At 34.1% G+C, this 922,746-nt stretch carries 869 protein-coding genes, 40 tRNA genes, 6 rRNA genes, 3 other RNA genes, 12 pseudogenes, 4 riboswitches and 5 other annotated features (2 of these 939 cut by a window edge); of the genes and pseudogenes, 555 read left to right on the forward strand and 375 right to left on the reverse strand.

What is annotated here, in order from left to right; all coding sequences use genetic code 11:
* Positions 1-638 carry the 3' portion of a MetQ/NlpA family ABC transporter substrate-binding protein gene (locus FP433_RS01075; protein ID WP_265483621.1) on the forward strand. The gene continues 217 nt to the left of window position 1, outside the view, so 638 of the gene's 855 nt are visible here — the last part of the coding sequence; the start codon falls outside the window, past its left edge; it ends in the stop codon at positions 636-638.
* Between the two features lie 27 nt (positions 639-665).
* On the opposite strand, the gene FP433_RS01080 is transcribed toward FP433_RS01075, so the two are convergent.
* Positions 666-1,100 (reverse strand): hypothetical protein, encoded by a 435-nt coding sequence (locus FP433_RS01080; protein WP_265483620.1) that lies wholly within the window; start codon positions 1,098-1,100, stop codon positions 666-668.
* A gap of 82 nt (positions 1,101-1,182) precedes the next feature.
* Positions 1,183-2,088: a hypothetical protein gene (locus FP433_RS01085; RefSeq protein WP_265483619.1), complete on the reverse strand. Its 906-nt coding sequence runs from the start codon at positions 2,086-2,088 to the stop codon at positions 1,183-1,185.
* A 641-nt stretch (positions 2,089-2,729) separates the two neighbouring features.
* On the opposite strand from FP433_RS01085, the gene FP433_RS01090 reads away from it, so the two are divergent.
* The 5 genes from FP433_RS01090 (at position 2,730) to FP433_RS01110 (ending at position 10,789) form a co-directional block, all read left to right on the forward strand.
* Entirely contained in the window at positions 2,730-4,490 is a 1,761-nt protein-coding gene (locus FP433_RS01090; RefSeq protein WP_265486828.1) for an SLAP domain-containing protein, read from the forward strand.
* 565 nt (positions 4,491-5,055) lie between these two features.
* Complete coding sequence (locus tag FP433_RS01095; RefSeq protein ID WP_265483617.1) at positions 5,056-6,684, forward strand: glycoside hydrolase family 73 protein; 1,629 nt, start codon at positions 5,056-5,058, stop codon at positions 6,682-6,684.
* Between the two features lie 45 nt (positions 6,685-6,729).
* A complete protein-coding gene (locus tag FP433_RS01100) occupies positions 6,730-7,971 on the forward strand; it encodes an SLAP domain-containing protein (RefSeq protein WP_265483616.1) in 1,242 nt (413 codons plus the stop codon).
* Positions 7,972-8,062: 91 nt separating this feature from the next.
* Complete coding sequence (locus FP433_RS01105; protein ID WP_265486829.1) at positions 8,063-8,881, forward strand: PfkB family carbohydrate kinase; 819 nt, start codon at positions 8,063-8,065, stop codon at positions 8,879-8,881.
* A gap of 81 nt (positions 8,882-8,962) precedes the next feature.
* Positions 8,963-10,789, forward strand: a complete 1,827-nt coding sequence (locus FP433_RS01110; RefSeq protein ID WP_265486830.1) for a monovalent cation:proton antiporter family protein — start codon at positions 8,963-8,965, stop codon at positions 10,787-10,789.
* A 218-nt stretch (positions 10,790-11,007) separates the two neighbouring features.
* Here FP433_RS01110 and FP433_RS01115 read toward each other — a convergent pair whose 3' ends face one another.
* The gene (locus tag FP433_RS01115) at positions 11,008-11,814 is read right to left on the reverse strand and encodes a DUF6612 family protein (RefSeq protein ID WP_265486831.1); all 807 of its coding nucleotides are present in this window, start codon (positions 11,812-11,814) and stop codon (positions 11,008-11,010) included.
* A 143-nt stretch (positions 11,815-11,957) separates the two neighbouring features.
* On the opposite strand from FP433_RS01115, the gene FP433_RS01120 reads away from it, so the two are divergent.
* From FP433_RS01120 to FP433_RS01130, 3 genes are all read left to right on the forward strand, one after another.
* Positions 11,958-12,650: a 2,3-diphosphoglycerate-dependent phosphoglycerate mutase gene (locus tag FP433_RS01120; RefSeq protein WP_265483612.1), complete on the forward strand. Its 693-nt coding sequence runs from the start codon at positions 11,958-11,960 to the stop codon at positions 12,648-12,650.
* 106 nt (positions 12,651-12,756) lie between these two features.
* Entirely contained in the window at positions 12,757-13,014 is a 258-nt protein-coding gene (locus FP433_RS01125) for an AbrB family transcriptional regulator (RefSeq protein WP_265486832.1), read from the forward strand.
* Positions 13,007-13,342 carry a type II toxin-antitoxin system PemK/MazF family toxin gene (locus tag FP433_RS01130; protein ID WP_265483610.1) on the forward strand — a complete coding sequence of 112 codons (336 nt, stop codon included), beginning with the start codon at positions 13,007-13,009 and terminating at the stop codon, positions 13,340-13,342. The genes FP433_RS01125 and FP433_RS01130 overlap by 8 nt, the downstream gene beginning before the upstream one ends.
* A gap of 60 nt (positions 13,343-13,402) precedes the next feature.
* Here FP433_RS01130 and rpsN read toward each other — a convergent pair whose 3' ends face one another.
* Complete coding sequence (gene rpsN, locus FP433_RS01135; RefSeq protein ID WP_265483609.1) at positions 13,403-13,660, reverse strand: 30S ribosomal protein S14; 258 nt, start codon at positions 13,658-13,660, stop codon at positions 13,403-13,405.
* A 12-nt stretch (positions 13,661-13,672) separates the two neighbouring features.
* Positions 13,673-15,124, reverse strand: coding sequence for a DHA2 family efflux MFS transporter permease subunit (locus FP433_RS01140; RefSeq protein ID WP_265487235.1), 1,452 nt, complete (start codon positions 15,122-15,124; stop codon positions 13,673-13,675).
* Between the two features lie 188 nt (positions 15,125-15,312).
* On the opposite strand from FP433_RS01140, the gene FP433_RS01145 reads away from it, so the two are divergent.
* From FP433_RS01145 to greA (FP433_RS01220), 16 genes are all read left to right on the forward strand, one after another.
* On the forward strand, positions 15,313-16,008 hold the full coding sequence (locus FP433_RS01145; RefSeq protein WP_265486833.1) for a hypothetical protein: 696 nt from the start codon (positions 15,313-15,315) through the stop codon (positions 16,006-16,008).
* An 83-nt stretch (positions 16,009-16,091) separates the two neighbouring features.
* Entirely contained in the window at positions 16,092-16,964 is an 873-nt protein-coding gene (locus tag FP433_RS01150) for a GRP family sugar transporter (RefSeq protein ID WP_265486834.1), read from the forward strand.
* Between the two features lie 166 nt (positions 16,965-17,130).
* The gene (locus FP433_RS01155; protein ID WP_265483606.1) at positions 17,131-18,012 is read left to right on the forward strand and encodes an aldose 1-epimerase family protein; all 882 of its coding nucleotides are present in this window, start codon (positions 17,131-17,133) and stop codon (positions 18,010-18,012) included.
* A gap of 127 nt (positions 18,013-18,139) precedes the next feature.
* A complete protein-coding gene (locus tag FP433_RS01160) occupies positions 18,140-19,264 on the forward strand; it encodes an LCP family protein (RefSeq protein WP_265486835.1) in 1,125 nt (374 codons plus the stop codon).
* A gap of 26 nt (positions 19,265-19,290) precedes the next feature.
* A complete protein-coding gene (locus FP433_RS01165; RefSeq protein WP_265484654.1) occupies positions 19,291-19,908 on the forward strand; it encodes a glycerol-3-phosphate acyltransferase in 618 nt (205 codons plus the stop codon).
* A gap of 104 nt (positions 19,909-20,012) precedes the next feature.
* A complete protein-coding gene (locus tag FP433_RS01170; protein ID WP_265486836.1) occupies positions 20,013-22,988 on the forward strand; it encodes an LTA synthase family protein in 2,976 nt (991 codons plus the stop codon).
* Positions 22,989-23,300: 312 nt separating this feature from the next.
* The gene (tyrS, locus tag FP433_RS01175) at positions 23,301-24,563 is read left to right on the forward strand and encodes a tyrosine--tRNA ligase (RefSeq protein ID WP_265486837.1); all 1,263 of its coding nucleotides are present in this window, start codon (positions 23,301-23,303) and stop codon (positions 24,561-24,563) included.
* A gap of 138 nt (positions 24,564-24,701) precedes the next feature.
* Positions 24,702-26,324, forward strand: a complete 1,623-nt coding sequence (locus tag FP433_RS01180; protein ID WP_265486838.1) for a peptide ABC transporter substrate-binding protein — start codon at positions 24,702-24,704, stop codon at positions 26,322-26,324.
* A 71-nt stretch (positions 26,325-26,395) separates the two neighbouring features.
* Positions 26,396-27,325, forward strand: coding sequence for an oligopeptide ABC transporter permease (gene opp3b / locus FP433_RS01185; RefSeq protein ID WP_265486839.1), 930 nt, complete (start codon positions 26,396-26,398; stop codon positions 27,323-27,325).
* 3 nt (positions 27,326-27,328) lie between these two features.
* A complete protein-coding gene (locus FP433_RS01190; protein ID WP_265486840.1) occupies positions 27,329-28,357 on the forward strand; it encodes an ABC transporter permease in 1,029 nt (342 codons plus the stop codon).
* Positions 28,358-28,363: 6 nt separating this feature from the next.
* On the forward strand, positions 28,364-29,410 hold the full coding sequence (locus FP433_RS01195; protein WP_265486841.1) for an ABC transporter ATP-binding protein: 1,047 nt from the start codon (positions 28,364-28,366) through the stop codon (positions 29,408-29,410).
* A complete protein-coding gene (locus FP433_RS01200) occupies positions 29,410-30,345 on the forward strand; it encodes an ABC transporter ATP-binding protein (RefSeq protein WP_265483591.1) in 936 nt (311 codons plus the stop codon). The genes FP433_RS01195 and FP433_RS01200 overlap by 1 nt, the downstream gene beginning before the upstream one ends.
* Before the next feature lie 49 nt (positions 30,346-30,394).
* Positions 30,395-30,467 (forward strand) — tRNA-Thr (locus FP433_RS01205).
* An 18-nt stretch (positions 30,468-30,485) separates the two neighbouring features.
* A complete protein-coding gene (locus tag FP433_RS01210; protein ID WP_265483589.1) occupies positions 30,486-31,799 on the forward strand; it encodes a C1 family peptidase in 1,314 nt (437 codons plus the stop codon).
* A 32-nt stretch (positions 31,800-31,831) separates the two neighbouring features.
* Entirely contained in the window at positions 31,832-32,203 is a 372-nt protein-coding gene (locus FP433_RS01215; protein ID WP_265483587.1) for a hypothetical protein, read from the forward strand.
* Positions 32,203-32,664, forward strand: coding sequence for a transcription elongation factor GreA (greA, locus tag FP433_RS01220; RefSeq protein WP_265486842.1), 462 nt, complete (start codon positions 32,203-32,205; stop codon positions 32,662-32,664). The genes FP433_RS01215 and greA (FP433_RS01220) overlap by 1 nt, the downstream gene beginning before the upstream one ends.
* A 332-nt stretch (positions 32,665-32,996) precedes the next feature.
* On the opposite strand, the gene FP433_RS01225 is transcribed toward greA (FP433_RS01220), so the two are convergent.
* Complete coding sequence (locus FP433_RS01225; protein WP_265486843.1) at positions 32,997-33,722, reverse strand: GntR family transcriptional regulator; 726 nt, start codon at positions 33,720-33,722, stop codon at positions 32,997-32,999.
* 202 nt (positions 33,723-33,924) lie between these two features.
* Complete coding sequence (locus tag FP433_RS01230; protein WP_265486844.1) at positions 33,925-34,779, reverse strand: ROK family protein; 855 nt, start codon at positions 34,777-34,779, stop codon at positions 33,925-33,927.
* Positions 34,780-34,918: 139 nt separating this feature from the next.
* Between FP433_RS01230 and FP433_RS01235 the strand changes: the two genes are divergently transcribed.
* Positions 34,919-35,596, forward strand: a complete 678-nt coding sequence (locus tag FP433_RS01235; protein ID WP_265486845.1) for a type II CAAX prenyl endopeptidase Rce1 family protein — start codon at positions 34,919-34,921, stop codon at positions 35,594-35,596.
* A gap of 45 nt (positions 35,597-35,641) precedes the next feature.
* On the opposite strand, the gene FP433_RS01240 is transcribed toward FP433_RS01235, so the two are convergent.
* Positions 35,642-35,712 (reverse strand) — tRNA-Gly (locus FP433_RS01240).
* Between the two features lie 23 nt (positions 35,713-35,735).
* Positions 35,736-36,350: an SOS response-associated peptidase family protein gene (locus tag FP433_RS01245; RefSeq protein ID WP_265483579.1), complete on the reverse strand. Its 615-nt coding sequence runs from the start codon at positions 36,348-36,350 to the stop codon at positions 35,736-35,738.
* Between the two features lie 110 nt (positions 36,351-36,460).
* Between FP433_RS01245 and trpS the strand changes: the two genes are divergently transcribed.
* The 11 genes from trpS (at position 36,461) to FP433_RS01300 (ending at position 49,072) form a co-directional block, all read left to right on the forward strand.
* A complete protein-coding gene (gene trpS / locus FP433_RS01250) occupies positions 36,461-37,483 on the forward strand; it encodes a tryptophan--tRNA ligase (RefSeq protein WP_265483577.1) in 1,023 nt (340 codons plus the stop codon).
* Between the two features lie 7 nt (positions 37,484-37,490).
* The gene (locus FP433_RS01255; protein ID WP_265486846.1) at positions 37,491-38,072 is read left to right on the forward strand and encodes a hypothetical protein; all 582 of its coding nucleotides are present in this window, start codon (positions 37,491-37,493) and stop codon (positions 38,070-38,072) included.
* A gap of 55 nt (positions 38,073-38,127) precedes the next feature.
* A riboswitch (M-box (ykoK) riboswitch) is annotated at positions 38,128-38,291 on the forward strand.
* A 76-nt stretch (positions 38,292-38,367) separates the two neighbouring features.
* Positions 38,368-41,052, forward strand: a complete 2,685-nt coding sequence (gene mgtA, locus FP433_RS01260; RefSeq protein ID WP_265487236.1) for a magnesium-translocating P-type ATPase — start codon at positions 38,368-38,370, stop codon at positions 41,050-41,052.
* 84 nt (positions 41,053-41,136) lie between these two features.
* Positions 41,137-43,125 carry a methionine--tRNA ligase gene (gene metG, locus FP433_RS01265; RefSeq protein ID WP_265486847.1) on the forward strand — a complete coding sequence of 663 codons (1,989 nt, stop codon included), beginning with the start codon at positions 41,137-41,139 and terminating at the stop codon, positions 43,123-43,125.
* Positions 43,125-43,895, forward strand: coding sequence for a TatD family hydrolase (locus tag FP433_RS01270; RefSeq protein WP_265486848.1), 771 nt, complete (start codon positions 43,125-43,127; stop codon positions 43,893-43,895). Before metG ends, FP433_RS01270 begins: the two co-directional genes overlap by 1 nt.
* The gene (gene rnmV, locus FP433_RS01275; protein WP_265486849.1) at positions 43,882-44,445 is read left to right on the forward strand and encodes a ribonuclease M5; all 564 of its coding nucleotides are present in this window, start codon (positions 43,882-43,884) and stop codon (positions 44,443-44,445) included. Before FP433_RS01270 ends, rnmV begins: the two co-directional genes overlap by 14 nt.
* On the forward strand, positions 44,435-45,328 hold the full coding sequence (gene rsmA / locus FP433_RS01280; RefSeq protein WP_265483569.1) for a 16S rRNA (adenine(1518)-N(6)/adenine(1519)-N(6))-dimethyltransferase RsmA: 894 nt from the start codon (positions 44,435-44,437) through the stop codon (positions 45,326-45,328). Before rnmV ends, rsmA begins: the two co-directional genes overlap by 11 nt.
* Before the next feature lie 72 nt (positions 45,329-45,400).
* Entirely contained in the window at positions 45,401-45,640 is a 240-nt protein-coding gene (locus FP433_RS01285) for a Veg family protein (RefSeq protein ID WP_265483567.1), read from the forward strand.
* An 85-nt stretch (positions 45,641-45,725) separates the two neighbouring features.
* Complete coding sequence (gene purR, locus FP433_RS01290; RefSeq protein ID WP_265486850.1) at positions 45,726-46,556, forward strand: pur operon repressor; 831 nt, start codon at positions 45,726-45,728, stop codon at positions 46,554-46,556.
* Positions 46,557-46,604: 48 nt separating this feature from the next.
* Positions 46,605-47,990, forward strand: a complete 1,386-nt coding sequence (glmU, locus tag FP433_RS01295; protein ID WP_265486852.1) for a bifunctional UDP-N-acetylglucosamine diphosphorylase/glucosamine-1-phosphate N-acetyltransferase GlmU — start codon at positions 46,605-46,607, stop codon at positions 47,988-47,990.
* 104 nt (positions 47,991-48,094) lie between these two features.
* Entirely contained in the window at positions 48,095-49,072 is a 978-nt protein-coding gene (locus tag FP433_RS01300) for a ribose-phosphate diphosphokinase (RefSeq protein ID WP_265483561.1), read from the forward strand.
* Positions 49,073-49,097: 25 nt separating this feature from the next.
* On the opposite strand, the gene FP433_RS01305 is transcribed toward FP433_RS01300, so the two are convergent.
* The gene (locus FP433_RS01305; RefSeq protein ID WP_265483559.1) at positions 49,098-50,462 is read right to left on the reverse strand and encodes an HD domain-containing protein; all 1,365 of its coding nucleotides are present in this window, start codon (positions 50,460-50,462) and stop codon (positions 49,098-49,100) included.
* Between the two features lie 96 nt (positions 50,463-50,558).
* Between FP433_RS01305 and FP433_RS01310 the strand changes: the two genes are divergently transcribed.
* The 4 genes from FP433_RS01310 to FP433_RS01325 all read left to right on the forward strand — a co-directional run bounded on the left by FP433_RS01310 (position 50,559) and on the right by FP433_RS01325 (position 54,726).
* Positions 50,559-50,987, forward strand: a complete 429-nt coding sequence (locus FP433_RS01310) for a DUF1934 family protein (protein ID WP_265486853.1) — start codon at positions 50,559-50,561, stop codon at positions 50,985-50,987.
* Between the two features lie 38 nt (positions 50,988-51,025).
* A complete protein-coding gene (gene rpoE, locus FP433_RS01315) occupies positions 51,026-51,559 on the forward strand; it encodes a DNA-directed RNA polymerase subunit delta (RefSeq protein WP_265483556.1) in 534 nt (177 codons plus the stop codon).
* A 146-nt stretch (positions 51,560-51,705) separates the two neighbouring features.
* Complete coding sequence (locus FP433_RS01320; protein ID WP_265483555.1) at positions 51,706-53,325, forward strand: CTP synthase; 1,620 nt, start codon at positions 51,706-51,708, stop codon at positions 53,323-53,325.
* Between the two features lie 132 nt (positions 53,326-53,457).
* The gene (locus tag FP433_RS01325) at positions 53,458-54,726 is read left to right on the forward strand and encodes a UDP-N-acetylglucosamine 1-carboxyvinyltransferase (protein WP_265483554.1); all 1,269 of its coding nucleotides are present in this window, start codon (positions 53,458-53,460) and stop codon (positions 54,724-54,726) included.
* Between the two features lie 32 nt (positions 54,727-54,758).
* Here FP433_RS01325 and FP433_RS01330 read toward each other — a convergent pair whose 3' ends face one another.
* Entirely contained in the window at positions 54,759-55,112 is a 354-nt protein-coding gene (locus FP433_RS01330; protein ID WP_265486856.1) for a winged helix-turn-helix transcriptional regulator, read from the reverse strand.
* Positions 55,113-55,236: 124 nt separating this feature from the next.
* Here FP433_RS01330 and FP433_RS01335 point away from each other — a divergent pair, with 124 nt between their 5' ends.
* The 9 genes from FP433_RS01335 (at position 55,237) to alr (ending at position 63,335) form a co-directional block, all read left to right on the forward strand.
* Positions 55,237-55,887, forward strand: a complete 651-nt coding sequence (locus tag FP433_RS01335) for a DsbA family oxidoreductase (protein ID WP_265483551.1) — start codon at positions 55,237-55,239, stop codon at positions 55,885-55,887.
* A complete protein-coding gene (locus FP433_RS01340; RefSeq protein WP_265483550.1) occupies positions 55,887-56,534 on the forward strand; it encodes an MBL fold metallo-hydrolase in 648 nt (215 codons plus the stop codon). Before FP433_RS01335 ends, FP433_RS01340 begins: the two co-directional genes overlap by 1 nt.
* 10 nt (positions 56,535-56,544) lie before the next feature.
* Positions 56,545-56,682 carry a hypothetical protein gene (locus FP433_RS01345; RefSeq protein ID WP_265483549.1) on the forward strand — a complete coding sequence of 46 codons (138 nt, stop codon included), beginning with the start codon at positions 56,545-56,547 and terminating at the stop codon, positions 56,680-56,682.
* Positions 56,683-56,832: 150 nt separating this feature from the next.
* Positions 56,833-58,431, forward strand: a complete 1,599-nt coding sequence (locus FP433_RS01350; protein ID WP_265483547.1) for an APC family permease — start codon at positions 56,833-56,835, stop codon at positions 58,429-58,431.
* Between the two features lie 104 nt (positions 58,432-58,535).
* Complete coding sequence (locus FP433_RS01355; RefSeq protein WP_265486858.1) at positions 58,536-58,787, forward strand: type B 50S ribosomal protein L31; 252 nt, start codon at positions 58,536-58,538, stop codon at positions 58,785-58,787.
* 168 nt (positions 58,788-58,955) lie between these two features.
* On the forward strand, positions 58,956-60,323 hold the full coding sequence (locus FP433_RS01360; protein ID WP_265486860.1) for a UDP-N-acetylmuramoyl-tripeptide--D-alanyl-D-alanine ligase: 1,368 nt from the start codon (positions 58,956-58,958) through the stop codon (positions 60,321-60,323).
* A gap of 16 nt (positions 60,324-60,339) precedes the next feature.
* Positions 60,340-61,794, forward strand: coding sequence for a DEAD/DEAH box helicase (locus FP433_RS01365; protein WP_265486862.1), 1,455 nt, complete (start codon positions 60,340-60,342; stop codon positions 61,792-61,794).
* A 55-nt stretch (positions 61,795-61,849) separates the two neighbouring features.
* Positions 61,850-62,209 carry a holo-ACP synthase gene (gene acpS / locus FP433_RS01370; protein ID WP_265483541.1) on the forward strand — a complete coding sequence of 120 codons (360 nt, stop codon included), beginning with the start codon at positions 61,850-61,852 and terminating at the stop codon, positions 62,207-62,209.
* Position 62,210: 1 nt separating this feature from the next.
* Positions 62,211-63,335: an alanine racemase gene (alr, locus tag FP433_RS01375; RefSeq protein ID WP_265486863.1), complete on the forward strand. Its 1,125-nt coding sequence runs from the start codon at positions 62,211-62,213 to the stop codon at positions 63,333-63,335.
* Between the two features lie 29 nt (positions 63,336-63,364).
* On the opposite strand, the gene cbpA is transcribed toward alr, so the two are convergent.
* The gene (gene cbpA / locus FP433_RS01380) at positions 63,365-64,048 is read right to left on the reverse strand and encodes a cyclic di-AMP binding protein CbpA (protein WP_265486865.1); all 684 of its coding nucleotides are present in this window, start codon (positions 64,046-64,048) and stop codon (positions 63,365-63,367) included.
* A 149-nt stretch (positions 64,049-64,197) separates the two neighbouring features.
* On the reverse strand, positions 64,198-65,169 hold the full coding sequence (locus FP433_RS01385; RefSeq protein ID WP_265483536.1) for an L-lactate dehydrogenase: 972 nt from the start codon (positions 65,167-65,169) through the stop codon (positions 64,198-64,200).
* 184 nt (positions 65,170-65,353) lie between these two features.
* Here FP433_RS01385 and pth point away from each other — a divergent pair, with 184 nt between their 5' ends.
* From pth to FP433_RS01660, 55 genes and pseudogenes are all read left to right on the forward strand, one after another.
* On the forward strand, positions 65,354-65,911 hold the full coding sequence (pth, locus tag FP433_RS01390) for an aminoacyl-tRNA hydrolase (protein ID WP_265483535.1): 558 nt from the start codon (positions 65,354-65,356) through the stop codon (positions 65,909-65,911).
* Between the two features lie 15 nt (positions 65,912-65,926).
* Positions 65,927-69,436, forward strand: a complete 3,510-nt coding sequence (gene mfd, locus FP433_RS01395; protein WP_265486867.1) for a transcription-repair coupling factor — start codon at positions 65,927-65,929, stop codon at positions 69,434-69,436.
* A complete protein-coding gene (locus FP433_RS01400; RefSeq protein WP_265483534.1) occupies positions 69,437-69,679 on the forward strand; it encodes an RNA-binding S4 domain-containing protein in 243 nt (80 codons plus the stop codon).
* 141 nt (positions 69,680-69,820) lie between these two features.
* Positions 69,821-70,147, forward strand: a complete 327-nt coding sequence (locus tag FP433_RS07530; protein ID WP_416202979.1) for a septum formation initiator family protein — start codon at positions 69,821-69,823, stop codon at positions 70,145-70,147.
* A complete protein-coding gene (locus FP433_RS01405) occupies positions 70,144-70,485 on the forward strand; it encodes a S1 RNA-binding domain-containing protein (RefSeq protein ID WP_265483532.1) in 342 nt (113 codons plus the stop codon). The genes FP433_RS07530 and FP433_RS01405 overlap by 4 nt, the downstream gene beginning before the upstream one ends.
* A 41-nt stretch (positions 70,486-70,526) precedes the next feature.
* Positions 70,527-71,822, forward strand: coding sequence for a tRNA lysidine(34) synthetase TilS (gene tilS, locus FP433_RS01410; RefSeq protein ID WP_265486869.1), 1,296 nt, complete (start codon positions 70,527-70,529; stop codon positions 71,820-71,822).
* 64 nt (positions 71,823-71,886) lie between these two features.
* A pseudogene (gene ftsH / locus FP433_RS01415) lies at positions 71,887-74,050 on the forward strand (ATP-dependent zinc metalloprotease FtsH).
* 52 nt (positions 74,051-74,102) lie between these two features.
* Positions 74,103-74,984 (forward strand): Hsp33 family molecular chaperone HslO, encoded by an 882-nt coding sequence (hslO, locus tag FP433_RS01425; RefSeq protein ID WP_265486876.1) that lies wholly within the window; start codon positions 74,103-74,105, stop codon positions 74,982-74,984.
* Positions 74,985-75,064: 80 nt separating this feature from the next.
* Positions 75,065-76,066, forward strand: coding sequence for a tRNA dihydrouridine synthase DusB (gene dusB, locus FP433_RS01430; protein ID WP_265487237.1), 1,002 nt, complete (start codon positions 75,065-75,067; stop codon positions 76,064-76,066).
* Positions 76,067-76,085: 19 nt separating this feature from the next.
* Positions 76,086-77,639 (forward strand): lysine--tRNA ligase, encoded by a 1,554-nt coding sequence (lysS, locus tag FP433_RS01435; protein WP_265486878.1) that lies wholly within the window; start codon positions 76,086-76,088, stop codon positions 77,637-77,639.
* Positions 77,640-77,949: 310 nt separating this feature from the next.
* A complete protein-coding gene (locus FP433_RS01440) occupies positions 77,950-78,129 on the forward strand; it encodes a hypothetical protein (RefSeq protein ID WP_265486880.1) in 180 nt (59 codons plus the stop codon).
* Between the two features lie 275 nt (positions 78,130-78,404).
* Positions 78,405-78,476 (forward strand) — tRNA-Gly (locus FP433_RS01445).
* A 43-nt stretch (positions 78,477-78,519) separates the two neighbouring features.
* Positions 78,520-78,593, forward strand: a tRNA-Pro gene (locus FP433_RS01450).
* A 152-nt stretch (positions 78,594-78,745) separates the two neighbouring features.
* Positions 78,746-81,208: an ATP-dependent Clp protease ATP-binding subunit gene (locus FP433_RS01455; protein WP_265486882.1), complete on the forward strand. Its 2,463-nt coding sequence runs from the start codon at positions 78,746-78,748 to the stop codon at positions 81,206-81,208.
* A 193-nt stretch (positions 81,209-81,401) separates the two neighbouring features.
* Positions 81,402-85,046: a DNA-directed RNA polymerase subunit beta gene (locus FP433_RS01460; RefSeq protein ID WP_265483519.1), complete on the forward strand. Its 3,645-nt coding sequence runs from the start codon at positions 81,402-81,404 to the stop codon at positions 85,044-85,046.
* A 17-nt stretch (positions 85,047-85,063) separates the two neighbouring features.
* Entirely contained in the window at positions 85,064-88,741 is a 3,678-nt protein-coding gene (gene rpoC / locus FP433_RS01465; protein WP_265486884.1) for a DNA-directed RNA polymerase subunit beta', read from the forward strand.
* An 809-nt stretch (positions 88,742-89,550) separates the two neighbouring features.
* Positions 89,551-89,958, forward strand: coding sequence for a 30S ribosomal protein S12 (gene rpsL / locus FP433_RS01470; protein ID WP_265483516.1), 408 nt, complete (start codon positions 89,551-89,553; stop codon positions 89,956-89,958).
* Between the two features lie 15 nt (positions 89,959-89,973).
* Positions 89,974-90,444, forward strand: coding sequence for a 30S ribosomal protein S7 (gene rpsG / locus FP433_RS01475; RefSeq protein WP_265483515.1), 471 nt, complete (start codon positions 89,974-89,976; stop codon positions 90,442-90,444).
* Positions 90,445-90,478: 34 nt separating this feature from the next.
* Positions 90,479-92,575 carry an elongation factor G gene (gene fusA, locus FP433_RS01480; RefSeq protein WP_265483514.1) on the forward strand — a complete coding sequence of 699 codons (2,097 nt, stop codon included), beginning with the start codon at positions 90,479-90,481 and terminating at the stop codon, positions 92,573-92,575.
* A gap of 249 nt (positions 92,576-92,824) precedes the next feature.
* Entirely contained in the window at positions 92,825-93,133 is a 309-nt protein-coding gene (gene rpsJ / locus FP433_RS01485; RefSeq protein ID WP_008469934.1) for a 30S ribosomal protein S10, read from the forward strand.
* Between the two features lie 26 nt (positions 93,134-93,159).
* Positions 93,160-93,789 carry a 50S ribosomal protein L3 gene (gene rplC / locus FP433_RS01490; RefSeq protein ID WP_265483512.1) on the forward strand — a complete coding sequence of 210 codons (630 nt, stop codon included), beginning with the start codon at positions 93,160-93,162 and terminating at the stop codon, positions 93,787-93,789.
* A 14-nt stretch (positions 93,790-93,803) separates the two neighbouring features.
* A complete protein-coding gene (gene rplD / locus FP433_RS01495; RefSeq protein ID WP_265483511.1) occupies positions 93,804-94,421 on the forward strand; it encodes a 50S ribosomal protein L4 in 618 nt (205 codons plus the stop codon).
* Complete coding sequence (gene rplW, locus FP433_RS01500; RefSeq protein ID WP_265483509.1) at positions 94,421-94,723, forward strand: 50S ribosomal protein L23; 303 nt, start codon at positions 94,421-94,423, stop codon at positions 94,721-94,723. Before rplD ends, rplW begins: the two co-directional genes overlap by 1 nt.
* Positions 94,724-94,742: 19 nt before the next feature.
* Positions 94,743-95,579: a 50S ribosomal protein L2 gene (rplB, locus tag FP433_RS01505; protein ID WP_265483508.1), complete on the forward strand. Its 837-nt coding sequence runs from the start codon at positions 94,743-94,745 to the stop codon at positions 95,577-95,579.
* Between the two features lie 22 nt (positions 95,580-95,601).
* A complete protein-coding gene (gene rpsS / locus FP433_RS01510) occupies positions 95,602-95,883 on the forward strand; it encodes a 30S ribosomal protein S19 (RefSeq protein ID WP_265483507.1) in 282 nt (93 codons plus the stop codon).
* Positions 95,884-95,903: 20 nt separating this feature from the next.
* The gene (gene rplV, locus FP433_RS01515; protein WP_265483505.1) at positions 95,904-96,257 is read left to right on the forward strand and encodes a 50S ribosomal protein L22; all 354 of its coding nucleotides are present in this window, start codon (positions 95,904-95,906) and stop codon (positions 96,255-96,257) included.
* A gap of 14 nt (positions 96,258-96,271) precedes the next feature.
* On the forward strand, positions 96,272-96,946 hold the full coding sequence (rpsC, locus tag FP433_RS01520; RefSeq protein WP_265483504.1) for a 30S ribosomal protein S3: 675 nt from the start codon (positions 96,272-96,274) through the stop codon (positions 96,944-96,946).
* 2 nt (positions 96,947-96,948) lie between these two features.
* A complete protein-coding gene (gene rplP, locus FP433_RS01525) occupies positions 96,949-97,386 on the forward strand; it encodes a 50S ribosomal protein L16 (protein WP_265483502.1) in 438 nt (145 codons plus the stop codon).
* Positions 97,376-97,573 carry a 50S ribosomal protein L29 gene (gene rpmC, locus FP433_RS01530; RefSeq protein WP_265483500.1) on the forward strand — a complete coding sequence of 66 codons (198 nt, stop codon included), beginning with the start codon at positions 97,376-97,378 and terminating at the stop codon, positions 97,571-97,573. The genes rplP and rpmC overlap by 11 nt, the downstream gene beginning before the upstream one ends.
* A gap of 22 nt (positions 97,574-97,595) precedes the next feature.
* Complete coding sequence (gene rpsQ, locus FP433_RS01535) at positions 97,596-97,862, forward strand: 30S ribosomal protein S17 (RefSeq protein ID WP_265483498.1); 267 nt, start codon at positions 97,596-97,598, stop codon at positions 97,860-97,862.
* A gap of 34 nt (positions 97,863-97,896) precedes the next feature.
* Entirely contained in the window at positions 97,897-98,265 is a 369-nt protein-coding gene (gene rplN, locus FP433_RS01540; RefSeq protein WP_265483497.1) for a 50S ribosomal protein L14, read from the forward strand.
* A gap of 21 nt (positions 98,266-98,286) precedes the next feature.
* Positions 98,287-98,517, forward strand: a complete 231-nt coding sequence (rplX, locus tag FP433_RS01545; protein ID WP_265483496.1) for a 50S ribosomal protein L24 — start codon at positions 98,287-98,289, stop codon at positions 98,515-98,517.
* A gap of 14 nt (positions 98,518-98,531) precedes the next feature.
* Positions 98,532-99,074, forward strand: coding sequence for a 50S ribosomal protein L5 (gene rplE / locus FP433_RS01550; RefSeq protein WP_265483494.1), 543 nt, complete (start codon positions 98,532-98,534; stop codon positions 99,072-99,074).
* Positions 99,075-99,087: 13 nt separating this feature from the next.
* A complete protein-coding gene (locus tag FP433_RS01555; RefSeq protein WP_265483493.1) occupies positions 99,088-99,273 on the forward strand; it encodes a type Z 30S ribosomal protein S14 in 186 nt (61 codons plus the stop codon).
* Positions 99,274-99,297: 24 nt separating this feature from the next.
* Positions 99,298-99,696 (forward strand): 30S ribosomal protein S8, encoded by a 399-nt coding sequence (gene rpsH, locus FP433_RS01560; RefSeq protein ID WP_265483492.1) that lies wholly within the window; start codon positions 99,298-99,300, stop codon positions 99,694-99,696.
* Positions 99,697-99,720: 24 nt separating this feature from the next.
* Positions 99,721-100,251 (forward strand): 50S ribosomal protein L6, encoded by a 531-nt coding sequence (gene rplF, locus FP433_RS01565; protein WP_265483490.1) that lies wholly within the window; start codon positions 99,721-99,723, stop codon positions 100,249-100,251.
* A gap of 29 nt (positions 100,252-100,280) precedes the next feature.
* Positions 100,281-100,640 (forward strand): 50S ribosomal protein L18, encoded by a 360-nt coding sequence (gene rplR / locus FP433_RS01570; protein ID WP_265483488.1) that lies wholly within the window; start codon positions 100,281-100,283, stop codon positions 100,638-100,640.
* A gap of 16 nt (positions 100,641-100,656) precedes the next feature.
* Positions 100,657-101,181, forward strand: a complete 525-nt coding sequence (gene rpsE / locus FP433_RS01575; RefSeq protein ID WP_265486887.1) for a 30S ribosomal protein S5 — start codon at positions 100,657-100,659, stop codon at positions 101,179-101,181.
* A 12-nt stretch (positions 101,182-101,193) separates the two neighbouring features.
* Positions 101,194-101,379: a 50S ribosomal protein L30 gene (rpmD, locus tag FP433_RS01580; protein ID WP_265483486.1), complete on the forward strand. Its 186-nt coding sequence runs from the start codon at positions 101,194-101,196 to the stop codon at positions 101,377-101,379.
* A gap of 28 nt (positions 101,380-101,407) precedes the next feature.
* Positions 101,408-101,848, forward strand: coding sequence for a 50S ribosomal protein L15 (gene rplO, locus FP433_RS01585; RefSeq protein WP_265483484.1), 441 nt, complete (start codon positions 101,408-101,410; stop codon positions 101,846-101,848).
* Positions 101,848-103,149, forward strand: coding sequence for a preprotein translocase subunit SecY (secY, locus tag FP433_RS01590; protein WP_265486889.1), 1,302 nt, complete (start codon positions 101,848-101,850; stop codon positions 103,147-103,149). Before rplO ends, secY begins: the two co-directional genes overlap by 1 nt.
* 2 nt (positions 103,150-103,151) lie before the next feature.
* Positions 103,152-103,805, forward strand: a complete 654-nt coding sequence (locus FP433_RS01595) for an adenylate kinase (protein ID WP_265483482.1) — start codon at positions 103,152-103,154, stop codon at positions 103,803-103,805.
* Positions 103,806-103,881: 76 nt separating this feature from the next.
* Positions 103,882-104,103: a translation initiation factor IF-1 gene (infA, locus tag FP433_RS01600; protein WP_003647816.1), complete on the forward strand. Its 222-nt coding sequence runs from the start codon at positions 103,882-103,884 to the stop codon at positions 104,101-104,103.
* A gap of 14 nt (positions 104,104-104,117) precedes the next feature.
* A complete protein-coding gene (gene rpmJ, locus FP433_RS01605; protein ID WP_011161523.1) occupies positions 104,118-104,234 on the forward strand; it encodes a 50S ribosomal protein L36 in 117 nt (38 codons plus the stop codon).
* Between the two features lie 25 nt (positions 104,235-104,259).
* Positions 104,260-104,607, forward strand: a complete 348-nt coding sequence (rpsM, locus tag FP433_RS01610) for a 30S ribosomal protein S13 (protein WP_265483467.1) — start codon at positions 104,260-104,262, stop codon at positions 104,605-104,607.
* A gap of 23 nt (positions 104,608-104,630) precedes the next feature.
* Positions 104,631-105,020: a 30S ribosomal protein S11 gene (gene rpsK / locus FP433_RS01615; protein WP_265483465.1), complete on the forward strand. Its 390-nt coding sequence runs from the start codon at positions 104,631-104,633 to the stop codon at positions 105,018-105,020.
* A gap of 44 nt (positions 105,021-105,064) precedes the next feature.
* Positions 105,065-106,003, forward strand: a complete 939-nt coding sequence (locus FP433_RS01620) for a DNA-directed RNA polymerase subunit alpha (RefSeq protein ID WP_265483464.1) — start codon at positions 105,065-105,067, stop codon at positions 106,001-106,003.
* A 23-nt stretch (positions 106,004-106,026) separates the two neighbouring features.
* Entirely contained in the window at positions 106,027-106,410 is a 384-nt protein-coding gene (gene rplQ / locus FP433_RS01625) for a 50S ribosomal protein L17 (RefSeq protein ID WP_265483462.1), read from the forward strand.
* 236 nt (positions 106,411-106,646) lie between these two features.
* On the forward strand, positions 106,647-107,489 hold the full coding sequence (locus tag FP433_RS01630; RefSeq protein ID WP_265486891.1) for an energy-coupling factor transporter ATPase: 843 nt from the start codon (positions 106,647-106,649) through the stop codon (positions 107,487-107,489).
* Complete coding sequence (locus tag FP433_RS01635) at positions 107,465-108,331, forward strand: energy-coupling factor transporter ATPase (RefSeq protein ID WP_265486892.1); 867 nt, start codon at positions 107,465-107,467, stop codon at positions 108,329-108,331. Before FP433_RS01630 ends, FP433_RS01635 begins: the two co-directional genes overlap by 25 nt.
* Positions 108,328-109,125 carry an energy-coupling factor transporter transmembrane component T family protein gene (locus tag FP433_RS01640; protein ID WP_265486894.1) on the forward strand — a complete coding sequence of 266 codons (798 nt, stop codon included), beginning with the start codon at positions 108,328-108,330 and terminating at the stop codon, positions 109,123-109,125. Before FP433_RS01635 ends, FP433_RS01640 begins: the two co-directional genes overlap by 4 nt.
* The gene (gene truA, locus FP433_RS01645; protein WP_265487239.1) at positions 109,122-109,913 is read left to right on the forward strand and encodes a tRNA pseudouridine(38-40) synthase TruA; all 792 of its coding nucleotides are present in this window, start codon (positions 109,122-109,124) and stop codon (positions 109,911-109,913) included. Before FP433_RS01640 ends, truA begins: the two co-directional genes overlap by 4 nt.
* 101 nt (positions 109,914-110,014) lie before the next feature.
* Positions 110,015-110,458, forward strand: a complete 444-nt coding sequence (rplM, locus tag FP433_RS01650) for a 50S ribosomal protein L13 (protein ID WP_265486896.1) — start codon at positions 110,015-110,017, stop codon at positions 110,456-110,458.
* 13 nt (positions 110,459-110,471) lie between these two features.
* Positions 110,472-110,867, forward strand: a complete 396-nt coding sequence (gene rpsI, locus FP433_RS01655; RefSeq protein ID WP_265483456.1) for a 30S ribosomal protein S9 — start codon at positions 110,472-110,474, stop codon at positions 110,865-110,867.
* A 194-nt stretch (positions 110,868-111,061) separates the two neighbouring features.
* Complete coding sequence (locus FP433_RS01660) at positions 111,062-111,829, forward strand: hypothetical protein (RefSeq protein ID WP_265486898.1); 768 nt, start codon at positions 111,062-111,064, stop codon at positions 111,827-111,829.
* A 37-nt stretch (positions 111,830-111,866) separates the two neighbouring features.
* Here FP433_RS01660 and FP433_RS01665 read toward each other — a convergent pair whose 3' ends face one another.
* The gene (locus tag FP433_RS01665; RefSeq protein WP_265483453.1) at positions 111,867-112,445 is read right to left on the reverse strand and encodes a DJ-1 family glyoxalase III; all 579 of its coding nucleotides are present in this window, start codon (positions 112,443-112,445) and stop codon (positions 111,867-111,869) included.
* Between the two features lie 190 nt (positions 112,446-112,635).
* Between FP433_RS01665 and FP433_RS01670 the strand changes: the two genes are divergently transcribed.
* The 6 genes from FP433_RS01670 (at position 112,636) to FP433_RS01695 (ending at position 116,459) form a co-directional block, all read left to right on the forward strand.
* A complete protein-coding gene (locus FP433_RS01670) occupies positions 112,636-113,325 on the forward strand; it encodes a histidine phosphatase family protein (RefSeq protein WP_265483451.1) in 690 nt (229 codons plus the stop codon).
* A gap of 14 nt (positions 113,326-113,339) precedes the next feature.
* Positions 113,340-114,245: a cation diffusion facilitator family transporter gene (locus tag FP433_RS01675; RefSeq protein WP_265483449.1), complete on the forward strand. Its 906-nt coding sequence runs from the start codon at positions 113,340-113,342 to the stop codon at positions 114,243-114,245.
* Entirely contained in the window at positions 114,235-114,513 is a 279-nt protein-coding gene (locus tag FP433_RS01680) for a hypothetical protein (RefSeq protein ID WP_265483447.1), read from the forward strand. The genes FP433_RS01675 and FP433_RS01680 overlap by 11 nt, the downstream gene beginning before the upstream one ends.
* A complete protein-coding gene (locus FP433_RS01685) occupies positions 114,513-114,740 on the forward strand; it encodes a hypothetical protein (protein WP_416202975.1) in 228 nt (75 codons plus the stop codon). The genes FP433_RS01680 and FP433_RS01685 overlap by 1 nt, the downstream gene beginning before the upstream one ends.
* Positions 114,741-114,752: 12 nt before the next feature.
* Positions 114,753-115,430 carry a 2,3-bisphosphoglycerate-dependent phosphoglycerate mutase gene (locus FP433_RS01690; protein ID WP_265483446.1) on the forward strand — a complete coding sequence of 226 codons (678 nt, stop codon included), beginning with the start codon at positions 114,753-114,755 and terminating at the stop codon, positions 115,428-115,430.
* 93 nt (positions 115,431-115,523) lie between these two features.
* The gene (locus FP433_RS01695; protein ID WP_265483445.1) at positions 115,524-116,459 is read left to right on the forward strand and encodes an AAA family ATPase; all 936 of its coding nucleotides are present in this window, start codon (positions 115,524-115,526) and stop codon (positions 116,457-116,459) included.
* A gap of 38 nt (positions 116,460-116,497) precedes the next feature.
* Here FP433_RS01695 and pepC read toward each other — a convergent pair whose 3' ends face one another.
* A complete protein-coding gene (gene pepC, locus FP433_RS01700; RefSeq protein WP_265483443.1) occupies positions 116,498-117,847 on the reverse strand; it encodes an aminopeptidase C in 1,350 nt (449 codons plus the stop codon).
* 143 nt (positions 117,848-117,990) lie between these two features.
* On the opposite strand from pepC, the gene FP433_RS01705 reads away from it, so the two are divergent.
* The 8 genes from FP433_RS01705 (at position 117,991) to FP433_RS01740 (ending at position 125,108) form a co-directional block, all read left to right on the forward strand.
* Entirely contained in the window at positions 117,991-118,542 is a 552-nt protein-coding gene (locus FP433_RS01705; RefSeq protein ID WP_265483441.1) for a dUTP diphosphatase, read from the forward strand.
* Positions 118,542-119,921 (forward strand): DNA repair protein RadA, encoded by a 1,380-nt coding sequence (gene radA / locus FP433_RS01710; RefSeq protein ID WP_265483440.1) that lies wholly within the window; start codon positions 118,542-118,544, stop codon positions 119,919-119,921. Before FP433_RS01705 ends, radA begins: the two co-directional genes overlap by 1 nt.
* An 81-nt stretch (positions 119,922-120,002) precedes the next feature.
* Positions 120,003-121,502, forward strand: a complete 1,500-nt coding sequence (gltX, locus tag FP433_RS01715; RefSeq protein WP_265483438.1) for a glutamate--tRNA ligase — start codon at positions 120,003-120,005, stop codon at positions 121,500-121,502.
* A gap of 89 nt (positions 121,503-121,591) precedes the next feature.
* Positions 121,592-123,007 carry a cysteine--tRNA ligase gene (cysS, locus tag FP433_RS01720; RefSeq protein WP_265483436.1) on the forward strand — a complete coding sequence of 472 codons (1,416 nt, stop codon included), beginning with the start codon at positions 121,592-121,594 and terminating at the stop codon, positions 123,005-123,007.
* Complete coding sequence (locus FP433_RS01725; RefSeq protein ID WP_265483434.1) at positions 123,000-123,431, forward strand: Mini-ribonuclease 3; 432 nt, start codon at positions 123,000-123,002, stop codon at positions 123,429-123,431. Before cysS ends, FP433_RS01725 begins: the two co-directional genes overlap by 8 nt.
* Complete coding sequence (rlmB, locus tag FP433_RS01730) at positions 123,424-124,179, forward strand: 23S rRNA (guanosine(2251)-2'-O)-methyltransferase RlmB (protein ID WP_265483432.1); 756 nt, start codon at positions 123,424-123,426, stop codon at positions 124,177-124,179. Before FP433_RS01725 ends, rlmB begins: the two co-directional genes overlap by 8 nt.
* A gap of 151 nt (positions 124,180-124,330) precedes the next feature.
* Positions 124,331-124,894, forward strand: coding sequence for a sigma-70 family RNA polymerase sigma factor (locus FP433_RS01735; RefSeq protein ID WP_265483430.1), 564 nt, complete (start codon positions 124,331-124,333; stop codon positions 124,892-124,894).
* Between the two features lie 4 nt (positions 124,895-124,898).
* Positions 124,899-125,108 (forward strand): hypothetical protein, encoded by a 210-nt coding sequence (locus tag FP433_RS01740; RefSeq protein WP_265483429.1) that lies wholly within the window; start codon positions 124,899-124,901, stop codon positions 125,106-125,108.
* 14 nt (positions 125,109-125,122) lie between these two features.
* Here the strand turns inward: FP433_RS01740 and FP433_RS01745 are convergent, their stop codons facing one another.
* Both FP433_RS01745 and FP433_RS01750 read right to left on the reverse strand, forming a co-directional pair.
* The gene (locus FP433_RS01745; RefSeq protein ID WP_265483427.1) at positions 125,123-126,274 is read right to left on the reverse strand and encodes a glycerate kinase; all 1,152 of its coding nucleotides are present in this window, start codon (positions 126,272-126,274) and stop codon (positions 125,123-125,125) included.
* 58 nt (positions 126,275-126,332) lie between these two features.
* Entirely contained in the window at positions 126,333-127,085 is a 753-nt protein-coding gene (locus FP433_RS01750) for an MIP/aquaporin family protein (protein ID WP_265483426.1), read from the reverse strand.
* A 278-nt stretch (positions 127,086-127,363) separates the two neighbouring features.
* Between FP433_RS01750 and rpmG (FP433_RS01755) the strand changes: the two genes are divergently transcribed.
* The 8 genes from rpmG (FP433_RS01755) to FP433_RS01790 all read left to right on the forward strand — a co-directional run bounded on the left by rpmG (FP433_RS01755) (position 127,364) and on the right by FP433_RS01790 (position 131,792).
* A complete protein-coding gene (rpmG, locus tag FP433_RS01755) occupies positions 127,364-127,513 on the forward strand; it encodes a 50S ribosomal protein L33 (protein ID WP_265483424.1) in 150 nt (49 codons plus the stop codon).
* Positions 127,514-127,523: 10 nt separating this feature from the next.
* On the forward strand, positions 127,524-127,694 hold the full coding sequence (secE, locus tag FP433_RS01760; RefSeq protein WP_265483422.1) for a preprotein translocase subunit SecE: 171 nt from the start codon (positions 127,524-127,526) through the stop codon (positions 127,692-127,694).
* A 93-nt stretch (positions 127,695-127,787) separates the two neighbouring features.
* On the forward strand, positions 127,788-128,342 hold the full coding sequence (gene nusG / locus FP433_RS01765; protein ID WP_265483420.1) for a transcription termination/antitermination protein NusG: 555 nt from the start codon (positions 127,788-127,790) through the stop codon (positions 128,340-128,342).
* A 115-nt stretch (positions 128,343-128,457) separates the two neighbouring features.
* Positions 128,458-128,883 carry a 50S ribosomal protein L11 gene (gene rplK / locus FP433_RS01770; RefSeq protein ID WP_117117543.1) on the forward strand — a complete coding sequence of 142 codons (426 nt, stop codon included), beginning with the start codon at positions 128,458-128,460 and terminating at the stop codon, positions 128,881-128,883.
* A gap of 99 nt (positions 128,884-128,982) precedes the next feature.
* On the forward strand, positions 128,983-129,675 hold the full coding sequence (gene rplA, locus FP433_RS01775) for a 50S ribosomal protein L1 (protein ID WP_265483418.1): 693 nt from the start codon (positions 128,983-128,985) through the stop codon (positions 129,673-129,675).
* Positions 129,676-129,758: 83 nt separating this feature from the next.
* Positions 129,759-129,880: a sequence feature (ribosomal protein L10 leader region), on the forward strand.
* A 65-nt stretch (positions 129,881-129,945) separates the two neighbouring features.
* The gene (rplJ, locus tag FP433_RS01780; RefSeq protein ID WP_265483416.1) at positions 129,946-130,446 is read left to right on the forward strand and encodes a 50S ribosomal protein L10; all 501 of its coding nucleotides are present in this window, start codon (positions 129,946-129,948) and stop codon (positions 130,444-130,446) included.
* A gap of 45 nt (positions 130,447-130,491) precedes the next feature.
* A complete protein-coding gene (gene rplL, locus FP433_RS01785) occupies positions 130,492-130,854 on the forward strand; it encodes a 50S ribosomal protein L7/L12 (RefSeq protein WP_265483415.1) in 363 nt (120 codons plus the stop codon).
* Positions 130,855-130,928: 74 nt separating this feature from the next.
* On the forward strand, positions 130,929-131,792 hold the full coding sequence (locus FP433_RS01790; RefSeq protein WP_265486900.1) for an ion channel: 864 nt from the start codon (positions 130,929-130,931) through the stop codon (positions 131,790-131,792).
* 23 nt (positions 131,793-131,815) lie between these two features.
* On the opposite strand, the gene FP433_RS01795 is transcribed toward FP433_RS01790, so the two are convergent.
* On the reverse strand, positions 131,816-132,043 hold the full coding sequence (locus FP433_RS01795; RefSeq protein WP_265483411.1) for a hypothetical protein: 228 nt from the start codon (positions 132,041-132,043) through the stop codon (positions 131,816-131,818).
* A 145-nt stretch (positions 132,044-132,188) separates the two neighbouring features.
* Here FP433_RS01795 and FP433_RS01800 point away from each other — a divergent pair, with 145 nt between their 5' ends.
* The 19 genes from FP433_RS01800 to tsaD all read left to right on the forward strand — a co-directional run bounded on the left by FP433_RS01800 (position 132,189) and on the right by tsaD (position 148,296).
* Positions 132,189-132,806, forward strand: coding sequence for a class I SAM-dependent methyltransferase (locus FP433_RS01800; RefSeq protein ID WP_265483410.1), 618 nt, complete (start codon positions 132,189-132,191; stop codon positions 132,804-132,806).
* An 81-nt stretch (positions 132,807-132,887) separates the two neighbouring features.
* Positions 132,888-133,061: a hypothetical protein gene (locus FP433_RS01805; protein WP_265483408.1), complete on the forward strand. Its 174-nt coding sequence runs from the start codon at positions 132,888-132,890 to the stop codon at positions 133,059-133,061.
* Between the two features lie 62 nt (positions 133,062-133,123).
* A complete protein-coding gene (gene tadA, locus FP433_RS01810) occupies positions 133,124-133,621 on the forward strand; it encodes a tRNA adenosine(34) deaminase TadA (protein WP_265483406.1) in 498 nt (165 codons plus the stop codon).
* A gap of 9 nt (positions 133,622-133,630) precedes the next feature.
* Positions 133,631-133,727, forward strand: an RNA gene (ffs, locus tag FP433_RS01815) — signal recognition particle sRNA small type.
* A gap of 59 nt (positions 133,728-133,786) precedes the next feature.
* Positions 133,787-135,481 (forward strand): DNA polymerase III subunit gamma/tau, encoded by a 1,695-nt coding sequence (gene dnaX, locus FP433_RS01820; protein WP_265486902.1) that lies wholly within the window; start codon positions 133,787-133,789, stop codon positions 135,479-135,481.
* A gap of 12 nt (positions 135,482-135,493) precedes the next feature.
* Positions 135,494-135,826: a YbaB/EbfC family nucleoid-associated protein gene (locus tag FP433_RS01825; protein WP_265483402.1), complete on the forward strand. Its 333-nt coding sequence runs from the start codon at positions 135,494-135,496 to the stop codon at positions 135,824-135,826.
* Positions 135,827-135,828: 2 nt separating this feature from the next.
* Complete coding sequence (recR, locus tag FP433_RS01830; RefSeq protein ID WP_265483401.1) at positions 135,829-136,428, forward strand: recombination mediator RecR; 600 nt, start codon at positions 135,829-135,831, stop codon at positions 136,426-136,428.
* Positions 136,425-136,658: a YaaL family protein gene (locus FP433_RS01835; protein ID WP_265483399.1), complete on the forward strand. Its 234-nt coding sequence runs from the start codon at positions 136,425-136,427 to the stop codon at positions 136,656-136,658. The genes recR and FP433_RS01835 overlap by 4 nt, the downstream gene beginning before the upstream one ends.
* A gap of 297 nt (positions 136,659-136,955) precedes the next feature.
* Positions 136,956-139,295 (forward strand): mucin-binding protein, encoded by a 2,340-nt coding sequence (locus FP433_RS01840; protein ID WP_265486904.1) that lies wholly within the window; start codon positions 136,956-136,958, stop codon positions 139,293-139,295.
* Positions 139,296-139,576: 281 nt separating this feature from the next.
* Entirely contained in the window at positions 139,577-141,796 is a 2,220-nt protein-coding gene (locus tag FP433_RS01845; protein WP_265487241.1) for a mucin-binding protein, read from the forward strand.
* Positions 141,797-141,950: 154 nt separating this feature from the next.
* Positions 141,951-142,592, forward strand: a complete 642-nt coding sequence (gene tmk, locus FP433_RS01850; RefSeq protein WP_265483395.1) for a dTMP kinase — start codon at positions 141,951-141,953, stop codon at positions 142,590-142,592.
* Between the two features lies 1 nt (position 142,593).
* Positions 142,594-143,454 carry a DNA polymerase III subunit gene (locus tag FP433_RS01855; RefSeq protein ID WP_265483394.1) on the forward strand — a complete coding sequence of 287 codons (861 nt, stop codon included), beginning with the start codon at positions 142,594-142,596 and terminating at the stop codon, positions 143,452-143,454.
* 13 nt (positions 143,455-143,467) lie between these two features.
* Positions 143,468-143,821 carry a DNA replication initiation control protein YabA gene (gene yabA / locus FP433_RS01860; RefSeq protein WP_265483392.1) on the forward strand — a complete coding sequence of 118 codons (354 nt, stop codon included), beginning with the start codon at positions 143,468-143,470 and terminating at the stop codon, positions 143,819-143,821.
* A 4-nt stretch (positions 143,822-143,825) separates the two neighbouring features.
* Positions 143,826-144,683 (forward strand): 16S rRNA (cytidine(1402)-2'-O)-methyltransferase, encoded by an 858-nt coding sequence (gene rsmI, locus FP433_RS01865; protein ID WP_265483391.1) that lies wholly within the window; start codon positions 143,826-143,828, stop codon positions 144,681-144,683.
* Between the two features lie 3 nt (positions 144,684-144,686).
* Positions 144,687-145,418, forward strand: coding sequence for an acyl-[acyl-carrier-protein] thioesterase (locus FP433_RS01870; protein ID WP_265483390.1), 732 nt, complete (start codon positions 144,687-144,689; stop codon positions 145,416-145,418).
* Between the two features lie 15 nt (positions 145,419-145,433).
* On the forward strand, positions 145,434-145,964 hold the full coding sequence (locus tag FP433_RS01875; protein WP_265483388.1) for a folate family ECF transporter S component: 531 nt from the start codon (positions 145,434-145,436) through the stop codon (positions 145,962-145,964).
* A gap of 10 nt (positions 145,965-145,974) precedes the next feature.
* Positions 145,975-146,712 (forward strand): tRNA (adenosine(37)-N6)-threonylcarbamoyltransferase complex dimerization subunit type 1 TsaB, encoded by a 738-nt coding sequence (tsaB, locus tag FP433_RS01880; protein ID WP_265483386.1) that lies wholly within the window; start codon positions 145,975-145,977, stop codon positions 146,710-146,712.
* Positions 146,696-147,253, forward strand: a complete 558-nt coding sequence (gene rimI, locus FP433_RS01885) for a ribosomal protein S18-alanine N-acetyltransferase (RefSeq protein ID WP_265484648.1) — start codon at positions 146,696-146,698, stop codon at positions 147,251-147,253. Before tsaB ends, rimI begins: the two co-directional genes overlap by 17 nt.
* Entirely contained in the window at positions 147,250-148,296 is a 1,047-nt protein-coding gene (gene tsaD / locus FP433_RS01890; protein WP_265483385.1) for a tRNA (adenosine(37)-N6)-threonylcarbamoyltransferase complex transferase subunit TsaD, read from the forward strand. The genes rimI and tsaD overlap by 4 nt, the downstream gene beginning before the upstream one ends.
* A 53-nt stretch (positions 148,297-148,349) precedes the next feature.
* On the opposite strand, the gene FP433_RS01895 is transcribed toward tsaD, so the two are convergent.
* Positions 148,350-149,528 (reverse strand): AEC family transporter, encoded by a 1,179-nt coding sequence (locus FP433_RS01895; protein ID WP_265483383.1) that lies wholly within the window; start codon positions 149,526-149,528, stop codon positions 148,350-148,352.
* A gap of 179 nt (positions 149,529-149,707) precedes the next feature.
* Between FP433_RS01895 and oxc the strand changes: the two genes are divergently transcribed.
* The 7 genes from oxc to purB all read left to right on the forward strand — a co-directional run bounded on the left by oxc (position 149,708) and on the right by purB (position 157,447).
* The gene (gene oxc / locus FP433_RS01900; RefSeq protein WP_265486906.1) at positions 149,708-151,441 is read left to right on the forward strand and encodes an oxalyl-CoA decarboxylase; all 1,734 of its coding nucleotides are present in this window, start codon (positions 149,708-149,710) and stop codon (positions 151,439-151,441) included.
* On the forward strand, positions 151,434-152,801 hold the full coding sequence (frc, locus tag FP433_RS01905; protein ID WP_265486909.1) for a formyl-CoA transferase: 1,368 nt from the start codon (positions 151,434-151,436) through the stop codon (positions 152,799-152,801). The genes oxc and frc overlap by 8 nt, the downstream gene beginning before the upstream one ends.
* Before the next feature lie 462 nt (positions 152,802-153,263).
* Positions 153,264-153,803 (forward strand): alpha/beta fold hydrolase, encoded by a 540-nt coding sequence (locus tag FP433_RS01910; RefSeq protein ID WP_265486910.1) that lies wholly within the window; start codon positions 153,264-153,266, stop codon positions 153,801-153,803.
* A gap of 115 nt (positions 153,804-153,918) precedes the next feature.
* Complete coding sequence (locus FP433_RS01915) at positions 153,919-154,113, forward strand: hypothetical protein (RefSeq protein ID WP_265486912.1); 195 nt, start codon at positions 153,919-153,921, stop codon at positions 154,111-154,113.
* Between the two features lie 23 nt (positions 154,114-154,136).
* Positions 154,137-154,664 carry a GNAT family N-acetyltransferase gene (locus FP433_RS01920; RefSeq protein ID WP_265486914.1) on the forward strand — a complete coding sequence of 176 codons (528 nt, stop codon included), beginning with the start codon at positions 154,137-154,139 and terminating at the stop codon, positions 154,662-154,664.
* Positions 154,665-154,858: 194 nt separating this feature from the next.
* Entirely contained in the window at positions 154,859-156,148 is a 1,290-nt protein-coding gene (locus FP433_RS01925; RefSeq protein WP_265486916.1) for an adenylosuccinate synthase, read from the forward strand.
* A gap of 3 nt (positions 156,149-156,151) precedes the next feature.
* Positions 156,152-157,447 (forward strand): adenylosuccinate lyase, encoded by a 1,296-nt coding sequence (gene purB / locus FP433_RS01930; protein WP_265483376.1) that lies wholly within the window; start codon positions 156,152-156,154, stop codon positions 157,445-157,447.
* A gap of 36 nt (positions 157,448-157,483) precedes the next feature.
* Here the strand turns inward: purB and FP433_RS01935 are convergent, their stop codons facing one another.
* Positions 157,484-159,409, reverse strand: a complete 1,926-nt coding sequence (locus FP433_RS01935) for an ABC-F family ATP-binding cassette domain-containing protein (RefSeq protein ID WP_265486918.1) — start codon at positions 159,407-159,409, stop codon at positions 157,484-157,486.
* A 178-nt stretch (positions 159,410-159,587) separates the two neighbouring features.
* Between FP433_RS01935 and FP433_RS01940 the strand changes: the two genes are divergently transcribed.
* The 19 genes from FP433_RS01940 to trxA all read left to right on the forward strand — a co-directional run bounded on the left by FP433_RS01940 (position 159,588) and on the right by trxA (position 181,347).
* Positions 159,588-160,223, forward strand: a complete 636-nt coding sequence (locus FP433_RS01940) for a redox-sensing transcriptional repressor Rex (protein WP_265486920.1) — start codon at positions 159,588-159,590, stop codon at positions 160,221-160,223.
* A gap of 125 nt (positions 160,224-160,348) precedes the next feature.
* Positions 160,349-160,633 (forward strand): co-chaperone GroES, encoded by a 285-nt coding sequence (gene groES / locus FP433_RS01945; RefSeq protein ID WP_265483374.1) that lies wholly within the window; start codon positions 160,349-160,351, stop codon positions 160,631-160,633.
* A gap of 28 nt (positions 160,634-160,661) precedes the next feature.
* Positions 160,662-162,290, forward strand: coding sequence for a chaperonin GroEL (gene groL, locus FP433_RS01950; RefSeq protein ID WP_265483373.1), 1,629 nt, complete (start codon positions 160,662-160,664; stop codon positions 162,288-162,290).
* 149 nt (positions 162,291-162,439) lie between these two features.
* Positions 162,440-165,013 carry a DNA mismatch repair protein MutS gene (gene mutS / locus FP433_RS01955; protein ID WP_265486922.1) on the forward strand — a complete coding sequence of 858 codons (2,574 nt, stop codon included), beginning with the start codon at positions 162,440-162,442 and terminating at the stop codon, positions 165,011-165,013.
* A gap of 2 nt (positions 165,014-165,015) precedes the next feature.
* On the forward strand, positions 165,016-166,884 hold the full coding sequence (gene mutL / locus FP433_RS01960) for a DNA mismatch repair endonuclease MutL (RefSeq protein ID WP_265486924.1): 1,869 nt from the start codon (positions 165,016-165,018) through the stop codon (positions 166,882-166,884).
* 8 nt (positions 166,885-166,892) lie between these two features.
* The gene (gene ruvA / locus FP433_RS01965; RefSeq protein ID WP_265486926.1) at positions 166,893-167,471 is read left to right on the forward strand and encodes a Holliday junction branch migration protein RuvA; all 579 of its coding nucleotides are present in this window, start codon (positions 166,893-166,895) and stop codon (positions 167,469-167,471) included.
* A 35-nt stretch (positions 167,472-167,506) separates the two neighbouring features.
* Positions 167,507-168,508, forward strand: a complete 1,002-nt coding sequence (ruvB, locus tag FP433_RS01970; RefSeq protein ID WP_416202976.1) for a Holliday junction branch migration DNA helicase RuvB — start codon at positions 167,507-167,509, stop codon at positions 168,506-168,508.
* A gap of 68 nt (positions 168,509-168,576) precedes the next feature.
* Positions 168,577-168,990: a preprotein translocase subunit YajC gene (yajC, locus tag FP433_RS01975; protein WP_265483367.1), complete on the forward strand. Its 414-nt coding sequence runs from the start codon at positions 168,577-168,579 to the stop codon at positions 168,988-168,990.
* Positions 168,991-169,077: 87 nt separating this feature from the next.
* Entirely contained in the window at positions 169,078-170,526 is a 1,449-nt protein-coding gene (gene zwf, locus FP433_RS01980) for a glucose-6-phosphate dehydrogenase (RefSeq protein WP_265486927.1), read from the forward strand.
* Entirely contained in the window at positions 170,526-171,632 is a 1,107-nt protein-coding gene (gene dinB / locus FP433_RS01985; protein ID WP_265486929.1) for a DNA polymerase IV, read from the forward strand. The genes zwf and dinB overlap by 1 nt, the downstream gene beginning before the upstream one ends.
* Before the next feature lie 53 nt (positions 171,633-171,685).
* Positions 171,686-172,648, forward strand: coding sequence for a DHH family phosphoesterase (locus FP433_RS01990; RefSeq protein ID WP_265486931.1), 963 nt, complete (start codon positions 171,686-171,688; stop codon positions 172,646-172,648).
* A complete protein-coding gene (locus FP433_RS01995) occupies positions 172,626-174,017 on the forward strand; it encodes a DEAD/DEAH box helicase (RefSeq protein WP_265486933.1) in 1,392 nt (463 codons plus the stop codon). The genes FP433_RS01990 and FP433_RS01995 overlap by 23 nt, the downstream gene beginning before the upstream one ends.
* 232 nt (positions 174,018-174,249) lie before the next feature.
* Positions 174,250-176,898, forward strand: a complete 2,649-nt coding sequence (alaS, locus tag FP433_RS02000) for an alanine--tRNA ligase (protein ID WP_265486935.1) — start codon at positions 174,250-174,252, stop codon at positions 176,896-176,898.
* A 52-nt stretch (positions 176,899-176,950) separates the two neighbouring features.
* Positions 176,951-177,208, forward strand: coding sequence for an IreB family regulatory phosphoprotein (locus FP433_RS02005; RefSeq protein WP_265483358.1), 258 nt, complete (start codon positions 176,951-176,953; stop codon positions 177,206-177,208).
* On the forward strand, positions 177,208-177,636 hold the full coding sequence (ruvX, locus tag FP433_RS02010; RefSeq protein WP_265486936.1) for a Holliday junction resolvase RuvX: 429 nt from the start codon (positions 177,208-177,210) through the stop codon (positions 177,634-177,636). The genes FP433_RS02005 and ruvX overlap by 1 nt, the downstream gene beginning before the upstream one ends.
* A gap of 1 nt (position 177,637) precedes the next feature.
* Positions 177,638-177,949 (forward strand): DUF1292 domain-containing protein, encoded by a 312-nt coding sequence (locus FP433_RS02015; protein ID WP_265483356.1) that lies wholly within the window; start codon positions 177,638-177,640, stop codon positions 177,947-177,949.
* A gap of 52 nt (positions 177,950-178,001) precedes the next feature.
* Positions 178,002-178,544: a CvpA family protein gene (locus FP433_RS02020; RefSeq protein WP_265486937.1), complete on the forward strand. Its 543-nt coding sequence runs from the start codon at positions 178,002-178,004 to the stop codon at positions 178,542-178,544.
* A gap of 43 nt (positions 178,545-178,587) precedes the next feature.
* Complete coding sequence (locus FP433_RS02025; protein WP_265486938.1) at positions 178,588-180,951, forward strand: endonuclease MutS2; 2,364 nt, start codon at positions 178,588-178,590, stop codon at positions 180,949-180,951.
* Positions 180,952-181,035: 84 nt separating this feature from the next.
* Positions 181,036-181,347, forward strand: coding sequence for a thioredoxin (trxA, locus tag FP433_RS02030; protein WP_265483351.1), 312 nt, complete (start codon positions 181,036-181,038; stop codon positions 181,345-181,347).
* Between the two features lie 38 nt (positions 181,348-181,385).
* On the opposite strand, the gene FP433_RS02035 is transcribed toward trxA, so the two are convergent.
* Positions 181,386-181,787: a YslB family protein gene (locus FP433_RS02035; RefSeq protein ID WP_265483350.1), complete on the reverse strand. Its 402-nt coding sequence runs from the start codon at positions 181,785-181,787 to the stop codon at positions 181,386-181,388.
* Positions 181,788-181,886: 99 nt separating this feature from the next.
* Between FP433_RS02035 and murI the strand changes: the two genes are divergently transcribed.
* The 3 genes from murI to FP433_RS02050 are packed head-to-tail and all read left to right on the forward strand — an operon-like array spanning position 181,887 to position 183,874.
* On the forward strand, positions 181,887-182,678 hold the full coding sequence (gene murI, locus FP433_RS02040) for a glutamate racemase (protein ID WP_265486940.1): 792 nt from the start codon (positions 181,887-181,889) through the stop codon (positions 182,676-182,678).
* Positions 182,679-182,685: 7 nt separating this feature from the next.
* The gene (locus tag FP433_RS02045; RefSeq protein WP_265486942.1) at positions 182,686-183,318 is read left to right on the forward strand and encodes an XTP/dITP diphosphatase; all 633 of its coding nucleotides are present in this window, start codon (positions 182,686-182,688) and stop codon (positions 183,316-183,318) included.
* 13 nt (positions 183,319-183,331) lie between these two features.
* Positions 183,332-183,874: a hypothetical protein gene (locus FP433_RS02050; protein ID WP_265486944.1), complete on the forward strand. Its 543-nt coding sequence runs from the start codon at positions 183,332-183,334 to the stop codon at positions 183,872-183,874.
* An 80-nt stretch (positions 183,875-183,954) separates the two neighbouring features.
* Here the strand turns inward: FP433_RS02050 and FP433_RS02055 are convergent, their stop codons facing one another.
* On the reverse strand, positions 183,955-184,806 hold the full coding sequence (locus FP433_RS02055) for a mechanosensitive ion channel family protein (protein WP_265486946.1): 852 nt from the start codon (positions 184,804-184,806) through the stop codon (positions 183,955-183,957).
* Positions 184,807-184,928: 122 nt separating this feature from the next.
* Between FP433_RS02055 and FP433_RS02060 the strand changes: the two genes are divergently transcribed.
* Positions 184,929-185,360, forward strand: coding sequence for a DUF948 domain-containing protein (locus FP433_RS02060; RefSeq protein ID WP_265483344.1), 432 nt, complete (start codon positions 184,929-184,931; stop codon positions 185,358-185,360).
* A gap of 20 nt (positions 185,361-185,380) precedes the next feature.
* Positions 185,381-185,728 (forward strand): DUF1269 domain-containing family protein, encoded by a 348-nt coding sequence (locus tag FP433_RS02065; RefSeq protein WP_265483342.1) that lies wholly within the window; start codon positions 185,381-185,383, stop codon positions 185,726-185,728.
* Positions 185,729-186,108: 380 nt separating this feature from the next.
* On the opposite strand, the gene FP433_RS02070 is transcribed toward FP433_RS02065, so the two are convergent.
* The gene (locus FP433_RS02070) at positions 186,109-187,215 is read right to left on the reverse strand and encodes an aminopeptidase P family protein (protein WP_265486947.1); all 1,107 of its coding nucleotides are present in this window, start codon (positions 187,213-187,215) and stop codon (positions 186,109-186,111) included.
* Between the two features lie 129 nt (positions 187,216-187,344).
* Here FP433_RS02070 and FP433_RS02075 point away from each other — a divergent pair, with 129 nt between their 5' ends.
* Complete coding sequence (locus FP433_RS02075; protein WP_265483338.1) at positions 187,345-188,343, forward strand: substrate-binding domain-containing protein; 999 nt, start codon at positions 187,345-187,347, stop codon at positions 188,341-188,343.
* A 28-nt stretch (positions 188,344-188,371) separates the two neighbouring features.
* Here FP433_RS02075 and FP433_RS02080 read toward each other — a convergent pair whose 3' ends face one another.
* Together FP433_RS02080 and pepV are read right to left on the reverse strand one after the other, a co-directional pair.
* Positions 188,372-191,008 (reverse strand): transglycosylase domain-containing protein, encoded by a 2,637-nt coding sequence (locus tag FP433_RS02080; RefSeq protein WP_265486948.1) that lies wholly within the window; start codon positions 191,006-191,008, stop codon positions 188,372-188,374.
* A 92-nt stretch (positions 191,009-191,100) separates the two neighbouring features.
* Positions 191,101-192,498, reverse strand: a complete 1,398-nt coding sequence (pepV, locus tag FP433_RS02085) for a dipeptidase PepV (protein ID WP_265483335.1) — start codon at positions 192,496-192,498, stop codon at positions 191,101-191,103.
* 160 nt (positions 192,499-192,658) lie between these two features.
* Here pepV and FP433_RS02090 point away from each other — a divergent pair, with 160 nt between their 5' ends.
* The 4 genes from FP433_RS02090 to FP433_RS02105 are packed head-to-tail and all read left to right on the forward strand — an operon-like array spanning position 192,659 to position 195,701.
* Positions 192,659-192,991 carry a hypothetical protein gene (locus FP433_RS02090; RefSeq protein WP_265483334.1) on the forward strand — a complete coding sequence of 111 codons (333 nt, stop codon included), beginning with the start codon at positions 192,659-192,661 and terminating at the stop codon, positions 192,989-192,991.
* A gap of 8 nt (positions 192,992-192,999) precedes the next feature.
* Positions 193,000-194,394, forward strand: a complete 1,395-nt coding sequence (locus tag FP433_RS02095) for a bifunctional metallophosphatase/5'-nucleotidase (protein WP_265486950.1) — start codon at positions 193,000-193,002, stop codon at positions 194,392-194,394.
* The gene (locus FP433_RS02100; protein ID WP_265483330.1) at positions 194,375-194,917 is read left to right on the forward strand and encodes a YutD family protein; all 543 of its coding nucleotides are present in this window, start codon (positions 194,375-194,377) and stop codon (positions 194,915-194,917) included. The genes FP433_RS02095 and FP433_RS02100 overlap by 20 nt, the downstream gene beginning before the upstream one ends.
* A gap of 1 nt (position 194,918) precedes the next feature.
* Positions 194,919-195,701 (forward strand): TIGR01457 family HAD-type hydrolase, encoded by a 783-nt coding sequence (locus FP433_RS02105; RefSeq protein WP_265486952.1) that lies wholly within the window; start codon positions 194,919-194,921, stop codon positions 195,699-195,701.
* Between the two features lie 4 nt (positions 195,702-195,705).
* Here the strand turns inward: FP433_RS02105 and FP433_RS02110 are convergent, their stop codons facing one another.
* Positions 195,706-196,353 (reverse strand): VTT domain-containing protein, encoded by a 648-nt coding sequence (locus tag FP433_RS02110; RefSeq protein WP_265483326.1) that lies wholly within the window; start codon positions 196,351-196,353, stop codon positions 195,706-195,708.
* Positions 196,354-196,373: 20 nt separating this feature from the next.
* A complete protein-coding gene (locus FP433_RS02115) occupies positions 196,374-197,330 on the reverse strand; it encodes an NAD(P)/FAD-dependent oxidoreductase (RefSeq protein ID WP_265486954.1) in 957 nt (318 codons plus the stop codon).
* Positions 197,331-197,428: 98 nt separating this feature from the next.
* Here FP433_RS02115 and FP433_RS02120 point away from each other — a divergent pair, with 98 nt between their 5' ends.
* From FP433_RS02120 to FP433_RS02310, 39 genes are all read left to right on the forward strand, one after another.
* Positions 197,429-197,797 (forward strand): CvfD/Ygs/GSP13 family RNA-binding post-transcriptional regulator, encoded by a 369-nt coding sequence (locus FP433_RS02120; RefSeq protein ID WP_265486956.1) that lies wholly within the window; start codon positions 197,429-197,431, stop codon positions 197,795-197,797.
* Positions 197,798-198,117: 320 nt separating this feature from the next.
* Positions 198,118-199,688 (forward strand): 16S ribosomal RNA (locus tag FP433_RS02125).
* A 229-nt stretch (positions 199,689-199,917) separates the two neighbouring features.
* Positions 199,918-202,824, forward strand: a 23S ribosomal RNA gene (locus FP433_RS02130).
* A gap of 59 nt (positions 202,825-202,883) precedes the next feature.
* Positions 202,884-203,000 (forward strand): 5S ribosomal RNA (gene rrf, locus FP433_RS02135).
* The 16S, 23S and 5S rRNA genes sit together here with 16 tRNA genes alongside, the layout of an rRNA operon.
* 2 nt (positions 203,001-203,002) lie before the next feature.
* Positions 203,003-203,075: transfer RNA gene (locus FP433_RS02140), tRNA-Val, on the forward strand.
* Between the two features lie 3 nt (positions 203,076-203,078).
* A tRNA-Lys gene (locus tag FP433_RS02145) sits at positions 203,079-203,151 on the forward strand.
* 18 nt (positions 203,152-203,169) lie between these two features.
* Positions 203,170-203,251, forward strand: a tRNA-Leu gene (locus tag FP433_RS02150).
* A gap of 21 nt (positions 203,252-203,272) precedes the next feature.
* Positions 203,273-203,345 (forward strand) — tRNA-Thr (locus FP433_RS02155).
* A 17-nt stretch (positions 203,346-203,362) separates the two neighbouring features.
* A tRNA-Gly gene (locus FP433_RS02160) sits at positions 203,363-203,434 on the forward strand.
* 12 nt (positions 203,435-203,446) lie between these two features.
* Positions 203,447-203,532: transfer RNA gene (locus tag FP433_RS02165), tRNA-Leu, on the forward strand.
* A 9-nt stretch (positions 203,533-203,541) separates the two neighbouring features.
* Positions 203,542-203,615, forward strand: a tRNA-Arg gene (locus FP433_RS02170).
* A 4-nt stretch (positions 203,616-203,619) separates the two neighbouring features.
* Positions 203,620-203,693: transfer RNA gene (locus tag FP433_RS02175), tRNA-Pro, on the forward strand.
* Between the two features lie 21 nt (positions 203,694-203,714).
* Positions 203,715-203,788: transfer RNA gene (locus tag FP433_RS02180), tRNA-Met, on the forward strand.
* Between the two features lie 12 nt (positions 203,789-203,800).
* Positions 203,801-203,874 (forward strand) — tRNA-Ile (locus FP433_RS02185).
* A 33-nt stretch (positions 203,875-203,907) separates the two neighbouring features.
* Positions 203,908-203,981 (forward strand) — tRNA-Met (locus FP433_RS02190).
* A gap of 3 nt (positions 203,982-203,984) precedes the next feature.
* A tRNA-Asp gene (locus FP433_RS02195) sits at positions 203,985-204,057 on the forward strand.
* A gap of 5 nt (positions 204,058-204,062) precedes the next feature.
* Positions 204,063-204,135: transfer RNA gene (locus FP433_RS02200), tRNA-Phe, on the forward strand.
* Between the two features lie 11 nt (positions 204,136-204,146).
* A tRNA-Gly gene (locus FP433_RS02205) sits at positions 204,147-204,217 on the forward strand.
* Positions 204,218-204,221: 4 nt separating this feature from the next.
* Positions 204,222-204,296 (forward strand) — tRNA-Ile (locus tag FP433_RS02210).
* A gap of 2 nt (positions 204,297-204,298) precedes the next feature.
* Positions 204,299-204,388, forward strand: a tRNA-Ser gene (locus FP433_RS02215).
* Between the two features lie 1,397 nt (positions 204,389-205,785).
* A tRNA-Glu gene (locus FP433_RS02220) sits at positions 205,786-205,857 on the forward strand.
* Positions 205,858-205,880: 23 nt separating this feature from the next.
* Positions 205,881-205,971, forward strand: a tRNA-Ser gene (locus FP433_RS02225).
* 6 nt (positions 205,972-205,977) lie between these two features.
* A tRNA-Met gene (locus FP433_RS02230) sits at positions 205,978-206,051 on the forward strand.
* 3 nt (positions 206,052-206,054) lie between these two features.
* Positions 206,055-206,127: transfer RNA gene (locus FP433_RS02235), tRNA-Asp, on the forward strand.
* Between the two features lie 5 nt (positions 206,128-206,132).
* Positions 206,133-206,205, forward strand: a tRNA-Phe gene (locus FP433_RS02240).
* 4 nt (positions 206,206-206,209) lie between these two features.
* Positions 206,210-206,291 (forward strand) — tRNA-Tyr (locus FP433_RS02245).
* Positions 206,292-206,297: 6 nt separating this feature from the next.
* Positions 206,298-206,368: transfer RNA gene (locus tag FP433_RS02250), tRNA-Trp, on the forward strand.
* Between the two features lie 28 nt (positions 206,369-206,396).
* Positions 206,397-206,469, forward strand: a tRNA-His gene (locus FP433_RS02255).
* 7 nt (positions 206,470-206,476) lie between these two features.
* Positions 206,477-206,548 (forward strand) — tRNA-Gln (locus FP433_RS02260).
* A 24-nt stretch (positions 206,549-206,572) separates the two neighbouring features.
* A tRNA-Cys gene (locus FP433_RS02265) sits at positions 206,573-206,643 on the forward strand.
* A gap of 29 nt (positions 206,644-206,672) precedes the next feature.
* A tRNA-Leu gene (locus tag FP433_RS02270) sits at positions 206,673-206,756 on the forward strand.
* A 123-nt stretch (positions 206,757-206,879) separates the two neighbouring features.
* A complete protein-coding gene (locus FP433_RS02275; RefSeq protein ID WP_265483320.1) occupies positions 206,880-208,046 on the forward strand; it encodes a glycosyltransferase family 4 protein in 1,167 nt (388 codons plus the stop codon).
* Complete coding sequence (locus FP433_RS02280) at positions 208,039-209,085, forward strand: glycosyltransferase family 4 protein (protein ID WP_265483319.1); 1,047 nt, start codon at positions 208,039-208,041, stop codon at positions 209,083-209,085. The genes FP433_RS02275 and FP433_RS02280 overlap by 8 nt, the downstream gene beginning before the upstream one ends.
* A complete protein-coding gene (locus FP433_RS02285) occupies positions 209,082-210,095 on the forward strand; it encodes a lysylphosphatidylglycerol synthase transmembrane domain-containing protein (protein WP_265486958.1) in 1,014 nt (337 codons plus the stop codon). The genes FP433_RS02280 and FP433_RS02285 overlap by 4 nt, the downstream gene beginning before the upstream one ends.
* A gap of 8 nt (positions 210,096-210,103) precedes the next feature.
* On the forward strand, positions 210,104-212,167 hold the full coding sequence (locus FP433_RS02290) for an LTA synthase family protein (protein ID WP_265486960.1): 2,064 nt from the start codon (positions 210,104-210,106) through the stop codon (positions 212,165-212,167).
* Between the two features lie 363 nt (positions 212,168-212,530).
* A 16S ribosomal RNA gene (locus tag FP433_RS02295) occupies positions 212,531-214,101 on the forward strand.
* Positions 214,102-214,330: 229 nt separating this feature from the next.
* A 23S ribosomal RNA gene (locus FP433_RS02300) occupies positions 214,331-217,237 on the forward strand.
* Between the two features lie 59 nt (positions 217,238-217,296).
* Positions 217,297-217,413, forward strand: a 5S ribosomal RNA gene (gene rrf / locus FP433_RS02305).
* A gap of 12 nt (positions 217,414-217,425) precedes the next feature.
* Positions 217,426-217,498, forward strand: a tRNA-Asn gene (locus FP433_RS02310).
* Positions 217,499-217,785: 287 nt separating this feature from the next.
* Here the strand turns inward: FP433_RS02310 and FP433_RS02315 are convergent.
* Positions 217,786-219,177, reverse strand: a complete 1,392-nt coding sequence (locus FP433_RS02315; protein WP_265486962.1) for an MFS transporter — start codon at positions 219,175-219,177, stop codon at positions 217,786-217,788.
* A 123-nt stretch (positions 219,178-219,300) separates the two neighbouring features.
* Here FP433_RS02315 and FP433_RS02320 point away from each other — a divergent pair.
* The 4 genes from FP433_RS02320 (at position 219,301) to metK (ending at position 221,076) form a co-directional block, all read left to right on the forward strand.
* A tRNA-Ser gene (locus FP433_RS02320) sits at positions 219,301-219,390 on the forward strand.
* Between the two features lie 179 nt (positions 219,391-219,569).
* Positions 219,570-219,641: transfer RNA gene (locus FP433_RS02325), tRNA-Glu, on the forward strand.
* Positions 219,642-219,646: 5 nt separating this feature from the next.
* Positions 219,647-219,719, forward strand: a tRNA-Val gene (locus FP433_RS02330).
* A 72-nt stretch (positions 219,720-219,791) separates the two neighbouring features.
* Positions 219,792-219,870, forward strand: a riboswitch (SMK box riboswitch).
* Entirely contained in the window at positions 219,868-221,076 is a 1,209-nt protein-coding gene (metK, locus tag FP433_RS02335; RefSeq protein ID WP_265486963.1) for a methionine adenosyltransferase, read from the forward strand. Its footprint overlaps the riboswitch before it by 3 nt.
* A gap of 99 nt (positions 221,077-221,175) precedes the next feature.
* On the opposite strand, the gene FP433_RS02340 is transcribed toward metK, so the two are convergent.
* The 3 genes from FP433_RS02340 to FP433_RS02350 all read right to left on the reverse strand — a co-directional run bounded on the left by FP433_RS02340 (position 221,176) and on the right by FP433_RS02350 (position 223,763).
* Complete coding sequence (locus tag FP433_RS02340; protein ID WP_265486965.1) at positions 221,176-221,937, reverse strand: YibE/F family protein; 762 nt, start codon at positions 221,935-221,937, stop codon at positions 221,176-221,178.
* Positions 221,934-223,025, reverse strand: a complete 1,092-nt coding sequence (locus FP433_RS02345) for a YibE/F family protein (RefSeq protein WP_265487242.1) — start codon at positions 223,023-223,025, stop codon at positions 221,934-221,936. The genes FP433_RS02340 and FP433_RS02345 overlap by 4 nt, the downstream gene beginning before the upstream one ends.
* Before the next feature lie 84 nt (positions 223,026-223,109).
* Positions 223,110-223,763, reverse strand: coding sequence for a phosphatase PAP2 family protein (locus FP433_RS02350; RefSeq protein ID WP_265486966.1), 654 nt, complete (start codon positions 223,761-223,763; stop codon positions 223,110-223,112).
* A 293-nt stretch (positions 223,764-224,056) separates the two neighbouring features.
* Between FP433_RS02350 and leuS the strand changes: the two genes are divergently transcribed.
* The 3 genes from leuS to FP433_RS02365 all read left to right on the forward strand — a co-directional run bounded on the left by leuS (position 224,057) and on the right by FP433_RS02365 (position 229,088).
* Positions 224,057-226,471, forward strand: a complete 2,415-nt coding sequence (leuS, locus tag FP433_RS02355) for a leucine--tRNA ligase (protein WP_265486967.1) — start codon at positions 224,057-224,059, stop codon at positions 226,469-226,471.
* 54 nt (positions 226,472-226,525) lie between these two features.
* Positions 226,526-228,157, forward strand: a complete 1,632-nt coding sequence (locus FP433_RS02360) for a putative polysaccharide biosynthesis protein (RefSeq protein WP_265486968.1) — start codon at positions 226,526-226,528, stop codon at positions 228,155-228,157.
* 184 nt (positions 228,158-228,341) lie between these two features.
* Positions 228,342-229,088: a hypothetical protein gene (locus FP433_RS02365; RefSeq protein WP_265486969.1), complete on the forward strand. Its 747-nt coding sequence runs from the start codon at positions 228,342-228,344 to the stop codon at positions 229,086-229,088.
* 30 nt (positions 229,089-229,118) lie between these two features.
* Here FP433_RS02365 and FP433_RS02370 read toward each other — a convergent pair whose 3' ends face one another.
* Both FP433_RS02370 and FP433_RS02375 read right to left on the reverse strand, forming a co-directional pair.
* A complete protein-coding gene (locus FP433_RS02370) occupies positions 229,119-229,736 on the reverse strand; it encodes an SOS response-associated peptidase family protein (protein WP_265483303.1) in 618 nt (205 codons plus the stop codon).
* Between the two features lie 62 nt (positions 229,737-229,798).
* A tRNA-Leu gene (locus tag FP433_RS02375) sits at positions 229,799-229,882 on the reverse strand.
* A 67-nt stretch (positions 229,883-229,949) separates the two neighbouring features.
* Here FP433_RS02375 and FP433_RS02380 point away from each other — a divergent pair.
* From FP433_RS02380 to fba, 5 genes are all read left to right on the forward strand, one after another.
* A complete protein-coding gene (locus FP433_RS02380; protein ID WP_265483301.1) occupies positions 229,950-230,798 on the forward strand; it encodes an NAD(P)H-hydrate dehydratase in 849 nt (282 codons plus the stop codon).
* A gap of 65 nt (positions 230,799-230,863) precedes the next feature.
* A complete protein-coding gene (locus FP433_RS02385) occupies positions 230,864-232,132 on the forward strand; it encodes a serine hydrolase (RefSeq protein ID WP_416202980.1) in 1,269 nt (422 codons plus the stop codon).
* A gap of 87 nt (positions 232,133-232,219) precedes the next feature.
* Positions 232,220-232,864, forward strand: coding sequence for a L,D-transpeptidase (locus FP433_RS02390; RefSeq protein ID WP_265483299.1), 645 nt, complete (start codon positions 232,220-232,222; stop codon positions 232,862-232,864).
* 252 nt (positions 232,865-233,116) lie between these two features.
* A complete protein-coding gene (argS, locus tag FP433_RS02395; RefSeq protein ID WP_265486971.1) occupies positions 233,117-234,793 on the forward strand; it encodes an arginine--tRNA ligase in 1,677 nt (558 codons plus the stop codon).
* Between the two features lie 94 nt (positions 234,794-234,887).
* Positions 234,888-235,805, forward strand: coding sequence for a class II fructose-1,6-bisphosphate aldolase (gene fba, locus FP433_RS02400; RefSeq protein ID WP_265483297.1), 918 nt, complete (start codon positions 234,888-234,890; stop codon positions 235,803-235,805).
* Positions 235,806-235,844: 39 nt separating this feature from the next.
* Here fba and FP433_RS02405 read toward each other — a convergent pair whose 3' ends face one another.
* Complete coding sequence (locus tag FP433_RS02405; RefSeq protein ID WP_265486973.1) at positions 235,845-236,699, reverse strand: RluA family pseudouridine synthase; 855 nt, start codon at positions 236,697-236,699, stop codon at positions 235,845-235,847.
* A gap of 119 nt (positions 236,700-236,818) precedes the next feature.
* Here FP433_RS02405 and FP433_RS02410 point away from each other — a divergent pair, with 119 nt between their 5' ends.
* The 7 genes from FP433_RS02410 (at position 236,819) to FP433_RS02440 (ending at position 245,613) form a co-directional block, all read left to right on the forward strand.
* Entirely contained in the window at positions 236,819-238,879 is a 2,061-nt protein-coding gene (locus FP433_RS02410; protein ID WP_265486974.1) for a PBP1A family penicillin-binding protein, read from the forward strand.
* A gap of 20 nt (positions 238,880-238,899) precedes the next feature.
* A complete protein-coding gene (locus FP433_RS02415; protein ID WP_265483292.1) occupies positions 238,900-239,256 on the forward strand; it encodes a YlbF family regulator in 357 nt (118 codons plus the stop codon).
* A 2-nt stretch (positions 239,257-239,258) separates the two neighbouring features.
* Positions 239,259-240,479 (forward strand): metallophosphoesterase family protein, encoded by a 1,221-nt coding sequence (locus FP433_RS02420; protein ID WP_265486976.1) that lies wholly within the window; start codon positions 239,259-239,261, stop codon positions 240,477-240,479.
* On the forward strand, positions 240,466-242,898 hold the full coding sequence (locus FP433_RS02425; protein ID WP_265486978.1) for an AAA family ATPase: 2,433 nt from the start codon (positions 240,466-240,468) through the stop codon (positions 242,896-242,898). Before FP433_RS02420 ends, FP433_RS02425 begins: the two co-directional genes overlap by 14 nt.
* Before the next feature lie 2 nt (positions 242,899-242,900).
* Positions 242,901-243,881 (forward strand): 3'-5' exoribonuclease YhaM family protein, encoded by a 981-nt coding sequence (locus FP433_RS02430; RefSeq protein WP_265486980.1) that lies wholly within the window; start codon positions 242,901-242,903, stop codon positions 243,879-243,881.
* A 109-nt stretch (positions 243,882-243,990) separates the two neighbouring features.
* Positions 243,991-244,260, forward strand: a complete 270-nt coding sequence (locus FP433_RS02435) for an ACT domain-containing protein (protein ID WP_265486981.1) — start codon at positions 243,991-243,993, stop codon at positions 244,258-244,260.
* Positions 244,261-244,269: 9 nt separating this feature from the next.
* The gene (locus tag FP433_RS02440; protein ID WP_265486983.1) at positions 244,270-245,613 is read left to right on the forward strand and encodes a PFL family protein; all 1,344 of its coding nucleotides are present in this window, start codon (positions 244,270-244,272) and stop codon (positions 245,611-245,613) included.
* 93 nt (positions 245,614-245,706) lie between these two features.
* On the opposite strand, the gene FP433_RS02445 is transcribed toward FP433_RS02440, so the two are convergent.
* The 5 genes from FP433_RS02445 to FP433_RS02465 form a co-directional block, all read right to left on the reverse strand.
* Positions 245,707-246,630, reverse strand: a complete 924-nt coding sequence (locus FP433_RS02445; protein WP_265483282.1) for a peptidylprolyl isomerase PrsA — start codon at positions 246,628-246,630, stop codon at positions 245,707-245,709.
* Between the two features lie 101 nt (positions 246,631-246,731).
* Positions 246,732-247,061 carry a hypothetical protein gene (locus tag FP433_RS02450; protein ID WP_265486985.1) on the reverse strand — a complete coding sequence of 110 codons (330 nt, stop codon included), beginning with the start codon at positions 247,059-247,061 and terminating at the stop codon, positions 246,732-246,734.
* Positions 247,062-247,075: 14 nt separating this feature from the next.
* A complete protein-coding gene (locus tag FP433_RS02455; protein WP_265486986.1) occupies positions 247,076-247,207 on the reverse strand; it encodes a hypothetical protein in 132 nt (43 codons plus the stop codon).
* A 243-nt stretch (positions 247,208-247,450) separates the two neighbouring features.
* Positions 247,451-247,612 carry a YtxH domain-containing protein gene (locus FP433_RS02460; RefSeq protein ID WP_265486987.1) on the reverse strand — a complete coding sequence of 54 codons (162 nt, stop codon included), beginning with the start codon at positions 247,610-247,612 and terminating at the stop codon, positions 247,451-247,453.
* A gap of 55 nt (positions 247,613-247,667) precedes the next feature.
* The gene (locus tag FP433_RS02465) at positions 247,668-248,102 is read right to left on the reverse strand and encodes an HIT family protein (RefSeq protein WP_265483278.1); all 435 of its coding nucleotides are present in this window, start codon (positions 248,100-248,102) and stop codon (positions 247,668-247,670) included.
* A gap of 104 nt (positions 248,103-248,206) precedes the next feature.
* Between FP433_RS02465 and FP433_RS02470 the strand changes: the two genes are divergently transcribed.
* The 7 genes from FP433_RS02470 (at position 248,207) to FP433_RS02500 (ending at position 253,662) form a co-directional block, all read left to right on the forward strand.
* On the forward strand, positions 248,207-248,950 hold the full coding sequence (locus FP433_RS02470) for an ABC transporter ATP-binding protein (protein WP_265486989.1): 744 nt from the start codon (positions 248,207-248,209) through the stop codon (positions 248,948-248,950).
* On the forward strand, positions 248,943-250,145 hold the full coding sequence (locus tag FP433_RS02475) for an ABC transporter permease (protein ID WP_265486991.1): 1,203 nt from the start codon (positions 248,943-248,945) through the stop codon (positions 250,143-250,145). Before FP433_RS02470 ends, FP433_RS02475 begins: the two co-directional genes overlap by 8 nt.
* A gap of 19 nt (positions 250,146-250,164) precedes the next feature.
* Entirely contained in the window at positions 250,165-250,815 is a 651-nt protein-coding gene (gene trmB, locus FP433_RS02480) for a tRNA (guanosine(46)-N7)-methyltransferase TrmB (RefSeq protein ID WP_265486993.1), read from the forward strand.
* A gap of 97 nt (positions 250,816-250,912) precedes the next feature.
* The gene (locus FP433_RS02485) at positions 250,913-251,233 is read left to right on the forward strand and encodes a thioredoxin family protein (protein ID WP_265483273.1); all 321 of its coding nucleotides are present in this window, start codon (positions 250,913-250,915) and stop codon (positions 251,231-251,233) included.
* A 24-nt stretch (positions 251,234-251,257) separates the two neighbouring features.
* Entirely contained in the window at positions 251,258-251,905 is a 648-nt protein-coding gene (gene ytpR, locus FP433_RS02490) for a YtpR family tRNA-binding protein (RefSeq protein ID WP_265483271.1), read from the forward strand.
* A gap of 110 nt (positions 251,906-252,015) precedes the next feature.
* Complete coding sequence (gene murC / locus FP433_RS02495; RefSeq protein ID WP_265486995.1) at positions 252,016-253,329, forward strand: UDP-N-acetylmuramate--L-alanine ligase; 1,314 nt, start codon at positions 252,016-252,018, stop codon at positions 253,327-253,329.
* A gap of 6 nt (positions 253,330-253,335) precedes the next feature.
* Positions 253,336-253,662 carry a heavy metal-binding domain-containing protein gene (locus FP433_RS02500; RefSeq protein ID WP_265486997.1) on the forward strand — a complete coding sequence of 109 codons (327 nt, stop codon included), beginning with the start codon at positions 253,336-253,338 and terminating at the stop codon, positions 253,660-253,662.
* 57 nt (positions 253,663-253,719) lie between these two features.
* Here the strand turns inward: FP433_RS02500 and FP433_RS02505 are convergent, their stop codons facing one another.
* A complete protein-coding gene (locus FP433_RS02505) occupies positions 253,720-254,442 on the reverse strand; it encodes an SDR family oxidoreductase (RefSeq protein WP_265486999.1) in 723 nt (240 codons plus the stop codon).
* Between the two features lie 88 nt (positions 254,443-254,530).
* On the opposite strand from FP433_RS02505, the gene FP433_RS02510 reads away from it, so the two are divergent.
* On the forward strand, positions 254,531-254,965 hold the full coding sequence (locus FP433_RS02510) for a MerR family transcriptional regulator (protein ID WP_265483266.1): 435 nt from the start codon (positions 254,531-254,533) through the stop codon (positions 254,963-254,965).
* Positions 254,966-254,986: 21 nt separating this feature from the next.
* Here FP433_RS02510 and FP433_RS02515 read toward each other — a convergent pair whose 3' ends face one another.
* Complete coding sequence (locus FP433_RS02515) at positions 254,987-255,121, reverse strand: hypothetical protein (RefSeq protein ID WP_265483265.1); 135 nt, start codon at positions 255,119-255,121, stop codon at positions 254,987-254,989.
* 121 nt (positions 255,122-255,242) lie between these two features.
* On the opposite strand from FP433_RS02515, the gene FP433_RS02520 reads away from it, so the two are divergent.
* From FP433_RS02520 to FP433_RS02720, 41 genes and pseudogenes are all read left to right on the forward strand, one after another.
* Positions 255,243-255,698 (forward strand): DUF441 domain-containing protein, encoded by a 456-nt coding sequence (locus tag FP433_RS02520; RefSeq protein ID WP_265487001.1) that lies wholly within the window; start codon positions 255,243-255,245, stop codon positions 255,696-255,698.
* A 43-nt stretch (positions 255,699-255,741) separates the two neighbouring features.
* On the forward strand, positions 255,742-256,227 hold the full coding sequence (locus FP433_RS02525) for a DUF805 domain-containing protein (protein ID WP_265483261.1): 486 nt from the start codon (positions 255,742-255,744) through the stop codon (positions 256,225-256,227).
* A gap of 157 nt (positions 256,228-256,384) precedes the next feature.
* A pseudogene (locus FP433_RS02530) lies at positions 256,385-257,808 on the forward strand (APC family permease).
* An 83-nt stretch (positions 257,809-257,891) separates the two neighbouring features.
* Entirely contained in the window at positions 257,892-260,549 is a 2,658-nt protein-coding gene (gene polA / locus FP433_RS02535) for a DNA polymerase I (protein WP_265487003.1), read from the forward strand.
* An 18-nt stretch (positions 260,550-260,567) separates the two neighbouring features.
* Positions 260,568-261,398, forward strand: coding sequence for a DNA-formamidopyrimidine glycosylase (mutM, locus tag FP433_RS02540; RefSeq protein ID WP_265483257.1), 831 nt, complete (start codon positions 260,568-260,570; stop codon positions 261,396-261,398).
* Positions 261,395-261,991 carry a dephospho-CoA kinase gene (gene coaE / locus FP433_RS02545; RefSeq protein ID WP_265487004.1) on the forward strand — a complete coding sequence of 199 codons (597 nt, stop codon included), beginning with the start codon at positions 261,395-261,397 and terminating at the stop codon, positions 261,989-261,991. The genes mutM and coaE overlap by 4 nt, the downstream gene beginning before the upstream one ends.
* Positions 261,992-261,996: 5 nt before the next feature.
* Positions 261,997-262,464 (forward strand): transcriptional regulator NrdR, encoded by a 468-nt coding sequence (gene nrdR, locus FP433_RS02550; RefSeq protein WP_265483253.1) that lies wholly within the window; start codon positions 261,997-261,999, stop codon positions 262,462-262,464.
* A gap of 3 nt (positions 262,465-262,467) precedes the next feature.
* The gene (locus FP433_RS02555; protein ID WP_265487006.1) at positions 262,468-263,820 is read left to right on the forward strand and encodes a DnaD domain protein; all 1,353 of its coding nucleotides are present in this window, start codon (positions 262,468-262,470) and stop codon (positions 263,818-263,820) included.
* Between the two features lie 8 nt (positions 263,821-263,828).
* Positions 263,829-264,734: a primosomal protein DnaI gene (gene dnaI, locus FP433_RS02560; RefSeq protein ID WP_265483250.1), complete on the forward strand. Its 906-nt coding sequence runs from the start codon at positions 263,829-263,831 to the stop codon at positions 264,732-264,734.
* A gap of 271 nt (positions 264,735-265,005) precedes the next feature.
* Positions 265,006-266,940 (forward strand): threonine--tRNA ligase, encoded by a 1,935-nt coding sequence (gene thrS, locus FP433_RS02565; RefSeq protein ID WP_265483249.1) that lies wholly within the window; start codon positions 265,006-265,008, stop codon positions 266,938-266,940.
* Between the two features lie 265 nt (positions 266,941-267,205).
* Positions 267,206-268,762, forward strand: coding sequence for a glycosyltransferase family 4 protein (locus FP433_RS02570; RefSeq protein WP_265487007.1), 1,557 nt, complete (start codon positions 267,206-267,208; stop codon positions 268,760-268,762).
* On the forward strand, positions 268,763-270,253 hold the full coding sequence (locus FP433_RS02575) for a glycosyltransferase (RefSeq protein WP_265487009.1): 1,491 nt from the start codon (positions 268,763-268,765) through the stop codon (positions 270,251-270,253).
* 111 nt (positions 270,254-270,364) lie between these two features.
* Positions 270,365-282,622, forward strand: a complete 12,258-nt coding sequence (locus tag FP433_RS02580; RefSeq protein WP_265487011.1) for a pectate lyase-like adhesive domain-containing protein — start codon at positions 270,365-270,367, stop codon at positions 282,620-282,622.
* A 126-nt stretch (positions 282,623-282,748) separates the two neighbouring features.
* Positions 282,749-282,862 (forward strand) — a sequence feature (ribosomal protein L20 leader region).
* Between the two features lie 38 nt (positions 282,863-282,900).
* A complete protein-coding gene (gene infC, locus FP433_RS02585; protein WP_265487013.1) occupies positions 282,901-283,419 on the forward strand; it encodes a translation initiation factor IF-3 in 519 nt (172 codons plus the stop codon).
* 17 nt (positions 283,420-283,436) lie between these two features.
* The gene (gene rpmI / locus FP433_RS02590; protein ID WP_209685054.1) at positions 283,437-283,637 is read left to right on the forward strand and encodes a 50S ribosomal protein L35; all 201 of its coding nucleotides are present in this window, start codon (positions 283,437-283,439) and stop codon (positions 283,635-283,637) included.
* Positions 283,638-283,671: 34 nt separating this feature from the next.
* Complete coding sequence (gene rplT / locus FP433_RS02595; protein ID WP_265483243.1) at positions 283,672-284,034, forward strand: 50S ribosomal protein L20; 363 nt, start codon at positions 283,672-283,674, stop codon at positions 284,032-284,034.
* 173 nt (positions 284,035-284,207) lie between these two features.
* Positions 284,208-285,335, forward strand: a complete 1,128-nt coding sequence (locus FP433_RS02600; RefSeq protein WP_265487015.1) for an Mbeg1-like protein — start codon at positions 284,208-284,210, stop codon at positions 285,333-285,335.
* A gap of 412 nt (positions 285,336-285,747) precedes the next feature.
* Positions 285,748-287,655: a T7SS effector LXG polymorphic toxin gene (locus FP433_RS02605; protein ID WP_265487016.1), complete on the forward strand. Its 1,908-nt coding sequence runs from the start codon at positions 285,748-285,750 to the stop codon at positions 287,653-287,655.
* 12 nt (positions 287,656-287,667) lie between these two features.
* Entirely contained in the window at positions 287,668-288,519 is an 852-nt protein-coding gene (locus tag FP433_RS02610) for a hypothetical protein (RefSeq protein ID WP_265487018.1), read from the forward strand.
* Complete coding sequence (locus FP433_RS02615) at positions 288,509-289,057, forward strand: T7SS effector LXG polymorphic toxin (protein WP_265487020.1); 549 nt, start codon at positions 288,509-288,511, stop codon at positions 289,055-289,057. Before FP433_RS02610 ends, FP433_RS02615 begins: the two co-directional genes overlap by 11 nt.
* Positions 289,051-290,430, forward strand: coding sequence for a hypothetical protein (locus FP433_RS02620; RefSeq protein ID WP_265487023.1), 1,380 nt, complete (start codon positions 289,051-289,053; stop codon positions 290,428-290,430). Before FP433_RS02615 ends, FP433_RS02620 begins: the two co-directional genes overlap by 7 nt.
* A gap of 2 nt (positions 290,431-290,432) precedes the next feature.
* Positions 290,433-291,080, forward strand: a complete 648-nt coding sequence (locus FP433_RS02625; RefSeq protein WP_265487024.1) for a hypothetical protein — start codon at positions 290,433-290,435, stop codon at positions 291,078-291,080.
* Between the two features lie 32 nt (positions 291,081-291,112).
* Entirely contained in the window at positions 291,113-291,271 is a 159-nt protein-coding gene (locus tag FP433_RS02630; RefSeq protein WP_265487025.1) for a hypothetical protein, read from the forward strand.
* On the forward strand, positions 291,271-292,143 hold the full coding sequence (locus tag FP433_RS02635) for a hypothetical protein (RefSeq protein WP_265483238.1): 873 nt from the start codon (positions 291,271-291,273) through the stop codon (positions 292,141-292,143). Before FP433_RS02630 ends, FP433_RS02635 begins: the two co-directional genes overlap by 1 nt.
* Before the next feature lie 58 nt (positions 292,144-292,201).
* Entirely contained in the window at positions 292,202-293,509 is a 1,308-nt protein-coding gene (locus FP433_RS02640; RefSeq protein ID WP_265483237.1) for a TPM domain-containing protein, read from the forward strand.
* 41 nt (positions 293,510-293,550) lie between these two features.
* Positions 293,551-294,144 carry a LemA family protein gene (locus FP433_RS02645; RefSeq protein WP_265487027.1) on the forward strand — a complete coding sequence of 198 codons (594 nt, stop codon included), beginning with the start codon at positions 293,551-293,553 and terminating at the stop codon, positions 294,142-294,144.
* 5 nt (positions 294,145-294,149) lie between these two features.
* Positions 294,150-294,611, forward strand: coding sequence for a hypothetical protein (locus FP433_RS02650; protein ID WP_265487028.1), 462 nt, complete (start codon positions 294,150-294,152; stop codon positions 294,609-294,611).
* 87 nt (positions 294,612-294,698) lie between these two features.
* Entirely contained in the window at positions 294,699-295,454 is a 756-nt protein-coding gene (locus FP433_RS02655; RefSeq protein WP_265487029.1) for a putative ABC transporter permease, read from the forward strand.
* A gap of 134 nt (positions 295,455-295,588) precedes the next feature.
* Positions 295,589-297,082, forward strand: a complete 1,494-nt coding sequence (locus tag FP433_RS02660) for a peptide MFS transporter (protein WP_265487031.1) — start codon at positions 295,589-295,591, stop codon at positions 297,080-297,082.
* 100 nt (positions 297,083-297,182) lie between these two features.
* Positions 297,183-297,707, forward strand: a complete 525-nt coding sequence (locus tag FP433_RS02665; RefSeq protein ID WP_265487033.1) for a YqeG family HAD IIIA-type phosphatase — start codon at positions 297,183-297,185, stop codon at positions 297,705-297,707.
* Complete coding sequence (gene yqeH / locus FP433_RS02670) at positions 297,700-298,812, forward strand: ribosome biogenesis GTPase YqeH (RefSeq protein ID WP_265487035.1); 1,113 nt, start codon at positions 297,700-297,702, stop codon at positions 298,810-298,812. The genes FP433_RS02665 and yqeH overlap by 8 nt, the downstream gene beginning before the upstream one ends.
* 1 nt (position 298,813) lies before the next feature.
* Entirely contained in the window at positions 298,814-299,452 is a 639-nt protein-coding gene (locus FP433_RS02675) for a nicotinate-nucleotide adenylyltransferase (protein ID WP_265487036.1), read from the forward strand.
* Positions 299,433-300,032: a bis(5'-nucleosyl)-tetraphosphatase (symmetrical) YqeK gene (gene yqeK / locus FP433_RS02680; RefSeq protein ID WP_265487038.1), complete on the forward strand. Its 600-nt coding sequence runs from the start codon at positions 299,433-299,435 to the stop codon at positions 300,030-300,032. The genes FP433_RS02675 and yqeK overlap by 20 nt, the downstream gene beginning before the upstream one ends.
* A 16-nt stretch (positions 300,033-300,048) precedes the next feature.
* Complete coding sequence (gene rsfS / locus FP433_RS02685; RefSeq protein ID WP_265487040.1) at positions 300,049-300,402, forward strand: ribosome silencing factor; 354 nt, start codon at positions 300,049-300,051, stop codon at positions 300,400-300,402.
* A 9-nt stretch (positions 300,403-300,411) separates the two neighbouring features.
* Positions 300,412-301,572, forward strand: coding sequence for a nucleotidyltransferase (locus FP433_RS02690; RefSeq protein ID WP_265487041.1), 1,161 nt, complete (start codon positions 300,412-300,414; stop codon positions 301,570-301,572).
* Complete coding sequence (locus tag FP433_RS02695) at positions 301,572-302,120, forward strand: DUF177 domain-containing protein (protein ID WP_265487042.1); 549 nt, start codon at positions 301,572-301,574, stop codon at positions 302,118-302,120. Before FP433_RS02690 ends, FP433_RS02695 begins: the two co-directional genes overlap by 1 nt.
* A gap of 108 nt (positions 302,121-302,228) precedes the next feature.
* Complete coding sequence (locus FP433_RS02700; RefSeq protein ID WP_265483220.1) at positions 302,229-302,957, forward strand: response regulator transcription factor; 729 nt, start codon at positions 302,229-302,231, stop codon at positions 302,955-302,957.
* Positions 302,923-304,470, forward strand: a complete 1,548-nt coding sequence (locus tag FP433_RS02705) for a HAMP domain-containing sensor histidine kinase (protein ID WP_265487044.1) — start codon at positions 302,923-302,925, stop codon at positions 304,468-304,470. The genes FP433_RS02700 and FP433_RS02705 overlap by 35 nt, the downstream gene beginning before the upstream one ends.
* Before the next feature lie 78 nt (positions 304,471-304,548).
* Complete coding sequence (locus tag FP433_RS02710) at positions 304,549-304,824, forward strand: hypothetical protein (RefSeq protein WP_265487045.1); 276 nt, start codon at positions 304,549-304,551, stop codon at positions 304,822-304,824.
* The gene (locus tag FP433_RS02715) at positions 304,791-305,528 is read left to right on the forward strand and encodes a restriction endonuclease subunit S (RefSeq protein WP_265487047.1); all 738 of its coding nucleotides are present in this window, start codon (positions 304,791-304,793) and stop codon (positions 305,526-305,528) included. The genes FP433_RS02710 and FP433_RS02715 overlap by 34 nt, the downstream gene beginning before the upstream one ends.
* The gene (locus FP433_RS02720) at positions 305,507-306,001 is read left to right on the forward strand and encodes a restriction endonuclease subunit S (RefSeq protein WP_265487049.1); all 495 of its coding nucleotides are present in this window, start codon (positions 305,507-305,509) and stop codon (positions 305,999-306,001) included. The genes FP433_RS02715 and FP433_RS02720 overlap by 22 nt, the downstream gene beginning before the upstream one ends.
* Positions 306,002-306,040: 39 nt before the next feature.
* Here the strand turns inward: FP433_RS02720 and yidC are convergent, their stop codons facing one another.
* Together yidC and FP433_RS02730 are read right to left on the reverse strand one after the other, a co-directional pair.
* The gene (gene yidC, locus FP433_RS02725; protein ID WP_416202977.1) at positions 306,041-307,024 is read right to left on the reverse strand and encodes a membrane protein insertase YidC; all 984 of its coding nucleotides are present in this window, start codon (positions 307,022-307,024) and stop codon (positions 306,041-306,043) included.
* Between the two features lie 68 nt (positions 307,025-307,092).
* Complete coding sequence (locus FP433_RS02730; protein ID WP_265483215.1) at positions 307,093-307,365, reverse strand: acylphosphatase; 273 nt, start codon at positions 307,363-307,365, stop codon at positions 307,093-307,095.
* Between the two features lie 98 nt (positions 307,366-307,463).
* Between FP433_RS02730 and FP433_RS02735 the strand changes: the two genes are divergently transcribed.
* From FP433_RS02735 to greA (FP433_RS02760), 6 genes are all read left to right on the forward strand, one after another.
* On the forward strand, positions 307,464-308,231 hold the full coding sequence (locus FP433_RS02735) for a TrmH family RNA methyltransferase (protein WP_265487050.1): 768 nt from the start codon (positions 307,464-307,466) through the stop codon (positions 308,229-308,231).
* Positions 308,232-308,310: 79 nt separating this feature from the next.
* On the forward strand, positions 308,311-308,664 hold the full coding sequence (locus FP433_RS02740; protein ID WP_265483212.1) for a winged helix-turn-helix transcriptional regulator: 354 nt from the start codon (positions 308,311-308,313) through the stop codon (positions 308,662-308,664).
* A 53-nt stretch (positions 308,665-308,717) separates the two neighbouring features.
* Positions 308,718-308,924 (forward strand) — a binding site (T-box leader).
* Between the two features lie 38 nt (positions 308,925-308,962).
* Positions 308,963-310,015, forward strand: coding sequence for a phenylalanine--tRNA ligase subunit alpha (gene pheS / locus FP433_RS02745; protein WP_265487051.1), 1,053 nt, complete (start codon positions 308,963-308,965; stop codon positions 310,013-310,015).
* On the forward strand, positions 310,015-312,429 hold the full coding sequence (gene pheT, locus FP433_RS02750; protein ID WP_265487052.1) for a phenylalanine--tRNA ligase subunit beta: 2,415 nt from the start codon (positions 310,015-310,017) through the stop codon (positions 312,427-312,429). The genes pheS and pheT overlap by 1 nt, the downstream gene beginning before the upstream one ends.
* A gap of 57 nt (positions 312,430-312,486) precedes the next feature.
* Positions 312,487-313,584 (forward strand): endolytic transglycosylase MltG, encoded by a 1,098-nt coding sequence (gene mltG / locus FP433_RS02755; RefSeq protein ID WP_265487053.1) that lies wholly within the window; start codon positions 312,487-312,489, stop codon positions 313,582-313,584.
* 78 nt (positions 313,585-313,662) lie between these two features.
* Complete coding sequence (gene greA / locus FP433_RS02760; RefSeq protein ID WP_265483208.1) at positions 313,663-314,142, forward strand: transcription elongation factor GreA; 480 nt, start codon at positions 313,663-313,665, stop codon at positions 314,140-314,142.
* 26 nt (positions 314,143-314,168) lie between these two features.
* Here the strand turns inward: greA (FP433_RS02760) and FP433_RS02765 are convergent, their stop codons facing one another.
* Positions 314,169-316,745 carry a YfhO family protein gene (locus FP433_RS02765; RefSeq protein WP_265487055.1) on the reverse strand — a complete coding sequence of 859 codons (2,577 nt, stop codon included), beginning with the start codon at positions 316,743-316,745 and terminating at the stop codon, positions 314,169-314,171.
* Between the two features lie 112 nt (positions 316,746-316,857).
* On the opposite strand from FP433_RS02765, the gene FP433_RS02770 reads away from it, so the two are divergent.
* The 20 genes from FP433_RS02770 to FP433_RS02865 all read left to right on the forward strand — a co-directional run bounded on the left by FP433_RS02770 (position 316,858) and on the right by FP433_RS02865 (position 331,739).
* Positions 316,858-318,945 (forward strand): peptidoglycan D,D-transpeptidase FtsI family protein, encoded by a 2,088-nt coding sequence (locus FP433_RS02770; protein WP_416202978.1) that lies wholly within the window; start codon positions 316,858-316,860, stop codon positions 318,943-318,945.
* A gap of 102 nt (positions 318,946-319,047) precedes the next feature.
* On the forward strand, positions 319,048-319,197 hold the full coding sequence (gene rpmG / locus FP433_RS02775; RefSeq protein ID WP_265483205.1) for a 50S ribosomal protein L33: 150 nt from the start codon (positions 319,048-319,050) through the stop codon (positions 319,195-319,197).
* Positions 319,198-319,248: 51 nt separating this feature from the next.
* Positions 319,249-319,794: a 5-formyltetrahydrofolate cyclo-ligase gene (locus tag FP433_RS02780; RefSeq protein WP_265487056.1), complete on the forward strand. Its 546-nt coding sequence runs from the start codon at positions 319,249-319,251 to the stop codon at positions 319,792-319,794.
* Between the two features lie 11 nt (positions 319,795-319,805).
* Positions 319,806-320,480: a rhomboid family intramembrane serine protease gene (locus FP433_RS02785; RefSeq protein WP_265487058.1), complete on the forward strand. Its 675-nt coding sequence runs from the start codon at positions 319,806-319,808 to the stop codon at positions 320,478-320,480.
* On the forward strand, positions 320,477-320,695 hold the full coding sequence (locus tag FP433_RS02790; RefSeq protein WP_265483200.1) for a YqgQ family protein: 219 nt from the start codon (positions 320,477-320,479) through the stop codon (positions 320,693-320,695). Before FP433_RS02785 ends, FP433_RS02790 begins: the two co-directional genes overlap by 4 nt.
* Before the next feature lie 18 nt (positions 320,696-320,713).
* Positions 320,714-321,112, forward strand: a complete 399-nt coding sequence (locus FP433_RS02795; protein WP_265487059.1) for a rhodanese-like domain-containing protein — start codon at positions 320,714-320,716, stop codon at positions 321,110-321,112.
* Between the two features lie 218 nt (positions 321,113-321,330).
* A complete protein-coding gene (gene fabZ, locus FP433_RS02800) occupies positions 321,331-321,732 on the forward strand; it encodes a 3-hydroxyacyl-ACP dehydratase FabZ (protein ID WP_265487061.1) in 402 nt (133 codons plus the stop codon).
* Between the two features lie 69 nt (positions 321,733-321,801).
* Complete coding sequence (locus tag FP433_RS02805; RefSeq protein WP_265483195.1) at positions 321,802-322,239, forward strand: MarR family winged helix-turn-helix transcriptional regulator; 438 nt, start codon at positions 321,802-321,804, stop codon at positions 322,237-322,239.
* A 14-nt stretch (positions 322,240-322,253) separates the two neighbouring features.
* Positions 322,254-323,222 (forward strand): beta-ketoacyl-ACP synthase III, encoded by a 969-nt coding sequence (locus FP433_RS02810; protein ID WP_265487063.1) that lies wholly within the window; start codon positions 322,254-322,256, stop codon positions 323,220-323,222.
* 22 nt (positions 323,223-323,244) lie between these two features.
* Positions 323,245-323,490: an acyl carrier protein gene (locus tag FP433_RS02815; protein WP_265483192.1), complete on the forward strand. Its 246-nt coding sequence runs from the start codon at positions 323,245-323,247 to the stop codon at positions 323,488-323,490.
* A complete protein-coding gene (locus FP433_RS02820; RefSeq protein WP_265487065.1) occupies positions 323,490-324,434 on the forward strand; it encodes an ACP S-malonyltransferase in 945 nt (314 codons plus the stop codon). Before FP433_RS02815 ends, FP433_RS02820 begins: the two co-directional genes overlap by 1 nt.
* On the forward strand, positions 324,418-325,149 hold the full coding sequence (locus FP433_RS02825) for a 3-oxoacyl-ACP reductase family protein (RefSeq protein ID WP_265487066.1): 732 nt from the start codon (positions 324,418-324,420) through the stop codon (positions 325,147-325,149). Before FP433_RS02820 ends, FP433_RS02825 begins: the two co-directional genes overlap by 17 nt.
* Before the next feature lie 8 nt (positions 325,150-325,157).
* Positions 325,158-326,393, forward strand: a complete 1,236-nt coding sequence (gene fabF, locus FP433_RS02830) for a beta-ketoacyl-ACP synthase II (protein ID WP_265487068.1) — start codon at positions 325,158-325,160, stop codon at positions 326,391-326,393.
* The gene (locus FP433_RS02835) at positions 326,393-326,848 is read left to right on the forward strand and encodes an acetyl-CoA carboxylase biotin carboxyl carrier protein (RefSeq protein ID WP_265487070.1); all 456 of its coding nucleotides are present in this window, start codon (positions 326,393-326,395) and stop codon (positions 326,846-326,848) included. Before fabF ends, FP433_RS02835 begins: the two co-directional genes overlap by 1 nt.
* 3 nt (positions 326,849-326,851) lie before the next feature.
* On the forward strand, positions 326,852-327,280 hold the full coding sequence (gene fabZ, locus FP433_RS02840; protein WP_265487072.1) for a 3-hydroxyacyl-ACP dehydratase FabZ: 429 nt from the start codon (positions 326,852-326,854) through the stop codon (positions 327,278-327,280).
* Positions 327,281-327,289: 9 nt separating this feature from the next.
* Entirely contained in the window at positions 327,290-328,675 is a 1,386-nt protein-coding gene (gene accC / locus FP433_RS02845; RefSeq protein ID WP_265487074.1) for an acetyl-CoA carboxylase biotin carboxylase subunit, read from the forward strand.
* Positions 328,656-329,501, forward strand: coding sequence for an acetyl-CoA carboxylase carboxyltransferase subunit beta (locus FP433_RS02850; RefSeq protein ID WP_265487244.1), 846 nt, complete (start codon positions 328,656-328,658; stop codon positions 329,499-329,501). The genes accC and FP433_RS02850 overlap by 20 nt, the downstream gene beginning before the upstream one ends.
* Positions 329,494-330,264: a carboxyltransferase subunit alpha gene (gene accA / locus FP433_RS02855; protein ID WP_265487075.1), complete on the forward strand. Its 771-nt coding sequence runs from the start codon at positions 329,494-329,496 to the stop codon at positions 330,262-330,264. Before FP433_RS02850 ends, accA begins: the two co-directional genes overlap by 8 nt.
* A 2-nt stretch (positions 330,265-330,266) precedes the next feature.
* Complete coding sequence (gene fabI, locus FP433_RS02860; RefSeq protein WP_265487077.1) at positions 330,267-331,025, forward strand: enoyl-ACP reductase FabI; 759 nt, start codon at positions 330,267-330,269, stop codon at positions 331,023-331,025.
* Positions 331,026-331,028: 3 nt separating this feature from the next.
* The gene (locus FP433_RS02865) at positions 331,029-331,739 is read left to right on the forward strand and encodes a biotin--[acetyl-CoA-carboxylase] ligase (RefSeq protein WP_265487079.1); all 711 of its coding nucleotides are present in this window, start codon (positions 331,029-331,031) and stop codon (positions 331,737-331,739) included.
* Positions 331,740-331,843: 104 nt separating this feature from the next.
* Here the strand turns inward: FP433_RS02865 and FP433_RS02870 are convergent, their stop codons facing one another.
* A complete protein-coding gene (locus FP433_RS02870) occupies positions 331,844-332,023 on the reverse strand; it encodes a DUF3042 family protein (RefSeq protein WP_265483173.1) in 180 nt (59 codons plus the stop codon).
* A 107-nt stretch (positions 332,024-332,130) separates the two neighbouring features.
* On the opposite strand from FP433_RS02870, the gene miaA reads away from it, so the two are divergent.
* The 13 genes from miaA (at position 332,131) to FP433_RS02935 (ending at position 347,592) form a co-directional block, all read left to right on the forward strand.
* Complete coding sequence (gene miaA / locus FP433_RS02875; RefSeq protein ID WP_265487080.1) at positions 332,131-333,051, forward strand: tRNA (adenosine(37)-N6)-dimethylallyltransferase MiaA; 921 nt, start codon at positions 332,131-332,133, stop codon at positions 333,049-333,051.
* A gap of 152 nt (positions 333,052-333,203) precedes the next feature.
* Positions 333,204-334,541 (forward strand): type I glutamate--ammonia ligase, encoded by a 1,338-nt coding sequence (gene glnA, locus FP433_RS02880; RefSeq protein WP_265487082.1) that lies wholly within the window; start codon positions 333,204-333,206, stop codon positions 334,539-334,541.
* 143 nt (positions 334,542-334,684) lie between these two features.
* A complete protein-coding gene (yjeM, locus tag FP433_RS02885) occupies positions 334,685-336,199 on the forward strand; it encodes a glutamate/gamma-aminobutyrate family transporter YjeM (RefSeq protein WP_265483169.1) in 1,515 nt (504 codons plus the stop codon).
* A gap of 176 nt (positions 336,200-336,375) precedes the next feature.
* Positions 336,376-338,100 (forward strand): glycoside hydrolase family 3 protein, encoded by a 1,725-nt coding sequence (locus tag FP433_RS02890; protein WP_265483168.1) that lies wholly within the window; start codon positions 336,376-336,378, stop codon positions 338,098-338,100.
* A 185-nt stretch (positions 338,101-338,285) separates the two neighbouring features.
* Positions 338,286-339,596: an SLAP domain-containing protein gene (locus FP433_RS02895; protein ID WP_265483167.1), complete on the forward strand. Its 1,311-nt coding sequence runs from the start codon at positions 338,286-338,288 to the stop codon at positions 339,594-339,596.
* A gap of 116 nt (positions 339,597-339,712) precedes the next feature.
* On the forward strand, positions 339,713-340,528 hold the full coding sequence (locus tag FP433_RS02900; RefSeq protein ID WP_265483166.1) for a Cof-type HAD-IIB family hydrolase: 816 nt from the start codon (positions 339,713-339,715) through the stop codon (positions 340,526-340,528).
* A gap of 17 nt (positions 340,529-340,545) precedes the next feature.
* Complete coding sequence (locus tag FP433_RS02905; protein ID WP_265483165.1) at positions 340,546-341,502, forward strand: ABC transporter ATP-binding protein; 957 nt, start codon at positions 340,546-340,548, stop codon at positions 341,500-341,502.
* Positions 341,495-343,039 (forward strand): ABC transporter permease/substrate-binding protein, encoded by a 1,545-nt coding sequence (locus FP433_RS02910; protein WP_265483164.1) that lies wholly within the window; start codon positions 341,495-341,497, stop codon positions 343,037-343,039. Before FP433_RS02905 ends, FP433_RS02910 begins: the two co-directional genes overlap by 8 nt.
* A complete protein-coding gene (locus FP433_RS02915) occupies positions 343,039-343,434 on the forward strand; it encodes an OsmC family protein (RefSeq protein WP_265483163.1) in 396 nt (131 codons plus the stop codon). Before FP433_RS02910 ends, FP433_RS02915 begins: the two co-directional genes overlap by 1 nt.
* A gap of 77 nt (positions 343,435-343,511) precedes the next feature.
* Positions 343,512-344,129 carry a GTP pyrophosphokinase gene (locus FP433_RS02920; RefSeq protein ID WP_265483161.1) on the forward strand — a complete coding sequence of 206 codons (618 nt, stop codon included), beginning with the start codon at positions 343,512-343,514 and terminating at the stop codon, positions 344,127-344,129.
* Position 344,130: 1 nt separating this feature from the next.
* Positions 344,131-344,796 (forward strand): response regulator transcription factor, encoded by a 666-nt coding sequence (locus tag FP433_RS02925; RefSeq protein WP_265483159.1) that lies wholly within the window; start codon positions 344,131-344,133, stop codon positions 344,794-344,796.
* A gap of 9 nt (positions 344,797-344,805) precedes the next feature.
* Positions 344,806-346,089, forward strand: coding sequence for a sensor histidine kinase (locus FP433_RS02930; protein WP_265483157.1), 1,284 nt, complete (start codon positions 344,806-344,808; stop codon positions 346,087-346,089).
* A 114-nt stretch (positions 346,090-346,203) separates the two neighbouring features.
* Positions 346,204-347,592, forward strand: coding sequence for an IS3 family transposase (locus tag FP433_RS02935; protein WP_265482988.1), 1,389 nt, complete (start codon positions 346,204-346,206; stop codon positions 347,590-347,592).
* 53 nt (positions 347,593-347,645) lie between these two features.
* Here the strand turns inward: FP433_RS02935 and FP433_RS02940 are convergent, their stop codons facing one another.
* The gene (locus tag FP433_RS02940) at positions 347,646-347,993 is read right to left on the reverse strand and encodes a winged helix-turn-helix transcriptional regulator (protein WP_265483156.1); all 348 of its coding nucleotides are present in this window, start codon (positions 347,991-347,993) and stop codon (positions 347,646-347,648) included.
* A 145-nt stretch (positions 347,994-348,138) separates the two neighbouring features.
* On the opposite strand from FP433_RS02940, the gene FP433_RS02945 reads away from it, so the two are divergent.
* The 3 genes from FP433_RS02945 (at position 348,139) to FP433_RS02955 (ending at position 351,084) form a co-directional block, all read left to right on the forward strand.
* A complete protein-coding gene (locus FP433_RS02945; protein WP_265483155.1) occupies positions 348,139-349,158 on the forward strand; it encodes a zinc-binding alcohol dehydrogenase family protein in 1,020 nt (339 codons plus the stop codon).
* 4 nt (positions 349,159-349,162) lie between these two features.
* Positions 349,163-349,378 carry a hypothetical protein gene (locus tag FP433_RS02950; protein WP_265483154.1) on the forward strand — a complete coding sequence of 72 codons (216 nt, stop codon included), beginning with the start codon at positions 349,163-349,165 and terminating at the stop codon, positions 349,376-349,378.
* A gap of 110 nt (positions 349,379-349,488) precedes the next feature.
* Positions 349,489-351,084: a hypothetical protein gene (locus tag FP433_RS02955; RefSeq protein WP_265483152.1), complete on the forward strand. Its 1,596-nt coding sequence runs from the start codon at positions 349,489-349,491 to the stop codon at positions 351,082-351,084.
* Positions 351,085-351,270: 186 nt separating this feature from the next.
* On the opposite strand, the gene FP433_RS02960 is transcribed toward FP433_RS02955, so the two are convergent.
* On the reverse strand, positions 351,271-353,655 hold the full coding sequence (locus FP433_RS02960) for a Xaa-Pro dipeptidyl-peptidase (protein ID WP_265483150.1): 2,385 nt from the start codon (positions 353,653-353,655) through the stop codon (positions 351,271-351,273).
* Between the two features lie 162 nt (positions 353,656-353,817).
* On the opposite strand from FP433_RS02960, the gene FP433_RS02965 reads away from it, so the two are divergent.
* Together FP433_RS02965 and FP433_RS02970 are read left to right on the forward strand one after the other, a co-directional pair.
* Positions 353,818-356,352 (forward strand): M1 family metallopeptidase, encoded by a 2,535-nt coding sequence (locus FP433_RS02965; RefSeq protein ID WP_265483149.1) that lies wholly within the window; start codon positions 353,818-353,820, stop codon positions 356,350-356,352.
* A gap of 214 nt (positions 356,353-356,566) precedes the next feature.
* Complete coding sequence (locus tag FP433_RS02970) at positions 356,567-357,922, forward strand: C45 family autoproteolytic acyltransferase/hydolase (RefSeq protein WP_265483146.1); 1,356 nt, start codon at positions 356,567-356,569, stop codon at positions 357,920-357,922.
* A 63-nt stretch (positions 357,923-357,985) separates the two neighbouring features.
* Here FP433_RS02970 and FP433_RS02975 read toward each other — a convergent pair whose 3' ends face one another.
* On the reverse strand, positions 357,986-358,648 hold the full coding sequence (locus FP433_RS02975) for a nitroreductase family protein (protein ID WP_265483144.1): 663 nt from the start codon (positions 358,646-358,648) through the stop codon (positions 357,986-357,988).
* 294 nt (positions 358,649-358,942) lie between these two features.
* Here FP433_RS02975 and FP433_RS02980 point away from each other — a divergent pair, with 294 nt between their 5' ends.
* Positions 358,943-359,566: a TetR/AcrR family transcriptional regulator gene (locus tag FP433_RS02980; protein WP_265483142.1), complete on the forward strand. Its 624-nt coding sequence runs from the start codon at positions 358,943-358,945 to the stop codon at positions 359,564-359,566.
* A 37-nt stretch (positions 359,567-359,603) separates the two neighbouring features.
* On the opposite strand, the gene dapF is transcribed toward FP433_RS02980, so the two are convergent.
* Entirely contained in the window at positions 359,604-360,608 is a 1,005-nt protein-coding gene (dapF, locus tag FP433_RS02985; RefSeq protein ID WP_265483140.1) for a diaminopimelate epimerase, read from the reverse strand.
* A gap of 11 nt (positions 360,609-360,619) precedes the next feature.
* Positions 360,620-361,975 carry an aspartate kinase gene (locus tag FP433_RS02990; RefSeq protein ID WP_265483139.1) on the reverse strand — a complete coding sequence of 452 codons (1,356 nt, stop codon included), beginning with the start codon at positions 361,973-361,975 and terminating at the stop codon, positions 360,620-360,622.
* 159 nt (positions 361,976-362,134) lie between these two features.
* A riboswitch (Lysine riboswitch) is annotated at positions 362,135-362,304 on the forward strand.
* Positions 362,305-362,407: 103 nt separating this feature from the next.
* Here FP433_RS02990 and lysA point away from each other — a divergent pair.
* The 9 genes from lysA to FP433_RS03035 all read left to right on the forward strand — a co-directional run bounded on the left by lysA (position 362,408) and on the right by FP433_RS03035 (position 370,493).
* On the forward strand, positions 362,408-363,718 hold the full coding sequence (lysA, locus tag FP433_RS02995) for a diaminopimelate decarboxylase (RefSeq protein ID WP_265483135.1): 1,311 nt from the start codon (positions 362,408-362,410) through the stop codon (positions 363,716-363,718).
* A 15-nt stretch (positions 363,719-363,733) separates the two neighbouring features.
* The gene (gene dapD, locus FP433_RS03000; protein ID WP_265483134.1) at positions 363,734-364,444 is read left to right on the forward strand and encodes a 2,3,4,5-tetrahydropyridine-2,6-dicarboxylate N-acetyltransferase; all 711 of its coding nucleotides are present in this window, start codon (positions 363,734-363,736) and stop codon (positions 364,442-364,444) included.
* A gap of 2 nt (positions 364,445-364,446) precedes the next feature.
* Positions 364,447-365,595, forward strand: a complete 1,149-nt coding sequence (locus FP433_RS03005) for an N-acetyldiaminopimelate deacetylase (RefSeq protein ID WP_265483132.1) — start codon at positions 364,447-364,449, stop codon at positions 365,593-365,595.
* Between the two features lie 2 nt (positions 365,596-365,597).
* Positions 365,598-366,533 (forward strand): 4-hydroxy-tetrahydrodipicolinate synthase, encoded by a 936-nt coding sequence (gene dapA, locus FP433_RS03010; protein ID WP_265487084.1) that lies wholly within the window; start codon positions 365,598-365,600, stop codon positions 366,531-366,533.
* Positions 366,526-367,293: a 4-hydroxy-tetrahydrodipicolinate reductase gene (gene dapB / locus FP433_RS03015; RefSeq protein ID WP_265487086.1), complete on the forward strand. Its 768-nt coding sequence runs from the start codon at positions 366,526-366,528 to the stop codon at positions 367,291-367,293. Before dapA ends, dapB begins: the two co-directional genes overlap by 8 nt.
* Positions 367,294-367,306: 13 nt before the next feature.
* Positions 367,307-368,500, forward strand: a complete 1,194-nt coding sequence (locus FP433_RS03020) for an aminotransferase class I/II-fold pyridoxal phosphate-dependent enzyme (protein ID WP_265487088.1) — start codon at positions 367,307-367,309, stop codon at positions 368,498-368,500.
* Positions 368,493-369,551 carry an aspartate-semialdehyde dehydrogenase gene (locus FP433_RS03025; RefSeq protein WP_265487089.1) on the forward strand — a complete coding sequence of 353 codons (1,059 nt, stop codon included), beginning with the start codon at positions 368,493-368,495 and terminating at the stop codon, positions 369,549-369,551. The genes FP433_RS03020 and FP433_RS03025 overlap by 8 nt, the downstream gene beginning before the upstream one ends.
* 237 nt (positions 369,552-369,788) lie before the next feature.
* Positions 369,789-369,956: a type II toxin-antitoxin system HicA family toxin gene (locus tag FP433_RS03030; protein ID WP_265487090.1), complete on the forward strand. Its 168-nt coding sequence runs from the start codon at positions 369,789-369,791 to the stop codon at positions 369,954-369,956.
* Positions 369,957-370,091: 135 nt separating this feature from the next.
* A complete protein-coding gene (locus FP433_RS03035; RefSeq protein WP_265483122.1) occupies positions 370,092-370,493 on the forward strand; it encodes a type II toxin-antitoxin system HicB family antitoxin in 402 nt (133 codons plus the stop codon).
* A 197-nt stretch (positions 370,494-370,690) separates the two neighbouring features.
* Here FP433_RS03035 and FP433_RS03040 read toward each other — a convergent pair.
* Positions 370,691-370,764 (reverse strand) — tRNA-Arg (locus FP433_RS03040).
* 139 nt (positions 370,765-370,903) lie between these two features.
* Between FP433_RS03040 and FP433_RS03045 the strand changes: the two genes are divergently transcribed.
* The 27 genes from FP433_RS03045 (at position 370,904) to FP433_RS03175 (ending at position 394,478) form a co-directional block, all read left to right on the forward strand.
* The gene (locus FP433_RS03045; protein ID WP_265487092.1) at positions 370,904-371,131 is read left to right on the forward strand and encodes a 2-hydroxymuconate tautomerase; all 228 of its coding nucleotides are present in this window, start codon (positions 370,904-370,906) and stop codon (positions 371,129-371,131) included.
* A gap of 93 nt (positions 371,132-371,224) precedes the next feature.
* Positions 371,225-371,644, forward strand: coding sequence for a helix-turn-helix domain-containing protein (locus FP433_RS03050; RefSeq protein WP_265483118.1), 420 nt, complete (start codon positions 371,225-371,227; stop codon positions 371,642-371,644).
* Positions 371,637-372,218: a Fic/DOC family protein gene (locus tag FP433_RS03055; RefSeq protein ID WP_265483116.1), complete on the forward strand. Its 582-nt coding sequence runs from the start codon at positions 371,637-371,639 to the stop codon at positions 372,216-372,218. Before FP433_RS03050 ends, FP433_RS03055 begins: the two co-directional genes overlap by 8 nt.
* Before the next feature lies 1 nt (position 372,219).
* A complete protein-coding gene (locus FP433_RS03060; protein WP_265487094.1) occupies positions 372,220-373,236 on the forward strand; it encodes an alpha-hydroxy-acid oxidizing protein in 1,017 nt (338 codons plus the stop codon).
* Positions 373,237-373,325: 89 nt separating this feature from the next.
* Entirely contained in the window at positions 373,326-374,687 is a 1,362-nt protein-coding gene (locus FP433_RS03065) for a DUF2325 domain-containing protein (protein WP_265487096.1), read from the forward strand.
* A 79-nt stretch (positions 374,688-374,766) separates the two neighbouring features.
* Positions 374,767-375,606, forward strand: a complete 840-nt coding sequence (locus FP433_RS03070) for a YitT family protein (RefSeq protein ID WP_265487098.1) — start codon at positions 374,767-374,769, stop codon at positions 375,604-375,606.
* 64 nt (positions 375,607-375,670) lie between these two features.
* Positions 375,671-375,750, forward strand: a sequence feature (ribosomal protein L21 leader region).
* Positions 375,751-375,764: 14 nt separating this feature from the next.
* The gene (rplU, locus tag FP433_RS03075) at positions 375,765-376,076 is read left to right on the forward strand and encodes a 50S ribosomal protein L21 (protein ID WP_265483109.1); all 312 of its coding nucleotides are present in this window, start codon (positions 375,765-375,767) and stop codon (positions 376,074-376,076) included.
* 17 nt (positions 376,077-376,093) lie between these two features.
* Positions 376,094-376,393: a 50S ribosomal protein L27 gene (gene rpmA, locus FP433_RS03080; RefSeq protein WP_265483107.1), complete on the forward strand. Its 300-nt coding sequence runs from the start codon at positions 376,094-376,096 to the stop codon at positions 376,391-376,393.
* Positions 376,394-376,542: 149 nt separating this feature from the next.
* Complete coding sequence (efp, locus tag FP433_RS03085; RefSeq protein WP_265487100.1) at positions 376,543-377,112, forward strand: elongation factor P; 570 nt, start codon at positions 376,543-376,545, stop codon at positions 377,110-377,112.
* Between the two features lie 23 nt (positions 377,113-377,135).
* Complete coding sequence (locus FP433_RS03090; protein WP_265483104.1) at positions 377,136-377,564, forward strand: Asp23/Gls24 family envelope stress response protein; 429 nt, start codon at positions 377,136-377,138, stop codon at positions 377,562-377,564.
* Positions 377,564-377,965 (forward strand): transcription antitermination factor NusB, encoded by a 402-nt coding sequence (gene nusB, locus FP433_RS03095; RefSeq protein WP_265483102.1) that lies wholly within the window; start codon positions 377,564-377,566, stop codon positions 377,963-377,965. Before FP433_RS03090 ends, nusB begins: the two co-directional genes overlap by 1 nt.
* A gap of 42 nt (positions 377,966-378,007) precedes the next feature.
* Positions 378,008-378,859, forward strand: a complete 852-nt coding sequence (locus tag FP433_RS03100) for a bifunctional 5,10-methylenetetrahydrofolate dehydrogenase/5,10-methenyltetrahydrofolate cyclohydrolase (protein WP_265487102.1) — start codon at positions 378,008-378,010, stop codon at positions 378,857-378,859.
* Positions 378,849-380,201, forward strand: coding sequence for an exodeoxyribonuclease VII large subunit (xseA, locus tag FP433_RS03105; protein WP_265483098.1), 1,353 nt, complete (start codon positions 378,849-378,851; stop codon positions 380,199-380,201). Before FP433_RS03100 ends, xseA begins: the two co-directional genes overlap by 11 nt.
* A 1-nt stretch (position 380,202) precedes the next feature.
* Entirely contained in the window at positions 380,203-380,445 is a 243-nt protein-coding gene (locus tag FP433_RS03110; RefSeq protein WP_265487103.1) for an exodeoxyribonuclease VII small subunit, read from the forward strand.
* Positions 380,445-381,311 (forward strand): polyprenyl synthetase family protein, encoded by an 867-nt coding sequence (locus tag FP433_RS03115; RefSeq protein WP_265487105.1) that lies wholly within the window; start codon positions 380,445-380,447, stop codon positions 381,309-381,311. The genes FP433_RS03110 and FP433_RS03115 overlap by 1 nt, the downstream gene beginning before the upstream one ends.
* Positions 381,311-382,129 carry a TlyA family RNA methyltransferase gene (locus FP433_RS03120; protein WP_265487107.1) on the forward strand — a complete coding sequence of 273 codons (819 nt, stop codon included), beginning with the start codon at positions 381,311-381,313 and terminating at the stop codon, positions 382,127-382,129. The genes FP433_RS03115 and FP433_RS03120 overlap by 1 nt, the downstream gene beginning before the upstream one ends.
* Positions 382,130-382,133: 4 nt before the next feature.
* Positions 382,134-383,816, forward strand: coding sequence for a DNA repair protein RecN (gene recN, locus FP433_RS03125; RefSeq protein WP_265487109.1), 1,683 nt, complete (start codon positions 382,134-382,136; stop codon positions 383,814-383,816).
* 142 nt (positions 383,817-383,958) lie between these two features.
* Positions 383,959-384,573 carry a guanylate kinase gene (gene gmk, locus FP433_RS03130; RefSeq protein WP_265483092.1) on the forward strand — a complete coding sequence of 205 codons (615 nt, stop codon included), beginning with the start codon at positions 383,959-383,961 and terminating at the stop codon, positions 384,571-384,573.
* Between the two features lie 2 nt (positions 384,574-384,575).
* On the forward strand, positions 384,576-384,794 hold the full coding sequence (rpoZ, locus tag FP433_RS03135; protein ID WP_265483091.1) for a DNA-directed RNA polymerase subunit omega: 219 nt from the start codon (positions 384,576-384,578) through the stop codon (positions 384,792-384,794).
* A gap of 51 nt (positions 384,795-384,845) precedes the next feature.
* On the forward strand, positions 384,846-387,236 hold the full coding sequence (gene priA / locus FP433_RS03140; protein WP_265487111.1) for a primosomal protein N': 2,391 nt from the start codon (positions 384,846-384,848) through the stop codon (positions 387,234-387,236).
* A 12-nt stretch (positions 387,237-387,248) separates the two neighbouring features.
* Positions 387,249-388,193 (forward strand): methionyl-tRNA formyltransferase, encoded by a 945-nt coding sequence (gene fmt / locus FP433_RS03145; RefSeq protein WP_265487113.1) that lies wholly within the window; start codon positions 387,249-387,251, stop codon positions 388,191-388,193.
* Entirely contained in the window at positions 388,162-389,502 is a 1,341-nt protein-coding gene (gene rsmB, locus FP433_RS03150; protein ID WP_265487115.1) for a 16S rRNA (cytosine(967)-C(5))-methyltransferase RsmB, read from the forward strand. The genes fmt and rsmB overlap by 32 nt, the downstream gene beginning before the upstream one ends.
* A 6-nt stretch (positions 389,503-389,508) precedes the next feature.
* Positions 389,509-390,261 carry a Stp1/IreP family PP2C-type Ser/Thr phosphatase gene (locus FP433_RS03155; protein WP_265483088.1) on the forward strand — a complete coding sequence of 251 codons (753 nt, stop codon included), beginning with the start codon at positions 389,509-389,511 and terminating at the stop codon, positions 390,259-390,261.
* A 2-nt stretch (positions 390,262-390,263) separates the two neighbouring features.
* Entirely contained in the window at positions 390,264-392,246 is a 1,983-nt protein-coding gene (gene pknB, locus FP433_RS03160; protein ID WP_265487117.1) for a Stk1 family PASTA domain-containing Ser/Thr kinase, read from the forward strand.
* Entirely contained in the window at positions 392,246-393,136 is an 891-nt protein-coding gene (gene rsgA / locus FP433_RS03165; RefSeq protein ID WP_265487119.1) for a ribosome small subunit-dependent GTPase A, read from the forward strand. Before pknB ends, rsgA begins: the two co-directional genes overlap by 1 nt.
* Before the next feature lie 8 nt (positions 393,137-393,144).
* On the forward strand, positions 393,145-393,795 hold the full coding sequence (rpe, locus tag FP433_RS03170) for a ribulose-phosphate 3-epimerase (RefSeq protein WP_265487121.1): 651 nt from the start codon (positions 393,145-393,147) through the stop codon (positions 393,793-393,795).
* Complete coding sequence (locus FP433_RS03175) at positions 393,795-394,478, forward strand: thiamine diphosphokinase (RefSeq protein ID WP_265487123.1); 684 nt, start codon at positions 393,795-393,797, stop codon at positions 394,476-394,478. The genes rpe and FP433_RS03175 overlap by 1 nt, the downstream gene beginning before the upstream one ends.
* A 77-nt stretch (positions 394,479-394,555) precedes the next feature.
* Here FP433_RS03175 and rpmB read toward each other — a convergent pair whose 3' ends face one another.
* Positions 394,556-394,741, reverse strand: coding sequence for a 50S ribosomal protein L28 (gene rpmB / locus FP433_RS03180; RefSeq protein WP_004895337.1), 186 nt, complete (start codon positions 394,739-394,741; stop codon positions 394,556-394,558).
* A 197-nt stretch (positions 394,742-394,938) separates the two neighbouring features.
* Between rpmB and FP433_RS03185 the strand changes: the two genes are divergently transcribed.
* The 9 genes from FP433_RS03185 (at position 394,939) to FP433_RS03225 (ending at position 407,466) form a co-directional block, all read left to right on the forward strand.
* Complete coding sequence (locus FP433_RS03185) at positions 394,939-395,301, forward strand: Asp23/Gls24 family envelope stress response protein (RefSeq protein ID WP_265483076.1); 363 nt, start codon at positions 394,939-394,941, stop codon at positions 395,299-395,301.
* Positions 395,302-395,320: 19 nt separating this feature from the next.
* Positions 395,321-396,985, forward strand: a complete 1,665-nt coding sequence (locus FP433_RS03190; RefSeq protein WP_265487125.1) for a DAK2 domain-containing protein — start codon at positions 395,321-395,323, stop codon at positions 396,983-396,985.
* Between the two features lies 1 nt (position 396,986).
* Entirely contained in the window at positions 396,987-399,035 is a 2,049-nt protein-coding gene (recG, locus tag FP433_RS03195; protein WP_265487126.1) for an ATP-dependent DNA helicase RecG, read from the forward strand.
* Between the two features lie 10 nt (positions 399,036-399,045).
* Positions 399,046-400,041, forward strand: coding sequence for a phosphate acyltransferase PlsX (gene plsX, locus FP433_RS03200; RefSeq protein WP_265487127.1), 996 nt, complete (start codon positions 399,046-399,048; stop codon positions 400,039-400,041).
* Positions 400,042-400,080: 39 nt separating this feature from the next.
* A complete protein-coding gene (gene acpP, locus FP433_RS03205; protein ID WP_265483069.1) occupies positions 400,081-400,323 on the forward strand; it encodes an acyl carrier protein in 243 nt (80 codons plus the stop codon).
* A 98-nt stretch (positions 400,324-400,421) separates the two neighbouring features.
* The gene (rnc, locus tag FP433_RS03210; RefSeq protein ID WP_265487129.1) at positions 400,422-401,099 is read left to right on the forward strand and encodes a ribonuclease III; all 678 of its coding nucleotides are present in this window, start codon (positions 400,422-400,424) and stop codon (positions 401,097-401,099) included.
* Positions 401,100-401,116: 17 nt separating this feature from the next.
* A complete protein-coding gene (smc, locus tag FP433_RS03215) occupies positions 401,117-404,677 on the forward strand; it encodes a chromosome segregation protein SMC (protein WP_265487130.1) in 3,561 nt (1,186 codons plus the stop codon).
* On the forward strand, positions 404,678-406,030 hold the full coding sequence (gene ftsY / locus FP433_RS03220) for a signal recognition particle-docking protein FtsY (RefSeq protein WP_265487132.1): 1,353 nt from the start codon (positions 404,678-404,680) through the stop codon (positions 406,028-406,030). It abuts the gene before it with no gap.
* A gap of 11 nt (positions 406,031-406,041) precedes the next feature.
* The gene (locus FP433_RS03225; protein WP_265487133.1) at positions 406,042-407,466 is read left to right on the forward strand and encodes a C69 family dipeptidase; all 1,425 of its coding nucleotides are present in this window, start codon (positions 406,042-406,044) and stop codon (positions 407,464-407,466) included.
* A 130-nt stretch (positions 407,467-407,596) separates the two neighbouring features.
* Here the strand turns inward: FP433_RS03225 and FP433_RS03230 are convergent, their stop codons facing one another.
* Positions 407,597-408,205 carry a DUF3862 domain-containing protein gene (locus tag FP433_RS03230; protein ID WP_265487135.1) on the reverse strand — a complete coding sequence of 203 codons (609 nt, stop codon included), beginning with the start codon at positions 408,203-408,205 and terminating at the stop codon, positions 407,597-407,599.
* A 139-nt stretch (positions 408,206-408,344) separates the two neighbouring features.
* Here FP433_RS03230 and FP433_RS03235 point away from each other — a divergent pair, with 139 nt between their 5' ends.
* The 9 genes from FP433_RS03235 to FP433_RS03275 all read left to right on the forward strand — a co-directional run bounded on the left by FP433_RS03235 (position 408,345) and on the right by FP433_RS03275 (position 414,328).
* A complete protein-coding gene (locus tag FP433_RS03235; RefSeq protein WP_265483060.1) occupies positions 408,345-408,710 on the forward strand; it encodes a pyridoxamine 5'-phosphate oxidase family protein in 366 nt (121 codons plus the stop codon).
* Positions 408,711-408,823: 113 nt separating this feature from the next.
* Complete coding sequence (gene ylxM / locus FP433_RS03240) at positions 408,824-409,162, forward strand: YlxM family DNA-binding protein (protein WP_265487136.1); 339 nt, start codon at positions 408,824-408,826, stop codon at positions 409,160-409,162.
* Between the two features lie 3 nt (positions 409,163-409,165).
* Positions 409,166-410,596 carry a signal recognition particle protein gene (ffh, locus tag FP433_RS03245; RefSeq protein ID WP_265487138.1) on the forward strand — a complete coding sequence of 477 codons (1,431 nt, stop codon included), beginning with the start codon at positions 409,166-409,168 and terminating at the stop codon, positions 410,594-410,596.
* Between the two features lie 79 nt (positions 410,597-410,675).
* Positions 410,676-410,948 carry a 30S ribosomal protein S16 gene (rpsP, locus tag FP433_RS03250; protein ID WP_265483057.1) on the forward strand — a complete coding sequence of 91 codons (273 nt, stop codon included), beginning with the start codon at positions 410,676-410,678 and terminating at the stop codon, positions 410,946-410,948.
* A gap of 68 nt (positions 410,949-411,016) precedes the next feature.
* Positions 411,017-411,538 (forward strand): ribosome maturation factor RimM, encoded by a 522-nt coding sequence (rimM, locus tag FP433_RS03255; RefSeq protein WP_265483055.1) that lies wholly within the window; start codon positions 411,017-411,019, stop codon positions 411,536-411,538.
* On the forward strand, positions 411,528-412,250 hold the full coding sequence (gene trmD / locus FP433_RS03260) for a tRNA (guanosine(37)-N1)-methyltransferase TrmD (protein WP_265487139.1): 723 nt from the start codon (positions 411,528-411,530) through the stop codon (positions 412,248-412,250). Before rimM ends, trmD begins: the two co-directional genes overlap by 11 nt.
* A gap of 113 nt (positions 412,251-412,363) precedes the next feature.
* Entirely contained in the window at positions 412,364-412,714 is a 351-nt protein-coding gene (rplS, locus tag FP433_RS03265; RefSeq protein ID WP_265487140.1) for a 50S ribosomal protein L19, read from the forward strand.
* A 122-nt stretch (positions 412,715-412,836) separates the two neighbouring features.
* Positions 412,837-413,484, forward strand: coding sequence for an NAD(P)H-binding protein (locus FP433_RS03270; RefSeq protein WP_265487141.1), 648 nt, complete (start codon positions 412,837-412,839; stop codon positions 413,482-413,484).
* A 103-nt stretch (positions 413,485-413,587) separates the two neighbouring features.
* On the forward strand, positions 413,588-414,328 hold the full coding sequence (locus FP433_RS03275; protein ID WP_265487142.1) for a hypothetical protein: 741 nt from the start codon (positions 413,588-413,590) through the stop codon (positions 414,326-414,328).
* A gap of 129 nt (positions 414,329-414,457) precedes the next feature.
* On the opposite strand, the gene lexA is transcribed toward FP433_RS03275, so the two are convergent.
* Positions 414,458-415,084: a transcriptional repressor LexA gene (gene lexA / locus FP433_RS03280; RefSeq protein ID WP_265483048.1), complete on the reverse strand. Its 627-nt coding sequence runs from the start codon at positions 415,082-415,084 to the stop codon at positions 414,458-414,460.
* A 141-nt stretch (positions 415,085-415,225) separates the two neighbouring features.
* Between lexA and FP433_RS03285 the strand changes: the two genes are divergently transcribed.
* On the forward strand, positions 415,226-415,474 hold the full coding sequence (locus tag FP433_RS03285) for a DUF896 domain-containing protein (RefSeq protein ID WP_265483046.1): 249 nt from the start codon (positions 415,226-415,228) through the stop codon (positions 415,472-415,474).
* 72 nt (positions 415,475-415,546) lie between these two features.
* Complete coding sequence (locus FP433_RS03290) at positions 415,547-415,774, forward strand: YneF family protein (RefSeq protein ID WP_265483045.1); 228 nt, start codon at positions 415,547-415,549, stop codon at positions 415,772-415,774.
* 599 nt (positions 415,775-416,373) lie between these two features.
* Here the strand turns inward: FP433_RS03290 and FP433_RS03295 are convergent.
* Positions 416,374-417,555, reverse strand: a complete 1,182-nt coding sequence (locus FP433_RS03295) for an SAM-dependent methyltransferase (RefSeq protein ID WP_265487143.1) — start codon at positions 417,553-417,555, stop codon at positions 416,374-416,376.
* Between the two features lie 72 nt (positions 417,556-417,627).
* Complete coding sequence (locus tag FP433_RS03300) at positions 417,628-418,242, reverse strand: lysophospholipid acyltransferase family protein (protein ID WP_265487144.1); 615 nt, start codon at positions 418,240-418,242, stop codon at positions 417,628-417,630.
* Between the two features lie 72 nt (positions 418,243-418,314).
* On the opposite strand from FP433_RS03300, the gene FP433_RS03305 reads away from it, so the two are divergent.
* The 27 genes and pseudogenes from FP433_RS03305 (at position 418,315) to FP433_RS03435 (ending at position 451,450) form a co-directional block, all read left to right on the forward strand.
* Positions 418,315-419,355, forward strand: coding sequence for a GIY-YIG nuclease family protein (locus tag FP433_RS03305; protein ID WP_265487145.1), 1,041 nt, complete (start codon positions 418,315-418,317; stop codon positions 419,353-419,355).
* A gap of 145 nt (positions 419,356-419,500) precedes the next feature.
* Positions 419,501-420,283, forward strand: coding sequence for a 30S ribosomal protein S2 (gene rpsB / locus FP433_RS03310; RefSeq protein ID WP_265487146.1), 783 nt, complete (start codon positions 419,501-419,503; stop codon positions 420,281-420,283).
* Positions 420,284-420,321: 38 nt separating this feature from the next.
* The gene (gene tsf / locus FP433_RS03315; protein WP_265483035.1) at positions 420,322-421,347 is read left to right on the forward strand and encodes a translation elongation factor Ts; all 1,026 of its coding nucleotides are present in this window, start codon (positions 420,322-420,324) and stop codon (positions 421,345-421,347) included.
* Positions 421,348-421,505: 158 nt separating this feature from the next.
* Complete coding sequence (gene pyrH, locus FP433_RS03320; protein ID WP_265483033.1) at positions 421,506-422,231, forward strand: UMP kinase; 726 nt, start codon at positions 421,506-421,508, stop codon at positions 422,229-422,231.
* Positions 422,231-422,788: a ribosome recycling factor gene (gene frr, locus FP433_RS03325; RefSeq protein ID WP_265487148.1), complete on the forward strand. Its 558-nt coding sequence runs from the start codon at positions 422,231-422,233 to the stop codon at positions 422,786-422,788. Before pyrH ends, frr begins: the two co-directional genes overlap by 1 nt.
* A 1-nt stretch (position 422,789) precedes the next feature.
* Positions 422,790-423,509 carry an isoprenyl transferase gene (locus tag FP433_RS03330; RefSeq protein ID WP_265487150.1) on the forward strand — a complete coding sequence of 240 codons (720 nt, stop codon included), beginning with the start codon at positions 422,790-422,792 and terminating at the stop codon, positions 423,507-423,509.
* 16 nt (positions 423,510-423,525) lie between these two features.
* A complete protein-coding gene (locus FP433_RS03335) occupies positions 423,526-424,317 on the forward strand; it encodes a phosphatidate cytidylyltransferase (RefSeq protein WP_265483028.1) in 792 nt (263 codons plus the stop codon).
* Positions 424,318-424,331: 14 nt separating this feature from the next.
* Positions 424,332-425,587 (forward strand): annotated as a pseudogene (gene rseP / locus FP433_RS03340) (RIP metalloprotease RseP).
* Positions 425,588-425,611: 24 nt separating this feature from the next.
* Positions 425,612-427,309, forward strand: a complete 1,698-nt coding sequence (locus FP433_RS03345; protein WP_265487151.1) for a proline--tRNA ligase — start codon at positions 425,612-425,614, stop codon at positions 427,307-427,309.
* Positions 427,310-427,319: 10 nt separating this feature from the next.
* Positions 427,320-431,627 carry a PolC-type DNA polymerase III gene (locus FP433_RS03350; protein ID WP_265487152.1) on the forward strand — a complete coding sequence of 1,436 codons (4,308 nt, stop codon included), beginning with the start codon at positions 427,320-427,322 and terminating at the stop codon, positions 431,625-431,627.
* A gap of 108 nt (positions 431,628-431,735) precedes the next feature.
* Entirely contained in the window at positions 431,736-432,212 is a 477-nt protein-coding gene (rimP, locus tag FP433_RS03355) for a ribosome maturation factor RimP (protein WP_265483021.1), read from the forward strand.
* A 17-nt stretch (positions 432,213-432,229) separates the two neighbouring features.
* A complete protein-coding gene (nusA, locus tag FP433_RS03360) occupies positions 432,230-433,402 on the forward strand; it encodes a transcription termination factor NusA (protein WP_265483019.1) in 1,173 nt (390 codons plus the stop codon).
* Positions 433,403-433,420: 18 nt separating this feature from the next.
* Entirely contained in the window at positions 433,421-433,714 is a 294-nt protein-coding gene (rnpM, locus tag FP433_RS03365) for an RNase P modulator RnpM (RefSeq protein ID WP_265483017.1), read from the forward strand.
* A gap of 3 nt (positions 433,715-433,717) precedes the next feature.
* Entirely contained in the window at positions 433,718-434,020 is a 303-nt protein-coding gene (locus FP433_RS03370; protein ID WP_265483016.1) for a L7Ae/L30e/S12e/Gadd45 family ribosomal protein, read from the forward strand.
* 13 nt (positions 434,021-434,033) lie between these two features.
* A complete protein-coding gene (infB, locus tag FP433_RS03375) occupies positions 434,034-436,724 on the forward strand; it encodes a translation initiation factor IF-2 (RefSeq protein WP_265483014.1) in 2,691 nt (896 codons plus the stop codon).
* A 31-nt stretch (positions 436,725-436,755) separates the two neighbouring features.
* The gene (locus FP433_RS03380) at positions 436,756-437,124 is read left to right on the forward strand and encodes a ribosome-binding factor A (protein WP_265483012.1); all 369 of its coding nucleotides are present in this window, start codon (positions 436,756-436,758) and stop codon (positions 437,122-437,124) included.
* Positions 437,125-437,181: 57 nt separating this feature from the next.
* Positions 437,182-438,078: a tRNA pseudouridine(55) synthase TruB gene (gene truB, locus FP433_RS03385; RefSeq protein WP_265487153.1), complete on the forward strand. Its 897-nt coding sequence runs from the start codon at positions 437,182-437,184 to the stop codon at positions 438,076-438,078.
* Between the two features lie 11 nt (positions 438,079-438,089).
* On the forward strand, positions 438,090-439,022 hold the full coding sequence (gene ribF / locus FP433_RS03390; RefSeq protein WP_265487155.1) for a riboflavin biosynthesis protein RibF: 933 nt from the start codon (positions 438,090-438,092) through the stop codon (positions 439,020-439,022).
* A gap of 102 nt (positions 439,023-439,124) precedes the next feature.
* Complete coding sequence (hrcA, locus tag FP433_RS03395) at positions 439,125-440,171, forward strand: heat-inducible transcriptional repressor HrcA (RefSeq protein ID WP_265487157.1); 1,047 nt, start codon at positions 439,125-439,127, stop codon at positions 440,169-440,171.
* 12 nt (positions 440,172-440,183) lie between these two features.
* A complete protein-coding gene (gene grpE / locus FP433_RS03400; RefSeq protein WP_265483005.1) occupies positions 440,184-440,762 on the forward strand; it encodes a nucleotide exchange factor GrpE in 579 nt (192 codons plus the stop codon).
* Between the two features lie 18 nt (positions 440,763-440,780).
* On the forward strand, positions 440,781-442,643 hold the full coding sequence (gene dnaK / locus FP433_RS03405; protein ID WP_265483004.1) for a molecular chaperone DnaK: 1,863 nt from the start codon (positions 440,781-440,783) through the stop codon (positions 442,641-442,643).
* 79 nt (positions 442,644-442,722) lie between these two features.
* Positions 442,723-443,868, forward strand: coding sequence for a molecular chaperone DnaJ (gene dnaJ, locus FP433_RS03410; RefSeq protein ID WP_265487159.1), 1,146 nt, complete (start codon positions 442,723-442,725; stop codon positions 443,866-443,868).
* A gap of 107 nt (positions 443,869-443,975) precedes the next feature.
* A complete protein-coding gene (locus FP433_RS03415; RefSeq protein WP_265483002.1) occupies positions 443,976-445,427 on the forward strand; it encodes a restriction endonuclease subunit S in 1,452 nt (483 codons plus the stop codon).
* A 62-nt stretch (positions 445,428-445,489) separates the two neighbouring features.
* Complete coding sequence (gene lepA / locus FP433_RS03420; RefSeq protein WP_265483000.1) at positions 445,490-447,328, forward strand: translation elongation factor 4; 1,839 nt, start codon at positions 445,490-445,492, stop codon at positions 447,326-447,328.
* A 437-nt stretch (positions 447,329-447,765) separates the two neighbouring features.
* Positions 447,766-448,464 (forward strand): class A sortase, encoded by a 699-nt coding sequence (locus tag FP433_RS03425; protein WP_265482999.1) that lies wholly within the window; start codon positions 447,766-447,768, stop codon positions 448,462-448,464.
* Positions 448,465-448,526: 62 nt separating this feature from the next.
* On the forward strand, positions 448,527-450,812 hold the full coding sequence (gene recJ, locus FP433_RS03430) for a single-stranded-DNA-specific exonuclease RecJ (RefSeq protein ID WP_265482997.1): 2,286 nt from the start codon (positions 448,527-448,529) through the stop codon (positions 450,810-450,812).
* Between the two features lie 101 nt (positions 450,813-450,913).
* On the forward strand, positions 450,914-451,450 hold the full coding sequence (locus FP433_RS03435) for an adenine phosphoribosyltransferase (RefSeq protein ID WP_265482995.1): 537 nt from the start codon (positions 450,914-450,916) through the stop codon (positions 451,448-451,450).
* A gap of 65 nt (positions 451,451-451,515) precedes the next feature.
* On the opposite strand, the gene FP433_RS07535 is transcribed toward FP433_RS03435, so the two are convergent.
* A complete protein-coding gene (locus tag FP433_RS07535; protein ID WP_416202981.1) occupies positions 451,516-451,704 on the reverse strand; it encodes a tyrosine-type recombinase/integrase in 189 nt (62 codons plus the stop codon).
* Between the two features lie 5 nt (positions 451,705-451,709).
* On the reverse strand, positions 451,710-452,150 hold the full coding sequence (locus FP433_RS03440) for a tyrosine-type recombinase/integrase (RefSeq protein ID WP_265482994.1): 441 nt from the start codon (positions 452,148-452,150) through the stop codon (positions 451,710-451,712).
* Positions 452,151-452,266: 116 nt separating this feature from the next.
* Between FP433_RS03440 and FP433_RS03445 the strand changes: the two genes are divergently transcribed.
* The 4 genes from FP433_RS03445 (at position 452,267) to FP433_RS03460 (ending at position 455,058) form a co-directional block, all read left to right on the forward strand.
* On the forward strand, positions 452,267-452,545 hold the full coding sequence (locus FP433_RS03445) for an AbrB/MazE/SpoVT family DNA-binding domain-containing protein (RefSeq protein ID WP_265482993.1): 279 nt from the start codon (positions 452,267-452,269) through the stop codon (positions 452,543-452,545).
* A 31-nt stretch (positions 452,546-452,576) separates the two neighbouring features.
* Positions 452,577-452,906: a type II toxin-antitoxin system PemK/MazF family toxin gene (locus tag FP433_RS03450; protein ID WP_265482992.1), complete on the forward strand. Its 330-nt coding sequence runs from the start codon at positions 452,577-452,579 to the stop codon at positions 452,904-452,906.
* Between the two features lie 481 nt (positions 452,907-453,387).
* Entirely contained in the window at positions 453,388-453,576 is a 189-nt protein-coding gene (locus tag FP433_RS03455; protein WP_265482990.1) for a hypothetical protein, read from the forward strand.
* A 93-nt stretch (positions 453,577-453,669) separates the two neighbouring features.
* Positions 453,670-455,058, forward strand: coding sequence for an IS3 family transposase (locus FP433_RS03460; protein ID WP_265482988.1), 1,389 nt, complete (start codon positions 453,670-453,672; stop codon positions 455,056-455,058).
* 792 nt (positions 455,059-455,850) lie between these two features.
* On the opposite strand, the gene cls is transcribed toward FP433_RS03460, so the two are convergent.
* Positions 455,851-457,341, reverse strand: a complete 1,491-nt coding sequence (gene cls / locus FP433_RS03465) for a cardiolipin synthase (RefSeq protein WP_265482889.1) — start codon at positions 457,339-457,341, stop codon at positions 455,851-455,853.
* A 92-nt stretch (positions 457,342-457,433) separates the two neighbouring features.
* Here cls and FP433_RS03470 point away from each other — a divergent pair, with 92 nt between their 5' ends.
* Positions 457,434-457,949 (forward strand): dihydrofolate reductase, encoded by a 516-nt coding sequence (locus FP433_RS03470; RefSeq protein WP_265482888.1) that lies wholly within the window; start codon positions 457,434-457,436, stop codon positions 457,947-457,949.
* 9 nt (positions 457,950-457,958) lie between these two features.
* Here FP433_RS03470 and FP433_RS03475 read toward each other — a convergent pair whose 3' ends face one another.
* Entirely contained in the window at positions 457,959-460,226 is a 2,268-nt protein-coding gene (locus FP433_RS03475) for an HAD-IC family P-type ATPase (RefSeq protein ID WP_265482887.1), read from the reverse strand.
* A 1,208-nt stretch (positions 460,227-461,434) separates the two neighbouring features.
* Between FP433_RS03475 and FP433_RS03480 the strand changes: the two genes are divergently transcribed.
* The gene (locus FP433_RS03480; RefSeq protein WP_265487160.1) at positions 461,435-461,803 is read left to right on the forward strand and encodes a hypothetical protein; all 369 of its coding nucleotides are present in this window, start codon (positions 461,435-461,437) and stop codon (positions 461,801-461,803) included.
* A gap of 760 nt (positions 461,804-462,563) precedes the next feature.
* Here the strand turns inward: FP433_RS03480 and FP433_RS03485 are convergent.
* Positions 462,564-462,651, reverse strand: a tRNA-Ser gene (locus FP433_RS03485).
* A 326-nt stretch (positions 462,652-462,977) separates the two neighbouring features.
* Between FP433_RS03485 and FP433_RS03490 the strand changes: the two genes are divergently transcribed.
* The 5 genes from FP433_RS03490 (at position 462,978) to bsh (ending at position 468,260) form a co-directional block, all read left to right on the forward strand.
* Positions 462,978-463,559, forward strand: coding sequence for a phosphatase PAP2 family protein (locus tag FP433_RS03490; protein ID WP_265482884.1), 582 nt, complete (start codon positions 462,978-462,980; stop codon positions 463,557-463,559).
* Between the two features lie 161 nt (positions 463,560-463,720).
* The gene (gene eno, locus FP433_RS03495; protein ID WP_265482883.1) at positions 463,721-465,007 is read left to right on the forward strand and encodes a phosphopyruvate hydratase; all 1,287 of its coding nucleotides are present in this window, start codon (positions 463,721-463,723) and stop codon (positions 465,005-465,007) included.
* Between the two features lie 130 nt (positions 465,008-465,137).
* Positions 465,138-465,422, forward strand: a complete 285-nt coding sequence (locus tag FP433_RS03500; protein ID WP_265482882.1) for a SemiSWEET family transporter — start codon at positions 465,138-465,140, stop codon at positions 465,420-465,422.
* A gap of 76 nt (positions 465,423-465,498) precedes the next feature.
* A complete protein-coding gene (locus FP433_RS03505; protein WP_265487161.1) occupies positions 465,499-467,121 on the forward strand; it encodes an ABC-F family ATP-binding cassette domain-containing protein in 1,623 nt (540 codons plus the stop codon).
* Between the two features lie 161 nt (positions 467,122-467,282).
* Positions 467,283-468,260 (forward strand): choloylglycine hydrolase, encoded by a 978-nt coding sequence (gene bsh / locus FP433_RS03510; protein WP_265487163.1) that lies wholly within the window; start codon positions 467,283-467,285, stop codon positions 468,258-468,260.
* 19 nt (positions 468,261-468,279) lie between these two features.
* On the opposite strand, the gene FP433_RS03515 is transcribed toward bsh, so the two are convergent.
* Entirely contained in the window at positions 468,280-468,702 is a 423-nt protein-coding gene (locus FP433_RS03515) for a hypothetical protein (RefSeq protein WP_265482879.1), read from the reverse strand.
* 413 nt (positions 468,703-469,115) lie between these two features.
* Here FP433_RS03515 and FP433_RS03520 point away from each other — a divergent pair, with 413 nt between their 5' ends.
* The 10 genes from FP433_RS03520 to FP433_RS03565 all read left to right on the forward strand — a co-directional run bounded on the left by FP433_RS03520 (position 469,116) and on the right by FP433_RS03565 (position 480,585).
* On the forward strand, positions 469,116-469,964 hold the full coding sequence (locus tag FP433_RS03520; protein WP_265487165.1) for a MetQ/NlpA family ABC transporter substrate-binding protein: 849 nt from the start codon (positions 469,116-469,118) through the stop codon (positions 469,962-469,964).
* Between the two features lie 12 nt (positions 469,965-469,976).
* Positions 469,977-471,026 carry a methionine ABC transporter ATP-binding protein gene (locus tag FP433_RS03525; protein WP_265482877.1) on the forward strand — a complete coding sequence of 350 codons (1,050 nt, stop codon included), beginning with the start codon at positions 469,977-469,979 and terminating at the stop codon, positions 471,024-471,026.
* Complete coding sequence (locus tag FP433_RS03530) at positions 471,019-471,720, forward strand: methionine ABC transporter permease (protein ID WP_265482876.1); 702 nt, start codon at positions 471,019-471,021, stop codon at positions 471,718-471,720. Before FP433_RS03525 ends, FP433_RS03530 begins: the two co-directional genes overlap by 8 nt.
* A gap of 218 nt (positions 471,721-471,938) precedes the next feature.
* The gene (gene hpt / locus FP433_RS03535) at positions 471,939-472,475 is read left to right on the forward strand and encodes a hypoxanthine phosphoribosyltransferase (protein WP_265482875.1); all 537 of its coding nucleotides are present in this window, start codon (positions 471,939-471,941) and stop codon (positions 472,473-472,475) included.
* A gap of 98 nt (positions 472,476-472,573) precedes the next feature.
* Positions 472,574-473,980 (forward strand): class II fumarate hydratase, encoded by a 1,407-nt coding sequence (locus FP433_RS03540; RefSeq protein WP_265487166.1) that lies wholly within the window; start codon positions 472,574-472,576, stop codon positions 473,978-473,980.
* A gap of 14 nt (positions 473,981-473,994) precedes the next feature.
* The gene (locus tag FP433_RS03545; protein ID WP_265482873.1) at positions 473,995-475,380 is read left to right on the forward strand and encodes a flavocytochrome c; all 1,386 of its coding nucleotides are present in this window, start codon (positions 473,995-473,997) and stop codon (positions 475,378-475,380) included.
* A gap of 85 nt (positions 475,381-475,465) precedes the next feature.
* A complete protein-coding gene (locus tag FP433_RS03550) occupies positions 475,466-476,836 on the forward strand; it encodes a threonine/serine ThrE exporter family protein (RefSeq protein ID WP_265487168.1) in 1,371 nt (456 codons plus the stop codon).
* A 112-nt stretch (positions 476,837-476,948) separates the two neighbouring features.
* Positions 476,949-477,194: a binding site (T-box leader), on the forward strand.
* Between the two features lie 35 nt (positions 477,195-477,229).
* On the forward strand, positions 477,230-478,162 hold the full coding sequence (mmuM, locus tag FP433_RS03555) for a homocysteine S-methyltransferase (protein ID WP_265487170.1): 933 nt from the start codon (positions 477,230-477,232) through the stop codon (positions 478,160-478,162).
* A 5-nt stretch (positions 478,163-478,167) separates the two neighbouring features.
* Positions 478,168-479,562: an amino acid permease gene (locus FP433_RS03560; protein WP_265487172.1), complete on the forward strand. Its 1,395-nt coding sequence runs from the start codon at positions 478,168-478,170 to the stop codon at positions 479,560-479,562.
* A gap of 93 nt (positions 479,563-479,655) precedes the next feature.
* Positions 479,656-480,585 (forward strand): NlpC/P60 family protein, encoded by a 930-nt coding sequence (locus FP433_RS03565; RefSeq protein WP_265487174.1) that lies wholly within the window; start codon positions 479,656-479,658, stop codon positions 480,583-480,585.
* A 96-nt stretch (positions 480,586-480,681) separates the two neighbouring features.
* On the opposite strand, the gene ybaK is transcribed toward FP433_RS03565, so the two are convergent.
* Complete coding sequence (gene ybaK / locus FP433_RS03570) at positions 480,682-481,188, reverse strand: Cys-tRNA(Pro) deacylase (RefSeq protein ID WP_265487176.1); 507 nt, start codon at positions 481,186-481,188, stop codon at positions 480,682-480,684.
* Between the two features lie 62 nt (positions 481,189-481,250).
* Here ybaK and prmA point away from each other — a divergent pair, with 62 nt between their 5' ends.
* The 21 genes from prmA to pepT all read left to right on the forward strand — a co-directional run bounded on the left by prmA (position 481,251) and on the right by pepT (position 503,460).
* A complete protein-coding gene (prmA, locus tag FP433_RS03575) occupies positions 481,251-482,195 on the forward strand; it encodes a 50S ribosomal protein L11 methyltransferase (RefSeq protein ID WP_265487178.1) in 945 nt (314 codons plus the stop codon).
* 18 nt (positions 482,196-482,213) lie between these two features.
* On the forward strand, positions 482,214-482,570 hold the full coding sequence (locus FP433_RS03580) for a hypothetical protein (RefSeq protein WP_265487180.1): 357 nt from the start codon (positions 482,214-482,216) through the stop codon (positions 482,568-482,570).
* A gap of 20 nt (positions 482,571-482,590) precedes the next feature.
* A complete protein-coding gene (locus FP433_RS03585) occupies positions 482,591-484,831 on the forward strand; it encodes a RelA/SpoT family protein (protein WP_265487182.1) in 2,241 nt (746 codons plus the stop codon).
* A complete protein-coding gene (gene dtd / locus FP433_RS03590) occupies positions 484,831-485,268 on the forward strand; it encodes a D-aminoacyl-tRNA deacylase (protein ID WP_265482865.1) in 438 nt (145 codons plus the stop codon). Before FP433_RS03585 ends, dtd begins: the two co-directional genes overlap by 1 nt.
* 276 nt (positions 485,269-485,544) lie before the next feature.
* Positions 485,545-486,831, forward strand: a complete 1,287-nt coding sequence (gene hisS, locus FP433_RS03595) for a histidine--tRNA ligase (RefSeq protein ID WP_265487184.1) — start codon at positions 485,545-485,547, stop codon at positions 486,829-486,831.
* Between the two features lie 2 nt (positions 486,832-486,833).
* On the forward strand, positions 486,834-488,678 hold the full coding sequence (gene aspS, locus FP433_RS03600) for an aspartate--tRNA ligase (RefSeq protein ID WP_265487186.1): 1,845 nt from the start codon (positions 486,834-486,836) through the stop codon (positions 488,676-488,678).
* 134 nt (positions 488,679-488,812) lie between these two features.
* Positions 488,813-489,337 (forward strand): peptide-methionine (S)-S-oxide reductase MsrA, encoded by a 525-nt coding sequence (gene msrA, locus FP433_RS03605; RefSeq protein ID WP_265482862.1) that lies wholly within the window; start codon positions 488,813-488,815, stop codon positions 489,335-489,337.
* A 79-nt stretch (positions 489,338-489,416) separates the two neighbouring features.
* On the forward strand, positions 489,417-490,295 hold the full coding sequence (locus FP433_RS03610; protein WP_265482861.1) for a YitT family protein: 879 nt from the start codon (positions 489,417-489,419) through the stop codon (positions 490,293-490,295).
* 115 nt (positions 490,296-490,410) lie between these two features.
* Positions 490,411-490,587, forward strand: coding sequence for a 30S ribosomal protein S21 (gene rpsU / locus FP433_RS03615; RefSeq protein WP_003647180.1), 177 nt, complete (start codon positions 490,411-490,413; stop codon positions 490,585-490,587).
* A gap of 94 nt (positions 490,588-490,681) precedes the next feature.
* Positions 490,682-491,125 (forward strand): GatB/YqeY domain-containing protein, encoded by a 444-nt coding sequence (locus FP433_RS03620; protein WP_265484612.1) that lies wholly within the window; start codon positions 490,682-490,684, stop codon positions 491,123-491,125.
* 75 nt (positions 491,126-491,200) lie between these two features.
* Positions 491,201-492,115: a PhoH family protein gene (locus FP433_RS03625; protein ID WP_265487245.1), complete on the forward strand. Its 915-nt coding sequence runs from the start codon at positions 491,201-491,203 to the stop codon at positions 492,113-492,115.
* Entirely contained in the window at positions 492,115-492,645 is a 531-nt protein-coding gene (gene ybeY / locus FP433_RS03630) for an rRNA maturation RNase YbeY (protein ID WP_265487189.1), read from the forward strand. Before FP433_RS03625 ends, ybeY begins: the two co-directional genes overlap by 1 nt.
* 59 nt (positions 492,646-492,704) lie before the next feature.
* Positions 492,705-493,613 (forward strand): GTPase Era, encoded by a 909-nt coding sequence (gene era / locus FP433_RS03635; RefSeq protein ID WP_265484610.1) that lies wholly within the window; start codon positions 492,705-492,707, stop codon positions 493,611-493,613.
* Positions 493,613-494,365: a DNA repair protein RecO gene (gene recO / locus FP433_RS03640; protein WP_265487191.1), complete on the forward strand. Its 753-nt coding sequence runs from the start codon at positions 493,613-493,615 to the stop codon at positions 494,363-494,365. Before era ends, recO begins: the two co-directional genes overlap by 1 nt.
* A 264-nt stretch (positions 494,366-494,629) precedes the next feature.
* Positions 494,630-495,544 (forward strand): glycine--tRNA ligase subunit alpha, encoded by a 915-nt coding sequence (gene glyQ, locus FP433_RS03645; RefSeq protein ID WP_265484608.1) that lies wholly within the window; start codon positions 494,630-494,632, stop codon positions 495,542-495,544.
* Entirely contained in the window at positions 495,537-497,609 is a 2,073-nt protein-coding gene (gene glyS, locus FP433_RS03650) for a glycine--tRNA ligase subunit beta (protein ID WP_265487193.1), read from the forward strand. The genes glyQ and glyS overlap by 8 nt, the downstream gene beginning before the upstream one ends.
* Positions 497,610-497,623: 14 nt before the next feature.
* Positions 497,624-499,498 (forward strand): DNA primase, encoded by a 1,875-nt coding sequence (dnaG, locus tag FP433_RS03655; RefSeq protein WP_265487195.1) that lies wholly within the window; start codon positions 497,624-497,626, stop codon positions 499,496-499,498.
* Position 499,499: 1 nt separating this feature from the next.
* The gene (gene rpoD, locus FP433_RS03660) at positions 499,500-500,618 is read left to right on the forward strand and encodes an RNA polymerase sigma factor RpoD (protein ID WP_265484605.1); all 1,119 of its coding nucleotides are present in this window, start codon (positions 499,500-499,502) and stop codon (positions 500,616-500,618) included.
* A gap of 105 nt (positions 500,619-500,723) precedes the next feature.
* Complete coding sequence (locus FP433_RS03665) at positions 500,724-501,401, forward strand: tRNA (adenine(22)-N(1))-methyltransferase (protein WP_265484604.1); 678 nt, start codon at positions 500,724-500,726, stop codon at positions 501,399-501,401.
* 2 nt (positions 501,402-501,403) lie between these two features.
* On the forward strand, positions 501,404-502,201 hold the full coding sequence (locus FP433_RS03670) for a Nif3-like dinuclear metal center hexameric protein (protein ID WP_265484603.1): 798 nt from the start codon (positions 501,404-501,406) through the stop codon (positions 502,199-502,201).
* A gap of 14 nt (positions 502,202-502,215) precedes the next feature.
* On the forward strand, positions 502,216-503,460 hold the full coding sequence (gene pepT, locus FP433_RS03675; protein WP_265487197.1) for a peptidase T: 1,245 nt from the start codon (positions 502,216-502,218) through the stop codon (positions 503,458-503,460).
* Between the two features lie 108 nt (positions 503,461-503,568).
* Here pepT and FP433_RS03680 read toward each other — a convergent pair whose 3' ends face one another.
* The 4 genes from FP433_RS03680 to FP433_RS03695 form a co-directional block, all read right to left on the reverse strand.
* Positions 503,569-503,757 (reverse strand): tyrosine-type recombinase/integrase, encoded by a 189-nt coding sequence (locus tag FP433_RS03680; RefSeq protein WP_265487198.1) that lies wholly within the window; start codon positions 503,755-503,757, stop codon positions 503,569-503,571.
* 334 nt (positions 503,758-504,091) lie between these two features.
* Positions 504,092-504,775, reverse strand: a complete 684-nt coding sequence (locus FP433_RS03685) for a hypothetical protein (RefSeq protein WP_265487200.1) — start codon at positions 504,773-504,775, stop codon at positions 504,092-504,094.
* Between the two features lie 14 nt (positions 504,776-504,789).
* On the reverse strand, positions 504,790-505,344 hold the full coding sequence (locus FP433_RS03690; protein WP_265487201.1) for a hypothetical protein: 555 nt from the start codon (positions 505,342-505,344) through the stop codon (positions 504,790-504,792).
* Between the two features lie 83 nt (positions 505,345-505,427).
* Positions 505,428-505,793 (reverse strand): hypothetical protein, encoded by a 366-nt coding sequence (locus tag FP433_RS03695; RefSeq protein WP_265487202.1) that lies wholly within the window; start codon positions 505,791-505,793, stop codon positions 505,428-505,430.
* A 706-nt stretch (positions 505,794-506,499) separates the two neighbouring features.
* On the opposite strand from FP433_RS03695, the gene FP433_RS03700 reads away from it, so the two are divergent.
* From FP433_RS03700 to FP433_RS03765, 14 genes and pseudogenes are all read left to right on the forward strand, one after another.
* Positions 506,500-506,988 carry a hypothetical protein gene (locus FP433_RS03700; protein ID WP_265487204.1) on the forward strand — a complete coding sequence of 163 codons (489 nt, stop codon included), beginning with the start codon at positions 506,500-506,502 and terminating at the stop codon, positions 506,986-506,988.
* Between the two features lie 40 nt (positions 506,989-507,028).
* On the forward strand, positions 507,029-507,409 hold the full coding sequence (locus FP433_RS03705; protein WP_265487206.1) for a hypothetical protein: 381 nt from the start codon (positions 507,029-507,031) through the stop codon (positions 507,407-507,409).
* Positions 507,410-507,478: 69 nt separating this feature from the next.
* Positions 507,479-507,610 carry a hypothetical protein gene (locus FP433_RS03710; protein WP_265487208.1) on the forward strand — a complete coding sequence of 44 codons (132 nt, stop codon included), beginning with the start codon at positions 507,479-507,481 and terminating at the stop codon, positions 507,608-507,610.
* Positions 507,610-507,803 (forward strand): annotated as a pseudogene (gene cas2e / locus FP433_RS03715) (type I-E CRISPR-associated endoribonuclease Cas2e); the annotation flags it as partial. The gene FP433_RS03710 and the pseudogene cas2e, both read left to right, overlap by 1 nt.
* A 132-nt stretch (positions 507,804-507,935) precedes the next feature.
* Entirely contained in the window at positions 507,936-508,520 is a 585-nt protein-coding gene (locus FP433_RS03720) for a PolC-type DNA polymerase III (RefSeq protein WP_265487247.1), read from the forward strand.
* Positions 508,521-509,181: 661 nt separating this feature from the next.
* The gene (locus FP433_RS03725; RefSeq protein ID WP_265484596.1) at positions 509,182-509,871 is read left to right on the forward strand and encodes a zinc-ribbon domain-containing protein; all 690 of its coding nucleotides are present in this window, start codon (positions 509,182-509,184) and stop codon (positions 509,869-509,871) included.
* A gap of 272 nt (positions 509,872-510,143) precedes the next feature.
* On the forward strand, positions 510,144-510,998 hold the full coding sequence (locus FP433_RS03730; protein ID WP_265484595.1) for a zinc ribbon domain-containing protein: 855 nt from the start codon (positions 510,144-510,146) through the stop codon (positions 510,996-510,998).
* Position 510,999: 1 nt separating this feature from the next.
* Entirely contained in the window at positions 511,000-512,622 is a 1,623-nt protein-coding gene (locus FP433_RS03735) for a TcaA 3rd/4th domain-containing protein (RefSeq protein ID WP_265484594.1), read from the forward strand.
* Positions 512,606-513,493, forward strand: coding sequence for a hypothetical protein (locus FP433_RS03740; RefSeq protein WP_265487209.1), 888 nt, complete (start codon positions 512,606-512,608; stop codon positions 513,491-513,493). The genes FP433_RS03735 and FP433_RS03740 overlap by 17 nt, the downstream gene beginning before the upstream one ends.
* 37 nt (positions 513,494-513,530) lie before the next feature.
* Positions 513,531-514,259 carry a hypothetical protein gene (locus tag FP433_RS03745; RefSeq protein WP_265484592.1) on the forward strand — a complete coding sequence of 243 codons (729 nt, stop codon included), beginning with the start codon at positions 513,531-513,533 and terminating at the stop codon, positions 514,257-514,259.
* A 187-nt stretch (positions 514,260-514,446) separates the two neighbouring features.
* Positions 514,447-515,304, forward strand: a complete 858-nt coding sequence (locus tag FP433_RS03750) for a helix-turn-helix domain-containing protein (RefSeq protein ID WP_265484591.1) — start codon at positions 514,447-514,449, stop codon at positions 515,302-515,304.
* A complete protein-coding gene (locus FP433_RS03755; RefSeq protein WP_265484590.1) occupies positions 515,301-516,137 on the forward strand; it encodes a helix-turn-helix domain-containing protein in 837 nt (278 codons plus the stop codon). Before FP433_RS03750 ends, FP433_RS03755 begins: the two co-directional genes overlap by 4 nt.
* 14 nt (positions 516,138-516,151) lie before the next feature.
* Positions 516,152-517,768 carry a peptide ABC transporter substrate-binding protein gene (locus FP433_RS03760; protein ID WP_265487211.1) on the forward strand — a complete coding sequence of 539 codons (1,617 nt, stop codon included), beginning with the start codon at positions 516,152-516,154 and terminating at the stop codon, positions 517,766-517,768.
* 33 nt (positions 517,769-517,801) lie between these two features.
* Positions 517,802-518,578: a DUF4767 domain-containing protein gene (locus FP433_RS03765; protein WP_265487213.1), complete on the forward strand. Its 777-nt coding sequence runs from the start codon at positions 517,802-517,804 to the stop codon at positions 518,576-518,578.
* 77 nt (positions 518,579-518,655) lie between these two features.
* Here FP433_RS03765 and FP433_RS03770 read toward each other — a convergent pair whose 3' ends face one another.
* A complete protein-coding gene (locus FP433_RS03770; protein WP_265487214.1) occupies positions 518,656-519,504 on the reverse strand; it encodes an SLAP domain-containing protein in 849 nt (282 codons plus the stop codon).
* Positions 519,505-519,694: 190 nt separating this feature from the next.
* On the opposite strand from FP433_RS03770, the gene FP433_RS03775 reads away from it, so the two are divergent.
* From FP433_RS03775 to budA, 3 genes are all read left to right on the forward strand, one after another.
* The gene (locus FP433_RS03775) at positions 519,695-520,588 is read left to right on the forward strand and encodes an SLAP domain-containing protein (protein WP_265487216.1); all 894 of its coding nucleotides are present in this window, start codon (positions 519,695-519,697) and stop codon (positions 520,586-520,588) included.
* A gap of 109 nt (positions 520,589-520,697) precedes the next feature.
* Positions 520,698-522,383 (forward strand): acetolactate synthase AlsS, encoded by a 1,686-nt coding sequence (gene alsS, locus FP433_RS03780; RefSeq protein WP_265487218.1) that lies wholly within the window; start codon positions 520,698-520,700, stop codon positions 522,381-522,383.
* Between the two features lie 18 nt (positions 522,384-522,401).
* Positions 522,402-523,112 (forward strand): acetolactate decarboxylase, encoded by a 711-nt coding sequence (budA, locus tag FP433_RS03785; protein ID WP_265487220.1) that lies wholly within the window; start codon positions 522,402-522,404, stop codon positions 523,110-523,112.
* Positions 523,113-523,287: 175 nt separating this feature from the next.
* On the opposite strand, the gene FP433_RS03790 is transcribed toward budA, so the two are convergent.
* Positions 523,288-525,015 (reverse strand): ABC transporter ATP-binding protein, encoded by a 1,728-nt coding sequence (locus FP433_RS03790; RefSeq protein WP_265487222.1) that lies wholly within the window; start codon positions 525,013-525,015, stop codon positions 523,288-523,290.
* A 134-nt stretch (positions 525,016-525,149) separates the two neighbouring features.
* On the opposite strand from FP433_RS03790, the gene FP433_RS03795 reads away from it, so the two are divergent.
* From FP433_RS03795 to FP433_RS03815, 5 genes are all read left to right on the forward strand, one after another.
* Positions 525,150-527,666 carry an excinuclease ABC subunit UvrA gene (locus FP433_RS03795; RefSeq protein WP_265487224.1) on the forward strand — a complete coding sequence of 839 codons (2,517 nt, stop codon included), beginning with the start codon at positions 525,150-525,152 and terminating at the stop codon, positions 527,664-527,666.
* Positions 527,667-528,000: 334 nt separating this feature from the next.
* Positions 528,001-528,828 carry an Rpn family recombination-promoting nuclease/putative transposase gene (locus FP433_RS03800; protein WP_265487226.1) on the forward strand — a complete coding sequence of 276 codons (828 nt, stop codon included), beginning with the start codon at positions 528,001-528,003 and terminating at the stop codon, positions 528,826-528,828.
* Positions 528,829-529,152: 324 nt separating this feature from the next.
* Entirely contained in the window at positions 529,153-529,731 is a 579-nt protein-coding gene (locus FP433_RS03805) for a TetR/AcrR family transcriptional regulator (RefSeq protein ID WP_265487228.1), read from the forward strand.
* An 80-nt stretch (positions 529,732-529,811) separates the two neighbouring features.
* Positions 529,812-530,660, forward strand: coding sequence for an N-acyl homoserine lactonase family protein (locus FP433_RS03810; RefSeq protein ID WP_265487229.1), 849 nt, complete (start codon positions 529,812-529,814; stop codon positions 530,658-530,660).
* 134 nt (positions 530,661-530,794) lie between these two features.
* On the forward strand, positions 530,795-532,804 hold the full coding sequence (locus FP433_RS03815) for a hypothetical protein (protein ID WP_265487230.1): 2,010 nt from the start codon (positions 530,795-530,797) through the stop codon (positions 532,802-532,804).
* Between the two features lie 38 nt (positions 532,805-532,842).
* On the opposite strand, the gene FP433_RS03820 is transcribed toward FP433_RS03815, so the two are convergent.
* From FP433_RS03820 to FP433_RS03840, 5 genes are all read right to left on the reverse strand, one after another.
* Positions 532,843-533,271, reverse strand: coding sequence for an Rrf2 family transcriptional regulator (locus FP433_RS03820; RefSeq protein ID WP_265484576.1), 429 nt, complete (start codon positions 533,269-533,271; stop codon positions 532,843-532,845).
* Between the two features lie 24 nt (positions 533,272-533,295).
* Positions 533,296-534,147 (reverse strand): NAD(P)H-binding protein, encoded by an 852-nt coding sequence (locus FP433_RS03825; protein WP_265486450.1) that lies wholly within the window; start codon positions 534,145-534,147, stop codon positions 533,296-533,298.
* Positions 534,148-534,275: 128 nt separating this feature from the next.
* Positions 534,276-534,641 (reverse strand): DUF2255 family protein, encoded by a 366-nt coding sequence (locus tag FP433_RS03830; protein ID WP_265486451.1) that lies wholly within the window; start codon positions 534,639-534,641, stop codon positions 534,276-534,278.
* An 11-nt stretch (positions 534,642-534,652) separates the two neighbouring features.
* Positions 534,653-535,588, reverse strand: coding sequence for an aldo/keto reductase (locus tag FP433_RS03835; RefSeq protein ID WP_265486452.1), 936 nt, complete (start codon positions 535,586-535,588; stop codon positions 534,653-534,655).
* A gap of 6 nt (positions 535,589-535,594) precedes the next feature.
* A complete protein-coding gene (locus FP433_RS03840) occupies positions 535,595-536,002 on the reverse strand; it encodes a MerR family transcriptional regulator (protein ID WP_265486453.1) in 408 nt (135 codons plus the stop codon).
* Positions 536,003-536,245: 243 nt separating this feature from the next.
* On the opposite strand from FP433_RS03840, the gene FP433_RS03845 reads away from it, so the two are divergent.
* Positions 536,246-537,034, forward strand: coding sequence for an SDR family oxidoreductase (locus tag FP433_RS03845; RefSeq protein WP_265486454.1), 789 nt, complete (start codon positions 536,246-536,248; stop codon positions 537,032-537,034).
* Between the two features lie 49 nt (positions 537,035-537,083).
* Here the strand turns inward: FP433_RS03845 and FP433_RS03850 are convergent, their stop codons facing one another.
* A complete protein-coding gene (locus tag FP433_RS03850) occupies positions 537,084-538,190 on the reverse strand; it encodes a glycosyltransferase (protein WP_265486455.1) in 1,107 nt (368 codons plus the stop codon).
* Positions 538,191-538,355: 165 nt separating this feature from the next.
* Between FP433_RS03850 and FP433_RS03855 the strand changes: the two genes are divergently transcribed.
* Positions 538,356-538,985 carry a phosphatase PAP2 family protein gene (locus tag FP433_RS03855; protein WP_265484569.1) on the forward strand — a complete coding sequence of 210 codons (630 nt, stop codon included), beginning with the start codon at positions 538,356-538,358 and terminating at the stop codon, positions 538,983-538,985.
* 368 nt (positions 538,986-539,353) lie between these two features.
* Positions 539,354-541,099: a 1-deoxy-D-xylulose-5-phosphate synthase gene (locus FP433_RS03860; protein ID WP_265486456.1), complete on the forward strand. Its 1,746-nt coding sequence runs from the start codon at positions 539,354-539,356 to the stop codon at positions 541,097-541,099.
* A gap of 71 nt (positions 541,100-541,170) precedes the next feature.
* On the opposite strand, the gene FP433_RS03865 is transcribed toward FP433_RS03860, so the two are convergent.
* Positions 541,171-542,196, reverse strand: coding sequence for a branched-chain amino acid aminotransferase (locus tag FP433_RS03865; RefSeq protein WP_265486457.1), 1,026 nt, complete (start codon positions 542,194-542,196; stop codon positions 541,171-541,173).
* A 176-nt stretch (positions 542,197-542,372) separates the two neighbouring features.
* On the opposite strand from FP433_RS03865, the gene FP433_RS03870 reads away from it, so the two are divergent.
* The 5 genes from FP433_RS03870 to FP433_RS03890 all read left to right on the forward strand — a co-directional run bounded on the left by FP433_RS03870 (position 542,373) and on the right by FP433_RS03890 (position 547,384).
* Positions 542,373-542,828: a GNAT family N-acetyltransferase gene (locus tag FP433_RS03870; RefSeq protein WP_265486458.1), complete on the forward strand. Its 456-nt coding sequence runs from the start codon at positions 542,373-542,375 to the stop codon at positions 542,826-542,828.
* Positions 542,829-543,548: 720 nt separating this feature from the next.
* Positions 543,549-544,739 carry an RNA-guided endonuclease TnpB family protein gene (locus tag FP433_RS03875; protein WP_265487248.1) on the forward strand — a complete coding sequence of 397 codons (1,191 nt, stop codon included), beginning with the start codon at positions 543,549-543,551 and terminating at the stop codon, positions 544,737-544,739.
* 127 nt (positions 544,740-544,866) lie between these two features.
* Positions 544,867-545,187: a hypothetical protein gene (locus tag FP433_RS03880; RefSeq protein ID WP_265486459.1), complete on the forward strand. Its 321-nt coding sequence runs from the start codon at positions 544,867-544,869 to the stop codon at positions 545,185-545,187.
* Between the two features lie 307 nt (positions 545,188-545,494).
* Complete coding sequence (locus FP433_RS03885; RefSeq protein ID WP_265486460.1) at positions 545,495-546,358, forward strand: NAD(P)-dependent oxidoreductase; 864 nt, start codon at positions 545,495-545,497, stop codon at positions 546,356-546,358.
* Positions 546,359-546,451: 93 nt separating this feature from the next.
* Positions 546,452-547,384 carry a site-specific integrase gene (locus tag FP433_RS03890; RefSeq protein ID WP_265486461.1) on the forward strand — a complete coding sequence of 311 codons (933 nt, stop codon included), beginning with the start codon at positions 546,452-546,454 and terminating at the stop codon, positions 547,382-547,384.
* A gap of 87 nt (positions 547,385-547,471) precedes the next feature.
* Here FP433_RS03890 and FP433_RS03895 read toward each other — a convergent pair whose 3' ends face one another.
* Both FP433_RS03895 and FP433_RS03900 read right to left on the reverse strand, forming a co-directional pair.
* Positions 547,472-548,893 (reverse strand): amino acid permease, encoded by a 1,422-nt coding sequence (locus tag FP433_RS03895; protein WP_265484562.1) that lies wholly within the window; start codon positions 548,891-548,893, stop codon positions 547,472-547,474.
* Positions 548,894-548,908: 15 nt separating this feature from the next.
* Entirely contained in the window at positions 548,909-550,498 is a 1,590-nt protein-coding gene (locus tag FP433_RS03900) for a pyridoxal-dependent decarboxylase (protein ID WP_265486462.1), read from the reverse strand.
* Between the two features lie 217 nt (positions 550,499-550,715).
* Here FP433_RS03900 and FP433_RS03905 point away from each other — a divergent pair, with 217 nt between their 5' ends.
* Both FP433_RS03905 and FP433_RS03910 read left to right on the forward strand, forming a co-directional pair.
* Entirely contained in the window at positions 550,716-550,922 is a 207-nt protein-coding gene (locus FP433_RS03905) for a hypothetical protein (RefSeq protein ID WP_265484560.1), read from the forward strand.
* 101 nt (positions 550,923-551,023) lie between these two features.
* Positions 551,024-552,364, forward strand: a complete 1,341-nt coding sequence (locus tag FP433_RS03910) for a dihydrolipoyl dehydrogenase family protein (RefSeq protein WP_265486463.1) — start codon at positions 551,024-551,026, stop codon at positions 552,362-552,364.
* 261 nt (positions 552,365-552,625) lie between these two features.
* On the opposite strand, the gene FP433_RS03915 is transcribed toward FP433_RS03910, so the two are convergent.
* Both FP433_RS03915 and FP433_RS03920 read right to left on the reverse strand, forming a co-directional pair.
* A complete protein-coding gene (locus FP433_RS03915; RefSeq protein ID WP_265486465.1) occupies positions 552,626-553,345 on the reverse strand; it encodes an alpha/beta hydrolase in 720 nt (239 codons plus the stop codon).
* Positions 553,346-553,419: 74 nt separating this feature from the next.
* A complete protein-coding gene (locus tag FP433_RS03920) occupies positions 553,420-554,478 on the reverse strand; it encodes an aldose epimerase family protein (RefSeq protein ID WP_265486466.1) in 1,059 nt (352 codons plus the stop codon).
* 324 nt (positions 554,479-554,802) lie between these two features.
* Between FP433_RS03920 and FP433_RS03925 the strand changes: the two genes are divergently transcribed.
* Together FP433_RS03925 and FP433_RS03930 are read left to right on the forward strand one after the other, a co-directional pair.
* Entirely contained in the window at positions 554,803-555,162 is a 360-nt protein-coding gene (locus tag FP433_RS03925; RefSeq protein ID WP_265484556.1) for a type II toxin-antitoxin system RelE/ParE family toxin, read from the forward strand.
* Positions 555,162-555,437, forward strand: a complete 276-nt coding sequence (locus tag FP433_RS03930; RefSeq protein ID WP_265484555.1) for a helix-turn-helix domain-containing protein — start codon at positions 555,162-555,164, stop codon at positions 555,435-555,437. The genes FP433_RS03925 and FP433_RS03930 overlap by 1 nt, the downstream gene beginning before the upstream one ends.
* A gap of 541 nt (positions 555,438-555,978) precedes the next feature.
* Here FP433_RS03930 and FP433_RS03935 read toward each other — a convergent pair.
* Positions 555,979-557,262 (reverse strand): solute carrier family 23 protein, encoded by a 1,284-nt coding sequence (locus tag FP433_RS03935; protein ID WP_265487250.1) that lies wholly within the window; start codon positions 557,260-557,262, stop codon positions 555,979-555,981.
* 140 nt (positions 557,263-557,402) lie between these two features.
* Entirely contained in the window at positions 557,403-558,734 is a 1,332-nt protein-coding gene (locus FP433_RS03940) for an FAD-dependent oxidoreductase (RefSeq protein WP_265486467.1), read from the reverse strand.
* Between the two features lie 164 nt (positions 558,735-558,898).
* On the opposite strand from FP433_RS03940, the gene glsA reads away from it, so the two are divergent.
* From glsA to FP433_RS03970, 6 genes are all read left to right on the forward strand, one after another.
* Complete coding sequence (glsA, locus tag FP433_RS03945) at positions 558,899-559,828, forward strand: glutaminase A (RefSeq protein ID WP_265486468.1); 930 nt, start codon at positions 558,899-558,901, stop codon at positions 559,826-559,828.
* A 129-nt stretch (positions 559,829-559,957) separates the two neighbouring features.
* A complete protein-coding gene (locus FP433_RS03950; protein WP_265486469.1) occupies positions 559,958-560,710 on the forward strand; it encodes a carboxymuconolactone decarboxylase family protein in 753 nt (250 codons plus the stop codon).
* Positions 560,711-560,942: 232 nt separating this feature from the next.
* Positions 560,943-561,851 (forward strand): hypothetical protein, encoded by a 909-nt coding sequence (locus FP433_RS03955; RefSeq protein WP_265486470.1) that lies wholly within the window; start codon positions 560,943-560,945, stop codon positions 561,849-561,851.
* A 136-nt stretch (positions 561,852-561,987) separates the two neighbouring features.
* Entirely contained in the window at positions 561,988-564,456 is a 2,469-nt protein-coding gene (locus tag FP433_RS03960) for a hypothetical protein (protein WP_265486471.1), read from the forward strand.
* Positions 564,457-564,527: 71 nt separating this feature from the next.
* The gene (locus FP433_RS03965) at positions 564,528-565,640 is read left to right on the forward strand and encodes an NlpC/P60 family protein (RefSeq protein ID WP_265484547.1); all 1,113 of its coding nucleotides are present in this window, start codon (positions 564,528-564,530) and stop codon (positions 565,638-565,640) included.
* A 61-nt stretch (positions 565,641-565,701) separates the two neighbouring features.
* A complete protein-coding gene (locus tag FP433_RS03970; RefSeq protein WP_265486472.1) occupies positions 565,702-566,574 on the forward strand; it encodes a C39 family peptidase in 873 nt (290 codons plus the stop codon).
* 833 nt (positions 566,575-567,407) lie between these two features.
* Here FP433_RS03970 and FP433_RS03975 read toward each other — a convergent pair.
* The 4 genes from FP433_RS03975 to FP433_RS03990 form a co-directional block, all read right to left on the reverse strand.
* Positions 567,408-568,091: a DUF554 domain-containing protein gene (locus FP433_RS03975; RefSeq protein ID WP_265484546.1), complete on the reverse strand. Its 684-nt coding sequence runs from the start codon at positions 568,089-568,091 to the stop codon at positions 567,408-567,410.
* Positions 568,092-568,169: 78 nt separating this feature from the next.
* Entirely contained in the window at positions 568,170-568,610 is a 441-nt protein-coding gene (locus tag FP433_RS03980; protein WP_265484545.1) for an 8-oxo-dGTP diphosphatase, read from the reverse strand.
* Positions 568,611-568,739: 129 nt separating this feature from the next.
* Positions 568,740-569,399, reverse strand: a complete 660-nt coding sequence (locus FP433_RS03985) for an NAD(P)H-binding protein (RefSeq protein WP_265486474.1) — start codon at positions 569,397-569,399, stop codon at positions 568,740-568,742.
* A 23-nt stretch (positions 569,400-569,422) separates the two neighbouring features.
* On the reverse strand, positions 569,423-570,280 hold the full coding sequence (locus FP433_RS03990) for an aldo/keto reductase (protein ID WP_265484544.1): 858 nt from the start codon (positions 570,278-570,280) through the stop codon (positions 569,423-569,425).
* A gap of 246 nt (positions 570,281-570,526) precedes the next feature.
* Here FP433_RS03990 and FP433_RS03995 point away from each other — a divergent pair, with 246 nt between their 5' ends.
* Positions 570,527-571,396 (forward strand): LysR family transcriptional regulator, encoded by an 870-nt coding sequence (locus FP433_RS03995; RefSeq protein ID WP_265484543.1) that lies wholly within the window; start codon positions 570,527-570,529, stop codon positions 571,394-571,396.
* A 46-nt stretch (positions 571,397-571,442) separates the two neighbouring features.
* On the opposite strand, the pseudogene FP433_RS04000 reads toward FP433_RS03995, so the two are convergent.
* From FP433_RS04000 to FP433_RS04055, 12 genes and pseudogenes are all read right to left on the reverse strand, one after another.
* A pseudogene (locus tag FP433_RS04000) lies at positions 571,443-572,482 on the reverse strand (zinc-dependent alcohol dehydrogenase family protein).
* A gap of 148 nt (positions 572,483-572,630) precedes the next feature.
* On the reverse strand, positions 572,631-573,002 hold the full coding sequence (locus tag FP433_RS04005) for a nuclear transport factor 2 family protein (protein ID WP_265484542.1): 372 nt from the start codon (positions 573,000-573,002) through the stop codon (positions 572,631-572,633).
* 25 nt (positions 573,003-573,027) lie between these two features.
* The gene (locus tag FP433_RS04010) at positions 573,028-573,864 is read right to left on the reverse strand and encodes an SDR family oxidoreductase (RefSeq protein WP_265484541.1); all 837 of its coding nucleotides are present in this window, start codon (positions 573,862-573,864) and stop codon (positions 573,028-573,030) included.
* 74 nt (positions 573,865-573,938) lie between these two features.
* A complete protein-coding gene (locus tag FP433_RS04015) occupies positions 573,939-574,544 on the reverse strand; it encodes an NAD(P)H-binding protein (protein ID WP_265484540.1) in 606 nt (201 codons plus the stop codon).
* A 104-nt stretch (positions 574,545-574,648) separates the two neighbouring features.
* On the reverse strand, positions 574,649-574,966 hold the full coding sequence (locus tag FP433_RS04020) for a hypothetical protein (RefSeq protein ID WP_265484539.1): 318 nt from the start codon (positions 574,964-574,966) through the stop codon (positions 574,649-574,651).
* The gene (locus FP433_RS04025) at positions 574,903-575,541 is read right to left on the reverse strand and encodes a LysR family transcriptional regulator (protein ID WP_265484538.1); all 639 of its coding nucleotides are present in this window, start codon (positions 575,539-575,541) and stop codon (positions 574,903-574,905) included. Before FP433_RS04025 ends, FP433_RS04020 begins: the two co-directional genes overlap by 64 nt.
* A gap of 1,049 nt (positions 575,542-576,590) precedes the next feature.
* On the reverse strand, positions 576,591-577,265 hold the full coding sequence (locus FP433_RS04030) for a type 1 glutamine amidotransferase (protein ID WP_265484537.1): 675 nt from the start codon (positions 577,263-577,265) through the stop codon (positions 576,591-576,593).
* Entirely contained in the window at positions 577,255-578,424 is a 1,170-nt protein-coding gene (locus FP433_RS04035; protein WP_265484536.1) for an ArgE/DapE family deacylase, read from the reverse strand. The genes FP433_RS04030 and FP433_RS04035 overlap by 11 nt, the downstream gene beginning before the upstream one ends.
* Positions 578,425-578,534: 110 nt before the next feature.
* A complete protein-coding gene (locus tag FP433_RS04040; protein WP_265484535.1) occupies positions 578,535-578,768 on the reverse strand; it encodes a hypothetical protein in 234 nt (77 codons plus the stop codon).
* 67 nt (positions 578,769-578,835) lie between these two features.
* Positions 578,836-579,693 (reverse strand): patatin-like phospholipase family protein, encoded by an 858-nt coding sequence (locus tag FP433_RS04045; RefSeq protein ID WP_265484534.1) that lies wholly within the window; start codon positions 579,691-579,693, stop codon positions 578,836-578,838.
* Between the two features lie 120 nt (positions 579,694-579,813).
* Entirely contained in the window at positions 579,814-580,188 is a 375-nt protein-coding gene (locus FP433_RS04050; RefSeq protein WP_265484533.1) for a type II toxin-antitoxin system PemK/MazF family toxin, read from the reverse strand.
* Positions 580,172-580,426 (reverse strand): hypothetical protein, encoded by a 255-nt coding sequence (locus tag FP433_RS04055; RefSeq protein ID WP_265484532.1) that lies wholly within the window; start codon positions 580,424-580,426, stop codon positions 580,172-580,174. Before FP433_RS04055 ends, FP433_RS04050 begins: the two co-directional genes overlap by 17 nt.
* Before the next feature lie 204 nt (positions 580,427-580,630).
* On the opposite strand from FP433_RS04055, the gene FP433_RS04060 reads away from it, so the two are divergent.
* Positions 580,631-581,995: an FAD-dependent oxidoreductase gene (locus FP433_RS04060; protein WP_265484531.1), complete on the forward strand. Its 1,365-nt coding sequence runs from the start codon at positions 580,631-580,633 to the stop codon at positions 581,993-581,995.
* Positions 581,996-582,062: 67 nt separating this feature from the next.
* Here FP433_RS04060 and FP433_RS04065 read toward each other — a convergent pair whose 3' ends face one another.
* The 3 genes from FP433_RS04065 to FP433_RS04075 form a co-directional block, all read right to left on the reverse strand.
* Positions 582,063-583,415, reverse strand: a complete 1,353-nt coding sequence (locus FP433_RS04065; RefSeq protein WP_265484530.1) for a fibronectin type III domain-containing protein — start codon at positions 583,413-583,415, stop codon at positions 582,063-582,065.
* A 9-nt stretch (positions 583,416-583,424) separates the two neighbouring features.
* Positions 583,425-584,213 carry an alpha/beta fold hydrolase gene (locus FP433_RS04070; protein ID WP_265484529.1) on the reverse strand — a complete coding sequence of 263 codons (789 nt, stop codon included), beginning with the start codon at positions 584,211-584,213 and terminating at the stop codon, positions 583,425-583,427.
* A gap of 109 nt (positions 584,214-584,322) precedes the next feature.
* A complete protein-coding gene (locus FP433_RS04075; RefSeq protein WP_265484528.1) occupies positions 584,323-584,814 on the reverse strand; it encodes a hypothetical protein in 492 nt (163 codons plus the stop codon).
* Between the two features lie 177 nt (positions 584,815-584,991).
* Between FP433_RS04075 and FP433_RS04080 the strand changes: the two genes are divergently transcribed.
* Positions 584,992-585,855 (forward strand): hypothetical protein, encoded by an 864-nt coding sequence (locus tag FP433_RS04080; protein WP_265484527.1) that lies wholly within the window; start codon positions 584,992-584,994, stop codon positions 585,853-585,855.
* Between the two features lie 60 nt (positions 585,856-585,915).
* Here the strand turns inward: FP433_RS04080 and FP433_RS04085 are convergent, their stop codons facing one another.
* A complete protein-coding gene (locus tag FP433_RS04085) occupies positions 585,916-586,272 on the reverse strand; it encodes a hypothetical protein (protein ID WP_265484526.1) in 357 nt (118 codons plus the stop codon).
* A gap of 118 nt (positions 586,273-586,390) precedes the next feature.
* Here FP433_RS04085 and FP433_RS04090 point away from each other — a divergent pair, with 118 nt between their 5' ends.
* Together FP433_RS04090 and FP433_RS04095 are read left to right on the forward strand one after the other, a co-directional pair.
* Positions 586,391-587,146: an SDR family oxidoreductase gene (locus FP433_RS04090; protein WP_265484525.1), complete on the forward strand. Its 756-nt coding sequence runs from the start codon at positions 586,391-586,393 to the stop codon at positions 587,144-587,146.
* A 5-nt stretch (positions 587,147-587,151) separates the two neighbouring features.
* Positions 587,152-587,505 (forward strand): MerR family transcriptional regulator, encoded by a 354-nt coding sequence (locus FP433_RS04095; protein WP_265484524.1) that lies wholly within the window; start codon positions 587,152-587,154, stop codon positions 587,503-587,505.
* Positions 587,506-587,833: 328 nt separating this feature from the next.
* Here FP433_RS04095 and FP433_RS04100 read toward each other — a convergent pair whose 3' ends face one another.
* The 3 genes from FP433_RS04100 to FP433_RS04110 form a co-directional block, all read right to left on the reverse strand.
* Positions 587,834-589,183, reverse strand: a complete 1,350-nt coding sequence (locus FP433_RS04100; RefSeq protein WP_265484635.1) for a dihydrolipoyl dehydrogenase family protein — start codon at positions 589,181-589,183, stop codon at positions 587,834-587,836.
* 209 nt (positions 589,184-589,392) lie between these two features.
* Positions 589,393-590,985 (reverse strand): bifunctional aspartate transaminase/aspartate 4-decarboxylase, encoded by a 1,593-nt coding sequence (locus FP433_RS04105; protein WP_265484523.1) that lies wholly within the window; start codon positions 590,983-590,985, stop codon positions 589,393-589,395.
* A gap of 205 nt (positions 590,986-591,190) precedes the next feature.
* Positions 591,191-591,802, reverse strand: a complete 612-nt coding sequence (locus FP433_RS04110; RefSeq protein WP_265484522.1) for a tyrosine-type recombinase/integrase — start codon at positions 591,800-591,802, stop codon at positions 591,191-591,193.
* 762 nt (positions 591,803-592,564) lie between these two features.
* Here FP433_RS04110 and FP433_RS07520 point away from each other — a divergent pair.
* Positions 592,565-592,837, forward strand: coding sequence for a hypothetical protein (locus tag FP433_RS07520; RefSeq protein ID WP_322555900.1), 273 nt, complete (start codon positions 592,565-592,567; stop codon positions 592,835-592,837).
* A gap of 967 nt (positions 592,838-593,804) precedes the next feature.
* On the opposite strand, the gene FP433_RS04120 is transcribed toward FP433_RS07520, so the two are convergent.
* The 9 genes and pseudogenes from FP433_RS04120 to FP433_RS04155 form a co-directional block, all read right to left on the reverse strand.
* Positions 593,805-594,149, reverse strand: coding sequence for a hypothetical protein (locus FP433_RS04120; protein ID WP_265484521.1), 345 nt, complete (start codon positions 594,147-594,149; stop codon positions 593,805-593,807).
* On the reverse strand, positions 594,136-594,336 hold the full coding sequence (locus FP433_RS04125; protein ID WP_265484520.1) for an AbrB/MazE/SpoVT family DNA-binding domain-containing protein: 201 nt from the start codon (positions 594,334-594,336) through the stop codon (positions 594,136-594,138). The genes FP433_RS04120 and FP433_RS04125 overlap by 14 nt, the downstream gene beginning before the upstream one ends.
* Before the next feature lie 156 nt (positions 594,337-594,492).
* Positions 594,493-595,410: a M48 family metallopeptidase gene (locus FP433_RS04130; RefSeq protein WP_265484519.1), complete on the reverse strand. Its 918-nt coding sequence runs from the start codon at positions 595,408-595,410 to the stop codon at positions 594,493-594,495.
* An 81-nt stretch (positions 595,411-595,491) separates the two neighbouring features.
* Positions 595,492-595,938 carry an HIRAN domain-containing protein gene (locus FP433_RS04135; protein ID WP_265484518.1) on the reverse strand — a complete coding sequence of 149 codons (447 nt, stop codon included), beginning with the start codon at positions 595,936-595,938 and terminating at the stop codon, positions 595,492-595,494.
* A gap of 75 nt (positions 595,939-596,013) precedes the next feature.
* The gene (locus FP433_RS04140; protein ID WP_265484517.1) at positions 596,014-596,298 is read right to left on the reverse strand and encodes a type II toxin-antitoxin system Phd/YefM family antitoxin; all 285 of its coding nucleotides are present in this window, start codon (positions 596,296-596,298) and stop codon (positions 596,014-596,016) included.
* A gap of 36 nt (positions 596,299-596,334) precedes the next feature.
* Positions 596,335-596,634: a HigA family addiction module antitoxin gene (locus FP433_RS04145; protein ID WP_265484516.1), complete on the reverse strand. Its 300-nt coding sequence runs from the start codon at positions 596,632-596,634 to the stop codon at positions 596,335-596,337.
* Between the two features lie 16 nt (positions 596,635-596,650).
* Positions 596,651-596,839 (reverse strand): annotated as a pseudogene (locus tag FP433_RS04150) (type II toxin-antitoxin system RelE/ParE family toxin); the annotation flags it as partial.
* Between the two features lie 384 nt (positions 596,840-597,223).
* Positions 597,224-597,535, reverse strand: coding sequence for a restriction endonuclease (locus tag FP433_RS07525; protein WP_322555901.1), 312 nt, complete (start codon positions 597,533-597,535; stop codon positions 597,224-597,226).
* The gene (locus FP433_RS04155; RefSeq protein WP_322555902.1) at positions 597,444-598,154 is read right to left on the reverse strand and encodes a winged helix-turn-helix domain-containing protein; all 711 of its coding nucleotides are present in this window, start codon (positions 598,152-598,154) and stop codon (positions 597,444-597,446) included. The genes FP433_RS07525 and FP433_RS04155 overlap by 92 nt, the downstream gene beginning before the upstream one ends.
* A gap of 570 nt (positions 598,155-598,724) precedes the next feature.
* Between FP433_RS04155 and FP433_RS04160 the strand changes: the two genes are divergently transcribed.
* Entirely contained in the window at positions 598,725-599,336 is a 612-nt protein-coding gene (locus FP433_RS04160) for a restriction endonuclease subunit S (RefSeq protein ID WP_265484514.1), read from the forward strand.
* A 125-nt stretch (positions 599,337-599,461) separates the two neighbouring features.
* Here FP433_RS04160 and FP433_RS04165 read toward each other — a convergent pair whose 3' ends face one another.
* From FP433_RS04165 to FP433_RS04185, 5 genes are all read right to left on the reverse strand, one after another.
* Positions 599,462-599,806, reverse strand: a complete 345-nt coding sequence (locus tag FP433_RS04165) for a type II toxin-antitoxin system mRNA interferase toxin, RelE/StbE family (RefSeq protein WP_265484634.1) — start codon at positions 599,804-599,806, stop codon at positions 599,462-599,464.
* 1 nt (position 599,807) lies between these two features.
* Entirely contained in the window at positions 599,808-600,104 is a 297-nt protein-coding gene (locus tag FP433_RS04170) for a type II toxin-antitoxin system RelB/DinJ family antitoxin (protein WP_265484513.1), read from the reverse strand.
* Positions 600,105-600,309: 205 nt separating this feature from the next.
* Complete coding sequence (locus tag FP433_RS04175) at positions 600,310-601,032, reverse strand: hypothetical protein (protein WP_265484512.1); 723 nt, start codon at positions 601,030-601,032, stop codon at positions 600,310-600,312.
* A 236-nt stretch (positions 601,033-601,268) separates the two neighbouring features.
* The gene (locus FP433_RS04180) at positions 601,269-603,050 is read right to left on the reverse strand and encodes a DUF2075 domain-containing protein (RefSeq protein WP_265484511.1); all 1,782 of its coding nucleotides are present in this window, start codon (positions 603,048-603,050) and stop codon (positions 601,269-601,271) included.
* A 207-nt stretch (positions 603,051-603,257) separates the two neighbouring features.
* Positions 603,258-604,136: a DegV family protein gene (locus FP433_RS04185; RefSeq protein WP_265484510.1), complete on the reverse strand. Its 879-nt coding sequence runs from the start codon at positions 604,134-604,136 to the stop codon at positions 603,258-603,260.
* Between the two features lie 153 nt (positions 604,137-604,289).
* Here FP433_RS04185 and FP433_RS04190 point away from each other — a divergent pair.
* Positions 604,290-605,980, forward strand: a pseudogene (locus FP433_RS04190) (Rqc2 family fibronectin-binding protein).
* Between the two features lie 47 nt (positions 605,981-606,027).
* On the opposite strand, the gene FP433_RS04195 reads toward FP433_RS04190, so the two are convergent.
* From FP433_RS04195 to FP433_RS04220, 6 genes are all read right to left on the reverse strand, one after another.
* On the reverse strand, positions 606,028-609,201 hold the full coding sequence (locus tag FP433_RS04195) for a carbamoyl phosphate synthase large subunit (protein WP_265486476.1): 3,174 nt from the start codon (positions 609,199-609,201) through the stop codon (positions 606,028-606,030).
* A gap of 3 nt (positions 609,202-609,204) precedes the next feature.
* A complete protein-coding gene (locus FP433_RS04200) occupies positions 609,205-610,260 on the reverse strand; it encodes a carbamoyl phosphate synthase small subunit (protein ID WP_265486477.1) in 1,056 nt (351 codons plus the stop codon).
* An 8-nt stretch (positions 610,261-610,268) separates the two neighbouring features.
* Positions 610,269-611,174, reverse strand: coding sequence for an RluA family pseudouridine synthase (locus FP433_RS04205; protein ID WP_265486478.1), 906 nt, complete (start codon positions 611,172-611,174; stop codon positions 610,269-610,271).
* Between the two features lie 107 nt (positions 611,175-611,281).
* Positions 611,282-611,758 (reverse strand): signal peptidase II, encoded by a 477-nt coding sequence (gene lspA / locus FP433_RS04210; RefSeq protein ID WP_265484505.1) that lies wholly within the window; start codon positions 611,756-611,758, stop codon positions 611,282-611,284.
* Position 611,759: 1 nt separating this feature from the next.
* Positions 611,760-613,433, reverse strand: a complete 1,674-nt coding sequence (locus FP433_RS04215) for a formate--tetrahydrofolate ligase (protein WP_265484504.1) — start codon at positions 613,431-613,433, stop codon at positions 611,760-611,762.
* A 17-nt stretch (positions 613,434-613,450) separates the two neighbouring features.
* Entirely contained in the window at positions 613,451-613,786 is a 336-nt protein-coding gene (locus FP433_RS04220) for a hypothetical protein (protein WP_265484503.1), read from the reverse strand.
* Between the two features lie 180 nt (positions 613,787-613,966).
* Here FP433_RS04220 and FP433_RS04225 point away from each other — a divergent pair, with 180 nt between their 5' ends.
* Positions 613,967-614,896: a DegV family protein gene (locus FP433_RS04225; RefSeq protein ID WP_265486479.1), complete on the forward strand. Its 930-nt coding sequence runs from the start codon at positions 613,967-613,969 to the stop codon at positions 614,894-614,896.
* A 269-nt stretch (positions 614,897-615,165) separates the two neighbouring features.
* Here the strand turns inward: FP433_RS04225 and FP433_RS04230 are convergent, their stop codons facing one another.
* The 8 genes from FP433_RS04230 to FP433_RS04265 form a co-directional block, all read right to left on the reverse strand.
* Complete coding sequence (locus tag FP433_RS04230) at positions 615,166-618,759, reverse strand: hypothetical protein (protein ID WP_265486480.1); 3,594 nt, start codon at positions 618,757-618,759, stop codon at positions 615,166-615,168.
* A 248-nt stretch (positions 618,760-619,007) separates the two neighbouring features.
* A complete protein-coding gene (locus FP433_RS04235; RefSeq protein ID WP_265486481.1) occupies positions 619,008-619,901 on the reverse strand; it encodes a hypothetical protein in 894 nt (297 codons plus the stop codon).
* 134 nt (positions 619,902-620,035) lie between these two features.
* Positions 620,036-620,404, reverse strand: a complete 369-nt coding sequence (locus FP433_RS04240) for a hypothetical protein (protein ID WP_265486482.1) — start codon at positions 620,402-620,404, stop codon at positions 620,036-620,038.
* 342 nt (positions 620,405-620,746) lie between these two features.
* On the reverse strand, positions 620,747-621,265 hold the full coding sequence (locus FP433_RS04245; protein ID WP_265486483.1) for an N-6 DNA methylase: 519 nt from the start codon (positions 621,263-621,265) through the stop codon (positions 620,747-620,749).
* A complete protein-coding gene (locus FP433_RS04250) occupies positions 621,258-622,496 on the reverse strand; it encodes an AAA family ATPase (RefSeq protein ID WP_265486484.1) in 1,239 nt (412 codons plus the stop codon). The genes FP433_RS04245 and FP433_RS04250 overlap by 8 nt, the downstream gene beginning before the upstream one ends.
* A gap of 460 nt (positions 622,497-622,956) precedes the next feature.
* A complete protein-coding gene (locus tag FP433_RS04255) occupies positions 622,957-623,313 on the reverse strand; it encodes a hypothetical protein (protein ID WP_265486485.1) in 357 nt (118 codons plus the stop codon).
* A 343-nt stretch (positions 623,314-623,656) separates the two neighbouring features.
* Entirely contained in the window at positions 623,657-623,917 is a 261-nt protein-coding gene (locus FP433_RS04260) for a hypothetical protein (RefSeq protein ID WP_265486486.1), read from the reverse strand.
* A gap of 380 nt (positions 623,918-624,297) precedes the next feature.
* Positions 624,298-625,428, reverse strand: a complete 1,131-nt coding sequence (locus FP433_RS04265; RefSeq protein ID WP_265486487.1) for a serine hydrolase domain-containing protein — start codon at positions 625,426-625,428, stop codon at positions 624,298-624,300.
* A 313-nt stretch (positions 625,429-625,741) separates the two neighbouring features.
* Here FP433_RS04265 and FP433_RS04270 point away from each other — a divergent pair, with 313 nt between their 5' ends.
* Genes FP433_RS04270 through FP433_RS04280 form a run of 3 tightly spaced genes read left to right on the forward strand, consistent with a single transcriptional unit; the run spans position 625,742 to position 627,062 of the window.
* A complete protein-coding gene (locus FP433_RS04270; protein ID WP_265486488.1) occupies positions 625,742-625,960 on the forward strand; it encodes a hypothetical protein in 219 nt (72 codons plus the stop codon).
* On the forward strand, positions 625,921-626,601 hold the full coding sequence (locus FP433_RS04275) for an SEC10/PgrA surface exclusion domain-containing protein (protein WP_265487251.1): 681 nt from the start codon (positions 625,921-625,923) through the stop codon (positions 626,599-626,601). The genes FP433_RS04270 and FP433_RS04275 overlap by 40 nt, the downstream gene beginning before the upstream one ends.
* 14 nt (positions 626,602-626,615) lie before the next feature.
* Positions 626,616-627,062 (forward strand): hypothetical protein, encoded by a 447-nt coding sequence (locus FP433_RS04280; RefSeq protein WP_265484491.1) that lies wholly within the window; start codon positions 626,616-626,618, stop codon positions 627,060-627,062.
* 72 nt (positions 627,063-627,134) lie between these two features.
* Here FP433_RS04280 and FP433_RS04285 read toward each other — a convergent pair whose 3' ends face one another.
* The 5 genes from FP433_RS04285 to FP433_RS04305 all read right to left on the reverse strand — a co-directional run bounded on the left by FP433_RS04285 (position 627,135) and on the right by FP433_RS04305 (position 630,520).
* Complete coding sequence (locus FP433_RS04285) at positions 627,135-627,833, reverse strand: DUF975 family protein (protein WP_265486489.1); 699 nt, start codon at positions 627,831-627,833, stop codon at positions 627,135-627,137.
* A 66-nt stretch (positions 627,834-627,899) separates the two neighbouring features.
* Positions 627,900-629,024 (reverse strand): THUMP domain-containing class I SAM-dependent RNA methyltransferase, encoded by a 1,125-nt coding sequence (locus FP433_RS04290; RefSeq protein WP_265484489.1) that lies wholly within the window; start codon positions 629,022-629,024, stop codon positions 627,900-627,902.
* A gap of 54 nt (positions 629,025-629,078) precedes the next feature.
* Positions 629,079-629,438: RNase P RNA component class B (gene rnpB / locus FP433_RS04295), an RNA gene on the reverse strand.
* 42 nt (positions 629,439-629,480) lie between these two features.
* On the reverse strand, positions 629,481-629,909 hold the full coding sequence (locus FP433_RS04300) for a DivIVA domain-containing protein (protein ID WP_265484488.1): 429 nt from the start codon (positions 629,907-629,909) through the stop codon (positions 629,481-629,483).
* A 65-nt stretch (positions 629,910-629,974) separates the two neighbouring features.
* Positions 629,975-630,520: a DUF1273 domain-containing protein gene (locus FP433_RS04305; protein WP_265484487.1), complete on the reverse strand. Its 546-nt coding sequence runs from the start codon at positions 630,518-630,520 to the stop codon at positions 629,975-629,977.
* Positions 630,521-630,596: 76 nt separating this feature from the next.
* On the opposite strand from FP433_RS04305, the gene recU reads away from it, so the two are divergent.
* A complete protein-coding gene (recU, locus tag FP433_RS04310; RefSeq protein WP_265486490.1) occupies positions 630,597-631,250 on the forward strand; it encodes a Holliday junction resolvase RecU in 654 nt (217 codons plus the stop codon).
* Complete coding sequence (locus tag FP433_RS04315) at positions 631,240-633,642, forward strand: PBP1A family penicillin-binding protein (protein ID WP_265486491.1); 2,403 nt, start codon at positions 631,240-631,242, stop codon at positions 633,640-633,642. Before recU ends, FP433_RS04315 begins: the two co-directional genes overlap by 11 nt.
* Positions 633,643-633,708: 66 nt before the next feature.
* On the opposite strand, the gene nth is transcribed toward FP433_RS04315, so the two are convergent.
* The 7 genes from nth to FP433_RS04350 form a co-directional block, all read right to left on the reverse strand.
* A complete protein-coding gene (nth, locus tag FP433_RS04320; RefSeq protein WP_265486492.1) occupies positions 633,709-634,329 on the reverse strand; it encodes an endonuclease III in 621 nt (206 codons plus the stop codon).
* 17 nt (positions 634,330-634,346) lie between these two features.
* Positions 634,347-634,982, reverse strand: a complete 636-nt coding sequence (locus FP433_RS04325) for a DnaD domain protein (protein ID WP_265486493.1) — start codon at positions 634,980-634,982, stop codon at positions 634,347-634,349.
* Positions 634,983-635,037: 55 nt separating this feature from the next.
* Positions 635,038-636,336: an asparagine--tRNA ligase gene (gene asnS / locus FP433_RS04330; RefSeq protein WP_265484482.1), complete on the reverse strand. Its 1,299-nt coding sequence runs from the start codon at positions 636,334-636,336 to the stop codon at positions 635,038-635,040.
* A gap of 82 nt (positions 636,337-636,418) precedes the next feature.
* The gene (locus tag FP433_RS04335) at positions 636,419-636,913 is read right to left on the reverse strand and encodes a hypothetical protein (protein WP_265486494.1); all 495 of its coding nucleotides are present in this window, start codon (positions 636,911-636,913) and stop codon (positions 636,419-636,421) included.
* Positions 636,897-639,716: a helicase C-terminal domain-containing protein gene (locus tag FP433_RS04340; protein WP_265486495.1), complete on the reverse strand. Its 2,820-nt coding sequence runs from the start codon at positions 639,714-639,716 to the stop codon at positions 636,897-636,899. The genes FP433_RS04335 and FP433_RS04340 overlap by 17 nt, the downstream gene beginning before the upstream one ends.
* Before the next feature lie 25 nt (positions 639,717-639,741).
* Positions 639,742-643,275 (reverse strand): helicase-exonuclease AddAB subunit AddA, encoded by a 3,534-nt coding sequence (gene addA / locus FP433_RS04345; RefSeq protein WP_265486496.1) that lies wholly within the window; start codon positions 643,273-643,275, stop codon positions 639,742-639,744.
* Positions 643,265-646,762, reverse strand: coding sequence for a PD-(D/E)XK nuclease family protein (locus FP433_RS04350; RefSeq protein WP_265486497.1), 3,498 nt, complete (start codon positions 646,760-646,762; stop codon positions 643,265-643,267). The genes addA and FP433_RS04350 overlap by 11 nt, the downstream gene beginning before the upstream one ends.
* 108 nt (positions 646,763-646,870) lie before the next feature.
* Here FP433_RS04350 and mvk point away from each other — a divergent pair, with 108 nt between their 5' ends.
* The 4 genes from mvk to fni are packed head-to-tail and all read left to right on the forward strand — an operon-like array spanning position 646,871 to position 650,904.
* Positions 646,871-647,788: a mevalonate kinase gene (gene mvk / locus FP433_RS04355; protein WP_265486498.1), complete on the forward strand. Its 918-nt coding sequence runs from the start codon at positions 646,871-646,873 to the stop codon at positions 647,786-647,788.
* A gap of 2 nt (positions 647,789-647,790) precedes the next feature.
* Positions 647,791-648,762: a diphosphomevalonate decarboxylase gene (gene mvaD, locus FP433_RS04360; protein WP_265486499.1), complete on the forward strand. Its 972-nt coding sequence runs from the start codon at positions 647,791-647,793 to the stop codon at positions 648,760-648,762.
* 29 nt (positions 648,763-648,791) lie between these two features.
* Positions 648,792-649,865, forward strand: coding sequence for a phosphomevalonate kinase (locus FP433_RS04365; RefSeq protein ID WP_265484475.1), 1,074 nt, complete (start codon positions 648,792-648,794; stop codon positions 649,863-649,865).
* Between the two features lie 10 nt (positions 649,866-649,875).
* A complete protein-coding gene (gene fni, locus FP433_RS04370; protein ID WP_265486500.1) occupies positions 649,876-650,904 on the forward strand; it encodes a type 2 isopentenyl-diphosphate Delta-isomerase in 1,029 nt (342 codons plus the stop codon).
* A 24-nt stretch (positions 650,905-650,928) separates the two neighbouring features.
* On the opposite strand, the gene FP433_RS04375 is transcribed toward fni, so the two are convergent.
* From FP433_RS04375 to FP433_RS04385, 3 genes are read right to left on the reverse strand one after another with little or no spacing between them, the layout of a single operon-like run.
* The gene (locus FP433_RS04375) at positions 650,929-652,323 is read right to left on the reverse strand and encodes an RsmB/NOP family class I SAM-dependent RNA methyltransferase (protein ID WP_265486501.1); all 1,395 of its coding nucleotides are present in this window, start codon (positions 652,321-652,323) and stop codon (positions 650,929-650,931) included.
* A complete protein-coding gene (locus tag FP433_RS04380) occupies positions 652,298-653,287 on the reverse strand; it encodes a hypothetical protein (protein WP_265486502.1) in 990 nt (329 codons plus the stop codon). Before FP433_RS04380 ends, FP433_RS04375 begins: the two co-directional genes overlap by 26 nt.
* 2 nt (positions 653,288-653,289) lie before the next feature.
* Entirely contained in the window at positions 653,290-654,036 is a 747-nt protein-coding gene (locus tag FP433_RS04385; RefSeq protein ID WP_265486503.1) for an SAM-dependent methyltransferase, read from the reverse strand.
* Positions 654,037-654,122: 86 nt separating this feature from the next.
* On the opposite strand from FP433_RS04385, the gene lepB reads away from it, so the two are divergent.
* Both lepB and FP433_RS04395 read left to right on the forward strand, forming a co-directional pair.
* Positions 654,123-654,707, forward strand: a complete 585-nt coding sequence (gene lepB, locus FP433_RS04390) for a signal peptidase I (protein ID WP_265484470.1) — start codon at positions 654,123-654,125, stop codon at positions 654,705-654,707.
* Between the two features lie 18 nt (positions 654,708-654,725).
* The gene (locus FP433_RS04395; protein WP_265484469.1) at positions 654,726-654,908 is read left to right on the forward strand and encodes an LBP_cg2779 family protein; all 183 of its coding nucleotides are present in this window, start codon (positions 654,726-654,728) and stop codon (positions 654,906-654,908) included.
* Between the two features lie 255 nt (positions 654,909-655,163).
* Here the strand turns inward: FP433_RS04395 and FP433_RS04400 are convergent, their stop codons facing one another.
* The 13 genes from FP433_RS04400 to FP433_RS04460 form a co-directional block, all read right to left on the reverse strand.
* On the reverse strand, positions 655,164-655,811 hold the full coding sequence (locus FP433_RS04400) for a uracil-DNA glycosylase (protein WP_265486504.1): 648 nt from the start codon (positions 655,809-655,811) through the stop codon (positions 655,164-655,166).
* 9 nt (positions 655,812-655,820) lie between these two features.
* Complete coding sequence (locus FP433_RS04405) at positions 655,821-656,654, reverse strand: hypothetical protein (RefSeq protein WP_265486505.1); 834 nt, start codon at positions 656,652-656,654, stop codon at positions 655,821-655,823.
* 1 nt (position 656,655) lies between these two features.
* Entirely contained in the window at positions 656,656-657,366 is a 711-nt protein-coding gene (locus FP433_RS04410) for an ABC transporter ATP-binding protein (RefSeq protein WP_265486506.1), read from the reverse strand.
* A complete protein-coding gene (locus tag FP433_RS04415; RefSeq protein WP_265486507.1) occupies positions 657,353-657,718 on the reverse strand; it encodes a GntR family transcriptional regulator in 366 nt (121 codons plus the stop codon). The genes FP433_RS04410 and FP433_RS04415 overlap by 14 nt, the downstream gene beginning before the upstream one ends.
* A gap of 441 nt (positions 657,719-658,159) precedes the next feature.
* Positions 658,160-659,227: a zinc-ribbon domain-containing protein gene (locus FP433_RS04420; RefSeq protein ID WP_265486508.1), complete on the reverse strand. Its 1,068-nt coding sequence runs from the start codon at positions 659,225-659,227 to the stop codon at positions 658,160-658,162.
* A gap of 20 nt (positions 659,228-659,247) precedes the next feature.
* Entirely contained in the window at positions 659,248-660,009 is a 762-nt protein-coding gene (locus FP433_RS04425; protein WP_265484463.1) for a hypothetical protein, read from the reverse strand.
* A 68-nt stretch (positions 660,010-660,077) separates the two neighbouring features.
* Positions 660,078-660,878, reverse strand: a complete 801-nt coding sequence (locus tag FP433_RS04430; RefSeq protein ID WP_265484462.1) for a hypothetical protein — start codon at positions 660,876-660,878, stop codon at positions 660,078-660,080.
* A gap of 198 nt (positions 660,879-661,076) precedes the next feature.
* A complete protein-coding gene (locus tag FP433_RS04435; RefSeq protein WP_265484461.1) occupies positions 661,077-661,517 on the reverse strand; it encodes a hypothetical protein in 441 nt (146 codons plus the stop codon).
* A 199-nt stretch (positions 661,518-661,716) separates the two neighbouring features.
* Positions 661,717-663,195 (reverse strand): hypothetical protein, encoded by a 1,479-nt coding sequence (locus FP433_RS04440; RefSeq protein WP_265484460.1) that lies wholly within the window; start codon positions 663,193-663,195, stop codon positions 661,717-661,719.
* Between the two features lie 60 nt (positions 663,196-663,255).
* Complete coding sequence (locus FP433_RS04445) at positions 663,256-664,026, reverse strand: zinc ribbon domain-containing protein (protein ID WP_265484459.1); 771 nt, start codon at positions 664,024-664,026, stop codon at positions 663,256-663,258.
* Positions 664,027-664,253: 227 nt separating this feature from the next.
* Positions 664,254-665,264 (reverse strand): hypothetical protein, encoded by a 1,011-nt coding sequence (locus tag FP433_RS04450; RefSeq protein WP_265484458.1) that lies wholly within the window; start codon positions 665,262-665,264, stop codon positions 664,254-664,256.
* A gap of 102 nt (positions 665,265-665,366) precedes the next feature.
* Entirely contained in the window at positions 665,367-666,143 is a 777-nt protein-coding gene (locus FP433_RS04455) for a hypothetical protein (protein ID WP_265484457.1), read from the reverse strand.
* A 2-nt stretch (positions 666,144-666,145) separates the two neighbouring features.
* Positions 666,146-666,745, reverse strand: coding sequence for a helix-turn-helix domain-containing protein (locus FP433_RS04460; protein ID WP_265484456.1), 600 nt, complete (start codon positions 666,743-666,745; stop codon positions 666,146-666,148).
* 168 nt (positions 666,746-666,913) lie between these two features.
* On the opposite strand from FP433_RS04460, the gene FP433_RS04470 reads away from it, so the two are divergent.
* The gene (locus tag FP433_RS04470) at positions 666,914-667,780 is read left to right on the forward strand and encodes a LysR family transcriptional regulator (RefSeq protein ID WP_322555903.1); all 867 of its coding nucleotides are present in this window, start codon (positions 666,914-666,916) and stop codon (positions 667,778-667,780) included.
* Between the two features lie 83 nt (positions 667,781-667,863).
* Here the strand turns inward: FP433_RS04470 and FP433_RS04475 are convergent, their stop codons facing one another.
* The 14 genes and pseudogenes from FP433_RS04475 to parE all read right to left on the reverse strand — a co-directional run bounded on the left by FP433_RS04475 (position 667,864) and on the right by parE (position 691,306).
* A complete protein-coding gene (locus tag FP433_RS04475) occupies positions 667,864-668,868 on the reverse strand; it encodes an alpha/beta hydrolase (protein WP_265484455.1) in 1,005 nt (334 codons plus the stop codon).
* 127 nt (positions 668,869-668,995) lie between these two features.
* Positions 668,996-669,841: an alpha/beta hydrolase gene (locus tag FP433_RS04480; protein ID WP_265484454.1), complete on the reverse strand. Its 846-nt coding sequence runs from the start codon at positions 669,839-669,841 to the stop codon at positions 668,996-668,998.
* A gap of 19 nt (positions 669,842-669,860) precedes the next feature.
* A complete protein-coding gene (locus FP433_RS04485; protein ID WP_265484453.1) occupies positions 669,861-670,634 on the reverse strand; it encodes a hypothetical protein in 774 nt (257 codons plus the stop codon).
* Between the two features lie 421 nt (positions 670,635-671,055).
* The gene (locus FP433_RS04490) at positions 671,056-672,669 is read right to left on the reverse strand and encodes a peptide ABC transporter substrate-binding protein (RefSeq protein WP_265484452.1); all 1,614 of its coding nucleotides are present in this window, start codon (positions 672,667-672,669) and stop codon (positions 671,056-671,058) included.
* Between the two features lie 280 nt (positions 672,670-672,949).
* Positions 672,950-673,654, reverse strand: a complete 705-nt coding sequence (locus tag FP433_RS04495; RefSeq protein ID WP_265486509.1) for a YoaK family protein — start codon at positions 673,652-673,654, stop codon at positions 672,950-672,952.
* Between the two features lie 18 nt (positions 673,655-673,672).
* Entirely contained in the window at positions 673,673-674,362 is a 690-nt protein-coding gene (locus tag FP433_RS04500; protein WP_265484450.1) for a YoaK family protein, read from the reverse strand.
* Positions 674,363-674,399: 37 nt separating this feature from the next.
* Entirely contained in the window at positions 674,400-674,984 is a 585-nt protein-coding gene (locus FP433_RS04505; RefSeq protein ID WP_265484449.1) for a peptidylprolyl isomerase, read from the reverse strand.
* Positions 674,985-675,056: 72 nt separating this feature from the next.
* The gene (locus FP433_RS04510; RefSeq protein WP_265484448.1) at positions 675,057-676,250 is read right to left on the reverse strand and encodes an acetate/propionate family kinase; all 1,194 of its coding nucleotides are present in this window, start codon (positions 676,248-676,250) and stop codon (positions 675,057-675,059) included.
* Between the two features lie 108 nt (positions 676,251-676,358).
* Positions 676,359-678,065: pseudogene (gene spxB / locus FP433_RS04515) on the reverse strand (pyruvate oxidase); the annotation flags it as partial.
* A 185-nt stretch (positions 678,066-678,250) separates the two neighbouring features.
* A complete protein-coding gene (locus FP433_RS04520; protein ID WP_265486510.1) occupies positions 678,251-684,937 on the reverse strand; it encodes a mucin-binding protein in 6,687 nt (2,228 codons plus the stop codon).
* Between the two features lie 176 nt (positions 684,938-685,113).
* A complete protein-coding gene (locus tag FP433_RS04525) occupies positions 685,114-686,049 on the reverse strand; it encodes a manganese-dependent inorganic pyrophosphatase (protein ID WP_265484445.1) in 936 nt (311 codons plus the stop codon).
* Positions 686,050-686,184: 135 nt separating this feature from the next.
* Positions 686,185-686,832, reverse strand: coding sequence for a LysR family transcriptional regulator substrate-binding protein (locus FP433_RS04530; protein ID WP_265486511.1), 648 nt, complete (start codon positions 686,830-686,832; stop codon positions 686,185-686,187).
* Positions 686,833-686,845: 13 nt separating this feature from the next.
* A complete protein-coding gene (gene parC / locus FP433_RS04535; RefSeq protein WP_265484443.1) occupies positions 686,846-689,329 on the reverse strand; it encodes a DNA topoisomerase IV subunit A in 2,484 nt (827 codons plus the stop codon).
* Positions 689,330-689,353: 24 nt separating this feature from the next.
* The gene (parE, locus tag FP433_RS04540) at positions 689,354-691,306 is read right to left on the reverse strand and encodes a DNA topoisomerase IV subunit B (protein WP_265484442.1); all 1,953 of its coding nucleotides are present in this window, start codon (positions 691,304-691,306) and stop codon (positions 689,354-689,356) included.
* Positions 691,307-691,403: 97 nt separating this feature from the next.
* Between parE and plsY the strand changes: the two genes are divergently transcribed.
* The gene (plsY, locus tag FP433_RS04545) at positions 691,404-692,045 is read left to right on the forward strand and encodes a glycerol-3-phosphate 1-O-acyltransferase PlsY (RefSeq protein WP_265484441.1); all 642 of its coding nucleotides are present in this window, start codon (positions 691,404-691,406) and stop codon (positions 692,043-692,045) included.
* Positions 692,046-692,173: 128 nt separating this feature from the next.
* Here the strand turns inward: plsY and FP433_RS04550 are convergent, their stop codons facing one another.
* From FP433_RS04550 to FP433_RS04610, 13 genes are all read right to left on the reverse strand, one after another.
* The gene (locus tag FP433_RS04550; RefSeq protein WP_265484632.1) at positions 692,174-693,037 is read right to left on the reverse strand and encodes an aldo/keto reductase; all 864 of its coding nucleotides are present in this window, start codon (positions 693,035-693,037) and stop codon (positions 692,174-692,176) included.
* 82 nt (positions 693,038-693,119) lie between these two features.
* Positions 693,120-694,004, reverse strand: coding sequence for an aldose 1-epimerase family protein (locus FP433_RS04555; RefSeq protein WP_265484440.1), 885 nt, complete (start codon positions 694,002-694,004; stop codon positions 693,120-693,122).
* 76 nt (positions 694,005-694,080) lie between these two features.
* Entirely contained in the window at positions 694,081-695,472 is a 1,392-nt protein-coding gene (hslU, locus tag FP433_RS04560) for an ATP-dependent protease ATPase subunit HslU (RefSeq protein WP_265484439.1), read from the reverse strand.
* Positions 695,473-695,481: 9 nt separating this feature from the next.
* Positions 695,482-696,006, reverse strand: coding sequence for an ATP-dependent protease subunit HslV (hslV, locus tag FP433_RS04565; RefSeq protein WP_265484438.1), 525 nt, complete (start codon positions 696,004-696,006; stop codon positions 695,482-695,484).
* Entirely contained in the window at positions 696,007-696,936 is a 930-nt protein-coding gene (gene xerC / locus FP433_RS04570; protein ID WP_265484437.1) for a tyrosine recombinase XerC, read from the reverse strand.
* Entirely contained in the window at positions 696,920-698,251 is a 1,332-nt protein-coding gene (gene trmFO / locus FP433_RS04575) for a methylenetetrahydrofolate--tRNA-(uracil(54)-C(5))-methyltransferase (FADH(2)-oxidizing) TrmFO (protein WP_265484436.1), read from the reverse strand. Before trmFO ends, xerC begins: the two co-directional genes overlap by 17 nt.
* Before the next feature lie 96 nt (positions 698,252-698,347).
* Positions 698,348-700,426, reverse strand: a complete 2,079-nt coding sequence (gene topA, locus FP433_RS04580) for a type I DNA topoisomerase (RefSeq protein ID WP_265484435.1) — start codon at positions 700,424-700,426, stop codon at positions 698,348-698,350.
* A 64-nt stretch (positions 700,427-700,490) separates the two neighbouring features.
* On the reverse strand, positions 700,491-701,336 hold the full coding sequence (dprA, locus tag FP433_RS04585; RefSeq protein ID WP_265484434.1) for a DNA-processing protein DprA: 846 nt from the start codon (positions 701,334-701,336) through the stop codon (positions 700,491-700,493).
* Between the two features lie 53 nt (positions 701,337-701,389).
* Positions 701,390-702,145: a ribonuclease HII gene (locus FP433_RS04590; RefSeq protein WP_265486512.1), complete on the reverse strand. Its 756-nt coding sequence runs from the start codon at positions 702,143-702,145 to the stop codon at positions 701,390-701,392.
* The gene (gene ylqF / locus FP433_RS04595; RefSeq protein WP_265484432.1) at positions 702,142-702,984 is read right to left on the reverse strand and encodes a ribosome biogenesis GTPase YlqF; all 843 of its coding nucleotides are present in this window, start codon (positions 702,982-702,984) and stop codon (positions 702,142-702,144) included. The genes FP433_RS04590 and ylqF overlap by 4 nt, the downstream gene beginning before the upstream one ends.
* 13 nt (positions 702,985-702,997) lie before the next feature.
* Entirely contained in the window at positions 702,998-704,413 is a 1,416-nt protein-coding gene (locus FP433_RS04600; RefSeq protein ID WP_265484431.1) for a S41 family peptidase, read from the reverse strand.
* Between the two features lie 12 nt (positions 704,414-704,425).
* A complete protein-coding gene (locus tag FP433_RS04605) occupies positions 704,426-704,650 on the reverse strand; it encodes a YozE family protein (RefSeq protein WP_265484430.1) in 225 nt (74 codons plus the stop codon).
* Positions 704,651-704,654: 4 nt separating this feature from the next.
* Positions 704,655-705,506 (reverse strand): DegV family protein, encoded by an 852-nt coding sequence (locus FP433_RS04610; protein ID WP_265484429.1) that lies wholly within the window; start codon positions 705,504-705,506, stop codon positions 704,655-704,657.
* Positions 705,507-705,688: 182 nt separating this feature from the next.
* Between FP433_RS04610 and trhA the strand changes: the two genes are divergently transcribed.
* Complete coding sequence (trhA, locus tag FP433_RS04615; RefSeq protein WP_265484428.1) at positions 705,689-706,354, forward strand: PAQR family membrane homeostasis protein TrhA; 666 nt, start codon at positions 705,689-705,691, stop codon at positions 706,352-706,354.
* A 44-nt stretch (positions 706,355-706,398) separates the two neighbouring features.
* Here the strand turns inward: trhA and FP433_RS04620 are convergent, their stop codons facing one another.
* The 17 genes and pseudogenes from FP433_RS04620 to FP433_RS04700 form a co-directional block, all read right to left on the reverse strand.
* The gene (locus tag FP433_RS04620) at positions 706,399-707,592 is read right to left on the reverse strand and encodes a CCA tRNA nucleotidyltransferase (protein ID WP_265484427.1); all 1,194 of its coding nucleotides are present in this window, start codon (positions 707,590-707,592) and stop codon (positions 706,399-706,401) included.
* A gap of 101 nt (positions 707,593-707,693) precedes the next feature.
* Positions 707,694-708,941 carry a tetratricopeptide repeat protein gene (locus FP433_RS04625; RefSeq protein WP_265486513.1) on the reverse strand — a complete coding sequence of 416 codons (1,248 nt, stop codon included), beginning with the start codon at positions 708,939-708,941 and terminating at the stop codon, positions 707,694-707,696.
* Positions 708,942-709,015: 74 nt separating this feature from the next.
* On the reverse strand, positions 709,016-709,291 hold the full coding sequence (locus FP433_RS04630; protein ID WP_265484425.1) for an HU family DNA-binding protein: 276 nt from the start codon (positions 709,289-709,291) through the stop codon (positions 709,016-709,018).
* 190 nt (positions 709,292-709,481) lie between these two features.
* Positions 709,482-710,789, reverse strand: a complete 1,308-nt coding sequence (der, locus tag FP433_RS04635; RefSeq protein WP_265484424.1) for a ribosome biogenesis GTPase Der — start codon at positions 710,787-710,789, stop codon at positions 709,482-709,484.
* A 71-nt stretch (positions 710,790-710,860) separates the two neighbouring features.
* On the reverse strand, positions 710,861-712,057 hold the full coding sequence (gene rpsA / locus FP433_RS04640; RefSeq protein WP_265484423.1) for a 30S ribosomal protein S1: 1,197 nt from the start codon (positions 712,055-712,057) through the stop codon (positions 710,861-710,863).
* 62 nt (positions 712,058-712,119) lie between these two features.
* Entirely contained in the window at positions 712,120-712,785 is a 666-nt protein-coding gene (gene cmk / locus FP433_RS04645; RefSeq protein ID WP_265484422.1) for a (d)CMP kinase, read from the reverse strand.
* Between the two features lie 89 nt (positions 712,786-712,874).
* Complete coding sequence (locus tag FP433_RS04650) at positions 712,875-713,456, reverse strand: ECF transporter S component (protein ID WP_265484421.1); 582 nt, start codon at positions 713,454-713,456, stop codon at positions 712,875-712,877.
* A gap of 92 nt (positions 713,457-713,548) precedes the next feature.
* A riboswitch (FMN riboswitch) is annotated at positions 713,549-713,662 on the reverse strand.
* 62 nt (positions 713,663-713,724) lie between these two features.
* Positions 713,725-714,402, reverse strand: a complete 678-nt coding sequence (locus tag FP433_RS04655) for a LysM peptidoglycan-binding domain-containing protein (RefSeq protein WP_265484420.1) — start codon at positions 714,400-714,402, stop codon at positions 713,725-713,727.
* Positions 714,403-714,417: 15 nt separating this feature from the next.
* The gene (locus FP433_RS04660) at positions 714,418-715,134 is read right to left on the reverse strand and encodes a pseudouridine synthase (RefSeq protein ID WP_265484419.1); all 717 of its coding nucleotides are present in this window, start codon (positions 715,132-715,134) and stop codon (positions 714,418-714,420) included.
* A 21-nt stretch (positions 715,135-715,155) separates the two neighbouring features.
* Positions 715,156-715,710: an SMC-Scp complex subunit ScpB gene (gene scpB / locus FP433_RS04665; protein ID WP_265484418.1), complete on the reverse strand. Its 555-nt coding sequence runs from the start codon at positions 715,708-715,710 to the stop codon at positions 715,156-715,158.
* Positions 715,691-716,440, reverse strand: coding sequence for a segregation and condensation protein A (locus FP433_RS04670; protein WP_265484417.1), 750 nt, complete (start codon positions 716,438-716,440; stop codon positions 715,691-715,693). Before FP433_RS04670 ends, scpB begins: the two co-directional genes overlap by 20 nt.
* Positions 716,433-716,759, reverse strand: coding sequence for a reductase (locus FP433_RS04675; protein ID WP_265484416.1), 327 nt, complete (start codon positions 716,757-716,759; stop codon positions 716,433-716,435). Before FP433_RS04675 ends, FP433_RS04670 begins: the two co-directional genes overlap by 8 nt.
* A 45-nt stretch (positions 716,760-716,804) precedes the next feature.
* Entirely contained in the window at positions 716,805-717,695 is an 891-nt protein-coding gene (xerD, locus tag FP433_RS04680) for a site-specific tyrosine recombinase XerD (protein ID WP_265484415.1), read from the reverse strand.
* Positions 717,685-718,569, reverse strand: coding sequence for a S1 RNA-binding domain-containing protein (locus FP433_RS04685; protein WP_265484413.1), 885 nt, complete (start codon positions 718,567-718,569; stop codon positions 717,685-717,687). The genes xerD and FP433_RS04685 overlap by 11 nt, the downstream gene beginning before the upstream one ends.
* A gap of 139 nt (positions 718,570-718,708) precedes the next feature.
* A pseudogene (pyk, locus tag FP433_RS04690) lies at positions 718,709-720,136 on the reverse strand (pyruvate kinase); the annotation flags it as partial.
* A gap of 36 nt (positions 720,137-720,172) precedes the next feature.
* Positions 720,173-721,132, reverse strand: coding sequence for a 6-phosphofructokinase (pfkA, locus tag FP433_RS04695; RefSeq protein WP_265484411.1), 960 nt, complete (start codon positions 721,130-721,132; stop codon positions 720,173-720,175).
* Between the two features lie 132 nt (positions 721,133-721,264).
* The gene (locus FP433_RS04700; protein WP_265484409.1) at positions 721,265-724,381 is read right to left on the reverse strand and encodes a DNA polymerase III subunit alpha; all 3,117 of its coding nucleotides are present in this window, start codon (positions 724,379-724,381) and stop codon (positions 721,265-721,267) included.
* 93 nt (positions 724,382-724,474) lie between these two features.
* On the opposite strand from FP433_RS04700, the gene FP433_RS04705 reads away from it, so the two are divergent.
* Entirely contained in the window at positions 724,475-724,678 is a 204-nt protein-coding gene (locus FP433_RS04705; RefSeq protein WP_265484407.1) for a YjzD family protein, read from the forward strand.
* Positions 724,679-724,708: 30 nt separating this feature from the next.
* Here FP433_RS04705 and FP433_RS04710 read toward each other — a convergent pair.
* From FP433_RS04710 to uvrC, 8 genes and pseudogenes are all read right to left on the reverse strand, one after another.
* Positions 724,709-726,273: pseudogene (locus FP433_RS04710) on the reverse strand (bifunctional metallophosphatase/5'-nucleotidase).
* Positions 726,274-726,319: 46 nt separating this feature from the next.
* Positions 726,320-726,511, reverse strand: a complete 192-nt coding sequence (rpmF, locus tag FP433_RS04715) for a 50S ribosomal protein L32 (protein ID WP_265484405.1) — start codon at positions 726,509-726,511, stop codon at positions 726,320-726,322.
* A gap of 107 nt (positions 726,512-726,618) precedes the next feature.
* Positions 726,619-726,963: a lipopolysaccharide assembly protein LapA domain-containing protein gene (locus FP433_RS04720; RefSeq protein WP_265484403.1), complete on the reverse strand. Its 345-nt coding sequence runs from the start codon at positions 726,961-726,963 to the stop codon at positions 726,619-726,621.
* Between the two features lie 20 nt (positions 726,964-726,983).
* Positions 726,984-727,778, reverse strand: a complete 795-nt coding sequence (locus FP433_RS04725) for an SDR family NAD(P)-dependent oxidoreductase (protein WP_265484401.1) — start codon at positions 727,776-727,778, stop codon at positions 726,984-726,986.
* Positions 727,779-727,788: 10 nt separating this feature from the next.
* On the reverse strand, positions 727,789-728,715 hold the full coding sequence (gene rnz / locus FP433_RS04730) for a ribonuclease Z (protein ID WP_265484399.1): 927 nt from the start codon (positions 728,713-728,715) through the stop codon (positions 727,789-727,791).
* Between the two features lie 13 nt (positions 728,716-728,728).
* Complete coding sequence (locus tag FP433_RS04735; protein WP_265484397.1) at positions 728,729-730,651, reverse strand: acyltransferase family protein; 1,923 nt, start codon at positions 730,649-730,651, stop codon at positions 728,729-728,731.
* Positions 730,652-730,674: 23 nt separating this feature from the next.
* Positions 730,675-731,964 (reverse strand): GTPase ObgE, encoded by a 1,290-nt coding sequence (obgE, locus tag FP433_RS04740; RefSeq protein ID WP_265484631.1) that lies wholly within the window; start codon positions 731,962-731,964, stop codon positions 730,675-730,677.
* Between the two features lie 73 nt (positions 731,965-732,037).
* Entirely contained in the window at positions 732,038-733,840 is a 1,803-nt protein-coding gene (uvrC, locus tag FP433_RS04745) for an excinuclease ABC subunit UvrC (RefSeq protein ID WP_265484395.1), read from the reverse strand.
* Positions 733,841-733,972: 132 nt separating this feature from the next.
* Between uvrC and FP433_RS04750 the strand changes: the two genes are divergently transcribed.
* The 5 genes from FP433_RS04750 to FP433_RS04770 all read left to right on the forward strand — a co-directional run bounded on the left by FP433_RS04750 (position 733,973) and on the right by FP433_RS04770 (position 738,087).
* A complete protein-coding gene (locus FP433_RS04750; RefSeq protein WP_265484393.1) occupies positions 733,973-734,902 on the forward strand; it encodes a nucleoside hydrolase in 930 nt (309 codons plus the stop codon).
* Complete coding sequence (locus FP433_RS04755; RefSeq protein ID WP_265484391.1) at positions 734,902-735,513, forward strand: DedA family protein; 612 nt, start codon at positions 734,902-734,904, stop codon at positions 735,511-735,513. Before FP433_RS04750 ends, FP433_RS04755 begins: the two co-directional genes overlap by 1 nt.
* A gap of 87 nt (positions 735,514-735,600) precedes the next feature.
* A complete protein-coding gene (locus FP433_RS04760; protein ID WP_265484389.1) occupies positions 735,601-736,410 on the forward strand; it encodes a site-specific integrase in 810 nt (269 codons plus the stop codon).
* A gap of 90 nt (positions 736,411-736,500) precedes the next feature.
* A complete protein-coding gene (locus FP433_RS04765; protein WP_265484387.1) occupies positions 736,501-737,862 on the forward strand; it encodes an APC family permease in 1,362 nt (453 codons plus the stop codon).
* 87 nt (positions 737,863-737,949) lie between these two features.
* A complete protein-coding gene (locus tag FP433_RS04770; protein WP_265484630.1) occupies positions 737,950-738,087 on the forward strand; it encodes an SPJ_0845 family protein in 138 nt (45 codons plus the stop codon).
* Positions 738,088-738,168: 81 nt separating this feature from the next.
* On the opposite strand, the gene FP433_RS04775 is transcribed toward FP433_RS04770, so the two are convergent.
* From FP433_RS04775 to FP433_RS04855, 17 genes are all read right to left on the reverse strand, one after another.
* On the reverse strand, positions 738,169-740,415 hold the full coding sequence (locus tag FP433_RS04775) for a hypothetical protein (RefSeq protein WP_265486514.1): 2,247 nt from the start codon (positions 740,413-740,415) through the stop codon (positions 738,169-738,171).
* Between the two features lie 138 nt (positions 740,416-740,553).
* On the reverse strand, positions 740,554-741,435 hold the full coding sequence (locus FP433_RS04780) for a hypothetical protein (protein ID WP_265484383.1): 882 nt from the start codon (positions 741,433-741,435) through the stop codon (positions 740,554-740,556).
* A gap of 30 nt (positions 741,436-741,465) precedes the next feature.
* The gene (locus FP433_RS04785) at positions 741,466-741,885 is read right to left on the reverse strand and encodes a hypothetical protein (protein WP_265484380.1); all 420 of its coding nucleotides are present in this window, start codon (positions 741,883-741,885) and stop codon (positions 741,466-741,468) included.
* Positions 741,886-741,903: 18 nt separating this feature from the next.
* Positions 741,904-742,491: a hypothetical protein gene (locus FP433_RS04790; protein WP_265484378.1), complete on the reverse strand. Its 588-nt coding sequence runs from the start codon at positions 742,489-742,491 to the stop codon at positions 741,904-741,906.
* Positions 742,492-742,509: 18 nt separating this feature from the next.
* Positions 742,510-744,318 (reverse strand): DUF2971 domain-containing protein, encoded by a 1,809-nt coding sequence (locus FP433_RS04795; protein ID WP_265484376.1) that lies wholly within the window; start codon positions 744,316-744,318, stop codon positions 742,510-742,512.
* A gap of 2 nt (positions 744,319-744,320) precedes the next feature.
* Complete coding sequence (locus tag FP433_RS04800; protein WP_265486515.1) at positions 744,321-744,962, reverse strand: helix-turn-helix domain-containing protein; 642 nt, start codon at positions 744,960-744,962, stop codon at positions 744,321-744,323.
* A gap of 24 nt (positions 744,963-744,986) precedes the next feature.
* Positions 744,987-745,181 carry a helix-turn-helix domain-containing protein gene (locus FP433_RS04805; protein WP_265484372.1) on the reverse strand — a complete coding sequence of 65 codons (195 nt, stop codon included), beginning with the start codon at positions 745,179-745,181 and terminating at the stop codon, positions 744,987-744,989.
* 4 nt (positions 745,182-745,185) lie between these two features.
* The gene (locus tag FP433_RS04810) at positions 745,186-745,518 is read right to left on the reverse strand and encodes a hypothetical protein (protein WP_265484370.1); all 333 of its coding nucleotides are present in this window, start codon (positions 745,516-745,518) and stop codon (positions 745,186-745,188) included.
* A 222-nt stretch (positions 745,519-745,740) separates the two neighbouring features.
* Positions 745,741-746,115: a DUF1828 domain-containing protein gene (locus tag FP433_RS04815; RefSeq protein ID WP_265484368.1), complete on the reverse strand. Its 375-nt coding sequence runs from the start codon at positions 746,113-746,115 to the stop codon at positions 745,741-745,743.
* Positions 746,116-746,163: 48 nt separating this feature from the next.
* Complete coding sequence (locus FP433_RS04820; protein ID WP_265484366.1) at positions 746,164-746,559, reverse strand: hypothetical protein; 396 nt, start codon at positions 746,557-746,559, stop codon at positions 746,164-746,166.
* A gap of 78 nt (positions 746,560-746,637) precedes the next feature.
* Positions 746,638-746,868 carry a hypothetical protein gene (locus FP433_RS04825; protein ID WP_265484364.1) on the reverse strand — a complete coding sequence of 77 codons (231 nt, stop codon included), beginning with the start codon at positions 746,866-746,868 and terminating at the stop codon, positions 746,638-746,640.
* A complete protein-coding gene (locus tag FP433_RS04830) occupies positions 746,861-748,690 on the reverse strand; it encodes a nuclease-related domain-containing protein (protein ID WP_265484362.1) in 1,830 nt (609 codons plus the stop codon). The genes FP433_RS04825 and FP433_RS04830 overlap by 8 nt, the downstream gene beginning before the upstream one ends.
* A gap of 101 nt (positions 748,691-748,791) precedes the next feature.
* Entirely contained in the window at positions 748,792-749,721 is a 930-nt protein-coding gene (locus FP433_RS04835; RefSeq protein ID WP_265484360.1) for a hypothetical protein, read from the reverse strand.
* Between the two features lie 8 nt (positions 749,722-749,729).
* Positions 749,730-750,017 (reverse strand): hypothetical protein, encoded by a 288-nt coding sequence (locus FP433_RS04840; protein WP_265484358.1) that lies wholly within the window; start codon positions 750,015-750,017, stop codon positions 749,730-749,732.
* Between the two features lie 91 nt (positions 750,018-750,108).
* Positions 750,109-750,510 carry a hypothetical protein gene (locus tag FP433_RS04845; protein ID WP_265486516.1) on the reverse strand — a complete coding sequence of 134 codons (402 nt, stop codon included), beginning with the start codon at positions 750,508-750,510 and terminating at the stop codon, positions 750,109-750,111.
* A 29-nt stretch (positions 750,511-750,539) separates the two neighbouring features.
* A complete protein-coding gene (locus tag FP433_RS04850) occupies positions 750,540-750,761 on the reverse strand; it encodes a hypothetical protein (protein WP_265486517.1) in 222 nt (73 codons plus the stop codon).
* An 89-nt stretch (positions 750,762-750,850) separates the two neighbouring features.
* Complete coding sequence (locus FP433_RS04855; protein WP_265484354.1) at positions 750,851-751,288, reverse strand: MerR family transcriptional regulator; 438 nt, start codon at positions 751,286-751,288, stop codon at positions 750,851-750,853.
* A gap of 172 nt (positions 751,289-751,460) precedes the next feature.
* On the opposite strand from FP433_RS04855, the gene FP433_RS04860 reads away from it, so the two are divergent.
* A complete protein-coding gene (locus FP433_RS04860; RefSeq protein WP_265484352.1) occupies positions 751,461-752,933 on the forward strand; it encodes an MDR family MFS transporter in 1,473 nt (490 codons plus the stop codon).
* Complete coding sequence (locus FP433_RS04865; protein WP_265484350.1) at positions 752,933-753,511, forward strand: DUF4811 domain-containing protein; 579 nt, start codon at positions 752,933-752,935, stop codon at positions 753,509-753,511. The genes FP433_RS04860 and FP433_RS04865 overlap by 1 nt, the downstream gene beginning before the upstream one ends.
* Positions 753,512-753,565: 54 nt before the next feature.
* Here the strand turns inward: FP433_RS04865 and FP433_RS04870 are convergent, their stop codons facing one another.
* From FP433_RS04870 to FP433_RS04895, 6 genes are all read right to left on the reverse strand, one after another.
* Positions 753,566-753,775 carry a hypothetical protein gene (locus FP433_RS04870; RefSeq protein ID WP_265484348.1) on the reverse strand — a complete coding sequence of 70 codons (210 nt, stop codon included), beginning with the start codon at positions 753,773-753,775 and terminating at the stop codon, positions 753,566-753,568.
* Between the two features lie 92 nt (positions 753,776-753,867).
* Entirely contained in the window at positions 753,868-754,839 is a 972-nt protein-coding gene (locus FP433_RS04875; protein ID WP_265484346.1) for a Gfo/Idh/MocA family protein, read from the reverse strand.
* A gap of 16 nt (positions 754,840-754,855) precedes the next feature.
* Complete coding sequence (locus FP433_RS04880) at positions 754,856-755,377, reverse strand: GNAT family N-acetyltransferase (protein ID WP_265484345.1); 522 nt, start codon at positions 755,375-755,377, stop codon at positions 754,856-754,858.
* A gap of 62 nt (positions 755,378-755,439) precedes the next feature.
* Positions 755,440-756,078, reverse strand: a complete 639-nt coding sequence (locus FP433_RS04885) for a DsbA family oxidoreductase (RefSeq protein WP_265484343.1) — start codon at positions 756,076-756,078, stop codon at positions 755,440-755,442.
* A 147-nt stretch (positions 756,079-756,225) separates the two neighbouring features.
* Positions 756,226-756,396 carry a hypothetical protein gene (locus tag FP433_RS04890; RefSeq protein WP_265484341.1) on the reverse strand — a complete coding sequence of 57 codons (171 nt, stop codon included), beginning with the start codon at positions 756,394-756,396 and terminating at the stop codon, positions 756,226-756,228.
* A 98-nt stretch (positions 756,397-756,494) separates the two neighbouring features.
* Complete coding sequence (locus FP433_RS04895; protein ID WP_265484340.1) at positions 756,495-757,133, reverse strand: DUF4767 domain-containing protein; 639 nt, start codon at positions 757,131-757,133, stop codon at positions 756,495-756,497.
* Positions 757,134-757,280: 147 nt separating this feature from the next.
* Here FP433_RS04895 and FP433_RS04900 point away from each other — a divergent pair, with 147 nt between their 5' ends.
* The gene (locus FP433_RS04900) at positions 757,281-758,165 is read left to right on the forward strand and encodes a metal ABC transporter solute-binding protein, Zn/Mn family (RefSeq protein WP_265484338.1); all 885 of its coding nucleotides are present in this window, start codon (positions 757,281-757,283) and stop codon (positions 758,163-758,165) included.
* A gap of 38 nt (positions 758,166-758,203) precedes the next feature.
* Here the strand turns inward: FP433_RS04900 and FP433_RS04905 are convergent, their stop codons facing one another.
* The 3 genes from FP433_RS04905 to FP433_RS04915 all read right to left on the reverse strand — a co-directional run bounded on the left by FP433_RS04905 (position 758,204) and on the right by FP433_RS04915 (position 762,880).
* Positions 758,204-758,797, reverse strand: coding sequence for a DUF4767 domain-containing protein (locus tag FP433_RS04905; RefSeq protein ID WP_265484336.1), 594 nt, complete (start codon positions 758,795-758,797; stop codon positions 758,204-758,206).
* 100 nt (positions 758,798-758,897) lie between these two features.
* Positions 758,898-760,538 (reverse strand): peptide ABC transporter substrate-binding protein, encoded by a 1,641-nt coding sequence (locus tag FP433_RS04910; RefSeq protein WP_265484334.1) that lies wholly within the window; start codon positions 760,536-760,538, stop codon positions 758,898-758,900.
* A gap of 365 nt (positions 760,539-760,903) precedes the next feature.
* Positions 760,904-762,880, reverse strand: coding sequence for a YSIRK-type signal peptide-containing protein (locus FP433_RS04915; protein ID WP_265484333.1), 1,977 nt, complete (start codon positions 762,878-762,880; stop codon positions 760,904-760,906).
* A 173-nt stretch (positions 762,881-763,053) separates the two neighbouring features.
* Between FP433_RS04915 and FP433_RS04920 the strand changes: the two genes are divergently transcribed.
* Together FP433_RS04920 and FP433_RS04925 are read left to right on the forward strand one after the other, a co-directional pair.
* Positions 763,054-764,649, forward strand: a complete 1,596-nt coding sequence (locus FP433_RS04920; protein ID WP_265484331.1) for an Mbeg1-like protein — start codon at positions 763,054-763,056, stop codon at positions 764,647-764,649.
* Positions 764,650-764,664: 15 nt separating this feature from the next.
* Entirely contained in the window at positions 764,665-765,549 is an 885-nt protein-coding gene (locus tag FP433_RS04925) for a LysR family transcriptional regulator (protein ID WP_265486518.1), read from the forward strand.
* Between the two features lie 40 nt (positions 765,550-765,589).
* Here the strand turns inward: FP433_RS04925 and FP433_RS04930 are convergent, their stop codons facing one another.
* The 6 genes from FP433_RS04930 to FP433_RS04955 form a co-directional block, all read right to left on the reverse strand.
* Positions 765,590-766,201, reverse strand: a complete 612-nt coding sequence (locus tag FP433_RS04930) for an NAD(P)H-binding protein (RefSeq protein ID WP_265484326.1) — start codon at positions 766,199-766,201, stop codon at positions 765,590-765,592.
* A gap of 69 nt (positions 766,202-766,270) precedes the next feature.
* On the reverse strand, positions 766,271-767,263 hold the full coding sequence (locus FP433_RS04935) for an asparaginase (protein ID WP_265484324.1): 993 nt from the start codon (positions 767,261-767,263) through the stop codon (positions 766,271-766,273).
* A gap of 79 nt (positions 767,264-767,342) precedes the next feature.
* Complete coding sequence (gene pgmB / locus FP433_RS04940) at positions 767,343-768,008, reverse strand: beta-phosphoglucomutase (protein ID WP_265484322.1); 666 nt, start codon at positions 768,006-768,008, stop codon at positions 767,343-767,345.
* 15 nt (positions 768,009-768,023) lie between these two features.
* Complete coding sequence (locus tag FP433_RS04945; protein ID WP_265484320.1) at positions 768,024-770,276, reverse strand: glycoside hydrolase family 65 protein; 2,253 nt, start codon at positions 770,274-770,276, stop codon at positions 768,024-768,026.
* Positions 770,277-770,289: 13 nt separating this feature from the next.
* Positions 770,290-771,639 (reverse strand): SLC45 family MFS transporter, encoded by a 1,350-nt coding sequence (locus FP433_RS04950; protein WP_265484319.1) that lies wholly within the window; start codon positions 771,637-771,639, stop codon positions 770,290-770,292.
* Between the two features lie 124 nt (positions 771,640-771,763).
* Complete coding sequence (locus tag FP433_RS04955; protein WP_265484318.1) at positions 771,764-772,696, reverse strand: LacI family DNA-binding transcriptional regulator; 933 nt, start codon at positions 772,694-772,696, stop codon at positions 771,764-771,766.
* A gap of 102 nt (positions 772,697-772,798) precedes the next feature.
* Here FP433_RS04955 and FP433_RS04960 point away from each other — a divergent pair, with 102 nt between their 5' ends.
* Entirely contained in the window at positions 772,799-773,530 is a 732-nt protein-coding gene (locus FP433_RS04960) for a DUF554 domain-containing protein (RefSeq protein ID WP_265484316.1), read from the forward strand.
* Between the two features lie 114 nt (positions 773,531-773,644).
* On the opposite strand, the gene FP433_RS04965 is transcribed toward FP433_RS04960, so the two are convergent.
* The 10 genes from FP433_RS04965 to rpsO all read right to left on the reverse strand — a co-directional run bounded on the left by FP433_RS04965 (position 773,645) and on the right by rpsO (position 783,361).
* On the reverse strand, positions 773,645-774,106 hold the full coding sequence (locus FP433_RS04965) for a low molecular weight protein-tyrosine-phosphatase (protein ID WP_265484314.1): 462 nt from the start codon (positions 774,104-774,106) through the stop codon (positions 773,645-773,647).
* Between the two features lie 14 nt (positions 774,107-774,120).
* The gene (locus FP433_RS04970; protein WP_265484313.1) at positions 774,121-774,876 is read right to left on the reverse strand and encodes a hypothetical protein; all 756 of its coding nucleotides are present in this window, start codon (positions 774,874-774,876) and stop codon (positions 774,121-774,123) included.
* A 12-nt stretch (positions 774,877-774,888) separates the two neighbouring features.
* Positions 774,889-775,407, reverse strand: a complete 519-nt coding sequence (locus FP433_RS04975; protein WP_265484311.1) for an SA1002 family membrane protein — start codon at positions 775,405-775,407, stop codon at positions 774,889-774,891.
* Between the two features lie 60 nt (positions 775,408-775,467).
* Positions 775,468-776,052 (reverse strand): ribosome biogenesis GTP-binding protein YihA/YsxC, encoded by a 585-nt coding sequence (gene yihA / locus FP433_RS04980; RefSeq protein WP_265484309.1) that lies wholly within the window; start codon positions 776,050-776,052, stop codon positions 775,468-775,470.
* Positions 776,049-777,308 (reverse strand): ATP-dependent Clp protease ATP-binding subunit ClpX, encoded by a 1,260-nt coding sequence (clpX, locus tag FP433_RS04985; RefSeq protein ID WP_265484307.1) that lies wholly within the window; start codon positions 777,306-777,308, stop codon positions 776,049-776,051. The genes yihA and clpX overlap by 4 nt, the downstream gene beginning before the upstream one ends.
* A 117-nt stretch (positions 777,309-777,425) precedes the next feature.
* Positions 777,426-778,760 carry a trigger factor gene (gene tig / locus FP433_RS04990; protein ID WP_265484305.1) on the reverse strand — a complete coding sequence of 445 codons (1,335 nt, stop codon included), beginning with the start codon at positions 778,758-778,760 and terminating at the stop codon, positions 777,426-777,428.
* Positions 778,761-778,913: 153 nt separating this feature from the next.
* Positions 778,914-780,104 carry an elongation factor Tu gene (gene tuf / locus FP433_RS04995; protein WP_265484304.1) on the reverse strand — a complete coding sequence of 397 codons (1,191 nt, stop codon included), beginning with the start codon at positions 780,102-780,104 and terminating at the stop codon, positions 778,914-778,916.
* A 197-nt stretch (positions 780,105-780,301) separates the two neighbouring features.
* Positions 780,302-781,144, reverse strand: coding sequence for a hypothetical protein (locus tag FP433_RS05000; protein WP_265484303.1), 843 nt, complete (start codon positions 781,142-781,144; stop codon positions 780,302-780,304).
* On the reverse strand, positions 781,144-782,952 hold the full coding sequence (locus FP433_RS05005; RefSeq protein ID WP_265484301.1) for a ribonuclease J: 1,809 nt from the start codon (positions 782,950-782,952) through the stop codon (positions 781,144-781,146). Before FP433_RS05005 ends, FP433_RS05000 begins: the two co-directional genes overlap by 1 nt.
* Positions 782,953-783,091: 139 nt before the next feature.
* A complete protein-coding gene (gene rpsO, locus FP433_RS05010; RefSeq protein WP_265484300.1) occupies positions 783,092-783,361 on the reverse strand; it encodes a 30S ribosomal protein S15 in 270 nt (89 codons plus the stop codon).
* Positions 783,362-783,567: 206 nt separating this feature from the next.
* Between rpsO and rpsT the strand changes: the two genes are divergently transcribed.
* Positions 783,568-783,834 (forward strand): 30S ribosomal protein S20, encoded by a 267-nt coding sequence (gene rpsT / locus FP433_RS05015; RefSeq protein ID WP_265484298.1) that lies wholly within the window; start codon positions 783,568-783,570, stop codon positions 783,832-783,834.
* A 46-nt stretch (positions 783,835-783,880) separates the two neighbouring features.
* On the opposite strand, the gene holA is transcribed toward rpsT, so the two are convergent.
* The 9 genes and pseudogenes from holA to typA all read right to left on the reverse strand — a co-directional run bounded on the left by holA (position 783,881) and on the right by typA (position 793,396).
* Positions 783,881-784,867 carry a DNA polymerase III subunit delta gene (gene holA / locus FP433_RS05020; protein WP_265484297.1) on the reverse strand — a complete coding sequence of 329 codons (987 nt, stop codon included), beginning with the start codon at positions 784,865-784,867 and terminating at the stop codon, positions 783,881-783,883.
* Positions 784,864-787,140 (reverse strand): DNA internalization-related competence protein ComEC/Rec2, encoded by a 2,277-nt coding sequence (locus FP433_RS05025; protein WP_265484296.1) that lies wholly within the window; start codon positions 787,138-787,140, stop codon positions 784,864-784,866. Before FP433_RS05025 ends, holA begins: the two co-directional genes overlap by 4 nt.
* Positions 787,109-787,825, reverse strand: a complete 717-nt coding sequence (locus tag FP433_RS05030) for a helix-hairpin-helix domain-containing protein (protein WP_265484294.1) — start codon at positions 787,823-787,825, stop codon at positions 787,109-787,111. The genes FP433_RS05025 and FP433_RS05030 overlap by 32 nt, the downstream gene beginning before the upstream one ends.
* A gap of 45 nt (positions 787,826-787,870) precedes the next feature.
* The gene (locus tag FP433_RS05035) at positions 787,871-788,905 is read right to left on the reverse strand and encodes a SepM family pheromone-processing serine protease (protein WP_265484292.1); all 1,035 of its coding nucleotides are present in this window, start codon (positions 788,903-788,905) and stop codon (positions 787,871-787,873) included.
* On the reverse strand, positions 788,898-789,383 hold the full coding sequence (gene coaD, locus FP433_RS05040) for a pantetheine-phosphate adenylyltransferase (RefSeq protein ID WP_265484291.1): 486 nt from the start codon (positions 789,381-789,383) through the stop codon (positions 788,898-788,900). Before coaD ends, FP433_RS05035 begins: the two co-directional genes overlap by 8 nt.
* A 2-nt stretch (positions 789,384-789,385) precedes the next feature.
* Positions 789,386-789,937: a 16S rRNA (guanine(966)-N(2))-methyltransferase RsmD gene (gene rsmD / locus FP433_RS05045; protein WP_265484289.1), complete on the reverse strand. Its 552-nt coding sequence runs from the start codon at positions 789,935-789,937 to the stop codon at positions 789,386-789,388.
* On the reverse strand, positions 789,934-790,269 hold the full coding sequence (locus tag FP433_RS05050; RefSeq protein ID WP_265484287.1) for a DUF2129 domain-containing protein: 336 nt from the start codon (positions 790,267-790,269) through the stop codon (positions 789,934-789,936). Before FP433_RS05050 ends, rsmD begins: the two co-directional genes overlap by 4 nt.
* A pseudogene (locus FP433_RS05055) lies at positions 790,266-791,458 on the reverse strand (FtsW/RodA/SpoVE family cell cycle protein). Before FP433_RS05055 ends, FP433_RS05050 begins: the two are co-directional and overlap by 4 nt.
* 99 nt (positions 791,459-791,557) lie before the next feature.
* Positions 791,558-793,396, reverse strand: coding sequence for a translational GTPase TypA (gene typA, locus FP433_RS05060; RefSeq protein ID WP_416202968.1), 1,839 nt, complete (start codon positions 793,394-793,396; stop codon positions 791,558-791,560).
* A gap of 367 nt (positions 793,397-793,763) precedes the next feature.
* Here typA and def point away from each other — a divergent pair, with 367 nt between their 5' ends.
* The 4 genes from def (at position 793,764) to FP433_RS05080 (ending at position 797,351) form a co-directional block, all read left to right on the forward strand.
* A complete protein-coding gene (def, locus tag FP433_RS05065) occupies positions 793,764-794,318 on the forward strand; it encodes a peptide deformylase (RefSeq protein WP_265484284.1) in 555 nt (184 codons plus the stop codon).
* A 117-nt stretch (positions 794,319-794,435) separates the two neighbouring features.
* Complete coding sequence (locus FP433_RS05070; protein ID WP_265484283.1) at positions 794,436-794,663, forward strand: DNA-dependent RNA polymerase subunit epsilon; 228 nt, start codon at positions 794,436-794,438, stop codon at positions 794,661-794,663.
* Entirely contained in the window at positions 794,663-796,348 is a 1,686-nt protein-coding gene (rnjA, locus tag FP433_RS05075; protein ID WP_265484281.1) for a ribonuclease J1, read from the forward strand. The genes FP433_RS05070 and rnjA overlap by 1 nt, the downstream gene beginning before the upstream one ends.
* A 61-nt stretch (positions 796,349-796,409) precedes the next feature.
* The gene (locus FP433_RS05080) at positions 796,410-797,351 is read left to right on the forward strand and encodes a diacylglycerol/lipid kinase family protein (RefSeq protein ID WP_265484280.1); all 942 of its coding nucleotides are present in this window, start codon (positions 796,410-796,412) and stop codon (positions 797,349-797,351) included.
* A 65-nt stretch (positions 797,352-797,416) separates the two neighbouring features.
* On the opposite strand, the gene FP433_RS05085 is transcribed toward FP433_RS05080, so the two are convergent.
* From FP433_RS05085 to FP433_RS05205, 25 genes are all read right to left on the reverse strand, one after another.
* Positions 797,417-799,777, reverse strand: coding sequence for an ATP-dependent RecD-like DNA helicase (locus FP433_RS05085; protein WP_265484278.1), 2,361 nt, complete (start codon positions 799,775-799,777; stop codon positions 797,417-797,419).
* Positions 799,764-800,408 (reverse strand): tetratricopeptide repeat protein, encoded by a 645-nt coding sequence (locus tag FP433_RS05090; RefSeq protein ID WP_265484277.1) that lies wholly within the window; start codon positions 800,406-800,408, stop codon positions 799,764-799,766. Before FP433_RS05090 ends, FP433_RS05085 begins: the two co-directional genes overlap by 14 nt.
* A complete protein-coding gene (locus tag FP433_RS05095; protein WP_265484276.1) occupies positions 800,409-801,074 on the reverse strand; it encodes a histidine phosphatase family protein in 666 nt (221 codons plus the stop codon).
* A 99-nt stretch (positions 801,075-801,173) separates the two neighbouring features.
* Entirely contained in the window at positions 801,174-802,301 is a 1,128-nt protein-coding gene (gene mnmA, locus FP433_RS05100) for a tRNA 2-thiouridine(34) synthase MnmA (protein ID WP_265484275.1), read from the reverse strand.
* Between the two features lie 17 nt (positions 802,302-802,318).
* A complete protein-coding gene (locus tag FP433_RS05105) occupies positions 802,319-802,654 on the reverse strand; it encodes a DUF1831 domain-containing protein (RefSeq protein WP_265484273.1) in 336 nt (111 codons plus the stop codon).
* 54 nt (positions 802,655-802,708) lie between these two features.
* On the reverse strand, positions 802,709-803,863 hold the full coding sequence (locus FP433_RS05110; protein WP_265484272.1) for a cysteine desulfurase family protein: 1,155 nt from the start codon (positions 803,861-803,863) through the stop codon (positions 802,709-802,711).
* 114 nt (positions 803,864-803,977) lie between these two features.
* Positions 803,978-804,673, reverse strand: coding sequence for a 5'-methylthioadenosine/adenosylhomocysteine nucleosidase (locus tag FP433_RS05115; RefSeq protein WP_265484271.1), 696 nt, complete (start codon positions 804,671-804,673; stop codon positions 803,978-803,980).
* Positions 804,674-804,688: 15 nt separating this feature from the next.
* Positions 804,689-804,964 (reverse strand): hypothetical protein, encoded by a 276-nt coding sequence (locus FP433_RS05120; RefSeq protein WP_265484270.1) that lies wholly within the window; start codon positions 804,962-804,964, stop codon positions 804,689-804,691.
* Between the two features lie 3 nt (positions 804,965-804,967).
* A complete protein-coding gene (locus FP433_RS05125; protein ID WP_265484269.1) occupies positions 804,968-805,522 on the reverse strand; it encodes an NUDIX hydrolase in 555 nt (184 codons plus the stop codon).
* Between the two features lie 4 nt (positions 805,523-805,526).
* On the reverse strand, positions 805,527-805,748 hold the full coding sequence (locus tag FP433_RS05130; protein WP_265484268.1) for a cold-shock protein: 222 nt from the start codon (positions 805,746-805,748) through the stop codon (positions 805,527-805,529).
* Entirely contained in the window at positions 805,748-808,534 is a 2,787-nt protein-coding gene (gene ileS, locus FP433_RS05135; protein ID WP_265484267.1) for an isoleucine--tRNA ligase, read from the reverse strand. Before ileS ends, FP433_RS05130 begins: the two co-directional genes overlap by 1 nt.
* 217 nt (positions 808,535-808,751) lie before the next feature.
* Positions 808,752-809,537: a DivIVA domain-containing protein gene (locus FP433_RS05140; RefSeq protein WP_265484265.1), complete on the reverse strand. Its 786-nt coding sequence runs from the start codon at positions 809,535-809,537 to the stop codon at positions 808,752-808,754.
* Positions 809,538-809,541: 4 nt separating this feature from the next.
* Positions 809,542-810,342, reverse strand: a complete 801-nt coding sequence (locus tag FP433_RS05145; protein ID WP_265484263.1) for an RNA-binding protein — start codon at positions 810,340-810,342, stop codon at positions 809,542-809,544.
* On the reverse strand, positions 810,343-810,636 hold the full coding sequence (locus FP433_RS05150; RefSeq protein ID WP_265484262.1) for a YggT family protein: 294 nt from the start codon (positions 810,634-810,636) through the stop codon (positions 810,343-810,345).
* Positions 810,636-811,070 (reverse strand): cell division protein SepF, encoded by a 435-nt coding sequence (locus FP433_RS05155; protein WP_265484261.1) that lies wholly within the window; start codon positions 811,068-811,070, stop codon positions 810,636-810,638. Before FP433_RS05155 ends, FP433_RS05150 begins: the two co-directional genes overlap by 1 nt.
* 22 nt (positions 811,071-811,092) lie before the next feature.
* Entirely contained in the window at positions 811,093-812,415 is a 1,323-nt protein-coding gene (gene ftsZ, locus FP433_RS05160; protein ID WP_265484260.1) for a cell division protein FtsZ, read from the reverse strand.
* Positions 812,416-812,431: 16 nt separating this feature from the next.
* Positions 812,432-813,805: a cell division protein FtsA gene (gene ftsA, locus FP433_RS05165; RefSeq protein ID WP_265484259.1), complete on the reverse strand. Its 1,374-nt coding sequence runs from the start codon at positions 813,803-813,805 to the stop codon at positions 812,432-812,434.
* Positions 813,806-813,874: 69 nt separating this feature from the next.
* Entirely contained in the window at positions 813,875-814,726 is an 852-nt protein-coding gene (locus tag FP433_RS05170) for a cell division protein FtsQ/DivIB (protein ID WP_265486519.1), read from the reverse strand.
* Positions 814,727-814,743: 17 nt separating this feature from the next.
* Positions 814,744-815,865: an undecaprenyldiphospho-muramoylpentapeptide beta-N-acetylglucosaminyltransferase gene (murG, locus tag FP433_RS05175; protein WP_265484255.1), complete on the reverse strand. Its 1,122-nt coding sequence runs from the start codon at positions 815,863-815,865 to the stop codon at positions 814,744-814,746.
* Position 815,866: 1 nt separating this feature from the next.
* Positions 815,867-817,246 carry a UDP-N-acetylmuramoyl-L-alanine--D-glutamate ligase gene (gene murD, locus FP433_RS05180; RefSeq protein WP_265484254.1) on the reverse strand — a complete coding sequence of 460 codons (1,380 nt, stop codon included), beginning with the start codon at positions 817,244-817,246 and terminating at the stop codon, positions 815,867-815,869.
* 4 nt (positions 817,247-817,250) lie between these two features.
* A complete protein-coding gene (gene mraY, locus FP433_RS05185; protein ID WP_265484253.1) occupies positions 817,251-818,210 on the reverse strand; it encodes a phospho-N-acetylmuramoyl-pentapeptide-transferase in 960 nt (319 codons plus the stop codon).
* A 14-nt stretch (positions 818,211-818,224) separates the two neighbouring features.
* Positions 818,225-820,384: a penicillin-binding transpeptidase domain-containing protein gene (locus tag FP433_RS05190; protein ID WP_265484251.1), complete on the reverse strand. Its 2,160-nt coding sequence runs from the start codon at positions 820,382-820,384 to the stop codon at positions 818,225-818,227.
* Positions 820,384-820,749 (reverse strand): cell division protein FtsL, encoded by a 366-nt coding sequence (gene ftsL, locus FP433_RS05195; protein WP_265484250.1) that lies wholly within the window; start codon positions 820,747-820,749, stop codon positions 820,384-820,386. The genes FP433_RS05190 and ftsL overlap by 1 nt, the downstream gene beginning before the upstream one ends.
* A gap of 11 nt (positions 820,750-820,760) precedes the next feature.
* Positions 820,761-821,708: a 16S rRNA (cytosine(1402)-N(4))-methyltransferase RsmH gene (gene rsmH / locus FP433_RS05200; RefSeq protein WP_265486520.1), complete on the reverse strand. Its 948-nt coding sequence runs from the start codon at positions 821,706-821,708 to the stop codon at positions 820,761-820,763.
* Positions 821,709-821,908: 200 nt separating this feature from the next.
* Complete coding sequence (locus FP433_RS05205) at positions 821,909-822,244, reverse strand: DUF3397 domain-containing protein (protein WP_265484248.1); 336 nt, start codon at positions 822,242-822,244, stop codon at positions 821,909-821,911.
* Between the two features lie 111 nt (positions 822,245-822,355).
* Here FP433_RS05205 and FP433_RS05210 point away from each other — a divergent pair, with 111 nt between their 5' ends.
* Entirely contained in the window at positions 822,356-822,481 is a 126-nt protein-coding gene (locus FP433_RS05210; protein ID WP_265484246.1) for a DUF4044 domain-containing protein, read from the forward strand.
* A 51-nt stretch (positions 822,482-822,532) separates the two neighbouring features.
* Here FP433_RS05210 and mreD read toward each other — a convergent pair whose 3' ends face one another.
* From mreD to ezrA, 13 genes are all read right to left on the reverse strand, one after another.
* A complete protein-coding gene (mreD, locus tag FP433_RS05215; protein WP_265484245.1) occupies positions 822,533-823,072 on the reverse strand; it encodes a rod shape-determining protein MreD in 540 nt (179 codons plus the stop codon).
* On the reverse strand, positions 823,072-823,923 hold the full coding sequence (mreC, locus tag FP433_RS05220; RefSeq protein WP_265484244.1) for a rod shape-determining protein MreC: 852 nt from the start codon (positions 823,921-823,923) through the stop codon (positions 823,072-823,074). The genes mreD and mreC overlap by 1 nt, the downstream gene beginning before the upstream one ends.
* Before the next feature lie 52 nt (positions 823,924-823,975).
* Positions 823,976-824,977 carry a rod shape-determining protein gene (locus FP433_RS05225; protein WP_322555904.1) on the reverse strand — a complete coding sequence of 334 codons (1,002 nt, stop codon included), beginning with the start codon at positions 824,975-824,977 and terminating at the stop codon, positions 823,976-823,978.
* A 127-nt stretch (positions 824,978-825,104) separates the two neighbouring features.
* Positions 825,105-825,725, reverse strand: a complete 621-nt coding sequence (locus FP433_RS05230; RefSeq protein ID WP_265484243.1) for a JAB domain-containing protein — start codon at positions 825,723-825,725, stop codon at positions 825,105-825,107.
* 32 nt (positions 825,726-825,757) lie between these two features.
* A complete protein-coding gene (locus FP433_RS05235) occupies positions 825,758-826,438 on the reverse strand; it encodes an HAD family hydrolase (protein ID WP_265484242.1) in 681 nt (226 codons plus the stop codon).
* On the reverse strand, positions 826,435-827,691 hold the full coding sequence (locus FP433_RS05240) for a bifunctional folylpolyglutamate synthase/dihydrofolate synthase (protein ID WP_265484240.1): 1,257 nt from the start codon (positions 827,689-827,691) through the stop codon (positions 826,435-826,437). The genes FP433_RS05235 and FP433_RS05240 overlap by 4 nt, the downstream gene beginning before the upstream one ends.
* A complete protein-coding gene (locus tag FP433_RS05245) occupies positions 827,691-830,330 on the reverse strand; it encodes a valine--tRNA ligase (RefSeq protein WP_265484238.1) in 2,640 nt (879 codons plus the stop codon). The genes FP433_RS05240 and FP433_RS05245 overlap by 1 nt, the downstream gene beginning before the upstream one ends.
* A 362-nt stretch (positions 830,331-830,692) precedes the next feature.
* The gene (locus FP433_RS05250; RefSeq protein ID WP_265486521.1) at positions 830,693-831,790 is read right to left on the reverse strand and encodes a glycerophosphodiester phosphodiesterase; all 1,098 of its coding nucleotides are present in this window, start codon (positions 831,788-831,790) and stop codon (positions 830,693-830,695) included.
* A complete protein-coding gene (locus FP433_RS05255; RefSeq protein ID WP_265486522.1) occupies positions 831,787-832,506 on the reverse strand; it encodes a pseudouridine synthase in 720 nt (239 codons plus the stop codon). The genes FP433_RS05250 and FP433_RS05255 overlap by 4 nt, the downstream gene beginning before the upstream one ends.
* A 124-nt stretch (positions 832,507-832,630) precedes the next feature.
* A complete protein-coding gene (locus FP433_RS05260) occupies positions 832,631-833,749 on the reverse strand; it encodes a hypothetical protein (RefSeq protein ID WP_265484234.1) in 1,119 nt (372 codons plus the stop codon).
* A gap of 66 nt (positions 833,750-833,815) precedes the next feature.
* Positions 833,816-835,033, reverse strand: a complete 1,218-nt coding sequence (thiI, locus tag FP433_RS05265) for a tRNA uracil 4-sulfurtransferase ThiI (protein WP_265486523.1) — start codon at positions 835,031-835,033, stop codon at positions 833,816-833,818.
* Positions 835,034-835,048: 15 nt separating this feature from the next.
* Positions 835,049-836,203 (reverse strand): cysteine desulfurase family protein, encoded by a 1,155-nt coding sequence (locus tag FP433_RS05270; protein WP_265486524.1) that lies wholly within the window; start codon positions 836,201-836,203, stop codon positions 835,049-835,051.
* 91 nt (positions 836,204-836,294) lie between these two features.
* On the reverse strand, positions 836,295-838,034 hold the full coding sequence (ezrA, locus tag FP433_RS05275; protein WP_265484231.1) for a septation ring formation regulator EzrA: 1,740 nt from the start codon (positions 838,032-838,034) through the stop codon (positions 836,295-836,297).
* A 299-nt stretch (positions 838,035-838,333) separates the two neighbouring features.
* Between ezrA and rpsD the strand changes: the two genes are divergently transcribed.
* From rpsD to FP433_RS05300, 5 genes are all read left to right on the forward strand, one after another.
* The gene (rpsD, locus tag FP433_RS05280) at positions 838,334-838,945 is read left to right on the forward strand and encodes a 30S ribosomal protein S4 (protein WP_265484229.1); all 612 of its coding nucleotides are present in this window, start codon (positions 838,334-838,336) and stop codon (positions 838,943-838,945) included.
* 109 nt (positions 838,946-839,054) lie between these two features.
* Complete coding sequence (locus FP433_RS05285) at positions 839,055-839,519, forward strand: YueI family protein (protein ID WP_265484227.1); 465 nt, start codon at positions 839,055-839,057, stop codon at positions 839,517-839,519.
* Positions 839,516-840,829 (forward strand): replication-associated recombination protein A, encoded by a 1,314-nt coding sequence (locus tag FP433_RS05290; protein ID WP_265484226.1) that lies wholly within the window; start codon positions 839,516-839,518, stop codon positions 840,827-840,829. Before FP433_RS05285 ends, FP433_RS05290 begins: the two co-directional genes overlap by 4 nt.
* Positions 840,830-841,123: 294 nt before the next feature.
* A complete protein-coding gene (locus tag FP433_RS05295; protein ID WP_265486525.1) occupies positions 841,124-841,408 on the forward strand; it encodes a hypothetical protein in 285 nt (94 codons plus the stop codon).
* Between the two features lie 49 nt (positions 841,409-841,457).
* Complete coding sequence (locus tag FP433_RS05300; protein WP_265484224.1) at positions 841,458-841,931, forward strand: universal stress protein; 474 nt, start codon at positions 841,458-841,460, stop codon at positions 841,929-841,931.
* Positions 841,932-841,991: 60 nt separating this feature from the next.
* Here FP433_RS05300 and FP433_RS05305 read toward each other — a convergent pair whose 3' ends face one another.
* The 19 genes from FP433_RS05305 to FP433_RS05395 all read right to left on the reverse strand — a co-directional run bounded on the left by FP433_RS05305 (position 841,992) and on the right by FP433_RS05395 (position 856,215).
* Positions 841,992-843,185 (reverse strand): FtsW/RodA/SpoVE family cell cycle protein, encoded by a 1,194-nt coding sequence (locus FP433_RS05305; protein ID WP_265486526.1) that lies wholly within the window; start codon positions 843,183-843,185, stop codon positions 841,992-841,994.
* Positions 843,186-843,198: 13 nt separating this feature from the next.
* Positions 843,199-843,426 (reverse strand): DUF2969 domain-containing protein, encoded by a 228-nt coding sequence (locus tag FP433_RS05310; protein WP_265484222.1) that lies wholly within the window; start codon positions 843,424-843,426, stop codon positions 843,199-843,201.
* A gap of 54 nt (positions 843,427-843,480) precedes the next feature.
* Positions 843,481-843,804, reverse strand: coding sequence for a membrane protein insertion efficiency factor YidD (gene yidD / locus FP433_RS05315; protein ID WP_265486527.1), 324 nt, complete (start codon positions 843,802-843,804; stop codon positions 843,481-843,483).
* A gap of 3 nt (positions 843,805-843,807) precedes the next feature.
* Positions 843,808-843,990 (reverse strand): DNA-directed RNA polymerase subunit beta, encoded by a 183-nt coding sequence (locus tag FP433_RS05320; RefSeq protein WP_265486528.1) that lies wholly within the window; start codon positions 843,988-843,990, stop codon positions 843,808-843,810.
* Position 843,991: 1 nt separating this feature from the next.
* Positions 843,992-844,981, reverse strand: a complete 990-nt coding sequence (locus FP433_RS05325) for a rod shape-determining protein (protein ID WP_265484219.1) — start codon at positions 844,979-844,981, stop codon at positions 843,992-843,994.
* Positions 844,982-845,075: 94 nt separating this feature from the next.
* On the reverse strand, positions 845,076-845,306 hold the full coding sequence (locus FP433_RS05330) for a DUF1146 family protein (protein WP_265484218.1): 231 nt from the start codon (positions 845,304-845,306) through the stop codon (positions 845,076-845,078).
* A 58-nt stretch (positions 845,307-845,364) separates the two neighbouring features.
* Positions 845,365-845,808: a F0F1 ATP synthase subunit epsilon gene (locus FP433_RS05335; protein ID WP_265484217.1), complete on the reverse strand. Its 444-nt coding sequence runs from the start codon at positions 845,806-845,808 to the stop codon at positions 845,365-845,367.
* Between the two features lie 11 nt (positions 845,809-845,819).
* Positions 845,820-847,262 (reverse strand): F0F1 ATP synthase subunit beta, encoded by a 1,443-nt coding sequence (gene atpD / locus FP433_RS05340; protein WP_265484216.1) that lies wholly within the window; start codon positions 847,260-847,262, stop codon positions 845,820-845,822.
* A gap of 22 nt (positions 847,263-847,284) precedes the next feature.
* A complete protein-coding gene (locus FP433_RS05345) occupies positions 847,285-848,232 on the reverse strand; it encodes a F0F1 ATP synthase subunit gamma (protein ID WP_265484215.1) in 948 nt (315 codons plus the stop codon).
* A gap of 17 nt (positions 848,233-848,249) precedes the next feature.
* A complete protein-coding gene (gene atpA, locus FP433_RS05350) occupies positions 848,250-849,761 on the reverse strand; it encodes a F0F1 ATP synthase subunit alpha (RefSeq protein WP_322555905.1) in 1,512 nt (503 codons plus the stop codon).
* A 14-nt stretch (positions 849,762-849,775) separates the two neighbouring features.
* A complete protein-coding gene (locus FP433_RS05355) occupies positions 849,776-850,324 on the reverse strand; it encodes a F0F1 ATP synthase subunit delta (RefSeq protein ID WP_265484213.1) in 549 nt (182 codons plus the stop codon).
* Positions 850,324-850,824 carry a F0F1 ATP synthase subunit B gene (atpF, locus tag FP433_RS05360; protein WP_265484212.1) on the reverse strand — a complete coding sequence of 167 codons (501 nt, stop codon included), beginning with the start codon at positions 850,822-850,824 and terminating at the stop codon, positions 850,324-850,326. The genes FP433_RS05355 and atpF overlap by 1 nt, the downstream gene beginning before the upstream one ends.
* Positions 850,825-850,872: 48 nt before the next feature.
* Complete coding sequence (gene atpE / locus FP433_RS05365) at positions 850,873-851,085, reverse strand: F0F1 ATP synthase subunit C (RefSeq protein ID WP_265484211.1); 213 nt, start codon at positions 851,083-851,085, stop codon at positions 850,873-850,875.
* 18 nt (positions 851,086-851,103) lie between these two features.
* Positions 851,104-851,820, reverse strand: coding sequence for a F0F1 ATP synthase subunit A (gene atpB, locus FP433_RS05370; protein ID WP_265484210.1), 717 nt, complete (start codon positions 851,818-851,820; stop codon positions 851,104-851,106).
* Positions 851,821-851,915: 95 nt separating this feature from the next.
* Positions 851,916-852,545, reverse strand: a complete 630-nt coding sequence (gene upp / locus FP433_RS05375; protein ID WP_265484209.1) for a uracil phosphoribosyltransferase — start codon at positions 852,543-852,545, stop codon at positions 851,916-851,918.
* Positions 852,546-852,674: 129 nt separating this feature from the next.
* Positions 852,675-853,673 (reverse strand): L-threonylcarbamoyladenylate synthase, encoded by a 999-nt coding sequence (locus FP433_RS05380; protein ID WP_265486529.1) that lies wholly within the window; start codon positions 853,671-853,673, stop codon positions 852,675-852,677.
* A complete protein-coding gene (prmC, locus tag FP433_RS05385) occupies positions 853,674-854,516 on the reverse strand; it encodes a peptide chain release factor N(5)-glutamine methyltransferase (RefSeq protein WP_265486530.1) in 843 nt (280 codons plus the stop codon).
* On the reverse strand, positions 854,509-855,597 hold the full coding sequence (gene prfA, locus FP433_RS05390; RefSeq protein WP_265484206.1) for a peptide chain release factor 1: 1,089 nt from the start codon (positions 855,595-855,597) through the stop codon (positions 854,509-854,511). The genes prmC and prfA overlap by 8 nt, the downstream gene beginning before the upstream one ends.
* Before the next feature lie 15 nt (positions 855,598-855,612).
* Positions 855,613-856,215 (reverse strand): thymidine kinase, encoded by a 603-nt coding sequence (locus FP433_RS05395; protein ID WP_265486531.1) that lies wholly within the window; start codon positions 856,213-856,215, stop codon positions 855,613-855,615.
* A gap of 120 nt (positions 856,216-856,335) precedes the next feature.
* On the opposite strand from FP433_RS05395, the gene FP433_RS05400 reads away from it, so the two are divergent.
* Entirely contained in the window at positions 856,336-857,691 is a 1,356-nt protein-coding gene (locus FP433_RS05400; RefSeq protein ID WP_265486532.1) for a Mur ligase family protein, read from the forward strand.
* Positions 857,692-857,710: 19 nt separating this feature from the next.
* Here FP433_RS05400 and FP433_RS05405 read toward each other — a convergent pair whose 3' ends face one another.
* Positions 857,711-858,724, reverse strand: a complete 1,014-nt coding sequence (locus FP433_RS05405) for a serine hydrolase domain-containing protein (protein WP_265486533.1) — start codon at positions 858,722-858,724, stop codon at positions 857,711-857,713.
* A gap of 95 nt (positions 858,725-858,819) precedes the next feature.
* On the opposite strand from FP433_RS05405, the gene FP433_RS05410 reads away from it, so the two are divergent.
* Positions 858,820-858,891, forward strand: a tRNA-Glu gene (locus FP433_RS05410).
* 6 nt (positions 858,892-858,897) lie between these two features.
* Positions 858,898-858,970 (forward strand) — tRNA-Gln (locus tag FP433_RS05415).
* A gap of 102 nt (positions 858,971-859,072) precedes the next feature.
* Here the strand turns inward: FP433_RS05415 and FP433_RS05420 are convergent.
* The 3 genes from FP433_RS05420 to FP433_RS05430 all read right to left on the reverse strand — a co-directional run bounded on the left by FP433_RS05420 (position 859,073) and on the right by FP433_RS05430 (position 861,654).
* A complete protein-coding gene (locus FP433_RS05420) occupies positions 859,073-859,525 on the reverse strand; it encodes a hypothetical protein (RefSeq protein ID WP_265486534.1) in 453 nt (150 codons plus the stop codon).
* Between the two features lie 96 nt (positions 859,526-859,621).
* Entirely contained in the window at positions 859,622-860,962 is a 1,341-nt protein-coding gene (locus FP433_RS05425) for a glucose-6-phosphate isomerase (protein WP_265486535.1), read from the reverse strand.
* Between the two features lie 77 nt (positions 860,963-861,039).
* Positions 861,040-861,654: a VanZ family protein gene (locus tag FP433_RS05430; RefSeq protein ID WP_265486536.1), complete on the reverse strand. Its 615-nt coding sequence runs from the start codon at positions 861,652-861,654 to the stop codon at positions 861,040-861,042.
* 129 nt (positions 861,655-861,783) lie between these two features.
* On the opposite strand from FP433_RS05430, the gene FP433_RS05435 reads away from it, so the two are divergent.
* On the forward strand, positions 861,784-863,940 hold the full coding sequence (locus tag FP433_RS05435) for an LTA synthase family protein (protein ID WP_265486537.1): 2,157 nt from the start codon (positions 861,784-861,786) through the stop codon (positions 863,938-863,940).
* Between the two features lie 49 nt (positions 863,941-863,989).
* On the opposite strand, the gene FP433_RS05440 is transcribed toward FP433_RS05435, so the two are convergent.
* From FP433_RS05440 to coaBC, 15 genes are all read right to left on the reverse strand, one after another.
* Positions 863,990-865,444 (reverse strand): sensor histidine kinase, encoded by a 1,455-nt coding sequence (locus FP433_RS05440; protein WP_265486538.1) that lies wholly within the window; start codon positions 865,442-865,444, stop codon positions 863,990-863,992.
* A gap of 6 nt (positions 865,445-865,450) precedes the next feature.
* The gene (locus tag FP433_RS05445) at positions 865,451-866,158 is read right to left on the reverse strand and encodes a response regulator transcription factor (RefSeq protein ID WP_265486539.1); all 708 of its coding nucleotides are present in this window, start codon (positions 866,156-866,158) and stop codon (positions 865,451-865,453) included.
* A 17-nt stretch (positions 866,159-866,175) separates the two neighbouring features.
* Positions 866,176-867,171 carry a mannose-6-phosphate isomerase, class I gene (manA, locus tag FP433_RS05450; RefSeq protein ID WP_265484194.1) on the reverse strand — a complete coding sequence of 332 codons (996 nt, stop codon included), beginning with the start codon at positions 867,169-867,171 and terminating at the stop codon, positions 866,176-866,178.
* 974 nt (positions 867,172-868,145) lie between these two features.
* Positions 868,146-868,511, reverse strand: a transfer-messenger RNA (tmRNA) gene (gene ssrA / locus FP433_RS05455).
* Positions 868,512-868,569: 58 nt separating this feature from the next.
* Positions 868,570-869,766: an acetate/propionate family kinase gene (locus FP433_RS05460; protein WP_265486540.1), complete on the reverse strand. Its 1,197-nt coding sequence runs from the start codon at positions 869,764-869,766 to the stop codon at positions 868,570-868,572.
* Between the two features lie 18 nt (positions 869,767-869,784).
* On the reverse strand, positions 869,785-870,789 hold the full coding sequence (locus FP433_RS05465; RefSeq protein WP_265484191.1) for a class I SAM-dependent methyltransferase: 1,005 nt from the start codon (positions 870,787-870,789) through the stop codon (positions 869,785-869,787).
* A 184-nt stretch (positions 870,790-870,973) separates the two neighbouring features.
* The gene (locus FP433_RS05470; protein ID WP_265486541.1) at positions 870,974-871,504 is read right to left on the reverse strand and encodes a competence type IV pilus minor pilin ComGF; all 531 of its coding nucleotides are present in this window, start codon (positions 871,502-871,504) and stop codon (positions 870,974-870,976) included.
* Entirely contained in the window at positions 871,494-871,763 is a 270-nt protein-coding gene (locus FP433_RS05475; protein ID WP_265486542.1) for a type II secretion system protein, read from the reverse strand. The genes FP433_RS05470 and FP433_RS05475 overlap by 11 nt, the downstream gene beginning before the upstream one ends.
* Positions 871,753-872,193 carry a type II secretion system protein gene (locus tag FP433_RS05480; RefSeq protein WP_265484188.1) on the reverse strand — a complete coding sequence of 147 codons (441 nt, stop codon included), beginning with the start codon at positions 872,191-872,193 and terminating at the stop codon, positions 871,753-871,755. The genes FP433_RS05475 and FP433_RS05480 overlap by 11 nt, the downstream gene beginning before the upstream one ends.
* On the reverse strand, positions 872,177-872,491 hold the full coding sequence (gene comGC / locus FP433_RS05485; protein ID WP_265486543.1) for a competence type IV pilus major pilin ComGC: 315 nt from the start codon (positions 872,489-872,491) through the stop codon (positions 872,177-872,179). The genes FP433_RS05480 and comGC overlap by 17 nt, the downstream gene beginning before the upstream one ends.
* Positions 872,492-872,505: 14 nt before the next feature.
* A complete protein-coding gene (locus tag FP433_RS05490; protein WP_265484186.1) occupies positions 872,506-873,507 on the reverse strand; it encodes a type II secretion system F family protein in 1,002 nt (333 codons plus the stop codon).
* Positions 873,473-874,456, reverse strand: coding sequence for a competence type IV pilus ATPase ComGA (gene comGA, locus FP433_RS05495; RefSeq protein WP_265486544.1), 984 nt, complete (start codon positions 874,454-874,456; stop codon positions 873,473-873,475). Before comGA ends, FP433_RS05490 begins: the two co-directional genes overlap by 35 nt.
* A 127-nt stretch (positions 874,457-874,583) precedes the next feature.
* Positions 874,584-875,312, reverse strand: a complete 729-nt coding sequence (locus FP433_RS05500; RefSeq protein ID WP_265484184.1) for a YebC/PmpR family DNA-binding transcriptional regulator — start codon at positions 875,310-875,312, stop codon at positions 874,584-874,586.
* Between the two features lie 99 nt (positions 875,313-875,411).
* Positions 875,412-875,873 carry a VanZ family protein gene (locus FP433_RS05505; protein WP_265484627.1) on the reverse strand — a complete coding sequence of 154 codons (462 nt, stop codon included), beginning with the start codon at positions 875,871-875,873 and terminating at the stop codon, positions 875,412-875,414.
* 50 nt (positions 875,874-875,923) lie between these two features.
* Entirely contained in the window at positions 875,924-877,105 is a 1,182-nt protein-coding gene (gene coaBC, locus FP433_RS05510) for a bifunctional phosphopantothenoylcysteine decarboxylase/phosphopantothenate--cysteine ligase CoaBC (protein WP_265486545.1), read from the reverse strand.
* Between the two features lie 244 nt (positions 877,106-877,349).
* On the opposite strand from coaBC, the gene FP433_RS05515 reads away from it, so the two are divergent.
* Both FP433_RS05515 and FP433_RS05520 read left to right on the forward strand, forming a co-directional pair.
* Positions 877,350-878,966 (forward strand): APC family permease, encoded by a 1,617-nt coding sequence (locus tag FP433_RS05515; protein ID WP_265484182.1) that lies wholly within the window; start codon positions 877,350-877,352, stop codon positions 878,964-878,966.
* An 83-nt stretch (positions 878,967-879,049) separates the two neighbouring features.
* A complete protein-coding gene (locus tag FP433_RS05520) occupies positions 879,050-880,273 on the forward strand; it encodes a DUF4097 family beta strand repeat-containing protein (protein ID WP_265484181.1) in 1,224 nt (407 codons plus the stop codon).
* 26 nt (positions 880,274-880,299) lie between these two features.
* On the opposite strand, the gene crcB is transcribed toward FP433_RS05520, so the two are convergent.
* The 4 genes from crcB to glmS form a co-directional block, all read right to left on the reverse strand.
* Positions 880,300-880,653, reverse strand: a complete 354-nt coding sequence (gene crcB / locus FP433_RS05525; RefSeq protein ID WP_265487254.1) for a fluoride efflux transporter CrcB — start codon at positions 880,651-880,653, stop codon at positions 880,300-880,302.
* A gap of 7 nt (positions 880,654-880,660) precedes the next feature.
* Entirely contained in the window at positions 880,661-881,035 is a 375-nt protein-coding gene (locus tag FP433_RS05530) for a fluoride efflux transporter FluC (protein WP_265484179.1), read from the reverse strand.
* Positions 881,035-881,844: a Cof-type HAD-IIB family hydrolase gene (locus tag FP433_RS05535; protein ID WP_265486546.1), complete on the reverse strand. Its 810-nt coding sequence runs from the start codon at positions 881,842-881,844 to the stop codon at positions 881,035-881,037. Before FP433_RS05535 ends, FP433_RS05530 begins: the two co-directional genes overlap by 1 nt.
* Positions 881,845-881,916: 72 nt before the next feature.
* Positions 881,917-883,728, reverse strand: coding sequence for a glutamine--fructose-6-phosphate transaminase (isomerizing) (gene glmS, locus FP433_RS05540; protein WP_265486547.1), 1,812 nt, complete (start codon positions 883,726-883,728; stop codon positions 881,917-881,919).
* A 488-nt stretch (positions 883,729-884,216) separates the two neighbouring features.
* Here glmS and FP433_RS05545 point away from each other — a divergent pair, with 488 nt between their 5' ends.
* On the forward strand, positions 884,217-885,863 hold the full coding sequence (locus FP433_RS05545; RefSeq protein ID WP_265484175.1) for an APC family permease: 1,647 nt from the start codon (positions 884,217-884,219) through the stop codon (positions 885,861-885,863).
* A gap of 69 nt (positions 885,864-885,932) precedes the next feature.
* Here the strand turns inward: FP433_RS05545 and glmM are convergent, their stop codons facing one another.
* From glmM to murB, 8 genes and pseudogenes are all read right to left on the reverse strand, one after another.
* Entirely contained in the window at positions 885,933-887,285 is a 1,353-nt protein-coding gene (gene glmM, locus FP433_RS05550; protein ID WP_265484173.1) for a phosphoglucosamine mutase, read from the reverse strand.
* Positions 887,286-887,303: 18 nt separating this feature from the next.
* Positions 887,304-888,275 (reverse strand): YbbR-like domain-containing protein, encoded by a 972-nt coding sequence (locus FP433_RS05555; RefSeq protein WP_265486548.1) that lies wholly within the window; start codon positions 888,273-888,275, stop codon positions 887,304-887,306.
* Positions 888,272-889,117, reverse strand: a complete 846-nt coding sequence (gene cdaA, locus FP433_RS05560; RefSeq protein WP_265484171.1) for a diadenylate cyclase CdaA — start codon at positions 889,115-889,117, stop codon at positions 888,272-888,274. Before cdaA ends, FP433_RS05555 begins: the two co-directional genes overlap by 4 nt.
* Positions 889,118-889,155: 38 nt before the next feature.
* Positions 889,156-890,229 carry an ABC transporter substrate-binding protein gene (locus tag FP433_RS05565; RefSeq protein ID WP_265486549.1) on the reverse strand — a complete coding sequence of 358 codons (1,074 nt, stop codon included), beginning with the start codon at positions 890,227-890,229 and terminating at the stop codon, positions 889,156-889,158.
* Positions 890,226-891,020, reverse strand: coding sequence for an ABC transporter permease (locus tag FP433_RS05570; RefSeq protein WP_265486550.1), 795 nt, complete (start codon positions 891,018-891,020; stop codon positions 890,226-890,228). Before FP433_RS05570 ends, FP433_RS05565 begins: the two co-directional genes overlap by 4 nt.
* A 2-nt stretch (positions 891,021-891,022) precedes the next feature.
* A pseudogene (locus FP433_RS05575) lies at positions 891,023-891,831 on the reverse strand (ABC transporter permease).
* Between the two features lie 4 nt (positions 891,832-891,835).
* The gene (locus FP433_RS05580; RefSeq protein WP_265484166.1) at positions 891,836-892,924 is read right to left on the reverse strand and encodes an ABC transporter ATP-binding protein; all 1,089 of its coding nucleotides are present in this window, start codon (positions 892,922-892,924) and stop codon (positions 891,836-891,838) included.
* A 44-nt stretch (positions 892,925-892,968) separates the two neighbouring features.
* Complete coding sequence (gene murB / locus FP433_RS05585) at positions 892,969-893,874, reverse strand: UDP-N-acetylmuramate dehydrogenase (RefSeq protein ID WP_265484626.1); 906 nt, start codon at positions 893,872-893,874, stop codon at positions 892,969-892,971.
* Between the two features lie 136 nt (positions 893,875-894,010).
* Between murB and FP433_RS05590 the strand changes: the two genes are divergently transcribed.
* Positions 894,011-894,544 (forward strand): 3'-5' exonuclease, encoded by a 534-nt coding sequence (locus FP433_RS05590; protein ID WP_265487255.1) that lies wholly within the window; start codon positions 894,011-894,013, stop codon positions 894,542-894,544.
* A gap of 18 nt (positions 894,545-894,562) precedes the next feature.
* Here the strand turns inward: FP433_RS05590 and tsaE are convergent, their stop codons facing one another.
* The 3 genes from tsaE to FP433_RS05605 all read right to left on the reverse strand — a co-directional run bounded on the left by tsaE (position 894,563) and on the right by FP433_RS05605 (position 896,786).
* Positions 894,563-895,042: a tRNA (adenosine(37)-N6)-threonylcarbamoyltransferase complex ATPase subunit type 1 TsaE gene (gene tsaE, locus FP433_RS05595; protein ID WP_265484165.1), complete on the reverse strand. Its 480-nt coding sequence runs from the start codon at positions 895,040-895,042 to the stop codon at positions 894,563-894,565.
* A gap of 2 nt (positions 895,043-895,044) precedes the next feature.
* Positions 895,045-896,025 (reverse strand): phosphate acetyltransferase, encoded by a 981-nt coding sequence (pta, locus tag FP433_RS05600; RefSeq protein WP_265486551.1) that lies wholly within the window; start codon positions 896,023-896,025, stop codon positions 895,045-895,047.
* 74 nt (positions 896,026-896,099) lie between these two features.
* Positions 896,100-896,786 carry a uracil-DNA glycosylase gene (locus FP433_RS05605; RefSeq protein ID WP_265484163.1) on the reverse strand — a complete coding sequence of 229 codons (687 nt, stop codon included), beginning with the start codon at positions 896,784-896,786 and terminating at the stop codon, positions 896,100-896,102.
* A gap of 74 nt (positions 896,787-896,860) precedes the next feature.
* Between FP433_RS05605 and FP433_RS05610 the strand changes: the two genes are divergently transcribed.
* The gene (locus FP433_RS05610; protein ID WP_265484162.1) at positions 896,861-897,724 is read left to right on the forward strand and encodes a Cof-type HAD-IIB family hydrolase; all 864 of its coding nucleotides are present in this window, start codon (positions 896,861-896,863) and stop codon (positions 897,722-897,724) included.
* Here FP433_RS05610 and FP433_RS05615 read toward each other — a convergent pair.
* The 14 genes from FP433_RS05615 to FP433_RS05680 all read right to left on the reverse strand — a co-directional run bounded on the left by FP433_RS05615 (position 897,721) and on the right by FP433_RS05680 (position 914,451).
* Complete coding sequence (locus tag FP433_RS05615; RefSeq protein WP_265486552.1) at positions 897,721-898,245, reverse strand: hypothetical protein; 525 nt, start codon at positions 898,243-898,245, stop codon at positions 897,721-897,723. The two genes, FP433_RS05610 and FP433_RS05615, sit on opposite strands and share 4 nt — an antisense overlap.
* Positions 898,246-898,384: 139 nt before the next feature.
* Complete coding sequence (smpB, locus tag FP433_RS05620; RefSeq protein ID WP_265484160.1) at positions 898,385-898,843, reverse strand: SsrA-binding protein SmpB; 459 nt, start codon at positions 898,841-898,843, stop codon at positions 898,385-898,387.
* Between the two features lie 11 nt (positions 898,844-898,854).
* Entirely contained in the window at positions 898,855-901,155 is a 2,301-nt protein-coding gene (rnr, locus tag FP433_RS05625) for a ribonuclease R (protein ID WP_265486553.1), read from the reverse strand.
* Positions 901,156-901,219: 64 nt separating this feature from the next.
* Positions 901,220-901,453: a preprotein translocase subunit SecG gene (secG, locus tag FP433_RS05630; RefSeq protein ID WP_265484158.1), complete on the reverse strand. Its 234-nt coding sequence runs from the start codon at positions 901,451-901,453 to the stop codon at positions 901,220-901,222.
* A 117-nt stretch (positions 901,454-901,570) separates the two neighbouring features.
* Positions 901,571-902,869: a phosphopyruvate hydratase gene (eno, locus tag FP433_RS05635; RefSeq protein WP_265484157.1), complete on the reverse strand. Its 1,299-nt coding sequence runs from the start codon at positions 902,867-902,869 to the stop codon at positions 901,571-901,573.
* A gap of 207 nt (positions 902,870-903,076) precedes the next feature.
* Complete coding sequence (gene tpiA / locus FP433_RS05640; protein ID WP_265484156.1) at positions 903,077-903,832, reverse strand: triose-phosphate isomerase; 756 nt, start codon at positions 903,830-903,832, stop codon at positions 903,077-903,079.
* A 15-nt stretch (positions 903,833-903,847) separates the two neighbouring features.
* The gene (locus tag FP433_RS05645) at positions 903,848-905,065 is read right to left on the reverse strand and encodes a phosphoglycerate kinase (RefSeq protein ID WP_265486554.1); all 1,218 of its coding nucleotides are present in this window, start codon (positions 905,063-905,065) and stop codon (positions 903,848-903,850) included.
* Between the two features lie 94 nt (positions 905,066-905,159).
* Positions 905,160-906,176, reverse strand: coding sequence for a type I glyceraldehyde-3-phosphate dehydrogenase (gene gap / locus FP433_RS05650; protein WP_265484153.1), 1,017 nt, complete (start codon positions 906,174-906,176; stop codon positions 905,160-905,162).
* A gap of 54 nt (positions 906,177-906,230) precedes the next feature.
* The gene (locus tag FP433_RS05655; protein WP_265484151.1) at positions 906,231-907,262 is read right to left on the reverse strand and encodes a sugar-binding transcriptional regulator; all 1,032 of its coding nucleotides are present in this window, start codon (positions 907,260-907,262) and stop codon (positions 906,231-906,233) included.
* A gap of 351 nt (positions 907,263-907,613) precedes the next feature.
* Positions 907,614-909,092, reverse strand: coding sequence for an SH3-like domain-containing protein (locus FP433_RS05660; protein ID WP_265486555.1), 1,479 nt, complete (start codon positions 909,090-909,092; stop codon positions 907,614-907,616).
* A gap of 30 nt (positions 909,093-909,122) precedes the next feature.
* Positions 909,123-910,082 carry a glycosyltransferase family 2 protein gene (locus FP433_RS05665; protein ID WP_265484149.1) on the reverse strand — a complete coding sequence of 320 codons (960 nt, stop codon included), beginning with the start codon at positions 910,080-910,082 and terminating at the stop codon, positions 909,123-909,125.
* Complete coding sequence (locus FP433_RS05670; RefSeq protein WP_265486556.1) at positions 910,079-911,962, reverse strand: 6-pyruvoyl-tetrahydropterin synthase-related protein; 1,884 nt, start codon at positions 911,960-911,962, stop codon at positions 910,079-910,081. The genes FP433_RS05665 and FP433_RS05670 overlap by 4 nt, the downstream gene beginning before the upstream one ends.
* Positions 911,963-911,977: 15 nt before the next feature.
* The gene (locus FP433_RS05675) at positions 911,978-912,385 is read right to left on the reverse strand and encodes a GtrA family protein (protein WP_265484147.1); all 408 of its coding nucleotides are present in this window, start codon (positions 912,383-912,385) and stop codon (positions 911,978-911,980) included.
* Positions 912,386-912,462: 77 nt separating this feature from the next.
* A complete protein-coding gene (locus FP433_RS05680) occupies positions 912,463-914,451 on the reverse strand; it encodes a GW dipeptide domain-containing protein (protein WP_265486557.1) in 1,989 nt (662 codons plus the stop codon).
* 196 nt (positions 914,452-914,647) lie between these two features.
* Here FP433_RS05680 and clpP point away from each other — a divergent pair, with 196 nt between their 5' ends.
* Positions 914,648-915,232, forward strand: a complete 585-nt coding sequence (gene clpP / locus FP433_RS05685) for an ATP-dependent Clp endopeptidase proteolytic subunit ClpP (protein WP_265484145.1) — start codon at positions 914,648-914,650, stop codon at positions 915,230-915,232.
* 46 nt (positions 915,233-915,278) lie between these two features.
* Here clpP and whiA read toward each other — a convergent pair whose 3' ends face one another.
* The 6 genes from whiA to uvrB all read right to left on the reverse strand — a co-directional run.
* Positions 915,279-916,217 carry a DNA-binding protein WhiA gene (whiA, locus tag FP433_RS05690; protein WP_265484144.1) on the reverse strand — a complete coding sequence of 313 codons (939 nt, stop codon included), beginning with the start codon at positions 916,215-916,217 and terminating at the stop codon, positions 915,279-915,281.
* Positions 916,217-917,248, reverse strand: a complete 1,032-nt coding sequence (locus FP433_RS05695; RefSeq protein ID WP_265484143.1) for a gluconeogenesis factor YvcK family protein — start codon at positions 917,246-917,248, stop codon at positions 916,217-916,219. The genes whiA and FP433_RS05695 overlap by 1 nt, the downstream gene beginning before the upstream one ends.
* 14 nt (positions 917,249-917,262) lie before the next feature.
* Positions 917,263-918,138: an RNase adapter RapZ gene (rapZ, locus tag FP433_RS05700; protein ID WP_265484142.1), complete on the reverse strand. Its 876-nt coding sequence runs from the start codon at positions 918,136-918,138 to the stop codon at positions 917,263-917,265.
* 95 nt (positions 918,139-918,233) lie between these two features.
* Complete coding sequence (locus FP433_RS05705) at positions 918,234-918,776, reverse strand: HdeD family acid-resistance protein (protein WP_265484141.1); 543 nt, start codon at positions 918,774-918,776, stop codon at positions 918,234-918,236.
* A gap of 64 nt (positions 918,777-918,840) precedes the next feature.
* Positions 918,841-921,672: an excinuclease ABC subunit UvrA gene (uvrA, locus tag FP433_RS05710; RefSeq protein ID WP_265486558.1), complete on the reverse strand. Its 2,832-nt coding sequence runs from the start codon at positions 921,670-921,672 to the stop codon at positions 918,841-918,843.
* A gap of 16 nt (positions 921,673-921,688) precedes the next feature.
* A protein-coding gene (gene uvrB / locus FP433_RS05715) for an excinuclease ABC subunit UvrB (RefSeq protein ID WP_265486559.1) crosses the window boundary here: on the reverse strand, positions 921,689-922,746 show its 3' portion. The gene runs 940 nt beyond the window's last position; 1,058 of the gene's 1,998 nt are visible here — the last part of the coding sequence; its start codon lies off the right edge, out of view; it ends in the stop codon at positions 921,689-921,691.

The raw sequence follows: 922,746 nt of genomic DNA on the forward strand, positions 1-922,746 counted from the left end.
TAAAAGATGTGACTGATGCGACCGCATTAAATAAGATGGTGGCTAGTGGAGAAGTGGATATGAATGCTTTTCAGCACTATGCTTATTTGAAGAGTTGGAATAAGGCTAATCACCAAGACTTAGTAGCAATTGGTAAAACTTATATTGCTCCCCTTAATTTATATTCGAAGAAATACCAGAGTTTGAGTGAAATCCCAGATGGTGCAACAATTGCAATTCCAAATGATGCATCAAATGAATCAAGAGCCTTGTATGTTTTGAAAAATGCAGGCTTGATTAAAATTAAACCTCATCAAAGCTTAGCTACTGTAGCGGATGTAACAGATAATCCTAAGCATTTAAAGCTAAAAGAAGTTTCTGGTGATCAAAGTGCCCGCATTCTTTCTAGTGTAGCTGCAAGTGTAGTTACCAATACTTATGCTGTACCAGCTAAATTAGAGCACAATATTATCTATCATGAAAAGTTGGATAAGGATTCTGCACCTTGGATTAATATTTTAGTCACGCGTAAGAAGGATAAGAATAAGAAAATATACCAAGAAGTTGTGAAGGCTTATCAGACTCAAAAGACCAAACAACTTACTAAAAAATATTACAATGGTACTCAGCTTCCCGCTTGGGATACTAAGCTAAAATAAAAAGACTCCCGTTCGGGAGTCTTTTTATTAAGACATTGTTTGAGTAATTTGGTTACGTTGGTCATCGTACCAATTATCCCAGTCAGCATAAGTTTTCATGCTTTCAGGATCAGTATTAGTCTTTTCTTTAATATTAGCTAAAATGTCTTTAAAGCGGTCTGCATGAACATTTAAGATGTGCTTGATCAAAGTCTTACGACTAAAGATAGCATTATTAGTAATGTAGATGTTAATTTCAACTACATCATGATTACCATCAAAGGTATCCATGATTTCAAGATCGCTTTCTTCGAATTTGGAAATGTAAAAGTTAGCAAACACCTTTAGGTAATCTGGTTGTTCAGGATATTGAACAGCAGGCATTTCTACACGTTCAGCTTCTGGAACAACTACCTTAAATTTGTCGTCTTCTTCTACAGCTTCTTGCTCGTTTTTAGTGTTGTTTTGAGTATCTTCAGTCAAAGTTAAGAACTCCTTTACTGTGGAAATAGTGTACAAAAATTCAATACTATGTTACAGGGAAAATAGTAAAAAATCAAGTTATCTATTTATTATAGTTGTCAACGTCACTTTGAGTGTAAGAATCAATAGTTGTGTGACCAGAGTTAGCAGCACTCTTCATGAAATTAATTACATCTTGATCAGACCATGAAGAAGTATCAGCACCAATATCATCTAATTTAGCACGGACTTGATTGATAGTACGTGAAGTTACAGCTTGACCATCAATTGTGTCATCACTACTGTTAGTTGCAGAAGAACTAGATGATGAGCTATCTTCACTACTTGAACTTGAAGAACTTGTTGATTCTTCACTAGAAGACTTAGATGATGATTTGTCTTTAGCTGAGCTAGAAGAAGTTTCGTTATTATTACTTTCCTTCTTAGCTTTATCTAAAATATTTTGAGCTTTAGCACGAATATCAGTGTAGTATTCCTTGTATTGCCCATCAAGATATGGTTGAGAAAGAATTTCAGTCGCATACTCTTGAGCTTGGTCGTAGTTTTGGCTATCTAAAGCAGTTTGAGCCTTCTTATAAAGTGGAGTAAGTTCATTATCTAGGTTATTTTGAACTTCTTCAGCAATTCCATAAAGCTTCTTAGCTTGGTCGGTCATAACAGAGTAACCGCCCTTTTGGCCAATAGCTGAGTTTAAGCTACTAAGAGAACTTTCGTAGTTATAATTATTAATACTTGTCTTAGCCTGATCTAATTGGGCAGCTTGTTCAGCGTAAGCTTGAGCTTCTGTAGTATTTTTAATTTTACTTGCTTGATCAAATTTTTCTTTTGCTTCATCGTAGTTTTGAGCTTTGGCAGCCTTTTTACCAGCGGCCATTAATGCAGTATAGCTGCTAGAGTTAGTATTTGGAGCAGCTTGGTTGCTGCAAGCAGTAGTGGTAAGCATTGCACCTAAAGCTACAGTTGCAGCTAATAATTTAGCTTTTTTCATAATTAAAAGATTTCTCCCTTCATTGCTAAATATTTTGCTCTTCTATTATATCAGAGTGTCTAGGAAAAATTCTCATAAGTCAGAATTACATTTGAAATTTTCCATTAGTAACAGTGTATAAAAATATTAATGTTTGTCGCAGAAGTAAGCAAAAACTTTAGGAAATATTAAGGGAGAGGGTGAAGTATAAACTATAATATAATAGGAAAAATAATCTAAGAAGGAAATTTTGAGAATAAAAAGGCGAAATCTTTAAACTTTTGCAACGTTATTGAAATATAAATATAGAATATGAAGAGAAAAATAAGAAGCTGTAGTTGCTGAAAGTATGCGCTATAAAAGGATTTAAAGAGAAAGTAAATAACAAAAAACAATATTACACATAGATTAAATAGTAAAAAAAGGCTTGTTAGCCTTTGAATTTGGGCGAAAACAAGATATAATGTATAACGTGGTAAGTAATAGGAGGGATGCTTCAGGCGTGTGCCTGTACAGCATGCTAATTGTTTATCTTAAAATGACTACCTCGAAAAACACTATTTTCGATTTAAGATTAAATGATTTTGTACATTATAGGCAAATCCACAAATGAGCCTTTATCCTATTACATTTTATTGATTTATCAAGGAGGAAAAGACCACATGAAGAAAAATATTAAAATCGCTAGCGTTACTGCTGCTGCTTTATTAGCAGTTGCTCCAGTAGTTGCTACTGGTACTGCTAACGCTGCTGTTACTGTTAATAACACTACTGCTACTCAACCAGCACCTACTCAAACTGCAGGTACTGTTACTGTAAACATTTCATTAGATGCTACTGCAGGTAAGACTACTGTTGGAGAAGCTACCAAGAGTGCTAAAGTTACTGTTGATGGTGCAACTGTTGCTAATAGTGCAACTGTTGCTAATAGTGCAACTGGTACCGGTGCTTACAAGGTTGAAATTGCTAAAGCTGGTACTACTACTGCTTTAAATGATGCAACTAAGTTAGAAGCTAACCAAGCTTACGTTGTTTTAGTTAACGGTATCAAGCTTAAAGGTTTAACTACTGGTAACACTTACTCAATCGCAGGTGGTACTGTTGCAGGTAAGACTACTCAAACTGCAGAAGAATTAAACGCTAACAACGGTGTAAACTTTACTAGTGACTCTTTCTACGTATTTGACAAGAGTTTAACTGGTACTCCAGTTGTTACTAACAACGACAACAAGATTGTTTCAAGTGGTTCTATTGCTTTAGGTAATAACACTACTGTTGCAAGCTTAGCAAAGGCTATTACTTCTGCGTACAAAGTTCAAATGCCAAGTAGTGGTGAAAAAGTTGCAAAAGCTTTAGATTGGTCAGCATCAGCAGTTGAAAACTCTGTAAGATCAAGTTTAAAGAATGCTAACGTAAATGTTGAAAAGGATGGTAGCTTCACAGCACCAGCAACTAACTTTACTGTTAACTTAACTGGTTACGCTTCAAACGGTAAAACTGTTTCATTCCCTGTAACTGTAACTGTTGCTAACTCAACTACTACTGCAAGTGATGCACCAGTATTTAGTACTACTAACAATGATTACAAAGCAGTTGCAAACAGCACTAACGCTTGGAACTTAAGTCTTCAACTTAACTCTGCAACTAACGCACAAGCTATTGCAAATGCATTTACTGCAAAGATTGACGCAACTTCAAACCTTACTACTAGTGTAAAGGTTGATTCAAGCAACTTAAACACTGCTGTTGCAGGTAAGTACACTGTTGTTCTTTCAGCTACTAACCCATCAAACAACAAGACTACTAAGGCTACTGTAAACGTAACTGTTGGTGACCCAGGTGAAACTAAGACTGTTCAAGCTGGTTCAGAAACTGCTAAGGTAGTTACTATTGATGGTAACAAGGTTACTGAAACTTCTACAACTTTAGCAAACGATTCTAAAGTTGCAACTTTCGGTACTGTAACTGTTGATGGTGTATCATACACTCGTCTTAACAGCTCAAGCTCAAACCAATTCGTAGCAACTAAGTATGTTGATGGTTCAATCAAGGAAGAAAAGAAGACTGAAAAGACTATCATGCACAAGGCTCTTATCTACGATAAGGATGGTAAGGCTACTAAGGAAAGCATCGGTGCTTACAACAAGGTTACTGTTTACGGTGATATCGTAACTATTAACGGTGCTAAATTCTACAAGCTTGGCGAAAACCGTTTCGTTAAGGTTGGTAACATCGATGGTACTATGCGTACTTTGAAGCACAACGCTTACATCTACAACAACAAGCTTAAGCGTGTTCAAAAGAACACTGTTCTTAAGAAGGGTTCAGAAAAGAGAACTTACGGTAGTGCATTCACTATCAAGGGTAAGAAGGTTTACCGTATCGGTGAAAACCAATACGTTAAGGTTGCTAACTTCAAGTAATTTTAATTAACTAATTACTCTCAAAAAGACGATACATTGTATCGTCTTTTTTTGTGCTCATTTTTATGTGAAAGCAGAGATAAATTACACTTGGAGTAAATAAGAAAGAAAAAGTTGTAAAAGAATATCCAGGAACTAAAATAAAAAGAATAATGTTATTTTATTTTTATTCTATTTCTGGAATTTAAAAATATTTTAATTAAGAATTATTTTCTTCTCACCTAATAAATAACCAAAAACTTTGAAACAATAGGTTTTTTAGTGGTTGGCAAATCCCTGGAAGAAAGCTGTTTAGCAGAAATTTAAAGTAAAAATTTGAAAATAATTAATAACAAAATCGCTTACAATCGAAAAAAGTGTTATTAAAAATTTAAATTTTCCTTTTTTTGCGTTACACTGTATATAACAAGTCTGAAAAGATGTGGGAATAAAAGTAATAAATTACAACTAAAAGTTTATTTAATGTTTCTAAAATATTACTTTTCTGTTTCAAAACATGTGTTTGGTTGTATATTGACTCAGACGACTATATGATATAAATGTGTGTAAAAAAGAGGAATAAAAATTGAGTAAGAAGACATTAACAAGCATTGCAACTGCAGCTTTAATTACAACTGCAGGTATAACTGCTACACACCATGTAAAAGCTTTAAACTCCGATAATGATAATGTGGTTAAGGCAGCTACAAATCAACAAAATCAACAGTTCATTAATAAAGCAGCATCAGCTGCGGTAGAATCATCATCTAAATATGGAACTTATACTTCTGTAATGATGGCTCAAGCTGCTGTTGAATCTGGGTGGGGACAATCCAGTTTATCTCAGAGTCCAAATAATAATTTATTTGGTATCAAGGGAAGTTACAATGGTCAATCTGTAACGGTTAAGACTGGAGAATACATTAATGGTAGTTATAAGACGGTTAATGCCTCCTTTAAGAAGTATCCTTCTTACACCGAATCTTTTAATGACAATGGTTCATTAATTCGTAAAGATATGGGTTCAACGTATTCTGGAGCATGGGTAGAAAATGCATCAACCCCTGAGCAAGCTACACAACAAGGCTTGCAAGGCAAGTATGCAACTGCACCTAACTATGCAAGTACTTTGAATTCAATCATTGAAGCTAATAACTTCAAACAATATGACCCGGTTACTACTAATGTCAACGAAGTTAAGAAAGTTGTCAAAACAACCCCAATTACTGATGCACCCGTTGATAGTGACGTTGGAAAGCAAATTGGTACAGCTCGTGTTGGACAACAAATGACAATTAGCAAGTACATTACTTATAAGAATGGTGTAACCCATGCTTTAACTCAACTAGGATGGGTTAATAATTCTGCTTTTGGTGCAAGTGCCACGGTAAAGACCACCACTCAAGCTACCAAAACAGTTGTACAAAAGCCAAAGAAAAAGAAAAGTTATACTTATATCAAGACTAGTGAAGTAGTTAAGATTACAAATGCCCCGACAGAAGGAGCACCTGTTTTGAAGAGTCCAAATGGTAAGAAAAACGGGAAAACTTTACCACTAAATAGTACTTGGAAAGTAAATGGCTATGCAATTGTTAAAGGTGTTCGTTACAATCATATTGGTTCTAAGCAATGGCTAAGTTCTATCTATACTAATCCTGCTAAAGAAGTAAGCCAGGCACCTAAAGAAAAGGAAGAAAGTACTGTAAAGAAAACGACTTCTAAGAAGACCAAAGTTGAAAAAGACTACGAAAAGGTTGAAGGAAGTTTCATTGTAACTGCAAAAAATATTGAAGTTTGGTCAGCTCCAACTGGTAAGAAAACAGGTCAATTACTACCAAAGGAAAGTGATTGGAAGATTACTGGTAAAAAAGAAATTAAGGGTAAGACTTGGTATCGTTTAGGTAAAACGAAATGGATTCAGTCTACTGGAATTAAAGTGGATAACTTGAAGAAAGTAGCTGTAAGTCAAGCACCTGCTAAACCTAAGACAAAAGTTGAATATCCTGTTTATAAGTCAACAGGGGTAGTAACAATTAATTCAAAACCAAATTACGGTGTTCCTGTTTACACTAAGCCTGGTGAAGATGCTACAAAACGCATTCTTTCTAACGGTACTAATTGGAAGTTTTTCAAGATAGCCGTCATTAAGGGCGAAAAGTGGTATAACTTAGGTGGAAACCAATGGGTACCTGAGAAGTATGTATTGGTTCGCTAATTAAGATAGTAAATTTAATTATGGATAATTTTTGCGGAGGATTTCATGCGTTCAGCAAATAAGAAATTTTTAAGTGCCTTAGCTTGTGCGGGTATGATGGCAACTACAGCAGTTGTTGGAGTAGGTAATATTGTTACTTCAAAAACTACAACTGTTCAAGCTGCAAAGTCTAGTGTAAGCAGTCGCTCTTACGGAGTGGATGTTTCTAGTTTTCAAAGTACCGACCTTTCAAAGCATGCAAATGCAGGTTCACAATTTGCAATTGTAAAAGTTAGTGAAGGTACATCATATCGTAATCCTAACGCTGCTGGTCAAATCGCTAGTGCGAAGTCAACTAATATGATGCCAATGGCATATCACTTTGCAACTTTTGGTGCTAACAGTAGTGCAGCAGTTTCGGAAGCAAATTGGGCTGTTAAATCTGCTCAAGCTACTGGATTACCTAAGGGTTCATACATTGCATGTGACTGGGAAACTGGTGATGGAAATGTAGTTACTGCAGGTAAAGATGCTAGTGCAAATGCAATTGTAGCTTTTATGAACAAAGTTAAAGCAGCAGGTTACAAGCCACTTTTATATTCAGGAGCTTACTTATTAAAGAGTAATATTAATACTGCAACGGTGTTAAATTCATATCCTAATTCTCTTTGGGTAGCTTCATATGCTACTATGGGTCGAATTGACAATCCTGATTTTAATTATTTCCCAAGCATGGATGGAGTAGCAATTTGGCAGTTTACTGATAACTGGCGTGGATTATACGTTGATGGTAACATTTCCTTATTACCACTTTCATATAATGATGCAAGCACCCAAGCACCTACTCAATCTAAACCAGCTACTAGTTCAAGTGCATCATCTAAGCCAGCTACTAGTTCAAGCTCTACTAAACCAGCATCTACTACTACCACTACTAATACAGTTGTAACTACTCCTAAGACTATCATGTATAAGAGTGTGATTTACACTGAAAAGGGTGAGTCAACAGGTAAGTTCTACTCTGCATATACTCCAATTAAGGTTATCGGTGGTGTGGTTAACATCAATAATAAAGCTTACTACAAGATTGGTGATAACCAATATGTACGTGTTTCAAATGTAGATGGTGTATCTAAGAACTTAAGTCATAATGCTTATGTTTATAATAGTAAAGGCCACAAGACAAGCGCACCAACCATTAAGAAGGGTAGTGCTTTGAAGGTCTATGGTAGATCTCGTGTTATTAATGGAAAATCTTACTACCGCGTAGGTAAGGGCCAATACGTTAAAGTTGCTAACTTTAAGTAATAATAAGTTTAAATAAAGTCACTAGGAAACTAGTGGCTTTTTCGTTTGGTATAATTGGGGTGGAAAAAGAAATCAGGAGGAATTAGCTTAGATGATTTATACTTTAACTTTGGATACTACTGAAAATGTAATGGGAAAGGGAATTGATATTTCTTTAATTTTAAAAAAATTAGGAATTGATTCTCTTGCAACTGGTATTATTCAAGAAAAGAAAGCCAAAATTGAGAAAGAATTAGCAAATGCAGAAATAAGTAGTCATTTTATTGATGCAAGTACAGAAAGTCCTGTTACTGCTAAAAGTCAGCAAGCTTTGTTAGATTACTTAAAGGGAGAATTAAAAGCAGGAGATATAGTAGTAATCGCTGGTAAATTCGCACCAGGAATTGCGCCAACTTATCTCATTGATTTGGCAACTTTAGCCACCAAAAAATCAGCATATCTAGTAATTGATAGTCCTTATCAAGAAGTTCGAGATGTTTTACCACTGCATCCCCTTTTACTTAAGCCAAATGAAACTGAAATCAAGGCTTGGTTTGATCAAACAGATAAATTATTGACTACTAAACAATTGTTAGATTTAGCTCATGATTTAGTAGCTGATGGTGCCGATCATGTTTTGCTTTCCTTAGGAAAAGAGGGAGCAGCTATTGTAAATATGACGCATGCATTTATGGCTCATGCACCTGAGGTTGAAGAAGTAGATCCTGTGGGTGCTGGTGAAACACTTTTAGCTACTTTTTTAGCAGGGATGATGAAGAACTACAGTCCTGTCCGTAATTTAGCTGATAGTATTGCAGCGGCAACAGATACAGTGCAGGTAAAGAGATTAACCAATTTTGAAACTACGCCAGCTTTACAACGTCAAATTATTTCTCGAAAAATAAGTTTTGAAGATGAACAAGGTAGATAAAGAAGAGCAAATTTTGAAGATGAGAATTTTTTTGGTATGATTTTCACATAATAAAACTGTGGAAGGAGTCATGGGAAAATCATGGGACAATTTTCAATTTTTGTAGTTTCTTTAGCTGCCTTAACGATTCCAATAGTAATGGCTCGTTTAAAAGTTACTACAATTCCCACAGCTGTTGCTGAAATTATAGTAGGGATTGTCTTGGGACATTCCGCCTTAAATATTGTTGAAGAAACAACAGCCGTCAATTTGTTATCAAACTTAGGGGTTACTCTTTTGATGTTTCTATCAGGGATGGAAATAAATTTTAACCTATTTAAGCGAGATGATACCCAAAGCAAAGCGCAAGTCAATCCTGCAAAAATAGCTATTTTATCTTATATTTTAGTAACTATTACCGCAGTAATTTTGGCAGTAATTTTGCATTTTACTGGTCTATTTAGCGATATAATGCTGGCAACCATCATTTTTATGACTGTTGCCTTAGGAGTAGTTATTGCTACCTTGAAAGAAAAAGAAATTTTATCACGACCTATTGGACAGACTATTTTGTTAACAGCTGTCTTAGGGGAAGTAATTCCTTTATTGCTTTTAACAATTTATGCCTCAATTAATGGTGGCAATGCTGGTCAATTATGGTTGATCATTTTACTTTTTGTAGTAGCGATAATTTTATTAAATCGCTTTAAAAAGCCATATGAGTGGTTTACCGAAATTTCTAAATCTACTACTCAGCTTGATGTACGCTTAGCCTTCTTTTTGATTTTTACCTTGGTTACAGTTGCTGAACGCGTAGGTGCTGAAAATATCTTAGGGGCGTTTTTAGCGGGGATGGTAATGAAACTATTACAACCTAGCGAAGCCACCATGGATAAATTAACCTCAATTGGGTATGGGTTCTTTATTCCAGTTTTCTTTATTATGACTGGAGTAAAACTCAATCTTAAATCATTATTTGCGCATCCCAATGCCTTAATGTTGATTCCAATTTTGGTATTATTCTTAATTTTAGCCAAGCTGCCAATTCTGTTGGTATACGGAAGAAATTTTGTTAAAAGAAATGCAGTCGCTGGTACATTTTTAATTGTTACCACTATTACGATTGTATTGCCTACGTTAGAAGTAGCGCGTAAGTTAAAGGCGATTACTTCAGTGCAATCTGATGCTTTCATTTTAGCAGCGGTAATTGTTTGTATCTTTGGTCCGATTTCGTTTAATTCAATTTTTAAATTAACCAAAGAAGATAAGATTAAAGAGCGAGTAACTATTTTTGGGGCCAATGTAGTGACAGTACCTGTAACGCAGGAACTATATGATAACTGGTACAATATCACCATGATGACCAATATTAAGGACAATTACAATACCTACAAGAGTAGATTGCCGAAATTAAAGTTAGTTGCTAGTTTAGATGAGGAACAGTTAAAGGCAGCTGGAGCTTTTAATTGTGAGATTTTTGTAGCAGGGCTAGAAAATGATACCTTGAATCGACGGTTGGGTTTACTAGCTAAAAGTAACGGTGTTAAAAGGGTAATTGTAATTCAAAAGAAGGTCATTGAGTCACCAGAAATAGAAGAATTGCGTAATGAAGGAGTGGAAATTTTCAATGCCTTTAATGCCGAAACTTCTGTTTTACGTTCAATGATTGAATCCCCATCAATTGTGGCAATTTTACGCAATACTAAGAATGGACTTTATGAAATAACAGTCCGCAATCGTAAATACACGGGTCGCAAATTAATGGATTTACCATTTATTAATAAGATTACGGTAAGTTACATTTTACGTAAAAAGCAGTGGCTTACGCCTCATGGTAATACAATTATTGAACCGGGAGATCGATTGATTTTTACAGCTCCAATAGAAGAGGTAACAAAGATTAGGAAAGAACTAGGTAAAAAGAATTAACGAGTAGCTGGACTAATAAAGATGTTCAAGATATAATTGTAATGTAAAAGATTATCTGGTCTTTTCTTGCCGAAAGGCAGTTATAGTATAGAAACACATAACTCGTAGAAGGTAAGGAGTTCCTTACCTTTTCCATAAGAAAGCACTCTTTTTCAATAAGTGAGAAAGAGTGCTTTTATTTTTAGGTAGTAAAAAAGATTCCGTTACGGAATCTTTTTCTATTTATTTTTGCTTACTTCAACAGCATTTTTAGAAATCTTTTGTGGGACAACTAAATTCTTATATTGACCAAAGTCATCGTAGTTTAAGTTCCAAGTGAAGTTAGCGTTATTCAAGGCAGTAAACTTAGCAGAGAAATTCATTGAAACAAGTTTTTTATCTGATTTGTTGTAAACGTATTGAATCTTTAAATTGTTAAGTTGAGCTACATTGATTGCACGAACAATGTTCATGTTTTGGCCACCAGGACTGTTCATACTATCAACTACTAAGATATTCATTGCCTTCCAGATTTCACTACTAGTGCCAGAGTAAGTTACAGTGTAAGAAGAATTATTCTCTTTAACTTTAGCTTGCTCTTTCATTAAATCATTAAGCTCACTAAAAGTATCAGGGTCAAAGCGACGAGTTACTTGACTACTATCAAAGTTATTAGCATCAGAACTAGTTACAATCCATTTTCCATGGTTACCTTGTAGTAGCATGTAAAGCTTTTTGTCAGTTAACCAAAGTTGCTCAGTCTGCGTTTTTGACTTGTTAGTAATTTTGTAGCTTGCGTAAGTAATTTGATCAAAATTATAATTACCAGTAAGACTAATTGCTTGCTGTAGCTTTTTAGACTCAAGGTTTTGTTCAAAATGACCATTTTGAATGCTTTTACTAAAGCTGCTTTTATCACCAATTAGACTTTTAGCGGAAGGTAAGGTAGAAGTAGAAGAACTGTTTTCCTTTTTTCCACAAGCGCTTAGTACTAATAAGCATGAAAGAACAGCAAATAATAAGAAAAATTTGTTTTTGTGTTTCATAAATACAACTCCATTAAAAAATATTACATCTATAATTTTACACTTTTTTGAGAAAAAAAGTTTTTTCTAGGAATATCTATGATTTTTTTTAAGAAAGCGTGTAAAATAGTTAGTGAAAAAAGTTTTTAAAGGAGAATTCATTTATGTCCAAATTAGTATTAATTCGTCACGGACAAAGTCAATGGAACCTTTCAAACCAATTTACTGGTTGGGTTGATGTTGATCTTTCCGAAAAGGGTGTAGAAGAAGCTAAGAACGCTGGTAGATTACTTAAGGAACACGGCCTTGAATTTGACCAAGCTTACACTTCAACTTTAACTCGTGCAATTAAGACTTTGCACTACGCACTTGAAGAAAGTGACCAACTTTGGATTCCAGAAGTTAAGAGCTGGAGATTAAACGAACGTCACTACGGTGCACTTCAAGGTTTAAACAAAGAAAAGACTGCTGAAAAATACGGTGATGACCAAGTTCACATTTGGCGTCGTTCTTACGATGTTTTACCACCAGCTATTGATGATGATTCAGAATACAGTCAAGCACATGATCGTCGTTACGCTCACCTTGACCCACATGTAGTACCGAAGGCAGAAAACCTTAAGGTTACTTTGGAAAGAGTTATTCCATTCTGGGAAGATGAAATTGCTCCTAAGTTACTTGATAACAAGAATGTTATTATTGCAGCTCACGGTAACTCATTACGTGCTTTAACTAAGTACATCGAAAACATTTCTGATGAAGATATCATGGATGTTGAAATGAAAACTGGTGAACCAGTTGTTTACACATTTGACGAAAACTTAGATGTTGTTAACAAGGAAAAGCTTGACAAGTAATCTAAGATAAAAGGTTAAACCGCTTGAGGTTTAGCCTTTTTTAGTGCTTAAAAGTCGAATTTTAGCTTGTATCGGCATATAATTAAAACTAAAAGGGGGTTTTAAAATGCATATCAATTTAATTTTAAAGAAGTATGATGATTCAGAGAAAGAAATAGTTTTCAGTATTCCAACTGATTTTTCATTTCATACTTATCCCCATTATTTAATTCATCAAATGAAAGATGGTCGCATTCTTTTAATCCCATATATTGAAAATCCCTATACTTCGGAAATGAAGTTTGAAGGAATGGAAGATAGAGAGCAAGATGATTGGGAAAATCTTGGTTTAGAAGAGTTTGGTAAGGAAGAGTACGATGATTAGATTTAAGCAAGGAGATATTGTTTGGGTGGATTTTTCTCCATCAGTTGGACAGGAGATGCGAGGAAAGCATCCCGCAGTAGTTATCTCTTCAAATTCATATAATGAAAAGACACATTATTTAATGGTTTGTCCCATTACATCACATGGGAATGATTTTCCGACTTATGTAGATTTAGAAGGATATGCCGTTCATGGACGAGTAAATGCAGCACAGATTCAAACTTTTTCTCGTGAACGTTTGCTTGATGAAAAACCAGCTGGCCATTTGCGGCCAGAAGATTTATTTCGCGTCCAACACATGCTTGAGTTTGCTTTGCAACTTGATTAATAATTTTGAATATGAAAAAAGCCGATAGAAATCAATTAATCTCTATCGGCTTTGCTTTTATTACCAACTTGCTTTTTTAACGCCAGGAAGTTGTCCCTTGTGAGCTAATTCTTTGAAACGTAAACGAGACATTCCAAATTTACGCATGTAGCCGTGTGGACGTCCATCTTGTAAGTCACGATTGTGGTAACGAACTGGACGAGCATTGCGAGGTAATTTAGCTAATGCTTCAACATTTCCAGCAGCTTTTAATTCATAGTATTTTTTAATTAATTCACGTTGCTTTGCAGCTTTAACAATTTTTGATTTTTTTGCCATATATCTGTCCTTTCATATTAAATTTGATATAGCTCTTATTTTTAGTAAGTCTATTATAGTGCCTTTTGATTTTTTTGTCAAAAATGAGCAGTGTTTCCACTGCTCATTTCCCAGGAAATTATTTTCTTTTTTGATAAACAAGCTTAATAATAAGCCAAGAATTACTAAAACAATAGTAAAGTAAAAACCGTAGTGAGCCCCATTAGTAAAGGCAACTGCCTTGTTAGTTGTATTAGCTGCTTGTTGTCCAGTAGCTAATAAGATAGTAGCAATAGCGGTAGCAATTGCTCCAACAATTTGTTGTAAAGTGTTCATAATAGTACTACCATCAGCAGATTCAGGTCCTTGAACAGCATTAAGCGCATATGTTTGAGCTGGAGACATTGCAAGCGGAGCGCCGATCATTAAAATAACTTGGGCTACGATGATGTACCAAATTGAAGAAGTTGTAGTTGTGAAAGCCAACATTAAAGCTCCCACTAAGGCAAGAATAAAGCCAATAAGAGCTGGGAATTTAGCACCAATTTGGTCGTAAATGCGACCGGCAATGGCAGAAGTTAAAGCATTGATTAAGCCACCTGGTAACATAATAATTCCTGTTAAGGCTACTGGAAGCAAACGTCCACTTTGAATGTATTGGGGTAAAAGATACATAGCAGAAAGAATGATTGCAAAATCTACCATAACAATTAAGGCTCCAACCCTAAATTGCGAAATTGAAAAAATCTTCAAATTGAGAATTGGATTTTCAAGGTGAAGTTGGCGATGAGTGTAAAATGCTAGCACAATAATTGCTCCAATAATTAATACCCACACAAGAGGTGAAGTAAGCCCCATATCGCCTGCTAAGCTTACCCCACTAACTAAGGCAGCAAATCCAACAACTGATTCTAAAATAGAAACGAAATCAATTCTAGGTTTAGTAACTTCATTGAGGTTAACTAAGCTAGTAAAGGCAAAGATTAATGCTACTACTAAGAAGGGAACAAACATCCAGAAAATCCAATTCCAGCTTAATTTACCTAAAATTAACCCAGTAACCGTTGGACCAATAGCTGGTGCAAGCATGATAACCATGGCACAGGCTCCCATTGCCGCTCCCAGTTTTTCAGGTGGGAAAATTAACATTGCAGCGGTAAACATTAATGGTAAAACGATTCCAGTTCCGATACCTTGAATCATTCTTCCAGTTAATACGATTCCAAAGTTTGGTGCAATTGCAGAAATAATCGACCCAATTAAGAAAGCAAAAAGCCCAAAAATAACTAATTTTCTTGTTGAAAACCACTTGGTAAGTAAGCTAGATAGTGGAAGGACGATTCCGATTACTAGCATATAACCAGTAACTAACCATTGAATAGTTCCTGTTGGGACTTTAAAAGCTTGCATTAATTGGGGAAGGGCAATGTTAAGAGACGTTTCAGATAACATTCCTACAAATGCTCCTAACATAAGGGGTAACATCGCAAGCCAAGGATTTTTAGTTTTTACAATGGCCTGATGAGATTTTTCATTATTCAAAAAAATTCCTCCTAATAAATACCTAAATTTTTGCGTCGCTGATTATCATATCGTATTTTAAAAATTTTCGTAAGTATTTTTTTAGCAGTCTGATATTATAGAAAAGGAATTAATATTTTGAAGGTGAAAAAATGAAATTTTTAAACACAGTCAGCAAGCAAAAGATTGTTGCCAGTTTGCTAGGGATAGTCACTGCAGCTTTAATTTATTTCCCTTATTATGCTTTAACTGATAATCATACAAAATTAAACTGTAGTGTCTTTTTAATTTTGGGGATAGTTTTACTTTGGGTGCCTACAGAAAGTTTGGCAGCTTTGTTTGCAGTAGATCTCTTTTTTGAAATTGGTCTAGTACTCTTACTAGTATTTATCTCAACAATTACTTCTTTACATGCCTGGCCAATCTATTTATTAATAATTTTAATTTTAGCTGTTTGGATTGGAATGGTTTTGTTAAAAAATCAGTCCTTGACGTCAAAAAATAGACAGGTAGTAGCAATTAGGCTCATTAGTATGTTAATATTTGCTATTTTGGCATATTTAAGCGGATTTTACGCTCTCCTAATGGCGAGCCCAGTTGGTCTAATGGTGTCGGGGATTACAATTTATATTGGTATAGGATTATTTATATATTATTTAATTTTAGCAGCAAGTATTTGGCAAAACTGGTTTAAAGGAAGTATTTCCTGGGTAATGATAATTATTGCAATTGTCTTCCATATGTTTTTTGCTTATAATCTTTCTCCAGAAACGATGCTAATTCCGGGGATTTGCGAGGTAATTATTGTCTTACTTTTACTAAGAATGAACATGCTTTTGGAAAAATAATAAAAAAGTACTTGCAATCGCTTACTTGAAGTTAGTATAATTAATTATTATTTGACTATGTAATTTTAGGAAGGTAACGATTAATGAAATATATTCTACTCTTTATTCCAGCAATTGGTTGGGGGCTAATGCCACTAGTAATTGCTAGTATTAAGAAAAGTACTGTATATAACCAAATCGTAGGTACAGTTGCAGGTGCTTTTATATTTGGTGTAATTTTAATGGCAATTGTTCGCCCAACAATTACTTGGCCACTATTTTGGATTTCAGCGCTAGCCGGAGCACTCTGGGTAGTGGGGCAAGTTGGACAGTATATTTCCTATGAAAAAATTGGGGTTTCAGAGACAATGCCAATTTCCACTGGATTACAGCTGATTGGGGTTCCTTTGGTAGGAATGATCTTTTTTGGCGAATGGGCTAAGACTCAACAAAAAATCTGGGGCTTTTTAGGAATTATTATTTTGATTATTGGGGTTGTGTTTACTTCTTTAACAGATCAAAAGACTGAAGAAGGTAATAAAAAGAACCAAGTAGCAACCATTATCTTACTTATTGTTACTAGTTTGGGTTATATCTCATCCAGTTCTTTACCACAAACTCCAATTGCAGTTCAAGGAGATAGTATTTCCTTCTTCTTTGGCCAAACTGCTGGAATGCTTGTAGCAGTATTCATTTATACCTTAGTGACTGGCAATGTTCATGCCTGGGTTGAAAAGACTTCTCTTCAAGGAGGAGCAGCGGGATTGCTTTACGGAATTGCGCAACTTGCTTATGTATTTTCTGTTAAAGATAATGGTGTGAACCTATCCTTTGTTATGTCTCAACTTTGTGTAGTAATTTCTACCTTAGGTGGTATTCTTTTCTTAAAGGAAGCAAAATCAAGAAGAGATCTTATTTTTACAATTATTGGTTTAGTATTAATTATTGCTGGTGCAGTAATTACAAGAATCTTTTAAATTAGAGCATCCGTAAAGGGATGCTTTTTTTGTGGTTAAAAGTTTGTGTTTGACAGTAATAAAAATACGTGATATTTTCAAATTGAGAGAAAGTTAAAGAATTTATTAAGATAGTTGTTACTTTTTAGATATTAAAAGGGTTAACAAGCTAGGGGTTAAAAAATTAATGTTAATAATAGAAAATAGTCAATTTGAAGTTGGAATTAATGAAATGGGAGCACAGATTACCCATTTTGTCCAAAAAAGTGATAACTTCGATTGGATTTGGAATGGAAGTGAATGGGCAGAACATTCGCCAATTCTCTTTCCAGCAGTTGGTAAATCTTATAACAATCAATATGTAGTTGATGGAAAAAAATATAATATGCCTGTTAATGGCTTTGCCAATAATTATCAATGGACTGTGGTAGACAAAGGTGATGATCGAGTAAGTTTAATGTTGATGGATAATGAAGAGACATATAAAATATATCCATTTAAATTTTCTTTGATGGTCACCTATGCCTTAGTTGCCACTGGTTTGGAAGTCAGTTTTCATTTAAAAAATTTATCTGCTTCTCCAATGCCGTATGCTTTAGGAATTATGCCTGCTTTTAATCTATCAGTTAGCAATGAAAAGCTAAATTTTGATGATTATGAATTAAAATTTATACCAGAGACACCAAGTTTAACACAATTTTCAGTAAATAAAGAGGGATTAAGAGCTGCAAATGCGACTGAGGTATTGGGACTTAAGGAGAGTACCTTAGCTTTAAGTAAGGCGGTTTTTGATTATGGACATCTTTATATTAATTCTCCTGGATTAACCTTAGTCATTTTGTCGACAAATAAGAATAATATAGAGAGAAAAGTTTCTATAAGATTAGAAGACTTCAGTGGGATTGAGTTGTGGAAATCCCCGGAAACCGACCAATTTTTAGCCATTGCACCAATTAATGGATTTCCAGATATGGAAGAAAATAACCCAAGTTGGAGTGAAAAATTAGGTAATAAAATTTTAGAACCAGAGCAAGAGATTGATTTAAAGACTACCATTAGCTTGAATTAATTAGTACAATGTGAGAAACCACATTGGCTTTTTTTCTTAAGAATTTTAAAGACTTTGCCACAAAAGAAGATGAGCCGCCTATCTTTGGTATAATGGTTTTGTTTTTGAGAAAGCAAAGGAAAATTATATGGATAATGACAATAAAAATCAAAAATTACCAACTCGGCAAGAATTAAGAGAGCAACGTGAAAAGAATCAACCCAAAAAGCATCATCTTGTTGCCTGGGTTGTAGGAGTGTTAGCTACAATTCTTGTGATAGCTGCTTGCTATGGTGGCTATGTTTACCATAAAACCAAAAGTGCAATTGATGAAACTTATGATCCTACCAATAAAGTTACGCAGGATAGTTTTAATGGAAAAGAAAGTTTTTCTATTTTGTTATTAGGAACTGATACAGGAGCATTAGGAAGAACAGATGTCCGCGGTAATACTGATACAATGATTATTGCGACAGTTAATCCAAAAACAAAAACTTTCAGTATGATGTCAATTCCACGTGATACAATGGCGCAAATGATTGGTACGCAAAACTTTAGTGTCCATAAGATAAATGCTGCCTATAATATCGGTGGAGCAGGTATGGCTTTAAAAACAACATCAACTCTTTTAGATGTTCCTTTAAAATACTATGTTGAAGTTAACATGGGAGGATTAGAGAAGTTAGTGGATGGTGTTGGCGGTGTTGATGTGGATGTACCGTTTACCTTTTCATATGGAGGTTACACCTTTAAAAAAGGAAAGATGCATTTAAATGGTAAGCAGGCCTTAGCCTATTCAAGAATGCGTTATGACGATCCAAGAGGAGATTACGGCCGTCAATTACGCCAACGCCAAGTAATTATGTCTATATTACAAAATAGTATGTCATTAAATACATTGAAAAATATTAATGAAGTGACTGACTCTGCTTCAAAAAGTATCCGTACTAATTTGACTTTTAATTCAATTATGAAGATTGCGAAAAACTATCGTGATTGTATTAAAAATATGAAGAGCGACTATCTTCATGGTCGTGGCGCTATGATTGGGGATGCTTCTTATCAAGTAATGAGTGACACTGAGTTACAAAGAACTTCAGACATTGTACGTAAAAGTTTGGGCTTATCACCAGTTAAATTAAATAATAACGAGACTTATCAAAATTCAAAAAATACTGATTTTGATTGGAATAGTAGCGATAGTAATCAAAAATACTATGTTTACGAACCAAATAGTGATGATTGGTGGAATGGCGATAAATTAGAGTCATAGGGGTAGTTTAAGTGAATAATTTTTGGATGTATTTTTGGTCAATTATAATTGGCTATGGATTTGGTAATATTTTATTTGCCATGATTATTGGAAAAGGTCTTTTGCACAAAGATCCTACTAAGTTTGGCTCGGATAATCCTGGAACAGCGAATATGGGAGCCGTTTTAGGCAAAAAGTGGGGAATTTTAACTTGTATTGGAGATTTAGCTAAGACATTAATTGCTTTTCTAATTGTAAGTTTTCTTTACCAGTGGAACTGGTTAGCAATTTGTTTTTGTGGTTTGGGGCTTATTTTAGGCCATTCATTTCCCATTTGGAATCATTTTAATGGGGGAAAAGGTGTTGCCGTTAGTGCCTTGTGGATTGTGTACTTCAATTGGAAACTAGGTTTTTTATGGCTAATTGTAGGATTGATTTTAGTAATTCTGATGAAGAATTTGACAATTCCACCACTTGTTTATATGTATGGGTTTAGTATAAATATTTGGATCCTTAATGGTTGGCAATATGGGGTGCTTTTCTTACTTGGAAGTTTGATTATGACTTTTAAATTTAGAAAAGACATCGTAGATTTCTTTGCTGGCAGAGGAAAAAGGGTAGATATTTTGACCACAATCAAGAAAAAATTAGGAAAAAAGGGATAAATTTGAAATAATCCCTTTTTCTTTATAAATATGTAATAATTTTAAGCTATAATAACTTAGTAATTGTCCTGAGATGATTAAATTTTAATTATGGAAGAGAAAACATGGATACAAAAAAGAAGAACACATTAACAGTGGGGCAATTTTTTGCTCTTTTGTTAGCCACATTTATAATGTTGGCACAAATTTATTCTTTTGGCGGTAGTTTAGCACGCTTTCCTTTAGGAAGTATTTTGAAATTTATTCCTACTACTGCAGAGAATGCCACAATGATTTTTGTACCAATGATTTTTGGTGCTGTTTATAGTAAAAAGAAAGTTCACCCAGCTGAAGCTTTTAGATACTGGATAATGGCTGTGGTAACTTTGGTGATTTTTTATTTAGTTTATTTCTTTAAGTCACCAAGCTCATTTACCATGTGGAAGTTATGGGGAGTATTTTTCCCAGTCTTAACTAGTACCTCTGTTTTATTAGCAGGGTTAATTTTTAGTATACTTGCGCAGCCATATATTTATGAGTTGCAAAGAAAATTAACAACAAAACAAAATGTTCTATTATTGGGATTGTTAACTTTAGTTGGCTTTGCGACTAGTGCAGGTACACTTAACTTTAAATACTCCATTTTTGGCTTATATTTCATTTTATATTTTGCCTGGGGAATGTTTTTAGTAAATACCCCCTTAAGTCAAAAAGCTAAGATATGGTCAATAATTAGTGGAATAATTTCATTTTTTGTTGTAATTATTGGGGTAGCTGGCTTTAATGGTGTTTACTGGTATCAACTTCTTTCTGGAAGAAGTGGTGGCGGATGGAATCGAAACTTTCTTAATAATCCAACCTCACCATTCTTATTTTTAGTAGTATTAGCTGTATTTTTGATTTTTATTAAATTAATTAAATCATTTACAGTTAGAGAAATGCGCTACTTAATTCCAGTAGTAGTCTTCATGCAAGCACCAATTTCTAAGAACTTTATGCTTAGCTTTAGATTTACTGGAAGTGCTGGTATTAATGAATTATTAATGATCTTATTCATGATGCTAGCTAGCTTAGGATTAGCTGTTTTATATGAAAAATACTTGTACCAAGTACGTCCAATTAGAAGAGTCTTAATTGATTTAAGTAAGCAAGATAATTTAGCTGAAGTTATTCAATTGGCTTGGAAGAACTTTACTAATTGGATTAAGCAACACCATGTAAAAGTTCTTACGTGGAGCTGGTTCTACATCTTGAGTTTCCTTTCATTTTTAATTGAATCTGATAACTTAAGAATTCAAATTACTACTGCAACTGATATTAATGCAGTTATTTTCTTACTAGGAACAAGATTCTTTGCAATTATTTTAACAACCATCTTTTTAGATGCCTTGTTTTCAATTTTCTACTTTATTACTACAAGATATTGGACTTCCACTATTTTAGTAAGTGTAATTACAATTGGTTGGGCTATTGCAAATAAGGTTAAATTAAACTTACGTGGAGAACCAATTTATCCAAGTGAATTAAGTGAGGCAACTAACTTTAAGACTTTAGCACCAATGGTGGGAAATCAATTACTAATTGTAATTGGAATTGCCTTGGTAATCGTCATTGCACTGGATATTTACTTAGAAGTTAAACATCCAATTAAGAAAAAGGGATCCTGGAAGAGACGTGGAATTTGGGCCTTACTAAGCTTATTACTCTTTTTGACTCCATTACGATTTAACCATGATGGTGGAATTATTTACTACATTAATCGTGGTTTTGACAACAAACAATCTTTCAGAAACCCAGAAAGAGATATCCAGATTAATGGACCTGTTTTAAACTTTTTAAACTATATTGACCTGCAAGTAATGAATAAGCCAGAAAATTATTCTGCCGCTACAATTCAACACCTAAATGAGAAGTATAGTAAAGTTGCAGCTGAAATTAATAAGACTCGTAAGAATGATTTAAGTAAGCAAACTATCGTCTTTAATTTGAGTGAAAGTTTTGTTGATCCATATACAATTCCAACTATTAAGATTGATAAGTCAGCACCAAATCCAGTGAAATTTATTCAATCAATGGAAAGCAGAGCTACTTATGGTAATATGCTTAGCGCAGGTTATGGTGGTGGTACTGCCAATATGGAATGGGAGACTTTGACTGGACTTAATATGGGGATGTTCAAGACAACATTGACGCCATATGTTCAAGTTGTGCCTAAGTATAAGTACTATCCAACAATTGGAATGGACTTTGGTATGAAGTCAGCAATCCACCCATTTATTGGTAGTTATTACTCACGTGTCGAAGACTATAAACGCTTTAAGTTTGATAAGTTTGCTTATGTTGGTTCTAAGTACAAGATTATTGATCAAAAGAAACTTGGTAAAAGTACTTATAACTCTGATTTCACCACTTATGCTAATGGAATTAAACAGATTAATTCTGAAAAGGGTGGACAATTCATTAACTTGATCTCTATTCAAAACCACATGCCATATAATAACTGGTATCCAAATAATGAATATATGGGTAAGATTTCAGGTGAGTTATTTAACAGTAGTGCTGTTAAGGAACAAATTGCTACCTATGTAAAAGGTGTTCAATATACTGACCAGGCAGTTAAGAAGTTTATTGGTCAAATTGATAAGATTAATAAACCAATTACTATTGTCTTTTACGGCGATCACTACCCAAGTATTCTTTCACAAAGTTATACTTCGAAGTACCCAGTTCAAATGCACTCAACGCGTTACTTTATTTACTCTAATAAGTACGCTAGAGAACATGGGGCAAAAGCTAAGTTAACTAATAAGACTAACTATGTAAATACTAGTGATTTCATTGCATTGATGCTAGAACAAACCAATTCAAAGGTTACTCCATATCAAGCGCTCTTAACCGAAGTACATGAAAAATTACCTGCAATTACAATCAATTATGAAGGTGATAAAGGCTTTGAATTAATTGATCAAAAAGGTAATAAAGTTGATCCGAAGACTTTGACTTCAGATCAACAAGCACTTTTGAGAGATTATGAAGAAGTTCAATATGATATGACAGCTGGTCAAGCTTATGGCTTAAAAGCAAAAGGTTTTTATAAATAGAAAAAGATGATTTGTCATTCGACAAATCATTTTTTGTCATTCGACAAATCATTTTTTGTTATCTAGTTGACTAATCTTCAAAAAGTAAGTAATATCATAGTTATAGAAGTAGTTGCTTGATTCAGAGTTCAGAGAACTAGCGGTAGGTGAAAGCTAGGCAGGTCAAGGTTTAAACGAAATACGATGGAGTTGTTTCCTTAAAGACAGATGAGAGGCATAGGTAATATGCAAATGTGGGTGGTACCACGGCTAAATTAGTAATTAAGTCGTCCCTAGTCTATTCGACTAGGGACGTTTTTTATGGAGGAAATTATGGCAAAATTTGATATCTTAGAAGACTTACAATGGCGTGGAGCTATTAATCAAGAAACTGATGCAGAAGGATTACGTGATTATTTAAAAGAACATGATGATTTGGCCTTATACTGTGGAACTGATCCAACTGGTGATTCACTTCACATCGGTCACTTAATTCCCTTTATGATTTTGAAGAGATTCCAATTAGCAGGTTATCACCCAGTAATTATTATTGGAGGGGGAACTGGCGCAATTGGTGATCCTTCTGGTCGTAAAACTGAAAGAACTCTTCAAAGTGCAGAACAAGTTCATAAAAATGAAGAAGCTTTAACTGCTCAAATGAAGAAGCTTTTTGGTACAGAAAACTTTGAGATTGTGAACAACAATGAGTGGCTCGGTAAGATGAATTTGGTTGACTTTTTACGTGATTACGGAAAGTATTTCCAAATTAATAACATGTTAAACAAAGATGTTGTGGCTTCTCGTTTAGAAAACGGAATTTCGTTTACTGAGTTCACTTACCAAATTTTACAAGCGATTGATTTTTACCACTTAAATAAAGACCACAATGTTCAACTTCAAATTGGTGGTAGTGACCAATGGGGAAATATTACTGCTGGGATCGATTTAATTCATAAATTAGAAGGAAATGATAAGAAGGCTTTCGGCTTAACAATTCCATTAATGCTTAAAAGCGATGGTACTAAATTTGGTAAATCTGCTGGTGGTGCGGTATGGCTCGATCCTGAAAAGACAAGTCCATTTGAATTTTATCAATTCTGGCTCAATCAAGATGACCGAGATGTAATCAAATACTTGAAGTACTTTACTTTCTTATCACGTCAAGAAATTGAAGAGCTTGAAGAAAGTGTAGAAAAGGAACCTTGGAAGCGTAAAGCTCAAAAACGCTTGGCAGAGGAAGTTACAAAGTTTGTTCATGGTGAACAAGCGCTAAAAGAAGCTCAATATATCACTGATGCTTTATTTAGTGGAGAAATTAAAGATTTAACTACTGAACAAATTGAACAAGGATTTAAGAACGCACCGAGTGTAGAAGCAGAAAATGAAAGTAAAAATTTAATTGATTTCTTAGTTGATACTAAGATTGAACCTTCTAAGCGTCAAGCTCGTGAAGATGTAAAGAATGGTGCAATTTATGTTAATGGGGAACGTATCCAAGATATGGATTACACTGTAAATCCGGCTGATAACTTTGATGGTAAATTTGTAATTATTAGAAAAGGTAAAAAGAAATATACTTTAGTGAGAATTAAATAATAAAAAAGATTGGAATTTTCCAATCTTTTTAATTTTCATTTATAAAAATCTTGTTTATTAAAAGTTTTTAGCTTATACTTACAATAAGATTAAAAAATAGATAAAAATTAATAATTTACAAGAAAGGGGTTAGTAAGGATGAGACCCAAAAAGCTTATTGCCAGCATTGGTATATTGTGTATGGCAGCAATTGGCGTAAGTGCGTGTAGTTCTTCCAATTCATCAACAAGTAGTAAGAAACAAGAAATAACATGGATGGATGCAGCTGAAATTCCAACAATGGATATTTCAAAAGCTACTGATAACACTAGTTTTAATCAATTAAATAATGTTATGGAAGGATTATATCGCTTAGGAAAAGATGAAAAAATTGAGAATGCTTTAGCTACTAAAACGCAAGTATCACAAAATGGTAAAAAGTGGGTCTTTACTTTACGTAAGTCTAAGTGGTCTGATGGTAGTCCTCTAACTGCCAAAGATTTTGTTTATTCTTGGCGCAGAACTGTAAATCCAGCAACTGGGTCACAATATGCATATCTATTTGAAGGGATTAAGAATGCTACAGCTATTACTGCAGGTAAAAAGCCAGTTTCGAGTTTGGGAGTAAAGGCAGACGGTAAATACAAACTTGTAGTAACACTTGATAAACAAATTCCTTATTTCAAACTTTTGATGGGATTTCCATTATTTTTCCCACAACAAGAAAAAATGGTAAAATCTGCTGGTTCAAAATATGGAACAGCTTCAAAATATCTTGCCTATAATGGACCTTTTGTGCAAAGTGGTTGGTCAGGATCTAACTTATCTTGGAAGTTAAAAAAGAATAAGAACTACTGGGATAAAAAAGCTGTCAAGCTAAATACAATTAATTACTCAGTACAAAAGACAACTTCAACAGCGTATAATATGTATCAATCTAACTTGTTAGATGCAACTGCATTAGATTCGGAACAAAGTAAGCATTTGAAAGAAAATCCTGGTTACACAGTACGTAATAGTGCTTCAACATTTTATTTACAATATAATCAAGCTAAGCTCAAAGCTTTAAGAAATGTTAAATTACGTCGTGCTATCTCAATGGCTATCGATCGTCAAAGTTTAACCAAAATTTTAGGTGGAGGTAATACTGCAGCAAATAGTTTAACAGCTAAAAATTTGGCTAAAGTTGATGGAGTAGACTTTTCATCTACAATTTCAGATAATGGTTATGATTCGTACAATCCAACTAAGGCTAAAAAATTATTTAAGCAGGCGCTAAAGGAATTAGGAGTAAAAAATATCAGTTTAACAATTCTTTCTGATGATACTGACTCAGCTAAGAAGACAACTGAAACCCTTCAAAGTCAGCTTGAATCAACTTTATCAGGATTAAACATTAAAACCCAGAATGTGCCTTTTAAGACTCGATTAAGTCGTTCAACAGCTGGCGATTTCGATATTGTCGTTTCAGCTTGGGGAGCAGATTTTGCAGATCCAATCTCTTTTGATGATTTATTTACTTCAAATAATGCAAATAATAATGGTAAATGGAAAAATAAGGAATACGATCGCTTAATTGAGGCTTCTAAGAATACTATTAATCAAAAACAACGTTGGCAAGATCTAAGACAAGCAGAAAACTTATTGCTAGATCAGCAAGGAGTTTCTCCACTTTACTACCAAGGTCAAGCTTGGTTAGTACGTCCAACAATTAAAGGGATTATTTACAATTCTGCTGGAGCAAAGTATAATTTTAAGAATGCGTACGTTGAAAAAAATTAAACTGACACTGTAAGAAATTAGGACTAGTTTTCTAATTTTTCTTAGGGTGAGGATTAATTAAAGGAGAACTTATGGCAAAGTTTATATTAAAACGTGTATTTTATATGTTTCTAACACTCTTCATTGTAGCTACGGCAACTTTCTTTTTGATGAAAGCAATGCCTGGCTCACCTTATGCCAATGAAGCAAAAATGACTCTCACCCAGCGTCATATTATGGATGAACAATATGGTTTAAATAAACCAGTAATTGTTCAATATTTAATTTATTTAGGTTCGATGTTCAAAGGAGATTTTGGAACATCTTTCCAATATGCAAATCAATCAGTTTCAAGTTTGATCTTTCCAAGATTAGCTGTCTCTATGCAACTTGGATTGCAAGCAATGGTTTTAGGTGTGGTAGTAGGAGTATTGTTAGGAGCTATTGCTGCTATTAAACAAGGGACTTGGGCTGATTCAGGTGCAACAGTTTTGGCTATTATCGGACGCTCTGTGCCTAACTTTGTTTTAGCAGTTATTTTACAATACTACATTGGATTAAAACTCGGTTGGTTCCCAATTGCAGGTTGGGGCTCATTTTCACAAACAGTTTTACCTACAATTGCTCTAGCAGTGGCACCAATGGCCGAAACTGAACGATTTGTTAGAACAAGTATGGTTGATAATATGAATCAAGATTATGTTGAACTAGGTCGTGCAAAAGGTTTTAGTAGAATGGAAGTTGTCCGTAAGCACGTAATGCGTAATAGTATGATCCCAATTGTAACTTTACTTGGGCCTTATACTGTGGCTTTGATGACTGGTTCAATGGTTATTGAAAATATTTTTAATATTCCAGGTATTGGTGAACAATTTGTTAAGTCAATTTTGACTAATGACTATCCAACAATCATGGGAGTAACCATGGTATATTCAATTGGTTTAGTAGTAGTATTATTGATTACAGATATCATTTATGGATTAATTGATCCACGTATTAGATTACAAGGAAACGAGGGATAAGTAATGGAAGATAATCAACATTTAGATGCCGATTCTTTTGCACCACTTGCACCAGAGCAAGCACAAAGCAATGAAAATATTGTTGGTCCATCTCTTACCTTTGGTCAAAGTGTGTGGATGGAATTAAAGAAAAGAAAGTCTGCAATTATATCTGGGATTGTAATTATTGTAATGGTACTAGTAGCCTTTGGTTCAACCCCTTTTATTAATAACAATACTTTAGTTAAATCCCAACCGCAATATGCTAACTTACCGGCAAAAGTTCCAGGTTTTAATGCCATTAACGGTCTTAATGGTAAATTAAAAGAAAATGGAAAATGGGTTGATGTATATGCTGAAAATGGAGTACCAAAGAATAAGTACTTTATTGCAGGAACAGATTATTTAGGACGTCCACTTGCTCCAAGAATTATTTATGGGACTAAGATTTCTTTAATCGTAGCCTTTGTGGCAGCAATTTTTGACCTAACAATTGGGGTTATCTATGGAATAATTTCCGGTTGGAAAGGTGGCGCTGTTGATAATACTATGCAGCGAATAATTGAAATTATTTCTTCAATCCCTAACTTAGTTATTGTAGTTTTGATGTTAGTCGTTTTAAAACCAGGGATGATGTCAATTATTTTGGCAATTGCAATTTCATCTTGGACAACGATGGCGCGACAAATCCGGGCTGAAACCCTAACTTTGAAAAATCAAGAATACGTTTTAGCTGCCAAAAACTTAGGACAATCTGGCTGGAAAATTGCCTGGAAACACTTAGTTCCAAACTTATCAAGTTTAATTATTATTCAAATGATGTACACAATCCCAACCGCAATTTTCTTTGAAGCATTCTTAAGTTTCATTGGGATTGGTATCTCCGCTCCACAAACTTCATTGGGAGTTTTGCTTAATGAAGGACAAAAGAATTTCCAATTCTTACCATATCAAATGTGGTTCCCAGCAATTGTATTATGTATTTTAATGATTGCATTTAACTTATTAGGTGATGGATTACGTGATGCATTTGATCCAAAGACTAGAAGGTAGGTAAAAATGGCTGAAAATGTTTTAGATGTAAAAAATTTAAAAATTAACTTTAATACATACGCTGGTAAAGTAAAAGCCATTCGTAATGTTTCTTTTAGCTTAAAACCAGGTGAAACCTTGGCAATCGTAGGTGAATCTGGTTCTGGTAAGTCAGTAACTACTAGAAGTATCATGGGTTTACTTGCCCCAAATGCAGAAATCGCTGGTGGTGAAATTAATTTTCATGGGAAAAATCTTTTAGAAAATAAAGAGAAAGATTGGCGTCATATTCGTGGAAATGAAATTGCAATGATTTTCCAAGATCCAATGACTTCCCTTGATCCGACAATGAAAATTGGCCAACAAATTGCCGAGCCACTAATTAAACATAAAGGCGCAAGTAAAAAAGAAGCTTGGGCTAAGGCTTTGGAAATGATGAAAGCAGTTGGTATTCCTGATGCTGAAAAAAGAATTAATCAATATCCGCACCAATTTTCAGGTGGGATGCGTCAAAGAATTGTGATCGCAATTGCTTTGATTTGTGAACCAGAAATATTATTAGCTGATGAGCCAACTACTGCTCTTGATGTGACAGTACAAGCAGAAATTTTGGACTTAATGAAAGATTTACAAAAGAGAGTTAAGACTTCAATTATTTTTATTACCCACGATTTGGGAGTGGTTGCTGGAATTGCAGATCGAGTAGCAGTAATGTATGCCGGCGAAATTTTAGAATATGGAACAGTAGAAGAAATCTTTTATCATCCACAACACCCATATACTTGGGGATTAATGAACTCTATGCCAACTCTTGCAAGTGAAGAGCTAGAATCAATTCCAGGGACCCCTCCTGACTTACTGGATCCTCCTAAAGGAGATCCTTTTGCACCAAGAAATAAATATGCAATGAAAATTGATGTTGAGAAAAAACCACCATATTATAAAGTGACTGATTCTCATTATGCAGCTACTTGGTTATTGCATCCAGATGCTCCTAAAGTTACCCCGCCAAAAGAAATTTTGCGTCGCTGGAAAAAATACGACGAGAAACACTCTAAAAAGGAGGAAAGCTAATGGACGAGAAAAAAAAGATTTTAGAAGTAAAAAATTTAAAGCAATACTTTAAGTCTGGTTCAAACACTGTTAAAGCAGTTGATGATGTTAGCTTTCATATTTATGAAGGAGAAACTTTTGGTTTAGTAGGAGAATCTGGTTCTGGTAAAACTACTACAGGAAGAAGTATCTTGAAGTTATATGAACCAACTGCTGGAGAAATCATTTTTGAAGGTAAGAATATTCATGACTTAAAAAAACGGAAAGATCTTCTTTCATTTAGAAGGGATGCACAGATGATTTTCCAAGACCCTTACGCATCTTTAAATCCAAGAATGACTGTTGAAGATATTATTGGAGAAGGTCTGGATATTCATGGTTTAGTTAAAAATAAGGCAGAACGTCGTGCACGTGTTGAAGCTTTACTAGATGAAGTAGGATTAGATAAAAAACATGCCACTAGATTTCCTCATGAGTTCTCCGGTGGTCAACGCCAAAGAATTGGGATCGCACGTGCGTTAGCTGTAGAACCTAAATTTATCGTAGCTGATGAACCTATTTCTGCTTTGGATGTTTCTATTCAAGCCCAAGTTGTTAACTTAATGAAAGAATTGCAGCAAAAGCAAGGACTAACCTACCTCTTTATTGCCCATGATTTATCAATGGTTAAATTTATTTCTGATCGAATTGGAGTCATGCGTTACGGAAAGCTACTTGAAGTAGGACCTGCTGATGATGTTTACAATAATCCTCTTCATCCATATACACAAAGTCTCATCTCAGCGGTTCCGATTCCAGATCCTGAAATTGAAAAAAATCGCAAACGAATTGATTATGATGGTAATTTGGAAAGTGATGGCCAAGAAAGAACGCTTCATGAAGTAGTTCCTGGTCGATTTGTTCGTTGTACTGATGAAGAAGTAGAGCATTATCGTCAATTAGCTTTGAATAACTAAGAATCCATCCATGAAGATGGATTTTTTTATTATGTGGTAAAATATAGGTGCTGCTTTAGCTCAGCAGGTAGAGCACCGCCGTGGTAAGGAGGAGGTCCCCAGTTCAAATCTGGGAAGCAGCTTTGAAAGAAGGAAAGAAAATGAGACATGAATTATCTTTTGAAGAAATAGCACAATTTCAGCAAGATTTTGAGGCAAGTAAGCAAAATAAACTTGCTACTTTGGCTGTAGTAAATAATGGTGTGAAAAAGGCTAGTTTGAATGAAGCGGCTGTAAGGAGTTTAAATCGAACTTTTTCAATTGAAATTCCTACAGATAATGTTACTGATCAAAAGCAATCCGGAAGATGTTGGCTTTTCGCTACTTTGAATGTTTTGAGACATCAATTTGCCAAAAAATATCAAGCAAAGAATTTTACCTTTTCACAAGCTTATTTATTTTTCTGGGATCGTATTGAGCGCGCAAATATCTTTTTTAATAATATTATCGCAACTGCTGATAAAGATTTAGATGATCGTACTGTTCATTCTTATTTTCAGGCACCAGATACAGATGGTGGTCAATGGCATATGGCGATTTCTTTGATTAGAAAATATGGATTGGTTCCTACTTATGCTTATGGTGAAAGTTTTACTGCCAATAATACTGCTAGTTTTAACCAAGCTTTGAATATGAAATTACGTGAAGATGGTTTGGTGTTAAGGAAATTAGTTCAAGCTGGAAAAGATAAAGAAGTAGAGCAAAAACGCCAAGAATTCTTGAGTGAAGTCTATCGGATGGCAGTTATTGCTTTTGGCGAACCAGTAAAAAAGTTTGACTTAGAATTCAAAAATGATAAAGGTGAGTACCTTTTTGAGGAAAATTTAACTCCTCAAGATTTCTTTAGAAATTATTTGATAGATGATTTGGATGACTATGTCGTCTTATTTAATGCTCCTGATCATGAATATGATAAATTATATGCTTTACCATTTGAAGATAACGTTGAAGGTGGCACTCCAGTGCAGTTCTTAAATACTAAAATTGAAAATCTTAAGGAGGCAGCAATTGCTCAATTGAAGGCTGGTGAAACACTGTGGTTTGGATGTGATGTAGGTAAACAAAGTGACCGCCAACAAGGAATCTTAGCAGCTGATCTGTATGATACTGATTTAATATTTGATATTGAGACTAAACTTTCTAAAAAAGAGCGTCTCCAAACGGGAGCAAGTGGTTCAACTCATGCTATGACTTTTGTTGGAGTAGATGTAGTTAATGGCAAGCCGCGTCAGTGGAAAGTAGAAAACTCCTGGGGAAGTAAGGTTGGTGATAAAGGCTACTTTGTTATGAGCGATAATTGGTTTGATGAATATCTTTTTAAAGTTGTAGTTAAAAAGAAATTTCTTCCAAAGAAACTAGTAGAAATCGCTCAAGGACCAGCCACAGCAGTTAAACCTTGGGATTCAATGGCATAAAGTGAAGTAAGAAGTAAAAGTAGGAAGTAAAAATGAAAAAGAATTTATATGGTTGGGGTGTCTTAATTTTAATGCCACTTTTTTTAACAGGATGTGGTAATAAACAGGCAGCAACTTCACCTCAAGTTTCTCATTCCAGTAAGGTTAATAAAAAAGCCACTACTAGTTCGAAGCCGGTAAAAAGTGTTGCCAAAACTTCATTTGATAGAGTAGTGGATGATACTCTAAAACGACATAAATACTCTGGAAAAATGACCAAAGAGGATTTTACGGTTAGCCAAATTGGTAATCAATTTGATGTACAAGAAAAAGAAACAGGAACAATCGTTAGCCACTATATTAAGAAAAATGGCAAATTATATTATCAAGATGTAACCACTAATAAACTGGAAGAGGTCAAATAATGGTCTATTTTCAAAAGATGACGCCACAAGGTTATCAAGAAATTGAGGAAGAAATTTCAAGATTAAAAAAGGATCGGCCGCGGCGGATTAAAATCCTCCAGGAAGCTCGTAGTCTAGGAGATTTGTCAGAAAATTCTGAATATACAGAAGCCAAAAGAGATTTAGGTCACTTAGAAAGTAGGCTCCGTTATTTAAATAAACAATTGAAATATGCCCAAGTGATTGAAAAAAATGACAGTGGAGAAGTAGATCTTGGTTCAACAGTAGAACTTTTATTTGAAGGCGAAGAAGAAAGTGATACTTATCAGGTTGTAGGGCGCATGGAAGCTGATCTTGAGAAGGGAAAGGTATCATTTGATTCACCTTTAGGACAAGCGATCATGAAACAAAAGGCTGATACACTTGTGACAGTTGAGGCCCCAGCAGGAAGTTATCAGGTTAAAATTTTAAAAGTTGAGTAAACTTAAAAGTATATATTAATTTATACTTGTAAGCGCTTGAAAAAAGTACTATGATTAGCTTGTTGTTAAAGTCTGTTATTTAACTTAAAAGACAGAAATAATTACATGGTCAAAATTTTTGTTTCGATTTTGCTTATGATTTATGAGTAGAAAGTTAGTTTGATAGCTCAGGTTTTGCAACATAGAATTTCTACATTAGGAAGCATATGATATGAATAAGATAGGCTGATAAGTTATGTAAGAAGTAGGGGGAAATATGTAACTTAATGCCTAATGTGGAAAGTTATATAGTTAAAATTAAAAAGGTGACTGAAAGTAGTCACCTTTTTTGTTTAATTGAAATTATCGTTATAAAGAATAGTATAAGTAACATCATCAAATTTATTTCTAATAGTTGAATAGTTAATAGGTTGGCCAGTACTTAGCCAAATAATCTGCTCCAGCTCTAAAATTGGATCATTTCTTTTTGCATTAAGGTAAGTAATGTCATTTTCTTCAGTTTTGCAGGCACGAATACGGCGATAGGAAGTAGCCAAAGTTAAGTGTAAGGCATCAGTAAAATAGTCATATAATGATCCAGAGAGAGCTTCTTTGTTAATTTTAGGGACGATGCTTAAAGGGATAAAGAGATGTTCTAAAAGCAAAGGGTTATTTTTAAACATTCGTAAACGCAGAATATTATAAACGGGGTCATGATCTTGAATGAAAAGGTTCTCTTGAACTTCTTGATTGGGAAACTCAATTGAAAAATTAATAAGTTTAGTGGAAATATTTTCTTGCCCAAATGTTTTATCAATATCGTGAAAACTATTTATTGGGTGGTCATTCTTTCTTTCAATGGGCACCTCACTCAAAACTACTGTGCCATAACCAGAACGCTTATAAACATAACCTAATCGCTCCAAGTAATCAATAGCTTTCTTTACAGTTAAACGACTAACATTCAGTTCTTGGGCCAGCGCCTCTTGATCAGGAAGGAATGCCTGAGGAGGATAAACTTTATTTTTAATCCGCTCTTCGACGATACTAGCAACTTGTAGATATTTGTGAATAGCCATTTTAAACTAAACTCCTTTGAATTAGTAGATTATAAATTTGCATTAACATCAAAGTAATAAGCAATGAATTATACTATTAAAGTATATAATTATTGATAACGTTTTCATTATACAACAATTAACTCAATCTACTAAGTTTAGAAGGTAAATTTCCGCTAAAAGATATATATTTTTTAAAAGCAATGAAATTTTTACTAATTGACTAGTTATTTTTTGCTTCAAAATAAGCAATAGAACCACGTAAAATAGCTTCATCGTTTAAAGTGGATAAATCTAAAATTGGAGAATGAGTAAAATGATAAGTGTGTTTTAAAGTAGTAAGTTCGTCTTCCAGTAATGGCAATAATTCTGGATGTTTAGTAATTGCACCAGTAAAGTAAATTCGGGCTGGATCTAAAGTGTGTTGTAAGTTAAAGATACCTTCAGCAAGGATGTGGAAGAATTTTTTAACAACTTCATTAGCTTGAGGATCACTAGTATTACCCAAATCAAACACTGTATTAGCATCAAAGTCTTTACCAGTGAGCTTGTTGTATTGTTCTGCCATGACATCAGGAGCCCCAATTTTTGACCAAGGAGCGTCATTAATTAAAAGTTCACCAACTTCTCCTGCAACTTTATGTGCTCCTTGCCAGAGCTGGTTATTAATGATAAAGCTACCGGAAATAATATGTTCAATTGATAAAATAATACTACTTGTAATAGGTTCTTTTTCTGACTTAATCAATCCTAGGGCAGCACTATCACTATCACTGCTTAAGGTTACTGGTACGTCGAATTCTTTTTTGAAATTATTAACTAGTGTTGTATTCTCAAGATATGAAATTCCACTTCCACCAGTGATAGTACCAGTTTGATAGTCAATAATTCCTGGAATAGAAAGAGCAATTCCTGAAATTGTTGAAGACTTTTTAATATCATTAACTGCTAAAGTAATCAATGTGTTGAATTCTTCAAGGGTTGTAGGGGTAGGGAAACTACTACTTAAGGTCAATTTATTATTTTCCCAAGTTCCAACTTTAATTTCTTGATCATTAATTTGAATTGCGACTAACATGTTAGCTCCGCTCCTTTTATTTCTTAATATAATTTCATGCTAGTTTTAAAAGTAACGAGTGTCAAAAATTTAGTCTTAAAAAATTAAGTGAAAAATGAATTTTTTGTTATAATTGAAAGATACGGGAACAATAAGGGAAGTGACAAGATTGGATCCAAATACACCTCAGTCTAAACAAGGTAATTTGGTTAGATATTGTGTATATTTAATTATTTATTTATTAGTGATTTTATGTAAAACCTGGGCCATTTGTAAAAATAAGTTTCATATTATAGGGGCAATATTTTTTATAATTTTTGGGTTGTTTGGACTGTGGTTTTATATTCGTCGCTATAATCGAGAACAAGAATTTTTTGAAGATCGAGTTTCTATTTCTTTATTAGCAGATTTTGGATTTAGTGCTGGAGTAAGTGTTATTGTAATTGGATTACGCTTTTTAACTTCCTATTGGCAAGCTCGTCACCGCTTTCCGATGACATATGTCCAAACAATGTTTTCTAATCAAGAATCAACGATTTTATTTTGGTTTTTAATTCTTGCTTTTGGAGTAATTTTACCAATTTTGCAGGTCTATCTAAGTGTTGGTTTCTTCTTTAATTATTACTTTAGAACTCAAGATATAGTTAGTTCTGTTTTTGGAATAATGGCGTCAGGAATATTTTTTGCAATTTTAAATGGACAATATTCACTTTCTTTATTTGTAATTAACAGTTTATGTGGGATGTTAATTGCCTGGTCTTATCTTTATACCCAAAATATTTTTACTCCAATATATTTAGCCATCTTGAATGGAATTTTTATGATTTTACTTATCTAAACAAAAAAGGATTACACTTTATAAAGTGTAATCCTTTTTTGTTTAAGCGGATAGCGTGAATCGAACCCGCATCTTCAGCTTGGGAAGCTGACGTTCTACCATTTAACTATACCCGCGTAACGCATTTAGTATATCATAGCTAACTTCTGCGTTGCAACTCAATTTTATCTAAAGCAGGTGGAGTCTGATCCAAAGTAGCTGTAATATCTTGAGTTAACCAGGTGTTTAGCTGGTCGGGATTAAGTACAAGGGGCATACGGTCGTGAACTTGGGCATAACTTGGAGTTGGTTTGGTAGTTACCATGGCAAAGTCTTCTTTATTTCTAATTCCTGCAATAAAGGTTAAAGGAAAATCATTGTCTTTAAAGCTATATTGATCTTTGTAAGTTTTACCATTGCTTGCTTCATAGCTAGTTTTGCCAGCTTCAAAAAATTGATTGGCAACGATAATGCAGCGTCCCTTTTTAAAAGATTCATACCACATTGAATTTGGCCCAGCAAATACTTTTTCAATACGGGCGTTAATTAAAGGACGCTTTGGATCAAAAGGATTAGAATAACCCCAGTTTTTTGGAACAAAGCCCCATTTGCCAGTTGAACTTTTGGCTAAAAGTAAAGCTTGTTTTTTAGGAAAAATTTGTTGAGGAATTTGAAAATCTTCTTGGAAGTCTTGTGAAGCAACGGACAAATTGAGATCATCTTTTAAGATTCTTTGAATTTGTTTAATTGCAGGTTGTTCATAATGATTGCACATATTTTTTCCTCCATTTCTAACTTAATTCTAACAGGTTTTGTGATAGTTTAAAGAATTTGTGATTTTTGCTAAAATTAAGATTAACAGATAATTGTTGTGAGGAGAAAATTATGGCTAAAGAAATCTTATTAACTGGGGATCGCCCTACAGGGAAATTACATATCGGTCACTATATTGGTTCATTAAAAAATCGAGTAAAGCTTCAAAATGAAGATAAATATGATCCATATATCATGATTGCAGATACGCAAGCTTTGACTGATAATGCACGTGATCCTGAAAAAATCAGAAATAGTTTAATTGAAGTAGCACTTGACTATTTAGCAGTAGGACTTGATCCAGCAAAATCGACTATTTTTGTTCAATCACAAATTCCAGCACTTTTTGAATTAACTGCTTACTACATGGATTTAGTAACTGTAGCTAGATTAGAGAGAAACCCAACTGTTAAAACTGAAATTAAGCAAAAAGGATTTAAAGATTCTATTCCAGTTGGATTTTTAAATTATCCAGTTTCTCAAGCAGCAGATATTACAGCTTTTAAAGCTACTTTAATTCCAGTTGGGGATGATCAAGAACCAATGCTTGAACAAACTCGTGAAATTGTTCGTACTTTTAATCGAGTTTATAACACTGATATTTTAGTTGAACCTAAAGGTTATTTCCCACCTAAGGGACAAGGAAGATTACCAGGGCTTGATGGAAATGCTAAGATGTCTAAGTCACTTGGTAATGCAATTTATCTTTCTGATGATGCAAAGACAGTCCAAAAAAAGGTAATGTCAATGTACACTGATCCAAACCATATCCATGTTGAAGATCCAGGACAAGTTGAAGGAAATACTGTCTTTACTTACCTAGATGTTTTTGCTCCTGATAAAGAAAAAGTTGCTGAACTTAAAGCTCAATATCAAAAGGGTGGCTTAGGTGATGTAAAGATAAAGAAGTATCTTAATCAAGTACTCGAAGATGAACTAGGACCAATTAGACAACGACGTGAAGAATTTGCTAAGGATCCTGAAGCAGTTTATGAAATGCTATTAGAAGGATCAAAGAAGGCCAATGAAGTAGCCAATGAAACATTGCAACAAGTTCGAGATGCAATTGGGTTGAATTATTTCAAGAATATTTAGAATAACTGTGAAAAGAGTACAACGACTAATTTTAACTTTAGTATTTTTGGGATTTGGAGTTTTAAGCTTAGCAGCTAAGAACTCTGTGGTAAGTGATGAATTAGCAGTTTTTGATCAAAAAACTACTCAACTTTTAGCCCAGAGAAATACAAGTTTCCAGCGTCACCATGAAAAAGTTCATTTTGTTTTGCAAAGTAATAAAAAGGCTAAGGCGATTAAGCCCCAAGAAAATGAAATGATAATTTTTGTTACTAAAAAGGCAAACAAAAGGAATGTAGAAATAAGTATGGGCAAAAACTTAGCAAGAATAATTCCACTTACTAAAAGAATGCAGATACTTCAAGCTACTAAGCAGCAACTGCGTTCAGCAGATAAAGGAATTTTTAATAGGGGTGTGCAAAGATTAATTAATATCAGTGCAACCTTAATTAATCGGCATTATCATGTAAAAGATAAAAATGATATAAGTGTGCGGCAATTGAGTAAGCTAAATACTTCAAAAAATATGAAAATACTTTGGTCACTAGCTGTGGGAATCTTTGCAATTGTTGCACTTGCATGGTACCAAAATTTTAAGATTAACCACTAAAGGGGTTGACGAATACAGCTAGAGCCTATAAAGTATTTGTATAGAAATTAATGAGCAAATAAACTGTTAGGTGAGACTCCTACGTGAACATATGCTGTCGCCCAGCAACATCCAGAGATGCCAACGGGTCAAACAGGGATCGTCGATTTAAGGCCCTCCCCAGCCAGCTAGACTTTTCTTACGTCACGTAGTGTTAAAGCTGAACGACGAGTAAAAATCGCTTGGATTTAAGACTAATACAGTTTGTGTATTAGTCTTTTTGTTTGTTTGCTTGGTCTAGAAAGGATTTTGAGTGGTGTTCAAATTCAATACGACTAATAAGAAACAGCAGGCAAATACAAAATTAGTAAAAAGAATTGCAGAAGAAGACAAGTTTGCAACTTTACAAAGGTTGAAGACATCTACCAGTGGCCTTACGCAGAGGGATGCAGAAATTCGCTTAGCCCAGCAAGGGCCAAATGAGGTGGTAACAAATCAAAGAAATAGCAAAATTCAATCTTTGATAAAATCTTTTTTTACCCCTTTTTCCGTTGTGTTAATAATTTTGGCAATAATTTCTTTTTTAGCAAATTATTTTTTAGAGCCAGTTGGTGAAAAAGATTTTAGTACTTCGATTATTTTGGCAATCATGGTCTGTATTGCAGCAGTAGTGAGATTTGTACAAGATCTAAAAACTAGTGATGCAGTCGAAGATTTGATGGAACTAGTTTCTGTTACAACAAATGTTAAAAGAAATCGAAAAAATGTAGAACTACCAACTCAAGATATTGTAGTAGGAGATATTATTAATCTAGCCGCTGGTGATATCATTCCAGCAGATATGCGGCTACTAAGAAGCAAGGACTTGTTTTGTTCTTCTGCTTCTTTAAATGGAGAATCACAACCCATTGAAAAGATAGCTAATAAAAAGCCTTCTGCTACTCAAATTAACAATTATTTAGAGTATCCTAATATTCTTTACGAAGGAACCACAATTGTTTCTGGCTCAGGGATGGGTGTTGTATTTGCGACAGGAGATAACACCGTTTTTGGCAAATTAGCTCGTACATTAACTAAGACAAAAGTTAAACAAACAAGCTTTGATATTGGAATTAGGAAAATTTCCACATTACTTTTACTAATGACTTTAATTATCGCACCCTTAGTATTCTTGATTAATGGAAGCATTAAAGGTGATTGGAGCAATGCCCTAGTTTTTGCAATTGCAATTGCAGTTGGGTTAACACCTGAAATGCTACCAGTAATTATTAGCAGTAACTTAGTGCGAGGATCACTTGAATTATCCAAGCATGGCACAATTGTCAAAAAGATGAATTCCATTCAAAACTTTGGCTCAGCAGATATTTTGTGTACTGATAAGACAGGGACATTGACACAAGATAAGGTGGTTTTAGAACGACATTTTAATTTGGCCTTAGAGGAAAAAAAGAAGGTACTGGAATTAGCTTATTTAAATAGTTATTATCAAACAGGAATGAAGGACTTAATTGATAAAGCAATTATTGAAGCAGCCGCTGGAGAGATAGATACTAATGACATTCAATATCGCTATACTAAGATTGATGAAATTCCATTTGATTTTACTAGACGTCGAATGAGTGTAGTAGTTGCAGATGCAGAAAATGAACACTTACTTTTAACAAAGGGAGCAGCTGAAGAAATGCTGGCCTGCAGCGATCGAGTAGAGATCGATGGCAAAATTATGCCTCTTACTCAGCAATGGCAAGAAAAAATTCGCCACGAGATTAAACAGATGAATGAGGATGGTTTCAGAGTAGTTCTCTTAGGATATAAAAAGAATCCAGCACCTGTAGGTGAATTTGGGCCAGAAGATGAAAAAGAATTAATTTTAATTGGCTTCTTAGCATTTTTAGATCCACCTAAAGAAAGTGCCAAAGAAGTATTAAATAATTTACGTAAAGATGGAATTAAAGTAAAAATTCTAACTGGAGATAATGAAGCAGTTACCCGAGCAGTTTGTTTACAAGTGGGACTAAACATTGAGACAGTATATGAGGGTAGTGATTTTGAAAATAAGAGTTTTGATGAGATAAAAAAGATGGTGGAGGAATGTGACATTTTTGTAAAAGTTTCTCCAGAAATTAAGGCAAAAATTATCAATGTTTTAAAATCAAATGATCACACTGTTGCCTATCTTGGAGATGGAATTAATGATGCAGCAGCTATGCGAGTAGCAGATGTTTCAGTGTCAGTAGATGATGCAGTAGATGTTGCTAAGAAAACAGCAGATATTATTTTATTACGGAAGGATTTAAGGATTTTAGAAAAAGGGGTGCGAATTGGACGCCAAGTATTTGGAAATTCGATGAAGTATATAAAAATTACCTTGTCTTCGAATTTTGGTAATATGCTTTCAATTTTATTAGCATCATTATTTTTACCCTTTTTACCAATGTTGCCGTTACAAATTGTAGTATTGGACTTACTTTATGGGGTTAGTTGTCTCTCTATCCCATTTGATACAATGAATCCTAATTACTTGGAAGTACCACGAAAATGGCATGTAAAGAAACTGCCAAAGTTTATGCTTACTTTCGGTCCTGTTTCTTCGCTATTTGATATACTTACTTTTGGCTTTTTGTTTTATTATCTTTGTCCAAAATTAGTGGGACACTCTTATGCAGCAGCTAGTGTAAGTGAAAAAATTAGTTTTATGGCAATCTTTTGTACAGGTTGGTTTGTTGAATCATTATGGACGCAAGAAACTGTAATTTCAGTTTTGCGTGATCCACGTTTTCCTTTTTTAAAACAACATGCTACTTTACCGGTAATAATTGCTACTTTTGGAGTGGCAATTATTGGAACAATTATTCCATTCACACCACTAGCAAAAATTATGAATTTTGGCTTTGTACCACTTGAATATTTATTCTTTGTAGCTTTAATGTTAATTTTGTATATTGGATTAGCTAGTCTAGTTAAAAAATGGTACATGAAGAGGGAAAAATACTTAATTTGATGGGATTTTCTTTTACTGAGAAAATCCTTTTTGCTTCCTTGCATGCTATACTTATAGGTAAGAATTAAAGGAGGCACTATTAACATGACTAAAGAAAACAAAACATTTTATATCACAACTCCTATCTATTATCCTTCAGGTAAATTAACGATCGGAAATGCTTATACTACTGTGGCAGCTGATAGTATGGCTCGTTATAAGCGTGCGCGAGGTTATGATACTTTCTTTTTAACAGGTACTGATGAACACGGTTTAAAGATTGAACAAAAGGCAGAAGCCAAAGGAATTAAGCCACAAGAATTTGTAGATGAAATGGCAGATTCATACAAAAAACTTTGGAAGATGTTAGATATTTCTTATGATAAGTTTATTCGTACAACTGATAAAGAACACGTTGCTGCTGTCCAAAAGATATTTGAACAATTATTAAAGCAAGGTGACATTTATTTAGGAGAATATCAAGGCTGGTATTCTGTTGAAGATGAAGAGTATTTTACTGAATCACAATTAGCAGAAGTTTATAAAGATGACAATGGTAAGGTAATTGGGGGTAAAGCTCCATCAGGACATGAAGTTAAATTAATTAAGGAACCTTCGTATTTCTTTAAAATGAGTAAATACGCAGATCGTTTGTTAAAGTATTATCAAGAGCATCCTGAATTTATTTTGCCTCATTCTCGTGAAAAAGAAATGATTAATAATTTTATCAAACCAGGCCTTGAAGATCTTTCTGTCACTAGAACTACTGTGGATTGGGGAATTCCTGTTCCAAGTGACCCTAAGCATGTTGTTTATGTCTGGATTGATGCACTTTCCAATTATATTAGTGCCTTGGGTTATGGAAATGAAAACGATGAATTATTTAAGAAGTTTTGGCCAGCTGATGTTCATTTAGTAGGTAAAGAAATTGTTCGTTTCCACACAATTTACTGGCCAATTATGTTAATGGCACTTGGAGTACCACTTCCTAAGCAAATTTTTGGCCATGGTTGGGTATTGATGAAAGATGGAAAGATGTCTAAGTCTAAGGGAAATGCAGTTTACCCAGAGATGATTGTTGAACGTTACGGCTTAGATGCTTTACGTTACTACTTGATGCGTGCTATTCCCTTTGGCAGTGATGGAATTTTTACACCTGAAGATTTTGTAGAAAGAGTCAACTTTGATTTAGCAAATGATTTAGGTAATTTGCTTAATAGAACTGTTTCAATGATTAATCAATATCAAGAGGGATTAGTTGCACCAGTAAGTGAAGAACAAGATGAATTTGGTGAAAGCTTAAAGAAAGCTGCACAAGAAACTATTGCGACCTACTATGAAAAAATGGATGCTTTGCATTTTTCACAAGCTTTAGATGCAGTTTGGAAATTAATTTCTCGTGCTAATAAGTATATTGATGAAACTACACCTTGGATTTTAAATAAAGAGGGTAAAAAAGATCAGTTATCTGTTGTAATGACCAATTTAGCAGAAACTTTACGCCTAGTTGCACTTTTGATTAAGCCAATTATGACCCAAAGCCCAATAGAAATGTTTAATCAACTTGGACTTGACTTAGATGATCCAGCTGCTAATGAACTGGTTTGGGGAAGCTATGGTTGGAATAATACTGTAACCACTGATCCTAAGCCAATTTTCCCTCGTCTTAAAAATGATGAAGAAATCAAATATATCAAAAAGCAAATGGCTAAGGCTAAACCTAAGAAAGAAACTAGAAGCCAGCAAAAAGATAAGACCAACAATAAAGCTATTACAATTGATGACTTTGATAAAGTAGAAATTAAAGTAGCAAAGGTTTTAGAAGTAGAACCAGTTAAGGGTTCAAATAAATTATTATCTTTTAAGCTTGATATAGGCGAAGAGCAACCTCGACAAATTTTGAGTGGGATTGCTAAGTTTTATCCAGATTATGAAAAATTAGTCGGTAAAAAATTACTTGCTGTTACTAATTTGAAACCTCGCAAGATGTTGGGCCAACTAAGTCAAGGAATGCTTTTATCTAGTGAAAAGGATGGTAAAGTTAAATTGGCAATTGTTGATCAAGAACATGAAGTAGGAGCACGTTTAGGATAATGGAAATTTTTGATTCTCATACTCATTTAAACGATGAGCCTTTTAGAGGTAAAGAGGAAATTTATTTAGAGCGTGCAAAGAATTTAGGTGTTACTAGAGCAGCAGTTGCAGGACAAGATCCTGAATTTAATCAACGAGCAGTAGATCTTAGTGAAAAGTTTGATAATCTTTATGCAATTGTTGGATATTGTCCAGATGTAGCTAAAGATTGGAATCAAGAAGCTGCAGATCAGTTAATTGAGCAGTTAAAGAAAGAAAAGATTGTAGCATTAGGCGAAATTGGACTTGATTATTATTGGGACGAGTCTCCCCGAGAGATACAAAGAAAAGTTTTTGCCGAGCAATTAGAAATCGCTCATGATTTAAAAATGCCTGTAAATATTCATACTCGTGATGCTTTTGAAGATACCTATCAAATTTTAAAGGAAAGTAAGGTAGGAGAGTATGGAGGTATTCTCCATAATTTTAATGGTAATCCAGAATGGATGAAGAAGTTTTTAGATCTAGGATTAATGCTTTCTTACTCTGGAGTTGTTTCCTTTACTAAAGCAACTGATGTACATGCAAGTGCCAAAGTTGTTCCTTGGGATGCAATGTTAATTGAAACTGATGCTCCATATTTAACACCCAAACCTTACCGTGGTAAACAAAATGAAACAGGATATGTTTATTATGTGGCCAAAGCAATTGCGGAGTTGCGTGGTGTAGAAATCGAGGAAGTAGCAGCTCATACGAACCAAAATGCGAAAAAAATTTATGGAATCAAATAAAGAAAAAAATTTTAATGCGGTGGTTATTGTTGAAGGACGCGATGATACTAAACGTCTGAAACAATATTTCCCAGGAATTGAAACTATTGAAACTAATGGGTCTGAGGTATCAAAAGAAACTTTAGCAGAAATTAAAAAATTGGCTCAAACAAGAGAAATTATTATTTTTACAGATCCAGATTTTAATGGGGAAAGAATAAGACGCTTAGTAACCCAAGTAGTTCCAAATGCTAAGCAGGCTTTTATTACTCGCAAAGAAGGTGAGCCGACTAAGCGGGGGAATAGTTTAGGAGTTGAACATGCATCTAAAGAAGCCTTGATGCGAGCTTTAAGCGATTTGCATGAAGTAGAAGAAACAAAAAGCGATTTAACAAAAAGTCAGTATAACGCTTTGGGGCTAGGGATGGGTCCAAATGCAAGAAAACTACGTGAAAAAGTAGGAGTTAAATTGAGTATTGGCTATGGGAATGCCAAACAGTTTTTTAAGCGTTTAGAAATGTTTGGAATTAGTTATGAAGAATTGAAAGAGGCGGTTGAAAGTGTCAAATAATATGCCAATTGCCAATCCAGTAAGGACTAAGGCGATTGTTAATCGGTACTTTGTGCATGCAAAAAAGAATCTTGGACAAAATTTTTTGGTAGATTTAGCTGCAATAAAAGGAATTGTGACAGCAGCAGATATCCAGCCAGGTGATCAAGTAATTGAAATTGGACCAGGAATTGGTTCTTTAACAGAACAAATTTTGTTAGCAGGGGCTAAAGTAGCAGCGTATGAAGTTGATACGGATTTGCCTGAAATCTTAAAAAATGAATTACCCGCTAAGATTGATGGGCAAACACTTGCTGAACGTTTTAAGTTAATTATGAAAGATGTTTTAAAAGCTGATTTTAAAGAAGATATAGGAGATTTTTTTGATTTTAATCACCCAATTAAAATCGTAGCTAACTTACCTTACTATATCACGACGCCAATTTTATTTGACTTAATCAAAAGCGATTTGAATTTTGTAAGTTTAACTTTAATGATGCAAAAAGAAGTTGCAGAACGTTTAGTAGCCCATCCGAAGACTAAAGAATACGGCCCTCTTTCAATTGCAGTACAAACTAGAATGAATGTAACTTTTGATGAAGAGGTAAAAAGTTCTTCTTTTATGCCTCGGCCAAAAGTTGATTCAGCAGTAGTTACTTTGAAACCACTAAGTAAAAAATATGATATTAAAGATTATAAATATTTCGATCACTTAGTAAAAATGAGTTTTTCTCAAAGGAGAAAGACTCTTAATAATAATTTAAAGCCTTTAGTTAAAGATAAAGATGAACGGGAAGAAATCATTGAGTCTTTGGGAGTAGATTTAAGAGTACGCCCAGAAGAATTAACAATTCCGCAATTTATTGAATTAGCTCATCTTGTTAGGGAGCACAGTATAAATTAAATGTCAATAATTAAACTTGATGTTTTTTACTTTTTTTGGTATAATCGAACCTATGCAAAGGAGTGACGTCGAGTGCCAATGACATTGATGGCTATTAAAGAAAAGTTAGACGCTCATATTGGAGAAAGTCTTATTGTAGTTGCACAAGCAGGACGCAAGAAAGTAACGCGCAGAAAAGGGACACTTAAAGAAACATATCGCGCTATATTTGTAGTAGATCTAGATCAAAATCAAAACAAATTCGAACGTGTTTCATACAGTTATACTGATGTATTAACTAAGAATATAGAACTTGAATTTAGTGAGTTCTAATTATAAAATTAATATTAATACGAACAATCACTAATGTTTTAGATTTAAACATTAGTGATTTTCTTATATTAAGAAAGGAGTAATTATGAAACGTTCAGAGCGATTAGTAGATATGGTGAAATATCTGATTGCGAGACCTCATACTTTGATCCCACTTCCTTTTTTTGCTAAACGATACGGAGCCGCAAAATCATCTATTTCAGAAGACTTATCAATTTTTAAAAAAACTTTGGCGCAGCAAAAAAATGGAATTTTGGAAACTATTCCAGGAGCAGCTGGAGGAGTTAAATATATTCCTTTTATGGGTGAAGAAGAAGCAAGAGAATATTTAAATAAATTAGCAGCCCAGATTCAGGATCCTGATAGAATATTACCGGGAAATTTTGTTTATCTTTCAGATATTTTAGGTTCTCCCGAGCAATTAGCCAAAATTGGACAATTAATAGCTACTACTTATGCCTATAGCAAAATCGACTATGTGATGACAGTTGAAACAAAGGGAATTGCTTTAGCACAAGCAGTTAGTCGTTACTTAAATGTGCCTTTTGTTATTGTTCGTCACCGTCCTAAAATTACAGAAGGAGCAACTATTTCTGTTAATTATGTTGCCTCATCAAGTGAACGTGTTGAAAAAATGGAGCTTGCTAAAAGGAGTCTTCCAGCCGGTTCTAATGTCTTAATTGTCGATGACTTTATGAAAGGTGGAGGCACATTAACTGGAATGGAAGAATTAGTTAATGAGTTTGGCTGTCATGTTGGGGGAATGGCAGTTTTGTGTGAGACACAATATGCATCTCAGAAAGTTGTTGATGATTACCAATCATTAATTAAAATTACTAGTGTCAATCGAGTACATAAAGTGATTGAAGCAGAACCAGGAAATATTTTAAAACAAACGAATTTTAATCGCTTTTAATAAAAAATGGTATACTTGTAGCAGTTAAGTTAATGAAGGGATTTAACAATGAATAAGTATGTAGTTATTTTAGCTGCGGGTAAGGGTACTCGTATGAAGTCGAAGCTTTATAAGGTTTTACATAAAGTAGCTGGTAAAAGTATGGTAGAACATGTTGTAACAGCTGCTGAAGGAACAAATCCTAATAAGATTATTACAGTTGTAGGAACTGGAGCTGCTAAAGTTAAAGACGTTTTAAAAGATCGTTCTGAATTTGCTTTTCAAAAAGAACAATTGGGAACTGGCGATGCTGTAATGGCAGCTAGTGAATTATTAAAAGATTTAGAGGGAGTAACATTGGTTGCTACTGGGGATACCCCACTTTTTACTAGTGAAACTTTTAATAATTTATTTAAAGAGCATGAAACTAGTGGTAATAGTGCGACAGTTTTAACTGCTAAGGCCCCTAATCCATACGGTTATGGAAGAATTATTCGTGATGAAGCAGGAAACGTATTGCGAATTGTTGAACAAAAAGATGGTAACGAAGCAGAATTAGCTGTTGATGAAATTAATACAGGTGTTTTTGCTTTTAATAATAAAGAATTGTTCGAAGCTTTAAAGCAAGTAGGCAATAATAATGCCCAAGGTGAGTATTATTTAACGGATGTGTTAGAAATTATGCGTAAGGCTGGTAAAAAGGTGGGGGCCTACCAAATGCCAGACTTTTCTGAAAGTTTAGGTGTTAATGATCGAGTTGCATTGGCACAAGCAACTAAATTAATGCGTAAGCGAATTAATGAAAAACATATGCGTAACGGCGTTACTTTTGTTGATCCAGAAACAGCTTATATTGATAGTGATGTCAAAATTGGAAATGATACGTTAATTGAAGGTAATGTTGTCATTAAGGGTAATACTGAAATTGGATCTGAGAGTCATATTACATCAGGTTCAAGAATTGTAGATTCTAAAATTGGTAATGGCGTAACGGTTACTTCTTCAACAATTGAAGAGGCAGAAATGGATGATAATACTGATATTGGTCCAAATTCACACTTACGTCCAAATGCAGTAATTCGCCAAGGGGCACATATTGGTAATTTTGTAGAAGTTAAGAACGCTGAAATTGGTGAAAACACTAAAGTAGGACATTTGACTTATGTAGGGGATGCCACTTTAGGAAAAGATATTAACATTGGATGTGGAACTATTTTTTCAAATTATGATGGGGTGAAGAAATTCCATACTAATGTTGGCGATCATTCATTTATTGGTGCAGGTTCAACAATAATTGCACCAGTAAATATTGCTGACCATGCATTTATTGCGGCTGATTCAACGATTACTAAAGATGTTGAAAAATATGATATGGCAATTGCACGCGGTAGACAAACCAATAAAAAAGATTATTGGCATAAGCTTCCTCTTTCTCAAGATAAGGAATGGAAATAATTTTTTAGAAAGTAAATATTAAATATTAAAAAAGCGAGCGCAAACTCGCTTTTTTTGCTATGATTAAGTAGAGAAACATCATAGCTATTGTTGTGGAGGAAATTATGTCTAAATTAGACAAAGAAATTAAAATTTTTGCTCTTAACTCTAATAAACCGTTAGCAGAAAAGATTGCTAAAAGTGTTGGAGTAGAGTTAGGCAAGTCTGACGTTAAACGGTTTAGTGATGGAGAAATTGAGATTAACATCGATGAATCTGTGCGTGGTAAAGACGTTTACTTAGTCCAGTCAACTAGTGATCCAGTAAACGATAATTTAATGGAATTATTAATTATGATCGATGCCCTTCGTCGTGCATCAGCACGTACTGTTAACATTGTAATTCCTTACTATGGATATGCACGTCAGGACCGTAAAACACGTGCAAGAGAACCAATTACTGCCAAGTTAGTAGCTGATATGATTCAAACTGCAGGTGCAGATCGTGTTCTATCACTTGATTTGCACGCTCCACAAATTCAAGGATTCTTTGATATTCCAGTTGATAACTTAATGGGTGCACCATTACTTGCGGACTACTTCTTAAGTCATGGTCTTGAAAAAGATGCTGTTGTAGTTTCGCCTGATCATGGTGGGGTTACTCGCGCAAGAAAGTTGGCAGAATTTTTAAAGGCTCCGATTGCTATTGTAGATAAGCGCCGTCCAAAGGCAAATGTAGCAGAAGTTATGAATATTATTGGTGATGTTAAAGGAAAACGTGCCATCATCATCGATGATATGATTGATACTGCTGGAACTATTACTTTGGCATCACAAGCTTTAATTGATGCTGGTGCAACTGAAGTGTATGCTTCAGCTACTCATGCTGTTTTATCAGGACCAGCTATCGATCGCTTAAATGCATCCCCAATTAAAAAGTTAATTTTAACTGATTCAATTAATCAACCTGAAGAAAAAGAATTATCAAAGGCTGAGTTAGTTTCAGTAGGCCCATTAATGGGAGCAGCTATTAAATTAATTCAAGAACATAAACCAGTGAGTCCATTATTTGATACTCGCTTTGTAGCTAATAATTATAAATAAAACGTTGAGTTTTAGGCTCAACGTTTTATTTTTTGCGTGGTTTACGCAAATAATGAATTGTCTGATTTTTAATGTATTTTTGAAATTCTTGATAAATAGGCTCAAAGATTTGTACTTCTGAGTGTTCTTCCACCATAGCCTTGGGAAAGAAAAATCTTTCATCCCCTTGCAAGGTTCCATCTAATGATTTAACGAGTGGACTTAATTTAGATAATTCAACTAGAGTGCCATCTTCTTGCATGATTTCAATAGGACTATGAGCATTTTTACCGGTCGGTTTATAGGCATCATACGGTTCATCGAATGCAGAATTTAGAGCTGTATAGTACTTTGGATTAAATCCGGCTTGTTCAATTAACTTGTTGAGTTTTGGAATTAAGTTTTTAGTGTCTTCAGAAATTTTGGCACTTTCTAGTGGGTGGCGATATAAATAACTTTTGGCTAAATCTGATAAAATTTGATCAGGTGCATTAACCCACATTAAAAAGTTGGTTTCCATCACTCCATCATCTAACTGCAAGTAGGCTTCTAAGTTAGTAGTATCTCCCTTTAAAAAAGTAGCTAATTGAGGAGTTACTTGTAGTTGACCTTTTTTGTAAAGGTGTTGAGCTCTTTGAAGTAGACGGTGTAAGATAACTTCCATAGAGCGACCAAAGCGGTGAAAGTAGACTTGTTGATACATTTGGTAGCGACTGACAACATAGTCTTCAACTGCATGAATTCCTTTAGTAGTAAAAGAAATTCCATTCTTATAGGGACGGATTGCTTCTAAAAGGCGAGTTAAATCAAAATCTCCATATGAGGCACCAGTAAAGTAGGCATCCCGAAGCAGGTAGTCCATTCGATCGGCATCTGCTTGACTGGAAATAAGTTTGACTACTTGGGGATTAGGATAAGTTTTGGCAATAACACTAGCAACTTTTTTGGGAAAGTCATCTCCTACCTGCAAAAGTGCTTGATGAATTTCAGTGTTTTTGTCTAAAATTATTCGCTGACCCATTTTTTCATGGTCAGTATTAAACAGATGCTCAAAAGTATGAGAGTATGGTCCGTGACCAATATCATGAAGAAGTCCTGCTACTTGAGCAAGTAAACTTTCTTCAGAGTTCCAAAGTCCGTCATCTGGAGTTTTAGAAGGATATTTATCTTCAAAAATTTTGGTAATTCTTCTTGTAAGCTCATAAACTCCTAAATTATGTTCAAAACGTGTATGAGTTGCTCCTGGAAAAACATAGGAAATGGGGCCTAGTTGTTTAATACGGCGCAAACGTTGAAATTCTTTGGCGCTAATAATATCTAAAATAACTTGATTTTGAATGTGAATGTACCCATGAACAGGATCACGAATAACTTTTTCTTGTTTTAGTTGATTAATATGTGTTGTTTTCATTGATAATAATTTATAAGTTAAAATTCTTTGTATATTTGCTAAAATTGATTATAACAGGATTGTGGTAGAAGTGCTAATTTAGAAGGGATGAAAAGGATGGAAGACGTAAAAGTTAAAATTACTAGTACTATTACTCAAGAAGATCAAACGGAAACTTTTTCAAAATATGGCATTGGAACTCTTGAACAAGCGGGTGATAATACCTGGCGCGTGAAATATGATGAAGAAAACCCTGAAGGTAATGTTGAGGTTAAATTGTTAATTAAACCAGATGAATTAATCATGCAAAGAGGGAAAATCCAGGAAAATAACTATAACATGATGAAATTTGTTCCAGGTGAAAAGAAGAATTGTCGTATTATCGCAGCTAGTAAAATAATAGATTTAACTAGTGAAACTCAAAAACTAGAATTTTCTGGGAAAATGGGTGAGAATATGCAACTAAAAGTTGAATATAAGCTCTTTTCTGGTCTATACTTAATAGGTAGTTATGCAATTACAATGGAATTTTATCCGCAAAATTAAATTTAAAGTAAACTTATAACTGAAAGGACGTGCCATTAGTGGGTTTAAGCGAGTTTGAAGATCAAAATAAAGATGAATTATCAATGATTGAAGTTGCCCGTGCAATTTTACAAGACAATGGTAAACGGATGGCTTTTGCAGATATTGTGAATGCCATTCAAAAATTTTTAGGTAAAAGTGACGAAGAAATCCGTGAACGGTTACCACAATTTTATACTGATTTGAACACTGACGGTGAATTTATCTCTCTTGGAGATAATATTTGGGCATTAAGATCATGGTATCCATATGAATCAGTTGATGAAGAAGTAAATCACCCAGAAGATGAAGAAGATGTGCCACGTAAAAAACGCCATAAGAAAGTTAATGCCTTCATCGGGGATAGTGATGATGACGATATCATTGATTATGATTCTGATGATCCAGAAGATGAAGATTTAGAAATCGAAGATGATGACGAAGATGAGTACTCAGATGATGATCTTGATGATGCAACTGATAATGAATTAGATGATGGAATCGAAGGTCAGCTTTCAGAATTACATCCAGATGATGACGATGAAGATGAATAAAGTGCTTGACGAAAAGGTATTTTCCCTTTAATATTTTGTATGGGCACTTTAAGTGCAATTATAGCTCCCAGCTTGAGGGAGCTTTTTTTGTTTTTTCTAGAATAATGATTTTAATTTGATAATTTTTAAAGATGAAAGGAAGCAGCATGACTAAATATATTTTTGTAACTGGTGGGGTAGTTTCATCCTTAGGAAAAGGAATTACAGCATCTAGTTTAGGTCGTTTATTAAAGAATCGTGGATTAAAAGTAACGATGCAAAAATTTGATCCATATATTAATATTGATCCAGGTACTATGAATCCTTACCAACACGGAGAAGTATTTGTAACTGATGATGGTACTGAAGCTGACCTTGATTTGGGACACTATGAAAGAATTGTCGATGTTCGTACAGGAAAATACTCTAATGTAACTACTGGTAAAATTTACAAAGAAGTATTAGAAAAAGAGCGTCGTGGAGACTACCAAGGTGCAACTGTCCAAGTTATTCCACACATTACTGACATGATCAAGAAGAAGATTATGCGTGCTGCGATGACAACTGATTCTGATGTCATTATTTCTGAAATTGGTGGTACTGTTGGGGATATTGAATCTACACCATTTATGGAATCAATTCGTCAAATGCGTCGTGAAGTTGGAGAAGATAATGTAATGTATATTCACTGTACTTTAGTTCCATATCTTCATGCAGCTCAAGAAATGAAGACAAAACCTACCCAACACTCAGTTGCAGAACTTAGAAGTATTGGTATTCAACCAAATATGTTAGTATTGCGCGCAGAAGAAAGTGTACCACAAGAATTAAAGAATAAGATTTCTACTTTTACTGATGTGCCAGTAGAAAGAATTATTGAATCAATTGATGCACCTTCACTTTTCGATTTACCACTTGCCTTTCAAGAACAAGGAATGGACCAAAAAGTAGTTGATTTCTTGAAGATCGATAGTCCAAAACCTGAAGCTGATATGGAAGCTTGGAAGAAACTTGATGAACGTGCTAAGAATTTAAGTCACACTACTAAGATTACTTTAGTGGGTAAATATGTAGAATTAGAAGATGCATATATTTCAGTTACTGATGCGCTTCAACATGCGGGTTACTTGTATGACACAAAGATTGAAGTAAACAAGGTTCAAGCTGAGGATATTACTGAAGATAATATTGCTGAGATTATGAAAGACTCTGATGGTTTAATTGTACCAGGAGGTTTTGGAACTCGCGGACTTGAAGGAATGATTACTTCAATTAAATATGCACGTGAAAATGATATTCCATTCTTAGGAATTTGTTTAGGGATGCAAATGGCTAGCGTAGAATTTGCAAGAAATGTTTTAAATTTAGAAGATGCACATTCTGCAGAAGCTAAGCCAGATGCTAAGAATAATATTATCGATATTATGGCTGATAAGCGTGATATTGAAGAAATTGGTGGAACTTTACGTCTAGGTCTTTACCCTGCTGCCTTAAAAGAAGGAACTAAGACTAAAGCTGCTTATGATGATCAAGATGTAATTCAAGAACGTCACCGTCACCGTTTCGAATTCAATAATAAATACCGTAAGCAATTTGAAGATGCAGGAATGGTATTTTCTGGGGTGTCACCAGATAATCGCTTAGTTGAAATTATTGAAAATCCTAAAAATAAATTCTTTGTGGCTGCTCAATATCACCCAGAATTTTTGAGTCGTCCACAACGTCCAGAAGGACTCTTTAAAGCCTTTATTGGTGCTGCAAGTGATTTACCTGCTAAAAATTTTTAATATAAGTTAAATTTAGATAACAGAAAAGTAAGCATTCTGTTATTCGCTTGTTTTTTCCAATATTTTTTTATATGATATAAATTGATACATTAGGTATTTAATTATTATTAGATGAAGAGGATTGTTTCCCCAATGAAACAAATGATTATTCATGGTGGAAAGCCCTTAAAGGGCGACGTATGGATTGGTGGAGCTAAGAACTCTACTGTAGCACTAATTCCTGCGTCCATATTATCACGTACTCCGGTGACACTTGAAGGTGTGCCAAGAATTGCGGATGTAGACAACTTGATGGATCTTTTAAGTGAAATGGATGTAGTTTCTGAACTTGACGGTACTACTTTGACGATTAATCCTGAAAAGATTGAACGGCGTCCACTTCCAGCAGGTAAAATCAAGTCATTAAGAGCCTCATATTATTTTATGGGGGCTTTATTAGGTCGTTTTGGGAAAGCAGTTGTAGGTTTTCCTGGAGGAGACGACATCGGTCCACGTCCTATTGATCAACATATTAAAGGTTTCGAAGCACTTGGTGCAACTGTCAAGAATGAAAATGACCAAGTGATTATTACTGCTCCAGAACAAGGCTTGCACGGTGCTGATATTCATCTTGCGATGCCATCAGTTGGTGCAACTATGAATATTATCATGGCTGCAGTAACTGCGAAGGGACAAACAATAATTGATAATGTAGCTAAAGAACCTGAAATTATTGATCTCGCAACTTTCTTGAATAACATGGGAGCTGTGATTCGTGGTGCAGGAACTGAAACTATAAGAATCGAAGGCGTTGATCATTTAGAGGCACAAGTTCCACATACAATTATTCCTGATCGAATTGAAGCAGGCACTTATATTTCTTTAGCTGCTTGTATTGGTGATGGAATTAAGATTCACAATATTATTGAAGAACATTTAGATAGCTTTTTAGCTAAAGTTGAAGAGATGGGTGTTGTAACTGAAGTACAAGAAGATTCACTTTATGTCTATCCAGCTGGTGATTTAAAGATGATTCAAGTAAGAACAGATCCTTATCCAGGATTTGCGACAGATTTACAACAACCAATTACTCCATTATTACTAACAGCTAAAAAGGGCGAAGGTGTAATTATAGATAATATTTATCCGAAACGAGTTGGTCATATTCCCGAATTACAAAAAATGGGTGGAGCAATTCAGGTACAAGATAACATTATTTTAATTCACCCAACTAAGAAAATGCATGGGGCCCATGTAAACGCTGGGGAAATTCGTGCAGGTGCGTCTTTAATGATCGCTGGTTTAATGGCAAATGGTGAAACCATAATTTCAAATGCGGGTAATATTTTACGTGGTTATGACCGTGTTGAAGAAAAAATTAGAAGTTTAGGCGGAGATGTTGAAATCCGTGATGTAGATTAAAAAGAGATTTGAAATTTCAAATCTCTTTTTTTCTATATTTCAGAAGTTTCATTTGCTTTACCCCAATCGCAAATTTGTTTAAGAATCGGTAATAGACTTTTTCCTTTTTTAGTAATGGTATATTCAACTTTAGGAGGAATTTCTGGATAGACAGTTCTCGAAATTAAGCCTTTTTCTTCAAGTTCTTTTAATTTATTGGCTAAGACACGATGGGTAACATTTCCTAACAGTCTTTGTATTTCTCCATAGCGCAGAGTACCTAAAGTAGAAAGAGCGTATAAAATATTCATTTTCCACTTTCCGGAAATTAAATCTAATGCTTTGTTAAAAGGTTCCATTTCTTGAGTTTGGAAATTATTAATTTCTCTTTTTGAGTGTTCGTTCATTTATCAGTCACTATCCTTTTAGATACTAGGTGTTTAAAAAGTGCGTACTTGTTAAAGTTAGTTTAACAACTATAATGATAAATATCAAAAGTAACTAACTATTTGTAAGTAAAGGAGAAAAAAGATGGAAATTACTGTATGGTCAGATTATGCTTGTCCTTTTTGCTATATTGCAGAAGCAAGAATTGAGAATTTACTTAATGACATGGGAGTAAGTGATCAAGTACATTTTGATCGTCATGCATTTCAATTATATCCAGATGCACCAAAAGATGTAACTGAAACTACTTTGGACCGTTTTGCAGCTAAATATGGATTAAGTAAGCAAGAAGCTGCTCAAAGAATTGAACAAATTTCTCAAATGGGACGTGCAGAAGGGTTAGACTTTAAATATTCTTCAACTTTGAATACAAATACAATGGATGCTCATCGACTTACTCAATGGGTAAAAGATAATTATGAAGGTGAAGTTGTAGATAAGTTATCTGAGCTCTTATTTAAAGCTTACTTTAGTGAAAATGTAAAATTAGCAGATCATGCTGTCTTACTTAAAGCAGCTCAAGAAGCTGGAGTTGATGTAGCTGCTGCAAAGAAATTACTTGATTCAACTGACTATCATGATAAGGTCGTAGCAGATGAAATGTTTGTCCAACAAAATGGAGTACATGCAGTACCATTTTTTGTCATTGATGGCAAAGGCTACATGGGAGCTCAACCACGTGAGGTCTTTGAAAAGGCAATCAAGGAAGGCTTAGAAAAGGAAAAGACAAAATAATGCAGTTATTTATTCAACCGGTTGTAAATATTTTTCAGACAGCTGCCTACTTTTTCATTGATGAAAAAACAAAACATGGCTTTTTAATTGATCCAGGTGCAGAAGGAGAAAAATTACTACAAAAAATTGCTGAAAAAGGTTGGAAGATTGATAAAGTACTCCTTACCCATGGACATTTTGATCATTCTTATCAGGCTGCTAAAGTGGCTGATACTTTGGGCGTAGAATGCATTGTAAATGAAAATGCCCCCTATTTCATGAAAAATGATCAATTAAATTTGGCAGCTCGTTATGGACAACATGTAGTTTGGCCGAAAAAGGTAAAATTAGTTAAGGATCATACTTTGATAAAAAGTAATGATGGTTCTTTTGAATTAGAAGCAATTGCTACTCCAGGTCATACTCCAGATTCTCAAATTTTTTATTCAAAAAAATATGACTTTGCTCTAGTAGGGGATATGCTTTATAACGGTGACATCGGATTAACTGAATTCCCAGGAGGAGATCAGAGTCAAATTTTAGATTCAATCTCGCAAAAGATTGCGACTCTCCCTGAGAAGACAGAACTCTTAAATGGTCATACAGCTCCGATGAATGTTGAAGGTGTAAAGGCCCTTTTAGCCCAGGATTATGGAATTAGAAGATAGAGGTGAAAAAATGAGTACAGAAAATAAGAATCTTAATAAAAATACTTTTGAAGATTTGAAAATTCAAGAAGGTATGGTTTGTGGCCCAGATGGTTGTAGTTTAGCCGACCATTTTGATTGGGCAAAGAAGGCAAAAGAAGCTAAGTAAAGGAAGTTCGATGGAAGAACTTCCTTTTTTATTTTTAATTTATTAAAAATATTTTTTTAGATTATCATTTTAAATTAATATTTCTTTTGATAAAATATAAAATTGTAAACCTGTCATCCACACTAATATTACATAGGTGGGAGAGATTTTATGAATAAAAATAAGCTACATAAAATGAGTTTATTTTCAGCAGTAATGCTAGCTTTGAATTCTTTAATTGGTTCAGGCTGGCTTTTTGGAGCAGGCTCAGCCGCTAAGATTGCGGGACCTGCAGCCATTATTTCGTGGATATTGGGTGGAGCAGTAATTATTATTATTGCTTTGACCTATATTGAGTTGGGAGCAATGTTTCCTGAAAGTGGTGGAATGAGTAAATATGCTCAATACAGTCATGGTCCACTTTTAGGATTTATTGCAGCCTGGGCAAATTGGATTTCCTTGATAACTTTAGTCCCCATGGAAGCCGTTGCGGCAGTTCAATACATGAGTTCATGGCCCTGGAGTTGGGCAAATTGGACAAAGAATTTTATGAACAACGGTACAATTACGGTGACAGGTTTATGGGTTGTATTTCTGTTTATGTTTATTTTTACGTTAATTAATTTTTGGTCAGTAAAATTAATGACGAGATTTACAAATTTGATTTCTATCTTTAAGGTATTATTACCAACTTTAACAATTTTAGTGTTGATCTTTAGTGGTTTTCATGCAGAAAACTTTGGCCATAGTGTTCATACGTTTATGCCTTATGGAAGTCGCGCAATTTTTGAGGCCACTTCTGTTTCAGGGATTATTATGTCTTATGATGCCTTTCAAACTGTGATTAACGTTGGTGGAGAGTTAAAAAATCCAAGAAAAAATATTGTTCGTGGTGTATTGATTTCAATGCTGGTAACAGCAGCAATTTATATTTTGCTGCAAGTAACTTTTATTGGTGCAATTGACCCAAGTTTAGTTGCTAAAACTGGTTGGAAGGGAATTAATTTTACCTCTCCATTTGCAGATATTGCGATGCTTTTAGGAATTAATTGGTTAGTAATCTTACTTTATTTGGATGCTTTTGTATCACCATTTGGAACTGGGGTAGCATTTGTAGCTACAGCTTCACGTGCTATTGCTGCGATGACTCATACAAAGCATTTACCTAAATGGTTAGGAAGATTAGATCGTCGGTACATGGTTCCTCGCTTTGCAATGGTAGTTGATTTTATTTTAGCGATGATTTTAGTAAGTGTTTTTAGAAATTGGAACTTACTTGCGACAGTTATTACTGCAGCAACTTTAATTGCCTATTTAACAGGACCAGTAACTGTGATCTCTTTGAGAAAATTAGCCCCAGATTTAGATCGGCCTTTTAAACCAAATTGGATGAAGTGGGTTGCCCCATTGGCATTTATTTTAGCCAGTTTAGCAATTTATTGGACAATGTGGCCAACAACTATTCAGGTTATTTTAGTAATTGCTTTAGGCTTACCAATCTATTTATATTATGAAGTTCGTTACCAACATTCTTCTTTGAAAAAGCAACTAAAAGGATTCTGGTGGCTATTAGGATATTTAGTATTTATTTCATTAATGTCTTACATGGGAAGTGTAGGTTTTGGTGGTCAAAACTGGATTAAGTATCCATGGGACTTTGTAGTAATTATAATTGCTTCATATCTATTTTATCTTTGGGGAATTAAATCCCATTTAGAAAAGATTGAGCCAATTGCTATTGAAATAAATAAGAGGGTTAAAGATAAATAGTAATCTTCACGGACTTGAAGTATAGTGGTAAACATGCTACACTTATCTAGTCAAATTATAATCTATGATCTGAAAAGATGGTCATGGCAAAGGAGTATTAAATTATGAAACAAGGTATTCATCCAGACTACCAAGAAGTAGTATTTATGGATTCAGCAACTGGTGCTAAGTTTTTAGCAGGTTCAACTTTAAAGCCAACTGAAACTATTGAATTTGAAGGTAAGACTTACCCATTAGTACGTGTTGAAGTTTCTTCAGCTTCACACCCATTCTACACTGGTAAGCAAAAGTTTGCTCAAGCAGATGGACGTATCGAAAAATTCAACAAGAAATACGGTATGGCAAAGAAAAACTAATATTTTCAATATTAGTAAAAGAGCGGTTCCTTTTGGAATCGCTCTTTCGTTTTTAATCACAACGTAACGTGGTATAATTCTAAAAGGTGCACATAGAGATTTTGCCAATTAAGTAAATGGTAAAGTATAATTAAGCTATATGCAATTTTTAGTAGGAGTAATCGAATTATGAAAATGCAACTAGCAGAAATAGCTAAGGCTTTAGATAGTGAATTAAATAATGGAGAAGAAACAGTTATTACATCCGTTGAATTCGATTCGCGAAAAGCAGCTGCTGATTCTTTATTTGTCCCTTTACAAGGAAGTAGAGATGGCCATGAGTTTATTGAAAGTGCAATTGAAAATGGTGCAGCAGCGACCTTGTGGAAAAAAGGCCACCCTGGAAAGCCAGAAAATTTTCCTGTAATTGAGGTTGAAGATCCATTAAAGGCATTACAAAAACTTGCAAAGTACTATCTTACTAAGGTAAATCCGACTGTTGTTGGGATTACAGGCTCAAATGGTAAAACTACTACGAAAGATATGGTTTCAGCAGTTTTATCAAAACGTTTCAATGTTCATAAGACGCAAGGAAACTTTAATAATGAAATTGGAGTACCAATTACAATTTTAGAAATGAAACCTTCTACTGAAATTGTAGTATTGGAAATGGGGATGGATCGTCCAGGCCAACTCCATCACTTAAGTGAATTGGTCCGCCCTGATGTATGTGTAATTACAATGATTGGTGAAGCCCATATTGAATTCTTTGGTAGTCGTGATAAGATTGCCGATGCAAAAATGGAAATTACTGACTTTTTAAAAGAAGATGGAAAGTTCATCTACAATGGGGATGAACCATTATTACGTCAGCGTGCAGAAAAGATTAAACAAGAGACGGGAACTTTTGGCTTTAATGATACAGATGATGTGTATGCCACAGAATTTGATTCACAAATGCGAAAAGCAACTTTTTCAGTTAATAATACTAAGCAAAAATTTACTATTCCAATGATTGGGAAACACAATGTTTCTAATGCTTTAGCTGCCTTAAGTGTAGGAAGACATTTTGGAGAAACCGATGAAGAAATAGCAGCAGCCTTGGCTCATTTTACTCCTACTGCAAATCGAATGGAGTGGAAAACAGGTGACGTGGGTGAGGCAATTATGGATGATATCTATAATTCTAATCCGACCGCTGTTAATGCTGTAGTGAAGTCTTTTGGCCAGGTTAAAGTTGAAAATAATGGCCGAAGAATCGCAGTGCTTGGGGATATGCTAGAATTAGGAACTAAATCTCCACAGTTGCATGCTGAACTTGCCCCAATTTTTGATCCCAAGGTAATTAATGAGCTTTACTTATATGGACCAGAAATGAAAAATCTCTACGATGCGTTATTAGAAAAATACGATCAAGATCATTTACATTATTATGCGCAAGATAAAATGAATAAATTAAATGCGGACTTAGAAGAAGATATTAAGGCTGATGATATTGTTTTATTAAAGGCTTCTCATGGAATGCATCTTGAAAAAGTTTTAGACAATCTCCTTTAGGAAAGGAAAAAATTATTTGAAATTCGCAGATTTAAATTTAAAACCAGAAATCTTAAAAGCTATTAAAAGAGCTGGATTTGAGGAAGCTACCCCAATTCAAGAAAAAACAATTCCACTAGTTTTAGAAGGAAAAGATGTAATTGGGCAAGCTCAAACAGGAACTGGAAAAACAGCTGCTTTTGGATTACCAGTTCTTCAAAAAATTAACCCTAAAGAAAAAAGTGTTCAGGCTTTAATTATTGAACCTACACGTGAACTTGCAATTCAGACTCAAGAAGAATTATTCAGACTAGGTAAAGATGAAAAGGCAAAGGTTCAAGTAGTCTATGGCGGAGCTGACATTCGTCGTCAGATTCGTTCTTTAAAGCAAGCACCAGATATCTTAGTAGGGACACCTGGTAGATTGTTGGATCATTTAAAACGTGGTACAGTCAATTTATCAGACGTAAAGACAATTGTTTTAGATGAAGCCGATGAAATGCTTGATATGGGTTTTATTCAAGATATTGAAAGTATTTTGAAGTATGCATCTAATGATCACCAAACGCTTTTATTTAGTGCAACAATGCCTAAGCCAATTATGCGAATTAGTGAAAAATTCATGAAAACTCCAGAAATTGTTCAAATTAAGGGAAAAGAATTAACAGCTAATTTAATTGATCAATATTTTGTTCGAGCAAAAGAGAATGAAAAATTTGATATTTTATGTCGTTTAATTGATGTGCAAAATCCTGAATTAGCAGTAGTTTTTGGAAGAACTAAAAGACGAGTAGATGAATTAACTAGAGGTTTGCAGGCACGTGGCTACAATGCAGCCGGAATTCACGGCGATCTTTCTCAAGGACGTCGAATGAATGTGCTTAAGCGATTTAAAAATGGCAAGCTTGATATTTTAGTGGCAACTGATGTGGCAGCTCGTGGATTAGATATTTCAGGTGTAAGTCACGTTTATAATTATGATATTCCGCAAGATCCTGATTCATATGTTCACCGAATTGGAAGAACGGGACGAGCAGGTAAAAATGGTATTTCAGTAACCTTTGTTACGCCAAATGAAATAGGTTATATGAGAACTATTGAACAATTGACCCGAAAGAAGATGATGCCTTTACGTCCACCATCAGATGAAGAGGCATTTAAGGGACAATTAAGTGCTGCTACTAAAAAGGTAGATGACCTTTTAAAAGGTAATTTAGACAAATATACTAGTGGAGCAAATGAACTCTTAGAACAATATTCTGAAGTTGATCTAGCTGCTGCTTTACTTAAGACACTTTCTAAGGATGCTGAAAGTATCAAAGTTAAAATTACCCCTGAAAAGCCACTTCCATTTAAGGGTAAGCATGAGCGTAAGCGGGGTAATTTTAGACGTTCTAACAAGCGTAATAATCGTCACCGCACTAATAATCGAAATCATACAACTAAAAAGCCTAGCGGACACGATTTTGTGATTAAAAAGAAAAAAGACTAAAAAAATCTCCTTCTATGATGTAAGTAGAAGGAGATTTTTTGGAAAGGGTAAGTAATTGATTAAGGGAATTGGAATCGATATTTTAGATTTAGATCGAATAAAGAAAATTATTGCTAAGGGTGATCTATTTGCTAAAAAGGTTTTAACTGAAGCAGAGTTTTTACAATATAAAAAATTTTCTGGTCAGCGACAAGCCGAATATTTAGGAGGCAGATTTTCTTGTAAGGAATCTTTTACAAAGGCCTATGGAACAGGAATTGGAAAAGAAATAGGGTTTCAGGACTTAGAAATTTTACAAAAAGAGACTGGTCAACCAGTGATGACGTGCAAAAAATTTAGTGGTAAGATATTTGTCAGTATTTCTCATGAAAAGAAATACGTAATCACAGAAGTTTTGTTGGAGGAAAACAATTAAGATGATTCCTACTATTCATCGTCCAGCACAAGTAAATGTAAATCTGGATGCTATTAAACAAAATGTAAAAAATGAAGTAAAACATTTGGCTCCTAAGCAACAACTTTGGGCAGTTGTCAAAGCAAATGCATATGGTCATGGTAGTGTTCCTGTTGCTTATGTAGCAGAACAAGCAGGAGCAACAGGATTTTGTGTAGCTACTTTAGATGAGGGCCTACAATTAAGAGAAAAAGGCATAACTAAGCCAATTTTAGTTTTGGGAATTGTTGATCCAAAATATGTTTCAGTAGCTAGCGAAAATAATATTTCTTTAGCAGCAGCTAGTTTAGAGTGGCTGAAGGAAGTTGGAGAAATTTTACAAATTAATCAGCAGATCTTGAAAATTCATTTAGCTATTGATTCAGGGATGGGAAGAATTGGATTTTCAGAAAAAGAAGAGTTTCTGGCAGCCAATCAATATTTAGAAGGTAATAAAAATTTTGATATTGAAGGGATGTTCACTCACTTCTCTAAAGCGGATTCGGCAGATACAGAATATTTTGATTATCAAGTCAAGCGCTTTAAGGAAATGCAATCCTTACTTACCGTTACTCCAAAATATATTCATGTGGCAAATACAGCAACAAGTATTTTTAATCGAAAAGTTAAAAGTGATATTGTAAGATTTGGAATTGGAATTTATGGCTTGAATCCTTCTTCTGCACCTAATACAAATGATTTGAAATCTGAAGTTACCTTAAAACCTGCACTTTCCTTTACTTCAGAACTTAGTTTTGTTAAACAAATTCACAAAGGTTATGGAGTGGGATACGGGGTCACTTTTAAGGCTAAAAAAGATGAGTGGATTGGAACAGTACCTGTAGGTTATGCAGATGGTTGGTTACGACAGATGCAGGGCTTCAAAATTAAAGTAGGCGAAGAATATTGTGAAATTGTTGGTCGAATTTGTATGGATCAATTTATGGTATTACTTCCTCATGAGATGCCTGTAGGAACTAAGGTAGAATTGATTTCATCTGATCCTCAAGCACCAAATAATATTAAGGCTGTGGCCGATTATGCAGGAACAATTCATTATGAAATTGCCTGTTTATTGAGTGATCGATTACCTAGAAAATATAACTAATAAAATAAACTAGTTAGCAATATTGCTAACTAGTTTATTTTGTCTTCTAAAGAATCTTCGTCGTTTTTAATCGTTAACCCGGATTCTAAATCTTCGATTTCTGGTACTGGGTAACCCTTCTTTTCGAGTTTTTGCACAATATTTTTCATTGTAGTTTCTGAAACACCAGAAGGTAAGGTAAAAAGTGTGCGTCGAATTAATTCGCCATTTCTAACATCTAATGTTAAGCAGCCAGCAATTGTAGAATATTTGGAAATAATTTTAGACATTTTTGCTAAATTTCCTCGGTTATTATCTGACAAAACTGTTAAAACATAAGAACCAGTTTTCATGTTCCAAGCATCTGACAACATATCAAGTAAGCGAGAGTGAGTTAGAATCCCGTAGAAACGATTTTCTTGATCTAAAACGGCAATATAAGGTAAGTCACGAATATTAAAGAAGACACGATAAAAAGGTGAATCAACTTTGATAGTTTTGGTGGCATTCTTTAAAAGGTAAGTTACAGGTAGTGACATATCACCGCCTTGTGATTTGTGACGATAAATGTGCATTTTATAGATGTTCCCTCTAAAAATTTTTCCACTATCATCTAAAATAGGAACACAGCGAAATCCAGAATCTTCTAAAATTTCCAAAGCTTCTTGTAGGGTAGCTTTTTCATTTACTGTAGTTAAGTATGCTCGTTTACGCACAAGTGATTTAATAAGCATCAGCTTACCTCCAAATAATTGATTTAATAACTTATAAATTATAACATATTTAGATTTTTTGATTATGGTGAAAGAAAAGATAGATTAGTTTTTAGGTAAATAAAAAAACATTTGCCTAAGCAAATGTTTTTTAGTAATTTGATAATCGATTATTGACGAACCTTAACGCCAGTTTCCTTGAAGGCTTTGTCCATAACTTCCTTCAATTGCTTAGCTGAAGCTTGCATCTTTTGCATTTCATCTTCATCTAAAGGCATTTCAATAATTTGTTCCAAACCATGACGACCGATAACAGCTGGAGTACCGATGTGAACATCGTGTAAGCCGTATTGACCATCCATAGGAACTGAAAGTGGAAGAACTGCGTGTTCATCGTTTAAGATAGCTTTAGTAATACGTGCTAAAGCAGTACCAATTCCGTAGAAAGTTGCACCCTTCAAGTTAATGATAGTGTAAGCTGCGTCTGCAACAGTCTTGTGAATTTCTTCAAGCTTGTTTTCGCCAACTTCTGGGTGAGCAGCAACCCAATCGCGAACCTTAACACCACCAACGTTGTTGTAGCTCCATACTGGGAATTCAGTATCACCGTGTTCACCAAGCATGTAAGCATTAACTGAACGTGGGTCAACGTGTTCCATTTCACCGATAACCTTTTGAAGACGACCTGAGTCAAGAGAAGTACCTGAACCGATAACGCGGTCTTTAGCAAATCCTGACATTCTCCAAGTTGCGTGAGTCAAGATATCAACTGGGTTAGCAGCAACTAAGAAGATACCGTGGAAACCAGATTCAACGATTGGTTCAACGATTGAACTTAAAATCTTTAAGTTCTTGTTAACTAAGTCAAGACGAGTTTCACCAGGCTTTTGTGGTGCACCAGCAGAAATAACTACTAAGTCAGCATCTTTAGCGTCTGAGTATTCTGCTGAGTAGATGTTCTTAGGTGCAAGCCATGGAGTAGCGTCAGCTAAGTCAATTGCGTCACCCTTAGTTCTATCCTTAACGATATCAACGATACCTAATTCTTGAGCAATTCCTTGTTGAACTAATGAGAATGCGTAGCTAGAACCTACAGCACCGTCACCTACAAGAATAATCTTATGAATCTTTTCTTCTGTCATAATGTTAATACTTCCTTCCACTTAATTAGTGATAGATTTAACAATATAAATTATATCATTCTAGAGCGAATATGCTAAATAATTTCTCAAAAAAGTTGAAAACCTTCTTAAAAAGTGGTGAATAAGAAGGAAAGAGAGAGAATATGTTATAATTTTCACACTAAGAAAAAAGGATGGCGTAATTATGAAATTAATTGTAGGATTAGGAAATCCTGGAGCAAAATACGATAAAACAAAGCACAATACTGGATTTATGGCTATTGACCACTATCTTGAAAAAAATAATCTGAAACTCGATAAGGAAAAATTTTTGGGCCACTGGACTAAACAAAAAATTAAGGGTGAAGATGTTGTTATCTTAGAACCTCAAACTTATATGAATGATTCTGGGAAATCAATTGCACAAGTTACTAACTTTTTTAAAATTAAACCTGAAGATATTTTAGTTATTCAAGATGATATGGACATGCCGGTAGGTAAAATTCGAGTAAGAGCGAGTGGAAAATCTGGTGGCCATAATGGAATAAAAAGTATTATCGCATTATTAGGAACAAGTAATTTTAATCGTTTAAAAATTGGAATTCAGCACCCTGCAAAAGAGAGTGTGGTTTCGTGGGTATTGACACCGTTTAAAGGAGAAGATCAAAAAGCTATTGATAAAGCTTTAGATATAAGTGATCAAATTATTGAAGATTTTATTGATGGTAAGAGCACTCAATACTTAATGAATCGTTATAATTAAGAACTGGAGTTAATTATGCAAGTTTCAGACATTGTTGCAGAAGATAAGACACTAAATAACTTTATTGAAAAAATTCCTGGGTCTAATCGTTCACTTTTGACGGGAGTAAACGAAGTATCGCAAGCTCCTATAATTAAGCAAATGATGAATAAACTTCAGCAGCCATTAATGGTTGTTGAAGAAAATGAAGACAAAGCGCAGCGACTTGCAAATGAACTTAGCAGTATTTTAGGAGAAGAGATTGTTCATACATTTCCAATCGATGCAACAATTGCTACACAAGCGGCAGTTGCCTCTCCTGATGAACTTAGTCAGCGTTTAAAAACGCTAAATTTTTTAAATAGTGGACGTCCTGGCGTTATTGTCATCACTCCTCAAGCACTGCAATACCAACTCTCAGATCCGGCTGAATTTAAAGCGGGGGCAAAAGTCTTTAAGCCAGAAAAAGAGTATGATTTACAGGAACTTTCTAAGTGGTTGACTAATGTAGGTTATCAGCGTGAAAGTATTGTAGCTAAGCCAGGAGAATTTGCAATTCGTGGTGATATTGTTGACATTTATCCATTAGATAGAGAAAATCCTGTTAGAATTGAATTTTTTGGTGATGAAATTGACACCCTTAAAGAATTTGATGTTGCTACTCAACGTAGCTTAGATGAAGTAGAGACGATTACAGTTGCTCCAGCACTAGATCGAATTTATCACAAAGAAGATTTTGAGCGAGCAGTAAAGCAGATCAAAGAAGATATTAAAAAGTCTCCTGCTGATTTACAAGCAGTAAACAATCATTTTGAGTTAAGTTTAGAAGCATTAGAAAAAGGCCAACTTCCTGAAAACTCTTCATTTTTAGTAGATTATTTATTGGCCAAGTCCTTTAGTTTGGTAGATTATTTAGCAGAGTCTGGAATTGTTTTGTATGATGATTGGAATTTGTTAAGAAAAAATATCACTGACATTGACCAGCGTAACCAGGAATTTTTAAAAGAAGAAGTGGCTGCAGGAGCAATGCTAGCTAGACAAAAATTACGGCTTGATTTTAAGAAAGTCTTGAATCATGCTAAACAAGTTCGAGTTTACTTCTCGATTTTTCAAAAAGGACTGGGACGTTTAAAACTAGATCAGCTTGCTAATATTACTACCCGACAGCCACAGCAATTTTTTAGTCAAATGCCTCTAATTAAATCTGAATTGACTAGTTTTCATAAAGAAAAGCAAACAGTAATTTTACAAGCAGATAGCAAGCAAAGAGCACGTGAAATTAATCAAACTATGATTGATTATGGGCTCGATATTCCAATTGTAGCTAAAGATAAAATTTTACCAGGAAAAACTCAAATTATGGTTGGCAATTTGGTTAATGGGTTTGGCTTACCAAGTGTCAATTTAGTTTACTTGACTGAGCGAGAATTATTTAATCAACAAAAAAAGGTACAGCGTAAAGTTAGAACGCTTGAAAATGCACAACGTTTACGTAGCTATAATGAATTAAAACCTGGTGATTATGTTGTGCATGTAAATCATGGTATTGGTCGCTTTGAGGGAATAAAAACTCTAGATAATAATGGTAAAAAGAGAGACTATATTACCATTACCTATCAAAATCATGATCAATTATTCGTACCGGCTGATCAGTTAGGCTTAGTTCAAAAATATGTTGCTTCTGAAGGAAAAGTACCTCGAGTTAATAAGTTAGGAAGTAGCGAATGGGCTAAAACAAAGCGTAAGGTTCAAGCAAAAGTTGAAGATATTGCGGATGATTTAGTGGAGCTTTATGCAAAACGAGAGGCAGAAAAGGGTTTTGCGTTTAGCCCAGATGATGAATTACAGAAAGAATTTGAAGCTTCTTTTCCTTACCAAGAAACTCCGGATCAATTGCGTTCAATCAAAGAAATTAAACAAGATATGGAAAGTACTAAACCAATGGATCGTTTGCTGGTGGGGGATGTTGGGTTTGGTAAGACAGAAGTGGCAATTCGTGCTGCGTTTAAAGCAGTAAGAGATAATAAACAGGTAGCCTTTTTAGCTCCAACAACAATTTTGGCTCAGCAACACTTTGAAACAATGCAAGATAGGTATAAGGATTTTCCAGTCCGGGTTGCTCTTTTGTCACGTTTTCAATCTGCAAGTGAAGTTAAACAAATAATTGCTGATTTAAAAGCTGGGAAAATTGATATTCTTGTGGGAACGCATAGAGTTTTATCAAAAGATGTCGAATTTAAAGATTTAGGCTTATTGATTGTTGATGAAGAACAACGATTTGGTGTTAAGCATAAAGAACGATTAAAGGAATTAAAATCTAATATTGATGTACTAACTTTAACCGCAACACCAATTCCAAGAACGCTTCATATGTCGATGGTTGGTGTGCGTGATTTATCAGTAATGGAGACAGCCCCAACTAATCGGTATCCAGTACAAACTTATGTAATGGAAGAAAATAAGAGTGTGGTCCGAGAAGCAATTTTACGAGAAATGAAGCGAAACGGCCAAGTGTTCTATTTACATAATCGCGTAGGGGATATTGACAAAACAGTAAGTCAATTGCAAGAATTAGTTCCAGAAGCAAAAATTGAATTCATTCATGGGAGAATGAGTGAAAATCAACTTGAAGATATTATGTATCGCTTTGTTAAAAATGAATTTGATGTTTTAGTAACCACAACAATTATTGAAACAGGTGTAGATATGCCGAATGCAAATACTTTAATTGTTGAAGATGCTGATCATTATGGCTTAAGTCAACTTTATCAATTACGTGGTCGAATTGGGCGAAGCGCTCGCCTGGCTTATGCCTACTTTTTATATCGTCAAAATAAGGTGTTAACTGAGGTAGGAGAGAAAAGATTAGGTGCAATCAAAGACTTTACTGAGTTAGGTTCAGGCTTTAAGATTGCGATGAGAGATCTTTCAATTCGTGGTGCAGGAAATATGTTAGGAAAACAGCAACATGGATTTATTGATAGTGTGGGATATGATTTGTATGCCCAAATGCTTGATGAATCTATTAAAAAGCGCCAAGGGAAAAAGCAATTGCCTAAGACTAATGCTGAGGTTCAATTTAATCTTGAAGCTTATATTCCAGATGATTATATTGAAGATCAAGAACAAAAAATTGAATTTTATAAAAAAATTAAAGCAATTCAAACTAAAAGTGATGCTGATGAAATCTCAGATGATTTAATAGATCGTTTTGGTGATTATCCACTTCCTGTTGAAAACTTACTAAATGTTTCTGCAATTAAAGCAATTGCAGATTATGCCCAAGTTTTAACTATTGAGCAAAAAGATGATAAAGTTCATATTATTTTTGATAAAGAAGCTAGTAGACATTTAGAGGGGCCAAATGTCTTTAAGGCTTTAGAAAATGTTAATCTACGTGCTCGAGTAAATAATGATCCGCAAGAAAGATTAAATGTAATGCTTGAAGTAGAAAAGAAAACTTCTACAAGACAATTGTTTAAAGAACTTACAACATTTTTATCTGCAAGTTCGGAAATTTTAGAACAAGAAGAAGGAAATAAATAGATGCGTTTAGATAAATTTTTAAAGGTTTCTCGTTTAGTTAAGAGAAGAACAGTGGCTAAAGAGATGGCTGATAAAGGAAGAGTAAAGGTCAATGATAAAGTTGTAAAGTCTAGTTATGATGTCAAGCTAGGAGATACAATTGAAATTGGCTTTGGAACGAAGGTCTTGAAAGCAAAGGTAGTTGATATCAGAGATACTACCAAAAAGGCAGAAGCAAGTGATTTATATGAATTAATCGATTAATGACATTTTAGGTGTTAAATGTTATAGTTACACTTGTGAAAGATGGAGAGAGTAAGATTTTGAATAAGGACGGTGAAGAACGTGGTAAAAAAAGGCCCAAGAATTTATAATGGTCCTACTGAGGATGTTAAGTGGGAAAAAATGCAAAAACAAGCTAGGCGAAAGATAAAAGAAAGGCATCGAATTCGAAGAAGCTGGATTATAGCTATTTTTTCATTTTTAATTATTATTGGGTGTCTAAATTTATTACATCTAAAATCTAAGACAAATCAGCTTAATCAACAAATTTCTGCTAGTAAGATAAAATTAGATCAGGTTGATAAAACAAATACTAAACTTAAGACTCAGGAAAAGAATCTTAAGGAGACTGATTATCTTGAAAAGTGGATTCGTTACAAATTATATTATTCAAAAAGGGAGAACAAATTTATAATATTCCTGAACCTCAGGATAATGATTAAATTATGAAATATAAAATTGGTTTACGTGTTAACGGTAAAGTTAATAACATTACAAAAACAGGAATTTTTGTTACTTTAGACAAGAAGCATCATGGTTTAATTTATTACAAAGAGTTTGGTAATGATTGGAAAAACATTCAAGCTAAATACGAAAAGGGCCAAGAACTCAGAGTAGTAGTAATAAATAATAAAGATGGAAAATTGGCTTTATCCTTAAAACAAGTAAATAATCCAGATTTAGTTGATCCAACTAATCAATTTAACCATCAAGAAAATTTCTCCAAAACATTAGAAGAAGTAATAAATGAAGCAGATAAGAAAATATCAAGTCTTCAGAAAAGTTGAAAGTGATCCTTCAGGGATCGCTTTTTCCATAAGGAAATTAAATGATAAATTTAGAAAAGTTTTTTAATGACAATAATTTAGATTACAAAGATAAAAATATTTTGGTTGCAGCAAGTGGTGGACCAGATTCGATGGCTTTGGTTGATTTAATAAGAAAATTGAATCCTCGTAAGCTTGTGATAGCACACTTAGATCATCAGTTACGGGCAGATAGTTATTTAGAAAGTGAAGTTTTAACTGCTTATTGTCAAAAATATAAACTTCCATTTTTTGAAACTAAATGGGATAAAAAAGATCATCCTAGCACAGGAATTGAGGAAAAGGCGAGAAAAGTAAGATATAGCTTTTTAAAGAAAGTAGCTAGTCAAGAACAGATTGATTATGTTTTAACTGCTCACCATGGAGATGATTTATTTGAAACAATTTTATTGAAATTAACTCGCTCAGGTGATCCAAGAGAAATGAGTAGTTTAAAACCAGTTCGCCTTTGGGAAAACTTTCTTTTAGTTAGGCCATTATTGACGTATTCCAAAGAGCAGCTACTGGAATATGATAAAAAAGAAAAATTAGAGTTTATAAATGATCAAACAAATGCTGAAGATAATATTATTCGTAATCGTTTGCGTCATCATGTAGTTCCAAAATTAAAAAATGAGAATAAATTGCTTTTAAAGAATGGGAATCGTTTTTTAAAAGAAATGGCTACTCTGATGAAAGAAAGAGAGTTACTTTTTAGAAAAATTAAATACGAAATTTTTTTAGGAACATTAAGAATAAAAGAAGAAGAACTAGCAGGATTTGATGAGTCCTTAAGACTAGATTATTTTTCTTATTTAATTAAGAAACACTTTGGTAAGCAAGTTTCATTTAGTGAAAGAAATAGTGCGCAAACTAAAAATGGGTATAGTTATACCGCTTATCGAGGTTATTATTACTTGTATAAAGAAGATAAATTCGTAAAAAAGAAAATGTCCCGGGCAAAAGTGTTGATAAATACACCATTTAAGTGGCAAAATAATATGTACATGATTGCAAATCAAGAACTTAAAGATAAAAATTTAGAAAAAATAGGTGTATTTTTTACTGCAGCTGATTCTAATTTTAGTATTGGGGAATTAATGCCAGGAATGCGACTAAATTTAGCAAACGGTCAAAAGGTTAAGCCCAAAAAAAAGTTTGCAGAAAATAGTATTCCTAGTTTTTTACGTCCTTTTTGTTTGGTAATTTTTGCAAATAATCAGATAAAATATATTCAAAATGTTTATCAGAACCAAAATTATGATAAGAGCTATAAGAAATATTATGTATATTCTTTAAAGAATAAATTAATTAATTAGGGATTATGGTAAATTTATGGTAAAATTTTGAAAGTAATTCTAGAGTATCCTGCGGAGGTTTTATATGAAAAATAAAAGAAATAGGCTATTTTCAAATGGTCTTTTCTACATCTTAGTATTCGTAGTACTCTTGGCTGGAATTAATTGGGCGATGGGTGGCTCAGGAAGTGGCTCATCTAGTGAAAATATCCGCTATTCTGAATTCTTAAAGGATTTGAAAGCTGGAAAGGTCAAGAGTTTCAATATACAACCAGCGAATGGTGTATACACTGTAACGGGTACATTTAAAAAAGCTCAAACTGCCAAAAATCAAAATAATAATACTTTTTCTTTATTAGGTGGATCTAGTTCTAAAGGAAAAGTAACTAACTTTAGTACTACGATGCTTCAAGATAATTCAATGGTTAGTGAAGTATCAAAGGCAGCTCAGCAAAATGGTACAGCAATTTCAGGGCAAGGAGAATCTCAGTCTGGGACTTGGATTTCTACCTTAGTAATGCTTGTTCCTACCATTATCTTCATCGTAATGCTATGGATGATGATGAACCAAACTGGTGGTGCTGGTAGAGGCCGCGGTATGATGAGTTTTGGAAAGACGCAAATTAAACCACAAGACCCATCAAAAAATAAAGTTCGTTTCTCAGATGTTGCTGGTGAAGAAGAAGAAAAGCAAGAATTAGTAGAAATTGTTGAATTTTTAAAAAATCCATCAAAATTTACTAAATTAGGAGCACGTATTCCAGCTGGTGTTTTACTTGAAGGACCTCCTGGTACTGGTAAAACTTTATTAGCACGTGCAGTTGCCGGTGAAGCAGGGGTACCATTTTACTCAATTTCAGGTTCTGACTTTGTGGAAATGTTTGTTGGGGTTGGTGCTTCTCGTGTGCGTGATTTATTTGAAACTGCCAAAAAGAATGCTCCAAGTATAATTTTCATTGATGAAATTGATGCCGTTGGTCGTAAACGTGGTAATGGGATGAATGGTGGTCACGATGAACGTGAACAGACTCTTAACCAATTACTTGTTGAAATGGATGGATTTGACGGTGATGAAGGTGTAATTGTTATTGCAGCTACAAACCGCTCCGATGTTTTAGACCCAGCATTATTGCGTCCAGGTCGTTTTGATAGAAAAGTTTTAGTTGGCCGTCCAGATGTTAGAGGACGTGAAGCAATTTTAAAGGTACATGCACGTAATAAGCCTTTAGCAAGTAATGTTGACTTAAAGGAAATTGCGCGTCAGACTCCTGGATTTGTAGGAGCTGATCTAGAAAACCTTCTTAATGAAGCTGCTTTAGTTGCTGCAAGACGTGATAATAAACAAATTACCGCAGCTGATATTGATGAAGCAGAAGATCGTGTAATTGCGGGACCAGCTAAGAAGGATACTGTTATTTCTGCAGCTGATCGTAAGCGTGTGGCTTACCATGAAGCTGGACATGCAATTGTAGGATTGGTATTAAGTGATTCTAGAACTGTTCGTAAGGTAACTATTGTACCTCGTGGACGTGCAGGCGGATATAACATTATGCTTCCAAAAGAAGATCAAAATCTTTTAACGAAGAAGCAATTAATGGAACAAATCGCTGGTTTCATGGGTGGACGTGCTGGTGAAGAAATTGCAGTTGGTGAAAAATCTACTGGTGCTTCAAATGACTTTGAACAAGCAACTAATATTGCTCGTGGAATGGTTACCCAATATGGAATGACAGATGTTGGTATGGCAGAACTTGAATCTCCAAGTATGCAAACCCCATATGGTACTAAGCCTTACAGTGAAGCTACTGCAGCAAAAATTGATGATACTATTGAAGCACTTCTTAACCAAGGTTACGAAACTGCTAAAGAAATCATTAACAATAATCGAGAAATTCACCATGCTATTGCTGCTGCTTTGCTTAAGTATGAAACCTTGAATGAAAAGCAAATTCTTTCATTATACAAAACTGGTAAAATGCCTGAAGATAGTGAAAATGAATTTCCAAGTGAAAATACGCCAACAACTTTTGAACAAGCAAAAGCTGCTGCGGAAAAAACAAGCTCTTCATGAAGAAAAAGTTCAAGAAGAAGATGACAAAAAGAATATTCATCCTCTTCCAGATGATGATCGTAATATCAACGATATTCCACTTAATCCACCATCTGAAAAATCTTCTAACAGTGAGTCAGACTCACATGAAGATAACAATGAAAAAGATAAATCAGACAAAACTGATGATCAAAATTAAGTGTAAAATAGAGCCGATAAAGGCTCTATTTTTTTGAGAAAGGATATATTTAATGAGTGATTATTTAGTAAAGGCAATTGATAAAACTAAAAATTTACGTTTACTTACTATCAGTGCAAAAGATGTTGTAAGTGAAGCTCAAAAACGTCATGATACTTGGAGTGCTTCTTCTGCTGTGTTAGGTAGAACCATGTTGGGAAGCTTACTTTTAGGTGGAGCTTTACTAAAAAATGATAGTGAACTAACTGTACGCCTTTTAGGAAATGGACCAGTTGGTGCTACAATTGTTACCACTACTTCCGATTTAAAAGTTAAAGGTTATATTCAAAATCCTCATATAGCTTTACCACCAAAAGCAGATGGCCACATTAATGTTGCCAAGGCAGTAGGACAAGGTTGGTTACAAGTGACTAAAGATATGGGCTTAAAAGAACCATATACAGGCCAAGTGCCAATTGTATCGGGAGAAATTGCTGAAGATTTTACTTACTATTTGGCAAAGTCTGAACAAATTCCTTCCGCAGTTGGTCTTTCTGTATTTGTAAATCCTAATAACACAATCGGAGCTGCAGGCGGTTTTATGTTACAAGCATTACCAGGTGCAAGTGATGAGTTATTAAGTAAGGTTGAAAAGAAGATCAAGGAATTACCACATCTTTCTACATTAATGCTTGATGGTGTAACACCTGAAGAGTTAGCGAAAAAGATTTTAGGCGAAGATTGTAAAATTTTAGATAAAGAACCTGTAGCCTTTGAATGTGATTGTTCCAAAGAAAAATATGCAGAAATATTGGCTACTTTAAAGCCTAAGCAACTTAAAGAAATGATCGAAGAAGATCACGGAGCAGAGTTAACCTGTCAATTTTGTGAAGACAAATATCACTATAGTGAAGATGAATTAAAGGAAATCTTGAAAAAGCAAAAAGAAGACTAGTTTTGACTCACTAGCAATGAATTAAGGATTATGTTAGGATATTGATTATTATTAGTAAGTGAATTTTATAAGGAAGGTGAATTATGGATCAAAGTTGGAAAATTCGCGATATAGAAATTCCTAATCGAGTTGTAGTGGCACCAATGGCGGGAATTTCAAATGCAGCGTTTAGGGTTGTAAGTAAAGAATTTGGTGCAGGGCTAGTTGTTTGTGAAATGATTTCAGATCGTGGAATTCTTCATGGTAACAAAAAAACTTTAAGTATGCTTCAAGTTGATCCGCGAGAACATCCGATGAGTATTCAGATTTTTGGTGGTAGTGAAGAAACTTTGGTTCAAGCAGCTCACTATGTTGATACTCATACTGCAGCAGATATTATTAATATTAATATGGGTTGCCCAGTACCAAAAGTAACAAAAACTGATGCTGGTGCGCGTTGGTTGCTTGATCCTAATAAAATTTATCAAATGGTGCGAGCAGTTGTGCGTAATGTAGATAAACCAGTCACAGTTAAAATGCGTACTGGTTGGGATAGTAAGCATGTTTTTGCAGTAGAAAATGCACTAGCTGCACAAGAAGCAGGAGCTAGTGCAGTTGCCATGCATGGTAGAACGCGCAAGCAAATGTATATGGGTGAAGCTGACTGGGGAATTTTAAAGGAAGTCGCAGACCATTTAACAATTCCATTTATTGGTAATGGGGATGTAACGAGCCCAGAAAAAGCTAAACAAATGATTGATGAAGTAGGAGCTACTGCTGTAATGGTAGGTCGAGCTGCTTTAGGTAATCCTTGGATTTTGAAAGATATTGAACATTATCTTGAAACAGGGGAAAAATTACCTCCGCAAACTGTGGCAGAAAAAGTTGAAACTGCTAAAAATCAACTCAATGGTTTGGTAGAATTAAAAGGTGAAAAGATTGCCGTACCAGAATTTCGCCGCCAAGCAGCTTATTATTTAAAAGGAGTTCCCCGTTCGGCTCGTACACGTGCTAAAATAAATGATGTATGGACTAAAAAAGAGGTTTTTGATTTACTAGATAACTTTGTAGAAAAGTATGAAGCAAGTCAGAAGCAAAAATAAAGTTAAAGGAGTTTTAACAGTGGCAAAAAATGAGATGAATGACCAACTTATCGTTCGTCGCGAGAAGATGGAAGAAATGCGCGAAAATGGAATTGAACCTTTTGGCGTAAGAAAATTTGATCGTCAAGATTTAGCAAAGACTTTAAATGAAAAGTACTCTGCTGAAGATAAAGATGAATTAAATGCAGATATGCCTAAGACCAAAGTTGCAGGTCGTATGCTTGCAAAACGTGGTAAAGGTAAAGTGGGATTTGCGGATATTTACGATCGAACTGGTAAGATTCAAATTTACGTGCGTAAAGATATTGTAGGAGAAGAAAACTACAAGATCTTTAAGAAATCTGATATTGGTGATTTTCTTGGTATCGATGGTGAAGTAATGAAAACCGATACTGGAGAATTAACTATTCGTGCTACTCACGTTACTTTCTTATCTAAGGCTCTTCGTCCATTACCTAATAAATGGGATGGATTAAAAGATGTTGAACAAATTTATCGTCAACGTTACTTAGATCTTATTACTAATCATGAAAGTTACGAACGTTTTGTTAACCGTACTAAGATTATCAAGGCTATCCGTAATTACTTAGATAGTCGCGATTTCTTAGAAGTTGAAACTCCAGTTCTTCATAACATCCCTGGTGGTGCAGAAGCTCGTCCGTTTATCACTCACCACAATGCTTTAGATATTAGTCTCTATATGAGAATTGCCCTAGAACTTCCTTTGAAGCGTTTAATTGTTGGGGGAATGGAAAGAGTTTATGAAATTGGTCGAGTATTCAGAAATGAAGGTGTTGATACTCGTCACAATCCAGAATTTACTGAGCTTGAAACTTATGCAGCATACTGGGACTTCCATGATGTAATGGATGAAGCAGAAGGAATTATTAAAGCAGCTGCTAGTGTAGTTACTGATGATGGCAAGATTACCTACCAAGGAACTGAACTTGATTTAGGTAAGCCATTCCGCCGTGTTCACATGGTTGACTTAATTAAGGAACAAACTGGTGTTGATTTCTGGCAACCAATGACTTTAGATGAAGCTAAAAAAGTTGCAGAAGAACATGGTATTCATGTTGAACCTTTCTGGAAAGTTGGTCATATTATCAATGCCTTCTTTGAAGAGTTTGGTGAAAAGACTATTGTTAACCCAACTTTTGTTTATGGTCACCCAGTAGAAGTGTCACCACTTGCTAAGAAGAATGCTGATGATCCAAGATTTACTGATCGTTTTGAAATCTTTATTATGGGTACCGAATATGGTAATGCTTTCTCAGAATTAAATGATCCAGTGGATCAACGTCACCGTTTTGAAGATCAAATGGCAGAACGTGAAGCTGGTAATGATGAAGCTGATATGATTGATGAAGATTACATCCGTGCCATGGAATTTGGTATGCCTCCTACTGGTGGTTTGGGAATCGGTATTGATCGTTTAACTATGCTTTTAACTGATGCACCTGCTATTCGTGATGTTTTGTTATTCCCAACAATGCGTCCTGAAAAAGTTGAAGACGTTGACGCAGAAGTGCAAGCAGATTTGAAAGAAAAAGCTAAAAAAGGCGATAAATAAGCTTTTTAGCCATTTTAAATATTAAATAGAAGGTCAATTTTTGAATTCTAATTTTGTTAAAAATAATGGTGTATACACCAGATTTACACCATTTGGATTAGGATAGGTAAAAAATTTGACAAAATAAACCTCTCTTAATGTGCGATTAAGCATAGATAAGAGAGGTTTTTTGCTGAACTATAACTTTGATATAGGAAAGTATTATGATTCGTAAGGTATCTTATTTAAAATCGATTTCAAATAAGATATATAATATAAGTGAATTGAGGAGGAAACATATAGTTGAGTAATTCTTAAGGAGAGATAAGTGATGACTCAGAAAAAAATAATGGCTTTGGTAGCTATTGATATTATGGTTATTATGATTTCCCTTAGTTGGAGACCAAATACTTATAATTTAAAGATAGTAGATGCAATATTAATCTTAGTATCAATAGGATTTGGTATTTGGTTAATTATCCAAGCTATTAAAAGAAAAAGGAAGAAGTAAATTTTAAATCTTTGGATCTTATTAAGAAGTGGAATTATCTTTTTATTGAATCCTAATAAAGAAAGTATCTGACTATTATATAGTAAATTTATTTTATTATTCAAATAGTATTTTTACTATAGGGTGGATTGAGCATTTATTTGTACCAAAGTATAAAAAGAAAAATTAGATTATGCGAATAATATAGTTTTTGCAAGCATGAAGGAAAAATAATACAGATTGCACTCTAGAAATGCTTGCAACTGAATTTATTTCTGCTATAATATTAATGTAATGCGGAAGTAGTTCAGTGGTAGAACATCACCTTGCCATGGTGGGGGTCGCGGGTTCGAATCCCGTCTTCCGCTCTATAGTAAAGACTTACCTTCGAAGGTGAGTCTTTTTTTGTACCGGGATATGGCTTAGCTTGGTAGAGCGCTGCGTTCGGGACGCAGAGGTCGCAGGTTCAAATCCTGTTATCCCGATAAGACTATCTCACAGTTAGGGATAGTTTTTTTTATTACTTGAGAATTGGTATAATTATTTTGAATAAAAAATTTTACTTTTACTATAGATAAAGAGTAAAATATTTACCTAAGATAAATGTACTTATAAAAAATTAGTAAGGCGGTGCAAAATGGAAAATTCTTACAGTAAAAATGCAAAAGAAGTTTTAGATATTGCACGAGAACAGGCACAAAGTTTTCACCATCGAGTAATTGGAACTGAACATGTATTATTAGCCCTTGTAATGCAAGCAGATGGTAATGCAGGGAAATTACTGCGAGCAAGTGGGATAACTCCGATGGCAGTTAGGGAAGAAATTGAACGTTACACTGGCTACGGTTCAAGCCCCAAAGTAACTTATATGGAAATGTCTCCACGATTAAATTTAGTTTTAAAATACGCCCAAGAAAAAGCCAGCAAAGTAGGTTCAAGAGAAATTGGAACTGAACATATTTTATTGGGACTATTAGCAAGTAATCAAATTTTAGCGAGCTTAATTTTAAAAAATCTAGGAATGGATACGGCCTTTTTAGCAGACCAAATCAAAGATGATATTGGTGAAGAACCAGATTTTCAACCACAAATGTTTGGTCCAGGGGTTCCTAATGAAACTCAAAAAAATGGAAAATCAAAAACACCAAATTTGGATAATGTAAGTATTAATTTAAATAAACGTGCTCGAGAGGGAGGAATCGACCCTGTAATTGGACGTGATAAAGAAATTGATCGTGTTATTCAGATCTTATCGCGGCGGACAAAAAACAACCCAGTGTTAGTAGGTGAACCTGGGGTTGGAAAAACAGCTGTAGCTCAAGGAATTGCTAGTGCAATTGTTAATCACCAAGTGCCTCGAGATTTAGCTAATAAGCGTGTAATGGCTTTAGAAATTGGAAGTCTGATTGCTGGAACTAAATATCGTGGTGAATTTGAGAATCGCATGAAGAAGATTCTAGAAGAAATTCAACAGGATGGAAATGTCATTTTATTTGTTGATGAAATGCATACTTTAATTGGTGCTGGTGGAGCTGAAGGTGCAATTGATGCATCTAATATCTTAAAGCCTTCTTTAGCTCGTGGTGACATTCAAATGATTGGAGCCACTACGTTTGATGAATATCAAAAATATGTTGAAAAAGACTCTGCCTTAGCAAGAAGATTTCAACAAGTTAAAGTAGGTGAGCCTTCTGAAGAAGATACAATCAATATTTTAGAAGGTTTGAAGCAAAAGTATGAACGTTATCATCATGTAAAAATTAGTGATCAGGCAATTGAGGATGCGGTGAGTTTATCAACCCGTTATATTCCTAATAGATTTTTACCTGATAAAGCGATTGACTTAATGGATGAAGCAAGTGCGGCAATTAAGATCAAGGAAAAAGGAAAGCTTAATCCAAAAGTTTCAGAAATTGAAAAGGCACTAAAAGAAACAATTGCTAAAAAAGAAGAAGCAGTTGAAAGCCAAGATTTTTCTACAGCAGCTGAATTGAGAAATCATGAAAGTAAATTAAGGGCTATGCAAGAGTCACTTTTAGCATCTGAAAAAGATAACAAATTACCAGTAGTTGAGCCAGAAGAAATTGCAAAAGTTGTTTCTGAATGGACTGGGGTTCCAGTTACTAGAATGAGATCTAATGAAACTAAACGTTTGGCTGAATTAGAGAATATTTTACATAAAAGAGTTATTGGTCAAAATCGTGCAATTGAGGCAGTTAGCCGCGCAATTCGCCGTAGTAGAAGTGGAATTAAAGATGAAAAGCGTCCAATTGGTTCTTTCTTATTCTTAGGGCCAACTGGTGTTGGTAAAACTGAATTAGCTAAAGCTTTAGCAGATTCTGTATTTGGCTCAGAAGATAATATCATTCGAGTAGATATGTCTGAATATATGGATCAAGTTGCAAGTAGCAAGTTGATTGGATCAGCTCCTGGTTATGTGGGATATGAAGAAGGTGGCCAACTATCTGAAAAAGTGAGACGAAATCCATATTCTGTTGTTTTACTTGATGAGGTTGAAAAAGCAAATCCAGAAGTATTTAACCTACTTTTACAAGTATTGGATGAAGGATTTTTGACAGATTCAAAAGGTAGAAAAGTTGATTTTAGAAATACAATTATTATCATGACTTCTAATTTGGGATCTCGCTCACTTCAAGAAGATAAAGTAGTAGGTTTCTCAACTTCAAATGAAGATTTGGCTAAGATTCAAGCTGAAAAGGTAAAAGGTGCTACTAAGCAATTCTTTAGACCAGAGTTTTTAAACCGAATTGATGAAACAGTGGTCTTTGAAAGTTTAACTAAGCCACAATTGAGAGACATTGTCTCTTTGATGACTAAACGATTGGAAAAACGTTTAGCTGCACAAAAAATAACTTTAAAGATTTCACCAGCTGCTCTTGATCTTTTGGCAAAAAATGGTTTTGATCCTGAAATGGGTGCTCGTCCATTACGTCGTACTATTCAAAGAGAATTGGAAGATGTAATTGCAGAGCAAATTATTAAAGGCGAACTGAAAGCTGATCAGACAATTAAAGTTGGTAGTAATCGAGGTAAGCTAAAGTTTTCAATTGAAGATAAAGCCTTAAGTAAAAGTCTTTGACAAAAATTAAAAATTAATATACAATTTAGTCTGATAAAAAGGCTGAAATTCAGAATTTTACCGATCTATTGTCCGGTAAAATAATAAAACAAAAACGACTTCTGCGTTGTTTTTGTTTTTTTATACTTAAATTTCTCTTTTTTGCAAAATGTAACATAAATGTAATATTTATTTCTAGATGGATTTGGAAAGGATGTTTGCTTTGTTAGGACACGCTGTGAACTATGGTCAACATCGTACACGTCGCAGTTTCTCACGTATCAAAGAAGTTTTGAAATTGCCTAACTTGACCGATGTACAAACTCAATCTTACAAGTGGTTTCTTGATGAAGGAATTAGCGAAATGTTTGCGGACATTATGCCAATTTCAGATTTTTCAGGAAAGCTTTCTCTTGAATTTGTAGACTACAAACTTTTAAAACCTAAATATACTCTTGAAGAAGCACGTGATCATGATGCTAATTACTCTGCACCACTTCATGTAACTTTAAAATTGACTAACCATGAAACTGGTGAAATAAAAACCCAAGATGTTTTCTTTGGAGAATTTCCATTAATGACTGATTCAGGTACTTTTGTTATTAATGGTGCTGAAAGAGTTATCGTTTCACAGTTAGTTAGATCACCAGGTGTTTACTACAATTCTGATTTCGACAAAAATGGTCGAGAAATTTTTGGAGCAACTGTTATTCCTAACCGTGGTGCATGGTTAGAGTACGAAACCGACTCAAAAGATTTAGCTTATGTACGTATTGACCGTACCAGAAAGCTTCCTCTTACAGTTTTAATTCGTGCATTAGGTTTTGGCTCTAATGATGAAATTTTAGATATTTTTGGTGATAATGATTCTCTTCGTTTCACTCTAGAAAAAGATATTCACAAGAATCCAGCTGATTCTCGTGTTGCTGAAGCATTAAAGGATATCTATGAAAGATTACGTCCTGGTGAACCAAAGACAACTGACTCTTCACGTTCACTTCTCTTTGCACGTTTCTTTGATCCTAAGAGATATGATTTAGCTGCTGTTGGTCGTTACAAGATTAACAAAAAACTTTCATTAAAGAATCGTCTTTTAAGACAAACTTTAGCTGAAACTTTAGCTGATCCAGATACTGGTGAAATCATTGCTAAAAAGGGTGATGTAATTACTCATGAAGTAATGGAAAAACTTACTCCTTACCTTGATCGAGACGATTTCAAGATGGTGACTTATCAACCATCTGAAGAAGGGGTACTTACTGATCCAGTAACTGTTCAAGAAATTAAGGTTTATTCAAAAGTTGACCCTGATAGAGTAGTTAAATTGATCTCAAATGGTCATATTCCAGATGATGTCAAGAGTTTAACTACAGCTGACATTTTAAGTTCAATCAACTATTTCTTTGCTCTTCAAGATGAAATTGGAGTAACAGATGATATTGACCACTTAGGTAATCGTCGTATTCGTCGTGTAGGTGAATTACTTCAAAATCAATTTAGAATTGGTTTAGCTAGAATGGAACGTGTAGTACGTGAAAGAATGTCTATTCAAGATATTTCCACTGTTACTCCACAACAATTAATTAACATTCGTCCAGTAGTTGCGTCAGTAAAAGAATTCTTTGGTTCTTCACAACTTTCTCAATTTATGGATCAAACTAACCCATTAGGTGAGTTAACTCACAAGCGTCGTATGTCAGCTTTAGGACCTGGTGGTTTGTCACGCGATCGTGCGGGTTATGAGGTTCGTGATGTGCACTACACGCACTATGGTCGTCTTTGTCCTATTGAAACACCTGAAGGTCCTAACATTGGTTTGATTAACTCATTGGCAACTTATGCTATTGTTAATAAATATGGTTTTGTGGAAACTCCTTACCGTCGTGTTTCATGGGATACTCATAAAGTAACTGATAAGATCGATTATTTAACTGCTGATGTTGAAGATAACTACATTATTGCCAGTGCAAACTCTCCTTTAAATCCAGATGGTTCATTTAAAGAAAAAGTTGTTTTGGCTCGTCACAAAGAAGATAACATCGAAGTTTCACCAGACAAGATTGATTACATGGATGTTATTCCTAAGCAAGTAGTTTCTGTAACTTCTGCATGTATTCCTTTCCTTGAAAACGATGACTCAAACCGTGCTTTGATGGGTGCTAACCACCAACGTCAAGCTGTACCTTTGATTAATCCACATGCACCACTTGTAGGTACTGGTATGGAATACCGTGCAGCCCACGATTCAGGGGATGCTGTTTTAGCTACTGCACCTGGTGTAGTTGAATATGTAGATGCAAATGAAATTAGAATTAGACGTGATGATCAAACTTTAGATAAGTATGTTCTTGAAAAATATCGTCGTTCTAATGCAAGTAAGAACTACAACCAAACACCAAATGTTTACAAGGGTAAAGAAGTAGTTGCTGGCGAAGTTATCGCTGATGGTCCTTCAATGGAAAAAGGAGAACTAGCTTTAGGTCAAAACCCAGTTATTGCCTTCACTACTTGGAACATGTACAACTATGAAGATGCGGTTATGATTTCTGAAAAATTAGTCAAAGATGATGTCTACACTTCAATTCACATTGAAGACTATGAATCAGAAGCTCGTGATACTAAGCTCGGACCAGAAGAAATCACTCGTGAAATTCCAAATGCTGGTGAAAGTGCACTTAAGGACTTAGATGAAAATGGTATTGTCCGTATTGGTGCAGAAGTAAAAGATGGAGATATTTTAGTAGGTAAAGTAACACCTAAAGGTGTAACTGAATTATCTGCTGAAGAAAGATTACTTCACGCAATCTTTGGTGAAAAGGCTCGTGAAGTTCGTGATACTTCTCTTCGTGTACCACATGGTGGCGGCGGAATTGTGCAAAATGTTCAAGTATTTACACGTGCCGCAGGCGATGAACTACCACCTGGTGTAAATGAAATGGTTCGTGTATACATTGTTCAAAAGCGTAAGCTTCAGGTTGGGGATAAAGTTGCTGGACGTCATGGTAACAAAGGTACTATTGCTTTAGTTTGTCCTGAAGAAGATATGCCATATTTACCAGATGGTAGACCAGTTGATATTTGTTTGAACCCAATGGGTGTGCCATCACGTATGAACATCGGACAGGTTCTTGAGCTTCACCTTGGAATGGCTGCTAAACAATTGGGTATTCACATTGCTACACCAGTATTTGATGGGGCTTCTGAAAGTGACATGTGGGAAATGGTACGTCAAGCAGGACTTGGCAAAGATGGAAAGACTGTTTTATATGATGGTCGAACTGGTGAACCATTCCACAACAGAGTCTCTGTTGGTATCATGTACTACTTGAAGTTAGCTCACATGGTTGATGACAAGATCCACGCACGTTCAATTGGGCCATACTCCTTAGTTACTCAACAACCACTTGGTGGTAAGGCACAATTTGGTGGACAGCGTTTTGGTGAAATGGAAGTTTGGGCACTTGAAGCATATGGTGCTGCTTACACTTTACAAGAAATCTTAACTTACAAGTCTGATGACGTTGTAGGACGTGTTAAAGCTTATGAAGCAATTGTTAAAGGTGAAAGAATTCCTAAACCTGGTGTACCAGAATCATTCAGAGTTTTAGTTAAAGAATTACAATCTCTTGGATTAGATATTGAAGTTTTGGATATGAACCACAAGGAAATTGAATTACGTGATATGGACACAGAGTCTGATGAACATATCAGTATTGATAAACTTTCTGAAATGGCCCAAAAACAAGAGAAGAAAAATTTAGCTGAACAAGCAGCTAAAAAAGAAGAAAAAGAAGCAGATACTTCTAAAATAGCTAATGATGATGCTTCTAGTGCATCCGATGATAAGGTTTCTAAGTAATATAGGAGGTTAAACTTTTGATCGACGTAAATAAGTTTGAAAGTATGCAAATTGGTTTGGCTTCACCAAATAAGATCAGAAGTTGGTCTTACGGAGAAGTTAAAAAACCTGAAACTATCAACTACCGTACTTTGAAACCAGAAAAAGATGGTCTATTCGATGAAAGAATCTTTGGACCAACTAAAGACTGGTCTTGTGCTTGTGGAAAGTACAAGGGTGTACGTTACCGTGGAATTGTATGTGATCGTTGTGGAGTTGAAGTAACTTCTTCTAAAGTTAGAAGAGAAAGAATGGGTCATATTGAATTGGCCGCTCCTGTATCTCATATTTGGTACTTCAAGGGTATTCCATCAAGAATGGGATTAGTTTTAGATATGTCTCCAAGATCATTGGAAGAAGTAATTTATTTTGCAGCTTATATTGTAATTGATCCTGGTGATACTGATTTAGAATACAAGCAACTTTTAACTGATGCTGAATACCGTGAAAAGAAAGCAAAATATGGTAAACGATTTACAGCTAAAATGGGTGCTGAAGCCATTCAAGAATTGCTTGAACAAGTTGATATTGAAAAAGAAGTTAAAGATCTAAAAGAAGAATTAAAAACTGCACAAGGTCAAAAGAGAACTCGTGCAATTAGACGTTTGGATATTTTAGATGCCTTTAGACTATCAGGAAATAAACCATCTTGGATGATTTTAGATTGTCTTCCAGTTATTCCACCAGATCTTCGTCCAATGGTTCAATTAGATGGTGGACGCTTTGCGGTTTCTGATTTAAATGATCTTTACAGACGTGTCATTAACAGAAATAATCGTTTGAAGAGATTGTTAGACTTGAATGCCCCTCACATTATCGTTCAAAATGAAAAGAGAATGCTTCAAGAAGCAGTTGATGCTTTAATTGACAACGGTCGTCGTGGTCGTCCTGTTGTTGGACCAGGTAACCGTCCATTGAAGTCTCTTTCTCATATGTTGAAGGGTAAACAAGGACGTTTCCGTCAGAACTTACTTGGTAAACGTGTTGATTACTCAGGTCGTTCTGTTATCGATGTTTCACCAACATTGAAACTTTACCAATGTGGTGTTCCTCGTCCAATGGCTCTTGAATTATTCAAGCCATTTGTAATGCATGAATTAGTAAAGCGTGGATTAGCATCAAACATTAAGAATGCTAAACGTAAAATTGATCGTGAAGATGATGACATCTGGGATATTTTAGAAGATGTTATCAAGGAAAGACCAGTTCTTTTAAACCGTGCACCTACTCTTCACCGTTTAGGTATCCAAGCATTTGAACCAGTTTTAGTACCAGGTAAAGCAATTAGATTACACCCATTAGTTTGTGAAGCATATAATGCCGACTTTGATGGAGATCAGATGGCGATTCACGTTCCATTGTCAGATGAAGCAGTAGCTGAATCAAGATTATTAATGCTTGCTGCTCACCATATCTTAGCTCCTAAAGATGGGAAGCCAATTGTAACTCCATCACAGGATATCGTTCTTGGTAACTACTGGTTAACCCAAGTAGAACGTGGTCGTGAAGGTGAAGGAATGATTTTTAATTCCCCAGCTGAAGCAACCATGGCTTATGTAAATGGTGATATTCACTATCATACTCGTATTGGTTTAGCGGCTGATTCAATGCCTGAAAAGCCATGGCCAAAGGGTTATGAACACGGAATCTTCGTAACTACTTATGGGAAGCTTTTATTTAACCAAATTTTCCCTAAGGACTTCTTCTATGTAAATGATCCAACTCAAGAAAACTTGACTAATCCACTTGATGAAAGATACTTCTTGCAACCAGGTGAAGATATTCATGAAAAATTGAACAACATGAAATTAGGTCAAGCCTTTAAGAAAGGATTTTTATCAGATTCAATCGCTCAAATTTATAAGGATTACAAGGTTCAAAGAACTTCTGATTACTTAGATGATTTGGAACAATTAGGATATACTATCTGTACTATTTCTGGTTTAACGATTGGGGTAGAAGATATTCCTACAATTACTGATAAAGACGACATTGTAGCAGAAGCTAGAAAGAAAGTTGCTGTTGTCTCTAAGCAATATCGTCGAGGCTTGATTACTGATGAAGAAAGACATGATCGAGTAATTAACATTTGGAATAATTGTAAAGATATTGTTCAACAAGAAATTGCTCAAATTCATGCTCCACGTAATCCAATCACTGTCATGGCTGATTCTGGAGCTCGTGGTAACATTTCTAACTTTACTCAGTTAGCAGGTATGCGTGGTTTGATGGCCGCACCTAACGGAGGAATGATGGAAATTCCTGTTACTTCAAACTTCCGTGAAGGTTTATCTGTGTTGGAAATGTTCATGTCCACTCACGGTGCTCGTAAGGGTATGACTGATACTGCTTTGAAGACTGCTAACTCAGGTTACTTAACTCGTCGTTTGGTTGATGTTGCACAAGATGTAATTGTTCGTGAAGAAGATTGTGGTACTGATCGTGGAATTACTGTTCGCGCAATCAGAGAAGGCGATGAAATGATTGAACCATTATTTGATCGTTTGGTTGGTCGTTATACTGCTAAAAGTGTCATTAATCCAGAAACTAAAGAAGTAATTTGCAAGGCAAATGAAATGATGGACGAAGATATGGCACAAAAGATTGTCGATGCTGGAGTAACAGAAGTAACTATCCGTTCAGTCTTTACTTGCAACACTCAACATGGGGTATGTAAAAAGTGCTACGGTATGAACTTGGCTACTGGTGAAGCAGTTGAAGTAGGTGAAGCAGTCGGAACAGTTGCTGCTCAATCTATTGGTGAACCAGGTACTCAATTAACTATGCGTAACTTCCACAATGGTGGGGTTGCAGGTGGTGCCGACATTACCCAAGGTCTTCCTCGTGTGCAAGAATTGTTTGAAGCACGTAATCCTAAGGGTCGTGCTACAATTTCCGAAGTAACTGGTGAAGTGGTTTCAATTGAAGAAGATCCTGCAGAACATACTCGTCAAGTTACTGTTAAAGGTGAAACTGATACTAGAACTTACGATGTACCTTACACTGCTTCAATCGCAGTTAGCGAAGGAGATCATGTTGAACGTGGAGAAAAATTAACTTTAGGATCAATTGATCCAAAGGAATTAATCCGTGTATGTGATTCTTTAACTACTGAAAAATACATTCTTAGCGAAATTCAAAAAGCCTACAGAATGCAAGGGGTAGAAGTTGCTGATAAACACGTTGAAGTAATGGCACGTCAAATGCTTCAAAAAGTTCGCATTCTTGATCCAGGTGAGACAGATATTTTACCAGGTGAATTAATGGATATTGGTGAATTTAAGGAAAGAAATAAGGAAGTAATTATTTCTGGTGGTATTCCTGCTACAGCACAAAGTGTAATTCTCGGTATTACTAAAGCTGCTTTGGAAACTAATAGTTTCTTATCAGCTGCTTCATTCCAAGAAACTACTCGTGTGCTTACTGATGCATCAATTCGTGGTAAAAATGATCCACTTCTTGGTCTTAAAGAAAACGTTATTATTGGTAAAATTATTCCAGCTGGTACTGGAATGCCAGTATATCGTGAAATGGAACCAAAAGTTGATGTTCCAAAAGATGTGGAAAGTAAAGTTTACTCAATTTCAGATCTAGAAAAGAAAATGGCTGCAGAAGATAAAGTGAAATCTCCAGAAGCCACAACTGAAAATAAATAATAAGATAGAGCCTAAAAACTCTTAGATTAGAAAACCGTCAATATTCTTGGTTTTATAAAACCTTGATATATTGGCGGTTTTTCGTTTCGGGATTGCTTAACAGCTTAAACTAAAAGACAAGTTAGATAGGACAAATAGATAAAGGGTAAAAAAGGAAGTGGTGAAGTAATTTTTGTAAAGAGGTACCAGATAATAAAAAGTAAACATGCGATTAAAATTAACCAGAGAGTACTTTCAATTCCGAGACCTAAGAAAAGAATAATAAAAATTATAATATCTCCAAGCCCAAGTTTATTTCGTAAAGTCAGAGTAGAAAAAATTAAAATAATAAATAAAATGATTAAATAATCTGTTTCTAAAAAGTTTTTAAAAGCACTTGAAGGAGAAAAAAAGGTAGAAAAAAGAAGAGGAAGTAAATAAATAGTAGAAAAGGAACTAGACCAAAAATCTTCAAAGCTAATTAAGAGAAAGAAAAATAAGAAAATCATTGAGTAAAAGTCAAGTGAAAAAATATTTAGTGTAAGGTAGACTAATAAACTATAGAGCAAACAAATTGATTGAAAGGAAAAATGTGTCATATTAAAAGACTTAAGGGTTAAGTGGCAACACCAATAACCAAAAAAACTAAATATAAATATTAAGAGATTAATTTTAATCACCCTTAAAGTATTACGCAAAAAAATGTTTTTTAATGTTGACCAGATTCTAAATTCGAGTTAAACTATCACTTGTGCATATAAATTATGATGTCCGTGAGGTGAAAAAGAAACTCCCGGATGTGTGAACAAATATTTTAGGAGGAAAATTTAATGCCAACAATTAACCAATTGGTTAGAAAAGGCCGTCACTCAAAGACGACTAAATCAAATTCACCAGCTTTGAATTACGCTTACAACAGCATGAAGAAGAAATTAAACTACAATCCAGCTCCTCAAATGCGTGGAGTTGCAACTCGTGTAGGTACTATGACACCTAAGAAGCCTAACTCAGCTTTACGTAAGTATGCTCGTGTTCGTCTTTCTAACATGTTTGAAGTTACTGCTTACATTCCAGGTGTAGGCCACAACTTACAAGAACACTCTGTTGTATTAATTCGTGGTGGACGTGTAAAGGACCTTCCAGGGGTACGTTACCACATCGTTCGTGGTGCTTTAGATACTGCAGGTGTTGATGGTAGAAAGCAAAGCCGCTCTAAGTACGGTGCAAAGAAGGACTAATAGGAGGAATTTCGAATGCCTAGAAAAGGTAAAGTTGCTAAGAGAGATGTTTTAGCAGATCCAGTTTACAACTCTAAATTGGTTACTAAATTAGTAAACCACTTAATGATTGATGGTAAGAAGGCCAAAGCTTCATCAATTCTTTACGATGCTTTTGATATTATCCAAGATAAGACTGGAAAAGAACCAGTTGAAGTATTTGAAGAAGCAATGAACAACGTTATGCCAGTTTTAGAAGTTAAGGCTCGTCGTATTGGTGGTTCTAACTACCAAATCCCAGTTGAAGTTCGTCCTGAAAGAAGAACTACTCTTGGATTAAGATGGATTGTTTCTTACGCACGTTTACGTAATGAACATACTATGGATGAACGTCTTGCAAATGAAATTATGGATGCTGCAAACAATACAGGTTCTGCAGTTAAGAAGCGTGAAGATGTTCATAGAATGGCAGAAGCTAACCGTGCATTTGCACACTACCGCTTCTAATTGGATGAGTTAGTTTTTTAAGGAGATAATTTTTATGGCTAACAAACGTGAATTCCCTTTGGAAAAAACACGTAATATCGGTATCATGGCTCACATCGATGCTGGTAAGACAACAACAACTGAACGTATCTTATACTACACTGGTAAAATCCACAAAATTGGTGAAACTCACGAAGGTGATTCACAAATGGACTGGATGGAAGAAGAAAAAGAACGTGGTATTACTATTACTTCTGCAGCTACTACTGCTCAATGGAAAGATTACCGTGTTAACATTATCGATACCCCAGGACACGTTGACTTTACTATCGAAGTAGAACGTTCACTTCGTGTTTTGGACGGTGCTGTAACTGTTCTTGATGCTCAAGCTGGTGTAGAACCACAAACTGAAAATGTTTGGCGTCAAGCAGATACTTATGGTGTTCCTCGTATTGTTTTCATCAATAAGATGGATAAAATTGGTGCTGATTTTGATAAATCTGTTAAATCTTTACACGAACGTTTAAGAGCCAATGCACATGCAGTACAAATGCCAATTGGATCAGCAGACACTTTTGAAGGTGTTATTGACTTAATCGACATGGTTGCAGATGTATACGATGAAGATAAGACAGGATCAGAATGGGAAACTATTCCAGTTCCAGATGAATACAAAGAAGAAGCAGAAAAGCGTCGTGCTGAATTAATTGAAGCAGTAGCAGATGTAGATGACGACATCATGGAAAAATACCTTGGTGGTGAAGAAATCTCAAATGAAGAATTAAAGAAGGCTATTCGTAAAGCTACTTTAGACTTGAAGTTCTTCCCAGTTTATGCAGGTTCTGCATTTAAAAACAAGGGTGTTCAAATGATGCTTGATGGTGTTGTTGATTACTTACCATCACCTATTGATGTTAAACCTTATGTTGCTCATGATCCTAAGACTGGTGAAGAAGTAGAATTAATGGCTGACGATAAAAAGCCATTTGCTGCATTAGCATTTAAGATTGCTACTGACCCATTTGTAGGACGTTTAACATTCATTCGTGTTTATACTGGTACTTTACAATCAGGTTCTTATGTTTTAAACGCTTCTAAGAACTCACGTGAACGTGTAGGTCGTTTACTTCAAATGCACGCTAACTCAAGAACTGAAATTCCAGAAATTTTCTCTGGTGATATTGCTGGTGCTATTGGTTTGAAGAATACTACTACTGGTGATTCTTTAACTGATCCTGATCACCCATTAGTATTGGAAAGTTTACAAGTTCCAGATCCAGTTATCCAAGTATCTGTTGAACCAAAATCAAAGGCTGACCGTGATAAGATGGATGTAGCTTTACAAAAGCTTACTGAAGAAGACCCAACTTTCCGTGCAGAAACTAACCCAGAAACTGGTCAAACTTTAATTTCAGGAATGGGTGAATTACACTTAGACATCATGGTTGAACGTATGAAACGTGAATTTAACGTTGAAGCAACTATTGGTGAACCACAAGTTGCTTACCGTGAAACTTTCACTAAGCCAGCTAAAGCTCAAGGTAAATTCGTTCGTCAATCTGGTGGTAAAGGTCAATATGGTGACGTTTGGGTAGAATTTACTCCAAATGAAGAAGGTAAAGGTTACGAATTCGAAGACGCTATCGTTGGTGGTGTTGTTCCGCGTGAATTTATTCCTTCTGTTGACCAAGGTTTACAAGAAGCAATGAAGAATGGTGTTCTTGCAGGTTACCCATTGATCGATGTTAAGGCAAAACTTTATGATGGTAGTTACCACGAAGTTGACTCATCTGAAGCTGCCTTCAAGGTTGCTGCATCTCTTGCATTGAAGAATGCTGCTGGTAAGGCTGGTGCAGTAGTCTTAGAACCAATTATGAAGGTTCAAGTAACTACTCCTGAAGAATACTTAGGAGATGTAATGGGATCTGTTACTGCACGTCGTGGTACTATGGAAGGTATGGAAGACAGAGCTGGTGCTAAGGTAATTAACTCATTTGTTCCACTTTCAGAAATGTTTGGTTATGCAACTACTTTACGTTCATCAACTCAAGGACGTGGTACATTTACAATGGTATTTGACCACTATGCTCCAACTCCAAAATCAATCCAAGAAAAGATTATTAAGGAACGTGGCGGCAATAGTGCTGAATAATTTAAAAAGTTATTGAGAATTTTCTCAATAACTTTTTTTATTAAAATAAAAATTATTTTTTAAAAGCCTTGATATTTATAGATTTACCAAGTACAATAGAAATCGTGCATTTAGAAAATTCTAAATGGAGACACAAGTAAGCTTTGACGCAAAAGGTTGCGGCACACCCGGCTGCATTGCCACAGTGGTGAGTCGGTAATTTTTGCCGAGCTAGTCATCTTTCATAAAGAAGACGAGGAGGTAAATTAGATGGCAAGTCAACAAATTCGTATTAGATTAAAGTCTTACGAACATGGTATTCTCGATGAATCAGCTGCAAAGATTGTAGCTACTGCGCAAAGAACTGGTGCAGAAATTTCAGGTCCAGTTCCATTGCCTACTGAAAGAACTTTGTTCACAGTTTTACGTTCACCACACAAGAACAAGGATTCACGTGAACAATTTGAAATTCGTACGCACAAGCGTTTAATCGACATTTTGAATCCAACACCTAAGACTGTGGATTCATTAATGAAGCTTGATCTTCCAAGTGGTGTCGATATCGAGATTAAATTATAGTATTAAAATTAAATGGAGGTGTAATCATGACCAAAGGAATCTTAGGAAGAAAGGTCGGTATGACTCAAGTCTTCACTAAAGACGGTGTATTGGTTCCTGTAACTGTTATTGAAGCAACCCCTAACGTTGTTTTACAAGTTAAAACAAATGAATCAGATGGTTACGAAGCAGTTCAAGTAGGTTACCAAGACAAGCGTGAAGTATTGAGTAACAAGCCAGCCAAAGGTCATGCTGCAAAGGCAAAGACTTCACCTAAGCGCTTCATTCGAGAAATCCGCGATGTAGAGCTTAAGGACTATGAAGTCGGCTCAGAAATCAAGGTGGACTCATTTAGTGAAGGTGACGTAGTTGACGTTACTGGAACTTCAAAGGGTCATGGTACTCAAGGTAACATTAAACGTTGGGGTCAATCAAGAGGTCCTGAAACCCACGGTTCACGTTATCACAGAGTTCCAGGTTCAATGGGATCTATTATTAACCGTGTACCAAAGGGTAAGAAGTTACCTGGACGTATGGGTGGCAAGACAGTCACTGTACAAAATTTAGTAATCGAAAAAGTTGTTCCAGAAAAGAATGTATTACTTATTAAAGGTAACGTTCCTGGTGCAAAGAACTCATTAATTGTTGTTAAGTCTGCTGTTAAAGCTGCTAAATAGGAAGGAGGACTATAATGGCTAATATGCAAGTTATCGATCAAAAAGGAAAAGCTACTGGTAACGTTGATTTAAATGAAGAAATCTTCGGAATTGAACCTAATGAAGCTGTTGTTTTTGACGCAATCATTAGACAAAGAGCTGGTAAGCGCCAAGGTACTTCCGCTGTAAAGAATAGATCTGCTGTTCGCGGTGGTGGTAGAAAACCTTGGAGACAAAAGGGTACTGGTCGTGCTCGTCAAGGTTCTATTAGAGCTCCACAATGGCGTGGTGGTGGTGTTGTATTCGGCCCTACTCCACGTTCATACAAGATGAACATGCCTCGTAAGGCACGTCGCTTAGCTATGAAGTCAGTTCTTTCTCAAAAAGTTGCTGACAATGAATTAGTTGTTCTTGATCAATTAACTTTAGCTGCACCTAAGACTAAAGATTTGAAAGCTGTTTTAGATAGCGCAAATATTAATGGTAAGGTGTTAGTTGTATCTGATGACAAGAACGTTCAATTATCAGGAAAGAACCTTCCTAAGGTTAAAGTAGTTCCTGTTAATGGCTTAAACGTTGTAGATGCGGTTAACTACGATACTTTAGTATTGACTCAAGACGCTATTAAGAGAATTGAGGAGGTATTGGCATAATGGATGCACACGATATCATCTTACGCCCTGTAGTAACCGAAAAATCCATGAACTTAATGGATGATAACAAGTACACTTTTGATGTGCTTGTATCTGCTACTAAAACCCAAGTACGTAATGCTATTGAAGAAATTTTTGATGTAAAAGTTAAAAAAGTTAACATCATGAACGTACGTGGAAAAGAAAAGAGAGTTGGTCGTTATACTGGTAAGACTGCTCGTCGTAGAAAAGCTATCGTAACTTTAACTGAAGATTCTAACCCAATTAAGATCTTTAATGATAGCGAAAACTCAGAAAATTAAGTATTAGGAGGTCAGTCAATTGGCAATTATCAAATATAAGCCAACTACAAACGGCAGACGTAATATGACTTCTTCAGACTTTGCAGAAATCACTAAGAGTAAGCCTGAAAAGACTTTACTTGAATCAAAAAGTAAGACTGCAGGTCGTAACTCTTATGGACATATTACTGTAAGACACCGTGGTGGTGGTCACAAGCAAAAGTACCGTATTATTGACTTCAAGCGCAATAAAGACGATGTAAAAGCAATTGTAAAGGCTATCGAATACGATCCAAATAGAACTGCTAACATTGCTCTTCTTCACTACACAGATGGAATCAAAGCTTACATTTTAGCTCCAAAAGGATTAAAAGTTGGAGATGTTGTAGAATCTGGTTCAAATGCTGATATCAAACCTGGTAATGCATTACCATTAGGTGAAATCCCAGCTGGTACTGAAGTACATAATATTGAGCTTAAGCCTGGTAAAGGTGGACAATTAGTAAGAAGTGCTGGTGCAGTTGCACAAGTACTTGGTAATGATGGAAAATACACTTTAGTAAGATTACAAAGTGGTGAAGTACGTCGTATCTTATCAGTTTGCCGTGCTACTATTGGTGCTGTTGGTAATGAACAACACTCATTAATTAAGTTAGGTAAAGCTGGACGTAGTCGCTGGTTGGGCAAGCGTCCACAATCTCGTGGTTCTGTAATGAACCCTAACGATCACCCACACGGTGGTGGTGAAGGTAAGGCTCCAGTGGGTCGTCCACAACCAATGACTCCTTGGGGTAAGAAGTCTCGCGGAATTAAGACTAGAAGTTCTAAGGCTAGAAGTGAAAAACTTATTATCCGTCACCGCAAGGGTAACAAATAGTTAAACAAAAGGAGGTTAATTAATGAGCCGTAGTATTAAAAAAGGACCTTTCGCTGACGAAAGCCTTTTAAAGAAGATCGAAGCCCAAGAAGGCTCCGAAAAGAAGCAAGTAATTAAAACCTGGTCCCGTCGTTCAACTATTTTCCCTTCCTTTGTTGGTTACACAATAGCTGTTTACGATGGTAGAAAACATGTTCCAGTTTATGTGACTGAAGATATGGTTGGTCACAAGTTAGGTGAATTTGTGCCTACTAGAACTTTCCGTGGTCATAAGGCTGCTGATAAGGCAACAACTGGTAAGTAAGAGAAAGGAGAAACACATAAATGGCAGAACAAATTAGCTCAGCTAAAGCTGAAGCAAGAACAGTTCGCATCGCTCCTAGAAAAGCCCGCTTGGTTGTAGACCTTATTCGCGGAAAGAGTGTTGCTGAAGCATTGGCTATTTTAGAATTTACGCCAAGAGCTGCTTCCCCAATCGTTAAGAAAGTTTTGAAGTCAGCAATTGCTAACGCAGAACATAACTACGATCTTGAAAGTGCAAATCTTTACGTTTCTGAAGCATACGTAAATGAAGGAGCAACTTTAAAGAGATTTCGTCCACGTGCTAAAGGTATGGCTTCTCCAATTAACAAGAGAACTAGCCATGTAGTCGTTGTAGTATCTGAGAAGAACGATTAAGGGAGGTAAATTTAATGGGTCAAAAAATTAACCCAAATGGTTTCCGTCTCGGTGTTAACCGTGATTGGGAAGCAAAGTGGTATGCAGATAAAGATTACGCTGACACTTTAAATGAAGATTTACGTATTAGAAAGTTCATCTCTAAGAAGTTAGCGGATGCAGCTGTATCTACTGTAGAAATTGAACGTGCTGCTAATAGAATTAACATTTCTATTCACACCGCAAAGCCAGGAATGGTTATTGGTAAAGGTGGAAAAGAAGTTGAAGCTTTAAGAAAACAATTAAATGCTTTAACTCATAAGAATGTTCACATTAATATTGTAGAAATTAAGAAACCTGATTTAGATGCTGAATTGGTTGGAGAAAGCATTGCACGTCAACTAGAAGCTCGTATTGCTTTCAGACGTGCTACTCGTCAAGCAACTCAAAGATCTATGCGTTCAGGCGCTAAAGGTGTTAAGGTACAAACTGCTGGTCGTTTGAATGGTGCCGATATGGCAAGAAGAGAATGGCATACTGAAGGTAGTGTACCACTTCATACTTTAAGAGCTGATATTGATTATGCATGGGTAGAAGCAAACACCACTTACGGACAAATTGGTGTTAAGGTTTGGATTAACCGTGGAGAAATTTTACCACAACGTAAAAACAAGCCTAATGCTTCTAAGAAAGCGAAGGGAGGAAACTAAGAGTGTTAGTACCTAAGCGTGTAAAACACCGTCGTGAATTCCGCGGTAAAATGCGTGGTGAAGCCAAAGGTGGAAAAACTATCGCATTCGGTGAATATGGTTTAGAAGCTGTAGAATCTCACTGGATTACTAATAGACAAATCGAAGCTGCACGTATTGCCATGACTCGTTACATGAAGCGTGGTGGTCGTGTATGGATTAGAATCTTCCCACAAAAATCCTACACTGCTAAAGGTGTTGGGGTACGTATGGGATCTGGTAAAGGTGCTCCAGCTGGTTGGGTAGCTGTTGTTAAGCGTGGCAAGATTATGTTTGAAATTGGTGGCGTTCCTGAAGAAGTCGCTCGTGAAGCATTAAGACTTGCATCTAATAAGCTCCCAATTAAGACTAAGTTTGTTAAGAAGAGTTCGGAAGTAGGTGGCGAATCTAATGAAGGCTAAAGATATCAGAGCATTAACCACTGAGCAAATGTTAGAAAAGGAAAAGCAATATAAAGAAGAACTTTTTAATTTGCGTTTCCAACAAGCAACCGGTCAATTAGAAAACACCGCTCGCTTGAAACAAGTCCGCAAGAATATTGCTAGAATTAAAACAATTCTTAGCGAAAAAGAATTGAGTAAGAATTAAGTAGTGGAAGGGAGTTATTAACTTGAGCGAAACTAACGAAAGAAACCGTCGTCACGTATACCAAGGCCGCGTTGTTTCTGACAAGATGGATAAGACTATCACTGTTGTTGTTGATACTTACAAGAACCACCCTGTTTACAAGAAACGTATTAAGTACTCAAAGAAGTACTATGCACACGATGAAAACAACGAAGCTAATATTGGCGATACTGTTCGTATCATGGAAACCCGTCCATTATCACATGCGAAGCGTTACCGTCTTACAAAAATTGTGAAGAAATCTATTTAATCACGCGGATTTTTATTGAGGGGAGGATATACTAGTGATCCAACACGAAAGCCGTTTAAAGGTTGCTGACAACTCCGGTGCAAAGGAACTTCTAGTTATTAAAATTTTAGGTGGTTCTAAACGTAAAACCGGTAATATTGGTGATATTATTGTTGCTACTGTTAAACAAGCAACACCAGGTGGCGTTGTCAAAAAAGGTGACGTTGTAAAGGCTGTTATTGTTAGAACAAAATCAGGTGCACGTCGCGAAGATGGTTCATACATCAAGTTTGACGAAAATGCAGCAGTTATCATTAATGCTGATAAGAGTCCTCGTGGTACTCGTATCTTTGGACCAGTTGCTCGTGAACTGCGTGGGAACGATTTTATGAAAATCGTATCTCTTGCTCCTGAAGTATTGTAAAAGTTTTAGGGAGGTGCACTGATGTTTGTTAAAACAGGTGACAAAGTAAAAGTTATTACCGGTAAAGATAAAGGTAAAGAAGGTACTGTTCTTTCAGTCAACGCCAAAACTAACCGTGTCGTTGTCAAAGGTATCAACAAAATCAAGAAGCACGTAAAACCTTCACAAACCAACGCAAATGGTGGGGTTGAAGAACGAGAAGGTTCTATCCATGCTTCAAATGTAAAAGTTATTGCAAAAGCAGAAAAGTAGGAAGGAGGACATAAATGGCTAACAGTTTATTAGAAAAGTACAAAAACGAAATTGCACCTGCAATGAATGAAAAGTTTGATTACAAATCAGTTATGGAAATTCCTAAGATTGATAAAATTGTATTAAACATGGGTGTAGGTGACGCTGTTTCTAATGCAAAAAATTTAGATGAAGCAGTTGAAGAATTAACTTTAATTGCAGGTCAAAAGCCTTTAATTACTAAGGCTAAGAAATCTATCGCTAATTTCCGTTTACGTGAAGGCATGGCTATTGGTGCTAAGGTTACTCTTAGAGGAGATAGAATGTATGACTTCTTAGACAAATTAGTAAACGTTTCTCTTCCTCGAGTTCGTGATTTCCGTGGTGTAAGTGCTAAGTCATTTGATGGCCGTGGTAATTATACTTTAGGAATTAAGGAACAATTGATTTTCCCAGAAATCGATTACGATAAGGTAAACCGCGTAAGAGGTTTAGACGTTGTTATTGTAACTACTGCCAATACTGATGAAGAAGCTCGTGAACTTCTTACAGAATTTGGTATGCCTTTTGCTAAATAATTGGAGGACATTAATGGCTAAAACATCACAAATCGTCAGAAATCATCGTCCTGCTAAGTTTTCAGCACGTGAATACACTCGTTGCGAAAGATGTGGACGTCCACACTCTGTTTACCGCAAATTTAAATTATGCCGTATTTGCTTAAAAGACTTAGCACACAAGGGTCAAATCCCTGGTCTTAAGAAGGCAAGTTGGTAATTAAACGGTAAGGAGGCAAAATAAATGGTCATGACAGATCCGATTGCAGATTACTTAACTAGAATTAGAAATGCCAACATGGCAAGACATGATTCAGTTGAAATTCCTGCATCATCATTGAAAAAATCACTTAGTGAAATCTTAAAACAAGAAGGTTTCATTCGTGATTACCAAATTGAAGAAGACAATAAACAAGGTATGATTAAGATCTTCTTGAAGTATGGACCAAATAGTGAACGCGTAATTTCTGGATTAAAGCGTATTTCTAAACCAGGTTTAAGAAACTATGTAAGTGCAGAAAACTTACCAAAAGTTCTTAATGGTCTTGGTATTGCCATCATTTCTACTTCTGCTGGTGTAATTACCGATAAAGAAGCTAGAGAAAAGAACGTCGGCGGCGAAGTTATTGCCTACGTTTGGTAATTTTGACAGAAAGGAGAACTATTAATGAGCCGAATTGGTTTAAAGGTCATCAACGTTCCTGAAGGTGTCACTGTTACTAAAAATGGTGATGATATTACTGTAAAGGGACCAAAGGGTGAACTTACTAGATACTTTGACCCACGTATTACTTTTGAACAAAATGATGGTGAAATTCACTTCAGTCGTTCAAGTGAGTCAGATAAAGCTCTTCACGGAACTGAAAGAGCAAACCTTGCTTCAATGATCGAAGGAGTAACTAACGGATATGTTAAGAAATTAACTTTAGTTGGTGTTGGTTACCGTGCAGTTGCTCAAGGTAAGAAATTGACTTTAAATGTTGGTTATTCTCACCCAGTAGAATTTGAAGCTCCAGAAGGTGTTACTATTAAAACACCATCAGCTACTTCAATTGAAATTGAAGGTATTTCAAAGCAAGTAGTTGGTCAATTTGCGGCAGAAATTCGTGATGTTCGTCCACCAGAACCTTACAAGGGTAAAGGTATCCGTTACGAAGATGAACATGTTCGTCGCAAGGAAGGTAAGACTGGTAAATAATTAAAATAGAAAATTTTTGAGGTGAAATTGTGATTTCTAAACCAGATAAAAACAAATTACGCTTAAAGCGTCATAAACGTATTCGTGGTAAAATTTCTGGTACTGCTGCGCGCCCACGCTTAAGTATTTATCGTTCAAATAAAAACATCTACGCTCAATTAGTTGATGATGTAGAGGGTGTAACGCTTGCAAGTGCCTCAACAAATGACAAGAATATTACCGCTGAAGGATCTAAGATGGATCAAGCAGCCCAAGTAGGTAAAGCATTAGCTGAAGCAGCTGCTGCAAAGAATATTAAAGCTGTAGTGTTTGACAGAAGTGGTTACTTATACCACGGACGTATTCAAGCATTAGCTGATGCAGCCCGTGAAAACGGATTAGAATTCTAGGAAAGGAGAACAACTAATGGCAAACCGCAACGATTCTCGTAGAGATTCTCGAAAAGATCGTAAAAAAGACGATATTGAAGACCAATTAGTAGCTATCAACCGTATTACTAAGGTTGTTAAAGGCGGACGCCGCATGAGATTTGCTGCCGTAGTAGTAGTCGGTGACAAAAAAGGTCGTGTAGGCTTTGGTACTGGTAAAGCTCAAGAAGTTCCAGAAGCTATCCGTAAGGCTGTCGAAGCTGGTAAAAAGAACATGATTAAGGTACCAGTTGTAGGAAGTACAATTCCTCACGAAGTTATAGGTCACTATGGTTCTGGAAATATTATGTTAAAACCAGCTGAAGCAGGTTCTGGAGTTGCTGCTGGTGGTGCAGTTCGTATCATCATGGACTTAGCCGGTATCGCAGATGTAACTTCTAAGTCTCTCGGTTCTAACACTCCAATTAACGTAATCCGTGCTACTATGGATGGTTTAAAGAAGTTAAAAACTCGTGAAGATGTATTAAAGCTTCGTGAATCTGCAAAGAGCTTAGAAGATTAAGGAGATTAAAAAATGACTGATTTAAAAGTTACCTTAATTAAAAGTGCCGCTCACCGTCTACCAAAACAAAGAAAGATTGTTAAGGCCTTAGGTCTTGGTAGAGTGAATAGTACTGTTGTTCTTCCTGACAACGCTGCAACTCGTGGTGCTTTACTAAAGATTGCACACTTAATCTCTGTTGAAGAGGTTAATAAATAATATAAGAATCCAAGGAGGTGCCTGAACTATGAAGCTCAATGAATTAAAGCCAGCTGCTGGCTCACGTCGTAACAGAAAACGTGTTGGTCGTGGTACATCTAGTGGTTATGGAAAAACTGCTGGACGTGGTCAAAAAGGTCAATTAGCTCGTACTGGTGGTAAAACTCGTTTAGGTTTTGAAGGTGGACAAATGCCATTATTCAGAAGAATGCCTAAGCGTGGTTTTAAGAATATCAATCGTAAAGAATACGCTATTATTAACGTAGAAGACTTAAACAAATTTAAAGACGGCAGTGAAGTAACAATTGATACTTTAAAGACTGCTGGTCTTGTGAAAAAAGAACTTTCAGGAGTTAAATTATTAGCTAACGGTGAATTGAAAGTGAAGTTAACTGTTAAAGTTAATAAAGCTTCTCAAGCTGCTAAAGAAGCAGTTGAAGCCGCTGGCGGAACTGTTGAGGTGATTTAATGCTCTCGACCTTGAAGAACGCCTTCAAGGATAAGGAAATAAGAAGTAAAATCTTTTTTACTCTCTTTATCCTATTGCTTTATCGCATTGGAGCTAATATTACAGTTCCAGGTGTAAATGCGAAGGCAATTACAAAGGTAGCTCAAACTGGACTTGTTCCCATGTTAGATACTGTAAGTGGGGGAGGTTTGGATAATTATTCCATTTTCTCTTTAGGGGTCTCTCCTTATATTACAGCTCAAATTGTTATTCAATTATTACAGATGGATATTGTTCCTAAATTAGTTGAATGGGGAAAACAAGGTGAAGTTGGTCGTCGTAAAACCAATCAAGTAACTCGGTATTTAGCCTTAGGAATTGCCTTTGTTCAAAGTATCGGGATTACCTTAGGTTTCAATGTATTGACTCAAATGGGGTTGGTTAAATCTCAAACCCCACAAACATATGTTGAAATTGCCATTATTATGACGGCTGGTACAATGTTATTAACTTGGTTAGGAGATCAAATTACAGATAAAGGTTTGGGTAATGGTGTTTCAGTAATTATTTTTGCTGGTATTATTGCTCGCCTTCCTAACGGGTTGTACCAACTTGTTAAAGATTTGATCATCAATAATAGTCCGAGTGATCGTTGGCAAGGAGCATTGTTCTTCATTGCGATCATTATCGCTATTTTACTTGTAACACAGTTTGTTACATGGTTTCAACAAGCTGACTTACGTGTCCCTATCCAATATACACGTCGAGCAGTAACAAGTGGCTCCGAAAGTTTTCTACCTTTAAAGGTTAATGTATCCGGAGTTATTCCAGTTATTTTTGCGAGTTCTTTTATTGTAACTCCAGCAACTATTTTGATGGCCTTTCAAAGAACTCACGGAGATGAAGAATGGTTTAAAGTTGCTAATCAAATCTTTAGTCTTCAAACTACTCCTGGTGCTTTAATTTATACTTTATTAATTATTTTATTTACTTTCTTTTACGCTTTTGTTCAAGTTAATCCAGAAAAACTTTCAGAGAACTTACAAAAACAAGGAGCTTATATTCCAAGTGTATGGCCAGGAAAAGACACACAACAATATATCTCTAAAATTTTAATGAGATTATCAACTGTTGGAGCAATTTTCTTAGGATTAGTTGCATTACTTCCACAACTAGCTACTAACATTTTTGGCTTACCAAGTTCAATTGGATTAGGTGGTACAAGTCTTTTAATCGTAATTGGGGTTGTGCTAGAATTAGGACGCCAAGTTGATGGATTACTAATGAAACGTGAATATGTTGGATTTATTAGAGAGGATTAGAAATGATTAATTTAATTCTTTTGGGTTTACCCGGTGCTGGTAAAGGCACGGCTTCTGAACGTATTGTAGATAAATATCATTTGGCTCATATTTCTACAGGAGATATGTTTAGAGAAGCAATGGCTAAAAAAACTCCTGTAGGACTAGAAGCAAAAAGTTTTATTGATAAAGGTGACTTAGTTCCTGATGAAGTTACTGCAAAATTAGTTGAAGAAAGACTTCAAGAAGATGATACAAAAAATGGATTTATTCTTGATGGTTTTCCAAGAACTATTGCTCAAGCAGAACTTTTAGAAAAAATCACTAAAAAGCTTGATAAACCTCTTACTAATGTAATTGCAATTGATGTAGATGAAGACGTCTTGATCAAACGCTTATCTGCACGATTCATTTGTAAGAATTGTGGCGCTACTTATAACAAAAACTCAAATCCTCCTAAAGAAGAGGGAGTTTGTGACCGTTGTGGTGGCCATGAATTTTATCAACGCGAAGATGATAAACCTGAAGTAGTTAAGAATCGTTTAGAAGTTAACGAAAAAATGAACACACCACTTCGTGATTTTTATGAAGAAAAAGGTTTGTTGGCTACTGTGAATGGGGAACAAAGTCCAGAAAAAGTTTTTGCTGAAATTGAAAAAATTTTAGATAAAAATTAGTTGGGAATTGTATTTTTTACTATCCGTGCTATAATTTCATAAGTGTAGCTAATTTCTCAATTATGGAGGAAAAGTTTTGGCAAAAGAAGATGTCATTGAAGTAGAAGGTAAAGTAGTAGATACTTTACCTAATGCTATGTTTAAAGTTGAATTAGAAAATGGAGCTACCATTTTGGCACATGTTTCTGGTAAAATCAGAATGCACTATATTCGCATTTTACCAGGAGATCGTGTAACTGTAGAACTTTCTCCATATGATTTAACTAAAGGTAGAATAACATATCGTTTTATTAAGTGATTACGGAGGCAAACATGAAAGTTAGACCATCTGTTAAACCAATGTGTGAACATTGTAAAATTATCAAGAGACAAGGTCGTGTAATGGTGATTTGCTCTGCAAACCCTAAGCACAAACAACGTCAAGGTTAGTATTTTTTAAATAGGAGGTGCGAAAATGGCACGTATTGCTGGTGTTGACTTACCAAGAGATAAAAGAATTGTAGTTGCATTAACTTACATTTATGGTATTGGTGAACCAACTGCTAAGAAGATCTGTAAAGAAGCTGGAATTTCAGAAGATCTTCGTACAAACGATTTAACTCCAGAAGACCAAGAAAAACTTCGTAGCGAAGTTGATAAGTACCGTGTAGAAGGTGATCTTCGTCGTGAAGTAAGCTTGAATATCAAGCGTTTGGTTGAAATTGGCTCTTATCGTGGTATGCGCCACCGTCGTGGTTTACCGGTTCGTGGTCAAAATACCAAGAACAACGCTCGTACTCGTAAGGGTTCAAAGAAGAGATAATTTGTTAATAGGAGGTTAAGTTAATGGCTGCAAAGAAAACAGCACGCAAGCGCCGTGTAAAGAAGCATGTCGAAAGCGGAGTAGCTCATATTCACTCTACGTTCAATAATACATTAGTTATGATTACTGATGTACAAGGTAACGCAGTAGCATGGTCTTCTGCTGGTGCTTTAGGATTTAAAGGTAGTAGAAAGTCTACACCTTTCGCAGCACAAATGGCTGCAGAAGCAGCAGCTAAGACCGCAATGGATCAAGGTATGAAACATGTAGAAGTTTCAGTTAAGGGTCCAGGTGCAGGTCGTGAAGCTGCAATTAGAGCATTGCAAGCAACTGGTCTTGAAATCACTGCTATTCGCGATGTTACACCAGTTCCGCACAATGGTTCCAGACCACCAAAACGTCGTCGTGTCTAGTTTAACCTGCGTGCAGGACATTACGTTTTGAAAGGGGCCCAGTAATGATTGAATTTGAAAAACCAAATATTACCGTAGTAGACCAAGAAGAAGAATACGGTAAGTTTGTTGTCGAACCACTGGAACGCGGTTTCGGGACTACTTTAGGTAACTCACTCCGTCGGGTGTTATTAACCTCTATTCCAGGAACGGCACTTTCTTACATTCAGATTGATGGTGTATTACATGAATTTTCAACTATTCCAGGTGTTAGAGAAGATGTCACTAAAATTATTCTTAATCTGAAGAAACTAGAATTAAAGTCACTCTCAGATGAAGAAAAAGTTGTTGAAATTGATGTAAAAGGCCCTGCAGTAGTTACTGCAGCAGATTTGAAAGTTGATTCTGACATCGAAGTCTTAAATCCGGATCAATACATTTGTAGTATTGCTGAAGGTGGCCATTTGCATATGAACGTTGCGATCAAGCAAGGTCGTGGCTATGTTCCTGCAAGTGAAAACAAGACAGAGGACATGCCTATTGGTGTCATCCCCGTTGATTCACTCTTTTCACCAATTAAGAAAGTAAACTATCAAGTTGAAAATGCTCGAGTTGGAAAAAGAGATGATTTTGACAAATTAACTTTAGAAATTTGGACTAATGGTTCAATTACACCTAATGATGCTTTAAGTTTTGCATCAAAGATTTTAATTGAACATTTCAAGGTTTTCATGTCTACTGAATTAGATACAAAATTTGATGAGGTAATGGTGGAAAAAGAAGACGACCAAAATGAAAAGAAACTTGAAATGACGATTGAAGAATTAGATTTATCTGTTCGTTCTTATAATTGTCTTAAGCGAGCAGGCATTAATACAGTTCAAGAATTAACTGATAAATCTGAAGCTGATATGATGCGGGTAAGAAACTTAGGAAGAAAGTCATTAGAAGAAGTAAAGAATAAACTTGATGATCTTGGTCTATCTCTTCGAGAAGAAGACTAAGTAATAATAAGGAGGGAAAATTCATGGCATACCGTAAATTAGGTCGCGATAGCGCTCACAGAAAAGCAATGCTTAGAGAAATGACTACTCAACTTATCATGAACGAACGCATTGTTACTACTGAAGCCCGTGGTAAAGAAATTCGCAAGACTACTGAAAAAATGATTACCTTGGGTAAACGCGGTGACTTAAATGCTAGAAGAAAAGCTGCTACTTTTGTACGTAATGAAATTGCTGATATTCATGAAGACGGTGATTCAGTAGTAGTTAAGTCTGCATTACAAAAATTATTTAGTGATATTGCACCACGTTACAAGGATCGTAATGGTGGATACACTAGAATGTACAAACTTGCTAACCCACGTAAAGGTGATGCAGCACCTATGGTTATTATTGAATTAGTTTAATCATAGTTAATTAAATAGTTTATAATTAAATCTTTCACGAAAGCGAGAACAAGTGTGATGATGGTGGCTTATAGCCGGCTAATAGCCTAGTCTAGCTTAGATGATTAAGTTCATCCCTCTTCGTGGATGATTTTTTTATATGCAAAAGTTTCTAGGAGGAAGATCTTAGAAATTTTTGCATATAAGAATTATTTGTTACAATTAGAAGGAAACTAATTTTGAAAGAAGGGTAAATGATGAAAGATATTATTGATGTAAAGCATTTATCTTACACTTATGCTGATATGCAAACACCAGCCCTTTCTGATATTTCTTTTTCTATTCAAGAAAAAAGTTGGGTCTCCATAGTCGGTCATAATGGTAGTGGTAAATCAACACTTTCAAAATTATTAGATGGAATTCTAGAAGTCGATTTTAAAAAAAATCGCATACTTATTGACAATATTTTATTAGATGAAACTACACTTCCTCAAATTAGAGATAAAATTGGAATCGTTTTTCAGAACCCTGATAATCAGTTTGTTGGTGCAACTGTACAAGATGATATTGCCTTTGGGTTAGAGAATAGAGATATTTCTTATGAAAAAATGCATCAAATTGTGCCCATAGTTCTTGAAGAAGTAAATATGTTGAAATATAAAGAAAAAGAGCCTCAAAATTTATCAGGAGGTCAAAAGCAAAGAGTAGCAATAGCAGGAATTTTAGCTATTCAACCGAAGATCATCATTTTAGATGAGGCAACTAGTATGTTAGATCCAGAGGGCCGTAAGGAAATTTTAAAGGTAATAAAAAGGCTTCAAAAAAAGTTTGGATTAACAGTGTTGTCGATTACGCATGATATTGATGAAGTAATGTCATCAGATGAAGTTCTTGTATTAAATGAGGGAAATTTAATGGGAAAGTTTTTACCAGATGAACTTTTTGAAAATGAAGAATTAGTAGTAAAAGCTGGTTTAGTTCCCCCTTTTTTATATCAATTAAGAAAAGAATTTGAAAAAAAAGGAATAGATATTCCAAGAAATTTAAAAACTGAAAAAGAGGTAGTAGAGTTTTTGTGGCAATTAAATTTGAAAAAGTAAGTTTTACTTATAATGTGGGGACACCCTTTGAATATCCTGCTTTAAAAGAAATTAATTTTGAAATTAAAGATAATAGTTTTGTAGCACTAGTGGGTCACACTGGTAGTGGGAAATCAACTTTAATGCAACTGTTTAATGGACTTTTAAAGCCGACTGTAGGGAAAGTAGAGATAGACAATTTTTCATTAGACACTCACACACCTAATAAAGATCTAAAACCTTTGCGAAAAAAGGTAGGGCTTGTTTTTCAGCTTCCAGAAAACCAGCTATTTGAAGAAAATATTTTGAAAGAAGTAATGTTTGGTCCTTTAAATTTTGGCTTTTCACGCCAAGAAGCTGAAGAAAGTGCAAAGCTTTGGTTAAAAAAAGTAGGAATAGCTTCCGAGTTTTATCATCGTTCTCCTTTTGATTTGTCAGGAGGGCAAAAAAGGCGAGTAGCTATTGCTAGTGTAATGGCTTCTAAGCCAGATATTTTGTGTCTTGATGAGCCAGCTGCAGGACTAGATCCAGAAGGAAAAAAGGAACTATATAAGCTCTTAGAGCAGTATCATCAACAAGGACATACAATTGTTGTGGTTACCCACGATATGGAAGATATTGTAGATTACGCTGAAGAAATGTTAGTCCTTGAAGAAGGAAAACTTATTGCTCAAGATAAAACTGATAAATTATTTAATCAAAGTAATTGGTTAAAAAAGCATCACCTTTTAGAACCTAAAATCTATGGATTTAAGCAGCTTTTATCACAAAAAGGCTTTTCCATTAAAGAAGGTAAAATCACCCTTACAAGCCTTGTAGAAGATGTTATAGATGAAATCAATAGGAGGGAACCAAAGCAATGAGCAAAATAATTATTGGTCGTTATATACCTGGTGACTCAATTGTTTATCGAATGGATCCCCGTAGTAAAATTATTGGAACTTTTTTATTTGTTTTTTTAATGTTTTTAGCCAATAATTGGTTAACTTATGGAATATTGATTTTATTTACTTTAGTAGCTATTTGGGCGACTAAATTAAAACCAAAAATATTTTGGGATGGAATAAAGCCAGTAATTTGGTTAATATTCTTTACCTCCCTTTTACAAATGTTTTTTACAAGTGGAGGACGCATTTACTGGAGCTGGTACTTTTTAAAAATTACACAAGTTGGGATTGAAAATGCGGTATATTTATTTTTACGTTTTGTAATGATTATCTGCATTTCAACTGTGTTAACCTTAACCACCTCATCTCTTCAAATTGCAGATGCACTTCAGTGGATAATGAAACCACTAAAAATTTTCAAGGTGCCAGTAGAGCAGTTGTCTTTAGTCATGGCAATTGCCCTCCGCTTTGTGCCAACTTTAATGGATCAAACAGTTAAAATTATGAATGCTCAACGGGCACGTGGAATTGATTTTAGTAGTGGCAGTTTATTAAAAAGAATAAAAAACATTATCCCTATTTTAATTCCACTTTTTATTACTTCGATGACTGTAGCTTTAGATTTAGCCACCGCAATGGAGGCGCGGGGTTATCAAGAAGGAAAGCCCCGCTCTCACTATAGAGTATTGAGCTGGACAAAAGCTGATGGAATAATTTTAGGATATTTCCTTTTATTAAGTATTGGATTGATAATATTTAGGACAAAATAATGACGCGTTATAAAATGACAATGGCCTATGATGGTCATTTATTTCATGGATTTCAAATACAACCCAACCAAAGAACTGTCCAAGGAGCAATTGAAGAAGCCTTGAAAAAAATTAACAAGGGCCAGAGAATTATTGTGCATGGCTCTGGACGAACAGATGCAGGAGTACATGCAAAAGGGCAAGTAATTCATTTTGATTATCTAGGTAATCCCATTCCTGCTAATAAAATGCTGTTGGCTTTGAATTCTTTGATGCCAACAGATACAGTTTTTTATGAAAGTGAAATTGTAGATAAAAATTTCCATGTACAATATTCAACTAAAGGAAAATGGTATCGCTATGTAGTCGATCAGCATCATTTTGTGGATCCCTTTAATCGCTTTTACACGGGTCACTATCCCTACAGCGTAGATATAAAATTAATGCAACAAGCAGCTTTGGACTTGCTAGGAGAACATGATTTTACAAGTTTTGCTGCAAGTGGTGGCCAAATTAAGGATAAAGTTAGAAAAATTTATTATATAAATATCATTGAAAAACCAAAAGAGAAAAAAATAATTTTTGATTTCATTGGTAATGGTTTCTTGTATAATATGGTAAGGATCTTGGTTGCAACTTTATTAGAAATTGGAAGTAAAAAACGTCCAGTTGATGATATTCCACGAGTACTTGCAGCTAAAGATCGTCAAGAAGTTCGAGCAACGGCGCCAGCGAGTGGATTGTATTTAAAACATGTATTTTATGAAGAAATCCCTAAAAAATATCGATTAGATTTGAAAAATAATTGACATTTTGCAAAAAAGGACGTAAATTAATATACGTATGTTTGTCCACGATAGGCCCCGGAAACTTATTGTATGTCAAACACAAGAAAACGGAGGAATTTAAATTGCGTACTACCCCATTAGCTAAAACTAGTGATATTAAACGTAAGTGGTATGTTATTGATGCCAATGGTATTGCACTTGGACGTGTATCAACTGCAGTAGCATCAATTTTAAGAGGTAAGAATAAGCCTCAATATACACCTAATGTAGATACTGGTGATTATGTTATCGTTATCAATGCCGATAAGATCAAATTAACTGGTAAAAAGGCAACTGATAAGATCTACTACCACCACTCAGATTACCGTGGTGGTTTAAAGGCTACTCCTGCCGGTGAATTATTAGCAAAGAACCCAGTAAGATTAGTTGAACAATCTGTAAAGGGTATGTTGCCTAAGAATACGCTTGGTCATCAACAATTCATGAAATTACATGTTTACGCAGGTGAAGATCACAAGCATGCAGCACAACAACCTGTACAATTAGATATCAACGAATTAATCTAGGAGGTTTTAATAAATGGCACAACAAGCAGCTTACGCTGGAACTGGTCGCCGCAAAGATTCTGTTGCGCGCGTTCGTTTAGTACCAGGTAATGGTAAGATTACCATTAATAAAGAAGACGTAACTAAATACATTCCATACCCTAACTTGGTTAAGGATATGAAACAACCATTAGACATTACTGAAACTGAAGGTCAATATGACATTTTAGTTAATGTTAACGGTGGTGGTTTCTCAGGCCAAGCTGGTGCAATTCGTCTTGGTATTGCACGTGCACTTTTAGAAGTTGACCCAGATTTCCGTGGTCCGCTTAAGAAGGCTGGTATGTTAACTCGTGACCCAAGAATGAAGGAAAGAAAGAAGCCAGGTTTGAAGAAAGCCCGCAAAGCTTCACAATTCTCAAAACGTTAATATTATTTTATTATCGTTTAAATATCTCAAAGACTCAGCTTTTGCTGAGTTTTTTTGTGGAGATTTTTAGTATATTATTGCAACGAAACGCTGTGTAAATTTAGATACCATGTAATAAAATCAAGAAAAGTAATAAATAATCTTTGTATAATGTACTCCCATCTTTTAAAATTAAAGAAAAAGGGGCATTTAAAGTGAAGTATATAATAAATTCAACTCATTCTTTAGGTCAAAAAATAACTGCCTGGATTTCATCCCTAGTTGATAAGTCAATAGGAGTTACGAGTAGTTTAAATTTAATTGAAAATGGAGACTGCATCATTTATTTACCTTCTGAGCAGGAAAATATTCAAACACAAATTAATAATTTTGAAAATTTGTTAGTTAGAGTTAAAGGCAAAAAAGTTAATTTTATGCTTATCAATCTGTTTGCTGACCAAAGTAATAATCCTTATGTATTTTCAGCTTTATATGGGTATCTTCAAAGACGATTAGCAGCCAGCTCTATTAATTATACGTTGATTCGCCATGGAGTCTTGGCAGATAAAATAGTAAAAGATATCTTAGAAATTCGAAAGAATGGAAAAATTAAGTCTCCATGTGGAATTAACAAAATAAACTTTATTACCGCTAATGATGTTGCCCATGCAGTAGCAAAAATTGCTACACAGAGATTTTTACATCAGAAAAAGGGGCAAACGTATTTGTTAACGGCTCCTCAAGGCTACAATATGGTTGAATTAGCTTATCTGTTATCACAAATTATAGAGGAAGAAATTGAGTATGCTCCTCAAGATAATTTTGAAGCATCAGGAATAGATTTAAGTTTAGCAAAAGCAGCTTCATTAGGGTTATTGAATCAAGTAAGTGATGATTTTCAGAAAGTGACAGGAAGAGAGTGTGAAGATTTAAATCATTTTATTAGAAATTCTTATCAACTTACTAAGTTGATGAATAAATAAAAGTTTGTACATCCGTTGCATGAGATGTACAAACTTTTTATTTATCAATATTTTCTTTTAAATAATCATAGAGCATACCCTCTTGTAGCCCGGCTGTATCGATTCCTAAAGTTTCTGCAATTTGATAAGCAAAAGCTAAAGCAGTGGCTGGGCCACGACTGGTGATAATTTTTTGCTCTTGATCTGTGACTGTAATATCAGTGGAAAAGTGACTACTTGGACTTTCTTGTGAAATTTCAGTTTCAAATCCTGGATAACAGGTATAGTTAGTATCAGTTAATAAACCATATCTTGAAAAGGCAATTGGAGCCGCACACATCGCTGCATTCCATTTACCTAATTGATGACGTTTAAGCATCAAATCTTTCAAAGTAGCACTATCGCGTAAATTCTCGGCTCCTTTAAGTCCCCCAGGGAAAACTACCATGTCGTAGTCTAATAAACTGTCATCGACAACTTTGCTGCATTCTAAAGGAATATTATGCCCACCAGTAATAGCTTTTTTATCAAGCCCGACCATATCACATTCTACATTAAGGCGGCGTAAAACATCGACACTAGTTAATCCTTCGATTTCTTCTGCTCCATCTGCAAAAACTACAGCTACTTTTACCATAAAATCATCCTTTCTCAAATTTAATTATAAAAGAATTAGAGAGAATTTCTAGAATAATGTCTACTTTGTAGTAATTAATATTGTGAAACACATAAAAATATTTTAGCAAAACTTGCATAAAAAGTGCTATTTGGTAAGATTAGGTAAATGGTATTATTTTTGTGAAACATAGGGAAGAGGAGCTGAGAAGATGGCTACTGAGGTATATTTAGTTCGTCATGGTGAAACAATGTTCAATCAGCTAAATAAGGTACAAGGTTGGGCAGATTCACCGTTAACGGTTAAAGGAATTAATGATTTAAAAGTAACTGCGCGGCATCTATCACAAGTTCACTTTGATAAAATGTATAGTTCGGATTTAAAAAGAGCAATTGATACAGTTCATTTAATTGCTGGAGAAAATAAAGTATCAAAGATTGGAAAAATCAAAAAGTTACCAGCATTTAGAGAAGTATTTTTTGGCTCCTTTGAAGGTGACGATATTAATGAAACCTGGGAGAAAATTGCCATTGCTGGAGGAATGGGACCTGAAACAGATATCGATAAAATTATCGCTACTTTAGGGATGAAAAAATTTAGACAGGCCACTAAAGAAGCTGACCCACGTCATTTAGCAGAAAATGAGCAAGAATTAGAAGAAAGAATGCAGCAAGCAATAAAGCAGTTGGGTGAAGAAACTAAAGATCTAGGGCGAGTTTTAATTGTATCGCATGGAGATTTTATTAAAACTTTGGGAACCAAATACTGGATTAATTATAATGACAAAAATAAAATTGAATTTCCAGCAAATGGCAGTGTTTCGCGTGGGATTTTACATGATAATGACCGTTTTGAAATTGTGGATTATAATGTAAAGAGTAGTGATTTAGTTAATCTATAATTTTGAGGAAAAACATGGATAAAAAATCTAGCTTAGCATATTTTTGGGTAACAGTTTTAAATATTCTGATTACGGTGGCAGAATTTATTGGAGGTGCTCTTTCAGGTTCATTAGCATTGTTATCAGATGCAGTGCATAACTTGAGTGATGTTGGTTCAATAATTTTAGCCTTTGTAGCTAATTTGATTGCTAGAAGAAAAAGAAATGAAAGCAAAACTTTTGGTTATGAACGTGCAGAAATTTTGGCGGCTTTTACCAATGGAATTATTTTGATTATCATTAGTATTTTTTTGCTAGTAGAAGGAATCAGACGTTTTTCTCATCCTGAAGTTATTAAGAGTGGCATCATGCTATGGGTAGCGCTAATTGGGTTAGCAGCTAATGTGGTTTCGATGTTGATAGTGGCAAGGGATGCAAAGAAAAGTTTAAATGCACGGGCAACTTTTTTAAATATGATGTCAGATGCATTGACAAGTATTGCTGTAGTGGTAGGAGCAATTATAATCGCAATTTGGAAAGTAGAATGGATTGATCCGGTATTAACAATTGCAGCTTCATTATTTTTACTGAATGAAGCATATAAAGTTACAATCAAGGCAGCTAATATTTTAATGGAGACCAACCCTAGCATTGATTTAAATGAAGTAAGTAAGATAATTTTAAAGTTTCCAGAAGTTAAAAATGTTCATCACATGCACGTTTGGCAATATTCTGAAGATATGACCATGCTGGATGCCCACATTAATGTCGATGGTAAAATGGATGCTGCAAGTTTAGATAATCTTTATGGTGAAATTGAAGAAAAACTCAAAACTTTGGGAATAAACCACGTAACTTTACAAGCAGAATGTATTCGCGGAAAAAACGATGCAATGTTAGCTGAGAGAATAAGTGAAGGAGACGATTGTAATGAAAATTGATACTGATGAATTAAAGTCTCAAATTAAAAAAGAGGCAACCCAGTTAGCTAGTTTAGCAAAAAAACAAGCCGAAAGTTTCCACAAAAATCAATGGCCAACAATTAAAGCAGCTATTGCGCAAGGAGCTAATAAAGTTAATAAGGCAACTGATGGAAAAGGCCAAGAAATTTTAAAGAAATCTAAGCAAGTATTTAAAGATGGGGTGCGAGCTTTAGATCAAAAAGTTAATGGAAGCAGTGTCCATCGAGATAAAAATGAGGATGAATAATGAGTAATATATGGGTTAGTATTATTGTATTAGTAGTGGGCTTATGGGATCTTTATACAGCCTGGAAAAGACGACTAAATAAGAAATTAATTGCAGAAAAGAAAATTACTTTTACTGGTCAGGATAAAGTTAGCAAGATGAAATATCCAACAGGTGGAGAAAAGAGCTTTTTAATTTTAGGCATTATTTTCACAATTACAGGAATAGTTATGTTAGTGATACACTAGATAGGATAAAAAGTGGCAAAATTAGTTTTGGTAAGACATGGCGAGAGTGTGGCAAATGCAGAAAACGTCTATACAGGATGGAATGATGTTGCATTAAGTAAAAAAGGAATTTTACAAGCAAAAGAAGCAGGAAGAATTATCAGCAACTTAAAGGACTTCTCACCTACCCATATTCACACTTCTTTGTTATCGCGAGCAATTATTACTGCCAATATTATTGCGGAAATTGGGGGCTTTTTGTGGCTCCCAATTACTAAAACATGGCGCTTAAATGAAAGACACTATGGGGCACTCAAAGGAATTAATAAAGAAGAATCAAAACGAATTTTTGGGATTGAACAAGTAAAAGAATGGCGACGTGGGTTTGATAGTGTACCACCCAAATTAGAAAATAATTCCCCAGACCGTCGTTATCAATTTTTAGATCCAAAATTAATTCCTAGAGCTGAAAGTTTGCACCAAACTCAAAAAAGATTAATGCCCTATTTTGAAGATCAAATTGCTCCTTACTTGGTAGCTGGTCAGGATCAATTAATTGTTGCTCATGGCTCAAGTTTAAGAGCCTTGATTAAAAAGTTAGAGAACATAGATAATCATGAAATTTTAAACCTAGAAGTTCCTAATGCCCAACCAATAGTTTATGAATTTGATAAGCAGTTAAATATTAAAGATAAAAAGATTTTTTCTTAATTCAGCTAGTATCCTTTGATTGATAGTGTAGAAAGTCAATTATTATGATAAAATTCAATAGTGATTAAGACTATTAATAAATGGAGAAAATAGATGCGTAAAATATTTTTATTGAGGGGAGCACCGGGTTCTGGCAAATCTTCTTTTATTGCTCGCCACCATCTACAACCATACGCAATTTCTCGTGATGAAGTACGTTTGCTTTTAGCAGATTTAACAGTATTTTATGAAAAAAAGTATGATTATCTTCATCAAGTAGTACCACGCTACGCTAATAAAAAGGCAACTGCTTTAGTTGATGAATTTGTAGAAGAAAAAATGAAGCGTGGGGAAACTGTGATAGTAGATGGAACTCATATTACGCCGGAATCAATTGAACACTTTAAGCCTTGGGTGGATAAATATCATTATGAATTGTTTGTGGTAGATTTGATGTATCACAATACTTTAGATGGATTACTACGTCGCAATCGGACACGAATGCATTATGATTGGGTTAAGCCAGAAGTGGTTAAAATGATGTATAACGAATACATTGCACATCCAGAAATTCCAGATTGGGCCTTTTCAATTTTACCAACGGGGATGGAACACGCTTTAAGTCAAAAAGAAAAAAATCTTGACCATTATGCCCATGTAATTTGTGTCCCAGATAAGGTAAAACCTGAACATTTTCCTAGTGTTCATATTTCGAATTTTTATTTTTCATTTAATGATAAATTTAACGCAGAGTATGGAACTTATCGAAATGTAATTCCTTTAGCTAAGACAGCTCAAGAAGCTATTAAAGATTTTAAATTACCATTTTTTGTGTTTAAATTTCATCGAAAGCACTTTTTGATTTCTGCTTATCCAATTCGTAATGAGATGTTAGATCCAATCAGAAAGGTTAAAGGTGTTTGGAGCTATTCCACAGGTTTATATAATATTGGAGATTTTGTTAAGGAATTTCCAGAGAATAAGCATCAACATGTTCATCAATTCAATTTATCAAAAATTGATCCAACCCGCTTATTGCACATTTGGTAACAAAAAACTACACAAAGATTTGTGTAGTTTTTTATTCATTAAAATTTAGTTGCCAAAGCACCCATTGGATCCCATGGAGAAAGTTGAATAGGATTTTTACTGCCTTCTTCAAAGGCTTTCTTTAAATCTTCAGAGAGGTATTTTTTGTTAATAACAGCTTGATAAACAAAATTATCAAACCAATCATCACTCATTACAAAGTAGCCTTTAAAACCAGGTTTTTCACCCCATGAGTTTTCAATCTTCCATTTAGTAGGTTTACCATCAACTAAGTCTACGCCGGTGATTACCATTGCATGATCCATTAAGGATTCGCCAGAGTTCAAACGATCAGCTTTTGACATATCAAAGTCAACGTTGAATAGCTCGTCACGTCGATATAATTTGGTATCTAGTAAACCTGCTTGACGTTCTGAATCTTTAACAACGTTAGAACCAAACCAAACAACTTCACCATTTTTTAATTGTTCAATAATTAGGTTTTTCATTTCATCAATTGGTAAGTTCAAGTGACGAACTTGACGTCCACCTTTAACATTTCCTAAATATTCAACTGAGAAAACCTTATGGAATGGTTTATCTTCTGTAGGTGCGTTAATAGTTGAGATGTATTGACTTAAATCCCAGCCAACATACTTTTTAAAGAAATCTTGTGGGGTTAAGTTAGGATCACGGTGGAAGTTTTTATCATCATCGCGATATTCAAAATCGAAGGTAGTAGGTGGCACTCCCAAAGAAATTGCCAAAATTCGATAAACTTCTTCTAGCATTTCATCTTTGCGATTTTGGATTTCTTCATCTGATTTACCCTCTTGAACCATTTTACGTAATTCAAGTCCGTCTTTACGAAGTAAAGTATTTAAAGTGTCATTTAAAGCACGAGAATTAGTGGCATTGGCAGTTTCAGGATAAGCAGATTTTGGTACAATACCATATTTTTCAATAATTCCACAGAGCATATCCCATTGCCCACCATCTTGTTGTGGAGTAGTAAATAAAAATGCTACCTTACGGTCATCTAAATCTTTATCTGCAGTTTCAATGACATTTTCAAAGAACCAGTTAGATTTTTCAAATTTATCCCAAAAGTTAGTGTAGTTTTGAGATAATTCAAAATCCTTGATCTTAAATTCTTTTTGAATTGAGTGACGCATTGTGTTCAAAGCACTAAACATCCAGCAGCGTCCAGATTGTTTTTGATTAGCAACTTTTCCAGTGTCGATTTCAATTGAAAATGTAGGTTCTAAGTTGATCTTAGTTTCTAAACTTTGGCTGGCCTTATAAATACCGTTTTCTTGAGCGGCACGGCTGGCAATTCGATTAGAACGACTAGACTTAAAATCTTTTTTAAAGTTTTTAATCTTGTCAGATGTGATTTCTTTTGTCATAATAAAAACCTCCTAATAGTTAATTATAAGTATTTTATACCATTGAAATTAATAGGTCTAATTTAATTTTGTGAAAATTTGTATTTTTTGCATAAAGAAATACGTTAGAATTAAATCAGAATTAAGCAAAGGTAGGAAGTAAAATGCATAAAAGAGGATTTGAAATTGTCTCAAAGTATAAGGATGCTAATCTAACATTGCCTAGACGCCAAACTATTGCTAGTGCAGGATATGATTTTGAAGCGGCGCAAGATGTGGTGATCCCTTCAATTTGGCGCTTTAATTTTGTGCGGATTTTTAGATTAATTAGAAATCACCATGAAGTAAATGAGCATGACTGCAAATTAGCAGCAGAGATCTTAAGACCTTTTTTGGTACCGACAGGAATAAAATGTTATATGCCAGACGATGAAGTGTTAATCTTAGCTAATCGTTCATCGAATACTTTTAAAAGAAATGTGACTTTACCAAATGGAATTGGTGTAATTGATAGTGACTATTATAATAATGAAAATAATGAAGGAGAAATTTATTTTCAGCTATTAAATTATGGGGTTAAACCTCTAAAAATAAAAAAGGGTGAACGTATTGGACAGGGAATTTTTCTCCCTTATTTAAAAGCAGATAATGATGAGCCAATTATTAGAAAAAGAGATGGTGGATTTGGTTCTTCTGGATTAGGAAGGAATAGTTAATGGCAAAAGTTAAAACTCAATATAAATGTAGAAGTTGTGGATATATTTCTGCCTCATATTTGGGGCGTTGTCCTAATTGTGGGGCCTGGAATCAGTTTGAAAAAGAAAGTATTCAAAGCTCTAAGACTTCTACTAAAGCAACTCCCAGTCGTTTAATGACCAAAGTAGGATTAAATGAGCCAGTAAAACTTAATGAAGTAAAGGCAGAAAAAGAAACACGAATTAAGACAGAATTTGAAGAGTTAAATCGGGTTTTAGGTGGAGGAATTGTGCCGGGATCACTTGTACTAATTGGTGGAGATCCAGGAATTGGTAAGTCGACTTTAATGTTACAAATCATGGGTGCAATTGCAAAGAAACACAAAGTTTTGTATGTTTCAGGAGAAGAGTCAGCAAGTCAAATTAAGATGAGAGCTGATCGTTTAAATGTGGCTGAGTCGGGGATGCTTTTGTACCCAGAGACAAATATGGAAAATATTCGGCATCAGATTGATGAAATAAAGCCGAAATTTTTAGTAATTGATTCTATTCAAACGATGAACGAACCGAGTCTTGATTCGGTGGTAGGATCAGCTGCCCAGGTCAAAGAAGTTACCAATGAATTAATGAAGATTGCAAAAAATGATGAAATTACAGTTTTTGTAGTTGGACATGTGACCAAGGAAGGGGCAATTGCTGGGCCAAAGATTTTAGAACATATGGTAGATACTGTTTTGTATTTTGAAGGAGATGGGCATCATGCTTATCGAATGTTACGGTCTGTAAAAAATCGTTTTGGAGCCACTAATGAAATGGGGATGTTTGAAATGGAAAATGAAGGATTAAAAGAAGTAACTAATCCGTCAGAAATTTTCCTAGATGAACGTTTACCTGATTCAACTGGTTCAGCAATTGTAGTGTCGTTAGAAGGAACAAGGCCCATTATGGCTGATATTCAGGCATTAGTAGCGCCCACTGCTTTTGGTTATGCCAAAAGGACTACTTCTGGACTTGATTATAATCGTGTTGCCCTTTTGTTAGCTGTGCTTGAAAAAAGAGGTAACTTAATGTTACAGAATCAAGATGCTTTTTTAACGGCAACAGGTGGAATTAAATTAAATGAACCAGCAATTGATTTAGCTATTGCAATGGCAGTGGCTTCTAGTTATAAAAATGAAGGAATTCCTGCAACAGATTGCTTTGTGGGAGAAATCGGCTTGACGGGTGAAGTTAGAAGAGTCAATCAAATTCAAGCAAGAGTTAATGAAGCCGCAAAGATAGGCTTTAAACGAATTTTTATTCCCCGTCATAATTTATCAACTGACCTTAAAAATCGAACCGATATTGAAGTAATAGGAATTTCAAGTTTAGCCCAAGCTTTAAAGCTAGTTTTTGGATAACAAGATAAACAATTGAACTTTTTTATGAGAAAAGTTAAACTTAAAGAGACACATTTATAAAGAATGAAAGAGGCGCTTTAATTGGCTAAGAAAAAGATTCGTGTACGTTATGCACCAAGTCCTACTGGACACTTACATATTGGTAATGCACGTACTGCATTATTTAATTATTTGTTTGCACGTCATAACAAAGGAAAAATGATCCTTCGAATTGAAGATACTGACCAAAAACGTAATGTTGAAGGTGGATCTAAATCTCAAATGGAGAATCTTCATTGGCTTGGGATTGATTGGGATGAAGGTCCAGATATTGGTGGAGATTACGGCCCATATAGACAGTCTGAAAGAAAAGATATCTATAACAAATACATTCAGCAATTACTTGATGAAGGTAAAGCATACTATTCTTATAAGACTGAAGAAGAACTTGAAGAGCAACGTGAAGAACAACGTGCAATGGGAATTGCCCCTCATTATGTTTATGAATATGAAGGCATGACTGCAGATGAAATTAAGCAAGCTCAAGAAAAGGCAGCCGCAAAAGGTATTACTCCTGTCGTAAGAATTCATATTCCAGAACATCGAACTTATGCATGGGATGATATGGTTAAAGGAAAAGTTTCTTTTGAATCAGATACTATTGGTGGCGATTTTGTTATTCAAAAGCGTGACGGAATGCCAACTTATAACTTTGCTGTAGTAATAGATGATCACTTAATGGAAATTACTCATGTTTTACGTGGGGATGACCATGTGGCTAATACTCCTAAGCAATTGGTAGTATATGAAGCGCTTGGATGGGATGCACCTAAATTTGGTCATATGACATTGATCATTAATTCTGAAACTGGTAAGAAACTTTCAAAACGTGATGAATCAGTTCTCCAATTTATTGAACAATATCGTGAACTTGGTTATTTACCAGATGCAATGTTCAATTTTATAACTTTGCTTGGTTGGTCACCTGTTGGAGAAAGCGAAATTTTTTCAAAGAGAGAATTAATTAAATCTTTTGACCCAGATCGTCTTTCTAAGTCACCAGCTGCTTTTGACCAAAAGAAATTAGAGTGGATTAACAATCAATATGTAAAGAATGCTGATCGTGATGTATTGTTAGATTTAGCTTTAAATAATTTGCAACAAGCAGGTCGTGTAGGTGAAGAAATCAGTCCAGAAAAAATGGAATGGATTCGTCAGTTAGTGAATATTTATGCTGTTCAAATGTCTTATACTCAACAAATTGTTGATTTTTCTAAAATTTTCTTTGAAGAAGAACCAAAGCTTACTGCAGAAGAAATTGAAGAAATTAAAAATGATGATGCTCGTCCAGTAATTGAAGAATTCAAGAAACAACTTGATTTAATTCCTCGTTTCACTGCTGTTCAAGTTATGAATGCAATTCAAGCTACTCGTAAACAAACTGGGGTAAAGGGAAGAAAACTCTTTATGCCAATTAGAATTGCTGCTACTCGTTCAATGGTGGGACCTGGAATTGGAGAAGCCCTTGAATTAATGGGTAAAGATAAAGCAATGAAGCACATTGATTTGACTTTAAAGCAATTGGATGAAGAAAATATTTAGTAAGCTTTCAAAGTTAAAAGCCACGTGAAAACGTGGCTTTTTTGGTAAAATAGAAAATAGAAATTTATTCAAGGAAAGAAGGCTTGAGTGTGAAAATTTATAATACCTTAACCCGGCAGAAGGAAGAATTTAAACCTTTAGTGGCTGGAAAAGTAAGCATGTATGTTTGTGGGCCAACGGTTTACAACTATATTCACATTGGTAACGCAAGAAGTGTAATTGCTTTTGATACAATTAGACGCTACCTTGAATATAAAGGCTACAATGTAAATTACGTCTCTAATTTTACAGATGTTGATGACAAAATGATTAATGAAGCTAGAGCAGAAAATATTACTGTTCCAGAACTAGCAGATAGATTTATTGAAGCTTATTTAGAGGATACAAAAGCATTAAATATTAAAGATGCTACTCTTCATCCCCGTGCTACTCATGAAATCAAAGACATTATTTCCTTTGTGCAAGATTTAATTGATAAGGGATATGCTTATGAAGTTGATGGGGATGTATACTATCGTGCAAAGAAATTTAAAAATTATGGAAAATTAAGCGATAAAAATATTGCACAACTTGAAGAAGGAGCCTCTGAGCATATTTCAGATGCTGAGCAAGATAAGAAAGAAGATCCGATTGACTTTGCTCTTTGGAAAGCACAAAAACAAACAGATGAAATTGCTTGGGACTCACCATGGGGTAAGGGACGACCAGGCTGGCATATTGAATGTTCAGTAATGAGCACCAAATACTTAGGTGATAGCATTGATATTCATGGTGGAGGTCAAGATCTTGAGTTTCCTCATCATGAAAATGAAATCGCACAAAGTGAAATAAAAACAGGTAAAAAGTTTGTAAATTATTGGATGCATAATGGATTTGTAACTGTAGGTAAAAAGCAAGAAAAGATGTCAAAATCTTTGCATAATTTTGTGACAGTACATGATCTGTTGAAAAAAGTTGATCCTCAAGTATTACGTTTTTACATGTCTAGTGTGCAGTATCGTCGTCCTATTAATTATTCTGAAGATGGTTTGACGCAGGCAAAAACGATTTTGGAGCGGTATCAAACAGTTTTAAGAAATATGGCTGATCGTTTAGCTGACAAGACAGCAGGAGAAGAAGCAACTGACTTTTTGAAAACTGTAAATTTAGCAAAAGAAAAATTTGAAAAAGAAATGGATGACGACTTTAACGTTCAAAATGCTTTGAGTGTTATGTATGATTTTGTGACAGAAATTAACAGTCATTTACAAAAAAACAAAGTTGATAAAGAAGCTTTGCAACAAGCTTACAATCTCTTAAAGCAATGGCTTTTAATTTTTGGAGTAGAGTTTGCAGAAAATAGTAATTCGGTTGATAACGATGAAATCCTTGCCTTAATAGCTGAGAGAAATCAAGCCAGAGAGAATAAAGATTGGGCTAAAAGTGACGAATTGCGTGATAAATTAAAGGAAAAAGGAATTATTTTAGAGGACACTCCTCAGGGAACGAGGTGGCACCATGCCTAAGCCTAAAAAGTTAGTTGAAAAAAAGGTTGATCCTTATACCACTAGTTCCTTAACCCTAGCTTATTTGGGGGATGGTGTTTATGAAGCCTATATCCGTCGTCATTTAGTTAAAAGTGGTATCGTTCGGCCTCAAAAATTACAAAGAACTGCAACACATTATGTGTCAGCTAAAGCCCAAGCAGATTTGATCACTAAAATGGAAGAGGATGGAATGTTGGCTAATGATGAGTTAGATATCTATCATCGTGGTCGAAATGCCAAAAGCCATACCCACGCTAAAAATACATCATTAGCTACTTATCGATTATCAACTGGCTTTGAGGCTTTAATTGGTTATTTAGATTTAGCTGGCAAAGATGAGAGAGTAAAAGAATTATGTGAATGGTGTATTTATCAGGTTGAACATGGAGAAAAAAATGAGTGAAAATAAAGAAGATTTTGTTTTTGGACGTCATGCAGGAATTGATTTTTTAAAAACGCAAGATGCTGAAAAAATAAATAAAGTTTTTTTACAAAAGGGTATTCACGAAGATTTTGCTAATCAAGTTTATCAGTTAGCTAAGAAAAAGAATTTAGTTGTTCAAGAAACACCTAAAAATAAACTTGATCAATTAACTAATCAAGGTAATCACCAGGGGTTAGTTTTAGCGATTGCTTCTTTTGAATATGCAAATTTAGATGAATTACTTGATAAATTTGATGAAGAAGGGAAAGAACCTTTTTTATTAATGCTAGATTCTATAGAAGATCCTCATAATTTGGGCTCAATTTTAAGAACAAGTGATGCTACAGGTGTTGATGCGGTAATTATTCCTAAGCGTCGTGCTAGTGGCTTAACATCAGTGGTAGCTAAAACTTCAACAGGAGCAATTGATCATGTACCAGTTGCTCGTGTAAATAATTTAGTACAAACAACTAAAGTATTGAAAAAAAGAGGCTTTTGGTTCTTTGGCACAGCGATGGAAGGAATAGATTATCGACGTTGGGATGCCCAAGGTAAAAGTGTCTTGGTAATTGGAAATGAAGGTAAAGGAATTTCACCTTTATTACTAAAACAAATGGATCAAACTTTAACGATTCCAATGGTTGGCCATGTTCAATCATTAAATGCGAGTGTTGCTACAGGGGTATTACTTTACCAAATGTTTAACAGTCGTCACCCATTAAATTAAGAATATCAATAAAATGAGACATCTAAAAATAGATGTCTTATTTAGCTGCAACAATATTAAGGATCTGTCTTGTTTAAACTGGTGTTTGGTTAGCGAAAAATTCATTTTATCGTATTCTTTAAAAGTAAAAATTAGAAAGGAAAAGTCAATTTTGAAATTAGAAGAAAGACACGATGAAGAATTAATTCTCTTAGTAAGGGAAAGAAATAGCGAAGCTTTAAAAGAATTAATGAAGAGATATCAGGGAGTAGCAATTAATGTGCAGAAAAGATTCTATCTACGTTCATATGATTATCAAGATTGGAATCAAGATTCACTTTTGATATGCTATCAAAGTTGTAAAAAATACGATTTTGAAAGAGGCGGTAAATTTGGTTCCTTTTTTAAGACAAATTTGGTAAATCATGCATGCTCACTATTACGTCATGAAATGGCAAAGATAAGAGAACCATATCGGAAGGCATTATCTTATGAATTAATGGTTGATGATGGAATAATCCAAGAAGAAGGTTCACTCCTACAGTTAATACCAAATAGTAAGATTCTTAATGAATATGTGTCAAGTCTATCAGGCTTGGAAGTATTAGCTTTACTCCATCATTTAGGAAAACTAGATGAGGACAAATTAACTGAGGTAACAAAAAGTCAATTGCAACAGGCTAAGCATCGTTGTAAAAAGAAGCTTGAACGGTTATTATTTAATATGGAAGATTAAAAGAATGGATGAAAAAATGACAAACTTTCTAGATAAACCGTTAAAAGAAGTTTTAGAAAATACTAAAGAAGAAATCAGTGTCCGTGAATGGATGTGGAATTTCTTTTTAGAAAAAAGTGGTCATGATACTCTTAAAGCAGAAGAGGAAATGTTACCATGGCTTGAAGAAAAAGATATTGAAATTTTGAATTTTATTCAAAAAAATTCAAAATAAAGGCGTTAGATTACCTAACGCCTTTTTTGTTGTCGCTTAATTAAGCGAGCAATATTTTCACTTGTTTGTCTAAGATCATGCTTGCTATCTTTAATAGCTTGAGAAAGGGATTTAGCACCAGTTTCTGTAGCAAAAATTGCGTCAATTTTATCATCCCCATATAAGACTTCAACACTAGCCCCAATATTTCCAGCTAGAGCAATTACAGTGCAATTTGGACTAGCAAGTTTAGCTGCTTGGGCAACTCCAAAAGGGGTTTTACCAAATTGAGTTTGAAAGTCGATTCCACCTTCGCCAGTAAAAACTAGATCTGCATCTTTAGCTTTTTGATGAAAATTTGTTAATTTTAATACTAACTCAATTCCGGATTCAATTTTGGCATTTAAAAAAGTTAATCCTGCAAAGCCAAGACCTCCGGCAGCCCCAGCACCAGGGGTAAATTCGTGGTCTAGTCCTGTAATTTGTTTAGAAAGTTGGGCAAAAGAGTGGAGTTTTTTATCTAGCATAATTGCCTGAGAATTGCTGGCACCCTTTTGTTTAGAGAAAACAAGAGAAGCGCCCTGTTTTCCAGTTAAAGGATTTTGAACATCGGTTGCTAAAATAATATTAGTCTTTTTAAGGCGAGCATCTAATTCCGTAAGATCGATTTTAGAAATTAAATCTAAGTTTTCACCACCTAGGTTAACGGGCATGTTATTGTTGTCTAATAATTTTGCCCCGAGAGCAGTGATCATTCCTGCTCCAGCATCATTAGTACTACTTCCACCCATAGTAATAATAATATTCTTGGGATTATATTCTAGGGCTTTAGCTATTAATTCACCGGTTCCATAGGTTGATGTAAAGCCTGGGTTAGCCGTATTTTTGTCCACGAACTGTAATCCACTGGCTTGTGCCATTTCAATGATTGCAGTTTGTTTATCACCAGTTAATCCAAAATAACTTTCGGTAATTTTATGAAGTGGATTATGAACTTTTACTTTAATAAAACTTCCTTTGGTGGCTGTTACTAAAGCCTCAAGGGTACCTTCCCCACCATCTGCCATTGGAATTAATTGATACTTTGCATGAGGAAACACACGTAAGAGACCGGTATGAATTTCTTGGCTCACCTCGTCTGCAGTAAGCGAGCCTTTAAAAGAATCAGGTGCGATAATAATTTTCATTAAATTTCTCCTAAATAAAAAGCTGCTAAGAATTATCTTAGCAGCTAAAAAATAAATGTTAAAGTCCGAAAATTACTTTGTAAAGTAATACTCCGCAGATACCTCCTAAAATAGGAGCAATTACTGGAATCCAACCATATTCCCAGTGAGATGAACCCTTGTTGGGAAGTGGTAAGATAGTATAAATCAATCTAGGACCTAAGTCACGAGCAGGGTTAAGAGCGGGACCTGCTGGTCCACCACCAGACATAACAAGGGCAGTAATTAAGAATCCTACGCCGATGTTAGCAATATCTACTGATTGGTGGTAGAACATTCCTCTATAAAGACCTACAGCAGCAAAAAGTAAAATGGCTGTATCGATAAACTCAGTAATAAAACCGTTAAATCTACTGTTTGCATAATCTGATGTAGAAAAGCTTCCGAATACGGCGTCAACTTCTTTAGTTTGTTTAATATATGGATAGTAAAGTGCAACAACAAGTAATTGCCCTACCATTGCCCCAAGTAATTGGGCGATGATATAAGGAACTACGTGAGCCCAAGGAAAGACTCCTGCAGTTGCTTGAGCTAAAGTTACGGCAGGATTTAAGTGATTTCCTGAAATTGCTCCGAATAGGAAAGCAGGAATCATGACACCGAATCCAAATCCCCAAGCAATTAAAATCCAACCACCGTTAGCTTTATCATTTTCATTATTACCAGCAGTACCTTTTAACATAGCGTTAGCTACGGCACCGTTACCAAAAAGTACTAAAATAGCTGTTCCGAGAAATTCAGCCCAGTACTTTATCATCCATGTATGTTCCATAAAATAATATTTTCCCCTCTGAAATTTAATAAAAAAATAACATGCAAGCAAGATTATAATAGAAAAACGCTCCCATTAATAGATGTACACGTATAATGAAAGCGCATTAAAAGCAATTTTTTTGATTTTAAAGAATTTATATGTTAATAATAAGATTTATATGTCTTGCAACTCATAAAAAAGTGAATTAGAATTTAAAGTACAAGGCTATAACTGTACAATTTAAGGTTCACTTTAAGTTAATACTTATTAAATTATTTAATTTAGGAGTGAAAAAAATGGTAGTTAAAAAAGCTTCACTTGCATGCACAGTTTGTGGATCACGCAATTATTCTATTGCTGCAAGTAAAAACAGAAGTCAACGATTGGAATTAAAAAAGTTTTGTAAACATTGCGGTAAGCAAACGGTTCACAAAGAAACAAGGTAGGGGAAAGTAAATGTTTAAATTTTTAAAGAGTGTAGGCCAAACAATGAAAAAAGTTTCTTGGCCAACTTGGAAACAAAATAGACGTGATACAGCAGTAGTTGTGGGAAGTACTATTTTGTTTGGTGTTTATCTTGGAATTTTAGATTGGCTATTTACTTATATGACACAATTATTCTTATAAAGTTGGTAGTGTGATATAATTAATACAAAGTTAAACCTCCCTGATGGAGGTTTTTTATTTCGCAGATTTTATTTGATTAATAAGAGGTTTAAAATGGTTGAAACTCAGAAAAAACAATGGTACGTGGTACACACTTATTCAGGTTATGAAGACAAAGTAAAGAAGGATTTACTCTCTCGTGCACAATCATTGGGGATGCAAGATTATATTTTCAGAGTAGTAGTTCCTGAAGAAGAAAAAACTGAAATGGTTCGGGGAAAGAAACAAGAAGTTGAAGAGAAGATTTTCCCTGGTTATGTTTTAGTTGAAATGATCATGACTGATGAAAGCTGGTTTGTTGTTAGAAACACTCCTAATGTAACAGGGTTTATCGGAAGCCATGGTGGTGGTTCTAAGCCATCTCCACTTTATGATGATGAAGTTGAGCGAATTTTATCTGCTAACAAGACAAATAATAAATCAATTCCAGACGTAGAATATGAAATTGGAGAAACAGTTACAATTACAGGTGGTGCTTTCAATGGCCTTTCAGGAAAAATTACTGAAATTGAACCTGAAAAAGGTAAGTTAACTGCTGTGATTGATATGTTTGGTCGTCAAACTAATGCTGAACTTGATTATGACCAAGTAAAAAAATTAGATGACTGATATTGTAATTAAAAATAAATGATGCTACAATAACACAGTATCTGTAATATTGTGGGAGGAGAAAAAGGAAAATTCTCCACTATAACCGCATCACGGAATCAAGGAGGTATTGACCGTGGCAAAAAAAGTTATTAATGTAGTTAAATTACAAATTCCTGCTGGTGCAGCAACTCCTGCACCTCCAGTAGGTCCTGCATTGGGTCAAGCTGGAATCAACATTGTTGGTTTTACTAAGGACTTTAATGCACGTACTGCTGATCAAAAGGGAATGCTTATTCCTGTAGTTATTACTGTATATGAAGATCGTTCATTCGAATTCATTACTAAGACTCCACCTGCTGCAGTTCTTTTAAAGAAAGCTGCTAAGGTTGATAAGGGATCTGGTGAACCTAATACTAAGAAGGTAGCTAAGGTTACTAAGGCACAAGTTAAGGAAATCGCCGAAACCAAGATGCAAGATCTAAACGCTGCAGATGTTGAAGCTGCTATGCGCATGATTGAAGGTACTGCTAGAAGCATGGGATTTGAAGTCGAAGACTAATCCATACTTTTTAGAAATGTCGGATTGTTAACCAAAGTTAACGAATCAAGGTGGGAGAGTTGAGAACTCGTTTGACCACATTTGCAAGGAGGAAATCACATGCCAAAGCATGGTAAAAAATATTTAGAAGCAGCTAAAAAAGTTGATTCAAACAAATTTTATTCAGTAGATGAAGCAATGAAGTTAGCTAAAGAAACTTCATACGCTGATTTCGATGCAACTATTGAAGTTGCTTATAATCTTTCTGTTGATCCAAAACAAGCTGATCAACAAATTCGTGGTTCTATCGTTTTACCTAATGGTACTGGTAAGAGCCAAAAAGTTATCGTTTTTGCTGAAGGTCCACAAGCAGAAGCTGCAAAAGAAGCTGGTGCTGATGAAGTTGGCGGTGACGAATTAGTAGAAAAGATTCAAAATGGTTATTTAGACTTTGATGTTGTTGTTGCAACACCAATGATGATGGCTAAAGTAGGACGTTTAGGTCGTATCTTAGGACCTAAAGGTTTAATGCCTAACCCTAAGACTGGTACTGTAACTATGGATGTTGCTAAAGCAGTTGAAAATGTTAAGGCTGGTCAAGTAGAATACCGTGTTGATAAGCAAGGTTTAATTCACGCACCTATTGGTAAAGCTTCATTTGAAGCAGATAAGTTAGCTGAAAACTTTAATGCTTTACGTGATGTTATTTTACGTGCACGTCCTGCTGCAGCAAAAGGACAATATATTAAGAGTGTTGCTGTTTCAGCAACCTTTGGACCAGGTATCCACTTGGATCCATTAAACTTAGACTAATTAGAATGAAGAGCTTTGAAGAAAATTCAAAGCTTTTTATTTTAAAAAATGGTTGACATCTTTATGGATACCTAGTAAAGTATTTGGTGAAGTAAATTCTACCTAAGACTCGGGTGGCAACATGCCTCAATATCCCGCCGAGGCCAGAAAACAAAGAGTATTACAACTCCACGTGTTTTTGGCGTGGAGTTTTTAATTTCGGCAGATAGGATTTATATTATACTACACTGTAGTATTAAAAGATGTATTAAAAATCTGGAGGTGAATTCATTGAGTAAAGCTGCTATTGCTGCTAAAGAAAAACTTGTTGACGCATTTGCAGAAGAACTTAAGGAAGCAAAGGCAATTCTTGTTGTTGATTACTTAGGTTTAACTGTTGAAGAAGTTACTAATTTACGTAAAGAATTACGTGATTCTAACGTAAAGATGAAGGTCATCAAGAATACTTACTTAGAACGTGCTGCTAAAAAAGCTGGGATCGAAGGATTGGAAGATACTTTTGTAGGTCCAACTGCTGTTGTTTATACTGCTGATGCAGAGGATATTACAGAACCAGCTCGTATCGTTTCAAAATATGAAGACGATATTGATGCCTTATCAATTAAGGGTGGTATGCTCGAAGGTAAGGTTGCCAGCCAAGACGAAATCAAGAAGCTTGCTTCTATCCCAGGTCGCGAAGGTTTGCTTTCTATGTTACTTTCTGTATTACAAGCACCTGTTCGCAACGTGGCATATGCTGTTAAGGCTGTTGCTGATTCTAAGGACGAATAAGATAAATAGTCAAAAAATTAATTTATATTACGGAGGAAACTTATAATGGCTTTAGATACTGATAAGATTATTGAAGCTTTAAAAGATGCATCAATCCTTGAATTGAACGATTTAGTAAAAGCTATCGAAGATGAATTTGGCGTTTCAGCTGCTGCTCCAGTTGCAGCTGCAGGTGCTGCTGGTGGTGACGCTGGTAAGACTGAATTTGACGTTGAATTAACTGACGTTGGTCAAGAAAAAGTTAAGGTTATCAAGGTTGTACGTGACATCACTGGTCTTGGCCTTAAGGATTCTAAAGATCTTGTTGATGGTGCACCTAAGAACGTTAAGGAAGCTGTTTCTGAAGACGAAGCTAACGACATCAAGGCTAAGCTTGAAGAAGTTGGTGCTACTGTTACTGTTAAGTAATAGTCTCATTTATAAGATAAGCTCTTTGCCATTTGCAGAGAGCTTATTTTTTTATAAATTTAGAAAGTTGTAAAATGAAAAATACGAAAATAAAATTTAGTTTGTCCCGAAAAAATATTTATAACTGGGTAATAGCTTTTATTGCGATATTTTCCATTTTACTAATCGTATTAGATTATGCAGCGGTCATTAACTTAAATACGACGCATAGTAAATGGTTCTGGATAAATAATGCTTTATTAGCTATATTGGCAGTTGATTATTTTTGGCAGCTGTTTAGGTCAAAGAATAAAAAAGAGTATGTAAAAAATAATATTTTTGAATTACTCTCTATTTTACCAATTAGTTTAGTGTTTATCTGGATAATAATGACAGAAGTTGGTTTTTTAATTCCAATTAGATTTTTGCGTCTAATTCGGTTAACTGGATTGATGGGAAGATTAAGAAAAATTTTTCATAATTCTGGTTTTTTATATGTGATTTACTTTTCACTGACTTTTTTACTGCTTGGTTCAATTGGAATTGCTCTTACAGAACATGTTTCTTTAGATGAGGCTTTTTGGTGGGCAATTTCAACAGCTTCTACAGTTGGCTACAGTGATGTTTCTTCTAAGAGTTTAGTTGCTCATACCTTAATTGGAAAATTTGTGACTTTAGTAATGATATTTTTAGGGATTGGAGTGATGGGAATCTTAACTTCAACTCTAACTACATACTTAGTAAAAAGGGATTCAAATAAAGAACTCTTATCAGATGATGATAGTATACGCTTGATTTTAAAAAAATTGGAAAACTTAGAACAGCAAAACGAAAATCTAGTTCGACAAAATCAAGAGATCCAGCAGGAACTTAATAATTTGAAGTCTGCACAGAATAAAGGTCCAGAAGGAATTGAAAAATTAGAAAAATGGTTTAAACATAGAAATCCAAAAAAATAAGATGGTTCGTGAGAACCATCTTTTTAATATAGTTTAAAGTATAAGTGTAAAATAATCCCAAAAATAAAGTAAAGCACGGATAAGCCAATAACTACCCAACCAGCAGTAATCCAAAATCTTGCCCAGGTTTGCTTACTAGTCTCTAATTCTTGACCAAATACTTTTGATTTTCCTTTAATGTTAAAGCCGATAATTAAAGCAATTATTCCAATAACTACAAGAACGATAAAAATTGGAAATGAAATATCCATAAAATTTCCCTTCTTACTAATTGTGATTGTTCAGTATAAACTGTTTCTTAGTTATTATACCATTTATTTCTATTAATTTATTTAATCCACATTTTGAAAAAAGAATAGTAAAATGTTAAATGAAAAGTAGAAAAGAGGACAAGTAATGGCTGAAAAAAATCAAATGTATTTTGCGACTAATCCGGATGCAAAACATGATGAAAGACAGGTACATTATAAAGTAGACAAAGTAGATTTAAAGTTCACAACTGATGCAGGAGTTTTTTCAAAACTTAGGATTGACTATGGGTCAGGAGTTTTAATTAAGGCAATGAAGGGAGTTCATTTTCCACCAGTTGGTATTTTGGATGTTGGGACAGGTTATGGGCCGATTGGATTATTTGCAGCGAAGTTTTGGCCGAATCAGACAGTAGATATGGTAGATGTAAACGAACGTGCTTTAGAATTAGCTAAGAGAAATGCAAAGATCAATCAATTGAATAATGTGAATATCTATTCTTCCAATGCTTATCATGAGATTGCAAGCGATAAGAAGTATGGATTAATTTGTACAAATCCACCAATTCGTGCAGGTAAAAAAGTAGTTGATGAAATTTTGGAAAATGCCAAAGATCATTTAGTAAAAGATGGGGTATTGCTTGTGATTATTCAAAAAAAGCAAGGAGCACCTAGTGCTAAAAAATTACTTGAAGCAACTTTTGGTAATTGTGAAATTTTAGCGCGTGATAAAGGATATTATTTGCTAAAGAGTATAAAAAATTAAACCTAATAGTAGCTTTTTTGAATAATAGTTGATATTATTAAAGCAAGAATTAAAATATACTATTTGTATAGGAGTATAGATATGAAAGCAATCAATATTATCTTAACCATTATTGTAGTTCTTGCAGCGATTGGTCTAACTGCCGTAGCTTTAAATAATAATGCACTATTCGGTATCACAGGCATAGCCTTTATCTATTTTATTGGAGCAGGAGCTTATTTTTTGAATTGTTACACTTTTCATCGCAAAGATTAGTAACTATTTTGCGACGGATTTCTCCCTGATTTGCTATAATTAACTAGAAGTGAGGGAAAAAAGTGCGTTCTAAAGAAGAAAAAGAAAAATTTATGCAACTGGCTTTTAAACAAGCGCAGCAAGCTCAAAGTCAAGGTGAGGTTCCGATTGGCGCAATTGTGGTTGATAAGGCTGGAAATGTAATAGGTGAAGGGTATAATCGGCGTGAGCTCGATGAAGATGCTACACAACATGCAGAATTGATTGCAATTAGGCAAGCCTGTGAAACTTTGGGTTCTTGGCGGCTAATTGATTGTAGCCTTTTTGTAACCCTTGAGCCATGTGCAATGTGTGCTGGAGCAATTATTAATGCTCGTTTAAAAGATGTTTATTATGGAGCATTTGATCCTAAGGCGGGAGCGGCTGGAAGTGTAATTGATCTCTTTAAAGTAGATAAGTTTAATCATCATCCACAAGTTTATGGTGGAATTTACCAGCCTTTAGCTGCTCAAATGTTAAAAGATTTTTTTAGGGCAATTCGAAAGAAGCAAAAAGTAAAAGATAGTGGAAATTTTTCTTAAAATAGAGTATTATTAAATACAGGCAATATCTGACCTCTGAATCGTGTCAGGACCGGAAGGTAGCAGCACTAAGGTTGCTTGGATATGTGCCTTTTTTTGAGACATTTGATCGCTCTTAACTCTTTTAAAGAGTTGAGAGCTTTTTAATTCGGTAAAGGAGTATATATGGCTTATCAAGCGCTTTATCGTAAGTGGCGACCACGTTTATTTGATGATGTAGTAGGCCAAGAAGCGATAACTGATACATTAAAAAATGCAATCAAGCGTGGCAAAGTGTCGCATGCCTTTTTATTTGGCGGTCCGCGAGGAACAGGAAAAACATCTTGTGCGAAAATTTTTGCAAAAGCTCTTAATTGTACGAATTTACAAGACGGAGAACCTTGTAATGAATGCGCTAATTGTATAGCAGCTGATCAAGGAGCAATGAATGATATTATTGAAATCGATGCTGCTTCGAATAATGGAGTAGATGAAATTCGTGATATTAGAGATAAAGTAAAGTATGCTCCAACGCAAGGAAAGTATAAAGTTTACATCATTGATGAGGTTCACATGTTGTCCATGGGTGCATTTAATGCCCTTTTAAAAACTTTGGAAGAACCTCCTGAGCATGTAGTCTTTATTTTAGCAACAACAGAATTGCAAAAAGTTCCCGCAACAATTATTTCAAGAACGCAGCGTTACAACTTTAAACGTATTTCGCAAATGGACTTAATTGCCCGAATGAAAGTAATTTTAAAAGCAGAAAATGTTTCTTATGATGAAAAGGCACTAAAAGTAATTGCACAAGTTGCAGATGGTGGAATGCGGGATAGTTTGAGTATTTTAGATAAAATTTTGTCCTATGACCAAGATCAAATTAAATATGAAGATACTTTAAAAATTACTGGCTTTGCAGCTCAAGAAAAGATTGAAACATTATTCTTACAGTTGATGCAGACGCACACAGAGGATTCCTTAAGCTTGATTAAAGAATTGCTTGCCAGCGGAGCAAGTAGTAAAAATATTTTAAATGAATTGATCGAATTGAGTGTGCAAGCTCTATTAACCAAAAAGGGTGATAAAAGTCATACTTATTTTTTAAATGATTTTGCTAGCTCACTAACTGAGATTCCAGAAGAAAAGTTTTTTAAATTAACAAAGTTAGCAAATGAAGCTTTGAATGATTTAAAGTATACTAATCAGCAAGCAATTCCACTTGATGTTTTTTCAGTTAAAATGACACATCAAGTAAAAGATTCTCCTCAACCTGGTGGAGAGGTTCCTAGTGAAGAATTAAGTGAGTTGCAAAATCAAATAAATAGTTTAACTAGACAAGTACAAAGCTTACTTCATAAATCTGCATTGAATCAAACAAAAAATAAAGATGAAGCTCCTAGGAGTGAAAAAACTGTTATGCCTCAGACAAATGGTGTAGCATATGATAATAAAGAAAAAATTTACCACGTTTTGATGAATGCAACAAAAAATGATTTGGTTAATATAAAGGAAAGCTGGAGTGATGTTCTTTCGACTTTCCCTAATAATAAACAAGCAATGGTAAAAATTCTTGAACCAGTAGCAGCAAGTAATCAAGAAGTAGTTTTGTCATGCAAATATGAATTATGGTTTAAATACACTAATAATGATGTAGAATTATTAGGAGAGCTGGAAGCCCAATTAGCTAAAATGACACAGCACAATTACAAGATTGTGTTAGTGGCTGCTAGGGATTGGCAAAAGGTAAGAGCTGACTTTTTGAGTAAGCACAAAGCTGAATTATTAAATAAGAATAACTCAGAACGACAAACGCCAAAAAGTAATCCAGTTGTAGATAAGGCACAAGAATTATTTGGTGACTTGGTTAATATTAAAGATTAAAGGAGATTTAAAATGGGAAAAAGACCTAATTTTGGTGGAATGGGAAACATGGGAAACATGCAAAACCTAATTAAACAAGCCAAAAAAATGCAAAAGCAAATGGCTGAAGAACAAGCAAATTTATCTACTCAAGAATTTGTGGGTAAATCAGCTGATGATATGGTAGTGGCCACTTTTAGTGGGGATCGTAAGTTAAAAGATATCAAGATTGAAGCTGAAGCAATTGATCCTGAAGATCCAGATATGTTACAAGATTTAATTATTGATGCTGTGAATAAAGGTATTCAAGCAGTAGAAGATGCTACTCAAGCTTCAATGGGAAAATATACTAAAGGACTGATGTAGGAATGCAATATCCTTTGCCAATTACACGTTTAATTGAAAACTATATGAAATTACCAGGAATTGGTGAAAAGACAGCAACTAGACTTGCTTTTTATACATTAGATATGAATAAAAAAGATGTAGAAGATTTTTCTAAATCTTTGGAAGCTGTAAAAAAAGAAATTCATTCATGTTCAATTTGTGGCAATATTACGCAACAAGATCCTTGTGAAATTTGTACAAATGCTAATCGAGATCAATCAACAATTATGGTTGTAGAACAACCTAAAGATGTGATGGCTTTTGAAGAAATGGGCGAATATAGTGGGTTGTACCATGTTCTTCATGGGGTGCTTTCACCAATGGATGGAGTAGGACCAGAAGAAATTAATATCAAGTCTTTAATAAAGAGATTACAAAAAAATGATCAAGTTAAAGAAGTAATTTTGGCGCTCAATTCTACTCCTGAAGGTGAAGCAACTAGTATGTATATTGGAAAATTATTAAAGCCAGCAGGCATTAAAATTACTCGCTTAGCAGCAGGGTTAGCGGTAGGAAGCGATATTGAATATGCAAACTCAATAACACTAAAAAGAGCGGTTCAGGGGAGAACTATCCTATGAGAGAAAAAATTGATATCAAAAAAGTTGGGGATGGTCGATTAATTGCAACAGTTACTAGATTGCAACGACAAATTGCAATGCAAAAAACATTTGAACCGACAACCTTAGATTTGTCTACCGACAACCGGATTGCAGACAAGATTTTACATGCAAAGTATAATTTTTTATATAATGAAGCTAGAAGAAGACATACAGCTTCAAGTAATTCAGATAGTGTAATTACTCAGTAATTAGTTTTATTTAGAGAAAAATTTATACCTAGAGATGAATTGATGAGATAAACCTTAAAAGTTAGCTACTTTTGAGGTTTTTTTCATAACAAAAATTACAATATTGGAATATTATTTGTTGTCTTTTTTAATAAAAAGACAAAAATGTAAAAATTAGTGTAACTAAAAAGTCCATATTTACGGGATATAATCGAACTTTATATATTAAGTTTGTGCTAGAAGGGGTAAAAATAACAAAAAGTGATATAATAAAATAAAAAATAATGGAAAGTAGAAAAAAGAAGGAAAGTTTGGATTATGAAGCACAAGCAAGATGCTAATTTTAAAAATAAACTAAATGGGAAGCAAGAAAGTTTCAGTTTGCGTAAGTATACAGTTGGATTATGCAGCGTATTACTTGGAACCACTTTTTTTGTAATGGGGAATGGAAATATAGTTCATGCGGAAACAGTAGCACCAGATTCGTCTACTGCAGTTGTAGAAAGTAATGCAAAGCCGGTTTCTAAAGAAAGTACTAAAGAAGATCAAGATACTTCTTTAAATAGTGAAGAAACTACTTCTCAAGAAACAAATTTGAAAAGTACCGGCGAAACTAATGAAAAAGTAAATCAAGTTGCTACGCAAGAAAAAGGTGAAGAGGTTACTGAACAAAATAATCAATCTAAGACTGAAACTGGCTTGACTAGTTCACCTTTATACACTGAACAAAATCAAGTACCTGAGTTAAACCTGAATGAGTTATTTACGCAAGAACAATTAGCTCAGTATGGTGATGATGCAAGTATAGCTTGGACAGAAAAGCCGGATGTTTCTAAGATTGGGAATACAAATGGTACAGCTAAGTTAACCTATGAAGATATGGATGCTGATACTCCCATGGCTAAGGATGTCATGGTAGACGTTCCAGTTTTAGTAAGAAAAGCAGAACAAGAAGTTAAAGAAAATCAAGTAAAAAATAGTCTAAATATTATCAACACCGATAATAATTCATTAGTTGCGCATTATGAATGGGTTGGTGATAAGGCTAAGAACGAAGATGAAGAGGAATCTCTTGCAAATAGGGATGCTGTTGAAAGCAATTTTAACACTACGATTGAAGGATTAGGATTTGAGTTGGATGATGAGTCAGAGTTTCCAGAAGACTTAATGAGCTTTGGTACTGCAAACAAAGTTGCAACAGTATTCGTTCATCCAATTAGTGAAACTCCAATTATTAGTGACGCTCCCTACTTTGAAAATGGAGAGGGCGATAGCACTATTGATAATATAGATACCATCCCCAGTGCATCCAGTTATATTGGTAATTTAGGCGCTTTGCCTGTAGGTACGACCATTGAATGGAAAGTTGCTCCAACATATGATTACACCAAAGATGAAGATGGCGATTATGTCAATCCTGAACCGACAAATGATCCAAGTATTAAGGTTACTATTCCAGGCAAAGATCCAATTATTTTAGATAGTAACTTATATGGTGATTCTTTAAAAGAAATTGCAACTTTACCAGCTGATGGCAATGATACCTTACTATTAAAGTCAGATAATGAATTAAAGCTTGGTGCAAGTGTAGACAATGATCCAAGTACTTATGTGACTAATTTAGATTCATTTATTAAAAATTACCTTGAAAATTCGGGTGAAGAAGTAAACGCTGATAATATTCAAAACTTTAAAGATTCATTTAAGTGGACTATTTTACCTAACACTGAGCAAGCTGGTTATACTTTTGGTGTCTTCGATTATAATGATGGTAATGTTGGAAATTTGATTTTATTCAAAGTAAATCCAAATAAAGTGGAGAATTCTAAGAATATCACTAGAACGATTACTTTTGAAGGATTACCAAAAGATATTACTCCAAAGAGTGAATCCCAAATTGTAACTTTTACTCAAGATGGTAATCAAACTTATGTTGATGAACCTATTGCGTATAAGAGTAATAATCCTGTTTGGGAAGAATATTCTGTGCCAGAAGTAAAAGGCTATACACCAGATAAAGTTAAAGTTCCATTGAAAGCAGTAAAATTTAACGATAAAAATGATAATGTCGTTATTACCTACACTGCGAATGAACATACTAGAAAGATTAACTTTGTAGATCCAACTGATAAGACAGTTGGAACTCAAACTGTAAGTGGTAAAACAGGTACAAGTGTAACTCTTGGAAACAATAGTGGTGATACTCCATTGAATATTCCAAGTGGTTACGAAATTGTACCAAATACTGAAGTACCAACTAACGTTCCATTTAACGCAGATAATAAAGATAATGGTGATATTACTGTTCACGTACAAGCAAAGGTTGATACAGTAGATGGACGTCATGATAAGAGTAATAGTGATTACCGTCAAGTAACAAGAACTATTACTGTAAATATAGAAGGTCAAAAGCCACAAGTAGTAACGCAAACGCTTGACTTCTACAGAACTAAGTCAACTAATGAAGTAACCGGTGAAGTGACATACACTGACTGGACTTCAAACATGACTGATAATTCAACCAGTTTCCCAGAAGTAGAAATTCCAAGTGCTGGTGGATACACAAGAACCATCACTGGTGGTGAAATCACTACTAAGGATGGCAAGGATTATGTAGCAGCACACTCAGGCCTAAAAGACGGTACGCCAGTAAGGTAACAGTTAACTATGTCAAAGTAGCTCAAAAAGCTACAATCAAGTACGTAAATAACGCCGATCATAATGATATAGTTGGGACCCAAGAAGTACCAGGAGAAATTGGTGAAACAGTCCCAGTAAAACTTCAAGTACCAGCTAACTGGCAAGTAGTAGGTGGACAAGAAGTACCAAGTTCATTCACATTTGGTTCAACTCCACTTAAGGACACAATTGTTTACGTAGACCACAAGACTGAAGACGTAACTAAGGATCCAAGTGAAAAGGATAATGTCGCCAAGACTATTACTAGAACGATTGAAACTGAAGTAGCAGGTAAGACTACTAAGGTTGAAGATCAAACAGTAACTCTTCAGAGAACCGCAACTAAGGACTTAGCAACTAATGAAGTAACTTATGGTGCTTGGAACACTGCTAAGTTTGATGCAGTGACTGCTCCAGCAGAAGCAGGTTACACCGTAAGTAACCCAGATGCCGCTCCAGAAGTAGCAGTAACAGGAGACACTAGTGATTCAACAGTAACCTTTACTTACACTGCAAATGAACAAACCAGAAAGATTAACTTCGTTGAGCCAAGTGGTAAGACAGTAGGCACTCAAACTGTAAGTGGTAAAACAGGAACAAGTGTAACTATTGGTAATAATAGTGGTGATACTCCATTGAATATTCCAAGTGGTTATGAAGTTGTACCAAATACCAAAGTACCAACCACAGTTCCATTTAATGCAGATAGTAAAGATAATGGTGACATCACTGTTAAGGTTCAACCTAAGATTGATGTAGTTGATGGAGGTACCGATAAGAATAATAGTGATGTTTACCATCAAGTAACCAGAACTATTACTGCAAATATCGAAGGTAAAAAGCCACAAGTAGTAACGCAAACCCTTGACTTCTACAGAACTAAGTCAACTAATGAAGTAACCGGTGAAGTGACATACACTGACTGGACTTCAAATATGACTGATAATTCAATCAGTTTCCCAGAAGTAGAAATTCCAAGTGCTGGTGGATACACTAGAACCATCACTGGTGGTGAAATCACTACTAAGGATGGTAAAGACTACGTAGCTTCAGCTAATGGTTTATCTGATGGAAGTCCAGTGAATAACGTTGTAGTTACTGTCAACTACACTAAGGCAGAACAAACAGCTACAATCAAGTTTGTCAACAACGCTGATCATAATGATGTTGTAAGTACCCAAAAAGTACCAGGAGAAATTGGTGAAACTATCCCAGTAACACTTCAAGTACCAGCTAACTGGCAAGTAGTTGGTGGACAACAAGTACCAAGTTCATTCACATTTGGATCAACCCCACTTAAGGACACGATTGTTTACGTAGAACATGCAACTAAGGATCCAAGTCAAGCAGATAAAGTGAACAAGACTGTAACTAGAACTATTAATTATGTGAATCCAGTAACTAATAAGATAGAAACTTACAAGATTGAATCAGTAACACTTCATAGAACTGCTACTGAAGACTTAGTAACAGGAGAAGTAACTTACAGTGCTTGGAACACAAAAGATGCTAAGTTTGATGCAGTAACAGCCCCAGAAATTGCAGGTTACACAGTAACTAATCCAGATGCGGCTTCAGAAGTAGCAGTAACAGGAAATACTAGTGATTCAACAGTAACCTTTACTTACACTGCCAATGACCATACTCAAGTAATTAATTACGTCGATCCAGCTGGTAAGATAATTAAGACTTACAAGGTGAATGGTAAGACGAATGAGACTGTTCTTACTAATATCCAAAGTAATGTACCAGAAGGATGGGTGATTACGAATAAGACAGTTCCAGATAAAATTACATTTGGTTCAAATAATCCAGCACCAATTATTATTTACGTGGAAAAAGAGGTAAAACCGACTATAGATTCTGGTAAGAATATTCCAGCGCCTGAAGTTAACCCAGATACCTCAACTCCAGCGACTAAAGATAGTGGAAATCCAGTAACCCCACAAATTCCTCAAACTAGTCAACCAACTATTTCCACTAAACCAGTTCCTAATCCAATTGTTGTTCCTACTGGGAAACTTCCAGAAGCTTCTACTGGAATTAAGAATAAAACTGATTTTCCCAAGGGTACTAAGTACACTTGGAAGAAGACCCCAGAGACTGCCGAAGCTGGAAAAATAACAGGAACAGTGGTAGTAACTTATCCAAATGGTGAAACTCTTGAAGTGCCAGTTATTATTACTGTTGCGCCCCATGCTAAAGACACCAAAGGAGAATCAAAAGTTCATAGAACACCTGCTAAATTACGTAAAACTTATACCACCCGTCGGGAAACTTCTCGCTATCTTGGTAATTCTCTTTCTGTAAAAGAAAAGAAACGATTTGATCAGAGAAATCTTTCTAAAGGAAAAAATAACCAGGCTAAAGTTTTACCACAAACTGGTAATCAAGCAAATAAAGCAAGTGTTTTAGGGTTAATGATTGCTAGTGTAGGTGCAATTTTAGGACTAGCTGTAAGTAAGAAACAAAGAAAATAAAACTTACTGGATATAATTAAGTTCATAATATTAATGAAATTTGCTCGAAAATTTAAATTTTTTGGGCTTTTTCTTTTCTTCTTAAACTTAGTTAAAACAAACACTGTCATTAATTTAGATTTTCCAGTACAATGCAAAGTGGAGGAAATTATTCATGCAAGGATACTTAATTACAGTTGAAGGCCCTGATGGTGCCGGTAAGACTACTGTCTTAAACGAAATTATTAAAAGAATTTCGCCCAAATTAAAATACCCATATTTAGTTACAAGAGAACCAGGTGGATCTCAAATCTCAGAAAACATACGTAAAATCATTTTGGATCCTCATAATAATGAAATGGATGCAACTACCGAAGCACTTTTATATGCGGCTTCGCGTAGTCAACATGTTCACGAGGTGCTATTACCAGCTTTAAAGAAAGGAAAAATTATTTTTTCTGATCGTTTTGTAGATAGTTCTTTAGCTTATCAAGGAATGGGAAGAAAACTAGGAATTGATGAAGTGAAATTAATTAATGATTTTGCTACAGAACATTTAGAACCACAGCTAACATTATTTTTAGATATTAAGCCAGAAGATGGCTTGGCTAGGATAAAGAAAGAACGACCTGATCAAGAAGACCGATTGGAACAAGAAAAATTAAGTTTTCATGAGCAAGTGTACCAAGGTTATCAAGAGGTACTTAAAAAGTATCCGGCAAGAATGCATCGCATTGATGCCAACCAAAAGCTTGATGATGTAGTACAAAATAGCATTGAAGTAATTCAAAATAACTTACCAGAAATTTTTAAATAAAATGATTAATTTAAAAAATATTGGAAAACAAGAAGCAGAGTTTTTAAAAAAAGCTTTTGAACATAATAAGGTTGCCCATGCTTATCTTTTTGAAGATACAATTCAAACGCAAGCTCTTGAAACAGCTTATTGGTTCGCATGCTTGTTTAATTGTGAAGCCGTCCAAAAACCAGATGGAACTTGTGATGAATGTCGAAGAATTTTAACAGAAAACAATCCTGATATTTTTCGTGTTAAACTAGAAGGTGGAAAACAATCAATTTCTATTGATCAAATAAGACCTTTAAAAGAAGAACTGGCAAAAAGTTCTCGTAAAGGAAAGATGAGATTTTTCATAATTGAAAATGCAGAAAAAATGACTTTGGCTGCTAATAATGCTTTACTTAACTTGTTAGAAGAACCAGGTGCACCAGTAGTTACAATTTTAATAACTAATAATGCCAATGCAATTTTACCAACAGTACGTTCAAGAACCCAGATCATTAAATTTAATGATGAACAAGGTGATAGTATTCAAGCAAAGTTGCTGGAGTATGGTTTAACTAAAGAGGAAATCGAAGAAGCTGGAGATTGGAGTAAAGTAGCACAAGAAGTAAAATATTTGTATCAAGAGTTAATGGAAAAAAATGATTTGGCTTTTGTAAGGGCACAGAGACTTAGTTCTGGTGCATCTAAGATAAGCATTCAAAAAATTATTCTCTATCAATTAAAGCAATTAGCAATTGATAATTTAGAAAAATCTGTTAATCTAGTTAAAAATGCTGAATTATTAGATGCATTAGTAGAAATTGATAAAATGAGAGCAAGTAATGTTAGTTTTACAAATGCTCTTAGTTATTTGGCAATAAAGTTTGAAGCATAGGGGTACGAAAAAATTGGATCCTTTTTCACAATTATCACAATTACATGACAAGTTAGATGAAATGTCTGAGACTGTTACTGGTTTAAAGGGTGATATCCTAGATATTTTAAAAGAAAATACAGAGTTAAGAGTTGAGAACCAACTTTTAAGAGAAAAATTAGATAAGTTAAATAAAAATAAACCTGAACCAGCTGAAGTCCATTCTCAAGAAGGACTAGCAGCAGTGCGCAATATTTATAAATCTGGTTATCATATTTGTAATACATACTATGGATTACATCATGATGAAAATGAAGATTGTATGCTTTGTCTAAGTATCTTAGATGGCGGTAGCGGGACTAGTAACTCAAAGACGCAGAAAGGATAGTTAGATGCAAAAGCAAAGTAGCTTTAAAAACAATAAAGTGGGTACCTTATTCTTAGTACCGACTCCAATTGGTAACCTAGAAGATATTACTTTACGTGCTAAAAGAATTCTTGCAGAAAGTGATTACATAGCTGCTGAAGACACAAGAACAAGCGGAATTTTGCTTGAAAAGATTGGTGTTCATAATCATATGATTTCTTTTCATAAGTTTAATTCCAAAAGTCGAGCACCTGAATTAATTGCGTTGCTTAAAGAAGGAAAAAATATTGCAGAAATTTCAGATGCAGGAATGCCGGTAATTTCTGATCCTGGATATTATTTGGTGCAAGAATGTATCAAGAATGATATCCCAGTTGTTTCATTACCTGGCCCATCTGCATTTGCGACTGCTTTAATTGCTTCTGGTTTTGATGCTCAACCATTTACCTATTGGGGGTTTATGCCACGCAAGGCTAGTGAACAAGTACCATTTTTTGAAAAAATGAAGGAGTTCAGAGGGACTTCAATTTTTTATGAAGCTCCACACAGACTTAAGAAGACCTTAAAAACTTTAGCAACTGTCTTAGAACCAAGTAGAGAAATTGCTTTAGCGCGTGAATTAACTAAAATTCATGAAGAATATCTTCGCGGAACTATTCAAGAGATTAATGAATACTTTGAAGAAAATGATCCTCGGGGTGAGTATGTAGTACTTGTTTCTCCGAATTCTGAAAAAGAAGAGACATTGTCATGGGATGAGTTAATTCAGAAGGTTAAAGATTTAGTAGCTGATAGTATTTCTAAAAAAGATGCTATTAAGCAAGTGGCTAAACAGTACCATGTTTCAAAAAATGAATTGTATGACAAATATCATCAAGGATAACTTATGGATACATTTGATTTAGAAAAGACGATTAGTTTTAGTAATTGTGATGAGCAAGGTCGCTTAAAATTAACGGCCTTGGTAGATTATATGATGGAAACTTCTAACACCCAATTAAATTTAAAAAGAGCTGGTGTAGAAGACTTAGGAGAAAAAGGCCTAGGTTGGGTAGTATTAGATTATGATTTTAATATTAAATCTTTGCCCAAAGCTGATGAAAAAGTGATCTTTTCAACACAAGCAAGTGGATATAACCGCTTCTTTGTTTACCGTGACTTTAGTGTCAAAAACATGAAGGGTGAAACTTTGCTTAATGTTAAAAGTCAGTGGATAATGTTTGATTTAAAGAAAAGAAAAATGGTTCCACCTGACAAAGATATTATTGATCGTTTTGATGGCTTAGAAGAAAAGACTGTCCGTTTCAAAAGAGCTCGTTCTCTAAAAGAAGTTAGCACTAAGGACACTTATCAAGTAAAATACTATGATCTTGATACCAATCATCATGTAACAAATAGTAAGTATTTTGAGTGGTTGATTGATAGTTTAGAAAGAGATTTTTTAAATACTCACTTACCAAGTCACTTAAATATTACTTTTAAAAGAGAAATTTATGATGATGAAGTAGTAGAGATAGAGAAATTTATTGATCGCGAAAAATTAGAGACACATCATGAAATTAAAGTTGGCGATGAAGTGGCAGCCTTAGCCAAAATAAGCTGGAAGAATTTAAAATAATTTAAAAGGAATGTGATGCCTGTGAAAATAAAAAATAAAAAGATTAATTTACAATCTTTAGTATTTTTAGCATTATTAGTAGCAATCAATATCGTCTTACAAAAAATTTCTTTTGGACCAGCTACCTTAAAGGTAGGATTAGGGTTTATTGGAAATATAATGCTAGGATACTATTTTGGGCCAATTTGGGGCGGCTTTGGTGCTTTGATAAGTGATTTACTTTCATCTGCTATTTTTGGAGTTGAAGGTGGCTTTTTTCCAGGGTTCACTTTATCGGCAGTTTTAGCAGTGGTGATTTATGGGTTATTTTTATACCATCAGCCTGTTAAATTATGGCGAATTGCAATTGCCACCATTTTAGTAACCATCATTGTAAATATTTTGTTAAACACATATTGGCTCCATCTTTTATATGGAATTAATTTGAAACTAGCATTTTTGCAACGAATTGCGAAGGAATTAATCGTCCCTTGGCTTCAGATTGCAATTGGATATATTATTTTACAAGCATTACAACGAGTAAAAATTAATAGATACTTTAAATAAGGAAAACTTAATGAAAATTTTGAGTATAACTACTGCTACTAATCATTTAAGTGTTGCATTAGTGGTAGATGGAAAATTAATAGCTGAAAAAAATGAAGAAGATAATCGAAATCATAGTGAACATTTGGATCCGTTAATTTCTGAATTATTAAAAGAAAATAACCTTTCATTAAAAGATATTGATCGGTTTGCAGTTGCTCAAGGCCCAGGCTCATATACTGGTCTTAGGATTGGAATTACAACTGCGAAGATGTTTGCGACAATTTTAAATAAAGAACTTGTAGGGGTTTCAACTTTAGCAGCTTTGGCTAACGGAATTGATGAAGAAAATGTGATTATTGTTCCTGAAATAGATGCGCGAAATAATAATTTCTTTGCAGGTGCTTATCTAAAAAGTGGAGGGACATTAAAGAATGTTGTTCCAGATGGACATTATTCTTTAGAGGATTTAATAAAACAGCTTAAGAAGCTGAAGTTGACTAAGAAAGTTATTTTTGTGGGCAGTAATATTGAGACCTATTTAGATAAAATAATGCAAGTCTGGAAAGAAATTGAACCAGTTCAATTAGCTGGAGATTTAAATCAAGTTCATGCAGCTCAAGTGGGTTTTCTTGGACAAACAGCTAGTCTTGTTGATCCAGATAAGATGATTCCCAAGTATTTAAGAAGAACTCAAGCTGAAATGCAATGGCATGAGAAAACTGGACAAGATTATGGGTTAGATAGTGATTATGTGGAAGAAGTTTAATAAGTTTTTTCATGCTCCAACTTTGGATTTATCATTTGCCCCCTTTGCTTTTACTTGTAATCAAAAGGTAATGCAAGTAATGCCAGCAAAATTAACTGATATTTCAGAATTAATTAAATTAGAAAAAGAAATTTACACCGGAAAAACTCCGTGGAATAAAGAGTCGTTTGAGTCAGAGTTAAAAAAAGAGACAAATACTTTATATATTGTTGTTTATTATCAGGCAATGTTAGTTGCTTTTATCGGGATGCGTCTGCAAGGGCAAGAAGGGCACATTACAAATATTGGAGTTAAGCCGGCTTTTCAAAGGTTAGGAATTGGTAGTTTATTATTACGAGTAATGACACAAATTGCTTGTAAAAATCATGCTGTTCAAATGACTTTGGAAGTGCGGACAGATAATTTAAAAGCTCAGCAAATGTATCGTAGATTTGGATTTGTACCAAATTTTATTAGAAAAAATTATTATCTCCAAGAGAAAAAAGATGCGTTGAGCATGATAAAGCAATTGAGAATACAAGAACAGGAAAAAGTAAATTGACAAAAAAAGATGTACGAATTTTAGCTTTTGAAAGTTCATGTGATGAAACTTCAACAGCAGTAATAAAAAATGGACGTGAAATTGAAAGTTTAGTAACTGCTACTCAGATTAAGAGTCATCAGCGTTTTGGGGGAGTAGTTCCTGAAGTGGCAAGTCGCCATCATATTGAAGTAATTACCCAGATTACTAAAGAAGCCATGCAAAAGGCTAATGCTGACTGGAAAGATATTGATGCAATTGCTGTAACATATGGCCCAGGATTAGTAGGAGCTTTATTAATTGGGGTTAGCGCTGCAAAGGCAACCTCAATGGCTACAGGAATTCCTCTAATTGGAGTTGACCACATTATGGGCCACATTATGGCTGCACAGCTAAAGGATGAAATAGAATATCCTGCTTTAGCACTCCAAGTATCAGGTGGTCATACAGAATTGGTTTTAATGAAAAGTCCAACTGACTTCGAAATAATTGGTGATACACGTGATGATGCAGCTGGAGAAGCTTATGATAAAATTGGTCGTGTTTTAGGAGTAAATTATCCAGCAGGTAAAACAATTGATAAATGGGCACATCAAGGAAAAGATACATTTAATTTTCCGCGTGCCATGATGGAAGAAGATAATTATGATTTTTCTTTTTCTGGGTTAAAGAGTGCCTTTATTAATACGACTCACCATGCAGAACAAATTGGCCAAGAATTAGATAAATATGATTTGGCTGCAAGTTTTCAAGCAGCAGTGGTTGATGTATTAACAGCTAAGACAATTAGAGCGATTAAGGAATACCAACCAAAGACATTTATTTTAGGTGGTGGAGTAGCTGCCAATCAGGGGTTACGTGAACGCTTAGAGAAAGAAATTGCAAAATTTTCAGAAAAGCAAAGACCTAAAGTAATTATGCCAGATTTAAAATTATGCGGTGATAATGCGGCTATGATTGGAGCAGCTGCTTATAATTTATATCAAAATAATAAATTTAGCGATGAAACTTTAAATGCTAATCCATCACTTGAGCTACCTTATGCAAGTGAAATGTTAAATTAAAAGAGGGTTCGAAGATTAATTCTTCAAACCCTCTTTTTATACTTAAATAATTATTAATGGATTAAATGAGCAATAATTGGTAAAATCCAAATCCAAAAAATCGAACTCACTGCAAAAACTACAGTTGAAACTGCGACGGAGCTAGCACCTTCTTTAACGTAAATATTATAACGACTAGAAATAATAATTCCAGAAAATGCAGGTGGAAGTCCAGTAGCTAAGGCTAACATAGAAATTTTATTAGGTTCAAATCCCATTCCAATGATATAAGCAAAAGCTACGATGATTGCAGGTGTTAAAAACAGACGAAAGAAAGTATTCCAAATAACTTCTTTGTTAACTGAAAATTTAACCGTAGATAAGGCTAATCCAGCTGCTAAAACAGCAACTCCCGCATTAGCCTTAGCAATCAAATCGAAAGTCGGAGCCCAAGAGTCCGGAATCCGGATACCAATTAAGACTAAGATAACAGCAAGTAGTGGTGCAGCAGCAACTGGCTTTTTTACTGCATTGATGACAGCTCTAAGAGTTGGATTTAAAGAGTGCTTTTCAGGCTTTTTACTATTGCTATCAGCTTTTGCAATATCAATTTCGTGTTCATTTGCTTTGGGACCAAGAGCTTTTGCTTCAGCTGGAGTAATTGGAGCATCTTTAGCAATTGTTCTTATTTCTTCTTTGTAAGTAGTATTTTTTCCTTTCCCAATTGGAACCTTAATTTTAACAGTTGTTGCGGGCGTATTTTCGGTCTTGATTTTCTTTTTGGTTAAAGCTTGCCCTTTGTTAATTAAAGCAAGTCCTAAAGGAATGGTAACGGCATTAACTACAATTGAAACGATTCCAATTACTAAGTTAGTAGTTACATCATTTCCATAAATAGGATCAAGTACGGCAAATCCTAAAAAACCAATTGTTGGTGAGCCTGCAATTAGAGCACAAACAGCAGCTTGTTGAATGGTGCGGTGAAAAAGTAAGCGATCTAGATAATAACTGAGCATGAATAACCCAACTACGCCAACAATTGAGACAATTGTTAAACGAATATCTTGAACGAACATTGAGCGGGTAGCTTTTACAATTGAAATAAATAAGGCAGCAGGTAAAGCAATATCTAAGACTAATTTGTTTAACCCTTGTCGTTGGTCATTATCAAAAAAGTAAAATTTTCCGCAAATATACCCTAAAATCATAATAATTAGAATAGGTACAATATCATCAATTAAGATTTTTGTCATAATATAACCTCTACAATTAAACTACTTCTAAAACTAAGAATAAAATTTTAAAAAATCAAGTTCAAATAAAAAGAATTATTTTAGAAAAATTAAAATTTGAAGTTTTATTATTTGAAAAAATTTTTGAAAAAAATTATAACATAATTAAACTAGATAGATTGCAGTATGGAGGTAAAGAGATGACTGAGAGTTCTCTTAATAGGACTGGTGCCAATATTTTAGTAAAAGCACTTCAGGCTAATGGCATAAACAATGTTTATGGAATTGTTGGGATTCCAGTAACAGATTTGGCTCGTTTAATGGAATTACGAGGAATGAAGTACTTTGGCTTTAGACGTGAAGATTCTGCAGTTGATGCCGCAGCGGCAGCTGGTTTTTTAACTAAAAAACCTGGTGTAGCTTTAACAGTATCTGCTCCTGGATTCTTAAATGGTTTGACGGCTTTAGCTCAAGCAACTAAGAACTGTTTTCCATTAATTATGATTTCAGGATCTTCTGAAAGACATATTATTGATTTATCTCAAGGAGATTATGAAGGATTAGATCAATATAATGCCGCTAAACCATTTTGTAAAAAGGCATACCGTGTAGATCGTGCGCAAGATGTTGGCTTAGCAGTTGCTCGTGCAGTTCGAACTGCTGTATCCGGTCGCCCTGGTGGTGTTTATTTAGATTTACCTGCTGACACTATTACTCAATTAAATAATGCTCCAGATCAAGTAGACATGGGGATTTTTACTCCAGTTGATCCCGCTCCCTTGCAAGAACCAAGTGATGCTGCCGTGCAAAGAGCAGTAGATTTAATTAAATCTGCTAAAAGGCCATTAATGATTATTGGTAAGGGTGCTGCTTATGATCGGGCTGAAAAGCAATTGCAAGAATTAGTAGCTGCAACTGATATTCCATTTTTGCCAATGTCAATGGCAAAAGGTGTAATTCCAGATGATAGTAAGCATTCAGCTGCCGCAGCTCGTTCACTTTCATTAAAGAACGCTGATGTAGTTATCTTAGTAGGTGCACGTTTGAATTGGATGCTTTCATATGGTGATGCACCAGAATTTAATCCAGATGCTAAGTTTATTCAGTTGGATATTGATGCAACTCAGTTTGATTCATCACAAAAAATTGATGCCCCATTGCAAGGTGATATTCAGTCAATTTTAAATAAGTTAGTACCAGCAGTTAAAGCAACCAACTATAAGGTAGATTCAGCTTGGCTTGATGCTATTGCAGCCGATACTGCTAAAAATGATAAAAAGTTTGCTACTCGAATTGCTAATGGTAAGGTAAAACCAGAATTTGGTTATTATGCTGCCATTGATCCAATTAAAGAATATTTTGAGGCGCATCCTGATACTTACTTGGTAAGTGAAGGTGCCAATACTTTAGATATAGGTCGTGACATGATTGGTATGCAACTTCCTCGTCACCGCTTAGACACTGGTACTTGGGGTGTCATGGGCGTTGGTATGGGTTATGCCATTGCCGCTGCCATTGAAACTGGAAAGCCAGTTGTCGCTCTTGAAGGTGACAGTGCTTTTGGTTTTGATGGTATGGAAATGGAAACGATTTGTCGTTATAAGTTACCAATTACTGTCGTCATTCTTAATAATGGGGGGATATACAATGGGATTGGCCAAGTTGTACCAAATCAATTAGGCCCAACTACTCTTGATCCCAAAGGTAGATATGACTTATTAGCAAAGGCTTTTGGCGGTGATAACTACTTTGTAGAAAACTATCAACAAATGAAAGATGCTTTTGCTAAAGCAGTCGAATCAGGGAAACCAAATATTATTAATGCCCAACTTGATCCAGCTATGGGTAAAGAATCTGGCCATATTGGTAATTTAAATCCTAAGTTAGATTTAGCTCCACTTGAAGCAGCAGAAAAGGAGAAGGAAAATGACTAACGAACCAAATAACAAAAATATTGAAAATGAAACTAATGAATATGCACCCTTAAAAGGAATTAAGGTTGTTGACTGGACACAAGTTCAATCAGGTCCTTCATGTACCCAATTATTAGCCTGGCTTGGTGCAGAGGTTATTAAGATTGAACGTACTAATACTGGTGATCCAACTAGAAATGAATTGCTAGACATTGCGGATTCTTGGAGTGTTTACTTCTTACAATTAAATGCTAATAAGAAGTCATTAACTTTGGATATTAAAGCACCAGAAGGAAAGAAGATTATGTACGATCTTTTAAAGGATGCTGATATCTTTGTTGAAAATATTAAACCAGGGGCTGCTGAAAAAGCCGGTTATGGTTGGGAAAAGCTTCACAAATTGAATCCAAGATTAATTTATGCTTCCTTGAAAGGTTTTAATCAAGGTTCACGTTTTGCTAATGTAAAAGCTTTTGAACCTGTTGCTCAATCTGCTGGTGGTTCAGCTACTTCAACTGGTTGGAATACTGGTAAATATAATGTTCCTACTCAATCAGCTGCTGCTCTTGGGGACTCAAACTCAGGGATGCATTTAACAATTGGTATTTTGGCAGCTTTACTTCAAAGAGAACATACTGGTGAAGGTACTTTTGTTTATCAATCAATGCAAGATGCAGTTTTGAATTTGACTCGGATTAAGCTACGTGATCAAATTATGCTTGATAATTTAGGTGCGCTTCCTCACTATGCTGTTTATCCAAATTGGAAGTGGGGAAAAGCTATTCCTCGTTCTGAAAATACTGAAGGTGGGCAGGTTATTGGTTGGACTTATAAAGCTAAAGGTTGGGAAACTGATCCAAATGCTTACGTTTACATCGTGGTTCAAAATAGCAATAAGAGTTGGGAAACTATTGCAAAGACCATGGGACACCCAGAATGGATTACTGACCCAAGATTCAGTGATTGGGAGCATCGCCAATTACACAAGCAAGAATTGTATCCATTAATTGAATCCTATACTAAAAATTATGATAAGTTTGAATTAACTAAGAAGTTAGGTGAAGTTGGAATTCCAGTAGGTCCAGTCCTTGATTGGTATGAACTTGAAAATGATCCTGACTTAAATTCAGATGGTACTATTGTAACAATTGATCAAGGTGGTAACCGTGGTAAGTTTAAGACAATTGGGATGCCATTTACCTTATCAAATTACAAGCCAGTTTATAGTGCCGCACCAAATTTAGGTGAAAATAATAAAGAAATTTTATCTTCACTTGGTTATTATCCTGACCAAATTGAAGAATTAGTAGAAAAGGGAGTAATTTCTAAAGAAAAAGCTCCATCCAACCCAAGAACTCAAGTTATTAAAGGTGAAGAATAAAATAAGTACTATGCTTGGAAAACTTATACTTATAGGAATTCCTCTAGACGACATTTAGAAGTCTATAAAATGGGGTATAAAAATTTTATGAAAAAAAGTAGTATAAAAGTATTCTTAAGTAGTATTTTTGTTTTTTTATGTTTCTTTTTTACTGGTTGGGCAAGCTGTATGGTTATGATAGAAGTTAAATCACATCTTTCAGTAACCAATCATATAATTCTAGGAATTTTTAGTTTAATTTGGGGGATAATAGGTCTCTATAAGCTTATAAGAGAAAATTAAGGATAAAAGTAATTTGTTCTATGCTAAAAACTCAAGTTATTAAAGGTGAAGAATAAATAAAACAATTTGTATGACAATAAAGATCTAGACGTCGGTCTAGGTCTTTTTTGATAGGAGAATTTTTATTTTATTAGCTTGAATGTAATAAAATATTATAATAAAAGTGAAAAGAGAGATTTAATGATGAAATTTAAAACAAAAAATATTGATGGATTGGATATATTTTATCGAGAAGGTGGTTCTTCAGAAAAACCTAATTTTCTTTTACTACATGGGTTTCCAACTTCTAGTTCTATGTTTAGACATTTAGCACCAATGCTAGAATCAAACTTTCATGTCATTGCTCCTGATTATATTGGCTTTGGTAATTCTGCTGCTCCCAATCATACTGAGTTTGATTATACTTTTGAAAATTTAACTAAATATGTAATTAAGTTAATTGATGAATTAGAACTAGATAAATTCTATATGTATGTATTTGATTATGGTGCTCCAATTGGTTTTAATATTGCAGTTAAATATCCTGAAAGAATTTTAGGAATTATTAGTCAAAATGGTAATGTATATAAAGAAGGACTAGGTAAAAAGTGGGCAGGTCGTGAAAACTATTGGCAACATCCTACGCCTGAGTTAAGAAAAAAGTATATGAATGCTTTTACCCCAGAAACAATTAAAGGTCAATATTTAAGGGGGGGAACAACCAAACACAGTAGGTCCTGATGGTTATACTTTAGATAATTTCTATACTCAAAGCCCAGATTATGCGGAACGGCAATCAGATTTAATTTTTGATTATCAAAATAACGTAAAAAACTATCCTAAATATCAGGCATATTTGAGAAAATATCAACCTGAATTAATAGCTGCCTGGGGTAAGAATGATCCAAGTTTTATTTATCCAGGAGCTGAAGCATTTAAAAAGGATGATGCAAAGGCTGAAGTTCATTTATTAGATGGAGGGCATTTCGTTTTAGAATCGCATTGGCAAGAAATTGGTCAATTAATTTTAAATAAATGGAGTCGTCATTAGTAACCTAAAAATAGGAGATCTAAATGAGTACAACTGATTATAAAATTAAAAAAGTAAGTGGAAAAGATTTAGAAGATTTACAAAAAATCTCTCGTTTAACTTTTGCGCAAACTTTTGGTGCAGATAACAGTGAAGTAGACTTAAATAAGTACTTGGATGAAGCATATGCATCAGAAAAATTAACCCATGAACTTGAAAATCCGAATAGTGAATTTTATTTTATCGTAGTTAATAATGAAGTAGCAGGATATTTAAAGGTTAATGAGTTTGATGCCCAAACTGAAGATGTGGATGAAAATGCTTTGGAAGTTGAAAGAATATATTTAGATAATGAGTTTCAACACCAGGGCTTAGGTTTAGCATTAATTCAACTAGCTGAAAAAATTGCCCATGATAAAAAGAAAGATAAGATGTGGTTAGGAGTTTGGGAAAAGAACTATAATGCTCAAAAATTTTATGAAAAGGATGGATTCAAAAGATTTAGTCAGCATACTTTTATGGTAGGGGATGATAAACAAACCGATTACATTTTAGTAAAAAAACTTAAATAGATGATTTTTGCTAATTTGGAGATTATTAATAATTTATATTTTTTAGAGGCGAAATATAAGTTAAATCAATAAAATATTGTTATAAACCATAACATTTTAAACTTAATCTTTTTATATTGTTCGGAATTAGCTTGACGACTATTCTATAAATTGTTAAACTTAAAACAGTTTGTAAATTAGTGAGGAGAAATTCAATGACATCAGTTGCAGTTGTAGGAAGTCAATGGGGAGACGAAGGTAAAGGGAAGATTACTGACTTTTTGAGTAAAGAAGCTACGATGGCAGTTCGTTCAAATGGTGGTAACAATGCCGGTCATACAATCGAAATCGATGGTAAAGACTTTAAAATGCGTTTAATTCCTTCAGGAATTTTTGCGGCAAGTAAGGGTGCTGTGATTGGTAATGGTACTGTTATCAATCCTGAAGTTATGTTTGAAGAATTGGACAATCTTGAAAAAAACGGTATTGATACCAGTAAGTTAAGAATTTCAAATCGTGCTCACATTATTATGCCTTACCATATCAAGCAAGATGAATATCAAGAAGAAGCTAAAGGTGCAAATAAGATTGGTACTACTAAGAATGGAATTGGACCAGCTTATATGGATAAAGCTTCTCGGATTGGTATTCGAGTTTGTGATCTTTTAGAAAAAGATACTTTTGAAGAAAAATTACGTACTAATTTAAAAGAAAAGAACGAGTTATTTACTAAGGTGTATGGTAAACCTGCACTTAAATTCGAAGATATTTTTGAAAAATATTTAGAATACGGGCAAAGAATGAAGAAGTATGTAACTGATACTTCTGTGTTAGTAAATGATGCTTTAGACAATAATGAAAAAGTCCTTTTTGAAGGTGCACAAGGAATTATGCTTGATATTGATGAAGGAACATATCCATTTGTTACTTCTTCAAATACAATTTCTGGAGGAATTGCTGCTGGAATTGGGGTAGGAGCTAATCGGATTGATCATGTAATTGGTGTATGTAAGGCTTATACTACACGAGTTGGTGCTGGTCCATTTCCAACTGAATTAACTAATGCAACTGGTGATAAAATTCGTGATATTGCACATGAATATGGTACAGTTACTGGCCGTCCACGTCGTGTGGGTTGGTTTGACTCAGTTGCTTTGCGTCATGCTAAACGGGTGTCTGGTTTAAATGCTTTAAGTTTAAACTTACTTGATGTCTTTTCTGGTTTTGACACTGTTAAAATTTGTACTGCTTATGAACTAGATGGAGAAGAAATTGATTACTATCCTGCTAGTTTGAAAGAATTAGATCGTTGTAAGCCGGTTTATGAGGAATTACCTGCTTGGCAAGAAGATATTACGGAAGTAAAGAATTATGAAGATCTTCCTGAAAATGCTAAGAAGTTCTTGAAGCGTATTGAAGAAGTTACTGGTTTACCATTAGTGACTGTGTCAGTAGGACCAGATCGTGAACAAACTATTGTTATTAAGAATCCATGGGAAATGTAATAAATGCTTGAACGTTATACTCGCCCGGAAATGGGCAAAGTTTGGACAGATGAAAATCGCTACAATGCCTGGTTAAAGGTTGAAATTGCTGCAACGAATGCTTGGGCAGAATTAGGGGAAGTACCTGTTGAAGATGCCAAAAAAATTGCCGAAAAGGCTAGCTTCACTGCTGAAAGAGTAGCTGAATTAGAAGCAGTTACCCACCATGATGTAGTTGCTTTTACGCGTACTGTTTCTGAAAGTCTAGGTGCAGAAAAGAAATGGGTTCATTTTGGCTTAACTTCAACTGATGTTGTTGACACAGCACAAGGTGTTCTTTTAAAAGAAGCAGACGAAATTATTCGTCAGGATTTAGTAAAACTAAAAGAAACAATTGCGCAGAAAGCTCGAAAATATAAATATACTGTAATGATGGGTAGAACCCACGGAGTTCAAGCAGAACCTACTACTTTTGGATTAAAGCTTGCCCGCTGGTATGCAGAAATTGTTCGTGATATTGAACGCTTCGAACATGCAGCTAAAGGTGTAGAATCTGGTAAAATTTCAGGAGCTGTCGGAACTTTTGCTAATGTTCCACCTGCAGTAGAAACTAGTGTCTTAAAACAACTGGGTTTAACACAACAGCCAGTTACTTCTCAGGTTTTACCAAGAGATTTACATGCTGAATATATTGCAATGTTGGGCTTAATTGCAACGAGTATTGAAAACTGGGCTACAGAAATAAGATCTTTACAAAGGTCAGAAATTCATGAAGTTGAAGAACACTTTAGAGCAGGACAAAAGGGCTCTTCTGCAATGCCACATAAGCGTAATCCAATTGGTTCAGAAAACTTATCAGGGATGGCACGGGTAGTTCGTGGACATGTAATCACTGCTTACGAAGATGTAACTTTGTGGCATGAACGAGATATTTCTCATTCAAGTGCTGAAAGAGTGATTTTACCTGATACTACTATTGCAATTGATTATATGTTAAATCGTTTTAACCGGATTTTAACTAATTTAGATGTCTTTCCAGAAACAATGTTAAAAAATATGGATCGTACTTATGGCTTAATTTATTCACAACGAGTTCTATTAAAACTAATTGATGAAGCTGGACTTTCACGTGAAAAGGCTTATGATATGGTGCAAAAATTGACTGCAAAATCTTGGAATGAACAAAAGCAATTCCGTCCATTGGTAGAAAATAGTGAAATTATGAATTATCTTTCTCCAGAAGATATTGCTGATGCCTTTGATTATCATTATCATTTACGGCATGTTGATGAAATTTTTGAAAAATGTGGGTTAAATTAAATAAGGTTCGTATCGAAAGTGATACGAACCTTATTTTTATTCAAATTTATCCAAAGCTTCAATTGCCTTTCCCCAGTCATTATTAGCTTGCTCAAGTTTTCCTTGGACTTCAGTTAGCTCTTCTTGCAAAGGACCTAACTTTTCAAAGGAAGCAGCAATTTCGGGATTGGCCATCTCAGTTTGAATTTCCTCTTCTCGATTTTCTAGTTCTTCGATTTGCTTTTCTGCATCTTTAATTGCACGTTCTAATTTTCTCTTTTGAGAATCACGCGCTTTTTGTTCTTGGTAAGAAAGTTTTGTCTTACTTTCAGAAGCAGGAGCAGAAGATGGAGAGGAGGTAGAGATACTTGTTTGAGCAGCAAGTTTCTCTTTTTCTCTTTCAGCAAGATAGTAAGAATAATTCCCCTCATAAAGTTTTGCATGACCATCACGTACAGAAATAATTTTATTAGCTAATTCGTTAATAAAGTAGCGGTCGTGAGAAACAAATAATAGTGTACCATCGTAATTGTTTAATGCAGATTCTAAAACTTCTTTAGCTTCAATATCTAAGTGGTTAGTTGGCTCATCCATTAGCAAGAAATTATCATGTTCAAGTGATAATACAGTTAAAGTTAATCGAGCTTTTTGTCCGCCAGATAATTGTCCAACAGTTTTGTCAGTATCTTTAGCAGTAAAAAGAAAACTAGCTAAAATAGAACGCACATCTTTTTCTGGCATTGTTTTGTGTCGATCCCAAATTGTGTCTAGCACTGTTTTAGAAGGGTCAAGTGTTTGTAATTCCTGATCGTAGTAACCCATATCTAAACTGGCTCCTAATTTAATTGAACCAGCTTTAGGCGTTAATTTGTCCACAACAGTTTTTAATAAAGTAGATTTACCAATCCCATTTGGCCCAATGATTGCTACCCGATCATTTTTATTAACTTGAAAATCAATATTTTCAACCATCGTTTTATCTGGATAGCCAATTGATAGATCTTTAGCAATTAAAACTTCTTTTCCAGATGGACGCTCACTTGAAAAATGAATTTTAACTTTATTTTTATGTTTAGGAGGGGTAATTCGTTCTAGTTTTTCTAGTTGCTTACGTCTACTTTGGGCGCGCTTAGTAGTAGAGGCTCTAACTAAATTTTTCTGGATAAACTCCTCTTCTTTTTTGATATGCTCTTGTTGTTTTTCATAAGCTGCTTCTTGCTGGGAATCCATCAATTCGCGCTCTTTAGTATATTGAGTATAGTTTCCCTTAAAAGTAGTAAGCTTGCCAAAATTTAATTCAAAGATTTCGTTGGTTAAATTATCTAAAAAGTATTGATCGTGAGATACAGTGACAATTGCACCTTGATAATTTTTTAGGAAACTTTCTAACCAATCTAGAGTGTCTAAATCCAAGTGGTTAGTTGGTTCGTCTAAAAGCAATAGAGGTGGTTTTTGTAAGAGAAGTTTCACAAATGCTAATCTAGTTTTTTCACCACCAGATAAAGTACCAATTACTTTTTCCCAGCTATTTTCTTTGAAGTTAAAACCGTTTAAAACACTTTTAATTTCTGCTTGGTAAGAAAATCCGCCTTCTTGTTCAAAGTCATAAGCTAGTTGATCATAGCGTTTCAAAAGTTCTTGGTCTTCAGGGTGCTCAGCAATTTGAATTTGCATTTGGGTAATTTGCTTATTTTTTTGAATTAAATTTGCAAAAACAGATTCCATTTCATCCCAAATTGTATTTTTTTCGTTTAAGGCATTTTCCTGAGCAATATAACCAACTTTAATACCCTTGTTAATAGTGAAATTGCCACTGCTAGCCTCTTGCTGGCCAGTTAAAATTTTAAGTAGGGTAGTTTTTCCAGCTCCGTTAGGACCGACAAGTCCAATCCGAGCGTTGTCAGGAATAGAAAAACTAACATTTGAAAAAATTGTATTTGCCCCAAAGCGTTGTTCGAGGTTTTGTGCTTGTCCAATAATCATATTTATCTCACTTCCTAATCAAATATTCTATCATAGTAATTCTAGAGGATTCTAGACTTATAATTAGTAAAAATAAGGCTTGTGAAAAAATCACTTGATTTTTATTCGATAAAGTGAGTATTATTAAGAAAATTAGTGAAAAATTCACATATTTTAACTGATTGAGAGGTTTATAAAAATGGGAGAAATACCAAAAATTCCAAAAGCTACAGCTAGACGTTTGCCACTCTATTATCGTTACTTAGTTTTTTTAGATGATGAGGGGAAAGAAAAAATTTCCTCAACTGAACTAGCTCAGGCTGTTCAAGTTGATAGTGCATCAATTCGTAGAGACTTTTCCTATTTTGGTGCACTTGGGAAAAGAGGATACGGCTATGATGTAAAAAGCTTATTGAAGTTTTTCAAGAAAATATTAAATCAAGATACGTTAACTAATGTAGCTTTGGTAGGTGTAGGTAATATGGGACATGCGCTTTTAAATTATAATTTTAAAAGAACTAATAATATCCGTATTTCTGCTGCTTTTGATATTAATCCAGAAATTACAGGGACGATCATGAGTGGGGTACCAGTTTATGATGTTAAAGAAATGAAAAAGCAACTTCGAGATCAGCAAATTGATATTGCAATTTTAGCAGTACCGCAAAGTACTGCTCAAAAAACTACTGATGAGTTGGTAGAAGCTGGTATAAAAGGAATTATGAATTTTACTCCTATTCGACTTTCAGCTCCTGAAAGTGTTCGCATTCAGAATGTGGATTTAGCTACTGAATTGCAGACCTTAATTTATTTTCTAGATGCTGAAAAAAATTAGCTTAAACATTTGGATCACATTATTTGCAATCAATTTCTAAAGAAGGTATTATTATAAATGTAAGTTAGCACTTAAGCTTTTTAAGTGCCAAAATATGATTTTTTATATAGCAGGAGGTAACTACCATGTTACAACCAATCGGTGATCGTGTAATTGTTAAAGTAAAAGAAGAAGCTGAAGAAAAAGTCGGAAAAATCGTGCTAGCTTCTAATGCAAAGCAAAAACCTCAAGAAGGTGAAGTTATTGCAGTTGGTGAAGGTAGACGTAATAGCAACGGTGATTTAATTCCAATGGAAGTTGCTAAAGGCGAAACTGTATTTTTTGATAATTATGCTGGCACTAAGTTGACTTATGATGGTGAAGAATACTTAGTACTTCACGAAGGCGACATTTTAGCAGTTATTAGATAAAAAATTAAATTAAAAGGTGGCATTTAAAATGGCAAAAGATATTAAATTTTCTGAAAAAGCAAGACGTTCACTTTTAAACGGTGTTGATAAATTAGCTGATACTGTTAAAACAACTTTAGGACCTAAGGGTAGAAATGTTGTTTTACAAAAGAGTTATGGTGCTCCAGAAATTACCAATGATGGTGTTACTATTGCTAAAAATATCGAATTAGAAAATAACTTTGAAAATATGGGTGCACAATTAGTTGCTGAAGCTGCCCAAAAGACTAATGATATTGCTGGTGATGGTACTACTACTGCAACTGTTTTAACACAAGCAATTGCTCAAGAAGGTATGAAGAATGTTACTGCAGGTGCAAACCCAGTTGGAATTAGACATGGTATTGAAATTGCTACTAAAGCTGCAGTTGATGAATTACACAAGATTAGTCACAAAGTAAGTTCAAAGGCTGAAATTGCTCAAGTTGCTTCTGTTTCTTCAGCTTCAAAAGAAGTTGGTAAGCTTATTGCTGATGCAATGGAAAAAGTTGGTAATGATGGTGTTATTACTATTGAAGAATCAAAGGGTATCAACACTGAATTATCAGTAGTTGAAGGGATGCAATTTGATCGTGGTTACTTATCACAATACATGGTAACTGATAACGATAAAATGGAAGCTGATTTAGATAACCCTTATATCTTAATTACTGATAAGAAGATTTCTAACATTCAAGATATCTTGCCATTATTACAAGAAATTGTACAACAAGGTAAAAGCTTGTTAATTATTGCAGATGATGTTGATGGAGAAGCTTTGCCAACTCTTGTTTTAAACAAGATTCGTGGTACTTTCAATGTTGTAGCAGTTAAAGCACCTGGCTTTGGTGACCGTCGTAAAGCTATGCTTGAAGATATTGCAATTTTAACTGGTGGTACTGTAATTTCTTCAGATCTTGGTCTTGAATTAAAAGATACTAAGATTGATCAATTAGGTACTGCAGGTAAAGTTACTGTTACTAAGGATACTACTACTATTGTTGAAGGTGGCGGTTCTAAGCAAGCTATCGAAGAACGTGTTGAACAAATCAAGAAGCAAATTGCTGATACAACTTCTGACTTTGATCGTGAAAAATTACAAGAACGTCTTGCAAAACTTGCTGGTGGTGTTGCAGTAATTAAAGTTGGTGCAGCTACTGAAACTGAATTGAAGGAAAAGAAATACAGAATCGAAGATGCCTTAAACGCAACCCGTGCCGCTGTTGAAGAAGGTTATGTTGCAGGTGGTGGTACTGCATTAGTTGATGTCAAGAAAGCCATCCAAGACAGTGTAAAGGGCGACAGCGAAGATGCCGAAACAGGTGTAAAGATTGTAATGCGTGCTTTAGGTGCCCCTGTTCGTCAAATTGCTGAAAACGCAGGTAAAGACGGTGCTGTTATCTTAGATCACTTAGAACATGAAAAACCAGAAATTGGTTACAATGCAGCTACTGATAAGTGGGAAAACATGGTAGAAGCTGGAATTATTGACCCAACTAAGGTTACACGTTCAGCACTCCAAAATGCTGCTTCAATCGCTGCATTAATGTTAACTACTGAAGCTGTTGTAGCTGATCTTCCAAAGAAAGATGATGATGCTCCAGCTGCTCCAGCAAACCCAGGTATGGGCATGATGTAATAAAATTTAATCAATTAAAGTTTTAAAAGAAGATCCAAAAGGGATCTTCTTTTTTAGTGTAAAATAGAGTTAGAACTACTCAAGTTTAAATTTTGGAGATTTTTCGTTATAATAGAACATAGTTTCGCTTAAAGGAAAGGCTAAAATTCATGGTCAAAAAAAGTACAACTCCAATGATGGAACAATATTATCAAATAAAAAATCAGTATCCAGACGCTTTTTTATTTTATCGTGTTGGAGATTTTTATGAACTTTTTGAAGAAGATGCAGTAAAAGGAGCACAATTATTAGAGTTGACTTTAACTCATCGTTCCAATAAAACAGAAAATCCAATTCCTATGGCTGGAGTTCCGCATATGGCAGTTGATACTTATGTTAATACTTTGGTAGAAAAAGGCTATAAAGTAGCAATTTGTGAACAATTAGAAGATCCTAAGTCATCTAAAGGGACAGTAAAAAGAGGAATTATCCAATTAGTGACGCCGGGAACAATGATGGATTCGCGTCCAGATCAGGCTAAAGAAAATAATTATCTAACTTCTTTAGTTTCAACTAATTCTGGCTTTGGACTAGCCTATAGTGATTTGTCGACCGGGGAAACTTTTGCGACAAAATTAAATACTTGGGAGGAAATTGCTAACGAACTTTTATCATTACAAACTAAAGAATTAGTTTATGGTGGATCATTAACTGAAAATCAAAAAGATTTTTTGAAAAAAGCTAATATAACTATTTCACAGCCTGTAGAATTACAAGAAAACCATGCTGAAGTTTCTTGTGTATTGCAGAAGTTAGAGGATGAGACAGAAATACTAGCAGTAAGGCAGCTGGTAGGATATTTATTGGCAACTCAAAAAAGAAGCCTAGCTCACTTACAAATTGCTCAAAGTTATCAACCAAATCAGTATTTACAAATGTCTCATACTGTTCAAACAAATTTAGAACTGATTAAATCTGCTAAAACAGGGAAAAAAATGGGATCTTTGTTTTGGTTATTAGATAAAACCAATACAGCAATGGGTGGTAGACTCTTAAAAGCATGGATTGAACGACCACTTTTATCAAGATCCAAAATTTTAGAGCGTCAAAATTTAGTTCAAGCACTTTTAGATAATTACTTTGCTCGGGAAGCCGTAGTAGAAGAATTAAAAGGTGTTTACGATTTAGAAAGATTAACTGGAAAAATAGCCTTTGGCTCAGTTAATGCCCGAGAAATGCTTCAACTTTCGAACTCTTTGGCAGCTGTTCCCAAAATTTTAGATGTTTTGAAAGAAACTGGTGATAAAGCATTAGAGAAATTCGCCAGTCAAGTAGATGATTTAGAAGCAGTTCAAGATTTGATCAAAAAGACGATTGTTGATACCCCGCCTTTATCTACGACTGAAGGTGGAATTATTCGGGCCGGTGTATCCAGCCAATTAGACCGCTATCGTGATGCAATGATCAATGGAAAAAAATGGATTGCAGATATGCAAGAACATGAGCGAGAAGTAACGGGGATTAGTAAGTTAAAAGTAGGCTACAACAAAGTTTTTGGTTATTATTTAGAAGTAACAAATTCTAATAAAGATAAAGTACCAACAGATCGTTACACGCGTAAACAAACTTTAACAAATGCAGAACGCTACATTACACCAGAGCTAAAGGAACATGAAAGTTTAATATTAGAAGCAGAAGCTAAGTCAACAGATTTAGAGTATGAATTATTTGTTCACTTGCGTGATACAGTTAAAAAATATATTCCCGCTTTACAAAAACTAGCTAAACAATTGGCAAGTTTGGATATTTTTACTGCTTTTGCAATTGTAAGTGAACAAAATAATTATGTGCGTCCGGCACTGACACAGACAACCGATATTAAAGTAAAGGCAGGACGACATCCCGTAGTTGAAAAGGTATTAAGTGCAGGAAGTTATATTCCTAATGATATAATTATGGATCATGAAACTAACATCTTTTTAATTACTGGGCCTAACATGTCTGGTAAGTCTACCTATATGCGACAAATGGCGTTAATTGCAATTATGGCTCAAATTGGTTGTTTTGTTCCAGCCGATGAAGCGACTTTACCAATTTTTGACCAAATATTCACAAGAATTGGAGCAGCTGATGACTTGATTTCAGGTCAAAGTACTTTTATGGTAGAGATGAGTGAAGCCAATGATGCATTACAACATGCCAGTGCTAGATCATTAGTCTTATTTGATGAAATTGGACGTGGAACGGCAACTTATGATGGAATGGCGCTTGCAGGTGCAATTGTTAAATATCTTCATGATATGGTTGGCGCAAAGACTCTTTTTGCAACTCACTATCATGAATTAACATCTTTAGAACAAAGCTTATCCCATTTAAAGAATATTCATGTAGGAGCAAGTGAAGAAAATGGTAAATTAATTTTTCTTCACAAAATTTTGTCAGGACCTGCTGATCAATCCTATGGAATTCACGTAGCTCAACTAGCAGGACTGCCAGCAGGAGTATTAAAGCAGGCAACTGTAATGCTCCGAAAACTGGAAACTCAAAGTAATAATGAAGATTTTTCAGAAAATAATACACAATTAGACTTATTTGAAAAAGAGCCTGAAAATACCCAATTAACCTCAGAAGAGCAAGAGCTTTTGGATGAGATTAAGAATACGTACTTAGCTGATAAAACTCCTCTTGAAGTAATGCAATTAGTAGCCCAATGGCAAAAAGAACTCAATAAAAAGAAGGACTAAAAATGAGTATCCAAGAACTTCCACAAGAACTTACTAATCAAATTGCTGCTGGAGAAGTAATCGAGCGTCCAGCTAGTATTGTAAAAGAATTGGTAGAAAATTCATTAGATGCTGGAAGTAAAAAAGTAAGAATTGAATTTGAAAATGCAGGCTTAAAGAAAATCAGTGTGCAAGATGATGGTGTAGGAATTGCTAAAGATGAAATAGATTTAGCTTTTAAGCGTCATGCTACTAGTAAAATTAAGACAGAAAGGGACCTCTTTAATATCTCTACCTTAGGATTTCGTGGAGAAGCATTAGCTTCAATGGCTGCGGTAGCAAAAGTCGAAATTGAAACAAGTTTGAAAGATCAACCAGGTGTGAAAGCTCTATTTCAAGGTGGAAAGAAAATTAATCAGGAAACTTTTCCCCCAATTTCAGGTACTAAAATTTCTGTTAAAGATCTTTTTTATAATACACCAGCCCGATTAAAATATTTAAAGTCAGAAAAAACTGAAGTTTTGAAAATAGTAGACATTGTTAATCGCTTAGCTTTAGGGCATCCTGAAATTAGTTTTACATTAGTTAATAATGGCAAAGTTTTATTGGCGACTTTTGGTAAAAATAATTTGCGTCAGGATGTAGCAAAGATTTACAGTCGTAATATTGCAGAAAAAATGTATGAAGTTAAAGCGCAAAGTCCAGATTTTGAAATAAGAGGCTTAGTATCGGATCCGGATCATACTAGGTCAAATCGAAGTTTTATTACTCTTTTATTAAATGGGCGTTATATTAGAAACTATCAATTAACGCAAGCTATCTTAGAAGGATATAAAAATAAACTACAAGCTGGTAGGTTCCCGATCGCAATTATTGATATTAAACTAGACCCACTTTTAGTCGATGTTAATGTTCATCCTACTAAACAAGAAGTTAGACTTTCAAAAGAACAGGAGCTAGAGCATTTAATTACTAAAGCAATTGCTAAAAAGATCACTGGTTCAAAGCAAGAAAGTTTAGGAGTAGAAAAATTATATCGTAAATCTACTCGAACTAATGTAGATCAGTTGAAAATGAACATTGGTAGGGATATTGTTAACACTGTACGACCAACACCTGTAAAGTTAGATGTAGCTAGTGAAGAGCTACAGGTGAGTGATCAACATAGTAAATTTGTTACATTAAATCAGATTCGTAATGATGATAAATATGTAGTAACTTCTAGCTGGGATGAAAATGTTATGATTCAACAAACATTATTGCCTTTTAAGCAGGAAGAAAAAGAAGCTATAGTTGTAACAGATGAAGAGGAAGTTTTAAAGCAAAACTTACCAGAGTTAAAATTTATTGGGCAAACTAAGAGTTATCTTTTAGCTAGTCAAGAAGACGATTTATATTTAATTGAGCCTTTAAATGCTTTGAGACGTTTAAGTTACGATGAAATATACCAACAATTTAAAGATAAAAAGATTAATCAACAAAGTTTATTAAAACCGGCAGTTTTAGAATTTTCAAATCTTGATTATTTAAAGATTAAGGAAAATTTAGCGAGCTTAAAAGAGTTAGGGATTGAGTTAGAAGACTTTGGGCAGAATTCTTTTTTGCTGGCCGCTTACCCAGTTTGGATTGGGGATGACTTTGAAAAAAATGTTCGGACAATGATTAATATATATTTTGATTATTCTGAAAATACGACAAAGTTGTTTACGGAATTAACTTCGATGATCACAAAAGAAAAAGTTAAAAGAAGAAAAAAGCTTACTGATAGTGAAGCCAAAGGATTAGTGGACAGATTAGCTAAGAGTACTGATCCTTATCATGATGGAGATGGCGAAGTTATTATTGTCAAATTGACAAAAAATGATCTAAATAAGATGTTTAAAAGTAGGTAATTAAAAGAATGTATGAATTTTTAGAAGGAATAATTGCGCAAGTTAATCCCGCTTATATTGTGATTAATGTAAATGGAGTAGGATATAAAGTTTTTTCGCCAACGCCCTTTAATTATGAAGAAGGGGAAAAAACAAGAGTTTTTATTGAACAGATTGTAAGAGAAAATTCAATTTTGCTTTATGGATTTCCGACTGTAGCAGATAAAGATCTGTTTTTAAAATTGCTTTCAGTTTCTGGAATTGGTCCTAAATCAGCTTTAGCAATTATGGCTGCGGAAGATAGTGAATCACTGGCAAGTGCGATTGAAGATGGAGAAGTCAAATATCTAACTCGCTTTCCTGGAGTGGGGAAGAAGACGGCTTCCCAGATTGTTTTGGATCTTAAAGGTAAATTAGGCTCACACGTTAAAAAGAGTTTGCCAGCCAAAAATTTATCTCCAGAATTACAAGATGCATTGTTGGCTTTTGTAGCTTTAGGATATACTCAAAAAGAAGTAGATCGAATTACTCCAAAGCTAGCACAATTTGCTGAAAAAAGTGCGGATGAATATATCAAGAAGGGCTTAAGCTTACTTTTGAAAAAATAGATTAAATAATTAAGTGAAATAAGGAAGTGATAATTGTGCAAGATGATAGAATAATTGAACCAGAAAGTAGTTATGAAGATGATGAAGTAGAGTTATCTTTACGGCCAAAGTTTTTGCGTCAATATATTGGTCAGGAAAAGGTAAAACAAGAATTGACTGTATATATTAAAGCTGCTCAAAAGAGGGATGAAGCGTTAGATCATGTGCTTTTATACGGACCACCAGGTTTAGGTAAAACAACTTTAGCGTTTGTAATTGCTAATGAGATGGGGGTTAATTTAAAAAGTACTTCAGGACCTGCAATTGAAAAGGCGGGTGACTTAGTTGCTTTGTTATCAGAATTGGAGCCCGGAGATGTTCTATTTATTGATGAAATTCACCGTTTAGCTAAGCAAGTTGAAGAAGTTTTGTATTCAGCTATGGAAGATTACTATGTAGATATTGTAGTTGGTGAGGGCCAAACAAGTCACCCTGTTCATATTCCTCTGCCACCTTTTACTTTAATTGGGGCTACAACCCGGGCGGGGCAGTTATCTGCACCCCTACGTGATCGTTTTGGAATTGTGGAACATATGCAGTACTACGATGTAGAAGATTTAGACCAAATTATTAGACGTTCTAGTCAAGTTTTCAATACGCACATAGATCCTGAAGCAGCAGTTGAGTTAGCAAGAAGGTCGCGGGGAACCCCTCGAATAGCTAATCGGTTACTGAAACGTGTGCGAGATTTTGCTGAAGTCAAAGAAGAAGAAAGTATTAGTTTTTCCACTACGCAACATGCTTTACTTCAACTAGAAGTTGATGATGAAGGGTTAGATCAAACTGACCGAAAAATTTTGAGTGTAATGATTAATAACTATGATGGTGGACCAGTCGGAATCAAGACCTTGGCTGCTAATATTGGAGAAGATCGGGACACAATTGAAGAAGTTTATGAACCTTATCTTTTGCAAAAAGGCTTTTTGATTAGAACACCACGGGGACGGGCAGTAACTGAAAAAGCCTATTTACAACTAGGTCTGAAACCTAGAGACTAATACTAATAATTTTTGTAATAGTAAGGTATAATAAACTATATAATTATTATTTTATGAGGTGAATTATTTTGGACACACTTTTTTTAGCACAAAAAGCTGCTGGTGGTAATAATATTTTCATGATTGTTATTTTCATCGTGTTTATTGCATTCTTTTACTTTGCTATGCTTCGTCCACAAAAGAAGCAACAACAAAAAAGAATGGAAATGATGTCAGAATTGAAAAAAGGCGATCGTGTTATTTTAGTAGATGGTCTTCATGCAAAAATTGACTCTATTAACAAGCAAGATAATACAATTGTTGTTGATGCGGATGGTATTTTGTTGACTTTTAGTAGAATGGCTATTCGTCAAGTTATGCCAAATGAGGAACAACCTGTTGATGTGGAAAAACAAGAAGCAGAAGATTCTTCCTCTTCAAATGACGATAAAGAGACTACTAAGAAATCTGATTCAAAACAAGAAGAAAAAGATGAAGATTAATAAAAAGCGTCGTTTGACGCTTTTTTTACTACTCTTTAGTGCGGTAAAATTAAAGATAAAGTAATGAATGTGGAAGGAGTTACACCGATGAAAGAAGTTTCAACTATTGTAATTTTATTTGGTGGATCAGGTGATTTAGCTCATCGAAAATTATATCCTGCTTTATATAGCTTATATCAACAAGGTTTAATAAAAAATCATTTTGCTGTAATTGGGACAGCACGGCGCCCTTGGTCTCATGAATATTTTCAAAATCAAGTGGTAAAGGCAGTTAAAGAAGCAAACGGAAATGTTGAAGAAAAAGAAGTTAAAGAATTTGCTTCCCATTTTTACTACCAATCTCATGATGTAATTGACGTAGAGCATTATATTGCTTTAAAAGAATTAGCAAGTGAACTAGATAAAAAGTATCAGGCACAAGGTAATCGTATTTTTTATATGGCAATGGCCCCTCACTTTTTTGAAACAATTGCTTCTCACATTAAGGATCAGCAATTACTTGGCAGTGGTTTTAATCGTTTAGTAATTGAAAAACCATTTGGTCATGATTTGGCAACTGCTGAAAAGTTGAATCAAGCAATTTCTGCATCCTTTCCAGAAGATACAGTTTATCGCATCGATCACTATTTAGGAAAAGAAATGGTGCAAAATATCATGCCATTTCGTTTTTCAAATTCTTTGATTGAAAAGATTTGGAATAAAAACAGCATTAACAATATTCAAGTAACTTTAGCAGAAAGTCTTGGAGTTGGTACTAGAGGTGGATATTATGATGGAGCAGGGGCTTTAAGAGATATGGTTCAAAATCATATTTTCCAAATTATTACCTTACTTGCGATGGGTAGACCTTCTGACCTAACTTCAGAGGCTATTCATCAGAAAAAGCAAGAGTTACTTGCAAGTCTAGTAATCCCAACTCCAGCGGAGATAAAAAAATCTTTTGTAAGGGGTCAATATTTGGCTGGTAGTAATCATCCCGATTATCGACATGAAGATCAAGTTGATGAAAACTCAATGACAGAGACTTTTGTGGCAGGGAAAGTTCAGTTTGCGGCAGGCCCAGTGGCTCAAATTCCAATTTATTTTAGAACTGGAAAAGATATGAAAGAAAAACTTTCTCGTATTGATATAGTTTTAAATAAAGAGCAACCACTCTATGGAGAAGCCAAAGAAGATGTGATTTCAATTATTATTGATCCAGTAGCCGCAATTTCAATGATGATTAATGGAAAAAAGATTACTGGTTCGGCATTAAGATTAGAAAATATAAACTATGAATTTTCAAGCAAGGAAATGGATGAAGTGCCAGATGGTTATGTTCGCCTACTCAGGGATGTCTTTTTAGCGGATCGCACTAATTTTACTCATTGGCAGGAATTAAAACAGTATTGGAGATTCGTCGATGCTGTTGAAGAAACTTGGCAAACAGAAAATGAGTCTGGAGTAGAAATGGACTTCTATCATCCTGGTGAAATGGGGCCAAAGAAAGCAGATGATATTTTTGAAAGTTCTGATCAACACTGGATTTTTAATTAATGAAAGAATTTTTACCCCAAAATAATACTTCTCGTAAAATAATACATTTAGATATGGATGCATTCTATGCTGCAGTTGAGATGCAAGAAAACCCAACTTTAAAGAAAAAAGCATTAGTTGTCGGGCATGATCCCCGGAAGTATCATGGACATGGAGTAGTAGCTACTGCTAATTATGAAGCAAGAAAGTATGGGGTTCATTCGGCAATGCCTACAGCAAAAGCTTTAAAGCTAGTTCCTAAGGAAAAGCTAGTTTTTGTTTCTCCTAACTTTACAAAATATCGAGCTATTTCAAAACAGATTCATGCCTTAATGTATCAAGTAACTGATCAAGTTGAATCCATAGCTTTAGATGAAGCATACTTAGATGTAACAGAAAACAAATTAAAGAAACCCGCCTTGCAAGTGGCAAGTTGGCTCCAACAAAAAATTTATCAAGAAATAGGACTTACATCTTCTTTTGGTGTTACGTATAATAAATTTTTGGCAAAAATGGCTTCAGAATATGCCAAACCTTTTGGAAGAACAGTAATTTTGCCCGAAGATGCGCTTGAATTTTTAGAGCAGCAGCCAATTGAAAAATTTCCCGGAATTGGGAAAAAGACTCAGCAGCAACTTCATGATTTAAATATTTATACCGGAAAAGATTTGCAGAATGCTTCAGTTTTATTTTTAATGGAAAAGTTTAAAAAGCTTGGTTATGCAATGGCCTTACATGCCCATGGCATTGATTTAACACCTGTAAAAAAAGATAGGTTAAGAAAGTCACTTGGAACTGAACGAACTTTTGATCCAATTATTTATGATAAAAATCAAGCGTTAACGATTTTACGTGGATTTTGTGAAAACCTCTCAGAAAAACTTGTGGCACAAAATTTACAAGCCCAGGTAGTGGTTTTAAAAATTAGAAATAATGATTTTGAAACTCTTACCAAAAGAAGGCAACTAGCTAAACCAAGTAATAATGGAATTGAATTTTATCAAACAGTTAAAAGTTTGCTTGATAAAACTGATAATTTCTTTACTAATGGGGTTCGTTTACTAGGAGTAACCGCAGGGACCTTAGTTAATAAAAAATTTGAAGAAGTTAAATTAGATCTTTTCTAAAAAAATTGGACTTAAGTTAAAATTAAAGTAAGAAAATTAAGGAGGAATTTCAATTGAATACTTTTGATGAAATTTACGAAAAGATAAAAGAATATCCAACAATAATTATTCACCGTCATACTAGTCCTGACCCAGATGCATTAGGTTCTCAAGCTGGATTAGCGAGATCCTTAAAACTTGCTTTTCCTGATAAAAAGATTTTATGTGCTGGAGAAGAAGTAGGAGATTTGGATTGGATTAACGCTATGGATGAGGTAACAGATGCAGATTATCAAGGAGCATTGGTAATTACAGTGGATACTGCCAATACTCCAAGAGTTTCTGATCAACGTTATGATCAAGGCGATTTATTAATAAAAATAGATCACCATCCAGATGTAGATCCATATGCAGATATGAGCTATGTAGATCCAGAAAAACCAGCAGCTGCAGAGATCGTATATGACTTCTTAAAAGCTGAAAAACTTCCGCTTCCTAAGGAGGTAGCTTATCCTTTATATGCAGGAATTGTTGGGGATACTGGGAGATTCATGTACTCTGAAACAAGTCCCCATACTTTTGAAGTTGCAGCTGAATTAGCAAACACTGGAATTAATATTAATGAAATTGCTCGTAATATTTCTGATGTGTCTTTAGCACAGGCTAAACTACAAAATTCAGTAATTGATTTGATGAAATTTGATCCAAGCGGGGCTGCATATGCGATTATTACCCAAGAACAATTAAAGAAATTAGGAATGACTTTTGAACAAGCTTCAGTTACTGTGTCTACTCCTGGAAGAATCAAAGAAATTATGGCATGGAATGTTTTTGTAGAAAATCCTGATGGAACTTACCGAGTTCATTATCGCTCTAAAGGCCCCATTATTAATCAATTAGCTGCAAAGCATGATGGAGGTGGACATGCATTAGCTAGTGGTGCTAAAGCAAAAGATCTCGATGAAGTAAAACAAGTATTTGAAGAATTAGTAGAAGTTGTGAGAGATTATAACAATGAACACAGAACAAACAAGTAATCTTTTTCAAGATGAAAAAATTAGGCCAGAATTAAGAACAGGTCTTAAAAAAATTGATTTTAAAAATCCTACGGAAGTACAAGGAGCAGTTATTCCTAAGCTTTTAATAGGTGATAATGTTGTAGTACAAGCAGCAACAGGATCTGGAAAAACTCATGCTTATTTAATTCCAATTTTGAATATGATCGATGAGCAAGCTCCAGTAACGCAAGCTGTAGTAACTGCACCAAGTAGAGAATTAGCAAACCAACTTTATAAGGTTGCCCGTCAGCTTAGGGATGCAGCTGGTCTAGATATTTCTATTGAATATTTAGGTGGGGGTAATGACCGCTCACGTCAAATAGCTAAAGCTGAAAATAGAGCTCCTCAATTGATAATTGCTACTCCGGGACGATTACATGACTTTGTTTCTAAGAAAGTGATTAGTTTAGAAAAGGTAAAAGCCTTTGTAATAGATGAAGCAGATATGACGCTTGATATGGGCTTTTTACAAAATATGGATGAAGTAATGAGTAAATTGCCAAAAGATGCCATTTTAAGTGCATTTTCTGCTACTATTCCAGTTAAATTAGAGAACTTTTTAAGAAAGTATATGACTAAGCCGGAATTTATAGTGATTGATAATCCAGCAGTCATTGCTCCAACTATTCAAAATGATTTAATTGATGTTGGTTCTAAAGATAAAAAAGAGTTGTTGTACAAATTACTAACGATGGGTCAGCCATATTTGGCACTTGTTTTTGCTAATACTAAAAAAACAGTTGATGACTTGGCAGCCTATCTGGAAAACCAAGGTCTCAAAGTTGCTAAGATCCATGGTGGAATTACTGAAAGAGAAAGAAAAAGAATTATCCGCCAGGTGCGTGAAGGCCAGTATCAATATGTGGTAGCTAGTGATTTAGCTGCTAGAGGAATTGATGTACCTGGGGTAAGTTTGGTAATAAATTATGAAATTCCTAAGGAACTTGAATTTGTAATTCACCGGATAGGAAGAACTGGTCGTAATAATTTACCAGGTCATGCGATTACGTTAATTTATGATGATGAAATGGCTGATGTGGAAGATTTAGAAAAGCTTGGTATCCATTTTGATTTTAAAGAATTAAAAAATGGGGAATTAGTGGAGAGAACTCACCACCATCGTCGTGAAAATCGCCGTGTAAGAAATCACAAACTTGATAACCGAATGGTTGGAATGGTTAAAAAGGCTAAAAAGAAGCGTAAACCAGGCTATAAGAAGAAAATTCAAGAAGCAATAAAAAAAGATCGTCAGCAAAAGCGAAAATTAGAAGAAAGACACTTAGTTCGTAAAGCTAAGAGAAAGCGTAAGCGTGAGCGTGAACAAGCTAGAAACAACTTTGAAAACTAAGTGAATTGTAGTAAAATAAAGCATAAATAGGATATATTTTTAGAAAAGTATTTAAAAGAGAGGACTAGTTGGTGGAAATTGTCTAAATTACTTTCTAAAAATGCTCCCTAGTAATTTTGAATTTATTTTTAATAAAAGAGGTAACAAACACTGTTGCAAACAAGGTGGTACCGCGCAAGTAGATTGCGTCCTTGAAGAAGCAATGGTGTTTTTATTTATAGGAGAAATTAATATGAAGAAATTGACTAGTGCACAAGTACGTCAAATGTTCTTAGACTTTTTTAAAGAAAAGGGTCATATGGTAATGCAAAGCGCATCCCTTATTCCTCAAGATGACCCAACTTTACTCTGGATTAATTCTGGAGTTGCAACAATGAAGAAATACTTTGATGGTTCAGTTGTACCAAAGAATCATCGAATTACTTCTTCTCAAAAATCAATTAGAACAAATGATATCGAAAATGTCGGTAAAACTGCTCGTCACCAAACCTTCTTTGAAATGCTTGGTAACTTTTCAGTTGGTGATTACTTTAAAAAAGAAGTTATTCCTTGGGCATGGGAATTCTTAACTAGTCCTAAATGGTTAGGATTAGATCCAAATAAGTTATATGTTACAATTTATCCAAAAGATACCGACGCTTACCACATGTGGCATGATGTAGTAGGTTTACCAGATGACCATATTGTTAAATTAGAAGAAAATTTCTGGGATATTGGTGAAGGTCCTTGTGGTCCTGATTCAGAAATTTTTTATGACCGCGGTCAAGAAAATAATGATGTTGCTGAAGATGATCCAGAAAACTTCCCAGGTGGAGAAAATGCGCGTTACTTGGAAATCTGGAATATTGTTTTCTCACAATACAACCACTTGCCAAATGGTGAATATGTAGATCAACCTCATAAAAACATTGATACCGGTATGGGATTAGAACGTGTGGTATCAATTATTCAAGATGCTCCAACTAACTTTGAAACTGACTTATTTATGCCTTTGATTCATGCCACTGAGAAGTTAAGTGATGATAAAAAATATGCTACTAATGCTGAAGATGATGTAGCATTTAAGATTATTGCCGATCATGTTCGTGCAGTAAGTTTTGCTATTGGAGATGGGGCTCTTCCATCTAACTCAGGCCGTGGTTATGTTTTACGTCGCTTAATTAGACGTGCAGATTTAAATGGTCAACGATTAGGAATTAAAGGTGCCTTTTTATATAAATTGGTTTCTGTAGTTGGCGAAATCATGAAGAGCCATTATCCAGAAATTGTTGATCAGCAAGAATTTATTCAAAAGGTAATTAAGAACGAAGAAGAGAGATTCCAAGAAACTTTATCTTCAGGATTGAACTTATTAGATAATTTAATTACAAAAGCTAAAGCAGATGGCTCAAATAAGATCAGTGGTAAAGATGCCTTTAAGTTATTTGATACTTATGGCTTCCCATATGAATTAACTTTTGAAGCTGCTCAAGATGCAGGTTTGGAAGTAGATAAAGATGGTTTTGATAAGGAAATGCAAGCCCAAAAAGATCGTGCGCGCAATGCACGTGGTAACTTGCAATCTATGGGATCACAAGATGAGACTTTGATGAACATCAAAGATAAGAGTGAATTTGAGTATGGAACTTTACAAGAGGACCATGCTAAGTTGATCGATATTATCGTTGATGACCAATTAGTAGATAGTGCTGATGGAGATCATGCAACATTAATTTTTGATAAAACTCCATTCTATGCAGAACGTGGTGGTCAAGTTGCAGATCATGGTGAAATTTTAAATCAAAAGGGCGAATTAGTTGCTAAAGTAACTGATGTACAACATGCACCAAATGATCAAAACTTACATTTTGTTGATGTTGTTTTACCTTTAAAGAAAAATGAAGAATATATTTTAAAGGTTGATCAAAAACGTCGTCGCGGCTTAAAGCATAACCATACTGCAACTCACTTATTGCATGCTGCTTTGCGTGAAGTTTTAGGAGAACATACTCACCAAGCAGGATCTTTAGTTGAACCAGATTATTTGAGATTTGACTTTACTAGTCTAGAACCAATGACTAAAGCAGAGCTAGCTAATGTTGAAAAATTGGTGAATGAAAAGATTTGGGAAGAAATTCCGGTTCAAACAACAGTTACTGATCCAGAAACAGGACTTAAAATGGGAGCTCTTGCCTTATTTGGTGAAAAATATGGTGACAGTGTTCGTGTAGTAAAAATTGATGACTTTTCAACTGAATTTTGTGGCGGTACTCACTCAGAAAATACTGCTCAAATTGGCATGCTTAAGATTGTTTCAGAATCAGCAGTTGGTGCAGGAGTTAGAAGAATTATTGCAGTAACTGGACCAGAAGCTTATAATTATGTGACTGAACATGATGAGATCTTAAAGAAAGTCCAAGATCAAGTAAAAGCTCCAAAGGTTGAAGAAGTTCAAGCTAAAGTAACAAACTTGGAAGATGATTTAAAGGCTTCTCAAAAAGAAGTTGCTCAATTAAAGGCTAAGATTAACCAAGCAAAAGCAGGTGATATCTTTAATAAGGTGAGAGAAGTTAAAGATTTGAGTATCATTGCTGAGATTGTTGATGTTGAAGGCATGGGTGATTTAAGAAACCTAGCCGATAATTGGAAGAGTTCAAATAAGTCAGATATTTTAGTTTTAGCAGCTGATGTAAATGGAAAAGCTAATATGGTAATTAGCTTAGATGATAAAGCATTGAAGGCTGGTCTAAAAGCAGGAGATTTGATTAAAGCAGCTGCTCCATTATTTGGTGGTGGCGGTGGTGGTCGCCCTAATATGGCTCAAGCAGGTGGAAAGAATCCAGCTGGGTTAAAAGATGCTATCGAAAAAGTGATTAGTGAAGTTGAAAGTAAACAAAATTAATTGAGTTCAATTAATAATTCAAGTAAAATTAAAGATGATAGGAGGAATGATTATGAGCTCGCTTGATAAGACAATGCATTTTGACTTTAGTCAAAATAAAGGCAAGAACATTTATGATACTTTGCAAGATGTTTATGGTGCTTTGGAAGAGAAGGGATATAGTCCTATCAACCAAATTGTAGGATATTTACTTTCCGGCGATCCGGCATATATTCCTCGTCATAATGATGCACGTAATTTAATTTTGAAGCATGAACGTGATGAAATTATTGAAGAATTAGTGAAAAGCTATCTAAGGAAAGATAAGTAATGCGTTTGCTAGGACTTGATATTGGGAGTAAAACGGTAGGAGTTGCTGTAAGTGATCCCTTAGGAATAACTGCCCAAGAAGTAGAAACTATTCCAATTGATGAAACTAAATTTAATTTTGGAATGCGTTCTATAAGAAAACTAGTTAGAAAATATGAAGTAGATGGTTTTGTATTAGGGTTGCCAAAAAATATGGATGGTTCAGCTGGAAAATCTGTTGAACGCAGTCAGGCATATGGAAAGCGTCTGAAAGAAAAATTTGATTTACCGATTCACTATGTTGACGAAAGATTAACGACAGTGCAGGCAAAAAGAATTTTAATTGAAGAAGCAGGGATGCATGACAGAATTGATCAAAAAAAGATTGTTGATCAAATGGCAGCCGTAATAATTTTACAAACATATTTAGAAAAGATTAGAAAGGATTAAAATGAGCGAAAAGATGAGTGCTGATCAAAGCGATCGTCAAATTACCTTAATTGATGAAAATGGTAATGAAGAATTATTTGATATTCTTTTTACCTTCACTTCAGATGATTATGGAAAATCTTACGTACTTTTATATCCAGATGCAGTCGGTGAAGACGAAGATGTAGAAGTGCAAGCATTTAGCTATGATGCAGATGAAGATGGAGAAGTAAGTAGTTCAGATTTACATGAAATTGTAGATGATGACGAATGGAATATGGTTCAAGGTGTCTTGAATACCTTTTTGTCAGATGATCGCTTAAGCGGTGAGTAAACCTTTAAAAGGGACTGACTTAGTCAGTCCCTTTTTCTGTAAAGGATGAGTTATGTTTTCTTTTTTCTTATTATTAATTTTCATTTACTGTTGCTATGTTGGTTATCGGCGTGGACTTATTTATGAAGGTGTGATGGCAGCAGGCTATTTAATCAGTTTTATACTTGCGTGTCTGCTATATCGGCCTTTTAGCAATTTTTTAACAATGTGGGTCCCATATCCTTCAGCGAATGATAATAGTACTTTTGCTTTTTTTGATAAAACCACAGGGTTAACCTTAGATAAATCATTTTACGCTTCATTGGCATTTATAATTATTTTATTAGTTTTTTATGCTATTTGGCGTTTGATAATGATAAGTTTTAAAAAGTTAGAATACATCGATATTACCCCTGCGATTAATACATGGGGAAGTATATTAATAGCGTTGGTTTTGACTTTAAGTACAGTATGTGTGTTACTTTTTATTTTGGCAACTATTCCGGGAGAAGGATTGCAAAAAATGCTCCAACATTCTTTGTTGGTAAATAGTATTTTGCGTTATACTCCAGGGTTATCAAGTTTGTACACACATTTATTTATTACAGCACTATAAAATTTCTCCTGTATGGGAGAAATTTTTTGCTAGGGAGAGAAAAATGAATCCAAAAATTATTGATAAATTAGAATATAGAATAATTACAGAAAAATTAAGTAACTTTGCCATAACTAAACCAGCAAAAAAGAAGGTTAGAGAACTATTACCAAGTAGTGACTTTAATGAGGTTAAGCAAGCTTTAGATCAAACAGAAGTATTAGCAAATATTCTTCGAGTAAAAGGTCCGTTGCCTTTAGTGGACTTTGAAGATGTAGTTCCAAGTGTGAAAAGACTAAAAATTAAGGCAGAATTAAACGGTAAGGAATTGGGGAATATCTTTTTAGTACTTTCACTAGCAAAAGATATCCAAAAATTTGCTGAAGATGTAGCTGAAAGAGAAATTGATGTTGAGCCAATTTCTATCTTATTAGATCAGTTAGAAGTAGTTCCTGATCTATTTAATAAATTAGCGAATACCATTGAATTCGATGGCTCAGTTTTAGATTCTGCTTCGCCAAAATTACAGACAATCAGACGAGCTTTACATACAAATGAAGCTGAAATTAAGAAGCAAATGGAAGGGTATGTAAAAGGGTCAAGTAATCAGTATCTTTCAGAGAATATTATTACAATTCGTGATGGTCGCTATGTAATTCCTGTTAAGCAAGAGTACAAGAACAAATTTGGTGGCGTAGTTCATGATCAAAGTGCTAGTGGCCAAACTTTATTTATAGAGCCAAAATCGGTGTTGAGCTTAAATAACCAGCAACAAAATTTAGTAGCTCAAGAGCATCAAGAGGTTAGAAGAATTTTAAAGGAAGTATCTGAATTAGCAGCTCTTTATCAAAATGAAATTTTACAAAATGCTACTTCATTAACGGAATTAGATTTCTTAAGTGCAAAAAGTAAACTGGCTAAAGCTATGAAAGCTACCCATCCTCACTTAAGTAAAGACAATCAAGTTAATTTACTAAAAGCACGTCATCCGCTAATTAGTGAGGAAAAAGTTGTACCTAATGATATTAGTTTAGGAACAGAATTTGATACCATGTTGATTACTGGGCCTAACACGGGTGGTAAGACCATTAGTTTAAAAACAATTGGATTATTACAACTGATGGCGCAGTCTGGACTCTTTATTACAGCTCAAGAGGGAAGCCAAGTAGGAGTATTTAGAGAAATTTTTGCAGATATTGGTGATGAACAATCAATTGAACAATCTTTGAGTACTTTTTCATCCCATATGGACCAAATTATTAAAATTATGAACTTGGTTAATGGGAGAGACTTAGTTTTGTTGGACGAATTGGGAGCAGGAACAGATCCGGAAGAAGGAGCAAGTTTAGCAATTGCAATTTTGGATTATTTACAAAGCAAAGATCCGAAAATTATGGTAACTACCCACTACCCTGAATTAAAATTATATGGCTACAATCGCTTTCGGACCACTAATGCATCCATGGAATTTGATGTAAAGACTTTGAGTCCAACTTATAAATTAAGAATTGGAATTCCAGGACAGAGTAATGCTTTTGCAATTGTAAGGCAGCTAGGGATGCCACAAGAGGTCGTAGTCAGTGCGCAAGGGTTAGTTAAAGATGAAAATAGTGATCTCAATAAAATGATCAAACGACTAACTGAACAGACTAAAGAAGCAGAAACTTTGCGTGAAAAGATGCAACATAATCTTGTTCAAAGTGAAAAATTAAAAAGAAAACTTCAAGATGGTCTAGATTGGTATAACCAGCAAGTTGAAAAGCAATTAAAATTAGCTCAAGAAAAAAATGAAGAAATGTTAGCTAAAAAACGTGAAAAAGCGAATAAGATAATTGCTAATTTGGAAGAGCAACAGCGCGCTGGTGGGGTAGTAAGAACGAATAAGGTGATTGAAGCTAAAGGAGAATTAAACGCCTTAGAACGTGAAAATAATAATTTAGCCCGTAATAAAGTCTTACAAAGAGAAAAGCGAAGACATAATGTCAGTGTAGGCGATTCAGTTAAGGTGATTTCTTATGGACAAATGGGGACAGTAACCAAGAAACTGGGTGAGCATGATTATGAAGTTCAAATTGGGATTTTAAAGGTTAAAGTTTCAGATCGTGACATTGAAAAAACTACAGTTAAAAAAGAGAAAACAAAGAAAGTTTCTGTGCGTACAACTCGACCAATGCGTTCAGGAAATGTAAGAAGTGAGCTAGACTTAAGAGGTCAGCGTTATGAAGAAGCATTAACAAATTTGGATCGCTATCTTGATTCTTCTTTACTCGCAGGCTTAGGGACAGTGACGATTATCCATGGAATTGGAACTGGAGCAATTAGAAATGGTGTGCAGCAGTATCTGAAACGTAACAAACATGTCAAGGACTTCAGCTATGCGCCCGCAAATGAAGGTGGAACTGGAGCAACAATTGTACATTTTAAATAAGTTATTTTACTTGCAAAAAGTAAGTGAAGAGATTAAAATATGAGTATAAATATTAAAGAAATATTTTTAGTGAGGTAATGACTTATGATTGAAAATGTTACTGATCAAAATTTTGAAAAAGAAACAAGCGAAGGTGTAACTTTAACTGACTTTTGGGCAACTTGGTGTGGACCATGTAGAATGCAATCACCTGTAGTTGAACAATTAGCAGAAGAAATGGATGATGTTAAATTCACTAAGATGGATGTTGACGAAAACCAAGAAACTGCTAAAGATCTCGGCATTATGGCAATTCCAACTCTTTTAATTAAAAAAGATGGTAAAATTGTAGATCGTTTAACTGGTTTTACTCCAAAAGACAGATTAGAACAAATTTTGGAACAATACACCGATTAAAGTAAAAATAAAAGGGACCTAGTTTGCTAGGTCCTTTTTCATTTCTCAGACTGAGTAGTAATAGTTACAGAATGATCTTTTGGATGAATAGTAGCGGCTGCCTCAGTAACTTTACCAGTTTCTTTTTGAAGGCATTCTGAAATAATGCCACATTCTAAAGAAAATTCAGTACTATCACTATCTAAACGATCAGCTACAGATTGGCCCTTAAGTGAAAGCACAATGGTATTGGATTTCTTTTTTTCAATAGTGAGTTCACCAAAGTTTGCCATTTTGAAGAAGTCTTGTAAATCTTCAAAATTTGAAAGGGCGTATTGGCGACTGATTCGTTTACCTGCCCAATATAAAATGTCGGTTGTATCTTCTCCCAGAATTGTTGGAAAGAGAAAATCGCGATACAATGAGTTTAAAAAATAAATATGTTCTTGTGATTCTGTCATTATCTTTCATTCCTTTTGTCTTCTTTTGTATTTTAACCTAAAATGGGTACAGGAGAAAATATATTTTACTAAAACTATTTATTTTTAAGGAGGATTTTCATGGATAAACGTCCTATTGGAGTTTTAGACTCCGGATTAGGAGGACTAACCGTTTTAAAAAAGGTAGTTGACAAACTACCAAATGAAAATACGATTTTTATTGGGGATCAAAAAAATATGCCTTATGGGGATAAGAGTCGTCAAGAAATAATCGATTTAACGCGTAAAAGTGTGGATTTCTTATTAAGTAAAAATGTTAAAGTGATTATTTTTGGATGTAATACTGCTACAGCTTGGGCAATGGAAGAAATCCAAAAGGAAATTCCAGTACAAATAATTGGTGTAATTCATTCAGGTGCTTTAGCCGCTAGTAAAACAACCGCTGAAAATAAAGTTGTCGTGCTAGCTACCCAAGCTACTGTAAAAAGTGAGGCCTATACTAAGCAATTACATAAAAGAAATAGTCAAATTGAAGTTAAAGAACTAAGTGAACCCCGTTTAGCACCCCTAGTTGAGCAGAATCCTTCTGAAGAAATAAAAAAGCAAGTAGTTAAAGAAAGTTTAGCCCCCCTGAAAGATATTGATTATGATACCTTAATCTTAGGCTGTACTCATTATCCGCTATTAAAGAAAGAGATCGAAGAAGTAGTAGGAGAAAATAAAAAAATAGTTGATCCGGCTGATCAAGTGGCTCAATATACTTATAATGTCTTAAAAAGAGATGAGCTTTTAAATAATGAAGAAAATGCCAAACATGAATATTACACCACAGGGGATGCAGAAAAATTTAAAGAAATTGCAAGGGTTTGGATGGATGATCCAACTCTAGATGCTGATCATATTGAAGATTGAGGGAAAAATGAAATATAACACTCTTTTATTTGCAACAAATAATATAAACAAAGCTAAAGAAGTTCAGGATGCTTTAAAAGCAGCTAATTTTCCACTAAAAGTAATTACAAATAAGGATTTAGTGGATCCGCCTCATGTTTTAGAAACAGGAACAACTTTTTTGGCAAATGCTACTTTAAAAGCAGAAAAATTGGCAACTTTTAGTAATTTACCAACTTTAGCAGATGATTCAGGACTTTGTGTTGATAAATTAAATGGTGCGCCAGGTGTCCATTCTGCTCGTTTTGGTGGTGAGGCCCATAATGATGCGAGAAATAATGCAAAGTTATTGGCTGAATTAGGTGGAGTGCCAGCTGAGGAACGTACTGCTACCTTCCATACAACGATGGTAGTTGCATGGCCAGGACATTTTGAACAAAATTTGGTAACTCAAGGAGAAATTAAAGGAGAAATTTTAAAAACTCTTCGAGGGGATGGAAACTTTGGTTATGATCCACTATTTTATGTTCCTGAAAAAAACAAAACGTTTGCAGAAATGACAGTAGAAGAAAAAAATGCTATTTCTCATCGAGGTCAGGCACTAAGAAAACTATTAAAAGAATTGCCAGCCTGGTGGGAAAAGATGGAAAAAGAAAAATAAAAGTGTGTCTTAATTGATGAAGAAAAAGATACTACTAATTTTAGGAGTACTAATAATTATATGCGGGATGGGAGTCATTTATTATAAGATTACAACAAGGGTGCAGAATGAATATCCTATTTTAGAAGCGAAAACAACAATGAATGATTTTACTGCGACATCGTTTGTAAATATCTATAATAATGGAGAAGTTAAAGCAGCAAGCTTTAAAAATAAAAAGTTTGAAAAGGCAGTTAGTGTTGACCCAGATATATTTGTAGATCATACCAATAAAGACAATTCTATATCCAATACTATTAACATTAAAATGTTGAATAAAAATAAAGAATTAAATAGTGAATCGAAGTACATTGAAATTATTAACTATATTGCCAGATATAGTAATCATATGATTTTCGTATTAAATATTTTCAAGGTAAATAATCAGTACTATGTATTTCTAAAGTATAATGCAGGCGTATCGGATGATGGTACACTATATAAATTTAACAGTAGACTAACTAAAATTTGTACGTTAGATTCAAAGGTAATAGTAGGTTTGAGGAAAGCAGGTTAGTTAAAGGCAGCTGATAATAAAAAGGTCGTCAATGTATGATATTGACAACTTTATAATTTAAAACATTTAGAGCTATTTCATTAGGTAAGAGTAATATTTAATTCTTGTAAATTTTTAATATAGGCAGAAAAGTAAGCTGCTTTAATTGCAGTTTGGGAACCAGAGACAACTTGGAAATGAACTTGGTAAGTTAAACTATCGCCATTTTGTTCAATTAATCCTCGAATTTCTGGTCCTTTTTTTATTTGAGAAGGAAATTTATTTTTGAGTTCTTTATTGGCAAGATTAATTGCGTGACGAACAAGTTTAACATCGCTACTACTAGCAATTTGTAAATCGATATTAAATCCTACACCGCCACGCGTAACATTTTCAACAACAGTAATTTGACGATTAGGAATATAAATTATAGTACCGTCAGAATTTTTAAGGCGAGTTGTTCTTAACCCAAAAGCTAGCACAGTTCCTGTATATTGATTAATGTTTACAATGTCACCAACATCAAATTGTCCCTCACTTAAGATTACCAATCCATTAACTAAGTCACTTACGAATCCTTGTGCTCCCATCCCTAGTGCAAGTGAGACAATACCAGCACTAGCAAGTAAGGTGCCAACGGGTAGTCCAATAATACTTAATATTTCATATAAATAAAAGAATAGTAAAGTATAGCGGAAAATATTCATTGCTAATTGGGTGAAAGTCCTTTTCCGCCCAGTCATCTGTCTTTGAAAGTGTTTATTATGAAGTAAATACTTACTTAGAACTCGTGATCCTACACGCCAAAGAATTAAGAAAATCATGCTTAAGATGACTAATTGAAAGAGTTTGTTGGTTAAATTATGAGTAATATCATTCCAATCGATAGTTTGCAATTTTATTTTTTTACTAGTTGAAGTAATATTTTTAAGAATTGATGTCTGTGTATTCAAATTTTCTACCACCTATAAAACTAATTTAACTATTATAACAAAAATACAGGCACTATTCATTGTTTGAAAAAATAATTAATGCTAGACTTTATATAAGAGAGTAATTAAATGGAGGACAATACATGACTATTTCAATCGGTGCGTTAGCCGGATTAATTGCTGCTATTGCATTTTTAATTTTAGTGTTGTTTACACTACCTGTACTTGTTAATTCAAATAGAACAATGAAAGAGCTCAATAAAACAGTTTCTACAACAAATAAAAGTGTAGAATTATTAACTGAGCAGACAAATGTTTTAATGGATGAAACACAAGAATTACTTGCTAAAACTAATGTATTAATGGAAGATGTAAATGGCAAAGTTGCCGATCTTCAACCAGTTGTGACTGCAGCTGCTGATATTGGAGAAAGCATTTCAGAAATTAATGATTCTTCAAAGAAGATGGCTACACGTTTTGCAACTTTAGGAGCAACGAAAACTGGCTTTGGTATCGTAACATCATTAGCTAGTCGTTTATTTGCAAGACGTAAGCGTCGTAAGGGACAAGATTAATAGAAAAGAGAGTAATTATTATGAGTAAAGCAGGAAGTTTTATTTTTGGTACTGTATTAGGTTTAGGTGCTGGATTAGTTGCTGCATCTTTGTTAATTCCTGAAGATAAGTCAAAGGAATTAAAGCAAAAAGTAGAAGACTTGAAAAATAATGATAAACTTCAAGAATTAAAAACGAAGTACGATAAGGGTACTGAAGCTTTAAAAACACAATTATCATCATTTTCTAATCATGTTGATGACGATTCTGAACTTAAAGATTTTGATGATATCGTAATTGACGATACTAATAATGATTTAGGTTCTAACGAAAAAGAAGATAATGAAACCATTGATAATTTAAAAAATTCAGAAACTGAATTGAATTAATTTTGAAAATGGGCACTAATAAAAATCAAACGAGTTTATCGTTTGATTTTTTGCTTTGTTCTATTAATCAAAATAGGAGAGAATGAGAATGGATCTTAAGATTTTAGGGCAAATTTTACTATTGATAGTCATAATAATCATAATTATTTCTCCCTCATACCGCAATTATCAACAATATTTAGTAAAAAAATTAGGCTTTTGGGATGTTTTAATTCCGATTGGAATTATTATTTTTTCGAATTTAGTGGGAATTTTACTAGATGGTATCTATATGGTATTTTTCTTAATTCCTTTGGATATTGTCTTTTTATGTTCGGCAATATATACATTTATTAAGGTGAAAAAAGAAAGGAAGTAGATTAATCTACTTCCTTTTATTCTTAATCTTTTGGAGAAATGTATTTTAAATCTTTACCAGTTTTAGTAAATGTTTCAAAACCATTTTTGGTAACTACACCACAGTCTTCGATACGAACACCAGCTACATTTGGAATATAAATTCCTGGTTCAATTGAGAAACACATTCCTTCTTGTAAAACAATGTCATTACCTTCCATAATTTGAGGCTCTTCATGAACATTTAAACCGATTCCGTGGCCTAGGCGGTGAATAAAGTATTCCCCATAACCTGCTTTAGTGATAATATCTCGAGCAACTGCGTCAAGTTCACTAGCAGTAATACCTGGTTTTGCGGCATCAATAGCTGCTTGTTGTGCTTCACGATCTACTTCATAGATTTCTTTTTCTAAATCAGTTGGTGTTCCATAGGCTACAGTTCGACTTGAATCAGAAGCATATCCTTCATGCATTGTCCCTAAATCAAATAAAACTAATTCATTAGGTTCAATTTTATTCATTGTTGGACCTAGATGAGGGTTAGCAGCATTTTTACCAGCTTGAACAATTGTTTCAAAACTTGTATGCATAACACCCTTTTGAAGTTTTAATTGATAGTCAATTTGACCTGCTACATAACGTTCAGTAACACCATTTCTTAAAGCGTCAAAGCCAATAGTAAAAGCAAAATCTGCTTCTTCACCGGCTTTTTTAAGCTGCTTAATTTCTTCGTCAGTTTTAAAAAGACGACTTTGAGCAATGAAAGGAGATACATTACCGCTGAAGTTAGAATCAGGAAGTGCTCGCTTAAGTTGCTCTAAACGTTCAACAGAAAGATGTTGCTTTTCAAGAGCGATGTTTTGTGGATTAGCTACGCGTTTTTTGATTAGCTCAGCAATTTTAAGCCAAGGATCTTGGTGGTCTAAATATCCGTAAACTTCACCATTCCAAGCAGAATTTTTTGCTTCTTCAACATTAAGTTCAGGAGCAAAGATAAATGGAGGTTGATCTTTAAATGCAATTAAAGCAAAAATTCTTTCGTGTGGTTCCATACTGTAGCCTGTAAAGTAATTAATACTTAGAGGATCAGAAATGTAAGCAACGTCATTATTTGAGTCAATTAACCATTGACTTAACTTATCTAAATTCATAAATTCACCTTTTTCAAGTATAATAATATGTTGTTCGTAAAAAGTATAACATATTTTTCATCGCAAACGCTTGCAATGTCGTAATAATCCTGATAAGTTAAAATAGAAAAAATATAAAGGTGTGATTTGATGGATAAACAAGATATAACAATCTATGATGTAGCTCGTGAGGCTAAAGTATCAATGGCAACGGTGTCTAGAGTAGTAAATGGGAATAATAATGTTAGAAAAGAAACTAGAGAACGAGTACTTGAAGTTATTAAACGCTTAAATTATCAACCAAATGCGGTGGCGCAAGGATTAGCATCTAAGAAGACTACGACAGTTGGACTGGTAGTGCCAGAATTGACTAATTTACATTTTGCAGAATTATCTAAGGGAATCGATGATATTGCTACAATGTATAAATATAATATTATTTTAACAAGTGTAGAAAATAAAATGGTTTCTGATGAAAATGTCATTCAAAATCTCCTTAATAAACAGGTAGATGGGGTGATTTATATGGCTGATGAAATGAGTCCTCAAGCACGAGAAGCATTTTTAAGAACTAATACTCCGATAGTTTTAGCAGGAACTGTAAGTTTAAATGGAGAATTCGATCGAGTTTCAATTGATTATAACGAAGCTGAAAAAGATGCTTTTGAATTACTTTACAAGGATGGCAAAACTAGACTAGGATTAGTAATTTCCAATCCTGAAGTTGCAATTAACAAAAAAAGAATTGCTTCTTATAGAGAAGTATTGGAAGAAAAAGATTGGGATAAAGAGTATATCTACAGTGGATTAACTTCTTATGAAGATGGTTATAATTTGGCAAGTAAATTACTGGCTGATGAAATTAATGGGGTTGTCGTAACCAGTGATTTGGTAGCCGCAGGGATTATTCATGGTGTAATGGATCGTGGCATCAAAGTGCCAGAGGATTTTGAAGTAATTTCAGCAGTTTCGACAAATATCTCTAAGGTCCTACGTCCAACTTTAACTGCAGTTCAGCAACCACTTTATGACATTGGAGCAGTAGCAATGCGGATGTTAACAAAGTTGATGAATAAAGAAGAATTAGATGAAAAGCACGTAACATTGCCTTATAAAATTGATAAGAAAAATTCTACATTGAACAAGTAAAAAAGGAAGATCAGTTGATCTTCCTTTTTTATCTAGTTTGAATATTAGTAGTGGTTTGGGTAGTAGGGGAGGAATTACTTCCACCCTGTTGACTAGTGCGAGCCTCTTGTTCATTAGACTTAACTGTTTGTTCAGAATTTGAATCATCTTGTTCTTGTCGTGTAACACTCTTCTTCTTTTCATTGGCTTCACTTGAATTTTCAGTGTTTTCAATAAAGAGACTACTAATATCATTTGTGGTGGAGATTGTTTTACCAGTGTAGAGCAAGGTATGACCGTATTTGTTATCTTCACCTTGATAGTGATCGTAGAAGAGTTTGTAATCTTCTGTTGAGCCTCCAATAGCAAATTCAGCACTAGCTTGTGGAGCAGCTGCTAAACTTAAAGCAGTAGTAGTTGCACCAGAAAGATTTATTTGCTCATTGTCAAACATTACAGAACCAGGGAGTGTACCAGTACTTTTTAAAACAGTGTTACGATGTACACTAGCTGGTTGACTAGTAGTGGAATTAAGTTTGAAAATATCTGGATCTTCTTCATATAGAGCATTAGCCATTTTAGCCCAAAGATCCAAGTTAGTAGAATTAGCATCTGAACCTAAATTGTAAGTATGACCATAGAAGTTATCATATCCTAGCCAACTAGTGATGGTTACCCCAGGGGTAGAGCCATTGAACCAGATATCACGATAATCATTACTTGTTCCAGTTTTACCAATTAAGTTATTAGTATCAAAGTTTACTGAATTACTCAATGAGGAAGCAGTTCCACCATCTTTTACAACCTGATGTAACATGTGTTGCATGATATAAGAGGTACCTGATGAAAATACCTTATGAGTTTTTGTTTTATGCTTGTAGATTACTCGTCCAGATGGGTCTTTAATTTCATCAATGTAATAACTTTCGCTGCGATTACCGTCATTGTAAAAGTTAGAAAATGCACTTGCATTTTGAGCTACAGAGAATCCATCACTTGTTCCTCCTAGAGCAATTCCTAAATCGTGGTACTCTTTCTTAGTTAATGAAAGGCCCAAATTATTCATTGGTGATTTGAGGTCTACATTTTTGTTCTTTAAAGTATTGTAAAGGTTAACCGCCGGTAAGTTATAGGAGTGGGCGAGGGCACTTTGAGCATTAATAAACTTGTTTTGAACAGTAGAGTTATAGTCTGTAGGGATGTACTTACCAAATTTAGTTGGGAAGTCAGCAATTGCGGTTTGAGAAGAAATAATCTTATTTTCAATTGCAGGACCATAAACGAGATATGGCTTAATTGACGAACCAGGTGAACGATAAGTATTGAAAGCATGATTAATTTGAGAATCTTCAAAGTTGATTCCACCGCTAAATGCTAGAATAGCACCTGTTTTGTTGTCGAGCATAATGCTACCATTTTGAACATGTTCGGTAGTTCTTACCCATTTATTAGTTGCGGTATCATAATCAGTACTTTCTTTGTCTTCACCTAAGTTAGCATCCTTAACTACACTATTCATTGTAGTATACAATGATTTTTTAATAGTAGTATGAATTTGGTATCCCTTTTGCTGTAAAAGAGTATTAGCAGTGGTTAGATATTGATTGTAACGATTGGTGTCTTTTTTGACACTTTCTACTTGAAGACCATCATTCTTAATTAGGCTTTCAGCGATTAATTCAACACCTTTATTTGCAACTAAATTGTAAAGATAACTGTTTTTTTTCTTAACTTCAGGAGCTTCTTTTTGTTTTAGGAAGTCTTTTTTGAGGTCATAATTCATGGCTGCTTTATATTGTTCTTTAGTAATGTCACCATTACGATACATTCTGAAAAGTACAATATCCTTTCGGCGGAAGGCTAATTTTAGGTCTTTTTGCACATAGCCCTTTGAATCATAAGGTGTGTAGTAAGAAGGACTTTGAGGTAAACCTGCTAGAAAGGCTACTTGAGCTAAGTTAAGATCTTTAATAGATTTACCAAAAATTCCTTGAGCGGCTGTGTTAATTCCTACGATATTTTGACCACTATTATTTTTACCGTAAGGGGCAGCGTTTAAATAGGCTGTTAAAATTTCATTTTTTGAAAAATGCTTTTCAATTTTTTTTGCATAGAGCATTTCTGTTATTTTTCGCCGCCAAGTTGTTTGACTAGTTAAAAATTGCATTTTAACTAATTGTTGGGTCAAAGTAGACCCACCAGTTTGAACACCAACCCCGGTCAATTCTGAAAGAACCGCACGTACGATTGATTTTGGTAAAACGCCGCGGTGTTCATAAAAATTTTCGTCTTCAGTTGCAGTAACTGCTTTTTTAACCAGAGGCGTAATTTGAGAACTTGAAGCTTTGATAACTTTTGTATCGGGATTTACAGTAGCAATTTTTTCACCATCAGCATAATAAAAACTACTTGAACTTTTCGAATGATTTATTTGCTGAGAAAGCTCTTTAACTGTAGGAACATCTTGCTGGTGAATGATACCTAAGGCGTATCCACCACTAAATCCTACTAAAGCAAAAATGATGAATAAGATACCTATTATTGCATAGCGGATAAGGCGATGAATAGTAAGGTAAATGGTACTGCTGTAAAAAGATAGGCGACTTTCTTTTGCCTCTTGTTCTAAGTCAGAAATCTTAGGACCAGAGAAGAAGAATTCATAAAATTTTTTCTTTAAATTTTGCACAAATCCAGATCCTTTAGCTATATAAATTACTTATCCTAATTATAGCAGAAAAAAAGAGCAATCAAAGATTGCTCTTATTACGATTTTATTAATTATTTACTTAATTCATAAATTGCTTCAGCATAAATTGCAATAGAATTAATTAAATCTTCAACTGTCATGTATTCATTTGGTTGATGCATTACAAGAGGAGCACCTTCGGCTTGAGCACCAAAAGCAACCCCATGATCGAACAAGCGCCCGTAGGTTCCACCACCAATAATTACTTCATGGCCTTTTTTACCAGTTTGTTTTTCGTAAACGCCTAAAAGAGTTTTAACAATCGGATCATCACCAGGTACGTAGTGAGGATCTTCTTGACGGCCTTGAATATGAGCAGTTAAAATATCACCAAACTTATCATTAATTTGGTTTACCATGGTTTCACCGTCTGTTCCTTTAGGGAAGCGAACATTGTTTAGAATATAGGCATTTTGAGCATCAAGTTTGAAGACAGATGGAGAACTTACTAGATCGCCCATTAAATCATCATGATGGGCAATGCCCAATTTTTTGCCATCAAAATCTTCATGTTCGATGTTAGCAATAAAGTGAATAAAGTTTTTGACTTGACCATCAAGATTTAAACTATCTAAGAAGAGTGCTAAGAAAGTAGCCGCATTTTTTCCAGTTGCTGGTGCAGAAGCATGAGCACCATGACCAATTAAAGTTAATTCAGCTTGACCACTGTGAAGTTCAAAATTTCCATCAAGTTGGTGCTGTTTTAAGAACTCTTCATATTTTTGTTTAATTGAGTTTAAATCATCACTTTCAATTAAAGCATGAGCAGTATGAGGAATAACATTGGCAGCTGTGCCAGAATTGAAGGCCCAAACTTTGACGTCTCCTTCATTAAAGTCATCTTTAAAATCTAATTTTAAAGTTACAATTCCTTGTTCACCATTGATAATTGGAAATTCTGCGTCAGGTGAAAAGGCTACGTCAGGAGCTGGTTGGTGTTTTAAGTAGTAATCAATTCCTACCCAATTAGTTTCTTCATTAGTTCCTAAAACAAAGTCAATTTTTTTAGAAGGTTTGAAACCGTGTTCCTTTAAAATTAACATTCCATAGTAGGCAGCTAAAGCAGGACCTTTGTCATCTGCACTACCACGACCATAAATCTTTCCATCTTTAATGGTCATTTTAAATGGATCAGTCTTCCAGCCATCACCTGCAGGGACGACATCAACGTGTCCGATAACTCCAACACGTTCTTTACCATCTCCCATGTTGATACGACCAGCGTAGTTATCGAAGTTTTCTGTATCAAAACCATCACGTTTAGCAAAATGTAAGAATTTTTCTAATGCCTTAGCTGGACCAGGTCCTAAGGGATATTTTTCACTTTTATGAGCTAAATCTTCGGAAGAATCGATAGCAATCAATTCTTGTAAGTCATGTAAAATATCTTCTTTCTTTTCTTGGGCTAATTTTTTGTAATCTAATTCCATGTTAATTAACTCCTTTAATATAATGTCTCTGATTAAATATTACAGCATTTAGAAGAAGATAAGTAATTTTTTATCTTTTTTATTGAAAAAGTGCTAAAAATATCTTTTGGTTCACTATGGTACAATTTTAATGAATTAAAAAAATACAGGTGATTTAATAATGGCACGACAATATCAAGAATTAACGTTAATTGAAGAAATAATTCGCAAAGATGGTAGCAAGTATTATGAAATTTCAAACATAGATCAAAATGGAATTGCAGAATTAGCAGTTGATAGAGGAGAATTAAGAAATGTGAAGATACTACAATTAAATCTTCCCAAGACCAAAGCTTTGCAAACTTATGAAGAGTATATTAATGAAAATTATGAACTAGAAACGTTGACAAACGAGGAAGATTGGAAAAATCCAAAATGGGTTGAATGGGAAAAACCGAAGGGAAAAGTTTTGGATGCTTACCAAAATATTTTAAAAGCTAATCGAATTGGATAGAGGGAAAAATGGAAAAATTACGTATCTTACATACAAATGATTTACACTCTCATTTTGAACAATTTCCTAAAATTGGACGCTATTTAAAACAGGCACAAGCAGATACAACAGTTGATCAAGTGTTAACTTTTGATGCAGGTGATTTTATGGATCGCTCTCATCCCTTATCTGATGCTACTGAAGGGCAAGCTAATATTGCTTTGATGAATGAATTTAATTATGATGCAATTACAATTGGAAATAATGAAGGAATAGCAAATTCACATGAGGTACTGGAAAATCTTTTTGAAGATGCAAATTTTCCAGTAATACTTGCAAATTTACGTGAAGCAGATGAGAAGTTACCTAAATGGGCAAATGAGTATCAAATAATAACTACTTCCAAAAATACTAGAATTGGTTTGATCGGTTTAACAGCACCGTATCCAATGACATATGAGCCTAATGGATGGCATGTAAAATTTATCTCTCAAACGCTGGATAACATGCTTAAAAAAATGGCTAATAAATATGATTTTTTAATTGTAATTAGTCATATTGGGTTAACGTTAGATAAGTATATTGCTGAGCATTATCCACAGGTAAAGTTGATTATTGGTGGTCACAGCCATGATTTGCTTGCAGAAGGGATGAAATTAAATCAAACTTGGATTACTCAAACCGGTAAATGGGGTAAATATGTTGGGGATATTCTTTTAGAAATAGAAAATCATCAGTTAAAAAGTGTTACTCCTAAAACAATAACAGTAGATGACTTGCCTGAGCACAAGGGAGATAGAGAGTTTATTGAAAAATTAAGATTAAGTGGTAAAAAACTCTTAGCTGGTCGCCAGATTGCTAATTTACCTAAAAAATTTGCTCAGGGACAAGAAGTGATGATTCAGGCAGCTCTTAATGCAGTCAGTGAAGCGGCTAAGACAGATATTGCGATGCTAAATTCAGGGCTCTTTTTAACAGATGTGAAGCCAGGTATCTTTACAGAAGCTGATTTACAAGCACTTTTGCCTCATCCAATGCATGTGGTAAGAAGTAAATTAGTTGGAAGAGAATTATGGCGCTTGATAATGGAAATGGAAAAAAATCGTCACTTTCTCCAGAAGTTTCACCAGATAGGAATGAGCTTTCGCGGGAAAATATTTGGTAATATCGTGTATAAAGGTATTAAAGTTGATCCAAATTCCAGAACTGTCTATATTAACGGACAAGAAATTGAACCAGAAAAAGAATATGTTATTGCCGTATTAGATCACCATGTCTTAGTGCCATTTTTCCCAACGTTATCAATTGTAGGAGAAAATAAATTTTTATTTCCTGATTATTTAAAGACAGTCGTTGCAAAGTATTTAAGTAAAAATTATCCCCTGAAAAAAAGAGGTGAAGATAGTGGAGAAAACAGAAAATGAAAAAAAGCAGGTTTATCATCCTTTAGCCCAGGTAATTAAGGATGAAGAAAAGGTCTTTATTGATGGAAGAGAATATGAACTAATTGAAAATGTGAGAAATGCATTTGATGTAGAAGTTCTCAAAGAAAAATATGATCCTTTTTTAAATCAATATGATTATCTTGTTGGGGATGTTTCAAGTGAACATTTACGTTTAAAAGGATTTTATGATAGTCAAGATCGGGCTCCAATTGATAAAAAAGCAAATGTAATTGTTGATTACCTGGAAGAGTATTGTAATCCTGGAAGTCCATATTTTATCTTACATTTAGTTGAACAAAATGCAGTCAAGAAAATAGTATTGGGGAGAAAAAACACTCAACATAAAAAGCAGTATCGTTCTTCTAAAAAAGCCCATAATAAAAACAATTTTAAAGATAAAAAAGTTCATCGCACCCGTATTCGCAAGAATGCTATAGCAACTCGAAAAAAGAACCGAAGTAATAGAAAGAATAGTTTTGTAATTAAGAAAAGGAAGAGTTAAGTTGAAAAACAAAAAATATAAAGGCTATTTAATCGATCTAGATGGAACTGTTTATCGAGGTAAACAGACCATTCAAACAGGAGTGGATTTTGTTCATAGATTGCAAGAAAAAAATATTCCCTATCTTTTTTTGACTAATAATACTACTAGAACAAGACAAATGGTCTTAGAAAAGCTGAATGGGCATGGTGTAAAAACTCAGTTAGATCATATTTACACTCCTGTTTTGGCAACGATTGATTATTTATTAGAGAAAAATCCAGGAGTAGATAAAATTCCTGTCTATATAATTGGAGAAGTAGGTTTAAAAGAAGGACTCCTTAATAATTCTCATTTTTATATTGATGAAGACAATCCTAAGTATGTAATTGTTGGAATGGATACCCAGATGACCTATGAAAAAATTAGGACGGCAGTTAGGGCAATCAGAAAGGGTGCAATTTTCTTGGGAACTAATCAAGATTTGAATTTACCCGCAGGGGATGAATTGCTACCGGGAAATGGTTCTCAGTGTGCAATGATTAGTGCAGCTTCTGGGGTAGAACCAATTTATATTGGAAAACCATCCCCAATCATTGTTAACTATGCTTTAAAGATAATTAATTTACCTAAAGAAGATGTAATAATGGTAGGTGATAATTATGATACTGATATCATGACTGGGGTAAATTATCAAATGGATACCTTATTAACATTGACAGGGGTAACAAAAAAGGAGGAATTAGTTGATAAACTAACTCCTCCTACCCATGTGGTTGAACACTTAGGAAATTGGCAAGTATAAAAAATTAAAATTCTTTTCTTTGGACAATTTTTTTTCGTATCCAGATAATAAGCACTGGAACTACTGAAATTAAAATGATGCCAAGAACGATTAATGAAAAATGATCTTGTACTAAAGGGATGTTTCCAAAGAAGTAACCAATGATTGAAAATAAAGTTACCCATAAAAAACCACCGATAAAGTTATAAATAATAAAAGTACGATAGTGCATTTTGCTAGCGCCAGAAACAAAAGGAACAAAAGTACGAATAAATGGAATAAAACGTCCAATTACAATAGTCTTTCCACCATGAGTAGCAAAGAAATTCTCTGCTGCTCTTTTTTTGTTCTCATCAATCAGCTTATTGAACCAAGAATGTTTAGAACCGCTGTGTTGGGACCAATTACCAATTTCGTAATTGGCAGTATCACCTAGAATAGCTGCAATTAAAAAGATAAAATAGCATAGCCAAAAGTTAAGATGGTATTTTGGAATAGCAGCCATTGCACAAGCTGCAAAAATAAGTGAATCTCCTGGTAAAAAAGGAAAAATAACCACACCAGTTTCAATAAATATTATTAAAAATAAAAATAAATAAGACCAGTTACCAAATGTGTTAACCAATGTCACTAGGTGCTTATCAATATGTAAAATAAAATCAACTAGGTTCATCGAAAATCCTTTCTAAGTATTTATAGGCCAGTAGAGTGTAAGGTCATCTTTTTTTCTGGAAAAAGTGTCTCCATTATTTTACTAATGGCAATTTGTACTTCTCCAAAACCTATTCCAATCATTGGGGCACGCCCAGGATAGGTAATTGCATCTCCCACTGCATAAATTCCTTGAATATTTGTCTCCATAAAATTATTTACTTCAATTAGTCCGTGGCTTAATTGAAGTCCCCATTTTCTTAATTGAGTATTATTTGATTTAAATCCATATGCGACTAAAAGGTCATCAAATTCTTTTTCAATCAAGTTATTATTTCCTACTTCTTTAAGAGTAAGCTGGATTTTGTTTGAAGAAGTAGGTTGAATTTTAGAGGGAAGAAATGGGGTGAAAAAGCTTACATTTTTAGAATTAGAAAGGGTCGTGACATTGCTTTCAAGCCCCCTAAAAGATGTTCGCCGATGAATTAAGGTGACTTTATTACGTGGTGATAATTCAAGAGCCCAATCTAAAGCCGAATCTCCACCTCCTAGTACTGCGATTTGCTTGTTCTTGAAGTCTTGTGGATTAGGAAGAAAATAGTGAATATTCTGTTCAAGAGTGGAAGGAATTTCAAGTGGAAGAGGTTTAGGTTGAAAAGCACCTAACCCAGTGGCTAGAACAATACTTTTAACGTAGTAATCATTATCAATAATAAAACCATTTTGATCACTCTTATTGATTTTTTGAACACGATAATTAGAAATAATATTTTTAGTTTCAATTTGGTCATTGAGATTTTTAATTAAATTATCTCCGGTAATTTTGGGATAGGCGGGTATATCTTTAATTTGTTTGTTGGGATATAGATATGTTGGCTGGCCGCCAATTTTTTCTAAAGCTTCAAAAGTAACTGTGTTAAAACCATGGAGCTGGGCAAAACTAGTTGCAAAAAGTCCAATGGGTCCGCTACCGATAATAGCTAAGTCATATTTTTTCACAAATTAGTCTCCTTAATATAGAAATTATTCGTCTTTTATTATTACATATTTTTCAAGATAAAAGGGAGAGATTATAATAAGGTAAGGGAGATGAGACGATGAAAAAAGTAGAAATAGGAGAAGTAGTAGAAGGAAAAATTAGTGGGATACAACAATATGGAGCTTTTGTAAGATTAGAAAATGGTGAAGAAGGACTGATTCATGTATCAGAGGTAAGAGAAGGATACATCGCAAAAATTGGAGAAGAATTCTCTGTGGGACAATTGGTGAAAGTAAAGGTAATAGATATCGATCCTTATAATGGACAAATAAGTCTTTCAACACGCGCTTTACAGCCAAGTAAAATGCGACGAGAAAGAAGACACTTTTGGACATCTAAAAGTGTAAAAATAGGATTTAAAGGCTGTGAGGAAGAACTAAAAAAAGAAATAGAAAAAAGGGTTGCGAAAAGTAAAAGGATAGGGTAATATATTTATTGCTGTTAAGGAAGAAAAAACAGTGAAAAAATATGTTGACAAAGATGAATAAACAACGTATAATAATAAAATGTCTTCGGGATAACAAACCGGCGACAAAGAATTTTAAAATTATCTCTTGCAAGTAAAAAGCAAGTATGATATAATAGATAAGTCGTAAACCGACGCTTTAGTACCTTGAAAACTGAACAAAAATTCGTAAGTGTGCGGGGGAAATAAACCCCAAACAAAGCGAAGTCAATTCGCAAGCAATAAATTTGAGATAACAAATCAAAAAAACGTTAAGAGCTAAGAAAAGCTCATTTCAAAAAGGAAATGAGAGTTTGATCCTGGCTCAGGACGAACGCTGGCGGCGTGCCTAATACATGCAAGTCGAGCGAGCTTGCCTAGATGATTGAAATGCTTGCATTTCATGAAACTAGATACAAGCTAGCGGCGAACGGGTGAGTAACACGTGGGTAACCTGCCCAAGAGACTGGGATAACACCTGGAAACAGATGCTAATACCGGATAACAACACTAGACGCATGTCTAGAGTTTGAAAGATGGATTTCTATCACTCTTGGATGGACCTGCGGTGCATTAGCTAGTTGGTAAGGTAACGGCTTACCAAGGCAATGATGCATAGCCGAGTTGAGAGACTGATCGGCCACATTGGGACTGAGACACGGCCCAAACTCCTACGGGAGGCAGCAGTAGGGAATCTTCCACAATGGACGAAAGTCTGATGGAGCAACGCCGCGTGAGTGAAGAAGGGTTTCGGCTCGTAAAGCTCTGTTGTTGGTGAAGAAAGATAGAGGTAGTAACTGGCCTTTATTCGACGGTAATCAACTAGAAAGTCACGGCTAACTACGTGCCAGCAGCCGCGGTAATACGTAGGTGGCAAGCGTTGTCCGGATTTATTGGGCGTAAAGCGAGTGCAGGCGGTTTAATAAGTCTGATGTGAAAGCCTTCGGCTCAACCGAAGAACTGCATCAGAAACTGTTAAACTTGAGTGCAGAAGAGGAGAGTGGAACTCCATGTGTAGCGGTGGAATGCGTAGATATATGGAAGAACACCAGTGGCGAAGGCGGCTCTCTGGTCTGCAACTGACGCTGAGGCTCGAAAGCATGGGTAGCGAACAGGATTAGATACCCTGGTAGTCCATGCCGTAAACGATGAGTGCTAAGTGTTGGGAGGTTTCCGCCTCTCAGTGCTGCAGCTAACGCATTAAGCACTCCGCCTGGGGAGTACGACCGCAAGGTTGAAACTCAAAGGAATTGACGGGGGCCCGCACAAGCGGTGGAGCATGTGGTTTAATTCGAAGCAACGCGAAGAACCTTACCAGGTCTTGACATCCAATGACAACCTAAGAGATTAGGCTTTCCCTTCGGGGACATTGAGACAGGTGGTGCATGGCTGTCGTCAGCTCGTGTCGTGAGATGTTGGGTTAAGTCCCGCAACGAGCGCAACCCTTGTCATTAGTTGCCATCATTAAGTTGGGCACTCTAATGAGACTGCCGGTGACAAACCGGAGGAAGGTGGGGATGACGTCAAGTCATCATGCCCCTTATGACCTGGGCTACACACGTGCTACAATGGACGGTACAACGAGAAGCGAACCTGTGAAGGCAAGCGGATCTCTGAAAGCCGTTCTCAGTTCGGATTGTAGGCTGCAACTCGCCTACATGAAGCTGGAATCGCTAGTAATCGCGGATCAGCACGCCGCGGTGAATACGTTCCCGGGCCTTGTACACACCGCCCGTCACACCATGAGAGTCTGTAACACCCAAAGCCGGTGAGATAACCTTTAAGGAGTCAGCCGTCTAAGGTAGGACAGATGATTAGGGTGAAGTCGTAACAAGGTAGCCGTAGGAGAACCTGCGGCTGGATCACCTCCTTTCTAAGGAAGGGCAACTGATGGAGAGTGTGAAGACACTAAAAGAAGTCAGAAAGCCAAACAAGAAAAAGGCACACAGAAGAATTTTTGTTTAGTTTTGAGGGCAGTAAAGAAGTTCTCAAGAGTTAGTACATTGAAAACTGAATATAATCAAAGCAAAAAACCGAGACAATCGAAAGAGAAACAGATTGAAGAGCGACCGAGAAGAAGAGAGAAACTCAAACTTGAAATAGGTCAAGTAGAAAAGGGCGCATGGTGAATGCCTTGGCACTAGAAGCCGATGAAGGACGTGACGAACCACGAAAGGCTTCGGGGAGCAGTAAGTAAGCGATGATCCGGAGATATCCGAATGGGGGAACCCAATACCGAGAGGTATTATCGTATGATGAATAAATAGTTATACGAAGGAAGACGCAGTGAACTGAAACATCTAAGTAGCTGCAGGAAGAGAAAGAAAAATCGATTTCCTAAGTAGCGGCGAGCGAACAGGAAAGAGCCCAAACCAACTGGCTTGCCAGTTGGGGTTGAAGGACTGCGATGTAGTACTTGAAGTGATAGCAGAATTATCTGGAAAGATAAGCCAGAGAGGGTGATAGCCCCGTAAGCGAAATTGCGACAAGACTTAGCAGGATCCTGAGTAGGTCGGGACACGAGGAATCCCGATTGAATCCGCGAGGACCATCTCGTAAGGCTAAATACTAACTAGTGACCGATAGTGAACCAGTACCGTGAGGGAAAGGTGAAAAGAACCCCGGGAGGGGAGTGAAATAGAACCTGAAACCGTGTGCCTACAAGTAGTCAGAGCACATTAAAGTGTAATGGCGTGCCTTTTGTAGAATGAACCGGCGAGTTACGTTATGTTGCAAGGTTAAGTCAGAAAAGACGGAGCCGTAGCGAAAGCGAGTCTGAATAGGGCGAAAGAGTAATGTGACGTAGACCCGAAACCAAGTGACCTACCCATGACCAGGTTGAAGGTGTGGTAAAACACACTGGAGGACCGAACCCACGTGAGTTAAAAATCGCGGGGATGAGTTGTGGGTAGCGGTGAAATTCCAAACGAACTTGGAGATAGCTGGTTCTCTCCGAAATAGCTTTAGGGCTAGCCTCGTGTGAATGATAATGGAGGTAGAGCGCTGTTTGGACTAGGGGCCCGTCATGGGTTACTGAATCCAGATAAACTTCGAATGCCAGATATCAATGCACGGGAGTCAGACTGCGAGTGATAAGATCCGTAGTCGAAAGGGAAACAGCCCAGATCACCAGTTAAGGTCCCCAAATCTATGCTAAGTGGAAAAGGATGTGGAGTTGCGTAGACAACTAGGATGTTGGCTTAGAAGCAGCCATCATTTAAAGAGTGCGTAATAGCTCACTAGTCGAGTGACGCTGCGCCGAAAATTTACCGGGGCTAAGCATAGTACCGAAACTGTGGATGCATATATTATATGTGTGGTAGGAGAGCGTTCTAAGTGCGGTGAAGTTAGATCGAGAGGACTAATGGAGCGCTTAGAAGTGAGAATGCCGGTATGAGTAGCGAAAGATAGGTGAGAATCCTATCCGCCGTAAGACTAAGGTTTCCTGGGGCAGGCTCGTCCGCCCAGGGTAAGTCGGGACCTAAGGTAAGGCCGAGAGGCGTAGCCGATGGACAACAGGTAGAAATTCCTGTACTGAAACTGCTTGTTATGAGCAATGGAGGGACGCAGGAGGCTAATGACGCATGGTGTTGGATATCCATGTGCAAGCGTTAAGAGTTAAGATGAGTCAAATGCTTGTCTTTAAAAGCTTGAGACGTGATGCGTAGTGAAGTTAAGTAGCGAAGGTCATGATGTCACACTGCCAAGAAAAGCTTCTAGCCAGAGTAGTTTTACCCGTACCGCAAACCGACACAGGTAGTCGAGGAGAGTATCCTCAGGTGAGCGAGAGAACTCTCGTTAAGGAACTCGGCAAAATGACCCCGTAACTTCGGAAGAAGGGGTGCTGATTGTAAAAGATCAGCCGCAGTGAAGAGGCCCAAACAACTGTTTATCAAAAACACAGGTATCTGCAAAATCGTAAGATGACGTATAGGTGCTGACACCTGCCCGGTGCTGGAAGGTTAAGAGGAAAGCTTAGCGCAAGCGAAGGTTTGAATTGAAGCCCCAGTAAACGGCGGCCGTAACTATAACGGTCCTAAGGTAGCGAAATTCCTTGTCGGGTAAGTTCCGACCTGCACGAAAGGTGTAATGATTTGGGCACTGTCTCAACGAGAGACTCGGTGAAATTATAATACCCGTGAAGATGCGGGTTACCCGCGACAGGACGGAAAGACCCCATGGAGCTTTACTGTAGCTTGATATTGAGTATTTGTTAAACATGTACAGGATAGGTAGGAGCCAGAGAAGATAGGACGCTAGTTTTATCGGAGGCAATGTTGGGATACTACCCTTGTTTGATGGATCCTCTAACTCAGATCGCTAAGCGCGGTCGAGGACAGTGTCAGGTGGGCAGTTTGACTGGGGCGGTCGCCTCCTAAAGTGTAACGGAGGCGCCCAAAGGTTCCCTCAGAATGGTTGGAAATCATTCGCAGAGTGTAAAGGTATAAGGGAGCTTGACTGCGAGAGCTACAACTCGAGCAGGGACGAAAGTCGGGCTTAGTGATCTGGTGGTACTGTATGGAAAGGCCATCACTCAACGGATAAAAGCTACCCTGGGGATAACAGGCTTATCTCCCCCAAGAGTTCACATCGACGGGGAGGTTTGGCACCTCGATGTCGGCTCGTCGCATCCTGGGGCTGAAGTCGGTCCCAAGGGTTGGGCTGTTCGCCCATTAAAGCGGCACGCGAGCTGGGTTCAGAACGTCGTGAGACAGTTCGGTCCCTATCCGTCGTGGGCGTAGGAAATTTGAGAGGAGCTGTCCTTAGTACGAGAGGACCGGGATGGACATACCGCTGGTGTACCAGTTGTCGAGCCTTCGGCATCGCTGGGTAGCTATGTATGGACGGGATAAGCGCTGAAAGCATCTAAGTGCGAAGCCCCCCTCAAGATGAGATTTCCGATGCGAAAGCAGTAAGACACCTTAAAGACGATGAGGTAGATAGGCTAGGAGTGTAAGCTCAGTGATGAGTGAAGCGGACTAGTACTAATCAGTCGAGCACTTGACCAAAGCTCTAGGTTTTAGGCTTTAGATTATATTCAGTTTTGAGTGTAAAAGCTCAAAGAAAGTATAGTAACGATAGCAAGAAGGAAACACCTGTTCCCATGCCGAACACAGAAGTTAAGCTTCTTAACGCCGAAAGTAGTTGGTGGGAAACTGCCTGCAAGGATAGGTAGTTGCTATGCATGGAGGATTAGCTCAGCTGGGAGAGCATCTGCCTTACAAGCAGGAGGTCACAGGTTCGAGCCCTGTATCCTCCATCTGAGTCGTTAGCTCAGTTGGTAGAGCATCTGACTTTTAATCAGAGGGTCGGCAGTTCGAGACTGCCACGACTCATTGACCCTATATATTTTTGCGGGTGTGGCGGAATTGGCAGACGCGCTAGATTTAGGTTCTAGTGTTTTCGGACGTATGGGTTCAAGTCCCATCACCCGTATCCGCCTTAAGTGAGCAGCTTGCCGATTTAGCTCAGTTGGTAGAGCATCTGTCTTGTAAACAGGGGGTCGAAGGTTCGAATCCTTTAATCGGCATTACAATTAAATATTATGCGGAAGTAGTTCAGTGGTAGAACATCACCTTGCCATGGTGGGGGTCGCGGGTTCGAATCCCGTCTTCCGCTTATCATTATCATGCCGGGGTGGCGGAACTGGCAGACGCACGGGACTTAAAATCCCGCGGTTGGTGACAACCGTACCGGTTCGATTCCGGTCCTCGGCATATAATGATGCACCCTTAGCGCAACTGGATAGAGTGTCTGACTACGAATCAGAAGGTTGAAGGTTCAAATCCTTCAGGGTGCATTTTCGGGAAGTGGCTCAGTTTGGTAGAGCACCTGGTTTGGGACCAGGGGGTCGCAGGTTCGAATCCTGTCTTCCCGATTTGTAACATGGTTACATATTGGCGGTGTAGCTCAGCTGGCTAGAGCGTCCGGTTCATACCCGGGAGGTCGAGGGTTCGATCCCCCCCGCCGCTATAAGGTATACTTGGACCTTTAGCTCAGTTGGTTAGAGCAGACGGCTCATAACCGTCGGGTCGTAGGTTCGAGTCCTACAAGGTCCATATTCGGATCTTGATTTTTTATATTAGAATTATCGCGGGATGGAGCAGTCTGGCAGCTCGTCGGGCTCATAACCCGAAGGTCATAGGTTCAAATCCTATTCCCGCAATTTGGTCCCTTAGTGTAGCGGTTATCACGCCTCCCTGTCACGGAGGAGATCACCGGTTCGATTCCGGTAGGGACCGTAAATGGCTCGATAGCTCAGTTGGTAGAGCAAAGGATTGAAGCTCCTTGTGTCGGCGGTTCGATTCCGTCTCGCGCCATTAGAAAACATGCGGGTATAGTTTAGTGGTAAAACGAAAGCCTTCCAAGCTTTAGTCGCGAGTCCGATTCTCGTTACCCGCTTTATGGGCCTATAGCTCAGCTGGTTTAGAGCGCACGCCTGATAAGCGTGAGGTCGATGGTTCAAGTCCATTTAGGCCCATTGGAGATTTACTCAAGTGGCTGAAGAGGCGCCCCTGCTAAGGGTGTAGGTCGGTTTATACCGGCGCGAGGGTTCGAATCTCTCAATCTCCGTAACAAGAGGATATTAAATTAAAATAGTTAATGAAGATAAGACGCAATTAGTTGAAAAGGCTAATTGCGTCTTTTTATAATCTTTCTTTTTAGTTATATTTTCTTCAGCTATTTGTATTTTAATAAATGCCATAAAAGTGTATAACTTGTAGAAGAAGGAAACCATACCTAGATTGGATACCGAGGATACTTTAGAGCGCAAATTACTTATTAAACTGCTCTTTCTCCTAGATTTAAATGTAAACTATCTACTAAACTTATGTAAAGAAGTGCCAATAGGTTAAATTTAAGGGGATAAGCAAGCTTTATAAAGTGGAGAAATTACTGCCTAGGGTACCTGGTTGGGCCCCTCTCTGCTCTTTTATCAAGGAGTGAGAGACGCTACTTCCTATTTTCTAGTGAGTTTTCTTATCATGAGTAATGAGTTCCTCGCCAAAATTTATTCTAAAACCAGTTCTGAGGTTGGTAGTGACTTGAATATTAATGATTTATTGATGAATACCATAAGAAGCCCCTAATTCTAAAATTTTCTGTAGGAATGGTATTAAAGAACCATTCAGTAGCTTTGAGTAGCAATCCAGAGAGTAAGGGAAAGATTTTTATTATAAAAGTCGGACTGCATGATGAAACTTCTATTTTAGCCAAATCTAGAATACACAGCACAAACTTGTTAGATTGCAAATTACCTCTAAAACACCTATCGTAAAAGTGGGAGAATGAAATTCTTCTCACTGTAAACTCTATTATTAGAGCTAAAAATTTTTAACCAAAAGACAAGAGATTTTAAAGATTCCTACTAAAAATAGATTTTTGTAAATTTTAAAATCTATCAGAGTTTGGCAATTAATCTTGGAAGGTCTGATAGTAAGGTGTAAGACGTATTTTTGCAAGGAAGACTAAGTATTATACCCTAGTGTATTTATCGCTTAGCGCTGCTTATAGTTGGAGGCAGCAGAATTCAAACCAATAGAGCTTAAACCGTTTAAAGCTCAATGTGAAAGATACTTGAGTATTTAAATAAAGCTGAGGCAAGTGAGAAGTAAAAGAAAGAATAGAAAAGTGAAATTATTTAAAGGGAAAAGAGATAACAAAGGGATGAAAAAGAAGAAGTCAGGTTTATTTTTACACATCTAAACACCAAAAATGTTCTTACTAACATGAGACAGAAGAGAATTTTATAAAATATGAGGGTTATAAAAGGCGCCATTAAAAGGTTTAAGAAAATAGGAGAAAATAATTTTAAAAAAACACTTGCATAAGTCAGGTTTTTCTAGTATTATGATTATTGCTGATGCGATGAAAAGTGAGAAAGCTTAAATCAAGTCAGAAAAAAGTAAAAAAAGTTGTTGACGAAAGTTAACAGATCTGGTATCATTAATAAATGTGTTAGATAAGAAGGCCCGTTGGTCAAGTGGTTAAGACACCGCCCTTTCACGGCGGTAACATGAGTTCAAATCTCGTACGGGTCATTACCATTTAATGGTAATATTATGGAGGATTACCCAAGTCCGGCTGAAGGGAACGGTCTTGAAAACCGTCAGGCGGGTTCTGCCCGCGCGTGGGTTCGAATCCCACATCCTCCTTATTATCGCGGGATGGAGCAGTCTGGCAGCTCGTCGGGCTCATAACCCGAAGGTCATAGGTTCAAATCCTATTCCCGCAATTTGGTCCCTTAGTGTAGCGGTTATCACGCCTCCCTGTCACGGAGGAGATCACCGGTTCGATTCCGGTAGGGACCGTAAATGGCTCGATAGCTCAGTTGGTAGAGCAAAGGATTGAAGCTCCTTGTGTCGGCGGTTCGATTCCGTCTCGCGCCATTCTGGAGGCCTAGCGAAGTGGCTAAACGCGGCGGTCTGTAAAACCGCTCTCTCTGAGTTCGGTGGTTCGAATCCACTGGCCTCCATAAAATAGGGATATCGTATAAAGGTAGTACATCGGTCTCCAAAACCGCTAGTGTGGGTTCAATTCCTACTATCCCTGTTTTGATATATTATTTATCAAATCCACGGCGGAATTGGTGAAGTGGTTAACACACCGGTTTGTGGATCCGGCATGCATGGGTTCGATCCCCATATTCCGCCCTAACATTGGAATATAGCCAAGCGGTAAGGCAATGGACTTTGACTTCATCACGCGCTGGTTCGAATCCAGCTATTCCAATTGGTTATTGTAAACGCAGAAGGTGGCGGTGTAGCCAAGTGGTAAGGCAGAGGTCTGCAAAACCTTTATCGTCGGTTCAAATCCGATCACCGCCTTTGTCTGGAGTTCTAGAGTTTAACTTTATGGCGATGTGGCGGAATTGGCAGACGCGCCAGACTCAAAATCTGGTGTCCCTTGGGACGTATCGGTTCGACCCCGATCATCGCTATTAATCAGACAGGAAAAAAACACGTAAGCTTATATACTTACGTGTTTTTTTGTATTCTTGATTCTCGTTGTAATCTTTCTCTTTAAACTTTATAATATAAAGAAGAAATATGGAGGTAGCTTTATGAACATTGGTCTATTTACAGATACTTATTTTCCCCAAATATCTGGAGTAGCGACTTCAATTCAAACTTTAAAAAATGCATTAGAAGCTCAAGGTCATTCTGTATTTATTTTTACTACTACCGATCCTCATTTGCCTAAAGGGACAGTTGAGCCAAATGTCTTTCGTTTAAGTAGTGTACCTTTCATTTCTTTTACAGATCGAAGAATTGCATTTAGGGGATTATTTCAAGCTACCAAAATAGCTAAAGAAGTAAAATTGGATGTCGTTCACACCCAAACTGAATTTTCGATGGGTGCTATTGGTAAATATGTTGCCCATAATCTTAAAATCCCTGCTATTCACACTTATCATACAATGTATCAAGACTACTTACATTACATTTTAAATGGTCATTTATTAAAACCATATCATGTAAAGCAATTTTGCCGAGCATACCTTCATAATATGGAAGGTGTTATTGCTCCAAGCATCCGTGTAAAAGATACTTTAAGAGAATATGGGGTAAAGATACCTTTGAAGATAATTCCGACGGGAGTGGATCTTAAAGGAATTAATGAGACCCCTCGAAGAGATGTAAGAAAAGATTTAGGATTAAAAGAGAGTGATAAAGTATTATTAACTTTGAGTAGAGTAGCTCCTGAAAAGAAAATAGGTAATTTATTAGCAGTCCTTCCAGAATTAATTAAGAAGCATCCCACTGTAAAGCTTGTAATTGCGGGCGATGGACCGGATCTCAAAAATTTAAAAAATAAAGTTGAAGAGATGCACTTAGAGGAATATGTACTTTTTATTGGAAGTGTTGAGCATAGTGATGTGGGAAATTATTATGCGATGGCTGATCTTTTTGTTTCAGCAAGTGATACCGAAACTCAAGGATTAACTTATATAGAAGCAATGGCAGCAGGAACACCAAGTATTGTTTATGCGACTGAATATACTGAACAAATATTTAACCATAAAGAATTAGGGGCAGTTTTCACTTCTCAAAAACAAATGGCAGAATTGATAGACAACTATTTAAATAAGGTACCACTTGTAATTTCTAAAGATCTATTAAAAGAAAAGCTAAAAGAAGTATCTGCTGAAACTTTTGCAAAAAATGTCGTGAACTTCTATCAAGAAGCAATAGATAAACTAAACACAACTGAGGTATTAGATGATTAGAATTAATATGTTTTCTCAAGCTGATAGCGTTCAAGGTCAAGGCGTGGGGTCAGCGTATAAAGAATTAATCCGACTCTTGAGAAAGAAACTCGTTGATGACTTTTATGTCACGGTTAATCGCTATGGAACCAGTGATCTCACGCATTACCATACAATTAATCCAACCTATTTTGCCAATAGTTTTTCTAAAAGTCGTGGTCGAAAGATAGGATATGTACATTTTTTACCTGAAACCTTAGAAGGATCTATAAAACTTCCTGGATTTGCTCAAGGAATTTTGAATAGATATATAATTGATTTTTATGATCGCATGGATCAAATTGTAGTAGTTAATCCGATGTTTATTGGAAAGTTAGCTCAGCATGGGATTGATCCGCAAAAGGTAAAATATATTCCTAATTTTGTCTCAAAAAGTGAATTCTATGAACAAACTCAAGAAGAAAAAAATGCGTTTCGAAATTCTTTAGGAATTCCCTTAAATAAATTAGTTGTTTTTGGGGATGGACAAGTGCAAGAACGTAAGGGTGTAGATGATTTTGTCAAATTAGCAAAAAAGAATCCAGATATTCAATTTATTTGGGCAGGTGGTTTCTCCTTTGGAAAAATGACCGATGGCTATAATCACTTCAAAGAAGTAGTTGCTAATCCACCTAAAAATCTTACCTTTACAGGTATTGTGGAAAGAGAAAAACTAGTAAATTACTTAAATATTGCAGATGTATTTTTGCTACCATCATTTGATGAACTTTTCCCAATGTCAGTATTAGAAGCATTTAGTTGTAATACTCCAGTTTTATTAAGAGATTTGGAATTATATAAGTCTATTATTGATGGTTACTATATGCCAGGTAGGAATTTTAATGAATTGAATAGCTGGCTGCAAGAAATCAAAAAAAATCCATATATTCTTGCAAAATATAAAGAACTTTCTCGTCAAGCAAGTAATCAATATTCTGAAGATCACTTAGCAGAAATTTGGAAGGATTTTTATACTGAGCAATATGAATTAGGGAAAAAGTTAGGACAAATAAAACTATGAACAAAAAGCACCTAATTGGAATTATTATAGTTTTAATAATTAGTGGTGGAGTGATATATTTTCAGTTAAAAAACACTCCAATTAATTCCCTAATTCAAGCTGCAAAGAGTTTGAATCCTTCTTTCTTAATTCTAGTTTTTGCAATTATGATTTTATCCTATGTTTTTGAAGCTGGAATTTTGGCTACTCTTTCATATGAGAGAAAAAAAGAGTATTCTACTTGGGCTTTTTTTAGAATACCGTTGATTCAAGCTCTTTTTAATGCTATTACTCCGTTATCAACAGGAGGACAACCTTCACAATTAGTGGCAATGATGCAAATGGGGATGAAGGGAGCAAGGGCAACTTCAATTTTGCTGATGAAGTTTATAATTTATCAAATTTGTGTTCTTTTTGCCTATGTTTCAACAATTGCTTTTGGCTTCAAAATGATTGCTGGCAGGTTTAGTGGACTGGCTTTATTTATTTTTATTGGATTTCTAATTCATATTAGCTCAATTATGTTTTTATTGGCGGTTATGTTTGCTTATAACTGGACAAAAAAAATCACCCTATGGATTATGAAAATTTTGGAAAAAGTTTTTGGGACGAAAAGAGTGGATAGTTGGCGTCAATCAACTTTAAACCAAATAGAAACTTTTTATCAAGAAGGACAAAAATTAAAAAGAGAAAAAAAGAAGCTTCTGATTGCTAGTATTTTGACAATTGGACAATTACTATGTTTTTATTCTATTCCATACTTTATTTTACTAGCACTTAATTTACATCCTTCGTGGTTAGCTGTTACCGGGATGAATATCATGATTATAATGTTTATGGCAATTGTTCCAATTCCAGGTGCATCTGGTGGAGCTGAGTTTAGTTTTCAGACTTTATTCTCAATTTTTATTTCTTCAAATGCACTATTGACATTAGGGATGTTTTTATGGCGATTTACCACTTATTTCTTAGGATTAATTTTAGGAGTAGTGGGTTGGATTATTAAGCCTAAAAAGGTAGAAGAAAGTTGAGACTATGTATGCAAAAAATTAAAAAAATTAAAGATTGGTTTTTAGATACAAAATTAGGCTTTTTTACGTTCATGGTTGTTTTGTTCTGGCTAAAAACTTGGCTTATCTATTTAACAAAATTTAATTTAGGTGCTGAGGGAGCAATGCAACAATTTTTGCTACTGATAAATCCTGTGGCACCAGCCATAATCTTATTAGGAATTGGGCTATTCATCAAAGGACGAAAATCGTACTGGATAATGGTTATAATTGATTTTTTGCTTTCTCTTTGGCTTTTTGCGAATATTTTATATTATCGCGAATTTTCTGATTTTTTATCCATATCAATTATTAAAACTTCAGGCTCTAGTTCCGATAATCTTGGAAAGAGTATTGCAGGTATAACCAAGGGAACAGATTTTTTAGCCTTTTTGGATGTGGCTTTAATTATAATCTTGCTTATCTTTAAAGTCTTTAAGATTGATCCAAGAAAATTAAAGTTAAAAGTGGCAGGTCTAATTGAAGTTTGTGCATTTTGCTTGTTAGGCATTAATTTAACTATGGCACAGCAAGATCGTTCTGGATTGTTAACAAGGACATTTGACAATAACTATATTGTTAAATATCTGGGACTTAATAACTATGCAGTGTATGATTCATTTAAAACAGCTCAGACCAATGCGATAATGGCAAAGGCCAATCAGAATGATTTAAAGTCAGTTGAAAATTATATAAAGAAAAACTACATTCCCCCTAATCCAGAATATTATGGTGTAGCGAGGGGAAAAAATGTATTAGTAATTCATTTAGAAAGTTTTCAACAGTTTTTAATTGATTATAAATGGCATGGGAAAGAAGTAACACCTAATTTAAATAAAATTTATCATTCTTCTAATACTATTAGTTTTGATAACTTTTTTAATCAGGTAGGCCAAGGGAAAACCTCTGATGCTGAAATGATGTTAGAAAATTCGTTATTTGGATTACAGTCAGGGTCTGCAATGTCTAGTTATGGGACATCAAATGTTTTTCAAGCTACTCCAGCTCTTTTGGATCAAAAAGCAGGTTATACTAGCGCAGTAATGCATGGAGGCGCAGGATCATTTTGGAACAGAGATAATGCTTATAAATCATTTGGATATGACTACTTTATGCCACTATCGTATTATCAAAATAAAAAGGGATATTACATTGGCTATGGTATAAAAGATAAACTATTTTTTAAACAATCAGTTCAATATATCGAACGTTTACCGCAACCCTTTTATTTAAAAATGATTACTGTATCTAATCATTATCCTTATGATTTGGATAAGCAAAATCAAACTATTTCTAAAACAGATACTGGTGATAATACAGTGGATGGTTATATCCAGACAGCTCATTATCTAGACCAGGCTATCGGTGAATTAATGACCTACTTAAAAAAGTCGGGTCTAGAGAAAAACACATTAATTATGTTTTATGGTGATCATTATGGAATTTCTGGGAATCATCATAAGGCTTCAGCCCAATTACTAGGGAAAAGTAGCTTTAATGATTTTGATAATTTACAATTTCAAAGAGTACCTTTAATGTTTCATATGAAAGGGCTAAAAGGAAAAATTGATCATACATATGGGGGAGAAATTGATGTTAGGCCAACACTATTTAATCTCTTAGGAATAAGTGACAAAGGGCTAATTCAATTTGGACATAGTCTTCTTTCAAAAAATGCACCGCAAATTGTGGCGCAACGAAATGGAGATTTTATTACACCGACATATAGTAAAGTAGATGGCAGATACTACTATACAAGAACAGGGATGCTCATAGAACATCCAACTAAAAAGCAAAAACAAGAATTAGGTTTGATCTCAAATACTGTGACTAGTGAATTATCTTTATCAGACAGGGTAATAACAGGAAATCTGCTGAGGTTTTATAAGGTTAAAGATTTTAAGGCAATAAATCGAAAAGATTATAATTATAAAAAAGAAAAGTCGCTTGAAAAGTTAAAGAGTGCAAAAACTACCTTGTTGGATAAAAATAAAGGAAAGTCCACAGAAGATTTATATAAAACAAATGCGCCAGAATTAAAAGAAAAGAATTAAAACTAATCTCACTTAAATGGAAAAGACAAAGTAAAGTTGTTTAGCCATGAAAGTGAGATTTTTTATAATTATATTTAAAAAATATGTTGACAAAGATGAATAAACAACGTATAATAATAAAATGTCTTCGGGATAACAAACCGGCGACAAAGAATTTTAAAATTATCTCTTGCAAGTAAAAAGCAAGTATGATATAATAGATAAGTCGTAAACCGACGCTTTAGTACCTTGAAAACTGAACAAAAATTCGTAAGTGTGCGGGGGAAATAAACCCCAAACAAAGCGAAGTCAATTCGCAAGCAATAAATTTGAGATAACAAATCAAAAAAAACGTTAAGAGCTAAGAAAAGCTCATTTCAAAAAGGAAATGAGAGTTTGATCCTGGCTCAGGACGAACGCTGGCGGCGTGCCTAATACATGCAAGTCGAGCGAGCTTGCCTAGATGATTGAAATGCTTGCATTTCATGAAACTAGATACAAGCTAGCGGCGAACGGGTGAGTAACACGTGGGTAACCTGCCCAAGAGACTGGGATAACACCTGGAAACAGATGCTAATACCGGATAACAACACTAGACGCATGTCTAGAGTTTGAAAGATGGATTTCTATCACTCTTGGATGGACCTGCGGTGCATTAGCTAGTTGGTAAGGTAACGGCTTACCAAGGCAATGATGCATAGCCGAGTTGAGAGACTGATCGGCCACATTGGGACTGAGACACGGCCCAAACTCCTACGGGAGGCAGCAGTAGGGAATCTTCCACAATGGACGAAAGTCTGATGGAGCAACGCCGCGTGAGTGAAGAAGGGTTTCGGCTCGTAAAGCTCTGTTGTTGGTGAAGAAAGATAGAGGTAGTAACTGGCCTTTATTCGACGGTAATCAACTAGAAAGTCACGGCTAACTACGTGCCAGCAGCCGCGGTAATACGTAGGTGGCAAGCGTTGTCCGGATTTATTGGGCGTAAAGCGAGTGCAGGCGGTTTAATAAGTCTGATGTGAAAGCCTTCGGCTCAACCGAAGAACTGCATCAGAAACTGTTAAACTTGAGTGCAGAAGAGGAGAGTGGAACTCCATGTGTAGCGGTGGAATGCGTAGATATATGGAAGAACACCAGTGGCGAAGGCGGCTCTCTGGTCTGCAACTGACGCTGAGGCTCGAAAGCATGGGTAGCGAACAGGATTAGATACCCTGGTAGTCCATGCCGTAAACGATGAGTGCTAAGTGTTGGGAGGTTTCCGCCTCTCAGTGCTGCAGCTAACGCATTAAGCACTCCGCCTGGGGAGTACGACCGCAAGGTTGAAACTCAAAGGAATTGACGGGGGCCCGCACAAGCGGTGGAGCATGTGGTTTAATTCGAAGCAACGCGAAGAACCTTACCAGGTCTTGACATCCAATGACAACCTAAGAGATTAGGCTTTCCCTTCGGGGACATTGAGACAGGTGGTGCATGGCTGTCGTCAGCTCGTGTCGTGAGATGTTGGGTTAAGTCCCGCAACGAGCGCAACCCTTGTCATTAGTTGCCATCATTAAGTTGGGCACTCTAATGAGACTGCCGGTGACAAACCGGAGGAAGGTGGGGATGACGTCAAGTCATCATGCCCCTTATGACCTGGGCTACACACGTGCTACAATGGACGGTACAACGAGAAGCGAACCTGTGAAGGCAAGCGGATCTCTGAAAGCCGTTCTCAGTTCGGATTGTAGGCTGCAACTCGCCTACATGAAGCTGGAATCGCTAGTAATCGCGGATCAGCACGCCGCGGTGAATACGTTCCCGGGCCTTGTACACACCGCCCGTCACACCATGAGAGTCTGTAACACCCAAAGCCGGTGAGATAACCTTTAAGGAGTCAGCCGTCTAAGGTAGGACAGATGATTAGGGTGAAGTCGTAACAAGGTAGCCGTAGGAGAACCTGCGGCTGGATCACCTCCTTTCTAAGGAAGGGCAACTGATGGAGAGTGTGAAGACACTAAAAGAAGTCAGAAAGCCAAACAAGAAAAAGGCACACAGAAGAATTTTTGTTTAGTTTTGAGGGCAGTAAAGAAGTTCTCAAGAGTTAGTACATTGAAAACTGAATATAATCAAAGCAAAAAACCGAGACAATCGAAAGAGAAACAGATTGAAGAGCGACCGAGAAGAAGAGAGAAACTCAAACTTGAAATAGGTCAAGTAGAAAAGGGCGCATGGTGAATGCCTTGGCACTAGAAGCCGATGAAGGACGTGACGAACCACGAAAGGCTTCGGGGAGCAGTAAGTAAGCGATGATCCGGAGATATCCGAATGGGGGAACCCAATACCGAGAGGTATTATCGTATGATGAATAAATAGTTATACGAAGGAAGACGCAGTGAACTGAAACATCTAAGTAGCTGCAGGAAGAGAAAGAAAAATCGATTTCCTAAGTAGCGGCGAGCGAACAGGAAAGAGCCCAAACCAACTGGCTTGCCAGTTGGGGTTGAAGGACTGCGATGTAGTACTTGAAGTGATAGCAGAATTATCTGGAAAGATAAGCCAGAGAGGGTGATAGCCCCGTAAGCGAAATTGCGACAAGACTTAGCAGGATCCTGAGTAGGTCGGGACACGAGGAATCCCGATTGAATCCGCGAGGACCATCTCGTAAGGCTAAATACTAACTAGTGACCGATAGTGAACCAGTACCGTGAGGGAAAGGTGAAAAGAACCCCGGGAGGGGAGTGAAATAGAACCTGAAACCGTGTGCCTACAAGTAGTCAGAGCACATTAAAGTGTAATGGCGTGCCTTTTGTAGAATGAACCGGCGAGTTACGTTATGTTGCAAGGTTAAGTCAGAAAAGACGGAGCCGTAGCGAAAGCGAGTCTGAATAGGGCGAAAGAGTAATGTGACGTAGACCCGAAACCAAGTGACCTACCCATGACCAGGTTGAAGGTGTGGTAAAACACACTGGAGGACCGAACCCACGTGAGTTAAAAATCGCGGGGATGAGTTGTGGGTAGCGGTGAAATTCCAAACGAACTTGGAGATAGCTGGTTCTCTCCGAAATAGCTTTAGGGCTAGCCTCGTGTGAATGATAATGGAGGTAGAGCGCTGTTTGGACTAGGGGCCCGTCATGGGTTACTGAATCCAGATAAACTTCGAATGCCAGATATCAATGCACGGGAGTCAGACTGCGAGTGATAAGATCCGTAGTCGAAAGGGAAACAGCCCAGATCACCAGTTAAGGTCCCCAAATCTATGCTAAGTGGAAAAGGATGTGGAGTTGCGTAGACAACTAGGATGTTGGCTTAGAAGCAGCCATCATTTAAAGAGTGCGTAATAGCTCACTAGTCGAGTGACGCTGCGCCGAAAATTTACCGGGGCTAAGCATAGTACCGAAACTGTGGATGCATATATTATATGTGTGGTAGGAGAGCGTTCTAAGTGCGGTGAAGTTAGATCGAGAGGACTAATGGAGCGCTTAGAAGTGAGAATGCCGGTATGAGTAGCGAAAGATAGGTGAGAATCCTATCCGCCGTAAGACTAAGGTTTCCTGGGGCAGGCTCGTCCGCCCAGGGTAAGTCGGGACCTAAGGTAAGGCCGAGAGGCGTAGCCGATGGACAACAGGTAGAAATTCCTGTACTGAAACTGCTTGTTATGAGCAATGGAGGGACGCAGGAGGCTAATGACGCATGGTGTTGGATATCCATGTGCAAGCGTTAAGAGTTAAGATGAGTCAAATGCTTGTCTTTAAAAGCTTGAGACGTGATGCGTAGTGAAGTTAAGTAGCGAAGGTCATGATGTCACACTGCCAAGAAAAGCTTCTAGCCAGAGTAGTTTTACCCGTACCGCAAACCGACACAGGTAGTCGAGGAGAGTATCCTCAGGTGAGCGAGAGAACTCTCGTTAAGGAACTCGGCAAAATGACCCCGTAACTTCGGAAGAAGGGGTGCTGATTGTAAAAGATCAGCCGCAGTGAAGAGGCCCAAACAACTGTTTATCAAAAACACAGGTATCTGCAAAATCGTAAGATGACGTATAGGTGCTGACACCTGCCCGGTGCTGGAAGGTTAAGAGGAAAGCTTAGCGCAAGCGAAGGTTTGAATTGAAGCCCCAGTAAACGGCGGCCGTAACTATAACGGTCCTAAGGTAGCGAAATTCCTTGTCGGGTAAGTTCCGACCTGCACGAAAGGTGTAATGATTTGGGCACTGTCTCAACGAGAGACTCGGTGAAATTATAATACCCGTGAAGATGCGGGTTACCCGCGACAGGACGGAAAGACCCCATGGAGCTTTACTGTAGCTTGATATTGAGTATTTGTTAAACATGTACAGGATAGGTAGGAGCCAGAGAAGATAGGACGCTAGTTTTATCGGAGGCAATGTTGGGATACTACCCTTGTTTGATGGATCCTCTAACTCAGATCGCTAAGCGCGGTCGAGGACAGTGTCAGGTGGGCAGTTTGACTGGGGCGGTCGCCTCCTAAAGTGTAACGGAGGCGCCCAAAGGTTCCCTCAGAATGGTTGGAAATCATTCGCAGAGTGTAAAGGTATAAGGGAGCTTGACTGCGAGAGCTACAACTCGAGCAGGGACGAAAGTCGGGCTTAGTGATCTGGTGGTACTGTATGGAAAGGCCATCACTCAACGGATAAAAGCTACCCTGGGGATAACAGGCTTATCTCCCCCAAGAGTTCACATCGACGGGGAGGTTTGGCACCTCGATGTCGGCTCGTCGCATCCTGGGGCTGAAGTCGGTCCCAAGGGTTGGGCTGTTCGCCCATTAAAGCGGCACGCGAGCTGGGTTCAGAACGTCGTGAGACAGTTCGGTCCCTATCCGTCGTGGGCGTAGGAAATTTGAGAGGAGCTGTCCTTAGTACGAGAGGACCGGGATGGACATACCGCTGGTGTACCAGTTGTCGAGCCTTCGGCATCGCTGGGTAGCTATGTATGGACGGGATAAGCGCTGAAAGCATCTAAGTGCGAAGCCCCCCTCAAGATGAGATTTCCGATGCGAAAGCAGTAAGACACCTTAAAGACGATGAGGTAGATAGGCTAGGAGTGTAAGCTCAGTGATGAGTGAAGCGGACTAGTACTAATCAGTCGAGCACTTGACCAAAGCTCTAGGTTTTAGGCTTTAGATTATATTCAGTTTTGAGTGTAATAACTCAGAAAGAGTACGGTGGCAATGGCAAGAAGGAAACACCTGTTCCCATGCCGAACACAGAAGTTAAGCTTCTTAACGCCGAAAGTAGTTGGTGGGAAACTGCCTGCGAGGATAGGTAGTTGCCGTGCTCTTTTACTTATTCCGGCTTAGCTCAGTTGGTAGAGCACCTGACTGTTAATCAGGCTGTCGTCAGTTCGAGTCTGACAGCCGGAGTTCAAATTGTATTAAGTCACTAATCCACTTGAAAGTACATCTTCAGGTGGATTATTTTTGTTTTTGGGAATCTCCTTTCTTCTAATTACCTGCTTGCTTTGTCTTCTATCCTTGGATAGCACCACAATAATATAATCTCTCCTTATTCTTAAGATGGTCTTCTAATAAAAAATATTCAATAAATCTAAAATTTCTTTAGATTTATTGAATACAACTATAAGGAAATAGCCTAGAATCTTTTTAAACTTAATATAAATTCTCCCTCTTCGTTAATATATCTTCACTCTTTACTTATTCGATTTGGGAATAAAGAAAACCTCTATCACTAAGCTCAGAGAGATTAAAAGGATTAAAGTGATGAAAATCCTTTTATTCCCTTGGGCTGTTCCATTAGCTAGAGACTGGGAAGTAGCTTTTTGACTTATTGCAATTAAGCTTCCCGCTAATGCTGTCCCTACTGCTCCGGAAAATTGTTGTAGTGTATTGTAGATAGCATTTCCTTCAGCTTGCTCCTTTTTTGTTAGCGCTGTTAGCCCACTTGTCATTAGGGTACTAAAGCTTAGCCCATATCCTCCATAGTAAAGGATATATAAAAAAATAATAAGAGTATTAGTAAGATGTGGAGTGGAAAGAAATAATAGAGAAAGACTCAGTAAACTAACAAAGGTTCCACTTATTATAGGTAACCGATTGCCCCGTTTTGCTAAAATTTTTCCTCCTACAGCTGCCATGATAGCATCGGCGATGGCCCCTGGTAATAAAATCCACCCTGCTATAGAGGAACTCCCAAAATTGACCAATTCAATATATAAGGGGAGGGCAAATCCTAATGCTAGAGTTGAAATCTTAGCTATACAATAACAAACTAATTGCATAGTGAAAGTGATGTCTTGAAAAATTTTAGGATTAATTAAAGGATTCTTATCCCTCCAAGATAATTTCCCCCAAATTATTAGGCTAATAATACCACCAATTATAAAACCACTAACTTTATATGAAAGTAAAGAATTTTTTACAAAATTTGTAAATCCGATTATTAAGAGAATTAGCCCTATTCCTAGAGTTACCCATTGAAGAAATTTGAAATGAACTTTTTTACTTGCTAAGGAAAGTTGCGGAATAGTAAAAAGACCACTAATTAGCCCAATGGTCCCTAAAATAAATGAGATGATAAATATCCATCTCCAGTTTAACCTTTGAGTTATTATTCCTCCAAACACTGGCCCAATTGCTACAGCAGCTGCAGTAATCATAGTTCCAATTCCCATCATAAAATCAAGATGAGCTTTTGGGACTTTTTCTAGAATAATGTTATACATTAAGGGAAGGCCGATTCCAGTACCAATCCCTTGGAAGATGCGACCAAGTAAAAGGAAATCAAAACGTGGAGAAACAATGTCAATTAACAACCCCATCATAAAAATTAATATTCCACTTAAAAAAATATTTTTTGTAGAAAAACGTAATTTGATTTGAGAACTTATTGGGACGATAACTGCAATAACTAATAAAACAATTGTATTAACCCATTGAACTTGACCAGTTGTAACAGAAAATTCATTAATTAGTATTGGAAAAGTTACAGTAGTAGCAGTTTCATCTAAGATCCCCAAAAAAGATAATATACCAGCTGACAAAATTGCAATTAATAATTTTCTATTTAATCTTTTAGATTCCATAATTACCTCTTTTCTTAGTAATCTAACATAATTAGTATAAACTTTTTAAGAAAGAAAACTAAATTTTTGATTGACAGATAGATAAAGAAAGACTTATAATACTTAAGTAACATTTAAATACATGGAGTGTTGTCCGAGAGGCCGAAGGAGCATGATTGGAAATCATGTATACGGGTATTCCCTGTATCGAGAGTTCGAATCTCTCACACTCCGTTAAACGGATCTTTTAAGTAAAGGATCTTTTATTTTATTAAAAAAGTACTTGCTTTTTCTTTGCAGGATCTGTATTATATTATTTGTCGGTAAATGAGATCACCAGTTTAAAAAGTGATAAAAAAGTTATTGACATTGTAATTGATTATAGTATAATTAATAATTGTGTTAAAGATGATGGCCCGTTGGTCAAGTGGTTAAGACACCGCCCTTTCACGGCGGTAACATGAGTTCAAATCTCGTACGGGTCATGAACGGAGGATTAGCTCAGCTGGGAGAGCATCTGCCTTACAAGCAGGAGGTCACAGGTTCGAACCCTGTATCCTCCATCGTTCAGAGAGGCCACCAATTTTGGTGGTCTTTTTTATTACCTTCTTTGAACGAATAACTTATTATGTTAGATCGGTTAAGGTCCCGAAAGGATCCGGAGACGGAGATGCCTTGTAACCGAAAAGTTTTATTTAGGGGGACTCCTTTATGACAAAAGAAAAGCGTTTATTTACTTCAGAATCTGTTTCTGAAGGACATCCTGATAAAGTAGCAGATCAAATTTCAGATGCGATTTTAGATGCGATTTTAGCTAAAGATCCAAATGGGAGAGTAGCATGTGAAACTACTGTCACTACTGGTCTTGTATTGGTAGTAGGAGAAATTTCAACTACTGCTTATGTAGATATTCAGAAAGTTGTTAGAGATACAATTATTAAAATTGGTTATAATAGACCAGAATTAGGATTTGATGGAAATAATTGTGCAGTACTTGTTGACATTGATGAGCAATCTCCAGATATTGCTGGAGGAGTAGACAGTGCCTTAGAAGTAAGAGAAAGTAATTCTAAAGATAAAGATGAGCTAGATCAAATTGGTGCTGGAGATCAAGGATTAATGTTTGGGTTTGCAATTAATGAAACTCCAGAATTAATGCCATTACCAATTGCTTTAGCGCATAAATTAATGCAACGTGTGGCTAAGTTGCGCAAAGAAAATACTTTACCCTGGCTTCGTCCAGATGCTAAGGCTCAAGTAACAGTTGAATACGATGAAAATAATAAGCCTAAAAGAGTTGATACTGTCGTAATTTCAACACAAACCGATGATCAAGTAAGTAACGAAGTTATTCGTTCTAGCATGATTAATGATGTAATTAAAAAGGTCATTCCAAGTAAGTATATTGATGAAAATACCAAATATTTAATTAATCCATCTGGTCGCTTTGTAATTGGGGGACCTAAAGGAGACTCTGGTTTAACAGGCCGAAAAATTATTGTGGATACTTATGGAGGCTATGCACGTCATGGTGGGGGTGCATTTTCTGGAAAGGATCTTACTAAGGTTGATAGAAGTGCCAGTTATGCTGCTCGTTATGTAGCTAAAAATATTGTAGCAGCAGGGTTAGCAGATCAATGCGAGATTCAGCTTGCTTATGCAATTGGGGTAGCGCACCCAGTATCAATTATGGTTAATACGGCTGGAACTGGAAAAGTAAGTGATGAATTATTAGTTGAAGCGATTCGAGATACTTTTGATTTACGTCCAGCAGGGATTATTAAAATGCTTGATTTACGCCGCCCAATTTATGGCCCTACAGCTGCTTATGGTCACTTTGGGAGAACAGATATTGATTTACCTTGGGAACACACCGATAAAGTAGAAGAATTAAAGAATTACGTTAATAATCATAAATAAATTTTATTAAATTTAATTACTAATAATAAAAATGGATAATCTTGATGAGAGCAATCTTCGCAATTGAAGTTTGTATTCTCATCAGTTGATTATCCGTTTTTATTTTGACTTTTTGAAAATAGGAATTGGATGTGTTACAAGGTAAATAGATAATGGAACAACTAAAATCACTCCTATTAGTGAGTAAAACATGATTAAAAGATTATTGATCACTAGTTTGTCATTAATAATTTCGCCGATGGAGTAATGAAGAGGGTAGAACCAAAGAATTAGAGGGAGTAAACTTCCAAATATTCCATACGTAATGGTATTGAGAGAAGTCCCGATAATATCACGTCCAATTGAAAATCCACTTTGTTTTAAGGTGTAAGTAGAAAGAGTAGAATTATTATTTTTAAGCTCTAAAAGTCCAGCCGTAATAGCGACAGCTGCTTCTGCAATTGCTCCTAATGCTGAAAAAATTGCAACAGTAACAGAAATTAATGGATAACTAAGGCCAGGTTGTTGGGATTGTCCAATAAGAACATCATTTGCTTCAATGTTCATACCAGCTGCTTGAGCAAAATATTGGCCTGCAATGATAATTAAGATAACAATACAAGCAATAATTAGCGAACTTATAAAAGAAGTCCACCCGACCTTTTTATTTCCTGTTCCTACAAAAATTATTGTAGCTAGTTTTAGCGGAATAAATATCAGAGTTAGGATAATGATATTTAAGCCAGTCGCAATTAAGATAGCAATAATCACTAATAAAAGAATGTTAATTAAAATACTAAAGAAACTTCTGATTCCTACTTCACCACCAATTATTGCCATTAAAATTGCCAGTAAAACAATTAATGCAAAAAGAGTACTCATTTTTTATCCTCCTTCTTAAAAAAGAGTAGGCTACATCCTGTAGCACTAGCAACAGTTAAAACAATTCCAATTGCGGCTACCATTGTTTGTGTAAGACCAAGAGTCAAAGAATAATTGAAACTATCTACAATATTGCTGTTATCTCTAAGATAAAGTATCAATAAAGGAAGTTCACTAGCTATGAAAATTAGTAATAAAACGTTAATTAAAGGACCCATAATTTCTTTTCCTAGAGCTTGGCCACTTTTTAAAATTTCTTTTTGAGTTATTGTAGGATTGTGAATAATTAATTCGCTTAAACTTGATACAATGTCAGTTGATTCGTCTAAGACTGCTCCTAAGACACTGAGAAGTGTTTGGGCGAGGAACACACCTTGTAAATCTTGATTAGAAAAATCAGAATTATCATACATCATTTGAGAATTTCCCGTTAGTTTCATTACTAAGTAACAAAGGAAAAATGAAGCAAAGAGTCCAATTAGAGTAGAGAGCCAAGTAACAAGCATTTTTTTATTAAATCCTTGTACAATTAATAAGGCTAAAAATGATAAAATAATTGTTCCGGCCCCGTAAAGAAGAATATTATGAAAAGAATGAGTTTGGATGTCTAAGCTAATTAAGGCAAAAAATATCCCCCAACTGATTGTCATAGAAGCAAGGAGAGCCCAGACGTGTTTCCCAGCTATTAAAATTATTGAGCAAAGCGTTAAAGTACCTAATGCTACTAAGATCCAATCACGTTTAATAGTCGAAATTGTAGACCGATGGCGAACAAATTTTATTAATAAGCGATCATTAGGTCGATATTTTTGAGTTAGGAGTTGAGAAGGCGAGTAGGTATTAGTAAGGCGGTAAACTTTACCTGAGTTTTTACCAGATAGAATTTTAATATCGAATTTTTGCAACCGAACTTGATCATGATTTTGGTAGATATCTTTTGTTTTATGAGAAAGAGTATCAGAAAAATTATTCTTTTGAATTACAGCGATGTCTTCGTGATGGTAAAGAGAGGTTGAATTGTAAGTTATCCAGGTTAAAATAATGCCGCCAATTAAAACACATAAGGCAGCCCATATGCGAAGATTGATCTTTTTTTAATAATAATCACTCCTTAAGTTGTAATAATCTAATGGTACTACTTTTTAGCCAAGAAAAAAGCCAGCTAATGAATTTTAGCTAGCCTTTAATAAATTCTGAGATGATGTTTTCAAATGAATAGCATATCCAATTAAAACAAAAGATAATCCTTCAAGCCATCCTCCTAGTACATCTGAGGGATAATGGACATGAAGATAAATACGTGTATAACCAATTATTAAGGGGAAAACTACCCAAAGAACATTTAGAAAGAACTTAAGAGGTTTATTTTTTACTAAAATACAAGTAATAATAAATAAACTTCCAAATAAGGTTACACTTCCCAAAGAATGACCAGAAGGAAAGGAATAGCCGTCTGCATAGACTAAATGAGTAACGGTTGGCCGAGGACGTTTGACTAGATTTTTAATAACCCAGTTGCAGGCATTTCCCAAAATCATAATTCCTGCTTCTAAGCCAGCCAATTTATAGTGTTTGAAAATTAACAGACCAATAAATAGGATGATTGCTTCTACGACAATAGTTGAGGTGTTCCCAAGAGTAGTTAAACTGCGAGCAATTTTAAGGTTTGTAGGATTGTTATTAGAAATTATATTAATAATATTTTTGTCAAAGGTATGAATAAAATTTTGCTGAGTAGCCACACAAATTGCCCAAACAATAAAGATAATTCCTGCGCCGATTCCTAAACTCAAACTTAGTTGATATTTTTTATAAGAATTTTCCAAGATTAAATTCTCCTCTTGTTTTTTTTAGTATTTGTGGTAAATTATAATCATTATCTAAAAGAAAATAAAGGTTGAAAAGTAGTAATAAGAAAATTTTTTCAGAGAGAGATTGGTTGGTGCAAAGTCTTAAAGTTGACTTATGAACTTGTTTCATTTAAATGCCTTACGTTTAACATGCGTTAAAATGTTATGAGGGTTGCTTAGAGAAGCAAAACTTAGGTGGTACCGCGAATGTTAGATCGTCCTATGTGTTGAGCATGGGACGATTTTTTTATGGATAGAAAGAGGAATTTATGTACAATCATAAAGTTGTTGAAAAAAAGTGGCAAAAATATTGGGCAGATCATGATAGTTTTAAAACAACTCAAGATCCAGCTAAGAAGAATTACTATGCTTTAGATATGTTCCCATTTCCTTCAGCAAAAGGTCTTCATGTGGGACACCCTGAAGGTTATACTGCTACAGATGTTATGGCACGTATGAGACGGGCTCAAGGCTATAATGTGCTTCACCCAATGGGTTGGGATGCATTTGGTCTTCCTACAGAACAATATGCCTTAAAGACTGGTGAAGATCCAGCTAAAGTTACCGATGAAAATATTGCTAATTTTAAGCGTCAGCTAAATAAGCTTGGCTTTTCCTATGATTGGGATCGTGAAGTTAGAACTTCTGACCCTAATTTCTACAAGTGGACTCAATGGGTTTTTGAGCAAATGTATAAAAAAGGCTTAGCTTATGAAGCTGAAGTTCCTGTTAACTGGTCACCAGATTTGGGAACTGTTGTTGCTAATGAAGAAATTGTTGATGGTAAAACTGAACGTGGTGGTTTCCCAGTATATCGTCGTAATATGAAGCAATGGATGCTTAAGATGACTGCTTATGCAGATAGATTGCTTGAAGATTTAGATGATTTGGATTGGCCAGAACCTGTTAAAGAAATGCAAAGAAACTGGATTGGTCGTTCAGTTGGAGCACAAGTAACTTTCAAAGTTAAGAATAGTGACAAGACTTTTGATGTTTTTACTACCCGTCCGGATACTTTATTTGGTGTAAGTTACACTGTATTAGCTCCAGAAAATAAATTAGTTCAAGAAATCACCACTCCTGAACAAAAAGAAGCTGTGGATGCTTATATTAAGAAAATTGAATCAAAATCAGATCTTGAAAGAACAGATTTAAATAAAGATAAGACTGGAGTCTTTACTGGTGCTTATGCAATTAATCCAGTAAACGGTAAAGAAGTTCCAATTTGGATTTCTGACTATGTGTTAGCAAGTTATGGTACTGGTGCGGTTATGGCAGTTCCTGCTCATGATGATCGTGATTATGCATTTGCCAAAAAATTTGATTTGCCAATTAATCAGGTAATTGAAGGTGGTAATCTTGAAAAAGAAGCCTTCACGGGTAATGATAAGCACATTAACTCTGATTTCTTAGATGGGTTAAATAATGATGAAGCTAAAAAACGTATGGTGCAATGGCTTGAAGAACACAATGTTGGTAAGCAAAAAGTTAATTACAAGCTTCGTGATTGGGACTTCTCTCGCCAACGTTACTGGGGTGAACCAATTCCTGTAATTCATTGGGAAGATGGAACAACTAGTTTAGTACCAGAAGATGAACTTCCACTTCGTTTACCACATGCCACTAATATTAAGCCTTCTGGTACGCCAGAAAGTCCTTTAGCTAATTTGACAGATTGGGTAAATGTAGTTGATGAAAATGGACGTAAGGGTAAGCGTGAAACTAATACGATGCCAAACTGGGCTGGTTCATCATGGTACTACTTACGCTATATTGATCCTCACAATGATCAAGAATTAGCTGATTATGACTTACTTAAACAATGGTTACCAGTTGACCTTTACATTGGTGGTGCGGAGCACGCAGTTCGTCACTTGCTTTATGCTAGATTTTGGCACAAAGTTCTTTATGATTTGGGAGTAGTACCAACCAAAGAACCATTCCAACGTCTTTATAACCAAGGGTTAATTTTAAAAGATCATGAAAAGATGTCTAAGTCTAAAGGTAATGTTGTTAACCCAGATGATGTGATTGAAGAATATGGTGCAGATAGCTTAAGAATGTACGAAATGTTCATGGGCCCATTGGATGCTTCAATTGATTGGGATGATAATGGTCCAGCTTCCACTAAGAAGTTCTTAGATCGGGTATGGCGCTTAATGGTTAATGATCTTGATTTAAAGGCTATTCCAAGTGAAAATATTGTTGATGAAAATGATGGGACTTTAGATAAGGTTTATAACCAAACTGTTAAGAAAGTAACTGAAGACTTTGAAGCTCTCCACTTTAACACTGCTATTTCTCAAATGATGGTCTTTATGAATGAAGCTCAAAAGGCTAAAAAGATTCCACGTGAATATGCAGAAGGGTTTGTTAAATTATTAGCCCCAGTTGCTCCACACATGATGGAAGAAATTTGGTCAATTCTAGGTCATGATGAATCTATTACCTATGCAAAATGGCCAACTTATGATGAAAGTAAGTTAGTTGAATCAACTGTGGAAATCATGGTTCAAGTAAATGGTAAGTTACGTGGTAAATTTGAAGCTGCTAAAGATGCTGCTAAAGATGATTTAGAAAAGCAAGCTCTTGCATTACCACATGTTCAAAAATTCTTAGAAGGAAAAGACGTTAAGAAGGTTATCGTAATTCCTAATAAGATTGTCAATATTGTGGCAAAATAATTTTCCTGTTCTATTTTTATAAGAAAAGTATTGAAGAAAAGAATAGGAAATTATATGAAAAATAATAATTCACATGAAAATAATTCACAAGCAACCATGATTCGTGGCTCTGCCTGGATGACATTTGGTTCAATTGTTTCTAGAATCTTAGGAGCAATTTATATAATTCCTTGGTATGCCTGGATGGGAAGCGATGGCAATTTAGCCAATGCTCTAACTGCTAAAAGTTATAACATTTATAGTTTATTTTTAATCGTTTCAACAGCTGGTATTCCTGGAGCTGTAGCTAAGCAGGTAGCCAAGTACAATGCTTTAAATGAGTATGGAATAGGTCGTAAATTATTTAGGCGTGGCTTGTTTTTAATGATTATTTTTGGGGTAATTTCTGCGGCTATAATGTATTTAGGTTCCCCATTTTATGCTGGTGGTGACAAACGGCAAATACCAATTTTGCATAGTTTATCTTATGCGGTTTTAATTATTCCAATTTTAAGTATTATGCGAGGATATTTTCAAGGATATGCGGATATGATGCCAAGTGCAATGTCTCAATTTATTGAACAACTTGCACGTGTCATCTGGATGTTATTAACAGCGTATGTAATTATGCAAGTGCAGCATGGTTCATATTTAAAAGCTGTTATTCAGTCAAATTTAGCTGCTGCGATTGGGGCAGCATTTGGTATTTTGCTCTTAGTTTGGTTTTTATTTAAACGAAGAAGTTACTTAAATTCTTTGGTGGCTCATTCAAATAATCAAATAAAAATTTCTACTTCAAGTTTATTTAAAGAGATTATAGAACAAGCAATCCCATTTATTATCATCGATGCTGGAATTATTTTTTATCAGTTAATTGATCAATACACTTTTCACCCAATGTTAGCAAAATTTGTTCATGCAAGTTCAGACCAGATTGAGAGTTGGTACGCTTTATTTGGTTTAAATGCAAACAAGGTGATTATGATTATTGTCTCTGTTTCAACTGCAATGGCAGTCACAGCAATTCCACTTTTATCAGGAGCACATGCGCGAAAAGATTATCACGATATTGCATCCCAATTAGAAAATACCATTGAATTGTTTTTCTTTGTAATGTTACCAGCATCTTTAGGAATGGCTGCGATTAGTACACCGGTTTATACCATTTTCTATGGTTATGATCCATTAGGTTCAAGTGTGCTATATTTATCGTCATTTACCGCAATTTGTCTTGGATCATTTACAGTTTTAATGGCAATGTTACAGGGGTTATCTGAAAATGGTTTAGCAATAAAATATTTAATTTTTGGTTTAATTATCAAATTTATTGTGCAGTTACCAATGATTAGAATTTTTAAAATTTATGGTCCTTTAATTGCTACTAATATTAGTATGCTATTTGTAATTTGGCTCTGTTTAAAACATTTACATACTCAATATCATTACAATAATGATCGTGCAGCAAGAAGATTTGCTGGAACAGCCGTCTTTTCAGTAATAATGTTTTTGATTGTAACTATTGTTACTAAATTTGCAGGGAAAATTTTTAGCCCGCAGACACGCTTTGGTGCAATTATCCTTGTTATAATTGGAGTAGCAGTTGGAGCAATCTTCTATATCTTCATGACTTTAAAAACTAGTCTTGCTCAAAAGATCTTGGGGAATAAGGTTGAAGCGATTGCTCGTAAATTACATATTAATATTTAAAAATAGAAAAAGCCTTTCGATTAATTTCGAAAGACTTTTTTGTCTTTTCAAGTTTGAAAAGCGCCCCTGCCAAGGAACTTCAGTATATCATAAAAAATGAATTACTTAAAAATAGTACAAAAATTTTTGCTTAGAGTCAAAAGAGAGTAAAATTAAAACTGAGAATAAGAGAGGACATGATTTTATGAAAAAAGATACATACAAAACTTTAGTTGGTTTCCGTGATATTTGCTACAATGACTTCAATTTTGAAGTTGATGTTAAAAATTTTTATTTAGGTACTGATTCCTATAAAAAAATTAATGATATCCTAGTAAAGCATCAAGAAGATGATGAAAGTTTATTAACTTCTTTTGAAGAGGGAGCAGATATCTATCAAGATTATGGTAGAGAATATTTAAGCACAGCTACTAAGCGTGAAATTCAACATGATATTAATGCAGCACGTGAATTTAAAGATAATTTTGAAGGAAATAAAGATGACTTTGAAGATAGTTATAAGGCATTTTTAGATGAAAATTCTTTAAGTTATGCATTTGGCCCAAAGAGTAATCTTGATGAAGTACAAGCTGAATTAAATGAGGTAGAAACTGATCGAGTAATTATTTGGCAACGAAGAGAAAACGAATATATTCTATTGCCTCATACAGTCAAGAGTTTACAACGTATTCGTGATCGTATCACAAAAAGTCGTGATATTGATGATAAGGAATTGCGTCATGCAATGGAAAAATTATTTAATAATTTAAATAATTTCCTTGAACCATTCAGTGATCGTGATTTAGGTAAGCATGAAGATAATTTAACTGATCAACAAAAGAATGCAATTATGGATTTTGCCCTAGATGTTCAATTAGATGCACGTGAAGAAGGTGCAGAAAAAGTAGCAAAATTTGCATTGGAAACTGCTAAAAAAGATAATAATGAATAAAGAAAAAAGTCACTATTAAGTGACTTTTTCTTATAGTTGGCGATGTGGCAAAAGGGTGCGAGTGATTGGAAAATTAGTTCGATCAATTAAAGAAGTAAAGTTTTGGAAAAGCCAGCGTCTTAATTCTGCTGGGCTAATTACTAAAGGCATTCTAGGATGAGCAGCTAAAACAGTTTCGTTAGAGTTAGTAGTCGCAAGTGCAAAGTAATCATTATCGTAGATGCCCGCTAAAAAGGTCATGGGATAATCACTGGCTTTGAAGCTAAATTCTTCATGGTATTTTTTACCATTTTCCAGCGTGTAGGTAGAACGACTACTTTCAAAAAATTGGCTAGTAATCACAATACAGCGTTGACGTGCAAAAGAAGTATCCCACATTGATGGCTTAGTCTCATAAAAACGTTCAATGCGTGCATTATTTAAAACTTGATTAGGTTTAAATGGACTAGGGTAACCCCATTGTTTTACTTGAAGTTGCAGCTGATCATTTTGGTAAAGTAAAACTAAGCCCTGACGTTTAGGATAAACTTCTGTAAAAGTTTCAAATGGGGCTGTAGAAAAACTTGGTTTGACCAAAGGAAGTTGTAAATCATCCTTTAAGTAAGATTCAATTTCCTTAATTGGTGGTTGTTGAATATGACTACACATAATGGTTCTTCCTTTCTAAAAAATAGAATAAAAAAGCGACTAGAATACTAGCCGCAATCCGATGCCTCAAACAGGATTTGAACCTGCACTCACTTACGTGAACAGCGACCTGAACGCTGCGCGTCTGCCAATTCCGCCATTGAGGCAATATAACTCTATTTTACCAGAAAAATGATGTTTTTTAAATAAGTAAACTAAGGAATTAAAGTGATTATGGAAAAAATTAGGGAAGACATTTTAACAAAAGTAATCAAAAAAAGACGTAGTAATTCTCATAAAGGAAATTTTGGAAGAGTACTGTTAATTGGTGGAAATAAGAAATTTGGTGGCGCTATTATTATGGCTGCTGAAGGAGCATTAAATGCTGGGGCAGGCTTAGTCACTGTTGCAAGCGATGAAGCTAATTTGACAGCGTTACATACAAGAGATCCAGAGATAATGTTTTTGAATTGGAATGATGAATTAACCCTAGGTCAAATGATTGCCAAAGCAGATGTAATAGTGTGTGGTATGGGACTAGGAGAAGACCAACAGGCACAAAAGATTTTAAAATTAATAAAAAAACAGCTTACTAACAAGCAAACTATTTTATATGATGCTAGTGCTTTAGATTTAATTGCCAAATATAACGATTTATTAGCCTTGCAAGCGCAAACGATCATTTTGACTCCCCATCAAATGGAATGGGAACGTTTAAGTAAAATAAAGATCCCAGACCAAACGAATATTAATACCCAGGAAATTTTAAGAAAAATGTTTCCAAGTAGAAATGTAATTTTAGTTTTAAAGAGTAATCATACCCAAGTTTATTACCAAGATAAAATTTATAAAAATTACCTGGGAAATCCTGGAATGGCGACTGGTGGAATGGGTGACACCTTAGCTGGAATTATTGGAAGTTTTTGTGGGCAATTTGAAACAAGCATTGATACTGTAGCAGCTGCGGTTTATCTTCATTCTTTAGCGGGGGATGAAATTTATAAAAATAATTATTTAGTGCGTCCCACGAAGTTAAGTGCTAGTCTGCCCCGCTTGATGAAATTGCATCAGCAAAAATCTTAAAAGGCGATGCGGTTAAGACAGTTTTTTGCTAGAATTGAGAAGGACTTCATTTGAAAGGAAAAATTATGAAATTATCTAAAAAAATATCTTTCTTTTTTCTAACTTTGTTTCTATTTATTGGAATTGCTACAGTAGCTAATCCATCAGTAGAGGCAGCCACTATTGATAACTATCATCAAAATAATGTAAATTTAGATGTTAAAGCGGCCATTGCAATTGATGGCAAAAATGGGCAAGTATTATATGCAAAAAATGCTAATCAGGCCCTTCCAGTAGCTTCAATGTCTAAATTAATCACTATTTATTTAACTCTTCAAGCAATTAAAGATAAAAAAATTACCTGGAATCAAAAAGTTACCCCAACAAAGCAAATTGTAAAGGTAAGTAAAAATCCAGACTATTCAGGAGTGGAACTTAATTTAGGTCATACTTATACTATTCGCCAGTTATATCAATCAACATTAATTCAATCTGCTAATGGTAGCGCAATGCTTTTAGGAGAGGCAATTGCAGGATCACAAGTTAAATTTGTTAATCAAATGCGTAGCCTGCTAAAAAAATGGGGGATTAAGGATGCAAAAATATATACCCCAGATGGCTTGCCAAATTATACCCAAGGTGCAGATGCTTATCCTGGTGCAAGTAAAAATGCAGAAAATACTTTGTCAGCTAGTGACATGGCAATTGTAGTAGATAAATTACTGACAGATTTTCCTGAAGTAACAGAAACGACAAAGCTCTCTCATTTAGATTTTAATGATCATGGTAAAGTTACTAAAATGACTAGTTGGAATTGGATGTTGAAAGGCCTCTCGCAATACGATGCAGCTTTTCCATTAGATGGCCTAAAAACAGGAACCACTGATGCTGCAGGAGCATGTTTTGCAGGAACTATGGTTAAAAATGGCCGTCGCATCATCACAATAGTGATGGGGGCTAGTCACAAGGATGGGACAGATCCAAGTCGTTTTGTACAAACTAAGAAATTATTACAATATGTATTTTCTAACTACCAACTTTACATTTTAAAAAAGAACCAAACAATTTCTGGTGCTAAAACCGTTGCAGTACCTGAAGGAAAAGAACGAACTGCGAATTTGGTGCTCCAAAAAGATACTGGAATTTGGCTCTCTAAAAATGAAAAAGTAGTAGGTGTAGCAAATCCTAAAAGTATTTCTGCTCCTCAAGTTGCTGGTAAAAGGGTGGGTTCAATTGCTTTAAAAGCAATTCCAAGTATTAAAGATGCAGATGGGGTCCAATTACCAGCAACAGTGAAAACTAATGTAGAAAAAGCTAACTTTTTTGTAAGAATTTGGCGTAAGATCTTTGGTTAAGGTGCAGATTTAAATTTGAGAATTTTGAAAAAGTCACATATAATAATTAAAAAGAGCAGTAGTAATTATTGAAAAGAAGAATCTAAATTGAAACAAAATAGAATAGTGATAGCTATTGCAGTGGGAATTTTGTTAATAGCTGGAATAGTCTTTTTTCCAAAAATTAATATAGCGGATACTAATAGAAAAGTTGAATCTACAAAAGTAGTTAAGACAAGCACGCCAAAAAAATCAAAAAATGTGGCTCCTTACAAAGATCCCAAAGACTTGCGTCCAGAAGGAACTTGGAAGAAAAAAAGTGAAAAAAAGGCTCATCCAAATTTGCAACAAGTAAAGAATTTATGGATAAGAGTTTCTTTAAAGGGTAATCGAACTTATATTATGAGTGGCAAAAAGCCAATTTATACGATGCTCTCAACTGGTGGCTTGTATCATAATGGGAAATCAGATACGCCAACAGGTACTTACTATATTCAAGAAGAACGTGGACAAAAGTTTTATAACAAAAAATTAAAAGAAGGCGCCCGTTACTATGTTAGTTGGAAAGATCATGGCATTTACTTGTTCCACTCCGTGCCAACTAAACGTGGAGATAAAATTGATGTAAAAGAAGCTAATAAATTGGGTAAAACTCAAGGTTCTCATGGTTGTGTCAGATTAAGTTTACCCGATGCCAAGTGGCTAATGTATAACGTACCTTATGGAACTAAAGTGGTAGTAAAAGATTATTAATTAAGGGTTGGTTCTTATTTAAATACCTGTTATAATCTAATCACACAGGTCAAAAGTAGTAAGTAAAGAAGTTTAATAGCGAGTCTATGTTGGTGGAAGATAGACAAATGGTTTTACTGAAGGCGTGTTTGGCTAACAACTAAATTATTTTTAAGCGGATACTTTGTATCAATTAGAGTGGTACCGCGGGCTTTCCCGTCTCTTTCTATTTATTTAGAAAGAGACCTTTTTTATTTTACGAGGTGAATTTTTATGGATTTTAAACAAAAAGTAGTTGACTTAATTAATGAACAAGTTGATTTACCGAAGGGAAAAATCAACTTATTAATCGAACGTCCAAAAAATGAAAAAATGGGTGATTATGCTTTTCCAGCTTTTGCCTTAGCTAAAATTGAACATAAAAATCCAGTTGAAATTGCAAAAAATATTGCCGAAAATATTAGTGATGAAAATTTCACTAGTATTCAAGCAGTTGGCCCATATGTAAACTTTGCAATTAATCATGAAAAATTAGTAAAGTCAACTTTAGAAGACGTATTAACTGAAAAGCAAAACTATGCCAATCAAAAATTAGGTACTGGAAATGTTGCGATTGATATGTCATCCCCTAATATTGCTAAACCAATGTCAATGGGACATTTACGTTCAACAGTAATTGGTAATTCAATCTCTAAAATTATGAAAAAAGTTGGTTATACACCAATTAAAATTAATTATTTAGGGGACTATGGAACTCAATTTGGTAAATTAATCACTGCTTATAAGCTTTGGGGTAACGAAGAAGAAGTAAAAAAGGATCCAATTACTAATCTTTTCCACTACTATGTTAAGTTTCATGAAGAAGCAGAAAAGAATCCTGAATTAGAAGATGAAGGACGTGCCTGGTTTAAGAAGCTTGAAGAAGGAGATCCAGAAGCAGTTAAATTATGGAAGTGGTTTAGAGAAGTTTCTTTACAAGAATTCAACCGCATCTATAAAGAATTAGATGTTGATTTTGATTCATATAATGGTGAAGCTTTCTTTAATGATAAGATGACACCAGTAGTAGATGAGTTGAGAGAAAAAGATTTGCTTCACGAATCACGTGGTGCACAGGTTGTTGACTTAGGTGAAGATGAAAATCCAGCTTTAATTTTAAAATCAGATGGTTCAAGTCTTTACATGACTCGTGACTTAGCAGCTGCACTTTATCGCAAAAATCAATATGACTTTGTCATGTCACTTTATGTGGCAGGTAATGAACAAAGTGGCCACTTTAAGCAATTAAAACAAGTGTTAAAGAAAATGGGCTATGATTGGGCAGACGACATCCACCACATTCCATTTGGCTTAATTACTCAGGGAGGTAAAAAATTATCTACTCGTAAGGGTAATGTAGTTTTCTTGGATCAAGTTTTAAAAGATGCTGTTGACTTAGCACAAAAACAGATTGAAGAAAAGAATCCTAATTTAAATGATAAGGAAAAAGTTGCTCACGATGTTGGTGTTGGGGCAGTTGTTTTCCACGATTTAAAAAATGATCGTTTAGACAACTTTGATTTTGATTTACAAGAAGTTGTACGTTTTGAAGGAGATACTGGTCCTTACGTTCAATACACTAATGCACGTGCCCAAAGTATTTTGCGTAAAGCAAATAAGACCATTTCAATGGAAAGTTTAAGTTTAGATGATGATTGGGCTTTTGCCGTAGCAAAACAATTAGCAGATTTCCCAACAGTTGTTGCTAAGGCAGCTGAAAAATTTGAACCATCAATTATTGCTAAATATGCTCTTAGTCTAAGTAAAAAGTTTAATAAATATTATGCTAATGTCCGTATTTTAGAAGATGATGAGCAATTAAATGCCCGTTTAGCACTTGTACAAGCAACTTCAGTGGTATTAACAGAAGCATTACGTTTATTAGGTGTAAATGCACCACAAGAAATGTAAAAAGATAAAAATAATTTTTATTAGACTTAACTATGTTAATTTTTGCACAATTGGGTTAAACTAATAATGTAAGAAATATAGGAGGTTATTTCAAATGGCTTATTTTGTAAATGGTAACGAAATTTTTAAAGCTGCACGTAAGAACCACTACGCTGTTGGTGCATACAACACTAACAACCTTGAATGGACTCGTGCATTATTAAAGGGTGCTAAGGAAACTAGAACTCCATTATTAATTCAAGTTTCTACTGGTGCTGCTAAGTACATGGGTGGTTACAAGACTGTTAAGGATCTTGTTGAAAATGAAATGGATAACATGGACATCGATGTACCAGTTATCTTAAACTTAGACCACGGTGACTATGAATCAGCTAAGGAATGTATTGCACTTGGTTACTCATCAGTTATGTTTGATGGTCACAAGTTACCAGTTGAAGAAAACTTAGAAAAGACTAAGGAAATCGTTAAGTTAGCTCACGAACGTGGAATTTCTGTTGAAGCTGAAATCGGTAAAATTGGTGAAAACCAAGGTGCTGATGGTGGTGAATTAGCTTCTGTTGAAGATGCTAAAGCATTCGTAGCAGCTGGTGTTGATAAACTTGCTTGTGGTATTGGTAACATCCACGGTGTTTACCCAGAAGGCTGGAAAGGCTTAAACTTCACTCGCTTAAAGGAAATTGCTGAAGCTGTTCCTAACACTCCACTTGTATTACACGGTGGTTCAGGTATTCCTCAAGACCAAATTGAAAAGGCAATTCAATTAGGTATTGCTAAGATTAACATTAACACTGAATTCCAATTAGCATTCCAAGCTGCTACTCGTAAGTACATTGAAGACAAGATGGACTTAGACAAGGGTAACAAGGGTTACGACCCTCGTAAGCTTTTGAGAGCTGGTACTGATGCAATTACTGCTTCTATGAAAGAAATGATTTCATGGATGGGTACTGCTCCAATCGATTCTAAGGAATCTTCAGTACAATTTGATGAAGCTTCATTAAACGAAGAATAATTTAACTTATTAAAAAATAGATTTCGAGTTAATCGAAATCTATTTTTTTGCTTCAAATAAGGAAATAGTCTTCTTTTTAAAAGAAAAGGGAAGGTTAAGAGATAACTGGTAGGCAGTTAGGGCAAGAGCCTGACCAGCGGAATAATGTTGATTGTATAAAGGATCACCCAGAATAGGATAACCAATTGACTGTAAATGAACACGAATTTGATGTGTTCGCCCTGTTTCTAATTGTAATTTTAAAAGAGTATATTCAGTTGTTTGTTTAAGAACTTGGTAATGGGTAGTAGCAGGAAGACCAGTTGAAAGAGTGATCCTTTTTCGTTGGTCGCTTGGATCTTGCCCAATCGGAGCATTAATTGTCCCTTTTGAAGGTAAAGAAAAATCAGGCGCTACTTTTGCTAAGTATTGCCGGTTTAAAGTTTTGTCAATTAATTGTCGATTTAAAATTGGTACAACTGCTGGATTTTTAGCTACTAATAATAGCCCATGTGTCAACATATCTAAGCGATGTACAATGTAAGGGGAATAGCCTAAATAAGTACTGCAATCATTAAGGGCTGTATTATTTTCTCCTTGATTAGGGTGAGTTTTTTGCCCAGCGGGTTTATTGATTACCAAAATATTTTTATCTTCGTAGATAATATCAGGTAAATGACCGCTAGGGGGATAGGGATGCTGGAGAGATTCAACATGGTCAAGCAAAATTTTAATTCTATCACCTGGCTTTACTAAAAAATTTAAGGGAAGATATTTATCGTTTATTAAAATTTTATTTTCACTCCGTAAGAAATGACGCCATTTACGAGGAATAAGCAATTTACGCATCACTTTATCAACACTTAAGGGAGTAAAAGTAAGTGGGTATGTCAAAGAAAACTCGTATTCAGTCATAAATTTTAATCCTTTCTTATGTGAAATTTAACTATTAATCACGCTTACTAATATGCAAGCATATGATAAAATTTTTATATTAAGGTAAGTGGATTTTTAGTAAAGGAAGTATAGCAGTAATGCATGATTCCCAAAGTCAAGATTTTAAACACCGTCTTGGAAAAGAAATTAAATATTTTAATCATCGTTTTCAAATTTGGCGTTGGTTAATATTACTTTTTTTAGTATTGTTGCTGGGTGTGTGTTCTTATTATACCGTAAAAGTTAAGACCTCAAATATTGGCAATTTGAAGGCTTCTTTATCAACAACGACAATTATTTACGATAATCAAAATAAAAAAGCTGGATCTTTATATTCGCAAAAGGGAACTTATGTAAATTTAGATAAAATTTCTCCCTATATTCAAAATGCAGTTATTTCAACTGAGGATCGAACTTTTTATAAAAATCCTGGTTTTAGTGTTAAAGGGATGGCCCGCGCTGCAATTGGTGGAATTATTCATGGTGGAATTGTTGGTGGAGGTTCGACCTTAACCCAACAATTAGCAAAGAATGCACTGTTGACCCAAAAGCAAACTTTTTCACGTAAATTAGAAGAGCTGTTTTTTGCAATAGAAATTAACCATGTTTACTCTAAAAAAGATATTTTAACTATGTATCTTAATAATGCCTATTTTGGCAATGGTGTTTGGGGAGTTCAAGATGCAGCAAGAAGATATTTTGGAAAAGATGCTTCTGATGTAACCCTTAGCGAAGCGGCAACAATTGCTGGAATTTTGAAAAATCCAGCAGCCTATAATCCAGCTGACCATTTAGATAATGCGACTGCTAGACGTAATGTTGTCCTCGGTTTAATGGTTGATAATAAAAAGATTACGCAACAACAGGCCGATGAAGCTAAAAATAGTACCTTAGTACTAAGAAATACCTTTACACAAGAAGATGGTTATAAATATCCTTACTTTTTTGATGCTGTAGTTGATGAGGTGATTAAGCGTTATGGTATTAAAGAAGAAGATGTGATGAATAAAGGTCTAAAAATTTATACTACTCTAGATCAAAATTATCAAACAGCAATGCAAAGTTCTTTTGAACAAAGTTGGAACTTTCCAGCAGATAGTAGTGATGGAACCCAGGTCCAAGGGGCTAGTGTAGCTGTTGATCCAAAAACGGGGGCTGTGAGTGCAATTGTAGGAGGTAGAGGCGATCATGTCTTTAGAGGCTATAATCGAGCAACTCAGATGAAACGACAACCTGGTTCCACAATGAAGCCGTTAGCAGTTTATTCTCCCGCCTTACAAAATGGTTATCATTATGATTCAGAATTATCAAATAAATTACAAAGATTTGGTAAAAATGGTTATGAACCAAAAAATGTAGATAATCAGTATTCAAATGAAATTCCGATGTATAAAGCACTAGCAGAAAGTAAAAATGTACCAGCAGTTTGGCTACTGGATAAGATTGGAGTAAGTAAAGGAGTTCAATCGGTTGAAGATTTTGGAATTAAAGTACCTAAAAAAGATCAAAATCTTGCTCTAGCATTGGGTGGATTATCAAGTGGAGTATCACCAATCCAGATGGCTCGGGCTTATAGTGCTTTTGCCAACGATGGGAACTTACCTAATCAAACTTATTTTATAACTAAAATTACCGATGCTAGCGGTAAGGTATTAGCAGAAAATGATAATACAGGTAGTCATCGAATTATTTCTTCAAATACCAGCAAAGAAATGACATCGATGATGCTAGGAGTTTTTTCAAATGGGACTGCTCAATCAGCTCAGCCGAGTGGCTATAGAGTAGCTGGAAAAACAGGTTCAACTGAAGTACCGGATTCATATGGTTATGGAACAAAGGATCAGTGGATTGTTGGTTATACTCCCGATGTAGTTGTGGCTACTTGGGTTGGATTTGATAAGACGGATGCTGAACATTATATGCAGGGAATTTCAGAAACTGGAATTACGCATTTATATAAGTCAGAGATGGAAGCAATCTTACCATATACTAATCAGACCCAGTTTAAAGAACAAAGTCCACAACAAATTAACAAGTCAACTGGGGCAAATTCTAACTGGATGGGCAATATTCAAAAAAATATTGAAAAAGGAGTTAATGGAGCCAATTCTAAAATTAATGAATGGTATAATAATATAAAAGGTCTATTAGGCCAGTAACATTAAAGGAGAATAACATTATGGCAAGTATTTTAGATACAGCAAATCAAGTCGGAGAAGCATTAAAGCAAACTGATGAATTTAAGGCTTTACAAGAAGCAATAAATGCTGTTAAGGCAGATCCAGCTACTTCAGATCTTTACAAGCGGATGGAAAAATTACAACAAAACATTATGGCTGCTCAACAAGCTAACCAACCAATTAGTGAAGAACTTCAAAAAGAATACCAAGAAATTAATGCAGCTATTGAAAAAAATGACTTATTAAAAGACATGATTACTAAAGAACAAGGCGTCTTTAATATTTTAAATGATGTTCAACAAGTTTACACTAAACCATTGAACGAATTATACAGTACTCTTAAAGAAGAAAAGTAATTATGAAATTTATTCATCTTTCAGATGCACATTTAGATAGTCCTTTTTTAGGGCTATCTTTTTTGCCTTTTAACCAATTAAATGCCATCAAAAACAGTAGTAATGAATCATTCCACAAAGCCGTTACAATTGCCATTGAGGAAGAAGTAGATTTGTTTTTAATTGCTGGAGATACGTTTGATTCTGTTACTCCAAGTCCTAAGAGTCAGCTATTTTTATTGCAAGAGTTAGAGCGACTCATTAATAATAAAATTCAAATAGTAATGATTTTAGGAAATCATGATTATCTTTCTCCGCAAAAAATGTTATTGCCCCAAAATCCCTATTTTAAATTATTGGGTGCTAATCAAGAGGTTGAAACTTTCAAAGGCAATACGCAAACAGGCTTTTCTTATCAAGTTCATGGTTTTTCTTATCAAAAAAATCATATTCACAAAGATATGGTAGAGAACTTTCCTGTTAAAGATCCAAATAGTTTCAATATTGGTCTGATGCATGCTCAAGAAGAGAGAAATCAAGTAGGGGCAGATGTTTATGCTCCCTTTAAATTAAGTGATTTAAAAAACTTAGCCTATGATTATTTTGCGCTTGGCCATATTCATAAACGTCAGAATTTAAGTCAGCAGCCATTGATTGCTTATAGTGGAAATATTCAAGGGCGTCACATTAATGAAAGAGGACCAAAAGGAATTAGTTTGGTCACTGTTGATGAACAAACTAACCAAGCAAGTATTGAATTTATAAAAACAAGCAAGCTTGAATGGAAATTATTAGAAATAAAAATTCCTCATCCCTTAAAGCCACAGGAGCTATTTGAATTAATTGAGATGAATATTAATCAAAATATTTCTAGTCAAAACCTAGTGGGAATCAAATTAAAGGGAAGTGAATTTCTAACCGAGGAACAAGAAGAATTGCTTCGTGAAGGGGATGCCTTAAAGGAAATCTCACAGAAATTAAAGTTTAATTCGGCTCTAGTAAAAGTTTATTTTCAAGTAAGTGAGAGTATACAATTAAATCCAGCAGATAAAGATGCTTTTCAGGAGGCCCAAAAGGAAATCCTGACTAAAGAAAAGTTAGCTGAACTTTCAAAAAGTTTAGTTACCAAAGGAGACTGGATTAATGAAATGGTTAATAAGCAAGATTTTTTGGATGAAGTAACAGAATTAGCACAGGTGAAATTGGGTCAGAAATTAAAGGATAAGATAAATGAAACTGACTAAAATTAATATTTTAAATTTTGGGAAATTAAGTAACATAAATTTTGAATTAACGAATAATCTTTCAATTTTTGAAGGAAATAATGAAGCAGGTAAGAGTACTACAGTAGCTTTTATTAAACAAATTCTCTTTGGCTTTTATTTAAAAACTCGTCATACTAGTTTCTTTGAAAATTATGAACCTAAAGAAAATAAAGGACTGATGGGGGGATCACTGACTTTTAAAGATGGTGAGAATGAATTTGAACTGACGAGAACTTATAAAAAGGGTGATAGCAAGAAGGGGAATTTAGTAGTTAATTTAAATGGGGAACAAATCCCAGAAAATGTTTTTTTTGACCGCCTGCAAAACATAGATGGAGATTTTTATACAGACAGTTTCATTTTTAATCAAGATTTATTACGGCAAGTGACCAGTTTAGATGAGGAACAGTTACTTGAAAGAATTTACTTCCTAGGAGCAGCAGAGAGCAATAAGTTTTTGCAATTAAGAGATTCCTTCAAAAAGGAAAGTGAGCTTTTATTTAAAAAAAAGGGGCGTAAGCCAGAAATTAATCAATTATTAACTCAGATAGAAGAGCAAAAAGTGAAGCTCAGCGGATTGGACCAAGAGTTTGAAAATTATCGTAATTTAGAAAATGAACTAAATACGCAGGCAAAAAATAAAAGAAAACTAACCGATGAAGCAGAAGCACTCCAAAAACAGCAGCTTAAGTATGGTCATTTAAATACCCAACTGGAAAACTATAGAAGTTACCAAGAATTAGAAGAGAAAAAAGAAAAAGTCAATTTTTCTCCTGAAGCTTTGCAAGATGCTAAAAATCTAGAAGTACAATTAGAAACTTTAAAAAACAATCTAGCTCAATTGATAAATAACCAAGCTATAAATGAGAAAAATGATTTAGATCAGCTTGATGAGCTTGAAAAGGTTTTAAATAAAAGAGTTAATTATTTACAGTGGAAGAGTATTTTGACAAAGGATGAGCAAAATATTAGCCAGGCAAAAAATAAAATAGCTCAAATTAAAGAATATAATCCTGAAATTCAAAAAATTCTCTCTTTAAGTCCCCAGCAGCGAAAAGATTTAAAGAAAGAGTATGACTTTTTTCAAAAGCAGAGTAGTGATAACTATGGGAATCAAGAAAAATACTTAACAATGTTTGGTTTAACTTTAAGTGTTTTGGGGATTTTATTAGCTTTAACAATTTCTCCAGCTTGTTGGTTACTTGTACTTTTTGGTGGAGCAAGCTTAGGCTATGGCTATTTTCAAAAAAGAAAAAGGGATGATCAAAAGCTAGAGTTTGAAGAAAAGTATAATTTAGATCCAAGTAAAATTGCTTTAGATCTTCTGTTAAGTAAAGTACTTGAAGTTTCTGCCTTAGAAGATGACATTGCCCAAACTAATCTTGAAATCAACCAAGTTAACACCCAACTTACTAACTACTTAGCAAAATTAGGATATCTAAGTAAAAAAGAAGTGACACCTTCTAATGCAGAATTTATCCTCGATGAATTATCAACAAAGATAAACTCTTTTAGTAAGAGTCAACAATTAGCCCAGGAGCAAGAACGACAGATTTTTCTTTTAAAAAATAAAATTAATGAATATGAAAAGAAGTTAAATGATTTACTTTTGAGTAATAAGGTTAGCTCAATTAAGCAACTAGAAGAATTAGGGCAAAAAGTTAGTGCCCAAGAAGAAATCCAAGTAAAAGAAAAAGCCTTGGCTAATTTATTAAAAGAAGATTTGGAAACTTTACAAGAAATAAATTCAAATTTACCAGCATTTCGAGAAAAACAAGAAGAAGTAGGTAAAAAATTGAAGGCAGTAAAGCAACAATTGGAGCAAGAAGAAACAAAGTTAGCTGAAATCAAAGTTGAAATGAGTAGTTTGGCCACTTCAGATAAACTTTTCCAAGAAAAGCAAAAATTAGCTAACTTAAAAACTCAAGTAAAAGAAAAAAGTACTGAATATTTAGCTGATTTATTGGTATCAGCTTGGATTTCTCGTGGTTTGGACTTAGCTTCTAATGAACGTTTTCCAAAGATGTTAAACAATGCTCGAAATTACTTTAAATTATTAACAGGAGAGCAATATATCAACATTGAGATTGGAAAAAAGATTAAGGTTAAAAATAAAAATGGTAAAAAATTTGAGGCGGAGTTTTTATCTAGAGGTACTAGAGAACAACTATATTTTGCTTTAAAATTAGCATTTGTAGAACAAGTTTATGATAAAATTGCTTTACCAATTTTAATTGATGATGCCTTTGTTAACTTTGACGAGCAAAGAACAGAGTATATTATTGAACTCTTGAAAAAGCTTACTCAGAAAGCACAGGTACTTATTTTTACGCAAAAGAAACAATTAGGAAAAGCTTTGGGGATAGAAGTTTTAAATTTTAAAAAGAAAGAAGTGTAGGAATGTTAAGAAGACGCCTATTAGATTATCATGATGGCGAGGAAATGGATATTGTAGTGTTAATCAAAGATGCCCAATTACGTCCGAGCAAAAATGGTAAACAATATTTATTACTCCATTTTTGTGATAGTAGTGGCATAATTAGAGGAAATTTTTGGAATGCGACCAGTCAAGATGCTGATAGATATGTCCCTGGTACTTTAGTAGAATTGAATGGAAAAAGAGAAGAATATCAAGATCATCCTCAAATAAGAATCTATAGTATGCGCCTTGTAGATGAGCATGAAGGTTATAAGTTAGAAGAATTCGTAAAAAGTGCACCAATTGCCCAACAACAACTTAAAACAGATATAGAAAATAAAATCGCAGAAATTAAAAATGAAAATTGGCATGCAATTGTTCAGTATTTAATAAATAAGTGGGGTGAAAAATTTTACTCTTACCCAGCTGCTAAGTCTAACCACCATGCTGTTAAAAATGGCTTGGCCTTTCATACTCAGTCCATGCTTAAGGATGCTGAAGCTTTGGCAAATAACTATCCGCAAGTTAATAAAGAGCTCTTATATGCAGGTTGTATTTTACATGATATGGGGAAAGTGATTGAACTTTCTGGTGTGATGGGGACAACTTATACACCAGAAGGAAATTTAATTGGTCATTTAGTTTTAATTGATGAAGAAATCATATTAGCTGCTAATGAATTAGGATTAGACCCCCATTGTGAAGACATTATGTTATTGCGTCACATGGTAATTAGCCATCATGGCTTGCCAGAATATGGAGCAGCCAGGCGACCTTTTTTGCTAGAAGCAGAGTTGCTTCATAAAATTGATGATTTAGATGCAAGCATTTATGCTATTACAAATGCTTTGCAACAAACTGAACCGGGTAAATTTAGTGAGATGGTTTTTTCTAAAGAAAATAGAAAGTTTTATCGGCCAAAGTTCAATACTAGTTTGAATAATATAGATAATTTAGAATAAATCTAGCAGGCTAGATAAAAGATTAGGTAACTGAGTTCTTCTTGACAACATAGGCAAATATCAAGTAGAATTGTGGCAATAAATTTTAAGGAAAGTGGATTTTAAAATTATGAAAGCAATTTTATCAGTAATTGGAGAAGATAAGGTCGGCATAATTGCAAAAGTAAGTAATGTGTTAGCTGAAAATAATATTAATATTCTTGATGTTTCACAAACTATCATGGAAGAAGATTTTGTAATGATGATGTCATTAGCTTTACCTAAAGAAGTAAATATTCAAAAATTAAATACAATTTTTGAAAAGTTAGGTAATGAGTTAAACTTGGAAATTAATGTTAGAAATGCCAAGCTCTATGAAGCAATGCATACATTAGATTAGGGGAAAATGATGGATTCACAACAAATTTATGAAACTAGTCATATGATTAGTAGTGAAAATCTTGATGTTCGGACAATTACAATGGGAATTTCACTTCTTGACTGTATCGACAGTGATAGTACCCGAGCATGTGAAAAAATTTATGACAAAATTACTACTAAGGCAAAAGATTTAGTAAAAGTGGGCCAAGAAATAGAAAGTGAATATGGAATTCCAATTGCTAATAAAAGAATTACGATAACACCAATTTCTTTAATTGCTGCAGCTAGTGGAGATAAGGACTATGTGAAGTATGCCAAAACTTTAGATAAGGCTGCTAAAACATTAGGCGTTGACTTTATTGGTGGATTTAGTGCGCTAGTCCAAAAAGGATTTCAAGAAGGAGATAAGATCTTAATTAACTCACTTCCCCAAGCTTTAAGTGAAACTAACTATGTTTGTGCCTCTGTTAATGTGGGTTCTACGAGGAGTGGAATTAACATGGATGCAGTAAAAAGCATGGGTGAGATAATAGTTAAGAGCGCACAATTAGACTATATGACAAATACTAAATTGGTGGTATTTTGTAATGCAGTTGAGGATAATCCTTTTATGGCTGGAGGTTTTCACGGAGTTAGTGAGCCTGATTGTGTAATTAACGTCGGTGTTTCAGGCCCTGGGGTAGTTAAAACTGCTTTAGAAAAAGTTAAAGGTCAATCAATGGATGTAGTAGCCGAAACAATTAAGAAAACTGCTTTTAAAGTTACTAGAATGGGTCAACTGGTTGGTAGTGTCGCTGCAAAAAAATTAAATGTTCCTTTTGGAATAGTTGATCTCTCTCTTGCACCAACTGCTGCAGCAGGTGATTCAGTAGCTGAAGTACTTGAAGAAATAGGAGTTTCACAAGTAGGAGCACATGGCACCACGGCTGCTTTAGCAATGCTAAATGATGCTGTTAAAAAGGGTGGTTTAATGGCTTGCAGTCATGTTGGTGGATTATCAGGAGCATTTATTCCAGTTTCTGAGGATGCAGGAATGATTAAAGCAGTGGAAAACGGGATGTTAAATATTGCAAAATTAGAAGCAATGACAGCTGTTTGTTCTGTAGGGCTTGATATGATTGCAATTCCCGGGGATACTCCTGCTGAAACTATCAGTGGAATGATTGCTGATGAGGCAGCTATTGGAATGATCAACAATAAAACAACTGCTGTAAGAGTGATCCCTGTACCTGGTAAAAAGATAGGGGATAATGTTGAATTTGGAGGATTATTGGGCCATGCACCAATTATGGCTGTCAGCAATGCAGACAGTAGCGTAATGGTTAACCGTGGTGGTTTAATTCCCGCTCCAGTTCATAGTTTTAAAAATTAAAATTTGGATTAAATAAAATAAGAGCAAGATTTCAAAAATGGAATCTTGCTCTTATTTGTTAGCCTAGAAAGTTAGTTTGTCTAGACATTTTTATTATTTGCTTGAACTAGTTGTACTTGAAGTAGTTGAACCAGTTGATACATATTGTGATAAAACGTTCTTTAAGTCGTTGTCCTTAATTGAAACATCAGCACGTTTTAAGACAGTTGCGATAACACTCTTCATTACACTTTGGTCTTGTGCCATTGAGTTGTAAATTTGGTTATCAATTTCTTTCTTGTGTTCCTTTAAGGTTCCCTTAGCAGGGTGCTTAATCATCTTAATGATGTGGTAACCATATTGAGTTTTAACTGGAGTAGTAGTGTATTCACCAGTTTTAAGCTTAAAGGCTGCTTTCTTGAAAGTTGAGTCTAAACTAGTATCTGTTGAATCAAATGCTGGTAATTTACCGGCATCATTCTTAGTAGCAGTATCAGTTGAGTACTTCTTAGCCAAGGATTTGAAGCTTTCGCCATCGTTTAGCTTTTGAATAACTTCTTCAGCAGTACTTTTCTTTGAAACTAAGATTTGTTGTACTTCAACCTTAGGTTGGTAATCTTTCCAAGCCTTTTCTTCTTGTGACTTAGAAATTGTCTTAATATGCTTTAATGCAGCTTCAGTTAATAAGTTTGTCTTTAAGTTGTCCTTAAATCCAGAAGCAGTAAGGCCGTTTTGTTCTAAAATTGAATTAAATTGAGAACCGTACTGCTTTTTATATTTATCGTATTGGGCATTAACTTGCTTTTGAGAAACATATTTGCCGTATTGACTTTCTAATGCATCAGAAATAATCATATTAGCTAAGGTAGATTGTCCAGCTTGGGATTCTTTCATCTTATCGTAATATTGACTCTGAGTAATTTTACCGCCTTTGTAGCTAACAACAGTTTTGTCATTTGAACAAGCAGTAGCAGTTAGGGCCACACCTGCGAATGCTACAACAGCAGCTGCTTTTTTCCATGTGTTTTTTAACTTCATAAAATACCGTCCTTTGCATATTTACTTTACCAATATAACATAAAAAGTCTCTTTCCCCAAAAAAGGGAAGAGACTTAAACGTATTTAAAGAAATTTAAATTTTATTTTACTTCTTTATTTAGTTTTTCTATGTTTTCTTTAAGAACTTGTACTTTAGGCTTAGCTGTCATTTCAAAAACTTTAATTGAGCGATTAATGCTTGCCAAATCTTTTTTAGCAGCTGGAAGATCAGTAGTTTTGAGAGTGGAAAGAGTTGCTTTAATATTTTGAATATTTTTTTGAATATTTAAACCATCTTTCAAATCTTCAATAACAAAATCTTTTACTTCTGTTCTGATCGGTTTTCCAGTTTTTTGGTCTTTAAGAAAAGAAATTCCAGTTCCTAAAAGAGTTCCCAAACCCAAACCAGTAGAAAAATATTTAAGTTTCATTCTAATTACTTTCTTTATTTATGATTGTCTTCTTTTGCTTGTCTTGCCTTTTCTTTAAGCTCTGAAAGCTCTGCTTTGGCTTTAGCTTCTTTTTGCGCTAAATCTTCTTTAAATTCAGCATGCTTTTCTGAAACTTTAGCCTTCATATCATTAGCTTCTTTTTCAGCCTTAATTTTAGCAATTTCAGCTTTTTCTTTGGCTTTAGCTTTAAAATCAGTAGCCTTTTCTTTGGTTTTGTTGACTAAATCATTTAAATCTTTATTTTTGCTTGTGACTGTTTTAATAGCAGTAACTAAATCGCTGGCTTTTTCCTTAGCAGTGACGTGAGCTTTGGTAGCTTCATCATTAGTAGCTGGAGCTACTTCTTGATTTTTGCGATCATTTTGTAATTATTGGTAGTTATTTTTGACTGCAGCGCAAGATTCTTTTAGCTCTTCAGCATGTTTACGAATATCTTCACGAATTGGTTCGTCAGTTGAAGGATTTTTGACAAAGGATGCTGCTGCACCAACTAGACCACCAGAAACGACACCTAATAAAAATGGAAACATAATTATTACCTCTATCTTTTACTATAATACATCTACTTTACAGTTCTATTATAAGCTAATTGAGGTGCTTTTTGATACTATTTGCTACTGCGAGATAATCTTTATCATTATATTGACTAGCATTGTTTGCGTGTGGCAAGTCCACATTATCGTTTTCATAGCGTGGAATAAAATGAATATGCGAATGCATTACAACTTGTCCTGCTGCTTCGCCGTTATTTGCTATTACATTAACTCCTTTAATGTCAGGATTTGAATTTTTAACTGCATTAGCAATTTTAGGAATATATTGTAAAAACTTAGCTGCATCTTCTTGACTATAGTCAAAAAAATTAACAAGGTGTTTTTTAGGAACTAATAAAACATGTCCTCTGGTAACTTGTGAAATATCAAGAAATACCTTAATGTCGTCATTTTCAAAGACAGTATAAGAAGGAATTTCTTTACGAATTATTTTGCAAAATAAACAATCTTCTTGTAATTCAGCCATAAAAAGCTTCCTTTCTCTATTATAATAGAAATTTAGTTTGATCTAAGTTAATGCTATCATAGAGAGAGAGCTTTTTCAGTATTTTTAGAAAGGATTAATTGCCTATGGCTTTAAAAATTGAAAATTTATCTGGAGGCTACAGTGGAATTACTGTAATTCATGATATTAATTTAACAATTGAACCTGGACAAGCAATTGGTTTGATTGGATTAAATGGTGCTGGTAAATCAACAACCATTAAGCACTTATTAGGTTTACTAAGAATGCAAAAAGGAACAATAGAATTAAATGGGGTAAATTTAACTCAAAGTCCTACTAAATTTAAAAAAATGATTGCTTATATTCCAGAAACGCCAATCTTATATCCAGAATTAACCCTTAAAGAGCATTTAGAACTCGTAATTTTAACTTATGGTTTAGATAAAAATAAAGTTTGGGACCGAGCAGTGCAACTTTGTAAAATGTTTAGATTAGACAATAAGTTGGATTGGTTGCCAACAAACTTTTCTAAAGGGATGCAGCAAAAAGTAATGATTGTGTGTGCTTTTTTGGCTAATCCAGATTTATTAGTTATTGATGAACCTTTTACAGGACTAGATCCTTTAGCGGTTGCAAACTTCATTGATTTGGTAAAACAAGCAACTGCTAATCAAAAAATGGTCTTAATGACAACGCATGTCTTAGCAGAAGCCCAAGAAGCAGTTCAAAAGTTTGCGGTTTTAAATGATGGCAGTATTCAGACAATTGGCGATTTAAAACAAATTAGAGAATTTTACGGCTTAAAGCCGAGTGATTCGTTTGACCGCTTGTACCAAGTTTTAAATCAGGAGCAAAATAAGCATGAATGAGTTAATAAAAAAGCGCCAGCAAGCTAATTTAAAGCGCCAAATGCGTTATTTGAGTTTAGTGTTTAATGATTTCTTTATTTTAGCGTTGATTTTAATGTTTGGTGCTTTAATGTTTTGGTATGCACAAAACATTAAAAATTGGCCTAATAATCTTTGGTTTTACAAACCATTACTAGCAGTTATTTGGACAATTGTAATTAGCATTGGGCATCTAGCAACACTTTTTCAAAAAGCGGATACGCACTTTCTCTATATGCAAGATGAGTACATGCATGCCTATTTGAAGCCAATGATTAGAAGGAGTATGGTTTTACCCACAATTCTCTTGCTTTTGGTTTCGGGGATTCTCTATCCATTTGCGATTTTACGGGTGCAGATACCTGTTGCATCTTATATCTTTTTAGTAATTGGTTTAATTTTAACAAAATATGTTCAATTGAAGCTAATTGCGCGTAGTCTTTACTTTAATAAAACCAAAATTTATAATTTTTGGTTATTTGAATTAGTTGTTTTGCTTGTTTTATGGTTAAGTTTAAATAATTCTCCTTATATTTATTTCTTCTTAGCAGTAATTGCAGCAGTTGGAGTAAATTATTTGCCAACGGGGAAAGTATTTAACTGGTACTATGCAGTTGATTTGGAAGAAAAACGACGTGATAGTCAAGATAATTTTTATAGTATGTTTACGGATGTGGCTGATAAAAAAATCAAAATTTCACGGAGAAAATATTTGGATTTTCTTATTAATCATCAAAAGCAAACTCCCAATACTTTTTTATATCAGAGAGCATTATTACGTGATCCAGAATATAGCAATTTATTGATTAGAATGGCAGTTTTTTCACTGCTATTGTCGTGGATTTTGCAAAGTTACGCTTGGAGTAGTGTTTTAGGTGCCTTGGTTTTGTTTTTAACTTTATATCAATTAATTCCTTTAGGTACAGTCTATGAACATAATATGATGTACCATGTTCAACCGATCCCGCTTAAAAATAGAGGTAAAGCCTTAGCAAGAGTCTTGAAAAAGGGGATGCTAATTGAATGGTTTGTAATTAGTATGGGTATCGTAATTTTTTCACCAGAAAAAGTAAATGCTTTAATTAGTGTAGTTGCATTATTGCTATTTGTCTTTATAATTCTTTATGCATACTTGCCAATGAAGATTGAAAAATTATTTAAAAAAATTAGATACTAAGAAAAGGTGAGCAAAGAAGATGAGATTAAGAAATAAGCCGTGGGCACAAAAATTAGTTGCAGAACATCCAGAAGCAATTTTAAATGAACCAAGTTTAGAAGAAAAAATTAACTGGGAAGAAAGATTTGAAGATTTTTCTAAGCCATTAGCCATTGAAATTGGATCTGGAAAGGGTCAGTTTATCACTACTCTTGCCAAACAACATCCTGAAATGAATTTTATTGGGATTGAATTACAAACAACAGCTGCAGGGATGATCCTTCGTAAAAAGTTAGAAGAAAAGATTGATAATTTACAATTAATATGTGCTGATGCCGCTAATTTAGCAATCTATCTCCCAAAAAATAGTGCAGATATTATTTATTTGAATTTCTCAGATCCTTGGCCAAAAACTCGCCATGAGAAACGTCGTTTGACTTATAAAAGCTTTTTGAACAAATATAAAGAAGTCTTAAAACCAGAAGGACATTTAGAATTTAAGACAGATAATCGTGGATTATTTGAATATAGCTTAGAAAGTTTAAACAATTATGGCATGAAGTTTGAACATGTTAGTGTAGATTTACATCATGATGACGATGAAATTGCGCAGAGAAATGTTGAAACAGAATATGAACATAAATTTGCGCAAAAGGGTAATCCAATCTATTGTTTGCACGCTAAATTCTAAGTTTGCCTGGGAACTTTTATGAAAGACTAGCATTTTATAAGAAAAATAAGTACAATGTGAGTATAACTTATAAAAAGTAAGAAAGAGGGTAAAAACAATGGAAGAAATTAAAGAATTGACTAATGAAAAATTAAAAGAAATTACTGCTCATGGCCGTGTGGTATTACTGTTTTCAGCAACTTGGTGCCCAGATTGCCGCTTTTTAGATCCATTTTTACCACAAATTGAAAAAGATTATCCAGAAGCAACTTTTTACAAAATTGACCGAGATGGTTCAATAGATGTTGCCAAAGAATTAAATATCTTTGGAATTCCTAGCTTTGTTGTCTACCAAGATGGGCAAGAAATTGGTAGACTAGTAAATAAGGACAGAAAGACTAAAGAAGAAGTAGAAAACTTCCTCAATTCTCTTAACTAGTCTCAGAAAGGAAAGTTTACTAGAATGATAATTTCTACCAATAAAACAAGTTATCCAGATACTTTAATTGTAATTACTGGTCCAGATAAGGGTCGTAGTCAATTTGATGAAACAGAAAATGTGACTCGTGTTAAGGATGAAAATGGAAATGTAGTAGGATTCAATTTCTTCAATATTTCTAATTTTTTGGACGCAGATGCACTTCCAAATGGTGAAGTTAAACCAACTCAAGAATTAGTTGATACCTTAAATGCAGAAATTAAAAAAGCTGGTTTTGATGATACTTTGGAAATTGGTGAACCAACTTTAGTGTATGGCTATGTAAAAACTTGTGAGCCACATCCTGATTCTGATCACTTACATGTAACAACTGTTGATGTTGGTGAAAATGAATATCAAATTGTTTGTGGAGCACCTAATATTAAACAAGGACAAACTGTAGTTGTGGCATTACCAGGCACTTTGATGCCTAATGGGCAACAAATTTGGCCAGGTGCTTTACGTGGTATTGATTCATATGGGATGATTTGCTCTGCTCGTGAATTAGGATTACCACATGCACCTCAAAAGCGTGGGATCATGGTAGTTCCAGATACTTTTAAACCTGGAGATGAATTTGAACCAACTAAGGCAGATGAGTTACTTGCCAGTGGCCAAATTACATTAGATTAAGCAATTAGTAGGTTAATCGAAAAAGAGTCGTAGATTACGGCTCTTTTTTTGCACAAAAATGATAAAATGAGAATTAAAGAATATTGATAAATATTATGGAGAATCGATCTATGTTAGATAAGAAAAAACAAATTTGGTTTATTGGAATTAAAGGAACAGGAATGGCTGCTTTGGCATTGATATTGAAAGATCTAGGCTATAATGTGGCTGGTTCTGATATTGAAAAGTATACTTTTACTCAAGTTCCTCTTGAAAAAGCAGGAATTGAAGTTAAAGATTTTGATCCTAAAAATATTAAAGAAGGACAAATTATTGTAAAAGGTAATGCCTTTAAAGAAGATAATCCTGAAGTGGCAGCTTGTGTCGAAAAGGATATTCAATGGCAAAGTTATCCAGATACTGTAGAGGAAATTGTACAAAGTTATACAAGTATCGGAGTAGCAGGAACACATGGTAAAACTTCTACAACTAGTTTATTAGCTCATGTTTTAGGACAAGTAGCCCCAACTTCTTATCTGATTGGGGATGGTCGTGGTAAAGGTGTAGCCGATTCTCGCTTTTTCGCTTATGAAGCTGATGAATATCGCCGTCACTTTTTAGCATATCATCCTGATTACCAAATTATGACTAATATTGATTTTGATCACCCAGATTACTTCAAAGATCAGGCAGATTATACTTCTGCTTTTCAAACTGCAGCTGAGCAAACTAAAAAGGGTCTATTTGTGTGGGGGGATGACCCAAGACTTCAATCTTTAAACACTGCAATTCCTAAATATACATATGGGTTTAAAGATAGTGATGATTTTCAAGCAACTAATATTGAAAAAACAACCAACGGTTCAAGTTTTAATGTGATTGCCGATGGTAAAGATTTAGGACGATTTGAAATTCCGCTATTTGGTGATCATAGTATTTTAAATGCGACTGCGGTTATTGCGGTAGCTTATACTGAAAAGGTACCAATGGAGATCGTTCAAAAAGCTCTGCCAACTTTTAAGGGAGCAAAAAGACGTTTTTCTGAAAAAGATTTTGGCAATATTGCTGTAATTGATGACTACGCCCACCATCCAACTGAAATGCGAGCAACAATCCAAGCTGCTCGCCAAAAATTCCCTGATAAGGAATTGGTAGTTGTTTTCCAACCTCATACTTATTCTAGAACTAAGAAGTATCAAAAAGATTTTGAAGAAATTTTACGTGATGTAGATAAAGCTTATATTACCCCAATCTATGCTTCAGCACGTGAAAATAGTGGGGATATTTCAAGTGAGGATCTTACAAAAAATATTCCTGGTTCAGAAGTAATTGATTTAGCAAATATTAGTGATTTGACTAAACATCAAAATGCAGCTGTTGTCTTTATGGGTGCTGGTGATATTCCAAAATATGAAGATGCTTATGAAAAATTACTGGTGAAATAGAGGTAGATGGCAATGAAACTATTAGTAACAACAACTGAGAATATTCCAGGAAAAGAGTATGAAATTATTGGGGAAGTTTTTGGGGTTACTACTCAATCAAGAAATGCAATTTCTGATTTTGGTGCAGGACTTAAAAATTTAGTTGGTGGCGAAATTAAAGGGTACACCAAAATGCTTCAGACTTCTCGCAATAAAGCACTTAAACGTTTACGTAAGGCTGCCGAAGATTTAGATGCAGATGCGGTAGTAATGATGAGATTTGATTCTGGTTCAATTGGTGGCGATATGCAGTCAGTGGTTGCTTACGGAACAGCAGTAAAGTTTATAAATTAGAATAATTCGAAAGTAAAAGCACGATAAAATTCCTTAGGAAAGTTATCGTGCTTTATTTTAAGAATCTTGCCGGGTATCAGAAATTTGAATTTCTCTTAGATTAACACTTTGTGGCATTTCATACGCAAATTTAACTGTTCTTGCAATATCTTCTGGAGTAATTTTACCTACACCAGTTTCTTCTAACCAGGCATTATAGTTGTCTTTGATTTTATCACTGGTAGTATGACTCAATAATTCTGTATTAACAGCACCAGGAGCAATCCGCATTACTCTCACATTATAAGGAGCTAATTCTTCGCGAGCTGTTTCTGATAAGCCTTCAATACCAAATTTTGTGGCACAGTATACAGCGTGATTTACAAACGTTTTTACTCCAGCTAATGATGAAAAATTAACAATAGTTCCATGTTGGCGTTTCTTCATTTCATTCATTACTGCTTGCATCCCGTTAAGCGTCCCCATAACATTAACATCAAGCATATTTTGCCATTCTTGACTATCTTGAGTTTCAATGTTGCCTAGTAGCATAATCCCAGCATTATTAATTAATAAATCCGCTGGACCATATTTTTCTTCTGCTTCTTTAATAGCTTGTTGAAAGGCTTCTTTATCACGAACATCTACTTTTTTACATAGTGCATTGGGTAAATTCATTTGTTCTAATAATTCGACTCTGCGAGCAATTAATAATAATGGATAGCCAGCCTTACTGAATTCTTTAGCCATAGCTTTTCCAAATCCTGAACTAGCACCAGTAATTACAACTAAATTTTTCATTTCAATTCTTCTTTCTTTGTATTAATATTGATAATTATCATCTTACCCCCTAGAGTAAACTCTAAGGCAAGAAGAAAAGAGGATTTTTATGAATTATTCAATCAAAGAATGTAGCCAAAAAACTAATCTTAGCTCTTATACACTTCGTTATTATGAAAAAGAAGGATTGATCACAAATATTGAAAGAGATCATTTAGGCCAGCGCAGTTACAATGACCAAGATATTGAGCTTATCAAATCGATTGATTGTCTAAAAAAAGCTGGCATGAGTATTAAAAAGATAAAGTCATATATGAAAATCTTTCAAACTGATAACAATGAAGAAGCACGGATCAAATTATTTAAACAACAAAAAGAAATTTTAAAGAAAAAAATGGAAGAACTACAAGAAGAAATGTGGTGGGCCGACTATAAAATTTGGTACTATCAAAATTTAGGCAAACTCGTTTCTAAAAGTGATCCGCTTCATTGTGAAAAAATGGAAAAGTTTTATCGGCGTCAAGAGAAAAAACGTGAACAATAGAAGTAATTGTTCACGTTAAACCTATTTGAATAAATTATTGAGTGCATTTTGAATTTGTGGAAGATAATATTGAATACTATTAATATCAACCACACCAGATTTTGCTAGAGCAATCGCAGCAATACTTCCACCAAATAAGAGAGTACTTTTCTTCATATAAAAAACCTCACAATTAATTTTAGTATGTATTTTAGCATGATTATATTTGAAAGAATATTAAGAATATAGAAAAAATGTTATAATTTTTGGGTCAATAAAAAAGAAGTGAGGTAATTTGGTGGAAAGCTGGCTATTTTTATTAATTATTCTAGTAATTGCAGTTTTAGGAAAGAATATGTCTCTAATTATCGGAACTATGGTGGTAATGATTTTAAAATTGTTGCCTTTTGCGACTAAATGGTTACCAATTATAGAGGCAAAAGGAATAAATTGGGGAGTTACCGTAATTTCAGTGGCAATTTTAGTGCCAATTGCTACTGGTAAAATTGGTTTTAATGATTTGTATAAAGCTTTCAAAACTCCTGCTGGTTGGATTGCAGTTGCTATGGGAATTGCGGTGGCTATTTTATCACGTTATGGTGTAGATCAACTTTCAGCTGTTCCGCAAGTAACAGTGGCTTTAGTATTAGGAACGATTATTGGAGTAGTAGCTTTTAAGGGAATAGCAGCTGGTCCAGTAATTGCCAGTGGGATGACCTATTTAATTGTTTCATTGTTTCATTTGCACTTCTAATAGTATAATCGAATAGTATTGGTGTAATTTTAAGGAGGAAAGTATGGAACAAAAACCATATTATGAACAATCATATCAAGAACCAGGAAAACCAAGAGTACCAAATTCTGGTTTTGGCCAAATTTTTAAAGAATTTTTTACTAAGCCATTTACTTGGAATGCGCGCGATACAAGGAAGACTTTTTGGCTAAGTTACGTTATTTATTGTGTTTGTAGTTTGATTTTAGGTATATTGTCTGTAGTCTCATTTATTCCAAGTGAAACTAGAGTAAATGCTCATGTAATTGAATTAAATGGTACTAATGCAATTACTAATATTTTGATATTTATTATAGGGTTAGCTTGGATTTATCTCTCTTTATGTTTAATCGGAACCAGTGTAAGAAGATTGCATGATAGTGATCATACTGGTTGGTGGTGGTGGATCCAACTTGTGCCATTCGGTTGGCTAGTTTGGTTATACTTTATGGTAGTGCCAACTGTCGAAGAACCTGTACGTTGGGGAAGCTACTTATCAATTAAAGAATAAAGAAGTACTGAGGAAGTTCAGTACTTTTTCTTTTGCTTTTAGATTAAAAAATAAATAATAAATTATAAAAAAGTCCTTTTATTTTTACTACTAATCGTTTAATATTAAGGATATAATTTTAATATCTTTGCCGAGAGCAAACTGGGAGGTAGTGGAAATGAATGTTTGGCAGAGAATGACACACAAACAAGATCCTAAAGTTTATGCGGATAAGGATAAAAAGTTGGTCCCATCATTAAGGACAATTGATCTATTAGCATTGGGAATTGGAATTGTAGTAGGAACAGGAATTTTTACTTTACCTGGTATTGTAGCTGCTAATCATGCTGGTCCTGCTGTTACAATTTCATTTATTTTAGGAGCAATTGGTGCTGGAATGGCAGCCTTAGCTTATGCAGAAATGTCTTCTGTTTTACCCTTTGCAGGATCTGCCTTTTCGTGGATTAACGTCTTATTTGGAGAATTCTTAGGATGGATATGTGGTTGGGCTTTGCTTGCTGAATATTTTGTAGCAGTAGCATTTGTTGCTTCTGGTTGGTCAGCTTATATGCAAGGATTGCTTGCTCAGGTACATTTACAATTACCTGATTATTTAGCAAAAGCAACAGATTTTAAAGGCCATGGTGGAGTAGATATTTTAACAGTACTAATTATTGTTTTATGTGGTTTCTTAATCTCTAAAGGTCTAAAAAATGTTAGTCGGGTAGAAAATACTTTAGTGGTTTTGAAAGTATTAGTAATTTTACTTTTTATTGCCGTGGGAATGACTGCTATTCATTTTGAAAACTATGTACCATTTATTCCGCCACATAAAGCTGGTACTAACTTTGGTGGTTGGCAAGGAATTTTAGCTGGTACCTCTCAACTTTTCTTAGTATATATTGGGTTTGATGCAATTTCTGCTAACACAGCTGAAACGAAGAATCCCGAAAAAACAATGCCACGTGGGATTTTAGGAACTTTAGCGATTGGAACCACACTTTTGTAGTTGTTTCCTTAGTCTTAGTTGGAATGTTTAACTATAAGGTTTACGCTGGTAATGCAGAACCAGCAGCTTTTGCCTTAAGAAAAGCAGGCCATGCATTTAGTGCAAATGTTTTGTCCTTGGTAGCAATTTTTGGAATGTTAACTGGATTAATCGGGATGCAAATGGCATCTTCGAGATTAATTTATGCCTTCGGTAGAGATGGCTTTTTACCAAGTGGATTAAGTAAATTGGATAAACATCATAATCCAAGCCGTGCCCTTTGGTTAGTAACTGTTGCAGGTGCTATTGTTGGAGGAGTGTTACCATTTACTTTCTTATCAAATCTTGTATCTGCAGGAACTTTAATTGCCTTTATCATGGTGTCGCTTGGTATTTATCGTTTACGTGCCCGTGAAGGGGTGAACCTACCTAATCCAAGCTTCAAAATGCCACTTTATCCAGTTTTACCAGCACTTTCTGCAATTGTATCAGGAATTATTTTCTGGGAACTTAGTGTAGATGCAAAATGGATGATGGTAATTTGGCTCATTATAGGAATTATTTTTTACTTTGTTTATGGAATTCGTCATGTAAAACAAAATGAGCCTATGTAATAATTAATATGTGAAAAACTGTTAAAATAATCATGTAGATTATGTTAACAGTTTTTTATTTTAAGCAAAAAAGGAAAAAACTTATGTCTGATAAAAAATTACTTTTAATAGATGGAAATTCTTTAGCTTTTAGAGCCTTTTATGCACTTCCTGTTGATAGTTTTACTAATGCTTCAGGATTACATACTAATGCGATTTATGCGTTTAAAAATATGCTTGATGTCTTCTTACAAGATTTTGATCCATCAAATGTCTTAGTAGCTTTTGATGCTGGGAAAATTACTTTTAGAAATAAATTGTATGATGACTATAAGGGAGGACGTCCAAAAACTCCCAGTGAATTTTCTGAACAACTTCCTGTTATTCGAGAATTACTAACGGATATGGGAATTAAAAGCTATGAATTACCTAATTATGAAGCTGATGATATTATTGGAACCATGGCTAAAAGGGGTGAAAAAGATGACTTTGATGTAACAGTTGTTACAGGTGATCGAGATTTAACGCAACTTGCTTCTGATAAAACAACAGTAATGATTACTAAGAATGGGGCTGGAAAATTAGAAGCATTTACTCCAGAACATATGAAAGAAGTCAATGGGGTAACCCCAACGGAATTTATTGATATGAAAGCTCTCATGGGAGATAGTTCTGATAATTATCCAGGTGTTGAAAAGATTGGTCCCAAGACAGCGTCGCAATTAATTCAGAAATATGGTAGTGTAGAAAATCTATATGAACATATTGATGAAATGAAAAAGTCCAAACGCAAAGAAAACTTAATTCGTGATAAAGATAAAGCAATCTTAGGTAAAAAGTTAGCCACAATTGATTGTAATGCACCTGTTGAAGTTACAATTGCGGATACTAAGCGTGAGCCAGTAGATTATGATAAACTACGCCAACTATATGAAAAACTAAACTTCCGTAAATTCTTAGCACAGCTCAACTCTGGAGAAGGAGATGGCAGTGAAATGAAAATTGATGAGGATTATCAATATACTGAATTAACTCAAGACAATCTTTCTGAATTAAAAGATTTCTCTAGCAAGGAAATTACGTTTTATTTAGCAATGCTAGGGGAAAACTATCATTTAGCACCTTTTGAAGGATTTGCCTTAAAAGTAGCCGATAAAATCTATGTTTCAAAAGATCCTGCTTTATTAGAAGAAACGATTTTAAAAAATATTTTAGAAAATCAAGAAATCAAAAAGAATGTTTTTGATATTAAGAGAACCATCGTAGGTCTACATCGAATGGGGATTGAAGCTAAGGGACTAGATTATGATATGCTTTTAGCTTCTTATTTGGTGAATAATGAAAATAATTCTGATGATTTAGGTGAAATTGCCCATTTATATGATGATTTCACCGTTAAAACTGATTTAGAAGTTTATGGAAAAGGTAAAAAAGCCGCAATTCCAGAAGATAAAATTTTCTTTAACCACTTAGCTGCTAAAGTGACAGTAATTGATAAATTAAAGCAGCCACTACTTGAAAAATTAAAAGAACATGAACAAGATGATCTGTATGAAACAATTGAAATTCCAGTAGCTTTTGTTTTGGCAAAAATGGAAATTACAGGTATTAAAGTAGAAGCGTCTACATTAACGCAAATTGGAAATGAGTTGGCCATTAAGTTAAAAGAACTTGAAGAAAAAATTTACCAACAAGCAGGTGAGAAGTTTAATATTAATTCACCTAAGCAGTTAGGAGAAATTTTATTTGAAAAATTACATTTACCTCCAATAAAAAAGACTAAAACAGGATATTCAACTTCAGTGGAAGTTTTGGAACAATTGAAGTTGCAAAGTCCAATTGTTTCAGAAATTTTAGATTATCGACAATTGAATAAAATTCAGTCCACTTATATTAAAGGCCTGTTAGAATGTATTCAGCCTGATGGTCGAATTCATACGCGTTACCTTCAAACTCTAACTGCTACTGGACGTTTATCATCAGTAGATCCAAATTTACAAAATATTCCTACACGTACTGAAGAGGGAAAGCAAATTAGAAAAGCTTTTGTTCCAAGTACTCCTGATGGTTATATTTTTTCATGTGACTATTCACAAGTAGAGCTACGAGTTTTAGCCCACATTTCTGGTGATGAACATATGCTTGAAGCCTTTAAATCTGGTTATGACATTCACGCTCACACTGCAATGAAGATTTTTGGCTTAAATTCTCCTGATGAAGTAACACCGTTAATGCGTCGTCATGCCAAAGCAGTAAACTTTGGGATAGTTTATGGAATTTCAGATTATGGTTTATCAAAGAGCTTAGGTATTGGGCGCAAGCAAGCTAAAGATTTCATTGAAAATTATTTGAAACAATATCCTCAAGTTAAAGAGTACATGGAAAAGGCAGTGGAGATTGCTCGTCAAAAGGGATATGCGGAAACAATTATGCACCGTCGTCGTTACTTGCCAAATATCAATGCAAAGAACTTTAATTTACGCTCTTTTGCTGAAAGAACAGCTATTAACTCACCAATTCAAGGATCAGCAGCTGATATTATTAAAATTGCAATGATTAATATGCAAAAGAAACTTGACGAATTGAAGTTAAAGACTAAGATGGTTTTACAAGTACATGATGAATTAATTTTTGATGTTCCTAAAGAAGAATTAGACACTATTAAGAAAGTTGTTCCTGAAGTTATGGAATCTGCTGTTCACTTAGATGTGCCTTTGATTGCAGATTCTAGTTGGGGTCATAACTGGTATGAAGCAAAATAAGATTAAAGAGGTGGTTTGATGCCAGAAATGCCAGAGGTTGAAACGGTTAGAAGAACTCTAGATCCACTAATGCGTAATAAAACTATAAAACAAGTTATAGTATGGTATCCGAAAATTGTTACAGGGGATGTAGAGACTTTTAAGAAAACACTCCAGGGTAAAAAAATCATCAAAGTAGATCGTTATGGAAAGTATCTCTTAATTCGCTTAAGTGATGATATGACTTTAGTTTCTCATTTGCGAATGGAAGGTAAATATCATGTTACAGCTCCTGATGCAGCTAAGAATAAACATGAACACGTTGAATTTTTATTCAATGATGGAACTGCAATTCGCTATCAAGATGTGCGAAAATTTGGACGGATGCAGTTAGTAATAACAGGGACTGAGCGTCAAACTACAGGAATTAAAAATTTAGGTCCAGAGCCTAATACATCAGAATTTACAGTTGATTATTTTGCTAAACAACTAGCTCGTAAAAAGAAAAACATAAAGAATGCTTTGTTAGATCAAAGTATTGTAGCAGGGCTAGGTAATATTTATGTGGATGAAGTTTTGTGGCGCAGTCAAATTCATCCCTTAAGTAAAAGTAGTGCTATTACACAAGCAAAAGTAAGAAAGTTGCATGATAATATCAACGAAATTATTGCCTTAGCAATTGAAAAAAGAGGCACTACTGTTCATACCTTTTTAGATGCAGATGGCAAAGTCGGTGAGTTTCAAAAATTGCTGCAAGTTTATGGCAGAGCTGGCAAAAAATGCACTAGGTGTGGCACTACATTAAAAAAGATTAAGGTAAATGGAAGAGGAACTACATATTGTCCTCATTGTCAGGTAGAATACAAATGACATACTTTTTAGGATTGACTGGTGGAATTGCAACAGGGAAAAGCACTGTAGACAAACTTTTTCGAGCAAAGAAAATTCCAATAATTGATGCAGATAAAATTGCCCATCAATTGATGTTGCCAAATGAAAAAAATTACAACGAAATAGTCAAGAATTTTGGGAATAAAGTTTTAGCTTCAGATTTGACAATTGACCGAAAAAAGTTGGGCGAAATTGTTTTTAGTGATAAAATAAAACTCACGCTTTTAAATGATATTTCTCATCCTAATATTATTACTGAAATAAAAAATCAAATGGCTCAACTTGAAAAAAGGGAAGAACCGCTTGTTGTGTTAGACATTCCTTTGCTTTTTGAAGAAAAATTGGAATATTTATGTGATGGTGTTTTATTGATTTCGGCTCCTAAACAGCTTCAACTTCAACGGTTAATGGCACGTAATAATTTGTCTCAAAGCCAAGCTAATCAACGAATTATTAGTCAAATGCCGCTAGTTGAGAAAAAGAAGTTGGCCGATTATGTGATTGAAAATGATCAAGATCTGGGTGTGCTAAAAGATAAAGTGATAGCTATCTTAAAATATTTAGGAAGGTAGATAAGATGGAGTGCCCAAATTGTCATCAAAATGCTTCTCGAGTGATTGATTCTCGCCCGAGTGATGAAAATCGTGTTATTCGTAGAAGAAGAGAATGTGAAAAATGTGGCTATCGGTTTACCACATTTGAACGAATTGAACATGTTCCTTTGTTAGTAGTTAAAAATAATGCTACAAGGGAGCCTTTTAACCGTGATAAAATATTACATGGAGTTATTATGGCGGCACAAAAGCGTCCCGTCTCAATCGAACAGCTAAATAATTTGGTAGATAAAGTAGAAAATGATGTTCGTAAGCAAGGAATTGGTGAAATTTCTTCTAAAAAAATTGGTGAGTTCGTAATGAATTATTTAGCAGATCTTGATGATGTGGCTTATATTCGCTTTGCTAGTATTTATCGTCAATTTAAAGATGTTTCTGGGTTCATGGAAGCAATGGAAGACATGATATCAAAACATGAGAAGGAGAGTTAGTGAATGTTTGCTAGCACAAATCCTAAGCAACCTTTTTATGTTGCTAATCAAGTGGAAGTAAGTGCTACAAGTCAGAAAGTACTTACATATCTTTATCAACCACTTATTGGTGCATTAGGGGTGGGATTATATTTAACATTAGTTAATGAATATGACTCAGTTCCTTTTAATAGTGACTATCGTACTTTATATCAATTGCAAGAACAGACCAATAGTAATTTAAAGAATCTCTTCGACAGTTTGCATTATTTAGAGGCAACCGGTCTGGTAAAAACTTTTGTTGGTAACAATCCAGCTTTAGGGGATGTAATAATTTTCAGGCTTCAACCAATCCCAACGGCTGCTGAATTTTTTAAGACATTTTTATTATCAAGTTTGCTTTTAGAAAGAGTCGGAGAGGTAGCTTATGAGAGATTGGTAAAGGAGTTTACTCCACGAAGATTCATGGGATTAAAAAATGCTCATGAGGTTACTAGTGCATTTTTTGATGTCTTTAGGCTAAATGAACAAGCAGCTATTAACCCTCCTGAACAAGTAACTCAAGCTGTAAAAAAAGTAGAAGCAGGCAACAAGCGAGTACTAAAGGTTGGGAAAACAGATATCAGGATTGATTGGGAGTATCTAAGAATGCAGCTAGAAGCCTATCATGTTGATGGTGGAGAAGTTGTTAATAAACGTCGTGATATCAGTCAGATTATTCAGTTTTATCAACTTTCTGAAATTGAATTTGCTCAATTAGCTGTTAAAACTCTTAGTCCTGGTGAAGATAAATTAGATATTAAAGCCATTCAAAAATTAGCAAATAGTGAGTACGGTACTAGTCGCACTAGAAATTCAGTGCGAAGACAAATTAAAAGTCAAGAAGAAGATTATGTGTTACCAACTGCCTTAAATAAAACCGATAAAGAAATTTTGTTAGAAGTAGAAAACAAGGCTACTGTAGCTTATCTATATGATCTCAAGAGTCGGTTAGGAGGGATGGTTACTGGAGATGAAAAGAGAGTAACCTTTGTTTTGCGAGATAAGTATGGTTTCACTGATCCATTAATTAATTTAATTGTTTATGCTTGCTTAAGCGAGTACCCAACTTTATCAATGAAATATGCAGAAACAACAGCTAATGATTGGTTACGTGAAAAAACACTTACTCCTGTTAAAGCATTAGCAAGAATTCGAGAAAGACAAAAAGGTAAGCAACGGCGACCTTACTTTTATAATAAGAAAAAGTCCACTACTTCTGATGGAGTCGATTGGGATAAAAAGGCGCAGCAGCAAGCACAAGAAAAAACGCAGCACACTAAAATGTCTCATGAAGAAATGGATGAGATTTTTAATAATTTTGAAAAGAAAGAATGAGTTACACAATGGAAGATATCAGTAGTCTCATAAAAAAAGCAATGTTTAATTTAAAGCCAGAAGCAAAGTTTCGCCCAGATTATCAAACTGCTTTAGAAAATGAAGAGGTGAAAAAATTTTTGGCAACGCATCAAGCTGAAATTACTCCTGAGATTATTGATAATTCTTTGGATAATTTATATCTTTTCACCCAACAATTAAAATCAAATCGCATCCAGAAAATTTTACAAGGTTATGAACCGCATTTGGTTTTAAATGATAATTTAATTGAAATAACGTATGCACCTGGAAAGGTAATGCAAACTGAACTTGCACTTAATAAAGCACAAAAAAGAATTCAATTAATTGACCTACCTGAAAAACTTAAAAATGTGACTTTAAGTGAACTTGATAAAGCGCCTGGACGTGAAGAAGCCTTAGTCAAAATTGCGACTTTTTTGAAGCAATATCAAACAAACTCTCACGCACGTGGCCTTTATCTAGAAGGAAGTTTTGGTGTAGGTAAGACTTACTTATTAGCAGGTCTAGCAAATGTATTAGCCCAAAATGGGACACAAGTTATTTTTTTACATACACCATCCTTTATTGCCTCACTTCCAACTTTTGTTAAAAAAAATACTTTAGCCGCAGAAGTAGATAAAATTACTCAAGCACCAGTAGTGATTTTTGATGATATTGGTGCTGAAAGTTTAAGTGAGTGGTCACGTGATGATATTTTAGGAGTAATTTTTCAAAAAAGAATGGATAATGAACTTCCAACTTTCTTTACTTCCAACTTAGATTTGGCAGGTTTGGAAAAACATTTTAGTGAGACTAAGAATAGTGTAGACGAATTAAAAGCTAAAAGAATTATGCAAAGGATACGCTTTCTAAGTGAAGAAGTATTAGTAAAAGGAGAAAATCGTCGAGTATAAGAAATTTATACTTGCATCTAATAAAAGAGCTAGTATAATAAAAAGCAAGTGAAGACATGATTAACTTTGCCTCAGAGACAGGAATCTAGTTCTGAAAATTCCTGAATAAAGTTAACCCCAACTTCTAATACTCAAATTATTAATATTGGTTAGACTGCCATTATCAGTCAATGAGGAACTAGTATAGTAGCTAGTTTAAATTTGGGTGGAACCACGTAATTAACGTCCCGGTGCTTATTTGCACTGGGATTTTTTATTTGGAGGTAAAAATATGAGTTTTGTAGTTACTTTGCCAGATGGCTCAAAGAAAGATTTTGATAAAGCAATCAGTGTAAAAGAATTAGCTTCAAGTATTGCAACATCATTAGGAAAAGCTGCAGTTGGAGCAAAAATCAATGGTGTCATGAGACCATTAGATTATGTTGTAGATAAAGATGTTGAAGCAGCCATTATCACCGATAAGGATGAAGAAGGATTAGATATTTTAAGAGCAACTACTGCATTTTTATTAGAAGCAGTTGCTAAGCGTGAATATCCTGATTTACGTTTAGGGATGCATGAAGCTGACGAAGGTGGATTCTTTGTTGATACTGATAAAGAAGATCAAATTAAGGTTAGTGAGCTCCCTAAGCTTGAAAAATTAATGGCTAAGGCAATTAAAAATGGTGAAAAGATTGAATTCACTAAGATGAAGAAGTCTGAATTACAAGAGATCTTCAAAGATGATGCTTATAAACTTGAATTATTAAAAGATCAACCTGATGAAGTTGAAGTTTATAAATTAGGAGATTTTGTAGACTTTGGTTTTGAAGCTCTTCTTCCTAATACAGGAAAAATTAAGAACAACTTCAAATTATTATCAGTAGCTGGTGCTTACTGGTTAGGTAAGTCATCTAATCCAATGCTTCAAAGAATTTTTGGGACTGCCTTCTTTAAGAAGAGTGCTTTAGAAGAAGATCTTAAGCGTCGTCAAGAAATCAAAGAAAGAGATCACCGTACTATTGGACGTGATTTAGATTTATTCTTTGTTGATCCGAAGGTTGGTGCTGGGCTTCCTTACTGGATGCCTAATGGTGCCACTATTCGTCGTACTATTGAACGCTACATCGTTGATAAAGAAGTAGCGGATGGTTACCAACATGTTTACACTCCAGTTTTAATGAATGTGGATGCTTACAAGACTTCCGGACACTGGGCACACTATCGTGATGATATGTTCCCACCAATGGATATGGGTGATGGCGAAATGCTTGAATTACGTCCAATGAACTGCCCATCACACATTCAAATTTACAAGCACCACTTACGTTCATACCGTGAATTGCCAATTCGAATTGCTGAATTAGGTATGATGCACAGATATGAAAAATCTGGAGCTTTATCAGGGCTTCAACGTGTACGTGAAATGACCTTAAATGATGGCCACACATTTGTCTCCTTAGATCAAATACGTGAAGAATTTGCTAAAGTATTGAAGTTAATTATGGATGTTTACAAGGACTTTGATATCACTGATTACTACTTCAGATTATCTTATAGAGATCCTAAAAATACTGATAAGTATTACGCAAATGATGAAATGTGGGAAACTGCACAAAGCATGCTTAAGGCAGCCATGGATGACCTTGGCTTAGATTATGTTGAAGCTGAAGGTGAAGCAGCCTTTTATGGTCCTAAGCTTGATATTCAAACTAAGACTGCTTTGGGTAATGACGAAACAATGTCAACTATTCAATTAGACTTCATGCTTCCTGAAAAATTTGGCTTGACTTACACTGGTAAAGATGGAGAAGAACACCGTCCAGTGATGATTCACCGTGGTATTGTTGGTACGATGGAAAGATTCATTGCTTACTTAACTGAAATTTACAAGGGTGCTTTCCCAACTTGGCTTGCTCCAGTTCAAGTAAAAATTATTCCAGTTAACTTAGATGCTCATGGTGATTACGCAATGAAAGTTAAAGAAGAACTTACAAAGCGTGGCTTTAGAGTTGACGTAGACATGAGAAATGAAAAGATGGGTTACAAGATTCGTGAATCACAAACTCAAAAAGTTCCTTATACTTTAGTATTGGGTGACGAAGAAATGAATAACAATGCTGTTAATGTTCGTCGCTACGGAACAGAAGAACAAATTAATAAGAGTATGGATGAATTCATTAATGAAATTGATTCAGATGTAAAATCTTACTCACGTAAAAACTAGAAAAAATGCTCCAAGAAATTGGGGCATTTTTTCTATACATTTGTTATTTAATTACTTGAAAAAAATCCTAATTTTTGTGTTTAAAAATGTAATCTGAAAGTGCCATTTTACTTGAATTTAATGGTAATTGTAAGTAAAATTGGTATATAAATGTAAATTGGGGAAACTAGTTTCTCAATAAATAATTCGATTAATACTTTAAAAAGTTGTTTTTTTATTTTTTTATAAAAATTATATTATGAGCTAAAGGTAAGGGGTTATAAAGTTGATCTATTTTATTAATTTTGGAATGCCAAGTCATAAATCTGGGATTGAGCATGCTGAATTAAAACGCTTAAATTTATTTAAGAACCACCATCAACCTGCAAAAATCATTGCACGTGATTGGAATCGTGAATTACACAAGACTGCTAATGCATCTGGTGTAGATGACGATAGCTTATTAGGAATGTTTGACTACTTTCAAGATGCAGAACATGTACCAGCTAAAAAGGTAACTGTTGAAGATTTAGATTTTGGACTTGAAAATACAGAACGTGTTGATGAACCTGACAAAAATCGCTACTTGGTAACTAGTGAACAAGGAAAATTAGTCGCACGTGTAAACTATGATCCTAACGAAGATAAACAAGTAGTTTCGACAGAATTGTTTGATGAATACGGTAATTTATATCGTGTAGATCACTATGATAGTCGTGGCTTTAGATCATTAATTCAATGGTACACACCAGATAATCACGTTGGTAACGAAGAATGGTTAACGCCAGATGGTAAAACAATGATTCGTACTTTTAATAAGTTTGATATTCATCATAAGTTAGTGAAAACTGGTTGGTGGCTTCAAGAAAAGAATGGTGAAATTCATACTTTTGATACTATTGATGAATTATTTGAACATTTCTTAAATAGAATTAATGAAAAGGGCAATAACATCTTTGTTTTGGACCGTTCACTTTTAGCAGACGGAGCTTTAACTCGCTTGAAGAAACCAGCTTATACTGTAATGCACTTGCATAACTCTCAAGCTGGTGATGCTCAAGATCCACTGCACTCAATTGTAAATAACAACTATGAATATGCTTTGGCAAACTTAGATGAATATTCAGCTGTTGTTTCTGCCACTCAACGTCAAACAGATGACGTGATTGAACGCTTTAAGCCAAAAGCTAAAATGTACACAATCCCTGTAGGTATTGTTGATAATGAAACTTTAAATGCAGATCACATTAGTGAAGATGAAAGAACCTTTGGTAAAGTGATTGCAGTAGCGCGTATTGCTTATGAAAAGCGTCTTGATGACTTAGTGCGTGCAATTAAGTTAGTTCATGACGAAATTCCAGAAGTAACTTTAGATTTATATGGTTATGCAGACTCTTCTAACAATTACGGTGAAAAACGTAAGATTGAAAAATTAATTAAAGAATTAAACTTAGAAGATGTAGTAACTTTCAAAGGTTATACTACTAATATTCCAGAAATTGAAAATAAAGCACAAGTATTTGGTTTGACTTCACGTATGGAAGGATTTAACTTAGCAATCATGGAAGCCATTTCTCATGGTGTTGTGGGTGTAACTTATGATGTAAACTACGGACCAAATGATATCGTCCAAGATCAAAAGAATGGTTATATTGTTGATTTTGGTGATTACAAAGCTTTAGCAGATCGTATGATTAAGATCTTTAAAGATAAGAAATTAATGCAACAATTAAGTGATGGTGCTTACGAATCTAGTGAACGTTATTCTGATGCTAATGTTTGGAAAGCATGGAAAGAATTAATTGATGATGCAAAAGAAACTTTGAAAGATGAGGTAAGATAATTGAAATATCTTGTAGGGGAAAATGTTTTTACTTTTAATTCAGGTACTGAATTTTCACAATTTCAAAGATTAGAAGCATTTAAAAATAATAATGAAGATGCTGTTTTATTGTTACGTAACTACAATAGAATGCTTAGCAATGAATTAAAAAAACATGGCTTAAGACAAAAAGATGTCATTAACATGTATGACTATTTCCAAGGAACAGTTCATACAAGACGTAAGGAACAATCATTACGTTTACTTGATAGTATTCCGCTAAAGGATTACCACATTGTTGGTGTAGATAATAACCATTCAAATATTGAATACAAGGGTAAAAAGATTGCTGATATTCGGGTGATGCCAGGAACTGTTGGCCTAATTGGTAATATTGAATACTATGATTCACTAGGTCAAGCTGCAGTTAAGGAATACTGGGATTGGCGTGGCTTTAAGTCAATGGTAGAAACTTATCATCCAGATGGTTCAATTGCCATGCAACAATATCTTAATTTAGATGGTAAGCCAGTTTTAGAAGTAAGTCATATGTATATTGGTAAGCAAGTTTTACCAACTATGTGGAAGCTTTTGGATTACAAGGGCCATGATTTCCAATTTAGAACTGAAAATCAATTATTTACTTTCTTCTTAAATGAAATCAATAATGCTAACCCTGGTACTTTCATTTCAGATCGTCGTACTTTAGACAGTTCTGTATTAAATGTAGAAAATGCAGAAGGTAAAATTGCATATCTTCACAGTGTGCCATTTGCTGACTATCGTCGTCCACAACAAGGAATTATGGATGTTTACAATAAAGCAGTAAATGGTGAAGACGGAAAAGAATTTGATGTAGTAGTTTTACCAACTCAAGATCAAACTGATGAAGTGAAAAAACTTGCTACTTCTAAGAGTAAAATTGCTGCTGCTCCAGATAGTTATGTTAAAAAAGCAGCTCGTCCTAAGAAGTTAGGTAAGGAAATCAATGTGGTTTACGTTGGACGGTTAGCTGATGATAAGAATACTTTAGATGTGATTCGTGCCTTCAAGCATATTCATGATAAAGTACCAGCAGCTCGTTTGAAACTTCAAGGTTATTATTCAGGTAGTGACTATCAACAAAAAGTTGAAGATTTAATTAATAAATTAGAAATTAAAGATGTAGTTGAAGTTTTACCATATGAGCCAAAAGAAAAGATTGTTAAGGATGCAACAATTTTCTTGAATGCTAGTCTTAGCGAAGGCTTTGGAATGAACATGCTGGAAAGTCTTGGTTATTCAGTTCCAGTTGTTACTTATGCAGCTGCATACACTAAGGATAATTTAGTAGAAGATGGAGTTAATGGTTATGCCGTTACTACAACTACACCTACTAAATTAGCTCAAAAAGCAGTAGATGTTTTGCAAGATGAAGATTTGTACAAGCGTTTGTCTCAAGGAGCAAGTGAAACTGCTAAGAAGTATAGTGAAGAAGCATTTATTAACAGTTGGAAGCAGATTTTAGATTAGTTTTGTAGCTTATAGGGAGTTGAAAAGAAGTTCCTTATAAGTTATTTTGCTTAATGTATTAGAATAAGAGTTAAAAGATAAGATAGTAAAAAAATCAAGGGAGATGTTGAGATGTCTAAAAAAGATTTACATAGAAAAGAGGTCTTCTCTTTACGTAAGTTAACAGTAGGTCTTGCTAGTGTGATGATCGGTTCATTTTTCTTCGTAGCTCATGATACAGATACTGTACATGCTGATGAAATTAGAGAACCTGAATCAGCAGCTGTGGCACAATCTACATTAGATAAAGCTAAAGAACTTGCCAGTGATAGTAACAAAGAAGTTGCAAGTTCAAGTAGTGACTCAAGTGCTGCAAGTCAAGCAAGCAGTGCAGCCGATTCAGTAAGTTCAGCAAGTGATGTTGCAGGTGCAAATGTGAGTTCAGCACCTAGTGAAGTAAAAGCAAGTACTGAAAATAAGGTGGCTGACTCCCAAGCTAGTCATAGTAGTGGGGATGAATTGGCAGCTAGTGCAAGTTCAATGCCAGCAAGTAGCGAAAATAAGGCTACTTCTGATTCAGCAGCTGCTCATCATGAAGTAGCTAAAGAAGAAACTACAAATAAGTCAGTTGCTACTAATAAAGTTGCTGAACAAACTACTTTATTTGAAACTAAAACAGCAAGTTTTCTTGCTACTGGAGTTAACAATTCAGCAGCACTTGCTCAATTAGGCGAATCTAAAGTTACAACTCCCGCTTCAAATGCTACTGCTGTTGCTAATGCTAGTGAATTTGTTAATGCAATTACTAATACCAGCGCAGCTGTAATTGATGTAACTGACAACATTGATTTGAGTTCACAAAGAACAATCACTGTTTCTTCAGATGCAGCTTTACGTGATGTGACAATTAATGGTAATGGTCACACCATTAGCTTTGGTAATGCCTACCTTGATATTAAGAGCAAGGATGATCAAAAGCTTACTATTTCTGGTGCAACTATTACTGGTTCTAACACTAATGGTATTGTTTCTATGGATAGTGGTAACAATGCCAGTGTTGAATTTGATGGTGTTACTTTCAATGGTACAGGTTTAGTAAATAATACTAATACTAACGTAGTCTTTAGTGGAACCAATAACATTACTACTAATAAGAATGCTTATAGTGTTAATGCCAAGAGTGTAACTGTACAAGATGGCTCAAATACTACAATTTCTACTAATGCAGGTGCAATTTCTGTTCCAGCTAATACCGATGGTATTAACGTAGCAGGTGATTTAATGCTTCACCGCACCGGTTCAACTGCTTTAAGTGGTGGTACTGGATTTGTAGATGCATCTTCACCAATTAACATTACTGGTAACGGTAAGTTAGATGTTGAATTTGATGAAGTAGCAGGCCTAACTTCGAAAATGGGTGGTATTTACATTCATAATGGGGCAGATTTAACTATCAAAGATAATGGTAATTTAACGCTAAACAATAATGATAGTTCTACTTTAGATACCACTGTAATTAACGTTGCAAACTCTGGTGATACAAATATTAATGTTCTTGATAATGGATCACTTAATATGAAGGGATCTGTAAATCAATCAGTTATCTACTTCCAAGGTAATGGTAACTTACGTGTTAACGGAGAAAAAGCAGCCGTTAATATTGATGTAACTGGTAAAGCTGCTAGTCGGGTATTTGACTTGAAAACCGGTAATGGTATTTATGTCAACAACGGTGGAACTTTCGATATTGCGTATGAAAATAACAGCGGAAACGGTTATAACGTTATCTATGCTGCGGCAGGTACGGTTTTATCATTTGGTAATAACTCAAATGTTAAGTTAACAAGTAGTGGTAAAAATTCTACTAATTTACTAGGTGGTAAAGGTGCTGCTACCATTACTATTTACCGTCCAGATTCCGTAGTCTTTGATGTTCAAGGTAGCGGTGCAATTATTTCTGGCTTAGGCGGAGATATTAATGCTCACTATGTTGAAATGAAAAACTCTGCTAACAGTGACTGGAGTAGTGCCTACAAAGATGCTGATTACAATATTAGTAAAAAATCAGCAACTACACTTGGTGAAACTAACACTGACACAACTGCTGGTAATAGTCTTTTAGCAAGTTTAAACAATGGTAAGTACTTTGCATTTGGTACTCCTGATATGCACAATGCTATTACTTTAGATGATAGCAGTAAGATTACTGATCAAACTAAGACTTTAACTGGTACTACTAACGCCAACGGTTATGTAACTGTTCACTACTACAATGGTAGTGATAATAATACTGTAGTTAGTGGTTTAACTTATGGCCTGGCCGCACCAGGTGAAACTAGTTCAGACTTCGTTGTTAAGGCAGATGATAATGGTAAATGGAGTATTGATTTAACTAATGCTCCACTTACTGTAGGTAGTGTAATTGTTGTGGAATCAATGTCACAATTCACACCTGCATTTGCGACTGCATATGTTGCTAGTGCCGATGCTACCTACACTGACTATTCCCAATATGTTGACAATGCTAATTCGATTGCTTCAATTGCCACTAGTCAAGCAAGTCAAGCTGATTTAAGTAGTGCAACTGCAGAATTAGCAAGTGCTGCTAGTGTAGCAACTTCAATTTCTGAGTTTGATCAGCAAATTACAAACTCAATTCCTACAATTGGACCAGATTCAAACTATACTTTAACTGGATTTCCACCTGCTGCTGTTCAAGATGATATGGGTTCACTAGCAGAACTTGATGGTTATGAAGATGATGATGGCAATTGGATTACTCCAGTAGCGAATATTAGCGCTTCATTGGCAAGTGCAGCTACGGCAGCAAGTAGTGCAAGTAGTGCTGCTGCAAGTATTGCCAGTGCAGTTGCTAAGTATAATAGTGCGGCTAAGCCAGTGATGGATGCTGCCAGTCAAGGTTCAGTTGCCGCAAGTGCAGCCTTAGAAGAATTGAATTATTCTTTAGCAGCCAGTCAAGCCAGTGCTGCGAATAACTCTACTTTAGCAACCAGTGCCTCAAATACTGCCAACTCATATGCTGCAATTGCAAGCGCAAATGCCAGTGCAGCTGCTAAAGCTGGAAGTTTGAGTTCAAATGCTGTTTCTTTGGCTCAAAGTTTGAGTACTAATATTCAAAATGATGTTAACTCAGTTGCGAGTTATGCAAAAGATACTATTAGTTCTGTTCAAAGTGCGCAAAGTCAGTATCTCTCAGCAGCAAGTACAGCAACTAGTTTAACGGCAAAAATTATTAGTGAAACAGCTACTGCTCTAGATTCTATCGCAAGTGTGGCCACCAGCAATGCATCAGTAGCGACTTCAGTAGCTAATGAATTGAGTAGCTATAGTAGTAGCTATCCAAACGGCATTACTGTTTCTGGATATCCGATTGGTACCGCCAGTAATGTAAAGCCTGTTGAAACTAAGGTAGATTCTTTGTCTAGTGTAGCTGACAGTGTTGCTAGTTTAGCCGTAGGTCTCTCAAATGTTGCTAGTTCAGCTCATGAAACAGCTGCACAGTTAAGTTATGCAGCTATTGATGAAAGTGCTATGTATAGTGCTACCAGTGCAGCAGCTCAAAAGGCTAGTGATTTAACTGCTGCTATTGAAGCTTTAAGCCAGAATAATACTAGTGAGGCGGCTGCAAGTTTGAGTGCCGCTGCAAGCAGTAATACTGATTTTGCAAATATTGATAATCAAATTAATAATTTGGTACCAATTCTTGATAAAACTAGCACTTCAAGCCCAATTGGGGGAGCCCAAAGTATTGCTAATAAAGCAAGTGCACTTGCAGGAATTGGTGAAGCTGCAAGCACATTTGCAAAGAAGGAAGGGTTAGCCGCTGCGCAAATCCTGCTCTTTGAAGTTCAAGTGGCAGCTGCTAAGGAAACAATTACAAGTGCTGCAAGTGCTGCAAGTAGTGCTCAAACGGTTGCTTCTAGTGCTACCGCTTCAGTAGCTACTAAAAGTAATGCAATTAGTCAATTAGTTGATCAGTATCCAGATCAATTAGCCTCTTATGCTAATGCAGCAAGTAGTGCATATAACATCTCATCTACTGCAACTGGGGATGTTCCCAGTCAGGGGGCAAAAATAAATGCAGCTTCAAGTAGTGTTGCAAAGGCAACAAGGGTAGTACGTGAAGGTAATAATAAAGCCAATGGTGCTATTACAAACGCTGCGAATGCTCTTGCTGGGGATGTTAATACGGCGAATGCAATGTATATAATGGCCCCTGATACAGCAGGCGCAATGCAATCGCCCTATTATCAGACTTTATATAAATCTATGGCAACTCTGCCTCAACAGTTGGCATCTTATGCTAGTGAGGTAAATGCAGTAACCAGTAGTGCTGCTGCTGCTCAGCTTGCAGCTTCAAGTGCTGAATCTGATGCGCAAAGAGCTAAGCAAGCAATTGCTGATATTGATTTAGCTTATGCAAGTGCAGCATCTGCTTACATTGATCTTAAGTCGCAAGCAGCTTCAACTGCTGTTTCAAGTACAACTAGTTCAGCTAATGCGGCAAGTGCAGCAACCGGCAATGCTCAAGCTAACCAAGCTGCAGCAAGTACAGCCGCATCAAATGCTAAGGATAGTCTATCTAATGCAAATGCTGAAATTGCAAGTGTAGCAACTGATTTAACTAGTTTAACTAATTTATCTAGTGCTAATGCTATTAATAAGGTTGTTGCTGATAATTTGAATAACGCTACTAAAGCTAAATCTAATGCTGATAGCTATGCTAAGGTAATTGCAGATAATAGTGACCTTGCAAGCTCAGCTGCAAGTACTGCTGCTCGAGAGGCAAATAGCGCAGCTGCTGCAAGTACTGCAGCTTCAACCGCTGCTAGTGCTGCTGCAAGTTACGCTGCTATTGTTGATAGTGCCAAGGCAACTGGTGATACTTCTCTAGCAAGTAGTGCTGCATCTCAAGCCCAAGCTCAAATTGCAAGGGCTAGTCAAGCAAACAGTGAAGCTCAAAGTGCAGCTAGTGCAGCAAGTTTAGCTCAATCTACTGCTAATTCAGCATTAGCTACAATTGCAACTGCTCAAACTTCACTTACCAGTGAAGCAAATAAGATTGCTTATTACTTAAGTGCAGCTCAAACTAATGTAGAACAAGCTAGTGCAGCAAGTTTAGCTGCTAGTCAAGCAAATTCAGGAGCAATTGCTGATAAGACAAACACTACTCAAACTCAAACGGACATTAATAGTGCAGCTAGTGATATTAAGAATGCAAGCAGTGCTGCAAATTCTAGCGCAAGTGAAGCTGGTTCATATTCTTCAAGTGCCGCAAGTCAAGCAGCTTCATTAGCTACTGATCTTACTTCTTACTCAGATAATCCAATTGTAGTTAGTGCAGCCAGTGCTGCTAAGAGTTTAGCTACCGTTTCAAGTACAGCTGCAAGCAATGCTGCTGATCAAGCACAAACTGCTAAAGATTTAGCCTCAACTGCTGATTCATTAACTGCAGCTGCAAGTACTGCAGCAGCTAATGCAAGTAGTGCAGCCAGTGCTGCAAGTAGCGCAAATGATGCTGCAAGCAGCTATGCTGCTTTAGGTAATATTGCCAAGGCACAATCAGCAGCCAGTGCAGCTAGTGCAGCCAGTGAAGCTGCAAGCACTGCCGCAAGTACCGCAGCAAGTTTATTATCAGATGCTAAGAAGACTTCTGAAAGTGCCTCAAGCGCTGCTAGTGCAGCTGACAAGTTTGCTAGTGAGGCAAAAGTCGCTGCTGTAACTGCTTCTGTTGCAGCAAGTGATGCTGATCGAGCAATTTTAGCAGAAAGCTATGCAAGTAATGCTGCAAGTCAAGCTAGCCAAGCTCAATCAAGTGCTGTAAGTACCGCAACAACTTCAACTGCTGTTTCATCAAGTGCTTCTCAAGCAACTGATTCAAGTAGCCAAGCTACCAATACTGCATCAAGTGCTGGCAAGAATTCAGATGACGCTACGAGCACAGCAGGTGAAGTAGCTTCAATGGCAAGTGCACATCCGGCTAACTCATTAGTAGCTAGTGCTGCAACCAGAGCAAGTGATGATTCTGAAGTTGCAAGTAGTGCGGCTACTAAGGCAAGCAGTGCCGCTGATGTAGCAAGTTCAGCTGCTCAAGATGCTGCAACTCAAAGTACAGCTGCAACTGCAGCCAGTGAAGCCGCAAGTAGCGCAGCCGCCAAAGCCTCAAGTGCAGCCAGTGAAGCTGCAAGTTTTGCTAAAGAAGGAAATGTCAGTGCCGCAAGTAGTGCTGCTAGCGTGGCTTCAGCAGCTAATTCAGATGCAGCAAAAGCTTCTAGTGCTGCAATTAGTGCTAGTGAAGCCGCAAGTCTTGCTAACTCAATTGCTTCGAGTGCCGCAAGTGAAGCAGCTTCATACCAAGCTATTGCTTCAAGTGCAGCTAGTGATGCAGAAATTGCTAAGAGTGAAGCAAGTGATGCAATTATCGGGGAAAGTGCTGCAAGTCAGGCTAGTGAAGAAGCTAAATTAGCCAATACCGCTTCAACTGCAGTTAACTCATACGAAGTAGTTGCAAGTAGCGCTGCTAGTGTTGCAAGAGATTACAACAGTAACGCAAATAGCGCATCTAGTTCAGTTGCTCATACTGCTGAAGATACTAAAGCTATTGCTGATTCAGTAGCCTCAATGGCAAGTGAACATGCAAGTAATGAAGTAGTATCTAGTGCCGCCGCCAAAGCCTCAAGTGCAGCAACTGCTGCAAGTTCAGCTGCAAGTAGTGCTGCTAGTGTAGCAGCTTATGTAAGCTCAATTACTACTGATGCCGCAACACAAAGATCAATTGCGGCTGACCAAGATCACGTTGCTAGTGAACAAGCAAAACTTGCAAATAGTGCTGCAAGCGCTGCTGATGCTGCGTATAAGGCAAGCGATGCTAGTGCAGCAGTAAGTTTAGCCGCTGTAGCTAGTGCCGCTAAGAGTGCTGCGCAAAGTGCTGAAGCAGTTGCTTCAAGTGCCGCAAGTCAAGCTCTTGTAGATGAAAGTGAAGCAAATAAATCAATTGCAACTCTTAATAGCTATGCTCAAGAGGCTTTGAACTTTGAAAGCCAAGCTAGTGCCGCTAAGAGTGAAGCAATTGATAATCTCACAAAAGATAGCATAGCGGACTCAATTGCAAGTGGTGCAGCCAGTGCAGCTAACTCTTCTTCAATTAAAACAAGTGATTATGCAAGTTCAGCTGCTGTTTCATCTAGTGCAGCTCAAACTGAAGCTAACAAAGCTAGTCAGTCTACTAGTTCAGCAACAAATATTGCTAGTGAAGCAAGTAGTACTTCTAGCGATGTGAGTTCAATGGCTTCAGCTCATCCTACTAACTCATTAGTTGCAAGTGCAGCTGTAGTTGCCAATAGTGCCGCTAAGAAAGCAAGCAGTGCTGCTAGTGCAGCAAGTGTAGCCAAGAGCAATGCTGATTCAGCAAGTAGTATGGCAAGTTCAGCTTATGAAGATGCAAAATCAGCAGATACTGTTGCTAAAAGTGCTGCTAGTGCAGCAAATAAAGCTAAGAGTGAAGCAGATGCCGCTTCTGCAGCTGGTAGTGTGTCAGCTGCCAATAGCGCTGCAAGTTTAGCTAGAAGTGCAGCGAGTGTAGCAAAGAGCGCAGAAAGTGCAGCTCAAGCTGCAGCTAGAAAAGCAAGTAGTGCTGCAAGTATTGCAAGTCAAGCAGCGACTGCTGCTAGTTCAACAGCTGATATTGCTAGCCAAGCATCTACGGCTGCCAGTGTAGCCAAGAGTGAGGCGATTGAAGCAATCAGAGGTGAAAGTGCTGCTAGTGCCGCAAGTTCTTCAGCGAGCGATGCTGAGACAGCTCATACTAGTGCAAGTTCAGATGAAAGTGCAGCAAGCAGTGCTGCTAGTGCAGCAGGAAGCTACAGTGATATTGCTTCAGAAGGTGCTAGCGCAGCTGCAAGTTCATCAAGTCACGCAAGTGAAACAGCTAGTGAAGTAGCTTCATTAGCAAGTGACCATCCAACTAACTCGGTTGTAGCCAGTGCCGCAGAAAAAGCTTCAAGTGCAGCTAGTTCTGCCCAAAGTGCTGCAGATGTTGCAAGTAGTGCTTCAGCAGTAGCTTCAAATGCTGCAAGTGATGCTGTAATTCAACGCTCAACTGCTAGTGAACAGGAAAAAGCAGCAAGTGAACAAGCAAGCATTGCTAACTCCTTAGCTAGCGCAGCTGATAGTGCTTATAAAGCAAGTGATGCTGATAAGGCTGAAAGCTTAGCTAGTCAAGCTTCCGAAGCTGCAAGGCTTGCAAGCTCAGCAGCTAGTGCAGCTTCAAATGCTGCAAGTCAAGCAATTAGCGATGAAGAAACTGCTAAGAGTGCAGCATCTGTTGCTAAGAGTGCTGCTGATGATGCCGCAAAATTTGATGATGAATCGACTAAGGCCAAGAGTGAAGCAGAGGACAACCTGAACCAAGGTAGTGATTCTGTTGATAGTGCTAGCGCCTCATCAAGTGCAGCATCTGGCTCAGCTGATCAAACAAGTTCATATGCAAGCATTGCAAGTAGTGCTGCAAGTTCAGCAGGTTCAGATGAAAGTGCAGCATCAACTTCAACTAGTGAGGCAAGTTCTTCAGCAAGTCATGCAGGCGATACTGCCAGTGAAGTAGCCTCAATGGCCAGTGAACATTCAGATAATTCACTTGTATCTAGTGCTGCCGAAAAAGCATCAAGTGCTGCGAGCCTTGCTTCAAGTGCCGCAGATACAGCATCCAGTGCCACAAGCGATGCGTCAGAAGCTGCAAGTTCAGCAAGCGACGAATACAAGAAGGCCAGTGAAGCAGATTCAATAGCTAAGAGTGCAGCAAGTGAGGCATCAGTTGCCAAAAGTGAAGCGGAAAGTGCCGCTGCAGCAGGTGACACTAGTGCAGCAAGTTCTGCTGCAGAAAAGGCCTCAAGTGCCGCTTCTGTTGCCAAGAGTGCCGAAAGTGCTGCAAGTAGTGCAGCTTCAACAGCTCAAAGTGAGGCTAGTGTAGCAAGTAGTGCAGCCAGTGTAGCTAGCGAAATGGCTAAAAAGGCCAGTGAAGCAGATAGTATTGCAACAGATGCTAAGAGTGAAGCAAGTGATGCAATTAATGGTGAAACCTCAGCAAGTCAAGCAAGTGAAGATGCTAAGAGTGCAGATGTTTCCCATACTAATGCAACTTCTTATGAAAGTGCCGCAAGTAGCGCAGCTAGTGCTGCAGGTAGTTACAGCAATATTGCTTCAGAAAATGCAAGTAATGCTTCTAGTTCAGCAAGCCACGCAAGTGACACTGCTAGTGAAGTAGCATCGATGGCTAGCGAACATCCAACAAATTCACTAGTATCTAGCGCTGCAGACAAGGCATCAAGTGCCGCAAGTAGTACTAAGAGTGCAGCAGATGTAGCAAGCAGTGCAGCAGATGTAGCAAGCAGTGCAGCAAGTGATGCGGTAAATCAACACACTAAGGCTAGCCAAGCAGATCAAGTAGCATCAAGTGCTGCATCTGTAGCAAATAGTGCAGCTGATGAAGCAGATAGTTTTGCTAAAGCTGGAAATACTAGTGCTGCAAGCAGTGCAGCTAGTGTAGCTAGTGCTGCAAGTTCAGCTGCCAAAAGTGCAGAAGAAGAAGCTTCAAATGCAGCAAGTCAAGCAATCGCAGATGAAAAGAAAGCTTCAGAAGCTGCAAGCATCGCCAAGAGTGCCGCTGATGATGCAGCTAACTTTGACAGTGAAGCAACGAAGGCTAAGAGTGAAGCAGAAGATAACTTAAACCAAGGCAGTGATGCTGTTGATAGTGCTAGTGCATCTTCAAGTGCCGCATCAAGTTCAGCCGATAAAACTAGTTCATATGCAAGCATCGCAAGTAGTGCTGCAAGTTCAGCAGGTTCAGATGAAAGTGCTGCTTCGACTTCAACTAGTGCCGCAAGTTCTTCAGCAAGTCATGCAGGAGATACTGCTAGTGAAGTAGCCTCAATGGCAAGTGAACATTCAGATAATTCACTTGTATCGAGTGCCGCAGACAAGGCTTCAAGTGCCGCAAGTCTTGCTTCAAGCGCTGCCACAACTGCATCCAGTGCAACAAGTGATGCTTCAAGTGCCGCAGACAAGGCAAGCGAAGCATACAATAAGGCAAGTGAAGCAGATTCAATTGCCAAGAGCGCAGCTAGTGAAGCATCAGTTGCTAAAAGTGAAGCGGAAAGTGCAGCTGCAGCAGGTGATACCAGTGCTGCAAGTTCAGCCGCAGAAAAAGCAGCCAGTGCAGCCAGTGCAGCTAAGAGTGCAGAAAGTGCTGCAAGTACAGCAGCTTCAAGTGCTCAAAGTGCCGCTAGTGTAGCAAGTAGTGCTGCAAGTGTGGCAAGTGAAATGGCCAAGAAGGCTAGCGAAGCAGATGAAGAAGCATCAGACGCTAAAGATGAAGCTGAAGATGCTATTAAGGCCTCTGACGCTGCAAGTCATGCCAATGAAGACGCACAAAGTGCGGAAAGTTCCCACACTGACACTAGTTCATACGCAAGTATTGCAAGTAGTGCTGCGAGTGCAGCAGGAAGCTACAGTAACATTGCTTCAGAAAATGCTAGTGCTGCAAGCAGTTCAGCAAGCCATGCAAGTGAGACTGCCAGTGAAGTAGCCTCAATGGCCAGTGACTATCCAAATAATTCAGTTGTTGCTAGCGCTGCAGAAAAAGCCTCAAGTGCCGCAAGCAGTGCCAAGAGTGCAGCAAACGTTGCAAGTAGTGCAGCTAAAACTGCAAGTAGTGCCGCCAGCGATGCAAGCAAGCAACGTGAAAAAGCCGCTAAAGCTGATCAAGATGCTTCAACTGCCGCAAGTCTTGCTAATGCTGCTGCTAGTGCTGCGTCAAGTTATGCTAAAGAAGGAGATGCTAGCGCAGCTCAAAAGGCCACTGATATTGCAAGTAGTGCCAGTGCCGCTGCTAAGCGTGCAGAAGATGTGGCTTCAAGTGCTGCTAGTCAAGCAATTGAAGATGAAAAGAAGGCTTCTCAAGCTGCAAGTCTAGCCAAAAGTGCCGCTGATGAAGCTGCTAAGTTTGATAGTGAAGCAACTAAGGCTAAGAGTGAAGCAGAAGACAACTTGAACCAAGGTAGTGATGCTGTTGATAGTGCCAGTGCTTCATCAAGTGCTGCATCTAGTTCAGCAGATCAAACAAGTTCATATGCAAGTATTGCAAGTAGTGCAGCAAGTTCGGCAGGTTTAGATCAGAGTGCTGCATCTACTTCAACCAGTGCTGCAAGTAGCTCAGCAAGCCATGCAGGAGATACTGCCAGCGAAGTAGCTTCAATGGCCAGTGAACATTCAGATAATTCACTAGTTTCAAGTGCAGCCGCTAAGGCTTCAAGCGCAGCTAGTGTAGCCTCAAGTGCTGCGAATACTGCATCAAGCGCAACAAGTGATGCTTCAAGTGCAGCCAGCAAGGCAAGCGAAGCATACAATAAGGCAAGTGAAGCAGATTCAGTTGCCAAGAGTGCAGCAAGCGAAGCAGCAGTTGCCAAGAGTATCGCATCAAGTGCCGCTTCAGCAGGAGATACAAGTGCAGCAAGTAGTGCCGCTTCTAAAGCAGCAAGTGCAGCAAGTGCAGCTAAGAGTGCCGAAAGTGCAGCAAGTACAGCAGCTTCAAGTGCTCAAAGTGCAGCTAGTGTAGCAAGCAGTGCTGCGAGTGTAGCAAGTGAAATGGCTAAGAAAGCCAGCGAAGCAGATAGTATTGCAACAGAAGCTAAGAGTGAAGCAGAAGAAAGCTTACAGAATACACCTTCTAGTGCCCCTGAACAAAGTAGTTCAGCTTCACAAGCAAGTAGCGCCGCTTCTAGTGAAGTTTCAAGTTCTGCAAGCTCAGCTACTTCAAGTGCAAGCTCACAGGCTACTGACTACAAGAAGCCAACTACAATTCTTACTAATACCACTCAAGGTAGAGTTCCAAGTGCAAATGCAACTGTAAGTAACTTGCCAGAAGGAAGTAAAGTAGTTTGGATTAAGAAACCAGATGTTTCTAAACCAGGAATTCAAAAGGGTGTAATTCAAATTACTTATCCTGATGGTCGAACTGAAAGAATAACTATTGAAGTAAATGTACGTCCAAAGGCTACTCAAATTAGTGCAAGACCTCATCGTTCACCTAAACGTACAGCTTCAAGAAATCGCTATGGAAACTCTAACGCTCGACGTGCTCAATGGTTAAGAGATCGTGGATATGTAGTAATTGTAGGACCAGATGGTGAAATTATTAGCTACTACAAGGCTAAGGATGGTATTGGTAGAATCGTCGAAGATAAGAAAGAATTGCCACAAACTGGTGCAAGCCAATTAGATAATATGGCTGCAATTCTTGGATTAAGCTTAGCAAGTTTAGGATTTATCTTTGGATTAGCTGATATCAAAAAGAGAAAAAAGGAAGATTAATAATCTAACCTGAAAAAAGTGATACTGAAAAGTATCGCTTTTTTAATACCAATAATTTTTGTTAATTAAAAAGTGTCTAGTAAAACTACTTGACTCACTTTCTCAGAATGGTATAATACAGAAGTTGAGAACAAGAAGAAGCACCCGCTTCTCGCCTAAGTTAATTATTACCTCTAGGCTGATCGATAATATCTGTTGATTAAAGGCGGGGTGTTTATTTACCCGCCTTTTTCTTGTCCTCGAAATTAACATGGAGGTGAATACCCATACCAAAGAATATGATCTTAAACGAAGATATCCGTGCTCGTGAAGTCCGTTTAATTGGAGACGATGGTCAACAAGTTGGTGTTGTTTCTAAAGCTGATGCATTACGCCAAGCAGCTGATGCGGATTTAGACTTAGTTCTTATTTCACCTAATGCTAAGCCACCAGTTGCTCGCATTATGAATTACGGAAAATATCGTTTTGAACAACAAAAGAAAGCTAAGGAAAACCGTAAGAATCAAAAGGTTCTTGCAGTTAAAGAAATTCGTTTAAGTCCCACAATTGAAGGAAATGACTTTGATACTAAATTAAAGCATGTCCGTAAATTTTTGACTAAAGGCGCTAAAGTTAGAGTTTCTATTCGCTTTAGAGGCCGTGCAATTACTCACAAAGAATTAGGTAAAGATGTTTTAGAAAAGATGGCAGACCAAGTTAGTGATTTGGCAAATGTTATTACTAAACCTAAGATGGAAGGCCGTTCTATGTTCTTAATGTTGGCTCCTGTGAGTGATAAAGACAAAAAGAAGAAGTAGTTAATGGAGGAATAGATATGCCAAAGCAAAAGACACACCGCGCTTCCGCAAAGCGTTTTAAGAGAACAGCTAATGGTGGTTTAAAGCGTCACCACGCTTACACTGGACACCGTTTCCATGGTAAGACTAAGAAACAACGTCGTCATTTGAGAAAAGCTGCAATGGTTTCAGCAAGTGATATGAAGCGCATCAAACAGATGCTTTCCCAAATGCGTTAATTTATCAAGTAGAGTTTTTGAGGAGGAATTTTAGATGCCAAGAACTAAAGGTGGAACCGTAACACGCGCACGTCGTAAGAAGTTATTGAAGTTAGCTAAGGGTTACCGTGGCTCAAAGCACATTCAATTTAAAGCAGCAAGTACTCAAATCTTTGTATCACGTAAGTACGCTTTCCGTGATCGTAAGAAGGTTAAGAGCGAATTTAGAAGATTATGGATTTCTCGTATTAATGCTGCTGCAAGACAAAATGGTCTTTCATACAGCAAGTTAATGCACGGTCTTAAGCTTGCAGGAATTGATATGAACCGTAAGATGTTAGCAGATATTGCTTACACTGACGAAAAGACTTTTGCTGAATTAGCAGAAACTGCAAAGAAAGCTTTAGCAGCTGCTTAATTAAACTAAATAAGTATTAAAAGAACTGAGATGAGTATCTCAGTTCTTTTTTTGTTGAAAAAATAGTACTCTATATAATCAGTTCTTTTTTTGTTGAAAAAATAGTACTCTATATAATTTGTTGAAAAAATAGTACTCTATATAATAGGAAGAAAAAATAAAGGAGTGTTAAAATGATGAATATTTTAGACTATATTAAAGATTATAATGTACTTTTTTCAGTAAAAGATATGAATGAACTCGATAGTATGATTTTTGCTGAATTAACTTATTGTCATTTTGATAAGACTCCGGGTATTACTTCTTTTAAGGAGTTGGCTCATAACCAAGAAGCGATTGATACTTTAAGCAAGGGTGTATGGGGCGAAGCAAATATGAAAAAATTGCTTGAATTATTGAGTAAAAGTTCGCGCTTTAAAGAAATTAGTTGGGGAAGTTTAGAAAATAAGCTAGATGTAAATAATGAATTTGAATTTAATGCGATTACTTTTCAAATTAGGCCTAATCTTCGTTATATTGCCTATCGAGGAACTACTGCGACTAAGGTCGGTTGGAAAGAAGATTTTAATATGTCCTTTAGTGATAGTGTGCCAGCGCATTTTTTTGCAAGAAAATATTTTAGAGAAAGAATCCAGAATTATAAGGGTAAAGTTTGTCTAGGGGGACATTCAAAAGGTGGAAACTTAGCCTTTTATGTTGGCTTAACAGCAACTGAGGAAGAAGCGAAGTTAATTAAACGAATAGATAATTTTGATGGGCCTGGTTTTCATGATCAAAATGTGCGCTTTGACAAAAAGATAAAGCAATTAAAAGGAAAAATACACAAGTTCATTCCACAAGCCAGTATTGTAGGGATCTTGATGGATGATTTAGTTGAAGACAAGGCATACTGTGAATTTGTTAAAAGTACAGGTATTCCGCCAATGCAACATAATTTGTTTAATTGGGAAATTAAGGGGCATCATTTTGTAACAGTAGACCATCTTGACACAGGCACACGTTTTTCTTGGAAGACGTTTAGCAGCTTCTTAGAAAATACGAGTGATGAAGAACGAAGAGAGTTCATTGAAATGATCTACGATGCAGCTAACGTCGATGAGAAACTTTATTTACGAGAAATGTTTACTCCCAAAGGCACTGGTAAAATTGCCGGTAATCTGCTGGCGACGGGTTTAAAAAATCAGGCGAGCTGGAAACCTCTTATTGGTAAGATATGGGCAGCTTCAAGAGAAGTAGGGGCAAATGCATGGGCAAATAAGAAGAAAGAGTTGCTTAATAAGTTAGAAAAACAAATTAAATAATCTTAAAATTAGAATATGAAAATACAGGTATAAATGACTTGAGCTTAATTAATAACTTTAGGAGGAGGTAATTTAATAATTGGATAAAAATAATAGCTATTAAAAGTGGACAAGATAAATTTAGTAGCATTTTAGTAAGCGATAACTATATGAAAAGCACTCAATTAAATAAGAGTTAAGTACACAGAGAAGCAAGATGAAAAGTATTAATAACAGCAGAAATTAGCTAACTATAATAATTATACAAAAAGCAAAAATAACATTATTCATGGAAATAGTGTTATTTTTTTATTTAAGAAAAAATAACATTTAAGGCGTTTGACTTGACAATTTATTTTCGATAATCTTAGAAAAGTTAAGTTAAAAAGTAAATTGCATAGGTATAAGCTGACATAGATTGGAAGAAGTGAAAATGAAGATTAGTTTAGAAGAATTAAATGAATTACTTAAGCAACTAAAAATTAGTCAAAGAGATTTTTCTGCTTCAGTAGAATCTGCTCAAGACAAAGCCCAAGCAATCAGTGATTCACATGCAATGCGAGGATTGACTAAAGGTGCAATTAATGCAGAGATTGAAAATTATAAAATACCCCTTCTTCTCCAATATAACGATATTGATGATGCGCTGATTGCAGATTTTGAAAAAGTAATTAATGATTTTAAAAGTACGACTTCAGAAACATCAACTAGTGCAGTTATCTATGAGAGTAGTTTAACAACATTAGAACAGAAGATAGCCCCAATAAAATCAGAATATGATCAATTGGTGGCAAAAATAAATCAGACTCAAAGTACAGTTAGTGATTTAGTAAGCTTGACTCCGTTAAGAAGCAGCGGAGTAAGTGAAGGGTTAGATGCTAGTAAACGTATTCTTTCTAAGTTAAAGCAAGATATGAGAAGTTTTAACTCAAAGAAAGAATATAGCACAACTAAGAGTTTACTTTCAGAGCAAAAGTCAGCGTTAAAGACAGTAGGTAAAGCCTTAAGTGGTGGATTTGATGATAATAGTTCAATCAAAACTTTCAATGATACAAAGTATCTATATAAGGTATTAGATAAAAGCAAAACGTTTAAAAAAGAAGTAAAGGAAAAATATAAATATAACCCAATTTTTCAAGCAATTTTGCAATTTTCAAATGTTAAATATACTAATCGAATAGCATATGGACTCATGCAGGGACAAAAGGTAGCGGAAAATTTAAAAGAGGGGATAGCTCCATTTAAAACTACACTTGAAAAGTATGAAGACATGATGAGTTATATGGAAAATTTCTATCATAACCCATTTAAACGTCGGCGAGATCATTTAGCTTTTAGTAAATTTGAAAAGTTATGGCCAACATTGTTAAAGAATGAGAAATTTGCTGCATTGTATAAATACGGTTTTGTTGGTAAATCATTACGTAGAACGGTTGAGAATTGGGGAAGTTTCCCTAAACAATTAAAGCAATCATTAAATAATTATTTTTCAATGACTCCTAATAAATATGTAAGGAAGTTTCTTGATAAAGTAGGCAAGATAAAGGACACAAAAGTGGGAGGAGGTATTCAGAAGGTATTAACTGTTGCCAAGAAAAATAAAACCTTACAAAAATTATTTGAAATCAGTGAAAAAAATATTGCAGATCCAAGAAAGCTGAATGAAGTTATGGATAAAGCAATTGATTTAATGGATGTGATTGTAGATCCAGTATCGGTAGCCGGTAGACATGGTGCAGATTGGATTAAGAAGTTCAGTGATCCGGGGAAAGCTGACAAAGAAGCACTAGAAATAATAGAAAAATATGCTGGTAAAAAAGGAATTGTAAGTTCCATTAAGCGCGTGAAAGCAAATTTTGATAGAAAAGTTTTTGGAAAGGCGGAAAAGATAGCCTTAAAGAAAATGTCAAAAGAAGCAGGCTATAAGGCGTTTAGTAAAGGAATAACAGGAAAAGCTTTAAAGAAAGGGTTAAGCCATGTAGGTGGAGCAGTAGATGCGGTACTTGCGGCAGGAGATATTTTTGAAAACTATAATAATACACAAGACAAAGATACATATCACAATGTGGGTAAGTCTACTATTCATGCTGCATTTGATAGTGTAAGAAATTTAAATGGAGTAAGTGGGGCGCTCTTAGTAACAGGTGCTGTAGCAGGTCTTTCTGTTGAGTTACCTGTAATAGGAGTTCTTGGGCTAGCTTTATTTGGAGGAGCAATTACCGAAGGCATTGGTAAAGTAGTAACATCTGGAAAAGGAAAAAAGCAGTGGGATAACCTTGAACAAGGTAGTTATAAAAGAATGGATATTGGAGAAAAATTTTTAAAAAGATTGAGAAATTAAGAGCTATATGGAATGGATAATATGAATTTTAAACAAATATTTAATCTTTCTTTTGAGGATTCCAAGAAAGTAATTTATAAGTTGAAGTCAATGGTAACGTCAAATCCTACAATTGCTAAAACCTTTCAACAAAATATAATGGTTTATAATCTTCCAACATTTATTTTAATATTGATAGGCTTTGAATTTTATATATACGAAACATACTCTACAGAATCTATAAAAAAAATAATAATGATTATAGTAGGTATCCTATGGTTAAATGGAATATTTTTTTTATGTATTTATCCCTTATTTAAACATAGAAATTTTGCGGCAATGCATAAAAATAAAACCTTGGGAGGAGCTTTTTTATTGTTAGGAGCAGGAATAGGTACAGGATTTAATTTACTTAAGAATAGTTTCGAGAATGCAGGTGTGGTTAGTTTTTTATTACAAATAATAATTTTAATTATAGCATTTAGCTTGCTTGTTAATCTCACTGTAACTCCTTCTATTAATAAAATTGAGGATAAGAAGGAACAACAAAAAAAGAAAAGAATAATTTCAAATGTAGTTAAAATAGAATTTATAATTTTGTGTATGTCTCTACTATCTGCATTGAGTTATCAGCATTTTAAGGTGGAGTTAGAAGATATAATTATAAAACTTATAAGCTTAGCAATATTTGGAACGGCCTATTTAATAGGAATACAGGCGATTTTTAAAATATATTTAACATATTATTATCTCGAAAAATACTCCCGCCAATATCGACTTTATTATCGCATACCAGATAGCGTTTGGTACTTTAGCAAAGAAGAAGCAGAAAAGCGCAATGATCCAGTATACCCACCAAGAAGAAAAAAGATAAATGAAGATTAGCCTAGAAGAATTAAATGAATTACTAAAGCAACTAAAAATTAGTCAAAGAGATTTTTCTGCTTCAGTAGAATCTGCTCAAGACAAAGCCCAAGCAATCAGTGATTCAACTGCAATGCAAGGACAAACCAAGGGTGGAATTAATGCAGAGATTGAAAATTATAAAATACCCCTTCTTCTCCAATATAACGATATTGATGATGCACTAATTGCAGATTTTGAAAAAACAATTAATGACTTTAAAAGTATGACCTCCGAATCATCAGCTAGTGCGGTGATTTATGAAAGCAGTCTAACAACATTAGAACAGAAGATAGCCCCAATAAAATCAGAATATGATCAATTAGTGACAAAAATTAATAGTACACAAAGTACAGTTAGTGATTTAGTAAGCTTGACTCCATTAAGAAGTAGCGGAGTAAGTGAAGGGTTAGATGCTAGTAAACATATTCTTATTAAGTTAAAACAGGATATGAGAAGTTTTAACTCAAAGAAAGAATATAGCACAACTAAGAGTTTACTTTCAGAGCAAAAGTGTTAAAGACAGTAGGTAAAGCCTTAAGTGGTGGATTTGATGATAATAGTTCAATCAAAACTTTCAATGATACAAAGTATTTATACAAGGTATTAGATAAAAGCAAAACGTTTAAAAAAGAAGTAAAGGAAAAATATAAATATAACCCAATTTTTCAAGCAACTTTACAATTTTCAAATGTTAAATATACTAATCGAATAGCATATGGACTCATGCAGGGACAAAAGGTAGCGGAAAATTTAAAAGAGGGGATAGCTCCATTTAAAACTACACTTGAAAAGTATGAAGACATGATGAGTTATATGGAAAATTTCTATCATAACCCATTTAAACGTCGGCGAGATCATTTAGCTTTTAGTAAATTTGAAAAGTTATGGCCAACATTGTTAAAGAATGAGAAATTTGCTGCATTGTATAAATACGGTTTTGTTGGTAAATCATTACGTAGAACGGTTGAGAATTGGGGAAGTTTCCCTAAACAATTAAAGCAATCATTAAATAATTATTTTTCAATGACTCCTAATAAATATGTAAGGAAATTCCTTGATAAAGTAGGCAAGATAAAGGACACGAAAGTGGGAGGAGGTATTCAGAAGGTATTAACTGTTGCCAAGAAAAATAAAACCTTACAAAAATTATTTGAAATCAGTGAAAAGAATATTGCAGATCCAAGAAAGCTGAATGAAGTTATGGATAAAGCAATTGATTTAATAGATGTGATTGTAGATCCAGTATCGGTAGCCGGTAGACATGGTGCAGATTGGATTAAGAAGTTCAGTGATCCGGGGAAAGCTGACAAAGAAGCACTAGAAATAATAGAAAAATATGCTGGTAAAAAAGGAATTGTAAGTTCCATTAAGCGCGTGAAAGCAAATTTTGATAGAAAAGTTTTTGGAAAGGCGGAAAAGATAGCCTTAAAGAAAATGTCAAAAGAAGCAGGCTATAAGGCGTTTAGTAAAGGAATAACAGGAAAAGCTTTAAAGAAAGGGTTAAGCCATGTAGGTGGAGCAGTAGATGCGGTACTTGCGGCAGGAGATATTTTTGAAAACTATAATAATACACAAGACAAAGATACATATCACAATGTGGGTAAGTCTACCATTCATGCAGGCGTAGATTATGTAAGAAATTTTGATGGGATAAATGGTGCTTTATTAGGAGTAAGTGTCGCAGCTGCTGTGTCACCAGTAGGAATTTCTGTTGAGATGCTTGTTGGAAGCGCAATAATTGGAGGAATGATTATTGGTGCATTTCACCATGAAATAAATTCAGGAAGTGGGAAAAAGGGACTGGATAAGATAGAAAAAGGGAGTTACGAAATAGTAGATAATGGAGAAAAAATAATAGGTGATTACATAGGAAAGAAAATTAGGAGATAAAAATGAAAACAATCTTTAATCTCTCGTTTGAAGAATCAAAAAATGTAATTTATAAATTAAAATCAATTACAACTTCAAATCCGGAACTGGCTAAATTGTTACGAAAAAATGTACTGATGTATATTACACCATCTTTATTTACTGTTTTTATTTTATTAGAAATAGGTGTTTATATAACTCATCCCAAAAATAGTATAGGGAAATGGGTAATGATATTAACAGGAGGGCTCTGGTTAACAGGAATATTTTTTATGACGATTTTCCCTTTATTTAAACATAAAAATTTTGCCAGTATGTATAAAAATGTAATATTGGGTACCTCTGGTTTATTGTGGGCTGGTGGTTTATCAATGGCCTATCCTCTTACAACTACTACCTTAAAAAATGCCGGTGTAATAAGCTTTGGATTACAGGTGGCAAGCTTGATTATATTAATATGTTTCTTTTTTTACTTAGGTGTAACCTCAAAAACCAAAAATATAAAGAATAGAAAAGAAAAAGAGAAAAATAAAGGAGCTATATTAAAAATTAGTGTGCTTGAAGGAATTGTTTTGATTGGAGCTTTAATTGCTGCGGAGTTCCATAACAATTTTATTTTTAATTTTGAATATATATTTGAAAAACTAATAGTATTTGCAGTTTTTGGATAGCTTATTTAGTTGTGGTACGAGGATTTTTTAAAATGTACTTAACTTTTTACTACCTCGAAAAATACTCCCGTCAATATCGACTTTATTATCGCATCCCAGATAGTGTTTGGTATTTTAGCAAAGAAGAAGCAGAAAAGCGCAATGATCCCGTGTATCCACCAAGGAGAAAAAAGTTAAGTGAGGAAGGATAGTGATAAAGAAATTAGTTGTAATTTTTGTAGTCACTTTTAGCTGCTTAATACTTGATACAACGAGTGTACGTGCAGATAATAAATCTACTAACTATATTCAGATTACTGGAAAACAAAATATAGGTACATATACGAAGATAAAAATAGGTAAAAGTAAGTTACTAGAAATATATTCAGATCACAAAGTGACACTAATATTATCTAATAAAGCATTTAATTTAAAGAATTATATCACTCATACAAAGTTGTATAAGAAAATAAGTACTATTAATTATATAGAAATTTTAATGATTATTTTAATGCTTATAGCTGCAATGATTACAGTTTTAAAAGCATTAGTTTCATTGATTTGGTATTTTAAGTATATTGAAATTATTCTCTTAATTATAGGAATAATTATCCTAGCTTCTTTAGATTCATGGGAGAAGAAAAAAATTCGACAAGTAATTACAGAATATGGGATAACCGCGAAAAAAGAAAGAAATGAAATTTTTAAAATGGCATGTAAGAATCGACTTTCTCATGAAAATGTTCCTCTTATCATAAAAGTTAAAAATTATAATAAAAAGATTTCTGGTAAAAAGATTCCACTTTCTGAGGAATTGCTACTTGAAATTGACGAAATGGGGTTTGAAAAATATCAAACTTTAGTAAAGCATTACAATGATGCACTTGAAGTAGCTGCTAATGCTAAGCGTCCTAAAAATTTTCCTCGAAATTGCTATCGTCGTTTTGTTACTTCAAAGATTATTGAAGATGAATTAATAGATTTACTTTCTGATGATTTTGATGCAAAAGCAGTAGGAGAAGAATGGAGAGAACGGGCAAAGGAAGATTTTTACGAAAAACAAAAGAAAAGAAGGATTAAGTAAATAGAAAATGCAATTATACATATATGTTTAAAGAGATTAAACGACGGGAAGTGAAATAGTGCTAAAGAAATTATTAGGAATATTTGTAGTAGGAATAAGTTTCCTTACCCTTTCTACAACAACTGTTTATGCAGATAATAAGGATGTGCAAGATAATGCTCATGTTCTATCTGCTAAAACGCAAGATTACATCAAAAAGATTAATGATAATGATTTAAGTAAAATCAAGGGCCATCCCCAAATTGCAGTCGTTACTCAAAAAAGTTTAAATGGAAAAGACTTAGATGAGTTAGGACAACAGATTTTTGATAAATATAAATTTGGTAATCGAGATTATGATAATGGGGTCTTACTTTTACTGATTACTAAAGATCATCGTTTCCGGATGCAAACTGGTTATGGGGTAGAACCAGTCTTACCTGATAGTTATGTAAATGAACTAGTGGCTGGAAAGATAAAGTCAGATTTAAAAAAAGAAGACTACAATTCGGCGGTTTCAGCAATGGTTAATAAAACTGCCCAGCACATAGCTGAAAATGAAGATGAGTTACCTGATAAGGATGAAATTGCTAATCATACAAATGAAAGTTCTAAGGAAAGTAATGAAAGCTCCAGTATTATTGATAAAATTGCTGGAGTGATGATAGGAATTTTAAAAATTATCAACTTCATTTTCAAGTATGGTGTATTTATCATAATTGGTGTAGGGATTGTGGGAATAGCCCTCTTTTTCTTTATTAGTGCAAGAATGGATAAGAAACTCCACCAAGCAATTAAGGCTGCCGGGATTACTTCACCTAAAGAAGAAAAGGCAATCTATAAATTTGCAAGTAATCATCTCATTTCAGCTCGAAACATTCCTGCGTTGCTCAAAATTCAAGAATATAATAGAAAAATACCAGGCAAAAAAATTCCACTTTCTAATAATTTTTTAGAAAAAGTAGAAAAAATGTCCCTGACTGAATATCAGACCTTGATAACACACTATAATGAAGCAATTGAAGTTGCAGAAAAAACAGAGCGTCCCAAAAACTTCCCCCGAAATTATTATCGTCGTTTTGTAAAAGATGGAGTCATTATTGCTGCATTAACGCAACTACTTTCGGATGATTTTGATCCAGAAGCATTAGGGCAAAAGTGGAGCAAACAGGCAAAGGATAAATTTCATGAGGAACAAGAAGAGCGTAAAAGAGCTAGAGAAGAAAGGCAAAGAAGAGAACGTGAACGTAGATATGAGTCTGGGAGTAGTTCATTAAGCCACTGGTATAGTTCAGATAGCAGCTCTTATGATAGTAGTTCATCTAATGATGACTTTGGTGGTGACGGCGGTTCATCAGGTGGCGGTGGTGGCGACAGCTCATGGTAAGCTGTCGTTTTGAAATTAGAGTAGAAGGAAAAACAATATAAATGAAGAAAAGTAAAAAGCCGTTAATTGCTGGGTTAATTTTTGTAGTGGTGATTTTAGGAATAATTATTACTTTTTCAATTCAATACATTAATATGAGTAATAATCTAAATAATACTAAAATTGCAGTTGATACTCAGTGGGCACAAGTTGAAAATGTCATGCAGCGAAGAGCAGATTTAACCCCAAATTTAACTAGAACTGTTAAGGGTTCAATGAAGCATGAAGAAAAAGTTTTTGGTGATATTGCCAATGCGCGAAAAATGTTTAATAATGCTAAAACGCCAAATGGTAAGTTAAAAGCAAACGAAGAATTAAACAATAAGACTAATGTGTTGATAAACGCAATCCATGAGAATTATCCTACTTTGGCATCTAATCAAAATGTAAAAAATTTGATGACAGAACTTTCAGGTAGTGAAAATAGAATCGCAGTAGAACGTAAACGTTACATCGAAGATGTGAGTTACTACAATCAGAAAGTGGCTAATTTTCCAACTAGTATGGTTGCGTCGATGAAAGGGATGCATCCAATCACTAATTTTAAAGCAAGTAGTGAAGGAGAAAAGACTCCAGTTGTAGATTTAGAGGATTAATTAAAATGAAATTTAGATATATTATTTACATTATAATTGGACTAATTACTTTAAAGATCTATCTTGATGATTTGAAGAAGAAAAAAGAATTAAAAGTATTTAATTTTTCAAGTCCAATCTATGAATTAGTTAATATTTTAGAAGATAAACTCAAAGACTTAAAAAATTCTGAGTTAAAAAGCAAAGTAGATCAAGAAATTGTTACGCTAAAAAAGTCAGTAACGCAACTTCAAAGTCAAATAGATGACGGAATCTTAGATAATTTAGAAGAAGTACCAGTAGAATCATGGTTTGGAGAAAAATATCAGTTGCCAATTAAGCCCAAGGCGGGGTTAAGTCCTGAGCAGCAAGAACGTACTGAGAAATTCGTTCAAAAATATAAAACAGTATGGGAGAAAATTAATGATTGTTCAACTGTAGTGGATGAAGAAATTAGTAAAGAAGAAAAACAACAAGTAAGTGAATAATTTGAACTGAGGAATTTCCTCAGTTTTTTTGTGGGAAAATATTTCTATGAGATAATTAGTTATTAAATTAGAAAAAGGAGGGCTTAAATGCCTTATACATTCTCAGAATTAGTAGCCTTATTTTTTACTTATTCAGTAATTGGTTGGCTATGGGAAACTATTTATTGTTCTATTAAAGACCACCAATATGAATATCGTGGCTTTTTGTTTGGCCCATATTGTCCAGTATACGGATTTGCGGTAACAACAATTTTAGTGGCAACTCATCCCTTTCAAAATAATATCTTCCTATTATTTATTGTCGGAGCTGTAGTAGCTACATTATTTGAATTAATCGCCAGCATCTTTCTACAAAAATTTTTCCACTTAAAGTTATGGGATTATTCCAATTTAAAGTGGAATTTTCAAGGACGTATTGCCCCAGAGATATCACTTTTCTGGGGAATTGGTGTAGTAGCTTTAGTAAAATTTGTGCAACCTTTTGTTCAAAAAATTATTGATTGGGAAGAAAGTTATACTCATGGTTATGAAGCAATTATTATTTTGACAGTAATGGGGGTTGACTTTATTGCGACAATTATCAGTGTCAAAAAATTCCATACCAGTACACAACTATGGAATACAAAGATTAATGACTTTCTTGATAAACATAAGGCTGAACTTGACCATAGTAAATTACATGCCGAGTTGAAAAAGCATCTTCCAAGCTTGCATCCCCATACTCAACTAAGTTGGAATGCAAGACGTTTAATTCGAAATTTCCCTAAGTTAAAAGTTATTGATGCTAATAAATTTAATGAAATGAAGGGCGACATTTTAGCTTATTTAAAAAATATGATGTAAGAGAGATTAAAATAGTTTATAGTCAATTCTATATAAAGATATAATATTTTGACTAATATTAGATAATAAATTATAATTATATTTTAATGACTTATAAAGTCATTGCTCATGAAAGGAGATATGATTTTTAATCTATGAATAAGAAAAATATGGATACGGCCTTCTTTGGACAACCACGTGGTCTATCCACCTTATTCTTCACAGAAATGTGGGAACGATTTAGTTACTACGGGATGAGGGCAATCCTTATCTTTTATATGTATTATGCAGTAACTAAAGGTGGATTGGGGATGTCTCAAACCACAGCAGCCTCAGTAATGTCCATTTATGGATCATTAGTTTACTTGGCTAGTGTAGTTGGTGGGTGGCTTTCTGACCGTGTCTGGGGTCCTAGAAAGACAGTCTTGTTCGGTGGTATTTTAATCATGATCGGACATATTGTACTTTCTGTCCCAGGTAAAGTGGCAGCTCTTTATTGCTCAATTGCATTTATTGTAGCTGGTACTGGTTTATTGAAACCAAATGTTTCTGACATGGTAGGGGGATTATATTCTGAAAATGATCGCCGCCGTGATGCAGGATTCAGTATTTACGTTTTTGGTATTAACTTAGGATCCGCAATTGCGCCTTGGGCTGTTCCATGGGCATCAGAAGGTTTTGGTTTCCATTTATTTGGTAACCATACAAACTTCCATGCTGGTTTTGCACTAGCAGCAATCGGAATGTTTTTTGGATTACTTCAATATTACTTCGGTGGTAAAAAGTATCTTTCAGATGATGGTTTAAGACCAAATGATCCAATTGATAAAGATAGTTTAAATAAAGTTATTCGTTGGATTATTATCGGAGTAATCATTGTTGCTGCAATTTTTGGTATTTTAGCTTTCTTTAAGCAACTAAATATTGAAAATGTAATCACTTTATTAACTATTGTAGCAATTGGCTTACCAATTTATTACTTTATCTTAATGCTTAATAGTTCAAAGGTAACTAAAGTTGAACGTTCTCGTGTTAAAGCTTATATTCCACTATTTATTGCAGCTGCAATTTTCTGGGGAATTGAAGAATCTGGTTCAACAGTGTTAGCACTTTTTGCACAAGATAGAACAGTATTACATATTGGAGCTTGGCACTTTGAAGCTGCCAACTTCCAAACTTTAAATCCATTATTTATTATGATTTTGACGCCATTCTTTGTATGGCTTTGGGATAACTGGAAAAACCAACCAAGTGCACCAAATAAGTTTGCGGCTGGGTTGATTTTTGCCGGACTTTCTTACGCATTTATGGCACTTCCTGGTATTTTATTTGGTACTAGCGGACGTGTAAGCCCATTTTGGTTAGTTGGTTCATGGTTTATTGTTGAAATTGCTGAAATGCTTATTTCACCAATTGGACTTTCAGTAACTACCCAACTTGCACCAAAGGCTTTCCAATCTCAAATGATGAGTATGTGGTTTTTAGCAGATGCGGCTGGACAAGCAGTTAACGCTCAAATCGTTAAATACTACTCAACTAAGACAGAGGTTCCATATTTCTTAGCAGTTGGAATTGTAAGTATCATTTTCGGATTTATTTTATTTGCAATTTCTAAGAAAATTTTCAAATTAATGGATGGTGTAAAATAATCCTTAAACTTCGCCCACAAGGCGGAGTTTTTTTGTTAAAATTTTTAATGTTTAACAAAATCTGATAAAATATATATGAAAAAAACGGAGAATTAATTTAATGTTATTTAGACCCCAATACACGATTAATACAATATATAACTTAGATCCAAAGCAGCTGAAAGAAATAGGAATTAAGGCAGTTTTTTCAGATTTAGATAACACCTTAATTGCTTGGAATAATCCTAATTCAGCCAAGGAAATGGATGACTTAAATCAAAAGCTAAAAGCTAACGGCATTAAATTAGTAGTTATTTCTAATAATAATGCTGAGCGAATTAGTAAAGTTTTAAACCCATATGGGATAGAATTTATAGCGAAGGCCCGTAAGCCACTGCCAACTGGAATCAATGAAGAACTTAAGAAGTTAAATTTAAATAAAGATGAAGTGATGATGGTTGGAGATCAATTAATGACGGATATTCCTGCAGCTAATCGAGCAGGAGTGAAAAGTGTGTTAGTTGAGCCTTTAGTAAAAACTGATAAATGGAATACACGGATTAATCGCTTTTTTGAAAAGTTTATTTTTGCCTTTTTAAAGATGCGTAAACCCGTAACTTTTAAGGAGACCTTACAAAATGGATGAAGAAATTAAATGTATTGGATGTGGTAGCACACTTCAAAGTGAAGATCCAGAAAAGTCAGGTTACTTACCTGCTAGTGCTTTAAAAAAGGCACGTGAAAATGAAGATAGTGAGGTTTATTGCCAACGTTGTTTCCGTTTACGCCACTACAATGAAATTATGCCTGTTAAAGAAAATAATGATGATTTTTTAGCTTTGCTTAATTCCATTGGTGAAAAAGATAACGCCTTGGTGGTTAATGTCGTTGATTTATTCGACTTTAGCAATTCCTTAATTCCTTCATTAAAGAGATTTATTGGAAAAAATGAATTTGTAATTGTTGGGAACAAGATTGATCTTTTTCCTAAAAATACTAAGGAAAGTAAAGTTAAGGATTGGATGCGTCAAGAAGCTAATCGAAATGGTCTTGATCCCAAGAAGATCTTCTTAGTAAGTGCTGCTAAAAAACGCAATTTAGATAGTTTGATTGATTTTTTGGCAAAAGAAGGAAAGAATAAAGATATTTACTTTGTCGGCACAACTAATGTTGGAAAATCAACCTTAATTAATGCGATTTTAAGTGCTCGCAGTGATTTAAAGGATTTAATTACAACATCGAAATTCCCAGGAACAACTTTAGATGCCATTAAGATTCCACTTTCTGATGGTCACTACTTAATTGATACTCCCGGAATTTTAAGTAAAAATCAATTAGCAAGTCATTTAAGTGGTAAAGAGTTAGAAATGGTAGAACCTAAAAAGCCATTAAAACCTGCTACTTATCAATTAAAACCAGGGCAAACCTTATTTTTAGCTGGTCTTGGACGTTTTGACTTTTTGGAAGGTGAACCAGCAGGATTTACTGTTTATGCAGCCCGAGACTTGTACATTCACCGGACAAAATTGAGCAATGCGGATGAATTTTATCAAAAGCATAAAGATGATTTGTTACTACCACCAAGTCCAGAAGATGATCTTGGTGAAATGAAAGGGCAAATGTTTTCACCCAAAGAAAAAAGTGATATTTTATTTGGCGGTGTTGGCTTTATCACTGTACCAAAAGATGTAGTAGTGAAGGCTTATACTCCAGATGGAATTGGATTAGGAATTAGAAGAGCGTTGATTTAAAATGAAATCTATTCTTGAGCCCCAAACTCATGTTGAATTTCAACCTGTTTCTGCTTCAAAAATGCGAATTGGAATTATGGGGGGAACTTTTAATCCAATTCACTTGGGACATTTAAATATGGCAGAACAAGTTAGGAAAAAGCTAGATCTTGACGAAATTTGGTTTATTCCTAATAATATTCCTCCTCACAAGAAGATGAATAGTCAAGTAACAACAAAAGATCGATTGGCAATGCTTAGTCTGGCAACTCGATCAAACCCACATTTTCGCATTATGCTGTTAGAAATTTTACGTGGCGGTGTTTCCTATACAGTTGATACACTACGCTATTTAAAAAAGCGTGCTCCGCGAAATCAGTACTATTTAATTATGGGTAGTGATGAAGTGGAATCTTTTCCAACATGGAAAGATCCAGAGATCATTGCGCGTCTAGCAACGTTAGTGGGAGTTAAAAGACCAAATTTTCAAGTTGAAAGTAAATATCCAATGATTTGGGTTGATGCCCCAAGTTTAGAAATTAGTTCAAGTTACATTCGTCAAAATGTAGCCATGGGGCAATCAATTCGTTACCTAGTGCCAGAAAAAGTATGGCAGTATATTCAAGAAAGAGGCCTTTATCTTGGAGAAGATTTCTTTTAAAAAGACATATTCACCCTTAAATTCAGAAGAAATTATTGCAAAGCAAAAGGCAATAATGGATCAAAAGCGCTTTGAACATTGCATTGGGGTTAGTGAAACTAGTAAAAAATTAGCTCGTTTAAATAATTATGATGAAGATAAGGCAGCCTTAGCAGGATTTATTCATGATTATGCCAAGCAAATTCCTAATGAAGAATTTATCAAAGTAATCAAGGAAGAGAATTTTGATCCAGATTTATTGAATTATAATCGTGCAATTTGGCATGGAATTGTAGGAACTTACTTTATTAAAAGAGATCTAAAAATTGAAGACGAGGAAATTTTAACAGCAATCTATCGTCATACAACTGCGGATAGTGAAATGACAACTTTAGATAAGATTGTTTTTGTAGCAGATTTTATAGAGCCTCAGCGCTCATTTCCTGGTGTAGAAGAAGCAAGAAAAGTTGCTTTTAATAATTTAGATGAGGGTGTAGGCTTTGAATTAGCTCATACCTTAGATTTTTTAGTAAAAAATAGACAAAAAATATATCCAAAAACTTTGAAAGCTTACAATAAGTGGGCTATCAAAAATAATTAAAGAAGGGAAGATTAATTTGGAAAGTAAAGAATTATTAGACTTAACTGTTGAAGCAATTGATGAACGTCATGGTGAAGATACAGAAGCTTATAATATGGAAGGTGTAAGCATCTTGTCAGATTACTATGTAGTAACTACTGCAGGTTCAAATCGTCAATTGCATGCGATTGTAAATAGCATCATTGATAAAATCCATGAACATGGTAAATCAGATTACCGTATTGAAGGTGGACGTGACTCTAACTGGCTCTTAGTTGATATGGGGGATGTTGTAGTTAACGTCTTTACGCAAGAAGCACGTGAATTTTATGGCTTAGAGAAACTCTGGAGCAATGGTAAAAAAGTAGAATTGAATTTAGATGAAGATTAGGAGATAAAGATGGCAGTTGTTGGGATTGTAGCGGAATATAATCCTTTTCATAGTGGACACGAATTTTTGCTAAATCAGGCTCGCTTGGTTGCTAAAGATGATCCAATTATCGTTATTATGTCTGGTAACTACGTGCAAAGAGGACAGATGGCGATTATGAGTAAATGGGATCGGGCACAAGCTGCTTTACAGTCAGGTGCAGATTTAGTATTGGAATTGCCATTTTCATATGCAGTTCAACCAGCTGATATTTTTGCAGGTGGGAGTGTAAAGTTACTCCATGATTTAGGAGCAGAAAGTTTAGTATTTGGGGTAGAAGATGCAAATTTAAACTTTTCTTTTTTAGCGCAAAAAATTTCTCAGATTCCCCATAATCGCTTTACTTTCAGTGATTATACTCAAACTTATGCCACCCAATATAATCAAATGGTTGCTCAAGAAGTGGGGCATGAAATTAATCAGCCAAATATGATGTTAGCAATTGCATACGCTGTAGCTAATCTGTCTTTAAGACGACCGCTGTCTTTACATCCAATTATGCGAATTGGTAGTGGCCATGATGATTTATTGATGCGAGAAAATATCGTCTCGTCTGCTACTTCAATTCGTAATTTTTGCTTGCATCACCAAGGTGAGGATCTAAGCAGTCTAAAAAATTTGGTTCCCAAGGCAGAACTAGCAACCTTACAAAATCAAACTATCTATCCAAATTGGAATATTCTTTTTAAGTTTTTAAAATATCGTCTTGAAAGCACATCAGTAACGGATTTAGGAAGAATCTATCAAATGAGTGAAGGCCTTGAATACAAGATGAAAGAAGAGATTCATTTAGCGCAGGACTTTACAGAATTTTTACGCAGAATCAAATCCAAGCGTTATACTTATGCACGCTTAAGACGTTTAAGTTTATATACACTTTTAAATATAACTAGTGATGAAATGTTTGCTTCTTTTGATAATATTTCAACTTTATTGTTAGGATATAGCAAACGTGGAAGAAATTACTTAAAAAAGATGCGAAAAGATTTTGACGTTCCCATTATTTCAAAAGTTGATCGTAAGGGTGCTAGTGAGGGCACTTTAGGTTTGCAAGTTAAAACAGATCGTTTATTTGAACAAATTATAGGCCAAGATCAAAACTTTGGCCGTTATCCAATCGAGGTAAAATAATGCTTACTTATTCATATTCACAAATTAAAAATAGTCGTGCGCCATTGACGCACATTGATACCGATGTTGAATTAAGTCCTGAATTTTTTGAAAGAAGTAAGAACTTAATTGTCGACGCAAAGAATGTTCATGTTACAGGTGATTTCTTTTATCAAGAACCTTTTGTAACTGGAAACTTTACAGTTAATGCAGATGTTGTTGCTCCTTCAACTAGAAGTTTGGAACCAGTAAAGTTTCATGAAGAATTTAGTTTTACTGAAAATTATTCTGAAACTGAGCCAACTCAAGAACAGCTTGAAGAAGAAGAGACAATTGTTGTTGTTAAAGATGACAAAATTGATTTACAAACAGCAATTGAAGACCACCTTTTGTTAAATTTGCCTTCAGTAATTTTAACTGAGGAAGAAGAAAAAGATGATATTTTTCCAGAGGGACAAGACTGGAAAGTTATTTCTGAAGAAGATTATCAAAAAGAACAATCAAATCGTGAAAATCCTGCATTTGCTAAACTAAAAGATTTATTTAAGGATAATTCAGATAAAGATTAAAGTAGCGCTTGATTTAATTCCATTAAAAAATTAGAATTAAATTATTAATAAATTTTATTTTTTCTCTAATAAAAATCAATCATAATTAGAAAGTAGTGTTAAAACAGAATGAGTAAGATCCTAATTGTTGAAGATGAAAAAAGTTTAGCACGTTTTGTAGAACTTGAGTTACAACATGAACAATATGATACTGTAGTAGAAAGTGATGGGCGTAAGGCATTAGATTTAGCTTTAAAAGAAGATTTTGATGCGATTTTGCTAGATTTAATGTTGCCTAACTTAAATGGATTGGAGATTGCCCGCCGTTTACGTCAAACTAAGACAACTCCAATTATCATGATGACAGCTCGTGATTCTGTCATTGATCGTGTATCTGGGCTTGATCATGGGGCAGATGATTATATTGTTAAACCTTTTGCAATTGAAGAATTACTTGCACGTTTGCGTGCTGTTTTAAGACGCGTTCAAATTGAAAAAAGAGTAGTCAGCAGTACCTTAGGAGTTCAAAAGGTTATTCAATTTAATGATTTAACCATTGAAACTGCTAATCGTATTGTTCACCGTGGAGAAAAACAAGTTGATTTAACCAAGCGTGAATATAACTTATTGATGACTTTAATTGAAAATAAGAATAATGTGGTTACACGTGAAGAGCTTCTTAACAAGATTTGGGGACCAGAATCTAAGATTGAAACTAACGTAGTTGAAGTTTATGTACGTTATTTACGTAATAAGATTGATGTTCCTGGGCGTCCATCTTATATTAAGACTGTTCGCGGAACTGGCTATATGGTAAGAACTGATGAAAATGATGACCAACGCCAAGAAGACGAATAAGCAAAAAGAAGAGACTAAAAAACGCTCCTCAATCACTGCTAAGTGGGTAAGTGTAATGGCGGCGACAATTACAGTCTCTTTTGTGATTTTTTCAGTTGGAATTTATTTATTGCTACGCCAGCAACTGATAGCTCAAAATGAACAAATGAGTAATGAGATTGTCTCCACTTTTCAAAAGCGTTTGGAAGAAATCCCAACTAATTTCCGCACTTCAAATGTTGTGCCTAAGCTTTCTCCTAACACTAGAAAGATTTTAGCTGGTGAGGGGCCTTTAAATACTAACGATGAGGTTAATATTTTTAATGATAGTATTTTAGCTACTCTTTCTAATAAAGAAACGACAGTTACTCTCTATAATCCTCAAAAAGAAGTGGTATTTACTAATTCAAAAACTACAGTTCCTAAGTTAAAAACTCTTAAGAGCGCCCACGTTCAGAACTTGGTTCATACAGGACATGGACTAGAGCTAGATGTTTACCAAAAGGTTTATTCACGTGATAATAAACGTTTAGTTGGCTACATTGCAGTTAAAAATACAATGGCGCAAACTAATCATGTGCTAAAAACGATTAGAGTCTCAATGATTATTTTTTCATTAATCGTTATTGTTATTTTTATGGGATTAACTTTTGTGGTAATTAGTAGCTGGGCAAAACCAGTAAAAAGAATTTCAGAACTTGCTCGTAAAATTGATAAAGATCCTAATAGTGAAGAACGTTTGCCCAAGCTTAAACGTACTGATGAATTGGGAGAGCTAACAGATAGTTTCAACGAAATGCTTGATCGAATGCAAGCTTATATTCGACAGCAGAAGCAATTTGTGGGGGATGTTTCTCATGAATTACGGACCCCAGTTGCAGTTATTCAAGGTCATATGAATATGCTTAATCGTTGGGGAAAAGATGATCCAAAGATTTTACAAGAATCAATTGATGCCTCGCTTCAAGAAGCCAATCGTATGAATCATTTAATTCAGGAAATGTTAGATTTGACCCGTGCTGAACAAATTGATGTTCAATTCCCAAATGAAGTCTCAGATGTAAATTCAGTTTTGGAACGTACAGTCAATAACTTGCAGATGATTCACCCAGATTTCAAGATTATTTATGATGATGCAGATTTAAAATCGAATACAAAGATAAAAATGTATCAGAATCATTTAGAGCAAGTTTTAATTATTTTGATGGATAATGCGATTAAGTATTCACAAGATCGTAAGGAAATTATTGTAGATGCTTCTACTGAACGAGAAACTGTAGAGATCTCAGTTCAAGATTTTGGTGAAGGAATTGCACTTGAAGAACAGCAAATGATCTTTAATCGTTTCTATCGAGTAGATAAGGCCCGAACTCGGGAAAAAGGTGGAAATGGTTTAGGTTTATCAATTGCCCAGAAGTTAGTAGAAGGTTACCATGGGAAGATCAGTGTAACTTCTCAATTAGGTTCTGGTAGTATCTTTAAGATTGAATTTCCACTTTTGAAATCTGATTCTGAAGATGAAAAATCAGAATAACATTAAGTTGCCAGTTATTGGCAGCTTTTTTATTGGGGTGAAAAATAGTATAATTAGATGAAATGATTAGGAAAGATTATGGGAGAAGATATGAGTAGTTTGAATATTGATGTACAGGGGATGCGGAAGAAAATTCTTGATTTAGCAATGCGAGGAAAGCTAGTTAAACAAGATACCAGTGATGAACCTGCGAGTGTTTTGCTTGAGAAGATTAGAATAAAAAAAGAACAATTAATCAAAGAAAAGAAAATCAAGAAAACCAAACCACTTCCTGAAATTACAGACAAAGAGAAGCCTTTTGACATTCCTGAAAGTTGGGAATGGGTGAGATTAGGGGAAATATTATTAATTTAATATCTGGTAGAGACATCCCCAAAAACGATCATTTAGATAAACCTACAAAAAATAGTATTCCTTATATTACAGGTGCTAGTAATTTATTGAAGGATAGAATAAATATTAATGAATGGATTGAAGAACCTAAAACTATTGTAGAAAAAGGAACTATTTTAATTTCTGTTAAAGGAACAATAGGTAAAATTGCAATCTTAACTGCGAAAAAAGCCCATATTGCACGCCAAATTATGGGAATAGAGAATATATTTCTCTTAAGTCAAAACTTTCAAAAATATTTTCTAGAGAGTTATGTAGAACAACTTAAAAACAAATCTAAGAGTATGATTCCAGGTATTTCTAGAGAAGATGTATTATTAGCTTCTTTTCCTCTCCCACCACTTGAAGAGCAAAGTCGAATTGCGGCCAAAATTGAAGAACTTTTTGAATTACTTGATACTATTGCACAAGCTCAAAAGAAATATGAGGGCTTACAAGGAGAATTAAAAGAAAAGATTCTTAGTTTGGGGATGCAAGGGAAGCTTGTTGATCAAGATAAAAACGATGAATCCGCAAGTATTTTACTTGAGAAGATTAATGCTAAAAAAGCACAACTAATCAAAGAAAAGAAAATCAAGAAAACTAAACCACTTCCTGAAATTAGTGATGAAGAGAAGCCTTTTGATATTCCCGAAAGTTGGGAATGGGTGAGATTGGGGAAATAGGAGAGTTACAAACCGGGAATACCCCTACAAAAAAAGATAGAAGTTTATACAATGGTGAGATTCCTTTTATTAAACCAGCAGATATTACGAACCAGGGTATTAATTATGCAACAGAGGATACTTTAAGTTGTAAAGGAATAGAAAAAGGTAGAATTGCTAATAAAGGTGATATTTTAATTACTTGTATTGGTAATTTGGGACGAAATTTTCATGTAAATCGTAAAGTGGCTTTTAATCAACAAATAAATTCTATTTCTCCTATTTTAGGAAATCATGTACTACTTCACTATTTTTTAGAAACTAATTTTTTTGTAAAAACAATGTATAAAAATGCTTCTGCAACGACATTATCCATATTAAATAAAACCAAATTGAGCAATTTAATTCTTCCACTCCCACCACTTAACGAACAAAAAAGAATTGCTGCTAAAATTGAAGAATTATTTACTGTGATTGATTCAACGGCATCATAAAAAGCATCCCTGTCCTGGGGATGCTTTTTAATCTATTATCTATTTATCTTTATTTTGTCGTTTTTGTTTACCAGCATTACGTTCACGTAAACTTTGGTGTAACTGATTAGTTTCTTGTTTTTTAGCTTTCGCTTGAGAAGTCTTACCTAAGATATTATCAATTACTTGTGGAGTAACGACTTGTTTTAAAGGTGTGTCTTTAAGTTCTGCAGCAACATCACGTTTAACTTTTGGCATAATAACAAAGGTTGCAATTAATTGTTGAATAACAATTACAATACCACCAGCTGTAAAGTAAAGAGCTAAGGCACCAGAAGCTGAAATTGAAATAAAGAAGGTCATTGCTGGACTTAAGAACATTGTCATCTTCATGGTTCTCTTTTGTTCTTCAGATAAGCCAATGGTTGAAAGATAACCTTGTAGTAAGTAAAGAGCGGTCGCAATTAAAGTAAGTACCAGTGACTTTTGGCTCAAAGAAATTCCAAAGAAAGTAGAATGGGCAAGTTTTTCAGAATAGGCTACCGCTTGATAAATTCCGGCCATAATTGGTAATTGAATTAAAAGTGGTAAACATCCCATTCCACCAGTCATCGAAAGATTATTTTCTCGATAAATCTTCATTTGGAGTTGACTAATTTCCATTTGTTGTGGTTGAGTTATGCCTGGAGTTTTAAGTGCCTTTTGAACTAACTTCATTTGAGGTTGAAGACGTTGCATTTTTTCTTGTTGCGTCGTCATCTTGTGCTGTGAAATTAAACGAAGTGGCAATACAATTAATTGAACAACAATCGTAATAATTCCAATTGCCCAGCCTGCCCCATTTTGGCCACCAATTTTTTGCTCAACGTAAAGCATGATATTTTGTAATGGTTTACCAAAAAGACTGTATACCCAAGCATAAGGACCGCTAGTTGGTGGATTAGGAATATTAGAACCAGTATGGGTAGTGGTTCCACAAGCAGTTAAAAAAATTGCCATGAGCGCTAAAAGCCCAAATAATTTAAAGTATTTTGATTTTTTCAATGTCACAAACCTTTCTAACAGTATGATTTCAGTTTACTAAGAATATTTAATTTGAGCAATAGCTAGTATTAATAAATGATTTGAAAAGAACGAAATGGTCTTTCTTCAATTTCTTCAACCTCAATTTTATCCACTCTACCTGAAGGAGAGGGAGAGGCTTTAACTTTAGAAATAAATTCTGCTAATACTAAAGGTTCGCCTTGGGCAACAGCTGTTACAGTGCCGTCAGCATTATTTTTAACAGTGCCTTTAATGCCTAATTCTTTTGCGACATTTTGAGTACACCAACGAAAGCCAACACCTTGGACATGACCGTGGACAGTAATTTTTTTAGTTTGCATGATAAAATCCCCTTTAAAGACTTAAATTAATTTGTAATTATTTCAATTATAACGCTAATTCGATAAAATAAAGGAAGAACCTAGAAAGAAGAATTTAAATGATTGAAATAAATTCAGTAAATAACAAACTCATTAAGGATATTCGTAAGTTAGAAAAAAAGAAATACCGTAAAGAAGAAGGGCTTTATTTAATTGAAGGCTTTCATCTAGTTAAGGAAGCTTTAAAAAGCCATTTGAATTATCGCTATCTTTTAGCAACTCAAGATTCTTTGACTCGTTTAGAAGCTGAAACAATGGAAGATTTTTCCGACGATAAAACTATTTTGATTAATGAAGCAATTAGTGATCATTTGAGTGCAACAAAAAATAGTCAAAATATTTTTATGGTCTTGCCAATTAATCAACCACGTTATTTTAGTTTTGAGTATGGTAAGTGGGTTGTTTTAGATAATTTAACTGATCCTGGCAATGTAGGAACAATCATTAGAACAGCAGATTCTGCTGGTTTTGATGGGGTGGTTTTATCGCAAGAGTCAGTTGATCTTTATAACCCTAAAGTTCAACGTAGTATGCAAGGAAGTCAATTCCACATTCAAATTATTCAAATGCCAATTATGGATGCAATTTCTAGTTTTGAAAATGGTGGGATTCCAGTTTATGTGAGCGTACTAGATCCAGATGCTAAGAAGATTGAAAATGTAGTTCCTGTACCACAGCTAGCTTTGGTGATTGGAAATGAAGCTCATGGAGCAAGTGAGCCGGTCATTGAAGCAGCTGATAAAAAAATCTATATTCCAATTAAAGGACAAGCAGAATCTTTAAATGCAGCAGTTGCAGCTGGCATTATGATCTACCATTTTGTCTAAGATTAATACTTGTATTTAGTAAGTGAGCATTTTATAATAAATGATATAACAGATTTAGAGATTTTAGGAGGAATAACTTATGTCAGACACTATCCAAACAAAATCCCAAGAAGGTTGTAGTCAAGTAGAAGACTATAGTCTCTGTGATCATTTTATTAATGCTTTTAGCATTATTGGTAAGAAGTGGAATGGATTAATTATTAGTTCTTTATGTGATACTCAAGAAATGCGCTTTAAAGATTTGGCACGTTGCATCAGTAAATGCAGTGACCGAGTTTTGGTAGAACGACTTAAAGAACTTGAAAATTTAGATATTGTAAAAAGAACTGTTAATGATGAAACTGGAATTATTTCTTATACTTTAACTTCAAAAGGTAGTGAATTAAAGCCCGTTTTTGATAGCGTACATAATTGGGCAGATAAGTGGGAATAAACTATCTTGCAAGAATTTAAGTTTTGTTTTAACATAATAAATATAATTAAAAATTAAATGCGTTGATCAAGATTAGTAGTGAGGATTTCTATTTCAGAGAGGGCTTAAGTTGGTGAAAGAGCCTATAGAATAAACATGAATTTCATCTTAGGAGCAGAATCTAATCAATTCCGGTATTTCACCGTTAACGTAAAAGAGTGTGAACACGCACTTTTGTGCTAGTTTAAACTAGGGTGGTACCGCGAAGCTTCGTCCCTTTTTAGGGGATGAGGCTTTTTTTATCGGAAAGGAAAAAATAATGGACTTATTCGAGAAATTAAATAAGTTAAAAGAAGAAGGAACCGAAAAGATTAAGCAAGCTGATACTCAAAAAAAGCTTGATGAAATTAGGGTCAACTTAGTTGGCCGTAAAGGACAATTGACAGAAATTTTACACTCAATGAAAGAAGTAGAAGCAAGTCAACGTCCTAAAGTTGGACAAAAAGTAAATCAATTGCGTGACTACTTCCAAGAGACTTTTGATAAAGCTAAAGAAAAGATGACCGAAGCAGTAATTGCACGTCGCCTAGAAGAAGAAAAAATTGACGTAACTCTTCCTGGACGTAAAGGGCATGTTGGTTCAATGCACCCAATTAACATTATTTTAGATGATTTAGAGAGTTTCTTTATTGGGATGGGTTACAAGGTAGTTCAGGGACCTGAAATTGAAACAGATCACTACTGTTTTGAAATGATGAACTTACCAAAGGATCACCCAGCTCGTGATATGCAAGCTACTTTTTATATCGACGAAGAAAACTTGCTGAGAACGCAAACTTCTGGTGACCAAGCACGTGTTTTAGAAAAGCATGATTTTTCAAAAGGTCCTTTAAAGATGGTAGGACCTGGTAAGGTATATCGTCGCGATGATGATGATGCGACTCACTCACACCAATTCCAACAAATGGAAGGCCTAGTGATTGATAAAAATGTAACTATGTCTGATTTAAAGGGTACCTTGGAAATGATTACTAAGCATATGTTTGGCCAAGATAGAAAGACTCGCTTGCGTCCATCATATTTCCCATTTACTGAACCATCTGTAGAAATGGATGTATCTTGTTTTAATTGTGATGGTAAAGGCTGCCCAATTTGTAAATTCACTGGTTGGATTGAAGTTTTAGGAGCTGGAATGGTTCACCCAAACGTTTTGCGTAATGCAGGTGTGGATCCAGAAGTTTATGGTGGTTTTGCCTTTGGGGTAGGACTTGATCGTTTTGCAATTTTGAAGTATGGAATTAATGATATTCGTGATTTCTATACTAATGATGTTCGTTTCTTAGCACAATTCCGTAAGGAGGAAGAAGACTAATGCTTGTTTCATATAATTGGCTTCAAGATTTTTTAAATTTAGATATTGACCCAAAAGACTTAGCAGAAAAAATTACACGTACTGGTGTAGAAATTGAATCAGTTAACCATCCTGAAGATGGATTAAAAAAATTAGTTGTAGGACATATTTTAGAATGTGAAGACATCGAAGGAACTCACTTGCACAAATGTTTAGTAGATGTAGGTGAAGATGAGCCGATTAAAATCGTTTGTGGTGCTCCTAATGTAGCAGCTGGTCAAAATGTAATTGTAGCGCTTCATGGAGCAAGAATTGCAGGTAACCATAAGATTAAACGTGGTAAGATTCGTGGTATTGAATCAAACGGGATGATTTGTGGTTTGCAAGAAATTGGCTTTGCTGATAAGATTGTTCCTCCAAAGTATGCAGATGGAATTTTTGTTTTTCCTAAAGATGCTGATGTAAAACCAGGTGAAGATGTTTACCAGGCCTTAGGAATGGACGACTATATCTTAGATTTTGACATTACTCCTAACCGTGCAGATACTCTATCAATGGAAGGGGCTGCTTATGAAGTTGGTGCAATTGTTGACCAAAAGCCTAAGATTGAACCAGTTGTTTTAAAAGAAGATGGTGCAGATTGGACTGGTGAGTTAGAGACTGAAGTTGATGAAAAACTTGCTCCTAAAATGTCTTTGCGTAAAATTACTGGTGTTAAGGTTGGCGAAAGTCCATTATGGATGCAGAGAAGACTTTGGAATGCAGGAATTCGCCCAATCAATAATGTAGTTGATGTTACAAATTATGTCATGCTATTAACTGGACAACCAATGCATGCTTACGACGCTCGCACCTTTGAAAATGGTAAGTTTGAAGTTAGAAATGCCAAGCAAGGTGAAAAGCTTACTTTATTGAATGATAAAGAAGTTGAATTAGATCCACGTGATATTGTAATTACTGATGGAAAAGAACCTGTAATGATGGCAGGAGTAATGGGTGGTAAAAATTCTGAAGTTGAAGATGATACCACTGATATTATCTTAGAGTCAGCAATTTTTGATGGAACTAGTGTAAGAAAGTCTGCGGTTCGCCACGCTAACAGAACCGAAGCTTCTAGTCGCTTTGAAAAAGGTGTTAACTGGGATAATACTGAAAAGGCACTTGATATGGCTGCTTTGCTTTTGCGTAATGAAGCTGAAGGAAAGATTGCTACTGGTGTGATTCGTCCTACTAAGCAAGAAAGAAAGCCAGCTGTAGTTAAGACAACTATTTCGCACATTAACAAAGTGTTGGGAACTGAATTGACTAGCGCAGAAATTGAGAAGATTTTTGATCGGTTAAATTTTGAAACTCAAATTAATGGAGATGAATTAGTAGTTACGGTGCCAAATAGAAGATGGGATATTTCAATTCCAGCCGATTTGGTAGAAGAAGTTGGTCGAATTTATGGCTATGACAATCTTAAGTCAACTCAACCTCTTTTAGCTGAAACCCATGGTGGCTACAGTGAAAAAGAAATTGCGATGAGAAGAATTAAGGCAATCATTCAAGGCCAAGGAATGATGGAAGCTATTTCTTATTCTTTGACTTCACCAGAAAAGGCCGTTCGTTACACTAAGGATCCTCAACCTTTAGTAGAAGTAGAAATGCCTCTTAACTCAAGCCGTTCTGCAATGAGAGAAAACTTGATGACTGGGTTAATGGATGCTGCTAGATACAACATGGCTCGTAAAGAAAAAGAATTAGCACTTTTTGAACAAGGTCGTGTTTATGATCATGCAAATAACGAGTTCAATGAACATGAACATGTTGCTACTTTATACTCAGGGCATACTTTTGATCAAAACTGGCAACATGAAAATCAAAAGGTTGATTTCTACTTTGTTAAGGGTCAGTTAACTGAACTCTTTATTGCAATTGGCATTAAAGAAGATGAGGTTGAATACAAAGCAGAAGTAATTAATGGCATGCATCCAACTAGAACTGCTGGTATTTACATTAAGGGTGAATATGTAGGAATGATTGGAATGATTAGCCATGAAATTATGGTCCAAGATAAATCTTTACGTGGTAGTGAAATTTATGGTTATGAATTAGATCTTGATAAAATTATTCCACTTCTTCATAAAGGGATGAAAGCTCAACCAGCTCCAAAATTCCCAGCTATTAAGCGTGATTTATCAGTTCTAGTAGCTGATGACATTACAAATGCTCAAATTGTAAGTCAAATTAAACAAAGTGCTGGTAAGTACCTTACTAAGGTTGAAGTAATCGATGTGTATGCTGGAGCACAAATTGAAAACGGCAAGAAGTCAATCTCTTATTCATTAACTTTCTTAAATAAGAAAGAAACTTTGACTGATGAAGTAGTTACTAAGGCGATGGATAAAGTAGAAGAAGATTTGAAGGAAAAATTAAATATTGTAATTCGTTAATTTTTAGAGAAACTTTTGGTATAATTGCCTTAGCTTTGTAAAGGCGGAGGATTGCAATTGCTAGATAAAAAGAGAGAAAAGCAGCGTCAATTAGAACAAAGAGCTTCTAATAAATTAACAAAATGGATTTTGGGGATAATTGGTGCAATAGTTGTTGTAGCAGTGATATTTACTGGTGGGTATACTATTTATGCAATGCAACCTGTAAATAGACATAATGATGCAGCAATTAGTGTTAATATTCCTGAAGGAGCAACTAATTCTCAAGTTGCAGATATTTTACGTAAGAATCATTTGATTCGTAATACAAAGATTTTTAATATTTGGTTAAAACTTCATAGTGAAAGTGGTTTTCAAGCAGGAGATTTTTACTTATCACAATCAATGTCTAATAAAGAATTGGTCAATATTTTACTAGGCGGTCAGCGTCCTATTGATGGGCATGTCCTAGTAAAAGAAGGTCAAACAATAGATGCGATTGCGACAACAGTAAGTAAATCAACTAAGTATAGTAGAGCTGACTTTTTGAAATTGATGAAGAACAAAAAGTTTTTGAAACAACTAGAAAAGAAATATCCTAAACTTTTATCTAGTTCAATGGCCAAAGACAATGTTCGTTATCATTTGGAAGGTTATCTCTTTCCAGCTAGATATGATGTTTATAAAGGTTCTTCTTTAGAAGAATTAGTTACGCAGATGGTACAAAAGACCAATGAGGTCTTAACTCCATATTATACAACTATTAAAAAGAAAGACCTTACTGTTCAAGAAGTGCTTACCTTAGCATCGTTAGTAGAACGAGAAGGGGTAAAGACTTCAGATCGTCGTAAGATTGCTGGTGTATTCTTTAATCGTTTAGAGGCAGGGATGCCAATTCAGTCAGATATTTCTGTAATGTATGCTTTGAACAAGCACAAGAACTCCTTAACCATTAAAGATACAAAAGTTAAGTCACCATATAACTTATATGTTCACAAAGGATTTGGACCAGGACCATTTAATAATCCTAGTTTAGATTCAATTCAAGCGGTCTTAAATCCAGCTGATCGTGATGAAGGTTACCTTTACTTTGTCGCTAACTTGAAGACAGGAAAGGTTTACTTCTCTAAGAGTTATGACCAACATTTACAAACAAATAGCAAATTAGGTCAATAAAAGCATTTGACTTTTTAGCCAATAAACAATAAGCTATTTTTGCAAGATTAAGAAATTCATAGTGAGGAGCAAAAAAGTATGGCAGAAAAGGTTTATCCAATGACTGCTGAAGGTAAAGAAAAACTTCAGAAAGAATTAAAAGATTTGAAATTGGTTAAGCGTCCAGAAGTTATTGAACGTATCAAAGTAGCTCGTTCATTTGGAGATTTATCAGAAAACTCTGAATATGATGCAGCTAAAGATGAACAAAGTGCTGTAGAACAACGCATTTTGCAAATTGAACAAATGTTAAAATATGCTCAAGTTGTAGACGGAGAATCAGTTGATCCAAATGAAGTAGCAATTGGTAAGACTGTTACTTATACTGAAGTGGGTACTGATGATCCAGAGACTTACACAATTGTAGGTACTGACGAATCTGATCCATTAAACGGAAAGATTTCCAATGACTCTCCAATTGCTCAAGCTTTGCTTGGCAAAAAGAAGGGTGAAGTTGTTACTATCAATACTCCAGGTGGAAGTTTTGAAGCAAAAATTGATGATGTAACTACTAAATAAAAACTTAGTCAAAAAAGAGACGACCCTTACTGGGATCGTCTCTTTTTTGCATGTTTTCGGAAAACTAGGATAGAAATTAAAGTCATTAATGAAATTAAGGACCCAATTAAGAAAGGATAAGGGATATAAATCAAAGTAATTTGATGTTTTCCTTTAGCAAGATTAAAGGACAAAAATGTATTATGCCAAAGTTTAGCAGGGACTCTTTGCCCGTTATCAAAAATCAACCAATTTTTTGAATAAGGTAAAGTTGAAGCAAAAGTAGTATTTTTGACGGAATAATAGTTAAATTTGAGTGATAAAGCTGAGGTTTGATATATTGTTGGTTGCTTTTGCAAGTATTGTTTCATTACTTGTAAGTAATGCTGAGTATCAAATGTCCACAAACGTGCAGTTGAAAGATCTAAAGTGTGGTCTTTTAAATTAAAGGTGATATGAATTGGATGATTTTTGTGGCGAGAAGTGAGATTAATTAATTTAAATCCACTTCCTAAGTCACTGGTATCAATTTCTTTGCCGTTAATTATTAAGCTTGCACTATCCTTATCAACATAGCTGGGCAGCTCTAAGTAGTAAGGATCGTTAGTGCTAGGAATTAAGGTAAAACTAACACTACTTTCGAATTTTTTATTAACTGTGCTGTAAACATGCCAGCTATTTTTCCAAGCTTTACTATTACGTAAAATAGGTTTAGGGAAGGCAAGAGCACTGTAGAAATATGTTTGCCTGCCGAGAATTTGGTAGAGTAAGTTGGTTTGATTATAAATGGGATCGCCGTCTTTCAAGGAAAATTTTTTATTTGAGTTAATTGTAAAAAATAATGGAAGAGCAGCAGGATTTTTTCTAATTTGAATTTGGTCAATATTTTTAAGAAATGGATCTTGGTTGAAGTCAAGACGTTCGTATGTTTCCGTTAAATTAAGTTGCTTTTGGACGGGAAGACGCCAGTGAAGAGAATTGGGTAGTAAATAATATTTAATTCCTAAGATACTATCAGTTACTAAGGTAGAATAGTTATTTGAAAAAGAATTATCATTACTTTTAAGTCCAAGAGCACGGACAAAAGAGATGGTTTTACTATCAGAAATTGAATTAAAATGCCCAATACCATAATAATTGTTGCTTAGTGAATCATTTTCTGACCGATCAAAATTTTTTTCAATTCTAAATAAGCTGGTATCTTTTTGGTTAAGATAATTAACGGCTCGGGTGAGATTGTTCGTCGTATTGCTATAGGCAAAGTTATTTTGGTAAGAAATTTCATTGAGTGAGAAGATGAGATTAATGGTCACTTCAATCCCCACTAGACCAAAGATAAATAACTTAGCCCATTGATAATTGTAAAAAGTAATTAAAAGTCCCACACAAATGAGGAAAAGAACTGAAAGTTCGAATTTAAAATTACTCATAAATTCAAATTGATTTTTGCTAATAGACCAGAAAACCATTAAAGCTATTAAAAGAATATCAGTTAGAATTTTTTGCCATACTTTAAAGTAATGTTGACGTTGGAGAAGTTGAATTCCTAAATCAAGAAGGTAAAAAATTAATACAAAACTAAAACGTCCTGGATACCATACGGGAAATTGTCCCATGTGCCAGAGGAGAATGAGGGGATTGAAGCTTAATGATAAGAGAAGGAAGAGTAGTAGACCAGCTTGGAAGAATTTTTGACGCTTGGAAAATGATTGACTGGTAAAATAAAGAATAGCCAAAATTAAAAAAGTAGAAGTTAAGAAAATGTTTGGAAAACCTTTTTCCATTTCTGTAAAACTGTAGCTACCAATTTCAAATTTAGTAAAAATGTTCCAAGGCATAAATTGAAAATTCCAATTAAATTGAGAATCAACATTTGTTTTTCCTTGTAATAATTCAACAACAGTGGGGACTAGAGTAAAACTAGCAAGTAATGTAGCTAAGATACTCTTTTTGAAATAGATAAGAATTTTTTGGAAGGGAGAGCTAATTTTTTGACCAAAGAGGTTGGAAATAAAATATAAAAAACCAAATAGCAAAGCCATATAACCAGTGTAAAAATTAGTAAACCAAAGTAAAAAAGTAATTAAAAGTAAGTGGTTATTTTTTTGATTTTTTAGAATTTTTTGTAAACTATAAATTAATAATGGGAGTAAAATAACACTATCAAGCCACATTAAATTTAAGTTATTAGCAAGCATGTAGCCACTTAAGGCATAGGCAAGACTAGCTGCTAAAGCAAAAAATTTTCCTGTTGTTTGAAACTTTCTTTGCCAAAGAAAGTAACTTGTTAAACCAGCTAGACCAATTTTTAGAGAGATAAGTAGCAAAGTGGCTTGAGGAAGGAAACCAGTGGGAAAGAGTAATAAAATTAAGTTTAAAGGACTATTTAAGTAGTAAGCATCTGTCCCAATCATTGACCCCCCTAAGCCTTTAGAGAGACTGTAAATCAGTTTTAGGGGTGAGTGAAAGAAGTTGGTTTTAAAATAGGCAAGAAAATCGATGTATTGTTGCCCTAAATCTACAGTTAAAATGTCCATTTTTCGAAAATAGAAATAGGTGAAAAAAATAAAACTAGGTAAGATGAACGATAAAAGATAGATAAAAAATCGACGAGTTTTTGTCATAAAGATCCTTTTCTTTTGTAATATTTAAGATTAGCTTCAATTCATGAATAATGATAGAAGTCAGAGGCTTTTTTTGCTAAAATTTATCTTGGTTTTAAGAGAGGTTAAAAATTTGAACTATCAAAATAATAATTCAAAAAGAAAGGCTGCCTCTACACCTTTAAGAATGAAAATAATTCTAGGTGTAATTTTAGCACTTTTTCTTTTATTAATTGGACAATTAGTTTATTTACAATTAGTTTATGGTGGTCGGTTTCAAGCTGAAGTAAAAAAGACTGACCAACAGGTAATTACTAATAATGTTCCGCGAGGAGTAATGTATGACTCAACAGGGAAATTATTAGTAGGAAATACTGCTAATAATGCAATTACCTATACTAAAGGTTCTAATGTAACAACTAAAGATATTTATAATATTTCCAATCGCCTAAGTAACTATATCACACTTGATGAAGAGCCAACTAAACGTCAGTTATATGATTACTATTTGGGAAATTCTAAAGTAGCGGCTCAAGAAGAAGCAAAATTACCTAAATCTGAACGAGCAGAGGGAATGACTACTTCTGAAATTACCGAAAATATCATTAAACATTTAGAAAAAGAAAATCTGAAGTTTACTGCAAAACAAAAAACAGCTGCTTTAATTTTTAATAAAATTTCAGGTGCTTACCAACTTTCAACTATTTACATCAAAAATAAAAATCTTACTACTAAAGAAATGGCAGTAGTTGGTGAGCATTTATCAGAATTACCAGGAGTAAGCATTGGAACTGACTGGTCAAGAAGTTATCCAAATGGTAAATCTATTCAAAGTATCATTGGTTCAGTATCTTCTGAAAAGTCAGGGCTTCCAAGTGATAATCTTCAATACTATTTAGCACAAGGTTATTCTCGTAATGATCGTGTAGGAACAAGTTATCTTGAACAAAAATATGAACCACTTTTAAAAGGAACCAAGTCCCAAGCAGAAGTTGTTTCAAAGAGCAATGCTTCTGCAGATGGAATTGGTGATACTAAGACTGTTTATGATGGTCAAAGTGGTGCTAGTTTAATCTTAACTTTGAATTCTAAGTATCAACAAGAAGTAACTAAATCACTGCGTAAGGTTTATGCTTCCGCGCAAGCAGCAGGGGCTACTCAATATTCAAGCGGTGCTTATGCAGTAGCAATGAATCCCAAAACTGGGGCACTTTTGGCGATTGCTGGGTTAAATCATAATGTAAAAACCAATAAAGTAACTGATGATGCGTTAGGAATTATTAATCGATCCTTTGTTATGGGATCAGTAGTAAAGGGTGCGATGGTTTCAGGAGGGTTAATTAATAAAGTAATTACCCCAACCAATAATACCTTACCTGATACAGCGATTTACTTACCTGGTTCACCGGTTAAAAAATCAGTTTATCCAGTTGGAACATTTGGTTCATTAGATGCACCAAGTGCATTGGAGGTTTCAAGTAACATTTACATGATGCACTTAGCAATGAACTGGTTGAAAGCAAAATATGTACCAAAGTCTTATATTTCAATGCCTTCTGATTCCTTCCAAGTTTTAAGAAGAAACTTTGCTATGTTTGGTTTAGGCCAGAAGACAGGAGTAGATTTGCCAGGGGAAGTTTCTGGAATTCAAGGTGCAACTACAGACTCACAAAATCGTTTGTTAAGTGGATCTGTACTTGACTTGTCTTATGGTAACTATGATGCTTATACTCCAATTCAATTAGTGCAGTATATTTCAACAATTGCTAATGGTGGTTATCGAATGAAACCATATCTTGTTCAGTCTGTTGGAGAAACTAATAAGCAAGGTAATAAAGTATCAATTTTGTATAATACTAAGCCGACTGTGCAACAACAAATTCCTTGGACGCAAGCAGAATTAAATGTGGTTAAGCAAGGTCTTCACCAAGTTGTTCACGGTTCTAATAGTTGGGGAACAGCTCACCAATTAAAGGATGTAACTCCATCAATTGCAGGTAAGACTGGTACTGCGGAAACTTTTTATTATGATGAGGATAATCCTGGTAATAAAAATGCTCCTGAGTTAATTAACGCCACTTTTGTAGGTTACGCTCCAGAAAAAGATCCAAAGCTTGCAATTGCAATTGTCTTTCCTGGCTTAGATCCAGATAAAGAAGGTACCTATACCTTACAGATGGCTAAAGAAATGGTACAAGATTACTTTGCTTTGAATAAGTAATTAACTAGTGTGAAACGTATTTCGTTAAAACACTGGAAAATTAGAGAAAAAAGTTATATAATTTAACAAGTCGATATAAAAAGCAAATAGGTGGTGGAAAAAATGGCAGAACACATTATTCTTGAATGTACTGAATGTGGTGACAGAAGTTACTTATCTGAAAAGAATAAGCGTAAACACCCAGAACGTTTAACTTTAAAGAAGTATTGCCCAGTTGAAAGAAAGGCAACCCTTCACCGCGAAACTAAGTAATTTAGAGACAACAGGTTATGCCTGTTGTTTTTTTGTATATAGGGATTTTTAATGGATAAAAAAGAAGTTAGACAACATCAAATAAAACTCCTCAAAGAGTTTAGTAAGACGTCACAAAAGTTAGAAGAAGATAAGATTTTAATGCAGCAACTTTTGGCAAGTGCTGAAGTGAAAAAAGCTCACTCAATTGGGATTAGTTTTTCAATGGACTTTGAAGTTAATACCCAAGAAATTATTGAAAAGCTATGGCAAGCAGGTAAAGAAGTTTATATTCCACGTTGCTTGCCAAAAAGACAAATGGAATTTACCAAATTTACTACAGATACTGTGTTAACAACTACATCTTTTGGGGTTAAAGAAAATCACGAAAAAAATGCGCAAGTCAAAAATGATTTGGATTTACTAGTAGTTCCTTTGTTAGCTTTTTCTTCAGAAAATCATGCTCGTTTAGGATTTGGTGGCGGGTACTATGATCGCTTTTTGGCTAAGTATTCATCAAATGCAATTTCTTTGGTAAACTCTAAACAGTTATATCAAAAAAATATCTGGGAAATTGAGAAGACAGATGTTCCAATTAGAAAATATCTTACAATTTAAGGAGGGATTTGGTGAAAAAATTTCGTTCAAGTACTTATGTCACAAATACAATTTTGATTATCTTATTTTTAATATTTATTGGTGAAACTCTTTTAGGAGGTTCAACAAATATTAATACTTTGATTAGGATGGGTGGAGAAAATAACCAGTTAATTGCACTTAAGGGGCAATGGTGGCGTCTTTTTACAGCGCAGTTTTTACATATTGGTTGGCTTCACTTAGCCTCAAATGCGGTCATGATTTATTATCTTGGTCAATATATGGAACCAATGCTAGGTCATTTACGTTTTTTAATTGTGTATTTGCTTAGTGGTGTTGGAGGTAACTTATTAAGCTTTGGCTTAGGTAGTGATGCAACAGTTACTGCTGGAGCTTCAACAGCTTTGTTTGGACTTTTTGGGGCCTTAATTGCAATTTATGTAGCTAATCGAAAAATAGGTCCAGTAGCAGAATTAGGTAAACAAGCAATTGCGTTAGCAGTCATCAATATTGGCTTAGACTTTTTTGCACCAGGAATTAATGTTTTAGGTCATATTGGTGGTCTATTTGCTGGATTTTTCTTAGAAATTATTTTTGGCTCCCGTAATTTGCGTAATTATCACAATAAGCTCAAGGTATTAGCTGGCGTAGTCTTAATTATTTTTGTAGTCTTTTGTGTCAGTCGAGGAATGAGGATTGCAAATTGAGAAATTTATATGATGTGCAGCAACTCCTTAAAAAATTTAATATCTTGGTTCATGTTGGAAAAAGAAAATGGGATATTGAATTAATGGGATTAGAATTAGATAATTTAAACAGGGCAGATGTAATTTCTAAAAAAGAATACATGAGTGCAAAAATGATTTTGCGCCATGAACATGAAATTGAAGTCCAAAAAGAAAAGAAAAACTTACAAGACTAGATAATAAAGGGGATAGGTATGAATATATTTTCAATTATTAGTATTATTATAATTATTATTTTAGTGCTAATTGGGGTTAATTGGCTCTGGTTAAAATTAGAAGAAAAGCGTGTTGGAGGAGCAATTAATAACGAAGAATTTTCTCAAGGAAAACATAAGGCACAAATTATTGATGTTCGAGAAAAGGGACCTTTTAAGAAAAAGCATATCTTAGGTGCACGCAACATTCCAATAACGATGTTTAAATACCAATATAATACTATTCGTCCAGATTTGACTGTTTACATTTATTCAGATTCACCAACTGTTTCCATGCGCGCAGTAAAAATTTTAAAGAAAAATGGCTATCACAAAGTTTACTGGTTAAAAGATGGTTTTGAAGGCTGGGATGGACCAACTAAATCGGCAAAGAATTAAATAAGTTTAGAAGCAAAGAGTAAAAATAAGTTACTCTTTGCTTTTTTTATAAAAAAATATTTTTTGGTGAAAGTCATAAAGAATAAGGTTTAATAACACTTAAAAGAAAAAGAAAGAAGAAAAATAGTTTGACATACGAAGTATTAGTGATATGATTTGTTTAACAAATAATTTGAATATCAAACTATTTGTAATACAAAATATAAGGAGTGAATAAGGTGAAATTAAACGCCGTTGAAATTCAACAAATTATTGGTTATCACCCTCCACTTTGCTTATTAGATCGAGTAATCAGTCTTGAATTAGATGATTTCCTGATAGCCACTGCAAGCATTAGTATCAATGAACCTTTTTTCAAAGGACACTTTCCTGATAATCCAGTAATGCCAGGCGTTTTAATAGTTGAAAGTATGGTGCAAGGAGCACAAATTTTATTTAAAAATAAATTTCCTAAATTACAGTTAAAGAAAATAAAAAAAGCCAGGTTTAAAAAGATGGTAAAACCTGGTGATGAATTAGTTATGAAGCTGAAAGTTTTAGATTTAGACAATAAAATTTGTGATGCCAAAGTGTATGTAAATGATGAAGTAGCATGTAGTAGTGAACTTGTTTTCTCTTAAAGAAAAGGGTTTCAATTTATTATATAATTAGTTTAAATATTAAAACTTAAGCTAAAGGAATTGAAACTAATGAATGAATTGTATAAGGAAATCAACGACGCACTTTATAATACATACTACGGAATTAATCGAATTGAAGAAGAAGAATTAAAAAAAAGTCGTTTTAAAGATTTAACTGTTAAAGAAATGCATGCCATTGATGCAATTACTTTACATGGGGAACTAACTGTCTCACAAGTTGCAAGTAAACTACATGTCTCGCGGGCTACGATTACTGCGACAGTAGATAGATTAGTTCGTAAAGGTTATGTAAAACGAGTACGTGATGAAAAGGATCGCCGAGTAATTCATCTAAAATTAACTAAAAAGGGTCGGGTTTTATGTAGAGCGTATCATGCTTATCACAACATGATGGTAAAGAGCTTTTTACAAAACTTAGATGAAGATGAATTAAAGACAATTTATCATGCCTTTACTAATCTTGAAAAATTTGTAAATTCACACTAGATAGGATGACATAGGTGAAAGATATTGAAATTGTTGCTAGTGCCAAAAGTATACCCTCAAAAGTAGTCACTAATGAAGAATTGAGTAATTTGATGGACACATCAGATGAATGGATTCAGAAAAGAACAGGGATTAAAAAAAGACATATTAGTACAATTAAAAATACTTCAGATCTTGCCAGTGATGTAGCCATGCAGTTGTTAAACAAGACAGCTACTCAAGCCAGTGAAATTGATTTAATTATTGTAGCAACTATGTCACCAGATAATATGACACCGGCTACAGCAGCGATGGTTCAAGGTGCAATTGGGGCCAGACGGGCTATTGCTTTTGATATTTCAGCTGCGTGTTCAGGATTTTCGTATGCAATTGCAATTGCACATGATCTGATGGTGAGCAATAATTTTAAAAAAGCAATTGTGATTGGTAGTGAAGTTTTGTCTAAAATGCTTAATTGGCATGATCGCACTACAGCAGTTTTATTTGGTGATGGGGCTGGTGGAGTATTATTAAATGCTAGTGCGCATCAGCATTTATTAGCTCATGAATTACAAACATTTGGTGAACTAGGAAATAAGCTAATTGCTGGTCATACCAAAGTAGAAAAAGATTTTACAGCAAATGACCATGTATTTAGTACCTTTGAAATGGATGGGAGAGAAGTATATCGGTTTGCGACGCATAAAGTTCCCGAATCCATTAAGTTGGCAATTGCAAAAGCTAAGTTAAATCTTAATCAAATTGAGTACTATCTTCTTCATCAAGCTAACGTGCGGATTATTAAAAGTGTAGCGCGTAATCTGAAACAGCCACTTACGAAATTTCCAGTTAACATTGATGAATATGGAAATACTGCAGCGGCAAGTGAAGCAATCTTGTTAGCAGAGTGTATGGAAAAAAATCTTTTTAAAAAAGGAGATATTATTTCCCTGAGTGGTTTCGGAGGCGGCCTAACTGCTGCAACGATAATTTATAAATTTTAAATTTAATAATGAGGTAAAGAAAATGACAAAAGAAGAAATTTTTAACGATATCAAAGCTATTGCTCAAGAAGAACTAGAAGTTGAACCAGATCAAATTACCCTTGAAACTAATATTAAGGAAGACTTGGATGCAGATAGTTTAGATTTATTTGAAATCTTAAATGAAATTGAAGACAAGTATGATATCGAATTAGAAACTGATGACAAAATTGAAACCATGAATCAATTAGTAGATTTTGTTAAAGAACAATTAGATAGTCAAAAATAATGAAAACAGTACTTTTATTTAGTGGACAAGGAGCCCAACGACCAGGAATGGGTCTTGATTTCATGGCAGATCCGCTTTTTAAAGAAATAATTGAACAAGCAAGTTTGGCTAGTAAAAAAGATATTCTTACCATTTTTAAAAGTGAGAATGAAGAACTTAACAAAACAGTTAATGTTCAACCAGCTCTGGTAGCATTTGAAGCAGGAATCTACCAGATGTTACAAAGAGACTGGCCAGATTTGCAAATTCAGGGAATGATTGGACTTTCTTTAGGTGAATATAGTGCCATGTTTGCTAGTGGGGCACTAGATTTAGAAAATACGATTAGTCTGGTCAGTGACCGGGCACGCTATATGCAAGAAGATGCGAATCAAGTAACGAGTGCGATGGTAGCTGTGCTTAAACCTCAAACTTCTAAAATTGAAACTCTTTTGACCGAGTTACAACAAGAGGGTGAAAAGGTTTTTATTGCAAACTATAATTCACCTTCCCAAATTGTAATTAGCGGAGAAAAAGAAGCAGTAAAACAGGCTAGTACTCTGATTACAGAAGAAAAATTGGCTACAAGGTTAATAGAGCTAGAGGTAAATGGTGCTTTTCACACGCCCTTATTTACCAAAGCTAGTCAAAAGATGCATGAGCGACTTAATAAAGTGAGTTTTAGTAAAAATCAGATTCCCGTTATTTCTAATACAACAGCAGTAGCCTTTAAAGATAACTGGGGCTTGATAATGGAAAAGCAGCTAATGAAACCTACTCATTTCGGAGCTTGCTTGCAATATTTACTTGAGCAAGAGGATATTGATACTGCAATAGAGATTGGACCTGGGAAAACATTATCTTTGTTTGCTAAACAAGTAAATCATAAATTAAAACGTTACCAATTAGGAAAATATAAAGATTATCAAAAATTTATTGAGGAAAAAGATGGAATTAAAGGATAAAGTAGTTCTTATAACCGGATCTACACGAGGCTTAGGAGCAAGCTTAGCAGTAGCTTTTGCTAAAAAAGGAGCTAAGTTGCTATTAAATGGACGTCATGAAAAAATTCCAGTTGAATTAGAAGAAACTCTAAAGCAATTGGGAGGAGAATATAAATATTTACAAGCTGATTTAACTAAAGTGAACCTTAAAGATTACTTTAATCAAGCTTGGGAAGAGTTTGGAAAAGTAGATATTTTAATCAATAATGCCGGCATTACTCGTGACAAGATGTTCATTGGAATGAGGGATGCAGATTTTGATGAGGTTATGAACTTAGATCTCCGGATTCCATTTTTCCTAAGTAAAGTTGCCCTCAAAAAGATGAATCGTGAACGTTCAGGGGTTATCTTAAATATGAGTAGTATTGTAGGGATGCATGGAAATGTTGGTCAAGCTAATTATGCAACGGCAAAGGCAGGGCTAATTGGATTGACGAAGTCACTTGCTAAAGAAGCTGCAATGCGTAATATTCGGGTAAATGCAATTGCGCCGGGGATGATCGATACAGAGATGACGCAAGTACTTTCTGAACGTGTAAAAAATAATATATTAAAGCAGATTCCATTGACGCGCTTTGGTAAAACAAGTGAAGTAGCGCAGGCTGCTATTTTTTTGACCCAAAATGACTATATTACAGGTCAAACAATTGTTGTTGATGGTGGTATGACGATCTAGGAGATAATATGCAAAGAGTTGTTATTACTGGGATGGGAGCGATTGCTCCTAATGGAAATGGATTTAACGAATTTGTAGAAAATAGTTTGTTAGGAAAAAATGGTATAAAGTCAATTTCAAAATTTGATGCAAGTGAAACAGGCATTTCTGTAGCAGGTGAAATTGATGATTTTACTTCAGAAGATTTTGTGGGCAAAAAGGCTGCAAAAAGAATGGATTTATATTCACAATATGCAATTCAAGTAGCTACAGAAGCAATGGAAATGGCCCAAATTACCGAAGAAAATACTAAGTCTGAAGACTTGGGAGTAATTTTCGGTTCTGGAATTGGTGGTTTGACTACTTTAGAGGAACAAATAATTCGCATGCATGATAAAGGTCCCAGAAGAATGTCACCATTTTTTATTCCAATGGCAATAGGAAATATGGCAGCTGGTAATATTTCAATTCGTTTTAAAGCAAAAAATATTTCAACATCAATCGTAACTGCATGTGCTTCAGGAAATAATTCGATTGGAGAAGCTTTTCGCCAAATTAAAGAGGGAAGAGCACAAGTAATGATTGCAGGTAGTAGTGAAGCAACAATTAATGAATCTGCAATTGGTGGTTTTGCGGCCTTAACAGCTCTTTCTAAAAGTTCTGATCCTGATCATGCTAGTCTTCCTTTTGATAAAGATCGTTCAGGATTTGTTTTAGGAGAAGGAGCTGGGGCAGTAGTTCTAGAAAGCTTAGAGCATGCTAGAAAACGTAATGCCAAAATATTAGGAGAAATTGTTGGTTATGGAGCAACTAGTGATGCCTATCATATTACTTCGCCGGATCCTGAAGGAGAAGGTGCGGCTAGAGCGATGAAGCTAGCTATCTCTGAGGCAAACATTACGCCTGCTGAAGTTGGGTATATAAATGCTCATGGTACTGCAACTAATATAAATGATAGCGGTGAAAGTCGGGCGATAATTAAAGTCTTTGGTAAAGAAAGTTCAGTCTTAGTTTCTTCAACTAAGGGGATGACAGGACACTTACTAGGAGCAGCAGGTGCAATAGAAGCTGTTTTAACGATAGCAAGCTTACAAAAAGGGAAGTTTCCAATGAATGTTGGTTGTTTTAATCAAGATGATGCATGTGAAGTTAATTTAGTGACTTCTGCTAGTCAAAACATTGAAACTAATTATGCCATTTCGAATTCATTTGGTTTTGGAGGACATAATGCAGTTTTAGCTTTTAAGAAATGGAGTGAGAAGTAATGAATGGAAATATTGATGAAATTCAAATCTTAATGAAGCAGTTTGAGGATTCTGAAATACGAGAATTAAAAATAGATAGTAAAGATTTTCACTTGTACTTGAGCAAAAATAAAGTCAAATCAGTAGAAGCCACTAAACCTGCTTTACCTAAAGTTGCAGTGAAAAAAGAAGAAGATTCTCCTCAACCTAAAAAGCAAGAAAAACTTGAAGATGCAGGGGTACCAGTGAAGGCACCAATTGTGGGGATTGTCTATTTACAAGCTAAGCCTGGACAACCTGCCTTTGTAAAGGTTGGCCAACATCTTAAAAAAGGAGATACAATCTGCATTATTGAAGCTATGAAGATGATGACAGAAGTAAAAAGTACAGTTACTGGTACTGTTAAAGCAATTAAAGTTGAAAATGAAGACTTAGTTGAAGTAGATCAGCCTTTAATTATGGTTGAGGAAGATTAAAGTATGAAAGATCTAGGAATTAAAGAAATCAAAAAAATTATTCCTCATCGCTACCCGATGCTTTTGTTAGATCGAGTAGTAGAGGTTATACCTGGCAAAAGTGCAACTGGAATTCATAATGTAAGCTTTAATGAAGAAGTTGTCCAAGCTAGTTCAAAAACCAATCCAGTTTTGCCAGCACCATTAATTGTAGAAGCATTAGCACAAACTGGCGCAGTTGCGCTTTTAAGTGAGGAAAAATTCAGTGGGAAAACAGCATATTTTGGTGGTATTCAACAAGCTGATTTTTTCGACGAAGCTCAACCAGGTGATCAATTAATATTAAAAACCGAATTAACAAAGATTAGAAAAAATATAGGTGTTGGGATTGGAAAAGCATATGTTAAAGAGAAACTTATTGTAAGTGCGGAATTAACATTTGTAATTAATTAGGTGATAAAAATGTTTAAGAAAGTGTTAGTAGCAAATAGAGGAGAAATTGCAGTTCGTGTTATTCGTTCCTTAAAAGAAATGGGAATCAAAACCGTGGCAATTTATTCAACAGCGGATCGAGATAGTCTTCATGTTCAATTAGCTGATGAAGCAGTTTGTGTAGGTGGACCACAACCAACTGCTTCGTATTTAAATCTTAAAAACATCTTAGCTGCCGCTGTAGGAACAGGAGCACAAGCCATTCACCCCGGTTATGGCTTTTTATCCGAAAGTGCGGAATTTGCTCAGATGTGTACGAAATGTGGTCTTACTTTTATTGGTCCTAATGCAGAAACGATTGATCAAATGGGTAATAAGGAACATGCTAGACAATTAATGATCAAAAATCATGTTCCAGTTACTCCTGGCAGTCAGGGTTTTATTACTTCAGTAACGCAAGCAGAAAAAATTGCAGCAAAAGTAGGCTATCCTGTACTTTTAAAGGCTGCTGCAGGTGGTGGGGGAAAAGGAATTCGCCAAGTAAGTAAGCCAGAAGAAATGGCCAATGCTTTGGCTTCTGCGCAAGCAGAAGCTAAAACGGATTTTGGTGATGATCGCATGTACTTAGAAAAAGTAATGCAGAATGTTAAACATATTGAGGTACAAGTATTTCGCGACAAATTTGGCCAGACAGTTTATTTTCCCGAACGTGATTGTTCTCTTCAAAGAAATAAACAAAAGGTTTTAGAAGAAAGTCCATGTAATGTAATTACTGAACGAGAACGGGCAAAATTAGGTAAAATTGCTGTTCAAGCTGCAGAAGCAGCAGGGTATTTTAATACAGGGACTATTGAATTCTTGATGGATCAGGATCATAACTTTTATTTTATGGAAATGAATACCAGAATTCAGGTTGAACACACAGTAACTGAAATGGTAACTGGGGTAGATTTAGTGAAGGCCCAGATTAAAGTAGCTGCTGGTGAAAAGCTTCCTTTTACTCAAGAAGATTTAAAAATTAAAGGTCATGCAATTGAATGCAGAATTAATGCAGAAGATCCAGCTAATAATTTTATGCCTTCAGTTGGTGACATAGACTTTCTTTATTTACCAATTGGAAATCCAGGGATGCGGATTGATACTGCTCTATATCAAGGTGAGAAGATTTCGCCATTTTATGATTCAATGATTGCTAAAATAGTTGCTTTTGGTCAAAATCGAACAGAGGCCATCGAAAAAATGAAGCGATTACTAAATGAGATGGTAATTAGAGGGATTAATACTAATCAAGATTTCCATAGTGCTATTTTAAGTGATCCTGATTTTGTTAAGGGTTTATTTACAAATACTTATCTTGAAAAAGAATTTTTACCAAAGTGGAGGAGTCGTTCTAATGGTGAAACTATTTCCGCATAAAAATACTCTATCAGAAGTCAGAGTGAAGGCAGATATTAATGCAGATGATCGTGTACCAAATAATTTGATAAAAAAATGTCCAAAGTGTGGTGAAGAGGTATTTGCAGATAGATTAACTCAATATCAAACCTGCTTAAATTGCGGCTATGGCTTTAGAATTACAGCTAAATCAAGGCTACAGTGGTTAGTTGATGAAGCTAAAGAATGGAACTCGGAACTCCAAGCTACAGATCCATTAAACTTTCCTAGTTACCAACAAAAAATAGCTAAAGCTGAACAAACTAGCAAATTAAAAGAAGCAGTTTGGACAGGGCAAGGAAAAATTAAAGATGAAATCTTTGCCTTAGGCATTATGGATCCGAGTTTTATTATGGGCTCATTAGGACAAATGACCGGAGAAAAGTTAGCGCAACTTTTTGAAAAAGCTACGGATAAAAAATTGCCAGTTGTTTTATTTACAGCTTCTGGTGGTGCTCGTATGCAAGAAGGAATATTTTCACTAATGCAAATGGCGAAGGTATCTAATGCAGTCGCAAAGCATTCAGAAGCAGGATTACTTTATATTGTGGTTTTGACTGATCCAACTACTGGTGGGGTAACAGCAAGCTTTGCCAGTCAAGGCGACATTATTTTAGCGGAACCTCATGCAATGGTAGGTTTTGCAGGAAGACGAGTAATTGAACAAACTATTCATCAAAAAATTGCTCCTGATTTACAAGATGCAGAAAATGTACTGCGATATGGGTTTATTGATCACATTGTAAAGCGGGAAGATGAAAAAGAAGTTATTTCATGGCTGTTGAAAGTAGGTGGTCGAAATGAATAAAACGGCAATGGACATTGTATTAGCCGCACGTAGTGAAAAGCATATTCCTGGTCATGAAATACGTAAGCGACTTTTTCCAGATTTTTTCGAACTTCATGGCGATCGCTTAAATCAAGATGATCCAGCAATAGTTGGGGGAATCACTAGTTTCCATGACCGACCAGTAACAGTTATTACTACGAGTCGGGGGCATGATTTACAAGAAAGAATGGCTAAGCACTTTGGTCAACCACAACCAGGTGGTTATCGAAAAGTTTTACGTTTAATAAAAAATGCAGCAAAATTTAAACGACCAGTTTTTTTATTTGTGGATACTGCAGGAGCTTATCCTGGAAAAAGTGCTGAAGAAAATGGACAAGGGCAAGCAATTGCGCAGAATCTGCTTGAAATCGGGCGTGTTAGGACTCCAATTATTACGATTATGTATGGTGAAGGTGGCTCAGGAGGAGCATTAGCATTAGCTTGTGGCGATGAAGTCTGGATGTTGGAAAATAGTATATATTCTGTTTTATCGCCAGAGGGTTTTGCTTCTATTCTTTGGAAAGATGCTCAAAAAGTTACCCAAGCAGCTGAAAAGATGAAATTAACTCCCAAAGATTTATTGAAATTCAAAGTAATTGAAGGAATCATTGAAGAACCAGATGATCATCAAATAGTTTGCGAGAAGATCGATCAAGTTTTAAAAACTGAACTAAAGAAATTGGACCAATTATCTTTGGATGAATTAGTGCAAAAACGTTATGAAAGATTTAGAAAGTATTAAAAATGAGTGGAATTTTAGAAGGTAAAAAAATTTTAGTAATGGGTGTAGCCAACAGTCGCTCCATTGCTTGGGGATGTGCTCAGGCAATGGAAGAGCAGGGGGCAGAAATAATCTACACTTATCAAAATGAACGATTAAAAAAGTATATTTCTAAGCTTGTACCTGATGAAAAATATCTCTTTGAGTGTGATGTTACAAGTGATACAAGTATCACAGAAGCCTTTGACAAAATAAAAAATAACTTTGGAAAAATTAATGGTATTGTCCATGCGATTGCTTTTGCTAAGAAAGAAGAGTTAGGTGGTTCAATTCTTAATTCAACTCGTCAAGGTTACGCTCAGGCCTTAGATGTTTCCTCATATTCTTTCTTGGCAGTGGCCAAAGAAGGAGTTAAGATTTTAAATGATCCTGCTAGCCTAATAACTTTGACTTATATGGGAAGTGACCGTGCCCTTCCAAATTACAATACTATGGGAATAGCTAAGGCTGCCCTTGAATCAGAGGTACGCTATCTTGCGAGAGATTTAGGAAAAGATGGTATTCGCGTAAATGCAATTTCAGCAGGAGCCATCAAAACATTAGCTGTTTCTGGAATTAAGGGTCATTCAGAATTACTTAAAATTTCTCAAAGTGAAACAGTAGATGGAGTGAATGTAACTAAAGAAGAAGTAGGTAATACTTGTGCATTTTTGATGAGCAATTTGGCTTCGGGGATAACTGGAGACATTATTTTTGTTGATAAGGGCGTTCATTTACGATAAGTTATGAAATTTTTCCAATATGATAAAGTAACTTCAACACAAGATTTAGCCAAAGAATACTTAAAGGATAATTTGGAAGCTGCAGCTTTTATTGCTAGTAGTCAAACTAGTGGATATGGCAAGCAAGGGCGTCCTTTTTATTCACCTAAGGATACGGGTATTTATTATAGTGTTGCTGTTCCAAACTTCAAAATAAATAAGGCAAAAATAGGCTTATTAACACCTTACATTGCGATTAAACTTGTTGAAGTTTTGAAAAAATATTTTCCTAAAAAAACTTTCTTTTTAAAGTGGGTAAATGATATTTATTTTAATAATAAAAAAATAGGCGGCATCTTAACAGAAAACCTAAATAATGGGCTCATAATTGGAGTGGGAATAAATGTTAATACAGCTAATTTTCCGGTTAGTTTGAGGGAGTTAGTAGGAAGTATTAGCAAGGAAGATTATAAAAAAAAGTGTTTGAGGCAAGATTTAGTTAAAGCAACTATCAAGGCCACTAGTGAATATGACCAGCGAGATTTTATGCCTCTGTATCGCAAATTGTCTAATGTAGTTGGAAGAAAAGTAGTATTTAAAAATGGAAAAAATACCATCCAAGCTTTGGTGCAAGATATTGACGATAACGGTAATTTAGTAGTAAAAACGCAGTCAGAGGTGAAAGTTTTTACTAGTGGTGAAATAACTAAAATCAAAATTAAGCAAGAAAAGTGATTCTTTTAGAATCATTTTTTTCTTGCAAAAAATAAACAGTGAAGTTTAAATTAATTTAGGCAAAAGAAAAGACCTGTTTAAGCCAAACAGGTCTTAGTAAGATATTAAGCTTGGTGAGCTGCGTAGCTCTTACGGTTAGCTTTCTTACGGTTTTCTTCAATTTTTTGTTCGTGTTGTTCTTGAGGATCAACAACCTTCTTCTTGTAGGTAAATAATCCAGCTGCTAAAGCACCAACAGTTGCTAAAACACCAGTTGCAAGACCGGCACCAAATTTCTTTGCCATAATAAATACCTCCTGAATAAATCAATTAATTTTCTACCTTCATTTTGATTTTACCAATATTTGGGTATTTAATAAAGAAATACGATTTTAAATTAAAGGATATATAAATGCAGAAAGTAATAGTTATTATTGGACCAACAGCTGTTGGTAAAACTGAGGCAGGTTTAAAATTAGCTAAGACGCTGAATACTGAAATTATCTCAGGGGATTCAATGCAAATCTATCAAGAAGTAGCAATTGGAACCGCAAAACCTACTAAACAAGAACAAGCGCAAATTAAGCACCATTTAATTGACCAGCGGTCAGTCTTTCAAGAATACTCGGTAAAAGACTTTGTAAAACAGGCTAATGAAGTAATTGAAGTTTTAAATAAAAAAGGAAAGGTTCCAATTGTTGTAGGGGGAACAGGTTTTTATATTAAGGCGTTAGTTAATAAGATGCAATTAGGTGAACCTGGAGAATATAAGACAAGTGTAGATAAAAAGTGGGAAGATTTTTTAGAAAAAAATGGTCCAGAAAAATTGTGGAAAGAATTAGAAAAAATAGATCCAGCAGCTAGTGAAAAAATAGCACCTAATAATAGTCGAAGAACTTTAAGAGCATTAACAGTGATTGGCCGAACAGGAAAACTTTTTTCTCAGCAACAAAAACAGATTACTCCTCGTTATGATGCCTTAATTATTGGTTTAAATAGTGAGCGACAGTTAGTTTATGACCGCATTAATCGTCGAGTTGACTTGATGATGGAGAAGGGGCTACTTGATGAAGCAAAATTTATTTACGAAAATCGTGCCCAGGAACATCAAGTAATTCAAGCTATTGGTTATAAAGAACTGTTTCCTTATTTTGAAGGAGAAAAAAGTTTAGAGGAATGTATAAGTAAATTAAAACAAGCTTCCAGAAAGTATGCTAAACGTCAGATTACTTATTTTAAGCATCAGTTACCAGTACATTGGGTAGACCCTTTACAAGATTCAACAAGTGAAACGAAAATTAAAAAACTGGTTAGTGATTTCTTAAAAGTTTAAATGAAAACACCTTTTATATTGACGATACCAATTTTGTTTGTTATGGTTAGTAATGTGCAAAGGCACAAGGAAAAATGAGATTTTCAAGGACTAGACCAATTTAAAAACAATCTATAAAATTGATCTATAATTGTAGAATAAGGTGTGTACAAATGAGTAAAACATTAACTGCAGAAGATATTAAAAATAGTGTAGAAAATGAAGATGTTCGTTTTTTACGATTAACCTTTACTGATATTAATGGAACATTAAAGAGTGTAGAAGTTCCTACGAGCCAATTAGATAAGGTTTTGAATAATGAAATTCGCTTCGATGGTTCATCAATTGACGGTTTTGTTCGCATTGAAGAAAGTGACATGGTTTTATATCCTGACTTTTCAACTTGGGCAGTCCTCCCATGGGGTGATGAAGAAGGCGGTAAGATTGGTCGCTTAATTTGTAGCGTACACAAGACCAGTGGGGAACCATTTGAAGGTGATCCAAGAAATAACTTAAAGCGTGTTCTTAAAGAAATGAAGGACATGGGCTTTACTGACTTTGATATTGGTTTTGAAGCAGAATTTCACTTATTTAAGTTAGGTGAAGATGGCAACTGGACTACTGAAAATGCAGATCATGCTTCATATTTTGATATGACTTCAGATGATGAAGGTGCAAGATGTCGTCGTGAAATTGTTGAAACTTTGGAAGGTATGGGCTTTGAAGTTGAAGCTGCACACCACGAAGTAGGATCAAGCCAACATGAAATTGATTTCAAATTTGATGATGCTTTAACTACTGCTGATCGTGTTCAAACCTTTAAGATGGTTGTTCGTGCAATTGCAAGAAAGCATGGTTTATTTGCGACCTTTATGGCTAAGCCAGTACAAGGGGAAGCTGGTAATGGGATGCACACTAATATGTCGCTCTTTAAAGATGGTACAAATGTCTTTTATGATAAAAATGGTAAGTACAATTTATCAAAGACAGCCCTTTATTTCTTAAATGGGATTTTGGAACATGCACGTGCAATTACTGCAATTGGTAATCCCACTGTAAACTCATATAAACGTTTAATTCCGGGTTATGAAGCACCAGTTTATATTTCATGGGCTACTAAGAACCGTTCTCCATTAGTTAGAATTCCTTCTGCAGAAGAAGTAACTACTCGTTTAGAAATGCGCTCTGCTGATCCAACTGCCAACCCTTATTTATTGCTAGCTGCTGCTTTAAAGGCTGGACTACAAGGTATCAAGGAAGAAAAGATGCCAATGGAACCAGTAACTTCTAATGTGTTTGAAATGAGTGAAGATGAAAGAAATGAACGTGGTATTAAGCCATTACCTTCAACTTTGCATAATGCGATTAAGGCCTTTAAGGAAGATGAATTAATTCAAGATGCTTTAGGTAAACACTTAACGCAAAGCTTTATTGATTCTAAAGAATTAGAATGGTCTCAATATACTCAAAGCGTTTCCGATTGGGAAAGAGACAAGTACATGAATTATTAATTGAGTAATAATTTAGAGAAAAAAGCAGTTAATGAAAGTTAATTGCTTTTTTTGTACGAAAAATTAAATTAATAACATTCTTTGAAAAAATTATGAAAAAGAGGATAATAAGTAAGTGTTTATAAAAAGGAGAATTTTAATTTATGGAAGAAAAAAAGGATGTTAAAATCAAGACCGGTGCGTTAGTACTGCTGATTTTTTCATCAATCTTTGGTTTTAGTAATTCATTGACCGCCTTTTACCAAATGGGTTACTCAAGTATTATTTGGTATGTTTTAACAGCGATTCTTTTCTTTGTTCCTTCAGCTTTAATGTTTGCGGAATATGGAGCAACTTTTAAAGGAGCAAAGGGAGGAATTTTTTCGTGGTTAAGAGGGTCAGTTAGTGAAAGAACGGCATTTACAGGAACGTTTATTTGGCTAGCAGCTTGGGTAATTTGGCTAGTATCTTCAACGCAGTTTTTCTTAGTATCAGTTTCGACAGCTATTTCTGGCCATGATACTACACAAAGTTGGCATTTGGGAGCAATTGGTTCTACCCAATTATTGGGGATTTTAGAAGTATTATTTTTAGTAATTGTAACTTTTTGTGCTGTAAAAGGTGTAGATAAAATTGCTGCTGTAAGTAAAGTTGGAGGAATTTTTACCTTAGCAATTGCAATTGGATTTATGGTAGTCTCTCTTCTGGTATTTTTACTAAGTGGAGGGCATTTAGCTGAACCTGCAACTGCTCAAACTTTTACTCATTCACCAAATCCTAGTTTTCAAACGCCGATTGCAATTATTTCCTTTATTGTGTATGCCTTATTTGCATATGGTGGTTTGGAAACCTCAGCGGGAGTAATTGACTCAGTTGATAAACCTGAAAAAACATTCCCTAAAGCTTTAATTATTGCAGTGATTGTGATGACAGGGTTGTATGTTTTTAATATTTTTATGGCAGGAGTAGCTGTAAACTGGAATAAAACCTTGAGTGGTAATAAAGTTGACCTAGCAAACGTTGAGTATGTTTTGATAAACAATTTAGGGATTGTTACTGGACATACTTTAGGACTGTCAAATTCAGCTTCTTTGGCATTAGGAACTGCTTTTTCAAGATTTGCCGGAATTGCAGATGTATTGGCAGGAATTTCAGCCGCTTTCGTAATGGTTTATTCACCAATCAAATCTTTTATTGAAGGCTGTGATCCCCGTTTATTGCCTAAGACTTTAACTAAACTTAATAAGCACAATATGCCAGAACATGCAATGTGGCTTCAAGCAGTTATTGTTAGTGTAGTAATCTTATTTATTTCATTTGGTGGTAGTGGTGCGCAACAATTCTATACTATCTTAATGGATATGATGAACGTATCATCTTCAGCGCCATATCTATTTTTAATTGGAGCTTATCCTTTCTTTAAAATGAAGAAAAATTTGGATCGTCCGTTTGTTTTTGTTAAAAATATGAAATTAGTTTGGGCAATTACAATCATAGTTTGGCTTGTGGTAGCAATTGGGATCGTCTTTACTTGCATTGAGCCATTATTTACAAATGATTACATGACATCATTTTGGACTGCAATTGGACCAATAGCCTTTGGTTTAATTGGCTGGTTCTGGTATGCAAGTGTATCTAAGAAAGCCCAGGTTAATGAAGTAGAAGAGTTAGATGAGTAAATAAAATTAACTCGCTATCAAATTTTTTAAGTAATAAAAATGAATCAAGTATCTTATCACTTGATTCATTTTTATTTGAAAATTCTTTGTAAAGTATTTGTTATGAATCTATTAAAAGAAGAATGTAGAATGGATTATGGTATATTTTGCTTTTAGATTAACTTTAAGGAGAAAAAATGAAAAAAAGACTTATAAGAAAAATTACTACTGCAGCGATTGCAGGAGTAACAATTGCGGCTGGTTTAAGTGGAATTTTCACTCATAAAACTCAGGCAGCAACTAGTAGTCAGATTAATACATACATTAAAAAGGCAAGTTTAAATCAAAAGATTGGCCAAATGTATATTGCACGTACACCGCAAAAGCTTGGACAAGCAGAACAAGATGCATACAAGTATAACTTAGGTGGGTATATTATGTATGATGCAGATATGCAAAATTATACCCAAAAGCAGTTTAAAAGTAAGATTGATAATTATCAAGCAACCGCTCAACTTCCCTTATTGATTGGAATTGATCAAGAAGGAGGATCAGTATCTCGTTTGACTCACAGTGGCTTGGTAAAAGAAAATGGTGATCAATTTAAATTTCCTCGTGACCAATATGAAAATGCGGAAGCTAATGAAAAGGGCAGCGGGATGGATGCTGTAGTGCAGTATGCGACAGATACAGCAAGTTTATTACATAAATTAGGTATTAATTGGAATTATGCCCCAGATGCCGATTATAGTGATAATCCATCTTCTTTTATTTATCAACGTGGATTTGGTGGCCTAAAAGGGAAAAAGAGTTATACAGCTGAAGCTAACTATATTAAGCAAGTTGTTCCAGCTTGGCAACATGATAATTTAGTAGCAGCTACATTGAAGCATTTCCCAGGTTATGGGGATGCGACAGATACGCATACTGATTTTGCTCATGTAAATACTGCTAAATCAACCATTATGAAGACTGATATCTTACCTTTTAAAGCTGGAATTAAGGCAGGAGTAGATTCAGTGATGGTAACACATGTGATTTATGATAAGATAGATCCAGTTTACCCAGCCTCCCTTTCGAAAAAAGTAATTAATCTTTTGCGCAAAGATTGTAAGTTTAATGGAGTAATTGTGACCGATGCCTTAGAAATGGGAGCGATTCAGAATTTTGCTAAAAATCATGGCAATGAGAGTGTAGATGTTTTAGCAGTCAAAGCTGGTAACGATATGTTAATGAGTGCCGACTATGCTAAGGGAATTCCAGCAATCGCTAAGGCTGTAAAAAAGGGAGAAATTTCTAAAAAACAGATTGATCAATCAGTTAAAAGAATTTTAACTATGAAGAATAAGCTTGGGCTTTTATCAGCAAGTGATTTACAAGTTAAGAAACTTAATAAAAAGTCCTTTAAGTTTAATACGATTTCTTATACAAAGAAAAATACTGCTATCATTTCAGGAGTAGCAGCTAAGAATACTAAACTTACCTTAGCTAATACTGATACAAAGAAAAATACCACTGTTACAACAAATAAGAAAGGTCAATTTAAAGTCACTGTACCTTTAAAGACCAGCACACAAAATTTTGTTTTGACAGGAAAAAATTATCTTAGTGCAAATATTCATTTAAATTCGGGAACGAAATCAACTATTAAGCAAAAGTTGAATTTGAAACCGTTGAAGTATGACAAGAATTATAAGTATGCGACTGTGTCTGGTCAAGTAGATGATGAAGGAGCAGAAGGTTCGTTGACGATTGCTTTTAAAGATAGTAAAACTAAGAAAACTTTAGCAACTACAGTCGTAGGAAAAGATGGAAAGTTTTCTGCTAAACTACCTGTTAAAAAGAATAAACAAACTATAAATGTGAGTGCACAAAATGATAGTAGTTATGCAACACAAAATATTGTAATTAGAGCAAAATAAGTATTTGAACATCCCTTATTGGATAGGGGATGTTTTTTGTTATAAAAGTGAAATACTTTCTTTAAGGATTTTTAAGATAAGTGATAACATTTCTTCGTATTTGAGTGGGATAATAAAAATGTTACCTTCAATGAATAAAATTTTTAAAGTTAGTTGGAGTTAAACTTAGAAAGAAAATTAAATTAATGAATAAAAAGAAAAAAACATTAAAGTTAGTAGCTGTAAGTTTCTTAGTTGGAAGTTCAATGGCAAGTTTAAATTCTCGAGTTTTGGCAACTACTATTAATACACCATCTTCTAACTCTACTAATAATCCTTCAAATTCACTAGAAATTAAAGACAACATGACATTAAGTCAAATTTATAAAGAATTGGAAGATGATAATATAAATGATGGATCATTACCTCCAAATGAACTTTCCACGCAACTCAAGCAACAAGGAATTTCTGTGGCTGGTAATAGAATCTTAGGTAAGCCCCAAGGTTTTACCATTACTCTCTCAAAGCAACAAACGGGAAAAGATGAAGATACTAGTGTAATATTTGGAACAGGGAAACCTGAAAACTTAATTGACAATAGCATTTTAAAGGCAAACTACAGTGAAAATGGAAAGGAAAAATCTGAATCCATAAGTGGAAATATTTTCTTAATTGATGAAGGTAGTAAATTTGATCCTTTAGATATTAAGGCATCGAATGGAATTACCTACCAAGTAGCATCAACTGATAAAGCAGATGGAAAGGTTGTTTCAAATACCGTAGATTCCACTAAAGCAAATAGTTGGGGAGTAGTTACTGTCTCTACAACAACTAAAAGTGGTAAAGAAACAGAAGCAAGTTATGCTGTATATGTGAGAAATGATAAACCTGTTCGTCTAAATGTGCCGTATTATACTTCAATTTATGATTTTAATAGTGTAGAAAATAATAACTTTTTAAATGATCCTGCTACGATTAGTAGGGGAACAGAAATCTATATTGGAAAAAATTTCATGAATGCAGGAAGTCATACCTATAATTCAATTTCTACTCAATCTTTAGCGATAGCTAATAATAAAGAGGAAGCAGCTTGGATGAGTACGGCAAACTTGTTGACAGATACTAAACCAATCGAAGCCGTAGAAAAGACTGTAATGCATCGCTCACTGGTATATAGCCAAGGAGGTGGAAGCAAGTATCGTCATATTGCTGCATTTAAAAAAGTTACAGTTGAAAAAGAACCTTATACTTTTAAGGGAGTAAAATACTATAAAATTATTGATGCTCCTGATTATATTAAGGTTGCAAATGTAGATGGTACAAAACGCAAATTAAAACATAATGCCTATATCTATGCAACGAGCACTAAGCGTGCAGATAGAACAGTTTTGAAGAAGGGAACCGTAGTAACAACGTATGGTGGTTCTTATAAGTTTAAGAATGGCAAACAATACTACCGGATTCAAGGAGCAACAGCGACAAAGAAGCGTTACGTAAAAGTAGCAAATTTTGAATAATTAAAACAGATTCTGATTAACTCAGAATCTGTTTTTGTTATAATGATTTAAGATTTGAAAATATATGATTAAAAATTAGAAATTAAATTAAAACAATTGAAAGGATAGTTAAGTTTATGGCTTTACCATTTAAAGCAGTTGCGGTTGATATGGATGGAACTTTTTTAAACGGAGAAAGGACCTATGACCATCAATTATTTAATAAAGTTCTAACTCAACTTGAGGCAAGAGGGGTCCATTTTATTGTGGCTTCAGGTAGACCGTACGCACGATTAAAAGAAGATTTTATTGATTATATTGATCGAATGGATTTTGTGACAGCTAATGGGTCACGTTTAATGTCTGATAACAAGCAAATTGGAATAACCCCAATGAAACGTGATACTGTAGTTGAATTAATTGAAGATGTACACCAGAAGTATGGTCAAATGGCTACGATGTTGTTTGCACCAAATATGGCTTACATTGGAGAAAATGCACCAGCACGAGACAAGGAATTTCTAAAATATTTTGCAGGTACTTGTATAGAGGTTAAAGATTGGTCTAAGTTGCCTAATCAACAATACATTGAAATTACTTTTCACCATCCTCGCAAAGATGGCAAGCAAATTGAACAAAGTTTTAACCAAAAACATGGGAATGTAATTTCAGCTTATGGCTCTGCTGAATTTGCAATTGATATCAATGCCTATGGAGTAAGCAAAGGTGCAGGGTTAAAAGAAATGCTGACAAAATTTGGCTTAACTGGTAATGATTTAATTGCTTTCGGAGATGGCGAAAATGATATTCCAATGCTAGATTTTGCTAAGTATTCTTATGCAATGGAAAATGGAATGGCAGAAGTAAAGAAGCATGCAAGTTATATTGCGCCTAAAAATACTGAAAATGGAGTTTTACAAGTACTTCAAGAGTACTTGGCAAAGGATAAATAAGAAAGAAAGTATTACTAATGATTAAATACGACCATATAGGGAAAAAATATGGGGATCAGGTAATTTTAGAAGATATTTCTTTTCAGGTAAATAAAGGCGAACTTTTTGTGATAGTTGGTCCCAGTGGGAGTGGTAAAACTACTTTGCTAAAAATGTACAATCGTTTAGTAGAACCAACTAGTGGAAAGATTCTTTCTAATGGGGAAAATATTGCCCAAATTAACTTGCGTACTTTAAGAAAAAATGCAGGTTATGTTTTACAATCAGCAAGTTTATTTCCAAATTTAACTGTTGGTGAAAATATTACTATCGCTTTAGATGGAAAAATCTCTAAGGAAGAAAAAATTAACCTTCAAAAAGAATTGTTGAAATTAGTAAAAATGTCTCCTGAAAAGTATTTAAGTCGATATCCTACAGATTTGTCTGGGGGAGAACAGCAAAGGGTAGGCATTGCCCGAGCCTTAGCAACTAAGCCACCGGTAATTTTAATGGATGAGTCTTTTTCAGCCCTTGATCCAGTTGTAAGAAAGCAGCTCCAAGATACTTTATTAGAACTGCATAAACAAACTAGCGTCACAATTATGTTTGTGACTCATGATATGCAAGAAGCAGTTCGGTTAGGAGATAGAATTGCAGTAATTCATCAAGGACATTTAGAGCAAATTGGAAAACCACGAGAAATTTTGCACCATCCTGCAACTAAATTTGTGAAGAAATTTTTTGCTGCTAGTTCTGTAGAAAATAATTTTGATTTGGAAGGATTATTAAAGGGAGAACTAGGGGTAGATCCTCGTTTTTACCCTAAAACTGAAACTTTACTTCGGTATCATATTTCAAATTTAAAAGATTTGGTTAAAGCTTGTTCAAATCACCCAGATACCCTCTTTATTGCAGAAACTGAATTTGGTGAATTTTTAATTGAACCTAAACGGGTTTGGAAATTTTTATTGCAAAGGGTGGTAAGTGATGATTAAACAGCTTTGGAATATGATACTAAAGGAACATACACAAATTTGGGCAACCACCTTAGATCATATAAAAATTTCGTTAATTGCGTTAGTAATTGCAATGATTATTGCTATTCCGCTGGCTTTTCTACTTCGTCATCATAAAAAAATGGCAGAATTTACCTTACAAATTGCCAGCATTATTCAAACAATTCCTAGTCTAGCAATTTTAGGATTATTGTTGCCATTTGTAGGAATTGGAACAGTTCCCGCAATAATTGCATTAGTTTTGTATGCAATTATGCCAATTTTTCAAAATACATATGCAGGTTTAACCGGCATCCCATCAAATTTACAAGAGGCAGCCGAAGCTTTAGCCCTATCACATTGGAAAAAATTGCGGAAAGTCGAGATTCCATTAGCAATGCCAATGATCTTAGCAGGAATTCGAATTGCTTTAGTAATGATTATTGGGACAGCAACTTTGGCAGCCCTAGTTGGTGGTGGAGGATTAGGTACTTATATTTATGTAGGTATTAATTCTAATAATAATGCTGAAGTCTTGCTTGGGGCAATTCTGTCTGCATTTTTAGCTTTATTCTTCAGTTGGTTCTTGCTGTTCATTTCTAAAAGTAAATTGCGGGCAAAAATAGGAACTAGCTTAATTGCTGTTTGCTTACTAGCTTGGGGTGGAGTAAGTCTTTATAATCATTATCAACCACAAATTACTGGAAAACCTGAAAAACAAACAATTACTATTGCAGGGAAGATGGGATCAGAACCAGAAATTTTAATTAATATGTATAAAGATTTAATTGAAAAAAATGATCCTAATACTAAGGTAGTATTAAAGCCAAACTTTGGTGGGACGACGTTCTTATTTAGAGCGTTACAAAGTAATAAAATTGATATTTATCCTGAATTTACTGGAACAGTCTTGCAAACTCTAGTCAAAACTAATAAAAAGACTGGGTCTGATCCTAAGCAGGTATATGCTGAAGCAGCTAGCGACTTGAAAAAGCAATATGATTTGGAATATTTAAAACCAATGGCTTATCAAAATGGCTATGCCTTGGCCACGACCAAAGAATTTGCTAAAAAATATCACTTAAGTAAAATGAGTGATTTGAAACGTGTAAATAAGCAAATTCATGCTGCTTTTGACCCTGACTTTTATAATTTAAAAGATGGTTATCCTGGCTTAAAGAAAGTATATGATCTTGACTTTAAGTCAATTAAGACAACCGAATCAAGTATTCGCTATTCAGCAATTGCTTCTAAGAAAGTTAATGTTGTTGATGGCTATACTACTGATGCAGAAATTGAAAAGTATCATTTGGTAATGCTAGATGATGATAAAAATTACTTCCCACCATATCAAGGTGCCCCATTAATGAAAGCTAAATTTGCAGAAAATAATCCTCAAGTTGTGAAAGCTCTAAATAAATTAGCGGGTAAAATTACTACTAAGCAAATGCAACGAATGAATTATTTGGTTAATGTAAAACATGAAAAACCTGCTAAAGTTGCTCGTGACTTTTTAGAAAGTGAAGGATTATTATAATGGGAAAATACTTAGTTGAAAGTAAAACTAATGGAATTCCTTGGCAAGTAATTAATGAAACAGGTAATTATAAATTTATTGCTGATGAAGATCGTCATGAAACAAAAGATGCTGGTCCTAATCCAGTTCAATATTTAATTGGTTCACTGAATAGTTGCTTAACAATTTCTGCGTCAATGATTATTAAGGTGAAAAATTTAGATGTACAGAATTTTCACCTTATAACTGAGGCTGAAACTGAAAAATACCAAGTCTCAAAAATTAATGTTAAGGTGTTTTTCAAAAGTAAAATGACTCAAGAAGAAAAGCAAAATTTCTTAAATCATATTTTGCATGTTTCGGTTGTTTATCAGACTTTGAGTCAAGGGATGAAAATTAGTGTTGAATTAGCATAAGTTTTTCTAAAAATTCTCTTCAAGATTGAAGGGGATTTTTTTAGTTGGTATTATTAATACAACTAGAAGGTGACATAATGCAAGAAAATATTTATGGAGATTACCAGCCAGTATTAGCTGAAATTTTAGCTGAGACTTTAGATAAATTAGAAGAAATTAAGGATGACTATCAAACAGAAACGGGAGATCGTTTATACGAACACTTAATTGGAAGAGTGAAAACTCCTAAAAGTATGATTGAAAAATGTCAAAGAAAGAATTTACCATTAAATGTTCGCTCCGCTTTAAAGGAAAATAAAGACAGTATTGGTGTTAGAATTGTATGCAATTTTATTGATGATATTTATACTTGGATTGATATAATTGAACATTTAAATAATGTAGCAATTGTAAAACAAAAAGACTACATTACACATGCTAAACCAAATGGCTATCGTTCATATCACTTGATTTTAGAAGTCACTTATCCAGTAGCTGATATTGATGGTAATGATCCAGGTCAATACTTTATTGAGGTGCAACTAAGAACAATTGCAATGGATACTTGGGCTAGTTTGGAACATGAAATGAAGTATAAGCATACAATTAATAATCCAGAGATGATTGGACAAGAATTAAAAAGAGTAGCTGATGAATTAGCTTCTTGTGATGTAAGTATGCAGACAATTAGACAATTAATCAGAGAGGATGATTAACTTGAAGATTTTGATTGCAGAAGATGAAGAGCAATTATCTCATGTTTTAGTAGCAGCTATGCAACATGAGGGTCATGAAGTAACAGCTGTTGAAAATGGTAAAGAAGCCGTTGAAAAGGTAAGTAAAAATAGCTACGATATTATTATTTTAGATATCATGATGCCAGTAATGGATGGAATTACTGCCTTAAAAAAGATTCGTGAAAGTGGTAATAAAAGTTATATCTTAATGTTAACGGCTAAGTCAGAAATTGATGATCGTGTTTTAGGGCTTGATACAGGAGCTGATGATTATCTAACTAAGCCATTTTCTTTAAAGGAACTACTTGCACGTTTACGGTCAAAGAAACGGCGTGATGATACTTATACTCCTGATGAAATTAAAATTGGAGATTTGTGTTTAAATGTTCCAGAACAAGAATTGATTAGCGAAAATTCAATTCGCTTAAATAGCAAAGAAACACAAGTAATGAATTATTTATTATTAAACCAAGGAAAAGAAATTTCTACTCAGGAAATTTTTAATCAAGTTTGGAAAAATGAAGATGACGTTACCAGTGAAATCGTTTGGATTTATATCTCTTACTTGCGACAAAAATTGCGTTCAATTCAAAGTGAAATTAAAATCTTAGGAGAAAAGGATGGTAGTTTTAAAATTGAAGGGTAGGTAAAGTAAATGATTCAAAAATTTAGGTGGAAATTTATTTATCTCTCAATTACTTCTTTAGCAATAGTTTTATTTTTTACCATGGGAACACTACTATTTTTTAGTTATCATCAAAGTAGTGGTGAAGTCAATCGAGTTTTAACGGCTCTTGACAAAAATCATGGTCACTTAACCCCGCAAAATGCTCAACCCGTTTTTGGCAATCAAAATGATGTAATTAATCGTAATTTTGGGGCAGGCACTTATAATCCAGAGGCAGTTTATCAATATCGTTATTTCACGGTAGGCGTAACTCCACAAAATACTGTTCAAATTATGAATGATGAGAATGTTGATGGTATTTCTAAAAAACAAATTAAACAGGTAGCCCAAAAAATTATTAGTAAAAAGAATATAGCGAATCGGGTTAAAATTGGCAAAAATATTTATGCCTTTAGAATTACTAAAAATGAATTAGGAAATCGAATGATTATTTTTTTAAATGAATCATTGATCTTTAATCGTTTTTGGATTTTAGTGAAAATTGCCGGTGTATTAAGTGTTGTAGCTTTGATTATCTTTGCAACAGTTTTAATTTTAATTTCAAAAAAGGCAATTGGTCCAATTATTCGTACCTATAAAAAACAAAAAGAATTTATTACTAATGCAGGGCATGAATTAAAGACGCCGTTAGCGATTATCTCTGCTAATACTGAAATGCAGGAAATGCTAGGAGAAGACTCTGAGTGGGTTGAAAGTACCAAACAACAAACTCAGCGGCTAACCCAATTAATTAATAATTTAATTGCTATGGCACGAACAGGAGAAACTAAAGAAGTTGTAGTAAGTAAAGTGAATTTTTCTCAAATTGTTAAAGAAGTTACCCAAAGCTTTAAGTCCCTTATGGAGCAAAAGGGTCTTCATTACAATGCACAGATTGCTACAGATTTAAATGTTTGGGGAGAAAAACATTCATTAAATGAATTAGTAAACATTTTACTAGATAATGCGTGCAAATACTGTGATCTCGATGGCAAAATATCAATTAATTTACGCCGGGGACGAATAGGGAAACAAGCTATTTTGTCTATTTCAAATACCTATGCTGCAGGAGCTGGTTTAGATTATAAATCATTTTTTGAACGATTTTATCGAGAAGATAAGTCTCATAATTCTAAAAAGTCAGGTTTTGGTATTGGTTTAGCAATGGCAAAAGAAATGGTAGAAAGTTTTGGTGGAAAAATAAACGTTTCTTACAAAAATAGTCAAATTACTTTCACTGTTTTATTGAAGTTGGTAAATAAAAAAGCATAGTTTATGCTTGAAGAACCATGAAAAGAAAACTAAAAGATTAGTTAATTAAATACACGATTTCTGTATTTTGATATGAACCCCGAAATTCGGACAAGAATTTCGAGGTTTTTTATTATGACTAAACTGTCTAAACAAGATAAAATTGATATTTATAATAATTGGAAATATTACGGTAAATCTTCTCTTCAATTAGGAAAAGAATATGGAATTACCTCTGATAGTCTTAGATACTTATTTAAATTAATCGATAAATATGGATTAGAAATCCTAGATAAGCCCTATACTTTTTATTCAATAGAATTTAAAGAAAAGGCAATTAGAAGGGTTCTTTCAGGAGACGAAACTATGTCCCAAATATCATTAGATCTTGGTTTACGTAGTAGGGCCATGCTTTACAATTGGGTTCGCAAATACAAAGAAAATGGGTATAATGTCATTAATCATAAGAAAGGTAGAAGATCTAATGCAGAACAAAGACAAACAGATTCAAGAACTTCAAAAGCAAATCAAGGACCTCAAACAAAAGAATTTAGAGCTTACTGTCGAGAACGAATTTATAAAAAAATTAGATGCCTTAGTGGCACAAAGAATCAGAAACCAAAAGCACAAGAAATAGTTTCTGCAGTCACACAGCTAAGGCAAGAACTTCATGTGACTGTGAGTTTTGTGCTTAAAGTGATCAATTCTAAACCTGACCTTCCTCACCTATCTAGGAGTAATTATTACTATGTTCAAGGACATGATGATAAAGATAGGAAAAACCAAAATATCATGGAAAGGATCAAAGAAGTATATGAAGAGCACAAACATCGCTACGGTTATAGAAGAATTACTGCACAACTTCAACGTGAAGGACTTAAAATCAATCATAAGAAAGTAAAACGTCTAATGACTAAAATGCACTTATATGGCATTGCCATTAGACGTAAGCATAAATATTCAAGCTATCGTGGAACTGTAGGTAAGATCAAAAGTAACTTGATTAAACGTAATTTCAAGTCTGTAATTCCAAATAAAAAGTGGTATTCAGATGTGACGGAATTTCATTTGAATGGTGAAAAGCTTTATCTATCCCCAATTATGGACGGTTGCACACAAGAGATTGTCTCTTATACTCTAAGTCGTCATCCTGTTTTAAAGCAAGTAATGGATATGTTAAAGCTGGCCTATAAAAAGTATCCGGCCCTTAATGGTTTAGTATTTCATACTGATCAAGGCTGGCAATATCAACATCCTCTCTTTCAATCATGGCTTAAAAATCATGGCATAACCCAAAGTATGTCACGTAAAGGTAATTCTTTAGATGATGGCATGATGGAGGGTTTCTTTGGCATACTTAAAAGAGAAATGTTTTATGGATTCGAAAATAATTTTAGTAATTTAGATGAGTTAGAAGAAGCCATCAAAGAATATATTGAATATTACAATACTAAACGAATTAAAACTGTACTAAAAAATCGCACACCGATTGAATATCGGAATGCGATTATGAATCAAAGCTAATTAATAATATGTCCTAATTTTAGGGTTCATATCATTTTGCAGGAATCGTGTATTTAATTTCCTTCGTTTAAATGGATAGAATTATACATATTTCCCCATTTTTCCATTTCGAGAATAATTGGATTGAGAGTTTTGCCAAAATTTGTTAGTTTATATTCTGTTTTAGGAGGTATTACTGGATATATCTTTTTTTCAATAATTTTATCTTTCTCTAAATCATTTAATTGAAGTGATAGCATTCTTCTTGAACAATCCGGTATCTTTTTTTGTAATTCACTAAATCTACATGTTCCATTCTTTATAAGATGATATAAAATTACACTTTTCCACTTACCGGAAATTATCTGTAGGGTACTTTCGATGGGACAACCGTTACTACAATTAAAAATATGTCTTTGCATTGTAATTCTTCTCTTTCATGATATTGTTGTTTTTATTTTACACCTAGGGGGAAATAATTGTTACATAGAAAAATTAAATTCCCTTCTTGTTTGCCTTTGGTAATTTGTTTACTATGTGTAAAGAAATAGAAAAGAGGAGTTAATTATGAAAGCAATTGGTTTTAAAGAACATTTAGATATTGCCAATCCTAAAAGTTTGTTTGAGTTTGAGGAAAAAATACCAGTACCCAAAGATCATGATTTATTGGTAAAAGTTGCCGCTGTGTCGGTGAATCCTGTTGATGTTGGAGTGCGACGTAATGGACTAGGTAAATTAAAGACCCCACGAGTTATTGGATGGGATGCTTGTGGAATTGTTAAAAAAACTGGTAGTAAAGTATCCTTATTCAAGCCAGGTGACAGGGCATTTTATGCTGGATCTTTTAAACGTGCAGGAAGCAATAGTGAATATCAATTAGTTGATGAACGAATTGTTGGTTATGCACCAAAATCGTTGAATGATAGTGAGGCGGCAGCTATGCCGTTGACTTCATTAACAGCATATGAAGCTTTATTTGAACAATTAGCATTGTCTGATGAACAAAAATATAATGGCAAAACTATTCTTATTATTAATGGCGCAGGTGGTGTTGGCTCGGTTGCTACTCAATTAGCTGCTAATGTAGGTTTAACTGTTATTGCAACTGCTTCACGAAATGAAAGTATTAACTGGGTTAAAGAACATGGAGCAACATATGTAGTAAATCATCGAAAAAATTTAGTGGATGAGGTTAGAAAACTTGGCTATAAATATGTAGATTATATCTTGGAACTAAATGATTTAGATAATCATTGGAAAGAAATGTGTGAATTAATTAAGCCGGAAGGAGCAATTGTTTCAACAACAGAGAATAAGCGTCCAGTTAATTTACGACTTTTAACTACAAAAAAGGCAACATTTTCTTGGGAATGGATGTATACCAAATCATACTACCATACAGCAGATATGGACACTCAACATAAAATTTTAAATAAAATATCTAATATGATTGATGAAAGAAAGCTGAAATGCACATTAACACAAGTGCTATCACCATTAAATGCAGCTAATCTTAGGACAGCACATGCCTTAGTAGAGAATGGGCATATGATTGGAAAAGTTGTTCTGTGGAAATGGGAGAATTAAATTTATGAGTGAAAATAATAGGTATTATCGTCGTTATGTAGAAGATGTTTCATCTGGTTATATTCCTCTTCAAGCGGGGTTAATTAAAAAGGCTATTTTAGATAGCTTTCTTGAATTAGATTATAGACTTACTAGTCAAATTGTAAAGAATAAAAAATTTACAGATCAGACTTTTTTTAAGATACTTCTTATATTCCTGTATTTAGTAAAATGTTTTTAAATTTTGAAAAACGTTTAATTAAACAATTTAATCATATACAAGAACTGTATAAGGATGAATCTACTTCTAAGGTGATATCTGACATAATAAAATTTTTAGAAGCATTGGATATGGTTGAAGATACTCAAAAAATAGTATGGAGCTATTTGGATTTATTAGACAATATTAATAATGTGGTTCCTTTTTTATCACCTAATAAGTTGGGTTATGCTAATTTTATTAATAAAGAGAATGGGCTTTTATTGGTTATTGATTTGAAAAGACTCCAGCAAAATAATCATTCTATTTCGGATTATGATAAGTTAGATATTCCGAAGTTTATTAATGTAGCAAGTCTATTAGATATGAAAATTAGACACGAGAATAGAAACTCAACATTACAAGAATATCTAACTCGCCAAATTGCCTTTGAAATGATTAATATTCGTGGATATAGTGAGGCACCAATTGTACCTTGGGGTAATAGTGGATTTAGAAAAATCCAAACTCAGGCTTCAATTACAGATCCAGGATTAGGTCATTTGACAGGAACTATTCGTAAGATGGAATATATAAATGGTACTAATGTTCATATTGAATATCTTGAACGTGGAAAAGAAAATAATCGAGAGCTAGTAGAGCCTTATAGACTCCCCGATTTAGCTACAATTGGTAAGGTCAAAATGAGCGTCGGCAGAGATACCTCTGTATCATCATATGTGGGGAGACCGATGTTTGAAGATAGATTTGATAATTCATTTATCAAATCTGTTCATACAACGATTGCGGTATGTTCTGCAATTTTTATGAATGGTCTTTCAGAGTGCAAGGTAGCTATTGAAAAAATGACAGTTACTCAAGCAATAAAGTTTATGCGTGCTGTCTCTGCAAATGTGGTTCGTGATGAAAATCTTCAAGTACTTGCAGCTGCTTTTTGTATTAATTACCCGCTTATAGATGATCGAAATGAAACACTTAGAAAAAATAATGGAAAACCGAGAAGAATTACTGATCGAATGGAGATCGCTAAGTTAGGTATTGAGATTACTAAAGCGGGTAATTTTGATAAAGTTACATTTGATGGGACAGCAAATTGGTACCCGAGTGATCCGATAATGGAACAACTTGGATATAAAAGAGCTTTGGAGTTAGTGCACAAATCTCATGAAGTAGGTCTATTAACTTACTTTTCAGCAGGTTTTAGATTTAAACATCTAATGGAGATTGTTCAAACAGGAACAGATGGAATTGGTCTAGGGGGAGCGCAAATTTTACGATTTATGGATTCTAAAAATGGATACCATGGTCCATTTAAAGAAGAAAATATTAAAAAAATTCTTACAATTAATCAATCTGCTGCTAGAAGTATTATTGGGAGAGGAGCCATTCTTCTTAGCAGACTCGATCGTATGTATTTTGAAAAGTCATTGCCAGAATGGGTAGAAGAGCAAAGAAAGAAACTCTATAAAGCGTTATTAATCAGGGATGAAGAAAGCGTAAGTTATATTTTAAAAGTACTTCAAGAAATAGTAGAATTACCTTGTGATTATGTACACCCCCTAGTAGCTTGGGCACAGCGAATTATTTCGAATAAAAATGATGCCATAGTATTTTCAAATATGAATAAGAAGGAAAAAGAATATTATATTAGTCGGCTTAAAAGATATGTTAATTGTCATGACTATACTGCACTTAATACCGTCTTAAAAGAACTTATTTCTAAGTAATAATTTACGGTTAAGTATTATTGATTGTCTTAATTGTATTTTATAAACAATAGTTTTAATAGATTATTTTATTAAATTTAGATACTCATTAGAGAAAAACTATTTTAGGTTAGTCAAAAAATACCCCATAGTTGTTAGACTTATAGCTACAATATGGGGTATTTTCGAATTATGCTTTTTCAATCTCTACATTTGACTATATGAGAAAACAGTATTAGTTAAGTCAATAGTGTAGGTTTCTTCTTCAAGAGGACGCTTAGTCATAGCTTGGTCAGTAGAGTAGATGATTAAACCTAGGCAAGATCCAACTGGAACGCGATAAAAGGTAGGTTGTAAGAAAAATTCAAGATCGTAGAATTTTTCAGGAATCACTTTTTGCGCCTTCTTCATATCTGCGTAGTTTTGGATATTCATATGACCTTTGGTGATTAGTTTAGCTTCAGTAAATTTATCAGGAACATATTCTCTTAGTATATCAGTGCCAAAGCGATAACCTAACTCTTGAATTTGGTCATTAAAGAGCTTTGGAACTCGTGTTAGGCGCTTGCGTTTTCCTAATTCAACTAAAGCAACCGAAATTTGGCCTTTAGGTAGTGAGGAACTAACTCTTATTTTAATTTTGGGACGACCGACAACAGTAATTGGGTTGATAAACTCTTCGGTAATAAAACGAAGTTGTTGGTCTGCCCACCGTTCTTTGCCAGAAATAAATTCATATTCCCAATCTTTTTCAGAGATTTTGGCTTCTTTAAATACTTTTCCTCCTACATCAGTAAATGAGACTTTTTCGTCATCTGCACTACTAATCTTTAATAATTCTCCTTCAGCGTTAGGGTAGTAAAGTTCTTGAGTCCCTAATGAATTATTCCATTTTGGCTCTTCATGCCAGATATCAGGTTGGAGATTATCTTGAATCATCACTGTTTCCCATTGCTTATAAGCGTTATTATTAACTTTAAGTAATTCATGACAAAACCATAAATTCATCATTTCAGAAAAGTCGATGGATAATAAATTATTCATGTTATAGTGAGGACCTTGGTGGAGGAAAAGTTTGTGGGCAATAGGAAGCTTAGCAATTTTTTGCCAAAGTTTGTAAACATTTTTAGGCTTTACATTCCAATCGTTAAGTCCATGGACAGAAATCCAAGAGCATTTAACATTATTTAAGTGGTGGCGATAATTTCGCACTTCCCAGAAATCTGAATATTGACCGGTTTCTCGATCAGCTTTTTTAAGGAGCTTTTTCTGCATTTCGTCAAATTTAGGCTTTATTTTTAAATAGTTACCAGCATCCCATAAATTAGATTGGCAAGTTTCGGCCAGCATATCGAGATCTTCCCCTTGGCAAGCTTCTGGCGCAACTACCAAACCATGTTCTCGATAGTAGTCATACCAAGAAGAAATAGCTGCTTCTGAAACAACAGTTTTAAGTCCAGCAACTCCAGTAGTAGCCACGGCAATTTGAAGTGTGCCTAAATAAGAACGTCCAGTCATTCCAATATTACCATTACACCAAGAAGCTTTAGTTTGGTGAGTGCGATTGCGGTCAGTATAAGCAATTCGATCACCATGTAGCCATTCAATAATTTCTTTAGCAGCAATTGTTTCTTCAGGAGCACCTGTAATTCGCAAACCATCACTACCACGAGTACCAATGGCACCAGCATAAACATTAGCAAATCCACGAGCTAGTAAGTATTCGTTAAGACTATAAGCGCCTTTGTGAACAGCAAGTTCACTACTTGCATGATTTTCATTACCTGGTAAAGATGCTTTAACTTTAGGAAGGGCTTCATAGTTTGGATAATCACTAGTAGTGGCATCCTCTAGATTCACATCTACATTATGATTCCGGTTAGCATTGTCAATGATTCCGCCAAAGTAGGGATCAGCTGTATAGAGTGCAGGAATTTTGAAAGTATTGCTTTCGATTGGACGAAAGATTGTAACTTGAAGAAGATCACTTTTTCCATCTTCGTCAGTGTCTAAATCACTTTCTACGTAAACTACTTCTCGAATAACTTTACTGGTGTCAAAAACTGGCAAAGCTTTTCCATTAAAGTACATGAATTTAGTAACAGGATAAAATTGGGTAAAGTAGCCTTTACCGGCTAAGTTATCAATTAAAGTTTGTCCATTTTTTGCGCGAGTATTTAGTAGTCGATAGAAAACGTTGATTAATTCATCTTTGTCAATTATTTCCTTCTCTGTAAAAGGAAGAGCATTACGTTTCATACGATCTAAAGGATCAGTTAGAGAAAAGTCATAACCAACATGATAATTTAATAATTGTAGGGCAACATTATAGAATTCCTTACGGGAGATGTTGGTAGGATTTTTAGAAATAAAATCGGCTAAAGTTTCGGTTTCACTTACTGCATATTCGTTTAATTTAGCTTCTTTGGCTTGAGAAGTTGTTGCTTGTGCAAAACAATTTTCAAAGAGATTTTTTAATAAACTAGCAAAACTCTCTTTTTCCCAATCCACCTTTAAAAACTTGATGTTAAGTAATTCATTAATTTTAGTTTGGTAGTCAGTTTTAAGATAAGCATATTGATTGTACTTCATAAAAGCCTCCGAAATTAAATAATTATAACTTTATTGTACTAGTTATTTGAGGAAAAGAGATAAAATTTTGCCCAATGATTAAAACTAACTTGTAAAGTAGCAATGATAGATTAAAAAGGTTATAATAATTAATTAAGAATATAATATAGAGAGGATAATTTTATGGCACAAGTCCAACGCTTATACGAATTATTTAAGCCAGAACACTATGACGTTTATTTAGATATTAATCGGCAAGAAAAAGTTTTTTCTGGTAAAGTTACAGTTAGTGGAGAAGCTGTAGAAGATAAAATTAAACTAAATCAAAAATTCTTGGAAATCACAAAAGTTAGTGTTGATGGACAAGAAGTAGACTTCAAGGTTGATAATGACGAACAAGTTATTAATATCAATGCCGGTAAAACTGGCAATATAACAGTTGAAGTTGAATTTGCAGGTCCGCTAACAGATACAATGATGGGAATTTATCCTTCTTACTATGAAGTTGATGGAGTTAAAAAGCAATTAATTGGTACCCAATTTGAAACAACTTTTGCTCGCCAAGCTTTTCCTTGTGTCGATGAACCAGCTGCTAAGGCAACTTTTAGTTTGGCAATTAAGTTTGATGAAAAACCAGGTGAAACTATAATTTCTAATCAACCAGAAGAAAAAGTGGTTGATGGAGTGCACTACTTTAAAGAAACTTTACGGATGTCAACTTACTTAGTAGCCTTTGTTTTTGGAGAAATGCAAAGTAAATTGACGAAGACTAATTCTGGAGTTGAAATCGGTGTTTTTGCTACAAAAGCTCATCAACCAAAAGAATTAGACTTTGCTTTAGATATTGCAAAACGTTCTATTGAATTTTATGAAGACTATTATGAAACTCCATATCCACTAGAACATTCTTATCAAGTAGCACTTCCTGACTTTTCAGCAGGAGCAATGGAAAATTGGGGTTGTGTAACTTATCGTGAAGCTTATCTTTTAGTAGATCCTGACAATACTGCCTTAGATCAAAAGCAATTGATTGCCACAGTAATTGCCCATGAATTAGCTCACCAATGGTTTGGTGATTTGGTAACAATGCAATGGTGGGATAACTTATGGCTAAACGAAAGTTTTGCAAACATGATGGAATATGTAGCAATTAATGCTTTAGAACCAGATTGGAAGATTTGGGAAATGTTCCAAACAAGTGAAGTACCTCTTGCATTACAAAGGGATGCAACTGATGGGGTCCAATCTGTACATGTAATGGTTAATGATCCTGCAGAAATTGATGCTTTGTTTGATGGAGCAATTGTCTATGCTAAAGGTTCTAGAATGTTAGTAATGGTAAGAGCCTTATTAGGTGATGATGCTTTAAGAGCAGGTCTGAAGAAGTATTTTGCTGCTCATAAGTTTGGCAATGCTACTGGGGATGACTTGTGGAAGGCATTAGGCGAAGCTTCTGGATTAGATATTGGAGAAATCATGCATTCTTGGCTTGAACAACCAGGATATCCTGTTGTCAATGTTAAAGTTGAAAATGGTGATTTGGTTTTATCACAAAAGCAATTTTTCATTGGAGAAGGAAAAGAAGTAGGAAGAACTTGGCAAATTCCGCTAGAATCTAATTATCAAGCAGCTCCGCAAATTATGAAAGATGCTGAAGTAAATCTTGGCAATTATGAAGCTTTACGTCAAGCAGCAGGTAAGGCATTTAGACTAAATGTTGGTAATAATTCTGACTTTATCGTTAAATATGATGCAGAATTACTACAAGATATTTTAGCTAGTGTTGAAGATTTGACTGCTACTGATAAATTGCAATTGCTACAAGATTTTCGCTTATTAGCAGAAGCAGGACAAATGTCCTGGGCAGAAATTATTCCACTATTACCTAAATTTGCTAACTCAACTTCTTCAATTGTTAATGATGCTTTATATCGTCTCTTAGCTTACTTACGTAATTTTGTTGAACCAAATTCTCCAGAAGATAAGAAATTACGTGAATTTTATAATATGCTATCTGAGGATCAAGTTAAGCGTTTAGGCTTTTTACCAAGAGAAGATGAGTCAATTGATGATACATTGACACGTCCATATGTAATTGCAGCTTCTTTATATGGTAAAAATGATACTACAATTGCTACCTTGCATAGAATTTATAATGAAAATGAGGATCAATTAGATGCAATTAATGCAGATATCCGTGCTTTAGTTTTAGATAATGAAGTCCACAACTTTGGTAGTATGAGTTTGCATGATAAATTAATGCATGAATATGAAACTACAAGTGATCCTAGTTTTAAAAATGATTTAACTAAGGCAATTACTGATACTGCACAGCCAGATATTATCGACGCCATTGTTGATGTCTTTAAAGAAGCAGATGTTGTAAAACCACAAGATTTACGTGCTTGGTATCGTGGAGTTTTGGCAAATCCTTATGGTCAAAGACAAGCCTGGAATTGGATGCGTTATAGTTGGGATTGGCTCGAAAAAACTGTTGGGGGAGATATGGAATTTGCTACTTTTGTAACAGTTACAGCTAATGTTTTCCATACTCCAGAATATTTAGCACAATTTAAGGAATTCTTTGAACCAAAATTGAATACTCCAGGTTTAACTAGAGAAATTGAAATGGATATTCGTGTAATTGAAACTAAGGTTAACTTGGTTGAAAAAGAAAAGGATGCTGTGGTGGCTGCCTTAAATAAAATTGTCGATTAAGTTAATAAAATAGCATTGATGGTTAAAGTCAATGCTATTTATTTAGCTAAAAAGTCAGCTGAATAAGCTTTTAGAGCCTTTTATTTGCTTTTTAAAGTAAATGCCACTATCTTTAAAGGTAAGTAGATTATAAATATTTATCTTGCAAGTTATTATCTAAATATCTATTTAACAATTTAATTTCACGTTTATAGATAATGGAGGTATTAACATTATGTCCTTAACAAAAGACCAAAAAGCAATTGTTGCTAAGGCTAGTCGAAAAGACGAAAATGGTTGGCACTATATTACTGTCCAAGGAAAACCTTATGAAATAGGATTCCAACATGGCTATTTATTAACTGATGAGTATAAAGATGCAATCAGAGTGTATGACCGCATGACACTTGAATTTTATGGAATGGATTACTCTTTCTTTGTTAAAGAAGCTGTGAAATTACATAAGGATAAGATTCCTGAAGAATACTTAGAAGAAATGCAAGGGATGGCTGATGGCTTTACAGCTGGTGGATATGAAACTAGTTTAGATGACATTATTGGTTGGAATGCTTGGATGGAGTTAACAGGCTATTGGTGGCCACAAGTTGCTGCTAACTATTCTAATAATCCTCCAAAAGGCCCAAGATCTTCCCACTGTTCAGGTTTTGTAGCTACGGGATCTGCTACTACAGATGGAAAACCAGTCATTGCCCATGAAAGTTTTGATGATTTTTGGAGTGGTCAATACTTTAATGTTTGTGAATTAGTGAAACCAGAAAAGGGTCACTCTTTTAAGATGCAAACTGTTCCAGGTTATATTGACTCAATGACTGATTTTTATGTAACTGATGCCGGCTTAGGAATTACTGAAACTACAATTGCTGGATTTGTAGGATATGATGTTAATGGAATTCCAGAATATGTCCGTGCCCGTAAAGCAACGCAATATGCTGATAACATTGATGAATGGATTGAGATTGCTAATAAGGGTAATAATGGTGGATATGCAAATATTTGGTTATTAGCAGATACTAAAAATAATGAAATTGCTCGTTATGAACAAGGCTTAAAGTATCAAGAATTATTACGAACAAAAGATGGTTACTTCTATGGCTGTAATGCCTGTCACAACCCAAGAATTCGTAATTTAGAGTGTGTAGACAATGGTTACAATGATACTCGCCAGCAAACAGGTGCTCGTAGAACACGATTTGAACAATTATTACCAGAAGTGAGTGGTAAAATTGATACTGCTATGGCAAAGAAAATTTTAGCTGATAAGTATGATCCATACCTTGGCTACCAAAATCCTTCCTCAAGAAATATTTGTGCTCACTATGATGTTGATCCACAATATTATGCTGACGATCCACATGCAGTTTGGAATGTTCCATTTTACCCAGCAGGTTCTTGCGATGGTAAATGTGCTGATGCTAATGATATCGATAACTTAAATATGTGGGGAATCTTTGGTCGTGCTGATGGTGAACCATTTGATGCTGATGAATTTATTAAGCAACACCCAGAATGGAAATGGCAACAAGGATACCTTTACAGTAGACCAAGTCAACCTTGGACTTTGTTTAACTAAATAATAAATTCCACAAAACAAAGAGATAATTCATATGCTGATATGAATTATCTCTTTATTTTGTTATTCTGTAATAAATTTTCCTACACTGTCAAATGGTAAACGTAAGGTAGGTAAAGAATTTAAAGTTGAATTTTTTTCTTTAGCACGGTGGCCTAGAGCGATTACCATTCCGACTGCTTCAGAGTCAGGAATTTTAAGATACTTATGAACGATTTCTGGATAGTGAGTAGCACTATAAAGATTGAGCGAATCCACTCCTTCATTTTTAGCTGCTAAATGTAAGCATTGTGAAAATGAACCTAAATCGTAAAGTGACCAGGCAGGTGAAACCTTTGGAATAGTAATTACAGCTAAAATTTGAGCTTGGTAAAGTTCTGCTTCAGCAGCAGTATAGTCAGAGAACTTTCCTTCCTTTAAAAACTGAACTGAATCACTATAGTTAAGCATATTTTTAGCTTCGCGTATATCCCATTTCCCGTTAGGAATGAAGTTTTCTAATTCAGAGTGAATTGGCTTGTTTTTAGTAAATGAGCGATAATAAGCTGCTCTAATTTTATTAGTAAGGGTGGGCATTGAGATGTAAACACGCCATGGTTGTGAATTAAGAAGAGAAGGAGCTTGTTGGGCCTGTGAAATAATTTTTTTAAGTTTTTTAGTAGGGACAGAACGTTTACTAAATTGTTTAATTTCTTGTTGATCCTTTAAAATCTTTTTGAATTCCATTGTTGATTCATCCAATCTTTAGTTATTAAAAAAATAACACTTTTTCAAGTTTTTTGAATAATGACGTTATATTATTTTATCTTATTTTCTAATTACTAGTATAAATTAATTATTTTAGATAAAAAGAATTACAGCCCTTTTTAAAGTTATTCAATAATTTTTAAAAAGAATATAAAAAAAGTAAACAATTTGTTTACTTTTTATGGTATACTCTATTTTAGATGTTATTTAATTTTTGTATTTTTGTTACTTGAATTAAAATGAATGTTATTTAAAGAGGGGGGGGGAGAGCACGTGGATATACGCTATTATAATACACAGTTACGTATTCAGCATGCACTCATTGAATGTATTAAAGAAAAGCCGTTTAATACTTTAAAAAATAAGGATATTATAGAAAAAGCACAAGTAAGTTCACGTACATTTTATCAGCATTTTTCTGATAAAAATGATGTTTTAGCTAAAACGGAGATTTATTTAGTCAATGGCTTACAAGAAGCTTTGGAAAAAGATCGAGAAATTTTAAGGAATTTACAGGAAATTCCTTCTCCTGAAGAAATTAGTAAGTTAGCTGAAGATAGTTTTCGCTATACTATTGAGTATTGTAGTAAATGGAAAGATGAAGCAAAAGTGTTACTATCAGATAATGGGGATCTTCATTTTTTAGAACTCATTAGAAATATTTCCGAAACAGAATTTATTGTACGCTTTAAGTATCTTTTTCCAGAAGAATACCAGAAAAGAAAAAAGTTCGGTGAAATTCCTACAGAGTTAATGCTTAAAATTTATATTGGAGGAATTGTTGATACAATAATCTTTTGGCTCAAAAACTATGACATTATGTCTCCTAAACAAGTAAGAACTATTTTAGGACAAGTACAATTAATGTCACCAGTACAATTGGTTATGCAAAAGTAAAATGGATGTACCTAAATCAAGGTATATCCATTTTTTATTATAGTGAAGTTACATTGTTGAAGTGAGGGAGATTGTTAACAAAGTTCAGATATGCATCTTGTTCATTGGTAGAAGTAATTGCAGCATGAGTAAAGTTATGATTTTTTAAATCTTCTTCACTAATATTAATCTTATCTGTAAAAGTGGCATTACCAATTAATTCAATCCAATAGCGGTGGTGTAGTGCATCATAGTGTGGAATAGTTTTCACGAAACCACCAGGGTTGTAGACAGTAATTGTCTGCTCTAATTCTCCAGCTTCAGGATGAGTCAAAGCTAGGGCGAGGGAGGTGGCAGACATCCCTGTACCGCAGGCATTAGTAAAACCAACGCCGCGCTCGAAAGTCCGTACAAAAATTTTATTTTTATCAATTATTTGAGCAAAATTAACATTTACTCCATCTGGATAATAGGGGTTATCACCATTGAGGTAGCTTCCTACTCCGCCTAAAATGTTACTTTCAATCTGCTCTTGACTCATAAAACTAATCAAATGAGGATTTGGCACAGCTAGACTAGTAAATTTAAGTCCAGGATAAATTTCAGGAACAAAATCATTGATAAGGCGTTCTCTACCTAAATTTTTAAACGGTAAGCTGGCAGCGTTAAAACTAACTGGTGAAATTTCAACTGCAAAAGCTGGGACGTTATGAGCAAAATCCTCAAATTTCCTTACGTTTAGGTCAGCTTTCATTGTTTGAACTTTAAATTCAGTTTGACCAGTTTTTTCATGTAAATAACGTGCTACTGTCCGCAGACCATTTCCACACATTGACGCTTCACTTCCATCAGCGTTAATTACACGCATTTGTGCTAGGGCATCAGAACTAGCTTTATCTACGACTAATAAACCATCGCTACCATGAAGTAAGCCAGTTTTGTGATTGGTTAAAGCAAGAGCAAGTTCTTTTAACTCCTTGTCATTTAACTTTTGGCTTAAAGTTTCTTGATCTAATATGAAAAATTGATTTTGGGATCCATGTACTTTTATTAATTCAACCATTTTTCCGCTCCTTAATTAAAAAAATTGTGGTAGATAGTTTGGACTGCTTCTTCAGCATCTTCTTTTTTGGTACCAATCATTAAAGAAATTTGGGAAGAACCTTTATTAATCATGCGTGGATAAATATGCTTTTTGGCAAGATTATGAAGAATTTGAGCACTAATTTGAGGTTGATGCTTCATTCCTTCTCCAACAACCATTAAAATTGCATAATCATCAATCCATTCTAAATGATCAGGATTGACAGTTGCTTGAATTTCATTACATAGTTGGTCAATAAGTTGATCGTTTAAAAAATTTCGATTAAAGACAATCGTAATATCATCAATTCCAGAAGGCATATGTTCATAAGAAATATTATGTTTTGAAAGAATTTGTAAAATCCGTAAGGTAAAACCAGCTTCTTTATTAAGTAAATACTTATGTAAATAAAGAGCAGAGAAATGTTTTTGACTCACAACACCAGTAATTGTTTGCTCTGGCTTAAAATCTTTTTCAGGTACGATCATGGTTCCTGGATTATCAGGCTCATTAGTATTTTTAACATTGATTTTAATTCCGCCCTCAATTGCTGGAATTAAAGCTTCATCATGAAATACGGAGAAGCCAGCATAAGAAAGTTCTCGTAATTCACGATAAGTCATTTTTTTAATAGATTGTGGGTGAGGAATTAGATTAGGATTAGCAGAGAAAATTCCGTTAACATCAGTAAAGTTTTCATAAAGATCTGCATTAAAGCCTCTAGCTAAAATAGCCCCAGTAATATCTGAACCGCCACGAGAAAAAGTAGCAATATTTCCAGAGGGGGTAATTCCAAAAAATCCGGGAAAAACAATATATTCATTAGGAGTTAAATGAATTTTTTCTAAATTAGTATAAGTTTCCGGGCTAACTAAAGCATCATTGGGTTCGCCAGTTACAATTAAACCAGCTTCTTTTGGATCAAGGAAGCGTGCTTTAAGACCATTTTTTTGTAATATTTTGGCAATTAGCATCGCATTTAATCTTTCACCGTGCGCTTTAAAGTTTGCCATTAAATATTCTTCATTTGGGTAGACTTTGGTTGGTAGTGAAAGTAAATATTGCTTGATTTCTGTTAGGTCTGCATCAGCTAAATTAAAGTAGTGAGCTATTTCCTGATAACGGGAAAATATCTTTCTTTGAATTTCAGTTAGATCATCTTTTCTTAAAGTTAAATTAGCATATTTAATTAATAAATCAGTTACTTTGATATCATCACTTGATCTTTTGCCAGGAGCTGAGACAACGATTACTTGTCTTTGAGGATCACTTTTAATAATATTTAAAGCTTGATCAATCTTAGAGCCACTTGCTAAAGAGCTTCCTCCAAACTTAATTACTTTCATTTGCATTTCCTTCTTTCATAAATGGATAGATGAATTAATTATGTTAAAATTAAACTTTTAAATTAACTGAATTTTAACATAGATTAATATATCTGCAAGAATAATTAAAAAAAGTGGTAAACTACTTGATTGTTAATTAATAAAAGTATAGAATCTAAGTAAATCGAAGAGGTGCAACTGACAAGAGTACTAGTTATGAGCTGGGCAGAAGTTTTGACTAACTAGGAAAGGGGAAGTTGCCGAAGCAGATAAAAGCCAACTTATCTGCTGGGTCGTAGTTGAAGAAGCTGCGAACTGTCGCGAAAGATTCGCGGAGCGCTGTCGATCAATTTGATTAATGATTTTTAGTTAATCCTTTGTTTGCACCCTCTGCAAGCAAAGGATTTTTGTTTTTCCAAGCGCTTCTACCGCAAAGATGATAGGAGAATTAAAATGAATTTACAAGTTAACAAAAATGATGTCAATGCAGAAAATCATTTAATGATTGGTGGTGTAGACACACTCGCCTTAGCACACAAGTATGGCACACCATTGGTTGTTTATGATGTAAGTAAGATTCGTAACCAAATCCGTGCTTTTAAGAAAGTATTTGATCAAGAAAAAGTAAACTATGCAGTTAGCTATGCTAGTAAAGCCTTTGCGGCAAAAGCAATTTATGAAGTGGTTGATCAAGAAGGCGCTTATGCGGATGTAGTTTCAGCTGGAGAACTTTATACAGCCTACCAAGCAGGATTTCCAATGGAGAAACTTAGTTTTCATGGGAACAATAAATCCCGTTTTGAACTTGAGATGGCAGTAGAGCATGGCGTTGGGAAAATCATAATTGATAATTTTCATGAAATTGAACTTTTAAGTGATATTTTGGCAGAAAAGAATAGCAAAATAGATGTAATGTTAAGAATCACGCCAGGAATTTCTGCTCATACTCATGAATATGACCAAACAGGTCAAGAAGACAGTAAATTTGGTTTTGATTTAAAATCAGGCCAAGCCGAAGAAGCTCTAGTAAAAGTATTAAATAATCCTCGAATGAATATGCTAGGCATTCATGCTCATATTGGTTCCCAAATCTTTGAAGTAGAAGGATTTAAAATGGCTGCCCGTAAGTTAGTAGAGGTCGCAAAGCAATGGTACGAAAAATACCATTATGAAACGCAGATTTTGAATGTAGGTGGGGGATTTGGAATTAGATATGTAGAAAATGATCATCCCTTGGCACCAGAAGAATTTGTAAAAGTAATTGTTCAAACTATTAAACAAGAAACTGAAAAGGCTGATTTGAAGATGCCAGAAATTAATATTGAACCTGGTCGTTCAATTGTTGGACCAGCTGCAATCAATCTTTATACAGTTGGTAGCAGTAAAAAAGTTTCTGGTTATCAACCTTATATTACTGTTGATGGAGGGATGGGAGATAATATTCGTCCAGCTTTATATCAAGCAGATTATGATACAGTATTAGCAAATAATCCTTTTAAAGAAGTTACCCAAGAAGTTAGAATTGCGGGTAAATATTGTGAATCAGGTGATCTTTTAGCAAGTAACCAACCATTACCGGATGTAAAAGCAGGGGATATCTTAGCTATGTTAAATACAGGAGCTTATGGATACTCGATGGCTTCAAATTATAATCGTAATCCTCGACCAGCAGTAGTCTTTGTAGAAAATGGTCAGGATAAATTAGTAGTAAAAAGAGAAAGCTTAGCCGACTTAGTTCACTTAGATGAATCATATATAAATTAGTGGAGGAATTGACTTATGGCAGAACTAAATGCAGAAGAAATCATTAATTTTATTGGTAACGCACCAAAGAAGACACCTATTAAAGTTTATTTAAAAGGAAATTTAGATAAAGTAGAATTTCCAAAGGATATTCAAAATTTCACTGAAAGTCATAGCGGAACAATTTTTGGAGAATGGGAAGTAGTAAAAAAATTTTTAAAAGATAACCAAGATTTAATTACTGATTATCATATAGAAAATGTTGCTCGTAATTCCGCTGTTCCTTTACTTAATTTAAAAGAAATTGATGCTCGAATTGAACCAGGTGCTTTAATTCGTGATCAAGTAGTAATTGGCAAAAATGCAGTTATTATGATGGGAGCCATTATTAATATAGGTGCAGAAATTGGTGAAGGCAGTATGATTGATATGGGAGCAGTCCTTGGAGGACGAGCAATTGTCGGTAAAAATTCTCATATTGGGGCTGGAGCAGTTTTGGCAGGAGTAATTGAACCAGCTAGTGCCAAACCAGTTGTAGTGGAAGATGATGTTTTAATTGGAGCAAATGCGGTAGTAATTGAAGGAGTACACATTGGAAAGGGAGCGGTAGTAGCTGCGGGTGCAATTGTTACCAAAGATGTGGAACCTTATACAGTAGTTGCCGGAGTACCAGCACGTTTCATTAAAAAAGTTGATGATCAGACATCCAGTAAAACAGGATTAGAAGAAGATTTAAGGAAGCTATAAGGATGAGTATCTTAACTGAAAATGAACTAATTAGTATTAGAAGAAAATTACATCAAATTCCAGAATTAGCTTTAAAAGAATTCAAAACTCAGGCTTTATTAATAGAAGAAATTAGAAAATTAAACCAAGAATACCTCGAAATAATGGTTCCTGAGAGTTTGCCAACTGCTATTTTAGTAAAAGTAAAAGGAAAAGCTCCTCGCAAAAATATTGGCTATCGCGCTGATATGGATGCTTTACCTGTGACTGAACAGACAAATTTACCTTATTCTTCTAAAACTCCCAATGTTATGCATGCATGTGGGCATGATATTCATATGACAGTAGCTTTAGGGATCTTAAGTTATTTTAGTGAAAATCAACCACAAGATAATTTGATCTTCTTTTTCCAACCTGCTGAAGAAAGTGAAAGTGGAGCTAAGAGAGCTTACGAAGCAGGAATTTTTACAAATAATTTTCAAGTTGATGAATTTTATGGCTTACATGATAATCCTAATTTACCAGCAGGAGCGATTGGTTGCCGAATGGGGACACTTTTTGCAGGAACGACTGAAGTGGATATTAAGATTAAGGGTAAAAGTGGTCATGCAGCTTTTCCCCAAGATGCCAATGATGCTGTAGTAACTGCTGCAAGTTTGATTATGCAGGTGCAAACTATAATCTCACGTAGTATTGATCCGATAAAAAGTGGTGTGGTGACCTTCGGAAAAGTAGAAGCGGGAACTATTAGGAATGTAATTGCTGGCCAAGCAAAGATTTATGGCACAATTCGCGGATTGACTCAAGCGATGATTGTTAAAATTCGTCAGCGAATTAAAGAAATTTGCAAAGGAATTGAATTAAGTTTTGGAGTAAAAATTGATCTTAAATTTAATCAGGGAGGATATTGGCCAGTTGAAAATAACCCTGAATTAACGCAGCAATTTATTACTTATATGAAAAAGAATCCTGAAGTTGAATTTATTGAAACAAAACCAGCAATGACTGGAGAAGATTTTGGCTTTTTGTTAAATAAAATTCCAGGAACGATGTTTTGGTTAGGTGTTGAAGATGATTCAGAGCTTCATTCAGCAACTTTTAATCCTCAAGAAAAAAGTATTTTAAAGGGTGTTAGAGCAGTAGTTGGATTTTTAAAAGAGAGGATGGAATAAGAATGACAACAAGTTTAAGGGATGCAGATTTATTAACTGCAATTGTGACTCCTTTTAATGACTCAGGAGAAATTGATTATCAAAGTCTAGAAAAATTAACTAATTATTTAATTAACCAAGGTTCGAATGGTTTTGTAATTGGGGGAACAACTGGCGAAACACCAACTTTAACTCATGCAGAAAAATTAGAGCTTTATCAAAGGTTTGGTGAAATTGTAGCTGGAAGAGTTCCAGTAATCGCAGGAACTGGGAGTAATAATACTGCTGAAACAATTGCTTTTACTAATGAAGTAAGTAAATTGCCGGGGATTGATTATGCCTTGGTAGTCGTGCCACCTTACAATAAGCCTAATCAACGAGGGATGAAGGTCCATTTTAAAACGGTAAGTGAAAACGTTAATTTACCAATTGTTATGTATAACATCCCTGGCCGCACTGGGGTAAAAATGGAAGTAGAAACAATTATTGAATTATCAGCTTTAGAAAATATTGTCGGAATTAAACAGTGTGCTTCTTTAGAAGAACTGGAAGAATTAGTCGACCATACCCCAGCAAATTTTGCCATCTTTACAGGAGAAGATACGCAAGCTTTAAGTGCGAGAGTATTAGGCGCTAATGGGGTAATTTCAGTTGCTTCGCATGTCTATCCGCAATTAATGAGAAAAATGTATGATGTATTATATGCCGATGAATACCAACACGCAGCGAATATTCAGCGCTTTTTAACGCCAAAGATGCAAGCACTTTTTATGTATCCATCTCCTAGTCCAACTAAAGCCGTCTTAAGTGCGCAAGGATTTCAAATGGGTGATTGTCGCTTGCCAATAGTTAGTTTAAATAATGAAGAAAAAAGAAATTTAGCTCGGCATTTAGGTCTAGCTGAAGATGCTCTACTTCATCATTTATCGTTAGATTTGGGAGGAAGTCTAAATGAGTAAAAAAGTATTAATTGCTGGTTATACGGGATCAATGGGGCAGAAAGTAATTGAGTTAATCAATTCTTTGCCTGATTTTGAAATTAGTGCAGGTTTAGCTCCGACAGTGCAGAAGGAAATTTTACCTGAGACGGCACAAGTTTTTACAAAGTTAACTGAAATTCCAGCAGGAATTGCAGAAATCTGGATTGATTTTACAGTGCCAAGTTCTGTATTTGAAAATGTTTCCTATGCCCTAAATCATCAAATGAAACCTATTGTTGGTACAACTGGTTTAACTGATGAGCAAGTAACGACTCTAAAAAAACTAGCTTTAGACAACCATTTAGGTGGCTTAATTGCACCTAATTTTGGTTTATCAGCAGTACTTTTAATGAAGTTTGCGCGAGAAGCTGCAAAGTATTTCCTAGATGTTGAAATTATTGAAATGCATCATGCTGATAAAAAAGATGCTCCTTCAGGTACGGCACTTGCGACTGCTAAGTTAATTAATGAAACTCGTTTGCCGCATCAAACAAATACTGATGAGGTTGAAACATTAGCAAATGTTCGGGGCGGAGACTATAAAGGAATAAAAATTCATTCAGTCCGGTTACCAGGATATATAGCTCATGAAGAAGTTTTATTTGGTGGTCCTGGAGAAGCGTTAACTATTCGTCAAGATTCATTTGATCGTGCTTCGTTTATGAGTGGAGTAAAGGTTGCCTTAGAAAAAGTTGATGAACTATCTAAATTAGTAATTGGATTAGAAAAAATTTTATAAGGGGATGGAAATTATGCCAGCATTACCAGAATCTTTAAAGAATAAATTTAGTGAAAATGCAGAAAAAATCCAAGTCTCAGGAATCAGAGAATTTGATAATCAGATTTCTACAATTGATGGATTAATTAAGTTGACACTTGGTGAACCAGATATGGACACCCCGGAGCATGTGAAACAAGCTGCAATTGCCAGTATTGCCAATAATGATTCACACTATGGACCTCAAGCAGGAAAAAGAGAGCTGCGCCAAGCAATTAGTAATTTTTTAGAAAAAACAATTGGTGTTTCTTATGATCCAGATACTGAAATCTCTGTGACTGTAGGAGCAAGTGAAGCTTTAGCGGCCTCAATCTTATCTTTAGCTAATTCAGGAGATAAGTTTATTATTCCAACACCAATCTTTTCATTTTATTGGCCAATGGTTTCTTTAGGCGGAGCTGAATCAGTTTTAGTAGATGTTTCAAAGGATAACTTTATTTTGACACCACAAAAGCTCGAAGAAGTTTTGAAAAAAGAGGGAGATCGGGTAAAGGGAGTAATTTTAAATTATCCTTCTAATCCTAGTGGAGTTGAATATACTAAAGAACAAATCAAGGCTCTAGCAAAAGTAATTAAAGATCATGATTTATTTGTGATCACTGATGAAATTTATAGTGGGTTGACTTATGGAATAGACCATTATTCAATTACTAAAGAAATTCCTGAAAGAACAATTTTTGTTTCAGGACTATCTAAATCTCATGCGATGACTGGTTATCGTTTAGGCTTTATGGCTGCTCCTAAAGAGGCAATGGCTCAACTAAATAAAATTCATGGCTTTTTAGTAGCTACGGCATCTAATGCTTCCCAGGCAGCTGCTTTAGAAGCCTTGACTAATGGACTGGATGATATTGAAGCTGCTCGTCAAAAATATGAAAAGCGTCGCAACTATGTTTACCGAGAATTGCAGGAAATAGGCCTGCAAGCAGTTAAGCCTCAAGGAGCATTCTATATTTTTATAAAGGCTCCAGAAAAATACCATAATGATGGGTATCAATTTGCCTTAGATTTAGCTCAAAAAGCTAAAGTTGGTGTAATTCCAGGCAATGCTTTTGGCCCAGGTGGAGAAGGGTATGTTCGTTTGTCTTATGCAGCTTCAGATGAAAACTTGCATGAAGCTTTGAAAAGAATAAAGAAGTTTGTGGAAGAAGGAAATAATAATGACTAGAGAATATAATGTTGCAATTTTAGGAGCAACTGGTGCTGTTGGAAGAAGAATGATTGAGCAATTAGAACAATCTTCTATTCCAGTAAAAGAATTAAAATTATTAGCTTCTTCTCGCTCTGCAGGGACAAAGCTTCCTTTTAGAGGAAAAGAATATATAGTAGAAGAAACTAAACCCGAGTCATTTGACGGAGTAGATTTGGTCCTCTCTTCAGCTGGTGGAAGTGTCTCAAAGAAATTTTTACCAGAGGCAGTTAAAAGAGGAGCGGTGTGTGTTGATAATACCAGTGCCTTTAGAATGGATCCAGATGTGCCTTTGGTAGTGCCAGAGGTTAATGGCGAGCAGCTAAAGAATCATCATGGAATTATTGCTAACCCAAATTGTTCAACGATTCAAATGGTAATGGCATTGGAACCAGTTAGAAGAAAATTTGGCTTAAAGCAGATTATTGTTTCTACCTATCAAGCTTCTTCAGGAGCAGGGCAATCTGCTTTAAATGAATTAAATCAAGAAGCGCAAGATTATTTGGATGGAAAAAATATGCAAGAAGATGCAAAGATTTTGCCAACTAAGGGAGATAAAAAACACTATCCTTTAGCATTTAATTTGTTGCCACAAATTGATGTTTTTGAAGAAGATGGGTATTCTCATGAAGAATGGAAAATGATTCATGAAACTAAGAAGATTATGCTTAATGATATGGATGCACCTGAAATTAAGGTGACTGCTACCTGTGTTCGTGTCCCAGTCCCAATTTCTCACGGAGAAAGCGTCTACTTTACAGTTGCAGATGAAACCGCAACAGCTGAAGATATCAGAAAAGTGATGGCTGATTTCCCAGGAGTAGTTGTGCAAGATGATCCAGAAAATCAAGTGTACCCACAACCAATTGATGCTGTTGGAAAAAGAGAAACTTTTGTAGGTCGCATTCGTCCAGATCAAGAAAATAAAGGCGCATTTAATGCATGGATTGTAGCTGATAATTTATTAAAGGGTGCAGCTTGGAATGCAGTAGAAAATGCAGAATATTTAGTAAAAGAAGATTTAATCTAGAGAAAAGAATAATTAGAGTGAGGGTAATGAGCCACAAAAGTTGGATGCTTTTGTGGTTTTTACTATGGACTAAAGAAGTTAATTTTTGAACGCTCGCATTAAAGGACTGGCGTGTTTTATTACGTATTGAATAGTAATGTCAGCTTTATTGTTGTAATACTCTTTAAGGCGTATAATTAAATTATCTCATTTGGGAAGGGAGGGTGTCGATGGGTACAATACTTAGCGATTGACCTTGTGAAGAAGGCTAAAAAAGCTGGATTTAAGGAAGATCGCATAAGAGGAGATCACCATATTTTCGTAAATCCTAAAGACGGGAAGATGGTTGCAATTCCTTTTAGCAAAAGAAAAGATACTATAGCTGTTGGAACAGCTCATAGTATCTTACGTGTGATTAATGGGTAATACTTAATAAAAGGCAAGTAGTTATTACTTGCTTTTTATTATATGTCACTTTTTTCATAATTAAAACTGTTGATTAAGTGCGCTTTTATACGTATAATAAAATAAACTTACTAAGTAAGTTTAAGGAGGTATTTTATGAAGTATGTGGTATATCCGGCTATATTAGATGATTCAGAAAACGAAGTAGGCTTGTACACGGTAACTTTTCCTGATGTAGAGGGGGCAATTACTGATGGGAAAGGTGAAGGAGAGGCAATGGCTAGAGGTTCAGAGGTTTTAGGTGCGTTTTTATATGATGTTCCCGAAAATAAATTGCCAAAACCAACCAGTATTGAAAGAGTAAAAAAGGAAAATCCTAAAAAATTAGTTGTACCAATCTTTTCAGATTTAGAAAAGGCTAGAAAAGAAACTAAAAAAACAACAATTAAAAAGAATACAACTATTCCGAGCGACCTTGCCTATAAGGCAGAACAAGCTGGAATAAATTTTTCACAAACATTAACAGAAGCTCTAGAAGCAAAGCTTTTAACCAAGTAAAAGATGATGTAATAGTTGTAAATAATGTGTATGAGTTAGGCTAAGCGTTAGTTTTTGATGGCCATTTTTAAGTAGGATTCTGTAATTAAAAAAATAAGTATAAAAAAGTCCACTCAGAATTAAACAATCTGAGTGGACTTTTTGATGAACAAATTATGAATAATAACTTGTAAAGCTTAATCTAGCAATACATTTTATGATTCGGGTGAGATTCGAACTCACGACCCACGGTTTAGAAGACCGTTGCTCTATCCAGCTGAGCTACCGAACCATCTCCGCTAACGGACATTTAATATTATACGAAATTTATTTGTTAAAAGTCAAACACTTTTTAAAACTTTTTGTAAATATTTGCTTAATTTCCTATTGGTGAACGTCTTAGTATAAATTAATAGTTGATCCTAAGAGAGATGCATTATAATAAAGATATAAAAATAAAAAAGAAAAAGGAGATAATTATGCCATTTGTACATGTAGAATTAATTAAAGGACGTAGCGATGAGCAACTTACTAATTTGATGAAAGATATCACAGAAGCTGTGCATAAGAATACTGGAGCCCCTAAAGAGCATATTCATGTGATTATTAATGAATTGGATAAGCACACGTATGGTCAAGGTGGAAAGTGGCGCGCTTGAGTCATCAATTTAACTAAAGTTACCAATCAAAATATTTTTTTCTCAGAAAAGTTAGCAGTAAAATTAAAAGAAAATGCAAAAAGGTGAACAAAGATGAGCGCAATTTCTACCTTATTGAAGCAAGAAAATATTACATTAACAAAAATTTCAAAGCAATTCAATATTCCGCGCAAAGTAATCCAAAGAGCATTAAAGCAAAAACCAGATGCTTGGTCACCGAAGGTTTTAAATGCATTTGCGACTAGTTTAAGTAAAACGCCAGGTGAATTAATTGCCTTACTTCTTCCGGATACTTATGTGCTGGAAATCAACGATCCTAATCAAACTATTCAAGATGTTTATATTGAAGATAAAGAGACTTATCAACAAATTCGCTTTATTGTAGAAAGTGAACATTTAGAAGGATGGGAGCCGACAAGGACTGAGATTGAATTTTTATTAAATCAAGCATTAGAGCCAAATTTAGATTTGCAAAATGAAATAGATCAGATTTGGAGTGCAGACCATGATTAAGGAAGTACATGATAGTTCTTGGTATCACCATCATTTTCTGTATGAAACAGGGGCATTAAGAAATAAATTACACATTACTGATCCTAAAAAATTGCAAGAGCGAGAATATATGGGATCAGCAGTGCGGGCGCTCACTTTTTTAAGAAAAAAGGAAACGATAACTTCAATTGAAGATTTAAAAACTATCCATAAGATTATGTTTGGTTGGTTATATGAATGGGCAGGAGTTATACGCGACTATCAACTTTTAAAAGAAGAAACACAGTTTTTGGAGCCATCACGAATTCCTTTTGGAATGAGTGAAATTGATACAAAATTAGCACAATTACGTAAGAAAGATAAATTAACTGCTCAAGATTATGCTTTTTTATTAGATCGGTTAAATTACCTTCATCCTTTTAGAGAAGGTAATGGTCGGAGTAGTAAAGTGTTTTTACAAGCATTAGCGGCTAATCATCAGCAAGTCATAGAATATCCTCGGACTAATGAGGAGCTAATTGCGGCCCAAAAAAATGCTGATATAGCTAAGATTGCCAGTTTATTGAAAATAGAAGATGCTGCAGAGGAGAAATGAAATGAAAGAAGAAAAACATTTAGATGCTAGTACAGGTGCTAGTGAGCATCATTTTGAAAAGAAGGAAAGTCAAGAAATAAAAAGTCCGTGGCCTGGTCCTAAAGGGATGATTCCAGTAACTAGTGGCCGTGCTGAAGATGCTAATGTCCATAATCGGGCTTACCTTGATAATATTTTAGTAGAAATGCGAATCTTAGATGCAGTAGAACCAAATTTGGAGACAGAATTTTTTGGTAAAAAATACTCATCTCCAATTACTTTAGCTGCTGTATCCCATTTAAATAAAGTTTTGGATAACAAAGAACGTAAGCCAATGCAAGAAAAAGCAATTGCAGCTAAAAATTTGAGCGTTTTGAATTGGATTGGAATGGAAACTAATGAGGAATACCGTGAGATTACTGCTGTAGGTGGGGATACGGTTAGAATTATTAAACCATTTGCTGATCATGAAAAAATCTTAGATGAAATTGCAGTAGCGCAAGAAACAGGAGCAGTAGCTGTGGGAATGGATATTGACCATGTACCCGGAACCAATGGAAAATATGATGTGGTTGATGGGATTGCTTTGGGTCCAGTAACTAGTGCAGATTTAAGAAGTTATGTAAAAGCAGCTCATGTTCCATTTGTAGCTAAGGGAGTTTTATCTGTCCAAGATGCCATTAAGGCAAGAGATGCGGGATGTAGTGCGATTGTAGTTTCTCATCACCATGGTCGTTTACCATTTGGTGTTCCACCACTAAAAGTATTACCTGCAATCAAGCATGCACTTGGTAATAGTAAAATGACAATTTTTGTTGATGGTTCAATTGTATCAGGCTATGATGCCTATAAAGCACTTGCATTAGGGGCAGACGGAGTTTTAATTGGTAGGGCTATCTTATCGGAATTACTTGATAAGGGGACAAAGGCTGTTGAAGATAAAGTAGTGAAGATGAATGAGGAATTAGCTGAATTAATGATGTATACAGGTGTTAAAGATACCAACACTTTTGATCCCACAGTTTTACATTTTAACTAACAAAAAAACAGGTAACTTAGGTTACTTGTTTTTTGTTAGTAATTTTTCTAGTAAAATAGAAAAAGAAACAAAATGAGTAGGTGAAATAAATGTATGATTATCGCAATAATTTAAAGAGAATTTTAAATAAAACAGCAGGTGATGATAAAAGTTTACAAAATTCTTTAAGTGCAATTAAGGCCATTTTGGCAATGGCAGAAGGTGGAGAAGTTGTATCAACGCAAGTAGTTCCCAAAAAAGAAAAAAGTAGTGACCATAATCAGGAAAAAATACAACTATTTAATTCATTGTTAAACAATATCGCAGAGTTAATTGCTTCACCTGGAAATGAGAAGGCTAAGAAAGAAGCTAGTGGTGCTATTCATAAATTAACTTTTTTTGGTGGAATTAGTAAAAAGTATGGGAAAAGTTTGGGCCGTTTAGATAATGTAATTCAAAAATCAGTTGAAACCGATCAAGTAGTTAATCAAAAAATTTTTGAACAAGCACTTAAACCCAAAAAGCAGGTAAAAAGAGATTATCGTACAGGTAAACGTTATACAATTATTCGTACTTTAAGTGGGGCGCAGTTAACGACAGATAATGGGGATATTGCTTTTGAAGTTAATGAAAATCAGATTCACAGTCTAAATTTAAAAACTGGTGATATTGTTGAAGCTTTAGAAAATAAGACTTCTTTAGGTCCAGAAGTAGAAATCTTACGAGTAGTTGGCTACAAAAATATGCGTAAGCGTGACTATGATCAAATAGAAACTTTTAGATATGGGGTGGTACAAGGTAGTAGTGGAAACTTAAGTGTGTCAAGAAATGTAAAAGGCCAAAAATTAAAAATACGAGGTAAAAATATTATTGTCCCTGTTGATTCTAGTTACTACCAAAATGGAACTGTCCATTTAGAAGATGGCTCAATTGTAGATTTAGCCTGGTATAGCGAAGATGTTCGTTTAAAAAAAGATCCTGCTAGTGCAGTAAAAATTCGTTGGATCTATGAAACTGAAGCACCCAAAAGAGTGGGAAAGACACCTAAAAAGATTAATAAAACAAATTTGTCTCCTACTAAAATAGAAACTTTAGACTTAGATTTACACTATCAGCGTGTTGGAATTGCAATCGGTGATAATCAAAATGAGAAAATTTTGGAAGAAATTGTTAATAAATATAATGGTATCCCGATTCCAATTAATGCCTTTGAAGGGAAGAAAAAGGCAATGGAAAACCAAATAAAAAATTTAGATATTGTAATCTTAGTGACTGCTTTTGCTGCTCATGATAGTACTTGGAACATTCGTGAATTTGCTAGTAAATATAAAGTAAAATTTGCTGTTAGTTCAAGTAAAGGATACCAATCTTTTGAAAGAGCACTTTATCGTGCAGCTAATGGAATGCCAGCTTATGAAGGTAATCAGCAATTAGAATATAAAAAGAAAAAGATAAAAAATAAAGCTAACTAAATAAGGCAGTAGTTTGAGCAAGTAAAATTCACACTGTATAATTATTAGTGAGAAGGACTTGAAAAGAAAGGACGCTGAGATGAGAGATAATTTAAAAAAACGTTCTTGGATGCGCTGGGTAGTGTTTTTAATAGCGCTAGAAATTATTGCAATTTCAATTAACTTTTTTTATGGACCAATTAATATTGCAGCCGGTGGTTCAACTGGAATTTCAATTTTAGTGGACGCAGTGTGGGGCATTAATCGTTCCATTACAGTATTAGTAGTGAATATTTTGATGCTGATTCTAGCTGGAATATTTTTAGGGATGAAAACCACTAAAAATGTAGCTTTAGGAAGCTTTATATTGCCTGTATTGATGGAAATTACACCAAGTTTTGCCCTTACTTCAAATAAATTGTTGGCAGTTATTTATGGTGGGGCTTTAATGGGATTAGGCGTCTCACTTTTATATCGGGTAAATGCTTCTAGTGGGGGCACTACTATTCCGCCAATGATTTTGAAAAAGTACTTCTATATTAATCCAGCAGTAAGTTTACTTTGCATTGATATGATAATCATCTTTTTAAACATTTTTGTAGATGGTTGGCAAGCATTTTTGCTGGCAACTTTATCGCAAGTAGTAACAGCAATGACGATGAACTATGCAGAGGCTGGTTTCGATCGAAAATATCAAATTCGGGTAATGAGTAATGACCACTTTGAAGAGATTAAAAAAATGCTAACCCAAGATTATCAAGGTTTAACTTTATACAATGTTGAAGGTGGATTTACTCAAGATCAAAAGCAGCAAATTTTGATGGTTGTTGATAGAAGAGAATATGGTCCCTTAATTACAAAAATCCATGAAGTTGACCCTAATGCCTTTATCATTACTGATACGGTAGTAAAAGTTCATGGTGGTCAATGGGGATTATAAATAAAAAACAATTGCGAAATTTTTAATTAGGTAGTACACTATAGTAGTTGTATTTGTGGCTACCTCACATCTGCAACCGCACGCTTTAGGTCTGAAAGAGAGCTAATGTTAGTTTCACCGATAGCGGCGAGTCTAAGTATTATTTCGGAGGTGTACAAATGTACGCAATTATTAAAAATGGTGGTAAGCAATACAAGGTTGCTAAGGGTGACAGCGTTTATATTGAAAAGATGGACGTTGAACCAGGTAAAGAAGTAACTTTTGATGAAGTTATCCTTGTTAACGATGGAAAGTCAACTAAGATTGGTACTCCAGTAGTTGAAGGTGCTAAGGTTACTGCTAAAGTTGAAAAGCAAGGCAAAGAAAAGAAAGTTGTAACTTTCAAGTACAAGCCAAAGAAGCACTCACACACTAAGTACGGTCACCGTCAACCTTACACTTTGGTGACTATTGAAAGCATTGAAGCTTAATAAGGAGTCGAATTATTATGATGATTAATAACATTGAAGCACTTAAATTATTAGCCCACCACAAGGGTGGTGGTTCTACTGCCAATGGTCGTAACTCAGCTGGTCGTCGTTTAGGCGCAAAGCGTGCTGACGGTCAAGCAGTTCACGCAGGTTCAATTATCTACCGTCAACGTGGTACTAAGATCCACCCAGGTAAGAATGTTGGTCGCGGTGGCGATGACACTTTATTTGCCTTAGTTGAAGGTGTAGTTAAGTTTGAACGTTTGGGTAAAGATAAGAAACAAGTTTCTGTTTACCCAGCTGAAGAAGCAAAATAATTTTTTTTGCAGGCTGAATGTTCAGGTAGAATATTCAGCCTTTTTTGTATTATTTTAGTTGAAAAGTAAACTTTTTAAGTACTACAGGTTGCCTAATCCTGTTAAAAATTGGTAAGATAATTAATATAAAGAAACGAGGTAATTTTAGAATGACAAGCATTTCTGTTAATGAATTTAAAAATGGACTTACTATCAAGCATAACAATGACTTATGGCGTATTGTGGAATTCCAACACGTAAAACCTGGTAAAGGTAGTGCCTTCGTTCGTTCAAAGCTTAAGAGTTTGAGAAATGGTGCAGTTCAAGAATATACTTTCCGTTCAACTGCTAAAGTTGAAACTGCAGATATTCAAACTAAAGCTATGCAATACCTTTACAATGATGGCACTAGTTACGTATTCATGGATAACAATACCTATGAACAATTAGAAATTCCTAACGAACAAATTGAAGAAGAAGCAAAATACTTAAAGGAAAACATGAGTGTTAATGTTATTACTCATGATGGAGAAACTTTAGGTGTAGATTTACCAAATACTGTTGATTTAACTGTTGCTGAAACAGAACCAAATATTAAAGGTGATACTTCTTCTGGTGGTGGTAAGCCAGCAACTATGGAAACTGGTTTAGTAGTTAATGTGCCATTCTTTATTAACCAAGGAGATGTTTTAACCATTAACACTGTTGATGGTAGTTACGTATCCCGTGCTAACAAGTAGTATTTAATGATGTGAGGTTTATTATGGCTGATAATTCAACGATTCTTTTATCAAGCAATGAAAAAGGCGACGAGACTCGCGTGGATGTAAGTGTTCTTGAAGTCATTTTAGGAATTGCTGCCAGAAAAGTCGATGGCGTCAGCGAAATGCGCGGCTCATTAAAAGCGGGTATAAACCGCCTTTTTGGTCGAACTAATCGCGGTAAGGGAGTTTCTATACACGTTGATGATGGAAAACTAACTGCAGATATTTATGTTTACTTAAATTACGGAGTAAATGTTCCGCAAGTAGCAATGAATCTTCAAAAGAAATTAACCTTACAACTTGAACAAATGACAAGTTTAAAATTAGATGATATCAATATTCATGTAGTAGGACTTATTTCTGAAGATGAAAATTCATATCAAGATACAGAAGAATTATTTACTTCAGATGGTGAGGCGCAAAAATAATGACCCAACACGAATTAAGAAAAATTGCTTTACAAACTCTTTATCTCGCTAATCAAAATGAAGATGCAGATGTAGAAGAGATTTGTCGAAAGGCACTAAAAGCTCTAGATATTAAAGAATATCCTGAATATTCTAAGGAATTAGTAAAGGGAATCTTAGAAAACAAGGGAGCTTTAGATGACCAAATTAGTAAATACCTAAAAAAGGGTTGGAGTATTCAAAGATTGAATCAAATTGATCGTGCCATTCTTGAATTGGGTCTTTATGAAATGCAAAATAGTAAAGCAATCGAACCTGTAGCTGCATTAAATGAAGCTTTGAATTTAAGTGAAGAGTTCTCTGCTCCAACTTCTAAAGCTTTTATTAATGGTGTTTTAGGTAATTTTATCAAAAAGGATTAATTTTTAGGCCGGTATTACCGGTCTTTTTTTAACGAGGCTAAAATGGTTACGATCTTAGAAGGTCGCACGCTAGCGACTCAAATAAAAAATAAAATAAAAAAAGAAGTTATTCAGTTAAAAGAAAATGGAGTAGTTCCGACAATTTGCGTAATACAAGTTGGAGAAGACCCAGCTAGTACGATTTATCTTAGAAAGAAAAAAGAATTTGCCCAATCAGTTGGAATTAAAGAAATCAGTCTACGATTTTCACAAGAAATCACTCAGCAAGAATTAATTGATAAAATTAAAGAGTTGAATGCAGATGCTGCTATCAATGCAATTATGGTTCAATTACCACTTCCGCAGCAGATAGATGAGCAGGCAATTTTTGAGACGATTGCTCCCCAGAAAGATGTTGATGGTTTTCATCCCTATAATCAAGGAAAACTATGGCAAGGAGATAGTCAAATTATGCCAGCAACAGTTAGAGGAATTTTAAGTCTAATTGATTCTTATGAACTTGATTTAGTAGGAAAGAATACTTTAATCATTGGACGAAGTGTAATTGTGGGGAAACCGCTAGCAAGTCAACTTTTAGCAAGGGATGCAACTGTGACAATCGCCCATTCAAAAACCCAGGATTTATCGGCAATAACAAAAAAAGCAGATATAATTGTTTCCGATGTAGGTCAAGCAAATTTAATTACATCTAAAATGCTTAAACAAGGGGTAGTTTTATTAGACGTTGGAATTAATCGGGTCAATGGCCGTGTGGTAGGTGATGTAGCATTTGAAGATTGTAAAGTAAAAGCTAGTGCTATTACGCCGGTTCCTGGAGGAATTGGACCATTGACAGTTGCTAGTTTAATGGAGCAAGTAGTAATTTTGACAAGGATACAAAAAGATGACAGATAATGTCCAATTTTTAACAGTAAGTGATTTAAATGAATATGTGACAGCAAAGTTTAAAAATGATCCTTATCTAAAAGAAGTTTATGTTAAAGGTGAAATTTCTAATTTTCGTTACCGAATGAATTCGACCCAGTATTTTTCTTTAAAGGATAAAGATTCAAAGATAAACGTTGTCATGTTTCGCTCAGCTTTTAATAAGTTGAAGTTTAAACCTGAAGAAGGAATGGAAGTTTATGTTAAAGGTCGGGTTGATGTCTACCAGCCGCAAGGAAGCTATCAATTCTATGCTCAGGAAATGGAACCTGTAGGGCTAGGGGCACTCTATGAACAGTTTGAACAATTAAAAAATAAATTGGCCCAAGAGGGTTTATTTGATTTACAACATAAACAGACATGGCCAGCGTTCCCTGATAGAATTGCTGTTGTAACAAGCTCTTCAGGAGCGGTAATTCACGATATTTTAGTTACCGCTAATCGACGTTTCCCTCATGCTCAAATAGATCTTTATCCTGCTAAAGTTCAAGGCGATGAGGCTAAAGATAGCTTAGTTAAGGCCTTAAAGCAAATTTCGACTAAAAAAGATGAGTATGATCTAGTAATTATTGGGCGTGGAGGAGGATCTTTAGAAGATTTATGGCCTTTTAATGAAGAAGAAGTGGTGCGGGCAATGTATGAATTACCAATTCCAATTATTTCTTCAGTAGGACATGAAACAGATACAACCTTAGCGGACTTAGTAGCTGATGCTAGAGCAGCCACCCCAACTGCCGCAGCAGAACTTGCCACGCCAGATTTAGCTAAAGTAGTAAATGATATTGAAAAATATCGGGTTCGTTTAGCTAGTTCAATTAATAATTTGTTAAAAAACAAAGCCTCTGCTTTAATACGCTTAACTAATGCTCCAATTTTTCAAACTCCTGAGCGTTTATACGAACAAAGAATTCAGTTGGTTGATAGCTTGGATATGCGTTTGAATAATGCAATAAGTAACCTTTTAGCGCATAAGCAAGCAACTTTTAATTTAATAGGACAGAAGTTAAAGGCTAATAATCCGAGTGTTAGACTAATAAATAACCAAAGTACACTTAATCATTTGACGAAAGATCTAAATAAAAATATGGCTGCGTATTTACAAATGAAGAAGAATCTTTTGACGCAGACAATGCAACGTTTAGATGGTAATAGTCCTTTAAAGGCAATTAGTAAAGGTTATGTTTATACTTCTACTCAAGCCGGAAAAACAGTTACTAGTGTAAATGAATTGAAAAAAGATGAAATCTTGAATTTACGCTTTAAAGATGGAAGTGCACAGGCTAAAATTATAGATATCAGAAAGGATAAGTAAAATGGCTGAAAAAAATAATTTTGAAAATCAATTAACTGAATTAGATCAAATTGTTAATCAATTAGAAACAGGTAATTTACCATTAGATGAAGCCTTAACTGAATTTCAAAAGGGAATAACTCTTAGTCGAGATTTACAAACTAAACTTACTCAAGCTCAAGAAACAGTTGCGCGTTTAGTTAAAGAAGATGGTAGTACCCAAAGACTTGATCCTAATAATGCAGCAGCACCTGAGGAAAATTAATGAAACTTAAAGAATTTCAAAAAAGTTATCTTCCGAAAATAAATAAATTTTTAGAAGAAAAATTAGCGCTAGAAGTAAAAGATAAAAGTTTTAAAGACATTCTATCTTATTCAGTGTTAGCTGGAGGAAAGAGATTACGTCCTTTACTATTTCTGGCAACCCTTCATACTCTAGGAAAAGAAATTGGTGAAAATGAAATTCAAATTGCTGCAGGGATTGAATTAATTCACACCTATTCTTTAATTCATGATGATTTACCAGCAATGGATAATGATGATTTTCGTCGTGGTAAATTAACCTCACATAAAAAGTGGGGTCATGCTCAAGCTATTTTGGCAGGAGACGCGTTATTACCATTAGGTATTCAATGGATTGTGCAAGCAGGTCAATCTGTTGAAATGATTGAAGTAATTACTAAAGCTATTGGGCCAAACGGAATGGTTGAAGGACAGTATTTGGATATTGAGGGAACGAATAATCCAGAAGCTAAAGAGGATCAAGAATTAGCTGATAAAATGGAGTGGCTAAAAACGGGCTGTTTGATTCAAGCCAGTGTAGAAATGGCAGCCATTTATGGACAAGCTGAGTTAAAACAAAGAGAAGATTTAGTAAAAATGAGTGTATTTTTTGGTCGTGCCTATCAAATTTATGATGATTTAGTGGATGTAGTAGAAAATAGTAATGAAGCTGGAAAAGCAACCCATAAAGATGAAAAAGAAGGAAAAAATAATACTTTAACCGTTTTGGGAATTACCCAAAGTAGAGAAAAACTACAACATTTAGTAGATCAAGGTAATAACATAGTGAAAAAATTTGAAAATCCAATTTTAGGCGAATTTTTTACACTTTATGAGAAGGTATTATAATGAGTAAAAAAAGAGCAGATGTATTATTATTTGAACAAGGATTGTTTAACTCAAGAACGGCCGCTCAACGAGCAATTATGGCGGGATTAGTAAGTGACCATAATCATCAAAGAATTGATAAAAGTGGAGAAAAATTTCCAGAGGAAGAAGTTTTTTACATTAAAGACGATGGTAAAAAATATGTTTCTCGTGGTGGCTTTAAACTAGAGAAAGCATTAGAAGTTTTTGATATTGATCTTAAAGGCAGAATATGTCTAGATATTGGAGCTTCTACTGGTGGCTTTACTGATGTCGCTTTACAAAATGGTGCCAAAATGGTTTATGCCTTAGATGTAGGATATAATCAGTTATCTTGGAAACTAAGAGATGATGATCGTGTGGTAGTGATGGAAAAGCAAAATTTCCGCTATAGTAAACCAGAAGATTTTACTGCTGGTCCTCCTACTTTTGCGATGACAGATGTATCTTTTATTTCATTAGATTTAATTTTGCCTCCAATGTATGAAATTTTAGCTGATGGATATGATGCCGTTTGTTTAATTAAACCACAGTTTGAAGCTGGTCCAGAACATGTTGGTAAGCATGGAATTGTGCATGATCATGAAGTTCATAAAGAAGTTATTGACCATGTAATCCAAAAAGCTCGGGAAGTAGGCTTTAATATTTTGGGGCTTGATTATTCGCCAATTAAAGGTGGTAAGGGAAATATTGAATTTTTAATTCACTTAGGAAAAAACACTGAAAACCCAGGTCAAAAATTATGGCAAGGAACTGCTGAGCAAGTTGTAAATCGAGCAGTAAATGAACTTAGGGGCTGATTAAATGCTAGTAGAACTAGATATCCAAAATTTTGCGATTATTAAATCCTTAAAGGTTGATTTTAAAGATAAAATGACTGTTTTAATTGGGGAAACAGGAGCTGGTAAATCAATTTTAATTGATGCTCTATCTCTTTTATTAGGTAATCGTGCTCAAGCAGAAATGATTCGTACAGGGCAACAAAAGGCAAAAATTACAGGTTTATTTACTGTAGGTAAACAAAAGAAAGAATTAGAAGAATTAGCTGCTAACTACGGAATTCCGCTTGAAGAAGATGAACTCATCATTAGTCGTGAAATTTCTAGTAAGGGAAGAAATGTTGTTAGGATTAATGGCCAATTAACAACTATTTCTGTTTTAAAAGAATTTGGGCATTATTTAGTTGATATTCATGGACAAAACAATCAGCAAATTTTAATGAATCCAAAGGCGCAAATTTATTTAGTAGATGATTACGCAGATGATAATTTTAAAACTACACTAAAGCAGTATCAAGAAAACTTCTATCAGTGGAAAAAATTAACAGCTGAAATTAAAGAAAGTGAAAAGAATGCTCAAGAATTAGCGCAAAGACAAGATATTCTAAATTTTCAGCTTAATGAGCTAGAGAGTGCCAATTTAGAGGACATTCATGAAGATGAGATTCTGGAGGAAGAATTTCAAGAGTTAGATAATTATCAAAAAATTGCTGATACTGCTAATTATTTTATGCAAATGTATGATGATCCAGAACATGGATTAGCTACTTTATTAGGGCAGGCACAAGGTGCAGCTGAGGAATTAGGCGAATACGGTAAAAAATTTCAAAATTTTGCTCAAAGTTTTAATGAAGGCTACTATGCTTTGGGGGATGCACGAAGTGAATTAAGTAATATTATGGATTCACTAGATTTTGATGAAGAACGGTATCATTACGTGGTAGAGCGCTTAGATGAACTCAAAAAATTGAAGAAAAAATATGGCCCGACACTAGAAGATGTATTTGAATTTTATGCAAGAATTCAAAAAGAATTTAAGCAATTTCAAGCAAGTAGTGATACTGAATCTTTAAAAAAAGAAGTAGCAGAGTTAGAAAAGTTAATGGAAGAACAAGCAACTAACTTGCATCAAAGTCGTCAAAAAATAGCCCATGATTTGGAAAAAAAGATAAAACAAGAATTAGCAGATCTTTATATGGAGAAAGCTCAATTTGCAATTGAAGTAAAATCAGAAGCTATTTTTAATAAAGAAGGTAAAGATAAGATCACCTTCCTAATCTCTCCTAATCCTGGTGAAGATTTACAACCATTAATTAAAGTGGTATCTGGTGGAGAGCAGTCAAGATTAGTTCTTGCATTAAAATCTATTTTTTCAAAAGTTGAGCCAGTAGGGACAATGATTTTTGATGAAATTGATACTGGGGTATCAGGAAGAGTGTCGGGTGCAATTGGTAAGAAGATGCGAGCAATTAGTCAAGAAAAGCAGGTAATTGCAATTACACACGCTCCTCAAGTAGCAGCAGCAGCTGATAATTATTATCAAGTAGCAAAAAAGGTAGAGAATGGAGCTACTTACACTACAATTTCTAATCTACAAGAAAAAGATGCAGTAACAGTAATTGCACAAATGTTAGCAGCCAATGAAGTTACTGAAGTTGCCAAAAAGAATGCAGAAATGTTAATTAAAGAAACCCATCAAGGCCATTAAGCTGCGGTGCTTTATTTTTCACTTTTTTAGTAGTAAATTGGTAATAAAGAAGAAAGATTAATAGTAAAAAAGTAACTTATATTGCATAAATTTAATTTTTAAAGTAGTATTATCTTGTTACATAATATTATTAGGAGAAAATATGGCACATCAAGGTTTATTAATTGTACTTTCTGGACCTTCTGGTGTAGGGAAAGGGACTGTAAAAAGTGAAATGGTTAAGCAAAGAGCTTTTTCCTTTGAATATTCAGTTTCAATGACTACCCGTAACCCTCGTCCTGGTGAAGTAAATGGAAAAGATTACTTATTTGTTAGTGAAGAAAGATTTCAAGAGGCAATCAAAAATAATGAATTATTAGAATATAATTCTTATGTGGGTAATCATTATGGAACCCCTTTGGGTCCTGTTAAAAAGATGCTCAACGAAGGAAAAGATGTGCTTTTGGAAATTGATGTTAACGGAGCTAAGCAAGTAAGAAAGCTAATGCCTGATGGTGTCTTTATTTTCTTAACACCACCTGATTTACATGAGTTAAAAGACCGAATTGTAAATCGAGGAACTGATTCAGAAAAAGCGATTGCTATGCGCATGAAGCAAGCGCGTAAAGAGATTTTAATGATGGAAGATTATGATTATGCAGTTGTTAATGACACAGTTGCAAATGCAGTTGATCATATTAAATCTATTGTTGAAGCTGAGCATGTTCGTGTACCACGAGTTATTGAAGATTATCGTGATATGGTTAAGGAGGTATAGTTATGAAGATTACTTATCCATCAATTGATGAATTGTTAGCTAGAGTTGATTCACGTTATTCATTATCTGTTTTAGCAGCAAAAAGAGCTCATGAAATTCAAGCAGGTTTTCCAAAAGCCTTAAAGCACTATGATACTGATAAAGCAGTTGGAATGGCACTTGAAGAAATTACTGCTGGTAAGGTTACAATTGATCCAGAACATCGTGCAGAAATTGATTAACTTAGACCCTTCATTGCTTTGCAATGAAGGTTTTTTAGTAGGGAGAAAAATTTGATTGCTCAAGTTATTGTAGATGTACCCGCTAAGCAAACTGATCGCACTTTTGACTATCATATTCCCCAAAATCTAGAAGTCAAAATAGGATCTAGAGTAGTAGTTCCTTTTGGGAGAAGAAAAGTTCAAGGTTTTGTAGTAAATACTAGTTCTAAAAGCCAATTTGAAGGAAAATTAAAAGATCTATTGTTGGTGGTGGATGAATTACCGCCTTTAACAACTGAATTGGTTAATCTTTCTAAAGTAATGGCAGACAAAATTTTCTCTTATAGAATTAGTATCTTGCAATCAATGTTGCCACAAGTAATGCGGGCAAACTATCGTAAAATTCTGACCCCCTTAACTGAAGAGGCAAAGAGATTACCTTTTTTTAAAAATGGTCCTCTTGAAGTTGACGAGTTAAAGGATTCAGAAACAATTAATTTTATGCAAAAATTGCTTAAAACTGATCAAGCAAAAATAGAGTACTTAGTTGAAAATAAGGCAAAAAAGAAAACAGAAAAACAATATAAACTTTTAAAGACTAAAGCAGAGTTTATCGAAATTTATGAAAGCTTACGTACAAATGCTAAAAATCAACAATTACTGTTATTAGATATTCTAAATAATTTTGAGTCTTATCCTCAAACTCGGACTTACCTTCGTCAGAAACTAGGTTTAAGTAGTGATGTAATTAAGAATGCTGTAAAAAAAGAGTGGCTAAAAGAAGAAGAAGTTGAAGTTTATCGTGATCCGACTAAAGATATTAAAGAAAAAAAAGATTCAGAAATAGTCTTAAATAAAGAACAACAAGATGCTTTAGAAAAAATTTCTGCTAGTATTACCACTAAGCAAGATAAGACTTATCTTTTAGAAGGAGTAACTGGCAGTGGTAAGACAGAAGTCTATCTTCATGCAATTAAAAAAGCTCTTGCTAGTAAGCGGACTGCTTTAATGTTGGTGCCAGAAATTTCTTTAACTCCACAAATGGTTAAACAAGTAAAACAACGATTTGGATCTGATGTTGCAGTCTTGCATAGTGGGTTATCAGCAGGAGAAAAATACGATGAATGGCGCAGAATTAGACGAAATGAAGCGCAAGTAGTTGTGGGAGCAAGAAGTGCCATCTTTGCCCCTTTAGACAATATTGGGGTAATTATTATTGATGAGGAACATGAATCTTCTTATAAGCAAGAAGATAATCCCCGTTATCATGCCCGTAATGTAGCTTTATTGCGTAGCAAGTACCATCATTGTCCAGTAGTTTTAGGAAGTGCTACACCTTCCTTAGCAAGTCGTGCACGAGCCCAAAAGGGATTGTATCAATTACTGCGCTTAACTAAGCGAGCAAATCAAAAAAAATTGCCTGAGGTAAATTTAATTGACTTAAAGCAAGTTAGATTTGCAGGAGGACAGTTTGATCTTTCAATTGATTTAGTAGAAAATATTAAAGAAAAAATTGCTAAAAAGGAACAAATAATTTTGCTGCTAAATCGCCGAGGATTTGCTAATTTTATGTTATGTCGCGATTGTGGTTTTGTCTTAAAGTGTCCTAACTGCGATATTTCCTTAACTTATCATAAAAATACTCAGCAAATGCAGTGTCACTACTGTAATTATCAAGCACCTGTCCCGCAGTTTTGTTCTAATTGTCAAAGTAAGCAAATTCGTTTTTTAGGTACTGGAACTGAGAAAGTACAAGAAGAACTTCAAGAATTAATTCCACAAGCTCGAATTTTAAGAATGGATGTCGATACGACAAGGCGTAAGGGGAGCTATCAAAAAATTCTGCAAAGTTTTGAAAATGGAGAGGCAGATATTTTACTTGGGACGCAGATGATTGCTAAGGGACTGGATTTTCCAAATGTTACTTTAGTAGGAGTAATTAACGCAGATATTTCATTGCAAGTACCTGCATTTAATGCTTCTGAAAAAACTTTTGATCTTTTAACGCAAGTTTCTGGTAGAGCAGGAAGGGCACAGAAGAAGGGTGAAGTCCTAATTCAAACTTATAATCCGGATCACTATGCTATTAAGCTAGCGCAAACACAAAATTATGAAGAATTCTATCAAAGAGAAATGTATATTCGACGGCAAGGAAATTATCCACCATTTTTTTATACAACATTAATTTCTGTAGCCTCAAAGAGTGAACAACAAGCTGCTAAACAAGCTTTTTTAATTAAAAGAAAGTTAATGACTAGCTTGCATAGTCCAACAATTATTTTGGGACCAACGCCAAGTAGTATCAGTAGAATAAAAAATCAATATTATTATCAAATACTGGTAAAATATAAACAAGAGCCTAAGTTAAATGAGTTATTACATCAAATTCAAGATGATGCTCAAAAGATAAAAAAACAAGGCGTGAATGTTTATATTGATAATGAACCAGAAAGAATAAATTAAAGGAGAGATTTAATGCCATCAATTATATTTTTAGGAACCCCAAATTTTGGTAGTGTTGTGTTAGAGGGATTAGTCCAAGCAGGATATGATATAAAAGCTGTAGTTACTCAACCGGATAAAAAAGTTGGTCGTAAGCAAGTCTTACATGAATCAGAAGTAAAGCAGACTGCCAAAGCTCATAATTTACCAATTTATCAACCAGCAAAATTATCTGGTTCACCAGAACTTGAAGAATTAATTGCCTTAAAGCCTGATTTTATTGTTACAGCTGCGTATGGACAATTTTTACCGACTAAATTTTTAAATTCGGCCAAGATTGCCCCTGTTAATGTTCATGGCTCACTATTACCAAAATATCGTGGAGGAGCTCCAATTCAATATTCAATTATTAATGGTGATGCTGAAACAGGAGTAACCATTATGGAAATGGTTAAAAAGATGGATGCAGGAGTTATGTATGCGCAAGAATCTTTGCCAATTGAAGAGGAAGATACTAGTGGAACAATGTTTGCTAAATTAAGCATCTTGGGAAGAGATTTGTTGTTAGAAACTTTACCTAAATTTTTAGATGGAACGCTAGAACAAACTCCTCAAGATGAATCAAAAGTGGTTTTTTCACCAAATATTTCTAAAGAACAAGAACAAATCAAAACCACTTTAACTGCTCAACAAGCAAATAATCTTATTCGTGGACTAAATCCAGATCCTGGTGCTTATTTAATCCTAAACGGGAAAAGAATGAAGGTCTGGAAGGCCAAGGGTAGTGAAGAAACAACTGATTTGCCAGCTGGAAGCTTAGTATCAAATAAAAAACGTTTTGCTTTAGCTTTTGCGAATGGAAGCGTACTTGATTTATTAGAAGTTCAACCAACTGGAAAGAAGAAAATGGGGATTAAAGATTTTGTAAACGGACAAGGAAGTCACTATGAAATTGGAGCAAAAATCGTTGAAGACTAGTGCAAGAGCGGTTGCCTTAGAAACACTTATTAAAATTTTAAACCAAAAGTCGTATTCAAATATTGCTCTCAATCAAGCACTTAATGATTCAGGTCTTAGTGAAAAAGATAAGGGATTGGCAACCAATATTGTTTATGGCACCATCCAATATAAAATCTTTTTAGAGTATCAGATAAAACCTTTAATCAAAGGTAAGCTAAAGGATAAATTTATGGAGCCTTTACTGTTAATGTCAGCTTATCAGTATTTTTTCTTAAAAAAGGTTCCTACAAATGCGATTTTTGATGAGGCTAATAAATTAGCTAAAAAATTTAGTAGGAGAAATTCTGGCGCTTTTAAAATGGTAAATGGGATTCTTCGTTCCTTAGAGCGCCAAGGAAAAATTTTACCTTCTAAAGAAGACACGATAAAATACTTAAGTATTAAAGAGTCTTATCCAGAGTGGATGGTAGAATATTTTGTTAAGGTTTTTGGACTTGAAAAAGCAAAGAAAATTTTAGCTTCTGCTAATCAACCAGCACCCAATAGTATTCGAATGACAGTTGCACCAGAATTCTATGGTGAAATAGAGCAAGAAGTAAAACAAGATGGGTTTAAGTATCAAGTAGCACCTTTAACTGATCATAATCTCCTTTTAAATCATGGCGGTATTGCACAAACGGAGCTTTTTAAAAAGGGAAAAGTGACAATTCAAGATAGTGCAGCTTCATTAGCTGTAGATGCTTTTGATTTTAAAGGTGATGAAAAAGTACTAGATGCCTGCAGTGCACCAGGTGGTAAGACAGTTCAAATTGCAGAAAAACTTACGACAGGTTCAGTTATTGCTTTAGATATTCATGAGCATAAATTAGAATTAATTAAAAAGGCAGCTAAGCGGTTGGGTGTAGCAAATAAAATTACTACTAAAAAGTTAGATGCACGTAAGGCAAGTGAGTATTTTTCTGAGGAAAAATTTGATAAGATTTTAGTAGATGCACCTTGTTCAGGATTAGGATTAATTCGAAGAAAGCCTGAGATTCGGTATGATAAATCATTGAAAGATATCGAAAATTTAAGTAAGATTCAACAGGATATTCTTGATCAAGTTGCTCCTACTTTAAAAAAGGGTGGAGAATTGGTGTATGCTACTTGTACAATTACCACTCAAGAAGATGAAGAAGTAGTTGAAAAATTTTTGCAAAAGCATCCTGATTTTTCTTTAGAACCTATTCAGGTTGGCAATTTGCCAAAGCAAAAAATGGTTAAAATATTGCCTGATGAATATGATAGTGATGGATTTTTTATTGCAAAATTAAAAAAACGAGGGTAGATAAGTTTGATTAAAACAGCATTTGCATCAAGTACAGGTCGAATAAGAGAAACCAATCAAGACTACGTGGATATTTTTAAAAACCATAAAGATGTCATTATGGCAGTAGTTTGCGATGGAATGGGTGGTCATCAGGGTGGCGATGTAGCTTCAACAATGGCAGTAAGTCATTTAGGTCACTCCTTTTCTAAAACTGATTTTGAAGATCCTGAAATCGCTAAAAAATGGTTAAATGTCCAACTAAAGTTAGAGAATGAAGTAATTTTAGAAACCGCAGATCGTTTTTCTGATTTAAATGGCATGGGAACGACAATTGTAGTGGCGATAGCTTTTGCGGAAAAAATTTTAATTGGTCATTTAGGAGATTCACGTGCCTATCTTTATGGAAATGGACAGTTTAAACAAATTACTGAAGACCATTCTTTAGTCAATGAGTTAATTAAAATTGGGGAAATTACTGAACAACAAGCTCGCAGTCATCCACAAAAAAATATTATTACGGAAACTTTAGGAGTATCTAATGGTATTAATCCAGAATTTAATCTCTTAGAAGTTCATGCAGGAGATATTTTTTTGCTTTGTACTGATGGATTGACTAATTCATTAACAGACCCTCAAATTCAACAAATTTTAGCTACTAAAAATCTTACTTTGAAAGAACGTTGCAATCGTTTAATCAATGAAGCAAATCGCCTTGGTGGAGAAGATAATATTACTGTTTGTCTCCTAGCTTACACTGAAAAGGGGGAGGACAAATAGTGATGGATAAAGGCTATCTGCTTGGAGGACGCTATAAAATAATTGCAATTTTAGGCGAAGGTGGAATGGCTAATGTTTATCTAGCAGAAGACATCATTTTAAAGCAAAAAGTTGCTGTCAAAATATTACGTCAAGACTTAAAAAATGATCTGCAAACAATTCAACGTTTTCAAAGAGAAGCAATGTCAACTAGTGAATTGTCGCATCCACATATTGTATCTATTTTAGATGTAGGTAGTGAGAATGATGAACACTACCTGGTGATGGAATATGTGAACGGGGTAGATTTAAAGGAATACATTAAAGAACATAAGCCTTTACCCCTAAAAGAAGTGATTTCAATTATGGATCAGATTCTAGATGCAATGGCATTGGCTCATGATCATAATGTAATTCATCGAGATTTAAAGCCGCAAAATATATTAATGGACAAAAATGGCAATATTAAAATTGTGGACTTTGGAATTGCAGTGGCGTTGAATCAAAGTACAATGACCCAAACTAATACTGCAATGGGATCGGTACATTATATGTCTCCTGAACAGGCTAGGGGAGTTTTGGCTACTAAACAATCTGATATTTATTCATTAGGAATAATTTTATATGAATTATTGATGGGGAAAGTACCATTTACTGGAGAAAATGCAGTTGCAATTGCTTTAAAGCATTTTCAAGAAAATACTCCCTCTTTAAGAAAACAAAATCCTCAGATTCCCCAGCCTTTAGAAAACGTAGTTTTAAAAGCAACCGCTAAAGATCCTAAAGATCGTTATAAGTCGGTTTATGAAATGAAAACAGACCTGGATAGCTGTTTAGATCCTGAACGTGCTGGTGAAGAAGTTTTTATAGATAGTCATCGAGCTAATGAAGAAAAGACAATTGTTATTCCAACTCTTTCAGGTTCTGTTCATAATGGAAAAAAGGAAACAAAAGAGGTTATTGAAGAGGAAAATAAAAAACAAAAAAATGGTTTTTGGAAAAATGTAGTCTCTCATAAAGTTTGGTGGATTACAGCCATAGTTGCAATGATAGCGATTTTAGCGACGATGTTGCTCGCTTTAAATAGTAAGACTCTGCCAAATGTGCCTGATGTATCTAATATGACTCAAGCGCAAGCAACAAAAAAATTAGAAAAGTCAGGACTGAAAGTTGGTACTGTTAAAAGAAGTTATTCTGCTGGAGTGAAAAAAGGAAGAGTAATTCGAACTATTCCTGGTTCGGGAACATCAATTAGAAGTGGAAAACTTGTCAATTTGATTATTTCAAAGGGACAACATTTAGTCTTAGTACCCAATGTGACTGGAAATACTTATGAAGTAGCGGCTGATCGGTTAAAAAAGGATGGCTTTAAAGTTGAAAAAGATCAAACTTATTCTTACACAACACCGGTAGGAAATGTTATTTCACAAGATATTACACCTGGAGAAAAAATTGATCCAGCAACTACACCAGTTAAACTCCTTATTTCTCAAGGACCACCTCAGCAAGAAAAAGAGAGTTTTAAAATACGTGATTTAACCGGTTATTCTTTAAAGGGAGCACGTGATTACGCTAGTGATAATAATTTAAGGCTAGAGATTAGTGAAATTTATTCTGATACAGCAGAAAAAGGCACGGTTATTAGTCAATCTCCTAAGCAAAATACTACGGTATATCCTGGGGATGAAGTGAAATTAATTGTTTCTAAAGGTAAAGATGAAAATAAAAGTTCTCAAGACTCTCAAAACTCTAGTTCTAAGAGTCAGCAAGAAGTAAAAGTTACCAAAACTTTTTCAATTCCTTATGAAAAAACTAGTAGCTTAGAGGGTGACCATCTTCAAATTTACGTTGAAGATGACAATCACTCTATTAATGATGTTTATAAAGATATTTATATAAAAAAAGATGCAGCCATTTCGATTCCATTTAATTTAAGTAATGGAAACGGAAGAGTAAAAATTGTGCGTGATGGTAAGGAAATTTTAGATGAGGAAGTAAAGAAGTAATGAAAAATGCAACAGGAACAATTGTAGGAGCTATCTCAGGATACTATGATGTAGACATAGATGGAAAAGTCATAAGAACACGCGCAAGAGGGGTATTTAGAGGAAGAAAGCAAAAGCCGCTTGTTGGCGATAAAGTTGAAGTACAGCTAGATGATAAGGGAATGAATTATTTAGTTAAAATTTTTCCCCGAGAAAATGAAATTGGGCGTCCTGCAGTGGCAAACGTTGCACAAGTATTATTAGTTATCTCAGCTATTGAACCAGATTTTTCCACTGAATTACTAGATCGCTATTTAACTTTCTTTTCTTGGCAAGGAGTGGGAGTTGAGATTTATCTTTCTAAAACTGACTTAGTGAGTGAAGAAAAGCTAGCAGAAATTAAACAAGTCTTACGTTATTATCAAGAAATTGGTTATACTGTTTTTACTAGTGCAAAAGAACTTGAAGAAAGACTTCCTGATTTAGTGCAAAAGGATGAAGTGTGGACCTTAGCTGGTCAATCAGGTGCTGGAAAGTCCACAATTTTAAATCGTTTAGAAAAAGATGCTAATCAAGAAACTGGAGCAATTTCAACTGCTTTAAATCGAGGTAAGCACACTACAAGAAAAGTTCAACTATTTAATTATGGAGAGGGTCTTTTAGCGGATACTCCAGGATTTTCAGCAGTAGATTTATATAAGATCAAAATAGATCAATTGCCAAATTATTTTTATGAATTTGCGACTGCAAGTAAGGGATGCAAGTTTAGAAGTTGTCAACATATTCATGAGCCAGGTTGTAATGTTAAAAAACTCGTTGCCGAAGGTTCAATTCGCCAAAGTCGTTATGATGACTATTTAAAAATAAGACATGAAATTGAAGATAATCGAATGCCAGAGTATATGAAATGAGGTTTGTGATGATAGCACCATCAATTTTAAATGCAAATAATATGAAGTTAGGGGAAGAAATTCAAGAAGCTGCCGATAATGGGATCACGCGGTTTCATCTTGACATTATGGATGGTCATTTTGTGCCCAATTTATCTTATGGTCCTGAATTAGTGTTGGCTTTTAAAAAGGAATTTCCTAAGTTAACCGCTGAAGTACACTTAATGAGTAATAATTTATCAGTAACTATTCCTTTATTTGTAGAAGCAGGGGCAGATTTAATTGAATTTCATCTTGAAGCAACTGATAAAGTAGAAGAATGGTTAGATTATTTACATGCTCATCATGTAAAAGCAGGCTTAGCAATTTCTCCTGAAACTCCAGTAGAAGAACTCCAGCTTTATTTAAATAAAGTTGATCAAATTTTGGTAATGAGTGTTAAGCCGGGATTTGGAGGACAAAGTTTTAATGAAGAAACGCCAGCCAGAGTTAAAAGAATTTATCAGATGATAAAAGAAAATAATCTAGAGATACCAATTGAAGTTGATGGTGGAATTGATGATCAGACCATTAAAAAGGTAAAAGAAGCTGGCGCAAAGATTTTTGTAGCAGGTTCTTATATCTTTAAAAAAGGTCCCATTAAGCAACAAATCCAAAAATTAGAAAAGGCAGCTAATTAATGGAAGCAATAGCATTATTAGGAGGTCCCCGAGAGCAATGGCCTCAAAACATCAAAGAGCGATTTGAAAAAGCACGTAAAAAAAATAAATTAATTTTTAGTGGTGACCGGGGAACATTGATTTTAAAACAATGGGGACTTACTCCTGATGTAGCTGTGGGAGATTTTGATTCAATTAAAAAGAACGAAAAAAAACGTACCCTGGAAAATATTCCAGATGTACGTTTTTCTAATCCAGTTAAAGATTATACAGATTCAGAACAACTATTAGTAACTGCTCTACAAGAATATCAAGTAGATAATTTAGAAATATATGGGGCAACTGGTGGCAGAATTGATCATTTGCTAGTAAATTTATTTACTTTTCTACACTCACCTTTGCAAGAATATCTCAATAAAGTTAGTTTAGTTGATAAACAGAATATAATTTATTTCTGCAAGACTGGGAAGACGCAGTTTCCTTATCAAGAAGGGTATAACTATATTGGGTTTGGAAATTTAACTCCGGTCGAAGATTTTGAAATTAAAGATGCTCGCTATGAATTAAGTGACTTTTCAAGTAAAGTGCCACAAATGTTCTCATCAAATGAGTTTTTGCGGTCAAAAAAAGCAATTAAAATTTCTCTAAAAAAAGGAATAGTAATTGCTATTTATAGTCGAGATGAGAAAAGATTTTTTAGCTAAGAGGGTATTTGAGAATATCCTCTTATTTTTTATATAAAAAATCCACCAGAATGAAATCTGGTGGACTTTAATCTTCATTATACACGCTTAACTTTACCTGACTTCAAAGCACGTGCAGAAACCCATACACGTTTTGGCTTGCCGTCAACAAGAATGCGAACTTTTTGAAGGTTTGGCTTCCATGAACGCCGCACGGAGTTCAAAGCCTTTGAACGCTTGTTACCAAAGACCGTCTTGCGGCCAGTAATAATGTCTTTTGCCATTTTGCTAAACCCTCCTTTAATTTGTAATTATATCATAGTACTTATTTAATTTATCACAGCTTTAGCTATATTGCAATGTTTTATAGAGTTTTTCTTGAGAAAACTCTTTGGAAAAGACTTAACTATGTTGAACAAGATTGTAGCTATGTTAAAATAAGAACAAGTATATTTATTCTTCAGTAATGGAGGAAAGTAAAATGGCAGTAAAAATTAAAACAAAATTAGGTATGATTGATATTTCAAATAATGTCATTGCCACAGTAGTAGGAGGAGCAGCTACTTCAAACTACGGAGTAGTTGGGATGGCTTCAAAAAATGCACTTCGTGATGGTGCGTTAACTATTTTAAACCATGCTAATTACCGTCGTGGGGTCGTCATTAAATCTAAAGATAACGAAATAATAGTCGATGTATATATTATTGTGGGTTATGGCTTAAAGATTTCTGAAGTAAGTCACAATGTTCAAGATAGTGTAAAGTATAATTTAAAGAACCTATTAGGTATTAATGCAAAATCTGTTAACGTAATTGTACAAGGTGTTAAGATTTTAGATGAATAATCAAAGGGGTTAAGTGATTGTGGTTTTAACAGAAATAAATGGTCAAAATTTTAAGGATATGGTGCGTGCAGCAACCCACCGTTTAAGTAAAAACTCAGAATTTGTTGATAAATTAAATGTTTTTCCAGTGCCAGATGGAGATACTGGTACTAATATGACACTTACAGTTGAAAACGGAGCTAAAGCAGTTAATGAAGATCCAAGTGATGTAGTGGGGAAATTAACTGAAAGTTTAGCTAAAGGAATGTTAATGGGAGCACGTGGTAATTCAGGTGTTATTACTTCCCAATTATTCCGTGGTTTTTATAAAGCTGCAGAAAATAAACAAACACTTTCTGCACAAGATTTAGCAGATGCTTTTTCAAATGGGGTAGCGACTGCGTATAAAGCAGTTATGAAGCCAGTGGAAGGTACTATTTTAACAGTAGCACGTGTTGGTGCTGAAGAAGGTGCAAAAAAGGCAAAAGAAACTGATGATGCAGTTGAAGTAATGGAAGCAGTAGTAGCTGGTGCAAAAAAGGCACTTCAAGAAACTCCTGAAATGTTACCGGTTTTAAAACAAGTTGGTGTAGTTGACTCAGGTGGTCAAGGATTAGTTTTCATCTACCAAGGCTTTTTAGAAGGATTACTTGGAGAAAAGGATTCTGAAGAGTATCAACTTGATAATTTTGAAATGGATGAGTTAATTAACGCAGCTCACCACCAAGCTGAAGCTGCTCAAGTTCAATTATCAACAAGTGATATTGTCAATGGTTACTGTACTGAAATTATGGTAGATTTACAGGCCGAAGTACCTAATAAGAAAAAGTTCGATTTGGATGAATTTAGAAAGCATTTGTCTGAACTAGGTGATTCTCTTTTAGCAGTTTCTGATGGTGAAGTTGCTAAAGTACACGTTCATACTGAACATCCTGGTGAAGTTTTTGCATATGGTAGTCAATTTGGTGAATTAGGTAAAATTAAAATTGATAATATGCGTATCCAACACGAAACTATTGTTGAAAATAACGAAGAACAAGAAGAAGCAGTTGATTTTGCTGTTATTGCAGTAGCTTCAGGACATGGAATTCGAGAATTATTCAAGAGTGAAGGTGTAAATCGAATTATTTCTGGTGGTCAAACCATGAATCCTTCAACTCAAGATATTATTGATGCGATTCAAAAGTCTGGTGCCAAAAAGGCGATTGTTTTACCTAATAACGGAAATATTGTAATGGCAGCTAAACAAGCAGCTGAAGTATGCGATATTCCAGTGGGAATTGTCCCAACAAAAACTATTTCTCAAGGTTTAACTGCGATGCTTTCTTTCAACCCAGAAGCAAGTGTTGAAGAAAATGTTGAAGCTATGTCAGAAGATTTAGATGCAGTAGTTTCTGGAGAAGTAACACGTGCAATTCGTGATACGGAAATTGATGATGTCCAAATTAAGAAAGATGACTATCTAGGAATCATTGATGGAAACATTAAAGTGGATAATCCAGATTTAATTGCTACTACTGTTGAAATGATTGAGAAAATGCTTGATGAAGATAGTGAAATTATCACAGTTATTTATGGTAGTGATGCTACCAAAAAACAAGCAAATGAAATTGTAGCTCAACTTGAAGCAAAACATGATGAATTAGAATTTGAAATTCATGATGGTGGACAACCAGTTTACTATTTCTTAGTTTCGGTTGAATAAGATGCAACTAAATTATGAAAACTCAGATCTCTTTTTGCCAGTTACCACTTTAAAAGGTGTAGGAGAAAAAACTAAAGAGCAACTTCAGAGCTTAGGTATCAATAGTATTTACGATCTATTGTTCTATTTTCCTTTTCGGTATGAGGCGTTAGATAGCACACCATTACAACAAGCAATTGATGGTCAAAAGATTGTTTTAAAGGGACTAGTGGTAACCGACCCATATGTTAGCCATTTTGGGCGTCATAAAAGTCGTCTTAGTTTTAAACTAAAAATTGATCATGAGATTATCATGGTCAATTTTTTTAATCAGCATTGGTTACAAAAAATAATTAAAACAGGACATGAGATAGCTGTATATGGCAAATATAATGAAGCACGTCAGAGTTTGGGTGGAATTAAAGTTATTGCCAAAAAAGAACATGATTCTTCAATGGCAGCAGTATATGGCGTTAACAAAAATATCAGTCAAAAAAAATTGCAATCATTGATTGATCAAGCGTTGAGTGAATATTTGCCTCAAGTAGATGATATAATTCCAGCCTCCATTAGAAAAAAATATCGATTGCTTGATGATAAAGAACTTGTCTCGCAAATGCATCACCCTAAAACACCCCAACTTGCAAAGTTAGCTAAAAGAAGTGCAGTTTTTAGAGAATTTTTTATCTTTCAAATGCAGTTGGCAGTTTTATCTGAGCAAGAAAGTAAAGGGAAAACAGGAATTAGTAAAAAATATGATTTGCGTGAAATTAGGGAATTGATAAAAAAATTACCTTTTGAGTTGTCAGCAGATCAAAAGAAAGTTGTAAATGAAATATACGCTGATTTACATTCTACTAAGCAGATGAAGCGGCTTCTCCAGGGAGATGTAGGGAGTGGAAAAACCATAGTAGCAGTTTTTGCTATCTATGCGGCAATTACGGCTGGTTATCAAGTTGCATTAATGGTTCCAACCGAAATTTTGGCTCAACAGCACTTTCACAAGATCGATGAACTCTTGCAGCAGTTTGGAGTTCGCGTCGCCTTACTTACAGGTAGTACTAAAGAAATAGAAAAAAAAGAAATTTATCAAGAACTAGCTGATGGAACAATTAATGTTGTTATTGGAACCCATGCTTTGATTCAACCAATTGTTAAATTTAAGAATTTAGGCTTAGTAATTATTGACGAACAGCATCGGTTTGGGGTAAATCAGCGAAAAGTGTTAATTAATAAAGGAAATAATCCAGATTTGTTGGCAATGACAGCCACCCCTATTCCTCGTACTTTAGCTTTGACAGTATATGGTGAAATGGATGTTTCTGAAATTCGACATCTTCCTGCAGGCCGAAAACCCATTACTTCTCAATGGGTAACAAGTAAAAAAATACCAGAGGTTTATGATCTCATTAATAAGCAATTAGCTCAAGGCTTTCAGGTTTATGCAGTTACTCCTTTAATTCATGAATCTGAAAGTAGTGATTTAAAAAATGCAGAAGAATTACAAGAGCAAATTGCCAGACATTTTCCAGATAAAAATGTTGTTTTACTTCATGGACAAATGAGTGGTGAAGAAAAAAATAATATTATGGATAATTTTGTCCAGAAAAAAATTGATATTTTGGTTACTACTAGTGTAATTGAAGTTGGAGTAGATGTTCCAAATGCAAATATGATGGTAATTTATAATGCAGAACGTTTTGGTTTAAGTCAGCTTCATCAGTTGCGTGGTAGAATTGGACGAGGACAAACAGCGAGTTATTGTGTATTTATTAGTGACCCTAAAAATGAAGTTGCTAAAAAGAGAATGAAAATTATTGCCTCAACTAGTGATGGTTTTACCTTGGCACAAGAAGATTTGAAATTACGGGGTGAGGGTGATATTTTTGGAAAGGCTCAGTCTGGATTACCCCAATTTAAATTAGGGGATGTAGTAAATGATTATAATAGCTTGAAAGTTGCTCACGATGAAGCTAAAAATATCATTAAATCTGATCCTTTATTAGAAAATCTAGAATTTATTTTTTTGAGGAAACTGTTAGAATATTTAAATAAGTTACAAATAGATTGAAGTGAAAATTATGAAAAGAATTGCGATTGATGCAATGGGTGGCGAAAATGCCCCTCAAGCAATTATTGAAGCAGTATTACGAGCAAAAAAGGAATTAAAAGATACGCAGTTTATTTTATTTGGAAATGAAGAAGAAATAAAAAAGTATCTTAAAGAAGAAGATTCTCAAATTAAATTGGTGAATACTACTGAAGTAATTGCCGATGATGAGGAACCAGTAAAAGCAATCAGAAGAAAAAAGGATTCATCAATGGTGAAAGCTGCCCAAGCAGTTAAAGAAGGCCAAGCAGATGCAATTCTATCTTTAGGAAATACTGGGGCACTTCTTGCTTGTGGAATTTTTATAATTGGGCGAATCAAGGGAGTTAATCGCCCAGGGTTAATGCCAACCATGCCAAGTAAAAAAGGTGATCAAGGATTTAATATTATCGATGTAGGTGCAAATGCTCAAAGTAAGCCAGAATATTTAGTGCAATGGGCAGAAATGGCTAATTTTTACGCTAAAAAAATTAGAAACGTTAAAAATCCTAAAGTAGCTCTCTTAAATAATGGCGCTGAATATGACAAGGGAGATGCTTTGCATCAAGAAGCTTACAAGCTTTTAAAAGAGACAGATTTAAACTTTATTGGTAATATTGAAGGAAATGAGATTATGACAGGTAAGGCTGATGTAATTGTAACAGACGGCTTTACTGGAAATGCTGCTTTGAAGTCAATTGAAGGTACAGCTAGCGTGATCTTAGGAATGTTAAAAGATGCCTTATTAAATAATGGTACTAAGGCAAAGCTAGGAGCTTTATTAGCAAAACCTGCTTTAAAGGCTTTAAAATCTCGTTTTGATACTGCACGCTATGGTGGAGCAGTTTTGTTAGGAGTAAATGCACCAGTTGTTAAAACTCACGGTCGTTCTGATCAGCGACCAATTTATTACACATTGGTACAAATTGATAAAATGTTAGATCAAAATTTGATAGATTTGTTAAAGAAACAATTTAGTCAAGAATAGAGTTTGATATAATAGTTGTAAACATAAAGGAGGATCTTTATGAGTCAAGAAGAAATTTTTAATAAGATTGCTGATATGATTGCAGATCGTTTTGAAGTAGATCGCTCAACAATTACAATGAATCTTAACTTTCAAAATGATTTGGATGCAGATTCAATTGATTTTGTAGAATTTGTCATGGATTTAGAAGATGCATTTGGTAGTGAAATTCCAGATGAAGATGCTGAAAAATTACAAACTGTTGGTGAAGCAGTTGAATATATTCAAAATCATCAGAGCTAAAGATATAAATTTAGCAATTTTTAAGGTCACCTCTTTTGAGATGACCTTTTTTTATTGAAAGTAATGTATAATTAATTTGACAAAGAAAGGACATATAAATGATTACTGAAGAATTTAAAAAGAATCTCAAAGAAAAATATGGAATTGTTTTTCATAATGAAAAGCTATTAGAAAAAGCTTTTACCCATACATCATATGAAAATGAACATCCTGGGTCAGGAAATTATGAAAAGTTAGAGTTTTTAGGGGATGCAGTTTTAGAACTTGCAGTATCGGATTATTTATATCGTCATTTTCCTAAGTTAAATGAAGGTGAACTAACTCGTTTGCGTTCAAATATTGTAAGAACAGAAGGATTTTCTGAATTTGCAAAAGAAGCAGGCTTTGCACAGGCAGTTAATCTGGGTAAAGGTGAAGAAAAATCAGGTGCTCGGCAAAGAAAGACGTTGTTAGAAGATATTTTTGAAGCTTTTAATGGCGCTCTATTTTTAGATCAAGGAATGCCTGCAGTTCAGCACTTTTTACATTTAACTGTTTATCCATTGATTGCAGAAGGTGATTTTGATGATTCAAGAGATTATAAAACAGAATTGCAAGAACAACTTCAAAAGAATGGCCCAGTTAAAATTAAATACAACGTCATTGCAGAAGATGAAACAAAACCGATGTTCAAAGTACAGCTTGTTGTTAATGGAGTAGCTAAAACTCAAGGAATGGGTAGAAATAAAAAAGCAGCCGAGCAACAAGCAGCAATGAAAGAATTAAAAAATATATAAGAGGAAAAGGTGAGAGTTTGCCTTTAGATGCATTAATTATTAACGGCTTTAAATCATTTGCTGATAAGACAACAATTAAGTTTAATTCAGGAATTACTGGAATTGTAGGACCTAATGGAAGTGGAAAAAGTAATATTACAGAGGCAATCCGTTGGGTAATGGGTGAAGGATCAGCTAAATCACTGCGTGGCGAAAATATGAAAGATATTATTTTTGCAGGTAGTCAATTTAGAGCACCATTAAATTCCGCACAAGTAACCTTAATTTTTGATAATCATGATCATCAATTGAATATAAATAATGATGAAGTAAGTATTACACGTAAGATTCTTCGAAATGGAGATAGTGAATATTTAATTAATAATAATAAAGTTCGTTTGCGTGATATCCGTGATCTTTTTATCGAGATGGGGATGTCTCAGGATAGTTTAGCGATTATCTCTCAAGGTAAAGTTGATCAAATATTGAATTCTAAGCCAGAGGATCGTCGTAGTTTGTTTGAAGAAGCAGCAGGAGTTCTTCACTTTAAGCAACAAAAACAGGCTGCATTAAGAGAATTAGATAAAACAAATGATAACTTAATTCGAATTAATGACTTAGTCAAAGAATTAGAAGATCGTGTTGAGCCATTAGCTGAACAAAGTTCTCTTGCTAAGCAATATAAGTTTCAAAAAAGTCAACTTGATGAAAAAATGAAGCAGTTACTTGCAATTAATTTGAACCAATTAGAACGCAAGCGACAAGAAATTACTAAAGTAGCTGATAAAAATAATAAACTGCTTACGAAACTAGATGAAGAAGTTAAGAAATCTAAAAGTGAGTTAGAAGGTAAAAAAAGCCAATCCAGTCTATTACAAGACAAAAAGGAAACTCAGCAACAGAATGTTTTAAATTTAACTCAAAAAATAGCTGATTTAAACACTCAGTTACAGGTTAAGCAACAATCAAGTAAATATAATGAAGCTACAAAAGCAGAATATAGCTTACAAAAGCAAGAACTTTTAGCAAATAAGAAAAATTTAAAAAATAAAGCTGAAATGTTACAAGTTCAAGCAGTAAACCAAGCTAAAAATTTAGAAAGTTTACAAAGTAAGATTCATCAACTACAGGAGAATTTTTCTGATAATCCTGAGGCTTTAAATAAGCGTTTAGATGATTTACGTAATGATTATATTGAAAACTTACAAGAGCAAGCTAACCTTCATAACGCAGTAATTAATTTACGAAAAGAAAAGGATAGATTAAAAAATAGTTCAGTAGTCGAAAATAAAGAATTAACTTCAAAACTTGCAGAAGCTAACAACCAGTTGGCTAAGTTGGCAGAACATGGCAAGAAACTCCAAAATAAGAAGCAAAGTCTTGAAAAACAAGTTGAAGAGATTAAGAAAGACCAAGTTAAATTTGAGCAGCAACTCAATAACTTAACCAATCGAAAAAATGAGCTATTATCACATTTAAATGAATATCAGGCACAAGTGGATGCTCTTAAACGTCTCCAGCAGCGGCATGAAGGATATTACTTTGGAGTTAAGTATGTTTTAAATCATCTGAACGATTTTTCAGGGATAGTTGGGGTAATTGGAGAATTAATTACTTTTCCAGAAAAGCTGCAAGCTGCATTGACAACTGCGTTGGGAAGTGGAGTTCAAAATTTAGTTGCTGTTGATCAAGAGAGTGCTCGCTTGGCTATTAGACGCTTAAAGACTACTCATAGTGGACGAGCAACTTTTTTACCATTAGATGGATTAAGACAACACAAAATCCCAACTTCAACTCTAAAAATTTTAGAAGGACTAGAAGGCTTTCTAGGAGTAGCTAGTGACTTAGTTGCTAGTAATTCTAAATATGATTTAAAGAATGCAATTAACTATCTGCTAGGAAATGTTTTAATTGTGCAGAACTTAGAAGTGGCTTTAAGAGTTCAAAAGCGGATTGGAAATTACTATCGAATTGTGACTTTAGATGGTGATATTATTAGTCCTGGTGGTTCCATGACAGGTGGAGCAAAAAATCAGCGAAATAATTCTCCTCTTGCTACAAACAGCGAAATTGATAAGTTAACTAGGCAAGTAGCAACTATCAAAGAAAAGCTTAAAAAATTATCCCAATCTATTACAGAAATTGATAGTCAGCTTGAAAAAACTAATCAACAAACTATCACTTTTTCAGATGATTTAGGGAAAGTAAGTGAAGCTTACAATCAGAGTAATTTTGAATATCAAAGTCAAAAAAAAGAAGTTAACCGGCTAACCTTGCTTCAAAAACAACAAGATGAAGGGCAAAAATTAAAGGCCCAAGAGTTAGAAAAAATTCAGCTAAATTTAGAGAAAATTAAAAATGACGAGAGTAATATAAGTAAAAAAATTGCTTCTCAAAAACAAGAAATGGCTGATATGAAGCAAAGTCTGGCTGATTTTGATACTGCTTATAATAAATTTCAAAAAGAAATTAGTGATTTAAAAGCGCAATACGCCGTTGAAAAAAATAAACAGGAAAATTTGATTGAGCAACAAAAGCAATTACAAACACAACTTAAAAATAAAGATAAGCAAATTGAAGTTTTGACAGAAAAGATTGATCAATTAGTCCCAGTAGCAGCGGATGTTGTAAAGACACTTAGAAACCAACTGAAACAGTTAGACCAAGATAAGCAAAAAGCTAATGAAAAACTTATTTTGACTAATGAAAATCTTGGAAAATTGACAGCGCAAATTGGAAATTTAGAGTCAATTGCTAATCGTAATTATGAGTTGCGTAAAAATGCAGCTTTAGAGCAAGAGCAAACTTCAGTGGAACAGGCAAAAATTTCTGAAAAGATGAACCATTATTTAACACAACTACGCCAAGATTATGGTTTAACTTATGAAGCAGCAATAAAATTGGTTAAACAGCCTGACAAGGAAGAATACAAGGCACAGTTGGAAAAAGATATTCATCTGCATAAGATGTCACTAGAAGATATTGGTCCTGTTAATTTACAAGCTATTGAAGAGTATGAAGATGTAAAAAGTAGATATGATTTTTTAAATGGACAGCAAGAAGATTTGTTGACAGCTCGGAAAAATATCGAAACTTCAATGAGTCAGTTAGATGATGAAGTTAAGATACGTTTTGAAAAGACCTTTAAAGAGATTTCTAAGAGTTTTGAAAAAATTTTCCCAATGATGTTTGGTGGAGGAAATGCAAGGTTGATGTTGACACAGCCAGATAATTTATTGGAAACGGGAATCGAAATCATTGCTCAACCTCCTGGCAAAAAATTACAAAATTTAAGCTTATTATCAGGAGGAGAAAGAGCTTTAACAGCTATTACACTATTATTTGCGATGCTCCAAGTAAATCCAGTTCCTTTCTGTATTCTAGACGAAGTAGAGGCAGCGTTAGATGAAGCTAATGTTAGTCGATTTGCTGAATTTTTAAATGAATATGATTTTGCCACTCAATTTATCGTCATTACGCACCGACGTGGTACCATGCAAAAGGCTGATAATCTTTATGGGGTTACTATGCAAGAGTCAGGTGTATCTCAAGTCTTATCCGTATCTTTAAGTGAGTTAAGAGAAGAAGGGGAAAAATAAATGGGACTATTTGATAAAATCAAAAAATCTCTTTTTGGTAAGAAAAAAAGTGAAGAGCCAGTATCACAAGAGCCAGAAAATCAAGAATTAAAGTCAGAGGCTGTAGAAAGTGAGCAAGAGAAGCACTCTGAGGCTTCCTCTGAAGCAGACCAAGTTTCTGCAACTAGTGAAGAAGAGAAACCTCAAACTAGTACTTCACCAGTAGTTGAACAAGAGAGTGAGGATAAGGAAAAAAGTGAAGAAATAGCGCCTCAAGAGAATACAGAAATTTCTTCAGATACTGAGGAAGAAGCTAGAGAAGAAGAGAAAAGTGAGTCTCCATTAATCTCTGAAGAAACTGCTGCAGCTGATCCAAATGAAGAATCAATAGAAGTGGATGAAATTGAAGAAGAAAGTACTCCAGACGAAGAAGATAAAGAAACAGATCAAGAAAAGTATGATCGTGGTTTGAAAAAAACCAACTCTTCTTTTGGGGCAAAACTTAATGCTTTCTTTGCTCGTTTTCGTTCAGTTGATGAAGAATTTTTTGATGAGTTAGAAGATCTGTTAATTGAATCAGATGTTGGCTTTGAGACAGCTGTACAATTAACTGATTCATTAAGAGATGAAGCTAAACTTCAAAAAGCAAAAAGCCACGATGAGTTAAAAGAAGTAATTGTTGAAAAACTAGTGGATATTTATGATAAGGGAGGAGAAGGTAAAAATTCTACTCTTACTTATAATCCAGATGCTAAGCCAAATGTTTATCTTTTTGTAGGAGTAAATGGTGCTGGAAAAACTACTACAATTGGGAAATTAGCTAAGCGAATAAAAGATTCAGGAAAAACAGTGATGATGGTAGCCGCTGATACTTTTAGAGCGGGTGCTGTTGAACAGTTAGTTGAATGGGGTAAGCGTGATAACGTTGAAGTAGTAACTGGTAAGGAAAAAGCAGATCCTGCTTCTGTAGTTTATGATGGGGTAAAGCAAGCGCAAGAAAAGGGAGTTGATTATCTCTTAGTTGATACTGCAGGACGTTTACAAAATAAAGTAAATTTGATGAATGAGTTAGATAAGATCGAAAGAACAATTAAAAAGATTTTACCTGAACAGCCAGAAGAAGTACTGTTAGTGTTAGATGGTTCAACTGGACAAAATGCATTATTACAGGCTAAGGATTTTGATAAGACGACCAAATTGACCGGCTTAGTCCTTACTAAGTTAGACGGTTCCTCAAAAGGTGGAGTTGTTTTAGCAATTCGCAATGAAATGGATTTACCAGTAAAACTAGTTGGGCTTGGAGAAAAGGTAGATGATTTAGCAGATTTTGATGCTGAAAAATTTGCTATTGGTTTGTTCCAAGGATTAATTTAAGGAGAAATTTTATGAAGAAATTAAGTGCATGTACAACAATATTGGTTGGTAAAAAAGCTTCCATTGATGGTTCTACAATGATTGCTCGTAATGATGATACTTTTAAGCCAATTACTCCACAACGTTTTATTATTGAACCCGCTGTGAAAGGTGAAAAGGGGAGAAAAATCAAATCTTGGTTGAATAAATTTGAAATGGAACTTCCTGAAGATTCTCAACGGGTTCCTGCAGTACCGAATGTGGACTATAAAACAGAAGGTTACTATGATGAAAGTGGTATTAACCAAGAGAATGTTGCCATGTCTTGTACTGAATCTACTTATGGTAATGAAAGAACTTTAGCTTTTGATCCTTTAGTAAAAGATGGTCTTGACGAAGACTGCATGCAAACTGTAGTTTTACCTTATATTCATTCAGCTCGTGATGGAGTAAAACGTTTAGGAAGCCTAATTAAAAAGTACGGTTCTCCAGCTGGAAACTCAGTTTTATTTAGTGATAAAGATGAAGTTTGGTATATGGAGATTGTAACTGGTCACCACTGGGTAGCCCAACGCATTCCAGATGATTGTTACGCAGCTACTGGGAATCGCGTTGCTATTCAGCAGGTTGATTTTAATGATCCTGATAATTTTATGTGGAGTGAAGGGATCCAAGAATTTGTAGAAAAATATCATTTAAATCCTGATCTTGAAGGTTGGAATTTCCGCCACATATTTGGTACTTATACTGAACAAGATCGTCACTACAATACTAGTCGTCAATGGTACATTCAAAAGTACTTTAATCCTGATATTGAGCAAGATCCTGAAGATGGAGAAATACCTTTTATTAGAAAAGCTAATAAAAAGATTTCTAGAGAAGATATCGAATTCTTATTGGGTTCTCATTATCAAGATACTCCTTATGATCCTTTTGGAAAGGGAACAGATGAAGAAAAGCACCGCTTCCGTCCTATTGGGTTAAATAGAACTCAGAATTCTCATATTTTACAAATTAGATCAGATGTACCTAGTGAAATGGCCGGAATAATGTGGTTATGTATTGGAGGACCAACATTTACTCCATTTGTACCATTCTTTACCAATATGAATGATACTGATCCATCATATAATAATACTTCTATGAACTATAATCGTAATGATGCATGGTGGTATTACAAGTCCTTAGCAGCTTTAGTAGAAAGCCACTATCCTCAATTTGTACAACTGGATACTAAATATTTAGAGGAGTTAAATCGGTATTATCGTGGCCGTGTAGAAGAAATTATTAATAATGCTAAGGCACTAACTGGTAAAGAATTAACAGATTACTTAACCAAAGAAAACCAAAAGACAGTCGCTCACACTAAAGAAGACAGCGAAAAATTAATGGGACAAATGTTTATTGACAGCATTAACATGTCTAAATTGACTTTCAATATGGATAAAAATCTTTAGTTGGCTTTGTAACTGTAGTTTTATAGCAGTAAAAAATAAGAGATCACTTAGGAAATAACTTTCTAGGTGATCTCTTATTTTGTAAAAATTAGTTGATTTTGAGGATGTCTATAAAATAATATGTTTAAATTTATTCTAGATTAATTTCAGTTTTGCTAGTTAGTTTATTATCATGGAAAATTAATGTGACGCTAGCATTTTGTCCTTTAACACCGGTTAGCCACATAGCAGTGTAGGTAATAGTATTGACAATGCGATTTTCATTAACTAAATCAGGTTCACCATATTTTTGGACAATGCTAGCATAAGTATCACCGTTTTTTAAGGCTTTATAATCTTTTAAAGTGAAGTTGGTAGTGCTTCGGTTCCATTTAAAACCAGTAATATTTTTAGTAACCGCATGATTATTTAGAAATTGAATAGTAATCGTTGTTTTACCTTGTTTCCAGATGTAAGATGTAACATCAATGTTGTGAATTTGAGTATCATTTTGAGAAGAAGGAGTACCAAGCAATTGTTTAGTTTTTTGTAAGCTAGTGCCTCCATTCCCAAATTGACTTAATTCACCAACTTGAATTTTAGCGTAATTTTTACGTAATTTTTCTAGTGAATTATTTGAAGTGGTCGAAGCAGTAGATTGAGTGGAATTAGTAGAATTATTTTTTGAGTTTCCGCATGCAGTTAAACCGACTGCAATTCCGAGTGATAGAATAATAGTAAAAATTTTTCTTTTTTCCATAATATAACCTCCATGATTAGAAATTATACCATTATTATTGCAATAAAAATTAATTTTAGTCATTAAGTAAGCATAAAGATGGAAGTGATTTTAAAAGAGGGGTATACTAATAATAAATAAGTGGAAAGAAGGATTTTTTATGAAAAAATTAGATTCAAACAAATTGACCCCAGAACAACAAGGCTTAATTAACGACAACTTAGCTTACATGGCTACAGTTAATGAAGATGGAACTCCACAAGTTGGTCCTAAAGGTTCAATGATTGCAATTAATGATCATCAATTACAATACCTTGAAAAAACTAAGTCAACAGCTTACGAAAATATTAAACGTGGTTCAAAAGTTGCTGTTGTTGCAGCAGATGTTCCAAGCCACAGCGCCGTACGTGTAGATGGTACTGCAACTATTCATGAAGATGATGAATTTGCTAAGGAAATTTTAGCAAATAGTGATACTCCAAATGCTTACGTTGTAGTAATCGACATTGACGAAGTAGACGCTTAATAATATTACAAAACGTATTAGAGAAGCTTTTCTATTTAAAGTAGAGAAGCTTCTTTTTTATTAGGTTAGGAAAGAGGAGGAATTTTTGCTATACTTAATCTCAGGTGAAACATATGGATGAATTAGAGAAAAATGAAATGCTAGCCAATTTGTATGCTTATTACGGTGAGCTATTAACTAAAGGTCAGCAGAATTATTTTGAAGATTATTATTATAATGATTTGTCTTTGGGGGAAATTGCTGAAAACCATAGCGTCTCTCGGCAAGCAGTCTATGATAATTTAAAGCGTTCTAGTAAGGCTTTGAAGAAGTATGAAGATACTCTCCATCTTCAAAAAGAATATGTAGAAATGGGTAAATTAGTTTCTCAAATATCTATTGACCTAAAAAGTAATAAAAAAGAGCAAGCAGAAAAAAATTTAGAAAAATTACTACGAAAATTAGGGGTGTAAAAAATGGCTTTTGAAAACCTGAGTGAAAGATTACAAAAGGCCCTTCGCAATTTAACTGGTAAGGGTAAAATTTCAGAAGATGATATCAATAAGGCAAGTCGTGAGATTCGGTTGGCTCTTTTAGAAGCAGACGTAAATTTCAAGGTTGTAAAAGATTTTATTAAAACTATTAAAAAAGAAGCTTTAGGTAAAGAAGTTCAAGAAAGTCTAAATCCCGGACAACAAATTATTAAGATTGTTGATGAAGAATTAACAAAGATGATGGGAGAAGAGGCAGTAAGCCTAACTAAATCTCCTCATATTCCAACAATTATCATGATGGTTGGACTTCAAGGTACTGGTAAGACTACTACAGTTGGTAAATTAGCTAATTATTTAGTTAAAAATGAAAAAGCTCGTCCTTTGTTAATCGCAGGTGATATTTATCGTCCAGCTGCAATTGAGCAATTAAAGCAAATTGGTGATTCACTAAATATTCCAGTATATAGTGAAGATAACACTTCAGACGTTGCTGAAATAGTTAAACATGGTATTGAAGAAGCTGATAAAAATAAAAATGATTATATTATCATTGATACCGCAGGACGTTTAGAAATTGACCAAGAATTAATGGATGAATTAAAGAGAGTTACTGAGGTCGCAAAACCTGATAACACTCTTTTAGTAGTGGATGCAATGACTGGTCAAGCAGCTACTAAAGTTGCAGAAGGTTTTAATCAAGATTTGGATTTAACTGGATTAGTCTTAACTAAACTTGATGGTGACACTCGTGGGGGTGCCGCATTATCGATTAGAGCGGTGACAGGACTACCAATTCTTTTTACTGGTCAAGGAGAAAAGTTAACTGAGTTAGACACCTTCCACCCCGATCGTATGGCATCACGTATCTTGGGAATGGGAGATATGTTAACGCTAATCGAAAAGGCACAACGGGACTATGATGACAAAGAAGCTGAAAAAATGGCGCAAAAAATGCGTGAAAATACTTTTGATTTTAATGACTTTGTCGATCAAATGGAACAGGTGCAAAAGTTAGGCCCAATTGATCAGTTAATTAAAATGATCCCAGGAATGGCGAATAATCCTGCACTCAAGAATATTCATATTCCTGATAATGAAATTGCCCATATTAAAGCTATTGTTTATTCAATGACACCGGCAGAAAGAGAGAATCCCGATATTTTAAATCCTTCAAGACGCCGTCGAATTGCTGCAGGGTCTGGTCTTCCAGTTGTTCAAGTTAACCGGATGATTAAGCAATTTAAACAATCAAAAGATATGATGCAAAAAATGACCTCAGGAAATATGAAAGGTCTAGAAGGCTTACCAGGAATGGATTCACCATTGGCACGTCGGGCAATGAGATCAATGGGTAAAAAGTTTAAGAAGAATAAAAAGAAGCGCATGAAAAAAATAAAAAGATTTCATTCTTAAAAGTGTTAAGTAAAAAACCTTTACACACTATTTTTTTTATGATATATTGTTAAAGTTAAGAAATTTAGGAGGAAATATAATGTCTGTTAAAATTCGTATGCGCCGCATGGGCTCAAAGAGAAAACCTTTTTATCGTATTGTTGTAGCTGACTCACGTATGCCACGTGATGGTCGTTTTATTGAAGAAGTTGGTTACTACAACCCACTTACTAACCCAGCAGAAGTTAAACTTGAAGAAGGTAAGATTTTTGACTGGCTTCAAAAGGGTGCACAACCATCAGATACTGTAAGAAGTATGCTTTCAAAAGCTGGTTTAATGAAGAAATACCACGATGCAAAATACGGTAAGTAATTACTAATAAGAAGTTTGGGAGCAGTCCCAAACTTTTTTGTTATCTAAATATTAAGAGGGTTTAAATAATGAATGATTATTTTGAAGTAGGAACAATCCTAACTACCCATGGTTTAAAAGGTGAAGTTAAAGTAAGTGCAATTACGGATTTTCCAGAATTACGTTTTGCTCCTGAAAGTCGGCTATATGTAGACTTAGATGGTAAAATGGAAGAATTAACTGTTGAAGCAGTTAGGATGCATAAACAATTTTATTTAATTTACTTTAAACAAATTAAGAATATTGATGAAGCTGAGAAAATTTGCCATCATAAGCTTTATGTAGCTGATGAAGATCGAGAAGACTTACCAGAGGGAAGCTATTACTTTAAAGATATTTTAGGACTTCCAGTTTATGATGAAGAAACAGGCACAAAACTTGGGATTGTCAATGATATTGAGACTCCAGGCGCAAATGACATTTGGGAGATTAAACCGGAAAGCGGAAAAAGTTTTTGGATTCCAAATATTCATTCTGTTGTTAAAAAGGTTGATCTTCCTAACAAACGTATTGAAGTCACTTTATTAGAAGGATTACGCGATGAAAATTAATGTTTTGACGTTATTTCCAGACATGTTTACACCACTCCAAGTTTCAATGTTGGGACGTGGACTAGAAGATGGAAAGTGGGATTTAAATCTAGTAAATTTCCGCAATTTTACGACTGATGTTCACCATCATGTGGATGATACCCCTTATGGTGGTGGAGCAGGGATGGTTTTGCAAATTATGCCAATCAAAAAGGCTTTAGATTCACTTGAAAACAGGGGAAAAGTAATTATTACCGCACCACAGGGCAAGACTTTTAATGAAGAAATTGCTCAAGAGTGGTCTCAAGAAGAAAACTTAACTTTTATTTGTGGTCATTATGAAGGGTTCGATCAAAGAGTATATGATTTAGCAGATGAAGTTGTTTCGATTGGTGATTATGTTCTAACTGGAGGAGAATTACCTACAATGAGCATGATTGATGCCACAGTGCGTTTGTTGCCAGGAATCCTGGGAAATGCTGCCTCACCAGTAGATGAATCATTTTCACATGGACTATTAGAATATCCACAATATACTCGTCCAGCAGAGTTTGAAGGTAAAAAAGTTCCAGAAGTTTTAACATCAGGTAACCATCAAAAAATCGCCCAATGGCGCCATAAAGAAGCATTACGTGCTACTTATTTAAGGCGACCAGATTTGTTGGCCAAAAAAGAGTTAACTAAGGAAGAAAAAGAGATGCTGGCGGAAATAAAAGCAGAAGTCGAAAAATAAATATTTACAAACTTTTTTAGTTTGTTAGACTAGTTGTTGTGGCATAAGCCATGAGTTATGGGTATTCCGCTGACACGATGTGTGAATGAATGCCGTAGAAGGAGAGAAATATAATGGATCCATTAATTCAAGAATTAACTAAAGATCAAATCCGTACTGATTTACCTGACTTCCGTCCTGGTGATACTATTCGTGTTCACGTACGTGTTGTTGAAGGTAGTCACGAACGTATTCAAATTTTTGAAGGTGTTGTTATTAAGAGAAAAGGTAGTGGTATTAGTTCTACCTATACTGTACGTAAGATTTCATCAGGTGTTGGTGTTGAACGTACTTTCCCAGTTAACGACCCTCGTGTTGCTAAAGTAGAAGTTAAGCGTCAAGGACGTGTACGTCGTGCTAAGCTTTACTACTTACGTGATCGTCACGGTAAGGCAGCTAGAATCCCTGAAAAGCGTCGTAAGTAATATATTATTAAGAAGCTATCATGTGAGTGATAGCTTCTTTTTTGTATAAAAGATAAATTTTTAGACATTTAATTGTGAATCTTTTAAGATAAACGTAAACCTATAAAGAAAGGACAGTTAAAATGACAAAGCAAGTATTTATAGCAGGAGGATCAGGTCGAGTTGCAACTGATTTAATTTCAGATTTGGTTGGAAGAGGATATGATGTGGTTGCTGGAGCTCGGCATGAAGATAAAATAATTGAAATGCCAGGTGTAGCTAGAGTTCATCTAGATTTACATGCAAGTGTTGATGAAATTGCACATTTAATGGAAGGAAGCGATGTGGTTTACTTTACTGCAGGCTCACGTGGTAAAGATTTGTTACAAACTGATGCCTTTGGTGCAGTAAAGACAATGCAAGCAGCTGAAAAAGTAGGAATAAAACGCTACATAATGCTTAGTTCTCTTTTCTCATTAGAACCAGAAAAATGGGAAGAAATACCAAGTTTGAAATCAATTTTAAATTATGATATTGCCAAATATTTTGCCGATAATTATTTGATTTACAATACTAATTTAAAATATACAATTTTACAACCAACTAACCTTGTTGAAGAAGAAGGAACTGGAAAAATTAGTCTCGATAAAGGAGTTCTAAAGCCAAATCCAATTCCAGATGTTGCTAAAACGTTAGCCGATATCTTAAAATTTGATAATACTATTGATAAAGTTATTAAGATGAGTGGTGGAGATACCCCAATTAAAGAAGCCTTAGCAAGTATTAAATAAAGAAATAGCACTGTATATTAGTGATCAGCTAGGATACAGTGCTATTTAATTTTGAAAAAAAGTAGTAAAATAAGAAACAAAGATAATTCACAGGAGGATCATTATGAAAAAGATAGGATTACTCGGTTTAGTAGTGCCAATAATGTTGTTAGCAGGATGTCAAACACAATCTAGTTCAAGTCAGCATAGTTCTGCACCAAGTTCTCAAGCTCCTGCTAAAGTTAAGAAAACTCGTTTTGCATCATTAACATCTAAACTAGAAAAAGAAGATCTTAAGATGGAGTTGCCTCAAACTTCCGGTTTAGGAAAAGCAACTAAAAATATTAATGTTCATTACACTAAAAAGGGTGATACAACTACTGTTTACTATAGTGTGGGAAGTAGTAAAAAGAAGTTTAATGATGCAAGCTTAGAGAAAGAACATCCATATTTAACACTTACAAAAATTTCTGGATTGAGTAAGAAAGAAATTACAAGTAAGATTAATTATCAAGCGACTACTAAAGGATTACCAACTGTAAAATTAGATGATGAAACTACTGCAGTTAGTCAAGGAGCTGCAGGTCAAAGCTATTTAACTTGGAACAAGGATAATTGGTCATTTACTGTAAAAGCAAATTCATATTTAGGCGAAAAGCCAAAAGCTACTGCAAATGAAGTGGTTGATTTGTTAGAAGATTACCGCTTACCAAGTAAAGATGGTAAGGGTGCAATGCAATTTACAGTGAGTGAGCAGTATGCTTCTCTCGGAAATGAAATGCTATTTGAAAAAGATGGAAATCTCTATCAGGTGAAAGCTCATAGTATTAAGACGATGTTTAAAATGATGCAAAGTTTAAGATAGTTAAGAGTTTAAACAAATATTTAGATATTAAAAATGCTGATAATCTTGGTTCTACTCAGTGAGATGAACCTTGATATATCAGCATTTTATTTAGAATTGAATATTAAGAAGTGCTTGGGACCTATTTCATTAATTAATATGCGACCGATAAAGACTAATAACTTTTCCTAAAATTGTAACTTCATCTAAGATGATAGCAGGCATTGTATCATTTTCAGGTTGAAGGCGATAATGACCATCTTCTTTATAAAAACGTTTTATAGTGGCTTCATTATCCATAGTCATGGCGACTACAATTTCACCATTAAGAGCTGTAGATTGTTTTTTTACAATTACATAGTCACCATTTAAAATACCAGCATTAATCATTGAAGTACCACGAACGGTAAGCATAAAGAGGTCGCTTGATTCATTAATTAAATTAGGAGGCAAGGGAAAGTAGTCTTCAATATTTTCAACTGCAGTGATGGGTTCTCCTGCGGTCACTAGTCCTACCATAGGAATGAGTTTTGGCTTGATGCCTAGAGCTTTGCGTCCTTCTTCAGTAATTTCTAATGCACGTGGTTTGGTAGCATCTTTAATTAAAAGACCACGCTTTTCTAAACGATCAATGTGACCATGAACAGTGGAAGTGGAAGCTAAACCTACAGCTTGACAAATTTCACGTACAGTAGGAGGAAATCCTCTTTTTTCAACATTATCATAAATATATTTTAAAATTTCTAGTTGTTTTGAATTTTGATTTTTTGTGGCCATAATAAGTTTCACTCCAATACATTTACTAGTCATTGTACCAAAAAATTATTTTTTTCACAAACAAATGTTCAAGACACTTAAAACTTTTTTTCTGCGATATTTTAGGGTAGACTTAAGATAGAATTAGGAGGTATATAACATATGGATAAAAAAGAAGAAGAAAAAGTAACTAAGAGAATCAACGAATTATATCACTTAAGCCAAGAACGTGAACTTACTCCAGAAGAAGTTGAAGAAAGAAAACAATTACGTAAGAAGTTTTTAGATAACTTCCGGGCTGCTTTTAGACAACAATTAGAAGATACAGTAATTATTGATAAAGATGGTAAAGAAGTAACTTCTGAAAAGGCTAAAGAAGCTCAAAGAAAAAAAGGCTTACGTAAGGATTAATAAAGTTCTTTAAAAAGTTAGAATTTTTTAGTAAAATTTTACTTGGTTTAAAAGTTTTGGAGGTTTTATTTTATGAATTTAGCGTTAGCCATTTTTTTGATTATTCTTGCCTTAATTGTGGGCTTAGTTGTTGGTTTCTTTGGTGCACGAAGCTATATGAAGAAATACTTCGAAGACAATCCACCAATTAGCGAAGATATGATTGCTGCAATGATGGCCCAAATGGGACAAAAACCATCAACCAAAAAATTAAATCAAGTAATGAATATGATGAAGCAAAAACAAAAACGTAGCAAGTAAAACGCTAAAAACAATGCCATTTTGACTTAATGACATTGTTTTTAGTAGGGACAATAATTATACAGGAGCTTATAGTTTTCATATTTTAAAATAATTACTCATGAATAATCAAATTTACCTTAACCTTCTTATACTTGGAGGAGCTGTAGTCTGGTTCATAATTACAATAATTTTGAAAAAAAGAAAATTATTTAATTTAAAATTAGATTATTATATACGGGCATTTTTTTGCGCAATAATGGGAGTACTCTTTACTGTTTCGATTATGATGAATAAATCATCCAATTATTTTTATATTTTCCCAGTTTTAAGTGTAGTGGGTGCTATTTATTGTGTTTACAAGGCGAAGAAATAAAATTAAGTAAAGTGAAGTATCTGGGAAAAATTAAATACTTAAAATAGAAAAATCCGTTAGAATTCGTTTGTTCTAACGGATTTTTCTATACACTGCATTGATGTTCATGATGAACTTAAGTAATTATTGGAATAGTAAACAGACTCCTTCAACAAAAAGAAGGTACAAAAAAAGAGTAAGATTTCTAAAAATAGGATTCTTGCTCTTAATTTTTAATCTAGGGAGTTATTTTTTCAGATGCTTTTTATTTCTTATTACTCATGTAATCGCGTGTCATAGGAAGCTCTTGACCAGATGGTCCTTTAGTTAATAAGTATTGGACAACGTCAATATTTCCTGATTGGAAAGATGCTGCACAAGCTTGAAGATACATATCCCACATTCTGCAGAAACGTTCACCCATCATTTCTTGCACCTTATCGCGCACATTATTAAAGTTTTTATCCCAAATTTCAAGAGTTCTTTGGTAGTGGCGACGTAGCATTTCCATATCTGCAATTTGAAGATTTGCTTCTTCAATTCTTGAAACGATTTCTACTAATCCAGGAATATAACCACCTGGGAAGATGTAACGGTCAATCCAAGCATTGGTAGCTCCACCTTGTTGACGAGTAATTCCATGAATTAAGGCAGTACCATTAGGTTTTAAGTATTTAGCAACATCTTTGAAGTATTCGCCTAGGTTTTCACTACCTACGTGTTCAAACATCCCAACAGAAGTTACATAGTCAAAAGTACGATCTCCAAGTTCACGATAGTCAGTTAAAATTACTTCTGCTTGATCTTCTAGGCCCATAGCTTTAATTTTATTTTGAACAAGTTTATATTGTTCTTCACTGAGAGTAACACCAGTCACTTTAAGGCCATATTCTTTAGCGGCTGTAAGCATCAATGTTCCCCAGCCACAACCGATGTCTAATAATGTTTTACCTTTTTGGGGATGTAATTTGTTTAAAATGTGATGAACTTTGGCAATTTGAGCTGCCTCTAAATCGTCATGGTTATCTTCTGTAAAGTAAGCACAAGAATAAGTTAAAGTAGGATCTAACCATAATTTATAAAAATCATTTCCAATATCGTAGTGATGTTGAACATCTTCTTGACTTTGCTTTTCAGTGTGCTTTTGCTTAGGTAAGAATTTTCTAAACTTAGAATTTCTTAAAAAGCTATCGGCACTTTCATAAGCTCCTTCAATTAATTGTTGAATTGAACCATTGATTTCAATGTCTTTATTCATGTAAGCTTCCCCTAAAGCAAGAGAAGCATTGACAGTGATATCTTTGATGGGAACCTTTTTGTTAAAAGTAATCTCAATTTCAGGTGTTCCATCCCCATAAACGTCACTTTTGCCATCCCAGTAAGTAACTTTAACAGGGAAGTTAAAGGAATGACTAAGCATCATTTTATAAAAAGTTTTTTCTAACATTCTTTGCGCTCCTTAAAATTAGTTAACTAGTAGAATTGTATCACTTTGAAAAAAAGTCGCAAATCTCAACTATTATTTAGGAATATATTTAAAGTTGGGATTTTGTTCTTTATCTAATGTGTTCCAAGCTGTTTCTAATTCTTTATAAAGACCAGGAATTGTTTCTTTATTAACTTTTTGAGAACGTGGGATTTCAATAGGATCACCAAAACGTACATTTAAAGGCTTTCTCTTTAAAAGCCCTGTGAAGGTTAGGGGACCTTGATAGATAACTGGCACTAAAGGACGACCTGACATTTTGGCAATGATAAAGGCACCACTTTTTAATTCTGAAGAATGACGAGTTCCAGAAGGAAAAATTATTAAAGAATAATTACCCTTTTTTAAACCCTTGACTGGAATTTTAATAGCTGATGGTCCAGGATTTTTACGATCAACTGGAAAAGCATGCGAATGATTCAAAATAAAACGTAAGATTGGATTTTTAAAGAGTTCTTTTTTTGCCATAAACATAAATTCAGTAGGACTTGCTGCGAGAGCAAATAAAACGGGTTCCCACCAAGTTCTATGAGGTGCTACTAAAATGTAAGTGCCCTTAGGCAGTGCTTCTTTATTGTAAACATGCAAATGGCCATTTAAGATCCAAACGATAAATCTAGCAATTGGCCTGATAAATTTGTAAAACATAATTTTTCCTCCGATTAAAATACATAGTATAATTATAACCTATGAAGAAATAAGCGAAAGAAGGGAAAGGAAATGGATTTATTAAAAGAAAACGAAAGAATTGATTACTTATATAGTGATGATATTCAAATTATTCAAGATAAAGATGCTTTTTCGTTTTCATTAGATACATTATTATTAGCTTATTTTGCTAAAGAAAAAATCCATGATAGTTATAAAGTAGTTGATCTTTGCAGTGGAAATGCAGCAGCAAGTTTATATATGGCTTATTTTAATAAAGCAAAATATGAGGCAGTAGAAATTCAACCAGAGATGGCAGACCAAGCAAAAAGAAGCATAATTTTAAATAACTTAGAAAATAGAATTAATGTTAATACTTTGAATGCTATTGATGCACCTCAAAAACTAGGAAAAGATAAATATGATATGGTCGTTGTCAATCCACCTTATTTTAAAGCTCCTAAAGGCCACCATTTAAATCCTGATAAAAGAAAAGCCATTGCGCGCCATGAATTAGAAATTAACTTAGAGCAAATTATTAGTGTAGCAAGTGACCTTTTAAAAATGAAAGGGAAGATGTTTATGGTACATCGCCCAGAACGATTAGGCGAGATTATGCATTATTGTATTACTCATAATTTAAGTGTCAAAAATGTGCAACCATTTGTTTCTAAAAGAGGTGAAAAAACAAATTTAATAGTTATTGAAGCAATTCGTAATAGTGCGACTGATGGTGTGGAGCTAGTAGATCCAATTTTGGTTCATAACGCTGATGGTGAATTTACAAAAGAAATCAAAAAGATAATTCGAGAAACTCCAGAAGCAAAAAAGCAACATGATGCCATTAAAAAATTCTATTTTTATTGTCTTTTATGTAATGATGGAAGCTTTTATGGTGGCTTTACTACTAACCTTTCTCAAAGAATTAAAACTCATAATGCCGGAAAAGGCGCCAAGTACACAAAGGCACGTCGTCCAGTTAAATTAATATACTTTGAAGAATTCAAAGATAAATCAGCTGCTCTGAAACGCGAGTACTGGTTTAAGCATCATTCGAGAAAGTGGAAAGAAGAATTTCTAAAATCACATAATGTTAATTTTTCATTGAAATAATGAAAAAAATTAGTTACAATATTGTGGTGTGTTATTACACAATAATTTTAAATCACATCAGAAGCGATTAGAATCTCCGGTGCCGAATTTGGTCTGATTCTAATGGGACCTTCTGAGAGGAATGAAACCATAGGAGGAATTTTTTATGACAGTTGTTACTATGAAGCAATTGCTTGAAGCTGGTGTACACTTTGGTCACCAAACTAGAAGATGGGACCCTAAGATGGCTCCTTACATCTTTACTCAAAGAAACGGTATCTACATCATCGACTTACAAAAGACTATTAAGATGCTTGATGATGCTTACAACTACACTAAAGCTGTTGCACAAGACGGCGGTGTATTCTTATTCGTAGGTACTAAGAAGCAAGCTCAAGACTCAATTGCTGAAGAAGCAAAACGTGCTGGTCAATACTACGTAAACCAACGTTGGTTAGGTGGTACTTTGACTAACTGGTCAACTATCCAAAAACGTATTAAGAGATTAAAGCAATTAAAAGAAATATCACAAGATGGTACTTTTGATGTATTACCTAAGAAGGAAGTAGCACTTTTGACTAAGGAAATGGATAAGCTTGAAAGATTCTTAGGCGGTATTGAAGATATGCCTAGAATCCCTGATGTTATGTTCGTTATCGACCCTAAGAAGGAAAAGATTGCTGTTCATGAAGCAAATATCTTAGGAATTCCAGTTGTTGCTATGGTTGATACTAACACTGATCCAGATCCAATTGATGTAATTATTCCATCAAATGACGACGCTATTCGTGCTATTCGTTTAATTGCAGGTGCTATGGCAGATGCAATCATCGAAGGTAAACAAGGTGAAGACGATAGTGATGTAGAAGCAGAAATGACTGCTAGTGTTGAAGAAACTGCTGATGGCGAAAAGTCAATTGAAGAAGTAGTTGAAGAAACTGAAGACTAATTTGTTTTACTATTGGTTCTGTTAGGAGGACTTAATTAATGGCAGAAATTACAGCTAAATTAGTTAAAGAATTACGTGAACGTAGTGGCGCAGGCGTTATGGACGCTAAGAAAGCCTTAGTAGAAGTTGATGGAGATATGGATAAAGCAATTCAATATCTTCGTGACAAGGGTATGGCTAAAGCTGCAAAGAAAGCTGACCGTATTGCTGCTGAAGGTTTAACTGGGGTTTATGTTAACGGTAATGTAGCCGCAATTACTGAAGTTAACTCAGAAACTGACTTTGTTTCTCAAAACGATAAGTTTGTTAAGTTAGTAAACGATGCTACAAAGGTTATTGCAGAAGGTAAGCCTGCAGATATGGAAGCAGCTGAAAACTTAAAGATGGATGATGGCATTACTATGTCTCAATCATTTGTTGATGCAACTGCTACTATTGGTGAAAAGATTGTTTTACGTCGTTTTGCATTAGAAGAAAAGACTGACGATCAAGAATTTGGTGCTTACCAACATAATGGTGGCCAAATTGGTGTTATTACTGTTTTAGAAGGTGCTGATGCTGCAACTGCTAAACATTTAGCTATGCACATTGCTGCAATGAGTCCTAAGGTTATTTCACCAGATGAATTAGATGAAGACTTCATTACTGAACAATTAGCAGAAATGAACCACAAGATTGATCAAGACAACGAAAGTCGTGCATTGGTAAATAAGAAACCTTTACCACATCTTGTTTACGGTTCAGCTAAGCAATTAAGTGATGATGTTTTAGCTAAGGCTGAAGAAGATATTAAGGCTGAACTTAAAGAAGAAGGTAAGCCAGAAAAGATCTGGGATAAGATTATTCCTGGTAAGATGCAACGTTTTATTGATGATAATACACAAGTTGATAAGCAATTTGCTGTTTTATCACAAGACTACATCATGGACGACAGCAAGACTGTTGGCGAATTTTTAAAGGAAAAGGGAGCTAAGTTAGTAGCTTTCCAACGTTTCGAAGTTGGTGAAGGTATCGAAAAGAAAGAAGAAGACTTTGCTGCTGAAGTACGTGAACAAATGAAGTAAATCTTTACTTTACAAAAGAGTAGTGAATATTCGCTACTCTTTTTTTCTGAGGTTTTTTATTGAAATAAAATTTTAGGCTAGCTATATGGTAAAATTAAAGAGAAATGTTTTAGCGTCGCTGTATGGTAAAATTAAAGAAAATTAATAAGGAGGACTTTATGAGTCAAGTGAAGTATAAGCGTATCATTTTGAAAGTCTCTGGTGAAGCACTAGCTGGAGAAAAGGGTACTGGGATTGATCCTGAAGTTATTCGCCACTTAGCAAGTGAAATTAAAAAAGTTCATGATATGGGCGTAGAGATTGGTATTGTTTGTGGTGGTGGTAACATGTGGCGCGGTGAAACAGGTGCTAACCTAGGTATGGATCGTGCGCAAGCTGATTACATGGGGATGTTAGCTACAATTATGAATGGGTTAGCATTACAAGATGGTTTAGAAAATCTTGGAGTACCTACTCGAGTTCAAACTTCAGTTGAAATGCGCCAAATTGCTGAACCTTATATTCGTCGTAAGGCAATTCGTCATCTTGAAAAGGGTAGAGTTGTAATTTTTGGTGGTGGTACAGGTAACCCATACTTCTCAACTGATACTACTGCTGCTTTGCGTGCTGCTGAAATTGATGCAGATGTAATTTTAATGGCCAAGAATGGTGTCGACGGTGTATATTCAGCAGATCCTAAATTAGATCCAACAGCTACTAAGTTTGATGAATTGAGTCAACTAGATTTAATTTCTAAGAATTTAAAGGTAATGGATAGTACAGCAAGTTCTTTATCAATGGACAATAATATTCCATTAATTGTGTTTAATGTTAATAAGCCTGGCAACATTAAGAAGGTTGTTGAAGGTGAAAATATTGGTACTGTAATTAAAGGTGGTAAATAATGGCTAACGAAGTTATTGAAAAAGCAAAATCAAACATGAATAAATCTATTTCAGTTTTTGAAAAAGATCTTGGATCCATCAGAGCTGGAGTAGCAAATGCAAGTTTATTAGATAAAATTAAAGTTGATTACTATGGTGCCCCAACTCCCTTAACTCAAATGTCTAGTGTAACTATTCCAGAAGCAAGAGTTTTGATGGTAACTCCATATGATAAAAATAGTTTAGACGATATTGAACACGCAATTTTAGCTTCCGATTTAGGAATTACTCCTGCAAATGATGGTTCTGTAATTAGAATTGTTATTCCTCAATTAACTGGAGAACGTCGTCAAGAAATTGCAAAGCAAGTTGGTAAGTTGGCTGAACAAGCAAAAATTGCCATTAGAAATGTTCGTCGTGAAGCCATGGATACTTTGAAGCGTCAAACTAAAGATGGTGATATTACAGAAGACGAACAACGCAGTTTGGAAAAACAAGTGCAAAAAGTTACTGATGATTCTACTAAAAAAGTAGATGAATTAGCAGATAAGAAGAGTAAAGAAATTACACAAGCATAAAATGAATAATAAATCTCATTCATTAAATCATCTTGCAATTATTATGGATGGAAATGGTAGATGGGCTAAAAAGAGACATTTACCTCGTTTTGTTGGCCACAAGCACGGTATGGAGACAATCCGTACAATTGCCTTAGCAGCTAATGAGTTGGGAATAAAGGTTTTAACTTTATATGCCTTTTCAACTGAAAATTGGGGTCGCCCAGTTGATGAAGTAAAGTATCTAATGCGATTACCAATTGATTTTTTTGATAAGTTTATGCCAGAACTGATGGAAAATAACGTTAAGGTTAATATTATGGGATTTAGAGATGAAATCCCTGATAAGACTTACCAGATTATGGAAAAAGCTATGGCAGAAACAAAAGATAATACTGGAATGGTATTAAATTTTGCTTTTAACTATGGGGCACGTAAAGAAATTGTAAGTGCAAGTCAAAAATTGGCTAAGAAAGTAAAAGATGGTAGCTTAATGCCAGAAGACATTAATGAAAAAGTTTTCGCTGAAGAGTTATTGACAGCCAGCTTAGCTCCTTATGACAATCCTGATTTATTAATTAGAACCTCAGGCGAAGAAAGACTTTCAAACTTTTTATTATGGCAGTTAGCTTATAGTGAATTTGAATTTACAGAAAAACTTTGGCCAGACTTTAATGCAGAAGATTTAAAAGAATTAGTAGCAGATTTTAATAACCGCGATAGACGATTTGGAAAAATATAACAAAAGAAAGTAAATTATGAAACAAAGAGTAATTACAGCAATTATTGCTTTAATTTTATTCATCCCAATTGTTTGGTTTGGGGGAATATGGATTGATATTGCAGTGTGCCTTTTTGCCGCTGTTGGAATTAGTGAAATCTTTATGATGAAGAAACAAATTTTAGTTTCTTGGGATTTCTGTTTAGCTTTATTAGCCACCTTGACAATGGCTCTTCCAGTAAGCTTTTTTAACTTCTTACCTCATTTTTTAAATAGATATGATGTATTCTTTATGATTGTAATGTTAATGTTGGTGAGAACTGTTTTAACTAAGAATAAAGTCACATTTGATGATGTAGGAGTTTACACTTTGGGAGCTTTATATATTGGAACAGGGTTCCATTATATGGCAGCTGTCAGAAATGCTCATTTAGGTTTGCAAGTATTGTGCTATGTGTTTGTTGTAGTATGGTCAACAGATATTTTTGCTTATTTAGTAGGACGTAAAATCGGTAAGCATAAGCTTTGGCCAGCAATTAGTCCTAATAAGACTTGGGAAGGTTCAATTGGAGCTGTGATTGCAGCAATTATTTGTTCAGCAATCTACGTCTTCTTAGTTCCTACTGGTAGAAGTCCACTTAGCTTAATTATCTTAGCATTTTTCTTATCAATTGTTGGACAAATGGGAGATTTAGTAGAATCAGCTTACAAACGTTTTTATGGCGTGAAGGATTCTGGAAAAATTTTACCAGGTCATGGTGGTATCTTAGATAGATTTGATAGTATGCTTTTTGTATTACCAGTTGTGGCCTTTTTAGGAATTATGTAGAGAGCAGGTAATAAATGAAGGGTATTTTAATCTTTATTGTAGTATTTGGTATCCTTGTTTTTGTACATGAATTTGGTCATTTTATTGTTGCTAAAAAATCTGGTATTTTAGTTAGAGAATTCTCAATAGGGATGGGACCTAAACTTTTTCAAGTAATGAGGAAAAGAACCACGTATACACTTCGCTGGTTACCATTAGGTGGGTATGTACGTTTAGCAGGTCCTGATGATAGCGCAGTTATTGAACCAGGAACAACTGTAGTATTACAATTAGATGATTCTGGAAAAGTAAAAAGAATAGATGCGTCTGGATCTCAAATGCCAATTGAGGGTATTCCACTTCAGGTAAATAAAAGTGATTTGGTAGATAAGTTAACAATTTCAGGGTTTGAAAATGGTGATGAAAACAAACTAAAAACTTATCATGTTGATCATGATGCAACAATTATTGAAAAAAATGGCACAGAACTTTTAATTGCACCACGAGATGTTCAATTCCAAGAAGCAAAAAGTTGGAAAAAATTAGCTACTAATGTAGCCGGCCCTGTAATGAACATTTTGTTAGGTTTTGTAGTATTTTTATTATGGTCATTGACTGTACCCGGTCCAAGTACAACCACTATTAGCAAGGTAGTTCCTAATTCACCAGCTCAAGTAGCTGGAATCAAGCCAAATGACACAATTGTTTCCTTGAATAATAAAAGATTTCAACTTTTGCTCAGGTTGGAGAAGTTGTTAGTGCAAACAAAGATAAGGAAATGAAAGTTAAGGTAAAACAAGGTTCTACTATTAAAACGTTAAAAATAAAACCTAAAAAAGAAAAGGTAGCTGGTCAAACAGCTTACCAGTTAGGAATTTATGCTAAAACTAATGATTCGCTAGGAGCAAAACTAAGTCAAGGCTGGAATACAGCAGTAACTACAACAGGGATGATTTTTAATGCAGTTGGTGGATTATTTAGACATTTTAGTTTAAATAAGCTATCTGGTCCTGTGGGAATTTACTCCCAAACTGCCCAAGTATCCAAAATGGGATTTAGTTACATTTTAATGTTTTTAGGAATGATTTCTATCAATCTAGGGATTGTTAATCTATTGCCAATTCCTGGTCTTGATGGAGGAAAAATACTTTTAAATATTATTGAATTAATCATTAGAAGACCAATTCCTCAAGAAAAAGAGGTCATTGTTGATATGATTGGATTTGTAATTTTATTAGTATTGATTGTTGCAGTAACGGGAAATGATATTTATCGCTACTTTATTAAATAATTAGAATAAATAAGAGGAGAAATTATGCGTCAATCTAAATTTTTTATGCCTACTTTAAAAGAGGCACCATCTGATGCAGTGGCAAAAAGTCATCAATTGATGTTACGTGGAGGCTACATTCGCCAGGTTACTGCTGGGGTATATGCTTACTTACCATTAGGTTATCGTGTATTACGTAAAGCAGAAAACATCATTGAACAAGAAATGGATAAAATTAATGTTCCAGAAATGATGATGCCACATCTTTTACCAGCAACAATGTGGGAAGAGTCAGGTCGTCTTCAGAAATATGGTCCAGAAATGTTTAGACTTGAAGATCGTCATGGACGTGAAAGTTTATTAGGACCTACTCATGAAGAAACATTTACAGAAATTATTGCTAAAAATTTAAAGAGCTATAAGCAAATGCCAATCGCTCTTTACCAAATTCAAACAAAGTTTCGTGATGAAAATCGTCCTCGTTTTGGTTTATTACGTGGTCGTGAATTTATTATGCTTGATGCATATAGTTTTGCTGCAAATCGCGATCAATTAGATAAGCAATTTGATGATGAAAAAATGGCATTTGAAAAGATTTTTGAACGTTGTGGCATCGAAGTGCGTCCGGTTATTGCAGATTCAGGAACAATGGGTGGAAAAAACTCAACTGAATTTCAAGCACCTGCTGCAATTGGGGAAGATACAATTGCAACCAATGAAACTGGAACATATTCTGCTAACTTAGAAATGGCAAAGAGTATCGATACTTTTACTCAAGATCCAGAAGATCCAAAAGAATTAACTAAGGTAGCCACTCCTGGAGCAGACAGTATTGAAAAATTAGCTGACTTCTTAGATGTTCCAGCTACCAGAATTGTTAAAAGCATTTTATTTATTGCGGATGGAAAGAAAGTTTTAGTTTTAATTCGTGGTGATAAAGAAATCAATGAAGTAAAATTAACTCATTTATTAGATGCCGATGATTTACATCCAGCTGATGCACAAGAATTAGAAAAGATCACTGGTAGTGCTAAGGGTGGCGTTGGTCCAATTAATGCAGATTGGGCAGATGAAATCGTAGCTGATGAAAGTATTAAAGATCTTTATAATGTTGTTGTTGGCGCAAATGAAACAGATTTCCAATTTACTAATGCTAATTTAGATCGTGATTTTAAAGTAGATAGATTTGCTGACCTTCGAGTAGCTAATGAAGGTGAACCTGATCCAGTAGATCATTTACCATTAAAATTTACAACTTCAATTGAAGTAGGTCATATCTTTAAATTAGGTACTTACTACACAGAAAATATGGGTGCTGATTTCCTTGATAACCAAGGAAAAGCAAAACCAGTTATTATGGGTTCATATGGAATTGGAGTAACGCGGATGTTGTCTGCTGCTGTTGAACAACATTTAACAGAAAATGGTATTAATTGGCCAAAAGAAATTGCTCCTTTTACAATTCAATTAATTCAGATGAAAATGAAAGATGAAGTTCAAACTAAAGTAGCTGAAAAGCTTGAAAAAAATCTTTCAACGAAGTATGATGTTTTATACGACGATCGAAATGAGCGCCCAGGTGTTAAGTTTAATGATGCCGACTTAGTTGGTGCCCCAATTAGAATTACTATTGGTCGCAAAGCCGGTGAAGGAATCGTTGAAGTAAAAGTAGCTGGTTCTGAAGAAAAAGAAGAAGTTAAACTTGAAGATTTGGACGCATATATTGCTAAAAAATTGAATTAAGGTAATTAATGTGACTAAGAAAAATCAACTTTTTTTACATTTATTAGAACAAATTAAATTTCCAGATACATTTGAAGATAATGACATTCTTCAAAAAGGGGAAATACAAGACGTGGATGTATTTGCAACTGAAAAAAAGTGGCAAATCCACGTTTTTTTAAGTACACCATTAAAATTTAAAACGTATCATTCATTTATAGAGGCTTTAAAAGCTAGCTTTGTTGATATCGTAGATGTCGAATTGGAAATTAAGACTCAGGATGGTGCAAGTGATTTTTTACCGGATTATTGGAATTATGTAATTGAAAATAGTAAATTACCTACATTACAAAAACAAGTTTTGGTAAAAGAGATCCCAAAGTTAAAGGACAATAAATGGTTTATTGCTTGCACAAATAAAACGGCTGAAGAGCTTTTAACAGAAAATGTTCTTGCAGGTTTAAATGAGGAATTTAGAAAATACGGTTTCTTTAATATAAAATTTGCTACAGAAATTAGTACAGGGCAGGAAAGTGAAAATTTAAAGAGTTTAGAGGAACAAGAAAAGGCACATCAAGAAGCGATGCAAAACCTTTTTGAGCAAACTCCGCCTCCACCCATTTCACCTTCAAATGGTGAAAAGACTCAGCGAAGAGAATTTTCACATGGTAAAAAGGTAAGCCCCAAGGCTAAATTTATCCAAATAAAGGAACTAGAAGATGGGGTTAGAAATGTTCTGATTGAAGGAAATATTTTTAATATTGAACTAAAGGAATTAAAATCTGGCAATTTTATTGTTACTGGAGATATTACAGACTATACCGATTCGATTGGCTTTAAGAAGTTTGTTTCAAAAGGTGAAGAGGCAGATTTTTATAAAAGCATCAAACCAGGAACTTGGGCTAAAATCCAAGGTGGCGTTAGTGATGATCAGTGGCAACATGAATTGGTATTCAATATTAGAAGTATTGAGGTTATCGAACATAAGGGTCGCCAAGAAAAATATGTAGGTGAAGACAAGCATATTGAACTCCATACTCATACAACCATGAGTCAATTAGATGCAGTTTCTACAGCAACTGATTACATTAAGGCAGCTAAAAAGTTTGGCCAAAAGGCAGTGGCCATTACTGATCATGCTGATGTGCAAGCATTTCCGGAAGCTTTTGGTGCAGGGAAGAAAGAAGATATTAAAGTTCTTTATGGTTATGAAGCAAATGCAATTGATGATCATGCAAAGCTTGTTTTAAATCCAACTGAAATGGACTATCGTGATCGAGAATATGTAATTTTTGACGTAGAAACTACAGGACTTTCTTCTGTTTATGACACTATTATTGAAATTGGTGCTGTTAAAATGAAAAATGGGGAAGTTATTGAAAAATTTGATGAATTTATTAATCCCCATCATCCCTTGAGTGACACAACCATCAATTTAACTTCAATTACTGATGAAATGGTAAGTAAAGCCGATGATGAAGAAGATGTTATCAAACGCTTTAAGGACTTTTATGGGGATCGTCCTTTGTGTGGACATAATGTTCAGTTTGATGTTGGCTTTATTAATGCAGCTTTAAGAAGAGCTGGAATGGAAGAAATTACTCAACCAGTTGTTGATACACTGGAAGTTTCACGTTTACTTCATCCAGAACAAACTCGGCATACTTTAGATTCGTTAGCTAAAAAGTATGATGTTGTTTTGGAACATCACCATAGAGCCAACCAAGATGCTGAGGCAACTGGCTACTTAATGTTTAAGTTATTGGATGCCTTTTATGCACGTTTTAATGAAGCAGATCTTGGCAAAATGAATGATTATGCCAAATTTGGTGAAGTGTACAAACGTGCCCGTCCCTCACATATGACTGTTTTAGCCTTAAATCAAAAAGGCTTAAAAAATATGTATAAATTAATTTCTTTAGCGAGCACACAATATTTTTATCGAGAACCACGGACACCAAAGTCAGAATTAGATAAATATCATGAAGGTTTGCTTTTTGGAAGCGGGTGTGGCGAAGGTGAAGTATTTGTGGCGATGATGCAAAAAGGATACGACGCCGCAAAAGAAGTAGCCCAGTTCTATGACTTTTTAGAAATTCAGCCACCAGCTGCTTATGAAACTTTAATTGAAGATGAATTAATTAAAGATAGAGCAGAATTAGAAGAAATCATTGGAAATATTTATAAGCTGGGAAAAGAATTACATATTCCAGTTGTAGCAACTAGTGATTCACACTACGTTGATTCTCACCAAAAAATATATCGTAAAATTTTATTGGAATCTAAAAAAGGATACACGAAGAAAAATAAAAATATTCCTGATCTTCCATTTTACACTACACAAGAATTACTTGATGCCTTTTCATTTTTAGGTGAAGAGATTGCAAAGGAAATTGTAATTACAAATTCAAATGCAATTGCAGATAAAATTGAAGAAATTTCTCCAGTTAAAAGTGGTTTATATCCACCAAAGATTGATAATGCTGATGAAGAAATGAAAAAACTTACCTATGATAAGGCTTATGAGCTTTACGGTAAGCCTTTACCTAAGATTGTAAAAGATAGGGTAGAGATGGAATTAAATTCTATTATTTCTAATGGGTATGCAGTAATTTATTTGATATCACAACGTTTAGTAGCAAAATCCAATAAAGATGGATATTTAGTTGGTTCACGAGGGTCTGTTGGATCTAGCTTGGTAGCAACCCTATCAGGAATAACAGAAGTTAACCCTTTAGCACCCCATTATCGCTGTGCAAGTTGCCAGTACTCAGAATTTTTTGAAAATGGGGAATATGGTTCTGGATATGACTTGCCAGATAAAAAGTGCCCTAAGTGTGGTGCTGAATTAGTAAAAGATGGTCAGGATATTCCATTTGCAACCTTCTTAGGGTTCCATGGAGATAAGGTTCCTGATATTGATTTAAACTTTTCAGGAGATTACCAACCAGTAGCTCATAATTATATTCGGGTAATGTTTGGCCCTGATAATTCTTATCGTGCAGGAACGATTGGCACTGTAGCGGATAAAACTGCCTATGGTTATGCAAAACATTACGAAGATGAAAATGAACTTCATTTGCGTAAGGCAGAACTTGAGCGTTTAGCAACAGGAGCCACAGGGGTTAAAAGAACAACTGGACAACACCCTGCAGGAATTGTTGTGGTACCAAATGATATGGATATTTATGACTTTACTCCTGTACAGTATCCTGCCGATGACCAAAAAGCAGCCTGGCTTACTACTCACTTTGATTTCCATGCCATTCACGACAATATCTTAAAATTTGATATTTTAGGACATGATGATCCTACGATGATCAGAATGTTACAAGATTTATCAGGTGTTGATCCAATGACCATTCCTCCGGATGATCCAGGAGTAATGTCGCTTTTTTCAGGAACAGATATTTTGGGAGTGACGCCAGAACAAATTGGCTCAAATACAGGAACATTAGGAGTACCTGAATTTGGGACAAAATTTGTTCGAGGGATGCTTGAAGAAACGCATCCAAGTACTTTTTCTGAATTGCTTCAAATTTCAGGGCTATCTCATGGTACCGATGTTTGGTTAGGAAATGCTGAAGAATTAATTAATCAAGGAATTTGTGAGTTGAAGAATGTAATTGGTTGTCGTGACAACATTATGATGGACTTAATTCACTGGGGTGTAAAACCAGAAGTCGCATTTTCAACGATGGAATCTGTACGGCATGGACGGGGAATTAGTGAGGAAGATATGGCCGTTTTGAAGAAAAATGACAAAATTCCTGACTGGTATATTGATTCTTGCTTAAAGATTAAATATATGTTCCCTAAGGCTCACGCAACAGCTTATATTTTAATGGCCCTTAGAATTGCTTGGTTTAAGGTTTATTATCCAGTAATTTACTACACAGCTTATTTCTCTGTACGAGCAGACTTGTTTGACTTAGTAGCAATGAGTCATGGAAAAAATACAGTAAAAGCAGCCATGAAGGCAATTCAAGACCAGGGAATGGATGCTTCAGCTAAAGATAAATCTTTATTGACCGTTTTAGAAATTGCAAATGAATGTTTAGAGCGTGGAATTAAGATTAAAATGGTAGATATTGAAAAGTCAGAAGCTACAGAGTTTAAGATTCTTGATGATCACACAATTTTAGCACCATTTAATGCGGTGCCAGGATTAGGTGACAATGCTGCTCGTCAAATTGTAGCGGCTAGAACTGAACAAAAATTTCTTTCAAAAGAAGATTTAGCAACTAGAGGAAAAGTATCTCAAACTATTATGGATTATTTTGAAAAAAATGAAGTTTTAGAAGGGATGCCAGATCAAAATCAGCTTTCACTTTTTTAAGGTAAGAAATTTTACAAACATTGATAATTATGCTATCCTAACAGTAGTTCGAATAGCGAGTTCGAGTGAGCAGAAATGCTCACTCTTTTTAGTACGGAGGAATCAAAATTGGCAAAAGTTACTGAAATTGTTGCAAATGTAGTTGCTCCCATCGCACAGGCTCGTGGAGACGAACTCGTTGATGTAGAATACGTTAAGGAACGTTCACAATATTATCTTCGAGTATACGTTGACCGAGTTCCAGGTGGGATTGATATTGAAGAAATTGCTGAATTAAGTGATATTGTTTCTGAAAAACTTGATGAATTGGAGCCAGATCCATTTCCTCAACCTTATATCTTAGAGCTTTCTTCTCCTGGATTGGAACGTCCAATTAAAACAGAAAAGGATTGGGAAAAGGCAAAGGGAGAATATGTTCATGTCGGTCTTTATAAAAAGATTGATGGCAATAAGATGTATGAAGGAACTTTGAAGGATTTTGATGAAGACAAAGTTATATTAGATGTAAAAATCAAAACTCGCAGAAAAGAAATTGAAATTCCTCGTGATGCAATTGCTAACATTCGCTTTGCAGTCGAATTTTAGAAAGGACTGGTAAAATTATGTCTAAAGAAATGCTAGAAGCTTTTTCAACCTTAGAAAAGCAAAAGGGTATTAAACCAGATGTGATAGTTGAAGCAATGAAAGCTGCTTTAGTAGCTGCTTATAAGAAAAATTATAATCAAGCACAAAATGTTGAAGTAGTTTTTGATGAAAAAAAAGGTAACTTCAAAGTTAACGCTATTAAAACAGTAGTTGAGGAAGTTCAAGATCCTCGTCTGGAAGTAAGTTTAAAAGATGCTTTAGAAATTAATGGAGCATATGAAGTAGGAGATGAAATTCGTTTTGAAGTAACTCCTAAGAATTTTGGCCGACTTGCTGCTCAAACTGCTAAGCAAGTGATTATGCAACGTTTAAGAGAAGCTGAAAGAAATCATATTATTGAAGAATATTCTCAATATGAAGATGAAATGGTAACTGGAGTTGTTGAACGTCGCGATAACCGTTTTGTTTACGTTAATATTGGTAATGTAGAGGCAGTAATGCCCCATAATGATCAATTGTCGACTGAAACTTATAATCCTCAAGATAGAATCAAAGTTTTGGTAACTCACGTTGGTAGTGATTCTAAAGGAGCACAGATTACTGTTTCTAGAACTGCACCTGGCCTTGTGAAACGTTTATTTGAACAAGAAGTCCCTGAAGTTTACAATGGTACTGTTCAAATTGTTTCAATCGCTAGAGAAGCTGGTGACAGAACTAAGATTGCAGTAAAAACAGATGATCCTAACATTGATCCTGTAGGTACTTTAGTTGGGCCTAAAGGTGCTAGAGTTCAAAATATTGTTAATGAACTCGGTGGTGAAAATATAGATATTGTTAAATATGAAGAAGATCCTTCTGATTTCATTGCTAATGCTTTAAACCCTGCTGAAGTAATCGCTGTTCAATTCGGTGATGAAAAAGATGAAAAAAATGCTTTGGTAATTGTACCAGATTATCAATTGTCTTTAGCAATTGGTAAGCGAGGCCAAAATGTAAGACTTGCTGCAAGATTGACTGGTTATAAGATTGACATTAAGCCTGAATCTCAAGTAGAATTTGTTGAAGAAAGTTCTACAACTGAGGAAGCTGATAGTAGTCAAGAACCAGTTGAAGATACAGAAACAACAGAAAATAGTGATACTGAAGTAACTTCAGCTAATGAAGACGAAGTAAAAGAAACGCAAGATTAAAGAAATGGGTGAAGTGCTATGAAAAAAAGAAAAATTCCAATGAGAAAAGATCTTTTGACTAACACAATGATGCCCAAAAAAGAGTTAGTAAGAGTAGTGGTAGATAAGGAAAAGAATATTTTCGTTGACCCTACTGGTAAAAAATCGGGACGAGGTGCTTATGTTTCTTTGGAACCTGAAAAAATTGCCAGTGCTCAAAAAAATAGAGTGTTAGAAAAAAGCTTAGGCATTAAAGTGTCTGAAGATTTTTATAAAGAATTGTATGCCTATGTAGAACATCAAAAGGCACGTAAAGAATTGTTTGGTGACTAAAAAGTGCAAAAAGAAGAAAAAATTTTAAATTTTTTGGGCTTGATTCAACGTGCGGGGAAATTAGTAACTGGTTTTGATGCAGTAAAATTGGGCTTAATGCATAAAAAAATAAAAGTTATTTTCATTGCATCTGATTTAAGCGAAAATACCAAAGAAAAATTAAATTTTTTAAATCGAAAGCAACATGTTCCAATCTATGATATGTTATCAAGTAAGCAATTATCTCAAGCATTAGGTAAAGAACGCAAAATAGTTGCGGTTACTGATCAAGGATTTAGTCAAGCAATAGTTAAAAAAATAGAATAAGGAGTGTGGTTTGATGGCGAAAAAAAGAATTTATGAAGTAGCAAAAGAATTGAACATCGAAAACAAGATTGTAGTAAATCAAGCTCAGAAACTTGGTTTTGATGTAAAAAGTCACATGTCCTCCTTGGATGATACACAGATTACAAAGTTAGTTAGCAGTTTAAAGAGTGGAAAGAATAAGGAAAAATCCACTTCTGCAAAAACTCAAGCAGGTAAAAGTAAAATTAAGGTTTCAGTTGGTGCGATTAGAAAGCACGATAAAGCTGAAAAGAAAAATAACCGACCAAAGAAGCAACGACCAAATCATAATAGTAAACAAACTGCTTCTCAACAACCTGCTGCCCAAGATAAGTTAAAACAACTTAAGCAAAAACAACGTGCTGAAGCCGGTGAATTAGATGCACGTGCAAATGAAACACGCCGTAAGTGGCATGAAGAACAAAATTCACAAAAATCTGCTCCTATAAAGAGCTCAAAGAAAGAAGAAAAGCCTACGCAAACTCAAAGACCTAAAATTAAAGAAGGGGCCGAAGCTGTTAAGGCTCATATTCAATCAGCAAAGAAGACTGTTGGACCAAAGATTATTAAGCCATCACCTGCTAGAAATAAGGTAAAGAAGGTAGAGAGTGCTAAGTCAAACGAAAATAATAATCGACACACTTATAACAACCGTAATAATCATTCTTCTAATAACAACTCACAGCAAAGAAGAAGACCGAAGAAAACAGAACCAATTATTGCACCTCCTGTAGAGGGTAAAGATACTAAACCAACAAGAAATAAAGAATTTGGTAAGTCTAAGAAGAGACACCAAACTTATCAACACGAACGAAACGATCATTCAGATAAGGCACGTCGTCGTCGCAATAAGAAAAATAAAGGGATGCAACACACTGAAGTTAAAAAGCAACCTACTCAACGTAAGGAACGTCCATTACCAGAAGTATTAGTTTACGAAGAGGGAATGAATGCTCAAGATTTAGGTAAATTACTTCACCGTGAACCAGCTGAATTAGTTAAAAAGCTCTTTATGTTAGGAGTAATGACTAATCAAAACCAATCTTTAGATAAAGATACAATTGAATTATTGGCTGCTGAATATGGAATTGAAGCAGAAGAAAAAGTTCATGAAGATATTTCGGATATTGATAATCTTTACACTAAAGAAATGGAAGCTTCTAAGAAATCCGAAAATCAAGTAAAACGTCCACCAGTAGTTACTATTATGGGACACGTTGATCATGGTAAGACTACTTTACTTGACCGCTTACGTCATACAAATGTTTCTGAACATGAAGCTGGAGGAATTACTCAGAATATTGGTGCTTACCAAGTTCATGTTGATGATCGTTTGATTACCTTCTTAGATACTCCAGGACACGCTGCCTTTTCAAATATGCGTGCTCGTGGGGCAGAAGTAACTGATGTCGTTATCTTAGTGGTAGCAGCAGATGATGGTGTAATGCCTCAGACTATTGAAGCTATTGACCATGCGAAAAGTGCTGGAGTCCCAATTATTGTAGCAGTTAACAAGATTGATAAACCAGGTGCTAACCCTGATCACGTGATGGAACAATTAATGCAACATGGACTTGTTCCAGAAGACTGGGGTGGAGATACCATCTTTGTTAAGATGTCTGCTAAAACCGGTGAAAATGTAGATGAACTTCTCCAAATGATTTTACTGCAAGCAGATGTGATGGAACTTAAAGCAGATCCAGATCAAAAGGCAATTGGTACTGTTGTTGAAGCTCGTCTTGATAAAGGCCGTGGTCCAGTAGCCGACTTACTTATTCAACAAGGTACTTTGAAGGTTGGAGATCCAATTGTTATTGGTGACACTTACGGACGTGTTCGTGTAATGACCAATGATAAGGGAAGAAGAATTAAAAAGGCTACTCCTTCAACTCCTGTTGAAATTACTGGTTTAAATGATGTTCCAACTTCTGCAGATAAGTTAGTTGTCTTTGAGGATGAAAAGACTGCTAGAAGTGTTGGTGAACAAAGAGCTAAGAATTCTCTTGAAAAACAACGTGAAAATGTTCAACATGTAACTCTTGATAACCTCTTTGATACCATGAAGAAAGAGAATATGAAGGCTGTTGATATTGTTTTGAAGGCAGATGTTCAAGGTTCTGTAGAAGCTTTGCAACAATCACTTGAAAAAATTGATGTTGAAGGTGTAAGAGTTAACATCATTCACGCAGGTGTTGGTGCAATTAATGAATCTGATGTTACGTTAGCTGGTGCATCTAATGCATTTATTATTGGTTTTAATGTACGTCCAACTGCTACCGCAAAGAATCAGGCTGAAGGTGAAGGAGTAGACATTCGCCTTTACAACATTATCTATAAGGCAATGGATGATGTAGAAGCTGCAATGAAGGGTATGCTTGAACCAACTTATGAAGAAAAGGTAACTGGTAACTTAACTGTTCGCGAAACTTGGAAAGTTTCTAAGGTTGGTACCATTGCTGGTGCATTTGTTGATAGTGGCTATGTAACTCGCGATTCAGGAATTCGTGTAATTCGTGATGGTATTGTAAAATATGATGGTAAAGTTGCTTCATTAAAGAGATTCAAAGATGATGTTAAAGAAGTTAAGCAAGGATTTGATTGTGGTATAACCATTGAAAACTTCAATGACATTAAAGTTGATGATGAACTTGAAGCATATGAAATGCAAGAAGTACCTGTAAAATAGGCCAACTCTTTTTGTAAAGGAGTATTTAACAATGAAACACAGAATTGGAAGAGTTGAAGGAGAAATTCTTCGTGAACTAACTAAAATTTTACGAAAAGATATCCGTGATCCTAGAGTTCAAGATGTCACAATTACTGCAGTAGAATGCACAAATGATTTATCTTATGCGACTGTTTACTACAGTTTATTGTCAGATACTCCAGAAGCTGAAAAGCAAGCAGCTGAAGGATTAGAAAAAGCTAAGGGTGCTATGCGTCACTTGTTAGGTCAAACTCTTACTTTATATAAAGTTCCTGAATTAATTTTTAAACGAGATAGTTCAGTAGCTTATGGTAATAAGATTGACAACTTAATTCGTCAAGTAAAAAAAGATGACGAAGCTCGTGAAAGTAACAATTAATAACAAAAAGACGTCTTAGAGACGTCTTTTTTTATGAAAATATTTAAGAGGAAAAATATGATAAATGGAATTGTAGTTTTAAATAAACCTAGAGGAATGACAAGCAGTGATTGTGTATATAAATTAAGAAAGCTGCTCCACATTAGAAAAATTGGTCATGCAGGAACTCTTGATCCGGAAGTAGATGGTGTATTACCAATTGCGATTGGTCAGGCAACGAAGTTAATTGAATTGATGCATGAAAAACCTAAATCTTATATTGGAGAAGGGATGTTGGGCAGTAGAACTGACAGTTATGACCTTCAAGGACATATTTTGGAGAGTCTTGAATTGGAGCAACAATATTCAAGTTCTGATTTAAAAGCAGCAATGAAAAAAATAACTGGCAAAATTAAGCAGGTGCCACCAATTTATTCTGCGGTTAAAGTTAAGGGGAAAAGATTATACGAATATGCCCGTGAAAACATTCCCGTGGAATTACCTGAAAGGGATGTAACTATTTATGATTATCAACTAACGCAAGAGCCACGCTTTGACGAAAAAGATAAACTAGAATATTTTGATTTTTCAATTCAATGTTCGAAAGGAACCTATGTGAGATCATTAGTAAATGATTTAGGAACTCTGTTGGATGTTCCAGCTGTAATGACTAGTTTAACTAGAATAGCAAGTTCTGGCTTTAATATTAATCATGCAGTAACATTATCTGAGATTGAGGAAAATTTAGATCAACCAGAAAAGTGGCTCCAACCAATTGATGAATTTTTCAAAGAATATAAAAAGATTGATTTATCGCAAGCGCAGTTTTCTCGGGTAAAAAATGGAGCTGGAATCCAGTTAGAGGGAGTCTCAGAAGAAAAAGTAGCTCTTTCTTATAATGGAAAAATTAAGGCAATTTACAAAAAGATGGGTAATGAATATCGTGCAGATTTAATGTTACTTCAAAATAGTTAGCAGGTGGTAAAATGAAGGTACTTTCATTGACCTATCCTTGGCAAGAAGAGGTCACAAATACTGGTGTGGTCCTTGCGTTAGGTTTTTTTGATGGTGTTCATCTAGGACATCAAAAATTAATAAAAGATGGTAAAAAAATTTCTCTCGAAAAAAATCTCCCTTTAATGGTGATGACCTTTACCAAGCATCCCCTTGAAATACTTGATACTACAAAAAAAGTTCAATATTTATCAACAAATGATGAAAAAATGAAATATTTTGAAAAATTAGGAGTAGATTATTTATTATTTGTCAATTTTACGCCAAAGTTTAGTAAGCTTACACCTGCTGAGTTTGTCAATAAAGTAATTTTGCCTTTAAAGGCAAAAGTGGTGATAGCAGGTTTTGATTATACCTATGGAAGTAATAAAAATATTGCAAATATGGAAAATTTACCTCGATTTGCAAAGGGAAGGTTTGTAACTAAAATGGAACCAAAGCAAAATTATAAAGATAAAAAGATTAGTTCAAGTAGAATAAGAGAAGCTATTAAGAATGGAGAAATGAGTCTGGCTGCTCAGCTATTAGGGCACCCGTATGAAATAACAGGTGAAATTGTCCATGGTTTTAGAAGAGGTCATGAGCTAGGATTTCCAACAGCTAATATTGATATTTCTGGGAAAAAGGTTTTACCTAAACCAGGGGTCTATGCCACTAAGGCTAAAATTGATGGCAAGTGGTATGAAGCAATGACAAGTGTCGGCTATAACGATACATTTGAAAATAAAAATTTAACTATTGAAACCCATCTCTTTGGCTTTGATGAAGAAGCATATGGAAAAGAATTAACTGTTGCTTGGTATAAATTTATGCGAGACAATGTCAAATTTGATGGCGTTGAAAATCTAATAAAGCAACTAAAAAGTGACGAAAGAAATATTAAGCAATACTTTAAAGATAAATAATTTTTATATTTTAGCACTTAGCTTGCTTTTTTGCTAATTTATTAGTATCATAATAAATAGTTAGCACAGATAAAACTTGAGTGCTAATAAAGGGGCGATAAAATGTTGACTAAACGGCAAGAGTTAATCTTGAAGATGATTATTCAAGACTTTGCTCAAACAAATGAACCAGTTGGTTCTAAAACCGTGATGACTCAACTGCCAATTAAAGTTTCAAGTGCAACGATTCGCAATGAAATGGCAGTCCTAGAAGAAAAGGGCTTACTTGAAAAAACTCATTCTTCAAGTGGACGTATTCCCTCTAGCGATGGCTATCGCTATTATCTTGATAATTTAGTTGATCCGGTTCAAATACCGACAAAGGTGTATGACAAGATAGGATTACACTTAGATCAACCTTTTAGTCAAGTTAATCAGATTGTACAAGAAGCCGCTAAGATTTTGTCAGATTTGACTAATTATACTGCCTTTGCTGCAGGTCCTGAAACTGATGGTAGGTTGATTACCGGTTTTAGAATTGTACCATTATCTGCACGTCAAGTAATGGCGATTTTAGTTACAGATGATGGCAATGTTAAGAATCAAATTTATTCTTTACCTACTAAGATTAGTGGGCAAGAAATTGAAGAAGCTGTTAGCTTAATTAATAAGCAAGTTGTAGGGAAGCCTGTGACTGCGATTAATCAAGCAATGATGCAAGAAATTGCGCAGCATCTACTTTTAAGAGGCTCATCACCAGAAGTCCTAAAACTTCTTGAAGATGTGATAAAAGATTCACTTAGTGAAGAATTATATGTAGATGGTCAAATTAACTTATTTAATAATTCAGAAAATAAAGATGTTAGACAAATAAAATCTTTATATGAGTTACTTGATAAAAATGATGAAATTTGTAGATTAATTGGTCTTAGTTCTCAAAGTCCTGATTCCCACAGAGTTCAAGTTACTTTAGGAAGTGACTTACCTTCTAGCTTACTAGATAATTACAGTTTATTAACTGCTCATTATACGGTGGGAAAATATGGAAGAGGTACAATTGCTCTTTTAGGTCCGACAAATATGCCTTATTCACAAATGATTGGGTTGCTTGATTCTTTTCGGACAGAATTAGCACAGAAATTACTTGATTATTATGGAAGGCTAAATTAAAGGAGGCTAGCTGTGAGTAAAGAAGAATTTCCTAAAGAAGAAGACTTGAAAAATAAAGTTACTCCAGATGAAGCAGAAGATAAGAAACAAGAAGTAGATTCTAAAAAACAAGCAGAAGATCCAAAAATTTTAGCATTACAAGCTAAGGTGGATGAATTAACTGCTAAAAATCAAAAGCTTGAAGATAGTTATCTTAGAAGTCAAGCAGAAATTCAAAATATGCAAAATCGTTATACTAAAGAACGAGCTCAATTAATAAAATATGAGGCTCAAAATTTAGCTAAAGATGTTTTGCCTGCAGTAGACAACTTAGAAAGAGCATTAGCAGTTAAGGCAGATGATGAAGCTGCTAAGCAACTTCAAAAGGGTGTCCAAATGACTTTAGATGCTTTAGTAAAAGCCTTAAACGATCATGGTATAGAAGAGATTGAAGCCAAAGGAGCTGCTTTTGATCCTACTTTGCATCAAGCAGTTCAAACAGTAGCAGCTGATGATGACCATCCTACTGATCATGTAGTTCAAGTTTTACAAAAAGGGTATAAATATAAAGATCGTACGCTAAGACCAGCTATGGTAGTTGTAGCTCAGTAATGAAAGGAAGCTTATAAGATGTCAAAAGTTATCGGTATTGACTTAGGTACTACTAACTCAGCAGTAGCAGTACTTGAAGGTAACCAACCTAAAATTATTACTAATCCAGAAGGTAACCGTACCACTCCATCCGTTGTTTCATTTAAAGATGGTGAAATTCAGGTAGGGGAAGTAGCAAAGCGTCAAGCAATTACTAATCCTAATACAGTGATTTCAATTAAGAGTCATATGGGTGAAGATGGTTACAAGGTTAAAGTTGGAGACAAGGAATATACTCCACAAGAAATCTCTGCAATGATTTTACAATACATTAAAAAGTTTGCAGAAGACTACTTAGGTGAAGAAGTAACCGATGCAGTTATTACAGTACCTGCTTACTTTAATGACGCTCAACGTCAAGCAACTAAAGATGCTGGTAAAATTGCTGGTTTAAATGTTCAAAGAATTATCAATGAACCAACCGCTTCATCCCTTGCTTATGGTTTGGATAAAGATGAAGAAGACGAAAAGGTTTTAGTTTACGACCTTGGTGGTGGTACCTTTGACGTTTCTGTTCTTCAATTAGGGGATGGAGTTTTCCAAGTCCTTTCAACTAATGGTGATACTCACTTAGGTGGGGATGACTTTGATAAAAAGATTATGGATTGGTTAATCCAAAACTTTAAAGATGAAAATGGCATTGACTTATCAAAAGATAAGATGGCTCTTCAACGTTTAAAAGATGCTGCTGAAAAAGCAAAGAAAGACTTATCTGGTGTAAGTTCAACTCATATTTCACTTCCATTCATTTCTGCTGGTGAAGCAGGTCCACTTCACTTAGAAGCTGACTTAACTCGTGCTAAGTTTGATGAATTAACTAATGACTTAGTAGAAAAGACTAAGATTCCATTTGATAACGCCTTAAAAGATGCAGGCTTAACTGTAAATGACATTGATAAGGTAATCTTAAACGGTGGATCTACTCGTATTCCAGCTGTTCAAGAAGCAGTTAAAAAGTGGGCTGGTAAAGAACCTGACCACTCAATCAACCCTGATGAAGCTGTAGCTTTAGGTGCAGCAATTCAAGGTGGTGTGATTTCTGGTGATGTGAAGGATATTGTTTTACTTGATGTTACTCCATTATCACTTGGTATCGAAACTATGGGTGGTGTATTTACCAAATTAATTGATAAAAATACCACTATTCCAACTTCAAAGAGTCAAATTTTCTCAACTGCAGCTGATAATCAACCAGCAGTAGATGTTCACGTTTTACAAGGTGAACGTCCAATGGCAGCTGATGATAAGACTTTAGGACGTTTTGAATTAACTGATATTCCACCAGCACCACGCGGTGTTCCACAAATCCAAGTTACATTTGATATTGATAAAAACGGTATTGTAAATGTTTCTGCTAAGGATATGGGAACTGGTAAGGAACAAAAGATTACTATCAAGAGTTCTTCTGGTTTATCAGATGAAGAAATTAAGAAAATGCAAAAAGATGCCGAAGAACATGCTGAAGAAGATAAGAAGAGAAAAGAAGAAGTTGATTTACGTAACGAAGTAGATCAATTAATCTTCACAACTGATAAGACCTTGAAAGATGTTGATGGTAAAGTTCCAGAAGCAGATATCAAGGCAGTGAAAGATGCTCAAGAAGCATTGAAGAAGGCACAAAAAGATAATAACCTTGATGAAATGAAGGAAAAGAAAGAAGCTTTATCTAAGGCTGCACAAGATTTAGCTGTTAAACTTTACCAACAAAATGGTGGAGCTCAAGGCAATCCACAAGGTGGTCCTCAAGGACCTCAACCAAATGGTGATCAAGGTAACAATGGTTCTTCAAACGATGGTTCTACTGTAGATGGAGATTTTCACAAGGTAGACCCAGATAAGTAAAATAGCTATAATAATAGATAAAAAGAAAGAACTGCGGAATGTAGTTCTTTTCTTTTCTAAATATTGAAGGAGAAAATTTATGGCACAACATGATTACTATGAGATACTAGGGGTAGATAAATCTGCTAGTGATGCCGACATTAGTAAGGCCTACCGAAAATTAGCAAAAAAGTATCACCCTGACTTAAACCATGAACCTGGTGCTGAAGAAAAATATAAAGAAGTTAATGAAGCTTATGAAGTGCTTCATGATAAGGATAAACGTGCACGCTATGACCAATTTGGACAAGCTGGTGTAAATGGTCAAGGTGGCTTTGGTGGCGGAGCTACTGGTGGCAATCCTTATGGTGATTTTAGTGGCTTTGGTGGTTTTGGTGACATTTTTAGTGACCTTTTTGGTGGAGGTTCAAGACAAAGAAATGTTGACCCAACTGCACCTCAACGCGGTCAAGATTTAGACTACACAATGACGATTGACTTTATGGATGCAATCAAAGGTAAGGAAACTGATATCACCTATACAAGAAGTGAAACTTGTCCTACTTGTGATGGTAGTGGAGCTGAAAAAGGAACGCATCCAATTACCTGTGACAAGTGTCACGGAACTGGTCATATGACAGTCACTCGCCAAACTCCATTTGGTGTAATTCAACAACAAACTACTTGTGACAAGTGTCATGGTACTGGAAAGATAATTGAACATCCTTGTCAAACTTGCAAGGGTAAAGGAACTGTTAATAAGAAACAAACTCTTCAAGTTAAGATTCCAGCGGGTATTGATAATGGTCAACAAATTAGATTGGCTGGTCAAGGTGAAGCTGGTAAAAATGGTGGCGAGTACGGAGATCTTTACATTGTGTTTAGAATTCGTCCAAGTAAAGAATTTACCCGTCAAGGCACCACTATCTACAGCAAAGTTCCAATTTCTTTTGCTCAAGCAACTTTGGGTGATCAAATTCAAGTTGATACTGTTCATGGAAAAGTTTCTTTGAAGATTCCAGCAGGTACACAACCGAATACTCACTTTAAGTTACGTGGTGAAGGTGTACCAAAGCTTAATGGTGAAGGTAACGGAGATCATGAAGTAACTGTAGATGTTACAATTCCTAAGAAGGTAAATGATAAGCAAAAAGAAGCTTTAGTAGATTTCGTTAAAGCTGGAGGTGGGAATATCACCCCACAAGAAAAGAACTTTTTTGAACGCTTAAAAGATAAATTATCTTAGAAAGAAAGTAGTCACTGGTTGTTAGTGGCTACTTTTTCTTTTTATAGGAAACATAGTATAATTAATAAGATTGATTAAAGAGTAATTTATAGGTGGTGGCGTTCTTAGTGAATAAGGTAGAAAAATTAAAAGCTGATGTGCAGGGATTGCGGGAAAAAATCCTTGATTTAGCAATGCGAGGGAAACTGGTTAAACAAGATGTAAATGATGAACCTGCAAGTGTTTTGCTTGAGAAGATTAGAATAGAAAAAGAACAATTAATCAAAGAAAAAAAGATCAAGAAAGCTAAACCACTTCCTGAAATTACAGATGAGGAAAAGCCTTTTGATATTCCTGATAGTTGGGAATGGGTGAGATTGGGGGAAATAGGAGAAATTATATCCGGTGGTACTCCAAAGACGAAGGAAAAATCTTATTGGGAAAATGGAAATATTCCTTGGATCACTCCAGCAGTAATGTCAGAAGTAAAAGATGAAAAAATATTTAGAAGTAAAAATATAAAATATATAAATGAAGAAGGGTTGGCGCACTCGTCGGCAAAATTAATTCCAGCTAATTCTTTAGTTGTATCTAGTCGTGCACCAATAGGTTATATTAATTTAGTTCCTTTTGAATATACGACTAATCAGGGGTGTAAATCAGTAACAATATTTGGCAACACATCGCCTTCGTATTTATATAATGCTTTAAAGTTTAGAGTACCTGATATGGAAAAAAGAGCATCTGGGACTACTTTCAAGGAAATATCAGGAACAAAGTTTGGCCAAACTATTATCCCGCTCCCACCACTTAACGAACAAAAACGAATTGCTGCCAAAATTGAAGAACTTTTTGCTTTACTTAATACTATTGAACAAGCTCAAAAGAAGTATGAAGATTTACAAGGAGAGTTAAAAGAAAAGATTCTTAGTTTAGGGATACAAGGGAAGCTTGTTGACCAAGATAAAAATGATGAATCCGCAAGTATTTTAGTTGAGCAGATTAATGCTAAAAAAGAACAACTAATCAAAGAAAAGAAAATCAAGAAAACTAAGCCGCTTCCTGAAATTACAGATGAGGAAAAGCCTTTTGATATTCCTGATAGTTGGGAATGGGTGAGATTGGGGGATGTATCTGATATTCAAATGGGACAAGCTCCTAAAGGTACTAATGTAAATGAAAAAGGAATAGGTTATGAATTTCATCAGGGAAAGACTGAATTTACCGATGAAATAATTGGGAAGTCTTCTAAGTATACAACCGATGATAAAAAATTAATAAATTCAGATTATATTCTTATGGCTGTCCGGGCTCCAGTTGGGGATGTAAATTTGACTGATCGGTCAATGGTAATTGGACGTGGTTTAGCTGGAATCAACGGATTGATCAATAATAAAAAATATATTTTTTATTATTTGGCATCTGCTAAAACATATTTTGAGACTAATTCTACAGGAAGTACATTTAAAGCTGTAAATGGAAATGTAGTTAAAAATACTCCTGTTCCTCTCCCACCACTCAACGAACAAAAAAGAATTGCTACTAAGATAGAAGAACTTTTTAGCACAATAGATAATTAATTTTTAGTAATTAAATAAGCCATAAAGCTTTGTTATAATTAGAAAAGAATAGGGTGAAATTTATGGATATTGAAAAATTAAAAGACTACCAAAAGCATATCAGAAACTTTTCAATTGTAGCTCATATTGATCATGGTAAATCTACAATTGCTGATAGAATTTTGGAATTAACTGATACTGTTTCAAAAAGAGAGTTAAAAGAGCAATTACTTGATGATATGCCATTAGAGCGTCAACGTGGAATTACGATTAAGTTAAACTCTGTCCAAGTTAAGTATCATGCCAAAAATGGTGAAGATTATATTTTCCACTTAATTGATACGCCAGGACACGTGGACTTTTCTTATGAAGTATCTCGTTCACTTGCTGCTTGTGAAGGTGCGCTTTTAGTAGTTGATGCAACTCAAGGTGTGCAAGCTCAAACTTTAGCAAATACTTATTTAGCTATTGATGATGATTTAGAAATTCTTCCAGTCATTAACAAAATCGACTTACCATCTGCTGATCCAGAAATGTGTAAGAGCGAAATTGAAGAAATGATTGGTCTTGATGCTGAAGACGCTGTCGAAGTATCTGGAAAGACTGGCCAAGGAATTCCTGAATTACTTGAAAGAATTGTCCAAGATATTCCGGCGCCAGAAGGAGATATTGAAGCTCCCCTTAAAGCTTTAATTTTTGATTCAAAATATGATGATTATCGTGGGGTAGTTTTAGCCGTAAGAATTGAAGAAGGGACTGTTAAACCTGGCGATAAGATTAGAATTATGAACACTGGAAAAGACTTTGAAGTTACTGAAGTTGGTGTTTCTAGTCCTAATCCGGTTAAGAAAGATATGTTAATTGCTGGGGATGTAGGTTACATTACTGCCAACATTAAGTCTGTTCGTGAAACTCGTGTTGGGGATACCATTACAAGTGCTGAAAATCCAACTCCTGAACCTTTACCAGGCTATCGTCAAATTCCACCAATGGTTTATTCAGGAATGTATCCAGTTGATAACCAAAAATATGATGATTTAAAAGAAGCATTACAAAAATTACAATTAAATGATGCAGCTTTGGAATTTGAGCCAGAAACCTCTCAAGCACTTGGTTTTGGTTTCCGGTGTGGTTTCTTAGGTTTACTACATATGGATGTGGTCCAAGAAAGACTGGAACAAGAATTTGGCATTGATTTAATTATGACGGCGCCAAGTGTTGATTATCATGCAATTATGAATGATGGATCAACTAAGTTAATTGATAACCCAGCAGATCTTCCAGAAGCAGGAGAGTACAAAGAAGTTCAAGAACCTTATGTGAAAGCGGAAATCATGGTTCCTAATGATTTTGTAGGACCAGTTATGGAATTGTGTCAACGTAAGCGCGGAGAATTTATCACAATGGATTATATGGATAAATACCGTGTAAATGTTAAATACAATATGCCATTAGCTGAAATTATTTTTGATTTCTTTGATGATTTAAAATCTTCAACTAAAGGTTATGCATCCCTTGATTATGAAATTACAGGTTATCGTGCAACTAACTTGGTAAAAATTGATATGTTACTTAACAAAGAACCGATTGATGCTTTAAGTTTTATTGCCCATCGTGATGAGGCTCAAGCACGTGCTCGTCAAATGACTACATTACTTAAGAAACTAATTCCACGTCAAAACTTTGAAGTTGATATTCAAGGTGCAATTGGAGCAAAAATTATTTCACGTGCGACAATTAAACCTTATCGTAAAGATGTTACTTGGAAGATTCACACAGGAGATCCTGATAGACGTGCAAAACTCCTTGAGAAGCAACGTCGTGGTAAAAAGCGAATGAAAGCCGTTGGTAAGGTAGAAGTACCACAAGATGCATTTATGGCAGTTCTTAAGATGAATGATGATGACATCAAGGGTAAGTAAAACTTTTAAATTTTTAGAGTATCAATAATTTGGTACTCTTTTATTATTTTGGAGAAAACTCTTTCATATGGTTTCCATTATACTAGCATATTAGGAGGCTCATGCCTAAGAAATACCTAAAGCTGGTTACTTTAGGTGTCTGTTTAGCTTTTTAGCTTTAGTTGTGCTCTTGCTGTTTCAAATGCAAGGGCTTTTTTATACAAATCACAAGTACTCAAATTTTATAAATTTTGTATTACAGATTATTTAATGTAGATATAGCAGTAGCAAGCTGTAATAGGTGTGAAGCCGTCCAGATAAATAATTTTTTCAAAGTTTGGAGTATCAGTAATTTGGTACTCTTTTTTTCAATAATTAACACTTTGCCTAACTTCCTGTATAATAGAAAAAGATTCAAAAATTGAGATAATTTACGTAAAGATGAGTGAGTTGTTTTTATGAAAAAAGATTCTTCAAAGAAAAGTAAAACTAGTAAATCAACAATATGGCTAAGAGTAATAGCGATAATTTTGTTGGTGGTAGGTGTAGCTTTAATTTTTAGCCCTAAAATCCGCGATGCAATGGTTAAGCAAAATCAAACTACAGCCTTGAAGAGCATCAGTCGTTCCTCAGTAGAAAAAAATGAAAAGAAAAAAGGAATGTTTGATTACTCGAAAGTAAAAGATATTGATTTTGGCAAAGTAACAAAAAGTAGGGTAAAGAATACTTCAAATGCAATTGGAGCAATTGCAATTCCAGCAGTAAAAATGTATCTGCCTATTCTTAAAGGTCTAAGTGATGATTCCTTATCGACAGGTGGGGGAACAATGCGTGCTAATCAAGTTATGGGGAAGGGAAACTATCCATTAGCAGGTCACTATATGACAGCAAATGGTGTCTTATTTTCTCCACTGGAAAATACTAAAAAGGGTGAAGATGTTTACCTAACTAATCTAAAGAAAGTATATGTCTACCGAATTTATTGGAAGAAAAAAGTTGATCCAACTTCTGTTTGGTTAGTAAATAACACGAAAAAGAGTATTGTAACTTTAATTACCTGTGCTGATGGCGGGGTAAATCGTTGGGCAGTGCGAGGAAAGTTAATCAAAACAGAAAACGCAACTAAAGAAAAATTGCAAACTTTTAAATTAAAGTAGAAAAAGACTACATTAGTCTCGCTGACTATGTAGCTTTTTTAATTTTGAAATGAGGGAAAGTAATGAAATGGAAGCAGCGTCAAGCACCGGAAATGCCAGAAGAATTGGTCAGTGAGTATTCTTTAACCCCATTACAGGCTAAGTTACTTGCTAATCGAGAAATTAATACCGCAGAAAAATTAGATTTTTGGTTAAAGGCAACTGAAGAAAATTTTGCGGATCCATTTTTAATGCATGACATGGATAAGGCAGTTCAAAGAATTAACCAAGCTATTGATAGTGGTGAAAAAATTACCGTTTACGGGGATTATGATGCTGACGGTATCACAGCAACAGCAATTATGGTCGAGGTCTTAGAAATTTTAGGAGCAGACGTCCATTATTTTATTCCAAATCGTTTCAAAGATGGCTATGGTCCAAATATGAAACGTTATGAAGACATAGTAGCAGATGGAACAAAATTAATCATTACAGTAGATAATGGGGTAACTGGGGTTGATGAAATCGCTTATGCAAAAAGCAAAGGAGTAGATACAATTTTAACGGACCACCATACTTTCCAAGAAAAAGTGCCTGAACCTTATGCCTTAGTGCATTGTAATTATCCAAATCAGAAGTATCCTTTTGATGATTACTGTGGCGCAGGAGTTGCTTACACAATTGCTAGGGCTTTAATGGGCGATAGTATGCGTGAATTACTTGACCTCGCTTTAGTTGGAACAATTGGAGATATGGTAAGAGTTGATGGAGAAGGCCATCTTTTAACAAAAAAGGGTCTGGAAGTCTTAAATCAAACGGAACGACCTGGGCTGCGAGCATTAATTAAAAATGCCGGTTTAAAATTAGGTACGGTGACGGATGAAGATATTGGTTTTGCAATTGCACCCCGCCTTAATGCAGTTGGTAGATTAGCTGATGCTTCATTAGCAGTAGCTTTACTGTTAAGTGATGATGAGACTGAGGCGCAAAAATTAGCTGATAAACTAGAAGATTTAAATCAGGAAAGAAAAGATTTAACCCAAGAAGTTTATCAAAAAGCTCTAGCACAAGTAAAAAAACATGGTTGGCAGAATAAATCGACTTTAGTTATCTATGATCCTGATTTTCATGAAGGAGTTTTAGGATTAGTTGCGAATAAAGTAGTACAAACTCTTCATAAACCAACTATTATTTTGACTAGGGATGAAAGTGGCGAGCTAAAAGGTTCAGGAAGAGCGGAAGCAGGTTTTAATTTATTCGATGCTTTAAGTCCAACTAAGGAGGAAATTCTCACAAAGTTTGGTGGACATGATTTTGCTTGTGGGCTTTCATTAAAAGAAGAAAATCTAGAACTTTTGCGCCAGAAGTTTGAAGAAAGTTTTACTGGTGGAAAAATTGAAGCAACCAAGGAATATGACTTTGAATTACCACTTGATGAGATTAATTTAGAAACTATCCAACAAATTCAGGAATTAGGCCCTTATGGCACAGCTAATCCAGCCCCTATTTTTAGTATGACAGCACCGAAAATTAGTAATTTTAGAAAAATTGGGGCTGATAAAAGCCATGTGAGTTTTACTAGCCAATTGCCAACAGGTAAGATTAAAACCTTAGGTTTTAGCAAGGGATATTTGAATGAAGGTTTGTTGCCTTTTATTCATAAGTTATATGTTAAAGTTAGTACAAATGAATTTCGCAATAAGGTAAATCTGCAAGCCATGATTGAAGGAATTGATTATGATTCTCCTTTAGTAACGTTGAACAAATCGAATTCAATAATTGATTTGCGACAAGATTCATACATTATGGGATTTGCGGACAAATATTTGCTTTTTAATGCCAAAAATAAAGATTGGGCGGTTAAAAACTTGGGTATTGCTCCTGAAAAAGTAATTTTGTCAAAAGATTATCATGAAAGTGACGAAAAGATTGTTCTTTTAGATACTCCAGCAAGTAAAGTTGCTTTAGAGAAAGTGTTGCAACAAAATTACCAAGAAATATATTTGAGATTTTTAACTGATGCTCTTACTTTATCAAGATTACCTAGTCGCCAAGAATTTGGAAAAGTATGGCAGTATGTAGCAGCTCATACTGGGTTAAGTTTAGAGGACTATCAAAAGGTAACTGGATATTTGGGGATGAATTATGCAAGCATTTTATTTATCTTGAGGGTCTTCTTTGACTTAGGACTAATTAAATATGAAGAAGATAAAATCGTCCCAATAACTGATTCTGTTAAAAAATCCCTCACTCAATCTCGTTACTATCAAAGTGTCGCTCAAGGAATTAAATTTACAAAGCAGCTGCATAGTTTGCCTAGTCAACAATTAATAACTTATATTGATAACTATAAAAATTCTTTGAAATAGTTGAGTTGACAAGATTTTTAATGCCTTTTAAACAAAATTTTGGTAAAATATAACAGTTAAGATGTACAATTTGTACTTAAATTAAATGGAGGTTTGCTTTAATGGCAATTGATTTCAGTAAATATATTGCAAGTGTAGAAGATTTTCCAAATAAGGGTATTATCTTTCGTGATATGACCCCAATTTTACAAAATGGGGAACTGTATCGTGCAGCAACTCACGAATTAGCTGAATATGCTAAGAGTCGTGGAGCAGATGTAATTGTTGGGCCAGAAGCAAGAGGATTTATTGTTGGTTGCCCAGTAGCAACTGAGCTTGGAGTAGGTTTTGTTCCAGCTCGTAAACCTCATAAGTTACCTCGTGAAGTAGAAAGAGCTTCATATGATTTAGAATATGGCTCAAATTCATTGGAAATTCATAAAGATGCAATTAAACCAGGTCAAAAAGTAGTGGTATGTGATGATTTAATGGCTACTGCTGGTACCTTGCATGCTACTAAAGAATTGGTAGAACGACTTGGTGGTGAAGTAGTGGGAGCAGCTTTTTATATTGAGTTAATGAATTTAAAGGGCCGTGAAAAGTTCCCAGATACTGATATTTTTTCATTGGTAAAATACGATGACAATGTAATGAGATAGTGGATAAGCCTGTGCTATCAGTACTTATTACGCAGTAAATTTATTTTTAGCGTAAGCTTAGATCACTATAGATCTAAATTATCAAGTGAATCCGAAAGATTTTCTTTTTGTTTTTTGGTTATATGGGTATAAAATTCTAAAGCTGTATTTACAGACTTATGCCCGAGCATATACTGCACATCTTTAGGTCTAATACTTGAGTTACCTTCATAAAGAAGAGTGGCTAGGATATGACGAAAGCCATGGGGAGTGATTCTCCTTAATGGCTTTTTTTATTATCTGGGTGTTCAGCATTCCAGTGCTTAACTTGCTTGTCACTAAAATCATATATTTCATGTATCCAATCTTCTGCTGCTTGAGTTCTAACTAGGAATTGGTTTTCAGGTTTTCTACCAGCTACAGGTATTCTAGTGTGAAATAGCAAAGAGTTAGTGTCTCCAAGCGATTTTTGAATTTCTTTGTACTCTAGTAGAGTACTTTTGAGGCTTTTAGACATAGGGACTGTATGAGATAACCCGTTTTTTATTGGATTGATGACGGGTGATTTGCTAAGGGATAAAGCCACAGTTTTTGTTAGAAAAATCTGGTTATGCTTAAAGTCTATGTCTTTCCAAGTTAAAGCTAAGGCTTCTCCACGCCTAGTGCCAGCATTAGCCAAAATCATAAAAAACATATTTTTTGAAATCATAATTTTTGGCATATCCTAGAAACTCTTCAAACTCTTTGCGTTCATAAAAATTATTCAAGATTGATTTATGTTTATACAAAATGATATACTTAATATAAAGACTGATTACATGATTCAAGGAGATTACTATGCAAACTACTCATTTAAATTCTTGGGGGAATTCACAAGCTGTAAGGATCCCCAAGAGTATCTTAGAAGAAGCAAAAGTAGACCGTAATGAAACTTTTAATATAAAAGTTGATAAAAATAAAAATATAATTTTAGAAAAGAAAAAAAAGCCTCAAACAATCGAAGAATTATTTGAGGGATTTGATTATAAAAAGTATTGGGCTGATTGGGAAAAAGAAAATCCTGGCAAATCAGTTGAGTACGATTGGGGTAATCCTGAAGGAAGGGAGCTATTGTAAATTTATACTTTTATTGAAAGGAAGTGAAGAGGTGGACTATTTAAAAAAGGGAGATTTACTTTATGTGAACTTAAATCCCGTACGAGGACATGAACAGGCAGGAATGAGGCCTGTTATGATAGTGTCAAACAATGGATTTAATAAGATGTGTAATGGAATGTACAAGGTTGTTCCTATTACATCAAAAGTTAAGAAGTTTCCCCTAAATGTAGATCTACCAGATGATTTGCCGGTGCATGGTCAATTACTTCTATCGCAAGAAAAAGCCATAGATTTAAAGGCGAGAGCACATAAAAAAATAGGTAGTGCTCCCGTCGCATTCGTAAAAGAAGTTGATGATTTAATTGCACTTACCTATTAGTTGGTTAAATAGACTTTATATTTAGTAAAAAGTCTATTTTTAATATTGTAAACAATAATATTATTGCTATAATTATGGCATGTAGTATTATATACCTTATAAAAGTGCTATTGTACGTGAGGATAGTACGGGCATGTTTTATTAATTTTTGACCACTTACGTTAATTCGTAGGTGGTTATTTTGTATGTAAATATAAATATTTTCATTATTTATATTGATATTACACGTTATAACGTGTAATATCAATAGATGACAGGAGGAAATGAAATGCTTGAACATATAAAAGAAAATAAGCATAAAGCCGGGAGTTAGAGCTTCTGCCTATACTGTAACATTATAACAAGCATTTCAAATTAATACTATGAATACAATTTTAGATTACGTACTATTCGGAAGTTTAATAATATTAGTGGTAGCTATATTAAGATTTTGTTTTTACTTCGTTAAAGGAACAGTAATAAAATTTAGAAAGAGAAGTAAATGAGTAGATTAACACCCGCAAAAGTTAAAGCAAATAAAAAATGGGACCAAAAAAATAAAGAGAAAAAATCCTATATAGTTAAAAGGTCGACTACAAAAAGTTTTATTTTAAAGTTAGCCACACAAGAAGACCTAGAAAACATTAAAAAATACATCTCTGAAAGAGAAGAAATGTTAAAAGAAAAATGAAAATTAGTAATAAATTATTCATTTAAAAGTACTCGTATTTTATAATTTGATATGAACCCCGAAATTCGGACAAGAATTTCGAGGTTTTTTATTATGACTAAACTGTCTAAACAAGATAAAATTGATATTTATAATAATTGGAAATATTACGGTAAATCTTCTCTTCAATTAGGAAAAGAATATGGAATTACCTCTGATAGTCTTAGATACTTATTTAAATTAATCGATAAATATGGATTAGAAATCCTAGATAAGCCCTATACTTTTTATTCAATAGAATTTAAAGAAAAGGCAATTAGAAGGGTTCTTTCAGGAGACGAAACTATGTCCCAAATATCATTAGATCTTGGTTTACGTAGTAGGGCCATGCTTTACAATTGGGTTCGCAAATACAAAGAAAATGGGTATAATGTCATTAATCATAAGAAAGGTAGAAGATCTAATGCAGAACAAAGACAAACAGATTCAAGAACTTCAAAAGCAAATCAAGGACCTCAAACAAAAGAATTTAGAGCTTACTGTCGAGAACGAATTTATAAAAAAATTAGATGCCTTAGTGGCACAAAGAATCAGAAACCAAAAGCACAAGAAATAGTTTCTGCAGTCACACAGCTAAGGCAAGAACTTCATGTGACTGTGAGTTTTGTGCTTAAAGTGATCAATTCTAAACCTGACCTTCCTCACCTATCTAGGAGTAATTATTACTATGTTCAAGGACATGATGATAAAGATAGGAAAAACCAAAATATCATGGAAAGGATCAAAGAAGTATATGAAGAGCACAAACATCGCTACGGTTATAGAAGAATTACTGCACAACTTCAACGTGAAGGACTTAAAATCAATCATAAGAAAGTAAAACGTCTAATGACTAAAATGCACTTATATGGCATTGCCATTAGACGTAAGCATAAATATTCAAGCTATCGTGGAACTGTAGGTAAGATCAAAAGTAACTTGATTAAACGTAATTTCAAGTCTGTAATTCCAAATAAAAAGTGGTATTCAGATGTGACGGAATTTCATTTGAATGGTGAAAAGCTTTATCTATCCCCAATTATGGACGGTTGCACACAAGAGATTGTCTCTTATACTCTAAGTCGTCATCCTGTTTTAAAGCAAGTAATGGATATGTTAAAGCTGGCCTATAAAAAGTATCCGGCCCTTAATGGTTTAGTATTTCATACTGATCAAGGCTGGCAATATCAACATCCTCTCTTTCAATCATGGCTTAAAAATCATGGCATAACCCAAAGTATGTCACGTAAAGGTAATTCTTTAGATGATGGCATGATGGAGGGTTTCTTTGGCATACTTAAAAGAGAAATGTTTTATGGATTCGAAAATAATTTTAGTAATTTAGATGAGTTAGAAGAAGCCATCAAAGAATATATTGAATATTACAATACTAAACGAATTAAAACTGTACTAAAAAATCGCACACCGATTGAATATCGGAATGCGATTATGAATCAAAGCTAATTAATAATATGTCCTAATTTTAGGGTTCATATCAATTTCAGGTTACAGATTATTTAACAAAAATACTCTAACTGTTAAAATTTACCCCATAGAATTAATTTTTAATATAAAAGTGCAAAATCATACTTGGAATATTTAAAAACACTTAGAAGCTAAAATAAAAATACAAGTAATATACTTTAGTTGGTTGTGAAGATATATTTTGTTCATTGGAAATCCTTTAAGTAAGTTGTTAATTGACTACAAAAAAGATACTCGAAGTTATTCGGGTGTCTTTTACGTAATTAGCGTAATAATTTGCTTTTTTATGATTTACCAAGATTTACAATTTAAATAAAATTGTTATAATAATAGCAATAGACATACTATGGTGTCATATTTCAGAATATGATGACAATGTAATGAGGTAAATGAAAAAGGTTGGTACTTAGTTGCCAACCTTTTGTAGTAATAGCCATTTAAAAGTGATAAAATTTTTAGTAAAGTGATGAAGCGAAGCTTAATTTACTGGGATCTTTTTAGTCATTTCTCCACGTAAGTGGAGGTGATTATAAGATGAGTTTTAAATCAAAAGAACAATTTATCATTTCTCCACGTAAGTGGAGGTGATTATTAACAAATGACATCATATCTTGAGCAGATAGTCATTTCTCCACGTAAGTGGAGGGAATTGCTGACGTTAAAGGCTCAAGAAAAAAATAAGTTAAATCCCTATATCATTAATTTGGTAGGGAGATTTTTGTATAAAGGATAAATTAAAAGCCACAACTTAGGAGATGTGACTTTTTGAAATTACAATACTGGTGATAGCAATCTAGAAAAGTATTGCTTAAATTTACGCCAGTGAGATTGCTTGGCAAAGTATTCATTTGTCATTAAAGTACAATCTTTTAAATCATTTTCAAAAATTGCCTTTAGTTTTTGAGTCAATTCAGGACTATAGGTGAAGGCGTTAACTTCAAAGTTAAGTTTGTAGCTTCTAAAATCTTGATTGGCTGATCCAACAGAAGCAATATTTGAACCACTGACCATAGTTTTAGCATGAATGAATCCATCGTTATATTTGTAAACTTTAATCCCTTGGCTAGTGAGATATTTTGAATAATATTCAGTCGCACGATAAACAAAAGGATGGTCCGGCATACAAGGAACCATAATACGTACATCAACACCGCTTTTTGCGGCGATGATTAATGCTTCAAGTATGGGATCACCAGGAATTAGATAAGGGGTTTGAATATAAACATATTCTTTGGCAGTTGCAATAATTCCTTCATAGGCGCGGCGAATTCCATAATCTTCGCTATCGGGGCCTGAGGATACAATTTGCATTGGTACAGTATTTGGATCATCAGTTGGTGGTTGAAGCTTGAAGTTAGCAATTTCTTTTTCAATATCAAACTTAGGTAAGTGGGTTTTACGACAGGTAGTATTCCAATCCATTGCAAAACGAATTTCCATCATTACAGCCGCTTGACCGACGACACGTAAGTGAGTATCACGCCAATGACCAAATTTTGCACTCTTGTTAACATATTGATCGCCAATGTTATAGCCACCAATGTACCCAATCTTGTGGTCAATAATCACAAGTTTTCGATGTAAGTGATAGTTAAGTCTTGGAGTGGTAAAAAAGTGATTGCCAGAATCAGAGATAAAAGCTTGTGCGTAGCCACCCAATTCTTCTAGATGCTTAAAAAATTTAGGATGTGTTCCTCTTGAACCACTGGTATCATATAAAACGCGAACTTTAACGCCACGCTCAGCGGCATTTTCTAAGGCAGTAAGTACTCTTTTACCTAGGTCATCAGAGTAAAAAGTATAAAATTCCACATCAACTGAAATTTTAGCTTGATTAATATTTTCAATAATATTATCAAAAAGTTTTGGTCCACTTATAAAGACATTAACTTTATTATTGAAAGTTAAGATAGCATCGTCATTATTGAGGTTTAAATCTACCAACATTCGTGAACGTTGATGACTATCATTTTTAGGAAGTAAATCTTTTTCCTTTAGAAGTTTGTGTTGCTCATTTAAAAATTTTTGCCGAATCTTTTCTTGTTCTTGTTGGATAATAAAAATATCATCATGAGATAATTGTCGTCCAACAAAGAGGTATAAAATAAAACCAACGTAAGGAAAGATACATAACACTAGTAGCCAAGCCCAGGTTGAGGCAATGTCACGTTTGCTACGAAAAACTGTCCAGATAGCAAAAGCATCATTGATTAGCCACAAAACTTCAATGATACGTCGGATAACATCCCAAGTCCAAATCATTAACTTTTCTCCTTTATTGTTATATTATTTGACTGAATAATTTTAACATAATTTTAAAGATTTATGAAATTGAGGTAGTAGGGAGAGGAAAAATGCTTGGTTTTATATGGTCAGAAGATTTAGATGGTAATATTGGTTATCAAGGTAAATTACCTTGGCAGCTGCCAGCTGATTTAAAACATTTTAGGGAAAAGACGTTGGGTCACTCAATTATAATGGGGAGAAAAACTTTTGAAAGTTTACCCCAACTTTTACCTGAAAGACTGCATGTTGTTATAACAACTAATACAGAGTTAAAAGAAAAATATAAAAATAGTGAAATAGTAAAAATTTTTAGAAATATTAGACAATTGCGTAGGTGGATAGAGAGCCAAGAGGGTTGTCTAATTTGGGTTATTGGCGGTACAAGTTTATTTAAAGAATTTAAGGATGAAGTAAGTGTTTTAGAAAGAACGATAATTCAAGCTTATGTTAGAGGGGATGTAAAGATGCCAGAGATAGAGTACTCTAAGTTTGAGTTGATAAATGAGGAGTGCCATTGGGTTGATGTGAACAATAAATATAACTTCACATTTTTAACCTATCAAAAAAGAGTTAGCATTCGCTAACTCTTTTAATTATTTGTTTTTCATAATTGGTTGGTAGATTAAGTCAATGAGAATAGCTGCAATTAAGGCAATTACAATGGTAATGCCGAGGTTTACTAGAGTGATTTTCGTCATTGCTAGACCAAAGAGTGCCAAGATAAAGGTTAATAACACATCAATGATTTGCACAACTCCAACCATCTTAGAGGGATGAGATTGCCAGAAAAACTTTTTAGTTCTAGTAATTAAAACAATTAGCATCGCACTTAAAACTAGGTAAACATAAACCATGGTGGAAACAGTGCCAGCTGTGTAATGATGCGCGACTAAGTACCAAACAAAACTAAAGCCAATAACTGTCCAGCCGGCAGCAAGTGAAAAAGCAATTTTGGCAAGTTTTGCCATATTCCAGCTTTCCGGTTTATAAGTAATATAGGTGTTATCAGTCCCAATCATCATTGTAACCATGTTGTTCATGATCGTGTAAATAACCATGGCGTTTAAGGCCATTGGAATATAATCGAAGAATAAGAAGCCAAAAGTTAAAAGCATGGTCAATTCAGCAGTACGAGAAAGCTTGGTAAGAGACCAAGTAGTCATTCTTTGGTAAACACGGTGTCCAGCATCGAGGATTTTCACAATTGGTGTTAAGCCATCGTCTAAAAGCACCATTTTACCACTTTTTTTAGCAACATCAGCTGCATTTGAAACAGCAATCCCGACTTCGGCTTGTTTTAATGCAGGTGCATCATTAACTCCATCACCGGTCATACCAACGATGTAGCCATCTTGTTGGAGCGTTTTTACTACGCGTAACTTGTCTTCAGGTAAAACATCGGCAATTCCTGCTAAGTCTTTAATATCAGTATCTTTATTAAAATCCTGAATTGAGATGACTTTTCCTTGAAGACCAACTTGTTTAGCAACAGCGGCGGCAGTTTTTTGGTTGTCACCAGTAAGCATAATTGGTTGAATACCGCGTCGCTTTAACTCTTTAAGGGCGCTAGCGGAATCTTCACGCACTTTATCTTGCAAAATGAAAATACCTGCTAATTTGTCATCAATTAAAACTGCTACTGAGCGACCAGCTTCAAAGTTAATATTTTTGACTTTTTCATCGGCGCTAGGGTCAATCTTAGAAAGTTGTTTAAATGATCCAAGTTTGATATTTTTACCATCAACTTCGGCCATGGAATAACCTGTATTTGAAGTAAAAGGTACAAATTTGCTTGGAACTGCAGCAGTAATGTTTTCTTGAGCAAGGTAATCATCGATTGCTTGATCGATAATACTTGGGCTACGTTTATCTGTAGCAGCACCAGCGAGGGATAAGACTTCCTTGCTTGGAAGAGTAGAGACGTTATCCCAACTAGCAACTGCAGTTTTATTTTCAGTGATCGTACCCGTTTTATCAAGTAAAAGAACATTTAAATTGGCTGCGTCTTGAATACCAGTTAAATCAGATGTCAAAACTCCCTCATGACTCAAACGAGTTGCTTCAAATGAGTTTGAAAGGGCAAAAGTAGATGGCATTGCTACCGGAATTGAGGCAATAAACATCATTGCTAAGAACGGTAACATGTCAATAACATTTTTGCCACGAATTAAAGCAGCGATAATTAAAATTAAGGTTAAAACACCATCTAATAAGCAAAGATAGTAGATAATCTTAGTAAGTAATTGTTGCAAGTGTCCAGGAGCAGCTGATTGGTTAATTAAATTGATAGTTTTTCCTGAACGAGAATTGCTACCGGTTGCAGTGACATAAGCTTGTGCATCCCCGCTAACAACTGTAGTGCCCGCATAGGCAGTCTCACCGACATTTTTGGTGATTTCTTTAGATTCACCAGTAATTGAACTTTCGTCTACAGCAATTTGTCCTTGAGCAATCTTGACGTCAGCTGCTAAAACATCCCCACGTTTTAAACTAATTAAGTCGCCAACAACCAAGTATTTGGAGTTAATCTTAATCCATTTTCCGCTTCTTTTAACGGCAACAGTAGGTGTGAGTTCATGGGAAATGGTATTTAAAACTTTGCGAGACTTTTTCTTTTGAGTAGCCCCATTAAATGCTGCAAAAAGCAACATTAATAATACAAAGAGTGACTGAATCCATTTTCCTAAAAAACATTCTAATAATAAAGCAGCTTCTAAAATCCAAGCAGAGAGGTTCCATAGTTTACCCATAAATTCTTTTATAAAATTAAATTCAGGTTCTGGAACTTCATTAAGCCCATCTTTTTTTAAACGGACTTGAGCTTGGGCATCTGTTAAGCCTTGAAGCTCTTTTTCTTCCATAAAATACCTCCGTTAATTTCTTTCCGCTATCAAGTTTAGCGCATTTTTTTATAGGAAAAAAGATAATCTAAAGAGTTAGCAGAAAATATTAATAATTTTTTGGTAAAATAATAGGTAGTTCTTCACGTAAGTTGGAGGTGATCCCAGCTTTTTGTTGACTTTTACACCTCCCTATTTTTCTTACTTTTAAATTACTCTACAATACAAGAGATATTTTTTTATTGATTTTTTGCATAGAAAAAGGCACATAATTCAATGAAATATGTGCCTAGCCTTATTAAAAGTGATCGGATTTGAACCGATGTCTTGACTAACCTGTATATGTCCGCAATTTAAGAATAAGTGTAAATTATCCCACTCTATTGGATCACTTTCTAGATACAGTGCCCTGTTTTCCCTCATAAACTACTACTTTTATTGTTTTTTATTTTTCCACAATTTTGATACTTTGTCAACAACTGCTTTTTCTTTCAACGACAGGGCTCGTGTTCCTTTTTCATCATGAAAATAACCGCGTTCTCCACGCAAGTGAAGGTGATATCGCATTGTCATGGATTACAGTAAACAGCCAAAGGAATAAAATAAATTATCTGTCGGCTAAATACGTTAGGAGGTATATTATAAGAAATATAAGTGCAAGGACCGCAAAGGTACAGACCAAAGCACTTACAAAAAAGGACAAAAAAAGAAGCTAGACAAGTGGAACGCCAAAAATAAGGATAAAGCCGCAGTTTATCGGTACAGGTCAAGCGCTAAAAAATTCATAAAAGAGTTAGCAAGCCAAAAAGATATAAAAGACTTAGAAGACTTGATAAAGCAAAGGAAGAAAAAGTTACAAGAAAGCTAGAAAGTTAAAGACTTAGTAAGTGCAAAAAGTATTTACTAAGTCTTTTTTATTTGAGCGTGTTTAAGAGTACATGTTCTTATGATGATTAAATTATCTGCCATCTGGTTAGTTATAATGATAGTAGTTTTTATTAGAGACCTTTATAAAAAAGACCCAAATAAGAATTTGAACCCAGAATTAGGAATTGTTCCATTCTATGACTCGTTAAGTTTTAACAAAGTAAAAATTAAACCTACCAATCTTATTTCTTATCCACTGATTAAGTTATTGTTGTATAGTCATAGTAAAGCCTTTAATTTTTAAGCTGGATATTAAAGGTGCTATACTGAAGATAGAAATAGTAAATATTGGAGGTATTGAAATGAGAACTACTAAACTAGTTGTCGGAATTCTACAAATCGTAATTGCTGTTTTTATTACATTTCAGGCTTGTATAGTAGGGATTGGGAAAATTTCCGGAAATAGCATCACTCATCTTAGCGGTGGAAGTGCTGGGTTGTTATGTGCTATTTTATATTTGGCAACAGGAATTGTTTATATTTGTACTCATAATAAGAAAAAAATGGCTGGAGATATAGCTTGTTTAATAATGATGCTAATAGCTTGGTTTGTTTCAATTGTGAACGCAAGTACTTTCAGTGATTTGGCTCTTTGGGGATGGTTAGCATTTATTATTGGAATTGGATTCTTTGTTTGGCATTTAATTTTGAATAGAAGAGAAATTAATTAAATCATCAAAGTTTAGTTTGTAATGAAGTTTGGTAAGGGCCAAAAGCATTTTATTATAAAAAGTGAAGAACCCCATAATTGTTAGAAAGAGAGCTAATGATTATGGGGCTTTTTACAGAAACGTTGAGGATCCCATTAAAAATAAAAGATCCATGTATCAAGAAACAGGGCTTCCACTTTAAGGAGAGAAGTGCTCAAAATTAAGATTTCGATTTTGATTATCCCCATAGTTAGAAGGGCGATTCGTTGTTAAGATGCGTTTAGGTTAAATTCCACAACTAATCAAAAAAGACCGTACACTATGTGTAAAGTCTTTAAGTAAACGCCTATTCATGCTATAATTACTTTTGCAATAAGAATTATACAAATCCTTAAGGCTGGTAACAAATAGACTTAAAAGCGCCGAATTTTGGTGTATTGGTAGTACACCCCAGTCAAGCGCTTAACAAAAAGGTTTTTATTTTTTACTACCTCTTTGGTTAATTACTTGGTGTGTGCTTTACTGCATACACTTTTTTATTTTATCAATAATTTTGGTATAAATTATACAGTTTTTGTATCTTGAGTAGTTAAGGATAATTAGCAAGATATAGTAAAATGGAAGTTAATTTACCTCAACCCCTAAGGAGCAATTTACAGTGTGAAGCCGACGTAAATCTATAGTGTTTCAGTATTTACAGGGATGCGCATAAAAGAAAAACCCTAGAAAAATTCTAGAGTTGTTGTTTAGTTAAATTAGTTATCTAAGTTAAAGACTAAAAAGGAGAGTACAGGATTTGAACCTGCGCGCCGATATAAATCGGTTCGCCGGATTTCGAGTCCGGTGCATTACCACTCTGCCAACTCTCCGCAACATTAAAAGTATATCATAGAATATTTAATCTTATCAAACTTAATTAAATGGTAAAAGGAAACATGTTACACTTTTTTAGCATTTCCTTAACTAAATCCTTACCTTTTTCTTTTAGAATTAATGTATTAATAATAGAAATAAGGTATAGAAGATGAAATTAAAGCCTCTCCAAATAGATATTAAGGAGTTAACAAAACTTCTTGAAAGTAATATACCTGTAAAAAAGGAACAAAAAAAGTAATTTATATCAATTAAATTGCTACCCGTTATTTAATTATGCTGTTAAAATTAAACTATTGGTAGTATTAATTGAGGTAAAGCTGTGAAATTTTTTTGTCCAATAGAGGTAATTAGTACTGGATTAGTACTAGCTCTTTTAATTTTTACTATAAGAAATTCTCGTTTATTTAATTTTTATGATCATTGGGTTCACCATAAATTAGTTCGTCATAGTGATACTAAGCTTTGGCAAATTATCACTTTTTTGAATGAACCAAAATTAATAGTCATTTGGGACTTAATTTTAGCAGGGACATTGTTTGCTACTCATCATCCCTATAGTGGAAGTTGGGTAGTTTTAACTTTGGCTTTTACAGATTTGTTGGGAATTTTACTTAAAAATTCTCTTAAAAGAAAGCGTCCAGTCGCACCCCAAGAAGTTAGAAAGGGATATAGTTTTCCTAGTGGACATGTGCTAAGTGTCACAATCATGGGATTAATGCTTTGGCGCATTTTTGGAAAAAAGGGTGGGCTAATTCTTTTCGTCGCAATTATGAGCGTCTGGGTATTGGTTGCTTTATCACGCTTGAATACGAGGGCGCATTATCCTTCTGATATTATTGGAGCAACGACATTAGGAATTTTTTGTTTTACAATTGCACAACAATTTTTAACTCTGGTTTAAGGACCAGAGTTTTTTTGTGAAAATTATTTCTTGAATATAAGTTTACAACATCACAAAGTTGCATTAAAATAATCCATGTAGGCAAAGGGCAAAAAGCCCAAAAGCACGACGAATTATAATCATTTATTTTTCGCCACATATTCTAAGGAGGATTTTGACTAATGCTCAAATCAGTTATTGAAAATATTCACGCACTTGAAATCTTTGACTCACGTGGTAACCCAACTGTTGAAGTTTTTGTTACTCTTTCAAATGGGGTCGTAGGTAAGGCTGAAGTTCCATCAGGTGCTTCAACTGGTGAAAACGAAGCTGTTGAATTGCGTGACGGTGGTGAACGTCTTGGCGGTAAGGGAGTTATGACCGCTGTAAACAATGTTAATACTGAAATTAACGATGCTTTAAAGGGCTTGGATCCACACGACCAACCAAACATCGATGCAACTATGATTGCTTTAGATGGTACTCCAAACAAGGGTCGTTTAGGTGCTAATGCTATTTTAGGTGTATCTATGGCTACTGCTGCTGCAGCTGCTAAAGATAACCACCAACCTTTATACCGCTACTTAGGTGGTACTGATCTTGAAATGCCACAAACTTTCCACAACGTTATTAATGGTGGGGAACACGCAGACAACGGTATTGACTTACAAGAATTCATGATTACTCCAGTTAAGAAGACTTCATTCCGTGATGGTTTCGAAAAGATTGTTAACGTATACCACACTTTGAAGAAAGTTCTTGAAGATATGGGTTACGAAACTGGTTTAGGTGATGAAGGTGGTTTCGCACCTAACATGAAGAACTCAGAAGAAGCTTTGAAAGCTTTACATGAATCAATTATTAAAGCTGGTTACAAGCCAGGTGAAGATATTGCTATTGCATGTGACTGTGCTGCTTCATACTTCTACAACAAGGAAGATGGCAAGTACCACTTGGAAGGTAAAGTTTTAACTGATGAAGAATTAAGTGACTACTACGACAAGTTACTTAAGGAATTCCCAGAATTAATTTCTATGGAAGACCCATTTGATGAAAACGATGTTGAAGGAATGGTTAAGTTTACTCAAAGCCACAAAGATCGTGTACAAATTGTTTTAGATGACTTCATTTGTACTAATCCTAAGCTTTTAAACAAGGCTATTCACGAAGGTGCTGGTAATGCTTCATTAATTAAGTTGAACCAAATTGGTACTGTTACTGAAACTTTAGAAACTATTCGTCTCTCACGTAAGAATGGTTACAACACTATGATTTCTCACCGTTCAGGTGAAACTGGTGATACTTTCATCGCTGACTTCTCAGTTGCTGTAAATGGTGGTCAATTGAAGACTGGTGCTCCAGCACGTTCAGAACGTGTTGAAAAGTACAACCGTTTACTTGAAATTGAAGAACAACTTGGTAAAGGTGAACGTTTAGCCTTCTTCCCAGATAACGTTGACTTAGACTAATTTTAGCTAAGTAAATAAATTAAAGATCGATACGGCAAGAGCTGTATCGATTTTTTTATAAGAAAGATTTGAAAACCTTTTCATATTATTATAGAATAATCCATATACTCATTTTTGAAAGAAGAATATTATGGAAAATAATGAAAATAGTAATAAAGAAACCTTATTTATTAGCATATTAGGTAAAGTAGCTTCAATTATTGCAATTTTGATGTATGTTTCTTACATCCCTCAAATTATGAATAATTTACATGGACAATATGGTAGTCCAGTTCAGCCATTGGTAGCTGCTATTAACTGTACTTTATGGTCAATCTATGCCTTAAAAAAGAGACAAAAAGATTGGCCGGTTTTCTGGGCTAATGCACCTGGAATTATCTTTGGTTTACTCACTTTTATTACCAGTTTACATTAAGTCTCTCCTAGGCGAGTTTAAAAAAATCTGCTATACTAAGAACATTATAGTTTTGAAGTAGAAAGGATTATTACATTTGATTACAGTATCTGACTTAAGTTTAAACTTATCTGGTCGTACCCTCTATGAAGATGTAAATTTAAAATTTACTCCTGGGAATTGTTATGGAATTATTGGAGCAAATGGAGCAGGAAAATCTACCTTTTTAAAATTATTAGAAGGTAAGTTAGAACCTACAACTGGAAATATTGCAATTGATCCTAATGAAAGAATGTCTAGCTTAAATCAAGATCACTTTGCATTTGAAGATTTTACGGTTTTGGATACAGTTATCCAGGGTCATAAAGAACTCTATAAAGTAATGAAAGAAAAAGATGCCCTTTATGCTAAGCCCGATTTTGGGGATGAAGATGGAGTTAAAGCGGCAGAATTAGAAACAAAATTTGCGGAATTAGATGGTTGGAATGCAGAAGCTGACGCTTCAAGATTATTGCAATCATTAGGAATTCCAGAAGATGTGCATCAAAGTAAAATGAGTGAATTACCAGAAGCGGAGAAGGTTAAAGTATTACTTGCTCAAGCTTTATTTGGGGAACCAGATATTTTATTACTGGATGAGCCTACTAATGGTTTAGATGTGCACAGCATTAATTGGTTAGAAAACTTTTTAGCTGATTATCCTAAAATTGTTATTGTTGTTTCTCACGATCGTCACTTTTTAAATCAAGTATGTACACAGATGTGCGACGTAGATTATCAAAAAATTCAACTTTATGTGGGGAACTATGATTTTTGGTATGAATCAAGTAAACTAGCTTCTGAATTGGCTGCAAACCAAAATGCTAAAAAAGAAGAAAAAATCAAGGAATTACAAGAATTCATTGCTCGTTTTTCAGCCAATGCTTCTAAATCTAAGCAAGCTACTTCACGTAAAAAGCAATTAGATAAGATTACTTTAGATGATATTCGTCCTTCTTTAAGAAAGTATCCTTATGTAAAATTTGAAACACATCGTGATTTAGGAAATGATTTACTTAAAGTAGAAGATATATCATATTCAGTAGATGGCGAAAAAATTCTGGATAATGTTTCCTTTATGGTTCGTCCAGGAGACAAGGTAGCGTTTTTATCCAAAAATACCTTAGCTACAACTGCCTTGATGGAAATTATTACGGGTAAAGTAACTCCAGATACTGGAACAGTAACTTGGGGGCAAACAACTGCTTTTAATTATATGGCGAGAGATTTAAACGCTAACTTTAATAATGATGAACTCACTATTTTAGACTGGTTGCGTCAATATGCCCAAAAGGATCAAGATGATAATACCTTTTTACGTGGCTTTTTGGGAAGAATGCTATTTAGTGGGGATGAAATCGAAAAACAAATCAAGGTGCTTTCTGGGGGAGAAAAAGTTCGTTGTCAATTATCTCGCATGATGTTACAACCTGCTAATGTGTTAGTAATGGATGACCCAACTAACCACTTGGATTTAGAATCCATTACTTCATTAAATGATGCATTAAAGGATTACCCAGGGTCTTTGATTTTTACTTCGCATGATCATGAATTTATTCAGACAATTGCCAATCACATTATTGAAGTTGGACCAAAAGGAATTGTCAGTCGTGCTGATACGACTTATGATGAATTCTTAGAAAGAGAAAATATTCAAGAGCAAGTTAAAGCTATTTATTAAATCAAATACTGCTAAACGTTAAATGTTTAGCAGTATTTTTTTGAAAAATAATATAATAACTATAATTATTAATTATTAGAAGTGTTAAAATTTAAATTGTAGAAAATTTGGGGTTAAACTCAAAGTGAGTAAAAAGAAATATTTTAATAAGGAGAGTAATTATGTGTACAGGAATCCTTTATAGTTCAGACAATCATTATTTTGGACGTAATTTAGACTTAGAAATTACTTTTGGTCAAAAAGTAACAATTACACCTCGAAACTATGAATTTAAATTCAGTGAAGTTTCAAATATGAAGAGTCATTTAGCCATTATTGGCATGGCAATGATTGCTAATGATTATCCTTTATATTTCGATGCAGCTAATGAAGCTGGACTTGGTATGGCAGGATTAGCTTATGCTGGTAATGCAACTTACATGCCTTCAAATCCTAAGATGACTAACGTTGCATCTTTTGAATTTATTCCATATATTTTAGGTCAAGCTAAAACTGTGGCTGAAGCTAAAAAGTTAATGGAGAACCTTAATATTACTAATACTGCTTTTTCAAAGGAAACCCAACCATCACCTCTACACTGGATTTTAGGTGATAAAACTGGAGCAAGTATTGTAGTTGAACCTGATGCTGATGGACTTCATGTTTATGATAACCCTATTCATACCCTTACTAATAATCCATCCTTCCCACAACAAATGTTAAACTTAGGAAATTATGTAGGAATTACTCCAGGTGAACCTAAAAATACTTTTGCACCAGGCGTAGATATTAATTACTATAGTCGTTCTCTTGGGACACATAATTTACCAGGTGGAATGGATTCAGAAGGTCGTTTTGTAAAAGTTTCTTTTGCTTTGCAACATGCACCAAAAGGTAAGAGTGAAGATGAAAATGTTACTAATTACTTCCATGTTTTAGGATCAGTAGCACAGCCTAAAGGACTTGATGAAGTAGCACCAAATTCATTTGAATATACCATTTATTCTGATTGTATGAATTTAGAAACAGGAATGTATTACTACACTACCTATGAAGATAATCAAATTTCTGCAGTTGATATGCATAAAGTTGACTTAGATGGTAGTGAATTAAGTTCTTATGCCACTAAAAAGTCACAAACAATTAATTACCAAAATTAAAAAGCGCCGTAAGGCGCTTTTATTTGTTCTCAATGATTTGAATTAATAAATCTAAAAAAATGGTCATTAAGGTTATGATGGTATAGATTAAACCTAAAATGAACCAGAGATTAAAATGAAGATGAAGCACAAAAAAGATTAATACTGCGATCACAAAGATGAAAAATATTAATGATGCGATTAAAACAGGGGGAGATTCAAGATATTTTTCGTCTACTTCATCAGGGATATCATATTTTTCTTGAATTTCTTTTTTCCAGGTCGAAGTATAATGATTTAGAAAAATGATAATAATAGCTATGATTAAAAGACAAATTCGGGCAAAAGTATTGATTTCTTGATTAGTTCCATAATAAATCATTCCACAGCCAATAACTAGATTAAAACTCGTACTGAGGAACTCCAGTCTGTTAACCATTTTTTGAGCATCAGAATTTTTCAAAAATTAAATCCTCCTTTTAGTAATTTTAGTCTACTAGGTTTAATGATTAAAAGCAATTTCAAAAATATGAAAAAAATCCTTGACATCATCTCCAGAAGATTATAATATAATTTTAACAAATTTATATTAAACATTTTACTAGTTGAGTAAATATGAACTTCACTCTTAGAGAGTCTATGTGTGGTGGAAATAGATAGGAATTAGTATTGAATATGGACTAGTACATAATGGTAATGGTGAGTTTTAAGGTAAGCCATTAACGGGGTTGCTCTCGTTAACAAAGCAAAGTAATTCTCTTTGTTAGAGAGCTACTTGTTGAGGCTATTTATGTAAATAAATAGTAAATTAAGGTGGTAACGCGAAGCATTCGTCCTTTTGAGGGCGAGTGCTTTTTTGTTTGGGGAGGAAAAAATATGCATAAAAAAAGAGTACGGAATAGGATAATTTGGACGCTAGTAGCGGTGTTAATTGTAGTAGCGGGTTGGTTTAGTTTTGGACCAACTAGCTCAGCTAAGCCAGATGATAAACAAATTGTCGTAGGAGTAGTTAGTCAGACTAAAGAAGATGCAGCGATTTGGAAGAGTGTGGCAGAAGATGCTAAAGAAGAATATGGGATTAATATTAAAATTAAGAATTTTACTGATTATAATCAACCCAATAAGGCATTAGCTAATGGAGATATTGATCTTAATGCTTTCCAACACTATGCTTTTTTGAAAGCTTGGAATAAGGCGAATAAGGGAGATTTGGTTGCGGTAGGTAAAACTTATATAGCTCCAATTCGGTTATATTCAAAGAAGTATAGCAGTATTAAAGAAATTCCAGATGGGGCAACAATTGCCATACCAAATGATGCTTCTAATGAATCAAGAGCACTCTACCTTTTAAAAAATGCAGGTTTAATTAAATTAAAGGATGGTAATACTCTAGCAACAATTGCAGATATTACTTCAAATCCAAAGCATTTAAAAATTAAAGAAGTTTCAGCGGATCAAACAGCCCGTGTCTTAGAAGATGTTGATGCAAGTGTAGTAAATAATACTTATGCAAGACCAGCTAAGTTAACTGATAAAGAAACAATTTATGTAGAGCCAATCAATAAAGATTCAGAGCAATGGATTAATATTTTGGTAGCAGCTAAAGCTAATAAAAATAAAAAGATCTATAAGGAATTAGTGAAGGCTTACCAAACAGAAAAAACGAAAAAACTTATTAAGAAATATTATGGTAGCACTGAAGTCTCAGCGTGGGATACAAAGTAAGGGGGAAATTTGATGAGTGTACAAATTGATCTAAAAAATATTACTGTAGAATTTGGTAAAAATAAGGCAGTTAATGATGTTAGCTTAAGAATAGATAAAGGTGATATTTACGGAGTAATTGGCTTTTCAGGAGCAGGTAAGTCTACTTTAGTTAGGACAATAAATCTTCTGCAACTTCCTACCTCAGGTACAATTGAAGTAAATGGAACAACTTTATTTGCAGATAAAAAAGTTGAAGTAAGTAAAAAAGAACTTCAAGTTAAAAGAAGAAAGATAGGAATGATCTTCCAACACTTTAATCTTTTAAATGAGGAAACAGTTTTAGAAAATGTGGCCTTTGCTTTAAAGCATGCTAAGTTATCTGATCAAGAACTTGAAGAAAAATGCCTGCACTTATTAGATTTAGTTGGATTAAAAGATAGAGCTAATTATTATCCTGCTCAACTTTCAGGTGGGCAGCAACAACGTGTTGCAATTGCTAGAGCTTTAGCTAATGATCCAGATATTTTAATTTCAGATGAAGCCACTAGTGCACTTGATCCAAAGACTACGAATCAAATTTTAGATTTATTATACGAATTAAATAAAAAATTACAATTAACTGTAGTTTTGATTACTCACGAAATGGATGCAGTAAAAAGAGTGGCTAATAAAATTGCCATCATGGAAAAGGGAAAAATAGTTGAAAAAGGAAACTTAAGGGAAGTATTTTTACATCCAAAGAAGGAGCTTACGCGTCAATTTGTTGGAGGAGCTTTGGAGGTTCAACATATCTTAGAAACTTACCACTTTAGTAATTTAGAAGACAATGAACAACTTTTCCAATTAGTCTATAACATTAATGATGTTACAAAGTCAGTTGTTGCGGATTTAGATGTAGCTTTAGATACTAAGGCAAGCATTCTTTATGGAAATGTAGAAGTGTTAAGTGGACAACCAATTGGAACATTGGCAATTCTCTTAAAATTAGATAAAGCAAAGCAAGAAGAAGCAATTAAATTCTTGGAAAGTAAAAATGTAGTAGTAACTAAGTTAGATAAGGATGTGTTGACTAATGGTTAGTTTTTTTGAAAAATATTTACCTAATGTAATTGCCCTGGGCTGGGGTGGGGATGCAGGCTGGGGTACTGCCATCTTTCAAACTTTATTTATGACCTTTTGGGCTGCAATCTTTGGAGGAATCTTGGGAATAATTTTTGGCTTATTGTTAATCCTAACTAAACCAAATGGTATTTTAGCTAACAAAGTTGCTTATAATATTGTCGATAAGATAGTTTCTATTTTTAGAGCTGTGCCATTTATTATCTTATTAGCTTTTGTAGCACCTGTTACTCAGAAAATTGTTGGAACTCAAATTGGAATGAAAGCAGCCTTAGTGCCTTTAACTTTAGGAGTTTTCCCATTCTTTGCGCGTCAAGTACAAGTAGCACTTGAAAGTGTTGATTCTGGAAAAATTGAAGCAGCTCAGGCTTTAGGTGCTTCAACAAGTGATATTATTTTTGATGTATATTTACAAGAAAGTCGTTCAGAATTAGTTCGAGTTTCAACAGTAACTTTAATTAGTTTAATTGGGTTAACTGCAATGGCTGGTGCTGTTGGAGCAGGTGGTTTGGGTAATACTGCTATTTCATACGGATATAACCGATTCAATAATGATGTTACTTTAGTAGCTACCTTACTAGTATTATTGTTAGTATTGATAATTCAAGTGGTGGGTGATTTCTTAGCTAAAAAATTAAATCACCAAGAACGTTAATAAACTTCCCTTTAAGTCGCATTTCGGTTTTCAATCGAATGCGATTTTTTATAAATTTCTATATCGATATTGAAAAATGTTTTTAACAAAACACGAATATTTATTTTTAAAATATTTAAAATAGTTAACAAAAAACACATTAAAAATGCTTTTTTTGTTAAATTTGTGTCTAAAATATGTTAAAATCTTATCGTTAATGATTTTAAAAGGAAAAACAAATGAATAACGATATTGAAAAAGTACTATATACTCAAGACCAATTAAATAAACGGATGGATGAATTAGCACAGGAGCTAACAGCAGAATATAAGAGAGATTTTCCATTAATTATCTCTGTAATGACGGGAGCAATGATTTTTACGGGGGATATGTTAAAGCGTCTAAATTTCAAATTAAATGTAGATGTAATGAAAGCATCAAGTTATGTTGGCGCTCATTCAACTGGGGATGTGAAGATTATTCATGATGTATTAACTGATGTCAAAGGTCGTCGCGTAATACTATTCGAAGATATTATTGATACAGGTCATACCTTAAAAGCAGTAAAAGAGCTTTTATTAAAAAGAGGGGCAAAAACTGTGGAAATTTGTGCCATGTTAGACAAGCCTGAGAGTCGTGAAGTAGCCTTAAAGGGAGATTATATTGGCTACAGTGCACCCGATGAATATTTAGTGGGATATGGCTTAGACTACAGTGGAATGTATCGTAACTTACCATATGTAGGAGTTTTAAAGAAAGAAGTATACACTAACTAAAGACCGAAAGGTCTTTTTATTTTGAGCTTGAGATGCTTTTCACAAGTAATTAATTATGGTATTATCACTTTAGAAAAATGATTAGAAAGGGCATTAAAATGGTAGAAAATAATTATCGTATTGAAAGTGATACATTAGGACCAGTTAAAATTCCTAAGGATGCACTTTGGGGTCCGCAAACTCAACGTAGTAAAAATAATTTCCATGCAGGCGCTTTAATGCCAATAGCAATTATTCGTGCACTACTTCACATAAAAAAAGCAGCAGCCTTAGCTAATATGAAGATGGGCAAGCAAACTGCTCAAAAAGGTCAAGCGATTGTAGATGCTATTAATCAATTATTAAGTTTAGATGATGAAAAGTTACGGGTAGATTTTCCTCTTCATATTTATCAAACGGGTTCAGGCACACAAACTAACATGAATGTTAATGAAGTTGTTGCTAATTTAGCAAATAAAAATAATCCTGGACTTGATATTTTACCTAATGATGATGTAAATATGGGTCAATCTTCAAATGATACTTTCCCAACCGCAATGAACTTAGTAGCAGTTGGTGCAGTAGATACCTTAAAAAAGTCAATTTCACACTTAGTAGATGAATTGTTAATTAAAGAAAAAGAGTATTGGACAACAGTTAAAGTAGGTCGTACTCACTTGCAAGATGCAGTGCCTTTAACTTTTGGTCAAGAAATTTCAGGATATATTTCTGCTTTAAATCATGGATTAGATTATCTTAAGAAGTTAGAACCAACTTTAGATGAATTACCAATTGGAGGCACTGCTGTTGGAACAGGCTTAAACGCAGCTGACGGTATGGCAGAAAGCATAGCTGAAACTTTGTCTAAAGAATATGGACATAGATTTAAAGTAGAAACTAATAAATTTTTTGGACTTGCCAACCATTCTGGTTTAGATGTTGTCCATGGAGCAATTAAGACAATTGCTGCTGATCTATTTAAAATTGCACAAGATATTCGTTTCTTAGGTTCAGGCCCAAGAGCTGGTTTAGGAGAATTGGAACTACCAGCAAACGAGCCAGGTTCATCTATTATGCCAGGTAAGGTTAATCCAACTCAAGCAGAGGCAGTGACCATGGCTGCTGTAAGAGTATTTGGAAATGATACTACAATAACTGTTGCTGCGTCACAAGGTAATTTTGAAATGAATGTCTATAAACCAGTAATGATTGCTGCCTTTTTGGAATCAGCAGAAATTTTATCAGAAACTACTGTAGCTTTTGCTGACAAAATGATCTATGGAATGAAGATTAACAAAAAGCAAATGCAAAAAGACATTGATAATTCGTTAATGACAGTGACTGCTTTATCTCCCCATATTGGTTATCATGCTGCTGCAGAAATTGCCCAACTTGCTGATAAGGAAGGATTGACTTTACGTCAAGCGGCGTTAAAGAGTGGAAAAGTTACTGAAAGTCAATATGATAAGTGGATTGATCCCTTACAAATGACTAAGGCTACGCAAACAAAGCCAATTAATGATTAAAGTGAGGAAATAAAATGGAAAAGTTTATTTTTACACCTCAAGAGCTTAAAGATAGTCAAGATAATTATGATGTAGTAATTATTGGCTCTGGTGGTACTGGCCTTGCTGCTGCAATTCAAGCTCATCAATATGGTTTAAAGCCAGTAATTTTAGAAAAAAATGAAAAATTAGGTGGTAATACTACTAAGGCAAGTTCAGGGATGAATGCTGCAGAAACAGTAGTGCAGTCGCGTTTAGGAGTTAATGACTCAATTGAAACTTTTTATCAAGAAACTTTAAAAGCCGGTGGGTTTATGAATGATCGTCAAATGTTACGCTTTTTTGTTGATCATGCACCTTTAGCAATTTCTTGGCTAGCAGATTTGGGTATTCATGTTGATGATTTGACAATTGCTGGTGGAATGAGTAAAAGACGTACTCACCGTCCAACTACCATGGCACCAATTGGCGCATTTTTAGTAACTGGCCTTTTAAAGGAAGCTGCTAAGAGAAATATTCCGATTATTAATAAAGCAAAAGTAACAAAACTATTGCAAGATGATCAAGGTAAAGTTTTTGGGGTGGAAGTAAACGGAGAAAAAGAAATTACTAGTCAAGCAGTTTTACTTGCAACAGGTGGTTTTGGAGCTTCTAAAGACTTAATGGCCAAATATCGTCCTGATCTTAAGGATTATGCTACAACTAATCAAGCAGGAGCAACTGGCGACGGTTTGAAATTAGCAGATAAAATTGGTGCGCAACTTGAGCAATTAGAATTGGTGCAAGTTCATCCAACAGTCCAACAAGATACTGAGCGCGCATATTTAATTGGGGAAGCTGTCCGTGGTGAAGGCGCAATTTTGGTTGATCAAGCAGGAAAAAGATTTGTTAATGAATTAGCTACACGCAAGCTTGTTTCTGAAGCAATTAATCAGACTGCTACTAAACACGCTTATTTGATTTTTGATCAAGGAGTTCGGGAGCGTGTAAGAGCAATTGAATTTTATGATTCAATTGGCTTGGTCAAAAAGGGTGATACTTTAGCGAAGTTAGCCCAAGAAATTAATGTCGATCAAGAGACTTTGAAGCAAACAGTGGCAAAATGGAATCAAGCGGTTGTATCTAAAAATGATAATGAATTTCACCGTACTACTGGAATGGAACGTGAGCTTGATAAAGGACCATTTTTTGCTATTCATATTGCTCCAGCTATTCACTATACGATGGGTGGTATTCATGTAGATGAACATACACGCGTTTATGATACTAATGGTAATTTAATTCCAGGTCTTTATGCTGCAGGAGAGGTAGCAGGAGGACTACATGGTAATAATCGTATTGGTGGTAATTCAATTGCTGAAACTATAGTTTTTGGTCGAGAAGCTGGAAAGCAGATTGCCCAAACTATTCAAGCTAAATAATTTAAGAGAGCTGAACTTTTCAGAGTACAGCTCTTTTTTTGTGATAAAATTTATTAAGTAAAACAAATTTTAGGAATGTGAGAAAATGACAAAAAAAGAAGATGAGCAGCGAAAGCGATTAAAACCACAGGAAAGGTTGTCCCATCACCATCATATGAGAATTCGCTGGAAAGAATTTTTTACTAGTGATAACCAGACAGCTGCAAAGGATGCAACTTTATCTGAACGCGCAGTAATTGTTGGTCATATTGGAATGATGTTTTTATCTTATGGAACTGGTGCTTGGCGTGTTAGAACTGCAATGAATACAGTAGCTAGAAAGCTGAATATGACTTGTAGTGCGGATATTGGTTTAGTGTCTTTAGAGTATACTTGTGTTGATAGAGATGGAAAGAGCTATACCCAAGCCTTAAGTTTACCTTCAACAGGTGTTAACACCACAAAACTTCACTATATGTCGAAGTTTGTGTATGAATTTGAAAACGATGATGGCAATTGGACAATTGGTGAGATTCATCAGCGATTAACTAAAATTTCTCGAATGAAAGCTCAATATACTCCTTGGCAAGTAGGATTGGCAGCTGCTCTAGCTTGTGGAGGATTTACCTTTCTTTTAGGCGGAGGAATAGTTGAAGTAATTTGTGCATTTTTAGGCGCTGGAGTTGGAAATTATGTTCGACGAAAGATGATTGACCGTCGCTTAACGATTGTGGCAAATATTATTGTAGCTGTTACTGTTGCTTCCTGTGTGTATGTAGGAGCATTTTATCTACTTCGTCTTTTTATTCCTTTAAGTAAACACTTACTTGATGGTTATATTGGAGCGATGCTATTTGTGATTCCAGGCTTTCCTTTTATTACTTCGGGACTTGATATGTCCAAATTAGATATGCGGTCTGGTTTAGAGAGAATGGCATATGCATTAATGATTATTTTAATTGCAACTAGTGTAGGTTGGGGTGTAGCGATGATTTTAAATGTACACCCACAAGATTTTTTACCTCTTAATTTAGGAGCAGTAACTTTAACTATCTTACGTTTGATTGCTAGCTTTTGTGGAGTTTTTGGCTTTTCAATTATGTTTAATTCAAAAATTCAAATGGCGACAGCTGCTGGGCTAATTGGAGCAATTGCTAATACACTACGTTTGAGTTTAGTACAATGGATAAATATGCCGGCAGCTGCTGCAGCATTTATTGGAGCTTTTATCGCAGGGATGCTAGCATCCTTCATTCATCAAAAAATAGGCTATCCAAGAATTGCAATTACTATCCCTTCAATTGTGATTATGGTGCCAGGGCTTTATATGTATCGTGCAATGTTTAATTTTGGATTTATTTCAATTAATATTGGTGCACGGTGGGCAATGCAAGCAATAATGATTATTTTCTGCTTACCACTCGGATTAATTGTGGCAAGAATTTTAACAGATAAACATTGGCGTCATGCTGGATAGAATAATACCTGTGGAGTTTCCATAGGCATTTTTTGATAGTATATTTAAGCAAAATTGACTTAAAATCATCTTGACAAAAATATGATTTATATTAAAATTATTAACAAATAAATTAAAAGATTTTGAAGAGCAGAGTAACTAATTTTAATTTAGTACAGAGAATTGACGACTGGTGAGAGTCAAGTAAAGGGAATTAGTGAAGATGGGCTTGGACATCAGAGTTAGTGAATTTTTAGCTAACTACGGGGTTGCATTCGTTAAAAATGCAAGGTAATTCTCAATGGAGAGCTACTTACGAAGGTTATTTATGTAAATAAATAATAAATTAAGGTGGTAACACGAAGCACTCGTCCTTATGTGATGAGTGCTTTTTTGTTTGCAATAGGAGGTATGATGATGACAATTTTTGAAGAAGCTAAAAAAGGATTAGTACTTGATGGGGCAATGGCAGATGAGTTGCAAAGACAAGGAACAGATTTAAATAGTAAGCTTTGGACAGCGGCTGCATTAATTGATCAAGAAGAAAAAGTTTATCAAGCCCACTTAAGTTATTTTAAGGCAGGAGCCAATATTGTTATTACCGATACTTATCAAGCAAATATTCCAGCTTTCGTAAAGGCTGGTTACAGTCAAGAACAAGCCAGTGAATTTATCAAAAAAGCAGTTAAAATTGCTAAGAAAGCAAGAGATGATTATGAAAAGAAAACTGGTATTCATAACTATGTGGCAGGGACAGTAGGACCTTATGGAGCTTACTTGGCAGATGGAAATGAGTATCGAGGAGATTATGAATTAAGTAAGCAAGAATACTTAGATTTTCATTTATCAAGATTAAAGTTAATTCTATCTGAACATCCGGATATCATTGCAATTGAAACACAACCTAAATTAAGTGAAGTAGAGGCCTTACTCGATTGGCTAGCACAAAATGAACCAAAGATTCCAGTATATGTAAGTTTTACCTTAAAAAATAAAACTTCAATTAGTGACGGAACTTTGTTAGCTAAGGTTGCCCAAACCATTAATAAATATGAGCAAGTTCTTGGGGTGGGAGTTAATTGTGTAGCTCCAACCTTAGTATCACCAGCTTTAGAAGTTTTGAATAAAAATACTAGTAAGCCTTTAATTGTTTATCCTAATCAAGGATCAAGCTATAATCCTGAAATTAAAGAGTGGGAAGAAGTTAAAGAAAGTTTTGATTTTTCAAAATTAACTAAAAAATGGTATGAAAAAGGTGCCAGAATAATTGGAGGCTGTTGTACTACAGGCCCTAATGAAATTAGCCAAATTAGTAAAACTTTAAATCAACTTAAGGAAAGAAGGTAAATAAAATGGCACATGAAACACACTTAAAAAGAAAGATGAGCACACGTCACATTCAAATGATTTCTTTAGGTGGGGTAATTGGGACAGGATTATTTTTAAGTTCTGGCTATACCATTCATGAAGCAGGCCCTTTAGGGACAGTACTTGCTTATGGAGTAGGTGCCTTAATTGTCTTTGCGGTAATGTTGTGCTTGGGAGAACTATCAGTAGCGATGCCATATACTGGTGCGTTTCATGTGTATGCTAAAAAGTTTATTAGTCCTTCTGCAGGATTTGTGGTAGCAATCCTGTATTGGTTAACTTGGACAATTGCATTAGGGTCAGAATTTACGGCAGTTGGATTAATTATGCAAAAATGGTTCCCTAATACTCCCGTTTGGATCTGGAGTTTAGTGTGTATGATTGTTATTTTTTTAAGTAATTTCTTTTCGGTGAAGGGATTTGCAGAAAGTGAATTTTGGCTAGCTGCCATCAAAGTATTGGCAATTGTAGGATTCATTATTTTAGGTGGGGCGACTATTATTGGTTTATTACCAGTTAAAGGTGAGCATGGAGCTCCAGGATTAGTTAATTTTTATAAAAATGGTTGGTTTCCTAATGGTTGGGGTGGTGTATTTACCACTATGCTTACTGTTAACTTTGCTTTTTCAGGAACAGAGTTAATTGGAGTTACAGCTGGTGAAGCAAAAGACCCTAATAAAGCAATCCCGCAAGCAATTAAAACGACTTTGTGGCGTCTATTGGTATTTTTTATTGGTAGCATTGTTGTAATGGCCGCTCTAATTCCTTATAAAGTAGCCGGAGTGACAGAAAGTCCATTTGTTTATGTTTTGGATGAGATTCATGTGCCTTTTGCGGCTAATATTATGAACTTTGTAATATTGACAGCGATTATTTCAGCTGCTAATTCAGGGCTCTATGCTTCAACAAGAATGCTTTGGTCTTTAGGAAATGAAAAGACCTTGCCTGCTGTTTTTGCTAAAACAAATAAAGCTGGTGTTCCGGTAGTGGCGCTATTAGCAAGTATGTGTGGCGGTATATTAGCATTAATTTCAAGTAAAGTTGCTGCTAGTACAGTATATTTAGTTTTAGTATCAATTTCGGGATTGGCAGTAGTATTTGTATGGATGGCAATTGCTTGGTGTGAATTAAAGTTCAGAAAGGAATATATAAAAGCTGGTAAAAAAGTTAGTGAGTTAAAATACCGTACTCCTTGGTATCCAGTAGTTCCATATTTTGCATTTTTTGCTAGTTTGATTTCTTGTATTTTGATTTGGTTTGATTCAAGTCAAAGAGTTGCCTTGTACTATACTGTGCCATTTGTAGCAGTTTGTTGGCTAGGGCATTGGCTATGGCTAAGACGAAGAGGTATAAGTAAAGAAAAAAGAGAGGTTGAATAATTAAGTTAGATTATTTCATTTTGGAATAATTATAAAAAATAACAATTTTTGGATTATACTAAAAGGGTTGGTATTTTTTATAGGAGTGTTCAAATGAAAAAATTAAGTAAGCTAGTAGCAAGTGTCGCTTTCAGTGTAGGACTATTAGGAGTAAGTACTACAGCTCATGCAGCAGATAATCACTATGTAGTAAAACATAATTCTTTTGTTTACAATAGTAAGCTAAAGAAAGTTAATCTTTATAAGAAAGTAGCTGGAAAAAAATATACATCAACTACTTACCGTGTAGGTACTACTTTAACAGCCGATAATGTTAAGACAATTAAGGGAAAGAAATATTATCAAATCGGGAATAATAAGTTTGTTCGAACAAGTAATTTACAAACTTTTGCGGACTACTTGAAAAAGAATAAAAATAAAGTAGTAATGCCTGATTTAGATGAAACCGATAGTGATGCTCAAGGAAATTTAACTGATTCAGGGTTAAAGAAAGTGGCAGAAAACAACCAAAAAGATACTACTATTTATCATCGCGAAGATAGTAAAATGAAGAGTAAACTTTTAAGTAAAGCTAAAAATCTTTTTGGTGCCTTTCATTATGGTAATCACCTTGGTTTTGGTAATTGGGCATCCCCAAATCGTAAAGGAACCACTGATTGTTCAGGATTTGTGTGGATAGCCATGAAACAAGCAGGCTACAATGTTCCAGAAAAAGCTTTTGCTACCCCAACTATGGAAAGCGATGCGCGAATTAACCACCAATACTTCACCAAAATTTCTGCTTCAAAGGCAAAAGCTGGTGATGTAATGATTGTAAATGTTGGTAACGGATTATATAGTAATGGCCATGCTGCTATTTTAACCGGTAATTATCGAGGTTTAGCTACGCCAATTATTCAAATGGGTGGTAACGGTAATAGTGTTAACTACAGTACTCTTGGGCCATCACTTGGACAAACTCTTTTGGGTGGTAGATTTACCTATGCTCGCCCAGTAATGAGCTACCAAAAAGATCAAAATTAATATTAGTTTTTACTGAACTAGTGGATAAAAAGAACGATGATTTATGAAAGAATCATCGTTCTTTTTGTTTGAAAATATACTTATAGATTTAGCTAGCTAATTTTCAACTAAGTCTACAAATTTACCATCAGTAATTTTTTGTAAATCTTGAGGATTAATTTTAATACTACGACCTACTTCACCACTAGATACAATAATAAGAGGCTGATCTTTCATAGTCTCGGAAAGATAGATAGGAAAATGGTGTTGTTCATAAATTCCAATTGGTGTATTAGCGCCATGGACATAGCCAGTTGTAGGAACTAATTTTTTTAAAGGCAATAATTCACATTTCTTATTGCCACTAGCTTTTGCAAGTTTCTTCATACTTAAGTGATCATTGATCGGGATTACAGCTACAATTGGGCTAACTTTATTTCCCTCACAGACTAATGTTTTGTAGACCAATTTGCGGTCTTCGTCTAAAATGGAAGTATCAACTTGTTGGACATCCCCTTGTTGAACAGTTTTAAAAGTTTTTTGTTCATAGGGAATTTTTTTCTGATCCAATATTTTTTCAACTAAAGTTTTTTTAAGTTTTTTATTTTTATTTTTTTTCGACATAATTTTCACCCAATCATAATCATAACGATGTTAAGGTTGAGTGTCAAAAGGAGTAATTATTTATGAGATTATTAGCCATTAAAATTAAAGCAGGTCATGAGATCGAAGATGGATTGACTTATTTTTTACAAGAACAATTAGGAGCCAAAGGAATTGAAGTACGTAAACGCAGTGATTTTATTGATCAAGAAAATCGTGATCGATCAATTTTGGTTGAATTAGAAGATATTGCTGATTTACCAGAGGATTTGGAATTAACTGCATATTTTGAAGCAGATGAAGATAAAGATGAGTTAGTTAAGAAAATTACAGCTAAAATTGAAGAAATGAAAAGTTATGGTTTACAGACTGGTAATATTTCTTTGGAAACCAACTATGTAGCAGATCAAGATTGGAATACAGCTTGGCAAAAATTTTATCATGTAATTGATTTTTCTCGTCATTTAGCCATTGTTCCTGAATGGGAGGATTATCAACCAGCTTTTAGTGATCAACAACTTATTAGACTAGATCCAGGTTTAGCTTTTGGAACTGGTGGACACACGACAACCCAACTAGTGCTAATGGCGCTAGAAAGGTCACTGATAAGACCTATGAAAGTAATGGATATTGGAACAGGATCGGGAATCTTAGCAATTGCTGCTAGTAAACTTGGTGCAAAAGAAGTCTTAGCAACTGATATTTCTGATGAAGCAGTTACAGCGGCAAGAGAAAATATTAAATTAAACCATTTAGATAATATTAAAGTTAGAAAAGCTAATTTATTAAAAGATACTAATGAAAAGTTTGATTTGATTCTAGCAAATATTTTAGCAGAAGTACTGGTAGACTTGATTCCAGATTTAGATACCCATTTAGCTGAAAAAGGAAAGGTAATTTTTTCTGGAATTGATTATTTACAATTACCTAAAATTGAAGAATTACTGGATGAATATGGATTTGAGATTAAATTAAAGATGCGTGAAGGACGTTGGATTGGACTTTTAATTGCACGCAAGGAAAACTAATGAGAGTAGAGGTCAAGAATGAAAGAAGATAAACAAAGTTTTATCAGCAAACTTAATCAAAAAAATTTTATGCCAGTAATTTGGCTGACAATTTTAGGATTGGTAGTTTGGATAATTAGTCCACTGGTACATTTAGCAGTTGTTTGGCGAATGGGGCTAATCTTTTTTATTTTTAATAGTATATTAGCTTATGAAATTGGTCATTTAATTGCTGTACGAAAAGCCAGTAAGTGGTGGTTGCTATTTTTTCCAATAGTATTTGCAATTATAGTAGCAATCCATTATGCTACTTATAATTACTTATTGTGTGTGGTTTATATTTGCATGGAATTATTTGGTTTGTGGCGAGACGATTTTTATCATGAACCAAAATAAAGAAATTGAGGTGAATTTAAATGTCAAAATATCAAGAAATGACTCATGAAGAAGTTTATGAAGAATGTAAAAAATATATGAATAAGGAGCACTTAGAGTTTGTTGAAAAGGCTTATCAATTTGCTAAAGCAGCTCATGAAAATCAATATCGAGCTTCTGGACAACCATATATTATTCACCCAACACAAGTAGCAGGTACGCTAGCAACTTTACGCTTAGATCCAGATACAGTAGCAGCTGGGTATTTGCATGATACTGTGGAAGATACTCCAGTTACTAATGAAGAAATTAAAGAAAAATTTGGGAAAGATGTAGCATTTATTGTTGATGGAGTTACCAAATTAAGTAAAATTCCTTATAAGTCTCGTAGTCATGAGGAATATTTAGCTGATAACCATCGTAAAATGATGATTGCTATGGCAAAAGACTTGCGAGTAATCATGGTTAAACTAGCCGATCGTTTGCATAATATGCATACACTTGATCATTTGCGCCCTGATAAACAACGTCGCATTGCTGATGAAACTTTAGATATTTATGCTCCCTTAGCTGATCGTTTAGGAATTGGGACAGTCAAGTGGGAACTTGAAGATATGAGTTTGCATTATTTAAACCCACAACAATACTATCGCATTGTTAATTTAATGCAATCAAAGAGAAGTCAGCGTGAAAAATACATTGCGGATGCAATTTCTGTCTTAGAGAAAAATCTTGATGATTTAGGAATCAAGTATGAGATTTCAGGACGTCCTAAGCATATTTATTCAATCTATAAAAAGATGGTTAATAAGCATAAAGATTTTAGTGATATTTATGATCTATTAGCTGTTAGAGTAATTGTAAAGTCAATCAAAGATTGTTATGCCGTTTTAGGGGCAGTTCATACTAAATGGAAACCAATTCCAGGCCGTTTTAAAGATTATATTGCTGTGCCAAAAGCTAATGGTTATCAATCACTGCATACAACAATTATTGGGCCAGGTGGTAAACCTTTAGAAATTCAAATTAGAACTGAAGAAATGCATCGAATTGCTGAATTTGGGGTAGCTGCTCATTGGGCTTATAAAGAAGGTTTACAAGAAGCCGAACAAAATGATGTGAATAAAAAGTTAAATATGTTCCAAGAAATTTTGGAATTAAAAGATGAAACAGTTGATTCAGAAGAATTTATGAAGAGTGTAAAAACTGATTTATTCTCTGATCGAGTGTATGTCTTTACGCCAAAAGGGGATGTTTATGAACTGCCTAAAGGATCAAGCCCACTAGACTTTGCCTATTTAATTCACTCTGAAGTGGGTTCTCATTCAGTAGGAGCCCGCATTAATGGTAAAATTGTCCCACTTGATTATCAGCTAAAAACTGGTGATGTTGTTGAAATGCTAACACAAGCTAATGCTCAACCATCACGTGATTGGGTAAATTTGGTAAAAACTTCCCGTGCTAAAAACAAGATTAGACGCTTTTTTAAAGCACAAGATCGTGAAGAAAATATTGAAAAGGGAAAGAAGCTAATTGAAGAAGAATTAACAAACCGGGGCTTTTTGGCGAAAGATTTTTTAGATAAAGAACATTTAGCAAAAGTATTTGACCATTTCAATGCTAAAGATGAAGACGATCTTTTTGGAGCCATTGGCTATGGGGAAGTTTCTGTCCTAACCTTAGCTAATCGTTTAACAGAAGATGTTCGCAAAGCTCAAGAAGACAAGAAAAAGCAAGAGCTTGAAGAAAAAATAATGAATACTGGGCAACAAAGTGTTAATCAAGAAACTCCAAGCCCTAACAATGTTATGCGCCTTAAACATAATAATGGGGTTATGGTTCAAGGTGTTTCAGATTTAATGCTTCATTTAGCCAAATGTTGCAATCCTGTACCAGGTGATCCAATTATTGGATATGTTACTATGGGTCGTGGAGTTACAGTTCACCGCACAGATTGTCCAAATGTAACTGAAAAAGCTAGACAAGCAGGGCGATTAATTGATGTAGCATGGGAAAATATCGCTAAAAACAATAAAAATGAAAGTTATAATGCTGATATTGAAATCTATGGTTATAATCGCTCCAAACTCTTAAGCGATGTAATTACAGCATTAAATACAAAAACACAAAATATCGTTAATATTTCTGGAAAAGTTGATAACAATAATATGGCTCATATTTATGCAACTGTTTCAGTGCGTGATGCAGCTCACTTGGAAGATATTTTAGTAAGAATGCGTGATATTCCAAACGTTTATGAAGCAAAGAGGTCAAATAATTAATGAGAGTTGTAATTCAAAGAGTTAATAAAGCACAAGTAGCTATTGATGGAGAAACTGTTGGAAAAATTAAACGAGGCTTTTTGTTATTAGTGGGTCTTAAGGAAGGAGACACTGAAGAACAAGTAAAAAAGGCAGCTAATAAAGTAGCTAAAATGCGCATCTTTGAAGATGAATCAGGAAAAACAAATAAATCTTTAAAAGATGTAAATGGTGAAATTTTGAGTGTAAGTCAGTTTACTTTGTTAGCAGATACTAAACACGGAAATCGACCAAGTTTTATGCAAGCAATGCGTCCACCCAAGTCAAAAGAATTATGGGAATTATTTAATGAAGAACTAAAAAGTGCTGGTTTCCAAGTAGAAACTGGTAAATTTGGTGCCGATATGCAAGTGAGTTTAGAAAATGATGGTCCTTTTACAATTGTTTTGGATATTTAAGAAAAATTTATCGTTTATTATTGACTTTTTTTAAAGAAAATAATAAGCTTAACAAAGAATTATCGATGACAAAGATTGAAGATTAGCACGATTCGTTTCAGAGACTGCTTGGCTGGTGAGAAAGCAGATGAATCATAATCTGTGACCCCTTTAACAGATAATTAAGCGTCTCGCGAGCGATAATCGTAGGAAACCTAAAGGTGGTACCGTGCTAATTTTAAGCGCCCTTGTTTTTCAAGGGTGCTTTTATTTTGTTATAGAAAAAAGGAAGATTAAATGAAAGTTCAAAGACCTAAAGGTACAGTTGATATTTTGCCAGATGACTCTTATAAATGGGAAAGAGTAGAAAATGTTGCACGCAATTTCTTTTCACGAGCTCATTATCGTGAAATGAGAACACCAATGTTTGAAAACTATGAAGTATTTTCACGTTCAAGTGGTGAAAGTTCAGATATTGTTGAAAAAGAAATGTATGACTTTTATGATAAGGGAAATCGTCATATTGCATTGCGTCCAGAAGGAACAGCTGGAGTAGTACGTGCTTATGTAGAAAATAAGTTATACGGACCAGAGCATGTAAAACCATTAAATGTTTTTTATATTGATCCGACTTTTCGTTATGAACGTCCTCAAGCGGGACGTCAACGTCAATTCCATCAAATTGGAATTGAGAGTTTTGGCTCAGATAGCTATTTAGCAGATGTAGAAACAATTGTTTTAGGACATGATTTACTTGCTGAATTAGGCGTAAAGAATTATGAATTACATATTAATTCTTTAGGAAATGCTCAAGTAAGAAAAGATTATCATGACGCTTTAGTAAACTACTTTACTCCTTTAAAAGATAAGCTTTCTGAAGATTCTCAAAGAAGATTAACAATGAATCCTTTAAGAATTTTAGATTCTAAGGCAGCAGAAGACCAAGAATTTTTACCGGATGCTCCTAAGATTGTCGATTATTTAGATGAAGAATCACGTGAAAACTTTAATAAAATCACCTCAACTTTAACCCAATTAGGAATTGACTATGTCTTAGATGATGATTTAGTAAGAGGATTAGATTACTATACTGGCATTATTTTTGAATTTATGGTTGAAGATCCAACTTTGTGGGAATCTGCTACCACAATTTTAGGTGGGGGAAGATATGACCACTTAGTTGAAGAATTTGATGGACCACAAACGCCAGCTGTTGGTTTTGGAATTGGGGAAGAAAGATTAATGCTTGTCTTGCAAAAGCAAAACCCTGAACTTTTTGGTAACCCAGCAGTAGATTTCTTTATTGCAAATATTGGAGAAGGAACTGAATTAAAGGCAGTAGAAATTGTGCGCTCAATTCGTAATCAAGGTTATAGTGCTCAATATGATGTTGACCAAAAGAAATTAAAGGCTCAATTTAAGAAAGCAAATCGAGTAAATGCAAAATATGTAATTACTTTAGGTGCCAAAGAACTAGAAAATGGTATTTTGAACATTAAACGCCTTGCTGATGGTGAAACAATTGATTTAAGTTTAAATGATTTAAATGATATGGAAAATGTAGTAAATAAATTAGAGGGTTAACTATGGAAAAAAGAACTGATTATGCAGGAAATATTACTTCTAAATATATTGGTCAAGAAGTAACTTTATATGGTTGGGTACAACGTGTACGTAATTTAGGAAATTTGGTTTTTATTGATTTAAGAGACCGTGAAGGAATTGTCCAAGTTGTTGTAAATAAAGATTCCGGAAAAGAATTAATGGATATTGCTTCTAAATTAGGTAGTGAATACGTAATTGAAGTAAAAGGTAAAGTTGTAAAACGTGCTAGTGAAAATCCAGAAATGAAAACTGGAGAAGTTGAAGTTGAAGCTAGCGAAATTGATATTTTAAATAAATCAAAAGTCCCACCTTTTGAAATTAAAAATGATATCAACGCTGCTGAACAAACTCGTTTGAAGTATCGTTATCTTGATTTGAGAAGACCAGATTTGCAACAAGCTATTATTACACGTGCTAAGATTTTAAAGGCAGTACATGAATACTTTGATGAAAATGGCTTTATTGATATTGAAACTCCTATTTTAGGTAAATCTTCTCCAGAAGGTGCACGTGATTACTTGGTTCCTTCAAGAATTTATCCAGGTAGCTTTTATGCATTGCCTCAATCTCCTCAATTGTTTAAGCAATTATTAATGGGGGCAGGATTTGATAAGTATTATCAATTAGCTCGTTGCTTCCGTGATGAAGATTTACGTGGAGATCGTCAACCAGAATTTACTCAGATCGATATGGAAACCTCATTCTTAGATGAACAAGGTGTTCAAGATTACACTGAAGGTTTACTCAAGAAGGTAATGAAAGACGTTAAGGGAATTGATATTGAAACTCCTATTAAGCGTATTACTTGGGATGAAGCAATGAACAAGTATGGTTCAGATAAGCCGGATACTCGTTATGAAATGTATCTTCATGATTTAAGTGATATTTTTAAAGATAGTGACTTTAAAGTATTTTCAGGAGCAATTGCTGATGGCGGAGTAGTGAAAGGCATTGCTGTTAAGAATGGTGCCAAGCAATATTCACGTAAGAAGATTGAAGAAAAGCAAGATTATATTAAACGTTATAATGCTAAAGGTTTAGCATGGGTAAAATATGAAGATGGCGAATTTTCAGGCCCAATTGCACGCTTTTTAACTGATGAAAATAAAGAAGCTTTAAAGAAAGAATTTAATCTTGAAGGTGGAGAATTAGTTGCGATTGTCGCTGACAAGTGGAAAGTAGTGACTGATTCCCTTGACCACTTACGTCGTGAATTTGCTAAAGAAACAGGAATTATTCCAGAAGATACTTATAGTTTTGTATGGGTAGTTGATTGGCCATTATTCGAATATGATGAAGGATTTGGTCGATGGATTGCAGCTCACCACCCATTCACTATGCCTGATGATGAAGGAATTAAGTTACTTGATACTGATCCTCATAAGGCCCATGCTCGTTCATATGATATTGTCTTAAATGGTGATGAACTTGGTGGAGGCTCAATCCGTATCCACAAACGTGAAATTCAAGAAAAAATGCTTAAAGCTTTAGGCTTCACCAAAAAACGTGCTTATGAACAATTTGGTTATCTTTTGAATGCATTAGATATGGGATTCCCACCACATGCAGGACTTGCAATTGGACTTGATCGTTTTGCTATGATGCTTGCTGGTAAGGATAATATTCGTGATGTTACAGCCTTCCCTAAGAATGCATCTGCTTCAGAACCAATGATGCATGCTCCAGCACCAGTTGCGGATCAACAATTAGCAGATATTGGAATTGAAGTTGAAAAGCAATATCATGATAGTATCGCTGAAACTAATGAACGTTTAGAAAAAGAAGCAGCACAACAAGCTGACCAGAATACTGACTGGGATAAATAATATAAAAAGAACTAGTTTGATATGAATCCTAAATTAGGACGTATCACTAGTTCTTTTTATTAGGCAAATAAGTGGCTTGAAGTCATCAGCAATGTTATAACTTAGTAAAGTAAAAGATTAGGAAGGATGAGAAGATGAGTAAATATGAAAAAGCAATTTTTGCTGGGGGATGCTTTTGGTGTATGGTTGAACCTTTCGATCATTGGGATGGTGTAAAAAGTGTTGTTTCTGGTTACACTGGTGGTGTAGTAGAGAATCCAACCTATGAACAAGTTTGTAGTGGACTAACAGGTCACAAAGAAGCAGTAGAAATTACTTATGATCCAAGCAAAGTATCTTATAAAAAATTGCTTGATGCTTACTGGCAAGTGGTGGATCCTACTGATGATGGGGGTCAATTTCAAGATCGGGGTAGTCAATATGAGCCGGTTATTTATTATACAAATGAAAAACAAAAACAAGAGGCTTTGGCATCTCGCAAAGAATTAGAAGAATCTCATAAATTTGATCGGCCAATTGTAGTAGCAATTGAAAAGGCAGAACCTTTTTATCCAGCTGAAGATTACCATCAAGATTTTTATAAAAAAGATCCCCTTCGCTATCAAATTGAAGAGATGGGTGGAAGAGAGCAGTACAAGAAAAATTATTGGGGCAAATAAAATAATAAAGGTAGTGAAGTTTTAAGAAAGGTGTGTTATAAAAGAAGAGGTAATATATTAAATAGCAAGAGGAAAATTCATGGATCAATTGGAAAGATTGACAAGGCGACATAATTATCTTTCAAAAGTTTCAGCGGCTTTGTTTTATGCGCTAGCAGTAGCTGTAGCTTTGAACTTTTTTTGGACACCTGGGAAGATCTATGCTTCTGGGGTAACTGGTTTTGCACAAGTATTGCAGTCAGTTTCAGAAAGATTTTTACCCTTTACTTTAACTACTTCGATAATGTATTTTGTTTTGAACGTGCCTTTATTTATTTTAGGATGGTTTAAAATTGGACATAAGTTCACCCTTTTCACGATAGTGGCTGTGCTCTTGGCTTCTATCTTAATGAAATTCATTTCACCGGTTAAATTAACATATGACCCAATAATTTGTGCAATTTTTGGTGGAGTGATCAACGGAATTGGAACAGGATTAGCACTTAAGTCAGGAATTTCAACTGGTGGCTTAGACGTTCTAGGGATTATTCTACGTAAAAAAACTGGTAAAAGTTTTGGCCAAATTAATATCTTTTTTAACTTGATTATTGTTATTTGTGCAGGTTTTGTATTTGGGTGGAACAGAGCTTTATATACTGCACTAAACATTTTTATAAATGGTCGTGTGATTGATGCAGTTTATACTCAACATCAAAAGTTACAGGTTTTGATTGTTACGGAACACCCTAAGCATATCGTCGAAGGAATTCAGGAGAGAATGCATCGCGGTATTACAATTTTGCATGATGCTGAAGGTGGTTTTAGTCACACAGAAAAAACTGTCTTATTAATGATAGTGGATCGTTATGATATGTATGATATTTATAATATTGTTAAGAAAAACGACCCCTATGCTTTTATGAGCACTACAGAAGTTTCGAAAGTTTACGGAAGATTTATTGAACAAAAACCTGTTTAGTTTTTTATAATAAAATGAATCTTTAGTATTGACCGTTGAAGTTCGGTTAGCTATAATTTATATATATTGTTGTGACACACTAAGTTGTGTCAAGAAATGGAAGGAGGGATCACACATGGCCAAGACAATCGTTCACGAAAACGAGTCTATTGATGATGCTCTTCGTCGTTTCAAACGTTCCGTTTCTAGAAGTGGTACCTTGCAAGAATACCGCAAACGTGAATTTTACGAAAAACCTAGTGTTAAGCGTAAGTTAAAATCTGAAGCAGCACGTAAGCGTAGACATTATTAATAAAAAAAAGCTCTGATAGATTAAGGTCTATCTAGAGCTTTTTTTTCACAAAAAGCTTAAAATATAGATAGAAAAATTTTAGGAGGAATTGATTATGGCATTAACTGATACTTTAATGGAAGATATGAAAACTGCAATGAAAAATAGGGATAAAGAGGCTTTAACTACCATTCGTTCAATTAAGGCTGCCCTAATGAATTATAAGATTAAAGTGAATCATGATTTAACTGCTGAAGATGAATTAAGTGTTTTATCGAGTGCAATGAAGCAACGCAAAGAATCTTTAGAAGAGTTTGAAAAAGCTGGGCGTAAAGATTTAGTTAAGCAAACCAAAGATGAAATAAAAATTTTAGAAAAATATATGCCAAAACAAATGACTCCTGAGGAATTAGAAGCAACTGTGGCAGAAGTAATTACTGAAGTTGGGGCAACTTCGAAAAAAGATTTTGGTAAGGTAATGCAAGCTTTAATGCCAAAGATCAAAGGTAAGGCTGATGGTAGTCAAGCTTCTGCAGTTGTTGGTAAAAAACTCAATTAGTGTAAAAAGGAAGGATTTTTAGTGGAACAAGCTTTATTAGAAGGAACATTTACACCTACCCAACCAGATAATATTATGAATTTAGTTGGAATTAATGATGGTAACTTACGGTTAATTGAAGAATCCTATGATGTAACTATTAATGATACAGGTAGTGCAATTGAAGTTAAGGGCCCAAATGATGTAGTTAAAAAGGTGATGGCAATCTTAACTGCTTTAGATAAAGTCGTAACTAAAGGTGTTTCGATTACTGCGACAGATGTAGTAAGTGCAGTAAAGATGGCTGATAAAGGAACTTTAGAATTTTTTGGTGAACTATACAACAAAGTTTTGATTAAAGATGCCAAAGGCCGACCAGTACGAGTTAAAAATATGGGTCAAAAACGTTATATTGAAGCTATCAAAAAACATGATGTTGTTTTTGGAATTGGACCTGCTGGGACTGGAAAAACATTTTTAGCAGTAGTAATGGCAATTAGCGCTTTTAAAAAGGGAGAAGTTTCTCGAATAATTCTTACGCGTCCCGCAGTTGAAGCAGGAGAATCACTAGGATTTTTACCAGGTGATTTAAAAGAAAAAGTTGATCCATATTTACGCCCAATTTATGATTCACTTTTTGCAATTTTAGGCGTAGAAACTACTAATCGGTTAATGGATCGCGGCTTAATTGAAGTTGCTCCGTTAGCATATATGCGTGGTAGAACCTTGGATGATGCTTTTGTAATTATAGATGAAGCTCAAAATACTACTCAAGCGCAGATGAAAATGTTTTTGACCCGTCTAGGGTTTAATTCAAAAATGGTGGTTAATGGAGATCAAACTCAAATTGACTTACCTGGAAAAGCTAAGAGTGGATTACTCCAAGCAGAGCACATTTTGGCTAATATTGAACAAGTTAAATTTATTAACTTCACTTTCAATGATGTAGTTCGTCACCCAGTAGTAGCTAAGATTGTTAAAGCTTACGATGAAAATGGAGAGACTAAATAATGGATAATTTAGATATTTCCTTTAATGATGAAGTAGGATTCTTAAAAACAAGAAATAGAGATTGGAAAGAATGGATTGCGAAACTTTTGTATTCAGCTAAAGCCGCAATTGGAAAAGAAAATCCTCAAGAAATAAGTATTAATTTTGTAAATAGTGAAAGAATCCATGAAATTAATAAAAAATATCGAGGTAAGGATCGTCCAACAGATGTAATTTCTTTTGCAATTGAAGATGACGATGAAATGCAAATAATGAACCAATTTTTAAGCGAAGATCCAAATTTTGTTGAAGATATTGGCGACTTATTTATTTGTCCAGAAGTAGTTGAAAAACAAAGCATTGACTATGAAACTGGGTTTGATCGTGAAATTGGCTATACTCTTGTACATGGTTATCTTCACTTGAATGGATATGATCATATTGAAGATCAAGAAGCAGAAGAAATGTTTTCCATTCAAGGAAAAGTTTTAAAAGATTATGGCTTACCCCTTTATCCAAATCAAGAAACTCATGGAAAGCAGATCCATTGATAAAGCGTATTTTTTAAAATGTGGTTTTTCCATTGAAAATCAAAGAAAGAAGAATAGAAATGGTAGAAAAAAATAATTTTAAATCTGGCTTTGCCGCATTAATTGGCCGTCCCAATGTTGGGAAGTCTACATTATTAAACTATCTTGTAGGACAAAAAGTAGCAATTATGTCCCCTCAACCACAAACAACTCGCAATAAGATTTCAGGAGTTTATACTGATGAAAATGAACAAATTATTTTTATAGATACTCCAGGAATTCACAAACCTAAAAATAAATTAGATGATTTCATGGACAAATCAAGCTATTCAACACTAGATGAAGTTGATGTGGTTTTATTTATGGTGGAACCTGAACCCGCAGGTAAGGGAGACCAATATATTGCTGAAATGCTAACTAAGGTTAAAAAACCAGTTATTTTAGTGATTAATAAGATTGATACGGTTCATCCTGATAAATTATTGCCAATTTTAGATTCTTATAAACACTTAGGTGATTTTGCGGATATTGTTCCAATTTCAGCAAGTCAGGGAAATAACGTTGATGAATTATTAAGAACTATTTCTAAATATCTTCCAGAAGGTCCTCAATTTTACCCTGCTGATCAAGTAACGGATCGTCCGGAGTACTTTATTGTGGCTGAATTAATTAGAGAACAAGTTTTACGCCAAACTAAAGAGGAAGTACCACATGCAACAGCTGTTGTAGTAGATCGAATGAAGGATCACGAAAATGGTAAGTTGCAAGTGGAAGCTACAATTTATGTAGAACGTGATGGGCAAAAAGGAATTATTATTGGAAAAGGCGGTCAAATGTTGAAAAAGATTGGGACAGCCGCTCGTCACGAAATTGAAAATTTATTAGGAGAAAAGGTTAATTTACGTCTATGGGTGAAAGTCCAGAAAAATTGGCGTTCAGATCCACTATTTTTAAATAGAATTGGTTATAATTCCAAGGAATTACGCTAATGGTAAAACAACTGGTTGAAGTTGAGGGAATTGTTTTTAAAAGGAAACGATACCAAGAATCAAGTGTTTTATTAAAGATGCTTACTAAAGAGTATGGGATTATTAGTGTAATTGTAAAAGGAGCTTTAAAAAATAAATCTAAATTGGGTGGTGCAACCTTAAATTTTTCTTATGGAACTTACGTAATTAATACAAATTTTAAAGGAATAAGTAATCTAAGAGCTTTTAAAAATACTAATCAATTTGATAATTTATATCTTGATGTGATAAAAAATGCCTCAGCTGCTTATCTTTTAGACTTAATAAGCCATGCTTTTATTGAGTATGAAAATGTAGGAAAGTTTTATGGATTAATTCTGGAAGCTTTAAAGGCAATTGATTTAGGTAAAGATCCTCAAATTATTACTCAATTAGTGCAGTTGCAGTTACTTGAAGCTTATGGAGTAAAGCCAAATTTTGAAGAATGTGTTATTTGTCATAAAAGACAAGGTAAATTTGATTATTCTTTAGAATTAGGAGGAATTATCTGTAGTGACCATTTTGAAAAAGTTTCGCAAAGAATGAATTTGCCAGCAAAGCTTGTAAGTTTACTACGCACTTTAATGCTAGTAGATATTAAACGAATTGGGAAAATCAATATTGATCCATATTTAAAAAAACAGACTCAAGGCGTAATTGATCGAATTTATCAAAATTATCTTGACTTGAATTTAAAATCTAAAAAGGTTCTTCAAGAATTAGAAGTCTTTTAAAGTAAGTCTAGGTAAGAGAACTAGTAATTTTTTGCAATTAGTGCTAAAATATATAAACGGATAATTGGCGATTATAAAGGATAAAAAAGTACTAGAACAGCGAATGTGGATAGTGAGAGCACAACTAGGAAAGGCACCTTTTAGCCAAATTAATTAAGAGCAGGGAGAATACTCCCTGAATTAGGGTGGAACCGCGAACCAATCGTCCCTATGCAAATTTTTGCATAGGCTTTTTTTATAGCCTATGATGTGAGGAGAATACATATGTCAGAAAAACTGAATATTCAGAATATGATTTTTAAATTAGAACAATTCTGGGCCTCTAAAGGTTGTATGATTATGCCATCATATGATGAACAAAAAGGTGCAGGGACAATGAGTCCATACACTTTTTTACGTGCCGTTGGTCCAGAACCTTGGAAGGCATGTTACGTTGAACCTTCAAGACGACCAGCAGATGGTCGCTATGGTGATAACCCTAATCGTTTATATCAACACCATCAGTTTCAGGTAGTTATGAAACCAGCGCCAAAGGAAATTCAACAATACTATCTAGATAGTTTAAGAGTGTTAGGAATTGAGCCATTAGAACACGATATTCGTTTTGTTGAAGATAACTGGGCAAACCCATCAATGGGATGTGCTGGTGTTGGTTGGGAAGTATGGCTTGATGGAATGGAAGTTTCCCAGTTCACTTACTTCCAAGTAGTTGGAGAACTTGAAGTTAAACCAACAATGAGTGAAATTACTTATGGTGTAGAACGCTTAGCTTCATATATTCAAGATGTTAACTCTGTATTTGACCTTGAATGGGGAGATGGGGTTTTATATCGTGATATCTTTAAACAACCAGAATATGAACATTCTAAATATGCTTTTGAAGAAAGTAATCAAGAGCAATTACTTAAGGCATTTGATGATTACGAAGCAACTGCAAAGCAGCTATTAAGTAAGAACTTGATCCATCCTGCTTATGATTACATTTTAAAGTCTAGTCATACTTTTAACTTGTTAGATGCCCGGGGAGCTGTTTCTGTAACTGAACGTGCAGGATACCTTTCACGAATTAGAAACTTAGCTCATCTTGCTGCAAAGGGATTTGTAGAAGAGCGTGAAAAGCGTGGTTTCCCACTATTAAAGCATCAAGAAAACAAAGAAAAGGTGGCAAATAATGACTAAAGATTACTTATTTGAAGTTGGTATTGAAGAAATGCCAGCTCATGTTGTTTCAAAGAGTGTAAAACAATTAGCTGATAAAACAAAAAAATTTTTAAAAGAAAATGGATTATCTTTTACTGATATTAAGACTTTTTCAACTCCACGCCGTCTTACAATTTTAGTAAAAGATTTGGCCGAACAACAAGAAAACATTGATGAGGTTAAAAAAGGTCCAGCTAAAAAGATTGCACAAGATAGTGATGGAAACTGGACAAAAGCAGCCCAAGGTTTTGCACGTGGTCAAGGAATGACAACAGATGATATTTATTTTGAAGAACTAAAAGGCACAGAATATGCCTATGTACACGTACAAAAAGAAGGTAAAAAAGCTAGTAATATATTGATGGGGATGAGTGATATTGTTAAAAGTATGACTTTCCCTACTAAGATGCGTTGGGGTGCAAGCGGTGATTTTGAGTTTGTACGTCCAATTCATTGGATGGTGTCACTTTTTGGCAGTGAAGTTGTACCAGTTAAGTTACTTGATATTGAAGCAGGTAGAAAGACTCAAGGACACCGTTTCTTAGGAGATAGTGTAGTATTAGCAAATTCTAGTGACTATGAAGAAGCTTTAAAGAGTCAATATGTAATTGCTAATGCGGCTGAACGTAAAGAAATGATTGTCCGTCAAATTGAAGAACTAGCTGCACATCATAACTGGAAAGTAAAATTAGATAAAAGTTTACTTGAAGAAGTTACTAACTTAGTTGAATATCCAACTGTTTTTGCTGGAAGTTTCGATGAAAAATATTTAAACATTCCAGATGAAGTTTTGATCACTTCAATGAAAGATAACCAACGTTACTTTGAAGTATACGATGAAAATGGTAAGTTAATTAACTACTTTATTTCAGTTAGAAATGGGAACAGCGAATATCTTGATAACGTAATTTCAGGTAATGAAAAAGTTTTAGTTGCTCGTTTAGATGATGCACAATTCTTCTATGATGAAGATAAGAAATACCCACTTTCTCATTTTGTAGATAAGTTAGCTAATGTTTCTTTCCACGATAAAATTGGTTCAATGTCTGAACATATGACAAGAGTAAAAGAAATTGGAAATTATCTTGCTAAGCAATTTAATTTATCTGATGAAGTGGTTAAAGATTTTAATCGTGCAGCGGATATTTACAAGTTTGATCTTGTGAGTTCAATGGTAGGAGAATTTGCAGAATTACAAGGGATCATGGGTACTCACTATGCTAAATTGGCTGGTGAAAATGAAGCTGTAGCAAATGCAATTAAAGAAAGTTACATGCCAATTAGTGCAGAGGGAGAATTACCTACAAGCGAAGTTGGAGCACTTTTGTCAATTGCTGAAAAATTAGATACGATCATTGCCTTCTTTGGGGCAGGGATGATTCCAACTTCCTCTAATGACCCATATGCTTTAAGAAGAAGTGCCTACGGAATTGTTAGAATTCTTTTGAATGAAGATTGGTCACTTTCTATTAAAAAAGTTTTACCAGAAATAATTACTTTAATTGCTGGTAAAACTCCTGCTAAACTACCTAAATCAGATGAACAAGAAAGTGAAATTGCTGATTTTATTCGTGACCGTGTAAAACAATTTTTACAAAGTAATGACTATAAATATGATGTTGTGGATGCAGTGTTAGCTTCTAGTCAACAAGATCCAATGCAAATTGTGGCAGCTGCTAAAACCCTTCAAAAGCATCACGATGATGATGATTTCAAACCAGTTGTTGAAAGTTTAACTAGAATTACCAATATTTTAAAGAAGGCAGAATTAGGTAATGATTCAGAAGTAAATGCAGATTTATTTACTTCTGATAGTGAAAAAGAACTTTTTGCAGGGGTTGAAAATTTACAAAATGATGATTTAGCAATTGACGAATTATATCAGGGATTTGTAGATTTGCAACCGGTTATCAATGATTATTTTGAAAGTAATATGATTTTAGATAAAGATGAAAAGGTTAAGAATAATCGCTTGACCCAATTGCAAAAAGTAAATGACTTAGCTAGTCGCATGGGTGATTTAAGTAAACTAGTAATTAAGTAGAAAAGAGTCAGGCAATGGCAGGCCGTATTCCAGAAGAATTAATTAATGAAGTAAGAAATTCGGTAAATATTGTTAATGTCATTGGACAGTATGTATCTTTAGAAAAAAAAGGCAAAGATTACATCGGCTTATGTCCTTTCCACCAAGAAAAAACTCCTTCATTCACGGTAAATGAAGAAAAGCAATTTTTTAAGTGTTTTGGATGTGGGAAGGGTGGAAATGTATTCAAGTTTATCATGGAAAAAGAACATTTGAATTTTCCAGAGAGTGTTCGTATAGTTGCTCAAACTGCTAATATTCCTTTACCTGAAACACAAGGGTCACGTGCCTATACTTTAAGCCCTTTAAAACAAATGTATAAAGATACTGCTGAATTTTATAATTTTGTTTTAGTAGATACTCAATTAGGTGAACGAGGCCGACAATACGCACAAAAGCGTGATTTAGATGATGAAATTATCGAACATTTCAAGATTGGGTATGCACCAGAAAGACCAAATGATCTTTTTAAATATTTAAGTAAAAAATATGACGAACAATTATTAAGTCAAAGTGGACTTTTTGTTCAAGGCGAAGATGGGGCTTTATATGATCGCTTTCGTGATCGCTTAATGTTTCCATTAGGGGATGAGGCTGGATACACTGTAGGATTTTCAGGGAGAAGAATCTCTGAAAATAAAGAAATAGCTAAGTATGTGAATTCACCTGAAACGAAAATTTTTAATAAATCGAAGTTGCTCTTCCATTTTTCTGAGGCTAAAAAAGAAGCCCGTAGTAAACAAAAAAATGAGTCACAGTTAATTTTATATGAAGGATATATGGATGTGATTGCTGCCTATAAAGCAGGAGTTAAAACAGGGATTGCATCGATGGGAACAAGCTTAACCGATAGTCAGGTTTCTCTGATTAAACAAGTAACTCCAAATATTATCATTAATTATGATGGTGATAGTGCAGGGGTGCATGCAAGTGAGCGAGCAATCAAAATGTTTGCTAGTAAAAAGCAAGTAAATCCATATGCATCTTCAAATGATGAACGCAACTTAAGTGTGGTAAGTTTACCAGATGGGATGGACCCAGATGAATATGTAAAAAAATACAGTGCCAAAGCTTATCGACAAGCGTTAAGTAATGCTCAACCAGCAATTGATTTTTTGCTGAGCCGGCTTGCTAAAAGGTATGATCTTACTAATACAAATGAAAAAGAAAAATTTGCCAGAGCGGCAATTTCATTAATTGTTCAGGCTACAGATGATTCTTTAAAACAAGGCTACTACCTTAATGAAATTGCTAAAAAGACAGAAATTTCTGTCGATTTATTAAAACCAGAGTGGAATCGGCAACAAATTGCACGTAATCGGGTAAATAGAAAAATTTTTCGAAATACCCTTAGTCAGTCGCGCAGACTCGATGATGAGCAGGTTACTTCTCCTGCGGTTGAAGAACAAGTTGATAAAAATGTTGTCTTAGATAGATTATTGTATTTATTTATCCATTCAAATAAAGCTCGAGATTTAATTTTGAGTAAACATTTCTTATTTCCGGTAGAAAGTTATGCACGCTTGGAAGAACAATGGCTCCAGTTTCAAGAAACGCATCAGAATCCTAATGTAGAAAGTTTTGTGGATTTTGTATCACCAACCAATTTAAGTACAATAGTTACTAATTTTGAAATGAATCAAATGCCACCAATTGAAGATGAGACCTTGGAACAAGAAATTGATGATTTGATCCAAGCAGTTAATGCAGAAAAGTTAGATAATGAGCTTAAAAAGTTAAAAGAAGAAATTGAAGATGCAATTCAAAAGAATGATAATAATAAAGTATTGCAACTCTCAAAAAAAATTATAAATTTACGTAGAACAGAAAAAGAAGGAGGATTACTTTAATATGGCAGAAAAAAAGACTACAACTCAAGAACAACCAAGTCTCGATAAAGTAGTAAAAGAAGTTGTCAAAGAAGTAAAGAAAGATAAGCAGATCGTTGATACAGACTTTACTGCACGCTTAATTACTCCTTATCATTTAGAAGGAAAAGCAGTTGATCAGTTAGTTCAAGAATTTGAAGATAACGGGATCTCAATTGTTGATGAAAAGGGTGAACCTTCTAAGTTAGCATTAAAGAAACAAAAAGATGTTGAAAAAGCTGAATTAAAAGATATGTCAGCTCCATCTAGTGTTCGAATGAATGATCCAGTAAGAATGTACTTAAAGGAAATTGGTCGTGTTTCTCTTTTAAGTGCAGACGAAGAAATTGCATTAGCAAAGAGAATTGAAGATGGTGACGAAGAAGCAAAGCAGGAGTTAGCAGAAGCCAATTTACGTTTGGTAGTTTCAATTGCTAAAAGATATGTTGGACGTGGAATGTCATTTTTGGATTTAATCCAAGAAGGTAACATGGGATTAATGAAAGCAGTAGATAAGTTCGACTATCGATTAGGATTTAAGTTTTCTACTTATGCAACTTGGTGGATTCGTCAAGCCATAACTCGTGCAATTGCTGATCAAGCACGGACAATTCGTATTCCTGTTCATATGGTAGAAACAATTAATAAATTAATTCGTATTCAACGTCAATTGCTTCAAGATTTGGGGCGTGAACCAACGCCAGAAGAAATTGGTGCTGAAATGGATATGCCAACAGATAAAGTAAGAGAGATTTTGAAAATTGCCCAAGAACCTGTATCAATGGAAACACCAATTGGGGAAGAAGATGATTCTCATTTAGGAGACTTTATCGAAGATAAAGATGCAACAAGCCCTGAGCAACATGCTTCATATGAACTTTTAAAAGAACAGTTGGAAGGAGTACTTGATACTTTAACTGACCGTGAAGAAAATGTATTGCGTTTACGTTTTGGCCTGGATGATGGACGTACTAGAACATTGGAAGAAGTAGGACGAGTATTTGGTGTTACTCGTGAACGTATTCGTCAGATTGAAGCTAAAGCTTTACGTAAATTACGTCACCCAAGTCGGTCAAATCAATTAAGAGACTTTTTAGATTAATAGTTAAGTTAAAAGGAGGAAGAAGAAAATTCTTTCTTCTTTTTCTTTTGTAAAATTTTAGTAAACTAGTATTAGAAGACTTACAAGTAGAAGGGAAAATAAAATATGGAAGAAAGATTAGGACATCTAGCAGAAATGGTGGATCAGGATGCAAGATTAGCTGATATTGGAACGGATCATGCGTACTTACCAATTGAACTTATTAAACGAAAAAAGATTGATTTTGCAATTGCTAGTGATGTTGCTAAAGGGCCGCTTGAAAATGCAAAAAAAGATATTGCTGAAGCTGGATTACAGGGAAAAATTGAAACTAGATTAGGATCTGGATTAGAAACTTTAACAGATGATGATAATTTAGATACAATAGTAATTGCAGGGATGGGTGGAAAGCTGATGACAGATTTACTGGAACAGGCTAAAAATTCAAAGAAACTCTATCCAACTTTAATCTTAGAACCTAATGTCGGTGAACCAGGAGTTAGAAGTTGGCTAGTTGATAATCAATATAAGATAGTAAAAGAAGAAATTATTGAAGTCAGTGGCCACATTTATGAATTAATTAAAGCTACCTTGCAAGAGAAAAAAGTTCCCCTCTCGGAAATGGAGATACAATTTGGTCCGGAATTATTAAAGGAAAAGAATTCAGTTTTTACAAAAAAATGGACCAATCAGTTAAAATACCAAACCCAATTATTGAGTAATCTCAATAAAGCAAAAGTTAAGGCAAATGATAGAATAAAAGAAACAGAAAAATTAATAGCAGAAATTAAGGAAGTATTATAACAATGACCCAAGTCAGAGATATTGTAAAACAGTTACAAGAAGTTTTCCCAGAAGATATTGCTAGTAAGGGAGACCCTGTTGGAATTCAAATTGGTTCTTTAAGTCAGAAAGTAACCAAAGTGATGACTACGCTTGATGTACGACCACAGGTAGTAGAAGAAGCAGTAGAAAACAATGTAGATTTTATTGTGAGTCATCATCCAGTAATTTTTCGTCCAGCTCGTAATTTAGATTATGCTGATCCGCAAAATGCAATGTATGCCAATATTATTAAAAACGGAATTACAATTTATTCAATTCATACGAATTCAGATAAAGCAAAGAACGGTTCTTCTCAATGGGAAGCAGAGGAATTAGGGTTAGAAAATATTGAACCATTTGCTCCTGATGCCGATGGCATTGCAATTGGACGTAAGGGAAAATTACCCCATAAGATGACGGCCTATGATTTTGCCTACTATGTTAAAAATAAAATGAATTTAAAAATGGCGCGACTAATCACACCAAGTAATGAAAAAGAAATTTCAACTGTCGGATTAATTTGTGGAGATGGAGGAAAATTCTGGAAACGTGCTGTTGAAGAGGAAGTAGATGCCTTTGTAACTGGTGATATCTATTATCATGTTGGTCATGACATCATTTCTTCAGGTTTAACAGTAGTGGATCCAGGCCATTATAGTGAAAAGCTATTTAAATATAAGGTAGCTGAATTATTAGAAAAATGGAATAAAGAGAAAAGTTGGAAAACTGAAGTTATTATTTCAGAAGTTTCAACAAATCCATTTCAAGATTTATTTTAAAGAGGTAATATAAAATGACAGAATATCCAACCCTTTTACCACGTTTTTTAAAGTACGTTCAAATAAATTCACGTTCAGATGAGAACTCTACAACTGTTCCCTCTACCAAACGAGAAAAAGATTTTCAAAAAGATGTTTTAATGAAGGAATTGATGGACTTAGGTCTAAAAGATGTTCACTACAATGAAAAAAGTGGCTGTGTCATTGCAACTATTCCTTCAAATATTGACTATAAAGTTCCAGTTTTTGGCTTACTAGCACATAGTGATACGGCAGATTTTAATTCAGTAAATGTTAAACCTCAAATTACTAAAAATTATGATGGAAAATCTAAGATCCGTTTAGGGGAATCAGAATTTTATTTAGATCCAGAAGTTTTTCCTCATTTAAAAAACTACAAGGGTCAAACTATCATCTCAGCATCAGGTGATACTTTACTTGGTGGGGATGACAAATGTGGAATTTCTGAAATTATGACTTTTGCGGAATATTTGATGACTCATCCAGAAGAAAAACATGGTGAAATTAGAATTGCTTTCACTCCAGATGAAGAAATTGGTACTGGAGCACAACATTTTGATGTAGATGAATTTAATGCAGATTTTGCATATACTGTTGATGGCGAAGCGCCGGGTAAATTAGATTGGGGAACTTTTTCTGCTGCTCAATTTAGTTTAGATATTCAAGGGGTTAACGTACACCCAGCTGTAGCAAAAGGACAAATGATTAATGCAATTCAAGTCGGAATTGATTTTCAAAATTCTTTACCTCAGAATGAAGTACCCGAAAAAACTGATGGAAAAGAGGGATTTTTCCATTTAATGAATTTTGAAGGAACAGTTGACAGTGCTCATTTAGATTACATTATTCGTGATTTTGAACGACAAGGGCTTGAAGAACGTAAGAACTTGGTTAAAAGCATTGTTAAGAAGATGAATGAAGAGCTTGGCAGTGAAAGAATTAAGTTGAAGATGTGGGATCAATACTATAATATGGCTGATGAACTGAAGAAGCATATGGAGATTGTTGATTTGGCAAGGGATGCTTATAAAGCAGAAGGTTTAACAATAAACGAAGATCCTGTTCGCGGGGGTACAGATGGTTCTCAATTAACCTACATGGGACTCCCAACTCCAAATCTTTTTGCAGGTGAAGAAAATATGCATGGTCGTTTTGAATACACTGTTTTAGAAAGCATGTGGAAAGCCGTCGATATTTTACGTCAAATTAATAAATTAAATGTTGAAAGAAACAAGTAACAGCAGCATTTTAAAGAGGTTACCTTTGATTAAAGGTAGCCTCTTTTTTTGTTAATTTTAACTTTTAATATGAATTATGACTCATTTATGACTCAATTTTTTATAAATTTAGTTCACTAAATTGAGTATCAAATTTCTTTTGTGCTTTTTAATAATGTGATAGTAGATTCTTCTAGTGAGAGCCGAATCATGATGGCCAACTCTTTTTGAGATTAGTTCTAAAGAGTAGCCCTTTTCAGCAAGTTTTGAAATATGAGTATATCTAAATATATGAGTCCCAAATTTTCGCCTATCCAACTTTTTTCAAGTATTTGAAGAAAAAAGGCACTATGAGGGTTAAATTGCTGATCATTATAGTGGGAGTAGAATAAGAATTTAGTCCTTATTATTTTTGCTTTTTATTGCTTCCTGAGATATTTCTATTGCCTTTTAGGAAAGGGATACATTCCACAATCTAGCTGCTGTTTTAGTAGCCTCTTGGGTTATGTCAGCTTTTTTAGTTGTATAAATCATTTTTCCTGTAATTTTAGCATAAGTAATACCATCTTCGTGGTGTGGTGTGTAGAATTTAACATAATACCTCCTTAATTAAATAGCCACTACTCCTTGTTAGAAGTAGGGGCTATTTGTCTTAATCAATAAATTTGTACCAACCATTAAGTTTATCGATTACCCAAATATATTTACTACTGTTTTTAAGACCTTTGCCCCAAATTTCATGCTGCCAATGATTAGTAGGGGCGCCTACAGTTAAAATAGTTCCTTTTTTAATGATTTTATGTTTCACGGAGTGCATATAAGCTAATGGTGTTGTTAATTTTAAATGATCAGCACGAACATTTTTAGTTACTTTAACTTTACGTTTATGTGCAAAGACATATGTATTACCACTATAGCTTGATAATTTAACAAAATTATAGCCTGCTAGATAACCATCTTCTGTAAGGGTTCTATCGTTAAAGTCTCCCTCATTATTGTATTGGGGAAGATACCAATAATTAACTGAATCACTAAGAGGAAGATTGGGTCCTTTAATTCTCCAGCGACCATTAACAGATTTTAATTTAATTAATGTTCCTGATTTTAGGTATTTGATTGGAAAACTAACGCCTTTTTCTACAGAGTGAGGGAGTACTAAACATCTATCAGTTAGAACAACTGGGGTCCATTTTTTAAAATAATTTCTAGGATGTTTAGTTTCATATCCTTGCATATAAATATCTGATGATTTGTTAGCTAAAACTTTTGTAGAAGGATAAAATATACCCAATAAACAAAAGGTTAAGAAAGCAATTAAAATATTTTTATGTTTCATTATTATTCCTCTAATTATTTCAGTAATTTAGCAGTAGAAACAGATTTATAATACTTTTTAACTGAATTAGGATTTTGTAAAATCAATTGTTTAATAGTTTTTCTTTTTTTATGTATTGAAGTTGTTCTTAAGCCGCCTCCAAAATTATTATCTCCAAGATCTAGCCAAAAAGGATCTATCCCTAAGTATTGATGTCCTTTATATTTGTAATTCCAAGCTACCATCCAATGATGTTTTGTAGCATATTTGTTAACCATATTTATATAATTCATATCCCCACTTGCTCTTTGGTAGATTTTTTTACTTTGATTATACAAAGTATACGTACCATGTGGAGCATATGAGCCAAAATTAGAATAAGTAACAGTGTGAGCAGTAATTTTTAATTTTTCTAGTCTATTATCATTAAATTTATTATAAGTATACCAAGTACCACGAATAGATTTAGGTGTAGTAACTTTTTTACCACGATAATAGGCGGCATTAACTTTATTACTAGTAGTAAGTACTAAATTACTCATTAAGCTTAAGCTAGCAATAAAGGCAGTTAAAGTCTTTTTAGGTTTCAATTTAATTCCTCCAATAAATTAAGTAGGTTTAAGTTAAAAGAACTCTGTCCATTCAAAAAGCTCCAGCTGGGGCTTTTTGTAATTTAGTCATTAGCTTTCTTATTAGCTATAATATGCCAAACAAAGAATCCAACTCCAATGATTAATGCTAACCAACCCCAAATTGCTAAATCTGTATAGTCGTGAGCATTTGAAATCCCAAATAGCCATGCAATAATCATCATAACTAATCCTGCAATATCCCCACCTAAGCCTTGAGCTTTACGAGTAGCAATATAAACAATACCAGTAGCTAAAAATAGAATGGCGACAAAAACGCCGACTGAGCCACCTACATCTTTAGTATTATTCTCCATTGCATGACTTGCACCAACTGCACAGGATTGAATTAAAATAACTACTGCAAAAAGAATTTGCAAAATACCAATAACTAATTTCGTAACTTTCATTTAGTTACATCCTCCTAAAAATATTATCCCAGCTTTTTAAGTCTTCAGTTTCTGGACTATATGTATTCTGTTAATTCTTTCTTTACTAACATTGGATCTTTTATTCCAATACATCTAGCTAATTTTATATAATTGATAGTTTCGACATCATGACCTAGTGCTCTATAATAGATGATTAGTTCTTTTACTACCATAAAGCGATTTGCATTACACTCACTGCAGACTCTAGTAATGTGATTGTTTTATAATCAGTAGTTATTACTTCTTAATCATATTTATAATGCCCCAGTTCGTGTAGGACAACTCTAGTTATTTCTTTCTCAGATAATTTTGAATCAAAGCTAATCAATAATATGTCCTAATTTAGGGTTCATATCAAACTCTTTTAATTTTCTATCTATTATTTTTATTTTACTATTTAATGACTATTATTTCTATAGAATTAGCAGTTTATGGAAATGAAAGCGGGCGAGGTCTAAAAACGTGTTAAAGGAGAAAAAATAAATGAAACGTGAAAATTTAAAAGCTCTAGGCTTGCATGACGAACACATAGGTTGGCGTTCACCCTTTTGCGATAGAAGATAAAATTAATATTGCTTAAATAATCCAAGTTATTTAAAATTAAAATTATCTTTCATCTTGGAGGAATTAAAAGTGAAAGTTATTTGTGACTTTGTGTCTGTAAATTTTGGAGAAAAAGTGGATTATGATTACAAATTTTATCAGGATATTTTCAAAAGTATTACTTGCATTGGTTTTAGTGGCAGGAGCTGTTAAGTCGATTCAAATTTTAGAGCCAGCGCAACCAACGTTTGCCTCAATGGGATCGACTGGTGGAGGGTCGACCGGAGGAGGCTACTCTGGTGGAGGAGGATATTCGTCTATTGGTGATTCTAGCGATGATGACGATTCTGAGCATCCATTTATATTTTTTATATTAAGTCTCTTATTAGTTATTTATGTTGTAGGATCTAGGATTGTAGGGATTGTAAGCAGAATTTATTTTAAATTACATTTTTGCTATAGATATCGAAGTTGGAATTTAAAATACGTTTCTACTTTAATAGAGGCTAACTTATCTCTAAATGACTTTAAAAAATTCTTACGAACAAAAAACATCAAATTAAAACCTGTGCAAAGTAATGCTGATTATGATGAATTAAGTGAAGTTTATATTAGAGCCCAGTATTTATAGCCAGGATCTTCGTGAAAAATATGTAAATAAGCATTACAGTTTGCGTAATTTACTAGAATATTTAGATCCAATTTACTATCGGGTAATGAAAAAAGAAATTAAGCTTAAGGTAAGTAAATCTACGATTGATGATACGATCGTGTCGGAAGCAAAGGTTGTTTTAGTTGCTAAATTAAGTGATAACATCTGGATTACTCGTATTGATGCAGTTGGAAAAGATAAAGAAGTTCAATTTAATAAGGACTTTAATGATAGTTTTACACGTTCTAAATGGAGCGATTATGTTGTGTTTGGTAGAGATCGAAAAGGTAAAATTAAAATTATTAATTTGATTTATGGTGAACATTTCCATTTGAACGGTAAAGATTTTAATAAACAAAAAACATTAGGGGAGGGAAACTATAATGAAAAGAAATTATAAAATTTCTATTTTAGCTTGATGCATTAGTATCAGGCTTTTTGTTTGGAATAGAAGAAAATACTGGATAAAATGGTAAGGGATCTGTATTATTTATTTGATGAAGGTAGGGAAAACGAAATTGGAGTTGAAAGTTTAGCTCTATGGGATGATAAGAAAGGACTTCAAAAATATGGGGTTCAATATCGGGAGTTTAAAGAATAATGATAGTCATCACATTATCGAAAGTACCTCTTTCTCTCCGAGGAGACCTAACTAAGTGGTGCCAAGAAGTCCAGACTGGGTTTATGTTGGAAACTTTAGTGCAAGAATTAGAGAGTTGTTATGGGAACGCATTCAGGAAAATTTAAAAACTGGAGAAGCTACCTTAATTTATTCTACAAATAATGAGCTAGGGTATACTATCAAGACAACACGAAAAGATAAAAAAGTGGTAGACTTTGATGGATTGCCTTTAGTGAAGCATCTTATTTTTAAAGAGACGTCTTTAAAAGAAGAGAAAAATTATGGATGGAGTACAGCTGCTAAGATGCATCAAGCTAGGCGTACTAAAAGTAAATTAAATGTTCATTCTTCTTTATCTAAAGAAAAATATTTAAAAAATGTAGTATGTATTGATATTGAGACTACCGGATTGGATCCTGAAAAAGATGAACTGATTGAAATAGCTGCTGTTCGGCGTAATAAGACCGGTGAAATTATTAAGTTTCAGCGTTATATAAAAATTGATCAAATAGTTAGTTCAAAAATATCCCAATTAACTGGTATTACTAATGAAATACTTAATAAATCGGGATCAAATTTGGATAATGCTTTAACTGACTTGGAAGAGTTTATTGGGGATAATCTTATTATGGGTTATAACATTAGATTTGATTTAGAATTTCTACGTTTTGGATTTATTAAAATGGGTAAAAAGATGTTTAATAATAAAAGTAGAGATTTATTAAGATTGATAAAAAGAAAGAATAAGTTCATGAGCAATTATCATCTAAATTCTGTATTAGATAAATATAATATTATTAATGAAAACCCTCATACTGCAGCTGGGGATGCACGAGCAACTTTTTTATTAGGTGAAAAGCTATATGAAGAAGGAATATTAAAAATCTAATTAGTGTTTTTGATATTGCAAAAATTAGCTATAATTAATTCGGCGATTATTAAAACTCATCAAAATTTAGAAGTAGTAATTTAAAAGGTTGATATAACGGAATTTTTTAACTGTATTCTCCACGTAAGTGGAGGTGATCCTGAAGAAAACAATATAATTGCAAAGGTGCAAAAAATATGGGAAAATAATAAACATTAAGAAGTGAATGGGCAAAGAGGGAAGTCGAAATCTGTTAAGAAAATATTTTTTGGAGATAAGAGCCAAAAAATTAGCAGTTTTAGATGTCGGTTCAAATCCGACCGCTTTTTAATTAATAAGACTAGGCACATAATTCTAATGGAATATGTGCCTTTTTCTATGCAAAAAAATTAATAAAAAAATCTCTTGTATAGTAGAGTAATTGTATTCTCCACGTAAGTGGAGGCAATTGTAAATATCACTTTATTACCTATCTTCATCTAATAAAAGTATAAAGTTTGTAGATAGGCCAAGATTTGTGTACTCAGTTGTTGATTTTATTATTCGGTATTATCCAATCAATTTTGTAAGCTAATATAAAAATAACAAGTGTATTATTTCAATCTGGAAGATTTTAAGACAAACGTTTAAGAATGGTATAAAGTAAAGGAGTTGAAAAAATTAAATATTTTTGGAGGAAAATATGCAAAGTAATGTAGAGAAAAATGGAAATAACAATTTTTCTGTTAGTTTATTGATGCCTTGGATCAAAGGAGTAATGGAAGTTAATGAGAACTTCATGCATGTCAAAATGCCTAATACAACTTTCTTTGGTCTTATTCCAGCAGGTGGAAGAAATCAAAATATTCCGCTCCCTGGTTTAACAAGTGTAGAAATTGAATCAGTCTACAAAATTGGAAGCATGCTTTTAGGAATTTTGATTGCCATCGCAGGATTTGCTATGTTTAATACTAGTGCCTTAGGAGCAGTGTTAGTAATTCTTATTGGTGCTTTAATATTTTTAAGTGGTATCCGGACTAAATTAATTTTTGAAAAGTCTGGAATGGAACAATCAGTTGCAGTACCATTTTTTGAAAGTGCCCATGTACGTGAGTTTGCAGATGAAGTTAATAATAAGATTCAAGAATATCAAAATGATAGAAATACTCGCGCCCAAATGGATCGCCAAATTCAAAATCAACAAGCAACTTCTCAAGATATTGTAAATGCGATTAATAATCAGCAACAACAAGAACAAGCCCCTCAACTTAAAGCTGTTAATGCTTCTACGGATGTTTCTAGCGATACAGACACTAAGTTTTGTTCAAGTTGTGGTAACCAAGTAGCTGCTTCAGCTTCATTTTGTACAAACTGTGGAACAAAATTAAATTAATACTGAAAATTTATCCCCTTTTATATAAATCCCCTCATGGAATTATGATTTGATGTAAAATTCAAGCCATAATTCTTTTTTATTAATAACATTAAGTGCGGGGGTACTAAAAAATGGTGGGAGGGGCGCCGTTTAATTCCTGAAGAAATGCCTAAATCTTAAGACTTTAAAATAACAATTGTATTATTTCAATCTGGAAGATTATTAGACAAACTATTAAAAATATTATAAACTTTAAAAGTTGTAAAAATATTTAATTTTGGAGGAAAGTAATGAAAACATGTCCAAATTGTCATGCAGAAATGACAGAAGATGTAAAATTTTGTACAAATTGTGGAACAAAACTAGATAGTGCTACTTCACAACAACCTAATACTTCAAATTCAGGAGTTTCGAATGGATTTAGTAATTTTGCCGAAACTATTACTACAAATGTAGATTTTAAAAAAGAAGGAAAAAATTACTGGTCTTGGTTAAAATCAGGTTGGTTCCATCCTATGGAAGAAGTTGACGGTAGTTCCTGGTATGGAATCAGTACATTAGTTGCTGAAATTATTTTAACTTTTATTGGAGTTCGAATTTTAATTGGTAAAGGGATTAGTGAGGCTATCAAGGGATCAACAATTAGTATTGCTGATAAATCAATGATTACTAAGTTTGTTAGTGGACTTGTTTTTAAACTCAGTTTACTAACAATTGTAATTTGTGCTGCCTTACTTGCGGTTACTTACTTTATACGCTTATTTGTTTATGGGCGTAAAGAGAATCCATTTTCTTTCGTTAACGAAGTATCACATCGAGCAAGTTTAGGAGTAATTATAACCGTACTTTCTTTCTTATCATTAGCTTTATTTAGCTCTCCAAGTATTGGTGCAATAAAGTGGAATGTGTTTTTAATCAGTGCGGGCCTTGTATTATTTACCTTAGCAATTTATAGTATGATTTTTGCAGGTGAAGGCGCAGTTCATGATAAATACTTTGGTGCGATCCTTTATGCAATTGCGTATGCCATCATTCTTTACATTGCCTGGTCTGTAATAAAAGATATGGCTGTTTCAGCTATTATGTCTCAATTCCATGTAGACTTAGGCCAATTTTGGAATTATATGGGAGGCAGTCGCTACTAAAATGAAAAAATTTTGTCCAAATTGTGGGAAACCGGTTAATCCGACTGATAAAGTATGTGGTAATTGTGGACATCGCCTTTCTGACCAGAAAGAGCCTGTAGAAAAAGTTTCCAAATCTACTCAGCTTCCCCAAGAAACTGAACATAGTACTCAATCTTCTGCTTTAGATTCTAAACAGCAATCTTCAATGAAATGTCCAAATTGTGGGAAATCTGTTAGTCCAACTGATAAAGTATGTGGTAATTGTGGATATCATTTAAGCGAGCCTTCTAGGGTTAAAAAGGCACCTCAACAATCTAAAAAATCAGTTTCAAATTTTGAATCTAAACCCCAAATTCAAAAAAGAACACAATCTGTTCCTCGTCGGCCAATGAAAACAAAAAATAAAATTTTACTTGGCTTAGGAATTGGAGTAGTGATTATTTTAGGTGGAGGCTATTATGCTGGTAGCCAATATTTTAGCCAATCAAATCAAGTGGATCGAATTTTTGCAGCGGTAAAGAATCCTAATGCTAATTTATCTAAGGATGTAATTTCAGATGATAATACAACTAAAGTAACTGCAGCTAGCTTAAAGCCATTCCAAAATTATTATCATGAAAATCAAAAAGAAGCCGATGATTTAGCAGAAAGTATGAAAAATAACACTAATACTTCTCAAGTTCAATTAGTTAAAAATGGCTCTAACTTCTTAATTTTTCCTAAGTATGTTTTGAAATTGAGAACCTATAAGCCAGAAATTTCAACTAATCATGATAATTCTATTGTTAAGATTAACGGGAAAACTATTGGTAACTTAACTGAAGATGGTGCTAGTTATACAACAACTAGTCCAAGCCTTTTTCCAGGGAAGTATAATTTAGAAGTTCAATCGGATGTTTCAGGTCGTACTTTAAAAACAAGCTCTAGTGTAGACGTTTGGAATAATAAAGATATTAATTTGGATATTAAAACCCAAACTTTTAAAATTAAGGGCACACCTAATGCTGATGTATATATTAATGATCAAAAGATTGGTACGTTAGATAATGATGGTGAAGCTACTTGTGAAGATTATCCAATGACAAAAAATATGAATCTTTATTTAACAACTACTTACAATAAAAAGACTATTAAATCAGAAGTAATCACTGATTTAGAAGGAGAAATTGACAGTATAAGTGATGAGGAAAATGGAACCTCAAACAGTGGTACTGTAACAATGGAAGATGGTAGCTGTATTGTTGAACCTCAGTGGGATGGCGTTATTTCTAAAGATGATGCTGAGAAACTATTGGATAATGCATGGTCCTCACCAGATTCTGATGAATTTATTGATGGTGAAGACAATAAAGACTACAACGATATTAAGAAAGTGCTTAAGGATATTGATAAAAATGAAGAAATAAATTCCGCTGACAAGGAAATCGTTGTTGAGTCAGTGAGTCCTGCTGGAAAAAATATGAGTGCAATAATCTTTAAGATTAATTGGACTTTCCATAAAGATGATCATGATAAAGATCAAACTATGGAGTATAAAGGTGGCTTAATCGAAAAAGATGGTGATGATTACAAGATTAAAACCATTGGAATAGGTAAATTAACTAAAGATAAAAGAGTAGATACAGATGACGATGATGACTAAAAAATTAATTTTACTTAGTAGTGTAGCTTTAATAAGTTTAGGAGCAACTGCTTGCCAAAATGATCAGCAAAAATCAAGTACAACTTCGTCTCCTAGTGCTTCTCAAAGTAAGAATAATTTTCCAGAAATAGGGAGAGATAAAAGTACTTCTTCGACAGCTAGTGAAAAGTCAGGGTCAGTTGATTCTGACTTTTCTAATAATGAATGGATGTTAATGGGCTATTTGACTTATAAAGATAAAAGTATTAATAATCTTCAAAGTACAATTCAAGAAATTGAAGATGATTTTGCTAAAAGAGATTTGATCGCCCAGAAAAACTCTGAAAGCTCGTATACTTTATCCAATCAATATGGAAGTGTTGATGTAAATATTAAGGAAGATAAAGTAGTAGTCTCAAATGATGGTGTAACTACTGTTTCTAAAGATAAACTAGCAAAAGCATTTTCTGGAAAAATGTCTTCGATTAAGGCAATGATTAAATACATAAACTCTACTTCAAATTCGGATTCTTCAGACCACTCTACTAATGATAATGAAGGTGGCTGGAAAAGCAGCTTACCTGCAGAAATATGGGGTAAGTATGAAACAAAAAAATATGGTGCGGATCTTATGAGTACAGTAACCATTGATGCAAATTCGATAACTCTTTGGGAATCGGGAATGCCACCTCGTGAAGGCAAGAATGTTAAATACAAGCAAGTCTCTAATAATACTTATCTTATTCAATATGATGGAGAAGCTCGAGGGTTATATAAAGGTGAAAAAAATGCCCGAGTATTATTCAGAAAGAATGGCAGTATTTATCAACTTGGTGAGATACAAAATGGGAAAACATCCTGGGACTCACATGATTATTATAAAAGTAATTAATTGGATAAATTGAAGAATTTAAGAAAGAAGAACAATAATGACTAAAAAATTAATTTTACTTAGTAGTTTAGCATTAATAAGTTTAGGAGCAACAGCTTGTCAAAATAATCAACAAACTAGTAGTACATCTTCTTCGCAATCATCTGTAAGTAGTAAAGCAAGTCTACCATCTGTGAATAAAACAAGTAATTCTTCAGTAGAGGAGTCGAATCAATCCTCAAATTCAGAGATAAGCCAAACTTCTTCAAGTGATCAAATGAGTTCCTCAAGCGCATCTTCAACTAGAAGCGAGCAATCCCAAGATACTAACAAAGAATCAGAAACTAACCTTCCAGGGGATGAAGGAGCTTTCCCTATTCCAAGTGAATATCAGGGAACTTGGTATGGATATGACAGTGAGGGAAAAGAAGAAAAGATTACTTTTGAAGGATCAAAGATTATTACTGAGGAAGGCTCTACACAACTTCGTAAAGTAAATATAAAGAAGCTACCAGATATTCCAAGTGAAAAGCAGGCAGTCGCCGCTAAGGATTATAGTCGGGCACTAATAGTTAGCGTTGATGGTATTCAATATATTAATGTTAGAGGTTATTTCCAAGGTGCAGGAGATGGTGGATATTATGGCGCTCATACTGAAAAAGGACAGCCAGTAATTGTCACTGCACATGGAGCTGGCGCTTGGGCAGATGGAGTATATTGGAAATCCCCAGAATTAGCTAAACAATATAAAGATGAAAAATTTGATGATTTAAATTATCAAGATTAGAAATTAAAAGTTAAAACAAAAAGACTACATAATTACCTAACGAAAGTTAAATAGGTTATGTAGGCTTTTTGTTTGAATTTATTACAAATTTTCATATTGGAAGATATTTTGAAGGATTAAGTGTTTGTAGTAAAATAGGTATGTTTTTAGACTAGTTTCTAGCCTCATTGAAAAGGAGTAATTTTTAATGGTAAAATTAGGAGCTGCACTAAAGAACATACGTCTTCAAGCAGGCATTACACAACAAGAAATGTGTGAAGGTGTATGTTCTGTATCAGCCTATTCTAAAATTGAAAGAGATATTCATAATATTGATATAGATACGCTTTGTGAAATTTTTGATAACAACCTTGGTGTAATAGATGTTGACAGCTTTTTAAAAATTATGTTAAGTGAAAATTCTAAATCTGAAGAATCAAGGTTACTAGAAAGTATTTCTCAGGCACTTGTTTTAAAAGATAAAGATAAGTTTGAGAAGATTAGAAAAGAAGCGATAAATAAAAATTTAAGCGAATTAATCAAAGAAGGATTAGCATATGCAGAAACGAGTTTTGGCATAGCTAAAAAGTGGCCAGCCACTCCTGAAATTAAAAAAAGAATTCAAATTTTATATAGAGTAGAAAATTGGGGTGGAATAGCAGTATCGAATTTAAGAACTTTGTTGCCATTTATGGATAGTAAGGAAAGAGTCTCTTTTATTAAATTAGTGCACCGTACTTTTAAAGGAGAAGATCTAGATAACGATTTTAGGACGGAATTTTTATTTTTGCTGGTAGATTATTTGAAAATTTTACTAAATGATGAGGCTCCCAAGGAAGATTTCATTTTACCTTTTAACATAGTTGGAGAAATAGCTAGTCCTTTATACGATGAAGGTCATTTTGGATATAGTTTTATTGTTAAGAAAATTGAAGCTATTGTGACTGAAGATAAGGATCTATATCGAGATATCGTGGTAATCCAGAAAGCTATTAAGATGGTTCCAGAGGATGAATCTGAGTCGTTAGAAGACAATAAGTATTATCAAAAGAGGAATCTTAAATGAAAATTTCAGAGTTATTAAAATTAATCCGCACCCTTACAGGAAAAACTCAAAAAGAATTTAGTGAAGGAATCATGACCGAATCTTATTATTCAAAGGTAGAGCGAGGTATTCATCAGATTAATGCTGATAGCTTTTTTGAATTAATAAATAAAAACTACTCTGATCCAAAACTTGAAAGAAGTATTAGGCGGATTCTAGTTGCTGGTGAAAATACAAAAAGATTAGAAAAAATAAGTAATGAATTATCAAAGACACTTTCTGATGAAGAACAAACAAGGCAGTATTACGAAAAATTATATAAGGAAGTAAAAGAGTTAAATGAAGAAGTACCGCACTCTGTGTACCTAAATTTACTTTCACTAATAGTGGCAGTTTTTCCTAACCTGTTAAATGAGCAAGAAAAAGAGTTACTTCGAATTGATTTGAAAAAGATAAATTCTCCTACTTTAATAACATCTAGCATATTGCTAAGACTACAATATACTACTTCTCTTTATTCAACTGCGGAAATAATAAAACTGATGAAAATTTTAGGTCAGTATATTATGAAGAATAAAAAAGATACTTATTTATATTTAAAATTTGCAGAGGTAGTTGTTATTGGTATCTTCCATGGACGTTATGAGAAAAATGAAGAACTGAGGGAAGAAGTGAAAAAAATGTTAGATTGTGTTTTAAAACTTGACCCTCATAATACGACATTTATTTATATTAAGATTCATATATATTTATATGAAAAAGAAGTCTTAGGAGAACCTTATGCAAAAGTAAATGATGCCGTAAGTAGAGTTGTAGAAAATATTTTACCTAATTATTCAGCAAAACAGGATTAAAAGGAAGATAAGAAATGAAGGTTAAACAAAAACTAGGAGTTGTAACACTTGTGGCAATAAGCTTATTAGCGGCGGGTTGTAGCAAGCAAAATAGTAAAGATGAAACAAAGAATTCAGAATTAAATTGGGCTACTACAGGAGAAATAACCACTTTAGATGCAAGTAAAGTTGCAGATACTGCAAGTATGGGTGCATTGGTAAATATGGGTGAAGGTTTGTATCGAATTGATAAGACCGGAAAACCAAAGTTGGCATTAGCGGATAAGGTTACTGTTTCCAAAGATAAAAAGCACTATGATTTTTATTTAAGAAAGACCAAGTGGGCTAATAATGAAGATTTAACTGCAGAAGATTTTGTTACTACTTATCGCCGTATTAGTGATCCGAAAACTAAGTCTTCAAGTATGGGGTTAATGGGTCTTTTTAAAAATGGAAAGGATATTGTTCAAGGAAAAAAGAAGGTAACTAGTTTAGGAGTATCAGCACCTTCTAAATATCACTTGCATTTTGATTTGCAAGTTCCTAATACAATGTTAAAAGAGTACTTAAGTTTACCTTCCTTTTATCCTCAAAATAGTCGTATTTTGAAAAAGGCTGGTTCACGTTATGGAACATCTTCAAAATATTTTGTGGCTAATGGACCATTTAAAATAAAAAAGTGGGATCCAAATCAAAAAAATTGGGTTTTAATTAAAAATGAAAATTATTGGGATAAAAAGCATGTGTATTTAAAAAAGATTAATGTTCAGTCTAATGCAAGTACGATCACTAGTTATAATCTTTATCAAGCTGGTAAAAGTGATAATACCTTTCTAGATAGTAGCCAAATTGCAGCTAATGAGAAAAAGAAAGAATTTCATGATTTTCCGACTTATGCTATTACTAGAATGGATTTTAATTTCAAGAATAAAGCTTTAAAAAATTTAAAAATTCGTCAGGCTATTGCTGCAGCAATCAATCGACATGAACTTTTGAAGTCACTTCATAGTACCTCAAAACCTTTGCTGGGTCTTATTCCAGAAAACTACAATAAAAATCCTAAAACTGGCACTCCTTTAGAAAAAGATGCTTATGTGAAAGAAGCTGTAACCTATAATTTACAAAGGGCAAAGCAACTTTGGAGTGCTGGAAAGAAGGAAGAAAATCTTAAAAATCTTGAACTTACTGTTTTATCAGATGACAGTTCTTCAGGCGAAGAAACCGCTGAGTATATTCAAAGTAATCTCTCAGAATTGCCAGGATTAACTGTGAAAGTTCGTCATGTTCCTTTGACACAGCAATTAGCACTAACGGCTGCTAAAAATTATGATCTAAATATTTATTCTACTTCTACACAAATTCCTAGTGCGATTGATCTCTTAAATAATTTCAAAAGTACAACGCCACAAAGTCCGGGCTGGGATAATAAAGAATATGATAGTTTATTAACAGATGCAATCAACAAAAATGGTGCTGATCCAATAAAACAGTATCAAGATTATGTTAAGGCAGAAAAACTTTTGATGAAGCAACAAGTAACAATTCCATTATTTGAAATTAACAATTCAGTATTAATTAAATCTAAGGTAAAAGGTTACATTTTTATGCCAAATTACCTAGAGTTTGATTTTAAGTCGGTTTATGTAAATTAATATTTAAAAAGTAAATTATTTTTGGAGGATAAGATGAAATTTTGCCCAAATTGTGGAAACAAAGTTAAGCCAGAGGATAATGTTTGTAGTAATTGTGGTTATCGCCTTAAGCAAAAAAGTAATCAGGCATCTCAGCCAAATTCAGATTCTTATCCAGCACCAGCAACTCGTACTGAAATTTCAAGACAGTCTCCCTCAAAAAAGAAGCATACTGCCTATAAGGTTTTCATTACTTTAGGCATCCTTGCAGTATTAGGAGAAGGAGGATACATTGCTTATCAGCATTTTAATCAATCTTCTACTTCGCAAATTGAGTCTTCTGCCAATTCTACAAATTCAAGCAGTTCAGTTACTAAAACTAGTAGTGGAAAAAGTAGCCAAGAGAGTACAACAACTAGTCAAAGTTCAGGTTATTGGAATTCAGAAAAGGAAGCAAAATTTGAAAGCTTTTTTGCTGATTGGGCTGCAGGGATGAACCAGAATTATACAAAGTACACAGGTGGTCAATTGCGTACAGATTCTGGTAGTGAATTTCCTAAAATGTTTGATCGTTTTGATGTAAATGATGAACCGGTTTCAATTGGAATGAGTGAAAATGGGGAAGGAAATAATGATTATAATGTGGTAGCAATGTATAATTATAATAAACCTGGCGCTCCTGGCACACTTCATATTACCTACTTTTTTGCTTTTCATAATGGTAATCCAGTGGTCTTAGTAGATCAAAGCACGAATGGGGACCGCATAAAGGCAACAGAGACAGAAAATAAGAAATTAAGTGAGGGCTTTGTTCGAATTGCAAATGAATAAGTGATAGGTAGTATTCACTAAAGAATGTAAAAAAAGCGATCGTTTTTTAGAAACGATCGCTTTTTTATTAAGTTAAATTACTTAGTTGCTTTTTTAGCTTTAGTATCAGCTTTAACAGTTTTTGAAGCTTTTACAGCTTTTTTAGTAGTAGCTTTCTTAGTATCTTTAGCAGCTACCTTTTTGCTATCTTTGGTAGCTTTCTTAGTATCTTTAGTAGTTAACTTTTTGCTATCCTTGGCAGCTTTTTTAGTGTCTTTAGTTGCTACTTTCTTAGTATCTTTGGTAGTTTTCTTAGTTACCTTAGTAGTCTTTTTAGTAGCTTTCTTTGAAGTTTCCTTCTTAGCAGTTTTCTTTGAAGTTGCTTTAGCATCTTCAACCTTAACATTAGCTAATTTAACGTATTGGTCTTTAGCAATTTTAACGTATTTCTTACCCTTGATAGTCTTTTCTTCAAGTTTGGCAACTTCACGCTTAGTGTTTTTCTTAATTACGCCACTCTTAGCAACACGCTTACCCTTAGCATTGTAAATAAATGCATTGTGCTTGAATACTAAAGTCTTCTTAGTAGACTTCTTCTTATCTGCTTTCTTAGTGTCATCCTTTTTAGCATCACTTGCAGCGCTTGAAGCTTGGCTTGCACTTGATGAAGCAGCACTAGCTGCTGAAGAAGTTGCAGAACTTGCAACACTAGAATCAGCAGAGCTAGTTGCAGCACTTGCTACTGAAGATGAAGCAGAACTTGCAGCTGAAACATCTGCGCTACTTGCAGCGCTAGAAGCAGCAGAAGAATCTGTAGCACTACTAGTTGCTACAACAGCAGCAGAGTCTGCATCTGCAGCTTTAGCATTAACTCCACCAGCAACTGCAGGTGCTAATGCAAGAACAGTTCCTAAAACAGTTGCAGAATACTTAATAGATTTTTTCATGATATCTTTCTCCATTCAAAATAATTTTTCTATCAATAATAATATCTTACACATTAAGATTTGCAATTAGTTCCTAATATCTAAAGACTTTCTTAAACTTTTTGTAATATCGGCAGATTTTTGAGGAAATATTTTGCAACACTTAATTAATGAGACAGTGTATAATTGAAGAAAGATAAAGGAGAGAAAAATGAAGAACAAATTTATATTATTGACCGGTGTTACCTTATTAGGTTTGAGTTTGGCGTCTTCGGTAAATGCTGCCAGTATTAATACTAATTTAATTCATAATAGTTATGTTTATTCAGGTAGTGGAAAACGTCTTAATAAAAAGACATTAAAGAAAAATAGTATCATTAAAGTCCTAGATACCAAAACAATTAAGAATAAAAAATACGTTAAGATTGCTAAAGACCAATACGTTAAAGCTACTAATGTAGCAATGCCAATTAAAAGAACTTTAACCCATAATGCTTATATTTATAACGATAAAGGTAAGCGTGTTAAGAAAGTAGTTTTAAAGAAAAATAGTAAAGTGACTACTTTTGAAACGGTAACAATTAATAAGAAAAAATTTTATCGTATTGGGAAAGATCAATATGTTAAAGTAGGAAACTTTAAGCCAACAAAAATTTTATCTTCAGATAATAAGATTGAGAAAACTCTTAAACAGACTGCTGCTTTGTACGATGAAGAAGGAAATGTAATTAAAGGTGATTATGTTCAAGAAGGTACTACTTTAGAGATAAAAGGTACTAAAACTATCGATGGTGAAAGATACTATCAAACGGCTGGGGGTTATATTAAGGCTGCAATGTTTGAGGATAAAGGAGTAGATTCAACTAAATTATCAACAAGCGTTAATTTTGAAAAGTTGAGTAATACAATTTCTTCAACTAGCTTAACTACTACTCAATTGCAAGAAAAATATCATAAAGCTGATGAAAAAGTTCGTCGTGATTATGATGAAGCACTTGCTACAGCTAAAAAAGTATTAGCAGACAAAAATGCAAGTACTCAGGACCTCACAATTGCAAACAATGATCTACAAGTAGCTTTTAATGCAATAAATGGAGAACAATAAAAATATCCTTGAAAAAGGATATTTTTTTGTTGCTAAGCAATTATATTTTTAAAATCTAGCTTTATCATTTAAAATAAGAGGGAGTATAAAAGAATAGAGGTGCCTAATTATGGAAAAGAAAATATATGGAGCAGATATTATCATAGATAGCTTAAAAAAACATAATATTGATCTTGTTTTTGGTATTCCTGGAGCAAAGATTGATCGTTTATTTGAAGCTTTAGATGGGAAAGATAGTGCAGACTCCCCTCAATTAATAGTAACTAGACATGAACAAAATGCAGTTTTTATGGCTCAAGCCTATGGGCGCTTAACTGGTAAAACAGGAGTAGCTATTGCAACCTCTGGTCCGGGAGTAGGAAACTTGACTACTGGATTGATGACTGCTGATGCAGAGGGAGATCCAGTTTTAGCCATTGGGGGCCAAGTACAAAGAAAAGATTTGTATCGTGCAACTCACCAATCGACTCCTGCAAAGCAATTAATGGCTCCAATTACACAATTTAGTGCAGAAATTCAAGATCCCAATAATATTTCTGAAACAATGGCCAACGCAATCGAAGCAACGCAAAATGCACCTAAAGGAGCAGCTTTTGTTAGTTTGCCACAAGACATTGACGATGCAATTATTACGGAAAAGCCTCTTCCTGTCTATCCTTATCCTAAAATGGGACCAGCAGATCCAGCAGATTTGAAGAAGGTTGTTGAATTAATTAAGGAAAGTAAATTGCCAGTTATTTTAGTGGGGCAAAGAGCTGGAGATGAATCTTCAACAAGGGCGTTGCGTAAACTATTAGATAAGTTTCCTTTTCCTGTCGTAGAAACTTACCAAGCAGCTGGAGTTATTTCAAGAAAGTTAGAAAAAGATTCTTACTTTGGTCGTGTAGGATTATTTAGAAACCAAGTAGGAGATCGGCTTTTAGCAAAAAGTGACCTAGTATTGGCAATTGGGTATGATGCAATTGAGTATGAGCCTCGCAATTGGAATAAAGAAGGAAACTTACGAATTATTAATTTGGATAGTGTTCCGGCTCAAATTGATAATAACTATACACCAATGATGCAATTAGTTGGGAATATCACTACCAGTTTAAAACAATTAACTGATCTTTTCTGTGATGAGTGTTACTCATATCCAGATAGTAGTAAGAAGCTGTTAGCTGATTTCAAAGCAGAACTTGATAGAGAAATTGAAGTTCCGAAGCAGACCAAGCCGACAAAGTCCCATCCCTTAGCAATTGTTAAGGCCATTCAAAATAATGTTAATGATGATACTCATGTAGCTTTAGATGTAGGTTCACATTATATTTGGATGGCGCGTTACTTTAGAGCTTATCAACCAAGACATTTATTAATTTCAAATGGAATGCAGACTTTAGGAGTAGGTTTGCCATGGGCAATTGTCGCTGCTTTACTTTATCCAGAAAGAAAGGCAGTTGCGGTTTGTGGAGATGGGGGCTTTATGTTTTCAGCCGCCGAGTTGTCAACTGCAGTTGAACATAATTTGAACTTGGTAACTATTGTTTGGAATGATGGCGGGCACTATGACATGGTTAAATTCCAAGAAGAATTGAAATATCCACAAGCTGCAGGAGTAAACTTTGGTGAAGTAGATATTGTAAAATTTGCAGAAAGTTTTGGAGCAACAGGGATGCGAGTTAATAAGCCGGAAGAACTAAATGAGGTTTTAAAGCAGGCTTTTTCTACAAAGGGTCCTGTAGTAGTTGATGTTCCAGTTGACTACTCCCATAATAAAGAATTAGCGAAAAACTTGATTGATTCTCAATTAGGATAGTAAAAAAGGAAGTTAACAATGACAACATTATATGAACATGGAACACTTGCTTCTTTGATGGCAGGTAATTTTGAAGGGACTTTAAGCTTAAAAGAACTTTTGAAACATGGAAGTATTGGAGTAGGAACTTTTAATGATTTAGATGGTGAAGGAATTATTTTAGATGGTCGTGTTTACCAAGCAGAATCTTCTGGAAAAATAAACGAAATTACCGATTTAGAACAAAAAGTTCCCTTTGCGTCGGTTCATTTTCCTGAACAAGGAGAAAAAATTGAATTAAATAATACTGATATTAAAGTAATAGAAGATGAATTACCAAGAAAGTTCAACTTACGCAATGTGTTTGCAGCAGTTAAACTTCATGGAGAATTATCTTATTTACACACACGTATTGCGCCTAAGCAAGAGAAACCTTATCCAAGTTTTTTAGAGGTTTCAAAAGATCAACCAGAATTTACTTATGAGAATGTTTCTGGAACAATTATTGGCTATTATGCACCAGCCATTTTTGATACAGTAACAGCTGGTGGCTGGCATCTTCATTTTTTAAGTGATGATCGTCAGATTGGAGGCCACTTATTAGATTTTAAGAGTAAAAAATTAGTAGGAAATTTGGAAGTTTTTGAAACTTTCGAGCAGCATTTTCCAATTTATAATCAAGAATTTAGAAATGGTAAAGTCAATCTAGACACATTAAGACAAGATATCGCTAGTTCTGAAAAAGCGTAAGAAATATTTTAAAGTAATTAATAACTATCTGATTACCCAAGACTATCTCTAAAGTTAAAACAAGAATGGACCACAAAATTCAAATAAGGATTTTGTGGTTTTATTATCCGTTCAAATAAAAAATATATTAAAAATCGCACCCACAACTAGAGGGATGCGATTGATACCAGGTATATTAATCTTTAAATTGAGTTTTTACATATTCTGCATATTTTGGCGTTGATTTAATTAATTGCTCGTGAGTACCAGCACCATCAACTGTTCCGTGATCAATGAAATAAATTTCATTCGCGTCAACGATTGTACTCAAGCGATGGGCAATTACCAAGGTGGTCCGGTTTTTCATTAAACTATTCAGTGCCTTTTGAACCATTGCCTCAGATTCAGAATCAAGACTAGCAGTTGCTTCATCTAACATTAATATTTTAGGATTACGTAAAAATGCTCGAGCAATTGCAATTCTTTGCCTTTGCCCACCGGAGAGCTTAATTCCACGTTCACCGATTTGAGTATTAAGTCCGTCTTCCATTTCTTTAACAAATTTTTCTGCATAAGCCATTTTTAGCACATGCCATAGTTCATCTTCAGAAACTTCTCTTTCTAATCCATAAACAAGGTTTTCTCGGATAGTGCCTGGCATTACAGAAGAATTTTGACCAACTAAACCAATTTGCTGACGCCAATTGCTTAAATCAAGAGTATCAATATCCTTATCACCAATTAGAATTTGGCCAGAAGTGGGTTGATAGAAACGCTCAATTAGGGCAAAAATAGTAGATTTCCCGCCACCTGATGGGCCTGCAAAAGCGACCACAGTATTGGGTTTAGCTTGAAAATTAATATTATGTAGAATTTGTTTTCCATCCTCATAAGAAAAGTTAACATTGTCAAACTTAAGAACTTTATTGGCAATATCAGATTTTTCTTTATGAGGAAGAAATTCTTCTTTTTCCAATAAAATTTGCTGGAGACGCTCGGTAGAACCACTAGTTTTTGAAAGTTCATTGAAGAATTGACTAATGATAATTACAGGACTCATAATTTGGAAAAGATACATTAGAAATGATACTAAAGCCCCCATAGTAAGGGAACCACGCATTACTCGAATTGCTCCATAGCCTAAAATTCCTAGGAAAAGAATCATCATTAACATATTAATGATTGGTTGAGTTAATGAGTTAATGAAAGCTTCTTTACGGCCAATATTGTAAAGACGGTGGATACGATCATGACCATTTTTGAGTTCTCTTTTTTCACCATTGGATGATTTAACTAACCGGATTTCTCCTAAGACATTAGTAGTGGTACTAGAGAAATTGGCAACCTCATCTTGGCGTTTACGTCCAATCTTACGTGACTGACTCATAATTGGAAGCATGGCAATAACGAAGAGTGGAACCCCAATAAACATTAAAATAGTCATTTGCCAATCCATGCTAATCATAATAAAAAGAGCTCCGAAAAATTGTAGGAGAGAAGTCATAGCATTGGGTAAGGTAGAAGCTAATAATTGCTTCACTTGCGACGTATCGTTAACTAAGCGTGAACTCATGTCCCCAGTTTTGTTATTATCAAAATAGTTAACCGGCATTTGAAGTAATTTGTGCCATAAGGCTTCACGCAGACGTGAGACAATATGTTCACCGAAGATTCCTAGTAAAAGTCCAGAAGCTGCACTAACTAATAATCCCCCAATAAAAATAATAACTGTCAAAATAATCAAAGTTGGAGAGATTGATTTGAAGTTATTGATTAGCTTTTGGGCAAGTTGTGGTACAAAAAGGTTAGCTCCAGTTCCAATAAATCCTAAAATGACTCCCCAAATTAATTTTGAATAATTTGGATGGAGTTTATTTACTAAAGCAAAAAAGTCTTTAAAATTAAATTTTTGTTTTGAATGCAAAATGTACTCCTTTCTAGTGATTCTTCAATTTTAACATTAAAATTATAATTTTAATATCTTAAAACATATGTTTGAGATTTGAGAACTCATGGACTAAAATTAAAATAGATTTTGAAAAGTTAGAGGGTTAAGTGATGAACACAAAGGTAGAATTACCTAATAATATTGAAGTACGTGGTGCGCATCTGCACAACTTAAAAAATGTTGATGTTGATATTCCGTTACATAAATTTATAGCGATTTCTGGTTTATCAGGATCTGGGAAATCATCTTTAGCGATGGGAACTCTTTATGAAGAAGGGTCGAAAAGATATTTAGATGCTCTTTCTACTTACATGCGGAGACGAATTAAACAAGGGACCAATGCGGCAGTTGATAGTATCAAACATATTCCTTCAGCACTTGCTTTGCGACAACGTCCTAGTGTTCCTAATGAACGTGCAACAGTTGGGACAACAACAGAGACCTATAATGTCTTACGATTGATTTTTTCTAGATTGGGAAGCCCAGTATGCCCCAATGGACATCAATTAAAACCAAGTTTAGCAATTGCGCAGGCAATGAGTAAAACAGAAAGTGAAATGGGTGAAATTACTTGTTCAATTTGCAATGTAAAATTCCATGTACCCAGTGCCGAGGATTTTGCTTTTAATTCAGATGGAGCCTGTCAAAATTGTGAGGGTACTGGAAAAGTACGAACACTTGATGAAAGCAAACTAATTCCGAATGAGAATTTAACTATCAAAGAAGGAGCGGTTGCCTCCTGGTCGCTTCCAGGAAGAAATTTTATGCCCAATGTTGCAGAATTTGCAGGTGTAAGAATTAATGTGCCCTTTAAAGAGTTAACTGCAAAAGAAAAAGATTTTGTTTTAAATGGACCCGAGAAAAAGTATAAAATGGATTTTCTTTCTGGAACTGGACGAGTATTTCACGATTTTAATGCTCTTTATGAAAATGCTCATCAAGCAGTTTTAAAGTCGGCGCAAAGTAGCAAGAGTGAAAGGGCTCAAAAGAGAATTTCTGAATTTTTCACTTATTCAACCTGTGAAGTTTGTCATGGATCACGCTTAAAGCCTGAATTATTAAAACAAAAAGTAAATGGAAAAAATATTTTCGAAGTAGAAAATATGTCCTTAGGTAAACTTCCTGCGTGGAGTAATGAAGTTTTAGCAAACTTACCAGCAGAAATGCATGAAATGGCAAATGAACTGATAACAGAGTTTATCAATAATTTGCAGCCCTTACTTGATCTAGGCTTAGATTATTTAACTATGGCTCGTCCTGGTAATACATTGTCGACAGGAGAACTACAAAGAATTCAATTAGCAAGAACCTTGCGCACAGAAACCACGGGTGTGCTTTATGTGTTAGATGAACCCTCCATTGGACTTCATCCAGCTAATGTTGATGGTTTAATTAAGGTAATGAAAAAAATTGTTGCTCAAGGTAACTCCTTAGTGGTAGTTGATCATAATGTTGATATTGTAGCTGCAGCAGATGAAATAATCGAAATTGGACCAGGCTCCGGACAAGAAGGAGGGAGGCTAATTGCTCAGGGGACACCAAAAGAAATTGCCAATAATTCACAGTCGTTAATTGCTCCTTATCTTACTGGGCAAGGAAATCTTTTAGTACGTAAACCTGCGCAAAAAATTAACGAAGATAAAATAAAATTTGAAGTAAATGATTATTTTAACTTAAAGGATGTTAAAACAGAAATTCCTATTAACCAATTGACAGCTGTCACTGGCTTTTCAGGAGCAGGAAAAACCAGTTTAATTTTGGATTCTTTGGTTCCAGCAATTCAGGCAAAAGATAGACAAAGTTTCCCTCAGCAAGTAAGTAATTTTTCCTCTTCTATTAAGAAAGTTGTAAGTGTAGATGCAAGTCCGATTGGGAAAAGTACACGTTCAACAGTGGCTACCTATACTTCAATTATGGATAATTTACGTAAACTTTTTGCTAAGCAACCATTGTCTAAAGAACGGCACTATACTCCAAGCTATTTTTCTTATAATAATAAGGAAGGGGCATGTGTGACGTGTAGTGGAACGGGAATTGTAACTTTAGATATTCAATTTTTGCCCGATATGCAACAAACTTGTCCAACCTGTCAAGGCACGCGCTATAATGAACAAATACAAGAAGTAAAGTGGCATGGCTATTCTATTGTAGATATTTTAAATTTAGATGTTAATGAAGCGCTTACTATTTTTAAAGAGGTTCCTAAGATTGAACGTGAATTAAAATTACTTCAAGAAGTTGGTTTAGGTTATTTGCATTTAGGTGAGAGTACGCCAGCATTATCTGGTGGAGAAGCCCAGCGTTTAAAATTAGTGACTCATTTAAGTAAAAAAGAAGAGAATACTTTGTTTGTTTTTGATGAACCAACAATTGGACTTCATCCATTAGATGTAAAGGTGTTAGTGGAGGTAATGCAACGTTTACTTGACCAAGGTGCAACAATCATTACGATTTCTCATGATCTTAACTTAATTGCAAATAGTGATTATATCTTAGATATGGGCCCGCGTGGGGGAGAAAATGGCGGAAAAATTGTTGCTGCTGGGTTAACACAAGATTTAATTAAATCACCACAAAGCTTAACGACAGAATATTTAGCCAAATATTGGAGAAAATTTAAAAGTTAATAAGTAGAAATAATGGGTATTTTCAAAGGAAATTACCTATTTATTTTTTACAAAAAAATAATATAAATGTGTTACTTTAACAAAAATCAAAAATAAAAAGGCATACACAGAAACAAAAACGAGAAATTATCAAGCATACCTTCAAAAATAACTTATATTGACAATTTAATTATTATGTAAAGTTATATAAAGTATAAACTCTAAATTCATTAACTTGGTAGCTTTTTATAAATTAATGTAATTTTATACATCTTAAAAATAAACTCCCAAAAATAGATTAAGTAATAATGGTGGCAAAAAACTACCCCATCAAAAATAATCATTAGGAGAAAATATGGAGCAGAAAAAATGGTTTGGCTTTAACCAGGACTTAGTTTTTGGAGAAGTCATGAAAAACAAGGAATTTTGTAAATATGTAATTCAAGCCGCAATCCCTAAATTACAGGATTTTGAAATTATTAGTATTGAATCTCAAAAAGAATTCAAAGGTACTGATGCCAAAGAAAAAGGGATTAGACTTGATATTTTAGTCAAAAATAATGATGGCGATCTCTTTGATATTGAGATGCAAAATGCTAATGAGTATAACTTAGGCAAACGGATGCGATATTACCAATCTCGAATGGATACTTTTGCATTAGATTCTGGTAGTACGTATAATGAGCTTAAGAAAACTTACATTATATTTCTATGTATGTTTGATTACTTTAATCAAGGAAAAGCAATTTATACTTTTCATGAATATGAAGATTCAAATAAAGGATTACAGCTAGATACTGCTTCAACAAAGATAATTGTTAATGGGGTAGCTACTTATGTTGAAAATAATTCCAAGCTATTAAGTATTATCAAACTGATGCAAGGGAAAAGTGACTTTTCAAATAAGTATATCAACTATGCTTTAGATAAAATCGCTCAAATTAATAATGATCCGAAGAAAAGGAGAATAATTATGGAATATGAAACTAGATTACTAGAACGAGAACAATATGGCGAACAAAAGGGAATTAAGCAAGGGGAGGATAATATTGTAACCCTATCTAAAAAAATTAAAGTTTTAAAATCAGAAGGCCTTACAGATGAAGAAATTTATCATCGTTATAAAGGTAATAACTCTCTTTCTTCTGAGAAGTTAAAAGAACTAATTACTTTAATTAATTAATGTTAGTTAATTTATTATTAAAAAGAAACAAAGAACAAAAGACGCTCCCAAACTTAGTTTTAGAAAGTTTATACTTTAATTCAAGTACTATTACTATTTCAAAATGGTATTAAGGATTATTTGCAGACCAGCCACTGCTAGATAAAAGAATTGAAGGTCTACAAAAGAGCGCAGAAAGTTAAATTTAAATCTGAAGCTTCAAAAGGAAGTCTCAGAGTTTTTATTTATGGGGGTATAATTTTATTATAAAAATAACCTTTTAATTAAATAAGTGAGTACCATAGAGCACAACACCATATGATACAGTGCAGCATGAGATAAAATATGAAAAATTATAGTTATAGTTTGGATTTAAATCTACCTCCAACTTCTACAAAAGCCCAACAAGAACTACATCATGTAGTAGTTAAATTTTTGACACGGAATAAAAAGGATAAATTAACAGTATCTAGATTATGTAAAACTGCAAAAATATCTAGAAGTACTTTTTATCTCTATTACTCTTCAGTAGAAGAATTATTAGAAGAAGTCAGAAATAGTTGGTTGCAAAAGTTAATTGATTTAGACAAAGAATTAACAAATTCTCAACGCAAAAGGGGAGAAGATTTTGAATACTTTTCAAAAATCCTCGATTTTATTGATAGAAATCTGGATTTCATTGAAGCTTTTTTAATCAACAATTATGATCTCCAACTAGCTGAAAAATGGAAAATAGCTTTAAAAAGGCAGTTTTGGATCAGATTAGGAAAAGGAAAAGTCACTCCAAAACAAGATTTTAATTTTGAAATAATTGCTAGTGCAACCTTAAATTCCTATATTTACTATGTAAAAAATCATTCTGTAATTTCGCGTACAGATATCTACCAAGAAATTGCTCAGGTAATGAATTTTTTAGAAAACTAGACACTTAATTGAAAAGTGTCCTGGGCCCTTTATTAATTCCTGTTTATAATGTAGACAACATTAATTAAGGAGTTGATTTTATGAATAACTCTAAATTACACTTACTTCACACGGGCAAAGTTAGAATTGAACCAGAATTAGCTTTTGGAGGCGACCATGCAAGTTTGGCAAAAGCATCTGGATTTTCCTTAAGACGTTCACCCAAAATTTGGCTTCCAGTTTCAGTCTTTTTAATTGAATCTCCTCATGACTTACTTTTACTAGACACAGGATGGAGTAGATCAATGAGTCCAAAGGGTGAATTTGATAAAAAAGCACAAATTAAATCCTTAGGTTCTCGAATTTTATATCATGTTAATCAAGGAGTAGTACCTTATGGGAAAAGTGCTTCTGAGCAGCTAGCTCAAAAAGGAATTTCTCCTAAAGATATTCAAGCTGTAATAATTTCTCACCTTGATTGTGATCATGCTAATGGGTTAGAGCAATTCAAGAATGCTAAGCGAGTACTTGTTTCAAAGCAAGAATACGAATATGGTCTCAACCATAGGATTCGTTTTTATAAAAAGTGGTGGTCAGATCTAGATAATATAGATTTTTACCAATGGAATGATACTGAAGGCCCATTTAAGCAGTCGTATGATGTGTTTGGAGATAAGACAGTAGAGTTAATTAATATTCCAGGTCATACCGCCGGGCAAGTAGCCACTAAGATTACTAGTCCTCAAACTAAACAATTTGTGCTCTACGTTGGGGATGGTGGGTATAGTGAACACTCTTGGGAAAAGATGATCACTTCTGGAATTTCAATGAATAAAGACTGGCAAAAGAAATCTTTGCAATGGATTAAAGAGCAAAGCCAAAAAACTAACTGTAAAGGTGTGTTTGCTTGTCACGATAATCATTTAAAGCCAATGTCAATAGAATTTTAAGAGATAAAAAAATAAAACTCCAGGATTTTAAATAATTTTGGAGTTTTATTTTTTGAAACTATATCATATCGTCTTTTTTAAGATTATACTTAAGACATAGAACTTTATTTATTTTTATAGAGAAAGATAGAATTATGGTTAATAAAAAGAAATTAAAGAAATTATTACATCAAAAAAGTAAAACAAAAATCTCATTTAAGAAAAAAGTTGTCGCGTCCGATGAAGAAGAGATAAGTGATTATGATACTCATATTCCAATTGCTAAAAAGGAAGATATTAAAAAGAACGGTGAAACACATGAGCTTAATAAAATTCGACGGTTAACTGCTAAAAAATACCTAAATAAATTTCGATATAGTGCCTCCGACCATAGTTTAATTAAATACTATTACTATCTAAGAGAATGGTTTGATTGGACAGGAATTATCGCTGATATTTCTATGCCCACAGGAAATGATTCAACGAAATTAGATGGAAAAGTATTAATCGATAAGTTTTGCTACTATGACAAAAACTCAGGTAAAAAAGAATTATTAGATCATCACATTTGGCTAAATGTTAATAATATTCGTTATCTAATGAGTGGATCCAAGCTTACCTTGGGTATTGGGGACGTCATTCAAGCATCTAGTCGCATCATGCAGTATTCAGGTAATAAGGGAACAGTTGAAAAATTTGGCTTAGGTTCCACAATTATTCATGCAGGTGGGGTGACAACTTCTCATACTAATTTTACTAATAAAAATTCTCAAACAATTATTAGTAATTACGATCATGGGGATGATTGGGTATTAAAGCTGGACAATAGTGGTGTTCCAGATACCACGATTGAGAACTACCAGTCTACTAATGATATTCGCTTTTTTGCTAATCGAGAACATGGGCACGTCTTAGCCACCTATCAACCTAGTCGCTACCAACATTACTTTGAGCGCTTGCAAGAAAGTGAGTCGGATTCACTTATTAATCAAAATCCAACTGAACGAGTTTATACAGGAACGATTTATGATTTACGAGTGTATGAAGAAAATGGCGAAGCAATCCCCAAGCTTGTTTTTGAAAAAATAGAAAACTCCATTGGAAGAATAGTTTGTGCCCGACGAATTCTTGAATATAATGAAGAGTTACGTAGACTAGGTACGCTATATAAAGGAGATAAGCTAAGTTTTACATATAGCGGAAATGATTTTGATAATATAAAAATTGAAGACCTACATAAAATTAAGCGCTTAAGTTCTCATTCAAATTATAAGCTTCCACGCAATAAGCAATTACTAGCTGGTTGGATTATGAAAACTTTTTATTATGGACCAACCCAAGATTATGACTTAGTGGGGAAATATTTGCATTGGCAACAAATCAGTAATGGAGAAGATGCAGAAATTGATGAAGAAGATTTTGATAAGATTTATGGACTCACAGTTTCAGAAATTGCTAGAAAACTCCATTTAAGTAGAAGCAAGGTACAAGATTTTTTAGAAACAAAGTACCCTAATAGTGGGGATGTTTTATATTCAATTATTGATCTCCAAGATAACGAACATCGGTATTATAAACCTGAAGTTTTAGAAGAAGTAGAAAATCACCTTAAGTACAAGGGGGTCAAAGCTCAAAGTGCTCTTGAGCGAGTTAAAGCTACTAAAAATAATTATTCTCATCAAGTTAAAGAAAAAATTTCTGCAATTCCGAAAGCTAAACAAAAACCAGAACTTAGTGAAAATGAAATTGAGCAAAAATTTTTGGCTGGAGCTAAGCAACAATCTGCTCCTAAAGATCAACTATCAGAAAAAGAAAAGAGTCAAGATAAACTTACTGCTCCCGTTTCTGTTGGTAGCAAAGAGAAAAGTAGCTTAGAAGACCATAAACCAATTAGTGAAGAAGATAAAGTTGTAAAACAAGATGCAGTTGCTAAAGAAAATAAAGAATTACATGGAGAAGATAATTCAAACTTCACAGTTAAATTAATTTGCGAAACGGGAAGCTATACTAGTACTCAATTTCAAAATTATGGTGAAGCAATTAACTTTTTCCAAAAAGGTCTTGAACTTAATAAGTTGAATCAATTCTTACTTGTAACTGATAAAAACGGCCAGGAAAGTTTAATTTCCATTAAACAAATTTTAGAAATAAAGCCAGCTAAATAATAAAAGCATCCCTATCAACTAAGGGATGCTTTTATTATTTAGCGTTGCGCTTGTTTAGCTAAGATATTTGCGATTATATCAGATAAACTTATCTGCTTCATTTTATTAAAAGCAGCAATTTCTATTTCTTGATAAGATTCGTTTAAAGTATCTTGGATATTACTGCCAACAACACAAGCTGGGTTAGTTTTAGGATCAACGTGAAGCAAATTATGATCCATGTTGATTGCACAATAAATATCGTAAATATTGATATCTTTTGGAGATTTTAAAAGTTTGGCACCAGCTTTGCCCTTTTGGGTAGCAATTATTCCAGCGTTGCGTAAGTCAGACATTAATTGACGTACTAAAGTTGGATTTGATTCGATACTTCTAGCAATTGCCTTGCTAGAAAGATCACCGTCTTTATAGATTTCGAGATAACTGAGTAAGTGAATTGCGTCACTTAGTTTATAAGAATACTTCATAATCTTATTTAACTATTATTTTTATTATTTATCAAGAATAATCTTAATTGCCTCAACGAGTGGGGTAACGGGACGATTTAAGGCTTGAGCCAACTCGTTTGTTTCTTCATTAAGAGATCCATCGTCAATTGGATCTTCAAAAGAAGCAAACATCTTAGCAAGGTTGCTATCTAAGCCCGTACCTTCAAGGAATTTAATGTATTCATCTTTAGAAACTTGTTTAGCTTCAATATCATTTCCAATAGCTTCTTTTAAAGCCTTTCCCAATTCTTCATAGGATCGACTTGGGCCAGCAAATTCATAAATCTCTTTTGCATTTTCACTAGCTAATACTTTTGCGGATGCTTCTGAATAATCATTTTCAAGAGCCCAACCTGCATTATTGTTTGTCCAATAAAGAGGATCTTGACCATTTTTTCCCATTTGTAAAAAACTAGCTTCATTTTCTAAATACCAGTTGTTACGAAGAAAGGCATGAGCAATTCCAGCTTCTTTAATTGCATTTTCAGTTAGACGGTGGTCATTAGCTAACGCACTTTTTGAAGTTTGAGCATGAGGGAAGCTAGTATAAGCTACAAACTTTACGTTAGCTTTCTTTAAAGCATTAACTACATTTTTTTGTGCTTGGGCGCGACTAACTTTTCCACCTGGTTGAGAAGAGATAAATAAGACTTTATCTACTCCTTGGAAAGCATTTTCCATTGAAATAGGTTCATCATAATTACCTTCTCTAACTTCATAGCCGGGGAAAAGTTTTTTAGCTTTTTCTACGTTACGGTTAATGAGGATAACATTTTCTTTACCAATGATTTTACTTAGTTCTTTAACGGCATTTTGACCAAAACGTCCGGTTGCAGCAGTTACAGCATATTTCATAATATTATCTCCTTTATCTTGTTAGTAATAAACTTACATGTATTATAATAGCACATGTATTTTTATTTGCAACAAGTTATTTTTTTAAAAAACTTATCTCTAACTTTTTAGAAATAAGTTTCTATTTTCTAGCTTTGAATTAGCTCTACTGTCGCATTAGCACAAGTAGGGGAGATCATCATATCAATTGGATATTGACCATGATACTTTTCTAGATATGCTTTAGTTACATTTTGTTCCTCATTTTTATCAGTCACAGGGCGGTAATTAATCTTAAAAATTTGCCCATCTACTTTGATTTGACCACCATTTTTAATGCCTGCTTGATACCATTTGCTTTCTTTACCTTTTCCTGCTCGCAAATAAATATGTTTATTAATTGTAACAACCCAAAGAGGAATGTCTTGTAAAGGCGTTTTGTTTTCATCAAAAGGTTGGTTTTGAATGGTAGTACTTTGGTTAATTTTATTAATTATTTCTCTTGTCCAACTCATACTTTCTCCTTTTACTTGTCCATATCCGGTTCCCAACTACCGGTAGTATTAACATTGATTTTTTCAGCAACATCTTCTAATTCTTGAATTTCACTTTTAGTTAACCGAGTAGCAGCAACTTGAGCTGCATCTTCAACTGGGTTAACCTTGGTTACACCAATAATTGGAAAGGTACCTTTAGATAAGGCCCAGGTCATTGCAGTTTGTGCTGCAGATAAATCATAGTTTTTACCAATTTCTTCTAATTTAATTACTAAGTCAGTTAACTCAGGCAATTTATCATTATAAAATTGCGCCCGTACACTACCAGCAGGAAAGGGATTATTTACATTATACTTACCAGTTAGTGCTCCTTGTTCTAAAACCATATATGCAAAAAATTCTAAATTATTTTCTTTGCAGTAGTCTAGAATACCGGCTGTTTCTGAACTACGATCTAATAAACTCAAATGATTTTGGACAGCAGCTAATTTAAAACCTTCTTCTGCTAAAATCTCTTGTACACGTTTAATTTCACTTAGAGTATGATTGGAAACACCGACATGTTTAATTTTTCCTTCTTTTAAAACTGGTAAAAGATCATGGGTCCATTTTTCTACATCTGCATCATTATGAATCCAGTAATAACCAATATAATCAGTTTTTAAACGTTTCAAACTTTCATCTAACATTGTTTGGACTGGATTATCTGTCTTCGGTGCCATTTGCGGGGTGAATTTGGTAGAAATAGTTAATTCACTACGTGGTGTATTTGCTATCAAATTACCTAAAATTTCTTCAGATCTTCCACTACCATAGGCAGTAGCTGTATCAAAAAATGTTAAATTTTTAGAAATTGCTGCTTCATAAACAAGTCTAAAGTGGTTTTCATCATAGCTATTTCCAAAATAACTATTATTATCTCCCCATGCCCAAGTTCCTAAAACAATTTTATTTTTGATCATCATTTTCTCCTAATCATCTAATATTTTATATTCTTCAAAATAGCTTTTATTCTGCTTAATTTCACCAGATTCATACAGTGAAATTTTATGCTTTAAGCGCTCAATTGAACGATTAAGGTCATTCTTTTTATTTTCTAGCTCTATGAGCTGTTCTTTTAGCAATTCCTCACGCGCTTGCAAAGTCTCATCCCCAGCACGTAACATGTCTGCATAGTCAATTAATTTTTCAATTGGAACACTAGAATGACGTAAACACACTATCATTTCAATCCAACCTTGCATCCCTTCACTAAAATAACGATTGCCATTACTTTTACGTGGAACAGTAGGTAATAAGCCAATTCGCTCGTAGTAACGAAGAGTATCAGGCTTTATATCGTATTTTTTGCTTACTTGTGTAATAGTTAAATCAGCCATTTTTCGCCTCCTGCATATAATTTACTACTTGGAGTTAACTCCAAGTCAATAATTTAAATTAATTTTTAAATAAAAGCATCTTTGCTTGTAAAAAGTAAGTTAAATGTGTATATTAATCATTGAGAAAGCTAAAAACTTTATTTACGAGTATTCGTTTTTATTATGCTAGAATAAAAATTAAGTAATTTCTTATTTAGATAGTTATTTTTATAATTAAAGTAATAAGAAAAAAGGAGAGAAAACATGGTTTATTCTGAATTAAAAGACAAAGTTGCTGTAGTTACTGGTGGGTCAAAAGGTATCGGTACAGCCATCAGTGAACGTTTTGGTAAAGAAGGAATGAAGGTAGTTATTAACTATCACTCAGATAAAGAAGGTGCGCAAAAAGCTGCAGATGCTGTTAAGAAAAATGGTGGGGATGCAGTTATTGTGCAAGCTGATATTGGTTCTGAAGAAGGCGCACAAAAATTAATTGATACTGCAGTTGATAATTTTGGTACTTTAGATATTTGGGTTAATAATGCAGGGATGGAAAATCAAGTTCCAACCAAGGACCTTTCTTTAGAAGATTGGAATAAAGTTATTAATGTTAATTTAACTGGTGTATTTTTAGGAACTAAGATGGCACTTCGTTACTTTACTGATAATAAGAAGAAAGGTAATATCATTAACATGTCCAGTGTTCATGAACAAATTCCATGGCCAACATTTGCTCACTATGCAGCAAGTAAGGGTGGGGTAAAACTATTCACTGAAACAGTGGCAATGGAATATGCTAAGCAAAATATTCGTGTTAATGCAATTGGACCAGGTGCCATCAATACCCCAATTAATGCGGAAAAATTTGCTGATCCTGAACAAAAGGCAATTACTACTTCCATGATTCCAATGGGAAGAATTGGAGATCCAGAAGAAGTTGCTGCAGCTGCTGCATGGCTTGCAAGTGATGAATCAAGTTACGTAACTGGAATTACTATGTTTGTAGATGGTGGAATGACCCTCTACCCATCATTCCAAGGTGGACGTGGATAAAGATCCATCTTAAAAAGAACTTAGGAGCTTTGAAGAGCCCTAAGTTCTTTTATTTTGCCAGCGGCATTATCTGCAGGATATTAAGCATCTTTTTAGCAGATTTTTCAATTGATAAGGTGTGTGCATATTGCTGATATTCTTGGCTCATTTTTTGTAGTTGTTTGGGATGATTTTTCCAAAAAAGTATTTTTTTAGCCAGAGCTCTACTATCACCTGCAGGGAAAAGATTGTTTTTAGTCAAGGCATAAGAAGAGGTGGAAGAAAGTGGAGCATCAGCAATTATTGGTACACATCCACTTGCGAAGGCCTCCATACAAGCCATCCCTTCAATTTCAATATCTGCACAATGAACTACTAAATCACTTTTTTGCATAATTTTTTGTAATTGCTGAGGTTTATAGTAAGAAAAAGTAATTTGTTGAGGTAGGTGTTTGGCTAAGTTTCGATAATTTTTTTCTAAAGGTCCTTGGCCAGCAAAAATTACTCTAATATTTTTAGGAAGATATTTTAATGCTCGTAACAAGACTTCCTGTTTTTTCTCATGCGAAAATCTTCCGATGCACAAGATTGTAAAACAGTGGTCTGTTTGCTCTGGGCGCTTAACTAAATAGGTATTACTGATGCCATTAGAGATGACATGCAATTTTTGCTTGAAATTATTTTTTCTAAGGTAGTGGGCTACTTTTTCTGTTGGGCAAAAAATATCTGTCACATGACGGTAAGCAATTTTTTTAGCAAAGTTAAGTAATAAGTGATTAGACCATTTGTAATTTAGAAAAGGGACAGAATATAAAATATTTTCTGGATAAATATGAAACATTGCGGCTAACTTTTTGTGCTTTTTAGCAGCTACTTTGCCTACAACTGCTGAAACAGGGAAAGGTGTCTCTAAAATCACTGCCTCTGCCCAAGATACAGCCTTATTAACCATCTTGCGTTGTGAACGAGCCAATTGAAAACCTTGTTTATCAATGATTTTTTGAAAAAAAGGTAATTTTTGTACTGGAAGAGGATAATCCACCGCTCCATTTGCTTCATTACCTAAAATTCTAACTTCATGACCTAATTTTTCAAATTCTTTTTTAAAGCGCTGGGTAGAAATGGACAAGCCATTTGTTTGACAGCCAAAATCATCAATAACAAGTAAAATCTTCATACTTACTCCTCTTCCAAAAGTATCTTTATACATACTATTTTATCTAAAAAATATAAAAATCAAAAATAACTAATCTGTGGCCTGGCTGAATCAATCTTTTAATGATGTTTGTTAAATGATAAAATTAACTTGTTAATTTTATAAAAGAAAGAAACGAGTAATTTCATGAAAAGATTTAAATATGCTGTATACATCGGCTTACCAATCTTTTTAATTTTTGCTATTTCAATTATTATGCATCTTGCATGGATTAACTCATTTGATAGTTTTTTCCAAGAAATAGTAAGAAGTGCTAGTGGCTTGGATGGTGTAATGAAAAAGATTACATTTTTGGCTAAACCAGTAGTTGATTTGGTATGGATGTTAATTTTATCAGTAATTCTTTGGTTTAGAAATAAGAGAGCGTTGGCTACAAGTATCGTGATTACTTTGGTAAGTGCAGATATTGTAGGTTGGATTGTAAAACATCTTATTCAGAGAAGCCGGCCGGTAGGACACCTAGCAGCTGACGATGGATTTAGCTTCCCAAGTGGACATACTTTAGGAATGGGTGTTTTGGTAATTTGGATAATTATGGTATTGCTTCCCAAAATTATGAAAAATCGCTCCCATCGGCTTTGGATTGATACTATTCTTATTCTTTGGCTAATCATTGTGATGATTTCTAGAGTTTACTTACTTGCTCACTATCCATCAGATGTTTGTGCTTCAGTTTCGTTAGCATTACTATGGGTAGGGGTAGTAGAACTTTGCTTACATGCTCTTGCGAAAAGACTTTGGGATATTAATGTATAAATAATATTAATTTATAATTGGTGTCTGGGAAAAAAATAATCTTTTAGTCTAAATTGTATAAATAGATAAAACAAAAGTGCTGATATATCAACGTTAAAAAAACGAAGATTATCAGCACTTTCTTTAATTTAAGAGTTTTTTCCCAGACTCTTTTTATTAGCAAAAAATCGGCAGTATCAATAATATTTAAGAGTAATATGAATATAATCTATTTGGTTCCATACTCTTGTTTTCTTTTTTTATCATTATCCAATGCCAATCAAGATTAATAATTTGACTTAGAGTAAACTCCAAGTGATAGTATAAAGTTAGTAGAGTTTAGCAAGTGATAGTATAAAGTTAGTAGAGTTTAGAAGGGAATAAATATTATGAATCAACATCCAGATTATCTTTTAAATAATATTAAAGGGCCAAAAGATTTAAGAAAATTAAATATTGAACAATTAAACCAACTAGCTCAAGAAATTAGAACTTTAATTTTAGAAAAAGACTCTGTGGAAGGAGGTCACTTAGGACCTGATTTAGGAATTGTTGAAGCCACAATTGCCTACCACTATGTTTTTGATGCTCCTAAAGATAAAATAGTTTGGGATGTTTCGCACCAAACTTACCCACATAAGATGCTTACTGGACGTGCATTAGCTTGGCTTGATCCAGATCACTATGAAGATGTTACTCCTTATACCAATCCAGATGAGAGTCCATATGACTACTATGCAGTAGGGCATACCTCTACTTCAATCGGTTTAGCTACGGGAATGGCTAAAGCCCGTGATTTAATGGGAGGTCATGAAAATATCACTGCCTTAATTGGGGATGGTTCAATGACTGGTGGATTAGCATTTGAAGGACTTAATAATGCAGCTATTGAGAAACATAATTTGGTCATTGTTTTAAATGATAATCAAATGTCAATTGATGAAAATGTTGGTGGAGTAGTTACCATGCTTGAAAAACTACGTAATTCTGACGGAAAAACTCCAGATAATCCTTTTACAGCAATGGGATTTGATTATCGTTATGTAGCAGATGGTAATAATATTAAGGATATGATTGAAGCATTTAAAGCTGTAAAAGATGTCGATCATCCAATTGTTCTTCACATTAACACTCTAAAAGGTAAAGGTTACCAACCAGCTATTGACGATGAAGTTGGACACCATTGGGTACTTCCATTTGATTTAAAGACCGATAAAACTACAGTACCAGCACCAAAGGGACCTACTGCAAACTCTATTGCTTTAGATGAAGTCATTCGCCACATTAAAAAAGGAGAAAATATTATGGCAATTAACGCAGCTATTCCAGGAGTATTCGGCTTAGGAAAAATTAAAAAGGAATACCCTGAACACTACACTGACGTTGGAATTGCTGAACAAGAATCTGTAGCCTTTGCGGCAGGAGCTGCAAAAGAGGGGGCTGTCCCAGTTTTATTTGAAAATTCTACTTTCTTACAACGTGCCTTTGATCAACTTTCTCATGATGTTGCCGCAAATGACTTACCAGTAGTAATGATGGTTGCAGGTGGGGGAATTTCTAATGCTTCAAAAACACACTTAGGGATTTTCGATCAAGTAATGGTCGGTAATTTACCTAATTGGAATTATTTAGCACCTACTACTTTAAATGAAGAACGTGCAATGCTTGATTGGGCAATTAAGCAACGTAAGCATCCAGTTGCAATTAAAATGCCAACTAAACCAGTGCCAGAAGGTGAAAAAATTGAAGATCCTGACTATAGCACTATTCACTATCAAATTATTCCCGGTAAAAATGATATTGCTGTAATTGCTTTAGGGGACTTTTATGAACGTGGTCAAAAAGTCGCAGCAGAATTAGGAGCAACTTTAGTAAATCCACTTTCAGCAAATATTTTAGATAAAACAGCTCTAGATGATTTGGCTGAAAAGAATCAATTAATCATTACTTTAGAAGATAATTCTTTAGATGGTGGCTTTGGTCAAAAAGTGGCCAGTTATGTTGGTAGTAGAACTAAAGTGCTTAACTTTGGTCAGATTCGTGAATATAGCGATCAAACTCCACTTGAAACTTTATATGAAGATAATCAACTTAATGTGAACCAAATTGTAGCAGCTGCTAAAAAGGAATTATAATAAAAAGCATCCCTTCGAGGGATGCTTTTTATTATAGGATTAAAACCCCTAATAGCGAGGTAACATTCATACTAACTTACGGAAACTACCCAACCAAATTTATCTGGTAAATCACCATTTTGGATACCTACCAAATTATTGTACAATTTTTCTGTAATTGGTCCAGGCTGATTTTTATTACCGAAATTATATTTATGATTGTGATAAGTTAAAGAAGCAACAGGTGAAATTACGGCAGCAGTTCCAACTGCTCCAACTTCAACAAAACGTTCAACATCAGAAAAAGGAATTTTAGTCTCAATTGGATTAAGTCCCATATCTTGTGCAAGAGTTAATAATGAGCGTTTAGTGATGGATGGTAAAATAGAATCAGATTTAGGTGTTTGGAATTGACCTTCAGCAGTAATTCCATAAAAGTTAGCACCACCAAATTCATCAATATATTTATGTTCACGAGGATCCAGATATAAACAATCCGCAAATCCTTCTTTTTTTGCTTTAATACTTGGTAATAAACTGCCAGCGTAGTTTCCAGCCGTTTTTGCTTGACCAGTTCCTGCATGGGCTGCACGATCATAATCAGTTACCTTGTAGGGCATTGGATGTAATCCTTTAACATAAGGGCCAACTGGTGTCGCATAAATTCTAAAAGTATAAGTATCTGAAGGAGATACACCAACTAGTGGCGCACTTCCAATCATAAAGGGGCGAATGTACAAAGTACCATCTGAACCATAAGGTGGAACAAAATCTTGGTTAGCTTTAACCACTTGCTTAACCGCTTCTACAAATCTATCTTCAGGATAAGGTTCCATCATTAAGCGCTTTGCCGAATTAGTAAATCTTTTAGCATTCTGTTCAGGTCTAAATAAGTTAATACCACCATCTTTACGACGATAGGCCTTCAATCCTTCAAAAACCTCTTGACCATAATGAAGTTGTTCAGCAGCTTCGTTAAAAACAATATTAGAATCTTGAGTCAATTCCCCACCTTGCCACTGACCATCTTTAAAGGTATCAGTCCAGCTGTAAGGTAAATCATGATACTTAAAACCTAAATTGTTCCAATCAAAATCTTCTGGCTTTGCTTTTGTCATTTTCTTTTCCCCCTTCAATAGGAATTTTTTAATAAAATAATAATTAAATAAATGAAGTTTGTCAACGATTTATTAATAATTAATAAATAAAAAATTAAAATTTTAAATTAACTTTGATGGCGGTCTAAAAAGAGATAAAATATAGTTCTAAGCTTTAAAAAGAGGGTTAAAAGAAGATGAAAATTAAAAATTTTGAATTCAAAACGATTGAGGAATTGAGTGGAAGAGAAATGTTCTGTATCGAAAGATTACGAATTAATACATTTGTAACTGAACAAAAAATAACTCTTCCGGAGTTAGATAATATAGATTTAAGTGCTATCCATGTTTATCGACTTAATGAAGAGAAGACGAATGCTCTTGCGACTTGCAGAATTTTTCAAGATGAAAAAGGAAAGTGGTTTTTAGGTCGAGTTGCTGTTGATAGAGCTACTCGTGGACAAAAACTTGGAAAGAAAATGTTAGAAGCAGTCCATAAATATCTTAAAGAAGAAAAGGGTGCAAGCCATCTCTCTTGCCACGCTCAACAATATGTGCAAAAGTTTTATGAATCATTAGGTTATAAAACAAAGGGTGAAGTATTCCAAGAAGCTGGTATCGCTCACATTATGATGACCAAAAATTTAGGTTAATTCCATGAATAGACAGTTAGTTAGTTTAGTAACTTGCTTTGGAGTAAGTATTTTGCTTATCCTTTTCTTCAAAACTCATAATCAAACTCTCTGGATCGGGATTTTAGGATTATCTTTCTGGGCAGGTGTGTCACTTTTGCAAGATAAACTTATAAAATCAAAAATTTTGATTTTAGTAATGGCATCTATTTTAGGATTATTAATAGTATATGGGATAAACATATTTTTAACTCATTAAGATACTAAACAAAATTATTCTTACTCTATTAGGTTGTATAATATAAGTAAAATTAAAAATAAAGAATAAAAATTACGAAGCATACTATCTATGGAAAGAAAGTATATACCTACCCTAGACATTTAAGCAATATACCTTCTCGAACAATTATTAGTAAAGCTTACTTTGTAAATCCTGGTTCAACTAAAAAGAAATTGATTATTTCCCCATTTCAAGCAGACGGTTTTGGAATATATCGTAGTGGTAAAAATCTGATTAAACAACAATTATTTTATACAGCAACATATCATAAATGAGAAAAAGCATCCTTGGTGAAAGCAAATTATTCAAGGGGGCTTTTATAGATAACTAACCGGAGAAAACTCCTCATTTTAATGAGGAGTTTTCTCCGGTATTTTTATTGACTTGTTAAGAACATACGTTTTAAAATATAGGACCTTTTGGTAAAATATAATTAGCTCTAATTTAAGGAGGTGAAAAAGCTGCTTAAAGGAATTAAATTAAAACTCTATCCTAATATGGTCCAACAAGAACAATTAGACTTAATGTTTGGTAATGATCGCTTTGTTTGGAACCAAATGTTAGCCATGATGAATAAACGTTATGAAAGCAACAAGCAGTTACCTTTTTTAGGAAAGTTCAAACTTAATTACTTGCTAAAACCCTTGAAAGTAGAATATCCCTTCTTAAAACAGAGCGATTCTTCTAGTTTGCAAGTTATAAATGAATTTCTAACGCAAGCCTGGAAGAACTTCTTTAATGATAAGACAGGCAAGATTGGTAAACCAAAGTTTCATTCTCGTAAGTACTTGCGGCAATCATATACGGGAAAATCCACAATTAAAGTAGCTGCTAAAAGATACTTAAAGCTTCCTAAGTTAGGATATATAAAAGCTAGTAAAACTAACCTTTTAAAGAATTGTAAAATCAAGCGTTACACCCTTAGTCTAGAACCTAATGGAAAATATTACATTGCTTTGCAAGTTCAAGTACCAGAGCTGAAGCAGTTCCCAAAAACAAATCAAGCTGTTGGCATTGATGTTAGTTTAGCTAACTTAGCGATCCTATCTGATGGAACAAAATACCATTCATTTAATGGTAGCTATTTTGAAAAGAAAGCAAAAAGTTGGCAGAGAAAGTATTCAAAACGTAAATATCAAGCTCAAGTTTTAGTAGCTCAAGATAAGAATCGCCAGGTGTTAATTCCAAGAAGTTTAGAAAGTTTCAAAAACTGGCAAAAAGCTCAGAAACAAAAAGCAGTCTATCAAGCAAAAATAGCCAACCAGCGCAAGGACTACCTACACAAGTTGACTACAAAAATTGTCAAGCAATATGATGTGATTGTAATTGAGGATTTGAAAACCAAGAATCTTCAAAAGAATCATAAACTAGCTAAGTCGATTTCAAATGCTTCATGGCGTATATTTAGAACAATGCTTGAATATAAATGTCGCTGGTATGGAAAAGAGTTGATCACTGTTGATCCAAGAAATACATCAAGAATTTGCTATACTTGCAAGTTTAACAGTGGTGAGAAAGGCTTAGAAGTGCGTGAATGGACTTGTCCAAACTGTCATGTTCATCACGATCGAGATATTAATGCGGCAGTTAATATCTTAAATAAAGGTAAATCAAAGCTAAATGGTCAGGGACTGGCCGTGGTAAATAGCTAAGTTCTGTGAGTTAGGTATAATTTTTAACTTTGTAACATCCTAAACACTACTTAGTGTTCCCAGAAACTCGGGATTTTAATCCTGATGTAGTTCATACGAGGTCATAAAAGATTATAAAAAGCTAGCAGTGGTTAATACCCCAATTAAATTTAAAGTTTTTGCTGTTACTGGCTATGATGAAAAATTTGAAAAGCCTTTAACTACTGCAGTTGAAACTGGAATGGAAAAAGCAGACATTAAAACTACTGTCTATAAAATAGATGAAGAATTAAGTAATCACTATAAAGAAATTAATAGTGATGATAAGAGTAGTGAAAAGTCATCTAAAGATAGTAAAGCATTGTTACAATCAGATAATATGCAAGATTATCTGGCTTCCAGCCTTGAAAAATCATTTCATAAAGATATTCCTGTAAAAAAAAGAAAAAACTTTATGTTATCGAACTAGATAGAGGAAAAGCTAATAATAGCCTAGAATTTGCAGTAAATGAAGCCAAATCTGGTGATACTGATGATTGGGAGACCTTTGTAAAATTCTTTACAGAATATTCAGATACATTGAATGAAGCAGGAATGAAATCAAAAATCGTTGTTAATGATCCTAAGAGCTCCAAAAAAGCAATCTTAACTGTGGAAAAGGGAAAAGTAGTTGAGGATCTTGTTAACAGTAGTGATATTTAACTAAATTATGAGCAGGAATAACTTCCTGCTTTTTATATGCTAAAATAAATTACGAATAGTAAAGGAGTTTTTCAATGAAAGTTGGTTTTATTGGTACCGGAGTAATGGGTACTGGAATTATTAATAATTTGCTTAAAGCAGGGAACGAAGTAACTGTTTATAATCGCACCAAGGCTCATGCACAAGAAGTGCTTGATAATGGCGCAAAGTGGGCGGATAATCCTGCAGATGCTACTAAAAATAATGATGTAGTTATGTCAATGGTGGGATTCCCACAAGATGTTGAGCAGATTTACTACGGTCAAAATGGAATTTTAGCTGCAGCAACTTCTAAGCAAGTTTTGGTAGAAATGACTACTAGTAAACCTTCTTTAGCACAAAAACTAGATAGGGATGCTCGAGAAAAAGGCTTACATATCATTGATGCACCAGTTTCAGGAGGAGATATTGGTGCTAAAAATGGTACCTTAACGATGATGGTTGGTGGAGATAAAGTAGATCTAGAAAAAATCACACCACTTTTGAAGCAATTTAGTAGTCAAATTCATTACTTTGGCTCTGCTGGTAGTGGCCAACATGCAAAAATGGCAAATCAAATCATGATTGCAGGTACTATGACTGGAATGAGTGAAATGCTTGCTTATGCTAAAGTAGCTAATTTAAACCTCCAAGAAGTAATTAAGACTGTTTCAGGAGGAGCGGGAGAAAATTGGAGTTTGAGTAATTATGGGCCCCGGATTTTAAGAAATGATTATACTCCTGGATTTTTTGCTAAACATTTTTTGAAAGACTTGCGGATTGCTCTGGAAGAAGCAGAAAAGATGAAGTTGAATTTGCCTGCTACTAGGGATGCCAAACGCCTTTATGAGGTTTTGGTAGATGAAAAGGGGCTTGGTAATGACGGAACGCAAGCCTTAATCGAGCTATGGTGGAAATAAGAATTTGATAATAGAGAGACTAAAATAATTGCAAATCTAAAACCTCTTTGAAAAATAGTTAATGTGACTAATTTATTCAAGGAGGTTTTTTATATGTCACGAAAAAAGTACAGTACAAAGTTGTTTTACAAGTATTATTTGGACTGGATTCATCTCTATAAAGAGAATGCAATTCGTCCAGTTACCCTGGATAAGTATTACCTTGTTCAACGCACTTTAAAGGAAATTGCTCCAGAGCTACATATGAATGAACTAGATCGTAAAAGCTATCAAAATTTGCTTAATATCTATGCACAAACTCATGAAAAAACAACTACGCTTGATTTCCACCATCATTTAAAAGCTAGTCTATTTGATGCAGTAGATGACGGCATAATTAAAATGGATCCTACCAGAAGAGCAATTATTAAGGGAACTGTAACGAAGAAGAAAAGACCAAAGTTTCTTAATCTTTTCGAACTTCAAATTTTATTAAGATCACTAAACTTAGGATCAGAATTAAATTGGGACTGGTTTATTCTCTTAGTTGCAAAGACTGGTCTGAGATTTGCCGAAGCTTTAGCCTTAACGCCAGAAGATTTTGATTATGAAAAACAAAGTATTAAAATCAACAAATCTTGGAATTATAAAGAAAACGTTGGTCATTTTCAACCAACTAAAAATCCATCATCTAATCGAATAGTTATGGTTGATTGGCAGATAATGCAACAATTTAAGCAATTAACAGAAAACAAGATGCCAAAGAAGCCAATCTTTTTTGAAGAAAATCAGAGAGTATATAATTCAACTTTAAATCAGCGTTTAGCATCTTATTGTAAAAAAGCTGGCATTCCCCCAATTTCAATTCATGGATTAAGACATACACATGCATCATTATTACTTTATGAAGGTGTGTCAGTAGCAAGCGTTGCTAAACGGTTAGGCCATTCAAATACAACTACTACTCAAGAAACCTATATTCATATTATTCAAGAATTAGAAAATAAAGATAATGATAAAATTTTGTACCACTTAAGAAAACTATGATTATTTCTATTCTGTAGATAATATATCCTCTTAATTATGCAAAAACTCGTAAGTTCTCAACTAAACTTACGAGTTTTATAGGATTTTCTAATTTTTCTTTTCTTGCTGGGCCATTAGTTCATTAACTTCCTGTGTCCATGAATCTTTGTGAAAATGTACAATAACAAATGGTAAAACAGTAAGGATAATACTAATGACTGCTACAATAATAAAGTTTAACCAAGTTCCTACAGCAAAAGTAGCAACTAGAGCAACAATTATTGTAGCAATTAATAATAGACCGATAAACCAAGTCATACCTAAATTTCCAACTTTGAAAGGACGTTTTAAATTTGGCTCTTTAATTTTTAACCTAATAAATCCAACTGCCATGAAGATGTAAACAATGCAATAGAGAACAGTAGTTGCATTTACTAAATCAAGAAATGCTGTATTAATCGCAGGAATTAATAGATACACTAACGCAAAAAGGGAGATAATAGTTGCTTGTGTAAATAGAATAGTGTGCGAATCACCGAATTTATCAGTCTTCCAAAATTTAAATTTGGGTGGATAAAGACCTTGTTGGGCGCTAGAAACAATCGTCTTACCTGGTCCTGAAGCCCATGCAGATAGTTGAACACTTACTCCAATGAAAACCATAATACTAAAAACATTAGCAATCCAAGAAGGGAGACCCAAAATTTTATCATAGATGATAACAGGTTGGACAATATTATTTAAGTCGATTGCAGATGGAGAAACAACAGCTGCTTCTAAGAAGCCATTAACAGTATTTAAAAGAAACATAAATACTAAAGTTACTAAAACTCCAATTGGATAAAATGAAACTTTTTTAAGTCTAGTAATATAGACTGAAGACATTTCAATTCCAGTAAAAATAAATATTATTGGCGAAAAGAACTGCAGTGATTTCATATCTGTAGGATCTGGCCATAACTTATCTACAGAAAAGTGACCTAAAATAGCTGTAGGATGAATTCCTGTTTTAATGACTGCAATAATTCCTAAAATTGTCATAATCGCAAGTGGGATATAAATACCTAGCCATGATCCAACTTGTCCTGTTATTTTAGCCATATCAAACTTCATATTCAAAAAAGTGATTATCCAATAAACAACTAAAATTACAATTAACGTAAAAATATTGTTAGTTCCCAATTTTGGTTGATTAATTGCAGTAGCTAATAAAGGAGGAAGGGCAGAGGCAACCATTACCATTCCAGGAAACATCTGTACCCAAAGTAACCAAGAAGTTGCAAAGCCAAATTTCTGTCCTAAAGAATTGTTAACCCATAATTCAGGACCACCTTTTTGTGGGAATGCACTCCCAAACTCACCAGCAATTAAACAAATTGGTAAAGCAAAGAGCAAAGTAGCAACAGCCATGTAGAAAAACATTGTCCAGCCACTACCAGCAACATCGGGAATATTACGAATACTTGCTGCTAGAGCTACTGTCATCCCTATGAAAGTAATTAATCCAACTTTTGATGTCTTACTTTTCATAAATTAATACACTTTCTATAGAATTTCGTTTAATTTCTTTTCCATTGACTTTGCAATTCCTTTTGAATAGAAATCAAAGAGTTTGTCATCATTCAAGTAAGGTGTCATAATAGCAGCTCTCAAAAGGGTTACTTCACCAACTTTATTCCATTCATCTTCAGTAAAGCCCATCTTTTCAATAAATGGAACAGGAGATTTGCCATAAGTGCCTTTTCTAAAGATAGTATGTGAGGTTAAGAAACGATTTTCGTAAACATGACTGTCATAAAATGAAGAAAAATCAAATACTTTTTCATTAAGGGCATTGGTTTTTGCTAAATCAGTTTCGCCATCAACTTTCAATACCCAATCCACCATATTAAAATCTGGATTATCAAGAGGATAGACACTCACTGTTTTTCCTTTAACATTGAATTTAAGATTACTTAAGAAATCTCTAAATCTCTGGGCTGCTTCCATAGATGAACCTACTAAACGTCCATATCCAGTTACGTTAAGTGGTAGTGTGCGGTGTGCGGCCCAAACTGCAGCTGCAGTAGCACCTGCTTTGGAACCACCAATAATGTACGAACCTAACATATCTGGTAGGGATGCGGTTTTCTTTTCAAAAACATATGGAGCAAAGTAAGAAATGGCATTTCTCATTGCCAGGTGTTTAATTGCAATCCCACCAGCTGCATATGGAACATAACCCATCTTATGAGGGTCAACTGTAACTGATTCTGCCTCTTTAATCGCTTTAAAAGCGTTATAGACATGCTTAGAAATCTTGACAGGATAATTAAAGACATCGTGTTCTTTTAATAAATCTGCTAGTTGATCATATTCAACATAATTGCCATTTTCATCTTTAAATAAAGCTCGACCGTAACCACCGTATGCAGCATCAACGTGAAGGTAGAAGTAGACACCTTGTTTTTCCATTTCTTGCCGGAATTTAACAATTCGGTCTACTTCATCTATTTGACCTTCTTCAGTAGTACCAACTACTGCTACTACTCCTAAAATTGGAATCTTTTTAGCAGCTAAATCTTTGATGGTTTGTTCCAAGACATCAACGTCCATCCTAAAATCACTTTTAACTGGAATTTGGACCATTTGGTCAAGACCCACACCAGAAATATCAAGTGCTTTTAACCAAGAGTAGTGTTTAGTATAAGGAACAATAAATTTACCCAATTTTTGAATGTTTTTACCACTTCTAGAAGAGTGGGCCTTAACTTCAGTAATTTGTTCTGGAGTTAAAGTAGCCATAATTTTTAATACATCTTCAACAGACATATTAAGTAATTCCCATTCGCTCATTCCTTCAACTTTTTCGGGAACTACTTCCTTAAAAGCAAGTGGTAAAGATTTGAATTGACGAGCATACCACATTCCTTCAAGATTTGCCATCGAACCGTCATGAGTAATATGGCCCCAGCCATCTTTATAATCAAATAATTTTGCAAAGTCTTCACCAACTTCTGCTTCCATCTTAGAAGTAGCCATTGAAGATTCAAGGGCAACATTGTTTGAATTCCAAAGCATTGCATAACTATAAGCAATCATTGCAGGAGCTAGGGTATCAGAGTTCATCTGGCCCCAATAACGGCCAGCTGACATCCAAGGAACGGTCCCTGGTCTTAAGCGACGATCTAATTCAGTTAATACTTTATGTTGTCGTTCCTGCGAAACGAAAATTTTTAAATAATAATTTTTCTCTACTACTTATGTGCCATTTTAACAATAAATTTACCTTCCAAAAAAGGGCATATTATTTGCAATTAATCTTAATGAGATTATGCTTAAGGTGTTAGTAAGTTACTGAAAGGAGTCAAAAATGACTAATAAAAAAGATGTAAATTACAAGTCACTTTTTATCGGTGATAAAGCTGAAAATGGTGATAAGTACCTAGATGAATTAACACATTTAATTCATGAACATTTGGGTTGGCGAAAAAATTATCTACCAGGTGATTTACCCGCAATTACTGATGATGACAAGTTAAAACAAGAATATATCGTTTCGCAGGAACAAATAAATTAGCATCTCTAATAAAAGTAAATTTTATTGGGAATGCTTTTATTTTTACAAAAAATAAAAAAGTAGTATGCTAGTCTAAAAACATGCTATGGAGATTAAAAACAATGAAAAAATATGATTATATTATTTTAGGAACTGGTCCTGCAGGATATGCTCTAGCTAAGAAATTATCAGCAGCTGGTAAAAGTATTCTGGCTGTTGAAGGTGGTTTATTTGGTGGTACTTGTCCTAATGTAGGATGTGAGCCCAAAATCTTCTTAGAAGGGACGGTTCACACTGCATTAATGACGCAACAATTAGTGGGACACGGATTAGTACAAGAAGCTAAAATTGACTGGCAGGAATTAATGCAAAATAAAAAGAAACGCTTTGATTCTTGGCCTGAAGAAACAAAAGCTATTTTTTATAAACTAGGCGATGTAGCTGAAGGTTACGGAAAATTTGTTGGCAGTCATACTATTGAAGTTAATGGTGAAAAATATGAAGGCAGTAAAATAATTATTGCTACCGGAGCGCATCCTCACAAAGTTCATTTTCCTGGTGATGAGTTAACTCATACCTCTACAGATGTATTATCTTTAGATAATCTCCCTAAGAAAACAACAATTATTGGTGGTGGCTATATTGGTATGGAACTGGGAACTTTTTTAGCTGCAGCTGGTAGTGAGGTGACTATTTTAGTACGTTCAGATAGAGTCTTACGTAACTTTTATCATGATTATACTGTGCAACTCGTAGATGAAATGGAAAAAAGAAATATTCATATTCGTTTATTTACAGAGATAGCTACCCTAGAGAAGACGACAAATAAAAAAGAATTAATAATTACTACTAAAGATGGTTCAAAAATTGAAACGAATTATGTTATAGATGCTAGTGGACGACAACCTAACGTAGAAAGACTTAACTTAGATGAAGTGGGAATTAAGTATTCACAGCATGGAATTGAGGTAGATGATCACTTAGAGACTAGTATTAAAGGGATATATGCCATGGGGGATGTAACTAGCCAAAAACTTCCAAAATTAACCACTGTTGCTGAAAGTGAAGCTGACTATCTCTTTAATTTACTTGAACAAAATATCAATATTCCTTACTATAAGCCAGCCATTGGGACAGCAGCCTTTACTTTTCCTGAAATTGCCCAAGTAGGCCTTAATCCAGAGCAGGCTAAACTTTCTTCAAGTCAATATAAAATTGAAGAACATAATCTGCAAGGTAGTAGTCTTTATGCTGGACTTAATGAAAAGCCAGCAAAATTAATACTAGTGTTTGACAAACATAATAAATTAGTTGGAGCAAGTGAAATTTCAGCAACTGCTGCTGATGATATTAATAATTTTGTACCAATTATTGGACTAGGATTAACTAAAGAAGAATGGGTTAAAAAGGTTATCCCAATCTATCCAGCACTTGCTGATAAAGTTGGTGGTTTTCTGAAGTAAAACTACTAATCTTTTATGAATTAAAACATTAAAAAACCAGGGTAGTCAAAGTACCCTGGTTTTTAATACATATTCTAAGAAATGAGCTAATTTATTTAATGACGGTGTTGAGTTTGAGGCTTTTTAGCGGGCTTGCTTGCGTAATAAAGACCACCCAATAAGACAATAACACCAATGATTTGTGTTGACATAATTTTCCTCCCAAACTTACTTTATGTAAGTATAATAACAACTTATTAAAAGTAAGTCAAGTAAATAACTTTATTTTTTTACCTTATCTAGCCATTTAATTAATAAGTTTGCAACTTCTTTTTGCTGAGTAGCATTAGAAATTGTAGTGTTGCCATCACCTTTTTGCTTACCATAAGAGCCAAATCCGGCATGGTTTCCTCCCTTAATTGAGGCAAATTTGGTATTGGTAGGTAAATATTTCTTGTTTACTTCATAATTTTTCCAATTCAATACTTTGTCATTGGTGGCTGTAATTGATAGGACATCTAAATTTGTTTTATCTAATCTACCTTTTTCATCAGCATAAGCGCCAAGTAAAAATAGGCCACGTAAATGTTTGTTATGAGAATTATGAGCATAGCGACTTGCCATTGCACCGCCTAGAGAGTGACCTCCAACAACGTAATTTTTATTTTTACCAGCTAAATTATCAGCAGCATTTTGATTGAAAAATGCCATATTTAAAGGAAAATGAACAATCTTAACCGTATAACCGGCTTGCGCAACTTGCTTAGCCCAAATTGAGTAAGAATCAGGCTTAACCATTGCTCCTGTATAAAAAATTACTGTCATTTTGTTGTGCTTTGCCTTAAAGACAGTAGCCTTATTAATAACTTGGCTACTCTTAGCGGCTTGTTGCGCTGCTGCAGAAGGTTGGTAAGTAGAAAAATGAATGTAAGTGGCAGCGGCAATTAAAATAATGGCAATAATGCTGATCACTGTAATAATTATTTTTTTAAAAGTCTTCATATTCAATACTCCTATGTTTCATCCTTTTGATTTTAATTATAGCTAAACAGATGAAATTAATTGAGCAAAAAAACTTAGCTTTTGCTAAGTTTTTGGCCAGGGTATTCAATTTCGTATTTTATCCAGTGATGGACGGGTGCTAAGGGTCTCATGGTAATATCACCAAATTCGGGATGGTGAGGTGCATCGGGAAGAGTTTGAGCCTCCAATGCAAGAGCAGCCCAAGAACACCCTGGATGATTAAGCTTTACTGTATTTGGCAAACCATTTGCACTAAACATTACTAAAGCATTACGGTCAGAGTACATTCTCATCTTTAAATTAGTAACCGGATTAGCTAAACTAGCTATTTCTTTACCAGCATAAGTAGAGCTTGGAGCGACTACAAAAAAGTCATCAAAACCTTTTTCAGGAGTTTTATTCATTTCAGTCAAGGCGTTCTCTAGTCTTTGTCCCTTTTTAAAGTCGTAAGCATTGGTATTTTTAACTAATTCTCCTGTAGGAATCTTTTCTTTGTTAACAGCTAAGTGATAGTCTGAGTTGATAGTTAAAATTTGTTTTTCAATTGTTAAGTCAGTTTCGCTTAAGTTCCAGTAAGTATGACTTGTAGGATTAAAAAGGGTAGGTGCGTCAGTTTGACCGTAGAGATCAATTGTAACACTATCATCATTTCTCAAGGTATAAACCACATAAATGTCTGTATTAGCTGGCATCCCGTCAGCGGTAGGAGAATAATTATTATGCAAAATTAAATGAGCGGAATTTTTATCAATCTCTGCTTTAACATCCCAAAAATGATTTTGCCAACCTTGAGATCCACTGTGAATATTGTTATTGCCTTCATTTTTTTCAAGACTATATTCTTTACCATCAATTGAAAATTTAGCTTGATCAATTCGATTGGCAACTGGTCCAATTAGTTGACCAATACTATAACCAGCATCTAAGTAGTCTTCGATTGAATCAGCAGCTAGTAACATATTAAAGTGATTATTGTTACTTGGAATACTGTATTGTTGCCAAATACCACCGTAATTTAGGACGCTAATTTTTACATTGTTATCATTACTAATCGTATAACGTGTAACATCCTGATCATTTACTTTGCCAAAAGAATCTTCAAAAAATTCCATTTTATCCTCCTTAAAATTTGAAAACGTTTACAAATATAATTGTAGCACTTTAAGATTAATAAAAAAAGAATAAGCAAGTGAAGGGGCTAATTTGAAAAATAATTTAAACTATTTAGAAACTTGTATAGCTTCTAAGCAGAATACTTTTTAAGTCAGATTGTTTGCACTATAGAGTCTTAATTTTGCAACACTCTTTTGCGTTGTCTTTTTCTAAGTTTCAAAGCAAAATTGATAATATAATAAATTATTTACTAAACTAAATAGGCTCAGTTGCATAGGATTATAGAATGTGCATCTTTATAGCATATCTGCTATAATAGGGATATGAAAAAATTTGAATTTAGCTATTATAACGAAAAAGAATTCGAAGAGTTTTTAGATAAACTGCCAGTTAAAGAAATGGAAAAATTAATTCTTCGTATTTCTAACATTGAAGAAGCAGGTTTTAGAATTTCTAGTAGACAAAAGTGGACAAAAAAATTAGTAGGATATGTTAATTTATTAGAAATTAGATCTAATTTTTCTAATGACATAATTAGAGCATTATTTTTTCACAGCTCGACTGGTCAATATGTGATTACCCATGCCTTTAAGAAAAAATCACAAAAAACACCACTATCAGAAATAAATAAAGCTCTTTCAAGAATGAAGGATTATGAGAAGAAAAATGGAGGAAAAGACTAATGAGTTTTGCAGATAGATATATTGCTAAAAAAATAAAAGAAAATCCAGCCCTTAAATCTGAATTTGAACAAGAAGATTTGAATTTGAAAGCAAGTATTCTAGTGAGAGATATGCGAGATGATCTCGGAATGACGCAACAAGAATTTGCAAATTATATAGGTAAACCTCAATCGACTATTAGTCGAATTGAATCAGCTTCAATGAATGTAAGTATGGGATTACTTTCTGAAATTGCAAGGGCAGCGCACAGGCAAATTAAGTTAGTTTTAATTTAGAGGATTCCAGTGCAGATTGGGGTCATCGAGACTACCTAGAGGACTGTCAATCGGATTAGCATTAACGACTGATAAACATTACTATGAAAATGCAGTGTCGCTTTTAATGTTGAAGGCAATCACTAATAATAGTGTAAAACTATTATACGAGTTAAATCTTAAGCTAAAAGTTATTAGTATATTACTGATAACCTTTTAGCTTATTTTTAATTTTTTGCAATTCACCCACAAAGAAAATTTTTTCTAAAATAAGAATCAAGAGTTAATGCAACTCAAAATTTTAGAAAGGAAAGTTACTAGAGATGAAACAAGTAAGAAAAAAGAGGAAGCTAATTTTAAAGCTCCTCCAAATATAGGAAGCTTAATTGACTAGTGCTTTAAGCATAATCTTCCCAGCTTTTAAGGTACTGGTCAAAAAGCCTTTGCGATCAATAATGTGGACTTTATCTAGACTTCCCAATCTATAATCCAGTTTCAAGTAATGCACAATAAAATCCCGAGATTTCTTTCCGGCAATCTCGGGATTTTATTTTATTTCATCCTATTCACTTACTTCATTTGCGGCTTTTTTAGGTAAAATCCAATTTAACAACATCCCCATGATGGTACATAAAGCAACTGCAGTTAACTGGAAATTACCAATTTGTAGATAAGTCCCACCGATTCCAATTACCAAAATTACTGAAGCAATCATCATATTTCTTTTTTTACTAAAATCGATTTTGTTATCTACTAAAATCTTTAAACCACTTGAGGCAATCGTTCCAAATAATAAGAAAGAAATTCCTCCGATTACTGGCATGGGAATGGTATCAATTAAGGCAGCTATTTTTCCAACAAATGAAAAGATAATTGCTAATCCAGCTGCACTAGCTAAAACCCAGACTGAGTGAATTTTCGTCATGGCTAAGACACCAATATTTTCTCCGTAAGAGGTAGTAGGAGGACCACCAATAAATCCAGCAATAATTGTCGAAAGTCCATCGCCCATCAAGGTACGATGTAAACCAGGATTTTTAAAGAAATTACGTTTGGTTAAAGAGTTAAGCACCATGATATGACCCATGTGTTCACTCATTGTTACAAAAGCAATTGGCGCCATCGTCAAAATAGCTGCCGGATAAAATTTTATTTTATAAGAAATCCCTGGTAAATCTAAAGCTGGCCAAGAAAACCAAGCTGCTTTAATTACTGGGGTGAAATCGACAATCCCTACCAAACATGAAAGCAGATAACCAAAGATAATTCCTAATAGGATAGAAACTAAGGCAGTAAATCCTTTGAAAAACATTTGGAAGAACAAAGTAACCGCTAAGGTAAAAATAGCAATTCCAAAAAATTTTAGGTCATATTTTGAATTATTGAGCATGGCATCATTAGCAGCAGTTGTTGCAAGTGATAACCCAATGACAATAATTACTGGTCCCACTACAATTGGCGGTAAAACTTTGTCTACCCAGCCAGAACCGATTTTTGCTACTACGAAAGCTACAATTACGTAGACAATACCAGCAGCGATCGCTCCTTGAGCAATGGCTGGATAGCCATCTGCTTTCATTAACGCTTGCATTGTGGCAATATAAGCAAAACTTGATCCTAAATATGCCGGAATTTTAAAGCGAGTTAATGCCATGTGCACTAAAGTTCCAACTCCTGAAGATAGGAGGGCAATGCTGGGACTAAGTCCTACTAAAATTGGTACTAATACTGTTGAGCCAAACATTGCAAACAAATGTTGTAAAGCAAGTAATAATCCCTGTCCAACTTTGGGCTTCTCATTAACATCTAGTAACGCATCTGGATTGCGAAATTCCTTTTTCACTATAACCTCCCTATAATAAAAAACGACTCACCCTAATCTGTAAGGACTAAGGAAAAGTCGTTTCTGACAAAAATTAGTCCTACAAGACTAATTTACCTTAAATTGTCTAATATTAAACATGTAATAAAAGGACTTGTCAAGGACTATTTTTTGAATAAATCATTAAAAGCTTCACTCATTGTAGGATGAGTATAAATTTGATCACGCAAGACTGTGTAAGGAATATGCATCTTCATAGCTAGTGAAATCATATTAATCAATTCATAGGATTCAATTCCATATAAAGTTGCCCCAATAATTTCGTTATTAGTAGGGCTAACTAAAGCTTTGAATAAACCTTTAGGATTTTTAGCAACGTGAGCCTTAGGAATTGCACTAACTGGTAAAGTAAAGAGTTCGTAAGGGATGTTTTGCATTTTAGCTTGTTTTTCATTTAAACCAACTACAGAAAGAGCTGGGTCAATAAAAACGCTGTAAGGAATAACCTTACGGTCTTCTGTTGAACGAATTTTGCTACCAAAAAGTTGATCTTTAATAATTCTAAAGTCATCCAAAGAAATATAAGTAAATTGTGGACCACCTTTAACATCCCCAATTGCCCAAACATTAGGAACAGTAGTTTCGAGATACTTATTTACGACAATGGCACCACGAGTGTCAGTCTTAATTGATGTACTTTCCAAATTTAAGTTTTGGGTATTAGGAGTGCGGCCAGTAGCTACTAAGATACGCTCACCATCAACAACATGAACACCTTCTGCATCATTAAAGATTACTTGAGCACGCTCTTGTTGATCAACAATTTTTTCTAATTCAACACCTAATTTAAAGCTAACTCCTAAGTCTTCCAAGTCTTGTTTAACTAACTTGGCAATGTCGTCATCTTCTTTTGGTAAAAATTCACTGTTATGATCTAACACAGTTACATGAGAGCCATACTTAGCAAACATTGCGGCAAACTCTAGACCAATGTAACCACTACCAATAATTACTAGTTCTTTTGGAAGGCTCGTTTGATCCATAGCGGCGGTTGAATCCAAAATGAAGCGACTTTCCTTTAAACCAGGGATGTCTATCATTCTTGGCTTAGAACCAGTATTAATAAAGATTCTCTTACCTTCAAAATTCTTAGTACCTAATTCAGTTTCTACAGCAATAGTGTGGTCACCAGTAAAGTGTGCTGTTCCATCTAAAACAGTAACTGTCTTTTCATCAGCTAACATATGATAGTTTTTGTTGCGAAGCATGGCTGTCATTTGGTTTTTGTTAGTGACTGCGTCCACATAATCCATTCCATTTCCCGCTTCAATAATTAGGCGTTTGGAAGGAAGACAGGCGATATTAATACAAGTTCCACCATACATTTGATTGCTTTTTTCGATTACCAGAACTTCTTGTCCTTGGCTTGCTAAAAATTTAGCTAAGGTTTTACCACCTTTACCAAAACCAATAATAATATTTTCTACTTTTTGCATGATAATCCACCTCGTTATCTTTTTACTTTAATTATATTAGAAAATTATCATCTTGCCACTTTAAATGCTTATTTTTTATAAGTAAATTAAGTGCTTTTAATTGGCTTTTTAAGAAAAAGCGCTATGATTAAGCTAAAAGTATAGTGTGATAGAAAGGTTTAAAGATGAATTTAGATTTAAATAATTTAATTAAAGAAAATCTCCCTAAACAAACACAAGGAAAAGTAGCAAGTTATATCCCAGCACTAGCGGAAGTCAATCCTAATCAGCTCGGAGTTGCTTTGTATGATTTAAAAAATAAAGAGATCATTCAAGCAGGAGATAGTGATGTTCGTTTTGCGATTGAAAGTATTTCTAAGGTAATTACTTTATTGTGGGCCATCAAAAAGTTGGGGATGCAAGAAGTATTTACCCACGTTGGCTCACGTCAAACAGGCTTTGCCTTCAACTCAATCTTAAATATGGAAATTAATAAGCTCAAACACCCAATGAACCCATTTGTTAATGCTGGTGCCATCATGACTACTTCATTAATTGTTGAAGATAAAAAAAGAGATCCTGAACCTTTTGCAGAGATCTTGGATTTTGCTCAAGAAATCTGTAATGACCCTGATTTATATTTAGACGATGTTATTTACCATTCTGAAAGAAGAACTGGTAATCTAGACCGTTCGTTAGCTTATTACATGAAATCAAAGAATATGATGATTGCGGAAGTTGAACCAAGCCTAGATACATATTTTGAGCAATGCTCAATGATGGTAACTGCTAAAAGCTTAGCTAATTTAGGAGCTGTCTTAGCAAATGATGGAATTAAACCTTGGGATGGTGAAAGATTAATTTCTAGTGAAAGTGCTACTTATACTAAATCCTTAATGATGACTACAGGATTATATAACCAATCTGGAACCTACTCCCGCTTAATTGGTGTTCCTACCAAGAGTGGAGTAGGTGGTGGCTTAGTATCAGCTGCACCTCATGAATATGGTATCGGTGTCTTTAGTCCTGCTTTAGATAAAGAGGGTAACAGTGTAGCCGGTCTAGGTTTATTACAAGATATTGTTGATGGACTAGGATTGGACATCTTTAAATAAAGAATTATATTTATTCATTTTAAGCATTAATTTTGAAGAAAAATAAGCATTTCACATAGTAGAAACTTATTACTAAAATGAATTAAAGCAATCGAATAATGTAATTACTTTTAAGGAAGGATGTTTCTAATGACAGAAATACACCAAACTGCAGGAAGAGATCAATTAGGTAAATTTGCACCAGAATTTGCTCATTTTAACGATGATGTATTATTTGGAGAAAATTGGGCTAATGATGATATCAGTCAAAAAACACGCTCAATTATTACTATCTCTGTCTTTTTAGGCCGTGGACTAGTTGATTCATCATTAAAATATCATCTTCAAACTGCTAAGAATAATGGAATAACTCGTAAAGAAATTGCTGCAATTATTACTCATGCTGCGTTTTATGCAGGCTGGCCTGTAGCTTGGGCTGCCTTTAATATGGCTAAAGAAGTATGGGCAGATGAAAAGACTGATGACGAAAAAGCAGCTTATCAAAATACGATTATTTTTCCAATTGGCGAATCAAATGATGCTTATGCAAAATACTTTACTGGTCAAAGTTATTTAGCACAAATTACTGATGATGCTTTTCCAATTAGTAATGTAACTTTTGAACCTGGGGTTATTAATCATTGGCATGTTCACCATGCTTCTAAAGGTGGCGGTCAAATGTTAATTGCTGTTGGTGGTCGTGGTTATGTGCAACTTGAGGGACAAGACCCTGTTGAATTAAATCCTGGAGATAGTTTCTTTGTACCAGCTAATACTAAACACTGGCATGGAGCTGCACCTAACTCATGGTTCTCACACTTAGCCTTTATGGTTCCGGGAGAAGACATGAGCAATGAATGGCTTGAACCAGTAGATGAAGAGTTTTATCGAAAATTGAAGTAATAACGAAGTAGAAAAAGAGGTTGTATTCAAACTATGGAATATAGCCTCTTTTATTATGAGAATGAAGGGAAAGTAAAAATAGCAGTGTTCATAAAGGGATGCTCTAGTACATTAAAATTTCGATTTAGAAGATGGGCTATTTTCAATTACACTCCATGATAAAATACCTTGTGTAAAGAATGAAAAAGTTATTTAAAACACAAACTACCCAAACACTAATGGAGGTTTAAAAATGAAAATTAAAAATGTCGTGAAAAAAGTTACTATTGCAGCCATGCTGGCTACGCCTGCACTCGGCGCTTTCTCTCATTCTGCCGCCCTAGCTGCTAGTTGGGTGCCTAACTCCAAATACTATAAATCCTATAATGACGATGATGATATTCCTGATCAAGACGTTTATGATACTTATGATGGTGCCTCTTATCGCAACTTCAAACGCCGCAGCGCTAATATCTATGTCAAAGATAAGTCTATTTTGCCCGCTGTTAAAAAGGCCATCAAACTCTGGGCTCCTAAGTTTAAATTTAAGTTAGTTAAGTCTGCTAAACATGCTAGCCTTAACTCTGCTAAATATGCTAATATTGTGGTTTATGATAATAATAACGCCGAAGTAAACAAACATATTATGATAAATGGAAAGCCAGCAATGGGCGATGGAGGTAGTGCGGGTATTAGTTCAACCCGTGTATACGAGAATAAAAATCCTGAAGTAATTAAGTACCTCCATGGTAGTAAATATCAAGCTTATGCAGAAATGCACCTTACTCCTAAACGAGTTGAGTTTCTTAAGAAAAATCCCGGCTGGCAAAACTCTAGCATGTTTAAACCTAAAGATTGGAAAAAGAAAGCCTTTGTTAATCATATGAACCTTGTTGTATGGTCAAAAACTTTAACTGCACAAGGTAAAGTCAATGCCGTTGCCCAACAATTAGGTGAAGCCATTGGGTTAGGATATTATGATAAAACTCTTCCAAATGCCGCTGGAGAAGTAGATGATCTCATGTTCGCTGGTGAATATAATTATAATAAAAATTGGCGAGTAACCCAAAGTGATCTAGATCACATCGATTGGATTTATTCACACCCTTACGCTGGTGACTACAACACTGTGGTTAATAGTTCAAGCGCTTTTGGACTTTAAGATTATTTATAAGCATCCCTCTGGGATGCTTTTTTGTTGCTCAAAAAAATAGCTTAAACTTTTTTTGTCACTTTCATAACACGCCTTAAAAATTCTTTATACTAATTACAATCTCAAATAGAAAGGTTGTAATTATGTGAAAAATCGAAAACGTTTTCAAAAATTTATGTTAAGTGCTGTTGCACTAACAACTTTAATTCCTTTTACTTCTTCTGCGGGTATTGTGCAGGCCAGATGGAATAAACCCTGGCATACCCGTTATGGACTAAATCAAATTAATATTCGTGCCGCTTACGGCGAACTCAATGCCAAACATAATAATGGCAAAATCGCCATTCATGAAGGTTCTAAAAATGGTAATAAACTTTCTGCTTGGGCGGCCGAGGGATCTACGACAAGCTCTAAGTCTAAGAAAAAAATTCCCAATACTACAGGTTTCTTAGTAGAAAATAAAGGTCTTAGTGGTCAACCATTTGGAGCGGCTGCCAAAAATTGGAGTAGATCTGATGAAGGTGATCCAAAAAACATCAAAAAGGGCGATCACCATTACTGGTATATTTACACCTTCCCTAATGGTGACTACAGTAAAAATCACGGCCAAATTGGAATGTTTTACAAAAATGCTTTAACTTATTATCCAAATAAAAATGGTAAGAAAGTGAAGTTAAATGCCCGCATTGTTTGGAATGGTGATTATCACTATCAGTATAATAAGAAAACAATGCCTAACCTCAATATTCACTTTGACTCAAAGCATTTAGCTGTTAAAGAGCCATATGGTGGTGAAGGTAACTTTTCTTTACTCTTGACTCGTGCAGATAATGACCAACCATTTGCCGTTAAAAGTGAGTTAACTCAAACCGATGTGGATGCTGAACAAGGACTAATTTTTAATGCACCAAATTATATTCTTGTTAGCAAAAATACCAAATTAAATGCTGGGGTTCAGACTAGTTGGGCCGGAACTGGTATCCAAAATGGTGTTGCTCGCATCTTCGGGGATTATGCCGAAGTGTTAACAGATAAAAAGACTGGTAAGAATTTACGTCAAGGGACTGTTTGGAAATATGATCCAGATGGTAGATTTTCTTACATTCCTAAGAAAAGTAGCAGTGAATACAATGTAACCTTTGTTCATGATTATGACAACGAAGCCTATGAAGCACCTAAGCTTGGGAGTTGGGCAAAACCTGCTTCGATTAATTTCCTTAATAAACATAAAATAGCAGTTGGGAAAATTAAACATGTTGCCGCTCACAAAGATACTAAGGGAAACTATACCGATCACGCTCAAGCAGACTACTTTGGCTTCGATTTTGACAAAGGGACTATCGTTCCTTACGATATACCAGTTGACAAGTGGGTCTCTAAAACCAAAAATAACTTTACTAAGCACTCAACTAAAGAAACAATCAATGACACTGGAACTGCTTATTTTGACATTCACACTAGCTTAAAAGCACCCTCAAGTGCTTTAGTTAAATCTGGTAACACTGATGAAAACTATAATGCACTTCCTCTTGCAGCAGCCATCAATGATAAAGATGACCCTTACATGGTGGGTGTTAAAAAATCTAAACATGCTAAACAACAGCTTGTGTTAACCGACTACGTTGATCCTAGCTTAAAAGTAGTTAATGCCAAGGTGTATGAAAGTGAGTGGGACGATAAGTACGGTAGGAAACTTAAACCAGCAACAAAAGCTTTTACCCTTCAATACGATAAACAAGGACTCAACAAACATAAAGGTTACACTGTAGTTGAAGCTAAGATGACAGATAAGGCTGCTGAAGCCACTTCTGATGCTTGGCACAAAAACTACCACTTAGTTATTCAAGTTAAACCTAAACCTGATCAACAACCTGCAGAAGGTAGTATCTACAGCGGTTCTACGGTTGTTAACAACCAAGCATGGTTAAACGGTAAAGACAGTGGTGCAAAAAGTAAACTTATCGTTAAATACAACCACACTGATACAACCACTAAAGGTGACTCGAAAAACGGTTTAACTGCTCACAAGTATGTTTACGCAGCCGATCCAAAGGATCCAACTAAAGCTAAAGATACTGGTGCAGCAGACATTCATGAACAAACCGTTTATCCAAATCAATACTTATATTACCGGTTGCGTTTCAAGCTCAATAACTTTACCCAAGTAGAGAAAAAAGACGGGCACAAGTTAACCAGTAGCGACGGGCAAAAGCTGGTAGATGACAAATATACTGACTTTACCATTCACGACACGCTCGACGATAAGTTTAGAACTAAACTCGACAGTAGTGGTGATGCTGCGGTTGACCATGTGCAAGTTAGCTTAGATCCAAAAGATTTTAACAATAACTCTGCAACGCACGGTGCAACTATCAATGGTAACAAGTTAAGTATTAAGATCAACAAGGACAGCGGTAAAGACAAAGATAAAGACAAAACCATGCTTAAAGAGCTTTCTAAGAATGGTGGTACAATCTGGGTGCAATACCGCGTTCAAATTAGACCTAATGAGGTCGGCGCAAATGCTAATAAGTACTTGAAGCCACTTAACTTACATTACGAAGATAATGTTTATTTAATTGGCCAATTTATCATTATGAACTTGCTGAATTAGTGATACTTAGTATTGACGTAAACAAGTAAAATATGACAAAATAATTGATGAATTATTACTAGGAGAAAAATATGAAAATAAAAACAAAGTTTACTGCAGCTTTTGCGGCAACTTTATTAAGCGCAAGTTTTTTAACTGTAAATGTTAAAGCAGCAGATATTGATATCAATAGTCAATCAAATAGTTCAGATAAAACTATTCAAACGGTAGAAACACCAGTAAAGAAAGTTAGCTACTTTAAATCTAATCCTAAAATTATTCAATTAAAGAAGGAAACTACTCTTTACAAAGATGCAGCTTTGGCTCATCCTGATCATAAGGCTAAAAAGAACTATCACTACTTGATTTCCTTATTGAAGACTAATAATGATGGTAGTAAGATATTGAAAACTAATTCTGGTCTTTATATTTCTGCAGATACATCCCTTTCTAAAAAGATAAAAGGTTACCAAAATCCAAAGAAATATCATCAAGTACATTATACTCAACTCAAGCCTTATGGTAAGGTGGGTTACACCTTATCTCGCGGTTATGAGGGTATTAAGACTTGGAAAGTTATGCATAAGATGGGTACTTGGGCAGGGACTAATTACTATAATCAAGCTACTTATAACGCAGTTAAAAATTTCCAACGTAAGCATGGCTTAAAGGTTACAGGTAGTGTTAACTTAAAGACTTGGCAAAAAATGGGCTTTTCTAAAAAGGAATGGTATGACATTGATAGTTATGTAGCTCCACTTGGTGCTAAAGCATGGCAGGATAGAAGTGGCCATATCGAAGCAATGATTAAACAAGCTTATAAGTACATAGGTAAGCCATGGCTTGCTGGTTGTTCTTCAAGTCCAGCTTATGGTGTTGATTGTTCAGGACTTGTAATGCAAGCATTGTATGCTGGTGGTATTAGTCCAGAGCCAACAAGTTCAATAGGTCATGCTCATCCTGGTAACGAATGGAATTCACGTAACTTATGGGCAGATAAGAAATTAAAGAAAGTCTCTTACTCTAGCCGGAAACGTGGTGACTTAGTATTTTATTACCAACCGGGTACTCATACTATTTGGCACGTTGCAATTTATTTAGGTAATAATAAGGTAATCGAAAGTTGGCCACCATCTGTAATGGTTCAGCCAATTGTTAATGGTCAACGTAATGTAATTGCCGGTATTAAACGTCCGTTTATCTAGAAATAAAATGTATCAAAAATATTGGTTTTTGATACATTTTTTATGAGGAACTAAATTAAGAATGAAATTAAAATACAAATTATTAGCTGCAGCAGCTATTACAATAGGATTAAATGCTAGAAATTCCCAAGTTATTTTGGCAGCAACTGACAATAATATTGAGAAAAATTCGCAAACACAAGCAAATCCAACTTCACAAGTCTCACACTGGCAGACAGTCAATGGTAAAACTTATTATGTGAAAAATGGGAAAAACCTCAAAGGTTATCGCCAAATTGATGGTAACTGGTATGTTTTCAATAAAAAGGGTGAAGTCTGCACTGGTGTACATCAAATTCCACATACCAAGATTTTAGGCTATTTTAATAATCAAGGTCATCGCATTTTCTCTAATGTAACTGTCGGTAAAGTAAAGTACTGGATTAATAAAAAAGGGACGATTGTTGGAGTTAAGAATAATGCCAAAGTAGTTTCTCAACTTCCTGAAATGCCTACTGGCTGTGAAATAACCGCTGTAACGATGATGCTCAACTATGCAGGAGTTAATGTTTCAAAATTCAAAGCAGCTAAGATAATGCATTATAGTTTTAATCCTAACAAAGGATTTATCGGTTCGCCTTATAAAAAATGGCCTTTGGGATATTGGGTAGCTCCTGATGGTGTTAAGTCAGTAGTTAAACATTATCTCGGTACCTCCAAAGTAATGACTAGGACAAGTATGGCCGGAATTAAGAATAAGTTAATTCGCTCACATCTTGTTGTAGCATGGGTTGGAAACTTTGACGGCTTTTCTAATCATGCAATCACATTAACTGGTTATCATGGTAAAACTTTGTATTACAACGATCCTTGGACTGGTACTAAACGTTCCATTGGTGAAAATTCATTTATGTTACATTGGGAAAAGGATGCTAAAAGGGCATTAAGTTATTAAAAGGACCGGGGTAGGTCCTTTTTTTGCTTTAATCCATTACTCCAGTTAATTTTGGTACTTTAATTGCTATTAGGCATGACATTTAAAATTTAGACTTTTTGCCTCGTTCATTAGTACCGATAATATTTTTATTGGTAAAAGTATAATTTAGAAGGATACCTATTCTCCTCTTTTGCAAGGGAAGAGTCAAAAGAAGAGTTTTAGATATAATGATTAAGTTTAATGCTATATATTATTGAATATTATATATTAAATATATATGTGTGTATCATAAATATATGGAATATAAATTTTAAGACTAATAAATTTATCTATTAAACACTGAAGTTTATTTTATTAATCAATTTTAACCAGTACAAAGTTTTAATTTAAGCCTATGAAGATCGATGAAAAATCAGTATCTAAAAAGCTAGCCAGCCATAGGTCGGGACTTATGAATTTATTGTGATGGGATCCAAGATAGTTTAATAAAAGCAACAATTAAATAAAATGATTTTATTAGGAGAGATTTTCCGGAGATGAGTCGAGTAGAAAATAAATTTGTCACTAAAACAAATAAAAATTAAATGGCAAAATTAGATAAGTGAAGACATATTTATATAGATAAATAATAGCAGCTCTATTCTTTTCATTATTTAACTTTACATAATATCGATTATAGGAAATTGTATAAAATTTAGTTTCTAATCTCCTTTTGGCTATTTTGGAGAGATTTATTATTTATCTTTTGGATTTAAAAATTCGTCATTATAAAAAATGCATCCTTTCAAAGAGTTTGTAGCCAGAAGAAATGCATTTATCAAAATTTATTTTTATGAGATTCAATCTTTTCCCTAAATTATACTTTTCCCAATAAAAAAGATAATTGGTACCAATAAACTTGGTAAAAAATTCAAAGTTTTTATATCGCGCAACTTTAAAAGTACAATTCCAGTAATTGTAATCAAAAATCCTCCTACAATTGAAATTTCTGTAATTAATGGCCCACTAAAAAAAGAAGCTGATAAATACTTTGCCACTAAATAGATTCCTCCTTGCCAACAGAATAAAACTGGCGCACAAATCAACATTCCCCAACCAAAACTAGCTCCAAAAATAGTTGAAGATACAAAATCTAAAGTAGCATTTGTAAATAGCATGGTATGGTCTCCTTTAGCGGCTGCCATAACAGGACCTACAATTGATAAGGCTCCGATGCAATATAATAAAATTCCAGTTGCAATTCCTTCACCGGTAGAAGCTTTGCCTCCAAAACGATCAATTAAATTGTTATAATGCTTATTTAAGTCAAGCCAATTTCCAAACAAAGCACCTAGTGCCAAACTAACAATAAATAAGACGGGATACTTACTTTTAGGAAGATTGTTAATTACATTTTCTAAACCAATGCCCAAAGCTGCTAACCCCATGGCAATGTATAGAGCATCTTCATATTTATCTTTAAGGCCATTTTTTAGAAAGCATCCAATTGTTGTTCCAACTAAAATTGCTCCTGTATTTACTATTGTCCCAATCATACTTTTCCTCTTTTAATAATAAATTAAATCTCTTTAGATAGATCTTCTTTTATTAACAGTACAAAGAAAAGATCCTACTCAAAATAGTTCATCCCTCTCACCATCTAATAAATGTTCACTAATCTTTTCATCAAAATAAACTGGTAAATCATGATCAAAATTATATGCTAGTTTCGAATGGAGTAATTTATCCTTTGTCATCCAAGTTAGAGTCCCTTCTTCACTTTCCTGTAAATTACCACTGAATTTTGTTGCAGTATAAAAGAATACTAAATAGCGTTGTTGGTTAGCGTCATAAAACTGCTTAACGCCTACAAGTTTAGGAGCTTCAATAATTAAACCGGTTTCTTCTTTAACTTCACGGATTACTGAATCATGAAATGACTCATGAGCTTCAACGTGGCCACCTGGAAAAGTTAGTCCTGGCCAGACTGGATCTTTTCGATCTAAAACTAATATTTTATCTTTGTTCTTGATCATACACATGTTTGTTAAAGTAACTGATTCAGTTCTACTCATTAAATTGCCCTACTTTCAAAAATTTACGTCTTGTATTTAATTATAACTTTTTTCATTTCATAGTCTAAAGGAAATAAAAACACTATTGCTACAAATCTAAGCAATAGTGTTTTATTATCTTCACAAATTTTAGTAAACAGGTCTAGGAGAACCTTGAGTAGCTTCATCAGCAAAGCCAATACTCTCTCTACTGTATTTTTTAGGATCTTCAATAATTTCTACAATTAACTTTGCGCAGCTCTTTCTTGAGACAGAGACACCAATATACTCTTCACCCTTGTGAGTAACAGTATAATTAGTATCATTCCGATCATTAAGCCAAGCTAATCGAAGTACTGTATAATCTAAATCTGATTCTTCAATATACTTATCAGAAAGTACAACTGCATCAGTTGCTTTAACTTTTCCGCCAAAACAAACTTCTCGGTTATATGAACCAAATGGCTCAGGTACTTTGTCATAAATTCCAAGAATATTTGAAGAAATTAAACGTTTAACGCCTTCTTCATCCATAATTTTAATAATATCTTGGGTAAGCTTAGCTTCTGCACTATGATCTACAAAAGCCACATAGACAATATCTTGTCCTTTAATTGCTTTACGCAAATCGTCTGGATTATTAGCATCCCCATCAATAATGGTCACTCTGGGATTATCTGCTAAATCAGCAAGACGAGCAGAATTCCTTAAAAATAGGGTTAACTCAATATCATTAGTATCTTTTAAAATTTTTTCTTCTACTAAGCGAGCAATTTGTCCATTTGCTCCAATGATTGCTACTTTAGTCATTTTACTTTACTTCCTTTCAATACTTAACGTAAAGCTTTCAAACTTGAACCAAAAATACTTTCAATAGCACTTGGATCACGATGATCGAAGAACTGACTTTCTTGCAAATCAAGTGAATTCATTTTCTTCATGTCTTCATCACTTAATTTAAAATCAAAAACATCAAAGTTTTCTGCCATGCGAACCTTATGAACAGACTTTGGAATTACAATAATACCTCTTTGAAGTAACCAGCGTAAAATTACCTGTCCGTTCTTCTTACCATATTTCTTACCAATTTCAGCGATTGTTTCATTAGTGAAAATCTCATGCTTACCTTCCGCAAATGGTGCCCAAGCTTCTACTGCAATCCCTTGTTTTTGATTCCAGTTTACTTCACTATCTTGTTGGAACCAGGGTGAGACTTCAATTTGGTTAACTGCAGGTTTAACATTACTCATTAATTCTAAGTTTTTGAGTTGATCTGGATAAAAATTAGAAACCCCAATGGACTTAATTTTACCAGCTTTTTGAGCTTCTTCTAAAGCTCTCCAAGCTCCATAAACATCCCCATATGGTTGGTGGAGTAAATAAAGATCCATGTAATCCATTCCAAGCTTGGCTAAAGATTCATCAATTCCTTGTTTAGCTTTTTCATAAGTAAAATGATCTACCCATAGTTTAGAAGTTACAAAGAAGTTGCTTCTATCGATGCCACTTTGGTTAATTGCTTTACCAACAGCTTCTTCATTTTGATAAGCTGCTGCTGTATCAAATAAGCGATACCCTACTTCAATTGCATCTTTAACTGCAGTTTCTGCTTCTTTTAGATCTGGAACTTGAAAGACACCAAATCCAAGTTGTGGCATTTTATTGCCATCATTTAAAGTAATATATTCCATGATAATTCCTCCGTTTTTATGATATCTCTTAACAATTATTAGTATAGCTTGAAAAATTAAGAGAGAAAATTACCCTTTATGTATATCACGATACGATAAATGTATGGTGTGATTTTAGCTTAGAAAAGTAATGTTAAAATGTAGTTTATTTTAAATTAAGTAGCGTTATCTGCTCAAACTCAGTAATTAATTTTCAATTTAATTCATGTTATTATACATATAATGCATACTAAGGAGAGAATTGTAATGATAAGTTTTGAATTGCTAGAAGAATTAGTTACCTTCGCTAAATATGGGACTTTAAGAGCAACAGCTGAGCATTTGATGATTACTCAACCTAGTGTTACACGCGGGATGCAAAAGTTAGAACAAGAATTGGGTGTTAAGCTTTTTGACCGCCAAGCTAATCGAATTTCCTTAAATGAAACTGGTAAATTAGCTGCAGCTGAGGCCAAAAAGTTATTAGCTGCAGAAAATAATTTTGTGGAGAAAATTGCTAATTTTGACCAAATGAAAAAGAATATTACCATTGGTTCCGTAGCTCCTGGTCCTCTTCTTTGGTTAGATAATAACCGTCCTAGTTTTAATCAAGACCTTGCCATTACCCAGCAACTGATTACACCTGATCATGTTGTGCAAGATTTACTTAGCTACAAACAAAGAATCATCTTCACAAATTATGAAATTGAATCTGAGGAAATCGAATCAATGTATTTAGGTAGAGAAAAATTATTTGTTAGAATTGATAAATTTAATCCTCTGGCTGCCAAGAAAAGTGTAACTTTCAAAGATTTAGCAGGTTTAAGTTTCTTAGTAGTTAGGGATGTGGGACCTTGGCGTAAGATTCAAGAGTCCAATATTCCAGATGCTAAATTTTTATACCAAGAAGATTTAAACTCACTAGATGAATTAACACAATATTCTAATTTTCCCGTCTTTAGGTCTAACTTAACTTTAGCGAGTCATTTTGAAGAAAAAGATGACGATCGTATCTTAATACCAATTGAGGATAAAAATAATACTTTAGAAATTTACGGCTCGTATTTAAAAGAGCAGCGGTCTACTGTACAGCCCCTTTTAAAGGAAATATCTCAAAATTGGCCAGTTCAAAAATAAAAAGTCTAACTTTTGGTGGTATTTCACACTAAGTTAGACTTTTTATTTACTTATCATTTACAATAATCAAAGACTTAATCGCTTCACGCTTATCCATTGCAGCATAAGCATCTTGAATATGCTCTAAATCAAAACGTTTAGTAAATACTTTACCTGGATTAATATTTCCCTTTAATACTTCATCTAAAAGTAAATTTTGTCATAAGTAGTAACACTAGCAATACCACCCCGAAGACCAATATTTTTCCAAAAAAGAGTATTAGAAGCTGGTTCGGTCTGAGGTACACCAACACGACCAATAATTGCACCTGGACGAGCAAGTTTGCCAGCTTGTTCTATTGCACTTGTAGCACCGACACATTCTAAGACGCTGTCAGCTCCTGCACCGTTAGTTAAAGTCATGACTTTCTCTACTGCTTCATCTCCACGTGCAGAGACAATATCAGTTGCACCAAATTCTTGTCCTAGTTTAGCTCGAACTTTATGGTGACTCATTAAGATAATTCTTGAAGCACCAAGTAAACGTGCTCCAATTACTCCACATAGTCCTACTGCTCCATCCCCAATAACTACAGTAGTATGACCAGGTTTAACTTCAGCAGATTTTGCGGCATGAAAACCCGTTGCCATAACATCGGCTAAAGTTAAGAAGTTGTTGAGTTGTGCATCTGAGTAGTCTTCTGGTTTACCAGGAATTTTGATTAAAGCCCAATTAGCTTGCTCAAAACGTAAATACTCACCCTGATAACCACCATTACTACCCTCTGGTTGGTTTAGACACGAGCCGTCAAAACCTGCTCGACAAGCGGCGCAATAACCGCAACCGTGAGTAAAAGGTACAATTACAAAGTCACCAGGATGAACTGCAGTTACTTCATCACCAACTTCTTCAATAATTCCTATCGCTTCATGCCCTACTGTCGAGCCACTTTCGCGCTTAGAAATGCCACGATACCACCATAAGTCAGAACCACAAACACAAGCTCTGATAATACGAATAATAGCATCAGTAGGCTTTTGAATAGTTGGTTCAGTTAATTCTTTTATTGCCATCTTCCCTGGTTTAACAAAAACTGCTGCTTTCATTTTATCTATTTCCTTTCCGTCATTTAACTTGCAATGATCATTGTAGTGCTAAATTTTTCTTATGAAAAATACCAAAAGTTGATGCTAGTATGCCTAAACCGTATAATAAAAAATATTTTTAAGGACTATAGACCGGATCTACTGCTACTTAATATGGGCTAGCCACTTGTTTAGCTATAACCCACTTGCCATTTTCTTTAGCAAAATACATTTTCATTTGAAGTGGCCAAGTAGAAATACTACCGCCCCAAATTCTGGCTTTAACACGATTTTTACCAATAAATGATGCTGTATTCCCATTAATTTCAATATCTTCAATCGCTTCTTCATCAGAAGAATAATATTTCATTTCTTCATTTTGGATTTGGTCGATCCATTCCATCTTCGGTTGAACATAGCCAGTCATATGAGTTAATTCCATACTTGGAGCTAAAATTTGGTTAAGTGTGTTAATGTCTTTGTTAACCATCGCTTGGTTTTCTTTGCGGTAAAGTGAAATTATTTGTTGTTCATCAGTCACAAAATCACCTCATTATCTATTTATATTAATTTCTAACTTCGTCAACATTACCGTACCAATACTGAGCGGTAACACCACCATCAATTAAAAAATCACTCCCTGTAATAAAGGCTGCTTGGTCACTCATTAAATATTGAGCTAAACTAGCAATTTCATCCGGAGTTGCTGGACGCTTAGTTACCATCGATTCAAACATTTTCTTGTAGCCGGCACCACGTGGGCCATTTAATTCATCCAAGGCAAGTGGAGTCATTACTATTCCGGGAGAAATGGCATTAATTCTGGCACCACGCTTTTGCCAATTTACTGATTCACTAGCAACACGCAACACATTCTCACGTTTAGCATATTGGTAAGCAAAAAGTGAATCGGTAATTACATCAGGTTGCAAAATATCTAAATCAAGCAATTTTTCAGTTGGAGTCATAGCAAGTTTTTTGTCGTTCTCTTGACCTAATGCGGGTAGACGATGTCCAGATTGAGAAGAAATAATAATTCCACTACCACCTTCATCAATAACTTTTCCGAATTCTTCAAGCAAAACTGAGGTACCATACAAATCCACTTTCAAGACTTGCTCAGGAGTAGTTTGAGATGGTGAAACACCTGCTGCATTGACTAAGTGCTTAATTTTACCCAACTCTTGAGCTTTCTTAACTACTTTTTGAATTGATTCACGAGAAGATAAATCAGCCTTGATTGTTTCTACATCAAAACCTGCTTCTTGTAATCTCTTTTGCACATTTTTTAAGTTGTTTTCATTGTAGTCAGCTAGTAATAATTTTTTACCACTAGCAACCCGTCTAACAATAGCTTCACCAATTGATCCACTACCAAATAAAACAACTACTTCTTTTTTCATATTTTTCTCCCTTAATAAATTGATTTAATCCACCTAAAATTAAAACTTTTTTATTTGAATTTACTCTTAATGATTTATTCTTCTGAAGTATTAATACCCACACTATCTCTAGAGTAAAGCGAATCATCATCGACAAGTTTTTGGACTAAATCACCAATTGATGCAACCGAAACATCATGGCCACCAAATGGTTCCCCTTTTCTAGTTACTTCGTAATTAACGGGACCATTAGTGAACCAACCAGGACGAACAATAGTGTAGTTTAAATCGGATGCTTCAATGATATCAGCTGCTTCACGATAAGGTCTTAAAGTAGAATTAGTTCTTAAATTACCACCACCAACGCTAGCTGGAATTTCATTGTAAATTCCCATGGAAGTAATGAATACTAAACGTTTTACGCCATTTCGGTTCATTGCTTCAACAATGCTCTTAGCAAAATGTCCTAAGTTACCACTTAATGCGGCAAATACAGCATCTTGTCCTTGTAAAGCCTTGTCCAAGTCTGCTGGATTAGTTACATCCCCAGAAATTGTCTTTTCTCTACTTGGATCAGCTACACTAAGTTTGTTAGCTGAGCGAGAGAATAAAGTAAGATTGTCATTTGTATTTTTTAAAATTGCTTCGGTTGCTGCTCTACCCACAGTACCAGTAGCACCAATAATTAAAACGTTTGTCATAATTTTCACCTCATGTGTTTAATTCGATTTTCAATTATTATTGTAGAAGCAAAAAGACCTAGGAACAATTTCTTGTTCTTAGGTCTTTTGATAAGTAAAACTTATTAATTATTAAATTGTTTTTCTAAAATATCAAAGAAGCTCTCAATGTAGTAGCCAGAATTATCTGCTTTCCAAAAGGCATAGTATTCTTGTGATAACTGTTGATCACCATTGTATAGAGGCAAACTAACCAAATCATCATTCAAAGTAATCGTATCTTTAACACGATCATTAATAATTAAATAGCCTTGATTCAAAGTTGCCATCATAATTGCTTCATCATAAGTAGATGCAGTTACAAAATCACCGCTGATATTTAAAACATCTTGATAATACTTCTCTTCATCGGCCTGTTCATTGGCCCTACAATTAAAATACATGGCAAATCACGCAAGGCTTGACTTTCAACTTTAGTTTGATTGGTATTGACTTGTTTTTTATTAATCAAAACTTCGAAATTACTTGAAGTCAAAAACTTATTTACATATTTATTAGAAGGAGCTCTTCTTAAATCACTAAAAGCAATATCTAATTTATCTTCTTCTAGCATGTTAAATAGTTTTTCGTGACTACCACTAGTAATTTTTAATTGAACATCAGGAAATTCCCCTGAAAATTCCGTTACTGCTCGTAAAAATTCATTAGTTCCAAAATTACGCAAATAACCAGCATGCAAAATAAAAGGTTCTTCTGTTTGATTATCAATTTTCTTTGTCTCGGAAATTAATTCATCTAGGTTGTTTAATAAATCTTGGCTATGATTATAAAAATATTTACCAGCTTGAGTAACAGTAAAGCTGCGCCCTATTCTTTCTAAAAGTTGGACGCCTAATTCTGACTCGAGCTCTTTAATTTGCTGTGAAATGGCTGGTTGTGAGATATGACATTCCTCAGCAGCTTTCGTAAAATTTTTATTTTTAACTACTGAAATAAAATATCTAATTTGATTAAACATAATTATCACCTGTATACAAAAATAAAGAATACAATCCTACTTGCATCCATTATTTAAATATTTTTCTCTTATAATGTCTAATAATTTTTGTCACTGTCTGTGCATCATGATTTCTACCTTCGATATATCTAAATTATCAGAAATTTGAACACTGTATCCTATTTATCAAAAATTAAAAGGTACAATTAAAAATCTGAAAATAATTAAATACTTTCAGATTAATAAATTCCCACGTTCATTTTTATACCTTATCCTTTAATTTCTAACTATGTACTTACAGTGGTTACCCTTATTCATTTGGTGTTTAGACTTTTACTACCGGCTTAAAAGTAATTACAGCTTACAATCCAAGCCAATCATCTAATCTATTTAAAGCCTTTGCGATTTGTTAAAGGAGCTAGATTAAACCTATTGAAATCTTATTTAATTTATTTTATAATTGTAAAAGAAAAGGAGCTAACGAGTGCCAGTCGTTAACTCCAATCGTAACTTGAATGACTGAATAGTTAGCTAATCCTTGTGATTAGCTTTTTTTGTTATTGCATAAGCCTTTGCACAACTCACTAAGAATTTACCTAGTGCATTGAGTGCAATAGCAGAAGCTATTTGCAAGGAAGCCTACTTCTCCAGTCTATTCCATGTGGCATGGCTCTCACCTCCGTAACTGAAAATAGGTTGAGGGGTGTGTAGCCATCCAAAGTTACTAAATCATCGGTTAGCTAAACCAATGACCTAATAATATTGTAACAAGATGATAAACAAAAAGCGATCAAATTTTGAAGTGCCTCATAATTGTTAGACATAGATCTAACAAGTGTGAGGTATTTTTATACTCCCTCTTTGCTTAACTTTTATTAACAGTTTATAGAGAAAAGGAATACTTGAAAATTACTAGTTATTTATGCTAGCTTACGTATAACGTAAACTAATGAATTTATCGATCTTTTAGGTGAAAAGATAACTTTCAAGCCGTTACTCCGATTGATCAAAAGCTAAAAAATAATCAAAAAGCCGATGAAATTCATTCATCGACTTTAAAGAAAACCTTACTACCAAGTCCTACTAATAAAATCTAACAACTTAAACATTATTTTTTTATTTTCTTCTGGCACACCGTGTTTTATTATTTCTTGATAAGTCTGGTGTAGAGAATTGTTTTCTGCAGGATATTCTTGATCATTAATAGCAATTTCACGAAGATTATCTTCTTCAGGCTCAAAATGGAATTGCAGGCCAATCACATTATCATTAAGCAAAAAGCCCTGATTTTTAACTAAATCGCTAGAAAACAACAACTTTGCTTCTTTAGGAATTTCAAACATTTGTTGATGCCAATGTAAAGCAGTTAATTTTTCTGGAAGTCCTGGAATTGTTTGATCTTGCAAATAAACTGGGGCCCAGCCTACTTCTTTGTAAGGCGCATCTAAAACCTCATATCCAACAGCTTTAGCAATTTGTTGAGCACCAAAACAAGCCCCAAAAATTGGTTTATGCGCTTTAAGCATCTCTTTGATTAATTCACGTTCTTGTTTAATCCAAGTTAAATCATCATTAGGACTCATTGGCCCACCTAAAATTACTAGCAGATCTGTTTCTTGCGCACTAGGCAAGTGGCCAAATGTTTCTGGATGATAGACATAAAATTGATAATTATTCTTGTCTGCCCAAGATTTAATCGCCCCTGGGCCTTCATTGGGTGTATGCTGCAAAACATTAATTCTCATTTTTCCTCTCCTCTCTAGTGGCAAAAAAGTTTTTAATAATTTCTTGATATGTTTCAATTATCTTTAAGTAGCTTGATATTGTAGTATATTCATTACTTTGGTGAGCTTGTTCCCATTTATCAGGACCTAAAACTACTACAGGAAGGTCTTTTCTTTTCAAGGTGAAAACACTCGCATCAGTTGCTCCATTAATAATATCTAGTTTTATTTCATCAGAAAAATTATTTTTTGCGGCCTTAAAAGCTAGCTGTACAAAAGAGTCTTCTGGCGCTGTAGCAATCGGATAAAAACTTTGAATCACTTCTAACGCTAAATTGTAGGGAGAATTTTGATTAATATCATCAACTAGCCCTTGTAGTCTCTCGATCACCTTATCATTATCAAAAACAGCGGTTGGACGAATATTTCCCTTTAGACTTGCTGTCGAAGGAATGATGTTGACCTGACTACCTCCCTGGATTAAGGTTACACTATGCTTAACTGCGCCTAAATAAGGATCTTGTGGCACAGCATCAAATAAGGTCTGTTCTTTTTTGATGAATTCAACTAAACCATTAATTGCATTGATGCCCTTTTCCGGTTTTGAACTGTGAAAAGATTTTCCTTTACTTTTAATCTCATAATTGAGGCTTCCTGAATGAGCAAAAATAATATTCCCGCCCGTCGGTTCTCCAACTAAGAGTGCGCTTAAATCCTGAGCAATATTTTGTTTTTGAAGGCGATTAGCGCCGGGAGTGCCGTATTCTTCGCCTGCAGTAATTATCAATCTTACTTTTCCATTTTTGGGCAGTTTATCTGCTTCTTTCAGCTCGATTAAAGCAATTATTTGAGCGGCTAAACCACTTTTCATATCACTAGAGCCACGCCCATATAGTCTATCACCTTTGATAGTTGCAGAAAATGGAGGATAAGTCCACTCCCTTTCAGACACAGCAACTGTATCCATATGGCCAGTTAATCCTAAGATATTTTGACTATCTTTATCTCCTACTTCAGCAATTAAATTGGCTCGCTTATCACCAAAGGCATCAATTTTTGCGTCAATGTCATACTTTTTTAATAATGATCGAAGGTATCTAGCAACCTCTATTTCATTACCGTTAACCGAATTAATCTTAATTAAGTCAGTCAAAATTTTGATTTTTTGCGTTTTGTCCATACTTTCATCTTCTTTATAAAATTAATTAACATTATGATAACATGAAAAGTTTATTCTTAAACTATTTTCCATAACAAAAAGACATCCCTTACAGATGTCTTTGGTTTGCTTTATAAAAAGTGATGCTTCTTCATTCTTTGCTCAAAAATACCATTTACTAATTTGGTCATCTCTTCTTTATCGGCGGTACTTACTTCATCATTTTCAAATTTTGCATACAAGTCGGGATGTTCTCGAGCAATTAACTTACAAGTACCGCCAGTAGCATGCTTACGAAACATCTTGGGAATCTTTTCTAAATACTCTGGTTTTACTAAAGCAATAATTTTCTCATTAGCTGTCATCTTTAACCCTCCTTCGGTTCTTTTAGTTGTCCTTATTTTATTATTTGGCAGTCAAAATTGCAAAAACTTAATTACCCTTTAAAAAAGATTTTATTTTTTGCATGTTATCATAGGCAGTTTTAACACCAATCTCATACACATTTTGAATTGCTTGAGGTGAATTTTTAAAAGTCTTCACCTTTAAAGGCTCAGGCGGCGCAATTATTAGCATTTCTCCACCTTTTTCTAATTTCTTCATTTTATCCAAAGTAGCATTGTAGTTAACTGCACGATTTAAAACTTGCTTTTTAACCGCTGGATAATCTTTAAAAATTCTTGAATAAAGACGTTGATGTTTCCCAGGAGTTTTACGATATGAGCGTGGTTGGGTAGTAATTACAACTTGTTTGGTTGGGCCAAATCTAGGAAAGAAGTCAATTGGAATTGAATCACTCACGCCACCATCCCAATAATGATTGCCATTAATTTCAACTGGTTTGGCAAAAACAGGAATCGAAGCAGAAGCCTTGATCCACTCCATATCTTCACCCCGTCCACTAATCAGACGATGAAAGGTCGGCTTCCCAGTTTCAATATTAGTTGCGCAAACCCAAAAGTCCATCGGATCACTAGCAAAAGTATCATAATCAAAATAGTCTAATAAGTCAGGAATAATATGATAGCACATTTCTACATTATAAAGATTACCAGTTTTGCGCCAACTTTTAAAACTAGCATAGTTATCATCTTTAGCAAATCTCTTATTGTAACGCAGGGCTCTTTGGGGTTGGTGAGATTTATAATTTACTCCAAAAGCAGCTCCAGCTGATACCCCTACTGCTTGATCAAATTTAATATTGTTTTTCAAAAAGACATCTAATACACTTGTAGTAAAGATATCTCTGATTGCTCCACCTTCGAGCACAAGTGATGTTTTTTGTTTCATATAATGTAATCTTCTGATGTAATTTTTTTCTTTGTAATAAGAAGAGATATCCCAGATATCAGGTTAAAGTAAAAAATTAACTCTCCATATAACAATTTTGTATCTATTAAGCAATATAATTTATTCTTTTCCTACAATGTCTTCTACATATTCCTGGAGTAAATCAATTGTTTTCTTATTTAAATGATTAATAATCTTTCCGTGTCTTGCAACAAAATCGAAATTTTGTAACTGCCACAAAACTATGTACCCTTTAACTCCTGTACCGTTAGAACCATTAATAAGAATAGGAAGATATCTTGGATTATTCTCATAATTTGAAGTAGTTATTGGAAATCCTAAAAACATATGCGTTGCATGATTATAACTATTCGTACTCATTACTACATAATGTCTACGAATATTATTAGTAGAAGGATCATGTCCTCCCATTTCATGTCCCGCATGTGGTTCAGCATCTACAATAATAACATCACCTTTATTTGGAAAAATCATTACTAATCTCCTTACCAACTGGCTTAACCTCTTGTAGTAACGGATCTTTTTTAACATCATGTTGATAATCATAATTTTTCCATTCAGGAGTACTAAAGATATTCACATGTTTTTTAACAGGCGTAAATACTATAGTCTGACCTACATTCTTAACATCATACTCATTCCCAAGTGTTTTAATATCTTTAGGAACAGTTAAAGTTTTAGAATTTCCTACAGTTCGTAATTTTACTGACATTTTGTTTCTCCTTTGTATACATAAGTGTATACAAAAATTATAAAGATGTCAACTAAACTATAAGTGACTGTTTAAATCAACTAAATTCTTACTTGTCTACTGATTTACTAACTTTTTATCTTTCAGTTCAATAATTTGTATTTTTTCAAAAAGAGATTATTGTAGAGATATAAGATAATAGTTTGTTTTAAGGAGGTCTCTTTTATGGATAAACGCAAAGTTATTATTGTTGGTGCTTCTCATGGTGGTCATGAATCTGCAATTGAATTATTAGATAAGTATGATGATGTTGATGTAACTGTTTATGAAGCAGCTGACTTTATCTCATTTATGTCGTGTGGCATGCAGTTATATCTTGAAGATAAAGTTACTGCTCGTGATGATGTCCGTAATTTTAAGGCAGAAGATATTGAAAAACGTGGTGGTAACGTTTATGACAGCCACCTAGTTACTGGTATTGATGCCGATAAGCACACTGTAACTGTAAAAGATCTAAAGACTAATATTAGTAAAGAAGAGCACTATGATAAATTAATTCTTTCATCAGGTGTTACTCCACAAACTCTTCCAGTCCCTGGTAGTGATTTAGGAAATATTTACTTAATGCGTGGGCGTGATTGGGCTATGCAATTAAAAGATGCAGCTGCTGATCCCGCAATTAAAAATGTAGCTATTATTGGTGCTGGTTATATTGGTACCGAAGCTAGTGAAGTATTTGCCAAAGCTGGCAAACATGTTACTTTAATGGATATGATTGGTCATCCTCTTGAAACTTACCTTAACCAAAAATTCACCCATATTCTTGAACCTGTCTTTAAAGAACATATGGATCTTAAAATGGGTGCAAAGATCCTTGGATTCGAGGGAGATAAAAAGGTTAAGCGTGTTAAAACTGACAGCGGTGATGTAGATGCTGACTTAGTTGTTATTGCTGCTGGTGTTAAACCTGCAACTGATTGGTTAAAAGGTACGATCGATTTAGATGAGCGTGGATTTATTAAAACTGATGATTACCTCCGCACTAATCATGAAGATGTTGTTGCTATTGGGGATGCAATTAAACCACTTTCAATCCCAGCAAATCAAAAGATGCCAATTGCGTTAGCAACTACTGCAAGACGCGAAGCTCAATACGTTGTTAACAATCTTTTCGATAAAAAACCTGCTCGTCCTTTCAAGGGTGTAGTTGGTGCATCTGCTTTAAGTTTCTTTGATTACAAATTTGCCACTGCAGGTCTTAACGAATTTTCTGCTAAAAAGCTTGGGTTAGACCACGCTGAGAGTTATTATGAAGATTCAATGCGTCCTGCTTATATTCCAGAAGCTGATAATCCAAAAGTTTATGTAAGTTTAACCTTTAATCCTCTTACCCATCAAATTTTAGGTGGTGCTGTTTTATCTAAGTACGATATTACTGCTCAAGGTAATGTATTAGCATTAGCCATTAGTCATAAAATGACTTTGGAAGATTTGGCTGAACAAGATTTCTTCTTCCAACCTGGATTTGATCGTCAATGGAGTTTGTTAAACTTAGCAGCTCAACATGCTTTAGGCAGAGCAAGATTTTAGAATTTTGAAATAATTTAGAGCTAAAAAGGCATCCCCGCTATGAGGGATGCCTTTTTTACATACTGCACTAAGCAGGATTATTAGTGATTGTCACAGTTTTGATGTCTGACCAATCACTTTTAAGAGAACTAGTTAATGCACGAACTCGTACTTCATATTGTGTTCCCTTTTTAAAGTCTTTTTCTCTATCTATTTCAGTTTTGGATTTGCTACCGGTAATAAAACTTTTCCATTCGGAAGTCCCCTTAACTCGGTAAGCAACTTCATAACTATCGACAGCTTTATTTTCATTCCATTTTACAGAAATATAAGGTTCATCATTACCATGATCGTCATAGTAATCTAAGTTAATATTTGGTTTAACTGGTGTCTTATCGTTTGATGTTAATGGACGATAGTAAGTAAATTGCTTAACTGCAGATTTTGTACCATAAGCTTTATATGGCTCATTAATTCCAATAACCGCTGTCGTCAAATTTTCACCATTAACAAGGGAAGAATTAGGAATTAAACCACTTGTAGTATTTGAAAAGAATGCCGGATTTCCATATAAATATCCTGAATGATTATTATCAACATTGTAATAAATTCCATACTTAGTTGCGTGGTCAGTAGGTGTGTAATCTACTTGAACTCCTTGATCAGTTGACTTAATGTTAGTAATCTTAACAGCTCCTGGAATTTGATCAGTATCTTCTTCGGTAAGTTTAAAATTATATTGTCCAGTTAAGTTAGAAAATGAAAGGTTGTAGCTACCAGCACCTACGTACCAGCTGAAAGTACGATGACGTACACCACCGCTTACATCGTATGGAGCAAAATCGTAGGCAGCGTTAAAATCTTTAGCCAAAGACTCTAAGTCAACACCCAATTTGCTCATGTGTCCGTGATAAACTGGCATTGTATTAACATCAAGAGTAACTTTTTTAGGTTTGTCTAAGGTAATTTCATAGTCGTGCCAAGTATCAAATTTATAAGTATGATACATATTCAGTAATCCTTTAATAGTCTGCCCCGATTGAATTTTTTCTACCTTAGGTTTCTCCTCCTTACTCATAATTGGAAACGTATCTAGGTCCTTACGCAAGCTAGTGAGTTTAGTAAAGCTAGTTTTAATCTTAGCATTTGCAGTCGTCGTTATAGTATAGTTACCAGAACGTAAGTAGTAAACCTTGGTGTCCTTGGTTTTGCCAGGATAAGCAACAGCATTCCATTTATTAACATTTTTGATAGTGTATTTGTTACTTCCTTTTACAGTCAACCTACCTGGGACTTTTAGGCGAAGTTTATAGGTTTTTCCTTTGATTAAACTACTAGTTGCATGGGTTGATACAGTGTTTGTAGCAGCATTTGCAGTTGGGGCGGTTAAAAAGAGAGCTCCAGCTGCAAATGCTGTAAATAAAATTGTGTGTTTCTTCATTTTTTCTCCTTAATAATTATTTTCTTTTAAAATCTTGGCTAAGATAGAATTGAATTTATCTGGTCGCTCTGCCATAATATCATGACCACTTTGGTCAACCAAGATAAAATGAACCTTCTCATTTTGTTCATCCATCCATTTTCCAAAGTTAGCATCATAATAGGGGCTTTGAGCAGCTGCAACAATGTAAAGTGGCACCTGGGTGTGTTGAATAGTTGGACGCCAGTCATGTCTCATATGTTCTTGAAGCAAGTCCAAGTTATCCTGGCGACTAAAAGGAAAATCCTTTTTAGCGGGTTTTAATTTAGCAAAAATATTATCATCTAACCCATGTAATGTTTCGTGCACTTTAGGCACTGTTTGGGACAGTTCAAGATAATTATTTTTGTCATAATTAAGATAACCATAAGGCCAATCTTTGTCATTTAACATATAAGGTGTTTGATCGACGACAACAGCGAGTTCAATAAGCTCAGGTTTTACATGTAATAAGTTATATAAGAGACTGCCACCCATTGAGTGACCAATAAAAGTAGCTTTAGAAATCTTTAGAAAATCTAGTAATTCAATTAAATCATGGGTTAGTTGTGCTGAAGTGTGGCCCACTTTTGTTCGTTGACTTTTACCAAAATTACGATGATCATAAGTAATTACTTGATAGCCTTGCTTAGAAAAATAGTCTATTTGACTACTCCACACTTCTTGGTAGCCACCAAATCCTGTAATGAGTACTAGAGTTTTCCCTTCTCCTGTAACTTGATAATCTAATTCAGTATTATCACTTGTTTTAAATTTCATAACTTGTGTCTTTTACTAATTAATCCAATTTATATTTTAACAATTATATCAAAAAACATCCCTACAAGAAAGTTCTTCCAAGGGATGTTTATTAACTGTTAACTTAATTTTATTTAAACATCATATTTTCTAAAGCAGTATAATTAACATCACGCGCTTCATAATTTTTAAGTAATTTCACAATTAACTTATCTAATTGTTCTTGTTCTTCGGGTGTAATTGAACCATAAGCAGCTTCTGAAATCTCATTTCTTCTATCTTCAAGTTTTTGCGCTTCGTTAAATCCAGCATCAGTAAGACTTAACTTATATTCTTTATCATTAATATTTTCTTTTGTAACAAGGTTATAAGTAAGTAAAGCACTCGTTGCATCTTTAACTTCACTTGTACGGAAGTCAAAGTTAAGTACTAATTCTTTATTGGTGAGCGCTCCACCCTGTTTTGCTAATACTCTGATAGTACGATTATAAATATGTTCATCTGGGAACTTTGGTGAGTCAACTAAAGTTTCTTTTGAAAGGTGAACTTGTTTTTTGAGCATTGCTTGGTATTTTTCAAATTTTTTAACATCTAAAAATAATTTAGTTGATAATTCAGTCATAATCTTACGCCTCCATTAAATTAATGATTTATCTACCTGAATAGTAACACCTGCTATTTTAATAGTAAAATAAAAGGCTCCAAGTTATTAACTATTGATTTTGCTACCACGCTCTTCTTGTATTGTAGGGGAACCTAGTTTATACTTACTGAAGACATTATTTATTGGAGGAATTTTATGAAAAAAAGTTTTTTAATGCCATTTTTAGGTGCTAGTTTATTAGGGATAGGTGGACCAATAGGTTCTCTTAAAAATGCTCCTCATCAAGTAGTACAAGCAGCTAAAAGTAAAAAAACTTCACCAAAACAAAAAAATTATCACTTTTCCGGTACTGTAGTAATTAAAAAGAAAAGTTCTAAACATCTTTCGCTTTATTCAAATTCACTAACGAAAGTAACTTCTCACCTTAATAATACCAGTTATGTATATGTATCATCGGTTAAGAAAGTAAATAAAAAAATTATTGCTTACCGCTATAAAAATAATCAATGGATTAAAACTAATGATATTTCAAGAGTAAGCAATAAGCAGAAAGTTTCAAAGGATAAAGTATCTAGATTAGCAGCCGGATTTAAGCCTTACAAAGAAACTTTTAAAGTTGGTTACACTGGTGCTTATCTAATGACTAAAGATGGTAAAAAAACTGATACTATTGATAAAGGAAAAATTGTGAAATTAATTGGAGTGGGTAGTATTAAAAATAATCGAGCTTGGGAATTAAACAATGGCTCCTTTATTTATGCTAAGTATCTAGTCTCAGCCAATACTTCCATTTCAACTCAGAAACTCCCTACTATTTCTACTAATTCTATGGATAGTTTAGATCCACAAATTGTTAGTCAACTTAAAGATTCTAGCGTTCCATTACTTTCAAAATATTCCATTGTTAAAAGTTTAAGCGGAGAACAACATGAGCTTGCTGAAAAATTACTTATGGATCAAATGGGTATTAGTTCAACAAGTACTAGTCGTTTTGACAGTATCATGAATAATATTTCTCAATCAGCTACTACTTCCCTTAATTGGATTCATAATTCATAATAAAAAATCGTTGATAGATGAAAATAAACTATCAACGGTTTTTTGTTTAAAATTAACTTCTTATATCTTTTTGTACCAATCGGCATGTCGAGCAGAAATAATAAAGAATGTTCTACTATTGTGATAGTATTTTTTGTTTGTAACTATCCAACCGCCAGTACTCATAATCCAGTAAGAAATATGTAATTTTGTCCCCTTTTTAACATATCCAGCCTTATAAAAATGGTTCTGAGCTTCATATTTTCCAGTTCGAACTCGATAAATAGGTATTTTTCTTGTAACTTTCACATATCTTGTGGCTGCTCTAGCATAATCATTTCCATTTAAGTAGCTGCTGGCTTGGACTGTATTTGATTGCTTGGCACCAATTATAAATAATAACAGCATTGAAAGAATAAATAATACTTTTTTCTTCATTTGTTTCTCCTCATTACTTTTAATTATCCTTACTAAGTATACAATATTTTTCCTTATATTTGCTATGGAGTTAGCTCCATAGTTTATAATGAAACAAACGAATAGAAAGGTGATTATTATGAGTATTAAAGATAAAGTTGTAATTATTACTGGAGGTTCTTCAGGTATTGGAAAAGCTACAGCTAAGTTGCTAGTAGAACAAGGTGCCAATGTAATTCTTGGTGCACGACGAGAAGAAAAATTGGTTAAAATTTCTGAAAAATTCAAAAAACTTCCCGGTACAATCTTAACCCAAAAAGTTGATGTAACTAAGCGAGAAAATATTCAGCAATTAATTAAACTTGCATTAGATAGCTATGGCCGGATAGATGTTTTTTATAATAATGCAGGAATAATGCCTCAAGGCTTCTTACGTGATCGTAATTATGATGAATGGGAAGCTATGATAAATACAAACATCATGGGAACATTAAATGGGGTTGGAGAAATTTTACCTGTTTTTCGGAAACAAAAAGATGGATTGATTATCGCAACTGATTCAGTTGCTGGACATGTAGTCTATTCTGGATCTGTTGTTTATAATGCAACAAAATTTGCTATTAGAGCTATTATGGAAGGACTAAGACAAGAAGAAAAAGATGCTGGTATAAAGTCTACTCTTATATCTCCTGGGGCAGTTAGCACTAATTTAGTTGAAAGTATTAGTAATCCTAATTTTAAAAATAACATCCAAACACTCTATAATTCTCCTCGTGAAGAAAAATTAGTACTTACGCCAGAGGACGTTGCTAAAAGTGTAGTATATGCAATTGATCAACCAAAACATGTAACTATTAGTGAGATAATTTTAAGACCTACTAAACAAGATGTGTAACTATAATGAAAATTAATGAAATTTCTAAAAAATATAATCTTTCAGTAGATACTTTACGCTATTGGGAGAAAGTAAAAATTATTCCTCAAATTAAAAGAGATAAAAACGGCTACCGAATCTATTCAGAAGAAGATTGTGAATGGATAGAATTTGTTCACTGTATGCGTAATGGTGGTGCTACAATAGCATATTTAAAAAAATATTTATCCTTAGCATCTAGTAAAAGAGATACACGTAAAGAAAGAAAAAAATTGCTAGAAAAACAACTATTAAACCTAAAAAACCAGCTACATATTTTACAGCAAAACTATGATTTTTTAGAGCATAAAATTAATAATTGGAATAAATACTTTGAATAATACAAATTTCTGGTGTTGATAGTTTTGTTGAAATTGGTGCCGTCGGTACTGCTGCGGTAATCTCTCCGCTTCATTAACTTACCACAACGAAAAACTACTTTTGGTAGTGAAGATCATCCTGGACCAGTTACTCAACAATTATACGAAAATTTAGTAGGTATTTAAAATGGTGATTTACCTGATAAATATGGCTGGATAGTTTCTTTAGATTAATCTACTATAATAAACCCTCTCTATAAACTAGGATATTAGTAAATTCGCTAGTAATAGAGAGGTTTTTGTAAAAGTATGAGTTAGTAAAAGTCGTTAAAGTGGAATTCTTAATAGCTTACGCTAAAGCTGTCTTTAAAGCTGTGATTAAGCCATCGGTAGTTGCTGGAAAAGCAAAAATCATCTTGTTTAAGTCTTGGAAAGTTAATTTTTTATCAATGATAATAGTAACTAAATTAATCATTTCCCCTGCTTCGTTTCCTAGTAAAGCAGCTCCAGTTAAAGTTTTATCTTTTTTATTAACAATAAACGTAAAATGAGCAGTAGCTTCTAATTTATTTTCAAAATTTATTGGCCCGCCAAATGGCACCTCAACAATCTTATACTTATCTGGTTGATTCGTTGCTTCTTTTACACTAACACCAACTTGTGCAATTCTTGGAAAAGTAAACACTAAATTTGGAATTGCAGGATAAGTAATCGGTTTAGTATTACCAAGAATTACAGAAGCAACGTAGTTAGATTCAAAAGTTGCTGTTGGAGTTAATCGAGGTATTGATTTATCAATAACATCCCCTGAGGCAAAAATATTTGAAACATTAGTTTGTAAGTGATCATTAACTTCAATTCCGTTTTTATTATATTTAACCCCTACGTCTTCTAATCCTAAGTTAGCTGTATTTGCACTACGACCTGTTGCATCAACAATATAATCTGTTTCAATTTCTAGACCTTGAGCTGTAATTAATTTGAAGGAACCATTTTCTTTTACAATTTTACTTACAGCTTGATTAAAATGAAATTTTACTCCTTCTTGGGTCATTTTATCTACTACAGCTGAAACCATTTTTTCTGGATATGCAAGTAAAGCACGATCTGCAAACTCAACAATATTAACTTCAATTCCCTCTTTTATAACAATAGAAGCAAATTCCATTGAGATAATACCGGCACCAATGAATGTAATACGTTTTGGTAATGAATCTAAGTCTAAGAATTCCCGACTATCGTGGGTAAACTCACTGCCAGAAATTTTAAGTTTATTTGGATGCTGTCCAGTTCCAATTACAACATAATCACTAGTGTATTTTTGATTATTAACTACAACAGTATGAGCATCTGCAAGTTTTCCCTTTCCCTTTAAAAGAGTAATTTCACTTTGCTCAAATTTCTTTTCAAGTAATGGAGCATAAGTAGAAATGATTTTCTTCTTATATGCCATCAGCTTTTCCCAAGAAATTGTTCCCACTGTAGCAATATCTGCTTGTTCATAACGATTTAAATCATCTAAAAATTCAAACGGGGTATCTAAAATAAACTTTGCATTACAACCATAGTTTGTGCAAGTTCCTCCGGCTAGTTCTTGTTCAACGATAGCAACTTTTTTACCAGCTTTAACTAAATCTTCTGCACCATGCCAAGCTGCATGTCCTGACCCAATAAAAATAACATCATAGTCATAAGCTATTTAATATCTTCTCCTTTATTTATCTACTTTTATGTCATCTTATCACTAAAATGAGGAAGAAGTGAAACTATTGAATTGGAATATTGAAAAACGTTGTATCTGTCATCTTAAAAAGCTAAACTGTTTACAGAGATTATGATGAGTAAATACTAAAAAGATTTTCTTTATAAGTAGCTTATTAAACTAACTAATAAGGAAAATCTTTTTTATTAATTATTTTCTTTGTATTTCTTATAGTACTCTCCTAGTAGTTCGAGTACCTGTTCACCAATTAAAGTATAATCATCAGTTGGCAAGTTTGCCTCAGACACTCGTAGTTCCCCTGGTTTAGCACCAAATCCAACACCATCAACTAAAACGACACCATTTTTCTTAGCTAAATTAAGTAAAAAGTCAATTTGATTAAAATCATCTTCTAAATATTTTCTGAATCCCTTCCCATATTTCTTTTCAGCTAAACGATAAATATCTATTAGAGAGTAATAGTGTGTATTTGTATCAGTTTCATCTTTTGGAGCGTTCATTGCATTATGTAAATCTTCATACCTAATTTTAACTAGTTTTCTTGCACTATCAATATATGCATCAGTAGAACCTTCTGCATACACTAAATGAGTTAATGAAAATAAACTCATCATAATTTGTTGGGGAGTAGATAAACCTGCAGTATGATAGAGTCCAACTGATCGACTATCTGAACACAAACGGTCAATAAAAGGCATATTATTGGGATCTACCACATTACTCTTGTAGCGATTAAATAATTCTCTTTTTTCTGCTTCTGGAAGCTTTTTAATCTTAGCATCAAAAATATTATTATCATTTAAAGCAATTGCCCCTAGACGCCAACCCGTACAACCAAATAGCTTAGAATAAGAATAAACTAACATTGTATTATAAGGAAGTACGCTGTAAACACTAGTAAAATTAGGTACAAAGCTACCATAAACTTCATCTGAAATAATCATTAATTCTGGGTTGCTTTTTACTACATCTTTAAGGGCATGTAAAGCTTTAGAATTAAATTCTTTGGAGGTAGGATTAGTTGGATCAACTACAATTAAAGCTTTAAGAGCAGGATCTTTCAATTTTTCAATTTCAGCTGGCTCAATTTCCCAATTATTTTTTTCGTATGAAGCTAAATCTACTTCAACTAATTGATAATCATTCAGCTCTGGAATCATGATATAAGGTGGAAAAATTGGCTCATTAATCGCTATCTTATCACCTTTTTTCAGAAGATGATTTTCTTTTAAGCTATGAAAAGCATATGCAATTGCAGCTGTTGCACCTTCAGTAGGAAAGATACTAGTTTGATTTGCTAATTTTTTTCCTCGATAAGAAATAGATTGTAAGTACTCATTAACAATAATTTCATTGTACTTTAAACAACGACTAGGGACTGGATAATCATTTCCAATAACTCCATTTGCCCATTCATAAATTAAGTCATCACAATCAACTTTCAAATTTTCTTTACAATAATTTATGGCATCGATAATAAATTTATCAACTTTACTGTTATTAGAATCTAAATAAGAAAATAGACGCTCTCTAATTCCTTCTTTATTAATAAAACCAGCCATTATTCCATCATTAATTGTATTTTTTGACTCATTCACACTAAATTCCACTAAACGTGCAAAAGCTAGTCTTGCTAAAGTCTGAATCCAATTAGGATTTCCTCTTCCAGCATTTAAAAAGATATTCCCTTTTTCATTATTTTTAGCAAGTGCCAATAATTTTTGACTAATTTCAAAAGTTCCGAGTTGTTCTATTTTCTTTTCACTAATGTTATCCATGATTGTCTCCACTATAATATTTATTAATTATTATCATTAGCGTAACTCCCTGTTTAAATAAAGGCAAATTTTATGTTTTGATGAGAAAGGGAGTTAACGACTCTACTCGTGGACTCCTTTAAAACTAATCTTAACTCTTCTAAAACTGTTGCGTTGCCAGCAGACTATGAACAATCTCAGAAGCAAAAAATTTATTAGTTTACAATTAACCAAAGTCTACCCTATCTAATAGATGTTCACGTTCTTCTTGATCTAATCCTAGATATGCCAAAGTCATTTGTTCCGAAGAGTGATTAAGTAATTTCATTACTAAGGCAATATTATGGTTAGTTTGTTGATAAACACGATAAGCTCCAGTTTTGCGCATTGTATGAGTTCCCAAATAATTAATATTAAGAATCTCTCCTACTCTATGCATAATCATGTAATATCTTCTTTCGTCAATATGCTTTTCAGGCTTAGTCATTGACGGAAAAAGCCACTCGCTAAAGAAAACACTCTTATCGGGATTCTTTAACTGCCAACCTTTTAACCAATCATAGTAGTCTTCTAGATCTTCCTTTACGGGTTTTAAATAAAGTACATTTTTCTTTTTAGTCTTTTTATCGATGATATAAGCATTTTTCTTAACTCGACCATTTTCCTCATATACATCTGATTTTCTAAGACGCAAAACATCACTCACTCTTAATAAAGTAGCTTTCCCTACTTGAAAAATAGTGTAGTTTCGTCTTCCTGATTCAAATCTGTTTAAGAGAGTATCTTGGACTGAAGATAAAACCCAAGAATCCTTAATTGGTTTAACTATTTGTTGCATCAAATTGCATCTCCTTTATTTGCATGAATGATTAGTTATTAGTCTTTTTGGACGAATAATGCAATAGAATCGTCCTCTCAGCATGATAAGAAAATTGATTTTATTGATAATTTTATGGAAATTCCTTTATCAACTTTACTAGTTTTACAAACAGTCTATAAAATACCTATTTGTAAAGCTTTATAATATACTAATGTTATTTATACTATATTAAGAATTATAACACTAGCTATTTTTGGGACATCTTAAAATTGGCGTTATTACGCTATTCCTCAAGCTTGTTACTAGTGTTATTATCTCATTATAACACTAGCATAATAGCCAAAAGTAAGAATTTATACCTAAACCTTATAAATTCCACTGTTTATATTTATTCGGTTGATTTTGCAACTGGCATTTTGATTCTTTCGATTGCTGCAATTAACTTTGCAAAAGCATATCGAATAATCAAAAAAGCTAATCATAAAGATTAGCCTTTCCCCTAGTTATTCAAATCTACGATTGAGAGTAACGAGCCACCACTCGTTGCTCTCTTTTCATTTGTACTTATATTATAATTGGACGGATTAATTAAAGCAAATTTTAGATAAAATATCGTGATAAATAATAAGATTCTCTTATCAAAAAGTTTATTGCCAATTAAATAGCCATCAATACTAGCAGCACCAGGAATAGCGTATAATTAAGATAGTCTCTTAGAGATTAGAGAAAGGAGTAAAAAGTTATGCCAGATAATTTTCATGCAAAAAAACAGATGATAAAATGAAAAAAATATTTGACGAATTAAACTTTGTAAATAAAGAAACCAAAAAAGATATTCTTTTAGCGCTTGCTAAAGATAGAGGTTTAATTGAAGACAATACTCCCGGTTTCACCAATAATAAAAAGTTGATGAATTATATGAAAACTCATGCAACAGCAATTAAGGAAACAATAGAATTAGAATCTAATGGAGTTGGAGATGTAGTTCGTAAACGTGAAAAGGATAAAAGTGGATTTACAAATATTGAAGAGATTGATTGGGGCAAGTTATAAATATTTCAAAAAGGAATATAGCTTCAAAAATACAAGAGTAAGGTTACTGAAGTCTTACTCTTTTAAGCTAAAAATTATTAACTATTACTTTACATAATATTTTTACCGTAAATATAACTTTTTACTCTATAATTCTCTTCTACCATTTATGAACTACAGCAGGATTAAAATCCCGCATATACTAAAGGAGCTAGACTACTTTCTCTTGAATTTTTATTTAATTTCTTTTATAATTGTAAAAGAAAAGGAGCTAACGAGGTCGAGTCGTTAACTCCAATCGTAACTTGAATGACTGAAGTGGTTAGCTAATCCTTGTGATTAGCTTTTTTTGTTATTGCATAAGCCTTTGCACAACTCACTAAGAATTTACCTAGTGCATTGAGTGCAATGCTTAGTGCAATAGCAGAAGCTATTTGCAAGGAAGCCTACTTCTCCAGTCTATTCCATGTGGCATGGCTCTCACCTCCGTAACTGAAAATAGGTTGAGGGGTGTGCAGCCATCCAAAGTTACTAAATCATCGGTTAGCTAAACCAATGACCTAATAATATTGTAACAAGATGATAAACAAAAAGCGATCAAATTTTGAAGTGCCTCATAATTGTTAGACATAGATCTAACAAGTGTGAGGCACTTTAATTAGTCTATCACTTTAAAATTATCCAGTTTATTAATTGCAAAATCGCAAAAATAGCCTCATTAATAATGAAAAATCTTTTCCAAAAATTTTTCCAATTAAACTTGTATTTCATTTAAAATTTCCTTTCGTCCAATATAGAACACAAAAATACAGGATTTTTAATCCACTGTTTCTTGGCTAAGGCTTAAAGCTAAAATTGTTATGAGGTTTGCAACAATTCTAGCTATTACTAAGGTAATTGTCTTAGCTTTTTTTGTTGATTTTATTATTTTTGCTATTATTTGCTTAAGCATTTATGTTAGCAATTATTACGTACTTTATTATAAAAATTAATTATTTTCGATGTAATTTTCCTTATATAAAAGTTGAGTCTCATTATTAACCTTAAGTTCTACTACATCTTCTTTACCTTCTGTCATCTCTAAAATGATTGCTTCTTGTACGGCTTCTTTCATCCCTTCAGTAAGATCATTGAAATTGCAATTAACGAGAAGCACCTCTCTATTTTGTAATTCACCATTTATTGAAGAAGTTTTTTCTGCTTGTAAAATTAATACATGATGAAAAGCATCAGTAAGCTTTTCGATGATTTTTTTATTTAAGTCTTCAAGATTATAAGTTTCCTTATCTCTTTTAACTAAAGTTAGTGTAATTTGATTTTTAAAGTCTTTCATTGTCTCTTCCTTCTTTTAATACTTCTGCCCATTCTAATACCGAAGGGGCTTTTTTTATAGTAATTTCATCACCATTAAGTTTGAAAGAAAGTTTTGTCCCTTTTTCTAACCCCAATGCTTTTCTAATTGAAACAGGAATAACAATTTGTCCCTTTTGGGACATCTTTCTTATTAATTGATTTTCCATATGATCACCTATCCCTATATTGCATCTTACATAAAGAGTACACCTTAATTTTATCTTCTACAATAAATAAACTATATTACTTTTTATTGTTCAGATTATTTGTAGAATCAAATTGCACAATCCTACGAGGGTATTTAAATCCTTTTTTCTTTGATATTAAATTTTTGCACTATTTTTTAAACGTTCAATTCTTTTATCTAGTGGCGGATGATCGGAAAACAATCTTTGATACCATTTGGTAATTGAGCCAGCATTAAAATATAGACTTTGCAAAACTAAGTTATTATTTGTTTTTTCATTCTGAGGTAATTTTTTGCCATTTTCTAAATCTTCTAATTTTTGTAAACCAGAAATTAAACCTGATGGTTCTCGAGTTAGATCAGCCGATCCGGCATCAGCTAAATACTCTCTTTGACGGGAAATGAGTAATGATAATAATTTAGCGATTGGAATTGCAAAAATACTCACGATTGCCCCAAAGCCTAAGATTAGTAAACCAAAGCCCTTAATTAAATAAGTTCCCCATCCCTTTCCGTCAGAGGTAACCAAGGTCCAACCACCTAAGAGAGTCCCAAGGCCAGTCCAAAGAATAAAATTAACAAGAATGCTCGATAGAACTGTAATGCGAATATCATAATTACGAATATGAGCTAGTTCATGTCCAATAACTCCACGCACTTCATCCCTATTCATAATATCTAGCAAGCCTTGGTAAAGCACTAAACTAGCGTGCTCGGGATCAAAACCAGTTGAAAAAGCATTAACTTCCTTCGTAGGCGAAATATAGATCTTAGGCATTGGCATTCCAGCGGCTAAGCATAATTCTTCAACCATTTCATAGATTTGGGGATTACTTTTCCTAGTAACTTCTTGGGCACCGGTTACTTTCAGCAAGGTATTTGTTGCTCTAAAATAATTCCAAGCTACATAACCTATGCTAAAAATGAAAAATATGACACCAAGTATTGGTAAAAGGCATCCTATTAATACACTGATTGCCAGGAGCAAAACTAAAAAGATTCCCAACATAATCCAAGTATTTCGCTTATTTTGTTCAATTTGCTTATAGAGCACAAACTTCCACTTTCTATTTAGGATGTTACTTATAAAGTATAACACTAATTAAAATAAGGATTTTTACAAGGATTAACTTAACTAACTCATGTGCATGTAAACCTTGAGTATAAGATCTAACTTCTTACCATCCCAATGAAAAGATTTGACTTTACCAAATAAAAGATTCCCCTCATCCATTAAGCGACTTAAAATTAAGTTGTTCTTTCGTGGTAAGTAACCTAACTTTAGGCCACTAGTGGTCTGTACATTAATTGCATGTTCATCATAGTGATTACCTGCTTCTCTGATCAAAATTAATGGGTCATTTTCTTGTAACCTTGGAATAAGATGATCTTCTAAATCTAGATATTGACTGCCAACTACTTCACAACCGTATAAGAAAACATCACGCGAATTCTTAGAATTGTTGTAATATTGTTTCTTAAGTTCATCAATCTGCGTCTCCATCTTGTCCATACGATCAAGTACATCTTCAAAAAATCCTGCAGGTGGAATAAATATTGTTTCATCATTGTTAAATTCCATGATATGACTCCTATATTATAATTTATAAATTTCATTTTGCTACACTTGAATAAATTTTATCAAATAAGCAAAAAGCTAATCACAAAGATTAGCTTCGTCTCGGTTATACCATTCTTGAGGTGTTAATTTCTTACTACTGTGTTTATCGGTAATAGCTTTTTGAAGAGCCTTTCTATTTTCTGATGTTGATAGAAGGTAGTTTGTTTCTTGCCATGAACTGTATTCTTTTTCAGATAATAGGACTACATTTTTATTTTCTGGTCTTGTTATAAATATTACATCATTATAATTAGAGACATCGTCAGCAAGTTTTTTGAAGTTTTTTCTTAATTCACTTGTGGTTGTTGCTTTAATAGTCATAGTTTTAATCCTTTCTACTAACTTTAAGTTAAATAATTAGGCAAGTGATAATTGCTTAATTTGGTTATAACTGCCACTATGTTCTATTTCTGCATTTCTTAGCTCAATATCATTTTGAATATTTAAAAAGTACTTTGGAGATACTCCAAATAATTTTCCTAAGCGTATTGAAGTGTCTACAGTAATTTTTCTTTTATCATGGAGAATATCTAATATTCTTGAAGATGGGACATTAATAGCTTTAGCAACTGCATAAGCAGAGATATTTAAAGGCAACATAAATTCTTCATACAAGATTTCACTTACTTTTGTTGTAGAAATATTATTCTTTAACATAGATATTTCCTCCTTATTAATGATAGTCTACAATTTCTACATTATAAAAATAATTTGGCGTTTTAACTACAAAACAAATACGGTATTGCTTATTAATGGTAATACTATATTGCCCTTTTCTATCTCCATCAAGTTTTTCTAAATAATTTGCAGGTGGGATTCTCAAATCATTTATATCTTGTGCTGCAATTAATTTTGTCAAAGCATATCCCATAATAAAAAGTCAATCATAAAGATTGACTTTCCCCAAAAGTTATTTATTATCTACGATTGAGAGTAACAAGTAGCTGCTTATTACTATCTTCTCACTTGTATTATAATTGAACAGATTGATTAACGCAAATTTTTTATGAAAGTATTTTGTAGAATTATATACGAGTTATTGCAGCAATGGAGAAATTCCTAGGAAAATACTTATCTTAACTCTAATAAAAAGAATCTTAATGAAATAAAAAAGCAGTTTGATGAAATCAATTTAGATAATTTAACCATAGATACTAAAGAAGCAATACTTTTAGCTTTAGAAAAGATATGGAGTTAAATTGGTACTTTTCACCGCTAATCCAGTATTCTATCAACAATACCTAGTTTATTCAAAAAATTCCTTATCTAATTCATATACTACTTTTGGTTTGACAAAAACTTGGTATTTTGCAACTAAATCTAATAACTTTTCACCATCAATTAAAGTTATTACTCTTGTTCCTGAACGTGCTGCGTTAATTGCACCTCTCGTAAAAGAAGTAGTGGTAATGAAGATGCCATATTCTGCTCTAAATTTATCCATTGCCCCTCTAAATTTATCAATTTCAGGAGATGAGACGGTAGTATTTAAATTCCAGCGTTTTGCTTGAATGGCAACACGTGTAGTTGGCAACACGTGTAGTTCTGAAATCATCATTAGTCAAGTAACCGTACCCATCTATGCCACCGTCACCCGAAATATTTATACCAATTTTTTCATCTATATCAACACCCATTTTTTTAATTAATTGTCGACAAAACTCTTCAAATTTTGTGGGCGCAAGACTATTAATAGCCGTTTGAAGTCTTTGGCGCCAATCTTCATTGTAATCAACTACTTTTTCAATTTCTTTTCCCTTATCTTTCGAATAAGTCATTTTAGCGTTTCTTTTAGCTTTTCCCTTCCAAAGAGGCTCAGTTATTCGGTAAACAGATGCTATAAATTTCTCTGGCTGATCTTCAAACTCGTAACTAGCTTTTCTACCCTTTTCTGTTAACACTACGGCACCTAATTTAGGACGGTCAAATAATTTTGCCATATTTAAATTTGTCACGGCAAAGTTAAATGGATAGTCAAAGGGATGGTAGAGATTCCCACTTTTTGAAGTTTTAATATGTGTTAATGCATCTTCTGGAATAAAATCTATATTCTCAATCAAAGAACGTTTTAATTCTTTAGTAGTTACTTTTCCGCCCAATCGTTTTAATTCTTTTATTAAAGGAAAAAGTAAAGATGCTTCTTGGTCACGTCTTGATAGATCCTTAAATTCTTTCATTTTGATTAATCCTATTCAAACTCATTAAAATACTTTATCTCATATTAGTATAACCTTAATTTAAATATATTACTATTCAATTACTTTTACTTGGCAGCAACAAAAAGGAACTTTAATTTTTAAATCTAAAACAGAAAAAGGATTTCCGAACCTTACTGTATTATCTGCTACTCAAAACAAAGGAATGATACCTCGAAATAAAATTGGAGTAGATATTAAAACTTCACGAACTAGTCTTGAAAGTTATAAAAGAATAGAACCAGGCGATTTTGTTATCCACTTACGTTCCTTTCAAGGAGGTTTTGCTTACTCAAGAATGGAAGGAATCGGCTCCCCTGCTTACACGGTATTTTCCTTTAAAGTGCCTGAGAACTTTAATGATAATTTTTGGAAAGAAAAATTTACTAGTTATAATTTTATTCAGTTACTAAAAAAGTAACCTACGGAGTTAGAGATGGAAGAAGTATAAGTTATTCAGATTTTTTAACTTTAAATCAAAAATTTCCTTTAAAGTTAGAACAAGACAAAATTGGTAATCTTCTTTCAAAACTTGATGAGACTATAACCCTTTTGCAAAAGAAATATTCTTTGCAATCTCAACTACAACAAGCAATGTATCAAAGGTTATTTTCCCTTAAGAGTACTCAACTTAAAGTTAAAAACTTGAAAAATGATTGGAAAATTTTATCCTTAAAAGAAGTTATATCTAAAGAATTAAAGGGAAAAGCAAAAAAAGAGATGATTGGAAATAATTCTATATATCTTGACACTGCCTATTTGAATGGTGGAACTCCCACTTATGTCTCTGCTTCTAAAGATGTAAAAAATGATGATATTTTAATTTTATGGGATGGATCTAAAGCCGGTACTATCTATCGTGGAATTGAAGGTGCTTTAGGCTCTACTTTAAAAGCATATTCTCCTAAATACTCAAGTTCTTACTTATATCATTTTTTAAAAAGTAATCAAAATAAAATTTATTTTAATTTTCGCACTCCTAATATTCCGCATGTGGTTAAAGATTTTTCTACTAAATTTATGATTAAAATACCATCTAATGAAGAACAAAAAGTTATAGGCAATTTATTAGATAAAATAAATATATATCAAGAAAAAAATAAAAGTAGAAGAAATTCATTAAAAAAATTGAAACAATTCCTCCTTCAAAATATGTTTATCTAATTTTTTGCAAATTAATCTCACATAAAAAAGAGTTAACGACTGAACATTCCATTATTGCATTACCTAATAGTCGCTAACTCTTTTATCTTTTAAATAAGTGAGGAGTAAAATTCTAAATATTTTTATTAATCTAAATTTCCTTGTCTAAGTTCATTATGCGTAGTGATGGTTGTAAACCTGATAGTTCTTTTTGATTCTAACTTATAATAGACTACTAATACATCGCCTAAAATATGATATTCATTGAATCCACTCCAAGGCTCATCTGTTAATTTATGGTCATAATAAGGTCCATCAGGATCAGTAGAGCTATTACCATTTCGAGGTAATTTTCCATTTTGCTGAAGTAGCATCATAGTATATTTCAAGGATTCAATAGCATCATTGGCTTCATCTTGTGTCAAATTAAAAAGTTTCTTTAAGTTAGCAAATCTTTTATCAAAAAGTTTAGTTGTTTTAATTTGATACATACTAAACACCTAATTTTTTGAAGTAGTCATCCAAATCATCAACTTTATTATCATCATCAGGTATCAACCCATTGACGATAGCAAGTTCCTTAATCATTGCGTTTTTACTTTCCTCATCAAAAGTCTCATTTTTGTTTGGTACCACTTTAAGACTAAAAGGAACTGCTTGTTCTCTTGCTACACGAGTAACAAATATATTTAGTAAAGCTGATGAAGTTAATCCCATTTTTTCTGCTGCTTGATTAAAAAGTTTCTTTGTACTTGCATCAACTTTAAAGTTCATTGAAGCCGTAGTCATAATATATCCCTCCTTAATATCACCTTTATATCTGATGTATATTTAAATTATACCCAATGGCTACATATTAAACAATTATAGATATTACTACTTTACATAATATTTTTACGGTAAATATAGCTTTATATCATATAGTTAATTTCTATTCCCTCTTCTTTTGTTTCCAAATCATCCTACTTTCAACCTAATATATTATTTAAGTCATCTAGCAATTAAATTGTTTTTTTCTTATTACTTCAATTTTCTCTATATCTTTAACCAAAATTATTTTAGGAAGACCTGAGACAATCTCTAAGTAGTTACCGTTATTTATAGATTTAATTAACCTATACTCATGTTGAAATTCGTAAGACTTATCTTTATAAAAAAGTGTAGTCCAATTATCTTTTGAAAGAGTTGGTAAAGATTTTGAGTATGTAGAATTGTAATATTTTATATAGCCTTGTTGCTCCTTTTTGAAATTGTAAAAACAATTTTTGGGTATTGCTACAAGATCTCTTTGATTATCAGGATCTATTTTTTTACAATCTTCTATAAATTCTTTTTTTAATTTAAATTTTCTCCCATTTTCATTCTCTTCAACAAAAACAAGATCATCAGTAGTTACTGCAATTAGGGAAAAAATTCCTATTTCATTATATTGTTCATCACTTAATATTTGTCGATTTAGCGTTACTTCACAATCAGTAATATCAAAGCTTTCCCCATTTAATTTAATCGTTTTCCATTCTCCTGGTAATGATTTTTTAGTTATGTGTCCCTCATTTAAGTCTCCAATATTATTATCACCGTTCAAGCCCAAGTCTTTAAAATATCTTACTTTCGTAAAATAAAACTTACCCTTAATAATGTCTTTGGTATAGCGTGGTTTTACATATTTTAAATAAAATACTGTAGACGCAGAACTATCTTTTTTTCTATTTTTCATATTTTACCTTTCTTAAATCTTGGAACCTGTCTATCTTTATTTATCATACTCTTTATTAAAAGGTTATACCGATAGTTTTTGAAATTGTTTCACATAAAATAGTTAAGAAATTCGCCCTTAAATTTCAAGATTAGAACGACATTATATTTAAGATTGAGTATTTTTATAAGGTATTAAAGGATAAAGTTATAAATAGGCTAATAAAATGCCCGTTTCCTAAATAAATTAATATAGATTTATTTTACTGCTTTCTCTAACGCTTTTTGTAATGCTGGATCAACTGCATGAAGATAAAGTCCGTGAACTCCGCGTGTCAACAAAACATTTAATTCATTCTTCAAGAGCATTTCTGCGTAACTTTTAGTTGAATTTCTTTTTTGAGTAGCTTTTGAATTTTTACTACTAGAAGGATCATGAATAAGCTTTCCATCACGATATTTTACTGATGGACCTAACTCTACTCCAACATAATTTAAGTCAAAGCCTTGCACAGTATAGGTGGATCCAATTTCATTAATTGTATAATCTTTCTCAGCCCAAGCCTGTTGTTTATAAGTAACTGGTCCATAAGGATGATTATGTTTTTCATAGCCATCACGCCTTCTAATCTCATAGTTCCAAGGCATTTTCCAACTACCTTCGACTACTTCCCAATACTTTTGCCCAGCTGGTAACTCTGCTTTACCTCCTGAATATTTCCAATCAAATGTTGCTACCATTCGACTAATTCCACGTTCTTGATTTTTATCTTTATTCTTGATTGCAGCTTGCATTTTAGCAGGATCAGAAAATACTTTTACTTCATATTTGTTATCTTTAGGTAATTTTCCAATTTTACCATAATTAATAATATTTTCTATCCAATTAATTGTTTGAGGATTAGCATCAATTCTCATCTGATTATGTAAATAAATAATATTCTCAGGACCAATTTTCTGCTCTAGTTCTTCTAATTTTCCATCTTCCCAAACTGAAGTAGTTGATAATACCTGTTTAGGATCATAAACTGCCATTACAATTTTTGCTCTTTTTAAAATATCTTCTAACATATTTTGACCTAAACCAGCATAAGATTGACTTCGTTGAGTTAATAATAAATGGACTTCATCAACCAAAACAATGTCAGTTTTATCATCAGGTGAAACGTTTTTTATAAATGAGACCGGCTTTTCAACTGTAACATGATCTTGTTTTTCAAAAAGTTTTCTTTTCATTTCTTGGTATACAGTTAACTGTTCATTTTGATTGACTAATAAAGAAATGGATAAGTGTTTGTCATTTTGCGTTTCAGTTTCATGTACCAAATCATAGAAAATGTTACTCATTAAAACTGTTTTACCAGCTCCTGCTTCTCCTTTAACCAAAATAAGTTCTCCATCAGCCGATAATTGCTTATTGGCATTAGTTAAAGCAAAATTAATTTTATCAATTATTTTTTCTTTTGCATTTAACTGCTCAGTTGTTAGCTTATTAAAAGGGGAAGATTTAAATAAGGCAGAACTTTCTAAAATACTCTGTGCTGGAAAAAGAGTTTTATTTTCCTTGTTTAATTTCTTCCAAATTAAATCAAATAATTCATCAAATTCATGTGAATCATAATATTTATTTTGTTCATTATGCCGTCGATTATTAAGATGTTTAACCGCAGGAACACTACTCAAATATTGCATTAAACGATTTTCAATATCTAGAGTCATAGATTTATTAAAATGTTGATGTCCAATAACATACATCATAGTATCTCTTGATCTCTTTAAGTTTGAGAAGTCCTGACGATTTTTAGGATCAACGTCTAAGTGTTGTAATGTTCTTCTTTGAATATCGTTTGTTTCACCAACATAAACAGAAAAGTTATCCTTATGCTGATTGGGAGTATCATTAATAATATAAACAGTCGGATATTCGGTTAAAATTGAACTTTTTTCTGAATGATTTCCGTACTCTTTCCGAATTGCATCTTTTAATTGAACTGCACTGTTGAGATTATACTTTGTTTGGTAAATTATTGGTTCTTTCACATTAACCTTCCTTTTTGAGTATCAGCTTAATTATCATTATACTATTTTGCTCGATAATATAACAATGCAGTTATCTAAAACGGTTTATAGATACTTTCCCATAAGTAATTTAAATCGTCTTTAATATAATTTTCAAAAGATTAAATACTAGTTACTATACTATTTTTTCCAAAACAAAAAAGCTATCTTCAAATGATAGCTTTTTAACTACAAATCAATCTTGTCAATATCTAACAACCATGTAATACCAAGTGATTTTTCACCTAGGTGAGTGGCTACTACTGCGTCAAAGACCTGCATTTCAACTGGTTGATTTGGATATTTTTCTTTAAAGTGTTCAGCTACTTCTGCGGCTTGAGCTTCATCATTAGAATTATAGATAATGAAACGTAACTTATCCTTGTAAGGTAATTCTGCAATCTTTTTATTAGCAATTTCTTCACTCTTTTTAATTGCGCGTTTTAGAGATCTAACTTTATCAAAACTTTTGATTTCATAAGTTTCAGAATCAAAAGTAAGTAAAGGCTTAATATGAAGCATAGTACCAATAAAAGCAGAGGCGTTACTTAAGCGTCCACCTCTTACCAAATTTTGCAAATCATCTACAACAAACAAAACGCCAATGCTTGCCCGAATTTCATCTAATTTAGCAAAAATTTCTTCAACACTGCGACCCTTTTTGGCCATTCTTGCTGCTGCTAAAGCCAAATAACCAATTGAACGTACAGTCATTCCTGAATCATAAGGATGTAAATTATATTCAGGATGTTCTTTAGCAATTGTTAATAAGGTATTATAAAAGCCAGAAATGGCAGATGTTAAAGTAATAGTAATAATAGCTTCATAACCTTCGTCGTGGAGTTTATCAAATAATTCTAACATTGTTCCCAAAGAAGGTTGTGAAGTTTTAGGAAATGAGGCGCCGTTACGTTGTGTTTCAAATAATTTTTCAGCAGTAATATCTACTTTATCTAAGTAAGTTTTACCATCAATAATTACAGGAATGGGTACTACTGTAATATCATTTTCTTTTGCTTCTTGAATTGTTACATCACTGGTACTATCTGTTACAACTGCTATCTTCAATCTGAAAACCTGCCTTATAATATATTAGTCCGTTTAGTAGTTTAATTATAGCATACTTGAATGCTAGTCTGGTATCAATAAGAAACTTAAGAAAATAGGGATTTTTTTAGATTAATAGTATAATAGTAAGGAAAGAAATTTTGAGGTGATTTGATGGCTTATGATGGCCTTTTTATTCATAGTTTATTAGCACAATTAGATACCGATCTTGTGGGAGGAAAGCTAACAAAGATTTATCAGCCCTTCCCTTACGACTTAGTACTAAACTTTAGAAAAGATCGTAAAAACAAAAAACTACTTATTTCTGCTAATGCACAAAATCCACGCTTTTATATTACAAATGAAAACATTGTCAATCCTGATGTTGCCCCAACTTTTGTCATGGTACTACGTAAATACCTGGTGGGATCAGTTTTAGAAAAAATTGAACAAGTTGGAGTTGAAAGAATTGTTAATTTTTATTTTTCCAATCGTAATGAGCTGGGAGATGAAATTAAATTAGTATTATCAATTGAACTGATGGGTAAACACAGTAATGTAATTTTGTATGATGCCCATACTAATAAAATTATTGATCTACTTAAACGAATCAATCCTGATGAAAATCGGGCACGGCTTCTCTTGCCTCACGCACCTTATGAACTTCCACCATTAAAGCCAGGAATTAATGGTTTTGAAGTTGATAAATCTAAGTTCAATGAATTAAAAAAAGAGTTTCCTACTCCTAGCGACTTCGCTCAAAATATTAACGGAGTCGATGGCGATGATCGGCGGGAGTTAGCAGGATATTTGGAAGACGACTTTTCTTATCCTTCATTTACTACCTTCTTTTCTCATTTTGATCATCCTAAAGCAACTATTTTACAAACTCCTAAACATAAGGACCGGCTGTTTTTATACTTACCTTACCATTTAGATTTACAAATGGTGCGTACTTATCCAGAAGTAAACAGTGGCATTGAAGATTTTTATAAAGAACAAGCCAATAAAGAATGGGTTCGCCAAAAATCAAAAAAGGTAGAAACTGTTGTTTCAAATGAGCAAAAGAAGCTCAGTAAAAAGCTAGTTAAACTTAAAAAGCAATTAAAGCAAGCAGAAAATTCTGAAGAGTATCGGATTAAGGGCGAATTATTAAACACCTATCTTCATCAAGTTAAGCCAGGAATGACGGAAATTTCCTTACCTAACTATTATGAAAATAATCAAGAATTAAAAATCAAACTGGATCCTGCTCTCTCTCCTGCACGCAATGCTCAAAAGTATTTTACCCGTTATCAAAAACTGCGTAATTCCATTAAGCATGTCAATGAACAAATTAAAATTACCAAAGAAAATTTAGCTTATTTTGATTCTATTCAAACAGCAATTGATAATGCTGATCCACAAGATATTGATGCAATTAGTGAGGAATTAATTAATCAGGGTTATTTGAAACGTCCTCAAAATCATCAACGCAAAAAGAAAATAAATGAAAAATCACTTAATACTTTTGAATTAAGTGATGGTAAAAAAGTGTTAGTCGGTAAAAACAATTACCAAAATGATTGGCTCACACTTAAAAAGGCTAATAAGAAGCATTACTGGTTCCACGTTAAAAATATGCCTGGCTCGCATGTGATTTTGGAAGATGAAAATCCAAGTCCGCAAGACATTCAAGAAGCTGCAGAAATTGCAGCCTACTACTCTAAAGGTAAAAATTCCGCTCATGTTCCAGTAGACTATGTTCAAGTTAAGAGAATTAAAAGCCTAATGGTGCAAAGCCTGGTTTTGTCATTTATACAGGACAAAATTCAATTGAAGTTACTCCAGAAGAAGAAGTTGTAACAGGAAAAAGAATACAGTAAAAGCATCCCACTTACAAAGTAAGTATCTAGGGATGCTTTTTTCTTTATTATAATGGTTGCGTAGTCATCGCCATGGTTTCTAAAACCGTTAAAATATCTGCTGCAGACTGGAGACTAGATAAGACAGGAATATGAGTTTCTAAAGCTGTATCTTGAATAATAATTGCATCATGGCTAGCCGAATCAGAAAGGCTGGTCACATTAATTACCATATTAATACGATGCTGCGTGATTTTTTCCAAAATACCCTTATTTCCATCTTGTAATTTACTAATAATCCCAGTAGTAATTCCCTTTTCTGCTAAAGTTGTTGCTGTACCTTCAGTTGCTAATAAGGTAAACCCTAAGCGGTGGAATCTGGCAGCAATTTTAACAGCATCCTCTTTTTCACTATCTTTAACTGAAATAAAGACAGTCCCATAACTTGGAATAATCAAGTCACTGGCTTCGTATCCTTTGTACAAAGCGGTTGGCAATCTGACAGCTTGCCCCATTACACTTCCTGAAGTTTTCATAAGTGAATCAAAAGTATTTTCGCCATGGTATTGTAAGGATGAAAATACTGGCATTTTTACATGAATTAATGATGAAGATGGCCAAACATCATTTGTTAAATTTAATTCTGGTAAATCAGCTCCCAGTAAAACTTGCGTGGCAATTTTAACGATATTTTGATGGATAGATTTCGTTAAAAATGAAATATTATGCCCCGCATATGTCTTAATTTGTAAAACATAGATTTGATTATTAGCAATTAAAAAATGCAGATTAACTGGCCCCCGCAATTTAAACTGCTTAATGATATTTACTGTGCTATCACGTAGTAACCGTTGCTGGGTTGAACTTAAGTTTTGAGGACGGTAAATTGCAATTGAATCTGAAGCATGGGAGCCACTTTGCTCAAAGTGTTCAATAATTCCTGGAATTGTAACATTTTCTCCATCTGAGATAGCTGTTACTTCATATTTTTTACCTTCAATAAATTTAGAAATAATTATTTCTTGTAACTCATTTTCAGTAATATATTTATTTAAAGCCGGAATATCAAAAACAACAGCTGATTTAGGCTTTTTTTGATTGTTGCTTAACCCACCGATTAAAAGTGGGAAGCCATGTTTTATAACAAATTCTTCTACTTCCTCTGGTTGCTTAGTAGTTAAAGCTGGCACTGGACTTACATTTGCATTTTCAATTACTTTTGTTTTATCCAGCTTAAGAGTATGTTCAATATTTGGTTGGCCAATAATTTTAAGGCCATTTTTAAGCAGCGGGATTCGATAGCGATTTGCCTGTTTCCCAGAGAATTGCGTTAAGACATACTCGATGTTCTCTTTTTGTGCAACTGCGAGAATATTTTCTAAAGTAATCGGCTCAAAATAAACTCGGTCACATACATCATAAGAAGCACTAATACTTTCGGGATTATTACTAATAATTACTGGACTTATCCCCTGCTCTTTTAATGTTTTAGCTGCGTGATAAAGCATGTAGTCAAATTCACCAGTCAGTGAAACTTGAAATGGCTTAAGTCCAAGGATTAAACATTTCTTTGCAGCTGCTAATGGTTTAATTTCATCCTGAACCCCATAAGCAGAAAATGTTGCCCTGATTTCTGGTTCTTCCAAACCAGCAGTTCCATCTACTCGAATATATGAAGGATAAATTTGCCATTGCTGAGCTAAGTCGATAATTTCATCATAAGGTTTGTTAGTTAGGTAGGCAATTAAGCGATTAGAGAAGCCGTATTTTTTAACTTTAAGCAAAAGGTTTGAAGAAAGTGGTTCTTCCTTTAGTTTTTTGGTTAAAGCAATTAAGTGATTAAATTTTTGTAAGAAGACTGGATGAATATGAGTAGCTTTTCGTAAATCCTTGTACGGGATTTCTTTAAAAATAGCAGCGACTAAGATTAGAAGGTGATTTTCCCAAGGATCAGCTAGGTCTTGCAAAATCTCCTCTTTGCTTTTTCTAAGTTCTGTTCTAACTGTCTGTAAATTATTAGTAAAGCTGGTGGTTGATTGAAATGCCTTCATAAAGGCAGCTTCAAAGTTCATCCCTTTCCCTAAAGCTGCTCCTCCAGATGTGGTTTTATTTCCTAAAGTATAGTGGTTTGTACCTGACTCTACAAAGGACCAGTAAGGCAAGCGGACATTGAAAGAATCTTTACGCGGTTCAATAGCTGCATTAAGACCAGATTGGGGATCAATTATTTCATTTAAATGATAGCCCAAAGCTATTTTCGCAACTACATAACCTACACTATATACCCCACTGCGATAGGCGAGCAAACTAGTGTGTGTAAGACGCGGTTTAACACTCAAAACCTTAAATTTAAATTCATCATTACTTTGTTTAACCGCAAAGTGGATTGACAAAGCACCATGGAAATTTAAAGCATCTGCAATTTTTTTACTATAGCGCCGTAACTGTTGCATTTGATTATTATTACGAGTAATAACCGGAGTTACTAAAAGCGAATCTAATGAATCAATTCCAACAGGTTCAAGACTGCCTGAATTATTAATAAAACAGAAATTACCGATTGGGTCGCGGATAACATCTAGAATTAATTCTTCAAAGTTAGAAAGATCTTCAGTAAGACGATAATTTTTGTAATTGAAATGATCTTGATCTACTTCTTTTTCATGATCAAAATATAATTTTAGTTCTTCATAATTTTTAAAAGAACGATGAATATCTGGCCGGTAACGTTGCTTTTTAACTAAAAGAAGTGGATAAGTTACTCTACTTAACTCATTTAAAATAGTCGCTTCATCTTCGATTAACCATTGACGCGTTGTTGGAATCTGATGACGATCCAAAAATTCATGAAATTTTCTTGAATCTTGTAAATCCAGACTTAAATCATTAATTCCTAATAAACTAATGTCCATGTCGGATAAAATACCATCTTTTTCCAATGCCTTAAGCAAGCGTAATGCTGGCTTGCCACCAGCTGCTGCAAATATTGCATCTGGTTTTTCCATCCGCAAAATCCTTTTAGTAAAATCCAGTGTCATGGGTTCCAAAAAGACTTTTAAGTTCTTCTTCCAGTCAGTTTCAACAGTAGCTGGATTAGGATTTAACAAAACAACCTGAATATTTTCTTCTAAAAATGATTCTAAGACTTGCTCTCCCAAAATATCCATTTCTGAAACTTCGCCAATTATTGTTGGGCCAGCTCCAATAATCATTACCTTATTAAATTCATTATGTAGTGGCATAATCTACTCCATCATTCTTACAAATTGATCATAGATACTATCAGCATCAAAATTACCAGGTGACCCTTCTGGATTAAAGGCAGTCGCAATACACTTTTCCTTTTCTAAAACGTATCCAGCCAGTAAATCAGATTTTAAATCATAGTATACTCTAGAAAAGTTTAAAGTGATATTTTCTGGGAAAACTAATTGTCCCAGATTCATTGCAGTTTGCCAAATTCGATGATTTTGTTGATCAATTACCGGAAAGTTACTTCCATTATATGGTGGCTGCAATTCAAAAGTTTCTAAATTTAAATAGTCACTAATTGCTAAGAAGCCCAACCCAATTCCTAAAATTGGCAATTTACCGTAAAACTGGTCAAAGATGGGCGCTAAATCCTTTTTCAATTCTTCTGGATTACTTGGTCCATTAGAAAAAATGATTCCGTCAGCTCGAATATTAATTATGTCATAGATTGAGGCGTTGTACGGCAAAACGACACTATTAATCTTTCTTAAAGATAATTCACGTAATAAAGAGTGTTTTAATCCTAAGTCAATTACTGCAACAGTTTTACCAATATTAGGTGCGGCGTAAGGATTAGAAGTAGAAATTTGGGCGGTTTTATTTTTAGGTAACACCAAGGCCCGAATTTGATCAAAAGCATGCTCATCGTCTGTATCCATAATCGAGGCCTTAATTACCCGTTGTTGTTTTAATTTTTGGACTAGAGCTCTCGTATCTACCCCATAAATTCCGGGGATATTTTTTTCTTTAAGAAAATCATCTAAATCTTGAAAAGTATTACTATCAGAAATATGAAAAGCAATGTCGTTAGCGATAATTCCTTTAACTGAAGGATTAATAGATTCATAATCAATTGGATTAATACCGCTTGCTCCAATTAATGGTGTAGTAAAAGTAAGAATTTTTCCAAAATTTGCTGGGTCAGAGATTGCTTCTTGATAGCCAAAATTTGCTGTCTGAATTGCTAATTCTCCAGTTGAAGTAATTCCTGCCCCAAAGTCATGGCCACTAAAGGAAGTGCCATCTTCTAAAACTAAGTATCTTTTCATTTAACTTTTTATCCTCGACGTAACTTCTCCAACTGCTTTTGAAAAATTTCTGGTACATCTACACTAAATTCTAACCATTTATCAGATGTAGGTTGATAAAAGCCTAAAGTTTTCGCATGCAAAAACTGGCCGTTACCTTTAAGCGTTTTTTTAGGACCATAGACTGGATCTCCAGCTAAGGGATGCCCAATGTATTTCATGTGTACCCTAATTTGATGAGTACGTCCAGTTTCTAAAATACACTTTACGAGCGCATAATCTTTGAATTGTTCTAAAACTTCAAAGTGAGTTACTGCATTTTTACCGTTAGGATTAATTGCCATCTGTTTTCGGTTATTTGGATTTCGTCCAATTGGGGCATCAATTTTGCCACTTTTTGTTTTAAAATTGCCATGCACAAGAGCAAGATATTCTCTCTTATTTGTTTTAGAAGCAAGTTGTTTTTCTAAACTTTGCCTTGCATGATCGTTTTTAGCAACCATTAATAGCCCTGATGTATCTTTGTCAATTCGGTGAACAATTCCTGGACGAAAGCCTTCTTCACTATCTGCCAAATCTTTTGTGTGATACAAAAGCCCATTAACTAAAGTATGATTAGGATGGCCCGCAGCTGGGTGAACAACCATTCCTTGAGGCTTGTTTACTACAATTACGTCATCATCTTCGTAGATGATATCTAAGTGTAAATCTTCTGGTTCTAAATTTAATGGTTCTTTTTGGGAAATCACTACTTCAATTTGATCCCCACTTTTAACCTTATAGGAAGCTTTTTCTTTTTTAGAATTTACTAATATATTGTTATTATCAATAAGTTCTTGAACTTGGGTTCTGCTTAATTTTTCAATTTCTTTGGATAAAACTTTATCTAACCGACCTGATTGATCGGTAATCGTTAAGCTGTGCTTTTCTTCCATTTCTTTAATCCTTATAATTTTAACCTGTTTATTCCTGTATAAGTTTAGCACATTCTTAGAAAAAATCGTAATAAGAAAAGTACAAGATTGCTCTTGTACTTTAAGAATTATTTTGTTTTCTTTTTGTCTTCTAAAAAAATTAAATAGATAAAAACTAACAACAAACCAACACTAATTGCCATGTCAGCAATATTAAAAATATTGAAATTGATGAAATCTAGCTGAAACATATCTACTACATAATGCATTTGTAGCCGATCCATGAAGTTCCCAATTACCCCACCAAAAATAAGTGCTAATCCAATATCAAAAGTAATATTTTGATATTTTAAATTAAAAAGGTAATAAATTACTACAATGCTAGCAATTAAAGTGATAATATAGAAAATCCACATTTTTCCTGCCAGTAGATTCCAAGCAGCGCCGTTGTTTTGTAAATAATTAAAAGAAAATACGCCAGGAAGGACTTCTCTTGTTTCACCAACTCGAAAATTTGTTTTAATATAGTACTTTAAACTTTGATCAGCAAAAATTACCGCAAAGGAAATTAATAAATACCAAGCTTGTTTAAGTTGCTTACCCATTTTAGAATAATCCTGAAATTTTACCGTTGTTATCTACGTCGATATCTAAAGCTGCTGGATGTTTAGGAAGACCTGGCATATCAAGAATTGATCCAGTTGCTACTACAATAAAGCCAGCTCCATTTTTAAGAGCTAAATCCTTCACATGAAGAGTAAAGTTTTCAGGAGCACCTAATTGTTTCTTATCATCAGTAAAGGAAGCTTGAGTTTTAGCAATGATTACTGGAAGATGGTCCTTGTTCATCTTTTTAATTTCTTTTAATTGGTCTTCAGCCTTATCGCTGTATTCGATATTACTTGCACCATAAATATTTTTGGCAATTTTTTCAATTTTTGTCTTAATATCATCATCTTCACGATAAATAGAAGCAAAGTTGCCACCCTTTTCAGTTAGTTCTACTAACTTTTCAGCTGCTTTAACTCCACCCTTTGAGCCTTCATCATGGTAAGAAACTACTTCACAAGTAAATCCTTCTTGTTCAACTAGTTCCTTGAGGCGGTTTAACTCTGCATCTGTATCAGTAGCAAACTTATTAATTACTACCATAACAGGCATGCCGTACTTAGCCATGTTAGTCATATGACGTTTCAAGTTTGCAAAACCTTTTTCTAAAGCTTCAAGATTTTCTTCATCTAAGTGATCAGTAGTCTTTTCAGCTTGGTATTTAAGTGCACGAACAGTAGCTACTACAGCAACAGCATCTGGACGCTTTTCCAAGTGTGTTGAAACAAAGTCCATGAATTTTTGTCCACCCAAATCAGCTCCAAAGCCAGCTTCAGTTAAGACATAGTCACTCAAATGAAGAGCTAAATTAGTTGCAATAATTGAATTGGCTCCATGAGCGATATTAGCAAATGGTCCACCGTGGACTAAAGCAGGAGTATGTTCTAATGTTTGAACAAGGTTTGGCTTTAAAGCATTTGAGAGCAAGGCAGCAATTGCTCCTTCAAAACCTAAATCTTTAACAAAAATTGGTTCGTCTTTAGTTGAGAAACCTACTAACATATTACCGATACGACTCTTTAAGTCATCGATATCTTGGGCTAAGCAAAGAATAGCCATTAATTCATTAGCTACAGTAATTGCAAATGAACTTTCGTGTTCAATACCATTAAAACGAGAACCTTCTCCGACGGTAACTTTTCTTAGAGTACGGTCGTTTACGTCAATTCCACGCTTTAATAAAATACGGTTTGGATCTAAATCTAAACTATTATCTTGGTAAATATAGTTATCTACTAAAGCAGCTAAAGTATCAATCGCACTAGTTAAGGCGTGCATATCCCCAGTAAAGTGGAGGTTAATGTCTTCCATAGGAATAATTTGCGCATATCCTCCACCTGTAGCACCACCCTTTAATCCAAATACTGGACCCATTGAAGGTTCACGTAATGCAATTAAGGTATCTTTATGAAGTTGATTTTTAATTGCATCCCCTAAACCAATGGTAATAGTTGATTTACCTTCGCCAGCAGGTGTTGGTGAAATAGAAGTTACTAAAATTAATTTTCCTAACTTATCATTTTTTTGAACGCGATTAATTGCTTCCCATTTAATCTTTGCTTTATCAGCACCATAAGGTTCAATATCAGCAGCTGATAAATTTATTTTTTCTGCAATTTCAGCAATTGGGTTAGCAGTAGTTTTTTGTGCAATTTTAATATCTGATTCCATGTAGATTCTTCTTTCTTTTATTTGCTAATTGACAATACCAAGTATGAATGAGATTTACCTTTTAATTCGTAGATTTTAAAAAATTTCCATTTCATCCGCAACTTAGGTGAATTGATTGTCATGGCAGCTGCGTAAGGAAGTTTTAAAATATAATTTGTTTGATCTTCTTTATAATAAGAGGTTAGCCAAGTATAAATTACCAATAAAACAAAAATTATACTTAAACTTAAACATGGGATACTTACCCCCTTATTTGCTTCATAGCCAAAAATTACAGCTACAAAAATTAGGGAAAGCAACCAGGAATAGTAAGTAACCCCTTCTACTCCTAAAAAGATAAAATGTTTTTTCATTAGAATTTAGGTCCCACCTTAATTAAACTATCTTTTTTATTATAACAGATTTAGTATTTTTGGCTAATATATAGCAAATACTAAATTTAAACGCTTTTTAACCTTTTATTTAATTAAAATTTAGTTTAAACTATTAAAAAAATGCTTAATTTAATTAAATAATAAGGGAAGGAAATTAAAATGAAAATTGGTGTCTTAACAGATAGTTCTGCGTATTTAACTCCTCAGCAATGTGCTGATAACGGAATTAAGGTTATTCCAATACCAATCATTTGGAATAAACAAGTTTACCACGATATGGTAAATATTGGTTTTCATGAATTTTACGAAAAACTAGCAACAGCCTCCACTTTACCTTCTACTTCTCAGCCTTCTATTGGAGATATTCAAAAGTATGTTGATTCTTATGTAGAAGCTGGCTATACTGATTTGATTATCGTTACTATTTCAAGTGGACTTTCCGGTTTTTATGATAATGTTTTATCAATTGCTAAGACTGAAAAACGAATCAATATTCATCCCTTTGATTCAAAAATAACCTGTGCTGGGCAAGCAAATGCTGCTTTATTAGCTGGAAAACTTGTTAAAAAAGGTGCAGACATTGATCTAATCATGCATGACCTCGAAGACTTACGCAATACAACCGATGTTCGTTTTGTAGTGGATAACTTGCAACACTTAAAGCGGACGGGTCGCCTATCAAACGCTGCTAGTTTCGTAGGTTCCTTATTGAGAATAACCCCAATTCTTTCAATGGATGTTCAAGACAAAGGAAAAATTTCTGCAATTTCTAAAGAAAGAAAATACCAACGTGCTTATAACAGAATTCAGCAAGATTTTACTAAATTAATTACTGATCTTCCCTATCCAGTTCAACTAACAATTTTTCACGCAGATGATATTGAAAGAGAGACCGCTTGGCTTGAAGATTACGAAGAAAAGTTTCCGCAAGTCGAAATTAACTCAAGTATCATTGGCCCAGTAGTAGGAACCCACGTGGGACAACATACCATTGCAATGATTTGGAGTCGTAATATTAACTCTTACTTTGACCAAGATGGTCAACCACTACCTGCTAGTGAAATTCACTCACCAATTGTTGAAGACTAAAATATCTAGAAAATTTATAAATTTAAAATCACCAATACATCCAGGTTTATATCAGCTTAAACCAAGATTATTGGTGATTTTATTTTGCTATAAATAGAGGACAATCTACATGATTAAGGTGAAAATTATATCTACTATTCTTTTCAAAGTCATAAAACCAGTAGACCTAGCACAATTAAGTATCTAACTTAAAAAGTTATAATTGGTCTAAAATTTTTACTTTTATTTCCTCAGTAAGCTGAAGTTGGTTCAAATTTAACTACTAGCCTTTATTTAGTAGCATTACCGTTGTATGAAGCATTAAAGTCAGTGTCGGAACTAGCGCTTGACCAGCCACTAGGAAGTTTTACACTACCTTTTTCTAAAGTAGTATTTTCAGGCAGTGGGTCGCTAATCTTCAAGTTGCGTAAATCACGATCAGTACCGAGTTGGGCATCAATGCGGTAGCCGATTTCGTAGTCATGATTTGGATTAAGTGGTGGATTACTATCACCTTTAGAGTTACCCGGATCAACATCTTTGCCAGTAGTTAAGTCTTTGATGCTAGTAATTGACTTACTTACAGCAGATGGAATTTGATCCTCTTCAACAGGTTTACCTTCCCAAGTTGCTTCATCAGAAACTACATTGTTAGATGGTGTATTTTCTACACTAGTTTCAACGTAAGCTTTATCACTGGCACCGTCCCAACCAGCTTTGTAGCTGTATGAGTGATGAATAGTACCAGGAACTGCTAAGATAAAGTTATTTTCTTCATCATCAGGAAGTTTATCTAAGTAAGCTTTATTAGCATCTGCAATTACAGATTTACTTGAAGTTTGAATGTGGAAGTTACTTGTTACATCTTTACCGTTTCTAAAGACGCGGATTCCAGTATAAGTACCATCTGGAACATGACCATCATTTTCACTAGTCCAAGTCTTAGAAGCATCTAAGATTTCACTACTTTCAACTTTATCTTTTAAGCGTACTTGAGTTAAAGGTTTACCTTGCTGCTTATTAGAAGCTAAGTTACTTACTACTTCCCAGACCTTGTCTTGGTCGTTGACGACATTTCCACTATCTTCATAAGAGCTGTTAACTACTTTCCCGCCTCCATTATGTGGAACCATAAGGTAATTCTTAACCTTGTTAGTTTCGCGTTTCTTAATTAAATCAGATTCGCCAGCAATAGACTTGTTTGACGTTGTCCATGTATCACTTACAGTGGTGCGACTATATGGATTGCTACCACTAAGGTATTCGCTGTGATTTTCTTTAATCTTCTTTTTAGCTGCTGAATTAGGAGCTTTTTGCCATTCATTGTACCAGTAATCATAGGTAGCTTCCCATTCTTGGTAGTCAGCACTTTCAGTTTCTTCACGTGTCTTGTGAAGCCAGTGTCCATCAATGTTAGCCTCGTTTTGAATGGTGTGAGCTTCATCACGTTTACCATTATCTTCGTAATGTAAGTTAAGTGGCTTCAAGTACTTATTAGCATTTTCGCCAACTTCATTAGGTCTAATTTGAACACGGTATTGAACCCAGATTACACCACCATTCTTAGAAAGCTCTTTAAGCATGGTTTTATCTTTGTCTTTACCGCTGTCTTTGTTGATCTTAATACTTAACTTGTTACCATTGATAGTTGCACCGTGCGTTGCAGAGTTACTTTCAAAATCTTTTGGATCTAAGCTAACTTGCACGTGGTCAACTGCGGCATCGCCACTACTATCGAGTTTAGTTCTAAACTTATCGTCGAGCGTGTCGTGAATAGTAAAGTCAGTGTATTTATCATCTACCAACTTTTGCCCATCGCTACTGGTTAACTTGTGCCCGTCTTTTTTCTCTACTTGCGTAAAATCATTAATCTTAAAGTGTAAACGGTAGTATAAGTATTGATTTGGATAAACGGTTTGTTCATGAATGTCTGCTGCACCGGTATCTTTAACTTTAGTTGGATCCTTTGGATCGGCTTCATAAACAAACTTGTGAGCAGTTAAACCGTTTTTCGAGTCACCTTTAGTGGTCGTATCAGTGTGTTTGTAAGTAACTTTTAATTTGGTGGTTTTAGTTGTCTTACTTTCATTTAAAGTAGCCGTATTATTAACAATTGTAGAACCGTTGTAGATACTACCTTCGGTAGGTTGTTGGTCGGGCTTAGGCTTAACTTCAATAATCAAATGATAGTTCTTATGCCAAGCATCAGAAGTGGCCTCAGCAGCCTTATCTGTAATCTTAGCTTCAACTAAGGTGTAACCTTTTTTATTGTTAATGGCTGGAGTACCTTTATCGCTGCTAACCATTTTAAAAGCGTTACTTGTTTTAAGTTTCTTACCGTACTTATCGCCCCAGTCACTTTCATACACTTTAGCACTAACTACTTCTAAGCTAGGATCAATATAGTCTTTCAAAACAAGTTGCTGTTTAGCATGCTTAGCCTTAACATGGCTAATCAAAGGATCATCTTTATCCTTTAAAGCTGCTGCAATAGGAAGTGCATTGTAGTTGTCTTTGGTGTTACCAGATTTAACTAAAGCACTTGAGGGTGCTTTTAAGCTAGTGTGAATGTCAAAATAAGCAGTTCCAGTGTCATTGATTGTTTCTTTAGTTGAGTGCTTAGTAAAGTTATTGGTTTTAGAGACCCATTTGTCAACTGGTATATCGTAAGAAGTAGTCATACCTTTGTCGAAATCAAAACCAAAGTAGTCTGCTTGAGATGCATCTTCATAGTTACTTTTACTATCAATGTTGTTAGCGTCGTGTGCAAATTTACCAGTAAGCACTTTAAATGAAGCAGAAGGACGTGCGTACTTATGCCACTGTGACAGGTAAGTTTGATTATTGTATCCGTGAACAAATGTTACATTATATTCACTTGTTGGGTTCTTGGGAATATAAGAGAATCTACCATCTGGATCATCTGGCCAAACAGTACCTTGACGTAAATTCTTACCTGTCTTTTTGTCACGCAATATACGATGTTCATCACCAAAGATACGTGCTAGACCGTTTTGAATACCAGAATTTATTCCATAGCCTGTCTCAACACCAGCATTTAATTTAGTAGATTTATTAACAATGATATAACTTGGTATGTTAAAAAGTATTCCTTGTTGAGAATCTATATCAGTTTGGGATAATTCACTTTTAATCTTCTTAAAGGGTTGGCCTTTCTTTTTTCCTTTGGCGTAAGTTAAAATTAAAGAAAAATTACCTTCACCATCATAAGGTTCTTTGACAGCTAAATGCTCGGTATCAAAATGAATATTTGGATTACCCATTTTACCTTTATTATCATAGTGGTAGTCACCATTCCAAACAATACGAGCATCCAAGGGAACTTTTGAACCTTGCGTTTGATTTTTACCTTTTTCATTAGGATAATAAGTCAAAGCATTTTTATAATACATTCCAAGTTTACCTGAAACACCGTCCCCATTTTCGGGATCATTTTTAGGCAAGTGATAAACGTACCACTCGTGTTTCTTACCTTTTTTAATCCTTTTTGGGTCAGCTTCGTTGGATATATGCCACTTAGCTTTTTTACCACCAAATGGTTGACCACTAAGGCCTTTATTTTCTACTAAGAAACCTGTAGTGTCGTGACTATTCACATAGTTCGCCATGTTATTACCATTTTTACTACCTTGTTCAATACCAATATATGGTGAGATAGCAGGATTTTTTTTATTATTGTACTTCTTTATTTTGGCTACACCATAGGCATTTTTAATAGGTCTTTGAACATTAAGTTCGCCTTTATATGGCTTAGAGCTATCCCACGTTGCCTGCGCAATACCAGCAGAAGAAGTAAAAGAAATTAAAGTTGTTAGTGCAACAGCACTTAACATGAATTTTTGAAAACGTTTTCGATTTTTCACATAATTACAACCTTTCTATTTAAGATTGTAATTAGTATAAATAATTTTTAAGGTGTGTTATGAAAGTAACAAAAAAAGTTTAAGATAAATTTTTATTGATCTAATTCTGCTTTATAATTAAAAAAGTGCATTTCTTTAAATTATGACATTATATTATTGCTTTTATTTAAAAAATAGCTGTTTTTTTTAAATCCAAATTTTTGAATAACAAAAAAGCATCCCACGTAGGGATGCTTTCATTTTAAATATTACAAATCATGTGCTTCTGAACCACTAAAAATAGGATTATCAGCAAGACTAGTATAAGGGTGTGAATAAATCCAATCAATATGATTTAAGTCATCTTGAGTTACACGCCAATTTTTATTGTATTTTTCAGCAGCCATAATATCATCGAAATCACCTACTGAGTTTGGAACAGCATCGTCACCTTGTGCTATCGTTCCTAATCCAATAGCACGCCCTAATTGTTGAGTTACAGCATTAACTTTACCTTGTTCAGTTAAATTGCTAGACCAAACAACAAGATTCATATGGTTAGTAAAAGCATTCTTTCTCCAATCTTTAGGAGCAAACTTATTCGCAGTTGTATAACTTGGGTGTTTTTTAAGAAAATTAATACGTTTAGGTGTTAAGTGGTCATTAGCATAAGGCTGATATTTAGCATATCCAGAATTAATATTATGGTAATATTTAATTACTTCAGGATTTTTATTCTCATAAACACGCGTAGTAGTAATGTCTGCGCCACTTCCATCTTTGGTTTTATTATCATCATAAACCACAATATTAGCGTATTTAGCAGAGTTAAAGCTAGCATGTTTAGCAGACTTAACTAACTTAAATTTAAACTTAGGAGCCCAGAGTTTGATGGCCTTTTTAACAGCGGGCAAAATGGACTTGTCTTTAACATAGATGTTAGCAGAGCGCTTTTTAAAGTTACGATTAGAAGTGTCAAAATCTTTACCGTCTGCATCAGCATAAGTATCTTCATTAGTAGCATCATCAGGGTTAGAGACATAGTATTTGGAGTTAGGCACCCAACTAGCAGCTAGGGCGGCAGAATGAGAGAAAGCGCCGAGTGCAGGCGTAGCCAGCATGGCTGCAATAGTAACTTTTTTCACGACATTTTTAATTTTCATTTTTAAACCTCCATTAGTGTTTGGGTAGTTTGTGTTTAAAATAACTTTTCCATTCTTTACACAAGGTATTTTATCATGGAGTGTAATTGAAAATAGCCCATCTTCTAAATCGAAATTTTAATATGCCTCCCTCTCTAAATCTTCGCATTTTTGTAAAGCATTCCAATTTGGCCGTGATTTTTACTGTAGTCGCCATTAGGAAAGGTGTCAATATACCAGTAATGGTGATCGCCCTTTTTGATGTTGGCTGGATCACCTTCATCAGATTTACTCCAATTTTTGGCAGCAGATCCAAATGGTTCACCCTTCAGAGCTTTGTTTTCTACTAAGACACCTATAGTATTAGGAATTTTATTTTTTAAGTCCTCGGCCGCCCAAGCAGCAAGTTTATTACCATTTTTAGAACCTTCATGAATGGCAATTTTACCATTATTATGTTTGGTATTGAGTTCACCGTAAACGTCTTTAATATTGAGTTGTTTCAGGTGAGTCTTACTAGCCACATTTTTATTCCACTTAGCCTAACGCAATGCCAGGTTGAGATGTAAAAGGAATTAAAGTTGTTAGTGCAATAGCACTTAACATGAATTTTTGAAAAAGTTTTCGTTTTTTCATATAATTACAACCTTTCTATTTGAGATTGTAATTAGTATAAAGAATTTTTAAGGCGTGTTATGTAAGTGACAAAAAAGTTTGAGATAAATTTTTCTGAATAACAAAAATAAAATTTTGCTATGGTCAAAAACACCCCCTTTAATTTTAAAAGCTAAAAAAACACCCCCTTAACTTTCATTTTTCCTATTCTTAAAAATAGTCCCCTAACTTTTTTAGTTAGAGGACTATTTCTATTTAAGCAAATCCGCAATTGCTAATTCTTTTTTATGATAAGACTTATACTGTTTTAAAGCTTTAATTAAGTCATCAAAATGATTATCCCAAAATTGATAATTATCCTCATATGTCTTTACATGCTCTAAATCTTTATAATGACTACGAACATACTTACTGGGTTTATCATTATTGCCATTAGTATAATATTGAAAATCATTATGATAAATAATATAAAGAATTTCAATTTCTGGCCTCATAGTCACATTATTTATCTCTGAAATTTTTCTTTGATAAACTTTTGGTAACTTAAAGTTTTCTTTTCTAGAGTCTAAAATTCTAATTATCTTTATAGGGACTGAAAAACTTTTATTTAAATACATTTTTGCAAAGTTTGCTCCTTTTCTGGTTGTAATTATTTCTTCTTGGAGCATTTCTCTGCGGTCAAATGTTAAAGCTTCATGATCTAAAAGAACATCAATTACTGCCCGTTCACTTTCACCTTCTGCAATCACAGCAATTAGTTCTTTACTCATGTTTATCTTCTACCACCTTTTTCGTTTGTTTCTTTAATCGTAAATATGATTCATATTCTGGAGCCGTTCCTCCTAAAAGATCAGATTCAAATACTTCTGACTTTTTATAATCATTGCGAATATCCGTAGAAGAATAACGTTGAAGTTCTATTTTCTCTTTTCTTTTAGTTATATAAATTTCATCCCCTCTATTTATGTTATCTAGTAATTCATGATAGTGCGTACTAAAAATTAAAGTAGCTCTATTTACATTTACTTTTGGATCACTAAAGTATTCAATGAATGAACGTACAATTGCGTGATTAAAGTGGTTTTCTAATTCATCTACAAAAATTATTCCTCCAGATTTTAATGCAGATACTACATTGCCATATAATGTAATTCCTTTAGATGTTCCTGATGATAAAAAGCATTGAATTACATCGAACCCAGTGGCTGTGATCTCTTCATCTCTATTTTTAAATTTTAAGCGGTATAACAGCTTTATTGCTCCCGCCTCATCCCTTTGTTGCTCAACCTTTAAATAATCAATTGTAGGATCTAAAAATCTTAATATTTCAGTTGGTACCGTACTTTCACCGTAGTAAATAGCATTTACATTTGTAAATATTATATTTTCTATTATAGTTTGAGTTTTATAATTTTCTTTTGCGATTATTACTCTAAATATAGAGTCATTTGTTGCTAAAATAGTTGCGGCTACTTCATCTAGTTCTTTTCTATCAAGAATTGGCTTAATTCCAGTAAAATCAAGGATTTGCTTTTTTGTAAATTGTGGCTTGAATTCTTTCTGATAAATTTTTTCACTGTCTATTATCCACTTCTTGTCTGCTCCATTATTTTTAAATACTATTTCATCCTTATACAATTTTTCATTACTACCGTAGAAAAAAGTAGTAATTTTTATAGGATTATTCCCTATTAACATATTCTTTAGGGAGGTCTGTTCAATTGATAAATCATAGAAAAGTAAGGTTAAGATACCAGCAATAGTATTTAAGATTGTTGTTTTACCTGTAGCATTTTTTCCAACAATTGTTGCTAAATTCGTTACCCATAATTTTCCACTTAAATTTGTCAATTGATCTTTAGTACGTGCAGTTACTCGTGCACCACTCATCAAAGAGAATTCTAACCCATCTTTAAATAATGGGTGATTCTCTATTTTTACTTTCAAAAACGTAAGTTTTGGCTGTATTTTTTTAATATGCCTTGTTTCTCTGTTGGTCACCTGTTATTCCTCCTAAAATACAAACCTTATATTCTACTTAACTATTATACATTATTTTTAAACGGATTATACGATTAAAAATATTTACTAAAAAAACATCTCTCTTAATTTTTTTAAGCAAAAAATACCTCCTAACTTTTTAGCTAGAGGGTTATTTTGTAGACTTTATATTATCTTTTGTAAATTTATAATTTTTATAATCTAATTGATTATGTTTTTTGCTTGGGTATATCAGATGATGGTCAATAAACAATGGATAAAATCTAGTAATTTCGTCTGGTATCATGATTCCTATTAACATAATTTCTTCTTTTTTTGCTGCTAATTCCCATAAATGGCCTTTTTTTAAATTATGACATCATATTATTGCTTTTATTTAAAAAAATAGCTGTTTTTTTAATTTTAAGCTAAATTTTTGAATAATAAAAAACATCCCACGTAGGGATGCCTATAAATAATATTAAAACTCTGTGGCACGTGACTCATAATAAACAGGATTATCATTAATATTGGTATAAGGGTGTGAATAAATCCAGTCGATATGGTCTAAATCACTTTGGGACACATGCCAATTATCATTAAAAGAATCTTGATTATCAGAATTACAGCCAAATGCCATGATGTCAGTTTTATCTTTTGGCGCAACATCTTCAGCATTTTCAAAGTCCCCTAACCCAATAGCACGTCCTAACTGGTTAGTAACTGCATTTACTTTACCTTGTTCAGTCAAAGCGCTAGACAAAACAATAAGATTCATATGGTTGGTGAAAGAATTCGTTTTCCAATCTTTAGGGAAAAATTTACCTGCTGTAGTCATTCCAGGATACCTTTAAAAATATTGAATGCGTTTATAGGTGAGGCGAGAACTAGCATAGTGTAATTGAAAATAGCCCATCTTCTAAATCGAAATTTTAATATGCCTCCCTCTCTAAATCTTCGCATTTTTGTAAAGCATTCCAATTTGGCCGTGAGTTTTACTGTAGTCACTATTAGGGAAGGTGTAAATATACCAGTAATGGTGATCGCCCTTTTTGATGGTGTCTGGATCACCTTCATCAGATTTACTCCAATTTTTGGCAGCAGATCCAAATGGTTCACCCTTCAGACCTTTATTTTCTACTAAGAAACCTGTAGTATATTGTAATTAGTATAAATAATTTCTAAGAGAAACTATAAAATGTTGCTAATAAATTTGATTCCATCGCTAAAATAACAACTGTCCAATTTTCTTTTTTTCTAATTTTTCGACCAACTTCCGTTAAAAAAGTAGTTTTGCCCACACCACGAGTCCGATAGACAATGGAAATTTTGTATGGGCTATTAGGATTATCTAATTCATTTGTTACGTTATCTATTAACTGTCCTCGATTTAGAAAAGTCTCAGGTATTCTACCAAAACTTGGGTTAAATGGATTATTCATTTTTATCTCCTTATGTATCTTATCATATTTTGTGTATCTCTGTGTATCTTTATGTTTATATTAGTAAACTCATACTCATTCTTCTAAATAAAAAATCACCAATGATCTTAGCTTGATTTACATCATCAAACTTTGATACATTGGTGACTTTTACTATCATCTAGGCAAGCTTTAACTTTCCCAGATCCTTTTTAATATAACCACTTAGTTAAGTCTGCACCTTCACCTGTTGGTAATTCATCAACAAAAGGATTAAAATCTTCATCTTTAAGTGGTTGATTAGTATTTAATTTTTTAATAGCATCCATTGCTTTTTCCTCCTTGAAAATTATTAATAGTTAGTTTAGCGTTTTCAAAAAGAAAAAGCAACAAATTTGTTTCTATCCTTCTACAAAAAAGTCATCTTGCATAGTTTGCAAAATCTTGTAGCCAACTTTTTTAGCCACCCCATTATCACTTGGAGTCTGATTTAAGAAGATAACAATTCCATTGGCGTTATCAGGAGTAAGTTCCATCCAGTTGCTAAAATGTGTATACCCAATATTTCCGTAGGCTACTTTAAATTTACCTCCTGCTCTGCGATAGATGCCGCCTGAATAAGTTGTCTTTTTTGCCGAAAGAGTAGTCATGTAATCATATTGCGTAGGCGTTAAAATTTTGCCATTGTACAATCCCTGCATAATCTTATAGTAGTCTTGTGGTGTTGTAAATAAATTGCCTGCACCAGGTAATTGACTAGCTAAAGCTTTGGTGACTTTTACCGGATCTTGATAAGAACGGCCATGGCGATATCCATAAGAAGTTGCGATGGTTTTATTTTTGGGAATATCTTGATACTCAAAAGTGTTCTTTAATTTAAGAGGCTTAATTATTCGATTTTTTAAATTAGTATCGTAGGATTTACCAGTTACCTTACGAATTATGCCAGCAAGTAATAAATAATTAGCATTATTATAGTTAAAGCTATCACGTTTAGAACTTGAAGTAGAATTAATCTCGTTTATTGCCCATTGAATGGCACCAGTTTCAGAATAAAAATGATTTTGGGTTCTTTCTGTACCAATAATGTTGATACCAGAAGTGTGGGTCATTAAATGCCCAATAGTGATATTTTTACTTCCCTTAACCTTGGGAAACCAACGTGATAGTTTTGAATCTTGGGTGATAGGATTTTCAGAATCCTGCGATTCAAAAATTAATTGAGTCATCATCGCTCCGGTAACAACTTTTTCCATTGATCCTAAAGGGTACAACACACGATTATTTAAAGCCTTATTTTTATAATTACCATACCCATAATTTACGGTTTGGGACTTACCATCTTGTACCACCAAGACACTCCCACGCACATGATTTTTTTCTAAGATAGATTTTATTTTGCTAGTAGTATTTTGTTTACTCGAAGCAGCTGAAGCTCGGTCAGGTAGATGAGTAAGAATAGAGCTAGGTGCTCCTAAAATTAAAGTTAATGAAGCAGTAAGCTTTAAAGTAAAATGTTGCCAATTTTTCATTAATTAGATACTTCCCTTTCTAAAAGCAAAATCCTATGCTCTATTTTAACATGCATGCTAAACTTGAGGAGACAATTATTAGAAGTTGCCTACACAAAAAGCATCCCTGAAGTATAAAATAGGATGCTTTTTGCGAAATGAAAAAATTATATTAGAATTGATCCAAAGAGGATCTTATAGAAAGTAGAGACAAAAGTTTCTTCCCACATCGCTTTTGTCCTAAAATTATTATAATATAAACTTACCTAAAATTCATTAAAATTATTTTGCTTATTTTTCTACTCTGAAATAACTTGATAGAAAGGATTACTTAATGAAACACAGACTCATTTTCAAAATTTTGTTAGCAACTAGTATGATGTCGCTCTTTTCTTCCCAGCCTGTCCAGGCAGCTACAAAAGCTGCAAAAGCAACAGTAAAAACTAAAAAATACCAGCAAGCAAAATCATTTTACCCAAGAATTATACCCGGCATAATTTACTACAAGCTTTTATTAGTAGCCCTTCTACCAAATTTAAACAAGCTTGTGTAAAAGGGATGGACGAAAACAACTTTTCAAGAATTACTGCAGCTGAAAGTAAAAAAGATAACCAAACTAAGATTAATCTTAACAAACTAACTCCAACTCAAAAAAGAAAGCTAGCAGATTTTACCCTCAAACTTATTAATCAAGCACGTAAGCAGTTAGGACTACCTGTTTGGCGCTATAGTTCCAGTGCGCAAAAATTGGCTAATGATATTGCCATGCAGTACGCCCTTCACCATAAAAGTATCTCTGATCAAACTGGTCACTACATCAAAGGCATTACTACTGCTACTAAAGCAAATGGCTTTACCGGACCATTAACACAGGATAATTATGTGGAAAATATGGGAGGCTTTTTAGGAAAGCAAACTATCACAATGACCCAAGCTAAAAAGAAAATTTACTTCATCTTAAAACAAATGATTTTTGGTTTTGCTGGCAATAATGAAAGTCAACGTCAAGATCAAACTAAATACTTAGAGTGGCAACATGCTGCTTCAATTTTTAATACTCAAGGCTCTAAACATGATGGCGATTGGGATTACTTTGGTCTTAGTATTTCTAAAAAAGGCAAAGCTTACACAATTCACTTTATTTGCATTCCTAGTTTTATGGTGAAAGAATATCATCATGGAACTTGGAAATAGAAAGTGTGAATCTAATGAAAAAATTTCCTCCGATTGAAAAAATAATGGAAGCTTATACAGCTATTGGGGATCATCATGTTAAGATGTTTGAAAATTACGCCCTGGTTACTTCATCTAATAATGCTAAAACTTATACAGTAAAATGGCATGATGGTATTTATCAAGCAAATGATAATGCTACTTATTGGCAAGGATATGCTGGTTATCCGATCATCGCAGTATTATTATTACAAAATAAGCTCCCCTTTGATGAAGCTTTAGCTAAAGCTTTTGCCGGTATTAATTGGCATGAACTTAATGAAAAATTTAAGCGCAATTACACCGAAGCAGCTAAATTTATTTTTAAAGAAAAGAAGCTCGATGAAAATACCATTCTAACTAAAATTGATCAATGCTACGCTATTTTAAAAGAACTTCCTTTAACTATTAAACGCACTACTACAAAAGTCATCAAAAATTAATTTTAACTTTATGCAAAAAGCTACTATGTCCCTTTTAACGAAACATGGTAGCTTTTATAATGTTTAATTTTCTTAAGCGAAGTTTGATTTTTGGAAATGGTCACCAACTAATTGGCGGTAGTAATTAGCCCGAGTTACACCAAAATATGGACGCAACCATAAAAAGCCAATTCCGCAAGTAATAATTGAAAGCAAGAACCAACCAATAAAGCTCAAGTCTAAGCAAAATAATTGCCACTTATGTCCCTTCATTACTTGACGGCTTAAGCGAATTGCTTGTGTTGGTTGAACTTCATTTCCATTATCTGTTAAATCTTTAATAATGTATGGTGCCATAGAGTAAGCGTAAGATTTAATAATTCCTGGAATAATAAATAGCATACTCCAAAGAGCGATAAAGACACTTGCTAAAAAGCTAGTTAACAAACTTGGAATTATTCGTTTATTAGTTACAGCTGCAAAAGCGCCTGTGAACACATTGCCTGCTTGCTCTGTATCTACTAAGTTAAGGTATGCATAGTAAATGCTGTAACTGAGCATCCCTACTACAATTGAGCTAAGCGCTACAGTTGAACTGGTACTACTTAATAGTGCAGATTCTTTAGGCGCTTGGCCCAAAAATCCATTACTAAATCCAATAAAATAACTTGGATTTGAAACAATACCAATAACTCCAGCAAAAATACTATTTACTAGCGGCACTAAGATCGCCCAACCCCAGTCTCCCCTTAACTGAGATTTTGCATTCTTTTTCAATGTAGAAAATTTCATTTTTTCCCCCTAAATAAAATTATTAATTCCTAGTTATTATAGCAATAATTTTATTTAGAATCTATTCTATCTTTGATTTGCCCAATATTGATAGTAATCTGTTCTTAAGTTACCATTGAAAAATTTTCTCTTTTTAGTAGCTTTTTCACCAAAGTACTTTTCAAATTCAGGATCAGAGGTTAAATAGTATTGACTAAAACTTTCAAGTGGACGCAAAGTTTGCCCCATTTCCTCATAAATTTTTTCAGCAGCTTGCCGGTCTTTTAATCTTTTCCCATAAGGTGGGTTAGCAATGATAATTCCATTTTCTAAGTCAGTTGAAAAATCTTTAACAGCCACTTGCTTAAACTTTATATCTTGTAAAACTCCAGCATTATGGGCATTAACTTTTGCAATTTCCAAGATTGATTGATCGATATCACTGGCAATAATTGGAGCATGATCTTTTATGATTTCGGCTTTAGCTTTTTCAACTAATTCTGGGTGTAACTTTTTATCGAACCAGTCAAAATCATCAAAAGCAAATTTACGCCAAATTCCTGGTGCAACATGCTTAGCAATTAAGGCAGCTTCAATTGCAATTGTCCCGGAACCTGTCATTGGATCAATAAAGGGATGACTACCATCGTAAGGTGTTAGTTCAATTAAGCCAGCTGCAAAATTTTCTTTAAGCGGTGCACCACCATGTTCTACGCGATAACCACGTTTAAATAAACTTTGTCCTGTGGTATCTAAGCTTAAACGTACCTTATCTTTATAAATATGAACATCTAGTGGGTATAAGGCTCCTGTTTCTGGTAAAAAGCCACGTCGATGGTACTGATCTGTCATTTTATCTACAATTGCTTTTTTTACAATTGATTGGACATCAGGTTCAGAGTGCAATTTACTTTTAACACTCCGCCCCTTAACAGGAAATTGCGCATCCATTGGTAATAACTGTGCCCAATCATAGCTATAAGTTTCCTCATAAAGTTTGTCAAAATCAGTTGCTTTAAATTCTTTCAGCAAAATCTTAACACGATCAGCACTTCTTAACCATAAATTAGTTTTAACAATGTCTTCTTGCGTTCCCTCAAAAAAGACACGGCCGTTTTCAGTTTCAGTTTCATAGCCTAAATCTTGTAATTCCTTAGCTACTACACTTTCAAATCCTGCACCCATCGTTGCATATAATTTGTATTTTTCCATAATATCATCTCCATAAAAAAAGTTGAGCATTAATGCTCAACTTACCATACAAGTTTCTATAAGCCACGTTTTGTTCCAACAAAGCTTGGCAAACTTTGTTTTCAGCAATCATCTATCTCTACTATGTAGTCTCACCCATCGTTCATTTCCTTAGGTGAAAACGCCCCTACCAAATTTGGGTTGCTCACTTGCAGGGTTTACCTCGTTCCACCAACAAAATTTCTTTTGTTGCTCCGTCACTGTGGCACTTTCAGGATATTCACGCATGTCTAACAGATTTAGCGCTTTTTCCGCCATGATTTTTATAAAATCCCTCAGCTTATTGGGCTGAGTACAAACACTACGAGCATCGCAGCTCGTGTGAGCGTGGACTTTCCTCAGCTAGCTCTTGGCTAACCGCGATTGCTCAAAACTTGCAAAATAAATTATATCACAAATGCTAATAAAAATTAATCTCTATAGCCCTTGCTTATCAAGTCTTTGTTCTAGATTAAAGACTTTACGCTCTAAAGTAGAAATTCTTTGAATCATTGCTACGTTAGTCGTAATTTCGTTACTTCCATATTTATAATCAGTTATCGGCGGTACACTCTTATTACCCTCACTTGAAGGATAATACATCTTAACGTCGTCTTCCTCAACAGATTTTGCATTTGGAAAACGTCTACTATCTGTTTCAGCTTCTTGCTTTTGCTGTAATTTTGTATTTAATTCTTGTATTTTTGTTTGATATTCATTAATGATTTGGATGAAATTGGTATAATCTGCAATAATTGTATCTAAATAACTATCGACCTCTGTTTGGTCATATCCTTTTACTTTAGATTTAAATCTCTTTTGCAGAATATCATCCGCTGACAATTTAATGTCTTGTAAATCTGCCATGTTTCTCACAGCTCCTTTGCTTATATTTTAGCAAAAAAGCTCCTTTATTAAAATAGAAGTAACCTCTATCTTGCTAAATATTCTTCTGCTGTCTCTTGCAAATCATAAAAATCAATTAAATTAACATCATAATTGCTTTTTTCCTGGTTTCTTTTGATAAACTCATAATCATATCTGCTTTTGCCAGGATGTTCTGGATCGTAAATCAGTAAGGCTTGGTCGCTATGAGTAAACATAAATTGTTGATAGTTTTTCAATTGGCTTGGATTTTGATACGATTGCTTAGAAACAGAAGCATAAAAATCAACTTTATTTTTTAACTCTTCAAAATGAAGTTGGTTTTTTTCATTCCAATTTTTAGCAAAATCTGCATAAGGTGTTAACATCCCCACCTGCAAAGGATACTCCTTTGCTAATTCTAACCCTACTTCTAGACTCCATTGTTCAACACCTAAATTTCCCCCACTTAAGATCCAATCGAGTTCGCCGTTTTCTAAAAGAGATCGATAATATTTCTTTAATGCATACTTTATTACTTGCAGCTTTTTTTCTTTCTCATTAAAAATATTTAATTCATAACTGCGATATCCTGTTACCCATAATCTTTTCATAATTTTTCCTTACTTTTTCACACTTTTAAAATTTGTTCAATAACTGCTATAATTGATGCTATCAGGAGTGAAGTAAATGGTCAATTATCCTACTGGAAGTCTGATCAATTTTAATGATGGTCAGACAAGAGATTTAATTAATAAAACAAAGAACAAAAAGGTAGCTCGACATAAAGATACTGTTTTTTCTGATCGTGGAATGAACTTAGAGCAGCAAATTAATGAATCGAATAACTATTACCTTTCAAAAAATATAGCTGTTGTCCATAAAAAGCCTACTCCCGTTCAAATTGTCAAAGTCGACTATCCTAAACGTTCACGCGCCGTAATTAAAGAAGCTTACTTCAGACAAGCTTCAACTACAGATTATAATGGTGTCTACAAAGGCTACTATCTTGATTTTGAAGCTAAAGAGACCCGTAATAAGCAATCTTTTCCTTTAAAAAATTTTCATGAACACCAAATAATTCACTTAAGTCAATGTCTAAGACAACAAGGAATTTGTTTTACGATAATTAGGTTTGCGAGTTTAAATCGGTATTTTGTTACGCCTGCCAGTTTTATTGTAGATGCTTGGTATGCGTGGAAGAAAAAAGATAAAAGTTCAATTAGTTTAATTCAGCTTAGTGAAAATTCAATTGAAATTAAAAGTGGCTATCGCCCTACTCTCCCTTATTTACAAGCTGTTGACAAAATTATAGAAAGATCGGAAGTAAAAAATGACAGATAATCAAAATCAATCTCGACCCTCCAGAGTATCTCGCCTACGTTCAAAAGGAAAAAAGAAAAATATTTTTCTTAGAATCATAAAATGGATTTTTATTACTTTTTTGATTGTAATTGTGGGTGGAATTGGGCTTTTTGCTTACTATGCTAAAGATGCACCTAGCATTTCTCAAGCACAACTCCAAAGTGGCGGAACAAGTAGCTTATACACTAATAATGGAAAGTTTCTTCTTTCTTTAGGTTCCTCTAAAAGAACTTACGTCAAAAATAATAAAATACCTACTACTTTAAAAAATGCCGTTGTCTCTGTCGAAGATAGACGCTTTTACAAAGAAGGCATTGGTCTAGATCCAATTAGAATTATCGGATCAGTTTTAGTTAATGCTAAAAGTGGTGGCGTTGCTGCTGGTGGATCAACCATTACCCAACAATTAGTGAAGTTGTCCGTTTTTTCAACTGATGCTTCTCAGCGTACACTTAAACGCAAAGCCCAAGAAGCCTGGCTTTCAATGAAAGTAGAACGTGAATTTAGTAAAAACCAAATTTTAGAGTTCTATATTAATAAGGTTTATATGAATTATGGTATTTATGGGATGGGAACAGCCGCTGAGTTTTATTATGGTAAAAGTCTAGATGATTTATCTTTGCCGCAGTTAGCTTTATTGGCAGGGATGCCTAATGCACCAGTTGCGTACGATCCTTATGTATATCCTGCAAAGGCAAAATACAGACGTGACATTGTTTTAAAATCGATGCTGACTAATCATAAGATCACCAAGGCACAATATAAAAAGGCAGTTAACACGCCAATTACTGAAGGACTCCAGCCTAAGAAAACAACTGTTGATTCTACTTTGAGAAAAGTTGATGATCCATATATTAAAGAGGTAATTTCTGAAGTTAAAAGTAAAGGATTTAATCCTTACAACGATAATTTAAAAATTACTGTCAATATTGATCAAGATGCACAAAATAAACTTTATGAACTTGCAAATGATGGCGAAGTGCCTTTTACCAATGATAAGATGCAAGTGGGTGCAACGATTGTCAATCCAAAAAATGGACACGTAATTGCTATCCTTGGAGGGCGAAAACTCCCTTCTGTTCAATTAGGGCTTAACCGTGCTGTTCAAACTGGGCGTTCAACCGGTTCTACAATTAAACCAGTACTTGATTATGGACCAGCAATTGAGTACCTGTACTGGCCAACTTCTTACATTCTCAATGATAGTAAGTACATTTATCCTGGTACTAATATTCAACTCTATGATTGGGATAATACTTATAAGGGTAAAATGTCTATGCGCCAAGCACTAGTTGAATCACGAAATGTTCCAGCTGTCCAAACTTTGGCTAAAGTTGGTGTAAGTCGTGCTTCCCTTTTTGCTAAAAAAATGGGTGTCAATGTTCCTTCAGATTCAGGTTTATCTGTTGGTATCGGTGCCAATGCTTCTTCTCTTCAAATGGCAGGTGCTTATAGTGCTTTTGCTAATAATGGTGTATACCACAAGCCACAATTTGTTTCTAAAATTGAAACTCCTGATGGAATTACTCGTAAGTATGACAGTGAAGGAACTCGTGTTATGAAGGACTATACAGCTTACATGATGACAGATATGCTTAAAGGTGTCTTCACTGGAAAAGGATCTGGGACCGCTGCTAGAATTGATAACCTTTATGAAGCTGGTAAAACGGGAACTGTAAAATATTCAGAAGATGATCTTGTTAAATATCCGCAATACGCAAATTCTCCAAAAGATGCTTGGTTTGTAGGATATACTAAATTATATTCAATGGGTATCTGGACAGGATATGACAATCTTAAAGATGGAACTCCATCAGGCGTTGGAGAGAACTCGGCTCAACTTCTTTATAAAAAGATGATGCAATACTTGATGGAAAATAAACCAAATGAAGATTGGAGTCAGCCTTCATCAGTTGTTGGACGTAAAATTGTTAATGGTACTGAAAATGATGTTGCAAGATCTGGAGCAAGTAACGCAACTTGGCAATTATTTGTTAAAGGCCATGCTCCAATTGATCCTTATGGTAACAGTGATGAAAAAGTAACCACTGTCAAAAGAAGAGATGAAGATTATGATGATGATACAAAAGTAGATAATGATGAAAAAATAAGTAGCTCACGTAAAGATAAAGATGAGGATGATACTTCTTCCACTTCAAAGAGTTCTATTTCTGAAAAAGAGAGTTCAGCCTCCTCATCTAAACAAACTGCTACACAATCTTCAACTCAAAATAATGAAACAACAAATACAAATTCACAGTCAAAAGCTGAAAGTGTTTCTCAGTCTACCCCTCCATCATCTTCAGAAACTAGTCAGACAAATGCTCAACCTAAAGCAACCACTGATAATAAGGATACAAATCTTAACTAATTAAATAAAATAATAAAAAGCTTGATAATTCAACGTTTTAAACGAAATTATCAAGCTTTTTTATTTCTAACTAAGCAAACTATAAGGATCAATGTCTTTTTTGCGAGCTGGTAATTTATAACGACCAAAAGCAATTAGGGCATGATGAGCATGAATCCACTGCTCCTGTGGTAAAATTTCTTCCAGGCGTTTTTCAATTTGATGAGGCGTAGCTTTTGCAGGTACAATTTTAAAAAGTTTAGAAATTCTAGACACATGAGTATCAACAGCGATAGCAGGTATTTTAAAGGCTTCTGCTAAAACAACATTTGCTGTCTTTTCCCCTACTCCCGGAAGAGTAATTAAAGTTTGTTTTTCTCGGGGGACTACCCCATTAAAGCGGTCTGTAAGAATAGTTGCTGTTTCCTTTAAATGTTTAGCTTTAGTACGATAGAGACCAATAACCTTAATTGTAGACTCTATTTCTGAAAGAGAAGCATTTTTTAAGCTTTTACTATCCGGAAACTTTTGATTAAAATTAGGAGTTACCTTATTTACCATCTTATCTGTAGTCTGTGCGCTCATCATTACTGCACATAGCAAGTGAAAAACACTATCCCATTTTAGTTCTCCTTTTGCATCAGGAAAAATATTCATTATTTTTTGAAGAACAACTAGCGCTTCTTCATCAGAAAGTAATTTTTCCATCTTTGGTATCCCTTCATTTAAAATTTTGTTCTTTGTAAAAATCCCTTAACTTGTTCTGGTGTCTTTAAGTTGTGTTGTTGCCAATTTAATAGAATTCGATCAACATATTTAAAATTATATACTTGAGCTAAAACAGCTTCACATAAAGCCATCTTTATTATTTCATTATCATAATGATCAATATTTATCCAAGCAGCTACTTCTTGACGTTCAATTGGACTTAACAACCTTCCAAACTCTACTTCAAATTGATGGACTAAAATTTGAATTGGATCTTCTTGAACTTCCTTAATTTCTAAATTCTCACTGGCCACTTCCTGATGATTTTTAAGGTAATTGTCTAATTTTGTATATAATGGCGAAAGGTCATAATAGCTTGTAATCTTACCATTCTCATCCTTCTTTTGTCGCAAAGCAATCACTTTATCATCAATAAGTTCTTGAATTACTTCCCCAACTTGTATTGGACTAAGTGTCATTTCTTGAGCTAGTAATTCATTGCTAGGAAATAAATTATTCTTTTGATAGTATGCTTCCAATTTTAATAAGACCAGTAGAGATAATTCACTTAAATTTAAATGAATATAATTTTTTAACAGTACATTAGGAATGCTCAAAAAACCATCTGTGCGGTAGTTATTAAAAGATACCATATTTCCCCTCCTTTAAAAAAGAGCTGAACAATGAGTTCAGCTCTTTTAATCTAATTTATGGACGTAAGCGATTGATCATTCTTGGGAATGGAACAGCTTCACGAATATGATCTAACTTACAAATCCAGCCGAGATATCTTTCAAATCCAATACCAAAGCCAGAGTGAGGAACAGAACCATATTTACGTAAATCAAGGTACCATTCATAATCTTTTTCGTTTAATCCTGCTTCTTTAATTTGTGCCTTTAAAGTTTCATAGTCACTTTCACGTTCACTACCACCGATAATTTCTCCATAACCTTCTGGAGCAAGAACATCAGCACATAAATATTCTTTTGGATTATCTGGGTTCTTCTTCATATAGAATGGTTTGATAGAAGTTGGATAATTTAAAATGAAAACTGGACGATCAAATTGCTCAGAAATATAAGCTTCATCTGGTGCACCAAAGTCGTCTCCCCACTTAAAGTCACGTCCTGCATCTTGAAGCATCTTAACAGCTTCATCATAACTTAATCGAGGGAAATTACCTTCAGTAGTTGGTCTTAACTTTTCAGGATCTCTTCCTAAAAGGCGTAATTCATATTCACAGTTATCTAAAATACGCTTAGTTACGAAAGCCAATAATCTTTCTTGAATATCTAAAGATTCATCTTGACTCATCCAAGCCATTTCTGGCTCCATCATCCAAAACTCAGTCAAGTGACGACGTGTTTTAGATTCTTCAGCTCTAAAAGTTGGACCAAAAGTAAATACCTTACCGAAGGCAGCTGCTCCAACTTCTCCATATAATTGACCTGATTGTGAAAGGTAAGCATCAGTATTGAAATAGTCAATATGGAATAATTCAGTAGTTCCTTCTGGAGCTGATTGCATTAAAATAGGTGCATCAAATTTTATAAATCCTTCTTGTTCGAAGAAATCTACAATTGCCTTGAAAGCTTGATTTCTAATTTGCATGATAGCAAAAGGTCTCTTAGATCTTAGCCATAAATGACGGTGATCTAACAAGAAATCAATCCCATGTTCTTTATTACCAATTGGATAGCCTTCATTATTAGTTACAATCTCTAAATCAGAAATTTTTATTTCATAACCAAAGTGAGATCTTTCATCTTTATTAATTGTTCCAGTAATGTACATGCTTGCTTCTGGGTGTAAACTCTTTGCAGCATTAAATACTTCTTCTGGAACATCCTTTTTTAAAAGAACTCCTTGGAAAAATGCAGTACCATCACGTAATTGTAAAAACATGATTTTACCACTTGAACGCTTGTCTGTAAGCCATACATGCATCTTGACTTCTTCGCCAACATGCTTTGAGGCATCTTTAATTGAAATTAATTCTGTCATTCGTTACCAACCTTTATTGAATAAACTTAACTTAATTATACTAAAAAAAATTATTAACGTTAAGATGCTAAGAGAATCTAATTTATAAATTATCAATATAAGAAAGTTTTTCTCCAGACTTAAAACTATAAATTACATAGAGATAATTTCCATTATCTTTCTTATAAGTGATTTCCCAAACTGGGGTATCCTTATACCACCCCAATTCCACTTGAGGATTTTTGTAATTAGGATACTGCGTATTAAATAATTTTAATACTTTTTGCTCACTAATACCATCTTTTGAATTATAAAGATACGATTTTTTACTTTTTGGAAGATAAATAAAGTAATATTTTTTCCCTTTTTTATCTGTTCCTAGTAAGCTATTACTTTCTGTATCCCCACTTAAATGGTACGTCTCTTCAACTTTAGTAATTGGTGTTTTCTTAAGGGCAATCTTTTCGACTGCTTTTTCTCCTTGTGCTCGTGAATTAGTACCGACTAAAAAAATAACCACACAAATACCATAGATTATGATTAAAGTGGCAATAATCCCACCTAAAATTTTTAAACCTCTTTTAACTGTTTGATTCATGTTTAAATCTCTCTGCAAGTAATTTTCTTAATTCTTTTCTTGAAACTTTTTTAGCTCCAACTGGTAAACTCTTTAAAAAATTTTTACCATAATTTTTGTGCCAAAATCTTTGATCTAAAATTACAAAACTACCATAGTCTTTTTCATTTCTGATTAATCTTCCCACTCCCTGACGGAAACGAATAATAGCTCGTGGAAGAGTATCTAATTCAAAGAAATGGCTCCCAACTTGTTGTTTCAGTCGTTCATCTCTTAATTTAATTTCTGGTTGATCTGGAGATTCAAATGGTAGGCGTGTAGCTACCACAAGATCTACACCACTATCTTTAAAGTCCATCCCTTCCCAAAAAATATTTGCTCCTAAAAGAATTGATTTTTTGGCAATCCCAAATCTTTTAGCTAGACGCTCATTAGAGCCTGTAATTCCTTGGGCTAAAATTTCATAGTCTTTCAATTCTGGCGCATTATTTATTTTAGCAAAAACTTCTTTAATAGTTGAGAGATTAGTAAATAAGACTAACACATGATTTTGTTTTTTAATATCATTAATCAAAAAATCTGTAATAAAGTCTGTATATTCTTCTTCATTAGGATCTTGCGGAGCCTTTTCATCATCCAAAGCTAAAACCTGAAGGTGCTTTTCTACTGGATATGACGGCTTTGCACTGTAAAGTAAAGTCTTACTTGGATCTAACTCTAATTCTTTCAAAGAATAATTATAACTACCCTGTTGAGTTAAAGTAGCAGAAATAAATAATTTCTTTTTAAAATTTTGATATAGTTGCAATAATTCAGCTTGCGGATCTAAAGTTAACCATTGTAAATTCGTTGATAAAGGATCTTCAATATTTGTAATTTGTAAAACAAATCCCTTTTCGCCAAATTTACTTTGATCAGTTAATTGATCACTCAAGAGAAAGGTTTGCTGAGAATAATAATCTATCTTATCAATTTCCTCTTGTAACTCAATAATTAAACTATCAATAATTTGTTGGTTACTTGCAGAATTGCGGTATAAGATCGACTCAACGTTATTTACATCCCGACGAACCAGTTCAATTTTTCCCTGCAAAAAATTAAGCTTTTCCTTGAAGTTAGCTATATTTGGAAATAAAGCATAGCCTTGAATTCCTAAATTAACTCGTTCTTGATTCCCATATTCCTTTGTAAGAGCCTTGTCTTTTTGTGCATATAATTCTCTTTGAATATTATTAATAGCATGAATCAAATCATCGATTTCTTTCTCAAGTTTCTCTAAGTAAAAAGTTACTTGTTTATTTTGAGAAAATTCGTTTTTAACACTCTTATCTGCAAATAAGAGTAAATTTTTTAAATGATTTGCTACACCCCAAAAACTTTCAAATTGAAGAGAATCATTACGAGAATTAGCTACATTATCAGCAAAACGATGCGCTTCATCTACAACTAAATATGGATTTTGTCCCCAAATTGAATCTAGATAGTGGTTGGCAAGATAAGCATGATTTGTAACTAAAATATCTGCTTTTTCTTGCTTATCCCGGGCTAAGTTCCAAAAATCATATTCAGAAAACGTAGTACCTATTCTTGCATCCCCTGGATGGCGAATCATTTCAAATAAAGGATCTTTAAAATTAGTTAATTGTAATTCGTCTAGGTCTCCTGTCTTTGTTTCTGTCAGCCAGATAATAATTTTCATTTGTAAAATTAAGGTTTGAAGAGGCCAGTTTTTTTGTAATAAAGAGGCGTAAAAATTATCTAAATCTATATAGTGTGAACTTGCTTTTACCTCTTGCGCCGAAAGATCCAAGCCCGTTATTTTTAATAATTGCGGGATTTCCTGATGCATTATTTGTTCTTGTAAAACTTTAGTAGGAGTCGCAATAACCAGCTTTCGTCCTGAATATAGTTCATAAGCATAGGCCATTAAAAAACTTAGTGTTTTTCCGCTCCCATTAGGAGCTTCAACAACCATGTTTTCTTCTTTAGAAGAACTTAAAAAGTTGTGGATTCTATTAATCAGGCTAACCTGTCCTCTTCGAAAACGTACAATATTTTTAAAAAGAGCTTTCTTTTCATCATCGCTTTCTGGAAATGTAGTCTGTTTTGTAGAAACTTCCTTACCAACTTGTTCAGTTTGTCTTCTCAAAACAAGATTTTTTACTTGAACTAAATCTTTAGGGAGTTTTCTTTTCTGTAAACGCCTTTCTTTCGTAATTTCAGCGAAAACATCTGCAGTATTTTTTACCAATCCTTTGGATAAAGAAGTTAAAGTATTTAATGTGGATTGAGGAAGAGACTCAAGTTTTTCAATTATTTGAAGCAGCAGTTGTCCTGTAACGTAAGCATCTGAATCAGCCTGATGAGGATTTAAGTGTTCAATATGTAGCCGATCAGTTAAATCTTTCAGTTTATAAGATGGAAATGTAGGAAAAGCAATTTGTGCTAATTCTACAGTGTCGATTGCTTTGAGATTTAAAGGTTTTAAACCTGCATTCTCTAATTCGTAATTTAAAAAAGGAAGGTCAAAGTTAACGTTGTGTGCTACAAAAATGGTATCTTTTAAAATTTCTCGTATTTTACTTGCATAGTGAGAAAACTCTGGTGCGTGCTTAACTTCTTCATTGCTGATTCCTGTCAAATTTTCCACTGACAAAGGAATTTCTTTGTTGGGATTTATTAAAAAAGAATATTTTTTTACAATTTTACGATTTTTGATAATCACACAACCAAATTGGATAATTTTATCTCCCTGCTTTTTTTGTGTACCTGTTGTTTCCAAGTCAACTACTGCAAACGTATCTTTTGAAAATGCTTGGCTCATAAAATATCCTCCCTTGTTTATACTCTTAGTCTAATTTTACTAACTTCTTTGCGTCAAGTAAAACAAGAAATTTTGACTTAACTTTAACATCCTCAATCTCATTTAAAGCAGCTTCATATAGACGGAGCTGACCACTATATTTTTGTTTTATCTTCTCAATTGCAGTTTCAAGATTATTTTTATCAATGTAGTCTGTCTTGTAGTCAAATAAGACAATACCATCCGTATCCTTATAATATCCATCAATAGTCCCATGAACTAAAATTTCTGCAGTAGGATCAGAAAAGTTATCAAAAATCTTCGTTCCTTTGACTAAGCTTGAAAAAGATTGTTCACGATATAACTTAGTTGGATTTTTCCAAAAGTTTGCAGAAAACTCACTAGTTACGAACCACTTAATGGCCTCCTTATCGATGTGTGGTATCATATCAGGATTAAGCTTCCTCAAGTTAACTAGCATTTCAATTTCTTGATCTAAATTTTCTGCAGTAGGAGCATTTGTATAATCGTAATATTGCAAAATTAAGTGTGTTGCTGTTCCAATCTCTGCCCCACTAAATTTTTGGGTTTGTAAAAAGCTTGGTACTGGATCGATTGGTTGTAAATATCGATTTGAAGATTTAATGAGATGGGCATTTTTTAATTCTGGATCTATCTTATCATTAAAGGCATCCTTAATTTCCGAAACGGCTTGATAAGCGGTTGTTTGCGTAGCATCTTTGAATGGGTATTTAAAATTATATAGTTCTTCTACTTTTTTCTTAAGAGTTTCAGGAATTTTTTCTTGAATATCGTTTTTTGAAATTGAACTTATTTGTTTATTTTCCTGGTCTTTATAAGTTAAGTAAACTAGCTGATTACTGTATTCTATATCATGATTGATTTCAGAAATTTCTTGGGGAGTTCCAAGAGAGTCCCTGAGAACATCATCCATAAAATTTAGATAAGAACTATTATTCTTAGCATTTGTTTTTTGACCTACTAAGATTAGTTTTTGACGTGCTCTTGTTAAGGCAACATATAGAATTCTGGCTTCTTCCTCTAAATCTAGTTTTTTCTTTTCTTCTTTAATTGCAGACATTAAGAGAGATTGCACATAAAAATCTTCTGTTTTAATTTTTAACCCTATCCCTAATTCTGGAGAAATCATATATTTCTTTTTGCTATCTTGAAGAGAAAAAGGCTGCTCTAGTCCTTCAACAAATACAATCGGAAATTCTAATCCTTTAGATGCATGGATTGTCATTAATTGAATTGAATCGTTAGCACGATCACTTAGTAATGGCTGAGCGAGATCACGGTCATTTTTACGCATTTTTTCAATAAAGTTTATAAATTGATATAGTCCTTTAAAACCTGCACTTTCATACGAACTTGCGCGTTCATATAAGGTTTGCAAATTGACTCGTCTTTGCTGCCCGTTGGGAAGAGAAGTAACAATTTCTAATAAGTGCGTCTCTTCATAAATACTCCAGATAAGCTCTGAAATTCGATGATTAGTGGTGAAGTTTCTAAAAAATTCTAATTGTGCTAAAAACTTCTTAACTCTCTTGCCTAATTCATTATTAGTACTGGCATAATTGGCAACAGCTTCAAAGAAATCAGCCGAATTTTTTGATTTAATTCGAATTTGCGCAAGTTCTGGTTCAGTAAAGTTAAAAATTGGAGATCGTAGAACTGATACTAAAGGTATATCCTGATGAGGGTTATCAATAATGCGCAAATAGTTCATGATCATTACTAATTCAAAAGTTTGAAAGTAATTTTCTGCGTCTGTGATAAACAAAGGTAAATTAGCTTTAGCAAATTCCTGCATAATTTCTAAATTGTGACTCTTTGTACGCGTCAAAATTGCAATGTCTGAATAACGTATTAAACGAGTTCTTTTTTCCTTCTCATCCCAAACTTCAAATTTTTCTTCAATAAGATGATTAATTCGATTAATTATTCCTCTAAATTGATGACTTTTTTCTGTTTCACCATCTACATAAATATATTCACTCGCACTTGGAATATCTTCATTTTCGTCAAAATCGGCTGCATGTTGCAATTGAGCTTCTTTTTTATAATTAATCCCACCAAATTCTTCAGTCATTATTGAATTAAAAAATTTATTAACTGTATTAACTACGTTTGAGCTAGAACGATAGTTTTTTGAGAGAATTATTCTTTTGTGATCTTTATTTTCTGATTTAAACTCATTATATTTTTCTAAAAAGAGTTTAGGTTGAGCCTGTCTAAAGCCATAAATGGATTGCTTAACATCTCCTACCATAAACACCGCATTTTTTCCTGGCTTCTTTAAGGCTTGAATGATACTTTCTTGTAAATAATTAATATCCTGATATTCGTCAACTAGAATTTCTTCAAATTTATTTTGGTAAAACTCTTGTGCTAAATCGGAGTTGGAATCGTTGCTAGTCAAAATTTCATAAGCAAATTGTTCCATATCTTGATAATCAAGAAGTTTTTGTTCTCGCTTAAAACTAGCATATTTTTCAATAAATTCTTTTTCTACCTGCGCAATTATTCTATTAAGTTTGTAGTTAGCATTGAGATAACTAAGTTGCTTTTTTTCTTCTTCAATGAAATATGTAGCATAAAATTGTTTTAATTGCTCTTCTGTTTCCTTTTTGTAAAGTTTAAAGTCTTCATAAGTTGGGCTGTCTTTAATTACTTTTGATTCAAGAGTTAAAGTGGAAAATTGAGAGCGTAAATCATCATAGGCTGAATTGTTATTCAGATTAGTTAAAAAAGTTTCTGTTGCTTGGATAAATTTATTTAAATTTGTAATGTTGAAGGCATATTTTTCAAGGATTTTTTTGTCGGTTTCGGTGGTTTGTTCTGTTTGCAAGCGATTTGTAAAATCGCTTGCTTTGTTTTTTATTTTATCTATTTTTTGTAAAAGTAACACTTTTATGCTTTTATTCCAAAAATTTAAATTTGTAATGCTTTTTGCTTCTTGGTCACCAACTTTTTGTAAAAAATTCAAATAATTTGGCTGCGTCATTACAATATTGTATAAATCATGGATTAAATTTTGTGCTTCCTCTGCATTACTATCACCCGCAAAATTATCATAAAACTTTAAAAACTCCTCATCTTCATTTTGAAAATGCTGCTCCTCTACTTCCTTTAAAGCCCGTTCTTTTAACAGCATCCCTTGCACCTCATCAGTCAAGATACTAAAACTTGGATCTAGCCCAATTACATAATAAAATCTCTTAATTACATCTAAACAAAATGAGTCAATAGTTGAAATGTTAGCTACATCAACTTTAAGCAATTGCTCTTTTAAAAAATAATTTTTGGGATCCTCATTTACTGCGCGAGAAAGGCGAGCCTTTATTTTCTCTTTCATTTCACTAGCTGCTGCCTTAGTGAAAGTAATAATTAATAAATCCGTAATTGGGACATGGTTAAAAATCTTTTGTATTACCCTTTCTACTAACACCGCCGTCTTCCCCGACCCAGCTGAAGCCGAAACTAAAATATCCTTACCATTAGTTTTAATTGCTTCTTCTTGTTCTAAAGAAAAACTTATTTTTTTACTCGTCATTATCTTTCTTCCCTAATTTTTTATCAATCTCATCTATTAACTGTGAACTATCTTTTATCGTTGGCAAATCATGGTATTCATTTTCTGGTAACATTGGATCAAAGAAAAAGATATCTTTATAATCTGAATACTTAAGTGCCGTATTTTTCCCATCCCTGAATGGATTCAATGCGATTTTTCCGCTTAGTATTTTCTGAGCAGCTTGTTTAATCAAAAAGTCATTATACTCAAGCAGCTTATCTAGCTGATTAGGGGAAAAGATTACTGTTTTCCCCTTTCTTTTACTAAAAGTTTGATCTTTGTTTAACTGAACACCATTGTAAAAATCAGATTTTCTACTTTCTGCCAAAGTTGGCTCAATTTCCTTTAACAAAGATAAATCTTTTACCAAAATTCCTCTATACTGAACTTGTTTGCGATTTTCGGCCTTTAAATCTTTTACTTTAAATCCTTTTTGAATGTTAGTTTTCTTATTTATTAACTCTCTTTTATTCGCAATTGTTTGATAAAAAGCACCCATAATTTTTAAAGGCTTATCACCATCAGCAAAGTAGCCGGCATTTTTATTTAAAACGTCTAGATATGACATCATTTGTAATGAAATTCCAGAAAAGAATTTGTTCATTTCAAAATTCTTTTCAGACGACTTATAATCAATCAATTGTGCTATCGTTTGGTCATCAATTTGAGCTAGATCTATGCGATCAATTTTTCCTCGGAGTCCTACCTGATGCATTTTCCCCTTAAAATCTGGTACTTCAAATTTTAATCCCTTAACTTTTTGTGAACTTCCGAAACTTAATTCTGAATACTGAGGCCTAAAAAGAGTTTGATTTAAATGATTATGCCAAAAATTAGCTACATAGTTAGTAGTAGAGTCCAATCGTTTAAATAAATACTGATTAAATGGATCATTTAAAAGTTGACGATATTGGCCCTTTTTTTGTAACTCTAATTGAATTTCTCTTAGAATCTCATATAGTTGTTCTATGCTAATACCTGCTAAATCTAAATGATGAGCTTTTAAATATTTAACCAAATTATCAAAAGTTTCATGATAGTAGTTTCCTGCTTGGATAACATCCAATTCATTCTCAACTCTTTTATGAAGTCTTAACCCATAATTCAAAAAATATTCAAATGAGTTTTTGTAATAGGTTTCTAACTGAGAAATTGAGGTTTCAATTGTTTGACCATATAGCTCTTGTGCCAACTCTTCACTTAAATCTTCTGGAACATTCTTAAATTCACTGGACAAGATTAAATGTTGTGCTAACTCGGGTTCTTTCGGACTAGTCAATTCCACTAATGCCTGTGCATAGGAAAAATTATTATTCTTCATATAAGTTAAATAACCCAAACTAGCTTTAGGATTTGTAACAAATGAAAGAACTTCTTCCTGATTTACAGGTAAGTCACGCTGTCTTTTTTCTGGCTGCTCTGTTAATCTACAAAGTTCCTTATAGTACAAAGACGGTTGCATTTTTTCATTTGAAGCATTCAAAATGGGGTAAGAAAAATATATCTTATCTGAAGCTAGACTTAGTACATTACCAAATTGATAATTTTGATCTAAATTATTGACTTTATGAGAATCTTCTAACTGATTTTCACTTTCAGTAATTGTATTATTAATTTCTTCAATATTTTCACTACTTAAAAAACCAGGGGTAGTTTGTAACTGTGGCAAATTAGTACTAGTTGCTCCCAAAATAAAGACTTGTTTATATTTTGGAATCTGCACCATCCCTAATTCGGAAATATTCACAGCATCTAATGTTGAAGGAATTTGAGAAAAACTTGCCTCTCCAAACCCACTAATTAATAAATCAAAAAATGAGTCAAGATCGTATTCTTTTGCAATTAATAGGTAGTCCTTAATTAAAGTTTGTAATGTCGACCAAACTTGCTCAGGTTCCTGCGCTAATTGTAAATCACCAGTATCAATAGCTTGTTTACGCCACTGCTCAAATCTTTCCGGAACATGATTTTCAACTAAAAAGTTCCAAAATTTATTTATTCCTTCTTCTACCTCTGTTACCTGCTTTAATTGCTCGATGATGGTTTTGATGGTTTTCAGTAAATAAGTTCTTAACTTATCTAAAGTTTGGACCTTCTCTTGAGCATTATCCAATTTAATGACATTAGCATCTACAAAATCTGTCAGGGGTCTTTCCCAAAGAGAAAAGTTTATTCCATGAGCTAAGACAAAATTTTCTAGATTATCTAGGTCTTCTTGATACTGTTGTTCAGTTTGATACCAATCTGGAAGAAATAACTTTGTTTTAGCAAAGGCTAAGATATTTGTAGTAGAAAAATTACCCTTGGCTATTTTTCTTAAACTTTCAATGACTACCACTAGTGGATGATATTTCATTTGTTTTTGTAAATCATTGAAGAATGGAATTTTATTTTGGCGCATAATTGGGGCTAAATAAGTTTCGTATTCACTAAGATTTGGTGCTAAAACTAAAAAATCACGATAACGATAATTATGTAAGGCAACTTGTTGATAAATTGTTCGTGCAACAAAATAAGCCTCTGCATATCGTGAATCCGCCTTTATAAAATAGGTAAAATCTTTAAATTCATTACTATCTTTAAACGGAGGAAGCTCTTGCACCCACAGACCATTTAACTTTTCAGCTTTTGAGATTTTATTCTTACTTAGGAAAGCTTCTTCTTTAACCTCTAATCCTTGCTGGAACCAACTTGCTTTTAATTGCTTAATAGTTTTTTGCACAATGTAATCGTAATCTCCTACTTGAGAAGTTTTCTTTATCGTGCCATCCTTTGTTTTAAAAGCAAAAGTTATATTATTAGCTTTAGTAGAAATTAACTGGACATTTTTCAATTCTTGAGATGTAAAATGCGAAAAATCTACAAAGAAGAAATTCATTTCTTTTAAGTTCTTTGCCTTCATCAAAAACTTGTTTAATAAATTTTCTACTTCATCTTTTGTAGCAAATTTATCAGAGAGTCTAGCACTGAAAGCATGATAAATTAGTTTTAAATCATGAATTTTTCTTTTAGTTTCTTTATCACCAAGCCCATCTTCATCAATTTCTTCCAAATCTAAATTTCCTTGTTTAATTGAAAGCATTGCTTCATAGACTTGTTTTAATGAGCCATTATTAACTTCTGAATCTTTAAAGATCAATAAATTATCTTTATTTTCCTCGACAATTTGTTTCAAAAGCATGACACTTCCAGCATCATCCAAAATCTCTGGAAAATTAATTTTTTCATTTTTTAAAAAGAACCATGCCAAGCGGGAAAATGAGAGTACCTGCAAATTTTTTACGCTTGATTTTTTATACCTAGAATTTAGAGTGCTTAAAACATCTATTTCTGTGGTAAACTTTATATGATTTGGTACGATAATAAAAGTTAACTTATCTTCGTCATCTCTATAACATTCAATTGCACGTCGAATAATTTCTTCTTGTAAATTATCAGTTTGACGTCCAGTTAGTAAATTAATCAATTTACGACCTCCTCAGAGCTAGTTAGTCAATTTCTTGCTTTATGCGAACACGTATTCTAATTATACAAAAAAGATAATTCAGAGAAAAGAGGATAAAACGAGAAAATAATGAATAAAACTACTGTTACAAGTCATGGAAAAGTAATTCTCATTGGTGAACATTCTGTTGTTTACGGCAAAAATGCCTTTGCAATGCCAATTAAAGCTTTGCAGATCAAGACGACTATTGAACCTCTTGCTGTAGGTAATAGTCAAATGATCACAAAAAACTATCACGGCGATTTTCTTAGTGCACCAGCTACTTATGATGGTCTTAAATATATTTATAAAACTTTAACTTCTCGCTTATCTTCTCCTCCCACTTTAAAGATAACCTATGAAGGAGAAATTCCAATAGAACGTGGTTTAGGATCAAGTGCAGTAGTTGCGTTAGGCACTACGAAAGCTTTAAATGAATTTTTAAACCTTAATCTTTCTAAAAAAGAAATTATGAAAATTGCCAATCATGCAGAAATGATTAATCACGGAAAAGCTTCAGGTTTAGACACAGCTACGGTTAATTCTGATTATTTGGTAAGTTTTAGTAAAGCAACTGGTCCCACAGCTCTTAAAAGTCATCTAGGAGCAAGTCTATTAATTATGGATAGCGGTCAGCTTGGCAATACTCGTCAAGCTGTTGAATTAGTTCGAAAGCAACTTGAAACTACTCAAGATGGTAAAACGCGCATTGACCAACTTGGCTCATTAGCCAATGATTTTAAAAAAGCATGGCTTAGCAAGGATATTTTTAAAATTGGTGATATCTTTAACCAAGCCCAAACAATTTTAGCTTCTTTCCATCTTTCCACTTCTAAAATTGATCAGATCATTGAAGTAGCTAATGCAAGTGGTGCTTTAGGAACAAAAATTTCAGGTGGTGGTTTAGGTGGTATTGTAATCGCCCTTTGCCCTACGAAAGAAATAGCTCAGCAAATTATCGGAAAAGTAAAAAGTAACATCGTTAATTATTGGATAGAGGAAATTTAATAATGAATAAAAAAACAGCACGCGCCCATACTAATATTGCGTTAATTAAATACTGGGGTAAAGCCAATCCTGATTTAAAGCTTCCTTTAATGTCCAGTCTATCTATGACACTAGATGCTTTTTATACTGACACAACTTTTGAACATAGTCCTGAATTAACAGAGAATAGCTTCTATCTAAACGGCCAAAAACAAGATTTAAGCAGTAGTAAACGAGTCTTTGAATATATTAAACGCCTCCAGAAAATGTATGGTTTCAACGACCACTTTAAAATATCTTCGATTAATCATGTCCCCACTGCTGCTGGCCTTGCCTCTTCTGCCTCTGCATTTGCGGCCTTAGCTGCTAGTTTTGCAAGTAGTTATCAACTTGATTTAGATAAAAAAGATCTCTCTAAACTTGCCCGCTTAGGATCAGGTTCAGCAACACGTTCTGTTTATGGTGGTTTTGTCATTTGGGAAAAAGGAAATTCTCATGATACTTCTTTTGCTACTTCCCTTATTGAAAAACCAGCTTGGGATTTACAGATGTTAGCAGTTGAAGTAAATACCCACCCTAAAGAAATTTCTTCTTCTACAGGGATGAAATTAGCTCAATCTTCTCCCTTTTACCAAAATTGGCTTGCTCGTAATCAAGAAGAGATTGATTTAATGAAAAAGGCTATTGATAACAAAGATTTCACTCAATTAGGAGAACTAAGTGAATTATCAGCTAACGAAATGCACTCCTTAAATTTAACTTCCCAGCCTAGTTTTACTTATTTTTCTCCTCAAACAATTGCTCTAATCAATTTAGTTCATAAATTACGTCAGCAGGGTATCGAATGTTATTATACGATTGATGCTGGCCCGAACGTTAAGATTCTTACAAAACATAATTATACTGAAAAGATTGTTAACTCTGTTCAGGAACTGTTTCCTAATGTTAAAATAGTTACTGCAGGTTTTGGTCCAGGAGTGACCATTTTAAACTAATATGATTGAATAGATTAGAGGAAATTCTTTTGATAACTGAAAAAGCACCTGGAAAGTTATATATTGCTGGCGAATATGCAGTTTTAGAACAAAACTGTCCAGCTATTTTAGTAGCACTTAATGAATTTGTAACTGTTTCAATTGAAAAATCGACTGGATCTTCAGGATTAATTCATTCCAAGCAATATTCTCAAGACTCCCTTCATTGGGTTCGCCAAGGTAATCAAATGGTTATTGATAATCGTGATAATCCTTTCGAATATATTTTATCGGCTATTAAATTTACGGAACAATTTTGCTTAGAGCAAAAAATTTCAATGTCACTATACGATTTACATGTTAATTCTGACCTAGATTCTCCAGATGGTAAAAAATTTGGTTTAGGTTCTTCAGCTGCAGTTACTGTTGCAACTGTCAAAGCTATTTTGAAATTTTATGGTTTAAATTGTAGCAAAGATCTTATTTTTAAACTTTCAGCTATTTCTCACTACAGCGTTCAAGGAAATGGTTCAGCAGGTGACATTGCAGCCAGTGTTTATGGTGGCTGGTTAGCATACCAAACTTTTGACAAAAAATGGCTAAAAAAAGAACTCAAAGCTAAAAGTTTAAGTGCTGTTTTAAATGAAGCATGGCCTGGATTAAAAGTACAACTTTTAACTCCTCCAGATGATCTCGAATTAGTTATTGGCTGGAGTCAAAAGCCAGCATCTACTTCTCAACTTGTTGATAAGACAAATGCTAAAAAAGCCCACATTCGTCATCAATATGAAGATTTTCTTCAAAATTCTCGCGAGTGTGTTCTAAAAATGATTGAAGGGTTTGAAAAGGGCGATATTTCAATTATTAAAGATCAAATTCGAATTAATCGCACCCTTTTAAAAGAATTTGCGGCTCTCAATCATATTGCAATTGAAATTCCACGCCTCAGCAACTTAATTGAAGTTGCTGAACAGTTTGGTGGTGCCGCTAAAACCTCTGGTGCTGGAAATGGTGATTGTGGTATCGTAATCGCTGACACCAATACAAATATTGAACAAATGAAAGTCCTATGGAAAGAAAATGGTATTTTACCATTAAATTTTTTAGTTCATTCCATTAATTAAAGAGGTTCTTATGTCGCAACACTCCCAACGAAAAGATGATCACTTAAAATTAGCAAAAAAGCTCTTTTCTTCTTCTCATAACGAACTTAATCAAGTCCACCTTATGCGACCTGTTTTACCAGAAATAGCCCTTTCCGAAATTTCACTTACTACTAAACTTTTTAACAAAATAGTTAGTGCTCCTTTTTTTATTAATGCAATGACTGGTGGATCAGCTAACGCAGAAGTTATCAATCGGCGTTTAGCTCAAGCAGCTGCTAAAGAAAACATTGCTATGTCATTAGGATCAGCTAGTATATTAGAAAAAGAACCTAAACAACTAAATAGTTTTTTAGTTGCTCGACAAGAAAATCCTCATGGTTTTTTATTTGCTAATGTCAACCCTAATACTTCTCCAAAAACAGCCGCTAAGATTGTCAAAATACTCTCTGCCGACGCTCTTCAAATCCATTTAAATGTCTTACAGGAAATTGTAATGCCCGAAGGAGATCGAAACTTTCACTGGTTAGATAACCTGAAGAGAATTCAAGATAGCGTAGAAGTTCCTGTCATCTTAAAAGAAGTTGGCAATGGAATAAGCAAAAAGAGTTTAGCTTTTTTGAAAAGTAACGGCTTTGAATATATTGATATTGGTGGAAGTGGTGGAACTGATTTTGCCACTATTGAAAATAATCGTCGTGAAAAAAATAAGCTAAATTTTATCGATGATTTAAATCTATCTACTGCCAAATGTCTGCTTGGAGCTCAAGAAAATCCACCTGAAATTTTAATTTCTTCAGGAGGAATCACTACTTCAATGGATATTTTTAAGTCCTTGATTCTAGGAGCAGACTTTGTTGGAGTTGCTAACTTATTTCTACAACATGCTGATTCTACAACTAATCTTATTCAGTTAATTCAACAATTAAAATCAGAATTAACTACTTTATGTGCTATTTTTGGCATAAGTGATTTTTCGTCTATCTCTAACATTGACTACTACTTAGATTCAGATTTATTTAATTATTTTAAACAAATTAATACCAAAAAAGTTGACTAACTCTTTTAGAGTTAATCAACTTTTTTAATTACGAAGTCCTTTAGGATAAAAGTTTTTTAGAATATTGTCCCCACCTACTTTACCAAAACTAAAAATATTTCCTTGGTAGCTTACTAAGACAAATCCTCTTAATTGATTATCAGTTAACTTAATACTTTCACCATGAACAAACTTTTTAAATTCTTCTTCACTTAATTTTATTTCTTCCGTTTGTGGCTTTTGGCCCAATACTTCAGCTAATGCATGTGAAGGTTCAAAACGATTCTTTTTTAATAAGCCTAACTCAACCCCATTATTTAAAACATGTAATCCTTTTAATAAAACTGGATTTAAGGCTGGAAAAACCACATGATCATTTCTCTTAATAGTCTTCTTCTCCCAGTTTTCCATTTCTGTGGGTAAGTTAAATTTATCAAGAACTTTTTTAATTAGTTCAACTTCTTTTTTATCAATTTTTTCAAAGCTACTCTTTGTTTTTTCCTTTTTTCGCTTCTTTTTCTTTTCCTTCTCTTCTTTGGGTAATTCTCCTGGTTTTTGCAATAAACTCACAAACTGGCCTTCTCCAATTCCATTTTGAAACCACATTCTAACGGTATTTTTTAAATTTTCTTGCTCATCTCCCCATTCGGGCTGACCTGCACTCATCCCTGGATAGTGTTTAAGTGGTAAGATCTTAAAATCATAATTTTCTACTAGCCAACTTACTATCTCTTCATCTTCTTCTGGCGCATAAGTACAAGTTGAATATACCAACATCCCACCTGGCTTTAGCATTTCTACAGCAGAGTTTAAAATTTCTTTTTGCCGACTTTGACAAGTTAAAACATATTCTTGTGACCAATATTTAATTGCATCTGGCTCTTTACGAAACATCCCTTCCCCAGAACAAGGAGCATCAACAACAATTTTATCAAAGAAATTTTTAAAATTATCTACCAAGCGAGCTGGATTTTCATTAGTTATCACACTATTTACAGCTCCCCATCTTTCTAAATTTTCCCGTAAAATTTTAGCTCTAGCAGGAGATATTTCATTGGCTACTAATGTTCCTTTACCTTGAAGCTTTTCTACTAGCGCTGTTGACTTTCCTCCAGGAGCTGCACATAAATCTAATACAACTTCTCCTGGTTTGATTTGTGCTGCTTCTGCTGGATACATGGCAGAAGGGTCTTGCGAATATACTTTTCCTGCTAACCACTCACTATCTTTTCCTGAAGCTGTCCCATAATATCCATTCTCAGTAAAAGATACTCGACTATCTAGCGGATAACCTACATCTTTAAAGCCATTCTTTAAACTGTTTAATCTAAATCCCTTTGTCTTATCTTCAGCTTCAATTGCTTTAAAAAACTTAGCTGCTTCTTTTTCTCCCAGCAACTTATTATATTTTTCTTTAAACTCGGTCGGTATTTTTTGCATGATTTTTATCCTTTCGCTGGTTAAAAAGTAAACTTAAACCATAAGTAGCACATTCTAATAAGTAAATAATGAAATATAAGCCCAGTAAAGATTGCTTATTTAAGAAGAAGCATAAAGCTTGAATTGCTAAATAAGTAAAACCGATTAAAACTAAGTTTTCCATTACAAATCTAAAAATATTATTTTTAACTAAGAACTGAATAATATCTCTTTTAACCAGTAATCTTCTATTTTGGTTACTGTCAATCATTCCCCAAATCCAAGAACTACATAAAATAACTACTACACATAATAAAGTGAAGATGAATTTTTTAGTTGGATTAATTCCGTGCTGACGGTTATAAGTTGTTGCATAGTCTACCACTTTGTGGGAGGCCTTTAACTGTTTAGCTAAAGTAGTAGCTTGTTTATTACTTAAACCATCTACAGATATGATATAATTTTTTAGTTTCTCATTGGCAGTTGGTAAATTAACTCCAGTGATTAGGTAGTATCCCTTTGCTTTTGCTGAATTTTTAAATTGGCCAATTACACTAATATACTGATTATCTAGTTTTAAATAGGGATGATTTTGATAAGTAATAACATTATTTTTTGCAGCCTCTCCCACTACTGCTAAGGGTACTTGATTGGTAAAATCACTCTTTGAAAAATAACGATCACTACTTTTTTCTAGAGGTAAACTTGAAGGAGTATAATTAGCCCAAATTAAAACTCTATCAGTATCATATTTCGACTTTAGATGAACCTGTATTTGATTATTAGGATACTTATTTAAATCCGTAATTAATTCTTTAATAGTTTTATTATTACTTACCTTATAAACATTATACTTGGGTGACAAACCATTATTATTTAAAATACGGTCTGCTTGCTGGGACTGTTGGAGTGATAAACTCAACCCAATTCCAACTAAAGCCAGCAAATTTATCACCAAGAGAAAAACTTTTTTTATATTTATCATTTTTACCTTATTCCATAAAACCTTTCATCTATAAAATCAAAACTTTGAAATACTTGATTGATCTTCTTTATTTTCTTTTTATCAATTAATTTTGCTTCTTGCCAAAATAGCGGCGTATTTGTTGCGCCATCCTTTTCACCAATAAAAAGTAATTTTGTGCTCAAATCGTAATATTTACGATAACTTTGAAGTAATTTATAATCTTCACTACCAAAATTAGGCGCCCAAGCACATAAAATTATATCTACATCGGGATACTTTTTTACTGCTTGCTCAGCGGTTAGTTTTTCTACTGGATAAAATCGATTACTACCAGTTTGAGAGGTTTTCGCCCATTCTAGTGAATCAGTTGCTTTTGTCTTAATACCCACCTTATTTAAAGCTAAGGACCAATAACCGTTACCAGCCATTACCTCTAAAGCGGTTTTAGCATTAAACTCTTCTTTTACCATTTCTGCAGCTGCTAAATTAGGTAACGACCAGATACCATACTTTCTTGATAAATAGCTTCTAAAGTTAGTTAATAATTTATTTAAGACATTTAAGTCTTGAACTTCACTTAAAGTTAATCCTTCACTGATTTCCTCAAACTCATCTGGGAAAATTTCTAATCTTGCAGGCATTGTGGATATTACATCTTTTTTACTAATTTTATCGATAATTTTTTCTACTTCTACTACTCGTTTATGAACAAGCTCTGAATTAATTGTTCTATCTAGTGTAATTAATTTATTTACTAAATTTTCCATTTTATTTATCCTTTACAATAGATTTTAACATTCAAAAACATAAAAAACAGTTATAATAGAATAGTAAAGATAAAGGAGTTAGATTTATGGCAAAGGATAATAAAAAAACCTCTCAAAAAGAAGAATCTTGGGGGAAATCACTACTTGAAATTGTAGTAATGGTTTTAATTTTCATGGGAATCTACTTTATTATTTTTAGATTCTTTCTTTCCAATGAAACTGTCTCAGGGCCGTCAATGCAGCCGACATTTGAAAGTGGCGACCGAATTATTGCAGTTCGACATACTAAGTTGCAAAGAGGAGATATTGTAATCTTAAAGGCCCCTGATGAGCCAGGTGCTCTTTATATTAAGAGAATTATCGGCTTACCTGGTGATACAGTGGAATCAAAAAATGATGTCATGTATATCAACGGGAAACCAATCAAGCAACCTTATTTAACCCAATATGAAAAGAAATTACCTAAGGGACAACTTTACACTAATAATTTTTCTTTACAACAACTTTTTGGAGTTAAGCGAGTTCCTAAAAACTCCTACTTTGTAATGGGTGATCATCGGAATGTCTCAAAAGATTCCCGACTGATTGGTTTTATTAAAAAGAGTGCAATTATTGGAGAAGTTAAGTTAAGATATTACCCACTTAACCAAATCAAGTACTTTAGTAATTAGTTTAGAAAGGACTTTACAATGAATACAAATGATTTAATGGACGCAATTATTGATTACGAAGTTAAAAATGGAATTAATGATACCGCATTAGCATTTGGAAGTCACTTATCTGTTGAAAAAATCCACGCAATGAAATCTGGTCAAGATAATTTTACTAATGAAGAAGTGGAGCAAGTTTTGAGTTACATTCAAACTCACTAATATCAACATTTTTCGATGAATTACTAGATAATTTCTTGTATGCCAAATGTGTACCAAATAATTATAAAATAACTGCTTAATATTTTCATCCCCTGTTAATTTAGAGGGTGAAAAGATATTAAGCAGTTTTTTTGCCTTAATTAACTAACAAGCTGGTTTCATCTTAGCAACAAATTATCCAGTTTTTATCAGCTTATCCCATTATAAAACTCCCAGTTTGGATTCTGATTCTTTATCCAATCTGGGAGTTATTTTTTATTTACTATCTTTTAAATAATGTCCAATTTTTAACCAATCTTGTTCAATCGTCTCTTGTAGTTTACGTCGATATAAAACGGCTGCAGGATGGTACTCAAGAAAAATCGTGTACTTATCTTTTGACCATTCATATCCATCTTCATTTTGATTTAATTGTAAGATTGCTTGATTTTCTAAAACTTTGCCATGATCTGTCGAAATTTTGTATTCTGAGCCTAATAATCGTTCACCTGCAGTTGAGCCCATTACTACGATGATCTTTGGCTTTACTTGCTCTACCTCATAATCAAATAAGGGCGCATGAGCTAAAATCTCTTTCTTCGTCGGCTTACGATTAGGATACTTAACTATTTTTGTATTAAGCTTTTTATCAAATACTTTCTTTTTACTATAAGGTCTACTTCTTACAACCGAAGTTATGTAAACATCTTCCCTTTTTAATTTTAACAAAGCAAGTGACTTCATCAATTCTTTCCCTGAGCTGCCATTAAAAGGAATATTGGTTTTAATCTCATTACATCCTGGTGCTTCCCCAACTAACATTAATACAGGGTTCACAGGACCAGCACCTTCATTTATACCTTCTAGCTGCATCCCTTGACTTCGTTGCCTTACCTTTTCTAATAATTTTTCTGGATATTTCATATTATTAGACTATTTTCCTTCGTAATAATTTTTTAAAAGCCAAATATTGATTAAACTAAATATTACCACAAAAATTCCCACAGATACATTAAATACGCCAAAGCTTTCTAAACTACCACTCATTAGTGAGAGAGCAATAGATAGATTATTATAAAGTTTTTCAATAAAGTTGAGTGAGATAATTAATAAAACAATAAATAAAACAGTTAATACGATAAAACGGTACAAACGATTAAATTTTTCTGGTAAAAAATCTACAATTACTCTGGAACTGAGATTAAGAAGTGTTACCCCAGTGTAAAAAATTAGGATAATTAGTAGTAAAGCTATCAAAAAAGATAACGCAAGTAAAATAAACTCTGGGCCTCCATCTTTAAACTCATTTCCGATTTCCCTTAAAGTCGCAGGATTAAATAGCCCATCTTTTTTATTACTAAATAGAATTCCTAATCCTCTTCTTACATATTTATTAAAAAGTAAAGGTAAAGATGTGAGAATTACACCTACAATCTGCAAAAGCCCTAAGTAAATCCCACCAATAATATCACTTAATAAGTTTCCTAAATATAATTTGGTTGAACTTACCGGTACTAATCTCCAAGTATTTGACCCATAAACTTGCTCATTTTTCCAAGCTGAAATTACTAAGTACAACATATCAACTATCGGTGCTAATATACTAAAAATTTGTACCAAGACGGTTAAATTATGAAAGGCTGCTGTTTTTAAATATCCAAAAATGCTCAAAAGTACAGTTGCAACTACTTGGAGCAAAATTAATGTTTTTACACTTCGCCAACGTATTGACAGAAGTTCTCTAAATAAAGCACTAAATTTTGTCATTTTATTCTTCATCCTCATAAAAACTAGTATAGTATTCCTCGATCGTTTTACCCTGCTGCCTAATATCCTCTGCTGAAATTTGTGCTGCTATTTGATGATCCTTGATAATGACCACTTCATCCAATAGATTTCTAATTTCATTTACAAAATGATCAGAAATAATTAAGGTACTATCTTCATCTTTCCACAATAAAATCGAATTAATTATTTTCTTTCTCGTCATTGGATCAATTCCCGAAAATGGCTCATCTAATAGATAAAGTTTTGCATGGCGACTTAAAGTTAGAGCAATATTCAGCTTTTCTTGCATCCCTTTTGAAAGTTGCCCTAATTTCATTTCATCATTTAACTTCATGAACTTCTTTAATTCTTCAAATTGTTCTTGATCAAAATCTGAAAATAATCTTTCATAAAATTCTTTTATCCACTTAATACTCGTGCCATTTCCAAGTCCCTTCAAAGAATCTGACATTGATACAAGGGCTTTTCTATTTTCTGACTTTGTCTCACCTTCTACTTGAATTTGGCCTTTGTAATTATTAGCTAAACCAGCTATTAGACGCATCAAGGTCGTTTTACCTGCACCATTTTCTCCCAAGAGTGCAACAATCTTTCCACTGGTAATATTTAAATCTATCTTACTCAAAATTGTTTTTAGATTTTTATGGTAAGTTAAGTTTTCAATTTGTAGCATTTCTTTATTTTTCATCATTTTTAATGTAATTTCTCAAAACTTCTTCTGCTTCTTGCTTATCTAAGCCTAACTGGCGACAGCTTTCCAAAAATTCTTTTATTGTATCTTTCACTAGCTCCATACACTTTTTTTCAATTAACCTCTTATCGGTTGTCACAAAAGACCCGAGTCCTCTTTTAACTTCTAAAATACCTTCACGATTCATTTCAGCCAAAGCACGCTGCACTGTATTTACATTTACGGTCAATTCAACTGCTAACTGCCGTACTGAAGGAATCTTCTCACCTGCCTTGATATTTCCCAAGGCTATTTGACGGTACAAGTATTTTTCAATTTGTAAATAAATTGGTACATTATCTTGGAATTCCATTATCTCTCCTTTTAAGTGTAATATTAAACTATTACACTGATATATTACCAAAAGTCAAAATATTAAACAACCCACTAAATTAATTGTTTCACAGTACACTAACTCCTCATTACCAATTTTTAGTTATTGGTTATTATTCCTGTTGTAGCAGTACTTTACTGGGAATGGCAAAAAATTAATACTATCGGTGTAAAACTCAATTTGTTATCTTATTCTAAAATATTTACCCAATTTTCTTAAAAATATACTATTATATTAAATAAAAAAATAGCCTATTTTTTTGATTTTTAGCAAAAAAGTTTCACAGCTCTTTACTAAGCAGCGATGTAGTAAGATAAAAAGACCTAAAAGTATTAAACTTCTAGGTCTTAAATGATTATTTTAGGAAATGTTTACCGTATTTCATTAATTAGGACTTCTTCTTTACGCCAAAATTCTATCTTATTTTACATCTACATCTGTATCCCACTTAGGAGTTACGATGTAATCAAAATCATCATCGTCAGAGCTCCATTTAATTACTCTGGAATCTGAATTTGCACCATAAGTATTAAAATCTGCTAGTTGGTCAATTAACCCTTTGATAGGTTTAGATTTTACTGTCTTACCATCAACCACAGTGGTTAAATAGAATTCTCCATCTTCATCTGGATCATATTTCTTATGAGAAGAAGAGGAGCTTTCATCATTACCCCCACGAAAATATGTTCTAATGGTTTCACCATTCTTATCCAATGTACCTTCTTTTTCATGGATACCATTAAAATAAATCTTACTATAAGCTGGTCCTTTTATTTTTACACTATATGTTTTTACATCCAGGAATACTGGATCGTTATTAACTATATCGACAGTCTTGTTAGTTTCTTGTTTCTGTTTATTATAGACAGTTATATCATACATTCCTGCTAAAAGATTTACCTGTTTCTTGCCATTAGATTTTATTTTTCCCATATTAGTCCCATTGATATAAAGTAAATCATTGTCATCATCTGTATTAATTACAGGACTATAGGTTCTAACTTTTAATGAATATTTAGGGAAAATCATAAAATAATTTCCATTTCTCACTAATTGAAGAGTTTCTTTAGAATTTGGTTGTTTTAAAGAATTAACTAGGTAATCTTTTAAACTCTTTTTATCACTTTTGTTAAGATATTCATAAGATGTTTGCAAAGGCTTTAAAGTTTCTGGAGTAATTTTAACAGTCGAATTATCAGTAATAACATAGTTTTTTAATTTAGGAGAATTAGTAGTAAGAGCATTTACAATTCTAGAAGCCTGACTATCCTGACTATAATATTTGGTGCCAGCAAATCCTAGAGCTGCCACAATTACTAATATTCCAATGTAAATTAAATATTTTATTTTTTTCTTTTTTGATTTTAAGGGTTTAGGATTGGGAGCTGTTGGGGAATTTTGAGAATTGTTGGTAACTTGACCACAATTTCCACAAACTTTATCAGTAGGTTTTAGGGGATGGCCACAATTTGTACAAAATTTTTTCATTTTTATTTTTATAATCCTCTCTAATCATCAACTTCTTCAGGTGTTGTAGGGAAGCCACTAACTTTAACTTTTATTGGAGTTAGATCCACATTATATTTAGATAATAATTTTGTATCTCCATCTAACATTACCTCTACTTTTTCACCATTAATTAATTCTTGGGTAGTTGGAGAATAGGTCACATAATATTTTGAACCAGTAAAAATATTTTCCGTTGCGTAATTATAATTTTTCTCTGGGATACAACTATCCATCCAAGCTTGCCAATCTTTCCAAACTTGGGCTGCCTTTTTATCTTTTTCTACTAGTCCTAACCAATCCTGATATTCATAGACTACTTCCTCTGAAACATCTCTATATCTTTTTCCTAAGTTAACATGGTTAAAAAATCCACTAGTAGCTGCTACATTTTGGAGTAGTTTGGGATGACTTTTAAAATACTTATAACTCTCCGACTTTCCATCTCCATTTTTATACATAATTGAAAATATATTATTCACTATAGACACTGTTGACTCAATTGAAACTCTTTTTACTGGAGCTTTTGTAAACGTTCCATCCTCAGTGTTATAGGTTACACGCTTATATTTATAATATCCAAAGGTTATATTCTCTTTATAAAAGGGACTATTAGGGTTATATTTGGGAGAATTATGCAGATGAATCCCAATTATTACAAGAATTGCTACAATAATACCACCAGTAATTAAGATTATTTTATTATGATTTGTTCTTCTTCCTTTAGAAAAAGAAGAAGGAGCTTTTAAATTGTTATCTTCCATTTTTCACCAAACAAAAGACGGCTGAGTTGTTGACTCATCCGTCTTTATTACTTTCTAAACCAGATATACTACTTAATTACGAGACTTGTCGCACGAATCCAGTAGCTTTTACCGTAGACTTTGTAATAAGTTTTACCCTTAATTGTTTTCTTTTGATTTAATTTATAAGTATGGTGTCCGTAAACCTTAGTTCGAGTAGTCTTTCCAGTTGAAGTGTAAGTGGTAACCTTGGCATTCTTTCTGCCTCTAACGTAGCCTTTTAAGTTAACCTTCTTTACTGAAGAAGCTGAGGTATTGTTTTCAACTTTAATTGGGACGACAATTGAGGCGGCGTTCTCATTACCACGCCCTTCATATCCTAAATCCATTTTATCTCCACTAACAATATGTGGTTCTGGTGCCCCATTATCACCTGTATCCCATACATATAATGACCATTCTTTGCCTACATAATTTCCCCAATTCCCTTGTTGTAATAATCTGCTATAGTGAGAGCCATTTTTCACATTAAAAGTTAGCACAGCACTATAACTTTTTCCTTTTCTTAAGGGAGTATTTACACTTAGAGCTTCTGTGTAGTCTGGATCACCATTATCCATATTCGCATAAACTGACATTCCCAACATTTTTGTTACTTTACTTACATTAGAAGTAACATCGCTAACTGGACGTAGAGCAAGAGAACCAACTGTTTCCCCATTTTTAGCAACAAGATATGGAGTCTTTTTCTTAAGCCATAAGGTTGCAGTTTGATCATCATCGTCTGCGGCTTGAACAATGTTTGGATGAATGCTGTTTGCCACAACACCAGTTAAAGGAGTTACTCCTAATAATGCAGCTACAACCAATCCTAAGTATTTCTTCTTCATGTCTTTTGTCTCTCCTATATTAATATAATTTTTTCAAATTCTACTTTACTATTAAAAATCACATCTGTCTTGAAATCTTCCATATTGATATAATACAAGCGTTATTTAAAATTACTTCTACTTATCATTAATTTTTTAAACAAAAAGGTTGATTCCAACTAATAATTGCAATCAACCTAATAAACTAGAGACACTAACTTATCTTCTATAATGCTTCAAAGCAGCTGACTTACTTTTATAATAAGTCTGCATAGCACTCGCATCCCTTAAACTTTGGTGATTAGATGAAAGGTTTAGAGGATAAATTCGTCCACCAATGTAGTAAAAAGTCAAAGTATTTCCTTTACTACTAATTAAAACTTTACTTGGAATTGAAAGTGAGGTAGCTCTATATGCCTTAGAAGAATACTTGTATACTCGAGCATTTACTCCATCTAATTTAATTCTAGTACTATTAATCTTATAGGCATGAACTTTCTTTCTAGATGTTGCTAAATACCAAGTACCTCTAAATCTTTTGGGAACAGTTGTTGTTTTTAAGACACTAGCTTGAGCAGATTTCACATTAACTTTATCTGAAACTCCGACTACGCCAATAAAAACTAATAATGCAATCCCTAATAACTTTAAGCGTTTCATTTTGTATCTCCTATATTAATATAATTTTTTTCAAATTCTACTTTACTCCCAAAAATTACATCTGTCTTGAAATCTTCTATATTGAAATAATACATTTGTTATAAAATTAAAACTCGATAAATTTTACTTCAACTTAAATAATTCTTTTGCTTCGTTAATTTAAGCCATAAATCAATTTTATTTAACGTGTTACCTCTAATTATTTACGTGATAATTTTCTAGACAATTGTCTATTAGTAGTATTAAGGGCTTCATTCATACCATCTAATTTTCTATTCGTATTTCCCAGTTGTCTATTTGTTTCATCTACCTTAGAAGTAAGCGATGTATTTACTGCTACATTTGCTGCTATGCCACTTTGAATAGTTCTCTTAATTCTTTTAGCATTCGCATTAATAGACGAAGTGATATTATCAGCACTATTTTTCATATCGGTATCTATAACATTAACACCCTGCTTAATATCCTTTAGTTCTTCCTTAATATTTTCAATCCCATTACGAATTTCTTGATGTTGCTCAATAATTATCTCTAATTTATCTGATACGTTTCGAAAACCTTTTTCAACAGTATTTCTCATTAAAGTACTATTACGTTCAATATCTTGACGTAATGCTAAATTTTCTTCTGCTCGTCCCCAACGATCCTCAGCAAGCCGAACAGCATCCCCCGCAGTTAGTGCTTGCTCAGTACGAACAAGTTCATATAACTCTGCATAATATTTTAAATTACCAAACCGCTTTGCTGGAACATCAATAAACAAATCTTCTTTCGATTTAAGTAACTTTCTGAATTTTTTTGCTTGCTTTAAGTAATAAGTACATTGATCTTTCAGATACTCATAATTTTTAATTTTAATCTTATTTTGCCCAATTATAGCCGGAAGTTCTTTTACTGCTCTCTCTGCCCCAGCTCTACGCCTTTTATTTTCCTCTATTCTCTCATTTCGGCTAGTAACTTGTATCTGATACTCTTCATATTTTTTCTGTGCAGCAATCTTTTCTCTATACTCAGATATAGCTAGTTCATAGTTTTTTATCTTTTGATTGTATTCAGCCATCTTTTGATTATACTCACGCTTAGGCACCGTTTTTCTAAATATAATAATAATACCAATAATAACGATCAATCCTACAATACATCCAATATTCTCTGCTTTACCAGAAGCCAAGAAATTAAACAAAGTTTGATCATTTTTAGAAGGATTTTTCATTATTGATAATGCTATAATTTTGCTTTGAATTATCTTAGATAGTCCATAAGCCCATAAAACTAAAGGTATAAAGATTAATAGAGCATACTCCCACCACTTCCACTTGTGCATAGGTTTATAATCAGGTTTCTTCAATTTACGAAGCTCATCTTGTTTTTTCTTTAATTGTTGTCTATATTCCAGGATTTTTATAGTAGTATTATTCGGTGTTTCGTCGCTTAGAACTGGCTGAGTTTTTTCTATTTTGGGAACAGATACTGCTTTAAATTTTCCTGAATTGTTTTTAGCGTTTGTTAGGTCTATTTTATTACCACTCATAACTTTTTGAAAAAAATTAATTTCAGAATTTATATCCCTGATTTTATTATGTAAATCTATAATATTCTGGTTATTTTTCTCTGTTTCTTTAATTACAAGATATGTTTGCTTAATTTTATAGAGTAACGCTTGCTTTTTGTCATTCATTTTTCTATCCACCATTTTACTAAAAGTAATCCAATTAATTATTAAACTTAAATAATACTTTTAACTCTTAACTTCCATTTTATCTACTAAATTCTTCACTTCATCGCTATCTTTAACTTGCTGAATTTCTTTAGCACTTAAGGTTGCAAAGGGAGTTACATGGCGCGTTGCAGAATCTTTTGAAGATTGCTCGTAACAATAAACAGTTGATCCATCTGAACTTATCCGATATTCAAGAATTTCTCCACCATTTTGCCCGTCACTGGTAAACATATAACTTACTCCCGTTCCAGGCTCAGAATAATTTTCATTTTCTGCGCTTGCTTGAATTACATTGACTTCAAGACTATCTTGAGTTGCAAAACTCTTCCAGCCTTCACTTTTTTTTCCACCTAGTAATAAAACAGAAGAAGCTAATGTTTTAGGACCAATGTTTGCTACAGTTGCTCCATCACCGTCATCTTCATTATTATCAGATGCCGCATCTTCTTGATTACTACTGCTACCAGCATTAATACTTTGTGCACTATCAGAACTTGTTACTGAAGAAGAGTTTTTTGTTTCCATCACTGCCGAGTTATTTGAATTATCCATATTTTGATAAACTAGATATCCACCTTCGGCTAAAAGTGCTACCACACCAATTCCAATAAACCATTTATAAGCAGAATGATTTTTCTTACTAGCTTGCTTAGCTGGTTGCCTCATAGATCCCCTATTTTTAGTAGATTGATTAATTTGCTCTACTGGAGTAAGGGGTGTCCCACAATTTCCACACACCTTATCAGTATTCTTAACTGGATGACCACAATTTGAACAAAATTTATTCATTAATATCCCTCATTTTTACATTCAATAATCCTTACTTTATCATTAAAGTTTATTTTCGTCTTAAAATCTTCCACATTGAAATAATCCGCCTGTTATATCTACTACCTACAAATAAAGGATAAGCCGATTTTATTACTAGCTTATCCTTTATTATCCTTATTTATTTGTAACTAATTTTCGCCGGTCAGTTCTCTCTTTGATTTTTTAACAATCATAATTCTACTAGTTTAGTAGATGGAGTAGCCATCATAGGGGTGCGCATAAATCCAATTTATATGTTCTACATCCATTTGCGTTACAACAAATTGTGAATTTAACATTTTTTCAGACACGTAATTTTCATCTTCATCTTCTCCATATTCCTCTAATCCATGGAACGCAGAGATATCATTTGTGCCATAAGTTTTATAAATATCCTCGAAAAAGGCATCATTATAACCAATACCGATAATTTGTCCTAATTGACTCGCTATTTCATTAATTTTTCTTTGCTTGGACATATTTTTAGTAAGTACACAAATATTTGCAACATCATCATTTAAACGAGCTTGACCTTTTTTCTTCTTGTGAACTTGACCGTTACCATCCCAATACTTAATATGTCTTGATTTTATTAGTTTTTTATCTGTAACTTCAATTAATTCCGATCCAGTCCAAGATTTATTTCCATCATATTCTTCAGAATAAGGATCATCACAAATCACAATATTAGCATACTTTTTTGAAGTTGAACGAAACTTGGCATGTTTCATTGAATTAACAAGATTAAATTTAAAACCTGGCTTCCACATTTTAATTGCCGCCTTTACTTCTGGCAACAAAGACTTATCCTTTACGTAGATATTTGCTGAACGTTTTTTTAAATTACGATGCGCCATTCCTTCATAGGGATATAAATATTTCTTACTAATATAATTAATATACATATTCCAATTATCTGGATTCTCTCCACGTTGCCAATCTTCATATCCCGGAACTTTACTTTTATTATACACATCATTGTATAAATCAACCTTTGCTTTTATATGTTTTGGAGTATCATCTTCCCAAGGATGGAAATTAGTAAAATAAAGAGACTGAATAGAATGGACTTGGTGATCCCATGCTCGATCCCATGGCAGAGTTGTACCTACATTATTAGCTGCTTGTACCTTTTGAAGTACCCCGATTGGATGCACAATTGATATACCACCTAAAAGTAACCCCATTCCTACTAAAGTTGATAAAAATTTCTTCATGTCTTTTGTCTCTCCTACTATTAATATAATTTTTTCATGTTCTACTTTACGCCCAAAAATTACATCTGTCTCAAAATCTTCTACATCGAAATAATACAAGCGTTATCTAATCAATTGTAAAAATTCTTTCTTTAAACCAGCTATCGATACTTGATTCTCAATCCACTTTACTGTCTTAAAATCCCTTTTTCTTTTAGCTACTAGATATTGAACGGCTAATTTTTGAAGAAAAATATTTGGGGTAGTTTTCAATGAATCCAAAACCTCTATTCCATATTCCTTTAAAGAAGACCTTTTATTCGCTTTACTTAACAAAAAAGCTACTACGATATCAGCAATCAGCCTTACAGTAGAATTTGCTACATCTTTTTCATCATATTTATAGAATATTTTTTCAACTATTACTGCGAAATTATCATTTGGATACAATTTTAAGCTGACTAGTAAACACCACAAAAAGTTATCATCGTAGTCTTTTAACTTAAAAAGTAATTTTTTAACGTTTTCATTTTCTGTAAGTTTCTCACCTTTTAATGATCGAATCATTTCTTTTATTAATAAATTAAGTAACCTGCTTTTCACTTCTAAATTATTAAAAAGAATACTTAAGCTTGCGACATCTTTATTTAAGAAGTAATAGAGTGCTTGATCTTGATAATAACGAACGGTTTTTTCAACAGTAGAATATTCTCCTAGAAATTTCATCTTTGTAATATGATTATTATCTAAAATATTTATTAAATCTTCCGCAAATATTGTCGTATCTTCACGCTCAATTCTTGAGAGAGCCGATACACTAATTGTATTCTTCCCCACTAGGTTGCTTTGAGTAAGTCCTAAAGTTCGTCTAAGTAATAATAGTTTTCTTGAAATTAACATTCTTATCTTTGTCTATCCTCATTATTTAACTCAGGTAACTCTTTACTGATTTTTTCATAGCCATTGAAAGTTAAAAGTTCTTTAATCGTACTAATTTTCTTAGTATTTTTCTCAAAGAGTGCATGATAATATTGCGCACACAACTTTTCAATAGCTAAAATTGGATATGGGGGCAATCTTTCAATAAATTTAATCACTTTTTTACCCTCAGCTACCCAACTATTAACATAGCAATGATGTAAATACCTAATAGCTAAATCTGCTACTTCAGCTTTTTTATCAATCTTATTTTCTTCAGCTTCTTTAAATAAAAGCTCCATTAAATCCCAACTATCTTTTTGGGGTAAGGTAAGCAGACTAGTTTCTAAAACATCAAGAGTTGTTTTATCAATTTCTGGATTATTAATTTCAAAAAAGTCTTCTAAAGAAATTCCATTTCTATTCAGCATTGTTAATAAAGCATCTATTTTAACTTTACTAATATCCCGCTCAACTTTAGAATAATAAGATTCAGTCATCACTCCTTCTGACATCTCTGTTTGTGTTAATCCTAAAAAAAGTCGAACCGTTTTTAAACGTTCTCCAATTCTCATTTCTCTCATCCCTTCTACACTTCTATAATAGTGATTTACCAATAAAAGTCAGAAAATCTTCTATATCGAAAATTATTTGAGGGAAAATAACGTTTTATTAAATTAAATTATCTATAATTTAATAAACTACTTTATTTCTTGAATACTAGCATCTAAATTTTGCTATAATAATCAATTATGGAAATTCGAGTATTAAGATATTTTTTGGCAGTTTGTGAAGAAAAAAATTTTTCCCGTGCAGCAAAGAAATTATTAATTTCACAGCCTGCTCTTTCAAAACAAATTAAAGATTTAGAAACAGAATTAGGAGTTAAGTTATTTATTAGAGATCATCAGTTAAAACTGACTCCTGAAGCTTATTTTTTACGTCAAAAGGCTCAAGATATCGTCAATTTAAGTGATCTTACTGCACAAACTCTCAAAAAAGATAAAATAATTAGTGGAGTTTTACGTATTGGTGCAGGAGAAAGTCCTGAATTGGGAAATTTAATGAAAATTTTAGGCGAACTAGGTAAAAATAAAAATGTTCAAATTATGATGGAAGATGGAAATGCCGATCAAATCGAAGCTAAAATAGAAAATGGGCTCCTTGATTTTGGGGTAGTGATGGGTAATCGCCAATTAAGTAATTTTAATACTATTGTTTTACCTCAAAAAAATGAATTTGTTGCTTATTTTAAAGATAATTTACCTCTTGCAAAAAAGGTTGCTCTCACTTCAGAGGATTTGATTAACTATCCTTTAGGAATAATCAGTCAACGAATGGTTAATGATAAATTTAAAGTCTGGGCACAAGAAAACTTCGATAAATTAGATTTTTATGCGTTATCTAACTTAGCTTACAATTCTATTTTAATGGCTTATGAAACAAATACGGTCGTTATTACTTACAAAGGTTTACCCGCTATTAAAGATCCTCACTTTATTTATCGTCCACTCTCACCAAGAGTTTTTGATTTAAATACTCTAATTTGGAAGAAAAATATTCAATTAACTTCTTTAAACAGCAAATTTTTGGAAAAGCTTAAAGACTCTTTGCACTAAATTTAATCAAAAACAGACTATCCGTTTTAGAATAGTCTGCCTTTATTACAAATCTGAATTTTTATCTTTCAAGATGACTCAACCTATAGATTCTTTTTAAAGAATGACTCTAATTTATCAAAAGGAATTTTGTCCATTTGGTCATATAAATCTACATGTGTTGCATCAGGAACCACTATTAATTCCTTCTGAGTTCTTAAACGATCATATGCTTCTTGTGCCATATAACGTGAATGCGCCTTTTCTCCAGTAACAATCAAAGCTGGAGCAGTAATTTTCTCAATTTTTTGTTGCAAAGGAAAGTTGTAATAACTCACAGGAGTAGTTGCATCCCAGGCTGAATTAGAATTAATTGAACGTGGATGAAAAGCTCTTACTTTGTAATACTCAAAAAATTGAGTAGTTACTGGATCTGCTCCATTCGGTAAGGTACTCCCAAATAATTTAGGTGCATAAATTGGATTATTATCTTCATCAAATGGTAATTCATGTAGACCAGTAATTTGCTCTCCTTGATCTACTTCTTTCCATCTCATTTCTGCCAAATATTCTTTTTCTTTTTTCTGTTGTTCAGCTGTTTTTGTATTATTAAGACCTTTCCACATTGAATCAGCCATATCATACATTACACTTGTGGCAACTGCTTTAAGGCGTATATCAATTGAAGCGGCTGTTAAAACATGTGAACCCAACCCACAAATACCAATGGCACCAATCCGCTCTCTGTCAACAAAATTTTGTTTTCCGAGAAAATCTACTGCTGCACTAAAATCTTCTACGAAAATATCACTACTTGCGACATCCCGTCTTTTACCAGAACTTTCCCCAGTCATTGATTGATCAAAAGCTACTGTTACAAAGCCTCTTTCTGCTAAAGTTTGAGCGTAAAGACCACTGGCCTGTTCTTTAACTGCTCCAAAGGGACCAGAGATAGCAATTGCGGCATGTTTTTTACTATCATCAAAATTTGAAGGTATATATAAGTGACCCGCTAAGGTAAAGCCATATCTATTTTCAAAGTGAACATTTTGAACATCAATTTTAGGATTTATTTTGAAAACTCGCGTATCATTAGCTAATTTACTCATAAATTTCCACCCTTTCTTTTAATAAAATTATAAACTAAATTATTAATCAAAGATAATACTTATTAGTTAGTAACTCCAATAACTTTTTGCTATGAAAAAACATCCCTCTCACAAGGGATGTTTTATCTTACTTCCATAAAAAATTAATTAAATATTTATCTACTTCTTTATTCTCATGCAATTTACTATGTTGAGCATTTTTTCCAGTTATTTCAATTTCTTTATATGATTTAGCTCGCCCATTAATTAAATATTTATATGATTGCGCCGAGGCTACTGAAACAGAGCCATCTGATTTCGAACCATCTTTTTTATCACCGTAAATATTTAAAACCTGGCTATTTTTAGGATAAGTCTTTCTCAAAGAAAGTAAATTTTTAAAACTTTCTGCGTACTCATCCGGCTCACCTGTTTGCTTATTTTTTATTTTTGCTTTCCGGCCTACTTCTTCACCTAAATAACCATTATAATGGCCGGCAATTGAAACTACTTTATTAATTTGTGGGAGGTTCTTGTTATTGTAATTATCTTTAATATAATTAGCAATCATCAAATTTCCCATTGAATGTCCTACTAAATTAATCTTTTGGTAGTGATATTTTTGCTCAAAAGCTACAATTACATCCTTAACATAGCTAACATTACCACTCCTATTATCTTCTAAATTTACTTCTACGATTGGATTTTTGGTACTTTTTGCCATTGTCTTGTTAAAACTCACTTTACCGTCAGCACTAACATTAGCTCGAATTACCGTATGAGTTACATCAGCTTTTAAAGCTGCATTAGTCATTTGGTGTTCAGCATTTGCACTAGAACCATAGCCATGAAAAAAGAAGGTAGGAATACTACTAGTATTTGTTAAGGTTAACTTTTGCTTAACATTCGGCTTAGCTCCAGTATTTTTACCGCATCCTGTAATTACTAATAGGAGGATTGCCAAGGATAAAATTAAACTAAATTTCTTCTTCATAATTACTCCTTTTCTCTCCCTAAAATGGAAGGTCATCATGATTAGAATGATCATACTTTTCTACAATTGCTTCTCGAATTAAAGGTACACAAGTGAATACGTCTTTTTGGGTTTCTGGATAAAGTTCCAATAAAGTTAATAAATAATCAAAAAATAGTTGAGCAAAATTCTGTGCACTTTCATCTTGAAGCAAATGGGAACCGCCAAAGATTTTAAAGTCAAGCTCAGCTATCAGCGGAAACTGGGTAGCAGCTAATACTCCTTCAATTCCATCACTTCTTTTATAAGTTAAAGGATCTTTCTCCTCTTCTCTAATAAACTTATTAAGAGCTATTACTTTTTTGGGAGCATCCTCAAAAGTAATCCATTTTTCTGGATTAAATTCTTTAGTCGGTTTAAAACTTTTCATTAAACCCTCTAAATAGTCTAAACTCCGATTCGCAAAATCTAAAGGAAAATAGAAACGATCTATTTGATCAGCACTTACTACTAAAGCCTCAAACATATCAAAAAGTTTTGCTACTAATTGACCTTTTTGATAGGTCGTTGCTAAATAATTTGTTCCTGGTGTTTGCACAAATAAAGTAATCCATGTTCTCTCAAAGTCGGCTGCTTGTTTTTGCGCAGTTTGCAAAAATAATTCTTGCCGCTTCAGCTCTTGAAAAGTTTGTTGAAAGCCACTATCACCTCGAGGTACTTTATAAGCAATAATATTTTCACCTTTAGGCGTAGTAAAGATATTTAATAATTTAGCTTTAGAAAATTTATTATTAAAATTATTGACGTTAGCCACTGAAATTCCTTTCTAAACTCTGAAATACATGCGAATAAGTATAACCTAATTTATAAACTTGAGCAATTGAAAAATATTTTTAAATGAATTTAAATATTTTTCAAAAAATTCTTCCATTAAAAAATTCTCGTGTTATAATCATTATTGATATGTATCATCATTCTTAGATACATATCATCTCCTAATCTTGCATTAGTAAGATATTTGGAAGTTTAATATTTTAACTTTTTTTATAAAATTAGCTACTATCTCTAATTTTATAATATCATCTCTTTTCTTTAAATGTTAATTTAATTAACATTCAACATTATACTTTGTTTTAATTAAATGCACCTTCTCTAATTCTTCAACTGAAGGTGTATTTTTTTGTACAAAAAAGGTGAAATTCATTTTATTTAGCAGAATTTCACCTTTTATTTCATTATTTAACTTTTACATTCCAATAGTAAACGACATTACCATATGGAGATAATTGGAAGTTCTTAACGTTAGACTTTAATAAGTAAGAAGTTGCAGATTGATATAATGGAACTGCAAAAGCATCCTTCTTAATTAATTGATTTTCAGCCTTAATTAGAGATTGAAGTCTCATCTTCGGATTAGTGGCATATTTTGAGCGTGCATTATCAATTTCATTCCAGAAATTATCATTGTGATAATCAGGAGCTAAGTTAAACAGACCACCAACAGTTAAGAAATCAATTGGATCTTCATAACTTGGTTGCCAAGTACCATAAACCATATCATAATTATGATTTGTAGTATTAGCCAGACGTGACTTAAGTGGCATTGAGCGTACTTTTACAGTCAAGCCTGGGAGATTTTCCATTAAATTACTTTGTAAAAATTCTCCAACTGCCTTAGAATCTGTAATATCTGAAGTTAGCAATTCAATTGTAATCTTTTTACCAAGATCTTTTTGGGCTAACTTCCATTCTTTACGTGCTGCTGCAACATTATAAGTTACTACATCCCCAGCATCTTTTCGGTAATCATTACCAGTTGCTTGGTCTGTAATAAAGTCTGAAGCAACAATACCATTAGAAACTTTGCCGGCAAATAATACATCATTTACTAATTGCTTCTTATTAATTGCTTGACTGATGGCACGACGTACATGCACATTACCTGATACTTTACGCTTTAAGTTAAAACTCATATACCCATTAGTTGGAGTAATCTTTGAATGATACTCATCATTATTACGATATTGTTTTACATAAGCAGAAGAAAGTGGAGTATAAGAAATTTCATTAGATTTAAACATATTAATTCCAGTTGACGTTTCCTTAACAACTTGGTAATTTACCTTACTTAAATTAACAATCTTTTTATTCCAGTAAGTTTTATTTTTATTTAAAGACCACTTCAAGTTAGATCCGGTCCATCCCTTAACTACAAATGGACCATTGTAAGCCATTTTGTCACTACTTGTACCATACTTTGAGCCATATTTTTTTACTAAATTGGTATCTTGTGGGTAAAATTGTGCTCCTTCCAAAATTTGAGGAAGATAAGGAATTGGATTTTCTAAAGTAACTTGTAATTTATATTTTCCAATCGCCTTAACACCCAGTTTACTTGGAGATTGCTTTCCTTGTGCAATTGCATCACCATTTTTAATAATCGCATAACTATCTGCATCCAAAGATTGACTCTTCGGATCAACAGTTCTTTGCCAACCTGTTACATAGTCTTGAGCAACAACAGGATCACCATTTGACCATTTTGCATTTTTTCTTAAAGAAAATGTGTAAACTTTTTGATCTTTTGAACGACTAACAGCAGTCGCTCCAGCTAGCTGAGGTTTATTATTTTTATCAAAGCGATAAAGTCCTTCAACAGTATTTTGTAAAATTTCTGAACTTGTAGTATCACCATACTTACTTGAATCCAAGGTCGAGATTTCATTCGGAGTTGAAGTATTCAAACTCGCAGTATCCGAACTAGTCGCATTTTTATTTCCACATGCTGCTAAGAGTGCTCCAGTAGTTAGTGTAACTAATCCAGCAGCAAAAACTTTTAATTTAGACATTTTACTATCCCTTTCCTACACAAAAGGCGAGTTAAATTCCAACATCCAGAATCTAACTCGCCTTATTAATATCCTAATTAAAAATAAATTTTAAAGAGTTAAGTTAAAATGGATGCACGTCAAATAAGTTACTATTTTCACAGCAACACATATCCATATTAACTTGGTTCAACTTAAAATAAACCATTGTTTTCTCCTTAAATACTTATTATTTATAAGCAATAATACCTATCTTTAATATAAATGTCAATAATTCTTTTAAATAAATTATTTCTTTTTATCAACTAAAATTAATCTTCTGGGTTCTTTTTAACATTGCCAAATAAAGAATGTTAATTATTGCAATCACAACTGCTCCAAACCAAATTGTTTTCAAATAGAAAAAATTTTGTAGATAAGAAGAGACAATTGCACCAAGGGCAAATGCAATAACTAACCATAAATAGTTTTTTGCAGCACTATATTTTCCTTTATCTGCACCAAAAAAGTAAGCTGACCAAGCAACTGCAGAATTACTTAAATTTCCTGTGGTGAAGGCATTACTATAATTCATTCCTTCAATTTTACTAAAAGAAGCATTTTGAAGCGCCATACAGAAAGAAGTAGCCGGTACAATATAATAATTAGGAAAACTAGCCGGTAAAAAGCCTACAATAATACAAATCAATAAAATTGGAAATAGGCAAAAAACTCGCCAATAATTGCTTTTTACATATTTATGAAATAACCCTACCATTAATAATCCAATACTAAAAGCTACAAAAGTACTTCCTCTCGTCAGCATCCCTTTAACATTTTCTGTTACTACAGATTCACCAAAAAAAATTACATTTGCAGTTTGCTCAGCTGAAAGGGTATGACCTCTTTGAATATATGTATAAGCATCTACAAATCCTCCTGAAAAGGTCAGAGCAGTTGCTAAAATACGGGATTGAGATGGAACTTTTTCCGTGAAAAGTCCTTTTATTTTTTTGATTACTTTCACCCTTTATTCCCGCTTTCTTTACAAGTTTAATTTCTTTTTTCTTTTTAGCAAGAGAAAGTATCCCATATTAATTAAGGCTAATAAAATCGCCCCATACCAAATTGTCTTTAGTCCATAGCTTTTTTGTAAAAAAGCTGACACCATTGCCCCAATTGCAAAAGAAATTACTAACCACATATAATTTTGCGCAGCCGTGTATTGACTTTTATCTTCTCCAAAAAAATATGCAGACCAAGCTACCATTGATTTCTTTAGGTTTCCTGTTGTAAAAACGTTATTATAACCCATTCCTTCAATTTTACTAAAAGAAGCATTTTGAATTGCCATACAAAAAGCAATTGCCGGCACAATAATATAATTAGGAAAACTAGCTGGCAAAAAACCCACAATGATACAAATCAATAAAATTGGAAACAGACAAAAAACTCGCCAATAATTACTTTTTACATATTTATGGAATAATCCTACAATCATCAAGCCAATTGTAAAAGCAATAAATGTGCTCGCTCTTGTAACCATTCCACTAACATTTCCTCGGGCTAATGAATGGGCAAAAAAGATAACATTACCTGTTTGGCCAGCTGACAGAGTATGACCTCTTTGAATATAAGTATAAGCGTCTACAAATCCTCCTGAAAAAGTAAGCGCACTGGCTAGTAAACGCGATTCAGAAGGAATATGATCATTAATTAATCTTTTAAAACTCACTTGTACACCTTTTCATATAAAAAGGCGGTCTCCCGCCTTAATCTTCGATAGAAATTGTCTCAATAATTACATCTTCTACTGGCTTATCAGTACTGTCTTTTTTAACTTTAGCAATTTTATCAACAACCTCCATCCCTTCAATTACCTGGCCAAAGACTGTGTGTCGCCCATCAAGCCAAGGAGTTCCACCTTGCTTATACGCCTTGATAATTTCCTTAGGATAGCCCGCTCCATCTAATTCTCTGATGAAACGCTTAGGCATATTCTTATTTTGAACAATGAAAAATTGACTACCATTTGTGTTAGGACCTGAGTTTGCCATTGAAAGTGCACCACGCAAATTGAACACTTCTTTAGAAAATTCATCCTCGAAGGGATGACCCCAGATACTTTCTCCTCCAGTACCATCCCCTTCAGGATCTCCACCTTGAATCATAAAATCATTTATTACCCGATGAAAAGTAGTACCATCGTAATAACCCTTTTTAGATAAACGAACAAAATTTTCAACTGTCATTGGAGCTTGTTTTTCAAATAGCTTAATTTTAATTTGTCCTTGATTAGTATCAAGAGTTGCTACTGGACCACTTACTTTTTCTAAATTTAATTGTGGATAGCTCATATTAAACACTTCCCTTTTCTTTATCTTCTCTAATCATTATACAATTTTTAGAGAAATCATGTGAAAAAGAATCTATGCTGCACTTAAATTTGTTACTCTAACCACATCTCGTTCAATCATTAACTCTTCATTAGTTGGAATAATTAGTGCTTTAATTTTAGATTCTGGTTTACTAATTATTCCTTCTTTATTTAGCTCATTTGCTTTAAGGTCTGGTACAAGTCCAAAAATTTTCAGTCCCTCCATTACACTCTGCCGGACTCCACTGTCATGTTCACCAATCCCTGCTGTGAAGATTATCGCATCTGCACCAGCCATTTCAGTTATATAAGCTCCTACATAGCGCAAAATTCTATTTTTAAATATATTTCGCGCTAAAAGTGCTTGTCGGTTATTTAGATTATGTTTTATATCTCTCATATCCTTAGATAACTCTGAAATACCTAACAAACCAGATTTGGTTTCCAAAATATCAATCATTTTCTTCATTGGTATCTTTTCTTTTTCCATTACATATTCTAGCAAAGAAGGATCTACATCTCCTGAACGTGAACTCATTGTAATACCAGCAACAGGACTAAAACCCATTGAAGTATCATATGACTTTCCATTTTTAACTGCAGTAATAGATGCTCCAGAACCTAGATGGCAAACAATTAACTTTAAATCTGCTAAATTTTTATGCATTAATTGAGCGGCTCGCTGAGAAACATAACGAATTGAAGTACCATGAGCTCCATACTTACGAACTCCATATTTTTTATACCATTTATAGGGAACTGAATATAAATAGTGAATTGGATCAAGTGTTTGATGAAATGAAGTATCAAATACTCCTACTTCTGGAACACCTGGTAAAAGATCCATGAATTTTTTTACAACCTGACCTTCAATCCTATTATGAAGAGGAGCATACTCACCTAAATCAAAAATTTCTTGTAGATTATCTTGAGTAATTAAAGTTGAATCTTGAAAAGACTCTCCTCCTGCTACAATACGGTGGCCAATTCCTATAATTTCATTTAAATTATTAATAATTTTATATTTTTTTAGAGCACTAATTAATAATTCAACTGCAGCTTCTTGGGTGGGGATTTCTACGTTTTGAACATATTTTTGCTTATTTCTTCCTGTAAGCGTAAAAGATGCATCAGTCATTCCAATTCTATCTGCCATCCCCTCTGCTAATACTTCTTCATCTTTTAAAGCAAATAATTTAAACTTAAAAGACGAACTTCCAGTATTAATTGCTAAAACACTTTTCATAAACTTCCTCCTAACCTATGTAAATTAAAAATCAGAAACCATTTAATAATCTAGTTTCTGATTTTAATGAATTTTCTTTATTGATTACTCACCTACTTTTTTCACATGATACTTTTCAGCAAAATAACTAAATGGTTTCAAATCTTGAGCTTGGTATTTCTGAACAAACTCTGGATCATCTAAAGTATTCAATTCAGTTGAATATGGCATCTTATGAGTATATTTAACATCGATCAGCATAGGACCTGACATCTTTTTCCATTCTTTTACTGCTTGTTCAAATTCTTCCTTTGTTCTTACAGTCACACCTTTTACATTCATCCCTTCAGCAACTTTGGCCCAATCATTATCCGGAAGAATAACTCCAGACAAAGGTTGATGAGATTCATCAGTTTGTTCTGCTTCAATAAATCCTAATGTTTCATTTGTGAAAACAACGTTTAAGATATGGAGATTGTACCGTGCCATAGTTAAAAGCTCTTGATTCATCATTGCAAATCCACCATCACCAGCCAACTGCCATACTTCACGCTCAGGATAAGTTAAAGCTCCTGCTATCGCAGCTGGGGCAGCATAGCCCATAGTTCCATGGAGACCTGAAGTAGTCCATTTTTGGTCACCATGCATTTTTAAGTTACGAAGATGATCAATGTTTACATTCCCTACATCAATTGCAAAGACAGCATCATCAGCAGCTTGCTTACTAATCACATCCCAAATTGGTTCACGACGAACTGGCCTTTCCTTAGAATCTTTAAAGCTATCAACCCATTCATCCCAATTGTTACGATCAGCTAAAGCTGCTTTAAATAGCGGAGACTCACTACGCTCTTCTCCATTATCAATCAAAGCTCTCAAAGACTTTTTTGAATCAGCTAGTAAAGATACATCGACTGAGTGTCTTTTACCAAATCTAGCTGGATTAGTATCGATTTGAATAACTTTAGCTTTCTTATCAAACCAAGCAGCTGAGAACGGAGAATTATTTCCAACCCAAATTACTAAATCAGCATATTTTTGAACTTCATTAGGTGCTTTTGTACCTGCACGTCCAATAGTACCAATATAAGTTGGATAGTCATCCTCAATGATTCCTTTGCCAAGGTAAGAGGAAAGAAGAGGCATTTTAAACTTTTCAGCAAACTCCTTTAATTCTTTTCCTGCTTTCTTTGCTCCATTCCCAAAATAAACAACAGGATTTTTAGCTTCTTTAATAAGTTTAAGAGCTTGAGTGACTGATTCAGAAGTAGGTTCCGGATAATTTGCTTGAGGATAAGCTTCTTTATTCACCCTAAAATTATCCTCTATCTTCTCCCATCCTAAATCTTTTGAAACAATTAATACAGCCGGTCCTTTTTTAGCATAAGCTTGACGAATTGCTTCATCCATCAAAATTGGTAGTTGTTGTGCCGTTTTTGGTTGAGCTGACCAAACTGCTGCATTAGTAAACCATTTGTCTTCATCAAATGCTTGGAAAAAATCTACATCTTGATGATCTGTTGCTACATTAGCAATGATTGTTACCATTGGAGATTTATCATATTTTGCATCATACAACCCATTAAACATATGGGCTGCTCCTGGACCAGCGGAAGCAAATGCTACCCCTAGCTTACCAGTTAATTTATATTCTGCTGAAGCAGCTAAACTACCTGCCTCTTCATGACGAACTTCAATAAATTTGATTTTATCCTTCCAATTATGAATTGCATTCATCGTCGAGTCAAACGAGCCACCTGGCAAACCATAAATATGATCAATATCCCAATCATACAATACTTTTAACATTGCATCTGAACCACTAATTTTACTCATAATAAAATCTTCTTTCTTATAATCTTTTTTAACCTTGTTTATTCCTTTTTTATCGCTAATGATAGCGCTTTCTTTTTACATCTTTAATATAGCATCTACTTTTTAAATTATCAAACAATTGATTTCCTCCACAACTCAAAAAGGCACACCCTTATAAACGGATGTGTCTTTCTTAAGTTATTTAGTTAATCCTTTTTCTTTTTACTACCTCTCAATCCTAAAATTGCTGACATACTTGCAATTGCTAAACCTAAAATTCCTAAAGTATTGGTATCTTTAACCCCAGTTTGTGGCAAAGTAGATTGATTCTTATTGCTACTTACTGATGCATCAAAGTTTCCATTTTCAGAAACTGTATTATGATTTGGTTTAGTACTCATACCTGTTTGTGTTGGCTTACTTGTCGAAACAGTATTAACAGGTTTATTTGAAGTAGTAGGCTTGCTTGCAGTATCTGGTTTATTAGGTGTACTTGGAACTGATGGTTTTGATGGTTTGTTTGGAGTGTCGGGAACCGATGGCTCGTCAGGCGTAGTTGGTGTATCAGGAATTGATGGTTCATCTGGGGTAGTAGGCTCATCTGGGGTACTTGGAACTGAGGGTTCATCTGGCACAACTGGTGTAGATGGTTCAGTGTCCTTAGTATAAGTTACTGTTACAGTGCTATCAGTGCTATCCTTAGTAATTCCATCTTTTGCAGCTACTACTGAATGATCAGGCGTATAGCCTTCAATAGTTGGTGAAACCACACTTTCAAAACTACCTGTAGCTGGAGTCCAAGTAATCTCACCAATCAACTTTCCAGTTACCTTATCAATAATCCCTGTTCCCTTAAAAGTAATGGTTTGTACTTTATCGGGTGCAGCTGATACATTAGTATCTTTGTAAACATACTTAATAGTTCTAGTTACAGTCTTGCTCAAGCTCTTAGCATCAAATGGATATTTTGGACTATCTGGATCATCCGGATTAATTGGAGTATCTGGAGTAAAGTCATCATCTGGTCCGACTGGGATAGTTGCGTGCGTGAAGTAAACTTTGAATAAGTTCTTATAGTTATCTTCTTGGAATGTTGCACCTTTATTATAAGTACTATTTTCTAACTTGTAGCCGCGAGCCTCATAGTAAGCAATCATTTGGTCAGGTGAAGTTGGGAAACTAATCACAGTACCAAACTTACCTGCGGCGTTTTCGCTATTTAAGACAACATTATCAGTTTTATCAATATATTCAATTTGAGCTGTTTGTTCATTAGCCAAATATTTTACAATCTCAACAATATCTTTTGAATCCTGATTAATATTGCCCTCTTCTACCACTTCAATCGGTTCAGGACTATAATTTGCTACTTCTGGAGAAGTTACTGCAGCAAAATGTGTGCCATTTATTGCAGTCCAATTAATTGTACCAGCTACTGGTTTACCTTGAGCGTCCACCTCAATTTCTCCATTTGAATCAAGATTTACTAATTGCCCAGTTACTTTATCAATAATTCCCTTACCAGTAAACTTCAACTCTTGAACTTTATCACTAAGTCCTTCTACAGGTTGGTTATTTGATGCATATACATACTTGATAGTTCTAGTTACGGTCTTGCTCAAGCTCTTAGCATCAAATGGATACTTCGGACTATCTGGATCCTCTGGGTTAATTGGTGTATCTGGAGTAAAGTCATCATCTGGTCCAACTGGGATAGTTGCGTGAGCTAGGTAAACAGTAAAGTTGTTAACATTTGGATTTTCTTGAGAATCCCCATATGTTGTTACGCCATTAATAAACTTAAATTGATCCTTAGCTACTTGTTCATAACCACGTTTTTCATAGTCTGCGATTATATCTTGAGGATCATTTTCAAAGAAAATTGACTCATTATATTTTCCGTCAACACTTTGTTTTTCCAAAACTTTATTAGTTGTAGTATCAATATAAGTAATTGTAGCCTGTTCTGGATTAGCATCGTATACAACAGTTTCATAAATATCAGGTGTATAACCATTAACTTCATCAACTGTTGGAACTTCCAATCGATCAGCACTATATCCTGTAATCTTAGGAGAGGTTACAGCTGCAAAACTCGTTCCCTCACTACTCCAGTTAATTGTACCAGCTACTGGATTACCATCACTGTCTACTTCAATTTGACCATTTGAATCAAGATTTACTAATTGACCAGTTACCTTATCAATAGTACCAGTACCGGTAAAAGTAAGAGTTTGTACTTTAGTTGGAGCTGCAGTTGCTCCGGTAATATTGTAAATATAGTTAATAGTTCTAGTTACAGTATTCTTTAAACTAGCTGCATCTAAAGGATATTTAGGGCTATCTGGATCCTCTGGGTTAATTGGTGTATCTGGAGTAAAGTCATCATCTGGACCTACAGGAATAGTTGCATGCGTTAAGTAAACGATGAAGTTGTTAACATTTGGATCCGTTTGAGAATCTCCATATGTTGTTACACCATTAACAAACTTAAATTGATCTTTATCTACTTGTTCATAACCACGTTTTTCATAATCTGCAATTACATCTTGAGGATCATTTTCAAAAGTAATACCTTCTTGATACTTTCCATAAACAGAATCTGAAAGTAAGGTCTTTCCAGTTACCTTATCAATGTAAGTAATATTGGCTCTTTCATTATTTTCATAGTAAGTTACTAAGAATTCTGTATCAGCATTATTTTGAGTCACTCCACTGATTTGGTTAATAACTGTTTGATCTGCAGTATAACCCGGAATGCGTGGCGAAACTACTTCACTAAAGCTATCACCTGATCCAGTCCACATTAATTGACCAGTAACTAGGGAACCGTCTTCATTTACCATGATGTTACCATCATTATCTAAAACTACATAATCACCAGTAACTTTATCAATTACTCCCATAGCTTGGAAATGAAGCGTGTCACTTACTGGTAAAGCAGCTTGACGCCCATCAACGTATTGGTAGTTTACAGTTCTAGTAACATCTTTTTCTAGCTTATCAGAATCAAGAGGATATTTTGGTCCATTTGGATCATCTGGATTAATTGGTTCTCCTGGCTTACCTGGATTTTCGGGATCAACAGGTACGGTACCATGCTTTAGTAAAACGTAAAATGTATTATCCTTTTCATTATTAGCAAACTTGCTTCCTACTTTAAAGCCATCCTCTACTAATTCGTAGCCCTGATTCTCAAGAGCTGTAATCATATCAGCAGTAGAATAATCAATAACTTCATTATATTTACCTGTGACCGTTGCTGTCTTTAAATCTTTATTTGTAGTAATGTCACGATAAATAATTTGAGCTGTTTGGTCCTGAGCTCCATAAAAAACAATTTCAGTAAGATCGGGTTGGTCGGGAGTAACAGTTACTTGACCTACTTTTTCTTGATCAGGTACATAGTTAGCAATTACTGGTGAAGTTACTTCTGCAAAATCGCTTGTTTCAGGGGTCCAACTGTAACTTCCTTCTTTGATAATCCCATCCTCAGTAACAATCTCGTTATTGCTATCAAGTTCTACTAAATTACCAGTTACCTTATCTTTGTAACCATTTCCTTTAAACTGTACTGTTTGGGTTACACTAGGAGCAGCTTGGCTACCATCTTCTGCATATTTATAGTCAATGGTTCTAGTAACTTGTTTTTCAGTGCTTACAGGTTCAATACCGTGGGTAAAGTAAAGATTATAAATATTTTTATCATTATCTTGTTGATAAGTATAAGTTGCTTTAGGGTCAAAATTCCCCTTACCTGGAATTAAGACATAACCTTGGCTTTCAAAAAGTGCAATCGTCTTTTCTGGATCAAATGGGAAAGAAATTGTATCTCCATACTTACCTAAAGCATAGTCAGTACCAATTGCTGCCCCAGTTACATCATCCCAATAGTTAAGTTGAGCAGATTGTAAGTTTTTCTTATAAACAACAATTTCATCAATGTCATTACTTGTAGGTACAACATACTTAGCTGGAACTTCAAGCTGATCCGGACTATAACCAGTGATTGCTGGCGAAACCACAGTATCAAATTTTTCATATTCTGGCTCCCAATCAAGGTTTGATACTGTTTCCCCAATTTCACCGTTATCATCAAGCTTTACATAGTTTCCAGTTACCTTATCTTTGTAACCAGTCCCAGTAAATTTAACTGTTTCCACTTTAGTTGGTACTGCAACACTACCATCTTCATAGACATATCTAATATTTCTAGTAACACTTCTCTCTTCATTGACAGGTTCTACCCCATGTTTAAGAGTAATCACATAAGTGTTAGCATCTGGTTCATCAATTGAATCCTTATATTTAGTACCAGCTTTAAATGGATTATTAACTAAAACATATCCTCCAGTAATATAGCGGTTAATTGCATTTGTAGGACTGTAGGAAATAGTTGTATTGTAAATACCTTCAGCAATTCTAGTTTCTAAGATTTTATTATCAGTAATATCTTGATAAATGAACTTAGCTGTCTCACCATGAGAATATTTAACTGTTTCAACTAAATTACCGGTAGTTGGAGTCACTACTACTGGTGAAACTTCAGTTGGATCTGCATAGTAATCTTCCACCTCGGGTGATTCTACACTATCTAGAACAACGGAAGATTGAGTCCAACTTGGACCTTCAGCCGTACCAGTAATATCATTATTTTCATCAACAGTTACCCATTGACCAGTTACTTTATCAAGATAACCTGTAGCAGTAAATTGGGCGGTTTGAACCTTGTTCTCTAAACCATCAACTGGTTCATTATTACGAGCGTAAACATACTTAATCGTCCGAGTTGCAGTTGCAGTCAGATGACTGGCGCTACTATTTTGAGGAAAAGTAGGACCATCTGGATCATCTGGGTTAATTGGATCACCTGGCTGACCTGGGTTATCAGGATTTACAGGTAATACACCGTGCTTTAAGTGAACAACATAGTCAATTTGGTCTGTCCCTAACTGTTGTCCTGGAACATAATTGCTACTTACTAGGACATAACCTTGCTTTTCATAACTTTTAATTTGAGTATTCGGATCGACCCCAAAATCTATCTCATCCTCATATTCTCCATTAAAACTATCTGCATATAATACTCTATTCGTCGTATCATCAATATAAGTTATTGTGGCTAATGATTTGACCTTAACATATTTAATTGGATGATCTTGACCCGGATTGGTAGGATTATAATTTTTTTCATTAAGATTTGCTAAGGTCCAGCCCGGGATATCAGGGGCACTAGTCGTAGTGGCTTTAGAGGCATCTGCAAGGTTATTATTATATTGAGTATTATATTGTCCATCATCAATTCGATTTCCATCTTCATCAACTGGGATAATCTTTCCAAGTGGACTGTAGTATAAGTTAGCGACACTGACATCATTAGGAATATAGGGACTTCTGGCATAAATTCCATTAGTAAATTGCTTATATTGACCGGGTTCAACGGTTAGCGTTTCAATAGCATCGCCATCTTTACCCGCATATAAAGAAGCATTCATAGTACCTGTATACAACCCATCTGCATTAGGAATTTCATAATATACAATTGTATTTGTAATTTGTCCCTCACTATCAAATAAAACTTTTTTATAATACCTATTAGGTTGGAATAAGGAAATAGTCCCTGTATAGTTAGCCCCATCGTTGGCAATATTATCACCATTAGTTAAATATTCACCAGTAATAACTTTTTTATATTGGTTAATATTAGGAATAGTAAAAGTTTGCCCACTTAATCCTTCTACATTAATTCCCTCAATATCATGATCTGGATCTTCATATTCATGATATTTTTTATCGTCTCCTAAAACATAATATTTTACTGCTGCTTGATTAGATCTAACTGGGTCAATATCTACCTTTTGAAAAAAATCAGTATCATTTTGTGCCCCTAAACCATAAATATTTTTTATGGAGGTATCGGTTGTCATTCTTTGAATTCCAGTAGCACCTTGGGTAGGTCTTGATACACCATCAATATTTAAATTATAGACACCCGTATTGTGAACCCAATATTTAGCGTTCCCTACAGCAATGTCAACATAATTAGTCGCCTTATTGGGGTCATTATCCACTTTAACAATCTTATTAGTATTATTAGGATCTAAACTAGCAAAATCAGAGTTAGTAATGAAAACGTGAACCTCTTGACCCGGATTCATTCTATCAGTTGCAATAATCATTCTGGCACTTTTGCCACCATATAATGCATTATTTAATTGTAAAATTGAATAAATATATAAATTATTATTTTTAATTAAATTTTTAGCTTGGTTAAGAACAGTATTATTAGGATCTTTACCAATAAGGGTATTTACTCTAGCCTGTTTATCACTAGTAGTAGCAACTACCTTTGAATCTTTAAGATTTTGAAGATTAGTTTCTTTGTTAGTAGTTATATCTTTTACATCAATTGATGTGGCAGTGGGAGAAGTGTTATCTTCCTTAGAAAGGTTTATAGAAGGCCGTTCTCCCCCCCCTATTTTTACTTTATTGGTTGCATCCCCGTTAGCACTAGCATCTTTACTTGAAGCACTAGCTTGAGGAGCTGCTTTTTTATCTAGAGTTTGTTCTTTACTACCTTCTTTTGAATTTTCTGAATTAGTAGTTACTCTAGCTTCACTATTCTTTTGATTTTGAGTATCTCCAGTTTGCTTGGCAACATTATCATCTACTTCAGTCTTATTATCTTTAGTTGCGTCTTGTGAAGACTGAGTAGTCACCGTAGTAGATTGAGCTGGGCTAACTTCAGCTGCTTTTGCAACTCTACCAGAACCCATAAAAGCTAGTCCAATTAAAACTGAACTAACTCCTACCTTTAAAGTACGGATAGAAAAGATTTGCTTTTTCGGCTCCATCTTTCTCAATTTTTCTCTAAAATTATTTTTTGATAACATTTTTTCTCCTTCAACAGTTAAACTACTACCATATTGTTATTAATCACAGGTTTATTATACTTCTTATTTTTATTAAAAGCATTAAAAACAGCAGTTTTTTAATTATAATATTTCTTATATTTAACATATTAAGTAATTTAGACACAAAAAAAAGGCCGGTTTTCCGACCTAGTTTATTAATCTTCGAAAGCTGCTGTTAAAGGAGGAACAATTTGCTTTTTACGAGAAACTACTCCTGGTAAAGCAACACTTGAATCATTTAATTTTGTATCAAAAGCCTTTTCAAAAATTGCTTTATTCTCATCACTACCAACTACAATAGCTTCTGAATTTGAATTTAATACATCAGTTAAAGCCAACATAAACATATCATAATTATTATCAGCACTTGCCTTTTCCATTGCTTTAATGAAATCAGCTTTTCTTTCCATTGCTTCTGGTAAGTCAACTGTGTTAACTTGAGCAATACGCACAGTGTTGCCGTTTAATTCAAAGCTTTTGGCATCTAAATCAATGAGTTCCTCTTCAGATTTATCAGCAATATTGGTACCAGCTTTAAGAAGTGCTAAACCATATTCCTTGTAATCTACACCAGCAATTTTGGCTAAAGCTTCTACAGCTTTTTTATCTTCTTCAGTAGTTGTAGGTGATTTTAATAATAAGGTATCAGAAATAATAGCTGAAAGCATTAAACCAGCTATGTTCTTTGGAATTTCAACTCCATTTTCCTTAAACATTTTGTAAACAATAGTACTGGTACAGCCAACTGGTTCTGCACGGTAAAATAGTGGACTAGCAGTATTGAAGTTCATAATTCTGTGGTGATCAACAACATGAGTAACTGTTACCTTATCAATATCAGCAACACTTTGTTGAGGTTCATTATGATCGACAAGCATTACAGCATCTACTTTATCTGCAGCGGTTTCAATAACCTTAGGTGCTTCAAAGCCGAACTTTTCTAATGCATACTTAGTTTCATCATTTGCTTCACCTAAAGCAACTGGCTCAGTATCGTAGCCTAATTTATTTTGTAAATATGAGTATGCAATTGCAGTACCAATTGCATCAGTATCTGGATTTTGATGTCCAAAAACAAATTCTTTTGCCATGATTAAAAACTCCTTTAAATCTATCTACAATAATTATCACAGTATATCTTCATTTGGTCAATTCCTAAATTAGGGTTTCCACATCATCTAAACGGCTGTCGTAACTAGTGTGAGCTAGATAATCTTCCCATTCTTTCAAAAAGAATCTAAAAGTGAAAACTTAGAATTTAGCTTTTTAATTATAAAATAACTTTGAAAATAAATTTTTGGCTGAAGTTCTACTGGATAGAGTGAAATCTTACTACGATGAGCTTGATAAAAACTCTGTGTTACATAAGTATTATACGGACGAGCTTGAGCAAATTGTAAGAGCTGGTAAGTCGCAGAAAAACGAGCCACTACTTCAGGTGGATTAGGTAAAAAGTTTAGCTGATAAGTGGATCTAATTAAATCCGGTAAGTAGGTATCTGCAGCATAAGAAACCCATTTTGTTTTAGTTAATCCCTCATAAGTAGCAGGAGTATTTTTATCATGAGTTAAAAATACTATTGAATCTTCAAAGACTTTTTTGACAATGATACTCTTTAGTTCTTCACTCGTTAGACTACTTTCTGGCAAATAGGTAAAAGCTAAATCAATTTCCCCATTACGTAATTTATTCCAAATACTACTTCTTCCAAAAAATTCAACTACAAATTCTACATTTGGCTTAAGTGAATTATAGTGGATTAAAAACTCTTCTAAAATTCGTGCTTCCATAATATTTAAAACACCAATTTTTATTACTTTATTATCTAACTCACTATTTGCAGGTCTAGAAGGACCTGTTACCTTCTCCATCATTTTATTTTCCTTTTTAATCAAATAAGTTGCTTATGTCTTTATGGTTAGGAGCAAGTGGCTTAGAAAGGTTAAGAGATATGGGTTGTCCATCAGTTGTAGGATCCAAAACAAACGAGCCATTAGTGTAGCGATCTCCTAATGGAAATTCATTGGTATTAAGAGTTAACTGGCGATCACTGCTAGTTGTCACAATCAAATCATGATCCTGACCATACCAAGTAATTGCATTAATACGATGAGGTTTAGTCTTTAACTCTCTTAGAATTAATACGCCTCGTTTTGCACGTGTAACTACATTCACTAAATTCAAAGCAAACTGCTTGAAAGCTCCTCTTTGGGTAATTAGACCTACTTTCACTTGATCCACTTGCTCTGGCTTAACTAAAATATAGCCTACAACATAGTCCTCTTCTTTTAAGTTGACTGACTTAACACCAACAGCACGCGCTCCACTACTTGGAACTTCATCAGTCTTGTAGCGCACTGCATAAGCTTGATTAGTAATCAACGTAAGATCATAATCTTGTTTTTCATCTAAAAGATCAACACCAACTACTAAACTATCATTTTCTTTTAGCTTAATTGCCATCATTGCACGTGATTTATATGTTCGAGTTGGTTGTAAGTCACCTAATTTAACTTGCTTAATGTAACCATCATTAGTTGCTAGTAAGAAGTTTCTTTCTGCACTTAAATCTGGTACTTCAAATACTCTTAAAATCTTTTCATCGGGATCTAGTCCAATTTCTTGAGATAAGTGTTGCCCAGTTTCCTTCCACTTGGTGTCGACTAACTCATGAACTGGTCTGAAAATAATGTTTCCCTTAGTAGTAAAAATATAAAGATTACTTAGAGTAGATATTGTCTTTTCAAAAATTATTTTATCTCCATCTGGCAATCCATTTTCACTTGCAGCAGTTGATTGGAAAGAACGTAGTGATGAGCGCTTTAAATAACCTTCTTGACTAACCAATACTCTAACATCTTCATCTGCCATCAAAGCTTTTTCATTAATTTCAATTTTTTCAGCTTTATCAGTAATTTCAGTTCGACGTTCACTGCCAAATTCCTTTTTGACAGCTCTTAATTCCTTAATAACTACTTTCTTCAAAACCTTTGGGTCGTTAAGAATTTCTTGATAAGTAGTAATTTTTTCTTTCAAATCAGCTTCTTCTTTTTGAAGTTGAGTAACATCAGTATTACTTAAACGATAAAGTTGAAGAGAAACAATGGCTTCTGCTTGATTAACAGTAAAATCAAACTTATCTACTAAATTTTTCTTGGCTGTCTTTTTATCTTCTGAAGCTCTAATAGTCTTAATTACTTGATCTAAAATATCAAGCGCATGAATCAAGCCTTCAACAATTTCTAACCGTTGCTGAGCTTTATTTAAATCAAATTCTGTTCGTTTAGTAACAATTTCTTTTTTATGGTCTAAGTATGAACTTAAAATTTGTTTTAGTCCAACTTGTACAGGAGCCATATGATCAATTGCTACCATATTAAAATTATAAGATACCTGTAAATCAGTATTTTTAAATAAATAATTTAAAATATTCTGACTGTCAGCATCTTTTTTTAATTCAATAACAATCGATAATCCATGACGATCAGTTTCATCTCGAACTTCCGCAATTCCATCAATTTCTTTATTTAATCGGATTTCGTCAATTTTTTTGACCATTAAAGCTTTATTGACCCCAAACGGTACTTCACTAACTACAATTTGCTGACGATGGCCCTTAATATCTTCAATTCTAGTTTTAGAACGAACTTGAATTCGACCACGACCAGTTTCATAAGCTTCTTTAATTCCCTTTTTGCCGAGAATAATTCCGCCGGTAGGAAAGTCAGGTCCTTGAACATACTTCATTAATTCATCAGTTGTAGCTTCGGGATGATTTAATAAATAAATTGAAGCATCTAGCACTTCACTCAAATTATGTGGAGGAATTTCTGTAGCGTAACCTGCTGAAATTCCTGTTGAGCCATTCACCAATAAGTTGGGGAAATGAGCTGGAAGAACTGTGGGTTCATATTCAGTATCGTCAAAGTTCAAAATCATTTGAACAGTGTCTTTATCAATATCTTCCAACAAGAGATTAGAAATTTTGTTTAGACGAGACTCTGTATATCTCATTGCAGCTGGTCCATCACCATCCATTGATCCATTATTACCATGCATTTCAATCAATGGTTCACGCATTTTCCAATCTTGAGATAAGTGAACTAAGGCACCATATATAGAAGAATCACCATGAGGGTGAAAATTACCCATAACATTTCCGACAGCTTTAGCTGCTTTTTTGTAAGGTTTATCGTATGTATTATTATCTTTATACATTGCATAAAGAATACGTCTTTGAACAGGTTTTAGGCCGTCTCGAATATCTGGTAAAGCACGTTCTTGAATAATATATTTTGAATAACGTCCGAAACGTTCACCCATTACCTCTTCTAAAGGTAAATCTTTAATTCGTTCTGTTGTTTCTACCATCTACAAATTAGTTCCTTTCTTAAATTATTGACGACTCGTTTCTAAAATGGAACCTTCTTCACCCATTCTAAACTTCACATTTTCATCAATCCATTTACGTCTAGGTGCTACTTTGTCGCCCATTAAAGTAGTAACACGTTTTTCTGCTAGTTGTGCATCATCAATCTTGACACGAATTAGAGTTCTTGTTTCTGGATTCATTGTTGTTTCCCAGAGCTGATCCGCATTCATTTCACCCAAACCTTTAAATCTTTGGAGCGAAAAGCCTTTCCCCATTTTTTTAGAGACTTCAGCTAACTCTTCATCTGTCCAAGCATATTCGATTTTAGCTTTTTTATTGTTGCCTTTTTGCAATTTATATAATGGAGGAAGTGCAATATAAACCTTCCCCGCTTCGATCATTGGACGCATATATCTATAGAAGAACGTTAAAAGTAAAATTTGGATATGAGCTCCGTCTGTATCCGCATCCGTCATAATAATAACTTTATCATAATTTGAATCTTTTACTTCAAAATCTGGACCTACTCCTGCCCCAATTGTATGAATCATAGTATTAATTTCTTCATTTTTGAAGATGTCTTGTAATTTTGCTTTTTGCGTATTTAATACTTTTCCTCTCAAAGGTAAAATTGCTTGGAATTTTCGATCTCTTCCTTGCTTTGCTGAACCCCCAGCAGAATCACCTTCGACTAAGAAAAGTTCATTTTTCTTAGGATTACGAGATTGAGCTGGTGTCAATTTACCAGAAAGAATTTCTTTCTTTCGTCTCTTTTTACCATTTCGACTTTCATCGCGTGCCTTTTTAGCTGCTTCACGAGCATCACGTGCTTTTTGAGCTTTTTGCACTAAACTCTGGGCAAATTCACCGTTTTCCATTAAGTAGTAAGATAATTGTTCATAAACAATATTATCAACTACACTTCTTGCTTGTGGTGTTCCCAACTTACCTTTTGTTTGACCTTCAAACTCAAGTAATTCTTCCGGAATCTTGACTGATAAAACTGCACTCAAGCCTTCACGATAATCAGATCCTTCAAGACCTTTTTCTTTATTTTTAAGTAAGCCTTGCTTCTTAGCAAAATCATTAAAAGCACGTGTAAATCCACTTCTCGCTCCTGCTTCATGACTACCACCATCAGGAGTACGGACATTATTTACAAAAGAGACAAAATTCTCTGAATATCCATCATTATATTGACCAGAAAATTCAACTTCAATTCCATGTTGTTTTCCTTCAAAGTAGAAAACATTTCCCATGGTATCTTTACCCTCGTTTAAATATGAAACAAAAGATTGAATTCCCTTATCGAATAAAAATTCATCATGGTGATTAGGATCTCTTTCATCAGTTAAAGTAAATTTAACTCCCTTTAAAAGAAAAGCTGATTCTCTGATTCTTTCTTGAATGGTTTCATAATTATATGTAGTAGTAGAAAAAATGGTTGGATCTGGCTTAAAAGTAATTGTTGTTCCTGTTTTGTCAGTAGTTTTACCTAAATTTTTTAAAGTACCTACTGGATGACCACCATTTTTGAATTCTTCTTCGTAGGCAATTCCATCCCTCACAACACGAACTTTAAGCCAAGAAGAAAGAGCATTAACTACTGAAGACCCCACTCCGTGAAGTCCTCCAGAAGTTTGATAATTCTGTTCGGTAAACTTACCTCCAGCATGTAGTACCGTCAAAATAACTTCAATCGTTGGTTTACCTGAGGGATGCATCCCCGTTGGCATTCCCCGCCCAAAGTCTTGCACAGTAATTGAATTATCTTCATGAATAGTTACATTAATTTCTTTCCCATATCCTGCCATTGCTTCATCAACAGCATTGTCTACTATTTCATAAACTAAATGGTTAAGTCCATAACGGTCAGTTGAGCCAATATACATTCCGGGACGTTTTCTAACTGCCTCTAAACCTTGTAAGATTTGAATCGATGAATCATCATAAGTATTTGTATTAGTTTTAGTCAAAAAAATTCCTCCATTTTTACAACAATTACCTTCAAATTCCCATAACCTAGTAATAATTTGCTACAATAACTTTATAATAAGATGAGGTTGAAAAATAATGTCTATATTAAAATATATATTTGTGTTTATTTTAGCATACTTGATCGGTTCCTTTCCGACCGGTGTACTAATTGGAAAATTTATTTGTCACAAAGATTTACGTCAATACGGTTCTGGAAATATTGGAACAACTAATGCCTTTAGAGTCTTAGGTCCACTTGCAGGAAGTGTAGTTTTAATCATTGATGTCTTAAAAGGGACATTAGCTGCAAGTTTGCCATATTTTATCTTGTCAACTTCGCCACATTACTTTGTCCTTCTAGCAGGATTAGCTGCTATTTTAGGACATACCTTCTCAATTTTCTTAAAGTTCCATGGTGGAAAAGCTGTTGCAACAACAGCTGGGGTATTATTAGCCTATAATCTTAAATTCTTTGGCTTAGCTGCCATTGTATTCTTACCAATGGTATTTATTACAAGTTATGTAAGTTTATCGAGTTTAATTTCAATTGTAATTTTATTTATCTGTTCTTTCTTTTTTCATGATGTTTTTTTAACAGTAATTATCGGATTTATGACTATCGTTTTATTTGTTCGTCATCGTTCTAATATCAAGCGTTTACTCCATCATCAGGAAAATATTATTCCCTTTGGACTATGGTATTGGTATAAAAAGGCACATCATGAATTAAAGAAATAAATTAATTTAAACTCTGATTTTTTCCTTTAAATATTATATATTTCAAAACATTTGTTCGCAAGTGCTTTTAAAAAAAGATAAGTCCTTTTGAAAAGAAATAACTTTTTCTTAAAGACTTATCTTTTTTATTATGAATGACGTAATTGATTTAAACTTTCTCCAAAAATATCGTCAATAACAGCTGGATCACGGTGATCAAAGAATTGACTTACACCCTTGTCTAAACCACGAATATTCTCCATTTCGTCTTTAGTTAATTCAAAATCAAAGATGTCCATATTTTCTTTTTGGCGATTTGAATGAACAGACTTAGGAATAACCACAATCTCACGTTGAATAAGCCAGCGTAAGATAACTTGAGCAGGTGTCTTACCATATTTTTCGCCAATTTCTTTCAATAAGTGATTATTAAAAATATCATTTTTACCTTCTGCGAATGGTGCCCAAGCCTCTACAGCCACATCACGTCCTTGGAAAAACTTCACATCATTAGTTTGTTGGAAAAATGGGTTAATTTCAATTTGGTTAATAGCTGGTTTTTCTTCATGAGCTAATTCTAAGTTCATGTATTGATCTGGATAAAAATTAGACAACCCAATTGATTTTATTTTACCTGCCCGCTTTGCAGCAGCCATTGCATTCCAGGCACCAAAGATATCTCCATATGGTTGGTGGATTAACATTAAATCAATATAATCTGTATCTAGTTCTTTCAAGTCATCATCAATTGCTTTTTGAGCTTTTTCAAAAGTAAGATGATTTACCCAAATTTTACTAGTTAAAAAGATCTCTTCTCTCTTAATGCCACTTTCTTTAATCGCTTCACCAACTGCTCTTTGATTTCCATACATTTCTGCAGTATCAATTAAACGATAGCCATTGCGTAGTGCTTCTGCAACTGCCTTTTTAGCTTCATCATGATCTGGAACTTGGTATACTCCAAACCCTAATTGGGGCATTTCATTACCGTCATTTAAAAAAATTGTTGGAATCTTAGTCACAATTTAAACCTCCTATTTCTATCCCCTTCATTATACTTCTAATTCTTAGATAAAGTCTTCGAAAAGAACTCAATTACTTATTTTTATCTTGGAAGGTCATCACAAAACCAGCTTTCCACGTTTTGCCAGCAGCTAGATGATTCATTCCCTTTTTATCTTCTAAATGCCCTTTAGTCTCTAAAATATCTGCTATTCCCCACCATGGCTCAATGCAAACGTAATCTGCTGTTTGAGGGTATTGCGACCATAATCCAACATAAGGTGCATCCATTTTAATACTTACTTGATAATTATTTTTATCTGTCGCTACGCTCACTTCATTTTTACCACGTAATTCTAAAACCCAAGCATCTTCTTTAAATAGTAGGTCACTGATTTTAATTAAGGAATCTGTCGCAGCTTGCGATCGCTTACTCCAATCTAGGAGCGGTGCCTTTAAGGGAATCCGCATATGCTCTACTGAGGGGGCAAATTTGAAGTAATAATCATCTTTCTTAATTTCTTGATTAGTTGGTAAATTAAATGCCGGATGACCACCAATTCCAAAAATCATTTCCTTAGTATCTTGATTTATAACTTCAAAATTTTCTTCAACTGAATTATTACTCAAGGTATAGGTTACTCTAAGTTCAAATTTAAAAGGATAATTTTTTAAAGTTTCTGGGGTATCCTGCAACAAAAAGGTAATACTTGTTTCACTAGCATTTTCCACCCTAAAATTCATATCTCGAGCAAAACCATGCTGAGACATATTATAAATCTTGTCCTTATAAAAGTACTGATTATCTTTCAAAGCTCCGACAATTGGGAATAAAATTGGCGCATGTCGTTTCCAAACTTTTGGATTTGCTTGCCAAATATATTCTGTTTGAGTTTCATTATCAACGATACTTTGAATCTCAGCACCATGATCAGAAATAGTAACTGTCAAAAAATCATTTTTTAATCTATATTCCATCGTTTCTTTTCCTTACCACTAGCTAACCTTACTTACAAAAAAGCTGCTTCATCACAGGGATGTAGCAGCTTAGTAACTAAAGAATAAACTTAGTTAAATCTTTATTAGTAACAATATCTTGAAGCTTATCATCCACATATTTTTGAGTAATAGTAATTTCTCCCATGGTCATATCTGGACCTTCATATAGTACATCTTCCAGTAATTTTTCTAAAATCGTAGCTAAACGACGAGCTCCAATATTATCTGTACCTTGATTTACTTGATAAGCAATTTGAGCAATTCGATCAATTGCTTCTTGTGTAAAGACTAATTCAATTCCATCAGCTTTTAAAAGCGCAATGTACTGTTTTAAAAGAGAATTTTGTGGATCTTTTAAGATCTTTACAAAATCTTCTTCAGTTAAAGCATTCAATTCTACACGAATTGGGAAACGTCCTTGAAGTTCAGGAATTAAGTCACTTGGCTTACTTTCTGCAAAGGCACCTGCTGCAATAAAAAGAATGTGGTCTGTAGAAACTGGACCATATTTAGTAGTTACAGTTGATCCTTCTACAATTGGTAAAATATCTCTTTGCACACCTTCACGAGAAACTTGTGCTCGACTATTTTTATCGCCACCAGTTGTTTTGTCAATTTCGTCGATAAAAATAATTCCATTTTGTTGGGTACGTTCTATGGCACGTTGATATAAAGAATCATAATCAATTAACTTTTTGGATTCTTCTTGAACTAACACATTACGGGCATCTTTAACCTTCAAAGTACGCTTTACTTTCTTCTTAGGTAAGATATCACCCATCATGCTAGACATATCCATTCCCATTTGTCCCATCATGTCACCCATTGGATTTACACGGGGAGCTTGTTCAACTTCAATTGTTACTTCATGATCTTCTAATAATCCCTGATTTAACTTTTGAGCAGTACTCATTCTTTTATTTTTAATATCTTCAGGAATTTCTTCCTTAACTTCTTCTTTATTTCCGAAGTTTCCTGAGAGCATCTTCATCATTTGATCAAAAGACTGCTCACGATTTTCTTGACGTACTACAGGAACTAAAACTTTAACTAACTGTTCATTAGCTTTTTTAATTGCCTCTGTATTTACACGTTCAAATTCCTCTTTTTCTTCCATGCGGACTGCTTCTTTTACTAAGTCACGCACCATTGATTCGACGTCTCGACCAACATATCCAACTTCAGTAAACTTAGTTGCTTCTACTTTTACAAAAGGAGCATCTACAATTTTAGCAAGTCGACGGGCAATCTCTGTTTTACCTACTCCAGTTGGTCCGGCCATCAAAATATTCTTAGGAGTAATTTCTTGTTGAAGAGTTTTTGGCAATTGTAAGCGACGATAGCGATTGTACAAAGCAATAGCTACTGCCCTTTTAGCTTCATCTTGACCAATAATATATTCATTCAAAATATCTACAATTTTCTTGGGAGTTTTTTGTGTTGTCAAATTAATCACCTAAATTTCATCTGTTGTAATATGATCATCAGTAAAAATGTCAATTCCAGAAGCAATTTTTACAGCTTCTTGAGCAATCTCTTTTGCACTCATTCCATTGCTATGACGTGTCATTGCAATTGCAGCCGCTTGGGCAAAATTACCACCTGATCCAATTGCTACTACATCTTCATCGGGCTCTAAGACTTCACCATTTCCTGAAATTAATAATAAGTCCTTGCCATCAAAAGCAATTACCATAGCTTCTAATTTAGCTAAAGTTGGATCCTTACGCCAACTTTGTGCCATTTCAACTGCTGCACGTCGTAAATCACCTGAATAAGTTTCAAGTTTTCCTTCTAACATGTCTTGTAAGCTGACTGCATCAGCCACTCCACCTGCAAAGCCTATTACTACTTTATTATGATAAATACGGCGAATCTTCTTAGCAGTTGCTTTAGCAATAACTTTTTCACCTAAAGTGACTTGTCCGTCACCTGCAATTGCAGTTTGTCCATTGTATCTTACAGAACAGATTGTTGTCATTTACTTTGCCTCGTTTTCTTTATTATTTCTGGGGAAAAACTTTTGATAGTCGCTTTGTAATTTCTTGGTACTGATGTGAGTATAAATTTGGGTAGTAGATAAAGATTCATGTCCTAACAATTCTTGTACACTACGCATATCAGCACCATTATCAAGCATTTGGGTAGCAAAAGAGTGTCGTAACATATGGGGATGCGCTTTAGCACTCACCCCTGCTTTTAAAAATACATCTCTCATTACCTGTGCAATTCCACGTTCCGTGATTTTTTTACCTCGATTATTCAAAAAAACATCCCCTGCATCAAAGTTTGTTTTTAACAAAACAGGACGTGAATTTTCTAAATAATTTTTTAGAGTCACACAGCTTTCCTCAGTGAAAGGAACATAACGATCCTTCCTACCTTTACCATGCACTAAAATGACGCGCATGTCAAAATCTATTTGCTCTAACTTTAAATTCGCTAGTTCACTTCTTCGCATTCCGGTTACATAAAACAACTCAATAATTGCTTTATTACGCATTGTCAGCGGCTTAGAATCATTTAAAGAATCAATTACTTTTTTTACTTCATTTTGGTAAAAAAATTCTGGTAATTTTTTCTCTCCTGCTCTAATCGAAATTGCAATGGTAGGATCAATTTTTAATAAATCCCTTTTTACTAAAAATTGATAAAAAGAGCGTAAAGAAGACATCTTTCTTTGTAGTGTTCTTCGACTCGCTTCTTTACCTAATTTTTCTAAAAATCTCTCAATATCTCTAGTTTTAACTTGATCCCAGCCTATAAATTCACCATTTTTTCTTAAAAAATTTTGAAATTGTGTTAAGTCTTCAAGATAGCTATTCAAAGTGTACTCACTATAAGCGCGTTCATACATCAAATACTCTTTGAATTTTTTTAAATAGTCATCAAGTTTAATTGAGTTGGTCATAAGATTTTAAAACATCTTCTTTAAATTTATCTAAACTAGCTAGAGCGTTCTTTGAAATCTCTAAGTGACGCTCTTGTTTATTACGTACCTTGTGATCCAAGCTAGGAAGTAATGCATAAGATGCATTCATTGGTTGAAAATGCTTAGCACTAGTAGTAGTGATATAGTTTGCCATTGAACCCAAGGCTGTATTTTTAGGAAAGGCTACTGTATCTTGACCAGCAGCTTTTAATGCTGCATTAATACCGGCTACTAGGCCACTTCCTGCACTTTCAACATAGCCCTCTACCCCTGTCATTTGTCCTGCAAAAAATAACCCTGATTGAGTTTTTGCTTCATAAGTCGCATTTAAAACTTCAGGACTAGCAATATAGGTATTACGGTGCATCTTCCCATAGCGAACAAATTTAGCATTTTCTAACCCAGGGATTTTAGAAAATACACGTTTTTGTTCACCATATTTCAAGTGGGTTTGAAAGCCGACAATATTATACATACTTCCAATTGCATTGTCTTGACGTAGCTGAATAACGGCATAAGGAGTTTTTCCAGTTCTTGGATCTTCTAACCCAACAGGCTTCAAAGGTCCAAATAGCATAGTTTTTTCACCTCGGTGTGCCATCACCTCAATTGGCATGCATCCCTCAAACACATTACTATTTTCAAATCCATGTAGTTCAGCCGTTTCTGCACTAATTAAAGCCTTGTAAAACTCAAAAAATTCTTCTTTTGTCATTGGGCAATTAAGATAAGCAGCTTCACCTTTATCATAACGTGATTTTTTATAAACAATATCATAATTAATGGAATCAGCTGCTACAATTGGAGCCGCCGCATCAAAAAAGTGCAGACTATCTGTTCCACAAAATTCCTGAATTTTTTCAGCTAAGTCATCACTTGTTAAAGGACCAGTTGCAATTATTGTAATGCCATCTTTAGGAATACTAGTGATTTCTTCTTCATGGATTGTAACATTTGGTAAAGATCTTAACTGGTCAGTAATTTCCTGTGAAAACTTGTCTCGATCAACTGCTAAGGCACCTCCAGCAGGAACAGCAGTCTTATCAGCAGCTCTTAATACTAAAGAGTCAAGCTGGCGCATTTCTTCTTTCAAGAGCCCAACAGCATTAGAAAGTTGATTTGAACGCATTGAATTAGTACAAACTAATTCTGCAAAACCACTCGTATGATGGGCGGGAGTTTGTTTTTTAGGACGCATTTCATAAAGATCTACATTAATTCCTCTTTTTGCCAATTGCCAGGTAGCTTCACTCCCAGCAAGTCCTGCACCGATTACTGTTACTTTTTTTGTCATATAATTCTCTTTCTACTTTATATTTTGTTTTTCTACAAAAATAATACCATTGCTTTAAAAACAATGATATCATTTTTAAGTTTAAATTTTGTTAAATTATTCTTCTTTTGGTTCTTCTTTGTAATCACCATTAGGACACAAAATAGTTAGACCTTTTTTGGATTTCTTTTGCACTAAGAAATGGCCATCATTAGGACAGTTACGTCCAATTGGTTGATCCCAAGAAACAAAATCACATTCAGGATACAGAGAACAGCCATAGAATTTTCGATTACGCTTCGACTTTTTCTCAATAACTTCTCCCTTACCACACTTAGGACAAGTTACACCAATTTTCTTAACAATTGGCTTAGTATTGCGACACTCTGGGAAACGAGAACAAGCATAGAACTTTCCATATCTTCCCATTTTAATAACCATTGGGGCACCACAGATATCACAATTAAAGCCCGCAGGTTCATCTTTAATTTGGACTTTCTCAATTTCACTATCTGCTTTTTCTAATTCTTTAGAAAATGGTTTGTAGTAGTTGTCAACAACCTTTACCCAATTTTTCTCTCCTTCTTCAACATGATCAAGATCATCTTCGAGTTGAGCAGTAAAGTCGACATTTACGATATCTGGGAAAAATTCTTCAATTAATCCATCGACAATTTCACCAAGTTCTGTTGGTACAATTGAACGGCCTTCAAGTTTTACATAATATCTCCGTTGAATTGTATCAATTGTTGGGGCGTAAGTTGACGGACGACCAACACCGTTGGCTTCCAAAGCATGGACTAAACTAGCTTCTGTATATCTTGCTGGTGGTTGGGTAAAGTGCTGACGATCATCAGTACTATTTAGTTTTACCTTATCGCCCTCTTGTAAATCAGGTAAAGCATTATTCTTTTCTTTACCAATATCATAGACTTTAGTAAAGCCTGCAAATTTCATCTTTGAACCCGTAGTTCTGAAAATTACACCATTTTGTTCTAAATCAGCTCTCACAGTATCATACACTGCACTAGTCATCTGACTTGCAATGAAACGGGCCCAAATCAAACTATAAAGACGATATTCTTCACTAGTTAAATATTGCTTAATAGAGTCTGGGGTGCGAAAAGCAGAAGTTGGACGTATGGCTTCGTGAGCATCTTGAGCTTCAGAATCATTTTTGAAATTCTTTGGCTTAATTGAAGCAAACTGTTCTCCATATTCCTCATGAATAAATTTCGAAGCTTCTTGTTTAGCAACATTAGCTATTCTCTTAGAATCTGTACGCATATAAGTTATCAATCCTACAGAACCTTTACCAAGGTTAACCCCTTCATAAAGTGATTGAGCTATTCTCATTGTTCTACGCGTACGATAACCTAAACGTTTGTTAGCTTCTTGTTGCAAAGTGGAAGTAGTGAAAGGAGCTGCTGGTGCACGCCGACGCTCTTTTTTCACTACTTTAGTTACTTCAAACTTTTTACGCTTATCAATTCTGCTTAAAACATCTTTTACAGCTTCTTGATTTGGAAGATCACTCTTCTTCCCATCTAAGCCATAGAAGCTACCCTTAAACTTTTCTTTGTCCTTTTGGAATTCACCATCAATTGTCCAATATTCTTCTGGTTTAAATTCCTTAATTTCTTTTTCACGATCAATGACTAATTTTAAAGCTACTGACTGCACACGACCAGCAGAAAGTCCTTTTTTAACTTTTGCCCATAAAATCGGACTTAAAGAATATCCCACAAGCCGATCTAAGACACGGCGAGCTTGCTGAGCATCAACAATATCCATATCAATTGTACGTGGATTTTTGAAGGCATTTTTTACTGCATCTTTAGTGATTTCGTTAAAAGCTACTCGATTAGGTTCTTGAGGATTTAAATCTAAAGCATGGGCTACGTGCCAAGCAATTGCTTCTCCTTCACGATCGGGGTCAGATGCCAAATAAACATATTTTGCTTTTTTAGCTTCACGCTTTAATTCTTTAATTGTTTCCCCTTTACCACGAATTGAGATGTACTTTGGTTGATATTCATTTTCTAAATCTACACCCATTTGGGATTTAGGTAAATCTCTAATGTGACCTTTTGAGGCAATTACATGATAATTACTTCCAAGATATTTCTCAATTGTCTTAGCTTTATGAGGCGATTCGACAATAACTAAATTTTTCTTTTTCTTTTTAGTAGGCATTCAGATGCCCCTTCCTTGTTCTATAATTCTAATTATAACTTACCAGAAAAAGTCACCTTGTCAACTACCACATATCTTTAAAATCAAAATTTACAATTGGCTGAGCGCCTGCGGCAATTAAATAATTAGGCCCTTCTGCTAGTTTACTGCCTAAGGGACCAGGAATTGCAAAGATATTTCGATTTTCTTGCAGCGCAATATTTGCAGTAATTAATGATCCAGACTTTTTCCGAGCTTCACCCACAATCACATTTTCACTTAAGCCTGCTAAAATTCGATTTCTTTGCGGAAAATAAGGTGGAATAGGCTCGGTATCTGGTAAGTATTCACTTAAAACAAGACCTACTTTTTCGATTTGCTTTTGTAGATCTCGATTTTTTGCTGGGTAAAAATAATTTAATCCATTTCCTACAACTGCTATTGTTTGCCCTTTACTTGCCAAAGCTTGCTCATGAGCAATTGTATCAACCCCTTTGGCTAATCCACTAGCAATTACAAAATTTTGTTTAACTAAATTTGGAATTAATCGCTTTAAAGTAGAGGTACTATAAGAAGTTGGATTTCGAGAACCTACAATAACAGTAATTCGTCTAGAAAGCAAATTTAAATTTCCCCGTGCAAATAAAATTAACGGGGGATGATACATTTGTTTTAATTGAATAGGATAAATGTCATCAAAAAATGTTAGTACTTCACATTGTAATAAAATCCGCTCAACTAGCTGACCTAATTTAGGACTCTTGTAAGCCATCAAAACAAGCTCTTTTAACTTATCAGGTAAATCTGCTTCTTGAATGATTGAAGCTGTGATTTCAGGGCAATCTCCTAATGTATCCATTACCTCACTTATTCCCTTATATCCAATTCCCTTTTTCAATTTCAAGCGAATATAAAAATCTCTTTGTTTCATAACAACAAAACCTCCAATTTTTACATACGCAAAAATAGAGGTCGATTGTTAATTTAATTAAAAAAGTCACTTACTGGTGCAAAAGTTTTTCGATGAATGGGAGTTGGACCATATTTTTTTAAAGCTGCAATGTGTTTAGGAGTACCATAGCCAGCATTATGAACAAAATCATATTGAGGATATTTTTCAGCATATTTATTCATCAAATTATCTCGATATACTTTTGCAACAATACTTGCTGCCCCAATAGAATTGGATTTTGCATCCCCTTTAATAAGTTTAATTTGAGGAAGTGGTGAATCAATCTCCATCGCATCCACCAAAAGTCCATCTGGCTTAACTTTCAATTTTGAAACTGCCTGTTTCATGGCCAATCTATCGGCTTCATAGATATTGATTTTATCAATTACTTCATTATCTGCAATCCCAATTGCTACACTAATGGCTTGGTCCATAATCTTGGGATAAAGTTCAGCTCTTTTTTGAGGAGATAATTTCTTTGAATCATTTACATCAATTAAATTAAAATCCTCTGGTAAAATTACTGCAGCAGTCACAACCGGGCCAGCTAATGGTCCACGTCCTACTTCATCTACTCCCGCAACAAGCTGATTATTTTGCCAAAATTTTCGTTCATATGAAAAACGCAGGTCAAATTCATGCTGCTTTTTTTTCAATTTTGCTAATTTATTATCATAGGAAGCTAATAATTTTTTGACACCTTTACGTTCATCCTGACGTAACATCTTTATGGTATCTGCATTTAAACTGGGATCCTGCAGTAATTCTTTAATTTCTTTGATTGTCATCTTAAATCAAGTGTAATCCTTCCAATTTTGGCTTTTCTAAATCGCTGTAACATGTAAAGTGAAAAACGCTCATAATCATCTCTCATGCCATACATCTTTGTCATTTCTAACATCGCATCAACATCTGATAAAGATTCTAGTTGGTCTTTATCTAAGCGAGAAAATTTAACTAAATCACTTAAATAATGTTCTTTTAAGAAATTTATTAAAAAAAGTGCTACGTCATCTGCATGAAAAACATTATCTTTAATTGCTCCACAAGCAGCTAATTTATACCCAACTTCTTGATCGGAAAATTTAGGCCATAATATTCCTGGCGTATCTAAAATTTGGATACTAGAATCAGAAGTTTTTAACCAGCTTTGTCCTTTAGTTACTCCTGGTTTATCTCCAACAATTGCTGCATTTCTCCCAACCATTCTATTGATAATAGTGGATTTACCACAGTTGGGAATACCAGCAATTGCTACCCTAATAATTGGATTTGAAGCACCTTTGTTTACTAAATTATCAACTTTCGCTTTACCAGCTAGTTTTATTATTTTAAAGAGTGCTGTCATATTAGTGTTGTGCTGAGCATCCATTGAAAGGACAAAATTTCCCTCATCTTGAAAATAATGAGTCCATTTTTTGGTCTGAATTGGATCTGCTAAATCGGCCTTATTCAAAATAATAATATGAGGCTTTTGCTTAGTTATTTGCCCAATCATCGGATTGCGTGATGATACTGGTAAACGCGCATCTAACACCTCAATTACTACATCAATTAAATTAAGCTTATCTTCTAATTGATTTTTGGCCTTATTCATATGACCAGGATACCATTGAATTGTTGCCATAATTTCCTCCTATTTAGCCTTTTAGACTTAATGCTTTCTTTAAAGCAGGATTATCTTCTGCAGCTTTTTGAGCCACTGTTAAATAAAGTTGTTGCTTTAATTGAGCGTCTACTTTACCAGTTTCTTTAATACCTTGACTCTTTTGGTATGCCATTACTGCTGCTTTAGTATTACTATCAAAGACTCCAGTTGGGTACTGATCTAAATAACCTAATACTCGTAAGTATTGTTGTAAAATTGTCACATCAAGCCCAATCATTTTTTCTTTTAACGTATCACTAGTTTGAAATGCTGGCAAGTCTTCAAACTTAGATACAGGAGTTTTATACATCGGCTTAATTCCTTGATGATTAATCCAAGTACCATTAGGAGTTAACCATTTAGCGATTGTATATTTATATTCTGTACCAGCTGTTGAACCAACTTGTTGAACTGTCCCTTTTCCATACGAAGTTTGACCGACGGTAATTGCTCTTTTATTTTCTACTAAAGCCGCTGTAAAAATTTCACTTGCACTTGCAGTGTTTTTATTTATTAAAATTATTGGTTTTACTTTGACTTTAAAATTATCAGCTAATTTATTAGATGATTTGATTGTCTGCTTCTCTGTCTTTGATTCATACTTCATTAAAGTTTTTCCATTAGGAACAAAGTAGGCTGCACTAGTTAAAGCACTTTCCATGACTCCACCTGGATTATTTTGAAGATCGATAATTAATTTAGGATATTCCTTAAAATTAATATTTTTCAAAGCTGCTTTTAGATCCTTAGCAGTATTTGTATCAAATTGCGAAATAGTGATAATTGTCGCATTCTTCTCATTTTTTACTGTTAAACTAGATTGATTAATTTTTGCTCTAGTCAGTACGACTTCAAAAGTTTGACTCCCTCTTTTTAAAGTTAGCCTTACCTTGGTCCCTGTTTTTCCCCTAACAAGTTGAGCCACCTTATCAAAGTTCTTTGCAGAAACTGGTGCATTATTTACCTTTATAAGTTGATCATTAACCTTAATTCGACTTTTTGAGGCGGGAGAATCACTAACAATTGAATCTACTAAGATTTTATTGCCGGAAACTTTCATTTGGATTCCAACTCCGCTAAAACTCTCACCTTGGATAACACTATTTACTTGTTGCTGAGTTTGACCAGAAAGTGTTTGAGAATACGGATCCTTTAAACTAGCCAACATCCCATCAATAGCACCTTGAGCAAGTTGAGATGAAGAAATTTTTTGATAGTAAGAAGCTTGCAGCTGCTGATAAACACGATCAACTGTTGCTAAAGGTGAAGAAAGTTCTTGATATCTCATCACCCCAAAAGTACCAGCAGCTCCAATGATAATCCCACCTACCCCAGTTAGCAAATATTTAATTGGTTTAGGAATTTTTTTCTTAGTTTGTTTTTTATCTTTATGATCACTTTTTTCCATTTAACTAATCCCTCAGTTCATCGCTTCTTTATATAATTCATAGGCACTATCAAAAATACTCATTGTTGGTAAGTAAGGTGCATTTAGTTCTAAGTATTCAGACAGCTTTTCATAATCCTGCTCTTGTTTAGGGAAAGAACTATCAAACTGAGCATTATTAGCAAATTCTGCAATATCATCATGAGAATGAGGATTTCTCTGTGTCATCAAAAAACGATAAAAACTTTCTCGATACATAAATTTACTCCGTGTAATAAATAATCGCATAAGCTCCTGTGCCTGAGTGAGTAGCAATTATTGGACTTGTTTGTTGTACTAAAATATCAGCATTTGGAACTATTTTTCGAATTTTATCAGCTAATTTTTCCATTTCTTCAGGAGTATCTACATAAGAAATTCCTACTCCTTTAACTTGATCCTTCTTTTCTTCTAAATCATGAAGAACTCGTTCATCAAATTGACGAGAAAATTTCTTCCCCCGTCCCTTTTTAAAAATATTGAGATTTCCTTGTGGCATTTGCAAAGCAATCCGGATATTTAAAAAACTAGCAATTGTACCAGCTAATTTACCTAAGCGACCACCTTTAATAATATTTTTTAAATTCACAACCATCATTTCAAGTTGTTGAGAATCAATAATTTTTTGTACATGCTCAAGAATTTCTGCTTTGCTTTTTCCAGCTAATGCATCTTTTGCAGCTGCCAATACTTGAAAACCTTCTCCTCGATCTGTAAGCTCTGAATCTATTATTGTAATTTGATCTTCTTTACCTAAAAGTTGTGCAGCTTGGCGGGCGGTTTCAATTGTTCCACTTAAATTATGAGAAAGGAAAATTCCAATAACTTGATCATCATTTTGAGTAAGTTCATCAAAGGTCTTTTCAATTACTCCTAATGCTGGTTGACTAGTTTTAGGTAATTCCGTAGAAGTGTCCATTTTTTTAACAAATTCACTTCGTGAAATGTCTACCCCATCAATATAAGTTTCTCCATCAATAGTAATTGTTAAAGGAATCACAGTTATATTATATTTTTCAACTTCCTGGGGACTTAATTGAACAGAAGAATCAGTAACAATATTAATTTTTGACATTTTCCAAACCTTCATTTCTTACTAAGTTTTTAATTCATCCGTAAAATGAATTGATAGTATGTTAGAATTTACCTTATAGATACAAGGATTAGTATAACAAAAGATTACTCCAATCGGTAAAAATTATTTAATTCTCTTGGCAAATCTACTAATTCTAATTTTTATTTTACGAGGATGACTTTATGCGATTTAAACAATTGTGGGAACCTCCTACTAATCCCTCGAAGACTTATCTAATTTTAGACAATATCTTCAGTGCCATTACTCACGGGGTCGGCTTTGGGCTCTCAGTAGCTGGATTAGTTATTTTGATAGTACGAGCAGTTCAGACTGGGGGAGCTTTAAAAATTGTCTCTTTTACTCTCTATGGTAGCAGTTTAGTGCTTCTATATCTTTTTTCAACTCTCTACCATAGTTTGGTATTTACACGTGCACGACGCGTCTTTCAAATATTCGACCACTCATCAATTTTTATTTTGATTGCAGGTTCTTATACTCCATATACTTTAGTAGCTATTGGAGGCGCTAAAGGATGGACCATGTGGGGAATTATTATTGGATTGGCAACTCTTGGAATCTTATTTTATATTTTTAATCAGGGGAAGTTTATTATTTTAGACACCATCTTATACGTCTTGATGGGCTGGATGGTAATCTTTGCAAGTGCTGACCTATACCCCATTTTAGGCCGAGCAGGTTTTACTTTATTGTTCATGGGCGGAGTCGCTTATACAGTTGGAGCTGTTTTATTCACAATGCGTCGCATTCCCTTTATCCACGTCATTTGGCACTTATTTGTAATGCTAGGTTCAATCCTAATGTATTTTTCTATTTTACTTTATATTTAAAAACGAGTACTTATCATCCCTTGATGATAGATACTCGTTTTTAATTATAGTGTCTGCAAATAAGCACTAATTTCTTCTTCGTTATTTGCTATCTTTCCTTCAACCACTGCTTCAGTAATCGTATCTAGTAACTCACCAATTTTCGGTCCCGCCGGAATACCACTCTTTAATAAGAACTTGCCATCAATTGCAAGTTCTTTTGCACTTTTAACTGGTAGAGCTTCATAACGATCGTACAAGGCACTCCCATTGATGGGCTGTCCCAAAATATGGGCTAAATCAATTGTAGCTAGAATCGTCTTTAAATCGCTTTTAAACAGTTCATAATTACTTGGAGTAGTATCACTAATTAAATCAAAAAATTCAATTATTTTTGTTACTTGATGGATCATTGCGTTAGAATTTTTCCAAGCTCGCATAAACTTTGGAACATCTTTTGTGTTTAATTTCAACAATACAATCATCGTTGTCCAGAGGTTTTCTTCTGTACTTGGACTAAAATTAAGTTTGGGAAAAATTGCCAATGCATCCCTTTTACCTGCAAAAAATGGCACTTCCTGGTATAATTCTGTTTCTAAAAAAAGCTCAAAAGCTTCTTGGCTACCAGGACTAGTTCCCATCTTTACAAATTCTTCTCTAACTCTTTCTACTGCAATCTTACTTAGCAATTCATGGTTGTCTTTAATGGCTTGTTTAGTCTTTTCTTCTAAACTAAATTTTAATTGACCCATAAACCTGACCGCTCTCATCATTCTTAAGGCATCTTCATGAAAACGATTCTCTGCTACTCCAACAGCACGGATTACTTTCTTTTTTAAATCTTCCAAACCATTAAAGTGGTCGATTATGTTTCCCTCGATGTCCATGGCTAATGCATTAATAGTAAAGTCACGTCGTTTAAGATCTTCAGATAGATTTTGCACAAAACTTACATGATCAGGTCGGCGAAAATCTTGGTAACCAGATTCTGTTCTAAAAGTTGTTACTTCATAACTTTCATGGTCATATCTTACGGTAACTGTTCCATGTTGAATTCCAGTATCAATCGTATGTTGAAAGATTCTCTTTATTTCTTCTGGATAGGCACTAGTTGCAATATCAACATCATGAATGTGTCTGTCTAAAAGTAAATCTCGAACACTTCCACCTACAAAATATGCTTCATAGCCCGCAGAAATTATTTCTTTTAATACTGGAAGAGCCTTAGTGAAAACTGGTGATAATTTTTCAATCTTCATTAAAACACTCCTCTTATCTAATCCTTTTAATCTTGTCAACTTAATTTTACAATAAATCGCCTGATAACTCTAATCCTTTTAAATAACAATTAAATCTACTTCTATAATTCATCATATAAATTTTGCATTTCATCATCTTCAGGGATGAGTTGAAGATATTTACTAAGAACCTCTTTAGTAATCTGATTTTCTCCGATTTCCTTAAAGAAATTTGCCATCTGACGTAAAAAGTCAGGATTTTCTTTAAAGGCAGGATAGGCCAATAAAAATTCATTCTTTGCTTGTTCATAGTCTTCTAAACGTTGGTAAGACACTGCACGATTCCAATGAATTTGGGGCTCTAATTCTTCTTCTGGCAACTCCTTAAACAGGGCTAAATTCTTTTGATCATCTTTTTTTAATAAATATAAATTTGAAAGCTGGAGACGTAAATCACTATTTTCCGGTGCTATTTCTAGTCCCTTTTTTAATAATCTCTCAGCTTCTGTTAATTCATCTAAGTTAGCTGCTGCTTTAGCACCCAAGTTATACAAGACCTCATCAAATTCATTATAGGTTAATCCTGTCTGGGCCGTTTCTAAAACTTTTTCATTATTATCTTCTTTAGAATATGCAGTTGCTAGCAGAGGATAAGCATTTACAAAATCTGGTTGTGTCTGCAATACTTCAGTCAAAAACTTAATTGCTTCTTTGTTATCTTCTACTGCTAACATAATGAGACCTGCTTCATATAAAGCATCAATACTTAAAAACTCGTTTTGGTGTTCCCTGACTACTCTAGCAGCCTCCTCATATTCTCCTAATTTTGCTAAGGAAGTCGCTATTCTTTCATTGATAACGACCTCACCAAAAGTTTTATAATTTTTTGCAAGCTCATCATAGTATTTCAATGCAGAAACGTAATCTCCAGTTAAATAATCCAATTCTGCAAGACCAAAAGTTATCGCATCTTCCTCAGGAGCTAAATTCTTTGCTTGAAGTAGCTTTTGCTTAGCTGGCTCTATTAACCCATTAGTTTGATAATAATCAGCCTGCGCTAATAAACTCTCAACGTAAGCATCACTATCTGAACTAATATTAAATAATAGGGTAAGGCCATCATCTTCTTGCCCATCATTTAAAAGAATTTCACCCAAATATACTTTAAAAAGATCTTCTTTTGGAAATCGTGCAATTAAAGCCCGATAAACATCTTTTGCCAAATTGGTAAAACCAAGATCAGTTAAGTTACTTGCTAGTGATGCTAAAATTTCTGGTTGATCATTATCTAAAGCCTTTTTTAAGAGAATATTATTTTCAGAAAAATCATGATTTTGGATTGCATCCAGTAATTGTTCAGAATAGCTCATTAGTGTTGTTCCTTTCATGAATACAAAAAAGCGTTAAGCAGTAGGCTCAACGCTTTTACTAAAGAAGTGAAATATTACTTAACAGCATCTTTAAGTGCTTTACCTGGCTTAAATGCAGGAACCTTAGATGCAGGAATTTCGATTTCTTTACCAGTTTGTGGGTTACGGCCCTTACGAGCAGCACGATCACGAACTTCAAAAGTACCAAAACCGATTAATTGAACCTTTTCACCTTTAGCAAGATTTTCTTGAATTGAGTTAAAGATTGCGTCTACAGTAGCAGCAACATCCTTTTTAGTTAAGTCAGTCTTAGCAGCTACTTCAGAAACTAATTCAGCTTTATTTGCCATTATAAATTCACCTCCTAATTTAAACTTTAAGTAAGATAAAGTTTAAACTTGTCATTCCTGAAAGGAAATGGAAGAATGATGACTACCAATCATTAGCTCCCTGTATTAAAGTTAGCATACCAGCCCTTTAACTACAAGCTTTTTAAGAAATTATCTTATGCATAAAGTTAACATTTTATAGTTTACCATACTATTTGCGCTTTCGAGCCATAATTTTTATTGGTGTACCTACAAAATCAAAGTTTTGTCGCAATTGATTAATTAAAAATCTCTGGTATGAAAAGTGAAGCAATTCTGGCTCATTTACAAACACTACAAATGAAGGTGGATTAGTTGCTACTTGAGTCATATAGTAAATTCTTAAGCGTTTCCCATTTACTAATGGTGTAGGTGTAATTTGGGTAGCTTCAAGAAGTAAATCATTTAAGACACTTGATTGAATGCGACGATTTTGATTGATGTGCACCTCTTTAACAAGGTTTAAAATTTCTGGAACACGTTGTCCTGTTTTGGCAGAAACAAAGATAATTGGAGCGTAATCAAGATACTGAAATTCTCTTCTAATTGTATCTGTAAAATCTTTCATAGTAGTACTATCTTTTTCAGGTACATCCCACTTATTAACTACAATGATAACTCCACGTCCAGCTTCATGGGCATAACCTGCCACATGCTTGTCCTGTTCTCTAATTCCAGTACTGGCATCCAAAACTAGTAAAGCAATATCACTATTTTCAATAGCACTCATTGAACGCATTACAGAATATCTTTCTGTGTTTTCATAAACTTTACCTCGTTTACGAATTCCAGCAGTATCAACAATTGTATACTTTTCACCATTATGCTTAAATGAGGTATCAATAGCATCACGTGTTGTCCCTTCAATATCAGAAACAATTACGCGTTGCTCACCTAAAATCGCATTTACCAAAGAAGACTTCCCAACATTTGGACGTCCAATTACACTAAAACGAATGCTATCATCTTCATGGCGATTAGACTTATCACCAAATTCTCCCACAATTGCATCTAATAAGTCTCCAATACCAGTACCATGACTTCCGGAAATTGGAACTGGATCTCCTAAACCAAGACTATAAAAATCATAAATATCTTGGCGCTGTTCAGGATTATCAGCCTTATTAACTGCTAAAATAATTGGCTTTTTAGTTCGATAGAGCATTTTGGCAATAGTTTCATCCATATCTGTCATATGACTGGTTACATCACCAAGCATGACAATTACATCTGCTTCTTCAATAGCAATTTCAGCTTGAGCTTTAATTTGTTCTTCAATTTCACCTTGCTCTAGTGTAATCCCACCAGTATCGATTAAGATAAATTCGTGTCCCATCCACTCTGCACGAGCATAGATTCTATCTCTGGTTACTCCAGCTTCGTCTTCAACAATTGCTACTCGGGAGTTAATGATTCTATTAAAAAGTGTAGACTTCCCAACATTTGGACGTCCAACAATAGCTACAACTGGTAATCCCATAATTCATTCCTTTCTCTTTACTCACTATACTTTGTTTAATAAAAAAAGCTGACGTAAGCCAGCTTTTTTTATTAATCGTTATCTTTAAGTTGATCACCGATAATATCACCTAAAGCAAAACCGTTATCATTGTTATCGCTCATGTACTTCTCAGTTACAGATTCTTGGCGACGACGTGGACGATCTTCACTCTTAGCGTTTGGATCAGCTTGTTTAATTGATAAAGAAATGCGTCTATCGCTTGGATCGATATTTAAGACCTTAACCTTAACTTTATCTCCAACCTTTAAAACATCACTAGGCTTTTCAACATGTTTGTTTGAAATTTCAGAAACATGAACTAAACCTTGAATACCGTCAGTTACTTCTACAAAAGCACCGAAAGCAGTTAATGTCTTAACTTCACCTTCAATGATGTCACCTTCAGTTAAGCCAGAAGTTGCTTCTTCAAATGGTGATGGCAAAGTTTGCTTAATAGAAAGGGAGATGCGGTGTCTATCGTTATCGATACCAATTACCTTAACTTTAACATCTTGTCCAGCTTTCAATACATCGCTAGGCTTATCGATGTGCTTGTAAGAAATTTCAGAAATGTGAACTAAACCATCCACACCACCGACATCAATAAATGCACCAAAAGCAGTTAAACGAGATACTTTTCCTTCTACAGTGTCACCAACAACTAATTGACTAGCAACATTTTCAAAGGCTTCTTCACGTTCTTTTTCAATTAAGTCTTTTCTTGAAAGAATTAATCTATTCTTGTTTGGATCAATTTCAGTGATCTTTAAGTTCATCTTCTTACCGATGTAAGGTTTCAAATCTGATACGTAACGATTTGAAATAAGTGAAGCTGGTAAGAAACCTCTTGTACCAACATCTACTAACAAACCACCGCGAACAGCACCAGTTACAGTACCTTCAACAGTTTGTCCATCTTCAAATACCTTTTCTAATTCCTTGTAAGCTTCTCTTTCCTTTAAGCGAGTTACAGATAAGAAGAATTCACCGTTTTCCTTATCTCCACCAGCTCTTCTAAGTACTAAAGCTTCAAAGGTATCACCAACTTTTACTAAGTCACGTAAATCTGCGTTACGATCTGCAGTAAATTCACGTTTAGTGATTACACCTTCAACACCGGCATTTTCTACACCAACAACAATTTGACCATCTTCAACATCTAAAACTTCTACGTTAACGATGTTTCCGACTTCAACACCTTGCATTTCTTTTAAAGCATCTAAGAATTGATTACTATTATCTGACATATGTACCTCCCAATATCAAATTCCATTTTAAATGAAATAAGGAATTTTTTCTACTATTTTGTCTAATTTTTTTCGTTTTTTTCAATAAATTTAGTGATTTCAGCTACTACTTCTTCAATTGAAAGATTTGTAGTATCTAATTCTACTGCGTCAGCAGCTTTTTTTAGTGGAGAAATTGCACGATGTGAATCTTTATAATCTCTTACTTCAATGTCATGTTCAATTTCTTCAAGGGGTTGCTCGATACCTTTTTCTTTAAAATCTAAAAAGCGACGCTTAGCACGAGATTCCACGCTTGCAACCAAAAAGATTTTTATATCTGCATTTGGTAAGACGGTAGTTCCAATATCACGCCCATCCATAATTACATTTTCCTTACCAGCCATTTCACGTTGTAGCTCGACCATTTTTTCTCTAATTTTTGGTAAAGCTGAAACTTGAGAAACATTTTCTGTAATTTCTGGTGTTCTGATAGTCAAAGAAACATCTTTACCATCAATGAAAACCTTCTGTTCACCATCTATCTTTTTGAATTCAATTGAGCTTTTGTCAATTAAATCCACAATTTTATCTTCATCTCCGTAATCAACATTATTTTCCTGAGCTAACAAGGTACATACTCTGTACATTGCTCCTGTATCAATGTAGATAAAACCTAGATTATTAGCTACAATTTTTGCAACTGTGCTCTTACCAGCAGATGCTGGCCCATCAATAGCTACTTGCATTAATAAAAAAAGTCCTTTCTCTATCTCTAATTCTAAATTTTACCATATAAATGAATAAAAGGTAGAACTTATTTGTCCTACCTTTATCTCTAATAATGTTTTTTTACAAATTTAACAAACGTTGGTAAAAATGTTCTTGCTAATAGTAATACCACAGCCCCATTAATAAGTCCTTTTAAAATATTAAAAGGAACTACCACTGAAACTACATATTTTAAAATTGTAGAATTCAATTTAAAGCCAATCATTGTAATATACATTGGCATTAAGAAAAAGTAATTAGCTAAGGACATAATCACTGTTAGTGAAATAGTCCCAACAAGAATCCCACCAATTTGGTACCAAAACTTTTCATGATGCTTTTTACTAATGAAATAGATTGGATAAATATAAGCTAGAGTGGCTAAAAACGCAGCAATATCACCAACAAGAGAAATTGGATTAAAGCCTGCAAATATCAAACTTAGCAAAACTTTAATTAAGGTAATCATAAAACCACTTAGTGGCCCTAAGGCCATAGTACTGATTGCAATCAAGGCATCCGAGAGATCGAATTTTAAGTAATCAAATCCTGGCATAAGTGGAAATTCAATCTTCATTACTAGAAACGCTAAAGCTCCTAGCATTGCCCATGTTAGCCATAAATTAAGTCCTTTTCTAGATGACTGCATAATAAAAACTCTCCCTAAATTTAAATTTAAAGTAAGTAGTCTGTTGCTCCAGCCCAGACTTAAATTAGGGAAAGCTTAATTTCTCATAATCAGTCTGTCTTCTTCCATCTAGACTTTACTATCGGTATCAGAATTTCACTGATTCAGCTTAACGCTCGCGGACTTTAACCACCGGTCTGGAATTTCACCATGCCCTGAAGACAACATTTATTACTTTTAATAAGTAGATTATAATCCTAATTATATTTTTTGTAAATATGCAGTATAATTACTGGTTATTTTGTACTTGCGTATCGGTTGTTGAAGTATTTGTAGTAGTACTATTAGTATTATCAGTTGACTTATTGCTCTCAGAAAATCTTTCAGTAGTCTGACTAGAGGTGGCAGCACTTTCTTCTCTAGTATCCTCACTAGAAGAGGTATTTTCAGTATTAGAAGTATAATTATCTGTGTTTTGGTTATTTGAAGTATCTGAAGTTGTAGTAGCTCCTACTTCTTTAATCTTTAAAGTTTGTCCAACTTCAACATCATTCTCACTGGTCAAATTATTTAATCTGATAATTTCTGCCACAGTCGTATTATTTGCCTTAGCAATTTCTGCTAATGTATCGCCTGCTTTTAAAGTATAATAGCCTTCCTTATTTGCTAAAAATTTATTTTTAGTAGTACTCTTTTTCTTTGACTTTTTATGAGAAGTAGTTGAAGTCTTTCTAGTAGATACTTCTTTTTGTGCAAGATTTTGGCTGCTTCCATTTAACTTGGATTCAATAATTGGAATAATAGCAATTAAAATAATTGCTATTATTATGATGCCTGCCCAAAGTTGTGGGTGACCCTTTTTGTTTGGAGTAACTTCTGCATGTTTATTACTAGCTCTTCGAGGGGTAGTAGGACGTTCAAAGTGTTTGTAAGGTCCCTTTTCATTTGTATTCTTATTATTTTCCATTAATTCACCTTAAAATTACTTCATATTTTTTAATTGATGTACTTCTTCACGGGTTAATTCACGATACTCCCCAGAAGTCAGAGACTGGAGCGTTAAGAAAGCATACTTTTCTCGTGACAATTTATCTACTAAATGACCAACTGCCTGAAACATCCTTTTAACTTGGTGATAATGACCTTCATGAATCGTTAATTGAACAATTTGGTACTTTTTATTTGCATCGGTCCGTAAAATTTTCAACTTGGCAGGAGCTGTTTTCTTACCATCAATCTTAACTCCATGAGTAAGTGAATAAATTTCCTCTGGAGTTAAAATACCTTTTATTTTTGCGACATACACTTTAGGTACTTCATGGCGGGGATGCATCAAGCGATTGGCTAATTCGCCATCATTAGTCATTAATAATAATCCAGAAGTATCATAATCTAAGCGTCCTACTGGATACAAGCGATAAGGCACGTCTTCAAAGAAATCAACCACGGTCTTTCTTCCCTTATCATCACTTGCTGAGGATATAACCCCACGGGGTTTATAAAACAGATAAGTGTGCAAACTTTCGCTTTCAATTGGAACACCATCAACTTCTATTTTATCACTTGGTTCTACCTTTGTTCCTAATTCTGTAACAACTTTTCCGTTTACTTTAACTACTCCGGCTGTAATTAGCTTTTCTGCTTTTCTACGTGATGCTACCCCTGCTTGGGCAATTACTTTCTGTAGTCTTTCTGCCATGTTAACCCTCTTTTCTATGAATTATGCTTCGTCAAAATTTGGCTTATCAAACAAATCAATTGCTTCATTCTCTTCAAATTTTTCAATTACTGGTAGCTCTGTTAAATCTTTGTAGCCAAAATACTCTAAAAAATAATCTGTTGTCCCATATAGATTAGGCCGACCAGTTACATCTTTTTTTCCAGTTACCTTAATTAAACCACGCCAAATCAAAGTCTGAAGTGCTGCAGAGGAATTTACTCCCCTTAATTCGTCTATTTCAATACGAGTTATTGGTTGCCGATAAGCAATAATTGCTAAAATTTCTAGTGCTGATTGACTTAAATGTTTATTAACATCTTTTTGAAAATAGTTTTCAACTATTTCGCTATATTCTGCTGCATTAGTCATTTTATAACTATCTGCAATTTCAATTATCTGCAATCCTGTTTTTTGCAAAGCTGACTTTAACTCTTCAACATCTTGAGTCAATTCTTTTGAATTCTGGCCAAGCAATTCCTCTAAGGTTGCCTTAGATAATCCTGCATCCCCTGCCACATATAATAATGCTTCTAACTTAGCTGCTTGTTTTTTCACCTTCGGCTCTCCGCTCTATTCTAATATCACCAAAATCTGCAGTTTGACTAACAACAATTTGATGATTTTTTTCTAGTTCTAGTATACTCAAAAATAGACTTACTACTTCATCAATCCTTGTAAAATTACTAACTAAACTAAAAAAGCTCAACACGTTTTTTTGATTTAACTGTTCACTTAATTGTGCAGTCATTTCTTCAATTGAAACTTCTGCAATTTCAATTTTTCGTTCAATTGGATTCTTTAATTTAAAACGATGCAAAACATTTTTAAAAGCATACACTAAATCACTTTCTTTCATTTCACCTAAAGGAAGTGGTACTACTTCTACTTCAGGAGCACTAGAAGGCTCTTTAGCTAGTAGCACAGGAGATTGCTCTCCTTTTTCTTTTAAATATTCTGACACTCTTTTAAAAACAGAATATTGGATTAATTGCTCTACTAATTCAGTTCTTGGATCTTCATCTTGTTCTTCAATTTCAACAAAGTCATTTTTGGGTAATAAATACTGAGATTTAATACGCAAAAGTGTTGAAGCCATTACAAAATATTCTCCTGCAATTTGCAAATCCAGTTTTTGCCAATAATTAAGATGATCTAAGTATTGCTTAGTAATTTGAGCAATTGGAATATCATAGATGTCTATTTCCTGCGATTTAATTAAATGTAGTAATAAATCTAATGGCCCAGAAAAATTAGGCAAATTTAAAGTTAAGTCATTTTTATTCAACTGTATTTCCTCTTCTTAAAAATGGTAACAGGAATGTATAGCTAGGAAAAACAGTAATGTTTTCCTTAGGATAGAGTTGTTTTAACTCTGTCATCATTTCCTGACGTGTCTGATTGTTACGGAACCCTGGATCTAGAGAAACATAACGAATGACTAAGCAATCTGGCCCTTCCTGCAAGCTAATAATTCCTCGTACATGTTGACCACCACTTCTAAAAAGTAAAACTTCAAATTGATTGTCTTGTTCATTATAAAGTTTCAATTCTTCTTTTAAATTGGTTAAATTTTTAAAATCAGGCAAGTAAGATAAATAGCCCATCACTACTTTTTCGAACTCTTTTTTATATTTACTTAACATAGGTATTTAAATACGTGGATGCGTATTTTTATAAACCTCCAAAATATGATGTTGGGTTAAATTAGTATAAATTTGTGTTGTGCCAATGTCACTGTGACCTAAAATTTCCTGCACAACTCTTAAATCTGCTCCGTTTTCAAGTAAGTGAGTGGCAAACGTATGGCGGAGTGTGTGCGGAGTTACCTTCTTTTGAATCCCTGCTAATTGGCAATACTTTTTAATCAATTGCCAAACAGCTTGACGCGTCATTGGTTTACCACGTGCATTTAAAAAAATCTTATCACTCCAGACGCCAGTTTTTAAAAGTTGTTCTTCTCGCACTTTAGTATTATATTTATCGATCCAGCTAAGTGCTACTTCAGTAATAGGAATAAGACGTTGTTTGCTTCCTTTCCCAATAACTTTCACTAAATGCAACTCTTCGTGTAAATCGTCCTGTTCTAAATTTAAGAGCTCACTTACACGCATGCCAGTAGCATATAGTGTTTCTAAAATAGCTCGATCTCGAATTCCTAATTTTTTATTGATGTCTGGCATTTGAAGTAATTTATCAACTTCTGCTGCTGTTAAGGCAACAGGCAAGCGGTGCTCTTTTTTAGGTGAGTCAATTTTTAAAATTGGATCTATTTGAATAAGGTCTTTTCTGACTAACCACTGATAAAATCTTCTTAAGCTCGAAAGCAAACGTGCAATAGAAGCAGTTGCTTTACCTTGATCTTTTTCCTGGGCTAAAAAATGGTTTAATTGGTCCACACTTACTTCCCAGCTAGTAATATTGTGCTTATTTAAAAAATTAAGATATTCAATTAAATCTAGCCGATAAGATTCTACTGTATTTTCACTCAGACCTCGCTCAATTTGAGCGTATCGTAAATAATCTGCTATATTATCCTTCATTTTCATTATTTTCTACTAATGAAATTGTTCCAGCATCTTTATCTTCAGTGATTAAATTATCTTTCAATAACTTACCCAAAGCACGTTTAAAAGCAGATTTTGAAATTCCAAAATGTGTTTTAATCTCTTGAGCATCACTTTTATCATAAAAAGGCAAAGTCTTAGTTTGTTGACGTCTTAAACTCATTAAAATCATTTGAGCATCATCATCAATTTCCTCAAAACTTCTAGGTAAAACACTTAAATTCAGGCGACCATATTGGCTGACACCAATTACACGTGCTTTAATTTTTTCACCTAAACGTAATGGTCGATAAGTTTCTGAATTATGAACAAATGCCAAATAATACTGATCGGTTAATACAAATGAACCAACTTCGTAATTACGATATACAGTACCATTTATATTTTTATTTTCTAAATGGCTAGGGAAATTAGCAGCCAACTGTTCAAAAACATTTTCTTCTGCCATTTTTGCCCATACTCGATTTTTATCATCTGTTTCAAGTCGAACTAATAAGCGATCATCACGCTTGGGCCATTGATTTTTATCTAAAGGAAGGTCATCTAAAGAAATAACCATATCTTTATCATTTAGTCCAATGTCTATGAAAACGCCTAGATCCTTTCTTACTTCTGTTACAGTTCCCCATCCATATTGATCTTGCTGAGCAAAAGGATAAAACTGTGTCATTTCTTTCTTTTTATCTTTATTTTCATAGATAAAACCTTGAACCATATCACCTAATTTAATGGGATCTTCTTGGGTTATTTCAATTTTCTTAAGTTCAAAAGTTACCCCATCTACTTGTACATAATAAGATTCTTCATTTTCATCAGTAACTTTACCCTTAGTAATTTCACCTAATCTCATCTTGAACCCCTATTTCTTATAAAATAATTTCTTTTAACTTTAATTCTAGTATAAAGTAAAGATAAAAGAAATAAAAATAAAATAGCCAGTAAGAACTGGCTATTTTATAAAATGATTTAATTATTAAGTTAAATTATTTAACTTTTCTGATAGTCATTAAGTTAGTCTTACCAGTTTCACCTAATGGTAAACCAGCAACGATAATGATATCATCGCCAACTTCTGCTAAGCCGTTTTCTTTAGCTAACTTCATAGCTTCTTCAAGGGCATTATCAGTGTTTGATGGCTTATCAGCAAGAACAGGCTTTACACCCCATACAACAGTTAATGAGTGTTCAATCTTTTCGTCAAATGTCATAGCAAGGATGTTAGCATTTGGACGGTACTTAGAAATCATACGTGCAGTGTAACCTGAAGCAGTAATAGTAACAATAGTCTTAATACCTAATTCTTCAGCAGTTCTAACAACTGATTCACCAATTGCTTCAGTAATGTTTGAGCCTTGGTATTCTTCGAATCTTTGAAGAGCTAAAGTGTTACGTTCAGCAAGTTGCTTTTCAGTACGCATGTCGATTTCAGCCATAGCCTTAACAGCTTCAACTGGGTAAAGACCGTTTGCTGATTCACCTGAAAGCATAGTAGCATCAGTACCATCTAAAACAGCGTTAGCTACGTCAGTAACTTCGGCACGAGTTGGACGTGGGTTTTCTTGCATTGAATCAAGCATTTGAGTAGCAGTAATAACTGGCTTACCTAATGCATTACATCTTCTAATGATATCTTTTTGTACAAATGGTACGTTCATGAATGGAATTTCAACACCCATGTCACCACGAGCAATCATAATACCATCAGAAACATCCAAGATTTCTTGAAGATTGTCAATACCTTCTTGTGATTCAATCTTAGGGAAGATCTTTACGTATTCACAGTGTGCTTCTTTAAGTAAGGCACGAATGTCTAAAACGTCTTGTGCTTTACGTACAAATGAAGCAGCGATGAAGTTAATACCTTCACTTAAACCAAATTTAATGTCATCAGTATCTTTATCAGTGATTCCTGGGAGGCGAATTTCAACACCTGGTGCGTTAACACCCTTCTTAGAACCAATAAGACCAGTGTTTTGAGCTACACAAACAAGTTCGTGGTTAGCATCATCTTTGTCAGTAATAAGTAAGTCAACTAAACCATCATCGATTAATACGTGACCACCCTTTTTGGTGTCATCGTATAAACCTGGGTAGGTAACGTAGATCTTGTCCTTGTCACCTTCCTTAGTTGCATCCATAGAAATTCTAATGGTATCACCAGTATGAATAGTGAACTTACCATCTTTTTGAGCAGTAGTTCTAATTTCAGCACCCTTAGTATCAAGTAAAATACCAAGTAACATGCCAGTATCCTTTTCAATCTTACGAACCATGTCCATGCGTTCCTTGTGTTCTGCATGGTCACCGTGTGAGAAGTTAAAACGGAAAACATTTGCACCGGCTTGTGCTAATTTGGTAATAGTCTCAACATTATTTGAGGCTGGTCCTAAAGTACTAACAATTTTAGTCTTTTTCATTTGAAAAACTCTCCTGTATAAATAAATAATCAAAAACTATTTGGCTAAGTCTTTGTTTAATGAGTATAACGAGTAATCACCGTGGTGCTTAGCATCAAACAAGTCAAGCATATTGTGTGAACCAAGTTTACCATTTTCGATACCTACGGCTAAGCCACCTTTACCTTCAAGTAATAACTTAACTGCATAAGCACCCATCTTGCTTGCTAAAACGCGATCACGAACAGTTGGACTACCACCACGTTGCATATGTCCTAAAACATTTGCACGTGCATCGAAATCACCATATTTCAAAAGTTCGTCCTTGAATTTTTCGGCGTCCATGACACCTTCAGCCAAAACAACAAGACCGTGCTTTTTACCATTAGCAAATCCTTGCTTCAAGGTTTCAGCGATTTCTTTGATATCATATTTTTCTTCTGGAATTACAATAGCATCTGCACCAGTTGCAACTCCAGCGTGAAGTGCGATATCACCACAATCGCGACCCATAACATTTACAATAAAGACACGTTGGTGACTTGTTGCAGTGTCACGGATCTTATCAATAGCATCCATAGCTGTATTACATGCAGTATCAAAACCAATTGTGTAATCAGTGTATGGAATATCATTATCGATTGAACCTGGAAGACCAATAGCATTATAACCATGTTCGGTTAATCTCAATGCACCGTGGTAAGAGCCATCTCCACCGATAACAACTAAAGCCTCAATACCGTGTTTCTTTAACTGTTCGATTCCCTTAAGCTGAGTTTCTTCTTCAGCAAATTCTGGAAAACGAGCAGAGTAAAGAAACGTACCGCCGCGGCCAATTTTATCCGCAACTGTTTCGGAAGTCATTTGGAAAATATCACCAGCTACAAGACCAGCAAAACCATAATGAATTCCAAAAACTTCAATATCATTTGCCAAAGCTGTACGAGTAACAGCTCTGATAGCAGCGTTCATGCCTGGAGCATCCCCACCACTAGTTAAAATACCAATCCGTTTCATGAATTCACCTCTACGATTTTTCTGAGTTTAATACTCACATCGACTTTATAGTACCATTTTTTTGCTAAACTGTCTTGTCTGTTTAACAAAAAAAATCGGATTTTAAAATGAATTCGTTTTCAAATTCTTTTTTTATTCCTTTACGTTAATTTTTTCGTGTACTTTAATTTTTCGTGCATCTTGTAACAAAAACTGAATTTTATTCGGATCATAGCGATCGTTTTGGGTACTAACTCGTAATAAGTAAATCTTGCCCTCATCCAATTTATCTTTTAACTCTGAATAACTTCTTGGAAAAATAATTATTTCAAATTCACCACTTGTATCTTTAAAAGTAGTAAAAGCCATTTCTTCATCATTTTTGGTTCTTACTTTCTTTAAACTAACCAGTTCTCCAATCGCAATTCCTTGCTGCCGACTAGTAAATTCTCCTAGTTTTTTAGTATTATATTTTTTCTTAGTAAATTGCTGTAAAGTCATTAACATACTAGCAGTAACTGAAAAACCCATTACCTCTTCTTCAAGTTCTGCCCGCTTGTACTGCGAACTTCTGTCTTTATTTTGCTTAACTACCGCATTATACTTAGCATCCGCATAGGAATTTTCTTCTTTAAATTTTACAGTAGAAATTATAGAAGACAGTCTGCTTAACACCTGTAAACGATCAATTTTAAATTCATCAAATGCTCCCGCTTTTACTAAAAGCTCAACTTGATCTTGTCTTAAATATTTTTTATCTATTCTTTGCAAAAAATCTTCCAGCGAATAAATAGACGTTAAGTTTTCAATTTCTTTAATAAAATCTTGGTTTAAATTTTTAATTTCTTTTAACCCTACTCGAATTCCATCTTTTTCAACTGTAAAAGTAGCTGCACTTTTATTAATTGATGGGGGTAAAATTCTAACCCCTTTATCTCGTAAAACTTGCAAATATTTTTTAACCTTTTCGGTATGAGCAAAATTATCATTTAGCAAGACAGTATAAAATTCTTTGGGGTAATTAGTTTTTAAATAAGCCAACCAATAAGCTAATTTTGAATAAGCAACCGCATGAGAACGATTAAAGCCATATCCAGCAAACTGAGCAATATTTTCATAAATTTTTTCAGCTAAATTCTCAGGGTGACCATTTTTCAGTGCTCTTTGAATAAACTTATCTTTTTCGTGAGCAATAATTTCTTTATCTTTTTTTGAAATTGCTCGCCTCAGCAAGTCTGCTTCTCCTAATGAATACCCTGCAAATGCTTGGGCTGTCTTCATTACTTGTTCTTGATACACCCAAATTCCATAAGTAGGTCGTAAAATATTTTCTAAACTTTGATCAGGATAAGTTACTTTTTCATGACGATTTTTTCTTCTAATAAAAGAATCAATATTTTGCATTGGACCAGGACGATAAAGGGCATTGATGGCAACAAGTTCTTCAAAACTAGTCGGCTTTAATTTTCGTAAAACACGTTTAATTCCTGCTGACTCAAACTGAAAAATCGAATCTGTCTCTCCCTTTTGAAAAGTCCTAAAAGTTTTTACATCATTCAAAGGAATCCTTTCCAATTCAATTTTGGTTCCTTCTTGTTGCACCAAAGCTAAAATATTTTCTAAAATCGTTAAGGTTTTTAAGCCCAAAAAATCAATTTTTAATAATCCAAGTTTTTCCACATTCTCTTTTGTTTGTTGCGTAATCGGAATGTCTAAAATTCCTGGTTGTAATCCAACTACTTCATCTAGTCTTTTATCTGAAAGGACAAGCCCTGCTGCATGAATTGAAGTCCTAAGAGGTAGTCCTTCCAAATGCTTAGCAGTCGCAAAGAGTAAATTGTTCATGGGACTAGCATTTACCAAAAATTGTAATCTTTTTGATTGCTGGTAGGCTTTCTCTAACGTCATCTTTCCTTGACCTGAAGGAACGGCTTTAGTCCACTTAGCTATTTCACTTTCATTAAAGCCAAAGACTTTCGCTACTTCTCCTAAAACTTGTTTAGCTGAAAAAGTCACAAAAGTTAAAATTTGGGCTGTATGCTCACGCCCATATTTTTCAGCCATGTATTTAATAATAGTACTTCTTTGCTTATCAGGAATATCTAGGTCAATATCCGGCATCTGCTTTCTCGCTGGATTTAAAAATCTCTCAAAAAGTAAATTGTACTTTATTGGGTCAACACTAGTAATATTTAAAGCATATGAAACTAAGGAGCCAGCTGCAGACCCGCGGCCGGGTCCTGTCAAAATGTTTTTGCTGTGAGCATAGTTGATGGCATCCCACACAATTAAAAAGTAGTCATTAAATCCCATCTCATGGATAATTTTTAATTCATATTCTAGTCTTTGCTGATAATTTCTAGGAATGTGGTTATTAAACTTCTTTGCTAGTCCTTCTTGAACTAAGTTAACTAAATATTCTTGAGAAGTAGAAAATTTATCCTGAGGATATGTTGGAAGCTGCGGTTCTTGAAATTCAATTTCAGCATTTGCTTGCTGTGCTATCTTTTCAGCATTTTTTAATGCTTCCTGTAAATCAAAATTTCGATATCCAATTTCAAGTTTTTGCTCGTCCTTTAAATATTTTTCCCCTCTCTCATTCAAAAGCGATTTAAGATTACTTTTTATTACCTCTCCAACCTTGATATTTTGTAATGCAACTTGCAAAAACTTATCTTGGGGATTTTGGTATTGCACATCTTCTACAGCAACCAAAGGTAACTTAAACTGCTTGCTCATTGTCTTTAGATAATTAATATAATTACTTTCTTCTTTGTCGGCATGAATTCCTAAATATAATTCATTACTTGAATCAAGCAAGCTTGTTAATTTTCTTAAATAGCTTTCTCCTTGATTATCACTTCTATCTGCTAGCTGCACTAATTCACTATCTGCATTAGCAGGTACAATTACAAATAATTCTTTAAATTCCTTAATCACTTCTTCTGCAGCCAAGGTTTTATTTAATTGAATTTTACTAGATAAAGACAAAAGATTTTGATAACCCTTATTACTTTTAGCAATCAAAATTAGATTATAATTCTCACCACTACTGATCAAACCTGTTAGAGTAATTTGCATCCCTAATAAAGGTTTAATACCTTCTTGTTTTGCTAATTTATAAAAATTAACTAATCCATATGTAACATTTAAATCGGTTAAGGCAATACTAGAGTATCCTTTTTGTTTAGCACCTTGCAAAAGAGATTGCACTGTCATTGGACTTTCTAGTAAAGAATAGCTACTAATATTTTGCAAACTCACTACCATTTAATCGCCTCTTTCTCTTTTAAAGTATACCAAAAGTCTTGCCACAAATGATTTTTTTTGCTAAGATGACTAGCGAAAGAGGGAGATCAAACTATGAGATTTATCGTAACAATGGTATGGTCAACTATTTATTGTGAAATCATCGGCTTTATTGCTGCTGCTTTAACTCAAATGGCATTTGACCCAATTCAAGCAGGAATTATCGGACTTATTTTTGGCTTCTTGTTTGCTTTAATTATTCCCGGTATTACCGCTAAAAGTCACAAAGGTAAAAGTAAATTTAGTAAAATGATCTAAAAGAGAAGCATCGCATGCTTCTCTTTTTGCTTAGTAAAATTTGTAATTTTTTTGGACATCAACACTAATTTTTTCTTGGTTTAAATACTCTTTAAATAATTGTACGTAATCTTGGTCATATATTTTTTCAATTTTATCCATCCCGTATCCTGGATAAAAGCCACCACCAAGTGCTCGATAATTATTAACTGCTAAGTGATAAAACTTGTCATTACTAATTTCTTCCCCATGAAGCGTTAACTTTGTAATTCTCTTTCCTTCTGGCCGAGAAATATCTGCTTCATAATGAACTGGATAAAATAAGTCAAAATTAAATAAGAGATTTTTAGGTTTTAAAACATTATCTTTAAATTTAACCTTACCATTTTTATCTTTATCCAAGAAACTCAAACTATGTTCAATTATTTGTCGAATATCTGCTCCCGAAACTTTAACGAGTGCTAGCTGATTAGCAAAGGGATAATTTAGCAAGATCTCACGCATTGTCACATCTTTTGAAAACCCTCCTGCATCTTCTGCCATAATAGCTGTTGCCGACAAATCAGCGTTAGTGAAATACAGTTGCATTTGGTGAATTAAGTTGATAAAAGGCGCCCCTTTTAAGCGTCCTGTAATTGCATCTTTAATTGGTGCCGCTTGCGAAAGGGATGCAATTGGCTCATCGAGCCAGTTTTGGGTCTTTTTATCTAACTCTGTCATTAAAGAAATAATTTTTTTATCAGGAGTTACTCCTTTAGTTTCAAGTAACTTAGTAGTTAAGTTATTGATAATAACTTTCCCATTTTTTTCTTTATCAAAATCAACTATAACTTCAGCTACTGTTTCGCCTTTATGCCCAGGTTGAACAATAGCTGTTTTATTTTTGACTAAATTTAAGCGTCGATGCTGATGACCAGTTAAAAATACATCAATTTCTGGGATATTTTCAAATATTTTATAACCCTCATTTTCACCATTATGAGGTTCCGTGGCTTTGCCCGTTTCCAAATCACTTTCAAATCCTCCGTGGTAAAGGGCCACTAAAAGATCAACTTTGGGACGAAGTTCTTTTACTTCTTTTTTAATCCTTCATAAGCAGAAAAAAATTCTAAGTTAGGAATATTTTCAACTGGTTCCCATTTGGAAATATACTGCGTTGTCACTCCAATTAGTCCTATCTTGAGACCAGCTTTTTCAATAATTATACTTTTCTGCCCAAAAGCAGGCTTTTTTGTGCTTTTATTTAGGACATTATCATTTAAAAAAATCCCATGATCATAACTAATAAATTTCTTTAAATAATCTAGTCCAAAATTAAAATCATGATTACCCACTACTCGCACATCGTAGCCAACAACATTATATGCTGCTGATAATGCCTGCACTCCACTATCTTCTGGCAAACTCTTTAAGTAAGAAGCTAAGGGAGAGCCTTGAAGTGAATCACCACTATCAGTTACCAAAACATTGTCTTTACCATATTTTTCTCGTTCCTGAGCAATTAAGGTGCTAACTCGGCTTAAAGAAAAAGGTGCAGTATAATTATTTTTATCTTGATAATTTGTTGGTGTAATAAATCCATGAGTATCACTAGTATGTAAAATTGCTAATTTCATCTTTTCCCCCTTTATACAAAAAAAGACACCCTGCGGTGTCTTTTAATTAATCGTTATTTTGTTGCTTTGCTTCGTTAGCAACTTGACGGCCTTTGTAAAAGCCCTTACGTGATACACGGTGGCTTAAACGGTATTCACCAGTAGTTGCATCGTAATGCATTGCTGGAGTTGTTAACTTAATATGACCACGACGTGAACGTTTCTTTTGCTTAGAAGTTTTTCTTGCAGGAACTGCCATTAGTTAGATCTCCTTTTTTATAGAATTGAGACTTGCGGACTTATACAAATAAGTCACTAAATACTCACGTATTTCAATCATACAATCTAAAGCTAGATAAATCAAGTCTAATCTTTAGTTGTAGCGGTAGATTTTTCTTTTAATTTTGAAATTTCTTGCTTTAACTTGTTAATTTCCTGATCTTTTTTATTAATTTGATCATTGAGTTGCTTTTTTAAAGTAGCTTCTTGTTTGCTATATTCTTCTTTTACATGCTTTACATCCTTATTAGTGCCCAATAACATTGAAATGAAGGCTCCTAATAAGATCATTGTAATTAAAATAATAATTAATGGCATCTTAGGTTGAAAAAAGCCAAAATTAATTGCTACTTGTTCAGTATTTAAGCAAGCAAAAATCACCAAAATTAAGACAATAATTAATCCAAAAACTAACTTTCTTTGTTTTTTCACGTTACTCCCCTTTTCCAATGTTACTTTCTGCTCCCAAACTTCAAACTTGCCCAATCACCAAGCTTAGGAAAAATTTGATACAACTTAGCTAAAACAGCCAAACTCACTGGTAAGTTTAATTCTCTTCGATTAGAGCCAAAGAAATGAACCACTTGCCATGCTACATCATCCGGATCAAGCATAAAGCGTTGAACATTAGTGGCATATTCTCCAGTTTTATCTGCAACATTGAAGAAGTTTGTGTAGACTGGTCCTGGATTAACTGTCATCACTTTTACACCAAAAGGTTTAAGTTCTAAACGTAAAACATTTGAGAATTGAATTACAGCTGCCTTAGTAGCACTATAAGCTGCTGTCTTAGTAGTTGGAATAATGCCAGCAATTGAACCAAGATTAACTATCTGTCCTTGTTTTTGGTCAATCATAATTCTTGCAATTAAGCGCGTGAAATACATCAAGCCTAAAACATTAGTTTGGAACATTTCAGTCACTTGTTTAGGAGTAGTTTCTAAAAAATTTTCAAATATTCCAAAACCAGCCGCATTCACCAAAAAATCAATGTGCTTAACATGCTGAATAATTTTTCCAAAAGTACTTTCAATTTGATCTGCTTTGCTCATATCAGTTGGAAAAACAAAAGCTTGTCCACCAGATAGTTGCTTGGCTTCTTGTGCAATTTCCTGTAATCTTTCTTCATTTCTAGCAATTAGAATTACATCTGCACCTCTACTAGCACTTTCTAAAGCAATTGAACGACCAATTCCACTAGAAGCACCAGTAACCACTACTACTTTTTCTCTTAATGTTTTACTCATAATTGTCCTTTCATTTCATTGGAATATTAAAACTATCTAAATCACGCACCAACTTTGTATGTTTAAAAATTGAACGAGCTTGTTTTTCTAAAATTTGACCACTTTTACCAGTATAACGAGCAGAAATATGTGACAAATATAATTGTCCGACGTTTTTTTGCTTTGCTACTGAAGCTGCATCAATACAAGTTGAGTGGAAATAGCGGTGAGCCATTTTACTATCTTCTCCGCTAAAAGTAGATTCGTGAACCAACACATCGGCATCTTGAGCCAGTTTGCCAATATTAGGAGTTGGCCTTGTGTCATAGATAATCGTAATGATTCTTCCTGGACGATCTTCACCCAGAAAATCTTTTCCATCAAGCACTCGTCCGTCACCTAAGGTTACTGTCTCTCCAGCTTTTAATTTACCATAAATTGGTCCATTAGGAATATGATATTCAGCTAATTTTTCTACTTGCAATTCACCTGGATGTGGTTTTTCAACAACTCTAAAACCAAAACTTGGAATACGGTGATTTAATTTAGCTGTGTATACCTCAAAATGATCATCTTCAAAAATTAATCCATCTTCTTCTAAGATTACATATTTTATTGGATAACTAATTTGGGTACGTGAAACTTTAAGTGATGTTTGTACAAATTGATCAATTCCAGCTGGTCCATAAATGGTTAATTCACCACCATCCCCTTGGAAAGAACGTGAAGATAACAACCCAGGTAACCCAAAAATGTGATCCCCATGATTATGAGAAATAAAAATTCTTGTAATTTTTCGTGGGCGAATGTTAGTCTTTAGAATTTGATGTTGGGTTGCTTCTCCTACATCAAATAACCAAATTTCATTTATTTCGTCTAATAACTTTAAAGCTAATGACGAAACGTTACGTCCTTTAGAAGGTTGGCCTGAGCCTGTACCTAAAAATTCTATTTCCATGAAAACCTATTTTCTAATAAAGTCCTTTTTCTACTAATTCTTTTGTAATAAAACTACTATAATACTTTGATCCTATGTCATTTGGATGTGTATGATCATCATAAAACCAATTTGGATGAGCAGTAGCAACAGCATTCCAGTTAATAATATATAAGTTTTTGTATTTCTTACTTTCTTTTTGCAAAAGATTATTTACTGGTTTTTGCCAAGTACGAGTTGGCACATAAACATTGACCCAAAATACGCGTCGTTTTTTACCAACAATCTGCATTACATGTTCCAAATCTTGGGGTGGAAACATTCCATTTGTTCCTAATCCAACCAAAACATTTTTGTTTAAAACTCCCTCAGCTTTGTACTTTTCAAACAAAGGAATTGTATCAGATAATTGACGAGAAACGGCAGCATCAATTATGGCATGGGGCATCAACTTCTTAAGATTTTCACTAGAGCCGGCCATTACCGAATCGCCAATTGCAGTTACCGGAAGCTGACGCGCTAACTGAAGTTGTTCTTGGCTAATACCATATTTTTCAAAACTTTTATTTACTGGGTGTGCCTTAGCAGCCTTTTTTGCCTTAGCTAATAAAGTATTTTTAGTAGTTGTTTTTTTAGATTGACGTTTTGCTTTTGCAATTAATTTCTTATTATCTTGAAGTTGTTGCTTTCTATTTTTCTGAATTTGCTTTGCAAGTGGAGAAGCATTAGGATCTTCTGCTTTAGCAGCTGGTGACTTGAGAATTGCTACACTACCTGCTACTAAGAAAAACGCACTTACGATACCTACTACTTTTTGAGCTACAAAGTGTCCATTAAAAGTAAAGAATCTTCTAAGATAAGTTTGAACCTTTTTAACAGTAAGTTTGCCAAATGGTTTTTCAATGTAACGATATGTTAATTCAGAAACTATTAAAATTAATGCTACTTCAATTACACGATATAAAATCACATGGTCGGCAATATTTTTAACCTTATCTTCAAAGAAAATCATAATTGGAAACTGATAGAGATAAATCCCATAAGAACGTGATCCAATCCATTTAAAAAGTGGATTAGTTAGCCAAGCATTCCAATGAGAAGAAGGATGGGCAATTACAGCAACTAAAATCATTGTTAAGAATGAGAAAATAAACATCCCGCCACGATATGGGAAAGCATGCTGTGGATTTAATGCTGGGGTTGCTGTCATCCAAAGTATTAAAATTAAGGTTAAGGCACCAATTAAATCTAAAATTACTCCGTGAGTTTTGCCGGCTTTTTTATTAAGCTTCCAAGTTGGCCAAATTATCGCCAACATTGCACCTAATCCCAGTGAGAAAAAACGTGTATCACTACCATAATAAATTCGACTAGTATCTACACCTGGCTTGAATAAAATTGCCATTTCAAGTGCTGAAAAGATTGTCAAAGCAGTAATAATCCAAAAGCGTGTTTTTTTCTTCTTTACTTTGGTCATTAAGAGCCAAATTACAAGAGGCCATAAAATATAAAATTGCCCCTCAATCGACATCGTCCATAAATGAACAAAGGGTGATTCATTGGCTGCAAAACGTTCAAAATAGCTTTGTCCGTTAAAAATTTCCCAAATATTATAAACATTCAATAAGTTAGTAATTACTATTTGATACAACTTTGCCAATAAATTTCTTTGAAATAGCAAAATATACGTTCCCGCCATCCAAATAACAGCTATCATTTGAGGATAAAGTTTTTTTATCCGGCGCAAATAGAAACCTTTAGTATCATATTTTCCACTTTCTTCATATGCATGAAACATATGATCAGTAACTAAATAACCAGATAATACCAGAAAAATTGGTACTCCAAGATACCCACCTATGAATCTATTAGGATCTAAGTGATATAAAATAACTCCAATTACGGCTAATGCTCTTAAACCAGCATAACCAGTAATAAAGCGGTTTTTATTTTTCAAAAGTATTACTCCAAATTCTTATTTTATTCTACAAATTCAAACGTCAAATCACCAATGTGCACTTCATCACCTTCATGTGCACCCTTAGCACGAAGAGCATCATCAACACCCATTTTCTTTAACTTACGTGCCAAAAGCATAATTCCATCTGTGTGATCTAAGTTAGTCATTTGAACTAAACGCTCAAGTTTTTCACCAGTAACTGTGTAGTCACTTTCACCAGTTTTTGTGATTTCAAAACTATTATCTGGACGTTTATAAACAAATTCTTTTTCTTGAACTTCTGCTTCTCCAGGTTCTTGGGCTTCCTTTTGAGCTACCTCATCAACCACATCAGCTGCTGCACTCATTAATTCATTTACACCTTTATGAGTGACACTTGAAATTGGATAGACCTTTTTATCACCAAGTTTTTTCTTAAACTCTGCTAATTTTTCTTCACTACCAGGAATATCCATTTGGGTAGCGACAATCAATTCTTTCTTGGTAGTTAAATCAGAAGTGTAATTTCCAAGCTCTTTCTTGATAGTTTTGTAATCTTCATAAGCATCACGGCCATTATTAGGATCCATCGAAACCATGTGCAAGATAACTTTTGTTCTTTCCACGTGACGTAAGAATTGGATTCCTAATCCTACTCCATCAGCTGCCCCTTCAATTAATCCTGGTAAATCAGCCATTGAAAAGTCGCGTCCATCTGGTAAAACAACCATCCCTAAATTAGGAGTTAAAGTTGTAAAATGATAAGCTGCAATCTTTGGCTTTGCTTTAGTAACTACCGATAAAAGCGTAGATTTACCTACTGAGGGAAAACCTACTAACCCTACATCTGCCAAAACTTTTAATTCTAAGCGTAAAGTTCTGAATTCTCCAGGTTCTCCATTTTCTGCAATTTCAGGTGCAGTGCGTGTTGAAGTAGCAAAGTGAATATTACCACGACCACCACGGCCACCCTTAGCTACCATAAGTTCTTGACCATTTTTTACTAGGTCACCTAGTAATTCACCAGTATTAAAATCATACACAGTAGTTCCCATTGGAACCTTTAAATAAACATCTTTGGCACCTTTACCATACTGAGATTTAATTCTTCCATTTTCACCATTATCGGCTTTGAACTTGCGTCTAAAACGAAAATCCATTAATGTTCGCAAACCTGAGTCTGCAACTAAAATGATGCTACCGCCACGGCCACCATCACCGCCAGCTGGGCCACCAAGTGGAACATACTTTTCATGGCGGAAAGCTACAGCTCCATCGCCACCTTTTCCAGCTTGAACATCAATTTTTGTTTGATCAACAAACATCTCTATCCCTCCCATTGTTTTATTCTATCTTATAATAACATAAGCACCTTGATATTTTAGTACTCATCTGTTTAATTTCTCATAAACTTAATTTTATCGTCTGTGCTTGTGGCAGAGTTAACCCAGCCTTTTTTAAATCATCAACTGACGCTTCTTTTATTTTTTTCAAGGAGCCAAATTCACGTAGTAATTTATTACGCGACTTGGGGCCAATGCCTTTGATTTCATCTAACTTACTTGCAAGAGAATTTTTAGCATGCGTTCTACGGTGGAAAGTTATTGCAAATCTGTGCACTTCATCTTGGATACGCGTCATTAGATAAAACCCTTCAGACTTTGGATCCATTGGAATTAATTGATAATCTTCTCCTTTAGTTGGATCGCCAAAAATCAAGTGGTTAGTTCGGTGTTTATCATCTTTTACCATCCCTGCTACTGGAATCTGAATATTTAATTCGTTTCGTAACACATCCAAGCAAGCATCGACTTGAATTTGACCTCCATCCATTAAAATTAAATCAGGAAGAGGTTGATGTTCTTTTAAAAGACGACTATATCTTCTACGCACTACTTCACGTGTATTTCCTACTTCATCGCCTCCATTTTGGTGCTCTACTTCTCCCTTTAATTTATATTTACGGTATTGCTTTTTATCAGGTTCCCCATCTGTAAAGACTACCAAAGCAGATACAGGATCTGTTCCTTGAATGTGAGAATGGTCAAAACTTTCAATTCGGTGACCGTAAGGCAAATGCAAGGCATCAAAGATTTCTTTCTGGGCTCCCTTAGTTTTCCGATTACCTAATTCTAAGAGTCTAAATTTTTCATCTAACTTAAGTTGGGCATTGTCCTTAGCCATTTTTAATAAGGAGGCTTTTTGCCCACGTTGAGGTGTTCTTACAGGTACTTTTAGAACCTCACTTAGTGCTTCATTATCTAAACCTGCTGGCACTAAGACTTCTTTCGGCAAAACACGATTCTTTTGATCATAAAATTGAGCAATAAATGATAAAAATTCATCTTCTGGATCAGTTGTATCGGTCAAAGGAAACATGCGAGTTTCTCGGCGCAATAATTTAGCTTGTCGTAAGAAAAAGATTTGAATTGAAATCCATGATTTATCAACATAAAAATTAAAAATATCTCTTTGAGTATGATCATTAGAAATAATTTTTTGCTTTTCAACAGTTTGTTCAATGTAGTTTAGTTGATCACGAATTTCGGCGGCACGTTCAAACTCAAGCTTTTCAGCTGCTTGAGCCATTTTCTCATTTAAAGTCTTTTTAGCTTGTGAAATATCACCATTTAAAAAGCTCTTTATTTGCTTGATCTGTTCATCATATTCTTGCTTAGAAACTTCTCTAAAACATGCTCCTAAACACTGCCCCATATGATAGTACAAACATGGTCTTCCTTGATGACCACTACACCTACGCAGAGGCCAAACTTTTTGAATAAACTTCAATGTTGCCTGAGCTGCATAAACATTAGGATAAGGGCCAAAATAATATCCACCATCTTTATGAACAACTGAAGTTAACTTTGTTTGCGGATCTCGTTCATTAGTAATTTCAATATAAGGATAACCAGTACCTTGTTTTAATTGCACATTATAGTAAGGCTGATATTTTTTAATTAAAGTAATTTCCAGTAAGAAAGATTCTTTATCTGAGGAAACAGTAATAATATCAAAATCTCTTATTTCCTTAACTAATTCTGCTCGGCGACCTACTTGCTTGCTTTTAAAATAAGAACGAACTCTATTTTTTAAATTTTTAGACTTACCAACGTAAATTACCTTTCCGTTAACATCTTTCATTAAGTAGCATCCCGGCTGACTAGGTAATAATTTAAGTTTATTTTCAATAAATTCAGTTGCCATAATTTTCCTACTTTCTTTCTCATTATTTAAGGATTGATAAAATTAGCCTTATTTCTATCTTTTGATTTACCTTATCTGCTGAATCGATTAAAATATAAAGTATATAATTCAGATAAGAGAAAGGTAATAAAAATGAAAAATATTTATTTTAACCATGACGGAAATATTGATGATTTTGTTTCTTTGCTTTTACTTTTACAAGCACCTGACATTAAATTAATTGGTGTCAGTGCAATTGATGCAGATGGCTATATTGAACCTTCAGTAGAAGCTTGTCGCAAAATGATCGACCACTTTAATCTTCGTGGTGATAAATTAGAAGTTGCACGCTCAAACTCAAGAGCTATTCACCAGTTCCCTAAAGAATGGCGAATGGCTACATATTCATTTAACTACTTCCCTATCTTGAATGATACTAATAAGATTGAAACTCCTCAAGCAGCTTTACCTGCACACTTAGACATGATTGAAAAAATTAAAAACTCAACTGAACCAGTTACTTTAGTAATGACTGGTCCTTTAACTGATTTAGCCCGTGCCTTAGAAATTGATCCAAGCATCCAAGATAACATTGAAAAACTTTACTGGATGGGTGGCTCAGTTGATGGTCATGGCAATGTAATGAGTGTTGATGCAGATGGTACCCAAGAATGGAATGCCTTTTGGGATCCTGAAGCCGTTGAAAAAGTTTTGGATTCAAAACTTGATATTCAAATGGTTGGTTTAGAAAGTACTGAAGAGATTCCTCTTACTGATGATTTACGTAATCACTGGGCCAAAAATCGTCAATACCCAGCTTTTGACTTAGTTGGATTGGGCTATAGTCTTATTGTTTCAATTCCTGGAGCAGAATTATATCTTTGGGATGTTCTGACTACGATGAGTGCCTTAGATGATTCTGTAGTAAGCACCCAAAAAGTTAAAGCAGGTGTTTTAACAGAAGGCTTAGGGGCTGGTAGAATGTTTGAAACTCCAAATGGCAAAGAAATAACTTTAGTTACAAGTGCTAATAAGAATGCCTTCTTTGATAAGATGGATAGTATTCTCAAACGTCAAGCCTAATGATTACTTGGATTACAAGTTTTATAGAGCAATTTGGTTATTTAGCCTTATTATTATTAATTGCGATTGAAAATATTTTCCCACCTATTCCATCAGAAATCATTTTAACTTTAAGTGGATTTCTATCAACCAAAACAAGTCTAAACCTGGCAGGAATTATTATCTTTTCCACTTTGGGCTCTTTAATTGGAGCCATAATCTTATTTTCAATTAGTCGAAATCTAACTTTAACACGTTTAGAAAAAATTTTAAATACAAAATTTTGTAAACTACTCGGCTTTAAACAAGAAGATGCCCAAAAGGCCATCTCTTGGTTTGAAAAATACGGAATTGGCGCTATTTTTTACGGTCGTTGCATCCCAATCGTGAGAAGTTTAATTTCTATTCCAGCTGGTATCGCTCGAGTTGGTTGGGGAAAGTTTATTTTACTCACAACTGCTGGAAGCTTAATCTGGAATACTATTCTCATTCTTTTGGGTTACTACACCGGCCAAAACTGGGCAGTAGTTGTTAAAATTTTCGATGATTATACACTTATTATTGCTTTCATTATTTTATTAATTTTAATCTATTTACTTTACAAGTGGTATAAAGCTCGCTTGAAAAAGTAGTATCTGGCGGTTCTGCAACAGCAGAACTGCTTTTTATATGATATAATATTTTTGTAAAAGTAACAATTATATTATTTAGGTGATCTTATGTATAATTATCCATACATTAAAAATTTCAATGAGTGGTGTGCTGGTCGTAATCTGCGCCCTGAAACCGTTATTTCAATTAACCAATCAATTAATTATTTTTGGAATTACTACCGGGATACTTCTAGCCATCCCCCTACCCTAGAAGATATTACCGGCCAAGATATTCGGCAATTTTTAGTGGAATTAGAAATTCGTCAAAATCGTTCTATTCAAACTATTAACAAATATGTAACTCATTTAAAAAAGTACTTTTCTTTTTTATACGATCATAAATTAATGCCAAACTATGTTCTCACTGATATTAAAGGTTATACCTTTGATCGTACTCCTCGTTTTTGCTTAGATTGGATCGATCATTTAGAAGAAATTGTTAAAAATTCTGCTGTAAGTCTAGATGCTAAAAAAATTCTGATTTTAATTGCCCATGGTTATGAACCTGAAAAATTTTTAAAGTTGACACTTACAAGGGTCAAGGCAGACAAAATTATTACTAATTCTTTGTATCTAACTACTCTATCTCAGCCTCTAATTGAAACGGACTTAATTTTTCATACCAAAAAGGGACTACCAATCACTGCTCTTACTTCTTTGAGTCGCCGTATTATACCTGATCGGGAGATTTTAAACTTCAATTTAACGCCAGGCAGTTTACGTTTAAGCTACATTTATCGCTTAGTTAATGATTCTTCTCTTTCAGATGATGACTTAATGAAGTTGCTTCATGTCAATCGTAAAAATATTACTTACTATCGTGACCAAGCATATAAAGCTAAATTTACTAATTTTTCTCCTTCTTGGAAAAAATAATACTTTATACTACTCTTCTTATCATAAAAAATATTACAATATATATTAGGTACAAGAATTTGTATAATTTATATTTAGAGGTAAGAGAAAATGAAAGAACAAACTTCTGTACCTAAGAAACTGTCGTTTATCTCGATCTATTTTTTAGGTATTAATGCTGTTATTGGATCTGGGACATTTTTACTTCCGTCTACGATCTACAAATATATGAATTTGATGGCAATTGCAGTTTTGCTGTGTACAGCACTTACTGTCTCAATGATTGCCTTATGTTATGCTGATTTATCAAGTCGTTTTAAGGGTTCTGGAGCTGCTTGGCTTTATTCTTACAATGCGTTTGGTAGATTTGCTGGGTATGAACTTGGAATATTTACCTGGTTTTTAGGATGTACTACTTTGTCAGCCGAAGTTGTAGCTTTGCTTACTATTCTTAAAAGTTTCCTACCAGTCTTTAACAATCCAGTTGTTTACACCTCAGGAGTTATTTTCTTAATTTTACTTTTTTCTATCATTAACTTCTTTGGTAGATCATGGGTAAAAGCTGTTAATAATGTTTCTGCTGCCGCAAAGATTATTACTTTGATTGTCTTCATTGCAGTCGGAGTTTTCTTTGTTAAAAAGTTTAACTACAGTCACATTATTCCAGCTGCTGCTTTGACTGGGGTAGGACCATTTTTTAAACACTTCGGTGCTGCCTTTACTCCTATCTTTTATTTATTTACTGGATTTTCATTTATTCCAATTGCTGCTAAGCAAATGAAAAATCCTGAAAAAAATATTCCTCGAGTTTTAATTGCAGTTATGACTAGTGTTACTATTTTGGACTGCTTGATGTTATTAGTAGCTATTGGACTTGCAGGAACTAAGTTAGGTGGTTACTCTAACCCACTTGCTAGTGCTTTAAAGACTGGAGTTGGTGAATGGGGCTTTGCCTTTATGATTGTTGGAATGTTAATTTCAATCTTTGGAGTAGCATTTTCAGCATCATTCAACACCCCTTCTTTAATAGCTTCTTTAGCTACTGAACATGATATGTTACCAAGTTGGATGGGTAAAAAGAACAAACATGATGCACCTTGGGTAGGTATTATTTTTACCGCTATTTTATCAGGTGCCCTAGCAACTCAAAGTTACTTATTCTTAGTTTCATGTACTGTTTTAGCATCATTTGTTCAATATGTTCCATCTATTTTAGCTGTAATTAAGTTTAAGCACACTAATGAATATCCAACTCATGGATTTTCACTTCCAGGAAAATACACTATTCCAATTATCGCCCTCTTAATTTCTTGCTACATGGTAACTAATTTTACTGCCAAAACTCTCTTAATTGGTAGTGCAGTTGCCGTAATTGCTGCAGGTTGTTACTTCTTTATTGATCGGGACAAAGATAAAGAAGCTAAACATGAAGCTTGGCTTGCTTCGCTAAGAAATAAAGATTTTAAAGATTAATTATTAACTAAAAAGCAACCTAGCTCTTGCAATAGTTAGGCTGCTTTTTGTATGATTAAATAAACAATTAGGGAAAGGATGACTAAAATGGGTTTAACTTTCAAGAAAAATGATGACTTAGAAAAGGCTTTTGAACGTTTTGCGATCTTGCCAGATGATCCTAAAGTAGATGGTAAGAAAAAGCCAGAAGATGAAGATAAAAAGAAGAAAGATAAAAAAGACTAGTTAAAAGGGATGCTATCAATTTATGGTAGCGTCCCTTTTAACTTATAGCTTATCTTGGGTTAAATTATAACAAAAATGATGTTAAAAATGTGTGTAAAGGAAATCTAACATATTTTCTAACACTTTTTGCGCGTAAAATCTTAAAATACGCACATAATGTGCGCGTAAAAATGTTAGAAAAGAAAATCGCACATCTTTTAACACTTTTTTGTGCAGAAATGTGTATTTGCCATCTACCAGCTTTTGCCCATCACTACTGGTTAACGGGTGACCGTCTTTTTTCTCTACTTGGGTAAAGTTATTGAGCTTAAAGCGTAACCGGTAATACAAGTATTGGTTTGGATAAACAGTGCCGTCGTGCATGTCTGCTGCACCGGTATCTTTGACTTTAGTTGGATCCTTGGAATCGGCTGCGTAAACATACTTGTGCGCAGTTAAACCGTTTTTCGAGTCACCTTTAGTGGTTGTATCAGTGTGGTTGTATTTAACGATAAGTTTACTTTTTGCACCACTGTCTTTACCGTTTAACCATGCTTGGTTGTTAACAACCATAGAACCGCTGTAGATACTACCTTCTGCAGGTTGTTGATCAGGCTTAGGTTTAACTTGAATAACTAAGTGGTAGTTTTTATACCAAGTATTGGATTTATTTGCTTGAGTAGCCTCAGGTTTCATTTTAGCTTCAACTACAGTGTAGCCCTTTTTATCCTTAAGGCCTTTCTTGTCTTTTTGTACAGTGAAAAGGTCGTCAGTAACATTTTTACGGTGCTTACCGTATTTATCACCCCAGTTACTTTGATATACTTTAGCACTAACTACTTCTAAACTAGGATCAATGTAATCAGTTAATACAAGTTGTTTCTTTGCATATTTAGATTTTTTAGTGCCAGCTAGATAAGGATCGTTCTTATCATTCATAGCATCTGCTAGTGGCAGTGCATTGTAATTTTTGTCAGTGTTACCAGCTTTAAGAAAAGCAGTTGAGGGCCCTTTTAAGCTAGTATGAATATCAAAGTAAGCACTACCTGTATCACTGATTGTCTCTTTAGTTGAGTGCTTAGTAAAGTTATCGGTTTTAGAAACCCATTTGTCAACGGGTACAGTGTAAAGAAGGGATGTTCCCTTGTCAAAGTCAAAACCAAAGTAGTCTGCTTGAGCGTGATCGGCATTATACTTTTCACTATCAGCATTACGGTGAGGATCGTTCTTAATATTCTTGGTCTTAATTAGGTTATATGAAGAAGCAGGCGTTGCCCATTTATAAGAAGTTGCCCCATAGTTTTCATTATTAAAATCGTGAACAAATGTTACATTATATTCACTCATTGCTTTCTTTGGAATGTAAGAGAATCTACCTCTTGGGTCAGTCTTTAAAACAGTACCTTGACGCGCATTTTCTTTCTTTTTATTAAGAATTGTTGGCCCATACTCACCAAAGATACGTGCTACGCCATTTTGGACACCAGCCTTTACACCGTAATTGGTGTCAACACCAGCATTTAGTTTAGTGTCGTTACCAGCTTTATTAACAATAATGTAGCTTGGTGTGTTAAAAAGTATCCCTTGTTGATAATCTATATCAGTTTGGGCCACTTCACTTCTAACTCTAAAGGGTTGTCCTTTCTTTTTCCCACTTGCATAAGTTAAAAGTAAAGAAAAGTTACCTTCACCAGTGTATGGTTCTTTGACAGCTAAGTGGTTTGAATCAAAGTGGACATTGAGGTTAGGCATCTTATTTTTATCGTATTGATAGTGATAATCGCCATTCCAAACAAGGCGTGCGTCTAACTTGACAGGCTGTTTTTGAGTCTTATTCTTACCCTTACCTTTTTCAGCTTTTTCATTTGGATAGTAAGTCAGAGCATTTTTGTAAAACATTCCAACTTTACCAGCTCCTGCATTGGAACCATTTTTAGGCAAGTGATAAATGTACCACCAGTGCGTATCGCCTTCACCAGCTTCGTTAGACTTACTCCATTTGCTGGTAGTACCACCAAATGGTTGCCCACTAATCTTCTTATTTTCTACTAAAGAACCAGAAGTATCATTATCTTTGACATATTTCGCCATGGCACTACCATTTTTACTATGTTGTTCGATGGCAAGATATGGTGAAATAGCAGGATTAGATTTATTATTGTAACCCTTTATTTTGGCTACGCCGTATTTACTTCTGATGGGCCGTTGTGGATTATAAGGATCATTTTTAGTCCAAGAATTGTTAGCCCATCTAGCATGAACAATGCTAGTTTGAGATGTAAAAGGAATTAAAGTTGTTAGTGCTACAGCACTTAACATGAATTTTTGAAAACGTTTTCGATTTTTCACATAATTACAACCTTTCTATTTGAGATTGTAATTAGTATAAATAATTTCTAAGAGCAACTATAAAAAGAACAAAAAAAGTTTAAGGTAAATTTTAGACAACAAAAAAGCATCCCTATAAGGGATGCTTGAAATTTAGTCTTAAAGTCCACCAGCCACTGAGCCATTACGAACAGTGTTATCAGCAATACTAGTATAAGGATGCGAATAAATCCAATCAATATGATCTAAATTATCTTGAGTTACACGCCATTTCTTATTGTAAGAACATTGATCAGCCATCATAATATCATCGTATTCATTTACTGAATTTGGAACAGGGTCATCACCTTGTTCTATATCACCTAATCCAATAGCGCGCCCTAATTGATAAGCTACCGCATTAACTTTTCCTTGTTCAGTTAAATGTTTAGACCGTAAAACAAGATTCATATGATTGGTGAAAGCTTTCTTTTTCCAGTCTTTAGGCATAAACATATTAGAGTTTTGCCAGCCAGGATTTTTCTTAAGAAACTTAATCCGCTTAGGAGTAAGGCGCATTTCTGCATATGGGCCATATTTACTACCATGGGTATACTTAATTACTTCCGGATTCTTTTCTTCATAAACACGAGTTGTAGTAATGTCAGCAAGAGGACTATCTGCTTTAGTGTCAGCCTTATTATCATCATAAACCACAATATTAGCGTATTTAGAAGAAGTGAGGCTAGCATGTTTAGCAGACTTAACTAACTTAAATTTAAACTTAGGAGCCCAGAGTTTGATGGCCTTTTTAACAGCGGGCAAAATGGACTTATCTTTGACATAGATGTTAGCGCTGCGGCGTTTGAAGTTGCGGTTAGAGGTATCAGCATCCTGATTATAAATGTCCTCATTAGTAGCATCATCAGGGTTAGATACATAGTATTTGGAGTTAGGCACCCAACTAGCAGCTAGGGCGGCAGAATGAGAGAAAGCGCCGAGTGCAGGCGTAGCCAGCATGGCTGCAATAGTAACTTTTTTCACGACATTTTTAATTTTCATTTTTAAACCTCCATTAGTGTTTGGGTAGTGTTATTTGGTATCCTTTGATTTTTCTTTTTTATCAATTGAAATTTTATCGGGAGAAATCATTATCTGCTTAGACTCAGCATTTGCATTATCTATATTCGTATTTTCCCACTTTACTTCATAGTATAATACTAATATTAAAACAAGGATCATTAGTACAAGGTCTATACTAGCGAGCACATTGTCAGCAATTATATCATCTTTAAATATAGTCTCAAGAAGAGTGGGAATACTAATTACCGTTATTAAATTTTGAACAATTCTACAATAAGCTATACGTGTCGTCATATTCTTAGATGAATGTTTAGTGTTAGACATTATTCCCATAATAATAGTAATAACTAAAATTAAAATTAATCCCACTAGAATTACTAGCCATAATTTACTGCTATAACTAACTGCTGTTAATTGTAAAAACTTCATTCTTGCTCCTTTTTAAAATTACTTTTCAATTACTAACTCAAAATAAGGAAACATATTCTTTTCCTTTGAAAATTGAATCAATTCAGCTGGTTTTACTATATATGTCCCCTCATTTTGCTTGTCTTTAATTATAGTAGGGGAAAATATAATGCCTGTGCCTTCCAATCTAAAGTAAATCTTCTTTTGATTTTCTCCTACTTTAAGCCAAATCATTTGATCTGTTACTGGCATTCTTACCTCCTTTTTACTAACTACTTTCTCTATACGCTTTGAGTAAACTTCTATATCATCTCCACTTATTACCAGATAATTACACGGAATTAATAAATTTTCTACTGATGATTCTTCTAATTTAGTAACTGCTCCTAATAAACAGATCGCAAGTCCTATTTCAGCAATCAGGGGAAATGTTTGAGAAAATTGGAAATTCTCTCCAATAGAAATAAGCTTTAAAAGTACTGGAATGATGTATATTGTTACAATAGTTTTAGTAAATTTTCCAAATACTATTTCTTTTCTCTTATATTTACTAATTTTTGCAGTGTATATCAAAGAAATTCCAATTCCTACATAACCAATAATTAAATAAATCCATAGTGCAGACACTTTATACTTTTTCCTTCCTCACCTATATTGTATTTTTGACTTAACCACCTTTATTTTTCGATCACACTCTTTGATATATGGAGCAATGTAGTCAATATCCTTAGCTATTGGTCCTACAATTACTTCATCATAATTAACTGGCAAATTTTCATTGTCTTGTTCTATCACCCCTTCCTTATTCTTCTCTACATCCTTATTTTTAATTGTTGTATAAACAAATGGAACCGGATATCCGGGTTTCTCATCAAAGAATACTCTTTCATCCCTATCTTCTATATTTTCCAAATTTATAAAAATTCTAAATTCATTTTCATAAGAATATTCCATTCGTTTAAAAGAATAGATAATATCTTTGATAGATGCTAAATTACTCAACTCTTTTAAAGACTGGAATTTTTCCTTTAGATCTGCTTCTTTTTCCCTCACATCTTCTCCCGGAAAAGATGCTAGTTTCAAATTAAAGTCACCTGTATCTTTCCAGTCTAAATAACAAACTCGTCGTACTTGAACAAGCCCACTGTTACACAATTTTTTAATGTAATCTGATGAATATTTCAGAAATAATCCTTTACCATCATTTGCATATTGTTTCCACATAGGTAAGATATCAATTGCCGCAGTTGTAGAAGAAAGAAAGATATCACTTGCTTCATAATCCTCTTGTGAACTTCCTGGTACTTCACCTTCTTCTTTCTTGCTCATCTTATCTAAAATTTCCCAGAAAATTTTTCCCTCTTTAGGATCATTAAGTTGATTAGAATTAGTTAATCTTAAAGTACTCATCCCCGGATTATTATTAGCATCTATTTCATGTTCTTTATTTATAAGATATTTTAGATTTTCTGCTGATGTATATTGTCCTAGTTTTCTTTCCTCCACATTTTCAATCTCACTCCAATTTAAAGTTAAAATATTTCTTATATCATTTATTAGAGTGGAACCTTTTTTCAAATTATTAAATAATGTTACTAATTCATTATTTTGATTAAAGACTTCTATCGTCTCCAATTTATCAACAAAATCTTTTGCCTCTTTCTCAATCCTTATTTCATTTTTCTCACTATAATCCATTAAATCCATTAACATTCCATCTGTAAGAGAAAAAATATCATTCTTTTCATACTTTTTTATGTCAAATTTAGAACTATTTTTTAAAATTGCACCAATTATATTAATTACTACATTTTTCAGCTCTTTTTCCCCATCATCCCATTCGGCTTTTAAATTATCATTTAATTCTTCAAATTGCCCATCTACATCTTCAAGAAGATTACCTATTTCACCTAACAAATCTGGTGTTAATTGCTTTGCTAATTCTTCTAAAGTAAGGTCAATCCATTTTTGATCATGCTCATTTTTTCGAAAAAGTCTGTAAAAACTAAACATAATTCTAGTTCGTGGATAACGAAAAAATGAATTACTTAATAAACTTTTACCCTTATCTTTAAAGCTCAAGAGATCGTCATACAAAGTTGGAGTTAAGGCTAAATCCCCCATTGTTTTCAAAAAATCTTTTGCCTCTTCTAACTCCATCAAATCTATTAAATTTTTATAAACCTCCGGGCTATCTCCAATCATAAAAAAATTATCTATAAGTCCCTGATACTCAGAGAGTGCCAAGAGATCTTCATTAATTTCTTCATCTACAATTTTCACTACTTTTATTCTGCCAATTAAATTATCGGCTGACTGGTAGTATAAACTGTAATTTGTACTCCAACCATAATCATTCCAAGAAATCTGCTCTAAGAAAAATGTCCCAGCCTCTTCATACTCTATTTCATCCTTACTATTTACCAACATAATATTATCAACTATCTGTTCCATACTTATTCCTTCTCTACTATTGATAGCTTTTGTAAGAGCTCATTCGCTGCATCTCTTGTAAACGTATCTTCTGTATTAAATAAACACTCAGTAGCTATCTGAATTAAAAGTACCTTGGTTTTTTGTGATATCTTATAAATATTCTTAATATCTAATACTTTATCAACCACCATATTCCAATTTTTATTTTTATAAATTTTTACACTTACCAAAACACACCAAAGAAGTGCATCATTAAATTTATCAATGCCTTTAAGTATTTTGTAACTTCTATCTTCGTTTTTAACAGGACTACCTTCTAGCGTTAAAACCATATCTTGCACCAAATAAGTTAGCAGCCCGTGTTTACTAGGTATCTTTTTTGCCAACTCTTTTAATTTAGGGAGATCTTGGTTTAAAAAATAGCTTAGCAATTGCTTTTGATAATCTTTAATTCCAAATAACACTGGCGAAAATTCTTGTAAAAACTCAATAACAGAGATATTTTTATTTTTAAGTATCTTTACAAGAGCATTAGCAGATAGCGGATTTTCATCTCTTTCAACTCTTGATAGCGTCGGCGTACTCACTACCCCTTCAGTAAATTCTCCTTGAGTAATTCCAAGAGTTTGTCTTAGTTCTAATACCTTTTTATTAATCCTCACTTTTTGCTGCTCCTACTTACTCCCTCAAACTTCTCCAAAAAAATCTTGCAAAGAAATTCTATTTTTATTCAAAATGGCAATTAGAGCTGTAATTCTAATTTCTCCTATTCCTCTTTCAATTTTTGAATAATAAGATTCACTCATGATTCCCTTAACAAATTCTTCTTGCTTGCATCCTAACAATATTCTGAATTGCTTGAGTCGTTGACCAATATCCATACTTTTAATTTCCTTTGATAAATTTATTCACATCTTCTACTGTGTAACTTTCTTCAAGTGTTCGAATTAACCACCAATCTAAAGCCAATACACATATCATGAACCCCATCATCCACAACTGTTGCGATATATCAGGGATTTCAGTAAAAAAAGTTAAAAAAGCAGGTAATAAAATAATTGTGGCGATATCTCTATATACCAAAAGAATTGCCCTCATTTCTTTCATCCGACGATAAGTTGGATGCTTTAAAACAAATCGATCACTTATTTCCATTAACATAACTCCTAATGCAATGGTTAAAAATAATACTCCCAACATAAATTGACCTGAGCTCATAAACTCCTCCATATTTTATAAATTTAAAGTTTATAGTGCCCATTCTACCCCCCCCCTCAGTTATTCTTGTCAAGTTCACTTTTTTACTACTTAAGCAGCTACAAATCGCGTAATTTCAACATTTTAAAAACCAAAATTTAATTAATCTACACAAAATGTGTAACAAAAAACACCATTTCAGAAAATCTTCCAAAATGGTGTTATTTTAATCATCTAATTATTTTAGTTTCCTAAATAGCTCAAAGCAATTTGCAACTGCAATAAATCACTAATTGCATCTGGGACATTGACCAAATCCTCAACTTCGATGAAAATTACCCCATGTTGTTCATCAAAGTCAAAACCAGACCCAACTACAATATCTTCCGCCTCTTCCAACAAATCATAATTTTCCTGAAGCGGATCTAACTTAAACATTAATTGGCCATCATCACTAATTCGATAATAATCCTCTATTTGCTCTACCCAAGCATACAAGTTATCTCCATATGAGCCAATCAATGGTGTAGTAACTTCAATTGCATCCCCTGCCTCAACCAACTTCACCCGCTTATTAAACCAATCAACCCCTACTTGCTTCAATTCTTCTAATTCCATGACTCTCCCTTTCTACTAAAAAAGTCTCGGTTTTATCCGAGACTCTAATTAAAATCTTCTTGCTAAATCCATTTCTCTAACTAGCAAATCTGTAAATTCATTCAAAGCATCTGATAACTCTTCAGCTTTAATTCTTTCTTTTACAAACTCACCGCGTGCATTCATTGCCACTCCGTAATTAGCAGCGAGGGCAGCTAATTGTTGTGCTAAATCTTGGACATTAGCTAATGAACGAGCAATATGGTAACTAGTTAAATCACGATCTGATAATGTAAAAGTATTATCTTCATGTGGAGTCAAGTAAAAATTAATTCCGTTTCCTAAACCGTTAACATTATCAGTATAAATAATATATTCATCAGTTTCTGTTGGCTCAATAGAAAAACGGGTATCATCCCAATCTTTCCAATAATTGTCTAATAATGAAATTAATGGATCTTCCATTTTAATCACTCCTTTATAACTCTCTTTCTTTATTATAATCATTCTTTAGCGAAAAAAGAATTAAAAGGATTTTTAATGTTAAAATAATCCACTCCCAATTACAAGTACTATCACCATCACTGCTAGTGCAATAACAATAGGAAGGTTTTCACTTCCTTGATGAGCTTTAACTAGTTTTTGATAATTTTTTTCTTCCTTTACCAACTTATTTTGTTCTTGCGCAATTAAAGGTTCGTATTTTGTCGTAACATTTTGCTTTTGTTGTTGGAGTTTTTGGTATTTTGCTACTTCTGTTTCAATATCATTCATTTTTAGTTATCGCATCAATAAAGGTATAATCATGAGTTTGTAATTGATTATTGTAATATGCTTTTGCTTGAGCAAATCCTTTATCGACTGCTTTCACCTCTTTTAATGCATCTTCTTGAGCCTTTAAAGTTTCAAGTTCATGTTCAAGTCCAATTAAGTGTTTTAAAGCTTCATTCAAAGTTTGCAATTCTTTTGTTAAAGAAGTTACCTTATTAATAATCTCTTTGAATTCCTTATCAGTAACTTCCCCACCCCAAAAGACCAAGTTACCTGCATGGCCTTTATTAGCACGATCTTTACTTTTTTCAATCAATACCTCACCAATTGCTTTAACTTCTTCATCAGTTAAACTCACTGGCACATCTGTCTTCACACCGTTAGAGACTACTAACTGCACATCTGCTAACTTTAAGACGTGGGCACCTTTTTGAGTATAGAGTTCACTATTTTTAAAGGTGAAGTTTTGCTTACTTCTACTAATGAATACTACTAAATTATGAACTAGATATTGACCTGCAGGTTTTTTAAGTAAGTTTTTGATAACAGGATTATCAGACTTTCGAAGTGCATAACCAATCGCATCCCTGTGCTTGGCAATTTGACTACTAATATCTTGATAACCACTACTTACATTATATAAACGAGAAGTAATTGTTCTTACTTTAGTTTCAATACAGAAAATTCCCTTATTAGAAACAACTAAGTTATCAATTTGATTACTATTTAAAGATGGTCCCTTATTATCATAAGGATAGGGCAGAATCACATTGTGGCCAATATATTTTCCTTGTCCAATTTGGCGTAACTTCTTGTCAACTAATAATTCACCTAGTTCACCAGCATACTTATTACTTAAACTAGTAATATCATGTTCAGTTAGTTCTAAGGTTTTTTCTGGTAACACTAGATCTAAAGTTTTAAAATTCTGCTCTTTTAACTTATTAAATTCAGCAAGTTCCTTATTTAAAGCAAGGTAATACTTTTGTACTTCTTTTAAGCCTAAAATATTATCTTTTGACAAATTATTATCATGATCTAGACCAAAATATTTTCGACTAACTGTCTCAGCATTAATTAAGGACTTATTAGCCAAATCATCTTTAAACCAATGACCGTCACTATCTTTTCTTAAAAACCAATTACTAGCTGCATCTTGAATCTTCTTAATAACTACCACTTGATGATGCAACTTATTCTTCAATTGTTGGTAATACCAGTTCTTTGAAGTAAGTTGCGCCTCAATAGTTTCCTTTGCTGGTAAGTTATGAAGGTCAATTGTACCTTGATAGTTTGAATGATATTCAAATTTAGGTGGATTTTCTCTAAAGTCTACTCTGGTATAAGTATCAGGCGTTAAAAAATGCCAAAATTGTAAAATATGACCTTTGCTATTGTAAATGAGTTGGTATTTTAAACTTTTAGCATCATATATTTTACGAATTACTAAAGTTTGCTGATTGTGATAAGTAGAAATTTCATAGGTTTGAACTGAAAGATCTTCCGAATTAGGGAATTGATAAGGAAAGTGTCGTTTCTTTAAATTAGAAACCAACTTATTTTCTTGCTCATCAATTTGTTCTAATTCCTTTGTTTGTTCCTTTTTTAAAGAGCCAATTTTTTCTTGAAGCTGAGTAACACGTTGTTCTTGTTTAGCTAAATTTCCTTTATCTTTAACTAAATATGAGCTTGCCCAATATACTATTGCTCCTAATAGAATTGCCCCTAAATCTACTAAAAATTTATTTTTTAAAAATAAAAGCAGCGTAATCAAACCTAAAACTACAATCACTTTCCAACTATTAAGTGATCCTTTTAATTTCATTGCTTTAATTTCTTTCTAGAATTTAAGATTAAATCTTCCTATTAAAATTATAGCAAGATTTTTACTTAACAGCCACGTTACTTACTCAATATTATTGAACTTTATGAGTACTCAGCATTTAATCCACTTTTTATTGTAAAATATTTTAATTTTCCATCTTTCAAATAATTCCTTACCTGAAACCATTGTCGACATCTTTTACTATAAAAATTGAAATTTTGTTTAAAGGTTGGATTAAATTGATTAATCGTCTTCCTTTGCTTAGTAAACTGCAGATTATTTTCATTCCATATTTTTTGGATACATTCCAAACTATCTTTTGGATCTAATAATAAATTATTACTTTGATAACGTAGCTCGCTAATCTTCCCTTTCTTAACTAAATAAGAAATCTGCGGAAGTTCTTTATTAACGTAAAACTGTTTTCTTTTCTCAACCAAGTTTAAATTGATCTTTTTTCCTGGTAATAAATTACTTTGCTTTTTCACATGCTGACGATAAGCGGTTGAATTATTAAAAATAGTTATCACATCTACAGTTCGATGACTATCTTCCAAATTTAAAAATAGCTCCTGTTGGGAAGCAGGTAAAGAAAAAGAAATCTTAGTTACCTTATTAGGCTCAACACTAACAGTTCTGATTAAGTGATTAAAACCTGTCTTGTTACCAGATAAAACTTTAACTTCTCCGACTCTTAATCCCTTCAACTTTAAAGTATAGTCTCCTGCTTGATCAGTTTTAAATTGATAGTTTTCTCCATTATAATCTTCTGGCTTGGCCACAACGTCAAAAAAACTTGATCGGGTTTCTGACAATGTGGCATGTGGCAAGCTCTCATGAAGTTTATTAAAACTTTGCCATCCCTGATAACCTGATCCTAAAGCAATCAAGAGTAAAACTATTCCCCCACTTAAAGCTAGCTTTCTTTTGCTTTTAACCGCATAAGATGTAAAAACTATTGCTAGAAAAATAGCTCCTAGCGCTAGGCCAAAAGCTAGATATATTTGTTCTTGATAATTCAAAGAAAACATAATTTTAATTATTTATCTTCTTGATCATAGATTGTTTGTAGCTTATCAACATATTTTCTTAAATCAAGGTTACCACTGGTGCCACCTTTTGCTACATTTGAAAACAATTCATAACCAATATTTAAATCATCAGGCGTTTGAATTCCTTCTAAATCACTGTCAGTAATCATTTCAGCTTCTTGTCCTGATGCTCTAAAAATTGTTACTAAGAGATAGGCAATATCCACATTAGTAAATTTATGAGCTTTCATGTTTTTGGCTATCATCATTAAAAATGGTAACGAATAGTCTCCCATAAAATCCTTACTCCTTTAAATTTCTTCCAGATATCGTATATAATTGTAGCATTTTTTTGAGATAAATGCTTGTCGATTCAAAAGGAGCCTTTTATTTTTGCTGTCCTTTTGATGCTAAAAGAAGAGAATTTAAATTTGCAGAAGGATATTTAATATTAATTTTGTCTAGCGCTGACAACTTGTTTTCTGCTCTATAGAGGGCCTTTTCGATCTCAATCGAACTAGCAGTCTTAGCAATGAATAAATTTAATTTTTTCTCTTGGTGATACTTTCTTAATTTTTCATAAATTTCTGAACTAATATTATCTTTGACCACAATCACTATTTCTGCACCAGCAATTGCAGATGTAATTGTTTCTTTTGCCTCATTGCCTAAAAGCCTTACTTGCCCATTATGAGCCTTAATTATTTTTTGACCAATTCGGCCAATTTTATCTTGAGCATAGACTAAAGCCACTTGTTTATGATGCAAATTAAAATCTAATTGGGGCACGTACAACACATTACTATGTAACTGTTCATTTAAGTGATGTTGTTTAGGAAAGGATTTACTTTTTTGAGAATCTTTAACTTTTGATTTCTTTGCAGGCAGCTTAACATTTTTTCTAGTGTTGGCTTTTGTTTAAGTGAATCTTGATATACTTTTACAATCAAATCTAAAGCCTGAATGCTCTGACTAAGTGACTGCTGGCTAGCTGTGGTTGATTTCATTAAGTTAATGACATCATTACGGTAATCATACATTGTTAAAATTCCTTTTATTTAGCGTTCGTTATATTAATCATACCAAAAACAGTGGATTTTATTCTTCCTTTTTTGCTATTTTCACTTATCTAGCGAGCAATTAATTTATAATAACTTCCTTTTTCATCTACAATTGCTTTTAACTCATATTCTTTTCCAGTATTATCACTGACATCGCCAATTTCGATTTCACCATATCCTTTTTCAGGATCAGTAATTTTTAATTCTTCAAATTCATTTTTGAAAAATTTACTCATTATCTTTCTTTTAACTTTAACATCCTTAGCTCTTTCATAAGCTGCTGCTAAGGTATATCCCTCATCTAAATTATGTTTAATAATTGCTATAAAATATACTGTAATTAAGTTATATCTTCTCACTCCACTATTTTCTTTTAAAGGTGCAATATAACCTTTTTGCTCCCAATAGCGCAATTGTCTTGGCGATACACCTACCACATTACTAACTTCTCCAATGCTAATTCCAGTATTATGGGCCAAAGAAAAGAAGGTATCTTTTAATTCCATTATTATTCCTCTCTAATTGTATTAATCTTAAGCCCCATTTTAAATTGTTTTGATAAATTATGCAACATTATTGTTAATTTGTATAACTTATTTGTAAGATAATTTGACATTTTATTTAAAAATGCTAAATTAAATAGTGGACTTTATATTAAATTAGAAAGAAGGACTCCTATTGAACTCAACTCCTACTGATATTCATGGAAAAAGTTATAATAGAAATCTCTTAGTTCTTGTGTTGATTGTAGGATCATTTTGTACCGTACTAAATGGTACACTTTTATCAACTGCCCTACCTTCAATTATGAGAACTTTTGATTTATCAACTGCCACTGCTGAATGGCTTTCTACCTCATTTCTATTAGTTAATGGGGTTATGATTCCAATTTCTGCGTGGCTAATTAACCGTTTTGGTTCTCGCAAAATGTACTTAACAGCAATGTCTGTTTTCTTTACTGGAACTGTGATTGCTGCGATTGCTCCTAACTTTGGTACTTTACTTGCCGGAAGAATTATTCAAGGACTAGGAGTTGGTGTAACTATGCCACTACTTCAAACTATTATGTTAACTATTTTCCCACCTGATAAACGTGGTGCTGCCATGGGAACGGTGGGAATCGTTATTGGACTAGCACCAGCTATTGGTCCTACTTTATCCGGTTGGATTGTTGACAACCTTTCTTGGCGATACTTATTTAGCATTATTGCTCCAATCGCTGGTTTAGTAGTCATTTTGGCCTTCTTTTTAATTAAAGATGTCTTACCTACTAAAGATGAAAAAATTGACATTTGGTCAGTTGTAACTTCAACTTTTGGCTTTGGAAGTTTATTATACGGTTTTTCCGAAGCTGGTAATAAAGGTTGGACTAATCCCGAAATTTTAGGCTTTATAATTTTTGGGACAATTTTTGTAATCTTATTTGGAATTCGTCAACTAAGAATGAAAGTTCCATTTTTAGATATTACCGTCTTCAAACATTTTGAATTTTCTTTGGCTGCTGCTTTAAGTGGAATTACCAACTTGGCAATGGTTGGAATTGAAATGGTGTTACCACTTTATTTACAAAACTTACGTGGAATTTCAGCCTTCCGTTCAGGATTAATGTTACTGCCTGGTGCGTTAATGATCGGGATTATGGCTCCAATTAGTGGTCGTATTTTCGATAGATATGGTGCGCGCAAGATGGCAATTACGGGGATGGTTTTACTTACTTTAGGAACAATTCCTTTCATCTTCTTGACTGATAATAGTTCTTATACCATGATTACCATCTTGTATGCCGTCCGGATGGTTGGAGTAGCTTTAGTCATGATGAACGTAACTACTTCAGGGATGAACTCACTTCCTCTTAATAAAATGTCTCATGGTACTGCAGTTAACAATACCTTTAGACAAGTATTGAGTTCAATTGGTACTGCTATCTTGGTTTCGGTATTAACTACTACTACCAAGAATAATATGCCAACTAAGCATTTACTTCATACTTCACCACTTCAATATAAAAATGATGCTATCAATGCCACTTTAGCTGGATTTAGAGCTTCATTTGCAATTAGTATTGTCTTTGCTTTAATTGCCTTAATTCTTACTTTCTTCTTAAAGAAAGGTAACCGTGCTCGTGAAATCGAGAAAGGAGGCCAACAATAATGATTATTGCCATTTTAATTGTAGCGGCCATCTTATTTATTTACTTTAATGTCATCTCTGGCAAAGCTCATACTCTGCTTGCTTGGATAGCTCTAATTTTTGTTGGCCTTTCAATTGCTGGGATCACCCTCCATGATTGCAGCCACTACGGTATGAAAGAAAAAGTTCAAACTCATACTACTACTCTTTCATCTAGCGCTAGTCCTCAACTACCCCTTTTACTTTACCAACCTCTTGGTAATGGAACCGAAAAAATTTATCTTTATAAGACGAGCGATAAACAAAACAAGCCTCAAGCTATCAAAACCGATAAAATGAAAGTTGAGGTCAAACAAGGAGCCACTCCTAGATTAAAAATTACTACTACTCGTTATACCTATAAAAATGACTGGAATAAAATTTTATTTGAAATTTTTGGTCACAACAATGAATTAAAAGAACGTAAATATACTTTCTACGTTCCTAAAAACTGGAAAGTTCTTTCTGTCAAACAAGCTCAAGAACTCCAAAAGAAAATGCAAGCTCAAGCAGCTTTAATGAAGAAAAAGCAACTAGCTGCTCAAAAAGCTCAAAAATGAACCAACTAAAAAGGAAGTTAACTCAATTAAGAGCTAACTTCCTTTTTAGTAGCATTAATCTTCTTTAGGAGCTTCAACTGTGATATCTTCGTCATCATCAGTTTCTTCTTCAGGAGTTGAAAGTGTGCCTTCTTCAATGACATCACCATTTTCATCTTCTAAAGTACCATAGTAATCTCTTGCTTTCTTAACACCAAGTGCAATTGCTGCAGCTCCTACTAAAGCGCCAGTAATACCTAAAAAGATTCCAAGTTTTTTACTCATTTTTAACACCTCATTCATTAAACTTTATTTCTGAATTCACTTTTATTATAGTCCCTTAGCTTTTGAAATTCACTTAATACGACTTAGCAAATCTATCCTAACTTTAGGCCAGCTTGAACATAAGCTTTTTCTACTACATCCATTACTGCATCACTATGGTCAAGACGTTTTTTAACTTCAGCCATATCATGTTCTTCAATCATGCGATTAAATTCTTCAAATTCTTCTCGCATTCGGTGTGTATATGGGTTATCAGCTACTTCTTTAATCTTATCTTGACCACGATAGATTTCAAAAGAATTTAATTCATTTGTTGGTCCTTTAACAATAATTGAACCCTTTTCTCCTTCAATAGTTGAAGTAATTGGTGCACTGCAATCTTTAGCTGCAATCAATACCGCCTTAAAATCTCCATAGTCCATGGTTAAAATACCAGAAGTATCAATTCCATTTTGAATGTTTGGTAAATAATTTACCTTTTTAGGTTTGCCAAACAACCCTACTACAAAATGAATATTATAAACATTTAAATCCATTAATGCACCGCCAGCTTTTTTAGGATCAAAAACTGGTAAAATATTTCCTGCTTTGAAGTCATCATAGCGGTGAGAATATTGTGAAAAGTTCATCGAAACAATTCTAACTGGACCCAAGTCTTTTAGATTTTCTTTGATTTTCTTGTAGTTAGTTAAATATTGGTTAGTAATTGCTTCAACTAGTACTAAATCTTTAGCTAAAGCTTGTCCTTGCAATTCTTTTAATTGATCATAGTAAACTGTAAATGGCTTTTCACAGATTACATTTTTATTAGCATCTAATGCTTTTTTAGCATAAGCATAGTGGAGAAGGTTAGGTACTGCAATATAAACTGTATCAATATCTGCCTCCCTTAAAGCTTCATCATAATCCAAATAGATCTTTTTAATTCCATATTCAACTTGGAGTTCTTTCATTACTGATTCATTACGTCCAGTAATTCCTACTAGCTCAATTCCCTTTATTTCTTTAGCAATTTTTAGCCAATCATGCACAATGAATCCTGATCCTGCTACTAATAACTTCATTATCTTACCTCATTTCTTACTCGCGAATATCTTCATAAACGTATGAAATTTCTTTAGGCCGATATACCCCATTTAATTGTCCTACTCGTTTAAATCCCATCTTATCAATCAAATGTTGCATTGCCTTATTATCTTCGTGTGTATCAATCCGGATACTATCAATATCTTGACGATGATCACGAATATAACTAATTACTGCTGCTAAGAGTTTAGTTGCATATCCGTGACCCGCATGCTGTGAATGAATTGCTACTCGATGAATGACAACGTATTTATCGGTGTCAACTAACCATTTTCCTTCAAGTTGGTCATAAGAAGGATCTGGTGCTTCAACCACTGAAATTGCTCCAACAGTTTCGCCGTCATCAGAGACTGCTAAATAGGCAAAGCCTTTTTCAATATCCTCCTTAATTTGATCTGGTGATGGATAGTCTCCTTGCCACTGGTCAACTCCATGTTCGGCAAGTTGATTTGCCCCATCTTTTAAAATAGACATAATTTGGTCAAAATCTGACATTGTTGCTTGTCTTAACTTCATTTTTCGCCATCCTTTCTGCTTTCAAAAATATTATATCCAAAACCAGATAATTCTCTCAACCTTTAATAGAATTCTTGGTTAAGAACATCCTTTAATTCTTCTAAATCTAACATTTTTGGAAATTCTTGGCCATTAATTTCCATAAATGGAACACTATTAACTCCGCGCTCAGTCAACATATCTTCTTGTTCAATTACCAAATCACGATATTCTTCAGAATCTAAAAAGTTTTTTACAACATCTTTATCAAGACCTACTTTTGCAGCACGATCAATTAAAACTTGGTGATCAGCTAATTCAACATTTTCTGTAAAGTTTGCTTCAAAAAGAAGATTTGCTAACTTAATTGCCTTTGCACGATCTTCTAGCCCATGCTCTACCCATTGAACTAAACGGTGAGCATCCATCGTGTTTGTTTCTTTCACTCCAGCATAATTTATTTTTAAGCCAGCTTTTTGTCCCATTTCAACAATTGAGGCAAATCTTTCCTTAACTTCTTTTTCAGTAAGATTATCTTTTTTTGCTAATAATTCCCCATTAGTGTCCTTGGCTACTTTAGGTGCATTTTTATTAATTTGTGCAGCATGGATATTAATTTCTACCTCTTCAGGTAAATTAACTTCAGCAATTGCCTTTTGTAATCTAGTAAATTCAACATAGCAATACGGACATGCATAATCTATCCAAATTGAAACTTCCATATTAATTACTTCTTTCTTTTTTACTTTGTCTTATCACTTTAATTGTAGTTTTATTCCCTTCACATAGCAAAAATAAGAACCAAAATCTTTATTTTTCCACGAAAAAAGCTGCCCCGAAGGACAGCCAAAAGGATTTTCTTTTATTAATTATTCACTAGCTTTTTCAATAAGCTTCTTTAATTCAGCTTCTGAGAAAAGATTACTGTATTGTGAAGATAAACGTTCAAGAATAGTACCGTTATCTTGGTCACGGTGGATCATTTCTCTAACTTCTTTAATAATCTTTTCTTCATCTGCGTTAAATTCTGGCATTGCCATAATAATCATCCTCGTTTTCTAGTAAACACATTACTTCTTTTGCTTACATTTATATAATAGTTACCCTATTTTTAAAATGCAAATATTACGCCTTAAAATTAAAGATCTCCATCCATGACATCACTAAAGTTAGCGGTCATACTTTTATCATTACTTACTGTCAGGTTAACTTTTTTACCTAACTGGTTAGTATCAACTAATACGATTGGCTTTTTATCATGTAAACAGAATAAGAAAGTACTATAGCCTTTTGTTCCACCTAGATTTTCATTGTAAATAGCCATTACCTTGTAGTCGTATGTATCGCCACCTTGAGGACTCCACCCAATGCTGATCTTTTTACCATTTAAATAAAAATTATCTTTCTTAAAAGTATCAGGGTAAAGCTTTTGAGCTGCTACTTTTAATGACTTTCTTCCATTATATTTTTCATAAGTAACTTTACGTTTCTTAGCTAAGGCTTGCATGGCATCTTCTAAATGAGCATCTTTTTTCTCAGTCCAAGTAGTTTTTTCAATTCTTTCTTGTAATTGCTTTTGCTTAGCTTCTGAACTACTTTTACTTGCAGAAAGACTAATACTTTTTGACTTGCTAATTGACTCAGACTTTTTAACTGAATTTTTATCCTTGCCAACGATTACATTATTACCATCTGGAGACACTTTGACAGTGCTACATCCCGCAGCTAATCCTCCAACTAATAAAATTATCCCACTGATTAATACACTCTTTTTCAATTTTACCTCATCCTTTTTACAATATATATTAATCTTATCACTTTCCCTATCCTTCTTCACTTGCAATTACTTATCAATTATTAGCAACTTTGCTATCATTATTACTAGAGATTATATCTTAAAATTATTTCAAGGAGCAGAATATTTATGAAAAAGAAAAAACTTCTTAGTATTTTTTTGATGCTAGGAATATTTTTACTAATTTTAACTGGCTGTGGTAAGCAAAGTACCACCTCTTCCAAAAAAATAAATATTGTAACAAGCACAAATATTTATGCCAACATCGCACAAAATATCGTTGGAAAATACGGCAATGCTACTGCGATTATTAAGTCAGGAGCAATAGATCCACACGATTTTGAGCCTACTACTAATGATGCAAAAAGTATTCAAAATGCCCAACTAGTGATTAGTAATGGACTTGGTTATGACGATTGGATGGATAAACTAGCCAATGCCAATAATAAAAGGATTACCAAAGTTGGTAATGATATTTTAAAACTACCAGCTAATGCTAATCCTCATATTTGGTATGATTTAGAGATGCCTACTAAATATACTCAATATTTGGTTAAACAACTTTCTAAACTTGATAAAAAACACGCTAGTTACTATCAAAGTCAAGGAAAGAAATATCTAAAGCGAATTTCTGAAGTCAAAGCTATTGCTAATCACATTGATGGCAAACATAGCAAGCCTGTTTATGTGAGCGAACCAGTATTCGATTATGCGCTTAAAGCTACCGGCTTTACGATTGGTGATAAGGCCTTTGAGGAAGCAATTGAAAAGGAAACTGATCCTACTCCTCAAGTAATTAATGAAATGACTACCAACATTAATCATCAGAAAATTGCCTTTTTTGTTAATAATACCCAAGTTAATAGTTCAACCGTCGACACTTTTGTCAAGAAAGCCAAGGCACATCAAATTCCAATTCTTTCTGTCAGAGAGACAATGCCTACCGGAGATAATTATCTTTCTTGGATTAAACAAAATTACCAAAACTTAGCTAAAGTCGCAAAAAAGAAATAACAATAAAAGGGATGCAGGAGCATCCCTTTTATTTATCCCTATTTTTCTTGCACAATTTTTTGAAAACCATCATTTAAAGTTTGATCGGTGTTTATTGTTAAGGGGATCACAGCTACATTATGAGTTGAATCCAGTAAGACTACAGGCTTACCCTTATGTAAACAGAATAAATAAGTATTATGCCAGCCCATATTATTCACATTTTGATTGTAGATAGCTACTACATTATACTCATATTTATCTTTACCATCTGGACTCCAACCAAGTGAAATATTATCATGATTCTCAATCGAAAATTTCTTACTTGAAAAAGCTTCTGGATAAGTTACTCCACCAACTGTTTTGATAGAGTCATGACCATTATATTGTCGATAAGATTGGGAAGCAGCCTGGCTCCATTTTTTCACAAACTTAGCTAATTCTTTATCTTTTTTCTGGTTCCAGTTAACCCCTTTTTTAGAAGGGACCTTCATGTCCTCAGCTTTTTTATTTGATTTACTTAGACTACTTGCTCTCTTTGGCGCCTGAGTAACTGGCTGAGAAGAAGAATTGGTATGAGAAGAGGCTTTAGGATTAGAACACCCAAATAATCCTACACTACATAATGATATTAATAATAATTTCTTATACACTGTTTGCCCCACCCTTTCTTATAATTTTCAATTATAACAAATTTGCTTTTCTGCTGAAATATAAAAAGGATTCTCTTAGTAGAAAGAGAATCCTTTTGAGCTAGTCTACATATGCATACTTATAACTCCACTGAGTTCCAGCAGTATTATGAATAATACCATGAACTCGACTCTTTTGCATATAAGCAGTTGTTTGTTGGTAAATTGGCGTAATTGCCTGAGTCCGATTAATTAACTGAGCAGCCTTCCTCAAATCTTCCCAACGCTTTTTAGAATTATTAGCGTCTTCATTTGTAGCTCTATCAACTAATTCATCGTATTTTTCACTAGCAAATTTCCCATAATTATAAGAGGTACCAGTCATTGGAATTTGCATAAAGGTCATTGGATCATTAAAATCTCCACCCCAGTGAGAAAGATAAAGATCAAATTCCCCTTTCTGTGCTCGACTAGTTGCAGACTTTTCAGGAATATCAACTACATTAATCTTAATTCCTGGTAATTCTTTTGTCCATTGCGATTGCAAATATTGAGTTAACGCTCCACTATCTGCCTCATCATTTGATGATAAAAGAGTAAGATCTAAGTTTTTAATTCCTAACTCTTTTAATCCTTCATGCCAATACTTTTTGGCAAGTGTTGGATTGTAATCTACTGTGTCTTTTACTTTTTGTTCTTGAGCAAAGTCCTTTTTAGTATTTGGATCAGTTGCTAAGCCAGTTGCTACAAAACCAGTTGGCAGTGTTGATCCATTTCCTAACACTTTCTTTGTAATGATATTTCTATCAATTGATAAAGACATTGCTAACCGAATCTTTTCATTATTCAAAGCTCTACGATTAGTAGAATTAGGTGCTTTAAAATTGTAAAGTAAAAATCTTACTAATGAATATGGATAAGTCTTAAATTCTGGATTTGACTTAAGATTTTTGACTTGTTCATTTGAAAGTGGAGTTAAATCCAATTTATTCTGTTCAAATAATTGATAACCTGTATTAGTAGACTTCACTACCTGATAATTTATTTTGTTTAACTTAACTACTTTCTTATCCCAATAATATGGATTTTTTTCAAAGCTCCAAGTATCGTTAGTACCATTCCAGTTACTAATTTTGAATGGACCTGAGTAGACCATATATTTAGAATTAGTTGCGTATTTCTTTCCGTATTTGTCTACTACTTTTTTATTTTGGGGCCCAAATAATGGATAGGTCATTAAGACCTTAAAGTATTCAATTGGTCGCTCTAGTTTAACTTGAACTGTTTTATTATTTAATGCCTTAATTCCTATACTGCTTGAAGATTTTTTTCCAGCGGTAATAGCATTGGCATTTTTAACTCCTGAGAAAAGATAAGCATATGGTGACTTAGTGGCTGGATCTAAACTTCTTTGCCAAGAATAAACAAAATCTTGAGCAGTGATTTTATCTCCATTTGACCATCGAGCATCACGCAACTTAAAAGTCCAAGTTTTGCCGTCTTTAGATACAGTACTGCTTTTTGCAAGACCAGCTGTAGGCTGGCCATTTTTTCCTAAACGATAAAAACTTTCAAATACATTTCCAGTCTGTCCATACCCAGTTGATTTGCTAATATCAATCGTATCTAAAGGTGCATTAGTTGAAAGATTTAAAGTTTGTTTTTCTCCACCACTTGAAGAGGATGAATTAGCACAGGCAGTCATCACCACTCCCACTGATAATGTTATAATAGCAGCAATAATTTTTTTCAAACTGCGCATAATTTCAATCCTCCTTCAATAAGTTACTTCTTTTTTGTAAGTTCATTACCACTATACTAATCTTCTTACTTTTTGTCAACAAAATAAAAAGTCGTTTCTCCATATAGAAAAAACGACTTTTTATATTATTTACAATTTATCTTTACCTTTTCCTTAATCCATCACTTCTAATACCTCTGCTACTCTTAAAGTTCGCTCAGAAAACATTATTGGTAGATGTTAATGGGATGATAAAAATAAAATTATGATGGTATTTTTGAACTCAAATTTAACTTTTAAATTTCTCTGAGAACAATACACCTCTAGCATATTCTTGCTGCTTAATTTAATAAGTAATTGAGTTACCAATAAATTGTATAATTATATTATTTTGTTTTATTATATTGTGCAGTTGTCATTAAATATTTTGCGTAAATAAATGATCCATCACTTAATTGCCAAGTACGCTTAGGATCTGTTGCTGCACCTTTTACACCAATTGCTTCAATCTTGGTACCCTTTTTAACAGACTTAATCTTTTTACCATTCTTGTCCATTAAGTAAGCACCTGGGTAACCTACTACCCAGTTTTCTTTTGAAGCCTTAAATCCAGTAGCTACTTTTACCTTTGAACTAGTTTTCTTAGTAGTTGTAGATTTAGAACTAGTAGTCTTCTTGGTGTCTTTGTTTGATTTAACTGAAGGTGCTTGGTGGCCTTTAGTTACCTTATCAACATCACTTGCCTTAATCCATTGATTACTCTTGTAACGATATGCAACTACTTTGCCATTTACTTTCTTTACATAGGTAGTGTAAACATAAGAAGCCTTAAGGTGAGCAGTTACTTTACTTAGCTTGTAATCATAAAGTGGGATATTATTATTTACATCACTATTTACTTCAACAGTTGCTGCATAAACTGAATATGTTGTTTTATTAGAAGTAGTATCCTTTGAAGTTGAAGTTGGCTTTTTATAGCCTGCGGTTACCTTATCAACATCACTTACCTTGATCCATTGATTGCTCTTGTAGCGATATGCAACTACCTTACCATTTACTTTCTTTACATTAGTAGTGTAAAGGTAAGAAACATTCTTTAAACTAGTTGTAACTTTCTTTAATTTATAGTCATAAAGAGAGAGATTCTTTTGAGAGTTCTTTTTGATAGTAATAGTTGCTTTGTAAGCAGGGTAAGTTACTTTATCGGCTGCTTTAGCCTTGGTAAAGGTTACAGCAGAACCTAAGAGCCATTGATCTTTTTTGGTACTACCAATTTGGTAATATACCTTACCATTAATGGTCTTCTTAGCAGTTGTCTTCCAAGTACTACCCTTCTTTACAGAAGTTTTAGTCTTTTTACCCTTACCAGTGTAGACGTAGGTATTTTTCTTAACTTTGACAGTACCATTTACTTTAGTAGCGCTACCTTCTACAGTAAGTACATCACTTGGCTTCACCCAAGCAAAGCCATCAGTTACATTACCAAAAATTACTCTTACATAACCATCATCAGTTACGCTAATAGTAGTGCCATCAGTAAAACTGTTTTCTTCTTTAATAGCAGCAATAATTTTATCTTTTTCACTATCAGTTAACTTAGAACTATCTTTAACACTAACTTTGGTCTCTGGTAGAGTAACTGTAGTAGCTGAAGCATTTAAACTTCCAGTTAGATTAAAAGTACTAATCCAACCTTCATTTACTAAATCCTTATTAGTTAAGTTTTTAGTTGAACCGTCAGTAAAAGTAACCACTACTTTAGAACCAGATTGAGAAACTGACTCTACTTCTTTATTCAAAGATTTAATTAAATCAGATACTTTATCAAATTCACTAGATGATAAAGAAGTTAATTTGTCTACTGCTACAGGAACAACTAAACTATCATCCTTAGCAGTATTTGGAGTTACGAAAGTTCCATTTGCTACTGGACCTTCGTTAATCAAATATTCAACAATCTTTAAAGTCTTAACAGTTTGCCCATCTTTAATAATATTTACTTCAGTTCCATCATCACTGAGTTTTACAGTATAGTCTGGATTTAATGTTTGAATTTTATTGACAAAATCAGCTGCAATCTTCTTACCATTATCATTTGAAGTAAAGAAGTCTTTATCATTTACTTTAGCAAATTCTGAATCACTTAAATGAACACTTAAGTGATCTACCTTTACTTCACTACTAGTAGTTGATGAGCTAGTTGTGCTATCAGAACTCGTAGTTACAGCTGTATTTGTAGTATCAGCTTGAACTTGTTGGCTTTGACTAGCTACACCAAATAAAGTTGTACCAATAACAACTGAAGCTGCACCCACAGCTAATTTTCTAATTGAAAATCTAAGTTTTTTTTCGTATTTCTTCACTGTTGAATCCTCCGACTATTGTTTAATAATTATTCATTCAACACTTATATTATAGGGTAGTGATGGACGGAATATCAATTACAAAAGTATTAAGAATTGGTAAGAATGCAGATCTTTTTCACGTCGTGATTTTTTAGAGGTAAAATATAAGAGAGAGATGAGGTGAACAACACATGGATAATTCAAATAATATTTTATCTTACATTAAATGGCGAGGAGATATTGATCTATCTGCTCTTCCTTTTAATGAAGTGGATGGATTAGCATTTGCAGTTTTATCTTATTTAGATTTTAGTGGCATTGTTTCTGATAGTGGAAAACAAATTACGATTAAAGAAGCTGCTAAAAAATATTTTGCTAGTGAAGATCAGCGCCATAATAGTCTTAAACAGCGAACCTTATTACAATTAATGGCAAATTCAAAGAGATTTGCTAATGCTAAACTTTCTTATTATGTTGCTATTAATAATGATCAAACACAGTTTAGTGCCATTCGCATTACCTTAGATGATGGGACTAATTATATCGCCTTTCGCGGCACTGATGATACAATTGTCGGCTGGAAAGAAGACTTTGAAATCAGCTTTAAAACTACTGCTGCCCAAGCTTCTGCCCTTGAATATTTAGAAAAACTTCTAAGTGAGGTTAAAAAAGACTTTACCCTAGTCGGTCACTCTAAAGGAGGGAACTTGGCTGAATTTGCTGCTTTAAATTTACCTGATGATCAAAAAAAGCAGATTAAAGGTGTTTATACTTATGACAGTCCTGGTCTTAGTAAAAGAGTTCAAGAAGTTCACTCAAAAATTCATCGTTACGTACCTGAGTTTAGTATTATTGGGCGACTTTTTGAACCTGCTGAAGGACAAGCAGCCACTATTGTAGTTTCCAATCGCCCTAAACTTGCCCAACATGATCCAGTGAGCTGGCAAATTGAAGGTTCTCATTTTGTTACTGCTAAGCACCGAAATGCTGAAGCTACACTTTATAATCAAATGATTAATAAGTGGATTGAAGAAGCAACGCCACAAGAACGCGAAGCTTTAACTAATGATTTATTTAGTGCTTTAGCTGCTAGCGGTTCTGACAAAATTACCCAACTTAATAAAAATGGTTTTGGTGGCTTTGGCGCAATTCTTTTTTCATTAACTAATTCTTCACGTAGAACTCGTTTTGTCCTTGGAAGTTTATGGCGGACTATTTGGAACAGCATTAAAGCCTTACATTTAAATCGACTTTTTATTACTAAACAGTCTTTAGTTGGTTGGGGGATGATAGTTCTAGGAATTATTAGTTTAACCTCTCCTGCTCATGCTTATCGAGCTTTTGGTTGGTTAGCTGCCTTAACAGTAATTATTTGGAGCGGTATTCATATTGTTAAAGCCGCTACCTCAACTTTTAAAAACCGCCAAAAACGATTCTTTATCATTACCTATTTGATTACCTTTGGTTTAGCAATTGCTATTATTGCTAATCGACTGCTCTTAGCTTTTCTAGCTCACTACGTCTTGGGAATTTTTCTTTTAAGTTTTTCTTATTTCAAATTGCGAAAAGTAATTCTAAAACGTGTAAAAGAAGGAATGCGCAAATTCGTTGATATTGTTGAAGGACTTTTAGCTTTTGCAGTAGGAATCATTGTAATCATTCGCCCACAATCACTTAATAAAGAGACAGTTGTCTTTTTGGGAATTTTTTTAATAGTTTATGGCCTATTGAAACTGCTTTTAGAACTTTGGCAACAACGTAAAAAAATGCCTACTGACCATCGTTAAGGAAATAGAGGAAACATGGATACCAGGGTTTTAAATTACTTTTTAACCGTTGCTAAAACTGGAAATGTCACTAAAGCCGCAAATAAGTTACATATTACTCAACCTACTTTATCACGGCAAATAAGTGACCTTGAAAAGCAACTTAATATTACTTTATTTGATCGAACAAACCGGCATCTTCGTTTAACAAAAGCCGGCACTTTTTTCAAAAAAAGAGCAGAATTAATTTTAGAATTAGTTTCTCAAACAGAAAAAGATATTCACACCCAAGAAAGTGAGCTGAGTGGTATCATCCGTATTGGCTGCGTTGAAAGTTCTGCTTCAACTTGGTTAATGAAAATTATCAAAAAGATGAATCATCACTTTCCTAACGTTCAATTTGATATTTATACGGCTAATGGGGATGACTTAAAAGAAAAACTAGATCAAAATTCACTAGATCTTGCTTTACTTTTAGAACCCATTGAAGCAAAAAAATATAACTATCTTCCCCTTCCAATTCATGATACTTGGGGAATTATTACTACAAAAGATGATGAATTAAGCAAAAAGAAGGCCATCACTACTGATGACCTTTCTCAAATTCCACTGGCTATTTCTGCTCGCTCCTTAGTTCGAAACGAGCTAGCACAGTTATTGGATCTTAACATTAATAAACTCAAAATTATTGCCACTCATAATCTTGCTAGTAATCCTCTTCAGCTTGTTAAAGCCCACATGACCTACCTACTGGGAATTGATGGAATTTTAACTTTGCATCACGACCCTGATTTAACCTTTATCCCTCTCATTCCCAAAACTACTACTAGTCATATCATTGCATGGAAGAAAAATACTTATCTTTCTCCTCTTACAAAAAAATTTTTAAAACTAATTAGCGACGAACTCAATCAAAAATAAAAGCTCTTCGTGTCCTCTAGACATGGAGAGCTCTTATTTTTTACTTCTTTTTATCAGGCAAACTAATCGAAATACTTTGATCTTTATACATATTCTTTTCACTAAGTAATCGTAATACTAATTGTGCAATCTCTTTAACTGAAGTATCAAGTGATTCAACGGGAATATCTGCAATAACTATATCATATTTTACTGGGCCATTCTCTATTGCTTCAGATCTCAAAATGGTATAGTTTAGTCCTGAATTTTCTACAAGTTCTTCAGCTTTGTGGAACTCATTCAATACTTCTTTAGAAACTTTATGGGTACCTTCTTCTAAGCTTGCTGCTTCATACATCCCTAAATAACTCGCAAAGATAATCTTTTTTACCTCATGTTTCTTCATTGCTTGTAAAACTAATTTAGTTACCTTTACTACATCTTTATTAACAGCTACAACTACTGCATCTTGCATAATCATCAGGTCATCTAGATCTGCTGCAGTTGCTTTACTTACATCTTTACTGATAAGCTTTTCTCGTTGTGAATCAAATCCCATTGATTCTGCATCAGCTGAAAAAATGGTCAAATGCCAATTAGAATTAACAATCATTTCTTTGCGAATTGCTTTGTCTAAAACGCTTCCTGAACCAATTAATAATACATTTTCCATGTTTTTTCCTCCTCAATTAGGGCTACTTATATTGTAGAACTTGTTTATCAAAAAGTGTTAAATTAACTCTTACTCTAGGGTTACCTCCCCTACTACATCTGTATCAAAAAACTTCGCAATTTCATGAATATCCATTCCTTGTCCTAAAGCCCACATTAACTTGGTAATGGCACTTTCAGAAGTCATATCACGAGCGCTAATGGCTCCTTCTAGTAAAGCTCTTCTCCCTACTTCATAACGAGTCAAATCACTACGCTCATATAAACATTGACTTCCTGCTACTACAGGAATCCCTCGCTTAATTAATTCGCCAACAGTGGCAGCCAAATTTCTTCTAATATTGGTCATCCCTCCTAAGCCATATGCTTCAATCACTATTCCTTTACAACCACTATCTGCCATTGCAAATAAAAGATTCGGATCAAAGCCTGGGAATAACTTAACTAAAGAAACATTAGTATTAATATTAGTATTTAAAGATACTTTTTGTGGATGGGGAATTTTAAGTTCTTTATTAAAAATCAAGCCATCTGAAGTAACGGTTGCCACTGGAGGCATATTAACGCTCTCAAAGGCATCAAAGTTAATTGTTCTTACCTTTACGCTACGACAACCTAACATTACTTTTCTATCAAAGGCTAAATAAATTCCTGGACGACAACTTGTTGCCGCTGCAAAAGCTAAACGTAAATTATCTGGTGCATCACTCCATAAGACATTGATTGGCACCTGACTTCCTGTTAATACCACTGGCAAATTAATTCCTTGTAACATAAAAGATAACATTGATGCAGTATAAGCCATTGTATCTGTTCCATGAGAGACTACTATACCATCATAATCATTACGATTTTGATAAATGTTATCTGCAATAATTTGCCATTCTTCTGGCTGAATGTTTGAAGAATCTAATTGTAAAATATCTTTTACTTCAATCTCATATGGTAAATCACCCAATAACTGTAATAACTCTTCTCCTGATTGTTTAGGAGCTAGTCCTTCCTCAGACGCAACTGATGCTATCGTACCACCCGTTGACAACAAAAGTATATTTTTACGCATGATTGTTCCTGCTTTCATTAGCAATTTTACTTTAATTATACAAAAAGACCTAGGTTTTTAATATCCCTAGGCCTTTAACTTATTTATCTAAACGGTTTTTAATAGCATCTAATGAAACTTGTGCAGTAGAATCAAATTTTACATCTGCATCTTTTAAATCTTTTCCAAAACCAATTGATACTTCTCCAGCACCATTAATTGATTCAATTCCAGATTGAGCATCTTCTAAGCCTGCTACTTGACTTGGTTGTAAATTCATTGCTTTTGCTGATTCAACATAAATTTCTGGATCAGGTTTTCCATGACTTAATTTAGCTGGATCTACTATTGCATCAAAATAATCACTTAATCCTAAGTATTTTAAAATCTTTGGTGCATTTAATGAAGCAGAAGCCAAAACTAATTTATAGCCTTTTTTACGGGCATCATCCAAAAATGCTTTCATTCCTGGCAAAATATCTGCAGGTGTTAAAGTAGAAATTAATTTTAAGTAATTGTCATTTTTTTCTTTAGCTAGTGCTTCTTTTTGTTCTTGAGTATAGTCCTTTTCATGACCACCAGCTTTTAAAATTAATTCTAATGAATCCATTCGACTAACACCTTTTAAAGAGTCAGCCAATTCTGGTGTCCACTTAGTACCTACTTTATCAGCTACTTGATGCCAAGCCTTACCATGAAATTTTGCAGTATCTGCAATCACTCCATCAAGATCAATTGCAAAACCTTTAATATCTTCAAAGCTCATTTTTTACTCCTTAAATTACTTAAGTTCTAACTTTTTACCATTTAAGTCAATTGTAATGGGGTCACCTTCGATTAACTTAATATCGGTCTTATCTCTAGTTACACTTACTTCAATAATTCTGTCTCTAAACATTTGACGGAATTTATATGAAGTCCACTTCTTAGGTAAGAATGGAGCATAATGTAATTCTCCACCACGAACACGCATTCCAGCAAAACCTTGCACAATATCTAACCAACTTCCTGTCATAGAAGTAATATGTAAGCCATCACCAGTATCATTGTTGTAATTATCAAGATCAAGACGAGCTGCACGTTCATATAATTCTACAGCTTTTTCATGGTAGCCAATATCTGCTGCGATAATTGAGTAAACTGAAGCTGATAAACTTGATTCATGAACTGTAAATTGTTCATAGAAATCAAAGTTATTTTTCTTTTCTTCTTGACTAAAGTCATCAATAAAGTCCCAAAGACCTTGGATAACATCTCCTTGCTTTACGTATGGTGAACGTAAAATCTTATCCCATGACCAATTTTGATTTAATGGTAATTGATCACTTGGAATTTCTGAAACAGGTTTTAATTCCTTATCCATAAAGCCATCGTTTTCGGGGAAAATCTTCTTTTCAGCATCATATGGAAGATACATATTATCTACAATGCCCTTCCAGTGACGTTTTTCATCTTCACTAACATTTAATTCTTTGGCAACTTTGTCATCAACTTGATCAAGAATATCTAAAGTATATTGTAATGTCCAACGGCAAAGTAAGTTAGTGTACCAGTCATTATTTACATTATTATCATATTCATCAGGACCAGTAACAGCATGCAACATGTATTTATTCTTACTTTGAGCGTAGTGAACACGATCAGCCCAAAAGCGTGAAATTTCAGTTAAAACTTTAGCCCCTTCATGAAGTACGTAACTCTTGTCACCAGTGTAATTAGTGTAAAGATAGATCGCATAGGCAATGTCACCATTTCTATGAATTTCTTCAAAAGTAATTTCCCATTCATTGTGACATTCAATTCCGTTGAAAGTTACCATTGGGAATAAAGCACCCTTTAAGCCTTGTTGTTGTGCATTAATAAATGCACCATCCAATTGCTTATAACGATACATTAAAAGATTACGTGCAATCTTAGGATTTGCTACCCCTAAGTAAACTGGAATACAGTATGCTTCAGTATCCCAATAAGTAGCACCACCATACTTTTCTCCAGTAAATCCTTTTGGACTAATATTCAAGCGATCATCTTCACCATAGTAAGTAGAAAATAGTTGGAAAAGGTTAAATCGAATACCTTGCTGTGCCCCAGTATCACCGTTGATTTCAACATCTGATTGTTTCCAACGCTTTTCCCATTCTTTTTCATGAGGAGAAAGTAATTCATCGAAAGTTTGAGTATCTAATTTTGCAGATAATTTTTCTAAGGCAAAGTTTAATTCATCCTTAGTTTCATAATCACGTGAAGTTACAATCAAAGAACGCTTTTCAAAATCTACTTCTTTATTTGCAGCTACTTCCCCTTCAAAAACATTAAAAGCAGTCTTTTCAGTAGTACCGTCTTCTTGGTGAGTTAAATCGGTTTTAACTGTTGTTTGCATCCCTACCATAAAGCGAGGTGTACCAAAATCATTCTTTTTAGTCATTGAAAGTAAATAAGCTTTTTCTCCAGCTGCTTTTTTATCCAATACTTCCCAGAATTGTTCATCATAGTTAGCATCCTCATTATAAACATCTGCATCAATCATATTGGTAATGCTTAACTTAACAGGAGCAGCACTCAAATTCTTAACATGAATTCTTTGACCAACTAATTCTTTTTGGGCAACACTTACAAAACGTTCAAATTCAAATTCTAGTTTTGCACCACCTAGTTCAACTTGAAAACTTCTGGTATAAGTACCCTTCTTCATATCAAGATCTAACTTAAAGTTACTTGGAGTTTGTTTAGCTAAATCAAGTTGTTCCCCATTAACTTTAATGATTACTTTCATAAAGTTAACTGCATTGATCATCTTACCAAAATATTGTGGATATCCATTTTTCCACCAACCAACACGAGTCTTATCTGGGAACCAGACACCACCAAGATAAATTCCTTCTAAAGTGTCTCCACTATAACCTTCTTCAAAGAATCCACGCATTCCAAGATTTTCATTGGCTAAACTTGTAATTGATTCTTGGATCCTCTTATCCTTTGGAGCCCATTTTTCAGTATCAACATTCCATGGCTTAATTTCAAAAGTCTGTTTCATAATTATTACCTTTCTAATTTACATATTCTTCTTTAATTGTAACTACACTTACTGCTCCAATTGCAAGTACAACACCTGCCAATACTAACATATTTACTTGTGAAGCACCTAATAATGGGAAAAGAGCAAAACTCAAAAGTGAAGAAACAATTTGTGGTAAACAAATTGAACCATTAAATAATCCCAAGTATGTTCCCATGTGCTTTCCAGAAAGTGCATTGGTTACAATCGTTAATGGATAAGTATTAATACCTGCCCAAGAAATTCCTACCAAAATATAAGATAAGATTAGTAACCATTGGTTGTGGACAAAGAAAATTGAAACAAATCCAACTGCACCAATGAATAAACTTACTGAGTAACATACTTTGTGGTATTTGTTAGGAATTTTTGCCAAAACTAGGGATGCAATAACTGCTGCAATTGATTGGACAGCAGCTAATACACCATACCAGTTACCAGCTGCTTGATATCCGGCCGAAGTTGCATCAGTGGTATTCCAAACATTTTTGGCAATTGCACCTGTTGAGTAAGTCCACAAATATTGAAATGCAAACCAACTAAAAAATTGAACTAGACTTACAGTCCAAAAAGTTTTTGGCGCATTTTTCAATAAAGTGAACCAATTTCCACCTTCTTTATTATCTTCTTCGCTAATTCCATGATACATTGCATAGGTTGCTGGATCATATTCATGGACTTTGAAGACAGAAAACAAACTAGTGATAATTAATAAAGCTGCTCCTACATAAAATGCAATAATAACTGATTGAGGAACCACCCCTCTTTTAGCAGTATTTGAAACTCCCAATAATGTTAATACAAATGGGAAAATAGCTGCTAATACTGCACCTGTATTTGATAAAAAGCTTTGAATACCATAAGCATATGATTTTTGCTTATCATTTACCATGTCTCCAACCATCATTTTAAAAGGTTGCATAGCGACATTGGAAGATAAATCAAGCAAAGCAACTGTAATTGCTCCAAACCACAAAGCTGCTAATGATCCATATCCAAAGCCAAAACTACCAGCATTGGGCAACAAAATCATTACGATAACTGCCACAATCATCCCTAAAAGAAGATAAGGTAATCTTCTTCCTCCAAGCTTTGGCAACCAAGTTCGATCTGAGTAATATCCTACAATCGGTTGTACCACTAATCCTGCCAATGGCGGTAAAATAAAGAACCAACCCAAATTATTAGGATCTGCACCTAAAGTTTGGAAAATTCTACTCATTTGCGAACTTTGTAACGTAAAAGCTGTCTGTACGCCTAGGAAACCAAAGTTAATCATCCAAATCAAGCTTTTGGGTAACATTGGTAATCCAACTGTCTGTTTCTTTTTCTCCTCTTCCATATATTCTACCTACTTCAATCTATAATCTTTGTAAGCGCTTTATAATGTTTACATCAATATATTACCTCTTTTTTTAAAATTATGCAATCGTTTGCACAAAAACAAAAATAAAGATCTATACTTTTTAAGTACGATCTTTAATGCTAAAGTCTATAACCTTATTTTCTATCTTCTTATTAAACAAAACTTCAACGGCCTCTTGCCCCAATACCTCTGGCTTTAAATCCACAAAAGTCCATCTTTTTAATAATTTTCCCACTAAATAGCTGTCATTAAATGTGATAACAGGCAAATCTATTTTCAAAATATGATTTAATTCTTTAATCATTAAGGCATCATCTACACAGACTATTCCATCTATTTCGGGATGTGCCTTAATAAATTGCTCCAAATCAGTCTTCTCGGTTAATCTAATCGGAGTTTTCAAAATGCTTTTTAAGTAGTCTTTATATCCTAAATATCGATCTTGTTCAAAATGCTGATTTTTACTAGATTGAAAAAATAGAGGATTCTTACTACTTTTATTTTTAACTAAATATTCAGTTGCTGCTTTACCAGCTAAAATATTATCATTATTTATAGCTCGCACCTTTTGCTCAGGATGGCCAATAACTAAAAAATTTATCTGATTATCGTTAAGAAACTCAACTATTTCATTACTAAGTTCATCCTTCAAGAAAATAAAATTTTTAATTCTAAACTGATTGTAGTTTTTCGCAATCCGCTTCAATATTTCATCTTGATTTTTTCCTGTTAGCCAAACTAGCTCATAATGTCTTTTATTTAAGCTCTTACTGATAGACTGAATTAAGTCCATCTGAAAAAGATTAGCCGAAGCATCTCCAGCAATACTTTCTGAAACAACCCCTACCAGGTTAGTTTCATCTAAACTAAGATTTCGTGCATTATAATTAGTATGATAATTTAGAATTTGAGCTACCTGCTTCACCTTTTGCTTAGTTGCGGCACTAATTAGAGAGCTATTATTAAGCGCTCGAGAGGCTGTTGAAGTAGACACACCTGCCCTTTTAGCTACATCTTTAATTGTAACTGCCATACTTTACTCCTTTTACTTTAGTATACTAAATTCTAACATTGTTATCTTATCCTTAAAAGTTTATACTATTTAAGTATGACTTTTTAGGGGAGGAATATTTTTATGCCAATAGGTGTTTTAGTTGATGTCGGCTCTGTTATACTAGGAGGTATTTTAGGAGGTATATGGGGAGAAAAATTATCTGAAGACTTCAAAGAAAAATTAAACATGGTTTTTGGAGTTTCTTCGATGGGCATGGGAATCTACGCCATTGCACCCATGAAATACATGCCAGCAGTTATTTTTGCAATTATTTTAGGAACAATTGTTGGTTTATGGATGCATTTAGGAACAATCTTTAATAAAGGAGCTGCCTTAATGCAGCGTCCTATTACGAAGCTCATTCCAACAGAAAAATTAACAATTACTCAAGATGAATTTACAAGTTTAATGGTTACGGCTACCGTGTTATTCTGCGCAGGAGGAACTGGAATTTATGGATCTATGACTGAAGGTATTTCTGGGGATAGCTCGATCTTAATTTCTAAAGCAATTCTGGACTTCTTTACGGCAGCTATCTTTGCCGCTAGCCTTGGCTATGCTGTTTCAGTCATTGCGATCCCACAATTTATTATTTTTTATTTACTCTTTTTATTAGCGCGTTTCATTATTCCGTTTTCTTCTCCCAGTATGATTGCAGACTTTAAAGCTTGTGGAGGATTTTTAATGGTCGCTACTGGCTTTAGAATGCTTCGTCTAAAAATGTTTCCAATTGCGGAAATGATTCCCTCAATGATTTTCGTAATGCCTCTTTCAGCTTTATGGGTTAATATAATTTTACCCTTGATAAAATAAATGTTTGAAAATCATCCAACTTTCATTAAAAAATCGTCAATAATTCTAGGCTTTTATCACTAATATTGTGAGATGAGCCCGGAAATATTGACGATTTTTACTTAATAATTCTTCTTAAATACTTTTATTTTCTAACTTTTCAAATAATCCTTTGCATCCCTTTTGTATTTCCTGATAAGCTTTTTCAAAATCACCTGTATACCAAGGATCTTCAATATCGCTCCAAGAAGATACAAAATTTAAAAGTTTTGTTTCCTTTTTTTCAGGATCTCCACCTGTAATACGATTCATATCAAAAAAATTTTCTTCATCCATTCCTACCAGATAATCATATTTTTGATAATCTTCCTTTTGCAAGAGACTAGCATGATGGGTTCCAAAGGGAACATGATGCTTTTCCAAGACTCTTTTAGCCCGCGTGTCCATTTCTAAGCCTAGTGCATCCTTAGTAGCTGCTTTAGAAGTAATCTCATATTCTGCTTCTTTATCACCATTCCAAACAATATCTTTCATAATAAATTCTGCCATTGGAGAGCGACAGATATTCCCATGACATACAAAAACAATCCGTTTCATCTAACCTTTCCCTTCTAAGCTTGATGCTTATAATGTGGCTGAGCAGGTTTACTACTTACCTTTTTCTTGCTGCCTACTTTTGCCAAAAACAGCCAGCCGATTGAAATGATAATCGCTATTGTAACACTTGTCATAAACTCTCCACCTAAGTTAATCTTAATCCCTGAATATAGGGTTTGCTGCAAGCTTTCCATTGCTTGAGTGCTACCATACTTCAGAATCTCATACGAGCCTACAGATGCAATCAAAAGCGGAATAATAGCGCCTCGATTCCCAAATAATACCATAATAATTGCAATCAAATACAAAAAGAGAATTATATAATAACCTAATTGATAATATTGAGCTATTTGATTAAATGTCTCCTTATTCTCCTGAATTTCATTATTTGCTAATTTTACCAAAACATCATTTAAAATTTTTTCCTGATCTGTGGAATTTTTTAAGTCAAAATCATTAGCGGTTACACTATGATTTGTCTGAATGGACTGAGCCGTTTGTTTAAATTTTGTTAATGAAGTTTTTAGAGTTATTTTTTTCGGTAGTTGATTGGCAATTAAGGATTCTAAACCTAAAGATTGAAATAGTTGTACCCCTGTTTGGACTCCCTCATTTCCAGAATTACTTGCAGCTTTATTTAGTCCAGAATTAATGAGTCCACTAGTTGAAGATGTCATGGTAATTGAGCCATTTAGTGTAAATAAGGCCGATATTATAATTCCAATGATAGCAATTACTTTTATTATTAAACCGTTTAACTTTCTTAACATACTTGCTTCTTTCTATAGTTCATGAAGATGTTTCTTCAGCAAAACTAATCCTATCCATATCGAAATAAATGATGGTAAAACAATAATTACAAAAATATTTGGATCTAAAAAGTCCCCAATCTTTATATAATGTGCTACTGAAGTTAACTTTTTAATATTCGAAAACATTGTTTGATAGATAGTGATATAAATTAATACCCACTGAATACAGTATTCAATTAACGTCAATGTTGTAAGTGAAAGTGGGAAAACTTTATTAAATCCTCGTAGTCCCCAATATATTATAATTCCTGAAATTACCACTAAAATTCCAATCAGTAAAAATAAATTTTTTAGTTCTAAAGCCTGATCACTTCTTATCAATAGAAAGGCTACAAAAAGCAGAATTACAAAATTTAAAAAACTAAATGCCAACATTCCTAAAAATAAAACACAGGCTTTTAAAAAATATAAATGTTGTTTATCTTTAAAAAGTGTTATTGCTAATATAACAAGCATAATTGCTAAAAAAATTGGCCATATTTGATCCATTATTTTCCCCCTTAGTTCTCTTCAAAAATAAAAGCATAGCAAGGAGCGCTATGCTTTTATTTATTCGTGTTCTTCAATCCAATCCCAAAACTTATCTATATTAAGTTTTTTTACACTCGAAAATGGCAAAAATGAAACATGTTCTTGGTCTAGATCAAGACTCTTACCAATTTTTTGCTTAATTTGACTTGCTTCCATCTTTTTTAATTTATCCATCTTAGTGGCAACCACTAAAATGGGAATATCTAAGTATTGAGCATATTCAAACATGCTAATGTCATCTTTAGTCGGATCATGACGGGCATCAACTAGTAAGACTAAACCTTTTAGATCTGCTCTTGTTTCTAAATAGTCTTGAATCATTTCCCCAAATTTTTCGCGTTGTTTTTTTGAGACTTTTGCATACCCATACCCTGGAACATCAACTAAATAAAGCTCATTATTTACTTTATAAAAATTTAAAGTCTGTGTTTTTCCAGGTTGTTGAGACGTTCTCGCCAATTTTCTTCTATTTACAATTGCATTGATTAAACTAGACTTCCCTACATTTGATCTCCCAGCAAGTGCAAATTCAGGCAAATCATCTTTTGGATATTGTTTTTCTCCTACAGCACTGATAAAAAATTCACTATCTGTTACTTTCATTTTTTATTAACCTGTGCCTTTTCTTCTTCCTTACGAATAATTTTAGCTGGAGCGTGATTTTCAATCACATCTTTTGTAATTATGATTGTATCAATTGTATCGTCACTAGGAGCAGTATACATGATGTCCATCATTGCATTTTCAATAATAGTTCTCAAACCACGTGCTCCCATATCTCGCTTCAAAGCTAAATCAGCAATTGCCTTAACTGCTTCGTCATCAAATTCAAGGTTAATATTATCAAGACCTAACAATTTAATATATTGCTTTGTTAGAGCATTTTTGGGCTCTTTAAGAATTCTTGTTAGTGATTCTGAATCTAACTTATCCAAAGTAGAAATAATTGGAATACGTCCGATAAATTCTGGAATAAGACCGAATTTCACTAAATCACTAGTAGTTAAAAATCTTTGCCAATTGTCATCTGTAACATCTTTACTACTATTTTCAGCACCAAAACCAATCACCTTTTCACCTAAGCGATCTTTTACTATATTTTGAATGCCATCAAAAGCTCCACCCACAATAAATAAAATATTGCTTGTATCCATACGAATCATTTGTTGTTGCGGATGCTTACGTCCACCTTGAGGAGGAACAGAGGCAATAGTTCCTTCTAAAATTTTCAAAAGAGATTGTTGTACCCCTTCACCAGACACATCTCTTGTTATTGAAACATTTTCAGCCTTTTTTGAAATTTTATCAATTTCATCAATATAGATAATTCCCTTTTGTGCTCTTTCAATATCGTAATCGGCATTTTGAAGTAACTTAAGCAAAATGTTTTCAACATCTTCCCCAACGTACCCTGCTTCTGTTAAGGTAGTTGCATCGGCAATGGCAAAAGGTACATTTAAAATTCTAGCTAATGTTTGCGCAAGATAAGTTTTTCCTGATCCAGTAGGGCCGATTAAGGCAATATTAGACTTTTGAAGTTCTGTATCAGACTTACCCAAATTTACTTGACTAATTCTTTTATAGTGATTATAAACAGCTACTGATAGAATTTGCTTAGCCCGATCTTGACCAATAACATATTCATCTAGTTGCTTTTTAATATCCATTGGCTTAGGGAGATCCTTTGCTTCTTTAAGAGAATCAGCACGTAATTCATCTTCAATAATCTGCTGTGAAGTGGCAATACATTCATCGCAAATGTATACGCCATTTCCAGCGATTAGTTTTCTTACTTGAGATTGAGATTTGCCACAAAAAGAACATTTTACTTCTTCTTTAAGAGTAATATCATTGTTCATTTATGGTCTCCTTTCTACACTTTCTATTCGCATAGAATAAGTTTATCATGTTATGAGTGATTAACAAAAAAATTAGTTTGGAAATAAAAAAGCGACTAAAAAGTCGCCTTTTTATTATTATTTTTTGTCTTCTTTTTTAGTTGTCTTTTTTGCAGTAGTCTTTTTCTTCTTAGGAACTTGCTTTGCCTTATCAGTTACTAAATCAATTGCCTTTCTTACAGCAATATCATGCTTAAGCATGTCATCTGTTAAAGTACGACGTACAACTGCTTCTTCCATATTGTAGTCATTAGCTAAGTTAGCAATTTCTTCCTTGATTTCATCTTCATCAGCATCAAGTTTTTCTTTGTCAACAATAGCTTCTAAAACAAGATTTGTTTTTACACGTTCTTCAGCATCTTGTGCTAATTGATCACGTAATTGTGCTTCAGTAGTTCCAGTTAACTTGAAGTAAGTTTGTGGATCGATACCTTGACGTTGCATGCTACCCAAGTATTGATTCATTTGAGTTTGAACATCTTCTTGAATCATAGCATCTGGAATTTCATCAATTTCAGCATTTTCTACTGCCTTTTTAATTGCAGCTTCTTGAATTGCATCTTTAGCTTGATCTTCCTTAAGCTTCTTTAAATCTTTCTTGATTTTATCTTTTAATTCATCAAGAGATTCTACAGAGTCATCTACATCTTTAGCAAATTCATCATCTAATTTTGGTAATTCAGTAGACTTAACTTCGTGAATCTTGGTATCAAAGTGTGCTTCTTTACCGGCTAAATCCTTAGCACCATAATCTTCTGGGAAAGTAACTACTACATCAACATCATCCCCTGCTTTGTGACCAATAAGTTGATCTTCAAAGCCAGGAATAAATGTATTTGAGCCTAATTTTAAGTTATAGTTTTTAGCACTTCCACCATCAAATGGCTTACCATCAATTGTACCAGTGTAATCAATAGTTACAGTATCACCTTTAGCAGCTTTACCATCTTTTAAGACTAATTCTGCATTTTGTTGGCGACGCTTATTTAATTCAGCATCAACATCTTTTACCAATACACGTGTACTTTGCTTAGGAACTTCTACACCCTTGTAATCACCTAATTTAACTTCAGGTTTTACACTAACAGTAGCCTTCATTTCCCAAGGCTTACCTTTTTCCATTGAAACTGGAGTAATTTGTGGTTGACCTACTGGGTCAATACCAGCTTCTTTAACAGCTTCAGTATAAGCTTGTGGAAGCACAATGTTTAAAGCTTGTTCGTAAAGTGCTTCTTCACCATAGTATTGGTTAAAAATAGTACGTGAAACGTGTCCTGGACGGAAACCTGGTACACGTAAGTTTTTCTTAACACGCTTAAAAGCTTCATCTAAGCCTTTTTTTACTTCACTAGTAGGAATTTCAAAAGTTAATTCGCCGGTAGTTTTACCGGTCTTTTCCCATTTTACAGACATTAATAAAATACCTCCGATGTCAAATTTGGGTTTGTGCACTTGCATACTCATTTATCTTACCCTAAATGGCTTTAAATCGCAAATTTACCTGTGCTTTTTCAAAAAATAACATAAAAAAAAGACATGTCCGAAGACACGTCTTTTAATGAAAAATTAGTCAAGAATTTCAGTTACTTGACCAGCACCAACAGTCTTACCACCTTCACGGATAGTAAACTTAGTACCCTTTTCAATGGCAACTGGCTTAATTAATTCAACAGTGAATTCAACATTATCACCAGGCATAACCATTTCAGTACCTTCTGGCAATTCGATCTTTCCAGTTACGTCAGTAGTGTGGAAGTAGAATTGTGGACGGTAATCTGAGAAGAATGGAGTGTGACGTCCACCTTCGTCTTTGTTTAAGATATAAACTTGGCCCTTAAACTTCTTGTGAGTTTGGATTGAACCAGGTGCAGCTAAAACTTGACCACGTTCGATTTGATCACGGTCAACACCACGAAGCAATACACCAACGTTATCTCCGGCTTCACCTAAGTCAAGAGTCTTGTGGAACATTTCCAAACCAGTAACAGTTGATTTTTCAATCTTGTCAGTTAAACCAACGATTTCAACTTCGTCACCAACTTTAACAGTACCACGGTCGATACGACCTGAAGCAACAGTACCACGTCCAGTGATAGTAAATACGTCTTCAACTGGCATTAAGAATGGCTTGTCAGTATCACGTTCAGGAGTTGGAATGTATTCATCAACAGTCTTCATCAATTCTCTGATTACGTCTTGTTGTTCCTTATCACCTTGAAGTGCCTTTAAAGCTGAACCACGGATTACAGGTACATCATCACCAGGGTAATCGTATTCTGATAATAAGTCACGTACTTCCATTTCAACTAAGTCGATCAATTCTGGATCGTCAACTAAGTCAGTCTTGTTTAAGAATACAACGATGTATTCAACACCAACTTGACGAGCAAGTAAGATGTGTTCACGAGTTTGAGGCATTGGTCCATCAGTTGCAGCAACAACTAAGATAGCACCATCCATTTGAGCAGCACCAGTAATCATGTTCTTGATGTAGTCTGCGTGTCCTGGAGCATCCATGTGAGCGTAGTGACGGTTAGCAGTTTCATATTCAACGTGGGCAGTGTTGATAGTGATACCACGTTCCTTTTCTTCTGGAGCTGCATCGATTTGTGAGTAATCTTCAGCTTGTGCTAAACCATCTTCTGCTAAAACAGTAGTAATAGCTGCAGTTAAAGTGGTCTTACCATGGTCAACGTGGCCGATAGTACCAATGTTAACGTGCGGCTTAGTTCTTTCGTAATGTTCTTTTTCTGCCATTAAAATGACCCTCCTGTAAATATATTTGCAAGAAGTCCGTTGAGTAAAGTAACGGATAATTCTCTGTTGATTATTATACTACTTTCAAAGGTAAAAAGCCAAAGAATTAAAGTGATAGCCCGTACCCCTTTGAAAATATCCTTAACTGATTATACTAGATAGCACAAAAAAGTAAACCTTTTTAAGAAAAATAATTATTAATTTTTTTCATAGTTTAAATAACTATATATTTTTCCCAATAGCTCTTTGTTTTCTCCGCCATCCTTTTTTTCAATATATGTTCTTAAATCATGAGCAAAAGCATCTGGATTTGAAATATAAGTATGTAATTTAGGATATAACATACCCATTGCAATTTTTGCTTCATTCAACATCATTAAAAGCTTTGTTGGATCTTTTTGATAATAATCCGCAATGCTCATCACCACTTCATGATATAAAGTATCTTTTTCAAATAAACTCGTCTCTTTAGGAATGAAGCCTTCTTTTTTACCTAACACTAAAACTGACATTTCCTTGTCATAACCAAGCTTTACTAGATCTTCACATAAAGATAATCTAATTGCAAAATCAAGTGTTGGATCTAATAATAAACTTTGAGCAAAGTTTACAAAATTCTCCATATCCAACTTATATAGTTCTAAGTACTCCTTTTCTGTAGGTTTAGCAATTGTACGAAAATTTTTTATAATTTTTTGCTGTTCTGGCATCGAAACAGGTTTTACCTTTTCTGAGATACTAAGTCCCGCTAAATTACTCAATTCTCGTGCTTCTATATAAAAATGACATTTTTGGAGTATTTTTACGTATAAATCATAGATTTTTTGATTAGAAAAAAGATCTGGCTCTTCTTTTATTAATCGATATGCTTGAAAAGGTTCTTTTTTTTGTAAAAAAATATTACATAATTTTTCTACTATTTCCCATTTATGGCCTAACCTCAATGCTTCTAAGAGATAGCTTTGCGCCTGATTTAATTTATTTTTTGTTAAAGCTTCATCTGCCAATTTAATTAAATTATTTTGGCTTACCTCTTTCATTAAGCTTTTACCTTCTTTTGCTTGTTAGCATGAACACTCTTGTGCTTTGAAGAATTTTTTCTAGTTGGCTTATTATTTTTCTTCTTTGTAGATCCATCACTCTCTTGCTTAGCATTATTTTTTTTAGCCATTGCTCGGTGACGATTTTGGTTTACTTCCATCACTACTGGAAGTACAACAGGTCTTCTGCCAGTTTCTTTATACAAATACTTTTCAACTGAACTTCTTACATCTTGTTTTAATTCAGACCAGTCGAAACGTTTATTTTCAAAATTATTTTCAATTGCTTCACGAATAACTCCTACAGCTCCATCCATTAAAGCATGGTTAGCCTTAATATAAACAAAACCTCGCGTAGAAACTAAAGGGTTAGAAACAATTTTTTTCTTTTTTCGGTCAATAGTTACAGCTGCGATAAAAATACCATCATCTGATAAAACTTCGCGGTCTCTTAAAACTATATTTCCAACATCTCCAACACCTGCTCCATCAATCATAATGTCTTCTCCAGGTACTGGATCAGTCAAATAAAATCTACCATTTTCTAAGCTTAGTGTATCACCATTCTTGGTTAAGAATATATCATGTTTATCCATTCCTGCTTGAATAGCTAAGCCTTGTTGTAATTCTAAAAGTCGATATTCCCCAATTACTGGAATCAAAAACTTAGGCTTTAAAGTATTAATTAAAAGTTGCAAATCACGTCCTGTGGCATGACCACTGGTATGACGATCTCTTCCTAGTTCCTTGACTACCCCACCAGCTTGGTAAACTAAATCACTAGTCTGTGCAACCATGGTCTCTACAGAATGAGAAGGAGTAGTTGCAATAAACACCAAATCTCCTTCTTTAATTTTTATCATTCGATGACGTTTAGTTGCCATCTTTTGAAGAGATTTTAAGGGTTCACCCATTCTTCCAGTTTCAAGAATTACTAATTCATTATCTGGAATTTTTTTCAAATCTTTTCCATGAACCAAAAGATCTTTTGGAACATCTAAATATCCCAATTTCATAGCCGTATATACTACTCGACCAATATCTCTACCCGTTAAAAATACTTTTCTTCCAGTAGCATGGGCTGCCTTAAAAATTTCTTGTACCCTATTAATGTTAGACGCTTTTGCAGCTGCAATAATGCGCCCATTATGGTTTTGAAAAGTTTTTAAAATATATTTTTCAATTGAAGTTTGTTGGTCATTAGGGAAGACTGCTTCTGCATTTGTAGAATCAGCTAATAGAGCTAACACACCCTTTTTGGATATTTCAGATAAGCGAACAAAATCTGTCTTATATCCCTCTTTAGCTGAAGGATCAAATTTAAAATCACCTGTATAAACAATTTCTCCTTCTTTAGTTGAAATATCAATCCCTAATGAATCTGGAATGGAGTGAGTAGTCGAAAAGAAAGAAACAGTAGCATTTTTAAAATCAATTTCAGTATCTGCATCAATTACATGAAATAAATCATTCTTTCGACGCTTATTTTCTTTTTGAACAGCATATTTTGCTAATTCAATAGTTAATTTTGAACCAAACACTGGGATATCATGGTCTCTTAAAATATATGGTAAAGCTCCAATTGAATCTGCATGGCCATGTGTTAAAAAGATTCCTGCAATGCGATCACCATATTCTTTAAAAAACTCTAGGTCAGGGATTACCACATCAATTCCCAGTAAAGAACTATCTGGAAACTTTAAGCCAGCATCCATAATAAAAATTTCATCATCAACTTGTACGGCGTACATATTCTTTCCATTTTCACGTACACCACTTAAAATCATTAATTTAATTTTTTGTGACATAATTAATTCCTTCTAAATTTAATTTTCGGATCTCTAAAGATCAATTTGTAGTTAGTCTAATTAATTTTATCACAGATAGGAATTTTTTTAAATTTAAACAAAAAAGACTGGCCATAAGCCAGTCTTTTCAAAGTTAAAATTAACGACGTAAACCTAATTTGTTGATCAATTCACGGTAACGGTTGATATCCTTGTTCTTCAAGTAACGGAGTAAATTACGACGGTGACCGATCTTCTTAAGCAAACCACGGTATGAGTGGTGGTCTTGCTTGTTATTCTTTAAGTGTTCGTTCAAGTTGTTAATATCGTGAGTAAGTAATGCAATTTGAACTTCTGGAGAACCTGTATCACCTTCGTGACGTGCATAATTCTTAATTAATTCGTCTTTTTTTTCTTTACTAATTGCCATAATATAAGAAAACCTTTCTTTGATCAATTTAAAATAATTGCCACTAACAACGTTAACCGTCGGCAGCGAGGAAACAGCGTTAGTGGTTCCAACAAGTATTATAATACAGGATATTTTTAAAAAAGCAAGCAGATTTTAACTTGCACCTTACCGCTGGATTAAGTATAATTAACGAGTAAATCTTATTTTTATCGAGGTGAACTAATATGCCACAAATCAAGTCAGCAATTAAGCGTGTTAAAACTAACACCACTGCAAACAAGCGTAACTCTGCTGAATTAAGTAAATTGAGAACTGCAATCAGAAAATTCAACCAAGCTGTTGAAACTAAGTCTAAAGATGTCCTCGATTTAGAAATTAAGGCTGCTCGTGCTTTAGATAAGGCCGTAACTAAGGGACTTATTTCAAAGAATAAGGCAAACCGTGATAAATCACGTTTTGCTAAGAAGGCTAAAGCTGCTTCAAATAACTAATCTCAGCTACTATTAAAAACCACACACTATTTTAGTGTGTGGTTTTTTACATGTCTAAAATAAACATTTCTAAAAACTCATTCTCATGATAAGTACCATTTTTATAATTATAATCTAGCTTAATAATCTCTTTTACTAATTGCTTTAGCCTCTCTGCTTTTACTTTCTTTTCTAATGCAAACTTAACACGATAAGGATTAGCATGTAATTCCTTAATAATTTGGTCTTTACTCCATTGCCTTTCTTGCAAAATTTTTACGGCTAACAAAAACTCTAATTGACTTTCAAATACTGCTATTAATTGTACGACGGTTACTCCTTCACGTAAGTGATTCTTCAATCGCATAATAGCCTTCAGCTTATCTCTATTAAAAACATTAGTTAAAATTTCAAAGATATTTTCAGATAGTGATTGCTCAACATTATTTATAACTATCGTTTCAGTAATTTTATGATCATCACAAATATTTTTTAATTTTAAATAATTGCTTAACATCTCATCAAATACTTGGTCCGTTCTTTGTTCTAAAAGTGATAAAGCTGACCTTGTAAATTGATAGCCTTCCTGTTTAGCAATCTTTTTAATATATGCAATACTTTCATATGGTTTTATTTTAGTGGTAATAACATTTACTTGATCCAATATCATTTTAGATAATTTTTTTCGACGATCAATTTTTTCATAATTTGCCAGAAAAATCACTGTGTCATCCAAGTGACTTAAATTTTGCAATATTGGCGTTAATTGGGTTATTTGCTTTTTATATTTTACTGGAACTTTACTCGTTAAAAAAAATGGATTTTTTACAAGTACTAATTTTTGTTGACTAAACAAAGAAGACTCCATTAATGTTGCCATCAATTCATCCAGTCCTTCATCATTACAATCAATAATAATTTTTTCATAATCAGCAAATTTACTTTGCTTAATATAATCCTCAACAATATATTCATTAAAAAAACTATCTGGACCTTCAATAAGCAAATTATCTTTATCTGGGCTGGTTTGTTTAAAAAGTGAAGTAAGTGTCATTTTTTCCTTCTAAATAAATACGTCTCAAAATGTTCTTGATTAAATATGTTATATTTCCAAGTTATTGTACCACGATCTTGAGTATTTAAATATGCTATTTTTAATTCATTTAGTGTCTTCAAAGTTTCTAAATGAGGATGTCCATAACGATTATTGCGTCCAGAAGAGATAAATACCATAGATGGACAAATCTGCTTTAAAAAAGCTGGATTACTTGATGTCTTACTGCCATGATGGCCTAATTTGAAATAATCAACCTTTAACGGATACCTTTCTATTAATTTTAATTCTCCCGCTTGATCTAAGTCTCCTGTCATTAGCCAATTTTTATGCGCTAAAGTGAAAAATAGTGAAAGTGAGTCTTCATTTTTGCCTAATCCTTCTTGAAAGGGATAAACAACGTGAAAAGCAATATTTTGATCTTTTACTGTATCTCCTGCCAACAAGGGTGTTAATTTTGTATAGTTTACGCAATTAGAAATTCTTTTTTGAAAGCTCGGATTATTAGTTAATCCTTTTGCAAAATATAAATTGCTTACTTTTATATTTTGGAGCAAAGTCCTTAAATCACCAATGTGGTCAGCATCTTGATGTGATAAAAACACTCCATCAATTTTGTTAATTCCTTGTGCCTGAAGAAACGGCAATGTAATTCTCTCAAGTTGAGCCTGTGTAATCTTTTTCTTACCAAAGGTAACTTTACCACCTGTATCTATTAAATACACCTTTCTTTTTAATGGAGTTGTAATCAAAATACTATCTCCTTGACCTACATCAATAATACTTACTTGGCCAACTAGTGGAAAATGAATACTAACAAAGATTAATACATAAGTCATGATCACTGTTCCAAAACATAATCTGCTCTTTTTAGTTTTTTCTTTAGTTAAAATAAAAACTATTGTAATAATTAACAAAAGAAGTAATTGCCACCAATTAATTTTTCCAAAAAGAACCTGTCCAATTCTCGTTGAAGCTAGGCCATCAATAAAAATATTGATTTTTTGAAAAACTGGTTCAATAAAATACAAGGTAATATTTGGTAACTGCCAGAAGGAAAAAATTCCAATCACTGTTAAAGGCAACAGAACAAAATTAAAGATTGGCACAATAAGAAGATTAAAAAAAGGAGTTAAAATATTCACTTGATAAAAATAATATAAAAGAATTGGAGTAATCAATAAATTTAACTTGATTCCCTGAAACTTTATCGAATTACTCTCTAAAAGTTCTAATCCACCAACAAGTAAATAGCTTAAGATTGCCCCACTTGATAAAAATAAAGTAGGATTTAGCAATAAATGCGTCAAAACTACTGCACCTAATCTGTCACCACGTGCAATTGGCAAATGATGTTTTTCTACTATTTTTCCGTAAATATAGCCTAAACTTGCTCTTACAAACCCAGCTTGCCAATTTGAGATAATAATTTCAAAACCTAAAAATATACTACAAAATATAAAAATTTCATCTGGTGATCTTTTTAATTTAGTTAACCCTAAACTAATCGCTGCTACATAAAGACTTACATGTAAGCCAGAAATACTCAACAAATGAATCACACCCAAATTTCTGTAATTGCTTAAGATTGATTTATTATCTGCACTTGGATTTTTGGCTAAAATCATTTCACTTGCAAAAAACTTAGTAAGTTTGGGCATCTGATCAAAATACCGCTGCAATTCATACCGAATTTTATGAAAAAATATTTGTAAGTTTTTTCCATTATTTATTGAAAAGTTTGTAGATACAACTTTTAGACGATACTTGATTTTCTTAGTTTGATAGTATTTTCTAAAATCAAATTGTCCAAAATTAGTTTCCTGGTCAATCTCTTCTTTTTCAAGATTGACTTCACTTAAAACTAAGGGCAATCCCTGTTTGATAGCCTCCTCAAGTCCACTAGCTGTTTTCATCCCTACCAAAAACGTATTTTTTCCATCAGAAATTTGTCCCGATAAATAATGATCTGTGATACTGACTTCATCAGGATAAATAAAAAGCCTATTTCCAATACCCTGATTGTCAAAATTGTTTTTATTTATCAAGCACAAAAACACGCATCCTAGGATAATTATCCACCCTTTAGCTACTCGGTATTTATACTTAATTAAACCTCCTAAGTACAAAAGTAAAATTCCTGATACTACAAATTGTCCCCAAGTATGGGCCTGAAAAACTATTAGAGAAATAATAATACAAGTAATACTTATTAAAAGTAAATATCCTGGTCTTAAAAATTCATAGTTCCAATTGATCTTTGAACTTTTCAAACGTCTTGTCCCCAATACCTGATACTTTCGTTATTTCCTCAATTGATTTAAATCCACCATTTTGATCTCGGTAGCTTACAATCTGCTCAGCTTTCTTTTCTCCAATACCTGACAGTTTTTGAAAGTCTTGCACACTGGCACTATTAATATGAATTTTTTCACCACTTTGTGAATTGGTACTAGAAGTCGCAGTATTCTGATTATTCCCTGCAGATGAGCTACCTACACCTTGAGAAGAAACTGCAGTTTCAACTTTCTCTCCTTTTGTAGGAATATAAACCTGGTCCTGATCTTTTAAAATAAGGGCACGATTTACTTGTTTCAAATTTGCATTCTTTTTAATTCCTCCAGCTGCCTTAATCAGATTATCTAATCTTGCCCCATTTTTTAATGTATATACCCCTGGTTCCTTCACTGCACCTGCAATATCGCAAGTTACTGTACTCTGAGAGGAAGCAAGATGCTCGGTTTTTGAACTTTCTAAATTTTGGGTAGAGGAAGCCGTAGCACTAGAGCTAGCTGAATTTGTAGTTGACTGTCCATCTTGCGTTACTAAATTACTATTGTCTACAGGTTGCTGCCCTTGGCTTTTTAAGAAAAAGATTCCTCCAATCCCTAACACCAAAATTACCATCACATAACTCTTTTTTTCTAAAAGAAAGTTTTTTATCTTTTCAAAATCCATAAAATTAACCTCCAATTTTTTATACGAAAAAAAGATTGATTTTCATCAATCTTTTTCATATTTAATTAAATAATTTAAAGCATCATCAAATCTTTTCACAGGAATTATTTTCATTTTACTATGAATTTTCTTAGCTTTTTTTAAAGCCTCTGCATAATTGGTTTGATCTTTCCTTACCCCTTGTGGTTGTTCACTAGGAACAAAGAATACCTTCATTCCACTACGTGAAGCAGCAACTACCTTTTTATCAACTCCACCAATCATTCCCACATGACCACTTTTATCTATCGTTCCTGTACCAGCAATTTTGTTTTTAGGAGATAAGTTTTCTTTTGTAAAAAGCTGGTAACATACTAGGCTCATCATTAAGCCCGCAGAAGGCCCACCAATATCTTGAGTATTAATCTTAATTTCTGGCTTTGTCATTACCTTGGTATGGTCAAATAATTCAATTCCTATGCCATATTTTCCATTATTAAGTTTAACCAGTCTTCCAGTAAAAGTTTTATAATTTTTCCCTCTTAGTACCTTAATTTTTATTTTACTAGTTTTCTTTAAAGATTGAATATAATTCATAAAAGAATTACTGCTTCTAAATTGATGGTTATTTGCTGCAACAATCAAATCACCAGGTTGAAGTTTTCCTTTAAAGGAAGAATTAGATAGAACGTTAATAACATTGACACCTAGGAACTGCATTTTATGAGAAATTCCTGCTTTTTTAGCAGCATAATAAATTGCCTGATTTTGACTATTCTCCATAAAATATTTTTGCATTTGTTGATAGGTACGATTATTTTGATTACCTAACAGCTCTTTCTTAGAAATCCTCGTTTCATTTTTACTAAAAAAACTTAATAAATAGTCTCCTACACCGGCTGGACGTTCACTCACTGTTACTAAATAAAAATTTGGATTGGCTTGATCATGCTTAGCAGAATCTTGAATATAATTACTAATTTGATCTGTTGATCCAGGTGCTTCAATATAATAGTTCGTGGGCCAAAACGCAACAGCTAAGGTTAGCAAAATGCCTATCCAAATATAGATCCATTTACGTGATATTTTATGCTTAATCATTTTTTAACTTTTCATTTAGGGCAGTTACGACATTTGAAGGTACCAATTTACTAACATCTCCCCCAAAGGTTACTGTTTCCTTAATCATACTCGAAGAAATAAAACTATTTTCTGGACTTGTCAAAAGTAAGACAGTATTCAAGTCCGGGGCTAATGATTTATTAATGGCTGCAATTTCTCGCTCATAATTAAAGTCTGCATCATTGCGTAATCCTCTTACAATTGCATCAGCTCCCAGTTCCTCTGCTACCTTAACTGTCAAATCGGCTGGCCGAGAAATAACGTGAATATTTTGATCTTTACTAAATATTTGCTTAGCTAGTGTCACTCTTTCTTGTTCAGAAAAAAGATATTTTTTATTAGTATTCGTCATTATAACAAAGTAAACTTCATCAAATATTGAACTAGCAATCTTTGCCGTCTCTACATGGCCATTAGTAACCGGATCAAAACTTCCAGGAAAAATTGCCTTTACCATCCTTAAATCCTTTCATATATTTTAACTTTAGTTCTACCTAACTGGTGATTTTTTAACATTTTAAAGCCCTCTACTATTGAAGGTAGCTCTGTATGTTCATCCGTCTCTGCTACAATCCAAGCTTTTTCATTTAATAAATCAGCTTCTAGTAACTTTGTCATAATCTTAACAATTTTTTCTTTAGCATAAGGTGGATCTAAAAAAACAAGATCAAATTTCTTGCCATGTTCTTCAAAATATTTGAGAGCTTGTGTATCTCTCATTCTTAAGATGTCAAATTTTTCTGGTTCTTTAGTTAAAGCAACGTTCTTTTTGATAATTTCACAAGCTTGTCCACTAATGTCCACTAATGTTGCGTGATCATAACCACGTGAAACTGCTTCAATCCCTAAAGCACCACTACCTCCATATAAATCTAAGACTTCGCCACCATCAAAGAATTGTCCCATTGAATTAAATAATGAGCCCTTTACCTTATCACTTGTCGGACGAGTTTTATTACTCTTCAAAGTGAATAAATTACGTTTTGCGTACTTGCCAGCTATAATTCTCAAACTCTTAAATCCTCATTTTCTTCTCTTAACTTTTCTGCCTTTTCTTTCATTTCCCGCATTGTTTTTTCCTGATATTCAGGAGAAAAATCTAAATAGGATGACCTTGACTCTTCTACCTTCTTTGTAAACCCCTTATGATTCAAAATTGATACTGTTTTTTCAATATTTTCTTGATCCACATATAATACTGCATATTTTTTAGCTCTTGAAACATAAACAATATCACCATAGTATTTTAACTTTAAAAAATCTTTTTCTTTTTTTAGCCAGACGATTAATGAAATCCGCCGCTGTAAGTTATCTTTATCATTTGGCTGGTATACTAAGCTCATTTTACAATACTTCTTTCTTTAACAAGCCTTTTTTCATTTGCAGAGATATTTAAAACAATTCCTAACCCAGCTGTCAATACAATCATTGACGATCCTCCATAGGAGATAAACGGTAAAGTCACCCCTGTAATTGGCAATAAACCTAAAACAGCTCCCACATTAAATAAAGTTTCTGTAAAAATCATCGTAGCAATCCCAAAACATACTAGTGCATTAAACTGTGTTGAAGCATGAATTCCGACATCCATTACTCGCCAGATCAAAAAGCCTAATAACCCTACTACAATGCTTGCTCCAATTACTCCGAATTCTTCAGCTACGATTGAAAGAATAAAGTCAGTATAGGGTTCTGGAAGATATCCTCTTTTTTGCATACTATTACCAAGTCCTACCCCAAAAAGTCCCCCATTATGAATTGCATAATAGGAATTTACTAACTGAGCTCCACCCTTTCTTTCTAACTCGAAGGGATGCGCAAATGCTAAAAATCTTTGAAGTTGATAAGAGTTTTTCATAAAGGAAGGTTCAAAGTTAATCACAATGAATAGGACTGCGAGAATTCCTCCAATTAGAATTAGTAACCACGTTACGGCAGTCTTTGTTGGAATTCCAGAAACTAAATACATTACAAAAACAATCGTAAATAAAATTGCAGTCCCACCAAAATCTGGCTCTAGTATTACTAAAAACATCATTATAAATGCAATTAAAGTTGGGCGCCACAATTTTGTACTTAATTGCGCAAGTTTACCATCAACTAATTGACCATCTTTTTATTAAGTACATAAGCTAAATAAAGTACTAAACTCAATTTTGCAATTTCTACTGGTTGAATATTAATGAAGCCTAAATTAATCCATCCTACCGCTCCATTAACTGCTGCTTTACCATGAGTTATAACTTTTAATAAAATTAAAGCTAGTAGCATTAAGATAGAAACCAGTAAAAATATACTAATAACACTTCTGTTTTGAAAAATTTTCACCCGCATAAAATAGGCTGGCATTCCAAATATCACTAAAGCTGCCAAGAAATAAATTATCTGTCGCATCATATAAACATTGGCTTTAAAACCATTCACAAGTAATATATCGGAACTTGCAGAATAAACCATAATTATTCCAAATGATGCTAGGAGAAGATATGGAACCAAAATCGTCCAATCTACATATTTTAATTTGTTTCGCACGCTACAATTCTCCTTTAGTCGAATAATATTATTCTTATTATATCACTCACTTTTACAAACAAAAAAGTAGCTAAAAACTTTTAGCTACTTTTAATCTATTTAATTTGCTTTCTTACGTTTCTTATCAGCCTTTTGACGTTCACTAGTATTCAAAATCTTCTTACGTAAACGAATACTTTCTGGAGTTACTTCACAGTATTCATCATCATTTAAGAATTCAATTGATTCTTCTAAAGTCATTGTCTTAGGTGTCTTAATAGAAGCTGAGTGGTCTTTACCAGAAGCACGAGTATTAGTTAAGTTCTTACCTTTAGTAACATTAACAGCAATATCACGTTCACGAGAAGATTGACCTACAATCATTCCTTCATAAACTTCAACACCTGCACCCACAAAAAGAACACCACGTTGTTCTACAGATTGGAGTGAATAAGTAGTTGATTGACCTTGGTTAATTGATACAAGGGCACCATTACGACGACCAGGTTCCCAGTTTTTAACAACAGGCTTGTAAGAGTCAAAAGTATGGTTCATGATACCGTAACCTGCAGTTTGAGACATAAATTCATTGTTATATCCAATTAAACCACGAGATGGTACTAAGAACTCAAGTCTAGTTTGACCATTACCAGTTGAAGTCATGTTTTGCATTTCACCTTTTCTTTGAGAAAGTGAATCAATTACAGAACCTACATATTCATCTGGTGTATCAACTTGTACAGCTTCAAAAGGTTCACTAAGGACCCCGTCAATTTCACGGTAAATTACCTTAGGACGTGATAATTGTAATTCAAATCCTTCGCGGCGTAACTCTTCAACTAAAATAGATAAGTGTAATTCACCACGACCCGATACTGTCCAAGCATTAATTTGATCAGTTGGTTCTACCTTTAATGAAACATCAGTACGAGTTTGACGAATTAAACGATCTTCTAACTTCTTAGGAGTAACTTGATCACCTTCGCGTCCAGCAAATGGTGAATCATTAGCAACAAAATCCATTTGAAGAGTTGGTGGATCGATCTTCAAAACAGGTAAAGCTTCTGGCTTTTCAGCGGAGGCAATAGTTTCACCTACATAAATATCATTAATACCAGAAATAGCAATAATATCTCCTGCTTTAGCTTCTTGGATTTCATTACGCTTTAAACCAAAGTAACCAAATAGCTTAGTTACACGGAAGTTTTGAGTTGAACCATCACGTTTCATAACAGTTACTTGATCCCCAACTTTAATCTTTCCGCGGTAAACACGTCCTACTCCAATACGACCTACATAGTCATCCCAATCAAGCATAGTAATTTGGAATTGAAGTGGTTCATCTACATTATCAACTGGAGCTGGAATGTTCTTAACAATAGTTTCAAAAACAGGATCCATAGTTTCTTTTTGAGTACTTAAATCTTCATCATAAGAAGAAGTACCATTTAAAGCACTAGCATAAACAACTGGGAAATCAAGTTGTTCATCAGTTGCTCCCAATTCAATGAATAATTCTAATACTTCATCTAATACTTCACTTGGACGAGCTCCTGGACGGTCAATTTTGTTAATTACAACGATCGGCTTAACTCCAGCTTCTAAAGCTTTCTTCAACACAAAACGAGTTTGAGGCATAGTTCCTTCATAGGCATCAACCAATAAAAGGGCTCCATCAACCATGTGCATGATTCGTTCTACTTCCCCACCAAAGTCGGCGTGACCTGGAGTATCTAAGATATTGATAGTAGTATCACCGAATTTAACAGCAGTATTTTTTGATAAGATAGTAATACCACGTTCACGTTCAATATCATTAGAGTCCATCGCACGATCTTCTAAGTTCATGTGTTCTGGTAATGTATCAGACTGTTTTAATAATTGGTTAACTAAGGTAGTTTTACCGTGGTCAACGTGAGCAATAATCGCAATATTTCTAATATCTTCTCTTCTTTGCAAAAGAATTCCCTCCGAATTTCATAAAAAAACTGTGACTGAAGTCACAATCTTCTACAGTAAGTATTTAGTCAACTGTCTCATAGGCTGACCTTTTATGTAATAATTGTTTTTTGATTTTATCAAAAAAACCTTAAAACGTCAATGTTATCCTAATTAAGTAGGTTTGATTGATGCTAATTTTACTTATTTATTTTAACACATCTTCTAAATTATTTAACTTGATTTTTAAGATTATTCACTAAATTAACTTTTACACTATTGCTAACAATTTGAGTTTCTAGTTATTTTTTTTGCTATAATTAAAATGTATAAACTTAAATAGTTTTAAATGACAAATTTACTTTAATTACAAAGGAGATTATATAAATTGATTTTAATGCATGATATTGTTCGTGATGGACACCCTGTTTTGCGTCAAGTAGCAAAACCTCTTACTTTTCCTTTATCTGAAAAATATCAAAAACTTGCTAAGGATATGATGGAATATTTAATTAATTCCCAAGATCCAAAAATTGCTGAAAAACATCAATTGCGTGCTGGTGTTGGTCTAGCCGCTCCCCAGGTAGGTGAAGGTGTGCAAATGGCAGCTTTATTAGTACCGGATGATAAAGGGAACATCATTTTTAAAGATGTTTTTGTAAATCCTACTATTCTTTCAGAATCAGTACGTCAAGCTGCTATCGCTGAAGGTGAGGGCTGTTTGAGTGTTGATGAACTTATTGAAGGTTACGTTCCCCGTCCTGATAAACTTAAAATTCGTTATTATACTGTAGACGGTGAAGAAAAAACAATTCGCTTAAAGGATTATCCAGCTATTGTGGCTTCACATGAAATTGATCACTTAAATGGTCATCTTTTCTATGACCGCATTAATAAAGAAAATCCTTTCAAACTAGACGAAGATACAGTCATTATTTCTTAAAAGCTTCGCTCTTATACACTTTTTTACTATAATATGTTAAAATATTATTAACTGTTGAATCTTCATTTATTGAAGATTCTTTTTTGAACGTTTATAAAAATTAAGGAGATTAAACAAATGATCTATAAAGTTTTATACCAAAAAGACCAGATCGTTAATCCACGTCGTGAAACTACACAAACTTTATTTTTAGAAGCAAACAATATTGTTGAAGCACGTAGCTTGGTTGAAGATAAAACCCCTTACAACATTGAATTCATCCAAGAATTAACTGGAAACTCTCTTGCTTATGAAAAGCAAAATCCAGATTTTAAGCTTACAACATTTGATGCAGATAGCAAATAATGAGTGTTAAATTAAAGAATAACGAAGTTGGAGTTTTCGCCGTCGGGGGGTTAGGCGAAATCGGTCGTAATATGTACTGCGTTGAGTACCAAGATGAAATTATCATTATGGACGCAGGAATTAAATTCCCTGAAGATGATATGATGGGAATTAATTACGTTATCTCAGATTATTCTTATCTTGAAAAAAATCGCCATAAAATTAAGGCTCTCGTAATTAGTCACGGACACGAAGATCACATTGGTGGGATTCCATTTTTACTAAAAAAGATTCCCGAAATTCCAGTGTATGCCCCACCTTTTGCTTTAGCCTTAATTAGAGGTAAATTAGAAGAACACGGTCTTTTAAAGACAACAGAATTACACGAAGAACACGAAGATACAGTTTTAAAATTTCCAAAACTTTCTGTTTCTTTCTTTAGAACAACCCACTCTATTCCAGATACACTTGGAATTACAGTGCATACACCTGAAGGTGCAGTTGTATTTACTGGAGATTGGAAATTTGATTTAACGCCAGTTATGGATCAACCAGCTCCTAACTTTCAAAAGATGGCTAAAATTGGTCAAGAAGGTGTCTTAGCTCTGTTATCTGATTCTACAAATGCAGAAGTTCCTACTTTTACAAAATCAGAACGTTTTGTTGCTAAGTCCTTAAAAGATATCATTAATGGTATTGATGGTAGAATAATTTTTGCTACCTTCGCTTCCAACTTATATCGTGTTTCAACTGCAATTGAAGCTGCAGTTGAAAGTGGTAGAAAAGTGGCTATTTTTGGACGAAGCATGGAAAATGGGGTTCAAAATGGTATTGATTTAGGCTATCTTTCTGTTCCAGAAGGTACAATAGTTGATGCAAATACCATCAACCACACTCCACCTGAAAAGGCAATGATTCTTTGTACAGGATCTCAAGGAGAACCACTAGCTGCTTTATCACGAATTGCAGACGGAACCCACCGGCAAATTAGCATTCAACCTGGAGATACAGTTATCTTTTCATCTAACCCTATTCCAGGAAATACAACAAGTGTGAATAATCTAATTAACAGATTATACCAAGCCGGTGCTAATGTTGTTCATGGTAAGATTCACAATGTTCATACTTCTGGCCACGCTGGTCAAGAAGAGCAAAAAATGTTAATTGAACTAATGAAACCAAAGTACTTCGTTCCTGTTCACGGTGAATACCGAATGCAAGTTGTACATACAGAAACAGCTCAAGCAACTGGAATGCCTAAGGATCACACTTTTGTTTTAAAAAATGGTGATATGCTTGCTCTTACTAAAGATTCAGCCAGAATTGCTGGTCACATTAATATTGGTGATGTCTTTGTAGACACCTCAGGCTCTGCAGATGTAGGAAATGTAGTAGTAAGAGATCGACAAATTTTAGCTGAAGAAGGTTTAGTAGTTGTTGTAGCTACAGTTGATTATAAAAATCAACGTGTCTTAGCTGGTCCAGATATTTTAAGTCGTGGATTTGTATATATGCGTGAATCAACTGAATTGATCACTCAAGCGCAAAAACACGTTTACCACGTCTTAAGAACAGAAATGGCTAAAACACCTCAACCTGATGAACGTGCCATAAAGAAAGCCATTATTGAGAATTTACAAGATTTCCTTTATTCTAAAACTGAAAGACGTCCAATGATCTTACCAATGATCATTGAAAAAAAATAAAATTTTAGTTATAGTCCTAGTCCGACATGTGGGGCTGGGACTTTTTTATTGGAAGATAAGAATGAAAAAAACTATCCATCTTTTAGTAAATAAAGTTTCTGGTAGTAATCACGGAAACACACAATATAATCTACTCACAAAAGAACTCATCAAAAGAGATATTCCTTTTACTAGTGCGATCTCTTCCTATTCAGGAGAACTCGTCTCCTTAACAACTAATTTAGTAAACAAGATTGGAAATTCTTTTCAGGATAATTCAATTATTGTTATTGGAGGAGATGGTTCTTTAAACCAAGCTGTCAATGGTCTTAAACAATCCCATTTTCCTAATACACCTTTAGCCTATTTACCTTCAGGTACTGGCAATGATTTTGCACGTGCAGTTAAACTACCTCATACAATTGAGGAACTCTTAGATCACCTGTCACATCCAACGATCATTAAAGTAGATTGTGGTTTTTATAAAGATACTTTTAATCATAAAAGTGCCTATTTTGTAAATAATCTAGGAATTGGATTTGATGCTTACGTTGTCGCCCTTTCAAACCACTCTTCTCTGAAAGACCGGCTCAACAAGTGGCACTTGGGTAATTTAACTTATGGGCTTCATATTTTAAAAGTTTTACGGCACCAACCAACTTTCTCAGTTACAGTAAATGCTCAAGGAAAATCTCACTATTTTAAAAAGGCTTATTTGGTTACTACAACCAATCATCCCTTCTTTGGAGGTGGAGTTCCAATTTTGCCTCAAGCAAAGATTAATAATCATCTTTTAGATACAATTGTTGTAGAGAAAGTATCTGCCTTCTCCTTCATCCGTCTCTTTACAAAATTATTGATTAATGGATCTCACGTAAAGGACTCTCATTTTCACTACTTTGAAAGTGAAAAAATTGAAGTTAGTGTAGCTTCCAAACAATATCGGCAATTAGACGGAGAAGAACTGGGAAAAGATGCCTCAAATCTTATCTTTGGGATCGATTCCTTCAACCTTTTAACTTAAAGTTCAAATAAAAAGATTAATCAAGCTTTATTTTAAATCTTGCCTGATTAATCTTTTTTATTTTTCTATCTAACTTGATAATTTGGTTTAATACCTTCCATGCCAATCATGGGATCAATTTTATGACTTTTAATTATATCAGCAGTCAAAATATAGTTTTCTTCTAGATTTTCAACAGTGCTTTTTACCTTATTACTAGAATCTTTTTTTATTTCTTCTAACCCCAAAGATCTTCTAATTTTGCTAGTTAATCCTGTAGCTCGATCATTTCCAGGTGTCTCCAAAGCTTTTAAGTAAGCTCTTTTTTCTCCAATCATAACTAAATTCTTAGCTGCTCGAGTAATTCCAGTATATAAAAGGTTTCGTCTTAACATCATATAATTTTGCATGGTTAACGCCAAGATCACCAGTGGAAACTCAGACCCCTGTGACTTATGGATAGTAATTGCATACGCACGCGTGATTTCACTTAAATCTCTTAAACTATAAGAGACTTCATGTCCATCAAAGTCTGCAACTACACAATCTTCTTTTTTATCCTCTTCTATTCCGATAATTTTTCCTATCTGACCATTAAAGACATCCTTAGGGGTATTATTTTTTAATTGAAGAATCCGATCACCAATCCTAAAAGTTTCTCCGTGAGCTTCAATTTTCTTTCCAGTTAAATGCTCTTCATTGAGAACCCTCTGCAGTAAATCATTTAAAGCTGTAATACCACTCATTCCATTGTACATAGCTCCCAAAGTTTGGATATCGTCTTTATTAAATTTGCTCATTGCCTTAGTAGTAATTTGTGCAATGGCCGACCCAATTTGATCAGGGGGACATGGAATAAAAGAATAATTATTAGTTTTACTAAATAAAACCTCTGCTCCCTTTCCTTGGTTGATAGCATGCGCTAGTTTTACAATTGAGGAATTTTCACCTTGACGGTGAATTTGAGTTAACCGAGTAGTTGGGAAAGCCTGCGAGCTTATTAAATCGCCAAAAATATTTCCTGCTCCTACTGAAGGAAGTTGATCTTGATCTCCCACAAAAACAATTCTCTTAGTACTATCAATTCCTTTTAAGAGTAACTTAAACAAAAACATGTCTACCATTGACATCTCATCAATGATCAACAATTCTCCATTTAACAAATTAACTTCTGAATACTCTTCAATTTTATCTTCTAAGCCCACACCTAAAAGTCGATGAATAGTTTTTGCATTAATGCCTGTAACTTCCGCCATTCTTTTAGCTGCTCGTCCTGTAGGTGCACTTAATAACACCGGTGGATCGTCACTATATAATGAAGCATGGGGGATTTTTTCTAAGTATTTTAAACTTAAAATAATTCCATTAATAATAGTGGTTTTCCCAGTACCAGGTCCCCCTGTTAAAAGCGAGATGGAATTATTTAAAGCATTTTTTATTGCACTTTTTTGAATTTCATCGTAGGAAATGTCTAATTCTTTTTCAACCTTACTAATTACTTTTTCTAAAGTTTTATCGTCATACTCCTGAACTTCTGGCCTTGTTTTAATAATTCTTTTTAATTCGTCCGCAATTTCAGATTCAACTTCATAAATTTTTTTAATCGCAATATTTGAATCTTCATCAACCACTATTTCTTCATTAAGAACCAAGGTCTTTAAACTGGCTTCAATTATTTCATAATCTTGTATTTGAATTAAGTCTGCTGCCTTTACTAAAAGTTCCTTAGCAGAAACATACGTATCTCCCTTTTCAGTCATTGCTTCTTGCAAGACATGCAATATTGCTCCTTCAATTCGCCGATGATCTGTTAGTGAGATTCCTAGCTCATGCCCTATTTTGTCTGCAGCCGCAAAGCTATATCCTCTTATACTACTTACTAATTGATAAGGATTTTCTTCAATCTTATTTAATGATTGACCTTCAAAAACCTTATAGATATTATTGGCTACTCTTTTGTTGAGACCAAATTTAGCTAACTTCAAGACCACTTCCGCATATGAATCCATTTGTTGCACACCTTGGCGCAATGTCTCTTTTTGCTTACTGGTTAAATCTAATGTAGAAATTTTAATTGGATTTTCCTTTAAAATTTCTAAGGCATTACTTCCCAATTCATCGATTATTTTTTGAGCAGCTTTTTTACCAATGCCAGGAAATTTTGTAGAGCTTAAATAATTTATTAAACTATCTTTTTCTCTTGGTAAAACTTGAGTATAATTCTCTACCTTAAACTGTTGGCCAAATTTAGGATGAACTACAATTTCACCTGTAAACTCATATTGGCTTTCTAACTGCATTTCACCGAAGGTTCCAGTTACCCGAATACTATCTTCAGAGTATCCTTCTAGCTTACCAACAATATCTACATCAAGAATTTTAAAAAGATTTTGGGTATTTTCATAAATAATATTATTAACTTTTCCGGTAAACTTACTTGTTCCCATTTTTTCCTCTAATCAGTTTTAATAGACTTGCATATTGAGCATTTGCTTGCTTAAAATAGGTGGGATCTTTTTGCTTAGATAAATCAAAGTGTAAGTGTGCCTGCTCTAAATTCTCTTCAAGTAAAGTAAGGCCTAGTAAAAATTCAACCTTACTACTTCGATCCTGAGCTTCAATTTTTTCATAATTGGCTTTTGCCTGGTTTAAATCACCTAAACTGAGCCAAATATCCCCTAGTAATTCTAAAGTACGCTTATCTTGCTTTCTTAAACTTAAAGCATACGCTAATGCCTTTTGATATTGACCCAATTTTAAAAATACTAAGGCTTTTTGATATATAGTTTCTTGAGTATTTTCTAATTGATTCAAAAGAGAGAGAGACTTATTAAAATCCCCCTCAAGATAATAACAAACTGCTAAATTATAAGCTAAATCTTGTGGCTTATCTACTACTGCACTAGCTTTTTGTAATAACTCTAAAGCCTGCGCAATTGAATTTTGATCAATTAAATAAGTTGATAATTGAAGATAATTGTCTATATTCTTTGAATCGTGATCTATTTTTTCAATTAATTGATGAATAGCTAAGTCTGTTTTTCCACTATCATACAAATCTGCAATTTTCTTATCCATTTAAATTACATCCCTCTGTGTAATAGTACGGTTTAAATACGAAGTTTCATTCCATAACTTTTCTTGGAAGCTCTTACCTTGATCATCAGTTTCTAAAATGGTTAAACTGGTATTTGCTAAACCTCCTCGTTTCCGGATATCTGCAATAGAATATCCTTCTAAAGTTCTCGTTAAAGCACATAAAGCTGCCCCATGACTTACTAATAGAACTTTATCATCTTTATTAGGATATTTTTTCACAATATCAGCAATTAATTCTTTACCACGCTTTAACATGTGTTCAAAAGTTTCCCCATTAAATGCCGTGGGATCATATTTCTCTGGAATATAGCGAAAAGCTTTGATTTGTTCAGGGTACTTCGCTTCCGCATCAACAAATTTCATTCCTTCTAATTCTCCTAAATTAAATTCTCTTAAACGTGAATCAATTTCCACAGGAGCGGAACTTTTCATATCTTTTTTCAAAGTAGTAGCGGTAGTCACTGCTCTTTGCAGAGGACTAGTATAAAAGGCTTGAAATTTAGTATCTTTTTCTTTTAAATATCTAGCTAATTTTGCAATATCTTTATAGCTTTCAGGAAGAAGTGGCGAGTTTCCATGCCCTCCTTGATATCTACCTTCCAAATTCCATTGCGTTTTACCATGTCTTACAAAATATAATTGCATTGTCTCATTCTCCATTCTCTTACTCTTAATTATAAGTTTTTAAATGAAAAATTAACAGACAAAAAATGCTTACGATTTCAAAATCATAAGCATTTTTAATTATACTAATTGTAATTCAGCATTATTCTGGTAAGCCTTATCAATTGTAGCTCCACCTAAACATTCTTCACCCTTGTAGAAGACAATTGCTTGTCCAGGTGTCACTGCACGTGCTGGTTCATCAAAATCAACGTGAACAGTATTATCTTTTGCTCTGTAATGCATTGTTACCCCTACATCTGCTTGACGATAACGGAACTTAGCACTACATTTAATATCCACATCATGATCTGGTAATCCAGTAAAGAATGAAACATCACTAGCATCTAAACTAGTACTGTATAAAAGCTTACTATCATAGCCTTGCTCTACAATTAATTCATTCTTTTCTAAATCTTTTCCTACTACAAACCAAGGAGCAGTTGACTCCTTAGTTGATCCTAAGCCAAGACCTGAACGTTGACCAATTGTGTAATACATTAGACCTGCATGTTCACCAACCACTTTACCATCTGGAGTTATCATTTTGCCAGCCTTAGCAGGTAAAAATTCACTTAAGAACTTTTTGAAATTTCTTTCTCCAATAAAGCAAATTCCAGTTGAATCTTTTTTCTTAGCAGTTGCAAGGCCTGCAGCTAAAGCAATTTCTCTAACTTGTGGCTTAGTTAAATTTTGCAAAGGAAACATTACCTTGTCCAATTGATCTTGAGATAGTTGATTTAAGAAATAAGTTTGATCTTTATTACCATCTTTTGGACGCATCATATGAGTTACACCATTTTCATCAACTTCAGTTTTAGCATAATGACCCATTGCAATATAATCTGCATCTAGTTCCATTGCAAAGTCTAGGAAAGACTTAAATTTAATTTCTTTATTGCACATTACATCAGGATTAGGAGTTCTACCCTTTTTATATTCATCTAAAAAGTATTCGAATACTCTTTCCCAGTATTCTTTTTCAAAATTAATTGCATAATATGGAATGCCAATCTTGTCTGCAACTTTTTTAACATCTTCATAATCTTCTGTTGCGGTACAAACACCTGAATCATCTGTATCATCCCAGTTTTTCATGAAGACACCAACAACATCATAACCTTGTTGTTTAAGCAATAAAGCTGATACTGAAGAATCAACTCCACCACTCATACCAACGACAACTCTGGTTTTGCTGTTATCTACCATACGTAAAATTCCTCCTACTAGCCTGGCACAATAATATTACGATCTTGGAGATCTTTCAAAATAAAATCTAATAACTCTACCATCGGTTGTAGCTGTTTATTTTTAAAGATATTTACCTTCTGTAACCCATTAGTATCAGTTACAACCATCGTCAAGTGATCAAACTCCTCACTAATAGTTATTTTTAACTTACAAGTTGCATTATAAGGAGATTCATTATACAAAGGATGATTATAAAGGTAGTTACCTCGTTTAGTGGTCTGAAAACCTGCGTCAATTAATGCATAACGCTTAATTTCAGGACTCAAGGTAAACTTTCTTTGATCTCCGTTAATTATTACTGTGTTTGCCATTTCAAATTCTCTTTCTTATATTATAACTTACATTTTGTAAGTGTCAACCTTATCTTATTTCGTTAAGCGCTCAGCCATCTTTACTACATCTTGAGCAAATTTTTTCACTTCTTCTTCAGTAGTAAAACGACCAAACGATACTCTAATTGATTCTTGGATTCTTGGTGACTCAGACCCATACATCGCTGTTAAAACATGTGAAGGAGTTAAGGAACCAGCTGTACATGCTGATCCACCTGAAATTGCATCTCCTGCTAAATCTAAATTAGTTAAAGCTGAATAAGTTCCGATTCCTTTTAATCTTAGATTTAAAACGTGGTGAGAAACCTTACCTTCTATACTTCCATTTAACTCATATTTAACTCCCGCCTTATCCAATTCTTCTAAGATAAGACTTTGAAGTTTCTGATAGTGAGCTTGTAACTGTTGCTTATCTAATTTTTCCATTTCTTCAACAGCTACTTTAAATCCAGCAATTGCAGGTACATTCTCAGTTCCCGGTCTTCGCTTAAGTTCTTGTTCTCCACCCAAAAGCAGTTGAGAAATATTTACTCCATCTTTTTCATATAAGAAGCCTAAAAATTTTGGCCCGTATATTTTATGAGCAGAAGTTGATAGAAGATCAATATTCATCTTTTTAACATCAATCTCAATATTCCCATACCCTTGCACATTATCTACATGAAAATAAGCATTAGAATCCTTTACTATTTTACCAATTTCTTCAATTGGCATAATACTTCCTACTTCATTATTTACTGCCATAATTGACACTAAGATAGTATCATCCGTTAACTCCTGCGCTAATTGCTTTAAGGAAATATGCCCACTAGTATCTACATCAAGATATACTACTTCATATCCTTCTTTTTCTAACTGTTTCATTGGATTTAAAACAGAGGGGTGTTCACTTTTGGTAGTAATGATTTTTTTACCAATTTCTTTACGTGCATGAGCTGTTCCAAAAATTGCAGTATTGTTACTTTCAGAACCACCAGATGTAAAGATAATTTCCTTTGGTTGGGCATTAATTGACTTGGCTAAAACTTCACGCGATTGTTCAACAACATGTCGAGCTTTTCGGCCAAAAGTATGTTGACTTGAAGCATTACCAAAATCATTTGCCATTTCTTGACTAATTACTTTCACTACCTCTGGTGCCATTGGCGTAGTAGCTGCATTATCTAAATAGATTAATTTATTATCCATTATTGTATTGCCATCCCCTATAATTAATATTCTTATCTTTGGTAAGTATCAAGTGGCTTGTACTATTTTAACACAAAAAAATAAGCTAAGACTACTTAGCTTACTTTTCTTGACTTAGACTTTTGTTTCCAAATATTTTGAAATTGTTTCAGCTGCTTTCTGACCTACTTCTTTAACAAAAATATCAAAATCTTCTCCAGCACTGTCATCCCCGTTATCAGAAATTGCTCTTAGAGCAATTAATGGAACGGCAAAATGATTAGCAACTTGTGCAAAAGCTGCCCCTTCCATTTCAACACCTAATGCAGTGGGAAACATTTCTTGAATAGCATCTTTTTGTTTTTTCGAAGCAATAAATGAATCTCCAGTTACAATTAGCCCTTCTTTAAAATCAATACCTTCATTTTTTAAAAAGTCTGCGAATTTTTTCCTGGCCTCACTATTTAATTCATACTTTGCAGGTTCTTGAGGAATTTGTCCCTCTACATAATCTCCTGCCAAAGTATTATGAGCATCATGATAGGTAAAAGCAGTTGGTAAAACCAAATCTTTTTGATGAATATCTCTTTGAAGTGCTCCAGCCGATCCTGTCATAAAAATTAAATTTATTTTTTCTTTTGTCAGCAAGCTAGTCAAATTCATTGCTGCATTTACTTTTCCAATGCCACTAAGTCCCAAATAAATCTCATTTCCATTCACAGAAAAGTGTTCGAATTCAGCTGATCCGAACACCTTTTTTTCTGAATGTGGGAAATGTTGATGATAATATTCAGCTTCTTGTGCCATTGGCACAATGATTGCAATTTTCATAGTTAAATTTCCTCATTATAATTTAAATAAAGCTATCAAAACTAAAATAATTAACCCCAAAACAATTAAAATTGCCCAATTTAGTCTTTTTTTTAATCGATCTCTCTTTTCATCAACTGTTATTTGCTTCTCAGCATCTACACTATCTGAAAAAAATGTTTTATTTTCAGGGACATCAGTTTCATTTTCTGCTTCATCTTTTGGTTTTGATGTCTTAAAAAAGCTATGCCATAAATTCTTAAATTTCTTTTGTCTTTGCTTTTTGCGGTAATCTTTTCTTGTTTCCACCATTTTTTATTCTTTTCCTGATAAAAGCATATTTTCCCAAAAAGTAATTGCCATTATTGTTTTAGCATCTACAATTTTTCCTTCTATCATTAAAGTTTTTAATTCTGCTAGTGAATACCACTTATGAGTTAAAAATTCATCTTCATCCAAATCTCGCTTATGCTCTAATTTGGTTAAAGTATCACAATAGAAAAGATAAATTTTTTCATCACAAAAACCTGGTGAAGTATAAAACTCACTTACCTTTTCCCAATAATCCGCCTTATAGCCACCTTCTTCATTCAATTCCCTTTTCATTGCATCTAAAGGGGAGGCATCTGTTGGATCAATTAATCCAGCCGGAATTTCTAAGGTAACCTGCTTAATTGGTTCACGCCACTGTGCAACTAAAAGCATTTCTTTTTTTTCATTAATTGCAATTGCTGCACTAGCATCAGGATGCTTTACTACTTCCCGAGTTGCCGTTTTTCCATTAGGTAGACTAACAGTTTCTACATTTAAATCAATAAGTCTACCTTCAAAAATAGATTTATTGGAAATTTCGGTCTCTTTTAGGTCCATTTAATTACTCCCTTATGGCATTTTTATCAACATATACATTGATACATTGCAATCCTTTTTTTCCTTGAGCTAATTGATATTTTACTCTTTGACCAACTTGAAGTCTTTTATAACCATCATCTTTAATAGATTTATAAAAAACAAAATAAGAAGATCCAGTTAAATCATCCTCAATAAATCCAAAAGCTGAATTTGCATCAAATTGTTTTACTGTACCTGTACGCATTATTTATCAAAACCCTCTTCCGCTGCTTGTGGGAAATTTTTCTCAACGATTTCTGCACATCTTGCACATAATTCTGGGAAACGTGGATCACTACCAACATCAGTGGTGATGCGACGGCATCTTTCACATACTTTGCCTTCTGCTGGTTCGACTACAATTGAACCACTTTCATATTTTGGTGCATCTGCTGGAGCTGGAGCATCTGAAATTGTTAATTCAGAGACAATCAAAATTTGACGGAGATTCCCCTTTAATTTCTTCAATAACTCAGCAGTTTCTTTAGTTGGATATAAAGTTACATGAGCTTCAAAAGATTTACCAATAATCTTATCTGCTCTTGCTACTTCTAAAGCCTTCAATACATCTGCTCTGACACGCATAAAGGCATTCCAATCTTCCAAAATTTCACTTTCATTAGCAAAGTGTGCAACTTCTGGCATTTCGGCTAATTGAACGTAATCTTCAGGTTCTTTTAAATATCCCCAAACTTCTTCCATTGTATGAGGCAAAATTGGGGTCAAAAGTTTTGTCAATTTAACCAAAACATCATAAATTACTGTTTGCATAGAGCGACGCGTTTCGCTGTTTTCAGGATCAATGTAAAGAATATCTTTCGCAAAGTCAAGATAAAAGGCTGATAAATCATTGGAAATAAAACTAAACACCTTTTTATAAACTGTGTTAAAGTCAAAGTTTTCATATGCTTTAAGACATGCTTCAATTAATTTGTTTAATTTAACCTCTAAATATTGATCTACACCAGACATATCTGGATAAGCAATTGCATTTTCCTTTGGATCAAAATCTGAAGTATTTGCCAACATATAGCGCATAGTATTTCTAATCTTTCGGTAGCTTTCAGCTGCTTGACGCAAAATATCTTGTGAAACTGCTACATCAGAAGTTGTATCTGCCCCTGCTACCCAAAGACGAATAATTTCTGCACCCATTTGCTTGATAACATCATTTGGTGAAATTACATTACCCAATGACTTAGACATTTTATGGCCTTTATCATCTAAAACAAATCCTTGAGAAAGAATCTTCTTATATGGTGCCTTCCCAGTAGTTGCAACTGAAGTGATTAAGCTTGAGTTAAACCAGCCACGATATTGGTCACTACCTTCTAAGTATAAATCAGCAGGTGCCTTGAGGTCTGGACGTTGATCCATTACTGCTGACCAAGAACTTCCTGAGTCAAACCATACATCAAGGATATCTGTTTCCTTAGTAAACTTTCCATTTGGTGAATGTTCGGAAGTAAATCCTTCAGGTAACAATTCTTTTGCACTCTTCTTAAACCAAGCATTTGAGCCTTCTTTTTCAAAGATATCAGCTACATGGTTAATTGTTTCTTTAGTTACAATTGGTGTGCCATCTTCGGCATAAAAGATTGGTAATGGAACTCCCCAAGCACGTTGACGTGAAATTACCCAATCTCCACGATCCTTAATCATATTGTAAAGACGAGTTTTACCCCAACTTGGTGAGAAGCTAGCGTTTTCGATTTCATCCAAGATTTGTTGTCTAAATGGTTCAATTGAGGCAAACCATTGAGTTGTAGCACGGAAAATAAGTGGCTTCTTAGTTCTCCAATCATGAGGATAGGAGTGAGTAAATACTTTAAGTTTTAATAAAGATCCGTTATCCTTTAACTTTTCTACCATTAACTTATCTACATCTTGGTAAAACATCCCTTCAAGTTCTGGGACCTCGTCGGTATATTTTCCTTGTGAATCCACTGGACTAAAGACAGGTAGATGATATTTTTGACCTACATTAAAGTCGTCTTCACCAAAACCAGGAGCTGTATGAACTAATCCAGTACCATCATCTAAAGTAACATGGAATCCCTCAATTACAAGACTTTCTCTGTCATCGTAAAGGGGATGCTTAGCAGTCATATATTCCATGTCTGCTCCCTTTAAAGTCTTAACAACTTCGTAGTTCTCCCAACCAATTTCTTGGGCAACTTGATCTAACAATCCGGTTGCTACTACAAATTGTTTATCCCCCACTTTAACTACTGAATATTCAAAAGTTGGGTTAACAGCAATTGCTTCATTAGCTGGAATTGTCCATGGAGTTGTAGTCCAAATTACAAAATAAGTATTTTGTTCATCTAATAAGCCTTTACCATCTTTAACAGGGAAAGCCACAAAGATTGAATTTGCTTCAACATCTTTATATTCCACTTCTGCTTCTGCCAAAGTTGATTCTGATGACCAGGACCAATAAACAGGTTTCTTACCCTTATAGATGTATCCTTTATCAAACATTTCACCAAATACACGAATTTCAGCAGCTTCGAATTCTGGTTGAAGTGTGATATACGGATGTTCCCAATCCCCCATTACACCTAAGCGTTTAAAATCAGCTTTTTGTTTTTCGATCTGAGACATCGCATAATCATAACAGAGTTGACGATATTCAGCCATCGACATTTCTTTACGCTTAATGCCTTTCTTCGCTAATTGCTGTTCAATAGGTAAACCATGTGTATCCCAACCTGGTACATAAGGAGCATAAAAGCCGCTCATATTTTTATAACGGACGATAATATCTTTAGAGATTTTGTTCATGGAGTGTCCCATATGGATATTACCATTAGCAAATGGAGGACCATCATGTAGATCAAATCTTGGCTTACCCTCATTTAGTTTTAGTCTTTTTTCATATAATTTATTGTCTTCCCATTCTTTTTGCCATTGTGCTTCACGAACGGGAAGATTACCACGCATTTTGAATTTAGTCTTTCCCAAATTCAAAGTATCTTTCATTTTCATAAAATTCTCCCTTCTAACAAAAAAACTTCACCCAACTATAGGGCGAAGTTTCTTCGTGGTACCACCTAATTTGAACATTTCTGTTCCACTTAAGTTCCCATTTAACGCATGGGAAAACGCACTAATCTATCGGCAGCTGATCAACTTTCAATTATGTTAGCCTCTCACCCTCACTAACTCGCTGTGGTCATTTACTTGTTTTACTGTCAATTAGTTATTATTCTTTTTTATTTTCATCTGGAAAAATAATCTTTGGTCCATTATTGTTCTGAGATGAATTCACTTCCAACTGTTTTTCGCTTGATTTGTCTTCTAAAACAATTTTTGGAGCAGTTGTTGATTCAGATTGTACTTCATTATCACTACTTTTGTCAATCACTACATTTTCATTAGATTTTTTTTCAGTTTCTGAATCTTTTTTGCTTTCTAATTCATTTTCAGATTGAGCGATGGGTTGTGACCCATCTCCTGGATAAAGACGACTACGGCCGTAGTATTCATCTAATTCATATTGCCAACTATCATCACTTAAAGCATCTAATTGTTCTTGTAGTTGCTTCTTCATCTCACTACGAAAGTTGCTAACTTTTTTCTTCAAAAGTTCATAGTCTTCACTTAGAGTTGTGTATTCTTGTTTTAAGTTTTTATCTAAGTCTTCAGCGTTTCCTTTTGCCTTTTCCACAATTTCTTGTGCTTGTTTTTGTCCATCTTCAACAATCTTGGCTGAATTTTGTTCTGCCTCTTCTTGCAATTTTTGGGCCGCAATTAAAGACCGGTTTAAGGTTTCTTTTAATTCATCATATTCTTTTGTTTTATCAGTTAAAAGTTGATTTTGTTCCTCTAAATGTGCAATTTTATTCTTTAAATCTACATTTTCATCTAACACATCACCATAATCATTCACAATTTGATCTAAGTATCCATCTACTTCGTCAACATCATAACCTTTAAATTTAGTTTGAAATTGCTTTTCATGGATATTCATTGGAGTTAATCTTGCCATATTTTCACCTTTTCTTTGACTGCCATACTTGATAATTTATTCGATATTTTCCTTTTTTTGTTGTAAAAATTTCGTTGATTTTCACGCGACCAAAGTGTCGAATACTTAAAATATCCTCTCTAGAAATCATTATATGAGATTCTTTAATATCATGCCAATTTAATTTTATATTTTTCTCTTTTAAACTAGCTTTAACGTGACTTCTACTTTGATTAATTATACTACTTACTACCGTATCTAAACGTAAGGAAACGACTACAGCACTTCTCTCTTCACTATCATCATTAACTTGAAGAATTTCCTTTTCAGAAATTTCGTGTAATTTAACTTTTGCATGACCAATTTTAGTGACTTCTTGCTCTACGAATTTTACTAATTGTTTCTCAATAAAAAATTGCCAATTCCCTTTTCCATCGCTAATGATATCACCAACAGTATTAACTTCAATTCCTGAATTTGCTAATACTCCTAAAATTTGACTATGAGTAATTTTCTCCCATTTTTTATTATAAGATATTTCAAGTACAGCTATGTCAAACTTCTCTGGCAAAAAGCTTTCTTCCCAATCACATAGCAATAACCGAACTTTTTCGGCACTTTGATACCCACCCCAAGTTAAAACTTGAGCACAATTACCTACTATTTTTTTAAAAATAAAGACTTCGCGCGGATTTAAAAACGGAGTCAAAATTGGATCATTTTGAAATAAATACCTATTAAAAAGGCCGACGAAGAAATCCACCGTCGACCTTTCATTTACATCAAAATGCTGATAAAAATCACTTGCTTGTTTTTTCTCAATCATCTAATGCACCAAATGGACTACAATATTTGCAATCCACACTAAAACATAATTATTTACAAAATATATTACTAATAATGCAACTACCGGGGCAAAACTTATATTTGCAATTGGAGGGATAATACGTTCAAAAAAATTCAAATAAGGTTGAACAATTCTTGCCAAAACTCTTCCCAAAGTTGTATTTAAAAGTCTTGGTACCCACGTTAACAATGCATAAATAACAATTAACAATCCATATACATTCAATAAAGTTGAAATAATTCGCAACAACCATCCGATTATTGGTAAGATCATTATTCTAAGTTATCTTTCTTTTCTACTAATTCCGCAATCTTTCCATCAGTTTCAAATTTTGGTGGAGTAGCTAAAAATATTTTATCTCCCACACGCTGAATTTCCCCATTTAACGCATAAACTGTTCCTGTAACGAAATCTACAATTCGACGTGCTTGGGCATCATCCATTCGTGCAAAATTTATAATTACTGCTTTATTTGCCAAAAGATTCTGGGAAACTTCTTTTGCATCTGAATATACACGTGGTTCTTCTAAAACAATTTTACTAGTAGGGGTTCCAGCAGAATTAATTGGCACAACATTTCCTCGTCTTTCATTCGTTGGAATTTCATCTACCGAAGAATCATCTCTTACTTCAATTTCTTCTTCATCAGATATGTCTTCGTCATTACCATTCATCCCAAAAAAACGTCCTAATTTGTCAAAAGCCATAGTTCCTCCTTACCCTTCTTACTTAGTTTCTACGACGGTGTTTGAAAAATGGAATATCACTATCCGAGTCATCGTCAGCACTGGTTTCAATTTGTGAAATACTACTTTGTTCATCTGCACTGAATGATGAAAAATCATCTTTTTTAGCAGAAGGCGTAGGATTTTCAATTGGAGGTTGTGGACGCGTATTTTCACCTTTATCTTGCTTCCAAACACTTGTTGGATCTAAAAGATCATCTGAATTCTTTGGAGTATTTGCTCTTTCCTGCACTGGCTCTTGCTTTGCAGTTGAGGCAGCAGAAGCTGGATTTGCAACTGGTTGTTGAGAGGCAGACTCTTCAGTTGGTCGTCTGCGACGCATTGGCTGACGTGAAGCTGCTTCTTCTGCCTTGGCATCAATTCCAGTAGCAATCACTGTAACTACTACTTCATCACCTAAATTTGCATTGATTGAAGTACCAAATATAATATTTACTCCATCACCAGCAGCCTTTGAAACAATATCTGATGCATCTTGAGCTTCAAATAAGGTTAAATCTGGTCCACCAGTAATGTTTAATAATACTTGCTTAGCACCATCAATTGATACTTCAAGTAAAGGTGAAGAAATTGCTAGTTTAGTTGCTTCAACAGTTCTATTTTCCCCACTTGCTCTACCAATTCCCATTAAAGCAGCGCCTTGATTTTCCATAACTGTCTTAACATCAGCAAAGTCCAGGTTAACATAGTCAGTTGAAGTAATTAAATCTGAAATTCCTTGCACACCTTGGCGCAAAACATTATCTGCTTCTTTAAAGGCATCCATCATTGGGGTCTTTTTATCAACCATTTCAAGTAAACGGTTATTTGCAATAATTACCAATGTATCTACATATTGTTTTAATTCTGCAATCCCTTCAGCTGCGTTTTTTGAGCGTTTAGGGCCTTCAAAGGTAAAGGGGCGTGTAACCACACCGACAGTAAGTGCACCAGTTTCACGAGCAATTTTTGCGATTACTGGGGCAGCTCCTGTACCTGTTCCTCCACCCATTCCAGCAGTGATAAAAATCATATCTGCACCTTTGAGTGAATCCTCAATAGTTTGTTGACTTTCTTCTGCAGATTTTTCTCCCACTTCTGGGTGAGATCCTGCTCCAAGTCCACGAGTCAATTTTGGCCCGAGTTGAATTTTGTTTTCTGCTTTATTACTATTTAATGCTTGCACATCAGTATTGGCTGCAATAAAGGATACACCTTGAACACCTTCATCAATCATTCGGTTCACAGCGTTACCACCAGCACCACCAACACCGATTACTTTAATGACTGCATTTTTATTGTCATCAGAATCGAAAGTAAAATCCATTAATAAACCACCTTAATTAATCAAAAAACTTTTTGAAAAAGTCTTTGACTTTATTTCCTTTTTTAGTCTTTTTTAAATCTTCTTGCTCATCTTCAAAAGAAGAGGATACTGTATTTCTATTATAATCTTCTTTCGGTTCGATTTCACTAGAAGATGTAGGTCTTTTGAAAAACTTCATGTTTTCTCTATTTGGTTTTTCAATTTCCTGAGCTACTGGAGTACTATCTTCTCCATAAATTACGCTATTAACTAAATAATCAATGTCATCTAAATCGTAAGCATATTGAACAATTCCAAAACCAGCTGTATAAATTGGATTTCGTAACCCCATTTGATTAGGCTGAAAAATTTTAGTTTTTACTCTAAAATCATTCTTTACTACATCACCCATTCCTTGCAAAGCACTGGTTCCACCTGTGATTACAACTCCCCCTGGAAGGCTAAAGGCATCATGATCAGCTAATCCTTTACCAATTCGTGAAAGAATTTGCTCTACACGTGCATTAATTATTTCACTTAAATATTCCTCATCAATCATCTTTCCACTAGTTTCCCCCACTACTTTGACAGGAAACTGATTTTCAGGTGAAGTTAGATCTGGATCTGCATATCCAAATTCAATTTTAATTTTCTCGGCTTCTTTCTTTGAAGTATTCAAGACAGTCGAAATATCCTTAGTAATATCAATGCCACCTTCAAGATCAATGGTTGCATACTTAATCTTATTTTCATGAATGACAGTAGCCGTAGTGGTACCACCACCTAAGTCTAAGAGTACAGATCCAAATGTTCTTTCTCCCTCATCTAAGGCAATGCTAGAAATTGCCAATGGAGTTGGAATAAAGAAATTATTTTTAAACCCAGCTCTTTCTACAGCTTTTTTTATATTATGAAGATCAGCTGTTGGAGCAGTAAGTAAAATTCCATGTACTTCTAATGAATGAGCAATCATTTTACGTGGATCGTCTACATCAGTCTTACCATCAATTAAAAATTTACTTGGTAAAAAAGAAATAGCTTGGCGACCATCTTTTAAAGCAGCTCCAATTGCGGAAGATAGGACCCTTTTTACATCACTATCGCCCACTTCTTGACCTTGTTCTCCAATATTTATCAATCCAGTAGCATTTTCTAATTGTAGTAATCCCACTGGAATACCTGTTACTACCCGATAAATTTTTGAATTTGTTTTTTGTGCTACTTTATTTACTGCACGTGAAATACTAGCAGCTGTTTCATCAATATCAACAATTTTCCCATGACGCATCCCACTAGTAGGTTCAGTTGCTGCTCCAATTACACGTAATTCATTTGATGTTGTATCTGCTACAACTGCTTTTACACTTGTGGTTCCAATGTCTAATCCCACCAGTAAATTTGATTTATTCAAGACTATGCCTCCAAATCATATCCTAATTATTAAAATTCTAACATATTATTTTTTATTTTGACTATTAAACTATTTAGTATTCTCTACAAGCTTTCTTTCACTTGAAGTCAATGGATGACTAAATGCTCCAATTTCAAAATCTACTACTGAAGGTTGTTTTAAGTTTTTAGCAATAACTGGATAATACTTAATCTTATCTACAATCGTTGGAGTACTACCTAAAATAATATTTTTATCTTTTAAGATCAACTTAATTTGAGTAGTTCGTTTAGTATCTCCATCAATTACGCGAACTTGATTTTTGATAACTTGAGGAAATTGCTTATAAATATTAAGTGCTTGTTGTAATCTTTTTCCATTACTATAATTAATAAAAATTGGTTTATCTTTTTTTATTTTTGCTAATGGCAAGGTATAAGTACTTAATTTTCCATTAACTAGTAGTGCTCTATAACCCACATTTTCCTTTACGTATCCAGCTACTGCATATTGCTTAACATTAATTATAAAATTATTCCATTTTTTAACTTGAATACTACTTTCTTTAATTTCTGGAAAATTTTGGCTTAATTTTTGTTTGATTTGACTCTTCTTAAAAATAGTTCCTATTACTTTATCTTGTGCTTTAATTCCAGAAACAGTCACAATCTTATGAGGATTAATTTCTTGTGCTCCTAACACACGAACACTCTTCACATTAGAAAGTGGTGATATAAAATACCCAAGTCCTAATATAAATATTAAGGCTACAACAATAATTAACCCCAACCGTCTTAAAACAGATTTTCTTCTTTCAGCATGCAGTTTTTTCAGTGAGGCTGAAACCTTTTTCCCACTGGTAGAATTAGATTTATTTTTATAATCTACCCACCCAGAAATTTCTTTACGTGGGTCTTTCTTAGTTATTTTTTTCTTAGCCATCTGCCTCACCTATAACTTTAAGCACTTTTTTGCTTGCTAATCAAGTTTTCCATAACTTTAATTACTTGGTCAGAAGCATCAGGAATACCCATTTTCTTTGAAGCCTGCTTCATCTTCTTGGCATAGTCAGTATCTAACAAAATATGATCAATTGATGACACAAAATTATTAGGGTTTAAATCATCTTCACTAATTACTAAAGCAGCCCCTGCTTTCTCCATGTCCATCGCATTCTTCATTTGGTGATTATGAGTAACATTAGGACTCGGAATTAAAATCACTGGAATTCCTAAAGCAGTAAACTCAGCTAAACTAGTTGCCCCTGAACGTGAAACAACACATGTCATCTGAGGAAGTAACCCCGGCATATTCTTTATATATGGTACCACTCGAATATTATTTCCAACTTTTTTATCAGCTAATCTTTTTCTTATGCTGTCGTAGTATAATTGCCCAGTTGCCCAAATAATTTGATAGGGTTTCTTAGAAAGATCTGCAAGAGATTTTTCTACAATTTGATTAATTGCTAAGGCTCCTCGAGACCCACCAAATATTAAAACTGTTGGAATTGCTGGATCTAAATCCCATTTTTGGTTAATATCTACCTTTTCTTCATTCAATCCTAGTACTTGTTGTGAACGAGGATTTCCTGTTTTAACTAATTTCTTCTTTTCAGGGAATTGTTTGGCAGCATCATCAAAAGTGTAACAAATTTTATCTACATAATGAGCTAAAAACTTATTTGCTAATCCAACCACAGAATTCGATTCATGAATGATAGTAGGAATATGAAGTTTGGCAGCTTCAAACACAATTGCACCTGATACATACCCACCAGTTCCTACTACAATATCTGGCTTAAAGTTTTTAATAATCTTTTTTGCCTCTTTACTAGATTTTAAAAACTTATTAATCGTTGAAAAATTTTTCAATGGATGACGTCGATTAAACCCTTGAATATCCAAGGTTTTAAAGGGAACTTTTGCATTAGGCACAATCTTTGATTCAAGACCTTTCGTTGTTCCCACAAAAAGAATCTCATCATTTGTAACCAAATTTCGTTCTTTTAAGCGTTCAATCAATGCCATAATTGGATAAATGTGGCCGCCTGTTCCACCACCTGAAAAAATTACTCTCATTTTATTTTGTCTTTAATTCCTTTACAAATTTCACAAAGAAGTCACCACGTTCTTCAAAAGTATTAAATTGATCCCATGACGCACACGCTGGTGAAAAAAGAATCACGTCTCCCTCTTTACTACCTTCATATGCCTTTGGAACAGCTTCTTGAAGCGTGTTAACAATAATAATATCTTTTATTCCCGCTTTTCTAGCCGCATCTGCTAAAAGATAGCGCGTTTCACCATATAATACTATCGTCTTTACATGCTTCTTTAAAAGATCAACCAAACTATCAAACATAAAGCCACGATCTAGTCCCCCTGCTATCAAAACTTCGGGATTTTTAAAAGAATCAATCGCTACAGTGGCTGCTTCAATATTCGTTGACTTAGAATCATTATAAATTCTTCGACCATTATATGTCATTACATATTCTAAACGATGTTTGGCTCCTTTAAAAGTAGAAAGTACAGCTCTAATATCTTCATTACTTGCACCCATAACTTTAGAAATAGCAATTGCTACCAAACTATTTTGTTGATTATGGATACCTGGAATTTTAATTTCATCTATTTCCATAATATCTTCGTCTTTACCTTGAAGATATTTTTCACCAATAAAGTAATCAGCAGTTGAATCCACTTCTGAAAAAGTTAATACTTGAGCCTTAGTTTTAGATAACTCTTTTTTTAAAATATCTTTCTGATCAAAATTTGCTATAAAGTAATCACTACTATCCTGTGATTGAGTAATTCGTAATTTTGCCTCAACATAATTTTCAAAAGATTTATGATAATCTAGGTGCACATTATTATAGATATCGACAATTGCTGCCACCTTAGGCTTGACAGTATTGACACCCATTAATTGAAAACTAGACATTTCAACTACCAAAAGATCATCCTTGGTAGCTTTTTCAACTACTTCAGAAATTGGAACACCAATGTTTCCAACTGCATAAACATGATGTCCATTTTTTGCCAAATGATGATCCATGATTTGCTGAGTAAGCATCACAGTAGTAGTTTTTCCATTTGATCCAGTGACAGCCACATATGGGGCTTCGCTTACTCCTAAAGCAACTTCTGGCTCTGTAATTACTGGTACATTTTTCTTCTTAGCAGCAACTACCATTGGATTTTCATAAGGGATGCCAGGATTTTTGACTAAATAATCAAAAGCTTGGCTTTCAAAAATTTCTACTGGATGATGTCCTGAAATAACATTGACACCCAATTTTTCCAATTCTGCTGCTTGATCATTTCCCTTTAAATCCTTTTTGTCATTTAAAGTAAGTCGAGCACCTAACTTCAAAAGTAACTTTGCCACTGCAAAACCACTTTTTCCTAATCCTAATATTAAAATATTTTTATCTTTATATGTATCAACTTTTTTCATTTTACTAGCCCCAAATTAAAAGATAAATAATGCTTGCTACCAAACCTACGATCCAAAATACAATATCCACTTTCCATTCTGACCAACCAAGCATTTCAAAATGGTGGTGAATAGGCGTCATTTTAAAAATTCTTTTTCCAGTGGTTTGAAATGAAATCACTTGGAGGATAACACTAAGAGTTTCACACACAAAAACAATTCCAATCAATAGTAGTGACCATGGTCGGTGTAATAAAATAGAAACAATGGCTAAACCACCACCTAACGCTAAAGATCCAGCATCTCCCATAAAAATCTTAGCCGGTTTGTGATTAAAAATAAAGAAACCCACTAATCCACCAATTACACTCATTGTAAAGATAAGTACAGCCCAATTTTTATCTAAATAGGCCATATATCCATAGGTACCATACGCAATTACTGATAAACCAGTAGCCAAACCATCTAACCCATCAGAAAGATTAACTGCGTTAGAGAAACCTACTAGCCAGAAAATCATAAATAAAGCAAATAGAATCTCGCTATGAATTACTCCAAAAAATGGTACAAATAAAGCAGTGCTAAAATGATCACTAAAAGCCAAAAGTAAAATAATTGCTGCAATAATAATTTGACCTAGCAGTTTTTGCCATGCTCTTAATCCAAGATTACGCTTGTAAAATAACTTTAAGCCATCATCTAAAAAGCCAATAATTCCATACCCAATAAATGCTATCATAAGCATCCAAGCTGTCTTATTTAGGTTATGTTGCCATAATGATACCCAAAGTATCGAAATTATACTGGCAATAGTAAACACCACTCCTCCCATTGTAGGAGTTCCAGATTTCTTTTCATGCCATTTAGGTCCTTCATCACGGATTTGTTGTCCTTCATGTTTCATTCGCATGAAACCAATAAACAACGGTAAGAATATTACAGTTATTGCAAAACTGCTAATAAATGGTATTAAACTATATTGCATTTTTTGCTCCTTAATTATGTCAAGTCCACACTTAACTTTCTATTTGCTTTTAATCTTTCTCCTACTGCTAGGCTTTGTTTGGTTACGTGCCCACTTCCAGAAATTTTGATTGGGATTCCAATTACTTTACTAAATTCCTCAACTTCTGCCTTACTCCAGCCTTGCATATCTGGGATCTTAATTATTCCTCCAGTATAAAGAAATAATTTACTATTAAGAAAGGTTTTTGTTTGATAAGGTAATGATTGGCGTAATACTTTCTTACCACTACCAATAATATAAGCTTCAAAACCGCTATTTTGAGCTTCTTGTTTAGCTGCAGTAGCTTTCTTACCACTTAAAGCTGGTACTTCAATCGCTTCATTAACTGATTTTAATTGGGCGCTTGAAGAATTCAAAACTCTCTCCATTACTGGTTTAAAAATTGATGCTAGAATTGTTTCAGCTGATTTCATTTGTCGAGGTTGCTTTACAGTTATGTAAACACAATAGCGAGGATTGTTGGCTGGTGCAAAACCTACAACAGAGAAGAGATAATTTTTATCCCCTTTTAAATATCCCCCATTGGGAGCCGCAATCTGTGCAGTACCTGTTTTAACAGCTACATTTTTACCGGGAATTTTATAGGCTGTCCCAGTTCCGTAGTTCTTGTTTACAACATCTTGCATTGAACTCAAAATTGTCTGAGCAGTAGCAGCTGAAAAAATCGGTTCCCCTACTTTTTTAGTATGAAATTCAGAAATTGTTTTCCCATTAGAATTAGTAATCTTTTCAACAAATTGTGGTTTAATCATCTGACCATCATTTGCCACTGAACTAAATGCTTGCATCATCTGCATTGCATTAACGTTAACCCCTTGTCCAAAAGAAGTTACTGCTCCTTGCAATCGTGTAGTTAAAGACACCAATCCTGGATTTTCTCCCGGAAGAGTTACACCAGTCTTCTTACCAATTTGGAATTTATTAACGTAGCTTTTAAAGGTTTTCAATCCCATTTTCTGCTCTAAGATTGTAAATCCTACATTACTTGAACGTGGAAGAGCTTGACTCATTGGAATAGTTCCCCAGCCACTATTATTCCAGTCATGGATAGTTGCATCCTGCACTTTAATAGAACCAGACTTGTAATAACTATTAGGATTATAGTTGTTACTCTGAATTGCAGCTGCATAAGTCAAGATTTTAAAAACAGAACCCGGTTCATAAGCATCTTGCACTAAGATATTTCGCCAATTTGAATTCAATCCTTTTTTAGTTTGAGGATCAAATGTTGGTCTTTGAGAAGCTGCTAAAATTTGCCCTGTTTTAATATCTTCAACTACTGCTGTCATTGACTTCGGATCATATTCATCTTGTACTTTAGTCATTACACTTTCCAAATACGTTTGCAATTGCGAATCTAAAGTTAAATAAATATTGTCTCCATCTTCAGCTGCCTTGTATAAATGCTCACTGTTAGGCAATTGATACTGATCAGCATCCACTAGTGCTTTTCTGTAACCATCCTTACCACTTAATTGCTTATTAAAATACTGTTCAATTCCCATAGTTCCTACTAAATTTGTAGAACTTGTCGTTTTTGAATTAGACTTGGGAGTTACCAATCCTACAATATGTGAAGCAAACACACCATTTGGATATAAGCGTGAAGGAGTCTCAACAAATTTTATTCCTGGGAGCTTCATTGCCTCAATTTTCTTTTTTTGCGATAAACTTAATCCTGACCCAGCTGTCCCAAATTCAACCTGATAGGCTTTATTTTTAGGAGTTAAATATTTATATATTTTATCTTCACTTAATGGTAAGACAGTAGCTAATTTTTGTGCCGTTTCTCTTTTATTGATCACATACATTGGCTTATTTTTGTAATCAATTGAAGATTTATCTAAAATTGCATATATTGTAAATTGATGGGAATCTTCAGCAATTGTTAGGCCATTGCGATCATAAATACTACCTCTAGTAGCATTCAAAACTTCATTTCGCTGATAGAGTTCTTTTACTCGGGTCGCAATATCTTTCCCCGCTACTTTATGAGAAAGTCCCAAATAAAATAGACGACTTATAAATACAATAAAAACCAAAGCTAATCCTAACTGTAAAATTCTTCCTACAGTGAATCTATAGTTATGAGCTTTGGATATATTTCGTTTAAAATTATTAAACTTTTTCATTATCGAACATTCCTAAGATTACTTTCAATAATATGTAAACCATTTTGAGCGGCTACTTTATTTAAACGCTTTGTGGAAGTTAGTTCACCGATTTCTTGTTTGAGATCAGTATTAACTGATTGTTTAGCCGATATCTTATTCTCAATTTTACTAAGTTGTTGCTGCGCTTGAGTTTGTGAGACAGTTGCAGAAACAGTCAATATCATAAGCACTAAAACTGCCAGTGAACCAATAAAAATTAAAAACTTTTCAAATTTATTTACTGGTACCTTATTAGGATCCAAATTTACACGTTTTTGTGGTGTAGGATCTTGGGAAACTGATACATGATGATAAGTATACGATCTTGCTGAACTGTCAGCCATATTTAACTCCTTTATAATTTCTCGGCAACTCTTAATTTCGCACTATGCGAACGATTATTTCTTTCTACTTCTTCTTCAGTTGCTATAATAGGTTTTCGACTAATTAACTTTAAAATTGGTTTACTATCAGCAGGTGCCATTGGCATCCCTCTAGGGATTTCTACCTCAGAGTACTTTTTAAACAATTTTTTTACAATTTTGTCTTCATGAGACTGAAAAGTAATGACACTTATTCGTCCACCAGGCTTTACTACTTCAATAGCTTCCTTGAGTGACTCACTTAAAACATCTAATTCATGATTAACAGCAACCCTTAAGGCTTGAAAGCTCTTTTTAGCTGGGTGGCCACCTGTTCGCCTTACAGCAGCTGGAATAGCTGATTTAATAATGTCCACTAATTGAAAAGTTGTTTCAATTGGATGTACTTTCCGCACTTCAACAATTTTACGTGCTATTTGACGCGAAAACTTTTCATCCCCGTACTGATAAAGAACATCACTTATGTCTTTTTCTGACCATGTATTAACTATTGTATAAGCGTCTAATTCTTGTTCCTGATTCATCCTCATATCTAATCGTGCATCAAATCGATATGAAAAACCTCGCTCTCCTCGATCCAGTTGAGGTGACGAGACGCCTAAATCATAAAAAATCCCATCAATTCCTCGATTGTAACCCAATCGTTCTAAATTATCCTTTAGATGAGAAAAATTATCATGCACTAAAATCAATTTTTTCTTTTCTTTGCCTGACAGCTCGGCTGCAAATTTTGTTTTTGCTAAATTAATTGCATATTCATCTTGATCAAAGCCGATTACTGTCCCCTGATCTATTTTGCTAAACAAATAACTTGTATGGCCTCCACCGCCAAATGTTGCATCTACATATACTTTATTATTTTGAGGATTTAAATTATCAATTGTTTCATGTAAAAGTACACTTTTATGTTTAAATTCCATAGTTTTTATTTCTAATTTATCTACTTAAAGTTCCTATCTTGTGGAACAGTTTCTTGTTCTTTTAATTATAATTTATCACAATTCATCTACTTCTACCATATGATTAGCGGAATTATTTATAATCAAGCTATTTTTAATAAAAACTAAATCTATATTCATGAACATATGTTTCACAAAATGCTTATTTAGATAACGTTATTTTATAATACTAGCAAAATAATTAACCCAATATACCAAAAAACTGAACACATTACTAGGTAATTCCACAAAGTACGTATCAATTTTGCTAAGCGTACATTCTTATCTTTCCGAGCAAATTTTATTGCTACTATAACTACTAATATAAAATAAAGCCAAAGACCATACGGCAAAAAACTAGGTTGATGCTTAATTTGGGTAATTAATTGACAGCTCCAAAGAAAGAAAAAAGGTAAAATATCATATCCTTTAAATTGTGCTTTTGGAAATACCCTACTCAAAATTCCTGCACACAAGATACCAATAATTGGTATCAAAAAAATCCATAATAGTTGCATTGTAATTCCTCCATACCAATTATTAATTTTATCGTATTTTCATTGGTAATAAAGGAGAAATTGAAAAAGAATAAAGAATGAGATAGAATATTAATATTTAAGGAGGCTATTATGGCAAAAAGAAGACGTAAAAAAAAGACACCCTTCCAAGTTTTGACAATTATTATGGCATTTATTATGGCACTTATTACTTTGTTTGGTGTTGTTGGAGTTGCATTTAATTATATGTTTCAATAAAGTAAAAAGACCTTAAATTCTTCCTTAGTAAAGAATTTAAGGTCTTTTTTATTAGAAAAAGTATCTGCGTTGTGAAACCAAGAATGGGTGTTCTTCTACTAATTTTACCCAGAAACGATAAGTAATTAAGAAAATTATCAAACACATTCCCCATCCTGGAAGTAAACTCCACACCAAACTTGAAATCGATAAAGAAATAGTTCCAGCAATTGAAAATACAATAAACAGATAAATTTCCATAAGAGCATATCCAATTAATGTCACAATTAGCCGCATCCAAAATACTTCTGGTAATATCCTAGCAACCCTTTGAGCTAAAAAGCATAATAGCGGAAAACTTACCGTATAAACACCCAGAAAGCCATAGTAGTATAAATCTGCTAATATTCCAAGACCAAAGCAAAGCCAAATATTATTGACATTACGATCATCGACTAATCCAATTAGAGAGATTCCAACTACTGAAAACCAACAACTTGCTCCAAAATCACCCTGAAAAATAAAACCTTGTAAACGATAAGCAAAAATCCCATCAAGCAAGACTGCCACTAATAATGCTATTGCTACATACCATTGGCGAAGAATTCGCATTATTGTGACACCTCTCTTTTAACTACAGAAATAATTGACGGATCGTTCAAATTACCTGCTGGTGTAATATCAATTACATCTGACAAGCCAAAATTATCTCGAGTAGTCTTCTTAACAGTTCCTATTAACAGACCTTTAGGAGAACGTCCTCCCATTCCGCTTGTGTAAACCTTAGTACCTTTTTTTAACTTAGCTCCATCAATAACTTGAGTAAATGCTAATTGATCTCCATCCATTACTGAAATAATTCCATGGACTTTTTTACCATTGGTACTTTCTGCTTCTACAGCAAAGCGATTAGCAGATTTATCTGTGCTAGTCAAAAGTTCAACCTTTGAAGAAGTACGATTTGCTTCTAAAATTCGTCCAATAACTCCCCCACCACTCATGACAGCCATATTTTTTTCTACTCCAGATTGAGTACCCTTATTTATAATCAAAACATCTGACCAAGAATCTGAAGCACGAGAAATAACAGATCCAGTTATAATATCATAATTTGTCAAAGTCTCTTTTAACTTTAAGGCCGCCTTAAGTTGTGCATTTTCACTTTCTAAAGTGCTATTTCTAACTTTTGTTTGCGCTAAGTCATCAACTTTTGACCTTAAATGATCATTTTCATTTTCTGCATTTACTAAGTCGCTAACACTTTTACTACTATTGGTTACTAAACTTACGGGCCAGCTAACTACCCGACTCACAATTGCCATTGTATCATTACCTACTCGCTGCACAAAAGATGGCGTAGACTTTCGATTTCTAAGTCCTACTGAAATTGTCAGTAAACCTAACACTACTACAATTGTTACAACCGTAATTAATAATTTTTTATTTTTAATAAAGCTTTTCATCTTAAGTATTTCACATTCCTAAAAAGAAAAGCTGGCGCTTGCCAGCTTTTCATTAATGCTTACCACGCATAACTTCGATATTTTTAAGAGATTCACCTGTACCAATTGCAACACAGTCAAGAGGATCCTGCGCAATAAATACTGGAACTTTAGTTGCATCTGAGATAACTTCAGGTAAATTCTTTAATAAAGCTCCACCACCTGTTAAAACAATTCCATGATCAATTACATCAGCTGCAATTTCAGGAGAAGTTTCTTCAAGGGTTTCTTTAATCGCAACAATAATACTTTGAACAGATTCTTGAATAGCTTTAGCAACATCAACTGCATTAATTTCAATAGATTTAGGTAATCCAGTAACTAGATCACGTCCTCTGATGCTCATTGAATCCATTTTTTCTGCTTTTTCAACAGAAGCAGATCCAATTTGAATCTTAATATCTTCAGCAGTTCTTTCACCAATTAACAAATTAAAGTTTTGGTGAACATAGGCACTAATAGCTGCACTAAACTTATCACCAGCAACTCTAATTGAACGAGCTGAAACAATTCCACCCAATGAAATAGTAGCAACATCAGTAGTACCACCACCAATATCAACAACCATTGATCCAGTTGGATCCATTACTGGTAGACCTGCACCAATTGCAGCAGCAAATGGTTCTTCAATTACATAAGCTTCACGTGCACCTGCTACACGCGCAGCGTCAATAACTGCTCTTTTTTCTACTTCAGTAACTCCTGAAGGAACACAAATCATTATAGCTGGCTTTGAATTTCCAACGGTTTTTTCCATAAAGTATTTAAGCATTGCAGCAGTTGTATCATAATCGGCAATTACTCCATCTTTCATTGGACGAATTGCCCTAATAGAACCAGGTGTTCTACCAATCATTTCCTTAGCTTCAGTACCAACAGCAATTACTGCTCCAGTTTGAGTATTTTTTGCAACTACTGAGGGTTCACGTAAGACGATTCCTTTGCCTTCACTATATACTAGGGTGTTTGCTGTTCCCAAATCAATACCAATATTTTTCGATCCCATTCCAAACACGCAAAATCTCTCCTTAATAAATGGTTTATTTAATTAATTATCCTAAATTAGTATCTTTTATTTAGTCTCTGCTATTATAGCATATAAAATTAAAACTTTTATTAAAGATGGGACAATTTACCAAGCTTTAAAAAACTTTCATTTCTCTAAAACTATAGTAATCTACATCCGAAACAACAAAATGATCAAGAATATCAATTCCTACTAATTTACTTACAGAGGTTAGTTTTTTTGTAAAATCAATATCTTGTTGGGAAGGAGTACAATCACCACTAGGATGATTGTGAACAATAATAAAACTTGCTGCATTATAAATAATTCCCCACCTAAAAATATCTCTTGGGTGTGCAAGTGACTTATTTAAAGTTCCACGACAAATTAATTTTTCTGCAATAATTCTATTTTTTGAATCTAAATATAGCGCTACAACCTCTTCTTGTGTTTTTCCACAAAATTTGTCTTGTAAATAATAACCGACCTGGGCACTAGAAGAAAATCGATCTAAACGTTCATTTTGTAACCTTTTAATACGATAAATTAACCCTTTTAAGCAAAGTGTTAAATCTTCAGGACAATCCGTAGTAGTTAAAAATTTCCATAAATCTTCTAAAGAATGAATTTCTTGCTTCTCTAAATATTCCTTTAATTGATTAAAGTTATCAATTTTTTCTTTTCTTAGATATTCTTTCAAACGAAAAAATAACTGCTTATCACTTTGCAATAAATAATGATCTTTTTCCAAGTTCATCTAAAAACTCCTTTCATCATTATTTACGCAAATTATTTCGTATTTTGTAGTACTTGATTAAAATTAGAGTAAATTGCCGTAGCATTTTCCTTATCTTTTTTACTAGGTGCTTTTAAATCAGGAATCATGATCACAGGTAGTTGGGCATTTTTAGCAGCTTGAACTCCAGAAGAAGAATCTTCAAAGACCACTAAATTACTAGCAGGCAGTCCCATTCTTTTCTGAGCCAGGTCATAAATATCACTCGCCGGTTTACTTTTTAGTTGTTTTTTTAAAACATCATCGTAACTTAAATAGAAATCAAAATATTGCTTGATTTTTGTTACTTTCATATCTTCTTGAATTACACTCTTATAATTACTGGAAGCAATTCCCATTTTAAGATCATGGTTTTTTAAATATGTAAGAAATTGGGCCACGCCTGGTTGCAATTTTAGCTTTCCTTCTTTTGTCCACTGAGCAACTAACTCATCCGTTCTTTTGATAAAGTCTTCGCGTGCTTGAATAGTTGGAAAATATTTATCATAAAATTCTGACATTTTTTTGACACTAGCCCCTGCTAACTTTAGATATGAATTCTCTGGAATATCTAGACCTGCTTCTTTAGCTGCTTGAATATTAGCTTGCCAATACAGTTTTTCAGAATTTACTAGCAAACCATCCATATCAAAAATTACACCTTTAATATCATTTTTTATACCTGCTATTTTCACTTCTGGTTCCTTCCTTGATGGATATAATTTAAGATTGCACCTACTAAATAAAATGAACCTGTAACTACCAAAATATCATCTTTTTTTAGTCTGTTAACGACTTTATCAAAGGCTTCCTTATAGTCTTCAGTATAAGTGGCTCTTTTTTGAATATCAATGGGAAAGTCCTCAAGTTTTGCTGCACGAGGATAGGAAATTCTAGTTAAATTTATTTCATCTTTATCATCAAAAAGTTCAAAAACCTGGGTTAAATCTTTATCTTTCATCATCCCTACCAAAAAATGAATTTTTTGACCTTTTTGGTTATGAATAAACTTCAAAAGATTTTTCATCGCCTGGACATTATGGGCACCATCAACAACTATTAATGGCTTTTCTTGTACTATTTGATAACGTCCTGGAATTTGTGTCTGATTAATTGCTTTTTCAACATCGTTTTTATCTAGTTGTAATCCTAACAACTCAACAGCCTTTACTGCCATTCCAATATCAAAAGCTTCCACTTCAGGGCGCCAATTAAATTGATAATGTTCTTGGCCAGTTTGATATAAAACGTTCTCATTTACCTTGATTTCAAAGTCTTCACCCAAATGATATATTGGGGCAGAAAATTTTTGCGCTTTTTCTTTAATAATTGCTTTAACTTGATAAGGTATTTTCCCTACAATTACTGGCTTTTTTTGCTTAATAATTCCACTTTTTTCCTTAGCAATATCTTGAATTGTAGGCCCGATAATTTGTTCATGATCTAAGCCAATTGTCGTAATAATACTTAACTCAGGTACGATGACATTGGTTTTATCATGCTCCCCACCAATCCCTACTTCAATTACAGCATAATCTACCTGTTGCTTATAAAAAATCCAAAAAGCCATTGCTACTTCAAATTCAAAAGTTACTAGATGAAAATCAGGTTCTTCATTTTGGATTTTCTTAATTATCTGCTGAATTGCCAGATATCCTTCTACTAAATCTGCATTACCTATCGGTTCTCCACCTACTTGAATACGTTCATTAAATTTTTCAATATATGGCGAAACAAAAAGGCCGGTTTTTTGACCAGCCTTTTCTAATAGATTACGTAGATAGTACGAAGTTGATCCTTTACCATTAGTGCCCGTGACATGAATCGTTTTAATTTTATCTTGCGGATTTCCTAATTCTTTTAAAACTCGCTTAATGTAAATTAATTCATTACGCTCATGCCAACGTGGTAATTCTTCAATTTTAGAAATAACTTCTTCGTAATTCACTATTTACTATCCTTTAACTCTTGAATACGTTGACGAACACCAGCTAATTGACTTTCATAATCAGCCTTTTTAGCCTTCTCTTTATCTACTACAGCTGCAGGAGCATGGTCGACAAAACCCTTATTAGCTAATTTCTTTTCTGCACGAGTTACTTCGCCTTCCAAACGTTTTTCTTCTTTTTCCATTTTGGCAATTTCATCGTCAACATTAACTAATTCTGTCAATGGTACAAAAATTTGTGCCCCTGGAATTACGGCTGTTTTAGCTAAAGTTGGAGCCTCAACTGCAGTATCCACCTTCAAAGTCTTAGGATGTAAGAAGTTTTCAACATACTCTGCATTATCACTTAAAATATGTTGATTATTTTCATCATCTAGTTGAATTAAGATATCAATTTCTGATGACATTGGTGCATTAACTTCCATACGAATATTACGTACTGCCTTAATCACTTCAATTAAGAAGTTCATTTCTTCATTAGCAGCTGTGTTTTCAAATTCTTTATGAGTAGTTGGATAGTCAGCAACCATAATACTTTCACCATCATGAGGCATTGATAACCAAAGTTTTTCAGTCACAAATGGCATAATTGGGTGCATTAAACGTAAAATTTGATCTAAAATCCAAATTAAGTTTTCTTGCTTACGAGCCTTTAATTCTTCATCGTTACCATTTAAAGCAACCTTAGCCATTTCAATATACCAATCACAGAAGTCATTCCAGATAAAGTTATAGAGTAATCTTCCTGCTTCACCAAATTGATACTCATCAAATAAGCGCGTTACTTCACCAACTGTCTGATTCAAACGGTCAAAAATCCACTTGTCAGCTAAATCAAACTTAGTTGTATCTGGCATATGAGCTGGTTTTGCATCTTCTGGCAAGTTCATAATTACGAAACGACTAGCATTCCAAATCTTATTAATGAAGTTCCAAGCAGCATCCATCTTAGTATAACTAAAACGAGTATCTTGACCAGGCGCAGTACCATTTAGTAAGAACCAACGAAGTGCATCAGCACCATACTTATCAATGACATCCATTGGGTCAATACCATTACCCAATGATTTAGACATTTTACGTCCTTGTTCATCACGAATTAAACCGTGTAACACAACATCATCAAATGGTTTTTCTTTGGTAAAGTGCAAACTTTGGAAGATCATTCTGGATACCCAGAAGAAAATAATATCGTAACCAGTAACTAAGGCATTAGTTGGGAAGTAACGCTTGAAGTCTTCTGAATTAGTATCAGGCCAACCCATAGTTGAAAATGGCCACAAAGCACTTGAGAACCAAGTATCTAACACATCTGGATCTTGTTCCCAATTTTCGATATCTTTAGGTGCTTCTTCTTGTACAACCATTTCACCAGTTTTTTTATTGTACCAAGCTGGAATTCGGTGTCCCCACCATAATTGACGGGAAATTACCCAGTCATGAACATTTTCCATCCATTGCTCTAAAGTGTGGGCAAATCTTTCAGGAACAAAGTTAACCTTATTTTCACTATCTTGATTTTCTAAAACCTTATCTGCTAAAGGTTTCATCTTAACAAACCATTGGGTAGACAATCTTGGCTCAACTTGAACACCTGAACGTTCTGAGTGACCTACAGAGTGCACAATAGGTTCAACTTTAATTAAGTAACCTTCATCTTCTAGATCTTTTACTAAAGCTTTACGGGCTTCAAAACGATCCATTCCTGCATATTTACCAGCTTTATCATTCATCGTACCATTTGAATTCATCACATTGATTCTTTCCAAATTGTGACGATTACCTACAGCAAAGTCATTAGGATCATGAGCTGGTGTAATCTTAACTAATCCAGTACCAAATTCTGGATCAACGTGTTGATCTTCAATAATTGGAATACGGCGTCCAACTAATGGTAAAATCAATTCTTTTCCAACTAAATCCTTGTATCTTTCGTCTCCTGGAGCTACTGCTACAGCAGTATCACCAAACATTGTTTCTGGACGAGTAGTGGCAATTTCAACAAAGCCTGAACCATCTGCAAATGGATATTTAATATGGTAAAAAGCACCATTATCATCTTTGTGAATTACTTCAATATCACTTAAAGCAGTTTCTAATTTTGGATCCCAGTTAATAATGTATTCTCCACGATAAATTAAGCCTTCATTATAAAGTTTTACGAAAACCTTCTTAACTGCTTTTGATAAACCATCATCTAAAGTAAAACGCTCGCGTGAATAATCTAAAGATAAGCCAAGTTTAGACCATTGACTCTTAATAATATTTGCGTATTCATCTTTCCATGCCCAAACTTGTTCTAAGAATTTTTCACGTCCAAGTTCATGACGATCTTTACCTTGTTCACGTAAGCGTGCTTCAACTTTTGCCTGAGTAGCAATACCAGCATGATCCATCCCTGGCAAGTACAAAGTATCGTATCCCTGCATTCTCTTTAAACGAATTAAAGTATCCTGAATTGCAGTATCCCAAGCATGCCCCAAGTGTAACTTACCAGTTACATTTGGTGGTGGAATAACAATTGAATAAGGGTGAGCTTTTTTGTCACCTGATGGCTTAAATAAATCCTCATCAAGCCAAGTTTGATATCTGCCTTTTTCAACAGCAGATGGATCATATTTTGGGGCTAAATCTGCCATAATATTTCCTCCATTAAAAAAGTCCTAGACTGTATAAGTCTAGGACGATTGAATTCTAATTAACCGCGGTACCACCTAAGTTAAAAGTATAATAAGATATACTTTTCTCTTCTTTGCAGTAACGGTGCATAATTCCGAATTAACCTACTATTAGTTCAATTAATCAGCTAACAAGCTACCAGTTGACTTCATAGGTCTTTCAGCACTAGGACCAATTCTCTAAGCTTGAGTCAACAACTCTTGTATTATTGCTTTGTGTCTGATTATAGCATGAATTAAAGAATTTAAAAAGAGCTGATATTCTTATAATTCTTCAATTATCTTTTATATTACTTTATACTCTACATTTATAGCATGAAACTTTATTTTATCCACTGGTCTCCGCCTAAGTTATAAGCAGTTTTACCATTTGTTTTAGCTACCGCATAATAATTCCAGTAGCTATTTGCACGCAAAGTTTTACCTGCAGCATGGGTAAAAGTTAAATCCGTGTACACCGGCGTAATCTTTGAAACATGAATTAAACCAGATTTCGATTTTGGTGCATTAGCATTTTTCTCATAAAACTTACTTGCCTCAACCCAAATTCCTGGTGTGACATGATAATATAACTGATCATTAACTAGTTTGATGCTGTCAATCGTCAGCATAGTTCCTTTCCAAATAATATGACCATTAATTTTTTGGGGAGGAAAATCTCCTAATGAATAAACAGGTACTAGATGATTTCTTCTGGACAAAATCATCGCTAATTCCACTGGATTATCTGTCAAAATTCCAGTGACAAGTTTATCTGGCTGCATGAATTTATGCATCTGTTTAACTTTATTGATCCCCCAAAGTAGATACCCTTTGTCATGGCTAGTTAAAAACTCTGCAACTGACTTTTGATAAGCATCAGAAACATAATACTCGCTTGTAGCAAGTGATTGATAATCTCCCGCAAGCTGCGCCCGAGGAATTTCAGGAGCTAGTTGCTTTAAAGTTGCTAAAGCATCTTTTGAAAAAGATTCAAAAAGAATTCGTTTTTGTAAATGATACTTCTTTATTAGATCAACCAATTGTTTACAATCCGCTTCACTATCGCTCTTTGGTTCAATCATAAACTTGACCTTAGAATTACCCTGATAACGCTGAAAAACATCATTTAGTTTTAAAATATGTTGCCCATTACGATTTTCATATTGGGATAATTCTTGATAAGTAATATCACTAATCTTGCGATCCACACCAAAAACTCGGCTTAAATTATCATCGTGACTAAGTACCAATACATGATCGTTTGTCTCCTGCAAATCAAGTTCGAGATAATTAACACGGGCGCAAACAGCACGGTCATATGCAAACCAACTGTGTTCAACAGTTTTTCCATTATCACTGTCACCACGGTGTGCAATATTCATCATGCCACAGACAAATGGAAAAATTGTGAGAAAAAATAATATAATTAATTTTTTCATTTTTCTTCTTTCAAATTTTTAATTTGATTCACTGATAATTCACTATATTTACCTTGAGCTAAATCTTCAGGTAGAGATAATCTCCCCATTGAAATTCGATCAAGTTCAAGTACCTTCATCCCTTCTGCACCAAACATCCGCTTAATTTGATGGTACTTTCCTTCTTTAATTGTAATTTCAATTTTAGAAGTTCCATTTTCTTCATCAGTATCCAAAATTTTTAATTTTGCAGGTTTCAAAGTTGTTCCATCTTTTAAGGTCATTCCTTCTGCAAAATTTCTCACTGTCTCTTCACTAACTATCCCTGCAATTTTAGCCTGATAAACTTTATCCACATGTTTACTTGGCGCTAATAACTCATGATTCAATTGCCCGTCATTCGTTAACAAAAGCAAACCCGTGGTATCCTTATCTAATCTGCCCACCGGCGCCATATCCTTATAACGATCCTTTGGATCTAATAAGTCTATTACTGTCTTTTGGTGCAGATCTTCAGTTGCTGATAAAACTCCTTTAGGTTTATTTAATAAAAAGTAATGATATTGTTGATACTTAATTTCTTCCTCACCAACTTTTACAACATCATTTTCTTTTACCTTTTCTTTTGGTGTCTTAACAACATTTTCATTAATCGTCACAATTCCTTGTTTTATCAATTCATGAACTTGTTTGCGACTCCCAACATTCATATTTGCCAAGTATTTATCAATTCTCATAATTACCACCATTTAAGTTTTAATTAACAGTTACTTTCTAAATTTATTTTACCTTATTCCTCTTATTCAAGAACACAAAAAAATTCTTAGTACTTTATACTAAGAATTTTTCTATTTCCCTCCTCTATTTTTTCTTAACCTTCTCGCTCTTTACAGTATCTTTTATCTTAATTACTCGATCCATATGTAACAAGTCTGGATTCTTGCGGTAGCGAGTAGTTGCTGATTCAAATAAAAGATAAATTTCACCATCTTTTCCAATAATTTGTTCAAGATATGGTGGCAAGTTAATTGTTTTATCGGCCTCAGCAAGGTTTAACTTAAAGTTAGGCTTATTTAATTTGTTTTTGAAAATTAATAATTGGGAATTATAGTTACCATATGAAGATGATAATAAAATATTATTTTTATCAAAACTAATTCCCTGAATTTGCGGATAAGTAGACCAATTTTCTTCAGGAACAGCAAGATTGTTATCTTTCTTATCTTTTTTCAAAAGTCCCTTCTTATCAAGATGATAAGCAAAAAGCTGTCCTCCATGAATTTTATCAAAATACCCCACATATAGCTTACCCTTATGATAAGTCAAATAAGATGTCCGCTTAGGGTTAGCTAAATTAGTACCATGATGGAACTTAATTGGCTTTTTCTGTTGCTGGAGATTGTAACTTTCGATTTCATTTAAAGTTACTGATTGAATCTGTGCGCGCTTATGCCGATTAATCGTTGCTATCCATAAGCGATCGTGATCATCATCATAAGTAATTCCTCCAACATGGTCAAGATTATTTAAAGCAATCGTTTTGATAAAACGACCGGTCTTAAAGTTTAAAACCCATAAAACTGAATCATACTTTTTACTTTTACTATAAGCGGAAATAATCAAGTATTTGTGATGAATAATTGCTAGTCCTTGGGGATCCATGTCATAAGCAATTCCCACTTTCCCTTTATCAGGAGCTTTATGCTTAATAGCAGCGGATTTAATTAGACCTGGAATAACATAAAAAGTTGGCTTTTGAGCAAAATCCAAGTTTTTATAAACGTCTGGATACTGCTTTTGTAATAAGGATTTAAATTTCTTCGTAGAATATGAAGCGGGACGTGTACTCGTATTATCTACTACTGCCGGTTCCGGAGATACATTCTTGGAATTATTAAACTTCCAAACACCAAAAACTACCCCACAAAAAATTAAAACTATGACTATAATTAACTGCCAAGATACTTTATTTCTTTGCAAATTTCCTACTCCTATATCTTTCTTAACTAAAAATACTACCCTGAATATTCGGGTAGTATTTTATCATCAAAGTAAATTCATATCAATTTGTGCTTGATCATCTAAAAAAGTCTCATTTGGACGAATAGTAGTTACTTCGATCCCATCAAGCGCACGTTGAATTAACCCTTCAACATCCAAACGATCTTCAAATTTACGTGCGTCCTTTAATTTTGGCTTAGTTTTAGGACGAGGTGGAGCAAAAATTGTACAGCAGTCCTCAAATGGCTTGATAGACAAATCAAAAGTTCCAATTTCTTCAGCTAAACGAATAATTTCGGTTTTGTCCATAGTAGCTACTGGTCGCAAAACAGGAGTAGTGGTCACATCATTAATTGCTACCATCGACTCTAAAGTTTGAGACGCAACTTGACCAACCGATTCCCCATTAAAAATTGCAAGACCACCACGCATTTCACGAATTCGATCCGCAAGTTGAAGCATAAATCTTCTTTGAACAGTCATTAAGTAACCTTCAGGTAACTTTTCCTTAATTTGCTCTTGAATTTCTGCAAATGGCACTGCGATAAAGTTAATTTTCCCACTATAATTTGCTAAAATTCCAGCTAATTCTTTTGCTTTAGCTAAGGCCTTATCTGTTGTATATGGTGGACTAAAGAAGTGTACCATTTCAATATCAACACCACGTTTTAAAGCTAAGTATGAGGCAACTGGGGAGTCAATTCCACCTGAAAGCATCATCACTGCTTTACCAGCAGTACCAACTGGCATCCCTCCAGCACCTTTAATCAACTGATTAGAAATATAGACTCCATCTTGGCGTACTTCAATTCTTAAAACCATATCTGGTTTTTTCATCTGAACTTTTAAGTTATCCATATTATCAAATAAATGGTCACCAATCATTTTATTCAATTGATTAGTATCATATTCAAATTCATGGTCACTTCGACGGGTATTAACTTTAAAAGTCATCCCATCTTCAAAAGTTGCTTGCATTAATTCTAGAGCTGTTTTCTTAATAGCTTCGATATTTTTTTCAACTTTAATAGTTGGTGAGTAAGTTTGAATACCAAAAACTTTCTTCAAACGTTGATCAATTTCTTCAAATGGTGCTCCATTTAATACAATATGTAATCGATCATGCTTAGGATGAATTTCAATTTCTGGAAAATCTTTTAACACTCTGGTGATATTTCCTGCTAAACGACCAATAAAGTCCTTACGATTCTTTCCTTTAGTAGAAAGTTCACCATAACGAACCATAACTTCCGTATATTGCATCTATCTGCTGCCTCCTTACTTCAAATGATTAATTTCAGCAAAATGCTTATAAACTTTATCAAACTCCGCAATAAATCTATCTGCTTGCTCAATAGTATTACTTGGATCAAAACTTAAACGAATCGCCCCAGTAGCAATATCATCACGAACCTTCATTGAATTTAAAGTTCCACTTTCAACCTCACTTCTAGATGAACATGCACTAGTAGTCGAAGTAAAAATATCTTTTGCTTCTAAAGTATGGACTAAAGTTTCCCCTCGAATACCTTCTAAACCAAAACAAAGAATACTTGGAACAAAGTTTTCGCTAACAGGTGAAAAAATCTGAATTCCTGGCTTGTCCTTTAGATAATCAACAATTCTATTTTTCACACTAGCTTCACGCTGAGCATTTTTTTCTTCATTTTCTAAATACAACCGCATTGCTTTTGCTGTTGCAGCAATTCCTGCCAAATTTTCAGTACTTGAACGTAGGCCTTTTTCTTGACCACCCCCATCAATTAGTGGGTCAACCATCTTACCGGTCTTTTTGTACATAATTCCTGTACCTCTTGGTGCATGAAACTTATGAGCAGATAAACTCATTAAGTCCACTCTGGGTGTAAAAACCTTATCCCAGATATTTTTACCAAGTGCTTGGACATTATCAACATGAAAAGTTACATTCGGATACTCTTCCAGAATTTCACTTACTTCTTGAATTGGTTGAATTGAGCCAATTTCATTATTTACTCCCATAATCGAAACTAAAATGGTTTCACGATCTAAAGCATTTTTTAAATCTTCAGGATTAATAAAACCATTCTTATCAACTGGAAGCATTGTAACACGAAAACCTTGTTTTTCTAAAGCTTTCACCGTATTCGTCACAGCTGCATGTTCAATGCTCGTCGTAATGATATGATTACCGAATTCTCGCTTTGCTTGCGCTGTCCCTTTAATTGCCCAGTTATCTGATTCACTCCCACTTGAAGTAAAAAAGATTTCATAAGGTTTTACTCCTAAAAGATTAGCAATTTGCTTTCGTGAGGCCTCTAATAACTGATGGGAACGATCCCCTAACTTATGTAAACTTGAAGGATTTCCCCAAATTTCTTTAGTTACCTTATTAAAAGTGTCTAGTGCTTCAGGATAAACTTGTGTTGTTGCACTATTATCAAAATAGATCATAAATCTGTTCTCCTTCAAAAAACGACCATGAGAATGGTCGTTCACTTACTATTGTATAGTAGATAATAACTTATTTTAACAAAAACTGCAATTATTCTTCGTCAAAATCTTCGTTATTTTTATTTTCTTCTTGATCAGCATAATATTCATTTTCAATTCGTTCAAAAGCGCCTGGCTCTACTTTTTCTAAAGCTGTTCCAATGACATCAAGTGCTTCTTGGTATTCATATTTATTTTGGTAAAGATCAAAAGTTTCTTTACGCGCCTTTTTAATTTCTGGATTATTTAGATACTTATTAGAATATTGCATCATCAATTCCACCATATCAGCTGCTGAAGAAATTGTCTCTGCCTCTTTTTTCAAACGATCAATATCTTCCTGAATTTGAATAAGTTGTTCAGAAATATGTTCCATATTGATGCGAACTTTTTGGAGCTCTTCACTTGTCTTTTTAATTTCATTAATTACTAAAGTATATAACTGAACGAAACTTTCAGGCTTTCCTGGCAATTGACGACGTTCAAGACGACGATAAACTACTGAAACCTCTTGCTTAAATTTTTCAATTGAATCATTAGCAATTTGCTCGGCCCCATAGAGTCCATCCACATCTTGAGAAATTTCGTTTTCTCTTTTTTCAATTTGTTTCAGCTTTTTCAAAAGCGTCAGCCATTTATTCTCAATTTCTGAATAAACTCCTTCTCCATCCGCTAGCTTTTGGGTATCTGTTCCAAAATCAACATTCAAGTGATTTACTTCACTTTCCAAAGTTTTCGCTTCTTGTAATTCACCGTGAGTTAATTCATAACTTTCATCAATATGTTCTAATTTCTTAACTAACTTAGCTGATGCATTAGCTCCATGAGCAAGAAGATCCACAATCTTATCTTGGTTCTTTTCAATAAATGGCTTAGCCTTAAATTCCTTTGTCAAAATATTATAGAGATTATCAATTTGACTAGCTATCATTTCATTATTTTTTTCAACAGCATCAATATCAAGATTTCCCAAAACATCTAAATTATGGTCAATTTGGTTATAAAGATTCTTTACTTCTTCAGGAACGGAAACCTCCTTAATCATAAATTTATCTTTGCGCATTTGTTTATAAGTGGTACTAATCTCATTTAATTGCTCTGGGAAAGTTGTCTTTAAATCTTTATCAAATTGCTTAACTTTTGGTAATTCCTTTTGTAAAACACCTAGTTTTTCAGCAATCTTACTTAAAACTTGCTTAGCTTCTACGTGATCTCCTTGAGCAGAAAGATTTTTAACTGCATCAAAATCTTTCCCTATACTTGATAACTCATCTTCAATTTTATCTAAAGCTACTTCATAATTATAAGACTGAGCTAACACTTCTTTTCTCAAAGCTTGATAGTCTTTCAGTAAAGCAGCATTTTGTTTTTGGTTATCACGATTTGACTCTAAAAGCTCACCAAAAGCCTTCTCGCTTCCCTTTAAGTCTTCCTGAGCAGTTTGCACTAACTCTTGTGATTTACGAATTAATTTATTTGCTTTAAATAAGCTATATTTTCCATTTTCGATTTTAGCTTCTTTTAAAAGCTTATCTAAGGAAGCTCGGTCAATATTTTCAACACGATTATATTTTTTCTTCCACTTATTAAAAGTTTCTAAACTCTTCCCTGCTAACTCCATCTTTTCAAGACGCTTAATTTCCTCATCAATTGTAGGATTGGTTAAACTTGCGCGCATTCTTTGGAGCTGCTCAATTTTTTTGAGATTTGTTTTATTGATCCCAATCACACTCACGGCCGCAATAACTAAAATAATAAGTAATAAAATAATGATTATTGTTCCTGTTGCCATAAAATCCCTCCAAAAACTATTACTATTTATTATAGCAAAAATAAGTAACTTCCACAGGCTATAGTTAAGAAGATTTTTACTAATTAAACTTGCTTTTCCGCTTTTTAGTAGTTATAATGGAATCCGTGTAAAATATTTGCAGCAATAAGTGACAAGAACGTCAACATCTTAAGACGAGTTTAGTGAACGAGTAACCCGCGCTGCACTGGGCGAAATATGCAACTTAAGATGCACGAATGTTGAACTTATTCCTTATATTTTACTCCAGAAATTATTAACTATTTTATGGAGGATATTTTATGTCAAGATATACTGGCCCAAGCTGGAAGCGTTCAAGACGTTTAGGTATTTCACTTTCAGGAACTGGTAAAGAATTAAGTCGTCGTAACTATGTACCTGGTGACCACGGTCCTAATAACCGTGCTAAGGTTTCTGAATACGGCTTACAATTAAAAGAAAAGCAAAAGTTACGTTGGATGTACGGTTTAAATGAACGTCAATTCCAAAACTTATTCATTCGCGCAGGTAAGATTCGTGAAGGTAAGCACGGTGTTAACTTCATGGCCTTACTTGAAAGTCGTTTAGACAACATCGTTTACCGTCTTGGTTTAGCAACTACTAGAGAACAAGCTCGTCAACTTGTAAACCACGGACACATTTTAGTTAACGGTAAGCGTGTTGATATTCCATCTTACGAAGTTAAACCAGGTGACGAAATTACTTTAAGAGAAAAATCAAAGAACTTACAACAAGTTAAGGATGCTCTTGAAGCAACTGTTTCTCGTCCATCATTTGTTTCATTTGATGAATCTAAGATGACTGGTACTTTAGTACGTCTTCCAGAACGTGATGAAATGGAACCAGAAATCAACGAATCACTTGTTGTTGAATGGTACAACAAGAAGCTTTAATTTTATTATTGCTTCAAAAGCTCTTCCCTCACCTGGGAAGAGCTTTTTTATTGTTAATTCATTAATTCTTGCTACACTATACATAGAAATTAGAATCGAGGTAATAATTATGAGTGAAGATTTAAATCAACGTTTAGAGCAATCCTCTCACGGCAGTCTTCAAACTAAACCGGATGAACGTCGCCGTTTTTTAGGCTCATTAAGAGAGAGAACTTTTTTAAGAATGACGGTATCACAAGTTCAAGATCCTAAATGGCAAAAGATTTTTATTGAACACTTTGATGAATTTAAGTCATATTCAATTTTAATTAACGGAAAAATGCCTCAAAATGGTTTCATTGGACAAGTAATGGCCCTTTGTTCTAAAAATGATGTTAAGTTCACAATGATTAATGATAACACTGCTCAAGATGAGCCAGATGCTACTGGCCTACTTGTCGTTTCTCCAGTTGCCATTAATAGGATGCGTATTGAAATTAACCAAGTCTTCGCTCCTTCAATCGGTGGTGAAGGTTTAGAGTCTCCTAAGCCTCACAAAAAAAGTTTATTAGAAAGACTATTTGGAAAAAAATGAAACCTTTAGCTTATCGGATGCGCCCTACTAATATTGATGAAATTGTGGGTCAACATCATTTAGTTGGGCCTGGGAAGATTATTCGGCGAATGGTCGAAGCAAAACTTCTTTCTTCAATGATTCTTTATGGACCACCTGGCATTGGTAAAACCAGTATCGCTAGCGCAATTGCTGGATCTACTAAATATGCTTTTAGAACGCTTAATGCTGCTACTGATACTAAAAAAGATCTTCAAATTGTTGCTGAAGAAGCAAAAATGAGTGGAACAGTTGTTTTACTTTTAGACGAAATTCACCGCCTCGACAAAACAAAACAGGATTTTTTACTTCCGTTATTAGAATCTGGGCAAGTTATCTTAATTGGTGCTACTACAGAGAATCCTTACATCTCTATTTCTCCGGCCATTAGATCAAGAACTCAGATCTTTGAACTACAACGCTTAGAGGAAGCGGATGTTTCTCGTGCAATTGATCGTGCCCTAAAAGATGAAAAAGATGGGCTCGGTAAATATCATCCTCATTTAACAGCAAGCGCTCGGAAATTATTGATCAATACAGGAAACGGCGATCTTAGAGCCACTCTTAATGGCCTCGAATTAGCCGTCACTTCTACCTATCAAGAAAATAGAGAGATAAATAATGATAAGAAACAATTAATAATTGATCAAGATGCAATAGCTAATTCTCTTCAGGTAAAAAGTCAAGATTATGATGCCAATGGAGACAGTCACTATAATCTTATTTCTGCTTTTCAAAAGTCAATTCGTGGTTCAGATACTGATGCAGCTATTTATTATTTGGCCCAACTCTGTGAATCAGGAGATTTAATTTCAATTTGTCGCCGTCTTTTAGTTATTGCTTATGAAGATATTGGGCTAGCAAACATGCCAGCCTGTCAACGCACAGTGGCTAGTGTACAAGCCGCTCAAAGCGTCGGCTTGCCAGAAGCCCGTATTATTTTAGCAGATACCGTAATTGAACTTTGCTTATCTCCAAAAAGTAATAGTGGGATTCTTGCAATTGACCAAGCCTTAGAAGATATTCGAGCGAAAAAAATTTCACCTGTTCCTCCACATTTAAAAGATGCGCACTTTAAGGGGGCAAAAAAACTTGGTCACGGAGTTAACTATCTTTATCCTCACTCCTATCCCAATGACTGGGTAGCGCAGCAGTACCTTCCCACTAGTCTAAAAAATACCCAATACTTTAATCCAAAGGGAAATTCCAAGTTTGAAGAAGCTTTCAAGCGTCAATATAAACGATTGAAAAAGCTTCAAAAAGATGGGTTAAAATCAAAGCAAGATGATTGACATCTCTTTATTATCTGCTAGAATATTTATTGTCTGAGTTGATCGCGCATAATAATAATTAAGTTGACCGGTCAAATTTTAGACGTGGGAGTCTGTGAATAACATCCGAATCAGAATGCTAGCTTTGTCCTAGAATCTATATTCGCTGCGACACAGATTCAATTTAATGAACTATGCGGGTTCAACAAGCGTCATTATATGTTCCATCAACTCAGATTATTAAGAACTTTCAAAGCGGCTCCCAAGCCGCTTTTTCCATATCACCAACTTTTTTAATAAGCGAGGACTTTCATTGTGGCAATTAAATTTTTAATGATTATCTTTGTCATCTTTCTATTTTTAACAGCTTGGTACTTTTTCTTTGCACTTAACCAAGAAAAATTTTTAATTTTTAATATTAGTCAAAATGACAAAATTAAACCCTTAATCAAATTAACAGCAATTTTATTGATTATTATGGGCTTTGTGGGTATCATCATTACTTTCACCCTCCCAAAAATGTATAATTTTATTACGCTTGGGGTTAGTGCCTTAATTATGACCTACTTTTCTTTTCGCTTTACAAGTCTAAACTCTTAATCAAAATTGGATATTTTTGGTAAAATATAGTAGAAAGGTGGTAATCATTATGTTAAAACAATATAAAAACATTCAAGTTGCAGTTGATGGCTCTCATGAAGCAAAGATGGCCTTCAAGCGTGCTGTTGAAGTAGCCAAACGAAATGATGCTACATTAAATATTGTTCACGTTGTTGATACTCGTGCATTTCAAGATGTATCTAGCTTTGATTCTGCAATGGTCGAACAAGTTTCTAAAGATTCTGAAGAAAGAATCAAAAAGTATTATCAAGAAGCAATTGATGCTGGGATCAAAGATGTTAAGTACTCAATTGAGTATGGATCTCCAAAGAATATCTTAGCTCATCAATTTCCAGAAAAGCATAATATCGATTTAATAATCATTGGAGCTACTGGTTTAAATGCTGTCGAACGTCTCTTGATTGGTAGCATTACTGAATATGTAACTCGTACTGCTGAATGCGATGTTTTAGTAATTCGTCATCGAGATGCTCAAAAGATTGACATTGAAAATAACAATTAAATGCAAAATTAAAGGGCTAAGTGATTCAGATCACTTAGCCTTTTAATTTTTGATTCTAATTTAAAAGTCACCAGCTGTACTAAACATATAATCACGATGGTGCCACTTCATTGAAAGAATTAGCCCAACACCAATCATATTTCCTAGTAAGGCTGACCCCCCTTGGGATACAAACGGAAGTGGAATCCCTGTTAATGGTAAAACATCAATCCCCATTCCAATATTTTCAAAAACATGGAATAAAATCATCATAATAATTCCAGTTGAAATATATGAATAGAAAGCATTTTTTGTTTCAAAAGTAATTTTTACCATCTGAAGAATCAAGTAGAAATAAATTAAAATTAATGCACAACTTCCTACAAATCCAAATGATTCACCAATTACGGAAAAAATCATATCAGATGTCCGAACAGGAACATAAACATTTAATTTTCCAGCGCCAATTCCAAAGAGTTGACCTGAACCAATTGCTTTCATACTTTGCCATAATTGGTAGGCTCCTGAAGAAGTATCCTCAGCTGGATTTAACCAAGCATTAATTCTTTGAAACTGATAAGCTTTAAATCCAAAGTGAGTCAATATTTCTTGTCCACTAGGTGTAACTACCAACGTTATTGCTATGATACCAATTAGCGCTACAATACCATAAGTTGGAATAATAATTTTCCAAGAAATCCCTGAAACTAAAACAACTCCAGCTACAATTGCAATAAATACTAACATGGTCCCAAAGTCATTTTGAAGTTTCAATAAAATGGCTACAGGTAATAACCACCCAATAATCTCTGCTAATAAAATCCAATCATTTCGAATAGTATGAGCATACCGATTATTATGTCTTTCTACCACTCTAGCTAACATCAAAATGAAAGCTGGTTTCATTATTTCAGATGGTTGAAAAGTTAGGGGTCCTAATTTAAACCAACTTTTAGCTCCAGTATCAGCTGCAACTTGTCGATTATACAAGAAAAGAACTGCTATTAATAAAACAATTCCTATCCCATAAATATATGGTGCAATCTTAAATAGTTGTTCAGAATCAAATTGCATTACTAATACAATTAATCCAGCAGATAACAGATACCAAATTCCTTGACTAACTACGGTTTTTAATGGTGATCCCATAGAGGGATCATTAGCAGCAGCTATCCAAATCGTATATAAACTGATTATTGCTAAAAGGACAACAGGAATTACTATTCCCCATGCTATTCTTTCATACCAAGCTGGCTTTTTTTCAACTTGTGCCATACGTTAGCCTCAACTATTTTTCGTGTAAAGTAAAGTAAGATAGTAACTCATTAATTGCACTTTCCAAGGTCTTCGAATAAAGACTGTGATTGTTTTTAGTAGAAGTTACATGATAACGTTCTTCAACTTGTTCAATAATACCAATTGATTGTTTGCCAGGTATTACCACTTCCCAGGTTGGAATGGCCACACCCTTTTTTTCATTAACTTCGATTTCAATATTTTGTTGTTTTCGTGACATAAATATTCTCCTATTTCCTTTTGAAATTTATCGGGAAAACTAGTATTTTAACATTTAAATTTTAAAATGGTTTTCAGCATTCTTTTTTGACGATTTTTTATAAAATGATCTAGCAATAATTGGATCCATATATCTCTCTGGATGAGGATTTCTTCTTAAAGTAAATTTATCTGGTACTGGATCCACACCTCCCCTAATAAATGGATTACATCTCAAAATACGACTTACTCCCATTAGTGTTCCCTTAAAAGCTCCATGTTTTTTCAAAGCAGTAATCATATATGAAGAACAAGTCGGATAATACCGACAACTAGGTGGCAATAAGGGAGAAATTGCTAGTTGATAAAATCGTACAAATGCGATTAAAATTTTTTTCATAATTTAACTTAAGAAATTGAATAATTTTGCCCAAGTAGTTGGAAAGAAAATAGCAAATGGATTAGTACCTGAAAAAGCACATCCAATAAATGCCATAACTATCACTACCAGTAAAAGGTATAAAATTAATTTTCCAATTTTTCTAAAAGTGTTTTTTAATACTTCTGAATTAAAATATTTTTCCATCTTAACGCTTCTTATGTTGCTCAATATTCTCTAATAAGATTCCAGTTCCTTCAGCAACTGCTTCAAGTGGATTATCTGCTATTAAAACTGGTACTTGAAGGTAATATGAAATTAAACTATCTAAATTCTTTAAAAGTGCTCCTCCACCAGTCAACATAATTCCACGATCAATAATATCAGCAGAAAGTTCTGGTGGGGTTTCTTCTAGTACTTCTTTAGTTGCATCAATAATCGACATCAACCCATCATTTAAAGCACCTTGAATCTCAGGCGCAGTAACTGTTACTGTACTAGGTAATCCATTAATTATATCACGACCACGGATATCTATTTTTTTAGCTTCGTCGGCCTTAAATGCGTATCCAATTTCTTTCTTGATTTGCTCTGCTGTCCGTTGACCAATAAGTAAGTTTTTTTCATTTTTTACGTAATTAATAATGGCTTGGTTCATTTTGTCACCAGCCCAACGAAGAGAACGTGAAGTTACAATTTCACCCATTGATAAAATTGCAATATCAGTTGTACCTCCACCAATATCAATTACCATATTACCTTGGGGTTTAAAAATATCCAGTCCTGCCCCTACAGCTGCTACTTTTGGTTCAAAGTCAAGATACACTTGTCCGCTACCTGTCTTTTCAGCAGCTTGGATAATTGCCTTTTGTTCAATAGAGGTTACTCCTGCTGGAGCACAAATTAAAATATTTGGTTTGGACATTACCCCTTTAACATTTAACTTTTCTAAAAAGTACTTTAACATTGTTTCAGTAATATCAAAGTCCGCAATTACTCCATTTTTTAAAGGTCTAATAACTCTAATATTGCCCGGAGTACGTCCCACCATTTCATAAGCGTCATTTCCGACTGCTACTACTTCATCTGTTTTTGTATCAACAGCAACTACAGAAGGTTCATCTAATACGATTCCTTTTCCTGCCACATTAATTAAAACATTTGCTGTTCCCAAATCGATTCCTATATCTCTTGCCACGTTTGAGCCTCCAATAATTTATCATTAAAATTGTAACACAAAATTAGCCTCACTTTAAGAATTTGCTTAAACTTCGAATTTTTTAATACTTTCCTTAAAAAAGTAAACTCAAAGCTGCTGATTGATCCACTAAAGTTATCAAAAATTGTCCTACCAAATACCCTATACTAATCGCTAAAAAAATTAAAAATATTTGAATTTCTATTGTATGTCCCTTTTTAAAAAGTCTATCTACTCTTAATGAACGAACTATTCTAAAAGAAATTCCAATTGTTACTAAATAAGTTATTAATGTTATTAAAGCGTGTGCGCCTACTTGTTTCATGGACGATTCCTCTATTTTATAAAGAAAAAGAGCCCGATTTCTCGGTCTCTTTTACTGCTTACTCATTGTAATTTTCACGTACATGTAATCTATTCACAGCACGTCTTAATGCAACTTCTGCTTCAAGCATTTCACGATCATTGTGTTCAGCTTGAGCTTGTTTAATGCTCTCTTCAGCTCTTTGCTTAGCTAATTGAGCACGTGCTGCATCAATATTTCTAGCTCTTTCTGCACTATCAGCAATGATAGTAGCCACGTTATTAGAAAATTCTACGTAACCTCCGTTAACCGCAATGTGATCTACTCGATCATTCATTGCATGATCACGTGTTACCTTTACTTCACTAATTGTTAATGGCGTGATTAATGGTAAGTGGTCATGCATAACTGCTAACTCACCATCCACCGATCTCATCACTAACATTGTGGCATGATGTGAATAAATAATTCCATCAGGTGTAACTACAGTAACGGTTAAAAGATTATTTTCTGGTTCTGCCATTGCGCATCACCTTACTTTGCTTCTTCTAACATTGCTTGAGCTTCAGGATCTTTAGGAGTTACTCCCATTTCCTTAGCTTTCTTAATTACATCTTCAATCGGACCAACACCACGAAAGGCATCTTCAGGAAGATCATCAAGTTTACCATCAATAATCATCTTAAAGCCTTTAATAGTTTCCTTAATTGGTACATATGATCCTGGAACTCCAGTAAATTGTTCCGCTACAAAGAAATTTTGTGAAAGGAAGAACTGAATTCTTCTTGCACGACCAACAATTAATTTTTCTTCATCAGATAATTCATCCATACCTAACACAGAAATAATATCTTGTAATTCTTGGTAGCGTTGTAAAATGTGTTGCACTTCAACAGCCACATGATAGTGATCTTCTCCAACAATTTCTGGATCTAAGGCACTTGAAGTAGATTCAAGTGGGTCTACCGCTGGATAAATACCCTTATCTACTAAACTACGTTCCAAGTTAGTAGTTGCATCCAAGTGAGCAAAAGTTGTTGCTGGAGCAGGGTCAGTGTAGTCATCGGCAGGCACATAAACAGCCTGAATTGAAGTAATTGATCCTTTTTTAGTAGAAGTAATTCTTTCTTGTAATTGTCCCATTTCAGTTGCCAAAGTAGGTTGATATCCTACGGCACTTGGCATACGACCTAATAGGGCAGAAACTTCTGAACCAGCCTGAGTGAAACGGAAAATATTATCAATAAATAATAATACGTCTAATCCTTCAACATCACGGAAGTATTCCGCAATTGTTAATCCAGTTAATGCAACCCGCATTCTGGCACCAGGCGGTTCATTCATCTGACCAAACACCATGGCAGTTTTAGCTAAAACTCCAGATGCCTTCATTTCAAAGTAAAGGTCATTCCCTTCACGTGTTCTTTCTCCAACACCTGTGAATACAGAAATACCACCATGTTCTTGAGCAATGTTGTGAATTAATTCTTGAATGATAGTAGTTTTACCAACACCGGCACCACCAAACAAACCAATTTTACCACCACGAACGTAAGGCTCAAGTAAATCAATAACCTTGATTCCTGTTTCCAAAATTTCTTCACTAGTACTTAATTCTGAGTACTTTGGAGCATTTTTGTGGATACTTTCACGTTCAACATCTTCTAAAGCTGGGCCACCATCAATTGGATTACCCAAAACATTAAATACACGTCCTAGTGTTGGCTTACCAACTGGCACAGAAATTGGAGCACCTGTATCTTCAACTTCCATTCCACGTTTTAAAGCGTCGGTAGATTCCATTGAGATAGTTCTTAATACTCCATCACCAAGTTCAAGAGTTACTTCAAGAACAATAGTTTTACCTTCATCATTTTTTACGTGTAACGCATTGTTAATTGCTGGTAAATCTTTTCCAATTGGAAATTCTACGTCAACAACTGGTCCAACAACTTGAACAATTTCGCCTTTACTCAAACCATCTACCTCCTTTTCTATTTTATTCTAAAGCACTTGCTCCACCGATAATTTCAGTAATTTCGGTAGTAATTTGTGCTTGCCTTGCTCTGTTTAATCTTGTCTTCAAATCAGATACTACATCTTCCGCATTTTGAGTGGCACTTTGCATTGCTGTCATTGAACTGGCATGTTCAGCAGTTTTTGCATCTAAGATAGCCCCAAAAATTGTTGATTTTGCATACTGAGGTAAAACAGCCTTTAGAACTTCATTAATATTTGGTTCGATAAGGTAATCTTTTGGCATTTCTTCTTGCTCATTAATATCAATGTCAGAAATTGGTAACATCTTTTCTACTCTAAAAGCAGAAGTTAAGGTGTTAACATGGTGAGTGTAACATACATATAACTCATCATAAACGCCGTTTAAATACATCTTTACAGCTGTTTCTACCACATCTTTAACTTGATCATAAGTTGGCACATCATCAATTCCGCTGTATTCATAAACAACGTTTAAATTTTGCTTTTTAAAAAAGTCAGCTGCTACACTACCTACAGCTAAAATTTTTGTATCTTTGCCGTTTACCTTATCATCTCCAAAAATACTCATCATATTTTTGATAACTTGACTATTATAGGATCCCACTAATCCGCGATCGCCACTGATTACTAAGTAACCAGTTGATTTAATATTCTTTCGATGTTGGATTAAAGAGCCCATTGTACCTAAGTTAAAGATATGGGCATAATCTAATGAAGAGATTTTTTCACTACTTAGTTCACTTGCACCCACTGAATTAACAATTTGAGAACTCATTAAGTGAGACACAGTAGCTCTTATCTTATCATTATAAACTGTATAACCTTGATCGATCTTTTCAGTTTTATTTAGCTTAACTCCAGAAACCATTCTCATAGCTTCCGTAATTTGCCCAGTTTTCTGAATTGAAGCAATCTTTCTTTTTAATTCAAGGAGAGATTCCGCCATTGCAATAACCTCCTCGTTTAATTCTTACTGATTGAAAAACCTTCATTGAAGTTCTTTAAAGCTTCATTAAGTTTATCTTCATCAGGTAAGTCACCAGTTTTACGGATAACATCAAGTAAATCTTCATGATTACTTGCAAAGAATGAATACAATTCTAATTCATAACGTTGAATATCTTCAACTGGAATAGAATCAATAAATCCATGGGTTAATGCGTAAAGAATTAAAACTTCATCTTCAACTGGCAAAGTTTTATGAAGTGGTTGTTTTAATACTTCTACTGTCCGACGACCACGATTCAATTTTGCTTGAGTAGCTTGATCTAAATCACTACCAAATTGGGCAAAACTCTCAAGTTCACGATATGAAGCTAAATCCACACGCAAAGTACCTGCAACTTTTTTCATTGCTTTAATCTGTGCACTACCACCAACACGAGAAACTGATTCTCCGGCATTTACGGCAGGACGGGTTCCAGCAAAGAACATATCTGCTTCCAAGAAAATCTGTCCGTCAGTAATTGAAATAACATTAGTAGGAATATAAGCAGAAATATCACCAGCTTGAGTTTGAATAAATGGTAATGCAGTCATTGAACCGCCACCAAGTTTTTCACTCAATCTTGCACTACGTTCCAATAAACGTGAGTGTAAGTAGAAAACATCCCCTGGATAAGCTTCACGACCAGGTGGACGACGCAAAAGCAAGGAAAGTTCACGGTAAGCAACAGCCTGCTTACTTAAATCATCAAAGACGATTAAAACGTCCTTACCATTGTACATAAACTCTTCACCCATTGCAGTACCTGCATATGGTGCAATATAAAGCATGGGAGCTGGTTCACTTGGTCCAGCTTCTACAACAATGGTATAATCCATTGCTCCAAAACGTTTTAAGGTTTCAACAGAATTCTTTACAGTTGATTCCTTTTGACCGATGGCAACATAAATACAAATTACATCTTGATCTTTTTGATTAATAATTGTATCAAGGGCTAAGGCAGTCTTACCTGTCTTACGATCCCCAATAATTAATTCACGTTGTCCTCGACCAATTGGCACTAATGCGTCAATTGCCTTAATACCTGTTTGTAAAGGTTGATTTACAGATTGACGATCCATAACACCTGGCGCTTTACTTTCTACAGGTCTAGTTTTATCAGTCTTGATTTCACCTAAACCGTCAACAGCTTGACCTAAAGGATTAACTACACGTCCAATCAAGGCATCTCCTACAGGAACTTCCATGATCCGGCCTGTGCGCTTAACTTGATCACCTTCACGAATATTGTCAAATTGTCCTAAAATAATGATACCAACATCATTAGCTTCAAGGTTTTGAGCAATACCGTATGAACCATTTGAAAATTCTAATAATTCACCAGAAAGTGCATCATTTAAGCCGTGAGCACGGGCGATACCGTCACCGACATAGGTAACAGTTCCTACTTCGTCGACGTTGAGCTTATCATCATAGTTTTCAAGCTGTTTCTTGATCAAAGCACTAATTTCTTCGGCTTTAATGCTCAATGGTTTCACCTCTTTTATTTACTCTTTAATAATTGCTCACGAATGTGTTGCAATTTGGTTCTAATTGAACCATCAATAATACGATCTCCTACTTGGAGAATAACACCGCCTAGAATACTAGGTTCAACTTTATTTGTTAAAATCAAATCGTTTAGCCCATACTTTTTTGCATAAGCTTGTGAGATTTTACTTAATTCAGTCTTTGTTAATTTAACTGCACTTGTTACAGTTCCTGTAGCAATATTTTTGTAATGATCATAAAGATTATCAAAACTTGTTATAATTTCAACAAAGTTATTAAATCTACCGTATGCAAGTAAAAATTCTAAAAACTTTTTACTTTCAGGTGTTAAATCTTCTGAAATAGTAGCTAAGAATTTTTCTTTTTCTTTTGTGGACAAAATAGGATCTGCCAATAGATTAATAACAGTTGGATTTTCTTTCACTGCTTGTTCTAAGGCATTCATATCACTATAAACTTGTTCTAAAGAATCTGTATCTTGAGCATATTCAAACAAAGCTTTACTATATCTAGCAGCAATTTCTTCTCTACTTAAAGACATTAATCATTCAGCCCCTTGATAAATTGATCTACCAAGTCTTTTTGATCTGCAGCAGATAAATTCTTAGCAATTACTTTTTCTGCAATTGCCACTGAAAGATCAGCTACTTGGTCCCGAGCTTCATTTAAGGCATCTGTTTTAGCTTGAGCAGCTTCAGCAGTAGCCTTTTTTCTAATTGCGGCAGCTTCAGTATCAGCATCACTAATAATAGATGCTTTTGTTTTTTCCGCATTACTCTTTGCAGTAGAAAGAATCTGTGTTGCCTCTTGTCTTGAGTTCTTAAGCTCTGCTTCACGCTTATTAGCTAATAATTCAGCTTTTTTACGGTCATCTTCTGCTTGTTCAATATCAGTGATAATCTTTTCACGACGTTTTTCCATCATGCTTGTCACTGGACCCCAAGCAAAATGCTTAACTAAAACAAGAAGGACAGCAAAGATAAAGAGGTAATAGAATGTGTCACCTAGCTCTAACTTTAAGGCTGCAAACATAAATTGCATTTGATTACCCTTCTTTCTAGTAACTACGAAATTCTTTTTTCACGTATATTACATAAAAAGAATTAAGAAACCGAACACAATTGCCAAAATAGGAACAGCTTCGATCAAACCAACACCGATAAACATAGTTGTTCTTAAATTACCAGCTGCTTCTGGTTGTCTTGCCATACCTTCAATAGTTTTTGAGATAACTTGTCCGTTACCATATGAAGCTGCTAAGGCAGCTAAACCAGCAGCGATAGCTGCACCGATGTATTTCATATAAAAAACCTCCGAAAATTATTCTTCTGTAACTTTGTTTCCGATATATACCATAGATAAAGTTACAAATACATATGCTTGGATAGAGCCAATAAAGACAGAGAAGCCTTGCCAAACAAGTGTCAATGGTGCCGAAGCGATGACTGTCCAAAGACCACCACTTTTTGCCAGGCGATTTCCAATCAATGTTAACAAAACTTCACCAGCATAAATATTACCGTATAGACGTAGTGATAACGTCAAGAAGTTAGTAAACTCTTCAATCAAGTTAATTGGAAGCAAGAAGCCAACTGGCTTTGCATAACTAACAAGATAGCCTTTTACACCGTATTTCTGTACTCCAAAGTTAAATGCTAAAAGCAATGTCATCATTGCCATCGTCATTGTAATAGTTGGGTTGGCAGTTGGTGATTTCACAAGGATGTGATCGTTGATAGAGAATTCGAAAAACAAACCTAACTGATTCATCATAAAGATGAATAAAAATAAGGTAAAAGCATACAATGATAAGTGCTTTTGAGCATCTTCATCTTCTACATTTGACTTGACAATGTCATTTGTAAAATCAATTAAATACTCGAGCATATTTTGCTTTTTTGTTGGTTTAATGCTTATTTTTCTTGAAAGATAATAAACAAAAAAGAACACAGCAAGGGCAACTAGTGTCCCACCTAAACAGTTAGTAAGATTAAAATTCAAACCTCCGATACCAACAACAACAGATTTTTCACCCACTTCGTGACCTCCCTTCTTGTGCTGAATACCTCAAACACAATTAAAATGATAACACCAAAATCTAACAAAATCAAAAGTATATTTAGATAGATTTGTTATTTAGTGCCGAACAAACGATCACCGGCATCACCTAATCCAGGGTAAATATAACCATTAGGCATTAGCTTTTCATCTTCTGCTGCCGCATAGATATCTACATCTGGATGAGCTTCTTGCACAGCTTTTACTCCGTCAGGAGCTGCTACGAGTACAGCCAAACGAATATTTTTAGCACCACGCTTTTTTAAAGCATCAATTGCCATAATAGCTGAACCACCTGTTGCTAGCATTGGATCAACCACTACACAATCACGTTCTTCAATATCTGCAGGCATCTTAAAGAAATATTCATGTGGCTTCAATGTTTCTTCATCACGGTACATTCCAATATGTCCAACTTTAGCTGAAGGAATCATTTGTAAAACTCCATCTACCATCCCGAGTCCAGCACGTAAAATAGGAACAATGACTAACTTTTTACCTGCTAGTTCTTTTTGAGTAGACTTACCCATTGGCGTTTCGATTTCCACATTCTTTAATGGTAAATCACGTGTCATTTCATATACCATTAATCCACCAATTTCACCAACAATTTGTCTAAATTCGTTAGTTCCAGTTGTTTTTTTACGAATAATGGTCAATTTGTGTTGAATTAATGGATGATTTAAAACAGTAAATTTTCCCATAATAGCCTCCTGTATAAATTAATGTTTGTTCTGATAAATATTTTAACAGAATTACTTATTAGTGACGCTTTAAATTTAAAGAAAAAAGCTTTTAAATAGCATCTCTCACTTACTATTTAAAAGCTTATCTTATTTATTAAAATAATGGTGTCCAGCTGCTGCTTTAGTCAAGCGATTCATATAAGCTGCACTAATATCTCCTTGTTGAAAGCCTTGAACATATATTTTTTTAATATTTTTTTGTTCATCAAAATAGCGCAAAGCTCCAAAAAGATTATGAGCTGCTTCATCAATATTCTCGCCCAAATTAAAAGTATTATTAGCTTCGATATTTTTTAATACATTGCTTAAGGCTGCTACACCAACTTGGTTATTATAAACAATTTTTTCAAAATCTTTTACATCATCCACAATATAAACTGGTGCACTTGGTGCATAGTGACGGTATTTCATTCCAGGTGCTTTAGGAACACCCTTAGTTTGAGTAGTGCCTTTATTCATTAAAACCGTTTGTCCTAATGCTTCACTTAGTTGCTCTGGAGTGATTTCACCAGGTCGTAATACCACAGGAGTTTCTACTGAAAGATCAATAATAGTGGATTCAAGACCAATTTCAGTTGGTCCATTATCTACAATTCCTGCAATTTTACCATTTAAATCATGGAAAACATGTTCAGCAGTTGTTGGACTAGGTTTAGTTGAAGTATTAGCAGAAGGTCCGACAATTGGTGCATCAAGCTTGCTAATTAATTCTTGCGTCAATTTATCTTGGGGATTGCGGAAAGCAGCTGTCGTCAAGCCCCCAGTGACTGCATTAGGTAATGCCCCCTCTTTTACTTTCAAAATAATTGTTAAAGGACCAGGCCAAAATTGGTTAATTAACTTCTCAGCTACTTTAGGGATTTGTGTCACATATCTTGCCATCATTTCAGGATTAGAGACAGTCACAATTAAAGGATTATCACTTGGTCGTCCTTTGGCTGCATAAACATTTTTTACCGCTACTTCATCAGTCGCAAGCGCACCTAAACCATAAACAGTTTCAGTTGGAAAGGCAACTAATTCGCCTCTCTTCAAAAGCTTAACTGCATCATCAAGTTGATCTTTTGAAAAAATTTTAGTTTCCATTTAATTTTTCCATCTCCCATGTACCATTCGAGGTTTACCAGATAAGTCTTTCTTAAATTCAATTTCAAACTCAGGCAATTCTTTGGCAAAAAGTTTTGCTAAATCATCTTGCTGATTAAATCCAAATTCCAAGAAAAATTGTCCATTTTTATTCAGATGATCTTTTACTTGCTGCGCAAACCTACGATAAAAATCTAACCCATCTTCTCCACCAAATAGTGCTTCTTCAGGCTCATTTTGAATTACATTTTTATCCATCAAATTTTTTTCGTCTAATTTAATATAGGGAGGATTTGAGACAATTAGATCAAATTTTTCCAACCCAATTAGTACATTAGCTTTTCTGGTAATTACATCTAAATCATAATTCAAAAAGTTTTCTTCACTTTCACGTAAAACATTATCTGATATATCACTTGCATATAAGGTTAAATTACTAATATTTTTTTCTTTAGCTTTATTTGCTAAAGCTACCATAATTGCACCAGATCCTGTACCTAAATCAAGTACCTTTTGGTTCTCACTAAGATTATCAAGTGCCCACAGAACTAATTCTTCTGTTTCAAAACGAGGAATTAAGACTCCTCTTTTAACTAAAATTTTATATCCTAAAAACCAGCTATATCCCACAATATATTGAGGAGAAACTCCCTTAGCAAGTTTTTTTAAATCTCGTCTAATTACTTTTAGCTGCTCAGCGGTCAAATTATCTTCTAAATGCATTTGAAATTCACTAGGAGTATAGTCTAAGCGTTCTGCTAACACATAGTCTACATCTTCAGGAAGAATTTCAGGATTTTCTTTTAAAAAGTTCTGCTTAATTTGCTTAAAATTACTAGGCATTTTCTTCCGCCATCTTTTCTAATTGTTGTGTTTGATAATAAAGAACTAAAGCATTGATAACTTCATCAAGTTCTCCATTTAAGATTCGATCTAACTTATTAAGTGTCAAACCAATACGGTGATCAGTTACACGATTTTGTGGGAAATTATAAGTTCTAATTCTTTCAGAACGATCACCAGTACCAACAGCACTTTTACGTTTTGCATCATATTGAGCTTGATTTTGACTTTCATAATAATCATAAACACGTGATTTCAAAATTTGCATTGCTTTTTCACGGTTCTGCTGTTGAGATCTTTGATCTTGCATAGCCACTACAATACCCGTTGGCAAGTGTGTCATACGAACGGCACTAGAAGTCTTGTTAATGTGTTGACCACCAGCACCTGAAGAGCGGTAAACATCCACACGAATATCTTTTTGATCAATATCAATATCTACTTGTTCATATTCAGGCATTACTGCTACAGTTGCAGTTGAAGTATGAACACGACCCTGAGATTCAGTTACTGGAATACGTTGTACACGGTGAGCCCCATTTTCATACTTTAACTTAGAATATACTTTATCTCCTGTAATCATTAAGGCCACATGTTTGTACCCACCTACTTCAGTTGGATCGGAATCAATAATTGAAACCTTCCAGCCTTGAGTTTCAGCATATTTTTCATACATTCTCAATAAGTCAGCAGCAAATAATGATGCTTCATCCCCTCCGGCAGCTCCACGAATTTCCATAATAATATCTTTGTCATCATTAGGATCTTTTGGAAGCATTAAGATTTTGATTTCATCCTCAAGTTCTGTTACTTCTTTTTCAAGCTCTGAATTTTCTTCTTTAGCCATTTCAACTAAATCGCTGTCGGATTCATTAGAAATAATTTCTTTATTATCTGCAATTTCCTTTTTATCAGCTTTATACTGACGATACTTTTGAACAACTTCACGCATATCTGCTTCTTCTTTTGAAATTTCCATATAGCGTTTAGTGTCATTAATTACTTCTGGGTCAGCCATCATTTCTTGCAATTCTTCATAGTGGCCAACTAAACTCTCCAATTGAGCCATAACTTTATCCATTGTTAAAATCCTCTCTTAAATTCTTTTTTCTCCAGGGTGAAAATAATGAAAACGACAAACTGGATAATAAGATTCATCTCCACCAATTTGTACCTGTTGTCCATCATAGACAGGCTGTCCTTCATTTACACGTAAATTCATTACTGCTTTATGTCCACAATAATGACAAATGGTTTTCATTTCTTCTATTTTATCAGCAAAAATCAATAAATTCTCGCTTCCTTCAAATAAGTTATTTTGAAAATCATTTTTTAATCCAAAGGTCATTACTGGAATTTTTAACTCATCCACAATTTTAGCGCATTCTAGAACATGATGTCGCTTCAAAAACTGTGCTTCATCGATTAATACACAAGCCACTTCTGCTTGATCTGCTTGCATCTGCTTTTTATTCATCTCTTTAATATAGTCAAAAAGATTCATCTCTTCTGTTATCGGAATTGCTTTTCTTTGTAAGCCAATGCGTGATGAAACATTCCCTACTCCATTACGCGTATCAAGACCACTTGTCATCAAGGCAATCTTTCGTCCTTGTGCATCATAATTGTGAGCGACCTTTAAAATTTCAATTGTTTTACCACTGCTCATTGCTCCATATCGGAAAAATAATTGTGCCATAGTTACCTCACCTTTATCTTCTTGCATTAATAAGTATAGTAAAAAATCCCTCAATAAAAAAGTCGTTTTATTTTCTTGGATGTGTTATAGTTAAGGCTAGTTTTAAAGTGAGGGATTACAATGAATATTAAATCAAATGTTGCCACAATGGCAGGAAAATCATCTTATTGGTTTTTACATAATGTATTAAAAGGTGGGACAAGTTTTCCCGGTAAGTTTGCAATGAAAATTGATCCAAATGTCCTCAACCATCTGGCAAAAGGATATGAAACAATTATCGTTACTGGAACAAACGGAAAAACAATGACTACCTCTTTAATTGTTAAAGCTCTCAAGAAAAAGTATGGAGATGTTTTAACTAATCCGTCCGGAAGTAACATGCAACAAGGAATTGTTACGGCATTTTTAGCCCATAAAAACAAAAAAGTTAAAAAGAAAATTGCTGTTTTAGAAGTTGACGAAGCTAACGTCAAAATGGTTACTAAATTACTTCATCCTAAAACTTTTGTCCTAACAAATATTTTTAGAGATCAAATGGATCGTTATGGAGAAATTTATACTACCTATGAAAAAATTGTAGATGGTATAAAATTAGCACCTGATGCAACTATTATTGTGAATGGAGATGCAAGTATTTTCTCATCTGTTGACTTACCAAATAAAAAGGTATTTTATGGGTTCAAATTACCTAATGATCAACCTGAAAATGACTTTAAAGCTCCTGTTAATACTGATGGTGTTCTATGTCCAAAATGTGATCATGTTTTACACTATCATGAACGAGTTTATGCAAATCTTGGTGATTTTTTCTGTCCAAACTGCGGTTATAAGCGTCCTGAATTAGACTACAGTGTTAATAAAATTATTAATCAAACTCCAAATAGTCTTACCTTCCAAATGGGAGATAAAGATTATAATATTGGAATTGGAGGTACCTATAATATCTACAACGCTTTAGCTGCTTATACTGTTGCTCGTGAGTATGGTTTAAGCGAAGAAGAAGTTGCCCAAAGCTTTGCTGAAAACAAACGTGTCTTTGGCCGTCAAGAATTAATCAACTACAAAGGTAAAGAAATTGATCTTATCTTAGTTAAAAACCCTGTGGGACTTGATGAAGTTTTGCATATGTTAAACACCGAAAAAGATGACTATTCCTTAGTAACTCTTTTAAATGCAAATCATGCTGACGGAATTGATACTTCTTGGATTTGGGATGCAGAATTTGAAGGATTAAATAAAGAAAAGATAAAAAAAGTACTAGTTGGAGGACAACGGTGGAAAGACATGAACTTTCGTTTAGAAGTCTCCGGTTTCAATCCCGACCTTCTTAAGATTGTTAAAGATGACCACGAAGCATTAATTGATCAAATTGCTACTCTTCCTACTAAAAAAGTTTATATTTTATCTACCTATACTGCTATGCTTGCCCTTAGAAAAGCAATGGCTGAAAAGAAAATCATCAAAGCTGGAATGTAAAAGACGTGTAAACGTCTTTTTATTTGCTATTTTCTGCTAAAAAACTCTGGACGATTTTCTCCCTCATTGATAAAAACACCTCATTTTTACCTGTTGGATGGATTCGATTAGTCAAAACTATCATACCCGATTTTTTTTGACGATCTAAGAGCATAAAAGTGCCAGTAAACCCTGTGTGATAAATCAGAGGATGATTATCTTTTGGATCAAATCTTAAATCCCATCCCCATGAACGAGGATGGACACCTGCAACAGATTTAGAATCAAATAGTTGAGCTACGGTATCTTGCTTTAAAATAAATTCATCTTTTTTTATACCAAGATAATATTTGGCTAATTCTAACAAATCATCTAATGTTGAAAACAGGCCTGCTGAACCACAATCCTTTCCTAGGATTCGAGCTTTGGGATCGTGAACTATTCCTTGTAAAACCTCCCCCTTTTCATTAAAAGCTGTTGGAATTGATTGCGGTGATGGTGGAGTAAAGGTTGTATTTTCTAACCCAAGTGGCTTAATTACTTCATTGGTAATGATAGTTTGAACATCTTCATGGTATATTCTCTCTAAAACTAATCCTAATAGAATAAAATTAGTATCCGCATACCTCATCTTTGTTTCAAACTCATCTGTCACCGGTAAGTTTACAATTGCTTTTAACAATTCAGGAGCGCTTAATTGATCTCTATTTTCAATCCAGCCCTTAATTCCACTAGTATGAGTTAATAGATGACTTAAACGAACACGTTCATCTTTAAATTCTGGAAGAAAATTTTTTAAAGGTTCAGAGAAATTAATCCTTCCTTCTTCGTATAATTTCAGAAAAACATTTGTCGTTCCAATAACTTTAGTCAAGCTGGCTAAATCATATAATCCAAAAGGACTTAATTGAGTTAGTTGAGGATAAATACTAGCAAATCCAAGTGTTGCTGTATTTACTTGTTCTCCTTTAATGAAGGCATAGTTGACTCCTGGAACAATTTTATGGGGTATCATTTGCTCAATTAAATTGCGAGTTTTATAATAATCAATCATCTTATACCTTATATTCTTTCTTAATTGTCTTACTTTCTAAATTATCTTCCCTTGACATAATCTTAATATTAGATTATATTTACTTATGTTGATTTTGCCCGTTGGTCAAATGGTTAAGACGCCACCCTCTCAAGGTGGAGTTGCGAGTTCGATTCTCGTACGGGTGATTTCATTGAGATATAGCCAAATTGGTAAGGCACAGGTTTCTGGTTCCTGGATGTTCCGGTTCGAGCCCGGATATCTCAATTAATTAATTTTATTGAAAATCGCTAGCCTACAAGCTAACGATTTTTTGTTTTCACAATTTTCTTAACCTAATAAGATTTCGAAAATCTAATAATATTAAAACTACTCTTGGCTACCTTCCGCTTTTTCTTTAATTTGTTCGATAGTTGCTATATCCATTGCTTGAAGCCTAGTTTTCATTTCGAGCCATTTTTTATTAAGAGATTTATTTTTCTTAGCTCGTAATTCTTCAATATAGGTTATAATTCCTAAAAGATTATTATAATTCTGAATAAGTTGGCTAGTTTGATTTTTAACTAGGGTATAATCTACCTTTATCTCACTACTTTCTTTACTAACATTAATAATAGCAGCAACTTGAGGTTCACAAAAGTCTTTTATTGTACGTACCATTGCTTGCAATTTCTCTACTTCCTTCATCTTCAAATGGAGCATTTCTTTTTGTTCCTGAATATCCAACAAATCAATCATTGCCTTATTCTTAAAAAATAAGTCATCAGCAAATTTATTAATTTTTTCTTCCATTTGTATAAAAATTTTTTCAATATCAACCATTTAACTTTTTCCTTTCCTTTATTGACTTTATGTTATAACTTTATCCTAAATACTCACATAAATAAAAAAAGAGCTCGCGCTCTTTTTTTATTAGACTTAAAGACGTTTAGTTAAATCATCATGTAAATCTTCGTAGCCTGGTTTATTTAAAAGACCAAACATATTTCTCTTGTAACTCTCAACACCTGGCTGGTTAAATGGATTAATACCGTTTAAGTAACCTGAAATACCAACAGCTAATTCGAACCAATAAATCAAGTAACCTAATGTATGTGCACTTTGATCCTTGATATCAATAGTCATAACTGGAACTCCACCATCAGTATGAGCTAAAACTACACCTTCATAAGCACGATCGTTTACGTAATTCATAGTTTTACCTGATAAGAAGTTTAGTTGATCCAAGTTTTCTTTATCATCTGGAATAGTCACGTCGTGACGAGGATGTTCTACTTTAAGAACAGTTTCCATTAAATTACGGCGTCCTTCTTGAATATATTGACCAAGTGAGTGTAAATCAGTAGTAAAGTTAGCACTTGATGGATAAATACCCTTTTGATCTTTACCTTCTGATTCACCCATCAATTGCTTCCACCATTCACCAAACATTCTTAAAGTTGGTTCATAGTTTTCAAGAATTTCAGTAGTATAACCTTTACGATAAAGAATATTTCTAATTGCAGCATATTTATAAGGATTATCTCCTTCATCATCTGGGTTAGTATAAGCTGCACGTGCATCTGCTGCACCCTTCATCATTTCATCAATGTCGCCACCAGCTACTGCGATTGGAAGTAAACCAACTGCTGAAAGAACTGAGAAACGTCCACCAATATCGTCTGGTACAACGAATTCTTCATAGCCTTCTGCATCTGCTTCAGTCTTTAAAGCACCCTTAGCACGATCAGTAGTTGCGTAAATTCGCTTAACAGCTTCTTCTTTACCATATTTTTGAATTAATTTTTCTTTTAAAACACGGAAGGCAATAGAAGGTTCAGTAGTAGTACCTGACTTAGAAATAATATTAATACTGAAATCCTTATCTCCCAACCATTCGATTAAATCATAGAGATATGAACCTGAGATAGAATTACCACAAAATACAACAGTTGGGTAATCATCTTTATCACGGCCATAAAAAGCACTATTTAAAAATTCAATAGAAGCTTGAGCACCTAAGTAAGAACCACCAATTCCAATTCCAATTAAAACTTCAGAATCCTTTTGAATCTTTTTGGCAGCCTTTTTAATACGATCAAATTCTTCTTTATCATAATTAATTGGTAAATCAATCCAACCGCGAAAATCTGCCCCTGCACCAGAACCCTCACGTAATACTTTATCTGCTGCAGTAACCATTGGTTGCATTTCCTTTAATTCATTTTCATGAACAAAAGGTTTCAATTTACTAGTATCTAAATGTACAATTTCTGTCATTTTCTTACTTCCCTTTTTCTTTATAAATTTAAACCTACTTTTATTTTAGCAGATAGGAAAAAAATAAACAGATTAAATCAATCAAAATGATGATTATTAATTACATATTTATAAATTCCATATCCAATGATTGTCCCACACACGTTAAAAAACACATCATCAATATCACTAACACCTGTCATTAAAACAAACTGCCAGCCTTCAATACTTACTGAAATAGCAGCTCCGACTAATAAAGTCCACCAAAAACAATGTCTTTTTTGAATAATAATTGGAAATAAAAATCCAAATGGCATAAACCATAATACATTTCCAAAAGAATTATAGAAGAAATCAACAATACTAGCTCCATGAATTAACTTAATAGTTTCTTTCATAAATACTAAGTTAATATCACTCAGTGGCAGATGTAAATTAAAAGATAATTGCCATGGAAAATAAGTATCTCTAAAGGTTGTCAGCATAAATAATAAAATTAAATAAAAGGCAAAAATCCAAACAGCAATTTCTGATTTAATTTTTCTTCGATGTCGTACAAACATTAACCAACATAACCTCAAAACTGCAAATATTAAAAAATAAAAAATTGTTTTATCTAAACTGTAAAATATTAGTTTAATCAAAGCAAAATGATTCACTTTATTTGCAAAAGTACGGGTTACTACTTCATATAATGGCTGCAAAAACAACATAAGTAGGTCTCCTTTTTGTTCTTAAATTTAGTATACCTCACTTTGCGCTTGAAATATCTTTAATTAATTCTAAAAAATTTTGCGTTTTTTCTAAATACAAGTAGAATATCTCTATAAGGAGAAAATACTTTGAAAAAACTAAAGATAAATTTTTGGCAAACACGTTTAGGATTTTTTGTCCTATTGAATCTTTGCTTTTGGCTAAAATATATGTTTGCCGTCTATTTTGATTTCCGCTTGAATTTAACTGACCCTTACCAACAATTTATTGTTTGGTTAACACCACTAGGTAGCTCAATCATTCTTTTGAGTATAGGATTATATATAGCAAAGCCAATCTTTTCTTATATTGCAATGTTGCTTTTAGATACTCTAAATACAATATTACTTTTTGCAAATATTATTTATTATCGCCAGTTTTCTGACTTTTTAACTAGTAAAACCATTCAAAATGCTGGTAAAGTATCACAAGGATTGGGCAAGAGTACAGTAGCTTTACTGCATCCCTCTGACATCATTCTATGGCTTGATCTCATTGTCATCGTCATTCTTTTAATTTTTAAAGTAATAAAGATTGACTCTAAGCGTTACGGACTTAAAAAATCTTTTGCTGCTACTTCTTTTGGCGTCTTTATGCTTACCTTGAATATGATGTTAGCCGAAACCTCTCGTCCACGCTTACTGCGTAATACCTTTGATCGCTCTTATGTAGTTAAATACCTGGGTATTGATACTTATTCAATCTACGATCTTTTAAAAAGCGCTCAATCTAACCAAGTCAAGAAAAACGCTAATGCAGATACACTCAATCAAGTATTAACATTTACTAAACAAAATTATACTGCCCCTTCTAGCCAGTACTTTGGAAAAGCTAAGAACAAAAATGTAATTATTATTCACCTAGAAAGTTTTCAACAATTTCTTATTGGGCTTAAAGTTAATGGACAAGAAGTAACTCCTTTCTTAAATTCTCTTTATCATAATAAAAATACCATTAGCTTTAGTAATTTTTATCATCAAGTTGGTCTTGGAAGAACTTCTGATGCTGAAAATATGCTAGAAACCGGCACTTTCGGCATTTCTGATGGATCATTATTTTCATCTCTTGGGTCAGAAAATACTTTTCAAGCCGCTCCGCAAATTTTGCGCCAAAATGGCTATACCTCTGCTGTATTCCATGGTAATGTTGGAACTTTTTGGAATCGAAATGAAACTTATAAAAATTTAGGTTACAACTATTTCTTCGATGGAAGTTATTTTTCACAAGATCAGAATGATAAAAGTGGTTATGGTCTAAAAGATAAACTTTTATTCGGCGAAAGCGTCAAATATCTTGAACACTTACAACAACCTTTTTACACAAAATTTATTACTGTCACTAATCATATTCCGTTTGACTTAGATACTCAAGATAAAGATACTTTCAAAACTTCAGCTACTAATAACCAAACCGTTAATAATTATTTTGAAACTGCCCACTACCTTGACCAAGCTGTAAAAGAATTTTTTACCTACCTAAAAAAGAGTGGACTTTACAACAATTCTCTGATTATGATTTATGGCGATCATTATGGACTTTCTAATTCAGAATCTACTGCTCTTGCGCCGCTTTTAGGTAAACAACCTAGTCAATGGAGTGAATATGATAATATTTCTGAACAACGTGTTCCTTTTATGCTCCATATGTCGGGGCTTAACGGTGGCATTAACAACGAAATTGGTGGAGAAATTGATGTTTTACCAACTTTACTACACCTTTTAGGAGTTAACACCCAAAACTATATTCAATTTGGTAGTGATCTTCTTTCTAAAGATCATCGCCAAGTTGTTGTTTTTAGAAATGGAACTATTGTTACTCCAAAATATGTCATCGTTAATGGTAAAGGAATTAAAGGTACTATTTATGATAATCAAACTGGAAAAAAGATGACGCATTTTACCAAAGGGCAAAAACAAGAAATTAATTCTTTAACTAAATTTGGCTATCAAAGTTTACACAATTCTGATCTCCTTAATAGCCGCAACCTTTTGCGTTTTTACACACCTACAGGTTTTATTCCAGTTGATCCATCAGAATTTGACTATGCTGAAAATTATCAACGTATGCTGGCCTTAGAGCAAACCTTAGGGGCTTCCTCCACTTCTCTTTATTCTCAGCATCACAATAGTTCAACTACTAATCTTTATACTACTAATGCTCCAGAAAAATCTAAGGAAAAACTGACTACAGTACCAAATTCAGTTTTAAATCAAATTACTGAAAACAGTCAAAAATCAACCAAATAGTCATAATAAAAAGTTACTTGATCTAAATTAATATCAAGTAACTTTTTTATTATTCTTTTTTCAAAAATCGCTCATAGCCTTCATCATATAAAGTGACAATAAATTTGGACCCTTTGTTTAAATCAGATTCAACTTCAATTTTCCCCCCATGTTGTCTAATCAAGGACAAAACAATAGCTAATCCTAAACCAGATTCACCACTTCCATACTTTGCTCGAGAAACATCAGCCTTATAGAAACGATCAAAAATAAATTTCTTTTGGTCATCACTCATTCCTATTCCTGTATCTTCAACACTAAATTGTGCCCCATGTTCCACATGCTTTCCTGTAATCTTGATTACTCCATCTTTAGTAAATTGAATGGCATTTTGAATTAAATTCACCATTATTTGCGTAAATCTATCCTTATCGGCATAAATAGTCAAATCTTGTGGACAATTTAAAACTAGTTTATCATTCTTTTCTTGGGCCTTTTTAGACATTTGAACAACCAAATTATTCAAAACCTCAAAAGCCTTAAACTTCGTTTTTAATAAAGTAATCTTATTACTTCGAATTTTTTCGTAATCCAGATTTTCATTAACTAGTCTAATTAATCTTTTTGTTTCTCCTTGCATCAATTCAATCGACTTAGGAATTGCTTCTTTTGGAATAGCATTATATTGCAATCCTTCGAGGATTCCATTAATTGTAGTTAATGGGGTTCTCATTTCATGCGAAGCATCCGCCATAAATTCTTCCCGTCTTTTTTCTTGAGCAGCAATTTCATCATTTGATCTTCTAAGAGCTTTTACCATCGCATTGAAATTCCTAGCTAGATCATCAATTTCATCCACTTGTCCTGCTTGTAGCGTTACATCAAAATCTCCATCAGCAATTTTCTTGGTTGCACTTGAAAGACGTTGAATTCTCTTAGTCATATAAAAAGATAAGAGAAAGCTCAAAAAAATCGCAATTAACATTGTAACACCTAGAGCCGTGATCAATTTTCTTTTTTCTTGATCAATCATATATTCAACATTCTTAACTCTTGCACCAATCCAAATATAGCCAATTATCTTATTTTTACTATCTCTCCATGGGTAAATAATACTAGTATAAGCATCCCGATTTGAAAAAGCTGGTCCTTTATTCGTATGATCATTCTTTATTTTGACAATTTTCCCCTGACTTACTTTTTTCGTTATCCATTCAGGTAATTGAACTCGCAATACAGTCCTGGGATATAGTTGATTACGGGCCAAATCAAAGAATTTAATGCTCATATCTTCACCTTGCATGACCGTTTGCATTTTATTTAAAAAATTCTCATCTAAACTAGGAGAAACTGGACTATCTTCTTGGGCTAATTCACCTAAGGATTTCGCATAACCTTCTAAACGAGAATAAGTCTGTTCATAAGCTTGATTACTTGATGAATGGACTGCAGAATAACCAATTATTCCTATACTAAGCGCAATAATTAAGAAAAAGCCTAACATTTGCTGATAAAATAGTTTCATACGACCCTAAACCTCTGAATCATCAAATTTATAGCCTACTCCCCATACTGTTTGAATCATCTGAGGTCCTACATTTTCCAATTTTTGGCGTAGCTTTTTAATATGAGCATCAACGGTTCTTTCTTCACCAAAGAATTCATATCCCCACACTAGTTCTAGTAACTTATCACGTGAAAAAACTTGCTTCGGTTTTTGAGCCATTGTAATTAATAAATCAAATTCTTTAGGAGTTAAGCCGGGTACAATTTTGTTGTCCACAAATACTTCTCTTCGCTCACGTGAGATTTTTATATGTTTAGTAACAACATCAAAATCTGTTTCTTGTCCATTATTTTCTTGAGAATTTAATTGTGCGCGACGATACAATGCTTTTATTCTTGCAATCAAAGCTAAAGAACTAAAGGGCTTAGTTACATATTCATCTGCTCCCATCCCTAATCCTAAAATTTGATCACTCTCTGAATCTCGAGCCGTTAAAATTATTATTGGTACTTCCTGAGAAATAGCTCGAATTTCTTTTGCTACTTCTACGCCATCCTTTTTAGGTAAATTTAAATCTAAAGTTATTAAATCGTATTTGTCTGGATTTTGCTTAAATTCTGTAACAGCTTCTTCTCCATCTAATGCGACAGTCACTTTCCAATCTTCTTTTGCAAAAAATAACTTCATCATTTCTGCAACTGATTTATCATCTTCAACCATTAAAATGTGCATTTTAATCTAAAATCCTTTTAATTTTTCTCTTTCTTACTTGTACCATCATCGACTGGTGCTGAAACAACTAAACGTAAATTTTTACCAATAAATGTGAACTTTTTTAATCCATTTGGAATAATAAAATTTGTACCCAACTTTATTTGATACTCTTTGTCATCGCTAATAAATTTACCTTCTCCCTGAATTACAGAGACTAACAAATAAGGATGTTGATCTAGTGACCAGTCAAATTTACCATTTATATCAATTTGCCATAAATAAAAATGTGGTGACAAAGGAGGTTTAGCCAGTATGGTAATCTTGGCATCTTTAATATTTTTAACCACTGGAGCAATGTTTGGATTCTCAAATGGTACTTTTATTGTATCCAGAGATTTATCAATATGAAGCTTTCTTTTCTTTCCGGTTTTCTCATCAACCCGATCCCAATCGTAAAGGCGGTAGGTTACATCACTTGATTGCTGGGTTTCAATTACCATAATTCCTTTAGTTAGAGCATGGACAGTACCAGCAGGTACATAGAAAAAATCACCTGTTTTAACTGGAACATAATGAAATAATTCTTCCCATTCCCCACTGTCTATCATTTTCTTTAATTCTTCTTTATTTTTAGCATTGTGGCCATATATTAGCTGAGCACCTGGTTCAGCATGTAAGACGTACCAACTTTCAGTTTTTCCAGAATCATTTTCATGTATTCTTGCATATTCATCATCTGGATGCACTTGCACCGATAAATTATCATTTGCATCTAAAAATTTTACTAGTAAAGGAAACTCCTTATCTTCTGGATTACCAAATAACTCTGGATGGTCTTGATATAATTTTCTAAGAGTTACTCCCTTATATTTTCCACTAGACACTACTGAAGAATTATCTTTATAGGCTGAAATAACCCAAGCCTCTCCAACACTTCCTTCTGGAATATTATAATTTAATTCTGTTTTTAATTTCCTTCCACCCCAGATTTTCTGTCTAAAAGCTGGTGTTAAGAAGATCGGTTCTCTCATATTTATTCACCTCATTACTAGTATACCGTTAAACCCTACTTTCATTCACAATTATTATGCTTTAATAAAATTTGATACTATATATTTAACCTATTAAAATACTTCAACTAATAAAAAGACCTTACACCATGTGTAAAGCCTTTAAGTAAACGCCGATTCATGCTATAATTACTTTGACAGAAGAATTATAGAAATTCTTAAGGCTGGTAATAAATAGACTTTTAAGGCGCCAGATTTACGGTGTATTGGTGGTACACCCCAGCTAAGCGCCAAACTAAAAAGGTTTTTATTTTTACCACCTCTTTGGTTAAAAAATTGGTGTGTGCTTCCTGCATACACCTTTTTTATTTTATCAATAATTTGGGATAAATTATACAGTTTATTAATTGCTACTCGATTTCAATGATAAGAAGTAGTAAGATAGTTAAGTAAAGAATTTCTACCAAGGTAATCAACTTCCTTAGTGTATTAAAAGCACAGCTTGCTGTGTTACACTGCTTAAAAGGTTGATTACCTTTTTTGTATCTTGAATAGTTAAGGTAACTAGCAAGATATAGTAAAATGTTAATGCTTTAAGCTGTGTACACCTCGCTTTAAATAGTGAGGTGTTTTTTTATGCTTTCTCAAGATTCTGTATTTTACCGCCCCCTTTATATGTTTAATTTCTACCCATATGGAGCAGGCGTAGATCAAAAAGCCTTAGAAGAACGAGAAAAAGTTTAATTTCTACCCATATGGAGCAGGCACTTAAATAATCTTTATCCACAGGGATGCACATAAAAGAAAAACCCTAGAATTAAAATTCTAGAGTTGTTGTTTATTTAAATTAGTTATCTAAGCTAAATACTAAAAATGTTACCTCTTAAGTTACCTCCCCCTTTTGCTATATTTTCATAAATTTTCAAAACTTCATAAAAATAAAAATCCCTTAACCAAGCGGTTTAAGGAACTTCACAAAACAATTAAAAATGCTTCAATGGAGATGAGGGGAATTGAACCCCTGTCCAAACGTATTCCGTCACTAACATCTACGATCATAGTTATATTACTTGATCTCGTTCTAGTATCACGCCATATAACAGGGCTAAAATACTAAAACATGCCTAAAAAATCTTATTTTTAACTATTTAGGTAGTTAGTTAAACGTAGCTCATTAAATGGTAAAACCTAGAAAACAGCCATGAGCAAGCCATTTCTAGATCACACAGGCTGACTAAGCAGCTACTGCGTAAGAATTATTGTTATTTGCAGTTATATTTAACTGAAACGTTTTTACGTAGACGTAACCTACGAATCGCAGTCAATGCGAATCTACGCCTGTCGAATCCCAAAACATCCCCAGTTCGATATTATTTTACCATACTGAGGATGATTTTGAAACTTGACACACTTACAAGATTATTCTTCTGTTAGCCGAACTACATCACGAGCAATCATTAACTCTTCATTAGTTGGAACAATCATTCCTGTAATCTTAGATTCAGGTTTAGTAATTACTTTTTCACCATTTTCAGCATTTTCTTTCTCATCAATAACTACTCCTAAAGAGTCATGCAATTGTTCAAGAATTGCTTTTCTAATTGGTACTTCATTTTCACCAATTCCTGCTGTAAAAATTAAAACATCTGCTCCGCCCATCTCAACAAAGTATTCACCAATGTAACGTACAATTCGATTAACAAAAATATCCAATGCTAATTGCGCACGACGATTACCTTTTTCAGCTTCTGCACGTATTTCACGCATATCTGGCGATACACCTGAAATTCCTGCTAGTCCAGAATCGTTGTTCAAGAGATTAATTGCATCATCAAATTTAGTGATTTTTGTTTTCTTCATAATAAATTGGACTACTGAAGGATCGATATCACCACTTCGAGTGCTCATTGTTAACCCAGCCACCGGACTAAATCCCATTGAAGTATCAAATGATTTCCCGTTTTTTACAGCTGTTACAGAAGCACCACTCCCTAAGTGGCAAACAATCATTTTTAAGTCCTCTACTGGTTTATTTAAAAGCTCTGCTGCTCTATTTACGACATATCGTACAGAAGTACCGTGAGCACCATATTTACGTGCACGATATTTTAAATAGTAATCATATGAAACAGAGTATAGATATTGCACTGGATCTAAAGTTTGATGAAATGAGGTATCAAAGACGGCTACCTCTGGTACATCCGGTAAAACTTTCATAAAAGCATAAATTCCATCAGCTTCAGCTGCATTGTGAAGTGGAGCATAATCTGACATATCATAGATTTTCCAAATATTATCTTGAGTAATAATGGTACTATCCTTAAACTCTTCCCCACCAGCAACTACACGATGTCCAATACCACCTAGCTCAGACAAGTCATTAATTACTTTATATTTTTTTAACCAACTTAATAATTTTTGAACTGCAGCTTCTTGATTAGGGATATCCTTTTTTTCTTCATAAGTTGTCCCATCTGCTAATTTCAGCTTAAATACAGAATTAGGTAATCCTACACTATCTGCCATTCCAGAAGCAATAACCTTTTCTTCTGGATAAGCAAATAATTTATATTTAAATGATGAACTCCCTGAATTAACTGCTAAAATCTTCTTCATAAATTACCTCTTAATAATTTAATTATTTTTATTGTACCAATCATTTAGTCTCATATTAAATTTTACTAAGGATTGGGGATCTTTTAAAGAGGATAATTGTGCAACCAGTACTTCTTTTTGTTTCGCCATCTCGCCATGATTTTGAAAAACTAAAATTGACTTTTCATGTCCCTGCTTACTAAACATTTTTTCTGGCAAATCAATAATTGCTTGAATATTCACTTTTTTTGCAAGCCATGGCATAAAAGTTAAAGCTCCATCATCTGTGAAAAGAAGCTTAGGTACCACTAAAAAGGCAAAGCCATCTGGCCTTAAATTATTGATAATTTGTTCAATTAAAAGTTTATGGGCCAGTGAATGGCCTTCATTAGCATGTAATTCGAATTTTTGTGCATTGTTATCTAATGGATAATATCCAACAGGTAAATCACTCAAGATAACATCTGCTTTGGGAATCATCCAGCTATCTAGTGCATCTTGACGATACAATTCAATTTTTAAATCATCTAAGTGCGCTCCCACATCAGCTAAATCTAACAATGTTTCATCATTGTCAATACCATAAAGTTGATAATTATTTTGAGAATGATTATTAGCAATTAATTGCTCAATTACAGAATAAAGTAGGTTTCCTGTTCCAATTGTTGGATCAATGACATGAGTAAAATCTCTTGGCACAATTTTTTGCCAAATTAAGGCAATAATTGTTGCAATAATAGGTGGCGTTGGCATTTGCGTATAGTTTCGTCCATCTTCACTAATTGACTTTAATGCTAGCAAAGTGAATACTTGCATTTTCTCTTTTTTTGGAATGTCTTCATACTGAAGTTTACGATAAGCTTCAGTTAATTGAGCGACAGTTTCCTTAGCAGGTGCACCTGCTTCTACTTTAATCTTACCGTTTTCTAAATTATCAAAAGTTTCTGTTAATGCAGATGAAAATGAGACATTTAAATCGTCTTTTAAAATTTTAATTGCTTTTTCGAATTTTGGATATAATGTTTCCAAATTTTGTTTTTGCATTTTCTCAACCCCTTACTTTTCACATTTTAACGGGGATTGGTTATCTGCGCAAGAATGCCCGCAAACTTAAAGAAAATATTTTAACAAAAGTAGATTGGAATGGAGGTTACGATAAAAATATCCTATATAAAACTCTACAAAAATAATACATGTCATCAACACTAATACCGCACTAAGAAGCGCACTAGCTTTTATTTTCTTTTTGCTTTTCATTTACTTTTTCCTTATGACTATCGTCATTTTTAACTTTTAAAGGCTCATCTACCTGAAAGATTAACTCTGAGTTACCTTTCTTTTCCTCGTTAAACGATATTTTAAAGTTCGTTTTATGATAAGAAAAGCTGACTCTTGTAACATTTAAAATTAATGGTACATGTCCACCCGCTATTCCCTGCATCCTTATCATGTCTTGATAGCCTGTAATTACATACCGTTTAAAAACTGGTTCCTTAATTGAAGATTTTTCATCTAAAACTTTTAAAATAATTCTTTGTGAATTTGAACGATTTAAATCAATTTCTGTATGCTTATTTTCTTTCAAAAAATTATTCATTTGAACATACGCATATGCTACTTCATTTATTGGTTCTTTATTCTTATCACTGTGTTTTATAAGATACAAAGTTGAATAGAGAATTTGCATGCAAAAGACTGTAATCAAAATCGCTAGCATAGCTTCAGCTAAGGTAAAACCAGTACATTTTTTATTTAACATCGTAAACTTGCTCTTCTGTTTGATCAAATATTTTCTTTCCTGATGCTTGTCGATAAATGTGATCATGAACTACAAGCTTATCTACTTTAGTCTGCGATAAGACATAATATGCATACGCTCGATCTACTCTTTTATCCATTTTATTTTCTATTTTTTTAGTTTGACCGTAAGTAGTAAACAAGAGAACTAGTCCTAAGCAAGCCATCAATAGCGAAACACTTGATTCTAAAAGTAAAAAACCATTTTGCCTATTCATCAATCATTTTCCCCCACATCATTTGCACTTTTACCTTTAATTTCTTATTTTTATTTTTAATAACAATTGTGCGAGGATTTATGGTGCCATTCGAAGAAATAAGCATGCCGTCAAGATTGTAGATCATAATATTCTTCCCAAATGATATTTTTTTATTTTCAAATGTATCCATTGGTGAGGTATTTGAAAAACTTCTTCCCACAGATAATTGGTGCGTCTCTGTAGAAAAATTAATTCGTCTCATAGATTTTTTTATGACAGCTTCATGGCATGCTTCATTAATTACCATTCTAACTTGTCTACGAGCACCTACCAACTCTAGATTTTCTTGATAGCCTTTTAAATAAACTGTTCCGACTAGCGAGAGTAAAGTTACTACTGCGGTAATTACAATGGCTTCAATTAAAGTAAATCCTTTACTTTTGTGGACCACTTACTTCGCCATCTTTCAATGTGTATCCCTCTTTATTTGCACGCTCTACTTGCTTTTTAGTTAAATAGCCATCTGCTTCCAAGTCTTCCCATTTTGCGTCTTTCTTTTCTGAAAGTTCCACTTGAGTTTGAAGTGTTGTTTTAAAAGCCTCATTTGTTCTTTCTTGAGCATGTTGTTTTTGCTTTACTACATTTGGCACAACCAACAATAGTAAAATTGCAATAATTGCTACTACTACAACCATTTCAATTAATGTAAACCCTTTAGCTTTTTTAATTTTTCTAGTAAATTTATTCATTTTCTCCCCTTAATTTAAATGTTTTGCATAGTTGAATACATTGGTAAAAGAATTTTTAAATACATCCCTAAGATACAGGCCCCAATGAATATAAAACAAATCGGTTGGACATTAACAACCATTTTGTTAATTCTCAATGTTAGTTCATAATATAAAGTTTTTCCTAGTATTAAACATCGCTTTGCATTTTCAGATTTTGTTGATCCTGTCTGAACTAGCATCTTTAATCCCTGAGGCAAAAATATTTCTTGATCAATAATTTCTACTAAAGACTCTCCTTCCTCTATCTTCTGACGGACCTTTTCACCCAAAACTTGTTGCATTGATCCTTTAGTTTGTCCCTGAAAAAGAAAGCACATTTGTTGTAATGAAAAGCCATTTTTTAAAAGTAAACAAAGATCATAAGTTACTAAATACTGGACATACAGAATCACCGCTTTACCAATTATGGGGTATTTTCTTAAGTTCTTTAACGCATAATAATCTTGCTTACGTAATAAAATCAAAACTTGTCCAATAATTATAATTAAGGCTACAACTGCTCCAATGATTATCCCAAATAAAATATCACTTGTATTATCACTAACCATTATTTCATTTTTTAAAAATGTTTGCATTAATCCAAGTAGGATTAACATCATCGTCACTAAAACAGCTGGATAAGCCAACTCTCCCCTAATTTTTTTCATCTGTTTAATTTTTAATCTAGTTAAAACTACTAATTGAGTAACACAATCTTCTAAACTTCCTTGAATCAAAGCCAGATTTATCTGCGTAGCAATTGTTTTAGAAAAACCTAATTCCAATAGAAGATTACTCAACTTTTCACCCTTTTCTAATTTCTCATTTATTTTAATTAATATTTCTTTCTTAGCTGGCCAAATTTCTGGCATTAATTTAAAACTAGCATTTAATGAAAAGCCATTCTTTAAAGTTTGTCGTAAGTATTCTAAGAAAATTAGTTGTTCTTTACTAGATAATTTATCCGTTTTTAAAAGCAGAGAAGGTCCTCTCATCGATTTCACCCCTTTTCCTTAAATTCATTAAATTTTTCTCCCACTGATTAAATTGGATTTGCCTGTCTTTTGATTCCAAAATTGATATTGCTAATTCTTCTTGACTAGCAATATCAATTAAACAACTTAGTTTTCCTTGCCGATTTGGAAATAACCTCTGATATGACACCGCTGTTAAAGAATTCTCTAATTCTGGCTTGCTTATCCCCAATCCCTTTAAACGAGCTATAGTTTGAAAGGTACTTTTTGCGTGAACCGTGGCCAATACTAAGTGCCCGCTTAAAGCCGCATTAACAGCAATTCTGGCAGTTTCTTTATCTCTAATTTCGCCAATAATTAAAATATCCGGACGATGTCGTAAGGCAGCTTTCAAAAGATCTGGATAAAATATCCCCGCTGCTGAATTAACTTGCGTCTGTAAAAAGGAAGGATGCCAAATTTCAACTGGATCTTCAATTGTCATTACCATTTTCTCTTTCCCAAGTCGCCTTGCTATCTCATACATTGTTGAAGTTTTACCAGATCCTGTAGGACCACTGGTTATGATCATTCCTCTTAATGCAGCTAACTTAACCATCTCTTCAAGTTGGTCACTATAAAAATAGTTATTTTCATGACGCGGATAAATTAAACGAATTACCATTGATTCCTGATCAGTAAAATTTCCTATACTTGAAAATCTTAAAAAAATTTCTTGCTTCCCAACTTTTTTAATCCAAGACCCTACTTGAGGACGACGATGTTCTGCAATATCCATCTCACTATGAAATTTAAAAAAGTTTAGTAATTCTTTTCCTGTCTCTAAACTAATCTCCTTAAATTTACTAATTCCACTCATCAATCTGAAGTTTAGTTGATAAGTATTGCTATAAGGCACAATAAATATGTCGCTTACTTTCTTTTCACAAGCAGATAATAAAATACTCTCTGCTATTTTGGCTATCTCCATCCTCTTGCTCCTTTCCTAATAATTTTTGTAGCTACAATTTACTGTACGTAAAATTATGTCCTCTTTTTTTCAAAATAAAAAAGATCTAGAAATTAATCTAGATCTCTAAGCTTAGGTACTTATTTAATTATTCGTCATCTGCAGCTGCAGTATAAACATTAGAAACATCATCGCTATCTTCTAACGCATCAATTAAATGTTCAAATTGTTCCTTTTTATCTTCTGGAACTGGAGTGGTATTTTGAGGAATCATAGTTAATTCAGCATTAGCCAACTTATAGCCAGCTTTTTCTAAACCGTCACGTACAGCAGTGAATTGCTTAGGATCAGTATAGATTTCAAATGCATCTTCACTAGTTTGAAGATCATCACCACCTGCATCCATTACATCAAGCAACACTTGATCTTCGTCAGCATCAGTAGTTGAACGATCAATCACAATATAACCCTTACGATCAAACATATAAGCAACAGAACCAGTTGCACCAAGTGAACCACCATTACGAGTAAAGGCTACACGTACATCAGAAGCAGTTCTATTCTTGTTATCAGTTAAAGCTTCTACTAAAACTGCAACCCCACCTGGAGCATAGCCTTCATAGGTGATTTCATCGTAATGTTCATCTGAGCCACCTTCGGCTTTTTTAATAGCACGTTCAATATTACTCTTAGGCATATTAGCTGCACGTGCCTTATCCATCACTAAACGTAAGCTTGGATTCCCTGAAGGGTCAGGACCACCACTCTTTGCAGCCATATAAATTTCACGAGATAACTTTTGGAAAACCTTACCTCTTTTAGCGTCTTGCGCATTCTTGCGGCCTTGAATATTGTGCCATTTTGAATGTCCTGACATAAGAATCCTTCTTTCTTTTTCTTAATATAGTTAACCTTGTTAATAGTAACGCACCCAGCCATAAAATTCAATCTATTCTCTTTAAAATAACTTAACTTTTTACTTTTGGGCTTTCTTTTTTCGAATACTATAAAAAATAATACAAATTAAAATAGCTAGTAGTGCTCCTGATGAATCAAGTGCTACATCCCACAAACTAGGAGTACGATCTCCAGTTAACATTTGATGAAATTCATCAATTCCAGCTAGCATAATTATTCCTAACCAAATAAATAGTGGACCACTCCACTTTTTAAATAAGCGATCTAATCCTATGCAACTAAACAAACCAAGAAAAAAGTAGGTTCCAAAATGTGCCATCTTTCGCATTACAAATTGGGTCATCCCCGCAATCCCATTATCTGCTTTTGCATTGTGCCACCGGTCTTGATAATAGATATTCCAATGACCCACAATATTTTCAAGCCACCCAAAATGACGATGAATAAACCCTGGTTTCATTTCTTGCTGATGATATGTCATTGAACTTGAAATAAATAGCCCAATTAAAATACAAATCATTAAAATAATAAATATTATTTCTTTCTTCGTTAACTTCACAATACTCCTCTCTAGAGCAATAACTCTGTCAATAATTTCTTCGCTAACTGGAATTTGTCCATCTTTGGTAAAGGTTTAATTTCTCCTTTTTTACTTAAAATAGTGACTTTATTTTGGTTGCTTCCAAAAACTCCCTGTGAAACATCATTAGCAATAATGTAATCTGCATTTTTCGAAAGCAACTTTTTTTGTGCATTCTCAATTAAGTTATTCGTTTCTGCAGCAAAACCAATTATAATCTGCCCTTGCTTTTTTTGTTCTCCCATACTTTTTAAAATATCTGGTGTCTTCTCCAACTCAAGCCTTAAATTATCTACATCAACTTTTTTCTTAATTTTTTGCTCACTATAATTCTTCACACGAAAGTCTGCAGGTGCAGCTGCCATAATTAAAATATTATCTCTTTTAAATAACGCCTGAACCTTTTTCAAAAGTTCTTCAGTACTCTTGATAGAATAAAGTTTAATATTCTCCTCTTGAGGTAAACGCGTGCTAATTTGTCCATATATCAAATCAACTTCTGCACCTAATTGGCTGGCTGCTTGAGCTAGTGCAATTCCCATTTTACCGCTAGAATTATTTCCAATAAATCGTACTGGATCTATCTGTTCTCGCGTTCCTCCTGCAGTAACTAATACTCTTTTACCTTTTAGTGGCAACTTTTTTTCAAAATAATTTTCCCACCATTGATAAACTTGTTCCGGTTCTGGCATTCTTCCCTTGCCGTTATATCCTTCTGCTAGCTGTCCAGAGGTAGGCTCTAATATATTAATTCCATCCTCTTTTAAAGTCTTAATATTACGCTTTACAGCCTCATTTTCCCACATATGAACATTCATAGCAGGAACAATAAACTTAGAAGCTGAAGTTGCTAAAAGTGCTGTAGAAACTGCATCATCTGCTAGCCCATTTGCCATCTTTCCAATAATATTTGCATCTGCTGGAATAACAACTGCTGCTTGGGCCCAATCAGCTAATTCAATATGACTAATTTTTGATTCATTTTCTTTACTCCACAAATCATCTAGTACTGAATACTTAGTTAGAGCTGCTAAGGTCTGACTACCAATAAAATTTTTACTATTTTGTGTCATTGCAATTCGAACCTGATGCCCATTTTTTTGTAATAAGCGTATAAAATACACAGCTTTATATGCAGCAATTCCACCTGTTATATATACTGCCACTTTCATTAAATCACCTTCTATTTCTTTAATATATTATAGAAAAAACCTCTCATTAAATCACCGAATTTATTAATCCTAAAAATAATTTAATTAATGATAATTTTTCCTCTATTTTTATTAAGCAGAAAAAGTTACAATAGAAAGCGACCTCAAAAGTTGGAGGACTTTTTATGGCAGAAGATAAAAAGAATAAATCTCCTGGTACTTAATTTTGTTAGGAAAATTAAACAAAATTAAGAAAGATGGGAAAATGATTAATACAGAAAATAAAAAATATATTTCTTGGCCTACTTTAACCCTAATGGCTTTTGTAACAGTTATCGGTTTAGATGATATCATGTACAATTTCCAAAATCAGGGGATGCAGGTTATTACTTCTTGGGTTTTAATGCTCATTTTTTATGTTATTCCTTACTCACTAATGGTTGGGCAATTGGGTTCTACTTTTAGCAAAGAAGGCGGTGGACTTTCTTCTTGGGTAAGAGGAACAGATGGGGAGTTTTTAGGCTACTTTACAGCTTGGACATACTGGGCTGCTTCAATTCCTTATGCTGTTGATTCTGCAAATGAAATTATTGTTGATATTGGCTGGGCATTCACTGGCTCCAGTGATTTTCAAGATAAAATTCCTAATTGGGAATTTGCCCTACTCACCTTTGCAATGTTTATCATCTTTATTTATATTGAACATAAATTCTCTAATTCAATGGAAGTTTTAGCTACCATTGGTGGGGTGATGATGTTTGCAATGACGGCTCTTTTTGTATTTATGGCTGGTGTAGGATTAATTAAATCCGGCGGTCATATGGCAACGCAGCCCTTTACTTGGAAAACTATTATTCCAAACTTTGGTAATTTACATTACTGGACAACTATTGGGATGCTGATTTACGCTATGAACGGTGCAGAATTAGTTGCTCCATATGTTGTTAAAATGAAAAATCCAAGAATCGATTTCCCTAAAGCAATGATAGCTTTAGCTGCAATGACAGCCTTTTTAACTATTTTAGGGTCTTTAGCTCTTGGAATTTACTTTGATGCTTACCATATCCCAAAAGATTTAAAAATGAACGGATCCTATTATGTTTTTGATGCTCTTGGTCACCAATTTGGATTAGGTAAAATTTTACTTTATATTTTTGCCTGGACTTCAGTATTTTATAATGCTGCTTTACTTGCTGTCTTGCTTGACGCAATGACTAGAATGCTAATTTCCGATACTGGTGAAAAGTACATGCCAGGTTTTTTACGCAAAAAAGACAAAAACGGTTTACCAATCAATGGGTACATTTTAACAGTGTCTCTTTCAGCATTCATCATGCTCTTGGGAATCTTTTTGCCAAATATGAATGATATTTTTAATTGGCTTTTAAATCTTAATGGAATTATTTCTCCAGGAGTTACTTGCTGGATCTTTTACTCATTTATGCGAATTAGAAAACATCCTCAAAAATTCCCTTCCCAATATGTTTTCATCAAAAATAATACTCTTGCCTACCTAGTGGGCTTAGCTTTATTAATTATTACGGCAGTGGCAACCATCTTTGGAATTGCTCCTCAAGATGTACCAGCTTACAGTCACCTTTGGTGGTATGAATTAGCTATTAATATCATTGCTGTTATTGTTTTAATTGGATTAGGGGTAATTTTACCAGGAATTAGAAAACGTGAAATTGAATATGGGATAGCGTTTGACAAAACCCAATGGATTATTATATTAATCGTAATTATCGGTTCAATTATCCTCGATCTCTATCTCGGAAGTTTAACCCACCTCAATTTACGTGGTCTCTATATCTTAATTGAAGCCCTTTGTGCCCTTGGGATTTGTTGCTTCGTTGGTTCACCTGCTCCAAAAGAAAAATAAAATTAAAGATTTTGAACTCAAAGTTCAAAATCTTTTTTAGTTGATGCTATAATTAAATGTTGAATTATAAAGGAGACATATAAATGTTTGAGAAAAAAATTGACCAACTTTTTGAAAAACTTCCCCAAACTTCATCTTTAACTTATTTTCGAGATATGTTACAAACAAATCTGCAACTAATTTTAGATGAAAATCTTCAAAATGGTAAAAACAAAGCTGCTACTGATAAAAAAATTAATAAATATTTCACTACTTTGGAAAAAGTTTTTTCTCAAGTTACTCCTGATACTTTAGAGCGCTTAAATACGACTGATATTGATAAATTTCTTTCTAAAATTTTTGATTTAGAAATGGTGAACGAACTTCACTTAGAACTTAATCAAATTGATGAGTTACATTTAAACTATCGATTTTGCGATTTAATTATTCTTCCCAGCTTTAATGATCAAGCTGTTTTACAAGACTACATGTCTCGTGATATTCCTAAGCTTCATTCCACTATCGAAAAAATTGGAAATGTTATTAAAATTAAACAAGGGCCACGAAAATTAGTTGGTATTTTTAAAGCCAAAGTTTTACTTTTTCTTCCTAACAGTTATACTGGATTTTTAAGTATTAGAAACCAAAGTGGTCATACTTCTGTTTATCGCTTACGGAGCCAAGGATTACTTGATATTACAGGAATTAGTGGAAATCTTTTGCTAAAAAATCTCCATGTCAAACGCCTACAAGCGGATTCTAAATCTGGTAATGTTCACTTAGAAGATTGTAATGCAGAGTCGGTCCATATTAATTCTCATTCAGGTGAACTTGTAATTGATACTTTAAAAGTTCTTGGACAAGAGGACGATGCCTCTTTTACTACAAATAATGGTTCTATTACCCTACATTATGTTTCTGCAAACCAACTTTATTTAGCAACTAAGTCTGGTACCCTAACTTTAGAAAATTGTCAGGCTCTGCTCAGTAAAATAAATACTAATTCTGGCAATGTTAAAATTACAGAATCTAACCTTAATAGTAGAATTACTACCCAGTCTGGTAATATCAAGGCTCTCCTTTCAGACCAATTTTCTTCTAAGATAGCTTTAACTACTAAAACTGGCAATATAAAAATTAAGGCTAGCCCTAATTTATTATTTACTTTTTCAATTTCTTCCATCAAAAATATCTCTAAACTACCTTTAGAATCAATTATTTTTGATAAGGGGAGCGATGATATCGATGGATATGTTGGTAATGAAAATGCAAAAGCTAACCTTACCCTTAAAACTATAAGTGGAAAAATTAAAATCACTGATGAATAAAAGAGAATTGCCTAGGCAATTCTCTTTTATTTTCCAATCCAATATCCAATAAATACCAATCCTAATCCAACAAAATAGGACAAAAAGAAATAAAGTGAAAAAGCTACATATCTGCGACTTTGCCATTCTTTTAACAACTCTACATTTAATGTCGAAAATGTAGTATATCCTCCCAATACTCCTGTTCCTAATAAAGCATAGATAAATGGAGAGAGATTTTTAGCATAAACTACTCCTAGTAATAAAGCTCCACTCAAATTAATTAGTAGGGTTGCATAAGGTAAAAACGTTGACCAATGCTTTTTGCCGTAGTTAGTAATCGCATATCTAAGAACTGCACCTAATATTGCACCTATTCCTGCCAAAAAAATTGTTTGTATCACTGCTTTATTTCACCCTTCTACCTGCTAATTTGCCGACCATCATTCCTAAGTTTGCTAAGCCAAAACCTATAATAATTGAAGCAAAAAAGTAAACCCAGGCTGTAGTGGATTGAGGACTTTGAAGTTGTTTCAAAGTATCTAAGTGAAAGCTAGAAAACGTTGTAAACGCACCAACAAATCCTGTCATTAATCCAGTTGTTAACCATTGAGGAGCTTTTTTATTTATAAAAAAATAAGTAAAAAAAGCTAATAAAAAGCAACCTACTATGTTAACAATGAAAGTTCCTAAAAGCGACCATATAATATTTAAATATGCTCGCAATGCTCCTCCAAAAAATGCAAAAAAGCCTACACTTATATAATTTTTTGCTTTTGTCATTAAAACACCAATCTTTCTAAGGCGTAGGCTATCCCATTATGATTATTTGTTCTAGTAACAAAATCTGCCTTTTCTTTAATTTCTTCGATAGCATTTCCCATGGCAACTTTTTTAAAGGCCGGTACTGAAAACATTGATAAATCGTTACTTTGATCACCAAAGATCATTACTTCATCTTCTTTTATTCCTATTTTTTTTGCTAGCTTTTTTAAAGCATTTCCCTTAGAAGCAGTTTTTGAATTCAATTCAAATAAGCTAGGATCAGAAGTAGAAGCATTGTAATCTTTGAAATCTTCCCAATTTATTTCCTTCAAAAATTCTTCTATTCTTTTCGAACTACCTGTATACATCCCTTTTACAAATGTGAAATCCTCAGGTATTTTTTCAAAATCTTCTACCTTTATTGGCATCTTTGTCAGCCAACTTTCTTGTGAAAGATAAATATTAATAATTTTATCTAAAGTTACAAAATAATCCTCTAGTTCAACGTGAAAAGGCATTTTATATTTTTTAGCAAGTTCCAAAAAATATGTGAAATCTGCAAAATTCAAAATATCTTTCACAATTTCTTTACCTTCCATATCAAAAACTAATGCTCCATTAAAGGTAATGGCATATTGTTTGTCACCCTGTAACTCTAATTCTTCTAAATATTCTTTTACTCCTGGAAATGGACGTCCTGAACAAGGCACAATACTAATTCCCATCTTGGCAGCTTTTTGTAAAGCTTTTTTTGTTGCTTCACTAATTTTATGATCTGATGTTAATAAAGTACCATCTAAATCTACCGCAATTAATTTTATAGCCATAAAATCCCTCTTTTCTATACTAAAATTATACAAAAAAAACGCTCTTATTTAAAAGAACGTCTCTTTTGAAAATTATTCAACTGTAACAGATTTAGCTAAGTTTCTTGGCTTATCTACGTCTAATCCCTTATTTTTAGAAGCATAATAAGCTAATAATTGTGTTGGAATAGCACTTACCAATGGAGACAAGTAATAATCAACCTTAGGTAAAACTACATCGTCGCCTTCTTTAGCAAAATCCTTGCCTGCAAATACCATTACATTAGCTCCCCGAGATTCTACTTCTTGAATATTACCACGAGTTAAATCACCAGTAGCAGGATCATTGATAATTGCAATTACTGGAGTCCCCTTTTCAATAAGGGCAATAGTTCCATGCTTCAATTCGGCAGCAGCAAAACCCTCAGTTTCAATGTAAGAAACTTCTTTTAACTTCAAAGCCCCTTCAAGTGCCAATGCATAATCAACTCCACGACCAATGTAGAAGGCATTGCGAGTATTAGCCAAAAACTTCTTAGCTAATTCATCAATTTTTTCTTTTCCATCAACTAACTCTTGCATTCCTTCTGCAACTAAAGCTAACTGATGTTTTAAATCAAAGTTTTTAGCAACTTCTAAACCTTTTTTCTCTCCCACTGCTTTTGCTAAGATTGCCTGAACAGCAATTTGAGCAGTGTAAGCCTTTGTAGAGGCCACTGCAATTTCTGGACCAGCTTCAAGAAGCATAGTATAAGTAGCTTCACGTGAAAGAGTTGATCCTTCAACATTAGTAATAGTCAAACTTGGCAAGTTACGTTCATTTACTTGCTTTAAAACAACACGTGAATCTGCAGTTTCACCCGATTGTGATAAGAAGATAAAGAAAGGTTTTTTAGATAATTTTGGGAAGTGATAACCAAATTCAGAGGCTAAGCCAACTTCTACCGGAATATCAGAATATTCTTCAATTAAATTCTTACCTACTAAACCCGCATGATAACTTGTTCCAGCAGCCAAAATGTAGATTCGATCACTTTCAGACATTGCATCTACAATTTTTTGTTCTACTCTTACATCACCATCTGCACCAAAATAAGTTTGAGCCAAGCGACGCATTACTGCAGGTTGTTCATCAATTTCTTTAAGCATGTAGAACTCGTAAGTACCCTTAGAAGCAGCATTTGGATCAATATTTAAAACATGAGACTCCCGTTTTTGAACTTCACCATCTACATTCTCAATTACATAAGAATCCTTGGTAATATCAGCAACATCACCATCTTGTAAATCCACAAAAGTCTTTGTTTGATCCAAAACGGAAATTGCATCTGAAGCAATAATGTTGAAACCATCACCTAAGCCTAACATCATTGGTGCCTTATTTTTTGCAATGAAGACATGACTAGGATTAGTGTTATCCACTAATAAAAACGCATAAGATCCACGAACTAATTTTAAAGCTTCTTTGAAGGCTGAAAAACCATCTAAGTTCTTTTCACGCGCAATCTTAGCTACTAATTGCACAACTACTTCAGTATCAGTAGTTGACTTAAAGTTTACTCCTTGTAAATATTTTTCCTTTAGTTCAGCATAATTTTCAATTACACCATTATGAACCAAATAAAAACGTCCATCTTCTGAAAAATGAGGATGAGCATTATCTTCAGTTGGTTTTCCATGGGTTGCCCAACGAGTATGACCAATTCCGACCATACCTTCTTGATCTGGAGTTAATTTAGCTTCAAGGTTACTAATTCTACCTACTGCTTTTATTAAGTATTCGTCACCTTGCAAATCATTTAAGTAAATACCAGCTGAATCATAGCCACGATATTCTAAGTTCTTTAATCCATTTAAAATTATTTCCTTAGCAGGTTTTCCAACCACACCAACAATACCACACATAAGTTTTCTCCTTTTTGCCTAAACAATTATTAAAATTGGTCTAGACTGTAATTTTTAATTAAAAAATTGTTGTCAGTACTGTTATAATAGTAAATTATTTTGTTTAGGTCAAGCAAAATATAACAAATTATTTAAAATTGGTCTAATTATATTTTTTATTTTAACGATTTACATAATCGTTTTATTTGTTTTTTGGATTTTATTGCTCTATCATCGAACATAAATAGGTATACGACTTAGTACCCTGTTTTAATAACGTATTACTTTCTAATTCATTAATATAAATAATTGTTTGTGATGAAGAAGTGACTTCACTCTCTTCTATCCTCTATTATTTATTTTTTGAGAAAGGGACTTAAAATTAATTGGCTTTAATTTTAATTTCTTAGACTACTTTTGTTACCACTAACTTAAAGTTCTGTTTAACCATCATGGTACTTTCATTTTTAGGAAGTTTTTAGTAATAAAATGAAATGGAAGTGTTTTTTATGCCTTCAGATTCGGAAAAGGCAAAAACTAAACGAATTTATATTTCTGTTCTTGCATTGACTTTAATGAATGTTACTATCATTGCAGGAATTGGTAATGATGTCCAACAAGCCTTCTATGGCTTAACATCTGTTACTTACTTTGCGATTGGTGCGATTGCATTTTTCATTCCAACTGCATTAGTCGCTGCTGAACTAGCATCTGGTTGGAGTAACAGAGGAGGTATTTTCCGCTGGGTTGGAGAAGGTCTAGGAAAAGGTTGGGCTATCACCTGTCTTTTAATTTTGTGGTTCCAGACCATGATCAACTTTGGAATGGGGATGCCAAGCTATGCCGCTACTATTCTTTTCTACACCCCGATGTATAAAAAGGCGGTTCAATTTGCTCAACATCCACAACATGAAGTTTTAATTATGACTGGATTTATAATTTTATATTGGGTGCTTACATTTATAGCCACTAAGGGGGTCAAAGCTTTTGCTCGTGTTGCAAAATACGGAGTTTTAATTGGTACCTTTATTCCTTTAGCACTAATGATTATTTTAACAATCGTTTGGTTATGTCAAGGGCACCAACCCGCAATTCCAATGACTCCTAAGGGTTTAATTCCTAAATGGAACGGCATGGGAACCCTTGCTTTGGCAGCTGGTGTCTTCTTCTCATATACTGGGATTGACATGAATGCAGCTCACATTAAGCAATTAAAACATCCCGAAAAAGATTTTACTAAAGCAATCTTTATTTCAATTATCTTAGTATTCTTAATCTTTGTTGTCGGAACTGTCATTATTGCCATGGTTGTCCCTGAAAAGCAAATTAATGTTATTTACACCTTAAATACTGTCTTCAGAACTTTAGGAGCCACGATTGGTATTCCATGGTTATACATGGTCCTTGTCTGGGCTGGTTTATGTAATGTTTTAGCCAGTGTTATTACTAACATGGCTGGTCCTTCTTTTATGCTTGGACAAGCTGGAGGGAGTGGCTTTTTGCCTGACTGGTTCCAAAAGAAGAACAAACATGAAATGCCTTCTCATTTAATGTATACACAAATTGCTGGTATGACCATTATTGCTTATCTAGTTAAGCTTTTACCAAATGTTGAAGGTTTCGTAATTATGTTAACCCAAACAATTACTGTGTTATACATGTTTTATTATGTATTAATGTTTATTACTTTCTTAAAACTTCGCTACGATCAACCTAACCGCCCTCGAGCATTTAAAGTTCCTGGTGGAAAATTTGGGGCATGGCTAGTAGCTGGTTTAGGATTAATTTCTTGTGTATTTGGTATTGTATTAGCAATTTATCCGCCTGCACAAGTCAAAGCAGAAGTTGGTTCTCCAATAACATATGTAGTAGTTATCTTGGTTTTAGTTGCTGTAATTTTAGGAATTTGTTTCATTATGTACCAACTATCCAAGCATCACAATTGGGTAGATCCTACTAATAAATTTGCTCCATTTACTTGGGAAATTGAAGGCCTCAAAAAGCCTGGTAAAGTTGAATCAAATGTTCCTACAGAACTAATGTCTAAAGGTCAAAATCCAATGGGAATGCCTATTAAACGTCCGTACAAGCCAAATGAAATGGTTTCTAAGAAGATAGTCGAAGAAGACCTTAAACATCCTGATCTTGAATCATAAATAGAAGTATAATAAAAAGCTGTAAAAGTGACGTCACTTTTACAGCTTTTTATTATAGTTAGATCTTTATTAGTTACCCATTTCTTCACGAACGATATCTGCAACTTCTTCACAATATTTATCCGCTAATTCTTGAGTTGGGGCTTCAGTCATTACACGAAGCATACTTTGAGTTCCAGAAGGTCTTACAAAAATACGTCCTTCATTGCCCAATTCTTTTTCAACATGTTCAATTGCCTGTGTAATCTTAGGATAATTTTTCCAAGTATTCTTATCCTTAACTGGAACATTAATTAAACGTTGAGGATATTCCTTGAAATCTTTTAACAACTCACTTAAGGATTTGCCAGTATCTTTCATTACATAAAGTAGATGAAGACCTGTAAGCATTCCATCTCCAGTATTGTGATAGTCACTAATAATTACGTGACCTGATTGTTCTCCACCAAGGTTATAACCATTTGCACGCATTTCTTCAGAAACATAACGATCTCCTACTTGAGTACGGATATTCTTGATACCCTTTTTTTCTAAAGCTTTAGTAAAGCCAAGATTACTCATTACTGTAGTTACAATTGTATCTTTCTTTAAGCGACCATGTTCTGCTAAATAGCTTCCGATAACATACATAATATGATCACCGTCAACTTCATTACCATTTTCATCAACAGCTATACAACGGTCTGCATCCCCATCAAATGCAAGTCCTAATTGAGCACCTTGCTTTACAACTTCTTCTTGCAATTTTTCAGTGTGAGTAGCACCTACATGATCATTAATATTTAAGCCATCTGGATGAGTAGCAATTGTAGTGAAATCAATGCCAAGATCCGCAAATAAACGAGAAATCAAGGCACTTGATGCACCATTTGCCCCATCAACTACCACCTTAATTCCGCTTAAATCTTCCGGCAAAGTATTTTCAATGAATTGTAAATACTTTGAAGCTCCTTCATGGTAACTAGTTACTGTGCCTAGTCCTTCTGCCGATGGACGTGGAAGATTGTCTTCACTTGAATCAATTAAAGCTTCAATTTCCTCTTCTTTTGCATCTGATAATTTTAACCCATCACTACCAAAAAACTTAATACCATTATCTTCAACTGGATTATGAGAAGCGGAAATTTGGACTCCTGCATCTGCGCCTTGAGCTCTTACTAAATAAGATAAACCAGGGGTAGTAATAACTCCTAATTCTAAAACTTCAATTCCAACAGAAAGCAATCCTGAGATTAATGCATATTCAAGCATTTGTCCTGAAATACGTGTATCTCTTGAAACTAAAACTTTAGCTCTCTCACCTGGCTTTTTGTCCTTAGTTAAAATATATCCACCATAACGACCTAATTTAAACGCCATTTCTGGAGTTAAACCTTCATTGGCTACTCCTCTTACACCATCTGTACCAAAATATTTAAGCATAATTATAGACACCTTTCTTTAATCACTTTTTTTATGTGAAGATTGTAAAACTTCAATATTAACCTTAATTTCTTTAGGATCGCTTTCTTTAATTCCTTTAGGCAAGACTAACGGAATTGTCTTTTCAGTATTAGAAGTAATAGATTTCAAATTTACATCTACCGGTAATTCCTTAACTGTCTTTAAACTATTTTTAGTACCATATAAAGTTACAGTATTTTTATCAGCATTAATAGAATATTTTTTATTTCTGTCCTCATTACTTGTCTTTAATTTTATTTTTACACTTTTATGAGGAAGATAAATTGGAATACTAATATTTGCCGTTAGCGGATCAATTACTACATTTAATTGTCGATTCTTAGAATCTACAGCTGTTAAAATTACTTCCCGACTATACGTAGTAGCTTGGCCCTTAGGCAAGACCGCTTTTGCCCTAATATGATCAATTTGATTGACCTCGCCTTGTGCACCAGTAACACGCACTAGTCTAGGAGAACTCTTAGGTGTACCAACCATGTAATTTTTAGCTATAGCACTCTTATTATACTCTATTTGAACAGGAAAAGTTTGGGATTTTCTCTTTTGAATATTAACTTTTACCAGTTTAGGTTGAAGGGTTGCTTTTACTTGCGAACTCATTCCATTTAACTGAATCTTTACCTGATGCGAACCTGGTTTTAAATTACTCAAATCAATAAAAGCTCGAAAGTTCCGTGTATTAATAATTGAGGTAACTAAGGCGTTTGCTCCTTTTAAAGTTACACTAACTTTATCAGGATAGCCCGTAACATAATACTTATCTGTATCTACAGAGACTTGCAAGGGTACTTTGATAGTCTCTGTTGTGGTAGCTGTTGTCATCGTAACTGATTTTTTCCCTTGTGGGAAAAAACCTTGTTGATTCCAATTAATATAAATTGCTAATAAAATTGCTAAGACCAACGCTACAGCTCGATAAAACCAGGGACGATCTAAATTTTTTTTCATTTATGCGACCCCCAATACCAAATTCGATTAATAATTTTTTGATACCATTTAGGTTCTTCAGTTTTTTTAGCGGGAACAAGTTGGGCACGTAGATACTTCAAATATTCTTCTCTACTCATATCTAACATTAACTGACTATTACGAGTAAGGGTAACTCCACCAGTTTCTTCAGAAACTACAATTGTGATTGCATCTGTTACTTCTGAGATACCTACCGCAGCTCGGTGGCGTGTGCCAAGTTTTTTAGGAATTGTTGTACTATCAGATAAAGGTAAATAGGCAGCTGCTACTGCAATCTTTCCATCTCTAATTACAACTGCTCCATCGTGTAAGGGTGTATTAGGAATAAAAATATTAATTAGTAATTCTCCCGTAATATCAGCATCGAGTGGGATTCCTGTTTCAATATAATCTTCTAAACCTGTATGTTGTTGCAAAGTAATCAGAGCACCAATTCTTCTTTTTGACATATACTGAATTGCTTTATCCAATTCTTCAATCATTTTCTCTGAACTTTGTTTTTTATTTGCATTCGCCCCTCCAAAAATTGGCGACCTTCCTAAATGTTCAAGCCCACGTCGAATTTCTGGTTGAAAAATCACAATAATTCCAATCACTGACCAAGATAGAATTTGATCCACAAAATAAGTTAAGGTATGCAGATTCAAAAATCCTGCCACTATTCGGACTAAAATAATTAAAGAAATTCCTTTGACTAATTGGAGAGCTTTTGTTCCTTTTACCAGCATAATTAAACGATAAATGATATACCAAACAATTAGAATATCAATAATATTCATTAAATTTTGCCAAGTAAAAATATTTCCAATATCAAACTTCACTTGATCCCCTCACTTTCTTTTTATATCTTACCGTATTATTAACGAGCGTACATCTTAAATTCTAAAAATAAATCATTATATTCTTGAATCTTTTTCGGACCTAAATCTTGATAAACTTGTAAATTTTTCATTGCTTGCATTGATGGATAAAATTGCTTATCATTTTTTATCGTCTTCGGTAATAATTTCTGCGCTGCTGTATTAGGAGTAGGATAGCCAATATATTCAGCATTTTGAGCCGCATTCTTAGGATTTAACATAAAATTAATAAATTTTTGTGCTCCCGTGACGTTTTTAGCAGTTTTAGGAATCACAAAATTATCAAACCAAAGATTCGAACCTTCTGGTGGAACTACATAATGTAAATGTTTATTTTCTTCTAGCATTGTTCTTGCTTCTCCCGACCAAGTTACTCCCACCGCCGCTTCATTCTGAATCATATACATTTTTAACTCATCAGAAATTATTGCCTTTACATTTGGGCCTAATCCATCAAGCTTAGCCTTAGCTAATTTTAACTTTAAAGAATTAGTGGTATTCATCGAATTTCCCATTGAAGCTAAAGATAACCCCATGATATCGCGTGCTGAGTCTACTAATAAAATATTATGACGATAATCTTTTTTCCAAAGATCATCCCAGTGTTTAATAGCACCCTTTTTTACATATTTATCATTGTAAACAATTCCTAAAGTTCCCCAAAAATAAGGAATTGAATATTCATTATGAGGATCAAAAGAATGGCCTAAGAATTCATGTCCAATATACTTAAAATTAGGTATTTTTTTAGTATCAATTTTATCAAGCAAGTTTGCTTTACGTAATTTTGCAATCATATAATCAGAAGGTACTGCAACATCATAAGAAGTCCCACCCTGCTTTAGTTTTGTGTACATTGCTTCATTTGAATCAAATGTTTCATAGGTTACATGATAACCTGTTTCCTTTTCAAATTTTTTAATTAATTTTGGATCAATGTAATCTCCCCAATTGTAAATGATAAGATTCTTACTATTTTTTGTAACACCTACTTCATTTAACCGATGGACTACAAATTCTAGTCCTAAACAAAGGACTAAAATACTACAAATCCCAATAATTAACTTCTTCACTTATTCTTCACCTTCTTTTTTCTTCTTTTTAGACTTACAAAGTAATACCCAAATACAATTAGCATTACCAAGGCAAACATAATTGTACTTAAAGCATTAATTTCTAAGTTAATCCCCTGTCTTGCACGTGAATATATTTCTACTGAGAGCGTCGAGAAGCCATTACCCGTTACAAAGAATGTAACAGCAAAATCATCTAATGAATAAGTCAAGGCCATAAAAAAACCTGCTAAAATTCCAGGAGTTATTGCTGGAAGAAGAATTTTATTAAAAATTTGCAGACTACTTGCTCCTAAATCTTTTGCGGCATCTATTAACGATGAATCAAATTCATATAATCGTGGTAAAACCATCAACACCACTATTGGAATTGAAAAGGCAATGTGACTAAGTAGGACTGATACAAAGCCTAATCCTATTCCTAAAGCAGTAAAAAAAATTAAAAAACTTGCTCCAATAATTACATCAGGCGACACCATCAAAATATTATTTAGAGCTAACAAAACTCCTTTAGTCTTTTTATTACGAGTTTCACTAATTCCAATTGCTCCCAAAGTACCAATAATTGTAGCAACTACACTAGAAAGCAAAGCCAAAATAATAGTTTGTACAAAAATAGCTAATAACCTAGTATCCGTAAAGAGGTCCCGATAATGATCCCATGTGAAAGTTTTAAAATGATCCATATTTTGCCCACTAGAAAAAGAGAAGTAAATTAAATAAAAAATTGGTAAATATAGTATAAAAAGTACTAATCCAAGATATAGGCGTGACCACTTAATTTTTTTCAATCTCAAATTCCTCTCTTTTGTTTTTTAGTTGCTGAAGAAGTAGTCGTAAGCATCACAATAACCATCAAAATAATTAAAACTACTCCAATTGTAGAACCCATTGGCCAATTCATTGTCGTCATAAAATACTCTTCAATTGCTGTTCCTAAAGTAATTACTCGATTTCCCCCAATTAATCTCGTTAACATAAAAAGAGATAAAGATGGGATAAAAACTGCTTCAATCCCAGCTTGTACTCCTGATTTAGACAAAGGCCAGAGAACCTTTTTCAAAGTTTGCCATCTATTAGCTCCCAAATCTCTGGCAGCCTGTAAAACAGCTGGATCGACATCTTTAATTCCATTATAAATTGGTAAAATCATGAACGGTAGTTCAATATAGGCGGCTACAAAAATAAAGGCTGCATTTGTAAATAAGATATTTGCTGGTCCAATTCCAAATAGATCTAAAAAATTATTCAATAATCCATTTTCCCAAAAATACCAATAAAAGCATAAGCCTTTAGTAAGAGATTAATCCAAGTTGGTAAAATAATTATTAAAAGCCAAAATTTTTGGTTCTTCATCTTACTTAAAATATAAGCTACAGGATAAGCAATCAGCAAAGTTAACAATGTCACTAAAAATGCATACCAAAATGAATTAAAAGTCATTCTCAAAAAATTACTATTACTAAAAAATTGAGCAAAATTACTTAAAGTAAAACCATCACTACCAGTGAAAGCATTAACTACAATTAAAATAATTGGGGCAATCACAAATAAAAGTAACCATAAAAAATAGGGAACCAAAAAGATAGCTTTTCTCTTCATTCTTCTACTCCTCTTCATAGGTTTCTAATCTTTTATCAAATTCTTCTTCACTTTCTCCAAAACGCATGACGTGAATATCTTCTGGATCAAAGTATAAACCTACTTCTTTCCCAATAACAGTAGGATTTGTTGAGTGAATCAACCATTCATTTTCATCACTATCTTTCGCTTTAATTTCAAAATGATCACCTAAAAATAATTGACTTTGAACAACTGCACGTAGTTTACCCTGCTTAATGCTAGTTATATCAATATCTTCTGGTCTAATCACTACTTCAACTTTTTCACCAGATTTAATTCCAGCATCTGCACACTCAAAAGTATGATTGCCAAACTCAACTTTAAAGTCCTTAACCATTCTTCCTGGTAAAATATTAGACTCACCAATAAAACGCGCTACAAAATCATTAACTGGTTCATCGTAAATATCTACTGGACTACCACTTTGTTGAATTTTGCCTTCATTTAGTACAAAAATTTCATCACTCATTGCTAGAGCCTCTTCTTGATCATGAGTAACGAAAATAAAAGTAATCCCTAGTTTTTTTTGAATTTCTCTTAATTCAAACTGCATATCTTTACGTAATCTTTTATCTAAGGCAGACAATGATTCATCTAAAAGCAAAACTTTAGGTTGGTTAACTAAAGCTCTTGCAATTGCGACACGTTGCTGTTGACCTCCACTAAGTTCCGAAATTTCTCGATTAGCAAAACCATCTAGCTGCACCATATGAAGGGCTTCAGTAACTGCTTGTTTGATTTCTCTTTTTCCTTTTTTCTTTAAGCGCAACCCAAAAGCAATATTTTCAAAAACATTCATATGTGGGAATAAAGCATAATTTTGAAATACCGTATTTAATTGTCTTTTAGAAGCTTCCAAATGAGTGATATCTTTTCCATCAAATAAGATCTTCCCTTGCGTGGGTTCACTAAAACCAGCTATCATTCTTAAAATCGTTGTCTTTCCCGAACCAGATGGACCTAAAAGTGAATAAAATTTACCTGATTCAATAGTTAAATTAATGTCCTTCAGTGCTACAAAGCCATCGTCATATTCTTTGCGAACATGCTCTAGTTTAATGATGTCACTCATTTTAACCCCCTAGAAAAAGCTACAAGATTACTTGTAGCTTTTGTTTAATCTTTATCTTTTCCAATAATTCTAACTTCAGTTTGTAAATCAACATCAAAGTCTTCTTTAATCTTTTTTTGAATCAAATGAATTAAATCCAAATAATCAGTAGCAGTCGCTCCCCCAACATTCACAATAAAACCTGCATGCTTTAATGAATCTTGCGCGCCTCCAATTTGCTTTCCTTGAAGTCCAGCTTTAATAATCATCGGACCTACAAAATGGCCTTCGGGTCGCTTGAAAACACTACCGCAAGAAGGATACTCTAATGGTTGTTTAGCACGGCGCAGTCCATTAAAATATTCCATCTTATCTTTAATAGCAAACTTATCGCCAGTTGCTAACTTAAAAGTTGCCTGAATAACAATATCACCATTATCCTGAACGAGGGAATGACGATAACCAAATTTCATCTCATCATGACTATAGGTTTTAAATTGGCCATCTCTAGTTATAACTTCTACTGATTTAATTACAGACGAAGTTTCACCACCATAGGCTCCAGCATTCATAAATACTGCTCCTCCAATACTTCCCGGAATACCAGCGGCAAATTCTAAACCACTTAGTCCCGCTTCATAAGCAGCTTGAGAAGTATCAATAATCTTAGCACCTGCTTGTGCAACAATTAAATTATCTTCTGGGTAAGCTTTAATTTCATTCATTTCAGTTAAGATAATAACTAGCCCATCAATTCCTCCATCTTTGATAATAAGATTAGATGCATTTCCAATTATCGTTAATGGGATTTGATAGTGATGTGCTACTTCTACTAATTTCTTTAATTGATCTAAATTTTTAGGAAAGGCTAAAAACTCAGCTGGTCCTCCAGTTTTGGTAAAAGTAAATTTAGACAGAGAAACATTTTTCTGTATATTAAAGCCTTGTTCTTTTAATTCCATTAAGTCCATCATTAAATTTAACTCCCTTATTACCTCTGCAATCTTCTTATCTAATAATACCGCAAAAATTATACTTTTTTCTACTAAGATGTTATGATTAGCTATGTTATTTTCAATTACTTTAATTAAAAAGAAAGAAGAACAAATGAATTTTATTGCAATGGATTTCGAAACTGCTAATTTTTCACCTGAAAGTGCATGTTCTTTAGCAATTGTAATGGTTCGAAATAATAAAATTATCGATAAATTCTATACTGTCATTAATCCACAAATGCCTTTTAACTCACGTAATATTAGAATTCATGGCATTACAGCAAACGATGTTAAAAATGCTCCCACAATGGCAGAAGTTTGGCCAAAAATCGCAGGACTTTTTCGTCCTGGGATGCTGGTAGCAGCCCATAATGCACGTTTTGATACAAATGTTTTAAAAAAATCGCTTGCTCGCTACGGAATTAGTGAACCACACTATCTTGTTCTTGATAGTTTAGCTACCAGTAAGCGTTTTGAACCTGAGCTACCTAATCATAAACTAAATACTGTTTCAGAAGCGTTGAATATAAATCTTTGGCATCACCATAACGCCTTAAGTGATAGTGAAGCTTGTGCAGAAATTATAATCAAACAAAATCAGCAATTTGGAGATACCCCTATAAAAAAATTAGTCAAGCAAATTTAGCTTGACTAATTTTTACTTTTATAAAGATTTAATTATTTTTTCCCACCATTGAGCATACTTTTCGCCTTCAATAGTCGCTTCTATTCTTCTTTTGGTTGAATCCCAAGAATCATCTACCCGCTTAATATTTAACTTAAGATAATTTTTCGGTAAACTTTCTTCAATAAATTGCGGCCATTCTATAACTACTATCCCTGGTTGGTTTAGGTAATTTGGCATATCAATACTTGATAAATCACCATCTTCTTCTAAACGGTACATGTCCATGTGATATAAAGGAATTTTACCTTCTGGATATTCCCTCACAATTGTAAAAGTTGGACTTTTTACAGGGCGTTTGATATTTAAAGCTTTAGCAATTCCTTTTGTTAGAGTTGTTTTTCCCGCCCCTAAATCCCCTGTTAGTAAAAGCAAGGATTGGGGCTTTGCAGTGTTACCTAATAGCATTCCGAAATTTTGCATTTCTTCATCTGAATTAATGTTTAGAACTTTCTTCATAATTAATCCTTATCTGTATTAGCTTGGGCTGCTGTTAAAATAATGGTTAAATATGCATCTTCAACTGTACATCCCCGAGATAAATCATTAATGGGCGCTGCCATCCCTTGAAGTACCGGGCCAATTGCAGTAAATCCACCTAATCTTTGAGCTACTTTGTAAGCAATATTTCCAGCCTCTAAATCAGGAAAAATAAATACATTAGCATGTCCTGCTACTTTTGACTTAGGAGCTTTAGCTTTTGCTACACTTGGTACAAAAGCTGTATCAAATTGTAATTCACCATCTGAAGCAATTTCTGGATGATCCTTTTTCATCACTTCTGCTGCATCACTAACTTTATCTACAAATGGACCTTTAGCTGATCCTTTAGTTGAAAAGCTTAAAAAAGCAACTTCTGGTTTTAAATCAATCATTTTAGCTGTTTGCGTTGATTGATAACCAATTTCTGCTAATTCGTCACTATCTGGATCAATATTAATTGCACAGTCCGCAAATACATACTTCTCTTCATTACGTTCCATGATCATTGCTCCTGAAACTCGCTTCATTCCAGGTTTAGTCTTAATAATTTGTAGAGCTGGTCTTACTGTATCAGCTGTCGAATGAGCAGCTCCTGATACCATTCCATCAGCCTTTCCTTCATAAACCAACATTGTCCCAAAATAACTAACATCTCTTAGGATATCTCTTGCTTGCTCTAAAGTATTTTTTCCATGGCGTAATGTCACAAAGTCTTCACACATTTTTTCAAAGCCATCATAAGTATCTGGATTAATTATTTCAATGCTTCCCAAATCTAACTCTAAACTTTGTGCCTTATCTAAAATTTTATCTGGTTCCCCTAATAAAATTAGTTTTACAATGCCTTGTTTATCTATCCTACTTGCAGCAGTTAATATTCTTTCATCTGTTCCTTCTGGCAATACAATAGTTCTAATATTTTCCATTGCTTTTTTCTTCAATAATTCAAACACTTGCATTTTTATACCTCGTCTCAATAATTCTTTAATCTTATTGTACCTTGCCTATTCAAATTACTCAAAATCTTTAAAAATTACTGCTTAACTTCCTTTGGCAATTGCCAATCAATCGGTGTTTGACCCATTTTTATAAGAGCTTCATTACAACGTGAGAATGGCCGTGACCCAAAGAATCCTCTATTAGCTGAAAATGGGCTTGGATGTGGAGACTTGATAATAATATTTTTAGAAGTATCAATTAAAGGAATTTTATTTTGAGCAAATCGTCCCCATAAAATAAAAACAACATTTCCACGTTTGCTAAGAGCTTTTATAGCTTCATCTGTTACTGCTTCCCATCCTTTTCCTTGATGACCATTCGCATTCCCATAAGGAACAGTTAAAACACTATTAAGTAATAATACTCCTTCATCCGCCCACTTTTTCAAATACCCATGAGTAACGGGAACTGCTCCTACATCATCATATAATTCTTTATAAATATTTTCTAAAGATGGAGGAAGTTTAATTCCTGGATTTACACTAAAACTCATTCCCGTTGCTTGACCAGGATTGTGGTATGGATCTTGACCTAGAATCACAACTTTTGTTTTAGAAAAAGGTGTCAATTTAAAAGCCGTAAATATATGATACATATCTGGATAAATCTGCTTAGTAGCATATTCTTTTTTTAAGAAATCATGAAGATTTTGATATGCAGGACTTTCAAAAATAGGATTTAGAATTGTATCCCAATCATTTCCAATTAAATTTTTAGCCATAATTAACCTTCTTTAATCTACTTAATCTACCATGGTATTATTATAGATGATATTAATACATTATGGAGGTTTTTATGATTAAATTAATTGCCAGCGATATGGACGGTACCCTTTTAAATGGGGAGATGCAGATTTCCTCAGAAAATATACGCGCAATCAAACATGCTCAAAAAATGGGAATAGAATTTTTAGTGGCAACTGGTAGAACCCGTAATGAAGCTCTACCACTTCTTAAAAAAGCTGGACTGGATACAGGCTACATAAACATTAATGGAGCCCAAGTTTATGATACTCAAGGAAACTTAGTTATTGAAAAACCTATTGCTCGTAATAAAGCACTTGAAGTAATCAAAATTTTAAAAGAATCTGGTTCTTATTTTGAAATAGCATCAGGAGACCACGTTTATTCTGAATCTCGCATTCGTCGCATTTCTAATGTGTCTGATCTCTTAGTAGACTTAAATAAGCATCTCTCTTTGAAAAATGTAGTTTCTTTTGCGGGCGGATCTGATCAAGTCCTAAATGTTACTTTTATTGATTCTTTTGAAAAACTGTTTGCAGATCCAAATTTTAAAGTTATGAAATTTGTGGTCTTTGATCCTGCTGGACCACAAGCTTTTAAAGATATTAGAAAAGAACTTAAAAAAATTGGTGGTTTAGTTGGAACTGCTAGCTCTTCAACAAATCTTGAAATTAATCATGAGGCCGCTCAAAAGGGGATTGCCTTACTAGACTACGGCAAAGCAAAGAACATCACTCCTCAAGAAATTATGGCTATCGGAGATAATTTTAATGATGAATCAATGATTAAGATGGCTGGAATTGGTGTAGCAATGGAAAATGCTGTACCAGAAATTAAGGAAATTGCCTCTTTTATTACCAAAAACAATAATGCATCTGGTGTCGCTCACGCCATTTATACTTTGACTAAGTCTTAGTAAAAGATTTCTCCCTTTGTGATTCCGGCATGTTCTAGCAAATAGAGTAAGTCACGGTATACTAATTGAGTTCCATCTGCGCATTGGTGTCTAATCCAATCATATAAACGATTAAAAATTAATTGTGAGGCAGTCATTAAGATTTCATCATTTTCCTTTGAAACCTCAGGTGCAACCCGCTTTAAATATTCCCTAATTTCTTTTTTATAAAACTCACAATTACATCTTTTTTCCAGTGCTAATTGATAGATATTGTAATAAAAATTCATGTCTTCCTTGATGCGAGCTAATAGATACAACAAGCGCCCTGGTAACTTTTCCTGTTGTCGCATTCGTAAGTGATACTTCATTTCATAAACTACGGCCCGTCTTAACACAGAGTTTAAGGTTTGGTGTACACGGTAAAAATTTGAGCGGGTAATATTCAGGTCTCTACATAAAGTAGTTACTCGCAACGTTTTAACATTCCCTTGAGATAAAGTTTTATGGATATAGGCATGTATCTCAATAAATCCAGTCATTCTTTTCTTTCTCCTCATATAATCCTCATAATTACACTATACTTATAAACAGATAATATATAATATAGCAATATATTTTATAAATTACAATATAAAAAAACAAAAATAGTCTAGATATACTATATCTAGACTATTTTTGTTATCTAATTCGATATTTACGTCGTAATTCACGATCTTGATCTCTTCGTTTAATCGTTTCTCGCTTATCGTATTGTTTTTTACCTTGTCCAACTCCAAGTAAAACTTTGGCAAATCCATGCTTTATATAGACCTTTAAAGGAATAATTGTCATCCCCTGTTGTGACTGAATTCCCGCTAAACGTCCTATTTCCTTCTTATGCAATAAAAGTTGGCGTGGTCGCAAGGGATCATGATTATAGCGATTTCCTTCTTTATATTCACTAATATGAACATTCTCTAAGAGTGCATTTCCATTTACTATTTGAACATAGCCATCTTTTAAATTTATCCTACGAGCACGGATAGATTTAATTTCTGTTCCAGTTAAAGAAATTCCTGCCTCAATCGTTTCTTTAATAAAGTAATCATGACTTGCTTTTTTATTTTGAGCAATAAGATTATCTTCTTGTTTTTTCATTTTAGCTTTCTCTAATTTTTCTTGGCCTTGCGTCTAATCGTAAAACTATTATTTTTTCCTTTAGGATCTTTAGAATTCCGATTACGTGAGTGACTATTATGGAAATTCCGACGTTGACCGTTACGTCTCTTTTTTGGAGCATCAGGATCATAAATTTCAAAATCCAATTGATGTTGCTCTACATCTGCTCTAATTAACTTAACCTTAATTGGCATCCCTATCTTAAATTGCTTATGAGTTGTCCGCCCTGTCAAAGTTAAACTCTTTTCATCAAAGTTATAATAATCATCATCTAAATTAGAAATATGAATTAATCCTTCAACAGTGTTCGGTAATTGAATAAACATTCCGAAACTAGTTACAGATGACACAATCGCTTCAAAGACTTGTCCTACCTTATCCGCCATATATTCTGTCATCTTCAGGTCATTAACTCCACGTTCTGCATCAATAGATTTACGCTCTTGAGTTGAAGTTTTTTCAGCTACATTAGGCATTTGAGACTTAAAGTTCTCTCTAATTTCTTCTCCCATGCCCTTATCCGCATAATCATGAATCATTCGGTGTACCATCAAATCAGAGTAACGACGAATTGGTGAAGTAAAGTGTGTATAAAATTTTGCAGCTAAACCAAAGTGTCCAAGTGGATCTGGTGAATAGTGGGCTTGTTTCAAACTACGTAGCATCATCATTTGGACAACAGCTTCTTCAGGTGTTCCCTCAGTCTTAGAAACGATTTTTTGTAAAACTTTAGGCTCTACATCACCTGGATCAGCTTTAATATTCAATCCAAAAGCACTTACAAATTCAAAGAAGCTTTGCATTTTTTCCTCATCTGGTGTTTCGTGAACACGATATAAGAAAGGTACTTTTTTCTTAAAGTAATCTTCTGCAACTGTTTCATTTGCCATTAACATAAATGATTCAATCATCTTCTCAGCAGTTCCACGGTGATGCAACACAATATCAATTGGTTTACCATCTTTATCAACCTTAATTTTTGCTTCTGGTTCTTCAAAGTCAATTGCACCGCGAGCATGACGTTTCTTATATAAAATTTCGTGTAAATCTGCCATTTCTTTAAGCATTGGAGCAGCTTTTTGATACTTATCTTCTAATTTCTCATGGTTATTAGGATCAAGCACTTTATTTACATTATTATAAGTTAAACGCCCATGAGATCTCATAATTGATGGATAGATTTTATAACTTACACGATCACCATTTGGAGTAATTTCCATATCACATGAAAGTACTAATCTTTCAACACCTTCATTTAAAGAACAAATCCCATTTGATAAGCGGAATGGAAGCATTGGAATTACACGATCAACTAAGTAAGTACTGTTTCCTCGAGCAAATGCTTCCTTATCTAGAGGTGAACCTGCTTTGATATAGTGAGCAACATCTGCAATATGAACCCCAAGGTGATAGTTTCCATTAGGTAATTTCCATACCACTACGGCATCATCAAAGTCCTTTGAATCATCCCCATCAATTGTTACAGCAGGTTGATCAGTGATATCGATTCTTTTTGCTTTTTCTTCTGCAGTTACATGATCTGGAACCCCGTTAGCCTGTTGGAGCGCTTCTTCTGGCCAATCCGTTCTAATTCCATTATCAACAACAATTGACATAATATCCACACCTGGATCATTTTTATTTCCAATTGTCATTAATCCAATTCCATTCATCTCTTCTGGATGATTTTCGTTTGGATATTCAGTAATTGATACTTGAACCATATCACCCATTTGGGGCTTAACCCCTTGTTCACTTAAGTTGATTCTATACTTCTTTAATTTTCTATTTTCACTGACAACATATCCGATTTTTCCAGTGCTCTTTACAATTTCATCTCCATAAGGATGGAACTCTCCTACTAAAGTATCAACCCCATGTTCGATAACTTCTTCAACTTTTCCTTCTGGCCCCTTACCATTCCAAGGATTAGCACCTGCAATAATTTTGACTTTTACATGATCACCATCTAAAGCATAATTTGTGTTTGCCTTATCTACAAATACATCATCTGAAGAATCATCATCTAATCGAACGAAACCAAAACCTTTATCATTAGCCTTAAATGTACCCTCTATAATGGTATTAACTTGATTTAGCTGATATTTTCCATTTCCGTCTGTTACAATTTTTTCTTCATGTTCTAAAAAAGTCACTGCTTTTACAATATCTGCAAATTCAGTGTTATCAAGTCTAATATTTTTCTCTATTTCATCAATATCATATTGCTTATTAGGATTGTGACGAAAAATTTCATACACTCCAGCTAATACTTTCTCATTTTGTGCCATAAGAAAACCTCATTTCCTTTATTTTAAACTAAGAAAAAAACCTCCCTATATTAGAGAGGCTTTTTTACTTAGATGATAAAATTGCCAAAACTATGGCTAATAGGAAAAAGATTACTAACAAAACGGCGGTAATCCTTTCCATTAATGCTTCAAATCCACGTTTCTTAGTTTGTCCACTAAACACGGCTCCACCGGATAATGCATTTAAAGCATCTTGTTGCTTTTGCGGCTGCATCAAAGTAGCTATAATAATTAAAAAACTTACTATGATGAGTAGCGTCATGACTAAGTTATACAAAGCGCTGCCTCCATTGCCTAAATATTAATCACTGTACAAATTCTACCATAAATTAATACTAATTGCGAAATAAAAAAGACCTAAAAAGGTCTTTTCTATTTAGAGGCAATTGCCTAATTAAAATTGTTTGTGTAAGTTGTAGAAGCTGTGAATACCTTTGTATTGGCCAGTTGAACCTAAAGCTTCTTCAATACGCATTAATTGGTTGTACTTAGCAATTCTATCAGTTCTAGACATTGAACCAGTCTTAATTTGACCTGCGTTAGTAGCAACAACCAAGTCTGCAATAGTAGTATCTTCAGTTTCACCTGAACGGTGAGAAACCACTGCAGTATAACTTGCTTCTTTAGCCATTTCAATAGCTTCAAAAGTTTCAGTTAAAGTACCGATTTGGTTAACCTTAATTAAGATTGAGTTAGCAACTCCCATTTCGATACCCTTCTTCAAGTAGTTAGTGTTTGTTACAAATAAGTCATCACCAACAATTTGGATCTTCTTACCTAAACGTTCAGTGAAAGTCTTCCAACCTTCCCAATCGTTTTCATCCAATGGATCTTCTACAGAGATTACTGGGTATTTATCAACCCAATCTTCAATTAATGAAGTCCATTCTTCAGCAGTGTATTCACGACCATCAGCAACAGTTACGTACTTCTTAGTATCTTTGTCGTAGAATTCAGATGCTGCACAGTCAAAGGCAATTGCAATGTCTTCACCTGGCTTGTAACCAGCACGTTGAATAGCTTCTACTAAGATTTCAAATGGTTCTTCATTGTTCTTCAAGTTTGGTGCAAAACCACCTTCATCACCAACACCAGTTGATTCACCACGTTCATTTAAGATACTCTTTAATGCGTGGAAAGTTTCTGCACCCATACGAACTGCTTCATGAAGTGACTTAGCACCTACTGGCATAATCATGAATTCTTGGATGTCAACGTTGTTATCTGCGTGCTTACCACCATTGATAACGTTCATCATTGGAGTTGGTAATACGTGAGCGTTTGGTCCACCTAAGTATTCGTATAATGGTAAACCTAATTCATCAGCTGCAGCACGAGCACTAGCTAATGAAACTGATAAAATGGCATTTGCACCAAGACGACCCTTATTTGGAGTACCATCTAAATCAATCATAGTTTGATCGATTAAACGTTGATCAGTTACATCTAAACCAATAACAGCTTTTGCAATTTCACCGTTTACATTTTCAACAGCAGTTAAAACACCAGTACCATTGAAACGTGACTTATCACCATCACGTAATTCTACAGCTTCGTGTTCACCAGTTGAAGCACCTGATGGAACAATAGCGCGACCAAAGCCACCTAATTCAGTGTAAACTTCAGCTTCAATGGTTGGGTTACCACGAGAATCAAGGACTTCACGTGCGTGAATATCAGTTATAACAGACATGGAAATTCTCCTTTAAATAAATTGTTAACTAGTATAAATACTTCCGATAAATGAACTATTTATGAATAAAATTCAAAATTTTAGGTAAAAATAATTAAACAATTAATTATTTTTACCACGGCTGGTTCCCAGCCCCCTAAATCAATAATTGAAATAGTATAACTTAATTATACCATACCGCTAATTTTAAACGGTATTGAGATATAATTAATCTTGATAATTTACTAATGCTAAGAATGATTCTGGTTCAAGTGATGCTCCACCAACTAAACCACCATCGATATCAGGCTTAGACATTAATTCTTTAATGTTTGCAGGTTTTACAGAACCACCGTATTGAATACGAACGTTTTCTGCAGTTTCTTCATTGTAAAGATCTTTTACAGTTTCACGGATAGTCTTGCACATTTCTTCAGCTTGATCTGCAGTAGCAGTCTTACCAGTACCAATAGCCCAAATTGGTTCATAAGCAATAACAGTCTTAGCAACTTGATCTGCAGTTAAACCATCTAAAGCTGCCTTGATTTGACTTACTACCCATTCGTCTTGCTTGTTAGCTTCACGTACTTCAAGTGATTCACCACAACAAATGATTGGGGTTACGCCATTTTCAAAAAGAGCTTTAGCTTTTTTATTAATGTCTTCATCAGTTTCGTGGAAATAATCTCTTCTTTCAGAGTGACCGATAATACAGTAATCAAGTCCCATTTCTTTTAAAACTTTTGGAGAAGTTTCACCAGTGTAAGCACCTTCTACTTCAAAGTATGCATTTTCTGCACTAGTATGTAATTGAGTATCCTTAGCACTTTCTACCAAAGCGTAAAGATCTACAGCAGGTGCAGCAATTACTGATTCAACTTTGCTTGCTTCTGGTAATTTGCCTTTAACTGCATTAACAAACTCAATAGTTTGTTCAGGATTCATATGTAACTTCCAGTTACCAGCAATAATAGGTGTACGCATATTTATTAGTCCTTCCTAATCTTTATCAGATACACATGCAATACCAGGTAATTCTTTACCTTCTAAGTAGTTAAGTGATGCTCCACCACCAGTAGAAATGTGGCTAATCTTAGGAGCAATACCTAATTGCTTAGCAGCTGCAGTTGAGTCACCACCACCAATGATAGTAACTGCATCTTTCAATTCAGCTAAAGCACGGCCAACTTCTAAAGTACCTTCAGCATAGTTAGGCATTTCAAATGCACCCATAGGTCCATTCCAAACAACAGTCTTGGCATCTTTAAGAATGTCTTTAAATTTAGCAACAGTCTTAGGCCCGATGTCTAAGCCCATCATGTTATCAGGAATATCATCACCTACAACTTCGTGAGGAGCATCATTTGAAAATTCAGTTGCTGCAACGTTATCAACTGGTAAGACAATTTTATCACCAGCTTTTTTAAGTAATTCTTTTGCAAGATCTAACTTATCAGCTTCAAATAATGATTTACCAATCTTGTGGCCTTGAGCAGCTAAGAAAGTATATGCCATACCCCCACCAATTAAGATGTGGTCTGATTTAGGAATTAAGTTTTCGATAACACCGATCTTATCTGAAACTTTTGCCCCACCTAAAATAGTTACAAATGGGTGTACAGGGTTTTCAACAGCATCACCTAAGAATTGAATTTCTTTTTGTAATAAGTATCCAGCTGCAGCAGGCTTACCAGCTTTCTTCATTGCAGTTGCAATACCAACATTAGATGCGTGACTTCTGTGAGCAGTACCAAAGGCATCGTTTACAAAAATATCACCTAAACTTGCCCAGTATTCACCTAAACTTGGATCATTTTTAGATTCACGTTTACCGAAGTCGTTGTCAATATCTTGGAATCTTGTATTTTCAAGAACAACTACATCGCCATCTTTCATATTATCGATGGTTTCTTCGACTTCTTCACCTTCATTTTCTGGAACAAAGGTTACCGGCTTATTAAGTAATTCACTTAAACGTTCTGCAACTGGTGCTAAAGTTAATTCTTTCTTATCAGCATCACTCTTAACACGTCCTAAGTGACTTAATAAGATTGCTTTACCACCATGTTCAATAATGTACTTAATTGTTGGTAATGCTGCCACAATACGGTTATCATCACTGATGACACCATTTTTAATTGGAACATTAAAATCAACACGAACTAATACTTTTTTACCTTTAAGATCTTTAAGATCTTCCACAGTTAATTTAGACATCTAAATATACCTCGAATTTAATCTTTAAAAAAAGGCGGAAGGAAGAATCTCCCTCCGCCTTCATCATTACTAAAATTTAATTAAAATCAATTAATTAAAGAGTAGCAAATTTTAATAAAGTACGAACCATTTGGCAAGTGAATGAGTATTCATTGTCGTACCAAGCAACAGTCTTAACTAATTGCTTGTCACCTGCAGTAGTTACCATAGTTTGAGTTGGGTCAAAGATTGAACCAGCAGTCATACCTAAAACATCAGTTGAAACGATTTCGTCATCGTTGTAAGCAAATGATGGAGTTACGTACTTCTTCATAGCTTCGTTAACTTCGTCAGCAGTTACTTCCTTACCAAGGATAGTTACTAATTCAGTTACAGAACCATCTGGAACAGGAACACGTTGTGCGTGACCATTCAACTTACCGTTTAATTCTGGAATTACAAGACCAATAGCCTTAGCAGCACCAGTTGAGTGAGGAATGATGTTAATTGCAGCAGCACGTGCTGAACGGAAGTTACCACCACGAACAGGTCCATCTAAGATCATTTGAGTTGAAGTGTATGCGTGGATAGTAGTCATAGTACCAACTTCAATACCAAATTCCTTGTTCAATGCGTTAACCATTGGAGCCAATGAGTTAGTAGTACATGAACCAGCTGAAACGATCTTGTCATCAGCAGTTAAAGTATCGTCGTTAACACCGTAAACGATAGTCTTAAGATCGCTACCTGCAGGAGCAGAAATTAAAACTCTCTTTGCACCAGCTTTAAGGTGAGCTTCACTCTTAGCTTTGCTAGTGTAGAAACCAGTACATTCAAGAACAAAGTCAACACCGTCGTTCTTAACCCAAGGAATGTTTTGTGCTTGTGGTTCTGCGTAAACACGGTATTCCTTACCATCTACAACGATTGCATCGTCAGTAGCTGAAACTTCGTGGTCAAAAGTACCATGAGTTGAGTCATACTTAAGTAAGTGTGCTAAAAGTGCTGGAGTAGTTAAGTCGTTGATTGCAACTACTTCGATATCTGAAGACTTTTCACCTAAGTCCATGATACGACGGAATGCTAAACGTCCGATACGGCCGAAACCGTTAATACCAATTTTAACTGTCATGTTAAATTTTCCTCCTCTAGGAAATATATAGTAACAATTTATTTTAAACGGGAATTACTTCCCCTTTAAAACCTTATTTGAGGCTCCCTCATCGGTAATTAACCAAGTTTGCTTGGGAGCATGATGCATGTATGACGCAATTGCTTCTGCTTTACTAGATCCAGCTGCAATTGCAAATACACGGGGTATTTTATCTAAATCTTCTAATTGTAATCCAATTCTAGGAAATCTCTCGATAACCCTTCCTTGACGGTCGAAGAAATACCCGAAACATTCGGCCACTGCACCTTTTTCACGAAGTTTGGACTGAGTAATTAAGTCTAAATTTTTTCGCTTAACCATCTCATCTGAACGTCCAATTCCATGAACCACTGCATCACTATTATAAATGTTTGAAATCGCATTCGCAATATCTGAATCTTGCATTAAAATGTTCAAAGCTTCTGAAGAAACATGCTCTGGTAAATATAAACCTTTATGTTTACCACCTGTCTGTGAAGCCATAACTTGTGCTACAGTATTACTTTGTAATTCCACACTTTCTCCTACTGCTCCTCGTCCAGGAACAAATAAAAGATTTCGATAGCGATTTAAATTTGAAGATAGATGCTTAGCTACTCCAGCAATGGTTGCGCCACCTAAAACAGTTATAATATTTTTTCCAAGTGGCAAAAGTAAATCCAGGGCTGCATTGAGTTTTTCGCTTATAAGTGAAATTACCCGTTCTTGCCGATCTAAGTCGCCAGGAACTACAATTGCTCTTTCAATACCTAACTTTTGAGCCAATGCGATTTCTTGCTGACTGGCATTAAATAAGCGATCCATTAATGGAGCAGCTTCCTTTAAAGTCCGTTCTCCTTTTTCTGTCAAAATCATTCCGTAGCTCTTTACTTCAATCAGACCCAATTGTTTTAAATAATCAGTTTCAGTGCGTATATTTCGTTCACTTAATCCTAATTTTTTAGCAACAACTCTTCGCCCAACTGGAGCTAACAGCGAGATCTGCTCAAGAACCAGAAAACGTTGTCGAATTACTTTTAAAATATCAGGAACTAAGCTTTGTAGTAAGGTAAAATCTGACTCCATTTGCTTGCTCCTTCTAGTGGGACTGCAACTGTCCCAAGCTGTGTCATTTAATGACCCAGTACATCTAAAAATATTAGAGAAACATTGACTTCACAATATTTCTCTTTCGACACTTATAGTATAGCAATATCTATTTTTTAATTCAAGCTAAATATCCATCTTTTTAATTTTGAAATCCAAATGGCTATTTGTTATAATAGTATTGCTTTTTTGACTCCTTAGTGTAATGGATAGCACGTAAGATTCCGGTTCTTAAAATCTGAGTTCGACTCTCAGGGGAGTCATTCTGATCAATTATTTAATTGGTCTTTTTTTATACAAAAAAATCGGACATCCAGTCCGATTTCTTTATTATTTAATTGAACCGCTTAAAATTTCAGAACGTTGAGCCATTTGGACATATAATTTACTGCCACTTACTGATATTCCCTCAATTTCACGATTTGTATTAAAGCTACTCTTTCCTAAATATTCTCCATCTTCTTTTACTTTAAAAATATGATCGTTATATGCAATATAGAATCTCTTCTTATTTGCATCATAAGTAAAACCTTGGACAGGACTTCCATTTACGAAATCAGATTGTGTTGCCCCAACTTCTACTGGAGTCCAAGTATCACCAACTCTAGTCACTTTCCAATACTCATAGCGATGATAGCCTCCATTATGGAAAAGTGCGTACATTGTATGATCGTTTACCATCACCGCATTGTGAATGTACCGTTTTCCAGAAGCTGAGCCATTCCAGATTTTAAAGCTCCAAATCTTTTCAATTTGCATATCACTTTTTCTAATTTGCAAAATCTCTTCCGAATTTTCTGAATTAGATTGTTTATTATCATTAGCTATTACATAAATATAATTTGCAGTTGATCCTAAAGATTGAGCATGACCTAAACGAATATAAGGACTTACTTTAATATTAGCAGCTAATTTTTTAAAACTTCCTAAACTTAAACTAGTTAATTTTTGAGTATTAAATTTACTCATTTCATTATTTTTATAAGCCACTAAATGACCCCTTTGATCACTTGAGTCAGCTAACATGGAAACCGTAGACCACCCATTAGAAACTGTCAGTCCTTCTGGAATAGGACCTACTTGGGTAAGCCAACTGCCACGTAAACTTAAAGTTGAAGGCTCGAAAAACAATGTACTTAGTTTGGTGCCATTATTATTTAATTTTGTTGCTTTTGTAGCAATATTAAAATTACTCCTATGCCCTGACTTAATCGAAATTGCCTTAGGACCTGCCTTAGGCACTATATTTGCAGAGCTTATGCCTTCTTCCCTATCATTACGCACTACCACATTTACACTAGCATGAGCCTTGCCATAAGTATAGTTTACTTGCGTGTTTCCTGCTTTTGCAGAGGAAATCACTCTGGCAGAAGTATGGACCTTAGTTGGATTTATCACTGTTCCATGACTATCTGTCACATAATTAATCGCATCTATAGTATCAAACTTTCCGTACTCATTCTTTACTAAACTAACAGATTTAGCTACCGAAATTTTATTTCTTACGAAGAATTTTTCATTTACCCAGCCTACAGTATGGCCATCTACATAAACATACCAATACCTACCTGAACGGGTCTTCTTAGACGTGTTTGATTGATAGTGGCCCACCTTAAATTGACTAGTTGAAGCCACTTTATGAGATACACCTTTTGCATTAATCTTACTATAAATACCATAATTCTTTGTCCCAGGTTGCTTAGTTACAAGACTCTGTGCCTGAGTTAACTGGCTTGTTTTAGCTAAACCAATACTTCCTATCCCTAGTATTACAGCAGAAGTTAAAAATAATTTAGATAATTTTTTCATTTTATTTCTCCCTAAAAATAACACTTCGCTCTATTTTACCACATCTCTATTATCATTACTTTTTTCCTTAACAATATAAATTGGTCTTTTCTTTACCTGTAAAAATATCTTTCCAATATATTTTCCAATTATTCCTAAACATAGTAATTGAATACCCCCGATTAACAAAATAATTGAAACTAATGACGCCCAACCAAATACAGAGGTACTAGGTTCAATAATTTTTCTTATTATTATAATAATCATCGCAATTACTGCTAATATAAAAGATCCTAGTCCTAGCCAAACTGCTAAATTTAGCGGCATCTCTGAAAAATCTGATATTCCATCAAACGCATATTTAAATAATTTCCAAGTACTCCAATCACTAGTACCAGCTACTCGTTCCCGATTATGATAATCTAGATATTTTGTTTTAAAACCTACCCAACTAAAAATCCCCTTAGAAAAGCGATTATATTCTTGCATTGATAAAACAGCATCAACCATCTGTCTAGTCATCATCCTATAATCTCGTGCTCCTGGAACAATTTTAGTGTCTGAAACATGATTAATAAACTTATAGAATTGGTTACTAAAGAAGGACTTTATTTTAGCCTCACCTGTTCGATCAACGCGTCGAGTTCCTACACAATCATACTCTCCAGTCTGAAGTAACTTATACATTTCTGGTAAAAATTCAGGTGGGTCTTGTAAATCTACATCCATTACAACCACGTAATTACCATCACTTGCTTCTAATCCAGCGTATAAAGCTGCTTCTTTACCAAAATTTCGCGAAAAAGATAAATAATGAACATGCTCTGGATTTTTTTGATAAAGTTTACGCAGTTGTTCCAAGGTTTGATCCCTTGATCCATCATTTATAAAGTAGTAATCTACCCAAACTTCTTTCATCTTATTTAACACAACATTTTGCACAGCTGTATAAAATAAAGGGATACTCTCTTCTTCGTTATAGCAAGGAACTATAATGGATAATTTTTTCATTCTTTTTTAGCCTCTTTAAATTTTCTAATTACGCTCTCAATCCCATAAATTATTAATCCTAACCAACTTATTATACTAATCCCAAATAAAATTTTAAAACTTGTTGGCCAAATAAACTTTAAAATGGCTGTATTATATCCTTTTTTTTGAAAGATAGTAGGACTCTTAATTAAGCTATAGTGTAATGGCGTCACCTTTTTATTATTTACAACTAATTGAGATTGCTTATACATTACAATTGGAAGCTGACGTTGTCCTTCCTTTTTACCAATCCATTGAATCTTTAAGGCTCCATCTTTTAACGGCGTTTTTTTGAATTTATCTTCTTGATCGATTACTTCTTTTTCAAAAGCATAATTTACTTGATGATAACTTATCTTAGAATTCTTCACTGGTAAATAATCTGGATTGACTTTAATAACTAAATTAAATAAATTTTCTTTTCTCTTTTTAGTAAAAACTGCTTGTTTTAAACTCCAAAAGTCATTGGTATTACGATAAAAGAAACTGTCTGATGTAAAACTCTTAATATAATGATAGCCTTTAGGATAATATTTCATTCCATAAGCCTCTGAATCAGAATTTACACCTTGTAAATACTTAATATATTTTCTTTGAGCGTATTCACTGGTTGTCGTATAGTATTTTTTACTTACTATTTTGTAAAGTGGAGTATAATTGTTATTTGCTGCTTGCCACAAGCGATTATAACTTAAATTACAGCTTTCCACCAATACAATTGCTATACAACCTAACACTCCATAATAAAGTGGTTGTTTTTCTTTCCAATTTATCTGGCTTACTGATATTCCTATTCCTAAAATCAATAGTATATCTGCTATTAATAAAAAGCGAAAAGGAAATTGCAAATAACTTCTTAAAATTGGAAATATCCTTTGGATTAACTGCCAAGGAAATAAGCTACTACTTATATACAGGAAAAAAACTCCTGTTAAGGTAACTACATCATTTAAAATTGATTTTTTCCAATTAAATAAAACATAAAGTAATTGCACCAAAAAAATTATAACCACTCCAACCAAGATGGCATCGCGAATATTTTCAGATGTACTCACTTCTACCATATTACTTACAAGATTATGAGTTCTAATGGTTGCTAATTTATTTTTAACAGAGACAGTTAATAGGGCTCCCCAAACATTAGCAGTTAAGCAAATTGTCCCAACTATAGCCTTAGTTAAATTTAAAATCATCTGCTTTTTTTGGGGAGTAAGAATGAATCCAGTAATTGCAAATGGAATTAAAGCAAGTGTTACCATCAAAGAAGAAAGCAAATGAGTCTGCAGAAGAGCCGTCATTCCGAGCATTAGCCCAATCCAGTGAATTGGCCTTTTTTTATCTCGAATCATATTAACTGCTTCAATAAAAACAAATGGTGCAATTGCACTTCCCCACCCAGATAAATTAGTATGATCAAACCATGTTTGCAATGGACTTATATTAATGTATAAAAGTGCTAAAATTAAGCTCCAAAGTTTATTAGCCCCTACTTTTTTAACTAAAATATACATTCCACTACCACCAAGAAGGCAGATTAAAAAGTAGGATACAATTTGAAATCTAAACCATGTGCCGGTTATTAAGACAAGCAACCCCATTATATAAGCAAATAAAGGGCCGTAAAATGCATTAATAATTCTTCCACTTTGACTAAAGCCATAATTCATTTGAAAATAGCTATAGTTTCCTGTCCGTATCTGTTTGCTAATATCATAAAACCGATTGTAGTGAAACCAGGTATCAATATTTAACACAAAACCTCTAGTATTTAATTGACCTTGAATCATTAAATATGTGGCAATAATTATAACCAAATAAGGCCAATCATCTTGGAACTTCTCCTTTAATTTTTCCTTCATTTCATCCTCAATTCATTATTTCTTGAAAGTAATCAATTTATTTACAATAAATTGAATAAGGGTAGCAACTAAAGTTGCAATAATTTTTACTATCATTTGATTTTGATGAAGCTGATTTACAAAAATAAATAAACACCCTGTAGTAAACAAAGTAGTTATCTGTCCAATTAAATAATACTCTATAAATCTTCTCAGTAAATGATTATGCACTTTAAAGTTAGCATAACTATTCCAAAAAAAGTTATTAATTAATCCACAAGTTGAAGAAATAAAATTTGCAACTTCGGGATTCCAATGCAAAAAAATTGTTAAAATAGAAAAAATTCCAAAATCGACTACTAATCCTAATACTCCAATTAAGCCATACTTTATTAATTGGATAAATGCTTCTTGATGAATAATTTCACCTAACTTATTTTCCATCTTTCACCTAAATAATTTTAATTCATAAGCAAAAAGAAGATTCAAAATAGAATCTTCTTTTTGAATACATTTTTATCTTAATCAGTTAATTCTGAACTTTCGAGTAATTCAGGACGTTGTGCCAAATTGACATAAAGACGATTATTAGAAATTGAGATTCCTTCAATTTCACGACCCGTTTCAAAAGTATACGCTTCTTTATAAGTGCCATCTTGACCAACTTTAACAATTAAATCATTGAAGGCAATATAGAAGTTTTTGTGCTTACTGTCATAAGCAAATCCTTGTACTGGTGCATTTCCACTTACAAAATTTCCACCGGTAGCTCCGACCTCTGTTGGATACCAATTAGAACCTGTTCGTTTAAACATCCAGTACTCATAAGTCTTATCTTTAGTATTGTGGTAGAGAGCATACATAGTATTGTCATCTACAATAACTGCATTGTGGAAGTAACGTGGATTGCTGCTATCTCCAACCCAAGCCTTAAACGTCCAAATCTTATTAACTGTTAAATCACTCTTATTGATTTGGAGTAAAGTTTCTGAGTCAGCAGGATTGTAGCGGCCATGTTCGTTAGCTACAACATAAATATACTTGTCACTTGCTCCCATTCCTTGTCCATGTCCAGTATAAATATACGGACTAACTTTCATATTTTTAACATAGTTTGTAAAACTCTTAGCAGTTAAACTTGAAAGATTTTGACTAGCATATGGATCCTTTAAAGCATTTAAATTATAAGCCACAATATGACCAGAAGTTGAGTTACTGTGTGCAAGCAAACTAGTATAGAGCCAACCCTCACTCATTACCATTCCTTCTGGAATATGGCCCACTGCGTTAACTTGTGGAGTATTTATATCTGGTTGTTGATTTAAATATAATGGTTGATAAAACTTAGTTGTAAAAGTTAAACCATTAGTTTTATAAGTATGACTGGTACTTTCTGGAGCATAAGTTGTATAATCTACATAATTTTCTGAGTGACCATAGTGCGTGCGCCAACTCTTTAAGTTATTAGTACCTGGTTTTACTTCAGCATTAGCTTCAGCAATACCTTCTTTATCACTTTTTCTAATTTTGAAAGTTACTGTAGCTTTTGCTTTTTTACCAACGCTATAGGTAACCTTTTTAGTACCAGCCTTAGTAGTATCTACATTTTGAGTTGATACTTTAACATTCCAATTTCCTACAACATTTCCATACTCATCAGTCGCATAAGATAGTGCATATGGAGTATAAAAACTAGTATCTGGATTTTTGACTAAACTAACAACCTTAGGAACTTCAATCTTATTACGAGCAAAAAAGTTTTCATTTACCCAGCCAGTACGTACCCCATCAACATATATTAACCAGTAACGGTACTTAGTAGCTTGATAAACTTCTGTAGCTTCAATATGATTGTTAGCATAATCAATTCCGTTACCAACTTTTTTACCTAATTTACCAGTATTACTAATTGATTTGTAAACATTGTAATTTTTACTACCAGCCTTTTTTACAACTGCTGCTTGAAAAGTAACATGGCGATTAAATGTTGTGTCTTTAACTTCGTCTTGCTTACTTACAGTAGTTGTTTTTTTAGGGGTATTTTTAGATGATGTAGCAACCTTTTTTTGCTTTTTAGCAGCTTCAATAGCTTTATTAGCAGCTTTATTTTGTTTATCTAGTTTTGCTACCGCATTTTGAACAGATTTAAGGTTATTTGTATAAATATCTTCTTCGTCTTCATTAGTTAAATCTGTAGTTTCTTCATTATTAGCAGGATCAGTATCTTGAACTGCGCCTACTTTTTTATCAGAATTCGTTGTCTGATCTTGAGTAGCTTGAGAGGTACTTTCTGAATTATTTTGGCTAGTTTGAGATTCAGATTTTGTATTATCAGTTTGTGTTGGTTCTTTATCTTGGTTATTATCAGTTTGAGTTGTTGTAGTTTGGGACACTTGTGATGAAGATACACTATCAGCTTTTACTGGATTTGAAAGTAAAACCATACTTAAAGCAGCTGCTGATAAAAATGATCCTAATACCATTGTCCTTTGCTTTTTGATATACTTCACAATTAACCTTCCTCTATACACTCTATCTTATTTCATTACAGCAAGTTTCTCTGTGTGATCTATGTTCTATTTTATCGTATTTAAAAAAATTTTAAAGTGTTTTGAAATTCTTTATTTGACATAATAGTAAATACATGTTTTAATTAGCACTAAAAGCAGTAGAGTGCTAATTTTAATTTTAAGGAGGTTATGTTTAATGCTTGTACCTACAGTTATTGAACAAACCGCACGTGGAGAACGTGCTTATGATATTTATTCACGACTTTTAAAAGACAGAATTATTATGCTTAGTGGTGAAATTAATGACCAAATGGCTAATTCTATCATTGCACAACTTTTATTCTTAGATGCGCAAGATAACACAAAAGATATTTCATTATACATTAACTCACCAGGTGGTGTAATTACTTCTGGTCTTGCAATTATGGATACTATGAATTTCATCAAATCAGATGTTTCAACCATTGCAATCGGAATGGCTGCTTCAATGGCATCTATTCTTTTGACTGCTGGAACTAAGGGTAAACGTTTTGCTTTACCAAACTCCACAGTTTTAATTCACCAACCATTAGGTGGTGCTCAAGGTCAACAAACTGATATCCAAATTGCTGCCGAAGAAATCTTAAAGAGTCGTAAGAAATTAAACCAAATTTTACATGAAACTACTGGTCAACCTTTAGATAAAATTCTTAAGGATACCGAACGTGATAATTATCTTACTGCTGAAGAAGCAAAAGATTATGGTTTAATTGACGAAATTTTAGTAAACAAGAAAAACTAGTCTAAATATACATTAAAAGAGATGCTAGAGTCCTAGCATCTCTTTTTTACTCATTTCTAATTTTTTCAGCCATCGAATGAAGTTTCTGAAAACGATGGTTAACTCCCGATTTTGAAATTGGTCCATCCGGAACCTGCGCAGCTACTTCTTTTAATGAGAGTTCTGGATTATCTAATCGAAAACGAGCCAAAATTGATAATTTTTCAGGTAAACTATCTAATCCAACTGTTTGTTCTAAAACTTCTATATCTTCAACTTGCTTAGCTGCCGCATTAGCTGTCTTTTTGAGATTTGCTGTATCACAATTTACCAAACGATTAACAGAATTACGCATATCACGCATAATGCGTAAATCTTCAAAATTTAACATTGCATTGACTGCACCAACAATATGAAGAAAATCTCCTATTTTTTCTGCTTCTTTTAAGTAAACAATATAGCCATTACGTCTTTTTGTCTTCTTTGCATTTAAATGAAAATAGCTATTAATCAATCTCAATAAATCATCGTTATGATTTTCATATAATGAATAAATCTCTAGGTGATACCGACTTGTTTCTGGATTATTAATACTTCCTGAAGCTAAAAACGCCCCGCGTAAATATGACATTGCTCTTTGGCGGGATTCTTTTATTTTTTCTGGAACTCCAGTAATAAAACCATGTTCTTCATCAATAATATCTAGATCTTTTAAAATTTCATTTACCATTTTTTGAAGCCGAACCAAATATTGATAGTTTTTCTTTAGTTTCATCTTTTTAGAGACAATTAATAGTGGTTCAATTCCATACGCAGTTTTAATCAACGAAAAAATTCTCCGTGCTATAGCAGGATTTTCTGTGGTGATATCTAAACTAAATTGACGATTGTGGACACTTAATATTCCATTCATTCGCAAAAAAGCGGCTAATTCTGCTTTAGCATGCTCTGGGTGCACAGGCAAACTTGTTAATTCTTTTTTTACATCACTTGCATATGATCCCATTATTTTTCTCTCTGCCTCCGTGCAAAGGCTTCAAAGGCCAAGTTTAAAATTTCATCTGCTACTTTTTTGCCATCATGAAAAACTAATCCACTTCTTTGATCAATAAAATCAGAGGTTATTACACGACATCCTTGTTTTTTCAATCCCTGAAAATCATTTTTAACAGGGACAAGATACTCATCGTAATCCTCAGGATGAAATTTAGTCATATCAATTTTTGCCCCATTAACCAAGGCTGTATCAATATAATGACCACCTAAATGATCATTTAAAACTTTTACATGCTCAGCCGAAGTAAAATTATCTGTTTCACCACGTTGAGTCATGATATTACAAATATAAATTACTTCTGCTTTCGTTTTTCGAATTGCCTGTGCTAAGTTGGGAATCATTAAATTTGGCAAAATAGAAGTAAATAGGCTTCCAGGACCCAATACTACTGCATCTGCTTCCATAATAGCTGCTACTACTGGTAAAACTGCTTCTGGTTCCTTAGCATGACTATCTGTTACCCAGACTCTCTTAATTCTTTTATTCTTTGAAGTGATTTCAGTTTCACCAACTTCTGTTGAACCATCAATAAATTCTGCATTTAAAGTTAAAGGTTCATTTGAAGCAGGGAAAATATGACCATCTACTTGCATCATTTTTGATAATCCTTGAACAGCATCAAAAATATTTCCTTTCATTTCATCCAGCGCTGCAATAATCAAATTACCTATTGCGTGCCCTGCAAAAAATGAGTCAGATGAATTAAAACGATATTGAAAAATATCTTTTTCCTCTTTTGGTAAATCAGATAAGGAAACTAATACATTTCTAATATCACCTGGTGGGACTACATTAATATAATCTCTAATTACACCAGATGATCCACCATCATCTGCCACAGTAACTATCGCTGTTATATCCGCATTTCTTTCTTTTAAAGCATTTAAAATAACTGGAAGTCCCGTTCCTCCACCAATCACAGCAATTTTGGGGCGACGACCTTTTATCACACGCACAATTCTATGCTTTTCCCAGGCCATTTACCTCATCCTCTCTAATTATGTAAATACCGATTAATTTCGCGGTGAGAAATGTCCACATCATATTTTTTAGCTAAATCAAGCGCTAATTGTCTAGCAATTGAGACGCTTCTATGTTGACCACCAGTACAACCAATCGCAATTGTTAGTTTCTTTTTTCCTTCTTTAATATATCCTGGAATGGCTACTTTAAGCATATCAAGAAATTTTTCATAAAAAACTTGAGTCTCTTGCTTACTCATTACATAATCAAATACTCGCCGATCTAACCCTGTAAAAGGCTTTAATTGAGGAATATAAAAAGGATTAGGCAAAAAACGCACATCCATTACAATATCTGCATCAATTGGCATCCCATATTTAAAGCCAAAACTCATTACTTCAATCGTAAAACTATCGTTTTGGCTTTCATTAAACTCTTCTTCTAGCTTAGTCCTCAATTGTTTAGGTGTTAGATCTGAAGTATCAATTATTAAATTTGAAACATTCTTTATTCCATTCAAAATGCCTCTTTCTTCCTGGATTCCATCTAACAAGCGACCCTTTTGGGCTAAAGGTGGCAAACGTCTTGTTTCTTTATAACGTGCCACAAGCGCATCATCAGATGCGTCAAGGAAAACAATGGTAGATTGAACATTTTGACTGTCTTCCAATGAATTAACTTCATCTACTAAGTCCTTATAAAAGCTTTTTACTCTTAAATCAATTACAACAGCGACTTTATTAAAATCGTTTGAATTATTGATTAATTCCCAAAAACTACCTAATAGTTCTGGAGGTAAATTATCTACGACAAAATACCCCATGTCTTCAAGTGATTTAATAGCTACAGTTTTTCCTGCGCCACTCATTCCTGTCACAATTAATAGTTGTTTCTTTTTATCAGACATTGCATTGCCTCCTTAACGAATTAATTATAACACACCGGGTGTTTCTTTTTTAGGTAAAAAAAAGCCATCTCCTCATTCGAGAAGATGGTTCCCTTTTAACGATGCATAAATGCTACAAAAATTTCGTTAAATCCAAATACCATTAGCCAGAATGCTACTAAATATACCAAAGTAATAGCAGCAAGTAATGGATTAAAAAGTAACACAATTGCGATCACTAAACTAATGATTCCTAAAACTAAACTTAAGATAAAGTAACCATTTGAATAACCTCTTAAGTGCCATGAAAAGATGATGCCTATAATTGAATCTGCTAAAAACCAAATTGCAAATAGAATTGCTAAGCTTAAGCCACCAATTTCGTTGAAAAAGAGAAATAAAATTCCAACAATTATATCTAGAATTCCTGAAATTAAAGTTACCCAGCTACGAGAGAAAAATTCACGAAATCTCGCATAGGCAGAAATCCACATAATTCCTTGTAAAATAGATAAAATTCCAAAAACAAATACAAAGGCTGTTAATCCTTTACCTGGATATCTTAAAAGTAAAAATGAAGCAATTACTAATAAGATACCTGCAACAAATGCGCCCCAATCAAATCCACGTGGACGCTCACTACTAGAAAAATTATTCATTTAAATATCCTCCTAGTATATTATTTTACCTTGCTTGCTAGGTTAATTGCAACTTACTGTTATTTTAATTTTCCTCACTTAACTTTTTATCTCGTTCCAAAACCGCCTTTAAATATTGACCTGTATAGCTTTCTTTTACCTTTACAATTTCTTCTGGAGTGCCTGTAGCAATAACTTGACCTCCGCCTTCGCCACCTTCTGGGCCTAAATCAATTAACCAATCGGCTGTTTTTATGACATCTAGATTGTGTTCAATAATTAAGACAGTATTTCCTTCATCTACCAATCGTTGCAAAACTTCCAATAATCTCTTGATATCATCAGTATGAAGTCCAGTTGTTGGTTCATCAAGAATATAAAAATTATTTCCAGTTGAAAGTTTTTGTAATTCAGCTGCTAACTTCATTCTTTGAGCTTCTCCACCAGATAATGTAGTTGCCGATTGACCTAACTTAACGTATCCTAATCCTACATCAACAATAGTTTGTAATTTTCGGTGGATCTTAGGAATATTCTTAAAAAATTCAGTTGCTTCATTAATTGTCATATCTAAAACTTGCGCAATAGTTTTATCACGATAAGTAACTTCTAAAGTTTCGGAATTATAGCGAGTTCCGTGACATACTTCACAAGGAACATAAACGTCGGGTAAAAAGTTCATCTCAATTTTGATAATTCCATCCCCATGACAAGCTTCACATCTTCCACCTTTTACATTAAATGAAAAACGGGCCTTAGTATAACCTCGCATTTTTGCTTCATTTGTTTGGGCAAAAAGAGTTCGAATATCATCAAAAACACTTGTATAAGTAGCTGGATTACTTCTTGGAGTACGACCAATTGGGCTTTGATCAATATCAATAATTTTTTCGATATTTTTATAGCCACGAATTGACTTAAACTTACCAGGTTTAGCAGAATTATTATTTAATTTTTTAGCTAAGGCTCTTTTTAAAATTGTATTTACTAAAGTAGATTTTCCTGACCCGGATACTCCTGTTACAACCGTCATCTTTCCTAATGGAAAATCAACATCAATATTTTTTAGATTATTTTCTTGAGCTCCAGTAATTGTAATTTTCTTTCCATTTCCTTTTCTACGCTCTAAAGGTACTGGAATAAATTTTTTACCTGATAAGTATTGCCCAGTTAAAGACTGAGGATTATTCATTACCTCTTCAGGGGTTCCAGCTGCCATTACTTGACCTCCAAACTGGCCAGCCCCTGGTCCCATATCAATTAAATAATCGGCTTCTTTCATTGTTTCATCATCATGTTCTACAACAATTAAAGAATTACCAAGATCACGCATTTTTTTTAAGGAGGCAATTAAACGATCATTGTCTCTTTGGTGTAAACCAATCGAAGGTTCATCTAAAATATACATTACCCCTGATAAATTTGAACCAATTTGGGTTGCTAAGCGAATTCTTTGGGCTTCTCCTCCCGATAGGGTACCTGCAGAACGTGAAAGAGTTAAGTAATCTAAACCAACATTTTCTAAGAATGTTAAACGATCTTTAACTTCTTTTAAAATTGGTTTAGCAATTAAAGTCTTTTGCTCACTCAATTTAACCGACTTAAAAAAACCAAGGGATTTTTCAATTGCCAAATCTGATGCTTCCGCGATATCTTTACCATTTATTTTAACTGCTAAAGCTTTTTCATTTAAACGTTTTCCATGGCAAACAGTACAAGTAAGTTCAGTCATATACTTGCCCATTACATCCCTCATAAATTTAGACATTGGATGATGATAGCGACGTTCAATATTATTTAAAATTCCCTCAAATTCTTGCGTAGTATCATTAACACCAAAATCACCCTCTAAATGATAGTTAATCTTTTCTTTTGAGCCATACAAAATGATATCTCGCTGCTTTTTAGATAATTTTTTAAAGGGAACATCCATTGGGATATCTAAAGCCTCGCATGTTTGCTTTAACATATCAAAATAGTAATTTGAATTGGCCCATGGTACTAATGCACCTTGATTTAAAGTTTTATCTTTATCAGGAATCACCAAATCTTCATCAACAGCTAATTTCATCCCTAATCCATCACATGCTTCACATGCTCCAAAGGGTGCATTAAATGAAAAAAGCCGTGGTTCCATTTCACCTACACTAAACCCACATTTTGGACAAGCGTAGTATTCTGAAAAGTTAAGTTTTTCACCACCAATAACATCTACATCCATGTATCCTTCTGAAAGGCGGAGGGCTGCTTCAACTGAATCAAACAAACGACTCTTGATACTTTCTTTGACAATCAAACGGTCTACTACAATATCAATAGAGTGACGCTTATTTTTATCAAGATCAAATTCTTCACTGATATCATGCATTTCTCCATCAACAATTACTCGTACGTACCCTGCTCTTTGAATCTTTTTAAAAACTTCTTTATGAGCACCACGCTTTTGACGAATAACAGGAGATAAAATTTGAATTTTACTTCTTTCTGGCAAAGCCATAATTTGATCCACCATCTGATCAACACTTTGTTTTTGAATCAAAGTACCATCATTAGGACAAATTGGATCTCCTACTCTTGCCCATAAAAGACGTAAATAATCATTAATTTCAGTTACTGTTCCCACTGTTGAACGGGGATTGTGAGATGTCGTTTTTTGATCAATTGAAATTGCTGGATTTAAACCATCAATTGAATCGACATCTGCTTTATCCATTTGACCCAAAAATTGACGAGCATAACTAGAAAGTGATTCAACATATCGACGTCTTCCTTCAGCATACAGGGTATCAAAGGCCAAAGAACTCTTCCCAGATCCTGACAAACCAGTAATAACTACCAATTTATCTTTAGGAATTGTAACATCAATATCTTTTAAATTGTGTTCTCTGGCGCCCCGTACGACAATCTTATTTTCCATTTCTTAACCACCTTTCTTATTTCTTTAAATCCATAATTGCATCTCTTAAATTAGCTGCTTCTTCAAAATTAAGTTTTTTAGCTGCTTCTTGCATTTGTTGAGTTAGATTTTTAATCATAGTTTCTTTTTGTTTAGCTGTCAACTCATCAAAGTTAAGTTCAGCAAAGCTCTTTTCCTTTTCTGTTTTACTATTTGTGGTCTTAGTTGCAGAAATTAAATCTTGAATTGGCTTAATAATTGTTTTAGGAGTAATATTATATTTCTCATTAAAAGCCATTTGCAAAGTACGCCGACGCTGGGTTTCATCAATCGCTTCTCGCATTGAGTCAGTAATTTTATCTGCATACATGATAACTTCCCCATTTGCATTTCTAGCTGCACGACCAATTGTTTGAATTAAAGGACGTGTTGAGCGGAGAAATCCTTCTTTATCAGCATCTAAAATTCCTACTAACGAAACCTCTGGAACGTCAATTCCTTCTCTTAGCAAGTTAATTCCAATCAAAACATCAAATTTCCCTAAACGTAGGTCACGAATAATTTGCATTCGCTCTAATGTTTTAATATCAGAGTGAAGATAGCGGACCTTTATTCCTAAATCCTTTAAATAATCCGTTAAGTCTTCGGCCATCTTTTTAGTCAAAGTTGTTACAAAGACACGCTCATTTTTGTCGATTCGTTTATTAATTTCCCCAACTAAGTCATCAATCTGTCCTTCAATTGGGCGTACATCAATCTTGGGATCTAATAGTCCTGTTGGACGAATAATTTGTTCAACCACTTTATCAGTTCGATTTAATTCATAATCTCCTGGAGTAGCAGAAACATACATAATTTGATTGACATGTTTTTCAAATTCTTCTAATTTTAAAGGACGATTATCTAGGGCTGAAGGTAGTCTAAATCCATAATCTATCAATGTTTCTTTACGCTTGCGGTCTCCATTATACATTGCCTTTACTTCCGGCATTGTAGCATGCGATTCATCTACCAAAATTAAAAAATCATCTGGAAAGAAGTCGAGTAAAGTGTATGGAGGTTGACCTGGTTTACGCCCATCAAAATGGCGAGAAT

This window comes from Lactobacillus sp. PV012, from assembly GCF_014522325.1.
GTDB lineage: Bacteria > Bacillota > Bacilli > Lactobacillales > Lactobacillaceae > Lactobacillus.

Coding starts and splice junctions, on each gene's coding strand:
- FP433_RS01085 (WP_265483619.1), bottom strand. CDS start 2,088: ATGAAAAAAGCTAAATTATTAGCTGCAACTGTAGCTTTAGGTGCAATG.
- FP433_RS01090 (WP_265486828.1), top strand. CDS start 2,730: ATGAAGAAAAATATTAAAATCGCTAGCGTTACTGCTGCTGCTTTATTA.
- FP433_RS01100 (WP_265483616.1), top strand. CDS start 6,730: ATGCGTTCAGCAAATAAGAAATTTTTAAGTGCCTTAGCTTGTGCGGGT.
- FP433_RS01105 (WP_265486829.1), top strand. CDS start 8,063: ATGATTTATACTTTAACTTTGGATACTACTGAAAATGTAATGGGAAAG.
- FP433_RS01110 (WP_265486830.1), top strand. CDS start 8,963: ATGGGACAATTTTCAATTTTTGTAGTTTCTTTAGCTGCCTTAACGATT.
- FP433_RS01115 (WP_265486831.1), bottom strand. CDS start 11,814: ATGAAACACAAAAACAAATTTTTCTTATTATTTGCTGTTCTTTCATGC.
- FP433_RS01120 (WP_265483612.1), top strand. CDS start 11,958: ATGTCCAAATTAGTATTAATTCGTCACGGACAAAGTCAATGGAACCTT.
- FP433_RS01125 (WP_265486832.1), top strand. CDS start 12,757: ATGCATATCAATTTAATTTTAAAGAAGTATGATGATTCAGAGAAAGAA.
- FP433_RS01130 (WP_265483610.1), top strand. CDS start 13,007: ATGATTAGATTTAAGCAAGGAGATATTGTTTGGGTGGATTTTTCTCCA.
- rpsN (WP_265483609.1), bottom strand. CDS start 13,660: ATGGCAAAAAAATCAAAAATTGTTAAAGCTGCAAAGCAACGTGAATTA.
- FP433_RS01140 (WP_265487235.1), bottom strand. CDS start 15,124: ATGTTACCCCTTATGTTAGGAGCATTTGTAGGAATGTTATCTGAAACG.
- FP433_RS01145 (WP_265486833.1), top strand. CDS start 15,313: ATGAAATTTTTAAACACAGTCAGCAAGCAAAAGATTGTTGCCAGTTTG.
- FP433_RS01150 (WP_265486834.1), top strand. CDS start 16,092: ATGAAATATATTCTACTCTTTATTCCAGCAATTGGTTGGGGGCTAATG.
- FP433_RS01155 (WP_265483606.1), top strand. CDS start 17,131: ATGTTAATAATAGAAAATAGTCAATTTGAAGTTGGAATTAATGAAATG.
- FP433_RS01160 (WP_265486835.1), top strand. CDS start 18,140: ATGGATAATGACAATAAAAATCAAAAATTACCAACTCGGCAAGAATTA.
- FP433_RS01165 (WP_265484654.1), top strand. CDS start 19,291: ATGTATTTTTGGTCAATTATAATTGGCTATGGATTTGGTAATATTTTA.
- FP433_RS01170 (WP_265486836.1), top strand. CDS start 20,013: ATGGATACAAAAAAGAAGAACACATTAACAGTGGGGCAATTTTTTGCT.
- tyrS (WP_265486837.1), top strand. CDS start 23,301: ATGGCAAAATTTGATATCTTAGAAGACTTACAATGGCGTGGAGCTATT.
- FP433_RS01180 (WP_265486838.1), top strand. CDS start 24,702: ATGAGACCCAAAAAGCTTATTGCCAGCATTGGTATATTGTGTATGGCA.
- opp3b (WP_265486839.1), top strand. CDS start 26,396: ATGGCAAAGTTTATATTAAAACGTGTATTTTATATGTTTCTAACACTC.
- FP433_RS01190 (WP_265486840.1), top strand. CDS start 27,329: ATGGAAGATAATCAACATTTAGATGCCGATTCTTTTGCACCACTTGCA.
- FP433_RS01195 (WP_265486841.1), top strand. CDS start 28,364: ATGGCTGAAAATGTTTTAGATGTAAAAAATTTAAAAATTAACTTTAAT.
- FP433_RS01200 (WP_265483591.1), top strand. CDS start 29,410: ATGGACGAGAAAAAAAAGATTTTAGAAGTAAAAAATTTAAAGCAATAC.
- FP433_RS01210 (WP_265483589.1), top strand. CDS start 30,486: ATGAGACATGAATTATCTTTTGAAGAAATAGCACAATTTCAGCAAGAT.
- FP433_RS01215 (WP_265483587.1), top strand. CDS start 31,832: ATGAAAAAGAATTTATATGGTTGGGGTGTCTTAATTTTAATGCCACTT.
- greA (WP_265486842.1), top strand. CDS start 32,203: ATGGTCTATTTTCAAAAGATGACGCCACAAGGTTATCAAGAAATTGAG.
- FP433_RS01225 (WP_265486843.1), bottom strand. CDS start 33,722: ATGGCTATTCACAAATATCTACAAGTTGCTAGTATCGTCGAAGAGCGG.
- FP433_RS01230 (WP_265486844.1), bottom strand. CDS start 34,779: ATGTTAGTCGCAATTCAAATTAATGATCAAGAAATTAAAGTTGGAACT.
- FP433_RS01245 (WP_265483579.1), bottom strand. CDS start 36,350: ATGTGCAATCATTATGAACAACCTGCAATTAAACAAATTCAAAGAATC.
- trpS (WP_265483577.1), top strand. CDS start 36,461: ATGGCTAAAGAAATCTTATTAACTGGGGATCGCCCTACAGGGAAATTA.
- metG (WP_265486847.1), top strand. CDS start 41,137: ATGACTAAAGAAAACAAAACATTTTATATCACAACTCCTATCTATTAT.
- FP433_RS01270 (WP_265486848.1), top strand. CDS start 43,125: ATGGAAATTTTTGATTCTCATACTCATTTAAACGATGAGCCTTTTAGA.
- rnmV (WP_265486849.1), top strand. CDS start 43,882: ATGGAATCAAATAAAGAAAAAAATTTTAATGCGGTGGTTATTGTTGAA.
- purR (WP_265486850.1), top strand. CDS start 45,726: ATGAAACGTTCAGAGCGATTAGTAGATATGGTGAAATATCTGATTGCG.
- glmU (WP_265486852.1), top strand. CDS start 46,605: ATGAATAAGTATGTAGTTATTTTAGCTGCGGGTAAGGGTACTCGTATG.
- FP433_RS01300 (WP_265483561.1), top strand. CDS start 48,095: ATGTCTAAATTAGACAAAGAAATTAAAATTTTTGCTCTTAACTCTAAT.
- FP433_RS01305 (WP_265483559.1), bottom strand. CDS start 50,462: ATGAAAACAACACATATTAATCAACTAAAACAAGAAAAAGTTATTCGT.
- FP433_RS01310 (WP_265486853.1), top strand. CDS start 50,559: ATGGAAGACGTAAAAGTTAAAATTACTAGTACTATTACTCAAGAAGAT.
- FP433_RS01320 (WP_265483555.1), top strand. CDS start 51,706: ATGACTAAATATATTTTTGTAACTGGTGGGGTAGTTTCATCCTTAGGA.
- FP433_RS01325 (WP_265483554.1), top strand. CDS start 53,458: ATGAAACAAATGATTATTCATGGTGGAAAGCCCTTAAAGGGCGACGTA.
- FP433_RS01330 (WP_265486856.1), bottom strand. CDS start 55,112: ATGAACGAACACTCAAAAAGAGAAATTAATAATTTCCAAACTCAAGAA.
- FP433_RS01335 (WP_265483551.1), top strand. CDS start 55,237: ATGGAAATTACTGTATGGTCAGATTATGCTTGTCCTTTTTGCTATATT.
- FP433_RS01340 (WP_265483550.1), top strand. CDS start 55,887: ATGCAGTTATTTATTCAACCGGTTGTAAATATTTTTCAGACAGCTGCC.
- FP433_RS01345 (WP_265483549.1), top strand. CDS start 56,545: ATGAGTACAGAAAATAAGAATCTTAATAAAAATACTTTTGAAGATTTG.
- FP433_RS01350 (WP_265483547.1), top strand. CDS start 56,833: ATGAATAAAAATAAGCTACATAAAATGAGTTTATTTTCAGCAGTAATG.
- FP433_RS01355 (WP_265486858.1), top strand. CDS start 58,536: ATGAAACAAGGTATTCATCCAGACTACCAAGAAGTAGTATTTATGGAT.
- FP433_RS01360 (WP_265486860.1), top strand. CDS start 58,956: ATGAAAATGCAACTAGCAGAAATAGCTAAGGCTTTAGATAGTGAATTA.
- alr (WP_265486863.1), top strand. CDS start 62,211: ATGATTCCTACTATTCATCGTCCAGCACAAGTAAATGTAAATCTGGAT.
- cbpA (WP_265486865.1), bottom strand. CDS start 64,048: ATGCTTATTAAATCACTTGTGCGTAAACGAGCATACTTAACTACAGTA.
- FP433_RS01385 (WP_265483536.1), bottom strand. CDS start 65,169: ATGACAGAAGAAAAGATTCATAAGATTATTCTTGTAGGTGACGGTGCT.
- pth (WP_265483535.1), top strand. CDS start 65,354: ATGAAATTAATTGTAGGATTAGGAAATCCTGGAGCAAAATACGATAAA.
- mfd (WP_265486867.1), top strand. CDS start 65,927: ATGCAAGTTTCAGACATTGTTGCAGAAGATAAGACACTAAATAACTTT.
- FP433_RS01400 (WP_265483534.1), top strand. CDS start 69,437: ATGCGTTTAGATAAATTTTTAAAGGTTTCTCGTTTAGTTAAGAGAAGA.
- FP433_RS07530 (WP_416202979.1), top strand. CDS start 69,821: ATGCAAAAACAAGCTAGGCGAAAGATAAAAGAAAGGCATCGAATTCGA.
- FP433_RS01405 (WP_265483532.1), top strand. CDS start 70,144: ATGAAATATAAAATTGGTTTACGTGTTAACGGTAAAGTTAATAACATT.
- tilS (WP_265486869.1), top strand. CDS start 70,527: ATGATAAATTTAGAAAAGTTTTTTAATGACAATAATTTAGATTACAAA.
- hslO (WP_265486876.1), top strand. CDS start 74,103: ATGAGTGATTATTTAGTAAAGGCAATTGATAAAACTAAAAATTTACGT.
- FP433_RS01440 (WP_265486880.1), top strand. CDS start 77,950: ATGACTCAGAAAAAAATAATGGCTTTGGTAGCTATTGATATTATGGTT.
- FP433_RS01455 (WP_265486882.1), top strand. CDS start 78,746: ATGGAAAATTCTTACAGTAAAAATGCAAAAGAAGTTTTAGATATTGCA.
- FP433_RS01460 (WP_265483519.1), top strand. CDS start 81,402: ATGTTTGCTTTGTTAGGACACGCTGTGAACTATGGTCAACATCGTACA.
- rpsL (WP_265483516.1), top strand. CDS start 89,551: ATGCCAACAATTAACCAATTGGTTAGAAAAGGCCGTCACTCAAAGACG.
- rpsG (WP_265483515.1), top strand. CDS start 89,974: ATGCCTAGAAAAGGTAAAGTTGCTAAGAGAGATGTTTTAGCAGATCCA.
- fusA (WP_265483514.1), top strand. CDS start 90,479: ATGGCTAACAAACGTGAATTCCCTTTGGAAAAAACACGTAATATCGGT.
- rpsJ (WP_008469934.1), top strand. CDS start 92,825: ATGGCAAGTCAACAAATTCGTATTAGATTAAAGTCTTACGAACATGGT.
- rplC (WP_265483512.1), top strand. CDS start 93,160: ATGACCAAAGGAATCTTAGGAAGAAAGGTCGGTATGACTCAAGTCTTC.
- rplD (WP_265483511.1), top strand. CDS start 93,804: ATGGCTAATATGCAAGTTATCGATCAAAAAGGAAAAGCTACTGGTAAC.
- rplW (WP_265483509.1), top strand. CDS start 94,421: ATGGATGCACACGATATCATCTTACGCCCTGTAGTAACCGAAAAATCC.
- rpsS (WP_265483507.1), top strand. CDS start 95,602: ATGAGCCGTAGTATTAAAAAAGGACCTTTCGCTGACGAAAGCCTTTTA.
- rplV (WP_265483505.1), top strand. CDS start 95,904: ATGGCAGAACAAATTAGCTCAGCTAAAGCTGAAGCAAGAACAGTTCGC.
- rpsC (WP_265483504.1), top strand. CDS start 96,272: ATGGGTCAAAAAATTAACCCAAATGGTTTCCGTCTCGGTGTTAACCGT.
- rpmC (WP_265483500.1), top strand. CDS start 97,376: ATGAAGGCTAAAGATATCAGAGCATTAACCACTGAGCAAATGTTAGAA.
- rplX (WP_265483496.1), top strand. CDS start 98,287: ATGTTTGTTAAAACAGGTGACAAAGTAAAAGTTATTACCGGTAAAGAT.
- rplE (WP_265483494.1), top strand. CDS start 98,532: ATGGCTAACAGTTTATTAGAAAAGTACAAAAACGAAATTGCACCTGCA.
- FP433_RS01555 (WP_265483493.1), top strand. CDS start 99,088: ATGGCTAAAACATCACAAATCGTCAGAAATCATCGTCCTGCTAAGTTT.
- rpsH (WP_265483492.1), top strand. CDS start 99,298: ATGGTCATGACAGATCCGATTGCAGATTACTTAACTAGAATTAGAAAT.
- rplF (WP_265483490.1), top strand. CDS start 99,721: ATGAGCCGAATTGGTTTAAAGGTCATCAACGTTCCTGAAGGTGTCACT.
- rpsE (WP_265486887.1), top strand. CDS start 100,657: ATGGCAAACCGCAACGATTCTCGTAGAGATTCTCGAAAAGATCGTAAA.
- rpmD (WP_265483486.1), top strand. CDS start 101,194: ATGACTGATTTAAAAGTTACCTTAATTAAAAGTGCCGCTCACCGTCTA.
- rplO (WP_265483484.1), top strand. CDS start 101,408: ATGAAGCTCAATGAATTAAAGCCAGCTGCTGGCTCACGTCGTAACAGA.
- secY (WP_265486889.1), top strand. CDS start 101,848: ATGCTCTCGACCTTGAAGAACGCCTTCAAGGATAAGGAAATAAGAAGT.
- FP433_RS01595 (WP_265483482.1), top strand. CDS start 103,152: ATGATTAATTTAATTCTTTTGGGTTTACCCGGTGCTGGTAAAGGCACG.
- rpmJ (WP_011161523.1), top strand. CDS start 104,118: ATGAAAGTTAGACCATCTGTTAAACCAATGTGTGAACATTGTAAAATT.
- rpsM (WP_265483467.1), top strand. CDS start 104,260: ATGGCACGTATTGCTGGTGTTGACTTACCAAGAGATAAAAGAATTGTA.
- rpsK (WP_265483465.1), top strand. CDS start 104,631: ATGGCTGCAAAGAAAACAGCACGCAAGCGCCGTGTAAAGAAGCATGTC.
- FP433_RS01620 (WP_265483464.1), top strand. CDS start 105,065: ATGATTGAATTTGAAAAACCAAATATTACCGTAGTAGACCAAGAAGAA.
- rplQ (WP_265483462.1), top strand. CDS start 106,027: ATGGCATACCGTAAATTAGGTCGCGATAGCGCTCACAGAAAAGCAATG.
- FP433_RS01630 (WP_265486891.1), top strand. CDS start 106,647: ATGAAAGATATTATTGATGTAAAGCATTTATCTTACACTTATGCTGAT.
- FP433_RS01640 (WP_265486894.1), top strand. CDS start 108,328: ATGAGCAAAATAATTATTGGTCGTTATATACCTGGTGACTCAATTGTT.
- rpsI (WP_265483456.1), top strand. CDS start 110,472: ATGGCACAACAAGCAGCTTACGCTGGAACTGGTCGCCGCAAAGATTCT.
- FP433_RS01665 (WP_265483453.1), bottom strand. CDS start 112,445: ATGGTAAAAGTAGCTGTAGTTTTTGCAGATGGAGCAGAAGAAATCGAA.
- FP433_RS01670 (WP_265483451.1), top strand. CDS start 112,636: ATGGCTACTGAGGTATATTTAGTTCGTCATGGTGAAACAATGTTCAAT.
- FP433_RS01675 (WP_265483449.1), top strand. CDS start 113,340: ATGGATAAAAAATCTAGCTTAGCATATTTTTGGGTAACAGTTTTAAAT.
- FP433_RS01680 (WP_265483447.1), top strand. CDS start 114,235: ATGAAAATTGATACTGATGAATTAAAGTCTCAAATTAAAAAAGAGGCA.
- FP433_RS01685 (WP_416202975.1), top strand. CDS start 114,513: ATGAGTAATATATGGGTTAGTATTATTGTATTAGTAGTGGGCTTATGG.
- FP433_RS01695 (WP_265483445.1), top strand. CDS start 115,524: ATGCGTAAAATATTTTTATTGAGGGGAGCACCGGGTTCTGGCAAATCT.
- pepC (WP_265483443.1), bottom strand. CDS start 117,847: ATGACAAAAGAAATCACATCTGACAAGATTAAAAACTTTAAAAAAGAT.
- FP433_RS01705 (WP_265483441.1), top strand. CDS start 117,991: ATGCATAAAAGAGGATTTGAAATTGTCTCAAAGTATAAGGATGCTAAT.
- radA (WP_265483440.1), top strand. CDS start 118,542: ATGGCAAAAGTTAAAACTCAATATAAATGTAGAAGTTGTGGATATATT.
- FP433_RS01725 (WP_265483434.1), top strand. CDS start 123,000: ATGCCTAAGCCTAAAAAGTTAGTTGAAAAAAAGGTTGATCCTTATACC.
- rlmB (WP_265483432.1), top strand. CDS start 123,424: ATGAGTGAAAATAAAGAAGATTTTGTTTTTGGACGTCATGCAGGAATT.
- FP433_RS01740 (WP_265483429.1), top strand. CDS start 124,899: ATGGATGAAAAAATGACAAACTTTCTAGATAAACCGTTAAAAGAAGTT.
- FP433_RS01745 (WP_265483427.1), bottom strand. CDS start 126,274: ATGAAAATTATTATCGCACCTGATTCTTTTAAAGGCTCGCTTACTGCA.
- FP433_RS01750 (WP_265483426.1), bottom strand. CDS start 127,085: ATGGAACATACATGGATGATAAAGTACTGGGCTGAATTTCTCGGAACA.
- rpmG (WP_265483424.1), top strand. CDS start 127,364: ATGGTAGTTAAAAAAGCTTCACTTGCATGCACAGTTTGTGGATCACGC.
- secE (WP_265483422.1), top strand. CDS start 127,524: ATGTTTAAATTTTTAAAGAGTGTAGGCCAAACAATGAAAAAAGTTTCT.
- nusG (WP_265483420.1), top strand. CDS start 127,788: ATGGTTGAAACTCAGAAAAAACAATGGTACGTGGTACACACTTATTCA.
- rplA (WP_265483418.1), top strand. CDS start 128,983: ATGCCAAAGCATGGTAAAAAATATTTAGAAGCAGCTAAAAAAGTTGAT.
- rplL (WP_265483415.1), top strand. CDS start 130,492: ATGGCTTTAGATACTGATAAGATTATTGAAGCTTTAAAAGATGCATCA.
- FP433_RS01790 (WP_265486900.1), top strand. CDS start 130,929: ATGAAAAATACGAAAATAAAATTTAGTTTGTCCCGAAAAAATATTTAT.
- FP433_RS01795 (WP_265483411.1), bottom strand. CDS start 132,043: ATGGATATTTCATTTCCAATTTTTATCGTTCTTGTAGTTATTGGAATA.
- FP433_RS01800 (WP_265483410.1), top strand. CDS start 132,189: ATGGCTGAAAAAAATCAAATGTATTTTGCGACTAATCCGGATGCAAAA.
- FP433_RS01805 (WP_265483408.1), top strand. CDS start 132,888: ATGAAAGCAATCAATATTATCTTAACCATTATTGTAGTTCTTGCAGCG.
- dnaX (WP_265486902.1), top strand. CDS start 133,787: ATGGCTTATCAAGCGCTTTATCGTAAGTGGCGACCACGTTTATTTGAT.
- FP433_RS01825 (WP_265483402.1), top strand. CDS start 135,494: ATGGGAAAAAGACCTAATTTTGGTGGAATGGGAAACATGGGAAACATG.
- recR (WP_265483401.1), top strand. CDS start 135,829: ATGCAATATCCTTTGCCAATTACACGTTTAATTGAAAACTATATGAAA.
- FP433_RS01835 (WP_265483399.1), top strand. CDS start 136,425: ATGAGAGAAAAAATTGATATCAAAAAAGTTGGGGATGGTCGATTAATT.
- FP433_RS01840 (WP_265486904.1), top strand. CDS start 136,956: ATGAAGCACAAGCAAGATGCTAATTTTAAAAATAAACTAAATGGGAAG.
- tmk (WP_265483395.1), top strand. CDS start 141,951: ATGCAAGGATACTTAATTACAGTTGAAGGCCCTGATGGTGCCGGTAAG.
- FP433_RS01855 (WP_265483394.1), top strand. CDS start 142,594: ATGATTAATTTAAAAAATATTGGAAAACAAGAAGCAGAGTTTTTAAAA.
- rsmI (WP_265483391.1), top strand. CDS start 143,826: ATGCAAAAGCAAAGTAGCTTTAAAAACAATAAAGTGGGTACCTTATTC.
- FP433_RS01870 (WP_265483390.1), top strand. CDS start 144,687: ATGGATACATTTGATTTAGAAAAGACGATTAGTTTTAGTAATTGTGAT.
- FP433_RS01875 (WP_265483388.1), top strand. CDS start 145,434: ATGCCTGTGAAAATAAAAAATAAAAAGATTAATTTACAATCTTTAGTA.
- tsaB (WP_265483386.1), top strand. CDS start 145,975: ATGAAAATTTTGAGTATAACTACTGCTACTAATCATTTAAGTGTTGCA.
- rimI (WP_265484648.1), top strand. CDS start 146,696: ATGTGGAAGAAGTTTAATAAGTTTTTTCATGCTCCAACTTTGGATTTA.
- FP433_RS01895 (WP_265483383.1), bottom strand. CDS start 149,528: ATGACAAAAATCTTAATTGATGATATTGTACCTATTCTAATTATTATG.
- oxc (WP_265486906.1), top strand. CDS start 149,708: ATGACTGAGAGTTCTCTTAATAGGACTGGTGCCAATATTTTAGTAAAA.
- frc (WP_265486909.1), top strand. CDS start 151,434: ATGACTAACGAACCAAATAACAAAAATATTGAAAATGAAACTAATGAA.
- FP433_RS01910 (WP_265486910.1), top strand. CDS start 153,264: ATGATGAAATTTAAAACAAAAAATATTGATGGATTGGATATATTTTAT.
- FP433_RS01920 (WP_265486914.1), top strand. CDS start 154,137: ATGAGTACAACTGATTATAAAATTAAAAAAGTAAGTGGAAAAGATTTA.
- FP433_RS01925 (WP_265486916.1), top strand. CDS start 154,859: ATGACATCAGTTGCAGTTGTAGGAAGTCAATGGGGAGACGAAGGTAAA.
- purB (WP_265483376.1), top strand. CDS start 156,152: ATGCTTGAACGTTATACTCGCCCGGAAATGGGCAAAGTTTGGACAGAT.
- FP433_RS01935 (WP_265486918.1), bottom strand. CDS start 159,409: ATGATTATTGGACAAGCACAAAACCTCGAACAACGCTTTGGGGCAAAT.
- FP433_RS01940 (WP_265486920.1), top strand. CDS start 159,588: ATGGGAGAAATACCAAAAATTCCAAAAGCTACAGCTAGACGTTTGCCA.
- groES (WP_265483374.1), top strand. CDS start 160,349: ATGTTACAACCAATCGGTGATCGTGTAATTGTTAAAGTAAAAGAAGAA.
- groL (WP_265483373.1), top strand. CDS start 160,662: ATGGCAAAAGATATTAAATTTTCTGAAAAAGCAAGACGTTCACTTTTA.
- mutS (WP_265486922.1), top strand. CDS start 162,440: ATGGTCAAAAAAAGTACAACTCCAATGATGGAACAATATTATCAAATA.
- mutL (WP_265486924.1), top strand. CDS start 165,016: ATGAGTATCCAAGAACTTCCACAAGAACTTACTAATCAAATTGCTGCT.
- ruvA (WP_265486926.1), top strand. CDS start 166,893: ATGTATGAATTTTTAGAAGGAATAATTGCGCAAGTTAATCCCGCTTAT.
- zwf (WP_265486927.1), top strand. CDS start 169,078: ATGAAAGAAGTTTCAACTATTGTAATTTTATTTGGTGGATCAGGTGAT.
- dinB (WP_265486929.1), top strand. CDS start 170,526: ATGAAAGAATTTTTACCCCAAAATAATACTTCTCGTAAAATAATACAT.
- FP433_RS01995 (WP_265486933.1), top strand. CDS start 172,626: ATGAACACAGAACAAACAAGTAATCTTTTTCAAGATGAAAAAATTAGG.
- alaS (WP_265486935.1), top strand. CDS start 174,250: ATGAAGAAATTGACTAGTGCACAAGTACGTCAAATGTTCTTAGACTTT.
- FP433_RS02005 (WP_265483358.1), top strand. CDS start 176,951: ATGAGCTCGCTTGATAAGACAATGCATTTTGACTTTAGTCAAAATAAA.
- ruvX (WP_265486936.1), top strand. CDS start 177,208: ATGCGTTTGCTAGGACTTGATATTGGGAGTAAAACGGTAGGAGTTGCT.
- FP433_RS02015 (WP_265483356.1), top strand. CDS start 177,638: ATGAGCGAAAAGATGAGTGCTGATCAAAGCGATCGTCAAATTACCTTA.
- FP433_RS02020 (WP_265486937.1), top strand. CDS start 178,002: ATGTTTTCTTTTTTCTTATTATTAATTTTCATTTACTGTTGCTATGTT.
- FP433_RS02025 (WP_265486938.1), top strand. CDS start 178,588: ATGAATCCAAAAATTATTGATAAATTAGAATATAGAATAATTACAGAA.
- trxA (WP_265483351.1), top strand. CDS start 181,036: ATGATTGAAAATGTTACTGATCAAAATTTTGAAAAAGAAACAAGCGAA.
- FP433_RS02035 (WP_265483350.1), bottom strand. CDS start 181,787: ATGACAGAATCACAAGAACATATTTATTTTTTAAACTCATTGTATCGC.
- murI (WP_265486940.1), top strand. CDS start 181,887: ATGGATAAACGTCCTATTGGAGTTTTAGACTCCGGATTAGGAGGACTA.
- FP433_RS02045 (WP_265486942.1), top strand. CDS start 182,686: ATGAAATATAACACTCTTTTATTTGCAACAAATAATATAAACAAAGCT.
- FP433_RS02060 (WP_265483344.1), top strand. CDS start 184,929: ATGACTATTTCAATCGGTGCGTTAGCCGGATTAATTGCTGCTATTGCA.
- FP433_RS02065 (WP_265483342.1), top strand. CDS start 185,381: ATGAGTAAAGCAGGAAGTTTTATTTTTGGTACTGTATTAGGTTTAGGT.
- FP433_RS02070 (WP_265486947.1), bottom strand. CDS start 187,215: ATGAATTTAGATAAGTTAAGTCAATGGTTAATTGACTCAAATAATGAC.
- FP433_RS02075 (WP_265483338.1), top strand. CDS start 187,345: ATGGATAAACAAGATATAACAATCTATGATGTAGCTCGTGAGGCTAAA.
- pepV (WP_265483335.1), bottom strand. CDS start 192,498: ATGGAATTAGATTACAAAAAATTAGCCCAAGAAAAGAAAGAAGATATT.
- FP433_RS02090 (WP_265483334.1), top strand. CDS start 192,659: ATGGCACGACAATATCAAGAATTAACGTTAATTGAAGAAATAATTCGC.
- FP433_RS02095 (WP_265486950.1), top strand. CDS start 193,000: ATGGAAAAATTACGTATCTTACATACAAATGATTTACACTCTCATTTT.
- FP433_RS02110 (WP_265483326.1), bottom strand. CDS start 196,353: ATGAACCTAGTTGATTTTATTTTACATATTGATAAGCACCTAGTGACA.
- FP433_RS02120 (WP_265486956.1), top strand. CDS start 197,429: ATGAAAAAAGTAGAAATAGGAGAAGTAGTAGAAGGAAAAATTAGTGGG.
- FP433_RS02275 (WP_265483320.1), top strand. CDS start 206,880: ATGAACATTGGTCTATTTACAGATACTTATTTTCCCCAAATATCTGGA.
- FP433_RS02280 (WP_265483319.1), top strand. CDS start 208,039: ATGATTAGAATTAATATGTTTTCTCAAGCTGATAGCGTTCAAGGTCAA.
- FP433_RS02285 (WP_265486958.1), top strand. CDS start 209,082: ATGAACAAAAAGCACCTAATTGGAATTATTATAGTTTTAATAATTAGT.
- FP433_RS02290 (WP_265486960.1), top strand. CDS start 210,104: ATGCAAAAAATTAAAAAAATTAAAGATTGGTTTTTAGATACAAAATTA.
- FP433_RS02315 (WP_265486962.1), bottom strand. CDS start 219,177: ATGGAATCTAAAAGATTAAATAGAAAATTATTAATTGCAATTTTGTCA.
- metK (WP_265486963.1), top strand. CDS start 219,868: ATGACAAAAGAAAAGCGTTTATTTACTTCAGAATCTGTTTCTGAAGGA.
- FP433_RS02340 (WP_265486965.1), bottom strand. CDS start 221,937: ATGAGTACTCTTTTTGCATTAATTGTTTTACTGGCAATTTTAATGGCA.
- leuS (WP_265486967.1), top strand. CDS start 224,057: ATGTACAATCATAAAGTTGTTGAAAAAAAGTGGCAAAAATATTGGGCA.
- FP433_RS02360 (WP_265486968.1), top strand. CDS start 226,526: ATGAAAAATAATAATTCACATGAAAATAATTCACAAGCAACCATGATT.
- FP433_RS02365 (WP_265486969.1), top strand. CDS start 228,342: ATGAAAAAAGATACATACAAAACTTTAGTTGGTTTCCGTGATATTTGC.
- FP433_RS02370 (WP_265483303.1), bottom strand. CDS start 229,736: ATGTGTAGTCATATTCAACAACCACCAATTAAGGAAATTGAATCTTAC.
- FP433_RS02380 (WP_265483301.1), top strand. CDS start 229,950: ATGGAAAAAATTAGGGAAGACATTTTAACAAAAGTAATCAAAAAAAGA.
- FP433_RS02385 (WP_416202980.1), top strand. CDS start 230,864: ATGAAATTATCTAAAAAAATATCTTTCTTTTTTCTAACTTTGTTTCTA.
- argS (WP_265486971.1), top strand. CDS start 233,117: ATGGATTTTAAACAAAAAGTAGTTGACTTAATTAATGAACAAGTTGAT.
- fba (WP_265483297.1), top strand. CDS start 234,888: ATGGCTTATTTTGTAAATGGTAACGAAATTTTTAAAGCTGCACGTAAG.
- FP433_RS02405 (WP_265486973.1), bottom strand. CDS start 236,699: ATGACTGAATACGAGTTTTCTTTGACATACCCACTTACTTTTACTCCC.
- FP433_RS02410 (WP_265486974.1), top strand. CDS start 236,819: ATGCATGATTCCCAAAGTCAAGATTTTAAACACCGTCTTGGAAAAGAA.
- FP433_RS02415 (WP_265483292.1), top strand. CDS start 238,900: ATGGCAAGTATTTTAGATACAGCAAATCAAGTCGGAGAAGCATTAAAG.
- FP433_RS02420 (WP_265486976.1), top strand. CDS start 239,259: ATGAAATTTATTCATCTTTCAGATGCACATTTAGATAGTCCTTTTTTA.
- FP433_RS02425 (WP_265486978.1), top strand. CDS start 240,466: ATGAAACTGACTAAAATTAATATTTTAAATTTTGGGAAATTAAGTAAC.
- FP433_RS02430 (WP_265486980.1), top strand. CDS start 242,901: ATGTTAAGAAGACGCCTATTAGATTATCATGATGGCGAGGAAATGGAT.
- FP433_RS02435 (WP_265486981.1), top strand. CDS start 243,991: ATGAAAGCAATTTTATCAGTAATTGGAGAAGATAAGGTCGGCATAATT.
- FP433_RS02440 (WP_265486983.1), top strand. CDS start 244,270: ATGGATTCACAACAAATTTATGAAACTAGTCATATGATTAGTAGTGAA.
- FP433_RS02445 (WP_265483282.1), bottom strand. CDS start 246,630: ATGAAGTTAAAAAACACATGGAAAAAAGCAGCTGCTGTTGTAGCATTC.
- FP433_RS02450 (WP_265486985.1), bottom strand. CDS start 247,061: ATGAAACTTAAATATTTTTCTACTGGTTTGGGTTTGGGAACTCTTTTA.
- FP433_RS02455 (WP_265486986.1), bottom strand. CDS start 247,207: ATGAAGGCTAAAGTTTCAGAAAAGCATGCTGAATTTAAAGAAGATTTA.
- FP433_RS02460 (WP_265486987.1), bottom strand. CDS start 247,612: ATGTTTCCATTTTTATTAGGTGTCGTTTCTGGTGGTCTAGTTGGTGCA.
- FP433_RS02465 (WP_265483278.1), bottom strand. CDS start 248,102: ATGGCTGAATTACAAGAAGATTGTTTATTTTGCAAAATAATTCGTAAA.
- FP433_RS02470 (WP_265486989.1), top strand. CDS start 248,207: ATGGCTTTAAAAATTGAAAATTTATCTGGAGGCTACAGTGGAATTACT.
- FP433_RS02475 (WP_265486991.1), top strand. CDS start 248,943: ATGAATGAGTTAATAAAAAAGCGCCAGCAAGCTAATTTAAAGCGCCAA.
- trmB (WP_265486993.1), top strand. CDS start 250,165: ATGAGATTAAGAAATAAGCCGTGGGCACAAAAATTAGTTGCAGAACAT.
- FP433_RS02485 (WP_265483273.1), top strand. CDS start 250,913: ATGGAAGAAATTAAAGAATTGACTAATGAAAAATTAAAAGAAATTACT.
- ytpR (WP_265483271.1), top strand. CDS start 251,258: ATGATAATTTCTACCAATAAAACAAGTTATCCAGATACTTTAATTGTA.
- murC (WP_265486995.1), top strand. CDS start 252,016: ATGTTAGATAAGAAAAAACAAATTTGGTTTATTGGAATTAAAGGAACA.
- FP433_RS02500 (WP_265486997.1), top strand. CDS start 253,336: ATGGCAATGAAACTATTAGTAACAACAACTGAGAATATTCCAGGAAAA.
- FP433_RS02505 (WP_265486999.1), bottom strand. CDS start 254,442: ATGAAAAATTTAGTTGTAATTACTGGTGCTAGTTCAGGATTTGGAAAA.
- FP433_RS02510 (WP_265483266.1), top strand. CDS start 254,531: ATGAATTATTCAATCAAAGAATGTAGCCAAAAAACTAATCTTAGCTCT.
- FP433_RS02515 (WP_265483265.1), bottom strand. CDS start 255,121: ATGAAGAAAAGTACTCTCTTATTTGGTGGAAGTATTGCTGCGATTGCT.
- FP433_RS02525 (WP_265483261.1), top strand. CDS start 255,742: ATGGAACAAAAACCATATTATGAACAATCATATCAAGAACCAGGAAAA.
- polA (WP_265487003.1), top strand. CDS start 257,892: ATGTCTGATAAAAAATTACTTTTAATAGATGGAAATTCTTTAGCTTTT.
- mutM (WP_265483257.1), top strand. CDS start 260,568: ATGCCAGAAATGCCAGAGGTTGAAACGGTTAGAAGAACTCTAGATCCA.
- coaE (WP_265487004.1), top strand. CDS start 261,395: ATGACATACTTTTTAGGATTGACTGGTGGAATTGCAACAGGGAAAAGC.
- nrdR (WP_265483253.1), top strand. CDS start 261,997: ATGGAGTGCCCAAATTGTCATCAAAATGCTTCTCGAGTGATTGATTCT.
- FP433_RS02555 (WP_265487006.1), top strand. CDS start 262,468: ATGTTTGCTAGCACAAATCCTAAGCAACCTTTTTATGTTGCTAATCAA.
- dnaI (WP_265483250.1), top strand. CDS start 263,829: ATGGAAGATATCAGTAGTCTCATAAAAAAAGCAATGTTTAATTTAAAG.
- thrS (WP_265483249.1), top strand. CDS start 265,006: ATGAGTTTTGTAGTTACTTTGCCAGATGGCTCAAAGAAAGATTTTGAT.
- FP433_RS02580 (WP_265487011.1), top strand. CDS start 270,365: ATGTCTAAAAAAGATTTACATAGAAAAGAGGTCTTCTCTTTACGTAAG.
- infC (WP_265487013.1), top strand. CDS start 282,901: ATGATCTTAAACGAAGATATCCGTGCTCGTGAAGTCCGTTTAATTGGA.
- rpmI (WP_209685054.1), top strand. CDS start 283,437: ATGCCAAAGCAAAAGACACACCGCGCTTCCGCAAAGCGTTTTAAGAGA.
- rplT (WP_265483243.1), top strand. CDS start 283,672: ATGCCAAGAACTAAAGGTGGAACCGTAACACGCGCACGTCGTAAGAAG.
- FP433_RS02600 (WP_265487015.1), top strand. CDS start 284,208: ATGATGAATATTTTAGACTATATTAAAGATTATAATGTACTTTTTTCA.
- FP433_RS02605 (WP_265487016.1), top strand. CDS start 285,748: ATGAAGATTAGTTTAGAAGAATTAAATGAATTACTTAAGCAACTAAAA.
- FP433_RS02610 (WP_265487018.1), top strand. CDS start 287,668: ATGGATAATATGAATTTTAAACAAATATTTAATCTTTCTTTTGAGGAT.
- FP433_RS02615 (WP_265487020.1), top strand. CDS start 288,509: ATGAAGATTAGCCTAGAAGAATTAAATGAATTACTAAAGCAACTAAAA.
- FP433_RS02625 (WP_265487024.1), top strand. CDS start 290,433: ATGAAAACAATCTTTAATCTCTCGTTTGAAGAATCAAAAAATGTAATT.
- FP433_RS02630 (WP_265487025.1), top strand. CDS start 291,113: ATGTACTTAACTTTTTACTACCTCGAAAAATACTCCCGTCAATATCGA.
- FP433_RS02645 (WP_265487027.1), top strand. CDS start 293,551: ATGAAGAAAAGTAAAAAGCCGTTAATTGCTGGGTTAATTTTTGTAGTG.
- FP433_RS02650 (WP_265487028.1), top strand. CDS start 294,150: ATGAAATTTAGATATATTATTTACATTATAATTGGACTAATTACTTTA.
- FP433_RS02655 (WP_265487029.1), top strand. CDS start 294,699: ATGCCTTATACATTCTCAGAATTAGTAGCCTTATTTTTTACTTATTCA.
- FP433_RS02660 (WP_265487031.1), top strand. CDS start 295,589: ATGAATAAGAAAAATATGGATACGGCCTTCTTTGGACAACCACGTGGT.
- FP433_RS02665 (WP_265487033.1), top strand. CDS start 297,183: ATGTTATTTAGACCCCAATACACGATTAATACAATATATAACTTAGAT.
- yqeH (WP_265487035.1), top strand. CDS start 297,700: ATGGATGAAGAAATTAAATGTATTGGATGTGGTAGCACACTTCAAAGT.
- FP433_RS02675 (WP_265487036.1), top strand. CDS start 298,814: ATGAAATCTATTCTTGAGCCCCAAACTCATGTTGAATTTCAACCTGTT.
- FP433_RS02690 (WP_265487041.1), top strand. CDS start 300,412: ATGGCAGTTGTTGGGATTGTAGCGGAATATAATCCTTTTCATAGTGGA.
- FP433_RS02695 (WP_265487042.1), top strand. CDS start 301,572: ATGCTTACTTATTCATATTCACAAATTAAAAATAGTCGTGCGCCATTG.
- FP433_RS02700 (WP_265483220.1), top strand. CDS start 302,229: ATGAGTAAGATCCTAATTGTTGAAGATGAAAAAAGTTTAGCACGTTTT.
- FP433_RS02705 (WP_265487044.1), top strand. CDS start 302,923: ATGAAAATGATGACCAACGCCAAGAAGACGAATAAGCAAAAAGAAGAG.
- FP433_RS02710 (WP_265487045.1), top strand. CDS start 304,549: ATGGGAGAAGATATGAGTAGTTTGAATATTGATGTACAGGGGATGCGG.
- FP433_RS02715 (WP_265487047.1), top strand. CDS start 304,791: ATGGGTGAGATTAGGGGAAATATTATTAATTTAATATCTGGTAGAGAC.
- FP433_RS02720 (WP_265487049.1), top strand. CDS start 305,507: ATGGGTGAGATTGGGGAAATAGGAGAGTTACAAACCGGGAATACCCCT.
- FP433_RS02730 (WP_265483215.1), bottom strand. CDS start 307,365: ATGCAAACTAAAAAAATTACTGTCCACGGTCATGTCCAAGGTGTTGGC.
- FP433_RS02735 (WP_265487050.1), top strand. CDS start 307,464: ATGATTGAAATAAATTCAGTAAATAACAAACTCATTAAGGATATTCGT.
- FP433_RS02740 (WP_265483212.1), top strand. CDS start 308,311: ATGTCAGACACTATCCAAACAAAATCCCAAGAAGGTTGTAGTCAAGTA.
- pheS (WP_265487051.1), top strand. CDS start 308,963: ATGGACTTATTCGAGAAATTAAATAAGTTAAAAGAAGAAGGAACCGAA.
- pheT (WP_265487052.1), top strand. CDS start 310,015: ATGCTTGTTTCATATAATTGGCTTCAAGATTTTTTAAATTTAGATATT.
- greA (WP_265483208.1), top strand. CDS start 313,663: ATGGCAGAAAAGGTTTATCCAATGACTGCTGAAGGTAAAGAAAAACTT.
- FP433_RS02765 (WP_265487055.1), bottom strand. CDS start 316,745: ATGACAAAAACTCGTCGATTTTTTATCTATCTTTTATCGTTCATCTTA.
- rpmG (WP_265483205.1), top strand. CDS start 319,048: ATGGCAGAACACATTATTCTTGAATGTACTGAATGTGGTGACAGAAGT.
- FP433_RS02780 (WP_265487056.1), top strand. CDS start 319,249: ATGGATAAAAAAGAAGTTAGACAACATCAAATAAAACTCCTCAAAGAG.
- FP433_RS02795 (WP_265487059.1), top strand. CDS start 320,714: ATGAATATATTTTCAATTATTAGTATTATTATAATTATTATTTTAGTG.
- FP433_RS02805 (WP_265483195.1), top strand. CDS start 321,802: ATGAATGAATTGTATAAGGAAATCAACGACGCACTTTATAATACATAC.
- FP433_RS02815 (WP_265483192.1), top strand. CDS start 323,245: ATGACAAAAGAAGAAATTTTTAACGATATCAAAGCTATTGCTCAAGAA.
- FP433_RS02820 (WP_265487065.1), top strand. CDS start 323,490: ATGAAAACAGTACTTTTATTTAGTGGACAAGGAGCCCAACGACCAGGA.
- FP433_RS02825 (WP_265487066.1), top strand. CDS start 324,418: ATGGAATTAAAGGATAAAGTAGTTCTTATAACCGGATCTACACGAGGC.
- fabF (WP_265487068.1), top strand. CDS start 325,158: ATGCAAAGAGTTGTTATTACTGGGATGGGAGCGATTGCTCCTAATGGA.
- FP433_RS02835 (WP_265487070.1), top strand. CDS start 326,393: ATGAATGGAAATATTGATGAAATTCAAATCTTAATGAAGCAGTTTGAG.
- fabZ (WP_265487072.1), top strand. CDS start 326,852: ATGAAAGATCTAGGAATTAAAGAAATCAAAAAAATTATTCCTCATCGC.
- accC (WP_265487074.1), top strand. CDS start 327,290: ATGTTTAAGAAAGTGTTAGTAGCAAATAGAGGAGAAATTGCAGTTCGT.
- accA (WP_265487075.1), top strand. CDS start 329,494: ATGAATAAAACGGCAATGGACATTGTATTAGCCGCACGTAGTGAAAAG.
- fabI (WP_265487077.1), top strand. CDS start 330,267: ATGAGTGGAATTTTAGAAGGTAAAAAAATTTTAGTAATGGGTGTAGCC.
- FP433_RS02865 (WP_265487079.1), top strand. CDS start 331,029: ATGAAATTTTTCCAATATGATAAAGTAACTTCAACACAAGATTTAGCC.
- FP433_RS02870 (WP_265483173.1), bottom strand. CDS start 332,023: ATGGCAAAGAAATTTGGTGCCGGTCTTGCAACTGGTGTTTTAGCAACT.
- miaA (WP_265487080.1), top strand. CDS start 332,131: ATGCAGAAAGTAATAGTTATTATTGGACCAACAGCTGTTGGTAAAACT.
- glnA (WP_265487082.1), top strand. CDS start 333,204: ATGAGTAAAACATTAACTGCAGAAGATATTAAAAATAGTGTAGAAAAT.
- yjeM (WP_265483169.1), top strand. CDS start 334,685: ATGGAAGAAAAAAAGGATGTTAAAATCAAGACCGGTGCGTTAGTACTG.
- FP433_RS02890 (WP_265483168.1), top strand. CDS start 336,376: ATGAAAAAAAGACTTATAAGAAAAATTACTACTGCAGCGATTGCAGGA.
- FP433_RS02895 (WP_265483167.1), top strand. CDS start 338,286: ATGAATAAAAAGAAAAAAACATTAAAGTTAGTAGCTGTAAGTTTCTTA.
- FP433_RS02900 (WP_265483166.1), top strand. CDS start 339,713: ATGGCTTTACCATTTAAAGCAGTTGCGGTTGATATGGATGGAACTTTT.
- FP433_RS02905 (WP_265483165.1), top strand. CDS start 340,546: ATGATTAAATACGACCATATAGGGAAAAAATATGGGGATCAGGTAATT.
- FP433_RS02910 (WP_265483164.1), top strand. CDS start 341,495: ATGATTAAACAGCTTTGGAATATGATACTAAAGGAACATACACAAATT.
- FP433_RS02915 (WP_265483163.1), top strand. CDS start 343,039: ATGGGAAAATACTTAGTTGAAAGTAAAACTAATGGAATTCCTTGGCAA.
- FP433_RS02920 (WP_265483161.1), top strand. CDS start 343,512: ATGCAAGAAAATATTTATGGAGATTACCAGCCAGTATTAGCTGAAATT.
- FP433_RS02930 (WP_265483157.1), top strand. CDS start 344,806: ATGATTCAAAAATTTAGGTGGAAATTTATTTATCTCTCAATTACTTCT.
- FP433_RS02935 (WP_265482988.1), top strand. CDS start 346,204: ATGACTAAACTGTCTAAACAAGATAAAATTGATATTTATAATAATTGG.
- FP433_RS02940 (WP_265483156.1), bottom strand. CDS start 347,993: ATGCAAAGACATATTTTTAATTGTAGTAACGGTTGTCCCATCGAAAGT.
- FP433_RS02945 (WP_265483155.1), top strand. CDS start 348,139: ATGAAAGCAATTGGTTTTAAAGAACATTTAGATATTGCCAATCCTAAA.
- FP433_RS02950 (WP_265483154.1), top strand. CDS start 349,163: ATGAGTGAAAATAATAGGTATTATCGTCGTTATGTAGAAGATGTTTCA.
- FP433_RS02955 (WP_265483152.1), top strand. CDS start 349,489: ATGGTTGAAGATACTCAAAAAATAGTATGGAGCTATTTGGATTTATTA.
- FP433_RS02960 (WP_265483150.1), bottom strand. CDS start 353,655: ATGAAGTACAATCAATATGCTTATCTTAAAACTGACTACCAAACTAAA.
- FP433_RS02965 (WP_265483149.1), top strand. CDS start 353,818: ATGGCACAAGTCCAACGCTTATACGAATTATTTAAGCCAGAACACTAT.
- FP433_RS02970 (WP_265483146.1), top strand. CDS start 356,567: ATGTCCTTAACAAAAGACCAAAAAGCAATTGTTGCTAAGGCTAGTCGA.
- FP433_RS02975 (WP_265483144.1), bottom strand. CDS start 358,648: ATGGAATTCAAAAAGATTTTAAAGGATCAACAAGAAATTAAACAATTT.
- dapF (WP_265483140.1), bottom strand. CDS start 360,608: ATGGTTGAATTAATAAAAGTACATGGATCCCAAAATCAATTTTTCATA.
- FP433_RS02990 (WP_265483139.1), bottom strand. CDS start 361,975: ATGAAAGTAATTAAGTTTGGAGGAAGCTCTTTAGCAAGTGGCTCTAAG.
- lysA (WP_265483135.1), top strand. CDS start 362,408: ATGAATTTACAAGTTAACAAAAATGATGTCAATGCAGAAAATCATTTA.
- dapD (WP_265483134.1), top strand. CDS start 363,734: ATGGCAGAACTAAATGCAGAAGAAATCATTAATTTTATTGGTAACGCA.
- FP433_RS03005 (WP_265483132.1), top strand. CDS start 364,447: ATGAGTATCTTAACTGAAAATGAACTAATTAGTATTAGAAGAAAATTA.
- dapA (WP_265487084.1), top strand. CDS start 365,598: ATGACAACAAGTTTAAGGGATGCAGATTTATTAACTGCAATTGTGACT.
- dapB (WP_265487086.1), top strand. CDS start 366,526: ATGAGTAAAAAAGTATTAATTGCTGGTTATACGGGATCAATGGGGCAG.
- FP433_RS03020 (WP_265487088.1), top strand. CDS start 367,307: ATGCCAGCATTACCAGAATCTTTAAAGAATAAATTTAGTGAAAATGCA.
- FP433_RS03025 (WP_265487089.1), top strand. CDS start 368,493: ATGACTAGAGAATATAATGTTGCAATTTTAGGAGCAACTGGTGCTGTT.
- FP433_RS03035 (WP_265483122.1), top strand. CDS start 370,092: ATGAAGTATGTGGTATATCCGGCTATATTAGATGATTCAGAAAACGAA.
- FP433_RS03045 (WP_265487092.1), top strand. CDS start 370,904: ATGCATTATAATAAAGATATAAAAATAAAAAAGAAAAAGGAGATAATT.
- FP433_RS03050 (WP_265483118.1), top strand. CDS start 371,225: ATGAGCGCAATTTCTACCTTATTGAAGCAAGAAAATATTACATTAACA.
- FP433_RS03055 (WP_265483116.1), top strand. CDS start 371,637: ATGATTAAGGAAGTACATGATAGTTCTTGGTATCACCATCATTTTCTG.
- FP433_RS03060 (WP_265487094.1), top strand. CDS start 372,220: ATGAAAGAAGAAAAACATTTAGATGCTAGTACAGGTGCTAGTGAGCAT.
- FP433_RS03065 (WP_265487096.1), top strand. CDS start 373,326: ATGTATGATTATCGCAATAATTTAAAGAGAATTTTAAATAAAACAGCA.
- FP433_RS03070 (WP_265487098.1), top strand. CDS start 374,767: ATGAGAGATAATTTAAAAAAACGTTCTTGGATGCGCTGGGTAGTGTTT.
- rplU (WP_265483109.1), top strand. CDS start 375,765: ATGTACGCAATTATTAAAAATGGTGGTAAGCAATACAAGGTTGCTAAG.
- rpmA (WP_265483107.1), top strand. CDS start 376,094: ATGATGATTAATAACATTGAAGCACTTAAATTATTAGCCCACCACAAG.
- efp (WP_265487100.1), top strand. CDS start 376,543: ATGACAAGCATTTCTGTTAATGAATTTAAAAATGGACTTACTATCAAG.
- FP433_RS03090 (WP_265483104.1), top strand. CDS start 377,136: ATGGCTGATAATTCAACGATTCTTTTATCAAGCAATGAAAAAGGCGAC.
- nusB (WP_265483102.1), top strand. CDS start 377,564: ATGACCCAACACGAATTAAGAAAAATTGCTTTACAAACTCTTTATCTC.
- FP433_RS03100 (WP_265487102.1), top strand. CDS start 378,008: ATGGTTACGATCTTAGAAGGTCGCACGCTAGCGACTCAAATAAAAAAT.
- xseA (WP_265483098.1), top strand. CDS start 378,849: ATGACAGATAATGTCCAATTTTTAACAGTAAGTGATTTAAATGAATAT.
- FP433_RS03110 (WP_265487103.1), top strand. CDS start 380,203: ATGGCTGAAAAAAATAATTTTGAAAATCAATTAACTGAATTAGATCAA.
- FP433_RS03115 (WP_265487105.1), top strand. CDS start 380,445: ATGAAACTTAAAGAATTTCAAAAAAGTTATCTTCCGAAAATAAATAAA.
- FP433_RS03120 (WP_265487107.1), top strand. CDS start 381,311: ATGAGTAAAAAAAGAGCAGATGTATTATTATTTGAACAAGGATTGTTT.
- recN (WP_265487109.1), top strand. CDS start 382,134: ATGCTAGTAGAACTAGATATCCAAAATTTTGCGATTATTAAATCCTTA.
- gmk (WP_265483092.1), top strand. CDS start 383,959: ATGGCACATCAAGGTTTATTAATTGTACTTTCTGGACCTTCTGGTGTA.
- rpoZ (WP_265483091.1), top strand. CDS start 384,576: ATGAAGATTACTTATCCATCAATTGATGAATTGTTAGCTAGAGTTGAT.
- fmt (WP_265487113.1), top strand. CDS start 387,249: ATGCCATCAATTATATTTTTAGGAACCCCAAATTTTGGTAGTGTTGTG.
- rsmB (WP_265487115.1), top strand. CDS start 388,162: ATGAAATTGGAGCAAAAATCGTTGAAGACTAGTGCAAGAGCGGTTGCC.
- pknB (WP_265487117.1), top strand. CDS start 390,264: ATGGATAAAGGCTATCTGCTTGGAGGACGCTATAAAATAATTGCAATT.
- rsgA (WP_265487119.1), top strand. CDS start 392,246: ATGAAAAATGCAACAGGAACAATTGTAGGAGCTATCTCAGGATACTAT.
- rpe (WP_265487121.1), top strand. CDS start 393,145: ATGATAGCACCATCAATTTTAAATGCAAATAATATGAAGTTAGGGGAA.
- FP433_RS03175 (WP_265487123.1), top strand. CDS start 393,795: ATGGAAGCAATAGCATTATTAGGAGGTCCCCGAGAGCAATGGCCTCAA.
- rpmB (WP_004895337.1), bottom strand. CDS start 394,741: ATGGCAAAAGACATTATTACTGGCCGCAAGACGGTCTTTGGTAACAAG.
- FP433_RS03185 (WP_265483076.1), top strand. CDS start 394,939: ATGGCAGTAAAAATTAAAACAAAATTAGGTATGATTGATATTTCAAAT.
- recG (WP_265487126.1), top strand. CDS start 396,987: ATGCAACTAAATTATGAAAACTCAGATCTCTTTTTGCCAGTTACCACT.
- plsX (WP_265487127.1), top strand. CDS start 399,046: ATGAAAAGAATTGCGATTGATGCAATGGGTGGCGAAAATGCCCCTCAA.
- acpP (WP_265483069.1), top strand. CDS start 400,081: ATGAGTCAAGAAGAAATTTTTAATAAGATTGCTGATATGATTGCAGAT.
- rnc (WP_265487129.1), top strand. CDS start 400,422: ATGATTACTGAAGAATTTAAAAAGAATCTCAAAGAAAAATATGGAATT.
- ftsY (WP_265487132.1), top strand. CDS start 404,678: ATGGGACTATTTGATAAAATCAAAAAATCTCTTTTTGGTAAGAAAAAA.
- FP433_RS03225 (WP_265487133.1), top strand. CDS start 406,042: ATGAAGAAATTAAGTGCATGTACAACAATATTGGTTGGTAAAAAAGCT.
- FP433_RS03230 (WP_265487135.1), bottom strand. CDS start 408,205: ATGGAAAAAAGAAAAATTTTTACTATTATTCTATCACTCGGAATTGCA.
- FP433_RS03235 (WP_265483060.1), top strand. CDS start 408,345: ATGAAAAAATTAGATTCAAACAAATTGACCCCAGAACAACAAGGCTTA.
- ylxM (WP_265487136.1), top strand. CDS start 408,824: ATGGATGAATTAGAGAAAAATGAAATGCTAGCCAATTTGTATGCTTAT.
- ffh (WP_265487138.1), top strand. CDS start 409,166: ATGGCTTTTGAAAACCTGAGTGAAAGATTACAAAAGGCCCTTCGCAAT.
- rpsP (WP_265483057.1), top strand. CDS start 410,676: ATGTCTGTTAAAATTCGTATGCGCCGCATGGGCTCAAAGAGAAAACCT.
- rimM (WP_265483055.1), top strand. CDS start 411,017: ATGAATGATTATTTTGAAGTAGGAACAATCCTAACTACCCATGGTTTA.
- trmD (WP_265487139.1), top strand. CDS start 411,528: ATGAAAATTAATGTTTTGACGTTATTTCCAGACATGTTTACACCACTC.
- rplS (WP_265487140.1), top strand. CDS start 412,364: ATGGATCCATTAATTCAAGAATTAACTAAAGATCAAATCCGTACTGAT.
- FP433_RS03270 (WP_265487141.1), top strand. CDS start 412,837: ATGACAAAGCAAGTATTTATAGCAGGAGGATCAGGTCGAGTTGCAACT.
- FP433_RS03275 (WP_265487142.1), top strand. CDS start 413,588: ATGAAAAAGATAGGATTACTCGGTTTAGTAGTGCCAATAATGTTGTTA.
- lexA (WP_265483048.1), bottom strand. CDS start 415,084: ATGGCCACAAAAAATCAAAATTCAAAACAACTAGAAATTTTAAAATAT.
- FP433_RS03285 (WP_265483046.1), top strand. CDS start 415,226: ATGGATAAAAAAGAAGAAGAAAAAGTAACTAAGAGAATCAACGAATTA.
- FP433_RS03290 (WP_265483045.1), top strand. CDS start 415,547: ATGAATTTAGCGTTAGCCATTTTTTTGATTATTCTTGCCTTAATTGTG.
- FP433_RS03295 (WP_265487143.1), bottom strand. CDS start 417,555: ATGTTAGAAAAAACTTTTTATAAAATGATGCTTAGTCATTCCTTTAAC.
- FP433_RS03300 (WP_265487144.1), bottom strand. CDS start 418,242: ATGTTTTACAAATTTATCAGGCCAATTGCTAGATTTATCGTTTGGATC.
- FP433_RS03305 (WP_265487145.1), top strand. CDS start 418,315: ATGGATTTATTAAAAGAAAACGAAAGAATTGATTACTTATATAGTGAT.
- rpsB (WP_265487146.1), top strand. CDS start 419,501: ATGACAGTTGTTACTATGAAGCAATTGCTTGAAGCTGGTGTACACTTT.
- tsf (WP_265483035.1), top strand. CDS start 420,322: ATGGCAGAAATTACAGCTAAATTAGTTAAAGAATTACGTGAACGTAGT.
- pyrH (WP_265483033.1), top strand. CDS start 421,506: ATGAGTCAAGTGAAGTATAAGCGTATCATTTTGAAAGTCTCTGGTGAA.
- frr (WP_265487148.1), top strand. CDS start 422,231: ATGGCTAACGAAGTTATTGAAAAAGCAAAATCAAACATGAATAAATCT.
- FP433_RS03330 (WP_265487150.1), top strand. CDS start 422,790: ATGAATAATAAATCTCATTCATTAAATCATCTTGCAATTATTATGGAT.
- FP433_RS03335 (WP_265483028.1), top strand. CDS start 423,526: ATGAAACAAAGAGTAATTACAGCAATTATTGCTTTAATTTTATTCATC.
- FP433_RS03345 (WP_265487151.1), top strand. CDS start 425,612: ATGCGTCAATCTAAATTTTTTATGCCTACTTTAAAAGAGGCACCATCT.
- nusA (WP_265483019.1), top strand. CDS start 432,230: ATGTCTAAAGAAATGCTAGAAGCTTTTTCAACCTTAGAAAAGCAAAAG.
- rnpM (WP_265483017.1), top strand. CDS start 433,421: ATGAAAAAAAGAAAAATTCCAATGAGAAAAGATCTTTTGACTAACACA.
- infB (WP_265483014.1), top strand. CDS start 434,034: ATGGCGAAAAAAAGAATTTATGAAGTAGCAAAAGAATTGAACATCGAA.
- FP433_RS03380 (WP_265483012.1), top strand. CDS start 436,756: ATGAAACACAGAATTGGAAGAGTTGAAGGAGAAATTCTTCGTGAACTA.
- truB (WP_265487153.1), top strand. CDS start 437,182: ATGATAAATGGAATTGTAGTTTTAAATAAACCTAGAGGAATGACAAGC.
- ribF (WP_265487155.1), top strand. CDS start 438,090: ATGAAGGTACTTTCATTGACCTATCCTTGGCAAGAAGAGGTCACAAAT.
- hrcA (WP_265487157.1), top strand. CDS start 439,125: ATGTTGACTAAACGGCAAGAGTTAATCTTGAAGATGATTATTCAAGAC.
- dnaK (WP_265483004.1), top strand. CDS start 440,781: ATGTCAAAAGTTATCGGTATTGACTTAGGTACTACTAACTCAGCAGTA.
- dnaJ (WP_265487159.1), top strand. CDS start 442,723: ATGGCACAACATGATTACTATGAGATACTAGGGGTAGATAAATCTGCT.
- lepA (WP_265483000.1), top strand. CDS start 445,490: ATGGATATTGAAAAATTAAAAGACTACCAAAAGCATATCAGAAACTTT.
- FP433_RS03425 (WP_265482999.1), top strand. CDS start 447,766: ATGAAAAAAGATTCTTCAAAGAAAAGTAAAACTAGTAAATCAACAATA.
- recJ (WP_265482997.1), top strand. CDS start 448,527: ATGAAATGGAAGCAGCGTCAAGCACCGGAAATGCCAGAAGAATTGGTC.
- FP433_RS03435 (WP_265482995.1), top strand. CDS start 450,914: ATGGCAATTGATTTCAGTAAATATATTGCAAGTGTAGAAGATTTTCCA.
- FP433_RS03440 (WP_265482994.1), bottom strand. CDS start 452,150: ATGCCAAAAATTATGATTTCAAAAAATATGTTTTTTATGATTTTGGCT.
- FP433_RS03445 (WP_265482993.1), top strand. CDS start 452,267: ATGCAAACTACTCATTTAAATTCTTGGGGGAATTCACAAGCTGTAAGG.
- FP433_RS03455 (WP_265482990.1), top strand. CDS start 453,388: ATGAGTAGATTAACACCCGCAAAAGTTAAAGCAAATAAAAAATGGGAC.
- FP433_RS03460 (WP_265482988.1), top strand. CDS start 453,670: ATGACTAAACTGTCTAAACAAGATAAAATTGATATTTATAATAATTGG.
- cls (WP_265482889.1), bottom strand. CDS start 457,341: ATGATTTGGACTTGGGATGTTATCCGACGTATCATTGAAGTTTTGTGG.
- FP433_RS03470 (WP_265482888.1), top strand. CDS start 457,434: ATGCTTGGTTTTATATGGTCAGAAGATTTAGATGGTAATATTGGTTAT.
- FP433_RS03475 (WP_265482887.1), bottom strand. CDS start 460,226: ATGGAAGAAAAAGAGCTTCAAGGCTTAACAGATGCCCAAGCTCAAGTC.
- FP433_RS03480 (WP_265487160.1), top strand. CDS start 461,435: ATGAGAACTACTAAACTAGTTGTCGGAATTCTACAAATCGTAATTGCT.
- eno (WP_265482883.1), top strand. CDS start 463,721: ATGCTCAAATCAGTTATTGAAAATATTCACGCACTTGAAATCTTTGAC.
- FP433_RS03500 (WP_265482882.1), top strand. CDS start 465,138: ATGGAAAATAATGAAAATAGTAATAAAGAAACCTTATTTATTAGCATA.
- bsh (WP_265487163.1), top strand. CDS start 467,283: ATGTGTACAGGAATCCTTTATAGTTCAGACAATCATTATTTTGGACGT.
- FP433_RS03520 (WP_265487165.1), top strand. CDS start 469,116: ATGCATAAAAAAAGAGTACGGAATAGGATAATTTGGACGCTAGTAGCG.
- FP433_RS03525 (WP_265482877.1), top strand. CDS start 469,977: ATGAGTGTACAAATTGATCTAAAAAATATTACTGTAGAATTTGGTAAA.
- FP433_RS03530 (WP_265482876.1), top strand. CDS start 471,019: ATGGTTAGTTTTTTTGAAAAATATTTACCTAATGTAATTGCCCTGGGC.
- hpt (WP_265482875.1), top strand. CDS start 471,939: ATGAATAACGATATTGAAAAAGTACTATATACTCAAGACCAATTAAAT.
- FP433_RS03540 (WP_265487166.1), top strand. CDS start 472,574: ATGGTAGAAAATAATTATCGTATTGAAAGTGATACATTAGGACCAGTT.
- FP433_RS03545 (WP_265482873.1), top strand. CDS start 473,995: ATGGAAAAGTTTATTTTTACACCTCAAGAGCTTAAAGATAGTCAAGAT.
- FP433_RS03550 (WP_265487168.1), top strand. CDS start 475,466: ATGACAAAAAAAGAAGATGAGCAGCGAAAGCGATTAAAACCACAGGAA.
- mmuM (WP_265487170.1), top strand. CDS start 477,230: ATGATGACAATTTTTGAAGAAGCTAAAAAAGGATTAGTACTTGATGGG.
- FP433_RS03560 (WP_265487172.1), top strand. CDS start 478,168: ATGGCACATGAAACACACTTAAAAAGAAAGATGAGCACACGTCACATT.
- FP433_RS03565 (WP_265487174.1), top strand. CDS start 479,656: ATGAAAAAATTAAGTAAGCTAGTAGCAAGTGTCGCTTTCAGTGTAGGA.
- ybaK (WP_265487176.1), bottom strand. CDS start 481,188: ATGTCGAAAAAAAATAAAAATAAAAAACTTAAAAAAACTTTAGTTGAA.
- prmA (WP_265487178.1), top strand. CDS start 481,251: ATGAGATTATTAGCCATTAAAATTAAAGCAGGTCATGAGATCGAAGAT.
- FP433_RS03580 (WP_265487180.1), top strand. CDS start 482,214: ATGAAAGAAGATAAACAAAGTTTTATCAGCAAACTTAATCAAAAAAAT.
- FP433_RS03585 (WP_265487182.1), top strand. CDS start 482,591: ATGTCAAAATATCAAGAAATGACTCATGAAGAAGTTTATGAAGAATGT.
- dtd (WP_265482865.1), top strand. CDS start 484,831: ATGAGAGTTGTAATTCAAAGAGTTAATAAAGCACAAGTAGCTATTGAT.
- hisS (WP_265487184.1), top strand. CDS start 485,545: ATGAAAGTTCAAAGACCTAAAGGTACAGTTGATATTTTGCCAGATGAC.
- aspS (WP_265487186.1), top strand. CDS start 486,834: ATGGAAAAAAGAACTGATTATGCAGGAAATATTACTTCTAAATATATT.
- msrA (WP_265482862.1), top strand. CDS start 488,813: ATGAGTAAATATGAAAAAGCAATTTTTGCTGGGGGATGCTTTTGGTGT.
- FP433_RS03610 (WP_265482861.1), top strand. CDS start 489,417: ATGGATCAATTGGAAAGATTGACAAGGCGACATAATTATCTTTCAAAA.
- rpsU (WP_003647180.1), top strand. CDS start 490,411: ATGGCCAAGACAATCGTTCACGAAAACGAGTCTATTGATGATGCTCTT.
- FP433_RS03620 (WP_265484612.1), top strand. CDS start 490,682: ATGGCATTAACTGATACTTTAATGGAAGATATGAAAACTGCAATGAAA.
- FP433_RS03625 (WP_265487245.1), top strand. CDS start 491,201: ATGAATTTAGTTGGAATTAATGATGGTAACTTACGGTTAATTGAAGAA.
- ybeY (WP_265487189.1), top strand. CDS start 492,115: ATGGATAATTTAGATATTTCCTTTAATGATGAAGTAGGATTCTTAAAA.
- era (WP_265484610.1), top strand. CDS start 492,705: ATGGTAGAAAAAAATAATTTTAAATCTGGCTTTGCCGCATTAATTGGC.
- recO (WP_265487191.1), top strand. CDS start 493,613: ATGGTAAAACAACTGGTTGAAGTTGAGGGAATTGTTTTTAAAAGGAAA.
- glyQ (WP_265484608.1), top strand. CDS start 494,630: ATGTCAGAAAAACTGAATATTCAGAATATGATTTTTAAATTAGAACAA.
- glyS (WP_265487193.1), top strand. CDS start 495,537: ATGACTAAAGATTACTTATTTGAAGTTGGTATTGAAGAAATGCCAGCT.
- dnaG (WP_265487195.1), top strand. CDS start 497,624: ATGGCAGGCCGTATTCCAGAAGAATTAATTAATGAAGTAAGAAATTCG.
- rpoD (WP_265484605.1), top strand. CDS start 499,500: ATGGCAGAAAAAAAGACTACAACTCAAGAACAACCAAGTCTCGATAAA.
- FP433_RS03665 (WP_265484604.1), top strand. CDS start 500,724: ATGGAAGAAAGATTAGGACATCTAGCAGAAATGGTGGATCAGGATGCA.
- FP433_RS03670 (WP_265484603.1), top strand. CDS start 501,404: ATGACCCAAGTCAGAGATATTGTAAAACAGTTACAAGAAGTTTTCCCA.
- pepT (WP_265487197.1), top strand. CDS start 502,216: ATGACAGAATATCCAACCCTTTTACCACGTTTTTTAAAGTACGTTCAA.
- FP433_RS03685 (WP_265487200.1), bottom strand. CDS start 504,775: ATGAAACATAAAAATATTTTAATTGCTTTCTTAACCTTTTGTTTATTG.
- FP433_RS03695 (WP_265487202.1), bottom strand. CDS start 505,793: ATGAAAGTTACGAAATTAGTTATTGGTATTTTGCAAATTCTTTTTGCA.
- FP433_RS03700 (WP_265487204.1), top strand. CDS start 506,500: ATGATTACAAATTTTATCAGGATATTTTCAAAAGTATTACTTGCATTG.
- FP433_RS03710 (WP_265487208.1), top strand. CDS start 507,479: ATGGTAAGGGATCTGTATTATTTATTTGATGAAGGTAGGGAAAACGAA.
- FP433_RS03720 (WP_265487247.1), top strand. CDS start 507,936: ATGCATCAAGCTAGGCGTACTAAAAGTAAATTAAATGTTCATTCTTCT.
- FP433_RS03725 (WP_265484596.1), top strand. CDS start 509,182: ATGCAAAGTAATGTAGAGAAAAATGGAAATAACAATTTTTCTGTTAGT.
- FP433_RS03730 (WP_265484595.1), top strand. CDS start 510,144: ATGAAAACATGTCCAAATTGTCATGCAGAAATGACAGAAGATGTAAAA.
- FP433_RS03735 (WP_265484594.1), top strand. CDS start 511,000: ATGAAAAAATTTTGTCCAAATTGTGGGAAACCGGTTAATCCGACTGAT.
- FP433_RS03740 (WP_265487209.1), top strand. CDS start 512,606: ATGACGATGATGACTAAAAAATTAATTTTACTTAGTAGTGTAGCTTTA.
- FP433_RS03745 (WP_265484592.1), top strand. CDS start 513,531: ATGACTAAAAAATTAATTTTACTTAGTAGTTTAGCATTAATAAGTTTA.
- FP433_RS03750 (WP_265484591.1), top strand. CDS start 514,447: ATGGTAAAATTAGGAGCTGCACTAAAGAACATACGTCTTCAAGCAGGC.
- FP433_RS03755 (WP_265484590.1), top strand. CDS start 515,301: ATGAAAATTTCAGAGTTATTAAAATTAATCCGCACCCTTACAGGAAAA.
- FP433_RS03760 (WP_265487211.1), top strand. CDS start 516,152: ATGAAGGTTAAACAAAAACTAGGAGTTGTAACACTTGTGGCAATAAGC.
- FP433_RS03765 (WP_265487213.1), top strand. CDS start 517,802: ATGAAATTTTGCCCAAATTGTGGAAACAAAGTTAAGCCAGAGGATAAT.
- FP433_RS03770 (WP_265487214.1), bottom strand. CDS start 519,504: ATGAAAAAATCTATTAAGTATTCTGCAACTGTTTTAGGAACTGTTCTT.
- FP433_RS03775 (WP_265487216.1), top strand. CDS start 519,695: ATGAAGAACAAATTTATATTATTGACCGGTGTTACCTTATTAGGTTTG.
- alsS (WP_265487218.1), top strand. CDS start 520,698: ATGGAAAAGAAAATATATGGAGCAGATATTATCATAGATAGCTTAAAA.
- budA (WP_265487220.1), top strand. CDS start 522,402: ATGACAACATTATATGAACATGGAACACTTGCTTCTTTGATGGCAGGT.
- FP433_RS03795 (WP_265487224.1), top strand. CDS start 525,150: ATGAACACAAAGGTAGAATTACCTAATAATATTGAAGTACGTGGTGCG.
- FP433_RS03800 (WP_265487226.1), top strand. CDS start 528,001: ATGGAGCAGAAAAAATGGTTTGGCTTTAACCAGGACTTAGTTTTTGGA.
- FP433_RS03805 (WP_265487228.1), top strand. CDS start 529,153: ATGAAAAATTATAGTTATAGTTTGGATTTAAATCTACCTCCAACTTCT.
- FP433_RS03810 (WP_265487229.1), top strand. CDS start 529,812: ATGAATAACTCTAAATTACACTTACTTCACACGGGCAAAGTTAGAATT.
- FP433_RS03815 (WP_265487230.1), top strand. CDS start 530,795: ATGGTTAATAAAAAGAAATTAAAGAAATTATTACATCAAAAAAGTAAA.
- FP433_RS03820 (WP_265484576.1), bottom strand. CDS start 533,271: ATGAAGTATTCTTATAAACTAAGTGACGCAATTCACTTACTCAGTTAT.
- FP433_RS03825 (WP_265486450.1), bottom strand. CDS start 534,147: ATGAAATATGCTGTAACTGCTGCAACCGGACGTTTTGGTCAAAATGCC.
- FP433_RS03830 (WP_265486451.1), bottom strand. CDS start 534,641: ATGAGTTGGACAAGAGAAATAATTAATAAAATTAACCAAAGTACTACC.
- FP433_RS03835 (WP_265486452.1), bottom strand. CDS start 535,588: ATGATGATCAAAAATAAAATTGTTTTAGGAACTTGGGCATGGGGAGAT.
- FP433_RS03840 (WP_265486453.1), bottom strand. CDS start 536,002: ATGGCTGATTTAACTATTACACAAGTAAGCAAAAAATACGATATAAAG.
- FP433_RS03845 (WP_265486454.1), top strand. CDS start 536,246: ATGGTTTATTCTGAATTAAAAGACAAAGTTGCTGTAGTTACTGGTGGG.
- FP433_RS03850 (WP_265486455.1), bottom strand. CDS start 538,190: ATGAAGATTTTACTTGTTATTGATGATTTTGGCTGTCAAACAAATGGC.
- FP433_RS03855 (WP_265484569.1), top strand. CDS start 538,356: ATGAAAAGATTTAAATATGCTGTATACATCGGCTTACCAATCTTTTTA.
- FP433_RS03860 (WP_265486456.1), top strand. CDS start 539,354: ATGAATCAACATCCAGATTATCTTTTAAATAATATTAAAGGGCCAAAA.
- FP433_RS03865 (WP_265486457.1), bottom strand. CDS start 542,196: ATGACAAAAGCAAAGCCAGAAGATTTTGATTGGAACAATTTAGGTTTT.
- FP433_RS03870 (WP_265486458.1), top strand. CDS start 542,373: ATGAAAATTAAAAATTTTGAATTCAAAACGATTGAGGAATTGAGTGGA.
- FP433_RS03885 (WP_265486460.1), top strand. CDS start 545,495: ATGAAAGTTGGTTTTATTGGTACCGGAGTAATGGGTACTGGAATTATT.
- FP433_RS03890 (WP_265486461.1), top strand. CDS start 546,452: ATGTCACGAAAAAAGTACAGTACAAAGTTGTTTTACAAGTATTATTTG.
- FP433_RS03895 (WP_265484562.1), bottom strand. CDS start 548,893: ATGAAAAGTAAGACATCAAAAGTTGGATTAATTACTTTCATAGGGATG.
- FP433_RS03900 (WP_265486462.1), bottom strand. CDS start 550,498: ATGTCAGCTGGCCGTTATTGGGGCCAGATGAACTCTGATACCCTAGCT.
- FP433_RS03905 (WP_265484560.1), top strand. CDS start 550,716: ATGACTAATAAAAAAGATGTAAATTACAAGTCACTTTTTATCGGTGAT.
- FP433_RS03910 (WP_265486463.1), top strand. CDS start 551,024: ATGAAAAAATATGATTATATTATTTTAGGAACTGGTCCTGCAGGATAT.
- FP433_RS03915 (WP_265486465.1), bottom strand. CDS start 553,345: ATGAAGACTTTTAAAAAAATAATTATTACAGTGATCAGCATTATTGCC.
- FP433_RS03920 (WP_265486466.1), bottom strand. CDS start 554,478: ATGGAATTTTTTGAAGATTCTTTTGGCAAAGTAAATGATCAGGATGTT.
- FP433_RS03925 (WP_265484556.1), top strand. CDS start 554,803: ATGAAAAAATTTGAATTTAGCTATTATAACGAAAAAGAATTCGAAGAG.
- FP433_RS03930 (WP_265484555.1), top strand. CDS start 555,162: ATGAGTTTTGCAGATAGATATATTGCTAAAAAAATAAAAGAAAATCCA.
- FP433_RS03940 (WP_265486467.1), bottom strand. CDS start 558,734: ATGCAAAAAGTAGAAAATATTATTATTGGTTTTGGTAAAGGTGGTAAA.
- glsA (WP_265486468.1), top strand. CDS start 558,899: ATGAATTTAGATTTAAATAATTTAATTAAAGAAAATCTCCCTAAACAA.
- FP433_RS03950 (WP_265486469.1), top strand. CDS start 559,958: ATGACAGAAATACACCAAACTGCAGGAAGAGATCAATTAGGTAAATTT.
- FP433_RS03955 (WP_265486470.1), top strand. CDS start 560,943: ATGAAAATTAAAAATGTCGTGAAAAAAGTTACTATTGCAGCCATGCTG.
- FP433_RS03965 (WP_265484547.1), top strand. CDS start 564,528: ATGAAAATAAAAACAAAGTTTACTGCAGCTTTTGCGGCAACTTTATTA.
- FP433_RS03970 (WP_265486472.1), top strand. CDS start 565,702: ATGAAATTAAAATACAAATTATTAGCTGCAGCAGCTATTACAATAGGA.
- FP433_RS03975 (WP_265484546.1), bottom strand. CDS start 568,091: ATGATTGGGACAATAGTAAATACAGGAGCAATTTTAGTTGGAACAACA.
- FP433_RS03980 (WP_265484545.1), bottom strand. CDS start 568,610: ATGAGTAGAACTGAATCAGTTACTTTAACAAACATGTGTATGATCAAG.
- FP433_RS03985 (WP_265486474.1), bottom strand. CDS start 569,399: ATGACTAAAGTAGCAATCATTGGAGCAAATGGACAAATTGCTCGCTTA.
- FP433_RS03990 (WP_265484544.1), bottom strand. CDS start 570,280: ATGGAATATATTACTTTAAATGATGGCAATAAAATGCCACAACTTGGA.
- FP433_RS03995 (WP_265484543.1), top strand. CDS start 570,527: ATGATAAGTTTTGAATTGCTAGAAGAATTAGTTACCTTCGCTAAATAT.
- FP433_RS04010 (WP_265484541.1), bottom strand. CDS start 573,864: ATGAAAAAAGAAGTAGTTGTTTTATTTGGTAGTGGATCAATTGGTGAA.
- FP433_RS04015 (WP_265484540.1), bottom strand. CDS start 574,544: ATGACAAACGTTTTAATTATTGGTGCTACTGGTACTGTGGGTAGAGCA.
- FP433_RS04020 (WP_265484539.1), bottom strand. CDS start 574,966: ATGTATTTTAATTGTAGGGCCAATGAACAGGCCGATGAAGAGAAGTAT.
- FP433_RS04025 (WP_265484538.1), bottom strand. CDS start 575,541: ATGTTTAATCAAATTAGATATTTTATTTCAGTAGTTAAAAATAAAAAT.
- FP433_RS04030 (WP_265484537.1), bottom strand. CDS start 577,265: ATGAGAATTAATGTTTTGCAGCATACACCCAATGAAGGCCCAGGGGCG.
- FP433_RS04035 (WP_265484536.1), bottom strand. CDS start 578,424: ATGGACAAAACGCAAAAAATCAAAATTTTGACTGACTTAATTAAGATT.
- FP433_RS04040 (WP_265484535.1), bottom strand. CDS start 578,768: ATGACAGCTAATGAGAAAATTATTGCTTTAGTAAAACCAGAGTATTTA.
- FP433_RS04045 (WP_265484534.1), bottom strand. CDS start 579,693: ATGAAACAAAAAACATCACTTGTGCTCGAAGGTGGAGCAATCAGAGAT.
- FP433_RS04050 (WP_265484533.1), bottom strand. CDS start 580,188: ATGATTTTTCCAAATAAAGGTGATGTTATTATTGTAGATGCTGAACCA.
- FP433_RS04055 (WP_265484532.1), bottom strand. CDS start 580,426: ATGTCAGTAAAATTACGAACTGTAGGAAATTCTAAAACTTTAACTGTT.
- FP433_RS04060 (WP_265484531.1), top strand. CDS start 580,631: ATGGATAAACGCAAAGTTATTATTGTTGGTGCTTCTCATGGTGGTCAT.
- FP433_RS04065 (WP_265484530.1), bottom strand. CDS start 583,415: ATGAAGAAACACACAATTTTATTTACAGCATTTGCAGCTGGAGCTCTC.
- FP433_RS04070 (WP_265484529.1), bottom strand. CDS start 584,213: ATGAAATTTAAAACAAGTGATAATACTGAATTAGATTATCAAGTTACA.
- FP433_RS04075 (WP_265484528.1), bottom strand. CDS start 584,814: ATGACTGAATTATCAACTAAATTATTTTTAGATGTTAAAAAATTTGAA.
- FP433_RS04080 (WP_265484527.1), top strand. CDS start 584,992: ATGAAAAAAAGTTTTTTAATGCCATTTTTAGGTGCTAGTTTATTAGGG.
- FP433_RS04085 (WP_265484526.1), bottom strand. CDS start 586,272: ATGAAGAAAAAAGTATTATTTATTCTTTCAATGCTGTTATTATTTATA.
- FP433_RS04090 (WP_265484525.1), top strand. CDS start 586,391: ATGAGTATTAAAGATAAAGTTGTAATTATTACTGGAGGTTCTTCAGGT.
- FP433_RS04095 (WP_265484524.1), top strand. CDS start 587,152: ATGAAAATTAATGAAATTTCTAAAAAATATAATCTTTCAGTAGATACT.
- FP433_RS04105 (WP_265484523.1), bottom strand. CDS start 590,985: ATGGATAACATTAGTGAAAAGAAAATAGAACAACTCGGAACTTTTGAA.
- FP433_RS04110 (WP_265484522.1), bottom strand. CDS start 591,802: ATGCAACAAATAGTTAAACCAATTAAGGATTCTTGGGTTTTATCTTCA.
- FP433_RS07520 (WP_322555900.1), top strand. CDS start 592,565: ATGAAAAAAATATTTGACGAATTAAACTTTGTAAATAAAGAAACCAAA.
- FP433_RS04120 (WP_265484521.1), bottom strand. CDS start 594,149: ATGAAAGACTTTAAAAATCAAATTACACTAACTTTAGTTAAAAGAGAT.
- FP433_RS04125 (WP_265484520.1), bottom strand. CDS start 594,336: ATGGAAAATCAATTAATAAGAAAGATGTCCCAAAAGGGACAAATTGTT.
- FP433_RS04135 (WP_265484518.1), bottom strand. CDS start 595,938: ATGGAATTTAACAATGATGAAACAATATTTATTCCACCTGCAGGATTT.
- FP433_RS04140 (WP_265484517.1), bottom strand. CDS start 596,298: ATGACTATTAAAGCAACAACCACAAGTGAATTAAGAAAAAACTTCAAA.
- FP433_RS04145 (WP_265484516.1), bottom strand. CDS start 596,634: ATGTTAAAGAATAATATTTCTACAACAAAAGTAAGTGAAATCTTGTAT.
- FP433_RS07525 (WP_322555901.1), bottom strand. CDS start 597,535: ATGATGATTTCAGAACTACACGTGTTGCCAACTACACGTGTTGCCATT.
- FP433_RS04155 (WP_322555902.1), bottom strand. CDS start 598,154: ATGAAAGAATTTAAGGATCTATCAAGACGTGACCAAGAAGCATCTTTA.
- FP433_RS04165 (WP_265484634.1), bottom strand. CDS start 599,806: ATGTATCAAATTAAAACAACTAAACTTTTTGATAAAAGATTTGCTAAC.
- FP433_RS04170 (WP_265484513.1), bottom strand. CDS start 600,104: ATGACTACGGCTTCAATGAACTTTAAAGTTGATGCAAGTACAAAGAAA.
- FP433_RS04175 (WP_265484512.1), bottom strand. CDS start 601,032: ATGAAAAATAGAAAAAAAGATAGTTCTGCGTCTACAGTATTTTATTTA.
- FP433_RS04195 (WP_265486476.1), bottom strand. CDS start 609,201: ATGCCACTACATAATGAATTTAATAAGGTAATGATTATTGGAGCTGGC.
- FP433_RS04200 (WP_265486477.1), bottom strand. CDS start 610,260: ATGAAAAGATACTTAGTTTTAGAAGATGGCACTTCCTTTAGTGGCCAT.
- FP433_RS04205 (WP_265486478.1), bottom strand. CDS start 611,174: ATGGAAGAAAAGCACAGCTTAACGATTACCGATCAATCAGGTCGGTTA.
- lspA (WP_265484505.1), bottom strand. CDS start 611,758: ATGGGTAAGCAACTTAAACAAGCTTGGTATTTATTAATTTCCTTTGCG.
- FP433_RS04215 (WP_265484504.1), bottom strand. CDS start 613,433: ATGGAATCAGATATTAAAATTGCACAAAAAACTACTGCTAACCCAATT.
- FP433_RS04220 (WP_265484503.1), bottom strand. CDS start 613,786: ATGAAAAAACATTTTATCTTTTTAGGAGTAGAAGGGGTTACTTACTAT.
- FP433_RS04225 (WP_265486479.1), top strand. CDS start 613,967: ATGAAAATTGGTGTCTTAACAGATAGTTCTGCGTATTTAACTCCTCAG.
- FP433_RS04235 (WP_265486481.1), bottom strand. CDS start 619,901: ATGAAAATTAAAAATGTCGTGAAAAAAGTTACTATTGCAGCCATGCTG.
- FP433_RS04245 (WP_265486483.1), bottom strand. CDS start 621,265: ATGAGTAAAGAACTAATTGCTGTGATTGCAGAAGGTGAAAGTGAACGG.
- FP433_RS04255 (WP_265486485.1), bottom strand. CDS start 623,313: ATGACTACAGCAGGTAAATTTTTCCCTAAAGATTGGAAAACGAATTCT.
- FP433_RS04260 (WP_265486486.1), bottom strand. CDS start 623,917: ATGAATAATCCATTTAACCCAAGTTTTGGTAGAATACCTGAGACTTTT.
- FP433_RS04265 (WP_265486487.1), bottom strand. CDS start 625,428: ATGAAAAATTGGCAACATTTTACTTTAAAGCTTACTGCTTCATTAACT.
- FP433_RS04270 (WP_265486488.1), top strand. CDS start 625,742: ATGAAACACAGACTCATTTTCAAAATTTTGTTAGCAACTAGTATGATG.
- FP433_RS04280 (WP_265484491.1), top strand. CDS start 626,616: ATGAAAAAATTTCCTCCGATTGAAAAAATAATGGAAGCTTATACAGCT.
- FP433_RS04285 (WP_265486489.1), bottom strand. CDS start 627,833: ATGAAATTTTCTACATTGAAAAAGAATGCAAAATCTCAGTTAAGGGGA.
- FP433_RS04290 (WP_265484489.1), bottom strand. CDS start 629,024: ATGGAAAAATACAAATTATATGCAACGATGGGTGCAGGATTTGAAAGT.
- FP433_RS04300 (WP_265484488.1), bottom strand. CDS start 629,909: ATGGCAGATTTACAAGACATTAAATTGTCAGCGGATGATATTCTGCAA.
- FP433_RS04305 (WP_265484487.1), bottom strand. CDS start 630,520: ATGAAAAGATTATGGGTAACAGGATATCGCAGTTATGAATTAAATATT.
- recU (WP_265486490.1), top strand. CDS start 630,597: ATGGTCAATTATCCTACTGGAAGTCTGATCAATTTTAATGATGGTCAG.
- FP433_RS04315 (WP_265486491.1), top strand. CDS start 631,240: ATGACAGATAATCAAAATCAATCTCGACCCTCCAGAGTATCTCGCCTA.
- nth (WP_265486492.1), bottom strand. CDS start 634,329: ATGGAAAAATTACTTTCTGATGAAGAAGCGCTAGTTGTTCTTCAAAAA.
- FP433_RS04325 (WP_265486493.1), bottom strand. CDS start 634,982: ATGGTATCTTTTAATAACTACCGCACAGATGGTTTTTTGAGCATTCCT.
- asnS (WP_265484482.1), bottom strand. CDS start 636,336: ATGACAGAATTAATTTCAATTAAAGATGCCTCAAAGCATGTTGGCGAA.
- FP433_RS04335 (WP_265486494.1), bottom strand. CDS start 636,913: ATGAATCAAACAGTTAAAAGAGGTTTAAAAATTTTAGGTGGGATTATT.
- FP433_RS04340 (WP_265486495.1), bottom strand. CDS start 639,716: ATGAGCCAAGCATTTTCAAAAGATACGTTTGCAGTAGTTGACTTGGAA.
- addA (WP_265486496.1), bottom strand. CDS start 643,275: ATGACGAGTAAAAAAATAAGTTTTTCTTTAGAACAAGAAGAAGCAATT.
- mvk (WP_265486498.1), top strand. CDS start 646,871: ATGAATAAAACTACTGTTACAAGTCATGGAAAAGTAATTCTCATTGGT.
- mvaD (WP_265486499.1), top strand. CDS start 647,791: ATGAATAAAAAAACAGCACGCGCCCATACTAATATTGCGTTAATTAAA.
- fni (WP_265486500.1), top strand. CDS start 649,876: ATGTCGCAACACTCCCAACGAAAAGATGATCACTTAAAATTAGCAAAA.
- FP433_RS04375 (WP_265486501.1), bottom strand. CDS start 652,323: ATGCAAAAAATACCGACCGAGTTTAAAGAAAAATATAATAAGTTGCTG.
- FP433_RS04380 (WP_265486502.1), bottom strand. CDS start 653,287: ATGATAAATATAAAAAAAGTTTTTCTCTTGGTGATAAATTTGCTGGCT.
- FP433_RS04385 (WP_265486503.1), bottom strand. CDS start 654,036: ATGGAAAATTTAGTAAATAAATTAATTACACTAGATAGAACAATTAAT.
- lepB (WP_265484470.1), top strand. CDS start 654,123: ATGGCAAAGGATAATAAAAAAACCTCTCAAAAAGAAGAATCTTGGGGG.
- FP433_RS04395 (WP_265484469.1), top strand. CDS start 654,726: ATGAATACAAATGATTTAATGGACGCAATTATTGATTACGAAGTTAAA.
- FP433_RS04400 (WP_265486504.1), bottom strand. CDS start 655,811: ATGAAATATCCAGAAAAATTATTAGAAAAGGTAAGGCAACGAAGTCAA.
- FP433_RS04405 (WP_265486505.1), bottom strand. CDS start 656,654: ATGACAAAATTTAGTGCTTTATTTAGAGAACTTCTGTCAATACGTTGG.
- FP433_RS04410 (WP_265486506.1), bottom strand. CDS start 657,366: ATGATGAAAAATAAAGAAATGCTACAAATTGAAAACTTAACTTACCAT.
- FP433_RS04415 (WP_265486507.1), bottom strand. CDS start 657,718: ATGGAATTCCAAGATAATGTACCAATTTATTTACAAATTGAAAAATAC.
- FP433_RS04420 (WP_265486508.1), bottom strand. CDS start 659,227: ATGAAAAAATTTTGTACAAATTGTGGCCATCCCCTAAAACCTACTGAT.
- FP433_RS04425 (WP_265484463.1), bottom strand. CDS start 660,009: ATGGAAGATAACAATTTAAAAGCTCCTTCTTCTTTTTCTAAAGGAAGA.
- FP433_RS04430 (WP_265484462.1), bottom strand. CDS start 660,878: ATGAAGAAGAAATACTTAGGATTGGTTGTAGCTGCATTATTAGGAGTA.
- FP433_RS04435 (WP_265484461.1), bottom strand. CDS start 661,517: ATGAAACGCTTAAAGTTATTAGGGATTGCATTATTAGTTTTTATTGGC.
- FP433_RS04440 (WP_265484460.1), bottom strand. CDS start 663,195: ATGAATGACAAAAAGCAAGCGTTACTCTATAAAATTAAGCAAACATAT.
- FP433_RS04445 (WP_265484459.1), bottom strand. CDS start 664,026: ATGAATAAATTTTGTTCAAATTGTGGTCATCCAGTTAAGAATACTGAT.
- FP433_RS04450 (WP_265484458.1), bottom strand. CDS start 665,264: ATGAAGAAATTTTTATCAACTTTAGTAGGAATGGGGTTACTTTTAGGT.
- FP433_RS04455 (WP_265484457.1), bottom strand. CDS start 666,143: ATGTTAATTTCAAGAAAACTATTATTACTTAGACGAACTTTAGGACTT.
- FP433_RS04460 (WP_265484456.1), bottom strand. CDS start 666,745: ATGAGAGAAATGAGAATTGGAGAACGTTTAAAAACGGTTCGACTTTTT.
- FP433_RS04470 (WP_322555903.1), top strand. CDS start 666,914: ATGGAAATTCGAGTATTAAGATATTTTTTGGCAGTTTGTGAAGAAAAA.
- FP433_RS04475 (WP_265484455.1), bottom strand. CDS start 668,868: ATGAGTAAATTAGCTAATGATACGCGAGTTTTCAAAATAAATCCTAAA.
- FP433_RS04480 (WP_265484454.1), bottom strand. CDS start 669,841: ATGAAGAAGAAATTTAGTTTAATTTTATCCTTGGCAATCCTCCTATTA.
- FP433_RS04490 (WP_265484452.1), bottom strand. CDS start 672,669: ATGTCTAAATTAAAAGTTTTTGCTGCTGGATTAGTTACACTAACTACT.
- FP433_RS04505 (WP_265484449.1), bottom strand. CDS start 674,984: ATGAGCTATCCACAATTAAATTTAGAAAAAGTAAGTGGTCCAGTAGCA.
- FP433_RS04510 (WP_265484448.1), bottom strand. CDS start 676,250: ATGAAAAGTGTTTTAGCAATTAATACTGGAAGTTCGTCTTTTAAGTTT.
- FP433_RS04520 (WP_265486510.1), bottom strand. CDS start 684,937: ATGTTATCAAAAAATAATTTTAGAGAAAAATTGAGAAAGATGGAGCCG.
- FP433_RS04525 (WP_265484445.1), bottom strand. CDS start 686,049: ATGGCAAAAGAATTTGTTTTTGGACATCAAAATCCAGATACTGATGCA.
- FP433_RS04530 (WP_265486511.1), bottom strand. CDS start 686,832: ATGATGGAGAAGGTAACAGGTCCTTCTAGACCTGCAAATAGTGAGTTA.
- parC (WP_265484443.1), bottom strand. CDS start 689,329: ATGGTAGAAACAACAGAACGAATTAAAGATTTACCTTTAGAAGAGGTA.
- plsY (WP_265484441.1), top strand. CDS start 691,404: ATGTCTATATTAAAATATATATTTGTGTTTATTTTAGCATACTTGATC.
- FP433_RS04555 (WP_265484440.1), bottom strand. CDS start 694,004: ATGGAATATAGATTAAAAAATGATTTTTTGACAGTTACTATTTCTGAT.
- hslV (WP_265484438.1), bottom strand. CDS start 696,006: ATGACAACAATCTGTTCTGTAAGATACAATGGACAAACTGCAATTGCA.
- xerC (WP_265484437.1), bottom strand. CDS start 696,936: ATGACCAACTCAATTAAACTTGATGACTATTTAAAAAAATTCAAAGAG.
- trmFO (WP_265484436.1), bottom strand. CDS start 698,251: ATGACAAAAAAAGTAACAGTAATCGGTGCAGGACTTGCTGGGAGTGAA.
- topA (WP_265484435.1), bottom strand. CDS start 700,426: ATGCCTACTAAAAAGAAAAAGAAAAATTTAGTTATTGTCGAATCGCCT.
- dprA (WP_265484434.1), bottom strand. CDS start 701,336: ATGAAACAAAGAGATTTTTATATTCGCTTGAAATTGAAAAAGGGAATT.
- FP433_RS04590 (WP_265486512.1), bottom strand. CDS start 702,145: ATGACAATCAAAGAAATTAAAGAATTACTGCAGGATCCCAGTTTAAAT.
- ylqF (WP_265484432.1), bottom strand. CDS start 702,984: ATGGCAACAATTCAATGGTATCCTGGTCATATGAATAAGGCCAAAAAT.
- FP433_RS04600 (WP_265484431.1), bottom strand. CDS start 704,413: ATGGAAAAAAGTGATCATAAAGATAAAAAACAAACTAAGAAAAAAATT.
- FP433_RS04605 (WP_265484430.1), bottom strand. CDS start 704,650: ATGTATCGAGAAAGTTTTTATCGTTTTTTGATGACACAGAGAAATCCT.
- FP433_RS04610 (WP_265484429.1), bottom strand. CDS start 705,506: ATGTCAAAAATTAATATTGTTACTGATTCTTCTGTTCAATTAAGTCCC.
- trhA (WP_265484428.1), top strand. CDS start 705,689: ATGCGATTTAAACAATTGTGGGAACCTCCTACTAATCCCTCGAAGACT.
- FP433_RS04620 (WP_265484427.1), bottom strand. CDS start 707,592: ATGAAGATTGAAAAATTATCACCAGTTTTCACTAAGGCTCTTCCAGTA.
- FP433_RS04625 (WP_265486513.1), bottom strand. CDS start 708,941: ATGAGCTATTCTGAACAATTACTGGATGCAATCCAAAATCATGATTTT.
- FP433_RS04630 (WP_265484425.1), bottom strand. CDS start 709,291: ATGGCAAATAAAGCTGAATTAGTTTCTGAAGTAGCTGCTAAGACTGAC.
- der (WP_265484424.1), bottom strand. CDS start 710,789: ATGGGATTACCAGTTGTAGCTATTGTTGGACGTCCAAATGTTGGGAAG.
- rpsA (WP_265484423.1), bottom strand. CDS start 712,057: ATGTCAGATAATAGTAATCAATTCTTAGATGCTTTAAAAGAAATGCAA.
- cmk (WP_265484422.1), bottom strand. CDS start 712,785: ATGCAAGTAGCTATTGATGGGCCAGCATCTGCTGGTAAGAGCACAGTT.
- FP433_RS04650 (WP_265484421.1), bottom strand. CDS start 713,456: ATGCAGTCATCTAGAAAAGGACTTAATTTATGGCTAACATGGGCAATG.
- FP433_RS04655 (WP_265484420.1), bottom strand. CDS start 714,402: ATGGAAAATAATAAGAATACAAATGAAAAGGGACCTTACAAACACTTT.
- FP433_RS04660 (WP_265484419.1), bottom strand. CDS start 715,134: ATGGCAGAAAGACTACAGAAAGTAATTGCCCAAGCAGGGGTAGCATCA.
- FP433_RS04675 (WP_265484416.1), bottom strand. CDS start 716,759: ATGGGCTATTTATCTTACTTGCCTGATTTTAAAAATTTAACCAATTTA.
- xerD (WP_265484415.1), bottom strand. CDS start 717,695: ATGAAGGATAATATAGCAGATTATTTACGATACGCTCAAATTGAGCGA.
- FP433_RS04685 (WP_265484413.1), bottom strand. CDS start 718,569: ATGAGATTAGGTGAAATTACTAAGGGTAAAGTTACTGATGAAAATGAA.
- pfkA (WP_265484411.1), bottom strand. CDS start 721,132: ATGAAACGGATTGGTATTTTAACTAGTGGTGGGGATGCTCCAGGCATG.
- FP433_RS04700 (WP_265484409.1), bottom strand. CDS start 724,381: ATGGTAGTGAGTTTGCAAAATATTAGTAGCTATTCTTTACTAGAAAGT.
- FP433_RS04705 (WP_265484407.1), top strand. CDS start 724,475: ATGAGATTTATCGTAACAATGGTATGGTCAACTATTTATTGTGAAATC.
- rpmF (WP_265484405.1), bottom strand. CDS start 726,511: ATGGCAGTTCCTGCAAGAAAAACTTCTAAGCAAAAGAAACGTTCACGT.
- FP433_RS04725 (WP_265484401.1), bottom strand. CDS start 727,778: ATGAGTAAAACATTAAGAGAAAAAGTAGTAGTGGTTACTGGTGCTTCT.
- rnz (WP_265484399.1), bottom strand. CDS start 728,715: ATGGAAATAGAATTTTTAGGTACAGGCTCAGGCCAACCTTCTAAAGGA.
- uvrC (WP_265484395.1), bottom strand. CDS start 733,840: ATGGCAACTGAATTTATTGAAAATAAACTTAAATTATTACCTAGTCAG.
- FP433_RS04750 (WP_265484393.1), top strand. CDS start 733,973: ATGAAAAATATTTATTTTAACCATGACGGAAATATTGATGATTTTGTT.
- FP433_RS04755 (WP_265484391.1), top strand. CDS start 734,902: ATGATTACTTGGATTACAAGTTTTATAGAGCAATTTGGTTATTTAGCC.
- FP433_RS04760 (WP_265484389.1), top strand. CDS start 735,601: ATGTATAATTATCCATACATTAAAAATTTCAATGAGTGGTGTGCTGGT.
- FP433_RS04765 (WP_265484387.1), top strand. CDS start 736,501: ATGAAAGAACAAACTTCTGTACCTAAGAAACTGTCGTTTATCTCGATC.
- FP433_RS04770 (WP_265484630.1), top strand. CDS start 737,950: ATGGGTTTAACTTTCAAGAAAAATGATGACTTAGAAAAGGCTTTTGAA.
- FP433_RS04780 (WP_265484383.1), bottom strand. CDS start 741,435: ATGAAAATTAAAAATGTCGTGAAAAAAGTTACTATTGCAGCCATGCTG.
- FP433_RS04785 (WP_265484380.1), bottom strand. CDS start 741,885: ATGAAGTTTTTACAATTAACAGCAGTTAGTTATAGCAGTAAATTATGG.
- FP433_RS04795 (WP_265484376.1), bottom strand. CDS start 744,318: ATGGAACAGATAGTTGATAATATTATGTTGGTAAATAGTAAGGATGAA.
- FP433_RS04805 (WP_265484372.1), bottom strand. CDS start 745,181: ATGGATATTGGTCAACGACTCAAGCAATTCAGAATATTGTTAGGATGC.
- FP433_RS04810 (WP_265484370.1), bottom strand. CDS start 745,518: ATGAGCTCAGGTCAATTTATGTTGGGAGTATTATTTTTAACCATTGCA.
- FP433_RS04815 (WP_265484368.1), bottom strand. CDS start 746,115: ATGGAATTAGAAGAATTGAAGCAAGTAGGGGTTGATTGGTTTAATAAG.
- FP433_RS04820 (WP_265484366.1), bottom strand. CDS start 746,559: ATGGAAGATCCATTAATTTCATTATTAGACAATTATTGGAAAGATTGG.
- FP433_RS04825 (WP_265484364.1), bottom strand. CDS start 746,868: ATGAATGATATTGAAACAGAAGTAGCAAAATACCAAAAACTCCAACAA.
- FP433_RS04830 (WP_265484362.1), bottom strand. CDS start 748,690: ATGAAATTAAAAGGATCACTTAATAGTTGGAAAGTGATTGTAGTTTTA.
- FP433_RS04835 (WP_265484360.1), bottom strand. CDS start 749,721: ATGTTTTCTTTGAATTATCAAGAACAAATATATCTAGCTTTTGGCCTA.
- FP433_RS04840 (WP_265484358.1), bottom strand. CDS start 750,017: ATGGGAGACTATTCGTTACCATTTTTAATGATGATAGCCAAAAACATG.
- FP433_RS04850 (WP_265486517.1), bottom strand. CDS start 750,761: ATGTATGATTACCGTAATGATGTCATTAACTTAATGAAATCAACCACA.
- FP433_RS04855 (WP_265484354.1), bottom strand. CDS start 751,288: ATGGAATTAAAAGATACCTTCTTTTCTTTGGCCCATAATACTGGAATT.
- FP433_RS04865 (WP_265484350.1), top strand. CDS start 752,933: ATGATTATTGCCATTTTAATTGTAGCGGCCATCTTATTTATTTACTTT.
- FP433_RS04870 (WP_265484348.1), bottom strand. CDS start 753,775: ATGAGTAAAAAACTTGGAATCTTTTTAGGTATTACTGGCGCTTTAGTA.
- FP433_RS04875 (WP_265484346.1), bottom strand. CDS start 754,839: ATGAAGTTATTAGTAGCAGGATCAGGATTCATTGTGCATGATTGGCTA.
- FP433_RS04880 (WP_265484345.1), bottom strand. CDS start 755,377: ATGAAGTTAAGACAAGCAACAATGTCAGATTTTGACCAAATTATGTCT.
- FP433_RS04885 (WP_265484343.1), bottom strand. CDS start 756,078: ATGGAAGTTTCAATTTGGATAGATTATGCATGTCCGTATTGCTATGTT.
- FP433_RS04890 (WP_265484341.1), bottom strand. CDS start 756,396: ATGGCAATGCCAGAATTTAACGCAGATGAAGAAAAGATTATTAAAGAA.
- FP433_RS04900 (WP_265484338.1), top strand. CDS start 757,281: ATGAAAAAGAAAAAACTTCTTAGTATTTTTTTGATGCTAGGAATATTT.
- FP433_RS04910 (WP_265484334.1), bottom strand. CDS start 760,538: ATGCGCAGTTTGAAAAAAATTATTGCTGCTATTATAACATTATCAGTG.
- FP433_RS04920 (WP_265484331.1), top strand. CDS start 763,054: ATGGATAATTCAAATAATATTTTATCTTACATTAAATGGCGAGGAGAT.
- FP433_RS04925 (WP_265486518.1), top strand. CDS start 764,665: ATGGATACCAGGGTTTTAAATTACTTTTTAACCGTTGCTAAAACTGGA.
- FP433_RS04930 (WP_265484326.1), bottom strand. CDS start 766,201: ATGGAAAATGTATTATTAATTGGTTCAGGAAGCGTTTTAGACAAAGCA.
- FP433_RS04935 (WP_265484324.1), bottom strand. CDS start 767,263: ATGCGTAAAAATATACTTTTGTTGTCAACGGGTGGTACGATAGCATCA.
- pgmB (WP_265484322.1), bottom strand. CDS start 768,008: ATGAGCTTTGAAGATATTAAAGGTTTTGCAATTGATCTTGATGGAGTG.
- FP433_RS04945 (WP_265484320.1), bottom strand. CDS start 770,276: ATGAAACAGACTTTTGAAATTAAGCCATGGAATGTTGATACTGAAAAA.
- FP433_RS04950 (WP_265484319.1), bottom strand. CDS start 771,639: ATGGAAGAGGAGAAAAAGAAACAGACAGTTGGATTACCAATGTTACCC.
- FP433_RS04955 (WP_265484318.1), bottom strand. CDS start 772,696: ATGGCAGTTACAATTAAAGATGTAGCTAAAAGGGCAGGTGTGTCTACT.
- FP433_RS04960 (WP_265484316.1), top strand. CDS start 772,799: ATGCCAATAGGTGTTTTAGTTGATGTCGGCTCTGTTATACTAGGAGGT.
- FP433_RS04965 (WP_265484314.1), bottom strand. CDS start 774,106: ATGAAACGGATTGTTTTTGTATGTCATGGGAATATCTGTCGCTCTCCA.
- FP433_RS04970 (WP_265484313.1), bottom strand. CDS start 774,876: ATGTTAAGAAAGTTAAACGGTTTAATAATAAAAGTAATTGCTATCATT.
- FP433_RS04975 (WP_265484311.1), bottom strand. CDS start 775,407: ATGGATCAAATATGGCCAATTTTTTTAGCAATTATGCTTGTTATATTA.
- yihA (WP_265484309.1), bottom strand. CDS start 776,052: ATGAAAGTAACAGATAGTGAATTTTTTATCAGTGCTGTAGGAGAAAAA.
- clpX (WP_265484307.1), bottom strand. CDS start 777,308: ATGAACAATGATATTACTCTTAAAGAAGAAGTAAAATGTTCTTTTTGT.
- tig (WP_265484305.1), bottom strand. CDS start 778,760: ATGTCTGTAAAATGGGAAAAGACCGGTAAAACTACCGGCGAATTAACT.
- tuf (WP_265484304.1), bottom strand. CDS start 780,104: ATGGCAGAAAAAGAACATTACGAAAGAACTAAGCCGCACGTTAACATT.
- FP433_RS05000 (WP_265484303.1), bottom strand. CDS start 781,144: ATGAAAGAGGTAAGCCAAAATAATTTAATTAAATTGGCAGATGAAGCT.
- FP433_RS05005 (WP_265484301.1), bottom strand. CDS start 782,952: ATGTCACAAAAAATTAAATTAATGATTTTAAGTGGTGTACGTGAAAAT.
- rpsO (WP_265484300.1), bottom strand. CDS start 783,361: ATGGCAATTAGTAAAGAAAAAAAAGACGAATTAATTAAGAATTATGCA.
- rpsT (WP_265484298.1), top strand. CDS start 783,568: ATGCCACAAATCAAGTCAGCAATTAAGCGTGTTAAAACTAACACCACT.
- holA (WP_265484297.1), bottom strand. CDS start 784,867: ATGACACTTACTTCACTTTTTAAACAAACCAGCCCAGATAAAGATAAT.
- FP433_RS05030 (WP_265484294.1), bottom strand. CDS start 787,825: ATGGATTTTGAAAAGATAAAAAACTTTCTTTTAGAAAAAAAGAGTTAT.
- FP433_RS05035 (WP_265484292.1), bottom strand. CDS start 788,905: ATGATTAAGCATAAAATATCACGTAAATGGATCTATATTTGGATAGGC.
- coaD (WP_265484291.1), bottom strand. CDS start 789,383: ATGGTAAAGGCAATTTTTCCTGGAAGTTTTGATCCGGTTACTAATGGC.
- FP433_RS05050 (WP_265484287.1), bottom strand. CDS start 790,269: ATGAGCTTAGTATACCAGCCAAATGATAAAGATAACTTACAGCGGCGG.
- FP433_RS05070 (WP_265484283.1), top strand. CDS start 794,436: ATGATCTATAAAGTTTTATACCAAAAAGACCAGATCGTTAATCCACGT.
- rnjA (WP_265484281.1), top strand. CDS start 794,663: ATGAGTGTTAAATTAAAGAATAACGAAGTTGGAGTTTTCGCCGTCGGG.
- FP433_RS05080 (WP_265484280.1), top strand. CDS start 796,410: ATGAAAAAAACTATCCATCTTTTAGTAAATAAAGTTTCTGGTAGTAAT.
- FP433_RS05085 (WP_265484278.1), bottom strand. CDS start 799,777: ATGGGAACAAGTAAGTTTACCGGAAAAGTTAATAATATTATTTATGAA.
- FP433_RS05090 (WP_265484277.1), bottom strand. CDS start 800,408: ATGGATAAGAAAATTGCAGATTTGTATGATAGTGGAAAAACAGACTTA.
- FP433_RS05095 (WP_265484276.1), bottom strand. CDS start 801,074: ATGCAATTATATTTTGTAAGACATGGTAAAACGCAATGGAATTTGGAA.
- mnmA (WP_265484275.1), bottom strand. CDS start 802,301: ATGGTAGATAACAGCAAAACCAGAGTTGTCGTTGGTATGAGTGGTGGA.
- FP433_RS05105 (WP_265484273.1), bottom strand. CDS start 802,654: ATGGCAAACACAGTAATAATTAACGGAGATCAAAGAAAGTTTACCTTG.
- FP433_RS05110 (WP_265484272.1), bottom strand. CDS start 803,863: ATGGATAATAAATTAATCTATTTAGATAATGCAGCTACTACGCCAATG.
- FP433_RS05115 (WP_265484271.1), bottom strand. CDS start 804,673: ATGAAAATTGCAATCATTGTGCCAATGGCACAAGAAGCTGAATATTAT.
- FP433_RS05120 (WP_265484270.1), bottom strand. CDS start 804,964: ATGGTGGAAACAAGAAAAGATTACCGCAAAAAGCAAAGACAAAAGAAA.
- FP433_RS05125 (WP_265484269.1), bottom strand. CDS start 805,522: ATGGACCTAAAAGAGACCGAAATTTCCAATAAATCTATTTTTGAAGGT.
- FP433_RS05130 (WP_265484268.1), bottom strand. CDS start 805,748: ATGCGTACAGGTACAGTAAAACAATTTGATGCAAATTCAGCTTTTGGA.
- ileS (WP_265484267.1), bottom strand. CDS start 808,534: ATGAAAATGAAAGATACTTTGAATTTGGGAAAGACTAAATTCAAAATG.
- FP433_RS05140 (WP_265484265.1), bottom strand. CDS start 809,537: ATGGCAAGATTAACTCCAATGAATATCCATGAAAAGCAATTTCAAACT.
- FP433_RS05145 (WP_265484263.1), bottom strand. CDS start 810,342: ATGATTGAGAAAAAACAAGCAAGTGATTTTTATCAGCATTTTGATGTA.
- FP433_RS05150 (WP_265484262.1), bottom strand. CDS start 810,636: ATGATCTTACCAATAATCGGATGGTTGTTGCGAATTATTTCAACTTTA.
- FP433_RS05155 (WP_265484261.1), bottom strand. CDS start 811,070: ATGGCTTTTGACAAATTAGGACGTTTTTTTGGGATGAATGGTAATGAC.
- ftsZ (WP_265484260.1), bottom strand. CDS start 812,415: ATGGATTTTACTTTCGATTCTGATGACAATAAAAATGCAGTCATTAAA.
- FP433_RS05170 (WP_265486519.1), bottom strand. CDS start 814,726: ATGGCTAAGAAAAAAATAACTAAGAAAGACCCACGTAAAGAAATTTCT.
- murG (WP_265484255.1), bottom strand. CDS start 815,865: ATGAGAGTAATTTTTTCAGGTGGTGGAACAGGCGGCCACATTTATCCA.
- murD (WP_265484254.1), bottom strand. CDS start 817,246: ATGAAAAAAGTTGATACATATAAAGATAAAAATATTTTAATATTAGGA.
- mraY (WP_265484253.1), bottom strand. CDS start 818,210: ATGCAATATAGTTTAATACCATTTATTAGCAGTTTTGCAATAACTGTA.
- FP433_RS05190 (WP_265484251.1), bottom strand. CDS start 820,384: ATGAAAAAGTTTAATAATTTTAAACGAAATATATCCAAAGCTCATAAC.
- ftsL (WP_265484250.1), bottom strand. CDS start 820,749: ATGGCTGACAGTTCAGCAAGATCGTATACTTATCATCATGTATCAGTT.
- rsmH (WP_265486520.1), bottom strand. CDS start 821,708: ATGGAATTTAAACATAAAAGTGTACTTTTACATGAAACAATTGATAAT.
- FP433_RS05205 (WP_265484248.1), bottom strand. CDS start 822,244: ATGCAACTATTATGGATTTTTTTGATACCAATTATTGGTATCTTGTGT.
- FP433_RS05210 (WP_265484246.1), top strand. CDS start 822,356: ATGGCAAAAAGAAGACGTAAAAAAAAGACACCCTTCCAAGTTTTGACA.
- mreD (WP_265484245.1), bottom strand. CDS start 823,072: ATGCGAATTCTTCGCCAATGGTATGTAGCAATAGCATTATTAGTGGCA.
- mreC (WP_265484244.1), bottom strand. CDS start 823,923: ATGAAAAGCTTTATTAAAAATAAAAAATTATTAATTACGGTTGTAACA.
- FP433_RS05230 (WP_265484243.1), bottom strand. CDS start 825,725: ATGAACTTGGAAAAAGATCATTATTTATTGCAAAGTGATAAGCAGTTA.
- FP433_RS05245 (WP_265484238.1), bottom strand. CDS start 830,330: ATGGCAGATTTAGCCCCAAAATATGATCCATCTGCTGTTGAAAAAGGC.
- FP433_RS05250 (WP_265486521.1), bottom strand. CDS start 831,790: ATGAAAAAATTAATTATATTATTTTTTCTCACAATTTTTCCATTTGTC.
- FP433_RS05255 (WP_265486522.1), bottom strand. CDS start 832,506: ATGAGAATTGATAAATACTTGGCAAATATGAATGTTGGGAGTCGCAAA.
- thiI (WP_265486523.1), bottom strand. CDS start 835,033: ATGCAATATACGGAAGTTATGGTTCGTTATGGTGAACTTTCTACTAAA.
- FP433_RS05270 (WP_265486524.1), bottom strand. CDS start 836,203: ATGATCTATTTTGATAATAGTGCAACAACACAAGTTTATCCTGAAGCA.
- ezrA (WP_265484231.1), bottom strand. CDS start 838,034: ATGGCAACAGGAACAATAATCATTATTTTATTACTTATTATTTTAGTT.
- rpsD (WP_265484229.1), top strand. CDS start 838,334: ATGTCAAGATATACTGGCCCAAGCTGGAAGCGTTCAAGACGTTTAGGT.
- FP433_RS05285 (WP_265484227.1), top strand. CDS start 839,055: ATGAGTGAAGATTTAAATCAACGTTTAGAGCAATCCTCTCACGGCAGT.
- FP433_RS05290 (WP_265484226.1), top strand. CDS start 839,516: ATGAAACCTTTAGCTTATCGGATGCGCCCTACTAATATTGATGAAATT.
- FP433_RS05300 (WP_265484224.1), top strand. CDS start 841,458: ATGTTAAAACAATATAAAAACATTCAAGTTGCAGTTGATGGCTCTCAT.
- FP433_RS05305 (WP_265486526.1), bottom strand. CDS start 843,185: ATGGCACAAGTTGAAAAAAAGCCAGCTTGGTATGAAAGAATAGCATGG.
- FP433_RS05310 (WP_265484222.1), bottom strand. CDS start 843,426: ATGTCACGAAAACAACAAAATATTGAAATCGAAGTTAATGAAAAAAAG.
- yidD (WP_265486527.1), bottom strand. CDS start 843,804: ATGAAAAAAATTTTAATCGCATTTGTACGATTTTATCAACTAGCAATT.
- FP433_RS05320 (WP_265486528.1), bottom strand. CDS start 843,990: ATGGAAAAATATTTTAATTCAGAAGTATTAAAAAACACTTTTAGAAAA.
- FP433_RS05330 (WP_265484218.1), bottom strand. CDS start 845,306: ATGAAACAAGTAGGCGCACACGCTTTAATAACATTAATAACTTATTTA.
- FP433_RS05335 (WP_265484217.1), bottom strand. CDS start 845,808: ATGGCAGAACCAGAAAATAATCTTTTAACCGTTACTGTAGTTACACCT.
- FP433_RS05345 (WP_265484215.1), bottom strand. CDS start 848,232: ATGGCGGAATCTCTCCTTGAATTAAAAAGAAAGATTGCTTCAATTCAG.
- FP433_RS05355 (WP_265484213.1), bottom strand. CDS start 850,324: ATGTCTTTAAGTAGAGAAGAAATTGCTGCTAGATATAGTAAAGCTTTG.
- atpF (WP_265484212.1), bottom strand. CDS start 850,824: ATGCAATTTATGTTTGCAGCCTTAAAGTTAGAGCTAGGTGACACATTC.
- atpE (WP_265484211.1), bottom strand. CDS start 851,085: ATGAAATACATCGGTGCAGCTATCGCTGCTGGTTTAGCTGCCTTAGCA.
- upp (WP_265484209.1), bottom strand. CDS start 852,545: ATGGGAAAATTTACTGTTTTAAATCATCCATTAATTCAACACAAATTG.
- FP433_RS05380 (WP_265486529.1), bottom strand. CDS start 853,673: ATGGAAACTAAAATTTTTTCAAAAGATCAACTTGATGATGCAGTTAAG.
- prmC (WP_265486530.1), bottom strand. CDS start 854,516: ATGCCTAGTAATTTTAAGCAAATTAAGCAGAACTTTTTAAAAGAAAAT.
- prfA (WP_265484206.1), bottom strand. CDS start 855,597: ATGGATAAAGTTATGGCTCAATTGGAGAGTTTAGTTGGCCACTATGAA.
- FP433_RS05395 (WP_265486531.1), bottom strand. CDS start 856,215: ATGGCACAATTATTTTTCCGATATGGAGCAATGAGCAGTGGTAAAACA.
- FP433_RS05400 (WP_265486532.1), top strand. CDS start 856,336: ATGAATATTAAATCAAATGTTGCCACAATGGCAGGAAAATCATCTTAT.
- FP433_RS05405 (WP_265486533.1), bottom strand. CDS start 858,724: ATGATTGATTATTATAAAACTCGCAATTTAATTGAGCAAATGATACCC.
- FP433_RS05420 (WP_265486534.1), bottom strand. CDS start 859,525: ATGGTTGATATTGAAAAAATTTTTATACAAATGGAAGAAAAAATTAAT.
- FP433_RS05425 (WP_265486535.1), bottom strand. CDS start 860,962: ATGACAGAAATTGTACATTTAGATACTAGTAAATTGAAACCTTTTGTT.
- FP433_RS05430 (WP_265486536.1), bottom strand. CDS start 861,654: ATGTTGTTTTTGCAGCCATTATATGAAGTAGTAACCCGTACTTTTGCA.
- FP433_RS05440 (WP_265486538.1), bottom strand. CDS start 865,444: ATGAAACTATTTTATCAGCAAATGTTAGGCTTTTTCTTAATTATTGCG.
- FP433_RS05445 (WP_265486539.1), bottom strand. CDS start 866,158: ATGCACATTTTAATGGTTGAAGATGATAAATCAGTTGCAGAAATGATG.
- manA (WP_265484194.1), bottom strand. CDS start 867,171: ATGAGAGAACCGATCTTCTTAACACCAGCTTTTAGACAGAAAATCTGG.
- FP433_RS05460 (WP_265486540.1), bottom strand. CDS start 869,766: ATGAAGAAGATTTTAGCAGTTAATTCAGGGAGTTCATCATTTAAATAT.
- FP433_RS05465 (WP_265484191.1), bottom strand. CDS start 870,789: ATGCAAAAACAAAATTTGGAAACATTATATCCAAAATTCGAAAAAGCA.
- FP433_RS05470 (WP_265486541.1), bottom strand. CDS start 871,504: ATGTTAAATAAAAAATGTACTGGTTTTACCTTAGCTGAAGCTATGCTA.
- comGC (WP_265486543.1), bottom strand. CDS start 872,491: ATGAATAAATTTACTAGAAAAATTAAAAAAGCTAAAGGGTTTACATTA.
- FP433_RS05490 (WP_265484186.1), bottom strand. CDS start 873,507: ATGAGAGGACCTTCTCTGCTTTTAAAAACGGATAAATTATCTAGTAAA.
- comGA (WP_265486544.1), bottom strand. CDS start 874,456: ATGGAGATAGCCAAAATAGCAGAGAGTATTTTATTATCTGCTTGTGAA.
- FP433_RS05500 (WP_265484184.1), bottom strand. CDS start 875,312: ATGTCAGGACATTCAAAATGGCACAATATTCAAGGCCGCAAGAATGCG.
- FP433_RS05505 (WP_265484627.1), bottom strand. CDS start 875,873: ATGATTTGTATTTTAATTGGGCTATTTATTTCAAGTTCAATGACATAT.
- coaBC (WP_265486545.1), bottom strand. CDS start 877,105: ATGAAAGTGGCAGTATATATAACAGGTGGAATTGCTGCATATAAAGCT.
- FP433_RS05515 (WP_265484182.1), top strand. CDS start 877,350: ATGATTAATACAGAAAATAAAAAATATATTTCTTGGCCTACTTTAACC.
- FP433_RS05520 (WP_265484181.1), top strand. CDS start 879,050: ATGTTTGAGAAAAAAATTGACCAACTTTTTGAAAAACTTCCCCAAACT.
- FP433_RS05530 (WP_265484179.1), bottom strand. CDS start 881,035: ATGACAAAAGCAAAAAATTATATAAGTGTAGGCTTTTTTGCATTTTTT.
- FP433_RS05535 (WP_265486546.1), bottom strand. CDS start 881,844: ATGGCTATAAAATTAATTGCGGTAGATTTAGATGGTACTTTATTAACA.
- glmS (WP_265486547.1), bottom strand. CDS start 883,728: ATGTGTGGTATTGTTGGTGTGGTTGGAAAACCTGCTAAGGAAATAATT.
- FP433_RS05545 (WP_265484175.1), top strand. CDS start 884,217: ATGCCTTCAGATTCGGAAAAGGCAAAAACTAAACGAATTTATATTTCT.
- glmM (WP_265484173.1), bottom strand. CDS start 887,285: ATGCTTAAATATTTTGGTACAGATGGTGTAAGAGGAGTAGCCAATGAA.
- FP433_RS05555 (WP_265486548.1), bottom strand. CDS start 888,275: ATGAAAAAAAATTTAGATCGTCCCTGGTTTTATCGAGCTGTAGCGTTG.
- FP433_RS05580 (WP_265484166.1), bottom strand. CDS start 892,924: ATGAGTGACATCATTAAACTAGAGCATGTTCGCAAAGAATATGACGAT.
- murB (WP_265484626.1), bottom strand. CDS start 893,874: ATGGACTTAATGGAATTAAAAGAACAAGGCTTTAATATACAGAAAAAT.
- FP433_RS05590 (WP_265487255.1), top strand. CDS start 894,011: ATGAATTTTATTGCAATGGATTTCGAAACTGCTAATTTTTCACCTGAA.
- tsaE (WP_265484165.1), bottom strand. CDS start 895,042: ATGAAGAAAGTTCTAAACATTAATTCAGATGAAGAAATGCAAAATTTC.
- pta (WP_265486551.1), bottom strand. CDS start 896,025: ATGCAAGTGTTTGAATTATTGAAGAAAAAAGCAATGGAAAATATTAGA.
- FP433_RS05605 (WP_265484163.1), bottom strand. CDS start 896,786: ATGGCTAAAAATTTAATTGGAAATGATTGGGATACAATTCTAAATCCT.
- FP433_RS05610 (WP_265484162.1), top strand. CDS start 896,861: ATGATTAAATTAATTGCCAGCGATATGGACGGTACCCTTTTAAATGGG.
- FP433_RS05615 (WP_265486552.1), bottom strand. CDS start 898,245: ATGACTGGATTTATTGAGATACATGCCTATATCCATAAAACTTTATCT.
- smpB (WP_265484160.1), bottom strand. CDS start 898,843: ATGAAAAAACAAGAAGATAATCTTATTGCTCAAAATAAAAAAGCAAGT.
- rnr (WP_265486553.1), bottom strand. CDS start 901,155: ATGGCACAAAATGAGAAAGTATTAGCTGGAGTGTATGAAATTTTTCGT.
- eno (WP_265484157.1), bottom strand. CDS start 902,869: ATGTCTGTTATAACTGATATTCACGCACGTGAAGTCCTTGATTCTCGT.
- tpiA (WP_265484156.1), bottom strand. CDS start 903,832: ATGCGTACACCTATTATTGCTGGTAACTGGAAGTTACATATGAATCCT.
- FP433_RS05645 (WP_265486554.1), bottom strand. CDS start 905,065: ATGTCTAAATTAACTGTGGAAGATCTTAAAGATCTTAAAGGTAAAAAA.
- gap (WP_265484153.1), bottom strand. CDS start 906,176: ATGACAGTTAAAATTGGTATTAACGGTTTCGGCCGTATCGGACGTTTA.
- FP433_RS05655 (WP_265484151.1), bottom strand. CDS start 907,262: ATGGAGTCAGATTTTACCTTACTACAAAGCTTAGTTCCTGATATTTTA.
- FP433_RS05660 (WP_265486555.1), bottom strand. CDS start 909,092: ATGAAAAAATTATCTAAATTATTTTTAACTTCTGCTGTAATACTAGGG.
- FP433_RS05665 (WP_265484149.1), bottom strand. CDS start 910,082: ATGAAAAAATTATCCATTATAGTTCCTTGCTATAACGAAGAAGAGAGT.
- FP433_RS05670 (WP_265486556.1), bottom strand. CDS start 911,962: ATGAAGGAAAAATTAAAGGAGAAGTTCCAAGATGATTGGCCTTATTTG.
- FP433_RS05675 (WP_265484147.1), bottom strand. CDS start 912,385: ATGGAAAATAAGTTAGGTGAAATTATTCATCAAGAAGCATTTATCCAA.
- clpP (WP_265484145.1), top strand. CDS start 914,648: ATGCTTGTACCTACAGTTATTGAACAAACCGCACGTGGAGAACGTGCT.
- whiA (WP_265484144.1), bottom strand. CDS start 916,217: ATGGGATCATATGCAAGTGATGTAAAAAAAGAATTAACAAGTTTGCCT.
- FP433_RS05695 (WP_265484143.1), bottom strand. CDS start 917,248: ATGGCCTGGGAAAAGCATAGAATTGTGCGTGTGATAAAAGGTCGTCGC.
- rapZ (WP_265484142.1), bottom strand. CDS start 918,138: ATGTCTGATAAAAAGAAACAACTATTAATTGTGACAGGAATGAGTGGC.
- FP433_RS05705 (WP_265484141.1), bottom strand. CDS start 918,776: ATGAATAATTTTTCTAGTAGTGAGCGTCCACGTGGATTTGATTGGGGC.
- uvrA (WP_265486558.1), bottom strand. CDS start 921,672: ATGGAAAATAAGATTGTCGTACGGGGCGCCAGAGAACACAATTTAAAA.